This is a genomic window from Clostridium facile, from assembly GCF_014297275.1.
GTDB classification, from domain to species: Bacteria; Bacillota; Clostridia; order Oscillospirales; family Ruminococcaceae; genus Massilioclostridium; species Massilioclostridium facile.
In genome coordinates this window covers 346,029-1,268,774 of the sequence record NZ_JACOQK010000001.1, presented here as the reverse complement: position 1 = coordinate 1,268,774, position 922,746 = coordinate 346,029, and the positions used below count along the sequence as shown (strand labels likewise).

The 922,746-nt window shown below is 40.4% G+C and carries 796 protein-coding genes, 12 tRNA genes, 2 other RNA genes, 3 pseudogenes, 2 CRISPR repeat arrays, 4 riboswitches and 1 other annotated feature (2 of these 820 running past the window's edge); of the genes and pseudogenes, 400 read left to right on the top strand and 413 right to left on the bottom strand.

Features of this window, described 5'->3' with window-relative positions:
- The 3 genes in view from H8Z77_RS05350 to aroF are tightly spaced (at most 30 nt apart) and all read right to left on the bottom strand, a layout consistent with a single transcriptional unit that may run on beyond the window.
- A protein-coding gene (locus tag H8Z77_RS05350; RefSeq protein WP_186996392.1) for a GNAT family N-acetyltransferase crosses the window boundary here: on the bottom strand, window positions 1–316 show its 5' portion. Its footprint begins 95 nt before the window's first position; the window shows 316 of its 411 coding nt (coding positions 1–316); its start codon is at window positions 314–316; the stop codon falls past the left edge of the window.
- Between the two features lie 30 nt (window positions 317–346).
- Window positions 347–1,198: a prephenate dehydrogenase gene (locus H8Z77_RS05345; RefSeq protein ID WP_069989143.1), complete on the bottom strand. Its 852-nt coding sequence runs from the start codon at window positions 1,196–1,198 to the stop codon at window positions 347–349.
- 10 nt (window positions 1,199–1,208) lie between these two features.
- A complete protein-coding gene (aroF, locus tag H8Z77_RS05340) occupies window positions 1,209–2,228 on the bottom strand; it encodes a 3-deoxy-7-phosphoheptulonate synthase (RefSeq protein WP_186997110.1) in 1,020 nt (339 codons plus the stop codon).
- 1,003 nt (window positions 2,229–3,231) lie between these two features.
- Window positions 3,232–3,474: a binding site (T-box leader), on the top strand.
- A 125-nt stretch (window positions 3,475–3,599) separates the two neighbouring features.
- Between aroF and ilvB the strand changes: the two genes are divergently transcribed.
- From ilvB to H8Z77_RS05320, 4 genes are all read left to right on the top strand, one after another.
- The gene (gene ilvB, locus H8Z77_RS05335) at window positions 3,600–5,288 is read left to right on the top strand and encodes a biosynthetic-type acetolactate synthase large subunit (protein ID WP_069989141.1); all 1,689 of its coding nucleotides are present in this window, start codon (window positions 3,600–3,602) and stop codon (window positions 5,286–5,288) included.
- A gap of 12 nt (window positions 5,289–5,300) precedes the next feature.
- A complete protein-coding gene (gene ilvN / locus H8Z77_RS05330; protein ID WP_069989140.1) occupies window positions 5,301–5,780 on the top strand; it encodes an acetolactate synthase small subunit in 480 nt (159 codons plus the stop codon).
- Between the two features lie 440 nt (window positions 5,781–6,220).
- The gene (locus tag H8Z77_RS05325) at window positions 6,221–7,120 is read left to right on the top strand and encodes a diacylglycerol/lipid kinase family protein (RefSeq protein WP_069989139.1); all 900 of its coding nucleotides are present in this window, start codon (window positions 6,221–6,223) and stop codon (window positions 7,118–7,120) included.
- A gap of 177 nt (window positions 7,121–7,297) precedes the next feature.
- Complete coding sequence (locus tag H8Z77_RS05320; protein WP_069989138.1) at window positions 7,298–7,843, top strand: NADH peroxidase; 546 nt, start codon at window positions 7,298–7,300, stop codon at window positions 7,841–7,843.
- A gap of 444 nt (window positions 7,844–8,287) precedes the next feature.
- Here the strand turns inward: H8Z77_RS05320 and H8Z77_RS05315 are convergent, their stop codons facing one another.
- Window positions 8,288–8,899 (bottom strand): DUF6518 family protein, encoded by a 612-nt coding sequence (locus H8Z77_RS05315; RefSeq protein WP_186996391.1) that lies wholly within the window; start codon window positions 8,897–8,899, stop codon window positions 8,288–8,290.
- A gap of 300 nt (window positions 8,900–9,199) precedes the next feature.
- Here H8Z77_RS05315 and H8Z77_RS05310 point away from each other — a divergent pair, with 300 nt between their 5' ends.
- The 6 genes from H8Z77_RS05310 to H8Z77_RS05285 all read left to right on the top strand — a co-directional run bounded on the left by H8Z77_RS05310 (window position 9,200) and on the right by H8Z77_RS05285 (window position 14,925).
- Window positions 9,200–10,729, top strand: a complete 1,530-nt coding sequence (locus H8Z77_RS05310; protein ID WP_286165459.1) for a sodium:solute symporter family protein — start codon at window positions 9,200–9,202, stop codon at window positions 10,727–10,729.
- 121 nt (window positions 10,730–10,850) lie between these two features.
- Window positions 10,851–11,801 carry an ROK family protein gene (locus H8Z77_RS05305; RefSeq protein ID WP_186996390.1) on the top strand — a complete coding sequence of 317 codons (951 nt, stop codon included), beginning with the start codon at window positions 10,851–10,853 and terminating at the stop codon, window positions 11,799–11,801.
- 86 nt (window positions 11,802–11,887) lie between these two features.
- On the top strand, window positions 11,888–12,406 hold the full coding sequence (locus H8Z77_RS05300) for a peptidylprolyl isomerase (protein WP_069989133.1): 519 nt from the start codon (window positions 11,888–11,890) through the stop codon (window positions 12,404–12,406).
- A 144-nt stretch (window positions 12,407–12,550) separates the two neighbouring features.
- Window positions 12,551–13,111 carry a biotin transporter BioY gene (locus tag H8Z77_RS05295; protein WP_069989132.1) on the top strand — a complete coding sequence of 187 codons (561 nt, stop codon included), beginning with the start codon at window positions 12,551–12,553 and terminating at the stop codon, window positions 13,109–13,111.
- Window positions 13,112–13,618: 507 nt separating this feature from the next.
- Window positions 13,619–13,933 carry an L-rhamnose mutarotase gene (gene rhaM, locus H8Z77_RS05290; RefSeq protein WP_069989131.1) on the top strand — a complete coding sequence of 105 codons (315 nt, stop codon included), beginning with the start codon at window positions 13,619–13,621 and terminating at the stop codon, window positions 13,931–13,933.
- A gap of 44 nt (window positions 13,934–13,977) precedes the next feature.
- Entirely contained in the window at window positions 13,978–14,925 is a 948-nt protein-coding gene (locus H8Z77_RS05285) for an aldo/keto reductase (RefSeq protein WP_069989130.1), read from the top strand.
- Window positions 14,926–15,547: 622 nt separating this feature from the next.
- Here the strand turns inward: H8Z77_RS05285 and H8Z77_RS05280 are convergent.
- Window positions 15,548–15,883 (bottom strand): winged helix-turn-helix transcriptional regulator, encoded by a 336-nt coding sequence (locus H8Z77_RS05280; RefSeq protein ID WP_186996389.1) that lies wholly within the window; start codon window positions 15,881–15,883, stop codon window positions 15,548–15,550.
- A gap of 167 nt (window positions 15,884–16,050) precedes the next feature.
- Between H8Z77_RS05280 and H8Z77_RS05275 the strand changes: the two genes are divergently transcribed.
- Window positions 16,051–16,842: a hypothetical protein gene (locus H8Z77_RS05275; RefSeq protein ID WP_069989128.1), complete on the top strand. Its 792-nt coding sequence runs from the start codon at window positions 16,051–16,053 to the stop codon at window positions 16,840–16,842.
- 117 nt (window positions 16,843–16,959) lie between these two features.
- Here the strand turns inward: H8Z77_RS05275 and H8Z77_RS05270 are convergent, their stop codons facing one another.
- Genes H8Z77_RS05270 through H8Z77_RS05260 form a run of 3 tightly spaced genes read right to left on the bottom strand, consistent with a single transcriptional unit; the run spans window position 16,960 to window position 19,409 of the window.
- Complete coding sequence (locus tag H8Z77_RS05270) at window positions 16,960–17,661, bottom strand: hypothetical protein (RefSeq protein ID WP_186996388.1); 702 nt, start codon at window positions 17,659–17,661, stop codon at window positions 16,960–16,962.
- On the bottom strand, window positions 17,658–17,801 hold the full coding sequence (locus H8Z77_RS05265; protein WP_159427380.1) for a hypothetical protein: 144 nt from the start codon (window positions 17,799–17,801) through the stop codon (window positions 17,658–17,660). Before H8Z77_RS05265 ends, H8Z77_RS05270 begins: the two co-directional genes overlap by 4 nt.
- A 12-nt stretch (window positions 17,802–17,813) precedes the next feature.
- Complete coding sequence (locus H8Z77_RS05260; RefSeq protein WP_186996387.1) at window positions 17,814–19,409, bottom strand: sodium:neurotransmitter symporter family protein; 1,596 nt, start codon at window positions 19,407–19,409, stop codon at window positions 17,814–17,816.
- Between the two features lie 275 nt (window positions 19,410–19,684).
- Here H8Z77_RS05260 and H8Z77_RS05255 point away from each other — a divergent pair, with 275 nt between their 5' ends.
- The 4 genes from H8Z77_RS05255 (at window position 19,685) to nrdR (ending at window position 23,650) form a co-directional block, all read left to right on the top strand.
- Entirely contained in the window at window positions 19,685–21,304 is a 1,620-nt protein-coding gene (locus H8Z77_RS05255; RefSeq protein ID WP_186996386.1) for a peptide ABC transporter substrate-binding protein, read from the top strand.
- Window positions 21,305–21,322: 18 nt separating this feature from the next.
- Window positions 21,323–22,111, top strand: a complete 789-nt coding sequence (locus H8Z77_RS05250) for a sugar phosphate isomerase/epimerase family protein (RefSeq protein ID WP_186996385.1) — start codon at window positions 21,323–21,325, stop codon at window positions 22,109–22,111.
- A gap of 327 nt (window positions 22,112–22,438) precedes the next feature.
- Window positions 22,439–22,723, top strand: coding sequence for a DUF6514 family protein (locus H8Z77_RS05245; RefSeq protein ID WP_186996384.1), 285 nt, complete (start codon window positions 22,439–22,441; stop codon window positions 22,721–22,723).
- 480 nt (window positions 22,724–23,203) lie between these two features.
- Window positions 23,204–23,650 (top strand): transcriptional regulator NrdR, encoded by a 447-nt coding sequence (gene nrdR, locus H8Z77_RS05240; protein WP_069989122.1) that lies wholly within the window; start codon window positions 23,204–23,206, stop codon window positions 23,648–23,650.
- Here the strand turns inward: nrdR and H8Z77_RS05235 are convergent, their stop codons facing one another.
- Together H8Z77_RS05235 and H8Z77_RS05230 are read right to left on the bottom strand one after the other, a co-directional pair.
- Window positions 23,651–24,031 carry a DUF4363 family protein gene (locus tag H8Z77_RS05235; protein ID WP_069989121.1) on the bottom strand — a complete coding sequence of 127 codons (381 nt, stop codon included), beginning with the start codon at window positions 24,029–24,031 and terminating at the stop codon, window positions 23,651–23,653.
- Window positions 24,028–24,705, bottom strand: coding sequence for a DUF421 domain-containing protein (locus tag H8Z77_RS05230; RefSeq protein ID WP_069989120.1), 678 nt, complete (start codon window positions 24,703–24,705; stop codon window positions 24,028–24,030). The genes H8Z77_RS05235 and H8Z77_RS05230 overlap by 4 nt, the downstream gene beginning before the upstream one ends.
- 125 nt (window positions 24,706–24,830) lie before the next feature.
- Between H8Z77_RS05230 and H8Z77_RS11585 the strand changes: the two genes are divergently transcribed.
- On the top strand, window positions 24,831–24,956 hold the full coding sequence (locus H8Z77_RS11585) for a hypothetical protein (RefSeq protein ID WP_268873775.1): 126 nt from the start codon (window positions 24,831–24,833) through the stop codon (window positions 24,954–24,956).
- A gap of 201 nt (window positions 24,957–25,157) precedes the next feature.
- On the opposite strand, the gene H8Z77_RS05225 is transcribed toward H8Z77_RS11585, so the two are convergent.
- On the bottom strand, window positions 25,158–29,240 hold the full coding sequence (locus H8Z77_RS05225; RefSeq protein ID WP_186996383.1) for a glycosyl hydrolase: 4,083 nt from the start codon (window positions 29,238–29,240) through the stop codon (window positions 25,158–25,160).
- A 332-nt stretch (window positions 29,241–29,572) separates the two neighbouring features.
- Between H8Z77_RS05225 and H8Z77_RS05220 the strand changes: the two genes are divergently transcribed.
- Complete coding sequence (locus H8Z77_RS05220) at window positions 29,573–30,220, top strand: pentapeptide repeat-containing protein (RefSeq protein WP_186996382.1); 648 nt, start codon at window positions 29,573–29,575, stop codon at window positions 30,218–30,220.
- 343 nt (window positions 30,221–30,563) lie between these two features.
- Here the strand turns inward: H8Z77_RS05220 and queA are convergent, their stop codons facing one another.
- Window positions 30,564–31,589, bottom strand: coding sequence for a tRNA preQ1(34) S-adenosylmethionine ribosyltransferase-isomerase QueA (gene queA / locus H8Z77_RS05215; RefSeq protein ID WP_186996381.1), 1,026 nt, complete (start codon window positions 31,587–31,589; stop codon window positions 30,564–30,566).
- Window positions 31,590–31,664: 75 nt separating this feature from the next.
- Window positions 31,665–31,846, top strand: a riboswitch (Lysine riboswitch).
- A gap of 97 nt (window positions 31,847–31,943) precedes the next feature.
- On the opposite strand from queA, the gene asd reads away from it, so the two are divergent.
- The 3 genes from asd to dapB are packed head-to-tail and all read left to right on the top strand — an operon-like array spanning window position 31,944 to window position 34,732.
- Window positions 31,944–33,023, top strand: coding sequence for an aspartate-semialdehyde dehydrogenase (gene asd / locus H8Z77_RS05210; protein WP_186996380.1), 1,080 nt, complete (start codon window positions 31,944–31,946; stop codon window positions 33,021–33,023).
- 48 nt (window positions 33,024–33,071) lie between these two features.
- Window positions 33,072–33,962, top strand: a complete 891-nt coding sequence (gene dapA / locus H8Z77_RS05205; protein ID WP_186996379.1) for a 4-hydroxy-tetrahydrodipicolinate synthase — start codon at window positions 33,072–33,074, stop codon at window positions 33,960–33,962.
- Between the two features lie 17 nt (window positions 33,963–33,979).
- Window positions 33,980–34,732 (top strand): 4-hydroxy-tetrahydrodipicolinate reductase, encoded by a 753-nt coding sequence (gene dapB / locus H8Z77_RS05200; protein WP_186996378.1) that lies wholly within the window; start codon window positions 33,980–33,982, stop codon window positions 34,730–34,732.
- 492 nt (window positions 34,733–35,224) lie between these two features.
- Here dapB and H8Z77_RS05195 read toward each other — a convergent pair whose 3' ends face one another.
- On the bottom strand, window positions 35,225–35,800 hold the full coding sequence (locus H8Z77_RS05195; protein ID WP_069989113.1) for a hypothetical protein: 576 nt from the start codon (window positions 35,798–35,800) through the stop codon (window positions 35,225–35,227).
- 96 nt (window positions 35,801–35,896) lie between these two features.
- Window positions 35,897–37,027: a chorismate mutase gene (locus H8Z77_RS05190; RefSeq protein WP_186996377.1), complete on the bottom strand. Its 1,131-nt coding sequence runs from the start codon at window positions 37,025–37,027 to the stop codon at window positions 35,897–35,899.
- Window positions 37,028–37,185: 158 nt separating this feature from the next.
- Between H8Z77_RS05190 and H8Z77_RS05185 the strand changes: the two genes are divergently transcribed.
- Window positions 37,186–37,758: a hypothetical protein gene (locus H8Z77_RS05185; RefSeq protein WP_069989111.1), complete on the top strand. Its 573-nt coding sequence runs from the start codon at window positions 37,186–37,188 to the stop codon at window positions 37,756–37,758.
- 102 nt (window positions 37,759–37,860) lie between these two features.
- Here H8Z77_RS05185 and H8Z77_RS05180 read toward each other — a convergent pair whose 3' ends face one another.
- From H8Z77_RS05180 to H8Z77_RS05155, 6 genes are all read right to left on the bottom strand, one after another.
- Window positions 37,861–38,502 carry a redox-sensing transcriptional repressor Rex gene (locus H8Z77_RS05180; RefSeq protein WP_069989110.1) on the bottom strand — a complete coding sequence of 214 codons (642 nt, stop codon included), beginning with the start codon at window positions 38,500–38,502 and terminating at the stop codon, window positions 37,861–37,863.
- A gap of 20 nt (window positions 38,503–38,522) precedes the next feature.
- Window positions 38,523–39,680 (bottom strand): isocitrate/isopropylmalate family dehydrogenase, encoded by a 1,158-nt coding sequence (locus tag H8Z77_RS05175; protein ID WP_069989109.1) that lies wholly within the window; start codon window positions 39,678–39,680, stop codon window positions 38,523–38,525.
- Between the two features lie 646 nt (window positions 39,681–40,326).
- A complete protein-coding gene (locus H8Z77_RS05170) occupies window positions 40,327–41,241 on the bottom strand; it encodes a SufB/SufD family protein (RefSeq protein WP_069989108.1) in 915 nt (304 codons plus the stop codon).
- Window positions 41,238–41,966: an ABC transporter ATP-binding protein gene (locus tag H8Z77_RS05165; RefSeq protein ID WP_069989107.1), complete on the bottom strand. Its 729-nt coding sequence runs from the start codon at window positions 41,964–41,966 to the stop codon at window positions 41,238–41,240. Before H8Z77_RS05165 ends, H8Z77_RS05170 begins: the two co-directional genes overlap by 4 nt.
- Before the next feature lie 82 nt (window positions 41,967–42,048).
- Window positions 42,049–42,411: an ArsR/SmtB family transcription factor gene (locus H8Z77_RS05160; protein ID WP_069989106.1), complete on the bottom strand. Its 363-nt coding sequence runs from the start codon at window positions 42,409–42,411 to the stop codon at window positions 42,049–42,051.
- A 71-nt stretch (window positions 42,412–42,482) separates the two neighbouring features.
- Window positions 42,483–43,208: a JAB domain-containing protein gene (locus tag H8Z77_RS05155; RefSeq protein WP_186996376.1), complete on the bottom strand. Its 726-nt coding sequence runs from the start codon at window positions 43,206–43,208 to the stop codon at window positions 42,483–42,485.
- A 259-nt stretch (window positions 43,209–43,467) separates the two neighbouring features.
- On the opposite strand from H8Z77_RS05155, the gene H8Z77_RS05150 reads away from it, so the two are divergent.
- The 4 genes from H8Z77_RS05150 (at window position 43,468) to mltG (ending at window position 47,605) form a co-directional block, all read left to right on the top strand.
- Window positions 43,468–44,403: an RluA family pseudouridine synthase gene (locus H8Z77_RS05150; protein ID WP_186996375.1), complete on the top strand. Its 936-nt coding sequence runs from the start codon at window positions 43,468–43,470 to the stop codon at window positions 44,401–44,403.
- Between the two features lie 129 nt (window positions 44,404–44,532).
- Window positions 44,533–45,747 carry a cofactor-independent phosphoglycerate mutase gene (locus H8Z77_RS05145; protein ID WP_186996374.1) on the top strand — a complete coding sequence of 405 codons (1,215 nt, stop codon included), beginning with the start codon at window positions 44,533–44,535 and terminating at the stop codon, window positions 45,745–45,747.
- Between the two features lie 377 nt (window positions 45,748–46,124).
- Complete coding sequence (locus H8Z77_RS05140) at window positions 46,125–46,376, top strand: helix-turn-helix domain-containing protein (RefSeq protein ID WP_186996373.1); 252 nt, start codon at window positions 46,125–46,127, stop codon at window positions 46,374–46,376.
- 326 nt (window positions 46,377–46,702) lie between these two features.
- Complete coding sequence (mltG, locus tag H8Z77_RS05135; RefSeq protein WP_186996372.1) at window positions 46,703–47,605, top strand: endolytic transglycosylase MltG; 903 nt, start codon at window positions 46,703–46,705, stop codon at window positions 47,603–47,605.
- A gap of 405 nt (window positions 47,606–48,010) precedes the next feature.
- Here the strand turns inward: mltG and H8Z77_RS05130 are convergent, their stop codons facing one another.
- Window positions 48,011–48,703 carry a FadR/GntR family transcriptional regulator gene (locus H8Z77_RS05130; RefSeq protein WP_069989099.1) on the bottom strand — a complete coding sequence of 231 codons (693 nt, stop codon included), beginning with the start codon at window positions 48,701–48,703 and terminating at the stop codon, window positions 48,011–48,013.
- 198 nt (window positions 48,704–48,901) lie between these two features.
- On the opposite strand from H8Z77_RS05130, the gene H8Z77_RS05125 reads away from it, so the two are divergent.
- The 19 genes from H8Z77_RS05125 (at window position 48,902) to ftsZ (ending at window position 71,869) form a co-directional block, all read left to right on the top strand.
- Window positions 48,902–51,523 (top strand): valine--tRNA ligase, encoded by a 2,622-nt coding sequence (locus tag H8Z77_RS05125; protein WP_069989098.1) that lies wholly within the window; start codon window positions 48,902–48,904, stop codon window positions 51,521–51,523.
- A 108-nt stretch (window positions 51,524–51,631) separates the two neighbouring features.
- Entirely contained in the window at window positions 51,632–52,912 is a 1,281-nt protein-coding gene (locus H8Z77_RS05120) for a bifunctional folylpolyglutamate synthase/dihydrofolate synthase (protein WP_069989097.1), read from the top strand.
- 637 nt (window positions 52,913–53,549) lie between these two features.
- Window positions 53,550–53,873, top strand: a complete 324-nt coding sequence (locus tag H8Z77_RS05115) for an STAS domain-containing protein (RefSeq protein ID WP_069989096.1) — start codon at window positions 53,550–53,552, stop codon at window positions 53,871–53,873.
- Window positions 53,870–54,307: an anti-sigma F factor gene (spoIIAB, locus tag H8Z77_RS05110; RefSeq protein WP_069989095.1), complete on the top strand. Its 438-nt coding sequence runs from the start codon at window positions 53,870–53,872 to the stop codon at window positions 54,305–54,307. The genes H8Z77_RS05115 and spoIIAB overlap by 4 nt, the downstream gene beginning before the upstream one ends.
- Window positions 54,300–54,965, top strand: coding sequence for a sigma-70 family RNA polymerase sigma factor (locus H8Z77_RS05105; protein WP_069989094.1), 666 nt, complete (start codon window positions 54,300–54,302; stop codon window positions 54,963–54,965). Before spoIIAB ends, H8Z77_RS05105 begins: the two co-directional genes overlap by 8 nt.
- 480 nt (window positions 54,966–55,445) lie before the next feature.
- Window positions 55,446–56,210, top strand: a complete 765-nt coding sequence (locus H8Z77_RS05100) for a YwaF family protein (protein ID WP_069989093.1) — start codon at window positions 55,446–55,448, stop codon at window positions 56,208–56,210.
- Between the two features lie 607 nt (window positions 56,211–56,817).
- Window positions 56,818–57,075 (top strand): helix-turn-helix domain-containing protein, encoded by a 258-nt coding sequence (locus H8Z77_RS05095; RefSeq protein WP_069989092.1) that lies wholly within the window; start codon window positions 56,818–56,820, stop codon window positions 57,073–57,075.
- Between the two features lie 544 nt (window positions 57,076–57,619).
- A complete protein-coding gene (gene mraZ, locus H8Z77_RS05090) occupies window positions 57,620–58,039 on the top strand; it encodes a division/cell wall cluster transcriptional repressor MraZ (protein WP_069989091.1) in 420 nt (139 codons plus the stop codon).
- Between the two features lie 45 nt (window positions 58,040–58,084).
- On the top strand, window positions 58,085–59,008 hold the full coding sequence (gene rsmH, locus H8Z77_RS05085; RefSeq protein ID WP_186996371.1) for a 16S rRNA (cytosine(1402)-N(4))-methyltransferase RsmH: 924 nt from the start codon (window positions 58,085–58,087) through the stop codon (window positions 59,006–59,008).
- 92 nt (window positions 59,009–59,100) lie between these two features.
- Window positions 59,101–59,571 (top strand): hypothetical protein, encoded by a 471-nt coding sequence (locus tag H8Z77_RS05080; protein ID WP_069989089.1) that lies wholly within the window; start codon window positions 59,101–59,103, stop codon window positions 59,569–59,571.
- Between the two features lie 123 nt (window positions 59,572–59,694).
- Entirely contained in the window at window positions 59,695–62,001 is a 2,307-nt protein-coding gene (locus H8Z77_RS05075) for a penicillin-binding transpeptidase domain-containing protein (RefSeq protein ID WP_186996370.1), read from the top strand.
- Between the two features lie 70 nt (window positions 62,002–62,071).
- Complete coding sequence (locus H8Z77_RS05070; RefSeq protein ID WP_069989087.1) at window positions 62,072–63,508, top strand: UDP-N-acetylmuramoyl-L-alanyl-D-glutamate--2,6-diaminopimelate ligase; 1,437 nt, start codon at window positions 62,072–62,074, stop codon at window positions 63,506–63,508.
- Between the two features lie 122 nt (window positions 63,509–63,630).
- The gene (locus H8Z77_RS05065) at window positions 63,631–64,986 is read left to right on the top strand and encodes a UDP-N-acetylmuramoyl-tripeptide--D-alanyl-D-alanine ligase (RefSeq protein WP_186996369.1); all 1,356 of its coding nucleotides are present in this window, start codon (window positions 63,631–63,633) and stop codon (window positions 64,984–64,986) included.
- 22 nt (window positions 64,987–65,008) lie between these two features.
- On the top strand, window positions 65,009–66,019 hold the full coding sequence (gene mraY, locus H8Z77_RS05060) for a phospho-N-acetylmuramoyl-pentapeptide-transferase (protein ID WP_333724072.1): 1,011 nt from the start codon (window positions 65,009–65,011) through the stop codon (window positions 66,017–66,019).
- Window positions 66,020–66,111: 92 nt separating this feature from the next.
- Window positions 66,112–67,281 carry a putative lipid II flippase FtsW gene (gene ftsW / locus H8Z77_RS05055; protein WP_186996367.1) on the top strand — a complete coding sequence of 390 codons (1,170 nt, stop codon included), beginning with the start codon at window positions 66,112–66,114 and terminating at the stop codon, window positions 67,279–67,281.
- Window positions 67,282–67,295: 14 nt separating this feature from the next.
- Window positions 67,296–68,414, top strand: coding sequence for an undecaprenyldiphospho-muramoylpentapeptide beta-N-acetylglucosaminyltransferase (murG, locus tag H8Z77_RS05050; RefSeq protein WP_186996366.1), 1,119 nt, complete (start codon window positions 67,296–67,298; stop codon window positions 68,412–68,414).
- A 66-nt stretch (window positions 68,415–68,480) separates the two neighbouring features.
- Window positions 68,481–69,743, top strand: a complete 1,263-nt coding sequence (murA, locus tag H8Z77_RS05045) for a UDP-N-acetylglucosamine 1-carboxyvinyltransferase (protein WP_338061275.1) — start codon at window positions 68,481–68,483, stop codon at window positions 69,741–69,743.
- 14 nt (window positions 69,744–69,757) lie between these two features.
- Window positions 69,758–70,585, top strand: coding sequence for a cell division protein FtsQ/DivIB (locus H8Z77_RS05040; protein WP_186996365.1), 828 nt, complete (start codon window positions 69,758–69,760; stop codon window positions 70,583–70,585).
- 183 nt (window positions 70,586–70,768) lie between these two features.
- Complete coding sequence (gene ftsZ / locus H8Z77_RS05035) at window positions 70,769–71,869, top strand: cell division protein FtsZ (protein ID WP_069989541.1); 1,101 nt, start codon at window positions 70,769–70,771, stop codon at window positions 71,867–71,869.
- Between the two features lie 708 nt (window positions 71,870–72,577).
- Here ftsZ and nadA read toward each other — a convergent pair.
- Window positions 72,578–73,501 (bottom strand): quinolinate synthase NadA, encoded by a 924-nt coding sequence (gene nadA, locus H8Z77_RS05030; RefSeq protein WP_366471897.1) that lies wholly within the window; start codon window positions 73,499–73,501, stop codon window positions 72,578–72,580.
- A gap of 224 nt (window positions 73,502–73,725) precedes the next feature.
- On the opposite strand from nadA, the gene H8Z77_RS05025 reads away from it, so the two are divergent.
- The 22 genes from H8Z77_RS05025 (at window position 73,726) to H8Z77_RS04920 (ending at window position 93,752) form a co-directional block, all read left to right on the top strand.
- Complete coding sequence (locus tag H8Z77_RS05025; RefSeq protein ID WP_159427379.1) at window positions 73,726–73,863, top strand: hypothetical protein; 138 nt, start codon at window positions 73,726–73,728, stop codon at window positions 73,861–73,863.
- A gap of 195 nt (window positions 73,864–74,058) precedes the next feature.
- A complete protein-coding gene (gene lepB, locus H8Z77_RS05020) occupies window positions 74,059–74,664 on the top strand; it encodes a signal peptidase I (RefSeq protein WP_186996364.1) in 606 nt (201 codons plus the stop codon).
- Between the two features lie 25 nt (window positions 74,665–74,689).
- Window positions 74,690–75,565, top strand: coding sequence for a ribosome biogenesis GTPase YlqF (gene ylqF / locus H8Z77_RS05015; RefSeq protein ID WP_186996363.1), 876 nt, complete (start codon window positions 74,690–74,692; stop codon window positions 75,563–75,565).
- Window positions 75,562–76,524, top strand: a complete 963-nt coding sequence (gene rnhB, locus H8Z77_RS11685; RefSeq protein ID WP_069989075.1) for a ribonuclease HII — start codon at window positions 75,562–75,564, stop codon at window positions 76,522–76,524. Before ylqF ends, rnhB begins: the two co-directional genes overlap by 4 nt.
- Entirely contained in the window at window positions 76,524–77,417 is an 894-nt protein-coding gene (locus tag H8Z77_RS05005) for a dipeptidase (RefSeq protein ID WP_186996362.1), read from the top strand. The genes rnhB and H8Z77_RS05005 overlap by 1 nt, the downstream gene beginning before the upstream one ends.
- Before the next feature lie 225 nt (window positions 77,418–77,642).
- Window positions 77,643–79,133 carry a threonine synthase gene (thrC, locus tag H8Z77_RS05000; RefSeq protein WP_186996361.1) on the top strand — a complete coding sequence of 497 codons (1,491 nt, stop codon included), beginning with the start codon at window positions 77,643–77,645 and terminating at the stop codon, window positions 79,131–79,133.
- 102 nt (window positions 79,134–79,235) lie between these two features.
- On the top strand, window positions 79,236–79,913 hold the full coding sequence (locus tag H8Z77_RS04995; protein ID WP_186996360.1) for a metallophosphoesterase: 678 nt from the start codon (window positions 79,236–79,238) through the stop codon (window positions 79,911–79,913).
- 139 nt (window positions 79,914–80,052) lie between these two features.
- Window positions 80,053–81,471, top strand: a complete 1,419-nt coding sequence (gene tig, locus H8Z77_RS04990) for a trigger factor (RefSeq protein WP_186996359.1) — start codon at window positions 80,053–80,055, stop codon at window positions 81,469–81,471.
- Between the two features lie 185 nt (window positions 81,472–81,656).
- On the top strand, window positions 81,657–82,238 hold the full coding sequence (clpP, locus tag H8Z77_RS04985) for an ATP-dependent Clp endopeptidase proteolytic subunit ClpP (protein WP_069989070.1): 582 nt from the start codon (window positions 81,657–81,659) through the stop codon (window positions 82,236–82,238).
- Window positions 82,239–82,275: 37 nt separating this feature from the next.
- On the top strand, window positions 82,276–83,556 hold the full coding sequence (gene clpX / locus H8Z77_RS04980) for an ATP-dependent Clp protease ATP-binding subunit ClpX (protein ID WP_069989069.1): 1,281 nt from the start codon (window positions 82,276–82,278) through the stop codon (window positions 83,554–83,556).
- Between the two features lie 597 nt (window positions 83,557–84,153).
- Entirely contained in the window at window positions 84,154–86,574 is a 2,421-nt protein-coding gene (lon, locus tag H8Z77_RS04975; protein WP_186996358.1) for an endopeptidase La, read from the top strand.
- Window positions 86,564–87,163: a ribosome biogenesis GTP-binding protein YihA/YsxC gene (gene yihA, locus H8Z77_RS04970; RefSeq protein ID WP_069989067.1), complete on the top strand. Its 600-nt coding sequence runs from the start codon at window positions 86,564–86,566 to the stop codon at window positions 87,161–87,163. The genes lon and yihA overlap by 11 nt, the downstream gene beginning before the upstream one ends.
- A 27-nt stretch (window positions 87,164–87,190) precedes the next feature.
- Window positions 87,191–88,489, top strand: a complete 1,299-nt coding sequence (gene lysA / locus H8Z77_RS04965; RefSeq protein WP_186996357.1) for a diaminopimelate decarboxylase — start codon at window positions 87,191–87,193, stop codon at window positions 88,487–88,489.
- 359 nt (window positions 88,490–88,848) lie between these two features.
- The gene (locus H8Z77_RS04960; RefSeq protein WP_069989065.1) at window positions 88,849–89,139 is read left to right on the top strand and encodes a YerC/YecD family TrpR-related protein; all 291 of its coding nucleotides are present in this window, start codon (window positions 88,849–88,851) and stop codon (window positions 89,137–89,139) included.
- Window positions 89,136–89,885 carry a class I SAM-dependent DNA methyltransferase gene (locus H8Z77_RS04955; protein WP_069989064.1) on the top strand — a complete coding sequence of 250 codons (750 nt, stop codon included), beginning with the start codon at window positions 89,136–89,138 and terminating at the stop codon, window positions 89,883–89,885. The genes H8Z77_RS04960 and H8Z77_RS04955 overlap by 4 nt, the downstream gene beginning before the upstream one ends.
- Window positions 89,885–90,763, top strand: coding sequence for an Hsp33 family molecular chaperone HslO (gene hslO / locus H8Z77_RS04950; RefSeq protein ID WP_069989063.1), 879 nt, complete (start codon window positions 89,885–89,887; stop codon window positions 90,761–90,763). Before H8Z77_RS04955 ends, hslO begins: the two co-directional genes overlap by 1 nt.
- Window positions 90,764–90,854: 91 nt before the next feature.
- Window positions 90,855–90,930: transfer RNA gene (locus tag H8Z77_RS04945), tRNA-Val, on the top strand.
- A 3-nt stretch (window positions 90,931–90,933) separates the two neighbouring features.
- A tRNA-Asp gene (locus H8Z77_RS04940) sits at window positions 90,934–91,010 on the top strand.
- Window positions 91,011–91,052: 42 nt separating this feature from the next.
- Window positions 91,053–91,128, top strand: a tRNA-Phe gene (locus H8Z77_RS04935).
- A gap of 32 nt (window positions 91,129–91,160) precedes the next feature.
- A tRNA-Gly gene (locus H8Z77_RS04930) sits at window positions 91,161–91,236 on the top strand.
- Window positions 91,237–91,243: 7 nt separating this feature from the next.
- Window positions 91,244–91,317: transfer RNA gene (locus H8Z77_RS04925), tRNA-Cys, on the top strand.
- A gap of 1,454 nt (window positions 91,318–92,771) precedes the next feature.
- Window positions 92,772–93,752: a DUF1266 domain-containing protein gene (locus tag H8Z77_RS04920; protein ID WP_069989062.1), complete on the top strand. Its 981-nt coding sequence runs from the start codon at window positions 92,772–92,774 to the stop codon at window positions 93,750–93,752.
- 559 nt (window positions 93,753–94,311) lie between these two features.
- Here the strand turns inward: H8Z77_RS04920 and H8Z77_RS04915 are convergent.
- From H8Z77_RS04915 to H8Z77_RS04895, 5 genes are all read right to left on the bottom strand, one after another.
- Window positions 94,312–94,920 carry a hypothetical protein gene (locus tag H8Z77_RS04915; RefSeq protein ID WP_186996356.1) on the bottom strand — a complete coding sequence of 203 codons (609 nt, stop codon included), beginning with the start codon at window positions 94,918–94,920 and terminating at the stop codon, window positions 94,312–94,314.
- A 585-nt stretch (window positions 94,921–95,505) separates the two neighbouring features.
- Window positions 95,506–95,709, bottom strand: a complete 204-nt coding sequence (locus tag H8Z77_RS04910) for a helix-turn-helix domain-containing protein (RefSeq protein ID WP_186996355.1) — start codon at window positions 95,707–95,709, stop codon at window positions 95,506–95,508.
- Window positions 95,681–96,139, bottom strand: coding sequence for an RNA polymerase sigma factor (locus H8Z77_RS04905; RefSeq protein WP_186996354.1), 459 nt, complete (start codon window positions 96,137–96,139; stop codon window positions 95,681–95,683). Before H8Z77_RS04905 ends, H8Z77_RS04910 begins: the two co-directional genes overlap by 29 nt.
- 247 nt (window positions 96,140–96,386) lie before the next feature.
- On the bottom strand, window positions 96,387–97,634 hold the full coding sequence (locus H8Z77_RS04900; RefSeq protein ID WP_186996353.1) for an MFS transporter: 1,248 nt from the start codon (window positions 97,632–97,634) through the stop codon (window positions 96,387–96,389).
- Window positions 97,635–97,726: 92 nt separating this feature from the next.
- Window positions 97,727–98,368: a TetR/AcrR family transcriptional regulator gene (locus H8Z77_RS04895; protein ID WP_186996352.1), complete on the bottom strand. Its 642-nt coding sequence runs from the start codon at window positions 98,366–98,368 to the stop codon at window positions 97,727–97,729.
- A 319-nt stretch (window positions 98,369–98,687) separates the two neighbouring features.
- Here H8Z77_RS04895 and H8Z77_RS04890 point away from each other — a divergent pair, with 319 nt between their 5' ends.
- Together H8Z77_RS04890 and H8Z77_RS04885 are read left to right on the top strand one after the other, a co-directional pair.
- Complete coding sequence (locus H8Z77_RS04890; RefSeq protein ID WP_186996351.1) at window positions 98,688–98,945, top strand: hypothetical protein; 258 nt, start codon at window positions 98,688–98,690, stop codon at window positions 98,943–98,945.
- 4 nt (window positions 98,946–98,949) lie between these two features.
- Entirely contained in the window at window positions 98,950–100,602 is a 1,653-nt protein-coding gene (locus H8Z77_RS04885) for a recombinase family protein (RefSeq protein ID WP_186996350.1), read from the top strand.
- A gap of 160 nt (window positions 100,603–100,762) precedes the next feature.
- Here H8Z77_RS04885 and H8Z77_RS04880 read toward each other — a convergent pair whose 3' ends face one another.
- The 4 genes from H8Z77_RS04880 to H8Z77_RS04865 all read right to left on the bottom strand — a co-directional run bounded on the left by H8Z77_RS04880 (window position 100,763) and on the right by H8Z77_RS04865 (window position 104,301).
- Complete coding sequence (locus H8Z77_RS04880) at window positions 100,763–101,560, bottom strand: ABC transporter permease subunit (RefSeq protein ID WP_069989061.1); 798 nt, start codon at window positions 101,558–101,560, stop codon at window positions 100,763–100,765.
- Window positions 101,557–102,441 carry an ABC transporter ATP-binding protein gene (locus H8Z77_RS04875; protein ID WP_186996349.1) on the bottom strand — a complete coding sequence of 295 codons (885 nt, stop codon included), beginning with the start codon at window positions 102,439–102,441 and terminating at the stop codon, window positions 101,557–101,559. Before H8Z77_RS04875 ends, H8Z77_RS04880 begins: the two co-directional genes overlap by 4 nt.
- A 190-nt stretch (window positions 102,442–102,631) precedes the next feature.
- Complete coding sequence (locus H8Z77_RS04870; protein WP_186996348.1) at window positions 102,632–103,291, bottom strand: YczE/YyaS/YitT family protein; 660 nt, start codon at window positions 103,289–103,291, stop codon at window positions 102,632–102,634.
- A gap of 86 nt (window positions 103,292–103,377) precedes the next feature.
- Complete coding sequence (locus H8Z77_RS04865; RefSeq protein ID WP_186996347.1) at window positions 103,378–104,301, bottom strand: cation diffusion facilitator family transporter; 924 nt, start codon at window positions 104,299–104,301, stop codon at window positions 103,378–103,380.
- Between the two features lie 92 nt (window positions 104,302–104,393).
- Window positions 104,394–104,482: riboswitch (NiCo riboswitch) on the bottom strand.
- A 315-nt stretch (window positions 104,483–104,797) separates the two neighbouring features.
- Between H8Z77_RS04865 and H8Z77_RS04860 the strand changes: the two genes are divergently transcribed.
- The 4 genes from H8Z77_RS04860 to H8Z77_RS04845 all read left to right on the top strand — a co-directional run bounded on the left by H8Z77_RS04860 (window position 104,798) and on the right by H8Z77_RS04845 (window position 109,447).
- Complete coding sequence (locus H8Z77_RS04860; RefSeq protein WP_186996346.1) at window positions 104,798–105,007, top strand: hypothetical protein; 210 nt, start codon at window positions 104,798–104,800, stop codon at window positions 105,005–105,007.
- Window positions 105,008–105,027: 20 nt separating this feature from the next.
- Complete coding sequence (locus tag H8Z77_RS04855) at window positions 105,028–105,918, top strand: hypothetical protein (protein ID WP_186996345.1); 891 nt, start codon at window positions 105,028–105,030, stop codon at window positions 105,916–105,918.
- A 126-nt stretch (window positions 105,919–106,044) separates the two neighbouring features.
- A complete protein-coding gene (locus H8Z77_RS04850; protein WP_186996344.1) occupies window positions 106,045–108,744 on the top strand; it encodes an ATP-binding protein in 2,700 nt (899 codons plus the stop codon).
- Window positions 108,737–109,447 carry a response regulator gene (locus H8Z77_RS04845; protein WP_069989054.1) on the top strand — a complete coding sequence of 237 codons (711 nt, stop codon included), beginning with the start codon at window positions 108,737–108,739 and terminating at the stop codon, window positions 109,445–109,447. The genes H8Z77_RS04850 and H8Z77_RS04845 overlap by 8 nt, the downstream gene beginning before the upstream one ends.
- A 475-nt stretch (window positions 109,448–109,922) precedes the next feature.
- On the opposite strand, the gene H8Z77_RS04840 is transcribed toward H8Z77_RS04845, so the two are convergent.
- A complete protein-coding gene (locus tag H8Z77_RS04840) occupies window positions 109,923–110,681 on the bottom strand; it encodes a DeoR/GlpR family DNA-binding transcription regulator (RefSeq protein ID WP_069989053.1) in 759 nt (252 codons plus the stop codon).
- Between the two features lie 357 nt (window positions 110,682–111,038).
- Here H8Z77_RS04840 and H8Z77_RS04835 point away from each other — a divergent pair, with 357 nt between their 5' ends.
- From H8Z77_RS04835 to H8Z77_RS04770, 14 genes are all read left to right on the top strand, one after another.
- Window positions 111,039–112,511: a rhamnulokinase gene (locus H8Z77_RS04835; RefSeq protein ID WP_141720217.1), complete on the top strand. Its 1,473-nt coding sequence runs from the start codon at window positions 111,039–111,041 to the stop codon at window positions 112,509–112,511.
- Between the two features lie 29 nt (window positions 112,512–112,540).
- Window positions 112,541–113,746 (top strand): acetate kinase, encoded by a 1,206-nt coding sequence (locus H8Z77_RS04830; protein WP_186996343.1) that lies wholly within the window; start codon window positions 112,541–112,543, stop codon window positions 113,744–113,746.
- Window positions 113,747–113,780: 34 nt separating this feature from the next.
- Window positions 113,781–114,629 (top strand): class II aldolase/adducin family protein, encoded by an 849-nt coding sequence (locus H8Z77_RS04825; protein ID WP_069989050.1) that lies wholly within the window; start codon window positions 113,781–113,783, stop codon window positions 114,627–114,629.
- A 171-nt stretch (window positions 114,630–114,800) separates the two neighbouring features.
- Window positions 114,801–115,802 carry a cob(I)yrinic acid a,c-diamide adenosyltransferase gene (locus H8Z77_RS04820; protein WP_069989049.1) on the top strand — a complete coding sequence of 334 codons (1,002 nt, stop codon included), beginning with the start codon at window positions 114,801–114,803 and terminating at the stop codon, window positions 115,800–115,802.
- A gap of 47 nt (window positions 115,803–115,849) precedes the next feature.
- Complete coding sequence (locus tag H8Z77_RS04815; protein WP_186996342.1) at window positions 115,850–117,301, top strand: aldehyde dehydrogenase family protein; 1,452 nt, start codon at window positions 115,850–115,852, stop codon at window positions 117,299–117,301.
- Between the two features lie 54 nt (window positions 117,302–117,355).
- Window positions 117,356–118,582 (top strand): zinc-binding dehydrogenase, encoded by a 1,227-nt coding sequence (locus H8Z77_RS04810; protein WP_069989047.1) that lies wholly within the window; start codon window positions 117,356–117,358, stop codon window positions 118,580–118,582.
- A 57-nt stretch (window positions 118,583–118,639) separates the two neighbouring features.
- Window positions 118,640–118,984: a BMC domain-containing protein gene (locus tag H8Z77_RS04805; protein WP_069989046.1), complete on the top strand. Its 345-nt coding sequence runs from the start codon at window positions 118,640–118,642 to the stop codon at window positions 118,982–118,984.
- A 44-nt stretch (window positions 118,985–119,028) separates the two neighbouring features.
- Window positions 119,029–119,301, top strand: coding sequence for a BMC domain-containing protein (locus H8Z77_RS04800; RefSeq protein WP_186996341.1), 273 nt, complete (start codon window positions 119,029–119,031; stop codon window positions 119,299–119,301).
- Window positions 119,302–119,320: 19 nt separating this feature from the next.
- The gene (locus tag H8Z77_RS04795) at window positions 119,321–119,608 is read left to right on the top strand and encodes a BMC domain-containing protein (RefSeq protein WP_069989044.1); all 288 of its coding nucleotides are present in this window, start codon (window positions 119,321–119,323) and stop codon (window positions 119,606–119,608) included.
- A 125-nt stretch (window positions 119,609–119,733) separates the two neighbouring features.
- On the top strand, window positions 119,734–120,009 hold the full coding sequence (locus H8Z77_RS04790; protein WP_235843933.1) for a BMC domain-containing protein: 276 nt from the start codon (window positions 119,734–119,736) through the stop codon (window positions 120,007–120,009).
- Window positions 120,010–120,096: 87 nt separating this feature from the next.
- A complete protein-coding gene (gene pduL / locus H8Z77_RS04785) occupies window positions 120,097–120,750 on the top strand; it encodes a phosphate propanoyltransferase (protein ID WP_083256465.1) in 654 nt (217 codons plus the stop codon).
- 100 nt (window positions 120,751–120,850) lie between these two features.
- Entirely contained in the window at window positions 120,851–121,105 is a 255-nt protein-coding gene (locus tag H8Z77_RS04780; RefSeq protein ID WP_069989042.1) for a EutN/CcmL family microcompartment protein, read from the top strand.
- A gap of 18 nt (window positions 121,106–121,123) precedes the next feature.
- A complete protein-coding gene (locus H8Z77_RS04775; protein WP_186996340.1) occupies window positions 121,124–122,458 on the top strand; it encodes a 4Fe-4S dicluster domain-containing protein in 1,335 nt (444 codons plus the stop codon).
- A gap of 11 nt (window positions 122,459–122,469) precedes the next feature.
- Window positions 122,470–123,015 carry a BMC domain-containing protein gene (locus H8Z77_RS04770; RefSeq protein WP_069989040.1) on the top strand — a complete coding sequence of 182 codons (546 nt, stop codon included), beginning with the start codon at window positions 122,470–122,472 and terminating at the stop codon, window positions 123,013–123,015.
- 270 nt (window positions 123,016–123,285) lie between these two features.
- On the opposite strand, the gene H8Z77_RS04765 is transcribed toward H8Z77_RS04770, so the two are convergent.
- On the bottom strand, window positions 123,286–124,218 hold the full coding sequence (locus tag H8Z77_RS04765; RefSeq protein ID WP_186996339.1) for a Ppx/GppA phosphatase family protein: 933 nt from the start codon (window positions 124,216–124,218) through the stop codon (window positions 123,286–123,288).
- An 89-nt stretch (window positions 124,219–124,307) separates the two neighbouring features.
- Between H8Z77_RS04765 and H8Z77_RS04760 the strand changes: the two genes are divergently transcribed.
- Together H8Z77_RS04760 and H8Z77_RS04755 are read left to right on the top strand one after the other, a co-directional pair.
- On the top strand, window positions 124,308–125,051 hold the full coding sequence (locus H8Z77_RS04760) for an N-acetylmuramoyl-L-alanine amidase (RefSeq protein WP_069989037.1): 744 nt from the start codon (window positions 124,308–124,310) through the stop codon (window positions 125,049–125,051).
- A 449-nt stretch (window positions 125,052–125,500) separates the two neighbouring features.
- On the top strand, window positions 125,501–126,016 hold the full coding sequence (locus H8Z77_RS04755; protein ID WP_069989036.1) for a DUF2798 domain-containing protein: 516 nt from the start codon (window positions 125,501–125,503) through the stop codon (window positions 126,014–126,016).
- 148 nt (window positions 126,017–126,164) lie between these two features.
- Here H8Z77_RS04755 and H8Z77_RS04750 read toward each other — a convergent pair whose 3' ends face one another.
- Window positions 126,165–126,422, bottom strand: coding sequence for a hypothetical protein (locus tag H8Z77_RS04750; RefSeq protein WP_186996338.1), 258 nt, complete (start codon window positions 126,420–126,422; stop codon window positions 126,165–126,167).
- Between the two features lie 119 nt (window positions 126,423–126,541).
- On the opposite strand from H8Z77_RS04750, the gene H8Z77_RS04745 reads away from it, so the two are divergent.
- Window positions 126,542–127,450: a biotin--[acetyl-CoA-carboxylase] ligase gene (locus H8Z77_RS04745; RefSeq protein WP_069989034.1), complete on the top strand. Its 909-nt coding sequence runs from the start codon at window positions 126,542–126,544 to the stop codon at window positions 127,448–127,450.
- 47 nt (window positions 127,451–127,497) lie between these two features.
- Here H8Z77_RS04745 and H8Z77_RS04740 read toward each other — a convergent pair whose 3' ends face one another.
- Window positions 127,498–127,719, bottom strand: a complete 222-nt coding sequence (locus tag H8Z77_RS04740) for a helix-turn-helix domain-containing protein (RefSeq protein WP_069989033.1) — start codon at window positions 127,717–127,719, stop codon at window positions 127,498–127,500.
- A gap of 109 nt (window positions 127,720–127,828) precedes the next feature.
- Window positions 127,829–128,164, bottom strand: coding sequence for a hypothetical protein (locus H8Z77_RS04735; RefSeq protein ID WP_069989032.1), 336 nt, complete (start codon window positions 128,162–128,164; stop codon window positions 127,829–127,831).
- 76 nt (window positions 128,165–128,240) lie between these two features.
- On the opposite strand from H8Z77_RS04735, the gene H8Z77_RS04730 reads away from it, so the two are divergent.
- From H8Z77_RS04730 to H8Z77_RS04660, 15 genes are all read left to right on the top strand, one after another.
- Window positions 128,241–128,477: a helix-turn-helix domain-containing protein gene (locus tag H8Z77_RS04730; protein ID WP_186996337.1), complete on the top strand. Its 237-nt coding sequence runs from the start codon at window positions 128,241–128,243 to the stop codon at window positions 128,475–128,477.
- Window positions 128,478–128,897: 420 nt separating this feature from the next.
- The gene (pyrH, locus tag H8Z77_RS04725) at window positions 128,898–129,602 is read left to right on the top strand and encodes a UMP kinase (RefSeq protein WP_069989029.1); all 705 of its coding nucleotides are present in this window, start codon (window positions 128,898–128,900) and stop codon (window positions 129,600–129,602) included.
- A gap of 19 nt (window positions 129,603–129,621) precedes the next feature.
- The gene (gene frr / locus H8Z77_RS04720) at window positions 129,622–130,176 is read left to right on the top strand and encodes a ribosome recycling factor (RefSeq protein ID WP_186996336.1); all 555 of its coding nucleotides are present in this window, start codon (window positions 129,622–129,624) and stop codon (window positions 130,174–130,176) included.
- 68 nt (window positions 130,177–130,244) lie between these two features.
- A complete protein-coding gene (gene uppS / locus H8Z77_RS04715; protein WP_186996335.1) occupies window positions 130,245–130,952 on the top strand; it encodes an undecaprenyl pyrophosphate synthase in 708 nt (235 codons plus the stop codon).
- 30 nt (window positions 130,953–130,982) lie between these two features.
- Complete coding sequence (locus H8Z77_RS04710; protein WP_186996334.1) at window positions 130,983–131,804, top strand: phosphatidate cytidylyltransferase; 822 nt, start codon at window positions 130,983–130,985, stop codon at window positions 131,802–131,804.
- 15 nt (window positions 131,805–131,819) lie between these two features.
- The gene (locus H8Z77_RS04705; protein WP_186996333.1) at window positions 131,820–132,965 is read left to right on the top strand and encodes a 1-deoxy-D-xylulose-5-phosphate reductoisomerase; all 1,146 of its coding nucleotides are present in this window, start codon (window positions 131,820–131,822) and stop codon (window positions 132,963–132,965) included.
- Between the two features lie 24 nt (window positions 132,966–132,989).
- Window positions 132,990–134,009, top strand: a complete 1,020-nt coding sequence (locus tag H8Z77_RS04700) for a M50 family metallopeptidase (RefSeq protein ID WP_186996332.1) — start codon at window positions 132,990–132,992, stop codon at window positions 134,007–134,009.
- Between the two features lie 2 nt (window positions 134,010–134,011).
- Window positions 134,012–135,076 (top strand): flavodoxin-dependent (E)-4-hydroxy-3-methylbut-2-enyl-diphosphate synthase, encoded by a 1,065-nt coding sequence (gene ispG, locus H8Z77_RS04695; RefSeq protein ID WP_366472169.1) that lies wholly within the window; start codon window positions 134,012–134,014, stop codon window positions 135,074–135,076.
- Window positions 135,077–135,106: 30 nt separating this feature from the next.
- Entirely contained in the window at window positions 135,107–139,477 is a 4,371-nt protein-coding gene (locus H8Z77_RS04690) for a PolC-type DNA polymerase III (RefSeq protein ID WP_186996330.1), read from the top strand.
- 523 nt (window positions 139,478–140,000) lie between these two features.
- Window positions 140,001–141,884, top strand: a complete 1,884-nt coding sequence (gene htpG, locus H8Z77_RS04685) for a molecular chaperone HtpG (RefSeq protein WP_186996329.1) — start codon at window positions 140,001–140,003, stop codon at window positions 141,882–141,884.
- A gap of 437 nt (window positions 141,885–142,321) precedes the next feature.
- A complete protein-coding gene (locus H8Z77_RS04680) occupies window positions 142,322–142,657 on the top strand; it encodes a hypothetical protein (RefSeq protein ID WP_186996328.1) in 336 nt (111 codons plus the stop codon).
- A gap of 441 nt (window positions 142,658–143,098) precedes the next feature.
- Window positions 143,099–143,839, top strand: coding sequence for a hypothetical protein (locus tag H8Z77_RS04675; RefSeq protein ID WP_186996327.1), 741 nt, complete (start codon window positions 143,099–143,101; stop codon window positions 143,837–143,839).
- A 265-nt stretch (window positions 143,840–144,104) separates the two neighbouring features.
- On the top strand, window positions 144,105–144,995 hold the full coding sequence (locus H8Z77_RS04670) for a sulfide/dihydroorotate dehydrogenase-like FAD/NAD-binding protein (RefSeq protein ID WP_069989018.1): 891 nt from the start codon (window positions 144,105–144,107) through the stop codon (window positions 144,993–144,995).
- A complete protein-coding gene (gene gltA / locus H8Z77_RS04665; RefSeq protein ID WP_069989017.1) occupies window positions 144,995–146,386 on the top strand; it encodes an NADPH-dependent glutamate synthase in 1,392 nt (463 codons plus the stop codon). Before H8Z77_RS04670 ends, gltA begins: the two co-directional genes overlap by 1 nt.
- 911 nt (window positions 146,387–147,297) lie before the next feature.
- The gene (locus H8Z77_RS04660; protein WP_186996326.1) at window positions 147,298–149,232 is read left to right on the top strand and encodes an S-layer homology domain-containing protein; all 1,935 of its coding nucleotides are present in this window, start codon (window positions 147,298–147,300) and stop codon (window positions 149,230–149,232) included.
- Window positions 149,233–149,682: 450 nt separating this feature from the next.
- On the opposite strand, the gene H8Z77_RS04655 is transcribed toward H8Z77_RS04660, so the two are convergent.
- On the bottom strand, window positions 149,683–150,507 hold the full coding sequence (locus H8Z77_RS04655; protein WP_069989015.1) for a hypothetical protein: 825 nt from the start codon (window positions 150,505–150,507) through the stop codon (window positions 149,683–149,685).
- 231 nt (window positions 150,508–150,738) lie between these two features.
- Between H8Z77_RS04655 and H8Z77_RS04650 the strand changes: the two genes are divergently transcribed.
- The 6 genes from H8Z77_RS04650 to H8Z77_RS04625 all read left to right on the top strand — a co-directional run bounded on the left by H8Z77_RS04650 (window position 150,739) and on the right by H8Z77_RS04625 (window position 155,715).
- Window positions 150,739–151,485 (top strand): carboxymuconolactone decarboxylase family protein, encoded by a 747-nt coding sequence (locus H8Z77_RS04650; RefSeq protein ID WP_186996325.1) that lies wholly within the window; start codon window positions 150,739–150,741, stop codon window positions 151,483–151,485.
- Between the two features lie 344 nt (window positions 151,486–151,829).
- Complete coding sequence (locus H8Z77_RS04645; RefSeq protein ID WP_069989013.1) at window positions 151,830–152,303, top strand: flavodoxin; 474 nt, start codon at window positions 151,830–151,832, stop codon at window positions 152,301–152,303.
- A 16-nt stretch (window positions 152,304–152,319) separates the two neighbouring features.
- Window positions 152,320–153,465, top strand: coding sequence for an aldo/keto reductase (locus tag H8Z77_RS04640; protein WP_186996324.1), 1,146 nt, complete (start codon window positions 152,320–152,322; stop codon window positions 153,463–153,465).
- A gap of 90 nt (window positions 153,466–153,555) precedes the next feature.
- Window positions 153,556–154,110, top strand: coding sequence for an ECF transporter S component (locus tag H8Z77_RS04635; protein WP_186996323.1), 555 nt, complete (start codon window positions 153,556–153,558; stop codon window positions 154,108–154,110).
- Window positions 154,103–154,525, top strand: coding sequence for a DUF1893 domain-containing protein (locus tag H8Z77_RS04630; RefSeq protein ID WP_186996322.1), 423 nt, complete (start codon window positions 154,103–154,105; stop codon window positions 154,523–154,525). The genes H8Z77_RS04635 and H8Z77_RS04630 overlap by 8 nt, the downstream gene beginning before the upstream one ends.
- Before the next feature lie 59 nt (window positions 154,526–154,584).
- Window positions 154,585–155,715 (top strand): aldo/keto reductase, encoded by a 1,131-nt coding sequence (locus H8Z77_RS04625; RefSeq protein ID WP_186996321.1) that lies wholly within the window; start codon window positions 154,585–154,587, stop codon window positions 155,713–155,715.
- Window positions 155,716–156,141: 426 nt separating this feature from the next.
- Here H8Z77_RS04625 and H8Z77_RS04620 read toward each other — a convergent pair whose 3' ends face one another.
- Window positions 156,142–161,343: an alpha-L-rhamnosidase-related protein gene (locus tag H8Z77_RS04620; RefSeq protein WP_286165658.1), complete on the bottom strand. Its 5,202-nt coding sequence runs from the start codon at window positions 161,341–161,343 to the stop codon at window positions 156,142–156,144.
- Window positions 161,344–161,770: 427 nt separating this feature from the next.
- Between H8Z77_RS04620 and H8Z77_RS04615 the strand changes: the two genes are divergently transcribed.
- Together H8Z77_RS04615 and H8Z77_RS11570 are read left to right on the top strand one after the other, a co-directional pair.
- The gene (locus H8Z77_RS04615) at window positions 161,771–163,186 is read left to right on the top strand and encodes a discoidin domain-containing protein (protein WP_366471877.1); all 1,416 of its coding nucleotides are present in this window, start codon (window positions 161,771–161,773) and stop codon (window positions 163,184–163,186) included.
- A 318-nt stretch (window positions 163,187–163,504) separates the two neighbouring features.
- Complete coding sequence (locus tag H8Z77_RS11570; RefSeq protein ID WP_286165447.1) at window positions 163,505–163,675, top strand: hypothetical protein; 171 nt, start codon at window positions 163,505–163,507, stop codon at window positions 163,673–163,675.
- Between the two features lie 327 nt (window positions 163,676–164,002).
- Here the strand turns inward: H8Z77_RS11570 and H8Z77_RS11680 are convergent, their stop codons facing one another.
- The 5 genes from H8Z77_RS11680 to H8Z77_RS04585 all read right to left on the bottom strand — a co-directional run bounded on the left by H8Z77_RS11680 (window position 164,003) and on the right by H8Z77_RS04585 (window position 168,384).
- The gene (locus H8Z77_RS11680; RefSeq protein WP_186996319.1) at window positions 164,003–164,224 is read right to left on the bottom strand and encodes an IS3 family transposase; all 222 of its coding nucleotides are present in this window, start codon (window positions 164,222–164,224) and stop codon (window positions 164,003–164,005) included.
- Complete coding sequence (locus tag H8Z77_RS04600) at window positions 164,140–164,385, bottom strand: hypothetical protein (protein WP_186997145.1); 246 nt, start codon at window positions 164,383–164,385, stop codon at window positions 164,140–164,142. The genes H8Z77_RS11680 and H8Z77_RS04600 overlap by 85 nt, the downstream gene beginning before the upstream one ends.
- Before the next feature lie 556 nt (window positions 164,386–164,941).
- Complete coding sequence (locus H8Z77_RS04595; RefSeq protein ID WP_186996318.1) at window positions 164,942–166,360, bottom strand: MATE family efflux transporter; 1,419 nt, start codon at window positions 166,358–166,360, stop codon at window positions 164,942–164,944.
- Window positions 166,350–166,823 carry a MarR family winged helix-turn-helix transcriptional regulator gene (locus tag H8Z77_RS04590; protein ID WP_270739462.1) on the bottom strand — a complete coding sequence of 158 codons (474 nt, stop codon included), beginning with the start codon at window positions 166,821–166,823 and terminating at the stop codon, window positions 166,350–166,352. Before H8Z77_RS04590 ends, H8Z77_RS04595 begins: the two co-directional genes overlap by 11 nt.
- Window positions 166,824–167,019: 196 nt before the next feature.
- The gene (locus H8Z77_RS04585) at window positions 167,020–168,384 is read right to left on the bottom strand and encodes an MATE family efflux transporter (RefSeq protein ID WP_186996317.1); all 1,365 of its coding nucleotides are present in this window, start codon (window positions 168,382–168,384) and stop codon (window positions 167,020–167,022) included.
- Window positions 168,385–169,117: 733 nt separating this feature from the next.
- On the opposite strand from H8Z77_RS04585, the gene H8Z77_RS04580 reads away from it, so the two are divergent.
- Window positions 169,118–169,531: an RrF2 family transcriptional regulator gene (locus H8Z77_RS04580; RefSeq protein WP_069989004.1), complete on the top strand. Its 414-nt coding sequence runs from the start codon at window positions 169,118–169,120 to the stop codon at window positions 169,529–169,531.
- A gap of 242 nt (window positions 169,532–169,773) precedes the next feature.
- Here H8Z77_RS04580 and H8Z77_RS04575 read toward each other — a convergent pair whose 3' ends face one another.
- The 3 genes from H8Z77_RS04575 to H8Z77_RS04565 form a co-directional block, all read right to left on the bottom strand.
- Window positions 169,774–171,129 (bottom strand): hemolysin family protein, encoded by a 1,356-nt coding sequence (locus tag H8Z77_RS04575; RefSeq protein WP_186996316.1) that lies wholly within the window; start codon window positions 171,127–171,129, stop codon window positions 169,774–169,776.
- Between the two features lie 273 nt (window positions 171,130–171,402).
- Window positions 171,403–171,720, bottom strand: coding sequence for an AzlD domain-containing protein (locus tag H8Z77_RS04570; RefSeq protein WP_333724066.1), 318 nt, complete (start codon window positions 171,718–171,720; stop codon window positions 171,403–171,405).
- Between the two features lie 2 nt (window positions 171,721–171,722).
- Complete coding sequence (locus tag H8Z77_RS04565; RefSeq protein ID WP_069989002.1) at window positions 171,723–172,430, bottom strand: AzlC family ABC transporter permease; 708 nt, start codon at window positions 172,428–172,430, stop codon at window positions 171,723–171,725.
- A gap of 728 nt (window positions 172,431–173,158) precedes the next feature.
- Between H8Z77_RS04565 and H8Z77_RS04560 the strand changes: the two genes are divergently transcribed.
- The 12 genes from H8Z77_RS04560 (at window position 173,159) to recN (ending at window position 183,512) form a co-directional block, all read left to right on the top strand.
- Window positions 173,159–173,506 carry an Asp23/Gls24 family envelope stress response protein gene (locus tag H8Z77_RS04560; RefSeq protein WP_069989001.1) on the top strand — a complete coding sequence of 116 codons (348 nt, stop codon included), beginning with the start codon at window positions 173,159–173,161 and terminating at the stop codon, window positions 173,504–173,506.
- Between the two features lie 25 nt (window positions 173,507–173,531).
- A complete protein-coding gene (gene nusB, locus H8Z77_RS04555; RefSeq protein WP_069989000.1) occupies window positions 173,532–173,933 on the top strand; it encodes a transcription antitermination factor NusB in 402 nt (133 codons plus the stop codon).
- A complete protein-coding gene (locus H8Z77_RS04550) occupies window positions 173,934–174,872 on the top strand; it encodes a tRNA (adenosine(37)-N6)-threonylcarbamoyltransferase complex transferase subunit TsaD (RefSeq protein ID WP_186996314.1) in 939 nt (312 codons plus the stop codon).
- Window positions 174,869–176,068, top strand: coding sequence for an exodeoxyribonuclease VII large subunit (gene xseA, locus H8Z77_RS04545; protein ID WP_186996313.1), 1,200 nt, complete (start codon window positions 174,869–174,871; stop codon window positions 176,066–176,068). Before H8Z77_RS04550 ends, xseA begins: the two co-directional genes overlap by 4 nt.
- A gap of 3 nt (window positions 176,069–176,071) precedes the next feature.
- Window positions 176,072–176,284 carry an exodeoxyribonuclease VII small subunit gene (xseB, locus tag H8Z77_RS04540; protein ID WP_069988997.1) on the top strand — a complete coding sequence of 71 codons (213 nt, stop codon included), beginning with the start codon at window positions 176,072–176,074 and terminating at the stop codon, window positions 176,282–176,284.
- Window positions 176,281–177,168, top strand: coding sequence for a polyprenyl synthetase family protein (locus H8Z77_RS04535; protein ID WP_186996312.1), 888 nt, complete (start codon window positions 176,281–176,283; stop codon window positions 177,166–177,168). The genes xseB and H8Z77_RS04535 overlap by 4 nt, the downstream gene beginning before the upstream one ends.
- Window positions 177,169–177,183: 15 nt before the next feature.
- A complete protein-coding gene (locus H8Z77_RS04530; RefSeq protein ID WP_069988995.1) occupies window positions 177,184–177,726 on the top strand; it encodes a divergent PAP2 family protein in 543 nt (180 codons plus the stop codon).
- Between the two features lie 31 nt (window positions 177,727–177,757).
- Complete coding sequence (gene dxs, locus H8Z77_RS04525; protein ID WP_186996311.1) at window positions 177,758–179,611, top strand: 1-deoxy-D-xylulose-5-phosphate synthase; 1,854 nt, start codon at window positions 177,758–177,760, stop codon at window positions 179,609–179,611.
- A 2-nt stretch (window positions 179,612–179,613) separates the two neighbouring features.
- On the top strand, window positions 179,614–180,423 hold the full coding sequence (locus H8Z77_RS04520) for a TlyA family RNA methyltransferase (protein ID WP_186996310.1): 810 nt from the start codon (window positions 179,614–179,616) through the stop codon (window positions 180,421–180,423).
- A gap of 65 nt (window positions 180,424–180,488) precedes the next feature.
- Window positions 180,489–181,337, top strand: coding sequence for an NAD(+)/NADH kinase (locus H8Z77_RS04515; protein ID WP_069988992.1), 849 nt, complete (start codon window positions 180,489–180,491; stop codon window positions 181,335–181,337).
- A 31-nt stretch (window positions 181,338–181,368) separates the two neighbouring features.
- Window positions 181,369–181,824: an arginine repressor gene (locus tag H8Z77_RS04510; protein WP_069988991.1), complete on the top strand. Its 456-nt coding sequence runs from the start codon at window positions 181,369–181,371 to the stop codon at window positions 181,822–181,824.
- An 11-nt stretch (window positions 181,825–181,835) separates the two neighbouring features.
- Window positions 181,836–183,512 (top strand): DNA repair protein RecN, encoded by a 1,677-nt coding sequence (gene recN, locus H8Z77_RS04505; RefSeq protein ID WP_069988990.1) that lies wholly within the window; start codon window positions 181,836–181,838, stop codon window positions 183,510–183,512.
- Between the two features lie 1,644 nt (window positions 183,513–185,156).
- On the opposite strand, the gene H8Z77_RS04500 is transcribed toward recN, so the two are convergent.
- Complete coding sequence (locus tag H8Z77_RS04500) at window positions 185,157–186,107, bottom strand: AraC family transcriptional regulator (RefSeq protein ID WP_286165655.1); 951 nt, start codon at window positions 186,105–186,107, stop codon at window positions 185,157–185,159.
- A gap of 298 nt (window positions 186,108–186,405) precedes the next feature.
- Between H8Z77_RS04500 and H8Z77_RS04495 the strand changes: the two genes are divergently transcribed.
- Window positions 186,406–190,296 carry a glycosyl hydrolase gene (locus H8Z77_RS04495; RefSeq protein WP_286165441.1) on the top strand — a complete coding sequence of 1,297 codons (3,891 nt, stop codon included), beginning with the start codon at window positions 186,406–186,408 and terminating at the stop codon, window positions 190,294–190,296.
- Between the two features lie 224 nt (window positions 190,297–190,520).
- Here H8Z77_RS04495 and H8Z77_RS04490 read toward each other — a convergent pair whose 3' ends face one another.
- Window positions 190,521–191,492: an AraC family transcriptional regulator gene (locus H8Z77_RS04490; RefSeq protein WP_186996308.1), complete on the bottom strand. Its 972-nt coding sequence runs from the start codon at window positions 191,490–191,492 to the stop codon at window positions 190,521–190,523.
- 419 nt (window positions 191,493–191,911) lie between these two features.
- On the opposite strand from H8Z77_RS04490, the gene H8Z77_RS04485 reads away from it, so the two are divergent.
- Entirely contained in the window at window positions 191,912–195,922 is a 4,011-nt protein-coding gene (locus tag H8Z77_RS04485; protein WP_186996307.1) for an FIVAR domain-containing protein, read from the top strand.
- Between the two features lie 97 nt (window positions 195,923–196,019).
- The gene (locus H8Z77_RS04480) at window positions 196,020–196,232 is read left to right on the top strand and encodes a hypothetical protein (RefSeq protein ID WP_186996306.1); all 213 of its coding nucleotides are present in this window, start codon (window positions 196,020–196,022) and stop codon (window positions 196,230–196,232) included.
- Between the two features lie 29 nt (window positions 196,233–196,261).
- Here H8Z77_RS04480 and tnpA (H8Z77_RS04475) read toward each other — a convergent pair.
- The 3 genes and pseudogenes from tnpA (H8Z77_RS04475) to H8Z77_RS04465 form a co-directional block, all read right to left on the bottom strand.
- Window positions 196,262–196,485: pseudogene (tnpA, locus tag H8Z77_RS04475) on the bottom strand (IS200/IS605 family transposase); the annotation flags it as partial.
- Window positions 196,486–196,740: 255 nt separating this feature from the next.
- Window positions 196,741–197,139, bottom strand: a complete 399-nt coding sequence (locus tag H8Z77_RS04470; protein WP_186996305.1) for a DUF1048 domain-containing protein — start codon at window positions 197,137–197,139, stop codon at window positions 196,741–196,743.
- Window positions 197,132–197,464, bottom strand: coding sequence for a PadR family transcriptional regulator (locus H8Z77_RS04465; protein WP_069989497.1), 333 nt, complete (start codon window positions 197,462–197,464; stop codon window positions 197,132–197,134). The genes H8Z77_RS04470 and H8Z77_RS04465 overlap by 8 nt, the downstream gene beginning before the upstream one ends.
- Before the next feature lie 290 nt (window positions 197,465–197,754).
- On the opposite strand from H8Z77_RS04465, the gene H8Z77_RS04460 reads away from it, so the two are divergent.
- Together H8Z77_RS04460 and H8Z77_RS04455 are read left to right on the top strand one after the other, a co-directional pair.
- The gene (locus H8Z77_RS04460; RefSeq protein WP_069988497.1) at window positions 197,755–198,198 is read left to right on the top strand and encodes a MarR family winged helix-turn-helix transcriptional regulator; all 444 of its coding nucleotides are present in this window, start codon (window positions 197,755–197,757) and stop codon (window positions 198,196–198,198) included.
- Window positions 198,199–198,200: 2 nt separating this feature from the next.
- Window positions 198,201–199,580 (top strand): MATE family efflux transporter, encoded by a 1,380-nt coding sequence (locus tag H8Z77_RS04455; protein ID WP_069988498.1) that lies wholly within the window; start codon window positions 198,201–198,203, stop codon window positions 199,578–199,580.
- 920 nt (window positions 199,581–200,500) lie between these two features.
- Here H8Z77_RS04455 and H8Z77_RS04450 read toward each other — a convergent pair.
- On the bottom strand, window positions 200,501–202,141 hold the full coding sequence (locus H8Z77_RS04450; RefSeq protein WP_069988984.1) for a Na/Pi cotransporter family protein: 1,641 nt from the start codon (window positions 202,139–202,141) through the stop codon (window positions 200,501–200,503).
- 381 nt (window positions 202,142–202,522) lie between these two features.
- On the opposite strand from H8Z77_RS04450, the gene H8Z77_RS04445 reads away from it, so the two are divergent.
- The 11 genes from H8Z77_RS04445 to cas2 all read left to right on the top strand — a co-directional run bounded on the left by H8Z77_RS04445 (window position 202,523) and on the right by cas2 (window position 217,334).
- Complete coding sequence (locus tag H8Z77_RS04445) at window positions 202,523–202,675, top strand: hypothetical protein (RefSeq protein WP_186996304.1); 153 nt, start codon at window positions 202,523–202,525, stop codon at window positions 202,673–202,675.
- Window positions 202,676–202,693: 18 nt separating this feature from the next.
- Window positions 202,694–204,568 (top strand): leucine-rich repeat protein, encoded by a 1,875-nt coding sequence (locus H8Z77_RS04440; protein WP_186996303.1) that lies wholly within the window; start codon window positions 202,694–202,696, stop codon window positions 204,566–204,568.
- A 263-nt stretch (window positions 204,569–204,831) separates the two neighbouring features.
- Complete coding sequence (locus H8Z77_RS04435) at window positions 204,832–205,164, top strand: hypothetical protein (RefSeq protein WP_069988982.1); 333 nt, start codon at window positions 204,832–204,834, stop codon at window positions 205,162–205,164.
- Between the two features lie 9 nt (window positions 205,165–205,173).
- Window positions 205,174–208,086, top strand: coding sequence for a tetratricopeptide repeat protein (locus tag H8Z77_RS04430; RefSeq protein WP_186996302.1), 2,913 nt, complete (start codon window positions 205,174–205,176; stop codon window positions 208,084–208,086).
- A gap of 1,140 nt (window positions 208,087–209,226) precedes the next feature.
- Window positions 209,227–211,575 (top strand): CRISPR-associated helicase Cas3', encoded by a 2,349-nt coding sequence (gene cas3 / locus H8Z77_RS04425; RefSeq protein WP_186996301.1) that lies wholly within the window; start codon window positions 209,227–209,229, stop codon window positions 211,573–211,575.
- A 221-nt stretch (window positions 211,576–211,796) separates the two neighbouring features.
- Window positions 211,797–212,525, top strand: a complete 729-nt coding sequence (gene cas5c / locus H8Z77_RS04420; RefSeq protein WP_186996300.1) for a type I-C CRISPR-associated protein Cas5c — start codon at window positions 211,797–211,799, stop codon at window positions 212,523–212,525.
- Complete coding sequence (gene cas8c, locus H8Z77_RS04415) at window positions 212,522–214,480, top strand: type I-C CRISPR-associated protein Cas8c/Csd1 (protein ID WP_186996299.1); 1,959 nt, start codon at window positions 212,522–212,524, stop codon at window positions 214,478–214,480. The genes cas5c and cas8c overlap by 4 nt, the downstream gene beginning before the upstream one ends.
- 1 nt (window position 214,481) lies before the next feature.
- Window positions 214,482–215,345, top strand: a complete 864-nt coding sequence (gene cas7c / locus H8Z77_RS04410) for a type I-C CRISPR-associated protein Cas7/Csd2 (RefSeq protein WP_186996298.1) — start codon at window positions 214,482–214,484, stop codon at window positions 215,343–215,345.
- On the top strand, window positions 215,332–216,006 hold the full coding sequence (gene cas4, locus H8Z77_RS04405; protein WP_186996297.1) for a CRISPR-associated protein Cas4: 675 nt from the start codon (window positions 215,332–215,334) through the stop codon (window positions 216,004–216,006). Before cas7c ends, cas4 begins: the two co-directional genes overlap by 14 nt.
- Window positions 216,003–217,034: a type I-C CRISPR-associated endonuclease Cas1c gene (gene cas1c / locus H8Z77_RS04400; protein WP_186996296.1), complete on the top strand. Its 1,032-nt coding sequence runs from the start codon at window positions 216,003–216,005 to the stop codon at window positions 217,032–217,034. Before cas4 ends, cas1c begins: the two co-directional genes overlap by 4 nt.
- Before the next feature lie 9 nt (window positions 217,035–217,043).
- Window positions 217,044–217,334 (top strand): CRISPR-associated endonuclease Cas2, encoded by a 291-nt coding sequence (cas2, locus tag H8Z77_RS04395; RefSeq protein WP_186996295.1) that lies wholly within the window; start codon window positions 217,044–217,046, stop codon window positions 217,332–217,334.
- Window positions 217,335–217,503: 169 nt separating this feature from the next.
- Window positions 217,504–218,273: direct repeats of the CRISPR family, unit length 33 nt; unit sequence GTCGCTGCCCACACGGGCAGCGTGGATTGAAAT.
- 154 nt (window positions 218,274–218,427) lie between these two features.
- Here the strand turns inward: cas2 and H8Z77_RS04390 are convergent.
- Window positions 218,428–219,015 (bottom strand): site-2 protease family protein, encoded by a 588-nt coding sequence (locus tag H8Z77_RS04390; RefSeq protein WP_186996294.1) that lies wholly within the window; start codon window positions 219,013–219,015, stop codon window positions 218,428–218,430.
- Window positions 219,002–219,910 (bottom strand): M23 family metallopeptidase, encoded by a 909-nt coding sequence (locus tag H8Z77_RS04385; RefSeq protein WP_186996293.1) that lies wholly within the window; start codon window positions 219,908–219,910, stop codon window positions 219,002–219,004. Before H8Z77_RS04385 ends, H8Z77_RS04390 begins: the two co-directional genes overlap by 14 nt.
- A 78-nt stretch (window positions 219,911–219,988) precedes the next feature.
- On the opposite strand from H8Z77_RS04385, the gene H8Z77_RS04380 reads away from it, so the two are divergent.
- Window positions 219,989–220,183 (top strand): hypothetical protein, encoded by a 195-nt coding sequence (locus H8Z77_RS04380; protein ID WP_186997144.1) that lies wholly within the window; start codon window positions 219,989–219,991, stop codon window positions 220,181–220,183.
- A 10-nt stretch (window positions 220,184–220,193) separates the two neighbouring features.
- Window positions 220,194–220,277: a stage V sporulation protein SpoVM gene (gene spoVM, locus H8Z77_RS11675; RefSeq protein ID WP_366472167.1), complete on the top strand. Its 84-nt coding sequence runs from the start codon at window positions 220,194–220,196 to the stop codon at window positions 220,275–220,277.
- A gap of 80 nt (window positions 220,278–220,357) precedes the next feature.
- On the opposite strand, the gene H8Z77_RS04370 is transcribed toward spoVM, so the two are convergent.
- Window positions 220,358–220,894 carry a metallophosphoesterase gene (locus H8Z77_RS04370; RefSeq protein WP_186996292.1) on the bottom strand — a complete coding sequence of 179 codons (537 nt, stop codon included), beginning with the start codon at window positions 220,892–220,894 and terminating at the stop codon, window positions 220,358–220,360.
- A gap of 633 nt (window positions 220,895–221,527) precedes the next feature.
- Between H8Z77_RS04370 and H8Z77_RS04365 the strand changes: the two genes are divergently transcribed.
- The 5 genes from H8Z77_RS04365 (at window position 221,528) to H8Z77_RS04345 (ending at window position 232,379) form a co-directional block, all read left to right on the top strand.
- Window positions 221,528–223,879: an ATP-dependent helicase gene (locus H8Z77_RS04365; RefSeq protein WP_186996291.1), complete on the top strand. Its 2,352-nt coding sequence runs from the start codon at window positions 221,528–221,530 to the stop codon at window positions 223,877–223,879.
- 583 nt (window positions 223,880–224,462) lie between these two features.
- Entirely contained in the window at window positions 224,463–226,487 is a 2,025-nt protein-coding gene (locus tag H8Z77_RS04360) for an LTA synthase family protein (RefSeq protein WP_186996290.1), read from the top strand.
- Window positions 226,488–226,493: 6 nt separating this feature from the next.
- Window positions 226,494–226,817, top strand: coding sequence for a hypothetical protein (locus H8Z77_RS04355; RefSeq protein WP_186996289.1), 324 nt, complete (start codon window positions 226,494–226,496; stop codon window positions 226,815–226,817).
- 95 nt (window positions 226,818–226,912) lie between these two features.
- A complete protein-coding gene (locus H8Z77_RS04350; protein WP_186996288.1) occupies window positions 226,913–227,632 on the top strand; it encodes a DUF421 domain-containing protein in 720 nt (239 codons plus the stop codon).
- A 691-nt stretch (window positions 227,633–228,323) separates the two neighbouring features.
- A complete protein-coding gene (locus H8Z77_RS04345; RefSeq protein WP_186996287.1) occupies window positions 228,324–232,379 on the top strand; it encodes a glycosyl hydrolase in 4,056 nt (1,351 codons plus the stop codon).
- A gap of 181 nt (window positions 232,380–232,560) precedes the next feature.
- On the opposite strand, the gene H8Z77_RS04340 is transcribed toward H8Z77_RS04345, so the two are convergent.
- The gene (locus H8Z77_RS04340) at window positions 232,561–233,460 is read right to left on the bottom strand and encodes a polysaccharide deacetylase family protein (protein WP_186996286.1); all 900 of its coding nucleotides are present in this window, start codon (window positions 233,458–233,460) and stop codon (window positions 232,561–232,563) included.
- Window positions 233,461–233,620: 160 nt separating this feature from the next.
- Between H8Z77_RS04340 and H8Z77_RS04335 the strand changes: the two genes are divergently transcribed.
- The 4 genes from H8Z77_RS04335 (at window position 233,621) to H8Z77_RS04320 (ending at window position 245,748) form a co-directional block, all read left to right on the top strand.
- Window positions 233,621–233,857, top strand: a complete 237-nt coding sequence (locus tag H8Z77_RS04335) for a hypothetical protein (RefSeq protein WP_069988964.1) — start codon at window positions 233,621–233,623, stop codon at window positions 233,855–233,857.
- A 23-nt stretch (window positions 233,858–233,880) separates the two neighbouring features.
- Window positions 233,881–234,267, top strand: a complete 387-nt coding sequence (locus H8Z77_RS04330) for a metal-dependent transcriptional regulator (RefSeq protein WP_069988963.1) — start codon at window positions 233,881–233,883, stop codon at window positions 234,265–234,267.
- Window positions 234,268–234,729: 462 nt separating this feature from the next.
- The gene (locus H8Z77_RS04325) at window positions 234,730–235,329 is read left to right on the top strand and encodes a recombinase family protein (RefSeq protein ID WP_069988962.1); all 600 of its coding nucleotides are present in this window, start codon (window positions 234,730–234,732) and stop codon (window positions 235,327–235,329) included.
- Window positions 235,330–235,638: 309 nt separating this feature from the next.
- The gene (locus tag H8Z77_RS04320; RefSeq protein ID WP_186996285.1) at window positions 235,639–245,748 is read left to right on the top strand and encodes a Spy0128 family protein; all 10,110 of its coding nucleotides are present in this window, start codon (window positions 235,639–235,641) and stop codon (window positions 245,746–245,748) included.
- Window positions 245,749–246,097: 349 nt separating this feature from the next.
- On the opposite strand, the gene H8Z77_RS04315 is transcribed toward H8Z77_RS04320, so the two are convergent.
- Entirely contained in the window at window positions 246,098–246,949 is an 852-nt protein-coding gene (locus tag H8Z77_RS04315) for a metallophosphoesterase (RefSeq protein WP_186996284.1), read from the bottom strand.
- A gap of 350 nt (window positions 246,950–247,299) precedes the next feature.
- Here H8Z77_RS04315 and miaB point away from each other — a divergent pair, with 350 nt between their 5' ends.
- The 25 genes from miaB to H8Z77_RS04190 all read left to right on the top strand — a co-directional run bounded on the left by miaB (window position 247,300) and on the right by H8Z77_RS04190 (window position 276,867).
- Complete coding sequence (gene miaB, locus H8Z77_RS04310) at window positions 247,300–248,715, top strand: tRNA (N6-isopentenyl adenosine(37)-C2)-methylthiotransferase MiaB (RefSeq protein ID WP_286165433.1); 1,416 nt, start codon at window positions 247,300–247,302, stop codon at window positions 248,713–248,715.
- Between the two features lie 21 nt (window positions 248,716–248,736).
- Window positions 248,737–249,144 carry a YlbF/YmcA family competence regulator gene (locus tag H8Z77_RS04305; RefSeq protein WP_069988960.1) on the top strand — a complete coding sequence of 136 codons (408 nt, stop codon included), beginning with the start codon at window positions 248,737–248,739 and terminating at the stop codon, window positions 249,142–249,144.
- A 40-nt stretch (window positions 249,145–249,184) separates the two neighbouring features.
- Window positions 249,185–251,815 (top strand): DNA mismatch repair protein MutS, encoded by a 2,631-nt coding sequence (gene mutS / locus H8Z77_RS04300; protein ID WP_186996283.1) that lies wholly within the window; start codon window positions 249,185–249,187, stop codon window positions 251,813–251,815.
- 17 nt (window positions 251,816–251,832) lie between these two features.
- Window positions 251,833–253,737: a DNA mismatch repair endonuclease MutL gene (gene mutL / locus H8Z77_RS04295; RefSeq protein ID WP_186996282.1), complete on the top strand. Its 1,905-nt coding sequence runs from the start codon at window positions 251,833–251,835 to the stop codon at window positions 253,735–253,737.
- Window positions 253,649–254,674 carry a tRNA (adenosine(37)-N6)-dimethylallyltransferase MiaA gene (miaA, locus tag H8Z77_RS04290; protein ID WP_235843911.1) on the top strand — a complete coding sequence of 342 codons (1,026 nt, stop codon included), beginning with the start codon at window positions 253,649–253,651 and terminating at the stop codon, window positions 254,672–254,674. The genes mutL and miaA overlap by 89 nt, the downstream gene beginning before the upstream one ends.
- Before the next feature lie 43 nt (window positions 254,675–254,717).
- Entirely contained in the window at window positions 254,718–255,956 is a 1,239-nt protein-coding gene (locus H8Z77_RS04285) for a biotin/lipoyl attachment domain-containing protein (protein WP_069988957.1), read from the top strand.
- Window positions 255,934–256,668: a YggS family pyridoxal phosphate-dependent enzyme gene (locus tag H8Z77_RS04280; protein ID WP_069988956.1), complete on the top strand. Its 735-nt coding sequence runs from the start codon at window positions 255,934–255,936 to the stop codon at window positions 256,666–256,668. The genes H8Z77_RS04285 and H8Z77_RS04280 overlap by 23 nt, the downstream gene beginning before the upstream one ends.
- Complete coding sequence (locus H8Z77_RS04275) at window positions 256,665–257,108, top strand: cell division protein SepF (protein WP_069988955.1); 444 nt, start codon at window positions 256,665–256,667, stop codon at window positions 257,106–257,108. Before H8Z77_RS04280 ends, H8Z77_RS04275 begins: the two co-directional genes overlap by 4 nt.
- 1 nt (window position 257,109) lies before the next feature.
- Entirely contained in the window at window positions 257,110–257,868 is a 759-nt protein-coding gene (locus tag H8Z77_RS04270) for a YlmH family RNA-binding protein (RefSeq protein WP_186996281.1), read from the top strand.
- Window positions 257,869–257,881: 13 nt separating this feature from the next.
- Window positions 257,882–258,751, top strand: coding sequence for a DivIVA domain-containing protein (locus H8Z77_RS04265; RefSeq protein ID WP_069988953.1), 870 nt, complete (start codon window positions 257,882–257,884; stop codon window positions 258,749–258,751).
- A gap of 42 nt (window positions 258,752–258,793) precedes the next feature.
- Window positions 258,794–261,580 carry an isoleucine--tRNA ligase gene (ileS, locus tag H8Z77_RS04260; protein ID WP_069988952.1) on the top strand — a complete coding sequence of 929 codons (2,787 nt, stop codon included), beginning with the start codon at window positions 258,794–258,796 and terminating at the stop codon, window positions 261,578–261,580.
- A 66-nt stretch (window positions 261,581–261,646) separates the two neighbouring features.
- Window positions 261,647–262,153, top strand: a complete 507-nt coding sequence (gene lspA / locus H8Z77_RS04255; RefSeq protein WP_069988951.1) for a signal peptidase II — start codon at window positions 261,647–261,649, stop codon at window positions 262,151–262,153.
- The gene (locus tag H8Z77_RS04250; RefSeq protein WP_186996280.1) at window positions 262,154–263,068 is read left to right on the top strand and encodes an RluA family pseudouridine synthase; all 915 of its coding nucleotides are present in this window, start codon (window positions 262,154–262,156) and stop codon (window positions 263,066–263,068) included.
- A gap of 27 nt (window positions 263,069–263,095) precedes the next feature.
- A complete protein-coding gene (locus H8Z77_RS04245) occupies window positions 263,096–263,911 on the top strand; it encodes an HAD family hydrolase (RefSeq protein ID WP_186996279.1) in 816 nt (271 codons plus the stop codon).
- Between the two features lie 13 nt (window positions 263,912–263,924).
- Window positions 263,925–264,830 (top strand): DUF368 domain-containing protein, encoded by a 906-nt coding sequence (locus H8Z77_RS04240; protein ID WP_186996278.1) that lies wholly within the window; start codon window positions 263,925–263,927, stop codon window positions 264,828–264,830.
- A gap of 125 nt (window positions 264,831–264,955) precedes the next feature.
- Complete coding sequence (locus H8Z77_RS04235; RefSeq protein ID WP_069988947.1) at window positions 264,956–265,567, top strand: response regulator transcription factor; 612 nt, start codon at window positions 264,956–264,958, stop codon at window positions 265,565–265,567.
- On the top strand, window positions 265,564–266,541 hold the full coding sequence (locus H8Z77_RS04230; protein WP_069988946.1) for a sensor histidine kinase: 978 nt from the start codon (window positions 265,564–265,566) through the stop codon (window positions 266,539–266,541). The genes H8Z77_RS04235 and H8Z77_RS04230 overlap by 4 nt, the downstream gene beginning before the upstream one ends.
- Before the next feature lie 76 nt (window positions 266,542–266,617).
- Window positions 266,618–267,382 carry an ABC transporter ATP-binding protein gene (locus H8Z77_RS04225; protein ID WP_186996277.1) on the top strand — a complete coding sequence of 255 codons (765 nt, stop codon included), beginning with the start codon at window positions 266,618–266,620 and terminating at the stop codon, window positions 267,380–267,382.
- A complete protein-coding gene (locus H8Z77_RS04220; protein ID WP_186996276.1) occupies window positions 267,372–269,345 on the top strand; it encodes an ABC transporter permease in 1,974 nt (657 codons plus the stop codon). Before H8Z77_RS04225 ends, H8Z77_RS04220 begins: the two co-directional genes overlap by 11 nt.
- Window positions 269,346–269,891: 546 nt before the next feature.
- On the top strand, window positions 269,892–274,256 hold the full coding sequence (locus H8Z77_RS04215) for a discoidin domain-containing protein (protein WP_186996275.1): 4,365 nt from the start codon (window positions 269,892–269,894) through the stop codon (window positions 274,254–274,256).
- Window positions 274,257–274,613: 357 nt separating this feature from the next.
- Window positions 274,614–274,910, top strand: coding sequence for a hypothetical protein (locus tag H8Z77_RS04210; RefSeq protein ID WP_141720212.1), 297 nt, complete (start codon window positions 274,614–274,616; stop codon window positions 274,908–274,910).
- A gap of 405 nt (window positions 274,911–275,315) precedes the next feature.
- Entirely contained in the window at window positions 275,316–275,756 is a 441-nt protein-coding gene (locus H8Z77_RS04205; protein WP_069988940.1) for a hypothetical protein, read from the top strand.
- A 176-nt stretch (window positions 275,757–275,932) separates the two neighbouring features.
- On the top strand, window positions 275,933–276,142 hold the full coding sequence (locus H8Z77_RS04200) for a DUF7336 domain-containing protein (protein WP_186997143.1): 210 nt from the start codon (window positions 275,933–275,935) through the stop codon (window positions 276,140–276,142).
- Between the two features lie 12 nt (window positions 276,143–276,154).
- A complete protein-coding gene (locus tag H8Z77_RS04195) occupies window positions 276,155–276,376 on the top strand; it encodes a DUF7336 domain-containing protein (RefSeq protein WP_186996274.1) in 222 nt (73 codons plus the stop codon).
- Window positions 276,377–276,405: 29 nt separating this feature from the next.
- Window positions 276,406–276,867, top strand: a complete 462-nt coding sequence (locus tag H8Z77_RS04190) for a hypothetical protein (protein WP_186996273.1) — start codon at window positions 276,406–276,408, stop codon at window positions 276,865–276,867.
- A 417-nt stretch (window positions 276,868–277,284) separates the two neighbouring features.
- Here H8Z77_RS04190 and H8Z77_RS04185 read toward each other — a convergent pair whose 3' ends face one another.
- From H8Z77_RS04185 to H8Z77_RS04165, 5 genes are all read right to left on the bottom strand, one after another.
- The gene (locus H8Z77_RS04185; protein ID WP_186997142.1) at window positions 277,285–277,500 is read right to left on the bottom strand and encodes a hypothetical protein; all 216 of its coding nucleotides are present in this window, start codon (window positions 277,498–277,500) and stop codon (window positions 277,285–277,287) included.
- A gap of 69 nt (window positions 277,501–277,569) precedes the next feature.
- Window positions 277,570–278,769, bottom strand: coding sequence for a [FeFe] hydrogenase H-cluster maturation GTPase HydF (hydF, locus tag H8Z77_RS04180; protein ID WP_186996272.1), 1,200 nt, complete (start codon window positions 278,767–278,769; stop codon window positions 277,570–277,572).
- Between the two features lie 9 nt (window positions 278,770–278,778).
- Window positions 278,779–280,203: a [FeFe] hydrogenase H-cluster radical SAM maturase HydG gene (gene hydG, locus H8Z77_RS04175; RefSeq protein ID WP_186997102.1), complete on the bottom strand. Its 1,425-nt coding sequence runs from the start codon at window positions 280,201–280,203 to the stop codon at window positions 278,779–278,781.
- A gap of 24 nt (window positions 280,204–280,227) precedes the next feature.
- Window positions 280,228–281,268: a [FeFe] hydrogenase H-cluster radical SAM maturase HydE gene (hydE, locus tag H8Z77_RS04170; RefSeq protein ID WP_436231581.1), complete on the bottom strand. Its 1,041-nt coding sequence runs from the start codon at window positions 281,266–281,268 to the stop codon at window positions 280,228–280,230.
- Window positions 281,261–281,530, bottom strand: a complete 270-nt coding sequence (locus H8Z77_RS04165; protein WP_069988933.1) for a TM1266 family iron-only hydrogenase system putative regulator — start codon at window positions 281,528–281,530, stop codon at window positions 281,261–281,263. Before H8Z77_RS04165 ends, hydE begins: the two co-directional genes overlap by 8 nt.
- A 428-nt stretch (window positions 281,531–281,958) precedes the next feature.
- Here H8Z77_RS04165 and H8Z77_RS04160 point away from each other — a divergent pair, with 428 nt between their 5' ends.
- From H8Z77_RS04160 to H8Z77_RS04145, 4 genes are all read left to right on the top strand, one after another.
- A complete protein-coding gene (locus H8Z77_RS04160; RefSeq protein ID WP_186996270.1) occupies window positions 281,959–282,243 on the top strand; it encodes an autorepressor SdpR family transcription factor in 285 nt (94 codons plus the stop codon).
- Complete coding sequence (locus H8Z77_RS04155; protein WP_186996269.1) at window positions 282,227–282,874, top strand: SdpI family protein; 648 nt, start codon at window positions 282,227–282,229, stop codon at window positions 282,872–282,874. The genes H8Z77_RS04160 and H8Z77_RS04155 overlap by 17 nt, the downstream gene beginning before the upstream one ends.
- Window positions 282,875–283,064: 190 nt before the next feature.
- Window positions 283,065–283,676 carry a DedA family protein gene (locus H8Z77_RS04150; RefSeq protein ID WP_186996268.1) on the top strand — a complete coding sequence of 204 codons (612 nt, stop codon included), beginning with the start codon at window positions 283,065–283,067 and terminating at the stop codon, window positions 283,674–283,676.
- 15 nt (window positions 283,677–283,691) lie between these two features.
- A complete protein-coding gene (locus H8Z77_RS04145) occupies window positions 283,692–284,114 on the top strand; it encodes a nuclear transport factor 2 family protein (protein WP_186996267.1) in 423 nt (140 codons plus the stop codon).
- A gap of 318 nt (window positions 284,115–284,432) precedes the next feature.
- Here the strand turns inward: H8Z77_RS04145 and H8Z77_RS04140 are convergent, their stop codons facing one another.
- From H8Z77_RS04140 to H8Z77_RS04125, 5 genes are all read right to left on the bottom strand, one after another.
- On the bottom strand, window positions 284,433–285,263 hold the full coding sequence (locus tag H8Z77_RS04140; protein WP_186996266.1) for a sialate O-acetylesterase: 831 nt from the start codon (window positions 285,261–285,263) through the stop codon (window positions 284,433–284,435).
- A gap of 464 nt (window positions 285,264–285,727) precedes the next feature.
- Window positions 285,728–285,979 (bottom strand): hypothetical protein, encoded by a 252-nt coding sequence (locus tag H8Z77_RS04135; RefSeq protein ID WP_186996265.1) that lies wholly within the window; start codon window positions 285,977–285,979, stop codon window positions 285,728–285,730.
- A 174-nt stretch (window positions 285,980–286,153) separates the two neighbouring features.
- The gene (locus tag H8Z77_RS11565) at window positions 286,154–286,288 is read right to left on the bottom strand and encodes a hypothetical protein (RefSeq protein WP_286165428.1); all 135 of its coding nucleotides are present in this window, start codon (window positions 286,286–286,288) and stop codon (window positions 286,154–286,156) included.
- Between the two features lie 163 nt (window positions 286,289–286,451).
- Window positions 286,452–287,111 (bottom strand): TIGR03936 family radical SAM-associated protein, encoded by a 660-nt coding sequence (locus tag H8Z77_RS04130; RefSeq protein WP_186996264.1) that lies wholly within the window; start codon window positions 287,109–287,111, stop codon window positions 286,452–286,454.
- Entirely contained in the window at window positions 287,104–288,945 is a 1,842-nt protein-coding gene (locus H8Z77_RS04125) for a TIGR03960 family B12-binding radical SAM protein (RefSeq protein WP_186996263.1), read from the bottom strand. Before H8Z77_RS04125 ends, H8Z77_RS04130 begins: the two co-directional genes overlap by 8 nt.
- A 315-nt stretch (window positions 288,946–289,260) precedes the next feature.
- On the opposite strand from H8Z77_RS04125, the gene H8Z77_RS04120 reads away from it, so the two are divergent.
- From H8Z77_RS04120 to H8Z77_RS04090, 7 genes are all read left to right on the top strand, one after another.
- Window positions 289,261–290,007: a ClpP family protease gene (locus H8Z77_RS04120; protein ID WP_186996262.1), complete on the top strand. Its 747-nt coding sequence runs from the start codon at window positions 289,261–289,263 to the stop codon at window positions 290,005–290,007.
- Window positions 289,988–290,191, top strand: coding sequence for a YlzJ-like family protein (locus H8Z77_RS04115; protein WP_069988923.1), 204 nt, complete (start codon window positions 289,988–289,990; stop codon window positions 290,189–290,191). The genes H8Z77_RS04120 and H8Z77_RS04115 overlap by 20 nt, the downstream gene beginning before the upstream one ends.
- 40 nt (window positions 290,192–290,231) lie before the next feature.
- Window positions 290,232–291,104: an undecaprenyl-diphosphate phosphatase gene (locus H8Z77_RS04110; protein ID WP_286165427.1), complete on the top strand. Its 873-nt coding sequence runs from the start codon at window positions 290,232–290,234 to the stop codon at window positions 291,102–291,104.
- Window positions 291,105–291,227: 123 nt separating this feature from the next.
- The gene (locus tag H8Z77_RS04105) at window positions 291,228–293,717 is read left to right on the top strand and encodes a DNA translocase FtsK (RefSeq protein ID WP_186996260.1); all 2,490 of its coding nucleotides are present in this window, start codon (window positions 291,228–291,230) and stop codon (window positions 293,715–293,717) included.
- 26 nt (window positions 293,718–293,743) lie between these two features.
- The gene (locus H8Z77_RS04100; protein ID WP_186996259.1) at window positions 293,744–295,648 is read left to right on the top strand and encodes a YgiQ family radical SAM protein; all 1,905 of its coding nucleotides are present in this window, start codon (window positions 293,744–293,746) and stop codon (window positions 295,646–295,648) included.
- Window positions 295,597–296,502 (top strand): ComEC/Rec2 family competence protein, encoded by a 906-nt coding sequence (locus H8Z77_RS04095; protein WP_186996258.1) that lies wholly within the window; start codon window positions 295,597–295,599, stop codon window positions 296,500–296,502. The genes H8Z77_RS04100 and H8Z77_RS04095 overlap by 52 nt, the downstream gene beginning before the upstream one ends.
- Before the next feature lie 16 nt (window positions 296,503–296,518).
- A complete protein-coding gene (locus H8Z77_RS04090) occupies window positions 296,519–296,734 on the top strand; it encodes a DUF3006 domain-containing protein (protein WP_186996257.1) in 216 nt (71 codons plus the stop codon).
- Between the two features lie 362 nt (window positions 296,735–297,096).
- Here the strand turns inward: H8Z77_RS04090 and H8Z77_RS04085 are convergent, their stop codons facing one another.
- The gene (locus H8Z77_RS04085; RefSeq protein WP_186996256.1) at window positions 297,097–297,444 is read right to left on the bottom strand and encodes a TIGR04076 family protein; all 348 of its coding nucleotides are present in this window, start codon (window positions 297,442–297,444) and stop codon (window positions 297,097–297,099) included.
- 289 nt (window positions 297,445–297,733) lie between these two features.
- On the opposite strand from H8Z77_RS04085, the gene H8Z77_RS04080 reads away from it, so the two are divergent.
- The 3 genes from H8Z77_RS04080 (at window position 297,734) to H8Z77_RS04070 (ending at window position 300,390) form a co-directional block, all read left to right on the top strand.
- Window positions 297,734–298,405 (top strand): response regulator transcription factor, encoded by a 672-nt coding sequence (locus tag H8Z77_RS04080; protein WP_069988916.1) that lies wholly within the window; start codon window positions 297,734–297,736, stop codon window positions 298,403–298,405.
- Between the two features lie 89 nt (window positions 298,406–298,494).
- Window positions 298,495–299,862 (top strand): HAMP domain-containing sensor histidine kinase, encoded by a 1,368-nt coding sequence (locus H8Z77_RS04075; protein WP_186996255.1) that lies wholly within the window; start codon window positions 298,495–298,497, stop codon window positions 299,860–299,862.
- Between the two features lie 129 nt (window positions 299,863–299,991).
- Window positions 299,992–300,390, top strand: a complete 399-nt coding sequence (locus tag H8Z77_RS04070; protein ID WP_186996254.1) for a thioesterase family protein — start codon at window positions 299,992–299,994, stop codon at window positions 300,388–300,390.
- A 447-nt stretch (window positions 300,391–300,837) separates the two neighbouring features.
- Here the strand turns inward: H8Z77_RS04070 and H8Z77_RS04065 are convergent, their stop codons facing one another.
- From H8Z77_RS04065 to pyrB, 4 genes are all read right to left on the bottom strand, one after another.
- On the bottom strand, window positions 300,838–302,160 hold the full coding sequence (locus H8Z77_RS04065) for an MATE family efflux transporter (RefSeq protein WP_286165650.1): 1,323 nt from the start codon (window positions 302,158–302,160) through the stop codon (window positions 300,838–300,840).
- A gap of 538 nt (window positions 302,161–302,698) precedes the next feature.
- Window positions 302,699–303,013, bottom strand: a complete 315-nt coding sequence (trxA, locus tag H8Z77_RS04060; protein WP_069988911.1) for a thioredoxin — start codon at window positions 303,011–303,013, stop codon at window positions 302,699–302,701.
- Window positions 303,010–303,582 carry a flavodoxin family protein gene (locus H8Z77_RS04055; RefSeq protein ID WP_186996252.1) on the bottom strand — a complete coding sequence of 191 codons (573 nt, stop codon included), beginning with the start codon at window positions 303,580–303,582 and terminating at the stop codon, window positions 303,010–303,012. The genes trxA and H8Z77_RS04055 overlap by 4 nt, the downstream gene beginning before the upstream one ends.
- On the bottom strand, window positions 303,575–304,633 hold the full coding sequence (gene pyrB, locus H8Z77_RS04050; RefSeq protein WP_069988909.1) for an aspartate carbamoyltransferase: 1,059 nt from the start codon (window positions 304,631–304,633) through the stop codon (window positions 303,575–303,577). Before pyrB ends, H8Z77_RS04055 begins: the two co-directional genes overlap by 8 nt.
- A 196-nt stretch (window positions 304,634–304,829) precedes the next feature.
- Here pyrB and H8Z77_RS04045 point away from each other — a divergent pair, with 196 nt between their 5' ends.
- The 10 genes from H8Z77_RS04045 (at window position 304,830) to H8Z77_RS04000 (ending at window position 314,746) form a co-directional block, all read left to right on the top strand.
- The gene (locus H8Z77_RS04045) at window positions 304,830–305,084 is read left to right on the top strand and encodes a hypothetical protein (RefSeq protein WP_186996251.1); all 255 of its coding nucleotides are present in this window, start codon (window positions 304,830–304,832) and stop codon (window positions 305,082–305,084) included.
- Between the two features lie 979 nt (window positions 305,085–306,063).
- On the top strand, window positions 306,064–307,074 hold the full coding sequence (locus H8Z77_RS04040) for a PhoH family protein (protein WP_069988907.1): 1,011 nt from the start codon (window positions 306,064–306,066) through the stop codon (window positions 307,072–307,074).
- Entirely contained in the window at window positions 307,028–307,531 is a 504-nt protein-coding gene (ybeY, locus tag H8Z77_RS04035; RefSeq protein ID WP_069988906.1) for an rRNA maturation RNase YbeY, read from the top strand. Before H8Z77_RS04040 ends, ybeY begins: the two co-directional genes overlap by 47 nt.
- Complete coding sequence (locus H8Z77_RS04030) at window positions 307,521–308,054, top strand: diacylglycerol kinase family protein (RefSeq protein ID WP_186996250.1); 534 nt, start codon at window positions 307,521–307,523, stop codon at window positions 308,052–308,054. The genes ybeY and H8Z77_RS04030 overlap by 11 nt, the downstream gene beginning before the upstream one ends.
- Before the next feature lie 88 nt (window positions 308,055–308,142).
- Window positions 308,143–309,009, top strand: a complete 867-nt coding sequence (locus H8Z77_RS04025) for a restriction endonuclease (RefSeq protein ID WP_186996249.1) — start codon at window positions 308,143–308,145, stop codon at window positions 309,007–309,009.
- A gap of 218 nt (window positions 309,010–309,227) precedes the next feature.
- Window positions 309,228–310,115 carry a GTPase Era gene (era, locus tag H8Z77_RS04020; RefSeq protein ID WP_186996248.1) on the top strand — a complete coding sequence of 296 codons (888 nt, stop codon included), beginning with the start codon at window positions 309,228–309,230 and terminating at the stop codon, window positions 310,113–310,115.
- Between the two features lie 184 nt (window positions 310,116–310,299).
- Complete coding sequence (gene recO / locus H8Z77_RS04015; RefSeq protein WP_186996247.1) at window positions 310,300–311,070, top strand: DNA repair protein RecO; 771 nt, start codon at window positions 310,300–310,302, stop codon at window positions 311,068–311,070.
- Window positions 311,067–313,442 (top strand): endonuclease MutS2, encoded by a 2,376-nt coding sequence (locus H8Z77_RS04010; RefSeq protein ID WP_186996246.1) that lies wholly within the window; start codon window positions 311,067–311,069, stop codon window positions 313,440–313,442. The genes recO and H8Z77_RS04010 overlap by 4 nt, the downstream gene beginning before the upstream one ends.
- A gap of 12 nt (window positions 313,443–313,454) precedes the next feature.
- Entirely contained in the window at window positions 313,455–314,075 is a 621-nt protein-coding gene (locus H8Z77_RS04005) for a DUF6518 family protein (protein WP_069988900.1), read from the top strand.
- Between the two features lie 41 nt (window positions 314,076–314,116).
- A complete protein-coding gene (locus H8Z77_RS04000) occupies window positions 314,117–314,746 on the top strand; it encodes a TetR/AcrR family transcriptional regulator (RefSeq protein ID WP_069988899.1) in 630 nt (209 codons plus the stop codon).
- Between the two features lie 93 nt (window positions 314,747–314,839).
- On the opposite strand, the gene H8Z77_RS03995 is transcribed toward H8Z77_RS04000, so the two are convergent.
- From H8Z77_RS03995 to H8Z77_RS03980, 4 genes are all read right to left on the bottom strand, one after another.
- Window positions 314,840–315,850 carry a tyrosine recombinase XerC gene (locus tag H8Z77_RS03995; RefSeq protein ID WP_286165426.1) on the bottom strand — a complete coding sequence of 337 codons (1,011 nt, stop codon included), beginning with the start codon at window positions 315,848–315,850 and terminating at the stop codon, window positions 314,840–314,842.
- Between the two features lie 190 nt (window positions 315,851–316,040).
- Window positions 316,041–316,925 carry a metallophosphoesterase gene (locus H8Z77_RS03990; RefSeq protein WP_286165425.1) on the bottom strand — a complete coding sequence of 295 codons (885 nt, stop codon included), beginning with the start codon at window positions 316,923–316,925 and terminating at the stop codon, window positions 316,041–316,043.
- A 122-nt stretch (window positions 316,926–317,047) separates the two neighbouring features.
- Complete coding sequence (locus H8Z77_RS03985; protein ID WP_186996245.1) at window positions 317,048–318,244, bottom strand: sporulation protein YqfD; 1,197 nt, start codon at window positions 318,242–318,244, stop codon at window positions 317,048–317,050.
- A gap of 17 nt (window positions 318,245–318,261) precedes the next feature.
- Window positions 318,262–318,561, bottom strand: a complete 300-nt coding sequence (locus H8Z77_RS03980) for a YabP/YqfC family sporulation protein (protein ID WP_159427372.1) — start codon at window positions 318,559–318,561, stop codon at window positions 318,262–318,264.
- 204 nt (window positions 318,562–318,765) lie between these two features.
- Between H8Z77_RS03980 and H8Z77_RS03975 the strand changes: the two genes are divergently transcribed.
- The 6 genes from H8Z77_RS03975 to H8Z77_RS03950 all read left to right on the top strand — a co-directional run bounded on the left by H8Z77_RS03975 (window position 318,766) and on the right by H8Z77_RS03950 (window position 323,072).
- Window positions 318,766–319,218 carry a GNAT family N-acetyltransferase gene (locus tag H8Z77_RS03975; RefSeq protein ID WP_069988895.1) on the top strand — a complete coding sequence of 151 codons (453 nt, stop codon included), beginning with the start codon at window positions 318,766–318,768 and terminating at the stop codon, window positions 319,216–319,218.
- A gap of 57 nt (window positions 319,219–319,275) precedes the next feature.
- Window positions 319,276–319,620 (top strand): TIGR04076 family protein, encoded by a 345-nt coding sequence (locus H8Z77_RS03970; RefSeq protein WP_186996244.1) that lies wholly within the window; start codon window positions 319,276–319,278, stop codon window positions 319,618–319,620.
- A gap of 122 nt (window positions 319,621–319,742) precedes the next feature.
- Complete coding sequence (locus H8Z77_RS03965; RefSeq protein WP_186996243.1) at window positions 319,743–320,843, top strand: hypothetical protein; 1,101 nt, start codon at window positions 319,743–319,745, stop codon at window positions 320,841–320,843.
- A 29-nt stretch (window positions 320,844–320,872) separates the two neighbouring features.
- Complete coding sequence (locus tag H8Z77_RS03960; RefSeq protein WP_069988892.1) at window positions 320,873–321,088, top strand: hypothetical protein; 216 nt, start codon at window positions 320,873–320,875, stop codon at window positions 321,086–321,088.
- A gap of 13 nt (window positions 321,089–321,101) precedes the next feature.
- A complete protein-coding gene (locus tag H8Z77_RS03955; RefSeq protein ID WP_069988891.1) occupies window positions 321,102–322,019 on the top strand; it encodes a DnaD domain protein in 918 nt (305 codons plus the stop codon).
- Window positions 322,020–322,070: 51 nt separating this feature from the next.
- Window positions 322,071–323,072 carry an ATP-binding protein gene (locus H8Z77_RS03950; protein ID WP_186996242.1) on the top strand — a complete coding sequence of 334 codons (1,002 nt, stop codon included), beginning with the start codon at window positions 322,071–322,073 and terminating at the stop codon, window positions 323,070–323,072.
- Between the two features lie 551 nt (window positions 323,073–323,623).
- Here H8Z77_RS03950 and H8Z77_RS03945 read toward each other — a convergent pair.
- The 9 genes from H8Z77_RS03945 to H8Z77_RS03905 form a co-directional block, all read right to left on the bottom strand.
- Window positions 323,624–324,193: a hypothetical protein gene (locus H8Z77_RS03945; RefSeq protein WP_186996241.1), complete on the bottom strand. Its 570-nt coding sequence runs from the start codon at window positions 324,191–324,193 to the stop codon at window positions 323,624–323,626.
- A 46-nt stretch (window positions 324,194–324,239) separates the two neighbouring features.
- Window positions 324,240–324,488: a TIGR03905 family TSCPD domain-containing protein gene (locus tag H8Z77_RS03940; protein WP_069988888.1), complete on the bottom strand. Its 249-nt coding sequence runs from the start codon at window positions 324,486–324,488 to the stop codon at window positions 324,240–324,242.
- A gap of 13 nt (window positions 324,489–324,501) precedes the next feature.
- On the bottom strand, window positions 324,502–325,653 hold the full coding sequence (locus tag H8Z77_RS03935; RefSeq protein ID WP_069988887.1) for an NAD(P)-dependent malic enzyme: 1,152 nt from the start codon (window positions 325,651–325,653) through the stop codon (window positions 324,502–324,504).
- Window positions 325,654–325,664: 11 nt separating this feature from the next.
- Window positions 325,665–326,501: a PHP domain-containing protein gene (locus H8Z77_RS03930; RefSeq protein WP_069988886.1), complete on the bottom strand. Its 837-nt coding sequence runs from the start codon at window positions 326,499–326,501 to the stop codon at window positions 325,665–325,667.
- A 227-nt stretch (window positions 326,502–326,728) separates the two neighbouring features.
- A complete protein-coding gene (locus H8Z77_RS03925; protein ID WP_069988885.1) occupies window positions 326,729–327,358 on the bottom strand; it encodes a stage II sporulation protein M in 630 nt (209 codons plus the stop codon).
- 64 nt (window positions 327,359–327,422) lie between these two features.
- Entirely contained in the window at window positions 327,423–328,220 is a 798-nt protein-coding gene (gene proC, locus H8Z77_RS03920) for a pyrroline-5-carboxylate reductase (RefSeq protein WP_186996240.1), read from the bottom strand.
- Between the two features lie 26 nt (window positions 328,221–328,246).
- On the bottom strand, window positions 328,247–329,614 hold the full coding sequence (scfB, locus tag H8Z77_RS03915; protein WP_069988883.1) for a thioether cross-link-forming SCIFF peptide maturase: 1,368 nt from the start codon (window positions 329,612–329,614) through the stop codon (window positions 328,247–328,249).
- Window positions 329,615–329,715: 101 nt separating this feature from the next.
- Window positions 329,716–329,862 (bottom strand): six-cysteine ranthipeptide SCIFF, encoded by a 147-nt coding sequence (gene scfA / locus H8Z77_RS03910; protein ID WP_069988882.1) that lies wholly within the window; start codon window positions 329,860–329,862, stop codon window positions 329,716–329,718.
- Between the two features lie 93 nt (window positions 329,863–329,955).
- On the bottom strand, window positions 329,956–330,591 hold the full coding sequence (locus tag H8Z77_RS03905; protein WP_186996239.1) for a GNAT family N-acetyltransferase: 636 nt from the start codon (window positions 330,589–330,591) through the stop codon (window positions 329,956–329,958).
- A 90-nt stretch (window positions 330,592–330,681) separates the two neighbouring features.
- Here H8Z77_RS03905 and H8Z77_RS03900 point away from each other — a divergent pair, with 90 nt between their 5' ends.
- Entirely contained in the window at window positions 330,682–331,503 is an 822-nt protein-coding gene (locus tag H8Z77_RS03900; protein ID WP_069988880.1) for a MerR family transcriptional regulator, read from the top strand.
- A gap of 53 nt (window positions 331,504–331,556) precedes the next feature.
- Here H8Z77_RS03900 and H8Z77_RS03895 read toward each other — a convergent pair whose 3' ends face one another.
- The 8 genes from H8Z77_RS03895 to H8Z77_RS03860 all read right to left on the bottom strand — a co-directional run bounded on the left by H8Z77_RS03895 (window position 331,557) and on the right by H8Z77_RS03860 (window position 337,112).
- Window positions 331,557–331,955 carry a TIGR04086 family membrane protein gene (locus H8Z77_RS03895; protein ID WP_069988879.1) on the bottom strand — a complete coding sequence of 133 codons (399 nt, stop codon included), beginning with the start codon at window positions 331,953–331,955 and terminating at the stop codon, window positions 331,557–331,559.
- A gap of 147 nt (window positions 331,956–332,102) precedes the next feature.
- Entirely contained in the window at window positions 332,103–332,408 is a 306-nt protein-coding gene (gene yajC / locus H8Z77_RS03890) for a preprotein translocase subunit YajC (RefSeq protein ID WP_069988878.1), read from the bottom strand.
- A 118-nt stretch (window positions 332,409–332,526) separates the two neighbouring features.
- On the bottom strand, window positions 332,527–333,273 hold the full coding sequence (locus H8Z77_RS03885) for a YdcF family protein (RefSeq protein ID WP_159427371.1): 747 nt from the start codon (window positions 333,271–333,273) through the stop codon (window positions 332,527–332,529).
- Window positions 333,274–333,406: 133 nt separating this feature from the next.
- Window positions 333,407–334,009, bottom strand: a complete 603-nt coding sequence (locus H8Z77_RS03880; protein ID WP_186996238.1) for a nitroreductase family protein — start codon at window positions 334,007–334,009, stop codon at window positions 333,407–333,409.
- Between the two features lie 23 nt (window positions 334,010–334,032).
- Entirely contained in the window at window positions 334,033–335,310 is a 1,278-nt protein-coding gene (locus H8Z77_RS03875; protein ID WP_186996237.1) for a glycoside hydrolase family 10-like protein, read from the bottom strand.
- Between the two features lie 161 nt (window positions 335,311–335,471).
- Window positions 335,472–335,663, bottom strand: a complete 192-nt coding sequence (locus tag H8Z77_RS03870) for a helix-turn-helix transcriptional regulator (RefSeq protein WP_186996236.1) — start codon at window positions 335,661–335,663, stop codon at window positions 335,472–335,474.
- A 99-nt stretch (window positions 335,664–335,762) separates the two neighbouring features.
- The gene (locus tag H8Z77_RS03865) at window positions 335,763–336,725 is read right to left on the bottom strand and encodes a hypothetical protein (protein ID WP_186996235.1); all 963 of its coding nucleotides are present in this window, start codon (window positions 336,723–336,725) and stop codon (window positions 335,763–335,765) included.
- A 90-nt stretch (window positions 336,726–336,815) separates the two neighbouring features.
- Window positions 336,816–337,112: a YlmC/YmxH family sporulation protein gene (locus tag H8Z77_RS03860; protein ID WP_069988873.1), complete on the bottom strand. Its 297-nt coding sequence runs from the start codon at window positions 337,110–337,112 to the stop codon at window positions 336,816–336,818.
- 174 nt (window positions 337,113–337,286) lie between these two features.
- Here H8Z77_RS03860 and H8Z77_RS03855 point away from each other — a divergent pair, with 174 nt between their 5' ends.
- A complete protein-coding gene (locus tag H8Z77_RS03855; RefSeq protein ID WP_069988871.1) occupies window positions 337,287–337,502 on the top strand; it encodes a hypothetical protein in 216 nt (71 codons plus the stop codon).
- 91 nt (window positions 337,503–337,593) lie between these two features.
- On the opposite strand, the gene H8Z77_RS03850 is transcribed toward H8Z77_RS03855, so the two are convergent.
- Entirely contained in the window at window positions 337,594–338,196 is a 603-nt protein-coding gene (locus H8Z77_RS03850) for a zinc dependent phospholipase C family protein (protein ID WP_186996234.1), read from the bottom strand.
- 771 nt (window positions 338,197–338,967) lie between these two features.
- Between H8Z77_RS03850 and H8Z77_RS03845 the strand changes: the two genes are divergently transcribed.
- From H8Z77_RS03845 to H8Z77_RS03815, 7 genes are all read left to right on the top strand, one after another.
- Entirely contained in the window at window positions 338,968–339,252 is a 285-nt protein-coding gene (locus tag H8Z77_RS03845) for a DUF2325 domain-containing protein (protein ID WP_069988867.1), read from the top strand.
- A gap of 17 nt (window positions 339,253–339,269) precedes the next feature.
- A complete protein-coding gene (locus tag H8Z77_RS03840; RefSeq protein WP_186996233.1) occupies window positions 339,270–339,821 on the top strand; it encodes a DUF3793 family protein in 552 nt (183 codons plus the stop codon).
- 33 nt (window positions 339,822–339,854) lie between these two features.
- Complete coding sequence (locus H8Z77_RS03835; protein ID WP_069988864.1) at window positions 339,855–340,280, top strand: flavodoxin; 426 nt, start codon at window positions 339,855–339,857, stop codon at window positions 340,278–340,280.
- Between the two features lie 207 nt (window positions 340,281–340,487).
- Entirely contained in the window at window positions 340,488–342,227 is a 1,740-nt protein-coding gene (locus H8Z77_RS03830) for an ABC transporter ATP-binding protein/permease (protein ID WP_366472164.1), read from the top strand.
- Window positions 342,224–343,882 (top strand): thiol reductant ABC exporter subunit CydC, encoded by a 1,659-nt coding sequence (gene cydC, locus H8Z77_RS03825; RefSeq protein WP_186996231.1) that lies wholly within the window; start codon window positions 342,224–342,226, stop codon window positions 343,880–343,882. Before H8Z77_RS03830 ends, cydC begins: the two co-directional genes overlap by 4 nt.
- Complete coding sequence (locus tag H8Z77_RS03820; protein ID WP_186996230.1) at window positions 343,882–344,217, top strand: nitrous oxide-stimulated promoter family protein; 336 nt, start codon at window positions 343,882–343,884, stop codon at window positions 344,215–344,217. Before cydC ends, H8Z77_RS03820 begins: the two co-directional genes overlap by 1 nt.
- A 3-nt stretch (window positions 344,218–344,220) precedes the next feature.
- Entirely contained in the window at window positions 344,221–344,640 is a 420-nt protein-coding gene (locus tag H8Z77_RS03815) for a YbaN family protein (RefSeq protein ID WP_069988858.1), read from the top strand.
- Between the two features lie 556 nt (window positions 344,641–345,196).
- On the opposite strand, the gene H8Z77_RS03810 is transcribed toward H8Z77_RS03815, so the two are convergent.
- From H8Z77_RS03810 to H8Z77_RS03790, 5 genes are all read right to left on the bottom strand, one after another.
- Window positions 345,197–345,913 (bottom strand): ABC transporter permease, encoded by a 717-nt coding sequence (locus H8Z77_RS03810; RefSeq protein ID WP_186996229.1) that lies wholly within the window; start codon window positions 345,911–345,913, stop codon window positions 345,197–345,199.
- Window positions 345,910–346,725: an ABC transporter ATP-binding protein gene (locus H8Z77_RS03805; protein ID WP_186996228.1), complete on the bottom strand. Its 816-nt coding sequence runs from the start codon at window positions 346,723–346,725 to the stop codon at window positions 345,910–345,912. Before H8Z77_RS03805 ends, H8Z77_RS03810 begins: the two co-directional genes overlap by 4 nt.
- Window positions 346,722–347,525 carry a MerR family transcriptional regulator gene (locus H8Z77_RS03800; RefSeq protein WP_436231577.1) on the bottom strand — a complete coding sequence of 268 codons (804 nt, stop codon included), beginning with the start codon at window positions 347,523–347,525 and terminating at the stop codon, window positions 346,722–346,724. Before H8Z77_RS03800 ends, H8Z77_RS03805 begins: the two co-directional genes overlap by 4 nt.
- A gap of 331 nt (window positions 347,526–347,856) precedes the next feature.
- Entirely contained in the window at window positions 347,857–348,651 is a 795-nt protein-coding gene (locus H8Z77_RS03795) for a DUF4253 domain-containing protein (RefSeq protein WP_186996227.1), read from the bottom strand.
- Between the two features lie 321 nt (window positions 348,652–348,972).
- On the bottom strand, window positions 348,973–349,716 hold the full coding sequence (locus H8Z77_RS03790) for a TIR domain-containing protein (protein WP_069988849.1): 744 nt from the start codon (window positions 349,714–349,716) through the stop codon (window positions 348,973–348,975).
- A gap of 187 nt (window positions 349,717–349,903) precedes the next feature.
- On the opposite strand from H8Z77_RS03790, the gene H8Z77_RS03785 reads away from it, so the two are divergent.
- Entirely contained in the window at window positions 349,904–350,371 is a 468-nt protein-coding gene (locus tag H8Z77_RS03785) for a VOC family protein (protein ID WP_186996226.1), read from the top strand.
- 644 nt (window positions 350,372–351,015) lie between these two features.
- Here the strand turns inward: H8Z77_RS03785 and H8Z77_RS03780 are convergent.
- The 7 genes from H8Z77_RS03780 to H8Z77_RS03750 form a co-directional block, all read right to left on the bottom strand.
- Entirely contained in the window at window positions 351,016–351,729 is a 714-nt protein-coding gene (locus H8Z77_RS03780) for a transglycosylase domain-containing protein (protein ID WP_186996225.1), read from the bottom strand.
- A gap of 37 nt (window positions 351,730–351,766) precedes the next feature.
- On the bottom strand, window positions 351,767–351,976 hold the full coding sequence (locus tag H8Z77_RS03775; protein WP_069988843.1) for a hypothetical protein: 210 nt from the start codon (window positions 351,974–351,976) through the stop codon (window positions 351,767–351,769).
- Between the two features lie 32 nt (window positions 351,977–352,008).
- Window positions 352,009–352,491 (bottom strand): hypothetical protein, encoded by a 483-nt coding sequence (locus H8Z77_RS03770; RefSeq protein ID WP_186996224.1) that lies wholly within the window; start codon window positions 352,489–352,491, stop codon window positions 352,009–352,011.
- Window positions 352,488–354,527 (bottom strand): ABC transporter permease, encoded by a 2,040-nt coding sequence (locus H8Z77_RS03765; RefSeq protein ID WP_186996223.1) that lies wholly within the window; start codon window positions 354,525–354,527, stop codon window positions 352,488–352,490. The genes H8Z77_RS03770 and H8Z77_RS03765 overlap by 4 nt, the downstream gene beginning before the upstream one ends.
- Window positions 354,527–355,288, bottom strand: a complete 762-nt coding sequence (locus tag H8Z77_RS03760) for an ABC transporter ATP-binding protein (RefSeq protein WP_069988837.1) — start codon at window positions 355,286–355,288, stop codon at window positions 354,527–354,529. Before H8Z77_RS03760 ends, H8Z77_RS03765 begins: the two co-directional genes overlap by 1 nt.
- Window positions 355,289–355,526: 238 nt before the next feature.
- Entirely contained in the window at window positions 355,527–356,519 is a 993-nt protein-coding gene (locus H8Z77_RS03755; RefSeq protein ID WP_186996222.1) for a sensor histidine kinase, read from the bottom strand.
- A 6-nt stretch (window positions 356,520–356,525) separates the two neighbouring features.
- Window positions 356,526–357,209, bottom strand: a complete 684-nt coding sequence (locus H8Z77_RS03750) for a response regulator transcription factor (RefSeq protein ID WP_186997098.1) — start codon at window positions 357,207–357,209, stop codon at window positions 356,526–356,528.
- 473 nt (window positions 357,210–357,682) lie between these two features.
- On the opposite strand from H8Z77_RS03750, the gene H8Z77_RS03745 reads away from it, so the two are divergent.
- A complete protein-coding gene (locus H8Z77_RS03745) occupies window positions 357,683–358,165 on the top strand; it encodes a hypothetical protein (RefSeq protein ID WP_186996221.1) in 483 nt (160 codons plus the stop codon).
- A 91-nt stretch (window positions 358,166–358,256) separates the two neighbouring features.
- Here the strand turns inward: H8Z77_RS03745 and H8Z77_RS03740 are convergent, their stop codons facing one another.
- From H8Z77_RS03740 to H8Z77_RS03670, 15 genes are all read right to left on the bottom strand, one after another.
- Entirely contained in the window at window positions 358,257–359,114 is an 858-nt protein-coding gene (locus H8Z77_RS03740; protein ID WP_186996220.1) for an aldo/keto reductase, read from the bottom strand.
- 21 nt (window positions 359,115–359,135) lie between these two features.
- Window positions 359,136–359,549 (bottom strand): cupin domain-containing protein, encoded by a 414-nt coding sequence (locus H8Z77_RS03735; protein ID WP_186996219.1) that lies wholly within the window; start codon window positions 359,547–359,549, stop codon window positions 359,136–359,138.
- 428 nt (window positions 359,550–359,977) lie between these two features.
- Window positions 359,978–360,496, bottom strand: coding sequence for a pyridoxamine 5'-phosphate oxidase family protein (locus tag H8Z77_RS03730; protein ID WP_186996218.1), 519 nt, complete (start codon window positions 360,494–360,496; stop codon window positions 359,978–359,980).
- A 139-nt stretch (window positions 360,497–360,635) separates the two neighbouring features.
- Window positions 360,636–361,028, bottom strand: a complete 393-nt coding sequence (locus H8Z77_RS03725; RefSeq protein ID WP_069988824.1) for a NifB/NifX family molybdenum-iron cluster-binding protein — start codon at window positions 361,026–361,028, stop codon at window positions 360,636–360,638.
- A gap of 196 nt (window positions 361,029–361,224) precedes the next feature.
- Entirely contained in the window at window positions 361,225–361,566 is a 342-nt protein-coding gene (locus tag H8Z77_RS03720) for a DUF134 domain-containing protein (protein ID WP_186996217.1), read from the bottom strand.
- Window positions 361,567–361,961: 395 nt separating this feature from the next.
- Window positions 361,962–366,725, bottom strand: coding sequence for a family 78 glycoside hydrolase catalytic domain (locus tag H8Z77_RS03715; protein WP_186996216.1), 4,764 nt, complete (start codon window positions 366,723–366,725; stop codon window positions 361,962–361,964).
- Between the two features lie 439 nt (window positions 366,726–367,164).
- Window positions 367,165–367,707: a rubrerythrin gene (gene rbr, locus H8Z77_RS03710; protein ID WP_069988816.1), complete on the bottom strand. Its 543-nt coding sequence runs from the start codon at window positions 367,705–367,707 to the stop codon at window positions 367,165–367,167.
- Between the two features lie 464 nt (window positions 367,708–368,171).
- The gene (locus tag H8Z77_RS03705; RefSeq protein ID WP_186996215.1) at window positions 368,172–372,677 is read right to left on the bottom strand and encodes a glycosyl hydrolase; all 4,506 of its coding nucleotides are present in this window, start codon (window positions 372,675–372,677) and stop codon (window positions 368,172–368,174) included.
- Window positions 372,678–373,441: 764 nt separating this feature from the next.
- Complete coding sequence (locus tag H8Z77_RS03700) at window positions 373,442–375,955, bottom strand: ATP-dependent Clp protease ATP-binding subunit (RefSeq protein ID WP_069988813.1); 2,514 nt, start codon at window positions 375,953–375,955, stop codon at window positions 373,442–373,444.
- A gap of 51 nt (window positions 375,956–376,006) precedes the next feature.
- Complete coding sequence (locus H8Z77_RS03695) at window positions 376,007–377,035, bottom strand: protein arginine kinase (protein WP_069988812.1); 1,029 nt, start codon at window positions 377,033–377,035, stop codon at window positions 376,007–376,009.
- 13 nt (window positions 377,036–377,048) lie between these two features.
- On the bottom strand, window positions 377,049–377,549 hold the full coding sequence (locus tag H8Z77_RS03690) for a UvrB/UvrC motif-containing protein (RefSeq protein ID WP_186996214.1): 501 nt from the start codon (window positions 377,547–377,549) through the stop codon (window positions 377,049–377,051).
- A 17-nt stretch (window positions 377,550–377,566) separates the two neighbouring features.
- Window positions 377,567–378,022: a CtsR family transcriptional regulator gene (locus H8Z77_RS03685; protein ID WP_069988810.1), complete on the bottom strand. Its 456-nt coding sequence runs from the start codon at window positions 378,020–378,022 to the stop codon at window positions 377,567–377,569.
- A gap of 343 nt (window positions 378,023–378,365) precedes the next feature.
- Entirely contained in the window at window positions 378,366–378,839 is a 474-nt protein-coding gene (locus tag H8Z77_RS03680) for a hypothetical protein (RefSeq protein WP_186996213.1), read from the bottom strand.
- Window positions 378,840–378,898: 59 nt separating this feature from the next.
- On the bottom strand, window positions 378,899–379,360 hold the full coding sequence (locus H8Z77_RS03675; RefSeq protein ID WP_186996212.1) for a hypothetical protein: 462 nt from the start codon (window positions 379,358–379,360) through the stop codon (window positions 378,899–378,901).
- A 26-nt stretch (window positions 379,361–379,386) separates the two neighbouring features.
- Window positions 379,387–380,088 carry a hypothetical protein gene (locus tag H8Z77_RS03670; protein ID WP_186996211.1) on the bottom strand — a complete coding sequence of 234 codons (702 nt, stop codon included), beginning with the start codon at window positions 380,086–380,088 and terminating at the stop codon, window positions 379,387–379,389.
- A 344-nt stretch (window positions 380,089–380,432) separates the two neighbouring features.
- Here H8Z77_RS03670 and H8Z77_RS03665 point away from each other — a divergent pair, with 344 nt between their 5' ends.
- Complete coding sequence (locus H8Z77_RS03665) at window positions 380,433–380,579, top strand: hypothetical protein (protein ID WP_162840611.1); 147 nt, start codon at window positions 380,433–380,435, stop codon at window positions 380,577–380,579.
- Window positions 380,580–381,059: 480 nt separating this feature from the next.
- Here the strand turns inward: H8Z77_RS03665 and H8Z77_RS03660 are convergent, their stop codons facing one another.
- From H8Z77_RS03660 to H8Z77_RS03630, 7 genes are all read right to left on the bottom strand, one after another.
- The gene (locus H8Z77_RS03660) at window positions 381,060–381,281 is read right to left on the bottom strand and encodes a hypothetical protein (RefSeq protein WP_069988806.1); all 222 of its coding nucleotides are present in this window, start codon (window positions 381,279–381,281) and stop codon (window positions 381,060–381,062) included.
- 114 nt (window positions 381,282–381,395) lie between these two features.
- The gene (locus H8Z77_RS03655; RefSeq protein ID WP_083256444.1) at window positions 381,396–381,698 is read right to left on the bottom strand and encodes a BMC domain-containing protein; all 303 of its coding nucleotides are present in this window, start codon (window positions 381,696–381,698) and stop codon (window positions 381,396–381,398) included.
- Between the two features lie 215 nt (window positions 381,699–381,913).
- Window positions 381,914–383,230: a 2-hydroxyacyl-CoA dehydratase gene (locus H8Z77_RS03650; protein ID WP_186996210.1), complete on the bottom strand. Its 1,317-nt coding sequence runs from the start codon at window positions 383,228–383,230 to the stop codon at window positions 381,914–381,916.
- A 3-nt stretch (window positions 383,231–383,233) separates the two neighbouring features.
- A complete protein-coding gene (locus H8Z77_RS03645) occupies window positions 383,234–386,167 on the bottom strand; it encodes an acyl-CoA dehydratase activase-related protein (protein WP_333724057.1) in 2,934 nt (977 codons plus the stop codon).
- Between the two features lie 496 nt (window positions 386,168–386,663).
- Window positions 386,664–387,104, bottom strand: a complete 441-nt coding sequence (dut, locus tag H8Z77_RS03640; protein WP_069988803.1) for a dUTP diphosphatase — start codon at window positions 387,102–387,104, stop codon at window positions 386,664–386,666.
- Window positions 387,105–387,196: 92 nt separating this feature from the next.
- The gene (locus tag H8Z77_RS03635; protein WP_069988802.1) at window positions 387,197–389,476 is read right to left on the bottom strand and encodes an adenosylcobalamin-dependent ribonucleoside-diphosphate reductase; all 2,280 of its coding nucleotides are present in this window, start codon (window positions 389,474–389,476) and stop codon (window positions 387,197–387,199) included.
- A 134-nt stretch (window positions 389,477–389,610) separates the two neighbouring features.
- Window positions 389,611–389,955, bottom strand: coding sequence for a cupin domain-containing protein (locus tag H8Z77_RS03630; protein WP_069988801.1), 345 nt, complete (start codon window positions 389,953–389,955; stop codon window positions 389,611–389,613).
- Between the two features lie 329 nt (window positions 389,956–390,284).
- Here H8Z77_RS03630 and H8Z77_RS03625 point away from each other — a divergent pair, with 329 nt between their 5' ends.
- Window positions 390,285–391,094, top strand: coding sequence for a carbon-nitrogen hydrolase family protein (locus H8Z77_RS03625; protein WP_186996209.1), 810 nt, complete (start codon window positions 390,285–390,287; stop codon window positions 391,092–391,094).
- Window positions 391,095–391,101: 7 nt separating this feature from the next.
- Window positions 391,102–391,449, top strand: coding sequence for a DUF3784 domain-containing protein (locus H8Z77_RS03620; RefSeq protein WP_069988799.1), 348 nt, complete (start codon window positions 391,102–391,104; stop codon window positions 391,447–391,449).
- A gap of 165 nt (window positions 391,450–391,614) precedes the next feature.
- Window positions 391,615–391,985: a CRISPR direct-repeat array (repeat unit 34 nt; unit sequence ATTTCAATCCACGCTGCCCGTGGGGGCAGCGACC).
- Between the two features lie 227 nt (window positions 391,986–392,212).
- Here the strand turns inward: H8Z77_RS03620 and rsgA are convergent.
- The 20 genes from rsgA to H8Z77_RS03520 form a co-directional block, all read right to left on the bottom strand.
- Window positions 392,213–393,085, bottom strand: coding sequence for a ribosome small subunit-dependent GTPase A (gene rsgA / locus H8Z77_RS03615; protein WP_186996208.1), 873 nt, complete (start codon window positions 393,083–393,085; stop codon window positions 392,213–392,215).
- Complete coding sequence (gene pknB / locus H8Z77_RS03610) at window positions 393,070–394,878, bottom strand: Stk1 family PASTA domain-containing Ser/Thr kinase (RefSeq protein WP_186996207.1); 1,809 nt, start codon at window positions 394,876–394,878, stop codon at window positions 393,070–393,072. The genes rsgA and pknB overlap by 16 nt, the downstream gene beginning before the upstream one ends.
- A 61-nt stretch (window positions 394,879–394,939) precedes the next feature.
- Window positions 394,940–395,668 carry a Stp1/IreP family PP2C-type Ser/Thr phosphatase gene (locus H8Z77_RS03605; RefSeq protein WP_069988796.1) on the bottom strand — a complete coding sequence of 243 codons (729 nt, stop codon included), beginning with the start codon at window positions 395,666–395,668 and terminating at the stop codon, window positions 394,940–394,942.
- A gap of 13 nt (window positions 395,669–395,681) precedes the next feature.
- Entirely contained in the window at window positions 395,682–396,707 is a 1,026-nt protein-coding gene (gene rlmN, locus H8Z77_RS03600) for a dual-specificity RNA methyltransferase RlmN (protein ID WP_286165422.1), read from the bottom strand.
- Complete coding sequence (gene rsmB / locus H8Z77_RS03595) at window positions 396,704–398,038, bottom strand: 16S rRNA (cytosine(967)-C(5))-methyltransferase RsmB (RefSeq protein WP_186996206.1); 1,335 nt, start codon at window positions 398,036–398,038, stop codon at window positions 396,704–396,706. The genes rlmN and rsmB overlap by 4 nt, the downstream gene beginning before the upstream one ends.
- Before the next feature lie 18 nt (window positions 398,039–398,056).
- Window positions 398,057–398,755 carry a zinc metallopeptidase gene (locus H8Z77_RS03590; RefSeq protein WP_069988794.1) on the bottom strand — a complete coding sequence of 233 codons (699 nt, stop codon included), beginning with the start codon at window positions 398,753–398,755 and terminating at the stop codon, window positions 398,057–398,059.
- Window positions 398,756–399,089: 334 nt separating this feature from the next.
- Window positions 399,090–400,010 carry a methionyl-tRNA formyltransferase gene (gene fmt / locus H8Z77_RS03585; protein ID WP_186996205.1) on the bottom strand — a complete coding sequence of 307 codons (921 nt, stop codon included), beginning with the start codon at window positions 400,008–400,010 and terminating at the stop codon, window positions 399,090–399,092.
- 1 nt (window position 400,011) lies between these two features.
- On the bottom strand, window positions 400,012–400,464 hold the full coding sequence (gene def / locus H8Z77_RS03580) for a peptide deformylase (RefSeq protein ID WP_069988792.1): 453 nt from the start codon (window positions 400,462–400,464) through the stop codon (window positions 400,012–400,014).
- Window positions 400,465–400,488: 24 nt separating this feature from the next.
- Complete coding sequence (gene priA, locus H8Z77_RS03575) at window positions 400,489–402,927, bottom strand: replication restart helicase PriA (protein ID WP_186996204.1); 2,439 nt, start codon at window positions 402,925–402,927, stop codon at window positions 400,489–400,491.
- A gap of 15 nt (window positions 402,928–402,942) precedes the next feature.
- Window positions 402,943–404,136: a bifunctional phosphopantothenoylcysteine decarboxylase/phosphopantothenate--cysteine ligase CoaBC gene (gene coaBC / locus H8Z77_RS03570; protein ID WP_069988790.1), complete on the bottom strand. Its 1,194-nt coding sequence runs from the start codon at window positions 404,134–404,136 to the stop codon at window positions 402,943–402,945.
- Window positions 404,137–404,151: 15 nt separating this feature from the next.
- Window positions 404,152–404,370 carry a DNA-directed RNA polymerase subunit omega gene (rpoZ, locus tag H8Z77_RS03565; RefSeq protein WP_083256441.1) on the bottom strand — a complete coding sequence of 73 codons (219 nt, stop codon included), beginning with the start codon at window positions 404,368–404,370 and terminating at the stop codon, window positions 404,152–404,154.
- 1 nt (window position 404,371) lies between these two features.
- Entirely contained in the window at window positions 404,372–404,977 is a 606-nt protein-coding gene (gmk, locus tag H8Z77_RS03560; RefSeq protein ID WP_270739128.1) for a guanylate kinase, read from the bottom strand.
- Window positions 404,961–405,224: an extracellular matrix/biofilm regulator RemA gene (remA, locus tag H8Z77_RS03555; RefSeq protein WP_069988788.1), complete on the bottom strand. Its 264-nt coding sequence runs from the start codon at window positions 405,222–405,224 to the stop codon at window positions 404,961–404,963. The genes gmk and remA overlap by 17 nt, the downstream gene beginning before the upstream one ends.
- A gap of 12 nt (window positions 405,225–405,236) precedes the next feature.
- The gene (locus H8Z77_RS03550) at window positions 405,237–406,115 is read right to left on the bottom strand and encodes a YicC/YloC family endoribonuclease (protein ID WP_186996202.1); all 879 of its coding nucleotides are present in this window, start codon (window positions 406,113–406,115) and stop codon (window positions 405,237–405,239) included.
- Between the two features lie 287 nt (window positions 406,116–406,402).
- Window positions 406,403–408,073 carry a protein kinase domain-containing protein gene (locus H8Z77_RS03545; protein ID WP_186996201.1) on the bottom strand — a complete coding sequence of 557 codons (1,671 nt, stop codon included), beginning with the start codon at window positions 408,071–408,073 and terminating at the stop codon, window positions 406,403–406,405.
- A 19-nt stretch (window positions 408,074–408,092) separates the two neighbouring features.
- Window positions 408,093–408,557: a C-GCAxxG-C-C family protein gene (locus H8Z77_RS03540; RefSeq protein WP_186996200.1), complete on the bottom strand. Its 465-nt coding sequence runs from the start codon at window positions 408,555–408,557 to the stop codon at window positions 408,093–408,095.
- A 6-nt stretch (window positions 408,558–408,563) separates the two neighbouring features.
- On the bottom strand, window positions 408,564–409,457 hold the full coding sequence (locus tag H8Z77_RS03535) for a ribokinase (RefSeq protein ID WP_333724061.1): 894 nt from the start codon (window positions 409,455–409,457) through the stop codon (window positions 408,564–408,566).
- A 2-nt stretch (window positions 409,458–409,459) separates the two neighbouring features.
- A complete protein-coding gene (locus tag H8Z77_RS03530; protein ID WP_186996198.1) occupies window positions 409,460–410,404 on the bottom strand; it encodes a nucleoside hydrolase in 945 nt (314 codons plus the stop codon).
- A 320-nt stretch (window positions 410,405–410,724) separates the two neighbouring features.
- Window positions 410,725–411,108, bottom strand: coding sequence for a desulfoferrodoxin family protein (locus H8Z77_RS03525; protein WP_069988782.1), 384 nt, complete (start codon window positions 411,106–411,108; stop codon window positions 410,725–410,727).
- A gap of 740 nt (window positions 411,109–411,848) precedes the next feature.
- Window positions 411,849–412,058: a hypothetical protein gene (locus tag H8Z77_RS03520; RefSeq protein WP_069988780.1), complete on the bottom strand. Its 210-nt coding sequence runs from the start codon at window positions 412,056–412,058 to the stop codon at window positions 411,849–411,851.
- Window positions 412,059–412,221: 163 nt separating this feature from the next.
- On the opposite strand from H8Z77_RS03520, the gene H8Z77_RS03515 reads away from it, so the two are divergent.
- Window positions 412,222–412,485 (top strand): helix-turn-helix domain-containing protein, encoded by a 264-nt coding sequence (locus tag H8Z77_RS03515; protein ID WP_069988779.1) that lies wholly within the window; start codon window positions 412,222–412,224, stop codon window positions 412,483–412,485.
- 94 nt (window positions 412,486–412,579) lie between these two features.
- Here H8Z77_RS03515 and H8Z77_RS03510 read toward each other — a convergent pair whose 3' ends face one another.
- A complete protein-coding gene (locus H8Z77_RS03510) occupies window positions 412,580–415,885 on the bottom strand; it encodes a glycosyl hydrolase (RefSeq protein WP_186996197.1) in 3,306 nt (1,101 codons plus the stop codon).
- 183 nt (window positions 415,886–416,068) lie between these two features.
- Between H8Z77_RS03510 and H8Z77_RS03505 the strand changes: the two genes are divergently transcribed.
- Window positions 416,069–417,127, top strand: a complete 1,059-nt coding sequence (locus H8Z77_RS03505; protein ID WP_186996196.1) for an AraC family transcriptional regulator — start codon at window positions 416,069–416,071, stop codon at window positions 417,125–417,127.
- 67 nt (window positions 417,128–417,194) lie between these two features.
- Here H8Z77_RS03505 and H8Z77_RS03500 read toward each other — a convergent pair whose 3' ends face one another.
- From H8Z77_RS03500 to H8Z77_RS03410, 19 genes are all read right to left on the bottom strand, one after another.
- The gene (locus H8Z77_RS03500; protein WP_436231576.1) at window positions 417,195–418,823 is read right to left on the bottom strand and encodes a recombinase family protein; all 1,629 of its coding nucleotides are present in this window, start codon (window positions 418,821–418,823) and stop codon (window positions 417,195–417,197) included.
- A gap of 80 nt (window positions 418,824–418,903) precedes the next feature.
- Complete coding sequence (locus H8Z77_RS03495; RefSeq protein ID WP_186996194.1) at window positions 418,904–421,192, bottom strand: hypothetical protein; 2,289 nt, start codon at window positions 421,190–421,192, stop codon at window positions 418,904–418,906.
- Window positions 421,192–421,431: a hypothetical protein gene (locus H8Z77_RS03490; RefSeq protein WP_186996193.1), complete on the bottom strand. Its 240-nt coding sequence runs from the start codon at window positions 421,429–421,431 to the stop codon at window positions 421,192–421,194. Before H8Z77_RS03490 ends, H8Z77_RS03495 begins: the two co-directional genes overlap by 1 nt.
- A gap of 106 nt (window positions 421,432–421,537) precedes the next feature.
- Window positions 421,538–421,984 carry a MinD/ParA family ATP-binding protein gene (locus tag H8Z77_RS03485; protein WP_286165421.1) on the bottom strand — a complete coding sequence of 149 codons (447 nt, stop codon included), beginning with the start codon at window positions 421,982–421,984 and terminating at the stop codon, window positions 421,538–421,540.
- 426 nt (window positions 421,985–422,410) lie between these two features.
- Complete coding sequence (locus H8Z77_RS03480) at window positions 422,411–424,465, bottom strand: phage/plasmid primase, P4 family (RefSeq protein WP_186996192.1); 2,055 nt, start codon at window positions 424,463–424,465, stop codon at window positions 422,411–422,413.
- A gap of 4 nt (window positions 424,466–424,469) precedes the next feature.
- Window positions 424,470–424,757, bottom strand: a complete 288-nt coding sequence (locus tag H8Z77_RS03475; RefSeq protein ID WP_186996191.1) for a helix-turn-helix domain-containing protein — start codon at window positions 424,755–424,757, stop codon at window positions 424,470–424,472.
- A gap of 1,267 nt (window positions 424,758–426,024) precedes the next feature.
- The gene (locus H8Z77_RS03470) at window positions 426,025–427,269 is read right to left on the bottom strand and encodes a hypothetical protein (RefSeq protein ID WP_069988776.1); all 1,245 of its coding nucleotides are present in this window, start codon (window positions 427,267–427,269) and stop codon (window positions 426,025–426,027) included.
- 328 nt (window positions 427,270–427,597) lie between these two features.
- On the bottom strand, window positions 427,598–428,200 hold the full coding sequence (locus tag H8Z77_RS03465) for a DUF8453 domain-containing protein (protein ID WP_205408147.1): 603 nt from the start codon (window positions 428,198–428,200) through the stop codon (window positions 427,598–427,600).
- 122 nt (window positions 428,201–428,322) lie between these two features.
- Window positions 428,323–429,960 carry a recombinase family protein gene (locus tag H8Z77_RS03460; RefSeq protein WP_186996190.1) on the bottom strand — a complete coding sequence of 546 codons (1,638 nt, stop codon included), beginning with the start codon at window positions 429,958–429,960 and terminating at the stop codon, window positions 428,323–428,325.
- 4 nt (window positions 429,961–429,964) lie between these two features.
- Window positions 429,965–430,819 carry a recombinase family protein gene (locus tag H8Z77_RS03455; protein WP_069988773.1) on the bottom strand — a complete coding sequence of 285 codons (855 nt, stop codon included), beginning with the start codon at window positions 430,817–430,819 and terminating at the stop codon, window positions 429,965–429,967.
- Between the two features lie 14 nt (window positions 430,820–430,833).
- Window positions 430,834–432,372 carry a recombinase family protein gene (locus H8Z77_RS03450; RefSeq protein ID WP_069988772.1) on the bottom strand — a complete coding sequence of 513 codons (1,539 nt, stop codon included), beginning with the start codon at window positions 432,370–432,372 and terminating at the stop codon, window positions 430,834–430,836.
- A gap of 279 nt (window positions 432,373–432,651) precedes the next feature.
- On the bottom strand, window positions 432,652–433,002 hold the full coding sequence (locus tag H8Z77_RS03445; protein WP_069988771.1) for a type II toxin-antitoxin system PemK/MazF family toxin: 351 nt from the start codon (window positions 433,000–433,002) through the stop codon (window positions 432,652–432,654).
- A gap of 346 nt (window positions 433,003–433,348) precedes the next feature.
- Window positions 433,349–433,858 carry a sigma factor-like helix-turn-helix DNA-binding protein gene (locus H8Z77_RS03440; protein ID WP_069988770.1) on the bottom strand — a complete coding sequence of 170 codons (510 nt, stop codon included), beginning with the start codon at window positions 433,856–433,858 and terminating at the stop codon, window positions 433,349–433,351.
- Window positions 433,859–434,337: 479 nt separating this feature from the next.
- A complete protein-coding gene (locus tag H8Z77_RS03435) occupies window positions 434,338–435,090 on the bottom strand; it encodes a hypothetical protein (protein WP_069988769.1) in 753 nt (250 codons plus the stop codon).
- Entirely contained in the window at window positions 435,059–435,982 is a 924-nt protein-coding gene (locus H8Z77_RS03430) for a hypothetical protein (protein WP_069988768.1), read from the bottom strand. Before H8Z77_RS03430 ends, H8Z77_RS03435 begins: the two co-directional genes overlap by 32 nt.
- Window positions 435,983–436,004: 22 nt before the next feature.
- Window positions 436,005–436,475 carry a hypothetical protein gene (locus tag H8Z77_RS03425; RefSeq protein WP_069988767.1) on the bottom strand — a complete coding sequence of 157 codons (471 nt, stop codon included), beginning with the start codon at window positions 436,473–436,475 and terminating at the stop codon, window positions 436,005–436,007.
- A 5-nt stretch (window positions 436,476–436,480) separates the two neighbouring features.
- Window positions 436,481–437,206, bottom strand: coding sequence for a DUF4367 domain-containing protein (locus tag H8Z77_RS03420; protein ID WP_069988766.1), 726 nt, complete (start codon window positions 437,204–437,206; stop codon window positions 436,481–436,483).
- Window positions 437,196–437,726, bottom strand: coding sequence for an RNA polymerase sigma factor (locus H8Z77_RS03415; RefSeq protein WP_069988765.1), 531 nt, complete (start codon window positions 437,724–437,726; stop codon window positions 437,196–437,198). The genes H8Z77_RS03420 and H8Z77_RS03415 overlap by 11 nt, the downstream gene beginning before the upstream one ends.
- Before the next feature lie 116 nt (window positions 437,727–437,842).
- Window positions 437,843–438,106 (bottom strand): AbrB/MazE/SpoVT family DNA-binding domain-containing protein, encoded by a 264-nt coding sequence (locus H8Z77_RS03410; protein WP_069988764.1) that lies wholly within the window; start codon window positions 438,104–438,106, stop codon window positions 437,843–437,845.
- Between the two features lie 214 nt (window positions 438,107–438,320).
- Between H8Z77_RS03410 and H8Z77_RS03405 the strand changes: the two genes are divergently transcribed.
- Window positions 438,321–438,623 carry a helix-turn-helix domain-containing protein gene (locus H8Z77_RS03405; RefSeq protein WP_069988763.1) on the top strand — a complete coding sequence of 101 codons (303 nt, stop codon included), beginning with the start codon at window positions 438,321–438,323 and terminating at the stop codon, window positions 438,621–438,623.
- A gap of 150 nt (window positions 438,624–438,773) precedes the next feature.
- Complete coding sequence (locus H8Z77_RS03400; RefSeq protein WP_069988762.1) at window positions 438,774–439,097, top strand: helix-turn-helix domain-containing protein; 324 nt, start codon at window positions 438,774–438,776, stop codon at window positions 439,095–439,097.
- Window positions 439,098–439,399: 302 nt separating this feature from the next.
- On the opposite strand, the gene H8Z77_RS03395 is transcribed toward H8Z77_RS03400, so the two are convergent.
- A complete protein-coding gene (locus H8Z77_RS03395) occupies window positions 439,400–439,615 on the bottom strand; it encodes a hypothetical protein (protein ID WP_069988761.1) in 216 nt (71 codons plus the stop codon).
- Window positions 439,616–439,835: 220 nt separating this feature from the next.
- Here H8Z77_RS03395 and H8Z77_RS03390 point away from each other — a divergent pair, with 220 nt between their 5' ends.
- Complete coding sequence (locus tag H8Z77_RS03390) at window positions 439,836–443,372, top strand: C39 family peptidase (RefSeq protein ID WP_186996189.1); 3,537 nt, start codon at window positions 439,836–439,838, stop codon at window positions 443,370–443,372.
- A gap of 276 nt (window positions 443,373–443,648) precedes the next feature.
- Here the strand turns inward: H8Z77_RS03390 and H8Z77_RS03385 are convergent, their stop codons facing one another.
- The 5 genes from H8Z77_RS03385 to H8Z77_RS03365 all read right to left on the bottom strand — a co-directional run bounded on the left by H8Z77_RS03385 (window position 443,649) and on the right by H8Z77_RS03365 (window position 450,976).
- Complete coding sequence (locus H8Z77_RS03385; protein ID WP_069988758.1) at window positions 443,649–444,053, bottom strand: hypothetical protein; 405 nt, start codon at window positions 444,051–444,053, stop codon at window positions 443,649–443,651.
- Window positions 444,054–444,432: 379 nt separating this feature from the next.
- On the bottom strand, window positions 444,433–445,692 hold the full coding sequence (gene dinB, locus H8Z77_RS03380) for a DNA polymerase IV (RefSeq protein WP_476703393.1): 1,260 nt from the start codon (window positions 445,690–445,692) through the stop codon (window positions 444,433–444,435).
- A 64-nt stretch (window positions 445,693–445,756) separates the two neighbouring features.
- The gene (locus H8Z77_RS03375; protein ID WP_069988756.1) at window positions 445,757–446,332 is read right to left on the bottom strand and encodes an SOS response-associated peptidase; all 576 of its coding nucleotides are present in this window, start codon (window positions 446,330–446,332) and stop codon (window positions 445,757–445,759) included.
- Window position 446,333: 1 nt separating this feature from the next.
- Complete coding sequence (locus H8Z77_RS03370; RefSeq protein ID WP_069988755.1) at window positions 446,334–446,576, bottom strand: hypothetical protein; 243 nt, start codon at window positions 446,574–446,576, stop codon at window positions 446,334–446,336.
- A 497-nt stretch (window positions 446,577–447,073) separates the two neighbouring features.
- Window positions 447,074–450,976, bottom strand: coding sequence for a glycosyl hydrolase (locus tag H8Z77_RS03365; RefSeq protein ID WP_186996188.1), 3,903 nt, complete (start codon window positions 450,974–450,976; stop codon window positions 447,074–447,076).
- 424 nt (window positions 450,977–451,400) lie between these two features.
- Between H8Z77_RS03365 and H8Z77_RS03360 the strand changes: the two genes are divergently transcribed.
- The gene (locus tag H8Z77_RS03360; RefSeq protein ID WP_186996187.1) at window positions 451,401–452,267 is read left to right on the top strand and encodes an AraC family transcriptional regulator; all 867 of its coding nucleotides are present in this window, start codon (window positions 451,401–451,403) and stop codon (window positions 452,265–452,267) included.
- A 169-nt stretch (window positions 452,268–452,436) separates the two neighbouring features.
- Here H8Z77_RS03360 and H8Z77_RS03355 read toward each other — a convergent pair whose 3' ends face one another.
- Complete coding sequence (locus tag H8Z77_RS03355) at window positions 452,437–456,399, bottom strand: alpha-L-rhamnosidase-related protein (protein WP_186996186.1); 3,963 nt, start codon at window positions 456,397–456,399, stop codon at window positions 452,437–452,439.
- Between the two features lie 176 nt (window positions 456,400–456,575).
- Here H8Z77_RS03355 and H8Z77_RS03350 point away from each other — a divergent pair, with 176 nt between their 5' ends.
- Complete coding sequence (locus H8Z77_RS03350) at window positions 456,576–457,724, top strand: AraC family transcriptional regulator (RefSeq protein ID WP_186996185.1); 1,149 nt, start codon at window positions 456,576–456,578, stop codon at window positions 457,722–457,724.
- Here H8Z77_RS03350 and H8Z77_RS03345 read toward each other — a convergent pair.
- The 35 genes from H8Z77_RS03345 to ligA form a co-directional block, all read right to left on the bottom strand.
- Window positions 457,716–457,970, bottom strand: a complete 255-nt coding sequence (locus H8Z77_RS03345) for a helix-turn-helix domain-containing protein (RefSeq protein WP_069988750.1) — start codon at window positions 457,968–457,970, stop codon at window positions 457,716–457,718. The two genes, H8Z77_RS03350 and H8Z77_RS03345, sit on opposite strands and share 9 nt — an antisense overlap.
- Window positions 457,967–459,721 (bottom strand): VirD4-like conjugal transfer protein, CD1115 family, encoded by a 1,755-nt coding sequence (locus H8Z77_RS03340; protein ID WP_069988749.1) that lies wholly within the window; start codon window positions 459,719–459,721, stop codon window positions 457,967–457,969. Before H8Z77_RS03340 ends, H8Z77_RS03345 begins: the two co-directional genes overlap by 4 nt.
- The gene (locus H8Z77_RS03335) at window positions 459,700–461,127 is read right to left on the bottom strand and encodes a DUF3991 and toprim domain-containing protein (protein WP_159427370.1); all 1,428 of its coding nucleotides are present in this window, start codon (window positions 461,125–461,127) and stop codon (window positions 459,700–459,702) included. The genes H8Z77_RS03340 and H8Z77_RS03335 overlap by 22 nt, the downstream gene beginning before the upstream one ends.
- 17 nt (window positions 461,128–461,144) lie before the next feature.
- Window positions 461,145–462,434: a MobP3 family relaxase gene (mobP3, locus tag H8Z77_RS03330; protein ID WP_069988747.1), complete on the bottom strand. Its 1,290-nt coding sequence runs from the start codon at window positions 462,432–462,434 to the stop codon at window positions 461,145–461,147.
- Window positions 462,422–462,844 carry a hypothetical protein gene (locus H8Z77_RS03325; protein ID WP_069988746.1) on the bottom strand — a complete coding sequence of 141 codons (423 nt, stop codon included), beginning with the start codon at window positions 462,842–462,844 and terminating at the stop codon, window positions 462,422–462,424. The genes mobP3 and H8Z77_RS03325 overlap by 13 nt, the downstream gene beginning before the upstream one ends.
- Before the next feature lie 275 nt (window positions 462,845–463,119).
- Window positions 463,120–463,878 carry a Fic family protein gene (locus H8Z77_RS03320; RefSeq protein WP_069988745.1) on the bottom strand — a complete coding sequence of 253 codons (759 nt, stop codon included), beginning with the start codon at window positions 463,876–463,878 and terminating at the stop codon, window positions 463,120–463,122.
- A gap of 190 nt (window positions 463,879–464,068) precedes the next feature.
- Window positions 464,069–465,067, bottom strand: a complete 999-nt coding sequence (locus H8Z77_RS03315; protein WP_069988744.1) for a hypothetical protein — start codon at window positions 465,065–465,067, stop codon at window positions 464,069–464,071.
- Window positions 465,064–466,893: a VirB4 family type IV secretion system protein gene (locus H8Z77_RS03310; protein ID WP_069988743.1), complete on the bottom strand. Its 1,830-nt coding sequence runs from the start codon at window positions 466,891–466,893 to the stop codon at window positions 465,064–465,066. The genes H8Z77_RS03315 and H8Z77_RS03310 overlap by 4 nt, the downstream gene beginning before the upstream one ends.
- Window positions 466,894–466,946: 53 nt before the next feature.
- Window positions 466,947–467,519 carry a hypothetical protein gene (locus tag H8Z77_RS03305; RefSeq protein WP_083256437.1) on the bottom strand — a complete coding sequence of 191 codons (573 nt, stop codon included), beginning with the start codon at window positions 467,517–467,519 and terminating at the stop codon, window positions 466,947–466,949.
- Window positions 467,520–467,521: 2 nt separating this feature from the next.
- On the bottom strand, window positions 467,522–467,782 hold the full coding sequence (locus tag H8Z77_RS03300; RefSeq protein ID WP_069988741.1) for a hypothetical protein: 261 nt from the start codon (window positions 467,780–467,782) through the stop codon (window positions 467,522–467,524).
- Window positions 467,783–467,790: 8 nt separating this feature from the next.
- Window positions 467,791–468,723, bottom strand: a complete 933-nt coding sequence (locus H8Z77_RS03295) for a conjugal transfer protein TrbL family protein (protein WP_338061266.1) — start codon at window positions 468,721–468,723, stop codon at window positions 467,791–467,793.
- A gap of 23 nt (window positions 468,724–468,746) precedes the next feature.
- Window positions 468,747–469,937 carry a DUF4240 domain-containing protein gene (locus H8Z77_RS03290; RefSeq protein WP_186996184.1) on the bottom strand — a complete coding sequence of 397 codons (1,191 nt, stop codon included), beginning with the start codon at window positions 469,935–469,937 and terminating at the stop codon, window positions 468,747–468,749.
- Between the two features lie 139 nt (window positions 469,938–470,076).
- A complete protein-coding gene (locus H8Z77_RS03285; protein ID WP_186996183.1) occupies window positions 470,077–470,658 on the bottom strand; it encodes a DUF4240 domain-containing protein in 582 nt (193 codons plus the stop codon).
- Between the two features lie 13 nt (window positions 470,659–470,671).
- Window positions 470,672–471,001, bottom strand: coding sequence for a DUF3852 domain-containing protein (locus H8Z77_RS03280; RefSeq protein ID WP_186996182.1), 330 nt, complete (start codon window positions 470,999–471,001; stop codon window positions 470,672–470,674).
- A 14-nt stretch (window positions 471,002–471,015) separates the two neighbouring features.
- Window positions 471,016–474,927 (bottom strand): SpaA isopeptide-forming pilin-related protein, encoded by a 3,912-nt coding sequence (locus H8Z77_RS03275; RefSeq protein ID WP_286165415.1) that lies wholly within the window; start codon window positions 474,925–474,927, stop codon window positions 471,016–471,018.
- A 40-nt stretch (window positions 474,928–474,967) separates the two neighbouring features.
- The gene (locus H8Z77_RS03270; protein ID WP_141720211.1) at window positions 474,968–475,141 is read right to left on the bottom strand and encodes an AbrB/MazE/SpoVT family DNA-binding domain-containing protein; all 174 of its coding nucleotides are present in this window, start codon (window positions 475,139–475,141) and stop codon (window positions 474,968–474,970) included.
- The gene (locus tag H8Z77_RS03265; protein WP_186996181.1) at window positions 475,138–475,455 is read right to left on the bottom strand and encodes a hypothetical protein; all 318 of its coding nucleotides are present in this window, start codon (window positions 475,453–475,455) and stop codon (window positions 475,138–475,140) included. Before H8Z77_RS03265 ends, H8Z77_RS03270 begins: the two co-directional genes overlap by 4 nt.
- A complete protein-coding gene (locus H8Z77_RS03260) occupies window positions 475,434–476,315 on the bottom strand; it encodes a DNA adenine methylase (protein ID WP_083256436.1) in 882 nt (293 codons plus the stop codon). The genes H8Z77_RS03265 and H8Z77_RS03260 overlap by 22 nt, the downstream gene beginning before the upstream one ends.
- Window positions 476,316–476,338: 23 nt before the next feature.
- Window positions 476,339–476,500, bottom strand: coding sequence for a hypothetical protein (locus tag H8Z77_RS03255; RefSeq protein ID WP_159427369.1), 162 nt, complete (start codon window positions 476,498–476,500; stop codon window positions 476,339–476,341).
- Between the two features lie 24 nt (window positions 476,501–476,524).
- Window positions 476,525–477,040, bottom strand: coding sequence for a hypothetical protein (locus H8Z77_RS03250; RefSeq protein WP_069988735.1), 516 nt, complete (start codon window positions 477,038–477,040; stop codon window positions 476,525–476,527).
- A gap of 3 nt (window positions 477,041–477,043) precedes the next feature.
- Complete coding sequence (locus tag H8Z77_RS03245) at window positions 477,044–477,397, bottom strand: hypothetical protein (RefSeq protein ID WP_069988734.1); 354 nt, start codon at window positions 477,395–477,397, stop codon at window positions 477,044–477,046.
- A 68-nt stretch (window positions 477,398–477,465) separates the two neighbouring features.
- On the bottom strand, window positions 477,466–478,101 hold the full coding sequence (locus tag H8Z77_RS03240) for a hypothetical protein (protein WP_069988733.1): 636 nt from the start codon (window positions 478,099–478,101) through the stop codon (window positions 477,466–477,468).
- A 334-nt stretch (window positions 478,102–478,435) separates the two neighbouring features.
- Window positions 478,436–478,800: a transfer-messenger RNA gene (gene ssrA / locus H8Z77_RS03235) on the bottom strand.
- A 3-nt stretch (window positions 478,801–478,803) separates the two neighbouring features.
- Window positions 478,804–479,268: an SsrA-binding protein SmpB gene (gene smpB, locus H8Z77_RS03230; RefSeq protein WP_186996180.1), complete on the bottom strand. Its 465-nt coding sequence runs from the start codon at window positions 479,266–479,268 to the stop codon at window positions 478,804–478,806.
- Window positions 479,269–479,285: 17 nt separating this feature from the next.
- A complete protein-coding gene (recR, locus tag H8Z77_RS03225) occupies window positions 479,286–479,885 on the bottom strand; it encodes a recombination mediator RecR (RefSeq protein WP_069988726.1) in 600 nt (199 codons plus the stop codon).
- A gap of 1 nt (window position 479,886) precedes the next feature.
- Window positions 479,887–480,225, bottom strand: coding sequence for a YbaB/EbfC family nucleoid-associated protein (locus tag H8Z77_RS03220; RefSeq protein ID WP_069988725.1), 339 nt, complete (start codon window positions 480,223–480,225; stop codon window positions 479,887–479,889).
- 59 nt (window positions 480,226–480,284) lie between these two features.
- Window positions 480,285–481,883: a DNA polymerase III subunit gamma/tau gene (gene dnaX, locus H8Z77_RS03215; RefSeq protein WP_186996179.1), complete on the bottom strand. Its 1,599-nt coding sequence runs from the start codon at window positions 481,881–481,883 to the stop codon at window positions 480,285–480,287.
- Window positions 481,884–481,976: 93 nt separating this feature from the next.
- An RNA gene (gene ffs / locus H8Z77_RS03210) (signal recognition particle sRNA small type) lies at window positions 481,977–482,076 on the bottom strand.
- 177 nt (window positions 482,077–482,253) lie between these two features.
- Window positions 482,254–483,759, bottom strand: coding sequence for an RNA-directed DNA polymerase (locus tag H8Z77_RS03205; RefSeq protein WP_186996178.1), 1,506 nt, complete (start codon window positions 483,757–483,759; stop codon window positions 482,254–482,256).
- A gap of 344 nt (window positions 483,760–484,103) precedes the next feature.
- Window positions 484,104–484,649: a QueT transporter family protein gene (locus H8Z77_RS03200; RefSeq protein WP_069988722.1), complete on the bottom strand. Its 546-nt coding sequence runs from the start codon at window positions 484,647–484,649 to the stop codon at window positions 484,104–484,106.
- Between the two features lie 176 nt (window positions 484,650–484,825).
- Window positions 484,826–484,984, bottom strand: coding sequence for a hypothetical protein (locus tag H8Z77_RS03195; protein ID WP_159427368.1), 159 nt, complete (start codon window positions 484,982–484,984; stop codon window positions 484,826–484,828).
- A gap of 144 nt (window positions 484,985–485,128) precedes the next feature.
- Window positions 485,129–486,568, bottom strand: coding sequence for an Asp-tRNA(Asn)/Glu-tRNA(Gln) amidotransferase subunit GatB (gatB, locus tag H8Z77_RS03190; protein WP_069988721.1), 1,440 nt, complete (start codon window positions 486,566–486,568; stop codon window positions 485,129–485,131).
- An 11-nt stretch (window positions 486,569–486,579) separates the two neighbouring features.
- A complete protein-coding gene (gene gatA, locus H8Z77_RS03185) occupies window positions 486,580–488,043 on the bottom strand; it encodes an Asp-tRNA(Asn)/Glu-tRNA(Gln) amidotransferase subunit GatA (RefSeq protein WP_186996177.1) in 1,464 nt (487 codons plus the stop codon).
- 16 nt (window positions 488,044–488,059) lie between these two features.
- A complete protein-coding gene (gene gatC, locus H8Z77_RS03180) occupies window positions 488,060–488,329 on the bottom strand; it encodes an Asp-tRNA(Asn)/Glu-tRNA(Gln) amidotransferase subunit GatC (protein WP_186996176.1) in 270 nt (89 codons plus the stop codon).
- A gap of 82 nt (window positions 488,330–488,411) precedes the next feature.
- Window positions 488,412–490,394 carry an NAD-dependent DNA ligase LigA gene (gene ligA, locus H8Z77_RS03175; RefSeq protein WP_186996175.1) on the bottom strand — a complete coding sequence of 661 codons (1,983 nt, stop codon included), beginning with the start codon at window positions 490,392–490,394 and terminating at the stop codon, window positions 488,412–488,414.
- A 229-nt stretch (window positions 490,395–490,623) separates the two neighbouring features.
- Between ligA and yunB the strand changes: the two genes are divergently transcribed.
- Together yunB and H8Z77_RS03165 are read left to right on the top strand one after the other, a co-directional pair.
- Window positions 490,624–491,352, top strand: a complete 729-nt coding sequence (yunB, locus tag H8Z77_RS03170; protein WP_186996174.1) for a sporulation protein YunB — start codon at window positions 490,624–490,626, stop codon at window positions 491,350–491,352.
- Window positions 491,353–491,461: 109 nt separating this feature from the next.
- A riboswitch (glycine riboswitch) is annotated at window positions 491,462–491,565 on the top strand.
- A gap of 204 nt (window positions 491,566–491,769) precedes the next feature.
- The gene (locus tag H8Z77_RS03165) at window positions 491,770–493,185 is read left to right on the top strand and encodes an alanine/glycine:cation symporter family protein (protein ID WP_186996173.1); all 1,416 of its coding nucleotides are present in this window, start codon (window positions 491,770–491,772) and stop codon (window positions 493,183–493,185) included.
- Between the two features lie 228 nt (window positions 493,186–493,413).
- Here the strand turns inward: H8Z77_RS03165 and H8Z77_RS03160 are convergent, their stop codons facing one another.
- The 3 genes from H8Z77_RS03160 to H8Z77_RS03150 form a co-directional block, all read right to left on the bottom strand.
- Window positions 493,414–494,025, bottom strand: coding sequence for a VanZ family protein (locus H8Z77_RS03160; protein WP_186996172.1), 612 nt, complete (start codon window positions 494,023–494,025; stop codon window positions 493,414–493,416).
- 152 nt (window positions 494,026–494,177) lie between these two features.
- Complete coding sequence (locus H8Z77_RS03155) at window positions 494,178–494,519, bottom strand: P-II family nitrogen regulator (protein WP_069988714.1); 342 nt, start codon at window positions 494,517–494,519, stop codon at window positions 494,178–494,180.
- Between the two features lie 23 nt (window positions 494,520–494,542).
- Window positions 494,543–495,796, bottom strand: coding sequence for an ammonium transporter (locus H8Z77_RS03150; protein ID WP_333724056.1), 1,254 nt, complete (start codon window positions 495,794–495,796; stop codon window positions 494,543–494,545).
- 279 nt (window positions 495,797–496,075) lie between these two features.
- Between H8Z77_RS03150 and H8Z77_RS03145 the strand changes: the two genes are divergently transcribed.
- From H8Z77_RS03145 to H8Z77_RS03125, 5 genes are all read left to right on the top strand, one after another.
- Window positions 496,076–497,755: a propanediol/glycerol family dehydratase large subunit gene (locus tag H8Z77_RS03145; RefSeq protein WP_186996171.1), complete on the top strand. Its 1,680-nt coding sequence runs from the start codon at window positions 496,076–496,078 to the stop codon at window positions 497,753–497,755.
- A gap of 13 nt (window positions 497,756–497,768) precedes the next feature.
- The gene (locus tag H8Z77_RS03140; protein ID WP_186996170.1) at window positions 497,769–498,443 is read left to right on the top strand and encodes a propanediol/glycerol family dehydratase medium subunit; all 675 of its coding nucleotides are present in this window, start codon (window positions 497,769–497,771) and stop codon (window positions 498,441–498,443) included.
- 2 nt (window positions 498,444–498,445) lie between these two features.
- Window positions 498,446–498,841: a diol dehydratase small subunit gene (locus H8Z77_RS03135; protein ID WP_069988710.1), complete on the top strand. Its 396-nt coding sequence runs from the start codon at window positions 498,446–498,448 to the stop codon at window positions 498,839–498,841.
- Complete coding sequence (locus H8Z77_RS03130) at window positions 498,838–500,652, top strand: diol dehydratase reactivase subunit alpha (RefSeq protein ID WP_186996169.1); 1,815 nt, start codon at window positions 498,838–498,840, stop codon at window positions 500,650–500,652. Before H8Z77_RS03135 ends, H8Z77_RS03130 begins: the two co-directional genes overlap by 4 nt.
- Window positions 500,653–500,720: 68 nt before the next feature.
- On the top strand, window positions 500,721–501,056 hold the full coding sequence (locus H8Z77_RS03125) for a glycerol dehydratase reactivase beta/small subunit family protein (protein ID WP_069988708.1): 336 nt from the start codon (window positions 500,721–500,723) through the stop codon (window positions 501,054–501,056).
- Window positions 501,057–501,305: 249 nt separating this feature from the next.
- On the opposite strand, the gene H8Z77_RS03120 is transcribed toward H8Z77_RS03125, so the two are convergent.
- The gene (locus H8Z77_RS03120; RefSeq protein ID WP_186996168.1) at window positions 501,306–501,731 is read right to left on the bottom strand and encodes an EamA family transporter; all 426 of its coding nucleotides are present in this window, start codon (window positions 501,729–501,731) and stop codon (window positions 501,306–501,308) included.
- Window positions 501,732–502,072: 341 nt separating this feature from the next.
- Here H8Z77_RS03120 and H8Z77_RS03115 point away from each other — a divergent pair, with 341 nt between their 5' ends.
- The 6 genes from H8Z77_RS03115 (at window position 502,073) to H8Z77_RS03090 (ending at window position 514,625) form a co-directional block, all read left to right on the top strand.
- Window positions 502,073–502,573, top strand: a complete 501-nt coding sequence (locus H8Z77_RS03115) for a cob(I)yrinic acid a,c-diamide adenosyltransferase (protein WP_186996167.1) — start codon at window positions 502,073–502,075, stop codon at window positions 502,571–502,573.
- 401 nt (window positions 502,574–502,974) lie between these two features.
- Window positions 502,975–503,631 (top strand): Crp/Fnr family transcriptional regulator, encoded by a 657-nt coding sequence (locus tag H8Z77_RS03110; protein ID WP_069988705.1) that lies wholly within the window; start codon window positions 502,975–502,977, stop codon window positions 503,629–503,631.
- A 156-nt stretch (window positions 503,632–503,787) separates the two neighbouring features.
- Window positions 503,788–504,153 carry a hypothetical protein gene (locus tag H8Z77_RS03105; RefSeq protein ID WP_069988704.1) on the top strand — a complete coding sequence of 122 codons (366 nt, stop codon included), beginning with the start codon at window positions 503,788–503,790 and terminating at the stop codon, window positions 504,151–504,153.
- 56 nt (window positions 504,154–504,209) lie between these two features.
- Window positions 504,210–504,794: an NAD(P)H-dependent oxidoreductase gene (locus tag H8Z77_RS03100; protein WP_186996166.1), complete on the top strand. Its 585-nt coding sequence runs from the start codon at window positions 504,210–504,212 to the stop codon at window positions 504,792–504,794.
- 363 nt (window positions 504,795–505,157) lie between these two features.
- A complete protein-coding gene (locus tag H8Z77_RS03095; RefSeq protein WP_186996165.1) occupies window positions 505,158–509,621 on the top strand; it encodes a glycosyl hydrolase in 4,464 nt (1,487 codons plus the stop codon).
- 648 nt (window positions 509,622–510,269) lie between these two features.
- Window positions 510,270–514,625, top strand: coding sequence for a family 78 glycoside hydrolase catalytic domain (locus H8Z77_RS03090; RefSeq protein ID WP_186996164.1), 4,356 nt, complete (start codon window positions 510,270–510,272; stop codon window positions 514,623–514,625).
- A gap of 435 nt (window positions 514,626–515,060) precedes the next feature.
- Here the strand turns inward: H8Z77_RS03090 and H8Z77_RS03085 are convergent, their stop codons facing one another.
- From H8Z77_RS03085 to rpsO, 3 genes are all read right to left on the bottom strand, one after another.
- Window positions 515,061–517,607, bottom strand: coding sequence for an ABC transporter ATP-binding protein/permease (locus H8Z77_RS03085; RefSeq protein ID WP_186996163.1), 2,547 nt, complete (start codon window positions 517,605–517,607; stop codon window positions 515,061–515,063).
- A 490-nt stretch (window positions 517,608–518,097) separates the two neighbouring features.
- Complete coding sequence (locus H8Z77_RS03080) at window positions 518,098–520,212, bottom strand: polyribonucleotide nucleotidyltransferase (RefSeq protein WP_069988699.1); 2,115 nt, start codon at window positions 520,210–520,212, stop codon at window positions 518,098–518,100.
- Between the two features lie 238 nt (window positions 520,213–520,450).
- Window positions 520,451–520,717, bottom strand: coding sequence for a 30S ribosomal protein S15 (rpsO, locus tag H8Z77_RS03075; RefSeq protein ID WP_069988698.1), 267 nt, complete (start codon window positions 520,715–520,717; stop codon window positions 520,451–520,453).
- A 365-nt stretch (window positions 520,718–521,082) separates the two neighbouring features.
- Here rpsO and H8Z77_RS03070 point away from each other — a divergent pair, with 365 nt between their 5' ends.
- On the top strand, window positions 521,083–521,346 hold the full coding sequence (locus H8Z77_RS03070; protein ID WP_069988697.1) for a hypothetical protein: 264 nt from the start codon (window positions 521,083–521,085) through the stop codon (window positions 521,344–521,346).
- Between the two features lie 156 nt (window positions 521,347–521,502).
- Here H8Z77_RS03070 and H8Z77_RS03065 read toward each other — a convergent pair whose 3' ends face one another.
- From H8Z77_RS03065 to H8Z77_RS03055, 3 genes are all read right to left on the bottom strand, one after another.
- A complete protein-coding gene (locus tag H8Z77_RS03065) occupies window positions 521,503–522,969 on the bottom strand; it encodes a nicotinate phosphoribosyltransferase (protein ID WP_069988696.1) in 1,467 nt (488 codons plus the stop codon).
- Between the two features lie 118 nt (window positions 522,970–523,087).
- Window positions 523,088–524,737: an AMP-binding protein gene (locus H8Z77_RS03060; RefSeq protein WP_069988695.1), complete on the bottom strand. Its 1,650-nt coding sequence runs from the start codon at window positions 524,735–524,737 to the stop codon at window positions 523,088–523,090.
- Between the two features lie 181 nt (window positions 524,738–524,918).
- Window positions 524,919–525,563 carry an HAD family hydrolase gene (locus H8Z77_RS03055; RefSeq protein WP_186996162.1) on the bottom strand — a complete coding sequence of 215 codons (645 nt, stop codon included), beginning with the start codon at window positions 525,561–525,563 and terminating at the stop codon, window positions 524,919–524,921.
- A 620-nt stretch (window positions 525,564–526,183) separates the two neighbouring features.
- On the opposite strand from H8Z77_RS03055, the gene H8Z77_RS03050 reads away from it, so the two are divergent.
- Window positions 526,184–526,555: a hypothetical protein gene (locus tag H8Z77_RS03050; RefSeq protein ID WP_186996161.1), complete on the top strand. Its 372-nt coding sequence runs from the start codon at window positions 526,184–526,186 to the stop codon at window positions 526,553–526,555.
- 340 nt (window positions 526,556–526,895) lie between these two features.
- Here H8Z77_RS03050 and H8Z77_RS03045 read toward each other — a convergent pair whose 3' ends face one another.
- The 5 genes from H8Z77_RS03045 to H8Z77_RS03025 form a co-directional block, all read right to left on the bottom strand.
- Window positions 526,896–528,101, bottom strand: a complete 1,206-nt coding sequence (locus H8Z77_RS03045) for an aspartate kinase (protein ID WP_069988692.1) — start codon at window positions 528,099–528,101, stop codon at window positions 526,896–526,898.
- 70 nt (window positions 528,102–528,171) lie between these two features.
- Window positions 528,172–529,065: a homoserine kinase gene (gene thrB / locus H8Z77_RS03040; protein WP_069988691.1), complete on the bottom strand. Its 894-nt coding sequence runs from the start codon at window positions 529,063–529,065 to the stop codon at window positions 528,172–528,174.
- 142 nt (window positions 529,066–529,207) lie between these two features.
- A complete protein-coding gene (locus H8Z77_RS03035; protein ID WP_186996160.1) occupies window positions 529,208–530,449 on the bottom strand; it encodes a homoserine dehydrogenase in 1,242 nt (413 codons plus the stop codon).
- 12 nt (window positions 530,450–530,461) lie between these two features.
- On the bottom strand, window positions 530,462–530,896 hold the full coding sequence (locus tag H8Z77_RS03030; protein WP_069988689.1) for an ACT domain-containing protein: 435 nt from the start codon (window positions 530,894–530,896) through the stop codon (window positions 530,462–530,464).
- A gap of 235 nt (window positions 530,897–531,131) precedes the next feature.
- The gene (locus tag H8Z77_RS03025) at window positions 531,132–532,019 is read right to left on the bottom strand and encodes a LysR family transcriptional regulator (protein WP_186996159.1); all 888 of its coding nucleotides are present in this window, start codon (window positions 532,017–532,019) and stop codon (window positions 531,132–531,134) included.
- A 289-nt stretch (window positions 532,020–532,308) separates the two neighbouring features.
- Here H8Z77_RS03025 and H8Z77_RS03020 point away from each other — a divergent pair, with 289 nt between their 5' ends.
- The 4 genes from H8Z77_RS03020 (at window position 532,309) to H8Z77_RS03005 (ending at window position 538,952) form a co-directional block, all read left to right on the top strand.
- Window positions 532,309–532,866 carry a chromate transporter gene (locus H8Z77_RS03020; RefSeq protein WP_186996158.1) on the top strand — a complete coding sequence of 186 codons (558 nt, stop codon included), beginning with the start codon at window positions 532,309–532,311 and terminating at the stop codon, window positions 532,864–532,866.
- Window positions 532,863–533,447 (top strand): chromate transporter, encoded by a 585-nt coding sequence (locus H8Z77_RS03015; protein WP_186996157.1) that lies wholly within the window; start codon window positions 532,863–532,865, stop codon window positions 533,445–533,447. Before H8Z77_RS03020 ends, H8Z77_RS03015 begins: the two co-directional genes overlap by 4 nt.
- A gap of 172 nt (window positions 533,448–533,619) precedes the next feature.
- On the top strand, window positions 533,620–538,197 hold the full coding sequence (locus tag H8Z77_RS03010; RefSeq protein ID WP_186996156.1) for a beta-L-arabinofuranosidase domain-containing protein: 4,578 nt from the start codon (window positions 533,620–533,622) through the stop codon (window positions 538,195–538,197).
- 281 nt (window positions 538,198–538,478) lie between these two features.
- Window positions 538,479–538,952 (top strand): TspO/MBR family protein, encoded by a 474-nt coding sequence (locus tag H8Z77_RS03005; RefSeq protein ID WP_186996155.1) that lies wholly within the window; start codon window positions 538,479–538,481, stop codon window positions 538,950–538,952.
- Between the two features lie 90 nt (window positions 538,953–539,042).
- Here the strand turns inward: H8Z77_RS03005 and H8Z77_RS03000 are convergent, their stop codons facing one another.
- Entirely contained in the window at window positions 539,043–540,254 is a 1,212-nt protein-coding gene (locus H8Z77_RS03000) for a glycosyltransferase (RefSeq protein ID WP_186996154.1), read from the bottom strand.
- Between the two features lie 136 nt (window positions 540,255–540,390).
- The gene (locus tag H8Z77_RS02995) at window positions 540,391–541,395 is read right to left on the bottom strand and encodes an AraC family transcriptional regulator (protein ID WP_069988677.1); all 1,005 of its coding nucleotides are present in this window, start codon (window positions 541,393–541,395) and stop codon (window positions 540,391–540,393) included.
- Between the two features lie 136 nt (window positions 541,396–541,531).
- On the opposite strand from H8Z77_RS02995, the gene H8Z77_RS02990 reads away from it, so the two are divergent.
- Window positions 541,532–545,308 carry a family 78 glycoside hydrolase catalytic domain gene (locus H8Z77_RS02990; protein WP_186996153.1) on the top strand — a complete coding sequence of 1,259 codons (3,777 nt, stop codon included), beginning with the start codon at window positions 541,532–541,534 and terminating at the stop codon, window positions 545,306–545,308.
- A 381-nt stretch (window positions 545,309–545,689) separates the two neighbouring features.
- Here H8Z77_RS02990 and H8Z77_RS02985 read toward each other — a convergent pair whose 3' ends face one another.
- Genes H8Z77_RS02985 through H8Z77_RS02975 form a run of 3 tightly spaced genes read right to left on the bottom strand, consistent with a single transcriptional unit; the run spans window position 545,690 to window position 547,537 of the window.
- Entirely contained in the window at window positions 545,690–546,328 is a 639-nt protein-coding gene (locus H8Z77_RS02985) for an ABC-2 transporter permease (protein ID WP_186996152.1), read from the bottom strand.
- On the bottom strand, window positions 546,312–547,070 hold the full coding sequence (locus tag H8Z77_RS02980; protein ID WP_186996151.1) for an ABC transporter ATP-binding protein: 759 nt from the start codon (window positions 547,068–547,070) through the stop codon (window positions 546,312–546,314). Before H8Z77_RS02980 ends, H8Z77_RS02985 begins: the two co-directional genes overlap by 17 nt.
- Window positions 547,067–547,537 carry a helix-turn-helix domain-containing protein gene (locus tag H8Z77_RS02975; protein ID WP_186996150.1) on the bottom strand — a complete coding sequence of 157 codons (471 nt, stop codon included), beginning with the start codon at window positions 547,535–547,537 and terminating at the stop codon, window positions 547,067–547,069. Before H8Z77_RS02975 ends, H8Z77_RS02980 begins: the two co-directional genes overlap by 4 nt.
- Window positions 547,538–547,898: 361 nt before the next feature.
- On the opposite strand from H8Z77_RS02975, the gene H8Z77_RS02970 reads away from it, so the two are divergent.
- The 4 genes from H8Z77_RS02970 (at window position 547,899) to H8Z77_RS02955 (ending at window position 553,324) form a co-directional block, all read left to right on the top strand.
- Complete coding sequence (locus tag H8Z77_RS02970) at window positions 547,899–548,432, top strand: hypothetical protein (protein ID WP_186996149.1); 534 nt, start codon at window positions 547,899–547,901, stop codon at window positions 548,430–548,432.
- A gap of 321 nt (window positions 548,433–548,753) precedes the next feature.
- On the top strand, window positions 548,754–549,686 hold the full coding sequence (locus tag H8Z77_RS02965; protein ID WP_186996148.1) for an AAA family ATPase: 933 nt from the start codon (window positions 548,754–548,756) through the stop codon (window positions 549,684–549,686).
- Between the two features lie 11 nt (window positions 549,687–549,697).
- Window positions 549,698–550,843 (top strand): DUF58 domain-containing protein, encoded by a 1,146-nt coding sequence (locus tag H8Z77_RS02960; protein ID WP_186996147.1) that lies wholly within the window; start codon window positions 549,698–549,700, stop codon window positions 550,841–550,843.
- A gap of 18 nt (window positions 550,844–550,861) precedes the next feature.
- Window positions 550,862–553,324, top strand: coding sequence for a transglutaminase TgpA family protein (locus H8Z77_RS02955; protein WP_186996146.1), 2,463 nt, complete (start codon window positions 550,862–550,864; stop codon window positions 553,322–553,324).
- 362 nt (window positions 553,325–553,686) lie between these two features.
- On the opposite strand, the gene H8Z77_RS02950 is transcribed toward H8Z77_RS02955, so the two are convergent.
- A complete protein-coding gene (locus tag H8Z77_RS02950) occupies window positions 553,687–554,766 on the bottom strand; it encodes a polysaccharide pyruvyl transferase family protein (RefSeq protein WP_186996145.1) in 1,080 nt (359 codons plus the stop codon).
- Window positions 554,767–555,407: 641 nt separating this feature from the next.
- Between H8Z77_RS02950 and H8Z77_RS02945 the strand changes: the two genes are divergently transcribed.
- The 3 genes from H8Z77_RS02945 (at window position 555,408) to H8Z77_RS02935 (ending at window position 559,665) form a co-directional block, all read left to right on the top strand.
- Window positions 555,408–555,902: a MarR family winged helix-turn-helix transcriptional regulator gene (locus tag H8Z77_RS02945; protein WP_069988654.1), complete on the top strand. Its 495-nt coding sequence runs from the start codon at window positions 555,408–555,410 to the stop codon at window positions 555,900–555,902.
- A gap of 153 nt (window positions 555,903–556,055) precedes the next feature.
- Window positions 556,056–557,795: an ABC transporter ATP-binding protein gene (locus tag H8Z77_RS02940; RefSeq protein ID WP_069988652.1), complete on the top strand. Its 1,740-nt coding sequence runs from the start codon at window positions 556,056–556,058 to the stop codon at window positions 557,793–557,795.
- Complete coding sequence (locus H8Z77_RS02935; protein ID WP_436231575.1) at window positions 557,785–559,665, top strand: ABC transporter ATP-binding protein; 1,881 nt, start codon at window positions 557,785–557,787, stop codon at window positions 559,663–559,665. The genes H8Z77_RS02940 and H8Z77_RS02935 overlap by 11 nt, the downstream gene beginning before the upstream one ends.
- A gap of 503 nt (window positions 559,666–560,168) precedes the next feature.
- On the opposite strand, the gene H8Z77_RS02930 is transcribed toward H8Z77_RS02935, so the two are convergent.
- The 17 genes and pseudogenes from H8Z77_RS02930 to tnpA (H8Z77_RS02850) form a co-directional block, all read right to left on the bottom strand.
- Window positions 560,169–561,254 carry an LCP family protein gene (locus tag H8Z77_RS02930; RefSeq protein WP_069988648.1) on the bottom strand — a complete coding sequence of 362 codons (1,086 nt, stop codon included), beginning with the start codon at window positions 561,252–561,254 and terminating at the stop codon, window positions 560,169–560,171.
- Window positions 561,251–562,444 carry a polysaccharide pyruvyl transferase family protein gene (locus H8Z77_RS02925; protein ID WP_186996143.1) on the bottom strand — a complete coding sequence of 398 codons (1,194 nt, stop codon included), beginning with the start codon at window positions 562,442–562,444 and terminating at the stop codon, window positions 561,251–561,253. The genes H8Z77_RS02930 and H8Z77_RS02925 overlap by 4 nt, the downstream gene beginning before the upstream one ends.
- Window positions 562,428–563,861, bottom strand: coding sequence for a lipopolysaccharide biosynthesis protein (locus tag H8Z77_RS02920; protein ID WP_186996142.1), 1,434 nt, complete (start codon window positions 563,859–563,861; stop codon window positions 562,428–562,430). The genes H8Z77_RS02925 and H8Z77_RS02920 overlap by 17 nt, the downstream gene beginning before the upstream one ends.
- Entirely contained in the window at window positions 563,858–565,024 is a 1,167-nt protein-coding gene (locus tag H8Z77_RS02915) for an N-acylneuraminate cytidylyltransferase (protein ID WP_186996141.1), read from the bottom strand. The genes H8Z77_RS02920 and H8Z77_RS02915 overlap by 4 nt, the downstream gene beginning before the upstream one ends.
- On the bottom strand, window positions 565,021–565,803 hold the full coding sequence (locus H8Z77_RS02910) for a CBS domain-containing protein (RefSeq protein ID WP_186996140.1): 783 nt from the start codon (window positions 565,801–565,803) through the stop codon (window positions 565,021–565,023). Before H8Z77_RS02910 ends, H8Z77_RS02915 begins: the two co-directional genes overlap by 4 nt.
- Before the next feature lie 20 nt (window positions 565,804–565,823).
- Window positions 565,824–566,693, bottom strand: a complete 870-nt coding sequence (locus tag H8Z77_RS02905) for an N-acetylneuraminate synthase family protein (RefSeq protein WP_069988638.1) — start codon at window positions 566,691–566,693, stop codon at window positions 565,824–565,826.
- Window positions 566,694–566,697: 4 nt separating this feature from the next.
- Window positions 566,698–567,918, bottom strand: a complete 1,221-nt coding sequence (locus H8Z77_RS02900) for an O-antigen ligase family protein (protein ID WP_186996139.1) — start codon at window positions 567,916–567,918, stop codon at window positions 566,698–566,700.
- Window positions 567,919–567,940: 22 nt separating this feature from the next.
- Entirely contained in the window at window positions 567,941–569,095 is a 1,155-nt protein-coding gene (locus H8Z77_RS02895; RefSeq protein ID WP_186996138.1) for a polysialyltransferase family glycosyltransferase, read from the bottom strand.
- A 1-nt stretch (window position 569,096) separates the two neighbouring features.
- Window positions 569,097–570,596, bottom strand: coding sequence for a glycosyltransferase WbsX family protein (locus H8Z77_RS02890; protein ID WP_286165405.1), 1,500 nt, complete (start codon window positions 570,594–570,596; stop codon window positions 569,097–569,099).
- A 14-nt stretch (window positions 570,597–570,610) separates the two neighbouring features.
- A complete protein-coding gene (locus tag H8Z77_RS02885) occupies window positions 570,611–571,765 on the bottom strand; it encodes a glycosyltransferase WbsX family protein (RefSeq protein WP_186996137.1) in 1,155 nt (384 codons plus the stop codon).
- The gene (locus H8Z77_RS02880) at window positions 571,762–573,021 is read right to left on the bottom strand and encodes a glycosyltransferase (RefSeq protein ID WP_186996136.1); all 1,260 of its coding nucleotides are present in this window, start codon (window positions 573,019–573,021) and stop codon (window positions 571,762–571,764) included. The genes H8Z77_RS02885 and H8Z77_RS02880 overlap by 4 nt, the downstream gene beginning before the upstream one ends.
- 12 nt (window positions 573,022–573,033) lie before the next feature.
- Entirely contained in the window at window positions 573,034–574,236 is a 1,203-nt protein-coding gene (cps2T, locus tag H8Z77_RS02875; RefSeq protein WP_186996135.1) for a beta 1-4 rhamnosyltransferase Cps2T, read from the bottom strand.
- Window positions 574,237–574,920: 684 nt separating this feature from the next.
- On the bottom strand, window positions 574,921–575,586 hold the full coding sequence (locus tag H8Z77_RS02870) for a sugar transferase (RefSeq protein ID WP_083256508.1): 666 nt from the start codon (window positions 575,584–575,586) through the stop codon (window positions 574,921–574,923).
- Between the two features lie 44 nt (window positions 575,587–575,630).
- Window positions 575,631–576,371 (bottom strand): tyrosine-protein phosphatase, encoded by a 741-nt coding sequence (locus H8Z77_RS02865; protein ID WP_069988628.1) that lies wholly within the window; start codon window positions 576,369–576,371, stop codon window positions 575,631–575,633.
- Window positions 576,368–577,114, bottom strand: a complete 747-nt coding sequence (locus H8Z77_RS02860; protein WP_186996134.1) for a CpsD/CapB family tyrosine-protein kinase — start codon at window positions 577,112–577,114, stop codon at window positions 576,368–576,370. The genes H8Z77_RS02865 and H8Z77_RS02860 overlap by 4 nt, the downstream gene beginning before the upstream one ends.
- Window positions 577,104–577,874, bottom strand: coding sequence for a YveK family protein (locus tag H8Z77_RS02855; RefSeq protein ID WP_069988627.1), 771 nt, complete (start codon window positions 577,872–577,874; stop codon window positions 577,104–577,106). The genes H8Z77_RS02860 and H8Z77_RS02855 overlap by 11 nt, the downstream gene beginning before the upstream one ends.
- 1,041 nt (window positions 577,875–578,915) lie before the next feature.
- A pseudogene (gene tnpA, locus H8Z77_RS02850) lies at window positions 578,916–579,367 on the bottom strand (IS200/IS605 family transposase).
- A 550-nt stretch (window positions 579,368–579,917) separates the two neighbouring features.
- Here tnpA (H8Z77_RS02850) and H8Z77_RS02845 point away from each other — a divergent pair.
- Window positions 579,918–580,106: a hypothetical protein gene (locus tag H8Z77_RS02845; RefSeq protein WP_186996133.1), complete on the top strand. Its 189-nt coding sequence runs from the start codon at window positions 579,918–579,920 to the stop codon at window positions 580,104–580,106.
- Here the strand turns inward: H8Z77_RS02845 and H8Z77_RS02840 are convergent.
- Both H8Z77_RS02840 and H8Z77_RS02835 read right to left on the bottom strand, forming a co-directional pair.
- Window positions 580,099–580,635, bottom strand: coding sequence for an SF0329 family protein (locus tag H8Z77_RS02840; RefSeq protein ID WP_186996132.1), 537 nt, complete (start codon window positions 580,633–580,635; stop codon window positions 580,099–580,101). The genes H8Z77_RS02845 and H8Z77_RS02840 overlap by 8 nt on opposite strands.
- A gap of 18 nt (window positions 580,636–580,653) precedes the next feature.
- Window positions 580,654–581,634 carry an AraC family transcriptional regulator gene (locus H8Z77_RS02835; protein ID WP_286165646.1) on the bottom strand — a complete coding sequence of 327 codons (981 nt, stop codon included), beginning with the start codon at window positions 581,632–581,634 and terminating at the stop codon, window positions 580,654–580,656.
- Window positions 581,635–581,968: 334 nt separating this feature from the next.
- Between H8Z77_RS02835 and H8Z77_RS02830 the strand changes: the two genes are divergently transcribed.
- Window positions 581,969–585,943: a glycosyl hydrolase gene (locus H8Z77_RS02830; protein WP_186996130.1), complete on the top strand. Its 3,975-nt coding sequence runs from the start codon at window positions 581,969–581,971 to the stop codon at window positions 585,941–585,943.
- A gap of 340 nt (window positions 585,944–586,283) precedes the next feature.
- Here H8Z77_RS02830 and H8Z77_RS02825 read toward each other — a convergent pair whose 3' ends face one another.
- Both H8Z77_RS02825 and H8Z77_RS02820 read right to left on the bottom strand, forming a co-directional pair.
- Window positions 586,284–586,466, bottom strand: a complete 183-nt coding sequence (locus tag H8Z77_RS02825) for a hypothetical protein (RefSeq protein WP_186996129.1) — start codon at window positions 586,464–586,466, stop codon at window positions 586,284–586,286.
- A gap of 845 nt (window positions 586,467–587,311) precedes the next feature.
- The gene (locus tag H8Z77_RS02820; RefSeq protein ID WP_186996128.1) at window positions 587,312–587,626 is read right to left on the bottom strand and encodes a hypothetical protein; all 315 of its coding nucleotides are present in this window, start codon (window positions 587,624–587,626) and stop codon (window positions 587,312–587,314) included.
- A 52-nt stretch (window positions 587,627–587,678) separates the two neighbouring features.
- Between H8Z77_RS02820 and H8Z77_RS02815 the strand changes: the two genes are divergently transcribed.
- From H8Z77_RS02815 to cas6, 7 genes are all read left to right on the top strand, one after another.
- Window positions 587,679–588,266 carry a hypothetical protein gene (locus tag H8Z77_RS02815; RefSeq protein ID WP_186996127.1) on the top strand — a complete coding sequence of 196 codons (588 nt, stop codon included), beginning with the start codon at window positions 587,679–587,681 and terminating at the stop codon, window positions 588,264–588,266.
- A 23-nt stretch (window positions 588,267–588,289) separates the two neighbouring features.
- Window positions 588,290–590,605 carry a type III-A CRISPR-associated protein Cas10/Csm1 gene (gene cas10 / locus H8Z77_RS02810; protein WP_186996126.1) on the top strand — a complete coding sequence of 772 codons (2,316 nt, stop codon included), beginning with the start codon at window positions 588,290–588,292 and terminating at the stop codon, window positions 590,603–590,605.
- Between the two features lie 2 nt (window positions 590,606–590,607).
- Window positions 590,608–591,126 (top strand): type III-A CRISPR-associated protein Csm2, encoded by a 519-nt coding sequence (csm2, locus tag H8Z77_RS02805; RefSeq protein WP_186996125.1) that lies wholly within the window; start codon window positions 590,608–590,610, stop codon window positions 591,124–591,126.
- A gap of 13 nt (window positions 591,127–591,139) precedes the next feature.
- Complete coding sequence (gene csm3, locus H8Z77_RS02800) at window positions 591,140–591,955, top strand: type III-A CRISPR-associated RAMP protein Csm3 (protein ID WP_186996124.1); 816 nt, start codon at window positions 591,140–591,142, stop codon at window positions 591,953–591,955.
- 11 nt (window positions 591,956–591,966) lie between these two features.
- Complete coding sequence (gene csm4 / locus H8Z77_RS02795) at window positions 591,967–592,917, top strand: type III-A CRISPR-associated RAMP protein Csm4 (RefSeq protein ID WP_186996123.1); 951 nt, start codon at window positions 591,967–591,969, stop codon at window positions 592,915–592,917.
- On the top strand, window positions 592,914–594,122 hold the full coding sequence (gene csm5 / locus H8Z77_RS02790; RefSeq protein ID WP_186996122.1) for a type III-A CRISPR-associated RAMP protein Csm5: 1,209 nt from the start codon (window positions 592,914–592,916) through the stop codon (window positions 594,120–594,122). The genes csm4 and csm5 overlap by 4 nt, the downstream gene beginning before the upstream one ends.
- Before the next feature lie 80 nt (window positions 594,123–594,202).
- Window positions 594,203–594,871, top strand: a complete 669-nt coding sequence (cas6, locus tag H8Z77_RS02785; RefSeq protein ID WP_186996121.1) for a CRISPR system precrRNA processing endoribonuclease RAMP protein Cas6 — start codon at window positions 594,203–594,205, stop codon at window positions 594,869–594,871.
- Between the two features lie 1,424 nt (window positions 594,872–596,295).
- On the opposite strand, the gene H8Z77_RS02780 is transcribed toward cas6, so the two are convergent.
- Together H8Z77_RS02780 and H8Z77_RS02775 are read right to left on the bottom strand one after the other, a co-directional pair.
- Window positions 596,296–596,952, bottom strand: a complete 657-nt coding sequence (locus H8Z77_RS02780; protein ID WP_186996120.1) for a hypothetical protein — start codon at window positions 596,950–596,952, stop codon at window positions 596,296–596,298.
- A gap of 32 nt (window positions 596,953–596,984) precedes the next feature.
- Entirely contained in the window at window positions 596,985–597,620 is a 636-nt protein-coding gene (locus H8Z77_RS02775) for a hypothetical protein (RefSeq protein ID WP_186996119.1), read from the bottom strand.
- A gap of 344 nt (window positions 597,621–597,964) precedes the next feature.
- On the opposite strand from H8Z77_RS02775, the gene H8Z77_RS02770 reads away from it, so the two are divergent.
- On the top strand, window positions 597,965–599,557 hold the full coding sequence (locus H8Z77_RS02770; RefSeq protein WP_186996118.1) for a potassium/proton antiporter: 1,593 nt from the start codon (window positions 597,965–597,967) through the stop codon (window positions 599,555–599,557).
- A gap of 782 nt (window positions 599,558–600,339) precedes the next feature.
- Here H8Z77_RS02770 and H8Z77_RS02765 read toward each other — a convergent pair.
- Window positions 600,340–600,792: a hypothetical protein gene (locus H8Z77_RS02765; RefSeq protein WP_186996117.1), complete on the bottom strand. Its 453-nt coding sequence runs from the start codon at window positions 600,790–600,792 to the stop codon at window positions 600,340–600,342.
- 435 nt (window positions 600,793–601,227) lie between these two features.
- Between H8Z77_RS02765 and H8Z77_RS11560 the strand changes: the two genes are divergently transcribed.
- Window positions 601,228–601,359: a hypothetical protein gene (locus H8Z77_RS11560; protein WP_270739566.1), complete on the top strand. Its 132-nt coding sequence runs from the start codon at window positions 601,228–601,230 to the stop codon at window positions 601,357–601,359.
- Here H8Z77_RS11560 and cysK read toward each other — a convergent pair.
- The 4 genes from cysK to H8Z77_RS02745 form a co-directional block, all read right to left on the bottom strand.
- On the bottom strand, window positions 601,333–602,265 hold the full coding sequence (gene cysK / locus H8Z77_RS02760; protein ID WP_186996116.1) for a cysteine synthase A: 933 nt from the start codon (window positions 602,263–602,265) through the stop codon (window positions 601,333–601,335). The genes H8Z77_RS11560 and cysK overlap by 27 nt on opposite strands.
- Window positions 602,266–602,279: 14 nt before the next feature.
- Window positions 602,280–603,569, bottom strand: coding sequence for an O-acetylhomoserine aminocarboxypropyltransferase/cysteine synthase family protein (locus H8Z77_RS02755; protein ID WP_069988572.1), 1,290 nt, complete (start codon window positions 603,567–603,569; stop codon window positions 602,280–602,282).
- A gap of 1,423 nt (window positions 603,570–604,992) precedes the next feature.
- Window positions 604,993–605,694, bottom strand: a complete 702-nt coding sequence (locus tag H8Z77_RS02750; RefSeq protein WP_186996115.1) for an ImmA/IrrE family metallo-endopeptidase — start codon at window positions 605,692–605,694, stop codon at window positions 604,993–604,995.
- A gap of 1 nt (window position 605,695) precedes the next feature.
- A complete protein-coding gene (locus tag H8Z77_RS02745; protein WP_069988568.1) occupies window positions 605,696–606,025 on the bottom strand; it encodes a helix-turn-helix domain-containing protein in 330 nt (109 codons plus the stop codon).
- Window positions 606,026–606,242: 217 nt separating this feature from the next.
- Here H8Z77_RS02745 and H8Z77_RS02740 point away from each other — a divergent pair, with 217 nt between their 5' ends.
- From H8Z77_RS02740 to H8Z77_RS02720, 6 genes are all read left to right on the top strand, one after another.
- On the top strand, window positions 606,243–606,434 hold the full coding sequence (locus H8Z77_RS02740; RefSeq protein ID WP_186996114.1) for a helix-turn-helix domain-containing protein: 192 nt from the start codon (window positions 606,243–606,245) through the stop codon (window positions 606,432–606,434).
- Window positions 606,431–606,682: a hypothetical protein gene (locus H8Z77_RS02735; RefSeq protein ID WP_186996113.1), complete on the top strand. Its 252-nt coding sequence runs from the start codon at window positions 606,431–606,433 to the stop codon at window positions 606,680–606,682. The genes H8Z77_RS02740 and H8Z77_RS02735 overlap by 4 nt, the downstream gene beginning before the upstream one ends.
- Window positions 606,679–606,954, top strand: coding sequence for a hypothetical protein (locus H8Z77_RS02730; protein WP_186996112.1), 276 nt, complete (start codon window positions 606,679–606,681; stop codon window positions 606,952–606,954). Before H8Z77_RS02735 ends, H8Z77_RS02730 begins: the two co-directional genes overlap by 4 nt.
- Before the next feature lie 25 nt (window positions 606,955–606,979).
- Window positions 606,980–607,669: a DUF6291 domain-containing protein gene (locus H8Z77_RS02725; RefSeq protein WP_186996111.1), complete on the top strand. Its 690-nt coding sequence runs from the start codon at window positions 606,980–606,982 to the stop codon at window positions 607,667–607,669.
- Between the two features lie 51 nt (window positions 607,670–607,720).
- On the top strand, window positions 607,721–607,843 hold the full coding sequence (locus H8Z77_RS11555) for a hypothetical protein (protein WP_268873773.1): 123 nt from the start codon (window positions 607,721–607,723) through the stop codon (window positions 607,841–607,843).
- An 856-nt stretch (window positions 607,844–608,699) separates the two neighbouring features.
- Entirely contained in the window at window positions 608,700–609,137 is a 438-nt protein-coding gene (locus H8Z77_RS02720; RefSeq protein ID WP_186996110.1) for a hypothetical protein, read from the top strand.
- A gap of 4 nt (window positions 609,138–609,141) precedes the next feature.
- On the opposite strand, the gene H8Z77_RS02715 is transcribed toward H8Z77_RS02720, so the two are convergent.
- On the bottom strand, window positions 609,142–609,306 hold the full coding sequence (locus H8Z77_RS02715; protein ID WP_186996109.1) for a hypothetical protein: 165 nt from the start codon (window positions 609,304–609,306) through the stop codon (window positions 609,142–609,144).
- 100 nt (window positions 609,307–609,406) lie between these two features.
- On the opposite strand from H8Z77_RS02715, the gene H8Z77_RS02710 reads away from it, so the two are divergent.
- The 24 genes from H8Z77_RS02710 (at window position 609,407) to H8Z77_RS02595 (ending at window position 628,706) form a co-directional block, all read left to right on the top strand.
- The gene (locus H8Z77_RS02710; protein ID WP_186996108.1) at window positions 609,407–609,883 is read left to right on the top strand and encodes a helix-turn-helix domain-containing protein; all 477 of its coding nucleotides are present in this window, start codon (window positions 609,407–609,409) and stop codon (window positions 609,881–609,883) included.
- A gap of 583 nt (window positions 609,884–610,466) precedes the next feature.
- A complete protein-coding gene (locus H8Z77_RS02705) occupies window positions 610,467–611,021 on the top strand; it encodes a hypothetical protein (protein ID WP_186996107.1) in 555 nt (184 codons plus the stop codon).
- A gap of 13 nt (window positions 611,022–611,034) precedes the next feature.
- Window positions 611,035–611,589 carry a hypothetical protein gene (locus tag H8Z77_RS02700; protein ID WP_186996106.1) on the top strand — a complete coding sequence of 185 codons (555 nt, stop codon included), beginning with the start codon at window positions 611,035–611,037 and terminating at the stop codon, window positions 611,587–611,589.
- A 14-nt stretch (window positions 611,590–611,603) separates the two neighbouring features.
- Window positions 611,604–612,191, top strand: a complete 588-nt coding sequence (locus tag H8Z77_RS02695) for a hypothetical protein (protein ID WP_186996105.1) — start codon at window positions 611,604–611,606, stop codon at window positions 612,189–612,191.
- Window positions 612,192–612,204: 13 nt separating this feature from the next.
- Complete coding sequence (locus H8Z77_RS02690; protein WP_186996104.1) at window positions 612,205–612,693, top strand: hypothetical protein; 489 nt, start codon at window positions 612,205–612,207, stop codon at window positions 612,691–612,693.
- Window positions 612,694–612,847: 154 nt separating this feature from the next.
- On the top strand, window positions 612,848–613,462 hold the full coding sequence (locus H8Z77_RS02685) for a hypothetical protein (RefSeq protein ID WP_186996103.1): 615 nt from the start codon (window positions 612,848–612,850) through the stop codon (window positions 613,460–613,462).
- Window positions 613,463–613,471: 9 nt separating this feature from the next.
- Window positions 613,472–614,008, top strand: a complete 537-nt coding sequence (locus H8Z77_RS02680) for a hypothetical protein (protein WP_186996102.1) — start codon at window positions 613,472–613,474, stop codon at window positions 614,006–614,008.
- A gap of 12 nt (window positions 614,009–614,020) precedes the next feature.
- On the top strand, window positions 614,021–614,533 hold the full coding sequence (locus H8Z77_RS02675; RefSeq protein ID WP_186996101.1) for an RNA-binding protein: 513 nt from the start codon (window positions 614,021–614,023) through the stop codon (window positions 614,531–614,533).
- Between the two features lie 155 nt (window positions 614,534–614,688).
- Window positions 614,689–615,663, top strand: a complete 975-nt coding sequence (locus H8Z77_RS02670) for a hypothetical protein (RefSeq protein WP_186996100.1) — start codon at window positions 614,689–614,691, stop codon at window positions 615,661–615,663.
- Window positions 615,664–615,958: 295 nt separating this feature from the next.
- Window positions 615,959–616,672, top strand: a complete 714-nt coding sequence (locus H8Z77_RS02665; protein WP_186996099.1) for an MFS transporter — start codon at window positions 615,959–615,961, stop codon at window positions 616,670–616,672.
- Between the two features lie 187 nt (window positions 616,673–616,859).
- Window positions 616,860–617,033, top strand: coding sequence for a hypothetical protein (locus H8Z77_RS02660; protein WP_186996098.1), 174 nt, complete (start codon window positions 616,860–616,862; stop codon window positions 617,031–617,033).
- A 39-nt stretch (window positions 617,034–617,072) separates the two neighbouring features.
- The gene (locus H8Z77_RS02655; RefSeq protein ID WP_186996097.1) at window positions 617,073–617,669 is read left to right on the top strand and encodes a hypothetical protein; all 597 of its coding nucleotides are present in this window, start codon (window positions 617,073–617,075) and stop codon (window positions 617,667–617,669) included.
- Window positions 617,670–617,705: 36 nt separating this feature from the next.
- Complete coding sequence (locus H8Z77_RS02650) at window positions 617,706–618,086, top strand: hypothetical protein (RefSeq protein WP_069988546.1); 381 nt, start codon at window positions 617,706–617,708, stop codon at window positions 618,084–618,086.
- A 7-nt stretch (window positions 618,087–618,093) separates the two neighbouring features.
- Window positions 618,094–618,291: a hypothetical protein gene (locus H8Z77_RS02645; protein WP_069988545.1), complete on the top strand. Its 198-nt coding sequence runs from the start codon at window positions 618,094–618,096 to the stop codon at window positions 618,289–618,291.
- A 215-nt stretch (window positions 618,292–618,506) separates the two neighbouring features.
- A complete protein-coding gene (locus H8Z77_RS02640) occupies window positions 618,507–619,502 on the top strand; it encodes a hypothetical protein (RefSeq protein ID WP_186996096.1) in 996 nt (331 codons plus the stop codon).
- Window positions 619,503–619,651: 149 nt separating this feature from the next.
- A complete protein-coding gene (locus tag H8Z77_RS02635; protein ID WP_186996095.1) occupies window positions 619,652–620,227 on the top strand; it encodes a hypothetical protein in 576 nt (191 codons plus the stop codon).
- A 180-nt stretch (window positions 620,228–620,407) separates the two neighbouring features.
- Window positions 620,408–620,929, top strand: a complete 522-nt coding sequence (locus H8Z77_RS02630) for a hypothetical protein (RefSeq protein WP_186996094.1) — start codon at window positions 620,408–620,410, stop codon at window positions 620,927–620,929.
- 64 nt (window positions 620,930–620,993) lie between these two features.
- On the top strand, window positions 620,994–623,657 hold the full coding sequence (locus tag H8Z77_RS02625; protein ID WP_186996093.1) for a lysozyme family protein: 2,664 nt from the start codon (window positions 620,994–620,996) through the stop codon (window positions 623,655–623,657).
- 6 nt (window positions 623,658–623,663) lie between these two features.
- Window positions 623,664–624,413, top strand: a complete 750-nt coding sequence (locus H8Z77_RS02620; protein ID WP_069988540.1) for a phage distal tail protein — start codon at window positions 623,664–623,666, stop codon at window positions 624,411–624,413.
- 10 nt (window positions 624,414–624,423) lie between these two features.
- On the top strand, window positions 624,424–626,340 hold the full coding sequence (locus H8Z77_RS02615; protein ID WP_186996092.1) for a phage tail spike protein: 1,917 nt from the start codon (window positions 624,424–624,426) through the stop codon (window positions 626,338–626,340).
- A gap of 18 nt (window positions 626,341–626,358) precedes the next feature.
- Complete coding sequence (locus tag H8Z77_RS11550; RefSeq protein ID WP_186996091.1) at window positions 626,359–627,693, top strand: phage tail protein; 1,335 nt, start codon at window positions 626,359–626,361, stop codon at window positions 627,691–627,693.
- 14 nt (window positions 627,694–627,707) lie between these two features.
- Entirely contained in the window at window positions 627,708–628,130 is a 423-nt protein-coding gene (locus tag H8Z77_RS02605) for a hypothetical protein (protein ID WP_069988538.1), read from the top strand.
- Complete coding sequence (locus H8Z77_RS02600) at window positions 628,127–628,468, top strand: hypothetical protein (protein ID WP_083256428.1); 342 nt, start codon at window positions 628,127–628,129, stop codon at window positions 628,466–628,468. Before H8Z77_RS02605 ends, H8Z77_RS02600 begins: the two co-directional genes overlap by 4 nt.
- Window positions 628,458–628,706 carry a phage holin gene (locus H8Z77_RS02595; RefSeq protein ID WP_069988537.1) on the top strand — a complete coding sequence of 83 codons (249 nt, stop codon included), beginning with the start codon at window positions 628,458–628,460 and terminating at the stop codon, window positions 628,704–628,706. Before H8Z77_RS02600 ends, H8Z77_RS02595 begins: the two co-directional genes overlap by 11 nt.
- A 381-nt stretch (window positions 628,707–629,087) precedes the next feature.
- On the opposite strand, the gene H8Z77_RS02590 is transcribed toward H8Z77_RS02595, so the two are convergent.
- Window positions 629,088–631,490 carry a hypothetical protein gene (locus tag H8Z77_RS02590; RefSeq protein ID WP_186996090.1) on the bottom strand — a complete coding sequence of 801 codons (2,403 nt, stop codon included), beginning with the start codon at window positions 631,488–631,490 and terminating at the stop codon, window positions 629,088–629,090.
- A gap of 1,369 nt (window positions 631,491–632,859) precedes the next feature.
- Entirely contained in the window at window positions 632,860–633,150 is a 291-nt protein-coding gene (locus H8Z77_RS02585; RefSeq protein ID WP_186996089.1) for a hypothetical protein, read from the bottom strand.
- Window positions 633,151–633,373: 223 nt separating this feature from the next.
- Here H8Z77_RS02585 and H8Z77_RS02580 point away from each other — a divergent pair, with 223 nt between their 5' ends.
- From H8Z77_RS02580 to H8Z77_RS02565, 4 genes are all read left to right on the top strand, one after another.
- On the top strand, window positions 633,374–633,748 hold the full coding sequence (locus H8Z77_RS02580; RefSeq protein WP_186996088.1) for a DUF1284 domain-containing protein: 375 nt from the start codon (window positions 633,374–633,376) through the stop codon (window positions 633,746–633,748).
- A gap of 78 nt (window positions 633,749–633,826) precedes the next feature.
- Complete coding sequence (locus tag H8Z77_RS02575) at window positions 633,827–634,132, top strand: hypothetical protein (RefSeq protein WP_186996087.1); 306 nt, start codon at window positions 633,827–633,829, stop codon at window positions 634,130–634,132.
- A gap of 80 nt (window positions 634,133–634,212) precedes the next feature.
- The gene (locus H8Z77_RS02570) at window positions 634,213–634,701 is read left to right on the top strand and encodes a MarR family winged helix-turn-helix transcriptional regulator (RefSeq protein WP_186996086.1); all 489 of its coding nucleotides are present in this window, start codon (window positions 634,213–634,215) and stop codon (window positions 634,699–634,701) included.
- Window positions 634,702–635,223, top strand: coding sequence for a flavodoxin domain-containing protein (locus H8Z77_RS02565; RefSeq protein ID WP_186996085.1), 522 nt, complete (start codon window positions 634,702–634,704; stop codon window positions 635,221–635,223).
- A gap of 76 nt (window positions 635,224–635,299) precedes the next feature.
- Here the strand turns inward: H8Z77_RS02565 and H8Z77_RS02560 are convergent, their stop codons facing one another.
- Window positions 635,300–636,148 (bottom strand): Ada metal-binding domain-containing protein, encoded by an 849-nt coding sequence (locus H8Z77_RS02560; RefSeq protein ID WP_186996084.1) that lies wholly within the window; start codon window positions 636,146–636,148, stop codon window positions 635,300–635,302.
- Window positions 636,149–636,296: 148 nt separating this feature from the next.
- Window positions 636,297–636,452, bottom strand: a complete 156-nt coding sequence (locus H8Z77_RS02555) for a hypothetical protein (RefSeq protein WP_186996083.1) — start codon at window positions 636,450–636,452, stop codon at window positions 636,297–636,299.
- 168 nt (window positions 636,453–636,620) lie between these two features.
- Here H8Z77_RS02555 and H8Z77_RS02550 point away from each other — a divergent pair, with 168 nt between their 5' ends.
- The 3 genes from H8Z77_RS02550 to H8Z77_RS02540 all read left to right on the top strand — a co-directional run bounded on the left by H8Z77_RS02550 (window position 636,621) and on the right by H8Z77_RS02540 (window position 637,822).
- Window positions 636,621–636,974, top strand: a complete 354-nt coding sequence (locus tag H8Z77_RS02550) for a helix-turn-helix domain-containing protein (RefSeq protein ID WP_186996082.1) — start codon at window positions 636,621–636,623, stop codon at window positions 636,972–636,974.
- A gap of 136 nt (window positions 636,975–637,110) precedes the next feature.
- The gene (locus H8Z77_RS02545; RefSeq protein ID WP_186996081.1) at window positions 637,111–637,389 is read left to right on the top strand and encodes a helix-turn-helix domain-containing protein; all 279 of its coding nucleotides are present in this window, start codon (window positions 637,111–637,113) and stop codon (window positions 637,387–637,389) included.
- 88 nt (window positions 637,390–637,477) lie between these two features.
- A complete protein-coding gene (locus H8Z77_RS02540; protein ID WP_286165391.1) occupies window positions 637,478–637,822 on the top strand; it encodes a helix-turn-helix domain-containing protein in 345 nt (114 codons plus the stop codon).
- 502 nt (window positions 637,823–638,324) lie between these two features.
- Here H8Z77_RS02540 and H8Z77_RS02535 read toward each other — a convergent pair.
- From H8Z77_RS02535 to rpsB, 16 genes are all read right to left on the bottom strand, one after another.
- Window positions 638,325–639,224 carry an NAD(P)/FAD-dependent oxidoreductase gene (locus tag H8Z77_RS02535; RefSeq protein WP_069988526.1) on the bottom strand — a complete coding sequence of 300 codons (900 nt, stop codon included), beginning with the start codon at window positions 639,222–639,224 and terminating at the stop codon, window positions 638,325–638,327.
- A 443-nt stretch (window positions 639,225–639,667) separates the two neighbouring features.
- Window positions 639,668–640,051, bottom strand: coding sequence for an 8-oxo-dGTP diphosphatase MutT (gene mutT / locus H8Z77_RS02530; protein ID WP_069988525.1), 384 nt, complete (start codon window positions 640,049–640,051; stop codon window positions 639,668–639,670).
- Window positions 640,052–640,067: 16 nt separating this feature from the next.
- Entirely contained in the window at window positions 640,068–640,943 is an 876-nt protein-coding gene (locus H8Z77_RS02525) for a hypothetical protein (protein ID WP_186996079.1), read from the bottom strand.
- Between the two features lie 7 nt (window positions 640,944–640,950).
- Window positions 640,951–641,382 (bottom strand): hypothetical protein, encoded by a 432-nt coding sequence (locus tag H8Z77_RS02520; RefSeq protein ID WP_186996078.1) that lies wholly within the window; start codon window positions 641,380–641,382, stop codon window positions 640,951–640,953.
- A 36-nt stretch (window positions 641,383–641,418) separates the two neighbouring features.
- Complete coding sequence (locus tag H8Z77_RS02515) at window positions 641,419–642,066, bottom strand: hypothetical protein (protein ID WP_186996077.1); 648 nt, start codon at window positions 642,064–642,066, stop codon at window positions 641,419–641,421.
- Window positions 642,060–642,743, bottom strand: coding sequence for a HEAT repeat domain-containing protein (locus H8Z77_RS02510; RefSeq protein WP_186996076.1), 684 nt, complete (start codon window positions 642,741–642,743; stop codon window positions 642,060–642,062). The genes H8Z77_RS02515 and H8Z77_RS02510 overlap by 7 nt, the downstream gene beginning before the upstream one ends.
- Window positions 642,744–642,772: 29 nt before the next feature.
- Window positions 642,773–644,101, bottom strand: coding sequence for a lipase family alpha/beta hydrolase (locus H8Z77_RS02505; protein WP_366471778.1), 1,329 nt, complete (start codon window positions 644,099–644,101; stop codon window positions 642,773–642,775).
- 191 nt (window positions 644,102–644,292) lie between these two features.
- A complete protein-coding gene (locus tag H8Z77_RS02500) occupies window positions 644,293–646,410 on the bottom strand; it encodes a C39 family peptidase (protein WP_186996075.1) in 2,118 nt (705 codons plus the stop codon).
- 273 nt (window positions 646,411–646,683) lie between these two features.
- The gene (locus H8Z77_RS02495; RefSeq protein ID WP_186996074.1) at window positions 646,684–647,850 is read right to left on the bottom strand and encodes a leucine-rich repeat protein; all 1,167 of its coding nucleotides are present in this window, start codon (window positions 647,848–647,850) and stop codon (window positions 646,684–646,686) included.
- A 196-nt stretch (window positions 647,851–648,046) separates the two neighbouring features.
- A complete protein-coding gene (locus H8Z77_RS02490) occupies window positions 648,047–650,020 on the bottom strand; it encodes a leucine-rich repeat protein (RefSeq protein ID WP_186996073.1) in 1,974 nt (657 codons plus the stop codon).
- A gap of 495 nt (window positions 650,021–650,515) precedes the next feature.
- Window positions 650,516–654,337, bottom strand: coding sequence for a S8 family serine peptidase (locus H8Z77_RS02485; protein ID WP_186996072.1), 3,822 nt, complete (start codon window positions 654,335–654,337; stop codon window positions 650,516–650,518).
- Between the two features lie 336 nt (window positions 654,338–654,673).
- The gene (locus H8Z77_RS02480) at window positions 654,674–657,298 is read right to left on the bottom strand and encodes a translation factor GTPase family protein (protein ID WP_186996071.1); all 2,625 of its coding nucleotides are present in this window, start codon (window positions 657,296–657,298) and stop codon (window positions 654,674–654,676) included.
- A 570-nt stretch (window positions 657,299–657,868) separates the two neighbouring features.
- Window positions 657,869–659,476, bottom strand: a complete 1,608-nt coding sequence (locus H8Z77_RS02475; protein ID WP_186996070.1) for a LapB repeat-containing protein — start codon at window positions 659,474–659,476, stop codon at window positions 657,869–657,871.
- Window positions 659,477–659,994: 518 nt separating this feature from the next.
- On the bottom strand, window positions 659,995–666,369 hold the full coding sequence (locus H8Z77_RS02470; protein WP_186996069.1) for a family 78 glycoside hydrolase catalytic domain: 6,375 nt from the start codon (window positions 666,367–666,369) through the stop codon (window positions 659,995–659,997).
- Window positions 666,370–666,844: 475 nt separating this feature from the next.
- The gene (gene tsf, locus H8Z77_RS02465; protein ID WP_069988512.1) at window positions 666,845–667,756 is read right to left on the bottom strand and encodes a translation elongation factor Ts; all 912 of its coding nucleotides are present in this window, start codon (window positions 667,754–667,756) and stop codon (window positions 666,845–666,847) included.
- Window positions 667,757–667,807: 51 nt separating this feature from the next.
- Entirely contained in the window at window positions 667,808–668,569 is a 762-nt protein-coding gene (rpsB, locus tag H8Z77_RS02460; protein ID WP_069988511.1) for a 30S ribosomal protein S2, read from the bottom strand.
- A gap of 356 nt (window positions 668,570–668,925) precedes the next feature.
- Between rpsB and sigG the strand changes: the two genes are divergently transcribed.
- Complete coding sequence (gene sigG / locus H8Z77_RS02455; protein WP_069988510.1) at window positions 668,926–669,702, top strand: RNA polymerase sporulation sigma factor SigG; 777 nt, start codon at window positions 668,926–668,928, stop codon at window positions 669,700–669,702.
- A 4-nt stretch (window positions 669,703–669,706) separates the two neighbouring features.
- Here the strand turns inward: sigG and H8Z77_RS02450 are convergent, their stop codons facing one another.
- Window positions 669,707–670,048: an arsenate reductase family protein gene (locus H8Z77_RS02450; RefSeq protein WP_186996068.1), complete on the bottom strand. Its 342-nt coding sequence runs from the start codon at window positions 670,046–670,048 to the stop codon at window positions 669,707–669,709.
- Between the two features lie 279 nt (window positions 670,049–670,327).
- On the opposite strand from H8Z77_RS02450, the gene H8Z77_RS02445 reads away from it, so the two are divergent.
- Window positions 670,328–670,720 carry an Rcat domain-containing protein gene (locus H8Z77_RS02445; protein ID WP_186996067.1) on the top strand — a complete coding sequence of 131 codons (393 nt, stop codon included), beginning with the start codon at window positions 670,328–670,330 and terminating at the stop codon, window positions 670,718–670,720.
- Between the two features lie 223 nt (window positions 670,721–670,943).
- Window positions 670,944–671,585 (top strand): MBL fold metallo-hydrolase, encoded by a 642-nt coding sequence (locus H8Z77_RS02440; protein WP_186996066.1) that lies wholly within the window; start codon window positions 670,944–670,946, stop codon window positions 671,583–671,585.
- 578 nt (window positions 671,586–672,163) lie between these two features.
- Here H8Z77_RS02440 and H8Z77_RS02435 read toward each other — a convergent pair.
- The 3 genes from H8Z77_RS02435 to glyA are packed head-to-tail and all read right to left on the bottom strand — an operon-like array spanning window position 672,164 to window position 675,071.
- A complete protein-coding gene (locus H8Z77_RS02435) occupies window positions 672,164–672,523 on the bottom strand; it encodes a hypothetical protein (RefSeq protein WP_069988506.1) in 360 nt (119 codons plus the stop codon).
- A 3-nt stretch (window positions 672,524–672,526) separates the two neighbouring features.
- A complete protein-coding gene (locus tag H8Z77_RS02430) occupies window positions 672,527–673,789 on the bottom strand; it encodes a replication-associated recombination protein A (protein WP_069988505.1) in 1,263 nt (420 codons plus the stop codon).
- A gap of 25 nt (window positions 673,790–673,814) precedes the next feature.
- Window positions 673,815–675,071 carry a serine hydroxymethyltransferase gene (glyA, locus tag H8Z77_RS02425; RefSeq protein WP_069988504.1) on the bottom strand — a complete coding sequence of 419 codons (1,257 nt, stop codon included), beginning with the start codon at window positions 675,069–675,071 and terminating at the stop codon, window positions 673,815–673,817.
- Window positions 675,072–675,229: 158 nt separating this feature from the next.
- On the opposite strand from glyA, the gene H8Z77_RS02420 reads away from it, so the two are divergent.
- From H8Z77_RS02420 to H8Z77_RS02395, 6 genes are all read left to right on the top strand, one after another.
- Window positions 675,230–677,161: an aconitate hydratase gene (locus H8Z77_RS02420; protein WP_069988503.1), complete on the top strand. Its 1,932-nt coding sequence runs from the start codon at window positions 675,230–675,232 to the stop codon at window positions 677,159–677,161.
- A 373-nt stretch (window positions 677,162–677,534) separates the two neighbouring features.
- Window positions 677,535–677,879 carry a phenylpyruvate tautomerase MIF-related protein gene (locus H8Z77_RS02415; protein ID WP_069988502.1) on the top strand — a complete coding sequence of 115 codons (345 nt, stop codon included), beginning with the start codon at window positions 677,535–677,537 and terminating at the stop codon, window positions 677,877–677,879.
- A 362-nt stretch (window positions 677,880–678,241) separates the two neighbouring features.
- The gene (locus H8Z77_RS02410) at window positions 678,242–678,961 is read left to right on the top strand and encodes a glycosyltransferase family 2 protein (protein WP_069988501.1); all 720 of its coding nucleotides are present in this window, start codon (window positions 678,242–678,244) and stop codon (window positions 678,959–678,961) included.
- Window positions 678,962–678,964: 3 nt separating this feature from the next.
- Entirely contained in the window at window positions 678,965–679,372 is a 408-nt protein-coding gene (locus tag H8Z77_RS02405) for a DUF2304 domain-containing protein (protein WP_186996065.1), read from the top strand.
- A gap of 12 nt (window positions 679,373–679,384) precedes the next feature.
- A complete protein-coding gene (locus H8Z77_RS02400) occupies window positions 679,385–680,992 on the top strand; it encodes a DUF2142 domain-containing protein (RefSeq protein ID WP_186996064.1) in 1,608 nt (535 codons plus the stop codon).
- A gap of 21 nt (window positions 680,993–681,013) precedes the next feature.
- Window positions 681,014–681,367 (top strand): DMT family transporter, encoded by a 354-nt coding sequence (locus tag H8Z77_RS02395; RefSeq protein WP_069988499.1) that lies wholly within the window; start codon window positions 681,014–681,016, stop codon window positions 681,365–681,367.
- Between the two features lie 609 nt (window positions 681,368–681,976).
- Here the strand turns inward: H8Z77_RS02395 and H8Z77_RS02390 are convergent.
- The 4 genes from H8Z77_RS02390 to H8Z77_RS02375 all read right to left on the bottom strand — a co-directional run bounded on the left by H8Z77_RS02390 (window position 681,977) and on the right by H8Z77_RS02375 (window position 691,752).
- Window positions 681,977–683,068 carry an AraC family transcriptional regulator gene (locus H8Z77_RS02390; RefSeq protein ID WP_186996063.1) on the bottom strand — a complete coding sequence of 364 codons (1,092 nt, stop codon included), beginning with the start codon at window positions 683,066–683,068 and terminating at the stop codon, window positions 681,977–681,979.
- A gap of 202 nt (window positions 683,069–683,270) precedes the next feature.
- A complete protein-coding gene (locus H8Z77_RS02385; RefSeq protein ID WP_186996062.1) occupies window positions 683,271–686,840 on the bottom strand; it encodes a glycosyl hydrolase in 3,570 nt (1,189 codons plus the stop codon).
- Window positions 686,841–686,991: 151 nt separating this feature from the next.
- The gene (locus H8Z77_RS02380) at window positions 686,992–688,095 is read right to left on the bottom strand and encodes a helix-turn-helix transcriptional regulator (protein WP_069988490.1); all 1,104 of its coding nucleotides are present in this window, start codon (window positions 688,093–688,095) and stop codon (window positions 686,992–686,994) included.
- Window positions 688,096–688,512: 417 nt separating this feature from the next.
- A complete protein-coding gene (locus H8Z77_RS02375; protein ID WP_186996061.1) occupies window positions 688,513–691,752 on the bottom strand; it encodes a UvrD-helicase domain-containing protein in 3,240 nt (1,079 codons plus the stop codon).
- A 135-nt stretch (window positions 691,753–691,887) separates the two neighbouring features.
- On the opposite strand from H8Z77_RS02375, the gene H8Z77_RS02370 reads away from it, so the two are divergent.
- Window positions 691,888–692,472 (top strand): sugar O-acetyltransferase, encoded by a 585-nt coding sequence (locus H8Z77_RS02370; protein ID WP_186996060.1) that lies wholly within the window; start codon window positions 691,888–691,890, stop codon window positions 692,470–692,472.
- Window positions 692,473–692,884: 412 nt separating this feature from the next.
- Here H8Z77_RS02370 and secF read toward each other — a convergent pair whose 3' ends face one another.
- The 18 genes from secF to rpmE form a co-directional block, all read right to left on the bottom strand.
- On the bottom strand, window positions 692,885–693,988 hold the full coding sequence (secF, locus tag H8Z77_RS02365; RefSeq protein ID WP_186996059.1) for a protein translocase subunit SecF: 1,104 nt from the start codon (window positions 693,986–693,988) through the stop codon (window positions 692,885–692,887).
- Window positions 693,988–695,400 (bottom strand): preprotein translocase subunit SecD, encoded by a 1,413-nt coding sequence (locus H8Z77_RS02360; protein WP_186996058.1) that lies wholly within the window; start codon window positions 695,398–695,400, stop codon window positions 693,988–693,990. The genes secF and H8Z77_RS02360 overlap by 1 nt, the downstream gene beginning before the upstream one ends.
- A 41-nt stretch (window positions 695,401–695,441) precedes the next feature.
- A complete protein-coding gene (gene purB, locus H8Z77_RS02355; protein ID WP_069988484.1) occupies window positions 695,442–696,875 on the bottom strand; it encodes an adenylosuccinate lyase in 1,434 nt (477 codons plus the stop codon).
- 293 nt (window positions 696,876–697,168) lie between these two features.
- Window positions 697,169–698,035 (bottom strand): patatin-like phospholipase family protein, encoded by an 867-nt coding sequence (locus H8Z77_RS02350; protein ID WP_186996057.1) that lies wholly within the window; start codon window positions 698,033–698,035, stop codon window positions 697,169–697,171.
- A gap of 25 nt (window positions 698,036–698,060) precedes the next feature.
- The gene (locus H8Z77_RS02345; RefSeq protein ID WP_186996056.1) at window positions 698,061–700,910 is read right to left on the bottom strand and encodes an SbcC/MukB-like Walker B domain-containing protein; all 2,850 of its coding nucleotides are present in this window, start codon (window positions 700,908–700,910) and stop codon (window positions 698,061–698,063) included.
- On the bottom strand, window positions 700,907–702,037 hold the full coding sequence (locus H8Z77_RS02340; protein WP_186996055.1) for an exonuclease SbcCD subunit D: 1,131 nt from the start codon (window positions 702,035–702,037) through the stop codon (window positions 700,907–700,909). The genes H8Z77_RS02345 and H8Z77_RS02340 overlap by 4 nt, the downstream gene beginning before the upstream one ends.
- 533 nt (window positions 702,038–702,570) lie before the next feature.
- Window positions 702,571–703,770 (bottom strand): elongation factor Tu, encoded by a 1,200-nt coding sequence (gene tuf / locus H8Z77_RS02335; RefSeq protein ID WP_069988481.1) that lies wholly within the window; start codon window positions 703,768–703,770, stop codon window positions 702,571–702,573.
- Between the two features lie 103 nt (window positions 703,771–703,873).
- Window positions 703,874–705,958 carry an elongation factor G gene (gene fusA / locus H8Z77_RS02330; protein ID WP_186996054.1) on the bottom strand — a complete coding sequence of 695 codons (2,085 nt, stop codon included), beginning with the start codon at window positions 705,956–705,958 and terminating at the stop codon, window positions 703,874–703,876.
- A 158-nt stretch (window positions 705,959–706,116) separates the two neighbouring features.
- Entirely contained in the window at window positions 706,117–706,587 is a 471-nt protein-coding gene (rpsG, locus tag H8Z77_RS02325) for a 30S ribosomal protein S7 (protein ID WP_069988479.1), read from the bottom strand.
- 125 nt (window positions 706,588–706,712) lie between these two features.
- Window positions 706,713–707,132, bottom strand: a complete 420-nt coding sequence (gene rpsL, locus H8Z77_RS02320; protein ID WP_069988478.1) for a 30S ribosomal protein S12 — start codon at window positions 707,130–707,132, stop codon at window positions 706,713–706,715.
- A 109-nt stretch (window positions 707,133–707,241) separates the two neighbouring features.
- Window positions 707,242–710,781, bottom strand: coding sequence for a DNA-directed RNA polymerase subunit beta' (gene rpoC / locus H8Z77_RS02315; protein WP_186996053.1), 3,540 nt, complete (start codon window positions 710,779–710,781; stop codon window positions 707,242–707,244).
- Window positions 710,782–710,798: 17 nt separating this feature from the next.
- On the bottom strand, window positions 710,799–714,545 hold the full coding sequence (rpoB, locus tag H8Z77_RS02310; protein ID WP_186996052.1) for a DNA-directed RNA polymerase subunit beta: 3,747 nt from the start codon (window positions 714,543–714,545) through the stop codon (window positions 710,799–710,801).
- Between the two features lie 335 nt (window positions 714,546–714,880).
- Window positions 714,881–715,276: an RrF2 family transcriptional regulator gene (locus tag H8Z77_RS02305; RefSeq protein WP_186996051.1), complete on the bottom strand. Its 396-nt coding sequence runs from the start codon at window positions 715,274–715,276 to the stop codon at window positions 714,881–714,883.
- Window positions 715,277–715,295: 19 nt separating this feature from the next.
- Complete coding sequence (rpoD, locus tag H8Z77_RS02300) at window positions 715,296–716,420, bottom strand: RNA polymerase sigma factor RpoD (protein WP_083256426.1); 1,125 nt, start codon at window positions 716,418–716,420, stop codon at window positions 715,296–715,298.
- A 19-nt stretch (window positions 716,421–716,439) separates the two neighbouring features.
- Complete coding sequence (gene dnaG, locus H8Z77_RS02295) at window positions 716,440–718,203, bottom strand: DNA primase (RefSeq protein ID WP_186996050.1); 1,764 nt, start codon at window positions 718,201–718,203, stop codon at window positions 716,440–716,442.
- Between the two features lie 12 nt (window positions 718,204–718,215).
- Complete coding sequence (locus tag H8Z77_RS02290; protein WP_186996049.1) at window positions 718,216–719,220, bottom strand: deoxyguanosinetriphosphate triphosphohydrolase; 1,005 nt, start codon at window positions 719,218–719,220, stop codon at window positions 718,216–718,218.
- A gap of 350 nt (window positions 719,221–719,570) precedes the next feature.
- On the bottom strand, window positions 719,571–720,194 hold the full coding sequence (locus tag H8Z77_RS02285) for a YigZ family protein (RefSeq protein WP_333724069.1): 624 nt from the start codon (window positions 720,192–720,194) through the stop codon (window positions 719,571–719,573).
- A gap of 93 nt (window positions 720,195–720,287) precedes the next feature.
- Window positions 720,288–720,491 (bottom strand): 50S ribosomal protein L31, encoded by a 204-nt coding sequence (rpmE, locus tag H8Z77_RS02280; protein ID WP_069988471.1) that lies wholly within the window; start codon window positions 720,489–720,491, stop codon window positions 720,288–720,290.
- 431 nt (window positions 720,492–720,922) lie between these two features.
- Between rpmE and H8Z77_RS02275 the strand changes: the two genes are divergently transcribed.
- Entirely contained in the window at window positions 720,923–723,988 is a 3,066-nt protein-coding gene (locus tag H8Z77_RS02275) for a metallophosphoesterase (RefSeq protein WP_286165385.1), read from the top strand.
- Between the two features lie 595 nt (window positions 723,989–724,583).
- Here the strand turns inward: H8Z77_RS02275 and H8Z77_RS02270 are convergent.
- Window positions 724,584–725,795, bottom strand: coding sequence for a glycoside hydrolase family 25 protein (locus H8Z77_RS02270; RefSeq protein WP_069988469.1), 1,212 nt, complete (start codon window positions 725,793–725,795; stop codon window positions 724,584–724,586).
- Window positions 725,796–726,729: 934 nt separating this feature from the next.
- A complete protein-coding gene (locus H8Z77_RS02265) occupies window positions 726,730–730,623 on the bottom strand; it encodes a glycosyl hydrolase (protein ID WP_186996048.1) in 3,894 nt (1,297 codons plus the stop codon).
- A 197-nt stretch (window positions 730,624–730,820) separates the two neighbouring features.
- Here H8Z77_RS02265 and H8Z77_RS02260 point away from each other — a divergent pair, with 197 nt between their 5' ends.
- A complete protein-coding gene (locus H8Z77_RS02260) occupies window positions 730,821–731,846 on the top strand; it encodes a helix-turn-helix domain-containing protein (protein WP_186996047.1) in 1,026 nt (341 codons plus the stop codon).
- Between the two features lie 232 nt (window positions 731,847–732,078).
- Here H8Z77_RS02260 and H8Z77_RS02255 read toward each other — a convergent pair whose 3' ends face one another.
- The 5 genes from H8Z77_RS02255 to H8Z77_RS02235 all read right to left on the bottom strand — a co-directional run bounded on the left by H8Z77_RS02255 (window position 732,079) and on the right by H8Z77_RS02235 (window position 737,551).
- Window positions 732,079–733,233: a DHHW family protein gene (locus tag H8Z77_RS02255; protein WP_286165384.1), complete on the bottom strand. Its 1,155-nt coding sequence runs from the start codon at window positions 733,231–733,233 to the stop codon at window positions 732,079–732,081.
- Between the two features lie 14 nt (window positions 733,234–733,247).
- Window positions 733,248–734,648, bottom strand: a complete 1,401-nt coding sequence (locus H8Z77_RS02250; RefSeq protein ID WP_186996046.1) for an MBOAT family O-acyltransferase — start codon at window positions 734,646–734,648, stop codon at window positions 733,248–733,250.
- 21 nt (window positions 734,649–734,669) lie between these two features.
- Window positions 734,670–735,137, bottom strand: a complete 468-nt coding sequence (locus H8Z77_RS02245) for a DUF4358 domain-containing protein (RefSeq protein WP_186996045.1) — start codon at window positions 735,135–735,137, stop codon at window positions 734,670–734,672.
- On the bottom strand, window positions 735,134–735,922 hold the full coding sequence (locus H8Z77_RS02240) for a GDSL-type esterase/lipase family protein (RefSeq protein ID WP_186996044.1): 789 nt from the start codon (window positions 735,920–735,922) through the stop codon (window positions 735,134–735,136). The genes H8Z77_RS02245 and H8Z77_RS02240 overlap by 4 nt, the downstream gene beginning before the upstream one ends.
- 1,056 nt (window positions 735,923–736,978) lie before the next feature.
- Complete coding sequence (locus tag H8Z77_RS02235; RefSeq protein ID WP_069988463.1) at window positions 736,979–737,551, bottom strand: xanthine phosphoribosyltransferase; 573 nt, start codon at window positions 737,549–737,551, stop codon at window positions 736,979–736,981.
- Window positions 737,552–737,771: 220 nt separating this feature from the next.
- On the opposite strand from H8Z77_RS02235, the gene H8Z77_RS02230 reads away from it, so the two are divergent.
- Both H8Z77_RS02230 and H8Z77_RS02225 read left to right on the top strand, forming a co-directional pair.
- Complete coding sequence (locus tag H8Z77_RS02230; protein WP_186996043.1) at window positions 737,772–739,163, top strand: uracil-xanthine permease family protein; 1,392 nt, start codon at window positions 737,772–737,774, stop codon at window positions 739,161–739,163.
- A 479-nt stretch (window positions 739,164–739,642) separates the two neighbouring features.
- Window positions 739,643–740,134, top strand: a complete 492-nt coding sequence (locus H8Z77_RS02225) for a GNAT family N-acetyltransferase (protein ID WP_186996042.1) — start codon at window positions 739,643–739,645, stop codon at window positions 740,132–740,134.
- Window positions 740,135–740,506: 372 nt separating this feature from the next.
- Here H8Z77_RS02225 and H8Z77_RS02220 read toward each other — a convergent pair whose 3' ends face one another.
- From H8Z77_RS02220 to H8Z77_RS02205, 4 genes are all read right to left on the bottom strand, one after another.
- Window positions 740,507–742,252 carry an Rqc2 family fibronectin-binding protein gene (locus H8Z77_RS02220; protein WP_186996041.1) on the bottom strand — a complete coding sequence of 582 codons (1,746 nt, stop codon included), beginning with the start codon at window positions 742,250–742,252 and terminating at the stop codon, window positions 740,507–740,509.
- A 4-nt stretch (window positions 742,253–742,256) separates the two neighbouring features.
- The gene (locus tag H8Z77_RS02215; RefSeq protein ID WP_186996040.1) at window positions 742,257–743,018 is read right to left on the bottom strand and encodes a Nif3-like dinuclear metal center hexameric protein; all 762 of its coding nucleotides are present in this window, start codon (window positions 743,016–743,018) and stop codon (window positions 742,257–742,259) included.
- Window positions 743,019–743,029: 11 nt separating this feature from the next.
- The gene (locus tag H8Z77_RS02210; protein WP_186996039.1) at window positions 743,030–743,725 is read right to left on the bottom strand and encodes a tRNA (adenine(22)-N(1))-methyltransferase; all 696 of its coding nucleotides are present in this window, start codon (window positions 743,723–743,725) and stop codon (window positions 743,030–743,032) included.
- A 73-nt stretch (window positions 743,726–743,798) separates the two neighbouring features.
- Window positions 743,799–744,416: a GH25 family lysozyme gene (locus H8Z77_RS02205; protein ID WP_186996038.1), complete on the bottom strand. Its 618-nt coding sequence runs from the start codon at window positions 744,414–744,416 to the stop codon at window positions 743,799–743,801.
- A gap of 109 nt (window positions 744,417–744,525) precedes the next feature.
- Between H8Z77_RS02205 and H8Z77_RS02200 the strand changes: the two genes are divergently transcribed.
- Window positions 744,526–745,416: an RluA family pseudouridine synthase gene (locus H8Z77_RS02200; RefSeq protein ID WP_186996037.1), complete on the top strand. Its 891-nt coding sequence runs from the start codon at window positions 744,526–744,528 to the stop codon at window positions 745,414–745,416.
- A gap of 9 nt (window positions 745,417–745,425) precedes the next feature.
- Window positions 745,426–746,505, top strand: a complete 1,080-nt coding sequence (mutY, locus tag H8Z77_RS02195) for an A/G-specific adenine glycosylase (RefSeq protein ID WP_366471765.1) — start codon at window positions 745,426–745,428, stop codon at window positions 746,503–746,505.
- Between the two features lie 458 nt (window positions 746,506–746,963).
- Here mutY and H8Z77_RS02190 read toward each other — a convergent pair whose 3' ends face one another.
- On the bottom strand, window positions 746,964–747,278 hold the full coding sequence (locus H8Z77_RS02190; RefSeq protein WP_186996036.1) for a hypothetical protein: 315 nt from the start codon (window positions 747,276–747,278) through the stop codon (window positions 746,964–746,966).
- Between H8Z77_RS02190 and H8Z77_RS02185 the strand changes: the two genes are divergently transcribed.
- Window positions 747,256–747,672 carry a YjdF family protein gene (locus H8Z77_RS02185; RefSeq protein WP_186996035.1) on the top strand — a complete coding sequence of 139 codons (417 nt, stop codon included), beginning with the start codon at window positions 747,256–747,258 and terminating at the stop codon, window positions 747,670–747,672. The genes H8Z77_RS02190 and H8Z77_RS02185 overlap by 23 nt on opposite strands.
- 366 nt (window positions 747,673–748,038) lie before the next feature.
- Here the strand turns inward: H8Z77_RS02185 and thiC are convergent, their stop codons facing one another.
- The 3 genes from thiC to H8Z77_RS02170 form a co-directional block, all read right to left on the bottom strand.
- Window positions 748,039–749,325 (bottom strand): phosphomethylpyrimidine synthase ThiC, encoded by a 1,287-nt coding sequence (thiC, locus tag H8Z77_RS02180; protein WP_069989491.1) that lies wholly within the window; start codon window positions 749,323–749,325, stop codon window positions 748,039–748,041.
- 135 nt (window positions 749,326–749,460) lie between these two features.
- Window positions 749,461–749,569, bottom strand: a riboswitch (TPP riboswitch).
- A 96-nt stretch (window positions 749,570–749,665) separates the two neighbouring features.
- Window positions 749,666–749,941 carry a zinc-ribbon domain containing protein gene (locus H8Z77_RS02175; protein WP_069988453.1) on the bottom strand — a complete coding sequence of 92 codons (276 nt, stop codon included), beginning with the start codon at window positions 749,939–749,941 and terminating at the stop codon, window positions 749,666–749,668.
- A gap of 117 nt (window positions 749,942–750,058) precedes the next feature.
- Window positions 750,059–750,619 carry a sigma-70 family RNA polymerase sigma factor gene (locus H8Z77_RS02170; protein ID WP_069988452.1) on the bottom strand — a complete coding sequence of 187 codons (561 nt, stop codon included), beginning with the start codon at window positions 750,617–750,619 and terminating at the stop codon, window positions 750,059–750,061.
- A 381-nt stretch (window positions 750,620–751,000) separates the two neighbouring features.
- On the opposite strand from H8Z77_RS02170, the gene H8Z77_RS02165 reads away from it, so the two are divergent.
- The gene (locus tag H8Z77_RS02165) at window positions 751,001–752,752 is read left to right on the top strand and encodes a B12-binding domain-containing radical SAM protein (RefSeq protein ID WP_186996034.1); all 1,752 of its coding nucleotides are present in this window, start codon (window positions 751,001–751,003) and stop codon (window positions 752,750–752,752) included.
- Window positions 752,753–752,755: 3 nt separating this feature from the next.
- Window positions 752,756–753,145: a thioredoxin family protein gene (locus H8Z77_RS02160; RefSeq protein ID WP_186996033.1), complete on the top strand. Its 390-nt coding sequence runs from the start codon at window positions 752,756–752,758 to the stop codon at window positions 753,143–753,145.
- A 424-nt stretch (window positions 753,146–753,569) separates the two neighbouring features.
- On the opposite strand, the gene H8Z77_RS02155 is transcribed toward H8Z77_RS02160, so the two are convergent.
- The 3 genes from H8Z77_RS02155 to H8Z77_RS02145 form a co-directional block, all read right to left on the bottom strand.
- A complete protein-coding gene (locus H8Z77_RS02155) occupies window positions 753,570–754,595 on the bottom strand; it encodes a hypothetical protein (RefSeq protein ID WP_186996032.1) in 1,026 nt (341 codons plus the stop codon).
- Between the two features lie 337 nt (window positions 754,596–754,932).
- Window positions 754,933–755,469, bottom strand: a complete 537-nt coding sequence (rbr, locus tag H8Z77_RS02150) for a rubrerythrin (RefSeq protein WP_069988449.1) — start codon at window positions 755,467–755,469, stop codon at window positions 754,933–754,935.
- A 42-nt stretch (window positions 755,470–755,511) separates the two neighbouring features.
- Window positions 755,512–755,901 carry a Fur family transcriptional regulator gene (locus tag H8Z77_RS02145; protein ID WP_069988448.1) on the bottom strand — a complete coding sequence of 130 codons (390 nt, stop codon included), beginning with the start codon at window positions 755,899–755,901 and terminating at the stop codon, window positions 755,512–755,514.
- Between the two features lie 167 nt (window positions 755,902–756,068).
- Between H8Z77_RS02145 and H8Z77_RS02140 the strand changes: the two genes are divergently transcribed.
- On the top strand, window positions 756,069–756,401 hold the full coding sequence (locus H8Z77_RS02140) for a DUF6173 family protein (protein WP_069988447.1): 333 nt from the start codon (window positions 756,069–756,071) through the stop codon (window positions 756,399–756,401).
- Window positions 756,402–756,610: 209 nt separating this feature from the next.
- Here H8Z77_RS02140 and H8Z77_RS02135 read toward each other — a convergent pair whose 3' ends face one another.
- The 9 genes from H8Z77_RS02135 to H8Z77_RS02095 all read right to left on the bottom strand — a co-directional run bounded on the left by H8Z77_RS02135 (window position 756,611) and on the right by H8Z77_RS02095 (window position 763,771).
- On the bottom strand, window positions 756,611–757,402 hold the full coding sequence (locus H8Z77_RS02135; protein ID WP_186996031.1) for an RnfABCDGE type electron transport complex subunit B: 792 nt from the start codon (window positions 757,400–757,402) through the stop codon (window positions 756,611–756,613).
- Between the two features lie 12 nt (window positions 757,403–757,414).
- On the bottom strand, window positions 757,415–758,005 hold the full coding sequence (locus H8Z77_RS02130; RefSeq protein ID WP_069988445.1) for an electron transport complex protein RnfA: 591 nt from the start codon (window positions 758,003–758,005) through the stop codon (window positions 757,415–757,417).
- A complete protein-coding gene (rsxE, locus tag H8Z77_RS02125) occupies window positions 758,005–758,658 on the bottom strand; it encodes an electron transport complex subunit RsxE (protein WP_069988444.1) in 654 nt (217 codons plus the stop codon). Before rsxE ends, H8Z77_RS02130 begins: the two co-directional genes overlap by 1 nt.
- Window positions 758,658–759,215 carry an RnfABCDGE type electron transport complex subunit G gene (locus tag H8Z77_RS02120; RefSeq protein ID WP_186996030.1) on the bottom strand — a complete coding sequence of 186 codons (558 nt, stop codon included), beginning with the start codon at window positions 759,213–759,215 and terminating at the stop codon, window positions 758,658–758,660. The genes rsxE and H8Z77_RS02120 overlap by 1 nt, the downstream gene beginning before the upstream one ends.
- The gene (locus H8Z77_RS02115; RefSeq protein WP_186996029.1) at window positions 759,215–760,129 is read right to left on the bottom strand and encodes an RnfABCDGE type electron transport complex subunit D; all 915 of its coding nucleotides are present in this window, start codon (window positions 760,127–760,129) and stop codon (window positions 759,215–759,217) included. Before H8Z77_RS02115 ends, H8Z77_RS02120 begins: the two co-directional genes overlap by 1 nt.
- Before the next feature lie 27 nt (window positions 760,130–760,156).
- On the bottom strand, window positions 760,157–761,470 hold the full coding sequence (gene rsxC / locus H8Z77_RS02110) for an electron transport complex subunit RsxC (protein ID WP_083256420.1): 1,314 nt from the start codon (window positions 761,468–761,470) through the stop codon (window positions 760,157–760,159).
- A 374-nt stretch (window positions 761,471–761,844) separates the two neighbouring features.
- Window positions 761,845–762,366, bottom strand: coding sequence for a Gx transporter family protein (locus tag H8Z77_RS02105; protein ID WP_186996028.1), 522 nt, complete (start codon window positions 762,364–762,366; stop codon window positions 761,845–761,847).
- Window positions 762,363–762,731 (bottom strand): NusG domain II-containing protein, encoded by a 369-nt coding sequence (locus tag H8Z77_RS02100; protein WP_069988440.1) that lies wholly within the window; start codon window positions 762,729–762,731, stop codon window positions 762,363–762,365. Before H8Z77_RS02100 ends, H8Z77_RS02105 begins: the two co-directional genes overlap by 4 nt.
- Window positions 762,728–763,771 (bottom strand): FAD:protein FMN transferase, encoded by a 1,044-nt coding sequence (locus H8Z77_RS02095; protein WP_186996027.1) that lies wholly within the window; start codon window positions 763,769–763,771, stop codon window positions 762,728–762,730. Before H8Z77_RS02095 ends, H8Z77_RS02100 begins: the two co-directional genes overlap by 4 nt.
- Before the next feature lie 139 nt (window positions 763,772–763,910).
- Here H8Z77_RS02095 and H8Z77_RS02090 point away from each other — a divergent pair, with 139 nt between their 5' ends.
- The gene (locus tag H8Z77_RS02090; protein WP_186996026.1) at window positions 763,911–764,381 is read left to right on the top strand and encodes an FMN-binding protein; all 471 of its coding nucleotides are present in this window, start codon (window positions 763,911–763,913) and stop codon (window positions 764,379–764,381) included.
- Between the two features lie 477 nt (window positions 764,382–764,858).
- Window positions 764,859–770,798, top strand: coding sequence for a family 78 glycoside hydrolase catalytic domain (locus H8Z77_RS02085; RefSeq protein WP_186996025.1), 5,940 nt, complete (start codon window positions 764,859–764,861; stop codon window positions 770,796–770,798).
- Between the two features lie 592 nt (window positions 770,799–771,390).
- On the opposite strand, the gene H8Z77_RS02080 is transcribed toward H8Z77_RS02085, so the two are convergent.
- Complete coding sequence (locus tag H8Z77_RS02080) at window positions 771,391–772,125, bottom strand: YebC/PmpR family DNA-binding transcriptional regulator (RefSeq protein WP_069988436.1); 735 nt, start codon at window positions 772,123–772,125, stop codon at window positions 771,391–771,393.
- A gap of 103 nt (window positions 772,126–772,228) precedes the next feature.
- Window positions 772,229–773,578, bottom strand: coding sequence for an RsmB/NOP family class I SAM-dependent RNA methyltransferase (locus tag H8Z77_RS02075; protein WP_186996024.1), 1,350 nt, complete (start codon window positions 773,576–773,578; stop codon window positions 772,229–772,231).
- A gap of 73 nt (window positions 773,579–773,651) precedes the next feature.
- On the opposite strand from H8Z77_RS02075, the gene H8Z77_RS11545 reads away from it, so the two are divergent.
- Window positions 773,652–773,783, top strand: a complete 132-nt coding sequence (locus H8Z77_RS11545; protein ID WP_268873772.1) for a hypothetical protein — start codon at window positions 773,652–773,654, stop codon at window positions 773,781–773,783.
- Window positions 773,784–773,868: 85 nt separating this feature from the next.
- Here the strand turns inward: H8Z77_RS11545 and H8Z77_RS02070 are convergent, their stop codons facing one another.
- From H8Z77_RS02070 to hprK, 18 genes are all read right to left on the bottom strand, one after another.
- On the bottom strand, window positions 773,869–774,735 hold the full coding sequence (locus H8Z77_RS02070) for a YitT family protein (RefSeq protein WP_069988434.1): 867 nt from the start codon (window positions 774,733–774,735) through the stop codon (window positions 773,869–773,871).
- 103 nt (window positions 774,736–774,838) lie between these two features.
- Window positions 774,839–775,195, bottom strand: a complete 357-nt coding sequence (locus H8Z77_RS02065) for a Mini-ribonuclease 3 (RefSeq protein ID WP_286165378.1) — start codon at window positions 775,193–775,195, stop codon at window positions 774,839–774,841.
- A gap of 68 nt (window positions 775,196–775,263) precedes the next feature.
- Window positions 775,264–776,532 carry a GTPase ObgE gene (obgE, locus tag H8Z77_RS02060; protein ID WP_186996023.1) on the bottom strand — a complete coding sequence of 423 codons (1,269 nt, stop codon included), beginning with the start codon at window positions 776,530–776,532 and terminating at the stop codon, window positions 775,264–775,266.
- 336 nt (window positions 776,533–776,868) lie between these two features.
- Window positions 776,869–777,147: a 50S ribosomal protein L27 gene (gene rpmA / locus H8Z77_RS02055; protein WP_069988431.1), complete on the bottom strand. Its 279-nt coding sequence runs from the start codon at window positions 777,145–777,147 to the stop codon at window positions 776,869–776,871.
- Window positions 777,148–777,152: 5 nt separating this feature from the next.
- Window positions 777,153–777,473 carry a ribosomal-processing cysteine protease Prp gene (locus H8Z77_RS02050; protein ID WP_069988430.1) on the bottom strand — a complete coding sequence of 107 codons (321 nt, stop codon included), beginning with the start codon at window positions 777,471–777,473 and terminating at the stop codon, window positions 777,153–777,155.
- The gene (gene rplU, locus H8Z77_RS02045; protein ID WP_069988429.1) at window positions 777,473–777,784 is read right to left on the bottom strand and encodes a 50S ribosomal protein L21; all 312 of its coding nucleotides are present in this window, start codon (window positions 777,782–777,784) and stop codon (window positions 777,473–777,475) included. Before rplU ends, H8Z77_RS02050 begins: the two co-directional genes overlap by 1 nt.
- 117 nt (window positions 777,785–777,901) lie before the next feature.
- Window positions 777,902–778,762 (bottom strand): bifunctional methylenetetrahydrofolate dehydrogenase/methenyltetrahydrofolate cyclohydrolase FolD, encoded by an 861-nt coding sequence (gene folD, locus H8Z77_RS02040; RefSeq protein WP_186996022.1) that lies wholly within the window; start codon window positions 778,760–778,762, stop codon window positions 777,902–777,904.
- A complete protein-coding gene (gene lgt, locus H8Z77_RS02035; RefSeq protein WP_186996021.1) occupies window positions 778,746–779,852 on the bottom strand; it encodes a prolipoprotein diacylglyceryl transferase in 1,107 nt (368 codons plus the stop codon). The genes folD and lgt overlap by 17 nt, the downstream gene beginning before the upstream one ends.
- Before the next feature lie 43 nt (window positions 779,853–779,895).
- The gene (gene yfmH / locus H8Z77_RS02030; RefSeq protein ID WP_186996020.1) at window positions 779,896–781,185 is read right to left on the bottom strand and encodes an EF-P 5-aminopentanol modification-associated protein YfmH; all 1,290 of its coding nucleotides are present in this window, start codon (window positions 781,183–781,185) and stop codon (window positions 779,896–779,898) included.
- Complete coding sequence (gene yfmF / locus H8Z77_RS02025; protein WP_186996019.1) at window positions 781,178–782,461, bottom strand: EF-P 5-aminopentanol modification-associated protein YfmF; 1,284 nt, start codon at window positions 782,459–782,461, stop codon at window positions 781,178–781,180. Before yfmF ends, yfmH begins: the two co-directional genes overlap by 8 nt.
- A gap of 159 nt (window positions 782,462–782,620) precedes the next feature.
- Window positions 782,621–783,580: a 6-phosphofructokinase gene (gene pfkA / locus H8Z77_RS02020; RefSeq protein ID WP_069989485.1), complete on the bottom strand. Its 960-nt coding sequence runs from the start codon at window positions 783,578–783,580 to the stop codon at window positions 782,621–782,623.
- Window positions 783,581–783,800: 220 nt separating this feature from the next.
- Window positions 783,801–787,235 carry a DNA polymerase III subunit alpha gene (locus tag H8Z77_RS02015; RefSeq protein WP_186996018.1) on the bottom strand — a complete coding sequence of 1,145 codons (3,435 nt, stop codon included), beginning with the start codon at window positions 787,233–787,235 and terminating at the stop codon, window positions 783,801–783,803.
- A gap of 19 nt (window positions 787,236–787,254) precedes the next feature.
- The gene (locus tag H8Z77_RS02010; protein WP_186996017.1) at window positions 787,255–787,638 is read right to left on the bottom strand and encodes a VOC family protein; all 384 of its coding nucleotides are present in this window, start codon (window positions 787,636–787,638) and stop codon (window positions 787,255–787,257) included.
- Window positions 787,639–787,921: 283 nt separating this feature from the next.
- Window positions 787,922–788,830 carry a DNA-binding protein WhiA gene (gene whiA / locus H8Z77_RS02005; RefSeq protein ID WP_186996016.1) on the bottom strand — a complete coding sequence of 303 codons (909 nt, stop codon included), beginning with the start codon at window positions 788,828–788,830 and terminating at the stop codon, window positions 787,922–787,924.
- Window positions 788,831–788,842: 12 nt separating this feature from the next.
- Window positions 788,843–789,706, bottom strand: a complete 864-nt coding sequence (gene rapZ, locus H8Z77_RS02000) for an RNase adapter RapZ (protein WP_069988421.1) — start codon at window positions 789,704–789,706, stop codon at window positions 788,843–788,845.
- A gap of 5 nt (window positions 789,707–789,711) precedes the next feature.
- On the bottom strand, window positions 789,712–790,623 hold the full coding sequence (gene murB / locus H8Z77_RS01995) for a UDP-N-acetylmuramate dehydrogenase (protein ID WP_186996015.1): 912 nt from the start codon (window positions 790,621–790,623) through the stop codon (window positions 789,712–789,714).
- 91 nt (window positions 790,624–790,714) lie between these two features.
- Complete coding sequence (locus H8Z77_RS01990) at window positions 790,715–791,431, bottom strand: phosphatase (protein WP_069988419.1); 717 nt, start codon at window positions 791,429–791,431, stop codon at window positions 790,715–790,717.
- Window positions 791,432–791,543: 112 nt separating this feature from the next.
- Window positions 791,544–792,506 (bottom strand): HPr(Ser) kinase/phosphatase, encoded by a 963-nt coding sequence (hprK, locus tag H8Z77_RS01985; protein WP_069988418.1) that lies wholly within the window; start codon window positions 792,504–792,506, stop codon window positions 791,544–791,546.
- 360 nt (window positions 792,507–792,866) lie between these two features.
- On the opposite strand from hprK, the gene H8Z77_RS01980 reads away from it, so the two are divergent.
- Window positions 792,867–794,063 (top strand): glycosyltransferase, encoded by a 1,197-nt coding sequence (locus H8Z77_RS01980; protein ID WP_069988417.1) that lies wholly within the window; start codon window positions 792,867–792,869, stop codon window positions 794,061–794,063.
- Window positions 794,064–794,472: 409 nt separating this feature from the next.
- Here H8Z77_RS01980 and H8Z77_RS01975 read toward each other — a convergent pair whose 3' ends face one another.
- Window positions 794,473–794,757, bottom strand: coding sequence for a hypothetical protein (locus H8Z77_RS01975; RefSeq protein ID WP_069988416.1), 285 nt, complete (start codon window positions 794,755–794,757; stop codon window positions 794,473–794,475).
- 295 nt (window positions 794,758–795,052) lie between these two features.
- On the opposite strand from H8Z77_RS01975, the gene H8Z77_RS01970 reads away from it, so the two are divergent.
- A tRNA-Leu gene (locus tag H8Z77_RS01970) sits at window positions 795,053–795,139 on the top strand.
- A gap of 36 nt (window positions 795,140–795,175) precedes the next feature.
- Here the strand turns inward: H8Z77_RS01970 and H8Z77_RS01965 are convergent.
- Together H8Z77_RS01965 and H8Z77_RS01960 are read right to left on the bottom strand one after the other, a co-directional pair.
- Window positions 795,176–796,042, bottom strand: coding sequence for a tyrosine-type recombinase/integrase (locus H8Z77_RS01965; RefSeq protein WP_186996014.1), 867 nt, complete (start codon window positions 796,040–796,042; stop codon window positions 795,176–795,178).
- Window positions 796,043–796,458: 416 nt separating this feature from the next.
- Window positions 796,459–800,511 carry a glycosyl hydrolase gene (locus H8Z77_RS01960; RefSeq protein WP_186996013.1) on the bottom strand — a complete coding sequence of 1,351 codons (4,053 nt, stop codon included), beginning with the start codon at window positions 800,509–800,511 and terminating at the stop codon, window positions 796,459–796,461.
- 187 nt (window positions 800,512–800,698) lie between these two features.
- Between H8Z77_RS01960 and H8Z77_RS01955 the strand changes: the two genes are divergently transcribed.
- Entirely contained in the window at window positions 800,699–801,709 is a 1,011-nt protein-coding gene (locus H8Z77_RS01955; RefSeq protein ID WP_186996012.1) for a helix-turn-helix domain-containing protein, read from the top strand.
- A 1,345-nt stretch (window positions 801,710–803,054) separates the two neighbouring features.
- Here the strand turns inward: H8Z77_RS01955 and tnpA (H8Z77_RS01950) are convergent.
- From tnpA (H8Z77_RS01950) to H8Z77_RS01930, 5 genes and pseudogenes are all read right to left on the bottom strand, one after another.
- A pseudogene (tnpA, locus tag H8Z77_RS01950) lies at window positions 803,055–803,228 on the bottom strand (IS200/IS605 family transposase); the annotation flags it as partial.
- A 533-nt stretch (window positions 803,229–803,761) separates the two neighbouring features.
- On the bottom strand, window positions 803,762–804,814 hold the full coding sequence (locus H8Z77_RS01945) for a site-specific integrase (protein ID WP_186996011.1): 1,053 nt from the start codon (window positions 804,812–804,814) through the stop codon (window positions 803,762–803,764).
- A 114-nt stretch (window positions 804,815–804,928) separates the two neighbouring features.
- Window positions 804,929–805,321: a hypothetical protein gene (locus H8Z77_RS01940; RefSeq protein WP_069987195.1), complete on the bottom strand. Its 393-nt coding sequence runs from the start codon at window positions 805,319–805,321 to the stop codon at window positions 804,929–804,931.
- A 31-nt stretch (window positions 805,322–805,352) separates the two neighbouring features.
- Complete coding sequence (locus tag H8Z77_RS01935; protein ID WP_186996010.1) at window positions 805,353–805,502, bottom strand: hypothetical protein; 150 nt, start codon at window positions 805,500–805,502, stop codon at window positions 805,353–805,355.
- 7 nt (window positions 805,503–805,509) lie between these two features.
- On the bottom strand, window positions 805,510–806,304 hold the full coding sequence (locus tag H8Z77_RS01930) for a hypothetical protein (RefSeq protein WP_186996009.1): 795 nt from the start codon (window positions 806,302–806,304) through the stop codon (window positions 805,510–805,512).
- Between the two features lie 358 nt (window positions 806,305–806,662).
- Between H8Z77_RS01930 and H8Z77_RS01925 the strand changes: the two genes are divergently transcribed.
- Window positions 806,663–806,809, top strand: coding sequence for a hypothetical protein (locus H8Z77_RS01925; RefSeq protein WP_186996008.1), 147 nt, complete (start codon window positions 806,663–806,665; stop codon window positions 806,807–806,809).
- 9 nt (window positions 806,810–806,818) lie between these two features.
- Here the strand turns inward: H8Z77_RS01925 and H8Z77_RS01920 are convergent, their stop codons facing one another.
- Window positions 806,819–807,199 carry a helix-turn-helix domain-containing protein gene (locus H8Z77_RS01920; RefSeq protein ID WP_186996007.1) on the bottom strand — a complete coding sequence of 127 codons (381 nt, stop codon included), beginning with the start codon at window positions 807,197–807,199 and terminating at the stop codon, window positions 806,819–806,821.
- A gap of 131 nt (window positions 807,200–807,330) precedes the next feature.
- Between H8Z77_RS01920 and H8Z77_RS01915 the strand changes: the two genes are divergently transcribed.
- Window positions 807,331–807,477, top strand: coding sequence for a hypothetical protein (locus tag H8Z77_RS01915; protein ID WP_186996006.1), 147 nt, complete (start codon window positions 807,331–807,333; stop codon window positions 807,475–807,477).
- 183 nt (window positions 807,478–807,660) lie between these two features.
- Here H8Z77_RS01915 and H8Z77_RS01910 read toward each other — a convergent pair whose 3' ends face one another.
- Window positions 807,661–808,044: a DUF2513 domain-containing protein gene (locus H8Z77_RS01910; protein WP_186996005.1), complete on the bottom strand. Its 384-nt coding sequence runs from the start codon at window positions 808,042–808,044 to the stop codon at window positions 807,661–807,663.
- 250 nt (window positions 808,045–808,294) lie between these two features.
- Here H8Z77_RS01910 and H8Z77_RS01905 point away from each other — a divergent pair, with 250 nt between their 5' ends.
- The 54 genes from H8Z77_RS01905 to H8Z77_RS01635 all read left to right on the top strand — a co-directional run bounded on the left by H8Z77_RS01905 (window position 808,295) and on the right by H8Z77_RS01635 (window position 843,374).
- Window positions 808,295–808,468: a hypothetical protein gene (locus tag H8Z77_RS01905; protein WP_186996004.1), complete on the top strand. Its 174-nt coding sequence runs from the start codon at window positions 808,295–808,297 to the stop codon at window positions 808,466–808,468.
- Between the two features lie 77 nt (window positions 808,469–808,545).
- Entirely contained in the window at window positions 808,546–808,779 is a 234-nt protein-coding gene (locus H8Z77_RS01900) for a helix-turn-helix domain-containing protein (protein WP_069987188.1), read from the top strand.
- 9 nt (window positions 808,780–808,788) lie between these two features.
- Window positions 808,789–808,998: a helix-turn-helix domain-containing protein gene (locus H8Z77_RS01895; RefSeq protein WP_069987187.1), complete on the top strand. Its 210-nt coding sequence runs from the start codon at window positions 808,789–808,791 to the stop codon at window positions 808,996–808,998.
- 232 nt (window positions 808,999–809,230) lie between these two features.
- On the top strand, window positions 809,231–809,464 hold the full coding sequence (locus H8Z77_RS01890; protein WP_186996003.1) for a hypothetical protein: 234 nt from the start codon (window positions 809,231–809,233) through the stop codon (window positions 809,462–809,464).
- Between the two features lie 91 nt (window positions 809,465–809,555).
- Window positions 809,556–809,930, top strand: a complete 375-nt coding sequence (locus H8Z77_RS01885; protein WP_186996002.1) for a hypothetical protein — start codon at window positions 809,556–809,558, stop codon at window positions 809,928–809,930.
- A gap of 1 nt (window position 809,931) precedes the next feature.
- Window positions 809,932–810,645: a hypothetical protein gene (locus H8Z77_RS01880; protein WP_186996001.1), complete on the top strand. Its 714-nt coding sequence runs from the start codon at window positions 809,932–809,934 to the stop codon at window positions 810,643–810,645.
- Window positions 810,646–810,737: 92 nt separating this feature from the next.
- On the top strand, window positions 810,738–811,088 hold the full coding sequence (locus H8Z77_RS01875) for a hypothetical protein (RefSeq protein ID WP_186996000.1): 351 nt from the start codon (window positions 810,738–810,740) through the stop codon (window positions 811,086–811,088).
- Window positions 811,088–811,627, top strand: coding sequence for a Sak single strand annealing protein (locus H8Z77_RS01870; RefSeq protein WP_186995999.1), 540 nt, complete (start codon window positions 811,088–811,090; stop codon window positions 811,625–811,627). The genes H8Z77_RS01875 and H8Z77_RS01870 overlap by 1 nt, the downstream gene beginning before the upstream one ends.
- Complete coding sequence (locus tag H8Z77_RS01865) at window positions 811,624–812,262, top strand: putative HNHc nuclease (RefSeq protein WP_186995998.1); 639 nt, start codon at window positions 811,624–811,626, stop codon at window positions 812,260–812,262. The genes H8Z77_RS01870 and H8Z77_RS01865 overlap by 4 nt, the downstream gene beginning before the upstream one ends.
- A 1-nt stretch (window position 812,263) precedes the next feature.
- A complete protein-coding gene (locus H8Z77_RS01860) occupies window positions 812,264–812,530 on the top strand; it encodes a hypothetical protein (protein ID WP_186995997.1) in 267 nt (88 codons plus the stop codon).
- Window positions 812,520–812,951, top strand: a complete 432-nt coding sequence (locus H8Z77_RS01855; RefSeq protein ID WP_186995996.1) for a single-stranded DNA-binding protein — start codon at window positions 812,520–812,522, stop codon at window positions 812,949–812,951. Before H8Z77_RS01860 ends, H8Z77_RS01855 begins: the two co-directional genes overlap by 11 nt.
- 12 nt (window positions 812,952–812,963) lie before the next feature.
- The gene (locus H8Z77_RS01850; RefSeq protein WP_186995995.1) at window positions 812,964–813,770 is read left to right on the top strand and encodes a hypothetical protein; all 807 of its coding nucleotides are present in this window, start codon (window positions 812,964–812,966) and stop codon (window positions 813,768–813,770) included.
- On the top strand, window positions 813,700–814,602 hold the full coding sequence (locus tag H8Z77_RS01845; protein WP_186995994.1) for an ATP-binding protein: 903 nt from the start codon (window positions 813,700–813,702) through the stop codon (window positions 814,600–814,602). The genes H8Z77_RS01850 and H8Z77_RS01845 overlap by 71 nt, the downstream gene beginning before the upstream one ends.
- A complete protein-coding gene (locus H8Z77_RS01840; RefSeq protein ID WP_186995993.1) occupies window positions 814,586–814,948 on the top strand; it encodes a RusA family crossover junction endodeoxyribonuclease in 363 nt (120 codons plus the stop codon). The genes H8Z77_RS01845 and H8Z77_RS01840 overlap by 17 nt, the downstream gene beginning before the upstream one ends.
- On the top strand, window positions 814,945–815,109 hold the full coding sequence (locus tag H8Z77_RS01835) for a hypothetical protein (protein ID WP_186995992.1): 165 nt from the start codon (window positions 814,945–814,947) through the stop codon (window positions 815,107–815,109). Before H8Z77_RS01840 ends, H8Z77_RS01835 begins: the two co-directional genes overlap by 4 nt.
- A gap of 145 nt (window positions 815,110–815,254) precedes the next feature.
- Window positions 815,255–815,443 carry a hypothetical protein gene (locus H8Z77_RS01830; RefSeq protein ID WP_186995991.1) on the top strand — a complete coding sequence of 63 codons (189 nt, stop codon included), beginning with the start codon at window positions 815,255–815,257 and terminating at the stop codon, window positions 815,441–815,443.
- A gap of 166 nt (window positions 815,444–815,609) precedes the next feature.
- Window positions 815,610–816,017, top strand: a complete 408-nt coding sequence (locus H8Z77_RS01825; RefSeq protein ID WP_186995990.1) for a hypothetical protein — start codon at window positions 815,610–815,612, stop codon at window positions 816,015–816,017.
- A 138-nt stretch (window positions 816,018–816,155) separates the two neighbouring features.
- A tRNA-Ile gene (locus H8Z77_RS01820) sits at window positions 816,156–816,232 on the top strand.
- Between the two features lie 322 nt (window positions 816,233–816,554).
- A complete protein-coding gene (locus H8Z77_RS01815; RefSeq protein ID WP_186995989.1) occupies window positions 816,555–817,046 on the top strand; it encodes a terminase small subunit in 492 nt (163 codons plus the stop codon).
- Entirely contained in the window at window positions 817,030–818,292 is a 1,263-nt protein-coding gene (locus H8Z77_RS01810) for a PBSX family phage terminase large subunit (protein WP_186995988.1), read from the top strand. The genes H8Z77_RS01815 and H8Z77_RS01810 overlap by 17 nt, the downstream gene beginning before the upstream one ends.
- 14 nt (window positions 818,293–818,306) lie before the next feature.
- On the top strand, window positions 818,307–819,794 hold the full coding sequence (locus tag H8Z77_RS01805; RefSeq protein WP_286165374.1) for a phage portal protein: 1,488 nt from the start codon (window positions 818,307–818,309) through the stop codon (window positions 819,792–819,794).
- The gene (locus H8Z77_RS01800) at window positions 819,781–821,289 is read left to right on the top strand and encodes a minor capsid protein (protein WP_186995987.1); all 1,509 of its coding nucleotides are present in this window, start codon (window positions 819,781–819,783) and stop codon (window positions 821,287–821,289) included. Before H8Z77_RS01805 ends, H8Z77_RS01800 begins: the two co-directional genes overlap by 14 nt.
- A gap of 1 nt (window position 821,290) precedes the next feature.
- A complete protein-coding gene (locus H8Z77_RS01795; RefSeq protein WP_207725994.1) occupies window positions 821,291–821,530 on the top strand; it encodes a hypothetical protein in 240 nt (79 codons plus the stop codon).
- A gap of 85 nt (window positions 821,531–821,615) precedes the next feature.
- Complete coding sequence (locus H8Z77_RS01790) at window positions 821,616–822,380, top strand: DUF4352 domain-containing protein (protein ID WP_186995986.1); 765 nt, start codon at window positions 821,616–821,618, stop codon at window positions 822,378–822,380.
- A 135-nt stretch (window positions 822,381–822,515) separates the two neighbouring features.
- A complete protein-coding gene (locus H8Z77_RS01785; RefSeq protein ID WP_186995985.1) occupies window positions 822,516–822,689 on the top strand; it encodes a hypothetical protein in 174 nt (57 codons plus the stop codon).
- A gap of 130 nt (window positions 822,690–822,819) precedes the next feature.
- A complete protein-coding gene (locus H8Z77_RS01780) occupies window positions 822,820–823,044 on the top strand; it encodes a hypothetical protein (RefSeq protein ID WP_186995984.1) in 225 nt (74 codons plus the stop codon).
- Window positions 823,044–823,184 carry a hypothetical protein gene (locus H8Z77_RS01775; protein ID WP_186995983.1) on the top strand — a complete coding sequence of 47 codons (141 nt, stop codon included), beginning with the start codon at window positions 823,044–823,046 and terminating at the stop codon, window positions 823,182–823,184. The genes H8Z77_RS01780 and H8Z77_RS01775 overlap by 1 nt, the downstream gene beginning before the upstream one ends.
- 10 nt (window positions 823,185–823,194) lie before the next feature.
- Window positions 823,195–823,956 (top strand): phage antirepressor KilAC domain-containing protein, encoded by a 762-nt coding sequence (locus H8Z77_RS01770; protein ID WP_186995982.1) that lies wholly within the window; start codon window positions 823,195–823,197, stop codon window positions 823,954–823,956.
- Between the two features lie 141 nt (window positions 823,957–824,097).
- Window positions 824,098–824,688 (top strand): phage scaffolding protein, encoded by a 591-nt coding sequence (locus tag H8Z77_RS01765; protein ID WP_186995981.1) that lies wholly within the window; start codon window positions 824,098–824,100, stop codon window positions 824,686–824,688.
- 18 nt (window positions 824,689–824,706) lie between these two features.
- A complete protein-coding gene (locus H8Z77_RS11540; RefSeq protein WP_286165373.1) occupies window positions 824,707–825,915 on the top strand; it encodes a phage coat protein in 1,209 nt (402 codons plus the stop codon).
- A gap of 12 nt (window positions 825,916–825,927) precedes the next feature.
- The gene (locus tag H8Z77_RS01750) at window positions 825,928–826,332 is read left to right on the top strand and encodes a head-tail connector protein (RefSeq protein ID WP_186995980.1); all 405 of its coding nucleotides are present in this window, start codon (window positions 825,928–825,930) and stop codon (window positions 826,330–826,332) included.
- Window positions 826,308–826,673, top strand: coding sequence for a hypothetical protein (locus H8Z77_RS01745; RefSeq protein WP_207725993.1), 366 nt, complete (start codon window positions 826,308–826,310; stop codon window positions 826,671–826,673). Before H8Z77_RS01750 ends, H8Z77_RS01745 begins: the two co-directional genes overlap by 25 nt.
- A complete protein-coding gene (locus tag H8Z77_RS01740) occupies window positions 826,673–827,122 on the top strand; it encodes an HK97 gp10 family phage protein (protein WP_186995979.1) in 450 nt (149 codons plus the stop codon). Before H8Z77_RS01745 ends, H8Z77_RS01740 begins: the two co-directional genes overlap by 1 nt.
- A complete protein-coding gene (locus tag H8Z77_RS01735; protein ID WP_186995978.1) occupies window positions 827,112–827,534 on the top strand; it encodes a phage tail terminator family protein in 423 nt (140 codons plus the stop codon). The genes H8Z77_RS01740 and H8Z77_RS01735 overlap by 11 nt, the downstream gene beginning before the upstream one ends.
- 4 nt (window positions 827,535–827,538) lie before the next feature.
- Complete coding sequence (locus H8Z77_RS01730) at window positions 827,539–827,718, top strand: hypothetical protein (protein WP_186995977.1); 180 nt, start codon at window positions 827,539–827,541, stop codon at window positions 827,716–827,718.
- Window positions 827,719–829,023 carry a phage tail sheath family protein gene (locus H8Z77_RS01725; protein WP_186995976.1) on the top strand — a complete coding sequence of 435 codons (1,305 nt, stop codon included), beginning with the start codon at window positions 827,719–827,721 and terminating at the stop codon, window positions 829,021–829,023.
- Window positions 829,024–829,053: 30 nt separating this feature from the next.
- The gene (locus tag H8Z77_RS01720) at window positions 829,054–829,515 is read left to right on the top strand and encodes a phage tail tube protein (RefSeq protein ID WP_186997085.1); all 462 of its coding nucleotides are present in this window, start codon (window positions 829,054–829,056) and stop codon (window positions 829,513–829,515) included.
- A 47-nt stretch (window positions 829,516–829,562) separates the two neighbouring features.
- A complete protein-coding gene (locus tag H8Z77_RS01715; RefSeq protein ID WP_186995975.1) occupies window positions 829,563–829,991 on the top strand; it encodes a phage tail assembly chaperone in 429 nt (142 codons plus the stop codon).
- A 183-nt stretch (window positions 829,992–830,174) separates the two neighbouring features.
- On the top strand, window positions 830,175–832,289 hold the full coding sequence (locus H8Z77_RS01710; protein ID WP_186995974.1) for a tape measure protein: 2,115 nt from the start codon (window positions 830,175–830,177) through the stop codon (window positions 832,287–832,289).
- Window positions 832,290–832,970 (top strand): LysM peptidoglycan-binding domain-containing protein, encoded by a 681-nt coding sequence (locus H8Z77_RS01705; protein WP_186995973.1) that lies wholly within the window; start codon window positions 832,290–832,292, stop codon window positions 832,968–832,970.
- Between the two features lie 12 nt (window positions 832,971–832,982).
- On the top strand, window positions 832,983–833,942 hold the full coding sequence (locus H8Z77_RS01700) for an XkdQ/YqbQ family protein (protein WP_186995972.1): 960 nt from the start codon (window positions 832,983–832,985) through the stop codon (window positions 833,940–833,942).
- Window position 833,943: 1 nt separating this feature from the next.
- Window positions 833,944–834,198, top strand: coding sequence for a DUF2577 domain-containing protein (locus H8Z77_RS01695; protein WP_186997084.1), 255 nt, complete (start codon window positions 833,944–833,946; stop codon window positions 834,196–834,198).
- Entirely contained in the window at window positions 834,195–834,596 is a 402-nt protein-coding gene (locus H8Z77_RS01690; RefSeq protein ID WP_186995971.1) for a DUF2634 domain-containing protein, read from the top strand. The genes H8Z77_RS01695 and H8Z77_RS01690 overlap by 4 nt, the downstream gene beginning before the upstream one ends.
- Complete coding sequence (locus H8Z77_RS01685) at window positions 834,597–835,661, top strand: baseplate J/gp47 family protein (protein WP_186995970.1); 1,065 nt, start codon at window positions 834,597–834,599, stop codon at window positions 835,659–835,661.
- A complete protein-coding gene (locus H8Z77_RS01680) occupies window positions 835,651–836,199 on the top strand; it encodes a putative phage tail protein (RefSeq protein WP_186995969.1) in 549 nt (182 codons plus the stop codon). Before H8Z77_RS01685 ends, H8Z77_RS01680 begins: the two co-directional genes overlap by 11 nt.
- Window positions 836,196–836,984: a hypothetical protein gene (locus H8Z77_RS01675; protein WP_186995968.1), complete on the top strand. Its 789-nt coding sequence runs from the start codon at window positions 836,196–836,198 to the stop codon at window positions 836,982–836,984. Before H8Z77_RS01680 ends, H8Z77_RS01675 begins: the two co-directional genes overlap by 4 nt.
- Window positions 836,985–836,986: 2 nt before the next feature.
- On the top strand, window positions 836,987–839,128 hold the full coding sequence (locus H8Z77_RS01670; protein WP_186995967.1) for a BppU family phage baseplate upper protein: 2,142 nt from the start codon (window positions 836,987–836,989) through the stop codon (window positions 839,126–839,128).
- A gap of 11 nt (window positions 839,129–839,139) precedes the next feature.
- A complete protein-coding gene (locus H8Z77_RS01665; protein ID WP_186995966.1) occupies window positions 839,140–839,796 on the top strand; it encodes a hypothetical protein in 657 nt (218 codons plus the stop codon).
- Window positions 839,797–839,809: 13 nt separating this feature from the next.
- Window positions 839,810–840,037, top strand: a complete 228-nt coding sequence (locus H8Z77_RS01660; protein ID WP_186995965.1) for a hypothetical protein — start codon at window positions 839,810–839,812, stop codon at window positions 840,035–840,037.
- On the top strand, window positions 840,012–841,112 hold the full coding sequence (locus tag H8Z77_RS01655) for a right-handed parallel beta-helix repeat-containing protein (protein ID WP_186995964.1): 1,101 nt from the start codon (window positions 840,012–840,014) through the stop codon (window positions 841,110–841,112). Before H8Z77_RS01660 ends, H8Z77_RS01655 begins: the two co-directional genes overlap by 26 nt.
- Window positions 841,109–841,813, top strand: coding sequence for a hypothetical protein (locus H8Z77_RS11535; RefSeq protein WP_286165372.1), 705 nt, complete (start codon window positions 841,109–841,111; stop codon window positions 841,811–841,813). The genes H8Z77_RS01655 and H8Z77_RS11535 overlap by 4 nt, the downstream gene beginning before the upstream one ends.
- Window positions 841,814–842,152 (top strand): hypothetical protein, encoded by a 339-nt coding sequence (locus H8Z77_RS01645; protein ID WP_186995963.1) that lies wholly within the window; start codon window positions 841,814–841,816, stop codon window positions 842,150–842,152.
- On the top strand, window positions 842,142–842,417 hold the full coding sequence (locus tag H8Z77_RS01640) for a phage holin (protein WP_186995962.1): 276 nt from the start codon (window positions 842,142–842,144) through the stop codon (window positions 842,415–842,417). The genes H8Z77_RS01645 and H8Z77_RS01640 overlap by 11 nt, the downstream gene beginning before the upstream one ends.
- A gap of 12 nt (window positions 842,418–842,429) precedes the next feature.
- Window positions 842,430–843,374, top strand: a complete 945-nt coding sequence (locus H8Z77_RS01635) for a peptidoglycan recognition protein family protein (protein WP_186995961.1) — start codon at window positions 842,430–842,432, stop codon at window positions 843,372–843,374.
- 52 nt (window positions 843,375–843,426) lie between these two features.
- Here the strand turns inward: H8Z77_RS01635 and H8Z77_RS01630 are convergent, their stop codons facing one another.
- The 15 genes from H8Z77_RS01630 to H8Z77_RS01560 form a co-directional block, all read right to left on the bottom strand.
- Window positions 843,427–843,987 (bottom strand): hypothetical protein, encoded by a 561-nt coding sequence (locus H8Z77_RS01630; RefSeq protein WP_186995960.1) that lies wholly within the window; start codon window positions 843,985–843,987, stop codon window positions 843,427–843,429.
- Window positions 843,980–844,501 carry a Panacea domain-containing protein gene (locus H8Z77_RS01625; RefSeq protein WP_207725992.1) on the bottom strand — a complete coding sequence of 174 codons (522 nt, stop codon included), beginning with the start codon at window positions 844,499–844,501 and terminating at the stop codon, window positions 843,980–843,982. Before H8Z77_RS01625 ends, H8Z77_RS01630 begins: the two co-directional genes overlap by 8 nt.
- A gap of 1 nt (window position 844,502) precedes the next feature.
- A complete protein-coding gene (locus H8Z77_RS01620) occupies window positions 844,503–845,336 on the bottom strand; it encodes a TIGR04255 family protein (RefSeq protein WP_186995959.1) in 834 nt (277 codons plus the stop codon).
- A gap of 486 nt (window positions 845,337–845,822) precedes the next feature.
- Window positions 845,823–845,898, bottom strand: a tRNA-Gln gene (locus tag H8Z77_RS01615).
- Window positions 845,899–845,927: 29 nt separating this feature from the next.
- A tRNA-Gln gene (locus tag H8Z77_RS01610) sits at window positions 845,928–846,003 on the bottom strand.
- A gap of 44 nt (window positions 846,004–846,047) precedes the next feature.
- Window positions 846,048–846,124 (bottom strand) — tRNA-His (locus H8Z77_RS01605).
- 9 nt (window positions 846,125–846,133) lie between these two features.
- A tRNA-Arg gene (locus H8Z77_RS01600) sits at window positions 846,134–846,210 on the bottom strand.
- Between the two features lie 22 nt (window positions 846,211–846,232).
- Window positions 846,233–846,306, bottom strand: a tRNA-Gly gene (locus H8Z77_RS01595).
- A gap of 164 nt (window positions 846,307–846,470) precedes the next feature.
- Window positions 846,471–846,908: a 2-thiouracil desulfurase family protein gene (locus tag H8Z77_RS01590; RefSeq protein WP_186995958.1), complete on the bottom strand. Its 438-nt coding sequence runs from the start codon at window positions 846,906–846,908 to the stop codon at window positions 846,471–846,473.
- Window positions 846,905–848,674 carry an ABC transporter ATP-binding protein gene (locus H8Z77_RS01585; protein WP_270739763.1) on the bottom strand — a complete coding sequence of 590 codons (1,770 nt, stop codon included), beginning with the start codon at window positions 848,672–848,674 and terminating at the stop codon, window positions 846,905–846,907. The genes H8Z77_RS01590 and H8Z77_RS01585 overlap by 4 nt, the downstream gene beginning before the upstream one ends.
- A gap of 309 nt (window positions 848,675–848,983) precedes the next feature.
- Window positions 848,984–850,702: a phospho-sugar mutase gene (locus tag H8Z77_RS01580; RefSeq protein ID WP_186995957.1), complete on the bottom strand. Its 1,719-nt coding sequence runs from the start codon at window positions 850,700–850,702 to the stop codon at window positions 848,984–848,986.
- Window positions 850,703–850,750: 48 nt separating this feature from the next.
- Window positions 850,751–851,899 (bottom strand): putative glycoside hydrolase, encoded by a 1,149-nt coding sequence (locus H8Z77_RS01575; RefSeq protein ID WP_186995956.1) that lies wholly within the window; start codon window positions 851,897–851,899, stop codon window positions 850,751–850,753.
- A 37-nt stretch (window positions 851,900–851,936) separates the two neighbouring features.
- A complete protein-coding gene (locus H8Z77_RS01570) occupies window positions 851,937–852,560 on the bottom strand; it encodes an Rnf-Nqr domain containing protein (RefSeq protein ID WP_069989170.1) in 624 nt (207 codons plus the stop codon).
- 3 nt (window positions 852,561–852,563) lie between these two features.
- On the bottom strand, window positions 852,564–853,178 hold the full coding sequence (locus tag H8Z77_RS01565; RefSeq protein ID WP_186995955.1) for an Rnf-Nqr domain containing protein: 615 nt from the start codon (window positions 853,176–853,178) through the stop codon (window positions 852,564–852,566).
- Window positions 853,175–854,170: an RnfABCDGE type electron transport complex subunit D gene (locus H8Z77_RS01560; RefSeq protein ID WP_186995954.1), complete on the bottom strand. Its 996-nt coding sequence runs from the start codon at window positions 854,168–854,170 to the stop codon at window positions 853,175–853,177. Before H8Z77_RS01560 ends, H8Z77_RS01565 begins: the two co-directional genes overlap by 4 nt.
- A 54-nt stretch (window positions 854,171–854,224) precedes the next feature.
- Between H8Z77_RS01560 and H8Z77_RS01555 the strand changes: the two genes are divergently transcribed.
- Window positions 854,225–854,788 carry an adaptor protein MecA gene (locus H8Z77_RS01555; RefSeq protein WP_186995953.1) on the top strand — a complete coding sequence of 188 codons (564 nt, stop codon included), beginning with the start codon at window positions 854,225–854,227 and terminating at the stop codon, window positions 854,786–854,788.
- Here the strand turns inward: H8Z77_RS01555 and rpe are convergent.
- A complete protein-coding gene (gene rpe, locus H8Z77_RS01550; RefSeq protein ID WP_366471739.1) occupies window positions 854,785–855,420 on the bottom strand; it encodes a ribulose-phosphate 3-epimerase in 636 nt (211 codons plus the stop codon). The two genes, H8Z77_RS01555 and rpe, sit on opposite strands and share 4 nt — an antisense overlap.
- 453 nt (window positions 855,421–855,873) lie before the next feature.
- Between rpe and H8Z77_RS01545 the strand changes: the two genes are divergently transcribed.
- From H8Z77_RS01545 to H8Z77_RS01525, 5 genes are all read left to right on the top strand, one after another.
- Entirely contained in the window at window positions 855,874–856,800 is a 927-nt protein-coding gene (locus tag H8Z77_RS01545) for an AEC family transporter (RefSeq protein WP_186995951.1), read from the top strand.
- A gap of 711 nt (window positions 856,801–857,511) precedes the next feature.
- Window positions 857,512–858,201 (top strand): iron-sulfur cluster assembly scaffold protein, encoded by a 690-nt coding sequence (locus tag H8Z77_RS01540; RefSeq protein ID WP_069989176.1) that lies wholly within the window; start codon window positions 857,512–857,514, stop codon window positions 858,199–858,201.
- Window positions 858,202–858,219: 18 nt separating this feature from the next.
- Window positions 858,220–859,221, top strand: coding sequence for a GGGtGRT protein (locus tag H8Z77_RS01535; RefSeq protein ID WP_069989177.1), 1,002 nt, complete (start codon window positions 858,220–858,222; stop codon window positions 859,219–859,221).
- Window positions 859,222–859,411: 190 nt separating this feature from the next.
- A complete protein-coding gene (locus H8Z77_RS01530; RefSeq protein ID WP_069989178.1) occupies window positions 859,412–859,681 on the top strand; it encodes a hypothetical protein in 270 nt (89 codons plus the stop codon).
- Window positions 859,682–859,692: 11 nt separating this feature from the next.
- Window positions 859,693–859,968, top strand: coding sequence for a DUF1871 family protein (locus H8Z77_RS01525; RefSeq protein WP_186995950.1), 276 nt, complete (start codon window positions 859,693–859,695; stop codon window positions 859,966–859,968).
- A 477-nt stretch (window positions 859,969–860,445) separates the two neighbouring features.
- Here H8Z77_RS01525 and H8Z77_RS01520 read toward each other — a convergent pair whose 3' ends face one another.
- Window positions 860,446–864,603, bottom strand: coding sequence for a glycosyl hydrolase (locus H8Z77_RS01520; RefSeq protein WP_186995949.1), 4,158 nt, complete (start codon window positions 864,601–864,603; stop codon window positions 860,446–860,448).
- Window positions 864,604–864,943: 340 nt separating this feature from the next.
- Between H8Z77_RS01520 and H8Z77_RS01515 the strand changes: the two genes are divergently transcribed.
- Both H8Z77_RS01515 and H8Z77_RS01510 read left to right on the top strand, forming a co-directional pair.
- Entirely contained in the window at window positions 864,944–865,771 is an 828-nt protein-coding gene (locus H8Z77_RS01515) for a mechanosensitive ion channel family protein (RefSeq protein ID WP_069989181.1), read from the top strand.
- Window positions 865,772–865,785: 14 nt separating this feature from the next.
- Window positions 865,786–866,754 (top strand): sodium:calcium antiporter, encoded by a 969-nt coding sequence (locus tag H8Z77_RS01510; RefSeq protein WP_069989182.1) that lies wholly within the window; start codon window positions 865,786–865,788, stop codon window positions 866,752–866,754.
- Window positions 866,755–867,250: 496 nt separating this feature from the next.
- Here H8Z77_RS01510 and H8Z77_RS01505 read toward each other — a convergent pair whose 3' ends face one another.
- The 30 genes from H8Z77_RS01505 to H8Z77_RS01360 all read right to left on the bottom strand — a co-directional run bounded on the left by H8Z77_RS01505 (window position 867,251) and on the right by H8Z77_RS01360 (window position 910,010).
- Window positions 867,251–871,765, bottom strand: coding sequence for a family 78 glycoside hydrolase catalytic domain (locus tag H8Z77_RS01505; RefSeq protein WP_186995948.1), 4,515 nt, complete (start codon window positions 871,763–871,765; stop codon window positions 867,251–867,253).
- Window positions 871,766–872,142: 377 nt separating this feature from the next.
- Window positions 872,143–872,826, bottom strand: coding sequence for an LPXTG cell wall anchor domain-containing protein (locus H8Z77_RS01500; RefSeq protein ID WP_186995947.1), 684 nt, complete (start codon window positions 872,824–872,826; stop codon window positions 872,143–872,145).
- Between the two features lie 68 nt (window positions 872,827–872,894).
- The gene (srtB, locus tag H8Z77_RS01495; RefSeq protein ID WP_069989185.1) at window positions 872,895–873,653 is read right to left on the bottom strand and encodes a class B sortase; all 759 of its coding nucleotides are present in this window, start codon (window positions 873,651–873,653) and stop codon (window positions 872,895–872,897) included.
- Window positions 873,650–875,245, bottom strand: coding sequence for an LCP family glycopolymer transferase (locus tag H8Z77_RS01490; protein ID WP_186995946.1), 1,596 nt, complete (start codon window positions 875,243–875,245; stop codon window positions 873,650–873,652). The genes srtB and H8Z77_RS01490 overlap by 4 nt, the downstream gene beginning before the upstream one ends.
- 787 nt (window positions 875,246–876,032) lie before the next feature.
- A complete protein-coding gene (gene wecB / locus H8Z77_RS01485; RefSeq protein ID WP_186995945.1) occupies window positions 876,033–877,220 on the bottom strand; it encodes a non-hydrolyzing UDP-N-acetylglucosamine 2-epimerase in 1,188 nt (395 codons plus the stop codon).
- A gap of 20 nt (window positions 877,221–877,240) precedes the next feature.
- Window positions 877,241–878,437, bottom strand: a complete 1,197-nt coding sequence (locus H8Z77_RS01480) for a polysaccharide biosynthesis C-terminal domain-containing protein (RefSeq protein WP_286165637.1) — start codon at window positions 878,435–878,437, stop codon at window positions 877,241–877,243.
- A 7-nt stretch (window positions 878,438–878,444) separates the two neighbouring features.
- Complete coding sequence (locus H8Z77_RS01475) at window positions 878,445–879,476, bottom strand: polysaccharide biosynthesis protein (protein WP_141720236.1); 1,032 nt, start codon at window positions 879,474–879,476, stop codon at window positions 878,445–878,447.
- A gap of 376 nt (window positions 879,477–879,852) precedes the next feature.
- Window positions 879,853–880,644, bottom strand: a complete 792-nt coding sequence (locus tag H8Z77_RS01470) for an aldolase/citrate lyase family protein (RefSeq protein ID WP_069989189.1) — start codon at window positions 880,642–880,644, stop codon at window positions 879,853–879,855.
- A 34-nt stretch (window positions 880,645–880,678) separates the two neighbouring features.
- Window positions 880,679–881,620: an NAD-dependent epimerase/dehydratase family protein gene (locus tag H8Z77_RS01465; RefSeq protein ID WP_186995944.1), complete on the bottom strand. Its 942-nt coding sequence runs from the start codon at window positions 881,618–881,620 to the stop codon at window positions 880,679–880,681.
- On the bottom strand, window positions 881,613–883,142 hold the full coding sequence (locus H8Z77_RS01460; RefSeq protein WP_186995943.1) for an oligosaccharide flippase family protein: 1,530 nt from the start codon (window positions 883,140–883,142) through the stop codon (window positions 881,613–881,615). Before H8Z77_RS01460 ends, H8Z77_RS01465 begins: the two co-directional genes overlap by 8 nt.
- Entirely contained in the window at window positions 883,129–884,001 is an 873-nt protein-coding gene (locus H8Z77_RS01455) for a 6-hydroxymethylpterin diphosphokinase MptE-like protein (protein ID WP_186995942.1), read from the bottom strand. Before H8Z77_RS01455 ends, H8Z77_RS01460 begins: the two co-directional genes overlap by 14 nt.
- The gene (locus H8Z77_RS01450) at window positions 883,998–885,218 is read right to left on the bottom strand and encodes a Coenzyme F420 hydrogenase/dehydrogenase, beta subunit C-terminal domain (protein WP_186995941.1); all 1,221 of its coding nucleotides are present in this window, start codon (window positions 885,216–885,218) and stop codon (window positions 883,998–884,000) included. Before H8Z77_RS01450 ends, H8Z77_RS01455 begins: the two co-directional genes overlap by 4 nt.
- Window positions 885,219–885,268: 50 nt before the next feature.
- Window positions 885,269–886,390, bottom strand: coding sequence for a polysaccharide pyruvyl transferase family protein (locus H8Z77_RS01445; protein ID WP_186995940.1), 1,122 nt, complete (start codon window positions 886,388–886,390; stop codon window positions 885,269–885,271).
- Complete coding sequence (locus H8Z77_RS01440) at window positions 886,372–887,481, bottom strand: O-antigen ligase family protein (RefSeq protein WP_186995939.1); 1,110 nt, start codon at window positions 887,479–887,481, stop codon at window positions 886,372–886,374. Before H8Z77_RS01440 ends, H8Z77_RS01445 begins: the two co-directional genes overlap by 19 nt.
- Window positions 887,482–887,643: 162 nt before the next feature.
- A complete protein-coding gene (locus tag H8Z77_RS01435; protein WP_186995938.1) occupies window positions 887,644–888,300 on the bottom strand; it encodes an acylneuraminate cytidylyltransferase family protein in 657 nt (218 codons plus the stop codon).
- Between the two features lie 15 nt (window positions 888,301–888,315).
- Window positions 888,316–889,458 carry a glycosyltransferase family 4 protein gene (locus tag H8Z77_RS11670; protein ID WP_186995937.1) on the bottom strand — a complete coding sequence of 381 codons (1,143 nt, stop codon included), beginning with the start codon at window positions 889,456–889,458 and terminating at the stop codon, window positions 888,316–888,318.
- A 2-nt stretch (window positions 889,459–889,460) separates the two neighbouring features.
- Entirely contained in the window at window positions 889,461–890,660 is a 1,200-nt protein-coding gene (locus H8Z77_RS01425; RefSeq protein ID WP_186995936.1) for a glycosyltransferase, read from the bottom strand.
- A gap of 22 nt (window positions 890,661–890,682) precedes the next feature.
- Window positions 890,683–891,948, bottom strand: coding sequence for a glycosyltransferase family 4 protein (locus H8Z77_RS01420; protein ID WP_186995935.1), 1,266 nt, complete (start codon window positions 891,946–891,948; stop codon window positions 890,683–890,685).
- A gap of 20 nt (window positions 891,949–891,968) precedes the next feature.
- Entirely contained in the window at window positions 891,969–892,562 is a 594-nt protein-coding gene (locus H8Z77_RS01415; RefSeq protein ID WP_207725991.1) for a sugar transferase, read from the bottom strand.
- Window positions 892,549–893,655, bottom strand: a complete 1,107-nt coding sequence (locus tag H8Z77_RS01410) for an aspartate aminotransferase family protein (RefSeq protein WP_186995934.1) — start codon at window positions 893,653–893,655, stop codon at window positions 892,549–892,551. The genes H8Z77_RS01415 and H8Z77_RS01410 overlap by 14 nt, the downstream gene beginning before the upstream one ends.
- Before the next feature lie 44 nt (window positions 893,656–893,699).
- Window positions 893,700–894,389, bottom strand: a complete 690-nt coding sequence (locus H8Z77_RS01405; RefSeq protein WP_207725990.1) for a sugar transferase — start codon at window positions 894,387–894,389, stop codon at window positions 893,700–893,702.
- A 27-nt stretch (window positions 894,390–894,416) separates the two neighbouring features.
- Window positions 894,417–895,601 (bottom strand): ATP-grasp domain-containing protein, encoded by a 1,185-nt coding sequence (locus H8Z77_RS01400; protein ID WP_186995933.1) that lies wholly within the window; start codon window positions 895,599–895,601, stop codon window positions 894,417–894,419.
- 18 nt (window positions 895,602–895,619) lie between these two features.
- The gene (locus H8Z77_RS01395; RefSeq protein ID WP_186995932.1) at window positions 895,620–896,852 is read right to left on the bottom strand and encodes a DegT/DnrJ/EryC1/StrS family aminotransferase; all 1,233 of its coding nucleotides are present in this window, start codon (window positions 896,850–896,852) and stop codon (window positions 895,620–895,622) included.
- Between the two features lie 212 nt (window positions 896,853–897,064).
- Window positions 897,065–899,188 (bottom strand): polysaccharide biosynthesis protein, encoded by a 2,124-nt coding sequence (locus H8Z77_RS01390; protein WP_186997077.1) that lies wholly within the window; start codon window positions 899,186–899,188, stop codon window positions 897,065–897,067.
- 297 nt (window positions 899,189–899,485) lie between these two features.
- Window positions 899,486–900,175: a CpsB/CapC family capsule biosynthesis tyrosine phosphatase gene (locus tag H8Z77_RS01385; protein ID WP_083256487.1), complete on the bottom strand. Its 690-nt coding sequence runs from the start codon at window positions 900,173–900,175 to the stop codon at window positions 899,486–899,488.
- 50 nt (window positions 900,176–900,225) lie between these two features.
- Window positions 900,226–900,975 (bottom strand): CpsD/CapB family tyrosine-protein kinase, encoded by a 750-nt coding sequence (locus tag H8Z77_RS01380; protein ID WP_186995931.1) that lies wholly within the window; start codon window positions 900,973–900,975, stop codon window positions 900,226–900,228.
- A complete protein-coding gene (locus tag H8Z77_RS01375; protein ID WP_286165632.1) occupies window positions 900,975–901,700 on the bottom strand; it encodes a YveK family protein in 726 nt (241 codons plus the stop codon). The genes H8Z77_RS01380 and H8Z77_RS01375 overlap by 1 nt, the downstream gene beginning before the upstream one ends.
- 323 nt (window positions 901,701–902,023) lie before the next feature.
- Window positions 902,024–902,890 carry a tyrosine-type recombinase/integrase gene (locus tag H8Z77_RS01370; protein WP_069989260.1) on the bottom strand — a complete coding sequence of 289 codons (867 nt, stop codon included), beginning with the start codon at window positions 902,888–902,890 and terminating at the stop codon, window positions 902,024–902,026.
- A 325-nt stretch (window positions 902,891–903,215) separates the two neighbouring features.
- Window positions 903,216–909,035: a discoidin domain-containing protein gene (locus tag H8Z77_RS01365; RefSeq protein ID WP_186995929.1), complete on the bottom strand. Its 5,820-nt coding sequence runs from the start codon at window positions 909,033–909,035 to the stop codon at window positions 903,216–903,218.
- Between the two features lie 495 nt (window positions 909,036–909,530).
- Entirely contained in the window at window positions 909,531–910,010 is a 480-nt protein-coding gene (locus tag H8Z77_RS01360) for a gamma carbonic anhydrase family protein (RefSeq protein ID WP_186995928.1), read from the bottom strand.
- Between the two features lie 288 nt (window positions 910,011–910,298).
- Between H8Z77_RS01360 and H8Z77_RS01355 the strand changes: the two genes are divergently transcribed.
- The 3 genes from H8Z77_RS01355 to asnS are packed head-to-tail and all read left to right on the top strand — an operon-like array spanning window position 910,299 to window position 912,214.
- Window positions 910,299–910,565 (top strand): metal-sensing transcriptional repressor, encoded by a 267-nt coding sequence (locus H8Z77_RS01355; protein ID WP_069989263.1) that lies wholly within the window; start codon window positions 910,299–910,301, stop codon window positions 910,563–910,565.
- Between the two features lie 13 nt (window positions 910,566–910,578).
- Window positions 910,579–910,782, top strand: coding sequence for a heavy-metal-associated domain-containing protein (locus H8Z77_RS01350; protein WP_069989264.1), 204 nt, complete (start codon window positions 910,579–910,581; stop codon window positions 910,780–910,782).
- Between the two features lie 37 nt (window positions 910,783–910,819).
- Window positions 910,820–912,214, top strand: a complete 1,395-nt coding sequence (asnS, locus tag H8Z77_RS01345; RefSeq protein ID WP_186995927.1) for an asparagine--tRNA ligase — start codon at window positions 910,820–910,822, stop codon at window positions 912,212–912,214.
- Window positions 912,215–913,026: 812 nt separating this feature from the next.
- Here the strand turns inward: asnS and H8Z77_RS01340 are convergent.
- Window positions 913,027–913,833 (bottom strand): amino acid ABC transporter substrate-binding protein, encoded by an 807-nt coding sequence (locus H8Z77_RS01340; RefSeq protein ID WP_069989266.1) that lies wholly within the window; start codon window positions 913,831–913,833, stop codon window positions 913,027–913,029.
- A gap of 256 nt (window positions 913,834–914,089) precedes the next feature.
- On the opposite strand from H8Z77_RS01340, the gene H8Z77_RS01335 reads away from it, so the two are divergent.
- Window positions 914,090–915,064, top strand: a complete 975-nt coding sequence (locus tag H8Z77_RS01335) for an alpha/beta fold hydrolase (RefSeq protein WP_186995926.1) — start codon at window positions 914,090–914,092, stop codon at window positions 915,062–915,064.
- 42 nt (window positions 915,065–915,106) lie between these two features.
- Here H8Z77_RS01335 and H8Z77_RS01330 read toward each other — a convergent pair whose 3' ends face one another.
- Complete coding sequence (locus tag H8Z77_RS01330) at window positions 915,107–916,120, bottom strand: AraC family transcriptional regulator (RefSeq protein WP_186995925.1); 1,014 nt, start codon at window positions 916,118–916,120, stop codon at window positions 915,107–915,109.
- Between the two features lie 227 nt (window positions 916,121–916,347).
- On the opposite strand from H8Z77_RS01330, the gene H8Z77_RS01325 reads away from it, so the two are divergent.
- A complete protein-coding gene (locus tag H8Z77_RS01325) occupies window positions 916,348–920,244 on the top strand; it encodes a glycosyl hydrolase (protein WP_270739648.1) in 3,897 nt (1,298 codons plus the stop codon).
- A gap of 105 nt (window positions 920,245–920,349) precedes the next feature.
- Here the strand turns inward: H8Z77_RS01325 and H8Z77_RS01320 are convergent, their stop codons facing one another.
- Window positions 920,350–921,288, bottom strand: a complete 939-nt coding sequence (locus tag H8Z77_RS01320) for an AraC family transcriptional regulator (RefSeq protein WP_069989270.1) — start codon at window positions 921,286–921,288, stop codon at window positions 920,350–920,352.
- Window positions 921,289–921,487: 199 nt separating this feature from the next.
- Here H8Z77_RS01320 and H8Z77_RS01315 point away from each other — a divergent pair, with 199 nt between their 5' ends.
- Both H8Z77_RS01315 and H8Z77_RS01310 read left to right on the top strand, forming a co-directional pair.
- Window positions 921,488–921,892, top strand: coding sequence for a hypothetical protein (locus tag H8Z77_RS01315; protein WP_186995924.1), 405 nt, complete (start codon window positions 921,488–921,490; stop codon window positions 921,890–921,892).
- Window positions 921,893–921,901: 9 nt separating this feature from the next.
- Window positions 921,902–922,746, top strand: partial view of a glycosyl hydrolase gene (locus tag H8Z77_RS01310; RefSeq protein WP_286165630.1) — the start only. The gene runs 2,041 nt beyond the window's last position; 845 of the gene's 2,886 nt are visible here — the first part of the coding sequence; its start codon is at window positions 921,902–921,904; its stop codon lies beyond the right edge, outside the window.

Genomic DNA, 922,746 nt, shown 5'->3' with positions numbered 1-922,746 from the left:
GTAAATAAGGAAAAATTACAGTTGGGGAATAAAGCTCCAAGTGGTGTAGTAGGAAAGAACCTACCCCCTGATTTTGTGATGCTGGGTGAATAGATAATTTACTTACATATCCTGTATCATTTTCCAATCTACCACGGATGGAACCAATTATTGTTTGGATATGATTTACTGCTTCCAAGATGACAGTTCCCTTTTGGTATTGCTGTTCTACTTCTTGCAATGTTTCTGTCAATGGCTGTATATTAAAAAATCCGGCAGTGCTCTGCTTCTTCAGCAAAATCAAGTTTTTGTATTGCGAAAATTTTCGGTAAATCATCAAATTTTACTTTTGTAATTGTAAACTGTTTCATTTGATTTTTCCGTTGGCCTTTAAATCCTGTTTTTTTAGCTCGCTACCCTCATAAAGTAAACGTTGCAAGGTAGCAAGATCACCTGTTAATAAAGCGTCTCGGTATTGGGAGAGGTGGGCAATGATCGTATTGATTTCATAGAGCAATGGTTCCTTGTTCAACCAGAATAACTCCGTCCACATTTTATCGTTTAACATAGCGACACGGGTTAAATCCTGGAAACTTCCTCCAGTAAATCCACGCTCATATAAAGCGGTAGGGCTTTTCATATAAGCGTTAGAAACAACATGGGCTAGCTGAGAAGTAAAAGCAATAATTTTGTCATGCTGCTCTGGCGATGTCCGCACAATTTCCCCGAACCCCATCCGGACCGCCAAATCCGTTACCAGATTTACCGCATCTGGATTGGATTGTTTGGAAGCAGTTACAATAAAACTCGCCCCTTGGAACAGACTATCCGTAGAATAGGAGAAACCAGAAAATTCGCGGCCAGCCATTGGGTGGATACCAACAAAGTGGACACCATAGGGTAAAAGGGCTTTTTCGCAATTGCTGACAATTCGGTTTTTGATTCCACAAGTATCCGCAACTACACTGCCAGGTTTAAACTGAGAAGCATGTTCTGTTATAAAATCAATGGTTTGTTGAGGATAGAGGCAAACAAAAGTTAAATCCGCAATGGAAATATCTTCAAAGTTTGCCTGGCGGTCGATCGCGCCTGATTCCACTGCTTGATTAACCGTATTTTGGTCAATATCCATTCCTAACACAGTATCTGTCGTATGTTTTTTTATGGTACGGCAAAAGCTTCCTCCAATTAAACCCAATCCAACGATAAGAATGTTCATATCTTACTCCTTATGCTTTTAATAGGGTTTTTCCTTCAAACTCCAACTGACGTTTGATGCTTTCCATTACATTATCAAATTGGTCAGGAGTCAGGGATTGTGCACCGTCGGATAGTGCTTTGCTTGGGCAGTTATGTACTTCAATCATAACACCGTCAGCGCCAGCGGCAATTGCGGCTTTCGACAATGGTTTTACCAAAGAAGTCAAACCAGTTGCATGGCTTGGGTCAACGATGACAGGAAGATGGGAAACCTGTTTTAATAGAGGAACTGCGGATATATCCAGGGTATTTCTTGTCATTGTTTCGTAGGTGCGGATACCACGTTCGCACATAATTACATTGGTGTTGCCACCAGCCATAATGTATTCCGCGCTCATCAGCCATTCTTCAATGGTATTTGCCAAACCACGTTTTAACAGGATTGGTTTATTGCAGTGGCCCAATTCTTTTAATAGCTCAAAGTTCTGCATGTTGCGGGCGCCAACCTGGATAATATCTACATCGGCGAATAGGTCAATATCCCGTAAACTCATAATTTCAGTGACAATCTGTAGACCGGTAGCCTTTTTTGCTTTTAACAGCAATTCTAACCCTGTCGCACCTAATCCCTGGAAAGAGTATGGGGAAGTACGGGGTTTGAATGCGCCCCCACGCAGGAAATTTGCCCCTGCGGCTTTTACACGTTCCGCAACCTCAACGATTTGTTCTTCTGTTTCGACAGAACAAGGTCCGGACATTACAGTAAAGTAGCCTTGCCCAATTTTTTGGTTACCCACTGTTATGATGGTATCGTCTGGATGAAATTTTCTATTGGCAGCCTTGTATGGTTCGGATACACGGCGTACATTTTCTACAACCTGGCGTGCCATCAGGTTTTCGATATCCACTTTGGTGGTGTCACCAATTAAGGTGATAATCTGTTTGTGTTCCCCTTTGATGACATCAGTTTTTAGTCCCAATTGGGTCAAATCGTTGAGTAAATGGTTTACATGGTCTTTTGGTGCGCCTTCTTTTAAGATAACAATCATTGGTAACAATCCTTTCGTCATAACTGCGGTTTTCATTGTTTACTCCTCCTCATTCTTAAGGGGAGTTTTTACAACTTATTATCTCCCCAGGCATTTATTTGGCAGATAATAAGTTGTGCAACAAAAAAGGTTGATAGCTGTCAAAAGCTATCAACCTGATTTCCGCTCCATCTATTTTGGATAAATCAATTATCGGTTTTCTAACTTATGACAACACAAATTACCTGCGCTAAAAAAGTAAGCCCAGTTAAAATAATAATATGTAAAGACAAAATTATTATTTTGCATTGTCATAACGTTTGATCTCCTCTGAATCGAATTTATTCTTTCTGCTGTTAGTATAGCAGACGAAAAACAGATTGTCAACCACTAATTTGAAAATTTATTTAACTTATTTTTGAATAACATAAAGAATAATATTGAAAAAACACAATTTTTAAGGAGACATTTTTTAATCGATAACTTTGATCTAGATTTATATAAATTTTAAAAGGAATATTAATTTTTATTACGCATTACAGATTCTGTTGTTAGTAAATAGGTGATCGAACCACAAATAAATTAAAAAATAAGCTATCAACTTTTAGTGATGCTATTGGAATAGTTTTTCTATTTATTCTAGTCAGGATAAAACGATTTTCACATAAGATTTTTCATTTTACTTAACAAAGAAGAATAAATCGATTGTCGTAATAATTGGTTTGGTAAGTTGTTTTTGTTTCATTTCTAATTCTCCTTTTGCTTGTTTCATTCATATTATAGATAAATAAATAAAGTCAAAGTTCCTCCCTTCTACAATAAATAGCTTTGCTCCAGTATATTAAGCCAAAAATATTGTAGCAATAATTAAAGTAATTTTCAATAATAAAAAATATAATTATGGAAAAATTACAATTAATCTATCTTGGATTTGGAGATAATTTTAATAAAATAAGAATTTGTCATATAAAAAATAAAAATCTATTGACAAACCTTCGGTTTTTTACTATCATAATAGTAATAGAAAAATGCGATGATAGGGAAACAAGCATAAAATTTCTGGCACAGAGAACTGTTGGCTGGTGGAAAACAGGGCAGTGTTTATGTGATAAAATCCCCCTGGAGCAGTCTACTGAAACAGTAAATGGATTAGGTTGGAACGGTGTTCTCCCCGTTATAGGAGATCTGTATTAAAGGATACAGAATGAGTGGTCAATGGCGATGACAAAAAGAGTGGTACCGTGGAAGGTTTGCTTTCACCTCTTAACAGTAGGAGAGGTGGGAGCTTTTTTTATATCCAAATAACAACTTATTGTGGTTTGCCATTTTGTTCAAAAACCTGAGCAGACAAAGGTTTGCTTAAAAAATAAAATGACTTTTAGAGGTGATATTATGAAATTAACAGGGTCCCAAATTATTTTGGAATGTTTGTTAGAGCAGAATGTGGATACGATTTTTGGCTATCCTGGTGGGTCCGTCCTGAATATCTACGATGCTTTGTATGATTATCAGGATAAAATCCGGCACATTTTAACTGCTCACGAACAGGGGGCAACCCATGCGGCAGACGGTTATGCCCGTGCTACTGGAAAAACCGGTGTAGCTTTGGTAACTTCTGGCCCAGGTGCTACCAATACCGTGACAGGGATTGCGACCGCTTACATGGATTCTATTCCTTTGGTTGTTATTTCCGGCAATGTTCCAGTACCGCAATTAGGCTTGGATAGTTTCCAGGAAGTGGATATTACCGGTGTAACCATGCCAGTCACCAAACACAACTTTATCGTGAAAAAAGTAGAAGATCTTGCTCCTACGATTCGCCGTGCGTTTAAAATCGCGAATACAGGCCGAAAAGGCCCTGTATTGGTAGATATTCCTAAAGATGTGACAGCAGCAATCTATGAATATGAAAGAAAACAGCCGGAACCAATTGAACAGGTGTACAGCGACCCAAGTGAAAAAGCTCTGGCAAATGCTGTGGAACTGATCTCCAACGCAAAACGTCCGTTAATTTATACTGGCGGCGGTGTAGTGGCATCCGAAGAGGCAAACCTGGCAGTGAAAAAACTGGCAGAATTAATGGATGCGCCGGTATCTTCTTCCTTGATGGGGCAGGGAGGATTTGATAATTTTGACTCCCGATATATCGGTATGATGGGGATGCACGGCAGTGTTACTGCGGCAAAAGCAGTAACAGACTGTGATTTATTCTTGGCAATAGGAACCCGTTTTAGTGACCGCGTGATTTTGAAGATCAGCCGGTTTGCGCCAAATGCACAGATTTTACAGATTGATATTGACCCTGCTGAAATCAATAAAAATATTAAAGCGGACAATATTTTGATTGGGGACGTGCGCCAGGTTGTAGAATTGCTCAACCAGAGGTTAACTCCAACACCTCATCCAGAATGGATGGCGCAAATTCAGGCATGGAATGAGGAATTCCCAAATATCCAAAAAGGGAAAGACGAAGACGCAGTTACCCCTCAGGAAGTAATCGAGACACTTTGTGAACTGACCAATGGTGATGCAATTATCACAACAGAGGTTGGGCAAAACCAGATGTGGGCGGCACAGTATTATAAACTGAGACGTCCTCACCAGTTTGTTTCTTCCGGCGGGCTGGGGACGATGGGCTTTGGCTTAGGGGCTGCAATGGGTGCCCAAGTTGGCTGCCCTGATAAGCAGGTGGTTAATATTGCGGGTGATGGCAGCTTCCAGATGAACTGTAATGAATTGGTAACCATGGCGAAATACCAGATTCCAATGATTGAATTGGTGTTGAACAATGAAGTGTTGGGAATGGTACGCCAATGGCAAAGGCTGTTTTATAACAAGCGTTTCTCCCAAACCACCTTGGATCGTGGTGTAGACTATGTAAAATTAGCGGGGGCTTATGGAATAGAGGCATATAATATCACAAAAGCCAGTGAAATCCGCCCAACATTGGAAAAAGCTTTGGCTGCTCATGCTCCAGTTTTGATTAACTGTGTGATCGATCGAGATATCAACGTTCTGCCAATGGTACCAGCCGGCGCACCAATTGACGAACCAATTCTTGAAATTGAGATAGATAACTAAGGAGGGGCAATGATGGAACAAATGCATATTATTTCTGTATTGATGGATAACACTACAGGTGTATTATTAAGGATTGCGGGTTTGTTCAGTCGGCGTGCTTATAATATTTCCAGTATTGCAGCGGCAGAAACGGAAAATCCAGCAATTACTCGTATGACAATTGTAGCCCACGGGGATGACGCTACTCTAGAGCAGATTGTAAAACAGTTGATGAAACTGATTGATGTACGGGAAGTAAAAGTAGTGGATAGCAAAACCGCCGTCTGTAGAGAACATTTGTTGTTGAAAATGTACCACACAGATGAAAACCGTGTGGGAATTATTGGGACAGCAAATTTGTTTGATGCCAAGATTATTGATAGTTCTGAAGATACCATTACCTTTGAATTGACAGGGGAACATGCGAAATTGCTCTCTTTTATCAATATGATGAAACCATATGGAATTAAGCAATTGGTAAAAACAGGTATTTCTGCTTTGGAACGGGGCTAAAATTGGTTTTTCATTGTGGTGCCAGGGATGTCCTGGCGCCATTTTTTGTTATTGTTTTTAATAGAATCCCCCTTATGAAAAATTAAGTATATGATTTAAACAGATAAAATATTTACAGTGACAATAACTGATGCATCAAAAGTTTTGCAGCAAAAAAATACAAAAATTTTTTTAAAACAGTTTGAATCTATAACTTGCAATATTTATTCTTTTTCATGTTTATTATTTATTTTTAAACGAGAGATCATTTTTTAAAAGATTTATTTAATTTGTAGATGTTTCCTAGGGAAAGACTTCTATTAGGTGACAGTGGTATAAGGATGAAGCTATTGGTTAATCCTTACAAAGAGGAATTGAAAAAAATAGAAGATTAACAGTAGAAAAAAACAGCAGTTTATGGTAAAGTAAAAGAAGAGATATCTTATTGGAGGATTTTATTTATGGCAAAAAAGTTGCTATTTATTATAAACCCAAGGGCAGGAAAAGCACAAATTAAAAACCGTTTGGTTCAAATTTTGGATTTGTTTACAAAATATCACTACGAAGTAACTGTACATGTCACACAGGCTAGGATGGATGGTTATGAATGTGCCAAAAAAATGGCGGAACAATATGATATTGTTGTATGCAGCGGTGGGGATGGAACCATGAGTGAAGTGGTAAAAGGAGTTATGGAGTGTAAACACCAACCTTTATTAGGGTATATCCCTGCAGGGACAACTAATGACTTTGCCTCCAGTTTGCATCTATTTAAGGACATGAATAAATCTGCAAAAACAGTGGTAGATGGGGTACCATATTTGTGTGACATTGGCCATTTTAATCAGGATATTTTTACTTATGTTGCGGCATTTGGTGTATTTACGGATGTAACTTATCAAACACCACAGGGGGAAAAAAATACATTAGGGCATCTTGCATATATTTTAGAAGGAGCAAAAAGGCTGCATACGATCCGTTCTTATCATGTCATCGTTGAACACGATGGAGAAACGATTGAGGATGATTTGATTTTAGGTATGATAACAAACTCCAGTTCCATTGGTGGCTTTAAAGGAATTAGCGGAAAGAATATTCAAATGGATGATGGATTATTTGAGGTTACTTTAATAAAGCCTTTGCGAAATCCTTTGGAATTTCAGGCTGCTGTAAACGCATTGATTTCCAAAACCCCAAACCCGAATTTGATGTATCATTTTAAAACTTCTAAAATAACGTTCCAATGTCAAGAACCAATTGCTTGGACATTGGATGGAGAATTTGGAGGGGAACAAACAGAGGTAACAATACAAAACCAAAAACACGCAATTACAATTTTGCGTCCAGTTAGAAAACGCTAATTGTTAAATTTACACGAAATTATATTGAAAAAAGAAAGAAAAGTTTTCGGATATAACGATAATAAGAATTATTACTAAAAATACTTGCATTTCTTATTTTAGTGTGATATACTAAAGCCATACCAAATGGTTATACAAAATTTTAAATACATGATTACGTAATGGAGGAATAAAACTATGAAAAAATTTGTCTGTCAAGTATGTGGATATGTTTATGAAGGTGAAGCTGCTCCAGAATTTTGCCCACAATGTAATGCTCCTGCTTCTAAATTTACAGAACAAACTGGAGAAATGTCCTGGGCTGCTGAACACGTTGTAGGTGTAGCAAAAGGCGTTAGCGAAGATATTCTGGAAGATTTAAGAGCAAACTTCAATGGGGAATGCACAGAAGTTGGTATGTATTTAGCTATGGCTCGTGTTGCACATAGAGAAGGTTACCCAGAAATCGGTTTATACTGGGAAAAAGCTGCTTATGAAGAAGCAGAACATGCTGCTAAGTTTGCTGAACTGTTGGGCGAAGTTGTAACAGACTCCACTAAGAAAAACCTGGAAATGAGAGTAGAAGCGGAAAACGGCGCTACTGCTGGTAAATTTGATCTGGCAAAACGTGCTAAAGCTGCTAACTTGGATGCAATTCATGATACTGTTCATGAAATGGCTAGAGACGAAGCTCGTCACGGTAAAGCATTCCAAGGCTTATTGAACAGATATTTTGGTAAATAATTTTATCTTATAAATTTTAAAAGGATATGTTATCTTTAGGATAACATATCCTTTTTTTTGAGGTGTTTTTATAAATAAAAAATATCCTCGTAATTTATTTTGGATTGGCTTTATCATCAATATTTTTGGGAGATTTTTTTTCTGGAAATTGTTTTATTGATTATGAGATTTGGAACTGTGTTTGTATATTGGAATTACGTTGTTCATTTTGATGGTTGCCATATCATTGATTCAGCAGCTATCATTCGGCACATTAGTTTGACAAGTGATGACCCTAATTTTAAAAAAATACAAAAAGCAATCCTTTCTTCAGATTGGAAAGAAAATACAATCAATATTGTGGAAAATCGATTGGAGAAGAAAGAGTAAATAACATTTTAGGATTTTAACTTTATTATATTTTATAAATTAAAAATCTCCTCTAAAAAATAAGTTTTTAAAATATCATGCAAAAACATCACTATAGTAAATTAATTGATATCCTAAAAATCCTAAGCTTAACATGATCAGCAATGCCAGCAAATAGTGTTTAGAATACCACTCTTTTTTACAATTGATAAAATATAACGAAATTCCAATAAAAAACCACATAAAAATAACATCTAGCATATGTGAATATTGTTGAAAATGGGATATTAACATTAAACTTTCTGATAAAAAAGTAGCGGGTAACATTACTTTACACAAATATTTTATGGTTCCTTTTCCATATTGTGATATGTTTCCTCCTAAGCCAAATATAAATCCGAATATAACTGCACAACAAAGCCATATTGCTTGATGAAATCCAATGGTAAAGCCTATTTTCCAACTGATAGAATAATATCCATAATATGTTGTTACGCATATTAACAAGTAAATCATGCTTGATATGATAGATTTCCATTTTTGTTTGTAAGATTTGGCGATATAAAATGCTGGAACAACCCAAACTGAACCAGAGTTTGCCAGACTATTTAACGCCCCTGGAAGATATTTTTGTCCAAATACAGTAGCTAGACCTACTACTATTCCAATAAAAAAGCTGAATAATGGAAATGAACATTTTTTTAACATTAATACCTCCAAAAATATTTCAAATTTTCCGATCAATCTTAATGTAGGCATTTTATTATATCATAATACCCTTAAAAACACTAGAATCTATTTTGAATTAAATTGTTATCTCGCTATAAAACAGGAATAGGATTATCTTAAATAACTAAAATAAAAACATTAAATTTATAATAAATTACAAAATTTTTAATAATTTAAAAGAATGGATTGACATTTTTGTTTTTTTGTAGCATAATACAGTAAGACACTTTAGCACCTAAGCGTGTTAACGTGCTAAAGTAAACGTTTGAGGTGAGAGTATTGCAAAAGTATGTAGTGATATGGGCGACAATTGTTATTTATATTGTTGCGATGTCTGTAATTGGCATTATTAATTCCAAAGCAACCAAAGGGATTGCTTCTTTTACTGTAGGAGGGCGAGATGCTGGAGGGTGGATTTCAGCGCTAAGCTATGGTACAGCTTATTTTTCCGCTGTAATGTTTATTGGTTACGCTGGTACTTCCGGTTGGAAATACGGCTTATGGGCTGTTTTGATTGGTTTAGGAAATGCTATCTTTGGCTCCTGGCTTGCCTGGAAAGTATTGGCGTCTAGAACAAGGGAAGTTTCCCACCGGCTAAAGATTAAATCTATGCCGCAACTGTTTTCTTTGCGCTTCAAAAGCCAGCGGATGAAAGTATTTTCCGCCATCGTTATTTTTATCTTTTTAATTCCTTATTCTGCTTCTGTTTATAAAGGATTGAGTAGTGTATGTTCTGTACTGCTAGGAATTGATGTAACAGTATGTATGATTGTAATAGCGGTTGCAGCCTGTGTTGTTTTGGTAATAGGAGGCTATTTAGCAACCTTAAAAGCTGATTTTATGCAGGGTATTATCATGGCAGTTGGAATTGTTCTATTGATTATTTTTGTGATGATTTCTCCAGCTGTTACGGATAACGGTAGCATATCTGGCATGGTAGATTTTATGAAACAGAATAAAATGATGCCATTATCTACGGGAGATACAATTGCTTTGATTTCTACAATTTTGATGACCAGTTTTGGTACTTGGGGCTTGCCTCAGATGATCCATAAATATTACGGGATTAAAAATGAAAAAGAAGTAAAACGAGGTATTGTTGTTTCCACTATTTTTGCTTTGTTGGTATCTGTTGGCGGATACTTTATTGGTTCTTTGTCCCATTTGGTATTTGGCAACCAATTGCCAGAAGGTGGAGTAGATTATATTGTTCCTAGAATGTTAGACGCAGCGAATTTGCCAAATATCCTGTTGGGAATTGTTCTGGTATTATTAATTTCCTCTTCTGTATCTACGTTATCTTCTATTACATTGACAGCATGTTCTACTTTTTCTTTAGATTTGTTAAAACCTGCTTTTAAAATGAAAGAAAAATCTTCTGGTTGGGTTATTCGTATCCTATGTATTCTGTTTGTATTGGCTTCTTATGTTATCGCAAATACTAACACCCCAATTTTGGATATGATGTCCTATTCCTGGGGGATTGTCTCCGGTTCTTTCTTAGCACCTTATGTATTGTCCCTGTATTTAAAATGGCTGAATAAGGCAGGGGCATGGTCTGGTATGATAGGAGGATTCTCCATTGCTATGTTACCAGCAGTTAGTAAAATTATCCTGTTGATCATGGGTAGCCCTAATGGAACAGAAGGATTCATCGGAGGCTCAAATTTCTTAGCAGCTCAAGGTCCAACCTTTGCGGTAGTGGCTATGGTAATTTCCCTGCTACTTTGTGTAGTTGTAAGTAAACTGACAGCAAAAGAAAAAGTTGATAACCTGTTTTTCTATGAAGGTGTTATCGAAAACGAATAGTCTGTTGGTTTTTTCCATAAAACATGTTATAATCAAATTATTATATTTTATGATAAAAAAGCTATCAGTGAGAGAGTTCTATTTACTGATGGCTTTTTGTTGCCCAAAAAGGAGAACGTCTATGTATTTTATTGGAATTGATTTAGGTGGTACTAATATTGTAGCATCTGTAGTGGATGAACAATACCGAATGTTATCCAAAGTAAAATGTAAAACAAACCTTCCACGTTCTGCAGAAAAAATTTGTGATGATATGGCGAAATTATGCTATCAAGCAATGGAGGAAAGTGAAGTTCCTTTGCAGGAAGTGGATTCCATTGGAATTGGAACTCCTGGACATATTGATCCAGCACAAAAAATAATTGAATTTTCCTGTAATTTCGATTTTCATAAAGTACATTTGGCAAAGCTGATGGCAGAGAGGATTCCTCTTCCCGTTTATTTGGAAAACGATGCTAACGCAGCTGCGTTAGGGGAACTGCTTGTAGGAGCAGGAAAAGGTGCTTCTTCTATGGTAATGATTACGTTGGGGACCGGTGTAGGCGGAGGCGTTATATTTCATAACCAAATATATAGCGGATTTAATTACTGTGGAGGAGAACTAGGTCATACTGTTATAGAACAAAATGGCTGGGATTGTAATTGTGGAAGGAAAGGCTGCTTTGAAGCATATTCTTCTGCAACTGGTTTAATCCGTATGACCAAAGAGGCAATGGAAACCCATCCAAAAACGGTTCTACATGATATTGTGGAACAGACAGGAGAATTGAACGCAAAAACTGCTTTTGATGCTATGAGGATGGGAGATATCGTGGCAAGCAAGGTTGTGGATACTTATATCCATTATTTAGCTTGTGGATTAACCAATATGATAAATATATTTCAACCAGAAATCCTATGTTTAGGAGGTGGTGTCAGCAATGAAGGGGATACCTTATTGCAGCCTTTACAACAAATAATAGATGCGGAAGATTACGCTAGGGGAACCGCTAAAAGGACAAAGTTGGCAGTAGCTCAATTGGGGAATGATGCTGGGATTATTGGAGCTGCATTTGCGTTCCGTTACCAATAAAATTCTATTTTAGGGTTGAAGAATTGGAAAAAATATTTTATAATGATAAAATATCTTAAATAGATTGATTGAATGGAGGAAATGCAATGAGCAATCCAATTGTAACAATTGAAACAAATCATGGTGGTGTAATTAAAGTAGAATTGTATCCAGAAATCGCACCAAATACCGTAAATAACTTTATCTCGTTAGTACAAAAAGGATTTTATAATGGTACTATCTTTCACCGTGTTATCCCTGGGTTTATGATTCAAGGTGGGGATCCAAACGGCATTGGTACAGGAGGACCAGGATACCATATTAAAGGAGAGTTCTCTTATAACGGATTTGAGAATAATTTGAAACACACAAAAGGTGTTATTTCTATGGCAAGAGCTGCCCATCCAGATAGTGCTGGCTCTCAGTTTTTTATTATGGTAGAAGATGCTCCACATTTAGATGGTCAATATGCTGCTTTTGGGAAAGTAATAGAAGGTATGGAAGAAGCAGAACGTATTGTAGGAGTACAACGTAATTTTAGTGATAAACCTTTATATGATGAAGTAATGGAAAAAGTTACAGTAGAAACTTTTGGTGAAACTTATCCAGAACCAGAAACTCTCTAATCAGTTGATGAAGAGTTAACATAAAAAGCATCTGCTTTTCGAAAAGCAGATGCTTTTTTCATAACAAATTAAAATAAGATTGACAAAGAATAAGCTTTTTGTTATAATAATTGTAAACTTAAAAATAAATAGGAGTTTACAATTATGAAAATGAGTATAAAAACAATGTGTGTAATCGCTATTATGACAGCTGTTATTTGTGTAGTGTCCCCATTTTCTATTCCCATTCCTGGTGTAGTACCAATCTCATTGGGTACACTAGGGGTTTACATTGCCTCCAGTTTGTTAGGGGCTAAAAAAGGGTTTATTGCTGTATTGTTGTATCTGATAATAGGCGCAATAGGACTTCCAGTATTTGCTCAGTTTACAGGAGGAGTCTCCATTATAGCTGGACCAACGGGAGGATATATGGTGGGCTACCTCTTGATGGCTTTACTGACTGGATGGTTTACAGATCACTCAAATAATATTGTCTGGAAAATATCTCTTGGTATGGTATTAGGAACTTTAGCTTGTTATTTGTTGGGAACAATATGGTTGGCTTATACTATGAAATTAGATTTGATAGCAGCGTTATGGGCAGGCGTGATACCATTTATTCCAGGGGATATTGTAAAAATTGTTTTATCGGTTTCTTTGGCAAAAGTATTGCGTCCACAGCTGTCCCGATTTTTATCTTCAACCCAAAAAACTACCGCAGTATAATATTCTATAAAAATCCTGCTGATTAGCTCAGCAGGATTTTTATATTGTTTTTGTATGGTAAAACCGAGAATAGAAAATGAATTTATGCGTTATTTTTTATGAAAAATGGTTTTCTGTAATTCGTACAATGCTATGATCATATAGAATAAATAATTTGGATTGTAAATATTGTAGGAAAAATAAGATGTATTTTATTTATTTTTACAATTATTTTATTTTTTTATTTATTCAAAATTATTTAAATTTATTCCACTAAAATAATAAAATAAACCTTTATTTTTTGGGGTGATTGCAGTATAATAAATCTTTAGAAGGGAAGTTTTACCCTGTTTTTGTACTTTTTTACTTGAAGAAAATGAATCAATCAAAAAAATAAAATTACGTTCTATTTTTAGTCAAACTACGTCCTTCAAGATCGAAAAAAAGTACGGTATAATAGTGATAAACGGTTGTGATAAATAATTAACAACCGATATTAGATTTTTTTACACATAGGAGGAAGTTAACATGGTAAGAAAAGGTTTTAAAATGCAGTTGTTCCCAGGACAAGAAGCTGAGTATGAAAAACGTCATAACCAACTGTGGCCAGAAATGAAAGAAATGATCCACAATTACGGTGGCCATAACTATTCTATCTATCTGGATAAAGATACCAAAGTTCTCTATGGCTACATTGAAGTAGAAGATGAAGCCAGATGGGCAGAAAGCGCTAATGACCCTGTATGTAGAAAATGGTGGGATTTTATGGCTGATATTATGGAAACAAATCCGGACAACAGCCCTGTTTCAATTGATTTACACCCAGTATTCCATTTAGATTAATTTATCGCTTTACCCGCGTTTTACGCAGATAAGGAGGCTTTATTATGATAGGAAAAATTCAAATTCCAGATACTGACCTGGTTGTTTCTCCCATCGGTTTAGGTACTGTAAATGCAGGTACCGCTTGGGATGGGGAAGAAGGATTTGCGATTCTGGAAGAATATATTAAAATGGGAGGAAACCTCATTGATACCGCCCGCGTTTACTCCGATTGGATTCCAGGAGAAATCGGACGTTCCGAACGTGTTATTGGTGATTGGATTGCACATCGTGGCCATCATGATGATTTTGTACTGATTACCAAAGGAGGGCATCCACCTCATGAAGATACTTCCATTAGCCGTATGACAAAAGCTGATATGGAACATGACTTGGAATTGAGTCTAAAAGCTCTTCGTGTGGACTGTATTGATGTTTATATGTATCATCGTGATGATACCAATCAATCTGTAGCGGATTTGATCGAAGTAATGCAAGAATTTGTAAATCAGGGAAAAATTCGTTACTATGGTTGCTCCAACTGGTCTGTATCCCGTATGGAAGAAGCAATGGCCTATTGTAAACAGAAAGGTTACAGAGGCTTTGTAATGAACGAAATGTTCTATAATATTGCATCCGATACTATGAGCGAACCAGAAGATCCAACCTTAGCAATTATGGATCAAGAAATGATTCGTTTCCATAAGAATTATCCTGTACTTGCGGTTCCATACTTTAGTGTTTGTAGCGGATTCTTCCATAAACTAATTAATAAAGGTCCTGAAACAGTTCAGGATAGCCCATATTATACACCAGCAAATCTGGAGTTAGCCAAAAAAATCCAAGGAATTGCAGTGCGCCATAACGCATCAATTTCTCAAGTATTATTAGGATTCTATTTCCAACAAGGCTTCCCAGTTTGTCCATTAACCGGAGTTCATTCTACTGCTCAGTTGAAAGACGCTATGGGGACTTTAAATGTGGAGTTTACTCCAGAAGAGTTTGCAAAATAGTTATTTAATGATTAAAAAAAACAGGTATCTGAATATTTCAGATACCTGTTTTTTGTTGTCTTTAGGCTTAACAAAACCTTGGCGAAATAAGAAACTTTTACAGTGAAAATTTCATTCTGCTTGAGAATGAAATTGAAGATTTCGGAAAAAGCAATTTGAGAATTTTGCATACAGTTTTCTTTCCTCATAAGGGTACGGAAAGAAAACCCGATTTAGTTTACCAGTAGCGGAGAATGCGATGGTCGTCTTTCAATACCCCTACCAGGGGTCTGAACAAATCACTAGTTTACTAGTAGTTTTGATTTGGTTAAATAAAATTTTAGCGCTGTTAGTGGCAGAAAAGTTTATTCGCTTTAAAAATTATTTAGTAAACAGTTTATTTTCAAGAAATACAATATTAGAATACAAAAGCACCCGAATGAAAAAAATCTGTTTTTATCAAATTTGATTTTTATTAGAATTGATAAGCCTTATCAATAGTATCTCTGTTTTATAACTAACTCTAAAGAATTGAGGAAAAATACGATACGCTTTATGGATATAAGCAAAAAACAGGAAAAATTTATTTTTAAAACAAAAGATATAATCACATACTATGTTACACTTTATATCCATTTTATGATTAGTTTTTATGGGATTTGTATTCCTCTCCCCAATTTTGCATTGCTTCTAAAATTGGTTTTAAACTTTGACCGAGTTCAGTCAAGGAATATTCTACCTTAGGTGGCACTTCGGCATAAACTTTTCGATTTACTAACCCATTGGCTTCCATTGTCCGTAATTGAGCAGTCAGCACTTTTTGGGATACATTACCCAAAGATTTTTTTAATTCTCCAAATCGTTTTGTTCCTGGCATCAGGTCACGTAAAATCAATACTTTCCATTTATCTCCGATTAACATTAAAGTTGTTTCCACTGGACAATCTGGTAAATCTTTTCTTTCTGTTTGTTCTGTCATAAATTCCTCCAAAAAATAAATAGATCTATCATCTAAATAACTCTAATAGTTTCTTTTTGGTAACTATAGCACAATAAAGTGCGTACTTTACAAAATTAAACTACAGCTTTATTATAAAGTTATAGAGGCAAAAAGTCAAGCCTTAAATTGATATGGAGGTTATTGTTATGAACAAAACTAATTTTACACTGGTGAAACTTACAAAAGGCGAAGTAAATATCTATGATTTTGGAAATATCAAGTTACATGCCTATAAAACCAATGATTTTATTGATGATGAAGTGTTTATTATTGAAAAAGAAGGAAAAACGGTTATTATCGAATCTCCTTGCTTTTTTGATAACAATCAGGAACTTACAGATTATTTAAAAGGAATGGAAGTTGTAGGAATATTAATAGCGTATCATGGAGCGGGAGCTACTTTCTTACCTAATGTACCAAAATATGCAACACAAAATGCGATTGAGTACTCTGAGAATGGAGGTGGCAAAGCCTTAATAAATCAATTTAGTAATGCTTTTGGTGAAATTTTTGATAGCTCTATACATCGTATTACAAATATATTAACAGAAGGGAAAAACAGGATAGGAGAAATTGATTTTATAATACATCCAACAACAGAAGCCTTTGATATTGAAATTCCGGAAATTAATCTGGTATATACTCATATGCTTGGACATGATTGCCACTCCATTGTCGCTGGTGTAACCCATGCGGATGTTATAATTGCTCAGCTAAAAGAATATTTGGAAAAAGGTTATACAATGATTTTAACATCCCATTATACACCAGAAGACTTAAAAGATGTGCAGGCTAAAATTGATTATATAGAAAATCTTAAATCTATTGCGCAAATGGCGGACAGTGCAGAAGAGTTTAAAAAAGAAATGCAGAAACAATATCCGGAGTATAGTGGAGAAAATTATTTGGATATGACAGCAAATTTTTTCTTTGCATAATGTAAATTCTAGATTTAAGGTGTTTTATGGATTAGTAAGATAAAAATAATTTAAGGCATAGCTTAATGAGCTATGCCTTATTGGTTAAAAATATTAGTAGAACTCGATTCCTATTCGTTAGGCTACAAATAAATCTTTTACTTTATATGCGCGGAACAAAAATAAAATAGTTAATACAAATAATACAACACCTAAGACAGGTAGGGCTATAATTAAAATTTGACATAGAGTTTGTCCCAAAGCCGCATTTACTGTTATAAAATTTTGGAACATTGTAGCGTAATCTAAAATGAGATAGAATAAATATTTAATCCACATTGCAGATGTAATAAGTCCTGCTGCGCCAACCGTTAAAGAAAGGATATATCCTGTTTTAGAACGTTGTTTAATTCCCCTTGTGGCCAGAAAAATTGGTAAAAGGAAAACCAAAGCAAAAATTGGAGAAAGGATAAACGGAGAAAGCAACAACACTAAAATAGAACATAAAAGAAAATAACGATAAAATCCTGTGATTTTAGATGTTTGTCCAGAAAAATCACCATATGCTGCAGTTAAATAAGTAAGATATCGATTAATTGTATCACTTAATGTTTTTGCATTCATACTGGGACGAAAATAATTTTCTACCAAAGCATTTCCTTTATTTACAAGGGAATCATATACTTCTTGATACTGTTCATCAATCGTAATGGATTGATAATCTGCCTTGATTTGATCTAGTTTTTTACAAAATTTATCTCGTTTATTCTGTAACAGATCAAAATGTTTGATTTTTATATTTAGTTCCTCAATAATATTCAACAATTCGATTGGATTCATTTGGTATCCTCATGTTTTGATTGATTTGATTTTGTGGCTTTATTTTTGTCATCACGGATTACTTTTGGAATAGAAATTGCCATGGTAGCAAGGATAATGCCCCAAAATAGTATTAAAAAAATAATGGACGATACATGCATATTTATTACCTCCTATTGCTTAGATAATTCATGCTGGTATGTTTTCCGTAACATACGTAGCGTCATAATAAAGCCAAAAATAAATACGACAATAATCATACCACGGCCTAAATTAGTCCATAAAGCATAGATAGCTGGATCCCCACCTTCTGGTACAATACCTGTCCAAGAGAAGAAACCGTTTTTGGCGTTTTCAATTGTTGCATTTACAATTACCAGTAATAAAATTGCTGGTGTGATAATACGAATAAATACTGTAACAACCCAAGAAGGTACTTTTGCTTTTGCACCAGAGTTAATTCCTTCCAATGTTTTTTGTGGTTTTACAAACCAACCTACAATAATTAATTCGATAAATCCTAAGAACAATACCAAATAACTACCTACCCAGGAATCCAGGGTTTCGAAGTAGATTTGAGTTGCGCCATTGCTTAACATTGGTTCTAGAACAACTGGGATACCAATTACAATCAATGAAACAAAGGCAACCCAAGAGGCAACTTTACGAGAAGAATGCAATCCTTCCTCAATAAATGTAACCAGATAGTTAAACAGTGCCAAGGCAGAGGTAAATCCCGCAAAGAATAGCAAGAAGAACCAACAAGCACCTACAATATTACCCAATGGCATATTCATAAATGCATTTGGAAGAGAAATAAACGAGAAACCAATGCTTCCACCTTGCAATAAATCATCTCCCATAAATACATAGGCGAGAGGGACTACTGCGGTAGAAGCTAATACAACTTCCGCAAATTCATTTAAAGATACTGTAGCAATAGAAGATACGACAATATCATCGTCTTTTTTTAAGAAGGAAGCATAGTTTGAGATAAGCCCCATCCCTAAAGATAAAGTAAAGAAGATTTGCCCACAGGCAGCTAAAATAACGCTCCAGTTTACTTTAGAGAAATCTGGATGCCACAAAAAGTCTAACCCTGCAATTGCGGTTAAGTTAGGTGTTTCTGGGCGTGCTTGGGTAAACAAAGCAAAACACGCCAATACAATGCCGAAAATATATAATGTTGGCATCATTATTTTAGACCAGGCTTCAATCCCTTTTTTGATTCCTTTACTTGCAGCCACAGCTAACAATAACGCTGCGATTACCCAGAAGCCAATAGCTTGGACTGGATTGGAAATTGCCGATTGGTATGCAGCTGTTAAATCTGCTCCATGTCCTAATTGGTTAAACAAGGATTGTACCGCATAGTTGAGGGACCAACCTACAATGTGGTTATAATAAGAATTGATTAATACAGGAATAGCAAATGCCAATGCACCACAGATAGTACCAATTGCTAAAGCAGTTTTTGGCTTTACTTTTTCTCTTGCTTGTAAGTAGATCATTGGTCCGATAGTTCCATGGCCATGCTGTCCGCCAAAACGTCCTAAATGCCACTCTGTAATCATAATCGGCAAACCAACAACTACTAAAGCGATGAAATATGGTATCATAAATGCGCCGCCACCATATTCTGCTGCCATACGTGGGAATCGCCAGAAATTGCCTAATCCCACCGCGTTTCCAGCCATGGCTAAAATCAAGCCAAGCTTAGAGCCCCATTCACCGCGGTGATGGGTTCCTTTTTGTTTTAACTTTTCCATAATTGAATACCCCTATTTTGTTAGATATATGAATATATTCTATAATATTTTTTAATAAATTGCAATAGAAACATTACATAAATTCTGTTTAATAAGAATAAAATACAAAATTTTGGTATAATCGCACGAATTATATTTTACTTTTTTATGAAATAACACTTACAAAATAGCAAATTCTATTGAGTTAAACGCAATGTCTTGTTATAATAAAAGCGGAATAATTAACGACAAAAAATGATTTTAGTATTTAAGATAGATTTGATTGAGGTGTAAAAATGAAAAGAAGGATCATTTGCTTGTTGCTTTGTGTATGTATTAGTGTTATGTTAGCAGGATGTGGGGGTTCTGGTGACGCTACAGGAAAGTTGATGAGTTATAGCTTAACAGATGACCCACAAAGCCTTGACCCACAGGTAGCATCTGATTATAATTCCATGTTAGTCATCCAAAATATTTATGAAGGACTGCTGACGAAAGAGGAAGATGGCAAGTTGTCCGAGGGCGTTGCAACAAGCTATGATGTTTCTGATGACAAAATGACCTATACTTTCCATCTTCGTTCTGATGCAAAATGGATGCACCGTTATAAGAATGACCCAGAAGATGGAACAGAAAGTTATAATACTCCGGTAACAGCATATGATTTTCAATTTGCTTTCCGCAGATTATTAAATCCCAATACGAATTCTCCTTTTGCGGCAAACTTTTATTGTATTAAAAATGCAAAGGCAGTCCATGAAAATGGGCTTTCGGTTGATCAATTAGGGGTAGTAGCGGAAAACGATACCACCCTTACAGTTTATTTAGAAGCACCAAATGCGATGTTTTTAGAACTGATGACAACAACGCCAGCAATGCCTTGTAATGAAACATTTTTTAATGAAACAAAAGGAAGATATGGTCTGGACTTAGAGCACACCCTTTCCAATGGCCCTTTCTATATGAAAGAATGGTCTGTAGAGCATTATGTGCGTATTCGTCAAAATCCAGTATACCAATCTGCTTTGCCAACAGTAGCTTCTGGTGCTAATTTGACGATCCGTACTTCAGAAGAGGCGCTGGAGGCGTTAAATAGTGATACCATAGATATTGGTATTTTAACAGCGAAAGAGTATTCACAGCTTTCCTCTAAGGACTTTGTTTCCAAAGATTTTGAAAATACAGTATGGGGACTGGCGTTTAATACAGAAAGACCAGAATGGAGTAATCAGGATATTCGGATGGCATTTATGATGAGCATAGATCGCAGCCAATATGAGTCGTATTTACCAGAATCTACTGTAAATACCAATGCTGTTGTCCCTTCTTCTGTTAAGATATTGGATCAATCGTACCGAGATCTTCCAGAGTCAGCTATTCCAAATTATTACAATATAGAACAAGCAAGGCAACATTTACAAAACGGCTTAGCTCAATTGAATTTATCTGATATTAATCAAAAAGAATTGATTGTACCAGAGGAAGTTGAAACGTTAGTACAACAGATTTCCCAGCAATGGCAAAGTAATTTAGGAGTTTATTTTAAAATTACTGGTTTATCCGATAAGGAATACCAGCAAGCTTTAAAGACAAAAAATTATGATTGTGCTTTAATTTCTGTTACCAATACAGGAAGTTCTCCAGAAGATATGTTATCTCAATTTTTGGATGGAGAGCAGGTGCAAGATTCTTCTCCTGCATTTGTTCAGGCAATGAATCAGGCAGAATCTGCTGTGAGTGTAGATGATATGGTATCAGCCTGCCAACAGGCGGAACAGATTTTGTTATCTGGCTCTGTATTTTTACCATTGTATTTTCAAAAAGAATATTTTGTTACTCGTACTGGGGTGGATCATCTGGTGTTTGATTCTGCTGGACGTCTGATCCAATTTAAATATGCGACAAAACAAAAATAGAATATGAGGTGACCATGAATGAAATGCGGGGTATCTACAGCGTGCTATTATCCAGAGCCCACAGAAAATGCGTTATATGAATTGGTTTCCCATCAGGTTCCATACATTGAGATTTTTTTAAATACTTTTTCAGAACTAGAAGTTCCGTTCGTGAAAAGGTTACAGGAGATATTAAAACAGGGGATGACACAGGTAGTTTCTGTGCACCCCTTTACTTCTGGTATGGAACCACTTTTATTTTTTAGTAATTATAAAAGGCGTTTTGAGGATGGGGTTTGTCTATACCAGCACTATTTTGAATTTTGTAATAGGATAGGGGCAAAATATTTGATTTTTCATGGGGCGCATAAAGATGTTTTGTGTGAAGACAACCTATATTTTGAACGGTTTGATAAACTGAACGAGTATGCAAAATCAGCTGGAATAGAATTGTTACAGGAGAATGTTGCCCGCTGTAAAAGTCGTAATATTGATTTCATCCAAAGAATGAAACAACAACTAGGGGATTCTGTCCATTTTACTTTGGATACAAAGCAGTGTATTCGCAGTGAAGTATCACCAATAGAAATGTTAAAAGTAATGGGAGAGCAAGTACGCCATATTCACTTTAGCGACCGGAAAGGACAACAGGATTGTTTGTTACCAGGCAAAGGGGATGGAAAAATTTTGGGGCTGATTCCCATACTTAAAAAACAAAATTATCAAGGAGCTGTCTTTATTGAGGTATACCGTAAAAGTTATCAGGAGTATTCTGAGATTATACAAGGATATCAATTTTTAGAAAGCTATATGGCAAATTTGCTATAAAACGGCAATACCAATTGTGGACTTTAACGAAAAACGGGTTGCAAAAACGTTTTTGTTGTTTAAATAAAACAAATTGTCGTATTTTTACGAAGTGTTGATTTATTTTATAGAAATATTTTCCATATTGTATAATTTTTAAAATGAAAACAAATAAGTGGTAATCGAATTTAGCAATAATGTTGAATGTTTGTGAAAAATAAATAACATAACGCCTATAGCGTTTAAATATTTGTTGATTGTTGTCGAATAAAATTAGTGGATTATTGTGGAAAGCTGTTATATAATAGTGCCTGGAAAAATTAAAACGCTTTGGGAGGAAAAGCAATAATGAATCAGGACAAAATTATTAAAACTATTTTATGTGATGGACAACATAACTATGAAATGACACACCATGCTGTAAAGGACGTAGATATGGGAGAATTTACTGAATATGGTATTCGTATTACAGAAATTACGACAGGACAGTTAGTGTATGAATGCCAAAACCTATCTGAGTCTGAAGAAACAACATGGTGTTTTCTTTCTTTGCTGGCAGAAAATGATGTTGACATTTGTCACATTGATGATGTACTCTATGATTTTTTAGTAGAAACCACATCAATTTATTGAGAAAAAGATTGTATTTTTCCAATTTTTATGATACTATAAAAAATAGAATAGATTTTTATTCAAACCTATCGGTTAGTGAAAATAGGTACTATTTTATTTTACTTATGCGCATAAAAGCGCAACGTAATAAAAAATAGAATAAGATTTTTATTTAAACCTATCGGTTAGCGAACATGGATACTATTTTATTTGTTGACAACACATTTTTAACAGAACCAAATATTTAATTATTACAATGTATAATTAGTATGGTATTAAATTAGACTGATATAATATATGGTCTGATAGAATTTGTTGTAGTATAAACACTTCATTGTTTTACTAGTTTACTATAGTAAATATTATTTTGTTTCTATCAATTTAAAGTGTAGCAGAATAAAATAGCACTGTGTTATATGTATTATTTTAATGAAAAAAATTTTATTTTGTTATGGCAGATTAGCTTAAAGAGTTAGTTTCATAAAAAGGGGAGATGTTCCAGTGAAATGCCCGTTTTGTGGTTATAATGAAAGCAAAGTGATTGATTCCCGTCCAACAGAAGAAGGATCTAAAATTAGGCGTAGAAGAGAATGCATCCAATGTGGTGGACGTTTTACTACTTATGAAATAATTGAAACTACACCGTTAATGGTGGTAAAAAAAGACCATTCCCGCCAGCCTTTTGACCGTCAAAAACTATTAAACCGGTTATTAAGGGCATGTGGAAAGCGTCCAGTTTCGATTGAAATATTGGAAAAGGCAGTTGCTGATATTGAGGCTTCTCTGCTTAATTCATTTGTTCGGGAAGTATCATCCAATGATATTGCCGAGTTGGCAATGCAAAAACTAAAGGATATTGATCTAGTAGCATATATCCGATTTGTCTCGGTGTACCGTGAGTTTTCTACTTTAGATGAATTTATGGAAGAGTTAAAAAGCTTGAAATAGTTATAATATATTGAAAAGAATAGGAATTTCGGCATCTCTCATATCCAACATCAGTTGTTGGATGTAGCTTAACCTGGAAGAGAACTCCGCATAATCTGTGCGTTGGAGGTATTGTTCTAATTCAGAAATTGTTTTGCTAATTTCATCTATATTATTATGGCGGATATATAATGTTAAATAACGGTGTTGCCGTTCCCAAAAGCCTGAGAGCTGATAATTCAGTTCTTGGGCTTTTGTTATATTGTTTTGGTCCAATGCGGTTTGTATGTTGGTGGTGTATTCCTCTACCTGGTCTGTCACAAAATTTAAATGCCACAGACCAACTAAACTGATCGTTAAAATAACAGTAATAATCCCTAACGAGACAAATAACCGCTTCATGATATAGCCTCTTTTCGAATAATCTGATAGGTTTGTTGGGGTGTAGTTGTCATAATAAAAACATCCTTTTGGGATAAATGTTTTTTCTTTAAAATTTCGTTTATCCAATTTGGATCAATATGATATTTTTCTATATTTTCTTTTACTAAAATGCCATCACTGATAACGATAGTAGGAGGGATTTCTTCCTGTACTTCCAAATTCAACATATTGGCTGTAATAGTTTGGCTCGCTCCTTTTTTTACCACGCTAATTTTGCCATTGGTTTCTACCAGAGCATATAATACTTCTGATACGTTAAAAATATCTTTGGAACGTAGACCTTCCATCAAGTCATCAATAGAGAACCGCAGCTTTTTTAATTCTTGTTGCTTTAGAACTCCATTTTCAATGATGACTACCGGACTTCCAGAAATAAATTTACGCAGCTTTTTCCATCTTAAAGTAAAGACAGAGAGGATAATCTCAAAACAAACTAAAATTAAGATAGGGACAGCTCCTGCAAGCATGGGGATATTGGTATCTTCGATTGGTAGGATTGCCATATTGGAAATCATCATTGTTATAACCAATTCTCCAGGTTGTAATTCACCAATTTGGCGTTTTCCCATAAAACGCATACAAAATATAATTAGAATATATAACAGAATTGCGCGGATCATAACAATCAACATACCAAAACCTCCTTTACTCCTTTTAGTATACCACCTATCGAGCGAATAAATGCAATAGTATTATGTATAATTAGAATCAGATGAAACAAGATAACAACAAACTAGAGAATAGGAGGATAGGCAAAATGGAACATAAAAAAGCATTGACAATCTATCGAAAGATTAAATTAACTAACGATATTATCACAATTGTTATTAACTGTATTACATTGTTGCTGTTATGGAGGGAATGGTATCGAAATAAAACCTGAATTTAACCACAACAAAAGGCTGAAATAGTGGATATGGATACAATGAAAATAAACCTTTCAATTATTTCTGTCTGATATAAAAATGGAGAGGAAATAAACGATATTGTAAATTTTAGAGGAAATTGATATCAAAAAACCTCAACCAGAAAACTGGTTGAGGTTTTTTGATAATTGTTATATAGTTTCAATAAAGAAACAATGCTATTTTTTGCGTTTTCTCAAAGCGATTATCTCTGTACCAGCCAATGCTAACAATACAATGCCCGCAATTGGAGCAACATCTCCTGTAGCAGCAGCCTTTTCAATAATATTTGGGCTATTTTGTTTTTCCAAGCTTGCAACTGCCGCAATCAAATTTTCCACCTGGGTATCAACTACAGATTGGTTTTCTTTACTCAGGTTTTCATCTTGTAATACCGTTTTTGCCTCTTGGATTGCCGCATTAAGAACTGCAAGACTTTCAGGGGTATAACCGGAAGTATCCATGGTTTCCAATTGTGCTACCATGTTTTCCAGAATAGATTTATCTGCCTTATAACGCAGTTGTAACATAGCATTTAATAAGGTGTCTGTTGCGCTATTGACTTCGTCTTGTGTTGCATCTGGCTTTGCATAAATGTTTTGAGCTGTTTTCAGAGCTGGCACAAATACTTCCCATGTATTTGGTGTGAATTGATCCTGTTGATAGCTGTCACATTGTTGTAGCAAGTTTTCCAACTGGGATTTATCCACTGTTTCAGAAGGTTTTTCCTCCAATGCTTCAAAAGCAGACTTTAGTTCATTGTATGCTTTTTGAATTTCGGTGTCAAGGGCATTTTTGTCATCTAAAACAGTTTTGGCATTAGCTAATGCGGTTTTAAAGTTTTCTTTTGTTACGCCATCCAGATAATCATCTAAATTTGTATCTTTTACCTGGTCATACAATGCCTGCAATTCCGTTTTATCTCCTGCCTGAAAGCCTAATTTATGGATTTCTTTGATTAAATTGCTCCATGCTTCCACAACATCTTTTTGGGTTGCGGCAAGGTTATCATAGACATTTTGGGCGTTATCCAATGATTTTTGGAAAGATTGTTTTACAGCAGGAATTGCGTTTGCATATTCTTCTGTTTGCTGTAATCTTTTTGCCTCATCAATTACAGTTTTCAAAATCGTTTTGTCTGTTTGGGAGGAAGAAGATGTATTTTCATCAATAATAAATACAGATTTTACAGCATCAATATCCAGTTTAATCCGAGTAATACCGTTGTCCACAGTGTATTCAGGTGCGTATTTTGTTCCTGTATGTGGATCCCAAACCATTGGATTTTCAAACTCTTTGCGGATATTGACATAAGTGTTTACTGGATTATCGCTGGAATTCGCGAAATAGTAAATATCATTATTCTCTTTTACTTTGTGGATATAGGTCAAATCTCCGCCAGAAGTAGAAACAGGGTCAATTTCGACATCATAGTTTTCTACAACATTGTCCAATGCAGGTCCTAATGTTTTACGGAAATTAACACCGACAAACTGGCAACGTCCACCGTTTTCATTGCTGTTATCCGCTATTTTTTCTGGTTCTAATGCCAGGTTTTCACTATCATTGTTATATACTTCAAACTCCTGGATGGAAACACTATCGGAAACAATAGTATCCACATACAAACGGAGTTTTGTTGTGGTAACTGGCTCAAAATAATTGGTTTTGTGATCTCCAATAGAAGTTCCTTCTGCGCAGTTTACCCATTGGGAACCATCCCAGTACTGAATATGGTATTGAGTAACACGGTATGGAGCACTTTCGGTAATCACTGTTTTGTTTACTGTAGTAGGAGTGCCAAAATCAACTTCCAGCCATTGATCACCGCCAGAGAGGTCGCCGGCATTCCATCTGCTATCCAGGGAAGCAACACCATCAAACGCTTTTTCTGCTGCATAAGTAGGATTATTTTGGAAATAGGAAGATGCAGTGTAGGTTCTTGAGTGATTGCCATAGATAAAGTCTTCGTCTACACCAAACATGTATTTGATTGTGTCAACTACATCCTGGTTATGTCCTTTTTCAGACGACATATAAGGTAATTGAGTTGTTGCCACTACTTTGCCGCCGTTGTCGTAGAATTCCCGGATTTTTTTCAATGCTTCCCAACTGATGGTTTTACAACCGGGAATCACAATCACTTTGTAGTTTTCGTAGTTGACTTCATTATTCAGTTGAAAAGTATCGCCTTCTACGGTACATTTTTCCGCGATTACTTCTGGATGTAAATAGGTAAAATCACGGCGTAAGGTAGAAGAAAGATAATCTCCAACTTCCATGTAGTCCGCTTCTTCCGGGGTAACATTGCCGGTGTAAGGGTCGCCAATATCAAACTGGAAAGCGCCTTGCAGAGTATCGATTGGATAGAGAACCCCAATATCGGCTACATGACGTCCATTTTGCAGCAGTCCGCTGGTTCTGCCAATAAAATTGTTATAGTTGGCAAGTTCAGGACCGTACTGTTCGCTTCTCCAGGAAAGTTCTGGTGGATTTTGTACATTTTGGGTGTTGTTGTACCAGATTGCGTGAGGTACAACATAGTTAATTCCTTTTGCATATTGGTTCATGATGTCTTTATACATCACTGGGATGCCCATGCCTTCTCCCATGCCGCCGTAGGATTCGGTCATTACCAGGCCTTTATCCCAGTTGTTAGCGGAGGAGCTGACAATTTTATATGCTTTACGGGCACGGTCATAGCTGAATACTTCATCCACACCAGGTATATCCTGATATTTGAATACCTTCATCAGATCCCCGTCAGAAGTAACAGGGTTGACGTTTTCCTCTTGATCCATGTGGCCGGTCATTTTAATGCCATGTTCATGACACCAGTCAGTCATGGTTCCAATATAATTGGAAGCGAACAGTTCCGCACGGAATCCCATAAGTGCGTTTCTGGCATAGGAAGTATCTTCTCCGATATCATACCACAGAGCAGGGTAGAGGGTAATTGGATTATATCCATTTGCTTCCTCAAACATGGTATTGAATTCCCCAGTCCAGGTTCTGCCGGACGCACGGTAAAGTGGTGGTTCATCAAAGAAAGCAGAATCAATAACGGTTCCAAAATATTCAGAAAATTCCTGATAGTAGGCTTCATGAGTGATATCGACAAAGTGTTCTACAGCAGATTTGCTGAGATAGTCCACCAAATCATCCCCATCTTTTACAGTAGCAAAAGCCATCAGTTTCCAGTTCCCTTCTGGAACAGTATAGGTCACACGGTCTACCGATTCTTCCCCAGCGCTTGGGGGTGGGAGTTTTGTAGAGCCGTTGAATAGTTCTATTTCATAAATAGAGGCTAGTTTAGAATCATCATCTGTTCCGGTTAATCCAGCGCTGTGGATCATCAAACGGAACCTTTTCGCAGTGACTGGGGAATCAAATTGAATTTCTTTTTGTTCACCGATTGTGGTTCCGATGGAAATATCAATCCAGTTTTCACCGTCAAAATATTGGATTGCATAACTGTCAATTCTCCCTAAAGCCTCCCGGATTACGATACGGTCTACCGTGGTATCTTCCGCATAGCGGGCTTCCAGCCACTGGTCGGTGGTTTGACCTTTTCCGGCATTCCACCGAGTGGAATAGTCACCATCAAACGCTTTATCAGCAGTAAAAGTTTCCCCATTGATCGCAGGATGGTTAGAAGAACTATAAACACCTGGGGTATCCTCTGTAACATAGGAAACATGGTCGGAAATATCAATGATTTCCTTGGTATCCATATTCATTGCTACAGCGCCTAAATAGCTACGGTATTGTCCGGTTGGCAATGGTACAGAAGCTGTAGAGGGTCCGGTTACGTCTTTTTCGGTTTTGTCCAGGCGTTTTAGGGTGTCTTCTGGATATTGTTGTGCTAGCAATCCACCAGCACGTCCGCTTGGAAAACCGTTCTCATCATACAAACACATTTTCATACCAAGTTCTTCTGCTGTTTGCAGAGCATATTTGTATAACTCAAGATATTCGTCGCTCATATAGCCTTCCATCCAGTTTGGAAGGATTGCCACACCGGCATAACCGCTTTCCTCTTTGGATTTCACTAATGTTTCCCGAATTTCCTCTTTGCTCATGTTGGCAAGCTGGTCGTTCCAGAACCACAGAGGACGGGACTTGGTTTCAAAAGACGGATTTTGGAAAGATGACCATAACGCATCTGTGGAGGTTTTAGTCACTTCTGCCGCACTAACAGAACTCACCGCTACTGTTGCAGCCATTGTAACAGCAAGCAATGCGGATATTAATTTTTTCATGCTCTCTTTTTCTCCTTTACATCTAATTATTGATAGGTTATAAATACGATACGAATAAAGTATAGCAAGTTAAAATTATAAAATCTATCCTAAAATTATCCAAAAAATAAATTTGTTTTTCATCTATATTTCATGAGAAATACTTTTTGTAGTATCATCATTTGATTTATAAGAGAATAAATAGTTTGTAAGATGGTACACTTTAGTGTCTTGTAATAAATAATATGATATAATTAAGGAAAACAAATCAATTGTTGCTTGAATAGATTATAATATAAAAGCATTATATAGCATAACGCATTGACCAAGAAATCATAAAGGAGAATTGGATAATGAAATGGGCAAACCCTAAATTAAAACAAAAATTGGAGCATTGTTTTGATCCAATTCTACTGGAAAAACAAGCGGAACAGGAAGAAAAGACAATGTACCAACAGTTTGTGTTATTGGAATGGGCAGGAAAATCTCTGGAAAACGCGGATGTTACAGGATGTAAATTTTCAAATTGTCGGTTTCCCGGTGCCAATTGTGCCCATTCCAGCTTTGTTGATACAGTATTTATCAATTGCGATTTTTCCAATGTAGATTTTCAAGATTGTTATTTCCAGCGCTGTAGTTTTCTCCAATGCCGGATGGTAGGGGCGGATTTTTCTCAAAGCATGATAAAAATGGTATTGTTTCAGGAAAACAACATGGATTTTGTCAATTTTGATCATCTTCAGGCAACTGGAATGAGAATAGAAGAAACCAGTATGAAATCCAGCCATATTATCCAGAATAAATGGAAGCAAGTAGAGCTGAAACAGGTGGACTTTACTCAGGCGAATTTTTTGCATACCATGCTAAATGGAATGGATTTCCGGAAATGCCGCATAGACGGAATCTTAGTTTCTGGAAAAGAACTAAAAGGGGCAGTAGTAGACCGTTTCCAAGCATCCGAACTGGCGAGGTTATTAGGTATTATCATATTGGAAGAATAAAAAAGCAGCTGTTCTGATGGATCAGAACAGCTGCTTTTGGTTATGTTTTTTATGATGAAATCGTTGGTTCTACTATAGGTAACGATAACGTATATTTTCTTTGTATTCCTTTCTGGAGGAATTAAATGGAGAAAAATTCACATTATTATAGTTTCGTATTCCGGAAAAGTATTTTAAAGTCCACTATATATCCGGTAGAATAATATGATATCATTTTTGTCTTACACTGCTATGTGTAAATTTCATTAATTGAAAAAGTCACAATAAATAGATAGAATAAAAGCTAACAGGTAAGATTTTATTCATTTACTATAAAGTGGCTATTCTTTCATGAAAAAATAGCTTACACAATCATCATAGCATCACCAAAACTGAAAAACCGGTATTTTTCTTTTACGGCGGTTTGATATGCATTCATGATAGAGTCATATCCAGCAAACGCAGATACCAACATAATTAGGGTGCTTTCTGGCAAATGGAAATTGGTAATCAATCCGTCGATTACTTTAAACTGATACCCTGGATAAATGAAAATATCTGTGTATCCATCTTCCGCTACGATTTCACCATTATGTGCTGTGCCAACAGATTCTAATGTGCGGCAGCTGGTTGTTCCTACAGCGAAAACACGCTTACCATTTTGCTTGGTTTTCCGAATAAGTTCGGCAGTTTTTGGGGATATTTCATAATGTTCTGAGTGCATTTTGTGTTTGGTGACATCATCCACTTTGACAGGGCGGAAGGTTCCCAGCCCTACATGCAAGGTGACAGCAGCAATATTCACCCCTTTTTGACGAATTTTTTCCATCAATTCTTTGGTGAAATGCAGTCCGGCAGTAGGAGCGGCCGCCGAACCAACCTCATGGGAGTATACTGTCTGATACCGTTCCTGATCCTGCAATTTTTCGGTGATATAAGGAGGGAGGGGCATCTGCCCAATCTGATCTAAGATATGAAAAAAATTTCCTTCATAGTGGAATTTGACAATCCTGTTCCCATCCTCTAACACTTCCAGTACTTCCGCTTCCAATAGGTTATGGAAATTAAACCTGACGCCAGGTTTTGCTTTTTTGCCAGGTTTGCAGAGAATCTCCCAAACGTCCTGCTGCTTCTGTTCTAACAGCAAAAATTCTATTTTGGAACCTGTATCGACTTTTTCCCCATAAATGCGGGCGGGCAGTACGCGGGAGTCGTTTACAATTAGAGTATCCCCTTCGTTTAAATAATCAATGACATCATAAAAATGCTTGTGGGTGATTTCCCCGGTTTCACGGGAAAGCACTAGCATCCTAGAATGATCACGGGGTTCTATTGGGGTTTGGGCAATGAGTTCCTGAGGCAGATCAAAATAAAAATCACTGGTTTTCATAAACTTCCTCCAAAATATAATAAAATATTAATTGACATCTTTTACAAGAAATGATATGATAAAACTATAATTGAAAAACCGGATAGAGGTTGCGCGGTTCAAAAGTATGTTGTAACGAGATTTGGCCAGAATCGTTATTGAGTTTCAGCCGAAAGGGGAGAGCGCCGAAGCAGTTTAATTGGCCACTGAACTGCTGGTGGTACATTGAACAAATGTACTGCTGTCATCATGTATTATGGTGGAGAGCTATCGGCGTAATACGTCAATAATTTCTATTATATTGCATTTCTAGCCGGTTTTCAACCGGTTTTTTATATTTTACCAAGTAATAAATATTTTTGGAGGATTTGAAACATGAAAACATATAATGTAGGTATTATTGGTGCAACCGGTATGGTGGGCCAACGCTTTGCGACTTTATTAGAAAATCATCCTTGGTTCCATGTAGTGGCTTTAGCTGCTTCATCCAGAAGTGCTGGAAAAACCTATGAAGAAGCTGTCAGCGCAAAATGGGCTATGACAACTCCAATTCCAGCAGCTATGAAAGATATGATTATTATGGACGCAGAAAAAGACGTGGATAAAATCGCTGGTATGGTTGATTTTGTGTTCTGCGCTGTTGATATGAAAAAAGAAGAAATCCGCGCATTGGAAGAAAAATATGCAAAAGCGGAATGTCCAGTAGTATCCAACAACTCTGCCCACAGACACACCCCTGATGTTCCAATGGTGATTCCAGAGATCAATCCAGAACATCTGGATGTAATTGCTGCACAGAGGAACCGTCTGGGTACCAAACGTGGTTTTGTTGCTGTAAAATCCAACTGTTCTTTACAAAGTTATGTTCCACCACTGCATCCATTGATGAAATATGGTGTGACCAAAGCATTGGCTTGTACTTACCAGGCAATTTCCGGTGCAGGAAAGACATTCAAAACATGGCCTGAGATGGTGGATAATGTAATCCCATTTATTGGTGGGGAAGAAGAAAAATCCGAAGTAGAACCACTGAAAATCTGGGGTAAAGTAGAAGGGGACCGCATTGTGGATGCACGGACTCCAAATATCACAACGCAATGTCTCCGTGTGCCTGTACAGGATGGACACACCGCTGCTGTATTTGTAAGCTTTGAGAAAAAACCAACCATTGAGGAAATTAAACAGGATTGGGCTGAATTCAGTGGGGAACCACAAAAATTAAACCTGCCAAGTGCCCCAAAACAGTTTATCCATTATTTTGAGGAAGACAATCGCCCACAGGCAAAATTGGATCGCAATCTGGAAGGTGGCATGGCGGTTTCTGTTGGACGCCTGCGGGAAGACAAACAATATGATTATAAATTTGTTGGCTTATCCCACAACACCCTGCGTGGTGCAGCGGGGGGAGCTGTATTGTTAGCTGAATTATTAGCTGCCAAAGGCTATATGGATTAATTCGTCCATTACGATAAACGCATCCTGAATAGAATAGGAGTGGAAAATATGAAAAAAAGATTATTTACCGGAGCAGGTGTAGCGATTGTTACCCCTATGAATGCTGATGGTTCCTTAAACTATGACAAACTGGGACAGTTAATTGATGATCAGATTGCCCATGGTACTGATGCTATTATTATTTGTGGTACTACTGGTGAATCTCCAACATTAAACCACGAAGAACATGTTGGCGCAATTAAATTTGCTGTGGAACATACAAACAAACGTATTCCAGTAATTGCTGGCTCTGGTAGCAATGATACCGATTATGCGGTTGCTCTGTCCAAAGAAGCGGAACAATTGGGAGCAGATGGCTTGTTGGTTGTAACACCATATTATAATAAAACATCCCAAAGAGGATTAATTGTACATTACAATACCATTGCGGATAGTGTGAATATTCCATTGATTGTATACAATGTTCCATCTAGAACAGGAGTTACTGTTCAACCAGAAACGTTATATGAAATGTCCAAACATCCAAATATTGTTGCTGTAAAAGAAGCAAGCGGAAATATTGGTGCGGTTGCGAAAATCAAGGCACTATGCGGTGATAATCTGGATATTTATTCTGGCAACGATGATCAGATTGTACCAATCCTTTCTTTAGGTGGTGCAGGGGTTATCTCTGTATTATCCAATGTTATGCCACAGGAAACCCATGATATTTGCCAATTGTATTTTGATGGCAAGGTAAAAGAAAGTTGCGAACTGCAGTTGAACCTGTTGGATTTAATCAACGGCTTATTTATGGATGTAAATCCAATCCCAGTAAAAGAAGCGATGAATTTGATGGGAATGCAGGTTGGGGAATGCCGTCTGCCATTGTATAAAATGACGGATAGCCAGATTGAAAAATTAGCAGGGTTACTGAGAAAACACAATTTGATCAAATAAAAGGGCGGTTGTGAACGATGACAAATATTATCATAAGCGGAGCTTGTGGCCACATGGGTCGTGTGATTGCCGATGTTGTAGCGGGTAGGCAGGATTGTACCGTAGTGGCTGGTATTGATAAATTTATTGATAAATATGCGGATTTTGAAATTTATCCATCTGTTTCGGAATGTCCCGTAAAAGGGGATGTGATTATTGATTTTAGCAATCCTTCCTTATTGAATGACCTTTTAAGGTATGCAAAACAGAACCATACCCCAATTGTCATTGCGACAACTGGGTATACTCAAGAACAGATTGACCAAATTAAAGAGTCTGCAAAAGAAATTCCAGTATTCTTTACCTTTAATATGTCTTTGGGGATTAATTTACTGGTGGATTTGGCAAAGAAAGCGGTTGCTGTCTTGGGAGATCAGTTCGATATCGAAATTATCGAAAAACACCATAACCAAAAGGTAGACGCTCCAAGTGGTACTGCAATTATGTTGGCAAATGCGATTAACGAAGCATCTGGCAATCAATATGAGTATGTATATGACCGTCATGCAGTACGCCAAAAACGGGATAAAAAAGAAATTGGCATGCACGCTGTTCGTGGTGGCACCATTGTTGGGGAACACGAAGTGATGTTTGCTGGCAGGGATGAAATTATTACATTGTCTCATAGTGCCCGCTCCAAAGAAGTATTTGCGGTTGGCGCAGTAAATGCTGCAGTATTTCTGAAAGAACAGCCAGCAGGGCTGTACGATATGAGCCAATTAATTCAATAGTGATAAAAGGGATGCCATAAATTGAGGCATCCCTTTTTTGTATGGTGCTTTTCTTTCGGTGTGAAAAATACTAGCGGCGCAATCGATGTAAGCCTAGGAAGTATTATGTAAATCACAAATGGATTTCCATTTATTTGTTTAATGAATAGAAATACGGAATACCAATTATTATCCGTATAAGAGATAAACTGGTTAATGCTGTTGAAAGTGTAATTGTGCCAACAAAATCTTTTGATGAGGGATTTAAAAAAGAGTTTTAGTGGTAAGTATCAATATCTCAACTATAAAATAATACCAAATAGAGATGAAAGGAGTTATGATTCTGAAAATATATAGTTGATGACACAAAACAGGAAAATGGCTAAAGTAAAAAAATTATTTTTAGATAGCACATAATAGGCATATGTAAAGATAATATGGTGATAAACATTTTATAATTTTACAAAATTAGATGAATGCAAAAAAATAGGTTTTATGATTGTTCCGTAAAACCTATTGCATTAAAATATCAAAATTAATTTCAAATGAGTTTTTCTGTTTTTGAATGGTAATCAACTTGTTGTCATAAACAGAAGAAAACATAACATGGCTGGTATAGCTGGTTAACTGAGCTTTTTGGACATATTTAAAAATAGCCACTTCTGCCGCTAAAATATCTTTTTGATGACAGAGGGGTTTCACTGCGTCGTTCATGGTAGCATATAAATCCAAAGGAGAAAAATTCAACTCGGACACTTGGATTGTTCCCCGAATTTCAGAGATTTTTCCGGTGGGGTCTCCTGTTATCCGAAATTGTACTGCGCCTTCGGATAATTCATATTGAAGGATTTCCTGATTTGGGCTTTGCAGCTGTTCTGAAGCTACGGTATACGTATTGGGAGAACTATAAACAATCTGTCTCATATAATCGTAACTAACAGTTTGAATATTTCCTCTTCCAAACAACACCATTACTGCATTGATATTATAAACAACCGCAATGGTAATCGAAAGGATAATACCAATTATCAAAAACCATGCGATGAAATAACGAGGGGTATTTTTTGCGAACATTTTTTGATCTCCCAACAAAAACCCCCCTTTATCCTCTCGATTCGTTTTGGAAAGTAAACTAGATTACCATACATATTTTGCGGTTTATTTTGTGTTCTATGTAAAATAAAATTAATCCGCTTTATAATTTCCTAAAAATTTAAATCCAGTCAATTCCGAAGAAAGTTCGTTTAGTAGATGGATGGATTGTTCTTCCAATATATTTCCGGAAAAATCAAGATAGAATACCACATCGAAATTTTTATTACCAATTGGCTTAGATTCAATTTTGGTTAAATTAACGCCGTTAACCGCAAATTTTGTCAGCAGATTATACAAAGAACCAACTGCGTTAGAAATCGTCAAAGATGTGGCGATAGTATCGCATTCTGGGCGTGGATATAGCTTTTTGGAAATCACCATAAAACGGGTATAGTTTTCATCGTTGTTTTGAATATTCTGCTGTAGGATTTGCAAGCCATGGGTTTTGGCACTTTCCTGGGAACAAATTGCCGCAATTGGTAAATCGCTTTTCGCGACAAATTCAGCAGCAGCGGCAGTATTTGTGTAAGACTCCTGTGGTAAGTGGTGGAGCGCTAAAAACTGGCTGCATTGGCGCAACGCCTGGTTGTGGGAGTATACTTTTTGAATATCAGTGGCCTTAATTCCTGGACGTACAGCCAGGCAGTGGTCGATTTTTAGGGTAATGGTATGGTTGATATAAAAGTTATGATGTTTCATCAGCTCATATACTTCATCTACAGAGCCTGCATTGGAATTTTCCAGTGGTAAAATTCCAAAATCCACTTTTTTATTCTGTACTGCCTGGAAAACATCCTCAAATTGGTCAAACATAGTAATTGTGGCATTTGGGAATTTTTTTTGGCAAGCTAGATAAGAATAAGCCCCTACAACTCCCTGACATCCAACTGTGGGGTGTTCTGGCTGCTGATGGCCTGCCTGGATTTCTTCTAATAGCTTCAGGGTATCCAACGTGTAATCCAATACTTCTTTTTGCTGTAGGCATTTGCTGATATTCATCAGGGTAGAAAACAATACCTTAGCGCCTTCTGCGTTTTCGGGCGCAGCTTGGGAACTAATCCGCTGTATAATCTGATCTTCCCGGTCTTTATGGAAAATAGGGAGATTATTTTCTTTTTTATAGGCCGCTACCCCTTTTACAATTTCCATTCTTTGCTCAAATAATTGCAGTAAATTTTGGTCAATCTGGTCAATCTGGCAGCGTAATTCATCCAAATTCATGGTTCATTAGGTCCTTTCTAGAAATCTATTCTTAATATTTAATAAGAAATCAAAAATTTCATTTGATATTATTATAACGGAAAATAACTTCCTTTACAAGTATATGGAATAAAAACCAGCCATACTGTTCATACTTCTGCCAGGAGGTGGCATAATCAATGCGAAAAAAATTACATTATAGTTTGGAAAATCCCCTTGATATGGATTCCAGCATACGGTTAGAGAAGAAATTAAATGACATCAAAGGGGTAAGGGCGTTCGTAAACGGAGCAGCGGCAGAAGTAAATTTATCCATACCGAAACAATCTGATATGGAGGTGGGATTGGAACAGATTATTGATGATGAAGCAATGTTAAAATGCTTTCATGACCATGATTTATTCGATCCACAATATCAATTCTGGCAAATTTATGATGTTGCCACAATACCAGATTTGGATTTGGAATTTTTTGTGTCCCGTATGGGAGGGCTATTGAAAAGATCAAAACTTCCTTCTTATAAAGTGGTAGAATCCTTGGCAAAGCAGAACAAGATCAAGCTTTCCCATGTCAAGGGATTAGAGTGGGAAGAGCAGGCAATTAGTGGGAAAATACAGGGAAAGCGTGTTTCCTGTGGCACGGGGGAATATTTTCACCTTCCAAGGGCAACGTTTTCCCAACCAAAACTCTATTTTGCATGCGAAGATAATGTTTTGGGATATATCGAGTTTACAGCAGATAAACGGATATAATAAAATACCATGAATATTTCGCCTATAATAAGAATCTCCTGTTATAGTTTTACCCTATAACAGGAGATTTTTTACAATCCCATTTCTAAAAGGAACAGGAATTTATTGTTTTGTATGGTTCGTTACCTTATAACTTAAGGTCATTAAACTGTCACTAAGATGTACATTTTCCGCCACCACATTTGGGTAATCCATCATAATATCATAGTGGCTAAAATTCCAAAAGCCTTGGATTCCTAATTCAACCAGTTTTTCTACAATCGCATGGGCACTTGTCTTGGGCACACAGAGGATAGCGACAGTAGGGGAGTTTTGTTTGCAAAATTCACCCATTTCTTTTACATCTATTATGGTTTGATTCGCAATTTTAGTGCCAATCAGATTGGGGTCACGGTCAAATACCCCAATTAATTCAAATCCTTTCCCTTTAAAACTGGAATAGGAAATAATAGCACGACCCAAGTTACCAGCACCGATTAAGATTGTTTTTTGTTGGCTTTGTAAGCCAAGAATCTTGGAAATCTCTTCGTGGAGATGTGGCACATTATAGCCATACCCCTGTTGGCCGAATCCACCAAAACAGTTTAAATCCTGCCTAATTTGGGATGCGGTCAACCCCATTAAATTGGATAATTCACGGGAGGAAACCCTTTCAACACCGGTACGGAGCAGTTCACCAAGAAATCGATAGTACCTTGGCAGACGGCGGATCACCGACATAGATACTTCGTTGTTTTTTGGCATGGTCTTTACCTACCTTTTTATTAGAGTTTTGTTGTGGTTTCCATGACATAGTTTCCGAATTCTTCTGTGGTAGCCCCATCAGAATGACCGGTTACTTTGAGTTTCTTTTCTTCATACATGCAGATATCCAAAGCACGTTCCAAGCGGTCTGCTTCTGCCTGGTAACCAATGTGAGACAACAGCAGTACGGTTGCACGCAGCATAGAGCATGGATCTGCGTATTTGTCACGGCCTTCATTTACCATACGTGGTGCGGAACCGTGGATTGCTTCAAACATTGCATATTGTTTTCCCAAGTTTGCGCTGCCAGCAGTACCTACGCCACCTTGGAATTCAGCAGCTTCGTCAGTGATGATATCGCCATACAGGTTAGGCAAAATGAATACACGGAAATCTGTTCTTCTTTTTTTATCGATCAATTTTGCAGTCATGATATCTATATACCAGTCATCTGTTGTGATTTCTGGGTATTCTTTAGCAACTTCTTTACAATCTCGCAGGAAATTACCATCTGTTGTTTTGATAACATTTGCTTTTGTAACAATGGAAACACGGTTTTTACCGTTCTTTTTCGCGTAATCATATGCCAAACGGGCAATGCGGTCGGTACCCTGTTTAGTGGTAACGGTGAAGTCGATTCCCAAATCTTCGTCTACATTGACACCGCAGGAACCCAAAGTGTAAGCGCCTTCTGTATTTTCCCGGAAGAAAGTCCAGTCAATCCCTTCTTCTGGCACTTTTACTGGACGAACATTCGCAAACAGATCCAGTTCTTTTCTCATTGCAACGTTGGCGCTTTCGATGTTTGGCCATGGGTCGCCAGCACGAGGGGTAGTAGTAGGCCCTTTTAGGATAACATGGCAGGATTTCAGTTCAGCCAGTACATCGTCTGGGATAGCTTTGCCGCAAGCAACACGATTTTCGATGGTTAAACCATCAATTACTTTAAATTCAATTTTACCTGCCGCAACAGCATCTTTTAATAAGTATTCCAAAACTCTTTGCGCTTCATGGGTGATAACTGGGCCGATTCCGTCACCGCCGCATACACCAATAATAATTTTGTCTAATTTTTGGTAGTCTACAAAATCTTTTTGCGCTTTCATGCGTTCAATACGTTCCAGCTGAGATTTGACTACTTTTGCAAATTGTTCTACTGCAATATCCACTTTGCTCATGTTTTTGTCTCCCTTAATTTAATAATATCTTATACTTCTAGAATATAGCATATTGTTTAACAAATATTATAGCATATTGTTAAGATTATATCAATAGTTAGGATCGAATTCCGGTTGTTTTTATCAATTATAAACCCAAAATATAGAAGATAAAAATTTTTGATCCATGGAAATTATCTTGAAGTAGTTTAATCGGTTCGTTTTTCTGTTATAGTTCTTATTTTTTAATCAAAAATAGGATAAACATGTTCGCTGTATACGATTGGTATAATAAAATTATGTGAATTTTATTGATTCTCCCTGTTTTTTTCAGGATTGCAACTGGGTTGAATGTTGTGTCTGATTTATAGTATCACAAATTCTATCCCTGTAAGCAGAAGAATAGCCTTATCTATCGAACTGAGTATAATGTGTTCTACAATCCGTTTTTTGTGAATAAACTGCTATTTCAAAATCAACGGCTGTTTTGGGTCTGTATTGAAACAATATTTTGATGTTACAATTCATCATTTGTGGATTAGCAATACAATATTCCTATAATAAATTTCAGAACTACTTTATATCCACTTTTGGTAGAACTAGAGGTTTTCTATGAGAAACTCCTATAACAAAAAGCAGGCTACTACGGATAGTAACCTGCTTGTCATTATTTTAAAAATCCTTCAATGATGCGTTGGGTTGCCTGTTCTTCTGTTAAGCCCAAAGTGCAAAGCTTCAAAATTTGTTCCCCAGCGATTTTACCAATAGCCGCCTCGTGGATAAGTTCAGCGTCCACATGGTAGGCATCCAGCATGGGGGCAGCGCTTACTGTTCCTTGGTCCACTAAAATAGCATCACACTCAGAATGGCCCATACAACGGTTTTTTCCACTGATGCGGGAATAGAATTCCTGATGAGAGTGACCTTTTGCCACCGATCGAGAAATTAAGTCAACTCCAGAATCCTCCCCATTTAAATCCACTTTGAAGTCAGTTTTTGCTGTTTCGTTTCCATCGGTCATAATACGTTCCCGAACCAGTAATTTAGCTCCGGCAGCCAATGTCCCTGATGTGGTCCTGATGGTGGAATCTACCCCGCTTAATTGTACTGTGTCCATTTCTAAGCTGGCGTTTTCCCCTAAAGTGATTTCTGTGACAGGGTCAATCCTTCTGATGCCTTTTCCATTTCCAGTACCAATATGTTTTTCTTTGTAAAGCACATGGGCACCTTTGGATAAGAAAAAGCGGTGAATTCCGTTATGACGAGCGTCGTCTCCATCTGTATGAACACCACAACCTGCGATAATAGTGACATCCGCATCCTCGCCAATGTAAAAATCATTGTAAACCAGGTCGTCAATACCGCCTTGAGTCACACAAGCGGGAATTGAAACGGTTTCTCCTTTGGTGCCAGGCATTACACGTATCACCAGACCTGGTTTGTCCTGCTTGGTTTCTATTTTAATATTCTTGGTGGATTGTCTACCAGCACATTGTCCATTTTCACGGATGTTAAATGCTCCAACAAATTTTCCTTGAAAATCAGAAACAACTTTTAAAAATTCTTCTGTGATATGGTTCATACCTGTGCCTCCTCTTTGTGGAATGGGCAACGTGTTACTTTTTCATCCTGTAACAACGTTGGCAAAATCACTCGTTTTGGCCCTGCATCTCGTACTTTGCCATCTGCTACTACAATAATTTCATCTGCAATTTGCAAAATTCTTTCCTGATGGGAGATAATCATTAAGGTTCCAGAATGCTGTAAGCGCAGCTCTTGGAACGTTTCTACTAATCGGCTAAAACTCCAGAGGTCAATCCCTGCCTCCGGTTCATCAAAAATGGAAAGTTTTGCGTTTCTCGCTAGTACAGAAGCAATTTCAATCCTTTTAATTTCACCGCCAGATAAGCTGTCATTGAGTTCACGGTCAATATATTCATTCATACATAGTCCAACGTGACCTAAAAGATCGCATAGCTGGGCATCATCCAGTTTTTTTCCCGCAGCTAACTCCAACATGTCCCGTACGGTCAATCCTTTAAAACGCACTGGTTGCTGGAACGCGTAAGCAATCCCTAGGCGGGCGCGGTCCGTGATATCCATATGAGTGATATCTTGGCCATCGAATAGGATTGTCCCGGAAGAGGGCTGTTCAATTCCCGCAATCAATTTTGCTGTGGTTGTTTTTCCACCACCATTTGGTCCGGTAATAACAACTAGTTTATGATCCCGAACGGTAAAGTTCACGTCTTTGATAATTTCTTCCCCGTCTGGGAGTTCCCAAGCAATATGTTTTAACTGAAGCATAGTAATCCCTTTCTATTTGAGTACATAGCAACTTAACTTATTGTGTAGTGATTTTTAAAATGGGCTGGCCATAGAAATCAGGCTATTCCATTACATGTTCCATGCCTTGGTGGATGACACGGCATACATGGTCGTCTGCCAGAGAATAAAAAATCATTTTACCCTCCCGGCGGTATTTTACCAGCCGGTTGTTTTTTAAAATTCTCAGTTGATGGGAAACTGTAGTTTGGGAAAATCCCAACAGTTGGGCTAAATCCCCTACACAGAGCTCTGATTCCACCAATGCGCATAGTATTTTAATGCGGGTAGAATCACCGAATACTTTAAATAGCTCTGCCAGATCGCACAAAACCTGCTCGTTTGGCAAAGCTTTTTCCATCTGTTTTGCAGCCGCTGGGTGGAGGCGTAAATATTCGTTCGTTTCTGTTGTAGCTTTTGTTGGCATCAATAACCCGCCTTTCATATGATCAACTATTCATATGTTAAAATGAAATGTTTGATTTGTCAAGAGATAAATTATTTCGAACTTGCTAAATATGTCCAGTCCTGGTCCACAAATTCCTCTAAACAGCCATATTCCCGCATAGAAAGAGCATCTAAATTTTTTCCTACAATAATGTGGTCAATTAAATAGATATTTAATGCAGATAAAGCTTTTTTCAATTCAATTGTAGAAATTTGGTCAGATGCGGAAGGGTTGGCTAATCCAAATGGATGATTGTGGGCAAGTATTATGTTTTTAGCATTATAACGAAAAGAAAATTTTACAATTTCTTCTATGGGTAAGGAAACAGAATCGGAAAATCCTTCTGCAAGCTTTGTACAGCTTACCATATGATTGGTATTATCCAAACAGACAGCATATAAGACTTCCTGTTTTAAACCAATAAATTTAGGTTTAAAAAATTCCATTAATTTTTGTGGAGTATCATATTTTTGATGGGGCTCCGCCTTATCTTCCAAATAAGCCCTTGCTAAATCTGGTATGAGATGAAGCAGGATAGCCGCATGTTCCCCAATGCCATCCACTTCCATTAATTCCTCCAAAGAGGCATCTAACACAGCAGAAAAAGAACCAAACTGGTTCATTAGTTGATGTGCGATTTCATTGGTATCTTTTTGAGGGATCGCAAAAAATAGTAAAAATTCTAAAATGTTATGGCCTGTAAACGCATCTAAACCTAGGCTGAGATACCGAGCCTTAACCCGTTTACGATGATCTTTATGTAAATTGTTTGCCATACCGTTCAACTCCATTGATTGATAAAAACACGACTAGTGGTTTTGTTCTATTATACAATAGATTGGAATAAAATGCTAGAATATATCAATTCAAAACAAAATTTTATCTCTTTCGTCGTTTCTTTACTATCTATTTGTTCTCATTTCTGCTATAATAAAATAGAATTTTATCCGCTTGTAACTCCATAAATATTATTTTGAAATCTTACAATATAAAAAAACAATGCGGATATTATACGATCTATTATGGAGGAACATTATGAAAGAATATACCATTGGTTCCAATGACGCTGGGCAAAGGGTGGATAAATTTATTTTAAAAGTAGCAAAACAGCTACCAAAGTCTATGCTATATAAGATGATCCGGAAAAAGCGGATCAAACGAAATGGAAAACGTTGTGATGCTGCCGACCAGTTAGTGGAGGGAGATTTGCTGCAACTGTATATCAATGATGAATTTTTTGGAGAACAAAAGGAATCTGTTATTTTTAATCCGCTGCGGCGGGAATTTGATATTGTTTATGAAGACCAGAATATTTTGCTGGTCAACAAGCCTATTGGGCTTCGGGTACATGGAGACCAAGGGGAAACTGAAAATACTTTGGTACACCAAGTACAACAATATCTGATTGAAAAAGGGGATTATTGCCCTGAACAGGAACAAAGCTTTTCTCCCGCATTGTGCAACCGTTTGGACAGGAATACCCAGGGGATTGTCATTGCCGCCAAAAATGCGGCATCCTTGCGGATGTTAAACCAGAAAATCCAAGAACGCCAAATTCAAAAATATTATCTTTGTATGGTAACAGGAGTTCCAAAACCAGAACACCAACTACTGGTTGGCTATTGGAAGAAAAACCAAAAAAATAATCTGGTAACAATCTCCCCTCAACCTGTTCCGGATGGAAAAAAAGTGATAACAGAATATACAGTACAAAAACAAAATGGGGAATATAGCCTGCTGGAGATTCAGCTCCATACAGGGCGGTCTCATCAAATCCGGGCACATATGGCATCGATTGGGCATCCTTTGGTAGGGGATGTAAAATACGGCGGGGAAAAACAAAAGGGATACCAATGTCTTTGTGCCTATAAATTAAAATTTCAGTTTGATACCGACGCAGGAATATTAAACTACTTAAACCAGCAGGAATTTTCCTTGAAACAAGTCTGGTTTAAAGACCAATTATCATAATTTTTATAAATTATTGAACAAAAAGTCTTGCGATTTTTGCCAGATATGGTATCATATTTGGTGTAATATGATTTGGAATGGAACAAAACCTCAGTTTTTTACTGGGGTAAAGAAAGGAATCTTATAATAATGAAACATATTGTGATTTTATGTGATGGAATGGCAGATTATCCTGTGGAGCAGTTGAATGGGAAAACTCCAATGTCAGTTGCCAAAAAACCTCATATGGAACACTTAGCAAAAAATGGTTGTGTCGGTCTGGTTAAAACAGTAGCGGAAGGGTTAAAACCAGGTAGCGATGTAGCGAATTTATCCGTGCTGGGATATGACCCAAAATTGTACTATGCAGGGCGTTCTCCACTGGAGGCTGCCAGTATTGGGATTGATTTAAAGCAAACGGATGTTACTTTAAGGTGTAATTTAGTGACTTTATCTGATGAACCCAATTATGAGGAGAAAACAATTTTAGATTATTGTGGCGGGGATATTTCTACCGAGGAAGCTGAGGAACTTATTGAAGAACTGGAAGACCAATTGGGGTGTGAGGAGTTCCATTTTTATTCCGGCGTCAGCTATCGACATTGCCTTGTTTGGAACCATGGTACAACAGATTTGGGAACCGTTACCCCTCCCCACGATATTACAGGGAAGAAGATTAAAGAATACTTGCCATCCCATTCAAATGCAGCGAAGCTATTAGATTTGATGAAAAAAAGCTGTGAGATCCTGGAAAACCATCCTGTCAATAAAAAAAGGATCGCAAAAGGGTTAGCACCGGCCAATGCGATATGGCTTTGGGGTGAAGGCTATAAAAAACCATTGCCTTCTTTCCAAGAAAAATATGGCTTAAATGGTGTCATGATTTCGGCAGTAGATTTATTAAAAGGGATTGGGATTTTAACCAAAATGAAAGTAGTAGATGTTCCTGGCGCTACAGGTTACATTGATACAAATTTTGATGGAAAAGCAGAAGCCGCAATTGAAGAATTGCTGGATGGAAAAGAATTTGCTTATGTCCATGTAGAGGCTCCAGATGAATGTGGCCATCGTGCGGAAATAGACAATAAAATTAGAGCGATTGAATTGATTGATGAAAAAATTGTTGGCCCTATTATCCAAGCAATGCAAGAGCATAATTTGGATTATAAAGTAATGGTTTTGCCGGATCATGCTACCCCTATTTGTAAACGGACCCATACAAGTGACCCAGTACCATTTTTATTTTATTCCTCTGCGAGGGAATATGAATCTGACATTCCATGCTTTGATGAAGAAAACGCAAAAGAAACAGGCGTTTTTGTAGCAGAAGGTGACACTATTTTGGAAAAATTTATTGCGTATTAAATATTACATTTTAATGTTATATTTAATAAAACGCATAATCAAATATAACAAAAAGGCTCCGTTGAATGAATTATTCAATGGAGCCTTTTTTTGTTCTACAGAAAACAAATGTGGCTAAGAAAAAAGATAAAATAGGATTGTCATGATATAGAATAAATGCCGAAAATTCGACGTTTATCGACAATACAAAGACGAATTTATATACTTACTTTTTTTACAATTATGATAAATTTAGGGATCAAATAAAGAAGAAATTTTCTATTTGTAATAAGATTTAACGAAAAAAGTAAATTTGACTATCAGTTGATGTCATAATTACTTGCTATTCACATACAATGATTGCTAATGACAATTACTAGATGTCATGAGGTGATCGTATGTATAAAAACAGAAATAACGGTAGAAATAATGTTTGTGGTAAAAAGATAGCTAGATTAAGACAACAGAGGGTACCAAAAACTTCACAAAGGGCGTTGGCGGATTTATTACAGTTAGAAGGGATGGATCTGGATAAAAACACAATTCAAAGAATAGAAAGTGGAAAGAGATTTGTAACTGACATTGAACTAAAGGTTTTCGCAAAGATTTTTGGAATTACAGTGGATGAGCTATTGCGAGAAGATAGTTGAAATCAATCATTGAGTTTCCTGCAGTATAAGAAGGATAAACTTTAAAGAATGAAATTACAGCCTTACTTTTAAGACGAATTTCAATATATTATAACTGAATCAGTAAACTAGTGTATTGATATTATTTTATGTATGGTGCAGTAAAAGCAAAAAATCTAGTAATTGTTATTGCCTATTGCGTTAATACAATATATTGTATTTTAGCGTTATCTACGATACGTGGAATTTGTCTACAACACCAAAATTGGATTGATTTTTGGCAGATTTACATTTATAATATCTTGTGTAATCTCGAGATGAATCAAACACGAAAGAAAGGTGTTGAAATGAAAAGAATAATTGCAGGTATGGTAGTGATTAGTATGTTGCTATTGGTTGGATGTGGCGGTAACCAGGAGTCAGAATCTAGCTCTATTCCTCCTGTTTCCAGCAGCAGTTCGCAGGTGTCTAGCAGTATTCCTAGCAGTTCTTCTGAAGAATCCAATACCCCTCCTGTGGTGGTTGGGGATGGTAATGGGGAAAATGCAACTACTTCCGATTCTGTTGCATCTTCCCAACAAACCCCTCAGGTGGTTTCGGTTACCATTCCAGAGGGAAGTACTTTTATGGATATTGCTCGGGCATTAGAAAATAATGGGGTGTGTTCCCAGGCCGCTTTTTATCAAGCAGCACAAAATTATGCAGTACAATCTTTTAACGTTCCATCCTCGCCTGATCGCTGCTTTAAAATGGAAGGCTATTTATTTCCAGATACCTATCAATTTTATGTGGGAGAGGACCCAACCAGTGTATTGCGGAAAATGCTCAATAATTATGCCGCAAAATCCGGAATGCCTTCGGATCAGACGTTGATTTTGGCATCTATTATTGAAAAAGAAGCACGCAGCACCGAAAATATGCAGCTGGTTTCTTCTGTTTACCATAACCGTATCAATGCGGGAATGCGGTTAGATGCAGACCCAACTAGAGAGTATGTGAACGATTATATTACAGGGAATTCCCTTTTGGGGGATACCAGCAAATATGCTGCTTTGTACAATACCTATAAATGTAGTATACCAGCCGGACCCATTTGTAACCCAAGCAAAAGGGCAATTGAAGCAGCTCAGAATCCACCGGCTACGAATTATTACTATTTCTTTTTTGGAAACGATAACCAAAACCATTATTCTGCAACTTTGGAGGAACACAATCAGCAAATAGCGCAATATGGGGTTCAATATCAATAGCAAATAGGCGGCAAAAAACAGGCGGAAAATTCCGCCTGTTTTTTGCCGCTTTCCCCCAATAAAACCCTCGTTTCTACCAAGGTTAGATCAAAAAACCTTGATTGAAAATTACTTTAGAATATTGTCGGCCAAATCAGAAACAAGTTTGTTATAATCCAACCAAAGATTTCGGAAGTTTTAGAAATTAGATGTAGGTAACAAAACTGGGGAAACAATGTGGTGATATTGTTCTGTATTCTTTTTGGGGGATTAAGTGAACCATTCGATTACGATTGTGGTCTACAAAAATTGAAATCATAGTTTGTGATTATCCCTTTTAAAACTGTAATTTTCATTGAATAGGTGGATTTTTCCCCTTTGATTTTATCAGCTATTTTTGTTGATAGGGAATATATGATTTCGTTATTAATCCTCTGAAAATCCAAATCCTTTAATTGCACGGAGAATATGGAGTTCCATCGCTGTTTTTGCCCCATGGCCATTCCTTTGAGCAATAAATTCCATAATTAGACGGTGATCATTAACGGTATCCTGGATAATGCCCTTGCTGTCCGCCTGATTGGAGAGCAAAACACCAGAATCAATTGCCTGATAAATCATCGGCATCAGCCGCTCCACAAAGCTATTATGGGCAGCCACTGTAATTGCTTGGTGGAAAGCTTGTTCAATTTGGGTACGGTCTTTCCCTTGTAAAATGAGTTCTTCTTCCTGTTTCCCATATTCCAAAATTCGTTTGATTTCCTGCTCTGTCCCTCTTTTTGCGGCATAATAGGCAGTTTGTGGCTCTACCATTAATCGCATTTCATATAATGCTTGGACATCCAACTGGGTTTTGGATAGTTCATTAAAGTCAATGGGATGTTCATAATCCGGACGTTCTACCACAAATGTACCTTTTCCACGTTTAATTTCCAATACATTATGGGATGCCAGAATCCGTATTGCTTCCCGCAATGTTGCCCTGCTTACCTGCAATTGGGCGGAAAATTCATTTTCATTCGGCAGTTTATCTCCTGGAACAAATTTTTTTTCAATGGTAATATAGGACAAGATGGTATCAGCAACCTGTTGAGCTAAATTTTTTTCGGTATCTTTCATAATCGTTTCCTTTGCAGTTAATGTTGTCTGACAACTATTATAGCGAACTATGGATTTAGATACAAGGGAAATTTATCAAATAATGAGAGAGAATTCGGAAAACTGTTGCCAAAAACAGCAACTTTGTAGTATAATAAACAGTAATTATAATAAGACTATCAAGCTTATTTGAATATCGTGAAAGAAAGTGGGAAATTTATGCGTAAAGAATTGGACAAGGTATATAATCCAAAACAATTTGAAGATAGGATTTACGCTGATTGGACTGAAAAAGGTTATTTCACTCCTGAGGCGGATCCCAAAAAACAACCCTATACCATTGTAATTCCTCCTCCAAACATCACTGGTCAGTTGCATATGGGCCATGCGTTGGATGAGACATTGCAGGATATTTTAATCCGTTGGAAAAGAATGCAGGGTTATGCAGCTCTGTGGGTTCCTGGAACCGACCATGCTTCGATTGCGACTGAAGCAAAAATTGTAGAGGCAATGAAACAGGAAGGTTTGAGCAAAGCTGACCTTGGCCGTGATGGCTTTATGGAACGTGCTTGGGCTTGGAAAGAAAAATTTGGCGGCCGTATTATTGAACAGTTGAAAAAACTGGGCTCTTCTTGCGACTGGACCAGGGAACGCTTTACCCTGGATGAAGGCTGTAGTGAAGCAGTAAAAGAAGTTTTTGTAAACTTATATGAAAAAGGTTTGATTTACCGTGGGGAACGGATTATCAACTGGTGCCCTCATTGTTTGACTTCTATTTCCGATGCAGAAGTAGAATACAGTGAGCAGGAAGGCCATTTCTGGCATTTGCGTTATCCTTTGGCAGATGGCAGTGGCTGGTTGGAGCTGGCTACTACTCGTCCAGAAACTATGTTAGGGGATACTGCAGTAGCTGTTAATCCAAATGATGACCGTTATAAGCATCTGGTTGGCAAAACACTGATTCTGCCATTGGTAAACCGTGAAATTCCAGTGGTAGCAGACGATTATGTTGATATGGAATTTGGTACTGGTGTAGTAAAAATTACCCCTGCCCATGACCCAAATGACTTTGAAGTTGGTTTACGCCACGATCTTCCAATTATCAATGTAATGACGGATGATGCCCACATGACCGAAGATTGCGGCAAATACGCAGGTATGGAACGTTACGAGGCGAGAAAAGCCATTGTTGCTGATCTGGAAGAAGGTGGATTCCTAGTAAAAGTGGAACCGCACAACCACAATGTAGGGGAATGCTACCGTTGTGGCACCACAGTAGAACCAAGAGTTTCCAAACAATGGTTTGTGAAAATGGAACCTTTGGCAAAACCTGCAATCGATGCGGTACGTAACCATGAAACTGATTTTATTCCAGAACGCTTTGATAAAATTTACTACCACTGGATGGAAAACATCAAAGACTGGTGTATTTCCCGTCAATTGTGGTGGGGCCATCGAATTCCAGCTTATTATTGTGACAGCTGTGGGGAAATGGTGGTTTCCAAGGAAGAAGTTCACACCTGTCCAAAATGCGGCGGGCATATGACCCAGGATGACGATACTTTGGATACCTGGTTCAGTTCTGCCTTGTGGCCGTTCTCCACTTTGGGCTGGCCGCATCAAACCAAGGATTTGGAATATTTCTATCCAACTAGTACCTTGGTAACGGGTTATGATATCATTTTCTTCTGGGTAGCCAGAATGATTTTCTCCGCTGTAGAACACACTGGGAAAGCACCATTTAAAAATGTATTTATCCATGGTTTGGTTCGTGATAGCCAGGGTAGAAAGATGTCTAAATCGTTGGGCAACGGGATTGACCCACTAGAAGTAATCGATGAATACGGCGCTGATGCGTTACGCTTTATGCTGGCAAATGGCACAAATGCTGGGAACGATATGCGTTACAGCGATGAAAAGGTAAAAGCGGCTAGAAACTTCGCCAATAAGCTTTGGAATGCAACCAGGTTTATTATGATGAATATTTCTGGCAGTGATGAAGAGGTGTTGGGTTTACCAACTGAATTGTCTATTGAAGATAAATGGGTATTGACCCAGTTAAACGACTTGGTTCGGGATATGACCGACAACCTGGATAAATTTGAAATCTCCGTTGCATCCCAGAAAATCTATGATTTCATCTGGAACATCCTGTGTGACTGGTATATTGAGCTAACTAAGCCACGGTTACAGGCTGGTGGGGAAACCGCTTTAAATGCGCAAAAAGTATTGGTTTATGTGATGACTAGCACATTAAAACTGCTGCATCCATTTATGCCATTTATTACAGAGGAAATCTGGCAAGCCATCCCACATGAAGAGGAAAGTATTATGATTTCCAAATGGCCAGAATACCATGAGGAACTGGATTTTATAGAGGAAAGCAACGAATTCCAGAAGGTAATGGATGCTATTAAGGGTATCCGTAACGCCCGTGCTGAAATGAATGTTCCTCCAAGCAAAAAAGCGAGCTTGTACATTCAAACAGAATCCCCTGCTATTTTTGAGCAATGTGCTGTTTTCTTTGAAAAATTAGCAAGTGCCCAATCGGTTGAAGTAGGTGGGCAATTCCAGATAGATGGAGCAGTACAGGTGGCAACTGACGCTGCCCGTATCTTTATCCCAATGGAAGAATTGATTGATAAATCCAAGGAATTGGAACGTTTAAATAAAGACAAGCAGAAATGTGAAGCTGATATTAAATTCCTGAGTGGTAAATTAAATAATCCAAAATTTGTGGATAAAGCACCTCAGGCAGTAGTAGACGCGGAACGTGCCAAATTGGAAAAAGCAACCCAGCGTTTGGAAAAAATCAACGAAAGTATTGCCGCGCTTGGCTAATCCAAACAAGAATTACCTGCCGCCCCATTTCCTTGTGAGGCGGCAAGTTTTTCCTATTATTGAATTGATTGCAACAAAATGGATTTTGGATGTTGAGGTGAAAGTTAGATGGAACAGGCCTACCAGCGCGCGTTGAATTTTGTGCATAATATGCCGGCTTTTAGTAGTGTACCAGGGGTATTTCGGATTAAAAGGTTACTCCAGTATTTAGGGAATCCCCAGGAACAATTAAAATTTGTCCACATAGCAGGAACGAATGGAAAAGGATCTACAGCTGCTATGTGCGCAGCCGCATTCCAAGAAGCAGGCTATAAAACAGGGCTTTACATTTCCCCTTTTATTATTGATTTTCGGGAGCGATTCCAAATTGATGGAGAGATGATTTCCAAACATGAATTTGTGGAGCTTTATATTCAGGTAAGAGATGCTTATGAGCGGATAACTGCGGAAGGGCTAGAGTGTAATGAATATGATTTTATCACTGCCCTTGCGTTCCTGTATTTTAGGAGGAACCACTGTGATATCGTTTGTCTGGAAGTTGGTTTGGGCGGTGATGCGGATGCCACAAATATTATTCCGCCACCTGAGGCTGCGGTCATTACAAAGATTTCGTATGATCATATGAAGGTATTGGGAAATACAATCCAACAGATTGCAAAAGCAAAAGCAGGAATTATTAAGCATGGTTCTCCTTGTATCTGTTATCCAGATCAGACGGAAGATGTTTTGGAAGTGATTATGCAAACCTGTGCCACGGTGCAATCTCCATTAATTTTACCTAATATGTACCAAACGGAAATCTTACGCTGTGATGAAAATGGTACCATTTTTCTATATGGTGGTAGGGAATACCATCTTAAGCTGTTAGGAAAACATCAGATTGATAATGCAATTACTGCAATAGAAACATTGCGCAATTTAAAAACAATTCAATTAACTGAGCAGCAGATTGCCAATGGTATAGCGAAAACGACTTTTCCCGCCCGGATGGAAATATTACAACATGACCCAATTGTTGTGTTAGATGGTGCCCATAATCCAAATGGTTTTGTTGCGTTGGCAAAGTCCATCCGTATGTTCCAATGTTCCCCGAAAATTGGGGTGTGTGGTGTCTTAAAAGACAAAAGCTACCAACAGGAATTGGCGTTGTTGGATGGGGTGTTGGATCATTTAGTTGTTACGAATGTGGATTCTCCCAGAGGATTGGCAGCAGAAGAATTAAAAAATGTAGCGGAAGGAAACCACTTTCAAGTTAGTTTATCAGATTATCCTCAACAAGCATACCAGCAGGCGATCAAACTAGCTGGAAAACAAGGAGGGGTATTTATCTTTGGCTCTCTTTTTTTGGCAGCAGATTTAAGAAAATATTTGCAAAAAGAGAAACTGTAGTTTCCTAAAAATGACAATATTTTTATTATAACTGTCTTATCATATGGATAAGGCAGTTTTTTATTGGATAAAAAATCATTGTTTTATTGGTGAAGGTGTCCTATAACAATATTTTGCTTCAAATATTAAACGGAATACAATCTTTCTGTAATAGGAAATTACCATTGGAACGGCAATCACTTGTTTAAGGCTGTGAAGCAAGCAATGAATGTGAAAACTATTTAGTATGTGGTTGTATCAGGGAAATAGCCCTTCTTGGAACCCACTAGAATCAAGTTTAATTACTCGGTTTATTTTTCCGTAAGTTTTAAAAATCATGAACTATTGCTATTGGTATTTTTTGTTGGTTTATCAATAACAGGGTTACAATATGATGATAAGATTTGGTGAATTTTTAGGATTGGCAAGTATAATTTCTTGGAAATATTTGTTTGTTAGAATATTTATCCTATGTCTATTTAGGCACAAAGAGAAGAAAATTGATTTTGAATGATATCCAACTAGGAGAGATCTATTTTTTCAAACATTAGATGTGTAACCTATAACATTTTTGGATCGTTTTGTAAACAGAAAAGGGGGATACTGTTTGATTGGAAAGTGATGAAATGATGGTAAATAAGAATGGAGGATATATAACATGGAAGTAAAAATTGAATTGAGCGGACAAGTGATGACAGCTTATCTGTCCGGAGAAATCGACCATCACAGCATACGTCCTGTTCGAGAAGAAATTGACCGTTTTGCGGAAGGTGCTATCCCAAAACTGCTATTACTGGATTTTACCGATGTTACTTTTATGGATTCCAGTGGAATTGGCTTAGTGATGGGACGGTACAAGCTTTTAAAATCAATGGGTGGAGAAGTAAAGGTGACTAACCCGACTCCCCACATCAAAAAAGTAATGCATTTGGCTGGTCTGGATAGGCTTGCAGTGATTGAGGACAAGGAGGGAAAATCATGATAGAAAATGAAATGAAATTGACAATTCCAAGCCATTCTTCTAACGAAAGTTTTGCTAGGATCGCAGTAGCGGGATTTTTTGCCCAGTTGGACCCTACCATTGATGAAATTGCGGATATTAAAACAGCGGTTTCAGAAGCAGTTACCAATGCCATTGTACATGGATACGGAGACAAGATTGGCTTAATACATATTCGGGCTCAAATTCATACAGACAACAAGGTCGTTATCCGCATCCGTGATACAGGATGTGGAATTGCTGATATCGAACAGGCTATGGAACCAATGTATACCACTTGTAAAAATGGGGAACGTTCCGGTCTGGGATTCTCTGTGATGCAAACATTTATGGACAAAGTAAAAGTCAATTCTACTCAAGGGAAAGGGACAACCGTTGTATTGACTAAGAAATTAAAGTCCCGTAACCATGATTAAACCAGCGGAACGGCGGGAAGAATTTGTAAAGCAAAATCTTGGATTAGTTCATTCCTGCGCTCATCGGTTTTATGGAAAAGGTATTGAATATGATGACCTGTATGCTGCTGGCTGCATGGGGTTGGTAAAGGCAGTAAATGCTTTTGATGAAGAGCGAGGAGTTCGGTTTTCTACCTATGCTGTACCAGTCATTTTAGGAGAAATTCGAAGGCTGTTTCGAGATGGTGGAACGGTAAAAGTAAGTCGAAGCTTAAAAGAACTTTCTTTAAAAGTCACCAAAGAACGGGAAGCTTTTGCTCAACAATATGGGTATGAACCTACGGTTGAACAATTGGCGGAACGAATGGGAATGGATAAGGAAGAAGTAGTGGAAGCGATTGGAGCTGCTACGCCTGCATTATCCCTTACTGAAAGTGAGGAGGAAGGTGGAGGACAGCTAGATCTTCCAACAGAGCCAATGGAGGAAAAACTTGCGATTACCATTACCATCAAACAGATTTTACTGGAACTGGAAGAACGGGATCGAAAGCTGATTTTGCTGCGGTATTTCCGGGGGCGTACCCAATCGGAAACCGCTGAGGAATTGGGGATGACACAAGTACAAGTTTCCCGTAGAGAGAAAAAAATTCTTTCACATTTTAAAGAACAATTGGAATAGAATAAGGGGGAGAAACTACTCCTCCTTATTTTATTTGCATAATAAATAGAAATCGAAGAACTTCACGCAAGCCAACCAATTTATTTAAAATAAACATTATGTTATAGAATCGTACAGCGATAAAATAGACTTTGTAATGATAAGTTAAGAGGTGGTTATATTATAAAATTTTTCATTTCTATTGTGTGGCAGTATGAAAAAACGAATTATCCTCTGTGTGTTGCTGAACCGATATAACGTCATTGCCGGAAATTAGGCTGAGGTAGTTACGATAGGAATATATCTTCGTTCAATACTCTTTTACTTTTCAAAACTTTACATAAGGATATCAAAAGAATTAATAGGATGATGGAGATAAAAAAGAATTTTTGTAAAAATTTGTCTTATTCAAAAAACAAATAGAAAATGTTATTTATTTGTTCAAATATTTATGATATAATTCTTTGTTACTTAATGAAAAAGGTTGAGGAGGTGTTCAGATTGTTTTTCCATTATAAAGATCAAATTCCCTCTGACCAGGTGTTTCATGGGTTGGATATTTCACATATTATCGCATTGCTGGTAATTGCTCTGGTTGTTACATTATTGTTGCGGTATATGAAAAGAATGCCAAAAAAACAAGCGGATCATATCATTCAGATTGCTGCGATTGTACTGCCTTTAGTAGAGCTAATTCGAGTACTTTGGCTGATTATGGTTGGTCAGACAGATTGGGTCCGTTTATTGCCTCTCCAACTTTGTGGTACGCAGATTTTTTACATACCACTAGCTGTATTTACCAAAAATATGGCGATTAAAGAATTTACCTGTTCTACCGCTTTATTGGGTGGAATTGTGGCGTTGCTTTGCCCGTCTGGTATTGCTGGATATTATCCTTTGCTCCATTTCCAAACATTACAAAGCTTTACTTTACATGCGATTTTATTATTTGTACCATTAGCTATGATGTATGTGCAAGGATTTCGCCCAAATATTAAGAATATGCCAAAGGTAATGGGAATTTTAGTACTAACCGCTAGTGTAGCTGGTGTTGTTGATGCATGCTTTAACGTAAATTATATGTGTTTGCGTACTCCACCAGAGGGAACGCCATTAGTGGATATTTATAATGCTTGTGGCTACGGATTCTATTTATTTGTATTAGCCGCCGCTATGACATTAGCTGTATTTTTAACTTATTTACCGCATATGCGGAAAAACAAAAAAGAGAAGCAAAAAGTATCTGCCCAACAAATTTCTTCTTGATTTTTACAATATTATGGAAAAGCGCTCTGTTTTAAATAGGGCGCTTTTTTGTTATTAATTTAGAGTTTAATCGAATCCTTAATTTTATTAAAAGCAAATAGAAACCTTTTGAAAATGGATTTGTAAAAACAAAAAATAAGGATTTTGGATTAATTTTTGAGCTAATTTAAAATAAGCAAATATGATTTCCATGTCTTTTGAAACTGCGAAAGAAGTGTTAAATATAACTTTTAAACTATTATATTTATAGAAAAAATAACAAAATATACAACACAAAAACTCTGTTTAATTTATCATTCACAGAGTTTTTTTATATAAAAAAGATAGGAAACAGGAGGGTTTATTGGCTTCGTTCAGCAAATAAATAGAGAATTTTTCACACCAAAAATACCTAAAATTTGATATATTTCGACTTTTATAGGAATCATTCACATTTTTACTTTTCGATAATTATAATAAATTTAAACGGCAAATAAAGGAGAAATTTTCTATTTGTATCAATATTTAATCAACAAAGTAAATTTGACTATCAGTAAATGCCATAATTACTGGCCACTACCATAAAATAATTGCTGATGACAATTACTAGATGTCATGAGGTGATTATATGTATAAAAACAGAAATAACGGTAGAAACAATGTTTGTGGTAAAAAAATAGCCAGGTTAAGACAAGAAAGAGTTCCAAAAACTTCACAACGGGCATTAGCGGATTTGTTACAACTAGAAGGGATTGATTTGGATAAAAATGCAATTCAAAGAATAGAAAGTGGAAAAAGGTTTGTAACAGATATTGAGTTAAGGGTTTTCGCAAAGATTTTTGGAATTACAGCAGAAGAACTTTTACAGGAAGATAATTTTGATTAATATTATTTATTGTTAGTAAGAAAAATAATGGATTTTTGAAAACAAAATGGGATAGTAAATATTACGATTGTAACAACAAGTAAAGTAAGATCAGAATCTTCTGCTAAGAGTTGATCGTTATCCTATTTTTAGATAATAACATCTAGTAATTGTTATTATCCATTATTGTATATTAACTTTTTGATTTAAAATAATCTGGATTTATTGGATAAATAAAAACGTTATTTTCTTTTTTACTGTTGGAGTATAGAGAACTTTTGGTTACAACAAAAATAACTTATATAACTATATTTTGGCTGTTGATAAATTGTGGAAGATGAGAGAATTGTAACTATTTTAATAATCTTTTTATTTTTTGTCATAATGCAGTATAAAATAGTATAAAAGTTCAAATTCTGTATGATTTTTCCATAAATAATTTGGATGAAATTCCATAAAAAAACTTGCAATTTATACAGCAATCCGATATAATAAAACTTAAGTGGTGAAAAGTGGTTGAAAAAGGTGAGTTTCCCCTAAAAAATTGATAGAAGGTGGTTGGAATATGTTAATCGGCGAATACAGTCATACGATTGACGCAAAAGGTCGTATTAATTTTCCAGCAAAACTTCGGGAATCACTGGGTGGAAATTTTATTATTACCAGAGGGTTAGACCACTGTTTGTATGCTTATTCTTTGGAGGAATGGGAAAACCTGACTGAAAGCATTAAAAGCCTACCTCGTTCAAAACGCCGCAATATGGAGCGCTTTTTCTTTGCTGGTGCGATTGAAGCCCAACCGGACAAGCAAGGAAGGATTATTGTGTCCCAAAATTTAAGGGAATATGCTTCATTAGAGAAAAATGTAGTGGTGGTAGGAGCATCTGACCGTGTGGAAATTTGGGATCAGCAGGCATGGCAACAGTCCTTTGAAGAATGTACCCCGGAAGCAATCGAAGAAATTATGGATGAGCTGGGATTTTAATTCTAGCTTGGATGAAAGATAGAAAAATGGTAGAAAGGAATTAAAATGGAGTTCAAACATTATTCTGTTATGCTACAGGAATGTATGGATGGCCTAAATATTAAGCCAGATGGTATTTATGTAGATGGTACTGCTGGTGGAGCAGGACATTCCACTGAAATTGCAAAACGTCTGACAACTGGTCGGTTGTATTCTTTTGACCGTGACCCAGATGCTGTGCAGGTAGCAACGGAGCGGTTATCCGTTTATTCTTGCGCTCAGGTAATCCATTCTAATTTCAGCAATATGCAAGAAGAGTTGATTCAACGGGGAATTACCCAGGTAGATGGTGTATTGCTGGATTTAGGGGTTTCTTCCTTTCAGTTAGACCATGCGGAGCGAGGGTTTTCCTATTTGAACGATGGTGAACTGGATATGCGGATGAGCAAAACAGGATTGAGCGCAAAAGATTTGGTTAACACCTATCCATTAGAGGAAATTGCAAGGATTATCCGTGATTATGGAGAAGACAAGTATTACTACAGTATTGCGAAAAATATTGTAAAACACCGTGAAATAGCTCCGATTGAAACGACAAGTCAGTTGTCCGAGATTGTCAACAACTCTATGCCAATGAAGGCAAGAAGGGAAAAAAATCCAAGCAAACGGACATTCCAAGCAATTCGTATTGCCGTGAACCAAGAGTTGGAATGTTTATCTACTGGTTTGGCAAAGGCGTTTGATTTATTAAACCCAGGTGGAAGGCTAGTGATTATTACATTCCATTCGTTGGAAGACCGAATTGTAAAACAGTTTTACACCGAAATGTGTAAAGGGTGTACTTGTCCACCAGATTTTCCAATTTGTGTTTGTGGCAACCATCCAAAAGCAAAATTTATCAATAAAAAACCAATTTTACCTGCTAAAGAAGAACTGGAGCAAAACCGTAGAAGCCAAAGCGCAAAATTGCGGATTTTAGAAAAACTATAATATGGCAGACGAAACACCGCTTTCTTCCCCTGTTGTGATAAGGGACAAGCCTTATTATAGAAAAATCAAATAAAAACAAAGGGGAAATCGTTATGAGCCGGAAATCAAATCTTGCATACCAAAACTATGAAACAGCCCAAGAACAAAAAAAGCAGCAGCCTACGATTAAAAAGGTTTCCAAACGCCGTACGGCAAATTATATTCGTCCCTATAAGGCGATTGCTTTAATTATCGTTGCAGTGGTGATTACTTCTTCTATGGTGCTGAGCATGGTACAATTAAATGAGATCAATGACCAAATTAGCGCTGCTACAGCAGAGCTGGAAACCCAGAAAAGTGAAGCAGTACGCTTGAATATGGAATTAAACAAAACAATGAGCATCAACAATATTGAAGAGTACGCAGAAACAGAGCTGGGAATGATTAAAATGCAATCGAACCAAGTGGAATACATCAGTTCATCCGCTGGGAACAGCATTGAAATTCCGGAAGAGAAAGATACCACTATTTTTGAAAAAATCAAAGACGCGTTTACTAATTTTTTGGAATACCTTGCAGGCTAATCCAATATGATACAATAAGATCAGATTATTTTAAGAAGAATACCATCATAGGGTTGAGAAAGGTTCTTAACCCTTGTTTTTCTTTCCTCACCTGAAATCATTTGTGTGATAGGAGGCAGCAACATGGCAATATCACCGACCAAAAACATGAAATTTAAATTAAATATTATTATTTTTTCGGTTGTATTAGTGGCATTTGTTGCCTTAATTGTTCGGATTGTATACATAGCTTGTTTCGCGGAATACGATGGTGTAAAATATGGTGTTAAAGCTTACAATCAGCAATTAGGCGCAGATACAATCAATGCAAACAGGGGGACAATCTATGACAGAAATATGACCCCTTTAGCGCAGAGTGCTACTGTTTGGACAGTATCCGTTGCGCCAAACCAGATTACTACGGATGAACAACGCCAACTGGTAGCCCAAGGGTTATCTGATATTCTGGGTTTGGACTACAACGAAGTGCTGGAAAAAACCAAAAAGAATACCAAATATGAAATTATCAAGAAAAAAGTGGAGAAACCCGAAGCGGATAAAATTACTGCTTACATCGAAGAAAAGAACAAAGAAATTGACGCGGAAAATGAACAGATTCGGGAGAACAATAAAAATGCCTTAGAAAAACAGGAACTAAAGCAAAAAGTAAAAGGAATCCACATGGTGGAGGATAGCAAACGCTATTATCCACAGGCAAATTCTGCTTCCCATATTATTGGATTTACTGGATCGGATAATCAGGGACTTTACGGTGTAGAGTTAGCTTATGATGAAGAACTAAGTGGCACTCCAGGTAAAGTGGTAATTGCCCAGAACGCTTTGGGCGGGGATCTGCCTTTTGACTATGAATATTACTATCCAGCTCAGGATGGAAACAGCTTGGTGTTGACAGTGGACGAAACCTTACAACATTATCTTGATAAGGCGATTCAGCAGGCGATTGATACCCATCATCCTACGAATCGTGTTGCGGGTGTTATGATGGATGTGAACACAGGGGAGATTCTTGCGATGTCCACCAATGGGGGATATGATTTGAATGACCCTTATACAATCAGTGACACCAATCTGCAATCCCAACTGGAAGGATTACAAGGGGATGAGTTGACCGAAGCTACCAAAAAGGCAAGGGAAAAAATGTGGACCAACAAGGTGATTACTGAGACCTATGAACCAGGTTCTGTTTTTAAAGTAGTAACAGCCTCCGCAGCATTGGAGGAGAAAACCCAAACATTGGATAGTACCTTTAACTGTACAGGTTCCATTCAAGTGGTATCCGGTGCAAAACCAATTCACTGTTGGAAAACCAGCGGGCACGGCTCCCAGAATTTTACCCAGGCGGTAGTGAATTCCTGTAACCCTGCCTTTGTACAGATTGGCCAGTCTTTGGGGTCGGATTTATTCTTCCAGTATTTTAAATTATTTGGGATGACCGAGGCAACTGGAATTGACCTTCCAGGGGAAAATAAATATCCATTGTATTATACAGCGGACCAGTTGGGACCTGCTGAATTGGCTAGTGAAGCGTTTGGTCAATCCATGGGAATTACCCCAATGCAGATGATGACCGCATTTTCCGCTACAGTAAACGGCGGCTATATGGTTACTCCCCATGTGGTAAAACAGATTATTGACCAGGATGGGAATATTACCGAAACTAACACCGGTGAAACCAAGCGCCAGGCAATTTCAGAAGAAACTTCTGAAATGATGCGTGGGGTATTGGAACAGGTGGTTTCTGCAAATGGAGGGAGCAATGCTTCCGTTCCAGGTTACCGCATTGCCGGGAAATCTGGTACAGCGCAAAAGCTTTCCTATACCAATGCTACAGGGGACGTTGTATATGTATCTTCTTTCGTTGGTTGTGTCCCTGCGGATGATCCACAGTTTGCTTTGCTGATTTTAGTGGATGAGCCGCGTTCCGGATTATATTACGGTAGTGCGGTTGCATCCCCAGTATTTGCTCAGGTAATGTCAGATGCAATCCCTTACATGGGAATTTCGCCAGAATACACGGAAGAAGAATTGCAAAACCAGGGGGCAGCGGTTCCTTCCGTAGAAGGTTCTAACTTAGCGGATGCCCAGACACGGATTAATAGTGCGGGGCTGGTGGCGGAAACCATAGGCTCTGGTGGAACAGTCGTAAAACAAATTCCATCTGCTGGCTCCAAGATGCTAAAAGGCGGGAAAGTAATTTTATATACAGAAGAACAGGAAACCACAAAGGTAACGGTTCCGGATGTCATTGGCAAAACCCAGGCGGAAGTAAACCAGATCTTGGCGGGATACGGATTGAATATCGCGTTGACCAATAGCGGAATTCAAAACCAAAAGGCAAAAGCTACCACTCAATCCCCTCCAGCGGGGACAGAGGTGGAAAAAGGAAGCGTTGTTACTGTGGAATTTTTGACCAATGATGAAACAGGTTGATAAATGCATAGAAATGAATAGAATGCCAATCTTTAAGGTAAGTCAGTAATTCAATGGGGAGGAACAAAAAATGAAGCTCATCCAATTATTAGACGGGATTAATTATACAGGAACAATAACTGACTGTGAGATTTCTGATGTAAGTTGTGATTCCAGAAAATTGACGGATTCTAGTGTGTTTGTCTGTATCAAAGGGGTGCAATCAGATGGACATAATTTTGCCCAGTCCGCTTTGGAGAAAGGCGTCCCTTATATTGTATGTGAACGGGATTTGGGATTGAAAAACCAGATTTTAGTGGAAAATTCCCATTATGCTTATGCAAAAATGTGCGCCAACATGCAGGGAAATCCAGCAAAAGACCTAAAGTTTATTGGGGTAACAGGAACCAATGGTAAGACAACAGTCACTAATATTATGAAGGCTGTTTTAACCAATATGGGCTTTAAGGTCGGATTAATTGGAACTATCCGCAATGAAATTGGGGACACTGTGTTCCATACTGAAAAAACAACTCCAGATGCGGCTGATTATCAGGCACTACTTGCAAAAATGGTGGAAGCCCACTGTGATTATGTTGTATTAGAAGTTTCCTCCCATGCGTTGGACCAATGCCGTCTGGCAGATACCCATTTTGAGGTGGGGATCTTCACAAATTTAACCCAGGACCATCTGGATTATCACCACACCATGGAAAACTATTTCCTGGCGAAAAAGAAGCTGTTCGATTGTTCTGATTGTGCTGTGATTAATATGGATGACCCGTACGGAAAACGTCTGATGGAAACAATCCCATGTCGTTATATTACCTATTCGGTGGAGAATCCATCAGCGGACTTTTTCGCGAATGAGATTGAGATAAATAGTTTGGGTGTCCAATTCCAGATGAGAATAGGGGATATTGCTAGCAAGATTCATTTTGGTACCCCAGGAATGTTCTCGGTGAAAAATGCTTTAGCCGCTGCGGCCGCCTGTATCCAAATCGGAATTTCGGTGGAAAAAGTGGCGGATAGCATTACAAATGCTTCCCATGTAAAAGGTAGAAGCGAAGTGGTTCCGACAGGACGGGATTTTACCATCATTTGTGATTATGCCCATACACCAGATGGATTAAAAAATATTTTGGATTCGATTAATGGCTATAAAAAAGGTAGGGTAGTAGCCCTATTTGGATGTGGCGGGGACCGCGACAACAAAAAGCGTCCAATTATGGGGCAAGTTGCCGCGCAAAACGCCGATTTTTTAATCGTAACATCCGATAATCCACGTACAGAAAATCCAGAGGCCATTATTGACCAGGTTCTGGTAGGAGTAGAAAAAGAAAATACCCCTTATGTGCGGATCACCAACCGGAAAGAGGCTATTTTTTACGCGGTACAACATGCACAAAAAGATGATGTTATCCTATTGGCGGGAAAAGGTCATGAAGATTATCAGGTTTTGGGAACGGAAAAAGTCCATTTTGATGAACGGGAAATTGTTGCCGAAGCTCTGAAAACACTGTCTTGATTCCATTTTTAACAAATTCTTTGCGATGATTTCCTTGTAATCTTTCCAGAAAAGGATTAAACTAGTATCAAGCAAAACAATGGAATCCATCAAATTTTTGGTTGCAAAAGGGAGAGATGAGATTGAAACCAATAGCTTTACAGGAATTAGAACAGGCAACAAACGGAACTTTATACCATCCAAAACCTCTTTTGATCAATGGTATTGTGATTGATAACCGGTTGGTAACGCCAGGATGTTTATTTGTAGCAATCCAAGGGGAACGGTTTGACGGCCATGATTTTATCCCTTCCGCAATAGAACAGGGGGCTGTAGCTGTGGTATCCCAGAAAAAGCTGGAGATTTCTACCCCATATCTATTGGTAGAGGATACACGGAAAGCCTTGCTAGATTTAGGACGTTATTGTCGGCAACAGTTTCATGGAAAGTTGGTAGGGGTTACTGGAAGTGTAGGTAAAACCACCACCAAAGAGATGATTGCCACAGTGCTTTCTTCCCAATACCACACTTTGAAAACCGAGGGAAACCTGAACAACGAAATTGGATTGCCCAAAACCCTGTTTGGTTTAGATGACCGTTATCAAGCTGCTGTGATTGAGATGGGGATGTCCAACCTAGGGGAAATCCATCGCCTTTCTACCACTGCTTTGCCTGATATTGGTGTGATCACCAATATTGGCGTATCCCATATGGAGAACCTGGGCAGTCGTGCTAATATTTTAAAGGCAAAGCTAGAAATTCTGGATGGAATGGAAGAGGGGGCGCCCCTCATTGTAAATGGTGACAACGATATGCTCTGCAATTTACAAGTGGAAAACCATCCTATTATATTTTGTGGTATTTCTGGTGAACATCTGAATTGCCGTGCAACCAATATCAAAACAGATGGATTATCCACTACATTTGAGATTGTGTATCAGGATACAAACACAACAGTGTCGATTCCAACTATTGGAGAGCACAATGTGTTAAACGCCCTTTTTGGTTTTGTTATCGGGCGGTTGTGTGGAATTACATCACAACAGATTGTGGAAGCACTAAAAAAATATCAACCTGCTGGAATGCGTCAAAATACACGGCTTGTTAATGGTATGATTGTAATTGAAGATTGTTATAATGCAAGTCCAGATTCCATAAAAGCAGCTTTTTCCGCTTTGCAGCAGATACCCGCAGAAGGAAGGAAAATTGCTGTACTAGGGGATATGCTGGAGCTGGGGAAAATTTCTTCCCAGGCGCATTATGATACCGGCGTATTGGCAAAACAATGCCATTTGGATGCACTGTTCTGTTATGGGCCGGAATCGAAACAGATTGCGGCTGGAGCAAAGGGAATTCCGTTCCTTTGTCATTATGACGACAAACAGAAGATGGCTTCTGATTTAAAAGCCTTTCTTCGTCCAGGAGACGCTGTTATTTTTAAAGCAAGCCGTGGCATGAAATTAGAAGAAGTAATACAGGAATTATTTCAAAAAGATTAAGCAATAGAGAGGAATGTTTTGTATGACATGGATCGCTGGTATTACCACATTGCTGGTTGCATTTGCATTAACTGCGATTTCTGGAAAATTTTTAATCCCATTTTTAAGGAAGTTGAAGTTTGGTCAAACAATTAAAGAGATTGGTCCTACTTGGCATGAAAAAAAGAATGGTACTCCTACCATGGGTGGTATTATGTTCGCTTTTGGCAGTACTGTCGCTTTGATTGTGGGGATGTTTATCCTCACTGTTAACCATACTGAGGCAACGGGCACAGAGGCGGTTGACCACATCCGTGTTTGGTCGGGTTTGGCAATTGCGTTTGGCTTTGGATTGATTGGATTTATTGATGACTTTATCAAGGTGGTAAAAAAGCGTAACCTGGGTTTGACTGCAAAGCAAAAAACCGTATTCCAATTAATTCTTTGTATTGGATACGTCGCTACTTTAGCGATGAGCGGTGCGGTTTCCACAACGGTTATCTTTCCATTCATCGGACAGTTTGATTTTGGTTGGGTATTTTACCCACTGGTTGTAATCGGCATTTATTTTGTGGTAAACGCGGTCAATTTAACCGATGGAATTGATGGGTTAGCTTCCTCTGTTACCGTTGTTTATGCCATTGTCTTTATGATTTTAACGACTATGTTGAAATTTGACAGCATGTATATTTTCGCTGCCGCAATCGCTGGCGGATGTTTGGGATTCCTAGTATGGAATTTCTATCCCGCAAAAGTATTTATGGGGGATACTGGATCCATGTTCCTGGGTGGTGCTGTAGTGGCGTTGGCTTTTGGCATCGATCGCCCAATGCTGATTGTATTTGCTGGTATTATTTACATTATCGAAGCTTTATCTGTTGTCTTACAGGTAATCAGCTTTAAAACAACCGGGAAACGCATCTTTAAAATGAGTCCAATCCATCACCATTTTGAAATGTGTAATTGGAGTGAAATCAAGATTGTATCTGTATTTACACTGGTTACCGCATTATTTGGTGCTCTTGGTATATTTTCCGTATTTCTGGAATTATAATAGAAAAGGGAATAGGAAAACAGATCCTTTCTGTTTGGTATAGGATCTGTTTTTCGCATATACATGACATTAGAAACAAAAGGAGGGAGCCTATGGCGGAAATTATTCAGCTTCCCACTCGGGGAAGAAAAAATCTAAAAAAGAAATCCAAACAAACAATCAAAACCGGTAGGTTGGACTCTGTCTTTTTGATTTTAATTCTGGTGTTGGTTGCGTTTGGCCTTGTTATGCTGTTTTCTGCCAGCTATGCCAATGCTTATTACTACGAAGGTAACAGTTTCCGATATATAAGCCGACAGTCATTAGCTTGTGTGTTGGGATTGATCGCTATGTTTGTCATCTCCAAGTTTGATTACCATCGTTGGCGGAAGTTAGCGGTTCCACTGTTTGCGGTTGCCACCATTATGTTAATTGCTGTACTATTTACCAGTGGAGATGAAAATGGATTTAAACGGTGGGTTCAGGTTCCAATTTTAGGGCAGTTCCAGCCTTCTGAGGTCATGAAATTTGCCTTAATTGTATTGTTTTCCGCAATGATTTCCACCAATTATAAAAAAATGGGGACCTTTTTATATGGCGTCCTGCCATTTGGGATAATACTAGTCCTGGTTGTAGGGTTGCTGTATTTGGAGCCGCATCTTTCCTGTATTATTTTGATTGCGGGGATTGCAGCTGTAATGATGTTTGTTGGTGGAACAAAATTCCGCTGGTTTGCTATGATTGGCTCTGTGGCTATTGTCGGATTGATTGCCATGCTCCTACTCAAGGGAAATTATCAGAGCGACCGTTTTTATTACTGGCTCCATCCGTTTAGCGATCCATTAAATAAAACCATGCAGACCGACCAGTCATTGCTTTCGATTGGCTCCGGTGGATTGCTCGGGCTTGGGTTGGGGAACTCCAAACAGAAATACATGTACCTGCCAGAACCACAGAATGATTTTATTTTTGCGATTATCTGTGAAGAACTGGGGGTAATTGGTGCGGTTATTGTCATCTCGCTGTTTATCCTGTTTGTGTATAAAGGGTTTTCCATCGCATCCAAGTCGCCGGATAAATTTGGTATGATGCTATGTGTGGGAATCTCTGCGCAAATTGGGATACAGGCATTATTAAATATCGCCGTTGTCACCAACAGTATTCCAAACACTGGTATCAGCTTACCCTTCTTCAGCTATGGGGGGACTGCGTTGGCGATGCAGCTGGCGGAAATGGGCGTGATATTGAATGTCTCGCGACATGCTTTAATAGAAAAAACATAGGTAAGGTGAAAAGAATGAAAGTTTTGTTAGCAGCTGGTGGAACCGCAGGACATATTAACCCTGCAATCGCAATTGCGGATACCATTCAAAAACAGGATCCATCCGCAAAAATCTTGTTTGCGGGGACGCCAAATGGGATGGAATCCACTCTGGTTCCCAAAGCAGGGTACCATTTTGTCCCCATTAAGGTAAGGGGATTTCAACGAAAACTGACCTTAAAAAATATTGCCCGTAATATTGACGCGGTAAAATGCTTGATGACTTCTGATTTTGTGGCAAGCAAAATCATCAAAGAATTCCAGCCGGATCTGGTGATTGGAACCGGTGGGTATGTTAGTGGACCAATCGTAAGGAAAGCAGCCCAAAAAGGGATCAAAACGGCAATTCATGAACAAAACGCTTACCCTGGCGTTACCAATAAAATGCTTAGTAAACAGGTGGATTTGGTAATGCTGGCGGTGGAAGAAGCAAAAAAAATGTTCCCACAGCAGGCAAATATGGTGATTACCGGAAACCCGATCCGGGAAAGTATCTTATCCACAACAAAAGAAGAAGCTCGGAAAGAATTGGGGATGGATGATGAAATGTGCATCCTCTCGTTTGGAGGAAGTTTAGGCGCTGTCAAAGTCAATGAAATTGCGGCGGATATTATGCAGTGGCACAATAAAAAGAAAAAGGTGAACCATATCCATGCCTGTGGCAGATTGGGAAAGGATATTTTTCCACAGATGCTAAAAGAACGCCATGTGGATTTAAACGGAAACCCAAGAATAGATGTACGGGATTATATCCATAATATGGATACTTGCCTGGCAGCAGCAGATTTGGTGATCTGTCGTGCTGGAGCGATTACTTTAAGTGAATTAGAGGCTACTGGAAAGGCGTCCATTTTAATTCCTTCCCCAAATGTAGCGGAAAACCATCAATATCATAATGCGATGGTGCTACAAAATCATGGCGCCGCTGTTGTAGTGGAAGAAAAAAATTATGACGCCAAGGAAATGGTTGCCCTGGTGAATGGTTTTTATGAGGACCGGGACAAGTTGCGCCGATTTAGCAAAAATGCTTCTAAATTGGCAATTTTGGATACATCTGATCGAATTTACAACGCACTGCAAGAGATCATGCAATAACGGTAGCAATTTTTCCACAAAATACATAGGATATCCTGCAAAGAAATTTTTATCTGCTTTGTGGGGGTGTTTTGGTTGGAAGAATTGAAAGTATATGGAGGCAATCCTCTTATAGGGGAATTGTCGGTGCAGGGTGCCAAGAACAGCTCTTTGCCGTTGTTGGCAGCAGCAGTTTTGGTAAAAGGAAAAACGGTATTACATAATTGCCCCCGTTTACGGGATGTAGAGATTGCGTTCCAGATTATGCGCCACCTTGGCTGTATTGTCAAACGGGAAGATGATACTGTAGAAATTGACAGCACAACGATTTCTTGCTCTGAGATTCCAGAAGTGTTAATGGGAGAAATGCGTTCCTCTATTGTATTTTTAGGAGCGATTGTAGCCCGTACAGGGATGGCGACCGTAAATTTTCCAGGTGGATGTGAGTTAGGACCCAGGCCAATTGATCTGCATCTGGCTTGTCTGCGTCAGTTGGGGATTCTAATTGATGAGCACAATGGAATTTTGGATTGTTCGATTGATAAACTAAAGGGGAGTAAAATTACCCTTTCTTTTCCCAGCGTAGGCGCAACTGAAAACGCGATCCTTGCTGCTTGTACAGCGGAAGGGGAAACAATCATTACTAACGCTGCGGCAGAGCCAGAAATTGTAGATTTAGCTTGTTTCCTGAACCGTTGTGGAGCTAAAATTTATGGGGCTGGGGAAAAGACAATTGTGATTCAAGGAGTTTCCCGGCTACAGGCATCGGAATACCGGGTGATTCCCGACCGGATTGCTTTGGTCACCTGGCTTTGCGCTGGTGCTATTACAGGTGGAGAATTATTGTTAAAACAGATTGTTCCAGAACATATTGAAGGCGTACTTCCCTTTTTAGAGCAGACTGGCGTCAAATTGCTGGTAGATCATCACAATATTTATCTCCGTTCTACCGGAAAATTGAATGCCATGAGTGCTATCCGGACGATGCCATATCCGGGGTTCCCAACAGATGCCCAGCCCATGATGATGGCATTGGCTTCAAAAGCGGCTGGGACAACAGTTTTTGTAGAAAATATATTTGAAAATAGATATAAACATGCAGTGGAACTGACCAAAATGGGGGCGGATATCACATTGGAAGGCAAAGTTGCTGTAGTAGAAGGTGTCCCTACCTTATCTGGCGCCCGGGTAAGGGCGACCGATTTGAGAAGTGGAGCTGCATTGGTAGTTGCCGGTTTGGCCGCGGAAGGGATTACCTATATTTCAGATCCTTATCACATCGATAGGGGCTATGAGCCAATTGAGGAAACACTGTGCCAGTTGGGTGCGGTAATGAGCAGGATCAAATAAATCGGAGGTTTTGGATGAAAAAGGACGTTCCAATTAAGCGAAAAGTAAATCACCGTCCTGATCCCCGTGAACAGGCAAGAGCTGCAAGCGGGGTGAAGCGCAGAAAACGTCGTTTGCGCAAATACACCATTTACTATATACTGCTGTTGTTGATTGTGCTTACGGCGATGATTACCTTGTCTATGACGGTGTTTTTTAACATACGGGCATTTGATGTACAGCAAACTGGGGAGTACACAGCGGAACAGTTAATTGCATCCACTGGCGTACAAAAGGGAGATAATCTTTTACGCTTAGATACGAAAAAAATCCGGCAAGAACTTTTAAAACAATATATCAACTTAGATGATGTAGAGGTAAAAAGAAAATTACCGGATACCTTGCAAATTATTTGTATACCATCCGAGGTAAAATGTAGTATCCAAACTGACGGCGGTTATTTATATATTAGTAACGGAAATCGTATCCTCGAAATCAACCAGCCGGAACCAAAAGCCGGAACAGTTGTGATAAAAGGCTGTACGGTAGAGCAACCAGAAAAGGGAAAATATCTAAGTGAATTACATGTTTCTGATATAGACCGCTTACGAAAGTTGCAAGAAATACTTGGGATGATAGAATTTCCTGATATTACCTCTATTGATATTTCAAATCCATTACAAACAGATATTACCTATCAAAACCGTATTGTCATTCAAATCCAAAGCAGTGATGATATGGAGTATTTATTGCGGGCAGCAAAAAAAATTATTCAAGAAGATATTGGTGTTTCTGAAACAGGAAGGATTTTTTACGTACAAAGTACGCAGAGTATACATTTTCTGCCAGAAACGGTCGAATAACCCCTATTTTTCGGGATTTTTTCATGCAAAAACTTTTTGAAAAAATTATAAAATCTTCTACATAGTGTTGAAATTCTAATTGAAATCTGATAAAATAAACATTATGATTATTATGTTATTTATCATAGATTACAACGACCAATTTGGATGTTGATATAGGAGGACGTAACAGTGCCAAATACAATGATTGAGCATGGGGCAGAACAAGTTGTTAATATTACAGTAATTGGTGTTGGCGGTGGTGGAGGTAACGCCATTAACCGTATGGTAAGCGAAGGACTTTCTGGTATGGAGTTTATCGCAGTAAATACCGATCGCCAGGTGTTGAGTAAATCGTTGGCTTCCCAAAAGGTTGAAATTGGTTTAAAAGCAACCAAAGGAACTGGTGCAGGCGGTGACCCAGAAAAAGGGGAACAGGCTGCGGAAGAAAGCCGGGAAGAGATAGCAACCGTATTAAAAGGAACTCAGATGCTGTTTATTACAGCTGGAATGGGTGGTGGAACCGGAACAGGTGCAGCTCCCATTATTGCGCAGATTGCCCGTGAAATGGGAATTTTAACCGTTGGTGTTGTTACAAAACCATTTAAATTTGAAGGTGCCCGCAGAATGTTGCAGGCAGAAGCAGGGATTGCGGAATTGAGAAAAAGTGTAGATTCTTTAGTCGTTGTTCCAAATGAGCGGTTAAAAATGCTTTCTAATCAGAAAATTACTTTGGCAAATGCTTTTGAAGCAGCTGACAATGTGTTAAAACAAGGTGTTCAGAGTATTTCTGAATTAATCAATACTACTGGTTTTATCAACTTGGATTTTGCTGATGTCAGTACCATTATGCGTGATGCCGGGTATGCCCATATGGGTGTTGGATATGGCCAAGGTAAAGAAAAGGCAATTGAAGCAGCTGAAATGGCAATTTCCAGCCCATTGTTGGAAACCTCTATCGAGGGTGCAAAGGGCCTGATTATCAATGTAACAGCATCTCCAAATATTGAATTTGATGAAGTAGAAGCCGCTTCCGGTAGAATCAGTGAAGCTGTTCACCCAGATGCAAGTATTATTTTTGGTGTGGCGTTTGATGATTCTTTGGAAGATGAAATGCGGGTTACTGTAATTGCCACAGGGTTTGATACGGATTTTAAAGAGAAAATTTCAAAAACCACTATGGCAGATGTCAACAATAATACTCCAGCAGAAGAGAAAGCCCCAGAACCGAATCCTGCTGTAGGATTAGATCCAGATGACCATACTTTTGATGTAATTATGGATATCTTTAAAAATAAAAATTAAGGAAGAAACTATTAGGATTATATTAAAAATTCCCTCAGAAGAATCTGGGGGAATTTTTTCTTGTTCTCATAGAAATTTTTGATTTTACCATGAAAGGTATCACGTAAAAAGAATTTTCGATTCCAAGTTCAAGAGATTTGTTAGAAAAGCACTAGAAATCAAGAATAAAATTGAATTTTTAATGGGACTTATATCAGCATAACTGGTTAATTTTTGGAAAAGACAAGGGTACTGGCTAAGCATTATAAAGGAATATTGCCGACAAAAGTTTTAAGACATACTGAAATTTAGTTTCCTTGTGCTATTTGTCCTAAATACTATAAATGGGGAGTTATCTTTCTACTAACATTTTTTATTGAGAGATTGTTGTTTGCATCTTGCTAGTTTATCGAAATAAAAGTGTTTTTAGGGGACTCCTTTACAGACAGATCAATCAATGAAAAAGGAGCCATATGACGACGGCCCCTTTTTATCATCCAATCATTTCATTATCAGTATTCATGATATTTACATGATTAGCGTAGTCCTTTTTCTCTTTAAACTTTTTTGGCATAGAATGAATATCAATAATACCATCAATACAATCTTGGTTTTCAACACATTCGATATCCTACACTTTTTTGTCTACCAGAGGGCAAAATGGAAACTTTGGATACTTATTTGCTTTATTTACCATGTTTTTAGAAAGATATTAAGCGTATATTGTGATTAAGATAAAGCAATCATATTGTCGATTGCACGTTTCGCTGCAAGGCGGAGTGTTTCTTCTAATTGGATTTCTTCCCCACCTGTTCCATTAATAGCATGATATACATCCATCAAGTTGGTTAAACGCATGTTATCACAGATTAAGCGTTTGGATAATGGGACAAATTTGCGGTCGGGGAATTGGAGACTTAATACATCGGCAATGGTTTTCTCGGTACCAATAATGCAATCTTCTGTTGTATTAGCGGCAGCTTGTAAAATAGCGGCGGTGGAACCCACTACATCTGCATATGCTAAAATTTTAGCGGGTAGTTCCGGGTGCATTAAAACCTTTGCATTTGGATATTTTGCTTTTGCTGCTTCGCATTCTTCCACTGTAATAGCATGGTGCACTGGACAGCATCCATCCCATAAAATAATATTTTTGTCAGGACATTTTTCTTTTATGTAGGACCCTAGATTTTGGTCAGGAATAAACAGGATATTTTTTTCTTTTAGGTTACGAACAATATTCAATGCGCTGGAAGAAGTAACACAGACATCACAGACAGCTTTTAGCTCCGTTGTAGTGTTGATATAAGCCACTACTTTATAATCAGGATACTGTTGTTTGAATGCTACAACACGTTCTGGGCTGATTTGTTCCGCCATAGGACAGGTCGCTTCCGCAACAGGCAAAAGGACTGTTTTTTCTGGAGAAAGTATTTTAATGGTATCTGCCATAAACCGAACGCCACACATAATAACTGTTTGTTGTGGTAAATCTTGCGCTTTTACACTAAGAGCGAAAGAATCACCCGTAATATCCGCAATTTCTTGAATTTCTGTAGCTTGGTAACTATGGGCCAGGATCGCAATATTTTTTTCTTTTTTTAGTTGTAGGATTTTATCCTGTATTTCTCTCATCATAACCTTGTTCCGCACAATCTGTGCAATCCTCCTATATCATTATTTGCTGTTCCATTACCAGCACTACCATTTATTATATCCGGCTATAAAATGAAAGTCAACTGCATCGAAAAAAGGGTAGTATGATTTTTATTTTAATTTTTTAAGGATTTAACATTCCGTTCATTGAACATTTTATTACTTTGGTGTATAATATATCATACTAATTCATAATAATTTTATGATTTTGGGAGGGTATCATGAAAAAGTTTTTGCAATTTGTGATGGGCGTTGCTGTTGTACTGGCTTCTATTCGATTGGTACAAATGTTGATAGAATACGCATATGAACATTTGGGCAAACGCTATGTTACCTCAGAGGAATTGAACCAGAAATAGAAATGGACAAGAACGGGCCGTCAATTTTAGGCGGTTTGTTCTTTTTGTTTTAGTTTACATTTTATTGGAAATGTGATAATATAATAGAATAGTTTCCATGATTTTAGAGATGGATTTCTTTCTTTTTTGGAAGAAACACTAATAAAATCTATTTTGTATTTACACTATGAACTAACAGTAAAGATGGTGGGATAAATGGTAGAAGAATCAATTCAAACAGACCAAACCTTACAACAAGAAAAAATACAACAACCAGTAAAAATGAAGAGGAGAAGGTTCCCACCAATTCCAAAATGGAAAAAAGACTTGATGGATATGGTTGAGGTAATGGTAGCGGCATTACTGGTTTTAGTGCTGGTATTTACTTTTATTTTCCGTATTGTTGGAGTAAAAGGGGATTCTATGCGGGAAACTTTACATAATAATGACCGCCTCATTATTTCCCATTTAATGTATGAACCAAAACAGGGGGATATTGTAGTTGTAGAACTGCCAGAATTATTTGATACCCCAATTATTAAGCGTATTATTGCGACCGGTGGGCAAACAGTGAATATTGAAGAAGACGGGACGGTTACCGTGGATGGAAAAGCATTAGACGAAAGCTATACCAATGCCTTTACAGAACCCAAAGAACTTCAATTTCCAATTACCATACCAGAGGGAGATGTGTTTGTAATGGGGGATAATCGTACCAACTCTACCGATAGCCGAGATTTTGGCTATGTGAATGAAAAGAATATTTTAGGTAAAGTAGTGATACGGTTGTATCCAATTAATAAATTTGGCACAGTGAATTAAAGAAACAGAAAGGATATTAAAATTAATGAACGAGCAACAGCCTACCATTCAATGGTTTCCAGGGCACATGAAAAAAACCGAACGGTTGATTGAAAAAAATTTACCTTATGTGGATGTGGTAGTAGAACTGATTGATGCCCGTGTTCCATACAGCAGCAGAAACCCTTTGCTGGGAAAATTGATTGGAAATAAGCCACGTGTTGTATTATTAAATAAATGTGATATGGCTGACCCAAATGTTACCGCAAAATGGTTGCGCTGGTTCCAACAGCAGGGAATTCCAGCCATGGCGATCGACTGCCGTACTGGGAAAAATATTAAGAAATTCCAACCATTTGTCCGTGAGGTATTGAAAGAAACCATTGAACGTCGTGCCAATAAAGGGATGATTGGTAGAATTGTACGAGTTATGGTGGTAGGAGTTCCGAACGTGGGAAAATCCACCTTTATTAATAAACTAGCTGGATCAAAACGAGCAAAAGCGGAAGACCGTCCAGGAGTAACCCGTGGAAAACAGTGGGTTCACATTGAAAATGATGTGGATTTACTGGATATGCCTGGTGTGCTGTGGCCAAAATTTGAGGATCCTCAGGTAGGGATACACCTTGCGTTTACTGGAGCGATTAAAGATGATGTGATAGATTTAGAATATTTAGCAATGCAGTTATTGGAATATTTAGCACAACATTATCCAGAGCGCTTAAAAGAACGGTTTAAGTTGGAAGACACTTCTGATATGGAGGCATATGAACGGTTAGAAGCTGTGGGAAGAAAACGTGGTATGTTGATTTCCGGCGGGGAAGTGAACACAGAGCGTGCCGCAATAGTCACTTTGGATGAATATCGAAGCGGAAAACTGGGCTGTATCTCTTGGGAAGAGCCTTCGGAGGAAACAGCATGACTTTATATGATTATGACAGGGAACAGCAGATTTCCTGTCTATGTGGTGTAGATGAAGCGGGACGAGGACCTTTGGCTGGCCCTGTAGTGGCAGCAGCGGTTATTCTTCCATTGAATGAAGAAATTGAAGGAATCAACGATAGCAAAAAGCTTACTGAAAAAAAGCGGGAAGCCCTTTGTGAACAGATTAAGCAAAAGGCAATTGCTTATTCGATTGGTTCGGCCTCTGTAGAAGAAATTGATACTTATAATATTTTACAGGCCACTTTTTTAGCAATGAAACGGGCGGTAGAAGGATTAAATAGAAAACCAGATTTTGTATTGATTGATGGCAACAAAAATCCCGATGTGGGAATCCCCAGCAGGTTTGTTGTGAAAGGGGACGCTACCTCTGCCAATATCGCAGCAGCTTCTATTTTAGCAAAAGTGACCCGTGACCATTATATGATGGAACTGGATCAGCAGTATCCTGAATACCAACTTGCCAAGCACAAAGGATATGGCACAAAACTCCATCATCAGATGATTCTGGAATATGGAATGGCACCAATTCATAGAAGGAGTTTTTTGGTAAAATTGCGGGCAAAGGAGCCTTCTATTAGCTTATATCGTGGGGAATACGGGGAGAAGATCGCTTATGGTTATTTAAAGAAGAATGGCTATACTGTTTTGGCGAAAAACTATCACTCCCCTTATGGAGAAATTGATTTAATTGCACAAAAAGATGGCATCCTCAGTTTTATTGAAGTAAAATTACGTGATGTCAGTTGCCTTTATGAGGCGGAGGAATCTATTACTAAAACGAAACAAAAAAAGATTATCCAAACTGCAGAATATTTTTTGCAGCAACATTCAACCCAATTGCAGCCTAGATTTGATATCATTGGCATTACCCTTTTAGGAGAACAACAGGTAAACATTCGATTTTTGTCTAACGCCTTTGTATTGGAGGAATCATGATGAATTATTTTGACCTGCACTGTGATACCATTTATGAATGCTTAAAAACTAACCAACAACTAGACCATAACGATTTGTCAATTGATTTGTATCGGGGACAATCCTGTTCCAATTGGGTACAGACATTTGCTTTTTGGATTTCCGATGATTTGCGAGGGGAAGCCGCTTACCAGGATTTTTTAAGACAGTATGATTTTTTTCAATCCCAATTGGAGCAAAATACACAATTGAGATTGTACGATGGTAAAGCTTTTTCTAACTATTGCAACGCAATGTTATCTGTAGAAGGTGGAGCTGTTTTAGCAGGGAAAATAGAACGGATTCAAGAGCTTTCCAAACGTGGAATTCGCATGTTGACCTTGTGTTGGAACGGTGAAAATGAAATTGCTGGAGGGGCACTGTCTCAGGGCAGGTTTACCAAGTTTGGAAAACAAGTGGTAAAAGAACTAGAACAGCAAGGGATTATCGTGGATGTTTCCCATCTGAATGAACCTTCTTTCTGGGAATTGTGTGATTTTGCCGAAAAACCATTTATTGCAACCCATTCCAATGCGAAAGCGATTTGTAATCACCCAAGAAATTTAACTGATGATCAAATTATTGAAATCCGAAATCGAAAAGGTCTAATTGGTTTAAATTTTTATTTGGACTTTCTTGCAGAACGTACGCCGGTTATTATGCAGAACTTATTCCAACACATTGATTATTTCTTAAATTTGGGCTGTCAGGATGTATTGGCGATTGGATCAGACTTTGATGGCGCTACAGTGCCAGAATGGCTTTGTGGAATTGAAACAGTTGCAAACCTATATGAAAATATGGTAGAATACTATGGGCGAGACATAGCAAATAAAATTTATTTTGAAAATGCACAGAATTTTTTCTCTCACTAAGTTCTGTCATCTTATAAAAAGAAATCTATTTATGTTTTCCTAATAGGATAAAAATATGGATTGAATAATTGAAGACATATGCTCTATAAAGATAGTCGTCTCACAAAATATAGGAAAAACATAAATATACTCGTTTATCAAATCAGATTACTCCGTTGATATGAAAGCATGGATAGTATTATTGTAAAAATAGAAATTTTAATAATAAAGGAAGCGTGAAAAAAGATGTTGTATAACAGCACCCGAAACAATCAGGCAGAAGTTTCTGCTGCACAGGCTATTGTCCAAGGAATTTCCAAAGAGGGCGGTTTGTTCGTGCCGGAATCCTTTCCACAGGTTGCGATGGAAGACCTGGTTGCTATCAGTTCTAAAGGTTATGTGGAACGTGCAGAGTTTATCCTGGGTAAATTTTTAACGGATTTTACTCCAGAAGAGCTGCACCATTGTGTGAGCAATGCTTACCGCGCGGATAAATTTTCCAGTGACAGCACAGCGGAACTGGTACATATTTATAGCGGGCGTTATATGTTGGAGCTCTGGCATGGTCCAACCTGTGCGTTTAAAGATATGGCGCTGCAATTGCTCCCATATTTGTTAACCACTTCCGCAAAAAAAGTATTGTCTGATAAAGAGATTGCCATTTTAGTTGCAACCTCTGGCGATACTGGAAAAGCTGCTTTAGAAGGCTTTAAAGATGTAGAGGGGACAAAAATGCTGGTGTTCTATCCAGAAGATGGCGTCAGCAATATCCAGAAAAAACAAATGGTCACCCAGGAAGGGAACAACCTGGAAGTATGTGCGATTAAAGGGAACTTTGACGATGCGCAAACTGGTGTAAAGCAAATTTTCACTGATAAAGCGTTGGCGGAAAAATTAGCGGAACACAATATTGTATTTTCCAGTGCTAACTCGATCAACTGGGGCCGTTTGGTGCCACAGATTGTTTACTATTTCTCCGCTTATTGTGATTTGCTGAAAAACGAACAGATTCAGCCTGGAGAAGCAATCAATGTTGTAGTGCCAACCGGGAACTTTGGCAACATTTTATCCGCTTATTACGCAAAGAAAATGGGGCTTCCTGTTCAAAAATTTATCTGTGCTTCCAATGAAAACAATGTGTTAACTGATTTTATCGCGACTGGGATATATGACAGAAACCGTCCGTTCCACACCACGATTTCCCCATCCATGGATATTTTAATCTCCAGTAACCTGGAACGTCTGATATATGATATGTATGATCGGGATGACAAAGCAGTTTCCGCTTTGTTTGACCAGTTGGCAAAAGACGGGCGTTATGAAGTGTCCGATGCGGTAAAAGCAAAAATCCAGCAGGAATTCTATGGTGGATGCTGTGATGACGAACAGACAAAACAGACCATCCAGCATGTGTTTGAAAAGTATTCTTACTTGTGTGATACCCACACTGCTGTTGCGGTTAAAGTATATGAAGACTATCGGGAAAAAACTGGGGACACCACAAAAACGGTGATTGCTTCTACTGCTAGTCCATATAAATTCACTAACAGCGTATTGGCTGCCATTGGCGGGGATACCACGGTGGATGATTTTACACAGATAGAGGAATTAAGCAAATTGTCTAATACCGAAGCGCCAATCCAATTGGCAAGCTTAAAAGAAAAACCGGTTCGTTTTACCCAATCTATTGAGAAACTAGAGATGGAAGCAACCGTATTAAAGGCATTAGGATTATAGTAAAACAGAGGAAAAGGCGGGCAATTTTTCTGTCCGCCTCTGGTTTGTCCCGAAGTCTGGTAAGCTGGCTTTCTTGGCGACATACGGAAAAGGAGTTGGAACATGAGTTTATACACAATTGGAGATCTGCACCTTTCATTGGGAGTGGATAAACCCATGGATATTTTTCCAGGCTGGGAAGGATATGTGGAAAAACTAGAACAGAACTGGCGGCAAAAAATTCAGCCAGAAGATACCGTGGTCATTGCTGGGGACATTTCTTGGGGAATGAATATGGAACAGGCAAAACCGGATTTTGCTTTTCTCGACCAGCTTCCAGGGCGGAAAATCCTATTAAAGGGGAACCATGACTATTGGTTTTCCACTAAAAAAAAAGTAGAGGATTTTATCTCGTCCAATGGCTTTTCCACGCTGAACATTCTGTTTAACAATTCCTACGAATATGATAACTGGTCATTGTGTGGAACCCGTGGCTGGATCAATGAACCAGGGGAACCCGCCGACCAGAAGGTGTTGCTGCGAGAGGCGGGAAGACTGACCTTATCCTTACAAACGGCAACAAAACAGCCAATGGTATTTTTACACTACCCACCAATTTATGCGGGAAACCGCTGTGAGGAAATGCTTCATGTTTTGGAAGATTACCAGGTAAAGCGGGTATTTTATGGCCATTTGCATGGAAAATCCTGCGCCTATGCGGTAGAAGGGGTGCAGCATGGAATTGAGTACCGGTTAGTATCCGGAGATCATATTCTATTTAATCCTGTGAAAATTATGTAATTTCTATACAAAATTATCATTGGAATTGTAGAAAAAGAGAAAAAAAAGAAAAAAAGAAAAAAACGCTTAACAGTCCCTAAAATTTATGCTATAATCAATGGGATACCAATTTAATTGAAATTTTCAGGAGGAATTTGAAATGGCGTTAGTAAAATTTGATAACGTGGCTACCAATAAATATGATGTGGAAGTTTCCGTTGACGCAAAAACTTTTAACGATGCCTGCGACAAAGCATATAAAAAGAATGTGAAAAAAATCAATGTTCCAGGTTTCCGTGTAGGGAAAGCTCCTCGCAAAATTATTGAAAAAATGTATGGTGCTACCGTTTTCTATGATGATGCAATCGAAGCAGTATATCCAAAAGCATTATCCGAAGCAATTGAAGAAGCAAAATTGGATGTAATTGCAGTGGAAGCTTTGGAACCTGTAGAAGCAAACACTGAAAAAGGTTTGGTATTTAAAGCTACTTGTGTAACAAAACCTGTTGTTACTGTAAAAGATTATAAAGGCATTAAAGCTACAAAAACCGTAAAAACAATTGCGGCTGCAGAAGTAAACGCTGAAATTGATAAAATGCGTGAAAGAAATGGTCGTATGGTAACGGTGGAAGATCGTGCTACTAAAACAGGCGATACCGTTAACTTCGACTTTACTGGTGCTGTAGACGGCGAACCATTTGATGGTGGCGAAGCTGAAAACTACACTTTGAAAATTGGTTCCGGTCAATTTATTCCAGGTTTTGAAGAACAAATGGTAGGAAAAAAAGTTGGGGAAGAATTTGATGTAAAAGTAACCTTCCCAGAAGAATACCATGCAGAGGACCTGAAAGGGAAAGAAGCTGTATTTACCTGTAATATCCATGAAATCAAAGCAACAGAATTACCAGCTGCTGATGATGAATTTGCAAAAGATGTCAGCGAATTTGATACCTTAAAAGAATTAAAAGCTGATGTAAAAGCAAAACTGGTAAAAGCACAGGAACAAATGATGGAAGTTGAAGTGGAAAACCAGCTGTTGGATACTGTTGTAGAAAACATGGAAGGTGAAATTCCAGAGGTAATGTACGAAAAGAGAATCGACGAACTGGCTCGCGATTTTGAATACCGCCTTTCTTCCCAAGGCATGAACATGGATATGTACATGCAATATACAGGTATGGATCAAAAAGCAATTCGGGAACAGTTCAGACCTCAGGCTGAAAAACAAGTAAAAACTCGTTTGGCTTTAGAAAAAATTGTAGAGCTGGAAAATATTGAACCAAGTGAGGAAGATATCGAAGCGGAATACAATAAACTGGCTGAACGCTATAAAATGGAAGCTGATAAAGTAAAAGCTTTGGTTCCAGTAGAAGAGTTGAAAAAAGATTTGGCAGTGAATAAAGCAATTGATTTCTTAAAAGAAAACGCTGAAATTGAAGAAGTAAAAGTGAAAAAAACAACTGCTAAAAAATCCACAGCAAAAAAATCTACAAAAAAAGAGGATACTGAGGATACTACTGAAGAAACCAAAGAAGAATCAGCTGAAACAGCAACAGAAGAAGCTTCTGACGCTGAATAAACAATTTTATCCGATTTCAATGATCTGCCCTTGTTTTCTACGGGGGCAGATTTCCTTGATTACAGACCGTTTTGGAAAAGATATATTTTAATTTACAAATAGCTGCAAAATTTTTTTACATTTATATAGTAAAATAAATATTATCTGCAAAGAATAACTTTACAAAGAACGGAGAATGATAGATTATGGCTTTAGTACCAATGGTAGTAGAACAAACAAGTAGAGGGGAACGTTCTTATGATATTTTTTCCCGTCTGCTCAATGACAGAATTATTATGTTGTGTGACCAGGTAACGGATGCTTCCGCCAGCTTAGTAGTGGCGCAATTACTGTATTTGGAAGCACAGGACCCGGAAAAAGATATTCAGCTATACATTAATAGCCCAGGTGGTTCTGTAAGTGCTGGTTTAGCAATTTACGATACCATGAAATATATTAAATGTGATGTATCCACTATTTGTATTGGTATGGCGGCATCTATGGGTGCGTTTTTACTTTCTGCCGGCACAAAAGGCAAACGTCTTGCCTTACCAAATAGTGAAATAATGATTCATCAGCCATTAGGCGGGGCACAGGGGCAAGCAACCGATATCCAAATTCATGCGGAACACATTTTAAAAACTAGGGAGAACCTGAATAAAATGTTGGCGGAAGCAACTGGTCAGCCTTTAGAAAAAATCCAACTGGATACTGAAAGGGATAACTTCATGTCCGCACAACAGGCAATGGAATATGGATTAGTGGACAAAGTAATTGAAAAAAGATAAATCATGATAAAGAAATACTTTTAAGGAAAGGTGAACCATGGCAAATGAAACCAACGGTGGGATGATCCACTGTAGCTTTTGTGGGAAACCAGAATATCAGGTAGAACGGCTTTTGTATGGGCATAGCGCTTATATTTGTGATGAATGTGTAGATTTATGCTATCACATGTTGGTAGATGATGGCGTATTTATGGAGCCTTCAGGAGCTTCCCATGGCCGTTCCAGAAAAACAAAAGATAAAGAAGAACAGCAGACCTTTTTAAAGCCTGCTGAGATGAAAGCAATCCTTGACGAATATGTTATTGGACAAGATGAAGCGAAGATTGCATTATCTGTTGCGGTATATAACCATTATAAACGTATTTTTGCGGCAAAAGATTCCGATGTAGAAATCCAAAAAAGCAATGTGCTGCTGTTGGGACCAACTGGTGTAGGAAAAACCCTGTTAGCCCAAACTTTAGCAAAAACATTGGAGGTACCGTTTGCAATTGCTGATGCTACCACATTAACTGAAGCCGGTTATGTTGGCGAAGATGTGGAAAATGTATTGCTTCGTCTATTACAGGCTGCTAATTTTGATGTGGAAGCTGCGGAACGAGGCATTATTTATATTGATGAAATTGATAAGATTACCCGTAAGTCTGAAAATGTGTCTATCACTCGTGATGTTAGCGGGGAAGGAGTTCAGCAGGCATTGCTGAAAATTTTGGAAGGTACCGTTTCCAATGTCCCACCACAAGGGGGAAGAAAACATCCAAACCAGGAATTTATTCAGATTGACACCAAAAATATTCTATTTATTTGTGGCGGTGCGTTTGAAGGGCTGGAAAAAGTAATTGGTAAACGGATGGACGCTTCTTCCATGGGATTTGGCGCCAAATTAAAAGATAAAAAAGAACAAAATTTAGCAGCGATGATTCAACATATTGAACCCCATGATTTAGTGAAGTTTGGTATGATTCCAGAATTGGTAGGGCGTATCCCAGTGATCACTACATTACAGGATTTAGATGAAGCCAGCCTGGTTCAAATTTTGACGACACCAAAAAATGCTTTGGTAAAACAGTACCAATATTTGTTCCAATTGGATGGTGTTACCCTGGAATTTACCGATGAGGCCCTTACCGCTATCGCCAAAAAAGCAATTGAAAGGAAAACAGGGGCCCGTGGTTTGCGTGGCATTATGGAGGGCATCCTTTCAAAACTGATGTTTGAACTTCCTTCTAAAAATGCTTCTAAGGTTATTATTACAGAACAAGTGGTAGAAGGAAAAGACGAACCAACTGTTATTATGTCTGATAGTACCAAAGCTTCTTAAAATATGGAAATGCTAAGTAAACTGTGGTGAATTGTAGCGAAAATGAAATGATAAAAATAAAACCTCCTGTGGTAAATTTTTCCATAGGAGGTTTTGCTATATCCTTTTTCATGGGGAATAAGATTGAGCAATACAAATGATACAGAAAAAGCGAATAGGTTGTATAGGAGAAAATACTTGTTTACTGGTTGCCTGAATAAGATGGTGCCTATACTATCAGTTATCGGTAGTTTTATTGATCTAAGAAGATACAAGTGTGGAAACATAGCAATGCAGCAATTTGAAATCATAATTTTAGTTTTAAAAGAAATAAAAAGTAATTATGACCATTAGAGAAACACAAATAAAAAATTATTAGTTAAAATATACGCTCGCCCAAAAACACGAAACAAATTCCTCGTATCTAGAGGAATTATGGCTGATTTTAGAAAAAATAAGTTTGTATTTAGAAAGATACTGTGACTGCTTGAAAAAATACGTCATTTCTTGTATAATAGTAATACTTATCAGTCGAGTAAGTTTGTAAGTGATCAACTGATGGTAGTGAAATGAGTGAATTGAAAAAAATGGATTTTTTTATACATAAGGAGAACGAATATGGCTTATAAAGTAACAGCGAAATGCAATTTAACAATGCCGGTTATTGCAGCCCGTGGCACCGTTGTATTTCCAAAATCGTTCCAACATTTGGATATTAGTCGTCCAAAAACCATTGCTGCCATTCGCAAAGCAATGGATGGGAACCGTAAGATTTTTGTGGTTGCCCAACGGAATATTATGATAGAAGACCCATCCGAAAACGATTTATATACAGTTGGTACTGTAGTGGAATTAAAGCAATTTGTGAAACGTTCTGAAACAGAATATCGGATTATGGTAAGGGGGGACTATAAAGCCCAATTGATCAGCTTGACATCCACCACTCCTTACCTAGAAGCTGAAATTAAACGGATTCCAAATAAACGCCAGCACGCTACAGAAGTGGAGCTGGAAGCGGCAATCCGTGCGGTGAAACAAGCATTTCAGGCTTATTTGATAATTGGACAGAAAATTTCCCGGGATTTGATCCTCTCGGTGGAAACAGAACAGGACCCCAATAGCCTGTTGAGTTTGTTAACCACCCATATTCCAATGAAATACGAAGCGCGTCAGGCGATGCTGGAAGAACCGAATGTATTGGAACGGCTGCATTTGCTGGTAAACGCTTTGACGGAAGAAGCGGCAGTGCTCTCGCTGGAAAAGGAAATTTTTGAAAAAGTACAGGATAATATTGACCAGAACCAAAGGGAATATTTTTTGCGGGAACAGATGCGCGTGATCCATGAAGAGCTGGGCACTGGACCCGATGTAGATGAAGAAGAACAGGCCAATTATATTGAAAAAATTCAGGCGATCCAGCATATTTCGGAGGACGCAAAAGCAAAATTAATCTCTGAAGCCAAGCGTCTGGAAAAAATGCCGCCAGGTTCCCATGAAACCTATGTGATCACCAACTATTTGGATACCTGTTTGGATCTTCCCTGGGATAATTTTACCGTGGATTCCTTGGATGTGAAAGCGGCAAAAAAACAGCTGGATAAAGACCATTATGGGTTGGAAAAAGTAAAAGAAAGGATTTTGGAAAATTTGGCAGTCCGTCAGTTTGCACCTGACCTAAAAGGACAGATTATCTGCCTGGTCGGTCCTCCAGGGGTGGGAAAAACCTCGATTGCCTCCTCTGTAGCCAAAGCTATGAACCGGCGATTTGTTCGGATTGCCTTGGGAGGAATCAGCGATGAATCAGACATCCGTGGACATCGTAAAACCTATGTTGGCGCAATGCCAGGGCGGATTATCGCTGGAATCAAACAATCCAAATCCCGTAACCCATTAGTGCTGTTGGATGAAATTGATAAAATGGGTTCCAGCTTTAAGGGAGATCCATCTTCCGCTATGTTGGAAGTATTGGATGGGGAACAAAACGCCACTTTTGTGGACCATTATATTGAAGTGCCTTTTGATTTAAGCGAATGCTTGTTTATCACAACAGCAAATAGTTTAAGTACTATCCCAGTCCCATTGCTGGACCGTATGGAGGTGATTGAGCTTTCCAGTTATACCATGGAAGAAAAATTCCATATTTGCAAAGAGCATCTGATTCCAAAACAACGGAAAAAACATGGTATGGACGCCAAGACTATCCGTTTTACAGACGATGCGATTTATAGCATGATTGATCATTATACCAGGGAAGCTGGTGTCCGTAAATTGGAACGCCTAGTGGCGTCCCTGTGCCGGAAAACAGCCAAAATCATTGCGGAAGGAGAAGCGAAATCCGTCCGTTTTACAGCAAAAAATCTGGAAAAATATCTGGGACCAAAGAAATATTTAGGGGATAAAATACCAGATATCGATCCAATTGGCTTGGTAAACGGCCTTGCTTGGACAAGCGTAGGCGGGGAGCTGCTTCAAATTGAAGCGGGTATCATGGATGGAAAAGGTATTGTTCAGCTCACTGGCAGCTTGGGAGATGTGATGAAAGAATCCGCCAATACTGCTATCAGCTTTGTGCGTTCCATTGCTGCTAAGTATGGAATTCCAACCGATTTTTACCAGAAAAAAGATATCCATATCCATCTGCCAGAAGGCGCTGTACCAAAAGACGGCCCATCCGCTGGCGTTGCTTTGGCAACTGTATTGGTTTCCGCTTTGGCAGGGATTCCAATCCGCCGTGATGTGGCGATGACAGGGGAGATTACTTTGCGTGGAAGGGATCTTCCAATTGGTGGATTGAAAGAAAAAGCGATTGCGGCGTATAAATCCGGCGTGAAAACAGTGCTGATTCCTTATGATAACCAACCCGATTTGGAGGAAGTTGATCAGGCGGTAAAAGATGCGCTAACCTTTATCCCATGCAAAACTGCGGAGGAAGTGCTGGAATACGCTTTGGTACAGCCAAGAACAGATCAAAAGCCGCAGAAAAAACGCAGAAAAGGCAGCCTTTCAGAAAAAAATGGGAGTGTAACATATGAAATATAATCAGGCAAAATTTATCACTTCTTATGGTTTGCTTAGCCAGATTCCTCCTTCTGAGAAGATAGAAGTTGCCTTTGCGGGGCGTTCCAATGTGGGCAAATCTTCTTTGTTAAACCGCCTGTTTTCCAGAAAAAATTTGGCGAGGGTCAGCTCGGTTCCAGGAAAAACAGCGACCATCAATTTTTATCAGGTGGAGGATGTTTATTTTGTGGATTTACCTGGTTACGGCTATGCCAAAGTGGCCAAAACCGAAAAGCAACGTTGGAGCGAGCTGATTGAGGGGTATTTCCACAGTGATAGGGATTTGGCTTTGGTGGTACAGTTAATTGATATGCGCCACCCTCCTACCAAATTGGATTTACAAATGATTGATTTTTTAATTGAATCAGAACTGCCATTTTTGATTGTGTTGACCAAAATGGATAAATTATCAAAACGACAACAACAGGCACGTTTAGAGGAATTGCGGCAAGAACTGCCATATGCTGACCAGATTACCATACTGCCTTGTTCCGCGGAAACAGGGGAAGGGATTGAGGAGTTGCGGGAACTTCTGGACGATGTTTGTACCATAGAGGATGAGGATATATAACGTCCTAAAACAGGAAAGGGTGATAACATGTTTGTATCAAACAATTTAGCGGTTAATGAAAAAGGACATCTCACTTTTGGCGGGTTGGATACGGTAGACCTTGCTGTTCAATACGGCACCCCACTATATTTAATCGATGAGGATATGGTGCGTGACCACTGCCGCCAATATAAGCAATCAATCGAAGAATACTATGACGGAAAAGGTCTGGTCTGCTATGCGAGCAAAGCGCTTTCCTGTAAAGAAATATATCGGATTATGAAGAGCGAAGGCTGTGGTGTGGATACGGTTTCCATTGGTGAAATTTATACTTCTCTCAGTGCTGGGTTTCCAGCTAGAGATATGGTGTTCCATGGAAACAACAAAACAGAAGAGGCCCTTTCTTTCGCATTGGAACATGGGGTAGGCCGCATTGTGGTGGACAACCTGACGGAGTTAAAAAAATTGAACCGCCTGGCTGGGGAAGCTGGCAAAAAGCCAACCATCCTGCTCCGTGTAAAACCAGGTGTTGATGCCCATACCCATAGTTTTATCAGGACTGGACAGATTGATTCTAAATTTGGTTTTGCCATTGAAACCGGGGAAGCATTGGAAGCCGCTGTGGAAGCCGCAAAAATGGAACATATCAACCTGGTAGGGGCACATTGCCACATTGGTTCCCAAATTTTTGATATTGACCCATTTAAACTGGCTGCTGAAGTGATGTTGGGATACATGAAAGATGTCCATGAAAAAACCGGTGTGGTGCTGACAGAGCTGAATTTGGGCGGCGGTTTTGGAATCAAATACACAGAGGAAGACGCCCCTGTACCTTATGCGGACTATATGAAACAGATTTCCGATGTAGTAAAACAAAAAGCTGCTGAATACGGGCTTCCTGTGCCATTTATCCTGATTGAGCCAGGCCGTTCCATTGTAGGGCCTGCTGGCATCACTGTATATACTGTGGGCACCAGAAAGGAAATCCCAAATATCAGGAATTATGTTTCTGTAGATGGTGGGATGTGTGATAACCCACGTTATGCGCTGTACCAGTCCAAATACGATGCGGTTCTGGCAAACAAAGCGGATCAGCCAAAAGATGACGTGGTGACCATTGCTGGGGAATGTTGTGAAAGTGGTGACCTGTTAGGGGAAAACGTCCCATTGCAGCATGCGGAATCCGGTGATATTTTAGCTGTGCTGGCGACAGGCGCATACAATTATTCTATGTCTTCTAACTACAACCGTAACATGAAACCCGCTATTGTAGCGGTTTCCCAGGGAGAAAGCCGCGTTATTGTAAAACGGGAAACATTGGATGATTTAATCCGCAATGATATCTAATAAACACATTCGCCCTTTGAATTGTTTCAAAGGGCGTTTATCGTTCCGGTTATATATTTTGAACTGTTTGGGAGGAACCTAAAATGGATCAGTCGTTATCCAATATGAATCCGAAATCGTTTCGTTATTTTACTACACAATCAATATCTGTAATAAAAAGCATAGCCATTAAAACGAAATCATAAGTGGGTTACAATCTAGATAAGTTATTTAAAAGAAGAATGGCCAACTGGTTTTTCAAAAGGCCACGTCGTTTTAAGAATACAATGAAAATTTTATGAATCCTGCTATCAGCCCTTTACTTTTACAGTTTAATGTGCTAAAATATTTACAAGATTTTGTTTTGTAAGGTGGTAGCCATGAATAATAAATTAGAAGACCAATATATGGATTATTTATTCCAATGTATTTTAACCCTAAAATCCGTGGAGGAATGTTACCAGTTCTTTGAGGATTTATGCACAGTAGCAGAATTAAAAGCCATGTCCCAAAGGATGCACGTGGCAAAAATGCTGACAGAAGACAGGGTATATAATGATATTGTAAAAATGACAGGCGCCAGCACAGCAACCATCAGTAGGGTAAACCGTTGTTTGAGCTATGGAACAAACGGTTACCGCATGGCGATTGACAGGGCAAAAGAACAATGAGTGGATACCAAGGATTTGCCTATGTATACGATGAACTGACAGATGATATTTCCTACCAAAAACGCGCGGCGTATTTTGATGGCATTATCCAGTCGGTCACCCATCAACGGGGAATCCTGCTGGATTTGGCCTGTGGGACGGGCTCTTTGTCCGAGGAATTCGCTAAACTAGGGTATGACGTGATTGGCGCGGATTGTTCGGAGGATATGCTGGCGGTTGCCATGGAAAAACGGATGGAAAGCGGTTTGGATATCATCTATCTTTGCCAGTCCATGCAGGATTTGGACCTGTACGGGACGGTGGATGCGGCTGTGTGCGCATTGGATAGCTTAAACCACATCACAGAGCTGGATGAATTGCAAAAGGCAGTGGATAAAGTGTCGTTGTTTCTGCATCCAGATGGGGTATTCGTCTTTGATGTAAACACCGTTTATAAACACCAGCAGGTGTTGGGAAACCAAAATTTTGTGTATGATTATGATGATGTCTATTTGGTATGGAAAAACACTTTACTACCCCAAAATACCATCCAAATTGATCTGGATTTGTTCGAAAAAGAAGGGGACCGCTATTTCCGTACCAGTGAAAGCTTTCAGGAACGCGCCTACACCCAGCAGGAGCTGGAACAGGTGCTGAAAAAAGCAGGATTGAAAATAGAAGCAATCTATCATGAAGATAGTTTACAACCGCCTATGGAAACAAGTCAGCGGTTGATTTATGTTACAACAAAGGAGAATCAAAAATAATGTCTAATTTGGTAAGGGCAATTACAGCGGATGGTTCCGCTGTGGCAATTGCGTTGAACTCGACAGAGATTGTGGGAGAGATTGAAAAAATCCACAAGACTTCCGCAGTTGTTACCGCTGCGTTGGGCAGACTGGCAACAGGAGCTTCCCTTATGGGATATATGTTAAAAAACGAACAGGATAGTATTACATTGCGTATCAAAGCAGACGGCCCAGCAGGGAGCTTAATCGCTGTGGCAAATAGCCATGGCAATGTAAAAGCTTATGTGCAAAACCCTGTTGTGGAAATCCCGTTAAACAGCAAAGGAAAATTGGATGTTGCTGGTGCTGTAGGGACGGATGGTTTTTTAAGTGTAATTAAGGATATTGGCTTAAAAGAACCTTATTCTGGACAGGTACCCCTTGTATCCGGGGAGATAGCGGAGGATATTACTAGCTATTACGCTATTAGTGAGCAGATTCCAACGGTGTGCGCTTTAGGTGTTTTGGTAAATCCGGATTTAACTGTCAAATCCGCTGGGGGTTTTCTTATTCAGCTATTGCCTTTTGCGGATGAATCCTGTATTGATATAATTGAAAAAAATATCAAAGAATTGCCCCCTATTTCAGAATTATTTGATTCTGGCTTAACACCGAAGGATGTTTGTATGCGTGTACTGCAAGGATTAGAACCAAATGTATTGGACGAGACCAATGTTGCATATAAATGTGATTGTAGCAGGGAACGGGTTTCCAGAGCATTAATCAGCCTGGGAAAAGAAGAATTACAGGATATGATTGATGGACCGGATGAAACAGAAGTAACCTGTCATTTTTGCAACAAAGCCTACCATTTTAGTAAAGATGAACTGCGAGGATTATTATCTCAAAAAAAATAAAAATAAAATGAAAAAAAGTGTTGACAAATAAAAAGTGGTCTGGTATAATAATATTCGTCGCTTGAGGGAACACCCCGGACGGCGGATAAATGGGAGCATAGCTCAGCTGGGAGAGCATCTGCCTTACAAGCAGAGGGTCATAGGTTCGAGCCCTATTGTTCCCACCATACGGCCCGTTAGTTCAGTTGGTTAGAACGCTTGCCTGTCACGCAAGAGGTCGTCAGTTCGAGTCTGATACGGGTCGCCAACCAGTTGTCTGAAAGAGATTGATTACAAGGGCGACTGAAATGCCTCTGTAGCTCAGTCGGTAGAGCAGAGGACTGAAAATCCTCGTGTCGATGGTTCGATTCCGTCCGGAGGCACCAAAAGACCTTTTCTGAAAAGAGAAGGCAAACATGCGGGTTTAGCTCATCTGGTAGAGCGCCACCTTGCCAAGGTGGAGGTAGCGAGTTCGAGCCTCGTAACCCGCTCCAATAAAATGGCGCCATAGCCAAGTGGTAAGGCAGAGGTCTGCAACACCTTCATCCCCAGTTCAAATCTGGGTGGCGCCTCCATAGAAAACCCTGAATCTAATTTAGATTCAGGGTTTTCTTTTGTTGATTAGGGAAACCACCGGCTATGCCGGTGGAGGTGCCTCGTAAAAAAGCTTTAGCTTCAAGTATTGAGCGAAGCGAGCTACTAACAAGCAATCTAGCAAGTTTATCAAGCTCGGAAAGAAGCATAAGTGCCCGTTTACGGGCGGCGGGGCAGTGAAAGAATGTTCAGTGCGTCTTTAGATGCCCGCCAGTAAAATGCCCTTCTAGGGTTAGTGCATACCACCAGTTCAACTGGTGATTTTGATTTAGGAAAAATCACCGGTTCTAGAGGTATCCTATAAAAAATTTTTAGCTACAGACATCGGGCAAAGTGAGCCGTTAACAATAATCTTGTGATAATAAAAGGTTGCCGTTAACGCAGTGATTTTCTATTTACGGGACGTGGGGTAAGTGACGCAAAAGGAATAAAGTTCAGTCTATTTGGAGACATTTTCCAATAGACCCTTATAGGGTTAAATTAATCCACTAGCTTAGTGTATTTGTCCTATGATAAAGTAGACAAATAAAAACATTAAAGAGGGCTGGTTTACCAGCAGTGGAGCAAGCGATACAATGATCATACTCCTCTGAGGACTGAGCAAATCACTAGCGTACTAGTGGTTTTGATTGCTTGTTTTAGCACAATAAATCTACCAGGGGATGGATTGAAAAAAGGGTTCCTCTTCAAAGGAAAGTATTTGTGTAATAAAAAATATTATTTGCTACCACAAGGTTGTTTACCTATTTACCAGATAGCAGGGTATGTGATAATAAAATTTAATTATATAACCTCCCTTCTAGAAGCAGCATATGACTGGTAGTTTTGATCACTTTATTATGTGGATGATAGAAAAATAATATTTTGTCAGTGATTATTTATGATCCTTTTATGGTGCCGTAATTATTTTGATACTAGTTTTTAATTGAAAAACCATGCTATGATAGAAATATCAATATAAAATAATGAACACGAAACACAGTTTTAGCCCTGTTATATTTGTTTTATATTGATTGGCTTTCGATAAAAAAGGGTTTAGAGAGATACTATTTATGAAAAATAAAAAAATTTTGGTTATGATAATAGGCTGTATACTAATTTTATGGATCATTGCAATGGCTATATACATAACGTCAAAGTGTATGTGGTATCATGAATATATCAGCTCGGCTCCATTATGGGTTTATCTGATTCCTACTTTCTTTATTTATGGAATACCAGTTCTAATCGGGATTTTTACTATTTTCATTTTATTAAAGAGAAGATAAATATGAATAATATTTTATCAAAAGCAAAAAGAAGAAGAAGATTCTGTACATTTAATGCAAAATCAGGAGTTGACATTTGTCAAAACGCACAGATATTACGATTATAAGTGACTTTTTGTTCGACATATGTTATAATAAATTTATCACGTTTACAAGGAGATAATCATATGTTTTTCAAAAGACGCTCAAAATCAAAACAAGCAGAAAATTCAGTTGAGGTAACACAACAAGACCAACTACAGCCAAAAGTTCCAGAAGAAGAAACAGATACTGTAGCAGAACAGCAGTTAGAGCCTGCTGCTCCTGATGAAACAAAAGAAACGCCCCCTGTTGAACCAGCATCACAAACAGAACCAGCTTCTGAAGAACCAGAGCCAGAAATCGGATCAATTAGAACAGAAACAACAGAAAAATTGTTAGCAAAGATTGAAACTTATCAAAAAGAATTGTTTGAAGCAAAAGCTGCTCGGGATGAAAACCGAAAAATGGTGACAAATCGCCAATTTACTTTGTTATTAGGCGGAGTTTCTACTTGCCGTAAAGTACCGGGTATTCCAGGTCACCCCGGTTATGATAACTTATTTTTGACCAAAGACGAAAATCAACAGAAGATGATTCGAGACCATCTTAGAAAAATGTATGGTGTTGTAGATAAAGAATCTTTAGAAAAAACTTGGCGATTTTTATTTACTTCCGGTGCAGAATATGAGGACTTTTTGCATTTTTGGAGCGGTACGCCATCCTTTGAATTGAATAAATTGAACCCAAAAGCAAAAGAAATCTTTTTAAAAGCAAAGGCTTATGCGGAAAATTTCCGTCCAATTGTGGGGGAAAAAGGATTTTTTGCCTGGGATATTAACGAAACGATTACATTATATCGTACAGCGTGTTCGGCTGGTATTATTACCCCACAGGAATTTTGGGAAAGGACACAGCAGTTGGTACGTTTTGCTATTGCACGTTACCATTCCTGGGAAGAATACGCTGTCAGCTTATTGTGTGGTGCTACTTATTTTATGTTCCGCCAAGATAAAATGCAAGAAACCATGTTAGAGAACTTCTTAAATATTAATATTAATATGGTACAATTTTTGTTTGGCCCACAAGGTAAATGGACTACTGCCATGTGGCCAGAACGATTAAATTAATGCACAGATAAACCAAATTGATATCTTTACCACAAAAAAGAACGGTATTGATTTGTATATCTAATGATAAAAAACCAGAGATATTATCTCTGGTTTTTTTAAATAATATCTTTAGATATAGAAAATCTTCTGGCTTTTATCGGGAAAAAGTAGTACAACAATCATAACGGCGAATTTTTTGCGGACCGAAAAAAGGCAATATGAAAAAATAGGTAATTAAAATGGTATTATTTGGTCGAAATGCCATTGATATCATAGGTTATAATCCAATAATAGTCCCTGTGTAAGCCATCAGTTGAGTGGTGGTTTTGATTGACATCGAATAAGCATAGTGATTTAATCGATGGTCAATAAAAGTTTAGTAAATGAAAAATAAGTTTCAAAATTAGCGGGAACCTAAAAATAGCAACATACTTTAGAAAATTCAAAAAAACCCTATAAACAGTTGGTTTTACAGCGATAAGGAAGTATTCACAACAACTTATTACTAACGCTGACAAACAGGCTGTAAACAAAACAGAGAACAAGTCATTAAAAACCTTGTTCTCTGTTTTTGTCATTATTGTATTCCAGTTATCTTTTTAAAATTTTCGTATGCTGTATCATCTTTTAATATTTCTACCATTTCTGGTGTAACTATCTTTTCAAATGCTTTTAAAGAATCCGGTTCTGTAACTTTCGATAAGATAAAGTTCTTAAGCATGAGTGTTAATGGTTCCCCTATAGCAGACTTGTAATTAAAGCCAATTAATTGCATAGTTTTAAGAGTGTCTACACTAATCAATTCTTTAATTTGCTCATAAGATTCAACCTGAGATTTTACAGTTTCAACAGCTTCAGGACTAACACGTTCAGCAGATGCAATCTGCGATTTTTTTATAATTTCTAATATACGGGATACAGTGTTATGTAAATGTTGTATATCTTCATCACTGATAACTACTTTTTCTAATTCTGATTTATATGCTTGAGCGATTCTGACAGCCTCTTCTCGTTCATTAAGTAATTCACTGATTATTTCATCATAAGTATTACGAATTTTATCAATATTTTTTTCCTCTTTTATCGCTCGAATTTTAGTTGATACTGCAGTAGCTGTACCTTTGACTGCTAATTCAGCTAAAGTTGTTCCAAGAGAAAGTAATTCCGTCGTGTATATTTCATTCATAAGTATTTCCTCCTCGGTTTTATGATAAAAAATTATATCACTTTCAATCATCAGAAACAATCTAAAAAGATTACGCAGTAGAACCTCATTTTTGAGGGTACGAGTATAAAATATCGTCTAATGAATTTTCACACTCTGAAAGCCGTATAAATTAAGGGCTTTTTGCCCTCTACTGCGTAACATTTCTATCTCAAAACAGAACAAATCCGCAAGGCTATTATATACGAAATAAAATGTGAGTACAAAGAAAACTTCCGGTGTTGGGTTATCCGATATTGGATTTTCCGACATCGGAAAATCCAACGCAATTAAATAAAGATATATAAAGTAAAGATGAATCAATTACAGATTTAATCAATTATCTATTCCATTCTTTTCCGTCAATTCTTTTTATCGTCACTTAAACTGCCGGAACGGAAGTAAAAGGAAGTGGATATTATCTTTCATATTCCATAATTTACAGAGGGCGCAAGCGGTCTATCCGATTGCGCCCTCTTGTCTACTCCACAGCAAGGGCAGAGAAAACCGTCAAGGACGCGAAGCGTGCATTTTATCCTTGACGGCTTTCTCTGGCTTTGCTATTCACTATCTGTCAAAATGGAACTGCAAAATTGCTTTGATAAGCTGCGCTTCTAATCTATCTTGAATGTCTGTGTTAAAATGCCCTTGAAATACCGAGCGATATTTTATGTATCCTCTGTAATGGTACAGGACAGCGTTTATAGCTTCCTGCTCTCCGGCAACGGCTTTTTCAACCATTTCAAAAGGTATCAGCTTCTTGTTCCTCATACTCCAATCTCTCCATTTCTTTTCTTAGCTGTTTGAGTGCTGCGATTTTCCAGTAGTTTACTGTCGTGCGGCTTTTCCCATACATTTCTCCGATTTTCTTATCCGTATATCCAAAGAAAAAATACAGTACCAAAACTTCCTGCCGTAGCTTGGGTAAATCGGAAAGCACTTTTGACAATCGTTCATTTTCTATTACGATTCTCTCGCCGCACACAATCAATTCCGTCGAACTTGTTTGTTCCGCAAAATAGCTGTCTGTTGTAGATGGATTGTAATATTTTTCTTCCATGAGATAATCAAGGGATATTTCCCGTTTCTGCCTTTTGCCTATATCCCGATAGGCGGATATGGAAGCATTGCGGAGAACAACTTTACAAAAGGCTGCAAAAGTGTACTCGATATGTTCTTTGTATTGCTCTGAATCGTTCATTGTTTCACCACCTTTCTTCCCAATAGGGGTTATTGCAGAAAACGCCCATACAGTAATAAAACTGCATAGGCGTTCGGTAACATGAGTTATTTAAGCATATAAAATGATATGTGTGTTCATCATCATAGTCAGAATATCCCATGATGAAAGAAAGACTTTTTTTAATGATTGAATCAAAGATATAGAAAAGACGGGCGGCATATTGATACCTCCTTTATATCGCTATGACCTTAAAAAGTGAATGTTCTCATTCGTTACTGTCCTCTAATTGGCTGAATATTTTCTTTGAGTAAAGAGCAATCAAGAAAGCGGCAACGGCTGCTACAATCAATACAATCCATGTCCGGCTTTCAAAAATATCAAACAAAACACCATAAATCGCTTGCCCTATGGGTTGACCACACATGGCTATGGAAATCAATGCCGCCATGATTTTACCAACTAATTGTGGTGGTGTCTGCTCTTGTACCATTGTGTAAATCTGCACAACAAACAGCGTAGAAGCTCCCATTGCAGCAAAGCTCATCAGCGTAATCACCCAATAAGACAGGATTGCAGGAATATGAAACATCAACGAAATTCCCATCAATGCTACGGAAGCTGCACAAACCAGAAGCAAAATATAAGAGTTTTTTAGCTTCAATTTTTCTGCTATTGCTGCTGTTAAAATTCCACCGCACAAACCGCCTAATGCAAGTGCGCCTTGGGTAAAGCCATACATGGTATCTGACATTTTAAGTACCTGTGTAATCAAAATAGGTGTCCCGACAATCATAACCGAACTTAATATCAGATTGAAAATAGAAATCAGAAACACAACAGAAAAGAAAATCGGTTTTTCTGTCTTTACGAACTGGTAACTTTCCTTTAAGTCATTTCCTACAACTGTTAAAATACCGCTTTCCCTTATACGCTTTTCATGTGGGATATGGATAAAGATTTCCATAACTGCGGAAAAAGTAAAGCAGACGATACTTAAAACCAAAATGGGATAAATCCCCCACATTCCAAACATGATACCGCCAATGACAGGTCCCAGTAAACCGGAAAGAGTATTTACCTGATTGATAACTGCATTTCCTGCCATTAGTTTTTCTGATGACACCAATAACGGGATACTTGCCTGTACAGACGGCTGATAGGTACCGGAAATTCCGTATAGAAGCATTAACACGATAATAAACAACGGAACCGTTGGCAGCTTTCCTAAAGTAAGATAGAAAATCAGTATCAATACCGCTGTGCAAAAGTCCAACCCGACCATAATATTCCGCTTGTTCACTCTGTCGGCTAATACACCGCCTATCATCGACAATACTACCATCGGTGCAAAAGAACAGGCAGTTACCATTCCAAACAGGGCAGATGAACCTGTTTCCCGCAATAAGTAAAGCGGCAGGGCAAAACGTAAAATTGCATTTCCAAACAACGAAATAATTTGCCCGATAACAACCAATGTAAAATCACGTTTGAAAAGAGTCGATTTTTCTTTCATGTAAATCCTCCTCAATATTTTATAAACCAACCGTCGGTCTGTATATGGTTTAAAATAAACTGCCCTGCAAAGGACAGATTATTTTAACGACATTACTGCTGCCTGCAAAAGCCAATATATGCTTCAATCAAAGCTTCATCTAACAGAACGTCAATGCCAATACCTTTCATCAGATGATTGAACGTATTACATCTTTCCCGCATACCATGTGCGTCCGTTTGATTTACCAACGGATTGAGCCATGTATTTGCTAAAATCATAATCGCTTCTGCTACCTCTTTGGGGTGTTCAATTTGAATAGAACCGTCCTCCATGCCCTGCTTTAAAATCGGTTCAATAAATTTGGGTGCCACTATCTGATAAATCTGCCCGATTTGCAAAGCCAAAAATCTTGGATTGTCTAACAGACTTGGTGTAATCGTCAGCATAAGGCTTTGGTTGGAATGGAACACCGCCGTTCGGATAATCTTCCGAAGCTTTTCCAAACCATTTACTTCTTTATCATCTCTCACTTTTGCCAATACTGCCGTATTTTCTTCTCCAATACGGTCGAAAATGGCTTCCAGTATATCCTCCTTAGACGCAAAATGATGATAAATGGCGCCTTTAGAAAGCTTGGTTTCATTGATAATGTCCTGTAAAGAAGTCCTGTCATAACCTTTTTCAGCGAATAAGCGGGTAGCCACATCTAAAATCAATCTGACAGTTTCTTCTGGATATTTATTTCTTGGCACTCTATCCCCTCCTTACAGACCGTTGGTCTGTATAAAGAATAGCACAAATTCTTTTTACTGTCAATACAGCTCTCTATCCGCTGATTTGGCATTTCTAAAACTTCCCCGTATCAATGAGTAAAGAAAGAAAATCAAAATTTTTTTCGTAAATCTTCGGCAAAACTGCCCTGTGCGGTGTAGTAGGGAATGAAAGGAAAAACAGAGGGTTTGGGAAACTTCCCAACAAGCAAAATGCAGCGCATTTTACGGAAAGGGTACCCCTTTCCTATGCTTGCTAAGAAGTTTTTCACTTTATCAAATGCGAAAGGACGGGAAAGGAATGGAACGGAAACAAGAGCATAAAGACAACGAATTTTTGCCAAAACGCGGCAATCCCCAACACGAAACGGTTACTTATGAAATCGGCGGTACATTTTATGAAGTATCTACTTCCTGCGGCGGCTCGGAACTGCTTTATGACAAAATGAAACGCCTTATCAAAGAGGAATCCGGCAAAACGCCTGCTGACAAGAAAAGTGAAGTCCGCTATAATAAAGACAGCAACCTGTTTGTCGGGCGTTCATTACAGGAGGAATGAACACATGACAGCATATACCAATAAGCCCGAACAGATAACAGCATTATACGCCCGTCTTTCACAAGAGGACGCGCTTGACGGTGACAGCAACAGTATTGTCAATCAGAAAGCAGTTTTATCAAAATATGCCGCTGACAATGGCTTTACAAATCCGGTATTTTTTATTGATGACGGCGTTTCAGGAGTAACCTTTGACCGCCCGAATTTTAACCGTATGATAGCGGAGATTGAAGCCGGAAATGTAGCGACAGTCATTGTCAAGGATATGTCCCGCTTGGGGCGTGATTATCTGAAAGTCGGCTACTATACGGAAATCTTTTTTGTGGAAAGAGATGTACGCTATATTGCTATCAATGACGGCGTGGACAGCGCAAAGGGCGACAATGATTTTACCCCGTTCCGTAACCTGTTCAACGACTTCTACGCGAAAGATACCAGTAAAAAGGTAAGAGCAATCAAGAAAGCACAAGGCATGGCAGGAGAACATCTGACGAAACCGCCTTATGGCTACAAAGTTGACCCTGCCGACAAAAAGAAATGGATTGTGGACGAAGAAGCTGCCTCTGTTGTAAAACGGATTTTTGATTTGTGTATCGCCGGAAAAGGACCTATGCAGATAGCAAAAATCCTCAAAGCGGATAAGATACTGACAACAAAAGCCTATTATGCAAAACAGAAAGGCAAGTTGCTGCCGGATAATCCCTACAACTGGAACGAAAACAGTATTGTAGGTATCTTAGAACGAATGGACTATTGCGGGCATACTGTAAATTTCAAAAGCTACTCAAAATCCCACAAATTGAAAAAGCGGATTCCAACCACAAAAGAACAGCAGGCAATTTTCCGCAATACCCATGAAGCAATCGTTGAGGAAGCTGTCTTTGAACGGGTACAGGAATTACGGGCAAACAAACGCCGCCCCACAAAAGCGGAACGGCAAGGGTTGTTCTCCGGCTTAGTCTACTGCGCCGATTGCGGAAGCAAGCTGCATTTTGCCACTTGCAAGAGTTTTAGCGGCTCACAAGACCATTACCGCTGTGCAAAGTACAAGAGCAATACAGGAAGCTGTACCGCACATTTTATCCGGGAAGAAACACTGAAAGCAATCGTCCGGCAGAGGATATTTGATGTAACCGCAAGGTTTATTGAGAATATCATGGATTTTCGTGAAATGGTCTATCAGCAGCGGTTTGCAGAAGCGGAAAAGAAAATACAGCGGCAGAAAAAACAATTGGAACAGGCAAGAAAACGTATTACAGAACTTGACCGTATTTTCAAGCGGATTTATGAGGACGATATAAACGGAACAATCAGCCATGAACGCTTTTTGAAGCTGTCCGCAGAGTATGAAGCAGAACAAAGGGAGTTGACGGAAAAGGTAAATGCCGAGCAAAAAGAAGTCGATACCTACGAACAGAACAAAAGCAATTTTGATAGCTTTGCCCTCATTATCCGCAAGTATGTGGGAATAACCGAATTAACGCCTACGATTGTCAATGAGTTTATCAAAAAAATAGTAGTCCATGCGCCGGAGAAGATAGACGGCAAGCGTTTTCAGAAAGTGGATATTGTCTTTAACTTCGTGGGAGAAATCCATTTACCTACTGACTCGCAAACGGAACAGAAAGAAGCCAATAAACATGAAAAGACGGCATAACCCTTGAATGGGGCTATGCCGCCTAATCGGAAGATACTTCCTTGTAACCCGAAACCCTTCTAAAGAAGGGGCTTGCATGCAATATATGATTAATATATTCTCTTTAGAGAGCTACCACAACATTCTTTTTTCTGTTCCAACCATATAGTTTCACGGAAAACTATAGTGGCAAATCTCGTTTCCGAAACGACACAATACCGGCTGCATAAAAAAGAACACCGAAAATCAACAAAATACCTGCCTGCCATAATGCAATGGATTCTCCGGCAGTAAACCCATCTACATTAAATAGGGTCAATGGGGTAATATAACGCAATACTTCAAATTTTTCCCCGACCTGTGCTACCATCTGTATCAATACAAAAAGGATACATAATCCAGCAGAAACTCCTACTGCCTTACGGGTTTCATTCCATACACAGGAACAGAAAAAAGCGATTCCGCTTAAAAAAATATGCAGGCATAACAACCCAACATTAAGCAGAAAGAATTTTGGTAAATCCAATTCTTTTGGAAACAGGATTCCAGAACAAATACTACAAAATACAGTGACATATCCAACTAAGAAAAATACACCAATCAATAATACAGCGGCCTGTGTTCCAGCAATTTTCGTCCTTGTAGTTGGAGTAGACAATAAATATGCCATGGATCCATGGTCTATATAACGTACCATTACCATACTGGATAGAATCAAGGAAAAAATCATGGGGAAAACAACAAACAAAAATCCATACAAGTAGTTGGCAATAAATTCAATCAGGCTGGTTCCAGCATCTGACATGCCAAATGCAGCGAATAATTGGGACATGCTTTGCTCCATCATTTTTAAGCTTTCCCCCAATTTAGGGTCAAACATACTGATAATCATCCCGCCATATATGGATAGGACAATGGTAAAAATCAATACTAATTTCCAATGAGCTTTTATTTCCCGGCGTAATAACACAGTACTCATTTTGTCTTTCCTCCATAATAATACAAAAATACTTCTTCCAATGTTTGAATGCTTTGTTGAAGGTCACGCACCGGATAGCTTGCTATCTTTTTTAAAAAGGAATCTATATCACCTGTAACGGAAACAGTCACAGTATCCCTTTTGCGTATTGTCCCTGTTATTTCTTGTGAAAGCGCAATAGCAGACGGTTCATCTTTCAATTGGACTACAAAGGTTTTTCGACGAGTACTGCGCAATTTTTGGATATTTTCCACGGTTACCAGCCGTCCCGCGCGTAAAATTGCCGCACGGGTACAGGTTCGTTCTATTTCCTCAAACGAATGGGATGACATGAAAACCGTTCGTCCAGCAGATTTTTGTTCATTGACCAGTTCTAAAAACCGGTTTTGCATGAGAGGGTCTAAGCCACTGGTAGGCTCATCCAGCAGCAAAACTTCTGGCCGGTGCATAAAGGCGCATATAATTCCCAGCTTTTGTTTTGTCCCTTTGGACATCCTCCTGATACGAGCTGTATCATCAAATTCCAATTGTTTTGCTAGTTTCTCCGCTTCACCTACTCCATCCATCCCTCTCATCTGTGACATAAAACGGATCAATTCCCTGCCTGTCATATCCTCCGGAAAAGCGATCTCTCCTGGTAAATATCCAAGAGTTTTATGGATTTCAGCGGACTGGGAAAAACAGTCTTTCCCGTTTATCATTACCTGGCCTTGATCTGGATGAATAAACCCCATTAAATGCCGCAAAGTAGTTGTTTTTCCAGCGCCGTTTGGGCCTAAAAATCCAAATACTTCCCCTTTTTGGATAGAAAAGCTGAGGTCAAATATGCCTCTGCCCTGTCCATAATCTTTGGTAATTCCATTTACTTCAATTACAGCCATTTTACAATCCTCCTATCGAGAATGATGAAAATACTTTATCTTGTATTATAAATAGTTTTATCTTGTAACACAAGGGGAAGGAAGATTAATTTTGCATTATGAATTCGATTAGAACATGGAAATTATCTAAATAGAAAAAGAATATTTATTATATAAAAACAGCCCTCTTAAAAAGAGGGCGTTGCTTCTATTAGGAAACTGTTTTTATTTGTGGGCATAAATATTCTTTAATAAAACCAAGTTTTTTATGGTACAGTTTTACAATAAGCCCCACAATAAATGCGGAGATAACTGTACCTTCTCGGATTCCTTGGAACTGATGAAAAAATAGGAGGGAAAGAAGAGTAGCTGTCAACATCAAAGTAACATCAAAACACACTTTAACCGAACCAAATTCTTTGTAGGTAACAGTAGCGATTGCGGCAACGATCCCCTCCCCAGGGACCATCAGTACATTTGCGGATACTTCCAAATAAATGCCAAACGCAAGGATTGCACAGCCCAATAACAAAGAAAATAGTTTCGTGAGATATGTTGCTGGGGTAAATGCTTGTAATAAAAACATGCTTACATCAATAAATCCACTGAATATAATATTCACAACAATTTGTAAGAATTGGATTTTTTGGAATTTCTTTCGCAACAAAACCACTTGAAGCAAGATAAAAATCATATTCATTACAAAAGTAAATTCCCCTAAGGTAGGACGAAACTTCAAACTAAGGACACAGGGAATACTGGAAATAGGGGAAGTTCCTAGTGCCGCTTTCGTAATAAAACCAATACCAAAGGAATTAATCAGTACACCAAGAATAAATACAAGATAGCGTTTGCATAGTTGTTTGTTCAAAATGATAAGACTTCTTTCTTTTGTAAATTTGTTAAAATATTATCTATAATTCTTAGTATACCATAATTTCGAATTTTTCGCAAGATTTAGAACTTTTCATCTTCTGTCATGTTATTTGTTAATTGGGAAGAAGAGGCGGGATTTACATGAACCATACAATGTTTTACAGTAGGAAAACGATGCTCGATTTGGTCGTGCACCATTTGCGCAATTTGATGTGCTTGGTTTAAAGTTTGCTCTCCATCAGCGCGAATTTCAATATCTACATAAACACGGTCACCAAATAGACGAGTTTTTATTTGATCAATCCCCATTACACCGGGCTGTTCCATGATAGTTACACGCATTTCTTCTTCGGTTTTTTCATCACAGGATTGGTCAGTCATTTTGCTGATTGCGTCCATAAAGATGGAAAAAGCGGCTTTTACAATAAAACAGCAGATCACAATACTAGCCAGTGGGTCGAGAATAGGAAATCCTAAGCGGGCACCTAAAATACCAACAAAGCTACCTACCGAGGATAAGGCATCAGAACGATGGTGCCAGGCATCCGCCATCAATGCGCTGGAATTGATTTTTTTGGCAGCATGCCTTGTGTACCAATACATCCCTTCTTTTACAATAATTGAGACAATTGCAGCGATTAACGCCAGCATTCCAGGTATGGATAGTTCGTTGGGATTACCAGAAATAATTTTGGTTATGCCAGTATAACCAATGCCAATACCAGTAGCCGCTAAAAAAATAGCTAATAAGATGGCTGCAACACATTCCATTCGCTCATGCCCGTAGGGATGACCTTTATCCGAAGCTTTGCCAGATATTTTTACCCCAATCATGACAATAATCGTGCTAAATACATCAGAAGCAGAGTGGACGGCGTCAGATAGCATAGCGCCAGACTTTGCGAAAATACCCGCTAGAAATTTAAAAATAGATAATACAATATTGATTATCATGGTAATCCAAGATACACGCATGGCAATCTGTTGGTTTGTTTGTTGTTTCATAAAAAATCACTCCATTCAATGGGAAACAAATCTTTGCAGGGGGAGATAGCAAAAATTTTCCAAGAAATAAAAAAACATCTGCGGAACATAAAAAATGTCCCACAGATGCGAAATATTCTTCATCTGCTGTCGCAATTATGCAACCCGGCTACAAAAGATCTGCCTGCTCATTTTATGTGGTCAAATTGCTATTTTATCCCATAAACAATTAAAATTTTATTTATCATATCATATGCAGTTTGATTTGTCAAGGTGAAAGTTGTATAAATATTTTGAAATAGTCTGTATTAAAAATTTATTGGGTTTTACAAATAACAGAATAGGAATTTACTGCTAATAAGCCGGATCTTTTTATATTTAAATAGTTGGAGATACAGCAACATTTATATGATGTTAATACGGTATAGAACGAGTTTAATACTGTATTTATTTGATTTATGATACACTTGAATATAGAAATATGGATTATTGTATATTCCTAAAGAAAGAAGAGTTTATGATGTATCAAATATATTATGTACCAGACAAAAGATTAAACTTATGGTTCCGTTTTTGGAGGGCCTTTGGCAATAAAATAGAACAATTTCCAAATGCGGTTTGTTCAGCTATTTGTTTGGGGCTTCCCCTTGTTTTACTAGCTATTGTTTGTGCCGTTGCTTCTATTGCCGCGGTACCAATCGCTTTATTGTTTGGCTTTGCGTTTTGATTGGTATTAAGGAGGTATTTATGCACCATAAGAGAATTGCGGCACAAAAAACAATTTCATTTCCTGCTTGGGCAAAACACGCGGATGCCTCATCTATGTTATTACAAATACTATATTGCTTGAGTGTAGAATTGGAAATTGATCCAAAAGTTTACCAAATGAAAAAAGACCATGCTTTATGGATCTTTTTCCCATATTCTTATTTTTTGTGCGATAGTTTTTGGGATGAATACGGAGTTTGTGCGGCTTTCATTTCTCAACAATATCCAATTTCTTTTTATGGGATGATTGGGGAAATGGAATCTGCTGAATTACAAGCAATCTGTTCAGAGGATCAGAAACAAATTCTACTTCAAAAACGGAATATTTCTGGAAAAGACTTTGGACAGATGGGTGAGCTTTGCGTAAAAATACAAGTAGAGGATTTGGAAGAATTAGAGGATCTGTATCAGATTTTACAGTATCTTACCTACCGCAGCAATTATCTACCTATCCGGCGTTCTATTCATAATCAAGACAAATTTTCAGATTTTACTGAGGTAGATCCCAACACCTTTTATCGATATTTAATTTTTGAATGCCAGGAACAGAAAATTTCTTTTTTGCAATCCCTTTCTGTAGAACAACAAAAATATCTTTGGATGTTATTTTTAAATGACCAGGTGAGTGTCATGGAATTTGAGTATTTAGTAGAGAAACTCCAAGAAAAAGAAGAAATTTCTTTATTTCAGTGGGAACTTGCTCTCCGTCTTGCCTTAAGCGAAAAAGGGATTACAATCTCCTATGATAATGAAGATTTTCGTGTCACTGACGCGAATGGGTTGAGGCTTCGGTTTGATTATCGGACTGGTTCTGCAGCAGAAAAAGTTTTTTTAAAAATTTTATTTCCAGTGGTTCCAGAACGAAATTAAAAGGAAAGTCTTTATATTATCTTAATACAAACTTCCTGTTCTTAATAAAATTCTAATATAGCAACAAGGATTATCTGCTATAATAAAAAATAAGAAACAATAAAAATGGAGGAGATCTTATTCCTTATGATGGATCAAAGACCGGACCCAGAGTTGTTGCTGGGCCAAATAAAAAAGGAACAGGAACAAAGCGCCCATAAAAGAGGAAGGCTAAAAATATTTTTTGGTTATGCGGCTGGTGTGGGGAAAACCTATGCCATGTTGGAAGCTGCCCACCAAGCAAAGAAAAAAGGGGTTGATGTAGTTGCGGGCTATATTGAACCCCATGTACGTCCAGAAACTTTAGCATTGCTGGACGGATTGGAGGTTTTACCTCTTTTAAAAGCTCACCATAAAGGAATTGTGTTAAATGAGTTTGACCTGGATGGAGCGTTAAAACGTCATCCACAGCTTATTTTAGTGGATGAATTAGCGCATAGTAATGCGGATGAGTGCCGGCATATCAAGCGTTATCAGGATATTAATGAACTGCTTACAGCAGGTATAGATGTATATACCACCGTAAATGTGCAGCATCTGGAAAGCCTGAATGATATTGTTGCATCTATTACTGGCGTTACAGTACGGGAGCGTATCCCTGATTCTGTATTTGACAATGCGGACCAAGTAGAATTGGTGGATATTGAACCGGAGGACCTAATTTCCCGTTTAAATAATGGAAAAATTTATCGAGAGCAGCAAGCTCAAAAGGCGTTAGATAATTTCTTTACAGTGGAAAATCTAATTTCCTTGCGGGAAATTGCCCTCCGCCGTACTGCTGACCGGGTCAATAGGGTTTCTGAAAAAAAGAAGAAAAAATCAACTTCCTATACAGAAGAACATATTCTAATCTGTTTATCTGCTGCCCCTTCCAATGCGAAGGTAATCCGGACAGCGGCCCGTATGGCAAGCGCATTTAAAGGAATGTTTACCGCATTATTTGTTGAAACGCCGGATTTTGTGAATATGAACGATGCAGACCGGATGATGTTGCGGAATAACCTGAAATTGGCAGAACAGTTAGGGGCAAAAATCGCCACAGTATATGGAGAGGATATTCCCGCGCAGATTGCGGAATTCGCACGGTTATCCGGCGTTTCTAAAATTGTACTAGGACGCACCAACGCCAAAAAAAATCTCTTATTTCCAAAACCTTCTTTTGCTGACCGTTTAACTCAAATGGCGCCTAATCTGGATATTTATATTATTCCAGATAAACATACGCACCCTTACCGAAAAATGAATTTTCTACAGAAACATCAGTACACTTTTTCTGTCAAAGATACGGTAAAAGCATTGGGTGTATTGATCATAGTAACATTGATTTGTTTGGGATTTTTTGAATTGGGATTTAGTGAAGCCAATATTATTACTATTTATATTTTAGGTGTACTATTAACCTCGATTATTACCTCAAATATCGTATATAGTCTAGTTTCAGCGCTGTTTAGTGTACTTGTCTTTAATTTTTTGTTTACAGAACCCAGGTTTACCTTTTCCGCAAATGGGGCAGAATATCCAGTGACTTTTGTGGTAATGTTTATTGCGGCGTTTATTACAGGTACGTTGACTATGAAATTAAAAGACCAGGCAAGACAAGTTGCGAGAAGGGCATATCGTACCTCTATTTTATTGGAAACGAATCAGAAATTACAACAGGCGAATACGAAAAGTGAAATTATCTGTGAAACCGCAAACCAGTTGATTAAATTATTAGACCGCAATATTATCTTTTATGGCAGGGAAAACAATTCTCTCCGTCCACCAGCTGTTTTTTGTCGTTCTGAATATGAGGAGGATATTTTACAATATACCACTCATGAGGAGCAAGCGGTAGCGAAGTGGGTGTTTAAAAACAATAAACATGCAGGTGCAACAACTAATACTCTACCAGGAGCAAAATCCCTTTACATGGCGGTTCGGGGAAAAGAACAAGTGTATGGTGTGGTAGCAGTTGTATTGAACCATGACGAACTGGATTCTTTTGAAAACAGCCTACTGATTTCCATGCTTGGTGAGTGTGGCCTTGCCTTGGATCAGGAATATTTAAATGAAACCAAAAAGCAGGCTGCTATGAAGGCGCAGCAAGAACAACTGCGTGCCAATTTACTGCGTTCCATTTCCCACGATTTAAGGACGCCATTAACCAGTATTTCTGGTAATGCAGGCATGTTGATGTCTAGTGCGGATTCTTTGGACAAAGATAAAAGGATGCAATTATATACAGATATTTATGATGACTCTATGTGGTTGTTTAATTTGGTCGAAAACTTGCTCTCTGTTACTAGAATTGAGGATGGCAGTATGAATATCCGCTCTGAAGTAGAGTTGCTGGAAGAAGTAATTACAGAATCTCTTCGCCATATTAACCGGGAAAGTGTAAAACATCATATCCGCGTGGAAATGGAAGATGATTTGATTATGGCGCGAATGGATTCCCGTCTCATGATTCAAGTATTTATCAATATAATTGATAATGCGATTAAATATACGCCAGAAGGCTCCCACATTACGGTTTCAGTCAAGAAAAAAGAAAAATGGGTAGAAGTATCCATTGCCGATGACGGTAATGGAATTCCTGATAACGAAAAGGTGAATTTATTTGAAATGTTCTATACTACCCATAAAGGAGTGGCGGATAGCAGGCGAGGCCTTGGCCTTGGTTTAGCATTATGCAAATCCATTATCAATGCTCATGGAGGGGATATTTGTGTAAAAGATAATCACCCTCATGGTGCAATATTCCAATTTACACTACCGGCTGAGGAGGTAACCATTCATGAATAAACCATTTTTATTGGTTGTGGAAGATGATCATGCTGTCCGCAACTTAATTACAACGACCTTGGAAACTCAAGACTATAAATATCATACTGCGGTGAACGGAAACCAGGCATTAATGGAAGCGGTTTCTCAACACCCTGATATTATCCTGCTGGATTTGGGATTACCAGATATTGATGGGGTTGATGTGATTAAAAAAATCCGTACATGGTCCAATGTACCCATTATTGTGATTAGTGCTCGCAGCGAGGATCAGGACAAAATTGATGCTTTGGATGCTGGTGCGGATGATTATTTGACAAAGCCTTTTAGTGTACAAGAATTATTGGCGCGTCTTCGTGTAACATTACGTCGTATTAGTTATACCAATAGTATTGCGGAACAAGAAAAGTCTATTTTTGTAAATGGTGGCTTGAAAATAGACTTTGCTTCTGGCTGTGCTTATATTGATGGGAAAGAACTGCACCTTACCCCAATAGAATATAAACTGCTTTGTTTATTAGCGCGTAATATTGGTAAAGTGCTGACCCACAAATTTATTCTAAAAGAAGTTTGGGGCAGTACTTTGGAAAGTGATATTCCATCTTTGCGGGTATTTATGGCGACATTGCGCAAAAAAATTGAGCAGAATACCAGTAATCCAAAATATATTCAAACTCATGTTGGAGTAGGATACCGGATGTTACGTATTTCTTCAGAAGAATAAAGAGAAAAACCTCCTTCTTTGTGAACACAAGGAAAGAGGTTTTTTAATAACAAGCACAAAAATAATGGGTTATTATCGGTAATAGTCAGGATAGGCATACAATGTGGTAAAAGAAATTTTTTAGTAACTTTTCATGATTCAAAATATTTATACTTAGTTGTAGTGAATCTGATTAAATTGGGGTAATTTTACTTTAGTGGAAACAAAAACACGTTGAAAAATAATAAAAATCCTATTATGATAATAGGGGATAAAAGTAACACAAATTATTTATTAAAATTGTGGTACTATATCTAGTATATTAGATAAGGAATAACCCAATTTATTCTATAAATTAGGAATCAATACTGCAATTTACACAAAAGATCCGTTTTGAACTGTGGATAGTGCCATATTGTGTGAATAAGTTTTCAAAAATCGAGAAATCACTTGATATTTTTCTGATTTTCAGTTAAAATTTATATGTTAAATAGAACTAAATTAGGGTATTTTGTTCTGTTTGGTATTGTAAATCCTGATATTTTTTTGGAAGTTCAATATCGCAGATCAACTGCCAAAACTGATTTAAATGGCAAATTCTACAAAAATATTGGGTATCCAGTTTGCTGGAGTCAAACAATAAAATGGGCCGTTTGGTACTGTTAATAAAAGCTCTTTTGATATTAGCTTCATCTTCCGAAGGGACAGTTGCTCCAATGGTTAGGTCAATTCCTCTACTGGACATAAAAGCCAAGTCGGCATGGAAATGGGAGATGAATTCACAGGCAGCAGACCCAACAATGGATTTGGCATTTTGTCGAACCATCCCTCCAGCACAGTAAACCTTTACCCCTTTGTAATCTGCCAGGATATCCGCTACACGGATGCCATTGGTTACTACTGTAATATCCGAATAGTTTTTCAGGTAGCGGGCTAACCGGCAAACTGTACTACTGGAATCTAAAAAAATGGTTTGTCCATTTCGGATATACCGGAGCGCTTTTTGAGCAATCATGTCTTTTTGCTCCATGTTTTCACTTTCTCGTAAGGCAAGGGGAAATTCTGATGTAGTGCTCTCAATAATGGCAGCGCCACCGTGAGTTCGTTTAATTAGCCCATCTGCTTCCAGTTTTTTTAAATCCCTGCGGATCGTCGCACCACTGGAATAAAGCTGTTTGCAGAGGTCTTCCACAGAGGCAACATGCTGTTTGGATAAAATTTCTAAAATATCATTTTGTCTTTGTAATGGTAGCATAATTTTCTCCTGTTATTATTTTTGTAATATCCTTAAAATCAGTTGTGTTTTATTAAGGTTGATTATTTATGATTATTTATGATTAAATTCACCCCTATTAGTGTGCATTAATCTAAATTTACGCCAGATATAGACACAACAAGGATTTTCCTATATAATAATGGTAGCAAATTATCGGGAAAAAAGCAATCAATTTTAATCATAAATTAGAAAGGCGGTTGATTGATATGGACATTTCTGTGGTGAATTTAGCACAAATGTACTATCATCCGCCCATTTGTGCTAAATTTTATTTTTGATTCCTATACTGTATTTATACAGTATTAAGATAACATATTTAAAGGAGATGTGAGTATATTGGGTAAAAAACGTGTGCTGGCATTCGATTTCGGTGCTTCCAGTGGTCGTGCAATTATTGGTGAGTTTGATGGTAAGTCCTTCCAAATGGAAGAAATCCATAGATTTACCAATGACCCTGTTATGGTGAATGGAACTTTTTATTGGGATATCCTCCGTTTGTTCCATGAAATTAAAACAGGTATTACCAAAGCAATCCATGCAGGCGGTTTTGATGCAATTGGTATTGACACTTGGGGGGTTGACTTTGGCCTGTTAGATAAAAACGGCAACCTGTTGCAAAATCCTGTCCATTATCGTGACTCCCGTACAGATGGTATGCCAGAAAAACTGTTTTCTGTTGTTCCAAAAGAAGAAGTGTACAATGAAACAGGAATTCAAATTATGAAATTCAACACAATTTTCCAGCTGTTCACAATTGCGCAAAAAGAACCAGAACTGTTGGAAAGAGCAGAAACAATGCTGTTTATTCCTGACCTGTTTGCTTATTTCTTAACAGGTGTGAAAAAAGCGGAATATTCTATTGTTTCTACTTCCCAGATTATGAACCCTAATACAGGGGAATGGACTTATGACCTGTTGGAAAAATTGGGTGTTCCTACTTCTATCCTTCCAGAAATCATTGACGCTGGTAGCATTTATGGCATGTTGTCTGATGATATTTGTGAAGAATTGGGCGCTCCAAAAGTTCCAGTAATTGCAGTATGTACACATGACACAGCTTCCGCTGTTGTATCTGTTCCTTCTGAAGAAAAAGACTTCATCTATATCAGCTGTGGTACCTGGAGCCTGTTTGGTACTGAATTGGATAAACCAATTATCAGCAAAGCTTCTGAAGAATTGAACGTAACCAACGAAGGTGGTTATGACAGAACAGTCCGTTTCCTGAAAAACATCATGGGCACTTGGTTAATCCAGGAATCCCGTAGACAGTGGATCAGGGAAGGCTTTGAAGTTACTTTTGCTGATCTGGAAAAAGAAGCACTAGCTTGTGAACCATTCAAATGCTTTATTGATCCAGATTGCTTAGACTTTGAAAAACCAGGCAACCTGCCAAAACGTGTACAGGAATTCTGTGAAAGAACCGGCCAATATGTTCCTCAGAACCGTGGCGAAATCATGCGTTGTATCTACGAAAGTTTGGCAATGAAATACCGTTATGCTTTCAATGCAATCCGTGAAGTAACTGGCAAAACTTATAACACAATTCATATGCTGGGTGGCGGTACCAAAGATAGACTGCTTTGTCAGATGACAGCAGATTCCTGTAATGTAAAAGTAGTTGCTGGTCCAATCGAAGCAACAGCTACTGGTAACATTGCGGTTCAGCTGATTGCGTTAAATGAAATTAGCGGTTTGAAAGAAGCTCGTAAAATTGTAAAAGATTCTGTTGAACCAAAAGAATATGATGTAAAAGACGCAGCGAGTTATGATGCAGCTTATAGCCGCTTCTTAGAAATCGTTGGTAAATAATATAACATAGATTGGGGCATATAAAAGTTATGAAGATTCTGGTTATTAACTCAGGAAGTTCTTCATTGAAGTATCAATTTATTGATATGGAGACAAATGATGTTCTCGCCAAAGGGTTATGTGAACGCATCGGTATTGATGGCGTAATTACACATAAAAAAAGCGGCGCAGAAGATTATAAAAAAGAAGTGGATTTAAAATCCCACGACGAAGCAATTCAGCTGGTACTCAGCATGTTGCAGGATGATACATACGGCGTGATTAAAAGCATTGATGAAATTGATGCTGTTGGCCACCGTATCGCCCATGGCGGTGAAAAATTAAAAGAATCCGCCGTAATTAAAGATGAGGATTTGGAATATTTATATTCCATTCAAAATCTGGCGCCACTGCACGTTCCACCTGCAATCAAAGGGATTGAGGCTTGCCGTAAATTGATGGACGGTGTTCCACAGGTTGGTGTATTTGATACCTCTTTTTATTCTACAATGGAACCAGAGAGCTATGTATATCCTCTGCCTTATGAATTATATGAGGAACATCAAATTCGTCGCTATGGCTTCCATGGAACTTCCCATCGTTATGTTGCGTCCCGTGCAGCAGAAATGTTGGGTAAAGACATCAAAGATTTGAAAATTATCACTTGCCACTTGGGGAATGGTTCTTCCATTACCGCTGTCGACCACGGTAAAGCAGTGGATACCTCTATGGGATTCATGCCAAACGGTGGTATCCTGATGGGTACACGCTGTGGTGATATCGATCCTTCCATCCTTCCATACATGGTGAATGCATTGGGAATGAGTGGAGAAGAAGTAGAAACCATTATTAATAAAAAATCCGGTTTGTTAGGCGTATCCGGTGTTTCCAGTGACGCCCGTAATGTTAGGGAAGCCGCTGCACAGGGAAATGAAAGAGCACGCTTGGCGGAAAAAATTCTGGTACACGGCATTAAAAAACATATTGGTAGCTATGTAGCGGAAATGAATGGGCTGGATTGCATTGTCTTTACTGCTGGCTTAGGTGAAAACAGTGCGGATGTCCGGGAATGGGTATGTGAAAACATGGACTACCTGGGTATTCAAATGGACAACGAAAAGAATGCGTCCGCACCAAGAGGCCAAGAAGCAGATGTTACTGCAGAAGGCGGAAAGGTAAAAGTGTTGGTAATTCCAACCAACGAGGAATATATGATTGCGCTTGATACTGCTACTTTAGCAGCACAAGATAAATAAAAAAACTTTAACTGAAAAAGTGAGGTAATGAAAAATGGTATCAGGATACGAAATCAAAAAAGAGATTTGCGAAATCGGTAGAAGAATTTACATGAACGGTTTCGTTGCTGCTAACGATGGTAACATCACCGTTAAAATCAGCGATAATGAGTATTACTGCACACCAACAGGCGTATCTAAAGGTTTCATGACCCCAGATATGATCTGTAAAGTAGACGCAAAAGGGAACAAATTAGAAGGTAGAGCTGACTGCAGACCTTCTTCCGAAGTTAAAATGCACATGAGAGTGTTCGCTGAAAGACCAGACGTAACAGCTGTTGTTCATGCTCATCCTCCTGTAGCTACTGCTCACGCTGTATGCAATATCCCTCTGGATACTTTCATCATGCCAGAAGCAGTTATCTTCTTAGGTACAGTTCCAATCTGTGAATATGGTACCCCATCCACAAACGAAATTCCAGATTCTCTGATGCCTTATATTCAGACAAATGACTCCTTCCTGCTGAAAAACCATGGTGCTCTGACCATCGGTAACACATTGGAAAAAGCATATTTCCTGATGGAATCTACAGAATTCTTTGCAAAAGTTAGCATGTACTGCCGTCAATTAGGTGGCGCTCAACAGTTAGACTGTGACCAAATTAACAGATTGCTCGAACTGCGTAAAGAATTTGGCGTACCAGGTGCACACCCAGGTTGCCCACAGTGTGAAGTTCTGCCAGGTTCCGCTGTACCAGTGAACTCTGCTAACCCAGACGGCAGCCAGGTAAGACATCCAGCAGCTGTAATCCCATCTACACCTCCAACCAACACTGCTGCAAACGTTGATAACAGCCTGATTGCTGAAATCACTAAAAAAGTAATTGCTCAACTGAACAAATAATTTTTTGACAGAAAAGCGAGTTTGGTTGTAATGCAAAGGGAACTTTGCACCCCAGGAACCATAGGTTCCATATCAAGTATATTTTAGAAAAAACCGTTTGCGCCCTTGTCCTCTTGGACTTAGGTTTTGACTAAAATCATGCTAGTAAACAATCATTAAAGGAGGTGGGCGATGAGTATTTATACGCGTAATGGCGATACAGGGTTTGCCAGTACAAAAAATCGTATGAGAATCCCAAAAAACAGCCCTGTGTTTAAACTGTTGGGAGCATTGGACGAATTCTCATCTGCCCTTGGTTTATCAAAACAAAAACTGCCTCAAACCATCAGAGATGTTGTAGAACAAATCCAGCAGGATGTCATTGCGATTTCTGGCGAAATCGCTGGCGGTGAAAAATTCACCACCAAAGAGAAAGTGGATCATCTGGAGCAAGCGATTGATTCCATTATGACCCAACTGCCAGAGATCAAATCCTTTATCCTCCCGGGTGAAACCGAAGGAGGAGCGGCTTTGGACTTAGCCAGAACGGTTGTACGCCGGGCAGAGCGTGAAGCTGTTGCCGCCTCTCAAATGGGTGGTATGTCCCGCGATACAATTGCATGGCTAAACCGGATTTCCGATCTGGTATATGCATTGGCTCGAATGGCTGATTTTTCCGGCGGCACACCAATTTCCAAACCTGAAGAAGAGACAGCAACCTCAACCCCTGTTGCAACTCCTGCGGTTGCGGTGGCAGCAGATGAAAAAATCACTGTCGACGGCAACCAATTTTGTGATAAGGCGGAGCGTTTATGTGAAGCTGTTATGACAAAAGCGCGGGCAGAAGGTTTGGGTGTTGTAACCGCAGTATGTGACAAAGGTGCCAACCTGGTCGCGTTCAAACGGGATGACAATGCATTTCTCGTCAGCATTGATGTGGCGATAAACAAGGCATATACAAGTGCCTCCTTAAAAATGACTACTGAAGAAGTAGCCAAACTGACCGAGCCCGGGGCAGGCCTAGAGGGCTTGCAATACACCACAAATGGGAAATTAATCCTGTTTGGCGGCGGTGTCCCCTTGTATGATAGTAATGGGGAACTGGTTGGTGCATTGGGTGTCAGCGGAGGTACAGCTGACCAAGATAAAGGGCTCGCCGAATATGGTGCTCAGCTCTTTACAAAATCATTTTAATATATTCGATTAAAATGAAATTTTCATGAAGGGGGTTTGGAAAAAGAATGGAATTTTCCCAAAATCAAATTGATTCAATTGTACAAAGTGTTGTTGCTCAGATGCAAGGTACAACTCCTACATCTGCTCCAGCATACGATTCCACTCAATATAACGGAAGACAATACTTGGGCGTTTACGCTACCATGGAAGAAGGCATTGATGCCGCTGCTGATTCTTATAAAGTAATCCGCAACATGAGCGTAGAACAACGTGAAAAAATCATCACCGAGATCCGTAAACTGACCCGTGCGGAAGCAGAAATTATGGCAAAACTCGGTGTTGAAGAAACCAAAATGGGTCGTGTTGAACATAAAACACTGAAACATATTTTGGTTGCTGATAAAACACCTGGTACAGAGGATATTCAGACAGAAGCACAGTCCGGTGACGGCGGCTTGACTCTGGTAGAGATGGCTCCATTTGGAATCATCGGGGCTATTACACCAAGTACCAACCCAAGTGAAACAGTAATTTGCAACTCTATTGCAATGATTGCTGCTGGTAATGCGGTTGTATTCAACCCACATCCAGGTGCAATTAAAGTTTCCAACTATGCGGTAGACCTGGTAAACCGTGCATCTTTGGCAGCGGGCGGACCAGCTAGCCTGGTTTGTTCTATGGTAAAACCAACCATGCAAACTGCAGATGTAATGTACAAAGATCCAAGAGTTAGAATGTTGGTTTGTACAGGTGGTCCTGGCGTAGTAAAATCTGTTCTATCTTCTGGTAAAAAAGCAATCGGCGCAGGCGCAGGTAACCCACCTGTTATTGTTGACGATACTGCTGATATTAAAAAAGCTGCAAAAGACATTATTGATGGATGTACATTCGACAACAATCTGCCATGTATCGCTGAAAAAGAAGTATTTGCTTTTTCCAACATTGCAGATGAACTGATGTACAACATGCAGCAGAATGGTGCTTACTTTATTACAGCAGCTCAGGCTGATGAACTGGCAAAAATCGTTTTGGTAGAAAAGAAAAACGAAAAAACCGGTAAAATCACATACTCTGTTAGCAGAGACTGGGTTGGTAGAGATGCGAAGAAATTCGCAGCTGCTTTGGGGATTGAAGTGGACGACAGTGTTCGTTGCCTGATCTGTGAAGTAGAAGAAGACCACTTGTTTGTTCAGACTGAATTGATGATGCCAATCCTTGCTGTTGTCCGTGTCAAAGATATTGACGAAGCAATCGAGAAAGCTGTCCGTGCTGAACATGGAAACAGACATTCTGCTCATATGCATTCCAAAAACATTGAAAATCTGTCAAAATTTGCGAAAGCAATTGAGACAACGATCTTTGTTAAAAATGCTCCATCTTATGCTGGTATCGGTTTTGGCGCAGAAGGCCACACAACCTTTACCATTGCAGGACCAACTGGTGAAGGCTTGACTTCCGCAAGAAGCTTTACAAGAAAACGCCGTTGTGTAATGAAAGATATGTTCCATATCATCTAATTGGTTTTCCATTAGATGGTTTGGTAAATTGATAGAAAATAGAGGTGCATATAAATGGATTCTAATCAAATTAATGACATTGTACGCCAGGTTCTGGCTGAAATGAATGGTGCAAAACCTGCAACTCCAGCTGCTCCAGCTGCTTGCAACAATGCTCCAAAAATTCCTACTACTGCTAAAGTAGCTATGCTGACTGGCTTAAAAAACATTGAAGTAAAAGAATTCCCTATTCCAGAATTAGGCGATGATGATATCCTGGTTCAAGTTGAAGGTGCTGGCGTTTGTGGTACAGACGTTCACGAATGGAAAATGGACCCATTTGGTATCATCCCAGTTGTATTGGGCCACGAAGGTACTGGTACTGTAATCGCAAAAGGTAAAAACGTTACCTGCGATACTTCTGGTAAACCATTGAATATTGGCGACAAAATCGTTACTTCTGTAATGAGCTGTGGAGAATGCGGTATTTGCCGTATGCATCCAGAAAACACAAACCTGTGTGATGGCCAAGGTGTATTTGGTTTGGTACAGGATTCCGATCATAACCATCTGACTGGTTGGTTTGCAACCCACATGGTAATTAAAGGGGATAAAAACCCAACTTACTTTGTTGTAAATGACCTGAACCTGAAAGAAAGAATGTTACTTGAACTGGTTACAGTTTGTGTACATGCTCTGGAAAGAGGAAAATCCACAGGTCTGTTGAACTTTGCTAGCACCGTTGTATTACAAGGCTGTGGCCCTGTAGGTTTGACAATGCTGTCCGTTCTGACTGTTGCTGGTATCAACAACGTCATTGCAATTGACGGCAATGCTCAGCGTTTGGAAATGGCGAAAAAATTAGGCGCTAACATGACCATTAACTTCTCTGAAGTAAAAGACTTGGAAGAAAGAGTTAAAATGGTAAAAGAATCTTCCTTGACTGGTTTAGGCGCAGACTTTATTTACCAATGTACAGGTGCACCAAAAGCAGCAGCTGACGCTTATGAATACATCAGACGCGGCGGTGGATTCTGTGAAATGGGCTTCTTTGTAAACAATGGTACCTATGAAGTAAATCCACACTTTGCTATGTGTCAAAAAGAAATTAACATGGTTGGTTCTTGGGACTACAGCGCTCAGGATTATCCAATCGGTATTGCATTCCTGAAACAAGCTAGAAAATTAGGCGTTCCAATCGAAGAATTGATCACTCATTCTTATCCATTGGATCAAATGAATGAAGCTATGGAAACAAACGTAGCTCAAAAAGGAATTAAGATTTGCTATATTGCCGAATAAGCAAAAGTATGTTATAATAATAACAAACAATAGCAACTCTGTAAGGGAGAAAGATTTATGGCATTAGGAATGATTGAAGTTTACGGTTTTGCAACATCCATTGTGGTAGCTGATGCGGCAGCAAAAGCTGGCAATGTAAAGATCGTCGCTATCGAAAACAACAAACCAGCTCCAGCAGTGGTGGATACTGTAGCAGTCCCTTTGGTAATGTGTGTGCGTTTAGAAGGGGATGTAGCAGCTGTGGAAGCAGCTGTAGAGGCAGGCTCAGCGGCTGCAAAACAACGCGATCTTTATATTACTTCACATGTGATTTCCCGTGCAGAATCTGACACCAATAAATTAGCTTATAAAAATACGCTCGGAAGAGATAAATTATATAAGCACAATAAAGAAACAAAATAAAAGATTTGTATAATAAATTCAATTTCAGAAAGGATTTGAATATCATGGTAGAAGCTTTAGGTTTATTAGAAACAAGAGGTTTAGTTGCTGCAATCGAAGGCGCAGATGCAATGTGCAAAGCTGCAAATGTTACATTAGTTGGTTCCGAAAAAATCGGTTCCGGTCTGGTAAACATCATGGTTCGTGGCGACGTTGGAGCTGTAAAAGCTGCTGTTGAAGCTGGTGGTCAAGCTGCTTCCCGTCTGGGCGAAGTTATTGCTACACACGTAATCCCAAGACCACACAACGATGTAGAAAAATTGCTGCCAACAAAATAATTAATTGAGGTGACTGCGATTGGATAAGGCAATTGCGTTATTAGAAGTGCAAGCGTTGACTGCGGCAATCGCCGGACTTGATGCTATGTTAAAGGCTGCCGATGTCAGACTTATCCACGTTGAAAAACGTTTGGGCGGTCGTTTGGTAACCATCGTAATTGATGGTACAGTATCTGCGGTAACCGCAGCTGCTGAAGCCGGTGCACAAGAAGCTGACAAAGTTGGCTCTGTAAAACTTTGCGAAGTAATCCCAAGTCCTCATGAGGAATTAATTCCATTCCTTTATTCGGATGATTTGGATGATTAATCAGCAATAGGTTTGCTGTGCAAATAATCGGTAAAGCCGAAAAAGCGCAGCTTCTAAATGAAAAAATTACCCCTATATAGGGAAGATGAATTCGGTGGCAAAACACCAATTTTCATTAGGAGGATATAATAATGGAAGCTTTAGGTATGGTAGAAACAAGAGGTCTGGTAGCTGCAATCGAAGCAACAGATGCTATGGTAAAAGCTGCTAATGTTACATTAATTGGTTCTGAAAAAATCGGTTCCGGTTTGGTATGCGTAATGGTTCGCGGCGATGTTGGAGCTGTAAAAGCTGCTGTTGAAGCTGGTGGTCAAGCTGGCTCCCGTCTGGGTGAAGTAGTTGCTACACATGTAATCCCAAGACCTCATTCTGATACTACAAAATTGTTCCCTAACTTATAATAGTTAAGCAATCAATCTGTTTTGTTGCCTGCCTTGTTTGGCAGGTAGCAAAACAAAATTTAATTTCAGAATAGAGGATGGCGCCTTATGAATGTTAATCCAGAATTAATTGCGAGTGTTGTAGCTCAAATTTTGGCTGAAGGTAGCGCAAAAGGCGCAGGCGAACCAAAACCTGTTCCTGTTGGTATCTCTAACAGACACATTCATCTGTCCCGTAAAGACTTGGATACCCTTTTCGGTGAAGGCTATGAATTAACTCCATTAAAGGATCTTTCTCAGCCTGGTCAATATGCTTGTAAAGAGCTTGTCACAATTGTTGGGCCTTCTTTAAAACCAATTACCAATGTAAGGGTTTTAGGGCCAATTAGAAAAGAAACTCAAGTTGAAATTTCTCGCACAGATAGTTTCGTGTTAAAGGTAAAACCTCCAGTACGTGAATCCGGTTCTTTGGAAGGTTCTGCTCCGATTATGGTTGTTGGGCCAAAAGGAGTTATTAACCTGGACAAAGGCTGTATTATCGCAAACCGTCATATCCATATGAGTTTGGAAGATGGTGCTGCTTATGGCTTGAACGATGGCGATTATGTTGACGTTGAAGTACAGGGCGAAAGAAGAACCAAATTCTATGATGTACAGGTTCGTGTAAATAAAGCGTTCTGCTTGGAAATGCATGTAGATACTGATGACGCTAATGCAGCTGGCTTAAAAAATGGTGATATTGTAACTGTTGTAAAAAGATAGTTTTGTTCCTGCTTTTGGCTGGTAAGGCGTACATAAGCCATTCTTCCGTATTTCCTATCAGGTTCGCTTATGCAAATTTAAGATAGAATGGAGAGTTACCATGTTAATGGGACAAGTAGTAGGGAATATTGTATCCACCAGGAAACACGAAAGCCTGGTCGGTTCCAAAATTCTTGAAGTCAAACTATTACACGAGAATAAAGATATAGATGAATTTATGATCGCAATTGATTGCGGCGTAGGTGCAGGTATCGGTGACCGTGTATTGATTACAACAGGTAGCAGTGCCCGTTTAGCGCTGCGCGACAAAGAAACAGCTGTTGATGCTGTTGTTGTAGGAATTATTGATGAATAATGCGGAGGGAAACTTGTTTTGAAAATTGATGAACTGAAAAGTTTAATAGCATCCGCTGGGGTTGTTGGAGCCGGTGGAGCCGGATTCCCAACTGCATTTAAACTGCGTGATGGTATTGATAAATTTATCATCAACGCCGCTGAATGTGAACCATTAATTTATACTGACTATTATTTATTAAAAAACTCCTTGAATAAAGTGCTGAAAGGTGCAAAAGCTATCATGGATACCTGTGGTATTCCAGAAGGTTTTATGGCTGTTAAACAGCACACCGCTGCACGTCTTTCTTGGACAGATGGTCAAAAATTAACAGATGGTATTTCTGTTCATTGCCTGCCGGATGTATATCCAATGGGCGATGAAATCATCATGATTTATGAAGTAACTGGCAGGATTGTTCCTCCTGGTAAACTTCCTGGTGATGTAGGATGCGTTGTAAATAACGTAGAAACCCTGTATAATGTTGCAAATGCTATGGATAATCAGCCAGTAACAGAAAAATGGGTAACAATTAACGGTGATTTGACCAATAAAATGATGATTGGTGTTCCAATCGGTACCCCTGTCATTGAAATTTTTGATAAACTGGGTATTAAAGTTCCAGAAGGTGATATCGTTGTAGATGGTGGTCCAGCAATGGGGAAACCAATCGATTATAAAACTGCGGTTATCACTAAAACCACAAAATCTTTATTGATTTTGCCTGACAACATTCCTTGTACTGCAAGTATGTTAGGTGATATGCGTGTTACTATGACGCACGCTTCCTCTAACTGTTGTTCTTGTACTATGTGTACCGAACTATGTCCAAGGGCCTTAATTGGTTACCCTCTGGAGCCACATAAAATTGTTCGCTCTGTAACCAACCGCGTAACTAGCAATCCACAGGATTATTTGGTTGCTACTACTTGTAGTGGTTGTGGTGTTTGTGAACTATCTGCTTGCTGTCAGGGTATTAGCCCACGTAAAGTTTACACTGCTGTAAAAGGCGAATTGGGAAGAAATCGTATGAGATACGTTCATCCAGATGATAAACCTTTACAGGTAATGAGTGAACGTGACAACAGAATGTTGCCAAGTACAAGATTTATGCAGAGAATTGGTGTGGATAAATATGATACTGTTATCCCAGAATTCAAAGCAGAAGTAAAAATAGATCCAACTCACATCAGTCTCGCGCTGAGACAACATGTCGGCGCTCCTGCTGCACCAAATGTAAAACCTGGTGACAGTGTAAAAGTTGGCGATATTGTTGGTAAGGCTGCTGACGGAATTTCCGCAAACATCCACAGCTCTGTTAACGGCGTTGTAGAAAGCGTTGATAACGGTGTTGTAGTAATTAAAAGAGTGTGAGGTGAGAGACGATGTTACAAACAGTTGGAGTTATCGAATTAAAAAGTATTGCAAAAGGTATTCTGGCTTGTGATGAGATTTTGAAATCCGCTGAAATCCAGTTGATTTCAGCTCATACAGCATGTCCTGGTAAATACGAAATTATTATCACTGGTCAGCTCTCTAACGTACAAATCGCGATTGACCGTGCAACTGATAACTATGGCGAATATGTATTGGATTCTACTGTAATGGGTAGAATTGAGCCTACTGTTATCAAAGCGCTGTTTGGTGGCGTTGCAGATTGTGCGAAAGGTGCAATTGGTGTTATTGAAACATTCTCTGGTACCAGCGCAATCAAAGCAGCTGATAGCGCTGTAAAAGCGGCAGCTGTTGAAATTATGGAAATGAGCATCTCCCGTGGTATGGGCGGTAAAGGTTATGTTGTTGTAACAGGCGATATTGCTGATGTTACCGCTGCTGTTGAAACAGGTGCTGAATATGCGAAAAACCAAGGCTTGCTGGCAGGTACATCCTTGCTGGCTGCTCCTCACGAAGACCTGTGGCAGTACATCTAATGTAGATGATGAATACTTGATAAAAAAGACCAACCAAAATTTTTGGATGGTCTTTTTGTTTTATCGATTGTAAAAAATTTTTACAAGTATAAGATACTAGAAAAAACTGTGTATTTATTTCAATACACAGTTTTTTCTTAGTATATAACTATCTGCGAGTAGGGTTGTAGTTACTTTTATGTTTGTAAAATACTGGATAAACTTGTTGTTTTACTATTTCAGAATAAAGGAAAACAATAAAATACGAAATTAATGATTGGTATTTCAACGTTAAACCGATTTTGTATTGGATGAATCCATTCTGCCTTCTTTGAGAATTTTCTGGTAAAGGTAACCTTCCCTCACACCATAAGGGCTGACCTGGATTTCCTCACAGCCAAAATGCTTTATCATTGTTTGTAGAACAATCATTCCAGGAATGATTGTATGGATCCGGTCTGGAATTACTTTCAAAACTTTTCGTAGTACTTCAGGTTCCATTTGGCTAAGTTGTTTGAGTAATTTTTTTACATTTTTTGCTGGAATTGATTTGTTTTCATCTGGTTGTTGAAAAAATGAGTTGTTTAGTTTTAAAGTTGCACGGATAGTTCCGCCTACACCACATAAAGCTGGAAATTGACTATCCCGAAAATCTTTTTGTTTATCTAGTTGTTTTTTGACATAATCCCGGATTTTTTTCTGTTCCTTTTTGGTGGGAAAAAGTTTACCGACAAATTGAGTAAATAATCCCAAGGAACCCACCTCCATACTGGAGGCTTGCAGGATAGATGCATTTTGGTAAGAAACCAATTCTGTGCTGCCACCTCCAATATCTACCAGGATACCTTCTTTCATATCTAAAATATGGGTAGCACCTAAAAAGTCCAGAATAGCTTCTCGTTTACCAGAAATGACATCAATTAGAAAACCCGTTTCTTTTTGGATCATCTTTACTGCTTGGATGGTGTTGGAGATTTCTCGTAAAGAGGCAGTCGCGAATACAGATACTTGTTGAATAGAAAGGTGTTCTAGTAGGGATCGGTATTGATTTAATACACGGATAGCAGTGTGGATCCCTTCTTCAGACATACATCCATCCTGAATATAGCTAGCCAGCCCAGCCATAGTTTTTTTATGCAATAAAGGAATAATGGTTCCTTCCTGTAGTTGGTAAACAGAAAGCCGAATGGTATTGGAACCAATATCAATGATGCTGCAAATCATAAAAATTCTCCTTTTTAATGATGATTATGTAACATTATAGCTGGTTTTTTACATAGAATAGAGTAAACTAGTTTGATAGGAGGTTTTGTATGCCTAGAATCTATTTAAGTCCGTCCACCCAGGAATACAATACTTATGTGAGTGGCGGAACAGAAGAATATTACATGAATTTAATCGCAGATGCTATGGAGCCTTATCTTTATGCCAGTGGAATAGAATTTGTACGGAATACTCCGCAAATGACTGCCGCATCTTCCATCCGTCAGGCAAACCAAGATGGAAATTTTGATTTTTATTTATCGTTGCATTCCAATGCGGCACCGGAGAGCGATGCGGGAAAGTACCGTGGTACAGACGTTTATTATTACCCGGGAAGTATCAATGGAAAACGGGCTGCCGATATTTTTGCTGATAATTTAAAGGCGATTTATCCTTTGCCAGATAAGGTACAAACACGTACTACCACTTATTTAGGGGAAGTAACAAAAACTAGATTTCCAGCGGTATTAATCGAATTTGCTTACCATGATAATCCGGAAGACGCTGCGTGGATTACCAATAATATTGGAACAATTGCCCGAAATGTAGTTCTGTCTTTGACTGAATATTTTGGAATTCCATTTATTGAACCACAAGGTACTAAAAATGGGGTTGTTAATGTCACGAGCGGCGGTTTATATTTGAGAAATAAGCCGTCTGTAATTGCTGATATAAAAACTACAATACCAAATGGCTCCCGAGTAAAAATATATGGCAGTTGGCAGGATTGGTATGTGGTAGAATACAATGGTCAAGTTGGTTACGCCAGCAAACAGTATATTCAGTTGGTATAACAAGCTGGTAGTTTCAGTATAACCTATTTTAAGGCTTGTATTCTTTTAAACAAGCCACTTAACCGGATTTGAATAGCGTTCTACTTGATCTACAGTAGCGTGTAAGTTAGACAATGTGTGGCTAGAATCTTGTGATTAGTAAAATCGAATTTGTGTTTTCACTGGTAAATAATAAAAGTAATCGCAGGAAGTTTTGCTATTTTGGATTAGTTCATTCAGATTTTGATACCCCATGTTAAATCACCTCAAATTTATTATTTGAGGAAAAAGGATGACCATACGAAAGAAAATAATTTTATTTTAGTTGTATAAAACAATCAAACTATTTTTGTTTGTTATTCCTATGGTATAATAAAAAAGAAACTGTTATAATAATTAAGACATTAAATGTCGCCTAACCATTGTCGGACGGTTGGGCGGCATTTTTTTACTTTTTAAGGAGGGTTTTTATGCCAAAAACAAAATTTCAAGAGTTTATTTTTACTTTATTAACCTCTGGCTGTATGATTTTTCTTATGGGAGTATACAATGTAGCGCTTCATACAGGCGGATTGCAGTATGGTACTTTTGTTCATGCGGCGATATCATTTCCGTTGGAATGGCTGATCGGGTTTTTATGTGCCTTTTTTATCGCCAGTAGGACAGCAAAATACCTTGCTTTGCGGATAGCGTTGCCGCAGGATAGACCTATTTTCAAAATTTTGTGCATCCAAACATTTACTGTTTGTACTATGGTTCCACTGATGAGCCTGTTGGGAACAATTGAGTCCAGCGGGTTAACAGTCAATATTTTAGTGATATGGATTCAAGCCATGGTACTCAACTTTATTATTGCCTTTCCATTGCAGATCTTTGTGGTAGGTCCACTTTGCAGATGGATTTTCCGCTGTATTTTTAGTCGTACCAATCATAAGGAAGAAAAATCGATAGAACGGGAAATGATACAAAATGGATTTGCGGAATAATGCTTGTTATGGTCAAGACAAACTGCCAGTAGATTTTTTACTGGCAGTTTGTTATTTGGATTAAAATTTCTTTAATTTGGCGTAAAATAAGAAAAGAGCGGGGATTATCTGAAATTCCCCGCCCAAAAAGTCAAAATAAAAAGTTGTTTTATTGGTGGGATTGGTTTTCATACTGCTGGTCAATCCAATCCAGGCAAGCAACAAAACCATCCTGGTCCAGAGGAAACTCCTGTTCCGCCAATAACTCGCTTTTTTCGTAACAGAACGGTCCAATCCATACAGCGGCTTTTAGGGTGTTTTCCATAGGAAAGATTTTATATTGGAATTCCTGATGGATACTTCCACTATATATATTTTTAAACTGGAAATAATCTAAATTTGGCATATCAAAGTGTTTGTATTTCATAAGTTCCTCCCCAAACAATACATTATCTATTATTATAATCCAAAACAGCTCATTCGGCAAGTTGAAGATAGGGGACATTTATGATAAAATGGAACTAATTTTAAATGGAGGTGTATCTGGTGAAAGAAAAGATATTGGAGCTGTTAAAACAATCGAATGAATACCATTCGGGTGAGGAATTGAGTCAGAGGTTTGGGGTGACAAGGGCAGCGGTTTGGAAGTCGATTAAACAACTGGAAGCCCTGGGCTATGTAATTGAATCCAAAACCAGAAAGGGATACCGCTTGGTTGGTACACCAGATATCTTGTTTGAATCCGAATTGACTGATTTACTACACTCCAAATTTTTATCTTATTCTATCCATCATTTAACCAACACTTCTTCCACCAATGATTTCGCCAAACAGCTGGCGGAACAAAATCAGCCAGAAGGGCATGTAGTGATTTCCGAATATCAAACGAAAGGCCGAGGTAAGAAACACAGCCAATGGGAAGCCGCTCCGGGAAAAGGGATTTATCTTTCAGTTGTGCTGCGCCCGGAAATCGGCGTCATGCAGCTGCCGAAACTCACCATTTGTGTACAAACCGCGGTTTGCTTAGCGCTGGAACAGGTAACCCAGGAAAAAATCCAGTGCCAATGGCCGTACTCCCTTTACTGTCACGGAAAAAAACTATGTGGGATTTTACTGGAAAGTTTCGGCAGTATAGAGCAACTAGATTATACCATAGCGGGGATTGGTATCCAGGTCAACGCGGATGAGGATGAACTGCCGGATGGGATGACCTCTTTGTTGCTGGTGACCCAACGGGAACAGGACCGGAAACAGCTTGCAGCGGCGGTTTTGAACCATCTTGACATTATCTATCACCAGTTTTGCCAGGGACAATTTGGGTCTGTTTTTCAGCAGTATTGGCACCATTATAGTTTCCAATCCATGCCGGAAGGGGATTGGGAGTATGCAGGCATTGCGGAAGATTACACCTTACAGGCAGTGGAGCAGAACACTGGAAAAACCATCTGTTTATGAATGAATAAAATGAAAAAACAGGCTGTTCTATATAGCCTGTTTTTTCATTACTTACGAAATAGATCGTCATCAAAAAATTCTTTTAATGAAATTTGAAACGCAACACAGAGTTTATTTGTCGTTATGATATCAATATCTTTTGATTTGTTGATTAATCCTTCCAGGTCGGCTGGAGATAAATTGGATAAATAGGTAAGTTGATTAAGAGGAATACTTTTTTCTTTGCAAAGATTTAATATGCGTTGCTGAACAGCTTCGTTCAAATTCATTTTAATCACAGTTCCTTTTCTAATAAAATAAAAGGATATTATTTAGGCTGTTTTTCAAACAAGCCTGTTGTTTATAAGTCTTTTTCCAATTCTAAAAAACTGGTATCATCTACTTTTTCATCCCCTCCAATAGGAGCATTATACCGTCATAAACACCATGTTTATACATCTGTTTTTCATATAAATATTGGTTTTCACGTTTTATTTTATCGTATTTTTCAATGTATTCAAAAACCAGCCTATAATCCTGAAAAGTATCTCGGATTTCCATTCTTAGTTGTTTTATAATGTTCATGTGTTGTTTGTACTCTTGGTTTTTTACAATGGCCATATGCATAATTTCGGCTCTTTCTTCACATAATTCGCCAATAAAATCATGACTTTTTTCTAGCTGTAAATCTTGTTCTAATTGATCCAATAAATTTTCAAATAAAGCTTTCGTCATATAAATCCTCCTTAACGATTTATCGTTAATATTGGGATGCAATGCTGTTATACTATGTTTATAAGGAGGCGGTGTTATGAATTTATCAGAAGCTGTAAGATTGAGGATTTTGCAACTATGTGAACAAAATCATATTACAATCAATGGCCTTGCTATGCTGTCCGGAATCTCCCAATCAACAGTGAACAGTATTATAGATGGCACAAGCAAAAATCCCACATTATTAACGATTTTGCGCATATGCTTAGGGCTACAAATAGAACTCAAAGATTTTTTTGATGATAAAGTATTTTTTGACTTAGATGATGAATAACAATACATTAGTTTCTGGTTGTATGTTTTGTATAGGACCTATCTTTTGTATAGCAGAAAATATCTTCTTGTCATTTATCATTTTTATAGTAACGAATAATCAGTTACTAATTATTGAGGGAATCAGATAGAAAACAGGCTGTTTGTATGAAAAATAGCCTGTTTTTGTCTATCTGCCTTTTTGAGTTTTTTCATTTTACTTACTATTTTTATAGGAAAAATTTTTTCCATAAAAAAGGATTGGTAGTTCAATTACCAAAAGAAATAAAAAATTTGTTGTATTTGTTAATGCTTTGCATAAATTCACACTATTTTTGTGATAAGTTATTGAAATGCACTTTACATTTGCCTGTATTTCATGTAAAATATAGGTTAGATTAATCTGCTAAAACGCAATATTGAGAAGATGGAGGTTTAACACATGGAACCCAAATATAAGCGAGTATTGTTAAAATTAAGCGGTGAAGCTTTAGCTGGCGATAAAAAATTCGGCCTGAATTATGATGTAATTAATCCAATTTGCGAACAAATAAAAAAATTAAGTGATTTGGGCACACAGGTTGCCATCGTAGTAGGCGGGGGCAATTTCTGGAGGGGCCGTTCCAGCGGGGCAATGGACCGTACCCGCGCTGACCATATTGGTATGTTGGGAACCACCATGAACGCTCTTGGCGTGGCGGATGCTCTGGAAGAACAGGGCGCGATTGTACGGGTACAAACCGCGATTACCATGCAGGAAGTAGCGGAGCCATACATTCGCAACCGGGCGATGCGCCATATGGAAAAAGGGCGTATTGTCATTTTTGGCTGTGGTACTGGAAACCCATTCTTCTCTACGGATACAGCGGCAGCGTTGCGTGCAGCTGAGATTGAAGCGGACATCATTTTTAAAGCAACCATGGTAGACGGTGTTTACGACAAAGACCCAAATAAATATGACGACGCTGTAAAATATGATAATCTCACCTTTGATGAAGTAATCGCAAAAGGTTTAAATGTAATGGATAGCACTGCGGCTGCTATGTGCAAAGACAATAATATTCCAATTCTGGTATTTAACTTGGCTCAGCCAGAAAACATTGTTAAGGCTGGTTTGGGCGAGCCGATTGGAACCATTGTAAAATAGTTTACAGGAGGAAAGACAGATGAAAGAACTTTTGAAAAAAGCAGAGGAAAAAATGCAAAAAACCGCCGACCGTTTGGAGCATGAATATACCACCATCCGTGCTGGCCGTGCGAACCCTGCTGTATTGGATAAAATTATGGTAGACTACTATGGTGTGCCAACCCAAATCAACCAGATGGCGGCTGTTTCGGTAGCGGAAGCCCGTATTCTGGTAATCAGTCCTTGGGATGCTAGCAGCTTAAAAGCGATTGAAAAAGCAATCCAAACTTCTGATTTAGGGATCAACCCAACCAATGACGGTAAAGTAATCCGCATTGCTTTCCCTCAACTGACAGAGGAACGCCGTAAAGAGATTGTAAAGGATGTTCACAAACTCCGTGAGGAAGCAAAAGTGGCTGTCCGTAACATTCGTCGGGATTATATGGATAAGTTAAAGGCATTGAAAAAAGAAGGCGGCGTCAGTGAGGACGAAATCAAAGATGGCGAAAAGAAATTACAGGTTTCTGTTGATAAATTCTGTAAAGTTATCGATGAGATTGCGGCTGCAAAAGAAAAAGAAATTATGGAAATCTAGTAAGAAACGAAAAAAGGGGGAGCTTATCAACAATGAGCTCCCCATTGTCAGTTTAGGAGGTATTTGGAATGGAACAGTTAACAATTCCAAAGCATATTGGCATTATTATGGACGGAAATGGACGCTGGGCAAAAAAAAGAGGCTTGCCTCGTTCCGCTGGACACACTGCTGGCGCCAAGCTCATCAAATCTATTGCCCGCAGATGCAACGAATTGGGAGTAAAAAACCTGACAGTATTCGCTTTTTCTACCGAAAACTGGGCGCGCCCACAAGAAGAAGTTAGTTCCATTATTAATCTGCTGCGTTATTACCTAAAGGAAATTGATAAATATGTTAAGGAAAATATCCGCATTCGTTTTATAGGGGATTGGTCTGGATTTGATCAGGATATCCAAGATAAAATGGCAAAATCAGAGGAAGCCAGTAAAAATGCTACTGGGCTGGTGTTCAGTATTGCGTTGAACTATGGCGGTCGTGCGGAGATTACCCATGCCGCGAAACAGATTGCTCAGGAAGTTGAAGAAGGGAAGCTCGCTATCGAAGAGATTACCGAACAGACTCTTTCTGGCCACATGTATACTGCTGGCATGCCGGATGTAGATTTAATTATTCGTCCCAGTGGGGAATACCGGTTATCCAATTTTTTAATTTGGCAGTCAGCTTATGCGGAATATGTGTTTATGGATGATATTTTATGGCCAGACTTTAAAGTGAAAGATTTGGACCGTGCCATTGAGGAATATTCCAGAAGAAACCGCCGCTTTGGAGGCATTTAAAAGTAAACTAAAGGAGAGAATTGAACTATTATGAAACAGAGGATTTTAAGCGCTGTTGTTGGGCTATCGGTACTGGTTGTTATTTTGTGTTTTTACCAGACGGTTGTGTTAAATATCGGGATTGCCTTGATTGCTGTTATTGGAACCTATGAGATTTTAAAGACAACCGGTAATCTATCCCAGAAACTGTTTTCCGCTGTGTGTATGGTCTTTGCTGCCGCTGCCCCGTTTATGAAAATGGATGGATTTCCAGATGTGAGAACGATAGCGATTTTAATATTTTTATTGATTATATTTACCATTTTGCTCAAAACCCACAATCAGCTTCACGTTTCCGGTTTGGCAATCTGTGTATTAGGGACGTTTGGAATTTCTTTTACATTGTCCAATCTGGTTTATATCCGGGATGATTTTTCCCCTAACAGCCTGTACTACATTATGCTGATTTTTGTGTTGGCATGGATTTGTGATGGCGGCGCTTATTTTGTGGGGCGTGCTTTTGGAAAACACAAAATGGCTCCTCAAATTAGCCCCAACAAAACGGTGGAAGGTGCCATTGGTGGGATTGTCACCAATCTGGTTTTGGCGGTAGTGTTTACTTTAATTTATACCGCGGTATGCCATTTGGAATTCCCGGCAAAAAATTATATCCCATTGTTGATTTTGGCATTTATCTGCTCTTTTGTGGGAATTTTAGGGGACTTAACCGCTTCGATTGTGAAACGGCAGTATAAAATAAAAGATTTTGGGAATTTAATTCCAGGGCATGGCGGGGTAGTGGATCGGTTTGACAGCATCTTTTTTGTTGCCCCAGTCATCTATGTGTTTGCTGGATTTTTCCCGATTTTGTAAGGAAAGGACGTAAAAATGAAACGAATTAGTATCCTGGGTTCTACTGGTTCGATTGGAATCCAGGCTTTGGATGTGGTAAAAAAACAGGGATTCCAGGTGGTTGCGCTAGCGGCAAAATCCAATTATCACCAGTTGGCAAATCAAGTCAGGGAATACCATCCAAGCCTTGTGTGTATATATGAAGAAGAATACCTGGTTCCTTTGCAGAAAGAATTGGACGGCATGGAAGTGCAAATTGTCACCGGCATGGAAGGTCTGTGCCAGGCTGCTACAGTTCCAGAAGCGGAAATGGTGCTGAACTCGGTTGTGGGGATGATTGGATTGCGTCCAACTTTGGAAGCGATCTATGCCCACAAAGATATTGCTTTGGCAAATAAAGAGACCTTGGTAACCGGCGGTGAGTTGGTAATGAAAGCGGTCAAGGAATACAGGGTAAACCTGTATCCGGTGGACAGTGAACACTCTGCCATTTTTCAGTCATTGCAAGGAAACAAAATAGAACAGGTCAGCAAAATTCTGTTAACTGCTTCCGGTGGCCCGTTTTTTGGAAAGACAAAACAGGAACTGCTTCATGTGGGGTTACAGGATGCTTTGAACCATCCAAACTGGAGCATGGGCAAAAAAATCACGATTGATAGCGCTACCTTAATGAACAAAGGGTTGGAGCTGATCGAGGCGGTTTGGTTATTCCAGCAAAAGCCGGAAAATATAGAAATAGTGGTGCAGCGGGAAAGTGTTGTCCATTCCGCTGTGGAATATGTGGATGGTTCTGTGATTGCCCAACTGGGTACACCGGATATGAAAATCCCCATCCAATACGCCTTTACTTATCCGGAACGTGTGGATTGTGATGTCAAACGGCTATCTTTGTTTGATTATGGGACATTGTCGTTTTATCGTCCGGATTATGAAACATTCGATTGCCTAACAGCCTGTAAAGAGGCCATTAGTAGGGGTGGTTTGTATCCTACTCTGGTCAATGGCGCCAATGAAAAAGCGGTGGAATTGTTTTTACAGGAGAAAATCTCCTTCCTGCAAATTGGGGAAGTCGTAAAACAAGCTTTGGAACTTTCTCTGCCGTATCAAGAAGTAACCCTGGAACATATTTTACAGGCGGATCAAGCCGCGCGGGAATTTGTTACGCAATATTTTCATCTTTAATACCATAAGGGAGGTTCTTTGTTCATGTCTACTGTTGTCACCATTTTGATTACCATTCTCATTTTTTGCCTCATTATTTTGATACATGAACTGGGACATTTTCTAGTTGCGAAGGCAAGTGGGATTAAAGTCAATGAATTTTCCATGGGTATGGGTCCTGCAATATGGAAAAAGCAGGGGAAAGAAACCCTTTATGCCATCCGCATTTTTCCCATTGGCGGTTATGTGCAGATGGAAGGAGAGGACGAAAATTCCGAGGATAAACGTTCATTTAACAATGCCCATGTATTAAAAAGGATTGCCGTTGTTTTAGCGGGGGCAATGATGAATTTTATTTTGGGTCTTGTGCTGATGGGGATTATCACGGCTTGCCAGCCTCAGGTTCCATTGGCGGAAGTTGGGGAGGTTACCAGCGACCAAAGTGTTTTCCAGCAAGGGGATAAGCTGCTTTCAGTTAACGGCCATGGAGTGGTTTCCGCTGCGGATTTCCGGTTCCAAATCCAGAGGGTTGCCGCGGATGAACCGTTAAATGTCACCGTAAAACGGGACGGCAAAAAGATGGAATTAAAAGATGCTACTTTTAACACAGAATCAGATGGTCAGCAGGTTCGCTCTCTTGGATTTATGTTGCAGGTGGAAAACCTGAATGTGGGAAATTTCTTTTCCAGCACATTTGGCAACACAGCATTTTATGCCAAACTAGTGTGGACTTCTTTGGCAGATCTGGTGACAGGTCAGGTGAGCTTGAGTAGTGTTTCCGGCCCTGTTGGAGTTGGTCAGGCGGTAGGTCAGGCACAGAGCATGGGGATTTTATCCGTCCTTTCCTTGTTTGCATTAATTACGATTAACGTTGGCATTTTTAACTTGTTGCCATTCCCAGCATTGGATGGTGGAAGGTTTGTATTTTTATTGATTGAACTGATTTTCCGCAAACCGGTAAAACGGGAAATTGAAGGCTACATCAACGCAGCCGGTATGGCATTGCTGTTGTTACTCATGGTTGTGATAACCGGTAAAGACATTATACAGTTGTTTATTCATTGAAAATAGAAAGGAGCCCTGAAATGGTCAGACGGAAGGTAAAACAGGTGGCATTAAAAAATCTGGTATTTGGCGGGGAAAAAATTTATATCCAATCCATGCTGAATAAGCCAGCGGAAGATATTTCGGGCAGCGTGGAACAGGCGGTGGCGCTGGAACAGGCTGGCTGTGAGATTATCCGTGCCGCCATTCCGAACAAACAGGCGATCCGTTTAATCGACGCCATCAAGCAGAAAGTATCCGTCCCATTGGTGGCGGATATCCACTTTGATTATCGCCTGGCGCTAGAAGCGGTGCAGGCTGGGATTGATAAAATCCGGATTAATCCAGGCAATATTGGTTCGGATGACCGGGTGAAACAGGTGGCGGATGCCTGTAAAGCCGCCGGCATCCCCATCCGCATTGGGGTGAATTCCGGTTCGGTGGAAAAACACATCCTGGCAAAATACAGTCGTCCTACGCCGGAGGCTTTGGTGGAAAGCGCCATGTACCATGTATCATTGCTCCATAAATTTGATTTTGATGATATTGTCATCTCAATTAAATCTTCGGATGTAGAAACTATGATTCTGGCGTATGAGCTATTGGCGGAACAGTGTGATTATCCTCTTCATTTAGGGGTGACGGAAGCGGGGACGGAACGCATGGGGCTGATCAAATCCTCCATTGGGATTGGCAGCCTACTGGTAAAAGGAATAGGGGATACGATCCGGGTTTCCCTGACTAGCGATCCTGTCCATGAAGTTGCTGCTGCACGAGATATCCTCAAAGCCATTGGATTACAGAAAAATGAGATAACCCTCGTATCCTGTCCAACCTGTGGGCGTACCAAAATTAATCTGATTGAGCTGGCAAACCAGGTGGAACAGGCAGTACAGAATATTCACAAACCAATAAAGGTTGCGGTGATGGGATGTGCGGTTAACGGCCCAGGGGAAGCCAGGGACGCAGATTTGGGGATTGCAGGTGGAGACGGATGCGCTGTGATCTTTAAAAAAGGCGAGATCATTAAAAAGGTGCCGGAACAGGAAGTTTTGGCAGCTTTATTAGAGGAAATAGAAGCATATTAACAGGACAGAACGGAAGGAATATCATCGATTATGCAACATAGTTTGAAGCATCTTTTTGCTTCTTTTAGTCATTTGGAACCAGTACTCTCCCAATTGGATTGTGGGGAGATTTTACAGGTTATTTCTGCGGAACGGAGAACCGTACTAAAAATTCACCTGAAATGTACAAGCCTTGTGCCATATCAAACCCTCCATCAGTGCGAACAGGAATTGGCACAGGCATTGCAGCTGAAACGGGTGGAGATCCATCCTAAATATACGCCGGATATGTTTACCATTTCTTATTTTCCGGAAATTGTTTTAAAAATGAAGGAAACCTCCTCCATGATCAACGGATTTTTGGATGAATGTGATACCAATTACGAAGGAAATCACCTGACAGTATTCCTCAAACGGGGTGGATACGACATTCTTATGCAGTTACAAGCGGATAGAAGGTTGGCCGAACTGATTTTTGAACTCTTTTCTTTTTCTCTGACCATCAGTTTTGATGGAATAAAATCCATTTCCAAAGAGGAACAAAAGGAGCTTCGCAAGCAGATTCCAGAACCAGTTCCACCAATCCGGGAAGAAATTCCGTTACCACAAGATGCTCCACCATGGGAGGACCAACCTTCTTCCCCTGTGGCTCCTCCTGTTCCCCAAAAACAAGAAAAACCGCAGGAGGTAGTGTTGAACCTTCGTGATTTGCCGTTTTTACGGGAAGGCTCTAAATTAATTTTAGGAAAAAAGATCAATATTCCACCAACTTCACTGAATGAAATACACGAACCACGGGAAGGGATTGCTGTTTGGGGTGACCTGTTTGACTCTCAAAGCAGAGAGTACAACGAGGGGAAAAAACAAATCCTCAGCTATTCGATTACCGATTACACCAATTCCATTACCTTTAAGCTTTTCTGCGACACCGACAAACTCAGCAAGTACAGTGACCTGAAAAAAGGTGCCACTGTCTTTATCCAGGGGGATATTGACTACGATAAATACGATCGGGAACTGGTCTTAAAGCCAAAAAACATGATGCTGGTACAAAAAGCACCAAGAATGGACACCGCAGAAGAAAAACGGGTAGAATTACATATGCATACTAATATGTCTGCAATGGACGCTATTACGCCGGCTTCTGGGCTAATCAAAACAGCTCATCGTTGGGGACATAAAGCGGTTGCTATCACTGATCACGGTGTGGTGCAGTCCTTTCCAGAAGCGATGAGTACCGTGGATTCCATTCGCAAAGAGAATCCGGATTTTAAGGTAATCTACGGGGTGGAAGGTTATTTTGTGGACGATTGTATTGCCGCTGTATACGGAGGGCAAAATCAGCCTTTCGATGGAGAATTTGTGGTGTTTGATACTGAAACCACCGGTTTAAATGCTCAGGATGAACGATTGACGGAAATCGGGGCGGTTGTCGTGAAAAATGGGGAAATACTGGAGGAATATGACGAGTTTGTCAACCCAGGGAAACCAATTCCACCGAATATTACTGAACTTACTGGCATTACCGATGAAATGGTGGCAGATGCTCCGGGGGAACGGGAATCGTTGGAGAAATTTTTCGCGTTTGTCAACGGCCGTGTGCTGATTGCCCACAACGCAAAATTTGATATGGGATTTTTGGCCGCCGCTGCGGAACGCTGTGGCATGCCATGTGAGTTTACCTATATTGATACAGTCCCAATTGCCCGCACATTGTTTCCGAATATTAAAAATTATAAGCTGGATACCCTGGTAAACCATCTAAAATTAGGGGATTTCAACCATCACCGTGCCTGTGACGATGCCCGTGTGTTGGGGTTGATTTATATTGAGATGGTAAAACGGCTCCAATCTGATAAGCAGATAAATACAATTTCCCAGATCAACCATTCATTGGGCGGTGCACAGGATTTTAAAAAACAACGCCCCTACCATCAGATTATTTTGGTGAGAAACACCTTGGGGTTGAAAAACCTTTACCGTTTAATTTCATTTTCTCATTTGGATTATTTCTTTAAAAAGCCCCGTATTCTGAAAAGTATGTTGAGTAAATACCGGGAAGGGCTGTTGATTGGAAGTGCCTGTGAATCTGGTGAGCTCTATTGTGCTATTAAGGAAGGAAAAAACTGGAATGAATTGAAGCGGATAGCCTCTTTTTACGATTATCTGGAAATCCAGCCTTTGGGAAACAATGAATTTATGATTCGTTCCGGCATTGTCCCAAACCGGGAAAAATTGATGGAGCATAACCGCACCATTGTTAAATTAGGGGAAGCTCTAAACAAGCCAGTTGTGGCAACTTGTGATGTGCATTTTCAGAATCCAGGGGATTCTATTTACCGCGCCATTGTTATGGCGTCCATGAAATACAAGGATGCAGATCAGCAGCCTCCTTTATATCTTCATACCACCGATGAAATGCTCCAGGAATTCCAATACCTAGGAGAAGAAAAAGCTTATGAAGTTGTGGTGAAAAATCCGAACCTGATTGCGGATATGGTGGATAAGGATATCCGTCCATTTCCCAACGGAACCTATACGCCAGAAATTGAGGGAGCGGAGGAGGATTTGCAACGGATTACTTGGGAACGTGCTAAAAGTATTTATGGCGATCCTCTGCCGGAACTGGTCAGCAAGCGTTTGGATAGGGAATTGACTTCTATTATTGAAAACGGGTTTGCCGTACTGTATATGATTGCACAAAAGCTGGTTTATAAATCCAACCAATGTGGATACCTAGTTGGTTCCCGTGGTTCAGTTGGCTCCTCATTTGTAGCTACTATGGCAGGAATCTCTGAGGTAAACCCATTGGTTCCCCACTATGTTTGTCCTAATTGTAAATACAGTGAGTTTATCACCGATGGTTCGGTTGGTTCCGGTTACGACCTACCGGAAAAGAAATGCCCTAATTGTGGGGCGAATTTGAATCGGGAAGGCCACGATATCCCATTTGAAACCTTCCTTGGATTCCACGGGGATAAAGCGCCGGATATTGATTTGAATTTCAGCAACGAGTATCAGTCCAGTGCCCACCGCTATACCGAGGAATTATTCGGGAAAGACCACGTATTTAAAGCGGGTACGATTTCCACTGTGGCGGAAAAGACCGCTTACGGCTATGCGTTAAAATATCTAGAAGAACGGGAAATGACGGTAAATAAAGCAGAAGAACTCCGCCTCTCGATTGGCTGCCGTGGAATCAAGCGCACCACGGGACAGCACCCAGGGGGAATGGTAGTTGTCCCAGATGGCTATGATGTGTACGACTTTACCCCTGTACAGCATCCAGCTGATAAATCGGACAGCGATAATATCACTACCCATTTCGACTTCCACTCTTTGCATGATACTATTCTGAAATTGGATGAATTGGGACACATTGTCCCCACCATGTATAAGCATCTGGAGGATTTGACTGGGATTAAAATCAATGAGGTGACCACTAGTGATGAGCAGGTAATCAGTCTGTTTACTTCCCCAAAAGCCCTTGGAGTAACACCAGAACAGATTTTCTGCAAAACCGGAACACTCTCCTTACCAGAAATGGGTACCTCGTTTGTTGTACAGATGTTGATTGATGCACAGCCAAAATGTTTTTCCGATTTGTTACAGATTTCTGGCTTATCCCATGGTACTGACGTATGGCTGGGCAATGCTCAGGACTTGATCAAACAGGGGATTTGTACGATTTCTGAAGTAATTGGTACTCGTGATAGTATTATGACCTATCTGATCCACAAAGGACTGGAACCGGATATGGCGTTTAAAATCATGGAGATTACACGTAAAGGGAAAGCTCCCAAACTATTGACAGACGAACACAAAAAGGCAATGAGGGATTGTGGAGTACCAGAATGGTATATTGACAGCTGTTTGAAAATCAAATACATGTTCCCACGAGCTCATGCTGCAGCTTATGTTATCTCTGCAATTAAGTTGGGATGGTATAAAATATATAAACCGTTGGAGTATTATGCAGCCTATTTTACAGTGCGTAATGGTGATTTTGATGTGGAGACCACGATGCAAGGACAGGAAGCTGTTTCCAGAAAGTTGGAACAGCTTCGTGCAAAGGGGAACGACCGTTCTGTAAAAGAAAATGATACCTATGATACTCTGCTGATAATCAATGAGATGCTTTGCAGAGGATATGAATTCCTTCCCGTGGATTTGTATCGTTCCCATGCGATCAAATACCTACTTGAAGATGGGAAGATCCGTCTCCCATTCTGTGCGTTGAAAGGCTTAGGTGAAGCAGCTGCGAACAACCTTTACCAAGCTGGGCAGGAAGGAGAATACATCTCGGTAGATGAGGTGAGTAATCGTGCCGGAGTTTCCAAATCAGTGATTGAAATTCTGGAAACAGCGAATGTTTTTGGCAATATGCCAAAAACCAGTCAAATGACTCTATTTAATTTATAAGAAAAGAAAATTGGTTAAAATATCGGGATGATCAACTCATCCCGATATTTTTGATTATGTTTTTAGATTAGAAAAAATCTCCTGGTTTTACCGGAGGAAGAAAAAGAGTAGTGCAAGAACAATAATGGCTAGCTTTATACGAATCCAAAATGGGAAAGGCTGTATGAAAAAAGATATCCAAGTTAAAGTGACCGTGTTTATAGGTATCAGTCATGTGATGCAATAATATAATTCATTACCTATTATAAGGGACTATTACTGTTTGAACTCGGTGGACTTGACTGTTTTATAGGCAGGATAAAGACATAATTTTTTTGATTTTCTCAATTTGTTGCATACTTATATTTTACAAAGACATGATGAAAGATTTTAAAAATCAATAAATCGTGAATTTTGTTCTATAATTGTAAAAATAAAACAAAGGGCTTGATTTTAAATCAAAAAAGTATTATACTTTATTTTAGCACTCAAGGTATATGAGTGCTAAAACTTTGACTTAATTTTTAAGAGGTGTAAAATCAGCATGGAAAAGAAACAATTTAAAGCAGAATCCAAACGTTTGCTTGATTTAATGATTAACTCTATTTATACACATAAAGAGATTTTTTTAAGGGAATTAATTTCTAATGCCAGTGATGCAATTGATAAGCTTCATTTTAAATCCTTAACCGATGATTCTATTGGATTAACCCAAAGCGATTATAAAATCCATCTGGCTGCGGATAAAGATGCCCGTACTTTAACAATTATCGATAATGGAATTGGTATGACCAAAGATGACTTGGAAAATAACTTGGGGACCATTGCCCAGTCAGGTTCTTTTGCGTTTAAAAAAGAAAATGAAACCGGTGATGATGTAGATATTATTGGTCAGTTTGGGGTAGGGTTTTACTCCGCCTTTATGGTGAGCAAACATGTTGCTGTCATCAGTAAAGCATATGGTTCTGATCAGGCTTACCGCTGGAAATCCGATGGTGCGGACGGTTATACCATTGAGGAAACCCAACGAGATGGTTTTGGTACAACAATTATCCTGACCATTAAAGATGATACGGAAGAAAATCACTATGATGAATTCCTGGACGAATATCGTATCCGTGGTTTAGTAAAGAAATATTCCGACTATATTCGGTACCCAATCACCATGGATGTAGAGAAGGAAAGGAAAAAAGAGGGCTCCGAGGACGAATATGAATCCTACATTGAGGAGGAAACCCTTAACAGCATGCAGCCAATCTGGAAAAAGGCAAAAAATGAAGTAACAGATGAGGACTACAATAACTTTTATAAAGAAAAATTCTTTGATTTTACCGATCCTATGAAGGTAATCCACAGCAAAACTGAAGGTTCTGCCACCTACAATGCATTGCTGTTTATTCCATCTAGAATTCCATATGATTTTTACACCAAAGGGTATGAAAAGGGCTTGCAGCTGTATTCCAGCGGTGTTTTAATCATGGATAAATGCGGAGATTTACTACCAGATTATTTTGGATTTGTAAAAGGACTAGTGGATTCTGAGGATTTATCTCTGAATATCTCCAGGGAAATGCTTCAGCACGATCGCCAGTTAAAATTGATTGCTAAAAGCTTGGAAAAGAAAATTAAAAACGAACTTACCAAAATGCTGAAAAACGAGCGGGAAAAATATGAGAACTTCTTCAAGAATTTTGGTATTCAATTAAAATTTGGGGTATATTCCGATTATGGTGCCCATAAAGACGAATTGAAAGATTTGATCCTGTTCCATTCTTCCTTTGAAAATAAATACACTACATTGCAGGAATATGTTTCCCGCATGAAACCGGAACAGAAAGAAATCTATTATGTTTGCGGTGATAAGTTGGAACAGATGGAACATCTACCACAGACCGAAATGGTAAAAGATAAAGGGTTTGAAATCCTCTACCTGACAGATGATGTAGATGAGTTTGCGATGAAGACACTGGGAGAATACGAAGGCAAGCAGTTTAAATCAGTATCCAGTGGAGAGCTGGACCTGGAAACTGATGAGGAAAAAGAACAGGTAAAACAGCAGCAGGAAGAACATAAAGACCTGTTTGCTGCAATGAAGGAATCACTGGGGGATAAAGTAAGTGAAGTACGTTTGTCCCAACGGTTAAAAACCCATCCAGTATGCCTGACTACTAGTGGGGAGATTTCCTTGGAAATGGAAAAAGTATTGAATTCTGTTCCAAATAACCAGAAAGTTTCCGCCCAGAGAGTATTGGAAATCAACGCAAATCATCCAATTTTCCAAAAACTTTGTGCTTTACAGGATAATAAGGAAAAACTGGCTTCTTACGCAAAATTATTATATACCCAGGCCAGCTTGATGGAAGGACTTCCGGTCGATGATCCAGTGGAATTCTCCAACCTGATTTGTGATTTAATGGTAGAAGAATAATCCCGTATTTTATTTCTAGCTGTGCCTAGAACTTACAGTATCGTTAAAAGCAACAGAAAAGTGTGATTCATATAGATGACAGCCTGGTAATTCATACATTGCCAGGCTGTTTTTTTATGTTCTGTTTTTCAGGATTTTCACATGGAATAATAGATTTGAAATCCTCGATTTCATAGCAAAAAATTAAAAAACTCAATTATCTATGTATATTTTTTGTCTAAAGTGAAATATGAAAAGAACTGTTTACAATGATAATACAACAATTATAAAGCCTTATTTAATGACTGATACGAAGAAAGAACAAGACAGGTGAGAAATAACACTTGAACTATTGTGTTATTTCATATATTCTATATATAATTGTAAAAGTAGAAGAGAAGTGACAATTCATTTTACTTATTTTATCATTTACTGGTTTAGGAAGGAGGACCTCATACATGAAAACAAAGGTAAGAGTGATTCGTCTGATTGGAGCTATTGTATTTGTACTGGCGATTGTTTTTTTGTATTGGGGAGTAAAAGGAATTACCAACATACGCCCTGCTTCTGATTATGAGGACATGGGTATTCATACTTTTGTGCCTGATCGAGTTTTGCCTGTTTCAGTGGAAAATACTTCTACCGGACGAGATAAACGGCTTTATCCTACCAAGACAATATATGTAGTTTATTATCAAGCTTTGGATGGAAGTGGATATCAATGGAAAGTAGAAACTGGCAACAAGAAAAGTGATGCTAATCAGATTCTGTACGAAGGAAAAAGTGTGAAATAGCGAGTATTGTCCATTAAAGATACCAAAAAATATATCACTGTGGAAGATGAACTGACAATTGATACTTATGTAAAAGGGCAACTACACCAGTATATCTGGATGGTTGGATTGTCCATTGGCTATTTGATATTTTGTCTTGTAGTATGGATGGTTATAAAACGTCGTAAAAATAATAAAACAGAAGAATAGCAATCGTTTTGTCATGCAAATTCCTTGCTTATTTTGATATTGCAATAATGGAATCTATTTTTGATAAAAGAAACGATATATTGCCAAGTGTTATCAGAATAGGAACCGATTTGATACATAAAATGATGTGACTGACGATGAGAGGAATCTGTTTCTTTCCGTAAGTTTTTAAACGATCCATGATTTGTTTGATAATTGTTTGCATATTGATTCCTGTTGATTAAAAAATGATTTAAAAAGGAGGTTTATACAATGAAAAGAAAAAAACTTATTCCAATCATTAGTGTTGTTTTTTCATTTGTCTGTGCGATTCTGTTATTCCTAAATTGGAATGTAGAATCGTTATTTCAACAAGATGAAATGCCAGTTACCATGAGCAATATAAAACATGATACCAAAACAGATTTTACTGGATCTATAGCAGGTGAGGATATTCCACGATTGGTTAGCGCAGACGATTTTTCAACAATGCAAACGAAAGTGGATTATATGACAGCAGATCCAATTGGGATTGTTACTACTGGTGTTTCCAGCTTAAAGCCATGGGTAGACCATTACACTACAAAAAGCTATAAAGGTAGAACGTCAACTGGTAGTCGTCGGGCCGAGGTAACCCAATCGAAATTTGATATTTGGAACAATTATAATCCATATTATCTGTTAGAACTTCCAGACCATACCTACCTATTGGCACAGATACCACAGACAGCAGCAGATGCAATCAAAAAAGGTAAAAATATAACTCTTCCGATCGGTCAAAAAGTAGGAATAACAGATACTGCCAAGAGATATCTTACTCCTATCTGCAAAGAATATGGGGTCGATATAAATGGTGTGTACTATGCTTTTAATAATCAATGGCAAAAAGAACACCACTCTACCTTTTTGTTGATACGCTTTGGAATCTCTGCTGTTCTTTGGTTAGTGCTATCTGTGGGAATAACCCTTTTGGGGAATAAAATTTTTTTAAAAAAAGAACAAGCTAAAATATAATAAGAAAAGAAACAATATCGGATTTTGGTGTGATATTATTTTTAATAGGTAAAACAATTTCTCTTTGCATCATCAATGGGAACAATCTTCTGTGAAAATGTTGGTATTTGTTGAATATATACAAATATTTAGGTGGATGTTTAGTAACTATAAATTTGTATTTTGAATCACTTTTTGCTATAATAGAGATGTTCAGGTGTTTTTTACATAGTAGCACCTGTTTACAATTTTCCATGTAAAAAAACTAAGTATGGGAGTAATGAACGTGTATAAGATCGTAAAAAAAAGAATGCTTTCTAGCAATATCTTTTTAATGGATATTGAAGCGCCACGTGTTGCCAAATCTGCAAAACCAGGGCAGTTCGTGATTGTAAAAATGGATGACAAAGGAGAACGTATCCCTTTGACAATCTGCGATTATGACGCAGAAAAAGGTACTGTTACGATTGTGGTGCAGACCATTGGTTCCTCCACAAAATTAATGGAAGAATACGAGGAGGGGGATGCTTTTGAAGACTTTGTTGGTCCTTTGGGCAACCCTAGTGATTTGATTGATGAACCAATTGAAAAATTAAAAGAGATGAAAATTCTATTTGTTGCCGGTGGTGTTGGTACCGCTCCAGTTTACCCACAGGTAAAATGGCTGCATGAACAAGGTGTGGACGCGGATGTTATTATCGGCGCAAAAACTAAGGATATCGCTATTTTAACCGAAGAAATGGCTGCTGTTGCAGGCAATTTGTACTTAGCTACCGATGATGGTTCTTCCGGCTTTAAAGGGATGGTAACCGATCGTCTGAAAGCTTTGGTGGAAGAAGAAGGCAAACATTATGACCGTGTTGTTGCTATTGGGCCAATGATTATGATGAAATTTGTTTCTTTGCTGACCAAAGAATTGAATATTCCTACTATTGTCAGCCTGAATCCAATCATGGTGGATGGTACTGGTATGTGCGGCGCTTGTCGTGTTACTGTAGGAGACAAAGTAAAATTTGCTTGTGTAGATGGTCCTGAATTTGACGGGCATTTGGTAAACTTTGATGAAGCAATGCAACGCCAAGCAATGTATAAAACCGAAGAGGGCAGAGCTGAATTGCGCCGCAGAGAAGGGGATACTCACCACGGCGGATGTGGACATTGCGGAGGTGACGAATAATGGATAGATTTAAAAGAATTCCCGTAGCAGAACAACCTGCTGATGTACGTGCAAAAAACTTTGAAGAAGTTTGCTTGGGTTATACCGAGGAAGAAGCAATCCAAGAAGCATCTAGATGCTTGAATTGTAAAAAACCTTTATGTGTAACCAAATGTCCTGTAAGTATTCATATTCCAGAATTTATTCAACAAGTAAAAGAGGGTAATTTTGCAGAAGCTGCAAAAATTATTGCACAGGATTCTGCTTTACCAGCTGTTTGTGGTCGTGTTTGTCCACAAGAAACCCAATGTGAAAGTAAATGTGTATTGGGAATTAAAGGTGAACCGGTTTCCATTGGTAAGCTGGAGCGTTTTGTAGCTGACTGGGCTAGAGAACATGATGTTGATTTGAGTGCAAAAGAACCAGATAACGGCATTAAAGTAGCTGTAATCGGCTCTGGTCCTGCTGGGATTACTTGTGCTGGTGATTTGGCAAAACTAGGTTACGAAGTAACCATGTTTGAGGCCCTTCACGAACCAGGCGGAGTTTTGGTATACGGTATTCCAGAATTTAGGTTGCCAAAATCCACTGTTGTTGCCCATGAGGTAAACAACCTGCGGAAATTAGGCGTTAAAATTGAAACAAATGTTATTATCGGCAGAACAGTAACTATTGACCAACTGTTTGATGAAGAAAACTTCCAGGCTGTATTCATTGGCTCCGGCGCTGGTTTGCCAATGTTTATGGGAATTCCAGGGGAAAACGCCAACGGTGTATTCTCCGCGAACGAATTCCTCACAAGAAGTAACCTGATGAAAGCGTTCCGTGACGATTATGATACTCCAATCCGTGCAGGACAAAAAGTTGCTGTTGTCGGTGGCGGTAACGTAGCAATGGACGCAGCAAGAACAGCATTGCGTTTGGGTGCTGAAGTACATATTGTGTACAGAAGAAGTGAAGCAGAACTTCCAGCTCGTGTGGAAGAAGTTCACCATGCAAAAGAAGAAGGCATTATCTTTGACCTGTTGACCAATCCAGTAGAAATCCTGGAAGATGAAAAAGGATGGGTAAAAGGTATGAAATGTGTTCGCATGGAATTGGGTGAACCAGACGCTTCTGGTAGGAGACGTCCTGTTCCAGTAGAAGGTTCTGAATTTATCATGGATGTTGACACTGTTATCATGTCTCTTGGTACTTCTCCAAACCCATTGATCTCCTCTACCACAAAAGGTTTGGATATCAACAAATGGAAATGTATTGTTGCGGATGAAGAAAGTGGCCAAACTTCCCGCGAAGGTGTATTTGCAGGCGGTGACGCTGTAACTGGTGCAGCTACTGTTATCCTGGCAATGGGTGCAGGGAAAAAAGCAGCGGCAGCAATGGATGAATATTTAAAAAATAAAAATAAATAAGTTTATTGAGGACTAAGAAAAAACCTCCTGAAATTCCTTTTCAGGAGGTTTTTTCATGGTGTCTTTGGACATGAAAAAAAGAGTAGTGGAACAATTCTAACGACAGGCTTTATATGGGCTGAAAAAGGAAAGGCTGTACGAAAAAAATAGCGAATTGCCCCATTTATGGGTGGTATGTGCGATATTAGTATCATAGGGGATAAACTGGCAATAACATCTTTAGAGGCTGTGCAAACTGCCACTTGAACTGATAGTTTTGGCTCATAATTGTATTCGGAAACTCTTGGTTTTATCGGGAGAGGTATCTCGTCAAAAAGGTTTTCACTTCCGGCAAAGCAGGTTATTAGAAAAGAAACTGGAATCAAGAATAAAACGAAATGGAACTTCTTGAACAAGAAGGAGGGTAGATGTAGTTGAAGAAAATTTGCGGTGTGTTTTTCGATGCTTGTAGCTTGCCTTTTTAGGGCGATTCAAGCTTTCGACTCATTTGTAGGTTTAAACTAGAGAAACTAGGATAAATGGATAAGATGACGAGTAGATTGTGGCGTTTTAAATAATAAAATGGAACTAGTTGATATCCCCGTTTATAAATAAAATACTTATTCGATAGTATAATCACTTTAACTTTTTTCTGCTGGGCAAAACAGGAATAAGCATGACTTTTTAGGAATCAGATACAAAAAAATAGAAAATAATTTACATATTAACATATTTACTTTATTATAAATATTATCTATAATAAGAAAAGAAATATTGTTTTTTTAGGCGGAATAAGATATAAATACAACTGAATTGTTCGAATATTGTTCTGAATCAGTAAATGGATATTTTATTCCCAAATTCCACTTAGCAATGGTTGAAATGGGCAGTTTTTATCATTGCGTAATTTCATGAATAAAAGCGGGGTACTTATGAAACAGAAACTAGCATTAAAATTACTTTCTTTTTTCCTCTCGGGGATCATGGTGGCAGGGATAATGTCCACTACAGCATTCGCTTCAGAAAATACACAAACAACATCACAAATTATTTCTCAGTTAGAACAACAGAATGAGCCGGTAGAAATACAGCCTTTTTCCAATTATGAAGGAGGAGCACGGTTATCCAGCCAGGCAAAGGATATTTACAATGGGTTGTATGATCTGGTACAGGATATTGTTTCTGGCAAAACAAGGACAGCAAAAATAAGTTCTTTAAAAATTTCCCATTATAAATCCTCTACATTGAGTTCTGATTTTAACAAAGCATTAAACGCCTTATTAACGGACTTGCCAGAACAGCTATTTTGGTATGATAAAACCCAAGGCTGTGTTTATACCGATTATAAAAATGGAAATTTAGATGTTAAAATGAGTGTGGCCAAAGATTATCGGGATAGCAGCGCTTCTGCGGAATCAATCCGTATCAACGGCCAGACAAAATATTATTATTTTACAGTAGATTCTTATAAAATGAAACGTGCTACCAATGCTTTGATTACAGCCCAAAATGTTGTGGCACAAGCGGCAGGAAAGAGCTTAGTAGAAAAATTATCTTATTTTAATCAGTGGATTTGTGACCATGTAAATTATGCGGATGCTACTTCGTCTTCTTATGGCGACTTGTTCCAACTGGTTTATGTATTTGATGGCAACGCTTCAACCAATGTTACATGTGAGGGATATGCGAAAGCATTCCAGTATTTATGCGATATGGCGGGGATTCAGTGCTACACAGTAAACGGCTATGTAGGAAACACCGCTAGTTCTGCTTTTGCCCATATGTGGAATGTAGTGCCAATGAATGGTTCCAATTATATTGTAGATGTAACAAATAATGACAGTTTCCTCAACAGTGGTTTTGGATATGAAAGCTTTTTCCTGGCAGGTGGCCCTACCAGTAATGGCTGGACTACTATAACGGTGGATAGCCTAAACAAAGCCATGTACCAGTACCGTGATGATTCGATAAAACCTGTGATTTCCAACAGCAATTATAATAGCAATTCTGGCTATCAAACATCGGATAGCAGTACCAGGCAGACAGTTCGTGTATCAGGCGGCGTGGTCTATCGATATGGGGAAACTGGCAGCAGCACCAGTTTAACGGCGCCAATGGGAACCCGTGTTACTGTCAAAGCGGATATGGCTAAAAACGAACTGTTTACTAAATGGGAGTTATCCGGCATTGATGCACTTCCAAATGTTTCTCCAGCAAACTGGGAAACTTCCGAAACCATTAGTTTTGACTTGCCTATCGGGGTAACCAGTCTGAACTTAACAGCGGTTGTAAAAGAATTGCCCGGTGTTTTGCCTTATTATGATGTTTCTTATAGTGATTGGTTTTTTGATGCCGCAAAGTATGTATATGACCGTGGTATTATGACAGGATTTAATGAAACTACCTTTGGGCCAAATGAATGTATGGCAAGAGACCATCTGGTGACCATTCTGTATCGACTAGAAGGGGAACCACATGTGGCATATCAGCCTATATTTTCAGATGTACCAGATAATGCTTATTTTACGAATGCGGTATTGTGGGCAAAACAAGTTGGGATAACAACAGGCTACCAGGATACAGATGAATTTGGGGTAGGGGTATTGATTACCAGAGAACAGTTTGTAACCATGTTATACCGATACGCCCAGTATAAAGGATTGGACACCAGCCAAAAAACATCGATTGGCAATTATGAAGACGGAAATCAGGTAAGTACATTCTCCAAAGAAGCAATGGAATGGGCACTGGGCTGCGGTATCATCAAAGGGCAAAACAACCAGCCAGTCATTGACCCGCAAGGTCAAACAGGAAGAGCGGCCGGAGCAACGATGATTATGCGGTTTATGGAATACTACGATTTATAAAATAGGAAAAATTGTTGATAGCATTTTAAAAATGTCATCTTCAGAGAGAAGTATATTAAGAAAGTAACTGTAAAGAATAGCTGTTTATAAAGTTTTATTTATTCTGATTTGGAGATACTGATTACATGATGTTTTTATTTTTATCAGTGAGTCAGATTGATGTAGTTCCAATGCGAATAGAGGAAAGCATAAAAGAAATATCATACAGGTTTCTATAAAAAAAGCCAGTAGGGTTAGTCTAGAAAGAATATCCCTATTGGCTTTTTCATTTCAAGAATGGTGTGTTGTCATACAATAAAATTATTTTTGTGAAAGAACCGCAGTAATATAGTATTATTATGATGTGGTATCAGTATTGGTCAAACATAAAAACAAGATAGATTTTTTGTATTCTATCTTGTTTTATATGTTACTTTTCGTTGTATATAAAATATAGTTGACCTTTATTTTTTATTGGATTTCTACGATATAGGCATCAAATTGAGGTAGGGTAACGGTAGAACCTAATACAGATTCATAGCTGGTTTCCCCTTTTAACTGTCCGTACATAGTGATCACGTCATCTTCCAAAACCCGGGTAGAAGATTTGGCGTAGTTTTTTACATAAATAGTGTCTGTCCAATAAGTAGAGTAGGTTCCTTGTTTGGTAATGTTGACCCGCAACGTATCATATCCATACCCTGCCATTACTTGAACTACTTCTCCTGTAAATACAGCATATTTTCCGTTGTATTCGGAAGGATTGCGGGCAATTTGCTCAAAGCTGTATTTTTGACAGTTGCCTTTTAACCATTGGTTCTTTTCTTCCTCTGTCATATTATAGGATTCGCTGTTAATAATTTGACCGCAAACAGTACATTTTTGGATGCGGGTTCCGGCATCTGAATAGGTAGCTGGTGTTTGAATCTCCCAATCCGCTAAGGTATGGTCTAATTTTGGAATGATCTTTGGTATCCTTGCTCCACATACAGTGCATGTACTTTCTTTCGAGCCTTCCTGTGAACAAGAAGCAGGCTGGGTTTCTGTCCATTCACCTGGTGTATGCCCCAAAGCTTCTCCTGTCCGTTCGCCGCATAGTTTACAGGTTTTTGCTTCTGTACAAGTAGCATCTTTCCATTGGTGGTCACCCAATTTATCATCTGCGGTTTTTCCACATTTGCTACAGGTTTTTGGTGCTTGGCAGGTTGCTTCTTCCCATTCATGGTCACATCCACAGGATGTTAAGAATAAACAGGTACAAACAACCGCAAGAACGATTGTTAATCCTTTTTTCATATAAATTCCTCCATAATTTTACTTTTCATCCCTATTATAGCAAAAAAATAGTATTTCGTCTACAATTTTCGACAAAATAAAATATAATTTGCAAACATATGTTTTTGTGATAAGTATTTTGTTCGTAATAATTTCATTTGTAATACAGATTTTTTTACAAAAATGGAAAAAAACTCTTGACTTAGAGTGCACTCCAAGTGATATGATAAAATCCATAAGGAGGGAAAATAAATGGAATTAACAGAAACGAAACAACAAAAACAGTTTTTAAAGGAAAGCAGCTGTTTTTCAGAAACAGACCCGGAATTTTCTGAATTGTTCCAGAATTTTGCGTTTGATGCTGTAATTGACCAGGGAAATTTGGATAACCATACTCGAATGATGGCGATTATTTCCACTTTATTAGGGTGCCAAGGAATAGAAGAATTTACTGCAATGCTTCCAGTTGCAGAACAATCGGGAGTAACACCTGTTGAATTGAAAGAGATTGTTTACCAGGCAGTGGCCTATTTAGGTTGGGGTAGAGTGCGCCCATTTTTGTCTGCGTTAAACCAGTATTTTGAGAAACAAGGCATTTCGCTCCCATTGGAAGGGCAGTCAACTACTACACCTGAAACCCGTTTACAGGCCGGAATACAAACTCAGGTAGATATTTTCGGGGATGGTATGAAGGAATTCTACAAATCTGGCCCGGAAGAATCACGCCATATCAATTATTGGCTGGCGTCCAACTGTTTTGGAGATTATTACACACGTAAAGGATTGGATTACGCACAGAGGGAATTGATTACTTTTTGTTTCCTTTCTGCCCAAGGAGGATGCGAACCGCAATTGATCAGCCATGCAGCAGCCAACATGAAGGTGGGGAATGATAAGGAATTCTTGATCCAGATTGTTTCCCAATGCCTGCCCTATATTGGGTATCCACGGAGTTTGAATGCGTTGCGTTGTATCAACCAGGCGGCGGAACAAGTATAAGGATGTGATAGGTATCATGGATATCTTAAAATGCTATCTTGCCTATTTGTAAAACAGAACAAATACAACTGTTTTTGTAAACTGTTAGGATATCAGTAATTTTTTGATAAATAATTTCTCGCAAAACCGAACGTATTCATTTGTTTTTATCATATCTCAAAGTGAAGAAAGGAAAAGACTGGTTGATAAGTGGCGGTATTTTTGAGGTGGAAACATCGTTTTCAGGATCTGTTTTTTAAATTTTGCAAACGGTCTGTTTTGTGGATAGATTCCAGCCCGGTGTTACGCTGAAGTTTGTATATGCTAGATACAGCAAAATAATAAAGCAAAAAGGAAGTGTTTGAATGAAACCATTGGTATTGTATTATTCTTACAGTGGAAATACAAAACAAGTCGCGGAAAAAATCCACCAGGAAATTGGTGGAGATATTGCCAGAATTGAAACAGTGACTCCTTATACTGGGGATTATAATACAGTAGTTAACCAAGGAAAAAAAGAGGTTGACCAGAGGTATCATCCTCCTATCCAGCCAATCGGGGTTGATATCAGCCAGTATGATACGATTGTGTTGGGATCTCCTGTCTGGTGGTATACCTATGCCCCTGCGGTAGCAAGTTTTTTGGAGCAAAATTCCCTGGCAGGTAAAAAAGTGTATCCATTTATTACAGATGGCGGATGGATTGGACACACAATTAAAGATTTGCAACAAAGTTGTCCAGACGCCTTGGTACAACCGGAAATTGATATCTATTTTAGAGCTTCCAGCATGGCAACTTCCCAGGAGGAACTCAGCCGTTGGATTCATCAAATATCTTAAGGAAGGGAGGAATATTATGGAGTATCGGATATTAGGAAGGACAGGGATACAAGTCAGTGAGATTGGTCTAGGATGTGAGGGTTTTAATGGACGTAGCATGGAGTTTACTAGAGAATTGTTTGAGTATGCTATTTCCCAGGGAGTAAACTGCATGGATCTGTATAGTCCAAATCCAGAATTGCGGGACAATATTGGAACGGTATTGCAAGGCAGGCGGGAAAACTTTATTATGCAGGCACATCTTTGCACCGTTTGGCAGGATGGGCAGTACAAAGCCACCCGCAAACAAAATGAGGTAAAAGAATCGTTTGAGGATTTGTTAAAGCGCCTGAAAACGGATTATATTGATATTGGTATGATCCATTATGTGGATTCGGTGGAAACTTGGGATGAAATTGCCAACGGTGATGTGATACAGTATGCTCTGGAACAGAAAAAAGCGGGGAAAATCCGTTTTATCGGATTGAGCAGCCATAATCCAATTGCCGCGTTAAAAGCGGTAAAAAGCGGATTAATCGATGTATTGATGTTCAGCATCAACCCCTGTTACGATTTGTTGCCGGGGGATGAGGATTGTGAGAACCTCTGGTCGGAAGAAAGCTATTCCAAGGATTTGATCAATATGGATCCAAAGCGGGAACATTTATATGAAGTCTGCCAACGCTTAGGCGTTGGAATCACCGTCATGAAGGCGTTTGGCGGAGGTGACCTGTTGAGTAAGTATTCTCCAGCAGGTATGCCGCTTACCGTTAACCAGTGCATCCACTATGCGCTGACCCGTCCCGCTGTTGCTACTGTCATGTCCGGCATCCATTCCATGGAGGAATTGCGGGCAAATCTGGAGTATGAAACCGCATCTGAGGAAGAGCGGGATTATGCTACAGCATTTGCGTCTCTTCCAAAAATCAGCTGGAAAGGGCATTGTATGTATTGCGGACACTGCGCTCCATGCCCGAAAGGGATTGATATCGCGGCAGTGACAAAGTTCCTTAACCTAGCCAAAGCACAGGGGGAAATTCCGGAAACAGTACGGGAACATTATGCTGCATTGCCTCATTTAGCCAGTGAGTGTGTCCAATGCGGGCAATGTGAAAAACGCTGTCCGTTTGAAGTACCTGTGCGAAATAATATGAAACAGGCACAAGATATTTTTCAGAAATAGAAAATAAAATCTAATTTTAAGGATACCTAGTGTTTATAAGAAGATATGCACACTATGGTATAACACAATCAAAATAAAGGAGATTTGACTATGTCTACTATTACATTGAATAAAACCTCATTTAAGGCAAAAACCATTACTACTATTTTGGCAATCGCTACTGCGATTGTTTTACCACAATTGTTCCATGTCATGGGAATTATTTCCGGTACTGGAGCGATGTTGGGCTCTGTATTTTTACCAATGCACATCCCTGTATTTGTTGCAGGATTAATGGCGGGGCCAGTTGTTGGCATCATTGCCGGTGCGGTTAGCCCATTGGTCAGTTTTGCGATTTCCGGTATGCCAGCAGCAGCGTTATTGCCGTTTATGATGTTTGAACTGGCTGGATATGGTTTGGTAAGTGGTTTGTTGGTTCATGTCAAAATGCCTGTATTCGCAAAACTGGTTATCGCTCAAGTTGCCGGCCGTGTAGTAAGAGGAATCGCCATCGCCATCGCTGTATTTGGTTTTGGAAACCAAGCGGTTCAACTTGCTTCTATCTGGACCAGTGTTGCCCAAGGTCTGCCAGGCATCCTTTTACAATGGGCAATTATTCCACTGTTGTCATACCGTATGGAAGGGCTCAAAAAATACTATGAATAATCTACAAAAAGCAAAGGAAATTTTGCTGCAACAGCCTTATACCTGTGTGGTGTGCAAGGAGGATACCATGTATACCAGTCAATCCAGAGGGGTTGTCCCTTTAGTGGAATGGATTCAAAGCGGCACAGATTTAACAGGGTTTTCCGCAGCTGATAAAGTCATCGGAAAAGCATCCGCGCTGTTGTTTGTGATGTTAGGGATAACAGCGGTGTACACTCCAGTTGTCAGCGAAAAGGCGGCGGAAGTGTTCACCCAATATGGGATTGAACTGGAATATGGTCAAAAAGTCCCTATGATTATCAACCGTGCGGGAACAGGTCCCTGTCCAATGGAAAATGCTGTGGAAGGGATTTCTGATCCGGAAACTGCTTTGCAGAAAATACAGCAAACCTTAATAGAATTAAACATAAAATAGGATTCTTTTTGCAAGCGAAACAATTTGTAAATTGGCATGTAAAAAGGATAATGATCAATATGAGAAAGAAGGGATTCCGTTTGAAACGGCTTGGATTTGGTATGATGCGCCTTCCAAAAATCGGGGAAGACGATGCTAATATTGACATGGAAACTGTCTGTAAGATGGTGGATACATTTTTGGAAAAAGGGTTTACCTATTTTGATACAGCCTATATGTACCATGAATTTAAAAGTGAAATCGCTTTACGGGAAGCATTGGTGAAACGTCATCCACGGGAGAGTTTTACTGTGGCGACTAAAATGCCCACCATGTTTTTGAAAAAGCAGGAGGATTTGGACCGGATTTTTCAGGAACAGCTGGAAAAATGTGGAGTAGATTACTTTGATTACTATCTGCTTCATAACCTGAAGATTGACCACAATCAGATTGCGGAAAAATTCCATGCCTTTGAGTTTATCCAGCAAAAAAAGGAGGAGGGAAAAATCCGCAACATTGGTTTTTCCTACCATGATAACGCTGAGTTGCTGGATGAAATTTTAACCAAACATCCAGAAGTGGACTTTGTCCAACTGCAACTGAATTATTTGGATTGGGAGAATGAAAGCATCCAATCCAGAAAATGCTACGAGGTTGCCACTAAACACAAAAAACCAGTTGTAGTTATGGAACCGGTAAAAGGCGGCACACTAGCAAATGTACCGGAATCAGTGGAACAACTGTTCCACCAGGCGCACCCAGACTGGTCGTTTGCTTCGTGGGCAATCCGTTATGTTGCCAGCTTGGAAAATGTAATGGTAGTATTGAGTGGAATGTCCAATATGGAACAGTTGTTGGACAATACCGGTTATATGGAAGATTTTAAACCGCTGACAGCAGAGGAACAAAAGGTGATCTCCCAAGCGGTAGATCAAATTAACAAATCCATCGCAGTCCCTTGTACTGCTTGTGAATACTGCGTAGCAGGCTGCCCAAAAAAGATTGCTATCCCCAAATATTTTGCTTTGTATAACGCGGAACAGCTATCTTCCAACAAGGGATTTTCCATTCAGTCGGTTTATTACGAAAATTATGCCAAAACTTATGGGAAAGCCTCTGATTGTATTGAGTGTGGCCAGTGTGAGCGCGCCTGCCCACAGCATATTGACATCATTCAGCAGTTGAAAAATGTCGCCAAAGCGTTTGAATAATTCTGCTGGAAGGGTAGGTTATTTCTATCGCTAATCGGGAAAAGGCGGTTAGGGGATAATGTTTCCGATTTTATCCAATGTTTGGAACTTCTGTGTTTTATTTTCTCATGCAATATATCATCAAATAAAAATGATAGAGAAAGGTCCTAATAAAAAACTGCTATAGTATCTATTCTCTAAATAGTTTTACGCTAAAAACTACCATAAAACTATTTATATAAAAAAACAAGCCATTTTAAAATGGCTTGTTTTTTTATATAAGGGTATACCTATAAGTTGTATTATCTAGCTAGGAAATAAAATTTCCCTTTTGCGTATTATAGAATGATCCTGTATCAGAGTGTTTTGTTGCAATTGACATCCGCAACCTTATACTTGATAAAATGGAGGATGTCCTATTATAAATACGAGAGAAAAATGAAAAAATTATCTTTTTCTGCGAGTGAATAATAGCATACCACTTGCAAAAGCGATGGCTGCCAGCCCTGCGATTGGGGCGAAGTCGCCTGTTTTTGCTCCGTTCGTTTTGGATGTAGTGGATTCCTGTCCGGTCTGGGCAACATTTTCTGTTGGTGTTTCAGCAGAAGTTCCATCTACCGCTACCAGGTTATCCATTGCAGTTTGTACATTTGTTACTGCTGTGTCCACTTCGTCCTGGGTTGCGTTTTCATTTTCCATGATTGCATTTGCTTCATTTACTGCTACTTGCAGTACTGCGTAGCTTTCCGCTGTGTAAGCGTTCGCATCTTTTCCGTTTGCTTCCGCAATCACTTGTTGCAGGATGGATTTATCCGCTTTTAACCTCAGGTTGAGCATCGCGTTTAACAGGTTGTCAGCCACGGTATTGACTTCTGCCTGCATGGCGTCGCCATCTTCATATACTCCTACTGCTGCTTCCAATGCTGCGGTAAATTCCGCTTTTCCTGCTTCCACATACAGATCAAGTTTAGCGTTGATACCGTTGGCTGCTTCGATCAGGGAAGCAAGGGCGGTTTTATCTCCAGCTACAAATCCTAATTTATGGATTTCATTCAGCAAAGTCTGCCATGCTGCATCCACTTCTTCCTGTGTCGCTGCATTATTTCCTGCCACTGCCTTGGCGTTTTCCAACGCTGCGTCAAAAGATTTTTGTACGCTTTCAATGGCGTTGTCATATTCTCCGCTGGCTTTGGCATCTTCCGCATAGGTAATCACCGCATTTAAAATGGAAAGATCCAGCTGTTCCACTTCAATTTTCAGTTTTGCCATGGTTGGCAAGCCGTTGGCGAACCGGGCTACCACATAGGCGGAACCTTCCCGGTTTGCCGTCACAGTTGGCTGGTTGGTATCCAGGTTGGAAAGGCTCAAAACATCGGATACCATACCCTGTTCATCCTCAACAGTCCAAATTAGGGAGTTATCCTCCAGGCTGGAATTTTCCACTGTGGCGGTGACTTCCATCTGGCTGCCAACCGTCATCCTGTCGGAACTGCTGGTTAAGGTAATTTTACCGGTTTCCACAGGGGATGAATCTATCTGTTCGTTGTAAACCTCAATTTCCGCCAATTGCAGCCGGTAGTAGGAGGTTTCCTGTTTTGCTGGAGTCCCCAGTTTGGTTGGGAAAATCCGAATATAACGGGAGGTCTGGTCGTCAAACTGGTAGGTTTGGGCGCCATCGATGGAAGAAGCCTGTTGCCCGGTTACCTCCAATACGGTTTGGTAATCCCCGTTTTCATCCATTACCTGAATCTGGAATTCCTCCGGATAGTTTGGGGTTTCCCCATCCGCGGTAGTGGTGTCGGTACGTGGATAGATCACCAACTCATTAAATTTGGAAGCGGTGCCAAGATCGATTTCGACCCAAGGCTGGTTGGAAGTTAATTCCGCTTCAAAATATTTGTTGGAGGAGAACCCTCTGGCGCCTTTGGTGTTGGAATCCGTCTTGCCATCGGTCAGATAATTTGGTTTCCAGTCAGAACTGTTTAAGCTGTTGTTCGCTTTTACGGTTTTTCCAGCCGCCAGGTTTACTTTTTCCACCTCGTGCATGGATTTAAACTGGGCGGTCAGGTTGATGTTCTCATTAAGCTGTACATAGAGCGGACGGTTGGTTGTTTCTATTTTTCCAGTCCATCCAATAAACTGGAAATCCCCTTCAGTTGCCGCAACAGCTTCGATGGAAACAATACTTCCCGCCGGATAACTCTTGCTGAATGGGAACTGTTCCAGTTGCCCGTTGATCCGTACAGCGCCATCCCCAACAGCGTCCAGGCTGAGGGTGCATTCTTCCGCCGGATGGTTTTTGTTGTAAACTTCCAGCTCCATCAGCTGTACACGGTAAGGGTTGATGGCGGATTCATCCGCTGCGTAATCCCCCATGCGGGTTACATGGATTCGGATATAGCGGGCGGTCTGCACCTCAAAATCGATGCTAACCGGTGTTTTGTTCGGATTGGGGTCTACCACCACCTGTTTCACATCGGTGAAGGTTTCCCCATCGTTGCTGACCTGGATGATGAATTCCCGTGGGAAGTTAGGGGAGAGGTACTCCTCTGTATGGGAATTTGTCCTTGGGTAAAGCACAACGTTGTCAAACGTCTGGGTTTGTTTCAGGTCAACGGTGATGTCATATGGGGTAATGCTGCCGTCTTCCGCCACGTTTTTAATGACATTGGTGCTCATGCCGGTGTCCAGGTTGCCATCGGTCAGATGCTGGTTGGTCCAGGTGGAATTATTGATGGTATTGGTGGCCGTCACATTCCCGCCAAGGGCAAAATTGCTTGTTTTGTTGTACGCCGCGTTTAACAGGATGGTGGTATCGTTGGTCACTGTCAGGGTCAGGCTGCGTTCTGTGGAGAACAGGCTGCCGCCCCAGTTGATAAAGGTATCGTCCAGCGCTGTAATGGTGGCGTTTTCATTTTTCGGTACGGCAATCGTAGCCGGAAGGGTGTATTCCGTCCCCTCGTACTCAATCCTGGATTGGGAATCCACAGGGTCCTCAATGTGGACCAGATAATACTGTTTTTCCACTTCATCCTTAAAGTTGGCGGTTAAGCGGACCGGATGGTCTACCTGGATTGTAATGGTAGGATCCTGGGAAGCGTAGCTGCCGGACCATCCGGAAAATACCTTGCCTTCTTCCGGAACCGCTTCTACTGTGAGTTCAGAGCCAGCGGCAACCGTGTCGGTATAAGGAAGGTTGATTTGGGTTCCGTTTAACAGGATGGAACCGGATGCCCCATTGATTTCGATTGGATACTCCTGTGCTGTTCCAGGCTGGGCTGCTTCCGCATGGAAGTTCCAGCTGCCGGGCTGTACTACAAAATAGATGTATTCGCTGTCGTTTCCTGTGTAGGTAACGCCCTGTACAGCATCCGCCGCTGCCCCGTTGGCAAATACCACAGTATCCCCAACAGAAACCGTCATGTTTTCTTCCGCGAAGCGTGGAATGGCGATGGTAGCAGTGGTGTTGGCAGGGGAGGTGAAACCAAAATCAAATGTTTTGGCAGCAGCGTCCCGTTTTAAATCCACCTTGATTTCCCCTTTTACGGTGGAAACAGTCGAGCTGATCTGGTTTAACTCACCCATATCCGGTTTGATCTGGTATTCCGAATACCCTGGGGCAGTTGGGGCAATGCCGGCCATGTATCTGGACATGGTAACCAGTGGGCCGCCTGACCAACCGTGGTTGTTGGTGCCGGAGCTCTTGTTCCAATACTCCCACAGTGTGGTGTAATCATCTTCCACCATTGGAGTATAGCGGGTTTTCATCCTTGCCTGGGCGTCTTCCATCAAATCCATTTTACACAAAGCGTCCAGGATGTATTTTTCCATATATGGGCTGGAATTGTAGGTGTTTTTTAACAGCCTCTGGATGGTTGGATACTGGGTTTCATCCGCCAAGCCCGCCAATACAGCGATGGCGTTTCCACGGTCATCCGGTTGGGCGACAGCGTTGGAGCGGAAACCATCCTCTGTCCAAAGCGTCTGGTAGCCACGGTAAAGGGTCTGCATCCGGGCATCGTATAGGGCGATATCCTCATCGCGCCCGATTTCAGCCGCCATTTTTTTCGCTGCCCCAAGTGCCAGGTAATACCAGGCGTTTTCCAGGGTAATCATATCGGCGTTGTCGCCCCAGTCGGGCCATTCCGCTGTACCATAATGGTGAACCACTAAACCGTCGTCCCCAATTTCCCAAAGGTTCAGGTAGTTTTTGGCGGAATCATACATTTGTTCCAGAATTTCCTTGTTGCCGCTGTACATATAGTAATCCCAGTAGCCGTTGATCCCCGCTAGCTGCTGTACCGGGTATTCCAATAAGCGGGTACGGATTGGCACAATGGTTTGCAGCACATCGGTTTCCGGGTCCACATAGTTGGCCATGGTGTCCAGGCCTTTTTCGTACAGCAAAAAGGCGGAGGGGTCAAAGGCGTACGCAGCGATGTTCATATCGTTGGTGGCGTCCCCCCACCACTGGGCACGTTCCCGGTCAGGGCAGTCCATAAAATTATCCCTCATATTAATATACAGGGAACGCTGCGCTTTTTGCCACAGGGTATTATAGAAATCATCCTCACTGGAAAAACTGCCGGCAAATTCGGTATCATATCCAGTTTCCCGGTATTGCAGGCTGATAATCTCCACGCCGGCCGGGATGGTGTAGAACACATGCTGCCCATTGAACCAGCTCAGCGCCTCAAATTCCTGTTCCCCCTCTTTGGTGATGTAGGTGTTCATCACTGTGCCATAGCCCCGTTCGTTTACTTCGGTGCGCATTTCAATTTTCTTTCCGGCAGGGGCTTTCACCTTTAAGTATGGGGTGATCTGGGCATTGTAAGGCAGGTCCATCTGGATGACCTCATCCTCGGTGGTGACGTTTCCCCGGTAGGCATCCATGTTCAAATATTCTTTTAAGCCATAGTCCTTCCATTGTGGGATGGAGCGTTCGTATAGCTGGTTCCAAGGGGCGCAGGGGGCTTTGCCCAGTTCGGTGGCGTTTGCCCAGGAACTGTCGTCAAAGTCCGGGTCAGTCCAATCCCCAATTTCCAGACGGGCGTCATAATACACGTTGTATTCTGGTAGACGGTAGTTTGGCTGGTCCTCGTTAAAGGGGTTGTCGTCAATATAGGCGGCGTCCTTGCAGACCTTCCAGCTTTTATCCGAAACCACTTTCTGATCACCAAAATCCGCTTCAAACAAAAAGCCGCCTTTGCCGGAAGAATTATCCGAGAAGCTCTGGCTGAATTTTCCTTCCCCCAAAGCCACACGAGGGCCCCAGTACCACACCTGTACCGCAATGGTGTTTTCCCCTTCGTACAGATAGGGGGCAAGTTCCACTTCATCAAAATAAGTATCCTCCGGTGTAGGGCCGCGTTTCAACTGGCCCTCGAATACCACCGGTTCCCCGTTTACAGTCAGCCAGTAGCGGGTGTCCACTGCTATTCTGGCTGTAACGGATTCCGGCACCTGGTCCAGCGTAACCTCCTTGCGGAAATTCATCCAGGTATTTCCGGTATCGCTGTCATCCCAAATCCAGTTTGCCGTCCAGTCAGTAGTGGGTTTGTTCTCCGCATCCTCCACGCTGGCGGTTACAGTCAGCACTGGCGTACAGAGCAGGCAGCAGCTTAACACAAGGCTAAGCAATTTTTTCATTTTCCTCAAAGTCTTTTCCTCCTTTGTGCTACGAAATAGTAAATTGATTGTTATCCTCCTTTTCCAACAAAATTGTTGTTACTCCAGTTTCCCTGTTCCTTTCCTTTTCAGTATAATCGATTTCAAAAGAAAAAAATATCTCCAAATTCCACAAATATTTTAGTCGTTATTTGTGAAACTAGAAAACTCTCAATTTAATTACCAATAAAATTAATAGTAAGGCATCTTTTACTTTATTTTATGATCACACTTGTTGGTGCGGCCCAAAAATAGGGCATTTCCTATAATTTTTATTATTGAATATTGTTAAAATTTCTAAAAATTATATAGAAGTATTGTGTTCATAGTAATTATACGATATAATAAAAACGTAAAATATATTTTTACATGAAAAACCATTACTATCCAGGCAGCTCCACAAAATGATGTGGATTACACTGTTACTGGCTGGACAGGAGACCAAACCGCAGAAGGTTCCACCATTACTATAACTCCAACCAAAGATATGACATTAACAGCTCAAGTAGAATGGATTGGTCATGATAATCTGGCATTGAACAAACCGGTTAGCAGTAATGCTGGCTGGAATACCGGAGATTGGTCCAGTGAAAAACTGGTAGATGGAATTTTAGTAACCCAAGGCGGTAGTGCAGGGTTTACCACAACTCAAGGTCATACTCAGGATGTAGATTACTGGGTAGAAATCGACCTTGGAGAAGATACCACCTTTAACTGTGTACAGCTCTACCCAAGGTCAGATACTGTCGGTGTGAACGGTGGAGTAGCCTCCTTCCCAAGAAACTTCTCCTTTGAAGTAAAAGCGGATGGCGCAGAAGAATATACCACAGTATCTTCTTACGAAGATTACGAAGCAAGCCAGGGCAAACCATCTGTGTTTGAGTTTGAACCTGTAACAGCTCGGTATATTCGATTACACGTAACCAAACTGGGTGACGCAGCACAGGCTGACCCGAACTACTATTTCCTGCAATTGGCGGAAATGGGTGTATATGACACAACTGATATTCCAAATCCACCAGTAGAAACCAATAAAGATATCCTGAACAAAGTGATTACCTATGCTGAAGAACAGAAAGCATCTGATGACTTTAACAATGTTATCAAAGATGTACAGGAATCCTTTAATGCAGCATTGGATGCAGCAAAAGAAATTGCGGCAGATCCAGCAGCAACTCAGGATGCAATAAATGCAGCATGGAAAGCATTAATGACAGAAATTCATAAACTAGGATTTGTCAAAGGTGATATTACTTCCTTAGAAGCTCTGGTTGCATTGGCAGAAGGTTATGACATGAATGACTTTGTAGAAGCAGGTCAGGCAGAATTCTTAGAAGCGTTGAAAGCAGCGCAAGATTTATTAGCGGATAAAGACAATGCAATGCAGGCAGAAATCGAAACAGCAGAAACCAATCTGTTGAACGCGATGCTGAACCTGAGATACAAAGCGGATAAATCCATCCTGGAAAAAGTAATTGCGGAAGCCAACGGCAAAGATGCGAACGCATATACAGCGGAAAGCTATGCAGTACTGGAAGCAGCAGTAGCAGAAGCAAACGCAGTAATGGCGAACGAAGATGCAACCCAGGAAGAAGTAGACGCAGCAGTAGTAAGTGTACAAGAAGCAATGAAAGGTCTAGTAGCAGTAGAAAAACCATCTACCGAAACACCAGATGACAACAAAGCAAACGGTACACAAACAGGGCAAGAATCTACCACAACAAAAGCAAACGCAGCCAAAACAGGTGATGTTGCACCAATCGCAGGAGTAATGGCACTAGTATTGGCAGGCGCTGCAGTAGTAGCTCTGAAAAAGAAAAAATAATTGTATTTCCAAAACAGGAAAACAGAAAAGTGCATAACCTGCTATGTTAAGTAAAGAAAAATCCCTGTGTGGATAAACTGAACTGCACCCCATTTGTTAGACAGTATGATATAATGTCTAACGGATGGGGTGATTTTAATGCCAAAAGGAACACCAAACAAATGATACACACTAGAATTTAAAAAACTGGTAGTGGAAACCATGCAGAAAGAAAAGCTGAGCTATAGTGAAACTGCACGAAGATTTGAAATCAATGACCACAAACGGATCATGACATGGGAGCGCATCTACTCGACCGAAAGTTCGGAAGGCTTTGCCATGGAACGGCGTGGACGTAGCAGCAAAGGACGACCTCCAAAACAACTGCCAAAAAAGGTGGAAGAAGATTTGCTGGATGAAGTACAGCGGTTGAGAGCGGAGAATGACTACCTAAAAAATTTTCAAGCCTTGGTTTTGAAAGACGAGCGACACCAGCAGAAAAAACGCTAGTAGTTCAGAAGCTGAGGCAAAAACATTCTCTGAAGATACTTCTTTCAATCGCTCAATTGCCCCGAGCAAACTTCTACTATCATCTAAAACGGATGAAACACTCAGATAAATATGAATCATCTACTAAGGAAGGGATTATGGCGATCTACCACGAGAATAGAGGGCGATACGGTTATTGTCGCATCACGGCGGAGATGCTTAATCGTAGAATCAAGGTAAAGTGAAAAGGCTTGCCGCCTGTAATTCACAGACAGCAAACCCTTTCGACAGTTTGAATCATTTTTGATTTGAATTATTGTCTAATTTTTTGGGGTTACTTCAGCAAATTTACTGCCCCATATTGTGCAGACAGTACAAAAAGACCTCTAGTGCAGAAATATTGAGTTTTAGCAGGAATAGCGCAGCATGAGCGTACTGTTTCGATCTGGATGCGCTCGTGTTTGTGAAAATGATATATCGGTCAATCATATCGTTTGGTTCGGAGAAAGTGGCGGGTTTGTGCCAGTAGATGCATTCTGTTTTGAGGATGGAGAAGAAATTTTCTGCCATTGCATTGGCATATGGGTCCTTGTATCTTTCTCCGGTTTGGTCAGTCTACCTACAAAACCGTAGTAATCATTTCGAGATACCTTAAAGAAATTGCACATACTTGTTACTGGATACTCTTCTCGATGACCATATATTACTGCATATTTTACTGGTGGCCTCATTTCCTTCCTGCCAACTGCAGAAAATTCCACAGCAGTTTGTTTTTCATTTGATTTTATATGCCTGTTCCGCTAATCCCTACTTACTTTCGTCCATCCTTTGGGCTGTGGCATAATTCCTGCTGCCTGTTTTCTTTGCTTACGATGTTCTCGTTTTAGCAGTTCTTTCACCACATAGTTATCTTTGAACCCAAAATATTCTGACTTTTTCCTGCCTGAATCATTCCCTTGATTTCTGGTAATATTTCCTATACGTGCGTGTAATTTCTTTTTTGCATAATTAAGCCCTCTGATGTATCTATTTTCCTACATCAGGGGGCTTCTGTCTATTGTTTGTTTTTACTGAATCTGTTCAAAAAACAGTGGAGGATTTTTATCGGTCATAAAGGAAATGGTACAATGTAACAAGAAATACAAACAATACTTCGTATATAGGATAGATGGAACGGAAACCCATAGAATCATAGTCCATCTTTGAAAAAATATGCTATCCTTTCCCATAGGAGAAGAGCAAGTTATGGAAGATTTGTATTCTGAAAAAAAGAGAAGTAGAAACCGTTTATGAAGCAGGCTGTTCCAGTTTGATGTTTCGGTTCAGTTTTCTCATTTCTGGAATGATGAAAAAGGCAACAATGACAGCGGAAGCTGCGTCCGCGATTGGAGCGGAATACAAGATTCCATTTAACCCCATGAACAATGGAAGGATCAAAATCAAAGGGATAAGTAATAAAAGCTGTCGCAGCATAGATAGAATCGAAGCTTTGAGCGGCTGGCCAGTTGCCTGGAAATAGTTGGTGGATACAATCTGGAACCCAGCACAGAAAATACTGAACAGGTAAATCCGTAGGCAGCTCACCGCAAAACCGGTAAACTGGGCGTTTTCGTTGCCAAAAATACTGATGATTGTTTCAGGCATTGTCTGGCAAAAAATCCAACCAATCAAAATTAATGCTGTCGCAAAGATAACCGCCATCAAATAGGTCTTTTTAATCCTTCTGTATTGCTGTGCCCCACGGTTAAACCCCAGTATTGGCTGGGCGCCAATCCCAACACCTACACCAAATGCTGCCATAATCATGGATACTTTCATCACAATCCCCATTGCACTTAGGGCAACATCCCCACCAATTGGGCTTTGATTACCATAGTATACCAGTGAATTATTCATCACAACCTGCATAATACAGGCAACCGATTGGGTAATACCGGAGGAAACACCCAAGGTGATAAACCGCCAAATCCTTCTCCAGGATAGCTTTTGGTATTTCTTTTTCAGTCGCATATGGATGGGCTTTTTCACCTTTTTCACAAAGTAGATTGTCAACACAACGGCGGAGATAATCTGGGATGTAATTGTGGCAATAGCCGCCCCTTTTACCCCCCAGTGGAATACAAAAATATAAATTGGGTCAAGGATGGTATTTAGCACAGCCCCAATCAGCATCCCATACATAGACAGCCTTGGATGCCCGTCCGTCCTGGCGAGGTTGGACAGGACAATCCCAATCATGTTAAAGGGGGTACCAATTAAAATAATGGCTGTGTAGTCAATAGCATAGGGCATAATATTTGGTGTGGCGCCGAACAAGATTAAAATTGGTTTTAAAAAGATGAGCCCCAGTACCATCAAAACCACACCAACCAAGATGGTAAACAGAAAAGCGTTGTTTAACGTCCGTTCCGCTTCTTCCTCGTTCTTTTCCCCTAGGCGGATTGCGGCGTAGGCGCTGCTACCGGCTCCAATTAAGGTACCAAACGCCAGGATAATCGTCATGATTGGGAAAGCGACAGTGGTAGCGGCATTCCCCAAGTATCCGACCCCTTGGCCGATAAAAATCTGATCCACAATATTGTAGATGGAGTTAATCAGGCAGGAAATAATTGCGGGGACAGAAAAAGAAATCAATAAACTGGAGATTGGTTTATATCCCAAAGGGTTTTTGGGTGTCTGTTGGGATATGGTAGTGCTATTTTCCATGGGTGCGTTCTCCTTTCTGTTCTGCTATTTCGGTTACAATCGCACAGGAATGTTCTGCCATCACCCGCAGGGTTTCGGTAATCTCCTGTTCCTGTTCTGGTGTAAAGCCTTCCACCAGCTGGTGTTTCCAGTGGTCACGGGTTGCGTATATGCGTTCCAAAACTGGCTTTGCTTTATTGGTAAGGTACAGGTGGCGGACACGTTTGTCATTCTGGTCCGTTTCAATCCGCACATAATCCATTTCGGATAATTTTTGTACTGCTTTGGTAACCGTTCCTTTGTCAAACCCGCCCATTTTTGCCAAGTCATACATGGTCAGGCCTTCATTTTCCGAGATAAATCCCAAAAAGAAATACTGTCCACTGCTAATTTTGGTATCCGATAAAGCCATATCAAAATAGCGGTTGGTGTTCCGGTATATCATCGAGATGTATTTTAATAAAGTAATTGGTAGCTTCGACAAATTTCTTTTCCCCTTTCTATTTGTTGGATAGCCAACTATTTTTGCTGGGGACTATTATAACGTAAATTAGTTGGATTGTCAACCTTTTTAGAATGGGCTTATTGCAAAATTAGGCTTTAAGGGAGGGAAAATCAAAAAAACAGGCAGGTATCCGCCTGCCTGTTTGGTTATCCATATATTGTATCCCATCGCTATTCTATGATAAATCCATTTCCTGCTCTGTGAATTGAGCATTTTGTTCCATTGTACGTATGGAGGATTTGGCAATCAAAGCAGCAATTAGGAAAGTGACGATTTCGGCGATTGGTACCGTCCACCAAACGCCGTCCATCTGCCAGAGGCGGGGGAGTACCAACACTAGTGGCACAATCAGGATAAAACCACGGAGCATCGAGATCAAAAACGATTGCCGGGCATGTGCCATAGAGGCAAAAAAGGAGGTGCATGCGATATTAAGCCCCATAAATAAAAAGCCGATAAAATAAATGTGAATACCACGGGTTGCCAGCTGTATCAGTTCCTGGCTGCCCTCCCGGTTAAACGCTGCGATAATGCCGCTGGAGAAAAACAATCCGGAGAGATAAAACAGTACTCCAAATCCCAGGGCAACCGTTAGTGCCATCCATAGGGTGCGTTTGACATTTTTGGTTTTTCCAGCGCCGTAGTTATAGCTAACAATCGGTTGGATTCCCTGTCCAATACCATTGTAAATAGAGAGGCATACCAAGGCAATATTGGCGATAATACCATATGCCGCAACCCCCATATCCCCAGTTAAATCCAGGATAACATAATTAAACAGTAGAATAACAGACCCGGAAGAAAGTTCCCCTACAAAGGTAGCCAGCCCATTGCTGAGGATTTTCCCGAACCGCTGCAGCATCAGTTTGCAGCGGGTTAGACGGAACCCATTTTTCTTGCGCAGGAAATGGGTGGACAGAATGATCAGGCTGATGACAGGGGAGCCTCCTGTTGCCAAAGCCGCCCCAAACATCCCCATCTGGCAGGGGAACACAAAAACGTAATCCAAAATAATATTGCTAAAACTGCCACACAGCATGGCAATCATTGCTAAATTGGGGTTACCGTCATTGCGGATAAACGCCAGTAGACAGTTGTTTAAAATAAATACAATGGAAAACGAAAAAACAGTCCGGATATAGATAGAGGTCAGTTCCATCACATTTTCATGGGCGCCCAGCAAAGTTGCCAGCTGCTCAGGGAACCCTGCGCCAATCACAGTGAAAATCACACCAAGGCTAATTGCCAGTATAAACGCATGGGTAAAAACCTTGTTGGAAGTAAGGTGGTCTTTCTGCCCCAAAGCAATGGAAAATTGTGTGCCTCCTCCAATGCCAATCATTAAACCTGCCCCGTTGAGAACGCTGTAAATAGGGAGCGCCAGGTTTAAAGCCACAATCCCCTGGCTTCCAATCCCGTTGGCGACAAAAAAGGTATCCGCCAGGATATACAGCGAGAAACAAAACATGCTCAATACATTTAAAGAAACATATTTCGCAAAACTTTTGGTCGGGTTTTTTACTAATTCAGTGTTGTTCATCATGATCTCCTTATCTGTTTTATTTGCTAAAAAAGCAGAAAAAAAGAACGGCTCTTTCTGAAAAAAGCCATTATCATTCAATTGGATTAGAAAACCGCCAATCGTTGGTTTTCCATAAAAATAGGGCGGAAAAAACCGTCATAAGAAGAAGCGGGTTTTGGTTTGCTCACTAGAAGGGTTCCACAGTTGATTGTCAAAGGGTTCGTTCCCTCCTACTGGAATGCTTTGTAGCTGGAGTCCAATCCATGTGCTTCCAATAAATATCGCTATACTCGCTTGATTATATCAGTATTTCTTTTGATTGCGTTTCTTATGTTGTGCCGAACGCGTGCATCAGAAAAAGAAAATAGCATCCATTTTATAAACAGCCAGGTTTGCATTTCAGAGGATACCCTGGCGTAGGGCAAGAATAGTGGATTGTCCCAGCAAAATTCCTTCGTTACCATTTCAAATCTTTTCTAAGGACACTATTTCCACATCCTTTTTGGCAGGGAACCAAATAAAAGAATACCAATACGCTATAAACCTACAACAACCTGTAGGCAACGCCATTCAATGGAATTTTTGTACCCATCCAATCTGTGTTTAGATAGTATTTCAAGTATCTATTTTCTTTTACCAGTTCCAGTATACCGGTCTATGCTAAAAATGTCAATCCTTTCTGAAAAAACGGGAAAACAGGAGATTGAATTCCTACTGATATTATAGTATAATAGAAGCGAGGTGATTCAATATGACAATTTCTACAAAAGGCCGGTACGCTTTAAGGGTAATGATTGATATTGCCCAGCATCCGGCAGATGAATATATTTCTTTAAAATCCATTTCAGAACGCCAGGAAATTTCTATGAAATACCTAGAGGCGATTGTGTCAATGCTGGCCAAAAGCGGGTTTGTAGAAAGCCACCGGGGCAAAAACGGAGGCTACCGTTTGGCACACCCCGCACAGGATTATACTGTCCGGGAAATTTTAGAGTTAACCGAGAAAAATCTGGCGCCAGTTGCTTGTTTAAGTTGTGATGAGAATACCTGTCCCCGGGCAGGGGAGTGCATTACTTTGCCCATGTGGCAAAAACTAGGGCAAATGGTGGATGGATATTTAGAAAGCGTTACCTTAGCGGATTTGGTCAACCGGGAATACCATTGATCTTTTATTGTGTTACACCAATAGTGCGCAAAAACAAAATAAAATCGTTCCCGTCAAAACAACTCTCTAAGGGATTGTAATAAAAATCAAATATCATTCCAGGCAGGCTTGTTGTTACCAAAAACAGCAAGCCTGTTTCGTTTTAGTAAATAAAGAAAGGCTTCCCCAAATAGTATGGAGAAGCTCAAAATAAACAAGTGCTGCATCGAAAACTTGTCACTAATTTTTCTTTATTATTCTGTCTATTCCATTGGAGTAGATGCCTGCGTCTGCTCGGTTTGCACATCCTGTATTTTCCGGATGAATACCTGGGTTACGTGGCGGTTTTCCACCTTGGTAACATCAAAAATTAAACCGTAACATTCCAAGTGTAACTTTGTACCATCTCTTGGAATCTCCTTTAGCTGGCTGAATACCAAGCCGCCTACTGTATCCACTTCCAGCTCCTCTGGCAGTTGGATGTTCAGTTCATCCTCCAGCATATCTAGTGGCAGGGTACCAGAAACACACCAACAGTTTTTCTTAATCTGGTAGATTTCCTTTTCTTCACTTGGGTCAAATTCATCATAGATGTTGCCTACAATTTCCTCCAATAAATCTTCTAGGGTAACAATTCCGCTGGTTTCCCCATATTCGTTGATGACAACTGCAATATGGATTTTTTTCGCCTGCATGTTCCGGAATAGGATATCACTGTGGATGGTTTCCGGAATAAAATAGGCAGCGTGGAGCAGTTGGCGTAAGGTCTTTGGATGTTCCGCCCGCAGGTTTAGCAGGTATTCCTTGGCGTATAAAATACCGGTTACATGGTCAGGGGTGTGGTGGTAAACTGGAAAACGGGAAAAACCTGTGGTATGGATGGCGTGTAAAATCTCCTCAGTGGTTGCCTGGTCGGAGAGCGCCACCATGTCCATCCTTCTGGTCATTACTTCTTTTACTGGGGTGTCGTCAAATTCAAAGATATTCTTGATCATTTCCCGTTTGCCCTTTTGGATAGTGCCTTTTTCTTCTCCAAGGTCCATCATCATCAGGATTTCTTCCTCGGTTACAGCTTCATCTTCCTCTTTGGTTTTCATGCCCAGCAGGCGCAGTACGCCGTTGGTGGAAACAGATAAAAACCAGATAACAGGTTTCATTACCACCGCGATAAACGAAACTACGTTGGCAGCCAGTTTCGCAATTGCCATTGGCTTTTGCATGGCAATCCGTTTCGGTACCAGTTCGCCAAAAATCAGGGTAAAATACGAGAGGATAATCGTAATTAAAATAACAGTAATGGTATTTAAAGCGGAAGGGGAGATACTGTGGAAGCCAAGGGTATTGACCATCCAATCCACTAATGGGTCAGAGAAGTTATCCGCTGCGAACGCACTCCCTAAAAATCCGGCTAAGGTAATACCAATTTGGATGGTGGATAAAAATTTAGCGGGTGTTTCGGAGATTTTCAGGATTTTTTTGGCGGATTTATCCCCACTTTCCGCCTGCTTTCGCAGTTTGTTGGTGTTTAAAGATATCACCGCAATTTCGCTGGCAGCAAAAAAGGCGTTTAACGCAATCAATACTACCTGCAGTAAAAGCTGTAATAAAATGGTTGTCACAATGGTTCCTCCTTGTGTATATGTAATTTCATATTTTATAAAACAAAAACAAGCACAGGAACCCCTTGCCTATTACAAAGGGATTCCTATGCTTGTTATTTCCAAAAAGAATGGTTGCTATTCGCTCCAGGGTCTCCGTCAGCCATAATCTTTAGTAGCCTTTCTCATAAATATGGTATCAAAATTTTGTGGGTAAAACTTGGCTCTATTGTACGATACCCTACGGGAAAAGTCAATGACAAAACCATGTCCAGTGTGAATAATTTGTAAATCTTACAGCAATTTCAGCAGGGATTCTACCACCAATACCCCGCCACAGGCACACAGCGCAACAGTAAGCAGTCCTTTTTCAAAATAGGCGAGGATTACCGCCACCACTAGCCCCGCTACTGCGGACCAGACGTTTCCGGTAGAAAAAAAGATGTCCGGTATGGTCATCGCAGCAAGCACCGCATAGGGAACATAAAATAGAAATGATTTGATAAAACGGCTTTGGATTTTCTTTTTAAAAATCACCAGGGGCAGCATACGGATTAGATAAGTAACCCCAGCCATCACCGCTACATATAGCAGAAATTTTTCAATACTCATGTTCATTGGGGGTCCTCCTCGTTAATTGGGAAGAATTTTGCGCCAATTGCTGCTGTAAGGATGGTGCAGATGATGATTACAAAACCGGGGGAAACCTGGTTCAGCACTGGCAGCCACCGGAATGCGCAGCTTAGTCCAGCGGAGAGCAGCACAATCCAAAGTACAGGGCGGAAATGCTTTGCCGGTGGGATGATAATCGCCAGGAACATGCCGTAAATCGCAATGCCCAGTGCGGAACGGATAAATTCTGGAAGGAAAGTGCTGGCTGCCGCCCCGATTAGCGTGCCAATCGCCCACCCAAAGTAAGGGGTGAGAATCAACCCGTACAGATAGCGTTTCCCCACTTCCCCCCGTTGGCCGCTGGCAACCGCGAACACCTCGTCGGTGTTGCAGAATGAGATGACAAAACGGTCCAGCAGGTTCACATGCTTCTCCAGCTTCTGGGAGAGGGAAAGGGACATCAAGGCGTAACGCAGGTTGATGATGAGCTGAGTCAATGCCATCTCAAACATCCCTCCAGATGCTGCCATCAAGGAGAGCCCGGCAAACTGCCCAGCGGAAGTAACATTGGTCATCGAAATCATCACCGCACCCCATACTGGGATGCCCTGAGCCACAGCAGCCATGCCAAACGTAAAAGAAACCGATAAATACCCCAAAGCAATGGGAAGCCCATCCCAAAACCCCTTTGTAAAACTGTTTGTTACCATAACAAACCCAAACCTCCAAAATTTTTATTGTATCGTAGCAGGCGGTATCCGCCTATTTCAAAAACGAATCTATTGATGATTGCCTTGATCCCATATTGCAGGAAACAAGTTCCCTCCTAATAATGACTATTGGAAAACTGCCTACCAAAACCATGCACTGTAATGCTATGATATACGGCATCCATCTACCTTATGGGAAACAAAATCAATCCAATCAGAGGGGAATTACTACAAAAATACATGAAAACAACCGTAACCCCATACCTACAAAAAGCAGATGCGTTTCTTATTTACCCCCTCTAAAGGGGATACAGATACTGCAATCCTTCCACTTGCCAAAACCTTGAGGTGTCCTTTTCCCCTATATGAAAAAACGCAGATGCAGTATTGCTTGGTTATCCACAAAAAAATTTACTCCGATTTGGTTAAATCAAGGAACGAATTCCCATAATACAAGAAAAATGTTCCAGTTCTTTTTACAGGATAGCCGGAAAAAAGAGACACCTATCCAGTATGCTATCTTCTGGCATTTGGTTGAAAAATGCCGAAATTACCATAAACCAGCAATATTTTATTATAAATGCAAACCTGTTATTTGTCCAGTTTTTCTTTGCCGGAAATTCGGGGGAAAATATTTGTGTTTTTTTCAATTATGTGGTATATTAATTAAGATAGTAATGTTTTGCTTATCTGGTTAAATTTTCAACAGGAACCAAGGAGGAAACACCATGAAAATCAATCAAACCACATCTACGGGCCATTTAAAAATATCGGAAGAAGTAATTGGCGCAATTGTAAAACAAACGGTAATGGAAATAGAAGGCGTCGCTGGCCTTGCTTTGGTACCTGTCAGCAAAAAAGATTATTTGTTAAAAGCCAAAAAACCAAAGCAAATTATGATCGAAACCAATGCGGACAGCGTAAAAATCACCTTGGGTATTTTAATGGATAAAGGCTATGTGATCAAACGCACAGCAGAAAATGTACAACGGCAGGTAAAAGAAGCCGTCCAGAATATGGCTGGTGTCGCTGTATACCAGGTGAATATTTACATCGCAGGAATCCTTCAGGATTAGTTGCCCCGCAAGAAAGGATAGTACCATGAAAAGACATGAAATACGTGAAAACGCCTTTGTGCTCGTTTTTGAAAAGATTTTTAACGATGATGATTTAACACAAATTGTAGAAATTGCCAAAGAGTGTGACGACTTACAGGTAAACGAGGAGGTCATCCGCATTGTAACTGGCGTGCAGCAGCATGTGCAGGAACTGGATGCGGTGATTTCAGAACATTTGACCAAATGGAGTATTTCTCGCCTTTCCAAGGTGGTGTTGGCGATTTTGCGCCTGGCTGTTTATGAGATTCTGTTTGAGGACGCCATTGAGCCGCCAATTGCGATTAACGAAGCAGTAGAACTGGCAAAAACCTATGCTTCCCAGGAAGACGCTGCTTTTATCAACGGCGTGCTGGGTGGATTTGTACGGAAGCTGGAAGAAAAATAAATGAGAGTATTAGGGATTGATACCAGCAATTATACCTGTTCCACCGCGTTTTATGATACACAGTCCCGTCGGATGGAGATGGCAAAACACCTTTTGCCTACACCGGAAGGAAGTTTGGGGCTGCGGCAATCCCAGGCGGTGTTTGAACACACGAAACTGCTGGGGAAGATGATGCAGCAGTTATTTGAAACCGCTGACGGGCTCCCCGAAGCCATTGGGGTTTCAGTGCGCCCGAGGAATGTGGAAGGTTCCTACATGCCCTGCTTTTTAACGGGCAAAATGGCGGCGGATTCCATTGGGGCGGTATTGGGGATACCAGTACATGAGTTTTCCCACCAGCAGGGGCATATTGCCGCTGCTTTGTATTCCGCCAAACGTCTGGAATGGCTGCACCACTCCGAATTTATCGCCTTCCATGTTTCCGGTGGTACTACCGACTGTTTATTGGTGAAAACTGGAAACGGGACAATCGACCAAATTAAGATGGTGGGGACTTCCCTCGACTTAAAAGCCGGTCAGGCAATCGACCGGGTAGGGGTGAGTTTGGGGCTGCCATTTCCAGCGGGACCTTATTTGGAACAGCTTGCGTTGCAATGTACCGATAAAATCAAAACGCAGCCCATGGTCAAAGGGCTGGACTGCTGTTTGTCCGGCTTGGAAAACCAGTGCGGTAAATTAAAGGAACAAGGGGCGGAACCCTCCTATATTGCCCGTTATTGTTTGCAGTACATCCAACAGACGTTGGAACGGATGCTGTTGGCAACGATAGAGCAGTATGGCAAAAAACCGGTTTTATTTGCCGGTGGGGTGATGTCTAACCGGATCATCCGGGATTATTTCACCGGAAAATACCAGGCGTGTTTTGCGAAACCGGAGTTTTCCTCGGACAATGCGGGGGGGATTGCGGTATTAGCAGGAAAAATGGAGGAACTTGCGTGACCAGTTACAGTGTTTCGGATGTAAACCGGTTTATCAAACAAATACTATTGGCAGAGGATATCCTCCACCGGATTGCGATCCGTGGGGAGGTCTCCAATTTTGTCCACCATCTTCGGTCTGGACACTGCTATTTTACGTTAAAAGACCAGAATAGTGCCCTAAAATGTGTCATGTTCAAAAGCAACGTGGCTCATTTGCGTTTTATGCCAGAAAACGGCATGCAGGTGATTGCCCTGGGAGATATCCAAGTGTTTGAACGGGATGGCGTTTATCAGCTTTATTGTACCGATATCCAGCCGGATGGTGCCGGTGCCTTGGCAATGGCGTTTGAACAGCTCAAGCAAAAGCTGGCGAAAGAAGGGCTGTTCGACCCGGAGCGGAAAAAGCCGCTCCCAGCCCAGCCCAATACCATCGGTGTGGTAACCTCCAAAACCGGGGCGGCATTACAGGATATCCTGCAAATTTTATCTAGGCGCTACCCTATTGGTACCGTGAAAATTTTCCCTGCCCAGGTGCAGGGGGAACAAGCCGCTGGCTCTATTTGTTCTGCCATCCGTTTGGCGGAACAGGTTGGGGTGGACGTCCTGATTGTAGGGCGGGGCGGAGGTTCCCTAGAAGACCTTTGGGCATTTAATGAGGAAGCTGTGGCAAGGGCGATTGCTGCCTGTTCCATCCCGGTGATTTCTGCTGTGGGGCACGAAGTGGATTTTACCATAGCGGATTTTGTAGCGGATTTGAGGGCGCCAACCCCTTCCGCAGCGGCAGAACTGGTTGCTCCGGATTTACAGTATCTATTATCCGGTATCGACAAGCAGCGGGAGTTGTTGTATAATTATACAGTAGATTGTATACAGCAGCGGGAACACCAGCTTGTTGGGTTGGAGCACCAGTTACACCTCCATTCCCCGGCCGGCCATCTGGCAGCGGGGCAGGCAATACTCCACCAACTGGATCATCGGTTGGAAACCTGTTTCCAGTCGTCTTATTCCCAAGCCCAGCAAAGGTTTGGCTCAGCGGTTTCCCTGTTGGAAAACCTCAGCCCACTCAAAGTGCTGGGGCGTGGGTATTCCATCACCTTTAATGAGGAACACAAAGCGGTCAAAAATTCCCGCCGCCTGAAAATAGGGGATACACTGACAACAAAATTTTACGATGGTAGTATGGTGGAAAGCACCATTACCAAAAAAATGAGGTAACCAATGGAACAACAGCTTTCTTTTGAAAAAGCCATGGCAGAACTGGAAAAAATCGTGGCAAAACTGGAAAAAGGCAACCTGTCTTTGGAGCAGAGTTTGGAGCTTTACGAAAAAGGGACAAAGCTCTCCGCCATCTGCCATGAAAAACTTCAGTCAGCCCAATTAAAAATTGAGGAAATTACAAAACAAGAGGAAAATTCTGGGGGAGAACAATGAGTTTTACACAAACCTTACAAGAATATATCCAAATGGTGAACCAGCAGTTGGAAGAATACCTTCCAAAAAAAAGCAATTTGCAGCATGTGGTAGACGACGCTATGGCGTATAGTGTGGAAGCAGGAGGAAAGCGTCTCCGTCCAGTGCTTACCCTGGAGGTATGCCGTATGTTGGGTGGGGAGATCCAACATGCCTTGCCATTTGCCTGTGCGGTGGAGATGATTCATTCCAGTTCATTAATCCACGATGACCTTCCCTGTATGGATGATGATGAACTCCGCAGGGGAAAGCCATCCTGCCATATTGCATTTGGGGAAGCCAACGCCCTTTTAGCAGGGGATGCCCTCCTGCTGTATGCCTTTGAGGTGATGGCAAAAGCCCATCAAACCCACGGGACAGGCTATGAGGAAATCGCAAAAGGGATAGAAACCCTTTCCCATTGTGCTGGTACCGACGGCATGGTGGGTGGCCAGGTAATTGATTTGACCTATGAAAACCAACGGATTGAATATGAAATTTTGCATCAAATGCACCTGTTAAAGACAGGGGCGCTCATCCGTGCTGCCTGCCAGTTGGGGGCAATTGCCGCCAAAGCCTCTCCGGAACAAATCCAGCAGATTGGTGCTTACGCCGAAACTCTGGGGCTAGCATTTCAGATTTGCGATGATATCTTGGATGTGGTGGGAGATCAGCAGCTGCTGGGCAAACCAATCGGAAGTGATGAACAAATGCAAAAAACCAATTTTATCACCTTGTTCGGGTTGGAAGGTTCCCGCCAAAAAGCGGCTGAGTTGACTGAGTTGGCAAAACAGCAGTTACGCCAGTTTGATCATCCAGAATTTTTGCTGGAATTAACCGATATGTTGCTGGAACGGAAAAAGTAAAAGGAGAGGTTTTGTATGTACAGTATCACAGGGGTCCTTCATAATTATCCCTTGATTGCTGCTTTAGCGGCGTGGGTGGTGGCCCAGCTCGCTAAAACGTTGCTTGACCTGGTTACCAATAAAAAATTTAATCGGGAACTGCTTACAGCGTCCGGCGGTATGCCAAGTTCCCATTCCGCTACCGTGTGCGCCTTAACTTTGGCAATCGGACGATGTTCTGGATTAAATTCCGCCGCCTTTGCCATCGCGGTGATTATGGCGGCAATTGTGATGTATGACGCCATGGGTGTGCGGTATTCCTCTGGGGAGCAGGCAAAAGTATTAAATAAAATTATCCTATTGTTAAAACGGACAGACTGCCCGGACGATAATCAGAAACAACGGCTGGAAAACACCTTAAAATCTTTAGCAAAACCTTCGGAGCAATTGGACGCGGAGGAAGAGGACGACGAGGAGTTAAAACAAATTAAAGAAAAACTTGGGCATACACCGTTACAAGTATTAGCTGGTGCTTTATTGGGGATTGTGGTAGCATTGCTCATTCCAACCTCCATTTAATTATTGTTATAACAGCACCGGGGGAGGGTTTATGAATCAAAATTCTTTATTAAGTCGAATCAATTCCCCAAGAGATTTAGATCAATTAACAGATGCTGAGTTAAAACGCCTTTGTGCAGAAATTCGCACCTGTATTATCCAAACGGTTTCCAAAACTGGGGGGCATTTGGCGTCAAATTTAGGGGTTGTGGAACTAACTGTGGCATTACACCGTGCCTTTGAAAGCCCCAAGGATAAAATTGTGTGGGATGTAGGCCACCAGTGTTATACCCATAAATTGTTGACAGGGCGGAGGGAACAATTTTCCACCTTGCGCCAGGAAAATGGGATTTCCGGCTTTCCACGCCCTTATGAGAGCGAGCACGATTCCTTTATGGCTGGCCATAGTACCAACTCGATTTCCGCTGCCTGTGGGATTGCCCGGGCGGAACTGTTAAAGGGCTCCAACCGCTCTGTCATTGCAGTGATTGGGGATGGTGCCTTTACCGGAGGTATGGCATATGAAGCACTGAACAACGCAGCGGGACTACATAATCTAATTGTCATTTTAAATTATAATGAGATGTCTATCTCCAAAACGGTGGGGAGCTTTGCCCGTTACCTTGCCAACCTGCGTTCGGAACCCACCTATTTGAAAACCAAAAGTTCATTGGAAAACATCCTGGACCACACCCCAGTTGTGGGGAAAGGATTGAAAAAAGTCCTTTCCAGCTCCAAAAAAGGGATTAAAAATATGTTGTACCACAGCAACTTTTTTACCGATTTGGGGTTTGCCTATCTGGGCCCGGTGGACGGGCACAACCTAGAGGAGCTATCCCGTGCCATGAACTGGGCAAAAAACGCAGATAAACCAGCATTGATTCAAGTGTTCACTACCAAAGGGAAAGGATATTCCAAAGCGGAACAAAACCCCGGAGCTTATCACGGGGTATCTAATTTTGACATTGAGCAGGGTAACCCTGATTTTATAGAAGAAGACAGTTTTTCCACCGCTTTTGGGAAAGAGCTGGAGCGGATTGGACGGATGGACAAAAAAGTCTGTGCGGTAACCGCCGCCATGAAGTATGGCACCGGTCTGCAATATTTTTCCTCCACGTGCCGTGACCGTTTTTTTGACGTAGGCATTGCGGAAGAACACGCCGTTACCTTTTGTTCCGGCTTGGCGTGCAATGGGATGCGCCCTGTATTCGCGGTGTACTCCACCTTTTTGCAGCGTGGATACGATCAGATTATCCACGACGCTGCCATCAGCCGGAACCATGTTGTGCTTGCGGTAGACCGTGCTGGCATTGTGGGGAACGACGGGGAAACCCATCAGGGGATTTTCGACGCCGCTTACCTAAGTCATATCCCGGGGATTACGGTTTATTCCCCAGCGGACTATGAGGAAACCCGCATCTTTTTGAAAAAAGCACTATATGAAATTGACGGCGTTGTAGCGGTACGGTATCCAAGGGGGTCCGAGCCGAAATTGCCGGAGTTTCCGGAGAAAAACACCGACTACCAGTGGATTGGGGAAGGTGATTGCCTGATTGTCACCTATGGCAGGATTTCTGCTGATGCTATCCAGGCTGCCCAAAAACTAGGGGAAGTCTGTCCAACGGCAGTGTTAAAGTTAAACCGGATTTCCCCATTGCCGGAGGAAGCGGTGAAAAAAGCTAGCCAGTACCAAAGAATCTTTTTCTTTGAGGAAGGGATTCGCCTGGGTGGAATCGGGGAACATTTCCTTAACGCCCTAAATCAGTATGGTTTCCAGGGTTCCTATACCTTGACGGCGATTGACCACTTTATTCCTCAGGCATCCGTAGAGAGCAGTTTAAAACAGCTCCATCTGGACCGGGATGGTATGATAAAAACAATTGTAGAACAGATAAATGAGGTGTAGTTTTGGCAAAACAGAGGATTGATATTTTATTAGTTGAACGGGGGCTGGCACCCAGTCGGGAAAAAGCGAAAGCGTTTATCATGGCGGGGGAAGTACTGGTGAACAACGAAAAAGTGGACAAAGCTGGCCAAACCGTCCCAGAGAATTGCGAAATCACCTTAAAAACTGGATTAAAATATGTTAGCCGTGGCGGATTGAAACTGGAAAAAGCGATGCAAAAGCACCAGTTAGATTTAAACGGAAAAACCTGCATGGACATTGGGGCATCTACCGGTGGCTTTACCGATTGTATGCTGCAAAACGGGGCTGCCAAGGTATATGCTATTGATGTGGGATACGGCCAGTTGGCGTGGAAACTCCGTACCGATGAGCGGGTGGTGAACATGGAGCGCACCAACGCCCGATACCTGACCCATCAGGAAATCCCAGAGGAAATTGATTTTTCCTCGGTAGACGTTTCGTTCATCTCGTTGACTATCATCCTGCCGGTGTTACATCTCCTGCTCAAAGAGGGAGGGGAAGCCGTTGTGCTGGTGAAACCACAATTTGAAGCGGGAAGGGAAAATGTCGGAAAAAAAGGGGTAGTCCGAGACCCTAAAGTCCACGAGATGGTGATCGAAAAGATTTTCCGTTTTTGCTGTGAAAACGGCTTTTATGTCAAGGATATTGACTATTCCCCGGTAAAAGGGCCGGAAGGCAATATCGAATACCTGTTTTATCTCCAAAAATCCGACCAGGTTTCCACTATTACCGAGGAGGAGATTGCCCAGGTAGTAGCTTCCTCCCATGAGGAACTGGAACAAAAACATTAACTGCTGCTGGATTGCTAGCAGCCTTACTATAAAACCAACCTTGCCACAGGCAGGAGGAGTCCACTATGAAAATACTGTTTAACCTCAATTTGGAAAAAGAAAATACAAAGCAATGTACCGAACAGGCGGTTTCCATTTTGGAGCAAGCTGGTGCGGAATGTTTTTTGGAATACGGCATGGCATCGGTGTTCGATGATAGCTACCACTATGCGGATAAGGAAGCAACGATGGCGGACTTTGACCTAATTGTGGCAGTGGGCGGCGATGGAACCATCATGGATGTGGGGAAACAGGCAGCCCTGTATGATAAGCCGGTGCTGGGGATTAATTCCGGACGGCTTGGGTTTATGGCAGGGGTGGAAACGGATGACCTGACCCCATTGCAGCAGCTGGTAACAGGGGATTATACTGAACAGCCCAGAATGTTGTTGGAAATCGTACTCAAAGCAAAACATGGAGTGGTTCAACGGTATATTGCAGTGAACGACCTGCTCATTACCAAAGCGGCGTTGAGCAGCTTGATTGATGTGGATGTGTTGTGTGGAGAAAAGCTGGTGAATGAATACCGGGCGGACAGCATCCTGTTCGCAACCCCTACCGGTTCCACTGCCTATTCCCTCTCCAATGGCGGACCGATTGCCGATCCAACCTTATCGTATATTTCCATGTCCCCGATTTGCCCCCACTCTTTTGCCTCCCGCACCTATCTGTTCCACGAAAATACCGTGTTGACAGTAAAACTGGGGGATAAAAATCGCAATTCCGCTTATCTGGTGATTGATGGGCAGGTTGGTGCGGAGCTGGGACAGAATGATATCGTGGAAATTACAGCCAGCCAGCGGAAAATGCGGCTGATTTCCTTAAATAATAAAGAATTTTATGAGGTAGTAAGCAAAAAATTTGTTGTGAGCTAACGGCTTTATCAGAAAGAAGGGAAAAACGCAAATGAAATCCAAACGTCATGATAAAATTATCGAATTAGTATTGACAAAAAATATTTATACCCAGGAAGATTTGCTGCAAGAATTATCAGAATGTGGATTCCAGGTCACCCAGGCAACCATTTCCCGGGATATTAAAGAATTGCGCCTGACCAAAGAAATGGATGACCAGGGCAACTACCGCTATGTAACCGGCGCGAAAAAAGTGCTGGATTCTGTTTCCAGCAAATTTGGGACTATTTTTTCCGAGTCCGTATTAGGGGTGGATTATGCGGGGAATACCATTGTGGTAAAATGCCGCCATGGTATGGCAAACGCTGCCTGCGCCACGTTGGACGCCACCGAATGGGCAGGGGTTGTGGGTACTCTGGCTGGTGATGATACCATATTTATCTTAATGCGTACCCAGGATGATGCCGCTACTTTTACCAAGGAACTTTATAAATATCTTTCAAACTAGGATGGTGTCCCATGCTTACAGGTTTGTTTATTCAAAATTTAGCAGTAATTGAAAAAGTGTATATGGAATTCGGCAAGGGCTTCCATGTGTTTACTGGGGAAACCGGGGCAGGGAAGTCGATTGTCATTGACGCCATTAATGGGATTTTAGGCGGACGCTGCTCCAAAGAGCTGGTGCGCAGCGGAACGGAAAAGGCGGTTATGATTGGTTCGTTCCAGGATGTCCCTCAGCAGGTAGTGGATATCTTGCGGGATAACGGGGTGGATTTGGAAGATGAGCTGGTCATCCAAAGGGAAATCTCGGTGGACGGAAAATCCGTAGCCCGTATCTGCGGTCGTCCGGTTACCGTTGGGCTGCTAAAAGAAATCGGTTCCCATCTCATCAATATCCATGGGCAGCACGATAACCAGATTCTGCTTTCCCCCGAACGCCATATGGAAATACTGGATTGTTTTGGCGAAATCAACACCTTGCTAAGCGAGTACCAGCGGAAATTCCACCGCTTTACCAAGGTGGAAAAAGAACTGGAAGAGATCAACGAGAAACAGCAAACCAAAAACCAGAAGTTGGATTTGCTCCACTATCAAATTGACGAGATTGAGCAGGCAGATTTGGAGTTGGGGGAAGATGTGGAACTGGAGCATGAAGCAAGAGCGATCCGCAATTATGCCCGTATCACCGAGAGCCTGCATGAAGCGTACCAGGCATTGGATGGCGAGGACGAACTGCCAGGGGCTTCCTCCAAATTGGTGGATGCTGTCAACGCCTTGGAATATGCTTCGGAATATTATAACGGCGTGGATGAACTAAAAGAACGCCTCAAAGGGATTGCTTATGAGGTGGAGGACATCCGCCATGAGGTTGCCTCAAAACTGGAAGAGTTCGATATGACCCCCAACCGTTTGGATGCCATTGAAGCGCGCTTAGATGAAATTTTCAAGTTAAAACGGAAATACGGGGCAACCATCCAGGAGGTATTGGACTATCAGCAGAACTGCCAAAAACAATTGGAACAGATTGAAGGATACGATATCCGGCAGAATGAGTTGATGGTAGAGCAAAAGCAGCTTCGTTTGGCATGTGGGGAACTGGCAGAACAACTGACGGAACAACGGCGTAAAGCCGCAAAACAGTTGGTAAATACCGTTGCCCATGAGCTAAAATTTTTGGATATGGCAAATGTCACCCTCCAGGTGCATTGGGAAAAAACACCCTTCCAATCCAAAGGGCGGGACAAAATTGAATTTTTGATTTCCACCAATGTAGGGGAACCGCCAAAACCAATTGCCAAAATCGCTTCCGGTGGGGAACTTTCCCGTATCATGCTGGCAATTAAAAATGCTTTGGCGGATAAAGACCAAATCCCAACCCTGATTTTTGACGAGGTGGATACCGGTGTCAGCGGTTCCGCAGCGCAAAAAATCGGGTTAAAGTTAAAACAGGTTTCCAAGAACCGCCAGGTATTCTCGGTTACCCATTTGGCACAGATTGCTGCTTTAGCGGATATCCATTTCAGGATTCGGAAATCCGTAAAAGGGAACCGCACTTATACCGAAGTAATCCCATTGGATGAACACGGCAGGGTGCAGGAAGTTGCCCGTATTATGTCCACCGGGGAAATTACCGATTTGATGATGAAAAACGCCCAGGAGATGATCCAGCGTGGAAGGCAATCTGCTGAATCATAACAATTTCATTTCTAGAATCAATCATAAAATTTTTCCGATATGGTTGATAAAATGCTTCCTATCATGATTTGTCATATTAGGAAAAAACAATGATTGCCTTATCAAAGCAATTGGATTATTTCATTGCACACGCTATAACGGTACGCCTTGTACTTTGTCCTATATATTATTTTGCTTGTTGTGATCGACTTTTCGTTTGGGCGCTTTTTGTTTTAGCGCCAGTTAATACATTTTTATATGCTTGTTTCGCTTTGTTTGGATATAGCGTTCAACGGACAAACCATAATTCTATATTTACGATCATTAAATTATCTTTACTTGTTTTTGTTATTCTATTTTTTGCTTTATATTCTGTCTATTTCATCAGAGATGATAAAAATAAGCTGTTAGCTTGGATTTTTTATCTTACCATTCGCTTTGAACCCGTTCGTCACAGATTCAATGGATCTACCATAACTCCATCTTTATGATAATAGAACTATCAATGTTGGTTTGTATGATTGTATTTTTGATTGGCTGTTTTAGATTTGCGTTTGTTAGCGATTATAAACAGTTTCTTAGAGAATTATTAGAGAATATAAAATGTACATTTCTTTCTACCATATTCTTTTTTCGTTTAGTTGTTTGATCAAAAGCATCCAAAGGTATGAATAGATGAAGCAGAAGGATTGGAATCAGTAAAATCCTCTCATAAGAAACGAAGCCGAAGGTGATACAAAAAGCTATGGAATGAAAAAGCATATATGACGAAGCAAGCTGTTGAGCTTGCTTTTTTCTTTTTGAGTAGGAAATTATGATGTGAAAGAACACCATCAATATTCGCAAGTGTGAAAATCTATTTGTGCAAGATTTCCAATGCCGCATTGCAGGATGAGAATCTGTCATTAAAAGCGAACGGGATTTTAACAGTGTATGGAATGAACTGAAATAACATGGATATTTAAAACAATACCTCATCCCCAATGCTAAAAATGGGTTCTTTGTGTATTAATATGAGCTGTTGGATAAGTCGGATTTATCACATACACCGCTACTGAATTTAAAATTGAATGGTGAAATTTTCGAACCAGACCAAGTGCAAAATGTAGGCGGTATCAATAATATTGAACATAAGAATACGAATCAGAATCATATGGAGGTATCATGTCTTGTAATTGTGGAACAGGATGTTAAAAACCTGAAATTCGTTACAAAAGACAGTACATATGTTATTTAAAGGCAAAATGGGGTTACAATTAGAAAACTACTGACATGAAAGAAGGTCAAATAACTGCTTTGGATACGGTGATTGGCTTTATTGGCGATTTACTTGTAACCAAGCGAAAATCATTGCGGATTGGGCAGTGGGTAATTCGGACAACACAATTAAGGGGGATTTTTTTGAACCTAAAATTTGAATATCTACGGGAAACCTACGAGAATCTCTCCACTTGCAAGTCAAAAATCAAGAATTTAAAGCAATATATCTGGTCGTGCTTGTATATCCTTTATCAAATGAATGTGACTAAGAAATATATTAACAACTAATATATTGCATATTGTTAAAATTACTTCGATTTACTTGAAAAAATTATCTTTCTTTATATAATATGAATGGGAAAAATAAGCGAAAAGCAGAAAATTATTTTTCAGTTACAAAATTTATTATTCATGATAGGATGCCTGTATTTGATTTTTTGCTTTTAGCTGTTGTTCCCGGTATTCTCCTGGCGTTAAATGATATTTTTCCTGAAAGAGCTTATGAAACCAGGTACGATTAGAATATCCCAATTTTTGAATAATTGAGGAAATAGATAGTTTGTTTTCCCTTAATAGCATACAAGCTTGTTGTAATCGAATATCTGTTAAAAGAGCTTGAAAACTACTTCCACTATATTGTTTAATTAATTTCGAAAGATGCTGCGGATGATATCCATATTTTTTTCCAAGTTCATCTAATGTGACAGTAGCACTATTTTGTTCAATATATTCTAACATTTTGGAAAAAGTATCTTCTTGTTTGTTTTTCATGTGGGATTGATCGACTGTAGATTGATAAGAACGGATTAATTCAATCATAAAGCAATCAAACAGGTATGAAATTTTAGGGGATTTATAGATTTTTTTAGAAAACTGTTCTTGAATCATTTTACAGAAAAAATCTGTTTGTTCTGTTTCGGTGTTATTGGAAAATAAAATATAATTTTGTTCCTGGCGTCGTTTATCAATAGATTTTAAAAAGAAATTGGTAACAAAATCATTAGAAGAATATATTTTAAAATGGAAACTATCCATGATAGATTCTTTAACCAGCAAATTAAAGATAATATCTTGTTTTACATTATTTAACTTTATCTGATGCATCGCGTTCGTGTTCATTAGGCAGATGTCTCCTTGTTTTAAAGGAATGGAAACGGAATCAATAATATTTGTACAGGAGCCTTGATGAATATAAACGAATTCAAAAAAATCGTGTTTATGGGGAGGGTTTTCATACGTATTCGTATGTGGAGCAATAACGATACTTGCGTCTTTAAAAGGATAATAATCCTCTTTTTCTGTATAACCAATGGGTCGTTCTCTTTTATCTTTCAATTTTAAAAGGATCTTAGCCATGAATTTTTGGTGATCTTCATAAAATTTCTGAATATCCATATTTTCACCTTACCTTTGTATTGATACACTAAAATTAGTTAATATGATATAGTCAATATCACAATAAAACATCTATTAACTTTGTTTTCGATACTGGTTAACTTGGATTTCGACATCGAAATTTATCCTCACTTATGATAACATAAAACTCAGTTGAGTTCAAATTGTATAAAAATAAATTTATTTGAAGAAATAATTAGATTTAATATACAATTTGAATGACACGATTTTATTTATTATCAACAAGGAGGAAGTAAAATTGAAAGGAAAACGGCTTAGTAAAGCGTTGGCGGTAGCCCTTGGGCTTTCGATTATGGCTACATCCATGGCATCTACGGTGTCCGCTATCGACACAACAGAAGAAGGCGCAAAGACATTTGCGGAAAAAATGAACGATCGCTTTCAAAATCCAGAGAATGAGTACAAAGTAGAAACAAGATGGTGGTTAGCGGAAGGTTCTCATACAGACGAAACACTGCGGGAATCCATTAAAGAATTACACGATTATGGGATTGGTGCAGTGGAGTTTGTTACATTAGATGAATCCGCTTATTTGGATGATGCCACTTATGCATGGGGCTCTGAGGAGTGGATTCACGATTCCCATTTGATTGTAGAAGAATGTAATAAATATGGGATGGGAGTTAGCTTTACATCTGGTACCCACTGGGCATCAGCAAACTTGACAACCATTAATCCAGATGAGGAAAAAGCTTCCCAGGAATTGAGTTATACTACAATTGATGTTTCTTCCGGTCAAAAATATGATGGAAAATTAATTTTACCGGAATTACCGGGTACTGCTACCAAAGCGGATCTGGTAAAAGTAACAGTAGCAAAAAAAGCCAGTACAGATGGTAAAGTTACCAACCTGGACCAGAATTCCATGCAGGATATCACCAGCATGGTAGCACAACAGGCAGATGGAAGTTACAACATCCAGTACACTGCTCCACAGGATGGAGATTATACTGTTTTCGCATTTTGGCAGCATGGTACTTCGGAGACTTATAAACCAGCTTCTACTGGAGAAGCCTACACCATTAACTATTTCTCTAAAGAGGGTGCTAATGCTTTAATTGAATATTGGAATGAACATGTGTTGGATGAATCTTTGAAACAGCTCATTAAAGAAAATGGAGATGTATCCTTGTACATGGATTCTCTGGAGCTTAGTCCACACGGTGTAAATACAACAGGGAACCTGTGGTGTTCCAACTATCTAGAAGAATTTCAAAACCGTCGTGGTTATGATTTAACCCCATATTTGCCGTTGATTATTACTCCAGGTTTCGCAGTACACACCGAAAAAAATTATATTTATAATCTGGAAGGAAATTCTGATTTATGTACCAGTATTTTAAATGATGTATTCCAAACCAATACCGAATTATATATGGAAAATTGTTTGGATGTGCTTCGTGATTGGTGCCATGAATTTGGTATGACATTGCGTGCGGAACCGGCATATGGACAGATGTTTGATATTACCCAGCCAATTAAATCGGTTGATTATGTAGAAGCGGAATCGTGGGAATTTGGTTGTGAACCAGAAAAATTCCGTAGTCAGGCCGGAGCAGCGCACTTATACGATAAAACATATTCTTCCGAGACCGGTGCGCTATTGAGTCATAACTATACTCAAAGTAACAACGATTGGCGACAGGTATACTATACCCAGTTTGCTTCTGGTGTGCAGAGGACAATTTTACATGGATATTCTTCCGCATATGGTCCAGAACAAAATGTACAATGGCCTGGATATGAAGGGATGCAGACAGTATTTTCAGACAGATTTAATAAACGCCAGCCAAATTCCATTGACTATGCAGATTTAAACCAACATTTAGCACGGACGCAGAAAGTCCTCCGTCAGGGTGTTCCACAAATGGACATTGGTATTTTACGAACGGATTATTATTGGAACTGCTTACAGTGCTTCCAGGGTTTTGATTATTCCCAAAATGTACTCCGCCGTCATGAAGGTATCTACTGGCAAGATATGACCTTGCAGGATGCTGGATATACCTATGATTATTTCTCACCAGTATTATTGCAGGATCAGGATATTACCTGTGAAAACGGTCTTGTTCAGGCGGACGGAGTAGGGTATCAGGCTTTGATCGTATATCAGGAAGAACTGCCCTATGAAAGTGCCCAGGTATTATATGAATGGGCTAAAAACGGGTTGTCAGTAGTTATTATAGATGGCCCTACTCAGGAACAGATGAGAAACAGTATTGTGAAAACCAATGAGTCTGCTGCCATTACAACTGGTTTTAATGATGGTAAGGACAAAGAGTTAGCCAGTGTTATGGAACAATTGAAAACATTAGATACTGTAGCTGTTGTTGAAACACAGGCAGAAGCATACGATGCCTTAGTTGGATTGGGAGTTCATCCGCGTGCAGAATATACCGAATCTAACAACAACTTAATGTCTGTGATGCGGAAAGATGATGACGCAACCTATTTATATCTATACAACTACATGTATACGGAAAATGAAAACTATAAAGGACAAGTATCAGTAGATGGAATTTATCAGCCTTATGTATTGGACACTTGGTCAGGGGAAGTGACAGAAGTAGGGGATTTCGCTTATGAAAACGGTAGGACGATCCTAAATGTAGATTTAGCACCAGGAGATATTATGGTATTTGCGTTAGATCCAAATGATCAGGCAGCAAAAACAGTCGTATCTTCTACTAATGTGGATAAAGTAGTCATTGAAGACGGCAGTCCTATGATGTATGTTCCATCCACTGGGGAAGCATCCATTGCCTATAGCAATGGTACCAGCTATACCACGAGTGTGACTGTTCCGGAAGATATTACTCTGGATACCTGGAACCTGACAGTACAGGACTGGCAGCCTGGAGAGAAAGTAACCCGTACAGAAGATAGAGGTTTAGGATATACCACAACTGAAGTAACTTATGATACCAATAAAGTGGATATCAATGTGGGAGAAACAGAATTAATCCCATGGAAAGATATTCCTTCAGTAGGGGAAAAAGTATCCGGTGTAGGAACATATACCACAAGCTTTACATTACCAGAAAACTGGAATACAAAAAATAACGGCTTGATATTCCAAGTAGATTCCATGAATGGTGGTACTGCGGCGGTAACCGTAAACGGACAAAAAGTAGCGGTAAACATGGATAACTGTACTGCCGATATTTCCAAAGCCGTACAACCAGGTGAAAACACAATTGAAGTAAGGGTAACCAGCAGTCTGCGTAACAGAATGATTGATGTAGGATATTCCGGATGGATGATGGGTACTCCAGACATAGATAATTACGGTATGGAAGGTACAGCAACTTTACAAACTTATTCTAAAGTGACAGCAACAGACAAATCTATCTTAAATTCTGTAATTACCTACGCGGAAAACGCAAAAGCCAGTGGCGAATATGACAACGCCATTGAAAGCGTACAGAAATCCTTTGACGCTGCTTTGGAAAATGCGAAAACAGTAGCAAACAATGCTGGGGCTACCCAGGAAGAAGTAGACGCAGCATGGAAAACCTTGCTGAATGAAATCCACAAATTAGGATTTGTAGCAGGAGATAAAACAGAACTGGCTTCCCTGATAGAAGCAGCAAATGAAATCAATGCAGAACTTGACCGTTATGTGGAAGCAGGCAAAGCGGAATTCACCGCAGCATTAGAAATAGCAGTAGCGGTATATGAAGATGGCGATGCCATGCAAGCAGAAATCAACCAAGTAGCGGATAATTTATTAAATGCAATGCTGAATCTACGGTTCAAAGCAGATAAGTCTATCTTGAAAGATGTTCTTGCGGAAGCAGGCAAAGTAGATGCAAACGCATACACAGCAGAGAGTTACGCAGCATTGCAAGCAGCAGTAGCAAAAGCAAAGGATGTATACAACAATGAAAACGCAAACCAGGAAGAAGTAGATGCAGCAGTAACAAGTGTACAAACAGCAATAGATAACCTGGTAGCAGTAGATGGAACCCCTGCTGAAACTCCAACCGAAGATATTGCCCAGACAGGACAGGAATCCACCACACCAAAAGCAAACGCAGCGAAAACAGGCGATTTTGCACCAATCGCAGGGTTAGCGGTATTGGTAGCAGGCGTAACAGCTATTGCTACGACAAAGAGAAGAAAATAATTCTACTAATGAATTGGTTTTTTATTCTAAATTGAAGAGAAAAGTCCGTACTAGTTTTGTTTCTAGTACGGACTTTTATAATATCATAACATAAAGCAGAGGATAAAAAGGCATATAACTCTATTTACAAAAAATCAAAAATTGAGAAATTTTATAGCTATTTTTAGTTCACAACAACTATCCAAAGTTGCCATTTTTCATTTCCTTAAATTTAAGAAATAAGGTTAAAAAATACTGTGTTTACGGTATTGTAATGGGGTCATATGTTCCAGCTTTTTAAACACCTTGATAAAATAGGATTCATCATTAAATCCAACCTGATAGGCAATCCCGCTGACAGGCTGTGTGGTTGATTTTAACAACACTTTCGCCTGATGGATCCGAACATGGGTTAGGTATTCCTTAGGGGATAAGCCAATATACTTGGTAAACTGGCGGGAAATATATTCCCGGCTGACATAAAAGGATTTGCACAAGGCGTCAATACTAGTGATCTCGGCATAATTTTTATCTATATAGCTGGATATTTTCCGGATTAGCTCTGGTACATCAAATGATGCCGGGTTTTTGTGGACGGTATTGGTCAAAATTTCTGTCAGAAGCAGATCCGCTAGACAAGACGCCTTATATTCCCGGTAAGGGGAGATGCTCTTTAAGGTGCGGATAATTTCATGCTGGTAAAGCTCAAAGCTAGGACAGATTTCTTTGTGAAATACAAAGTTTCCGTTTTCTGCAAACTGCCTATATACGCTTTTGACCAAATTACCATCTAAATGGAATATCGTACTAGTCCATCCCTGCTTCTCTGCTCGGTAATAGTGATAAATCCGGTTATCAATCAGAAAACCATCTCCTGGATTTAACTGATAGGTTTTGTTTTGATAAGTCAACTTTCCAGAACCAGATATGGTATATCTGAGTTCAAAACAATTGAGTCCTTCACGCTTAGTATAGTATTCTTTATTGGCTTCCATCAACAAGAATGTTGCCGGATAAACCAAATCTTTTTTTGCGTTCTGGCTTACGTAGAACGGTCCGAATCGGTGAACAGTTCCGGACATATTGCATTCGGTGTTGCTATAAAAGGAAAGGTCCAATTTCTTTTTTTGTCGTTCGTTCTGCTGCTGGATCCGGTCGATATTGTTATGGGTTGTATTATATGTAATAGTAGTGTAAGGCAAATCAAAATAATCCATAATATCCCCTCCTGTAAAGGCTCCACCTGAATTGTGTTGATATAATAAATAGCACCTTTAAAAAATAATATTCCATTTATCAGGATAGCAACTGTGCCATGGACAAAAGGTGTAGTGGATGAAAATAAAAATTTTATCCTACAAATATTAAAGCAGCCTGATATTACCGCATCATTTTTGCAAGATGCGCTTTTAATATACACCCCATTTTAGCTACTAAAAGTAAACCCAGAACCATTCATCTACCCTTATGTTAAGGTAGATTTTATTTTATTATAACATTCCATCCCGAAAAAAGATAGGTCACAAATCTACCAAAAAGGGGTGTAGAATTCCTATCAAAGTAGATAAATCCGGATTATAATAAAGGTAATCCCTGCATGCAGAAAGGATAAGAACAATTTTTGGAGGAACAAATGATGAAAAAGAATTTAAAACGCAGTGGAGCTGCATTGCTTGCGGCTGTACTGGCAGCTACCAGTCTGGGTTACGCCGGTATTGTATCCGCAGCGGGCACAGAACTTGACTTTAAATTAACGCAGGAACAGAAATTTGCCAACCCGGAAATGGAATATCGCCCTTATGCCAGGTGGTGGCTGGCGGAAGGTTCCCACACCGACCAAACCCTGAAAGAATCCATACAGGAACTATACGAAGATGGGTTTGGTGGGATTGAATTTGTTACCCTGGATGAATCCGCCTATCTGGATGACGCCACCTATGCGTGGGGTTCCCCAGAATGGGTACACGATTCTAAGCTGATTATTGAGGAATGCCAAAAACTTGGAATGAGTGTTAGTATGACCGGTGGTACCAACTGGGCAACAGCAAACTTAATTAACATAACACCAAATCAAGAAGAAGCATCCCAAGAGCTGGGTTACGCAACAGTGGAAGTTGCCCCAGGAGAAACCTTCGATGGTGTTCTGCCTAAATGTGTTCTGCCAGACGGTGTGACTAAACAGGTATTTAAAGAAGTGGTTGGTATACAGGTGGTGGAAAAAGGCTCCGATTTAGGCAGCTTTACCAAAGGGGATTATACCCCAACTACCCTAGATATGGATTCTTCGGTGGTTTTGACCGATGCTGTGGTGGACAACGAGGATGGTAGCTATAGCCTAAACTACCAAAACAACAGTAGTCAACCGGTTTATATCTTCGCATTTTACCAGTATGGCACTGGGGAATCTTACAAACCTGCTTCAACTGGACAGAGTTATACCATCAATTACCTTTCTAAAGCAGGCGCAAATGCTTTTATCGATTACTGGGATTCCCATGTGCTAACTGATGATGTCAAACAGATCATCAACCAGATTGAGGAATGCGATATGTACATGGATTCCCTTGAACTACGGGCAAAAGGTAACGATACCACCGGACAGTTATGGTGTAGTGAGATGTTTAAGGAATTCCAGCAGAGAACTGGCTACGATATGACGAAATATCTACCATTCCTGATCATTCAGAATGCTGGGGGTCGTGTGGGAAGTGTCCTGAATACAGGAGGGAACTTTGGAAACGAAATTGTGTACTCTTTCCAGGCATCTAACTCACAAAGTCAGGTAGTCGCACAAAACCTACAAAATGATTTTTACCAGACCATGACGGAGCTCTATATGGAAAACTGCTTAGATGTTTTAAGGGAGTGGCTCCATGAAAACAACATGAAGTTACGGGCAGAAAATTCTTACGGAAAAACTTTTGAGATTTCCCAGCCAATCCAGTCCCTGGATTACGTGGAAACCGAATCCCTGGAATTCTTTACTGACCTTGACCTGTTCCGTGGAATGTCCGGTGGGGCGCACCTGTTTGATAAACGGTATTCCTCCGAAACAGGCGCAAACAGATGGGTCAACTATTACTGGGACAATGATTATTACCGCCAGATTTTCTATACACAATACGCTGGCGGCGTGCAAAAGATAGTAACCCATGGCTATTCTTCCGAATACGGTCCGGACGGCAGGGTGAGCTGGCCAGGTTATGAAGGCATGAAAGATATGTATTCCGAACGGTTCAACAAACGCCAGCCAGCGTCGATTGATTATGAGGAATTATACACACATTTAAGCCGTATCCAAAAGGTATTGGAATCCGGAGTGCCACAGATGGATATTGGTATGCTGCGGACGGATTATGCATACAACAATGGTAGTTATACCAAAGAACATGCCGTACGGATTGACAACTATGACAGCCATCTCCACAACAACCAGGGTTTTTATTGGAAGGATATGACCCTGCAAAACGAAGGCTATACTTATGATTATTTCTCTCCTTACTTGCTCACAGCTGATGGCGTAACAAGTAAAAATGGACTTGTCAACGCGGATGGTGTAGCTTATCAAGCATTAATTGTTATGCAAAACGAACTACCTTACGACGCAGCGGTGCAGTTGCTGGAATGGGCTAAAAACGGGCTTCCAGTGGTATTTGTAAACAATGTAGTAGAGGAAATCGGAAACGACTGGGAAAAAATAAATACCATTGCAGGCAGTACAACCGGAAGTAATGATAACAATGATGCAAAGTTGGCAGACGTGGTGACTGAAATCAAACAACAGCCAACCGTAAAAACAGTAGATTCTCCAGAACTGGCAGATGAAGCGTTAAAAGAGCTTGGTGTGTATCCACGTGCCCAGTATATGGATTCTAACACCAATTTGTTAAGCGTGATGAGAAAAGACAATGATGCTACCTATTTATATCTTTACAACTACATGTATGAGGATACAATCCCATATGCGACACAGGTTTCAGTAGAGGGAAGTTTCCAGCCATATGTACTGGATACTTGGAGCGGAGAAATTTCCGAAGTAGCGGATTTCGTAGTAAAAAATGGTAGGACCATTTTGAATGTGGAATTGGATCCAGGAGAAGTCATGGTATTTGTCCTAGCAGAAACCAATGAGCCAGTAAATTCTATTGTAGGGACAGAAAATGTTTATAAAGTGATGGATGTAAATGGGGAAACCATGCTGGCAGTATCCGAAAGTGGTAATGTGGTTGCAACTTACAGCGATGGGACCACGATAACAGAAGAAGTAACAGCTCCAGCGGATGTACCACTGGACAAATGGAATTTAGTTGTGGATTCCTATGAACCTGGAGATAAAAAGACAAGGACAGCTACAACAGAGGAAACCGGTATTACTACCACTGAAGTTACTTATGAAACTAACCACGTAATGATAGACGTTGGGACATTGGAAGAATTAGCATCTTGGAAAGATATCCCCGCAATTGGGGAGGAAATTTCCGGTATAGGGACTTATACCAGTACCTTTGTGCTTCCAGAGGATTGGGATGTTGACATCAATGGATTGGAATTTAAAGCGGAAAGCTATAGCGGAGGAACTGTAGCTATTACAGTAAATGGGGAAAAACTTTCTGTTAATATGGATAGTTCTACCATTGATATTTCCGACTATGTTCATCCAGGGAAAAACATCATTGAAGTGCGGGTAACCACTACACTGCGCAACCGAATGATTGTACAAGGATATAGTGGATGGAATATGTCCCCTGCTATACAGGTAAATCAGGTTATTCCTGATGACTATGGTATGGTTGGTGAAACAGAACTGATCACCTATACAAAAGTACCTGCAACAGTATCTCATACAGACAACTCTATTCTAAACGCAGTTATTACTTATGCAGAAACTGCCAAAGAAAGTGGCGAATATGACAACGCCATTAAAAGCGTACAGAAATCCTTTGACGCTGCTTTGGAAAATGCGAAAACAGTAGTAAACAATGCTGGGGCTACCCAGGAAGAAGTGAACGCAGCATGGAAAACCTTGCTGAATGAAATCCATAAATTAGGATTTGTAGCTGGGGATAAAACAGAACTGGCTTCCCTGATAGAAGCAGCAAATGAAATCAATGCAGAACTTGACCGTTATGTGGAAGCAGGAAAAGCGGAATTCACCGCAGCATTAGAAGCAGCCAAGGGTGTATACAATGACGGAGACGCCATGCAGGCAGAAATCAATGAAGTAGCAGACAATCTGTTAAATACAATGCTGAATTTACGGTTCAAAGCAGATAAATCTATCCTGGAAGAAGTCCTTGCGGAAGCAGGCAAAGTAGATGCAAACACATACACAGCAGAAAGCTACGCAGCATTACAAGCAGCAGTAGCAGAAGCAAAGGATGTATACAACAATGAAAACGCAACTCAGGAAGAAGTAGATGCAGCAGTAACAAATGTACAAGCTGCAATGGATCAATTAGTAACAGTAGATGGAAGTGTTCCAGAAGAAACAACACCGTCCACTGATGATACAGCTACTCAAACTGGACAAGAATCCACTACACCAAAAGCAAACGCAGCGAAGACAGGTGACTTTGCACCAATTGCTGGAATGGCAGCAATCACCTTAGCAGGAGCTGCATTGGTTCTCTCCCGTAAGAAAAAATAATTCATAACGTTTTCTTCTTCTCTTTTTTCTTAATATAAGCAAAAGGCTGGTTTTTTAACCAGCCTTTTGTAATATCAGTAATTAGGTAGAAAAATAAATGACTAATACATTGAATCAGAAAAATGCTAAATATGAAAGTGAAAGCAATAGATTTAAGAACCTATATCAAACTCCATATGTCAAAGAAATATTTGGACATTTGGATGCTTGGGATAAAGTTTCCTTTGAAGACAAGCAAAAAGTCGTAGATTTGATGATTTCCAAAATCTGTGCTAAAAGTGAAAAAATTGATATTGTGTGGAAAATTTAATGGTATTGAGTTTTGTCTCTTGTAAACTACGCTACACTATATTTCGGCGGAATACTAATCAGCATGTGGATATGATCTGGCATCATATTCCTTTCTATGATTTCTACACCTTTCCATTTACACAAATCTTTAATGATTTCTCGTATATCTTTTCTTAACTGATTATAGATTACTTTTCATCGATATTTCGGGGTAAATACGATATGGACTTGCAATTTCATTTCGTATGCGCTAAACTACTAGTATCGTTTATCTTGAATGATCTCCTTCATGTTTTTTTGCAGTTGGCAAACCCGCTTCTATTCTATATGAAGGAGTTATTTTTTCTACTCACCAGTTTCCGTCTTTTTAGATCTATGGGCATAGCCCATGGTTTTCGTTACACAATAATAAACTGGCTCCGCAATATCAGCAGAGTCAGTTTTATCTTTATCGATAGTTCAAATGGTAGTATGGGGATAAAATCAAAATTTGCAATCCAAATCAATAGCAGTTGGTTTTTCTTATTTTAATCTATCTTCCATGGCTCTGCCCAGAAACCTGTTTGCTGTTTGTTACCCAGTTTCTTCTGAATATCATGGTTGAGTTTGCTTCGCCAATCCTGTGTATAGGTTCTGGTGTTTTTCAAAAGTTCCTCTACAAATGCAGCAACATCTTCGCCTGTTACCTCTAAAATAGTCTTACCATTAGCAGCGCCTTCCTCAGATAAATCAATCAGCCCGTACTGGACCTCCATCATATCATATCCAGCGCCGGAAACAAACTGCCACATATGGTGTTGAATCTTTTGGAACACGTATTGATAATCAGCTGGTAGGGTAGCAACCCTTGCCATCTGCTTTTTGTATTCCTGTTTTTCTTTAATCATTTTTCCTATATTAAAATAGTTGTTCAAAAAATCACCCATTGCTGTTATTCTCCTTTAATTCGTTGATTTTTGAGGATAGAAACTCCCATTTTTCCCAAAATAAGCGGAGTTCTTCCCGCCCAGCATCGTTAAGTGAATAGAATTTCCGTGGCGGGCCGAGCGCAGATGGCTTTTTTTGGATGTCTACCAGCTTATTTTTTTCTAGCCTGACTAAAATTGTGTAAACTGTCCCTTCTACCACATCGGTAAATCCCATTGTGTTCAATTGGCGGGTAATCTCGTAGCCGTAGGTGTCCTGCCTGCTGATCAATTCTAGAACACAGCCTTCTAATATCCCTTTTAGCATTTCAGTTATATTTTCCAATTTTTGTTTTCCTTTTTTAATCAGGTAATCTGTACTACTTATTACTACTATATAATAACACATAGTAGTAGAAATGTCAATTGTAATTGGCAAGAAAGGTTTGGTGTCCATTCCTGAAATAAGAACACCTAAGCCACAAATACATTTATCTAAAATAGAAAAAACCATCTGTTATAAGAAGAATTCTGAGTAGATGGTTTTTCATTACGGTTGCTTGACAAAATTAGAAAAAAAGGTATAATAGTTTAAAAAAGAACTGTTTTAAATAAAACTATTTTAGGGGGAATTGGATGGAACGGAATACCGATATTTTAATTAGCATCCGAAAACTTATCAAATTATACGAAGCCATGCTTAAAACCGTCTGCCAGAACTATCATTTAACGCAGATTGAGACGGATATTATCAGTTTTTTGCAAAACAACCCTGGTAGGGATACCGCTGGTGATATTGTGGAACTGCGGATGCTTTCCAAAGGGAACGTATCCCAGGCAGTAGAAAATTTAATCCAAAAATCTTTGTTGGAACGCAGCCAGGACCAAGATGATCGGAGAAAAATCCATCTTTCCTTGCGTCCAGAAGCAAAACCAATTTTAGAGGAAATACAGCGGATTAGAGAAAAATTCCTAGAAGAAATCTTTGCGGGTTTTTCTGAACAAGAACGGGAACTATATGCGGAATGGAATGATCGGATCCGAAACAATGCCAAATCAGCGATGGAAAGGATGGATTAACTGTGGAAAAAGAGAAAGATTTTTTAGGCAAAGAGCCTGTGAATAAACTACTTTGGAAATTGGCGCTTCCTACTGTAACAGCACAAATCATTAATATGTTGTACAATATTGTAGACCGCATCTATATCGGACATATCCCAGAAGAAGGCACTTTGGCGCTAACAGGGGTAGGAGTTTGTATGCCGTTGATTATGATTGTAACAGCATTTGCCGCATTAGTCAGCAACGGCGGAGCTCCAAGAGCTTCCATTTATATGGGAAAAGGAGAAAAAGAGCTGGCGGAAAAAACTTTGGGGAACTGTTTTAGCCTCCAAATTATCATTTCATTGTTGTTAACAACAGTTTTGTTGATTTGGAACCGTGATTTTCTTATGGCATTTGGCGCCAGCAACAATACCATTGAATATGGTGTCAGCTACATGAACATTTATGCCATTGGGACGATTTTTGTACAGTTGACATTGGGGATGAATGCCTTTATTACTGCCCAGGGCTTTGCAAAAACAGGGATGTTATCTGTGTTAATTGGTGCAGTATGTAATATTGTGCTGGACCCAATTTTTATCTTTGGATTCGGTATGGGAGTACGTGGAGCTGCTTTAGCCACCATTCTTTCCCAGGCAGTTTCCTGTATTTGGGTGTTAAATTTCTTGTTTGGCAAAAGGACCTTTTTAAAAATCCGCAAACGTCACTTAATGCTAAAATCAAAAATCATTTTGCCAAGTTTGGCATTGGGGCTTGCTGTATTTATTATGCAGGCAAGCGAGAGCGTGATTTCTATCTGCTTTAACTCCTCATTATTGCGATACGGTGGAGATATTGCGGTTGGAGCCATGACGATTTTAACCAGTGTAATGCAGTTTGCCATGCTTCCGTTACAGGGGCTGGGGCAAGGGGCGCAGCCAATTATCAGCTATAATTATGGTGCGCGCAATGTGGACAGGGTAAAATCTGCTTTTCGGCTGTTGCTAAAAGCAAGCCTGTTCTACTCTTGTCTACTGTGGGCGCTAATTCTGTTATTCCCTCAAGTATTTGCAGCCTTGTTTACTTCGGATCCAGCTTTGTTGGAATTCACCAAAACAGCATTGCGGATTTATACAGCTTGCTTGCTGCTGTTTGGAATCCAAATGGCATGCCAAATGACATTCAACTCATTGGGCAACGCAAAAGCATCTATTTTAGTTGCGGTCATGCGTAAATTTATTTTGCTGATTCCACTTATCTACCTTTTACCACTTATTTTTTCTTCCAATAAAACAACAGCGGTTTATCTGGCTGAACCAGTTGCGGATTTTCTGGCCGTCAGCTTTACCGCTATCCTGTTTATCTTCCAGTTTAAAAAGGCATTGGCGGAAATGTCCAATTCCCCAAAGCAAAATTAAGCTAGCATAATGCTACCAAAAAGAAAAGCCATTTTCTCGTAAACGGAATACCTTTTCCGCATTGGATAGAAAAATTTCACTGGCTATCTGTTTGGTATTACTGTTTCGATTTTGTTGCGACTATCCAGTATAGTTTGTGGCTAAGCACAGCAGCAATGAAAATAAACCACATCGTATGGACGGGAAACTAATCCTAGATCTTTTCGGATTCGTCTCATTGAAGGAAGTATGGTGTATCCTATTATAGGAAAAAGCTTTCTTTCGGGAAAGCTTTTTTCAATATATCTTCGACAAAATCAGCACAAGCGATATAACCTGATTCTATTTCTCAGGTAGTACTTTTTGATGATCCAATTTATAAAAAATGGAAAAAATAAGGCGTTTTATTCTCTAGAATACTGAAATCCAGTACGATTGGTAAAGGGAAAGATAAAAATCAAAAAGGAGAAAAAGCATCTAGTTAGGAACAAAAATTACGAAACCGGCCAATTTTTTGATCACATCCTTATAGAAATATTGGAAGATGAAATGCTAAAAAATAGATGTGTCTACCAAAATCAATACCATCAGGGACATTGTACAGACTTGGAAAGATTACAATTGGTAAATGAGTAGGGGTAAAAAGAGGCTACTTATCTCCTCCGGTAAGTGATTATGTAACGTCAAAAACTCAAGGCCGTCACTTCAGTAGAGTACAAAACAATATCTTTGTATCACGTGATATACTATTCATGATTTCTCAGATATCGGTAAGTATCTGTACGCAATATTAACCATTGCTTATATGCTTTTTCCCCGCTAAAACCAGCTTGTCAGCAAAAATCCCCTTTTTCTAAAGCTTTCTTTTCCCACTATTATTGCCTTTGCTTAGGAAAACAACGAAAAAAACCCCTATCCAAAATGGATAAGGGTTTTTTATATTATGCACTTACTTTTCCAAGGCCCATTTCCTGACCAATGTTCAGGATGTGGTCGCCAATTCGTTCAAAATCCGTAAGCATTTCAGAATAAAGGATGCATGCTTCATCGGAGCATTTGCCTTCCTGCATCCGTTTTGTTTGGTTGGTGCGATAGGATTCTGTCATATCATCCATCTGCTGTTCCAAATCTGCAATCCGTTGCACTTCTTCTGGAGCGTTCTTTTTCAAGTTTTCCAGGCAATCCAGTGCTTCAATACTGACTTTTTTCATCTCAGCCATTTCAGAGAGTTCTTCTGGGGAAAAATGGATTTTTTTATCATGGATCATCTTGGTGTATTCGCAAATGTTCATTGCGTGGTCTCCAATGCGTTCCAGGTTTCCACATACCTTAAATAATGCGCTGATATACTGGGAATCCCTTGGATTACTTTCCTCTACCATGATTTTAGAGATGTATTTGGAGATCTCTTTGTTCAAATAGTCAATGTAATCTTCCCGTTCCTGTACTTTCTCCACCAGTTTTAAATCCCTTTGCTGAACAGCGTCAAAACCGTTATCTACATTATGTTTTACCATCTCCATCATACGGCGGAGTTCCTGTTTAATATTGGTAAGAGCAATAGCGGATAACCCAATTTGATGTTCCCCTCTGGCAACAACAGGACGGATAAATTCCAAATGCATTACGTCATCATGTTCTTCTTGTTTGTCTGGCAAGATTTTGGTTGCCAGTTTTGCCAAATAGGTACCAAATGGTAATAACAGAATGGTGGTAACAATATTAAAGATGGTGTGCATATTTGCGATTTGTGCAGCCACATTGTCCGGTGTAAGGCTTTCCACCCAAGAAGTAAGTGGGGTAGCAATACAGACAATCGTAAAAATAGTAGTACCAATTAAGTTAAACAGTAAGTGGATGATGGTTGTGCGTTTTGCGCTGCGGTTGGTACCAATGGAGGCGAGTACAGCTGTAATACAGGTACCAATATTTTGTCCAAACAATACAAACACCGCATTTGGCAAGCCGATTAAGCCGCTTACTGCCAAAGCCTGTAAAATACCAACCGAAGCAGAAGAGGATTGGATAATCGCGGTAAAAATCATACCAGCCAAAATACCCAAAACAGGGTTGGAGAATTTGGTCATTAAAGAAATAAACGCATCCGATTCCCGCAGTGGCATCATAGCGGAACTCATCATTTCCATACCAATAAATAGGGTACCTAGTCCTGCCACAATTAAACCATAATAATGTACCTTTTGTTTTTTAATAAATACAATCAAAGCAACGCCGACAAAAGCGAATAATGGTGCAATTGCTCCAATGTCCAACGCAATCAGCTGGCCAGTGATGGTAGTACCAATATTGGCACCCATAATAATCCAGACAGCCTGACTTAATGTCATCATACCCGAGTTTACAAATCCCACTACCATTACTGTAGTAGCGGAAGAAGATTGAATCACAGCAGTAATACCCGCCCCAACAAGAACGCCTAAAAATCTGTTTGATGTCAGCTTCTCCAGGATTTTTTTCATTTTGTTGCCGGCTGCTGCTTCCAAACCATTGCTCATCATTTGCATTCCGTATAGGAAGAGTGCCAATCCTCCAAGAAGACTAAAAATATCGGTAATCTTCATGTTTTCCTCCGTCATTTTACAAACTTTTTATTTTGTCTATATTATTTATACCGAAAATTTAAAGTAATCGCAATATATTATACAAAGATTTAACCTGATTTTACATAGATTTTACATTAGAGTAGAATTTGAGAGCGATAACGTAAATTTTTTATGTAAAATTATGGTGTAAATTTTACATAAATAGGTGGTTATTTTTACGGTTTCCTGTAGAAAGACAAGTCATTTTACATAGATTTAACTAAAATTGCGGGATAGCACCCGATTTTCTTCCCAATGAATTGGAATAATACAATTTTTGATTGACGAGAAATTTTTCCAATGGTATAATAATAGTATTCAATGATATGTCGAAATACCGCAAAAAAAGGAGGAATTTTTATGAAGAATAGGAAAATATTCAAGCGTGTCCTGGCAGCGCTTGTCAGTTCCGCTATTGTTTTTTCCGCTACAGGGGTAACCGCTGCGGCGCAAGGGCTGGTGGAGCTGCAACATGTCATCGCATCCGCCATTCAAACCCAAAGTGATTTCTAAATTTCTAACGGCGTCTTGGTGAAGTATACAGGAACTGATAAAGATGTAGTGGTTCCCGATGGCGTTACTAAAATTGGAGATTTTTGTTTTGCAGGAAATAATTCTATAGTAAATGTAACGATTCCTAATAGTGTTATTAGTATTGGAGATGGTTCTTTTTCTCTTTGCTCTTCATTAAAGCATATATCTATTCCACCTAGTGTGATAAATATAGGAAGAGAAACCTTTAGACAATGTGATCAATTGTCATCTATTGAATTGCCAGATAGTGTAAAACAAATTGGATCAGGTATTTTTAGTTATTGTTCCAATTTATCTGAAGTAAAACTTTCCAATAGTCTTACCCTTATTCCTTGGAATGCTTTTGCTTATAGTGGATTAACTTCAATTGAAATGCCAGACAGTATAGTTGTAATTGAAGAATATGCATTTGAAAGTTGTGATAACTTATTCTCTATAGTTATGTCTGATAATATAACTACAATTGGAATGCATGCTTTTAGCGGATGTTCTTTTGAATCAATATCACTGCCCAAAAAGTTAACTAACATACAATCTGGTTCTTTTTCTTATTGTAATAATTTAAAATCTATAGATATACCAAGTAATGTTAAATCGATAGGTAGTGGTGCCTTTGTTAATTGTTCTAATTTAGTATATGTAGATATTCCATCTACTATTGAAAAAATTGAATTGCAAGCGTTTACAAATACACCATGGGGAATTGAAAATCCATATATTATTTTGAATACAGTTTTATTTGGAACAGGTAATGCATCTGGCGATATTAATATTCCTAATGGAATTACTAAAATTTCTAGTTATGCTTTTGGAGAATGCAAAAATATAACTTCAATTTCAATTCCTGATACTGTTAAAATTTTGGGGGAATATGCCTTTTTTGGATGTTCCAGTTTGGAATATATTAATTTACCATGTAATTTAAAAAAGATTGGTGATTGTGCGTTTAAAAACTGTATATCTTTATCGTCCATTGAATTTCCACAAGGTTTAGAAACAATTGGAAATTCTGCATTTGAAAAATGTTATAGGTTAAAATCTGTGTCATTATCAGAAAGTATTCTTACTATTGAACCAAATGCTTTTCGTGAATGCTATGGATTAACGTTTTTTACTATACCTAATAGTATTCAATCTATTAATGGTGTATTTTATGGTTGTAATAATTTAAAGACTGTTAAATTTAATGGAAATACGATAATTGGAGAAAATGAATTTAAAGAATGTAGTAATTTATCAACTATTTATGGATTATCTGGTAGTCCAGCAGAAAAACTCGCAATAGAAAGAGGCATTGATTTTATTTCTATTGACCTGCCATATAATGATGTTTCTGTAAATGATTGGTGTTACGATGCTGTAAGGTTTACCTATGACCGTGGCATAATGACAGGGTTTAACGAGACCACTTTTGGACCAAATGAAAGTATGGCCCGTGACCATCTGGTAACCATCTTGTACCGTTTGGAAGGGGAACCAGCTATAAGTTATGAGCCTATATTTTCAGATGTACCAGATAATGCTTATTTTACGAATGCGGTATTGTGGGCAAAACAAGTTGGGATAACAACAGGCTACCAGGATACAAATGAATTTGGGGTAGGGGTATTGATTACCAGAGAACAGTTTGTAACCATGTTATACCGATACGCCCAGTATAAAGGATTGGACACCAGCCAAAAAACATCGATTGGCAATTATGAAGACGGAAATCAGGTAAGTACATTCTCCAAAGAAGCAATGGAATGGGCACTGGGCTGCGGTATCATCAAAGGGCAAAACAACCAGCCAGTCATTGACCCACAAGGGCAAACAGGAAGAGCGGCCGGAGCAACGATGATTATGAGATTTATGGAATACTATAGCCTATAATTTTTAAAAACAGTCTCTGACAATATAGCATAAAAATAGCATCCTTTTTTGGGATGCTATTTTTATTATATCCGGCAGTTTCCAAAAGTAGTATCCTTATTTAGAACAGGTCAAAATATCTATCAAAAAACCATAGAGCAAAATGCAATTAGAAATTTATAGCAACTATTCGGGATAGAAGTTGGAAAAATAAGACAAAGTTGTTGTATTATAACCATTCATGTTGTATAATATGGATAAAATCAGGACAAGGGGGAGCTAGAATGTATATTAACAAAATGGAAAATAAAGGTCCGACCTATTTAGCGGAAGGGGATATCTATGTTCATTTGGACAGTATGAAAATCGAGGAATTGGAAAAGATTATTCAGAACATTAAAAAGGAACTTTCCGCCGTTCCGGAGAAAGAGGCCAAAACAATTGTGGAAACAGTGGATACTGTTCATACGGAACTGATGAAGCCCAAGCCAAGATGGGAAATCCTCAAAAAATGTGTGGAAGGTTTAGGGTGCGCCGTTGCTATTACAGATAAAATTCCTACATTAGTAGAGAATATCAAAAATTTAATTGGAATTGTTTCTTCTTGCCTATCATAGGAGGTTTATATGGGACAGGACGGAATCCGGATTGAGGAGATGAAAAACCAGGGGCCAACCTACCTTTCGGAATACAATATCCATCTTCATCCCAACGGGGAAAAACAATACAGTATCCTCTGCTCAGCCATCCCGCTGAAAGAAGGGTTTGTTGGCAGGGAACAGGAGTTGGAAACACTGGAACAAAAATTCCAGGAAGGCAGGACGGTATTTCTTTGGGGGATAGGCGGCATCGGGAAAAGTGAGCTCGCCAAACAATATGCCACCCGGTGGAACGGTAGTGTAGTATGGGCAAATTACGCTTCCAGTTTGCGGGATGTTGTTCTAGGGATAACTTTGGGAGGTTTTTCTATTCCAGCGAAAGCGAAAGCGGAAGAATTAGAACAGTATTATTTGCAAAAAAAGGCCGTGATAAAACAATTGTGTGCCCAGCAAAGGGTTTTACTCATCGTGGATAATTTCAATGAAACAGAATCCGATGAGATGGAAGATCTGGAATCAATGGGATGGTATCTGTTGTTTACTACCCGGAATGATTGGAGTCAGTATGGGAAACAGCAGGTTAAGGTGATGCCATTGGAATCGGAACAGGCTAGGGAGGTGTTTTTTCATTCTTACGGAAGCACGGATTTTACAGAGGATGAACTTGCCCAACTGGATGAATTGATTCAGCTGGTGGATCGACACACCATGACGGTGGAGCTTCTGGCAAAACAGATACGGGAGGAAGAAATCCCCCTGGCGGAAATGCTGGAGGAACTAAGGGAAAAACTCAAAGATCATCAGGATACCGTGATCCCCTTGAATAAGGACGGAAAGCAATCCCAAAAAAGTATGTACCAACATTTACGCGCTATTTTTGATATTAGCAGGGAGAAACTGTCGGAGGATCAAATTTATCTGTTAAGGAATTTATTGTTGGTTCCTTACACTGGTGTGGACGGGAAGCAGTTCCTAAAATGGTGTGGGATGGAATCAACCAAACTACCCCAACTGAAACAGTTGGTAGCCCGTGGATGGGTACGGAACGAAAACACCCACTATTCCCTCCATCCTGTGATGGCAGATATTCTAGAGAATGACCTAACCCCCAACATCAAGGACTGCTGGTGTTATCTGGAAGCAATTTTCGATTATCTAGGTTCCTACTGCGATACCTGCCAGCAAAGACAGGAGATTTCCCAGTTTGGAGACGCTGTAGCGAAACGGATTGAAGGAGATGACGTGGCATATGCTAATTTTTTCCTCAAGTACGCTGAATTGCTTCGCCAAGGAGCCAACTTTCCAAAAGCGTTGGAATATGATCAGAAAGCGCTTAACATTTTTCTCCAAACAGTTGGAAAAGAGGATGTGTATACTGCATCTGTTTACAATAGTATGGGGCTAGTATACTGCGATTGTGGCAAATATATGGACGCTTTGGCGTATTACCAAAAATCCTTGCAAATTGTCCGGAACACCTTAGGAGAAGAGTGCTTGCAGGTTGCTACAGAGTATGAAAATATTGGTATGGTATACCAATACCTGTGCCAGTATGATGTTGCACTGGAATATTACAATAAAGCACTGAATATTCATCAGAAAAAAATAAAAGAAGAGCTGCGGCTGTATTCCATTTATGGAAATATTGGATTGCTTTATTTTGAAAAAGGGGATTATGCCGCAGCATTGGAATATTATCAGAAGGCGATTGCTTTGGACGAAAAATATTCCAAGGGGCATACAGCAGCATCGGTATACAATAATATGGGTTCGATTTATGTTATCTTTGGGGATAATGAAACCGCTTTAGAATATTATACGAAAGCGTTGCAAATCAACCAGAAGATACTGGGGGAAGAACATCCAGAAACCGCAGCCTGTTACCATAACATTGGAGGTGTCTATAGCAGGCAACAAAAATTAGGACTAGCATTAGAATATTATCAAAAAGGGCTAGCAATCAACCGCAGGGTTTTTGGGGAACAGCATCCCAATATTATTGTCAATTATCTGAATATTGGAATGGTACACCATCGAAAAGGAGAATATACTACAGCATTGGAGTATTACCAAAAGGCGTTGGAAATCGACCAAAATCTTACAGAAGGATTTCATAAATCCACCGCAACGATCTATAACAATATTGGTGGAGCCTATTATGGTATGGGAGATTATCCAAATGCGGTGAGGTATTTTCAAACAGCACTGGAAATAGAGCTGGAATTGTTGGGGGAAAACCATCCCAATATTGTCACCTACTATAACAATATTGCTCAAATGTACCAGGATTGGAAACGATATCCAAAGGCGTTGGAATATTATCAGAAAGCGCTAAAAGTAACCCAGAACCTGTATGGAGAACAGGATACTAACGTGTCCATGGTGTATAACGCAATCGCCTATTTATATAGTTGCCAGAAAAATTATGCCAAAGCGTTGGAGTGTTATCAAAAATGCCTGCAAATCGAACAAGGGCAGACAAAAGAAAATATTCAGGCAATCACAACCCTTTTCCATAATATTGGTCATCTTTACAGCCTCCAAAAGGAATATTCAAATGCGCTGGAAGCTTACCAAAACTCTTTACGTGCCAGCCAGAAGGCTTTTGGGGAAGAATCTATGGAGGTAGCAGAGGAATATATCTTAATTGGGGATTTATATGAAATCCAATGTTTGTATGATAAAGCGATTGGCTTTTACCCAAAAGCCTTACGGATTCATCAACATATCCTTGGAGAACTGCATCCGGAAATCGCTGTGGATTACAATGAAATTGGCCATGCCTACTTTATGCAAAGGAAGCTTTGTAAAGCATTGGATTATCTGGAACGCTCCTTTTTCATCCTCAGGGATACGCTGGGGGAATCCGATCCACAAACCCTTTCTTGTTTGCGTAACCTGCTCTTTTTAAAACAGCAGATAGAACAGCCATTTCAATAAATTTGGTATTAGCATTTCCAAATCAAAAGTTTTGGCGTTCCCTTGGCAATTGTACAGCAGCTATGTTATTCTATAGGAAAAAGGCTATTTAGTAAATGTATCAATTATATTCCTTTCTCGGTAAGCTAAAGATAAACGGTATGTAGAGAAAAGATCCTACGAATAGAAACCGAAACATATTATTATTTTAGGAATACGAAAAATAGTTCTCTCTATAGGAGAAACCAAGGAATACCTACTGCAATCCTCTTACATATTATAAGAACCCTCTACTTTTTTGGTAGAGGGTTCTATTGCGTATTTTTATTATATTAATAAATGGTAGAAGTTTTTGGATAAGTCCATTTCGCAGTTTAATGTGGTAGTTTTTAAAAATAAAACTTCAAATAAAATTTTGTAATAAAATAGGACAACCAGTAAAACGCAATGAATATGCACGCATATATCAAACCGGTGTTCCAAAAAGTATCTATAAATCCATATGTGTACGCACTTCCTATGGATAGAATAGAAAATGTAAAACCGTTGATCAGAAAGAACAGCAGGCTTAACGCTAAAAACCGCAAGCAGGGGATATTATATTTTTTTATTGCCCGGTATCCCAGTAGTAACCCAAAAACTGGTTGAAACAAAAAAACAGTTGGAAAATAGACCACGCAAAGCCAAAAATATCCCCACTCAATATCATTCACTACAAAATATCTTGCAATCATAGTAACCGCAACAAAGGCGTCATAAATCAAAAATTCTCGTATTGCTTTTCGCATAGCGATTTTCCCTCCAAATACAAAAAATATTAAACGATATAATTATAACAAATTGATTAAAAAACTAAAAAATAATTTAAAAACGGGTCAAAATATCAATTTTACAGTTTGTCAAATGGAATTTTCTAAAGGATTGTATACAAACAGTCAACATAAAAAGACTGAATTCATAGGTTGGTCCATATTTTTTATTTTGATTACTTTTTTGGTAGGGACATTGGATCTATTTCCCTTATGATCGGGAATAAAATAAAAAATTCCAAAAATAGACGATAATCCCCTTGTTTAGACAGAAAAATTCATAAAATTGTGTTATAATGGAAACAATATCTAACATTTACAATAAGTCAATTCGGTAAAGGAGAATTTTAAGATGTATCAGGCAAGGTTCCGGCTACAGGATGGAAAACAGCAGCCGTTACGGGAGCATATTTTAGGGGTTGCCAGTCTGTCAGAATCATTCGGGGCAAAATTAAACCTTTCTCAAACCATGCGCCTGGCGGGTTTGCTCCATGATATGGGCAAATACGACCAGCAGTTCCAGGATTTTATCGAAGGGGAACGGCAGCGGGCAGTGCAAAACCCAAAGCAGTACCTTTCCCAGAAACGGAAATCCGATTTTGACCATGGGGTATATGGGGCAAAATATTTTTTCCAAACCTTTTATCCGGGAAAAAGCCGGCGTGGCGCCATCGTGGAAATCATCGCCATGGCGTGCTGCTACCACCATGGCGGATTAAAAGATTGTGTGGATGTCTGTAATCAATCCCCTCTTTTGGAGCGGTTCGAAAAACTAGACCAACACAGGATAGAACAGGCATACCAACGGTTTTCCCAGGAAATCCAAGAAGATCTTACCAAACTGTTCCACCAAGCGTTAGAAGAACTGGTTCCTATTATCGAAGGGGTTACAAAAATGAAAGATGGGGTGTTCTGTTACCACCTGCTGATCAAAACCATCTACAGCATACTGATTGACGCCGACCGGATGGACAGCATGTGCTTTGAGGAAAACAGGGGGATCTCCCCTGTAATAGAACGGGAACAGCAATTCCCAGCATGGGAGGAATACCAAGGTAGGTTTGAGGTTTATCTGTCCCAACTCAGCCAGAAATCATCTGCGGAACCCAAAACAGAGCAGGTAAACCGGATTCGGCAAGCAATCTCGGATGAATGTTTTCTTGCGTCCAATAGAGGGACGGGTATCTACCGTCTTACTGTTCCAACAGGGGGAGGGAAAACCCTTTCCAGTATGCGGTTTGCCCTGAACCATAACCGGCTAAATCAAAAACAGCGGATTGTCTATGTCATTCCATATACTTCAATCATCGAGCAAAACGCTGAACAAATTCGGAAAGCTCTGGGCTACCAGTGCGATTTGCTGGAGCACCATTCCAACCTGTTGGAGGATAACCAGCAGGAGGATTATAAACTGCTTACCGAACGTTGGGAGAGCGATATCATTTTTACGACTATGGTGCAGTTTTTAAACACCTTCTACCATCGAGGTACTCAGGACATGCGCCGTCTCCACCATCTGATGAATGCCACCATTATTTTTGATGAAATCCAAACCCTTCCTGCCAAATGTATGGATTTGTTCACAAGCGCAGCCAATTTTCTGCGCCAGGTAGGGAATTCTACCCTAGTACTTTGTACTGCTACCCAGCCTTATACGAATCTTCTGGGGCATCCCATGATAAAAGAATCGGAAGATGCTGAAATTGTGAAGAATGTCAGCCGCAATTTTGAGCAGCTCAAGCGAGTACAGGTGGTCTATAAGCCAAAGAAATATGACTTGGAACAATTTCAGCAGTTCCTCTTGGAGAGAAAACGCGAGGTAAAAAGCCTATTGGCAGTGGTGAATAAGGTGGATACCGCAGCTGCTGTTTGGGAAATGCTGTGCCAATCTCCCGAACTGGAAGGGATAAATCTGTTTTATTTGAGTACCCGCTTGTGTCAGGCACATAGAGGCAAGGTGTTGAAGGAACTAAAGCAGGCGCTAAAAGATGGGGAGGACTTAATCTGCGTCAGCACTTCGCTCATTGAAGCTGGGGTGGATATCAGCTTTGAAGCAGCGGTCCGCAGCTTAACCCGTCTGGATTCGGTTGCCCAGACAGCGGGTAGGGTCAACCGTAATGGGGAACAGGAACTGGGTTATTGCTATGCGGTAAAATTGCAGGAAGGCTCTTACAATAACATGCCGGAATATCCAATTGGAATCGACCATGCGGATAGCGTGCTGCGGATGACCTCAGACGGTTTATCTCCATCCTCTATTAAGGAGTTTTTTCAGCTTTATTATCAGGATGAGCGGATTTCCAAACAGTTTTCCTACCCTTTGAATGGATCTGTATCCATTTATGAATTACTACAAAATAAAATCAGAAAAAGCCCATTATTTACTACAGTAAAATTCCAATCGGCAGCGCAACCCTTTGAGGTGATTGGAAACGATACCATCCCAGTGATTGTCCCTTATGGGGAGGGGTTACAACTCATAGAAAAACTGGAGCAGCTTAACGAGTTTTCACCTATGGAGGAAAAGAAAAGATTACTTTCCCAATTGCGGAAATATTCGGTCAATCTGTACCGATACCAGTTCCAGACGTTACAGAATGATATCACCCAAAATCAGGTGACAGGGGCATACCTGATGGGGTCCCTCCATTATGACGCTTGCCTGGGGGTAACCCTGAAAGATGATCTGGCGCTGTTTTAAGAGAAAAAAGAAAAGCTTTGCAACAGACAAGGATAGCGTCCTCACCTGTTACAAAGCAGTTCTTTCGTTAAAGATAGTATAAGATTTTCAATCCACGCAAATTGCGACGCTTTTAGTATACCATAAAAATGTACAAGAAGAAAGCTGTTTTTTTATGAAAAATTTCCCTTTACAAAATAAGTGAAAAATAGTATAAGAAAAGTTAGAAAGGAGGAACAGCAATGAAACCAAATCAGGTCACTTTTAAGGTTTCTGGTAGATTCGCCTTATTCACCGACCCCATGACCAAAATTGGTGGGGAAAAATCCACCTTGATGATTCCCACTGCTGAGGCGTTAAAAGGGATTGTGTCATCGGTGTACTGGAAGCCGTCTATTTTATGGATAATCGATGAAGCAACGGTTTTAAACCCCATCCGTACCGAGCGGAAGGGCATTCGCCCCATCAAATACTACGGCGGCAACGATTTGGCGTATTACACGTACTTATCAAATGTGTCCTACATTGTCAAGGCGCATTTTGAGTTCAACCTATATCGTCCCGATTTAAAACAGGACTGGAACGAGCATAAACACTACTGGGTTGCGAAACGCTGCATCGAAAAAGGAGGCAGGCGGGATGTCTTTTTAGGGGCGCGGGAATGCCAGGCATACGTGGAACCAGTTACAGGGGAGGAACAGAGCTGTTACAGCGATTTGGAGCAGATGGACTTTGGGCTGATGTTCCACTCGTTTGTTTACCCTGACCAGAACGGTACCAACCAATTGGAGGCGTTGTTCTGGTATCCTAAAATGGAGCGGGGCGTGATTCGCTACTGTAAACAGGAGGATTGTGTCCAACGGATTCCAGTGAGGGAGATGAAACCGAAACGGTTTGATTCTTCCAACTTTTCCGGTTTGCAGGAGCCTGGGCTTCTGGAGGGTTACCAGGAAGGGGGTGGCGCCCAATGAGTTACATGATGACGTTGTACCGTACCTATGAAAGGCTGGAAAAAGACCCCGCTAATTTCACCCAAAGAGGGCTGCTTAAGGTGGGATTCTCCACCCAACAGGCGCATGTGGATGTCAAGCTGGGCAAGGAGGGGCAGTTTATCTCTGCAACCCCTGTGGAAAAAGATCAAGCGGATACGGTGATACCGGTAACTGAATATTCCGCCAACCGGACATCCAAACCATGCCCCCATCCTTTATTCGATAAACTAAAGTACATAGCGGGGGATTATCCCCGGTTCTGCAAAGAGGATAACGCCGAAGCCTATCAGGCGTATATGGAACAATTACAAGCATGGTGTGAATCTTCGTACAGCAACCCAAAGGTCAAAGCGGTTTACCAGTATCTGAACCAGAAAACATTGATTCACGATTTGGTGGAACAGGGTATTTTTTCGGTGGATGAAAACGGAAGGTTGACAAAGAAATGGGAAAACCAGCCTAATTTAAAACTGCCGGTGGGCAACCAATCCGATGCCTTTGTACGGTTTTCGGTGATTGGGATTGATTCTGTCCCCGCGTTGTGGCAGGATGGAAAACTGCAAGACCAATATACAAACTACTACTTGAGCCAGGAGGGCAGCAAAAAACTCTGTTATGTCACAGGAAATCATGTAAGGGCCTGCACCATCCATCCGTCTAAAATCAGAAATTCCGGTGATAAGGCAAAATTGATTTCTGCCAATGATACCACCAATTTTACTTTCCGTGGACGGTTTGAAACAGCGGAACAAGCGTATACCATATCCTATGAGGCGTCCCAAAAAGCCCATAACGCCTTAAAATGGCTGATTCAGAACCAGAAGCAAGTTGCCAGAATTGGTGACCGTGTATTCGTTCTGTGGGGAGTGGATGGGGAAGAACTCCCCGACCCCATGGCGGATACATTCCAGTTCTGCTTTGAGGAGCAGAGTGTGGAAATTAATACTGAACAGGAGTTTGCCCAACAGTTTAAAATGGCGATTACAGGTTATCACGCTGAAATCAGGAAGGACAGCCAGCTGGTGCTGTTGGGGTTGGATGCTGCTACTACCGGAAGGATGGCGGTGGTTTTCAACCGAGAGTACAATGGACTGCAAGGAAACGAACTGATTGACAACATAGAGCGATGGCACAAAACCTGCGCCTGGAATATCCGTTATTACAACGAGATAAAAAAACAAGAATACCATTTTGGTGCGCCGTCCCCAGTGAATCTGGCAAAAGCGGCGTTTGGGGTGAGCAGGGGCAACTATCTGGAAGTGGGAAGTAATAAGCTGTTAGCAGATACTGTGCAGCGGATTCTGCCCTGTATCTGTGATGGGGCGAAAATTCCACGGGATATTGTAAAAGCTGCTGTCAACAAGGCGAAATTCCCACAAAACTATGGCTATGGGTCCTTATGGGAACAAGTTGCTTTTGCGGCATGCGCCTTATATAACCGTTATTTATATGATTACGATAAGGACAATCCGTTGATTTATAGAATGGAGGAATTTGTTATGGGAGAAAATGGTGTTTTTAATTGTGTAAAAGAAACTGATGATATTGAATACAATTGCGGAAGATTTGTGGCACTTGCTGATGCTATTGAAAATCAGGTGCTGTGGGGAAAAAATAAGCCGGATGACAACGAATCTTATAAAGAAGTTCGCCCTACCAATGCGAGAAGGCTTCTTACGCGGTTTTGCCAGAGCCCTTACGACACGTTAACAGTACTTTACAATAAGGTGAATGTTTACATTATGCAATCCAAGGGGATAAAACTCTGCGATTTATGCGATTTATTAGACGAAATGGTCAGTAGAATTGATACGAAAGAACTGAAAAAGAAACGAAATTTGGGGGCGGCATTTTTATCTGGTTTTTGCAGCCAAAGGATACAAATTATCAAAGAACGGCAAATAAAAAAATCACAGAAGATGGAGGAAGAATAAAATGGGTGTATTACAAAATAAAATTGATTTTGAGGCAATTATTACAGTAAATAACGCAAACTGCAACGGCGATCCCCTCAACGGAAATATGCCAAGAATCACTGATGAAGGGTTTGGGGAGATTTCGGATGTCTGCATCAAACGGAAAATCAGAAACCGCCTGATGGATATGGGGGAATCCATCTTTGTCCAGTCCGATGACAAAAATGTGGATGGTTATGACAGCCTGAAAGAGCGGGCGGATAAAAACCCCGCCTTTGGCACAGAACTGAAAAAAGGGAAAAAAGCCAATGCGCAAGTAGCCTATCAAGCCGCTTGCCAAGAGTGGATGGATGTACGCAGCTTTGGACAAGTATTCGCTTTTAAGGGGGAAGAACTTTCCCTCGGAATAAGGGGGCCGGTTTCCCTCCATCCAGCATTTAGCGTGGATCCAATCAATATCACCACTATCAAAATCACCAAAAGCGTCAACAGTGAGGATACCAAAGGAGGGAAAGCATCAGACACCATGGGGGATAAGCACCGGGTTGATTTTGGTGTATACCTCTTAAAAGGGAGCATCAACGTCCAGCTTGCAGAAAAAACCGGATTTACCCAGGAGGACGCGGAAAAAATCAAAGAAGCTATCCGCACCCTTTTTGTCAACGATAGTTCCTCCGCACGTCCGGAAGGCAGTATGGAGATTCATAAGCTCTACTGGTGGGAACACAACTGCAAAATTGGCCAGTATTCCACCAAAAAGGTTCACGATAGCCTTTGCGTTGCCAAAAAAGAAGGGGTTCTTACCCCAAAAAGCATAGAGGACTACCAGATTACCCTCACCCCGCTGGAAGGGTTAACAGTAGAAGAATATGACGGAATATAAAGAGGAAGATTTCTTGATGCTCTCTGGGATACAGCACTTTGTGTTTTGCAAGCGGCAGTGGGCGTTGATTGAAATCGAAGAGCAGTGGGCGGATAACCTGCGAACCATAGAGGGGAACATTCTGCACCAGAGAGCCCATGAGGGACCAACTTTGGAGAGCAGGGGACAACTGCTCATTTCCCGGGAGATGCGGGTGTTTTCCGCAAAATTAGGAATCAGCGGGATTTGCGATGTAGTGGAGTTCCACCGCTGCACCCAGCAGGAAGGGATCTCCCTGTTCCAAAAAGAAGGATTTTACCGGGTTGTTCCGGTGGAGTACAAAAAAGGGGAACCCAAAATCAGCGATGCGGACAGGCTCCAGCTTGTGGCGCAAGCAGTTTGCCTGGAAGAGATGCTGTGTACCGATATCCCATATGGATATCTGTATTATGGTGCCACACGGCACCGGGAAAAGGTGGAGATTACCCAGGAGTTTCGTCAAAAACTGGAGAATGTATGCGCCCAGATGCACGATTTGTTTCAACGGCGACATACGCCAATGGTCAAACGAACAAAAGCCTGCAACGCCTGTTCCTTAAAGGAAATTTGCCTGCCAAAATTGTTAAAACGCCCTTCTGTCCATGATTATATCAGGAGGCAAACCGGGGAGGAGGAGCCATGAGAAAATTATTAAACACCCTTTACGTAGTTTCCCCCGAGCGATATCTGGCGTTGGAAGGGGAAACCGTACTGGTACTGGAACAGGGGAAAACGGTTGCCAGAGTTCCTCTGCACAACTTGGAGGGGATAGTTACATTTGGGTACACCGGTGCCAGTCCCGCCTTGATGGGAGCATGTGTCAAACACAATATTTCCCTCTGTTTTATGAGCCAGCATGGCAGGTTCTTAGCTAGTGTTGCCGGGGAAATGAAAGGCAATGTGGTGCTGCGCAAACAGCAGTACCGGATTTCGGATGACGAAACCCAGTCAGTAAGGATCGCTAGGAATATGATTGTGGGAAAACTCCATAACAGCAGATGGATTTTAGAGCGTGCCACCAGGGATCATCCCTTACAGGTAGATGTAGAAGAATTGAAAAAGGTCAGTTCCAACCTTGCGGGTTCTATCAATCAGTTAATGGAAAGTAGCTCGTTGGACGAAATCAGGGGAATTGAGGGAAATGCTGCCAGTCAGTACTTTTCGATGATCGACCAGTTGATTTTGCGGAACAAGCAGGATTTTTTCTTTCGTGAACGGAACCGCCGTCCCCCCTTGGACAATATGAATGCCATGCTTTCCTTTTTGTATACCCTTCTTGCCAATGATTGTACCTCCGCTCTATCCTCAGTCGGATTGGACCCTTACGTAGGTTTCCTCCACTGCGAACGGCCAGGTCGGGCTTCCTTGGCAATGGATTTCATGGAAGAACTGCGAGCCCCGTTTGTTGACCGTTTTGTCATTGGATTGGTGAACCGGAACATGGTAAAGCCCACTGATTTTATCCAAAAGGAAAATGGGGCTGTGTTGATGACGGATTCTGGTCGGAATACTATCATAAAGGCATGGCAGCAAAAGAAAAAAGAGGTGATCAAGCATCCATTTTTGGAGGAAAAGATAGAATGGGGGCTAATCCCTTATGCCCAAAGCCTGCTGCTTGCCAGATATATCCGAGGTGAGCTGGATGAATACCCAGTATTTTTGTGGAAGTAGAGGAAAGCAATGTTGGTTTTAATCACCTATGATGTGAACACCGAAACAGAAGCGGGTAAAAAGCGCCTGCGTAAGGTGGCAAAAGAATGTGAAAATTATGGCCAGCGGGTGCAGAACTCTGTATTTGAATGTATCATGGACGCAGCCAAAAGCCGTGAAGTAAAAGAAAAGCTCCTCCGTCATATTGACGAGAAAAAGGACAGCATCCGCTTCTATTATTTAGGAGAACAGTACCAGAAAAAAGTGGAGCATTACGGGGTGAAAGATAGCCTGGAACTGGAAGGGGAGCTCTTAATTTAAGCTTGTGGGTTGGTGCGAACCATAAGCTCTCATAAAAACCCCATGTATTCGCACCAAAAAATGCGGAATATGGCAAAAATACATCCTAATTAAGCGATGTAATTTTGATGTTATCAGAACATTGCCGCAATATCTAGGTTGTAGTTTCTCATTATTGCCATATTTTGCGGTCGCTGCCCACACGGGCAGCGTGGATTGAAATAGAATTGAATAAAATAATATGGAGTGAAAAGCAGTCGCTGCCCACACGGGCAGCGTGGATTGAAATATTTGTACCGCTATACTGTTGCATGGCAAGAAGTCGCTGCCCACACGGGCAGCGTGGATTGAAATATTCCATGCTGGATGGCAAAAAACCAGCGGCAGGTCGCTGCCCACACGGGCAGCGTGGATTGAAATAATGGCATATCAAGCATGAGGCATGATGATTTTGGTCGCTGCCCACACGGGCAGCGTGGATTGAAATTGTATGGACTATGACGGGCAGGAAACCGTAGAGGTCGCTGCCCACACGGGCAGCGTGGATTGAAATCCAACTGAACCTTTTTGTTTTCCAATTCGTCCAACGTCGCTGCCCACACGGGCAGCGTGGATTGAAATCCTAACATTATCTTTAATACAATGAGGTTTAAAGTCGCTGCCCACACGGGCAGCGTGGATTGAAATGATATAATAGTAATATCGTCAAAAAGATAAAACCCGTCGCTGCCCACACGGGCAGCGTGGATTGAAATAGCAATGCGTGTTTGCAGTCTAAACATGTGTACCGTCGCTGCCCACACGGGCAGCGTGGATTGAAATATTTTGTGTCCCTAGTGGCATAACCGTTGGGACAAAGTCGCTGCCCACACGGGCAGCGTGGATTGAAATACACAAAGTCAAGTTAATAGGAGGTTTTTACTATGCGTCGCTGCCCACACGGGCAGCGTGGATTGAAATTGTTCCTCGATTTTCATCTTATGTAGGTCTGTTATTTTGTGGTTGCCGTATAAGGAATGCGGATTAAAAGGACAAGCCGATAAGCGAGCTGGAGTTTTATTATATCCTTCTTAAAATAAAAAACACGGTATCCATTTGTTGGAAACCGTGTTTTTTATGCCCGTTTTCTATGTTCTGCCAGCAAAGAAATCAACAGATAAATTCCAAATGCCAACAGGGTGAAATTCAAATAATACGCTAAATATCCTCCAAAAATAAGCAACAATAGGCAGAATCCCCAGGAGCATATCTGAACGGACCGATAGGCAAGGTGGAACGGGAAGATACATTGGAACAGCAATTCCAATAATTTCCCTCCATCCAGGGATTTTACTGGGAGCAGGTTAAAACAGCCAATCAGTAAATGAATACTGGCAAACAGATTTTGTTGCACTGCCAGATGGAGGAAGGATACCAGAAAATTCACCCCGCTGCCCGCCAGAAGAATCACTGCTTCCTGCCAAGTTTTTAGCTGTTCCATTCTCTGGCCTTGCATGCGGATTCCGCCTAATTCAAACGAGATCAAACGGGGAGTCTGGTGAAAACAGAAAAACGCCACCATATGGCCGCATTCATGGATGCAGGAAGCAATCAGTGCCCATACAGGTATCCCAGTCTGGTCAGTCAACAAAATCACAGTAAGCACAGCAAAAAACAAAAAGTTCAGCCGTATCTCAATTCCAAACAGCTTAAACCGCAGCATAAGTATTTTCAGAAAAACTATCCAATGGATTCACCCAAATCCCGTCTTTTTGCATGGCAAAATGCAGGTGAGCCCCTGTAGAATCACCAGTGGAGCCAACTAGTGCAATCTTTTTGCCTTGCTTTACTTTGTCACCTTCGGATACCAGCAGTTTTTTGCAGTGGGCGTACCAGGTGGTAAAACCATGGTCGTTCTGTATGGTAAGGTAGTTTCCATAACTGTCCGAATAGCTGGCAGTTTCCACCGTTCCCCCAATAGCTGCTTTGATTTTTGTCCCTTCGTCCGCTGCGATGTCAATCCCTTTGTGAAAATCCGCCTCCCCATTTAGGGGATATGCCCGGAATCCATAGCCGGAAGTGAGTTTGCCTTCTACAGGGGGAGTGAGTTGCTCAGGGTAAGTCACGGTTTGTAGGGTAGCGTCTGTCGGGGTGGAAACGGCGGTTTCCGAAACTGGTGTTTGTTCCCCTCCAGCTGCTTCCTGGGAAGATTCTGCTGGCTGTGAGCTTTCTTCTCCAGAAGAAGTTCCCTCCGAACTGGTGGAATCTTGGGAGGAAGCCTCTTTCTCCCGTTGGATGGGCTTCATCTTGTCCATAATTGAACCGAATGTCTGTTGTACCTGCCCCATGGTTTCACTCCAGTGGATGTCCGCCTGGAAAGCGGATTGATACTCGGCAACAATTGCCTGGTATCCATCCGCAAAAAACAGTTTGCAAAATAATATGATGATGGCCGCTAAAATACAAATCGCCAACTGCATGGACAATACTCCAAACCCAGATTTTTCCTTTTTGGATTCCTGGGGCGGTTCCCAAGGCAGTAGATTGTTCAAGTCATCCTCAGATTCCGGCGGGAGAGGGGATTCTTCCAGCAAAGTTTGGTTCCATGGTTGTTCCATCAAATATCACCTCCATACCCGATTATATGTACCCCACCGTTGGAATAGAAGCTGTCACACAAAAATTGGTTTTTGCGTATGATAATACAAACAGAGGGAAACGGCGGTGAATCCAAAATGAGGAGAAGGAAGCGGAGGGATTGTTCCTGCACAATTATCATTGGCCTGGGAATTCTTCTATTATTTTTGACGATTACCCCGTTACGGAGCCTGTTGGTATTGGCGGCGTTTGCCCTAATTATTTCCGGCGTTATCCTGTGTGTTAGAAAGTGAGGAATTTTTTATGAAAGTAGTTGTAGTAAAAAGCCCAAAACTCCTTGCCCCATTCTTGCGGTTTCTCTTTAAGATTAAAAAGGAAACTACATAAAAATGAGGCATAAAATCCTCTCATTCTTGGATTTGATACACAATTTGAGGTAATCCAAAGAATGAGGGGATTTTGTACTATTAAATGATCGAATCCTTTGAAAAAAACGAGAGGATTTCCTCTACGCTGACAGGGGACATCCCATTGGCATCCACACCGACATCATACCGGCGGATTCCCTGCTGTAGGTTGTGGTAATTATAATCTGCATAGTTGTGTTGGTGCCCATGCAGGTGGATGCTTTGGTCAAAGTAACCATTCCACTCCAACATAGGGTAGTGGAACAGCACAAACCTGGTGTTACAGTACACCAGTTCCGCATAGTCTTTCACCCAACTAAACAGGGACTGGTCAAAACTAGGCCTGTCCACAAACCCGTCGTGGTTGCCACGAATTAAATATTTTCTTCCTTTTAATTGGGATAGGGCTTCCATCGCCAATATAGAACCCTTCATGGTCACATCCCCCAAAATATATACCTCGTCCTCAGGGGAAACCCGTTGGTTCCAGTTAAGGATTAGTGCCTGGTTCATCTGCTGGGCGTCATGAAACGGACGGTTCACGTGGGTAATGATTTTATCGTGGTAAAAGTGCAAATCAGCAGTAAAATAAATCATTTCATCTCCTCCTTTTGTAGTGATACTGTCATTGTAGCATATTTTACTGGAATCGTCATTGGGGTTTAGCAGTATCTGATTTTCTTGCAGTTATTGTTTTTAAATAATTAAAAAACTCCACTTTTATTTTCTGTTTTTTGGTTGAACCAAATTGCGAATTTTGTTATAATAAATAAAATAGTAGAGACAAACAACATCAGCCGGATGGCTTGGCAAAACGGGATGAACGATGTGGCTCAGTGGACAAGTATAGACACTTTGGCATATATTAAATAGGAGTGATTGGGGATTTTTTGATAAGTAAAAAATAGACTAGGGTTTTCTTTGAAATACCAACCAAGCACTCTATATCTATAAGTAGTATTTTACTGATGCACATGAGGATGTAATATAATATCTAGTTTCAAATACAACCTGACAATTATAGAATAGGTAGGATTTTTTATATACATATCACACCAACAAATATTGATTTATCAGTAAGTTTATTTTACTGTGGCATACTTTCCCTATCACAAAAATACGTTATTTTCATCTTTTTACCACTTACCTGTACGAACAATGCGGTACTACAATCATCAAACAGATAATCCATTGGTAATAAGAAAAAAGGGCTGTTCCCTGGAGGAGTTTATGACATTAGAACAACAATTTATTCCATTAAAACGAGCTTATTTGGAACAAAAATATTCCCATATGAACGAGATGCAGCGCCAGGCAATTTTTACGGTAAAAAATCCTTTGTTAATCCTGGCAGGAGCAGGCAGCGGAAAAACCACTGTTATTGTCAACCGCATTGCTTATATGGTGGCATTCGGAGATGCTTATGCTTCAGAAAAAATTCCGTTTGATCTGAGCCAGCAGGATATTGATCTGTTGCAGAGGGCAGTGGATGGTGAATCAGTAGATGAAGAACAGGTGCGCCAGTTGATTGCGGTGGATTGTCCACGTCCATGGAATATCCTGGCGATTACCTTTACCAATAAGGCGGCAGGGGAGTTAAAAGAGCGTTTGGAAGCCATGCTAGGAGATGTCGCTCTGGACATCCATGCGGGAACCTTCCACTCCCAATGTATGCGAATCCTGCGCCGTGACATTGAGCGTCTGGGCTACCAGAAAAACTTTACCATTTATGATACGGACGATAGTATTCGGGTTATCAAAGATGGCCTGAGTCAGATGGGTCTGAATGATAAGATTTATCCGCCAAAAGCAATATTGGGGGAAATCAGCCGTGCCAAAGATCAGATGCTGACTCCAGAGCTATACGAAGCTCAAAATTATGGGGATTTCCGGAAAAAAGAGATCGCCAAACTTTACCGTTTCTATCAGAACAGCTTAAAATCCTCCAATGCTCTGGATTTTGACGATATTATCCGTTTAACGGTAGTGTTGTTGGAAGAAAATCCGGATATATTGGAATACTACCAGAACCGTTTCCGTTACATATTAGTGGACGAGTACCAGGATACCAACCATGCCCAATATCGCTTGGTCAGTCTGTTGAGCCAGGGACACCAGAATCTCTGCGTAGTAGGGGATGACGATCAGAGTATTTATAAATTCCGTGGAGCTACCATTGAAAATATTTTGAGCTTTGAGAACCAGTTCCAAAACGCAGTTGTTATCCGGCTGGAGCAGAACTACCGTTCCACCCAAAATATTTTAAGCGCTGCCAATGCGGTGATTTCCAATAACCTGGGAAGGAAAGGAAAAAATCTTTGGACAGACCAGGGGGACGGGGAAAAAATCAACGTTCTGCGGCTGCTCAACGAGAATGCGGAAGCGGAGTTTGTGGCGGATACCATTTCCAAAAACGTGATTGACGGTATGGCGTACCATGATCATGTGATTTTATACCGGATGAATGCCCAGTCCTCCGCATTGGAGCATTATTTTGTGCGTTCAGGTATCCCTTACCGGATTGTCGGAGGAATGAAATTCTACGACCGCAAAGAAATTAAGGATATCCTGGCGTATTTAAGTGTGATTAACCAAACCAGCGACAATCTTCGCCTAAAGCGAATTATCAACGAGCCAAAGCGGGGCATAGGAGCCAGCACGGTTGCTAAGGTGCAGGAGATTGCGGACGGTATGGGGATTTCCATGTTTGATGTCTTGAAAGAGGCGGATACCTATGCGGCTCTTTCCAAAAAATCCACTCCGTTAAAACAGTTTGCCGGAATGATTTTGGACTTGCAGGAACAGGCAATGGAACTGCCTCTCCAGGAATTGCTGAACCAGGTAATGGAACTGACCGGTTACAGAGATGAACTCAAACGTCAGGGCAAAGAGGGTGAAACTAGGCTGGAAAATATTGAGGAATTAAAATCCAACCTGATTAAATTCACCGACGAGCAGGAGGAGGAAGCAACCCTCTCCGGCTTCCTAGAAGAAGTGGCATTGTATACCGACCTTGACCAGTACAACAGTGAGGAGGACAAGGTTACTATGATGACAATGCACTCCGCCAAAGGGCTGGAGTTCCCTGTGGTGTTTATCGTGGGGATGGAAGAGGGGATTTTCCCAGGCATTCAGTCCATGTCCGATCCAGAGGAACTGGAGGAGGAACGCCGTCTGGCATATGTGGCGATTACTCGTGCCAAAAAGTGGCTGTACATCACTAACGCCTCTCAGAGGATGCTGTTCGGGAATACCCGTTACGCTAGACCATCCCGTTTTCTTGGAGAAATTCCAGAACAGTATAAATCAACAGAGGATAAAACAGTTACCCATACATCTGAGGCATTCCGCCGGTCCACCCGTCCCATTCATATTAACCTGGGCAATGTGGGTACCACTCAAAAGCCAAAACAAGCAGTGGTAAATTTCGTTGTAGGAGACCGGGTGAAACATGCCGTGTTTGGGGAAGGCGTTGTGGAATCCATGCAGCCGATGGGGAATGATACCCTGTTGGAAGTCAATTTTCAAACAAAAGGCAAAAAAAAGATTATGGCGAATTTCGCCAAGCTGACGAAATTATAAAGTCTATGATATCCCATTGTTGTAGCTGTTTATTTTCCTATACCAGGGGGTTATCTATTTCTATACATTAGGCTGTTTTGGTATCATTCCATAACAGCCTTATAATCGGTAAGAAATTGTGATGTCTTGTAATAAAATTATTTTAAATGGTTTTTATTTATGCTAACAAAGTGTCGGATATTATAGAAGCCACACAATAAAATACGGCTGTTATGGGTTTTGGTACAGGCTCATATTAGCCGTATTTTTTTCATATTGTTCTATTATGAGGAAGTAAGTGGTATTGCAAAACAATGAATATAGCATTTTACACAAAGTTTAACCCGAAGATTTTACATAGATTTTATTGATATTCGACGAAAATTTGACATAAATCCCAATTAATAGGAAAATTGCTTTCTTTTTTTCGTTTCGTATGGTATACTTTTTCCATCACACTTAAAATGGGTATAGTATCTGCTATTTCCCAACCAAAAAACCCAAAAATGGGCTGAATCTGTACCTGTTTTTGTCGAACGAAAAGGTATGATTTTCAGTGTACGATAAAATACAATCACATATAAAATGGAGGTAAAAAAACAATATGGAGTTTACAACCAATCGAAAACGGATTACTATCTCGGCAATTTTAACAGCGGTGTTGTTGGTTTTGATTGTGTGCAATATCCCCGCTTTTATCGACCAAGATAGCAAGCAATTTCAGATTGGATGGTTTTTGCTTACAGTGGTAGTTGCTGGTTTGTTTGGCGCTGTAACAGCCTTCCGCATCCGGTTTCAAGAGGAAAAATGGGAAAAAAGAGTAAGCATCCTGCTGCTTTGCTGTTCCCCAATCATAACGTTTGGAATCGTTGAATATGTCAACAACAATGTTAATATCTTTTTTGATTTTAACTTAGCGAATTTTGTCATGAATTTGCTGTGGTATTACCTGGTATATGGAGTCATTTATGCCCTGACTAACCGGATAAGGGTGACAATTTGGATTTCTAATACTCTGTTTTGGCTGTTTGCAATTGTTAATTATGCGGTCACCCTCTTCCGAGGGGAACCAATCCTACCATGGGATTTTATGTCGGTTGGAACTGCACTGAGTGTTGCTTCTAACTACACTTTTGTTATGACCTGGAATGTATTGCTTGCTACTTGCCTGATGTTGCTATGGAATATGGTGGCTTCCAAGCTGACCTATGTGAACCGTAGCTTGAAAGCTAATATCATTGGCAAAGTGGCAATTGTTTCCGCCAGTATTGTATTTGTCACCGTCTTTTACCAGGAATCTACTCTGCCAAAGCTGGGACTTAGTGTCTATACCTGGCGCCAGGCACAGTCCACCCATGACCATGGCATCGTGCTTTCCTTGGCGATGAACACCCAGTTTTTGATGGTGGATTCCCCAGAAGATTATTCAGTACAGCAGGTAGAGGCGATTTCCAATCAGATTGATACCAGGGATTTTTATCAAGTGTCCGAAACTTCTATGGAACAAAAGCCAAATATCATCGCAATTATGAATGAATCCCTAGCGGATTTCCGGCAGGTGGGGGATTTCCAGACCAACCAGGAGCTCATGCCTTTTCTGACAAATCTCACCGAGAATACCATCAAAGGAAATTTATATATGTCCATCCATGGCAGTGGGACCTGTAACTCCGAGTTTGAGTTTTTAACCGGGAACAGCATGGCGTTTTTGCCCAGTGGCTGTCGGCCATACCAGCAGTATATTACAGACGATACCTATTCTCTGGTAAGTACCTTAAACGACCAGGGATATACCAGCTTGGCGGTGCATCCTTATTATGCGGCGGGTTGGAACCGTGACAGGGTATATCCATTGCTGGGCTTCCAGGATTTTGTTAGCATGGAGGATTTTGAAAATCCAGAGTACATACGAGAATACATTAGCGACAAATCTTCTTATGATAAAGTAATCGACCTGTATGAACAGAAGGACCCAGACGAAAGGCTGTTCCTGTTTAACGTTACCATGCAGAACCATGGGGGATATCTGGATTACTCCAATGGATTCCAGAACACAGTGGAAATCCTCAATAAACCTGAGGGACAGGAGTTCCCAAAAGCGGAGCAGTACTTAACTCTGGTACAGGAATCCGACAAAGCGTTTGAATATCTGGTGAACTATTTTAGCCAGCAGGAGGAACCCACTATTATTTTAATGTTCGGTGACCATCAGCCTACTTTGGAAGATGAGTTTTACGATTTTCTAGTTGGCCCGTTTGATCAGCGTACCTTTGAAGAACAAATGCGGAGTTTTATCACTCCATTTTACATCTGGGCAAATTATGATATCCCAGAACAAACGGTGGAACATATGAGTGCCAACTATCTTTCCAATCTGTTGTTGGATGTTGCTGGGTTGGAAAAGACCGAATATAATCAGTTCCTGGATGGAATTCAGGAACAGTTGCCGGTGTTCACCGCCATTGGCTATGTGGATAATCAAAATAACTATTATCGGCTTGAGGATTATAAAAACGACCCTGTATATGCTTCCCTGATTGATTCTTATGATATGATGCAGTATAATTACCTGTTTGACCCAAAAAATCGATTAAATAGCGTCTTTACCATTTCCGACCAGGCAGGCTAGTCCATCATGGAAATAGCTAGCTTAAATTACGATTTTTTCTATCATCAGTTGGAAGCGGGAAAACGGATCAACGAAACCTGCTTTTACTTTGCGGATGATGAGCGGGAAGAAGAACATTTTTTGGGCTATATGCCCCAATGCGAAAAACCGTATTGGGTGGGATATTGTGATATTCCTAACGGAGCAGAATTTCCAACTGCCCAGGAGCTTGTAACTGCCAGAATATTTCAGGGGAAATCCCTTCAAGAAAGATGGCAAAATGTTCGTATAGTCAGTATTGAGGGCGTCAGTTTGAAAGACTGGCTGGAATCTTTGGAATACTTTTTCTGATATTTTCGTGTAAAAACAGGACATCCTTTAGAAGTTGTCCTGTTTTTTGCATATTTTCCCCAAATACTGCAACACTATGGATGAGGTGTTGTAACGTGAATGAAGTTTTGATAAATCTCCTTTCCATTGTGTTTCGGACGCTCCTTTCCTTTGTATTTTTATTTTTGCTCTCTCGCTTAATTGGGGTGCGGCAAATCTCCCAGCTCACCTTTTACGATTATATTGTAGGTATCACGATTGGATCTATTGCGGCTACGTTAACCATTGATGATACCATTCCAATTTATGCCTGTCTAGTTGCAATGGCATTGTACGCGATCCTGACAGTATCGATTTCGATTATTACGATGAAAAGCATCAAGCTGCGCCGTTTTTTTTCCGGTACCCCTACGATTCTGATTTATAAAGGCTCCATTATTGAAAAATCTATGAAAGACTGCCATTATGATATCAATGATTTACTGTGTGAATGTCGGAAAAATGGGTATTTTAATATCAGTGATATTGAGTATGGGATTATGGAAATCGACGGAAGTGTCAGCATTCTGCCAAAGACGGGGAAACGTCCTGTCCAGCCAGAAGATTTAGGGATGGCGCTGCCTCAGGAACATCTCTGTACTAACGTAATTGTTGATGGGAAGGTAATGGAGCGCAATTTGGAACAAACTGGCTATGATCTGGCCTGGCTAAACAAACAGCTAAAACAACAGAAACATCGTACGGAAGATGTGTTGTTGGGTTCCTTGGAAACCAATGGAACCCTTACCCTTTTACTGAAAAACCAGCAGTTAAAAAACAAAAATTATTTTATTTGAAAGAAATATACTATAATACCTATAACAAAAATCCCATCTAAAAAACAAATGGAAGAAAATGTTACCTAAACAGGTCAGAAAACGATAACTGCCCAAGCGAACGCAGCGAAAACAGGCGGTGTTGTTCCAATTGGGAGGTTATCGGCAATCGCCTTAGCAGGTGCAGCTCCCTCAAAAGAGATAATCTTTAAGATAACAAACAAATTTTTCTTTTCCATTGAGGAACAACTCGGAGAATCCGTCCTGGATTCCCGGGTTGTTTTTACTTGATAGAGTGTTAGATTTTATACCAGAAAGTACAAAAAATTACCACTTTTTAGTTCATGAATGCCCATTGTGATAAAAATAGATAAATATTATAATATTAATCGCAGATACAAAATATATTTTATATATTTTGTAAGCGATTTCTGTTATGTTTTAATAATATAACAGATTAATCATCTATCTTGTAAAGCGGAAAATAAAGTGATTGCCACATTTACAGTGGTGTAAAAGGATGTTTTACCATAGAAAACTGATGGAAACATTTAGTTTAGGGAGCATCTTATTTTACGGCTGTTTTTTGGGCGGCATGTTTGGTTTAATTAATTGCAAAAATTTAAAATAAATTTTTGATAGAAAACCATCATGTAGGCTATCCTGATTTTGTCCTCTTTACAAACTATCCATTTCTAAAGGAGGAAAAACGATGAAGTTAAAAAACAAAGCAAAAAAAGCCCTTGGCGTATTGCTGGCTGCTACCATGCTTTCTACAGTAGCGGCATCTGCTGTTAGTGCGATTGGCGGCAATGTTGCTGGCACAGCGGATTTTGCCAGCAAACTGGAATCCCAGTATACCGATCCAGATAGGGTGTACAGTACAGAGGTGCGCTGGTGGATCGGGGAAGCATCCAATACAGATGAAACGCTGCTGGAAGAAATCCAGGCATTGTATGACGCAGGGTTCCGTGGCGTAGAGCTATGTATGCAGTCGGATAGAAACGCACCGGATGACACCTACGCATATGGTTCCGAGATGTGGTCCCACAAGTGGAAACTGATGATGAACAAAATCCTGGATCTGGGCATGACATTGAGCTTAACATCTGGTACCAACTGGTCAACCTCAAACGTACCAGGGTTGGATCCAGATAGCCAGGAAGCAAGCCAAGTTGTGGCAATGGGGTCCCAGGTAGTCAAAGCAGGGGAAAGCATTACCGCATTGCCAAAACCATCTACCCAGAGGGAAAGCAACAAAGGGAAATTTGTTGCCGCATATGCAGGGAAACTTGCTAGTACGGATGGAGAAAGCTATGTTGTAGAACCAGGTTCTATGATTGACTTAAGTAATCAGGTGACAGCAGTAGAAGGCGCAACTGTTTATGACCAGGCAATCAACTGGACAGCTCCAGCAGATTCTGATTATGTGGTATTTGGATACTGGACCCATGGGAACTACAAAACAGCTTCCCCAGCGGCGGAAACTTGCTACGCGACCAACTACTTTGATACCAGAGGGGTTGACGCTTTACGTTCGTTCTGGGAAGAGCATTATCTGAATGACCCAGAATTGAACGAGAAGATCAAAGAGGGCGATGTACAGCTGTTTATGGACTCCATTGAGTTGAATCCTGACGGTGGTATTACCTGGTGGACAGAAGATATCCGGCAAGAATTTATCAACCGTAAAGGCTATGATATCATGCCATACCTGTTCTTAGTAGATGGCTTGCCACAGGTACAGGCTGTATATGATCCATATACTCAACCTGCGGAAGGTACCCATGACCTGTATAATGATAAAAATGACCGGGAAAAAATTATCAACGACTGGGTAGATGTATTGACACAATTGTATTGTGAAAATATGCTACAACCATTAAAAGAATGGTTAAATTCTGTAGGAATTGAAACACGTGCCCAGATTTCCTATGGTCGGTCATTTGAAATCACAGAACCAGCAATGTATGTAGATTATCCAGAAGCAGAGAGTTTGAACCAATACAACCAGGTTGATATTTTAAGATTACATAGTGCTGGCAACCATCTGTTGGATAAAGTTCTTTCCAGTGAAACAGGAACTGAATTAAATACCTATTATACTCCACAACAACTTCGCTTGGAAGATGCTTATACCATGTATGCTTCCGGTTTCCAACAGTTAATCTGGCATATTTGGAGCGCAGGCTATAGCTATGGTGAAAACGCTGCATGGCCAGGCTGGGGCTCTGGTTTTGACCGTTGGGGAACCCGTGAACCTTCCTATAAGGACTTTGACGAAATGAACGCACATCTGGGACGTATCCAGCAGATGTTACAAACCGGTAATTCCAGAACCGATGTTGGCTTTATCCACAACAACTGGAACCAAGGTGTAAGATTTGGTGGAGAATCTGGAGATGGCCTCACTGGTATGCAGTATATGTTGGCTCATCAGGGTGTTTACTATCGTTCTACTGAACTGCAAGATAACGGCTATACCTATGATTACTTTAGCCCTGATATGCTCAAAGCGGACGGCGTTTACTTTGATGAAGATACCAAGACAATAGAACCAGCAGGCTATAAAGCACTGGTACTCTATCAGGATTGGCTGGATATTGATGGCGCGAAATTGATCTATGAATGGGCACAAAAAGGCCTGCCAGTCTTTATTATGGAAGGGGCTGCGGAACGCACTACCTTTAACGATGGCAAGGACGAAGAATTGGCTTCCATTATGGAACAGATGAGAGCCCTGCCAAATGTAAAAGATGTAGAAATTTACGATGCTTCTGAAGACTTTGATTACTTTGACAAAGTAGCGGAAGGCTATGACGATGGTCTGTACGATGCAATGCAGGAAATGGGCATCCGTCCATACGCTGAATTTAATGGGGCAAACCATCAGTTATTGACCCAAACCCGTGAAGCAGAAGATGGTAGCCGTTATTTGTATGCTTATAATTACTGCTCCAACGATTACCATGAAAACAGCTTTATTGATGAAGTAAAAACAGAAGACCATGGAACCAACATCAAGACAGAAATCCGGATGGATGGCATGTATATCCCATATACCATCGATTCCTGGACAGGTGAAGTAACTGAAATTGGTAATTACTATTATGAAGATGGTCAGACTGTATTCCCAATCGATTTGGATTATGATGATATCGCTCTATATGCGTTTGAACCAGTAACCGAGGAATCATTCCACGCAACTTCAACCAACGCAGATATGGCATATGGAACAGAAAATGGTGTAGCAGTACGAGCAACTCAAAGTGGTACTTATACAACGAAATTGAGTAGTGGCAGAACAGTAACAGAAGAAATCAACGTACCAGAATCCTACCCAATTACTAACTGGGATGTAACAGTAGAATCTTGGACACCATCGGAAAATGTACTCCGCAGTGAAGAAACGATTGGTGATGTACATACTGTAAATACTAAAGTTGATACTGACAAGACAGATATCAATGTAAAACTGGATGAACTGACTACATGGAATAATATTCCTGAAGTAGGAGAAAGCGTATCCGGTATTGGGTATTATGATGCGAAATTTAATTGGGATAGCAGCTCCGCTGATGGTGCATATATCGACTTTGGCGATGAATTCTATTCCAGCATGAAAGTATGGATTAATGGACAGAAAGTTGGCGGAGATGTAAGTACGAACCCAACCAAAGTTCCACAATCTGTAATTGAAGGATATGAAGGAACAGAACAATACACAGGTGGTATCAGTTCTACAGACCCAGTAGCGGATATCAGTGAATACCTGGTAGACGGTGAAAATACGATCCATATTGAATATAGTTCTCCATTAGGAAATGTTCAACTTTCCCGTGGCGCAATTAAACCTGGTGGAAATAGCAGAAATAATTGGTTTGGTGAAATGAGACAGACAAAATACTTGCCATATGGGCCAAGCCAGGCAGTAATCGTTCCTTTCGTAGATTCTGAATACGAAGTAGCGGATAAAGATATTTTAAACACTGTTATTGACTATGCAGAACAACAAAAAGCATCTGATGAATTCAATAATATCATTGCGGATGTGCAGAAAACTTTCAATGCAGCATTGGATGCAGCCAAAGCAGTTGCAGCAGATCCAGCAGCAACTCAGGAAGAAGTAGACGCGGCATGGAAAACATTGATGACCGAAATCCATAAACTAGGCTTTGTGAAAGGGGATATCACTTCCTTAGAAACTCTAGTAGCATTGGCAGAAGGTTATGACATGAATGACTATGTAGAAGCAGGCCAAGCAGAATTTAAAGAAGCATTGGCAGCAGCACAGGCAATCCTTGCAGACAAAGACAACGCAATGCAGGCAGAAATCGAAACAGCAGAAACTAACCTGTTGAACGCAATGCTGAATCTGAGATATAAAGCAGATAAATCTATCTTAGAATCTGTATTGGCAGAAGCGAATGGTAAAGACGCATCTGCGTATACAGCAGAAAGCTACGCAGTATTGACAGCAGCAGTAGCAGAAGCAAATGACGTAATGGCAGATGAAAACGCAACTCAAGAGGAAGTAGATGCAGCAGTAACAAACGTACAAGCTGCAATGGATCAATTAGTAACAGTAGATGGAAGTGTTCCAGAAGAAACAACACCGTCCACTGATGATACAGCTACTCAAACTGGAGAGGAATCTACCACACCAAAAGCAAACGCGGCGAAAACAGGCGATTTTGCTCCAATTGCAGGATTAGCAGCAATTACATTAGCAGGAGCAGCTCTGTTGTTCACCCGTAAGAAAAAATAATAAATAATAAACTTCTTTTTCTCTTAATATAAGAAAAGTCTGGTTTTTTAACCAGATATAGAATGTTAAAGGAACCCCAATTTTTCACGAAATTGGGGTTCCTTTTTTGTACCATGCTCTTAGCAGCTATTTCTAATCCACGGGAATAGGCTGTTTACCATTTACGTCAGATAGTGTAAAACTATCCTTCAGCAATTCCGGCTTTTTTCATAAACTCCTCTGTGGAGATTCCGCTGGGACGATTATACCGATTAAGGAAATACAAACACTCGGGATCTTTGGTAATGATGTTTTCATGTTCATAGCAGGAGAGGGAAGCCAGGAACCCCATTTCCTTGATCAAATCAATCGACCCTTTACTGGAGGCTCCATAGGGATAAGTGAAGGTAGTTGGATAACTTCCGGTATACTGGCGGAGTAAATCCTGAGTTTTTTGGAGGTCATTCTCAAAATTTTTCCGGTACTCCTCATCCGATTCCCCCCATTTCCGTTTTGTCCCTTTTCTTCCATTTCCCTGGTGGTGCATATCATAGCTGTGGTTTTGGAATTCTACTAAACCAGATTGGGACATCTCCAAAATATCATTCCAGGTCAGGTAAGCGTAAGCAGGATTGGGTTCATCAATTTCACTGAATTTTTGGCTATAGCTCCCTACAATAGAAATTACCGCTTTCATTTGATGCTCTTGGAGCAGTGGGAACAGATAGGTATAGTTGTTGTAATAGCCATCATCCAGGGTAATCATAACCGGTTTTTTTGGCAATGGTACATCGTCATATACATAATGGATTAAATCAGCCATAACAATGGTAGTGTATCCATGTTCCTTCAGGTAAAGCAAATCGTTTTCAATGGTAGTAGGGGTAACGGTGTATTTCCCTGATTTACTGGTGTCCTTTAAGATGCTGTGGTACATTAGGATGGGAACAAAAACCCCTTCTTCCTCCGTTGTTGAGGATTGAACTTCCGCCTCTGTGGGAATTGTTTTTGTACGGCCCCAACCCAACAGTAGGGCTATAGCCAAAACCACAACAAGCAAACCGCATAAAATTTTTTTCCAGTTGCAGATGATTCGTTTCATGCCAGCCTCACCTCTTGTTCCAGTATATTGGGTTTTCATTAAATTTATACAAATTTGTTTGTTTATTCAAAAGATGTATGATATAATAAAATTGTTATATCAGCATTTTGTTAGCATAGACTTACTATGACACTATTTTATCGCAGAAAGGAAATCATTTATGGGAATTGTAGGAAGCACAGTAGGCCTTATTTTAGCGGTTATTTCGTTAATCTCATTTGTATGTTGTGTATTTTCCCTAATCTGGATTAGCAAACTGCTAAAAGACCATCGGGAAAGCCTGGTGGAAGACGTGCAAAATATCTTTTTTATTCCAATGCGGATATTAAAAATTTCTCTGCCAATTACTGCCATATTTGCGATTGCGGTAATCTGTTATATATTTTATATTCGTTAATATACCGTTGAAGGAGGGCGGCAATGAAAATACAGGAATCAGGTGAAAATTACCTGGAAACAATTTTGGTATTGGAACAACGGAATGGAATTGTAAGATCGGTCGATATTGCCACAGAATTGGGGTTCGCGAAACCCAGTGTAAGTCGAGCTATGGGAATTCTAAAAAAAGCGGGCTATATTGTGGTGGATGGTCATGGGCATATCCTGTTGACAGAGGAAGGCAGGGAAAAAGCTCGTCAGGTTTACGAGCGACATACTACCATTTCGACGTATTTGCAGTTTAGCCTTGGAGTGAGTAAAGAAGTCGCGGATCAGGACGCTTGCCGGATGGAACATGTGATCAGCCAGGAAAGTTTTGATAAAATCAAACTATTAGTAGAGAGTTGCCGCGCACAGGGCGTGCTGTAAAAAATAGGATAAAAAAGGGGACTCCCAGCCAGGTGAAATGGCTGGGAGTTTTTTGTACTATATTACCGGAATACTCTACTGATTCCATGATGGATAAAAGAAACCTTTTGCTTAGAAAAATACTTGATGATAGAAGATTACTGTTTTATCATGTTATATATTCCTTTTTGTGGGTTTTAATTGTTTCATATTGCCGATAACAGCTCATTCATTTACCGCGTTTATATACACGAATTCATGGTTTCCTTAATATCGGGCAGCTAAAAGATATGGTTCCTGCTTTTGAAAATATTGCTCGATTTATGGGAGAAAGACAACTGTAACTGTTAGAAAATGTTAATTTTAACGATTGAAATGAAAATATTGTCGTAATATGTGGAAAAAAGTAGCTGCCTACAAAAATTTTTTTGCTATTTTGGTTTACAATATTGTTATTACACGAAAAGGAGGCATTTATGAAAAATGCAACAACAAAAGATTTATGGTTACATCCGTGTTTCAACCAAAGAGCAAAACGAAGACAGGCAATTGATTGCCATGCGGGAATTTCCGGTAGAAAAAAAGAACATCTACCTGGATAAATTCAGTGGAAAGGATTTCAACCGCCCCCAATACCAAAAACTGATGCGTCGCATTAAAAAGAATGATGTGATTGTTGTCAAATCCATTGATAGGCTGGGCAGGGATTATGAGGAAATCCAGAACCAATGGCGAATTATTACAAAAGAAAAACACGCCAATATTGTGGTGTTGGATATGCCTTTATTGGACACCCGGCAAAAAAATGATGATGTAATGGGTACCTTTGTTGCGGATTTGGTGCTGCAGATCCTATGTTATGTGGCGCATACTGAGCGGAGCAATATCCGCCAACGACAGGCGGAAGGGATTGCGGCAGCGCGTTTGCGTGGCGTGCGTTTTGGCAGACCTAGAAAAGCGATTCCAGATGCGTTTTGGAAGCTGAAAAAAGACTGGGAGCAACGAAAAATATCTTCCCGTGAAGCTGCCAAAATTTTGGAAATATCTCAAGATACCTTCCTTCGATGGGTACATGGAAAATAGGAACTATTATTTTACATAGCCTATATTTGTCATAAAAAACTAGACAAAATCGTTCACTTAAAATCAGACGGATTGCCCGTGTTAATTACAATTTCCCCCCTTCTATAGTAAGATAATTTTATTATATATTATTTGCAGGAAAAAGTCTACTTTATCAGGCAGCATTGCCGTTAGGGTGGAAAAACTTTAAAAGCTGGGCATGGATGGTAATGGGCAGTCCGTCCAGTTGGTTTTTAACGGCTTGTATTGCCTGTGAGGACATGCGATAAATGCATCAAATTTATTTAAAATTTTTGAGGAGGAAAATTTATGATGCAGGACATAGAAAAAAGCCGTTTTCGCCTGAAACACCGCTTATTGGCGTCTTTTTTGACATTGATGATGCTATTTAGCTGTGTATTCACGAATATCCCTGTAATGGCAGCGGATGACCCCATTGGGACAAAAACCGTTGACCCTATTACAATGAGGGATTGGTCGAACGACTATATATCAAATGATACCACCCGAGTTGGACGTATTTGGACCGATAAATCGGTATCGGCTGAAGACGTCACATTAAACCCATCTGGAACGGAAGAAATTCCAGTGCGGCGCTCTGACAGCGATAACTTCCTGGTAGGGCTATCCGCAATCAGTTCCAACAAAAGTATTGTGGGACAATCCACAATTCCAGTAGATGTTATGCTGGTATTGGATGTTTCCAACAGTATGTCTTCAACTTCGATTGAACGAATGGTAAATGCTACGAATGACTCTATTAAAAATTTATTAGAGTTAAACGTTAACAACCGTGTTGGAGTTGCGTTGTATGCTTCTGGTAATGGCGTTTTGCTTGAACCAGACCACTATTCCACCACTGATAATACCAGTAATTTTTTGGAATACAGTAGCTGGCGTGATGAAATTGAAGTTACCAATGTAGTACGGGATAGTAATAACAATCGCGTTTCAAACTCCCAATCAGTAGGAGGAGGAACTTACATCCAAAGCGGTGTTTATGCTAGTCTGCAAGAATTTTTAAAACTGCCAGAAGATTCGCTGTCAGTAGAAGGTACAAAACGTATTCCAGTTATTGTACTGATGAGTGATGGTAACCCAACTTATGGAACAACAAATTATACTGCTGTAGGGAATAGTAACATGGGAAATGGTACTTCTAATTCCAGTACCAATGAAGTTGGCTTTGTTACTCAATTGACCAATGCATATACCCGTTCCCAGTTAGAACAGCGCTATAGCAGAGATGCTTTGTTCTACACCCTTGGCTTTAATGTTGGGTCAAGTAATATTGCGAAAGCTGTATTAGACCCGTCTCGCAATAATACCCAAGGAATGCAACAATATTGGCGAACATATCAAAGTACGCCTGTGGGACAAAGTATGAATTTAGGAAGAAGCAGAATCACTGTAGTTGATGGAATTGACAGCATAGAATATGTTGATCAATATTTCACTGCAAATAATGAAGACCAACTGCAAACAGCCTTTGAGTCAATTGTGGAGGAAATTATCATCCAATCCCGTTATTATCCTACGGATACCGATTCCAGTGGTTCTGAACTTTCCGGTTATATTACCTTTGAGGATGAAATTGGTGACTATATGCAGATTAAAAACCTAAACGGTCTATTTTATGGGGAACGTCTGTATACAGGGGCAATTTTCACCCGAAGCATTAAGGAATCCATCGACTATTGGGGCGATTTGGATTATCAGGATGACGCATATGTTTACCAATATGTGCAATCCGTCATGGAGCGTCTGTCAATCGACGAGGCTACAGCAGTAGCTTTGATTGAGAACGCTTATCAGTATGGGCAGATTTCCTATACCAACGATAATGAGTTCAGCAACTATGTGGCATGGTATGGTGCAGCGGATAAAAGCTATATCGCTCCATATAAACCAGGTCAGCCTGCACCGGATAGCGCGGTTTATCTAAACCATTCTTATGTCTATTCTGGCGAACCAGGTATATCAGGCGGTGGGGTATATGGAACTGACCTGATGTATGTTGGTCCCCGTGTACAAACCGAGATTGCTACCGGAAAGCAAACGATGATGTTGTCAATACCGGCAGCATTAATTCCCGTGTTGCGGTATACCGTTACTTTAGATACAGACGATTTGGAAACAGCAACTACTGCACAAACTGATGTAACAGTAGTGTTCCCAATGCGTTTCTTCTATGAAGTTGGCGTAAAAGATGGAATTACCAAAGACAATGTTAGTTCGGTAGTTTCAGAGGATTATCCATATCAAAACGGAAATGGGGAATATAGTTTTTATACCAATGCTTGGAACGACCTTACAGACCAGGACGATACTGCTGGGACCCATGTGAATTTTGATCCATCCCAGGAAAACGAATTTTATTATTATCCAAAGGATACCATGATTTATGAAAAAATAGGGGAAAACTACCGTCCAGTAACATCTGAACCGGTGCAAGGTGAAACCTATTACTATCAAACCCAGGTGTTCAGTACGGAAAATAATACGATCCAGCGTAACTGGAACGAAATTACTCCACAGGCATTAGCGAAAAAAGATTACAACGCCGAGAGTGGATGGCATATCCCAAAAGGGACATCCAAATATACGAATTCCTCCTACGTTACTCCAAAAGCAGATAACACAACTGGCACAGCGGTAAACTCCTTGGAACCTTCCCTGGTGGTAGGGCAGGACGGGCATATCAGTGTGCAGGTTGGTTTGGGTAACAACGGTAAAATTGTTGTATCCGCCAATGATGGCAGTTTGACCATCAGCAAAGCGGTTGCTGGCGATTATGCGGACCAGCAAAAAGACTTTACCTTTACGATAAACCTGAAAGATACAAATAACCTGCCGTTATCTGGTAGTTTTGCTTACATCGGCTCCAAAACTGGAACTATCTCGGATGGCGATACCATTACTCTGAAACACGGGGAATCCATTACCATTCAAAAGCTTCCGATTGGAACCAATTACACTGTAACCGAAACTACAGCAAATGGTTATATCGCGGACCAATTGGTAAAAACAGGGGTAGTAAGTGGTAAGGATGAAAATGGTGCGGTAGCTGCGTTTACCAACACCTATAGTTTTGACCAGCCAGGCAGCCTTTCTGGCAGCACCTATTTATCCGGTACAAAAACCCTTGGCCGTGACTGGCTGGATACCGACGAGTTTACATTTACCTTGGCAGCAGGGAACGATAGTACCCAGCAGGCCATTACAGATGGAAAAGTGGTTCTTCCAACTGCTACAACTATGGTAAATAAGGATAACCAGAATTACCGTTTTGGCGATATTACCTTTACTGCCCCCGGCGATTATTCCTTTAAAATTACCGAGGAAAAAGGCAATATTCCTGGTGTGGGTTATGACAGCCATACCGTAATAGTCAATGTAAGTGTAACCGATGGCAAAGATGGTACCTTGATTGTAGGGCAGCCAACCTATACAGGTAGCCGTAATTTTGTAAACACCTATACGCCGGATTCTGTTACCGTAACAGGGAATGCCGCAATTAGTGGTACAAAATCATTGACAGGCGCTACCTTAACCAAGAATCAGTTCACCTTTACTGTAACCCCGCAAGGCAATGCGCCAGCTCCAGCAAAATCTACTGCCACCAATGATGGGCAAGGCAACTTCAACTTTGGTGACATTACGTTTGCTACCGCTGGAACCTATTCCTATGAAATCAGGGAAGTAAATGCCGGTGCGGGTGGATTTACCTATGATGACACCGTTTACACCGTGACATTCCAGGTAGAGGATAACCCTGCAACCGGAAAACTGGAGGTAACATCCAAAACGATTTCCAGCAATCCTGCAGGAAAAACCGCAATCGCCTTCAACAATGGCTATGACGCTACGGATACCACTTATACCATTCGTGGTAAAAAATCCGTCACCGTAACCGATGGCAATTTCACTTTGCAAAATGGTCAGTTTAACTTTACCTTAACATCGGTTAATGGCGCACCAATGCCAGATGGCGTCGCTGGAAGCCAGACTGTTTCCAATGTTGGGGAAGACTTCACCTTTGGAACCATCAACTTCACAGCCCCAGGTACATACCAGTACCAGGTAAAGGAAAACAGTGAGAACCCAATCACAGGTATCTCCTATGACGGTTCCACCTATGATGTCAGCATTCAGGTAGACGACCAAAACGGTACACTGAATGTTACAAATGTTTCGATTACAAAGGATAGTGTCCCGGCGGAACTCCGGTTTACTAATACCTATACTCCAGAAGATATTACTTTGGGTGAAGATGGAAACGCCGCTTTGGGCGGAACCAAAACAGTAACCCCAACCCCAGGTAATACCTTTGAATTGAAAGACAACCAGTTCAACTTTACTTTGAGCCCCGTTAATGGTGCACCAATGCCAGATGGCGTGGTTGGTAGCCAAACGGTTTCCAATACAGGTAGCAGCTTTGCCTTCGGCAATATTACCTATACCCATACTGGGGAATACCGGTATACCATTACCGAGGTATCCGGCAATATCACTGGAATAGGGTATGATACAACTACTTACACCGCAATTGTTACCGTATCGGATAACAACGGCAAATTGACCGCTAGTGTTGCTTATGAAGGTGGCACATCCACCACAACAGCAGCGTTCAACAATACCTACCAGCCAACCACCGTTGTAATTGGGAACAATACCAACGCTGGCATCGCTGGCAACAAAACAGTAACTGGCGATTATACCTTAAAAGGGAATGACTTTACCTTTACCCTGACAGCGGTTACCCAAAACGCACCAATGCCAAACCCAACTAGCGTTACAAACAATACCCAGGGTGGCTTCGCGTTCGGTGAAATGACCTATACCGCTCCAGGGGTTTACCAATATGAGGTAAAAGAGGATAACGCAGTGGCTCCAATCAATGGTATGAGTTATGATAACACTGTTTATCTTGTAACCGTTACTGTAAAAGACAATGGCGGAACCCTGTCAGCAGATGTTTCTTATGCTATAAAAGATGGGGATGCGGTTGATGCGATGGTATTTAATAATACCTACCAGCCACAGTCTGTTACTTTGGGCGGGGACGCTGCTTTAGGCGGAACCAAAACCGTAACAGGTGATTACACCTTAAAAGCGGATGAATTCAGCTTTACCTTAACCCCAGTAGATGGCGCGCCAATGCCACAGGGGGTTACTGGCAGCCAAACCGTGAAAAACGATGCTTCCGGTAATTTCAAATTTGGGGATATCACATTCACCAAGGCAGGTACATACCAGTATACCATTACCGAAGTTTCCGGTAACATCCCTGGTATGAGCTATGATGGTGCTAACTATACCATTACTGTGACAGTAGGGGATCAAAATGGGCAATTGGTCATTGAAAGAACTGTGATTGCCAGCGATAAAACGCAGGGCCCAATCCATGTGGTTCAATTTACTAACACCTATGAACCAACCGCTGTTACCGTTTCTAATTTAGGCGGTACCAAACAGTTAACTGGACGTGCCCAAAAAGCAGGGGAGTTCACCTTTGAATTAACTAGCAAAGATAACGCTCCAATGCCAGAAAAAGCGACTGCCCAAAACAATGTGGATGGAAAATTCACCTTTGGCAGCATCCAGTTCACCCACCAAGGGGAATACCACTATACCATTACCGAAAAAGCTGGGACAGACTCCCATATCGGTTATGATACCTCTAGTTTTGACGTTACCATAAAGGTAACCGATGTAGATGGCAAATTGCAGGCAGAAGTAGTTTATCCAGATGGTGGGGTTGTATTTAACAACACTTATACACCTGATGAAGTTATCGTTGGACCGGATGGAACGGTTACCGCAATTGGCGGGACAAAAACAGTAACTGCGTTGGAAGCTGGCAACAGCTACACCATAAAGGGCAGGGAATTTGAATTCACCTTAACCCCAGTTACCAAAGACGCCCCAATGCCGAAAGAAACTACTGTTACCAACGATCAAGCAGGTAACTTTGCGTTTGGCAATATCACGTTTGATAAAGAAGGCGAGTATGAATATCAGATTGCCGAAACCAAAGGGGATAATACACTGTTTACCTATGACCAGACTGTTTATACGGTAACCGTTCAGGTAACCGATAACAACGGCCAACTGGAAGCAGTTGTTTCCTATGCTGGTGGAACATCCACAGATAAAGCTGTATTTGATAATAAATACGACCCTGAGGACGTTACTTTAGGTGAAGATGGAAACGCCACTTTAGGCGGGACAAAAACTGTTACCGCATCTGAAGGCAACAGCTATACCCTTAAAGAGGGAGAATTCAGCTTTATCCTGAAACCAGTGGATGGCGCTCCAATGCCAGAAGGCACCCAGGGCAGCCAGACCGTTGCCAATGATAAGGATGGCGACTTTACATTTGGTAAGATTACCTATACCCATGCTGGTGAGTATCAATACACCATCTCGGAAGAACCAGGTAGTATCTACCATATGACATACGATGCCACCGTTTACAACGTAACTGTAAAAGTAACCGACAACAACGGTAAACTGGAAGCTGCTGTCTCTTACGCAGGCGGTACTTCTACTGATAAAGCCGCTTTTGATAACAAATACGACCCTGAAGAGATTGTTGTTGGGCCGGATGGAACAGTTGCCGCGATTGGTGGAACCAAAACTGTTACTTCATCCGAAGGCAACAGCTATACCATGCAGGGCGGGGAATTTGAGTTCACCTTAACCCCGGTTACCAAAGATGCGCCAATGCCAGCATCCAATACTGCTGTAAATGGCGTGGATGGAAGCTTCGCGTTTGGCAATATCGCGTTTGATAAAGTAGGCGATTATGAATACCAGATTGCTGAAACCAAAGGCAGCCAAAAAGGGATTGCCTATGATGAAACAGTATACACCGTAACCATCAAAGTGACCGATACCGACCAGGATGGCAAGCTGGAAGCAGCTGTTTCCTATACCGGCGGGACATCCACAGACAAAGCCGCTTTTGACAATGGCTATGACCCTGAGGACGTTACCCTGGGCAAAGATGGAAACGCAGCTTTAGGCGGCTCTAAAGAACTGGCTGGACGTGATTTGAAAGCAGGGGAATTTGAGTTTACCCTGACGGCAAACGGCAAAGCCCCAATGCCAGAGGGCGTTACCGGAACCCAGACTGTGAAAAATGATGGTGCGGGCAACTTTACCTTTGGCAACATCACCTATACAAAACCAGGCAACTACGAGTATACCATCTCGGAAAAACCAGGCAGTGTAGGCGGCGTTACCTATGATGATGAAGTTTACACTGTCATTGTTAAAGTAACCGATAACGGCGGCCAACTGGTGGCGAATGTCCAGTATATTGATGGCGAAAACAACCAGGCTGTATTCCATAACACCTATGCCGCTGCGAAAACCAGCGTTACCCTGGGTGCGATGAAAAACCTGGAAGGCCGTGAATTAAAAGCGGGAGAGTTCTCCTTTGAACTGAAACAGAACGATATTGTGGTCGATACCAAAACCAATGCTGGAACCGGTGCGATCCAATTCGCTCCAATCGAATTTACAACCGCCGGAGTCTATACCTATACCATCGTGGAAACAACAAGCAGTTTAGGCGGAATTGCCTACGACCCTGCTGTTTATACCGTAACAGTAACTGTAACTGATGATCTGCAAGGCCATTTGAACGCAGTTGCTTCTTATCAGAAAGACGGTGTGGACGTAACCAGTATCCAGTTCAACAACAGCTATAAAGCTGCTCCAACGGATGTAGTGTTAAATGCGACCAAAGTTCTGGAAGGCCGTGGCCTGAACGCAGGGGAATTCACCTTCCTACTCAAGGACAACAGCGGCGATGTCATCAGCCAGGTAACCAACCAAGCCAATGGCAACGTTGCGTTCGATTCCATCCATTACGACCAGGCAGGCACTTACTACTACACCATCGAAGAATTGCCAGGCAGCTTGGGCGGTGTCCGTTATGATAAAACGGTTTATGATGTAACCGTTACGGTTACAGATACCAAAGATGGCAAATTACAGCCTTCTGTAGCGTATACAAATCAGGGCGTTGCGGTTGTTGGCAACCCTGTGTTTACCAACCAGTATAAAGCCGACCCTGTTACCATTGGGGAAGCAACTAGCAACGCATTGCAGGGCAGCAAAGTCTTAACAGGCCGCGACCTGCAAAACGGAGAATTTACGTTTGAACTGGTAGCAGTTACCCAAAATGCTCCAATGCCAGCGTCCAACACCGCTGTAAACCGGCAGGATGGCAGCTTTGTATTTGGGGATATCACCTATCATGAAGCGGGCAGTTATGTTTATACCATCAAAGAGGTTGCTGGCGATAAAGGCGGTATCAGCTATGACGCTGCTTCCTTCACCGCAACTGTCACCGTAATCGATGATGGTTCCGGCCAATTGAAAGCGGAAGTTGCTTACAGCGAACAGCCTGTATTCCACAACACCTACACCGCTGCCGCAAGCGATGGCATCACCATCGACGCGACAAAAGTATTGAATGGCCGCGACATGGCTGCTGGTGAATTTGAATTTGTTTTAACAGGCCAGGACGGCAATACAATGACAGCGAACAATACCGCTGCTGCAAACGGCCAGCCGGGCAAAGTGACATTTGGCCCAATTACCTACGATAAGGCTGGTACCTACATCTATACCTTAACCGAAAAAGCAAACGGTTTAGGCGGCGTTACCTATGATAGCGCTTCCTACACTGTTACTGTTACGGTAACAGATGATAACCTTGGAAAACTCCATGCAGCAGTAGCGTACAGCAAGGATGGCCAGGAGGTTGCCACACCGCAGTTTACAAACACCTATTCTGCTGGTACAACCAATATGACCTTCCATGCCAATAAACTGTTAAACGGCCGTGACCTGAAAGACCAGGAGTTCAGCTTCTCCTTAGAAGGCGAGGATGGAACACTGATCCAGCAAGTGAAAAATAACCAGGCAGGCGCAGTAGAATTCAGCCCAATCACCTACGATAAAGCTGGTACCTACATCTATACTGTTACAGAAGATAACGGCAGTTTGGGCGGTGTTGCTTATGATACCGCAGTTTACACTGTAACCGTTACTGTAACCGACGACCTGCAAGGGCATTTAAGCGCAGCTGCTTCTTACCAGAAAGATGGCCAGAACGCAACTGGTATCCAGTTCACCAATACCTATACCGCAAAACCTGTAACCATTGGCGGAACTACCAGCACGCCGTTGGATGGCTCCAAAACGTTGGATGGCCGTAACCTGAACGCAGGCGAGTTTGAATTCGCCCTGGCTCCAGTTACCGATAACGCTCCAATGCCATCCGAAGCTGTTGTGAAAAATGTTGCTGGCGGCATGTTCTCGTTTGGTGAAATCACCTATACAGAAACCGGCACCTACACCTATACTGTTGTGGAAAACAACAACGATTTAGGTGGTGTAACCTACGATAATACCGTTTACACTGTAACCGTTACCGTAACGGATGATGGCAACGGCAACCTGATTGCAGCTGTTGCGTACAGTAAAGATAACCAGCTTGTTGAACATATGGTATTCCATAACCAGTATACCGCTGCTGGAACACAGGTGACTATCCATGCGAACAAAGCACTGGATGGCCGAGATATGAAAGCAGGGGAATTTACCTTTCTATTAACAGACCAGAGCGGAAAAGTTGTTGGTAAAGCTGTTAATACAGCAACTGGTACTGTTTTATTTGACCCAATCAGCTATAACACAGCTGGAACCTATACCTATACTTTGACAGAACAGGATAACGGCTTGGGCGGTATTACTTACGATACTTCCGTTTACACCGTAACTGTCACGGTAACCGATGATGGCAATGGCCAGCTACACGCTGCGGTTTCTTACGCAAAAGATGGCAAGGCAGTTGATCAAGTACAATTCAACAACCTGTATACCATCGACAGCGTTACCGCATCCATCAGTGCGGATAAAGTGCTAAGCGGGCGCGACATGCAAACAGGGGAATTCTCCTTCCTGTTAAAGGATGAGGATGGCAATATTATCGGCAAAGCAACCAATGCGGCGGATGGTTCCATCCAGTTTAATGGGATTGAATATACCCAACCAGGTACCTATTTCTATACGCTTTCTGAACAATTCGGAAATGCGGAAGGAATGTCTTATGATGCTACGGTTTATACCGTAGTAGTAATTGTAACAGATGATGGAGAAGGGCACTTAGTTGCAACCATAAAATATTTAGGTGGTTCTAAACCAGTATTCTATAATACTTATACAGAACCTGTTGCTCCTCCAGAACCTGTTCCTCCAGTTGTAAACCCTGACGAGCCTCCAAAAACAGGCGACGATGGTTTATCAATCTGGCTTATGCTTCTAGCTCTTTCCACCTTAGGGCTTGCAGCATTTATGAAAAAATCACGTAAAAAACGTGGTTCCCATAACGGTTAACCCATTTTTTCCGTTATGTTAAGGAAACCGGCCTAGTTAGGCCGGTTTTTTTATATCCTCTAAAACATGAAAAATTCCCCGGTTCTACCAAGGAGATAAGTAGAAAATAGCATTTATAAAGGGACCGAGGAAAATAAATATTGGTAATGTTATTGACCGCTTATTGATAGTTGGTATGTGTTACGGCAACACTACAGTTCAAAAGAAAACCGAAATTGTCCGTTTGTGGATGGTTTCTATTATATTTTCTCTTTTCTCCAGTAAAAACACTAACTTAATCATCATATAACATTTTGCTCCAAAAAACAGACGATAAAAGCAACAAAAAGAGGAATCCTGGTTTTTCTTTTTAGAGGAAGAGTTGAAATACTGCGATTTCCGGCACAACGCCAAACCTTGCGGAAATATGGGTAGTGCCAATTCCAGTATTTACATACAGATTGAAGTTGGAAGTGTTCCCGATGGAATACATCCCTCCGCTGTATTTAGAAGATAGAGAAGTGTTGGATAAAGCAAATTCCTTTAGGGCAGGAAAAAACGGAATGTTGATTTGACCACCATGGCTATGCCCGCTAACAGCAAAATCATAGTTGGAACTCAGGTAATTTTCAGCGGTATTCGGTTCATGGGTCAATAGGATATGATAATCAAAATGACGGCTTTCCTTTGTACTTGGTAAGGAAGGATTTCCGAGCAAAGAATCGTCCAGCCCTGTAAACAAAATTGTTTTTCCGTTATTTAGAGTCACAGAATAGTCTTGATTTTTCAATAACTGAAATCCAGAGGATTCCATAAGATACTGATACTCATTTTCCGCCCCTCCACCGTAATCTCGATTTCCCCAAATGGCAATTTTAGCATAATTTGCTTGGATTCTTTGTAACTCCGCAACAATGTTTTCGTTATCGTTGTATTGTGCATAATTGTCATATAAGTCCCCTGTGAACAGAACAATATCAGGGGTTTGCTCGTTTATCTTGTCCACTACTTTTTTCAGGTTTTGATTGGTAAAATCCTGTTTGATATGTAAATCGGATATCTGCACCATTTTGTAGCCAGTGGTACCCTCCTGTTGCTGGTTGATATTATATGGATGGACTTTAAGCCGGTAGGGTTCTATCTGGAATGCGTAAAAGATACATCCGGCTATAGCAACGATGAAAATAAGGAATAATAGGGCAATGTTACGCAATACTTTCAATAAGATAACATCTCCTTTGTCTTGGTTTTGATAACACTATAAAGGGGAAATATGACGTTTATATGATAAAATAGAAAATAGTATGTAATTTTCAATAGGAATCTATGGGGTCCTGCGCAAAAATTTTTGACCGATGTAAACTAAAAAAGTTACGAAACAAATATTTTTTGATGTATTGCAGTTTCGGACTTACAAATCGTATTGGAGTGTTACGATATAGCGCCATCCTATATAAAAAAGGTAACTTTGTAGTGTTTTCCAATATTTTGGTACAATCAGGGGGATTTTGCTTGATTCAAAGGGAAAAAAATGTTATAATATACCCTGTATTATTTTCGAGAGGTGTCGGTTTGGAACAGAAACAAGCTGTTTTTATAACAGAACAAGAAAAACAACAGCAGCAGGAATATGCGCTGAAATGTAAAGAAATCCTATCCCAGCGGTATTTGCAGCAGCCTTTGTGCCATGTGCACACCTATGGCTGCCAGGCAAATGTGGCAGATGGGGAACGGATCAAAGGGATGCTGGTGGAAATGGGCTACGGCTTGACGGATACCCCGGAACATGCCAGCCTAATATTATACAACACCTGCGCTATCCGCGAAAATGCGGAGAACCATGTGTTTGGAAACGTAGGGCAGCTTTCCCATTTAAAAAAGGAACATCCTGATTTAATCATTGGGCTGTGTGGCTGTATGGTACAGCAGGAACATATCACCGAAAAAATCAAGCATAGCTACCCTTATGTGGATATGGTGTTCGGTACCCATGTGCTTCACCGCCTGCCGGAATTTGTTTACCGTGCGCTGCAAAAGCAAAAGCGTATTTTTGAGATTCCGGAGAGTGAAGGCGTTATTGCGGAAGACCTTCCGGTGGTGCGGGACAGCCAGTTTAAGGCTTCGGTGCAGATTATGTATGGCTGTAATAATTTTTGCACCTACTGTATCGTTCCCTATGTAAAAGGAAGGGAACGCAGCAGAAAACCGGCGGACGTCCTCCAAGAGGTGGAAGGGCTGGTACAGCAGGGATATAAAGAGATTATGCTTCTGGGACAGAATGTCAACTCCTATGGCAAAAATCTGGAAGACGGTATCCGCTTTTCCCAGTTGCTTCGCCAGATCAATGATATACCAGGAGATTTTCAAATCCGGTTTATGACCTCCCACCCAAAAGACGCTACCAGGGAATTGATTGACACCATAGCAGAATGCGATAAAATCTGTAAACATCTGCATTTACCGGTGCAATGTGGGAACAATAGGGTATTAAAAGCGATGAATCGCAGCTATACCCGGGAACATTATCTGTCTTTGATTGACTACGCAAAACACAAAATCCCAAACCTTTCGTTGACCAGCGATATTATTGTAGGGTTCCCAGGGGAAACCTATGAGGAGTTCCAGGATACCCTTTCCTTGATTCGGGAAGTGCGGTATGATTCCCTGTTTACCTTTATTTATTCCCCACGAAATGGAACCAAAGCGGCAGTAATGCCTGACCCGATTCCAGCAAAGGAGAAATCCCGCTGGTTCCAAGAACTGTTACAGGCGCAGGCGGAAATCGCCGTGGAAAACCTAAAACGGTACGAGGGGCAAACCATGCGTGTGCTGGTGGATGGCTTTGGCAAACAGGAAGGAACCCTTTCTGGTAGGAACCAACATAATATGGTAGTCAACTTTACCGGCAGCCCAGAGCTGATTGGCGAATTTGTAAACGTTCGGATTACCGAGGCCAGAAAATTGGCGTTGGTTGGCGATATAATTTAGAATTTATAAGGAGAATACAAGATGGAACCATTAAAATTAGCAAGAGAATTAGGGAAAGCAATTCAGGAGTGTCCAGAATACCAGGCACTGCACAACGCCAAAGTGGCAAACGACAACGATGCAGAATTAAATGATTTGATTGGCCAGTTCAACCTGAAACGGATGGAAGTGGAAAATCTGATGAACAATAAAGACGCTGACCAGGCGGAAACTCAACAGAAAAACGAACAGCTCCGCGACCTGTACGAAAAAATCATGGCAAACCAAAACATGCAGACCTTTAATCGTGCCAGTGACGCCATGAATAAACTGATGAACTACATCAACAATATTCTGGTTGCTTCTGTAAACGGCGACGACCCAGAAACCTGTGACATCGAGCCTCAGGGATGTTCTGGAAGCTGCTCTAGCTGTGGTGGCTGCCACTAATTTGTAACATCGAGATTTTGACACCCAAGGGAGGAACATGATGGATAAACTTTCACCAATGATGCGGCAGTATCAGCAAATCAAACAACAGCATAAGGATCATCTGCTGTTTTTCCGCCTGGGGGATTTTTATGAGATGTTCTTTGAGGATGCTCTGATTGCGTCAAAGGAATTGGAGTTAACCTTAACAGGAAGAGATTGTGGTTTAAAGGAACGTGCGCCAATGTGCGGCGTTCCTTTTCATAGTGTGGATACTTATATCAAACGGCTGGTGGAAAAAGGTTACAAAGTGGCCATCTGTGAGCAGATGGAAAACCCTGCCCTTGCCAAAGGGATTGTCACCCGTGAAGTGATCCGTGTCATTACCCCGGGTACTATCTCAGAAAGTAACATGTTGGAGGATGGCAAAAACAACTATATTTGCAGCATCCTGGTACAAGGCAAAAACTTCGGTATCAGTTTTGCGGATGTGTCCACCGGGACGGTGTTTACTTCCGAATTCCGCTCTTCCAATTTAATGGTGGATATCGTCAATGAGCTGCAACGGTTTTCCCCTTCCGAGATTCTCTTTAACCAGGAGTTTGTCAACCTTACGGATGTAGCAAAATACCTGAAAAACCATATGAAATGCACCGGGGAACTGATGGAGGATGAAAAATACCAATCGGCTGTGGTGCGGCAGCAGGTGGAAGAACAGTTTGGAAAATCCCTGGATGACCTGGGCTTGAGCCAGTTCCCGTTGGCAACCGGATGCCTTGGGGTCTTAATTGGCTACCTGATAGAAACCCAGAAAGACGGGGTAAAACGTTTGATTGACCTCCAGCTTTATAGTGAGCACCAGTATATGGGGGTTGATCTTGCTGCCCGTAAAAACCTGGAGTTGACCGAAACCCTCCGCAGCGGGGAAAAACGTGGCAGCCTGCTCTGGGTGTTGGACCACACCAAAACCTCTATGGGAAAACGCTTGATGCGGAAATTTGTGGAGCAGCCGCTGATTAACCCAGTGCAGATTCTAAAACGCCAGGATGCGGTGGAGGAGCTTTGTAAAGACTTAATCAAGCGGGACCGGCTGATGGAGCTGCTCTCCAATATTTACGACCTGGAACGGCTGATGACCAAGGTGATTTACGGCTCGGTGTCCCCAAGGGAACTGAAAGCCCTCTCGTTCACTGCCCAAAGCCTGCCCGAAGTAAAACAGGAACTTTCCACCTACCAGTCCTCCCTGTTGTGCGATTTGAACCAACGGATTTCCAACATGGAGGAGATCCACAATTTAATCGAGAACGCCATTATTGATGAACCTCCAATCACTATGAAGGAAGGCGGCGTAATCAAACCAGGGTTCCATCAAGAGCTGGACGAGTTGCGGGAAATCCGGGACAACGGCAAGGATTACATCCTGCAAATGGAGGAAAAAGAGCGGGAACGCACCGGCATCAAAAAGCTGAAAATCAACTACAACCGGGTGTTCGGCTATTATATTGAGGTGACAAAATCCAATCTGGCGGACGTGCCGGAAGATTATATCCGCAAACAGACCCTTGCCAACTGTGAGCGGTTTATCACCCAGGAGCTAAAAGAGTACGAACAGAAAGTCCTGGTGGCAAATGAGCGGATTATCGTCATTGAGCAGGAAATCTTTGAGGAACTGCGAAAATTTGTTGCGGAACAACTAGTTACAGTACAGCAAACCGCTGAAGCAGTTGCCACGGTGGATGTACTTTGTTCCCTGGCGGAAGTAGCGGATCAATACCATTATACCCGTCCGGAAATTGTCACCACAGGGCAGATTGTTATCCAGGATGGCAGGCATCCGGTGGTAGAAACCGTGTTGGATGTTCCGTTTGTACCCAATGACACCTTACTGGATACCAGCGACAACAAGCTGGCTGTGATTACCGGCCCGAACATGGCGGGAAAATCCACCTATATGCGGCAGGTGGCGCTGATTGTGCTCATGGCGCAGATGGGAAGTTTTGTCCCTGCCAGTTACGCGAAAATTTCCATTGTGGATAAGATCTTTACTCGTGTTGGGGCGTCGGATGACCTTTCCGCCGGACAGTCCACCTTTATGGTGGAGATGAGCGAGGTTGCCCATATCCTTAAACATGCCACTAAAAACAGTCTGGTCATCCTGGACGAAATCGGACGGGGGACTTCCACCTTTGACGGGATGAGCATCGCTAAATCGGTGGTAGAATACATCATGAAATCAAAACAGCTTGGTTGCAAGACCTTGTTCGCCACCCATTACCATGAACTCACCAGTATGGAACACGAAATCCATGGGATTGTCAACTACAATATTGCGGTGAAAAAACACGGGGATGACATTACCTTTTTGCGCAAGATTGTACGGGGTGGAGCGGATGACAGCTATGGCATCGCAGTGGCAAAACTGGCGGGGATTCCTGCGCCGGTGGTAAAACGGGCCAATGAGATTTTAAAGGAACTGGAATCCGGTTCGTTGGCAACGGTACAGACCAATTCTCTGGCGGATCAAATCGAACAGGCACCATTGCAAATTGCCTTGGGCGCCCCTCCAGTAGAAACAGTAGAACAGCCAGAACACCCTGCTTTGGAGTTGCTTCGCCAGATTGACCCGGACGAGCTGACACCAAAAAAAGCCATGGATTATTTATATGAACTCAAACAACTGCTAAAATCATAGGGAACGGAGGTGCCCTTGTGCCAAAAATCAACCTGTTAGACAAAAATGTATCCGAACTGATTGCCGCCGGCGAGGTAATTGAGCGTCCTGCTTCGATTGTAAAGGAATTACTGGAAAACGCCGTGGACTCAGGGGCAACCAATGTTACCATTGAAATCCGGCGAGGCGGTAAATCCCTCATCCGTGTGACGGATAATGGCTGCGGCATCGCCGCCGAGGATGTACCGAAGGCATTTTTGCGCCACGCTACTAGCAAAATTTCTGATCAGGATGATTTAGATCGCATCGGAACCCTGGGGTTCCGTGGGGAGGCACTAGCCTCTATTTGTGCTGTGGCTAAGGTGGAACTGTTGACCAAACCGGCGGAACAGGAATATGGAACCCGCTATCTGATCCAGGGTGGGGAAGAAGTTTCGTTGGAACCCTACGGCTGTTCAGCAGGAACTACCATTCTGGTGCGAGATGTGTTCTACAATGTGCCTGCTCGTTTGAAGTTCCTGAAAAAAGATGTAACCGAGGCAAATTCCATCCAGTCCATTGTGGATAAAATCGCCTTGAGCCATCCGGAGGTTTCGTTCCAGATGCTAAGGGAGGGGAAACAGGTGCTACATACCCCTGGAAATGGGGATTTATTCGCAGTGATTTACGCTGTGTTTGGTAGGGAATTTGCTACCTCTTTGATGAAGGTGGACAGTAATCATAAGGTGAAGGTAACCGGATTTACTAGCATCCCTACCCAGACCCGCTCCAATCGGAGTATGCAGCATTTTTTCATCAACGGGCGCTACGTTAAATCCAAAACTTGTATTGCCGCTCTAGAAGAGGCCTATAAAGGCAGTATCATGGTGGGGAAATTCCCTGCCTGCGTGTTGGAGCTTTCCCTCCCATTAGATAGTGTGGATGTCAATGTGCATCCAGCGAAAATCGAGGTACGTTTTTCGGACGAACAGGCGGTATTTGAAGCGGTGTATTTTGCGGTAAAACAGGCAATCGCTAAGGATAACCAGTTGACGCAGCAACCGGAGCAGCCACAGGTAAAGCCACATATTGAGCGGGTGGTATTCCATCCACGGCAGCAAGAACAGACCACACTTCCGAAAAAGGCAACATTCCAGCAAAGTAAGCCCGATTACCATTCTGAACCAGAACCGTCCATTAACCAAGAGAACTACCAGTTTTTAAGCCGGAGTTCCTTCCAAAAAAAACAGCCAGAACAACAACCAGTTTCCCGCTTAGAGGACAGGATTATTTTGGAAGAACCTTTACCAGAGGAGCCAAAACCGGAATCTGTTCCAACACCAGAGCCACTTCTCCAACAGCAGGAAACCGTGGTGATGGAATCCCAACAACCGCCGGAAATCCGCCTGATTGGGGAACTGTTCCAGACTTATATTCTGGCGGAAATTGATGGCATGTTTGTGGCGGTGGATAAACACGCCGCCCATGAACGCATTTTATACGAGGAGCTAAAGGCTCAGAACGACCATCCCATGGAACGGCAGCTGTTGCTTTCTCCCATCCGTTTGACCCTGTCCAGAGAAGAATACGGCTGTGTGTTGGACCACCTGGAACAAATTCAGCACATGGGATTTTTGGCAGAAAATTTTGGGGATAGATCTATTTTAATCCGGGAAATTCCTTTGGTGTTGGATCAGCACAACTGTCAAGAGGTGTTTGAAGATTTAATCAACAACATCTGCCAGAATAAAAAGGATATTACACCAAAGGTGCTGGATGATTTGTATCATTCTATGGCATGCAAAGCAGCCATCAAAGCCAATGATCACAACACCCCGGAAGAACTCTATCAGTTGTTGCAACGGGTGTGGACGGATGAATCGATTCGGTATTGCCCTCATGGCAGGCCAGTCATCCTTACGTTTACAAAAGAAAGGTTTGAAAAACAGTTTGGAAGAACATAATAAAATTCCGTTAATCGTTGTAGTAGGGCCTACTGCGTCCGGAAAAACCGATTTAAGCATCCAAATCGCCAAGCGATTCCAAGGGGAAATCGTTTCGGCGGATTCCATGCAGATTTACAAAGGAATGGATATCGCCACCGCAAAGCCCACCAAAGAGGAACAGCAGGGGATTCCCCATCATCTGATGGATTTCCTTGACCCTCGCCAGCCATTCAGCGTGTCCGATTATGTACAGTTGGCAAACCAGGCGATTGATGGTATCCTTGCCCGTGGGAACCAGCCCGTCTTGGTGGGGGGAACCGGACTGTATGTGGATTCTCTGGTGGAAAATATCACCTTTACCGAAACGGAAACCGACCAGCAGTATCGAAAACAACTGCAACAGCTGGCGGAAGAACAGGGCGGGGAATATCTGCTGCGCCAATTGGAACAGATTGACCCAGAATATGCGAAAACCCTCCATCCCAACAACTGCAACCGGATTATCCGTGGACTGGAGATTTACCATACCACTGGTGTTCCTATGACCCAACACCTGCAAAACAGCAGACTACACCCTTCCCGTTTTCATCCGTGTTACATTGGGCTGAACTACCAGGACCGCCAGCATTTGTATGACAGGATTAACCTGCGGGTAGATTTGATGATGGAACAAGGACTGCTGCAGGAAGCAAAGGCTGTTTACGATACGCCGGGGCTGAAAACTGCTTACCAGGCCATTGGCTACAAAGAGCTGAGCCGTTATTTTTCCGGTGAGGAAAGCCTGGAACAGGCGCTGGAAACCATCAAGCAGCAAACCCGCCGCTATGCCAAACGCCAACTGACATGGTTCCGCAGAAATCCCAATATTCATTGGATTTTCCCCGATTCTGTGGAAACTATCCAAACAATTTATGAACAAAGCTTTGAAATCATAGAAAAATCCTTGTATTTGTGATAAAATTAAAACAATCAATTAAACGGAGGGGGATAACAAAAAAATGAGAACCAATGTAATCCGCATTATTACGGTTTTGTTATCCTTCTGTATTTTGATCAACCTGGGGTATCAGGTGTATTTGCGGTTGTCCGATCCCTACCAGACCGAGATTGTATATGATTATACCTTAAATGACAGCGTCCAAACCGAAGGGCTTGTTTTTAAGGACGAAACGATTATCCAGCGCCCAGAAGGAGAAGGGGTTGTAAAATACCTGTACCAAAATGGGGATAAAATCGCAAAAGGCGCCAATGTTGCCATGCTCTATCAGAATGAAGCAGACGTAGCAGCAACTGCGCAGATCGAACAACTGACAGCCCAGATTGAACAATTGGAAGAAGCGCAAAGCGAAGGGGTAAAACAGGAAGCTAACATTTCAGTGGTGAACCAACAATTGACCAACACCTATGTGGAGTTTATCCAGCAGCTGGAACAGGGCGGGGGTTCGGATTATGCTTCTTATCGGAATGATCTAACTTTTATGTTGAACAAACGGCAGATTGTAACGCAAAAAGTCACTGATTTTAACGGTCAGATTCAAACCCTCAATCAACAAAAATCTGAGTTGGAGTCCTCAATCACCTCCCAACCCCAAGCAGTTAACGCCTCCCAGGCTGGCTATTTTGAGGACAAGTTGGATGGCTATGAGGAACAGTTGACCCACGCTTATTCTGATACCGTTACAGCTAACGAGTTAAAACAACTTTTGGAGCAATATAAGGAGCCAGATCCATCTGCGGAACAGCAAACCAACATTATTGGCAAAGTGATGACAAAACCAGACTTGCGCTATGTTGCTCTAGTGCCCACCGCTAAATTGGATCAGGTAAAACAAGGGCAGGCCTGTACACTGCGGTTTGAAGATGTAGACGCCGCTATTGAAGCGGAAATCTACCGCATTGATAAAAATCCACAACAACACGAAAGCCTGGTGGTGTTCAGCATTACCCAGATTACCGGAAATCTGATTTCCATCCGTCAAAACAAGGCAGAAGTTATTTTTAATAGCCATACCGGTTTAAAAATCCCAAAGACCGCTTTGCATACGTCCGAGGATGGTACACCAGGGGTTTATATTAAGCATGGCGCCAACCTCAACTTTAAAAAAGTGGAGATTCTTTATGAAAATGAAGAATACATTTTGTGCGCGCATCATTCCACAGAGCAGGAGTATTTGCAATTATACGATACCATTATTGTACAAGGGAAGGATCTTTATGATGGAAAACCAATTCGATAGTCAACGGGTGGAGCAGATTCGTGCCAATGTGACGCGGATAAAAGCCAATATTGCACAGGCGGCACAAAAGGCTGAGCGCTCTCCACAGGATATCCAGCTGATGGCAGTGACTAAAACCGTCCCGCCTGAGTATGTTAACGTTGCTATTCAGGAAGGGGTTACCCTGTTAGGGGAAAACCGTGCTCAAGAGTTGATGGAAAAATACGATGCTTACCAGTTGAAAGCGGATCATATCCACTTTATCGGTCATTTACAGCGCAACAAAGTAAAATATATTATTGATAAGGTTTCCATGATACACTCGGTGGATTCTTTGGAACTTGCCAAGGAGATTGACAAGCAGGCAAAAAAACACCAGTTGATCATGCCCGTATTGGTAGAGGTGAATATCGGCAGGCAGGAAACCAAAAGCGGTGTTGATCCTAATTTACTAGAACCTTTGCTGGATGGACTTTCCAGTTTAGGGAATATTTCGGTACAAGGGCTGATGGCAATCCCGCCAGCGCAAGAAAGTGAGAAATATTTTGCAAAAATGCAGCGGTTATATATTGACATCAAAGCACAAAACAGAGATAATATATTTATGAACTTTTTATCCATGGGAATGAGTGCTGATTATATGTTGGCAATCCAATACGGCGCAAATATTGTGCGGGTTGGTTCTGCAATGTTTGGCGCTAGAAGTTATCAAATAGGAGGATTTCAAAAATGAGTTTTATGGACAAACTAAAAGGTATGGTAGGCGTAGAGGACGAGGATTACGAAGAGTACGAAGAATATGATGACAACCGTGAAGTGTTTTCTGCCAAAGAAGAAAACGACCACAGATCAGATAGAGACAATAGTAAAAATAAAGTAATGAACATCAACGCAACTGCGCAATTAAAAGTAGTTCTGGTAAAGCCAGAACGCTTTGAGGATGCAAGTTCTATTGCGGACCACCTCAATGCGAAGCGCACCGTTGTGTTAAACCTGGAATCCGCTAGCAAGGAGATTGCCCGGCGTTTGATCGACTTTTTAAGCGGCGTTGCCTATGCCAACAACGGTCAGATTAAACGGGTAGCAAACAGTACCTTTATTATCACTCCGTATAATGTGGATGTAATGGGCGACCTGCTGGACGAACTGGAAAATAACGGCGTATTTTTCTAATATGACAGAAGCGAACCAGGAAAAAGCACTACTGGAAGCGAAGGTGGAGGATATTTTCACCATTGCCCGGGAGAAAAATTACCCAAAGTACACCTCTTTTCTCAACGAAAGCCAGGTGTATTTTGCGCAGGCATATATTCAAAAACGCCATTATGCGAATTATCTGTTTTACGGTGGTTGTAAAAATAACCGTCGGTTGATGTTGGGGGCGTTTCCGGATTATATGCAGCCTGACCGTGAGGATTTTCCAATTGTTTCCCTGAAAATCCAACACCCTTCCCATTATGAACTGAGCCATCGGGACTTTTTAGGCTCCATTATGGGATTGAATATAAAAAGGGAAGCGGTAGGAGATATGATTCTTCAGCCAGGGGAATGTTCCCTCTTTGTCCGGGATAGCATCGCCCCTGTTATTTTACAGGAACTGTGCAAAGTAGGCAGGGTTGGCGTATCGGTTAGCCAGGAGGATTTATCTCAGATGGAACTGGTGGAATCTTTTCAGGAACGGGCGGGTACAGTGTCTTCCATGCGGTTGGATGCTGTAGTCGCTTTGGCGGCTAGGGTATCCCGTGAAAAAGCGGTATCTTTGATTCAATCCGGCATGGTTATGGTCAACTATCTGGTAGCGCAATCCAACCATGTTGCATTAAAGCCTGCGGATATCCTTACCATCCGTGGTGTGGGCAAGTTTTGTATTACAGATGAAATCAGCCAGACAAAAAAAGGAAGGTTTCATATTACCATAAACCAATATACGTAGAGGGGGATTTGTTTTGAACGCCAATGAATTAAGACGGCAAACGTTTGATAAAGGCGCGTTTGGATTTAAACCGGACGAGGTAGAAGCTTGTTTGTCCAAAGCGGCAGATGCTTGGGAAACAATGGAAAATGAAAATAAAGAACTCAAAGAGGAAATTAAAAAGCTACATGCCCAGATTGAACGTTATCAGGAAGACGAAGAGAGTGTAAAAGAAATTATTGTCAGCGCGCAAAAACTGAGCAGCACCGTAGTACATGATGCCAAAATAAAAGCGGCTGCTATGGTGGAAGAAGCGGAACAGAAAAGCGATAAAATGATTACCGACGCCACCGCAAAAAGTAATAAAATGATTGCGGAAGCGGAGGAGCAAAGCCAGAAAATGATGGCAGAAGCCACCGTAAAAAGTTCCAATATGTTAAAAGATGCACAGGAAAAAGCAGGTTCCCTGGTTTCCGATGCGAAAACCCGCACCGAAACTGAAGTGCTGCGCTTGAAAAAAATGCAAAAAGAGGTTTCCGCTTTCAAATCTAACTTATTGGGAATTTACAAAGCCCATCTGGATTTGATTACAAAACTGCCGGAAGTAAAAGATACAAAACCAGAACCATCCAAACCAGTTGTGGAGGATATGCCTGAAGCGCCAAAGCCACAGGATATTCCAGCGGAAAAACTGGAAAAACCTCCAGTAGCAAAACAGCCGGCAGAAGTGAAACCTGTACCGGACCCAAAACCGGTAGAATCCGAAAAAGTGGTGCAGGAACAAGGTTCTCCATTCCGGATTACCATTACTGAAACAAAAAATTCGCCAAATGCTACAAATAATGCCAACCGCCCTGATTTTAAATCCAGGTTTAGCGATTTGAAGTTTGGCGAACAAAAATAAATTGTGATAAGACAGAAACAATATTAAGGAGAGAACAAACTGATGGCACAAGATTATAATAAGACTTTAAATCTTCCAAAAACGGATTTTCCCATGCGTGGAAACCTGCCAAAAAGGGAACAGCCTTTGTTCCAGAAATTTGACCAGGAAAGATTGTACTACAAGATGATTGAAAAAAATGAAGGCAAACCGTTGTACGTGTTGCATGACGGCCCTCCATATGCCAATGGTGCGATCCATCTGGGTACTGCGTTAAATAAAATTTTAAAGGATTTTATTGTAAAGCATAAAAATATGAGTGGTTATCAGGCTCCTTATATTCCAGGCTGGGATACTCACGGTCTCCCGATTGAATTAAAAGCGTTAAAAGCGGCTGGCGCGGATAAAAACACCATCACTCCAGTAGAACTGAGAAAAATGTGTGGGGAGTTTGCCCTGGAACATGTGGAAAATCAAAAAGCACAGTTTAAAAGCTTGGGTGTATTGGGAGATTATGAAAACCCATACCTGACCCTCAAACCGGAATTTGAAGCCAAACAAATCGAAGTATTTGGCGAAATGGCAAAGAAAAACTTTATCTATAAAGGCTTAAAACCAGTTTATTGGTGCCCAGAATGTAATACCGCTTTGGCGGAAGCAGAAATTGAATATGCAGAGGATCCATGTTATTCTATCTATGTAAAATTCAATGTGACCGAGGATAAAGGCTTCTTTGAAAAACAGGGGATTGATAAATCCAAAGTTTATTTTGTGATTTGGACTACTACTACCTGGACATTACCGGGCAACGTTGCTATCTGTTTAGGTCCAAATTATGATTATACTCTGGTGAAAAACGGGGATGAATACTATGTAATGGCTCGGGAACTGGCTCCATCCGCAATGGAAGCTGCTGGCATTACCGATTATGAAATGGTTGGTAACTTTGCTGGCTCTGAATTTGAATATATGAAAGTTGCCCACCCATTCCTCGATCGTGAATCTTTGGTAATTGTAGGGGATCACGTTACTCTGGAAAGTGGTACTGGATGCGTACACACCGCTCCTGGCCATGGTGTGGAAGACTTTGAAGTCTGCCGGAACTATAAAGAAATTCCAATTGTGGTTCCAGTGAATTCTGACGGTATCTTAACCGAAGAAGCTGGGGAATTTGCCGGCTTAAAAACCGATGATGCCAATAAGGCAATCGCGAAAAAACTGGATTCCACCGGAAACCTGTTTGCTATTAAAAAGATTATCCACCAATATCCTCACTGTTGGCGTTGTAAGAGCCCAATCCTGTTCCGCGCGACAGAACAGTGGTTCTGCTCCGTAGATGATTTTAAAGAGGATGCTGTAAAGGCAATCAAAGAGGTAAACTGGATTCCTGGCTGGGGTGAAGGACGTATTGAGAACATGGTACGTGACCGCAGCGACTGGTGTATTTCTCGTCAGCGGGTATGGGGCGTTCCAATCCCAATCGTTTACTGTGAAGATTGTGGCAAAGCGATTATCAATGATCAATCTATCCAAGCGATTGCGGATATGTTCCGTAAAGAGGGCTCCAACTCCTGGTATGAGAAAGATCCATCTGAGTTCTTGCCAGCGGATTTTGAATGTCCTGATTGCCATGGTAAAAAATTCCGCAAAGAAACTGATATCATGGATGTTTGGTTTGATAGTGGTTGTACCCATGCTTCTGTTGTGGATGAAAAGAATGGCTTGCGCTGGCCAGCGGATTTGTACCTGGAAGGGGCTGACCAATATCGTGGTTGGTTCCAATCCTCCTTACTGACAGCGGTTGCGACAAAAGGTACCGCACCATATAAAAACGTATGTACTCATGGTTGGGTAGTGGATGGTGAAGGGCGTAAAATGTCCAAATCCATGCAAAACGGTGTTGCACCAGAAAAGATTATCGAACAATACGGTACGGATATCCTTCGTCTATGGGTCGCTTCTTCCGACTATCATGCGGATATTAGAATTTCTCCAGAAATCCTGAAACAGCTCTCCGAAGGTTACCGTAAAATCCGTAACACCGCAAGATATATTTTAGGGAACTTAAATGGGTTCAATCCGGATACCGACCAGGTTTCCCTGGATGACCTGCACGAATTAGATAAATGGGCATTGTTAAAATTGGATGCTCTCATGAAAAAAGTGGATGAAGCATACAATAGCTTTGATTTCCATATTGTATACCATGCAATCCATAACTTCTGCGTTGTTGATATGTCCAACTTCTACCTGGATATTATCAAAGATCGTTTGTACTGTGAAAAAGCAGATGGCGTTGACCGCCGCGCCGCACAAACCACCATGTATCTGATTTTGGACGCATTGACTAGAATGGTTGCGCCAATCCTGGCATTTACTTCAGAAGAAATCTGGCAGAGCCTGCCACATACTTCCTCTGAGAATACCGAATCCGTTCTGTTCAATCAAATGCCAGAACCAATCGGCATCACAGTATCCGATTCTTTCATGGAAAAATGGAATAAAATCTACGAAATCCGTGAATGTGCGAAAAAAGCATTGGAAGAAAAACGTGCCGCGAAAGTCATCGGTTCTTCCTTGGATGCAAATGTCATCATTCATTGCAACCAGGAAACAGCCCAATTCCTGGAAGGCTTTAAGGACGACCTACAAACAATCTTTATTGTTTCCGGCGTGGAAATCTCCCAGGATGGAACAGGCGAGTTCAATTTTGAGGAACAAGGTCTTTCCATTGATGTTGTGAAAGCAACTGGAGAGAAATGTGAACGCTGCTGGATGTACAGCGATACCGTTGGTTCTCATCCAGAACATCCTACTTTGTGCTCTCGTTGTGCAAGCGTAGTAGAATAAGAGAATAAAAATAGGGCTGTTGCCATCGTTTGACGGCGGCAGCCTGTTTTTCGGTTGGAGGGCGTAATGAAAAAAATCATTTTTGGGGTAGTAACCGTGCTTTTGGTTGTGTTAGACCAACTGTTTAAATTCCTGGTAGCCCAATGGTTGCCTATGGAAAATGATACTACTACCATTATTCCAGGGGTACTAAACTTTACCCATATTGAAAACGATGGTGCGGCGTTCAGTGCGTTCGCTGGACAACGCTGGTTTATTATTATCCTTACAGTGGCGATTATGGCAATCTGCCTTTATTTTGTGTTTACCAATAAAATCAAAAGCTGGTTCCTTCACATTACTGGTGCCATGGTAGTTGCTGGCGGTTTGGGAAATTTGATTGACCGCTTGTTTCGTGGCGGACTGGTATTCGATTATATTGATGTGAACTTTGCCCCGTTTGAAAATTTTGCGGTATTTAATTTTGCTGACTGTCTAGTGGTAGTTGGAGTAATCCTGGTAATCATCGGCGTGTTTGTGGAGGACTATCAAGAAAATAAAAAGAATAAACTTTCCCAGCAGGAGGGCGAATAAATGGCGGAACAGCTGGAGCTTGTTGTTGCCCAGGAGGAAAAAGGAAAGCGGCTGGATGTATTTTTAGGGGAACAGTTTTCAGAGAAAACCCGTTCTTTTTTGCAAAAAATCATTTCCCAGCAGGCGGTGACTTGTCAAGGTAAGCCTTTAACGAAAAACTACCGCCTAAAAGGGGAGGAACAACTTTTTATTGTCATGCCCGACCCAGTGGAACTGGATGTTCAGCCAGAAAATATTCCTCTGGATATTGTGTACGAGGACAGTGACCTGCTGGTGGTGAACAAACCAAAAGGGATGGTTGTCCATCCAGCTGCGGGGAACTACACTGGTACGCTAGTCAACGCTTTGCTTCACCACTGTAAGGGAAGCCTTTCAGGGATTAACGGAGTAATCCGCCCCGGAATTGTCCACCGGATTGACAAGGATACCAGTGGGCTTTTGATTGTGGCAAAAAACGACCAATCCCATGTAAAGCTGGCGGAGCAGATTAAAAACCACTCGTTTGAGCGGACGTATGAGGCTGTTATTTATGGTAGATTGCCCCAGCAGGAAGGGGTTGTGGACAAACCGATTGGCAGGAGCGAAAAAGACCGGAAAAAAATGTGTGTTACCCAGAAAAATTCCAAGCCGGCTGTTACTCATTATACGGTGCTGGAGGAATATTCTCAGTTCTCCCATATCCGGCTGCGGCTGGAAACAGGAAGAACCCACCAGATTCGCGTCCATATGGCCTCCCTCGGACATCCCGTTGCGGGAGATCCCGTTTATGGCCCGAAAAAATGTATTACAGAGTTACAAGGGCAATGCCTGCACGCCAAAACAATCGCTTTTGAGCATCCAACCACGGGGAAATGGCTCTCGTTTGACAGTGAACTGCCGGATTATTTTCGGAAGTTTTTGGCAAAACTAAGGTAAATGGAAAACAACGAAAAGGAGTAGCCCATGAAGTTAGACCAATATTTTTTAGCAACGGATATGGATGGCACTTTGTTAACCAGCCAGAAAACCATCTCCCAGCGTGATCGTGAGGCAATCAAACATTGGAAAGAGCTTGGCGGGGAATTTACCATTGCCACCGGACGGTCTATGCTGTCTGCGAAACGGTATGTGGAAACCCTGGATATCACCATGCCGGTCATCCTGTTTAACGGTGGGATGGTATATGACTACCAGCAGCAAAAAGTCCTATGGAACGCCTGCTTATCCCAACGTTATATGGATGTAGTCAAACAGGTAAAGCAGAAGTATCCCCAGGTGGGAATTGAGGTGCTGGGGGCGGAAACTACATATATCTTCCATCCCAATGATATTGTGATTGACCACGTCAATCGGGAAAAGTTGGAGTATCAGATGGTAGAGGAACAAGAGCTTCCCAAAGAGGCAATCAAAGTCCTATTTGGCGTGCCGGAAGATTTGATGGAAGAGTTTGCCTCCCATATGTACCAGTTAGAAGAAACTGAATTGGTATTTGTAAAAACCCACACTGTGTATTTTGAGATGTTGCCCGAAGGGATTAATAAAGGGGTAGGGTTGGAACACCTTTCCCATACATCCCAGGCAGAAGGAAAACTCTCGATTGCGGTAGGGGACTTTTTCAACGATATGGAAATGCTGCAAAAAGCCCATTTGGGTGTAGCGGTGGGCAATGCGTTGCCAGAAGTAAAACAGATTGCCGACTTAGTGGTTTGCACCAATGAGGAAGGGGCAATCGCAGATACAATGGAATACGTCATCAACAATCAAGACAACGAAAAATGAGGAATGTGTAACAATGTTAAAATGGATTAAAAATATGTTATCAGGCTTAGTCATTGGTGTTGCCAATATCATCCCAGGGGTAAGCGGCGGTACTATGATGGTTATTTTAAATATGTTTGATAAAATTATTGGCGCGGTCAGTGATTTTAGAAAAGATATAAAAGGGAATATTATTTTCCTGTTCCAAATTTTGTTGGGTGCCGCTGTTGGTATCATCCTGTTTAGTAAATTAATCACCTATATGTTGGAAAACCATCTGGTTGTAACCAACTTCTTCTTTATCGGCTTGATTTTGGGAAGTGTGCCATTGGTATTCCGCAATGCGTTCCCAAAAGAACAACTGAAAGATGGAAAAAAATCCGTTAAAATCAGTTCTGTTATCTGGTTTGTGCTTGCTTTAGCGCTGTTGGTTGTGATTTCCTTTACCAAAACTTCCGAAACCACGACCAATATCCAAACAGTAACTGTTACTTTCCCAATGCTGTTGCAGCTGTTCTTTGGTGGCATTATTGCGGCGATTGCGATGATTATTCCAGGGGTAAGCGGTTCGTTTGTTATGGTGCTGTTGGGTATCTATCCATTGGTGTCCGGTACTGCTGCTGCATTGTTCCCAATAAACGTTTCCCTTTGGATGAGTACCTTAATTCCAATTGGTGCTGCCGCCGGCCTTGGTATTATCATTGGCTTGATTGTTGGTGCAAAACTCATTAACCTGGTCTTGAAACGGTTTACCCAGCAGACCTATTTTGGCATTTTAGGGCTGCTGTTTGGCTCCCTGTTCTGCATCTATCCAGGATTCCTCTGGAACGTGGAAGGCGTCGTGGCAATTTTGGTTGGTTTGTTTGGATTTGCCCTGGCGTTCTTCTCCAGCAGTGAAAAATTAAAACAATACTTTGAAAAGAAAAACCAAAACGCGTAATACATGAATCAATAAAAACGGCTCCTGCTTTCAGGGGCTGTTTTTGTCTGGATGGCTTTGTGGTAGATTGGAATTACAACCTGTTCGATGCCAGATAGATGGAACAGGATAAATGGGGGATAAAAATGGAAAAAATCTTAGTAATAGAAGATGACCAAAGTATTAAAGATGAACTGGTTACCCTGTTACATGCCAATGGGTATTGTACAGTGGAACAACCTCCTTGTGATTTGGCGTTGCTGGATGTCAATCTGCCTGGGGAGAGCGGTTTTGAAATTTGCCGGAAACTGCGCCTGCAATCGGATGTCCCAGTGATTTTTTTGACAGCCCGGGTTTCCTCAGAAGACGAACTGCTGGGCTTTGGGGTCGGAGCGGATGATTATATCCGAAAACCCTATAATTCTTCCGTGCTTCTGGCGAGGATTTCCCGCCTGTTAAAGCGGAAAACCAATACCGTTGTATCGGTAAAAGGGCTGACCCTAAACTTGGCGGAACTGACGGTGGGGTTTCAAGGGCAAACGGAGGAGCTTACCAAAAATGAAACCCGCATTTTAGCATGTTTGATGAACAAGGAGCTTTGTACCCGGGAGGAAATCATTGAAGACCTTTGGAACAACAGCTTATATATTGACGATAACACTTTAAGTGTGAATATTAACCGCTTGCGGGAAAAACTAAAACGCATGGGAGCCAACGAACATATCCGTACCGTAAGGGGAGTGGGGTATAGATTATGAAATTTCGTGAATTTTTCCGTTCCAAAGCAATTACCCTCTGCTTTTTAGGAATTGGTGGAATCATAATAACGGTATTTTTACTTTATAGTAAAGTATCATTAGGATTAATTGGGATTGCCATTGGATTTTTGGCACTGCTGGTAATCTGTTGGCTGGTGTGCAATTATCTCGTAGAGCGTTCCAAACTCAACCATCTATTTCAGCTGCAACAGCAACTGACTGAACCTTATTTGTTGGGGGAATTGCTGCCGTTGCCAAATAACCTGGTAGAACGGCAATATTATGAGGTAATGAAAATCATTTCCCGTTCCGCCATTGGCATTGTGGAACAATCGGTACGGGAAAAAGAAGAGTATTGCGATTATGTGGAAAGTTGGATTCACGAAATTAAAACTCCATTGACTGCCTGCTCCCTCATTTTAGCCAATGATGCAGACCCTAGAAAATTAAAACGGGAATTAAAACGGGCGGACAACCTGACCGAGAGCATTTTGTACTACGCACGGATGCGTTCGGTGGAACGGGATAACCAAATCCAGCGGTTCCAGGTTGCCCCTGTCATCAATGAGGCGGTAAAAAGCCAGATGGAACTGCTGATTGCCGCCAATGTCAGCATTGATGTTTCGGGTGATTTTATGGTGTATTCGGATCAAAAACCCCTTTGTTTTATTTTAAAGCAGCTATTGATTAACAGCGCCAAATACAGCCCGGGCTGCCACATTGTAATTACAGCAGAAAATGGGACGATTACTGTGGAGGACAATGGGATTGGGATTCCAAAACACGAATTAGGCAGGGTAACAGAGCGGGGTTTTACTGGAACCAATGGCAGAAGACTGGGTGGAAGTACAGGGATGGGGTTGTACTTGGTCAAAGAACTGTGCAACCAATTGGAAATTTCCCTGGAAATCCAGTCCGAACCATCCAAATATACCCGTATTTCCTTTACTTTTCCCAACCTTACAAAAATGTAAGAAAACCATAGGGATAGTGTTAGAAAAAAATCCCCTGTTTCGTGGTATAGTAAAAGACGAAATGGAGGATACGGTCATGAATGAAATTTTAAAAGTAAAAAACGTTGTGAAATATTATGGGAGTGGAAGCGTAGTAACCAAAGCGTTGGATGGAATTTCCTTTACCGTAAACAAAGGAGAATTCACTGCCATTATGGGGGCTTCCGGTTCGGGAAAAAGCACTTTGCTCAATGTGATTTCTACTATTGATAGGGTCAGCGCTGGGGAAATTTATGTGGAGGATAACAATATCGCAGAAATGAAAGAAAACCAGCTTTCCGCATTCCGCCGGGATAAGCTGGGTTTTATCTTCCAGGAATACAACCTGCTGGACACTTTAACGGTAGGGGAGAACATTACACTTCCTCTGAATTTAAAAGGGGTTAGCCTATCCAAAACTAAACAGGCACTGGAGGTCATCTCCAAGGAATTAGGGGTATATGACCAGTTGGATAAGTTCCCCTATGAACTATCCGGCGGACAACGCCAGCGGGTGGCCTGTGCCAGAGCGATTATTACCTCCCCGGCGATTGTACTAGCGGATGAACCAACCGGTGCGCTGGATTCAAAAAATTCCCGTATTTTAATGCAAACATTTGAGTTGATGAACAAATCCCTGAATTCTACCATCTTGGTAGTAACCCACGATGCAGTGGTTGGTTCCTATGCAGACCGTGTTTTGTTCTTAAAAGATGGGAACATTTGGAGTGAGGTCAATCGTGGTGACCGTGACCGGAAAACCATGTACCGTGAAATTCTATCGGTAATGGCAGCTCTTGGGGGTGATGCGGATGTTCGGTAAATTGGCTTTTCGGAACGTAAAACGCCAGGTTGGAAACTATCTTATCTATTTTATAACGGTTTCCATTACTGTGGCATTAATGTTCGCAGTAAACAATGTTATTTTTAACAAGCAGCTTATGGCTTTTGCGGAGTCCATGCAGGAGCTAAAAAGTGGATTAATCAGCATTACCATATTTGTCTCGATTATTGTGGCGTTTGTATTGGGTTACGCTACTTCCTTTATGTTAAAACTGAGAAAGCGAGAGTTTGGAACCTATCTTACCCTGGGGATGACCCGGAAAAACATCCTTTCAATTTTTATCTTGGAAACCATGATTTTATGTGTAGCTGCCATTTTGGCGGGAATCCTGTTGGGAGTTTTTATCTACCAGGGATTGATGGCGTTGATTACCAACCTGATGGAGATGGAATTTTCATTCGCCTCCTACTCCGCCAGCGGGCTTTTGCTGACAATTGCTTTAGTGGTAACGGTATTTTTGTTGTCCTCTATTACTTCTTCTTTGTATCTCAACCGGGTAAGCGTGTACCATTTGTTGCATGGAGACCGGATGGTAGAAAAAAAGGTAAAACACCCTATGTTTTGGATGGCTATCGCTGTATTATCCGGCATTGCCATTGTGGGTTGCTGTGTAGTATTTTATCAAACTGTCCTCAATATGTTCCAAAATACCGATTCGGATCAAGCTGGATTTCTCATTTTTTCTTGTTTCGTTACACTAGGTGTTGCTTTAATTATCTTCCATATTGGGGTTTCCAAAAGCATTGTCAATCTATTATTAAAAAATGAAAAATTCCGCAATCGCAGAACCAATACTTTTATCCTAAGGCAACTTTCCGGAAAATTAAGCACCAACGCGGTGATGGCGGGGTTTCTGTCGTTTTTGATTGCGTTTGCCATTATTGGTTCCAATGTATCATTTATGCAGAAAACTAGTGAGAAGCTGACGCTGGATAAAAATTATCCGTTTGATATTACAGCCAACCTGGATCCAAAAGACCCAAGCCCAATTAGTATGGAGCAGGCGGAACAGACCATCCAGAATTATTCGGAGATTGAACGCAAAATTCCATATCGGTATTACGCTTCCCAAGACAATACTCTATATCGCCAAACCAAATGGTCTGGGGAAGGATATGAAGGGTTAAATGATACCTTTATTACCGAAAGCGATTTTAATCAGCTTTGTGAGGCATTGGGAATTCCCACTGTTACCTTAAATGGGACCTATAAAATTATAGCGGATATCCCACAAGTGCAGGCTTACGATTTTTCCTCCACCCAGTTGGATTTAAACGGTAAAACCTATTGTTATGGTGGAATTTTAACCGATGTTCCAATGTTTTCCTACTATTATTTCACAGCGATTGTGCCGGATGAAGCAGTACAGGGGTTAGACGTGGAATTGGATTGTATGGCGTATGATTTGAAGCAAGACCGCTATGATGCCGAAGCATTGCGCCAGGAGCTCAGCTATCAAACCACCAGCAGGAATGGGCAATATTTGATTGAACGCTGTGATTATGATTTAAAAGAGTATGGCAGAATCCAACGCAATAGTAATACCGCTATTTTTATAGTAGGTGCTTTGTATATTTCCATTGTATTTGTATTTTTGGCAATGGCGATTTTAGCGCTAAAAACACTCTCCAGTTTGTCGGATGACCGACAAAAATATCGGATTTTATTCCGGCTGGGAACAGGGGAACAGGAACAGAACAGGACGTTGTTCTACCAGATTTTCTGCTTTTTCCTGTTGCCGTTTGTAGTCCCAGTTTTGTTGAGCGTTCCAACTGCGCAAATCTGCACCAAAATTATGGAGATGTCGGGATATGCGGGGAATGTAAGCGAAGTTGTAACAACGACAACGGCAATTGCGTTCGTAGTGGTAGCCATTTATGTTCTGTATTTTATCGCTACCTATCTTATTGCCAAACGGAATATTGTCCATCATCAACAATAGTTTACAATCTGGAGTAATCATATGCCATTCCGTAAAGGGAGTTCCATATCTTTGTAAAATTAGAATTCTATTTCGGAAAACCAATACTTATCTGTAAGTATTGGAGCATATGATTTCTTCTAACAGAAAAATATACTTTTCACAAAAGATTGCTCTGTAATTTTTAAGAAGAAACTTAAAAACTCTAACATGGGTACAATAATCTACTCAAAAGTTGTTTTTCAAATCAAAACATTCATTAGATTAGCATCCTTACTGGCAACACATACATTGTGTAATTATAAATCTATAATATTCTTGTGTTTATCTTTTCTCTGCTATAAAAAACCCAACTTTTCTATAGAAAGGTTGGGTTTTTTTATAAGATTCAAATTTTACATTAAAATCAAAATAATGAAAAATATTAGGAAAACATTCAATGATTATCCATAAAACAGAAATTATATACCATAAAAATATTTTATTTAGTGAAATAATTCTATTGTTTTTTCTCAATAACGAAGGTATAATGAAATTATATCTTTTTTATAGGAGGAGAAAAAGACGATGAGGAAAAATTATATTTTAAGAGGAATCAGCACTATATTAGCAATGCTTTTTTTGTGTTTATACAGTATTCCTGTTGTGGCAAAAACACAAGAAAAAACTACTGGAAATCAACTGGAATTGATTGATCTTTCTAACCTGAACACAGAATCTGGTTATTTGTATGAACGTGCAAATGCAAATTACGATCGTTTAGAAAGCGACCAATATAATGTACAAAAAGCAATTGCTGGCGATCCAAGCTGGCCAGGAGATATGCAAGGACGTATTATTTTAGGTTTAGTTAGCCAGGCAAAGACATTGCACCAACGTGAACCAGTCACGTTAGAAGCAATGATGGATGAAATGGAAAAGAATTTAATCGATGGAGCATTTATGAACTCGAAATTAAATCCAGATATGGCAAATGAACAGTTGTTTTCTGGACATAGTTGGTTTTTGCGTGCGATGTGTGAGTTGTATCAATGGAATGGAGATCAACGAGCATTAAATGTTATCAATAATTTGGTACAGAAATTATTAATTGAAGGAAAACCTGCTATTGAAAGATATCCAATTGAGCATTTAAGCGGTGGCGGAGGTGTATCTGGAGAGATTATTGGCCAACAAAACGGTTGGGAATTATCTACAGATACAGGTTGCATCTTTATGATGTTAGATGGAGCTACCCATGCATATGAAGTGACACACAACCAAGAACTAAAACAGGTAATAGATGTGTTAATTCAAAAATTTATGAAAGCGGATGTAGTCGATTTAAAATTCCAAACCCATGCAACTTTATCGGCAACGAGAGGGTTGCTACGGTTTTATCAGGAAACAAATGATAAAAAATATTTAGATTATGCACTACAACGTATGAATGAATATATTACTTATGGTATGACAGAAGCATATATGAATTATAACTGGTATCAACGCCCAGAATGGACAGAGCCATGTGCAATTATAGATTCTTATCTTGTTGCTATGGAATTATTCCGCTTTACAGAGGATATTGCTTGGTTAGAGTTAGGACAAAAAATTTTATATAATGGTATTGGTGCGGCACAACGATCCAATGGAGGTTTTGGAACAGATAGCTGCGTAGGTGTTTCTAACCAAACTTTAAATTTACACGGATTTGAGGCAACACAATGTTGCACAATGCGCGGTGGAGAAGGAACGACAAAGGCAATTCGGTATCAGTATATGATAGGGCAGGATAATGCTTTGTATGCCTTACAATATGGAAATAACACGCTAAAATTTAATGGTATTACCCTACAACAAATGAGCAATTATCCAGAAGACGGAAATGTTGAGTTTTCTGTATTAGATTGTAATCAAAATACTAATTTAAATCTTTGCTTATTTGTACCATCGTTTGTTTCATCTTATCAAGTTTGTGTAGATGGTAAAACGGTAGATGCTCCAGTAGAAAATGGATTTATCCACCTCAATTTATCTGTAAAAAAAGGTACAAAAATATCATTCCAGTTTGATTTGCCTGTTGTTTTTCACAATACAAAAGAACAAAATGGACATATTTCCGGTTTGATCTATTCAAAAGGTTTTGTAGAATTGGGATGGTTCCAAAACCAACAAAATATTGCGGAACAAAATCTACCTTTTTCTGAAAGAACATTAACACCAATCTATGAACGTTTCCACTTAAATTCAACTGAAATCAGTTCTACCCCAGTACAGATAATTTCTGACCGGTTTAATATAGCTTCATCGGGAATTGGAATTTCTTCCAGTGGAAATTATACTGGCATAAATGATGGAAATCGAACAAATGGGTGGTTCTCAGAACCTCAAGAAACCTCTAACAATTCACAATGGGTAGGTATTGGTTTTGATAACATCTGCCCAATTGATATAGTTTCTATTTATCCATCCAGCAGCCAGGGATTACCACAAAGTTTTACAATAGAAGTCTCGAATAACAATAAAGATTGGGAAGTCATTCAAAATGTTTCAGGGCACAATCCTTCTTTACCATATATTTTGGAATTAGAACAGCCAAAACAACTTCAGTTTATTCGTATAACAAGCAGTGAACTTAGCCAAATGGATGATGGAAAATTCTATATGGCAGTAGGGGAGGTAGAGTTATACAGTTCCTCTTCAAAAGTTCTTTCTATTACATCAGATATGGCATCTATTTCAGATCAAATTTCTATAAATGGTAAAACTCCTGTTTCTTTGCCTTATCAACAATTAATTTTTCCAGGAGAAGAAATTCAATTGCAAATCATTCCAAATTTAAACAATGAATATACATTTTATCAATGGAATGGAGATATTCAATCGGATAAAGAAACCATCCATATCACACCACAGGAACATACAAATTTAATCGTTGAACACGCCTACAGTGGCATTGAAAATTTAGCATTAGGTGCAACAGTAACTTCTAATAACCAAATGTTAATTGACCCAGATTGGATGCCTCAAAACCTTACAGATGGAATTTATCAATATCCGAACCAAAAAGGTGCAAATGGTTTTACAAGCAATGGCTTATCCTCTCAAAATGTTGCGGAACAACCAATAGAAATTCAGTTGGATTTAGGGTCTAACCAACAATTTAATCAGATAAAGCTTTATCCAAGAACGGATTGTTTAGCTGAAGATGGTACAATTGCATCATTCCCCAAAGATTTTACAATTTCAATTAAAGGTGAGCAAGAGGAAGAATTTAAAACAATCTATACTGCAGTTGACATACAACCAGAAAAAGGTTCCCCATTTACTGTATTGTGGGACGAAATATATACAGCTCGATATATAAAAATTACAACAACAAAACTAGGAAAAGCTGTATTTGATAATCCCACTGTGTATTACCTACAATTATCTGAAATTGTACTTAATAATACGTTAAACCAAAAAGAAAACTATACACTTGCAGTAGATGGCGCTAAAGGTGTTCCAGTAAAAGTAAACAATAAACAGGTTACCTTACCGTATACAGAAGAATTTAAACAAGGTACTAAAGTAACTGTAGAACCAATTCAAGATGATTTTTATTCTTTTTCAAATTGGGAAGGAGACATTTATCAGGAAAATCCAACACAACAAATTATTATGAATACAGATCATTCTTTGCGCTTAAATGTAACACAAGGTACATTATTACCGCATTCTGAAATGACAGCTAGTGCTACTAGTGAAACAAATCCTCCAGATTTCATTAACGGTCCAGCATCTTTTGCAATTGATGATAACCCTACTACAATTTGGCATACCAACTATAAAACAAGTGGTCCAGTTTTGCCACAAAGTTTAACCTTACAGTTCCAACAGCCAGAAAATATTTTCCAAGTTGTTTATATACCACGTACTGATAAGGATAGTAAAAATGGTATTATTCAAAAATATCAGTTAGAAGGATTGTTACAGGATGGAAGTTGGGAAGTATTATCAAAAGGAAATTGGCCAGGCAATAATGATACCCAATCGATTACAATAAAACCAACAAAAGTAACAGCGATTCGTTTAACAGCGTTAGAAGCAGTAGGTGGATATGCAAGTTGTGCGGAATTAAATGTTTATGTGGATAATCGTATGGTTCCATCTGGGGACAAAACAGTTTTGAATGCTGTTATTGCTTATGCAGAAAATGCCAAAGTAAGCGGGGAATATGATAATGCCATTGAAAGCGTACAAAAATCCTTTGATACAGCACTGGAAAATGCCAAAACAGTAGCAGCAAATGAAAATGCAAGTCAAGAAGTAATTGATCAAGCATGGAAAACATTGCTGAATGAAATTCATAAATTAGGGTTTATAGCTGGGGATAAAGAAAGTTTAGCTAGTTTAATTGAAGTAGCGAAAAAAATTGACCTGAGTAAATATGTAGAAGCAGGTCAAGCAGAATTCACCGTAGCATTGGAAGCAGCCAAAGGTGTATACAATGACGGAGACGCCATGCAGGCGGAAATCAATGAAGTAGCGGATAATCTGTTAAACGCAATGTTAAACCTGAGATATAAAGCGGATAAGTCCATCTTGGAAGAAGCGGTTGCACAGGCAAATAAGATTAGTGCATCTGAATATACAGCAGAAAGTTATACAGTACTGACAGCAGCAGTAAATGAAGCAAAAATGGTACTGGAAAATGAAAACGCAAGTCAGGAAGAAGTAGACGCAGCAGTACAATCTGTGCAGGCTGCAATGGATCAGTTAGTAACAGTAGATGGAACTGTTCCAGAAGAAATGACTTCATCCACGAATGATATAGCTACTCAAACTGGACAGGAATCTACCACACCAAAAGCAAATGCAGCCAAAACAGGCGATTTTGTACCAATTGTTGGAATCGCAACATTGGCAGTTGCAGGAGTTGTACTGGTTCTCTCCCGTAAGAAAAAATAATTGCTATACCGATTGATTACCAAATGATATGGTATATTGTTAAAGCATAGATATTGGTTTAAATGTACATGGATATACTTCAACTACATGGGTAGTTGAAGTACCTGTACGAGATCCAGCATATGGTGCGGGTTATTGGCGGCATTATCATGTTATAGAGGGTGGAAGACGAATAGAAGGATATAGACTCTATGTTTCATAAAATCAATATAAATTATAATGACATAATTCAGAACGAACAAATTCTTATTGAATTCCTTTCTAAATTTTCAGATAATTTTTCGATTACTGTATTAATTCAAAAGCCATATTCTCAAAACCCTCCAATTTATAAATACTGTAATCAGATTACTCCTTATGCTACTCAATTTATTTTTGAAAAAAAAAGACTGGCCAGTCGATTTTTTAGGACAACTGAGACATCAAATAATGATAATTTGCCGTTGTTGTAAAGAAAGCCGCAAAGAACTTTTAAAAATACCAAATCTTTTTATCACATCAGACGATGATGTACCAGAAGATATTTGTTTTTATCGCAATGATAAATTATGGTTTGCAACAGTAACACATGAAAAACTATCTTTTATGCAAAATCCAACGAAACAAGATCTTGCGTTTCTGAAAGAACATAAAATTGCATTTAACAATATTTGATGAAGTAAATATATCATTATTCTTTCAGTAGAGAATCATCTAAAAGCATAAGTTTTCGGATAGATTCTCCCTTCTAGGGGTATATCGCATTATCCAATCGAAAGTAGAGAGTATGTATTATAAAAGATATTGGAGATGAGATCTAAATATAAGAAAAACTACAGCTAAAAATTTATATGAACAACTATTTATGACAGAAGTAAAGTCCAATCCTTTGAAAAACGTAGAACATTTACAAGGTAATTATTATTATTCAAGATTCAAGATAGAAAGCAACTAAAGGATGGATTAAAATGTAACAAATCTTATAACACACCAGATGACTCAAAAGTGATAATTCATTTTGTATATAATACCAGAACCGGTAAATTTGCTGATTTTAAATTAAAGTAAAGGAATTATATCATGAAAGTAAAATGTGTTACAAAAAAACATATAACCGATACTGTGCCTTGTTTTATAAAGCCATACTCTGTTCCAAAGAATATTGATTATTTTGTTACTTTCAGTTTTGGTACTGGTGTAGATGGAGGAGTAGAATATCCTTTATTTGTTGGTGCGGAATATACAGTATATGGAATAATGGTTCATGATCATATTATGTACTATTTAATATCGTATGAGGAAGCTTGTCCACCGGATTGGATACCAAGTAGTCTTTTTCAAGTATCTGACTGTTCTATTCCATATTTTTGGGTTTTCCAAAATGGATTTAAAGAGAATGACGAGATTTTATTTATCATAAGCCATTATGAAATTGCAACTGATTTTTGCCATATGTTAGGTGTATTACAGGGATATTCATCGGATGATAAAAAATTTAGAAAGGCAATGAGTGAATATTAAAATTAGTAACAAAGTACTATGCCAATTGGTATAGTACTTTGTTATTCTGGTGAATTAGCGCAAGACTTTACAAATAGAATCTTAAGTGAAAAATATTGGTAAAGGTGCAGGCTCAGAATATAGTAAAATAAAAAAATGGGCGTATAGAACTTTAGGTTTAAAATAGGAGGGGTTTCATGTTTGTATATCAATTAACGCATCAACGAAAAGTAGAGTACGATAATAAAGAACAAAAATGGATTTATTGTGGTAAAACAATAGGATACTATTCTACTAGAGAAAATGCAGAGAAAACGATAGAGAAATATAAAATAATTGAGGGTTTTATAGATTATCCGGATGATTTTGTGATTGTAGAATACGAAATGGATTTTGATTTTATATAGGAGGAAGACACTATGAAGTCAATTTTTGAATTAACACATTTTTATGAAGATGAAGATGGTTATGATATCGTAACAGATATTGCGGTATATTCTACCAGAGAAAAAGCGGAACAGGCTTTAGAAAAATTTAAAAAATACCCTAAATTTATCGATCATCCAGATGATTTTAATATTGATGAATATCGCTTGGATGAGGATAATTGGACAGAAGGATTCTTTACTTATGAATGGTAAGAATGTATATTTCTTTTTCGGAGCAAGCGATGATAACAGTTACATTTATTCATAAGGACGATATTTTATCTGGCGAAGCACAGTATATCAAAAATGAGAATTCATTTTTTTATGAGCCATGGAATGATGTAAACTTTTCCATTCTAATTAGAAATGGATATAATAGTTTGGATGTGAATTTACAAACGAAAAAAGCGCTCCAATTAACAGGACTAAATCCTCAAATGAATTGGATTAGAAAAAATCTCATCGTTCCAAAGGCTCAACCAGGGAATTTATTCATACTACCTGACCAAAATTATCAAACAGGTACTGGAATTCAGTATGCTACAAATTGGCAGACATATTTTAACCCGGATACAGGTTGGGTTTGTATCGGAAATCCAAATGATTTTTGTGAAGATAGTGCAGTCCTATTTGCAAACAATACGATTGCTATGATCGAAAATAACAATATAAATTCCATCTGGATAAAGCCTACCTTTGTTTAAAAAAGTAGATATACTGAATATTTGACAAAAAAGTACGATGCCAATTGGTATCGTACTTTTTTCATATATCCCACAGCGTATTGATTATTTTACTTGATATGCTGCAAACTACCGACAGTGTGATATTTATTTGTCTCATTGGAACGAAAAATTTAACTGGGATAGATTGCGCTTGAACGCGCTTATCGAAAATGGTTATTTGTGTAATCATTGAAAAAGAACAATGGTTTCAAATCTATTGACTTACCCTGATCAAAACAGAAATCTCAATAACAACAGCAAACATTATCCTAAAAGAAACTGTTACAAATTTGTCATCCATTTCGTTATCTCTCTACAACAATTGTGAGGATAACGAAATCTTCATTTCCATGTTATGTTCAGAGTCCTTATTACAAATATGACAAGTTCTCTCACTTAAAATTTCCTCTCTGCCATCACAAATGGCTTTTTCCCACTTCTAAATAATACATAGTCGTCACTTGTTTCATGTTTATACAAGTCGATTGAACCGTCTACATGAATGAAACAAGAAATCATTTTTTCTGTTCTTCCACAGCAACCCATCATATCTGTTTCATTATTTATTCCCTGCACAGACATTCCCTTTATCTCATTAAACTTCACTAACATATCCATTTTCCTCAATTTTAATGTTTCTATTATCGTACTGAGGAAATAATGTACAGCTATTAAGCAATCTTATTCTGGGATGGTAATATCATCTAAAATGCCTGTTAAATAAGCGATGGTAACCCCGTAGTTAGTCATAGGGATATCCTGTTTTTTGGCACGGTCAATCCGAGAAAGCACATATTTCCGGTTAAACATGCAGGCACCACACTGGATAATCAAATCATAAGGCGTTAAGTCCTGAGGGAAATCTGTCCCGCTGACCATCTGGATATCCAACCTTTGTCCAAACCGTTTACGCAGTAGATTTGGTATCTTTACCCGTCCAATATCTTCGGATAAGGGGGCATGGGTACAGCATTCCGCAATCAACACTTTAGAAGATTCGCTCAATCCGCCAATTGCTTTCGCTCCTTCTAAATAATATTGGATATCCCCTTTATGTGCGGCAAATAAAACGGAAAAAGAGGTGAGTAGAGATTTTTGGGGTTTACGTTCGTACACATACCGGAACACCTGGGAATCCGTAATTATCAGCTTCGGAGGAGATTGCAGGCTTGCCAAAGCAGCGTCCAGTTGGTCGGTGGTAACACTCATCACCAAGGCTTTTTTGTCTAACAATTCCCGGATTGTCTGTACCTGGGGTAGAATCAACCTGCCTTTTGGAGCTTGGATATCCTGCGGCATAACCAATAAAACTAAGTCACCTTGCTGTACCAAAGAACCAGTAATATCCTTTGCACCATAATCTTCTGGCAGAAGCCTTGCCAACGCAGGTTTTAACTGTTCGATCCCTTGACCTGTTTTCGCGCTGACCAAAAGAGGGGAAAGTCCGGTTTCATTTTGAATGGCTTCCACAATCCCAGCCCCATCCTGGACATCTACTTTATTTACTACAAACAGGACGGGGGTATTTTTCTTTTTAAAGTATGTATACCAGTTTAATTCACCGGATAATTCTGTATCCGAACAGACAATCACCGCTAGTTCTGTTTTTTCAGCGGCTAACTTGGTTTTTTCTACCCGAATTTCGCCCAGTTCTCCCACATCGTCAAACCCTGCGGTATCAATGATGACGCAAGCACCTAATGGGTTGATTTCCATTGCTTTGTAAACAGGGTCAGTAGTTGTTCCAGCGTAATCGGATACAATCGAAACCTCCTGACAGACAAACTGGTTAATTAAAGAAGATTTTCCACTATTCCGCTTTCCAAAAAATCCGATGTGGATCCGGTTAGCGTTGGGGGTTTGGTTTAAATTTTCTGCCATAAATCCTCCTTAGAAACGGAAATCCCTTTTTCCGCCCGCAATATCATGGATGTGCTCATAAGCGATTTTTTGTACTTTTGGATTTGGTATTTTTTTCAGTTCCTGCTCAATCAGGGCTTCCCCAATTTTTCTAGTGTCCTCGCTTGCGTAGTCCTCCAAATATTCTTTTAATGTCATCAAAGCGTTTGGATGGCAGCAGTTTAAAATCTGCCCGTTCTTACACAAACTCATAAACCGGTCGCCGGTTCTGCCTTCCCGGTAACATGCAGTACAGAAACTTGGAATATACCCCAAACGCATCAGCCAATTTACTACTTCGTCCAAAGTTCGGTTATCGCTGACATCAAACTGGGCGGAATTTTCTTCTTCTGGTTCTGGTTCACAGTAGCCGCCCACGCTGGTACGGGAAGCACCGCTGATTTGGGAAACACCCAAAGGCAGAACTTTTTCACGGACAGACTGGCTTTCTCTGGTGGAAATAATCATTCCGGTATATGGAACCGCAATACGGATTAAAGCGCAAATTTTTGCGAAAATATCATCACTAATACTGTTGTCAAACGCAGAAGGGTCAATATCATCCGCATGTTTGATCCTTGGTACGCTGATGGTGTGTGGGCCAACCCCGTGGACAGCTTCCAGATGTTCCGCGTGCATGAGCAAGCCGGCAAATTCGTACCGGTAAAGTTCTAGTCCGAACAATACCCCTAAGCCAACATCGTCAATCCCACCTTCCATCGCGCGGTCCATGGCCTCGGTGTGGTATGCGTAATTGTGTTTTGGACCTGTTGGATGAAGCTGTTCATAGCTTTCTTTATGGTAGGTTTCCTGGAATAAAATATAGGTTCCAATTCCAGCTTCTTTCAGTTTACGGTAGTTTTCCACTGTAGTTGCCGCAATGTTTACATTAACACGGCGAATCGCACCATTTTTATGCTTGATGGAATAAATGGTTTTGATACATTCCAAAATATATTCAATTGGGTTGTTCACTGGGTCTTCTCCAGCCTCAATTGCCAAACGTTTATGTCCCATATCCTGTAAAGCGGTTACTTCCTTTACAATTTCCTCTTGGGTCAGCTTTTTACGGGCAATGTGCTTGTTTTTAGCATGGTAAGGGCAGTACACACAACCATTGACACAGTAGTTAGATAAGTACAATGGGGCAAACATAACAATGCGGTTGCCATAAAAATCCAGCTTGATTTGGTGCGCTAGCTTGTACATCCGGTCAATTCGTTCTGGGTCCTCACACGCAAGCAATACAGATGCTTCTCTATGGGAAAGTCCCTTGCGAAGTTCTGCCTTGTCTAGAATCTGGTCCACTAATTTCAAGTTGTTTTTGTTTTCATCCGCATATTGTAAAGATGCCAGAATCTCCTCGTGGTTGATAAATTCTTCTGCTTTTAATGATTTTGGGTCGTAGTTGTACATCATAAACATCCTCTCATTTTTGTTCTATTCTTTTGGATAGTCCCCACGGGAGGTTACAACCTGGTAACCAATCCGCTCCATCCGTTGTTTCAGGTCAGCGAGGCTTTCCGCTGCCTCTGCCCCTGTACTGATTTTATTATTATATAATAGATATTTTTTTCGCACTGCGATAGGGGAAAGGTTTGGCATGACCACATTTGCCCCCGCCAGTATCCCCAATTCACGTCCGTTAGGGTCGATTGTCCCCAACGCGGTCGTGGCGGGAAGAAGTACTTTTGGCAACAAGAGTCGAATGATACTCAATAAATTCACCATCATTTCCAGCGTACCAGCGGGTTCATCCGCAAACGGGGTATCACAATGGGGGATAAATGGTCCGATCCCTACCATTTCCGGCTGGAACTGAACCAAAAATTCTAAATCCTCTATCAAGTTATCCAATGTTTGGAATGGGGAACCCACCATAAAGCCGCAGCCGGTTTGGAACCCAATCTGTTTTAAGTCGGATAAACATTGCATCCGGTGCTTTAAGGTTAGTTCTGAGGGATGCAGCTTGGCATAGTGCCCACTGTTGGCAGTTTCATGCCTCAATAAATAACGGTTTGCCCCAGCATCAAACAGTTTTTGGTAACTTTCACGGCTTCGTTCCCCTACAGAAAGGGTAATAGCACAATCTGGATAACGTTTCCGAATCTGTGCAACATAAAGGCACAGTTTTTCATCAGTAAAATAACCATCCTCTCCACCTTGCAATACAAAGGTTCGGAATCCCAATCGATAGCCAGTTTTACAACAGGATAAAACCTGTTTCAATGTCAAACGGTATCGTTCCGCTTTTTGGTTGCTTTTTCGGATACCGCAATAGTAACAGTCGTTTTTACAGATATTAGTAAATTCAATCAACCCACGGATATATACATCCGTTCCATAATACCGTTTCCTCACATGACGGGCAGCCTGTTTTAATACTTCCCAAGCTGGATGAGTGGGGAAAGATAGTAATTCTTTTAACCCCTCTTTTTCTGGGAATTCCCCTTTTAATAATTGGGCTACTATTTTATGAATTCGCTCCATGGCCACCTCCAATATTGGAATAAATTGTTTTTGCGCTAATCCCTTCAATCCGTCCAATTTTGCCAGACAATGCATTGATGGTATCCTGCGGAGCATCCACGGCAAGGCTGATAATATTAATATTCCTCTGGCGGTAAGGAAGTCCCATCCGACCAATGATCATATCGCCGTACTCATGAAGCAATGTATTGAGTTTCTCTACCGATTCTTGATTTTCCACAATAATGCCAATTAGCGCAATCCTTGTTTCCATAAAAAACCTCCAAAAAATAGCCATGCCTGAAAAAAGACATAGCTATCCTGTATTACTGATAATATAGAATAGTCCGTCTTTCGCCTTAACCAGCGTTTTAGCGTCAGGAAAACTATCAATATGTTATCTGAACATGGAAAGAACCACTTACCATACAGACAAAATTTATTATACTTCCAAAAGAGAAAATCTTCAAGTAGTATAATAGCCAAAAATCATACCGATATTTTGGCGGAAAGAAACGATAAAAAGGAAAACTTGACAGTTCACAAAACGTTTTACTAGCAACAAATCTGTAATAAAAAAGGGGTTATTTTTAAATGGCTCCCATATAATATAACAATTTTGGTATTGGATTGACTTTTTGATTTGATTATGATAGTATCTATTTAGAAAATTTTCTAAATAGATAGCAAGGACGTGATTGATTGGGATTTGCGGAAACCTTTAAATCTTTATCCGACCCTGTGCGGAGGCAGATATTAGTTTTACTAAAGAATGGAAAATTAACAGCAGGTGAGATTGCTAGCCAGTTTGATATGACCCATGCGACCATATCGTACCATCTTTCCCAATTAAAAAAAGCGGATTTGGTATTAGAGTCAAAATACAAAAACTTTATTTATTATGAGATGAATGTATCAGTGTTAGAAGAAATTATTTTATGGATTTCCCAGTTTAACGGAGGCGATTCAAATGAAAAAAGCGAATAAAACAATGGTAATTACTACAATCCTTTGTTTGCTACCCATTCTTCTTGGTGTACTTTTGTATCCTAAATTACCAGACCAAGTACCAGCCCAATGGGGAAGTGATGGACAGGTGAATTGGTACCAACCAAAAGCCATGGCGGTATTTGGTATGCCTGCTTTTCTTGCGATAATCAACTTAGTCGTCCATATTGGAGTGAACAATGACCCCAAACGAGCCAATGCAAGCAAAATGTTAAAAAACATTGGTTTTTGGATTTGTCCTATTATTTCGCTGATTTTTGTTCCCATTAGCCTATTTGCTTCGATGGGGATGGAAGTCCATGTTGCTTTCTGGACACCACTTTTTGTTGGTGTTTTGCTCATTATAATAGGGAATTATCTTCCCAAATGCAAACAGTCCTATACTGTCGGCATCAGGCTTCCTTGGACATTGGACAATGAAACCAACTGGAACAAAACCCATCATTTTGCAGGATACCTTTGGATCATTGGCGGTATTATCACTATAATCAGTTCATTTTTCTCTTTTTGGCCAGCAATTTTTCTTGTAATCATCCTTATTGTACTGATTCCCATTGTATACTCTTTTGTGTTATATAAGCGGGGAAATCAGATTGGAAAAATCAAATAGTGGCTAACAATAAAAAAGAAACAACACAGGTAAGTCTGGTAAGGAGCCCACCTGTGTTGTTTTTTTACATATGGCATTAGTCAAGCTCGTAAAGTTATTGTACGATAAAATGACAAACTGGTTTTCTTTTATAAAAATTCATATTTCCCTTTTTCCAATCATACAATGCCTGTGAAAGGGGAGGGACAATATGGATGGAAACGTAATTTTTGATTTGTTATCCCATTATGGCATGTTCGCTATTTTTTTGTTGATTATGATAGAATACGCTTGTTTTCCAATTTCCAGTGAAATTGTCCTTCCATTATCCGGAATGGTAGCTGCACAGCTGGGGCATAAGGTCACATTTGTTATTTTGATTTCTGTGATTGCGGGAATTTTAGGCTCCAGCTTTTGTTATTTTTTAGGAAGGATTGGCGGGAACGCTATGATGGAATGTATGTTGTGTCGGTTTCCAAAAGCAGCACGGCAATTCCAAAAAACTTGTGATTGGCAGCAAAAATACGGTAAACTTTCCGTTATGATTGCCCGGGTCATTCCGATTTTCCGCACCTATATTTCTTTTGCCGCAGGGATTACCAAACAGAATTATCTAGTTTTCGTGGTATATTCTGGTATTGGTATTTTATCTTGGAATACGATTCTGATTTCCTGCGGATATTTGTTAGGGGAAAACTTTGACGTGCTTGGGCCATACTTTAGCGCTTATTCCAAATGGGTCTTGATTTTATTAGCAGCCGTCATTACAATAGTAATTATAGTAAAAAAAATGCGAAACAAGAAAAAATGTAGTAAAATATAAAGGAAGTGTAATCCAATGGAACAACGGGAAAAAACTATCCGTCTTTGGTTTGATATGTGGCTACAAGGGAAAGACCTTGGAATAGATCGTATTTTTACCCCTAATTGTATTTATATCGAGAGCTGGGGACCAAAATACGAAAGTTTGAGTTTGATAAAACACTGGTTTGAGGAATGGAACACCCGTGGAAAAGTGTTGGTTTGGGAAATAAAGCAATTTTTCCATCAGAAAGACCAAACAGTGGTGGAGTGGTTTTTCCAGGACCAGATGAACGACGGAAGGCAGGAAAAATTTGATGGCGTTTCTATCATACATTGGTCGGAGGATGGGAAAATCAGCTCTTTAAAAGAGTTTGGTTGCCGGATTCCCCATTATAATCCATACCAAAATGGAGATCAACCGGAATTCTTCCATTGTGATATGTGGACGAATGAATGAAAAACAGCCCTGTTTATGAGTGAAGCAGGGCTGTTTTTTGTATTGATGTTTGAGTTAGTTTACAAGGAACTACACACGGACTATGGAAACGGATTGCTGACAACAAGGAGGCGCTATGACCTTTGCCGAGCCATAGCATCTCCTTGTGTCTGGGGGTTCCAAAAGGGCTTTCCCTTTGACATACACAACTTTACTTGTAAAGTGTAGTGTGTTATACGATCTGTCGGAGCTGCTACAAAAAAAGAGATTCCACAATAGCCCTAAAAAATTCCGATTTTCCACTTCGTCAAATTCCTTAATAAACTAGAATTAATGTTCCTATTTTAAAAACTTCATTACTTCGTCTATAGAACTTTTTCCTAATGTAAATTGTTCTAGCGCTCTATATCTTTTTTCAGCAATAGTGTGTTCTTTTTCACAATAAATTTTTACCATTTCTGCTTCATTATCTAATGGCCTATCCACATTCGATTTGGCTTGATACGCCTCAAAATATCTTATTCCAAATCTTCTTTGGGACTCCGCATTGATATGGATTCCATCTGGATTTGGGTTTAATTTTTCTCCCGTCACAAAATAACAATTGCTATTGTTTTCTGCATATTTATGTAATTCTTGGTTAATCAAGTCATACTCTACACTACTTTTCCCAAACCCTGACTTGCCCAAATAATCTCCCAAACCGCCAACAATAAACGGAATTTCTGAAACATCCAGTTCTTTTCTGAACGAATTAACCAGCGCATGAAGTTTCTGATAATAATTTTTATATTTTTCACTATAGCTGTCACTTTCTCCTTGATGCCATAAAATTGCAATCAATTCGCTGGTTTCCATAGCAAACTTTGCCTCACTGATTGCATGACGAAATAGAGACCCTTCCCTATTCCATTCATCAATAGAGCTGCCTCCTTCCGCACAAGGAATAAGTCCAATTTGTTCATTCTTATTGACGCTACACCATGCTTGTGCAAACGATGCTGCTGGGCCAACACCAGCAACTGATCGGTCGAAGTGGATTGGCTCAGTCATCATCTGCCATCTGCCGTTCCTAAGCATAAAAATATTTTCGTTGTAAATTGGCGTGACCTCATGCAAATATCCACGTCCTGCCATATTTGATTGCCCTATAAGTAAAACTGATTTCATTTTTAATCTCCTATCATTTTTAGTTGTTAAACTCTTTCTGTATTCTGCCTCCTCGCCCTGTGGACAAGAAGTATTCCTCGCTTTCAGCTCGGTCAATTTCGATTCGTCGCTGACTTCATTGTAGCATAGTGATGTTATAAAATCTATGTGTTTGTTGAAAATTAAGAACAGAAAAATCCTTATATTACAAGTGATTACAAGCGTGGAATCGAGTAGATAGTAGAATGTGTATCGTATGTTAGCGAAATTCCGTCCATATTTTCCCTTGTCACACTTGTTTGAAAAAATTATATTGACAAATGAAAGCCTGTCAGACTGTTATCTGTATAGTCTCTTGTAAACGATATTTTTAGACTGCCAAAATGCACTAAATGCCGTAAGTGAGAACCGAAACCGCAAAAATAATAAGAAAGGCTACTATTTACTTTTACCATCGACTTTTCGTAAATTTGTATGTGGTTGATTCAACTCCATGCCATCCGATAAAGTTTTTTCTGTTCTAATGTTAAATCAGGAGTGCTGAATTTTGACTTTTTGATATCTTGAATGAAGCATACAATCATATAGACAATAGGGATTTCCAATGTAATCACTATAAGAATGGTGTGTTGGAACCCTGCTATCATCAAAATAACATTTGCTAGAAAGATGATAGCAAGAATAATTGTAATTCCTTTTTTCAAGGGGCTTGTATCCTTAAAAAAATTTCGTTTCATTTTATCCCGCCTTATTGTAACTTGAATTTACAAAAAAACAATAACTGGCACGAGTACAGCCATAAAAACCATAAGAGCAATCCTTACAATCACGATCCTCCTCTTTTGTTTTTTTAAATGATATTGTTTCATATACCGTACCATCATTGTAATCATTGCAATCGGAATAAATTCCTATCCAACAAAGATAGCAATCTTGCTTTTTACTCCAAAAGTCAACAGAAAAAAATTCAAGAAAAAGCCAATTACAAAAATCAATAATCCGCCTTTTAGTAGTGGCAGAAGAAATCTACGGTTTGGATCTTCCATGTTATCCACCTTCTTATAAGTTTTATCCTCTATTGTTATAATACCAAAACGTTTTTCTATTTGCTACTGTTAAAAAATATAAAAAACGAATTAAATTTTATACATGATCCCGAAAATAGCAGAAAAAATGTTCCAACCAAAAAAATAGTTGGAACATTTTTATCTATTCAAAACGTTTTCCATCAGAACGGAGAATATCAGTACGCAGTACATCACAATGGGTCATTATGTTTGGATAAGTTTTGCAAAATTCATCCAGATATAGACTTGGATTAATATTATTAGCACCGGCTGGCAGCTTTACTTTCCACAGCAGGCAATCTCCATCCAGTTGATACTGGCTTTCCAAAAGTTCCGGCTTAATATCAATTCTTTTCATGCCTTTTTTGGTTTTCTTTTCCACCTCAATCCAAGGCTCCGAAAGGAAATCTGTCCAAGCGGTTTCTAGCTCCTGTAAATCATCCCCATACAGCCGGATTTGGTAACAGGCTGCCGCAATTGTATCCACTTTGTCCCGTTTTTCCACTACACGAAATACTTCCAGTCCCTCTGGGAGTGCCTCGTTCATTCTCTGTTTGACTTCCTCAAAGGGAACTTCTTCAATTAAACGGAAGTCCATTACCTCATAGTTACTCTCATATCCTAAGGAAAGGGGGAGGGCAAACGTCAAATAGATATGGGTATTGAACCCCTGGGTATACCACACCGGCAATCCGGCACGTTTTAACGCACGCTGCATGCAACGATTAATATCCAAATGAGAAATATACTTTAACCGTCCAGTTTTTTTGTAGAAAACACGGATATCTTTAAAATCATTCAAAGCAAGGCCCTCCAATCAGTTTATTGGCAGAACAGCCAGAACACTGCAACCGGCAGTTTGGCGTCACTTTTTCCTGTTTTGCCTTTTCGTTTTCCCGTTTCAGGAAAGATTCGCTGATCCCATAATCCAGATGAGACCAGGGCAGCACTTCGGAGAAGTCACGGCGGCGGTTGGCGTAAAATTCCATGGTCAAACTGGATTCTTCCATCGCTTCCTGCCAACGGTCGAAGAAAAAGTTTTCTTCCCAGGAATCAAAATAACAGCCTTTTTTCCAGGCGCGGTAAAGGACTTCTCCCAAACGACGGTCACCCCGTGCCAGTACCGCTTCCAATTGGCTGGTATGGACTTCATGCCAACTTAAACGAATTTTTTTGGTTGTTGTGCTCGCTACCATGTGTTTTTGTTTTTCTGCTACCATTTCTGGAGTGTCCTGTGGTTCCCATTGGAATGGAGTAAACGGCTTTGGTACAAAAGTAGAGGCGCTGATGGAAACACTGACCCCACCTTTTCCTTTTTTACGGTTTGGTAGGCTGTAATATAGGTCAACTACCTTTTGCCCCAGTTGGACAATTCCTGCTACATCGTCCATGGTTTCGGTTGGCAGCCCCAACATAAAATAGAGTTTGACGGAGGTATATCCACCCTCAAACGCAATTCGGCAGGTAGACATCACTTCTTCTTCAGTGACATTTTTATTGATGACATCCCGCAAACGTTGAGTTCCCGCTTCTGGCGCAAACGTCAAGCCGCTTTTGCGGACTTTCGCGATCTTCTCCAGTAATTCGTCGGAGAAATTATCAATCCGCAAAGAGGGAAGGGAAAGGTTGATTTTGTTTTTTTCGGTATAATCCATAAATGTGTCCAGCAATTGTGGCAGCTGGGAATAATCGCTAGTAGAAAGGGAGGACAAAGAAACCTCCTCAAAGCCTGTGTTTTCACACAGGGCTTTCCCTTGGGCACAGAGGACATCTGGAGATTTTTCCCGCAAAGGACGGTACAGGAACCCCGCCTGGCAAAAACGGCATCCACGGATACAGCCACGCATCAGTTCAATCATACCACGGTCATGTACTGTTTGGATAAACGGCACAATAAAAGTATCCGGATAGGTGACGTTGTCCATATCCTTGATAATCCGTTTGGTCACTTTTTCCGGTGCTCCATGGGTTGGCGTAATGCTGGCAATGGTACCATCCTGGTTGTAATCCACTTCGTACAGGGATGGCACATAGATTCCGCCTATCTGGGCAGCTTTTTGCAAAAACGCTTCTTTGCTCCAGCCTTGCTGTTTTGCCTCGTCATATAGGTTTACCAGTTCCTGAATCACTTCTTCCCCTTCTCCCAGCATAAAGAGGTCAACAAAATCCGCCAGGGGTTCCGGATTACAGGCACAGGGGCCGCCTGCCACGACCAGGTTGTGCAGCCCTTTCCGTTCCGAAGCCTTTACTGGAACTCCACCTAAATCCAACATATTTAAGATATTAGTGTAGGAAAGTTCATATTGCAGGGTAAAGCCGATAATATCAAAATCGGATAATGGGTCAAAGCTTTCCAAAGCGTACAACGGGATGTTATGCTGTTTCATTTGCTTTTCAAAGTCCAGCCAGGGCGCAAAAACCCGCTCGCACCAGCAGTTTGGCATATCATTCAACACCTGGTACAGGATTTTCATTCCCAGGTGGGACATGCCCACCTCATAGGTATCAGGAAAACAAAAGGCGAACCGTACTGTTACTTGGTCTTTTTTTTTGTAAATACAGCCTAATTCCCCACCTACATAGCGGGCTGGCTTTTGTACCAATGGTAGCAGCTGTTCAATGGCTTGTGGTACCATAATTTTAATATCCTCCTCATTTATTTGTGATAGAAAAGGCAAAACATAGCCTGTTTTTTAAAAGGACATATATTTTTAAATTATACCATAATTCCTGTTGTTTCTCAAGAACAAACAAAATAGAAAAGAAATTTTTCCTAAAATGCTGTTTGCTTCAAAATAAAGAGCTAGTTTCTACAAAAAATTTTTGTTTTATAGGTTATTATTCATATTGGAACCATGAAAAAATAGAAATTATCCAATTGCGATTAGAATAGTTTCCTTCCTTTCTGCCACACTAATAAGGAGTTTATAATGGTAAAAGGAGGAGCATTTATGAGCGAAGAAAATTTCGAACCTGTTATTAAACCAGATGAGGAAACCAATAATGATAGCACTGTAGAGGAACGCAAACAGGATTTAAACGAAATTATCGAAACAGGGTCGATTACAACTCAGGGAAAATATCCCATCCATTGTTTGACGATTATCGGACAGATAGAAGGACATTATATCCTTCCACCTCAAAATAAAACTACCAAGTATGAGCATGTGATTCCGGCATTAGTGGCGATTGAGCAATCTCCAGATATTAAAGGGCTTGTTATTATCCTGAATACCGTAGGGGGGGATGTGGAAGCTGGTTTGGCAATTGCGGAATTAATCTCCGGAATTAAAAAACCCACTGTTTCTTTAGTGCTGGGAGGAGGGCATTCCATTGGTGTACCATTGGCGGTTTCTGCGAAACGGTCTTTCATTGTACCATCCGCCAGTATGACAATCCATCCAGTCAGGATGAGTGGTCTAGTGCTTGGTGTACCACAAACCCTTTCCTATTTTGAGAAAATGCAGGATAGAATTATTGGTTTTGTCACGGAAAACTCCAATATTACAGAGGAAAAATTCCGCCAGTTGATGATGAATACCGGGGAATTAGTAATGGATGTTGGTACCGTATTAGATGGAAAAATGGCGGTGGAATCCGGTCTGATTGATGAATTGGGTGGAATTTCGGATGCGATTGAGTGTTTGTATCAAATGATTGAAGAGGAGGAAAAAGCGGATGATACAAACGATAATTGACTTAAATGAAGTATTTGATATGAACTATGCGAAAAAAATTCCTGAACAACAGTATAAAAGGGTTGATAATTGCATACTATTTGGTGTAAAATGTAATGAGGGTTTTCGTGTAAACCAGATTTTCAGCACCAATCCAGCTGATTATTTAAATCCCAGCTATCAATCGGGAAATATCATTCATTAACCTGCGGTTTTCGCAGGCTACATAAATGGAGGAGAATATTTTGTCAATTATCGAATCATTTATTCAAGCCATCGTACAGGGACTGACAGAATTCCTGCCAGTTTCCAGTTCAGGACATCTTTCGTTGGTACAGCACTTTTTTGGGGTAAATGGGGAAAGCGCCGTATTTTTTACCATCCTGCTCCACTTGGGTACCTTGGTAGCCGTATTTATCGCGTTCCGAGAATTAATCTGGAAATTAATTAAAGAGTTCTTTTCCATGATTAAGGATATTTTTACCGGAAAATTCTCCTTTAAAAAGATGAATCCAGAGCGAAATATGATTATTATGTTAATCATTGCGTTGTTGCCGCTGATTCCAGTGTACTTCTTCAAGGATTTCTTTACCGGAGTCGCTTCCGATGCGGACATCATTGTAGAAGGGATTTGCTTCTTATACACCGCAACGATCCTGTTTTTATCCGACCGTTGTGGTCATGGTAAAAAAACAATTGGTCAGATTAATACCCGCAATGCTTTAACCATTGGTATTTTCCAGTGTGTTGCGTTGCTGCCAGGGGTATCCCGTTCCGGTTCTACGATTTCCGCTGGTTTATTCTGCGGTTTATCCCGTAAAACAGCTGTGGAATTCAGCTTTGTACTTGGAATTCCAGCCATCATTGGCGGATGTCTATCCGAATTTGGAGACTTAAATGCAGAAGGGGTTGCAAGTATTGGTATCGCCCCCATGATAATTGGGTTTGTGGTATCCGCTGTTGTAGGTTTCCTAGCAATTAAACTGGTGCAATGGCTGATTAATTCGGACAAATTCAAAATTTTCGCAATTTACACTGCGATTCTCGGTGTAATTGTACTTGTGTTAGGCATTATTGAACATGTTTCTGGCCAGACAATTATGCAGATGATTGCGTAAAAATCGTTTTCAATAGTTTATGTTTATGGCAACACACTGGAAGGGAACCGTTCCTTTTCTTTGTGTTGCCTCATTGTCGTTTTATTGACATGGTTTTAAATTAAAAAAGACGGAGGAAGAGGGATGGCAACAAAAAAGCGGACATCCACCAAAAAGACAAAATCTGCAACAAAAAAAACAACTACACCCCGCAGCAGTTCCACTAAGGGAAAAACGCCTGTGAAAAAGACGACTACCAGAAAACCAGCTGCCAAACGGGAAGAACAGCAACAATACCAAAACCATCGGAGGCATCTAGTTTGCATTTTGACGTTTGGGATTGGTTTATTGGTTACTGCATTCGCCTTTATTACAGGGCAGAATATCTGGACAGGTGTCCACAACTTCCTGTTTGGTTTGTTTGGAATACCAGCCTTTTTTATTGGGCCGATTATCATGGTGATGGCGGTCCTTTCCGCAAGGGAAAGAACTGTTTTTTCCATCCAACAAAAACTGTGGCAGATTATTGTATTGTTTATCCTGATTTGTGGGGAAGTACAAGTGTTAAGCAGCCAGCAGCCTGTAGGCGCTAACTTGGGGGATAAACTGCTGTTCTGCTATGATACTGGAACCCAGATCAAAGGCAGTGGGCTGGTAGGCGGATTGATTGGAATGCCGTTGACTGCTGCTTTTGGCAAAACGGCATCAGCGGTTTTGCTGGCTATTCTCATTTTTATTGTATTGCTTATTTTAACCGGCGCAACGTTAATTGGATTTTTCCGTGGTATGACAAAGCCAGTGAAAAAACTGGAAGAAGGATATGTCCAACGTCGGGAACTGCGGGAAGAAGGGCAGGGAAGCCGGTTTGATATTGATGTAGACCTGGGACCGGAATCTATGCCAGAACATCCAGTAGCTTCCCCAAAACGGTTTTGTGTCCCCGATATTGGGGAAGAAGAACCAAAACAATCTAGAAAAGAGAAAAAACGAAAGAAACAGGAAGCTATCCCTGAGTTAACAACAGAGGAGATTTCTGCTGTTCCAGAAGAAGCCGCCCAGTTGGATGACCTGGTGAAAAAAGCGGCTGTCCCACCAGAAGAGCAACCGGAGATAAAACCCGACCCAACCATTGGGGACGAGCTTTCCACTCGTTTGCAGGAGGATCACCAAAACCAATATAAATTTCCTCCGATCAGCCTGCTAAAAGCACATACGAAAAACAATAACCGGGATGTTAGTGGGGAACTGCGTGCCAACGCTGACCGTCTGGTGGATACCTTAAAAAGCTTTGGGGTGGAAACCAGGATTATTGATATCTGCCGTGGACCAAGTGTAACCCGCTATGAATTGCAGCCTTCTGCCGGGGTGAAAATCAGCAAGATTACCAATCTGGCGGATGATATTGCCCTCAATTTGGCGTCTGGCGGAGTGAGGATTGAAGCACCAATTCCCAACAAAGCTGCTGTAGGAATTGAAGTCCCCAATAAGAAAAACGATATCGTCATGCTGCGGGAAATTGTGGAGGATTCTTCCTTCCGCCAGGCAAAAAGCCCGTTGTCCTTTGCTTTGGGTAAGGACATTGCTGGAAACCCAATGGTGGCGGATATCGGAAAAATGCCCCATGTGCTGATTGCAGGCTCTACCGGTTCTGGTAAGTCGGTTTGCATCAACTCATTGATTATCAGCTTAATCTATAAGAGTTCGCCGGATGATGTCCGTTTGTTGATGATCGACCCAAAAGTAGTAGAATTAGGAATTTATAACGGCATCCCCCATCTGTTGGTTCCAGTGGTAACCGATCCCCGGAAAGCTGCTGGCGCATTGGGATGGGCCGTTACCGAAATGCTCAACCGATACAAATTGTTCGCGGACAACAGTGTCCGGGATATTAACGGCTATAATCGGATGGCACACAATTCAGAAGACGTTGCGCCGTTGCCCCAAATTGTGATTATCATTGACGAGTTGGCCGATTTGATGATGGCAGCCTCCAACGAGGTAGAGGATTCGATCTGCCGGCTGGCGCAGATGGCACGTGCGGCTGGGATGCACCTGGTCATTGCGACCCAGCGCCCCTCTGTGGATGTTATCACTGGCGTAATCAAGGCAAATATTCCAAGCCGTATTGCGTTTGCGGTTTCTTCCCAGGTGGATTCCAGAACCATTTTGGATGGCAGTGGGGCGGAAAAATTATTGGGAAAAGGGGATATGTTATTTTCCCCTGTTGGTTCCCAAAAACCCACTCGTGTACAAGGCTGTTTTGTCAGCGATGATGAGGTAGAACAGGTAGTGGAATTCATCAAATCACAGGAAACCGCCGATTATAGCGATGACATTATCGAAGAAATTGAAAAACAGGCAGTGGCAGAACCGCAAAAACAAAATGGTGGTGGAGGTTTTGATGACCACGACGTCATGTTACCAGAAGCCATTGAGTGTGTTGTGGAAGCGGGACAAGCCTCTACTTCTTTCCTGCAAAGGAGGCTGAAGCTGGGGTATGCCCGTGCGGCACGAATTATGGATGAGATGGAACAACGTGGAATTGTCGGACCTCAAGAGGGGAGCAAGCCACGTCAGGTACTGCTCAATAAACAGCAATGGATTGAAATGAACCTCAATCAGAACAACGATTAGTTTAATTTTTTGGAATGGAGTTTTTTATGTCAGGATTTTTACCTATTTCCAAACAGGATATGAAAGACCGTGGAATAGAACAGTTGGATTTTATCTGTATTACAGGGGATGCTTATGTTGACCATCCCAGCTTTGGGATGGCCATTATCTCCCGTGTCATTGAATCCGAAGGGTTTACCGTTGGGGTAATTGCCCAGCCTAACTACCATAGCCTACAGGATTTTCAAAAACTAGGGAAACCAAAATACGCTTTTCTGGTCAATTCTGGAAATGTGGATTCAATGGTGACCCACTACACCGTTGCAAAACGGCGTAGGCATGACGATGCCTATTCCCCAGGGGGAAAGGGAGGCTACCGCCCAGACCGGGCAGTCAATGTATACTGCCAAAAACTGCGGGAAGCTTTTGGGGAAGAACAGCCCATTATCATTGGCGGGCTGGAAGCCTCCCTTCGCCGTTTTGCCCACTACGATTATTGGGATGACGCAGTCCGCCCCACAATTTTACTGGAAAGCAAAGCGGATTTATTGGTTTATGGTATGGGGGAATTGCAGACAAAAGAGATTGTCCACCGCCTTGCCAACGGAGAGTCCATCAAGGAGTTAACCGATATCCGAGGTACATGCTATTTAACAGAACCAGTCAACACCCCGTGGGGGGCAAAAGAATGTCCCAGCTTTGACCAGGTAGTCGCCAGTAAGGAAAGCTATGCGAAAGCTTGTAAAATCCAGTTCTTAGAACAGGATCAGATTACAGGTAAGACAGTAATCCAACGCCATGGAAACTGGATGTTGGTGCAAAACCCTCCCATGCGTTCCTTAAACCAAAAAGAACTGGATCGAGTGTATGCCTTGCCATATATGCGGACTTACCACCCAGTATACGAACCAATGGGTGGTGTTCCCGCAATCCAGGAAGTCGAATTTTCTATTGCCCACAATAGAGGATGTTTTGGGGATTGTAACTTCTGCGCTATTACACTACACCAGGGCAGACATGTTACCTGCCGCAGTGAAAAATCCGTCCTTGCGGAGGCAAAAAAATTGACCCAATTGCCAAACTTTAAAGGGTATATCCACGATGTGGGAGGGCCAACAGCTGATTTTCGCAAACCTTCCTGTCAGAAGCAGAATGAACATGGAATGTGCCGGGGCAAAAAATGCCTCGCTCCAACTCCATGCAAAAACCTGGAAGTAGACCACAAAGAATATTTACATATGTTGCGGGAACTTCGGCAATTGGACGGGGTCAAAAAAGTATTTATCCGCTCGGGAATTCGTTACGACTACCTGATCGAAGACCCTGACCCTACTTTTATGAGGGAACTGGTGGAGCACCATGTCAGCGGTCAGTTAAAAGTAGCACCGGAACATTGTTCCAATCGGGTTTTGGACTGTATGGGAAAACCCCATGTGGAAATCTACAAAAAATTCATGGATCGGTTTTACCAAACTACAAAAGAGGTGGGGAAAGAACAATACCTTGTGCCTTACCTGATGTCCTCCCATCCGGGCTGCACCTTAAAAGAGGCTATTGAGCTGGCGGAATTCCTGAAAAAAGAGCATATCCGTCCAGAACAAGTACAGGATTTTTACCCAACCCCTGGAACCATTTCCACCTGTATGTTTTATACAGGGTACCATCCATTGACCATGGAAAAAGTATATGTGCCAAAATCATCCGAAGAAAAAGCAATGCAGCGGGCACTGCTCCAGTATTTTATGCCAAAAAACAAACCTTTGGTACTTAAAGCGTTGCGCCAAGCCAAACGTTTGGATTTAATCGGAACAGGCCCTAACTGTCTTGTCCGTCCGGATGGACCTTCCTCCAATCCACCAAAACAAGCGACCAAACAAACGAAAGGAAAACGGGGAACAAAATGGCAAAAAGGAAAAACTACTACCAAAAGAAAAACCGGAAAACGAAACTAGGCCGTGTAGAAGGAATCATTGCCACAGTTCTGGTTGTGGCGGCTGCAATCGCCTATTTTATTTATGACCATCTCCCTGCCCAGCCTTTGCCTGGGGATGGCGTCAGTGTCCATTTTATTGACGTTGGCCAAGGGGACAGCACCCTGATTCAATACGATGGGCATAATATTTTAATCGATGCCGGAGAAAATGACCAGGGGAATGTGGTAGTGGATTACCTAAAATCCCAAGGAGTGGATAAGCTGGACTTGATGATTGGAAGCCATCCTCATTCCGACCATATTGGTGGAATGGATACTGTTTTAAAAGCATTTGACACCGAAACCATTCTGATGCCGGAATTGAGCAAAGAAAACACCCCCACCACGAAAACATATCTGGAGGTGCTTTCCGCGGCAGAGCAACAAGGAAAAACCATTACAGTTGCAGCACCAGGTCAAACGTTTACCTATGGGCAGGCAAAAATTTCGATTCTAGGGCCAGTTCAGGAGTATAATGACCTAAACAGCAACTCTGTTGTGGCAAAATTCAGCTATGGAGATACCTCTTTCCTGTTTGGTGGAGATATGGAAGCACAAGCAGAACAAGATCTCTTGGAATCTGGTGCCAACGTTAAATCAACGGTGCTTAAATTGAGCCATCATGGAAGCAATACTTCCAACAGTCAAGATTTTTTAGATGCGGTACAGGCTAACGATTACGTTATCTGTGTTGGTTCCGGAAACAGTTATGGGCATCCCCATCAAGAAATATTGGACCGAATAGCTGGAAAATCTGTTTATCGTACTGACCTAAATGGAACCATTGTGTTCCATTCGGATGGAGCAAATTTGACGGTTACAACCGAAAGATAAAGACAGGTGATGGATAATGTGGAGTGTAGACCGGATAGAAAATGGTATTGCTGTACTAGAAAATGACCATAGAATACGGAAGAAAGTCCCCCTGGATCAGCTCCCGGTTGATGTTACAGAAGGGGATGTTCTGGTGGTACAGGACGACAATTATGTGGTGGACCAACAGGAAACCAACCGCCGCCGGGAACAGGCTTTTCAATTACAGCAGCGCCTTTTCCGAAAACAATAATAAAACAACCTTCTGTCATGAAAAACAGAAGGTTGTTTTATTATACAAGCCTTTATTGTTCAAAGCAGATTTGGTTTATTGTTGAGTTCCTCCCTCATACCACACCCAAACGAAATATTTAAGCAGATAATACGAACAGGCTATTCATTTTTTGGAGAATTAAAAGCCACAATATCACTTTTTTGTAGGAAAAGGTGATTGCGTATTCTGTGATAAAATTACGCAATCAAAAACCCAATTTTCTATGGATATAAATCTATGAATATAAATAAGTAGGATAAACGATTCAAATACATACAGACTACCCTTATTTTGCCTGCGTTTCGTTATATAGTCCGCCAACAAAACGGCGGACAATCAAATTAATCAAAAAATTTTCCCTTATAAAAATTAGGATTTCCAAGTTTTTTTGCTGTTAAGCGGAACATGACGCATCCATCTGGACATACAATCTCCTTGCTGTATTTGCTATTGCCTCCAATATTCTCTAAATTGCCGCCACTTCTCATAGCCTCCATAATAGGAAACAGAACCATCATTACTTTGGAACAGATACCCTGTCCATCCTGATTGACGGGGCACCCATAGGTGCAGGTGTATTGATCCCCAATTTCTTCCCCATTTCGGCAATACCGCTCTGTATGGTCGCCACGCAGAAAGCCTGTCACCTCAATTTGAAATTCATATTCCTCATCATACCATTTCTTCATACTTTAACCTCCCAATCATCTTTTATCGTTTTTACAATATAACTTAATTATACTATATAGCCACAAGGAATGCTATTGTTTTTTGATTTCTGGAAACAGTCTTATCCAACATCCATCAAGGTGATTCTATTAGTATTCTTTCGGTGTTTTCTTTGAAAAAAATAGTTTGAATCTAACCTATTTCCATGGTATGATAAATAGAGGAAAAGTTTGAGCAGATTTGTAAAAAATTTTATTCCATCACAATTCTATGACAATTGCGTGGTAAAATCATACATGAGGTGAAATTATGCTGAAAATATTAGTAGCAGAAGACGAAGCAAAACTGCGGTATATTATATGCGGTTATTTAAAAAATGAAGGATATCAAGTAGAAGAAGCTGCGGATGGAGAGGAAGCTTTGGAAAAATTCTATAGTGACCACTTTTCTATGGTTTTACTGGATGTAATGATGCCAAAAATGGATGGATATGAGGTGTGCCAAGAAATCAGAAAAGTTTCGGATGTCCCAATTATGATTTTAACAGCCAGAAATACAGAGTTTGATGAATTGATGGGTTTTAAATATGGAGCGGATGAATATATTTCTAAACCATTTAGCCCTAAAATACTGGTAACCCGGGTAAAAAGCCTGTTAAAACGTGCTGGTCTGCTACAGGAAAGCGAGTTTATCCTGGGGGATTTAAAAATTGTATACCGGGAGCACTGCGTTTACCAAGGGGAGCAGAAAATTGCATTGACCCCAAGGGAATACGACCTACTTTGTTATCTGGTAGCGAATAAAAACCTTGTCCTCAGCCGTGACCAGATCTTGCAATCGGTTTGGGGAATGGATTACGAAGGGGATTCCCGTACTGTAGATACCCATATTAAATGTTTGCGGGTAAAAATCCCAGTTACTCAACAGTGGATTAAAACGGTAAGAAAATGTGGATATAAATTTGAGGTTAATGAAGAATGAAAATCGGTATTAAAAAGAAACTATTTTTAATCATTTTCTTGATTTTTTCCCTCAATATTATAACCGTCCTTTTATTTGGCGGAACCTTTTTGGAACAGTTCTATATCCACAATAAAAAGCAGGAACTGATTCAATCCAGTATTTCTATTCAACAAGCCTATAGCCAAGATGGTATTACGGGATTACAGGAACCTTTACAAGAATGTGCCGCCCAAAATACTACTGTTTTGGTGTATGACCAAATCCAACGGAATTTTATTTTTTTGGGTAACCAGAATACCAATGTAGACCCAAGGATTGAATCTGAATTATGGCTCCGTCAAGCGGAACAAGACCAAATTTTTAATAAGCTGCAAGGACGAAAATATGTGTTTATGGAAGCGGATGGCCAGCTGACGGATTCCATTTATTTTTATACCAAACTAAATGAGCATACTTATCTGTTTATGGAAACTCCAAAAGCCTACATTGAAACAACAGCTAATACGGCGTTGCAGTTTTTTGCATATGTTTCTATAGGGGCTTTGGTGTTGGGAATTTTGGCAACCTATTTTATGGCGTCTAAAATTGTCCGTCCCATTAAACAGATTGACTCTACAGCACAAAAAATTTCTAATATGGATTTCAGCGAAAAATGCGATGTGCATACTGGGGACGAAATTGAAGCCCTTGCGAATAGTGTTAATAAAATGTCGGATGCGTTAAAACAGAATATCGATATTTTAAAACGGGATTTGGAGCGGGAAGAACAAACCAATAAAATGCGCCGTGAATTTGTAGCCAATGTATCCCACGATTTTAAAACCCCGTTGAGTTTGATTTCCGCTTACAGCGAAGCCCTAAGGGATAACACGGAACCAGAAAAATCAGGGGAGATTTGTGATATTCTTGTGGAGCAAAGCAATACCATGAGCCAACTGGTCAATCAACTACTTACCTTAACCCAGTTGGAAAGCGGGATGATGACATATGAAATGTCCTTTTTCAGTATCAATGAGCTGGTTTCTACCGTAATACACAACTGTAAAATTTTACTGGAGAAAAAAGGTATTACAGTGCAGTCCAACCTTGAGGAAGAAATGATGGTTCAGGGGGACTTTAACCGGATTGTCCAGGTGTTTACCAATATCTTTGAAAACGCGATCAAATATGTGGATGAAAAGAAAAAAATTTCCGTTTGGCTTACCAGGCAAAACGGAATGGTGCGGGTAAACCTGTTTAACTCCCATCCTCCTATTCCACAACAGGATTTAAACGAGGTGTTCGACTTATTTTACCGTGCGGATAAATCCCGTACAGCAAGTGCTAAAAGCTATGGGATTGGTCTCGCAATTGTAAAAACCATTATACAAGCCCATGAAGGAAATTGTGGTGCTTACCATAAGGATGGCGGAGTTGTTTTTTGGTTTGAGCTCAAAGAATTTGTATTTGAAGATGACGAGGAAGAATTTGAATAAAATAATTCCTTTTCTTGCTCATATCTGTTATAATATTATCTAGCTATAGAGAAACAAATCGTTTTTTGCCAAGCGCAATTTATGATGTTTCTATCAATAGATTTAAAACAGGAAAGGATTTTTATTACTATGGAAAATATTACACCAGGCTTACACGCAGAACAAACGATTACAGTTACTAAAGAATTGTTGGCATCCAATGTGGGCAGTGGGGACTGTGATGTATATGCAACCCCAATGTTGGTGAATTTCATTGAGAATACTGCCGCCAATCTGGTAAAAAACCATTTAAGCGATCCGGCGCTCACTTCAGTTGGAACATTGATAAATATCCAACATCTGGCGGCTACCCCAGAAGGAATGCAGGTTACAGCAAAGGTAGAAATCACCGAAGTGGACCGTAAACGTATTGTATTTACTGTTGAAGTACAGGATGCGGTGGACTTGATTTGTAAGGGCACCCATGAACGTTTTGTAGTGGAGAAAGAGAAATTTTCTTCTAAAGCAAAAAATAAAGCTAAAAAATAATCACTTGCTACTATATGGCTGATGAATTTATCAAATATAGATTCATCAGCTTTTTTGATAGAATGATTGTTTCGATAGGGGTTATAAATCAGTATCACAGTATAAGCTTAAGAGAAAAAAGGAGAATTTGATGGGGGTTTTAGGGGTTGTATTAATCATTATTGCCTGTATTTTTGTTATTTATCGGATGGCAACAGATAAAAACACAACTACAACACAATTTATACTGTGTACTGGCATATTTATATTTGCATTTATGATTCTATTCTTTATTCCAGAAAACCTGAAAAATTTATTTGGAATCCTTTTTAGTATCTATATGACAATAGCGCTTATCATAATGTGTGTTATCGAATGGAAAAAATGGAAAACTAAAAAGGAGAACCGAAAAAAATATCCCCATCGCCATAAAAAGAAAAGACGTTGATTTATTCAACGTCTTTTTTATCAGTTGCTTTTTAATTGCCATCTGGAACCACGGTACCGGATAACAAAACAAATAGCGCGGAATAACCAGTCAATTGTCATGGCAACCCAAACTCCAAATACTCCTAAATGAAGGAATTGCGCTAACACAAAGCTAAATGCGATTCTCCATACCCACATGGAAACAATCGAGGTGACCATACAAAAGCGCACATCATTGGAAGCACGTAGTGTATTTGGTAGAGTGAACGAAAATGGCCAAATCGTGACGCAACAAATGGAATGGTATAGAATCAACTGTTTTGTAATCATCCCTGTTTCTGGAGTTAGATTATAAATCCATAAAATTAGTGGCAATCCCAGATCAATGATGATATTAATTAAAATCATCGACAGATAGGTAATTCGCAATAATTTACGGGTGTAAAATCGAACCTGTTCATAATCTCCGGCGCCGACACAGCGGGAAACGACTGTAATCGTGGCTAAGCCAATCGCCATTCCAGGTAAAATCTGAAAATTCGCAATCGTGTTAGAAACAGCGTTTGCAGCAATGGAAGCGGTACCAAAACCAGCTACTAGGCTAAGTACTAAAATTTTTCCCAATTGGAACATACTATTTTCTAGACCATTTGGGATGCCAATCCGCAAAATTTTTTTGATGAAATGGAAATTTAGTTTAAACTGAAATGGTTTTGTGAGATGGACTAATAAATTCTGTTTCCGCAATAATACAATAATTAAAATCGCCGCAACAATACGGGAAAACAGGGTAGGGATTGCCGCACCGGCAACTCCCATTTGGAATCTGTATATTAAAATCGCGTTTCCAATCACATTAATGATATTCATAATAAGTGTAATGATCATCGAAATATTGGAGTTTCCCATAGTGCGAAATAGAGCGGCTCCTCCATTATACAGGGCGATAAATGGAATGGACAAAGAAACTATTACTAAATATGTATTGGCATACCCCATAACATCGCTATCAATTTTTCCAAAGACACCATGCAAAATCCAGTTTTTACACAGATACATTAGAACCATAATTATAATTGAAAAAAATGTAATAAACAAAACCAATTGGTCGGCAGCTTTGCAAGCCTCTTTTTGCCGCTTTTGTCCTAAATATTGTCCGGCAACGACGGCACCTCCTGTTGCCATAGCGGCAAACACATTAATTAACAGGATGTTTACGGTATCTACCAAAGAAACACCGGATACTGCCGCCTCTCCAACGCTTGCAATCATAACACTATCCGCCATTCCAACAGTAACTGTTAAAAATTGCTCTATAATCAATGGGATGATTAGTTTTACTAACATTTGATTGTCAAACATCAACGAATTTTTGGATAATTTTTTTGAAAATGATTTCAAATAACATCCTTCTCTCATCTTTATAGGATCGAAGCTATGACAAGAAATTTACTTGTCATAACTGTTATTGTTTCTATAAACTGTTTTAAAGATTTCTTGTTTTTCTGGAAAAATCGGAATATTAAAAAAGTATTTCTGAATTTAATTTTATTAAATAGTTTTCAAACTAGACAAGTTGTTTTACTTTACATATATTAAAACGAGTTGATTGCCTTTAGCACTTTAAAAAACGTATTTCATAGAACATAAAATATTTGGCTTTGCTAAAAAAGGGAGTATTCATTGCTACTTCGCATTAGGAACTGACAATTAAAAGCTCAAAAACCCGCACTTGTAAAGTGACCCAACATCGTGTAAGCCTTCTAAAACTGGCTTTCCTTTAGCAGCTGTTGCAAAGCCAGTTTACTCATCTTCGTTAGAGCTGATTTTCCAAGGAAAAAGGAACACAACGAAAAAAGGAAACGTTGTACAACGTCTCCTTTTTTTACATAAAATTATTTTAGAATCCAAATTCCTTTAACACAATGGTTTTTGGTTTGATACCAACAATTTTATTTATCATTTTACCATCTTTCAGCAACATCAGGGTAGGAATAGTGCGGATTCCAAATTCAGTTGCCAATTCTTTGCTTTCATCAATGTTCATTTTTGCGACAATTGCTTTTCCATCCAATTCATCCGCAATTTCTTCTAATACAGGTGCGAACATTTTGCATGGAGAACACCAGTCAGCATAAAAATCCAAAATAATTGGCAAATTGGTGTTAAATACAACTTCATTGAAATTTTCTTCATTAATATGGATTGTACTCATTTTACATCTCTCGCTTTCTGTTCCATATCAGATATTTTAATATTGCCAGGATCATCGGTATTGCTGGCGAATAATGTTTCCGCTATACCGATATCCAAACAGTCAAAAAACATGCCGGCTGCTAGTTGCAGCATGGGAAAAAATTTGGTGGTATCCGCTCCACAGGTAGAGATTAAAACACCACGGCGCAACTTTTGGTTCACACCTTTTCCATCCTTGAATTTAACCGCATATTTTTGTTGAGCACGGTCAATCAATGCTTTTAAAGGGGCGGGGAAACCGCTAAAATAAACGGGGGATGCAAGAACTACTGTATCCGCCTGTTGTATTTTTTCCAACAGTTGGTCGTATTGGTCTTTTTGGTTCCAGATACACACACCAGTTGTATCACATTTTTCACAACCCAAGCATGGTAGATATTTTTTCTCGTAAGCATAAATATATTCTATTTCCATCTGGTTGTGCAGCTTATTCTGCAGTTGTTCTAAATATAAGCTGGTTAATATGTGAGTATACCCTTTTTTGTTTGGGGACCCAAACAGTACTAATACTTGTTCCGGTCTACTCATGGGCATCACAATAAGAACAACACATAACGCCATCTTTATCGCGGTAAAAATAACGTTTTAAATAAGTTTCACTTTGAGTAATACACCGTGAGTTAGAACAAATTTTTTCAGGATAAATTTCTCCTTTGATACTTGTTTGCGTATTTTGTTCCAAAATATGCAGAATTAAGGACATACGGGCATACACGCCATGGTTTGCCTGCTTAAAATAAACAGCCCTTGGATCATCATCCACAGCGATTTCAATCTCATCCACTCTTGGCAATGGATGGAGAATGCAAAGGTCCTCTGGAGCCAAACGCATTTTCTGGGTATCCAACCGGTATACATCTTTTTGTTTCAAATATTCTTCTTTGGATTCAAACCGTTCCCGTTGAATCCGGGTCATATACAATACATCCAGTTTTGGAAGTGCTTCTTCTAATGTAGAAATTTCTTCGTATTCACAGTTGGAATTGAGGATGATTTTTTTCATGTAATCAGGAATCGTCAATTCTTTGGTGGAAATTAAAATAAATTTATTGCCAGGGTAATGGATCATCGCTTTGATGAGAGAATGGACTGTACGCCCGAATTTTAAATCCCCGCATAATCCAATTGTCAGATGGTCCAAATGCCCTTTTTCGTGCATTAAGGTTACCAAATCGGTTAACGTTTGGGTTGGGTGGAGATGCCCTCCATCGCCTGCATTGATAATTGGGCACTCTGCCACTAATGAAGCCGCTTTTGCGGCGCCTTCGGAAGGATGACGGATCGCGATTACATCAGCGTAGTTGCTGATTACTTTTACCGTATCCTTTAAATTTTCACCTTTGGAAACAGAAGAGGTTTGGGGGTTGTCAAACCCAATAATCTGCCCGCCCAGTTTTAACATCGCGGTCTGGAAAGACATCTGTGTTCTAGTAGAAGGCTCATAGAATAATGTTCCCAAAATTTTTCCAGATAATTTTCCATAATACGCTTCTGGATGAGCTTCGATTTCCACTGCCTTGTGGACAATTTGATCCAGTTCCTGGATCGAAAAATCATCAAGGTCAATTAAATGTTTCATCGTTTCACTCCCAAAATTATAATGACAATCATTTTATTTCTTACTTATTCTATCACAGTTTGACGAATTTTAAAAGAGCCATGCTTATTTTTTTGAAAAAGAAAAATTTTTGCAAAAAACAGTTGACAAACAAAATGAATCACGTTATAATATAAATAAAGAACAAATGTTCTTTTTGGATGAAAGGAGTTTTATTATGAAACGTTTTATGTATTTAGTTTCGTTCCTTGGTGTTTTAGTAGTATTAGGAGCGCTTGGTTCCTTTGACACAGAAAAAATTAGTATAACTGTCTTTTTTGGAAAATCATTGGTAGGAATTATGCTGATTATTAGTGGTGTAATTGCATCTTCTTTTTGTGTAAAAGCAAGAGAGAAAAAGCGTCATCCTTATTTCATACGTTTTTTATCCAATAAACATATGAAAAAGCATTTTAACCATCCTGCCGCATAAAAGAACATATGTTTTATTCCATGAATTGATTTTTGCAATCCACATTTTTTAGGTTGTGGTTCGGTGTAATAGGATTCTGAAATAAAAGTAAAGAATTAAACAACTCCCATGTTACATCCTTTACTTTTTAATTCCCCGATGCTCAAGTAATAAAAGGATCTCAGTATACTTTTTTCTGTTTCCTGTAACAATGAAACAGTATTGCCTCCCAACGATACCGTTTCAACGGTTGTGCCTGATTCTATCCTCTAAAATTTCGGCGGACAGAAAACCACAACAATAGTATAAAAGCACTTATGTGCAAAATAAACCCTAATCTATCATCTATAAAAATAGATTAGGGTTTATTTTTATTATAATAGGGAAAACTTTTTATAATCAATAAAATTATATAATATTTATTAAAATATTTTAAAAATTAATAAAAATACTATTTCGTTTTACTATAATATGGTGTATAATAAACTTAATAAAAGAAGAAAGGGATGACATCCAATGGAAAAAAGAAGCAACTTTTGTGGTGTTATTCAAAAAACAACCATTGATCTCTTACAATTCTAACACAAAACAGTATTAAAATAATAATAATATAAACGATTCTGATAGATGGCAAGCCGGCAAATATAGCTTCTTCTTATTATTTGTTAAACAGGCACCAGTTTTCTGTGTTGCCAAAAGATAAACCAGTTATTTTTCATAAAATTTATTTTCCATTGCATAATGCCGGTGTGATAGGAAAAAAATAGTTATGTTTTTGTCAATAATGCAGAAAATAGTAAAATTCATAAAAAATGGTTTCTTTTTCATCGTTTTGTGTTATAATAGAATTATGTTAAAAGTACATAAAATACTTTAAACGTTTTATTGTATTTATACAACACATCCTTCTGTGAAATTGAGCAATATATCAAATTATATCATTTGTATTTTGTTAATTATCCACAAATATGAAAGAAGCAAAGTGAGGTTTTCATTTTAGATGCTGGAACAAGTTATCAATATCGATCGAATGGAACATACTTTGGCATTGTTCGGTAGCTTTGATGAGAATATTAAATTGCTGCAATCTGAGTTTCATGTTACAATCATGAGCAGAGGTAGTGATATTAAGGTATCCGGTGAGGTAGAAAATGTTCTTTTAGCGCAAAAAGCGATTGAACAAATGCTGGTTGCCTTAAATCGTGGGGAAACATTAAACGAACAAAACGTGCGTTATATTATTTCCATGGTGAAAGAAGGCAAGGCGGAAAGCCTGACCCAGCTGGTGACAGATTGTATTTGTATTACCTCAAAAGGAAAGCCAGTTAAAGTAAAAACGCTGGGCCAGAAAAATTACACTGAAGCAATAAAGAACAACACAATTACACTGAGTGTTGGTCCTGCGGGTACAGGAAAAACCTATTTGGCTGTGGCAATGGCGGTGCGCGCCTTCCGCGCCAACGAGATAAACCGGATTATTTTAACCCGGCCCGCTGTAGAGGCAGGGGAAAAGCTGGGGTTTCTTCCTGGAGATTTACAAAATAAAGTTGACCCTTATTTGCGCCCACTATATGATGCTCTCTTTGATATGATGGGCGCGGAACATTTCCAACGGTATTTAGAACGCGGCAATATTGAAGTAGCCCCTTTAGCTTATATGCGCGGTAGAACATTGGACGACAGCTTTATTATTTTGGATGAAGCGCAAAATACTACATCAGAACAAATGAAAATGTTTTTAACCCGCTTAGGGTTTAACTCAAAAATTGTCATCACAGGGGATGTTACCCAAATTGACCTTCCAGATCGGCATAAGTCTGGTTTGATTGAGGCAACAAAAGTTTTAAAAGGGATCGAGGATATTGCAATTGTCCGGTTTACTGATAAAGATGTTGTGCGTCATAAATTAGTACAGGATATTGTAAGAGCCTATGACCAATACTATAAGGAGGATAAAAAAGGCCATGCAGAAAGTAAAAGTTCTCATAAGCAACAAACAAAACGCGGTTAAAATTCCAAGTGGGATCAGATTATTGATTCGCCGCTGTTGTCATGCTGTACTCAATTATGAGAATTTCCTGGAAGATGCAGAAGTAAGTGTTTCTTTTGTAGATAACAGTGAAATTCAAACATTAAATGCGGAGTATCGGGATAAGAACGCGCCAACTGATGTCCTATCATTCCCTTTAGGTGAAAACGGCGTGTACGATAAAAATCCAGATGGTGCCTGCATGCTGGGTGATATTGTGATTTCTATGGAAAAAGCGGTAGAACAGGCTCGCTTATATGGACATTCTTTACAGCGTGAAGTAGCTTTTTTAACGGTGCATTCTATGTTCCATCTGCTAGGGTACGACCATGAAGAAGGCGGCTTGCCTGCTGTGCAAATGCGTGAAAAAGAAGAAAAGGTACTTACAAATCTAGGTGTCGCACGTGGAGCAAGCTACGTATTAACGGATGAAATTTAATAACAAAGAATTCAAGGGGCTGGTAAAAAGTTTTTCGTATGCCTTCCGTGGAATTTGGTTTTGCATCAAAAACGAACGGAATATGCGGATTCATATTACCGCCTCTGTATTCGTTTTAGCCTTTTCCTTCATCTATGGTCTAACCCCAAACCAATATGCCATTTTGGCATTGACGCTGGGCAGCGTGATGATGTGTGAGCTTGTGAATACAGCAATTGAGGCAGTGGTAAATTTAACATCGGATTCCTATGATAACCTGGCACGGATTGCGAAGGATGTAGCCGCTGGGGCAGTATTGTTATGTGCTATTGCGGCTGTTGGCGTGGGAATTGCCTTGTTTGGAAATTGGGACAAGCTATTTGCTACCATCCAACAAATTATTTCAACACCTTGGTATATTATTGGATTTGCCTTATGGTTAGTACTTGGGATTGTATTTATCTTTCATGGGTTTCGGCCCAAAGAGCATACTGATACCGTCAAGATTTACCGTCCTAAAAAGTCCAATACAAAAATGAAATAGAATGACTATTCAGAAAAATAGCAATTCCAGCGATGAAACTGCTATTTTTCTGTTGTTTTATAGGAGGTTCACCATTTAAGGAGACAGCATGAAATATTTTACTGATGTACCTGCACAACACGAAATGATGTGTGAATTATTTCAGGCGATGAAAGAGTTAGGCGGTTCTGGCAGCCTTCACGAAATTGACGAAAAGACGATCGAATTGCTAAATATCTCACCGGAAATTCTGGAAGTAAAGCACAGTAGCAGCAATAAAACTGAGATTGAATATCGTCTGGCTTGGACCAGGTCTTATCTGAAAAAAGTAGGGATTTTGGAAAATTCCCTCCGTGGGGTGTGGTCATTAACCGCAAAAGGCCAGGAATTGGAAGAAATAGACCCAGTGGAGATTGTACTACAGGTACATAAAATGTTGCGATTAAAAAAGCAGCCTGACCCAGAATATCCTGAACAGGAAGAAATAGAAAATGAAGGGTTAGCTGTACCAGATGAAATCCAGGATTGGCGTGACCAGTTAAAAAATCTTTTGTTCCAATTAAAACCCGATGCCTTTGAACGTTTAACCCAAAGAATCTTACGGGAATCCGGCTTTGTCCAGGTAAAAGTAACTGGAAAAACTGGAGACGGAGGCGTGGATGGTACTGGTATAATTAAACTAAACGGAATGATTAGTTTCCATATGATTTTCCAATGCAAACGGTATACAGGAACCGTCCCTTCCAAAGAAATCCGGGATTTCCGTGGAGCCATGCAGGGTCGTGCAGATAAAGGGCTGTTTATCACAACCGGACGTTTTTCTTCCTCCGCCATTCAGGAAGCCAACCGTCCAGGCACCACTCCAATCGACCTGATGGATGGCGACGATTTAGTAGAAAAACTAAAAGAATTACAACTTGGCGTCCTACCTGTTACCGATTATATTATAGACGAATCCTGGTTTTTATCAATATAGATTGACAATACCTCTGATACGGGGTAAACTAAAAAAAGAAGATTGAGGAATGTTATGCTAACCGTTGATAGCCTAGTATTTATTTTTATAGCAGTATGTTTTATCATCGGTATTGGATGTGCAATCGTCCAGTATTTTGTAAAACGGAAAATACAAAAACAATTGTGTGAAATAGAGTTACAACATGAAACAGAGATAGAATCATAAAAGGAGTGGTTATGATCGATACACGTTCCGCATTTATTGCGATTGTAGGAAAACCAAATGTAGGGAAGTCTTCCCTGTTAAATGCTTTAACAGGCCATAAAATCGCGATTGTTACTAATCGCCCCCAAACCACACGTACCCGCATTACTGGTGTGCTGACAAAAGGACAGACACAGTTTGTATTTATTGATACCCCCGGCTTATTAAAAGCAAAAAATAAACTAGGGGAAAAGATGGTAAAGACCGTAAAAGACAGTGTTGCTGATGTGGATGCTGCTGTTTTGGTGGTGGAGCCAACTGGAGAGGTCAACAAGGCGGAACTGGATTTAATCGAAGGGTTCCGTTCCCGCAAACTGCCTGCTATTTTGGCGGTGAATAAAATTGACCTGGTAGAGCCAAAAGAAAAATTAATTGAACGGATTGCGAAATTTACACATCTTTACGATTTTTCCGCTGTCGTGCCGATTTCTGCCCTGCAAGAGGATGGGGTTGATATTCTGCTCCAGGAAATGGAACAATTTTCTATGGAAAGCGTCCATTTCTTTCCAGATGATGCTGTGACCGACCAGCCAGAACGTGTTTTAGCTGGGGAAATGCTGCGGGAAAAAATCCTGTTGAATATGCGGGATGAAATTCCCCATGGTACAGCGGTTTCGATTGAACGATTTCAGGAACGGGGCGATATTTTACATATTGATGCAACCATTTTCTGTGAGCGAGATAGCCACAAAGGAATGATTATTGGAAAAGGCGGAAATATGCTGAAAAAAATCGCCAGCGAAGCCAGGAGGGAATTGGAAGATTTCTTCCAGATCCAGGTAAATCTGCAATGCTGGGTCAAAGTAAAAGAAAACTGGCGCAACCGGGAAGGTGTTATGCGCAGTTTAGGGTTTGAATAAACTTGAACGAATTACCAGTTATATTTTTTCTTTGATTGGCGAACACTGTAATTAGAAAGTGTTCAATAGAAGGGGTGTTTGCCAATGGAAAGCCAGCAAGCGTGGAATATTTTTTGCCACACAGGTAAAGTTCAAGATTATTTAACCTATTGTTCTTTGAAGCAATCGGAGGGAAACCCCTGTTATGATCATCAAAACCCAAGGTGTCATTCTCAGCCAGCGGAGCTATCGGGACAACGAGAAATATCTGACTATCCTCACCAAGGATTGCGGTCTTATTGAAGCACGCATCCGTGTTTTTGGTCAGATCAAACGGACGATATTCCAATCCATCTGCCCGCCAGGCTACTATAAAATGGATTTGTTTGTCAACAAACAAATGTACTATACAGTAGATACAATTGAAAAAATAGAAGATTTTTTTACACTGCGTTATGATGTGGAAAAACTGGCTTTAGCAGGGTATTTTTGTGAACTCACGCAGGCTTTGGTGCCAGCCAAAGAACATGTGTGGGTTTATTTGCGTTTGTTGTTGAATACACTGTATTTATTGGAACAGGAAAAACGCAGCCCGCTGTTTTTAAAGGCAGTGTTTGAGTTGCGTAGCCTTTCGATCAGCGGGTTTATGCCAAATTTGGTATGCTGCCGGGAGTGCTGTGAATACGAGCAAAAACAGATGTATTTCCTTCCCCTGGAAGGGGAGCTGATTTGCTCTGATTGTATGCAGGAACATCCCGTTCAGAGGAACGACCTCCCTATTCTATTAAACAAGCCGGTGCTTTCTGCCATGCGGTATATTATTTATAAGGATTTTGATAAGCTGTTTGATTTCTCTTTATCTCCTGTTTATTTAAAACAGCTTTCCCAAGTGACCGAGTATTATATGCTCACTCGTTTGGAAAAGGAATTTAACTCTTTGGTGATGTACAAACAGCTCAAAACGGAGGAACCATGAGGAAACTACATAAATACTATAAAATACTGGAATTGGATAAAATTTTGGACCAGTTGGCGGAGATGACCTGCTGTGAGGAAGCGGCGGAAATGGCACGCAACATCTTGCCGTTCAACCGTTTGGACAAGGTAAAGGCGGAACTTGCCAAAACAGATGGAGCCTATGTCCTCTCTTCCCGTTTTGGGACGCCTAATTTTATCCGGTTCAAAAATCCAGAGGCTGACCTGATGCGTTTGGAATCAGGCGCTTCCTTAAATAACCGGGAATTGCTCAACATTGCGGCAATTTACCGCCAATGCAGGATTCTGGGGGAATGGAAGGACCATTGCGAGCAGGTTCAAACTGCCCTTGACTCCTATTTTTCCAATTTGGCGGAAAACAACTATTTAGAATCGAAGATAACGGATATTATCTTATCAGAGGAAGAAATCGCTGACCACGCCAGCCCGGAACTGGCAAATATCCGCCGGAAAATCCGGCAAAACGGTTTAAAAGCAAGGGAATCCTTAGAGAAGATCATCCGTGGGAATGCCCAAAAGTATCTGCAGGAAAGCATCATTACCATGCGTGATGGAAGATATGTGGTTCCAGTAAAGGCGGAAAATCGTTCCGAAATTCCAGGGCTGGTGCATGATACTTCCTCTAGTGGCGCCACCCTGTTTGTGGAGCCTATGTCCGTTGTAGAAGCAAACAACGAAATACGGGTTTTGCTCAACAAAGAAAAAGAGGAAATTGAACGGATTTTGGCGGAACTCTCTGCTGAATGTGCCCAATACACCGAAAGTATCCAGAACAACTACCGTTTAATCCTGTTGCTGAACCTGTATTTCTGTAAAGGGAATTTGGCGGTAAAGATGAAAGCTGTCCTTCCGGAAGTCACAGATGATGGCTATACCTGTTTGAAAAAAGCACGCCATCCATTGATCGACCCACAGCAGGTGGTTCCAATTGATTTAGAGCTGGGAAAAAAATTCCACAGTTTAATCATTACAGGCCCCAACACAGGCGGTAAGACAGTAACCTTGAAAACCCTTGGTTTACTGACATTAATGACCATGTGTGGTTTTATGATTCCAGTAGCAGATGAAAGCCGCATCTCTATTTTCCGCCGTGTACTAGTGGATATCGGGGATGAGCAGAGCATTGAACAAAGTCTTTCTACCTTCTCCGCTCACATGACAAATATCATCAATATTTTACGATTGGCAGACCAGAATTCTCTAGTATTGGTGGATGAGCTTGGTTCCGGTACTGACCCAGTAGAAGGCGCTGCTTTGGCGGTATCGATTATTGAATCCATCGCCAAAAAAGGCGCAAGGCTTGTGGCAACCACCCACTACGCGGAATTAAAAGCCTACGCCTTGAAAACACCAGGGGTAGAAAACGCCTGCTGTGAATTTGACGTGACAACTTTACGGCCTACCTACCGCTTGTTAATTGGCGTACCTGGACGTTCCAACGCTTTCGCGATCTCCCGCCGTCTTGGTTTGGAAGAGGATGTAATCCAACGAGCGGAAAGCTATATCTCCACAGATGACCGCCGCTTTGAGGATGTTGTGGACCAATTAGAACAGACTAGGCAGGAATTTGAGCAGGAACGGGAAAAATACCGTGCTACCAATGCTGAGGTAAACCGGTTAAAAGCGGAATTGGAACAGAAAAATAAGACCATCGACAACCGGGCAGAAAAAGAGCTGGAACGAGCGCAGGCACAGGCACGGGATTTGGTTGAACGGATTCGTGGCCAGTATAACCTGCTATTAAACGAAATTGATGAACTGAAAAAACAGAAGGAAAAAACCGATCTGAAAGAGCTGGCGGAAAAAGCACGGAGCCAGATGGGTTCCAGAATTAACAAACTGTACAACGAAGCGAACCCTGTCCGGGAACGGAAACAGGAAGAATACCAGCTGCCCCGTCCGCTGAAAGTTGGAGATGAAGTATTAATTTATGATTTGAATAAAAATGGTACTGTCATCAGCTTAGTGGATAAAAAAGGGATGGTTGGCGTGCAGATGGGTTTAATGAAAACCCGTGTGCCAGAGTCAAATCTGCGCCTGTTGGAGTCCAACACCACCAAACAAAAGCAGTCCACTGTCCGCAAGGTCCGCAACAATGCCCAGCGGAAGGTTTCCACTGAACTGGATTTGCGTGGATGTAATATAGAAGAAGGAATTCTATTGGTGGATCGGTTTATTGATAACTGCGTACTATCCAATATTAACCAAATTTCCATCATCCATGGAAAGGGGACTGGACTGCTGCGAAAAGGAATCCAATCCCACTTAAAACGCCATCCTAGCGTAAAAAGTTTTCGCCTAGGGACCTTCGGTGAAGGGGAGTCCGGTGTCACTATTGTGGAATTAAAATAGGAGCAGGGAAGTATGTCAAATTACAAACCAAAAAATGGGTTACAACTGTTCATATCCTTAATTGGAAGTGTCATTTTGGGATTGGCCATTGGGTTTCTTGCGAAATACAGCGATACAATTTCAGGAGACGGCAGTTTGTTCAGCGGAATGATGCAAACGGTCAGCCAATTGACGACAGCGGTTGGAATATGGATATTTATTGGTTGCCTATTGGCAGCATGGAGTAGATCCGCCCCCATCGCCGCTGTTAAAGTGGGACTATTTTTTGGCGGGATGTTCGCCAGCTATTATGGATACCAATATTATGTTTATCATTTCTTCCCCTTTAAACAGTTTATTTTTTGGCTCATCATGGCGGTAATTGCTATTTTTGGTTCTATTTTTGTCTGGAAAGGCAGATACCATTATGGATGGGTTGCCGCATTGGGAGTGGCCCTTCCAGTAGCGCTTTTCATTTTAATTGGAAAAAGCTTTTTTTATACCTTCCATTGGCTAGAATGCCTGAATTTAATCTTTGGCATCCTATTGTTGGTGTTAATACCAAAATCCAAAGACTGGCGCCAATATCTTCAAATTTTATTTTTAACAGTAGTATTTTGCGCAGTAGGTTGGCTAATTCCACTACCTATTTAAGCAGTTCTATTAGAAAAGGAAAAGAATTGGGGGAAACATATATGGCAAAACGATCCTACTCTCAACAGGATAGAGAACAGATTAAAGAACAATTACTCCAAACTGGTTTGGAACTATTTGCGAAACAGGGATATAAAAATACTAGATTAAGCCAGATTTTTGAAACAGTTGGTATCTCTAAAACCTTTTTTTATACTTTTTTTGTTTCAAAAGAAGAACTAGTACTACATATCCTCAATTATCAGCAGGAAATTTTATTCCAGGCAGCTAAAGAAATCATGGAACAAGCAGAAACTACCTGGAAAGAAAAACTTCTTCATTTTTTCTCTATGTGCATCCATCACAAAGAATATGGGATTTTTATTATGACACAGGAAGAAGAAGTCATGGTATTCCGCAACCTTGCCCCAGAAAATTATCAGTTATTCCAACAAGGACAGATGGCTTTTTATGAAAATTTACTCCATATATGGGAAATTCCAACAGAAAAAATTAATCCTAAAGTATTATGCAATCTGGTATTATCCGTTGTGATAACTTATAATTCCGCAGCGGATTCTATGCCGTTCTTTTATTCCGATTTAGAGGTATTGGAAGAAACAGCCCGTTTACAATCCAATTATATTGTCACTCATTTAGAACGGATTAAAAATCAAAACAAACTAAAATAAAATTTATGCTTGAGTAGGGAAGAGTGGAAAAGGAGAAAGCATAGGCAATATTTTTGTTGCCTATGCTTTTTTATATAAATTCTATAATACTTCCTATTTTTCGTTTCCTTTCGCCTTAAAATGTGCCAATGGGTTATTCTCCACTGCCTGCTGTACTTTTTCATTTGAAACATGAGTATAAATTTCAGTGGTTCCCACATTAACATGGCCTAATAGTTCTTTTAGTACCAAAACATCCACATCCCCTTGTTGGTACATTAACGTTGCAGCGGTATGCCGTAACTTGTGGGTAGAAAATCCCATACCACCAAGACCAGATTCCTTTAAAAATTTACTAACAATGAGTTGTACCTGACGGGCTCCAATCCGTTTTCCAGAACGGGAGGACAAAAACAAAGCCTGTTTATCTATAATAACCTTTAAGTTTGCCCGTTCCTGCTGTATATATTGTTCCAAAGCCTGTTTACAGGCATCGTTTAAATAAACTAGGCGTTCTTTGTTTCCTTTTCCCAGCAACTTTAATTCCGCTGCCTTTAAATCCAAATCCTGTATGTTAATTCCAACTAATTCGGATAAACGCATCCCACAGTTTAAAAATAGAGTTAAAATACAAAAATCACGCCAGCGGGTAGCAGACTTGGTTGCTTGGTAAGCTTGGTTTAACAGTGCAACACTTTGATCCATATTCAAATGAACAGGAAGCGTTTTTCTTACAGTTGGCAACTCTAGATTTTTAACGGGATTTTCTTGCAAAATTTGGGTATTTACTGTTAAATATTTAAAAAATCCCCGCAAAGAGCTTACTTTTCTTGCCCTAGTTTTACTGTTGTTGTCTCGGTCTTTCATGGAGTAATTCAAAAATTCATAAACATCAGATAACTGAATGGTACGGAAAAAATCCGCGTTTAAATCATAGATTGGGATTTTTGCAAACTCTGTATCTTTGGGAATCAGGTTCCGGTGCATCTTCATAAAACGGAAAAATGTTCGCAAATCAACTGCGTATCCATCTACCGTGCGAACGGAACGGCCTTTAATGGTAAGCATATAATTTAAATAATCTTTTGCCAATGGTGGCATATCGTGATAATCGCTATAATTCATGGTAAACATCCTTACTTAACTTATGTAAATAATAAATATAAAATATAACTGTATTTATTATATCACAAAATGCATTACTTGTATCACAATATGGGATATTTGAAACAGCAACTATTTCTGTTTTCAGCTACCCTATATTTCGCTAAATTTTTATTTAGCGAAGTTGATATAAAGATTTTTCTACCCTCCCTTACGATTTTATTTTCTTTTTTAGTGTTATTAAAATCACTTCAGGACGGTTATTAATCCGTAACGGAAAAAGGCTATTACCCAATCCCCGATGGATAACGAGGTCTGTTTGTGCTATGTGATAGAGCCCTGCATCATATTTTGGGAAAAATCCCTGCATTGGTGCAATCATTCCTCCTATCCCTGGAATACGGATTTGCCCGCCATGGGTATGCCCGCTTAAAACTAAATCCAATTTATTTTCCACATAAGCTTGAAAAAGTTCTGGCCTATGGGATAATCCAATGGTAAAAATATCTTTTCCTCTTTTTATTTTGTTTAATTTTTTATTTGTTTGTTCGCATAATTCCTGAAGGCTATTTGGAGATGGACAAATAAACCCTGGATCATCTAATCCAAGCAAGGCAATTGACGCCTCGTTTTTTACCAGAGGAACGGATTGATCCCGAAGAATAACTACTCCAATACCTTTAAGCATTTTTTCAAATTGTTGATATTCTGGTATACGGGATTCATGGTTTCCAGTAACATAATAAACAGGTGCAATTTCCAATGCCTGTTTTGTGAAGGATAATGCGATATCAAAATTAGTTCGTCGTGCGTCAACCAAATCTCCTGTAATAGTGATAATATCTGGTTTTTGCTCTTTCAATAACCGCAATAATTTTTTGTTATTTTTGCCAAACTGCGTATTATGGAAATCGGATAAATGTGCTATTTTAAAACCGGAAAAAGAACTTGGTAACCGATGGCTATAGATTACGATAGGATGTAATTGTAAACCTTTGTTTTGCCAATTTGCCCAAACTATAAATGATGCAACTGCTGTTACTCCACAAGCAGCAGCAAACATCTGTTTTTTGTTGTGTTTAGAATTTGGTTTCATTTGTTTCCCCTTTTACTGGTATTTTAAATTAGCATACCAAAAAATAATAGAAAAAATAATAGAAATTTTTAAATATACTGCAAAAAACGCTTTACCCTATTTTGAGTAAAACGTTTTTCTTGTTATTCGGTTTCATTAGGAACTGTATTTTCTTCTATAGGTGATGAATTGGAGAGTAAAATTTCTTTTTGTACCCCAATTTCCTGCTCTACAGTATATTCCATTTGCAATATTTGCTGCTCCCCTTCCTGTTGGAAATTTTCTTGACGGTTGAGAATTTTTGCTCCTTTTAAATTTTCCGCTTCCCATTGTTCCGCTTGTTCTACTAACATTCTTCTAGCACCCTGCTCATCCAATTGTAAAGTTTCTGTTTCATATACCTGATAAGTAATTTCTTCAATACCAAACGGCATTGTCAGACCAAAAATACATAGTGGATGGTATTGTGTGGATTTTTCTTTCATATTGTCATTCGTTTTTTCAAAAAAGAGCGGAATCCTTCCACCAAAAATAGAAAAATATTTTTTGTTCTTATCGATACCTGTATAAATGGTGCGTTCTGAATTCAGATTTTGAGAAAAAGACGCTGTACGAATTACCTCCGCTGTTACTGAGCCATAAGCATGATAATAATGGGTTTGTTCTAACTGGTCATCTATTACCCCGCTAATCAATAAGTCTCCTTCTTTCACAACATCTCCAGATTTTACAACAGCCTGCCCTCCTAAAGGGTTGATATCTCGGATAATTCCTGTATATCCTGCCACAACATTACACGGAGAGGAAGGTGTAACGGTTTCTGGCTTTGGTTCGATTTCACTAATTTCAATCATAATATGGGTACCGATTTCATTGATGGAAATCCAGGCAAATCCGCCAAACTGTTGCTGCAGTTGACTTTCCACTTCATCGAAATTAATGCCAAATTTAAAAGCACCTTTTTTAATCCCCATTTGTTCTGCTACCTGTAATATCTGAGCATCTGATAGCCGATAGTTTCCGTTAATATCAATCTGCCACACAAAACAGGACATTACCATTAAAAAAGCAAAAAATCCAATCGTCCCTATTAACAGCCCAAACCGAAATCGATACCGATGGAGTAAAAATGGCAGACCATGGCGAGTTGATATTTTTATTTGACAGTGGCGCTTTCTTGCTATACGCGAAAATTTTTTGTAGTCACGGCAATAACAAGAGCATTCTATTTTTCCATCTTTTTTTTGTACCCTCCAGATGGAAATATCCTGATTTAATCCATCACTAATCGCTTTTCCAGACTCTGCCCCTATCAAGTAAAACGAAACCCATCCTTTCATCCATCGCAATCCATTTATCAATGTTTTACACCGCCATTCACATATTCTACCCGTTCTACCATGCCCTGAATGATAATGTTATGCTCTGTCATATAAAGCATACATAGTTTTTGCCCCATAATGCAAAGCAGATTTTTTCCATCTGTTAAATGTATCATGGTATCATCATAATCTAAAATGGATTTTACACCTTCTACAGTTGCTTGATGCCCACAGATTAATTCTATTTTCATTCTACCCAACAGCAATTCTGGAGCAAAATCCAACGACCGGTTTAATTTTTCAAGTAATTGTTTCAGATTTGGCTTGTTTTTCATACCGGTACTCCCCCTGAAAGATACTTCTTGTTTCATATCTATGAAAAAAATATCTGTGGTATACTGATAAAATAAAATCAATAAGGCTTTATGAAAAAAATACTGCTGGCAATTAAGCCAATTAATCATTGTTTTTCTTTTTTATTATGATATAATAGTTCCATTAATGATTTCAAATTTCATCAACAAAAAAGAAGGAGTATTATGGAAATCAGAGCTTATCACCCTACCGATTGTGAGCAAATTGCACAACTATTTTATGAAACAGTGCATACCATAAATGCGAAAGACTATACTCAAGAACAACTGGATGCTTGGGCTACGGGAACAGTAGATATGGTTTTATGGAATCAGTCATTTCTGATACATGATACTTTAGTAGCAGTTCAGGATGATAAAATCATTGGGTTTGGGGACATGGATCAAACTGGTTATTTCGATCGGCTATATGTACATAAGGATTATCAACGCCAAGGAATTGCAACATTATTATGTAACCAATTGGAGAGAAGATATCAAGGCAGATACATTTCTACCCATGCTTCTATTACAGCAAAACCTTTTTTTGAACATAGAGGTTATCTGGTTATCGCGAAGCAGCAGGTAGAGCGGCTAGGCATTCTGCTCGTGAACTATCGAATGGAAAAACAAAAATAAACGATTGCTGTTTGCAAAAAGTAGTGTTATACTGATACGAAATGGAGGATAATCAAGATGAAAAAAGTAAGAATTACCGTATTAAAAACCACATTGGACCAGGAATTAGTGGAAGAATATGGTGTCATTGGATTAAGAGCTTGCCCTATGTTAAAAGCTGGGCAGGTGTTTTATGCTGACTACGCAAAACCAGAACATTTTTGTGATGAAGCATGGAAAGCCATCTATCAATATGTATTTGCATTAGCACATGGGGATGGAAAAAGTCTGTTTTATTACGGTGATTGGATCAGAAAACCAGGTGTTGCAATTTGTAGCTGTAATGATGGCTTACGCCCAGTTATCTTTAAACTAGAAGCAACCGAAGAAGAATCTGAAATCAACTATACGCCAATACAATAACCCAAATGCTGCCTTGATGATTCTGGGCAGTATTTTTTTCATAAAGCCTTGCTGTATCGTTTGTTAATACATATTTTTTCCATCCTTTCGTCATATATATCAGGTTAGAGGGGTGGTAAAATATGAAACTGAATCATAAAAAATTGGTGCAGCTTTTCATCGCAATTATTGGCTTGATATTTTTGGTTTTATTATTAATATTCGCTGAACAAGTTGGAGATAGTGTTCGTACCGGAGTAGAAATCTGCTTATATACTTTGATTCCCTCCTTGTTTGTATTTATGGCCTTGGCAAGTTTCTTTGTCAATTCTGGATTATTAAATCATGTACTCTCCCCTTTTGGTTGGATTTGTGGGAAATTGTTCCATATTCCTAACCATTATGGTCCATTGTTGTTTATGAGCATGATAGGAGGATATCCTGTTGGAGCAAAATTGATTGCAGAACAAATTCAACAGGGAAAACTTTCTCCACAAATCGGGCAGAGGATGCTTTGTTATTGTGTTAATTCGGGCCCGGCTTTTGTCATTGGCAGTGTTGCCCTTCCCCTTTATCAAAATAGAAAACTGGGGTTTTTCCTGTTTTTTTCTAATATTGCGGCATTTTTTGTGGTGGGAATTTTAACGGGAATCCATCAAAAAGCGGTTCAAACACCAATCCAGCCAAAACGTCAGCAAATCGCTTCTACTTTTGTCCATTCAGTTTTGTCTTCTATCAAATCCATGGGATCTATCTGTGGATTTGTATTGATTTTTTCCGCTGTCATCGGGTTGCTTTATGATACAGGGGTGATGCAAAGTTTGGTATCCTTATTTGGTTTTTTTATGGATCCCAATTTGGCAAAGGGTTTATTGGTTGGTTGTTTGGAAGTAACCAATGGGACAATTGCCTGTGGAGATATTCCAGGAATTACTAGTATTCTAGCTGTGGCAGGGTTAACGGCATTTGGAGGATTTTCAGTACATTTTCAAATTAAGTCCATCCTTTTGCCCACTGGTATCTCAATGAAACCCTTTTACTGTTACCGCCTGATATATGTATTGGTCAGTGTCATAGGAGTTTGGGCACTGTTGCAATTGACCCAAACCAGTGTTTCTACTTTTGCAGCTGCAACTGGGGTACAGGGAATCTGGTTTAGTTTTTCACCGGTTTCCTCCATCTTTTTAATCCTTTTATCTTTGTTGTTATTGTTAAGTGATCGAAAATCTGATATAATAAAATAGATTAAGCATGTATATAGGGGGTAAAATGATTGTTTGAGAAATTTTTTCGTGGTAATATTCCACCAGCGTGTGAATACTGCGAATATGGTAAACCCACAGCGGACCATCAGATGATTTTATGTGGGCGCAATGGGGTTGTTTCTCCTTTTTTTAAATGTAGGAAATTCAAATATGACCCTTTAAAGCGGGTTCCAAAGGTTTTGCCTCCTTTGGATGGATATTCTGAAAAAGATTTTTCATTATAGGACAGGAGTAGCCATGAATTATCAATTAAATTTAAATCAATGGAGCGGAATGTTTGCCGTCCCAAACTGTGCTATGGAATATATACGGGAAGCCAGTGGAAATACAATCAAGGTATTACTAGCCATTTTACATAGCCCTTCCCAAAAACCAACCCCAGAAGAAATCGCTTCCACATTGAGTTTATCTTTGGAGGAAGTGAAAGATGGTATCCGTTATTGGATTGAAAAAGAAGTACTAACAGCAGTTACACCAGAACAGCAACCAATCGTAAAAATTAGTAAACCTTCTGCCACTAGTATTTCCTCGAAAGAACTGGCGGAACAGCGGATGAATAACGAAAAAGTCCGTTCCTTATTTGAAACAACCGAGCAAATTTATGGTAGACCTTTGAACACTACAGAACGGAAAACATTGTTATATATCTACCAATCCACCTTACTGCCAGTGGACGTAATCTTGATGATCATTGAATATTGTATCCGGATTGATCGGCAATCGATTCAGTATATTATGCGGGTTTGCCAAGACTGGGCAGATCAGGAAATTAATACCCACGAAAAAGTAGAAGAACAAATTCGTATACAATTAGAAAAAGACAAAGGGCAAAAATTGATTTGCAGCTGTTTTGGTATCCGACGTAAACTATCCAAAAAAGAAGAGCGGTATGTGGAAAAATGGTTGAACCAGTATCAGTTTAACATTAATATGATCCGTCTAGCATATGAACGTTGTGTAGATTCTATCAGCGAGCTTTCTTTTCCATATATTAATGAAATTTTGACCAGATGGCATAAAAATAAGATTACAACACCGGAAGAAGCAACTACCTACGATAGTAAAGTAAAGTCCCAGAAACAAGAGGATTCCAGTTCCCCATCTTATGATTTAGACGAACTTGCAAAACGTGGGATGTTTATTCCAGAATTATAATTTGCTTAGGATTATATTTGGTATAGTAATGGATAGGAAGGAAAAATAATTATGCTGAGCAAAAAAGAAATTTACGCGCAAGCATTGCGGATATTAGAACAGCGCCGGGAACAAACTCGTTTGACAGCGGAAAACCATTTATTAGAGGCTTGTACCCGTGCACCAGAAATCAGCCAATTAAAAAAGAAATTAGGTCAAACTAGTATTCAATTGGCAAAGGCGATTTTATCCCATCAAGGGAATACTCAAGCGATTTTAGAACAGATTGAACAGGAAAATATATTGACTCAACAGCGAATTAAACAAGTATTAGTAGAACATCATCTTCCAGAAGATTATCTAGAGGAAAAGCCAAATTGTACAAAATGTCAGGATACTGGCTATTGCGGCAGAAAGCAGTGCCAATGCTTGCGGGATATTATTATCCGGATTTCCGCGGAAGAACTGCAAAAAAATACACAGTTAAAACTAAAAGGGTTTGAGAATTTTCAACTATACTATTATTCCAAAATTCCAGAGGATACTGGGGTTTCTCCCTATGACCACATGGGTCGGATCTTACAATATTGTAAAAGATATGCGGAACAATTTGAGCCTCATACCAATGGGATTTTTATGTCTGGAAAAACCGGGTTGGGAAAAACACATCTTTCTCTGGCAATTGCCCAGAGGGTGTTGCAACGGGGGTATACCGTTATTTATAGCTCTGTTTCTGAAATTGTACGAAAAATTTCTACCCAATACTTTGGGCGAGAACAAGGTAATCAATCAGAGGATATTTTTGAAATTCTAAACCAGGTTGACCTATTGATTCTGGATGACTTAGGGGCTGAGTTTGAATCCAGTTTTAGTACTTCCGCTATTTATGATTTAATCAATGCCAGGATTTCTGCTGGACGCCCTACGATTATCAGTACCAATTTAACACCAACAGAACTGCAAAAACGCTATTCGGAGCGTATTGTATCCCGTCTATTCACGCAGCTTACCCCACTTAATTTTATTGGACAGGATGTGCGCACAAAACTGGCAGCAGATAACAAAAAGTTTTAAATAATAAATTATAACATTTTGAGTCATGACCTCCGGCAAAGCCGGAGGCTTGATTAAGCCCTAGAAGGGCATTTTACTGGCGGGCATCTAAAGACGCACTGAACATTCTTTCTCTTGCATCTATCTGCTGCTCCGCCGCCCGTAAACGGGCACTTATGCTTCTTTCCGAGCTTGTATAAACTTGCTAGATTGCTTGTTAGTAGCTCGCTTCGCTCGATACTTGAAGCGAAAGCTTTTTTACGGGGCATCTCCACCGGCTATGCCGTTGATTTCCCTAATCAAAAAGAAAAAATAGGAGGCATAAAAATTTTTATGCCTCCTATTTTTTATAATGTCTTTGGATATGAAAAAATCCCCCAGTTTTACCGGGGGATGAAAAAGAATAGTAGTTAAGTTAAAACAGTACTATTTTTGATCTATTTATAGATTGTCAGTGCGTATGATACAATACAATTATAATTTAGTATCCTGGGGGCTAAACCGGTAATAGCCCCTTGAGGCTATGCAAGTCACCAATTCAACTGGTGGTCTTGGAAATAAATTTAAAATAGTTAGTCTACTTGAAATTGTAACTCATCCACTTTTTTACTGACCAAATCTAAAAAGTGGAGATAGAGTGCTTTCCCTAGTTCCTGGTAATCAGGTTCTCCTGTATGGCCACATAGTTCAGCAAAGGTTGCACCAATACATTCCACTGCATTAGCGGAGCTACGTATACATAAATTATAATAAGAAAATGCTGCATTTTGTTGTACTACTTGATAGATATGAGGAGCCTGCTGCTCAATAACAGTTAAAAATTGGTTTCTTGCTGTTTCAGCTAAAACTTGATTTGGGCAAAATTTATAGAAGCCAAACCGGACTGTATAAATCAATAACAAACGGCGCTGTAAAACTACAGTGTCATTTTCTTTGGTATCGTACCCAAAAACAAATTCGCCATCATTCCGGATGGATTCTTCTGCCATAATTTTACCTAAAGAACGGGCTTTATCCAAGTTTCCGTTCTCTTTTTGCAGGTACATCTGGGCAATTAAAGATTCTGTTTCCTTTAACTCTTGCTCAAAGGAAACCTCCTCCTGCTCAGATCTATCAAAAATTTTGATTGTTTCATCAGACATATAGAACCCTTCTTTTTCTTTGTATTATTGTAGTATTAGCGCCAAATTAAATTTGGTTTATTTGCTTTAACGCTAATGCTAACTGGTCGGGACAAGATGTATTTTTAAAACCACAGTGTATTCCTTCTAAACGTTGGATTACATCCTCTACAGGTTGTCCAACCGCCAAAGCAGCAATCCCTTTTAGATTGCCATTACAGCCACCATAAAATTTAATCTCTTGAATAATGCCGTCTTCGACAGAAATATCAATCTGCTGGGAGCATACTCCTTTTGGACGATATGTATAGTTCAAAATAAACCTCCTGCTATTTTACACAACTTGCAACAGCTTCCGCTACTCGTAACGCTACCTGTTTATTTAATGCATCTGGAAGGATATACTCTGGATTTAATTCCTCATCTGTTACCATACTGGCAATTGCGTAAGCTGCTTTTAGCTGCATTTCATCCGTGATATCGGTAGCACGTGCCTGTAAAGCCCCTTTAAAAATTCCTGGAAATGCCAATACATTGTTAATCTGGTTCGGAAAATCGCTCCTGCCTGTGCCCACAATATAAGCGCCACCCTGTTTTGCTTCATCCGGCATAATTTCTGGAACAGGATTTGCCATAGCAAATATAATTGGTTTTTCTGCCATACTGCCTACCATTTCAGGAGTTACCAAGCCAGGACGGGATACACCAACAAAAACATCGGCTCCTACCATAGCATCTTTTAATGTTCCCTTTTTGTTGTTTTTATTTGTTATTTTTGCCATTTCTGCCTGAGCGTCATTCATAAAATCAGCACCCTCATATAAAATGCCGCCAATATCACACATGATTGCATCGCCAATGCCTAACTTTAAGAGGAATTTAGTAATAGCAATTCCTGCAGCGCCAGCTCCATTTACTACAACCGTAATATCTTCCAGCTTTTTGCCAGCTAATTTAACCGCATTGATCATAGCGGCAGCCACAACAATTGCGGTACCATGCTGATCATCATGGAAAACAGGGATGTTCAGTCGTTCTTTTAGTTTTCGATCAATCTCAAAGCAACGTGGAGCCGCAATATCTTCCAGGTTAATCCCGCCAAAACTCAAACCAATTAGTTCAATGGTGCGGACAATTTCATCCACATCTTTGGAGTTTACACATAACGGAATCGCATCTACATCCGCAAATTCCTTGAACAGAGCACATTTTCCCTCCATAACAGGCATGGCAGCCAATGGACCAATATCCCCTAGCCCAAGCACAGCGGTTCCATCTGTAATAACGGCTACCAGATTACCACGACGGGTATATTTATAGGATAAATCCGGGTCTTTCTCGATTAATTTACAAGGTTCCGCAACACCTGGAGTGTATGCCAAGGAAAGATCCTCCTTGGTTTCAATTTTGGCACGGGAAATCACTTCGATTTTCCCCTGCCATTTTTCGTGCATTTCAACAGCCTTTTGTTTTACGTCCATAATTTATAGCCTCATTTCACATCTTTGTCCAATTGGAATAATAAATCAATATATTTTTGAGGGGTATAACATTTCCCCACATTTGTCAAACTTGAATTGTACATACCGTGGAAATCCGAGCCACCTGTTGGAATTAGGTTATGTTCCAACGCTAGATTTAACAGATGTTCGGAATCCCCTTTTTGATTGCGGGGATGCCAGACTTCAATGCCATCTAATCGTTTTTGTTCTAATAGCTCGTCCAATAAATCAAAGCTATCATATACTCGCGGATGAGCTAAAACAGCAATTCCTCCAGCAGAATGGACGGTTTCCAACACTTCGTAAACATCTGGGTATTCAATTGGGACATTACAGCTGTGTTCTCCTGAACCAAAAAGTTTATCATATTCTTCCCCATAAATCGAGAGCGCATAGCCAGCGTCCATTAAAGCATGCATAATATGTTGTCGATAAATACATTTACTGCTAAAAGAATACCGTGTAATCCGTTCCGCGGCAATTGGATATTTGTGCATCACCCGTTTTGCCATTTCGATCCCAGCTTTTTTCCGCTGTTCTGTAGTACGGTTACAAATAGCAACCAAACGGTCCGGTTTTTTCGGAAGGTAGCACAAGATGTGCACCTTTCTTTTTCTTTTTACATCGTAGGCGGATAATTCCACCCCTTGGATTACTTCTATTCCATATCGCTCCCCTAACACACGGGAACGGGAGAAAGAAGACATACTATCATGGTCTGTAATGGCTATAAAATGTAGCCCCACCAATTTGGCATTGCTGATTACTTCTTCAATCCCGACAGAACCATCGGATAAACTTGTGTGACAATGTAAGTCCCCACGCATGATTCATTTACCTCACTTGAAACTATGCTCCATCTCATTGTTGGTTGTATTGGTTGAAATGGGCGAACTATCCTCATTACTATTATGTACTTTTTGACGGCAATGATAAAGTGTAAAATTGTTAATTATGTATCAAATCATCAAAAATTTCACTAAAAAAGCCCTATTTTATCCACAAAAAGCAAAATTTACCCTTTTCGGTAGCATGTATCGTCTATTATCCATGCCTATACTCCGCCAAAAAAACCAGCAAAAAGAAAAGTACAAATACAATCAATCAATGCCGATACCAGTAAGATGCCAAATAAAACGCCAAATTTTGTACAATATAATTTGAGCATCCCCTTTGTTTCAAGATTTTTATCCGGTAACAAAACCGAAAAAAAGAGGTTTGAAAATTTAATGCTCTCCCTTGTCCCCAATATCAAAGCAAACGTAGAAATTGCCGCTGGCGGAAGGAGAAGCAACAGGCAAAACAAAACACCTTTTATACCATCTTGCAAATAAAAACTCCCCATAGAAAGTCCAAGACCTAGCCCTCGGAATATGGGAACAAATCCGGCAAAGGGCTGCCCTATGGCGCAAAAACCCAATAAAAACAACGTTAACAACAAGGATGCTGTAGAGCCTAGAGAATTAAGGAAGGTGTATACCAAGGATTGTTCCGCCCTCTGGTCCATGAAGCCCTGAGTCAAAAACGAGAGTTTATTCAACATTTCCTCAGAACTCGTCCCTGCCAACACAGCACCGTATATCATCCCAATGATAAATAGGAGCAATATAAGCTGAAAAAAAGTTTTCTGGTTCCAACGGATGGTTAATTTTCCATTGGAAATGAATTTGCCTGTCCGTTTCATGAGATACACTTCCTTTAAGATTGGTTTACCCCATATCTATGCGGAAATGTTCCCATTTATTCGTTTATTTGGAAAGCTCGTACGCCCGTTTCGTGCAGGCATCACAAGCCCTGATGATAGTATCAGTAAAATTATCTTGATAGAAAACATCCAACCCGGCCAAGGTGGTGCCGCCTGGAGAGCTTACCATCTTGATTAATTCATCAATTGAATGGCCGGAATCGGTCATCATAGAAGCGGAACCCTTTAAAGAAGCAGTGAACAGATGTAGCGCAACTTCTTCCGAGATCCCCTCTTTTTTGGCATATTCCAAAAAGCCTTTGGCAAATAAATAAATATAAGCTGGAGAACTACCATTAATGGCGATAATTTCGCACATTTTGTCTTTGGAAATCACTTCTACAGCACCGCTCAAGGCGAATAACTGGCGTACAAACTCAAATTCCTGGTTGCCGGTATGGTTACCCTTGCTCATGGCAGTTGCCCCCTGCCCCAACAGTAATGGAGTGTTTGGCATAACCAAAACCACTTTTGCTTCATATCCCAGCGCCTGGCACAGGTAAGATTCTGTGATCCCTGCCGCGATGGAAACAATAACGGCGTCTTGATTGATGATTGGTTTCAGGTTTTCCATTACCTCAGCAATATTTTGTGGTTTTACTGCCAACACAATATAATCAGCTTTGGCAACTTGTTCTAATTGCTGACAGACCTGTACCCCTTTTCGGGACAAAGTCTCATAATTTGCCTGTTTAATATCATATGCCAATAGAGAAATCTCTTCCATTTTACTGGAAATAATACCAGAAATAATGGCGGAAGCCATATTCCCCGAACCAATAAATCCAACTGTCTGACTCATACAAAATTCCTCCCTGGAGTCCATTTTTAATCTTGTTCTGTGTCGGCCATTGCAGCTTTGATCATAATAGCGCATTCCAAACGTTTTTTCTCCAATTCACAGGATAAATGATGTGGCTGGAACACACTGCCTGCATATTGCAGGTTATTTGCATTGCAACCGCCGCTACAATAAAATTTTGCCCAGCAGTTTTTGCATTCCTGTTTATCATAAATAGTGGTTTTTGAGAAATATTCTTTTTTATCCAAATCCAGGGTACCTTCGTCTAGGTTCCCCATTTTCCAGTCTTCCATCCCTACAAATTGATGGCATGGATAAATATCCCCTTCTGGTGTTACTGCTACATACTCGTTACCGCAGCCACAGCCACGCAGGCGTTTAATTGCACATGGGCCTTGGTTCAGGTCAATCATAAAATGGAAAAAGTTAATACCACTACCAGCTTTTTTCCGCTTGATAATCTCTTTTGCCAATGTTTCGTATTCCTCAAAAATACGTGGTAAATCCTCCTCAGTCAAGGCATAAGGCTGGTCATCCGAAGTAACAACTGGTTCCACAGAAAGCTGATCAAATCCAGCATCATTGATGTGGAGAACATCTTTAGCAAAATCCAGATTGTATTTGGTGAAGGTACCTCTCACATAATAGTCCTTATCTCCACGATGGTCTACCAGGTATTTATATTTTCCAATAATGGTATCATAGGAGCCAGTCCCATCCACGCGGGGACGCATCCTATCGTTGACCTCCGGACGACCATCCAAAGAGAGGACACAATTGGACATCTCCTGGTTGATGTAATCTGCTTTTTTCTCATCCAACAACATACCATTGGTGGTAATGGTAAACCGGAAATTTTTATTGTATTCTTTTTCTTTGGAACGGGCATAAGCCACCACTTCTTTGACTACATCAAAATTCATCAAAGGTTCCCCGCCAAAAAAGTCCAGTTCAATATTATGGCGTGTGCCGGAGTGTTCCAACAAGAAATCAATTGCTTTTTTACCGGTTTCAGCAGTCATTAATTTTCTGCCGTGACCAAAATCTCCTGTGGATGCGAAACAGTATTTACAGCGCAGGTTGCAATCGTGGGCAACATGTAAACACATTGCCTTGATTGGGGATGAAGTGAGAATATCCGAAAACTGCTCATAATCGTCTTCACTGAACAGGATCCCCTCTTGATAAAGTCCATACAGTTCATTATAGGTTTCTGCCACATGTTCTTTTGGATACTGGCTAAATTTTTCATACAGTGATTCCGGGCATACTTCCACCATAGGTGTGGAAAGCTCGTCCAGCATATCATAAGAGAGGTCATCCACAACATGCACCCCTCCGCTGTGTACATCCAGTACAATGTTATAGCCATTTAATTTGTATTTATGTATCATCCGGTTCTTTCACTTTCCTTTTTTATATTGGTATTTATAAAACTGGTTTATTCCCATAAAATATCCCGTCCGCAAAGCGCGGACGGGATATGAGGTTGCGCTTATTTGCTCAGACGCTCGCATTTTTGGTTTGCCACTGTGCAAGATGTTTTGCATGCAGACTGGCAAGATGCTTGACATTCGCCACAACCGCCTTTTGCAGCAGTTTGTTTTAAGTTTGCGTTGTTCAAAGTTTTAATGTGTTTCATATTATACACCCCTTTGCCACAAATAGTTTTGTATTATTATAACATAATCTGGAACGGTTTTCAAGCATAGGCCATAAAAATTTATCCTAATATTCATTTTATAGAATTTTGACCATCATATAAGAAAAATGTCATGTCATGATGATACTCTTTGATTTGGAAGGAACCATTTTTACTTTTTCTCCTTGTCATTCCCATGTGCTCATAAAACGGGTAATTGCAGCTGGTATCCGTAAACAAATAAAACTTTCTCAATTGTTCCTGTTTAAAATAATCCATCAGGCGTTGAAATAGTTGTTTACCCACTCCTTTTCCCCGACTTTCAGGATGGATTGCGAAAAAAGCGACTTCCGCATCATAATTCAAATTGGAATCCCTCAAAAATTCCTGGTCAATTTTTTCTACTGTTTGGAAAATCCCACTTACACTCCTTGCCTCTCTTGACAAGATAATAGAAATTGTTGAACGAATTTTTTGAAAATAAAAACGCCTTGATAATGGAAATCCTTTTAACTTTTTTCCCATAATAATGCCAATTGGTTTTCCGTTTTCAACCGCCACCTGGGTAAAAGTCTGATTCGCTAGACAATTCCCAAGATATGCTTTTGCGAGCTTTGCTGCTGTTTTTGGGGTACAGAATTTGTCATACCCCCAAGTAATCCGGATGATATTTTCTAGTGCTTTTCGGTCTTTGCTTTGATATTCCCGAAAGATAATTTGCTGTTGCATAGTCTGCTCCTTATCAATTTATTTTTTATCATTTTGTGATATAATAATCATAAATCATCCAGTAACTGTACAGTCAAGGAGAATATAAAAATGTTAGAAAACAGAAAAAAACAGTTCACAATTGGACAATTTGCAGCGTTGCATCAAATTAATAAAAAAACATTGATGTGGTATGATGAAATTGGGTTATTCCGTCCAGCAATCAAAAAAGAAAATGGATACCGATATTATACCTATCAACAAAGCTTTACTCTAAAAACAATTTTAATGTTACGCGAATTAAATGTTTCTATTCCAGAAATCCAGGAGTTGATGCTAGACCATTCCAGCGAGAAGTTAAGTTTTCTTTTTGGGGAAAAAATCAAAGAATTGGATCAGAGAATTTCCCATTTAAAAGAAATCCAAAAAACTTTGGAATATCACCAAAAAACCATTGTGGGTTTATCCAAAGCTGACCTCTCTAAAATTAGCATAACAGAAAAAGAAGAAGAATATTTAGCAATGGTCAACATCAATCATCAAACTTCTTTGGAACAGGAGGTCACAACAATGGTTGAAGAAATGAAAAAACATCCATTATGTTGGCTGCACAATGCTACATATGGTTCCATGATACCAGTAGAGCGGTTATATCAAGGAAAATGGGAGGAATATTCCGCGTTATTTGTGGTTGTTCCAAATGTAACTGAACAATCCGAAATTCGAATAAAACCAAAAGGTCTTTATCTAACGGCATACTGCAAAGGAAATTGGGATAAAATTCCTCAAAGGTATCGAGAAATTCTAGCCTATGCCCAAAAACACAATTTAATTTTAAATGGCTATGCTTATGAAACAGGGGTAAACGAGATTGCAATCCATACGATGGAGGAGTATATCACAAAAATAGAAATTCCCGTTCAATTAAAGTAATCAAACGGGAATATTTTATGATATTACAAGCAATTTCCGGATAGGTTTCTATATTAAGAACGGGATTTTCTTAAATTTACCCCAAAGATTCCGCCAATCATCGCTGCCACTACAACAGCGATATATTTTGTTAGGTTCTCGGCAAATGAGGAACCATCTGTCACAAAAAAAGAAGCAAAAAATAGAACAACAAAAAAGATTAAGCCTAAACCAACCCCTACCAACAATCCTTTTTTTCCTACAATTTTTGCCGCAATCAGCCCTCCCATAAAACTACCAATTGCCGCGGACATTGTTACCACAATCGAAATAGCAGTTGCTGGTACATTAAATTTGACAATAGCAAAGGCAAACAGGGCAGATAACCCAATCATCACCAAGGTACCAATCAATACACCAAAAATAATTGCCCGAAGCCAAACCACCATTGATTTATTTTGATGATCTGCCATGTTCATCCCTCCATCCTTTTGTTATTTGTAATATATTCCGTTTTGATGGACAATATTCCAATTTATATAAATTCCCGATACAAACAGAAACCCCGGGGGAATACTGATTCCACCGGGGTGTAGAATTTCCTGGTTATCTTCCTGCAATTATTTTGCGCTGTCAAGAGATTCGTTGCTTTGGATTGCCCAACGTTTAATTCTTACTTTAGAACGGTCGCTGCCTGTTTCAATGACAATATAATCGTCCTTTAATACAACTACACGTCCAATAATACCGCCGATTGTAACAACTTCATCGCCAACTTGCAAGCTGTTTCTCATTTCAGCAGCTTGTTTATCTTTTTTCTTTTGTGGGCGGATGATAAGAAAATACATTACGACAAACATCAATACCAATAAGATAATTGGCATAAACATTGAAGCTCCACCAGTTGCAGCAGTTTCCAATAACATTCCAAATTCCTCCATTATTTATTCTAAGTAACAACGTACATTATACATGGTTGTCCTGCTGATTGCAAGGGATTTCATAAAAAAATTGTAATGATTTACAATTTATACATAGAAAGGATTATATTCCAGTAATCCAAGCTTTTAACACTGCCGCGATCTCACGGAACCAAAACATAAATTCCAAGTCAAACCGGCAGGTTCCACTAACAGAATATGCTGTAACGCCTAATTGATCGGCGAACATTTGGGCACGATAACGGTGAAACGCATTGGTAATAATTACAATTTGTTCCCCTAAATGGTTTTGCTGGATTACCTGCAAGGAGTATTGTAGGTTCTGTTTTGTATTAGATGAGTTTCCTTCTTGATATATCCGGCTAGGGTCTATCCCTTGTTGAACCAAATATTTTTCCATAATTTCCGCCTCGGTGTAATCCTCATTTTTTCCTTGTCCACCACTGACAATACAGCTACTTTTTGGATTTTCTTTTAAGAACGCAACAGCTGCATCCAATCTAGCTTTCAACATCCGGCTAGGCTGGTCCTGTATAATTAAAGTCCCCAATACTACAACTGTCCCTTGAAAGTCCTTCCCTTTCCAGGTGTGGACGCCAAACGCCATAAAGCAGGAAACAATTCCGCCACACAGCACACCAATTGCCACCAATCCACAAACCAGTCGATATGTTAATCGAAGCCACCTGATCTGGGATAAATCCACACTGTATGGCAGGATAACAAGCCCAATCAACAAGATACCAAAACAAAAGAATAAAATAGGAAGGCTCTTACTGCTAAGCGTAAAAAGCTTGATAATCCCCAGCAGGGCAAAAAGGAGCCCTATGATTCCGACAATCCAACTCAATAAGAACAACACCTTGTTCATGCCCCAACAACAATAGTGGCAATTACCCCACTGCACACTCCAATTGCCATCACAACACACAAAATAATCGCTATTAACCGTTTTACATTGTCTTTCATTGTTTTAATCCTTTCTATTCCGGTTTATTTTTCCATATTACCAAGTCGTCAAAATTCTTTTTTGGCCTTTGAGGTGGAGATTCTTCTGGATACCCCAACGAAACAGCAGCTAGCAATTCGCCTTCTATATTGAGCCAATCACATAGTTCTTGATAGGCAAAATAAATATCACAAATCCATAGGCTGCCAATCTTTTTTGCGGTTGCCGCCAATAGGATATTCTGAATGGCAGCACTAACCGATTGATGGTTACATATCTCGAATACTCGTTCTTCCTGGGAGAGTTCCGCAAAGATATTGTCCCCCAAAGTGTTAAATACAAAAATCGTAACCGGTGCCTGCTCCATAATCCGCAGTGTGTATTTTGCTCCACTGAGATGCTGCCTACTGTTTGGAAGCAGCGGAGCACCATGTTCTTCCCGGTCAATCCCTTTCTGGAAGGCCTGAAGCATTCCTTGTTTGGCATCTCCTTGTACCACTACAAAAGACCAAGGCTGCCTGTTTTTAGAAGAAGGAGCATTCATTCCGCACTCTATGATTTCCCGAATATCTTTTTCCGGGATGGGATGACTGGAAAATTTCCGGATACTCCTTCTTTTTAGAATTTCTTGTAACATTTTACCTTTCTCCTGTTTTTGGTTTATCCAAGTATTGATTTCAGATTTTCTAGCTCTTTGGCAATGGTAGGTTGAATGCTACCATCCTCCGCAAATATGGATTTGTAGTCATATAAACCAAAGCCTTTGCAGTTTGATAACTGGCGAATACATTCTACCTGTCGCTTTAAAATATCATTGGAACTTTGCGCAACAGCCTGCCATTCCTGTTTTCCATTCCCTGCATGGGCATCGTTATCCAAACCTATTTTGTAGCAGGCGAGACCAATATATAGTTTTGTTTGGGTACCTTCTACCGACTGGTTCCACTGGGCGGCGGTTTGGTCAAATGGCTGGGAAGAATTCTGGAAACCAAAATAGATTTGAGGGACAATATAGTCGATTATACCATCGGTTTTTACCCATTGTTCCACATCTGCGAACAATTTATCATGGTTAGCGGAAAGGCTGGACTGAGGGCTGACTCCAACCTGAATTTCCGCTTTTGCCTGATGTGCAGCCTGATAAATTCCCTGCATCATTTGGGTAACACTGGAACGCCGCCAGTCTTCAATACCAACATTGCTTCCTAATTTTTGAAAGTAGCTAGTATCATTCTGGGGTAATTGGTCAACTCCACTAGGATAAAAATAATCGTCCATATGGATACCATCAATATCATAATTTTCTACCAGTTCCTTTATCCCATTTGAGATGAGTTGTTGTACTTCTGGGTTTCCTGGAATCAAAATCCATCTTCCTGTACTATCTTGCATCATATAATCAGAACGTTTGGAAGAATCATACCATGATTTTATGGGATAAGAATGAGCAATTTGTGAAAATTCTTGGTCAGTCATCGTTCTCATTGGATTAATCCAGGCATGTACAGCAATATTTTTTTGGTGTGCCTGCTCAATAAAAATCTGTAATGGGTCGTAGCCGGGGTCCTTTGCTAGGGTTCCGGAACAGGAGGATGACCAAGGATAGTATTGGGAAGGATACATGGCATCTCCAAAAGAACGTACATGCAAAAATAGGGTGTTACAATTTAACGATTGTAGGTTTTCCAGTACATTTTGTGCTGCCTGGGTAAACGCCTGCTGATCTTTGCCCTTGAATAGGATATTCCAATCCAAATAGGAAAACCAAACACTACGCATTTCCTCATTGGCATCGTTTAAATCAGAAAAATCCACCTGCTGGTTCATGGCGGGAATTTCCCCATAGTCTTGTTGGCTAGTGGAAAGGGATGTCCGGCTCAAATAAAAAAGGCCTAAAGCGGCCACCAATAAAAGCGCAATCCAAACAAAGCGTTTCATACAAATCACCCAGTTTTTAAAAGATAACCAATCATATGAAACAAACAGAAAAATTATGCTTTGGACTCTAACAGGAACAGTTTACTACAAAAAACAAAACTGACTCTGCATCTATACAGAATCAGTTTTGTTTCTAACAGAATCCTATTTTTTATACCTGATTAATACAAATCATTTACATTGCAGGATAACGCAGTAGCTAATTTATGCAGCGCCATCAACTGTGCTGTTTGATTGGTATCTGGACTTCCTTGCTCGAACTCCTGTATTTCTTGGAGACTTACACCGGATAATTGTGCCAGTTGGGACTGCGTTAGCCCACGACGTTCCCGAATTATTTTTAAATTGTTCATCTATTACTCTCCTTTTTACTACTTTTTCTATTATGATACCCTAAAATGAGAATACTAATAGAAAAAGAGGAGGGGCACATTAAAAAATGTACTTTTCAATTAAATATCTGAATTAATCTCTGCTTGATAGTTTTCTGTGATGAGAGTTAAGGAGCCATCTTTTTTTAGACGGATGGTAATATCCTTGGTTTTACTGCTATCAATCTGGATTTCAATCCCATCTTCAATCTGTTTTGTCTGCAATCCATATGGCGCTAACTCAGATTGCATTTCCGGTTGCTCATCAATTACACTTTCCATATGTTTAGAAAGTTGATATGTATCTTGGAATTTCATTTTGTATTTCATCTCATCCAATACTTGGTCTAAGCTTTCTTCTGATGGAGCAACTTTCAGTTCTCTTGATAGAGGTCTGGAAAGTTCTTTTTGGATAGTACCCTGTTCGTTTGTTGATTGGGCAATTGCCGCAAACTGTTGCGAAATATTTTGTTTGGAAAGCTCCATAGTAGGTGTTTGAATATTAGACAATTTATCTTCCATCATAAGTTCCTCATTTTCCTGATTTTCTTCTGATTTTTTACCATGTTTTACAGTGCGAATAAGTTGAACAATTTGGTAAACTACAAACAATGCACATGGAACTACTACAATACAGATAACAGCCAATGTTGTTTGTAAAAACTCAAATACTGCCCCCAAATAAGGAATATCGGTTTTTACTGCAGCGATAATGAAATCATAAGAAATATGGTCCTGGTTGGAAACCAAGGTAACTACTTTTTCGTTATTTTGAGTTAAAACAGTATCAATTTTCGCTGTTTGCAAACCATCTTCTGTCCGATAAATAATTCGATCCCCTTTTTGATATTCCTCTTTTACTTCGCTAATAGCAAGGGAATGTTGATCCTCCAAAGCATACAGATAATTTCCAAACACATGGAAATCCTCCCCTGCTTGTTTTGTTTGGAAGGTTTGAAACACAAACAATCCATAAAAAACTAATATGATAATATAAATAATAAAAATTGTAATTTTTGTTTTACGAAACCGTTTTTTTGCCACACATGTTCTCCCCTTTGTTGATTTTTTCATTCCAATCAATTATCCTTATTATCCTATTTTTTTCATAAAAAGTCAACCGCATTCTTCCATTTATCCAAATAAATTACGGAAAAATTGTCCCCGGTTTCGTTTTGGATGGCAACAATTGCATTGTTCTAGACAAACTAGTATCGCGTCTTCCCCTATTACATTGATATCTTTCCAGCAAATCACAATATCTTCTTCCTGCCCTAACAGGCCAAAAAATTTTTTTCTTCCTCCAATTACAATTGCCTGGATTTGTGCAGTACAGCTATCCAGTTCAAAATCATCTACTGTACCAATTTTAACACCATCTTTTAAATTAATTACGTCTTTACAGCGTAAATCTTCCCCACGTATTAGCATAGAACCCACCCTCTTTTGCAATAGTTTTAAATTTTATTTAAAAACAAGGATAAAAATAGGACAAATTTATACTTTTTTACCATTGACAAGCTTTTTCTCCTGTGTATAATAAAAAGTAAGGATAAGGAAAATGAATCCAAATCCGATTCCAAGATTAGAAAAGGAGTATGCGTTATGGTAACAGAAAAAATGTTTAACTCAATTGAAGAAATCCAACGTTTACAAGAACTTGCTTGCAGCACAGATGAGGACGTCACATTACATTCACTCGATGAGCAAATTGCTGTAGACGCAAAATCCTTTATTGGATTGTTCTCTTTGGACTTTAACCAGCCAGTAAAAGTGGTTTGTGATTCTGAGGAGTTCCACAAAAAACTGGCAAAAATTTAAAGATTTTCATTTGAAAAAGATTGATGCAAACAAAAATAATAGGATCGGAACTTTATCATTCCGATCCTTTTTCTTTTCCTGTGTTTTTATATTATGCCAAAACCTGGTCTCTATGGACACGGGTGCTTACTTGGGATTTACAGATAATAATCGCCAATATCCGCACAGTTACCTCAATACATGCCTGTAAAGCGCAAACCATATCAAATCCTGGCAGGGTTTCCAAACGGATATAGTTCTCATACTGTTCATCCAACCGCTCCAACAGGTCGAATAAATTGGTGGTAATCTGGGCATCCGCTAAAAAATTGACCTGCTCGCATGTACGGCGCCGCTGTTTGATATACCGGTTGAGCAAACTTTCGTATTTAAAATGTTCCCGCAAGCTGCCTGTAAATTTCTCTGAATGGGCATAGCAGAAAAAGTCACACAGGTAATGGCAAATCACCCCTAAACGGTCCGCTAACAGAAAACGGTTCATTTTTTCTTTTTCGCAATTGGCCAAATCGGAAATTTCCTGGCGGATATTTTCGTACATATCTTTTTTATAATGGGGGATCCGTTTACACTTTGGGGAAAAATCAGGCCTCATATTGCCATAGGCAAAAGTCATAACTGGTAAATGCACCCCAAATTCCCGTTGAATATATCTGCGGACAATCCGGCTCACATGTAAATGTGAATAGACGTTCAATACACACAGCTCCTTTACACACATAGTTTGCTATAAGGTTTCTGTTTTTATTTAAAATTAATAATTGTTTCTAATTTCTATATCACGGCTATTATAATACAATGTATGCAATTCGTCTATAGATATGAGAAAACTTTTATATTTTTTTTGCAAACTATGTATAATTTGCTGCAGATTTAACTGATTTTATTTATATATATATGCAAATAAAATAAAAATAATATGATAAAATTTTCCTAAAATGGAAAAAGGGCTTTAATATGCTAGAGTTACATTATTTGTAAAAATAAAAAATTGATTTTGTTTCATGTGAAACAAAATTTACATTTTTTTACTTAATTATAATTTATTTTGGGGACAAAGCAATAATATATTAAAAGAATATTCTCTACTCTAAATTTAACTTCTATTACTATCATATGGTATATTCGTTAGATATGCAACAAAAATTTTTAATTGATAATATAGAAATCCTCTAGTTTAATATTGTAGTAATGTAATAAAAAATTTTTATATTTTTGTTAAATATGATAATTTATAGAAAAGCTATTGACAAAATATAAAATGGTGTGTATAGTAATAGTCAAAGTTAGTTATAACTAACTTATGATTTTTTACTTGACAAGTTAGCATATGCTAATTTATAATAGTAAAACAGGTTAAACAATTGATTTGCAGTAACGCATAGCAATGCCAAAAAATAATTGCACCATTCTGGTGCTTTTTATAAGATGAAAAGTTAGCACATGCTAACAAAATAAGGAGGATATTATGAGCATCGTCATTATTGGAGGCAACGAGTGCATGACCTGCCAATATCAATCCATATGTAAAAAATATGGCTGTAAAGCAAAAGTTTTTGCAAAAGAAAAAGGGGCGTTGAGAAAAAAACTAGGATGTCCAGATTTAATGATTTTATTTACCAATACAGTATCCCATAAAATGGTACTTAGTGCATCCCAAGAGGCGAAAAAGAATCATGTACCCATTGTCCGTGTGCATACCAGCAGTGCCTCTGCGCTGCACAATGTTCTGGCGGAACACTGCCCACAATAACGGATAGGAGGATTGCCATGTTTGAAAAATATTTGGTAGAACTATGTTCCCCTACTCTGGCTTCCTTAAAAACAGCCAGTCTGTTTAACTTTTCATTTTCTTCTGATTTGGAGTTAGAACAACAACTAAATTGCTGGAACTACAAACTCAATCAAAAAGGAATTTTTATTGTAGTGTTACGAAAAAAAGAGCACCATGCGTTGATTTATGTGTTCCGCAAATCTAAATTAAAACAGGATTTGAACAAGCCGGGTGTTCGCTGCTTTTTAAAAAGCTGTGGATATATGGAAACTGACCTTGATAGCGCTATCCAACAGTTACAGGGTCGTTTTTGTGAGATGGATGAATTTCCCCATGAAATTGGCTTGTTTCTGGGGTATCCATTGTGGGATGTGGTTGGATTTATTGAAAATGAAGGAAAAAACTGCAAGTGTGTTGGTTGCTGGAAGGTTTACTGCAATGAATGTGAAGCAAAACAGATATTCGCCAAATTCAAAAAATGCAGGGATGTGTATTGGCGGCTATACAACAATGGACGAAGTATTTTGCAGCTGACTGTGGCTGCTTGATATACTATTTTTTAAGAAATGAGGTTAATATTTATGAGTAAAGTTGCAGTTGTATACTGGAGCGGTACAGGAAATACTGAAGCGATGGCAAACCAAGTTTTAGCTGGTGCTATCGAAGCAGGTGCGGAGGCTACCTTGTTTACCGCATCCGAATTTGACGCAGATATGATGGATCAATACGACGCTATAGCATTTGGGTGCCCTTCCATGGGAGCAGAAGAACTGGAGGACAGTGAGTTCCAGCCGATGTTCACCACCTGCGAACCAAAATTGAACGGTAAAAAAATCGCTTTGTTTGGTTCCTATGGCTGGGGTGACGGCGAATGGATGCGTACTTGGGAACAAACCTGTAAAGGAGACGGCGCGAACCTGGTTTGTGAAAGCGTTATTTGCAATGAATCCCCTGACAGTGATGGAGAAGCAGCATGCCAGGCGCTGGGTAAAGCCTTAGCGAATTAATTTGTTGTAACATGTATAAACACATTGTACAGGTACCGTATTTCACCATTTAGAAAAAGTTGAAATCATATCAGTTGGTTATCAGGATGTAGTGTTTTTCTGCGTCCTGATACTGCTGTTTCTATAAACCCTTGGCTTTATCCCCTATTTGGTGTGTACTATTTTTTCGGAATATTAGTTTAGTATAGAGGAGTATTTCAAATTATGATGATTAACAAACGGTTGATTGGCACTGTCAGCGAAAGCAAAAAATACATCGCTGCCAACGTGGTGTTGCAATGGTGCAGCCTGCTTGCCAACATCAGTATGATTTTTGCGATTAGCCAACTATTGCAAAAATTGTTGACACAAACCCTGGGTGCCACCACTATAATCGCCACAACAGCCATTATACTTGTGTCAATCCTAATCCGGTTTGTCTGTACTACTGGGGCAGCTAAAATGAGCTATTTTTCTTCCAAATCAGTAAAAAAGATCCTGCGGCAAAAAATTTACCAAAAACTGCTAAAATTGGGAGGGTCTTATACGGATAAGATTTCTACTTCTGAGGTAGTGCAGATGTCAGTAGAAGGGGTAGACCAATTGGAAACCTATTTTGGAGCTTACCTACCCCAGTTCTTTTACAGCATGCTTGCGCCTGTTACCCTGTTTGCTGTATTGAGCGTGATCAGCTTGAAAGCTGCAATCGTCCTGCTGATCTGTGTACCACTTATCCCAGTTGCCATTGCGGCGGTGCAAACCTTCGCCAAGAAGCTTTTGTCGAAATATTGGGGGCAGTATACCGCTTTAGGGGATACTTTCCTGGAAAACCTGCAGGGGCTGACTACTCTGAAAATTTACCAATCTGATGACTTCAAAAACCAGGAAATGAACCGGGAGGCGGAAAAATTCCGTAAAATCACCATGAAAGTGCTGACTATGCAGCTCAATTCTATTACCATTATGGATCTGGTGGCTTATGGCGGTGCTGCTTTAGGGGTGATTATCTCGGTAAACGAATTCCAGGCGGATGCCATTTCCTTTATGGGATGTTTCGCGATTATCCTGTTGTCCGCTGATTTCTTCCTACCCATGCGCCAGCTGGGTTCGTTCTTCCACATTGCGATGAACGGGATGGCTGCCAGTGATAAAATCTTCCGTTTGCTGGATTTACCTGACCCAGAGCCGAAAACAGCTACAGTGTCTTCTGATCACTATGCTATTCAATGTAAGGATTTGCGTTTTTCCTACAATGAAGGCCGGGAAATCCTTCACGGCGTCCATATGGAATTTCCAATGGGGGGATTTATTTCCTTGGTTGGGGAAAGCGGCTGCGGGAAATCTACCATTGCTTCCCTGCTCATGGGACGAAACCAGGGCTACACAGGAAGTATCACCATTGGGGGGATCGAATTATCCCAAATTGCGGAGTCCAGCCTGATACGGACGATTACTTATATCAGCCATAACAGTTATTTGTTAAAAGGGACGGTAAGGGATAACCTGCTGATGGGGAATCCAAACGCTACCGATCAACAACTTTGGGCAGTATTAGAACAAACCAATCTGGCGGATTTCCTCCGGCAGGAAAACGGATTGGATACCCTATTGCAGGAAAAAGCCAGCAACCTTTCCGGCGGGCAGTGTCAACGCCTGGCTTTGGCACGCGCCTTACTGCATGATACCCCGATTTACATTTTTGACGAGGCAACCTCAAATATTGATGTGGAGAGCGAAAACGATATTATAGAGCAAATCCACCAACTGGCAAAAACAAAAACCGTCCTTTTAATTTCCCACCGCCTTGCCAATGTGGTTGCTTCTGATTGTATTTATGTATTGGAAAAAGGCAACCTGGTAGAGAGCGGAACCCATCAGCAGTTATTGGAAAAACAAAATGTATATGCCCATCTATGGGAATGCCAGCAAAGCCTGGAACATTATCAAAAAGGCGGTGAAATCCGATGAAAAAAAGAAGCAACTTTCAAATTATGGGCCGTTTGGTAGGCCTGGTAAAACCTTTAATCGGATTTATGATACTGGCAATTATCATGGGGGTAATCGGATTTCTGGCAGCTATCTCCATTACGGTATTTGGCGGATACGCCATGTTGGACGTGCTGCAAATGTCAACCCCAATTACCTTAAAAACAGCTGTGGTATGCGTTATTGTTTTTGCGTTGGTTCGTGGTTTCCTTCGGTATGCAGAGCAAGCGTGTAACCATTTTATTGCCTTTAAACTATTGGCGTTAATTCGTGATAAAGTGTTTCAAGCATTGCGCAGGCTCTGCCCCGCCAAACTGGAGGGAAAGGACAAAGGGAATTTGATTTCGGTTATCACCTCAGATATTGAACTGTTGGAGGTCTTTTACGCCCACACCATCTCCCCTATCGCCATCGCCATTTGTATGGCAGTGATTATGACCATATGGATTAGCTGCTACCATTGGTTGCTGGGACTAATCGCTCTGGTAGCATATCTTGTGATTGGGGCGGTAATTCCAATTGTTATTTCCAAAAAAACCGGGGATAGCGGAATGGTGTTCCGTTCCAAATCCGGTGAATTGAGCAGCTATGTGTTGGACAGCCTGCGGGGGTTAAAGGAAAGCATCCAATACGGCACTGGGGAACAACGCCTGGAACAACTGAACCAACGCACTGACCAGCTTTCCAAAGAGGAAGCAAAGATGAAACGGCGTACCGGTCAGAATATGGCCGTTACCAACACGGCTATTTTGGTGTTTGATCTGGTCATGTTACTGGTAGCCGCCCTGTTATACCACAACCAAATGGTAGCGTTTGACGGGGTATTGATTCCAGTGGTTGCGATGATGTCCTCTTTCGGTCCGGTGGTCGCCCTGGCAAACCTGGGCAGTACCTTACAAAATACTTTCGCGGCCGGCAACCGTGTACTGGATATTCTGGATGAATCCCCTGTCGTGGAAGAAATTACTGGAAAACAAGAAATCAACTTCCAGGGTGCAGAGGTAAAACAGGTTACGTTCTCTTATGGGAATGAAACGATTTTGTCCAACCTGAACTTGCAAATTCCGCAACACCAGGTAACCGGCATTGTAGGGAAAAGTGGCAGTGGAAAATCCACCCTGTTAAAATTGATGATGCGGTTTTGGAAGGTACAGCAAGGGGAAATCGCTATATCCGGCAAGCAGATAGACCAAATCAACACCACCAACCTGCGGGAAATGGAAAGCTTTGTAACCCAGGAAACCCACCTGTTCCATGACAGCATTGAAAACAATATCCGCATCGCCAAACTAGACGCTACCCAGGAAGAGATTGTCGCCGCATGTAAAAAAGCTTCCATCCATGAATTTATCATGAGCTTGCCAAATGGATACCAAACCAATGTGGGGGAATTGGGGGATACCCTATCCGGTGGTGAAAAACAGCGGATTGGTTTAGCACGCGCGTTCCTGCACGACGCTCCGCTGATTTTGCTGGACGAACCCACCAGTAATCTGGATAGCTTAAACGAAGCGGTTATCCTGAAATCATTGCATGAGGAACGGCAGGATAAAACCGTTGTTTTGGTATCTCATCGAGAATCCACCATGGGGATTGCAAACAAGGTGTATTCTGTGGAACACGGGAGGATGAGCTGATGGCAAAAGATTTACAATCCAAACGGGAACAGGAAAAACGGATGGTTTCTGAAATGATCTTGCTGTATTGCAGGAAGAACCATCACACCCAGCGGCTTTGTTCTAATTGCCAAAATCTGTTAGATTATACCGTGGAACGAAGTAATAAATGCCCTTTTATGGAAACAAAAACCTTTTGTTCTGCCTGTAAAGTACATTGTTATCAACCAAAAATGCGGGAGAAAATCCGCCAGGTAATGCGGTTTTCCGGACCAAGGATGTTATTCCATCACCCTGTTATGGCAATCCGGCATTTCATCGAAACCAGAAAAGAAAAGCGTAAAAATGGAGTGTGATGTATGAAAAAAATAATTTATATCACTGTAGGATGTATCGGTTTGGGTTTGGGCTTTATTGGGGCAATATTGCCGTTGTTACCAGCATTCCCTTTCCTACTATTGGCGGCGGTTTGCTTTGGAAAAAGTTCTAAAAAATTAAACGATTGGTTTGTGGGCACAAAACTGTACAAAAACAATCTAGAAAGCTTTCGTAAAGGGCAAGGAATGACCTGGAAAACCAAAATGAAAATTATGGTGATTGTTACCCTAACCATGAGTGTAGGTTTTATCATGATGAGCAACGTACCAATTGGTCGAATTGTCTTGGTTGGCGTATGGGTATTCCACATTTTTATTTTTGTCTTTGGAATCAAAACAAAAAAACAGGAACAGCCAAACCATCAGATGTTCCACCCATATCATGATATTTGTGAGGATTAAAACTGTGCCATCCTGGAAATAGGACGATTGGTTTCGCTACATTAATTTTAAAACCGCCTTGAATCATCAAGGCGGTTTCTTGTTGTCTGCCTAAGTGAACCCCCTAGTTTAGGGTAGAAAAAAGTTCGGAATGGTTTGCCATTAGAACGCCCGGTTTATGAGAAAAAGTATATAGAACATCAACCAATGGCAAATCGCTCGCATGTCGGTATTTGAAGGAACCTAAGAGGTAATGAAATGATATTGTTTCGCACTCCTTGCGAGGTGCTAAGCCGGTAAAAGAACCTTCTAGTACTTACCACAATCCACCACTAAATTGGTGGATTTGCCGAAACTCCTTTATTCCGCCGGGAATAAAAAAATGCAGGCAACCTGTTCCCGCATCGTTTGGCTTTTAAGGGTACTAGGCTCCCCTTGTTTTCGCTTTTTCAAAGACAAGGGGAATTTTCGCGCTTTCTTTATGAAGGTGTATACTGTGGTATCGAGAAAATCGATTGTTCCCCTATCCAAGTGTATAAAATAATAATACATCTGTACACCTTCCATACAGTTCCAATTATTTTGATTTCTGCTGTTTCAAAAGGATTCCGCATACAATGACCGCAACCAAAAACAGCAGGATCAAGTACCACAAGTTTTCTAACCGGAATCCATTATCCTGCATTAAGAGGTTTCCCCAAGTAGCGGGAAAGAGTTTTCCAATTACCTGAAAAGCTTTTGGCAGCAGTTCCATCGGAAACATAATACCCGAAAGCAGAATGGATGGCAAAAACACAAGCTGTGAAACCATCGTCAGCTTTGCTTGGCTTTTTACAACTAAGCCCAAAACACTTCCAATACTCAGTGATACAGCCATATAGAGGGCAAGCGCAAGGAAAAACAGCGGAGGGTTTACTGGCAAAGACGCCTGAAACAAGATGGGAGCCAACAAAAATAGGATGATACACAACATCATTAAATGAAGAAACGCAGAGACAAACATTGTGGCTAAGCCTAAACATATGGGCACTCCATTTGCTTTGTACATCTTTTTTATGTCACTGCCATAGGTTTCGGCTAAAGAGGGAGGCAATCCGATCAAAGCACCCATAGACACCCCCATTACAATCATTGCTGATATCAGTGTATGTTTCATTTCCGGCATGATAGAGGTAAAAACACCACCCATGAGCAGAAAAAACAGGAGCGGAACAAGATAACAGGTGACCAATAACGATTTACTTCTGATATCCAGTTTCCATTGTAATGCCACGCTATACAAAAAATTTCTCATTTCTCCGACCTCCTTGCCATTTCTAAAAAGTGCTGTTCCAAGGTACCCCTATCCACCTTAATATCCAATACCTCAATCCCTTTTTGTTTTAACTCGCCAAGCAGGGAGAGCAGGCTGTCTTCGATATTGTCAGTTTCAAATGTATCACTTCCCTGCTGAGTTTTAATATGGATCCAGTATTTTTTTCCGATTTTGTCAGTTAGTTCTGAAGGTGTTCCGCAAAACACAATCTTTCCATCATTTAAAATCGCGATCCGGTCGCACAGTGTTTCCACTTCCGCCATATCATGGCTTGCCAAAACAATTGTTTTTCCCTGCGATTTTAGTTTTCGGATTTGAGTATGCAGCGATAATCTACCCTCAACATCAAGTCCTGCTGTTGGCTCGTCAAGAAAAATAATATCTGGACGACTGATCAGGACAAGGGCCAGGTGCAACCGCCTTTTCTGGCCTGTGGATAGCTGTATATATTGCTTTTTCTCGATTTCCTGAATTCCCAGTGACTGAAGTATAGCGATATCAACCTTAGTTTTATTCCATCTGGCAAATAGTTTGACGGCTTCCATGGGTTTGATATGGGCTGGCAGGGAAGATGACTGTAATTGAATACCCATTTTTCCATTTACGGTAACCGTTCCACTGTCATACTTCCTCAATCCCTCCATACATTCAAGGGCTGTAGTTTTTCCCGCCCCATTCACACCGAGCAGGGAAAACACCTCTCCTTGCGCAATTTGAAAATCAAGCCCTTTGAGGACCATATGTTCACCATAGCTTTTTGTTAATCCATGAACTTGAATGGCATCGATCATGTTTCTACCCCCTCAAATGGATTAACACCAAGCCTGGAAAAATAGATTTCCAAAGCTGGTTCCAAATAGGCATTTAGTTTTTTCTGCTTTTCTTCCCACTCATTTGTGGTATTATTTAACTTTCCAAATTCTATCAGTTTTGGCAGCATACTCATATCACCTTCTGTAAACTCCATAATTAAATCCCAATACACTTTGGTAAGGGTCTGGCATTTTTCATTTTCAGGTGGGATATTGTCTTTTTGGAGCTGTATGATTTCATCACTGATACGGTTAAACCTCTCTATAAAAGCAAAGCCACTTTCCTGGTCAAAGCGTGTGCGGATATAGTCCAGCATATCATCATCAAAATATTTAATCAAAAAGTAAAACTCGTTATTCATTTGCAAGTTAACGATAATATCCGCATATTTTTTGAAATTCACTGTTTGCATTTGTAGCACTTCTGTCCGTAATTGCTCTATTGCTGCCAAAGAAGCGGATAGTTGCTCTATTTTTTGGCGGATATCATCTGCCTGCTTACTAAGTATGTTTGCAACATCAGAGGGAGTATCCAAAGAGATTAGCTGTTGTTTGATATCTGCAAGGGAAAAACCTAATGATTTTAAGGATAAAATCTGATGTAGTGTAATTAAATCCTTATCGGTATAAAGCCTACGCCCGCCTTCGCTCTCTGCGGATGGAGAAAGTAGCCCCTGTTTATCGTAATATTGTAGGGTACGGACCGTAACCCCCATTTTCTTTGCCACTTCACCAACTGTCATATATCCTTCTGGTATTGATTTCGATTGTTTCATCATTATTCCACCTCCTATATTGATTATAAATCATTACGTTGCGTCACAAGCAATACCTTTTTAAAAAATTATTATATATTAACAATCTTTCTTCACTTTTGCAGGTAGCTTAGGTAAGCGATTTAAGAGTTTACTAAAAAATGATAGTTTGTTTCACTAAACATGCTCGAAGCCATCGTTTTTTTTGTGATGGTTTATAACAAAAGCGGCAGAGAAAAATCCTCTACCGCTTCCTAATATAAAAATTCTGACATAGCTACCATTTGATTGTAATTACGATTTTTGTTTGATAAGGAATGTTTGCTGGCCGATTTCCAAGAATTCTAACCAAACATCAATTCCACCAGAAATACCAGGTAGTAGATTTGGATAAACTATCCGCTAAAGAGCCGATATTCCCCTCTTCTACAGGACATTGGTCGATAATGTCCGGACAGAAGGCGTATTGCTCTAAAGCAAGCTGTAAAGCTTTTTCTCGTGGAACTGGGGTTGAAAGAGAAAATTCCAATACATCATGGGTAATTACTGCTGGAACTGCCCCATATTCATGATACCAGTATTTAGCAATTGCAATCATCTTCAATGGAGATGGGCAATCATTCCAACCTCCAAAAGGAATCCAGGCAAACACTTCCCAAGGATTTTTTACTGGAATTTTTGCCAAGGTAACTGGAACTGTCATTTTGGTGTTAAAATCCCAGTATCCATAAAATACGCTAATAGCATCTCCACCAATCATTGGGCCTTTAATTTTAGCATCCCAATCCAATCCATGCTGTTCGGTTTCTTCTTTTCTTATTTTCAATAGATGATCCAGTAGCTGTTTTCCATCGGGTAATGGAGAACTCAAAATTCGTTTCCGGTAAGCTGCTACCCTTCCTGGATGAAATCGAGCTGAGATCCGTTTATTTTCTGGATCTGAATTCATAAAAAGATTTTCCCATAAAAGATCATCTTCTGAGGTAACTAACATTGGGGTAAATCCCTGCTGTTTTCCTTCTACAGACGCTTTATAAAACGTTTCCATTAATGGGTCATCATCTAACATTGGCTGAAAAAGCTGGCAAGGACAATTGAAATAATCGGACATTTCTGTACTTAGTAAATCTTTTTTTGGGTTTGTATTCATTGATGTTCCTCCTTGATCCAGGCTGCTAACGCTCTGGTAGGAATCCGCTTATAGGGGGAATCCAAATAAAATTGCTATAAAATTAAAAAGCCTATCCTTCCGGTATGCCCAACAATCCATAAGGATAGGTTTTAAAAAAGCAGGAAACAAACTTTTATAGGCTCCTTTTTTCCTTAAAAATCAATTTCCCACATGACCTATTTCTATATTATACCATAAGTTATCACTTTTTACAATATATGATAAATAAATTATTTGTTTTCGGGCAGTATGTTCACATAAAATACGAAAAATGGCTAATGCAAGTTTTTTAGAATGATACTATTCAAACAGTTTATTTAAATCAATTGAAAAACCAATTTTTTTTAATTGTTTTAGTACATCCAATTGCCAGTTTCCCGTATTAGTATTCACAATGTCTTGTAAATCAGGCGGAAGTTCCAATAAGCCACTGGATAATAACAAAGTTTTATCTTTTCCAAGCTTTCCAGTTAAATACCCCGCCCCAAATAGAACAGATTGCCCTGCACGAGAGTGAAATTCTTTTTCCTCATTTGGTTTTCCAGTATCATCTTCGGAAAACAAGACAATGCTTGCGATAATATCCTGGTTTGCCTGTACCTGTTCCATCATGGTATACCCTTGGGTTAACATAATTGGTTGTATATTTTGTTTCTCCAACAATTTGATTACTACATCTTTAAACTGGCTATTACGACCATGAAGCAAAAATACTTTATTGCTGAATTGTTTTGGTTCTACATGGGCAGGTTTTTCCGCTATTGTCCCCCCTAATTTTTGAAGGTAATTTTCAAATTCAATTTTTGTTTGTTCCAATCCTTCTATACAATCCGCAGAAGCACTGGAAAAATCCCAAGATTTTGGGGTGAAATTTCGTTTATGGAACTGGGTGTACTCTGAGCTAAATTCACCATATTGTTTTGAAAGGAAATTTAATACTTTACTGTGCCAGGCATTAAAAGCCGGATGTTGGAATGTGACATTTTTTTCAATTAATTCATCAATTTCCTGATATAAATGTTCCAATTTATCTTTATTATTCATAATTACCACTCCTCAATCCACTGTTTCCAAATTCTATTATAATCAAAAAACGTAAATTTGTCGAATCCATTTTATCATCTTACAGAGTTCACAGAAAAAATGGTAATTTTTTGTAAATTCAGAGCATGGACAAAACTTTCTTACATGATTATAATAAATAATTAGAATCTATTAGAGGAGGACCAGTATGAAATTTAGAAATCCGCTTTTGGTAGTATCCAACCTGGAACAATCAAAATCCTTTTATTCAAAAGTATTGGGGTTGCACGTTACTGTTAATTTCGGCCAAAATGTTACATTGACAGGAGGCATATGCCTGCAAACGAAAAAGAGTTGGCTGGAAATAATCGAGCATCCAGAAGAGGAATTATATTTTGGAGGAAAAAATACAGAACTCTATTTTGAGGAAGATAATTTTGACCAATTTATTGAAATGTTAGAGGATTTGCCAGAAATCCAATACGTCCATCCAGTAAAAGAGCATCCATGGGGACAACGGGTTGTCCGCTTTTATGACCCAGATATGAATATAATTGAAGTTGGTGAAAACATGAAAATAGTTTGCCAACGGTTTTTAAATCAGGGATTGACCATAGAACAGGTGGCAAAACGAATGGATGTCCCTGAACAATATATAAAATCCTATTGCTATTAAGAAAATCCTTTTTTTAATAAAAAGTGAATGTGAAACAAAAAAATCGTATCCTATTGAGGATACGATTTTTTTGTATTTAGTAGTGTCCATTTTATTAAGAATACGAAATGACACTATCATAATGTGATAATGCAAACTGTTTTTGCCAATTGTGTTTTCCATAAATTGTTCTATCAAACGGTTTTATGTATTCAAGAAACGAACCCTCAAAAAGATATATTGTTGTAATAAAAAGGCAGTCAAAACAAATGTTTTCCTTACCAAAAATTACAATATTTAAATTTTTTATGGTTTTTATTTGCTGTATAGGCCGTAAAGTGTTTTGTGTTTACAATAAATTTCTTAAAAATATTTTTTATATATGTAAAGTAAATTACTTTACTTGCTATAAAGAAAATATGATATTTTCTTAATTTTTAAAGATATTTGTCTTGAAAATATCTTTATATCTTGTAAAGTAAGTAACTTTACAAGATATAAACCGCTTATTATTTTCTAAATATGGAATAAAAACATCTCTTATTCTAAAAGTTATCTATTTCAAATAGTTTTATTCCTCGAACCTCTTGCACACACTATGTTTTATCAAAATATTGTGTAAAACACAGGTCTCCCCTATTGCGAAAGAGGAGACCTGTGTTAAATTAATGAGGGCTTTCTTCTAAAATATTGGTTATTTCTGTTTTGGTAATAACTCCACAAGCTTCCATTCGCTTTAGAACCTGACGTAATCGCTGCTCTGCTAGTTCTGGATTATCACTTGGAGAATATGCGGAAGGCGCATTGGGGATACCTGCCAGCATAGCTGATTCATAGGGGGTTAGTTCTTTTGGTGATTTTCCAAAATACTTTTGGGCAGCGTCATAAATTCCGTAACAGCCGTTTCCAAAATAAATGGTATTAACATATAGCGATAGTATTTCTTTTTTTGTATAGTTCCTTTCCAAATCAAACGCTACAAAAATCTCAGCAAATTTTCGCTCTAACTTTTTTTCCTGGGTAAAATACAGATTTTTTGCTAGTTGCTGGGTGATGGTACTTCCCCCTTCCGCAAAAGACAGGGTTTTTATATCATTCCAAGCTGCTCTGCAAATCGCAATTGGATCCACACCATGGTGTTGTTGGAACCGATGGTCTTCCACCGCAACAACCGCATGGATATAAAATTCTGGAAGTTCCTCATAGGGAGTGTAATGCTGTTTGGATTCAATCCCCTCTACAAGCTGAGATAAAGGATTATCTTTGATTACCCCTTGATACAAAAAATATCCTTTTGTGCCATAAATAAGCCCTATCGCCAACACAATACAAAGAAAGATTGACCCAATTCCAAGAATCCATTTTATTAATTTTTTCATCAGGGACAAAGTACTCCTCCCACTTTAAAGTGTTTGATTACTCCCGTTGCAGATGTCGTAGAATAAAATCCGCTAACATCCAAATGGATACTACTAGGAATAATAAAACCGCAATTGGAATGGCTATTACAGCAATGACTGCTAGGGAAAACCATACAGTAACAGTTTGTAGACATTTTTTTGATTTTATACCAAAACGATGAAAATATTGATTATTCTTTCTAATAATATGGTTTGCTGTTTGCATACCAGCAGCCTCCTTCCAATTTTACACAATCCTTAGGTTTGGTACTCCACATTTAGCTCTACTGAACCACTAAAATCCTCGTAATCTACCATGATGTAGTTCCCTCCACCAGTAAAACTGAAAGTGGTATGGAAACTACCATCCGCTTCTGGCGTTAGTATTGTGACCTCTGTCCCCATCCGTACCCTGATTTGTGCAGTGCCAGCCATTGGTTGAATATTACCTGCCACTGATACTGTGCAGGTTTGAATGGAAGTCCCGCCAAAAACTACATCTTTGCCGGTTTGATGGTCACATAGGGCAGTATATTTTCCAGTATAATCGTCCCGTCTGTTCCGCTCCCCGATTAAATCTCGGTCACTGGTGAGTTGGTGCCTGCCAATATCTGAGATAAAATTATTAAAATTGTTTAATACCGTATCCTTAATCCGTTCACGGTCCTCTGTGTGGAATACACATCCACACAGGCTGACCGAAATCAGGAGACTAAGGATAATTAATACCAGCCGTTTCATGCCGCTTCCTTCTTCCTGTTACTTACAATGCTGTAATAAGATTTTGAAGTTACCAAATATACAATAATGTAGAACAAAGCAAACAATAAATAACTTCCGATGGTAATGCCAATCAATAAACCAGTATTTGTTAAGCTAAACAAAACCAGCATTTTCTTAATTAGTGGGAACGCAAACGCCGTATGCACTCCAGCTGCGATTAAAGGCAAGAAAAATACAGTCAATACCTGAGAATTAATACTTTTTTTGATTTCTTTTTTGGTCATACCGACCTTTTGTAAGATTTCAAACCTGCCTTGGTCTTCGTAACCTTCTGTCACCTGTTTGTAGTACATGATTAAAACAGCACCAAGGATAAATACAATCCCCAAAAGGACGCCTAAGAAAAACATTCCACCATACAAGGCGTAAAATCCTGACCGTTCCGCGGCAATGCCTTCCGAAATTACTTTTGGAAACTGATTATCTTCCTGCTGCATCTGGGCAATTTTCCGATCAATTTGGTTTTGAATTTCTATCTGGGTATGGTCATCACAATCCAGATTAAAACCGTAGTAGTCTTTGCAAGCAGAAGCTATTTCATCTCCATAAATGGAATATTGTGCATTATAAATGCCAATCATCGTATCTTTTGGTACAAACAGGTAAATAGAAGATGTTATCATCATCGCATCGTCCCCATTTCCTACAAATTCTGGCACTGTTTGCTTGATTGTTACGGTGCCAAAGTTTTCAAGGGAAATGGTATCATAGGGATAATCCGATTTTGTTGCAAACAAGAGTGCTTCGTTTTCCCCTAATGTTTCATTGGTTCCCATAAGCTTGTTATAGTCATCAATTGGGACCACATAAATTTGGCGTACATTTTCAATAGAGGACATTAATTGCATGGTATCTATTTTGCTTTGGCCAAAAATCACCTGATCCTCCTGGAAAAAACCACCTACAGATAAATACTGATAATGTAACTGATCTTGTTCCTCTTGGTTGTTTTGTTGTAATACTTGGTCAATTGTACTGTGAACATCATCAATGTAATGCTCCTCCATTGTGGTAGTTTCCACCAAAATATCCCGAGGATAACGGGAGTGCAGGCTGTCTTCCGCTCCAATGTACAGGCAGGCTGTGGATGAAATAATCACTAATACCATGGTAGACAGGATACAGATAGAAGCCAAACCTGCCCCGTTCCGTTTCATACGGTATACCATGGAGGAAACCGAAACGAAATGGTTTGTTTTATAATAATAGCGTTTATTTTTCTGTAATAACTTGCACAGCGCAACAGAACCTGCAATGAATAGGAGATAGGTTGCTATAATTACCATAATAACCGCTACAAAAAACCACATCAACGCAGAAATTGGATCTTGGATAGACAAAGCCAGATAGTAGGCAGCTGCTAAAAGAATAACTCCTAAAAAAGCAACTATCCAGTTTGCTTTTGGCGGTTTTTCTCCTACATTATCACTACGCAATAATTGGATTGGATTAGAGAGATGGATTTGCCGCAGAGAATTTAATAAAATCAAAAAGAAAATTCCAGCAAATACAATGAGTGTTACCCAAATTGATTGAAAACTGACGGTAAATGAAAAACTAATGTCCCCATCTAACATTTGGGTCATAATCAATTCCCCAACCTTGGAAAACAGGATACCACAAATCAGTCCACCAATTATGGAAATCACCGCGATAATAATGGATTCCCATATTAAAATACGAGCCAAATTCCTTTTCCCCATCCCCAGGATGTTATACAGCCCGAATTCTTTTTTTCTTCGGCGGATTAAAAAAGAGTTGGTGTAAAACAGAAAAATTAACGAGAACAGACCAATAACGCCGCAACCCATTGAAAGGATGGATTGCATGACATCTACACCCCGCATGTTGTACAATACCTGGCTGGATGTTAAAAATAGGATAATGTAAAACATCATAACCATTCCAATACAGGTTAAAATGTAAGGAAGATAGGTCTTTTTATTTTTTGCAATGCCGGTAAAGGCAAGTTTGGGGTAAAATCCTAATTTCATTATTGATCACCGCCTGTTGCCAAAAGTGTTAAGGTATCCGAAATTTTTTGGTATAGCTGTTGGTCGGTACTATTTCCACGGTAAATTTGATGGAAAACTTCTCCGTCCTTGATAAATAATACCCTTTGGGCATGGCTCGCCGCTTTGACCGAGTGGGTTACCATCAGAATGGTTTGACCATCCCGGTTAATATTGGAGAACAGCTCCAACAATTCATCAGTGGATTTGGAATCCAAAGCGCCGGTTGGTTCATCGGCAAGAATGAGCCTTGGATTGGTAATCAACGCCCTAGCAACCGCTGCACGCTGTTTTTGACCACCAGAAACTTCGTATGGATATTTGGATAATAACGGTGTAATCCCTAGCTTTTCCGCAATAGGAGTGAGTTTCTGCTTCATTTCCTGAAAATTTTTCCCCGCAAGTACTAATGGTAAAAAGATATTATCTTGAAGGGAAAAAGTATCTAGAAGATTAAAATCCTGGAATACAAACCCCAGGTTATCCCGGCGAAAGTTAGCAATTTCGGAATCTTTAATTTTGGATAAATCCTTTCCATCCAATAGAACACTTCCTCCAGTTGGCTTATCTAGGGCTGCTAAAATATTTAAAAGGGTGGTTTTACCAGAACCGGACTCTCCCATGATAGCAACATATTCCCCTTTTTCAACACTGAAATTTACACTCCGGAGAGCTTGAACTTGATTTCCTCCAAAACGTGTTGTATAGATTTTTTTCAGATTATTTACTTCTAATATTGGCATAATCATGAACCTCCATCTCGTATATGAACTTTACAACCCTATTATAACCGAACAGGGAAATGTACTGCCATCGAATCAGCTTACATTTCCCTGTTCTCACCTTACAAATTTGTAAGATTATGATTTCTTATTTGACACAAACATTGGAGTTAAAACAATAACATTACACAAGAAAAGCTATTTCTTATTTATCGTAATAAAGCATATTTACAGGCCTTTTATGTGATTCATATCTGTGTCATTCTACTTCTAAATTGGCACTATTCAGATGAATCCGTACTACCGTTCCACTATCTAAATCAGAAGAAAGCTCAATCCGATGCCCTAAATTTTCACAGATACGCCGGCAGAGGTATAGCCCAATACCGCTAGCTTTTTTGTCACTCCTGCCATTGTAGCCGGTATACCCTTTTTCAAATACCCGGGGCAGGTCTTCCGGGGCGATGCCAATACCAGTATCTCGGATACATAATATTTTGGGCTGTTCCAGTTCGATTGTAATAGTCCCTCCAGATTTGGTGTATTTTAAAGCGTTGGATAATAACTGTTCTATTACAAACAACAGCCATTTTTCATCCGTCAACACGTTACAGTCCAAAGCATTGTACCGCAGGGTAATCTTTTTCCGGATAAACTGGGTGGCAAATTTTCTAACAGCCTGTTTTACCATCTGATCCAAATCATATTCTCGTATGACATAATCAGTGGAACTGGAATCTAGGCGGAGATAGCACAATACCATCTCCACATATTGTTCAATCCGAATCAAATCATCCGATAATTCCCTACTCAGGTCGGTATCCTGGCTTTGCAGGTTCAGCCTCATGGAAGCAATCGGCGTTTTGATTTGGTGTGCCCATATGGTATAGTATTCCACCAGATCTGTATATTTGTTGTTCATCTGATCCGACAGTTCCTGCCTTTGCTGGTAAAGGGTATAGATGATTTCTTGATAATCCTGTTCCAATAATTGTTTGGTTGAAGGAAGATGTTCTTTGGTAACATTAATCTGTTCACATACCTTTTTTAGCTGATGATGTTTCCGATAAAACCGTTGGAAATCCAGTATCATCGCAATCATCCCCACAAAGGCGCAAACTGCCACACCATAGCCCACGGCGGATACAGGCAGGCGGTAAAGGAAAAACACAACTGCGAAAATGACGCCAAAGCTGATGAATACTACAATTGACTTTTTGTGGTAGTTAAAATATTGGAGTAGCAATTTCATGTTTTATCATCCTTCTGTTGGTTCAATCAAATATCCCATCCCAACCTTAGTGGCAATAAACTGTGTCAGCCCTGCTGCATCTAACTTTTTCCGCAGCCGATTTACATTGACACTCAGGGTGTTTTCATCCACAAAGCTGTCGCTTTCCCAAAGGCGCTCCATTAATTTTTCCCGGCTAACAACCTTACCTTTCTGTTCCATCAAGGTTTGTAGGATTTTAAACTCGTTTTTGGTCAGGTCAATGCGGGTCCCCTGATATATGAGGGTAGCGTCCGCTGTGTTTAACATGGCTCCTCGATGCTCCAAAACAGGAACCTGCCCGCTATAATCGTAGGTCCGGCGCAGAACTGCCTGAATTTTTGCCATCAGCACCGATTGGTCAAACGGCTTGGGGATAAAATCATCTCCGCCCATATTGATTGCCATAATTAAGTTCATATTATCCGAAGCAGAGGAAAGGAACACAATGGGGATTTTGGATGCTTTGCGAATCTCGCTACACCAATGGTATCCATTAAAAAATGGAAGGGAAATATCCATCAGTACCAAATGAGGATCATAGGCAGAAAATTCTGCCAAGACATTCCGAAAATCCTCCACACATTTTGCTTCCAATCCCCAAGAAGAAATTTGTTGCTGGACAGCAGAGGCAATCCCCCTATCATCCTCTACAATTAAAATCCGGTACATGGTTACACCCCTTTTGTAAAATTTCATTCTCCTATCCCACCGTTATGACAGGTCAGTAGTACCTGTTAATAAATCAAAGGATAGAGATGTTTATCATTCCATCACATAAAATAGAACATTTTTCATAAGCCACGTAAATTGGATTTTTCTAACATATACTGGATAAAACCAGAACAACCATTTTCTAGTAACATTCAGCATTGTGCTGTTTAAACAACATCCACTTGTCAGCCGATAGATTGCTGTTTCTATTATAACAATATAACTGCTTGGTTATCAGTGTAGTGTTACCAAAAGGTTTTGACTTATGATATAACTGAACTTATTATACCTTAGGAACTGAAAAATAGCAATAAAACCATTTATGAAGAAATCCTTTCAAAATTAGCAAAATAAATTTAATAGAGATAAATCAGCTTTTTGGAACCAGTTTAGAATGATTGCCATAAGATAAAGAAAAAGGAGGTTTTTTTATGGAATATAGTACCTATCAGAGTATTACTGGAATTATTCAAAATATCAGCACGGAAAATTCCTGCTGTACTTGGATGGTTTCCGTACGGAATGGCTCAGATACTGTAAACTTTATTGTAACGGGTGACACTAAAATTATAGATAACACAAGATTGCGGAGGGGGATGCGTATCGCTGCTTTTTATGATGCCAACCTGCCGGCGCCCGCTATTTTTCCGCCCCAATATCAAGCCGAGTTGATTGTGCCGTTGCGGAACAACCAACAGGTGACCTTAAAATATTTTGACGCTAATCTGGTAGCTGAGGATAATTCCTTAAAGCTGAACTTAAGCCCTTTGACCAATGTGGTGACTGAAAATGGCCAGCGGTACCGCTGTGCGCCAGGTAATGCGGAAATGTTGGTTTATTATACTTCTACCACTTTTAGTATACCGCCGCAAACCACCCCACAAAAAATTATTGTCATGTGCCCAACCGAATAAGGAATATCCCCCTCTGGTAAAAAATACTAGAGGGGGATATTCTTGCTAGCCAACTTTTTATTGCAGCCAATATAGTTTTTATATGTTATCTTTATTTCCCGCTAAACACTGGGAAAAAGCTGAATTCACCATAATCGCTGATTTGTTCTATGGCAGCTAATTGCTCCATATCCTGGTCTGAAATGGTAAAATCCAACTGAGCATTTTCCAGCATATGAGCTGGATTTGCTGTTTTTGGTAACGGCAAGGTACCCAACTGTAAATCGTAACGAATACAGAGCTGTGCTACAGTTACCTGATATTTTTTCGCGATTTCCGCAATTTTTGGATGGTTGAGGATTTCCCCATGAGCAACAGGAGAATATGCCTCCACAAGGATTTTTCTGCTCTGACAGTAAGAAATGAGGTTTTTTGGTGTATTGCTGATATGCACCAGTAACTGGTTTACCATAGGGGAAACCGTACAGGAGGAAAGGATATTTTCTAGATCCTGTTCTTTAAAATTAGAAACACCGATTGCCCGAAGTTTCCCTGCTTTGTAAGCATCCTCTAACGCACGCCATGCTTGACGGTTGCCTTCCGCATAATCTCCACCGCGGAAATCCGCCCATGGCTGTGGACTGTGGATTAACATCATATCAATGTAGTCCAGCCCCATCAATTTCAATGAACCATCAATCGCCTTTACCGCAGCGTCGTAGGATTTGATTTCCGCTGCCAGTTTGGTGGTAACAAACAATTGTTCACGGGCAACACCGCAAGTACGGATTCCCTCCCCAACACCACGTTCATTTTCATATGCCTGGGCAGTGTCAATGTGGCGATATCCTATCTTTACTGCTTCATAAACCGCTTGAGGTGCTTTGCTATCTTCGATAAACCATGTACCCAATCCCAATTTTGGTATTTCTACTCCGTTAGAAAGGGAATATTTTTCTTGTAAAACCATTTGTAATGAACTCCTTTTTGACTATTTCAGTTTGCTGTATTCTTCTGAAGAAACTGGTTCCAGCCATTCGTTGGAACTACCTTCTGCTGGTACTTCTATTGCTAAATGCTGGAACCAGCTATCCGGTGCCGCTCCATGCCAGTGTTTTATTTCTGGAGGGATATTGACCACATCACCAGGTTTCAACTCCTGAGCAGGTTTTCCCCATTCTTGATAGTACCCTCTACCCCCAGTTACCAGTAAAATTTGCCCGCCTTTATGGTGGATATGCCAATTGTTCCGACATCCTGGTTCAAAAGTAACATTCCCAATACCAACCCCCTGAGTAGTAAGCATGTTTAAATAGCTCTGTCCAATAAAATATTGGGCAAAAGCATCGTTTTTTTCGCCAACCGGAAAGACCGCCCCTTCCCCTAATTCTTTTTTAATATCCATTTCAAAAACCTCCTATTTCATTGATTGTTTTTATTGTATCACTTAGAGCAAACTCCAAGTCAAGCAATTTTTTTGAAAAAATTGCAATTGAATCTGTTTTTGTTGCAACAATAGAAAATAAATGAAATGATAAGGCGGTTTTCAAAAATTGGATATGGAAAATTCATGGTTCCTTTGTAAAAGTGAATCGCTTCGTTATCCTTAAATAAACCCTTATCCTGGAGACGAAGCTTTTCATACTACCCTGATGTCACAAGGTCCTACTTTTGCTTTCGTGGGATAATCTTGTGAATTAATGAAGGAAAAATACCACCATAAGCCTGATTCCGACGTTATGGGATGTAAGTCAGCCAGCTAAAACAGGAATTCTGCATCTAAATAGATAAAACTAAACATCTTCAAAAGATATATTATATCCTTGGCTAGCATTACGGTTTCACCGACATACATGATTCATCATCATGTTTTGTTTGAACCAATTCAATAGCTTCTTTTCCAGAGATATGTTCTATAGAAATTTCCACCATACAGAGCTGTTGGTATTCCCGTTCTATCTCTTGTTTTCTTCCCTTTTCATCATTTGGACAATACCGTTTTGCCAACAATTCTATAGCATTCCTTTTTTCGGATTCTTCCTCTATTATTCGGGCTATACCAAAAACAATAACGCTTCGGAAATAGGTAGTATATTCTTCTGGGACAACTTTATCTTGACCAATAACACAAAAAGATACTTTTGGATTTTTTGTAATAGCATCCAGTTTATGGCCCGTTTTAGCACAGTGAAAATACAATTTGGAATCCTGATATACATAACTGAGTGGTACAGCATATGGATAGCTATCGTCTCCAGATACAGCCAATACCCCTGAACTGCCGCAGCACAAAATGGAAATACTTTCTTCCAAAGATAATTCTTGATTTTTTCGGCGCATAGTACGAAACATAACAAATCCCTTTCTTCACTAAAATAAATAATTTCGACCAAAAAATTTTTGCCATTTCTTCTCTTAGTTGAGTGAATGGCTTTCTTAACAAAAAACCGGTATGATTAAATCACACCGGTAAAATAAAATTCAACTAAAATCAAGAATGGCAATGACCACCACAGCTATGATGTTCCCCACAATGATGGTCTCCTTCATGATGGGAGCTACAGCTTGCTTCAGGATTGAACATCAATTTGCCTGCAAGATAATCGTTTACTGCCTGGTCAGCATTTCCCTGCACACCTCCGAATAGTTGGATACCTGCCTGTGCTAATGCGTTTTTAGCTCCCGCACCAATTCCACCGCAAATTAACACATTTACATTGTACATTTGAAGGAATCCAGCCAAAGCACCATGCCCACTGCCATTGGTATCTACTACTTCTGCACGGATTACTTCCCCATTTTCTGTTTCATAGATTTTAAATTGGGCTGAATGTCCAAAATGTTGGAATACATTTCCGTTTTCGTAAGTAACTGCAATTTTCATTGTAATCTTTCCTTTCATATAAAAAATAATATTTGATTTAATAATAGTAAACTTGATAGTTTTTTAAACGGGTATTATTTATACACAATAAAAAATCATGTTTCATTTTGTTATTGGAATTTCAATTGTTTATAATACCTTTCATCACCTGATTTCTACTCCAAATCATTTGGATTACTATATATCTCCTAATTGGTCACTGCTTTTTACAACAATGGCAACAACGGCAATTCTGGTTACTTCCATCACAAAGAAGATATTCGCCTCCTTCAATCCGAAGTTCTCGTCCTTGTATCAGGCAAATTGCTAGTTTTTTACGTGCTTCTGCATAAATCGCTTGAACTGTTGCCCTCGCTACATCCATTTGTTCAGCGGATTGCTGCTGGCTTAATCCTTCCAAATCAATGAGACGTATTGTTTCAAACTCATCCAATGTCATAATAACAGGAGGCTGCTTTTTTAAGGAACCATCTAATACTCCAAAACGCCGACATCCTGGTAAAGCACAAATCCTTCTTCGTTTACAAGGTCTAGGCACGAATTTTTCCTCCCATCTATTTATAACATATGCCAGAAATATATTTTTATTATAACGCTATTTCTGGCATATGTCAACTATTATATGTCAATTGATTGGAGCAAAATTACTATATTTTTGCGTTATTTCTTTTCAGATATCCTATAAATTATTTATTTTTTATATCAATATATGTGGAACCCTATGCGTACTAAACTATTTGCTATAAAAGACAATCCTCTATTTTAGTGGTTGGAATACTTCTCATTGCATCAAAGAAGAAGCCCTTCGTTTGAATTTAATTCCTACCTACATAGCGAGAGATTTGATAATGTATATTGTCTATTTTTCATGTGTTAATGAAAAAAACGGTATAGCATATGCTATACCGTTTTTGACTGTATTATAAATTCAAATTATTTTCTTTTGCGAGAAATCAGCAATGCTGTTCCTGCTAATGTGATTACTGCCAATCCTGCGATTGGAGCAACATCCCCTGTTTTTGCTGCGTTTGCTTTGGCTGTAGTGGATTCCTGTCCGGTCTGAACAACATCTTCTATTGGAGTTTCAGCAGAGGTTCCATCTACTGCTACCAGGTTATCCATTGCAGTTTGTACATTTGTTACTGCTACATCTACTTCATCTTGAGTTGCGTTTTCATCCGCCATCACTTCGTTCGCTTTTGCTACTGCTGCTTGTAGTGCTCCATAGCTTTTCGCTGTGTAGGCGTTAGCATCTTTGCCGTTTGCTTCGGCAATCACTTGTTGCAGAATGGTTTTATCTGCTTTCAACCTCAAGTTGAGCATCGCATTTAACAGGTTGTCAGCCACGATATTGATTTCTGCCTGCATAGCGTCACCATCTTCATATACTGCTACTGCTGCTTCCAATGCTGCGGTAAATTCTGGTTTTCCTGCTTCCGCATATAAGTCAAGTTTAGCATTGATGCCATTAGCTACTTTAATCAAGGAAGTCAGAGAGGTTTTATCCCCAGCTACAAAGCCAAGTTTGTGGATTTCATTTAGCAATGTCCGCCATACCACATCCACTTCTGCTTGGGTTGCTCCAGCGTTGGCTGCTACTGTTTTTGCATTTTCCAAAGCAGCATCAAAGGATTTCTGTACGCTTTCAATCGCGTTGTCATATTCTCCACTGGCTTTGGCATTTTCCGCATAGGTAATCACTGCATTCAAAATGGATTTATCAACATTTTGTGGTTTTTCTATTAAGCCATCCACTGCCTGTTGCAGTGCTTCAACAGCATCATCTATCATCTGTTGGGTAGCAGATGTATTTTGTAGTACTTTATCTGCTTGTCCCAACGCCGCCTTCAATTGGTTTGCTGTTTCCTCAGTATAGATAGACAAGTCGATTAGCGAAGCTTCGTCAAACGCTTTTTGTAGCACACGTTTATCCACTGTGAGGAACTGTGGGTTTTCCACGCCGCAATCCACTGTGAGTTTAGCAAGCTGTGGCTCCCAAGCGTTTCCGGTCATTGGTTTAAACTGGATTTTAAAGAAACGCATCCCTTCTGGTATCTGATCAAATTGATAGGTAATACGTACCCAGGAAGTATTTCCTTCCCTGGTAGCATCCTGAATTTCCAATGGAACATAAGTACTATTATCGGAAGAAACAGAGAACGCAAAGTCATTCTTCCAATCTGAGTTTTTGCCAGTAAATGTTACTAGATTAATAGATTTGATGTCATCGGATAAATAGTAAACAATTTCTTTTTCAGAAAGAGATGTACGGCAAATACGGGTACCATCCCCAAAGAAATATTTATCTGTGTTGGCAGTATCAAAACGCAAGCCAGTAGAATCGGTAAACATACTGTTATAATCACCAAATTCATCAACAACATAAGTATGTTTGTCTTCTTCCCCTGGTTTTCCAATTGGTTCAGGGGCAGCATATTTAGAGGTAAAGGAGTATCTGCCAGAACCTACGCTGTAAACAGCAAAGCCATTATCCATCCGCAGGAAGCTTACTCCTTCTGCCTTATCAGCCGCAATGCCACTTTCAAAAACAGTGTTTTGGTCCGCTGTGGGTACATAAACAGTTGCTGTTGTATTGGCTGGAATTTCTACATTCAAAGAAAATGTTCCATCCTCTGCTCTGCTCCAAGCAGATGATAGCTTGCCACGTACAGTATGTAAACTAGCTTGTGCGTTTGTTAAATCGCCTACCGCATATGGTTTGATAACACTGGTGGAGAAGCCGGCGCCTTCATAGTTAATACCGGCAATTGTTTCATAAAACCAATCGTCGATGGTAGCGAACATGTGATGATCACGGGAACGTGTTCCCTCTGTCCAGCCTTCCCACATTGAGGTTGCCCCTTTGGATAGCCAGTAACCAAAGCCTGGGTATTCTTCTGTGTTTACCATATTATAGGCAATATCTCCATACCCTGCCTCGGTCAACTCCGCAAAGACATATTTAATACCAAAGATTCCACTTTCCATTTTGGAACTTCTACTGCTAAACTCGTAAACAACACGTGGGATCACTTCTTCTGGTACCATACCCAGCGCCAGTGGCAACGCCTGTGCGGTTTGATAGAAAGTTCCCCCTTTGTTCAAACAGTAGAAGCCTTGTTCTTCATCGTAAAATTTGTTGTGGAACGCCTCTTTGATGGTTTCGGCTTCCTGTGTATAGTAATCGATATCATCGGTATAGCCAAGGACTTCCGCTGATTTGGCGATGATATCAGCCATATAGTATACATATGCAGTAGCGGTTATAGGGGTAATGCGGTTGCCAGAAACATTGGCATGGTCTCCCCACATACTATCTGCAATATTATCTTTCATCAGGCTTCTTTGATAACCAAATACGGTTTTCATCGCTTGATAATTATCCGCCAAAGTACGTTTGTTCCCTGAAATTTGATAATTCTGCCAAGGAACAAGACAGATAGCGGCACTCCATTCCGGAGCATTGTCTTTTGTTTCGTTCCACATTGGGGCAGTTTGTTCCATATATCCGTTTTCTTTGGATTGGTCACGGATATCATTCGCCCATTTTTCATAATAGCGGACCATGTCAAAGTTATACATACCCATTTCTTGTGTTAAATGGCCATCACCTAGATATCCCAGGTTTTCATAAACAGGTGTATCCGAAGGATAACTGTGCAGGTTGTTTAACAAGGTGGCTTTCCCAATTTCGTGGATTTTGTTAAACATCTCGTTGGAACTGGAAAATTCGCCGGTTTCTTCTAAATCTGCATTAATTACCTTTCCGGTAATGCTATCAAGGGTTGGAACACCAGGATAACCGGATACTTGGATGTACTGGTACCCTTTATAGGTAAAGCGTGGCTGCCAGGTTTCCTCTTCCCCGCCTTTTAAGATGTAATAATCGGACGATGCCTGTTTGACAAACCCGTCAACATCCCAATCATTAACCAGATCTTTCCGGTTCAAAGTTCCTTCTTCGGTGAGCGTTTCCCCATATTGGATGGTAACCATATCACCAGCGTTTCCCTGTACATTTAGTTCTGCCCAACCGGTGACAACACGCCCCATATCAAATACATAAACGCCTTCTTTTGGATTGGTTATACTAACAGGATGCACCTCGTCAACCACTTTGTTCGCATCAGCAGCTTGTGGTTCCACTGTTCCAGTAGGAGCTTCCATTAAAACAGCCTGTTCCCATTGGGAATCATCAAATCCAGGCTTATCCCAATCTGGGATTTCCAGGCGGGCATCATATACTTCTCCATAATATGGCTCATCAAAAATGGTAGCACTATCATGTGTTTTCCAGGATTCATCCGATACAACCTGCATGGTTTCGCCGCTTTCAAATTCAATACACAGTTTCATCCGCAATTTGGGCTGATCTGCCCAAGGCGCTTTGGACCAACCGTTGGTCTGCCAGTTCATTCCATTGCCGATTGTCCCATAATATCCCCTACCTAGGGTGACGCCAATCGTATTTTCAGATGCAAGCAATTGATCAGTTACATCATAGGTGGTATAAAAATAGCGCTGGTTATACCGAGTAACCAATGGGTCAATCATATTATCTCCAACGCGTTCCCCATTAAGTGTTAGTTCATAGTAACCAAGCCCAGTGATATAAGCCCTGGCTGACTTCACTTTTTTATCCTGAACAGAAAATTCTTTACGCAACATTGGGGCTGCATCAAACACTTTGCTATTGTCATCTTCAATTTGAGGTAGATTGACTTGTTTCTTCCAAGGGTCAACCCCATAAGTTAAAACTTGATCCGGTATTTCCCAGCTGGAATCGTCATAGGTAGGAAGCATCCAACCTTCCTCTGGGGTTAAACTGGATTTCCAGCTTTCGTCTGTTACAAATATGTCGTTTGTTCCATCGTTATAACGGATAATAACTTTTGCGATAAAACCTGCATATCCTTTCGAGGCATTGGTGATTTCAGCTGAAATTTGATTTTGTCCTGCAGTAAAAAGATTAGTAATATCTACAGCGTCGCCTTTACGCCAAGCATTGGCTCCTTCTATAGCAGCAGCCTGTGTCCCGTTGACATAAACGGTTCCATAATCGTCGCCGCTGAACGCCAACAATACCTTTTGGACTGATTTTTCCGTATTTGGAGCAATCGTTTTGCGGAAATACCTAGTTTCCCCAGGAACATATTTATAATCTGTCCCGTTTAAAACCCATATCCAATTGGATTCTTCAAGATTGAGCGATTCAGGAGACGAAATAGAGGAGGCTTTTCCAATCCAATCAGCGTCCTTCCATTGTTCTTCTGTCAGACCGGTTTCCCAACTGGCTTGTTCACTCCAATCGGATACCGCATTATCTTTATCCCATACACGAACATTCCAGGTATATTTTTGCATAGGAGAAAGTTCTTCGCCCTCATACTCAATACCAGTAGTTTCATTTGATTCTACCTTACCACTGTCCCAAACAATATCCCCGCTTTCATCGGCTACTTTTATTTGGTATGCAGACTGCACCTGAGCCCTAGCCTGGGAATCCACTTCCCAACTTAAAGTAGGAGCATCCATATCAATTCCCATTGGATTGGTTTGATACTCTGTTTTTAAATGAACGGCACTGATCGCCGCAGCATGATCCCCATCGATCGCAAACACTGGTATAGCACCTTGAATTGCGATACCAGCCGCTAGCGTCAGGGAAATCAGCACTTTTGTAACTCTTCTTTTCAAAAAAATTCCTCCTTTACTTTTTTAGACGGCGTATGAAAAATTAGTTAACCTCACTCCTTTCCAATTAAAGCTTTTTATGATTACAAAATGGAATCATTCTATTTTAATAACTTGTATTAAAACCTACAATTTTTGAAAACAAGTTATTTTAAATAATATATTGTATTATTTAAGTAAATTTATATATATTATAACATATTGATTGTAATAATACATCCTATATAATTGACAAAAAATATATCCTAAATTTGTAATAGCCTTTTGTTTTATACGGAATAATACCCATTAAATTATATTCATTATATCTGAACCATTTGAATTCTTTATTACTCAATCTATAAAAAACGGATGAACAACAATTTACTGTTCATCCGTTCTTTAAAATTATACCATTATACTAATTTGATTATTATGGATGCTGTGGTTCATCCCTCGTATTTTAATAATTTTTGGATACTAATTGGAAGTATGCTTTTGGATGGGCACAAACTGGACAAACCTCTGGAGCTTGTTTGCCAATATGGATATGACCACAATTGGAGCATTGCCATACCATATCTCCATCGCGGGAGAATACAATACCTTCTTCGATATTAGAAAGGAGTTTACGGTAACGTTCTTCGTGTTCTTTCTCAATTTTTGCTACTTCGCGGAATAAATACGCAATTTTAGAAAAACCTTCTTGTTCCGCTTCTTCCGCAAATTTTGCGTACATATCGGTCCACTCATAGTTTTCCCCTGCCGCTGCATCTGCCAGATTGGTTTCAGTGTCTGGAATAGCTCCATCGTGTAGCAATTTAAACCAGATTTTAGCATGTTCTTTTTCGTTGTTAGCGGTTTCTTCAAATAATGTGGCAATTTGTACATAACCGTCTTTTTTTGCTTTGGATGCGTAATAAGTATATTTGTTTCTTGCTTGAGATTCTCCAGCAAATGCTGTCCATAAGTTTGCTTCTGTTTTACTACCTTTTAATTCTGGCATAAGAATAGCCTCCTTTTATCTAATTTTAGCTAAATTATACCATAATTAGAAATATTTTTCAACCCTATTTGATAAACAAATAAGAAATATTCCTATTTTTGATCATTCTAATAATTTATAAACAAGAAATTTTAATAGAATTGTTGTATTGCTATCAACAGTCATTTTCCAATTTTATCAAAGGTATCTCAATGTGGTATAATTTTACTTGTTACCCACTATAATATCTTCGAATTATTTCAATTTTTTATACTCTTATTTTGCATGTAGTTGCTAATCAACTTTAGAGATCATGAATACGAAAAAACATTATCAACAATATTTAAAATTGTCTTTGGTTCAGTCTTTTGATTTACTCCTAGTAAAATCCGTTTTTTATTCAATATGACAAAAATCAGCACCATCCATTGAATAGATGATGCTGATTTGCTTATAGGACTATATTTTAGTGTAACATAAAGTCTTTAAAAATTATTGTTCTTACGGCATATAAACAATGTTATTCCTGCAACCGCCAGCACTGCGATTCCAGCAATTGGAGCAAAATCCCCTGTTTTCGCTGCGCTGGTTTTGGTTGTTGTATTTTCCTGTCCGGTTTGGATAGTATTGTTATTGGTAGTTAGTGTTTCGTTTTCTGTTCCTTTTACTACCATTAAGCCATCCATTGCACTCTGTACATTAGTTACTGCTGCATCTACTTCTTCCTGACTTGCGTTTTCATTTTCCAGTACCGTTTTTGCTTCATTTATTGCTGTTGTCAGTACTGCGTAACTCTCTGTTGTATATGCAGATGCATCAATCTTGTTTGCTTCTTCTATTACTTCTTCTAGAATACTTTTATCCGCTTTGAATCGCAAGTTCAACATTGCATTTAACAAATCATCCGCTACTCCATTGATTTCCTCCTGCATTGCGTCGCCATTCTTGTATACTGTTTGTGCTGTTTCTAGTACTGCTATGAATTCTGCTTTGCCGGATTCCATATAACGGTCTAATTCTCTGTTGATTTCTTCCGCCGCTGCGATTAAGCTTGCTAATTCTGTTTTATCCCCTGCAATAAATCCCAGTTTATGGATTTCATTCAACAAGGTCTGCCATGCCTCATCCACTTCTGCTTGGGTTGCCGCACTATTTTCTGCTATTGTTTTTGCATCTGCCAACGCTTTATCAAAGGATTTTTGTACCGATTCAATTGCGTTGTCATATTCCCCGTTTGCTTTTGCCTGTTCCGCATAGGTAATCACAGAATTTAAAATATTTTTGTTTACCTCTGTAGGAGAAGTAACCTTAATTGTTTGTTCAACATACGGAATGATCCTTGCTTGAGTTGGTCCATAACTACGGTATTTAACGGAATAACCTTCCATATTTTGTGTTTTTTCCTTTTCTTTTATTGCACCACGGTCAAGCTGAACATTTGTCAGATTCGAGCTATATTCCATTTCAATTGTATTTTCTCCCTTAACCAGATAATCAGAGATATCAATAACAGGATTATTCATATTAACATCAGCTGTTTTTTTGCCGTTGATTGTTAGCTGCATTGACTGTACTAGATTTCCAAAATCAAGGTATGCGCCATTGGCGTTTCCATCCCAATGAAATGTTGCTGAATAATACCCTTTTCCGGAAATGCTCTTTCCAATTTCGGGTATTTGGTCCCATGTAGTAAGTTTATCCAAAGTAACATTTGTATTTGTTTTTACAGTAGCTATTGTATGCTCTGTAGTTGTCAGTCCTAGCACTTCTTCTGTACGGAAAATTTCTTCCCCAGGAGTCCAACTTTCTACAGTTAAGTTCCAATTTGTAATATCATATGGCTGTGGTACATCAAACGTATATTGAACCTCAGTTCCATTACTTAATTTGGTAGTAGAATCGCCGCTTTCCGTCGCACGTACAACGATTTTATCATTCATCGTATATGTTTTGTCTGCATCAGTAGATACTACATGTAGTTTTTCCTGTTCCACTGGCTCAAATGCGTAAAGGGCAACATCTCCATAATCCAGGCTAATTGGGAATACCGTTTTTCCATCTTCATAGCGATAGTTGGAAACTTCCGTAACTTCACCTGACCAAGCATCAATATAATATGGAATAAAAGTTCCATCCATTTTGATTTCGGTCTGAGCGTTTAAGCCATGTCCCATCCCTGTAGTATGGTTTTCTCCACAATATTTATCATTGCAATAGTTGTACGCATAAAGGTACATATTATCGCCATCCTGACGAACCTGGGTTAATAGTTGATAGTTCTCCTCGGCAAATTCTGAGTAAGGGTCTACACCTAATTCTTGAAGTGCTTCATAAACATCGTCCGCTGATGCTACACTTTTAACAGTAGGTAATGTTTTAAGTTCTTCTATAATTGCTTTTAACTGCTCATCGTTTCCGTCATTGTATGGAGTTTGAACTGCTGCATTATCCTGGATGACAACTTTTAAGCCTTGTTTTGCATAATCCAGGATTGCTTGTGCTCCATCTAAAGTAAGCCAGTTTTCATATAAAACAAGCGCTTTATATCCAGCTAGCTCTAAAGTCTGTGTTTCAGTATCAAAATACACATCTTCTGAATTAAAGAATTCTGGGCTAAAGTAATCATAAGTATATCCATGGTCTTGTAATTCAGTAGACTGGAAATAACCAGGCATTACTTCATGCCGGAGCAGCCAGTTCTGATGCTTTTGTTTACCAGAAACAGAAGGAGCTAAAATCAATTCACCATATTTCATATGGACCATGCCAATATCGGTACGGGATTTTCCTTCACGTAACAACTGCTGTACCCTTCCCAGATGGTCATTAAATTCTTTATATTCACTATATCCTGGTTCCCGTAATCCAAAAACAGGAAGAGAGGATATACTTTGGAATCCTGGCCAGTTTATCCCAACAGATTTTGGCGCCCACTGGGAAGTCCAAACATGCCAGTTCATTCGGCTAACACCAGCCGCAAATTGTACATAAGCTTCCTGCATTAAAGTCTGATAGTCATATGCATAGCTATAGTCTGCATGCGCTCCTGTTTCACTGGATAAAATTTTATTTTCCAGATGAGCCCCACCACTCCAGAGACGATACATATCCAGTTGATTTGCCTGGTTATAGCGTTCCGTTTCTGGATAATCTACCGCCATAGATGGTTCAGAAATCTCAAGATATTTTCCATAAGAAATCTGAACTCGTAATTTAATGCCAAATTTATGTAACCAGTCACGCAAGGGAATTAAAAGATTTTCCATATACAGCTCTGTCTGTACATCATGGAAATCGTTCAGGATGCGTTGTCCAAGGTTAGCGTCATCTAAATTATAAGTACCAAAAACTTCTGGATGCCAGTCAATCCCTTTTGGTTGAGGAAGGCCCACACCCAAAATCAAATATGGTGTAATATCATAGCCTTTACGGGCTTTAAATTCCTCCGCAAAATCATCCGACCAGTTTGCAAAGCCTTTTCCAGTTGTGTATTCCAAAGAATCCATAAATAATTGGACGTCACCTTGTTTGATTTTTTCATTTAAAGCCGGATCGTTTAATACATGTTCCATCCAGTATTCTTTAGTAGCGTTTACACCTTCCTGATCAAAATAGTTAATACAATAGGAGGGTTTCGTGGCTGGTTTTGATTCCTGTGCAGTCCCTTGTTGCCAGTAGTACATTAAAATATAATCGCCATTATCAGGAGCAGTCCAATCAAGGGTACCGGTACGGTTATCCTCATTCAGAACAACCTGGTCAGTAACATCAATGATGTTGTTAGAATCAAGTTCAATTGCCGAGTTTACCTCACCTTCGACCTGTTTTAAACCAGCTTGGAACATTCCATCAACTACTTCTCCGCCATCAAAGCCGGTGTCAGAAGGATCTTCAAAGTCCTCCTCAAAAATAACAGTTCCTGCTGCGTCTTTGACAATAATATTATCATAACGTCCCAATTCTTCTGTACCGTTAGCATATTTAATATTGTGGCGGAACATTAATTTACCCAATGTAAAATCGCCAGTTTTGTCTGTAGGTATATTGTATGTAACTGCGGAAGTATCACTTCCATTAAAATAGGTGTCAATGGTTTTTCCGTCTTTTACTTCAATTTTCATATGGATTTTTTTACCAAATATTTCTGAAGCATTATATCCAATCGCTTTTGTAACATCCAGATTTTTTGTGTCAACCCACTGTCCGTTTTTACAAACATGGGGGCGTAACAACACTTTACCATTTCCTCCATCCAAGGTATTAATCTGCCACATTAAAAAGTTGTTTTTATCTTTTGCACCAAAGCATAAACCAGTGTTTTGTTTATCCAAAATAACATCGGTTTCAATGGTAAAAGTATGTGGGTCAGAACTGTTTTCCCGTGTTTGAATCACACGATAATCCTGAGTAATTGGATTGTTTCCTGTTTTTTTGTAAGCATAGGCACCGATAAAGGTGGCTTTTTCCCGAAGGTCTCCATTGGTAGGTATTGCCCCCGTACGGGAAGTTCCCGCTGTAAGCTGCTCATTTAGCTGAAATACACACTGATTTGCCGCTTGGCTGTCCGGATCCAATCCTGGAACATTGGTAGTATTCCAGTTTGTTCCAGAAGTCAGGCCCAATGTCATTCCTAAGTCAAGTGCTTTGTTCATCACTAAATGAAAATCATGGTTCCATTGGTCAGAACCATATCCATAGTCTCCAGCATTAATATTTCCATTATCAAGTTGACACAGCTCTATGCCACGAAATCCAGCATCATAAATTGCTTGTACCTCTTCTTCCAAAGTTTCATCTGTGTGTGCACCTTCTGCCATCCACCAGCGTACTTCTGTACGGTTTTCAATATCTGGAGCAGTATAATGATTGACTAATTGGTTATAAAAATCTGAACTAGCCCCTTCCGCTGTTGCTGTAGAAAAGTTTCCTATTAGGATACTGGTTGACATAGCCAGCACCAAACCTAAAGATAAAAGCCTTCTTCGCTTCATTTTTCAATTTTCCTCCTCATAAAAACATTGATGTGTAAATCAATTAAATCTCTTGAATTAGATCAAAAAAATACCCATATTTATTTCAATGTGCATTATGATATTACAAACCTCCTTTCACAACTTAAGCTGCACATTTAAATAACAATATTACATGATATGGTAGTACATGTAGTAAAAATTAGCGCCCATTCCAAGCTTTATTTGGCTTGTATTTCTAATTTATACTACGCATTATTAGAAAAACTATGGTATCACATGGATACTATTTAAAAATAAATCCCATTTTTTACTTATTAAATTGTAACATATTACCTAATGCGAAACAATATAAATATTCGACAAATAATAATAGCTATATTTGGCAATATAACTATTTTATATCAACATTTTTTGGTTTTATTTTTCTTTTTAATGTTTTTAGCTATTACGTTTTGATTAAGTTATTTTTTAGTTTATTCTATATTCAATCCACCAATGCATAAAAATTTACATAGAAAGTAGTATGGGTTATCCGGTTTATAGAGGTTAGATACATTAATTTCATTCCTTATTTTAGCAAAGTTTTTTATTGTCAATACAATTTTTAAGAAGATATTACCTGTTTAATCGTATTTTTTCGCAAAAATTAAGTTTAAAGACATAAAAAACAACACCTCCTAAAAATGGAGATGTTGTTTTTTTGGAGTGTATCATTTTATTATAACATTTCTAGATGGGAAAACCGGTTGGGGCTAGTTTCCCCATCTAATGTGGAATTGGTATTACGATTGAGGGTCAACTGTATTTTCTGATGTAGGATTTTCTTCTGTTTTTGGATTCACAAGAAAATCAAACGCATCATTTTTATAAATCAATTGGATGGTATCCCCTGCTTTCATTTTGCCTTCCAGCATTTGTTCTGAAAGCAAATCTTCAATTTCAGAGGTAATGGCACGACGCAATGGACGAGCACCATAAACAGGGTCAAACCCTTTTTTCGCAATGGCTTTCACTGCATCTTCTGTATAAGTCATAGAAATTTCTAGGCTGTTAACTCGTTTTACAAGGCTATCTAGCATTTTTCCTGCAATCTTTTCGATATTTTGATCGTTAAGTTTATGGAACACGATGATATCGTCCACACGATTGAGGAATTCTGGACGGAAATGACGTTTTAATTCAGACAATACTTCATTTTTAATCTTTTTATCATCTTGTAATAACGCATTTGCATCATTGGAAGCAGCCGCAAATCCAAGGTTTTTGTGTTCCGTGATAAACCTTGCACCAATATTGGAGGTCATGATGATAACAGCGTTACGGAAATCAACACGACGTCCCTGGGAATCGGTTAAAATACCATCTTCTAGAATCTGAAGCAACAGATTGAATACATCTGGATGAGCTTTTTCGATTTCGTCAAACAGTACTACGGAATATGGATGACGGCGAATACTGTCGGTTAGCTGGCCACCCTCATCAAATCCAACATATCCTGGAGGAGAACCAACCATTCTGGATACCGAGTGTTTCTCCATGTATTCGGACATATCAAGACGAATCATCGCATTTTCATCCCCGAAAAGGGATTCTGCCAGGGCTTTACACAATTCGGTTTTACCAACACCAGTTGGCCCCAGGAAGATAAATGAACCGATTGGACGTTTTGGATCTTTTAATCCAACACGGCCACGGCGGATGGCTTTGGCAACAGCGGTAACTGCTTCATCTTGGCCGATAACACGTTTATGAAGGATGTCCTCCATGTGTAAAAGACGTTCACTTTCTGTCTGGTTTAACTGCTTGACAGGGATACCAGTCCAGCTAGCAACGATTTCTGCAATTTCTTCCTGACCTACCTCGCCAGTAACACGAGCATTCTTTTCCTGCCACTGAGATTTTTCTGTTTCCAGCTTGTTTTTCAGCTCTTTTTCTTGGTCACGGAGTTTCGCTGCAGTTTCAAAATCCTGGGTGTTTACCGCTGCGGACATCTCTTCTTTTATCCGTTTAATTTCATTTTCCAGGTCTTTTACATTGTTTGGAGCTGTAAAGGCTTTTAACCTTACTCTTGATGCTGCTTCATCAATTAAATCAATTGCCTTGTCAGGCAAGAAACGGTCGGTGATATAACGAGATGACATCTGCACAGCAGCTTTAATAGCTTCATCTGTGATTTTTACTTTATGGTGGGCTTCATATTTATCCCGCAGCCCCATCAAAATTTTAACGGCATCTTCTTGGGAAGGCTCTGATACAGTAACTGGTTGGAAACGACGTTCCAAAGCAGCATCTTTTTCGATGTATTTGTGGTATTCATCAATGGTAGTGGCACCAATTACTTGTAGTTCCCCTCTCGCCAATTGTGGCTTCAGGATATTTGCAGCATCTACAGCGCCTTCTGCCGCACCAGCCCCTACAATGGTATGCAATTCATCAATGAACAAAATGGTGTTTTTGGATTTTGCCACTTCGTCCAGAGCGCCTTTAATACGTTCCTCAAAATCACCACGGTATTTCGCGCCTGCCAACATAGCAGTTAAATCCAGGGAAACAACACGTTTATCTTTCAAGATTTCTGGTACTTCCCCTAAAACAATTTTTTGAGCGAGACCTTCTGCAATTGCTGTTTTACCAACGCCAGGTTCCCCAATTAAACAAGGATTATTTTTGGTACGTCTGGATAAAATCTGGATAACACGTTCAATTTCTTCCTGACGTCCAATTACTGGGTCAATTTCTCCATCCTTAGCCATTTTTGTTAAATCATGGCCATATTTATCCAACACGCCAGAAGATTTTCCATTACTAGAAGAAGCACCACCCTGTTGGTAGGGGTTTCCACCCTCTGCATTGATTGGCCCATTGGAAATTTCCTCAACACACTGGTTATATAGTTCGGAAGGATTAGCACCCATTTCCTGCATAAACAGGACACCATAACTATCCTGCTCATTCAACAGAGCAATCAAGATATGTTCTGTCCCCACATAACTATGGCCCAACTGTCTAGCTTCTCGGATAGAACGTTCCAAAATCCGTTTTACTCTTGGGGTAAAGTCATTTGGCGTCATCTGACTAGAAATTCCTTTTCCAATAGCTTCGGTTAATTTTTGTTGAACAGAATCCTCTGTAATCCCCTTTTCATGAAGAAGGGTGGCGGCAACGCTATCTCCGCAAGCCAAACCGTACAGCAGGTGTTCTGTACCTACACAGGTATGGCCTAATTTTCCTGAAATAGAGATGGCATCATTTAATGCCTTATTTGCTTTTTCGGTAAATCCATTAAATACATACATAATAATGACCTCCTTTATTTTTTGGTGATCTATTTATATTAACGGTATCATCTATTTGGTAAGAATCTGTTGTACCATTTGGGCACGGGCAGCGTCTCTTTGATGGGCATCTAAATCCTTTTTATAGTACAAGCACAAAGATGATGGCATATAGTAAGCAGTAATCTCATTGATTTGTTCTAGAGAAATATCCGTTAAAATTCCCATGGAAACACCTAAACGGACGGAGGATAATAACTGACTGCATTCTTCACCAGAAATTAATTTGGCATATTTTAAAATTGCGTAACTTCTCCAGATAGCATCCAAAAATCCATCGTTATCCTTTAACTGGTTACGGGCATTCTGTTCTTTTTCTATAATCTGTTTAGCAATATTTTCCAAATTTTGAATTGCATTCTGTTCCGAAATTCCCAGTGTAACCTGATTGGAAATGGTATACATGTCCCCTTGAACGTTAGTCCCTTCGCCAAAGCTTCCACGGATGGTCATACCAAGCTTTCCAAGATTATTAGATAATTGTTGGATGGCATTAAACTGTTTTAGTGCTGGAAGATGAATCATGACAGATGCACGCATCCCTGTCCCCAAATTAGTTGGGCAAGCGGTTAAAAATCCTAACTTTGGATCAAAAGCGTAATCCAGTTCATGGTCAAAATAATCATCAATTTTATTGGCAAGGTCTAGCGTATGTTCTAGGTCAAAACCAGTAGAAAGTACTTGAATCCGGATATGGTCTTCTTCATTGACCATAATGCTAATACTGTCATCCTCTGAGATTGCTACAAAACCTGTTTTCGTATTTCGACTTAAATCCAGGCTAATTAGATGTTTTTCCAGCAAAGAATAAATTTCCTTTTCACTCATATCCGAAAGTTTTAGATATCGGAATTTATTCTCTCCCATTTGAAGCTGTTCCAAGGCTTGTTGTACCAGTTTGGACAATTGGTTTTGTTGGTCGATTGTCATTCTATCCTCAAAAGGAAATTGTTTCAAATTTCTGGCTAATCTGATCCGGGTACTTGGAATCAGATTGGATTGTGTGCCATTTTTGAAATACCATTGTTTTAACGCTGTCATATAGATTCACTCCTTACTGTTCCAATTCCTGTTCCAGCTGTTTAATCTGGTCTCTTAATTCAGCGGCTTTTTCAAACTCTTCCTGTTCTACTGCCTTTTGCATCTGGGCTTTTAACTGGTCAAGTTCCACTTTTTTCTTGTATTCCATACCCGCAGCATTAGAAACTTTTCCAACATGCTTTGTTTTTCCATGGATATTTTCCAGTGTAGGAAGCAATTCTTTTTCAAATGTATGGTAACATTCATCGCATCCCATCCGTCCCAACCTTACGATATCATCCCAAGTGGAATGGCATTTGCTACAAGTTTTGCGGGTACCAATGGTTGGAGTTCCAAAGGCATTGGTTAGGAAACCGGAAAAAATATCATTCATATTAAATCCTGAAAAACCTCCCATTCCAATTCCTAGTTCTTTTGCACAATCTTCACATAGGTGTAAAGTCGTTGTTTTTCCGTTTACAGTTTCTTGATAATAAGTTGTAGCTTCTTTTTTCTGGCATTTTTGGCAAAGCATAAATAAGACCTCCTTTATCAGTCCATTGCATTCAATAACATTGTTTTAAATAACCTGGCCCGTACTCTTGGTCGATATTCCACTGGAACCAAGTTTTTGTAAGTATTCTCGCTGATGGCGGACATTATTATTTTAGCCTCTTTTTGGGTTAATAACTTGTCGCAACACAGGTTTTGTAAAATAATTCTTGCAGAATGTTCATCCAATGTGTTCCCCACCGAGTTAATCAGGTGCATCATCACATCGCGTTGGGAAGGTTTTACTCTCATAATTTTGATATAACCTCCGCCGCCTCGCTTACTTTCTATAATATACCCCTGCTCGGGAGTAAACCGGGAGGTGATAACATAGTTAATCTGGCTTGGAACACAGCCTAGTTCCTCGGCAAGTTCGTTCCGTTTAATCCTAGTGGCCCCGCCTTCCTGATCTAATAGCTGCTGGATTGTTTCAGCAATCATATCTGTGATATTCATTTGATTCACCTCGTTTGACTTTTCCTGATCTTTGACTTTATTATACCTTTAAAGTCAGTTAAAGTCAAAGTCAACTAAAGTCAAAAATCAATTTATTTTTCTCTAAAAATCAAAAATATCTCTTGTATTCTACGATTTTCAAATGAAATCTATTTTTTTCTTTTATTTTAAGCTTTTTATTAATTGAATGAAATTTAAACTTGCAGCAAAATCTACAAACTACCGAAAATTCGGCATTGCCCTTTTAAAATAAATATTAGATTACCATAAAAAAGAAAAGTCAAACCATTCTTTGACCAAACGAAAGGTCAAAAAACAGTTTGACTTTTTCTTGCTCCGTAAATTAATCGACCAACAAACGGGTTAACAGTTCTTTATTGCTATTAATTTCCGTCCGAAAAAATAATTGGGTCATAAAATGGGCACATAGGATCAAACCAAGCGGTCCAATTATTAGCTCTATACTCTTCACCGCACAGCCTATGAGAAAGAACAAACACGCAAAAGCTGTAAAAAACACCAGAAAAATCGTTACATAAGATTTGAGCCGCATCGTAATATGTATCATAGTTTTTCCTTCTTTCGGCTCAATAATTCCATAAATATCCGGTAAGAAACTGTTCCGAACCACCGGAACCGGAGTAATATGAAAACCGTTCCGATACAGTTCCCCATAATAAGGAGTCCCATAATTTAATTTGGGAAAACCAGATTTATTGGGGTTACTGGATGTAGTATTACTCTGGATAATTTTCAAAATTGTTTCCGGGCTTTTATGGGAAACAATATCAAATTTACTCTTTGGTAAAAATTTCATATCATCCACCTTCTTTTCCTCAAATAGCATTAGATATCAAAATTATTCCAATAACCTAGTCAGTATTTTTTTATTTGTATTCGGAAAATGATCTGCGCTATTATATGAAAGGCTAACACCATAGCAGGCAATTTGATACTTAATAAAATATCGCACTTCATAACAGTAATGAGAAGAAGGAAAAACAAGAGAGAACCAGCTGTAATCAATGCTAAAAAAATCTTAGCAAAACGGTCTAACTTCATGGTAATGTGTAAAATCGTTTTGTCTTCTTTTCGATCCAATACCCCTATAATATTCGGTGGGAAATAGACTTGAAAAAAGGATTCTGAAACCGGTGAAACACAAAAACCATTCCAATATGATTTTCCATAATACAAAAAATTATCATAAGGATTGGAACTGTATATTCGGAAAGGATCTCTAGTAACAGGGACTGTATTCCGATTGATAATTTGAATAATGGTTTCCCCAGTTTTATGGGAGATAATATCAAACTTGTTGGTATATAAAAAGCCCATAACTTTTCTCTCCATAATCACACCACTTATTCCATTTTCTGTCCATCAATCATTACTGATGTGGCAATTGGCTTGGTATCTTCGCTTCCATCCCACATATAGGTGAGATCAAACTCACTGGTTGCCTGGTTCCCAGCATCATCGTTACAATTCACATGGCCAATTACCTGATAAGAGGTTCCACTAGTAGTAATAGTCCAATCTTTTCGGTCTGATGAAAATACAGCTGTCTCTGGATAAAACAAGTATTCTTTTACTACTTCCTGGCTTTGCTCCATCAAAGTCTCTTTTTGTGCAATGGTAACGATTCTGTCTTCCACCTGTTCCCACACGGTACCATCTTGATAGAAAACAATTTCGTTATTACCGCTATCTACTTCACATACCGTTTCATCTGGATAAAGGTATGCCTTAAATTCATTTTCCTCATAAATAATTGTAAATGATTTATTCCCATTTTCCAAAGTTTCTGTTGTAGTAAACTCCATATTTTCGGTTACCATACCCACTGCGGCACAGGCATCATAAATATTCTGGATTGCCTGTGTAGAAACACCATACTGTTCTGCCAATTCTTCCTGAATGGATTTATGAGAAGATTCTGGTTCAGAAGACATCTGGGAAGCAGATTCCTGGAGACTTCCCTCTTGCTTTCCACAGCCCGTAATCATTAACCCCATACATAAAGCAGCCACTACGATAGCCACTGCTTTTTTGCTTTTATTCATTTTAACTTCCCCTTTGTATCGGTTTCTATTTTCTATTTTACAGTTTCATTGTAACTTCTTATTGGTTTCCATTATATCATAAACTCAATTTTTTGTCATTACAGATTCTTCGTTTCCGTTATTGTATAGTTAATAATACATATGGAATACATTTATATATTTCCTCTGCATATATCGCAGAATAAAAAAATATTTTTATTGTTATTTTAAATTATCTCTCTTATACTAATTTATTCTAATAAAATCATTCTTTTTCTTTTATTATCTTGTATTTTATTTTGTGTAACACCTAAAACAGGGTTTACATAGTATAAGGTGTAATTCAAATTAAGGAGGCATTTTTTATGGCTTGTTGTAACAATAATTTTGGTGGAAATGGTTTCTTTGGCGGTAACTGTTGTTGGTGGATTATCATTTTAATCCTGATCTTCTGCTGCTGCGGTGGTAATGGTAGTGGATATGGCAACAACAATGATTGCTGCTGTGACTAATTAAAATTCCATAATTTTAAAATGTATCCCTGTTACCTAATACCACTCCTAAAAAGGAATGGTATGGGATAAAACCAAAATAAATACCCCCGGCAAAGCCGGGGGTATTTCATATGCAGGGTATATCAGCACATGTCATATCATGTTAATGCAGTCTCTGATAGCTGAGAAATGTATTCACAAGTTCTAAAAATTCCTTATTATTAATCCTCTTATAGATATTCGGAATATGCTCTTGTGTTTCTCTCACTGTAAATATAAGGATGTCGGTTTACAAACAAATTTCCAATTAAGCAGTATAGATTCTATTTAATGGCTATGCTGTTTTTTCTGCTTATTTGTTTTATCTGGCACCTTTTAAATCAATGTAGCTACTGTAAACGGTTTGTTTAAAAAATGAATTATATTTATTTCCGTTTTCACTTAAAGATAGTAGCATAAAAAAATCCGTTGTAATAACCTTACAACGAATTTTAATTCTTATTCAAATTCAAGCTCTTGCTGAGAAGAAATCAGGCGGTCCAATTTTTCTACCTGAGTATGGACAATACTGCCACAATCTTTACAGACGGTGTACACCAAATTACTCAGGTTCCAAGAATTCGCTACTTTGCTAGAACCAGAAATCGCCTGTACCCCATAGCCTTTGATAAAATCAGTTCCCCCACAATAGGGGCATTGTTCAATTTTAATTTCTTTCATAACATCATTTCCTTTTAAAAAGAACACCATATGGTGGAAATAAAAATGTATGATTTGCAATCACGATTGAATCAGTTGTTATTTTCCGATATTATTATAAATCAACTGAATAGATTATAAACCCTCTCGGATTCTTCTCACTGCTTCTTCCACAGCGGCTACATCTCCTAAGATGCCAAGGCAGGTTAAATGCTGCGGGCAATTTCCTGCAATTTCAAACACAGTGACCCCAGCGGCTTTTTGTGCCAAATCACTGGCATAGATTAGGTCACACACATCCCCATGACAAAGTGCTAAAGCGTTGCTAAAATCTAGCTTTTCTTTGATATCCTTTAACCTGCACCTTGCAGCTACAATATCCTTTGTGCCTTGGGATATATTTTTAATGACCCTTATTTTCATTCCAAAGTCCGCCATGAGAAGTATTCCCCTTTTTGTAAGATAATAATATTATACTGCTATTTTTTCTTTTTTTCAAGTAAAGGATGTCTGTTTTTATTGAAAAGAACTATAACGACCCTTTTGTACTGGCATATATTGTTTCTTTTCAATAAAATTAAAGCAGTGGATACCAGCAAAAAGATAAGAATGACCCACCATGGGAAAAACACGGTGAATCATCCCTACCACGATCAAACAGGTTGTGCTTGTTTGGTTTTTGCGGAAATCTGTTGTTTTTGCTCCTTTTCTTTTAATGCGTCTTTCGCAGTGGAGAGCATGAGTTTTAAACGGTTTTCCTGATTTACCTTGGTTGCACCAGGATCATAATCAATTGCTACAATATTGGCGTTCGGGTTGTGGTTACGGATTTTACGGATCATCCCTTTCCCAGCAATATGGTTTGGCAAACAGCCAAAAGGCTGAGTACAAACCACGTTTTCAGTACCGCTGTGGATAAGTTCTACCATTTCAGCAGTTAACAGCCAGCCTTCCCCCATTTTATTTCCATAACCAATGTATGGTTTTACCATCTTTTTAATGGTTTCAAAATCTGCAGGAGCCTGGAATTTATCGCAAGCGGCAATGCTGTCAATAAAAATTTTTTGCACTTCCAATAGGTATTTTTTGAATTTTGTCACTACAAAATATTTTAATTTGCTGCCGCCATATAGGTCAATATCCACAATACGGTTATCCACTTTAAAGATGATAAAATCCATCAGACCTGGAACAACAACCTCTGCCCCTTCATCAAACAGAAATTTTTCCAAGTTATTGTTTGCTAATGGAGAGTATTTTACATAAATTTCCCCTACAATACCAACTTTTACTTTGTTGGTTTTTTCAATTACCACATTGGAAAAATCCTTTACCATAGCATCAAAGTTAGCTTTCATTGGCTTTTTGCCAAAACCGTTGCTGTGGCGGTATTGGTCTGTTAATCGTTTTACCCACTGCTGTACTTTTTCATCTGTTTGCCCTTGGATGACTTCATAAGGACGGAGTTGGTTGGATAACAGCATGAGCATATCCCCATACATCAAGGCGGAAACCAATTTTTGAATCAGGCTAATGGTCAAGGAAAAACCCGGATTTTTCTCCATACCAAAACTGACAGAAACCACCGGAACCTGTGGGAACCCCGCTTTTTTCAAGGCTTTCCGCAACAGATGGATATAGTTGGAAGCACGGCATCCTCCCCCTGTTTGCGTGATAAACAGCGCAGTGCGGTTAGGGTCATATTTTCCGCTTTTCAACGCATCGATAAACTGCCCCACTACTAGCAAACAAGGGTAACAAGTATCATTATGTACATACTGTAAGCCTTCCTGCACCACATTTGGACCAGAGTTGGTCAACAGTTCACAGTTATAGCCTTCGTTTTGTAAAATATTCTGAATCAAGCTGAAATGGACTGGAAGCATATTAGGGATTAACAGCTTGTATTCGGATTTCATCTCTTTGGTAAACAGGAGCCTCCCGTTTTTATCATATACTAATTTTGCCATAGATTAACCTCCGTGTTTCCTTTCTTCAATTGCAGCGAACAAGCTTCTGATACGGATTTTGGTCGCACCCAGGTTGTTAATCTCATCAATCTTAATCTGGGTATACAGTTTGCCTTGGCTCTCCAACAAGGAGCGGACTTCGTCGGTAGTAATGGCATCTACTCCACAACCAAAGGATACCAGTTGAATCAAATTCATATTGTCGTGTTTCGCCACTTCTTCGGTTGCCGCATACAGGCGAGCATGGTAGGTCCACTGGTTCCAGACGCCAGTTTTTGGATGGTCTTCCTGGGAAATAATCGAATCCTCCGTCAACACAACCGCACCGTAGCCGGTAATGAGGCGATTGATGCCATGGTTGATTTCTGGGTCAATATGGTATGGCCTACCTGCTAAGATTATGACAGGATAGTTGTTCTGTTCCGCGTAAGCCAGTGCTTCTTTCGCATAAGCAGCCATATCCTGACGGAATTTTTCATAAGCGGTATAAGCTGCATCACAAGCACGTTTGATTTCGTCTTTGCTGACTTTAAAGTACTGGTTGAAGATCTGATAAGCGTGTTTCGTAAAGTCCTTGCGGCGGTCAACCCCTACATAATCCATAATAAAGGTAACATCCTGCATCCTTGCTACATTTGCCTGGATAACTTCTGGATAATAAGCAACAACCGGACAGTTATAATGATTATCACTGATTCCTTCGTCAAAGTTATAAGTCATACAAGGGTAGAAAATCGTGGTAATCCCCATATCCAACAGAGCTTCAATGTGACCATGAACCAGTTTGGCCGGATAGCATACAGTATCCGAAGGGATGGTATGCTGACCTTTAACATAGAGTTCCCGATTGGAACGAGGGGAAAGGACAACCTCAAACCCCAGTTCGTTGAAAAAGGCATTCCAGAATGGCAGATTCTCGTACATATTCAACGCCATTGGGATACCAATTTTCCCACGGCTTCCCGGCTTGGTTGGAAGGGATGTTAAGTAATTGTATTTATATTCAAATGCGTCATATTCAATTTGGAATTTGCTGTTTCCAGTAAAGCGGTCGCACTTATTTCCAGAAATAAAAGTTTCCCCATCGGAGAATTTATTGATGGTCAAGCGGCAGTGGTTTTCACAACCCTTACAGGTGGTAGCTGTTACGTTGTGGGTAAAGTTTTGCAGCCCTTGTAAATCCAGAGTAGTAGACGCCCCGGAAGTATTGTGCATGGCGTACAACGCACAACCGTAAGCTCCCATCAAACCGGAAATTGGGGTGCGGATTACATTAACCCCTAGTTCTTTTTCAAACGCACGGAGTACAGCGTCATTTAAAAAGGTTCCCCCCTGCACCACGATATTTTGTCCCAGGTCTTTTGGGGAATTGGCACGGATTACTTTATAAACCGCATTTTTCACGATACTGATGGACAAACCGGCGGAAATATCCGCTACTGTTGCCCCTTCTTTTTGTGCCTGTTTCACAGAGGAGTTCATAAATACGGTACAACGGGAACCCAAATCAACTGGCGTTTCGGCAAACAACCCTTGTTTCGCAAATTCTTCTACTGTGTAACCCAAAGCTGTAGCGAAGGTTTCCAGGAAGGAACCACAGCCGGAAGAACACGCTTCGTTTAACATAATGCTATCCACCGCATTGTTTTTCAGTTTAAAGCATTTCATATCCTGCCCACCGATGTCGATGATAAAATCAACATTTGGCATAAAATATTTTGCTGCGTTAAAATGCGCCACTGTCTCCACCAGACCAAAATCCAGTTTAAAGGCGTGCTGGATCAGTTCTTCCCCGTAACCAGTAACTGCACTACCTTTGATGGTAACCCCATCCCCCATGGTTTGGTAAATCTCCATAATAGCGTCCCGAACAATTGGCACGGCGTTCCCACTGTTGGAACAATATTTCTGGTATAAAATACCCCCATCTGGAGTGATTAACACAATCTTTGTAGTGGTGGAACCAGCGTCTACACCCAGGTAAGCATCTCCCTGGTAGGTTGCCAAATCCACATAATTGATTTTAATCTGGTTCTGGCGTTCCAGAAATGACTCATATTCCGCTTGATCCCGAAATAAAGGCTCCAATGTGGTCTGTACATTCTTTTTCCGTTCTTTTTTTAAAGAAGTAATAATATCAGATAACTGGCAAGTATCCAAGTTTTCGGAATATACTGCTGCTCCCAATGCAATAAAGTACTGGCCGTTTTCCGGGAAAATAGCATGTTCTTCATCCAGTCCTAAAGTATCCACAAAACGGGCGCGCAACCCTTGAAAGAAGGTCAATGGACCACCTAAAAAAACAATCTTTCCTTCGATTTCTCTGCCTTGTGCCAGACCACCAATCGTTTGGCTAACAACTGCCTGGAAAATACTTGCCGCCAGGTCATTCTTTTTGGCACCTTGGTTGATCAAAGGCTGGATATCCGATTTGGCGAATACACCACAGCGGGAAGCAATGGTGTACAGCTTTTCATAATCTAGGGAGAGGCGGTCAAATTCATCCAAATCAACCCCTAGCAAGATTGCCATCTGGTCGATAAACGCCCCTGTTCCTCCTGCACAGCTTCCGTTCATACGAACTTCTGGCATACCGGACAGAAAGAGAATTTTCGCGTCTTCCCCACCCAATTCGATAATCGCGTCAGTATCAGGATAATAGCGTTTTACCGCCAACTGGGTAGAGTATACCTCCTGCACAAATGGAATATTGTTTTCCTGAGATAACCCTAAACCAGAAGAACCTGTAACAGAAATCCTCACTGGGTCGCCTTTTACAATAGTATCATTGATATGTGTTAATAATTCTGTTGCTTTTTCCCGCACTCTAGCGCGGTGACGTTCATAGGATTTATAAACCATTTTATCCTGTTCATTCAATACCACACATTTAATAGTAGTGGAGCCAACGTCAAGACCAACTCTGTAAATTCCCAATGTTCATTCCTCCGAAAAAAATAACCCTAATCAATTTTATGTAACGCATCAAGCGCGTCTTTTTCCAAACAATATAATAACGAAAAATGTCAAATCCTATTATATTCTCTCGAATTGTAAAATTCACCTTAGTAATGTAAATTTGATTGCTTTAATATGAATATAATATGAACAAAACTCTTGTTAGATAACATTATACATTATTATAACATAGTGTTTTTCTAAAAATCAAGGCTTAATTATGGTAAATGCCTAAATTTATGGAAATTGTTTGTATAACAATGCCAAAATACTAGGAAACAGAACTAGTTATTAATAATATCCAAATTAATATATTAAAAATACAAACCTATAGTTTATAAATTGGGCATAAAAATACTCTGCCCTATTTCACCACGAATGTATACAATATTTCGCTAAAGTTTAATTTAGCGAATCAATTATCTTGCATGAATAAAAAGCGGCGAGAAAAATGATCTTGCCGCTCTTTTAAAAATTATTTTGTGCCTGTACTGCCAAACCCACCTTGGCCACGTTCTGTTTCATCCAAAGAGGAAACTTCCTCAAATTCCGGCTGCTCTACCGGCATGATAACCAGCTGGGCAATGCGGTCGTTTGGTTCCACGGTAAAAGCTTTTGTGGAATGGTTCTGTAACCCCACAATCAATTCCCCACGATAATCACTATCAATCACACCAACGCAGTTTGCCGGGGTAATATTGTGTTTAATTCCCAGCCCGCTTCTCGCAAATACAAAAGCGGCCAGTTTATTTGTAGGCAGAGCAATTGCCAAACCAGTTGGGATTTTTACAGTCTCCCCTGGCTGGATGGTAATTGTTTCGGTAATGCAGGCATGCAGGTCGCACCCAGCACTTCCAGAAGTAGCTGGTTTTGGAACAATGGCGTTTGGATTTAATTTTTGAATGCTAATTTTCATTTTGGAAACTCCTTGCGGTCAAAATTTTGCCATGCAGAATATGGATACAAAATCTACTATCACACAGCAAACCATGGTTTTATTTCTTGATATTAATAACATTTACTCCATCCGCAACTTTTGCAGATATTGCATCCACCTTCAAAGGCCAATGGTTCTCCACACTGTGGGCAGAGGATGGATTCTTTATTGATATTTTCTACCTTTTTTGGCTTTTCCTTTTTGGTTGGTATTGGTTTTGGCTTTGGTTCCTGATTCCCCAGTTCTGCCTGTACTTCATTGTACATATCCAATAGGGCGTTCCCCACTGCCATCGGGCAGCAAGACCCTTTGGAAGTATCGTTACGGGTTGCCTTCCGTACTGTATAAGATGGACAGGAACCTGTGCTATTCAATTGGTCGATAATGGTGTAAATATCAATTCCACCACGGGCACTGATGGAAATCATACGGGAAAGCCCAATCATAAAATTATTACATCCCCCAGTACTTCCTTTGCTCAAATAAGTCTCCAGCAATGCACCAGTGTTAGTATCAAACAATGCAATACAGTGGAGGCTGCCACATCCTGTCATCAATTTACGCTTTTTGCCGATAACATCATCGCTTACCTGGACTATGTCCCCTCTGCCCAAACCTTCTCCAGCAGTTGGAACCTTCTTTTCATCTGGTGTGGAATCGGTTGTTAAGATTCCAACCCTTTGGCAGCCATCACGGAAGATCGTAATGCCTTTTAGCTTATTTTCATAAGCATACATATAAAGGTTTTCGGTTTCTTCTACAGTGAACTGGTTTGGTACATTAACAGTGGAACTGATAGAAGCATCAATATGGGTTTGCCAAATCGCTTGCATCTGAATCCGCTGTTTGTAATCCAGCGTCATAGCAGTAATAAAGTATTCCGGCAAGTCGCTGTCATCCATGATATTATGCTCTTTCATAAAATGTTCTACAATTGGAGTGTATACCTTATAGTAAACATCCTTACCATGGAGGGATTCTGTTTTACGCTCGTAATAGTTGGCGAATATTGGTTCAATTCCCCCGGAAATCCCCAGCATGGTGGAGAGGGTTCCCGTTGGGGCAATGGTCAACAATTGAGAATTGCGCAACCCATATTTTTTTACCAAATCCCTAGTTGCTTGAGAAGTATTTTTCAGGAAATATGGGGTTGTAGTGATTTCCTGGATATTGCATTTTGGGAATGGTCCATGTTCTTTCGCCAAACGGGCAGATTCCGCAATCGCAGTATCCGCCATAGCAAAACCAATTTTGTCGCACAGCGCAATGGCATCTTTGGAACCATAAGTAATTCCCAATTTAATGAGCATATCTGCTAATCCCATAATACCCAGCCCAATCTGGCGCCAATTACGAACGCTTTCTTGCTGTTCTTTTAATGGATGTAGTGGAAGCCCTTCTTCCAACACGTCATTTAATCCCCGTACCGCAATGCAGACCGCCTGTTTAAATCCATCAAAATCAAAAGCGGCGGATTCGGTAAATGGATCGTTGACAAAGTTAGTAAGGTTTAAGCTTCCTAACAAGCAGCTCCCCCCTGCTGGGAGAGGTTCTTCCGCACATGGGTTTACCCCGGCGTATTCAAATTCTTTTGTATTGCTTAACAGATTCCAGGAACGGATAGTATCCCAGAACAAAGCTCCAGGTTCCGCAAAATCCCAGTTGGTTTCCGCAATTTTGTGGAAGAGTTCCTTTGCGTTGACTTCTTTTGTAATCTGTTCCCCGGTTTCCAAACGGGTATAGTTCAAAGTGTATGGCTGATTCTTTTTCACAGCCTGCATAAAATCATCAGTAATACGGATAGAGATATTTGCTTTGGTCACCTTGTTCAAATCAGTTTTGATCCCAATGAATTCTTCTACATCCGGATGGGAACAGGAAATCGAAATCATCAATGCGCCACGCCGCCCATTTTGACCAATCAGTTCTGTTACTAAGGAATATAAATCCATAAAGGACACCGACCCACTAGTATGTTTGGCAGCGTTGTTAATCCTTGCACCCCGTGGGGAAAGCTTAGAAATATCCGTTCCACATCCACCACCATAACTATAGGTGCGCGCCAATTTGGTAGCACATTCAAAAATACTTTCAATATTATCTTCTGGAGGGGAAATCACATAACAGTTGCTTAAACTTACTTTTTTGCCTAAATGTTGCAATCCTCTATTGGATAGAATACGACCGCCATATAGAAATTTTTGCTCTTTTACCAACTGCTTTAGTTCCTCTGACCCTCCAGTAATACGATCCAACCAATGGTCAAAAGTTTCGTTCTCATAGCAGTATTTATTTTTCCATATATCCAGCCCAAGCTGATTATGTTCCCCTAGCCATTCTTTTGCTTCCATTTTATTATAAAACCCCTTTAACTATAATCATATACAACATATTGTTGTGAATACTATCATATCACACTAGAAATAGAAAATCAACTTTTATTTCTTACAAAAAACAACGGAATTTTCTGAAAGTTTCTACGGGTTTATTGTTCCCCTTTGATAATTATCGCCAAAAATACTAAGTCTTCTTTGGAAGGATTTGAAATCCCATGGCTATGCCCACTAGGAGTAAAGGTCAAATCCCCTGCTGTTACTGGATATTCTATACCGTCATCGTTGTAAATCCCGTTTCCCGATAAAATATAGTAAGTTTCACTCTCGTTAAAATGGGGGTGGTATTTTAATTTCCCTCCGGTTGGCATTACCACTTTTGCCACCATGCGGCATTTACCATCCATCTGCTCGGTATTTAATAGATGTTCCACCATCATTGTTCCTTGTTCGATTTCACGCAGTTCTGTTTTCCGTTCTTCTGGCTTTGTTATCATAGCAATTTCCTCCTTCAAGCAAAATCAGACCATACTGGAAATGGACATCCGATGATCTGATTGGTAAAACATATACTATTATTATGGCACGAATTGCAGAAGAAAGCAATGGACAAAATAGATTTTTACCATTATAATAAAAAACAGGAGCTATTTTGTTTGTGAAGATTTACAGCGTGCAAAATAGCATTTGGTTCAGAAATATCAGCCAGATCATTTGTACATGGAAACTATATAATAATGGTATTTTTCAGTGCCTAGTAATAAAAAATATAATTCGATTTTTAAAACTTGAGTATTGCAACATAAAAAACAGAAAGGAGATTTTTATGGGCTGTAAAATTGCGTGCTGCCAAATGGAAGTAACCAGGGACAAGGAAAACAATTTGGAGCGTGCCGCTAAGATGGTGGAAACAGCAGCTCAGCAAGGAGCGGAATTGATTGTGCTACCAGAAATGTTCCAATGCCCCTATGAAAACCAGGCATTTCCGGAATATGCGGAACCGGAAAACGGTAAAAGCGTCCGTTTTTTAGCGGAATTATCTCGAAAGTACCAGTGTATCCTAGTTGGAGGTTCCATTCCAGAGCAGGAAAAAGGACACTACTACAACACCTGCTTTGTGTTTGAACATGGTAACTATTTAGGAAAGCATCAGAAATACCATCTATTCGATGTCAATATTCCTGGAAAAATTTCGTTTCAAGAATCCAGTATCCTTTCTTCTGGAGAACATTTTTCGGTTTTTTCAACCAGTATCGGAAAAATTGGCGTGGGTATCTGTTTTGACCTGCGGTTTCCGGAACAATGGATACAAATGGCGCTGGATGGGGCAAAACTTCTCATTTGTCCAGCAGCATTTAATCCGGTAACCGGTCCAAAACACTGGGATCTGTTGTTACGTGCCAGGGCGATTGACAGCCAATGCTTTGTGGCAGCCTGTTCCCCTGCTTATCATCCTACTGCCAGTTATCACGCTTATGGACACTCCTGTGTTGTTTCCCCTTGGGGGGAAATCCTCCATCAGTTAGAGGAACAGCAGGAAATCCTATTTGTGGAAATTGATTTGGAGCAGGTAGCGGAAGTAAGGCAACAAATTCCTATTTTATCTGCTGACCGATTTGCAACGAAAAGGAAGTGAAATAGAAATGGAAGAATTTTTATCCACCCATATTGGCACAATAATCTGCGTCCTTATGGCTATTACAATGTTATTGATTTCCTTGCCTTTTTTCATTGGGCGGGAAAAAGCTGCCGGTTTGGTTGCCGGTTTTAATACCTTAAGTGAGGAAGAACAAAAACAATATGATAAAAAGAAAATTAGCAAAGGACATGCGATCATTTTTGTGGTTTCATCTATTATCTTTGTAGTCGGAACAGGATTAAGCCTGTTAAACCAGTGGTTGGCTCTTATTTGCTTTCTGGTATGGTTGCTTTATTTCCTACACAATGTATCATCCAACCCGAAAAAAGCATTCTCTAAATATTTAAAATAATCAAGTTATAATAAAAAACTCCTAATGGAACAAATCATTAGGAGTTTTTTCATATTTACGTAAAGAAAACCTCTCTCATCTCATACCTCTGCGTATGGTTATTTCTATATTGGCCATAAGAACAACAATACTGTGCGGAATTTCATTGGGAAGAGCATTTTTGTAATTTCAATCCACACTGCCCGTGGGAGCAGCGACTTAATAGGCAAAAATTCGGGATTACCTAAAGAATAATTTCAATCCACGCTGCCTGTGGGGGCAGCGTCTATCTATCGACTGATCGTGATATGTAAGTTCAAACTCATTTCAATCCACGCTGCCCGTGGGGGCAGCGACCAGTTTTCTGGTACTGCTTGTTTATAAATTTCTTATTTCAATCCACGCTGCCCGTGGGGGCAGCGACCATGTTTCACCGCCTTATAGTACATAATTTTTATATTTCAATCCACGCTGCCCGTGGGGGCAGCGACCTTGTACTGGTACAAATGGTCGAGCCGTTTCGATTTCAATCCACGCTGCCCGTGGGGGCAGCGACCGCAAAATATAGTAAGTTATAAAATTTCCGCCCTAGATATTGGAGGGTTAGTGTAAAAAATCAAAATATCACCGCTACATCAGGATGAATTTTTGCCATATTCCGTATTTTTTAGTGCGAATACATAGAGAATTTATGAGAGCTTATGGTTCGCACCAACGATTAATCTTTTTTAATACCTGTTTTAGAAACATCAAAAAATAAGTTGAAACGCATAAATTCCAAATATTATTTTTTCAGTTCCCACTCTTTGATTGTTTTTGCCTCCTCATACATCTGGCAATAACTCTCGTGGCGGGTAATGCCAATTTCCCCACGCTGGAGCGCTGCCAGCACTGCACAGCCTTTTTCTACTGTATGAGAACATCCCGTAAATTTACACTGGTTTAAAAAAGGCGTAAATTCTCGGAAACAATACTGTAATTCTTCTTTTGTAATCACTTCGTATTGCATAGTATCCACCGTGGAAAATCCAGGTGTATCCGCTACATATCCACCGTTGATTTCAAACAGTTCAACATGGCGGGTGGTATGCCTTCCCCTCCCCAGCTTTGTGCTGGTTTCTCCTGTTTTTAGTTGCAGTTGGGGCATGAGACGGTTCAACAAAGTGGACTTTCCCACACCAGTATTACCGCAAAATCCGCTGATTTTTCCTGGCAAACAGGCTAGAATTTGCCCTAAATCCTCATCACTATTTACTACAATGACTTGAAAGCCAGCATGCTGGTAAATAGACCGTATTTTGTCTGGGGATTCCAAATCTGATTTTGTAATAACAATAACAGGTTCAATCTGTTTGTGTTCCGCAATGGCAATTAATTTATCGGTAATAAAAAAATTGGGTACAGGCTGGGTACAGGACATCACGAAAAAAAGCTGATCCAAATTCGCCAAAGGTGGGCGGACAAAATCATTTTTTCGGGGAAGGATTTCCCTTACCATATTATCCTGGGGGGCAAATAATACCTGATCCCCTACATAAGGGGACATCCCTTTTTTACGAAATACCCCTGCTGCTTTACACTCGTATTCTATTGCAGAATCAGCGGATTTTATAGTGTAAAATCCGCTGATTGCTTTTACAATTAATCCCTGTTCCATGTACCATACCTGTTTCTGCTGCTGGTGTTATCATTAGAAGAACTATTATTTGGAGTGCTACTTTCATCCTCAATTTCAGAAGAGGATGGGGCAGAAGATTCTGGCTGACTGGAAGATGGAGTCTGGGAAGATTCTGGCGCAGAAGAAGTAACTACTCCTGTACCATCACTAACGGTCAAAGTAATTGTTGCACCAACCGCAACAGTATTTCCTCCTCTTGGGTCTTGAGAAATAACCGTACCTGCTGGTTTGTCACTTTTCACTGTGTGAATATTAACCTTTAATCCCTGGCTTTCCAAGGCACTGCGGGCACTACCTTGGTCTTTCCCTACAACATCCTGAACATAGACAGTATTGCTCTGCCCATAGCTGTAATATACCGTTATCGCCTGTTTTGGATCTAGTTTTGTACCCGCTTTTGGGTCTGTGCTAATCACACAATTAGCTGGCACACTACTATCTTCTTTTTTTACCTTATTGATGGAACCAGTAAATCCTTCTTCTTTTAATCTGGCCACTGCGGCATCAATATCCAAACCGGATACATCCGGTACTTTTACCTGTTGGGAACCTTTGCTGACATAAAGAGTTATCTTGCCGTTTTCTTTAATTTTAATATCTGGGTCAGGTTCCTGATCAAAAATCAAGTCTTCCGTATATTCGGAATTGTATTCGCTGACAATTTTAAAATCAATCTTTTTATATTCTTCCATGTTCTGTACATCATGGTAATTCATACCGGTAAAGTCCTGTACCACAACATCTTCTGGAGCAGGCTGTTTTAATACCAACATTAAGGTAATCAAAATTGCCGCAATGACAACAAATGTAATGGATACCCCCAATAGGATTGGCAGGAATTTGGATTTTTTGGTTTCTTCTTCCTCTTCCTGTTCCTCATCCTTCTGGGCCACATTAAAATATTTTGTAGTCCCTTCATCAAAATATTTATATTCAAATACAATGCTTGGATTCCGTTTGAATTCATCGATATCACGGAGCATCTCCGCTGCGCTTTGGTACCGTTTATTTGGGTTTTTTTGCATAGCGCGGACAATGATTTCCTCCAATCCTTCTGGAATGTCAGGATTGATGGAACGCGGAGCCGGCGCAATCGCTTGCATCTGTTTTACAGCAACTTCTTCTGGGGTTTCCCCGTCAAATGGCAGTTTTCCCGTCAGCATCTCATAGAGCATAACACCCACAGAATACAAATCTGATTTTTCATCGGTTACCTCGCCGCTTGCCTGCTCTGGGCTAATGTAATGAACAGAACCGATTGCCTGTTCGGTATTACGTTTTTCATCCCTTGCAAAGCGTGCAATACCAAAGTCCATGACTTTGATGGTGCCATCCTCCAGCAGCATGATATTTTGCGGTTTGATGTCCCGATGGACAATCCCTTTATCATGGGCATGTTGTAAAGCGCGGAGAATCTGAACGGTAAACAGTACCGCATCTTTCCAACTCAATACCCCTACTTTCTCCATGAATTCCTTTAAGGTAATGCCGTCAATCAACTCCATGACAATATACTGAATACGGTCGCCAAAATTCACATCAAAGATGCGGACAATGTTAGGGTGGGATAACGCTGCAACCGCTTTGGATTCATTGCGGAACCGGCGCAGGAACTCCTCATTGCCCTGATACTCTTCTTTTAAAATTTTAATTGCCACATATTTCTGGTCTACAATATCAAAAGCCTTATAGACATTTGCCATACCGCCCATGCCAATTAGCTCTTTAAACTCATACCGTCCGTCTAAACGCTTGCCGATGAATTTATCCATTCAAACTTTCCTCCTGTTTCACTTAAATTGTCCATCAAGATTTTATGAAAAATGGAATACATCAGCATTCCAATACAACTGCGGTAATATTATCATGGCCGCCATGTTTTTTTGCCGCCTGCAACAGACGTTTTACCGATTGGCGGGCATTATTTTGTTCTAAAATCAATAAAATTTCCGCTTCGCTGCAGCAATTGGTTAATCCGTCCGTGCAAAGGAGGATTTTATCGCCATATTTGCATGGAAATTCATTATAATCAATTTCCACAGTAGCTTCTACCCCAATTGCGCGGGTAATCTGGTTTTTCTGAGGGTGGGATTTTGCTTGTTCCTCCGTAATCTGACCATGTTCCAATAAATATTGAATAAAAGAATGGTCTTTTGTAAGCTGGGTCAGTTTTCCTTTCCGAAGCAAGTATGCCCGGCTGTCCCCAACATGACCGATATACAAAATGTCGTTCATCACCACTGCCAGAACAGCGGTTGTCCCCATTCCTGCCAAAGCAGGCTGCTGTTGGGCTTTTTCATAAACCACACTATTAGCAGCGTTCAATGCAGCCAATATCAAGTGGTAAACAGAACGAGGGTCCATGTATTCTCTTAGGTTTTGCATTACCTGAGTACTAATAATATCCCTTGCTAATTGGCTTGCCACATTGCCGCCATTTTCGCCGCCCATGCCATCACAAACCAATGCAAAACCAACAGACGGGGTCAAATCTCCTGACATAAAGGTATCTTGATTGGTCTCACGGACTAAGCCTACATCCGTTTTACCAAATATTTGCACAAAAAATCCTCCTTTAGGATCGATTATCCCGCCGTAGTTGGCCACAAGCAGCATTAATATCCTGTCCCAATGTTCTGCGGACAGTGACATTAATGCCACTTTGTTCTAACAACCTGGAAAAACGGATTACATTTTGTTTTTTACTTGCTTGATAATCTCTCTCTTTGATTTCGTTTACTGGAATCAGGTTTACATGGCAGAGTAAGGGTTTTAACCTTGCCGCCAGCTCATTGGCATCCTGTTCCCTGTCGTTTACCCCTTTAATTAAAGCGTATTCAAAAGAAATCCTACGGTTTGTTTGCTGAATATAGTAACAACAGGCTTCCAACAACTCCTCAATGGGGTACTTCAAGTTTACTGGCATCGTTTTAGAACGCATGGTATTGTTGGGGGCATGAAGGGAAATGGACAGGGTGATCTGCAATTTTCTATCAGCCAGTTCGTAAATTCTGGGGACAAGCCCACAAGTGGATAAAGTGATATGCCGCTGGCCTAAATTCCTGCCAGAAGGATGGGAAATCAGTTCCAAAAACGCCATAACGTTTTCAAAATTATCCAACGGTTCCCCAATACCCATCAGGACAATATTAGAAATCTTTTGCCCGGTATCCTGCTCAGTGCGGTAAACCTGCTCCAGCATTTCCGAGGGAGTAAGGCAACGAACAAATCCAGCTTTGGTGGAAGCGCAAAAACTGCACCCCATCCGACAGCCTACCTGGGTGGAGATACAAATACTGTTTCCATACTGGTATTTCATGAAAACAGACTCCACACACTCCCCGTCCTGGAGTTCATATAAATATTTTACCGTATCATCAATACGAGATACAAGCTTTTTTTTGATTTTTAAGCAATTCAAATAAAATTCAGCGGATAATTCTTCCCGCAATTGTGCAGAAAGGTTGGTCATTTGTCCAAAGTCGGATACATTCCGCTTATGTAGCCATTCAAAAATCTGTTTCGTCCGGAAATTTGGCTGACCTTTTTGTTCCATTACCTGAGCCAACTGCTGATAGGTAAGCGATTTGATATCAATCAAACTGTAATTCCCCTTTTCTTCATAGCACAAAGATAAAAACCATCGCTGTCAAGCTGGTTTGGTAAAAATGTCAAATCATAGCCTGCATGAGGATAAAATTGGGTGAGTACCTCAGGCAGCTGGAGTGGAGAAAATTCAGGATGTTGGAGCAAAAATGCCTTGGTGACCTCCTGATTTTCCCGTTTGGATAGGGTACACGTGGAATAGATTAACACGCCCCCTGCTTTTACATATTGGCTGGCTATTTCTAAAATATTCATCTGTATTTTTGGCAAGCCCTCCACTGATTGTTCTGATTTATATTTGATTTCCGGTTTCCGGCGGATTACTCCAAAACCAGAGCATGGTACATCACATAACACCAATCCAAATTTACCTATTTTTTCATGATAAATAGAGGCATCAGATACCTGGGCATGTACCGAAGAAAGCCCCAAGCGTTTCGCTCCAGATTTAATCAATTTTACCCGATGTTCATGGAGATCACAAGCTGTTATTGGAACGGTATCTTTTAATTCCTCGGCAATGGTAAAGGTTTTTCCTCCTGGAGCAGCACAAACATCCAAAACAGAATCTGGATGATAAGCTGCTACAACCTGTCCACATAGTTGGGAAGCCACATCTTGGACATGGAACATTCCCTGCTCAAACAAAGCTGTATCTGCCAATGAACCACCATCCAACACTTCAACACAGTTTTCCATTAGATGGGGTTTTAAGGTAAATCCTTGTTCTTCTAATTGGATGGAAAGTTCCTCTTTTGTAGTTTTTAATGGATTTACTCGCAAAGTTAACGGCGGTCTGCCCATTTGCTGTTGTAGTAGCTGTTCCGCTACTTCCCTACCGTATTCATTAAACAAACTTTCTACTAGCCAGACTGGACAGGAATACCGTAGGGAAAAATACTGTACCGGTTTTCTTTCTGAGTCAGGATAGTTAATTTTTTTCCCATCCCGCAAAAAGTTCCGCAATACCGCATTGACAAAACCAGATGCCGCTTTTTTGTGGATTGCCTTTGTTAGGTTAACGCTTTCGTTCACTGCGGCAAAATCATCTACCTGAAGGGAGATCATCTGATATAACCCCAAACGCAGGATATTGCGGATTTCAATCGTCATTTTTTCGATAGGATGTTTGGAATAGCAGGTAATAATATAATCCAGGGTAATTTTGCTTTCCAACACCCCGTAAAACAGTTTGGAGGCAAAATCCCGGTCACGGGAATCCAGATCTGAGTGCTTTAGCAGGGATTCCATCATTAAATTGGAATACGCCTGCTGTTTTTCCATACGGTTTAAGGATTCCAATGCGATTTGTCGTGCTGTTTTCACTGAAGTTTCTCCTTGTTCTTAGTCGTCTCTACGGTTTCCAGCAATTGCTAATAAACGGAACAGCTGTAAGATTGCGGTAATTAAGCTTGCTACATAAGTCATAGCAGCAGCGGAAAGCATTTTTTTTGCCCCAACCATCTCATCTGGTTCCAAATAATAGTTGCTTTCCAAGGTGCGTAAAGCACGGCTGCTAGCGTTGAATTCCACTGGCAAGGTAACCAGTTGGAACAGGACAACTGCCGCGAACAGCACAATACCGATAGTGAGCAGAATATCCATCTGGAAAATCAACCCGATAAAAAATAATGGCCAGGAAAGCTGGGAACCAATTTGAGTAATAGGGATGATTGCACCCCTGAGTTTCATTGGCACATAACCCTGGCTGTGCTGGATGGCGTGGCCAACCTCGTGGGCAGCAACCCCCAACGCAGCCACCGAAGTGCTGTTATACACCGAACTGGACAACCGCACTACATTAGTGCGGGGGTCGTAGTGGTCGGTAAGTTGACCGGAAACCATCTCAATTGCCACATGATTTAAACCGTTCTGGTCCAGAATCATCCTGGCAATCATGGCGCCGGTATATCCACGGCGGTTGTACACCTTGCTGTACTTTGCGAAATTGCTTTTTACTTTAATTTGTGCGAAAACCGTAATGATAATTGCTGGCAGCATATAAAGAATATAGCTGAAATAAGGATAAAAATAATAGCCCATTTTATACAAACTCCTGTTTTATAATATCGTTTGTAGATTGCCGAAAATTCCACCAACCGATCATTTTCTTAATGGCATAATGAAAACACAACTGGTTTACAAAGTAGATATCATTTCTAAGGTATCATTGAATGCCAAGAGAGAAAAAATAACGTTTGATTGAAAATAAACTATATTTTAAGCAAGTATACTTAATTAGATTGATTCGACAATCTCAATTTTCCTATTTTCTGTAACAGATAAAATAGAATCATGATTAGTATACCTGGAAAAGATGAAAAATTAACAGATGTTTTGTATCCAAATCATTGCAAAAAAATGACGGGCATACTGATTAGCCAAGGCATTCCCCTTTTGCCAGCTTTTTTCCGTTTAAAAAGGAACGGCCATCCATCCGTTTAGAGCCTTCCGGCTGGACTTCCAACAACTCCACCGCATCTTCCCCACAGGCGATGATGCAGCGTTTGGCATCTAACAATTCTCCTGGCTTACCGTTTTTTCCTTTTACAATAGCGGAATGGTATATTTTTAATTTTTTGCCATTTAACATGGTGTAGGCAGCGGGCCAATCGGACAACCCTCTGATTTTATTATGCACCAGCTGGGCTGGTTGGGCAAAATCCAACAGGCTCATTTCCCTGCTCAGCATAGGAGCGTAACAGCTTTGGCTGTCATCTTGCGGGATGCGTGGTGCTGTTCCCGCCTTTATCTGTTCTAGGGTTGTTAGTAACAAATCCGCACCGATCTCTGTCAGGCGGTCAAACAATTCAGCAGAAGTTTCATTTTCTCCAATTGGGATTTCGGATTTTAAAATCATATCCCCGGTGTCCAAACCTTCCGCCATATACATGGTGGTCACCCCTGCCACTGGGTCACCGTTGAGGACACTCCACTGGATAGGAGCTGCCCCACGGTATTTCGGCAAGAGAGAACCATGCACATTGATGCAACCATAAGGTGGGATCTCCAATACTGCTTTTGGCAAAATTCTGCCATAAGCCACCACTACAATCACATCTGGATGAAGTTCCCGAATGAAATTGATCTGTTCATCGTCTTTCAAGGTAAGTGGCTGGTATACTGGCAGATTGTGCTGTAATGCCAGTTGTTTGACTGGTGGGGGCTGTAATTTATATCCCCTTCCCTTTGGTTTATCCGGCTGGGTAAAAACCGCCTGAATCGTATGGCCGGCATCAATCAATTTTTGCAGGCTCGCCACCGCAAAATCCGGCGTCCCCATAAAAATAACATTCATTCTATTCACGCACCATTTCTGTTGCTAAATCTTTAAATACAACCCCGTTCAAGTGGTCAATTTCATGGCAAAGCGCCCTTGCCATCAATTCTTTCCCTTTTACCAGGATGGCATTGCCGTTGCGGTCATAGGCTTTTACCTTTACTTTATTAGGGCGGGTGACAATCCCAAACTCATTTGGATAGGAAAGGCAGCCTTCGGAACCAGTCTGGGTACCGGAAGTTTCCAAAATTTCTGGGTTGATCAGTTCAACTAGCCCTTCCCCAACATCAATCACTACAACCCGTTTTAAAACGCCTACCTGAGGGGCAGCCAAACCAACCCCATCCGCTTGATACATGGTTTCCGCCATGTCGTCCAGGAGCTGATGAAGGCGTTGGTCAAATACGGTCACTTCACGGCATTTTTTCCGCAAAATCGAATCGTCATCTATCACAATATTTCGTAAAGCCATAGGTATGATCTTCCTTTCTTACTATTAATTAATTTCGCCGTTTATATCACAATAAAGATGCAGGTTGGAACATTCCTTACGGGAGGCGGTGTAAACCAGCACTTTCCGCATCAATTGGCGGAACGCCGTGTTGTTCCTGCATTTTAAGATAATGCGTTGGCGGTATTTATTATTCATTTTATAAATATAAGGTTTGCTGCGCCCCAATACTTTCATGGGGATGTTCTGCCGCAAGCCTTTTGTTGCCTGTTTTAATACGGTGAGGAACAACCTTGCCCCAATATCCACCTGTTGTTCCTGCCTGCCAGTGATCCCCACCAGGCAGATATCGCAAAACGGCGGGTAAAAAAACGCCTCACGCTCCACAATTTCATCCTGGTAAAAGGATTGGTAATCCTGGGAAGCTGCCTGCCGGATAACGGGGTGGTCGGGGTTATAAGTCTGGATATATGCCCTGCCCTTTTTACCGCCCCTTCCGCTTCTGCCCACCACCTGGGTCAGCATGGAAAAAGCGTGCTCATGGCATTTAAAATCATCCCCAAACAACATGCTGTCAGCGGAGAGCACCCCCACCAACGTGACATTGGGGAAATCCAGCCCTTTGGCTACAATCTGGGTTCCAATTAAAATATCATATTCCCCTTTGGAAAAACTCTGGATTTTGGATTCCAAAGCCGCCCTGGTAAAGGTGGTGTCCGCATCCATGCGAAGCACCCGGGCATCTGGGAAATACTGTTGTACCTCTTCTTCAATTTTCTGGGTACCCTGTCCGGTGAGCATCAGATGGCTTCCCCCACATTCTGGACAGGTTTTGGGAAGCTCCTGGGAATATCCACAATAATGACACATCAGGTAGCCGTTGGCACGGTGGTAGGTCATACCCACACTACAATGGGGACATTCCGCCACCCAACCACAATCCACACAGCTCAACACAGAACGGTATCCCCGCCGGTTTAAGAGCAAAATCGACTGTTCCCCCTGCTGCAGATTCCTGGCGATTTCCTCCGCCAGATATTCGCTGACACCGGTAATCAAAGAAGATGGCTCCTGACGCATATCAATCAAGGTCACCTCAGGGAGCTGGGCATCCGCATAACGTTGATTGAGCTCATACAAGGAATACACTCCTTGCTTTGCTGCATAGTAGCTTTCCACCGAAGGGGTAGCAGATGCCAACAGGAGCAAGGCTTTTTGCTGGATGCACCGATATTTTGCCACATCCCGAGTGTGGTAACGGGGGGACATATCCGAGGATTTATAGGTAGATTCCCCTTCTTCGTCCATGATAATTAACCCCAACTGTTCCAACGGAGCAAAAACCGCGCTCCTGGTACCAATGACGATTTTAACTTCTCCATTTTTAATCCGTTTATATTCATCCATCTGTTCCCCCATGGAAAGGCTACTGTGCATCACAGCGATTTCCGAGCCAAACGCCAACTGGAATTTTTGGAGCATTTGAGGAGTAAGGGAGATTTCTGGCACCATCAAAATGGTTTGCTTGCCCATCTGTATCATCTTTTCAATGAGTTTGAGGAATACCTGGGTTTTTCCACTTCCAGTAATCCCGTGGAGCAGCGCTACGCTAGGACGGTTGGTATAGTATTGATGCAGCAGGCCATCTAATACTTCCTGCTGCTGTGGAGTCAATACCAACTCCGGCTTTCGCGTTGGCGTTGCCGCTTCATATGGGGTGCGATATACTTCCTGTTCATATAGGGTGACAATCCCTTGCTTTGCCAGGTTTTTTACCACAATATCTGTGACACCACAAAAATAACATACCTCTTTTATCGAAACCGCTCCCAACTCCAGCAAAAAGGAAACCACCTTTTTCTGTTTCTGGGAGAGTTTACAGCTGGAGGGGTCAAACTCTGGGTCGGTCATTTTGACCATATTTACTGTTTTATCCCCTAGTTTCCGTTTGGAAGAAACCGAAGGGGTTAACACCTGTTGCTGAATCAAAAAATCAATATCAGCACGGCGACCAGATTCCAACTGATGCTGAACAATCCTATCCACTTCTTGCTGATTTGCCGCTTTTCGCAAAAACGAGAGCAGCTCCAGCTGGTGAGGAGAATAATTTTCCAGCCCCTCCAGCCGGTCGATAAACTGATAGCTTTTTTTTAAAAAATAAGAGAAACCCGCTGGCAAAATCGTGCGGATCGCCTCATAATAAGTACAAAAAGTAGAATGCACCAGATAAAAAACAATGTCAACCATTTTACTTGACAAAATTGGCTGATCATCTAAAAATCCGGCAATTGTTTTTAATTTTATTTCTGGCTGGTCATTTTTTATGTCAAGGATAACTCCTTGTCGATACTGGTTGGCATTACCAAATGGCACGCTAACCCTACAGCCTATTTTTGCCTGAGCTTGTTGATGGTCTGGCACAGCATAATCAAACAGGCGGTCAAACCGGATAGAGGTTTTTTCCACTGCTATTTTCGCAATCAATGCCAGCCCTCCTTTTTATCCCCGATGTGCTAAAATTTGATCTAACAATACCTGAGCCAAAGCCTGTTTGGACATTTTCTTCAACGGGGTAATCTGGCCTTTGGTAATCAGGGTTACAATATTGGTATCCACCCCAAAACCTGCCCCTGGATCGGATATACTGTTAGCAACTATCATATCCAAGTTTTTCTTTTCTAATTTTTGGGCAGAATTTTCGATTAAATCCTGGGTTTCCATGGAAAAACCACAAAGGAATTGCCCATGGCGTTTCCTTGCGCCCAATTCGGCAAGAATATCCTTGGTTCTAGTCAGTTCCAGCTGGGAATCCATCTCCCCTTTTTTCAATTTATGGTCAGCAGCTAACTTTGGTTTGTAGTCCGCCACCGCTGCTGTTTTGATAATAATATCGTACTCATTGGAAATATTGGTGACAGCGCGGAACATATCCTGGGCGGTGACCACTGGAACTACTGTAACGCCTGCTGGCCGTGGCAGATTCACTGGGCCAGAAACCAAAGTGACATTTGCCCCCCGCATACAGGCGGCTTTTGCGATGGCATAGCCCATTTTTCCGGTGGAATGATTGGTAATATACCGCACTGGGTCGATTGGCTCCTGGGTAGGGCCAGCGGTTACCAAAACCCGAAGCCCTTTCATGTCCTGAGTATAACAGACTTGTTGACAGATCCGTTCATAAATCTGCTCTGTTTCTGGCAGGCGACCTTTTCCACTGTCTCCACAGGCGAGCATACCGGAATCTGGTTCCTCCACAAAAAAGCCATAGGAACGAAGCTTTTGCAGATTATCCTGGGTTATCGGGTTTTCATACATGCGGGTGTTCATAGATGGATACACCAATTTTGGGCAGGTAGCCGCCAAAACGGTGGTAGTCAGCATATCGTCCGCAATGCCATGCGCCATTTTGGCGATGGTGTTAGCGGTTGCGGGAGCGATTACCATAAGATCTGCTTTTTTTGCTAGCTCGACGTGTTCTACTTCCCAGTTATCCACCCGCTCAAAAGTAGAAACACAGCATTTATTTTTGGTTAATGTTTCAAATGTAAGGGGTTGTATTAATTCCGTTGCATTCTGGGTCATAATCACGTGGGTTTCGCAACCATTTTTGGTCAGCCGGCTTGCCAAATCCGCCATTTTATAGGCGGCAATCCCTCCACAAACCCCTAATACAACAACTTTTCCTTCCAGCATAAAATGCCTCCAACACTATTGTAATTTTGTAACCTCATCGGATTCCACCATTTTGCACTGGCCTTTCGCGAATTCCTCCACTGCCAGGGAAACTGGTTTGCCTCCTACAATATCGCCTTTTTCGTTGGCCTGGTCTACAATTTCACGGGCACGTTTTGCAACGGCAACCACCAAAGAATAGTAGCTCTCACCATGTTTTAAAATCTCTGTAATTGCAGGTCTATTCATACTCATATTAGCTCAACACTCCTTTAATCAACTCAACATTTTGTTCGGTTTTACATTTTTCCGCCACGATAATCGCCTTAACTTGGGCGATAGCATCCTCTAAATTGTCATTGACAACGATATAATCATATTCATAAGCTTTGGAAATCTCAGTTAGCGCTTCGTTTAAACGCTGCTGCACCACTTCCTCAGTTTCTGTTCCTCTGCCACGAAGGCGCTGTTCCAACACCTCTAAACTTGGAGGCATAATAAAGATACTGACAACGTCATTTTCTTTCATTACTTTTAAGGCGCCGTTTACGTCGATTTCCAAAATCACATCATGACCCTGTTCTAGATGTTCGTATACCTCTTTTTTAGGGGTTCCATAATAGTTACCACAATATACATTGTGCTCCAAAATCATTCCGGTAGAAAGGCGGGATTCGAACTCCTCCTTTGAGAGGAAATAATAGTGTTTGCCATCCTGTTCCCCTTCTCTTGGCTGACGAGTTGTAGCAGACACTGAAATAAACACATTAGGATCCTCTGCGATAACTTGGTTAATTGTGCCTTTCCCGCTGCCGGATGGACCGGATAGCACCAATAACAAGCCTTTATTCATTTGCTTCATCCTCCCCATCTGTATCGTCGTTTAAACGGTTGGCAACAGTTTCTGGCTGTAAGGCGGACAGAATAACATGGTCGCTTTCCATTACCACAACCGCCCTGGTACGGCGGCCATAAGTAGCGTCAATCAAACTGCCTTTTTCCTTCGCGTCCCCGATAATGCGTTTGATAGGGGCGGAATCTGGGCTAACGATTGCCACCAATTTGTTGGCAGAAACCATATTCCCAAACCCAATATTAATCAATTTCATTGCTATTTCCCCCTATTCAATATTCTGGATCTGTTCCCGTATTTTTTCAATGACGGATTTTTGGTCGATGACAATTTTAGAAATTTCCAAATCGGTTGCTTTGGAACCGATGGTATTGGTTTCCCGATTAATTTCCTGTACCAAGAAGTCGCATTTCCTGCCCACAGGCTGGTCACTTTGCAGCAGTTGACGGAACTGTTCCAGATGGCTATGCAAACGGACCGTTTCCTCATCTACTGCCACTTTATCCGCAAAGATAGCTGCCTCAGTGAGGATGCGAGCTTGGTCAATCTCCTGGTTTTCCAACACTTCCTGTAATTTGGCGAACAGACGCTCCTGGTAAGCAGCCACAGTTTTTGGGGATTGTTCTTCTACAACAGCAACCATCTGTTCAATCTCATCCAGTTTTGCAAGAAGGTCGGTTTTTAAGCGTTCTCCCTCTACAGTGCGCATTTCCAGGAACTGGTCCAATGCTTCCTGTACCACGGGCTGGACGGATGCCCAGATTACTTCCTCATCCTCAATCACCTTATGTACGTTGAATACATCCGGGAATCTAGCCACAGTGGAAAGGGAAAGGTCATCCTGCAACTGCAATTTCTCTTTAACGTTCCGCAGTGCTTGGACATATCCTTTGGCTACAGTGGAATTGATTTCAATTTCCGCATCCGTGCCTTCCAAAGTATAAATGCTAACAGATACTTCTACCTTACCACGGGAAACCATCCCCTGGATATAGGATTTTAGTTTTTCTTCTAAATAGCCATAGGTGCGTGGTACCCTGGCGTTAAACTCAAAATAACGGTGATTCACCGATTTAATCTCCACCAGGACTTCACGACCATTGATGATTTGATGGGCACGACCAAACCCTGTCATGCTTTTAATCATAAAAACATCCTCTCATAATGGTTTATTACAAATCATTGGATATATGATTTTTTCTATATTGCATAATTATATATTAAAATTATTATACCAAAGATATAGGGTCAAAGCAAGGTTTTGTTCATATATTATTTACAATTAAAAATATATTTACTCTTAGAGCTACGAGAAAACCATGTTGTACCAGGAATATGAGTAAATGAAATTCCAGAACTTATAATGCGAATGGCTATACAAAAACCGCCAGTCCTTTTTGAAACTGACGGTTCTATATCGATAAGTAGGTTTTATTATTCCGCAATGGAGACAACCAGCCTACTGGTTGTAACATCGATTTTCTGTCCAGGGTCAATGCTAGTTGCCACTACTGTGCCAGAAGCAGCTCCTTCTGATGAAACGGTTCTAGTATCATATAAAATGCCCAAATTATCCAGCTGGTTCTTATAAGCGGACCAGCTTTGTCCAGTATATTGTGGGATTTCCCGGTATTTTGAGCCGTTGCTGACGGTTACCTTTACCGTTTGTCCCTCTTTGATTGGCTCATCTGGTTCAATGCTTTGTTTGATAATAACACCTTCTGGATATTGCTCATTATATTCATACTCCGCTTCTACCGTTAACATCGAATATTTGGAATCTGTTTTTACTACATTCAAGTATTGCCCTACTAAGTTGAGCATTAAATATCCATCCTGGTTGGATACTGTTGCACTAGAAGAGGCTTTTGAGGAACTCTCTTTGGAAGAAGTTTGGGAAGAACTTTCTTCAGAGGAACTCTCCTCCACTTCTGAACTGAGGATACTGGAAGTATTTTTATCTTTATCATTGGAATTATTTCCAAACAGATAGTACAATACTAACGCGGAAACCAAAATTAATACAGCTGCGGTAATCCCCACCGCAATCATAATATATTTTTTGGTGTTGTTGGTTTCCTGGTCTAGTTCCTGTTCCTGGATTAAAGATTCCACCTTTTCCGCGATCGCAGCCTGTTGCCTTGGAGGGGCGGATAAATCAGCGTACAGGTCGGTCATGGTCTGGGTACGAATACGGAAGGAAAGGGTCATAGCGGAGGTAATTGCCACTGAAACGTTGTTTGGAACCGATGGATTTAACACTGCTAATTGCACCAAATTGTCTACACAGGTACGGCTTTTGGAATCCGTTGGCATAGTTCCTGTTAAGGTTTTATACAATACCGCTGCCATACCATATACATCCACCCAAGAACCATAGGACTGCTCCTCATTTTCGTATTGCTCCGGAGCGGCGTAACCATCATATATTACAACTGGAAGTTCCGCATTAGTCATACGCATAGATGGGATACAGAATCCTCCAATTTTCACCTGGCCTTTTACTGTAACATAGATGGTTTCCGGACTTAGTCCCCCATGGACTAATCCCATGGCATGAAGCTGACCTAAATGCTTAATAACAGGCAAGAACATTTTAGAAGTTTCTTCCCAGGAAAGTTCTCCATAATGGTCCAGCAGATAATCCTTTAGTTTAACCCCTTCTACATGCTCCATAATCACATAGCAAGTGTTATTTTGGGCGAAAATCTCATAGGCTTGCACCAATGTAGACATTGTCCTAATTTTAGATAAAGCCTGGTTTTGTGTTAAAAATTCTTTTGCCGCCCTTTTAAACAGCTCGAATTTTTCCGACTCAATCTCCAGTTTCTGAGTTTCCGGATTACGGGTAACAATGGAATCTGGCAGGAACTCTTTCACTTCTACCACAGTGTTGATTTGAATATCATATGCAATATATACAGCACTCTCATGGGTTGAATACAGCAGGTTCCCAACTATGTAACGGTTATCTAAGAGGGTTTCTGGCTTTAAGTATGCTGGGTTAACCGGTACACTGCCGTTGACATAACCGCAGTTAGGGCAAATAACCGCATTCCCTTTTGGGTGCATACATCGGTGACAAATAGGTGATTGGTTGTCCATTGAAGTTGACCTCCTGAAATTAAGCTTTTTCTTCTTTTAAGTGTGGAAGCAAATGTTCCTGTACCATCTTTGCGGCAGTTTCTACAAACAAAGCGCAAGGACGTTTTTGATAATATTTTTCATCTCGTTCGGATGGGTTCTCTTTCACAAGGCATTTGGCGTTGGTAAGCAGTTCTCGACAACAAGTAGTACCCATTTTTTGTGTGAACTCCTGATCCAACTGTTTGATCCAATCATAAAGTTCTTTTTTGGATTGGATGTCTGTACGGTCATAGCCATCATGTGCTAGCCCTGCCAACAGAAACATTCCGGTAACAGCGCCACATTTTTCCCGCAGGCCGCCCATACCGGCACCAAAACCAGAAGATAATAATAATGCTTGCTGTTCTGGAATGCCAAACAGGTCACTAAATGCCGCAAAAACAGACTGGCTACAATTGTAACCTATATAAAATAAATCCAATGCTTTTTGTACACGGTCCATAGTTATTTATTCTCCAAACTGTTCTTGAATTTCTGCGTAATACGGAATCGAATCCGCTGCGCCAAAGCGAGATACCGTAATAGAGGAAGCTTTTGATGCCAATTCCAGCGCCTGTTTTGGCGTGGAGCCAGTGAGCAGGGCGTTAGAGAAATAGCCGGTAAAGGTATCCCCCGCCGCGGTGGTATCCACCACATTAGATGGGTAGATTGGATGAGATTCCATATCATCCCCGTCATAGTACATTGCTCCCTCTTTCCCCAAGGTGAGCAACACCGCTGTATGGTAGCGGTTATATAAGGTAGTTAAAATCTCTTTTGGTTCGGTTTTGCCAGAACACTGTCCGCCTTCCACCTCATTGACAATCAACAGGTCGATATATTCCAGAGGATACTCTAGCAACTTTTGCTCAAATGGGGCGGGATTGAAGATAATTTTCATTCCTTTATCATGCGCCTGGAGGATGATTTCTTTTAAAGAGGAAATCTCGTTTTGCAGAACGACCACATCCCCTGCTGTAAAGTGAGAAAGGACTTCGGTGACATCTTCTGGTGTTATCATCCGATTGGCTCCCCCATATAGGATAATACTGTTTTCCCCTTTCCTGTCCACCTGAATAATGGTATGACCGGAAGCGCCTTCAATGGTTTGGACATAACTGCAATCCACCCCATGCCGTTCCAGTACATCTAAAAGAAGTTTGCCATCCTGTCCAACTTTTCCAGCATGGTAAACCTTTGCGCCGGCTTTTGCGAATGCGATGGACTGATTCAGCCCTTTTCCGCCGCAGAAAATATCTCTTCGGTTGGAGCTGATGGTTTCTCCTGGCAGCACCAAATGATCCAAAGAATACACATAATCAATATTTAAAGAACCAAAATTCAACAGTTTCAATTGTATCACCTTCACTTCAGTTTCGCAACCTGATTACACACTAAATCGACAAATTTTTTTCGGTCCACCGCAAACGCCACATTAGCGTTAGGGGTGCGGCCGGTTTTATGATAATAGTCTACAACAGTACATCCTGCCGTATATTCCCCTTTTGTTTCCACCGCTACATTTACCGGTACCATTGTAAACAGTTCCGGCTGGAGTAAATAGGCTGCCACGCAGGGGTCATGCATGTGCATTCCTTCCACATGGTCTGGCGGAGCCAGAACTGGTTGCAGTGAATGGACGCCATGGAACGCCACCATTTTCGCCAGCAGCTTCCCGGTACGGTTGCCCAGCTGGCTCAGCCGCTGGATATCCTCCTGATAAAATTGTGCCTGGCGAGTGACATCCAATCCAAACATCTCAATGGGCACTCCGCTTTCAAATACAAGTTTTGCAGCTTCCGGATCCACTGCTATATTAAATTCCGCACAGGGAGTTAAATTTCCACCATAGTAGGCTCCTCCCATTAATACAATACGCTGGATATTCTGTTTTAATTCAGGATAAGCAGCTAAAAAAATCGCAATATTGGTTAATGGCCCTGTGGCTGCTATGATAATTCCAGGAGTTTCTGCCACCAATTCTCCCATTAACTGTATGGCAGATTTATTGGTATGAGGTGCTGGACTTTGTTCCAGCACAACCTCCCCCAAGCCGGTATCTCCATGAATATCCCCCGCAATCAACAGTTCACGGTAAAGAGGTTTTTGTGCCCCTTGATATACTGGAATTTGCTCTTTTCCCATCAAATACAATAGGTTGCGGGCATTGGCATAGGTTTTGGAGGGTAGCTGGTTCCCTGCACAGGTAGTAATCGCCTTTAGGTCAATCTGTTCTGCTGCTGCCAGTACCGCTATGGCGACAGCATCGTCAATTCCTGGATCACAATCTAGCAAAACAGGAAGTTTCATATGATTCCATCCTCCTTTTCTCATACTTTCTATTGAAAACAGGAAAAATGCCTACTATTCATATTAGATAGCCATTTATTCCTAACAAAAAACAATTTCCATTCCAAATAGATTTTTGAATAATCTTTCAATTCCTTTATAATTTTTTCTACCCATAATATCGCATGTTTATTATTTATTGATAAACGAACAAAGTTCCATCTTATTTTACTATGATAGAACAAAAGTTGCAATAAAAATACGTTGATATTCATATTTCGTTCAATTTCTCATCTGGATAGGAAACAAAAAAGCCCTGACCTAAATCAGGGCAATGATATTTATTCTGCATCCGCTTTCCACAAACCGTGAAGGTTACAATAAGCGTAAGCAGTAACCAGCTTATCCCCTGGCACAACCGCAAAATTGGCAGTGGTACTTTCGCCTGGTGCTAAATGCCGGATTTGGAAGCCGTGTTTGGTTTCCACCGCTACCCATGTAATATAGTGTTCTTCTGCCATTGGATGTGGTGTGGAACCAACTGATACTGTAACAATATTCCCATTTACTGTTACAACAGGAACGTGTTTTTCCACAGCAGCGTCCACAGAACCAGGAACCAGCTCAGTCATTTTTTGCCCACAACAAACAACTGGAACCCCTTTATCCTCTACCAAAGTAACAATATTACCACAGTGTTCACAAATAAAAAATCTTTGTTTCATAATGCTCATCCTTTCATGGATCAAATAACATCAAAAGTTGTTCTTAGTAAATATGGTATCCACCATATTTACTATCATACACAAGATCTATTTTGATAAAATAGATGATATCTTTATTGTACATCATATAAAAAAATTGTCAAGTATATCCAGAAAAATAGCGTTTACCGCCAAAACAATAGATTGTCAAATAATAAATCCATAGTTTGTGGATACCTTAATAAGGTATCGGAAGAGATCACAGCAATCGTTACAGCCGCAACTCCTAATTGGATAATAAACTATTTGGCTGGATGAATAGCATCACGAATTTTATCCTTCCAAAACAGTTCGCAAACAGCCAATATAAAATCACTGCATATTCCAGCAATAGCTATAAGCTGCCCAATACAATTCCTTGAAGGCGAAACGCCAAAGCATCTATATGGAAATATAAGGCTGTAATTAGGTAAATAGTAAATACCAAAAATTTTATGATATTTACCAAGCTGTCAAATAAAAACAAGGCTTCATTTTTTTGCACTGACCTCTTGGCTTTCCAATACACGCGATTATGGAACCCTGCCAAAACCTCGAATAGGAGAACTACAAAAAGGAAATACTGGCAGATAAAATCGGCTAATCAGTGGGGAAACCCTGTGTCGAACAAACAGCGAAAGAGCATTATTATCCCCGCAATCAACATATCAATTATAAGCATATGAGATTGACTGTATGAAACCAAAAAGTTCTAACTCTCCTTACTCTTCATGTTCTCCTGTGGCAAATAGTTCATCAATCGTAAGATGAGGAAAAAATTTTGCCTGAATGATTTTGCACTCCATCAGCTTCAAACGGTCTGGATGGTTGAGTTTAGCGGACATAGTAGCTGGATTCACCCCAATTGCATCTGCCAACATATGGCTTGTGACCCTCTTCCTGGCCATCTCTGCCCGAAGGTTTGGAAACATAGTGTTTTCTCCTTTCCAAATTATTACTTTTCTTCCATTATAATCTGGTTTCTCTAGGATGTCAATAAAAACACAAAAGATATTTTTAAAAACAATATATTAAATTATAAAAAACAAAACAATTGGGAAAATAAAACAATCAATCAAAATAGGAGGAGAAAAAATGGAGCAAAAAGAACAGCAAAAATTAAAAAAGATTATTGTAACCCGTTATGGGAGTATCCAAGATTTTTCAGAAAAAAACGATATTCCTCCTTCTGTGTTGGAAAAAATATACAAAAAAGGAGCTGGAAATTTAGGAATTACTACAGCTAGAAAGCTCTGTAATAGTTTAGGAATTGACTTGGATGCTCTGGCGGAGGGAAAGGTAAAACAACGGAAACCCCGAAACAACAGAACGAATTTCCTTTCTCAAAATAATCCATAACATACAGCAAAACCGGTACAAAAAATGTACCGGTTTTACTGTGCCATTTATGGCAGGAAAAGAAACTAAGGATAATAGATGAAGGTAATCGTAATTAATGATTGCGCTTTCTGCGGATGCCAACTACAGCTGCCGCGGATGCGCCCAACAATGCCAATGCCCCTGCGATTGGAAGAACATCGCCTGTTTGTACATGACCGCCATTTCCACTGCCGCCATTGCTGCTTCCACCATCACCACTGGATGGGTCGGATGGTTTGGAAGATGGATTTTCTGGTTCAGAAGGTTCAGACGGAGTTGGATCCGGGGTTTCACTGGACAATGTAACGGTTGCATATGGCTGAATGGTCACTTTGCCCATCAAACCGCTATTAACGGATTTTCCAATTGCATTCGCTAACAGGGAAGCTACTCTGATTTCCAAAGTATTTTCACCTGGTTTTACATAGTCTTTCAAATCTACTACATAATCAATCTGGTCACAAGTATCAATTTCTTGACCATTGATGATAATAGAATAGGTGTCGCTCAAATCTTCCAGTTTCAAATATGCGCCAAGTTTTTCATTGGTGGAATCCAGGGTAAAGGTGGTGTGATAGGTTCCAATACCCGAAACATTCCCGCCTACAGCCTCAATTTCAGACCAAGGAACCAAATCTGTTTTGCCTACCTCAATAATTTCTTTGTTGGTTGCCAGGGCATTGCCTTCCCCTGCTGTCCAACTCTCTACTGTGAGGTTCCAATCGGTCAGTTCCTGTGCCGCTGGGACATCTGCTACAGTTCCATTATAAATGGTTCCATCTTCCAGAAGGGCATGGTAGTTGCCATTTGCGGTAACTTTTCCTTCTAGGGCTCCATTGTTATAGCTAGTATCGATATTATTTTCATAAATCACATTGGATTTTGGTGCCGCAACGCCCATATCTTCTTCAGAAGCCATCGCTATAATGGTAGTGTCGCTATCTGGAAGGTCAATACTAACCTGGGCACCGGTTTCTGTTTTGGTGTAGTTGGTAATTGGTGTTACTTCCCCTGTCCAAGAATTCAACAGGTACGGAACGCCAGACCCCGTCAGATTTACGGTAAAGCTTTCATCTTTACCAGTGCCAGTGGTAACAGAACTTTGGCTTAGTTGGGCACTGGAGTTGAAGAAGTAATAGTAGTTGGAATTTCCTTCCTGGCGGCGGATGGTTTGTACATCATCAATAGGAGTAGTAAATTCCGCTGCTGGGGATACATTAAATTTTTCCAGAGCTGCTGGAACATCTGCATAGCTAGCTACCTGTAAAACCGTATCACAAGCCAGCAGTTCATTTAACGCCTGGGCAAATTCAGCATCCGTTTCTCCTTCATATAGGCCATGGGTTGGCAAATTTCCAATAAAGACAATTGGCAATCCTGCCTGTGCATAGGTTGTCATATTTTTGATAATATCAATTGGCATAGAATCCAATGGATCGCTCTTTTTATCTGTAGTGTTATCAACTAACATCGCACGATAACCAGGACCTTCTGGATTTAACACACCGTCTTTTACGATAGCGGAATCCAGCTCAAACAAACCTGGAGTATAGAACTGATAAGAATAACCCGCATCAGCCAATAGGCCATCGTCATAATAGAACTCTGTTACGCCTTTTTGCCAAATAGCCGCATTGTATTCCTGGCGGTAAATGGCAATATCCGTTTTTTGCACGCCCTGTTGCAATACATATTGGGTGCGGTTAATATAACCGGTAATATCGTTGACATTTTCCCAAGATGGCATACGGGAACTCCATGGTCCAGAGGTTCCAGTTCCAAATGCGTGGTAACCTGGCCACTGCACTTCTGGGGAGAAGGCATAGGAATAGCCGTGGAGCATATTCTGGTTTACCCCTGCCGCCATATTTCGATTCATGGTTGCCAATAGGTCATCATATGGGTAGGCGTAGCAACTACCATAAGTAAAGGATGCGCCTATTTCGTTGGAAAGCAGCTGTTTTCCACCCATATCACGTCCTGCCGCCATTAAGCGGTAACGGTCGGATTCATTGGTAAAGGTCAATGGTTCCCCTTCTGGAATATCAATATACGCGCTGGCTTTACCGGAATCAACAATCGCGCCGTAAGCCTGCATACGGTAACCCATACCATAAGTTTCGTTAGCCCAATTGGAGAAAGTCTGAATACGATTTTCAATGATCATATCACTCTGGGTGTCCAGATAATCCTGGCGGACTCTTCCAACAAAATTATCCTCATCTTCATCAAATACGAAAATAGCCTGTTCACCACTATCGTTTTCCGCTTTATCCAACCCCATTACAAATGGGAGGGATTCCTGTACACTATATCCACAATTGTTTTGGAATTCTTCTTCCATGTTGGTGGACCATGCGGTCAGCCCTTTTAACTCCAAAGAATCCTCAAAGAAATAACCACCAACTTCACGGAGCAGTTGTTTAATTTCGTCTGTGAATAACGTATTGTCCAAATAATTGGTAATTGTTTCCGCACCCGCTACAGAAAGATGGTCTACTACCCAGCAGGATTTTCCTGTATCTTTGGTAGTATCCGTATAATCCATAAACTGGTAGCTTCCGTCTACTGATTGCCCTGTACCACGGCTGTAAACAGAGATTAAAACATAGGTATCTTCTGTATCATTGGTATAAGTAACGTTAAAGTTTTCTTTATTCACCGCATCGGTATTGGTGATTTCCTGATAAGTATCTTTATCCAAAGTGTACTGTTCTCGATCTACCAGATTGGAATTGAACATCCCCTGTACGACTTTTGCAGTACCTTCTTTTACTAATTTAGCAACATAAACACCTTTCAGTTTATTTTGAATCACTGGGCTGTCAGTTGTAACACTAACTGGGTCAATTATACCGGAGAAGCTTTCACCTGGCGCTATTTTCTGAATCCCATAGGTTAACTCTTGAGCAGCTTCGTCATCATTTGGAGTGATTTCGTTAGAAGAAACCGGCCAATGTGGCCCAAGAGTAATATCCACCTGGAGACCGTAGTCTTTTGCTGCCTGTAATACAGTCAACAAAACCTTTTGCCAGTTTTTTGAACCATAGAGAAAACTTCCATCCTCATTTCCAGCTTCTAGTGTATCCTGCTCTGTTTCTGTTAAGCTGCGCACGTCAGCAAGTTCAATACCACCATAGCCCGCATCCGCCATTTCTTTGATTTCACGTCGAATTTCCTGTAAGCCTTCTTCACTGGAAGCAGCCCATGCCCCTGGCATCCAATATCTTGTTTTCAATTTGGATTGATTTCCCTCTGGGGAGGAAAATTCTGCTGCGAAGCCCTGTGTTTCAGCGGAAGCTGGAACCACTGTTGCGGTAACGGATGCTACCATAACAGCCGCAAGCAGAGCCGACATCCCTTTTTTCCATAGTTTCATTTCAAAAAACTCCTCTCTTTTTATTGAATTTACCTATCGTGGTAAATTCAGTATATCATTTTTACAAGAAAAAGTTTAGTTGTTTTTTTGCAGTTTTGTGGTTGTTTTTATGCCTGTTTACCAGATTAAGGTTGAAAACTTATATTTTTTTAGTATAATATAGAATGGAAAGGAAGATCTAAAATGGCAATTAATATGCATACTTATATTCAGTTAGCACATAAACAGATGGACCAATACCATCAGTATCATGAACATTTTTCACAACAAACTACCAATGAATACGATACTATAAAACAGCAAAATTTATCACGGGGTTACCATACAATTGAGGATAGTCAATGGTTTGTTCATGGACTTGAAGCAATTGTAACACTACATGATTACCGGTATACCAATACCAATCATGGCTACCCACATAATCATGATTTTTTTGAAATGAGCTATGTTTATCAAGGGAATTTTTATAATCAGATCAACCAGGAACAGGAAATTATACAGCCCAGCAATACTCTGGCATTGCTTAGTCCAAACGCCATCCATAGTTGTTGCATTAAAAAGGAAACCGATATTGTGTTTAATATTTTGATGAAGCGTAGCCTGGTAGAGGAAATCTTTTTGCGGATGTTATCGGAAAACACCATTCTATTCCGTTTTTTTATGGATTCCATTTATAATGTACATCAAAACCAATCCTATTTGATGTTCCAATGCAATGACCATTTGACCAATCTGGTACAAGAAATTATTCAAGAACATTTTGACCAGAAAGAATTTAAAGAAACCATTATTGTAGCAAAATTAATCCAGCTATTCGCGGAACTCTCTCGTATTTATTCACAACAAATCGAACAATTTCAGACCCTCTCTCGGCATGATAAAAACACAAAAGAGATGATGGATTACATCCAAAAAAACTATGCAACTATTTCATTGGAATCCCTCTCTGAAGCATTCCATTATTCTACAGAATATACTTCTCGTACGATAAAAAAACAAACTGGCCAAACATTTAGCAATATTATCCGGCAGATACGATTGGAAAAATCCTGCTATTACCTTGCGAATTCTGACCTTCCAGTGGAACAGATAGTAGAAATTATTGGGTATCATGATATCCGTCATTTTTATAAAATCTTTAAAAAGGAATATCAGATTTCGCCAATTCAATACCGGGAACAAGCCAGAAAAAATGGATTTTTTTTGCCCAAACAACCTGCGTTTGAAGCGATAGCTGAATAAAATCATCCAAATAATTTCCAACAAGTTCGTCATACATCTATAAAGATGCGATATATCTTATAATATATCATAGAAAACAATAAATCCGAACCCATCGCCAACCGGCACAAGGTTCGGATTTATTCGTTGTGGTGGAGCCAAAGGGGAAGCAGTCGAACTCGGCGGCTTCCCCTTTAACAAAAGGGCAAATCACCAAGTCCCCTAGCTCATCCCAGCTTATCTCGGTCCTGTCCTCCGAATAGAAGAACGTCGCCACGAGCTTGTCGTCGTACAGATAAATCTTATCGACGAAATACTCCATCACCGCATCGCGCGTCTCGGGGTTGTCGAAGTCCGCGCGCATGAACTTGTCGAAATAGGCTTGGATGCTATGCTCGTCCTCGAACAGCGCGGCACGCACGTGCTCGGCCTTTATCGCCTCATCCAGAGCATTCTTCTGCTCCTCCAACTGCACCAACCTGTCGGTCACGGCATCGCTCAGGACGCCCTTCTCGATGACCTTCAGCAGGTTCGCCGTGGACTTCTCCACCTCCCGGCGCTTGGCCTCCAAGCCGTCGAGGTAATGCGTGTTCCTGTAGTTATCCCGATAATACGCGGCGGCGTCCACCGCCAGCGACGCGAGGTTCTCGGTATCGTCCAGCAGCCCCCGCAGCAGTATCGTCACCAGCTCCTCGACCTGCTCCTTGCGTATCTTCTTGTCGCACTGCTTCGCCCTCTGGGCTTTGCAATAGTAGTAATAATATTTCCGACCCGTCTTGCTCGTTCCGTGCACGCCCTGCATGCTCGCGCCGCACTCGCCGCAGAACAGCTTGCCCGTCAGCCAGTAGCGCGGAGCCTCGGCATCGTCCTTGCCGTGAGCCCTCTGCGACCCCTTTCGCTTGTTCAGCGCGAACCGCGCCTGCACCTCGTTGAACGTGTTCACGTCGACCAGTGCCGGCATCCCGTCCGGGACCGCGATGTCGCCATGGTGATACTCGCCTATGTAGGCTCGATTTTGGAGCATCTTGTTCATGGTCTTGACGCCGAACTTGGCGCCCCGGGTCGTCCGCAGCCCCTGCGCGTTGAACTCGTCGCATATCTCCTGCATGGCCTTGCCCGCCGCGTACTCGGCGAACATCCGCTGCACGAACGGAGCCGTGTCCTCGTCCACGACGTACTTCTTGGTCTGCCTGTCCACGCCGTACCCGAACACCTTGTGCCCGTTGAACAGGGCGTGCTGGGCGTTGTAGTCCATCCCTCGCTGTATGTTCTGGGAGAGCTGGCGGCTGTAATACTCCGCCATGGCGTCCATCAGCCCCTCGATGAGGATGCCCTCGGGTCCCTCCGTCGGGATGTTCTCCGCCAGCAGGTGTATCTCGCACCCCGCGTCGCGGATTTCCTTCTTCGCCATCGCCAGCACGTACTTATCGCGCCCCAGCCTGTCGGTCTTCCACATGATGAGCGTACTCGGACGGATTTTCGCGACCTCCGACAGCATCAGCTGGAATCCCGGTCGGTCTTCCTTGGTGCCGGATATGGCCGCGTCCTCGTACTCCTTCACGATGGTCAGCCCGTGAGCGTCCGCCCACGCATGGGCGAGCTCCTTCTGCTGGTCGATACTCGCCTCGTTCTGCGAATGCGAGGAGAAGCGATAGTACGCGATGGCGAGGTTGTTGTCGTTCCGCTTGAATTTCTTGCTTCTTGCCAAACAGTTCACCTCCTAATGAATTATTCAATTATACATTTAATCATTTCAAGATAAAGCCCGCCGATGAAACGACGGGCTTATCGTTTTTCTTATTTCAAGAACTCGTATTCGAACAACATCGGCACGATTTCCTTGTTGTAGTAGTCCTTGACAAGCGTCTTCAACGTCTGCAACGCTGAGTGTACTTCAAGGTTATTCCAGACCGTCTTGCCCTCATCGTCCTTATAGGACGTGTCAATCTCAGCGAAAATCTGATAGACGCCGTATGTAAGATTTGAATCGTATTCAGCCGTCTTCTTCGCCTCATCCAGAAGAACATTCCACTGGGCAATGATGCGCTTCTCGTCTTCGCCACACACGAGCTGCTTCAAATCCTCGGACGCAAGCGTTTCGCCGTTCGTCGTATCCATGCACAGCTCATTGCGATAGAAACGCCCATCGCTGCCCGTGAACGTGCGCATGTGATTCTGCATCTCTACACAGGTGAACAGAAGGCACTTTCGCAACCACTGGTCGAGCTTGCCGGAGGATACATCGGCGTTGAACCGGTCGGCTCCGTCACCCGATTTCATAATGCGAGCACGCTCCGTCCATTCACGGTTGTAGTTGATATAACGAGAGGCGCAGAACATAGGCAGCTTTTCGAGATAGTTATCTTTGCGGACATAGAATCCATTACCGTTATATCGACCGGCAACCAATAAACTCGATTTAGCATCAGGATTATCAAATCCTACGCTATCCGCAACCATATATCCCAGCATTTCATCACTATAAAATGGTTTGATACGTTTTTTTACATCATCTTTCGCTTCCAAACCATTTAACCCAATCAAAATCCCATCAAATGACTCATCGGCAAATTGCCCTTTTTCATAATACTTGGTACTGAACAAGTCATGCACCTTATTAACCGGGACTGAAACAGGCTTGGATAAATTGCCATCTGGTTCAATATCAAATCCCTCAAGATTGATTGATTCGTCAGAACATACATCTCCGCCCCACAAAGCCACCATTATGCAAGCATCAATATTTGTATGAAAATGTCTCCTGTTAAAAGCAAATCCTGCCAAAAACTCATTATCAACCAAATGTTGTGATTTCCAGTATTTAACAGGTGAGTATACAACATAGCTATCCGTTGATTGTCGTATGTAATATTCAAAAGCTGACCATATAAATACATTTCCAAGGTCATTCAGAACAGCACCTTTTACTTGCTTTTTCATTTCTGACACAACAAAACTGCGTTTCCATGCTGATGATTTTTTACCAGCACCTGTTCGTTGATGTTCTAACGAAGTTGTCTCCGCATACGGCGGATTCTCAAACAGGATAATCGTGCAATTCGGGTCATCAATGTACTGCTTGATAATCGGGTTCTCGACGAACTCCTTGCTCAACGCGTCCGCGCCCTTGACCAGTCCGGCTTGAAACGTATCCGCAGCCTCAACAGGCGGAATAATATGACGCACCTTGGAACCGAGAATCTCCTGCATGACCTTGTACTCGTAGTATTCAACCGTCGACAGGATGCAGTGAGACAATTCCTCGTCCGTCAATCCCTTTTCAAGGTTACCCGTACCAGCGCAACGGTCAATAATCACGTAATCGTTTCCCGTCGGAACACGGTCAATCGCCATGCGCAACAGCTCATGCGACTTCTCCGCATACGCCTCCGGCGTATAGAACGCACCGAGGTTCTTCTTTTGGAGCGTATCATTCAGCTTATCCATCAGATACTGGAACTTGACGTTCGTCGCACCCGTATATGGATAGATATATTCAGCGAATACGGACGGGTTGCGAATCTCACCAATCGTCTTGTGCTTCCCGGTATCATCCCCGATGAAATCCTCTTTACGAGCAGTCGGCACGGCTTTATAAAACGCTGTCGCCCAGCCCACAATACAGTTCTCGTCGATGTGAATCTGCGTGAACTCGTTCTGCTTCAAACGGGCAATCAGCTTCGTCACCGCGAGCTGGTCAGCACCATAAGCGTATTTCTCCAAATAAGGCTGTCCGATGAATCCGACGTTCGCCTTCGACGCGCCGCCCTCGTAAACCTTCTCAATATCCGTCAAATAGTCAACGGAACGATAGAAATACGCCTGCTCTGCGTTCAAATCAACGATAATCACGTTCGCCGGAACGGGCTTTCCCTTGATGCGCAACGCCGACATGTATTTCACGCACTGGAAAAGCACGGCGTTCAAATCATTCACGCGTAGCTTGAACTCCAACAGGTTGCCGTTCAGCACGCCATCGTTATCGTCAGCGAGAATATCGTCCAACGAGAGATTCGGGTTAATCAACGGAAGAAAAGTCTTGAAGAAATCAAGCTGTCCCTCTCGCTCAGTGTTGTAATTCGCCATTACTCATCCACCTCCTCAGAATGCTCCGCAATCCATCCGTGGATAATCGCGGCAATCGTCGTGTCTTGCTCCATCGCCATCAGCTTGAGCTTCTTCTTATCGCTCACGGTCAGCGACAGCGAGAGAGTGGTGCGCTTCTCCTCAGGCTCAGCAGCCACACTAGCGACAGAAACCGTCTTTTCTATCTTCTTCTGCTCAGCCTCACGGTCGGCAGCATACTTCTCGAACATATTCGCCATAGGTTAGACCTCCTTTAATTATTTAATCATTTACACAATTATATAATATCTGCTCAAAAAAGTCGAGAGGCAAAATGCCCCTCGACCTGCGTATTTATTCATTTATCTATTCCATCGGGAACCCCGCAGCCTCCCGCACCGTGTTCACCAGCTCCATGGTCGCCCTCGCAGCCTTCCCGCGCTTGTCGTACTCGACCACGGACTGCTCGGCGGCACCAGCCTGAACGAACGCCTCGGACTGGGGCAACGTGACCACGGTCTGCGTGCCGGCCAGCCCATTAAACCACTCCATGAAATCGCGGGACGCCTTGAATCGGTTCCAGCCGTTCATCACGTAGACGATTTTCGCCCTGCTGTGCTTGAACACGGCCTTCCGCATCCGCATCAGCGGCTCGATGTCCCTCGACGTCGTGCGCGTCGGAATCACCACCACGTCCGCCTCCTTCAGCCAGTCAGCCAGCGCCTCCTGCAAGGCTCCCGGCGTATCCACCACGGCGACCTCGGCTCCGTCGACTTCCTGCGTCTGATGCAGCGTGCCTCCCTGCGCGTCCAAATCGTAGAAACTCACGGGGATGCCGGAACGCTCGAAGGAGAACGCAATCTCATCGGCACACAGGGACTTTCTCCCACGCCGCCTTTCTGGTTGCAAACCAATATCGTCTTCATATCGCTCACCTCATCTTACATATTTAATCATTTAATCAATTATATAAATATTCATTTTCGTTTTCAACCCGGTCAACATCGGTCATTTTTACGCCCGTAACTGGGATTTTCACGCCCACTTTCGGGCTGTCATGCGAACCCTCAATCGTCCATTTTTCAGGCTTCTGCTCATAAATGAGCGAAAGTCGATTTTGCCGATTTTCGGGCTCGCTCAGCTGACCAATTTACGCCCGACATTGACCGTTTTGAGTACCAATTTCAGCCCAATATTGACCACGACAGCGGGGTGACGAAACGCCACCTCGTCTGTCGATTACTCACCGAACGACCTGTCATCATCCGAACGTCCGAATCCATCCACGATACGCTGGAGCCTCGCGGGCATCTCGTGGGGCTTGTAGCCAATCTCGCCGCGCTTGAGCTCGTTCTTGAGCGCCTTCTCGGCATCCCACATCGCCTTGCGCCGCTCGTACAACTTGCGCTCGGCTTCCTCGCGCTGCACCTGCATCATCTGCTGGAACATCATGGCGTACATATCCGCCATCATGCGGGCCATGGGACTCTTGGACTGGCGGTTCACCATGCGGAATATCGCCATGCTGACGGCGAAGTCCCTGCGCATCTCCTTCATTGCCTCAAGCTCCGCCTTGGTCTGATGGAACTGCTCGCGTGCCCGTGTCACCTCGGCATGCAGCTCAAGCCATGTGTCATCGGGGCGAGCCTGCACCTCCGCGAACCGGCGGTACGTGTTATCCATGTAGTCCTTCTGACCCTTTTCCTCGCAGTGGCGCATATAGGCACGTCGCAGGTCGCCAGCCATGGCGTACACGTCGTCCTTATCGGGTTCGTACACATGGAAAGCCTCTTGCGGTGTATCGGGCTGCTGTACCGCGATAATGACAGGCGTGGCTGCAAATTCCGATTTCTCGCGCGTCTGTTCCGATTCGACGGGTGTCACTTCCGATTGCACCGGTCGGACTTCCGATTCGACGGACAAGATTTCCGATTGCTGCGCCTGCTTCTCAGCGAAATATCCCTCGATGCCGTCCTTGGTGAACTCGTCGCAGAGGTTCGACGCTCGACGCTTACGGGTGCGCTCATGCCCCTCGAAACGCTTGTTGAACGGCACGACCAGCAGACGCCGGTACATCGACTCGGAGCGGTCGCGCAGCCTCGGGTAGGCGTTCACGCACTGCGTCATGAACCCACGGAAACGCAAAGCTCGCGGGTCTTTGAACTTACAGTTAATCTGGAACGGGTCGCCCGTGATAATCGACTTGAGGGCGGACGCATCATCCAGATACGTGCTCGTGTCGTTCTCATCGGTGATGATTGCAGAGACACGCATGAGCGGTTCCAGCATGAACGGCTCGCCGAACGCCTTCAACGTGATAGACGTCCAAGCCCCCTTACCGCACAGATTGCGCATCAGGGTGCAGTACGTTCCCTTTCCGTTGTTGCCGGTTTCGGAGTACAGCCATGCGGATTTATTCCAAGATACGCCCGGACGGATTGCGGCACCCAGCATCTCCCAAAGGAGCTGCGTGACCCCTGAGTCGTCCGACAGGTCATCCACCCAGCTCACAACGTCCCAATCCGTTCCGTCATCGTTGTGAATAACAGGGTTCGGAGCGTTCATGACGAAATCGACCCCCGACTTAGTGACGAACACATACGACGGGTCGAAGGGCATCAGAACCTTCTTCTTGTAGTCGAAGATTCCGTTCTTCACCGCAATGAGGTCGGGATTATCGCAGCTTTTCACACGCTCACAATCGACGCGAAGAACGCTCACGACCTCAGCCACATCACGGCTCGTAATCGTGGAATGGTACTCACGAATCAACTGCTCAAGCGTACCCTGAGACGTATCGTAGATGCCTTCCATGTCGCCCTCGGTCTGATAGATTCCGATGTCGAAATTCCCGTCATCGAAATCATCCATCCAGCACACGCACTTCGCGCGGTGCAGATGCTTGATGACCTGAGCGACCTGCCACGGCACCAACGCGCGAAACTTACGTACACGCTCATCAGGCGCCTTCGCGTCAGGATACGCATCACGCAACTTCGCGTTGGCGGGAGCGTTAGGGTCACGGTCACCGAGATTGTAATACTCGATGGCGTTATTCGTCGCCTGCAACAGCTCAGCCTCAACCTGAGCAGGGGAGGGCGGCATATCAGGGTCGATTCCGCCCAAATACTCGCTTGTGACGGCTCGCAACATGCCGTTATATGTCAAATCGTAAGAATCATCTTGAATATCAAACGATACTGTGTTATCATAATCACAGTTGATGTCACAAGCAGTGCTTGTACCCGACGTCCCATTTGTCGCGAGTGGGGCGTCTTTCTTTTTGCCATTCATACACCTACACCTCCTCAGCCGTCACGTCATGGGTCAACAGGTACTGCTCAAACGATTCACGGTGAATCAGACGACGACGCGGTCCGATGGCACGTGTGATGAACTTGCAACCGGGTTCATTCATCATCTCCTGCACACGGGAAAGCCCCACATCGAACAAATCAGCAGCCTCGTTCACCGTCAGGAACGGCTTCACCCGTAGCATGTTCAGATACGCCGTGTATTCCTCCATCGTCAGCTCATTGCCTCCGATAATCCGTTTCTTGAATCCCGTATTCGGGTTTGTCTTCATAACAAAGTCCTCCTTTTCAATCCATTCGAATATCCAAACGCAAAAAAGCGGCGAACCAGTCACAGCATTTAGCTGAAAACTGATTCGCCGCTCGTCACTTCTGTGCGATTCACCGTCATAGACGGCTTAGATGCTGTCCCCATCCCGTACAGGCTTATCAGACCTGAACAGTTTCGAAGGGCGATGCCCTTCATCGGGTTCCTCGCGAGCTTTCGCTCGGTCATCGGCATTCGTGTCGCGAATGAATATTTGTTTGTTCTTACCTATTATAGCCCGAATGTACGTAATTTTCAACACTTATTTTTGCATCGCCGCAGGTCAGAACCCCGTTTTGCCCCCATTTCCCCTCATATATGAGCGGAAATACACCCAAAATATTTTTCAAAACGGGTACGCGAGGGGAGAATCACCGTCAATTTTTGGGTCGCCAAAACGGTCAAAATCAAAAGTGCAACATATTTTTTCCCTGTTTTAAGGGGCTTCCAGAGCGATGCCACAAAAATGTTGCACTTTTGTTGCACATTTTTTTGGAAAGTGCAACGCCTTTTTCCCTAGATTCAGGGGGAGTACGGCGAATGTTGCACATGTGGCACATAAATCCGAATTATCTATATATACACGTAAAAGGGATATATTTTATTTTTCCTCTCGCCTGCGTAATATGAAAAAAAGTGCAACATCTGCCACATCAAGCTATAACCCCCTTGTTTCAGGCAAATTTTATGTTGCACATACGATTTTTTATCTGCCACAAAAGTGCAACACGTGCAACAAAAGTGCAACATCCGACCCTCGAAACCCATTGTGGGGAGGGGGCTGCTTACATTCCTAAGGTTCCGAGGTTCGAAACAAAGTGCAACATCTGCCACACACCCCTCAGCACATCCACCCTTTTCCACGTATCCCGGTCTATAACCCCCACCCGCATCGAGCGATAGCGAGATGCACACTTGCCCGTGACATCACGTTCAGATATGCGAACGACTCGTTCAAAATCCTGAACATATATGTTCAACCCGTCTGAACATATCCTCCGTTTTCCACTCAGACACCCTCAGAGCCGTTTTAAGGCACGAAAAAGCCCGAAGGGTACACGAGTACCACTTCGGGATTAAAACGTCTTAAAACGCAAATTAGAGCGTCTCACGACGTCACGTCACCGAGAACGCCTAAGCGTTCCCAAATCTATATACAAGCGCGAACTCATTCCTGAAGAATAAGAGTTCGACGCTTCCTCTTTTGTCTAAGAACTACAAAAAAGATATTTTTATTTTGAAAGAATAACAAGACATTGAAATAATATATCTAATCTACGTATTTCTTCAAAATATATTTTTTCTTGTTCAGAAAAATTATTTACTCCTAATGTGTTTGCAATATGATTTCTTTTTTTATCTTGTTCTTCCTGAGATAAAAGATGATCAAGATAAATACGATAATCATGTAAAATGTAAAGTGGTGAAATTATCTCATTAATATTAATCTCATTTGATATATCATTACTTAGTTGTCTTAAAATCTCTTCAATTAAACGAATTGATTTCCATTTATCGTAATCTTTATCATAAGAACTAGCATATAAACGTTTATATAAAGATTTTAAACCCGATACACTGAATCCTTCTATAAGAATTTTATCGAAGGCATTAATTACTTCGGATATACTCTTTTCGTCAAATACTACTGGTCTTTTTACGTTTGCCCTCTGAAGTTCACATTCATTTTGCAAATGAGACAATTCTATCCCATATTTTTTCTTAATATTCGTAATAAAACTCTTTTTGTTTAAAATAATTTGCTGCTCTTTTATTGGTTTGCTAGGAATACAATTCATTTGAGCCTGATAAAATTCTGAATCAATAAGTAAGTGATCTGACTTCACATTGAAACTTTTTAAGATCCCTTGGCTCATATCATCCATTGAGTCAATATCTCCTAACCAAAATATTAATTTTTCATTTGTATTAAAGCCAAAAGGAACCGCCCATTCATATTGGTAAAATCCCTCTTTATCATTTTTTCTAATGTATCCATATGATTCAGAAAACATATCAACATCATAATCTAGATCTGCTATAAAATAAAGTAATGCTTTTTTATCAAAATATACTGGTGTGAGAAAACCCTCTTCAGAATGTTCAAAATCATATCTTAACCCAGGTATACTTTCATAATCTTTATAATCGTATATAAAATTTTTATTTGATGCATAGTTATATATTTTATTATAATCTCTTGATGTACTGTAAATTTCTCTATTCCCTGTTCTTTTCAATTCACTATATAATTCACATAAAATTTCTTGTGCAAAACGACTATAATATATTTCACCACACGTTTTACACTTTAACATCGGCATTTCCTCTATGTCCATAATTTTATCAAGCACATTTACACAAACGTGTTCCATATCCACTTCAACAATTCCATCACATTTGGAACATTTGCTCATAAAGTATAAATTCATTACTTTTTCAAATTCTATTTCCGTTTGGTAATAAAACATCTTCATATTTATCTTTTCCTTCCAACAATATTATTGTAAACACCTATAAAACAGTTTACTTTTTTACTATTAGGCAACTTATATTCCAGCAGAAAGATTGAATATACGATATAGAAATTTAATTAAAGCTGAAATAAGATTTATTCTTTAAAGACAGATATGATAGTAATTGCAAAAGATTTGAACTAGATTTCGCAAGTAAAGACTAATTCTTACGATAGTTTACCAATCTCAAAAATCTCCTTCCCGCACATTAGAAATAATAAGAAACTCTTGCCTCTACATCTATTGGAAAATTTCATTTTTAAATTCCAATTTTTATCCTTTGTTTAATCTATTTATATAAATTAGTATTACTTAAAAAATGATTAAGCTTTTTCAACTCCTGCTTAATTTCTTTTAATTCATTTAACTTTTTTAATATATCTTCCTGTTCAGTACTCACTGAATAAAGTACAGCATAATTTTCTAAATCAATATAAAAATCAGTTTTATATGATTCTCCATTAGATTCATATAAAATAATTCCCTTCGCTGGGAGTTTTTTAGGATTTTCTCGATATTTATTTGTGCCGAAAAAAAGGTCATAATGTTGCCCAACTCCAATAACACATGATTTTTTACTCTGTTTTTTCAAGAGATCAGAAAAATCTGTTTCATTAAGATTATCTATAAAAGTTGAATCAAGTAAAATTTTTACATTATGGGCTGTATATTTACCATGATTTACAAAGCGTAGGCCATAAAAAGCACGTTTTTCATATAAAAACTCTACTTCAATGTTTGTTCTATTTTCTTTTATATATTGCTTACGCATTTCGTTTAATTGAGCTTTGGAAGCATTTGCAGATCTAATATTGGCCCAACAAATAAAAATTGTTGCTACCACATAAACTGCAGTTATAAAAAAAGTCATAGAACCACTATTCTTATTCAACCAAGAAATGACATCTATTTTGATCACCTCATTATAACAATTATTTTGATTTAATGCTATTAATTACTAATATATTTTACCAAAATTCATCTATTACTGTAAAGTATATTTTTTCACTTTTTTCAAACTTCTTGTATCACTTCATATCCCCCTACAAATACAATTCTGATTCTTTGTTTCGATTCTACTACTACTTTTTCTAATATCTGACGGACAATTTGGTCATTAAATTCGATAGGTTGGTATTGTAATCGGCTTAATGTATTACTTATTTCCTCCAATCGAGAATTTGTTCTCTCCTGTTTTTCTTCGTGCTCCTGGCATTCTTCTAACTGCTTTTCTAATTTTCGTTTTTGTGCGATCAATTTCTCCAATTTCATTTCATTGGTTTCTCTGTCTTGTATGTCATCTGTTATTTGGCAGAGAATTGAATTAAATTCAGATTCTATTTTTTCGATTTCAATTTGTAGATTAAGCCTATTTCTTTCACCACAGTTACTTGTCCCTATTCCCATTCCAATATTTATTTTTAATACTTCTAAAACATCTGCATTTTGTTTTGCCATTTTTACAATAGCATTCATAATAGCATTTTGCAAACTGCTTTCTTCCATACTGGGCGAATTCTTGCAATATTTCTTTCCAAAATCTAGTCGGTTGATACAACGCCAAACAATTTTCTGTTTTCCTCGTATATTCCATGTACATCTTCGATATGGTGTCCCACTTTCTCCGCAGATGAGTAATTCTGTCAACGCATATTTGCTTGAGTATTTTCCATTTTCCGTTTTTGTTCCTACCCGTTTTACTTTCTGTTTTCCAGATCTTCTCGCAAGTTCTTCCTGGACACGTCCGAAGGTTGCTCTATCTATAATGGCAGGATGGTTATCTTCTACATAATATTGGGGACGCTCCCCACAATTTATTTTTGTTTTTTTACTAAGGCAGTCTACTACATAAGTTTTATTGAGCAACGCATCCCCTTTATATCTTTCATTTTTAAGAATTGATTTTATCGTTGAGGTTTGCCATATCTCTTTGCCAGCCGGCGTTGGAATGTTTTTCTCTGTTAAATATTTTGCTATTTTATTCAAACTATCTCCCATCAGAAAGCGATGATAAATTTCTTTAACAATTTCTGCTTGATCCGGATCAATTTCTGGCTGACCATCCTCTCCTTTTCGATATCCAAGAAAATTTTTATAGTGGAATGAAACATTTCCCTTTCTTGCGCTTTGTTCTTTACCCCACCGGACGTTTGCACTGATATTCTCTGATTCACTTTGAGCAATGCTTCCATATATGGTGATATAAAACTCAGATCCATTTTGTATACTATGAAGCCCTTGTTCTTCAAAGAATACATCTACGTTTAGTTCTTTGAGCAACCTAACATAATGGAGGCAGTCTACAGTGTTTCTGGCAAAACGGGAGATTGACTTTGTTAGAATCAAATCAATTTTATTCCGCTTGCACATCCGTATCATTTGCAAAAATTTATCACGTTTCTTGACGCTTGTGCCAGTGATGCCTTTATCGGCGAATATCCCTACCAGTTCCCATTCCGGTTCATTGTTAATTTTTTCTGTATAATACTTTCTCTGCACCTCATAACTATTTAATTGTTCTTCTTCCTTGGTTGAAACTCTACAGTAAGCAGCCACACGTAGTTTTTTAGTTCCTGTATTGATTGGATCGGAAAGGTTCGTTTTGGCTGGAATATACCGTACTGTTTTTTTCATTTTCCGTTTATTTTCCATATGATCACATCTTTGAGTTAATTACTTGACCATTTTTTAAGATCAAGTTCACCTTATTGCTTTTATCAAATTGAATAGCTCTAACCGTTTTATGGAACAGTTCTGATGAAAAAACTGAAAGCGGATTTGATTGTTCAAAATCCGCTTTCAGTTGATTAGTAATGTATTCATTAGAACTCAAATTATTATATTTAATAGCAGCGCATTCCAATGCTTTTTGCTGTAATATCTTTTTGTTAAAATCATACCCTTCGATCATTTGAAAAATTTCATTTTCTAATTGACATACTTTTTTAGATTCTATCAATTGAATTTTTGGTTGTTGTATTAAATCTGGATTATAAATTATTGTATTAAGTATTTCTAAAATACTTTTTATAAAATCTATGTCACTAATTTGAACTTCTTTTTTACATTGCCTGTTTTGACAAATCCATTTTTCTTTACATTTCATACGGCAATTATGCATCCTTTTCATGAATCCACCACAATAAGAACAGCATACAGGAACTTGAATCTGATAAATATCTGATTGACGATTTATTTGTTTCTGTGTATTTCTTTTTAGTTTTAATTCTTGTACTTGCTCATATAACAGTGTATCTACAATTAAAGGATATCCTTGTTGTCCAGTATAACGTTTATCTTCGATAATACGTTTTACTTTGGCTTTATTCCAATTAGTAGTACCAGGCATATATTCAATATTTTTATAATTTAATTCATTTGAAATTGCTAGAAGCGATTCCCCATTTAAATAAGAGTGAAAAATCAACTTGATTACTTTTTCTTCTTTCGGATGTGTGATGATAGATCCATTTTGATAGCAATATCCAAATGGAATGTTTCTAATTTTCATAGCTTTTACTTCCCTCACTCATCAATTTTCTCAGTTAACGTAAGCCCTCCGATTAAGGTGAATTTCAACTCATTTTGATTGAGTACCACTATTTTATCTACTATTTGTGAAAATAAATTCTCATCAAAATGATATAATTGATAATGTTCTAACAACTCGTTCAATTCTTTTAATTCATTCAGTTGCTTTTCGTCCTTGTTATTCGATATATTTTTACGTCGTTCTATTCGAAGCTGATTGATTTGATTATTGATTTTTGAGGATTGTTCTGTAAATTCTATTGTATTTAGAATTCCCTTATTATATAGCTTTGAAATAACATGATTCTGTGAACTCAAATCAGCAATTTTTTGATCTATCAAATGCGTTGCTTTTTGATTTTCATTTGTTTTATATTGTATACATTCCATTTGATGAACTAAACTGATTAAAATATATTTCCTATGCATTGCTAATTTAAAAACCAACTTACTAAATGTATGATAAATATCATTTTCACGAATCCATTTACTTTTGCAATCTGTTCTTCCTGCTGCTTTATAGGAACATAGCCAATAAGCAATTTTTCGTACAATCTGCCTGCGATAAGTATGACCACAATCTACACATCGAATTATTCCGCTTAAAGGATATTGCTTTCTCTTTCCCGCTTTATTATCTTGCATTCTAAATTTTTGTAGTTGCTTAACACTTTCATAAATTGGTTTAGTTATAATGGATGGATTGCTATTTTCAACATAGTATTGAGGCATTTCTCCTTTATTTTTAATTTTTCGAAATGGTAATGTAGTTGTAGTGTACATTTTTTGAAGTAATGCATTACCTATATATCTTTCGTTATTTAAAATATAAGTAATGGTAGAACTATACCATTTCTTATTTCCATACCTTTTACAGATGTTATTATTATTCAAACTATTTGCAATCGCTTGTTTACCAAACCCTTGCAAATACATATTGAAGATCTGTTGAACAATTTGTTTTTCTACGTTATTGACGATTAACTTGTTTTCCTTCATATCAAAGCCATACGCTGGTCGGCAACAATTGAAATCACCTGATTCCATACGTTTTTTATAACTCCAACGCATGTTTTCTGATATACTCTGGGATTCCTGTTGCGCAATCATTCCGGGAAATGTTACGATCATTTCTGAGTTTAGCTTATTACTATCAATTCCCTCTTTTTCAAAGTAGATCGCAATCCCATACTCTTTTAACATACGCAATACAATCAATAGATCCTGTGTATTTCGTGCGAAACGTGATACCGATTTTGTAATGATTCGATCAATATTTCCTTTCTTACAGTCAGTTAATAAGCGGTTTAATTCATCACGTTTGTTCATACAGGTTCCACTCAATCCCTCATCCGCATAAATATCCACTAGTACATATTCAGGATGATCCTTGATGTAATTGGTATAATATTGTATTTGCGCTGCCAATGAATGTATTTGATCTTCAGAGTTGCTGGAAACACGGCAATATGCAGCTAATTTACATGGTTGTACTGTCTCTTTGTCAGTGAGTAGTTCTGTTACGGTTTTCATCATTTTCTCCTTTCTGTTGTGTTGGTTGCCACCTGTTTTGTGGCAACCAACACACTACCACAAGAGTTCAGATACATCCAGCAAAAATAAAAAAGTTATCAGTTTAGACATAAAAAAGTTTTTCACCGTAATGACTCATGATCATTTTTATGATGTCATGATATTCTGTGGAAGTAAGTAAATTCATCTCAGATAATTTATTCAATAAACTTATGCTGTAATAGATAGAAGAATAATTCATTGCCCTTTGTTTATCCATAACTATCTCCTCTCATATATTCACTCAGATGGAAGTAAACCTATGCTAATCAACAACGCTTCCTCAACTTTTTTCATTGTATGTTCGTCCAATGTACTCATCAAATTAATCAAACGCATTTTATCCACTGTCCGTATTTGTTCCAACATGACAAATGACTTTCTATTTAAATGTCCTTTTGGTATGTAGACATGTGTTGCCAAATGACTGCCTCGTCGGCTGGTAATTGCCGCTATTATGGTCGTTGGACTATAATGGTTCCCTTTATCATTTTGTATGATCAGTACGGGACGACATCCGCCTTGTTCTGATCCACGGGTTGGCTCTAAATCTGCAAAATAGATTTCTCCACGTTTTACTTCTTTTATCATTTATGTCCTCCTAATAAGTAAACACAAAAATGGCAGCTTATTATTCACAAACTGCCATTTTTTATTGTTTCATTTTATCTTTTTTCGTTTATTTGTCCTCGACACCCTAACGACTCAGGAATATATACAGCGGGTCTAGCATACCTCTCACGGGAATTGCACCCCTGCGCTCATCACCCAGCAGCCCTCAGGCTGGTGTATCATTATCTCTTTTGCCTGTCATCGCTTTTTTGGACGCTACCCCAAACAGCTTGTTGCTTCCACAACGACAAAAGTTACGTACTGTATATATTGATATTCAGTTGTCAAAGTGCTGTGAGAAATTGTTTCCTCACCCAATGCACTTTTAACCACGGGGTGACCACCCATCAAAAAATATTTTTTTCAATTTTTTTGTAGCCGTATAAATACTTTTCCACACTGCATTCTGATGAACACCTTCCTGTTTGGCAATTTGGCGGGTAGAAAGGCCATAAATAATGTGTAGAAGGAAACGCCTTTTTTGAATATCCGTTAAGGAGCTATCTTTTAATAATTCAGACGCTGATTGGAATGCCAATTCTTTTTCCAGCTGTTCTATGTAAGTATCTTCTAATGTATCCTTGGAGCAAAGATTTGTTTCTTCCAATCGATGAATCGAAACATTTTTCTTTGTAACTCTATGGTCTGTTTTGGATTGTTCATAATAAATTTGGTCTGATATAGCTTTCAATTTCTGAAAATCTTGTTCAGTTTTGCCTGGGTTCTCTTTTAGGTAATCTTCCAATGTAACCTCAATCGTTTCACTGTTAAAACGATATACGATCCCTTCACTGAATTTGTTTACTGCATAGTCGCTTTTACGATAATTATTCATAATAAAACCTCCATCAATAAAATTTCTTTAGAAAATTTCATTGACGGAGGGTCACGACATCCGTAGCTATATTTTCGTAAAAAAGCATAGAAACCAATACCAAGTTTACCGAGAGCACACTTGATATTGGTTTCTATACTATGATTCTTTGAAGAGCTCTTAAGACCTAATGTGAAATGCATTAGATCATAAACGAAGAAAATCTACAAATTTTGCAAAAAAAATACCCGATTGACTTATGGATCAACCAGGTATGCAATATGAGATTTTATTTTTCGTATTCTTTCCTTTTTCATCCTCAGAGCCCTTCATATTTGTCATAAACCAATTATTGCAATATGAATATTTTATCTATCATAACACGAACAACAACGATTGTAAATATGTGCCGATTTGTGAATATTAAGAAAGAATTTTGGATACTACTATTTGCATTAAAAAAGCGTATTGTGTAAACAATACGCTTCTGAAAAAATATATTACTTTATGTTGGATAAAAAATAATAACCACTGATTTCTCTTTGTAGTTCTTTGTGTATATTATGTAATTTTTGAATCTTGGATAGCAAAACTCTTTGTTCTATGTTCTTCGAATTGCTCATCCCATTAAGTATTTTTCTTCTATCATTCATTAAGCATTGAATTTTAGTATTCTTTGCTATTTTTTCGGAATCAACATTTGTTCCGAATATTACTTGGATATCCTGCAATACCGCTCTTTTATTTATCGGTTCTTTGTCATCTTGAATTAAATTTATGATTTCTATTTGTTTCGCCTTTGCGATTTTACATAGCTGTCTTGTTTTTAACTCATAGTCCCTAAACACCCCAATTAATGTAGATGATACACTGAGCAAATATTTTTGAAAATCATCATCATTTTTATATTCTTCATATAGGTTTAACCATCCATCAAACTGTTGTAAATCATGTGTTTTCTTTTTTTCTTTACTGCTCCAATCATTTGTAATAAAGACTATTTTAGTTTTGGGATATTCTTTTTTAAATTGTATTACCTGTAAGCAGAATTGGAATTCCAACTCGTTTCTGCATTGGCTTAAAAATATACATTTTCCTTGCTCAATGCAGCTTTGAATTGCATAATTCATAGCATCTAAATAGATTTCTGGATCATATTTTGTGGTATAATTGAGATTGTATCCACTGAAATATGGAAGCGCAAAAAGAACAGTTTTCTTTTTATTTCTTTGAGAAAGACATTTGATTTTCATTGTCTGTATTCCTTTTTTTCCTACTTCTTTTACGATTCTTAGCCATCGCCGTTATGTCTGATTGAGTCACATTTTGGGCAATATCATTCGCGGCCTGGGCAATTAATTTTAAGATATGTACTTGATTACTATCATAGATGACCGCTAACCTTTTTATTTCTTTCATCGTGATATCCATTCTGGATAATTGCTGTATGATCTGATAATTTTCATTCTGTATTTCGTTATATTCTTGGCTCTTAAGAACATTTTCCCGAATCATTTTGCCATAATGGTAACTATAACATAGCTTTAATGATTTCTGAAAATCTTCATCAAAACCAGAATTAAATAGTAGATCGTAATGCAGCCCATTGCCAATATCAGATTTACTGCGATCATCAAAAATATTAATAAAAGAACAATGGTATTCTTTCGCCAGCTTTACAATAGTAGATACGACGAGATTTGACAGAGCAAAATTCCCAATAATACACGATACCTTTTGAACTACAGAATCCAAAAACTTTGTGTAATTATAATAGTTTTGATTCTCAGTGAAATAATAGCTGCCATCCATTTTCTCCTGTATAGACACGAAATCTGTTTGGTTCACAAAATTCCGCCAGGAAACCATTTCTATATTTTTCTTTTTTAAACAGACAAAATATACCTTAATGGGATAATCCTTTTTTAGTTCCAGCAACTCTTTTGCACAGCTTATTTCAAAGGCGTTATGGCACATACACAAAAATGTATCATACCCTTTTTGAATGACTTTCCGCAATTCATATTGGATTTCATTCATTTGATAATAACACTTTGTTTGAGCGTTATAAGTCTGGGAATAGGAGGCTATCAGAGCTGTTTTTTCTTTTTCTAATTTTAAAGACTCAATTTCATGGTATTCCATTTGTTCGCTCCAGAGCCTTTCCTTAAATATGGATGGTTTTGCTGTATACAGTTACAGATTCTACGATAGATCCAGAACTGCTGTACACAAGTACAGTTGTCTTTGCCCGGTAGTATCCTGATACTGATGTGGAATATATCGTGGATAAAACTTTGGCTCCATTTCCAGGATTGTACGTCCGGCTGTTGGATCTCATGACACTCCAATTTGAATTGTTGGTGGATTTTTCTATGTAAACATTCTGTACGATTTTGTTTGAGCTGAACGAAACATAATTTCCGCTTCCTGTAAACGTGTTATTATTGTAGCTGATATCGCACCACACCTGATTCAGATAATCCAAGTATGGGGTTACTTCTTCTGTGTTCCCATTGCATACAAATGTTTGGCTGGTTTGTTGTGGTTCTGCCGCATAAACCGTTGTTGCTGTAGTTGACACTAGCATAACAGAAGCGAGACATGCGGATAAAATTTTTGTTTTTAATTGTTTCATTTTCCTCACCTTTCTGGCTGAACACTCTTTGCCATTTGAATTAATATATCTTTATCAGTTCCGCTTAAAGTCCATATATATGTATTATCAGTAAACACAATACTATATGTGGTCTTATTATCGAAACTTTTCGTCAATAATTGGGCTTCCATCTGATCAAGCCAAATTGTTTCTGAATCAGTATTCTCCATATCCAATACTCCCCCAGATTCCTGCGGTTGTTGCGTGAAATAGATCTGATTTCCTGATTCATTTGCTGTATATTCAATAGTTACCATATTATTGGATGATATTTGCAAATTCGTTTGTGTGTAGTCCTCTGGAATCTCCGGTGGATAAATTTCAATATCCCCTATAACTTGGCTATAGCCATGGACAACGCCATACTCATTGTCTATTCCTGCCAAGATATCAATCGCAGCCCGTCGAAATGCTCCGACAGAACAAACTGCAATCAATAGAACCATTAATAATATGGATAGCACAACTGCAATTCTGCCAACCCATCTGATTTTTGGATGAGGTTGGCTTTTTTTAAATTCTTTGTTTAATTTACGCCGAAATCGATTCAACTGTTCCTTATTTAATTGAAATTTTTCTTTTTCAGAAAGAGCGTCATTTTTATTTTTTAGTTCATCCCCAAGACTATTTGTGAAATCTTCTATACTGTACATTAATAACATTTCATCATTGAGTTCTTGGATTTTATTTATCCGTTCATTAATTGTCATTTAAGTTTTCTCCCTTTATCAGTTTGAGAGCCTTTTTCCTGGCTCGGCTTAGATATACATGGATACTATTTGAAGGTATTCCCATAAGCTTTGCAATATCAGTTAGCTTCATATCAAGAAAATAGAAATAAAGCAACAGATCCCTATCACGTTCATTCAGTTGAGATAAAACACTTAATATTTCTATTCTGGAAAACTCCTGTTCCGAGCTGGAATCGGTATAATTCTGTATTATTTTTGTCTCCAGTTTCTGAAGCCGGTGCTGCTTGCGTTGGTATTCAATTGCTACAGTCTTAAGAGTATAAGTTAAATAAACAATCTGTGCCTTTTCTTCTAAACTCCTCAATGTATCAACGTACTTGATCAGCTTCAGGAAAGTCATTTGAATCAAATCATCCGCATTATCATCGCCACAGAAAGAAATGGCCGTATACTTCATAATTGGATAAAACTTACGATACAGGCTTTCAAAAAACTCACGATCATCCTCATTGTTTAACAGATTGAAAAATAAAATCATTTCTTTTTCCTTTTTTCATTTTAGGTGTTCTGTTTTTGCAGTCCCAAACCGTTTTTAAATATAGAGGTTTCTTTTTGATGCAAACGTTCTTGTTTACTTAAATGATAAATTGTTATTTATGGCATATGGAATTTTTGAATGGTCTGGATACAATTTCTGCAAAGCAAAGACCCGTTAATTTCATGTAGGTCATCTTCGGCCTTACAGATTTTGCATTGTTTTGGAATTGGCGCAAGGATAATTTCATCATTTTCCATCCAGATATCAATATCTGTTTCCCCATCGGCAATACAAAATGATTTTCGTAATTCTTTTGGAAGAACAATCCTTCCCACTTTATCGAGATTGCGAACGATTCCTGTTGATTTTCGAATACTCATATTTCCTCCTACTTCACAAAAAGATGAATTAATCATTTTATTTTTATAATAATGACGAATAAAACACCATATTAAATTAAAAAAATAATTATAATTATTATTAAGGTGATTTATTTGATAATTTTATAGAATTAAAGATGAATAATTCACCTTTAATGGATAAAAAAATTTATTACTAAAAATATCAATCTATAATACTATATATGGTGATAAAATGAATGCTGAATTTTTTAGACAACGATTAATTGAATTACTAGAAAAAAATCAAATACCACAATCAAGAATGAGCTTAGAGCTAGGACGTAGCCCCAGCTATATTCGTGGTCTTACTTCTGGTCGCTCACTTCCTAAAATGGATGCGTTTTTTGATATTTGTGAGTATCTGAATATAACTCCAGCAGAATTTTTTGCACCATTAAATGACAGTTCTGTAGTAGAACAAACAACCAGTGATTTTTTGAAATTATCTTCAGATAGTAAATTAGCATTGAGAGATATCATTAAAAGGCTTAAATAAAAATTAATACTTTTACATTATAATCCATTTATTTCTAATTGTAGCATAAAATTTCATAAACTGCAACCATATTTTTTAGTTATAGTTTGTTCTTTTTCCTAGAATTATATTCTATTATTAAAAGTAATTATAAAAGAGGAGGGTTCAGTTATGAAATTAGACTATCATGTTATTGGTCAACGAATTAGATTAAAAAGACGTGAACTGAATCTAACTCAAATGAAATTAAGTGAACTTATTGATGTAAGCGAAACTTATATGTCAGAAATTGAGCGTGGAAAATCGAAAGTAAGTTTACAAGTAATATCCAATATAGCTAGAGTGCTTCATACAAGCTTGGACTATTTAGTCTTTGGAATTCCAGAAGAAGAATTAAAAATGGATATGGATAGCTTATATCAAGATATTTTAAATTTATCCCCTGAAGAAAATAGAAGTTTAAAAGCATTTTTAACAGCATTAAAACAAAAATAGCTAACCACTTAATTAATATAATACATGATAATTCTTTTAGAAAGATAGAATCTACAAAATAAATCATCCACGTAAACTTGATTTTTGCGTGGATTTTATTTTTGACATTATAAAAAAATATAATTTAATCACAACTTACTAACTACTGAAAGAGCCGCCTGTAATTTAAGCGACTCTTGCTCATTGTATACTTATTTTTGCAACAACCTGTCTTAGGGTGTTACCGATAATACCTTTATTTTCAATAGAGCGATGTTTATTTTGATTGTCAACCAGTTTGAATCTTTTCAAACTGGTGTTTTTTATGTTTTTCCTTTTAGAAAAGCTTCAGGATGGATCACATGGTCGTTGACTGGGTCGAGGGCAAAAAGGGCGGGGTCGGTCAACATAATTCCCCATTGAATCGAGAAATGGCCGAATCTTCTTCGGAGAGTATCGACAGACTCCTCCAGCCATTCCTGCTTCTGCCGTTTCGCTGCATCCGCAAACAGAGATAACTGCTGTGTAGCCTGTATCACAAAATTAAAAGATTATACACCTAAACTTTTTATTGGGGGTTTCTGGTTTGTACATCTAGAAAAAACTATAAATTTGAAAAATTATTTAGATGCCATAGAAAGTCACATAGCTAACAAATTAAAATTGTAATAGATAGATTAAAGAATATTTGTCTTTGAACCGGTTTATAAAACGATTTTTTAATTATATCTAAATATCAAAAACAAGGAGGTATATATAATGGAAAATAAATATATAAATATTTACAATTTTAAAATTGAACCAAGACAGGAAGTAACATCAGGTGCCCAATTTTCCTATATCATAGACGGTACATGGCATAACTTCAGTGGTAAAGTAGAAAACCAATTATTAGATGGACTCAGAATTACCACCAATGCCAGTGATTATTATTTGATGTACCGTACGAAAAATGCGGGTGAAAGCGGATATTATCCAAGTGTAAGCAGTAGAGGTTCTGACTTTGCCGGTTCCAGTACGGGTAAAAAAATGCACTTACTGCAAATCAAAGCACATAATAACGCTGGAGCAGAAACGTCGGATGTAGTAGTTATGTACCGTGTCCACGCTGATTTCAAATGGCAGCCATGGGTATGCAGCGTAAACAATTTGTCTATTATGCAAAGTATCCAGAACCAATACGGGCTAGATGGCAAATTAGATACAAGCGGAGATGATTTCGCTGGTATTGATGGATATATGGTCAGTGGTGTTGAGATTCGTATTTTCAAGATAGGATCTACAGGTGGTTCTGGTGGTGGTGAAATCACATCAGGTGCCCAATTTTCCTATATCATAGACGGTGCATGGCATAACTTCAGTGGTAAAATAGAAAACCAATTATTAGATGGACTCAGGATTACCACCAATGCCAGTGATTATTATTTAATGTACCGTACGAAAAACGCGGGTGAAAGCGGATATTATCCAAGTGTAAGCAGTAGGGGTTCTGATTTTGCCGGTTCCAGTACGGGTAAAAAAATGCACTTACTGCAAATCAAAGCACATAATAACGCTGGAGCAGAAACGTCGGATGTAGTAGTTATGTACCGTGTCCACGCTGATTTCAAATGGCAGCCATGGGTATGCAGCGTAAACAATTTGTCTATTATGCAAAGTATCCAGAACCAATATGGGTTAGATGGTAAATTAGATACAAGCGGAGATGATTTCGCTGGTATTGATGGATATATGGTCAGTGGTGTTGAGATTCGTATTTTCAAGATAGGATCTACAGGTGGTTCTGGTGGTGGTGAAATCACATCAGGTGCCCAATTTTCCTATATCATAGACGGTGCATGGCATGACTTCAGTGGTAAAGTAGAAAACCAATTATTAGATGGACTCAGAATTACCACCAATGCCAGTGATTATTATTTGATGTACCGTACGAAAAATGCGGGTGAAAGCGGATATTATCCAAGTGTAAGCAGTAGAGGTTCTGACTTTGCCGGTTCCAGTACGGGTAAAAAAATGCACTTACTGCAAATCAAAGCACATAATAACGCTGGAGCAGAAACGTCGGATGTAGTAGTTATGTACCGTGTCCATGCTGATTTCAAATGGCAGCCATGGGTATGCAGCGTAAACAATTTGTCTATTATGCAAAGTATCCAGAACCAATATGGGTTAGATGGTAAATTAGATACAAGCAGTGATGATTTCGCTGGTATTGACGGATATATGGTCAGTGGTGTTGAAATTCGTATTTTCAAGATAGGATCTACAGGTGGTTCTGGTGGTGGTGAAATCACATCAGGTGCCCAATTTTCCTATATCATAGACGGTGCATGGCATAACTTCAGTGGTAAAATAGAAAACCAATTATTAGATGGACTCAGGATTACCACCAATGCCAGTGATTATTATTTAATGTACCGTACGAAAAACGCGGGTGAAAGCGGATATTATCCAAGTGTAAGCAGTAGGGGTTCTGATTTTGCCGGTTCCAGTACGGGTAAAAAAATGCACTTACTGCAAATCAAAGCACATAATAACGCTGGAGCAGAAACGTCGGATGTAGTAGTTATGTACCGTGTCCATGCTGATTTCAAATGGCAGCCATGGGTATGCAGCGTAAACAATTTGTCTATTATGCAAAGTATTCAAAACCAATATGGGTTAGATGGTAAATTAGACACAAGCAGTGATGATTTCGCTGGTATTGACGGATATATGGTCAGTGGTGTTGAAATTCGTATTTTTAGGCAAGGCAGTACCGGAGGCGGTTCAACTGAAACACCAACAGGAAAGTATAAAATTATTGATGCTCCGTTTATTGCACAAAATCCAAAATGGCCTACCGGATGTGAAAGCGTTAGTACTGTAATGGCTTTGAATTACATTGGGAATAATATAAGTGTCGATACATTTATTGATAATTATCTGGATATGCAGCCTTATCCATTTGATCCAAATGAAACTTTTGGCGGTAATCCAAGAGATGGTGGAAGTTATGGATGTTATGCACCAGTTATTCAAAAAGCATTAAATAAAATTTTGCCGAATACAGGCTACTCCTCAAAAGTATTGAGTAATGTATCATTACAGGAATTGTGCTCCAAATATATTGACAATAATATTCCTGTAATTATGTGGGCAACTATGTCAATGAGAAAACCTTATGTCAGCAAAATATGGAACTACAATAATAGAGTAATAAACTGGATTGCTCCAGAACATTGTTTGTTGTTAGTCGGCTATGATGATAACAACTATATCTTTAACGATCCATTAGAACATAAGCAAACATACTACAGTAAGTCTTCTGTAGAAGCTGCTTATGATGGATTAGGAAAACAAGCTATTATACTCGAAAAAAATGAACCTGTCACTCCTCCATATATTTATGAGAGACCTTCTATTCCAAATGTTAAACCAGAAAATATCTCTATTTTATCATTAATACCACAATTTATAGAATTAGAAAATTTGTATAAACAATATCATGATGATAAGATTAAAAATGAACCTGGATTACAAACAACTCCAACTCATATTGTATTAGGAATGGTAAATTTTATTAGGTCACAACAATATGATGAATATGAATGGTATTTCACAACAATGCGCCCAATTGATACTGATTTTGTTAATAGAGTGAAACAACATGTACCAACAGGTTCAGATAAAACACTATTTGAACAGATGGAACCGTATATTCAAAAAGGAACAAGATTACTTGTATCAGATGGAGATAGAGGGTTAATTGATCTAGCGCATATGGCAGCTACTATAGATGCATATATCAATGAAGGTCTGCCACCACACTTTTGGGCCGGTTGGGGTGGAGACCTAGCGACTGGAATGGCAGACACAACAAAAAGTATTAATCCAAATGTTTCATTTAATGAAATGCAAAAAATGGCAGATCGAATAATCGGAAATGAAGATTCAAGTTGTAATTATAGTGATTTCTGTTCAGATTTTGATGCTTATAAAATCAGTACTAAAATTAAAGAGTCTTATGGTACAAGCAACTGGAATTTTCATATATTTTCTGATATAATTCAATCATACTATACAAATTATTATCCATTATTCTCCAATCGCTTCAAATGGATTACAGAAGAATTGAATTGCTCTACTGATTTGAATAGTTTAAAAGATGCAATTTATTCTGCAATGAATGGTTTAGACGAAAGAGCTCCACTTTTTGGGTTGCTAGTTTTAAAGGCAAACAATCCTTCAGATAAAGTAAATAAAGCTTGCTGTAATTCTTTTTCAAATTATATTTATTCTATTCTTAATGAATAATATATTTTGACAAAAATATGCTAAATAAAAAAGATGGTTTCTATTTGAACTGCTCCAAAATGTGCAGACAGAACAAAAAAGGCTACTATGGTAGTCAATATTAAATTCTAAGCAACAAACTGACTTCGTTTTTCAAGCGGAGTCAGTTTTGTTTTTGTATAAGAAAACCTCCTATGGTAATTTCTTTAAGTTTACCATAGGAGGCCTTTTTTTACTATTGTCTGTTTTTACTGGACTTGTTCAATAGAAACCGCCTTTTAATTTAATTATGAATCTTTAAAAATAAAATTTTATGTAAAATTTTGTGATGAAATATGACAACAAATAAAATACTATAAAAATACAAGCATATAAAACATTTGCTTTAATATATGGAAAAACGTTCATATATTCATATAACAATATACTGCTTAGGGATGGGATACACAATGTAAACCAAGTTATTAAAAAAAACAATAGACTTAATATTAAAAATTTTAAACAAGAAATATTGTATTTTTTTATTGCGCGATATCCCAATAATAATCCAAAAACAAATTGACCTAAATAAATGGTAGGATAATAAATTATAAATCCCCAAAAATACATCCATCCGCTATTACTTGGCAGTATATATACTATCATCATTATCAAAGCAACAAAGGCATCATAAATTAAAAAATCGCGTATTGCTTTTAACATAATATATACCTCCTAATGATTTAAACTCTCAATCCCTTATAGTATTTCTTTCTTACTCTACTTTTTGTATTACATCATCATTTGATATCCATCCTTTAGGAATATCAAAACTAAAAGAAATGTATCCGTTTTTATTATTTTGGGTAATATTATCCATTGAAAGTGGACATAAATTTTTTAATTGCATTTTTCATTTTAATTCTCCTTTTTTATTTTTATTATAACATAAAGCAATAGAGAAAAATATAGGTAATATGTCAAATAAAAGGATAAACAGTGCAATTTTATTTGACAGTAAAGGGATAAAAGTATCATTTCAACATTTTATCATAAGGCTGGAAACTGAAAATAGGGTTTCCAGCCTTGTTTTTTGCATATTTTATATTTTCCCTTTTAAAAAAGCCTCTGGATGGATTACATGGTCGTTGACTGGATCAAGGTTCGAAAGTTCCGTGTCAGTTAGCATAATCCCACGCTGTATGGAAAAATATCCAAATCTTCTTCTCAGGTTGTCGATGGATTCCTCCAAGCATTCCTGTTTCTGCCGTTTTGCTGTGTCCGCAAACAGAGATAACTGCTGTGTGGTCTGTACCATCAAATTGCAGGCTCTTACCCCCAGACTGCGCACCGGATTTTCTGGTCTGTGCATTTGATACAGGGCATATGCCTGTTGAAAGAGTTCCTTCGCCGTACAACTTGGATACAATAACCGTCCCTGCCGTTCATAGGATTTCAACTGATTATCCCGTATTGTAATTTGCACGGTACGGCACAGAAAATCAGCAGCCCTCAGCCGTTCCGCCACGCTCTCCGAGAGTACATACAACGTAATTTTGATATCATCATCGGTAATTAAATCTCTGGGGGCGGTGGTGCTGTTCCCGATGGTTTTGATAATCCGGTTGGAGTCAAAAGTACTGACCTCAGAAGTATCCATCCCATTGGCAAACAGCCAGAGCATGATTCCATTTTTTCCAAGCAATCGGTAAAGAAAATCTTTGTTTGTCCGTGCCAAATCCCCGATGGTGTGGATACAGTGATTGGACAACTTCCGTTCCGTAGCCTTCCCTACATAGAGCAGGTCTCTAGCTGGCAGCGGCCATACTTTTTGCTGAAAATGCTGTTGATCAATCACGGTGGTTGCGTCAGGCTTTCTCATATCTGAACCTAACTTCGCAAATACTTTGTTGTAGGAAACTCCCACGCTTGCTGTTATGCCTAATTCAAACTGAATCCGTTTCCGCAGCTCGTCTGCAATCTGTTTACCCGAACCAAACAGTTGGGTGGAACCGGAAACATCCAACCAACATTCATCCAAACCAAACGGTTCCACCTGGTCAGTATAATCCGAATAGATATCCCTGGCGATCTCAGAATAACGCATGTACAAATCATAGTGGGGCGGCGTAAACACAATCTCTTTGCATTTTTTCTTTGCCATCCAAAGAGGGTCACCCGTCTGGATACCATAAGCTTTTGCCTGGTAATTCTTTGCCAATACAATTCCGTGCCGTTGCTCTGGATCGCCAGCCACAGCCACTGGTTTTCCTCTCAGCTCTGGATTGTATAAGCACTCGACACTGGCGTAAAAATTATTCAAATCGCTGTGCAGAATTACTTTTTGCTGCAACTGATTCACCTCTTTAAAGAACATCTGTTCTTATTATAAAGGTTTTTTCTTAAATTTTCACTGGAAATATCTTCTAGGCAACAGTATACACCAGAGAGGGAAACTCTCCACGCAAAATTTCTGATGTACTGTTGGAATCCTCAATCCATTGCTCAATCTGATTTGGCAATAGAACAACGGGCATCCGATGATGAATCTCCCGTATGGATTCATTCCCCTCTGTTGTCAGGATGACGTACCTCTGTTCTCCTTTGTATTCGTTGTAGATTCCAGCCATATATAAAACATTGCTTTGAGGCAATAAAAAACGGTATTTCTGATGTGCTTCATCTTGACTCCATTCATAGAATCCGGTAGATGGGATCACGCAACGACGGAAAATAAGGCTCTCACGGAACATCTTTTTCTCAAACGCTGTTTCTGAACGAGCGTTTATGATAACTCCTTTATTTTTGAAATGGGGAAATCCCCAAATTGCAGCATCTGGATGAATACTACCGTTTTCCTGTTTCAGAATAGGTGCGATATTGGTAGGAAAGATTTCTCCAGTTTTCATCTCCACGCTGGGATGCTTCGCGCTTACTTCCTGAATGATTTTTAAGATTTCCTTGTTTTGTTCATCGGTAAATAAACTGTAACGTCCACACATATTACCCTTCCTTCCCTTCTACGAACCATCGGGGTTCCTCATAAAACAAATAGGTTTGATGTCCATTGATTCTAATAGTATAGCGAATTCCCTGACCACCAGCTTTCAGACTGGCAGCTCTCCTTCGATCCAATACACGGTCAATAGGAAAAATAGTCCCATCCTCCCACCTAATTGACAAAGGTGTCAGGTTTCCCTCAGTATCAAATTTTGCGGTAACCTCTACAAATACCTTCCTAGCCAAATAAAAACCTCTTTTCCTGTTTTTATTATCCTTTGCATTTATTAAGATTGCTATACGAAATAAAAAATATATAAAATACAATTATCTTTTCTGTAATCATATATCTTTACTATGATGAGTTCCCTTTCTCCTGTCATGATGACAGGTACCACCTTTCCGATGGAAAGTGATTTTTTCTTGTTTATTTTAAGGTGAATAATAGGCTATTTTCCCTTTAAAGTATCCATGGAACAAAGAATTGTTTCTTCGAATTGATGAATCAAAATATTTTTTATAACTCTATGGTCTATTTTGGACTACTCAATAAATTTGGATATTGCTTTTTTATCATTTTTTTGCATGATATAGATTGAGTCTTTCTAAAAAATTAATTATTTCTATTTTTAATAACCCTAAATTGTTATTGTATATTGATCAAAAAATATCTCCAGCCTTTCTTTTAGAAAAGCTGGAGATATTTTATATGAGAGAAAAGAGAAATAGAAATTTACTATTGATTATTTTTTCTTACGAGTGAGTAATAATGATGCACCAGCCAATGTGATGGCTGTCAAGCCTGCGATTGGAGCGAAATCCCCTGTTTTGGCTGCATTTGCTTTTGGTGTGGTGGATTCCTGTCCAGTTTGAGTAGCTGTATCATCAGTAGATGACGTTGTTTCTTCTGAAACAGTTCCATCTACTGCTACTAACTGATCCATTGCAGCTTGCACATTTGTTACTGCTGCATCTACTTCTTCCTGGCTTGCGTTTTCATTGTTATATACATCCTTTGCTTCCGCTACTGCTGCTTCTAATGCTGCGTAGCTCTCCGTTGTGTATGCATTCGCATCCACTTTGCCTGCTTCCGCAAGAACATCTTCTAAAACAGACTTATCCGCTTTGAATCGTAAATTCAGCATTGCGTTTAATAAATCATCCGCTACTTGGTTGATTTCTGCCTGCATGGCGTCGCCATCTTCATATACTGCTACTGCTGCTTCCAATGCTTCGGTAAATTTTGCTTTTCCCGCTTCTACATAACGGTCAAGTTCTGCATTGATTTCATTTGCTGCTTCAATCAAAGATGCCAGTTCTGTTTTATCCCCAGCTACAAATCCTAATTTGTGAATTTCATTCAACAGTGTTTTCCATGCTGCATCCACTTCTTCTTGAGTTGCTGCTACATTGTCGGCTACTGTTTTCGCATTTTCTAAAGCAACATCAAAGGATTTCTGTACACTTTCAATGGCATTGTCATATTCTCCGCTTGCTTTCGCATTTTCCGCATAAGTAATGACAGAATCCAAAATAGATTTATTACTTTGTATTTCAGCTATTGGAACTTTTGTATAAGTGATCAAACTAGTATTTCCTACCATTCCATAATTATCTGAAGTTACTGGAATCAGCCATCCACTATATCCATTTTCCGTAAGTCGATTTCGCAGGCTACTGGTCACTCTTACTTCAATACTATTTTCTCCAGGAACTACAAACTCACTAATATCCGCTGTAGCGTTATCCATATTAATTGGAACTTGAGTACCATTGATAAACAGTGCTACTGTGCCGCCTGATACAGAATCGGCCTGAAACACAAGACCATCTTGTTCTAATTCCCAATCTTCTGGCAAAGCAAAAGTATTGCGATAGGTTCCTACGCCGGATACATAAGGACCTACGGATTCTATGTCTTTCCACGGAATCAGTTCAGTTTTCCCTACATGGATTAGCTCTTTTTTGGTTGTATAAGCAGCTTCAGTGGTAGTGTACCCTAGTCCTCTATCCTCTGTACGGGTTATTTTTTCTCCTGGTTTCCAGTCTTCTATCGTTAAGTCCCAATTATCAAGGTTGATATCCTCTGGAGCTTGTACCTCAACCTGATAGGTTGTTCCATCACTATAGGAGAGTGTTGTAGTACCACTTTGTGTTACATACATACTGGAATCTGTAACCTGATATACATTGTCGGTGGTGGCCACAACAGTTGGTTGGGTTTCGTCCGCGCCATTTGGATCTAACGCAAATACCATAATATCTCCAGGTCCCAAATCCACATTGAGGATCGTTCTACCATTTTCGTAAGCATATACGCCAGTTTCTGTTACTTCACCTGTCCAGGTATCCAAGATATATGGTTTATAAATACCATCAACAGAAACTTGCCCCTTATAGTTTTCAGTATCAGTGTACATATAATTGTATAAATAGAGGTAGGTCGCATCGTCATCTTTCCGTAAAACAGAAAGCAAATTTTGTTGATCATTCTCTATATATTCCGCACGTGGGTGGACGCCCAAACCAATTAAAGCGTCATATGCTTCCGCCTGTGTTTGTACGCTTGCTACATTGTCCAGTTCCCGCATTTGATCCATTACTTGTTTTAGCTCTTCGTCTTTTCCATCATAGAATCCTGTAGTAATTGCTGCACTTTCATTGTATTTTGTAACATTTTGTTGAACATCTTCCTCTGTTGGGCCATCAACAAGTACAACAGGTAGTCCGGACTCAGCCCATTGCAACAAAATTTGCGCACTTTCATATGGCATTTCCTCTTCAAATACAATTAAAGCCTGATAAGCTGCACTATCCGCCTGAACTACACCATCGCTACAAGTGATATCTTCATCCTGCAATAAAACAGGGGAGAAATAATCATAAGTATAGCCAGCATCTTGCAAAGTAGTGTCTTTCCAGTAGATTCCTTCATGCCGGCGTAAATGGTTGTTATCATAACTATCAGTAAAATACCAATAAGAATTATCCATCCTATATTCGTTCCGCAATACTCCTAAATCCATTTGGACAGACCCTTGCCGTAATGCTTTTTGTGTCCTTGCAACATGAGCGTTGAACTCTGGATAGTCAATAGAATTGGGTTGGCGTTTGTTAAAACGTTCTGACATAAAAACTGACATTCCTTCATACCCAGGCCAATTTACATTTTGTTCCGGACCATATTCAGAGGAGTAACCATGGACTACAGTCCTTTGTACACCTGCTGCAAATTGTGTATAGAATATTTGTCTAAAATAGTCGTTATTGTATAAATAGTTTCCTGAACAGATTGCTCCCGTTTCAGAAGAATACAATTTATCGTATAAATGTGCTCCCCCTGCCTGCCCACGGAAGCGGTCAAGTTCAGAGAAAAACTCCAAGGATTCCGTTTCCACATAATCAACCGATTTAATAGGCTGGGATAGTTCAAATAATTGGCCATAAGAAGTTTCCGCACGCAAGGTCATACCAAAAGTATGAAGCCACTCCCGAATAGGTTCAAGGCAGTTTTCCATATACAGTTCTGTATTTGTTTGATAGGTATCCCTACGGATTTTTTCTGTAAGCCCATTATCTCTGTCTTTATTTTCGACCTCATATTTATATTTTAAACCCATACTACGGTCTGCAACAATTAAAGGCAGATATTTGGTTAAATCATAACCACGACGGTTTTTAAATTCTTCTAAATAATCTTCACTCCATAGCTGCCCTGCTGTATCTGGTCCTTTGGTACCAAGTTCCAAAGAATCCATATAAAGGGAAACGTCACCATTCTTTTGGATTTGTTCCCTTAAATCTTCTGTAAGGACATTTTCTTCCCAATAATCAATCAACGCATTGGCGCCGTCTTTGGTTAAATAGTTAATGGTATAGGATTTTCCAATGGAAGGTTTGTAGTTTTCCGCTGTACCATACTGCCAGAATACAAAAACAGTGTAATTTCCATCAGCTGGGGCAGTATAATCCATACTCCAGATTCCGTTTTCATCTTGTGTTGCAGAATCTGTAATATCTGTTAGAGAATCTTCACTCAATAGTGGTATCCCATCATCTGCTGTCCCTTGTGACTTCGCAACAATTACTTTTTCCAAACGCATTTTTGTCGCGCCTTCTGGAAGTCTTACTTTTGGCAATTCACCAGAATAATGTTCTCCTCCTGCCAGATCAATGGTTTTATATCCCAGTTCCTGGGATGCCGTCTGATCATCTGGTGTAATATTAACTAAATTAGCGGTTGCCCAGTTTGTTCCACTGGTAAAACTCACACCCATTCCTAACTTTGTACATTCTTCTACAATTAAATGGGAATCATGAATCCACTCCTCCGATCCCCACGCATAGGTGGCGTCATCCAAATAAGCGGATTCATCCAGAGTCACAAATTCCAACGCACCAAATCCAGAATCATATAACTCATGGATAGATTCAATCAATGTTTGGTCTGTGTGGGAGCCCTCTGCTAACCACCATCTCGCCTCTGGTTTGTAATCCATCTCTACGTTTTGGAAACGGCTGCTGATTGTTTGCGCAAAATCCTGTTGCTGTGTTGATTGTGCATTAACAGATAAGACAGTGCCAGCTGCCAAAGATGCACAAAGAACAGACGCGAGCATTTTGCTCAACACTTTTTGTTTTTTCATGGTAATTCCTCTCTTTCTTTGATCTATTGATCAATATTTTACTAAATTGTATCATTTTTTTGGCGGATATAGTATGGCTCTAACTGGCTTAAACAGTCGTTTTTTATGATAAATGATGTACAATTTAAAAAATAATATTGATGATATCCATATCAAAAGAGGAAGGGCATTTTTCCATCTATTTTATATTGACAAAAAAGATTTATTTATGTTATCTTGAATAAAAGGGAGGTAATTTATCATGAGGAAATCGGATTATCATAATTTTAACAATATAGTCGAAGAGATTCATAAAACTTCAATAAAAGGCAAAAAATTTTGGAAAAGTTTTCTCAGTGATAAAGATACAATAAAATATTTAAGTTTTATCCAGAAACAAACAGATCTATCAAAATCGTATCCTCCGATTGAGTTCAAAGAAAATATGTTTTTTGATAACCAGGAAGAAATTATTATTTGTATTGATAAACAAATAAATGAACTGCACGTTAAACAGAAAATAAAATTTGAACATTACCATTCTTTTTTTGAGTTGGCTTATGTATTCTCTGGGAGTTTTGATACTACAGTTGGAGGTAAAAAGTACCTTTTGCCTGCTGGTTCTATTCTAATATTTAACACGAAAGCAAGCCATTATATTGAAGCTAAAGAAGAGGGAAGTATTTTAATCAATATATTGGTTCGTAAATCTACTTTTGCGAATTCTATGTTACATATGATACAGAAAAACGATTTATTTTTTAGTTTTTTCCTCCATTCTCTTTATGATATCAAAAATGAACCTGTTACTTTTCAATTTTCAGCAGAAAAAGGCAGCATGGTAGAAGAGATTGTTTACCATATTGTACGGGAGTATTACGATAAATCAGCTTATAGCCAATCCATGATGAGTTATTTGTTTTGCTGTTTGTTAACCGAACTTACCCGACAATACCAGGAAAAAGCCTCTCAACCAATCTTAAAAGACCAAAAAGATAGCTTAGATATATCGCGGATTATTGCATACATCAGTGAGAACTGCAATTCTATTACACTGGTGCAAGTAGCAGAACATTTCCATTACAGCACTACTTATATTTCTAAATCAATCCACCGTGCTTCAGGAAAAACATTTACGGAACTGCTAAATTCATTTAAAATGGAAAAAGCAACTTACTATTTAAAGAATTCCGATTTTTCTATTGAAAAAATCTCACTTTTATTGGGATATTCAGAACGCTCCACCTTTGATAAAACATTCAAAAAATATCATGGAAAAACACCGATTCAATATAGAAAATCCAGTAAATAATTCAACCTAAAAGGTAGACACCTATATTTTGTAACCTTGTGCTTTATATAAATAGCAAAGGGGATTACTTAATTTTACAAAAGTGTATGTGTATAAATAAACCAGGGGATCCAATTAGATCCCCTGATTTTTCATTATATAGAAAAGAGAAAAAGAAATTTATAAGTTATTATTTTTTCTTGTGGATAAATAACAGGACCGCTCCTGCTAAGGTGATTGTTGCTAATCCTACGATTGGGGCAAAATCGCCTGTTTTCGCCGCATTTGCTTTTGGTGTAGTAGATTCCTGTCCTGTCTGGCTTCCAGCTGTATCATTGTTTTCGGTTGGAGTTTCAACAGGGGTTCCTTCTACTGCTATCAAGTTATTCATTGCAACCTGTATTTTTGTTACTGCTGCATCTACTTCTTCCTGGGTTGCGTTTTCATTGTTGTATACATCGTTTGCTTCTGCTACTGCTGCTTGTAATGCTGCATAGCTCTCTGCTGTGTATGCGTTTGCGTCCACTTTGCCTGCTTCTGCAAGAACATCTTCCAAAATCGATTTATCCGCTTTATATCTCAGGTTTAGCATAGCGTTCAACAGATTTTCTGCCGCTTCATTGATTTCCACCTGCATGGCGTCTCCGTCATTGTATACACCCTTGGCTGCTTCTAATGCTGTGGTGAATTCCGCTTGACCTGCTTCTACATATTTGTTCAGGTCTATTTCTTTTGCTGCTTCGATTAAACTAGCTAAGCTGTCTTTATCACCAGCTACAAATCCTAATTTGTGGATTTCATTCAGCAGTGTTTTCCATGCTTGGTCAATTTCTTCTTGACTTGCATTTTCATTTTTCGCTACTGTTTTCGCATTTTCCAGTGCTGTATCAAAAGATTTTTGTACACTTTCAATGGCGTTGTCATATTCCCCACTTGCTTTTGCATTTTCCGCATAGGCAATGACAGAATCCAGAATATCCTTATTGGTTTCAGTCGCTGTAAAGGTATAACTTCCTGCTTCGGAAATTTCATAAACAGCATAATCCTTTTGATATGCCTGTTTAATTCCCTTATACTGGGCATTGCTGGATGTTACAACTCCTTGACCTGATTCCACTGGAACCCAAATTTCAGCGTTGTTTCCCGGGGAAACCACTGTCATGTCCAAAGTAGTATCTGTCTTATTGATAGTTACATCAATATTACCGATTTCAGACGGTACACGGGTATTGATTTCTTCAAAATTACCTAACTGTGGTACTACGTGCCAGGTGGAATATCCTGCCCCAGTTGGTTCCACACCTGCTGCGTAACGGGACATGGCAATCATACTACCGCCAGACCAACCATGGTTTTTGGTTCCACTAGTTCTATCCCATAATTCCCACAAAGTACTATCAGTAGAAGTATTTACCATTTCCATCATGCGTTTTTCAATGCGGCTCATGGCATCTGTATCATACCCCATCATATACAATGCTTGAATTACATATTTCTCCATATAGATACTAGCATTTTCATAAGCTGGTGTAGATTCTGTACCCATAAATACATCCCGCATTTGAGAATATCTTTCTTCTGGGATTAATCCAAAAATAACGCCTAAAGCATTCACACGATCATCTACTACATGACTGCCATTTTCCAATTCAGATGGCTGATACCAATCAGTTTCATTCCATTCTGTTGCATATGCCTGTAAATCTTCATTCCAGAATTTTTCAAAGTTCTGCTCAATACTTGCCAAACGTTCGTCCAACCAGTCTTTTTGTTCCTGTGTTGCCGGAACACCTTCTACATCTGCCAATGCTCTTACCGATTTTGCGGAAATATACCACCACGCATTGGTTTCCACCAAAGTATCCATATTATTGCCCCAGTCGAGCCAATTACTCATAAAATCATTATACATAGTAGTATCCGGTGTACGAACAGAAATTAGTCCGGAATATTCCCCATCTTCCATAATATCATAGTTAGTTAAATAATTGTACAATGGCTGATAGGTATCCTGCACCAGTTCTGTATCCCCTGTAAATAGGTAGTAATTTTCCGCTGCCAATGCAGTTCCTAAAGATTGCGCACAAATCTCCTGTTCCAACACACCTGGACGTACATTGCTCATAAAATAATAGGTTCTGCCATTCCGTTCTCCGACTTCCTGCCAATCGCAAATATTGCGGATCGCTTTTTCACTGATAGCGTTTGCTTCTGGTCCTAAAGAATAGAAAGCTTCTTCTATTTCATTAATGGCGTCCCCGATATATTGACCTCTTTCCCGGTCAGGGCAGTCCATATACTGGTCACGGATGGTGACATATAAAGAACGGGTTGCCTTTTTCCAAAGCTCATCATAAAAGTTATTATCTGTATTTGCCTCTTCTTCTGTCCAAGTATGCCCTCCTGTAAAGGCTGCTACAGATGGATCGTTTTCATTCACGGAACTATCAAAATATCCAACAAAATCAGTATTTTCTCCAGCAGGCACATTATATCCTGTTTCACGGAATCCAACTTCTTTTACTTTAACGCCATCTGGAACATCAAAATACAAGAAGTCCCCGTTGATCCAGTTCTTTCCCTCAAATTCCTGGGCGCCCTTTTTGGTGATGTAAGCAATATGCTCATCTGATAAATCGTAAGTATCGGTATACATTTTAATCGTTTTTCCTGCTTCTGTTCCATCATCTAAAATGATATATGGAACCATCTGGCAGTTATAAGGCAATTGTGCCTGGTATTTTTGTCCATTATCAGAAAGTGTTCCCAGCATTGTCAATTCCGAAGTTTGCATACCATTAGAAAAGTTACTACCTTGAAATATAGAGCAATCTTCTGCTGTTTCAAAATTATTGGCATAACTACTTCCATCTATTCCTTTGATTGTGATGTTTTTAATGGTAGCAGCACCAATCCCTGTTCCTGATAACTCTCCTGCATAACCAAACGATAATTGGTTTGATGCTAAATTATCAGTTAAAGTATATATAAGTACATCGTTTAAATATAAATTGGTTTCCTGTTCATTGATAACATCCAAACGGATATTAATATTATCTTTATAATTTTCTCTTGTAAGAATATTTGAAATATCAATATTAGCAATAGATTTTTGTGAATCTGATAAATACAGAGTCGCCTTATCGCCACCATCCAGATAATTGATACAATCAATATAAGCTTTATAATAATGATTGGCATCTGTAGCACCAAAAAGGAAACTTATATTCGCAAGTTTAAAACTAAGAATATTGACAACAGACAATGTAAGGTCAGTTTCAATAGAATATGTATTTGAAGTAATCCCTAAATCAGAAATGGGAGTGGTAACAATTTGCGGGGAATAACCGTCCACAGGAGTAAACTCCAGTGGTTTCCTGCCATAATCCTTCCATTGTGGAATTGGCCGTTCTACCAGATCATTCCAAGGCCCATCCCCGGCATAACCTGGATCTTGCTCATCCTCTCCGATATTTTGCGCCAAACTCCAGCCATTTACTTCAGATGGGACATAGTCTGGATTAATCCAATCAATCTCCTGTCTTCCGTCATACAAGACATTGTATTCTGCTAACAACCCACTAGTAGAATGGGAATCCTTCAGATTCGCCGGGCTCCTCATACTCCACCATAAGCCATCTCCAGTTTCGATTATCTGATTGGTATTGCTGTCGATCAGATCGGAAGATACCAATAATCCACCGCTACCACTTGGATTGTTATGCCCTACTGTATTCCCCCAATACCATACCTGGATTGCGATAGTATTCTTCCCAGGCTGTAGATAATCTACAATATCTACAGTATCATAATAGGTGTCTTCTGGATTTGGTCCGCGTTTTACGCCACCCTCCCAAACTACTTCTTCTCCATTGACATACAACCAATATTTCACATCTACTGCGATTTTCAATTTCGCCATTTCTGGAACAGATTCCAATGTAAAATCACGGCGGAAATTCATCCAAACATCCTGTTCAGATGCCAGACCATTCTCATCCAGTTCATCGCCATCCCAAATCCAGTTGGATGTGCCCCAATTTTCTGTTAGAGGCTGTTCATCTGCCTGCGCTGGAAAAGCAAACAAAACACTGGTTGCCAATGCCGCTGCCAACAAGCTAGAAAGCATACGGTGTAATTTAAAACTTTTCATTTTTATGTTCCTCCTTAATTTTTAATTATATTTTAACAAAATATAATTTAACTTAATATATAAAAAAGTGCAAATATCCTTTAAATATTCCTATAAAGTGCAAAATAAAGATTCCTTTCTTAATTGACAATTTAAATATAGAAATATTATAATATGCTGTAAGGAGGAGAAAAAGAATGGATAGAAATATAAAACAACAATTAGAAAAAATCATAATGAATGAAACTACAACTCACAATCAGATGAACAAACTTGCATATCGTATTTTTCATGCAAAAAAATTTGGTTTCTCGATACCAACCGATAAATTTCATTTACCATCCGGTATTTATTTCCAAAACGAACAAAAAATTGTAGTAACAATAGATTATCAACATGATGGTTCTGGGTATACAGCCCCTCATAGCCACGATTTTTTTGAGATGTTTTATGTATACCAGGGTAGCTGTTTTTCTACAATTAACGATGAAGACTGTGAGTTCAAACAGGGTTCTCTATGTATTTACAATTTGCAAGCAAAGCACAGTATCACTATTCCAACCCAAAACGATATTATCTTTAATATTTTAATCCATCCATCCCTCATGCAAAAAACCTTTTTTACCATGCTTTCTGATAATAATAACCTTACAAGATTTTTTATTGAATCCATTCAAAATGGCGATATGGAATCTTCATATTTAATTTTTGATTGTAGCCAAAATAAATCTATTCAATTTTATTTGCAGAATATGATTGTGGAATATTTTACGGGAAAGGACAGCCAGCAGACGCAAAAATATCTTCAAATTTTACTGCTTGGTCTACTGACAATGTTATCCGTAGAATACCAACGTTCTTTTCAAGAAGATCAACAAACTGATATGATTAAAACAAAAATATTAGAATATATTAATACATACTACCAATACGCCACTCTTTCCAGTATGGCAGAGTATTTCCATTATTCTAAACGGAATATGATTTATTATATTTATAAACACACAGGGAAAAAATTCTCCGAACTACAAAAGGAAACGCGTATCAATGCCATCAAAAACTTTTTAACTACTACAACTTTACCAATAAAAGAAATTGCTGACAAAGTTGGCTATAGTTTTAACTTTGCAACAACGGTATTTAAGCAGGAAACTGGTATGACTATGTCCCAATATAGGAAAAAAATAAAAAATGAAATTTCTCTAACCTTGATTTTCTTTTCTGTAATAATATATCTTTACTATGATGAGTTCCCTTTCTCCTGTCATGATGACAGGTACCACCTTCCATCATTTAGGCGTAGCTATTGCGTGGAATGGAAGGTGGTTTTTTCTTATCTATTTTAAGGTGAATAACAGGCTGCTCTTTCCTCCTTTGGATCGATACCGTTGTTCTGTTTCCAGGTATCCGGCCGCGCGAAGGTCATGTAAAGCACGCCGCACGGTGGATTGGGACAGCTTTAAATCATACGCAATGGTTGGGATGGACGGCCAGCACTGGCTTTCCTTATTGGCTCGGTTGGCGAGATATAAATAAACTGACACTGCCCTGTGAGGCAAGTCTGCACAGTAGATGAGATGTAACTGTTTCATGGAAAATCCTTCCTTTCCTTTAATACTGTTTTCCGGTTGAATAATTCCTGAATGGGATTCTGCTCCCATTGCGGTTCCACAGGCTTCCCACACTTTTTAGAAATGGCATTCATCAATTGGTCTTTGGAAGCATATGTGATCGTTCGATTTCCTTGTTCGGGCAGAGCGTATTCTTCCTCAAATATGATCCCCCATTTGAAATACAGTTTTAACTGTACCTTCATGGGATAAAACCCTGTTTTCATCACAATGAACTGTCCTTTTGGCATGCTCTTTAACTCGTCTGGAGTCATCAATGGACGTTCCATCATCTGAAGGGATTGGCTGGGATCGTTTTTCCCTCTGCTGACAGAACCACTTAACACGGTTCGGCTTCCCAACGATTTGGATAGAATTTGTGCTGATTCCGAGTTTGGGGCAAACCCACCAAAGATGGTCAACTGTGTGTTGTCGATGATGATTTCCGCCCCTTCTTTTCCATAGTTCCGTTCCAATTGGGCAAAGGATTGAATGATGGGTACAATGGAGAGCTTACGGGAACGGGAAGCGGAGAACATCATTTCGGCTGATTCTATCCTTGGAAGGGTTCCAAACTCATCGCAGAAGAACAGCACACGGTTCTTCAATTTACCACCTTGTTCATCCGCTACCGTTAAAATCTCACGGTAAAATTGCTGGATCAAAAGGGAAATCATGAAATAGGTGTTGGGATTTTCTTCTGGCATAATAAGGAATACAGCACACTTTTCCTGGCAAAACTGTTCCGCATCTACCTCTGGGTCAAAACAGAGAATCTGCTCCAATTCTGAATCCAAAAAAGCGTTCAATCGGGATAGGGCTGTACTGATTACAGACGACATGGCCTGTTCCGCCGTATTCAACGCCGCCCCAGCGAACCATCTTGCCTTATGGGTGTCCGGCAGCATCTCAATCAATTGCTGGAACTGGTTTTTGCCTTTCTGTTTTGAAGGAGCCAGCAACTCCTGAATGATTTTAAACACCGACACAATATGCCGTTCCTTTGGTTCACAGAACTCCGCAACCAACAGAATGGTAGCTGTCAGCAACCCTTCTGCCGCATCGTAGAAATAGGCGTTCTGTCCAAAAGAACTGGCGTCCATACCGGAGAGGATGATTGTTTTGGCGATGATCTTTGCGTATTTTTCTGCCTTTGCCTTGTAGACCAGCTTGTCAGAATCCAGATAAGCATCCATGTATTTGTTGACCAGATAAAGAAGATTGTTGGAATGTGACCTAGTTGGATTTCTCAAATCAATGACGGATAGTTTGTAACCATAATACTTTTGAGCAATTGTTCCGTAATTTCTGGCGATGTCCCCCTTGGTATCGGTGGTCAAAAAGGACATCCCACAGGCGCAGGCATACTCAATGTTTGGATACATCCAAAATGCGGTTTTACCGACACCAGCAGCTCCAATCATCAGGGCGTGAACATCATCCGTGTCAATCATCGCCATGGTCTTTTTCTTTGCTTTGGTACACCCAACCAGTACCCCCTGGTCGATGGGAAGGGATTTTCCTTTCCGCCACAGGTCTGGGGTAAATGGAAGATGGACATAGGTGGATTTGATTTCCCGTTTGTTTGCCCAGCGTGCTGTCCCATACTGGCCATCCCCAACCGTTTTGGATTTAATTCCATTGAGATTGTACCTATGGGATAAGGCGGAAATGGCCATAAAAAAGACAAACATGATAGCTCCCGCAAGAATTAGTATCGCAATTGGTGGCATGGTTCCTGTTCTCCTTTCATGGATTGGTTTTGTATAGAAATTCCCAGGCATAGGGCATCCAGTCCCAGCTTTAGCACCTGATCTACCTGTTGTTTGATTTCTGATTGGGATAGAACAGATTCCTGTTTGAATTCTTTTGTAATGGTTTCCATCTCACTTTTCATCCGGTTTACGCGAAAAGAATAGCTTCCATTATCTTTATGGGGCTGGTACAGGGAGGCCATCCGTTCCAGATACCAGTGATCCAGTTCCTCAATCCCAAACTGACGGTGGCGGACAATGGAAAAGGCGAGGGTAAACCTCGCCATGTCCAACGTCCGTTCCCAGACTGCTTTTTCATAATTGGGATTGAGTCTTTCCAGCTGTTCTACCATCTGTTCCATGCTGTCACAGCCGTATTGAAGCAACAACTTGGGATGATGAAGGTATTGGTTCAGCATTACCTGATAGTCAAAGTGCAGCGATTTGCAGAGGGATTCTATCATCGTTTGGTTCGGATGATCCACTGCTGGAAGGGATGAAATTCCATGACACGCCTTCAGCTGCTCATTCCAATCTTTGTATTCTTCCGGTTGTAGGAAATGGACAGAACAATCAGATTCATTTTGAATTTGCTCTTTAATCCGGTAACAGCCCTCAATCCCTGCTTTGTCATGATCCAGGCAAAGATAGGCCTCATGAATATTAGGATTTTGCTTGATGATTTTGAGGGCTGCCTGTGCCGCCACGGAACAGAGGGCAACATAGGAATGTTCTTGCCATCCCTGTTGATATATAGTCAGGAAAGACAACAGATCAATGGGGGCTTCAAACACATACAACCGGTTGCTGGTACCAATGTGAGAAAAGCTATATGCGGCAAGGCTGCCGGATACATTCCCTTTGTAGTTGACAGCGGAATGGGTTCCACGCTTATGGGCATGACGGGGCTGTCCATGTTCGTCATACCCCACGAAAACAGCGTTGTGGTTGGTATCCTCATAAATCATGTTCTGTCTCACAAAATAGGAGAGAATGTCTTTCTCAATCCACCGCTGTTTGATGAGATAGGCGTATACTCTGCACATGGAAGGATTCTTTTCTGGCAGTTCAAAGGGTTTCCGTTCTTTTCCCATTGTTAATTGACAGGATGGTGTTTCGGATGCCGATTGTCCAAGAATATATTGCATGGCTTCGGGATAGCTTTTGTGATAGAATCGCCTGACAAAGCTGACGGTATCTCCACCAATCCTCTCATATTGATGGAACCACAGATTGTTCCGGATCGAGATTTTCCCACTGCCATCGTCCCACTGGTATTCGCTTCCCACCTGTTTGGGGTTGATCCCAGAACTGCGGAGCAGCTCTACAATATCGGTGTTTTTGGCACGTTCTTTTTGTTCCTCTGTAAAATGTAGATATGCCATTGTTTTTTCCTTTCTATTCATTTTAAACCCAACTGATGTTTTTTCTCCTGGATCTGTTTTCTGAGTTTTCGGTCTGTCTTGAGCATGGGATCATCTATCCCTATTTTTTCAGAGAAGATACGGGCAAGCTCCTGGAATAACCGTAACACGGAACAGATCACCGCTTTTTGACCATCTCCTTCTGATACCAAAACAGTCGGCACATTTAACTTGAGAGCCTCCTGAATCACAGCGTTCCGGATCGGTTTGAATTCTGGATTTTGAGATAAGGGAACCCGTTTTACAGAAGAGTTGGAGTAGATTCCATGGATGTTTTCTTTCTTCAAATACCACAATTCATAAAGTCTGCTGATTCGTTGGTCTTTGGCAAGTTCGTCCACAATGGAATCCACCAGCCCTTTCACATCCGCTTTCAAATACCCATATACCTTCTTGCCCTTGGTTCTGCTAAGCCGATCCGCAAGTTGTAACAACAATTGTTCGATTTTCTGATTGGTATCACTTCCTGTGCAGATTTGTTCCACGATCCTCTGTGCCATCTGTTTTTCCTCTTGCCGAAGCTGGTTCCGGTATTCAGTCTGTTCCTCATACACCGATTCCAGGTCCCCAGCAAAAATATCTTTTGCCAGGGATGATCGGATGTTCTCCATCCCTTGCCTGGTAAGATATCCCTCATTCTTTACCGTGGAATAGGCGATCAAATGAATGTGGGGATGGTGGCTTTCATTGTGGAACGCCGCGAACCATTTCAAATGTTCCATTGGAATTTTTAAATTGGAAGCCAATGTTTCTGTCTGTGTCCGAAGCAGATCCCTCCACCGGATGCCATTGTCAAATCCCAGCCGTTCTGCATCTTTCCGCCGTAGGGAAACAATCATTGTCCACACATTCCCTTGGTGGGAGTTCAGTTCATCCGACACCTTCTTTAATTGGACAGGGATGTTGTCATCGGTAAATAAGCCATGAGAACCAAACCGTTCTGCTCTGGGGCGGGTGGCAATGTAGTCCACATAGGTTTTGGTGTTTTCTATGGAATCCATATTGTTTTCCAGTGCCTGTGTGATCACCTCAGAAGCCGATCCTCTGTCCATTTTTTTCAGATAGTCCTGGTATTCAAAGGAATCCTTTGTATCTGGAAAATCACAAAGGATCTGTCGAATCAGTTCCTTTTGTTTTTTTGTGGCTGGAAGGAATTTTTGGGTATCGTCAATTTTATCTACCTGCTCCCTTGTGGCAATGTATCGGGCGTATCCACCAAGTTTTCTGTTGGGTTTCAGGTATTTGAATTTGGTGATCAGTCTTGCCACGGATCGCCTTTCTGCCAGTCTATCGCATCCTCAAATTGGAAGGAGCCATTTAACCGTTTCACCTCGTTGATACATTCCTTTCTCAGCCTTTGTAAATCCTCTGGGTTGATCTGACTGCTGGCGGCCACCACATTCATGGCTATGGCAAGTTCTACTGCTAACTTGAATATCATCCGGTTGATTTTATTGTCGCTCTCCGCCACAATCCCCTTGAGGGTGGAGACGAGGATGTTGGGCAGATAGCTACTATTCTGATTGGAGGATAAATATCCTGTATAGAACAGGATCGCCTTTTCGATATATTCGCTTCGGCTGGAGCAATTGTCTTTCTTGTAATACTCCTCGACCAAATCCAGGGAGGACTCCTTCACCCAGAGGGCAAACTTCCGTTTTGGTTCCTTTTCTTCCAAAAAACATCCCTCCTTTTTCTAATTCCGGATATGACCCATAAAGGAACGGCGTATTTCCGGCAGCTTTCCCAGGTTTGACCCATGGGCTGACCCTAAGGCTAAAACACCGACCCATACCCTTTGGATCGAACCGATCCCGCAACGGTCGGCTCTGCCGTCCGATGTATCAGGAGCCGGAGCGACCACCGACCCCGGCTCTTTGTCCTGCTTGATTTTCGACCTTCCATTTTTGGATAAAAAGAAAGACCGTAGAACATTTCTACGGTCTCATTCTGTTACATATTCTGTGTTGGGGAACTGCCCTGTTCCGGTAAAATGGAAAGGTATTCGTCTAGTCGACCTTCTTCCAGCTCTGCAACCATGTCCGCAAAGGGGGTTAGATTTCCATTCACCGCATATTGTTCCAGAGCCTCAAAGTATTCCAGACGGTTTTCTTTTGCAATAGAGATGGGGAGAAATTCGCCTACCATAAGCTGATAGTTCATCAGCATACGGGACGTCCTGCCATTTCCATCCACAAAAGGATGAATCCTCACGAACTCCGCATGGGTCCATGCGGCTAGCTCAATTGGGTTTAACTCTCCCTTGTAAGGCAAATCAGCAAAAAAGGTTTTGACTTGACGGTACATTTCACTGGGCACAGGAGGTTTGAACCCCGCACCGGAAATGCGCACTTCCACATTGCGGTAAATGCCTCCGGTTAAGATATTCTCCATCAACAGAGCATGGATCTCTTTTGTAATTGCCTCATCCAGAGATTTTCCCTCCGCAACGCACCGTCTGACATACGCGAACGCTTTGGCATGGTTGGTAACCTCATAAATTTCTCGAAGGGTCTTTCCTCCCACAGAAAGGCCATCCTCCAAAATTGCTTTTGTCTGGATTAAAGTCAGGGTATTCCCTTCTATGGCAGTGGAGTTGTGGGTGTATTCCACCTCAAAGTTCTGTTCAAAACTTGCGAGAGCTTCTTTTGGGATGGACTCCCATATCCTGTCCAATTGCTCTTTTTTCTGCAACAGCAGCTCATAATTCACGCCTGACTCACCTCACTATATATCTGTCATAATTGTTAATTATAGCATGCTACAAATGAAATGGCAATATTTGAATGATTTTATTTGGAAGTTCAATGACCTTTTTCATTACAACAGATTCCAGTACCAGATATTTCTGTCTATTCCTATCTGCTATTAATTCCATAACTCTATCCTTCCCCTCTTTCAATCATTGATAACGGATACCAGGCATGTAAAACCAGTGGGTAAAACTCCGTTTTGATAACTGTGTCTTGACCACACCCTTTTCGGTGTTCATGGATTCGATTACCGTATCGTTTCCCAGATAGATTCCCACATGCCCTGGCTCCCAGACAATGATTCCAGGTACCTCAGGGATGGTATCGATCGTCCCTTTTTCAGTGGCTGCTTCAAAGGTATTGTTGGCACTCAAATCCTGAATTCCATTTGTACCATAGTTAATTTCTCCGGTATTGGGGTCAAACCATCCATATGCCTTGATCAGCCCAATGCAATCGGCTGTCCGTTTCCCCATCCAGTTCTGACGGATAAAAGATTCAAATGGAACTACCTCATCTGGAAACTGCTGTAGTTTCTGTCGTAGGATTGTTTCGCTTAATACCGTCCCATAGGTTCCATAGACATACCCCCAACCAGTCTGACAGGCTTGTTCTGCCCATGTGGCTAAATCCAGGTTGTTTTTGGTAGTAGGGTCTTTGAATCCGGATGTGTCGATGGCAACTGTTCGGATTCCTGACATGACCTTGGTAAAATCCTCAAACGAAAAAGATGTGCCAAACACCTGGTTGACCAAATCAATCAACTGCTGGTCTGTCTGATCCAAATTGAAACAGGAAACCAGCTTATCCACAAAACCCCCTGATGTGGATTGGTTCCCCAAAGCAAGGTAGAGGATCTGCGCCTCCATGGTGCGGGAAGCAAACCCCTTTTCTCTCATTTTTGTTTCAATCTCCTGGAACATATCTTCCACCTCTTTCATCTGAGCAATCTGTTCTGGTGTTAAGTTTGCTTCCACCTGCTGCGCCACCTGTTCCTTGTCCACCTCAAATTCGCTGTCAGCAATCCCCAACACAACAACGATGGGGATGAGAAGGATCACCACAACCCCCAGGATGATACCGCCCACAGCCTTTCTCAAGTTTTTGTCCATCAATACGGTAATCGCCGCTTTGATTGCCGCACTCATCGTCCCCCTGCCTTTCCAAACAGGGATTGCTTGTATTCACTGGCTATCACCTGCAACAAATAGCGTTCATTTCCGCACCGATAAAGGCAGGTACCACGTTCCGGGTATTTGATCAAATCAAACTCGGACGGTTCCAGCTGCAGGGTATCCAACACCGACTGTACCTCCACATGCCCCAGGTTGAACAAGAACTGATGGGCGGGGATGGAGAACAGGGGTTTTGTGAATTCAGATACCTCAGGGATTAGAAAGTCATTGATATTCTGGCTGGTGATAATAATGGAAGAATCCTTTTTGCGGACACGTTTCATGGCGTTCCGAATATATTCGATGGCTGTCCGGTTGGTCAAGAACAAATAGAGCTCATCAATGGAAGCCACGGTGTTTCCTTTGGCCAACAGCTGGTTGGACATGTAGGACAGGATGTTAAACAGCATGGCGTCCTTCAACCGCTTGTTGGTATCCAACAGCCCTTTCACCCCAAAACAGAGGAACTGTCCATCCCGTATGTTGCTGTGCCCGTTGAAATATTTGGACTCAGAACCCACGCACATGGAATGGAGTCCCAGGCAAACCTGCTGCAGCTCCTGTTCGGTGTACAGGTGTTTTTCTTCTTTCTGGAATACCTGGTATTCCTGCTCACACAATTCATAGAAGTCCTGTAAGGTGGGGTAATTCCTTGACTGCAACTTGGAAAAATCGGTATTGTCGGTGATCTTGAATTGGGTATACAGTTTGGAGAGCAGGAGTTCGATGGTATCAATCTGCGCGTCTGTGAAATCCTTGTAAGACCGAAAAAAGTCTTTTAAATAGGCGATGTGCTGGGACAGGATGGTATCTTTCTGGAAGGCTTCCGGTTGGTCATCTTCTTTTTCTTCCCCAGTATTCCAGAGTTTTGGTTCCAAAGGGTTGATCATGAACTCGCCTGACAGAAAATCAATGTAACTTCCTCCAAGGTTCTCGGTCAGCTCCCTGTATTCCTCCTCTGGATCTAAGCATAGGATTGCCTTGCCGGATTCCCGCAAGTTGGTGATCAGTGATTTCATCAAAAAGGATTTTCCCTGTCCACTGTTTCCCAAGATCAACGCGTTGCTGTTGGTTTTGTCATCCGTCCGTTTGTCAAAGTCCACCAGAATATTGGTGCCATACTTATCCCTTCCAATCAACAGGCCATTGGGGTCGTTTTTTCCAGAATAGTTAAAGGGATAAAAGTTGGCAATGCTGGACGCTGGCAGAACCCGTTCAAACTGCGCTCCAAACTGGTTGACGCCCACTGGCAGAACAGAGAGAAATCCTTCTTTTTGCCGCAGGGTCAATCGGTCAATCGACAGTTTGGAACGGGTCAGTTCCATCTCAATATCCGATTGCAGTTCCTTTAATCCATCCAGATTTTTGGCTCTCAGTTCCAGAAACACGGAACAATGAAGGAGAGGTTCCCGGTTTTTCCGCATGTTCGCCAGCAATTCAATGACATCCTGCAAATTTCCCTCTGCCTGTATGGTTTCGGTCACATCGTTGGCGTTGGACATCATCTTGTTCCTTCTGGCGGCGTTCTGGATGATCTTCCTCTGTTCCAGATTGGTGACCATTCTGGTATAGATATGCAGGGTTACTCCTTGTTTGTCCGCCAGTTGGGACAGAATCGCCTGTTCCTCGGTGGAAGGGGGGTATTCCCGTATCACCCAAACACAGCAGACAAAGTCCCCCACATAGTAATGGTCGTTTTGAAATTTGATGGTACTGGGTAAGACCATGTCAAAGAAATCCTTGGTTCGGATTTCTTCCAGTTCTTCTTCAGTCAATTCCTTTTTTCGTTTCAATAACATAGCATCATCCTTTGATTCAAAAACGGCAATGCTCATTGGAATTGCCGTGTCATTTATTGTTCCATCTCAAAGTGTTGAACGCCATCCACATCTGGCATTTGCTCTCCAGTAATTGCGGTGCCAAAATAGATGGCAAACATCTGCTTGATCCCCTCTTTGTCCATCCGTTTCACGTCAAACCCCTGTTCTTCCATCACCTTCTGGGCACGGTTGCTCTCCTGGAACACTTGATCCTCTTTCCTGTTCTGCAGTTTTAACGCAAAGAAGAACTGCCTGGCATTGGCCATTTCAACCTGAATCTGATCCAGATATTCCATGTCTTTTTGCAGTGCCTGAACCACAAATGGGTTCTTTTCCTGTTCCAACCTCCCTTTGATAGATTCCTGGTTCTGATCAAACCGTTCGTTGGAATCCATACAGACCATCTCCAGTTCTGGTATGGCCGAAAGTGTCATCAACAGATGGTGTATTTTTGTTTCCACACTGGTACGGGACAGCACCGAGATGTTCACAGGGGAAACAGAGAAGAAGATCACCTCATATTTTCCAACGGCAATCCCATAGTCGGTAAAGCTGCTGATCCCAATCAAATTCTGTACTGAACGTCCTTTTTTCTTTTGTTTCATGGTTACCTCCATTCAAACGTCTGTTCTGTGAGGATAAAATACCGCACTGCGTACCGGATAAAGTCCAGGATGGTCACCTCGCTCAGGCGGATGGTGAGAAAAGCGTAACAGATACTCAGTGCCAGCGGCAAAACAAACCCCAGCTGTACCAGGGAGAGGACGGAGAGAAGAAGTGCGATACAGAGGATGGCGAAATCTCGTAAACTCCACAGCCAGAGGTTTGCGGCTGCCTTTAGGTTTTGCGGGTAGATATATTTTTTCATACTTCCTCCTATTTGATTGCGTGTACGATATTCCGGGTTAAATTCACCGCCGTTGTGGTGGCGTGAACTACGCTCATCATATTCACCCTCGCGCTGGAGTCCAAACCGAACTGCTGAGCGATTCTTGGGATTTCATTGGCCGCCAGCATAACCCCCAGCCCCAGCAGCATATTGTTCTGGAAGGTGAACAACCCCAAGAGAAGCAGGGTTGTCTGCATAAAGGCGGTGAAACACAGGGCCATAATCTGTTTGCACCATTGGGTGAATCCATCGGAATACCCACGGGGCAGGGAAAACAGATAGAGGCTACCCACTCCGATCTGGATCAACAGGATACCGCCCCGTTTGATATTCGCAAAAAATATTTTTATGATACAATAGGCAAAAGCGATCATGGATAGAAGATTGAATATGCTGGAATACACCTGGTTGGACACGGAAAAGAACCCGTCCAGGATACTCATACTGGTTCCAGCTATATCAGCGGATTGGTTTCCCGCAAATATGGCGGACAGGTCATGGGAGAAGGTGTTTTGCAGACTGATACAGAACTTGTACAGCTCCACTGGTACAGTACCCATCAGGCTGGCGGCAAAAAATCCTTTTAACAGATTCAATACAGACGTCTTGATATCCGCTCTCCCGGACTGGTACTGGATAGCAAGGTCGAATACGGCCACCACCGAACCCACCAGAAACAACGCCCAGCCTAACAAAGTAAAGAGCTGGATTGCCGCTTCAATCCAGCTCAATTCAAATATATCCGCTCCCATATTTCCCATCATTAAGAAAAAGTCAGCGATTGCGTTGTAGATCGCCTCATAAATCCATTGAAGCATAGTATCCCAGATCACGCTGGATATCTCTTCTCCTATCCCTCCAAACATCCCCATCACGGTATCCGCGATTCCTCCAACCAAATCTCTGAGCCATCCAAACAATTAGCTTCACCTCCAGTATTATTTTAAATTTGAATTGAACCTGCTTCAATATCCAGTTCCTGTCCTGGCGTATCTGAAAACAATTTTGGCAGAATGGATTCCAGTTCAGAAGGATTGTTTTTCCTTGTAACGCACATTTTATATATTGGTGATTCTATATAGCTCAATGGTTTTCTTAAAAGGGAAATATGATCCAGTACCTCTGGTGGGTAAAGTTCCTTCTCCTGTTTAAAGCTGTAGTACAATTGCCGCATGGTTGACAGGATATCCATATCTTTGATTACAGCGTCAATTACTGTACGGTTCATTGTATCGATCATCTCGTCCATATTCTGGTCCAGATGCTGGTCAAGTATCTCCATTTTTTCCTTGTGTGTGCTACAGGAAATGGCTTCTGGGTCAACCAGAATGGTGATGGGCTTCAGAGGTTTATCACATTGGTAAAACCCAATCACACGTTCCATTTCAGGATGAATATCAAACCCTTTCTCTAATAAATAACATTCTGATAATTTCTGCAGAGGGTGGTCCAGTTCCAGCATTTGTTCCAGATATTCTTGCGGGTATAGGTGATTGTTCTTCACGAAATTATCATATACGATCTGTATACTGCATATCTGTTCCATCTGTTCGAGCAGTTGTGTCCGATTCCGGTTCATCCCCAGCCAACTGTATTGGTATTGATCATATTCTTCTTCTAGTTTTTTACACAAACTCCGAATCAGATGATACTTCTGGTTCAGTTTGGGGACAAATTCCGTCAAATTGGAATCGCTCCAATCAGGTGAAGCGGCTGGGTTCAAGTGAATATTACCCATCATTTCCAGGTTCGCTTTTTCTTCGAATGCTTCGCTGGTAGCAGACCCGTAATACTGAAATTTTGCTTTTCCTTCTGGAATGCTGTAATTGACCAGGGAATCAGGATTGTGTAAAGCGTCAAAATACATTTCCTTTCCCTGAGCGACCAGCCAATTACAAAAGTAACGGAAGGATGCCTGGTCATGAGATAAATTGACCGCTTCACACGCTGCCAGCAAATCATTCCGGTCAGCCAACTTCACATAGGTGTCTTTGATTTCAATCCATTGTAGAATCCTCATTGAGGGTAATTCCATGAGCTTTTTCTTGGTAGCTGATATCACTGCGTCCTCGTCATTGCTGTCCACTGTTGCGTTGATTTCATCAATGAATTTCCAAAAGATATCCCTTTCCATACCATTCTCCCTTCTTTATATACTAGATATCTCTTCCCCTATCCCTTCAAAAATTCCCATCACGGTATCCGCGATTCCTCCAACCAAATCTCTGAGCCATCCAAACAAATGGCTTCACCTCCATTTCTTATTGAATCAATCACTGCTGTAGTTCCATTCCTGAAGATTCCAGCTCTTCCGAATTGTATTTCCGATAGAGTTTTGGGACAATCTCAGGAAGCTGAGAATACTCCCAGTCAGACGGGATATCTGGTTTTAGATGGATCTCTGCCCGGATGGACCGTTCCACCTGTTCTTCCAAAGGATACTCCTTTTTCTCACGAAAAAGGTCTCTCCCAGTTTTGATTTCATACGCTTCATTGGCGATCCATCCATAATGCTCAAAGTTGGCGCTTCCCTTTGGGATATCATAGTTTGCCAAGGAATCAGGATTGTGTATGGCGTTGAGATAGATTTCTTTTCCCTGGGAAATCAGCCAGTAACGGAAATCAATAAATCCATCGGTACTGCTATGGGACAATGTCGCCGCGCAAGCCGCCCACAATTGATTCCGGTTTGCCAGATATCGATACGTTTCTTTGATCTGATCCCACTGGGCTATCTCGCTTGGGGGCAGTTCCATGAGTTTTTCTTTTGTGGCTAATAACACTGCTTCCTGGTCATTGCGGTCTACCTTTGCGTTTACCTCATCGATTAAATTCCAAAATGCATCCTTATTCACGGTATCTCCCCTCCTATACAATCGTCCAGATATATAGCGGGGCGGTGAGGGTAAAAATCAGGCAGGCAAACAAAATCGCTGGAGCCGTGAACTCAAACTGTCCATGACGTCGATAATCAAAGTACGCCGTACCCAATTTCACAAACAGTAACACTGCCAGCACCATATCGACCACGGGGAATACCACGTTGTCCACCACTGTGGTGATCTCATCCTTGGCCGACGTCCAGGTCTGTTCAATGGCGTTGGCCACATTCCCCTCCGCCGCAAATGCGGGGAGGGTGAACAGAAAAACACAGAAGCATGCCGTGATCAATACCAGTAACCATTTTGACTGTTTCAATCATAGTTCCTCCTTTATCGATTCTTGTTTTTTACCTTGATGATAATCAGGGCAATGACGCCGCCCAATACCACAGCGCAAAGGCCAATCCAGAATCCATTGAGGGGAATGTCCCCTGTAGGTGGTGTTTCAATGACTGGCGAGGGTTCTTTCTCATTGGTCATGACCGCTTTGACAATCTGGCCATCCTCTGTAATTTCAAACGCATAGGGCGTAGTATCCATCTGGTATCCGTCTGGGGCGTCGAATTCCTCATAGGTGTAGGTTCCATATTGGAGTTGGAATCGGGCAATCCCATTCTCATCGGTATATCCTTCCTCTACTATCTCACCAGCTTCATTGCGGATGCGAAACCCTGCGTTGGAAAGCGGCTTTCCATCCACTAGATCGGTTTTGGTAATCTCCAATTCCCCATAGATATGCCGATTTTCTACCTCAATCACAACCAGATGTTGATCCTCTGACACTGTGACTGGATAGGAAGTTTCATTGAGCACAAAGGATGGGGCTGGCTGTAGTTCACGGACAATCCATTCCCCATACGGAACATCGGAAAACCTGAAGAGCCCAAACACATCGCTGGTTGCTGTGGCAATTGCGGTTTCCTCTGTAAACTCTGTTTCCTCTGGTTGGAATAAGCCGAACAAGGCTCCTTCAATGAAATTGCCATCTTCATCCACCTTCTTGCCCTCTACTGTCCCACGGATGATTTCATTTTCAATGGGTTCTCCATTGTTGACTGAAATCTCTATTACTTCCATGCTCTGATCGGATACCACAGTATTCACAGGATACTTGGTGGAATCCAAAATATATGATGGAGCCGTCTCGTATTCCTGCACATAGTAGGAATGGTTTACTGGCAAATCAGACTGGAAGGCTGCCGTCCCATTTTCATCGCAGGAAACCAGTTCGATCAAACCATCTTTGGGTATTACGCTTCCATCTTCTGCCTGGATTTCTTCTGTGGCATAGATTCCAAATACAACGGATTGGAGTTCTCCTTGAATGCCAAACAGTTCGTCCTGTTCCATAGCTTTGTTCAATCGAAGGGATACTTTCTGCCGCTGGTTGTAGATGGATTCCTCCAATTCCGTCACTTCCACTTCCTGTCCCGCATAGGTGAGCTCCACTGTATGAGGTTCTGGTTTTACCATCCCTGCTGGAACATTTGTTTCTTCCATCTGATAGCTGCCCAGGTACAGTTCCTTGCTGGACGCGATTCCGTTTTCATCGGTGGTGATGGTGTCCACCACCTCGCCTTTTGGATAGCGTACCGTCCCATCCAATGTCACGATATCTTCTGCCGCTGTAATCCGGAACTCTACTCCTGACAAATGATGTTCCTGGTACACAGGCTGGTATCTTCCATCCTCTGTCTTTATCACAGAAGAAAAGAGTTCGCCAGTCTTTTGGATGGTGATCGTTCCTTTCTGTGGGGTATTGTATTTTTCCACAGTAATGGTGGTTTCTGTCCCATCTACGGTAAAGGGAACAGGTGTTTCCGACAATACATACCCATAGGGGGCTTGCTGTTCCACCAATTCGTAGTTTCCCACTACCAGAGGTTCCGGCAGCATCAGCTTCCCGTTGGAAGTGGTGTAAAAGGTATCGATCTCTTCTGGTGTTGGATAGTTGACATGCTGGGTGATGAACTCTCCGGTGGACAGGTCACGGACTTTGAACCCAATCCCAGACGCCGCGATGATTCTTCCTGTTTCACTGTCCTTCTTGACAATTTCAATATCCGATTTGAAAACTGCGTTGTTGATGAGGTAGCGGTATACTTTCCCATCTTCCTGAATGAATACATCAAATTCCGGCATCAACTCTGTCCCTTGCGCACCTTTGGTCTGTTTCACCGTGTAAATGCCATAGGGGAGGGCTTTGCTCTCCGCAAATCCATTCTCATCTGTGGTCAACAGATCCCGTTCGGTTTCCTTTGACTGCTCATAGCTTCCTGATTGTTTGAGGAACAGCTGGAACTCCGCCCCCTGTTCTGGCGTTTCAATTTGAGTGTCCCCATCATCGTGATGTTTGATGATTTGGATGTTTCCCTTGATTACTTTTTCAATGGCTTGCATAGACAATGGATTGTATTCCACTTGGAAATTCCCAGGCTCCGCACCGATAAAATAGGTTTCATCATTTAAGAGATACCCTTCTGGGGGTTGAATTTCACGGATCGTCCAGTTGTCCCCACAGGAATACCAATCGGTGGTGAAACTGCCGGAGGAATCAGTGATATACGTATCAACCAATTCCCCTCCACGGTACAATCCATAGATTGCCCCCGCAAGGGTAGCGTTCCCCTGGGTAATTCCTTTTTCTAATGCCCTCATTGGTTCCAGTGTATCTTGATCCACTTTTTTCAGGGTAACGGAAAACTTCTTTAACACATTTTCAAATTGGTATTCGGTTGTCTGATTCCATTCCACCACAGCATTCTGGGGTTCTGGTATGACATATTTTTGATCAGTATCCACTTCTTCCAATGTGTAGGACTGCCCGATGAAAAGATCCGAAAAAGTGGCAACTCCATTTTCATCGGTTACTGCGTATGCGTTGACCTTATCTCCAGATTGGGAAGTGCCATACAGATGGAATTTGATCCCTTCCACAAACGAATCTTCCGAACTTTTTATGACCTTTAATCCTCCACGTTTCAAACTATTGTTGAAGGTAACGGTGCTGGTTCTTCCCCCAATGACGGTGACCTGTTGTGGTTTCTGTGGCTCATAGTTCTCTGAGGGTAGTTCGGATACCGTATATTCTCCTGGCTGGAGGTTTGGGATCAGGATTTTTCCTTCGCTGTCCGTGTAATAGGTTCCGTTTGTCCCATTTCCTTCTATTGTGAAACCGATATTTTCGATCTTGTCGTCTTCCGAGGTTTTGATAATTTCCACGCTTCCATAATTGGTTTTCACATTCAGGTAACCTACAATTGGATCGCTGATGGTTTCCCCGTAGGTGGCAATGTCCTGCCCTCCTCCTGCGTTTGGATCTATGACATGGTCTGTCCAGACCAGCACCCCTTTTCGGTTGGAGTTTTGTTTGTTCGCCGTAACCTGGACTGGATCTGCAAGAGGAGTTGGGGAAGTGATGGTCAATTGATCCCCGTTTTTCGAAAAAGACAATCCAGTTCCGCTGAATTCAAAATTGGAAAGGATGTTGTTCCCATCCTGAATGGTGGCCGCATACTGGGTTCCATCCCATGTGAGTTCCACGGTCTGCGCCTGTTCCGGTGTTCTGGAAAAACCGCCTGGTAGGGTAGTATGCTGTTTGACCTTGTTTGCGGTATCGTTATAATGGCTCATAATCAGGGAATAGAGGGGATGGTTTGGCTGGATAGCTTCTAATACATTGGACGCCCCTTTTGCCGCAGCGTCAATCTTATTGAAATCCACATCCCGTTCCCCAACGCATACTTCCCAGATCAACAACTGGGTTGCCAGATACTGTGCCGCTTCATCCGCCCTTTGGGGATCAGTGGACACCCAGTTCAAGCTGTTGTTCCCACACCAGCCGTTGATCATAATCCGTCCAATATATGTTTTTATCTGGTCTGGGGTCAACACGTCATTATATTGGGAAGGATAGTTGTTCCAGAAATCTTCTCCTTCTCCTGAAAGTCGGTCGCCTCCTTTTAAAGCGATTCCTGGCTCAATACAGTAACAGCTTTTCCCCTCATACCCGTCCACCGAGATGACAGTAGCATGATCTGTTTCTTTAAAACTCCATCCATTCAGCAGATTGATGTTGGAATGACCCCACCCCTCCTTGTTGGGGTCATTGGCTCTTGGCAGGTTGATGATGGAGACAATTTTTTCTTCCGCTGCTGATGCTGTCATACCCAATGTGATAGAGCAGAATGTCATCACCATTGCCAACAACAGGGCGACACTTTTTTTCATACAGGTTTTCATAAGAACCTCCTAACATATATCTTTCGATCTGCTTTCTCAATCATTTACTCCTATTTTTGTGGCAGTCACAGAGCCGTTCTTTGCGAAGGATGATTGTGTTATGATCCCTCAATTCAAACGACAGGATATCGTTCTCTGACAGCCCCATTTGAATTTGGAATCGGAATGGGATTGTAATCCTTCCTTTTTTCCCTAATATCCGGTAGATCCTCATTCTTGGCTCCTTTCACATCTGCGGCAGGGGCAGGTTTCGCATTCATTTCCGCAGCTCTCCGCATAGGGGCAGAATTCATTTTCATTCAGCACATGGAGGATGATCCGGTCATCACTCACATAGGACTCAAAGAGGTTGTCCGGGGTTAAATTTTCGTACTCATCAAATCTTGCCCCGATCTCTTTTAAATCCCCTTTGGAGACCGAAAACAACACATCCCCCTGCTGGATCGCTTCCAGCAAAGATTGGAGCAACCTCTGCAGCTGCTCCAGCTTATCTTGATCTCTTGGCCTTATCTCTGGAATGGGTTCCATACAATCTTCCTTTCTTTCATAATTTCCTCATACCCCTGCTTTCCATTGTCAAACAGGGAGATTTGGTTGGACTGTTTTAATTTCTCTGTGGTGTCATAATTGCTGATCAGGTATTCGACGTACATTTTTCCCGCCTCATACCGCTGTGCCATATTGCTCAGCCGTTCCATTTCCTCTATCATAAACTGGCTGGTCGCGTAAAGCTGGTAAACCACTGGGCATGCGTTGTAGGAGATCAGGATTTTCCCCTGCAAGGCACGGGCTGCGTTGGCCAATCTTTCATGGTCTTTCTGCCCAAAGTTTGCGTTGTCGTAATAGGTTTCGGTTTCTACATATGGGGGGTCCGCGTAAAACAGGGTATTGGGGCTGTCATACCGATGGATCAGTTCCTCGAAATCCAGGTTTTCCACTACAACTCCATTGAGCCTTTGGCCTGCCAGCTTCATTTCTGGAAATCGTGACCATAGACTGCATGACCTTCCTCCATAGCTTTTCAATCTGGCTGCGTAGCTGAACTTGATCTGCTGGTAGTAGTATGAGGCTCGCTCTATATCACTTAGACCAACTGGGTTTTTTAACAGCAACCGAATCCGTTCAAATTCTTCCCTTGCGTTCAGTGCTGGGGTCAATGCGTCAATCAATTCTTCCGGCTGATCCCGGATACAGCGGTACAGGTTGACCAGGTTATGGTTAAAATCATTGATCACCTCCAACTGTGATCGGTTTTTATGAAAAAACACCCATGCTCCTCCCGCGAACAATTCCGCATAGGTGTTCTTCTCATATCCGGCTGGAAACCTGTCCACAATGATTTCCCTCAACAGCTTTTTTCCTCCCACCCAACAAATTGGGCTGTTCAATCATGGTAACTCCTTTCATAGCTTTATTCCCTCCGATGATTCTGTTTTCCCAGTAAATATCTGATTTGATCCAATTGGAGCAGCACTTCTTTGCGGAACTCATAGCAAAAAACAAGAAATACTGCCAAACCAATTGCCATCAACCCTTCCAGCAATAGACCTAATAACGCGAAATACAATGTCATATCGTTTTCAATCCTTTCTTGTTGTCACATCTGCAATGAAACAGGTTCCATATCTTCTGATTGGTTTGTATATTGGGAATACTTTTGCAGGTCGATTTGCAGCAACCCGCCACACACAATTCCGCAGCCTACATGGTTGTTCAGATATTGTTCTCCTATCTTTTGATAAGTTTCATAAGTTGGATTTGCTGTTGCTTGATCTGACAGCAATCTACCCAAGGTTTTCACGTCCGGTACATCCGGCGTGTATTGGAAATATTCCATACATTTTGTCAAATCCAACGCCGAACGGACGTCATGGCATTTGGTGTATTCCATCATGGCATTCAGTTTCTCTTTTTCCTCTGGACTGAATCTGGACAGTTCTTTGCTCAGCTGTTTCAGGCTGGGAAGGTCATCCGGCGATAGTTTCTGAAACCGTTCGGTAATCTCATCTGGGTTCGCTATCTTCAGGACGCAGTTGGGAGGAATCCCTTCCAACCATTGTGGCTCGATTGGCATTGCAATCTCCACCGTCCGTTTTTCCATATCTCGTTTCATTCTCTATTCCTCCAATACTTTTTTGCCATGCCTACCAATGCACAAAGCTGAACAAACCAGACGGAACAGTTCCTCTGGAAGGAGGTTCCGATTGGCTAAATCTGAGATGGAGACCAGTTCTGTCCCGCAATACAGGTCTTTGGCCACCGCAAACAGGGTATATTCCGTTGGCTTTAAACTTCCCAGAGACATATTCTCAAAATCAATGCTATCTCTTGTCACTCTGGCAGAGGCAATCTGCCAAATGGAGGGCTCCGCTGTCAAAAGGTACACTGTTGCCAATAGATTCCTGTTTTTCTGGTTCATCCTGTCTATTACCTGTTCAAATATTTTTCTATGCTGGTTCTCGGTATACATATTTTCTGTTCCTCACTTTCCGGGCAGAAAAAAAGCAGGTAAGATTTTCTCTTACCTGCTTCTTTCTTTTACATGGATAAATAGCTTCCTTCTTCTAAATCTTCCTCCTGTTCCTCCGAATCGGTTTCCTCATAATCTTCATATTCTTCCTCTCCTACATCAAAATCAGATGTTTCCTCATTCTGATCAAATTCCTCATTTTCTGATTCACCTCCCATTTCAGATTCTTCTGTTTCTTCCTCATCAAATCCTTCTGTTTCCACACCCCCTGATTCTTCGTCAAAACCGGTTGTTTCTTCCTCAGTTGGTACTTCCTTGTCTTCTTCGATTTCCTTTCTTTCTAGGGCTTCACTGTCCCTCTCTATTTGTTCCTGTTCCCTTGCTGTCCGCATTTGTTCCAGTTCCTCACTGACTCGTTCCAGCTCATCCTCAATCAACCCGATCACGAATTCTTTTTGGGTTATCTTCCTCCCGCAGTTCTGCTCATGCCAGGTCAGATATTCCTTCACTTTCTGGAACAGATCTTCGCTCACCTGGAACGCCAATGTCCTTGTGTTTCCCACTGTCTGCTCATTCCTTTCATAATGTTCTAAAATCAACATCTCAACAAATTTGCTCATTGTCATTCCCTTGGTTTTCATTTCTTCGCTGATCTTATTGTGCAGTTCCAAGGGTATTTTGCAGGTGAGCCCTTTGGTTTCCATCCACTCTCCCTCCTTCATGATGTTCTACTTTTATTTGTTTCTTTGATTGTTTCTTAGTTTCTAATCTTCAATACCTCCTTTAATTCAATATGTACTTTTCTTACTTATTTCACAAAAAATTAACTTTTATAAATGAAAAAAGCAGATAAAAATTGCTTTTTATCTGCTTATTATCTTTTCTATTTTTTTATTCACATGAGTTCAGATCCTCAAATTATGAATTTTTTATGAAATATATCTATGGTTCGTGATCTGCGAAATCTCTCCGCTAAAACGAAAAAAAGCCCGAAATCTCGGGCTTTTTTTGGGTGATATCTTTTTTGTACACCTAACATGGTGGAGATGACGGGAGTCGAACCCGTGTCCAAAAAACGATTCATATAGTTTTCTACGAGTGTAGTCTGTTAAAGAATGTCTCCTGGAAACTATTAACAGACAAACTGTTGCCAGGATAAGCCTTCATTAGACCTTATTCCAGTCAAGGCACCCTGGATAAAGTTCACCACAAATAAAATAAGCGTGTTAGGCGACGGGTGGTCAGGTCATCCTAAGACGGGCAAGCTTAATTAAGCTGCGCAAAGTTCGTTATAGCTATTATTATTTTTAGCGTTTAAAATTTAGGTATGCCTTTTATAGAGCTGGCATCTCCTCTACTCGCTTACCATACTTCACATTCCCTGTCGAAACCGTTGCATCCCCATATTAATAACGGGAGCGTTCTTTCATGGCGCGATCCATTTCACGTTTCGCATCACGTCTGGCAATGTCAGCACGTTTATCATATAATTTTTTCCCTCTACATAAGCCTACTTCCACTTTTACCCTGGAATTTTTAAAATATAACGACAAAGGGATCAAAGAATATCCTTGCTGTTTGACTTGATCAAACAGTTTCATAATCTCTTTTTTGTGCATTAATAATTTACGTACACGCAAAGGGTCGCGGTTAAAGATATTCCCTTTTTCATAAGGGCTAATGTGCATATTGTGGACAAAAATTTCGCCGTCCTCAATATAGCAAAAGCTATCTTTGAGATTCACGCCACCCTGACGTAAAGACTTTACCTCGGTTCCCACCAATTCAATTCCCGCTTCCAGGCTTTCCTCCACAAAATAATCGTGGCGAGCTTTTCTGTTCTGCGCAATTATTTTTCCGCCTTGTGGCATAAATCTCACCTCACTTGTTATATTTCGTTGCGGTTTTCCAATGCTTTGGACAAAGTCATATCATCCGCATACTCCAATTCCCCACCAACGGGAATTCCATATGCCAGCCGTGTTACTGTTACATCCAAAGGTTTTAACAATTTGGAAAGGTACATGGCAGTCGCTTCCCCCTCAATGGTCGGATTGGTTGCCATAATCACTTCATGAACCTCTGTATCCTGGATTCTTTGCAACAGCTGCTTAATACAAAGCTGTTCTGGTCCAATCCCATCCATGGGAGAGATTAAACCATGCAATACATGGTATACTCCATGGAAACCCCGAGCGCGTTCAAACGCAATCACATCCTTTGGTGTTTCCACAACACAAATTGTGGTATGATCCCGTGTTACATCCGAACAGATATCACATACAGGTTTCTCCGTGAAGTTTTGGCAGATTTCGCATTTTTTAATCTTCTCATGTGCTTCTAAAATAGAATTTGCAAATTCTGTTGCATCCTCTTTGCTCATCGTCAACACATAAAACGCCAAACGCCACGCGGTTTTCATTCCAATTCCAGGCAGGGAAGCAAACTGTTCCGCCAATTTTTTTAATGGGATAGCTTCGTGCGCCATATTACATCAAACCTGGGATGGAAATTCCACCAGTAATTTTCTGCATATCTTCTTCTGATTTTGCTTCTACTTGAGCCATTGCTTCATTAATTGCACTGATAATTAAATCTTGCAACATTTCCACATCATCTGGATCTACTACTTCAGGTTTAATGTGCAAAGCAGTTACTTCTTTTTTTCCGCTCACAACGGCTTCTACAACGCCGCCGCCTACACTGGAAGTAAATTCCATTGCTTCTAATTCAGCTTGAGCTTGCTCCATTTTCGCCTGCATTTCCTGTGCGCGTTTTACCATATCATTTACGCCGCCACCGTATCCTTTTGGCAATCTTGATTTCATGTTTTGTTCCTCCAATATTATGTATTTTAATCAAACACTATTCTTGTTTTTCCTTAATTTTATTCTTCTATCACTGGAATTCCAGAAGACCGAGCACGGTCTAAAACATCATCCAATGGATTTTCTTCGGTTTCCTGTGTCTTTGTCCCTTTAATTAAAATCCGATATTTCCGGCCAGTGTAACGGAAGATGATTTCATCCATCAATTCTTTTTTACTCTGGACAGTTTCTTTAAACACAGCGTTTGGGGATTGAATCAATAACCGATCCCCGGAAGTCATGGCATAGGACCCTCTTAAGATGCCAAACAGCATTCCAGAACTCTCCCCTATTTCCTGAACAATTTCATTCCAACATTCCAATGGTTCTGGCCGTTGTTTTAGCTTTGGTTCTGTTTTGGTTGAAGTTGCTGACTGTTCTACTGGTTTAGTTTGTGTTGGCTGTTCCAATTGGTTCTTCTCTTCTTTTACAGAAGAATCCATTTTTTCAGACTCTACCGGAGCAGCAGCTATACCATATTTCAATTTACTTTCCAACTGATCTAAACGGCGGTTAATACTATCTAACTGATAATCATATTTTGGAGAAGAAAGTTTGACAAAACAAATTTCCAACTCCAGCCGTTTATTGCTGACCCTACCCAGTCGGTCCATTGTATCCTGCAACACTGTCAGGCAATGGATAATTTGGGAAAGCTTCAAGGGTTCCGCTTCTTGTTGGAACTGGTGTAACTCTTCATCAGATACAGAAAGCATTTGTTGATCCGCTGACCCTACTTTTACCATCATTAAATTGCGGTAAAAATGAATCAATTCTTCACAAAGACGTTCTAAATCCTTGGATTTGGAGTAGAGCTCATCCAGTAAAGTCATTGCCCTTGCTGTATCCTGCTCCATAATTGCCTGATGGAATTCAAACAAATATTCCCTTCCTGCTACACCAGCAGCAGACGCAACTACATCAGCAGTAATTTCAGAAGAATACGCAACACATTGATCCAATAAACTCAATGCATCTCTCATCCCCCCATCTGCAAGGCGGGCAATCATCCCCGCTGCGTCCGGTGTCAAAGAAAAATCTTCCTGAGTACTGATTTTCAGCAAGCGTTGCACGATATCATCGGTTTTAATCCTTCTAAAATCAAACCGCTGGCAACGCGATAATATTGTAACCGGTATTTTATGTACCTCAGTAGTTGCTAAAATAAAAATAACATGAGCCGGAGGTTCTTCCATAATCTTTAACAAGGCATTAAACGCCCCTATACTCAGCATGTGGGCTTCATCGATGATATATACCCGGTATTTACAAGACACTGGCGTAAAATTTGCCTCATCCCGCAATTCACGGATATTGTCCACCCCATTATTGCTGGCAGCGTCAATTTCGACTACATCTAAAATGGAACCATCCTCAATCCCTTTACAGATTTCACATTTTAAACAGGGCTGCCCATCCACTGGATGCAAACAGTTCACAGCCTTTGCTAAAATTTTAGAACAAGTAGTTTTACCTGTTCCCCGAGAACCAGTAAAAAGATAAGCATGCGCCACATGGTTATGTTTGATTTCATTGGTAAGGGTTGTGGTAATATGGGGCTGGGAGATAACATCATCAAAATTTTGAGGACGCCATTTCCGATAGAGAGCCAGATACATACCATTTCACCCTTTCTTAGAAAAACAACCCACCCACAATGTGGATGGGTTTGTACTTCCGACCATGTTTTCCAGTTAACAGTCTCACAAGCAGGTATTCAGGTGAATCTGCGGCGCACGGCAGAAGCTGCTTAATGCTGCTCGGTTCCCCGCCTGACATGGTTCGCAGAACGCCATCGCACAGAGCCCAAACACCTGCGTGTCAGGCTGTTAATTGAAATTGCTATATTATTATACTATAACTGGAACGAAAATACAATAGCCAATTGCAAATTTTTTGTAAAGCTAGATTATATTAAATGCCATGCAATAATGAAACCTTATATAAAAAACACCGAAATATGTGAAACAAAATAATATTTTATCTTCTCTAGTGATAACGATATTCAGGTTTAATAAATGAAACTCCATTTTGTTTCATATCCAGCCAGTCCCCTGTCAGTTCTTCTGAAAGGATTTCATACACAAACAGCCAGTTTTTGTTGAAATCCTCCTCATTTTGGCTCAGTTGCAGAGCATATTTTTTCAGTTCTTCCACGGTATCGTTTGCTCCTTGCCTTTGGAAATACAAAAAACTCAACAGGCAAAACAAGCAATCACCGCTATGGACTACCTGAGCAATATGGAAATTTGGAAGCTCAAAACCGTATTTCATCGCATAATAAATGGCATAACAGACTGCCTCATAGTTATGTTGTTGTAAACCGGACTGATATATTTTCTGGGATAGAAACGCAATCTGTTCTGAAGTTACACCAAGTTGTGAAAAAACTGTAGTCTCCAATTGAGGGATTAAATAAGGATAAAGCAGTACCAAATGGAATATGGTTTTGATGCTGTATTCTTTTGCTCCTGGAGTTAATTCTTGCCCTTTTAATACCTGGATGGCATAATTCAGGATAGCAGAATTCATCTGGTTTGCTTGCATTAATTCGATAGCAGAATCCAAATATGCCCTAGCAGATCGGAAATCAATCTGATGATGGGAATTTAGAGGGACAGAATTGATTTTACGTACCCACTGTTCTACTGATGCAACGGGGAGCTCACATATTTCAGTCTTTTTGTGGTTTAAGGATAAATCAAAGCTTTGCAGCTCTTCCCCTAAATCCACCAGAAATTTCTGCCCATCTTCATAGGAGGGGACATAGCAGGTGTAATCGTCAATATTGCGGATGTACCGCCAGCCTTTCTGATAAAGATGACAGTCAATTGCGGTTAAAATAATCTCAGATAAAACATTGGAACTGTGCGGCCCAATCAATAAGCCACGGGATTCCCCATTGTTCGTATGCTGGGCATAGTGGCTCAATTGATGGCACCACTGGGCTTCTGGTTTATTTTCCTTGGCGGCTTCCTTCCCCACCAAAGCCCAAGAAATTGCCTGTGCGCAAATGCTAGGAAAACAACTGGAAATATCCGCTTTTACTAAATACTTGCACCCTATCATCAAATCTGGTTCTGGCATCCCATCCAGTTTCCAATTTTTATAGTTCATAAAGAAGATAGGGGTTTTTCCCTCCATTTTGCGGATGTGGATTCTGCTGACCATATAATCCTGTTCTGCAGTCTGTTTTGTAAAATGTTCTTTCAACCTATCCCAATAATCTGCAATGCAACGACATAACCGTTCGTATGCCATAGGGTTTGGAATACCTAACATACGGGGAATGTTGATATTCCTCATGCTTTCATACGAAATATATGGTTCCTTTTGGTCAAAAAATGGATTTGAGCGAACCTGACAATAGGCAAAAAAAGGTTCTGAGGTTAAAACTGGCGGGAGTTTTTCGGTAAACATTCCATAGGCTACTAGTCCTTTATACAGTTCTTCCGCCGTAAGCTCATCCATAAATTCAGCATAGGTTTTTGGCATAGTTACACCTTCTTATCGTTGATCATCCTTTTTATTGTTTCAATGACAGAATATTTTATGCCTTTATTTTCCCCTCCCTACTATATGTAACTACTAAAATATGATTCTATCATGGTCTGTGGATTTCCTATCCACTAGTTGCGGTATCATTTCATCTTTCATTTATTTTATAGATTAAGCCCTGTTTGAAAACATCTGTTCTACAACCACTATAAAAAGAAATGAGGTTAACCTGGTAATAGCCCATTGTTATGTAGTACAGCCTTCCTTTAAAATGCTTGCTCCATTTCTATAGAAGCAAAAACGAAAAATGGCATAGTCTTTTGACTATGCCATAAAATGATTTATTGAATTGAGTCAATACGGAAAATGCGTTTATACAGGTCATTCCGTTCCATCAGCAACATCAATGGAATGCCAATTGCATAACACACAATCGCTTGACCAATGAATACGCTGAAAAAGTTCATCCAAAATGCCGCCATGCTGGCCGCACCATCGGTGAAGAAAATAGTAATCTCTATCCCAACAATGATTGCGTTTACAATAACAGCCGGGAAAGGCCCTAACAGATATCTTACTGCACGGTTTTTGGATTTTCCAATCCATCGGGTTAAAACAGCAGCGATTAACGAAGCCATCGTTCCAAACAGAACATCCCAAATCATTGTTTTTCCTAAAGATAAACCAATAATATTAGCGAGCAGGCAGCCGACTGTCAACCCTGGTATTGCAGATGAAGTGTACATTGGCAATACAGTCAATGCCTCACTTAGCCTGAGCTGAACGGCCCCATATGCAAATTGGGCAATTACAAAAGTTAACACTGCATACATGGCCGCAATCAAAGAAGCGGATACTAATTGATAGATTTTTTTACTATTTTTCATTTTTTCAAAGTCCTTTCGTAGTTTTGTTTTAAGTCAGGAGTTTGCGACTGACTGGGATGGCCTTCCACCCCAATTTTTGTATCTTAACGCACAAAAGTGCGGAACAAAAAGGTAGGGCATCCAATCCAGTTGGATGCAGGTCCGCTGTTTAAGCGGAAAATTTGCCATATCCATGGCTAGAGCAAAAAGAATATGTAAAAGAACAAAAGGGTGAAATCAAACAGGATTCCAACACCAAACAGCGCCGCCATCATTTTGTTTTCTGTCACCAGGCTCAGGACTACCCCAATCCCCATGACAACCAATAAAATAACAGACAAGATAAAAACAGCCATATTGTTTGACCTCCTATTTTGGCGGAATCTCTAGTAAAACCGGTTTCCCCTTTGATTTTCCGTGAAATCCCCTGTAAATCCTTTGGAATGGAAAGTACCCTTTTGTCCATTTGATAACCAAATCACCGAAAATGGATGGTAATATCACGCTTGCAATGCCTTCATAATCATCTCTTTCATCATAGCAGGGTTGCCTTTTCCTTTGGTGGCTTTCATACATTGCCCCATCAGGAAGCCCAACGCATTGGTTTTACCATTGTGGTAATCGTCAACGGATTTCTGGTTATCCGCCAGAACTTTTGCAACAACCGCTTCCAGTTCAGAACTATCGGAAATCTGTGCCAATCCTTTTTCTTTGATGATATCATCCACTGATTTTTCAGTAGCCATCAGTTCCTCAAATACGGTTTTTCCTGCGGAGTTGGAAATCTTGTTATCCTGGATTGCCACAATCAATTCCGCTAAACGTGTTGCATCAAGTTTGGTTTCAAAAATGGATTTTCCAGTTTCATTTACCACTTTTGCAACATCGCCCAGTACCCAGTTAGAAGCGTTTTTCGGCAGTACCTTGCTGTTGGCAGCCAGTACGTCCTCGAACAGTTTGGTACGTTCTAGGTTATCCGCAATCAGCTCTGCATCTGTCTGGGACAAGCTATAATCCTTCATGTAACGGGCAATTTTATAGTTTGGCATTTCCGGAATCTGTTTTTTCAAGTCCTCAATATAGGATTCTTCCAAAACAATGGTTTTCAAGTCTGGTTCCGGGAAGTAACGGTAATCGTGGGCATCCTCTTTGGAACGTAGTGGGACAGTCTGCCCTTTAGCGTCATCCCAACGGCGGGTTTCCTGTTCAATTACTCCGCCAGCTTCCAATACTTCCACCTGACGTTTGAACTCATATTCAATGGCACGTACCGCACCACTAAAGGTATTGACGTTTTTCATTTCACAACGGGTTCCAAATTCCTGGCTGCCCTTTTTGCGGACAGAAACGTTTACGTCGCAACGCATGGAACCTTCCTGTAATTTCGCGTCGGAAATTCCTAAATATAATAAGTAAGATTTGATGGTTTCCAGATAAGCCCTTGCTTCTTCGCTGGAACGCATATCCGGTTCGGAAACAATTTCAATTAATGGCACACCGCAACGGTTGAAGTCCACCAGGGAACCCGCAAAGCTATCATCGTGCAACAGCTTTCCAGCGTCTTCCTCGATGTGGATACGGGTAACGCCAATCCGTTTCATTTCTCCATCTACGATGATATCCAAGTAGCCGTTTTCACACAATGGTACATCAAACTGGGAAATCTGGTAAGCCTTTGGCAGGTCAGGGTAAAAATAGTTTTTACGGTCCTGTTTGGAAATTGGGTGGATGGTACAGTTCAAAGCATGCCCCATCTTGATAGCGTATTCCACTACTTTTTCATTTAAGGTTGGCAGTGTCCCCGGCATACCAGTACAGATTGGGCAGCAAATCGAGTTTACTTCCAAACCAAATTCGTTTTTACAAGAACAATATATTTTTGTGTTGGTACAGAGTTCCGCATGGACTTCCAAACCAACGACCATTTCGTAATCAGACATGGGTGCCCCTCCTAGTTCAATTCTGGAATTTGACCAAATCCGCCCACAATATTTTCATAGCATTTTGCTGTGTTGAGCAGGGTTTGTTCAGAGAAATGTTTACCAATCATCTGCATACCGATTGGCATACCGTTGACGTCTTTTCCACAAGGGATATTGATAGCTGGTAGGCCGGCAATATTCACGGTAACCGTACAAATATCGTTTGCGTACATTTTTAGTGGATCATCAATGTTCTGCCCAATATGGAACGCAGTACATGGAACGGTTGGGGTAACAATCAGGTCATATTGCTGGAAACTGGTTTCAAATTCCTGGGCAATCTGACGTTGCAAGAATTTTGCCCGTTTGTAGTAAGCATCGTAATAGCCGGAACTCAACACAAAGGTACCCAACATAATACGGCGTTTTACTTCATCGCCAAACCCTTCGCTTCTGGTATTCTCATACATTTCAATCAGGTTATTATAATGTTCAGAGCGGTATCCATATTTTACGCCGTCAAACCGAGCCAAGTTGGAAGAAGCCTCCGCAGAAGAAATAATATAATAAGCAGAAAGGGCGTAATCTGTGCCTGGCAAGGAGATTTCCGATACGGTAGCGCCCTGTTTTTCCAATTCTTTTACAGCATTCATTACAGATGCCTTTACTTCCTCGTCGATTCCTGCCCCAAAATATTCTTTTGGAACCGCAATCTTCAAGCCTTTCATATCCGGATTTAACTGTTTGCGGAAATCTGGGTATTCTTTATATTCACTGGTAGCGTCGTGCTTGTCCCATCCACAAATAGCAGAATACAACAACGCAACATCGTCCACTGTTCTGCCCAAAGGACCAATCTGGTCCAAAGAGGAAGCAAACGCAACTAGCCCATAACGGGAAACACTGCCATATGTAGGCTTTAACCCTACCACACCACAGAAAGAAGACGGCTGCCGGATGGAACCGCCGGTATCGGAACCCAAAGCAATTGGGCATTCCCCTGCTGCTACCGCAGCCGCACTACCGCCAGAAGAACCGCCTGGAACTTTGGTTAAATCATGAGGGTTACAGGTCTTTTTAAAATAGGAAGTTTCGGTGGAGGAACCCATTGCGAACTCGTCCATATTTAACTTCCCAGTCATAACAAAATCCTGCTGGTTCAGTTTGTCAATCACAGTAGCATTGTAAGGTGGTACAAAGTTGTACAACATTTTGGAAGAGCAGCTAGTCAATACATCTTTGGTACAGATATTGTCTTTTATGCCAACTGGAATTCCAGCCAAAGGGGAAAGCTGTTCCCCAGCAGCAATTTTAGCGTCTACTGCTTTTGCCTTTTCCACTGCCTGCTCTTTGCAAAGGGTGACATAAGCGTTTACTTTATCCTCAACTTTGTCAATCCTGTCAAATACAGAATTGGTAATTTCTTCGGCAGAACATTTTTTCTCTGCCAGCATTGCGCCTAACTCTGTGGCGGATAATTGATATAATTCCATGGGTGAAGCTCCTCCTTTATTCCATTACTTTTGGCACAACAACACAGCCAGCCTGTACTTGAGGCGCGTTTTTTAACAATTCATCCCGGCGGAAACTAGGTTCTACCTCATCTTTGCGCATGGTCATTGGGTGGTCTGGATCAATCAGTGTGCCGTCCCCTTGAATGTCTGGAAGATGTTCTACCATCTGAATGATATTTGCCATTTCGTTCGCGAATTTTTCTTCCTCACTTGGGTCAATTTTCAGCCTGGAAAGTTTCGCGATATGCTGGATATCAAATTCCATTTTTCCTACCTCCTGTAACAACTTTTAGTATCTAAATATCTATGTAGTTGGGCAAACAAAATTTGCCCATGAAGCAACTAGTTTATTTTGCCAACAGCTCTTTGAGCTGTTCTTCCTTTAAAATAGAAATCCCTAAATTTTGCGCTTTGGTCAGCTTGCTGCCGGCTTCTTCCCCCGCTACCACGTAAGAAGTTTTTTTGGATACACTGCCGGTTACTTTCCCTCCTGCTGCCTCAATGAGTGCTTTTGCCTGGTCACGGGTCATGGTGGGCAATGTCCCAGTCAACACAAAGGTAAGGCCTTGTAAAGCAGTTCCTTTTTCTACCTGTTCAGATTTCATATTTACCCCAGCTTGTGCCAGTTTTTCAATCAACTCTTTGGTTTTTGGTTGCTGGAAAAACTTTACGATATTGTCCGCCATCACGTCACCGACGCCATAGATTGCAGAAATATCCTCTGGTTTCGCTTCCATCAACTGATTGATGTCAGCAAATTTTTCGCAGAGCAATTTTGCCACGCTCTGGCCTACATTGCGGATACCCAGCCCAAACAACAGCCGCCACAAGGGGTTCTGTTTGGAACCTTGGATCGCATTGATTAAATTTTCCGCTGATTTATCCGCAAACCGTTCCAGGTTTAATAAATCTTCCTTTTGTAAGGAATACAAATCAGCGGTGGACTGTATTAGCCCTTGTTCCACCAAAGCGGTGACATTGGCAATCCCCAGACCTTCTATATTCATGGCACCTCTGGACGCGAAGTGGATAATATTCCGCAAACGGGTTGCCGGACATTCTGGATTTTCACATCGCACCGCAACTTCATCCTCATTGTGGATAACTGGGCTACCGCAAACTGGACAGTTTTCTGGAAGGCGGAAGGGCTCGCTCTGTTCCCCATGGGAAACCACTGCCACCACTTCCGGGATAATGTCCCCCGCTTTTCGGACCAGGATGGTATCTCCAATCCGGATATCTTTTTCGTCAATAAAATCCTGATTGTGCAGCACCGCACGGCTCACCGATGTGCCTGCCAGTAAAATTGGGTCAAATACCGCTACTGGGGTCAGTACACCTGTTCTACCTACATTTACTTCGATTTCCTTTAATACAGTGGGCTTTTCCTCTGGAGGGTATTTAAATGCCATCGCCCATTTGGGGTATTTTGCACCTGCCCCCAACAATTCGCGCTGGTTAAAATCATCTATCTTGACCACTGCGCCATCAATATCAAACGAAAACTGCTCCCTGGCGTCTCCAATCCTACGGATTTCCTCCAACGCCTGTTCTATATTAGAAACCAATTTATACTGGGGAACGGTTTTAAAACCAAGACTTGTTAAATAATCCAGGGATTCTTTATGGGAGCTCAATTCTTTCCCTTCTATTTGCTGGATGTTAAATACAAAGATATCCAACCCACGTTCCGCAGCAATTTTGGAATCCTTCTGTCGAAGGCTGCCTGCCGCCGCATTTCGGGGATTTTTAAACGGCTGTTCTTCTTCCAGCTCCTGTTGCTCCACTAATTTTAAAAATTTTTCACGGGGCATATACACTTCCCCACGTACCTCCAAATAAGGTAATGTTTCACGGAGCCGCAAAGGAATCGAATGGATTGTCCTTAAATTAGCGGTGACATCCTCCCCTATGAACCCGTCCCCACGGGTAGATCCACGGAAAAATTCACCGTCACGATATTCCAGCGAAACGGATAGCCCATCAATTTTGGGTTCCACTACATACTGGAACTCAGAGAGCTTTTCCCGGACACGCTGGTCAAACTGCAACATTTCCTGTTCAGAAAAAGCATCCTGTAAACTGCCCATCTGAACAGTATGAGTCACTTTTTCAAAACTACTCAACGCCTGTCCTCCGACCCTTACAGTGGGGGAATTGGGCGAACGGAGTTCTGGAAACGCTTCTTCCAAGTTTTCCAGTTCCCGCAATAATTTATCGTATTCAAAGTCGGAAATTTCCGGCCTATCTAATACATAGTATTGATAAGAAGCTTCATTTAATTGGGATGTTAGTTGTTCTACACGTTCCCGTGCTTGTTCGATTTGCAAAAATATCCCTCCGTTTTACTCTAATCTTATATATTTTACCATAGATTGCATTTTTTTAAAAGGATTATTTTCAAAAAATATAAATTGTGTTTTTCTCTAAATTTGTAGAAAAAATCACATTGCTTCCATTTGCCGCATAGATTATACCACATAGTGTTGCGCTCAGAATAGATTACGGAAGGCAAATGGAAAATTCCTTACAGTTGTATTGATAAATGGGAGGTGTCGTATGCCGGTTTCCAAAAACTTTAAACGCTCAAAATCCAAACGAAAAAAATATGGGGTCCGGTTTATTGTAGTTGGAATAATTCTGCTGACCTCGTTTTTTTTGCTGGATTCTCAGCTACGCCCTATTGTCAATCAAATGGCAGGCTATCAGGCAAAAGAATATGCAACAACAGTAGTGAATCAAGCTGTTAGCAAGCAGTTGGAAGAAGATCCAGAATCCTTTGAAAATCTATCTAAAATGGAAAGACTAGAGGATGGTACCATCAGTTCCATTCAGGCGAATATTCCTAACTTAACACAAATTCAAACCAATGTTATTCATACAATTACTCAAATCCTCTCTGAAATTGGAACCACTCAAGTAAATATCCCTTTAGGAAACTTAACCGGTATGCTAATTTTTTCTGGTAAAGGTCCTAATATATCAATTCAGCTTCTTCCACAAGGGACGGTACATACCCAATTAACTAGCCAGTTTGAAGACGCCGGTATTAACCAGACAATCCATCGGATTGTATTGACAGTAAAAATTGAAATGCTTGCTCTTTTTCCCTGCTATTCCTCCGAAGTCAATGCTTCTATTGACTACATTTTATCAGAAAATATCATTGTGGGAAAAGTCCCCCAATATTATACCCAAATTATTGGCGAATCAGAACAATCTCTCGAAACTGCAACAAACCATAGCAATTCCCAAAGGCTTAGTTCTATGGCTCCAGAAACGCAATAAAAAGTTCAAATAAAAGGTTGTTTTGATAATATTTGAATTTTTTCTTGCATTTATGTCGAAATTATGTTAATATAATGAAGTTAGTTTGACTTTAAGTAATAGTTCAAACAAAAAGTTCTCTGGAGAGTCTCGGTTTACTGAGCGCTGAAGGTGTACGGCATTCTAAAAGAAAAAGGATGTTAATCTCTCAAGCAAAAGGACAGAGCGCATAAAGCTTATGTTCTTACTCTTTAAGAGGGCCGAAATCAAATTTGATTTTGGCTTTTTTTATTGCATCAGATGTATGGGGAATGTATCAAAAATAATACAAAAATATAAGTTGAAAAAATATCAATTTATATTTTTCATAAGAAAACACGATACAGCCTTGCATCTACCCAAATAGAATTTTAGTTAGAGAGGATTGTGTGTTTTCTTATGTTGGACAAAATAGGTGAATGGCTAACCATTATTGATGGTTGGGTATGGGGAATCCCTTTAATTGTATTGATTTTAAGTGCGGGTATCTTTTTAAGTATCCGGCTTGGTTTTTTACAAATCCGCCATCTTCCAAAAGCACTAAAATTTATGGTGAAAAATGAGGAAGGCGGCGATGGTGAAGTATCCAGTTTTGGAGCATTATGTACCGCTTTATCCGCAACCATTGGTACTGGTAATATTGTCGGGGTTGCAACAGCATTGGTTGCTGGTGGTCCTGGGGCTCTGCTTTGGATGTGGCTGGCTGCATTCTTTGGCATGGCTACCAAATATGCGGAAGGTGTTTTGGCCATTAAATACCGTACGATTGATAAAGATGGACATGTTTTGGGCGGCCCTTTTTATTATATCGAAAACGGCATGGGCAAAAGGTGGAAATGGCTCGCGAAAATCTTTGCCTTTTTTGGAATGTGTGTAGGTTTGATGGGAATTGGTACCTTTACACAAGTAAATGGTATTTCTTCTGCAGTCAATAACTTTTTTGACCCCAATAACCAGCATACAATTACTATTTTTGGAATGGAATATTCTTGGTCCGTTTTAATTGCCGCTGTAATTTTAACCGTTTGTGTTGGTTTGGTTGTTATTGGAGGTTTAAAACGTATTGCTACGGTATCCCAAGTTGTTGTCCCAGCAATGGCCATTTTGTATGTAGTATTCTGTGTATTAGTATTAATCTTTAATGTAACCAAAATTCCAAATGCAATTGTTACAATTGTAGAAAGTGCATTTGGCTTACGTGCTGCTGCTGGCGGTATTTTAGGTGCCATGATGGTAGCCATGCAGCAAGGGATTGCCCGTGGTATCTTCTCCAATGAAGCTGGATTAGGTTCTGCGCCTATCGCTGCTGCTGCCGCAAAAACAAAAGAACCTGTTCGCCAAGGTTTGGTTTCCATGACAGGTACATTCATTGATACAATCATTATCTGTACTATGACAGGTCTTTGTATTGTTTTAACTGGTTCCTGGGATATGGGATTAGAAGGTGTTGCGGTTACTACTAATGCGTTCCAGGCAAGTTTGCCATTTCCTCCTGTTGTATCCTCTTTTGTATTAATGCTCTGCCTGGTATTCTTTGCATTTACCACTATTTTAGGATGGAATTATTATGGGGAACGTTGCTTAGAGTATTTGTCTGGTGGAAGCAAAAAAGCTGTCATGACCTACCGCTGGCTGTACATTACCGCTATTTTTATTGGCCCATTTATGACAGTATCCGCTGTATGGACAATTGCTGATATCTTTAATGGATTGATGGCATTACCAAACTTAATTGCAATTTTTGCACTAAACGGTGTAGTAGTAGCGGAAACGAAAAGATATTTTAATAGTAGAAAAAGCAAATTGCAAAAATAAAGCTTCATATTAAATGAACAGGGAACTCAAATGAGTTCCCTGTTATTATTTATAGAAAACGAGATAATCATCATAAGCAAAAAACTTAGATGATAAAGAAAAATTCCTATCCTTTCCTAGTAGTGATGAATGATTGATCCCAAAATGATATACGTAACTTAAATCTTTGGAACGATATATGAAATATAAGGAGATTATTGATGTACAGAATCATTTCTCTGATTTAAACTATTGTGAGGATTGCTTTCTGGATTTTACTTGTACTGCTTTCTTTATTGTATTAACCAGGCAAAATAGTAAAAATCCCATTATTCCACCAAGAGTATTGTAGGTAAGATCGGATAATTGGAATGCTCCTAATCTAGTAATCAATTGTATTGTTTCAATCAAAAGGGATGTACCAAAGCTAATACTGAAAGCAAGCTTAAGCTGTTTCCACCAGGAATATTCCCGTAATTTTGGAAAGCTAACATATAACAAACTTAAATATGGGATGAAAAAAATAATATTTTCTATGGATTCATAATTTACTTTACCATTACTGCCAATTCCTAGCCACCAGCCAGCCATCCATTTCTGTAACGGATTATCCCAGATAAATGTCCTGCTCAACAAAGTGTAATCAAACAAAAAATAAAGATAGATACAGAAAAGTAATCTCGCACGGAAAACAGAGTGATTTTTGAATTTGGAACACCATTCCTTGATTACCTGCTTCCAACCGAATCTTTGCAGATAATTCATAACAACCGTTGCCAAAACAGCAAATAGGCTGGCAGGTATAATATAATGGGAAAACGCATCTAAAATATCATATAAAATTGTTACGACCGCTTGCATAAATCCCCCATTTAATGATATGGTATTATTCTTTCTCACTATTCCTATTTTACAACTTGTTTTTTAATGTTCCTTTTCTAATCCTTTTGCAATAGGTAAACTCTGGGCTTATTGAGATAAACCCAGAGTTTGAAATGGTATGTTTGTTTTGATTAAATTGCATCTATCCCGTGTTCCCCGGTTCGAATACGAATGACATCATCCAAATCATAGATAAAAATTTTACCATCTCCAACATTACCAGTATATGCCACTTTTTGGATTACATCCACTGTTTTTTTCACCCATTCCTCTGTGGAGACAACAATTTCAAATTTTACCTTTGGTAACATATTGATTTCTACTTTATTTCCACGTACTACATTGGTGTATCCTTTTTGATGTCCACATCCCATGACTTGATAAACAGTTATTCCATGTACATCTATTTCGTTTAACGCTTCCTGTAAATCAATATATTTCTCTTGGCGTACAATCGCCTCAATTTTTTTCATTGAAATAAGCACCTCTTTTCCGATTAATCCATACCGTTAAATGTTGGGTAAGCATTTTCCCCGTGTTGTGAAATATCCAACCCGATCTTTTCGTCCTGTTCAGATACACGCAATTTGCCAAACAGCCGTGTGATTCCATAACAGATTAATGTACCAACTACTGCAATTGCAATTGTGATGATAATACTTTCCACTTGTGCTACAAACAGGTGGTAATCTCCAAAGAACAACCCATCCCATTGCGCTGTGGAAGTAACCCCGCCTGGAAGCTCTTTCATCGCAAACAATCCTGTTGCGATACCGCCCCAGATACCGCCGATTCCATGGCAACCAAACGCATCCAAAGCATCATCAATTTTTAATTTTTTCTTTAATAAAATTACACTGAAATAGCAGATTGGGCTAACTAGCAAACCAATAATAACACTAGCCCATACAGGTACAAATCCAGCACCTGGGGTAATTGCCACCAAACCAACAACCAAACCTGTACAGCTACCTACAATAGTTGGTTTTCCTGTCATAATCGTATCAATAATCATCCAGGAAATCAATGCGCTGGCAGAAGAAACAGCGGTGGTTGTAAATGCATGAACTGCCAGGCCATCTGCCGCAAGGGAACTGCCTGCATTGAATCCGAACCAGCCAAACCAGAGCAATGCCGCCCCAAGTACCACAAATGGAACATTGTGTGGCGCGTAACTTGCCCGATGGTATTCCCGGCGGTTTTTCAACAGCAATGCCAATGTTAATCCCGTTACACCGGAGCTGATATGTACTACGTTTCCTCCAGCAAAATCAACACTGCCGATTTGTGCTAAGAATCCGCCACCCCATACCATATGTGCCAACGGATAATACACTACCAAAGACCATAAAGCGGTAAAAATGAGCAAAGATTTAAATTTCATACGTCCTACAACGCTTCCGGTAAACAATGCCGGTGTAATGATGGCGAACATCATCTGAAATACAGCGAAACATGCATCCGGAATCGAAAGCCCTCTGGTGCTTTCTGTCATGCTAACATTATTAAATCCTAAAAATTCCAATCCGCCGATGACAGAACCATGATCTGTCCCAAAAGACAATGAAAAACCAAACAAAATCCACATCACAATAGCAACACCACAAATAAACATACAAGCCATCATTGTATTAAGTACATTTTTACGGCGTGCCAACCCTCCATAAAAGAAGGCAAGCGCTGGCGTCATTAAAAAAACAAACGCCGCACTTATTAAAATAAAACCTATGCTTCCTGCGTTCATAACCATTCTTCCTTTCAAGGTAAAATAAAAAAAGGCGCTTGACAACTCATTTGTCAAACGCCTTTGTTTGTGCTTCCATTGTATCACCCCATTTATTTTTTGTCAAGTAATTTTTTAAATTCATAATATTTACATAATTATCAACTACAATGATGGTATAAAATTGTGAGATTGGAAGGTTTGACGTAAAATAAAATGAAAAAAATAAGAATTATTTTCATTTTACTGTTGTATTTTTTGTGTTTGTGATTTAAAATAGAATTGTACTATTCTATCATACAGAATATGGAGGGAAGTCAATTGAAAAGATCTAAAAGAATTGAAGCCTTAGATAAAAGGGCTGTAAATTTAGATGGCTATATTAATGAGTGGCCAGAAATGGGCTTTGTTGCTATGAGCAGCCCATATGACCCAAAACCATCCATTAAAGTACAGGATGGCATAATTGTTGAAATGGACGGAAAAACAAGGGATGAGTTCGATTTTATCGACCAGTTTATTGCAGATTACGCAATTAATATCGACCGTACGGAACATTCCATGAGTGTTCCATCTTTAGATATTGCCCGGATGATCGTAGATATCAATGTTTCCAGAAAAGAAATTTTGGAATTGGTTTCCGGTATTACACCAGCAAAAATGACAGAAGTAATGAATCATCTGAATGTAGTGGAACTGATGATGGGGATGCAGAAAATGCGTGCCAGAAAAATCCCTGGAAACCAAGCTCACATTACCAACCTGAAAGACGATCCAGTTCAGATCGCTGCGGACGCGGCGGAAGGCGCACTGCGTGGATTCTCAGAAGAAGAAACCACAATGGGGGTTGCCCGCTACGCTCCATTAAGCGCTATGGCACTGTTGATTGGTTCCCAATGCGGTAGAAAAGGAGTATTGACCCAGTGTTCAGCGGAAGAAGCAACCGAACTGGAACTGGGTATCCGTGGACTGACAACTTATGCAGAAACCTTGTCCGTTTATGGAACAGAACGTGTTTTTGTAGATGGCGATGATACCCCATACTCCAAAGCGTTTTTGAATTCTGCTTATGCTTCCAGAGGGCTGAAAGTTCGTTTTACTTCTGGTTCTGGCTCCGAAGTTTTAATGGGATACAGTGAAAAGAAATCCATGTTATATCTGGAATGCCGTTGCCTGTATGTAACCAAAGGCGGCGGTTCTCAAGGAATTCAAAATGGTTCTGTAAGCTGTATTGGTGTTACAGGCTCTGTGCCAAGCGGTATCCGAGAAGTTATTGCGGAAAACCTAGTAGCTGCTATGCTTGGTTTGGAATGTGCTTCTTCCAACGACCAGAGCTTCTCCAACTCCGATATGAGAAGAACTGCTAGAACTATGCTGCAATTTTTACCAGGAACCGACTTTATCTTCTCTGGCTATGCGGCAGAACCAAACTATGACAATATGTTCGCTGGTTCTAACTTTGACGCAGAAGATTTTGACGATTACAATGTATTACAACGGGATATGCAGGTAGATGGCGGCCTCCGTCCAGTAAAAGAAGAAGAGGTAATCCGGGTAAGGAACACTGCGGCTAAAGCAGTACAGGCTGTCTTTAAACAGTTAGGAATTGCAGAAGTAACCGATGAGCAGGTAGAAGCGGTTACTTATGCCCACGGCAGTAAGGATACCTTGGACCGTGACGTTGCAGCAGACCTGGTTGCGGCGGATGATGTATTAAAACGTGGCATTACTGGTATTGATGTAGTAAGAGCATTAGCTGACAGCGGTTTCTCCGAACTGGCTGACAGTGTTTTAAATATGCTCAAAGCCCGTGTAACTGGTGACTATATGCAAACAGCGGCAATTTTGGATACCAACTTTAACGCTGTTTCCGGTGTAAATACTCCAAACGACTATATGGGGCCTGGTACTGGCTACCGTGTAGAGGGAGAACGTTGGGAAGAAATCAAGCGGATTCCGCACATTATCGACCCAAATCAGATATAAGGAGGTTACCGGTATGCAAGTCAATGAAAATTTAATCAAGCAGATTACAGCTGCTGTTTTACAACAGATACAAACAGAGTTAAACCAACCCACTTCTGTGGATTCCGGTTCCAGTTCCTTACAGGGCAGAGAACGTATCAATCCACAAAAAACTTCCTATAAAGGCTATCCTATCGCCCAAAAAGGGACAAACCCAAAAGAAGTTGTTATTGGCGTAGGCGCTGCGTTCCAAAGGGAGATCAAAAAAACAATCTGTGGTTTGGACCTGAACGAAGTCATCCGCAACCTAAAAGCAGGGATTGAAGAAGAAGGCATGGTTCCAAGGGTAGTGAAAGTGCTGAAAACTTCCGACGTTTCGTTTATTGGATTGGAAGCCGCAAAACTCAGCGGTTCCGGCATTGGCATCGGGCTGCAATCCAAAGGGACAGCAATCATTCACCAAAAGGATTTATATCCCCTCTCCAACCTGGAACTGTTCCCACAGGCTCCATTGATGACATTGGAAACCTACCGTAAAATTGGGCAAAATGCTGCCAAATATGTGAAAGGCGAGCAGGTTACCCCAATTAAGAGCATCAACGACCCAATGGTTCGCCCAAAATACCAGGTAAAAGCGGCTTTGATGCACATTGCTGAAACAGAACAGGTAGACCTGGATATGCCAGCGATTGAATGGGAGGAAGCATAATCATGAAATATCCATTTGCACAATATGAAGCAGATAAAATCACATCCAAAACAGGAAAAAAATTATCCGACATTACCCTGGAAGAAGTAAAAAGAGGGAATGTCAGTGCGGAAGACATTAAAATTTCCAAAGAAACTTTGTCCGCGCAGGGTCAGGTGGCAATGGAAGCAGGAAATCCTTCCATGCAGAAAAACTTTGAACGTGCCGCTGAGTTGGTAGACGTACCAGACGAAGTAATCTTAAAAATGTATGATAAACTCCGTCCAAACCGTTCCACAAAAATGGAACTGGTTTTAATGGCAAAAGAATTGTTGGAAACCTATCATGCTCCTCATTGCGCCAAACTGGTTTTGGAGGCAGCTGAGATCTATGAAAAGAGAGGCATCTTATTAAAATGATTTTAGCAGGTGTTGATATTGGGAACTCGACAACTGAAGTATGCGTGGCTTCTGTTGACCAGAATGGTCAATTAGAATTTCTTTCCAGTGCGGCAAAAGTAACAACGGGTACCAAAGGGACGGTTGCCAATGTACACGGTATCAAAGCAGCCCTTGCAGAAGCGATGTCCAAAGTGGGCATGGGAATCCATCAATTGGATTTAATTCGGCTCAATGAGGCTGCCCCCGTTATTGGGGACACTGCAATGGAAACCATCACGGAAACCATTATCACTGAGTCCTCGATGATTGGCCATAATCCATCTACCCCCGCAGGTGCTGGACAGGCTGTAGGACAGTTATTATTCATTGAGCACATCCACCAGGCACAGCCAGGTATCCCCTATATTGTAGCGGCTTCTTCTGAGCATCCTTATGAAGAAGTGGCGGCACTGTTAAATCAGTATGAGAGTTCCCTTCAAGTAGAAGGTTTAATCTTACAGGCAGATGAAGCTGTTCTGGTCGAAAACAGGATTCACAAAAAAATCCCAATCATTGATGAAGTGCGGAAAATTACCGCTGTTCCAGAAGGAAAACTCGCTGCTATTGAAGTGGCACTTTCCGGCCAGAGCATCCGCATGCTGAGCAATCCTTATGGAATTGCTACCTTGTTGCAGCTAAATGCGGAGGAAACCCGCCTGGTTACCCCAATTGCAAAAAGCTTAATTGGCAAGAGAAGTGCTGTAGTAATTAAAACCCCAAACGGAAATGTACAAGAAAATGTACTTCCAGCGGGTGAAATTTATATCCAAGGTGATAAAAACCAGACCATCAATGTAGACGAAGGTGCGGAAAAAATCTTGGAAGCATTGCAGAATGCAGGACAGGTTTGGGATATCAGCGGCCAGCCAAATACCAATGTTGGCAATATGTTCTCCAAAATCAAAACCAGTATGAGCGAGGTAAGCGGTGAAAACAACCAGCAAATTCGGGTAACTGATATTTTGGCAGTGGATACCCTTGCCCCTGTAGCAATTTCTGGCGCGTTAGCTGGGGAAACCTGTATGGAAAAAGCAGTTGGAATTGCTGCTATGGTAAAAACCCAACAGCTTCCTATGCAGCAAATTGCGGAACAATTACGGGAAGAACTCCACACAGAAGTAAAGGTGGCTGGTGTTGAGGCGATTATGGCAAGTTTAGGTGCTATGACAACACCAGGAACAGAACTACCCCTTGCTATCCTAGATATGGGTGGTGGTTCTACCGATGCCGCTGTGTTAAACCAAGATGGTTCTGTCAACATAACTCATCAAGCAGGTGCTGGCGAATTGGTTACCATGTTAATTCAGACTGAACTGGGATTAAATGCCCGCTCTACAGCTGAACTCATTAAGCGTTATCCATTGGCAAAAGTGGAAAGCCTATTCCATTTGAGGTTAGAAAATGGTGAAATGCAATTTTTTGATGAATCAATTGACCCTCGTCTATTCGGACATGTTATTCTATTAACGGAAGACCGTTTTATCCGAATTGATGAAGAGATCCCAATGGAAAAAATTGTACAAGTCCGTAAAGAAGCAAAACGGAAAGTATTTGTCACCAATGCAATCCGTGCCCTTGGGAAGGTGGCAGTTGACCATCAAATTAAAAATATTGGCAATGTAGTTCTGGTTGGTGGTTCTGCGGAGGATTTTGAAATTCCGGAAATGTTGATGGAAGAACTAGCAAACTACCGGATTGTTTGTGGACGAGGCAATATCCGTGGTAGCGAAGGCCCAAGGAACGCTGTAGCTACCGGACTAGTTATGTCCTATGTAGGAGAACAAAAATAATATCGCTATCCCCTTTTTAGCTGGACGAAAAGAGCTCCAACGCAAAATACGATGCTGAGGTTGATACTATGGTAGTGAAAAAACCATCTATTCTGGTATATGTAAACCATCCAGATGAAACAATATTAAAAGAAGTATGTGCTGGCATTGAGGAAGAAGGCGTATTATTTACGGTGGAACAACAGCAACAAGAGGATTTACAGGAGCTCTCGTTTGAGGCTGCTAAAAATTCTATGTTAGGTTCTGGAATTGGAATTGTAGATGACCATATTGCGCTACAAATTTCCAACATCGCAAAATCCAAAAATCCATTTGTCTTTTATCATGCCTCCAAACTCCAGTGCAGGTTAATCGGGGCGAATAGTGCCCGAGTTGTCAAGAAAAAACCGTTAAAAAACTTATAATATAAACCTGATGGTTCCAGTTCAACAGTAGTATGGAATCCATCAGGTTTTTGTGTTGTTCAGTTTCCAAATATTAAATGATTGTACAGCATCATGTAACCAATCCCGTTTATCATACAAAAAGGGCATGTGAAATTAACCTTCATTTTTCATTACAAAATAGTAATTCTTCCCCTATTTCAATGGTTTTGATTTCATATTTTTCGTTGAATTAAAACTTCAAAAAGCACATCTCATTTGCATGAAAATTTATTTGCTGATTAAAATCAAACCAACTGCGCAGATTGCCATACCTATCATCTGCCGTAGGGAAATTACTTCTTTATACAATAAAACTCCTACTATAAGTAATACACATGCCAGCCCGATATTGGTTACTAAGGAACCGACGCTTACTTTCCAACCTGCACGGTAAAGATTGATATATCCAAACTCAAGTGCCACAATGGCAATGCCAAATACAATAGAGGTCCAGTTAATTTTACTAAACTCTGACATCAAGTTTTTATTGGGAGACGTTATGAAAAACAGCACCATCGCTAAAAGAGCGGCTACCAAATAGGTTACAACAAGGGACGCGAATGAATTCACATTTTGCGGTGTTGATTTCGCTGCAATATTATAAAAAGTATTTGCTCCAATTACTACTAAAACTGGCCAGAGATAATTCCACATTCGTTTTTCCTCCTTATATTTTTAAAGTTAGTGAAATAGCTGATATTACTAATAATACAGCGCAGATTATTGGATCCAATAAAAATTTAGTATCCATAATTCGGACTTTTTTATTTCATAATACAGAGCCTAGTAGTATAAAATACAAATGATATTTTATCGTTTTATTTTTTGTTTTGATAACAAAAAATGCCGCAAGCAAAAAACCTTTGCTTGCGGTAGGTGTTCACCCGACTTTTTATCCCTAGGCACTATCGTAAAATAAAACAGTTACCATTTTATGAATCTTTTCACCATATGTTAAGTATAACATATTGTTTATGTAATGGAAAGGGGTTTTTATGAATATTTATACGAAAAATGGCGATCAAGGAAATTCTACTTTGATAAACGGGAAACAAATTCCTAAATATGATGAACGGTTCCATCTGCTGGGTTCTATTGATGAACTAACCAGTCAGATTGGAATGGTAAAGATCAAAAGTGACCATCGGCTGCAAGCAAATTTGACCCATATCCAAAAATTATTAATGACAATCATGGCATCGGTTGCTGACACTACTAACCCGGATTATCTGTTGGACGAAACTGAAGTTACTTGGCTGGAACAACAAATTGACCAGATAGAACAATCTTTTCCTAGGAAAAAAGAATTTATCCTACCAGGAGAAACCGAGTTATCTACCCGCTTAGATGTAGCCCGAACTGTATGCCGCAGGGCAGAACGTTGGATGGCAGCGGTTAACAGCAAATATCATGTAGACCAAACTTCGATGAAATTTATCAACCGCCTCTCTGACTACCTTTATATAGAAGGCAGATATGCCGATTATCTTGATTAATACAAGAAAATGCCGGGGCATTTTGGTTTATCTCTTATATTTTAATCGTATATAACATCTTTTCCATTATAATATTTTCAATGGAAACACTACAACTAGCATCGTTTTAAGTAGTTCTAACCTAAATACAATGTGTGTCTTTTTAACGGGCTACATTAGGGCTTTCTCACAGTTTTTATTTTTCATCCGTTATAATACTGCTACCATTATGTCAAGAATTATATGGAGTAATTTTGTACTAGCATTTTACTGATAACCTGTCCTGATGGAATTTCTACCCGTTCCGCTAACTGCATAGCTTGTTCATGCCTTATGATTCTATTGTCTTGCTTTTACAATAGAATCATATTATAATAGAACAAAAAATCTATGTTGTTCAAACAACAAAATGGAGAAAAAATATGGTAACTCAATTCATGGCAAACCATCCTTTGTTTTGTAATATACCCCAACAGGCGATACCATCTATTTTAGAGCAGCTGAATTGCCGAACAGAAAATTTTAAAAAGGGTGCTATTCTTTGTCATATAGGGGACTATGTACAGTCTATGGGAGTAGTTCTTTCCGGCAGTATTAATATCGAAAATAATGATATCTGGGGAAACAAAAATATTCTTGCTAACATCACACCAGGGCAGGTATTTGCGGAAACCTATGCCTGTATCCCAAACGAGGCATTAATGGTAACCGTAACAGCAGCGGAGGATTCCCAAGTATTGTGGATAGCAATTGGAAAAGCGCTGCTCCCCTCTCCAACAAATCCGTATTTTCCAGTGTTAATTAAAAATCTGCTGTCTATTATGGCATCCAAAAACCTGCACCTAACCCGTAAAATTAATCACACTTCTTCTAAAACAATCCGTGGAAGAATACTTTCCTATCTTTCTTTTCAAGCAACCAAACAAGGAAAACAATCCTTTAAAATTCCTTTTAACCGCCAGCAGCTGGCAGATTATCTAGAAGTTGACCGCAGTGCCTTATCCAACGAATTAAGCAAAATGCAAAAAGAAGGGTTGTTGACCTACCATTTAAATCAGTTCCATTTAAACAAGATTTAATTCCTGTTTATCGAATAGGAATAATGAAAATAATTTTTACGAAAAAGAAATAAATTTTACAACTTATGCTGATTTATGCGTTTTTAACTTTACAATCGAGCAAAATTTGTTATAATCTAGTAGTTAGTTTAAATTAACTTGTTAAATGGAGGCTTTATGAATCTACTTTTGATGAGCAAATTATTATCCATCATTTCTGTTTTATTATTACTAGTTTGTATGCTGGCTCCGGTTAAAAAAACCGCTTTTGCACAGAAGCATCCCATTGTGAAGTCTATTTTAAAACACCATAGTATATATGGAATCCTGCTATTGATTATAACTTTATTCCATGGTATTTTAGCGGGAAACCAGCCTGGAATGATTAGTGGTAAAATAGCATGGATGATTCTTCTACTTCTGATTATTTTTTCCATTCCTAAAAATAAAATGAACTCTCCTATTTGGAAAAAAATTCATGTTATTATCTCTATTCTCTTATGTCTTATTGTTATCTTCCATATCGTAATTGCGTTTATTTGACGTTGCATGTAAAATCAGATAAAATAGAAACGTATTTATTTTATCAGGAGGATTTTATGAATATTCTAATCATTGACGCTTGCATACGAGAAGAAACCTCTCGCACCAAAAAACTATTGGATCAAGCAATTACTACGATTCAGCAAGTACATCCAGAAGCGAATATCGAAACAGTTTCGTTGGCACAAACCAATTTAAACTGGTTTGACTATCAATCTTTAAAAGAAAGGGATGCCTTGTTGGCGCAAAAAAAGTTGGAGCATCCTCGTTTCCAGCTGGCTCACCAATTCGCACAAGCTGACGGGATTGTAATCGCGGCACCTTATTGGGATGCCAGTTTTCCCGCTATTTTAAAAGTGTATATTGAACATATTTCGGTAGAAGGTATTACCTTTGGCTGTAACAGCGATGGTTTATATGGTATGTGTAATGCGAATTATATGCTCTACCTCACCACCAGAGGGAGTACCGCAGCGGAATTTGAGCAGGCAACCCCATATTTAAAAGCTCTTTGCTTCCAGTTTGGAATCCCTTCCTTTTTGGATATTTCCGCAGACGGATTGGATGAGTTCAACGTGGATTCCAACGCTGTGTTGCAAGAGGCTCTTACCAATACAAAGCTGTTATGTGAAAAACTATAGGATAAATCGATTCCCCAGTGCAAACTGGGGATTTTTTATGGGCTTTTTCCCTATCTTTTCAAAAAAGTTTCCAATATGGTTATATGTCATAAAAAACCAGAAACAAATCATCTACCACCGTTGTTCCATTTTTTCCATCGTGCTATGATAAAAACAACCTGTTAAAAATAAATAATGATTCTATTATTTTAACAGTAATTCTAGCAAATTAAGCCAACAAAACAGGATGGGGGTGAATAGTTAGGTAATTGAAAACTACCAAAATAGGCTTATCATTGCTGGATGGTCCTGTACTGCTGCAAACAGAGCGGACTTGAAAAGGAACTTTTTCAATGCACAAGTGAGGAAAAAATGAGGTGAATCATGAACAAGAAAAAATTATGGAAAAAGCTACTGGCTGGCTTAACAGCCGGTATTGTCGCTGTTTCCGCATTATCCATTAACGTCAATGTATTGGCGGCGGAATCAGATGAAACAAGTAATACCGATAATCTGTTGATTAATTCGTTTCTAAATCCAGATGATACTTCTGGTCTAATGGCCCGTTACTGGTTCCCAGACGCAGGTGCTGGATACGACAGTGACGGTGATGGTCGTGGAGATTATATTTACATGGTTGAAGATATGATCAACGAATTTATTGAAGCTGGTTTTGGCGGTGTAGAACTGACCATGCTGGCTGATAATGCGGATTACTACGATGTTGGTGGAAGCGAATTGGCTTCAAAAATCGGCTGGGGCACCGAGGCATGGTCCAACATTATTGCTGCCGCAGTGGATACGGCAAACCAATACAAAGAAAAAACTGGACAGGAATTTATTGTTGATGTTACCATCACTGCACACTGGCCAATGATTATTAATACCATTGATCCAAATGATGATAATCAGCAACAAGAACTTTCCTATACTTATCAAAAATTAACAGCTGCTGACCTGGGATTGACAAGGGCAGCCAGGAATGATGTTTACCTTGACCTTCCTGCTATGAAAACCAAGGATGAATCCAATACCGATACCAACCGCTCTACTTTTATCTTTACCGATAAGCTGGTTTCTACGGTAGCGGCAAAAGTTGCTTCTGTTGACCAGAAAGGCAATCCAGTATTGGACTATGATTCAATTGTAAATTTAACAGATTATGCTAAAAAAACTGAAGCATATTCTGCTGGTATTCCAAATCCTGATTGGACTTTTATGAAACTGGTTGATGATGGTGACGGATACTACGAATGGGAATACTACACCGCAGAACAAGCACAAGCGCAATTGGGCGTTAAATTGTTAACAGAACCCGTTGCTTTGGATCCAAACGATCCAGGAAGATATTTGGATGACGCTACCATTACTGTTAAAAAATCCACTTTTAGTAGTACCGTTACCATTGTATACGCAGATGGAACCACAACCTCTTTTGAAACCGGCGGCCCTGCTGGCAACCAAGGGATTGGCGAAACATGGTTCCCCGCAAACACTGCTGTTACAGTAACTGAAAAAGATGGAAAAACTTATTATTCTACTGAGGGTGTTGACCCTAACCTGATTTTAGTTGTAAACGCTGATTATTTTGGAGAAAAACGTATTGCTGAAACAGGAATTATGGCGGATACCCAATATGAATACTATGTTAATGGTAACAAAATGAAAGAAGCATTGGGCGAGGAAGTGCTTGCCGGTTTGGATTCTGACGACAATATCGAAGCTGGCGACTATGTGCTGGTAAATACTTACCGTCGTGGTACAGGCCAGGTTGCTTCCGGCGGTGAAAATATCACAATGGAAGGGAAAACCTATGCTATTGATTACTTCAATTCCGATGGCGCAAACGAAGTGTTGCGTTATTGGAATGAAAACATCCTTCCACATGTATACACAAGAGAAGATGGCTCTACCACTACCGTACAGGCAGCATTGGAGAAAAACGGCGGCACCATTTTTGAAGATTCCATTGAATTAAGCCATACTGGACAATTGTGGTCCAAAAACCTGTTAGACAATTTTGCTTCCTATAATGGCTACAGTATTGCTCCATACGCAAGTTTAATTGCTGGTTTAAGTTGCAACGATACCACAGCTGCTAATAGAATCAATGAGGATTACAGCCAAACATTGTCTTACCAATACACCCACGAACATAATGCTGTAATTAGCGATTGGGCAAAAGGATTTGGCTATAGCTACCGTGCACAGGGACATGGTTTAAGCGCAGTGGATGCTGGTGATTCCGCTTTGGCTGCTGATATTCCGGAATCCGATAATGGCTCTGATGGCAACGGAACCCGTACCATTGCCGGAGCTGTAAACTTAAATCCAGACCAACACTATATGTCTATGGAAGCTTTGACCTTTGGTACAGGCTTTAGTGAAACTCCTGCATGGTACTATTGCCTGAATACATTAAACCGTTATTATTCCGAAGGGGTAAACAGGGTTATTTTACATGGTACTCCATTTAAAAAATCATACACAGATTATGATAAACAGTGGCCAGGCTGGACCTTTATGAGCTTTATGGCTTGGAACAGCCGTCAGACTTGGTGGGATGATGTGGATATCTTCACAGATTATATTGCTCGTGTGCAAGGTATTCTGCAAGACGGAACCGCAAAAATACCAGTCGCAATCCTGAAAGATGCTGCAAATTCCAATTTATCTGCTTCTGAACTGATGTCCAATGAACAAGATATGGTGGGGAAAGGTTATACCTACAATATCCTGACCAAAGGTATGATTGAAAGCGAATATGCTGCTACAACTACCAATGAGGATGGAAAAACTGTATTATCCTCTGAAGCGGAATATCAAGTTCTGATTCTGGATAATATCTCTAAGATGTCTGTAGAAGCAATGCAAAAAATCGTAGATTTCGCAAAAGCTGGTTTGACCATCGTGGATAACAACGGAAATATCAACGCTGTTTACGGCACTTCTTACAACGGCGAGGATGAAACCATCCAAAGCCTATATGCGGAACTGCAACAACAGCCATCCTATGTAAAGGTTTCTTCTGATGATGAAGCGCTTGCGTACATTGAGGAAAACATTGACTCGGGTGTTTCCTACGATGCGAAATGGCTGGAATCTACCCGTTTCGACGATGTTGACGGAAGCAAATACTATCTAATGTACAACGAATCCGATGAATCCGCATCTAGCGAACACGGTGGTGGCCCTGGCGAAGAAGCCGGTGATATTTCCACCATGGTTACTTTAAAAGGGAATGGTGCTCCTTACAAACTGGATACAGCCACCGGAGAAGTAACTGCTATCACAAACTACACATCCAACAATGGAACCGTAAGCTTCCAGTTGGATATTGAAGAAGGCGACCTGTTCTATATTGTAGTTTCTGATAATGAAGCAATTGCCGCACAGGCAATTATTCCAGAAGAAACGGCAGAACAAACTACAATCGAATTGGGTGGAGAAAATACTTGGAACCTGGATCTGCAAAGCTGGGGACCATTGACCGAAGGCAACACAGATGAGGACGGCAATTTAATCGACCCAACTTTATCTGAAAAAATTGATCTGAACGGTTTAACCACAACTCTGGTAAACTGGAAAGATTTAAGCCTAACCGAAGAACAACTAAACACTTTGGGGGTTAGCAAGGCTTCTGATATTTCTGGTATTGGAACCTATAGTATTACTGTAAACGTTCCAAACTACGGTGATCAAGCAAAAATTTGGGCAGTGCTCAACTACGATTATAACAATCTTTATAATGCGGTAACCCAGATTACTGTCACAAACTCCAATGGTACTACTGATGTAGAAGGAATTAACCCTCTGCACCATTACCTGGATTTAGGCACTATTTTAACCCCAGGAGAAAACACCATCACCATTAAAGTATGTGGCGATTTGGAAAACCGCAAAAATGCGTCTAATTCTGCTGCAACAATGATGGCAGCCGATGCACCAGCACCTCCAGGAGGAGGCCCAGGTGGCCCAGGTGGTTCTTCCACATCTGAAAATGGATTGACCAACGCTAGCCTGAACCTCTACACAGTAGGTGAAGTGAATAAAATCGATAAACACATTCTGGAACAAGTAATTGCAAACGCGGAAGAATGCGTTGCCAATGGTGAGGTAGATAACGCTATTACCAGCGTGCAAAAATCTTTCAATGAAGCTCTGGAAAACGCAAAGGCTGTTTATCAGGATGAATCCGCATCCCAGACAGCTGTTGACCAGGCTTGGCTAACCCTATTAAAAGAAATCCAAAAATTAGGATTCATCGCAGGGGATACCACCAATTTGAACCTGTTAATCGAATACGCGGAATCCCTAGTTCCAGAACAATATGTGGACTTCTCCGCAGTGGAAACAGCATTGAATTCCGCAAAAGAAGTAGTGCCTGGCGAAGCAATGAAAGACGAAGTGCAACAAGCTACGGATACTTTATTAAACGCTTTGTTGGATTTGAGATTGAAAGCGGATAAATCCGTATTGGAACAGGTTATTGCAGAAGCAAATAGCAAAGACGCAACCTCATACACAGCAGAAAGCTACGCAGTATTGACATCAGCAGTAGAAAAAGCAACTAATGTATTAGCTGACGAAAACGCTACACAACAAGATGTTGACACAGCAGTTGAATCCGTACAAACCGCAATAGATGGTTTAGTTGCATTGTCTGGAACCCCTGTTGAAGCTCCAACAGAAAATAATGCTGTTGACCAAACAACTCAAACTGGACAGGAAACTACAACCACAAAAGCAAATGCTGCTAAAACTGGCGATGTTGCTCCAATTGCAATGATTGCCACTTTCGTAGCTGCTGCTGGCACTTTAATGTTCGTAAACAAAAAAAGAAAATAATATTTGCTTTTAAACTATGGACTGAATCGTTTACAAAATTAGTATTCGTGCCATATAAAACAGACCTCGAAATAACGGGGTCTGTTTTTTTACCTAATAATAAACCTCTTTCCTCTTAACCAGAAGATAATTTAATGGATTTCTATGATAATATTTTAATACTATCTAACAAACTTACACCAATAGTTATTAAGCATATAAAATCCTCTCATGAAAAAAATAAGAAAACTAAGAATGAAAACTTTTTATTTGTTAATTTACTTTCCTATTTCTAAAAAGAAGTGTCCCATAATTATTTTGGATAATGTGAATTTATTTTTCCATTTTTAATAAAATATTACCATTTTATTGTTGATTTACCTATTTTTTTCTTTTAAAATTCATTACTTTTACCTCTTGATTTTCTTTTTTTATCGTGCAATAATTATATCTGCTCCAATATATCCCATAAGATATATTAAGCTAAGGTGTACTTTTTAGTTCTAGTCATTATTTTTATTTTTTGCTCAAAATTTACTAGAAAATTTTGAGTTTTTTTCTGCCTGAAAAAGTACACATTTTCGGGTGGAAGGGGGCTTGCTACTAACACAATGTTCGCTTGCCCAAATGGGTGAAACAAACCACAAAAGAGAAGGAGGAATTTTTTAAATGAAAAAATTCAAACGAGTAATTGGATTGATTCTGGCAGTATGTATGCTGCTCTCTGTTTTTTCAATCCAAACTGGTGCTTTGCAAGGCGCAAAACTTACATTAAGTAATTTAAAAACCGAAGAATTAACCAACCCTCTTGGGGTGGATACTACAAACCCAAACTTTAGCTGGGTAATCCAATCCAGCGAAAGAGGTACGCTGCAAACCGCTTACCAAATTAAAGTATATCAGGAAAGCCCAGATGGCACAGTTGTATGGGATACTGGAAAGGTGACATCCCCAAATAGTATCAATGTAAAATATGAAGGTGATGCTCTGGCTTCTTCCACAAAATATTATTGGCAAGTAAAAGTATGGGATAATCACGGCAATGAAAGTGCATTCAGCGAACCTGCCTATTTTTCCACCGGTAAATTTGATCCTGAAACCGAATTAAAAGCGGATTGGATTACTTACAACGCAGATGCAGGAGAAGTGGATTATAATCCTATTAAAATCAAGTTTGACCAACCAATTACTGCCCAATACTTCCGTTTTGCGGTACAAAAAATGGGACTTCCTTCCACAGTAGGACAATATAGAACTAGAATTGCTGAAATCGAAGCTTACAATTCACAAACAGACCCAAATTATGAGAACAACCTGCTGTACAAAAAAAGTACTTCTACTCAAAACCAGGACAATGTATCCAAAATATGGAACAATTCCTATATCAATGATGGCGTTAGAGATTCTGTAAAAGTGCCAGCCGGATACCAATCCCGCTATGCCCTTGACCCAGACCTGCAAAATGAAAAATACATTGATGAAAATGGAGACTACATCAACAACTCCAACGGTAAAGTAAAAAGCTTTAATGACTGGGTTAACTTTAAACTGGGCTCTGATGTTACCATTGATGAAGTATGGATTTACCCTGCTTTAGGAAATGAAGCAATATCCGACCCATCAAAGGTTGCTGACTTCCCTTCCAGCTATACTGTATCTTTCACGAACAATGACTCACTCTATGCCGCAAAACCTTCCTTGACAGACAGTGGGGAAGATATTAATACCCAATGGGTTATCGGTGAACAGGTTGTAGACGCTGAAGCGCCTGCCAACGAGTTGCCAACAGGGAATTCCCTTCCTTTAATCGCTAAATCTTTTAATACTGACAGTGGTAAACAGATCAAATCCGCTACCCTCTATTCCAGCGGACTCGGCATCTATGAAATGCGGATTAATGGCAACAAGGTGACTGACAACGTTTTGGAACCTGGTTTGACCGAATATGAAAAATCTATTTTCTACAATACATATGATGTAACAGAACTGTTAAACAACGAAGGCGAAAACGTAATTGGTGCAATGCTTGGGAACGGCATCTATGATAACCCAAGGTATGCGTTGCGTTACAGTAAAGCTGACCGCACCAACGGCAAACTGAAACTGTACGCCCAATTGGAAATTACCTATGAAGACGGTTCTACTCAGACCATCCTTTCTGATGACAGCTGGAAATGGACCAACGGCCCAACCGTGCTTTCCCATTGGTATGGTGGTGAGGATTATGACGCACGTCTGGAACAGCCAGGATGGGATTCACCAGGGTTTGACTATTCCAATTGGCAGAACTGTGTGATTGAAAATACCATGCTCAGCTCCAGTGATGGCTCCGAAGTTCCTATGGGGGCATTTAAATCCAGAATGTACCCAGGTTCCAAAATCGTGGATACTCACGAAACAGTGAACTTCTATCACCCTGAAGAAAATGTATATGTATTCGATTTAGGTGTAAACTTCGCAGGATGGTTTGAACTGAATGCGACTCTGCCCGAAGGTACTAAATTGAAAATGCTTCCTGCGGAACAGTTCAATTCTTCTACCCAAAGGGTTAGCCAGGCTTCTTATGGGGAAACTCCATTATACGATACCTACATTTTTAAAGGGGACGAAAATGGGGAAACATGGCATCCAAACTTCATGTACCATGGATTTAGATGGCTGGAAGTTACCGTAATTGGGGATACTGATGTGGAACTTACCCCTGATATGATTCGCGGTTTGGAGATTATGGTTTCTAACGAACAAGTTGGTGAATTTGAAACTTCAGACCAAGATGTAAACGCAGTACATGATCTGATTTTACGTTCAGCTGAAAACAACATGTATGATACTTATACCGACTGCCCTCAAAGGGAAAAATTAGGCTGGATGGAACAAAGCCATCTGACCTATGAGCTTCTTTCTTACAATTATAATATTGCTGCTTACATGGAAAAAATCGCACAAGACCAAAGGGAAGGCCAATATGAAGACGGTTTAATGCCAAGTACCCTGCCTGGCTACTCTCCTCAAGGTGGTAACTATAATGACGATTTATCCTGGGGTGGAGCCGCTATTTTGGTTCCATGGTACACCTACGAAACCTATGGCGACAAACAGATTTTGGAAAAATCCTGGGATGCGATGCAGAAACTGATGCAGCATTATAACAACAGACGGGACAGCTATAAACAAGGACTTGATGAGGCGATTGCCGCTGATCCTAGCCTGAGTTACACTGACTTTGATTATGTACTTTACGATTACGGTCTGGGTGACTGGGGCGAATATCAGGGCGATCCATATGGAGTAAAAGTACAAACCCAAATTTCTCAATCAACTGTATTAATCACTACTCCAGTTTACGCCCAATTAGCAAAAACAATGTCCGAAATCGCTACCACTTTAGGTGATACAGAAAAAGCTGCAGAATACGCAACTTTATACGAAAACATTAAAGCAGAGTTTAACAAACTGTTCTTCAACTACGAAACAGGTATGTATAAAGGACCTGTAAAAGAAAATAACAAACAGCAGGAAGCATTCGCACCACTACAGGACTTTGACCTCCAATCTGTTTACTCATTGGCATTATTCAATGATTTGGTGCCAGAAGGCTATGAAGAAATGGTATTACAAAACCTGGTAAACAACATTGTAGAAAATGACTACCACCTGAACACAGGGGAAGTTACCCTGAAATATATGATTAGTGTATTAAGGGAAAATGGCTACAATGACCTGGTTTATAAAATGGCAATGAACGATACCATGCCTAGCTATACCTACTTTATTGGCAGAAACACATCCCTTCCAGAACACTGGAACGGAAGCGGCTCCCAAAGCCATATTATGATGGGTCATATTGACCAATGGTTCTATGAGGGAATTGGTGGTATTAACAACGATGGAATCGCATTTGAAAACTTCACCCTCTCCCCTTATATTCCAGAAGGTATGACATCCGCCAATACTGCTACTACAACAAAATACGGCGAGATCCGTTCTAATTGGAATTACACAGACGGCAATTTCAATTGGGAAGTTGTTGTTCCTACTAACACAACCGCTACTATCGTTATCCCTGTAAAAGACGCTACTGCTGTTACCGAAAGCGGAAATGACATCCTTGGCAAAGATGGTAACGGATTGACTTTTGCAGGTATTGATGAAAACGGATATTGTACCTATACAGTAGGCAGCGGCAGTTATCACTTCACAGCAACCGACAAAGCGCAGCCTTCCAAGACCATCCTCAACACTGTGATTGCATACGCAGAAGAACAACAAGCTGACCCAGCATTTGATAATGTAATTGCAGATGTTCAAAAATCCTTTACTGCAGCACTGGAAAATGCCAAAGCAGTTGCAGCCAATACAGGGGCAACTCAGGAAGAAGTAAATGCAGCATGGCAGACTCTGTTGAACGAAATCCATAAACTGGGCTTTGTCAAAGGTGATATTACTTCCTTACAAAAATTAGTTAACACAGCGAGCAGTTATGACTTAACTAAGTATGTGGAAGCTGGGCAAGCAGAATTTAAAGAAGCATTAGCAGCAGCACAAGAATTGCTGGCAGACAAAGACAATGCTTTAGCAAACGAGATTGAAACAGCAGAAACAAACCTGTTAAACGCAATGCTAAACCTGCGATTCAAAGCAGATAAATCCATATTGGAACAGGTTATTGCAGAAGCAAATAGCAAAGACGCAACCTCATACACAGCAGAAAGCTACGCAGTATTGACATCAGCATTAGAAAAAGCAACTAATGTATTAGCTGACGAAAACGCTACACAACAAGATGTTGACACAGCAGTTGAATCCGTACAAACCGCAATGGATGGTTTAGTTGCATTGTCTGTAACCCCTGTTGAAGCTCCAACAGAAAATAATGCTGTTGACCAAACAACTCAAACTGGACAGGAAACTACAACCACAAAAGCAAATGCTGCTAAAACTGGCGATGTTGCTCCAATTGCAATGGTTGTTACATTGGCAACAGCAGCTAGCGCTCTTGTACTGTTGAATAAAAAAAGAAAGTAATTGATTTTATACTTAACTATTTTATATGGTTAAAACCAATGATTTAATGCAAAAAAGGTCCCAAATTTGGGGCCTTTTTTGATGTTAAAAAACTGTAGTTCATTAACTGGGATTGTATGCTCTCTGTCTTAATCTGATGGAAATAATTTTTTTATCTGGAATCATTCTTAATAAATATCCTGTTAATGAAATATATACATTCATTGTTTTAGGATTTACTGCCCGCTACTGATGGATCGCCTTACGATTTCTGTTTGTAATTTTTTAGATATCATCAAAATCATTGAGCAAACCAGCGGTATACCTATCCATTTAATATTAAAACCGTTTACCCGCTGTTTCGGCATTTCGCTTAATGTTTATTCATCCCCTTTTATAAATACGGCAGACAGGATAAATTCCCAGCTACCTTACAGGATAGCTGGGAATTATGGTTTATCTTTTTAGGATTGCGTCAATTGGTTTCATTTTAGATATTTTTCGGATTGGTAGTAAGCTTGCGATAATCGTAATAACGAATACAATTACAAAAATTAATCCAATTTGGCGTATTCCAAACATCAGCGGAGTTAGACCAATGCCAATTGTATTGATTATCATTGGATTTAATACCGCGCACACAACTCCTGTTCCAATGGAGGCCAATATGCCCGAAATGAGTGCCAGGAAAAATCCTTCCCACATAAAGATTTTAAATACATCCATTCCCCTCGCACCAAGGGCACGCAAAATACCAATCTCTTTCTTCCGGTAAGCAATACTGGAGAAGATAAAGTTTGTAATCAAAATTAAGGCAAATACTGCAAATACAAGGCTAATATAAAACGCAACTTTTTTTGCAAGATTAAAAAACTCGTTCATGTTAACTAAATCAGAACTATAAACTGTAGTTGCCTGGTATTCTCCTCCTGGAGCGAATTCGGTAAATAATTGCTGTAATTCTTTTTGGTCAGAGCAATGGAACAGTAATTCGTTCCGTTCGATTGGGTATGTTTTAAATTGTTCTACATTCTGTTCTGAAACATAGGTATATATGCGCCCATTTTGCTTATCCAATGGCACAACACCTATAATTTCCAGTTCCTTCTCCTCCGTCAGATTTTTATCGTTCATTCCTTTTACACAAAAACGAACTTTTTCTCCAATTAACTGGCGGTACTGAGAAACAAAGTGCTCAAAATAGCTTTTTTCCATTGCCTCTAAATCCGCATCTTCTGGCTGTTTTGAAAGATATTCCTCCAAAGCTGCCTCATAACTATTATCAGAATAAAGCATAGCAATATCTTCTGGAGATAGTAAAATTTGATGATCATTCAATTTATCAATCGTCTGATAATTGGTACCATCAAAATAAGTGAGTGGCTTGTTTGAATAGTTAATATTCGCATACAACCCCGTACCATCTTCAAGGGAAAGATCATAAATATAATTCATATTTACCATTGGAGTATCTGGAATATTAAGATATTGGAAGAAATCTTCTGCCACATAAATACGGTTATAGGTGGCTTTAACCTCAGAAGATAAGTCGCTATATAATAAATAGGTTGTTTTGTCTATCGTTTTTTTGATTGCTTCATATTTACTTAAATCATATTGAATTACGCCGACAATCTTTACTTTTTTTATGCCATTAAAGTTGATATATAACCCTTTTTCCACTAATTCTTGGTCGTTTGCAGGGTAATAAACATCTGTTAAGTCCAACTCATTTTCTGTATAAGGCTGTATTCCATATTTTTGGATGATACTAGACACATAATTGGAAATTACAATTTCATCTTCATTTTGCGGTAGATGACCAATCACATTTTCCTTAATCCAAGTTTGGTTTTCTGGTAAAGGAACCACTTGCATTTGTGTATAGGCACCAACCGTATAATAGTTATCTTCCATAGAATTGGTTGGCTGGTTAATTCCCAGAGAGGTATATTGTAGTTCTGTCTGGTCTAAAGAAATGCGATAGCTGGAAATAAATTCTGGGATTTGATCTTTCACAGCATCAATGTCCTTTTGCTGCCAAGGCAGATTGATAGAATACCAACTAGTAGAAGATGGATCGATATGTTGAATAGAAACCAAGTTTTTCTCATTCTCTACCATTAATTTAGCATGTGCTTTTGCCATTTGGAAGGATGCCATGGTATCAGACATTCCCAAAAAGAACAGGGCGCAGGCAGTTAAAAATATAGTAGCGCACAAGCGGATTTTCTTATGTTTTAAACTGCCAACCCCTAACCGAAAACTCTCCTTTGTTGGCAGTTTAGAACGGATTAGCTGAAATTTTTCTGATATTTGCGGAACCTCAGTGATTTCCTTGGTATCTCGAATGACCGCTCCATCCCTAATCTCAATAATACGGTCCGCATATTCCTGAGCTGACTCTTCATCATGGGATACAATAATAACTAATTTTTCTTTGCTGATCTGCTTTAATAAATCCAATACCTGCCGGCTGGTTTTACTATCTAAGTTACCAGTTGGCTCATCCGCTAAAATAATTTTAGGGTCTTTAATCAACGCCCTTGCAATTGCCACCCGTTGCTTTTGTCCGCCAGAAAGCTCATTGATTTTGCGGTCTTTTAATTCTGATAACTCTAATTTTGAAAGTAAACTTTGTATTTTTTGGTGGTCTACTTCTTTCTTTTGTAACTGTAGAGCCAGTATGATATTTTCATATACCGTATAATCTTCTAATACATGAAACTCTTGGAAAATGAATCCAACATAGGTATTCCGATAAGAATCAAAATCTTCTTTGGTAAAATTAGAGCTGCTTTTCCCTAAAATAGTAATTTCTCCGGAATCGTATCGATCCAACCCACCGATAATATTTAATAACGTGGATTTTCCACTCCCGCTTTTTCCAAGCAAAAACGTCATGCCTGTATTTTCAAACACCAATGAGATATCATTGACAGCGAGCGTATTTCCACCCTTTTTTGAACGGTATTCCTTTTTAATATGTTTTAATTCTAGCATACCATCTCTCCTTCCCTATTGTATGGTGTGGTTTTAGTATACTTGAAAATACTTACAAAGCTACTACTGAAAAAATGACGAATTCTTTACGAAGCTATGATATTAAACGAAAGAAATGATTTCAAATATGGCAAAAAAATGAAAAACATCCTCTTGCAAACAGTAAAAGGATGTTTTTTGTCGTTTTATTTAGATACGATGTATGTTATCCATCATTCACTCATATCCACCAATCATAATATATAATTTTTTCAGTTTTTTGATATAAAAAATCATAGGATAACTGTGTTCTATCATTTGTACCAGAAAAATTTTCATAAAAAAGAAACAGCTGTTTTACAAGAACGGCAACACCTGCCTTCCTAAAACAACTGTTTCTTATATCATTTAAAAAATACTGAAAAAGTGCTTTTTAAATCTTCACCAGTGAAAAAATCCGTTATAATGAATTTTTCTTTACCAATGAATCACTTTTACTGCCAATCCAATATTAGCCTTTTTGTTTTGCCTGCAATTCAGCAATAGCGTCTTTTCTGGAAAGGTTAATTCTACCCTGGTCGTCAATCTCGGTAACTTTTACCACAATTTCGTCCCCTTCGTTTACTACGTCGGTTACTTTTTCTACCCGGTTAAAGTCCAATTTAGAGATATGAACCAATCCTTCTTTTCCTGGAGCGATTTCTACAAACGCACCAAAGTTCATAATACGGGTTACTTTTCCTTTATAAATAGCGCCTACTTCTGGGTCTTTTGCAATGGTTTCCACAACTTCCAGTGCACGTCTGGTATTGTCCATATCAGTACCCAAAATAAATACATGGCCTTCTTCATCAATATCAATTTTAACATCGCATTCTGCGCAGATTTTTTGGATTACTTTTCCGCCTGTACCAATAACATCACGGATTTTATCCACATCAATTGTAGTCTGCAACATTTTTGGCGCATATTTCGATACCGTTTCTCTTGGCGCTGGAATCGCTTTGAGCATAATTTCATCCAAAATGTACAAACGTGCTTTTCTGGTCTTTTCAAATGCTTCCGCAATGATTTCAGGAGTTAATCCATCTACTTTGATATCCACCTGGATAGCAGTAATCCCTTTGTGAGTACCACCTACTTTAAAGTCCATATCACCGAAGAAGTCTTCCAAGCCTTGAATATCTACCATAGTCATAAAGCTACCATCTTCCCTGGTAATCAAGCCACAGGAAATACCAGCAACTGGCGCTTTAATTGGAACACCAGCAGCCATCAGTGCTAGGGTAGAACCACAAATAGAAGCTTGGGAAGTAGAACCATTGGAGGATAATACTTCAGAAACCACACGGATTGCGTATGGGAATTCCTCTACGGATGGGATAACTGGCAGCAAGGCACGTTCCGCTAAAGCACCGTGACCAATTTCACGTCTACCTGGGCCTCTGCTTGGTTTGGTCTCCCCAACGGAATAAGATGGGAAATTGTACTGATGCATATAACGTTTGGAAGTTACTTCATCAATCCCGTCTAAACGTTGTTCATCACTCATTGGTCCCAATGTAGCGATAGAAAGCACTTGGGTCTGTCCACGTGTAAACATACCGGAACCATGTACCCTTGGCAATAAATCAACTTCAGCAGCCAAAGGACGGATTTCATCCATGCCACGGCCATCCACACGTTTTTGTTCCTCTAATAACCAGGTACGTACCACGTGTTTCTGCAATTTATATAAACACTCGTCAATTACTGGAATATCATCTGGATACAGTTCGTCAAATTTTTCGTGTACACGTTCTACAATTGGCTGTAAACGTTCGTCACGAACTAATTTATTATCTGTATCCAAAGCATATTTTACATCCTCAATCGCCATATCTTTGATTGCTTCAAACAGCTCATGAGGAACTTCTTTGGATTCAAATTCAATTTTTGGTTTACCTACTTCCTGGCGGATACCATCAATGAAATCAACCATTTTTTTGATTTCCTCATGACCAGTACAAATGGCATTCAGCATGGTTTTTTCATCAATTTCATTAGCGCCAGCTTCAATCATAACAATTTTTTCCTTAGAACCGGCAACTGTTAGGTTCAGATCTGTTTTCGCACGTTGTTCCACATTTGGATTCAGTACAATTTCACCATCAATAAGACCAACACTAATACTTGCTACAGGCCCATTCCATGGGATATCCGAAATGGATAACGCAGTGGAAACAGCAATCATCGCGGTAATTTCTGGGGAATTATCAATGTCAGAAGCCAATACAGTAGCCACTACGCAAACATCGTTTCGCATATCTTTTGGGAACAAAGGACGGATTGGACGGTCAATAACACGAGAAGTCAAAATGGCATTCTCACTTGGGCGAGATTCTCTTTTTAAGAAGGAACCTGGAATTTTACCAACAGAGTATAGTTTTTCTTCATAATCTACGGACAGTGGGAAAAAGTCCACCCCTTCTCTTGGAGCTGCAGACATAGTAACATTTGCCATAACAACGGTTTCACCATATTTTACCCAACAGGAACCGTTTGCTAATTCACTAGTTTTCCCTGTTTCGATAACCAATTCACGGCCTGCGAATGTAGTTGTAAACGTTCTGTGATTATTTAACATAATTACCTCCTAATATTGTGCAGGCCAGGTTTAGCATTAAATCCTATCCATCTGGATGGACACGATTTAGTGCTAAAAAGCCTGTCCCATCGCACAAAATAATACTAAAATTTTTGTAAAACAGCCAAAATCTTTCTGCTAATTTTAGCCAGTTTTTACTATGTTTAAAACGCAAAGCATCCAATAAAAAACGCACAATAAGGCAAGCAGGAAAATTCTGCTTGCCTTAAAAGCGATATTATTTACGGATACCTAATTTTGTGATTGTTGCACGGTAACGTTCAATATCTTTTTTCGCCAGATAGTTGAGCAGGTTACGACGGCGACCAACCATTTTCAGCAGACCTCTACGAGAGTGATGATCTTGTTTGTGGATTTTTAAGTGTTCTACCAAATCGTTGATTCTTCTAGTTAAGATAGCGATTTGTACTTCTGGGGAACCAGTATCACCTTCGTGGGTTGCATTGTCAAGAATTACTTGAGTTTTTTCTTCCTTACGTAACATAACGCAATTCACCTCTTTAAAAAATTTTGCTTATGCCATAGAAAAAGGTAGCGATGTTTCCCTTAATTACAGGGCATACGCCTGAATCCATGTGCACAGCGTTATTATCATACCATAATTTAATTGGTTTGTAAAGGACTTTTTCAAGATAGATTTTACCGATTTTAACAAAAACAAAAAACACTTTTCTATTAGTACCCTTTTAACAAAACGCAATACATTACATTGTAAAATTACCCTATTTTATGTATAGAGATTTATTTGATATAATTTTCGTAATATAAAATCGGTAAAATTCACAGTTGATTCGTTCCTTTTCCTGTGCTATAATAAAGGCGCATAAAAGGAAAGGATGGAAAGCCACCATGGATCATGAGGAATTACTACAGCAACTTACCTCTGTATTGCAAGCACAGACAGAATCCATTCATCAAAAAATTGAGCTGGAAACCGGAAAAATCTGGTTGCATATTGAAAATAAAATAGAGCCAACCATGAATTTAATACTAGAAAACCAATCTGATATTATAAATCACAGGCAAAAGGTAGACCAGCTGGAACAAAAAATTGAAGATTTACAGCTTCAGGTATTAGCATTACAAAATGTGGTTCAGACAAATGCAAAATGAGTAACAGCCCTAAAATCTTAGGGCTGTCTTTTTTGTTATGAAAATTCCTCTTTCGGTGATAGAATGTCTCCAGTAGTTTTTGTGAACCAATAAACCAGGTTTGTAATATTTTGAAATAAAAAACCTCATTTTCAATTTGTTCTAGCCAAATATCTACTACTCTAATCCTCTTGCCCCTAAATCAGATAGCATAGAATTTTTCAAATCCCACAATTTAAAAGAAAGGTCTACATAATATTTATGTGGAAATTCAAACCGTTTTACTTCATCCCAAAGCAATTCTACTTGTTCCATGCAATAGTTGCGGATTTCTTCTAAACTTGGCATCTGGTACACCAGTTTTCCCCGTTGGAAAATCGGCTGTAACAGTTCTTTTTTCTCAATATTGGTAAGGAATTTCTTTTTCCAGCTTGCGTTAGGGTCAAAGATAGTCATTCCATGTTCCACATTAATCTCTTCATCCCATAAAGCCACCAAATCCGCTACGTTTCTTCCAGTTTCTTTGCTGTAAAAACGGTAAAGCTTTTTCAAATGGGGTAAATTCACTTTTTCAATCGTTTCACTGAGCTTAATCCGTGGTTGCAATTTACCATTGTGTTCCACCGCACATAATTTGTATACCCCTCCAAATACTGGGGCACTTTTTGCCGTAATCAAATTTTCCCCTACGGCATAAATATCAACAGCAGCCCCCTGCTCCTGTAAATCACGGATAATATTTTCATCCAATGAGTTAGAAGCAATAATTTTCACATCCTGATAGCCCGCTTGATCCAATAACGCACGGGATTTTTTGGATAGATAAGCGATATCCCCACTGTCAATGCGGATGCCCTTTGGTATAATTCCTTTTGGTTTGAGGATTTCATCAAACACCCGGATAGCATTTGGAACACCGGATTTTAATACATTGTAAGTATCCACCAGGAAAATACAGTTGTCTGGATAAATATTGGCATAACATTTGAATGCTTCGTATTCCGAATCAAAAGTTTGAATCCAACTGTGTGCCATTGTCCCAGCCACTGGGATATCGTATTCGTTGGCGGAAATCACGCAGGAGGTGGAGCTACACCCGCCAATATAGGCGGCACGGCTTCCATAAATAGCCGCATCATATCCTTGCGCTCGACGCGCACCAAATTCCATTACCTCTTTGCCACGTGCCGCCCGGACAATTCGGTTTGCTTTGGTGGCAATCAGAGATTGATGGTTTACTGTGGTCAACAGCATTGTTTCAATAAATTGGGCCTGGATAATGGGTCCCTTTACGATAATAACCGGCTCATTTGGAAATACCGGAGTCCCTTCTGGCACAGACCAGACATCACAATCAAACGTAAAGTTTTCTAAATAATCTAAAAATTCCTCCGAGAACATCTTGCTTTTTCGCAAATATTCCAGATCATCTTCCGAAAATTTTAAATTATCCAAAAAGGTAATCAATTGCTCTAACCCTGCAAAAATTGCAAAGCCAGCATTATCCGGAACTTTCCGAAAAAACATATCAAAAACAGCCTCTTTATCCTGGAATCCACATTCCAGGTAGCCATTTGCCATGGTAATCTCGTAAAAATCGGTTAACATGGTTAAATTACGGGAAGTTGTCAAATTAATACTCATCACTTTCGCGCCAAATCTGGCGCTAAACCTCCTTTTTCCGTTGTTTTAGCCTTATTATAATACCCCCTGCAACCAAAAAGATGTTGCCCGGGGGTATTCCATAAAAACAAAATACAAATTAATCTTTCTCTTCCCCACGGAGAACCACACGGCGGATTTTTCCGCTAATGGTTTTTGGCAGCTCATCCACAAACTCAATCACACGTGGGTATTTATATGGCGCAGTAGCATGTTTTACATAGTCCTGCAACTCTTTTGCCAATGCATCAGATGGCTTATAGCCGCTAGTCAAGACAATCGTAGCCTTGATTACCTGACCACGTACTTCATCAGGAACCCCAGTAATGCCACACTCCAAAACCGCAGGATGTTCCATCAACACACTTTCAATCTCAAAAGGCCCAATCCGGTAACCGCTGGATTTAATAATATCATCGGTACGGCCAACATACCAATAATAACCATCCTCGTCACGGTAGGCGGTATCACCAGTATGATATACACCACCTCGCCATGCCTGTTTATTCAGTTCTTCATCTTTGTAGTAACCGGCAAATAGCCCATATTGTGGACCATCTTCCCGTGGACGCACTACAATTTCACCAACTTCCATTGGCGCAACAGAATTACAATTTTCATCCACTAAATCCACGTGATACATTGGAGAAGGGATTCCCATGGAGCCTGGCTTATTGTTAAAGTTGAACAGGTTTGCCAAAATAACGGTAGTTTCTGTCTGTCCAAACGCTTCCATCAATTTGATTCCAGTAACTTCCAAGAATTTTTTATATACTTCCAGGTTCAATGCTTCTCCCGCAATGGTGGCATATTCCAAGGAAGACAGGTCATAGTTTCCCATTCCTTCCTTGATAAAGAAACGGAAAATAGTAGGAGGAGCGCAGAAAGTAGTTACTTTATATTTTTCAATCACAGCTAACAAATCAGTAGGAACAAATTTATCAAAATCATATACCATAATACCGGCTTCCATCAGCCATTGGCCGTAGATTTTTCCCCAAGCCGCTTTTGCCCAGCCTGTTTCAGAAACGGTTAAATGTAACCCTTCTGGATTTACATGCTGCCAATATTTTGCTGTAATAATATGTGCCAATGGATAGGAATAATTATGCACTACCATTTTTGGATACCCTGTGGTTCCAGAAGTAAAGTACAGCAACATCGGATCGTTTTTGCTTACTTCAATCCGTTCCAAAGCATCTGAAGCGGATTCAATTTCTTTGGTTAAATTGATAAAACCTTGTTTATCCTGACGTACAATAAACTGTTTTTGCAGGGTTGGACATTCCGCTTTTGCTTGATTAATAAAATCAGATACTTCCCCATCCGGTGTAGTAACAACCGCTTTAATATCAGCGGACTGTACTCGATAAACGATGTCCTTTGTTGTCAACAGATGGGTAGCAGGAATAGCAACAGCGCCAATTTTATGCAGCCCCAGCAATGTATACCAATACTCATAGTGGCGTTTTAAAATCAGTAATACAGTATCCCCTTTTTTGATACCATGGGATAAAAAAACATTGGCTGCTTTATCACTAAGGGTTTTCAGTTCACCAAAAGTGAACATTTTCTCTTCCCCTTCCACATTACACCACATCATGGCTCTGCGGTCAGGCTCCTGGCTGGCAATTCGGTCTACAACATCATAGGCAAAATTAAAATTGTCAGGACAATGGATTTGAAAATCCACAAGAACTCCGTTTTCGTCGAGTTTTTCTGTACAATACTCTTGATGAAGATTTAACATAAATCTGCCCCTTTATTTTTATATAGAAATTTTTTGCTGGGATACGCAAACCAACGGTTACCCGGCATCCGTTCTACAAAGTTACGATTATAAAAAGCAAAATGGATTCCGTCTTTTCCATTTAATATCGAAAAGATGTCAAAAATCATGGTAGTTCTATCCAGCTATATGGATTATTATATCACACAAACTGTAAAATATCAATTGGATTTTCCGCTAGGAAATCCGCTCCGGCATCCATCAGTTCCTGCCTGCCTCGAAATCCCCATTCCGCCCCAATACATTGTAACCCTCCATTATGGGCTGTCATAACATCCACATCAGAATCTCCTATATAAATACATTCTTGTGGAGTTTTTTTCAAGGATTCCATCAGGAACCGGAGAGAAGCAGGATCAGGTTTTACTGGAAACTCCGCTCGTTTCCCTAATAATTTCGCAAATTGGATTTTCGGAAAACACCGTTCCATCAAGGTTTTTACAAACTGGTCATCTTTATTGGAAAGCACAGCACATTCAATCCCCAACTGAGTCAATTGCGTTAATGTTTCTGGCATTCCATGATAAGGTTTTGTCTTGTCCATACTATGTTGGCTATATCGCTCCAGCATTTCAGAGTAAAGCTGTTGGAACTGCCCTGTTTCGGGAGAAAGACCTGTCACCCGTTCCATTAGTTTTACCATACCATTTCCCACAAAATAATAATATTGCTCTGTAGGGAATGTTTTCATTCCATGTTGTTCCAGTACATAATTAGTGCTATCCGCCAAGTCCTCAATCGTATTGATTAGGGTACCATCTAAATCGAAAATACAAAGGGAAACCATACAATTACCTGCTTTCTTTATTTGTTACATTCCAATTATAACCTGTATCCTGTTTCAACGCAACTATTGTTTCATCTGCAAAACATCTTGTCTTTTTTTGTTATTTTTGGTAGAATTATAGCAAAAGCTTTCATGAATATCAGGAGGAAACGATGTTACGTCATAGATGCCCTTGGTGCGGAGAACGGATTCCGTCTACATTTTGGAGGTATACAATTACTTCCCCGTTTACAAAACTATTTGACCCTAACGTTTTGGATACTTGCCCCCACTGTAAAAAGAAATATAAAAACTATTGTAACTCTATCGCTATAGTATTCCTTTTCACTTTATTTTTATATGGGGAAATCTTTTATTCTATTATCAAAGCAGTAAAAGTATCCTCAGCTATTTATTGGATATTTTTTATTTTATTTCTCGTGACCGTTCTCATAGAAACCATCTTGTTAAACCGTATTCCCTATACCCGAAATTATAGGGAGAAAAAAGACAGTAAAAAATCAATTATTGTTACATCAATAATTGTTATTTTCATGCTTATCTTTTGCATTATCCCATTGATAACAAATAATATGACTGCGTTTACATGGATCGCTCTTTTTATATGGTTGTCTTTGTTTTTGTTTGCCACAATCAAACACTTGGTGGAACAAAAGGAAAAGCCAAAAGTCGACCCATTGCCAATGCAAAAACGCACTGTCAACGCAACAATCAGCTGGGAAAGCCATAAAAATAAAGGGTTGCTTTATCCAAAATTTCAGGTTATGAATGGTGAAATTTTTCCTGTTTGTTTTATTGATGAAAATGGTGTCCCTACCAGTTTAATGCTTTGCGTTGTAATGGAGCATTTCCATTGGACGGATTCTCATCATTGTGTCTGTACCATCCAGCTCGTTTTAGATGATGCTCCAGAGGACAAATTGCTCCAAAAAGGAAATCGTTTTTACCTCTACCATAACTATGGGTTTGCGGCAACAGGAACGATATCATAATAGCCACACAAATGGGGATTTCGTTCATTTTTTGATAAGTAATTTGGCTATAGAAATCATTTTTATTGGGCTATGATTTTTCTTTCTAGAATATAAAATATACTTTTTATCAGCTATAAGCTTATCCCCAAAATTGATTATGTAACTATAATAAAAAAACTTTTATTTTTAACGATATCACACGAGGTGAATTTTGTGTGATATCGTTAAATTATTTTTTCATGTATTTTATCACTACTTTTTGTTGTGACCGATTGGATTGATATCATCTTATAATCTTTTGTATCATTTTCTAAAACAAAAAGGCCGCTGCAAAAAGCAGCGGCTCATAAATAATTAATTAAAATTCAAACGCATCATGCACAGCATTTAATGCTTTGTTGCTATCAGCGCGGTCAATCAAAACAGAGATTTTAATTTCACTAGTAGAAATCATATGGATATTTACGTTTGCTTCATACAGAGCTTCAAACATTTTTGCTGCAACCCCTGGATTGGACTGCATGCCAGCGCCAACAATTGAAACTTTGGAGAAGCTTCCAGCAGCATCAATATGATCCGCACCTAATTCTTCCAGGTTTTCTTCTAATGCTTCTTTCGCCAGATCAAGTTGTCCTGCTGGTACAGTAAAGCTGATATCCTTTGTGTTGTGGCGGCCGATGGATTGTAAAATAATATCTACATTAATTTTTTTCTTCGCCATCAAGGTAAATACTTTAAACGCTACACCTGGATCGTCTGGCAAACCAACTACAGCAATCCTTGCTACATCATCATCTTTTGCTACGCCTCTAACCAATAATTTTTCCACTTTAACTGCCTCCTTCACTTTTGTGCCAGGTTTTCTTTCCAAGCTGGACACAACTTCCATTTTTACACCATATTTCTTCGCCATTTCCACAGAACGGTTATGCAGCACTTGCGCTCCTAAAGAAGCTAACTCCAGCATCTCGTCAAAGGAAATTTCGTCTAATTTTTTCGCATTTTTTACAATACGTGGGTCCGCTGTATAAACACCATCAACATCGGTATAAATCTGGCACAAGTCTGCATGTAAAACAGCCGCCAAAGCAACAGCACTGGTATCGGAACCACCACGACCAAGAGTAGTAATATCATCAAATCTATTCAGTCCCTGGAACCCTGCAACGACTACAATCCTATGTTTATCTAGTTCTCTATGCAAACGGTGTGTGTCAATTTTTTTAATGCGGGCATTCCCATAGTTTGTTTGGGTCAAGAATCCTGCTTGTCTCCCAGTCAAAGAAACAACTGGGTAACCCAGCTTTTCAATTGCCATCGCCAACAAAGAGATTGAAATTTGTTCTCCAGTAGAGAGCAACACATCCATTTCCCTTTTTGAAGGGTTGCTGTTAATTTCAGCTGCTTTTTCAATCAAGTCGTCGGTGGTGTCCCCTTGGGCAGAAACAACAACCACTACATCATTGCCTGCGTCGTATGTTTCGGTAACAATTCTTGCTACATTGAAAATACGTTCTGCGTCTCTCACAGAAGTACCGCCAAATTTTTGAACAATTAAGCCCATTTTACTATCCTCCATTTGTTTGAAAACAAAACGGCAACTACCGTTTTTTTCTAAATTGAATATTCTCCCATCAATCGCTGAACACCTGTGTTCCACAGTTGTCGATGGAGAGCTGCATGATACGATAACCATACAATTTATATTGATCCAGGGTTTCCCGGATATTCATCGCAAAGAAATGATTATCCTCTGCGGTGATTGCCATAATAGTAGGACCCGCTCCACTGATATAGGAAGCATAAGATCCAAATTTGTAAGTTGCGTCCAAAATTTCCTTACCACATTTAATCATTGGAATTCGGTAAGGTTGTTGCAAACAGTCATCCGCTGCTACCCGTAAATTTTCATATTTTCCTTGCAATAAGGAAGCAGAAAAAAGCGCCGCACGGGAAAGATTAAATACTGCGTCCTTAAAATCTATTTTTTGGGGCAAGGCAGCTCTAGCTGTCTCGGTTTTCAATTCGAAATCCGGAATAATCGCATAAAAGAATAAGTCACGATGAACTTCCTGTTTCACCCATCTTACTTCTTTGCCATCATAAACAGAAGTCACAATTCCACCCAATAAAGCAGGGGTTGTGTTATCTGGATGGCCCTCAATTTCAGCTGCTAAATCCACCAATTCATCTACTGAAAATGGTTTGCCCAACATATGGTTGGCCCCAACTAGACCAGCGATAATACAAGCAGAACTGCTTCCCAATCCACGGGTCATGGGAATATCGTTTTTTTGTCGGATACGCAATCCTTTTAATGGTTTCCCGCAGAGGTCATATACCTTTTTAGCGGAAACAAAAACCAAGTTATCTTCTCCAGATGGAACCTCTGTCTGATCCAAAGAAGTAATCAATGTAGTATCGCTTTCTTCCATATAAACATAGTTATAGAGGTTCACTGCCAAACCCAAGGAATCAAATCCAGCACCTAGGTTCGCACTGGTAGCGGGAATTTTTATTTTAATCATGCTATTACCTCAACCACGTCAACTATACGTGGAAATTTTCTTATTTTGATAAAAGATAAAGTCTAAATATATAGGTCCGAAACCTTTCAAAACAACTGGATTTCAAAAATCCCTCTATATTTTTAGAATTACGACATTATTTTTATTGTAAAATGCGCAGTTTGGAAACAGGCTGGATACCATTCTGTTCTAAATCTTGTTCCAAAGTATGGCTTTCTCTTGCCACCATAGGTTGTGTTACAAACGCAATTTCATCTTCTGCGCTGCCATCATAATCCAAAAATTCTACTTCTGGCAAACGTTGTTCCACATATGCTTTCGCCGCAGATACATCGGCTGTTTTTACACGCATATAATAGGCGACAACATCGTCTAGATAATCTGCTACCATAGATTCTCCATTGTCAATCCAAGTTTGAGAAATACTTGTACCATGGGATTTTACCGCATCTACAACATCTGCAACCACTGCGCTTGCGGTTGGGGATTTGCCAGCGCCACGACCAACAAAGGTTACTTTATCCACCATGTTTCCCTTTACTGTAACAGCATTAAATACACCGTCCACGCTGGAAAGCATATTATCCTGTGGAACCAACATTGGACCAACCATGATAGTAACTTTTCCATTTTCTACAGGAGCCGCACGGCCAATGAGTTTAATCTCACCGTCCCAACTACGGGCATATCGTACATCTGCCAATGTCAGCTTACTAATTCCTTCTTTATGTACATCCTTTGGATAGATATGGTTGCCATAAGCCAAAGCTGCCAAAATACAAATTTTACGGCAGGCGTCATCCCCTTCAATATCCGCTGTTGGGTCTTTCTCCGCGTAACCTTTTTGCTGCGCTAATGCCAGCGCCTCTTCAAAAGGCATATTATCATCCAACATTTTAGAAAGGATAAAGTTTGTGGTTCCATTTAAAATACCAGTGATTTCTTCTATTTTATTTGCCGCCAAGCACTGGTGCAATGGACGGATGATTGGAATACCGCCACCAACACTGGCCTCAAAGAAATAGTTTACATTGTTTTGTTTGGCAATTTGGAGCAGTTCCGCACCTTTTTGTGCAACCAATTCTTTATTAGAGGTTACAACACTTTTGCCTTTTTCCAAACAAGCTTTTGTAAACTCATATGCTGGAGATACCCCACCCATCATTTCACATACGACCGAGATTTCCTCATCATTTACAATGTCCTGGAAGTCTTTTGTAAAAAGATTGCTATAGCTTAGTCCGGGAAAATCCCTTAAATCCAAAATTCGTTTTACTTCAATGGTCTCTCCAGAACGTTTTTTTAACTGTTCTCCGTTAACCAATGTAATTTCCACTACACCAGACCCAACTACGCCGTGTCCCATTACTGCTATCTTTGCCATTGTAAATGCCCCCTAAATCTTTTTTACATCGATTACTCCTTGCAGGCTGGAGATTGCGCAGAGCAAATCGTTAATTTTTACATTGTCGTCATTTAGTATAACAGAAACAGTTACATTTGCCACTGTTTCATTTGGAATATTTTGGTTCACTGTTAATAAATTTGCATGGTTTTCGTACAACTTGGTTAATACAGAGGATAATACCCCAGGTTGGTCATTTAATGTTAATCCCAAGGTGAATATCTGTTTGCCAGTATTATCCTGATACATAAATACATGGTCTTTATACTTATAAAATACGCTGCGGGAAATTCCCGCCAGTTTACATGCCTCGCTGGAGGTTTTTGCCTGGCCACCCTTTAATAAATATTTTGCCTCCATCACTTTATGGAATACCTCAGGAAGCACTTTGGGGTCCACCAGATAAAACTGTGTATCTGCATCCATATCCGTTCACCACCAGTAAACAATTGTCTCTCACAAGAAAACAGTATAACGCTTTTTCCACAAATATGCAACCCTATTTTTGTTGCATCCAACAGTTTCATCTATATGCAATAATTTATTTCATAAACTATTGTTTTTTTGTAAAAATAAACGATTAACTTTATCATAAAAAACGAAATACGTTGTTTTTTGTTGTATATCGTTATATAAAACAAATGGATAAATCAATAAAATACTATCGATTTAGCATCTCTGAAAAATAATTTTGTACAACATTCATGGTGGATTTCAGACAGGGAGTACGATATTTATGAGGATGGTACACCATAAAATAATGGCGTTCTAGTTGCGTTTCTGCCAAATACAGTTTTTTTAAACTATGAATTTGAAGTTTTGAATCGACAAGTTTTTCGGGCAAAATGGCAATCCCTAAACCAGATTCCGCACAGGCAATTAAACTTTGAAAACTTGTACTTTCCATAACTGGTACAATTTCAATCCCTTGCTCCTGAAACACATTGTCCACACATTTCCTTGCCCCACTAGTTTTTTCCCGCAGCAATAGTTTCTCTTGTTTTAGCTGTTCCAAGGAAATACAATCATGAACAGGATAGTCGGGATGGCAGACAGCAATCATTTGTTCTTTGGCCAATGGAATAGTAAGCATACCTGTATTGGTCCGGATTTGATCCACAACAGCAAAATCAATTTCATTCTGGCACAGGCTCTCTTCTAATTGAGAGGAGTTTCCTACCATAACTTGAAGTTCCAACTGTGGGATTTCTTTTTTTATTTGTTGCAATAAAGAAGGAAGGCAAGCCTCAGCTAATGTAACGTTTATCCCAAACCGGTATCTTTCCCCCTGTTTTGAGTCCCGTATTACCTGAACGGATTCCTCCACCTGAGAAAGCACCGTATCCGTATATTGTAACAGTTTCCGTCCTGGTTCCGTCAAATAAATTTTACGGTTCATCCGTTCAAAAAGTTGAACTTGATAAAACTGTTCCAACTCTTTAATCGCTAGGCTCACTGCCGGTTGTGCTATATTAAGCTGTTCTGCTCCGCGGGTAATACTTCCTGTTTTGCATACTGCCTGAAAAATACGAAAATGCCGTAATGTCATTACAATCACCAATTCATAATAAAATTATTATCATTACTATAATAACATAATAATTGATTTATGAAAATACTGGCACTATACTAAAAATAGTAGATAATTTTAGATTTAGCATATCAGTAAAGCGATCACAAAACAACATATGGTGTTACCGTATTTTTGAAAGATAAAAGCTTTATTGGGAGAATTTTTTGTAAAATTAAATTATCCTTTTCGGAAAAGAGATTCGGAGAGGTAACAATCGTAAATTTAATTTTCACCACAGATGCTAAATAACTAATGGAGGGAACATATGGCACGGGACACAAAAAAATTACTTCATCTTTTTACAACATTTTTAAAAATTGGGGCATTCACCTTTGGGGGTGGATATGCTATGATTCCCTTAATCCAAAAAGAAGTAGTTGAAAAACAAAAATGGCTTACAGATGCGGATATCCTGGATATTGTAGCAATCGCAGAATCCACCCCAGGGCCAATTGCCATCAATTCCGCTACTTTTGTGGGATATCAAACATCCGGAGTAATAGGGGCATTTCTTGCCACTGTTGGGGTTATCCTGCCTTCTTTTTTGGTAATTCTCCTCGTTTCATTTCTATTGCGGCAATTTGGAACAATAAAACCACTTCAATATGCCTTCCAAGGAATTCGAGCTGGCGTTCTCGCCTTAATTGCCAACGCATTATTTTCAATGTACCGCCAAGCGCCAAAGCATTTATTTTCTTATCTGATTATGTTAACTGCTTTTATTCTGGTAGCATTTGCACAGGTCAATGTAATCTTTGTTATTCTGGGATGTGGTATAGCAGGGATTCTGTTTTGCTTGTTCTCCAAAAGGAGGATAAAATGATATATTGGGAATTGTTTTTTACATTTTTTAAAATCGGTGCATTTACGTTTGGAGGCGGATATGCTATGCTTCCTTTCATTCAGGCAGAGGTACAGCAAAAAGGCTGGATGGCATTGCAGGATTTGGTTAATTTTATTGCAGTAAGTGAAAGCACTCCTGGACCATTCGCTGTAAATATTGCTACCTATGTGGGTACGGAAACAGGCGGTTTTTGGGGAGCATGTTTTGCCACAATTGGGGTTGTCCTACCCTCTTTTGTAATCATTTTAATCATCGCCAGATGCTTAAAAAAATTCCAAAACAGCAGCTTGGTAAAAGGCTGTTTGTCTGGATTAAAACCAGCTGTAGTTGGATTAATTGCCGCATCCCTCCTATCAATTGGGCAGACTGTATTTTTTCCGGATGGATTTTACTGGACCGTATTCCTCTCCCCTGCTTTTCTCTGCTCCTTGGTAATTTTTATGCTAATGCTTTTTCTCCAATGGAAAAAATTTCATCCTATTTGGATTATCCTTCTATCCGCTGGTTTAGGGCTTGTTACTGGTTACCTTGGTTTGCTGGAACCAACAATTGCAACCTAATCACCCTTTTCGCTAAAAATATCTGTTAATTATCCTAAAATACATTCAATACTATTGATTATTTTAATGGTTATTGTATAATTGTTATGGAAGGCTGAATTTGGAAATAAGGAGGTATTTGTGACGGAAACTACAGCCTTTTAACTCAGTTGAAAAGGAGGAAAACCAAGAGATGAAGAGGTTCAAATCTGTTTCCAAACGGATTGCTGCAACGTTGGTGACGATGGCAATGACAGCGACTATGCTTCCTGTCATCCCTATCTCCGCACAGGAGAATGATTCTGTACTTGACACCACCGCTCAATACTATTTGGTAAACAAAGCAACAGGGCAAACTTTGGAACGCACATTGGACACCAGTTACGCCCCACCAAGGGAAGATATCTATATACTTGTGACCAATGAAAAATCCGATTCCAACAACAACCAAAAATGGATGATTGCTCCCAATGGAGGCAAAGGCTATCGCATTAGTTGTATAGAGGGCAACAATGTAGGTATCCACAAAACTGGGGAGGCTTTTGAGGATATTCCAGGAGCCAATAATGTAGTTGGTGTGGAAAATAATTCTGCCCCAATGCAGACCTGGGAAATGGAACGTACAGAAGATGGCTATTACACTTTCTGTAACACCTACAATCAGGATGCTTCTACTTATGATAAACCACAGTATCTTTCTTCCACTTCAAAAGAATATTTAGGGACAGAAGGAAGCTACTATATTGCGGCAACCGCTGAAAACAACTCGGACAACACCCTTTGGAAACTGGAAAAAGTGGAGGGAACAGGATACCCCGACTTAGAACCGCTGGAACCATTTGAACCAGTTGAAAATAAGGTAGATGATGTGCAAACTATGCTGGACGAAGGTTCTGTCAAACTAGAAGGGGTAACCGACAAAGCGGCACTGTTAACACAGAACGAAGAACTTAAAAAACTGGACTGGAAACGCCTAGTTGACCCATTCCGCTATAAACAGGACACCAACCCTGAAACATGGCAAAACTGGCGTGGTGAGTTCTGGGGCAAATATGTACGTGGCGCTTGCTTCACCTACGCCTATACCCAGGACGAAGAATTATACAAAATGATTGAGGATACTGTTCGTGACCTGCTCACTACTCAGGAACCAAGTGGAAGGATTAGCTCCAACGCCACTGATAACGAGTTGGGTACCCGTGATATCTGGAATCGTAAATATGTAATGCTGGGACTGGAATCCTTCCTAGAAATCAGCAAAGAGGAAGAGCTAAGCAACCAGGTAATGGAAGCCCTATGCCGCCATGCGGACCAGATGCTGACCATCCTTGGACCAAAGTCAGAGGGGAAAACACCAGTTGTAGAAACAGGAGACTGGAATGGACTATCCTCTGCATCCATTCTGGAACCAATGGTAAATCTGTACCGTATGACCGGATACCAAAGATATCTGGACTTCTGTACTGAGATTGTAGACGTTGGTTTTACAAGGGTGGGTATTAATCTGATTGATCTGGCAATCGAAGGTGAAAAACTTCCAAGCGAATATATGACCAACCAAACCAAAGCGTATGAGCTCACTTCTTGCTTTGAAGGGCTGGTGGAATATTACCGTGTTACCGGCATTGAAAAATACCGCACCGCCTGCTTAAACTATTACCGTTTGGTAAGTGAAAATGAACTTACCGTGGCTGGTTCTGGTGGAGGCTCCGGCTCTGGCAGCGATTATTCCTATCCAAATCCAGGTGGAGAAGAACAATGGAACCATATGGCAGTGAACCAGACAGACTCCAGTATCCAGCACATGCAGGAAACCTGTATTACCGTTACCTGGATGAAATACTGCTTCCAAGTATTACGGTTGGCTGGAGATGCTAAAATTGCGGATGATATCGAACTTTCCGCTTATAATGCTCTAATCGGTTCTATGAAGCTGTATGGTGCGGAAACAGCTGATTATCCATTCTTATTTGATTATTTCAGCCGTCTAAACGGCACTCGTTTAAACGCGGGCGGTGGCGCAATTTTTTCAGTAGCGGATGGACAACCAATTGGAAGCTGCTGTTCTGCAAATGGTGATTCTGGAACTGGTTTACTACCATATATGCAGCTTCTTACCACCGAATCAGGAGTGGTATTTAATCTTTACAATCCAGGTTCCCTTCAGGCAGTAACACCATCCGGAAAAGCCGTAGAGTTTGCGGTTGACACTGTTTATCCAAAAGAAGGAAATATTAAAATCACAGTTACCCCAGAACAAGCAGAACAATTTGCTGTTTCTCTGCGTATTCCAACATGGAGTAACGAAACTACTTTAACTGTAAATGGTGAAACAATAACGGCAACACCTGGAGAGTACGCTATAATCAACCGTGAATGGACTGCTGGAGATACCATTGAACTTACCCTTGATATGCGTACCCGTATTATCAATGATTTAAAGGGTGTTGGTAAAGTTGCGTTACAACGTGGCCCTATTACATTGGCAAGAGATGTTCGGTTTGGGGAAAATATTGACATGCCAGTCTCTATTGCCACAGATAAAGACGGTTTTGCAATAGTTACTCCAGTTGACACTGAAGTACCATGTAATATGGCATTCTCCGTTGCTACAACAGATGGTGGTTCCTTTACTGTCATGGATTACGCCTCTGCTGGACAAACCTGGGATAACAATTCCCGTTATGCGACATGGCTGCAAACAGCGATGGATACTGGCATTACAGAAGGCGTAGAATATGGTTTGGAAAGCAAAAACAGTGGTTTGATGATGTCTGTTACCCTGAGCAACAATAACGTGGAACGGGGTACAGAATTAACCGACCCTATTCCAGATAACCAGATTTGGAAATTCCAAAAATCTGGCGAATATTACCAGATTGTTAACCCAGCTACCGGAAAAGTATTAGCATATGATACATCAGCTTCTTCTAGCAATGGTGCCAATGTTCTTGTACAGGACAATACCGGTGCTGACAATCAATTATGGAATGTATTTAGTACCCAACAAGGTTACATTACCATTGCCAGCAAAGTGAATCATTGTTTGGTCTCTGAAGCTGGTGATAGCAATAATATTCATTTATGGGAAGATGTTGCAAATCCAATGCAATCCTGGAAATTGATTTCCACAGAAACACCAACAGTGGACAAATCCGCCTTGGAAAACCTGTACAACAGCCTGAAAGATACGGATTTAAGCCAGTATAAAGATGGCAGCGCAAAAGATACTTTTAAAGCGGAACTGGAAAAAGCAGCTACATTGTTGGGAAGTGATACCGCTACCCAAGATGAAATCAACAACGCTGTAACCAGATTGCAGACAGCATTTGACGCATTGGAGAAAAAACCAGTGGATAAGCATATCCTGCAATATGTTATTGAACAGGCAATTGCGAAGAAGGACACAGATGAATACAAAAATGTAATTCCAGCAGTAAAAGAAAGCTATGATAAGGCACTGGAAGAAGCACAGGCAGTGTATAATGATCCAAACGCAAGTCAGGAAGAAGTAAACCAGGCATATGCGGAAATGATCAAACAAATCCAAAACCTGAACAAACAAGCAGGGGATAAAACAGAACTGCAAGCGTTATACGATCAGGTAAAAGATACGGATCTGGATCAATACCTAGATGGGGAAACAAAAGAGAACTTTAAGACAGCGCTGGAAGCAGCAAAAGATGTCTTGGATGACGAAAACGCATTGGTAAAAGATGTGGAAACAGCGTATAACAACCTGAAAGCATCCTATGAAGCACTGGAGAAAAAACCAATAGGAGAAGTGGATAAAACCATCCTAGAAAAGGTAATTGCAGAAGCAAACCGTCTGAAAGGGACAGATGAATACAAAAATGCGATTCCATCAGTGCAACAGAGCTTTGACAAAGCATTGGAAGAAGCACAGAATGTATATGATAACCCATCTGCAACCCAGGAAGAAGTAAACACTGCATGGCAAACCTTGCTGAAAGAAATCCATAAGCTAGGATTCCAAAAAGGTGACAAGACAGCTTTACAGGAACTGTATAACCAGGTAAAAGACACCGACTTGAGCCAGTACCGTGATGGAGCAGCGAAAGAGAACTTCAAAACAGCATTGGCAAATGCGGAAACGGTATTGGCAGATGAAGAAGCAATGCAGAAGGAAATTGACAAAGCATACAATGACCTGAAAGCAGCCTATGAAGCATTGGAAAAACTGGCAGACAAGAGCCAGTTAAAAGAACTGCTAGACGAATGTGCAGGATACCAAAAAGAAGAATACACCCCAGCAACATGGGAAGTATTTGCAGGGATTCAAGAAAAAGCACAGGAAGTCTATGAGAATGCCAATGCGAGCCAGGAAGAAATAAACGCAGCGATCGATGAACTGTTAAGCGGAATGTTGCAACTGCGATTCAAAGCGGACAAATCAATTTTGGAAACTGTAATAAAGGTAGCAGGAGAAATTGATGGAAGCAGCTACACAGCAGAAAGCTATGGAATACTGCAAGCAGCAGTAGCAAAAGCGAACGAAGTGATGGCGGATGAAAACGCAAGCCAAGAGGAAGTAGATGCAGCAACAACAAGAGTACAAGAAGCAATGAAAGGGTTGGTAACAGTAGAAACACCAGCCGAAAATAATCATGCAGACGGTACACAAACAGGGCAAGAATCTACCACACCAAAAGCAAACACAGCAAAAACAGGAGATTTTGCTCCAATTGCGGGCTTAGCAGCGATCACTTTAGCTGGTGCAGCATTATTGCTTACTCGTAAGAAAAAATAACATCTTACACAATTGAATAAGGCAAAAAGGCATCGTTTAAAACGATGCCTTTTTATGTAGTAATGCAATCGAGCAAATTTGTTCCATAATGCTTTATCTTGGGTTAAAAACAACACGATTAATAGAACAGATATCATGATATTTTGTGGATGTTATAATTCCTTTTTTATTGACCTCTGATGTAATGCAACATACAAAGAAGAATGTTTTTTATGATTTTTCATATATTAAAATTAGAAGCCAAAACAATTTACTAAAACACCAATAAAGGGGGGTTATAAATGAAAAAAACAACAAAAATTTATTTATTCTCGATTGTTTTCACCTTATTAGTAGGTGGAATTTCTGGTTTACTGATACGGGATGGAATCAATGCTTATGATGCTAACATCATCAAACCTCCACTGACACCTCCTAATCTAGTATTTCCAATTGTTTGGTCCATTCTTTATCTTCTTATGGGAATTGGCATTGCCTGTATTTTAACGATAGATGGGCCACAGCGTTTAAAAACCAGAACATTATTGGTTTATATTGCGCAATTATTTTTTAATTTCTGCTGGAGTTTGATTTTTTTCAACGCACAAGCTTTTTTATTTGCATTTATCTGGCTGATAGCACTATGGATTCTGATTCTTATAATGATTTTGCTTTTTGCCAAACAGAGTAAATGGGCTGCATGGCTACAACTCCCCTACCTCATCTGGGTCAGCTTTGCTGGCTATTTAAATTTAGGGGTATGGATACTCAATTAAAGATCTTTTTTCATATCATTAAAAACCTTTTCACCAAACATGCTTTTTGTTGTTGTGAAAAGGTTTTTCTTATGGCCTTTTACTTCTTTTTCATTTTTCATGATTCATTGTTTCTAAGATCAATTTTACCGCAGATTGCAGCCCATGTTCTTCCCTTATTTTTTCGGATAGTTCTTGGGCTGTTTGCAGCCGTTCCTCATAATGGTTTTCCATATCATGGATACTACAAATTACCTCTTGCTCCCTGATATGCTTTCCGTCCAAAGGTTTACATGCTACCCCAAGATCAAAAAGGATGTTGGCAAACCCAATCTGGTCGAGGACATGTGGCACAGGGATGGATGGAACGCCATAGATTAACGTAGCTGCCGCCGTTCCAAAACCACAATGATGTACAACCATTTTACACTTTTGGAATAAATAACTATGAGGAATAGAACCCACTGCAATCATTGTGTCTGGCAGCTTATATTCTTTTAATGTTTTTTGAAATCCTTGAATCATTGCCCTCTCACCACATTTTTCAAAAGCTTTGACAAAAGCGTCTAATTTTGCAGTTTCTGCTTTATCTTCAAACGACATTGCGCCAAGGGCTAAAAGAATTGGCTTTTCTCCAGATTTCAGGAATTCTCGCAGTTTTTCATCTGGTTCATATCCTTTCGCTTCTTGATACCAAAAGCCAGTGAGGATATGTTGCGGTTCCCAGTAAGGATTGCGCTGTTTTACATAAGTACTAATGGGGATTAAATCCAGTTGTTTAGACATTATTTTACCAATGTCCTTGGCAGGTTTTAAACCATATTGTTTTCTGATTTTATTATAGGGTTTTGCAATTTGCTTTGCGATAAAACCGCCAAATACTCTATCCATGAATGTTTTCGGCTTTCGTGCCTGTGGTATCATCTCTGTTTGGAGAGTAACATTTACGATTGGAATATTTAAAACCTCCGCTTCGGTAGCTCCCATCTGGGAATGGGAAACAATGATAAGGTCTTTTCCAACAGATGCTTGATAGACTTCTCTTGAAGATTGTTCCACAATTTTGAATACAAACCGCATGGTTTTTAACATACTGAGGGCAGGGTTCTTATTTTTTCCTCGGATAATTGCTGCTTCTTTTTCGATATCTATATCTGGACCAATCGGTATAAATTTGACACCGGAAGATTCTATCAAGTTTTTCCAGCATGGGTGGGAGCCTAGTACAACTTCACATTCATGTTGAATTAGTTCTTGCGCAAGGTATATATAAGGTTGGACATCTCCTCTTGTACCCATCGTAAACATCGCTATTTTTTTCATAAAGCTTCCTCCTACAGGAATGGTTGTTCTACTAAATTAAGTTGGTGATATCAAATATCCCAGCTAATCTCTTTAAACGCAACAGATGAAACTATTGTTCCAATTGTAACCCATCCCACAATTTTTCCCTGGAATATTATTGCAATGGAATATTATTTTTTTGCTGTTGTTCTTTTCGAAAATGCGCTGGTGTGACACCATACCGTTCTTTAAATAATTTATAAAATGGCGCTGGATTCAAATATCCTACTTTTACCGCAATTTCCTCTACAGACAAGCTGCTATTTGATAAAAGCTCCTGTGCTTCATTCAATTTGTTTGTAATAATAATTTCATTAAAGGTCTTTCCTGTCGCCTTTTTAATCAAGCGGGAAAGGTATTTTTCAGAATAATGGAACTGCTCCGCAACTTCTGGCAATGTGGCTGTGTGATAATGTTGATTCAGATAGGATAAAATAGAAAATATTTTTTTCTGATGTTCCTGAGAAGATTGCTGTAACTCCATTTTCGTAAAATAGCTCCGGGCTATTTTTCGAAAAGCGATTGCCAAATAAAATTTGATCATGGTTTCATGTCCAATTTGGTCGTTAAAAAATTCCTCTACAACCCCCTTTATTGGAATAGCAATATCGTTTTCCGGATCATAAGGGCAGTACATAAAATCATTTAATTGATTGATTTGATAAAGGTAATCCATAAAAAAGTCGGAAAAGAGTTTATTGTCAGATAAAAGTTGCAAAAAAGACTGGTCGAACGCCTCTTTGGTAATTTGGATGTTAAATACCACATCATCAATGCTATTTACACAAAGATGGTGCCCAATATTAGGGTTGAGCAAAAGGGCATCCCCTTTGTTTAACACCAGTTTGGAGTTAGCAAAATAGTTTGTTGCTGTCCCCTGATATACATAAACCAACTCAAAACAATGATGCCGATGAAAATATATGTAATCCTTTTGATGGGGATAATATGGATGGGGAAATACCTTAATTTCTTTTTCTTTCCATTGGTTATTTGGGGCAACTTCATGCTTTTTAATATAATCTACTGCTTTTTTCTGCCTCTCATCAAAGTGTTCCATTGCCTCTTTGGAAGAAAACAGCTTTTGAAAGCTAGCTACCATTTGTTCGATTGTTTTCATTGTATCTACTCCTAAGGTTACCAAAAGAGAGAATTTTGGCGTGTTGATGTGATTGTTTCTGAACCTGTTACTATTATATAATTATGTCATTCAATCGTCAATCAAAATTATTGTATATCACAAAGGAGAGGATGTCATGAATAAGAAAAACCGATATATCTCTGGGCTATTAGCTGTAGCTTTGGGTCTTTCTGTTACAGCAGGCAGCTTTACCTCAGTCGCCGCAACAGAACAGCCAGTAACCCAGTTGGTAGAAGCGCAGGTGGGACATCAGACCAATCCAATTGGAATTGAACAAAACCCAATATTTAGTTGGAAAATGCAATCAAAACAGATAGGTGCTTCCCAGCAGGCTTATCAGATTGTAGTACATAAGGGCAATGAAAACGGCGAAATTGTTTGGGATACTGGAAAACAGCAGGATACCAAATCCACCGCAATCCAGTATAATTTTGATGGCAATGCAAAACAGTTGGAGCCACAGACCAGATATTATTGGACCGCTACTGTATGGGATCAGGACGGCAAAACCAGCCAGACCGAACCAGCATATTTTGAAACTGGTTGTAATTGGGACGGTGCTTCCTGGATTACCATCCAAAACTATGAGGACGGAATGGATTCCTTGCTGTTCCGTACAGAACAAAAACTAAGTGGAAAAGAAGTTGCTTCCGCTCGGTTATATATCACAGGATTAGGCGATTATGAAGCCTATATTAATGGCAAGGAAGTACAGGGTGAACTTAATTCTATTTTAGCTCCCGGATGGACGGACTACAGCAGCTATACTCATTACCAGACTTACGATGTTACAGATTACTTTGCAAACGATGACCAAACCGTTACCCTGGGTGCTATTGTGGGAACTGGTTGGTACGACAGCGCATTAGTTGATGCAAAAGCCAACGGATATGCTGCTGCCATTGGTGATGAGGAACTGATGGAACGTTGCTTATATGCCAAAATGGTAATTACCTATGCGGATAACACGACCCAAGAAATTGTTACCGATAATGAAAACTGGAAAGCTAGCAGTATCACGCCATATGAAGAGGATGGTATTTATGAAGGGGAAACCTTCAACGCTTCCGTTGCGGCAGATTTGGAAGGCTGGAACCAATCCGGTTACGATGTTTCTAACTGGTCCTCTATAGAAACATTACAATATAAAGGGAATGTTACCGCAAGTGATGATGGTATCATTTACGATTATCAGGAGCTTCCAATGGAATCCGCTTATTCCTATAACACTTCTGATATTATCACAGCGGATGCAGGCAGCAATTATGCCCAAGGGGAGATTGATTTCACTAAGGCAAACTCCTATCAACCTGGTGACGAAATCCATTTGAAGGCTGGAGATACCCTAATCGCTGATTTTGGGCAGAACGCTTCTGCAACTGTTGCACTTCAGGTTTCTGCTCCTGCTGGAACCAAAATTTCCATGCAGCCTGGGGAATGTTTAAGTGACGGCAAAGACGGCAGCTTTACCAAAGGTACATTAATTCCTGGCGCATGTGCTGGTAGAGGATTCCGTTATATCGCTTCTGGTGAAGGCGTAGAATCTTATCGGGCACAATTCCACTTTACTGGATACCAGTACCTCGAAATCAAGGCAGATCAGGATATTACGTTATATAACCTTTCCTCTATGGCAGTTTCTTCTATCGATAAAGAAACCGGTTTCATTGAAACTTCTGATGAATTGCTGAACCAGTTCATTTCCAATTCCAAATGGAGCCAGGTCAGCAACTTTAACTCCGTCCCAACTGACTGTCCAACCCGTGAATACTATGGTTGGTCTGGAGATGCCCAACTATTTGCGGAATCCGCTATGTACCATTTTGATTCTGCTAATTTCCTAGGAAATTATATTGATATTATGAACGATTTCTATAATACCTATGGAGTTTATGGCAATATCATGCCAATGCACACCAATAGCTTCTTCAACAAATTGATTGGAGCGGGCTGGGCGGATGCCAGTATTATCATCCCTTGGGTTTATTACCAACAGACAGGGGATCTCTCCTTTGCAAAAACCTATTGGAAGCAAATGACCGAATACACTGACAAAATCGCTGCCAATGGCCATTCTTACTCCCTAGGTGACTGGTGCGGCATTGGGGAAAGTTCTGGAACCCCATTTACTGCAAATGCCTATAATATTTTAATCAACGATTTGATGTCAAAAATGGCAAAAGCACTAGGCTACCAAGATCAAGCAGATAAATATGCACAAAATGCAGAAAGCAAACGTCAGGAAACCATCGAAAAATATGTTACTCCAGAAGGGGACGTGCTTTGCGCCTCTGCGGATGGTGGCGGGGAAGGCTATGTAGATAATGCACAAACAGCACTTGCCTGGGCAATCAAATTAAAACTCTATCACACAGAAGAACAAAAACAAGCAATTCTTTCCAACTTGGCCGCTAGTGTGGAAAATGAGAATCAGTCCGTTTCCACTATTAGAGGAGAAAACACACTTTCTACTGGATTCTTAGGAGTAAACGTTTTACTCCCCGCTCTAAGTGAAACAAGCAATAGCGGTACAGCGTATAACTTGATGACCAATGATGATATGTATACCTTCCTGTATTCTGCCGCACATGGAGCAACTACCATTTGGGAACGTTGGGATATCTGGACAGAAGAAAATGGCTATGATACCTCAAATGTTTCTCAAAACCACTATTCCTATGGTGCAGCTTCTGAATGGCTGTATGAATATGCAGCTGGAATCCAAAAAGATGAGGAAAATCCAGGATTTAAACACTTCATCTTACAGCCAGAAGTGGATGATAGTTTAAGCTATTTGAATGGGTCTTATGATTCCTATTATGGTAAAATTGTTTCCAACTGGAAAGCAGACCAAGGAGAATTGACTTCTTATGAAACAGTAGTTCCTGCTAATACAACTGCAACTTTATATCTTCCAGTCAGTGAACAGGCTGTCACAGAGTTTACAGCAGTAAATGGCGTTCATTTTATAGGCATGGAAGAACACAATGGTAAACTGGCAGCAAAATTTGAATTGCAGGCAGGCGGTTATCATTTTGCAGTAAAAGATGGAAAACTTATGGTATCCATTGCAGATGGTTATGTAGTGAAAACCAATAAATCCATTTTAGATAAAGTAATTGCGTATGCAGAAACACAACAAAGTTCTCCAGAATTTGATAATGTGATTGCAGATGTTCAGAAATCTTTCACACAGGCTTTCGAAAACGCAAAAACAGTTTCCAATAATGTAGCTGCATCTCAAGAAGAAGTAGATACAGCATGGCAGACCTTATTAAATGAAATCCATAAACTAGGCTTTGTGAAAGGGGATATTTCTTCCTTAGAATCCCTGGTAGCATTGGCAGAAACCTACGACATGGATGACTATGTAGAAGCGGGCCAGGCAGAGTTCCAGGAAGCATTGAAAGCAGCACAAGATTTGTTAGCAAATAAAGATAATGCAATGGCGGAAGAAATAGAAACAGCAGAAAACAATCTGTTAAATGCAATGCTGAACCTGAGATACAAAGCAGATAAATCTATCCTGGAAGAAGTCCTTGCGGAAGCAAACAAAGTAGATGCAAACGCATATACAGCAGAAAGCTATGCAGCATTACAAGCAGCAGTAGCAGAAGCAAGCGATGTATACAACAACGAAAACGCAACCCAGGAAGAAGTAGATGCAGCAGTAACAAGTGTACAAACAGCAATGGATAAGTTGGTAGCAGTAGATGGAACACCTGCAGAAACTCCAACCGAAGGCAATGATACAGCTGGAACACAGACAGGACAGGAATCTACTACACCAAAAGCAAACGCAGCGAAAACAGGCGACTTTGCACCAATTGCTGGAATGGCAGCATTGGCAATAGCAAGCGGAGTGTTATTGTTCACTCGTAAGAAAAAATAGTCCAATCAGAATGTTTACTTACTTCACCTTCCTTTTATAATAAAAGATTCCTAACTTTGTCAATTGATAAAGTTAGGAATCTTTTTTAGCGGCTAGATTTATAACTTCAAAATGAAATCAAGAGAGTTTTATAAACTAATATTGATAAAGAGAACACACCTATTTTTAAGTTTCTATTTTGTTACCCTATTGATTAATTTTAGAAAATAATCGCCTCTTATCTCAGTACTCAAAGCTGTTATAAGAGGCGATTTTTTGAATAAACTTATTGGTAACCAAATTCTATGCTTTTCATCACAAAAGCCATTTGTTTGATGGATTCTATAAAATAAATTTTATTGGAGAATCCATCATAACATTTATCTTTCAGTTTGTATCATTTTATAAATCCACTTTTTCAAATCGTTTGGCTGAGATTCGGTATGCAAAAAACAGAGATACCACATAACACAGGATACCAATCATTAAAATAGGGGTTTGTAATAGCAAATCCTGCAAGGCATAACTGTCCAACCAAGAGAAAATAGGAATATGAGCAGAAGTTTCTACCGCTATCATAAGCAGAACCATAGGTAACGCAGCGATTACAAAAGATTTTCCCGCTTTGTATCCACTTTTATAATACGAAGTAAAAAAGATAAAATCAAATATGGCATAGATAATCAATCCGAAACCATACCAAGCGATTGTAGCATCCATCCCCACCACATTGTTTGGCATACCAACAGCATTCCTGAGGAAAACAAATGGAATGGAAATCAATAGTTGAAAAAGCTGGATTGAGAGAATCAACATACATTTTCCCATCACAACCTCCCGTTTGGTTACAGGGAGGATAACGGTATACCAAATATCATTGGTTTCCCGCGCATATAAAAAAGTAATATAAGGTGCTAAGCAGCCAAACATAAAAATAACGGTATAAGGATAAGATGGCACAATCACAAGACATCCCAGCAAAGCGAATATGAGAGAGGTTGGATGGGCTGCTAAAACCAATTCTTTATAAAGAAGTTTCATCCAAGTTTCTCCTTTCTGTCCTCAACATAATTTCCTCCAAAGTCAAAGGATTCCTATCTCCAGGTTCTTTTAAATGATGAAATGATTGGAGAAACGTCTGTTTATCTGTGCTTTTTAATACATGCCCATTTTGGATATAGGTAATATCGTCAGCACAACGATCCAAGTCTGAAGTGATATGGGTGGAAAAAAGAATAGACCGTTTTCCATCCTTGACGATACGAGTAAAAATGTGTAGAATCTCATCCCGTGAAATGGGGTCCAATCCTGAGGTGGGTTCATCGAAAAGATAAAGCTGAGCGTTGTGAGAAAGCGCCAAAGCTAACAAATATTTTACTTTCATACCATTGGATAGTGCCTTAAACTGTTTGCGTTCATCTAAAGCAAATTGATTCCGGTAATTTTCATATTTTTGTTGATCCCATTCTGAATAAAACTTTCTAGTCACATAGGTAATAGAGGAAAGTTTTTTTAATGGATAAAAGTCAATTCCTCCAAATACAACACCAATTTTTTGTTTCCATTGCTGTTCCTTTTGAAAAAAGTTCTGTCCCATCATGGTTACGGTTCCAGATTCCGGTTGTACTATGTTTAAAATAGATTTTAAAATTGTACTTTTTCCAGCTCCATTTTTTCCAATCAACCCCATAATATGGCCAGGTTTTAAGGTAAAGGAAACATCTTCTAGAGTGAAACCTGGATAATGTTTGGAAAGATGTTCCACTCGAAGCAATTCGTTCATGGAATTTCCTCCTTTTCATCAGTGTCGAGGATATCTTTTAAAAAAGCGATATTCTGTAGGATGGTGTCTCCTGAAATTAAGGCGATACCAGCACTTGCTGGATTTTCATCCCCTAACACCACCAAAAGGTCTCCTGGATTGATATGGAAAACCTCTCTCGCCTTTTTTGGCAAAACAATTTGCCCCCGTTCACCAACCTTAACCGTACCAAAAAGATGTTTTCCCTTGGGTGGAATCGGCATCTGTTCCTCTTTTGGATTAAAATGAATGAAATCATCTAGCGATACATCATAAAGCGATGCTAGTGCATCACAATTGAGGAGATCTGGCATAGTTTCCCCCGCTTCCCATTTTGCTACTGTCTGTCGGGATACTCCTATTTTTTCCGCCACTTCTTCCTGGGAATATTTATGGTATTGCCGCAAAGCGGTTAAATTTTGAGAAATACAATTTGATTGTTTTTTCATATTTTTCAAACCTCCTGCCATTATTATAACGTATTGTATCAGAAATTCTACCAACTGTCCTTAACAAAAAATGTTTGTTTTTATTGCGGTACTTTCTATCATGATAAGCAAAATAGAATTTACCAAACTATCTATACTTCATTCTGATAACATACCGCACTACTTGTTTCATTCAAATAAACTTTTTTCTGTCATTTAAGAATGGATAATATTAGAAAAAAAGTTGCCCATTATTTTATTTACATTCTATTCGATTTGGATTCACAACTTATTTGAATCCAATTTAAAAAGGGTTCGTATTGATTTGTTATGCTATCGAAAAAGTCAATGTTTAAAGCACTGAAAAATGGAGGAAGAAAAGATGGAAGATTCTAAAAAAATATATTGGGGTGTGGGGATTACCTTGCTTGTATTTCCAATTATGGGGATTGCAGCAAATGCTATTTTAGGGGTTTTTGGTTTACAGCTCCGAATGTGGCTAATGGTTTGCATTGTAGTTTGCTTAGGGATTGATATTATTGTAGCTTTAGGGGCAATCTGGTGGAAAGTAAACTGTAACCACCGCTCAATTGCTACCATACTACTTCCTTTTATGCTGATTATTGGCGGGGCTGTGCTATATTTTGGGGCGATGATAAGCGCTTTTGCCTATGAACCAGAGCATGTTGTAGAAATCAAAGGAACTAAAATGATAGCAAGGGTGGATTCTTTTTTAGATAAATCCGCTTATTATTATCCATACAAAAATTGGCTGGTTTATGGGAAAGAGCAATTAGGATATGCCTATTTTGGTAGTGGAGGCACAGATCCTTATGAGTATGAGGATAATCCAACACCAATTAGGTGCCATATTGAAGATGAATACGGTAATATTTTGTTAGCATATGGATATTAATATGGAACGTATTTTATCTTTTTAATGATTACAAAATGATATCATTTCCATGAAAAGAAATTCAATTTGTCATTTTTCCAGTTTTGTTGATTACATTTTATAAAATTTTTATAGAAAATATCTTTTTTCTATTGACAATAATAGTGGATTGTATTGTATAATAAAGGTAATGAATTCATGATATATCCGTTGAACAAGACTGGGTTTATAAAAAAGAGATGCGATTGTTGAAAGGATAAGGCAGTATTATTTTTTTATTTTGATTTTCGACAATATTCTACTTATTTTTTCGTTTCTATCAAATGAAAAGGAGGAACAACCATGCGGGATAAAGCGTTTGCTATCATAGAGGAAATAAAAAAAGCGGTATTGGGCAAGGATGATGTTATCCAAAAAATACTCATGGTGATTTTGGCAAAAGGCCATATTTTATTAGAGGACAATCCAGGGGTAGGAAAAACAACAATGGCACTGGCTTTTTCCAAAGCGATGGAATTGGATTATAAGAGAATCCAGTTTACACCAGAAATTATGCCTGCTGATGTAGTTGGGTTTTCGGTTTATCAAAAAGATACTGGAACAATGGAATATCAGCCTGGAGCAATTTTATGCAATCTATTTTTAGCGGATGAAATCAACCGTACTAGCTCCAAAACGCAAAGTGCTTTGCTGGAGGCAATGGAAGAAGGGAGTGTGACTGTAGATGGAATTACCCGGGAAATTCCTCAGCCATTTACTGTTATCGCTACCGAAAACCCTATGGGTTCCGCTGGCACCCAATTGTTGCCTGAATCCCAATTAGACCGCTTTATGGTACGCCTTTCCATAGGGTATCCAAAGTTGGAAGACGAAGTGGAGATTTTAAAGCGGTTAAAAGGAAAATCTGGCTTGGAAGAAGTCCATTGTGTTGTAACCGCTTCTGATTTATTGGAGATGCAGCAACAGGTAGAAGAAGTTCATATAGATGATTCCATCTATGAGTATATCGCGCGTTTGGTAGTCGCAACCCGAGACCACCCCCACATCCGTATGGGGGTAAGCCCACGTGGTTCCATTGCCTTGGTTCGGCTTTCCCGTGCAGCGGCATGGATCAATAACCGTGATTATGTAGTTCCCAAAGATATAGAACAGATTTTATATGATGTTTTAGAACATAGGCTAGTGTTAAATGCCCAAGCTAAAGTAGAGGGTACTACCAAACACAGCTTACTCCAGGAAATTTTAAAATCTACCCCAGCTCCAAAATTGGTATAAGGGGTGGTTTTATGTGGAAAAACCGTTTCACCTACGGCCTAATTTTATTGGCCATGATTTTGTTTATTATCTTTTTAAAGGAATATCTTTCGTTTTTTGTACTGATATTTTTCCTCATTCTTCCTGTAATCTCCTTGCTATTGCTTTTGATAGAAAAAAACCAGGTAGAACTGGCGTTCCAGTTGTTTCATTCGATTGTAAAGCGGGAGGAACAGGCAACACTGCAGCTCTCAGTGAAAAACCGATGGGCGTTTTTACCAATTCCAGTTCGTATTACCCTTCAAGTAGAAAACCAACTATTTCAGGAAACCAGCCAGGAAACCTTGCTGCTGCCTGCTGGAAGAAAAACACAGGTTTTACAACAACCAATATCATCTACTCACTGTGGAAGAATTTCTGTCCATATCCGCGAAGTAAGGATTTATGACCCTTTACGGCTATTCTATTTCCGAAAAAAACAACTTCCAGAACGCCGGTTTTTCCTTGTGATGCCAGCCATAGTTCCTCTTTCCTTGGAAGTAGGCCCCCAACTGGAAGAGAATATGGAAAGCGACCGTTTTTCTACGAAAAAGCCAGGAGATGATCCAGCTCAGGTATTTGAAATCCGCCCTTACCATCCAGGGGACCGAGTCCATCGGATACACTGGAAACTTTCCTCCAAAATGGATGAATTGATGGTAAAGGAATACAGTTTGCCAATTGCTGCTCGTATTTTGTTTTTAGTAGCAGGAACCCCGCTAAAAATGCTAGATGATATGATGGATATCGTGACCTCTATGCTTAATTTTTGCCAACAGAATGAATTGGAATATTCTTTTGCTTGGTATGAAGAAAATAAAGGGCCTGTTTTTGTGCCAATTTCGGACGAAGAAAACCTCACTGTGACATTATCCTGCTTGTTTTCCGTCAAGGAGCAAAAAGGAAAATCTTTACTAGAACAAATGGGCAACGGAGGGAATGGAATCTCCCATTTACTTTATCTTTGTGGGCAGCCTGATCTCAAACTGATGGAACAGTTTTCAGAGATTGCCCCGAATATCCGCCGCACTGTGCTGCAAGTAGACAATGAAACCGTAAAGGAATTGCCAACGGAATGGGAACGGATTCTCGTAAACCCATCCCAATTAGAAACAAGTTTATTGCAGCTTTTACTATAGCCAAGGGGGAAATCAGGGATGAAACACAAATTGACCAAAACAAAGCCAGGGTTATTATTAGGGAAGATAGAAACATCACAAAAGGAGCCTTCCCCTGTTTCCCGTTATCTATTTTATCTATTATTAAGCCTATTAGGGGTAGGTGGAATGTTTGGCTGTTTCTTAACCGCATTTTCCATCCCGTTGGACTGGGCACTATTCTCCGTTTTTACCTTGATTTTTGTAATGGTATTTCCATGGATTATGATTCAGAAACGGTTTAAATTATGGATTGTAACAGGAATCACTATTTTAGGGATGCTATCTGTATTGCTATTCCATTCCTATGTACAAAATGGTATCCTGTGTATTTATAACCGAATTGTTTCCACCTACATGGAAAATTCCAAATACCAGTTTTTTGTTTTTTCCCTTTCGATATCGGAACAAGAACAGCAACTATTTTGTACCGTTACTTTGATTTTCCTAGCATTTTTTATGGTGCTTTTATTGGATTTTTTCCTTACCCAATTTCAGCACACTATCGTTGCTGTTCTACTTACAATTCCATTTATTGGTGCGGCATTAATCTTTAATATCATGCCTAACTTAGTTGCGGTAGGTATGCTGCTTTGCTTTTGGGCTTTCCTTTTGTTTGGAAGAATATTGTTTCAAAATACAAAAGGAAAACGGAAAAAAAGCCGGATTGGGGGAAGAAATTATATCCATCCAGCAGCAATTTCAATTGTGGCGGTATTTTCTGCTTGTATGGTTGCGATTTTCACCTGCTTTCCCAGTGAAAGTTATCAACGAGCTCCTATTTGGGATAACTTGCAAACTCAATTAAAAGAAGTTTCTACCACATTTTCCAACCTGTTCTCCAAAAGTGGCCAAGTAGGAAATGCCACCAATTACGTAAATTTGCGAACAAGTGGAAATATTGAGTATACAGGAGACACTGTATTACAGGTAAAATCCGATAGTATTAAAACAAGAACCTATTTAAAAGGATTTGTGGGCAGTGTTTATGATGGGGATGGCTGGCGATTGTTAGAAGGAGAGGAATTATCCCGTTATCCAGAAGGGCTTCCACAAGCGCAGTTATTTTCAGAACAGTTGATACAAAACTTGCCTATGGGAGACGAAATCGGCCGTATTAATCAACAGATGGAAATAAAAAATATTGCAGTCAATTCCAAATGTGTTTATTTGCCATATGGGATTAGCAACCACAATGATGGTTTGGAACGGATGGAACCGGTGCAAGATGGATTTTACCGCGCCAAAGGGTTAGGAATAAAAGAATACCAGGTTACTTATTACCCTGACCTAAAAGATGACGCAGAAAATCTTACCCTATATGACCGTATTGCCTATCAACTCAATATACAAAGCAGTTCTGTAATGCAGCAGTATCATTTCAATCATAAAGATTGGAGTGTGGAACAAAAGGATAATTGGAGATGGTCGGACGAAATCAATGATACTGGAATTTTTAGTAGTCAAGCGGTAGACACAATCCAAACAGTACAGGAATATACCAATTTTGTATCCGATACCTATACCCAACTTCCAGAACATCTTCGAAACGAATTGCTCCAATATCTGGAACAAAATGGACTGGAAAGTTCATCTAGGGAACTGGATTCCCGTTTCATTTCGGATGTACTGCGGCTAGTCCACAGTTCCAACCGGTATACTCTTACTCCAGGAGATACCCCAGAAGGGGAAGACTTTATTACATATTTTTTATTCCAAAACCATCAGGGATATTGCCGACATTTTGCTTCCGCTGTTACTGCACTGTTCCGGGCGGCTGGAATACCAGCAAGATATGTGGAAGGATATACTGTATCCCCTACGAATGCCCAAAATAAAGACGGTTGGTATAATATTCCGGACTCCAGTGCCCACGCTTGGGTAGAGATTTATTCCAGTGGCATAGGATGGATTCCGATAGAGGCAACGCCGGGGACAGATAATCGCAACAACAATAATACTTCTTTACAATATTATTCTGATACTGTGCCCGAAGAGCAGGATACATCTTCTTCTACCTATTCCGAAACTCCAAGCCCTTCCCCAGGGATTCAAATGGAAGTAGAACAGGAAAAGGGAATCCATTGGAAAGGCTTTATACCATATGCAATCGTAATCGTTATTTTCCTATTAAGTACAATAGGATTGATTACGAACCGAAAAGTAAAAGTATCTCATCGAAAAAAACAACTTCTCCAACCAGATAGGAATAAAGCAGTATTAGGTGCGTATCAATATATCGAAAAAATGATCCAATTCCACACACCAAAAGCTGATATTTCTAAACGAATGCCAACAAACCTGTATCAACTAGTATTAAAAGCAAGGTTTAGCCAACATACCATAACTCAACAAGAATTAGATTCCATTTTAGACTATACCCATCGTTTAGAAAGAAAACTCTACGAACAGCTCCCCTTTTATAAGCAGTTTATGGCGAAATATTGGAAAGGGCTATTTTGACGCAATTGGTCCATAAAAGATATATTAAGAACTATCATCTTTCAACTGATTTCCAAACAGCAATATGATAGTTCACATCAAAAAAGTTCTAAAAGGATACTGCCAAGAGTTCCACTATTGATACCCCTTGTTCCATAACATAGAAATGGACAATCGTCATACAGAAAACTCTCTGCCATAAAACATGCAGGGGGTGTCAAAATTCTTTTATTGACCAATACTATTAGTGGTTTTTTCCAATTTAAGCTATATAACAAAAACCTCCTAGAGTATTTTTATTCTAGGAGGTTTTTATTTTTTATTTGTAAATGATAAAGAAAATTATCACGGAAGGATAAATTTCAAACTAGTATTATTATATTCTACAAAATTTGATCTAATGCCGCAAATTGTTTTGAGGCCTGCTGTATGAGTTCATCTGGCTGGAAAGGTGGCATTTGCTCTAATTGGTCTGCCATCTGCTGTGGGTCTATTGTTTTTAAGTCATGTAACTCTAATACGAACTGGCTTGGTACATCTGCCAAAGTGTTTCTGGTTTTAAAATCATAGATAATAGGCAGCACTTTTTTCCCTGCAAGCCATCCTAAAATAATACTATGGAACCTAGTCCCCACTATAATTTCCGACTCATAAAACAGCGAGCAACATTCTTCTAAGTTAGTATCATAAAAATAAGTGGACAGGTTTTCCTGATATTCGGATGGAATTTTTCCTATCATCCGTTGGATTGCGGTTTCATCTCCTTGCATTTTACAGAAGGAAACAAATTGAACCAAATAGCCTTTTTTCAAGTAACAAATTGCAAGATTTTGAAGGAAAGTTTCATAGTCCTTTTGATATTGGCAAATGCTGTACTTCCCTCCCCTATCCTTGAGGTCAATAGCGGAAATCAAAACTTGTTTTTTTGTAGGTGGACGATGCTTTGGTTGGTAGTTAAAAACAACATCTGGTGCCCAAGTGATATTATTGTGATTTGGAAACAAATTTTTTGAATACTGGTCCCGAAAGCAAATCCCTGTATATTGGCGGAATAGTTGTTCATACTGCTGGTAGTATTCTGGATTCTCATAAGGGCCAAAATTCGCACCAATTACAAATATTTTTTTACTATCCCGAACTAAGCGAGAATCTGCCTGATAAAAATTGCTCCAATCATCAAAATGTTGTACAAATACAGACCCACCAATATGAACAACCGCATCGGAACCGCGAACTATATCATCTCGGTTCCAAGTCTTTTTGAAAATACCGTCTCGAAAGGTAACCGTCTTGTTTGGTGGTGCAATAACAGATAAATTGGTTATATCCTGGTACCTGTGTTGATAGGATTCATCCGCAAACACAAAAAATTTTACTTTGGGATACCGTTTGCACAACAGTTTTACCATCAGGTCATCTCCTAGATTTCCTGCCATATACGCATGGATATATACTTTTTTCAATTATGCCATTTCTCCTTTTTTCTTGTTGAGATATTTAGTATTCCAAAATAAGGAATATTCATACTTTTTCCCTCAAAGGGAAATTGTCTAACATAGACTGTTTTTTTGGGGATTTTAAAGCTTATTTTTCCTATTTTTCAGTTGAACGAAAAGGTATACATTTATTGCAAATTACAGCAATTGATATCTTGGATTACAACAATAAAACCACTTGACAATAAGATACCTGGTTTTCCGTATTTTTTCATCACATAGTACTGTGGTATGGAATTGTTGACACTACCACTAATTTGTATTGTGGTATTCCATTACACCCAATCACTTCAACCGGTCAATCCTGATTGTGATTTTGTTCGCTATATTGGTCATACATAAGGGTTCTGTCTTATTCCAATTATATCTTGTTTATTATAACAGAACTGTTTTTTATGCTCAAGTTTTTTCGAATATGTTTCCATAACTAGAAATTTGTTTGGACATTTTAGAAAAATTAACTGGCTCAAATCAAAAGAAAAAACTGAAAATTAACCAAAAAATAAAACATAGGATTGACAATAAAAAATTTTTCCCTTATAATGGAGAACAGGATGATATGTTAGGTATCTAACAGATAGGTTCCTAACAAAATGGAGGAAAAATAAATGGTAAAATCGAATATTGATGATAAAAACCATGCTGGTAGACTGATTCACATGCTCTCCCATCAATTAAAACGTCAAAGTTTTATAAACGAAGTGGATTGCGGCCTTACAACAGCTCAAAAACATGTTTTGGAATACATCTTAATGGAATCTTTAACTAGGGATGTTTACCAAAAAGATATTGAGGAAAATTTTAAAATACGTCGTTCCAGTGCCTCTGGAATGTTACAGCTTTTAGAGAAAAACGGTTTTATCCAACGGGAAAGCGTCAAACAGGATGCCCGACTGAAAAAGATTATCCCTACCAAAAAGGCAGAAGCGATACGCAGCGTTATCCAAGAAAATATCAACGAGATGGAAACCCAATTACGGGAAGGGATATCTGACACAGATTTTACCATTGGGATGGATGTATTGCGTCAAATGCTTTATAATCTTTCGAAAAATGAAAATAAAATGGAATCTTCTAATATTGGTACCAAACAAGGGTATTAAAGATGAATCCGCCAAAAATGCTTTAACACCACCTTTGATAAACTAGCACTGAAACGATTTTTTTAATAGAAATTTTTAGACAATACTCTTTAAAGCATATTTGAAGTTACAGAAATTCTATAAAAATATAGCGTATAGGAGGTATAGGAATAAATGAAACGAACAATCTTTCAATCCATACGGGAATACAAAAAACAATCTATTTTAGCGCCTGTTTTTGTAGTTCTAGAAGTACTAATGGAAGTATTAATTCCATTGCAGATGGCAAAAATTATTGATGTAGGGATGGCCGGAGACGGCAATCTGCCATACATTATTAAAATGGGGATTATCCTTGTTGTAATGGCAATGTTAGCATTAATATTTGGCGCAGTTGCCGGAAGGTTAGCAGCACAAGCTGGGGCTGGTTTCGCAAAAAATCTGCGACACGATATCTTTTACAAAATACAAGATTTTTCTTTCCATAACATCGACCATTTCTCCACATCCGGGTTGGTTACCAGGATGACAACCGATATTACCAACGTACAAATGGCATACATGATGACCATACGCTTGATGGCAAGGGCGCCTATTATGATTATCCTCTCTTTGATTATGACGCTGACCATCAACGCTCAAATTGCGTTAATTCTGTTGATTACTATTCCAATTTTAGGCGGAATTTTGATTTTCATCGCTAAAAAGGCACATCCCCACTTTATTAAAGTGTTTGATGAATATGATGTGTTGAATAACTCGGTACAGGAAAATGTAAACGCTTCCAGAGTAGTAAAAGCATATGTGCGGGAAGACTATGAAATTGAAAAATTCCACGGTATTTCCAAAGTTGTATTTAATCTGTTTACCAAAGCAGAAAAAATTGTCGCATGGAACTCCCCTGTTATGCAGTTTACCATGTATGCGGTTGTACTGCTAATGGTATTGATTGGAGGAAAAAGTATCATCTTCCAAACCATGGAGACTGGTGAACTAACTAGCGTGATTGTATATGCACTGCAAATCCTTATGTCGTTGATGATGGTCTCCTTTGTATTTGTTATGATTATGATTGCAGAGGCTTCTGCTGACCGTATTAAAGAAGTACTCAACGAAGTTCCAGAAATGCAGAACCAGCCTAACGCACAAAAAACCGTGAAAAATGGGGATATTGACTTTGACCATGTGGACTTCAGCTATGCTGGAGAAGGCGGAAACCTTTCCTTAAAGGATGTGAACCTGCATATTAAATCCGGTCAGACCATCGGGATTATCGGTGGAACCGGAAGCGCAAAATCCACTCTGGTACAGCTGGTCCCAAGATTGTATGATGTGACAAAAGGCTCGGTAAAAGTTGGCGGTGTTGATGTACGGGAATACGATTTGGAAGCCCTGCGTGACCAAGTTTCCATGGTATTACAGAAAAATGTACTGTTTACCGGAACGATTTACGACAACATCCGCTGGGGTGATGAAAACGCCAGCAATGAAGAGGTTCAGCGTGTTTGTAAACTGGCACAGGCAGATGGGTTTGTACAGGAATTCCCGCGAGGGTACCAAACCAAAATTGTGCAAGGCGGTAACAATGTTTCCGGTGGACAAAAACAGCGGCTTTGTATTGCCAGAGCATTGCTAAAAAAGCCAAAAATCTTAATTTTAGACGATTCTACCAGTGCGGTTGATACTAAGACAGATGCTTTAATCCGGAAAGCATTTCGAGAAGAAATTCCAAACACCACAAAAATTATCATTGCCCAGCGAATTTCTTCCATAGAGGATGCGGACCAGATCATCGTCATGGATGATGGAAAAATCAATGGCATTGGCACCTCGGAAGAACTGCTAAAAACCAATGAAATTTACCGTGAAGTATATCTGTCCCAAGTAAAAGGAGGTGAGGATGATGAAAAATAAAGCAAAAAGCTACCAAAACAACCTAAAAACCGCAAAACGGCTTTTAAAATATGTAACTGGAAAACACAAGGTTGCTTTGGTTGCAGTATTTATTTGTATTATTATCAGCTCGATTGCCTCAATCTCGGTTTCTCTCTCTTTAAAATTCCTGTTGGATGATTTTATTGTACCTTTGATTGGCAATACCGACCCAAACTTTAGGGAACTATATATGGCCTTGGCTGTACTGGGAACCATCTTTTTATTAGGCGTAATTGGAACCTTTGTTTATACCCGCTTAATGGTTAATATTGGGCAGGGTGTATTAAAACGGGTCAGGGACGATATGTTTGAACACATGCAAACCCTCCCTATCCGGTATTTTGACCAGCACACCAACGGTTCGATCATGAGCCTTTACACCAACGATACCGATACCCTCCGCCAGATGATTGCCCAAGCGCTGCCACAGGTGTTAATGTCCCTTATTACGATTGTTGTTACCTTTATTTCAATGTTGGTACTCAGTCCACTGTTGACTATCCTTGCCGTTGTTATGATTGGTATCCTGATATTAGTCACCAAAAAAATCGGTGGTAAAAGCGGAAAATACTTCATTAAACAACAGATGGATATTGCGGATGTAACCGGATTTGTGGAAGAACGGATGAATGGCCAAAGGGTTATTAAAGTATTTAACCATGAACGGATTTCAGAAGAAGAATTTGACCAGCTCAACGAAAAACTCTATGTCAGCGCATCCAATGCAAACAGTTTCGCCAACATGATGGGGCCTATTATCGGCAACATCGGAAACCTGCAGTTTGTTCTGACCGCTGTATTAGGCGGCGCCCTCTCGGTTGCGGGAATTGGGGGCATCACCCTTGGGGTAATGGCTTCCTACCTACAATTCACCAAAAGCTTTACCCAACCGTTTATGCAGGTAGCGCAACAGTTTAACTCCATCATCATGGCGTTGGCTGGTGCGGAACGTATTTTCCAAATGATCGATGAACAACCAGAAGTCGATGACGGCTATGTTACCCTGGTAAACGCTAAAAAAGCAGCGGATGGAACCCTGACAGAATGTACGGAACGCACTGGTGTATGGGCATGGAAACACCCTCACCACGATGGTACGGTTACCTATACCGAGCTAAAAGGCGATGTGCGGTTCTATGATATGACATTTGGTTACACCGACGATAAAATTGTCCTCCACGACCTGACACTCTACGCAAAACCCGGCCAAAAGCTGGCGTTTGTTGGTTCAACCGGCGCAGGGAAAACAACCATCACCAACCTGATCAACCGCTTTTACGATGTACAGGATGGGAAAATCCGTTACGATGATATCAACATTAATAAAATCAAAAAAGCTGATTTACGTCGCTCTTTAGGAATTGTATTACAGGATACCCACTTGTTTACTGGTACCATTATGGATAATATCCGCTATGGCAAACTGGATGCCACCGATGAGGAAGTATATGAAGCCGCAAAACTTGCCCATGCGGACCAGTTCATCAACATGTTGCCAAACGGTTACCAGACTATGCTGAGCGGGGATGGCGAGGAACTCTCTCAGGGGCAGCGGCAGTTGCTTGCCATTGCCAGGGCAGCGGTTGCGAACCCACCGGTTTTAATCCTGGATGAAGCTACTTCCAGTATCGATACCCGTACCGAAAGCATTGTACAGAAAGGGATGGATAACCTGATGAAGGGGCGTACTGTATTCGTCATCGCCCACAGGCTTTCCACCATCCGGAACAGCGACGCGATTATTGTACTGGAACACGGCAGGATTATCGAACGTGGTACCCACGACGAACTGTTGTCGCTAAAGGGAACCTATTACCAGTTATATACCGGAAAACTGGAATTATCCTAACCATAAAAACAGCAATATGGCTGATAGTACAGCACCATCTATTTTGTTAGATGGTGCTGTTTTTGTTGATTAGGGAAACCACCGGCTATGCCGGTGGAGGTGCCTCGTAAAAAAGCTTTCGCTTCAAGTATCGAGCGAAGCGAGCTACTAACAAGCAATCTAGCAAGTTTATCAAGCTCGGAAAGAAGCATAAGTGCCCGTTTACGGGCGGCGGAGCAGTGAAAGAATGTTCAGTGCGTCTTTAGATGCCCGCCAGTAAAATGCCCTTCTAGGGCTAGTGCATACCACCAGTTCAACTGGTGGTTTTGATTGATGTCTTTCGACGAAGAAAAATCCCCCAGTTTTACCGAGGAAAGAAAAAGAGCAGTATTAACGACGAGCTTTATGTAAGCTGAAAAAGGCTTTTTTATCTACCCCTGGTGGGTTGTTAAGCTTAAAGACAGACAAGGAAACCTCCCCTGGCTATTACCGCAACAGAGGAGGTTTTGTGTATCTGTAATCTTTTATTCCCCGTACAGGAATTTTTTTAGAATTTTGGCGTTTTCATTAAAGTTTACCGCATACATACTCCTGCCACCCATCCCTTTCATACTGCCATAGGTGCCGGATACTGGGACGGTCATCTCCTCTGTCTGGGATTTTACATATTTGGGTGCTAACATCAGAAGGCTGGTAATTTCGGATTCCTTTAAATTGGTCTGTACCAGGGGGAGAACCCGGTTTAACAGGTTGTTCAATTCCAGTAGATCTAAGTGTTTTACCTGATTCATGGCCGCCTGGATCACGGTGCGTTGCCGTTCCACCCGTCTCCAATCGCTGTCAATATACCGGCAGCGGGCGTATAGCATGGCGGTTGCCCCATTCAGATGGTTTTCCCCCGGTGTTACCCTCTGTACCTGGTTGGCAATCCCCATCTCCCGGATGTGGTCTTCCGCATAGGTTCCTTGAGGATAGTTGATATAATCGGATTCCGCCTGGCTCAGGCTGATGGTAACCCCTCCCACGGCGTCAATCCCCTCCATAAAGGTACTGATATTCACCCGGATGTAACGGGTGACATCGATTTTATAGCATTCCCGGATTTCCCGCATCATCAGGTCTGCTCCACCATACCGGAAGGTGTGGGTAAGCCAATCATATTGCCCTTTGTACTGCCCTGCCAGGATGGGGACGGCGGTTGCCCGCTCAAAACTCACCAGTTTTAATTTGCCATCCTTTTTGTTCACCGAAAGCAGCATGCAGGTATCTCCACGGGCGTTATTGCTGAAGGTTTCGCTGCGTTCATCTGTTCCGATGAGCAAGATGTTGAACACATCCTCCGAGCCGAAAATCTCCCCTTCCGCCTTTACTGTATCCTGCTGCTCCAAACCGGAGGTGAGCTGCTCCATCTCGGAAGCGCCGTCCTGGAACTCACTGGCAGTGGGGTCGATGGGTTCGGTTTGGGATACCGTCCCGTCGCTGTACTGCATCAGGGACAATTTGGAATGGTAATACCCATATACCACTCCAAACACCCCTACCACCGAAGCGAGGATGATCAGTAATACCCCGATAAAGCCAGATTTCCATTTCGTTTCCTGTTTGCTCATGATTTCCTCCTTGAAGATGAATCTATTTCAATTTGTGCCAGGTTCTTTTTTGTGATCTGCCAAAGCCGTTCCTGTTGGGAAAGTAGCCTATCCCATGTTTCCATTGGGTTCCGCTCATACACCTGTTCAAACTTGGCCACAATCCGCTGGGCAAGGTGATCCACATCCGCAGTCAGTTCCACATACCAGTCAGTTGCCTGGATATCCTCCAAAAACCACTTCATTTTATCGTGGGTGCCCAGGGATATCAGGGCACAGTTTAAGCCAAAAGGAATCATTTGGGAGTGTCCCCGCATCCCCAGCACAACATCCATCCTCTGGTAAAACGAAATCAGCTTATGGGGCAGCCAGAAAGCGGCGTTGACCACCTGGCATCTGACCCCCTCCCGTTGGAGATATTCCACAAATTTGCCATCCACCTCACAATGGAGGAGATAATACAGCCGGTACCCCTTTTGCTCCAGGGCTTTTGCCGCCTTTGCCACCTGTTCCAGAATTGTCCGCTTGTTCGCGCCGAACCGCAGCTCCTCCCGGTCAAACGCCATATTGAGGGCGATGTTTCCGGTTTGTTGTTTCCTGGGCAATTGGTACAGCTTGCGGATCAATGTCGTGGTACAAGGCTGGTATTGGATTTTGGAACCGAAGGGTTCCCCCACCAGGTTTTGGATTGCTTGGATGCTGCCATAGTTCCGCAATCCTACAAATTCGGCTTTTTGTAACAGCAGTTTTAGGTTCTCCACAAACGCAATGTTGTTCTTTTGCCCCCTAAAATTGTTAAATCCAACCGAATACACCACAATGGGCACTTGGATTTGCTGTAGCAACTGAGGGGAAATCGCCCACTGCCATCCACTTTTGCTGTTGGGGTTGGTGTCCGGCAAAAACAACCCGCCTCCGCCGATAATCAGTTTTTCGGTGGAATTGATCCGTTCCACCACCTCCTGGGTGACTGGTTGGCTGACGGTTTGGATATTCCACCCTTTTGGGGAATCCAGCTCGAAGGTTTTCCGCACGCACTGAGACAGGACAGTATCCCCTACATTGCCGGCGACATCATAGGTCACATGGGTATACCTGGGGGAAATTCCAATTTTCCGCTCTTTGAGGCGGTATAGCCGGTTGCGGATGGGATGGTAGATTTCCCGCCCTCTGTAATAGGCAAACCGTTTGATTTTAGGAATGAGTTCCATGGTTTCCCTCCCTGGATTTGATTTTTTTGAAAAACTGGAACAAATGGTTCCGGAACACAAATAAAAAGAGAATAAAACCGATACCAATGAGCAGGTAACGGAGCAACGGCCTAGTATAACTGAACATGAGCATACCGGAAACAACCGTTGTCACCCCCAGGGAGAGGAACAGGAAGGAATCCTGATACAGCCTGACCTTGAGGATGCGGCGGGTGATGAAAAAATGGATGAACAGCAGGGCGGTATAGCTGGCAAATGTGGTGTAGGCTGCCGCGATATATCCGAATAGCGGAATAAAAATGGCGTTTAGCCCAATGTTGAGCAGCGCGGCGAAAATCGTCCCCCTGGAAACGTATTTGGTTTTTTTCAGGTGCATCTCAATATTCACATAATGGGTGTAGATGTACTGGCAGATAATCCCCAGTACAATCGGAGGCACACACCATATCCCTTCCGCATACTGTTCCCCGCCTAAAATCCGGATTGCCTCAGGGGCAAACCCGATACATGCCAACCCGATAAAACACCCCAGCAGAATAACCGGCTTGACGTTTTTACGGATGGCGTCAAAATTCCTGGCAAAATAATTGTCGTGGAACCAGGGCAGCCAGCCTTCCGCCACAGCGTTTGTCACAATCGAGAGCAACAGCCCGTAATTGGCGGATAAGCTGTACAGCCCCGTCACCTCCGGCCCACAGATTTTCGAGATAAACAGCCGGTCAGACTGGGAAAGGATATTCATGGAGATGGTATGTACCACCAGCGGACCGGAAAGCGCCAAACCATACTTCCAATATTCCCGACGAAAACGGATCTGACCTTTCCACAGGGAGCGTATCCAAAATACCGCAGAAAGCGCCACTGTGGGCAGGATAATCCCGATCACCCGGGCAATATATTTGTTGTTGTCCACAGAGAGTACCAATACCAAAGAGATGGCTACCGTTGTCAAGGCGGTGTACCAGGCAATGGCGATGTTCTGCTTATACTGGTACTGGTAGCGGTACCCATTTTGCACAAAGGCAATTGCCGGGGAAAAAAACAGGTAGACTACCAACAGCACCACCAGCAATGGGTCCAGCTCTAAAAAACGGGAGACCGGTTTTAAAAACACCAGCAGTACCAGGGAAATTCCTCCGGTTACTACTGCGGAAAGCAGCTGCATGGAACTGATGTATTCCTCCAGCTTACCGGGAAAATCCAATTTGGCACGCCCGATGCTGTACGTCAGGTTTAAGGTGCAGAAGGTAAGGAGCAGGGCGTACCAGGAACTAAAGGTGGCGGTAATGCCATAATCGGTCTGGGATAGGATGCGGGTAAAAATCGGGGTGGTGAGAAGCGACACCGCCTTGACCATCACCGAAGAAACCACATACCACAGCCCCGCTTGAAAAGCGATATTTTTATCCTGGCTCATGGCTCCTCCAACAACTGTTCCACAATCTCCCGGATAACGCCCTGCCCGCCTTTGGCGGAGGCGATGTAATCCGCCGCCTGCTGTACGCAGGGCATGGCGTCAGAAGGGCAGCAGCCATAGCCAACAGTCTGTATCGCTTCCAGGTCATTGATATCGTCCCCCACATACACCACTTGTTCCAGAGAAATTCCATATTTCTCACAGCGCTTCTGGATGGCGGCCAGCTTATCCTTACAGCCGGATTCCAAAAAATCCAGCCGCAATTTATCCGCCCGCCGTTGGTTCAGCTCTACTTCCTCGCTGGTGATGATACCGGTGATAATCCCTTTTTCCCGTAGCATCCCAAACCCCATGCCGTCCCGGGTGTTGAATTTTTTCAGCTCGTCCCCCCGCTCGGAGTAGTACATTCCCCCGTCGGTCAGGCAGCCGTCGCAGTCGGTGAGGAACATACGGATATTGGAAGGACGCCTGATAAGAACAGGGTTGTTTTTCCGCATCAATGCTTCCACAATCGCCCAATCCCTTGGTTCGTCCACCTCGAAAAAACTGTCCTCATCCATTTCCACCGCCTTGATTTTTCCGGAAACACGGTTTTGGGTGCGAAGCAAATCCTCCCGGGAACAGATGTAAAACGCCCCGTTTTCCACCAGATACCCCTCAAATTCTTGCCTGCGGGGTCGCTGGAATACATCGTAGTTGGTAGGCAGGGCAAACCCGTTGTTTACCTTCCACTGGAACCGCTTTTGCCGTACCACCGAAACAATGCTGTCCGTGCCATCTGTTTGCAATGCCTGGAACCCGTTGGTCAAATCCTGGCTGGACAGCAAGGGGGATGTTGCCTGGACAAGGGCGATGTTTTCAAACTCGTGCTGTTGGGCAAATTCCAGCATCACCGATTCGGTGGAGGCGGTATCGGTGGCAGTTTCCTCGCTCCTGCCCACCACCTCCAGTTTGGAGAACAGTTGTGGTTCTTTGGCTTGGAACTGTTCCACCACCTGTTTGATCTCCTGGCTTTCGGTGGAAATATAAACACGGTCAATCTGGGGGCACTGGCAGGCGGCTTTCGCGGTCCAGTAAACCAATGGTTTCCCACAGATTGGCTTGATGTTTTTCATGGGAATGGATTTGCTTCCACCCCGTACTGGAATTAACGCGATATTCATATAGAACCCTCTTTTTGTATGGTTTCCCTGCCATAATCATCCTGGTAGCGGATGATGTCATCCTCCCCGAAATAGTCCCCAATCTGCACTTCGGTGAGGATCAGGGATTCGGTTTTATCCAGATTGGCAAGCCGGTGTTTGCAGGTTTTGGGAATGAACAACGTGGTGCCACAGCGCACGTTCCGATAGGATTCCCCTATCTGCACCATCCCTTTCCCATGGACTACAATCCAGTATTCTTCCCTATGATTGTGAGATTGGAGGCTGAGCTGTTCCCCCGGGTTCACCGAGATAATTTTGGACTGGTAAAAATCGTTGAGTACGGTAGTTTTGTAGAATCCCCAAGGACGGTGATACACCTCATAATCCACAACGCCTTCATCCAGCTGGAAAAAGTCATAGTTCAGATCCGCTCGGATATCCTGTAACAGCAGAGCGTGCATCTGTTTTTTGGTGATGATGTTTACCAGATGGCCGTAGGCGTCCACAATCGGGATAAAATCAATCGACTGGTTTTTGAACAGCTCTCCGGCAACTGAAATGGGCTGGGTATTTTTTAGGCTTTTGCAGGCGGTTTGATAAACCCCTTGAATTGACTGCCCCACCAACGCCCCTTTGATGAGCGCGCGGCGGATATCTCCATCCGTGAGGGTTCCCAACACTCTGAGATGGTAATCCGTTACGATTAAAAAGCCTTTGGTGTTGTGGTCAATCCGCTGTAACGCCTCCAGCAGCGTATCGGTGGGTTCCACCAGATAATCTGTTAGCCTGCTGTTCATTCCAAATCCCCCTTTGCCCCTTATCTGGGGCGGTATTTTAGTTTTTCCCGCTGCACCTGTTCAATGGGGAGGACTTCCTCCTCTTTGTAGGTTAGGGCCTGCTGGGTGTGGTGCAGTTCCCCCACCAGTTTGCGCAGATCCTCCGGTTCCAAAGAAGCGGCATGGTCGGTGCCTTTCCAGCTCCTGTCCAGGGTATAATGGCGTTCTATCAAATCCGCCCCCAAAGTATAGGCGGCGATATCCACCCCAATCCCCAGATGGTGGCCGGAAAATCCAATGGCTTTGACACGGTTGCCATACTCTTTGCGCATGCGGGTAATCTCCAAAAGGCAGACATCTTTGTATGGCACAGGATAGCCGGAAGTACAGTTGAACAGCACCAAATCCTTGGCACGGCGGTTCTTTTCAAATAGCCGTACAATCTCTTTTTCCTCCTGGCGGGTGGTCATCCCAAACGAAAGCTGGATTTCCCCCTGATAATGGTCGCACAGCCACTGGAGCATCTCGTAGTTGTTGTTGCAGGCGGAGGGGATTTTGATGAACTCGGGTTGGAGGGAAGCGATTTCCTGGGCGGAAGTTAGATCCCACACAGAGGTGGAGTAGATCACGCCGTATTCCTCACACCATTTTTTTAACTGGGCGTGCTGCTCCAGGGTGAACTCCAGGTATTCACGGTGTTCCCCGTAGGTTGCCCCGTAGGAATTGACTGGGTTGGGGTGAGGGGCGTTGTACTGTTCGGGGGTGAGTAGCTCCCGGTTATTCCGCTTTTGGAATTTTACCGCATCTACCTTGCAGTAAACCGCCGCAATCTGGATGAGCTGTTTCGCAACCTCCATTTCCCCCATGTGGTTGCATCCGGCTTCGGCTATGACAATTGGTTTTTGATACATATAACTACCTCCGTATTTGATTGAAGTTGGTGGCTGCCTGGTTTGGAATAGGAACAACACAGTACACCGGGGCAGCGCAGGCAAACAAAAGATAATAAATGGTGTACTGGAAGGTGTGGTAAAGCCAGCCCTCGGTGGTGTATAGCACCAACATGGCGAAAAAGCAGAGGGAGGCTACCAGTAAAATCCTGTTGCTGGTAGTGTGGTAGGCGGTAAACCGTTTGCCAATGAGGAACCACACCGCCACAAAGCAGCTAACCCCCAGCAGCCCTGCCTGCATGGTGATTTCCAGAAAATAGCTGTGGGCGGAAACCAGAGTTCCACTGGTGATGTCAAACGGAATTACTGTCAGCCTACCTCCCGCAATTGTCCCCTGCCCCAACCAAAGGTGTTGACGGATGATCCGAAATGCTTCGTCCCAAATCCCCGTCCTACCGGAAAAAGTCAGGTCTTTTTTGAGTATCTTTTCCACTAGGTAGGGAAACCATTCTTGCACCCGGAACACCACAATGCTCACAAATACAACAATGTACAACAGCACCAGCCAGAAAAATAGCCTTTTATGGAATCGGGGATATTTGAGAACCGCCACCGTTACAATACTCAGGTACGCCACCGCACCGCCCACTACGCCGGTAGCCGTCCAGGAAACCACAACGCTTCCATAAGCAAGGGTGATTATGGCAAAGTTCCACAGGGTCAGCCTTCCGTGGCGGGCGAATGAGTTCACCGCTACCACCAGCATGTAGGGTACCATGTAATAGGGCAGTTCGTTATCCGACACCAGTAGGTTATAATTGTTCCCACTGGTGGGAGATACCCCAAAATAATCCGGCTTTACCAACTGGAAAAACAGATTGAGCAGAATCAGCAGCCCCATAACGTACTGGATGGTATTGAGCACCATCATAGGGTCAATCTGAAAAAACAAATCCATAAGCAACAAAAATGCCGCCAGCTGGATACTGTAATAGATGGCGTAAGCCAACGGTTTTCCGGTGTGGTAGGTGCTGTACACCATAATGGCGACGAACAGCAGCAAAAACCAAGTGATACTGGAGGGCATCCGCTGCTGCCAGATGTAAAGCAGCAGAATAAACGCCAGTTCAACGGCACAAAACCATTTGGGAACCAATCCGGTATACAAGTTGACCTGAATGAGGGGGAGGAACAATGCCCCAAAGAGGAACGCATATGGATTGAGCCTGCGTTTGAGCAAATTCATCTTGTCCCCTCCTTTTGTAGCATTAGGTGAAAAGCTGTTCTAGTTCCCCGATGGTTTCCGGAAGTTTTACCATCCCTTCAAAGCATGCGGCAAAATGGTCCAGCTCCACCTTGAAATCATGGGATATCTCCTGGGGTTCCACCAATTTTGCCAGCGAGATGGTGGGGATACCATAAAAAACCGAGGATGTAATCAACGTTGTTGTGGTAAACCCTACCACACACCTTGGAAGCTGTTCCAGCTGGCTGAATAGCTGCTCCTGAGCTGTTTGATAATCGGTATCCATCACACAATCCAACGATTGGTATCTGGTTATAGTATGTTCCCTGGGATGGGGTTTAAACACCACCGGAATGTTTTTTTGGCGGCAAAAATCACAAATATGCTGGTATAGCTTCAGGTCGGCATCCTGTTGGAGCTGCCCTGTAGTATGGTAAAGCTGGTTGCTGATCACCACAGCTTTTTCGTACTGCCGCTTTAATTTTGAGGAAACTGGGGTGTTTTGCAACTGGAAGGCTTTCCGGTAAAAATGGGATACCTGCCAGTTGGGAAGAAATTTTACCCGCACCCCAGGCAGCAGCAACGGACGTTCTTCCAGCCGGTGGCTCCGCTTGAGCAGATGGTTCCGCAGCGGGTTGAAAACCCCGTATTGAAGCAGCCCACACAAAAACGGTTTCCAGCTATGGGTGTTGTGGAAAATCTCCTTTGCCCAGCCCCAGGGGGAACGCATATACGCCCCAAGGCCCTCGTCAATCACCACCCCAATAGCAGACCTGCCCCAAGCATCTTCCAGCTTGGACATCAGCCAGTATTGAGGGGCCACCGGAGATAAAAAGAAAACGTTATCCTGGCGGGGCCGATTCCAAAAAAAACGGTAGTAGCAAAGTTTTGCCCGCAGTTTCTGGGGAAACGTTTTTGCCACAGAACGGGTAGTAACCCAAAGGATGTTCAGTTGGACCCCTTTTATCGCGGGGATTGTTATGTTTTCCAACGCTTTTCCGTAACCCTGTGGAACTAAAATCAAACCATTGACCCTTTTGTGCTCCTGTTGCTGTTGAAGGACAAAGGAAAGCACCCCATAATAGTGCCAGGGGGTTGTGATGAACGCCATCAGGTTGATCCCTTTACTCCGGTACTGCTGCAATAATTCTTCAAAAGAAACCACTTCCTGTCCCATATTAACCCTCTTCTGGCGGGAATACCCGGCTCAACTGCTCCAAGTAGGCATATCCATGTTTTTCATCTGGTTCCAGGTACGCCCCTTCCGCCCACTCGTTCCAAGCATTTAAAAAGATTACTGGCTGCTGACCGCTGCGCAGCACCTTTTCTTTTAGTTGGGACAGATAGCAGTAAAATTTTTCCGGCGTTGCCCCCAGATGAACCAATCCGGTTTTGGTGCGGGCGGTATTATCCCAATCCACAAATGCCCCTTCAATCAACTTTGGGGAGGGTTTGGAACGGATTATCCGTTCCCACATCCGGTCATAATCCAACCTGGCCTGTTTCTTTTCCGCTGGCTGGCGTTTGTGTTTGACCGCCTCAAACAAGCGTTCCACCATCCATTGGCAGTGGATGGGCTTTAAACCGCGGTAGGCAGCTTGTAGGCGACGAAGTTTTTTCATTTTTTCCTCAGTGTACGCCATAGCAAAAAAAGGATGGAATTTAATCTGATAGGAAAAACGCCCCATCTGGTAGGAAGGGGAAAAATACCAGTTGGGATTTTGGATCATAAAACAAATTCCAGGGAACCCCTGTTTTTGCATCTCGGTTTCCCAATACTCCAGCATCTGGTCCACCTGTGGAATCTGTTCCGGTTTGTAGATGAGGAATACCGGCTTACCGTCTAAAGTGATATACCGCTTGTCTCGGAAAAATGGGAGCAAATACTCCAAATGGGATTTCCATTCCTTTTTGCCGCCGTAATCCTGGGCGACAATTAGTTCCTGATTGCCGCCGTCCCAGTTCTTCGTCCAATTCTCGTTTGCCCAGCTAAAGCAGAATGGAATGGTAACCTCAGGGTTTGCCAACATTTGTTCCGCTGGTTTTTCCAGCAGCTTTTTGCCGTTCTGGAACCAGTAGTGGTAGTAACAGAACCCAAACACCCCATGCCGCTGCGCCAAATCCGACTGCCAGATTTTCACTTTGTCATCCATGAGGTTGTAGTAATTCTGGTTGAGGGGAATTTTCGGCTGGTAATGGTTTGGAAACAACGGCTTTGCCTTTTTGGTGTTGGTCCACTCGGTGAACCCTTTCCCCCAAAACCTGTCATTCTCCGGAATGGTGTGAAACTGGGGCAGATAATAGGCAATCACTTTTATCCCTTTTCCATCGTTAATCTCCGCCATGGATATCCCTCCTTTCAAACTTCCCTTGTTGTGGTGATTGCGGAGCAACCCCCATTGTTTTTGATGGGGGCTACCGGAAAGCTCTCGTTTGACATCACTTACCGGATCATCCGCAGCCTCAATTTTCAAAATTTGATTTTGTCGGCCCGCTTTGCCTGAAACCAATGTTTTTTGGCTGGATATTTCCAACGGCGTAGCAATGACTCCAAACCTCTTTGCGGGAAAATGATACCTCGTTGTCGGTTGCCTTGGGCAGCCCTCCGCTTGATTACGAACTGGTCTGGCAACCGTTTGGAAAACCAGTTTTTCCTTTTTTCCATTCCGTACTACCAACCAATTCTTGCTCTTTATCTATCCGGTTCCAACGCCTGCTTTAACCGATCCAAAAAGGCGGTGCCATACCGCAAATCCGGCTCCATATAGGCACCTTCCCCCCACTCGTTCCAGGAATTTAAAAAAATCAGCCTGTGTTCCGGCTGTTTGTGTGCTACCTGCCGCAGCGCCTGCTGAACCGCAACCGAAAAATTTTCCGGCGTCCTGTTGTAATAGATAATCGCCCGCCTCCCCGACCTTGGGGTGCGGTCCCACCCCGCCATCAGCTGTGGGTACACATTCTCTTTGGAGTCCTGGGAGGTATAAAAATTTCGGACAATTTTGCCATAATCGTATTTATCCAACACCATCCCAGGGGAAACCCTCCGCACCGCGCCGTGGAATGTTTTTTTCAGCTTTCCGCCGGTTTTAATTTCAGCGTATTTCCGGTTAACCGACTGGATAGCGTCAAACCCCATGGCAAAGTATTCCGCAAAACAATCCTCCACCGCTTGTTCCAAATTTGCCAGTTTGCCCGCATCCAACGGGGGGACGGATTCCGCCAGCGCCACAAAATGGAACCCTTTTAGCCCGTTTTGCTCCGCCAGATGGTTCCATAAGGCGAGGAACCTGCCACAATCCGGCATCCCTTTTGGATCGAAAACCACAAACAGGGGTTTGCCGTCCACCCGGATATACCGATGGTCCTGAAAAGCGGGAAGCATGGTTTGGAAATGCAGGATGTCATCCTGTTCCCCAGGGTATTCCTGCTTGAAAATAGTGGTATCCTGTTGCAGGGCTTTCCCCTTCTGCCAGGTTTTGGTGGACCAATCATGGTTTGCCCAGCCAAGGCAAAAGGGGTAATCCGGTTTTCCGGTTTCCAACACCCGCTGGAACGGCATCTCCAATACCCGTTTGCCGCCTCCAAACCAATAGTGCCAATAGCAGAACCCTTCTATTCCGGCATTGCGTGCCAGTTCCGCCTGGGCGATCTGTATCTGTTGCAGGCGCAAGTCATAAAACCCCAAATCCGCCGGCAGGTTGGGCTGATGGTGCCCTCGGAACAAGGGTTTTGCCTTTGTTACATTGGTCCATTCGGTGAAACCCTTCCCCCAATGTTGGTCATTTTCCGGGATGGGGTGGTATTGGGGAAGGTAAAACGCGATTACCCTGGCTTTTTTTCCGCTCATCTCCTGTAACCTTCTTTCTGTTTTGGGGGATGTTTTGATTGAATTGCTTCCTGATAAATCGCCATTAGTTTGGGATAGTGGGCAGTTCCGGTGTAGTATTTCTGATAGATTTGACGGGAACAATCTGAAAACATCTGCTCTTCCTCCGGTGTAAGCAGTTCCATTTTACGGATCGCCCCAGCCAGGCTCTCTTTGCTGCCATGGTGGAACAAAAATCCGTTTTCCCCTTCCCGAATCAACTCGGGAATACCGCCGATATCCGAACCGATGATAGGCCGCCCCAACATCAGGGATTCGATGGCGGAATACGGCCCATTCTCGTACCATTTGGAGGGGAGGACAACCGCTTTGGCGTTCCCCACTAGGTGAAACAGTTCCTGTCCAGAACGGAACCCCAAAAGTTGTATCCGGTGGGTTCCTTTTTTCCTCAGTACCTGTTCCAAATGCCCCTGTAATGGTCCAGTTCCTACAATCAATAGCTGAATCCCCGCCTGAATAGCGGAATGGATCAAGGTTAAAATTCCCTTTTCTTTGGAAAGCCGTCCAAAATACAGGTAATAGTCCCCCTTTTGATTAGGAGCTATTTTGGGTTGTTTCAAGTCCAAAAAATTGGGCAGATGCACCACTCGATCCGGATTGACTCCAAACTGGAGAAATTTGCGCCGGTAAAACTGGCTTGGGGTAATAATTTTATCAATAATATCGTATTTTCTGGTTGCCTGGTTAAAATAGGCTTCCATGGTTCCCAGCAGGCTTTTCGCGGTGGAATCCTTGATACATTTGTACCTGGTGCAGTTAAAATACCGCTTGCCTTTGCATCGCTCGCAGATTTTCCCGTGGGTCATCATCTGGTAATTGGGGCAGAGCATCTGCAAGTCATGGGCAGTATATACCACAGGGATACGGTATTTTTTCAGCACGTCCAAAATCGAGAGGGAAAGCTGGTGTTGGAAAATATGCAGGTGGGCAATATCCGGTTTTTCCTTCCGGATCAGCTGTTCCAGTTTTTGTTTTGCCTCCTGGGAATAGATCAGCTTGATCCCTAACTTCATCTGGCTGGCGATATTCTGCCGGGCATTGTAGTCGATGTTTTCCACAAAGTATCTTTCATAGGGAGAGGCGAAATTTTTGGGGTCTTTCATGGAAAAATCCACCACAGTATGGTGGTGCTGTTCCAATAGGCGTTTTAGGGCAAAATAATAGGTTTCACTTCCGCCTTTGATATAAAAAAACTTGTTTACCATTAAAATTTTCACAGCTACCACCTATCAACGCAAAAATAAATTTTCGTATTGGTCCACGATAAAATCCCAGGTATACCCCTGATGGATCCGTTGTTTCGCCTTTTTTCCCAATTGGTGGATTTGTTCCGGTGTAAAATGATCTACCTGGTCAATCAGATGGGAAAGGCTGCCTTGTTGTTTCGTCCAATAAACCGCCCCATCCTCCGCCACCTCACGGTTGAACCCCACATCCAGCAAAAGGTTTAAATCGGTCGTTGCCAGCGCTTCCAACAAGCTGGGGTTGGTCCCTCCTACTTCGTGGCCATGAAAATAACCGTAGGCGTTTTCCCGGATTTTTTTCAACAATTCATAATCATAGACAGTGCCAACAAAATGGATTCTACTATCCTTTTGAAAATTGGTTTTCTCCTGCAACTGCTGTAAAAAATGTCTACTCACATTGGTGATGAGAGCAAAATCTTTTTTGGTATTTGACCTCATAAACTCCTGAAGCATGGTAAGGTAGTTGTTTTCCGGTACAAAACGCCCCACTACTAGATAATATTCGTTTGGACGCAATCCCCTTTTTGACATCCAGTCCAAATATTTTGGGTCGTCATCCCGCAACCTGGATGGATGGGTATCCGCTCCATAGGCAATATAGGTGGTTTTGGGATGGTACTGTTTATATTCTTCCAAAATATACTGCTCTATATTCTTGCTGTCGCAGATGAGTAAATCCGCATACTTTACCATAAACCTCTCGGAAAATTTCCAGTAACGGCGTACCGGAACACTCCATTTTTCCCGCTTCCATTCATGTCCGTCTGGATTGACGTAAAGAGTTCCACCAAGCTGTTGAATCCGACGTTTATAAGGGGCGATAAATGGGCCAATCCGGCAGGCGAGGACGTAAAAAATGGGATTTTGAATCCAGGGGCGGTTTTTACAATACTGGATGCAGTATTCCAGCCCTGCCAAATCATAATAAACCGCTTTTGCCGGCCCCATAGGAGGAACCTTGATGTTAATGCAATTGACCCCATTATATTCAAACCTGCCTTTTTGGTCGGACATCCGCACTACGTGGTAGCGGATCTGGCTAGATTTCTGATGTTGAGTCAGTTTTTCCACAAAGGTTTCAAACCCTCCATAGTTGGCTGGAATCCCTTTGGAACCCACAATAAAAACCTGTTTTTGGCTGCGCTCCTGTTGTTCTGCCGTTTTTGCTCTACCCTCTGTTGCCATAACATCACCTTTCTTTTTCCCTGTTAAAATGGGTATGTAAAACTGCTAGTAAGTCAATGCCATGGTAGAACCGTTTGCCTAATCCGTAAAACAGGATTATGGAAGAAACACTCCAGTATTACACAGTACAACAGGAACCATTCCATAAAATCCAACTAGTCATGACCATCAGCTAAGCTGGTAGCTTGGGTAAGCCCTAAAAGGGCATAGTACCGACAAACATCGAAAGACGTACTGAAATATCTGTCTTTTGCATCACTTGCCCTGCCGCCTGTAAACGGGCAGTTTTCTTCCAACCATAGTTTTTTCGTTACGATAAGATTGCTGGTAGCAGTTCGCTTTGCTCGATGCTTAAAGCGAAAGCTTTTGGGCGAGAGCCTTCACCGGCATAGTCGGTGGTTTCCATAACAAAAAAATTCCAGGTAAACCAAATTTTGGTTTGCCTGGACAATGGTATATGGAAAACAACCGTAGCGAACCAATAGCATATGATGGGGGACATTTCTGATCCCCGTCCCTCTTGATTGGGCTGTGAAATCTTCCGCCTCTCACAACGGTTTATCACAAACTCCACCCTGGTAAAACAGCCCTATCAAAATGAGTTAAGGCTGTTTCCAAAGCAACAGAAGGGCAACTGTTTTACTACCAGTATGCGCTAATTGTACAATTTTATACCGGACAGCTTTATTTTCCCTGTCCGGTAAACACAACCCCTACGGTTTGGAAGATGATCCGCAAATCTACTTTTAAGTTGGAATCCTGTATGTATTGAATATCCAGTTCCATCCACTCCTCAAAACCGATGGAATCCCGCTGTTTTTTTGCTTGCCAGTAACAGGTCAAACCCGGGGTAACCGTCAGCCGCTGGGCATGGTAATCGTTGTACTGGGCAACCTCCCTTGGCAGCGCTGGACGTGGGCCAACCAAGCTCATATCCCCTTTGAATACGTTCCAGAGCTGTGGCAGTTCATCTAAACTGGTTTTACGGAGAAATTTACCCACCCTTGTAATGCGTGGGTCGTGTTCCATTTTAAATACTGGGCCATCTTTTTCGTTTTGGCTTTGCAGCTGCTCCAATAGCTGTTCCGCATTTACCACCATGGTACGGAATTTATAAAAGCGGAAGTGTTTTCCGTTCCGTCCAACCCTTGTTTGGTAAAAGAATGGGCTGCCTGCTGGGTCATCCAGATAAACGACCAGGGCAATTATCAAGAAAACTGGCAGAAGCACCAGTAAAACAGAGCCGCTTGCCATCACATCCAAACAGCGTTTTGCCATAAAATAGCTTTTTTTCTTTGGAACTTGGGTTACAACGGATTTTTGTTGTAATCTTGTGATTGTAGCATCCATCATGTTACATTCTCCTTTTTATGTAGCCTTGGATGAGCCTGAGGCTACATCCAGATTCCGAATCTTTTCTTTGGGGTGTACGGTGGGTCAATCCTGAAAAATTTCCCCTGGAAAACCCTGTCCGCGTTTTGTTCCAAACGGTTCTGATATTTTTTCAGTTCCGCCATGCCTTCCGCCAAATTAGGAGGGCGGCGGTCCAGGGAATGGACGTCTGAACTGATGATGTGGACCATCCCCCATTGGATTAATTTCCGTAAAAATTTGTTGGTTTTTCCTTTTTTGAGCAAAGAACCTGCATTAACCTGGATCAATACGCCTTGGTGAATCCATTTTTCCAGCAATTCTGGGTTGTCCATCAAAAAGTGGTAGCGTTCCACATGCGCTAGGATGGGGATAAACCCTTCCCCGAGAATATCAAACAGGACATCCTCAATCAGGCTGATATCCGGCCGCATGGAAAATTCCATCAGCAGGTAGTTTGTACCCTCAATGCAAAATTGTTTTAAATCCAGCTGGGTCAATCCAGTGGAAAAAAAGAGTTCCGCCGCTAGCTTTCCCTGAAACCGCAGCCCCTGACGCTCCGCTTCCTGCATCAGCCTTTGGTGGGATTGTTCCCTCGCTTTTAAGAAATCATCTGGCAGCTGGCGTTCAAAATAAAAATGTGGGGTAAAGGCAATCTGGTTTACACCGGTGGCAATTTCCGCTTTTAACAATTGGATGGATTGCTCGATGTTTTTTGCGCCATCGTCAATCCCGGGCAGGATGTGGGTGTGTAAATCGGTCATACTCTGCCTCCTTCCTGCTGGTTCCCGTAGCCGTAGCCATAACCGTAACTATAACCATAGGAATTGGATTTTTTGGAATCATAGGCGTTTAACACCGAGCCGATGATTGGGATACCCGCATTGCGCAGGTTGGAAACAGAACGTTTCACGGTTGCTACTGGAGTTACTTTGTGCCGCACCACCAGAATCGCGCCATCCGCGAATTTCCCCAGGGCAGCAGCGTCGGTGACCAAGGAAACCGGCGGAGCATCAAAGATAATGTAATCAAACAGGGGTTCCAGCAGGTGGATCAGTTCCTCCATCTGGGGGCTTGCCAGCAATTCGGAGGGATTTGGCGGATATTTTCCCGCTGGAAGTACGGTAAACCCTAATTCTTTTGACTGGAAAGCGGCTTCCGAAAGATCGGATTTTCCACTTAAAACACCGGATAGCCCCTTGGCAAACGCTTTGGTTTGGGCGCCCTGTTCGGTTTGCAGGTAGCTTTTTAAAACCGATTGGCGTAAATCGCAATCCACAAAGATGACCTTTTTTCCTGCTTCCGCCAAAGTGGCAGCCAGGTTCATCGAAACATTGGTTTTCCCTTCCCCTGCGATGGAGGAAGTGATAATCAATTTTTTGCAGTGGTTAGTGGAGGACAAAAATTCTAGATTGGTCCGCAAAGTTTTAAAGGCTTCGGTGTAGGCAAACGAGGTGTTCACCCCCAAAGTTCCCAATTTTACTCTTTTAATTTTTCTATTTGCCATGTCGCCTTCCTCCTTCCAATGGGATCACACCAATTACAATCGAATCTGTAATTTCCGCTAGCTGCTCTTCAGTATTCACCGTATTATCCATGGATTCACGGATAAATATGATAATAGCCGCAACCGCTAAACCAGAAAAAACAGATAATAGCAAATTCCATTTTAAATTGGGGGTTACTGGCTTAGAGCTGGTGCGCGCCTGGCTGATAATTTTACAGGAACCCGCCACCCGATCCTCAATTAGCTGAGGGGCAATCTGTGATATTTTTTCTACAATTTTGCGTGCGTATTCCCCATTTGGATGCACCATGGAAACCTGCATCAGTTGAGTATTGTTCACCGGGGAAACATCAATCTGGGCAGCAAGCGCTTCGTAGGGCATGTCCAAACTCAGTTGGGAAATCACAGGGTTTAACACAGTATCGCTTTTGATAATTACCGCATAGGTATCCACCAGATGGGTAGCAGCGTTATAATCGCTGGTAGTTAAAGTGCCGGTTGCCTGCTGGCTGTTATTGACAATCATAGTTGTGCTGGCCTGATATTTTGGTGTGATGAAAAAAGCGGTAATCAAATATCCCGCAAGACCTCCAACCAGTGCTAAGCTGATCATAAGGAGGGCATAACGTTTTAAAATTTGGAAAAATTTATTTAATAATACACCTATTTCCATTTGTTTTTGTCCTTGGCCTTTTTCGTTTGATAATAATAGGCCTTGCATAGCAGCATACTGCTGAATGGAATTGTTTCGCAATTGCATCTGCGTTTTTTAACCCCTTTCTCATAACAGTGGTTGGATATATAAAAGGAATAGCCTTGTTCCAATATTGATTCCAGCTAGGTGTTGATTTGTTATTTTTACAATATTAATTTATTTATATATAATTATACTTTGTAATAATATAAATAAAAGTCATTTATTTACGTTTTTGATATCTATATCTTACATGATAAAATCCCTATCTGTCAATAGGGTTTTAAGGAAATTTGTTTTCCTAATTTGGTAAATAATGCTAAACAAATTTTAAAATTAGAAATTTTTTCTATTTGATAAAATAAATAGAAAAATCTTATAATCCCCTACTACAACAAAATGAAACTAACCATAGTATTACATCATTGGAGATGATTATGCAGATAGTGAGATAAAGGGAAATCATCTGCAAAATATCTGATCAAACCCTTGGTAAAATCAACTTCAAAATGAAATTTTTTCCATTTTTGTTGTTTGTATCTCCATCCACGCTAATGCAAAAAAGAGAGGGAGACTAGTGTGTTCCCTCTGTCAACTAGGGCCAATTGGATATATGTCATAAAATACCACTTCACAGCCAACAGGTGCCAGCGTATAATAGAGTTGCAGAATGAAAAACACCTGATACCAACAAAATATTCTGTTTCCCCCAAAACAGGAATCTATCCCCTCTTTTATGGTTCCATTCTGCAATGCCTATCATGAGACCCACGATTTTAGAACTTTTTTTGGTTCATTTTTACTGAGACTCCTTTATTTTTTGCGTTGTGATACAAACTCACATAAACAAAATTACATCTATAAAAAACGACTTGATCCGTGCTATGATGTTTTGTTTCCCTTCAAAAACCATGTTCTCATAAGCAGTTTTTCTATCCAGTTACCTATTGGGCGTGATAGGCAATTTTGAAAGGCAAAAGTAACGTAACTATTGCCAGTCATGACCACTCCTAAGAGTGTGGCACGAACAAGGCCTAGAAGGCCTTAAAACAAGCCAGCGTCTAAATGGCGCTGGCTTTCACTTTGTTCAAGCTACAAGTGGTATGATTACCTGCTACCCTGAAAAGGGTCACTATACTCTTTCCGACTCAAACTATCTTCGATTTGATCTTGTTTCTCCTGTTCTCGGATATACTTTTGCACAGTCGATGTATTGATGTCAACCGTACTCACATAATATCCAGTTGCCCAGAAATTTCTATTTCCAAATTTGTATTTCAAGTTTGCATGTCTATTATCGAAAATCATCAAACTGCTTTTTCCTTGAGATATCCCATAATTTGCGATACATTCATTTTCGGTGGGATACTTACCAAGATGTGTATATAATCTGGCATTATATTCCCTTCTATGATTTCTACACCTTTCCATTTACACAAATCTTGAATGATTTCTCGTATATCTTTTCTTAACTGATGATAGATTACTTTTCTTCGATATTTCGGAGTAAACACGATGCTAAAGCACCGGCACAGCTGGTGCTTTTCTGTAGACAACAAAACCGGATTTGGCTACCAACCAAATCCGGTTTTTTCGAGTGGGTATGAAAGAAAACAGGAGGAGCCCCACTCTTTGAGCGGTACGAACCTGTCCCAAAACAGTTCCCTGCATTTTTTTAATGTGGTTATAAAAGGCGATAGGAAGAGCTTCACTCTTTAAACGGTACGAGCCTGTCCCAAAACAGCTCCCTGCATTTTTTTAATGTGGTTATAAAAGGCGATAGGAGGAGCCCCACTCTTTGAGCGGTACGAGTCTGTCCCAAAGCAGCTTCCTGCATTTATACCCTTACGGGTGTGTATTGTAACCAGGGATTTGCTTATATATTGTTATTTCCTTGATTTGTTACCGTACCCTGGCGGGTGTGTATTGTAACGTAATGCATGATTGGATTAACAATTATCATTTAGAGTTGCCGTACCCTGGCGGGTGTTTTTTTAATGTGGTTATGAAAGGCGATAGGAGCAGCCTCACTCTTTGGACAGTGCGAACCTATCTCGAAACGGCTCCCTACATTTGTACCATCACAGATGTTTATGGTAACGCTATTCTGTGCCGATTCAGGCGGATATTGAAAAAGCCCTTTATCAATCCAGCAATTCCAGCTGGTGCGAAACTATCGGGTTTTTATGGGCGCTTCTGGTTCGCACAGAAAACCGGACCATCTATACCCAGTATACGCCAAATGAGGGCGGATTGAAAACCGTATCCGATTACATTCCCCCATGGTTTATCATCTAGGCAAAGGATACTCATTCAAATACAGGTGTTCCGCTTTCAACCGTAGACAATAAAAATATTGCAGCCAATGGGGCTGTTTTTGTATTTGCTGTGAGAGTTTTAGAAGGCTGCGTTTTCCTACCCTCCTATCCAAAATAGCAAACATCCTAACAATTGGATTGCTATGGTAAAGGGATTCTTGAATAGACAACGAACGATATATCTTTAAGGCTTCGCAAAATTCCTCGTCCGTAAATTCTTCCCGTTCCTCCACAGGCAAACGGATAAATTTGTGAAACTCTATCCATGCGTCCCGTGGAGTGTAATCATGGCATTGTTTCTGTTTTTCCCGATAGTGCTGGAACGCTGTGGTTTGCCAGGAAAACCGTTTCCGCGCCCTGCCATCCACTCTAATTTCAATCAATTCAAATCCATCCGTTTTGCGGAAAGAATTGCAGAAATACTGTACCCTCCCTTTTAAGGAATCCGCCAGCATCTCCTGTTCCAGATAGTTCCGCATGCCGCTCCAGGAACCCAATATTCTTTTCATTTGATTCTCCCTCCTTTATCAACCAGTCAAGGTGTTTTTCCGGTAGCTGGTTGGGGTTTCGTGAAATGTTTCTTTAAATAATCGGTAAAAATGCACCCTATTCTGATATCCTACTTTTTCGATAATCTGAGAAATGGGCAGGTCGGTGTGTTTTAAATAGTAGGCGGCTTTATTCAGCCGGCATTCCAACAGCAGTTGGGAAAAACTCTTGCCGGATTTCCGCAGCAGCTTGGAGAGATAGCCTGGAGAATACTGAAAATACTCCGCCAACTGGTTCAGGGTAACATCGGCAAAATGTTCGTTGATATAGGTAACTATCTGATACATCACACGGTTGTTGTCGCTTTCGTACACGGCAAGCTTGTTTTCCTGTTGATAGCTCCTTGACAATCGGGCAAATAAAGCAATCAGGCTGGAAAGCACCATACTGCTGGCGTTTAGTTCCCTGCTGAAAAATTCCCGTATCATTAGTTCAATGGATTCTTTTACCTCTAGGTTGTCGCTGTTCTGAAAATAGAGGTAACGTTCGATTTTGGTGTTGTGGTAAAGGTAATCCGAAAAGAAATAGGAAAACATTTGGTTATCTTCCAGGATGTTCGTCAGATATTCCTGGAATAATTGTTTGGAAATCATGATATTAAACACCAAATCATCTGTACTTCTACGGAATACAGAATGCAATACATTCGGGTTGAGCAAAAGAATATCTCCCTGGTGCAAGGTGAACTGGTTGTTGGGCATGCAGTTTTCAAAACTACCCCGATAGACATACACCATCTCAAAATAATCGTGGTTATGGAACAGCTTTGGGCAGTGGGTTTCCGGTGGGATACAGTGCATGATAATATCAATTCCCTTTTTATTAAAAAGAGGTTTTGTTTCGATCTTATCATCCATTTTTCCCATGGTTATTTGATGCCCAAGTTGTTTTTTTTGCTTACTTCCCTGATTTTTCAGCTTTTCAAAATCCATAAGTACCTGTTCCACACATTGGTCCATTGTCAACACGATGTTCCCCTCCTAAAACAACCTGATTGGTATACAAATACAACTTATCTGATAGATTGTTGTGTTTATTAAATTGTACTATAATTTAATTGAAAAGTAAAGCTGAATTGTATTAAATAGAGTAACTATTCTTTTTAATAGCGGATAAAATTGGATTAAAATCCATATAATCCCTTATTTTAACAAAATCAACCAACTCAATCCGTATACTTTTCAGGAAACACTCGCCATAGGATGGCAAATTACATTGGAAAGGAGGAACAAGCTATTATAAATAAAAATAGAAACCATCCATCATAAAGTAAAATAGAAACGAGGAAAAAACATGAAAAAACGCATTTTATCTTCGATACTCGCCCTGGGCATGTTGGCCAGTATCGCAACCGGCACAGTGGCCAATGCTACTAACGCAAATTCGCCGGAAGCAAAAAGTTTCCAGCAAACGTTAACCGAAAAATATGTGGACCCTGACCGGACCTATAGCACCGATATCCGCTGGTGGATTGGCGAGGCTGCCAACACCGACGAAGTACTGTTGGATGAAATCCAGGCAATTTATGACGCGGGGTTCCGCAATGTGGAACTTTGTATGCAAGGAGACATGGGCGCAGATGATGATACCTATGCTTATGGCTCAGAAATGTGGTCCCACAAATGGAAACTGATGATGAACAAGCTGCTGGATTTGGGTATGGGTGTTTCCCTGACTTCTGGCACCAACTGGTCTACTTCCAACGTTCCAGGGCTTGACCCGGACAGCCAGGCAGCAATGCAGAATGTTTGCCTGGGCAGCACAACAGTAGAAGCTTCCGGTAAATTAACCGCACTGCCTGTTCCAGAAACACGCAGGGATGTGGCAACCTTTATAGGTGCGTACGCCTACCGCGAAACCGCTGATAAAATAGTGGATTATGATTCTATGATTGATTTGAGCGGTATGGTAACACAAGGGGCAAATGTTTGGGAACAAAACTTAGATTGGACCGCCCCAGATGATGGCAACTACCGCATTTTTGCTATCTGGAGCCAGGGTACTGCACAATCTGCCAGCCCATCTATGGAAACCTCTTACACCACCAACTATTTTGATGAACGTGGTGTACAGGCGCTAAAAGAATTCTGGCAAGAACATTACCTTAACGACCCAGAACTGAACGAGAAAATCAAAAACGGTACGGTAAACCTGTTTATGGATTCTTTGGAAATCAACGCAAGCACTGGATTTACCTGGTGGTCAGAGGATATGGCAGATGAATTTATAGCAAGAAAAGGCTATGATATCCGCCCATATCTCTTCCTGCTGGATGGAGTACAGGCAAATGTACGTAACCCATATGAAGAATTTATTGGTACTTATGACCTTGCAGACAATACTGATCTACGCGAAAAAATTTCCAATGACTTTTTGGAAGTAATGACTGACCTGTACCGGGAACGGATGCTGACCCCATTAAAAGAATGGCTCAACTCCTATGGTATTGAAACCCGCGCCCAGATTTCCTATGGTAGAACATTTGAAATCTCTGAGCCAATTATGGATGTGGATTATCCGGAAACAGAAAACCTGAACGATTACAATCAGGTGGATATGTTCCGCTTATGGACAGGTGGTTCCAAACTGGAGAATAAAATTTTATCCTCCGAAACCAGTGCTACCAAACTGGCGTATAACTATTCCGCCCAGATGCATCTACACGACGCTTATTCTGCTTTTTCGGCAGGTATCCAAAGAATCGTATGGCATGTTTGGGCTTCCGACTATGGCTACGGCAACTACGCATGGCCAGGGTTCGCACCAGGTGTATTTGGTTTAGACTGGTTCCATTACTTTGGCAGACGTAATCCAGGTTACCAGGATTATGATGAACTCAACGCCCATTTGGGACGTGTACAACAACTGATGCAAACCGGTAAATCCCGTACCGACATTGGCTTTATCCACAATAGTTGGACACAAGGCGTAAGGTTTGGCGGAGGCACCGGCAACGATATGACTGGTATGAACTGGCAGCTTGCTCACCAGGGTGTCTACTACCGCTCCACCGAATTGCAGGACAACGGCTATACTTATGACTACTTTAGCCCAGAATTCCTGTACGACGATGACGTTTACTTTAATGAAGAAACCCAGACCATCGAAAGCGCTGGCTATAAAGCAATTGTCCTCTATCAGGATTGGCTGGATGTAAAAGGCGCGGAACGGATTTTGGATTGGGCGAAAAAAGGCCTGAAAGTCGTTATTGTGGACGGTGCTGCAGAAAAAACCCCATTTAACGATGGCAGCGATGAACAATTGGCAGCAATCATGGCAGAACTGAAAACACTGCCAACCGTACGGACCGCTGAAATCTATGACGCTCCAGAAGGATTTGACTATGCCAACGCCAAAGTAGACGGTGGTTATGATGATGGCGTTTACGAAGCATTGCAAGAACTAGGCGTAACCCCATATGCTGGCTTTGCGGAACCAAACCATCAGTTATTGACCCAGACCCGTCAAGACGAGGACGGCAACCAATACTTATATGCTTACAACTACTGTTCCAATGACTACCATCAGAACAGCCATGTAGAAAGCGTACAGAACGAAGACCATGGCACTAACATTAAAACTGAAATCAGAATGGATGGCATGTTCATTCCATATTCTATCGACCCATGGACAGGTGATGTAACCGAGCTGGGCGAATACCGCTACGAAAACGGCCAGACTGTCATTTCAATTGACCTGGATTATGACAATATCGCATTATTCGCCTTTGAAGCAGTGGATCAGGAAAAAACCCATATTGTTTCCACTAACGCGGATTCCGCCTATATTCAGGATGGAACCATGAATATCCGCGCTACCCAAAGTGGGACCTACAACACCACTTTGAGCAATGGCGCAACCTATCAATCTAATGTGGAAGTTCCAGAAGCATACGACATCACCGACTGGGATTTGACCGTAGAATCCTGGACAGCTAGTGACGAAATTTTGGAAACCTCCGAAACGATTGGTGATTTGACCACTGTAAACCGCAAGACAGCAACTAAGAAAACCGATATCAACGTAAAACTGGATAAAATGACAACCTGGACAAATATTCCAGAAGTTGGCCAAGGGGTTTCCGGTTTAGGCCACTACGAAGCAACCTTTAACTGGGATGCTAGCAAAGCGGATGGCGCTTACCTGGACTTCGGAGACAATCTGGAAGAAAGCATGGAAGTATGGATTAACGGACAGAAAGTTGGCGGAACCGAAAGCTCCAAAAAACCAGGCTACACCGGTGGTGTTAGCTGGACAAAACCAGTAGCAGATATTTCCGATTACTTGGTAGACGGTGAAAACAGCATTGTCATTGAATACAGCTCTACTTTGGCGAACGTTCAATTTGAACGTGGCGCAGTAAAAGTGGAACACAATGCCGCTAGTTGGTGGGGCTACAATATCGACTATGTGGATTATGGTCCAGAACAGGCAGTGATTGTTCCATATAGCGAAGTTTCTTTGGAAGAAAGCCAGGCAAATAAAGGCATTTTGAACTCTGTGATTGCATACGCAGAAGCTGCCAAAGAAAGTGGCGAATATGACAATGCCATTGAAAGCGTACAGAAATCCTTTGATGCTGCTTTGGAAAATGCAAAAACAGTAGCAGGCAATGCGGCAGCAACCCAGGAAGAAGTAGACGCAGCATGGAAAACCTTGCTGAATGAAATCCATAAATTAGGATTTGTAGCAGGAGATAAAACAGAACTGGCTTCCCTGATAGAAGCAGCAAATGAAATCAATGCAGAACTTGACCGTTATGTGGAAGCAGGCAAAGCGGAATTCACCGCAGCATTAGAAATAGCAGTAGCGGTATATGAAGATGGCGATGCCATGCAAGCAGAAATCAACCAAGTAGCGGATAATTTATTAAATGCAATGCTGAATCTACGGTTCAAAGCAGATAAGTCTATCTTGAAAGATGTTCTTGCGGAAGCAGGCAAAGTAGATGCAAACGCATACACAGCAGAGAGTTACGCAGCATTGCAAGCAGCAGTAGCAAAAGCAAAGGATGTATACAACAATGAAAACGCAAACCAGGAAGAAGTAGATGCAGCAGTAACAAGTGTACAAACAGCAATAGATAACCTGGTAGCAGTAGATGGAACCCCTGCTGAAACTCCAACCGAAGATATTGCCCAGACAGGACAGGAATCCACCACACCAAAAGCAAACGCAGCGAAAACAGGCGACTTTGCACCAATTGCTGGAATGGCAGCAATAGCAATTGCAGGAGTTGCACTGGTTCTCTCCCGTAAGAAAAAATAACTCATAACGTTTTCTTCTTCTCTTTTCTCTCAATAAAATATACAAAACGGCTTTGGGCTTGAGCTCAAGGTCGTTTTTATTTTTTCATCCGGAAAAACAGTTCATGCCATCGCACTGTTCAACATAAACTGAGTATCTTCCCTCCCCTGGTTCCGTTTTTTGACTAAAGAATCACTGTAAATCCACTAATCTTAAATTTCATGTGGGAAATGGACGAAATACTTGCCATATTTTAGTTTATTTTCCAGATTTTTTAAATATTTTGCAGAAAATCACTTGCGTGCAGGCTATTTTTCGTTTATAATAAAATCACAAAAATTATTATTTTTATAGATTGAAATTATTTTATTCTTCCAAATGATTTGGCGTGAATGACAAGCGAGCAAAAATTCTCAGCGGATTCGCACTGGCTAGAAATACCGGGTTTGCACCCCGCTGGGATGTAAATCTGTTTTAAAAAGAAGGTGATATCACCAGGGTTCGCATTTTTCTGCCCTGGAACCCCCGAAAATATTGGGCGCATTTCCCCCGCCGTTACAATACACACCCGCCAGGGTACGGCAACTGGTAGTCATTTTTAAATCCTCCTAAAAAAATTTAAGTTACAATACACACCCGCCAGGGTACGGCAACAATCTTCCCACAGTTTAGCTGATTGTTCGATACCATCGTTACAATACACACCCGTGAGGGTACAGGTGCAGGGAACTGTTTTGGGATGGGATTGCACTGCCTAAAGATGGGGTTCCTGCTAGCGCCTTTTATAACCACTCTGAAAAGATACACCCGCCAGGGTACGGCAACTTCTATAGACTCTATATGTCTCCTGAAAGTGTCAAAAGTTACAATACACACCCACCAGGGTGCAGACGCAGGGAGCTGTTTTGGGATGGGATTGCACTGCCTAAAGATGGGGCTCCTGCTAGCGCCTTTTATAACCACTCGAAAAAGACACACCCGCCAGGGTACGGCAACATTTCTGACACCATGTACACATATGAGTGTACACGTTACAATACACACCCGTCGGGGTATAAATGTAGGAAGCTGTTTTGAGATAGGATTGCACTACCTAACGATGGGGCTCCTGCTAGCGCCTTTTATGACCACTCGAAAAAGACACACCCGTAAGGGTACGGCAACTTGGATATCTTTGCTGCCTTGAGCTTATGCTTATGTTACACCAGGGTATAGGCGTAGGGAGCTGTTTTGGGACAGGCTCACACCGCCTAAAGATGTGGCTCCTCCTAGTGCCTTTCATAACCACTCTGAAAAAAGGCTCCTGCTAGCGTCTTGTATCACCACTCTGAAAAATCTGAAAAAATCAAAAAAGTATGAGGTGAGAGCTATGAGAAAAAAGAACAACGATCATTCAAAACACTGTCCAATTTCATCCTGTACAAAAGGGGCGATAATCATCCTTATGGCTCTTGTTTTGGTAATTTCGCCGATTGTCGCAATTGTAATATCATCTACTGCAAACAGCAAGGTGAAAGAACTGGAACACCAGATATCCCAAATTACCACCCAGCAACAGGCGGGCATGGACTCCCCTACGGAACAGACCGTTGCTTTTTTGGAATCCGAACTGCAACGCCACAGGGAATTTATCCAGGACCAGGAAGCCCATTTGATCTGGCTGGTTTCCGCAGTTGGCGCGCTGGCGATTTTTCTTCTTTCCATTACTGGGCTTTCCAATCGCCGCGATATTAAAAATACGATTGAGGAAAATTATTTGGATCAAATTGATGAACAATTGTATGTGATGATAGACGGAGAAGAAAATAAACAGTATCTAAAAAATGCGGTAGAACAAGAAAAGATGGCAAGACAAAAGAAAATTTTATTTTTCTATTGGAATGAAATACCGGATAATGAGAATAGTAGAAAAGTTCTCAATTATGTAGAAAACGAACTAAAACTATTGAAATTTCACGTAGACAGCAAAATAATTTTTCCAAGCTACCGCATGCAAGATTTCCAGTTAATTATCCAAGATTATGATGTGATTGTTTATGAAATAGACAAAGAAGAGGATTTTGCAATACAAGAAGGGGAGGAAATTCCAGCTAAATATTTTGTAGATAAAAATAACAATCACAACAACAAACAAGTACCTCCAAAAGAAGAATGGATTTATCCTAAGAATTTTAAAACCTATAAGTATTTTTGTGAGGCATGCGAAAAATCAGAAAAATATGGCATTTTATATTACCCAAAGAATAATTTAAAAGGGTTTTATACATTACCCAGATTTTATACTGCTATGGCGAATATGAGATTGACCTTAAAACAATTACTTTTTTCTATTTTGTATCATTAACAGATTGGTTCGGAGGTGGAAAAATGGAAGCAACAAAAATGGCGGTGTGCCAGATATTCCGGATTCTGAAGGAGGTATATGGGGAATCGGAACAGGAATTTACCCAACTGTGGGACAAATGGAAGGAGGCTTACAAACGATCGGCGGAAAGCACCCAATGGGATAACGAAGTGGACCGGCTTGTTTTGGGAAAGAAGAAAGAGAAAGTCGGGACCCTCCAGCCATTGTCCTGCATTTTTGATGTCTTAAAAGGGGATGCGATGGCGAACGGTAAAATCTATTCCGCCATGACGGAAAACAGCTTCCAATATCCCACCAATCAGGAGGGGCAACCGCACAACTACACCGATAGAAAAACAGAATTTTTAGAAAAGGTAAAGGGGATACCCTGCACCAACGATGGTGTGCTGGCGCTTTATGAACTCTGCCGGAGGCAGTTCTACTATTATCCTTCCGGCTATCCCTACCTTTCGGTGTTTGAGCGCATCCACCTCAGCTGTTGTTTCGCCTGCTGTATGGAACAACCCCTTGTTCCGGAACAGCCTTTTTTGCTGGTTTCCTGTGGGTTTTCCGGTATCCAGGATTTTATCTATACGGTTTCAGGAAAAGATTCCTTGAAAATACTCCGGAGCCGATCGTTTTACGTTGATGTTCTGGTGGAACATTTGATGGATGAATTGCTGGAACAGTTTTCCCTTTTTAGAGCCAATCTGCTCTACAACGGTGGGGGAAATGGATATTTGTTGCTCCCCAACTCTCCTGACGCAGAGGAAAAGATTTCGAATCTGTTCAGCGATGTGAACAACTGGCTGCTGGAACAGCTGGGAGGTTCCCTCTATGCCAATTATAGCTGCGTCCCCTGCTCTGCCGAACAACTGGTGGACAAGGAAAAATGGCAGAATGTTTTTAAGGAGTTATCGGAACAATCCATTCAGAAAAAATATCAGCGTTACACTGGCGAGCAGTTGGAAAAACTCAACCAACAACAGAATAAAGACAATCGGCGGGAATGCAGGATTTGCCACACTAGCAGTACATTAAACCAGGACGGAGTTTGTGAGAACTGCCAGGAGTTCCAGGAAATTTCCAGCGAGTTAATGAGTTCGGATAACTTGATTGTAATCACCAATCGCCAAGAAGATCCGTGTCAATCAACAGATCATGAAAAAAATAAGTTCCTGCGCCTGCCGGCAGCCGATGGGAACACGAAGTTTTTATATATGCTTTCCGACAGACACAGCCTTTTCACCCGGCAGGGAAAAAACGTTCGGGTTTACCATCCCAATCCGAAAAAGCCAGTTGATGTAGGACAAATCCCCATTTATCTGGGAAACTATTTTTATCAGGAGAAAGAAAAAGATCCAATGCCCACCTTTGAGAAGCTAGCGGGATTATCTCAGGGGATTTCCCGGATTGGAGTATTGCGCGCCGACGTGGACTCGTTGGGCAAGACTTTTGAGAAAATTGGAGATGACGTCGCACAGGATGGCAGCTGCCGCCTGCGATGGACCAACGAACTTTCCCGGCAACTGACCCTCTTTTTCAAACATCATGTCAACTGTATTTTACGTGGTGAATTTGGCGAGCTTACCAAAGAAAATGGGGAGCCGTATCTGCCATTTTCGCTATCCAAAACACCGGAAAACGGCAACCGAAAACTTGTGGTGGTTTATTCCGGTGGGGACGATATGTTTCTGGCGGGCGCATGGGACCAGATCATCGAAGCCGCAGTGGATTTATACCAATGTTTAAAAAGATATACCGATGGCACCCTCACTTTTTCCGCCGGGATTGGGATTTTCCCGTTTAAATACCCGCTACAGGCTATGGCGTCCGAAACTGGTATGCTGGAAAGTGCCGCCAAAAAACTGGAACACAAAAACGGGGTTGCCCTATTTGGAATGGATACCAGGCAGGCTGGCAATCCAGAGGACGAAACTGCGACAAAATTCCAGCTTTACTGCCAAGCAACCTACCACTGGGAGGAATTTATAAATATCGTTGTTATGGAAAAATTGCGGGCAATCCAGAATTATTTTTCCAAAATGGAACCATCGGAACAAGGGAGCGGGAATAGCTTTTTATTCAACCTATATGAACATATCAGCCGTTTGGAGCAAAATCTAGACGAGCCAATTCGGATTGCAAGGGCAGCCTATCTGCTGGCAAGGATGTCCCCTCAAAAATCCGGAAAAAATGATGCCGCCAAACAAAAGGCTTACCAGGAATTTTCCGCCAATATGCTGAACTGGATCAAAAATTCAGCCGATCGGAAACAGCTATTAACCGCCATGCGGCTTTTTATCTACCTGAACCGTGAAAAAACCAAGGAGGAATAAATATGGAAAAAACATATAGTGCTAAGCCGAATAAGAAAAATTCACGTAACATCAATGACATCAAAACATATGAAGTTGATTTTTCGAAGCATCAAGATAACCAATTTTATATCAATCATGCAGAAGAAAGGATTATTAAAACCAGTGAACATATCAACGATAATAAAAAGATACACTCAAAAAAACCAGCTAGTGCTTCCTTGGATTTTAAAGAGCTTACTACAACTCAAATGCGCAATATCTATAACAGGTTTATTCCTATCTATCATCAGGTTTTATCCACCCCAAGTAAGGATGACCAGCTTCCAGAAGGAATAAAAGAAAAATTAGGCATGTTCCGATATCAACTGGTGTACCAATGTGGCCGGATTGATGATGTAAATATATTTTGCAAAGTATGCGGTGTTTTAAACGGATTAGATCATATCAACAACAGCAAAAAGAATTTTATGCATTACATGCACTATATGGAAGCGCTGGTGGCTTACCATTATTACTACACCAACAAAAAGGACAAATAAGGAGGGGCTTGCCATGTATGGAAAATTAAAAATCACCGGAACCATCCAGGTAGTTACTGGTTTACATATTGGGGGTTCGAATGAATTCGCCGCTATTGGGGCGGTGAACTCCCCTGTCATCCGTGATCCGCTCACCCATCTCCCCATCATTCCAGGAAGTAGTATCAAGGGGAAATTAAGGTCTCTTCTGGCACGGAACTACGTGGATAAACTTTCTGATTTAGAAAAAAACCATGACAACGATCCATCTGAAGTAATCCGTCTGTTTGGAACATCCGCCAGCAACAATAATGTCAAGGAACAATCAGACAACGCACAAAGCAGCACCGATAAAACCAGCCAGGAATTGACCGTTTCCCGCCTGCAATTTTTTGATTGCTTTTTGAGCAATTGGAAAGATTTAATTAACCTGCCTGGTACGGATGATGTGACCGAAGTGAAAACTGAAAACACCATCACAAGGCTCACTGGAGCTGCAAACCCCCGCTCGATTGAACGGGTAATACCGCAAGCGGAATTTGCGTTTCAATGTGTTTACGATATTTACGGGGACACCGAAGAGGAAATCCGAACAGATTTTGAGGTCCTGGCGAAGGGGCTGGGTTTATTGCAGCTGGATTACCTGGGCGGAAACGGAACCCGTGGCTATGGGAGAATCCGTTTTATCGGGTTAAACGTGGAGAATCCAATTTCATCACAGAATTTTTCGGATGGCAATTTTGTATTGGAATTAAGTAATATTTTAAAAAACGCGGTTGGAGAAAAGAACGGGCAAGATGAGGGGGATAACGATAAAAACAAATCGGAAGCTTCTTCTGTCAAGGATTAGGATGTGAGCCTATGGATCAAAGAAAATTGATATATGCCGCCTACCGGCTAAAGTTCTTAACACCGGTACATATTGGGCCGGACAATGGGCAAAACCCTTTGCATTCTTCTGGGACATCCCTCCATTCGGATACCTTCTTTTCCGCCCTCTGTGTGGAGGCTTCCCACCAGTCTGACCAGGCGGTGGAAAGTCTAATCGAAAATGCGGAACAGAACCATATCCTCCTTTCTGACCTGTTCCCCTACCGGAACGATGAATTGTTCCTGCCAAAGCCGATGATTTTGGATTTGCTGCAAAAAATGGAGAACGACCGTGACAACCGTAAGCGGCTGAAACGCCTCCCCTATATTCCCCTTTCCCTTTGGGAACGCTACCTGCAATTCGACCAGATGGAGGATTTTCTGGATGAATGCGAGGGAATCGTGTCAAACATCGCTTTCCCCGACCAGCGGCAGCGGGTTCAGGTTTCCTGTCAATCGGAAGAGACTTCGGAACCTTATTTTGTCCAGGCAACCCGTTTTCACCAAGGCTGCGGCTTATATTGCGTGATGGGGTTTGCGGATGGAGAGATAAAGAAACAGGTAGAAGCCTATCTGGAACTGTTGGGCTGGACGGGGATCGGCGGAAAACGCAGCTCCGGCTGGGGGAAATTTCAGTTTACCCCTATGCCGTTGCCAGAGAAGCTGGAAAAAATGGTGCGGACGGAAAACGCCAAACAATGGGTTACCTTGAATACCAGCCTTCCCTCCAATTACAAAGTGGCGGAAACAGGATACTACACCGTGTGCCGCCGGGGTGGATTTGTACACCAGCAGGACTATAAAAAACAGACGGTGTACGCTTTTAGCCCAGGTTCCAGTTTTTCTGACAAGTTTGAAGGGGTTGTGAAAAATGTCGCGCCATCCGATAAACAGCCCGCTTACCGGATGTTAAAACCATTGTTTTTGGGGGTGGAGGTATGACAGAAAAAGCAAAAGAGCCATATATCAAACGAAAAGAATTGGTTTTAACCACCAAAGCCCCTTTGTTTATTGGAGATGGGGAGAAATTGACCAAAAAGGAATTTGTATTGATTCCGAAAACGAAACAGGTCTACATGATGGACCCTGTTTCGTTTTTCCGGTGGTTGGACAGGAATAATTTGGTGAAGGCTTACGAGGAATTTGCCCAGGACGTTAAACAAAAACGGCTGTATGAGGATTTTTTCCAAAAGCATCTATATCAAGGAGAAACTAACCAGCAAAAGAAGATCCAGCAAGAGCTGGATCAGCTGGATAGATATTCGGTGTCGGCGGGTAACTGCTTTGTTGGTAAAGGTTCCAAACAAGATCCCCTACGGGAAATCCACACCTGTATCAAGGACGCTTACGGCAACCCGTATGTTCCGGGGAGCAGTATCAAAGGGGCGCTGCGGACAGCTATCCTGGCAAAAATGCTATCTGGAAAAGGGGAAGCTATCTTTCTTGATAAAGAAAAAGAAGCAAAAGGGCAACAAAAAGAAAAAATGAAGCATTGGAGCCAAAAATCGTATCAGGAAATTTCTTCTATTTCCCAGAACATAGAAAACAATTCTCTTAACACCTTGAATCTGAAAAATGAAAGGGGAAAAAAGATTGATTCCAGCAATGCGCTCACTTCTATTTTAAGGGGGATTTCGATTTCGGACAGCATTCCAATTCCAAAGGAAAATCTAATTATCTGTCCGAAAATCGATATTTCCACAGTGGGGACTCCACAGCCTGTTTTATTGGTGCGGGAGTGTATCAAACCGGGAACCAAAATCCATTTTCAGATTACTTTGAATGATGATTATTTAAAAGATGCTGAAATCAATTTTGATTATTTGGAAGAGGCAATCCGAGCGTTCTATGAACTGCAAAACAACTGGTTTGTCCGGCAATTTAGCGGCTGGGAAAATTACGGAAAGGAAAACGATTGCCGCCTGTATTTGGGCGGCGGGGCTGGGTTCCATTCCAAAACCCTGTTACAGGCGATTTATCAAGGGAACGCCGTAAAATACACTTCTACTATTTTACAAAAGATATTCCGGAAACATCAACATTGTAGGGATTGTAAAAATCCAGGGCTATCCCCTCGCATGTTGAAAACCACAAAATATGATAACACCAATTTTTTAATGGGAGAATGCGAGGTGGAGTTCCGTTGATTGTCCAGATGAAATTGAGCCTTCGGGATGAGGGGGGAAAACGCCTTTTACCGGAATACGCTTAGGGAATTTACAGCGATTTGCTCGCCTGCATCCCAGAGGAATACGTGGATTTCTTGCACGAGCCATCTGAAAGCCGCCCATTGTGCCACTATCTGCTTCCCAACAAAGAGGACACTGGCAAAGGGGAATTTTTCCTGACCCTGTTTGACGGGGAACTGGTTTCCGCTTTTGCTCCAGCTGTCCTTGCCACGGAAGAATTTTCCCTACACAAATACCCTTGCCATTTGATGGTGGAACAGGCGAGCCGGAAAACCATCCGGTTTGACCAGATTGCCCAGGCATGTTTTGGACAGGATAAAACGCCGGACTCGTATGTGGTGCGGTTCCTTTCCCCTACGGTGTTCCGCACCCAGGATCAGTATGCCCTCTACCCCACAGTGGAACTGATTTTGAAAAGCGCTATGAACCGGTTCCATCTGTTGGACTGCGGGCTGGATGTAGTGGACGGGGACGCGCTGGAACAACTGGTGCAGCGGGCAAGGATAACCGATTACAGCCTACGCAGCCGGAGGTACTCGATCAAGGATACCACCGTGTATGGTTTTTCCGGCTGGGTTCGGTTAACGGTGCGGGGGCCGTTGCCGTTGCGGCAATTGTTCCGGCTGTTGCTATCCGCCTTGCCTTATACCGGAGTGGGCGGCAAAACTGCCCTGGGAATGGGCGGCTGCTCGGTGGAGGAGTTTTGACGGAAACCAGTTGCAATCCCCAGTAAACCGGATTATAATGGAAAGAGATAGCAGAAAATTGCCATCCAAGTCAGTGGGATGTGAATCATTCCATACTTGTGCGAACCGGAAGTGATCAGGGGAATCCGTTGGGTTCGCACTAGGCGGAATTGCTGGACTTGTAGGGTTTTTTCTGTAAAACCCATCTGTGGAATAAACATAAAAAAACAGGTTCGCACAATGGCGTGCGCAATCACTTGAAAATACTGGATGCGTTTGACCCGCCGTTACAATACACACCTGTCAGGGTACGGCAGCGCATTGTAATCCCTCCACAATTGTTACAAATTCGTTACAATACACACCCGTAAGGGTACGGAAACTTAATTATGTGTGCTATTTGAGCAATTTCAACTAGAGTTACAATACACACCCGCTAGGGTACGGCAACTCGTTTGCTTCGTCTTGAGTATTACAAGGCGTAAGTTACAATACACACCCGCCAGGGTACAGGTGCAGGGTGGTGTTTTGGGATGGGATTGTACTGCCTAAAGAGTGAGGCTCCTGCTAGCATTTTTTATAGCCACTCGAAAAAGACACACCGTCAGGGTACGGTAACTGTGGAGCTACTAAAGATACCCTGCTCTATTGTGTTACAATACACACCCGCCAGGGTACGGCAACTCCGTATATTGCTCTAGCGCATTTAACAGCAATGTTACAATACACACCCGCAAGGGTGCAGACGCAGGGAGTTGTTTTGGGATAGGATTGTACTGCCTAAAGAGTGAGGCTCCTGCTAGCATTTTTTATAGCCACTCGAAAAAGACACACCGTCAGGGTACGGAAACACACTTTTAGACCGCTTAATCCAAAAATCATACCGTTACAATACACACCCGTGAGGGTGCCAGGCGTAGGAAGTTGTTTTGGGATGGGATTGCACTGCCTAAAGAGTGGGGCTCCTGCTAGCGCCTTTTATAGCCACTCTGAAAAGATACACCCGCCAGGGTACGGCAACCCTGATGACGTGACGCAATAACGACACTGTCATTGTTACAATACACACCCGCTAGGGTATATGCAGGGAGCTTGTTTTGGGATGGGATTGCACTGCCTAATAAGTGGGGCTCCTGCTATCGCCTTTTATAAGCACATTAAAAAAACACCCGTAAGGGTACACAGGTGTAGGGAGCTGTTTTGGGATGGGATTGCACTGCCTAACGATGGGCTGCTCCTATTGCCTTTTATGACCACTCTGAAAAAGCTCCTGCTATTGTCTTTTATAGCCACTTGAAAAAAGCTTTTGCTAGCGCCTTTGATAGCCACTCTTTTGATTGGATTCGGTTTTCACCCAAAAAAAGCGGTAGCCGGCGGAACAATTACCGCCGGCTACCGTTATGGTATCGGAATCAAAATTCATCTAAAATCGTATTAATGTAAACTTACCATTCCCTTTCATGCTCACTATTCCGGATTTTTTTCTGTTGAATGGCATAGGTCAGAATAGCAGCCCCTTCCGCAATCAGGAAAATAGCAAATAACAGCATGGTCACAATATGCAGCAAAGCAACAGAAGGTTCTACATCCAGCTGCCTTCCTTCCCCAAATAGGTAAAGGAAAAAGATCCATCCACTGGTAGCAACTAGTGCAATACACCCAATGAGGGCAACCGGAAGCTTCCGCAACAAATGGAACCCACCCAACAGAAAAAAGAGAATATGGATTCCAACAATCACAATACATTGGTAGCAAACCATGGTATGGAATTTTCCCCAAAACCCGCTTACTATATACCCTGATAGGAAGCAGAGGAGTGCTGCCCCAATAAATGGCGCTGCTTTCAGATAGATAAAATGATATCCATAGGCAAGCAGTAAAAGCCCTGCCAGGGCAATCGAAGCGGTAACCAGCACTGTCATGTAAGTCAACAACAGTGTATTTGAATTTATGGTTTCCCCTACTGTATGGTGGAGGAATAGTTTTGCCATATTGATAAGCTGGACCACTATGGCGAAAATAAAAACAATCCCTCCATAGCGGGCAAAAATACAGTTTTTTTCTTTTTTATCATCGATTAAATTGTGTAATCCCCGAAACATTTTTTCTCCTTTTTCCTTCCAACGGCATGGAATTATAGTTCCCCTTCTTCCTCGCTGTCCAAGATTTTTCTTTCCTTAATGGCATATACCAGAATCGCAATTCCTTCCCCAATCAGGAAAATGGCAATTCCCCACATGCTCATCATCTGGAATACGGATGGAAAGATATGGTCTAGCTGGTTTCCAGTAGGGAGGGCAACGGTGTAGGAATAGATAACCCAACCACTCATTGCCAGCAAAAGGACGCATACCGGAGCGGCAACCACCAATTTTTTTAACAGATGGATTGCCCCCAGCAGATAAATCACCCCTTGCAGGAAAATGACTGCTGTGTACTGGAAATAATTCCAAGGTTCGGTCTGGCTTTCGCTCCATAGTAGGATGGACGCAGCCCCAAGACAAAATACCAGCGCGGCCCCTGCCAATAAACCAGGTTTGGTAAATTCCAGCCGTTTGCCCCGAATTAAAAGCAGGATACCCCCTATTAAAATGGAAATCAACACAAAGCAAAGGAACAGGTTCAAGTAGCTGTAAGTTTCATCCAGGCTCTGGCCTTCTTCCCAATAAGTGAACAGCAGCCTACCCATGTTGATGAGCTGTACCAGGATACTGTACAAAATAACGGTAATGCCACAGGTAATTAAGGTTCTATCTTGTTGTTTTCTCATAAAAGATAACCCCCTTTTCTTCTATTATTATCTTTATCATACTACTTTCCAATGCTATTTTCTATTGGCAGATTCACTTATCTTTTCGTCAATTTATTGGCAAAATCACAAATAATATTTACTTTTTCGTAATATATTTCAGATAGAAACAACAATGTGGCTGTTCGAAAAGACGAACCGATTGGAATGGGGGCTATTGGCAAAATGAGAATTTACGTTTTCCACAAAAAATAGACCAAACTTGTGATATAATAGAATAAAAATGAGTTTGGCCGTAAAAAAACATCCAATCCTACCGGAGTTTTTTCAGCGCGGCATTGTTTTGAAAAAAGGAGGTGCATGCCGTGACTGGGGTTTTGCTCCTGATTGGCGTTGTCATTATTATCTGTATCCTATCCAACCGTTTTACCGAAAAACTACCCATCCCCTCCCTTCTGGTATTCCTTGCCCTGGGAATCTGTTTTGGAGAAAATGGGGTTTTCCGCATCCAGTTTAACGATTATCAAATATCCGAAACCATCTGCTCTATTTGCCTTATTTTTATCATGTATTATGGTGGTTTTGGCACCAACATCAAAGCGGCAAAATCCGTCCTGGCAAAGTCAGTGCTGATGTCCACTGTGGGTGTTGTCCTGACGGCAGGGTTTGTAGGGGCGTTTGTCCATTTCTGTTTTGGGATTGGCTGGCTGGAAAGCCTGCTGGTTTCTTCGGTTATTGCTTCTACTGACGCAGCGTCAGTGTTTCATATTCTCCGCTCCCAAAGGTTGAATTTAAAGGATAATACCGCGTCCCTGCTGGAGATTGAGTCCGGTTCCAACGACCCCATCTCCTATATGCTCACCGTGGTGCTGGTCACCATGCTTTCCGGCAAGGAGATTTCGATTCCATTGATGTTGGCGCAGCAGGTTGTGTTGGGGATTGGCTGTGGCATCCTCCTTGGCAAGCTTTCGGTATGGGCGTTAAACAAATTCCATTTTAATATCGCCCAGGGCAGGACAATTTTTGTGTTTGCTGTGGCGGTGCTGGGGTATGCTCTGCCAGCGTTTATTGGCGGAAATGGCTATTTAAGCGTCTACCTCTGTGGTATCATCCTGGGAAACGCCAAAATTCCAGATAAACGGGAACAAGTCCACTTTTTTGATGTGCTGACAGGTGTCTGCCAGATGATGATCTTTTTCCTGCTAGGCTTGCTAGTGACGCCGACGGAACTGCCTGCGGTCATCCTTCCAGCGTTGTTGATTATGCTATTTATGACGCTGGTGGGAAGACCTCTAGCAACCACTATGATCCTGCTGCCATTCCGTTCCTCATTCCGGCAAATTGGGGTTGTCTCCTGGGCAGGGCTGCGTGGAGTCGCTTCCATTGTGTTCGCCATCTACGCTGTGTTAAACGGCGTTCCCCTAAAATACAACCTGTTCAACCTGGTATTTTGCGTGGTGCTGTTCTCCATTTCCCTTCAGGGAAGCCTGCTACCATGGGTGTCCAAAAAATTAAAGATGATTGACAACAAAGCGGATGTCCGTCGCACCTTTAATGATTACCAGGAGGAAAGCGATATTAATTTTGTCAAAATACATATCGGCACAGGACACCCATGGGTTGGGAAAAACTTAAAAGAAATTCCATTGCCAGCCGAATTTTTAGTAACCATCATCCTTCGGAAACAGGACCAAGTAGTAGTCCCCAACGGGGACACTGTCATTCAGGAAGGAGATCTCCTAGTAATCGCAGGGGAAGGGTTTGAGGATAGAGAAAACCTCACCATGCAGGAAGTAACTGTGGAGAAAGGGCATAAGTGGAACAACCTACCATTGAGCCAGGTGCCAATTCCAAAAGGGACGTTAATCGTCATGGTGCAGCGCCCTGGAGAGACGATTATTCCCAGCGGAGATACTGTGATTCGAACCGGCGATGTACTGGTGGTTGCCCGGTTTTAAACTGTCCCCTTTCACTCGTCCGGTTTGTGTTGGAAGATATCACCCCTCGTCAAAACCAGTGGCTCGCGCAACCCTGAAAAGGGGATATTACTGGCTTTACTCCGATCAAAGGTGCTAGCTGCCAGCCATAAACAGGTCAAAAATAGTACTATTTTCGGTACAGCCTTTCCTTTCTCGGCTCGCATAAAGCTTCCCCTCTTAGGATTGTCGCGCTACTCTTTTTTCTTCCCCCGATAAAACCGGGGGATTTTTTCACATCGAAAGACATCATGAACCGTTTGACGTTCCACAACAACGTGAAGCGGTTTTTTTCTGTATGGGTTCCCGCAATTGGAATCCCTGGATTTGCTGGAAGGGGAAAAAGCTTTGATTTTAACCATCGAACAAGGTGGATAATGGTACGGGAGGTGGGACTGTATCAAAAAATTTTACCTATTCACAGGCTGTGGGGTAAGGGAGCGAAACAATAGTTTTAAGAGGCTTGCTGGTAACAAATCCTCTCAGGGTTTTCCCATGAAGCATAGTCATGACCTCCGGCAAAGCTGGAGGCTTGATTAAGCCCTAGAACGGGATTTTACTGGCGGGTATCTAAAGACGCACTGAACATTCTTTCTCTTACATCTGCTACTCCGCCGCCCGTAAACGGATACTTATGCTTCTTTCCGAGCTTGTATGAACTTGCTAGATTGCTTAGTAGCTCGCTTCGCTCGATACTTGAAGCGAAAGCTTTTTTACGGGGCACCTCATCAAAAAAACGGCTGCCAAAATAGCAGCCGTTATGGTTATAGTACCGTCAAATCCGCTTCCAGGGCTTCCGCATATCCTTCCGCTTGTTCTTTGGTAAACTGTTTGTCCAGCTGTACCAGAACAATACCGGTTTTAATTTGGTAGCCATATCCACTCAAAAACCGGTACCCAACCTGTTCTTCCGCCCTCTCCCTCATCTTTTCTGGGGAAGAAAAAATTTCCACCGTTCCGTTATCAGGGTTTGGGGTATACCGGGGCTCCAGCCTGGAGTCAGAAAAATCCCCCTTTTGCCGGTAGGCAGGGGTAACATCCGTCTCTTCCTGGTATACAATTTCATTTGTAACAGGAAGCCCCGCCTCTTTCAGTGCTAAAATGACATCCCCAACGCTTTGGTAAGGAGATTCTGGCACAGCTTTTCCACATCCACAGCTTCCCCCCACAAACAAAGCGCACAGTACAACGCAAGCTAGTTTTGCTCCAAACTTCATTCCAAAACCCCCTTTTATTTTCTAATTTTAGTATAATATACCAATCCCAGGAAATCAATGCCAATTGTCGAAGTTTGTCAGACTGCCCAAATTTTGACCTTTTTATCTGTATCATTCTTCCTAATGAAAAAAATCCCTTAAAAAAGGACAGGACTGGGATTGGAGCTATCTGATGATAATATTCCATTGCCAGACCTGTTTTCATCCAAAAATCACAGATTCTGGCAACAGAGCGGAATCCAATCCAATGAGGGAAAACTATTTTTTTCTTTTCTTCCAATAGAATGGTAAGGAACAAAAAAACCGCCTTTGGTACAATAGGGTCTCGAATCCTATTGAAAAAAGACGGCTTTTTTATTTTATTGGGAGAAGCTGTTTCCCATCTGCCTGTTTCTGGAGGAGGCAAATAAAATCCCATTAAGCAAAGGGGGAAACATGTTGTGGCTTGAAACATTGGATGGTAACAAGGAAATCCATGGGTGGTTTGAAATCAGAACCCCCGTTGGGGAGAGGGTTTATGAGGAACACACCGGCTATGGTTTAACCTTCAAAGAGCGGGGTGGATAGATATCGGTCCCCAGTATCCGGCAGGAGTACCACAATGGTTTTCCCCTGGTTTTCCGGACGTTTCGCCAGCTGGATCGCGGCAAAAACAGCCGCGCCGGAGGAGATCCCCACCAGCACCCCTTCGGTGCGTCCAATGAGCCTGCCTGTGGCGAAAGCATCCTCGTTGGAAACAGGGAGGATTTCATCATAAATTCCGGTGTCCAGTATATCGGGGACAAATCCGGCGCCAATCCCCTGGATTTTATGGGGACCTGCCACCCCTTTGGAGAGGACGGGGGAACTAGCGGGTTCCACCGCTACTACTTTGATGTTGGGGTTTTTGCTTTTCAGGTACTGCCCTACCCCAGTTATGGTGCCGCCGGTGCCAACCCCCGCAACAAAAAGGTCCAGATTGCCTTCGGTATCCTCGTAAATTTCCGGCCCTGTGTGTTCCAAATGGGCTTTGGGGTTGGCGTGGTTGGCAAACTGTCCAGGAAGAAAACTGTTTGGTATTTCCTTCGCCAGTTCTTCCGCTTTAGCAATTGCGCCCTTCATCCCTTTGGTACCGTCTGTCAATACCAGTTCCGCACCGTACGCCTTCATCAGCTGCCGGCGCTCCACCGACATCGTCTCCGGCATGGTGATGATCAACCGGTAGCCTTTGGCGGCTGCCACTGAGGCAAGACCAATGCCAGTGTTGCCGGAAGTTGGCTCGATAATCACCGAATCCGGGGTGAGTTTTCCCGCTTTTTCCGCTTCCTCGATCATCGCCTTGGCAATGCGGTCTTTCACCGAGCCTGCCGGATTAAAATATTCCAGCTTCGCCACAATTTTGGCTTTTAGCCCCAATGAGTGTTCCAGATGTGTCAGTTCCAGCAATGGGGTTTTTCCAATCAGCTGGTCTGCGGATGTATAAATATTAGCCATGATGAACGCCTCCCCTATTCCGCTTTTACAGCGGCAAAGCCCTGTTCCAAATCAGCGATGATATCATCGATATGCTCTGTGCCAATGGATAAACGGATGGTGTTTGGGTGAATGCCCTGTTCCTCCAGTTCTTCCGGGGTGAGTTGGGAATGGGTAGTGGTAGCTGGATGGATTACCAGGCTTTTTACATCCGCCACATTTGCCAACAGGGAAAAGATTTCCAGGTGGTCAATGAATTGGTGAGCCTCTTGCTGACCGCCCTTTATTTCAAACGTAAAGATGGAACCGCCACCGTTGGGGAAATATTTTTGGTACAAAGCGTGGTTTGGATGGCCGGGCAAAGAAGGATGGTTCACCTGTTCCACCTGAGGATGGTTTGCCAGGAATTCCACTACTTTTTTGGTGTTTTCCGCATGGCGGTCCAGCCGGAGGGAAAGGGTCTCCACCCCTTGCAGCAGAAGAAAAGCGTTAAATGGGGAGATGGTTGCGCCGGTGTCCCGTAGCAAGATCGCCCGGATATAGGTGACAAAAGCGGCTGGACCAACGGCGTCCGCGAAGGAAACCCCGTGATAACTTGGGTTTGGGTCAGCAATCGCTGGGTAGTTGCCGCTGGATTTCCAGTCGAACTTGCCCGAATCCACGATAATACCGCCTAGGGTGGTGCCATGGCCGCCGATAAACTTGGTAGCGGAGTGTACCACAATATCCGCGCCGTGTTCGATTGGACGGATAAAGTATGGGGTTCCAAATGTGTTGTCAATCACCAAAGGAAGATTGTGGGCATGGGCGATTTCAGCGATGGCGTCGATGTCAGGAATGTCGCTGTTGGGATTGCCCAGGGTTTCCAGATAGATTGCCCGGGTGTTGGGCTGGATTGCCCCGGTGATTTCCTCCAAATTGTGGGCATCCACAAAGGTAGTGCTGATTCCGTAATGGGGTAGCGTATGCTCCAACAGGTTGTAGGTTCCACCGTAAATCGTCTTTTGAGCGACAATATGGCCGCCATCCTGTGCCAGCGCCTGGAGGGTGTAGGTGATTGCCGCCGCGCCGGAAGCCAACGCCAAAGCTGCCACACCGCCTTCCAGAGCAGCCAGCCTTTTTTCCAGCACATCCTGGGTGGAATTGGTCAAACGGCCGTAAATGTTGCCAGCGTCCGCCAGCCCAAAGCGGGCAGCGGCATGGGCGGAATCATGGAAAACATAGGAGGTCGTCTGGTAAATGGGAACCGCTCTGGAATCGGTAGCGGGGTCGGGATGTTCTTGGCCAACGTGTAATTGCAGTGTTTCAAATTTATATTTGCTCATGATATAGTCCTCACTTTGTCAATATTTTAGTAATTTGAGCATAAAAAAACCGGGGCTTTTCCTTTTCGCTCCCGGGCAATGGCAAGTATCCGTTTTGGTGTTGTGTACAACCACAATTATGGGTATGTCAAAGCACCAAGCCATATTCATATGCCCGGGAGAATAACATTCGACAACAACACATGGTATTTACAGCAACAATTGTATTTCTCATTGCGTTCGCCTCCTTTACTGCGTCTTGCTCAAATTGGATGCTATTATATTACACCTTATTTCCTATCATGTCAATAGGTATTTAAAAATTTGCAAAAAAATTTTTTCCTAACAGCGGGCAAATCCCCAAAAATAGTTGTTTTTCTGGTTGGGATTGGGCTGGCAGAACCTACCTGTAAAACAAGCTATCCTATTTTACAAAGGGAGAAAACCTTAGTTGGAGGTGTTGTTGGCCGATGGGGTTCCAGTAGAGTGTATCCGTTTTATGTTTTATGCAGTTTTTGCAAATACGGCAATATTGGTTGATTGGTTCCGCACAATTTCCTCCCATTGTAAAGGAATCCTGTGCTGATGTATCTCTGTTTTTTATGATATCCGATCAGAAAGGAATGGAATAGGAGTGTTTGTTGCCCACTGTTCCACCATCATAAGAGAAGAAGATTCCGCAATCGGAGGAACACATGGAAATTGGAACGGTTGTTATGGTATTTTTCGGTGGTAACATCATTCTATCTGAGAAGGTAAACCTGGCAAATTTGTTCCAGGATTATGCGGACTACCGAACGTTTGGTTTGTTTTTTCATTGTTTTATTTTGGTAATTATTACGGTGCATTTGCAATTTGTCCCTATATTTTGTATTTCATCCCAAATTTTCCATTGTTTTCATGAAATTTTCATGGTAACAATTTGAAAAAATGCAGTTCGTCCCAAAATAATCCGTATCATCCCTAAAACGCCAATATTTTTGTTATTTTTTCTAAATTCAGGGAGAAAAAATTCAGCGTTTCAAATAAAATTTTAATTTATATTTTGGTTAACATGCTGCTTTTACAAGAAAACGAATCGTTTTATCCCTAAATTGGATGTATTTCGTCCCACAGGAAGTGCAGTTCGTCCCAGGAAAATATTTCTCCTTCCACAAGAATCCCGCTAATAAAAAACTGTTTTTGAAAGTTTGACATCTAGTAAATGTCAAACTAGCTGATTTTGAATATGGATGTTCGAATTTGTTTTCCAGACCCTCTTATAAGATTCATATCCTGGAAGCTGTCCTCCATCCTATCAATAAAAAATAAGAGCTACCTATGTTGTAGTGTTACCTACACCAAAGGTGGCTCTTTTCTATCAATATAACCGCACATACAAACTTAGGGATTGCTTCCATCCCCCTTTTGTGATGATACTGGAGAATGATTCTTTCGGGTATGGCTATTTTGTAGGGGCGCAGAGGCGGAGGAGATGGTCAAAGTCCTGTTCTTCCAAATCAACCAGGGAAGGGAGACAAATTCCCTGCTGCGCTTGCTGACGTTGGGAAAGGATCTGGATTTGTTCCAACGGGACGCCTCCCAGGTATTGCAGGATTTCAAACCGCAGGCTTTGGAGCCGTAGTTCCATCACCGCTTGGGAAACAGAAAATTCTTCGGCAAGCTGGATACGTAACTGGAATATTTTATGCCAATGGGTCAAATTTTTACTTTGCTCCTTGATTTTTGGCAGCAACATCCGGTAAGGGATCAATAATTCAGCTGCCCCTTCATTCGCCTGCCACTCGATAAACCCATCCTGCTGGGGCTGGATTTCGTCAAAACAGTTAAACGATTTGCCCAATTTTCCACGGTGGAGGTACAAATGAATCATCTCATGGCCACAGAAAAAATTCTGTTCCGGCTCGGATAAATTGGAGTTTAAAAGGATGACATCAATCTCGGTTGTACCATCCTCCTTTTTTCCACCAACCTGTGCCATTCCACGCAGCCCAGGAGTGGTAAACGCCAACTTCCCAACCCCTACCCTACTTGGATGGCTTTCACAAAATTCTACCAGGTGCAACGGGTAATCCTGCTGGGTAAACGACAATTTGTGACGGAGCCGTTCAATATCCTGGTAAAGCCTCTGTTTGGTATACGCCATTTTAATCCTCCTGCTGTTTTGCCCGCAACGCTTTGATCGTCTCTATCGCCAGGCGGATATCCTCCGGATCAATTTTATTTTGCTGGGCGTCCTTGGCGAAGCTCAGATAAATGCTGCTGAGCTCCTGCTGACTGTTTTTTTCCTCCCCATACATCAAGTAATCCACCGATACCCCAAAATAATCGGCGATTTTTTTCATTTTTTCAAATTTCGGCTTGCTTTTGCCGTTTTTCCAATCACTCAATGAGGACTGGGCAACGCCGGTTGCTTTGGATACCTGGTAGGGGGTTACTCCATTTTCTTCCAAAAGTTTTGCAAAAATTTTGTACATAATTAGTCACCTTTTACAAAAAACACACAATACGCAGGTTTTTTCAAGAAAACCTCTTGCAATACTTAAGAAATCGTAGTAAACTAATAGCATACTACGAAAACTTAAGTAGTATTTCCCTCATATTTCGGTTTTGATTTGTTTTCATTTCTATTATTATACCGCAAAACCGAAGTAAAAGCAACTACTATTTTACTACGAAACAGGAGGTTTTTTTATGTTTCACCTTTACACATGCGACCAGGTAGCCGACCGCTACCAAGTAAAAACAGTAACCATTTGGAATTGGATTCGGACCAAAAAGCTGCCCGCCATCAAGCTGGGCAAGGAATACCGCATCCGGGAGCAGGATTTATGGGAATTTGAGCAGAAACATCTGACCGTTCCAAAGAAGGTGGCGGCGGAATGAAGTTCGCACAATGTTTTTGTGTATTAGCAGGGCTGCTGATTGTTCACGGCAGCCTGGGGCTTTCTGACCAAGGACAGGTGAGCCTGGCTGGATGCCTACTCCGGTGCGGCGTGGGGCTGAGTTTGATGGTAGGTGGAATCTGGCTGCCAAAACTCTTTCCCCGCAAACGGAAAGCCAAAAAGCTTCCATTTTGCCCGGATTCCCTTTCTGCCCAACAGGAAGAGAAAAAATGGAGGGATGGAACATGACAGAACAAGAGATTTTGCGTGTTTTAAACATTGGGCAGCTCACCACCAGGGAGATTGCCACCTGTATGGGCTACACCGATTTGGAGCTGGTTTACCCTATCATTTCCCGGCTGATTTTAGATGGGAAAATTACCATTTGCGGGTATGCCACCGACCCTATCAGCCTGCGTACTGTTGCCCTTTATAAAAGAACATACGTTCCTATTATATCCCATTCCGACGATTTTGTCCAGAATAAATGGAAAAATAAAGGAAAATATGGCACAAAATAAACCAATTTTCTAGGATGGTGACCACATGCAGAAGTTCTTTGTTTTGTTTTTTGATTACCGCCCGCAATTGGAACTGTTGAGTAATGCCCAGCGTGGGGAACTTCTGCTTGCCCTATTTGACTACGCCCAATACGGCAAAAAGCCCCATTTAGACCAGGTTACCAACATGGCGTTTTCTTTTATTGCGGCACAAATTGACCGGGATAAACAAAAATATGAGGAAAAATGCCAGAAGGGAAGAAAAAACGCACAAAAAAGATGGAGCGCGGAATGCCAACCCATCCCGTCGCATCCTAATACAAAGGAAAAAGAAAACACAAAGGATAAGACAAACACAAAAGAAAAGGAAAAGAAAACGGATTTTGATCCCCCCTCCCCTTTTGAGGAACAGGTTTTTTCATTATACCATCATATTTGTATCTCCTTCCCTCCCTGCATGGCTATCACCGAAGGCCGGCGGAAGGCAATCCAAAACCTGCACAAAAAGGGGTTTGGGTTAGAAGAGTTCAAGCAGGTGTTTGAGGCAGCCCAGCAAAGCAGTTTCCTAAAAGGGGAAAATTCACGAAAATGGACTGCTGGATTCGATTGGATGATAGACGAAACCAATATTGCCAAAGTGTTGGAGGGTAACTATAACGATGCCTACAGCCAGGACAAGCCTTCGTATGATTTAGAGGAACTCGCCCAATTTGGAATGCACATACCAGAACTTTAAGGAATCCAAAGGTTTGTCCCACACATAAACTAAAACCAGGAGGTGGTGTTGGTGCATCAAATCATTTTTGCAGAAGCATGGGCGCTACAGGTTTTAATCCTCTGCGCAGCGGTGGGAGGTTCCTGCCTGACGGCTTTAATCCTGATTTTTTACGACCATTGGAAAGGGGATTGATTTCCAAAAACAGAAAAATATAACGGTATAAATGTTGTTTGTCCCTGTATTTTGAATTTCGTCCCAAATTTTCCATTGTTTTCATAATATTTTCATGGCAACGATTTGAAAAAATGCAGTTCATCCCAGAATAATCCGTATTATCCCTAAAACGCCAATATTTTTGTTATTTTTTCTAAATTCAGGGAGTAAAAATTCAGCACTTCAAATAAAATTTTAATTTTTATTTTAGTTAATATGCTGTATTAAAAGGAAAATTGACGTTTTTACCCCCTAATTGGATGTATTTCGTCCCACAGGAAGTGCAGTTCGTCCCACAAGGATTTGACAGGACAAAAGAGGAGTAAGGGCACAAATAATTGTAGTTTGACATTTACTAAATGTTATTTCAATAGTTGAAACAAGCAACTGGTATATTTTTACATATTATAAGAGTGCAACAACAGCCAATTGACAAAATCAAATTTACGAATATCGGAAAATATAACGGTATAAATGTTGTTTATCCCTATATTTTGTATTTCGTCCCAAATTTTCCATTGTTTTCATAATATTTTCATGGCAACGATTTGAAAAAATGCAGTTCGTCCCAGAATAATCCGTATCATCCCTAAAATACCAATATTTTTGTTATTTTTTCTAAATTCAGGGAGTAAAAATTCAGCATTTCAAATAAAATTTTAATTATCATTTTAGTCAATATGCTGTATTCCCAAGAAAAACAATGGTTTTACCCCTAAATCGGATGCATTTCGTCCCACAAAAGTGCAGTTCGTCCCAGATGGGCGTATCCCATCCCAAACTAGTAGAATAAGGGTAGGATATTCCGGTGGAAAAAGAAAGGAAGCGTTACATTATGACAATACAAGAGAAAAAACAGGTACTGGCACAGTACCAGACTACAAAACGGGAAATTATCCGGCTAACCAAGGAACGGGATGATTGGAATGACCTTGCTTATCGAATTTCCGCCAACTATTCTGACACGGTGGTTTCCGGTGGGTGCAAGGTGGACAAAATCCAAACTTCCATTGAACAGATGGACCGGATTACCCAACTGATTTGCGACCGGATTGAACAGCTTGTTTTATTAAAACAGCAGATTGAAGAGGCAATCCAAGGGATTGATGACCAGGTGCTGCGGCTTTTACTGGAATACCGTTACATCAACGGTTTCACCTGGGAACGGGTGGCGGAGGAAATCAACTACGATTACCGCCATACCATACGGCTCCATCGGAAAGCGCTAGAAGCCATAGAATGTCACTTCGTCCCTGTGATACAATTACAATAGAAATTTAGGAAACCACAGGATGGCAACATCCTAATACCGGCGGCGCAGCAGTTTTCTCCCCCTTTTTACTATGCTGTGCCGCTTTTGTTCCATTAGAACCCCGGGAAGAAGGGCTTTTATTTGTAAAATGTTGTAATCTGACATCAGGTAAGTTTTGGTATATTTTCACAATCCATTTCCTAAATAATTGATGAATTGTGATAACATGAACTTTAGCTCGTGTTAATGCCCTCCGGTTCTGGGTTACAATCCCAAAGGGAGGTAAAAACATGTCCATAAAAAAAGATTTTTCCAACTTATTGTACCAAGCAAGAAAGGAAAAGAAACTGACACAGGAACAAGCCGCTGAATTATGTAAAATCAGCGCACGCCATTACCAGGATATTGAAATTGGACGGGTAAACCCGAAACTGACCACCGCTGTACGTTTAGCATCGGTTTTGGAAATTAGTTTAAATGAACTAAAACCCGGCAACACAAACCAACCGGACTGCTACTTATACTTAGTAACAGTGGAAAACCGAAAATCTTCTGAAAAATCCGGCTGCCAGTATGGGATACAGATTTGGACAAACCGTTCGGGCTGTATTTCCTACCTGGAGACAATCCCTGATATTTCGGAAGATCTCCGGTTTACCCTGATGTTGGCTGAAACATGCACCGAATGCCAGATAGAACCAGATCAGTTCCCCTATGTTTGGGAGGATAGTTTGATCGCGTTCTATTCCCCTTTTGCAAAAGTATGATGGAAAAAGCGCTTATCGAAATCCGATAGGCGCTTTTTTCCTGGCTAGCGTTGGAAGAAAACAAAAAGGCTGTGAGGACAAAGAACCATTTTTACCTAATTTTAGAAAATAGAACAGCTAAAATACAGGTTATCCCTAATTCTTGCATTTTGTCCCAGAATTTCTTTTATTTTCATAAAATTTTCATGATAGCCTTTTCCAAAAATGCAGTTCATCCCAAAAGATATCATCTTATCCCAAAATCAGGATTATTTTTGTTATTTTATCCAGATTTAGGGAGAAAAATTTCGGCGATTCCTCTAAAATATTTATATCTATTTTGGGTAATATGCTGTGTAAGCCAGTAAAATAGCTCTTTTCTCCCCCATTGGCATATCATTCATCCCAAATAAAATGCCGTTCGTCCCACCAAAGGGTAAGAAAAAATATCCAATTTTTACCTCTATAATTTTGATATTTCGACAAAAATTTTATTTTTCTTCTAAATATTGGCAAACTCTCTTGCATTCCCCCGAAAAATCCGCTATGATAAATAGGAAAATGATGCTTTTTAAGGAGAATACAAATAAAAAAATTAATTGCATTGCTGTTGGTTGCTTGCACTTTACTGTGTTTTTCTGGCTGCCAAAACGACCCGGGGCAGGACTACACCCAGGAAATCTGGAATCACCAACACCTGGGGTCAGTTGCGTATCAGGTTCCGGAATCCTGGGGAGAACCGGAATATGACTCACCAATTGAAGTCTTTCAATCTCACATCTATCATGCGGATACCTTTTGGGTACAGCTTACCCTTTATGAGACAGGAAAATTGACTTCTGCTTATGAAAACGCCCAAGATTATGCAAATTTCTATCAGGACGGAGATGAAGATGAGGATGTAGACAGAAGCCCGTCTGAATCACTGGATTCTGTAATCATGGGAGACCAGAATGCGGAACATTTCTGTTATAAAACTCGCTACGATGACACGAAAGATTTCACTTATACCGAAGTATATGCGGTAGATGTGGCAGTTCCAGGCGACTGGTTCGGCAAAACTGACCTGTTTGTGCTGGAATTCCATTCCTCCGATGGGGATGGACTAAAGGAAAACGCCAGGAAAACCGCAGACCAGATAGTGGAAAGTGTTGTATGATAGGAGGCTTGAGATGAAAAAGATTGTTGCGTGTATGATGGGTTTCGTGCTGGCGGCTGGATGTTTGAGCGGCTGCGGGGGAAAAGATGATACGATCGACTACACCAAAGGGGCTTGGATTGACCATTCCACTGGTCCGGTGGATTACGAAGTACCCCAGGAATGGGGGGAAGCATTCGACTACGAACTTTTGGATATGGATACCACTACCTATTCCGTGGATGATTTTTCCCTGAACATTTTTTATACAGATTTATCCACCGATGAGTTCCACATCTACTCCAATTTGGACGAGTCCCTCACCCCTTATGTGGAGGAGGAAAAGACCGATGACTACAGCTATAGTGAATATACGGAGCTCTCCCATGTTACCATTGCCGGGGAAGAGGCAAGGCATTTTTCCTATCTGAACCAGGACCCTGAAGATGATTCCATCAGCTATAATGAAGTATTCGCTTTTGAAACAGAGGACGGCTACATGAAAATTACCGCCAGCACCGACCAGGAAAAGCTGGGGAAAAACTCCATGAAAACCCTGAAAAAGCTACTTGGAACCATTTCTGTATAATTTTGAGAAAAAAGATGAAAAAGAATTTTTTATACATAGTTGCAGCTCTACTGATATGCGGAGGGTTGTTATGTGGCTGTGGGAAAGCTACCCAGGTGGAAAGCTCTTCCCTGCCCGCTTCCAGCCAGGTTTCCTCCCAAGAGGAGGAAACGGTTCAGACCTACCAACTATACAATAAGCTGGAATACGAATTCCCTTCCAGCTGGGAACAAAGTATTCCTTCGTATGAATTGAACAACCTGATTGCTACAGACGGATTTTATCGCATGACGGGCAATAGTTCGGACGGGTTCAAAAATGCTGCCTCTATTTCGATTTCCTTTTATCAAGAGGATGAACCGGACTATTTTCAGTTCCATTTGGATTTTTCGGTAGAACAATTTGAGTATGAACGCTACCCTGATACAACAATTGGAGGGAAACCCGCTGCCCATTTGGTGAGAAAAAAGACCGATGGGCAAATAGATCATGAGTACGCCTTAGATTTTGGGAATGGAGTATACTGTAGTATTTTTGTATCGTTACAACCAGCCTACGATCCAACGGGGGAAGTAGCGAAGGAAATCGAAATGATTTTGGATAAAATAAAGGTAATTGGATAAACGGAGGTTGAAAATGAAAAAGTGGATCATTAGCATCATTGCTGTTTTGGCGAGTTTGGGCATTTTATGCGGATGCGGCACAAATGTTCCAAAAGGATGGGACACCTATCAACTTGGCGATAAAATCGAATACAGTTTCGCGCCAGATTGGGAAATCATCGAATATGGCAACGGGGAAAGCGATACAGCAGCCGGATTTGAATGGATGGACGGCGAGGAGTGTATCGGCATAGGAAGCATCCTTTTTTCCAAATGGAAGGAAGAGGATGCCCAGGACTATGTGGATTTTTTGAAGGAAGATGACTGGGAAGCTGGTAAATCCACAAAAATCGCTGGAAAAACCGCCATGGCTTTTGAAAAAAAACATGAGGACGGCTCCATAACAAAACAGTACCTAGTGAATTTTGGCGACGGCTGGTACTGCAATGTACAGACGTTTAGCGAAACCAAAGAAGTTGAGGAGAAAATCGACCTATTTGTAAAAAGTATCCATAAGATTTAAAGGGAACGGAAAAAGGCGGCAATATTTGCTGCCTTTTTGTTGGAAAATTTTCATAGATATGGTATAATGGATATAATTTATTGTTTTTACCAAATAGAAGGTAGGCGGCAAGGACTCAACCCTGTTTTATTTGGTGGAACTACTGGAGGGACCGATGGGCTGCCAATGGATAGCCGATACTGTTCCAACGATAAAAGGAATACGGGACAGAAAGAAAAAACGGAAAAGGATTTTAACGGTTATTTCAATTTTTCGAAAAGGGGTTTTTGACATGAAAAAATCTTTGGCAGTATTGCTGGCGGGAATCCTCTGCGCCGGTGTGGTAACTGGATGTTCCAATGTGAGCATGAAAGGCTGGGAAACCTACGACATCGAAGGACAAATGACGTTCCAATACGACCCTTCCTGGAAGGCGTATCCTGACACCGAATATGGGCAGATGACCTTCATTATTGATGAGTTTAGCGGTGGGGCAATGACATTCCACCTATATGAAAAACGGGACAATGAAACCGTGGCGGAAACCATCCAATGGTTTTTAGACGAGAACAAAGAGAATGACCAGGCGAAAAAAAGTTGGCCAAAGAAAATTGGTGGAAAAACAGCGGTTGTATTAGAATCCACTATCGAAAATAACCACACCTACCTTGTGGCTTTGAATGAGGATTACTGGTTAAATGTCACCACAATGGTGGAGGATGGCACTGGAAAACGCCAGCTGGAACAGGAAATGGATCAAGTACTGGATTCCATCCGATTTACGAAATAGAGGTACGAGATGAAAAAAATTTTGATGGCAATGGTAGCGGGCATCCTTTCCGCCTGCATGGTAACTGGGTGTTCCACCGTGGATACCAAAGGCTGGCAGGAACAAACAGTTGGCGATACCGTCCGTTTTTCCACCCCTAGTGATTGGGAAACCGAGGAATTCCAGTTTGCCGAACTGGATTCGGTTCGGTGTTATCTGGAACAAGGGGACAGCTATTGCGAGGTAACCATCGAATCCTACCAGCCTGCTTCCCCTTCCGATGTGGAAAGCTACTACCAAACTACGATTGACAGCGAAAAGGAGAGCTTACATACGGTTGGAACCCTCCAGAAGGGATGGCCCAAACAAATCGGCGGAAAAACGGCGTTCCACACCCAGATGAACTCCTATATCAGCGGTTCATCCGTAGAAAGTGAACTCAATACTTATCGCCTGACGTCGGGCAACACCGGCTTATCCATCTGGACCACCGTCCCCCAGGGGGAAAACAAAAAAGAGCTGGAACAGACGGTGGAACAAATTTTACAAACCATAACATTTTCTTAATTGAGGGATACGATGAAAAAAATTCTAACAGCAATTGCGGGCATCCTCTGCGTTGGGATGATGGCGGGATGTTCCCCCAACACCAGCGGATGGGAAAGCTACCAGATTAACAATGTGATCGAATACAAGGCCCCGCCGGAATGGGAATGCCAGGATAGCTGGTATGAGAACACCCATGTACTGCAAAACGGGGAGAGCAGCATGTCGATCTTTTACACCGAGGCGGAGGACGGCCAACAGGCTTTGGAAGCCTATGTGGACCAAATCAAAAACGCCGAGCCGGAAGAAAACATTCAAGTTGGGGAATGGAAGGAAGAAAAATCCCAAAAAATCAGCGGGAAAGACGCCCTCCACTACACCCAAAACTGGGTTTACAACGGTACTGACTGCAAGTTTGACCTGTACGGCTTTGCTTATGATGGCGGGTATGTGGTGATCAACTCCCAAACCCCGTATGACGACAGCAAAAATGAGGTACAGGAACAGATTGACGATATCATCTCCACGGTGGAACTGGCACAGTAGCGCCCTTCCCCCTCCAAAAAAACAATTGGAATTTTATGCAACTTCCCAATAGGTTGGGGGTCCAAAATGGTGTATAATGATAAGAAGAAGATTTCTTGAAAAAAGATGATAGCATTCATTTTTATATTACAAACTAGCATACATAGAGGTTCACCATGAAAAAATTGATCAGCATGATTTTACTGCTTTGTTTTTGCCTGTGCCTGGCAGGATGTTCCCAGGAACAAACGGTGGAGGCGAAAAACTGGGTTTCTATGGGGTCGCTTTTGTTCGTCCCCCCTACCGATTGGGCAAGCGGGAACAACTCCCGTGACCACCAAACCTATTCTGTTTCCACCGAGGGTTCCGACCAGCCGGCGGTTTCGGTGGCGATTGACAGCTATAAATTCATGTACCAAAATAAAGAGGATTTGGGGGAACAGATGACCCGAGGGATTTTACCCCAGTTCCAGAACAAAAACTACCAGCCAGGGGAAAACACCCAGGTCGGCGGGAAAGACGCCCTTACCTATACGGGAAATGGTATGGCGGAACAATCCCTCCAGGCGATTCTGTTTGAAACCACTGACAGCGTGGTTTCCGTTACAGTGGATTACCGGGATGATTCCCAACGGGAAGCCTACCAGGAGGATGTGGACGGTTTTCTGGAATCCATCCAGGTTCCGGAACAGCCGGAAACCCAGCATATGGTTTCCGCCCGTATCAAAAATGTGAGCTACTCCTTCCCTTCCCAATGGGAACAGATGCCTCCCACTGTCGCCGATGGCGTGACGGAACACATTTATTATGTGGGAAGTTACCCCAGCAAGATTACCATTCAATCCATTCCAGATGGCAACCCGCTGCTGGATACCCTCCCCACCCAAGAACAGATTGAGGCAGCTACCGAGGACAATCCTCCGGACTCCCCTTACCAGTTCTGGAAGGTGGATACCCTGGCAGGGTACAAATCCCTTCACTTTGGCAGAGTCATTTCGGACGACCTGATAGAAGAACAATACCTGTTGGATACCCCAAACGGAACCTTGCGGCTGGTAATTCAAAGTTACGTGGACTGTACCAAGGAAACCAAAGAACAAATCCAAAGCTTTTTCAATACTTTCCAGGTTGACCCTAAGGAAGCGATATAAACCATAAAATTGGGGAACTTCTCCGGTGGATAAAGAGAGAAGAATTCCCCCTCAACACGGATTTTCGGATAATCCGAGAAAAACCGTTTTGTTTTCCCAAGCGATAATTCCCCCATTGGATTCCACTGTGAGGGATGTGCAAAAGAGTCAGCATTGCGGGCAGGGATACCGGTAAGGTTGGGTACAGATTCCATCACCTTATCAAGCGGTATCCCTGCCCGTTGGCAAATCGGAAACAACGGATTGTTTCCATAACCTGGATCATACCCATTGACCCAAAAGGGAGGGAGAAACAATGAACCTATACCCAATCATCGCAATTGGCGTTGGCGCTTGTTTGCTGCTCATCTGCTGGCTGATCGCCAAATGGATGGATAAGGTGCAGAAAAAGGACAAGCCTAGGGATTTTTTTCAACGCCACTTCCGTTTGAGTATCTTCATGATATTGGTCTCCATTATAATGGCAGGCGCTGCGATTTCCTATATCATCTACTATATATCACAGGTACTTGGGCTGCTTGTGTACAATATTTCTAAATTGGACGCTGTTATTATTGTGGCGCTGATTACTGGAGCCCTCTCCTTGATTACCGCAATTGTCGCCAAAATCATCGGGTACCAAAAATCCAGGCAGGATTATCTGGCGAAAAAAAGGGAGCAGCCCTATGAGGAACTGATTGAAATCATGGATAAAATCCAGCAAAATATGGAAGCCGGATACAGCGCTATGGAAGGGCTAACCGAAGAAGAACTCTCCACAATTTCCAAGCAGGTTACCCTTTGGGGTTCGCCAAAAACCGTTTCCACATGGGTGGAGCTGCGGGAAGAACTCCGGGAAGATACCGAGGTGGACCATAGATTCCTGATGGAAGAGCTGGTAAACAGGATGCGGAAGGATTTAGGCTTGGCAAAAATCAAAAGAAGGAATTTCCTTTCTTCCTTGTTGCGCGATATTCGGCATAGCAAACCAGCCACTGATGAAACATCCATAAAAATGATAAAAAAATAGCGGATATCCTACGATACCCGTTATTTTTTTACCACTTTTTTAAAAAGCTACCCAAGAGGTGGTTTTTTCTACCTAATTTTTGCCAGCGATGCGATTTGCTTCGCTTGATATAAATCGCCCGCCCCGATGGCGTTAAACTACGGGAACTTTTTCAAACTCCCCTATCCAGCGCAGGTAGGGGAGTTCATTGTTCCAGCCTCTTCAGGCAGGATGGCCCCAACAACCATACATCTGTTTTGTAACCGTATTGCCTTCCAGTTGCCCAGAAAGTTTGGAACAATTCCCCGCTGTTACGGAAAACCGGTATCCGTTCCAGCAAAAAACACAGCCCGGTGGAATCGCTATGGGTTCCATCCGGTGATATGGATTGAATTTTAAGAAAAGAAAGGATTTGACTATTATGGCAGTAACAACACCAACCAAAGGAACAGAAATGGCTTTTATTGATTGTAAGATGATTGTTGTAACAACAGAAGAGGATTCCCCTCGCAGCGTTGCTATCACATCCGGCGCAAAACTGGGCGTAGAAGCTCTGCTGGACACAGTGGAAGCAGTAAAACTGAACATCAAAGGCGTATTAAAAGCACAGAAAAAAGAATCCAAAATCATCACCGGCCACACCCTGACTTTGACCGACAACATGACTATCTTGGAACTGATGGAAATCGTACAGGGCGGCACACTGACAAGAGATCCAGAGTCCCACGAAATCACCGGCTATGAACCACCAGTGGTTGGGGAAGCATACAAACCAGTGAAATTCAAACTGGAAGCTTACTCCGCACAGATGGACGAAGGCGGCAACGAAATTGGCTACGAAAAAGTAACCTACCCAGGCTGTACTGGCCAACCAGTTGGCTTGAACTCTGAGGACAATGTATTCCGTGTAACCGAATACACCATTACTTCCGCACCAAGCAAAGGCGAAGCCCCATACAAATGGGAATACGTAAAAGCCTTGCCAGAAGTACAGGAACCAACCGAAGTAGGCGCATAATCATAACGATACCATAAGAACAGGAGGAAAAACAATATGGCAGTAACCACTATGGATGAACTAAAACACTACGCAGAAGGCACCGAAGTAGAGCTATCCGGCTTTGCAGAAGGCCAGCCTTTTGTGGTAAAACTCAAACGCCCTTCCCTGATGCTTCTGGCACAGAACGGAGATATTCCAAATACGTTGATGGCAGCCGCTTCCGAGCTGTTTAACGACGGCATCAAAGGGCTGAACCCAAACAACTTCAGCCGTATGGCGGATATTTTCACCGCTATGGCAAAGGCCTCAATGGTTTCCCCTACCTACCAGGAAGTGGAGGAAGCCGGCCTGAGCTTAACCGACATCCAACTGCTCCAAATCTATAATTTTTCCCAAACGGGGGTGGCTCCGCTGCAACGATTTCATCAAAAGTAAGCAACTTTTGAACGTAATCGCCATCGCGAACCATAGCCACACCAGCCCCAGCCAGGTAATGGGGATTGACGACCCATACACTGCCTATTGTTTTGATGAAACCTGTTTGTACATCAGCCAGCGGATGGAACGGGGCGACCGCCCCAGATACCTGGTACAATGCAATGGGTTCCGTGAATTCTACGACCGGATCCAGGGGCGGTAAATAAACGCAACGGGCAGCATGGGTTCTTTCCCTGTGCTGCCCTTTTTTGCGTTCCATCCATTGTTTATCCGTCCTATTCACCAAATTCTGGTTTCCATTGTTATGCAGCGTTACAAAATTTTTCTATTAATCCAAAAATCACCTTGTCGATTATGGCAGAATTATGAAGAATATGGTATACTGTTTCCTAGAAGATGGAAATGGAGGAGAAAAGGATGCGGAAGATTTTGATTGGGCTGTTGGCAGTAGGTATTTGTATTGCCGGCTTTGCATATTGCACCAGCCGTGGGCGGGATTCCAGAGAACATTGGATTCTGGAACGGATTGGTAGGCAGATAATTTACGAAATCCCGATGGAATGGGAATGGTCTAGTGAAGAAAACCGGCATTATTACCAGACTGAGGTGGACGGGGAATCCATTTACCTCACCATGCTGCTATATAACCAAGGGGAATATTGGGATAAAGCCCAGTATATCGCCTTAACCGAAACCGTCAAGGGGGATAAGATTACCCGCTTGCCAGAGATGGAAATCGCGGGGCAAAACGCCTACCACTATTGTGAAACCATCGAGGAAAGGATCTATGAATCCTATGTATTTGATACCGCCCAGGGAGTGTTTCGGATTTTGATTGCGTTTCCATCCCATTGGGAGGAAAACCCCATCCAAAATGAACTATTCCGGATAGCAGAATCTTTTTCGGATTACCGGAACCATTCCAAAAAAGCTGAGGGCGATTCCTCCAACTCCTCTGACGGGACACAGGGAAAAACCAGCGGTTCCCTCGCCATGGAGGAGGAAGTTTGGAACCAGTACCAGCTGGCGAACATCACCTATGAAACCCCAACTTCCTGGGTGATGGAACAACAATTGGATACCTGCCATACGTTTCAGATTGGCGAAACCAAATTGGAACTCATTTACGAAGTCCAGATAGAGGGATTTGACAAAGCCTCGGAATATATTGACTACCTGGAACAACAGAACCATCCGAATGACACCTTCCAGGACGATGTGAAAATTTACGGAAAGCCCGCTTACCATGTAACCCACAACGAGGATGCCACCAACCTAACCATCGAGGAATATTTTTTTGATACCCCTCAGGGAATATTCCGGATTCGGGTAACGGAAACCAGCCAGACCGGGGACCAAATTCCAAAAGAAGAATTTAACGAGTTTTTGGATTTTATTGTGATTAAAACCTGATAAATATCCCTCAACCTGGAAAGGGAGCCTTTTCCCTTCCAGCGCCTTTCAAAAAACTTCCTCTTTTGACCAATCCTCAAAAATGGATTGTAAAAGCTCTGCCGTTGTGTTATAATGTTGTCGTTTTTGATATTAGGAGGATTGATTGGATGAAGAAGGTTATTTCAATTGCGCTGGCGCTCTGCCTGTGCCTAGTGTGCTTTGTGGGCTGCGGAGAAAAGCCTCCGGAAGGATACGAAGGCTGGAAAGTAAAAAAGCTCCTTAATACGGTTAGCTATTGCGTGCCTGAGTCCTGGAAGCAAGAAAAAAAAGAGAATGACTACCATAGTTATAAAATCGATGATACAACTGAAATGCGTATTTACATTGAATCTGAATCTTTAAATGGTTTTACAAAAGCTGAAGAGGTCATTAACAATTATGAAAAAGAAAAAGGAGCCTATGAAAGCGGAGATTATTATACGCCTAGCACGTTTGTACGGCAGGCAGACTGCTCTTTCGATGGACAAAAAGCTTATCATTACCAGATAGATCCATATCTAGGAGTTACTAAAGAAGGCGGCTCCACCAACAACAATATATACGATTGTTACCTTGGTGATTGCTCCAAAGGAATGTTAAATTTAGATATCATTTATGATAGAGATTTTGGAAATCCATTATCAGATCATGATGTTAATAAACTCATAAATTCGATTCGATTCAAAGACATTGATAAAAAATAAACCAAAAAAATACCTAGTTCCTCCGCTGGGTATTTTTTTGAGGGGTGCGGATGTCGGGAAAGAGGTTGTTTTGTCGAACTGGCAGAAATCTCCTGTTTTGTGTTGTAAATTTGGAAATAATATGCTACAATAATAGTAATTCGTTGCCAAATTGGCAATACATTTAGGAGGATTGATTGGATGAAGAAGGTTATTTCGATCGCGCTGGCGCTCTGCCTGTGCCTAGTGTGCTTTGTGGGCTGCGGAGATTCTGAATATAAAGGATGGGGAAAAGAAAGTTTAGTTAGTATAACCTACCGTATACCTCCAACCTGGGAACTAACAAACGATAATGTTGAAAACACTAAAGTATACACCATAGATATGCCTGAAGATAAACCAGAAGTAATTATTGCTAATTTAACCAAACTGGGAGATGATTATGATGCTGAATCTGTTATGAAAACTATAGAAAAAGAAAATCAAGAACAACTATCTAAGGGTGCGATAGACGTCCGTTATCATATCGAAGAAAGTTTTACAATATGTGATGAAACCGTATATCATTTTTATGAAAATGATGGTATAAGAAGAGAAACATATCTATTTGATGGAAAAGAAGGTATTTTTCGTATTTTGGTCAAATATGATCCAAGATACGAATTTCCTACTTACACAGAAGAGTTCCAGCTATTTTTAGATTCTATCGTAATAAAAAAATAAAAATCTAAACTAAGCTAACTGTTAATTCAGTTAGCTTTTTTATTTACAAAGAGGTGGTGAATTAATGGCAAACGATATTGATTTTAAAGCATTAGAAAAAGAAATTAAAAATGCCACTAATGAAACAAAAAACTTTACTAAAGAGCTAAAAAATGTTATTAATGAATTAAGCTCTGTTGGCTCTTCTGGCGGTGGATTTAGCATCAATGGTTTGGCATCTACTATCAGCGATTTAGAAACTATTTCAGATAGTATTGAAGAATCATATGAATCTGTTAATAAACTATCTGGTGGATTTTCTGGATTAGGTGGAGCAATTTTTTCTGGAATTGGGACAATAATTGGTGGATTTAGCAGCCTTACTGGAGCTATTAGTTTAGTAACCAGCGCTGTTTCCTATTTAGGAAATGCCTATTCTGAAATGAAACAAGAAATGATTCAAAAGGATATTGAAGATCATTTTGGAAATGTAACTTTATCAATGGAACAATTGACAGAAGCAGCTGAAACACTGACAAATGCAGATTGGAATATTCGAATAAATACAGTGTTAAATGCCCAAGAAGAAACAAATAATTTAAAGCAGGATATAGATCAAACAATTGCTGATATTGAACAATATAATTGGAAGGTAAAAGTCGGAATTACATTAACTGAAGAAGATAAACAGAATTATCAAAAAAGTATTTCAGATTATGTTACCTCTACTACCGAGTATCTGAACAAACAGTGGTATACTACTAATTTAGCGATTAATTTATTGTTTAAACCGGGAAGTGAATCTTCTACTTTTGCCAATTCAGCTTCAGCATCCGTATTTGGTGGATTATATACTCAAATTTCACAGTTAAGCGCAGATTTAAACAAAACTGTTGCAGACGCTATTGAAACCGATACACTAAATACTCCAGATGTACAAAATGCGATTCAAACCAAAATACAACAGATGCAAGAAATTATCAACCAAGTATCCGATGCACAATACCAAGTAAAAGTTGATCAAATTGAGGCAAAAATTGAAAGTGGTAGTTTAACACAAGAGAGTTTTTCCGGATTGCAAGAAGAACTGAACACTTCATTAGCCGAAAAAACGTCTGAAATTGATAATCTTACAGCTTCCGCATTAGTTGCATTTCAATTGCAATTACAAAATAAGCAGATTTCTCCTGATGAATACGACAGGATAAAAAAATCTTTTGAATTAGAAGCAAGCCGTAATATTACTACAATAACATTAGATACTGTTAATTTGGAGATAAAAGGTTTTAAAACGATTTGGAATAGTGAATTAAGTAACCTTTCCAGTAATTTAGAAAAACATGTAGCACAACAAATTAAAATTTTTGATTTTCAAGGTGGAACTACTGATATAAATGAATCTACTATTGCATCTATTCTTAATGTTGGCGATTTAGGAAGCCTTGAAGAACCTTTAACTAATTTTGTAGATAGTGTACAAGAGAAAAAACTTACTTTAGAAAAACAAGTACAAGAATATCAGGAACTGGGGCAAAGTATCCCAAGCAGTATCCTTGACACATTAGGAGAAATTTATAAATATGAAGCTTTGCTGGGAGACCCCAATGGAGGATTTAGTTATCTTGCCCAACAAATTGTATCCAATCAAGAGGCATTTCAACAATTCAAAGATTTTATTAAAAATTTTCCAGAAAAATTCCCTGATGAATTTATTGACCAACTTGAGTTATTTAGCGGAGAAACATTTACCGGAAAAAATTGGGTCAAAAAATTAGTTGCCTCAGATGAATCTATAGAAGAAGTGAAAGCGAAACTTCAAGAACAAGGAATTGAACTTTCTGATGCAGTAATCGAAAGTTTAGCAACTGTAACTCCTTCTGTACAACAAAAAGCAATTGAATTGGCAAACGCCTATACATTGTCAGACAATGAAGAAGAAAAACAAAATCTTTTACTTCAATTAGCACAATTAGGTGTTACAATGGATGATGCCCTTGCGCAAGGGATTTATCAGAATATGGGGTTTGTTCGTTTGGCTGGTTCAGATACTATTACAGCATTTAATACCGCAACGGGAGAAGAAATTGGAACTGTTACCCCTCAATTTGTCCAAAATTTAAGCAATATGGGTCTTACAGGTCTTTTTGGAATGCAACAAGTAATTGATGGAAATCCACTTAATGCCCCTAGCCTAAAAGATATTAATGCTAAAGCCTGGGCGGACCATAACTACGCACTGATTCAAACAGAAATGAATGGAAAAACTGTCCATATTAAAATAGCAGGGGATAAAGTATTGTATGGATCAGTAAATGGACCTGATGGAAAACCACTTTTCTACACCTATGGAAAACCTAAGGGTTTTGCTACAGGCGGGTTTGTGGATAAAGAACAGCTCAGCTGGATTGCGGAGGGTGACAAGCCAGAAGTTGTGATTCCGTTAGACCCTGGCAAGCGCACACGGGCAATGCAGCTTTTCGCTCAGACTAGCGAGTTGCTCGGCGTTTCCGTACAGGCGCGCAACGGCTTCCCGCTGGGCGATTCCCTCTCCCCTTCCACCAGTGTGGTGGATTATTCCCGCCTGGCCGCCCTCATTACCGATAGCCTCAAATCCTCCGCTATCCAATGCAACCCTGTGTTCCAGGTTTCCCAGGGGGATGTTTACCTGGATTCCGAAAAAGCTGGCCGGGCGCTTACTCCGGTGATTTCCCGCATTCAAGCAAAAACCGCTAAATTTGAAACGAGGTGACCCTTTTTGGAAATTTTTACTGCAAGCCCTTTCCAGTTCAACGACCTCTCCCAGGACCAACAGGTCGGCGAGGACTGCTGGATGGACCATTTGAATACCTTTACTGAATTCCAGGCGGATTTGATTTCGTTCACCGTCTCCCCAGGCAAAATCGAAACCAACACCCTGGAACATCCCGAACTCAACACGTTCCACCACTTTAAAAGCCGTGTTTGCTGTAAATCAGCAGAGGCGGCTTTTTACGTGTTCGGCGAAAACCGGGATATGCTCTCCCAGAACATCTCCAACCTGGTTTCTGCCGCGCTCAAAACCACCATTAGCCTGGGGAATTCCGATTTGATCTGGCGCGCCGTGCTTACCAAGTATTCCACCGAGGAAACTGGCATCGACTGCTACTCCCAGGTGGAACTTTCTTTTGATGTCATGGAAAGTCTCCCTCTTACTACGGTAAAATTAAAGGGAAATGATACCATCCTCAACGCTGGCAACTGCACTTCCGAGTGCATCATCTCCTTTACCCCTACCAAAGAGATGGACCAGTTTTCCATCCGGAACCTGTTCACCATCAATAAACCGGAAGTCGGCAAGACGATTGTCATCGACAGCATCAAAAAAACCGTCACCGCCGATGGGGTGAATATCTGGCCAAAGGCTTCCCTTTCCAGCTTCCCCACCCTCTCCCCCGGGCTGAACAAAATCGAGATGGTGCCAGAACCGCTGGAGGTAACGTTTTCCTATTACCCTATGCTGATTTAAGGAGGTTCCCATGATTATTTTATACGATACCAATAACCAGCCCATGTATCCTTTGGAGGTGGACCCGGACTCCTACGTCATCACTCACAAGGCCAGCGGCTTGGATTTGCTCAGCTTTGACCTACCCGTTAACCACGAACACCTCCCCCACTTGGGGGAGGAAATCCGGGTAGAGGCGGAAGGGAATTTGTATGTGATCAAATCCTTGGACGATTCCGGCGACGGCGTCTCGGTGGACTGCGAGCTGGATTTGGACGCCTGGAAGACGGAGATACGCAAAACCTTCACCACTGAATCCGGTGAGGGGGATACCAAAACCGATACTCCTATCACCCTTGCCCAAGTGCTGGAACAAATCACTCCCACCGGTTGGAGCTGTAGTACAAGTGGGCTGAACTCCAGCCAGACCGCTTCCTTTAAGCTGGAAAATGTCACTAATTACGACATCCTTTCCAAGGCGATGAAGGAATACGATGACGTAGGCTACCGCTTCGACACAAAGGTAACCGCAGGTGGAAAGGATAAAACCCTCTCTGTATTCAGTACCAACAATAAAGAGCCTTCCGCTGTGTACGTCACCGACGAGCTCAACCTGGAAAGCTTGAAATTTTCCGGGGATTCCACCGATTTGGTCACCCGGCTGTACGCTTATGGCAAAGATGGCCTGACCATGGCGGGGGCTTCTGGCGGCTCGGATGGCCAGACCTATGGCTTAGAATATGTAGAGGATACTTCTTATACCAAACAGATTATCTGCGGCGTGATGAAGGATACCTCCATTGAGGACGCCAACGAGCTAAAAGCAGCCGCTGAGAAAAAGCTCAAAGAGCTGGCTTACCCCAAACGCTCCTACCAGTGCAGCGTGGTTGACCTGGCAAAACTCAATCCAGAATATAGCTTTTTGACCTTCCAGATGTACCAGGTGGTTACCTTAATCGACCGCACCAGAAACACCACGGTAAACCATCAGGTGGTGGAATACAAGGAATATCCCCTCAAGCCCGAAAAAAACGTGGTGACCCTTTCCACCACTGCCCCAAGGATTGAAACCAGTATTGGCAATATCCAGAATTCCATCCAGGAACAGCAAGATTATACCAATAATGAGCTGCAAAACGCCATCCAGCACGCCACCGATTTAATTACCGGCGTGGACGGCGGGGTGATTAAAATCCGGTTCCAAAAAGGCAAACCAGCGGAACTTCTAATTTTAAAAGATGACACTGATAGTTGGGAAACCACCCCTATGTGGCGCTGGAATGCGAATGGTCTAGGTTATTCTCAAGAAGGTTTAAATGGTAACTATGAGTTGGCTATGACGATGGATGGACAGATTAACGCAAACTATATTACAAGTGGTGTTCTAAAAAGCAGTGTGGAAATACCAAATCCAAATTATAAAAACGATCCAGATAAGGAACCGGAATATATCCCAAATTTAATGTTTGATTTAAATCAAGGACAATTGATGGCTCCTGGATTAACAGTTTACTCTCCAAATGATAGCACGATTGGCTTTAGTGGCGATGGAGAAAAATACATTACATTTAATTCTAACAGCGGTAATGCTGTCTTTATTTATTTTAATTCTAGGAATAATTCATCTAGAATTGGAAATTATGGCGAAGGTAATGAAGGAAGTATTTATATTGAATCTGGAATGGCCGGGCAAACGATGCAGCCTGGAAAAATTATATTCCGTGGAATTAACTCCACACCAACAAGCAATGCCGATGCGAATGTAGAGATTTACGGCTCATTAAATGTAAATGGTGTTAATATCACCCGGGCTGTTCAGGCGTTAGTGGAGATTCAAGCGCAGCAGAGGAACCTGACCTCGGAGCAACAGGCAAAGCTCAGTGCAATTACAGAAGAATTGGAACAGGCGGAACGGAAACGTTCCCAGCAGGAATACCCTGAATCTTAGGAAAGAAGGAGAATTATTTTGCAACATATTCAAGAAATTATTTTAGATATTGGGCTTACCGGAAAAAACCAACGGGTAAAAGCCAAACAGTGGGATAACCAAACCCGTATTGTCAAAGCAATGGTTTTAAACAACGGGGTGGCAGCAGAATTTGATTCCGGTATAAAAGCCCGCTACTCCTACTGTAAACCGGACAATACCCAAGTACTAGGGGATGCGGAACGCAATGGCAACCTGGTCACCATCCTGCTTGACCCCCAATGCTTGACGGTATCCGGCATTTGCTATTGCGACATCACCTTTTACCAGGGGGAAGCGGAAATTTCCACCGCAACCTTTGAGGTAGAGGTTTACCCTGGCGTATACAGCCCGGACCGCTTGGAAAGCAGCGATGAATACCTTTCCCTCTCCAAAGTGTTAGAGGAGGCACAAACCGCTGTGGAAGAAATGGAACATTTGAATGATGAGGTAACTTCCGGAGAGGAAGAACGTGTAAAAGCCGAAACTCAACGGAAAACCAATGAATCCAATCGAAGCAGTGCGGAAAGCGTTCGTATCCAAAACGAAAACAACCGGATTGCGGCAGAAACAAACCGCGTCAATGCGGAAAACAGCCGTGTTACCGAATTTAACACCATAAAAAGCAAATCCGATACCGCAATCCAAAATGCCCAAAGTGCCGCCAAACGTGCTAATGATGCAGCGGCAAGCGTAGAAGGTACCGATATAGGCAAAGTAATGGAAGAATTCAAAAAATATGTACCAAATACACGCACCATCAACAGTAAGCCGTTATCTTCGGATATTTCCCTTACCTATACCGACGTCAATGCTGTGCCTACTACCCGCACGGTAAATGGTAAGCCTTTAAGCCAAAATTTAACCGCCGCGGATATTGGCGCCTGCCAGCCTGGTTCCATTCTTGTTTGGTCTACATCTACCGCACCAACCGGCTGGCTGCTTTGTAATGGTTCATCCGTATCCCGCACCACCTATAGTGCCCTATACAATAAAATTACCACCAAATATGGCAGCGGAAATGGCTCCACTACTTTTACACTGCCTAATTTAAAAGGGCGTGTTCCGGTTGGTGTTGGCAGTTCCCCCTTTACCTCACTAGGAAACAATGGGGGTTCCACCAGCGTTACCCTGACTGTTAGCCAGATTCCACAACACAATCATGGCCAGGTTGTCACGGCAGGGGAAAACGGAACCAGTACTAGAATTGACTATGCTGGAGATGGCGCAGGTAACATTTATACACAAGGCGCCAAAAGTGAGAATACTGGTGGAGGATCATCCCACACCAACTTACAGCCATACTTAACCGTAAACTACATCATTAAATATTAAGGAGGAAAACAATTATGGCATTAGCAAAATTATTAACTGGAGAATATGGACGGATGGATGGGCAGTATCACCGCATCCAACAAGTAATTTATGATTACGATACCAACCAGCTTCATTTTACTATTTTCCACTATGCGGACCAATCATTCCGCGACCAGGAAAAAGCGGAAGTGGAAGAGAAAAAAGAAAAAATCCAGCGTTATTATGAATTGGAAGCAAAAAAACAGGAGTATGACGAGAAAAAAACCGGTATGCCTTTTGAGGAATGGGAAGAACTGGCTGGATTAAATATTCAGGAATTATCCAAACTGGATTTTGAACCCCGCCATATTGGCAGCACAAATTACACCATTGAAATTACCGGCGACCCAAGGGAAGAAATTTACAATGCAATTGAACAGACCATTGGCCAATTTGAAGGGGCAGTAGAAATTTGATTGATTTTATCCTGCACTATTGGGTGGAATTTATTTTAGGGGTTATCTCCGCCGGGGTAACCGCCATGTTCGCGATGTGCTACCGGAAACTGGTGCAAAAGGGTCGGGAACAGGAATCCATGCGGGAGGGCATCCTTGCCATCCTGCATGACCGTTTATACCTGATTTGCCAATACCATTTAGGCCAGGGGGAGATTTCCCCCAACGCCTTAAAAAACATTGAATACATTTACAAAAGCTATCATAAATTAGGCGGAAACGGCACTGGAACGGAACTGTACCAACGGGTAAAAAAATTGCCGTTGACGCTGGAAGGAGTGGATTACGATGAAAATTAACTGGAAAGTACGGTTGCAAAACAAAACTTTCCTGATTGCGTTTATCGGCGCAATTTTGACGTTTGTTTATACCATTCTGGGGATGTTCGGGATTGTCCCTTCCATTACCCAAAATATGTTGACCGATGCGATTATGGCTCTTATCAATATTCTGGTGGCTTTGGGCGTTGTCACCGACCCTACAACCCAAGGTATTGGGGATAGTTCCCAGGCAATGTCCTATACCATTCCAAAATAGGGATCATAAACAAGTGTGATATTTGTTTTTACAAACCTGTAACTTCTTATGCCAATAAAAACAGGACGTGATCGGTTTTATCTTTTTCTGTTAACCAAAACTTACAAATTGTTTTTTCCGATTGCAAAAATTTCTTAGGAAAAAAGTCCTCTAGGCAAAATATTGATTCCTTATCATTCACGTAATACCAAGATACAATCTATCTCCCATCTTTTTTAATACTTGACCAATTTCAAAAAGCAGATTAAAAAAGCCATAAAACTCCCCCGGTTGAGCAGAAGTGTTCCGGGAAACTGTTGTTGTTTCCCGGTTCACACCCGCTTAACTGGGGGAGTTTTTCTTTGGTAAAAATAATCCGTAAAATACGAGTTTCGATGCTACCTAATCGTTGGCGCTTTTCTTTTTGGTAATAGCAACCGCTGCCATCACAACCATTCCACTGGCCAAAAGCAATACCATCCAAAGAAGAGCATTGTGGTTCTCGCCAGTTTGGGAATTGGATACATCAGAACCCGATGTGGAATCCTGTGCTATTGCCATACTACAAACATCACAAGTTCCATCCCTATCTTGATCCAAATGTGCGGTTTTCGCAATCTTACCATCGCCTAGTTTCCATGCTTCCAGATCAACAATCTCTGTCAAACAGGAGGCGTCTTCAAAATATTTGCCACAAGAACAGGTGTAGTAATCTTTTACGCCATCCGCAGTACATGTTGCTGGCGTGCCAGGAACCAAAGTACCCAGATGTGTGTGTGCCAATGCTGTTTGATAGGTATCCCCACAAGCATCGCAAACATATTCCGCCAAACCGCCGCCTGCTTCAGTAGGAGGAACCAGGATATGCTCGGTATAGCTGTGTTCATGGCCATCGGTTACCACAACCGACATTGGGATATCTTTTGCTATATAGTGGAAATAACTATCGCCATGGTCCACTGGGTCCAAATTCAAAGAACTTTGCTTTGTCCCCAAAAACTGCATAAACCGGGACGAGGTTTCATCAATGATAAGGTTCGAAGATTGTATGGTGGTGCCTTTTGCGCCATCCACTTTGGTTAAGGAATCCGCTAAGTGAATATATCCATAGGACTGGTCATCCGGGCTGGACGTAAAGCGATAGTCATCGGTCAAAATAGGCGCCCGATGTTCCCCTTCTCCAACACAGGAAGCATCCACTGTACCACCATTTAAATATAAATCGCCAGAATATACATAAATACCGGAAATAATACCACGGGCAGTGATGTTGGCACCTTTTTCCACAGTCACCTTAGGGGAAAGCGAACTGGAAAAGCCTATTGCTCCCTCCATATCCACTGTAGCATTTTCCAACAACACACTGTCTGCCCAATTTACTGAGAATCCAGCTGCATCTCTCGCCTTCTTAACCGCGCCAAAATAATCGTTTCCACCACGGAAAACATGGTTGCCTCCGGTAATGGAAATATCTTCTCCACAAAACGCATATACCCCAGTACCAATTGGATTTGTTGCTGTGGCGGTAAGGCTGCCTCCGGAAACGTGCATATAATCGCCTGGTTCCGAGTACATATCCGAACTACTACCAACATAAACGCCATAATCCGCAGCGGTTGCGGTTACAGTACCGCCGGACATATCAAACTTTTTCATCGCATTTAACGCAGTACCAGTATCTCCTGGTGCAAATACAGTTAAATCTCCACCGGTGATTGAAAGATTATCTGCTTGTAATTTTCCCACAACATTGGTTTTTCCACCAGAAAAAGTCGCTGTTTTGCGAATTTCAACCAATTCACTTTCCACAGAAAGGACACCCTCGACCTGATGGAGATTTGAAACAGATAAAGTATCATTGATCAGAATATTTGCGGTACCATGGTTTTCAAAATTTTTGATACGGTTAAAACATGGGTTTAGTTGATTCCCTCTAATATCTAATGTGCCATAGTTATATAGCTGTGACAACAATAAATAAAATCTACTATTTTCTATATCATTCAAGTTGCCTTCTAAAACACCATGTAAATAGATAGGGATATAGCAAGTTGCTGTAATCTGTATGCCATCCTCCGCATGTTCCGTAGGAGCCAGTGTTAGGCGCATCCCATCAGAGATTTCTATCCCCATATACTGCCCTACTATTTTTTCGTACAACTTATCAAACTGTTCCATCACCCAGTTATATTCTTCCTCTGTGAAATCCTCCGGTGCGGAACCATTGCAAAGATAATCCAAAAGGATATTCTCATATTCTGCCAACCCATCGTCTAACCCCAAAAAAGAATCTTCTGCACCGCTAAGGGTCAAATGATCTCCAGAAAAAACCATTTTCCCGCGGAAAACAGGGACAAACATCAAAGCATAATCCACATCAACAATCGAACAATCCCCATTTACCACAATGTGTAATGGGATATTACTCAATAAGCCAAAAGAAATTGTATTACTGTCTTGAAATTGTTTTGTAACCGCTTGGTTGGATAAGCCAAGCATTTTAAGAATTTCATCCGGTGTAAAGGAAATATCGCTGGTAATTTTCGCATTGTCCAAGGTTAAAGTATACACGCCATCCACTTGGGTCATTGTAGCGGACCCTCCTTGTGCAAAGCGGATGGTATCGCCAACACTTATTTTTTCACCGCCTACCCACACAGAGGGGGTAAGACTCTGCTCATATTCTTCAATTGCGGGAATAGTATCCACTTCTACATCCGGCATCGTGTACGCAGACACGCTAAATACCGGCAATGACCACAGGAAAAGAGTCACCATAAGCAAAAAAGACATAACCTTTTTCATTGGAATAAACATCTCCTTACGATTTATATTTTGTAACAAAAATATGAAATATCCTAATATTTGTGACGATATTGTTACAATATTATTATAATATTCTTTCTTAAAAAGTCAATCATTTTCGTTAAGATTGGGAATCAACACAGTTTAATGGTAACCATCCATCTCCATCTTGGTTTCATTTTTCTGTTTTCTAGAAAAGGATCTGCTCTTATATTGAAAAAACAGATTTTATTTGACTTAGGATTCCTTCCTTTTATAATAATGGGTGTGGCTTTTCCGAAAAGGTTCTATCACTGCTGCGAATCCCCACTTTTCTAAACTGTATTTTTATGATTCAGATAACAGAAACCCACTATAAAAATCCCCCAGCTCGATGGAAGTATGGGAACATCACGCTGAGTTAGGCGTTTATTTCCTTTCTTCCCTATTTTTTGGTGTAATAGGAAGCCAGCAAAATGAAGTTCCATATTCTACTGCATATACTCAAACTCTACTCCAATGTTAAAGAAATATACCCCCGCATTTCATCGGTACCCACTTTACTGAACATCCGATCAGCAGGGATAGTCGGGAAGTTTATAGTCATGACCTCCGGCTAAGCTGAAGGCTTGATTAAGCCCTAGAAGAGCATTTTACTGGCGGGCATCTAAAGCACTGAACATTCTTTCTCTTGCATCTACTGCTCCGCCGCCCGTAAACGGGCACTTATGCTTCTTTCCGAGCTTGTATGAACTTGCTAGATTGCTTGTTAGTAGCTCGCTTCGCTTGATACTTGAAGCGAAAGCTTTTTTATGGGGCATCTCCACTGGCTATGCCGGTGATTTCCCTAATCAACAAAAAAATAGCCAGCCCTTTTAAACCGATCAAGGGCTGGCTATTTTGTAAATTAATGATTCCTCTTACATGTTTTCTTGCGAAAAAACATGTATTGAAAAACATATAGATCATATCGAACACATTTATATATTACTATATTTTGTGAAAGAATGCAAGGGGGTTCCATCAAAATAATGGAAAAAGATTCCCATTATTTTTTGTATATAATACACAAATTTGCAAAAATGAACTTTGACCGCTCCATGTTAGCCAATAAAATATAAGTGAAAATGCAAACCAATTTGTTTTACCATGGGCAGATATCCTTTTATAGACAAAGAGAAAAACAGCCTCCCCTTTCCCCTTAGGAAGCTGTTCTTCTCCAAAAATAAAAAACTTAAGATAACATCTTCTTGGTTCCAATAACATCGGTTATTATTAGAACCATCTTTAGTATAGCATAGTTTTCTCCAAAAAACAATATCTGTAATTTAGCCTTTTTATTACATTTTTATCTATTTTTCGACGAAATTCTTTTTTGTTTTCGTTTTTTTTACTTTATTTTCGCGCCAAAAAGGAGCGAATCCAAAAAAATCATCGAAACTTTGTGCATTTTAACAGGAACGAGCCACCAAGCTACCCGGTATACTATCGCTACTGCCATAAACCATCCAGTGATTGGCATAGAGAACCAGATGGAATCTGCCTCCCAGTATCGCTGGCAACAGATAAATAAGTGCCCAATCACCACCATCTCATGGAAAATCAATACAAAAAACGATATCCCCGATTGGATTAGGAATGGGAAATAATCTATGTCGTTGTGCAAAAATGCCACTAACATTTGGATTCCAGAAAAAACAAAGCACTGGAAACGGATACCATAAAAAATTTGTCAAGGATTGAAAAACTATTTTCCATCCGGTACAATAAACATAGAAAAGACGCCCACCATTTTTTTGGCTCGGTATCAAACCATCCAAAATCCATATAAACTTTGCGTCTTAAAATGGGAATCCATCCGCTGAAAAAGTAAATCTGGTTCCCAGCGTAACAGGAGGTATCACATGGAATACAAGATCCGGCCCCATCACGGGCTGTGCATCGCATTTTTTGAAGGAAAGGGCTACAGCCCAGAATTTGTCCGCCATATGGAACAGACCATCGCCAACCTGAAGCAGGCTACCATCCAACTGGTGCAGGGGGCGGACGAGATTTGTTCCCACTGCCCCAATAACCAGAACGGCGCCTGCACCCAGACGGACAAGGTAGCGACGTTTGACCGGAGGGTTCTGGAACTCTGCCAACTACAGCCGAGCCAGCGGATCACCTGGCAGGAATTTTTTTGCCTAGTAAACCAAAACATTCTACAGCAAGGAAAAAGAAAACAGGTGTGCGCTGATTGTGAATGGGATTCCATCTGTTCCAGCAAAGGCGATTGATATTGCCCCCCTTTGCCACTGCCGAAGCGGGAAAAACCCGAGTATAATAAGGGCAGTAACACCAAAGGAGGAATCTCAATGGGCAGCAAGCTGACTGAACAACAACAGCAGTTTATGAAAGAGCACATCAACCAGTACAAGCAGCGGGAATTCGCCCAGATGTTCGGGGTATCCATTGGGCTAGTCAATTTAACCTTAAAGCGCCTGACCCGCCCCAATATCATCCCGCTGCCAAAAAAGGAAAATCCCCAGCCAAAATGGCCCACCACAAAGGATATCTGCACGGCCAAAAAATGCGTCTGGCGGACGGACTGCGGCAAACAAATCGCCATCTGCCTACGCCATGGCATGTATTGCCCCTACCGGCGTCTGGCTCCAAAATAATCCCTCTTGACAAAAAAACAGATTGGTTATTATACTAATGTTAGCAGATAATCCGTTTTGAAAAGAGAGAAGGAATTTTTATGGAACGTTCAGATCTCATCCAACAGTTTAGTGATACAAGGGAAAAACAAGTAAAAGCGCTGTTTGGTTCTTTGGTGATTCTAAACAACCAGCTGCAAACGTTATTTAGCCAGTTTGACTCGGAAGTAACGTTAAAGCAGTTTGTGCTGATGACCATGATTAAAGAAGAGAAAGAAGGGCTTACCTATACCCAGGCTGGAAAACTAATGGGATATTCTCGCCAGAACGCCAAAAAGTTGGTTACCACCTTGGAGGAAAAAGGGCTGGGGCAGGTGGTTTCATCTGAGAAAGACTCCAGAGCGGCAAGAATATTGCCCACCAAACTGTTTTGGGAGTATTTTGATGATATCCAGATATTGCATCAAAAAATGCTAAAAAGCCTGTTCCTGTCTTATACCGACGAGGAATTGAAGCAGTTCTTCCAGCTTTTCATGAGGTTGTACCACGGTATGGAACTATTTGAAAAGGAAATTAGAGGAGGAAATTAAATGAAGGCGATTATCATTTACCGTTCCAAATACGGGGCGGCAGAACAGTATGCCCAGATGCTTGCCCAGCAGTTGGGATGTGAAGCGATGGACGTTCGCCACGTTACGGGGCTGGGGCAGTATGATACCATCCTATTTTGTGGCGGGGTTTATGCCAACGGTATTGGAGGGATTTCCTTTTTGAAGAAAAACCTTTCACAGCTTGCGGGAAAGCGGGTTGCCATCTTCGCGGTGGGGGCTTCCCCCTACGAGGAAAAAGCAATGGATGCCCTAAAACAACGCAACCTGAAAGGCGGTCTGGAGGATATTCCCCTATTTTATGGGCGGGGCGCCTGGGATGAAGGACGTATGTCCTGGAAAGACCGTACCATGTGCCGGATGCTGAAAAAAATGGTTGCCAAAAAAGACCCCTCTACCTACGAGCCGTGGGAAGCCGCCTTGGTGTCCGCCGGAGAAAAATGCTCCTGGGTTAGCCCAGATTATCTCTTTCCCCTGCTGGAGTATTGCAAACAACCAAAGTAACACAATGCAAAAGCCATCCTTTTTGGATGGCTTTTTTGTTGTTTGTTGTAATCTTGCAGGAATAAAGTTTTTCCATTTATGGGTTGCAGTGTTTACAGGGGGAATACCCTTTGGCAATGGCTTCTTCCCTGCTGGATGCGGTTGCCTTGTTGGAATCTTTCATTTTTTTGATATCGCCACAACTGGAGCGATGGAACTTTTTTGTATTGGTATTTAAAATATAGGTCTCGGTAGAAGCGGGTGCGGATGGCGCTGTTGGCGTATTTTTAGGTTGCTGCGCTGCCGGTTGTTGTCGCTGTGCCTGCTGCTCTTGTTGTTTCCTTTGTTCTTCCTGTTGTCTGGCGGCTTCCGCTGCGGCAGCTTCTTCCGCCGCTTTTTGGTCTTTTAAGCTTTGTAATGCGGTTTCCGCTTGGGTTAAGGTCTCCGAATTGGTTACAAACTGTTTTGCTTCTTCAGGAAGCTCATTCCATTTTTCCCGTGCCACCGCAATGGTCGGTTCGGAATCCAGCGTCACTTCCCCAATGGTTCCAATTGCCTGGGAAACTGATTGTGCTTGCTGGCGCAATTTGTCTTTTTCAGGGTCTGTTACAGTGATAGAAACCTTATTGCTGACAATTTTACCTTTTTCCGTTGTAATAGACACGGAAACCGTGGTCGTCCCTTCTCCTACAGCAGAAATTTCATCCTGGTTGATGGTAACGATGTCCGTATCGTCGGACTGATACTCCAAATGTTTTAGTATAATCCCCGTTGGGGTTGTTTCCACGTCAAACTCAGTGGTGTCCCCAACTTCCAGTGTTTCGGACGTTACGGTGAAAGTAAGGTTGGTTAGCTCCCTTTTTGGTAGCTCACAACCCACAAACACAAAACAAACCGATAATAAAACCGCAATGGCTGAAAAAATTCTTGTCTGTAATTGTTTCATCAATACAATCTCCTTTTATGACAATTAAAATATGTCCTATGATGTAATCTAGTTTAATCCCAAATTACAGAAAAATTTGTCGAATTCCCTCAATTTACAAATGATAATGGAAAAAAAGGGATTGTATGTATGTTTTACGTAACAACGGCTATTTCGGCTGTTGGCTGTTTTTGGTTTTTTCTTTGTTTTGTTCTTTTAATAGCATCATCATGCCCTGTAAGCGGAGCTTATCCTCAATAGAAATGGTTTTTAACAGCTTACATATTTCCCATGCTTCCTGAAATTCTTCTTTTACATTGGTCATAATATTTCCTCCTATATACTGTCGCAAAATTCGTACCAAAGTGACTGCAAATAATTACTATGGAACTATTATAGATTATTTTGTAACGAATGTCAAGAAAATCTTTATAGATTTATTGACTATGACATATAAATATGCTAATATCTATAATTAAGGATGGTGTTACTATTGAATGAACGTATAAAAGAATTAAGAAAAGCCTTACATCTAAGCCAAAGCCAATTTGGTAAAAAATTATGCGTAACTGGACCAGCTATTTCACGGATTGAAAAGGGTGATAGGGCAGTTACAGACCAGATGGCAAAAGCCATTTGCAACGAGTTTAACGTAAATCCTGATTGGCTATACAACGGCACAGGAGAGATGTTACGGGAGTTCCCAAGCCCATTGATGGAACAATTGACTGAAAAATTTAAACTGGACGAACTGGAACAAGAATTGATTCAGGACTATCTCAGCCTGGATATTGAAGAACGGCAAATGATTGCCCGCTTTTTAAGGGGTAAAACACAACATAAATAGGCAGTATGTACCCTTGTAGTTTGTCGAATTTTGTGATATCATGGTAATCAAAAGGAGAGGTTACCATGAATGAATGTGTAAAACAGTTGCGTAAAGAATTAAAATTAAACCAAAGTGATTTTGGAAAAGGTTAGGTGTGACTCCCGCAGCTATTTCTAAAATAGAAAAAGGAGAACGAAAATTAACGGTACAAATGGCAAAGGCCATCTGTAATGAATTTCGAGTAAACCAAGAATGGTTGATTCATGGAGCCGGTGAGATGTTTCAAGAATTCCCCACCACTCTGTTAGACCAATTATCAGCGGAATTTGACCTTGACGATATGGAAAAACAACTGGTAAAAGATTTTATCACTCTGGATAAAGAACAACGCCAAACAATCACCCAATTCCTGCAAAATGCGATAAACCAGTAAAAGCAGAAAGCAAACCAGCTTCCTGCTTTATTTTTTGTTGTTCTTTGTCGTTTTTTGTGATATTATGGTTATAAAAGGAGGCGCTATCATGAATCAACGGGTAAAAGAATTACGGAAACATTTACAAATGAATCAAGCAGAATTTGGAGAGAGGTTGGGAGTAACACCAACTGCTATTTCCAAAATAGAAATAGGAGAACGAAAATTAACGGTACAAATGGCAAAATCCATTTGCAACGAGTTTAACGTAAATCCTGATTGGCTATACAACGGCACAGGAGAAATGTTACGGGAGTTCCCAAGCCCATTGATGGAACAGTTAGCCCAAGAATTCAAGCTAGACGAACTAGAACAGGAATTCATTCAGGATTTCCTCACCTTGGATGCCACAGAACGCCAGATTATTGCCCGCTTTTTCAGAAATCCAAGATAAAATCTACTTTTTTGTTGTTTTATTTATCACTAATTTAACATATAAAACTGCGTCTGGGGAGTCACTCTGTGGCTCCCTATTTTTTATGCTTTTCAAAAAATTTCAAACATTACACCTGTTTCAAACAAAATAACGTTAATTTTGTATAACTAGTATAAAAATTATATAAATATTTTGTGCATATTTTTGATATTATTTCTTGTATTATTTGAAAAAATGTTGTATAATGGAATTATACCAAAAGAAAGCAGTTGGCTAAGAGGAATCTTCTTTCTCTGTGCTAGCTCATATAACAGGCTGGGATTTGTTGAACACACAAATGCTGCAAGTTTTCTTACAGCATTAACATATTTCTACTTGTTATGAACTTCTTTGTATATTTCTTCTATTCCTGCTGTTATAAATGGTAGAAATTTTATTTTTTGTAAGGGATTTTTTAAACCATATCATTTCATACAACAAAACAGCCCTACCGAAAAAAGGTAGAGCTGTTTTTTCTTTTTTATTCCATGGCAGCATTAATTGCCGCAATCGCGCCATCCGCAACAGCGGTTGCCACCTGACGCACCTGTTTTACACAGATGTCCCCTGCGGCATACACGCCGGGCAGGGCTGTTTGCATCTTTTCATTCACCGGGATAAAGCCATCCTGCAATTTTAACTCGGAATACATCTCAGTGTTTGGGGTGGAACCAGCATAAACAAAAATACCACAGCCAGGATCTTGAATGACCCGTTTTTCCCCTGTTTTTTCCGAAGTAATCTCCAGGGTATCCACACAGTCCTTTCCGGAAACTCTGGTTAAGCGGGAGTTCAGACAGACTTCCATATTTGGGCTTGCTTTTACTTTGTTCAGGAACTCTGGAATCGCCCCCAGTTTCTCCTCAAAGTGGATGATGGTTACCTTTTTCGCCAGTTTGGAAAGGTAAATCGCCTCTTTGATTGCTCCGTCGGCGCCGCCAACCACATATACGTTTTTTCCAGCATAAGCTGCGCCGTCCTTTGCGGCATTCATGCCAATTCCCTTGCCTTTGAATTCCGCTTCCCCAGGAATCCCTAAGGTTCTGGCAGTAGTCCCGTTGGCAAGGATTACTGTGCGGGATTGGTAATAATCTTTATTGGTGACAATCTCTTTGATATCGCTTTCCAGGGTAACCGAAAGCACTTCCTCATCGACAATTTTCACGCCAGCGCCCAAAGCCTGGGATTTTAACCGTTCTGCGAAGGTTTCCCCGGTTTCCGGCTCCACCAAAGCGGAATAATGGGTTACAGTGGATACTTTTCCGATTAACCCGCCTACCTGCTCTTTCTCGATGAGCAAAGTGGATTTCCCCCTACTCACAGCATAAATAGCAGCGCTAATTCCCGCTGGGCCAGCTCCAATAATCACAATATCGTACATGTTACAACCTCCTTTTAAATCTATCGTTATTGGATTACGTCATATGTTTCCTCATAGATAAACTGAATTTTGTTATGTTTGGTACACAAAATATGTGGTAGAATCCAACGAAATACAAATTGGTTTCGTTGAGCCTCATATGGATACTATTTTATAGCCGTACAGTTCAAAGCTTTCATAGACTATATCAACACTTACAAGGCGGAACATTTTATCTTCCTTGGCAATCTCAAATCGGAATGATTGCTTTCTTCCGCAAATATTACTACCCCACGAAACAAAATAGAATCCTGTATTTCAAAAATCAGTATTATTTCCTATGATTAATAGCTTACAACACAAAGCAAGAAAAGTCAACTGTTTCCAGGCAAAAATAAAAATAGTTATTATTTTAAATAATAACTATTTTATCCTTTTTTCTATTTTTCCTGGATTGGAGGGTTTTATCCATTTTTTAGCTTCTGGATAAAATCAATATCCGCCGGAAGCCAGTTGACCGTATCCAATTCCCCTTTTGCCAGCCAGCGGGCAGATTCGTGTTCCAACAGTTCCAGATTCCCCGAAACCACCTGGCAAAAATAACAGTACATCGTCAGGTGACAATCCGGATAATCGTATTCGATCACATCCGCCAGTTCCCCTACCTGTACAACGGTGTTCAACTCCTCTTTGATTTCACGTTTCAGGGCTTGTTCCGGTGTTTCCCCTGGCTCTATCTTCCCGCCAGGAAATTCCCACCAGCCTTTCCATTTTCCATATCCCCTTTGCGTGGCAAAAATGCGCCCCTCTTTTTGGATCACTGCCGCCGCCACTTGTATTGTTTTCATCCATTCCACTTCCTTTCTAATTCTTGTTCTCTTGACCCGCTTCAGGAAAATACCGATGCAGTGCTGAACAAATGGTATGGTCTAACGAAATCAATGTATGGAGTCCATATTCCCAATAATTTGTGTGGAAAAAAGGTGATATTCCTTTTTGGTAGGAAGCATCCTGTCCAATACACTGGATCGGATATTGTTTCAATTCCCGATTACTATAGATACATAATTCCATACAAGTTTCCGTACATTTCCCACGAAAGATTACATCATTTTCCCCTATTACAGCATACTCCAATTGATTCACAATATCTGCATTTGGGATTTCATCCCCATACCATTGGTATAACCCTACTAAAATAGATTCATCATGCCATGGAGTATCCATACTAGAAAGAAAAGGAATTTTTCTGATTTTAATGACCCTCAACAAAACATACTTATGAAGGAACTCTGGATAAAGGATTGTTGGATTTGTAATTTGGTACGCCAGCAAATCCCCCACCGCCCAAGGAGAATGCCATACAGATGGTGGCCTCATTTTTTTGGCTGCCGGCATAGGGGAATTTAAGGTGTCTTTTAGTTTTTGTAAGACCGTTATCCTCTTTTTTAATAATTTTTCATCCTGCTGCCATCGCTCTAAATCTGTTCCAGCATCAATAATCGCAATCGCCTGCTGTTTTACTTCGGGCAATAATCGCCCCTTTTTCCATTGGCTCAGCGCCAATGCCAGCCAGAAAACCGTTTCATCCTCTGTACCCTGAATTTCCGGGTAATCGGTTTCCAGTAAATATTGGGTTGCTTCCTCACTGGTTTTTCCTATCATTAATAGTGCATGATATTCATCCCGAATATCACATGCCACATCATCCGATAAAATCGCTGGTCCCCATACTCCCATCTACTGTTTACCCCCCATGTTTCATAATCCATTTGAAAAAATTTCCAAATCCTTCTTCAAATTCCAATAAGCATTCACCATTTACGGATATCGCAACAATAGGCATTATATATCCATCATAAAAATATCTTGGTGCTGTGATAAACTCAACTTGATCGCCTATTTTTATTTTTGTATCAATGCCGTTATCCTGTGCTATTCGCAAATTTTCTCCAACAATTTTAAAACAGTCGTCATCAAAAGTTGGTGTTAATTCCGAAAAGCCCAAATATAACCTGGTATTATCTTCACTGTAAGCAATGTGGGTCACTGTTCCAACCGCATTTACATAATTATCCCTCTGTGAATAGTACTTGACTTCTCTCACCCAATAGCTGCACCCTGAACAAAATAAAACAGTACACAGTATAAAAATGAGAATAACAGGCTTTTTCCTCATCTCCTCAACCCCTCTATTCCAGCAATATTGAACGATTTATTTTGCTTCCAGTCCATTCTTAGAAAACGATATTGTGGTATCCTCATTCAGATACAGCTCGTAGTCCTCTGTCAGGTTGTTGACGCTCATATAAAAAGAATATCTCATGGTACCATCGGGTATTTCTGTTGAATAGAATAAAAACTCGGAATTCTGGTTATCGGACAACTCAAATGTATCATTATTATCCTTTGGCTTCCAATTGCCAAACAGATAGTAGTCATTGGTATAGTTGACATGATAAAGGTCTATTATCCCTCTACCCGATTTTGTGTTAATATAAAACGACTCAAGTTTACGGACTGGTGTAATCCCAGGAAGTTGATATCCGCGGGAATTTTTTGGTAAAAACTCCATACCAGTGGTACTGCCCTTGATAGAAAGAATCAGACAGGATTCATCGCCCTCTAACACATCTGTAATGTGGTCCATATTCATATAGTAATACGCGGACCTGGCAGTGGGGAAGGTAAGAAAAAGGTTCTCCGGTGGGAACATCGTAGATACCGACCACAACACAAGAACCAGGATAGCGCTCAGTATGGTCATCCACTTTTTATGTACCCATTTTGATTTCCGAACCAACACCAATAATGCTACAAAAATGGCTCCAAATACAAGGAACCGGATACTCGTGCCTACCATATTTTTTCTCCTTTTGATACAAACTCTTTTTTGAAATTGTTTATCGCGCTGGAAACGGCAACACTTTCTTCCTGTTTAGAGCACTCCAACACCGCCTGTTTGATTTTGCGGCAATTGGAAGGAGTAACCATATCGCCCAACAGATGGAACCCAGCACAACGAACACGGTAATCCGGATGGCGCAAATTCCGCAACAGCAAATCCAAATAGCGTTCCTCCCGCTTTAACAGATAGAGCGACCGGTAACAGCGAATTGTTACCCCTGGAGCTTCCTCCGTTTGCAGATGTTCCAGCAGTAAATGGAAACATTCTTCTTGTAGTTTCTCCCCCAGCGATAACGCAATATCTGCCAGCGATAGCACAACATAGCTTCGCACCAAAGGGGTATCCTGCAATTTCATTGTCAGCATCTGATAGGACGCTGGGCTTTTGGAACTTCCCAAAGAATCACAGGCATTCACCCGCACCAATTCTTCCGGATCATTTACCAGGGGGTACAAAAGCTGGAGCAGGCTTTCCTCCTCCACATTCGCCAGCACCTGTGCCGTCCGCAAACGGACTTCCCCGTTTTTACACCGGATAAAAGCGGGGCAATACCGTTTCATCTGGGCAAGGTTGGGCTGTTCTTCCCAACGGTCCATCAGATCTAATTTTTGGTAAAAAGACAGCTTTCCCATTTCTTTTTCCTCCTTGGGGAATCCATCCGTTAAAACCCATTTTGTTTCAAATCTGCCACCAGCTGCACATAAAATTCCCGCACATCAAAACCTGGGATGTTCTCCCGGTTCAGGTCAATCATATCCCCATGGGAAATTCCACGGCTGCCCGGCGTAGTTAAAAAGGTGTGTTTGTGGTTGTGGAACTGGAAAGAGGTCTCTGCCACCAATCCATCATTGCCGCCATCAAAATGTTTTACTAGCGGGTAGGAAAAATTCAATGGGAACTTCCCACTGATGGCGTGGTTTAATTTGGAGCCCACTGTCTGGTAATAAACCTGGGGGGAATCGGGCATCTGTTCATTTAAGTTTTTGCAGGCGTTGGAAGAAAGGTCGTTCACCGCTGCCAGAAAATCCGGGGAGGTATCCCCCAACCTTTTTAAGGTACTGTTATATTTGGAGGCAATTCCGTTTTGGAACTTGACCGAAACCTTATTGAGCAGGTAATCCACAAACAAGCATCCCTGATGCGGAGTGTTGATTGTGGTGAGGGAAGCCACATAGGGTGCCGCTCCCATCTGGCTGATGGCGTACCGGCAATCCAAGCCGCCTTTGGAATGGGCGATGATGTTCACCTTTTCGCATTTGGTTTCCTCCACAATTTGCTGAATCCTTTTGGTCAGCTCACAGGCGCTTTCCCGTACCGAAGAAGCGGAATGGTGGTTCCCATAAAACAAAACCGCCCCGTTTTTCTTCAGCTCCTCCGGAATCCTTCCCCAATAATTCAGATATTTAAAATCCCGGAAAAATACCCCGTGTACCAATAAAATAGGGTATTTTGTGTGGCAGATTTGTTCCTGCTGCCGTTGCTGGTTTAACCGCATTTTTTGGGTTTCAAACGAAACCTCCGAACAGACAACATAGATAATGCTGCATAACGCCCACAGATTGGCGATGGGAATCCATCCACAGACAATCCCAATCACCCTCCTTCGGATGCCCAACTGCAAAGAGGTGCAGTAAACACGGATAATCCCGTTCCAAAACAGGATGCTCTCGGTTAAAATGGCAACCAACGCGCTCACCACCCAAACCAGCCAGTGGCTTGGAAACAGCTGGAACGCCATTACAATGTGGTACACACCGGATACCACAGAGGTCGCCAAAAATAAGATTAACAGTTCCGCCCCATCTGCCGCAATCCGGAGCCGAAAGGTGGGAACTTTAAAATTGTGGATAGAAGGGAATACATTGACAAAAAGAAAAAACAACAGCAAAACCGGTAGAAGGTACCAAAGTTTCCATTCTACCAGAAAGAAAACACAATTTACTATCATGGAAATAAGAATGATGTACAAAATCCTTACCAGATTTTTCACAGAATTCCTCCTTACAAAATGTTTTTTTGGTAAAATCATAAACTACCGTTTCCATCCAGGAAAACAGTTGCACCCACTGGTTAAATATTGTCGTACCCGATTCTGTAGAAATCAATTTGTATTTCTTAAGGATACCAATGGATCACCAAAAAAGTACAAGCAGGAAGTGAAATTCACCCCCTGCTTTTCATTTATGATTGGGAACTTTCGGTTTGAGTATGCCCCTCTGATGGATCCGTTGAGGATGAACTGGACCCTTCTGGGGTTGAACTGGATTCCTCCGGTTGGGAAGTTTCCGGTTCAGAAGAAGTATTTCCTTCCGGTGGAACCTCCGAAGGAGTGGATTCTACTGGTTCGGACTCCTGAGGAGGGGTAGATTCCGCTGGTTGAGAAGATGCCTGGGAAGAATCCTGGCTTGGTGGATTCCCTTCAGAAGGCATCGATGGAGTTGTTTCCGGCGCAGAAGATTCCGGAGCCATTGGTTCCTCAAAATCAGGAGCCGGTTCCGATTCCATCCTTGTGCCGTCTTTTACAATCACAATCGCCTGGCTGTACATACCACGGTAAGCGGATTCCACTGTTTCTTTTCCATAATAGGTTTGCGGCTGCCTACGCAATGGGTCGTTAAAAATATACCCGCCATCGTCATATCCCACCATCAATAGGCAGTGTTCTGGCGTTTTCCAATAAATTGTCCTTCCATTGTAGGTCCATGTCCTTGACAATTTTTCTGGCTGCATTTCCATAGTCCCCCATACAATCACCGGAATATCATTGTCAATGTATTGGGTACACAATTCCTGTAATGGTACATCGTTAAACATTTTTGCGGTATAGCCTGTACCAGCTAAAATTTGATCCAGGGCTTTTTTAATCACACGGGCATAACATCCATAACCGCTGGTGGACCGAGGGTCTCCCCCAAAGGATTCGTCTGGGTCAAAAGGAAAACCTGTTTTGTATAAATAGTTGTCAATAAAGGTATCCACGCTCATATTGATGCCAGCATAGTTCAACGCCATTACTGCGCTGACGCTTTCGCATCCGGTTGGATAGGCACCTAACTGAGAAATAAATGGAGCTTGTATTACTTTGGAGTTGCTGGAAGGAAGTTTTGATTTTGTTTCCTCAAAAATCCGGATTTCAACCCCGTCAATATCATTTCCTTCTAATCCCGCATTATCGGATCCGGTATCAATACTGTCTGGCAAATTAAATTTTAGTTTTACCCGTTCCATCCAGGCAGGGTCAGCGTTGCTCACCCATGGGAACCAGCCAACACCTACGGTATGTACTCGGTACATGACTACAACAGCCCCTGTTTGCAGGTTGGTGCCATTATCGGTACTACGGGCTTCAATATCCAACAATCGGATTGGTTTTCCCGGATACCCTGCGTAGTCGTTTTCAATACTGGTTACCCTTGGATAAAATGAAGTTTTCCCACTGTTCAGAGTACGGTAATACAAATAATAAGGTTTGCTTGGGTCTGTTTGCAGTTTTAAACCGTCAATCGGGTACGCTGACGCTGATGTATGAAAATCATGCCAAGTATTATTGGAGAGATAGCTCATAGAAGCGGTTGTTTCCACCATGATAGTACTTGGCGCCAGATAACGCATGATAATGGTTGCTGCTACCGCACGGCCAGCTTCCCCTTGTGGGTTAATGATGGATTGATTGTTTTCCCCTTTGATAATCTCGTTGGCGAGGGTCCATTCAATCGCATCCCTGGAAAAACCACTTACATAGCCGCCATCCGGAAAATGATTGACCGATAACTTATAGGAGGTATCAACCCCTTTATAGTTAGCGTAGCGATATAGGATGGTCGCAATCTGTTCCCTAGTGATATTGACCTCGGTACCAAAGTATCCATTGCCATAGCCTGTTATAATACCTTCCCTGTTTGCCCAAGTTACCGCGTCAGCATAAAAAGTCCCATCTGGAACATCCGCGAAAACAGGGGTATATTCTATTGCAGGAGACCCCTCCATACGGTATAAAACCGTAGCAAACTGGGCACGGTTCATCTCCACTGCTGGATTAAATAAAGTAGGGCTTATCCCTGTCATAATATTGTGGTCGTACATGTATTTTACTGCGTCGTAACACCAATCCGCCTCTGAAACATCCGTATATGGAATGCCAGCCGCCCTGGATTGTACATCTTGTTGTTGTGCCTGAAGCTCAGTTTGGCTAACTGGCTGCTGTAAATCCGCTGCAGAAACTGTAATTGCAGTAGAAAACAGCAGAACTGAGCTGATAAAGCCAGCCATCAACCGTTTTAATGCGATAAACTTTCTCATAAATTCCTCCAAATTCTTTGATATTTCGACAATAGAAAGATAAAAAATTACCCTATTATGAATCAAATCAATATTTTTATTATAGCATAGATTATACCACAGTCAATTCGCATATATTACATAATTTACCACTAAAAACAAAAATTTCGAGCAAATTTTATAATAAATACTACAAAGCAGATTATTCATATATAATACATAAAATAACTATCAGCTGCAACTTTATTGAGTTGCAGCTGATAAATTTTTAATTACAAAAATTTTTACAGAGCATTACATTTGATACCGTTCCATAAAGCGCATAAAGATAGTTGCTCCAGCGGCACGGCCGGCTTCCCCTTGAGGATCAATGATACCTTGGTTGTTCTGGCCTTGGATAATGCCAACTGCAAGCGCCCATTCCATGGCGTCCTTCGCGAAACTACTTACTGAGCTTCCATCCACATATTCGTCAAGGGATGCTCTTTGCGAGGTGTCCAGCCCGACATAGTTAGCATATCGGTATAGCAATGTTACGATCTGTTCCCTTGTGATATTCACCTGGGTTCCAAAATTGCCATCATCATATCCGGTAATAATGCCATTTTCCGTTGCCCATGTGATGGCATCAGAATAGAACCATCCATCCGGTACATCTGGGAAATTCGGAGTATACTCTACTTCTGGTTCCCCTGCCAGGCGGTACAATACAGTAGCGAACTGGGCACGGTTCATTGGTACTGCCGGATCAAATGTCGTTGGGGTTGTGCCTGTCATAAGCTCTTGTTTGTATACAAATACAACAGCGTCATAGAACCAGTCGCCATAAGCCACATCGGTAAATGGCTCATTGATATCAATAAACTGGTACTTATTTTCATTCGCAAATGTTTCTGGATAAGTTCCGCTTAAACCATAAACTGTAGTCAACTTGGTACATCCATCAAATGCGGATTGGCTAATCTTAGAAACATTTGGTAATATAACAACTGATTGTAAATTTTCACAACACGCAAACGTCCAATTATGTATGGTAGTAACACCTTTAGGGATTGTAATATTTGACAAACCATAACACATTCCAAACGCAAATTTTCCTAACTCAGTAATGCTATCTGGCAATACTATATTTGTCAAATTCGTACAATAATAAAATGCAGCATTTCCTATACGGGTAACTGTTTCTGGAATTACAACACTGGTTAGCTCTTTACAATGGGAAAAAGCATAATCTCCAATACTGTTCACCGTATCTGGAATAATAACTTCCCCTCCAGAACCAGTGTATTTTACCAATACTCCGTTCTCAATTTGGAAATCGCCCTGCTGCTCTGCATAAGCAACTGGAAATTGTGTTTGTGATGGTTCCGCCGCTGTTACAGAGATTGCTGTAACAGAGCAAGCCATTACCATACTGACAAATACAGCTAACGACCGTTTTACAATGTTAAAATTTTTCATACCAATACCTCCTTTTTTTATTTTGGTAAATTAAAATAAACGAACCTCTGCAAATTTTGTTATCAAATAAATGCTATTTTATTCTCGAAACGTTATCTTACCCTAATATAGGAGAAAAAATCATACAAACCATCTCTAAGCTATTTATAGTAAAAACAATGATTCAAAATGATATTGTCTTGTATAGTATCCAATATCATTGGAACGAAAAGTTGAGGAGAAACCTCATAAAGATGGTTGCCCCAACCGCTCGGCCCGATTCCCCTTGAGGATCAATAATACCTTGGTTGTTCTGGCCTTGGATAATACCAACCGCAAGCGCCCATTCCATGGCGTCCTTCGCGAAACCACTTACGGAATTTCCATCTACATATTCATCAAGAGATACTCTTTGTGAGGTATCCAGCCCGACACAGTTGGCAAAGCGGTATAGCAATGTTACGATCTGTTCCCTTGTGATATTCACCTGGGTGCCAAAATTGCCATCGTCATATCCAGTAATAATGCCATTTTCCGTTGCCCATGTGATGGCATCAGAATAGAACCATCCATCCGGTACATCTGGGAAATTCGGGGTATACTCTACTTCTGGTTCCCCTGCCAGGCGGTACAATACAGTGGCGAACTGGGCACGGTTCATTGGTACTGCTGGGTCAAATGTAGTTGGGGTTGTGCCTGTCATCAAACCATATTGGTACATAAATGATACAGCATCATAGAACCAATCACCATAAGATACATCCGTAAACGGTGCGTTTAAATCAATAAACTGATAACCATTTTCTTTTGCGTAAGTTGCCGCACGAGTTCCGCCATAGCCATAAATCGTTTGGAAATTCTCACATTTCATAAATACTGCTTCCTCAATAGAAGTAACATTTTTTGGAATGCAAATACTAGTCAAAGAATGGCAATACTCAAACGCTAATAATCCTATACTGGTTAGGCTATCTGGTAAATGAACCGTTTGCAAGTTGTCACATCCATTAAATGTAAATTCGGAAATTCTGGTTACCCCTTCTGGAATAGTAATTTCAGTTAAGCCATCACAATTTTCAAATGCTCCTATTCCAATCTCACGAACCGATTCCGGTATCATTATTTCCGATAATGACCAGCACGATTTAAAAGCATATTCGCCAATAGCAGTAACACTATCTGGAATTTCAATGGAAAGCAAATCAATACAAGGATAAAAAGCATGATCTCCTATTTTGGTAATACCATCCGGTATTATTACAGTACCTTTTGCGTATCCGGTTCCGAATAGGGTAGTACCTACCACAAAAGTTGGGTTATTTTTTCCCCAAATGGTATCGTAAAAAACAGTTTCCCCTACGGTTGCTAAACGATTTGGAATCTGTACTTTTTCCAGTTTTGTACATTCCAAAAACGCAGAGCCTTCTATTGTTGTAACACTATCTGGAATAGATACTTCTGTTAAACCACAATTGGAAAACGCCCTTTGCTTAATTATGGTAACACTGTTAGGAATCGTCACATTTTTTAGACTTTCACAATACATAAAAGTAGCTCTTTCTATTGCGGTGACGCCTTCTGGAATAACAATACTTTCTAAATTCCCGCAATGATAAAACGCTTCCTCTCCGATACTGGTAACAGTATCTGGAATGATAATAGAAGTTAATTCAGGAGACCTAAAGAAAGCATTGTCCCCTATTTTTGTAACACCATCTGGAATTACCACCTCTCCTTTTGCATATCCGGTTCCAAACAGAGTAGTACCTACCACAAAAGTTGGATTGTTTTTCCCCCAGATGGTGTTATAAAAAGCAAGTTCCCCTACTGCTGTTAGGTTGGAAGAAAGGGAAACCTCCTCCAAATGATAACACTCCATAAAAGCATACTCTTCAATGGTTGTAACACTATCCGGCATATGAACAGAAACCAATGTTTGATTTCTAGCAAAAGCCAATTTACTAATTTTGGTTACCCCATCTGGAATGACCACATGTTCGGCGTTCCCCGTATATTCTAGAAGCACACCGTTTTCATCAATCTGGAAACCATCCTGCTGCTCCGTATATGCCACCGAAGCAGTAGCTTGTGGCAAGCCCTCCGCCGAAACAGAAACCCCGGCCATCGAACATGCCATTACCATACTAAGCAACACAGCCAATGTCCGTCTTATAATCTTAAAATTCTTCATATAATTCGCCTCCTTTTTCGATATACGAAATGTATACTTTTTCGTTCGTGCAAATAAATACTCAAAACTCTGGAAATCTATTAGCAAATTAAGCCTAAATTAATTATTTTTTGTAGAATGAAAAGGTATAATTTTATTATATCATACAACTATTTGTAAAACAATAAAAAAATCTAACAAAAATTACTAATCCAATATAGTAAAAATCATTGTTAAAACTTACATATTTGATAACTCTACCATACAAAACAAAAAGCATCCGTTCAAATTATCCAATGAAACTCTCACACTTATCCTTAAGCATATACAGAGGATTTTACAAAATCAATATGAAATAACTGTATTTCACTTTATCATTCATTTTTACCGTTCTAAATTCATCCTATGTTATTTCTTTCAGAATAAATGAGTTTATCCAGGTTTTATTTCAATAGAAGGCAAAAAACTGGCCCCATTTTTTCAATGGAGCCATCATCTTACATATTACTTAAAATTTTATAGTTGGTAAAATTCCATAAACCGCATAAAGATAGTCGCGCCTACAACACGGCCAGATTCCCCTTGTGGGTCAATCATACCCTGGTTATTCTGTCCTTTAATAATGCCTACGGCTAACGCCCATTCCATGGCGTCCTTCGCAAACCCGCTTACAGAACTTCCATCCACATATTCATCCAGAGATACCCTTTGTGAGGTATCATATCCCATATCGTTTGCATAACGGAACAGCATCGTTACAATCTGTTCCCGGGTAATATTGACTGCTGGCCCAAAGTTGCCATCCTCATAACCAGTAATAATGCCGTTTTGAGTTGCCCATGTAACAGGGTCAGAATAGAACCAACCATCCAATACATCTGGAAATTTCGCAACATAGTCTGTTTCTGGTTCCCCTGCTATACGGTACAATACAGTAGCAAACTGTGCTCGGTTCATTGGTACTGCTGGGTCAAATGTAGTTGGGGTAGTACCCGTCATCAAACCGTTTTCATACATATACTGGGCGGCGTCATAAATCCAGTTATCCGCCAGGTTTGCCGGAGTATCTAAGTAAGGTGGGTCTACCTGGGTTGGGTTGGCTGTAGGGCCAGCACACTGGATATCCGCACACCGGAATATTAATTGTTCCCCGTTATAAGACAACACATAGAATTTATCCTGATAGCTTACCCCAATGTTACGGACGGTTTTGCCCTGGTGATATAACAGGTTTGTGTCCCCGCTCCAGTTGCCATTGGAAGCGTCAAAACGCCAAGTGTCCATCATGGAATCCTGCCCCAAACCGGATACAGGTCCTGTTACAATTAAGCCGGTATCGGTTGCGCCGATGGCGTAATCCAGGGTTTGCATAGGGTCAAACTGGCTGTTATTGTCGCTGAGGAAATCATCCTCATATTCGGTCCATGTGGTTCCATCGTAAACCATGGTGTTGTGGTAGGTTTCCATCTCATCCCCTAACAGCACGCCCCACAGTCCGAAATAGCCTCCTGTCACCACTAACTGGTCGCCGGAAACATAGGCTTTGGCTCCGGCACGGGCCGCTGGCATATCCGGCAGCATCTCCACAATCTCTCCGGTGTATGGGTTGATGACAGCAACACTGGCAAGCGGGTTGCAATCAAATGTTCCGTCGCCGTTATCCATAACCACTTCCCCGCCAACCGCAATCAGGCGGTTTTGGTAAACCACCAATGCTTCGGAACCGGATAACTGGGTTGGCGTCGTTGTCCAGGTATTGGTATCCAGGTGGTAAGTACCCAACATGTTAGAGCCTTCACTTGAAATATAGCTCAAATAGATTTCATCCGTTCCCGCTGCCATGGAGGAAAACTCACTCCATCCTAAATACAGGATTTCTTCTGGAAGCGCCACTTTTTCCCACTGGTTGGTTGGGATATCATACATTTCTAAATAGAAATCATTGGTATCTGCCATATAACCGAAAGATACAATCTTATCGCCAGCCGCTGCCATAGCGAATGGCAAACCATCAGCGGAAGTCAATCCATATCCCATAGAGGAACCATAGTCAAGATTTGGCGCGTTTAAGGAAGTAAACCCTTTCGTTGGCACGCTGATATTGAAGAAATCACGGCCATAATCCCCATCTTTAGAGGTTACGATGATTTCCTGTTTGCCAGAAACATCTTCTGGCAAGGTAAAAGTAATCGAATTATCGTTCCATTCCTGTACAGTCGCTTCTTTTCCTCCAACGGTCAAATTGCCCTGTTCCCCAAAGAAATACCCGGTCAGGGTTGCGGTGCTCCCATCTACCTGGATATCATTTAGTACAGGCACTAATTTTTGGCCGTCAAAGCAGGCCGATGCGTCGATAAATCCCTGGGATACGGACTTATCTTCTAAATCAATCGCTTCTTCCCGGTTCACTCCCCCTTTGATACGGGCGGAAACCTCGTTGATATCATATAGCCTTGCGCCGGATTCATCCGCCTTGGAAGCTAATAAAGCGGCAATCCCTGTTACCATTGGGCAAGCCATAGAAGTACCATCCGCATAATAATAAGGGATTGCGGATTTTCCAAATCCAACATCATCCAACCGGAATACAGCGTCCCCTGTTTTGTTCTCTAATGTTCCGTTTTTCGGTACGAAACGCAAAGAAACTGTGTCACCTTCTGCTTGCAGGAAAGAGGTTTCCGCCAGCTCCGAGGAGGATTGGTTCCAGTTATAGTCAGTAAACCGCAATCGGGCAGATAAAGGACCTTCCTCAGAATAAGTTGTGCTGGGAAGCTCCTCCCAGTTGCCATCTTCATTATAATATTGAACCACTAACGTTTTTCCATACATGGCATTGTCAATTCCACCCTGTAACGCGAAGTAGACAGGCTGGTTCAAGTCGATATTGGCCAAGTCAGATTTTTGGAAGTTCATCTGGATCGCGAAGTTTTCCCCTTCCTCAATCCCAGTCAAAGGAAGCTGCAACCCTTTGGAACTGGTATAGCCTGGAGTCAGCTCCTGCTGTGTTGCGGTTTCCACTACATTGCCTTCCCCATCAATGAGTTGCAAAGTAACCGATGTATCCCCATCCTCAAAATCCTTATAAAAATAGGATTCGCTTTCCTCCATCAGTTGTGGGAGGTACTGCGGTGGCATCTCGTGCTGATCATAAGGGAACATACTGGTATCCGAACTAGTTGGGGCAAGGATTTGTGTCCCTGGAGCGAATACATCCACCGTAGTTTCCCCATAGCAGGAGAAATAAGCGGCATACCCCTGGCTTTCCAGTGCGCCGACGGTAACCAGATAAGGGTTATAATTTGGATTAGAGCCCACGTTCAAGTCGTTGTTGGTGGAGGAGTTCCCCGCGGCAAAGCAGGATAACACCCCTAATTTTCCCACTGCGTCAATAGCGGTTGTAATGGAATGAAGTTGTATTCCATTATATTCCGCAACACCCCAAGAATTATTGATCGCCACAACATTGACGCCTGCCTGTTTTGCAGCCTGGATGTAGGCATATCCTTCCACTGCCCCGCTAATCGTATCTTGTTCTCCTCCTATAAATTTAACCGCCATGATTTCCACATCTGAGTTAATACCAGCTGTGCCTTTGTTGTTGTCCCATTGGGAAGCGATAATGCCGGCGCAGTGGGTACCGTGACCAACTAAAGTATCCATTGGATCGTCAGTCTGCTCCATTACGCCACTGGCGGAAGCGTTGTAACCGTATTTTCCACCGCCCATCGCGGTTAATGTAGGGTAATTTAATCCATCGTCCCACATGACGCCCTGCAAGTCTGGGTGGTTGTAGTCAACGCCGGAATCCAATACCGCCACAACAGGGGTATCGGTTGTGGTATTGTCCATCTGGTTCCATGCCTGATTCAGGTTGGCGTCTACAGTTGCCCTTCCAGATTCCTCACCATTGTCCATCTTGTTATCCAATGCCCACTGGTAGTCGTAATAAGGGTCAGTAGGGCTATTATATGGCTCCACGTAGTAGTTTGGTTCCGCATACGCTACCATCGGGTTGTTTTCCAATTCTGCAATCAAATCCTGGGTATCCTGCTGGCTTTTTACCAACACCAGGCTCTGTTCCGCTTGATTGGATGCGGAACGGGCTTTTCCTTGCGGTTCGGATGGGATTTCCATCAGGGTTTCCACTTCAAAGCCAGCGCTCCTACTCCGATTTGCCCGGTAAAGCGCGTCTGCTCCTCCATTGATGCATACAATCGCTTCCCCTTCTACATAATTAGGGTTTGTATCCACTTCTGCCTGTCCGGCAGCCCATGCCCCTGTCGTGAGTACACTGGCAGCCAACGACGCAGCCAGTACTGCACTGATTAACTTTTTCATAATGCACTCTCCTTTTCTATGAAATGAATTCTTTGGCTGTCACAAACGTTCCTCCTTTCTTCCACTGTTGTGATTGAGCAGCCATATTGACCTGGAACCTGCCTGGGAAGCAATTGACACAATGCTGCCAGGCGTTCCCTTTCCAGTTATGTAAAGCCCAAAAGGATGTTGTCTACACAACTAGTGTCCTTCTATAATAAGCGCCCAACGGTAAGCTATCTGGGAAAAGCTGAATTTTATCTGATTTTGTCAATAAAACAACAAGGTATCCCCGCTTCCTTTCATAAGATAAAAGTCTAGTTGGTGCGTATTATCGATGCCCTATCATAATCCCCGCTATTTTTGGGATTGCTCCGCCTTGGAAAAGGCTGCCCCTACATTAAGGGACTTCCCGCTCCAGTTGTTTTTCTCAATCATTTCAGAAATCTGCTGGTTTGCCAGTTCAATCTCCTTTAAAAAAGAACTGGCAGGGATCCGCAGCGCCCCATGCCCTAAAATAATCAGCTGTTCCGCATAATCGGAGGTAGCAACCTTGACCTGGTAATCCTTTGCCAACTGGTAGGTTGTCTTTTCGATGTAAGCGTCAGCAGTTTCTGCCTCTTTGGTGTATACCACGCTGATGTTATGGTAACGGATGACTTCTCCTGGATTCCCTTTTACCTTGTAAGCATCAAATACCAGTATTATGTTGGTGTTCCGGAACCCCTGGTAATTGCTGAGGATTTCCATCAGCCGGATGCGGGCGGATTCCAGATTGTCCTGAGCGATTTTTTTCAGTTCCTCACTGGCGAAAATAATGTTGTACCCATCCACCAAAAGATATTCTGGCCCTTTGTACACCTGGGTGGATTTTTGAAATTCCAGCTCCTCCCGGGCAACATCCCTAGGAAGGATATTCCTCTGCTTAATAGGGCCATAGGTCTTTTCAAAAATTGCCTGTAGTTCCTGATCCATCTCCCTGGATGGCAGGGGGCTGGAAGGGGATTTAATTGTTTCTTTTGGTTCCTCTGGGTCCGGCTGCTTCCAGCCGCTTTCCACGTGCATGTATTCCCGCACCTGGTCCCATTTCACCGTAAATCCCGCCCCGTGGGAACAAAACACCGAATCAGCCGGATGTTCGATGTCTCGCTCGCTATCATAGCCAATTTGTTGGATGATTTCCTCCTGGTTGTGGCAGGGTTCATAGCCCAAAAAGCTACAAAACAGCCTGCCGTGCCCTTTGGTATACGAGGTGACCTCAATACTGTAATCCCGCATGGTAGCGACAGGGGCCTTTCCGGTCAAAATAGTGGTATCTCCCTGGGTTTGAGGCAGTTCAAACACTCCGGACATCCGCTGTAAATCTGACATCGCCCGCCCTACATATTCCGAAGGGAGTTCCAGCTGGAACTGGTACCACGGTTCCAATAAAATACTGGTGGTGGATTTTAACCCCTGGCGTAAGGCACGGTAAGCCGCTTGCCGGAAATCCCCCCCTTCGGTGTGCTTCAAGTGGGCACGCCCCGTTAATAAGGTAATTTTCATATCGGTAATAGGGGAACCGGTCAGTACCCCAATATGTTCTGTTTCCTGTAGCTGGCTTACAATTAGGTTCTGCCAGTTCCGGTCCAGTACATCCTCACTACAACAAGTGGTAAACTGCACCCCACTTCCCGGTTTGCCAGGTTCCAGCAGAAGATGGACTTCCGCATAATGGCGGAGGGGTTCAAAATGGCCCACCCCTTCCACCGGCTGGGTGATGGTTTCCCGGTAGACAATATTGCCCACTCCAAACGAAACCTCCAGCTGGAACCGGTCTAAAATCAACTGCTTTAAAATTTCCAGCTGTACTTCCCCCATCAGTTGGACATGGATTTCCCGCAAACGCCCGTTCCAGATAAGGTGAAGCTGTGGGTCTTCTTCCTCCAACTGTTTCAGCTTTAACAATGTGGTATGGGGGTCGCATCCCTCCGGAAGAATTACTTGATAAGTGAGCACCGGCTCCAGCACAGCGTGGCAGGAGGATGGCTCAAACCCCAGCCCTTCCCCTGGGAAGGTGTGTTTTAGCCCTGTTACGGCGCAGACCGTCCCCGCTGTAGCTTGTTCCACTGCTTGGTAACGGGTACCAGAATAAATCCGAATCTGGTCCACTTTTTCCTCCCATACACCACCATCCATACCAGTGCCATGAAGTATGGTTTTCACCTTCAGCCCGCCCCCGGTAATCTTTAGGTAGGTAAGCCGGTTTCCCTGAGGATCACGGGCAATCTTATAAACTTTTGCCCCAAACTCATCCGGGTAAGCAACCGGTTTGGTATATTGCAGCAAGCCATGGACAAACGATTCAATTCCATCCAGTTTTAAAGCAGACCCAAAATAGCAGGGGAACAGCTTCCTTTGTTGAACCAGGGAAGCAATCTCCTCCTGGGTAATGGTATTGTTCTCCAAATAGGAATCCATCACAGCCTCATCGCAGACAGCAACCGATTCTAGAAACTCCTCTTGGGACACGTCCCGGAAATCAATACAATTGGGGTCCAGCCGCTGTTTCAGCTCATCCATTACAGCGGAAGGGTCTACCCCATCCAAATCGGTTTTATTGATAAACAAAAAAGTGGGAACTTGGTACCGTTTTAATAAATTCCACAGGGTCTGGGTATGCCCTTGGACACCATCCGACCCACTAATGACCAAAACAGCGTAATCCAACACCTGCAACGTCCGTTCCATTTCACTGGAAAAATCCACATGCCCCGGGGTATCCAGCAGGGTCAGTTCCACCTGCGGGAAAGGTAGGACAGCCTGCTTAGAAAAAATCGTAATCCCCCGTTCCCGTTCCAGGGTATGGGTATCCAAAAAAGCGTCCTGGTGGTCTACCCTGCCCAGTTTTTTTAAGCACCCGCCCTGGTATAGCAAGGCTTCCAGCAAGGTGGTTTTTCCTGCGTCCACGTGCGCCAAAACCCCAATCACTAACTTATCCATATATACTCTCACCAATCAAAAAATCTATTGTCATAATCATTATTTTTCCGTTTGAACTAACTTTATATTAACATATAGTTCCAATAAAATCAATCTTATCCCCCTATTTACTGTAATATATCACAAAATAGTCAGCGCCATATTCCCATCAGAATCCCCCCTGAATTGTTTGTTTATCCCGAAGCTCGTCTATCTTTTCGTGGAATACCTCCCCCGATAAAATAGGAGGATTCTATCGTCATGACCACTAGCTAAGCTGGTAGCTTAAATAAGCCCCGGGAATAGGGCAAGCCTCTAAAGACGCACTAAATCCCTTTTCCTTTTGCATCACATTTATCCTGCTGGCTGTTTACAGGCAATTTTCTTCCAACGATACTGTTTGTTACGATAAAGCTCGCCCAATGTTGAAAGCGGAAACTTTTTGGAAAAATCCTCCACCGTCATAGCCGGTGATTTCCATAACAACAAAAACCCGGTGACTGCCACAATGGCATCACCGGGTTTTGATGAATTTTGATAGGATACAACTGTTTGCATTAGAGCAAAGCAGTTGGATGGATCATACCAAAATTATGGTTTTAATCTTAAGTTTAACATAGCTGTTAAGAGGTTATCTGCAACTACATCCAATTCTTCCTGAGAAAGGTCTTCGATGTTTGCCAATGTTTCTTCCGCTTTTGCTAACGCGTCGATAAATTCAGGTTTTCCTGCATCTTGGTATTGATCTAAATCATAGCTTTTTGCTACTTCTACCAACAAGTTTAAGTTGTAGGTATCTACCACATGAATGGTAATGTCAAAGCTTTCGCTCCGGTTGCCAGAACCATCTACAGCGTAGAAGCGCAGTACATAGGTACCAGATTTGCTTGGGTTGAATGCTGGAAGGCCATTGGCACCGTTGTTCATAACATCTTCGTCGCAGACAATAGTCACATTGCCGGAAAGATCGGAAGCACAACTTGGGTCAGTGAACAGTTCCACTGCTTTTTCTGGAGTGATCTCTTCCTTTGTAACAGTCATGGTCTGTTCAAAATCAATTTTATCTTGATCCAATGTTGGAGCGGTGGTATCCTGTACTTTTACTGTAATGTCAAAACGTGCGCTTTGGTTGCCAGCGGTATCCACTGCCCAGAACCGCAGGGTGTAGGTACCAACGGTAGATGGGTCAAATGCAGGATGTCCGCCTGCGCCATTTTCCATAATCCATTTATCGCAGACAAATTTTATGTTTGTATCATTATCGGTTGCATAGCTTGGGTCAGTAAATAGTTCTGCTGCTTTTTCTGGAGTAATTTCGTCTTGGGTCAGTTCCAGAGTTTGGGTATACTGGATATTTTTATAGTTGATGGTTGGTTTTGTAGTATCCTGTACTGTTACATAAATATCAAAACGTCCACTTTCATGGCCAGCAGTATCAACAGCATAAAATCTCAGTTTATAGGTGCCAGCAGTCGTTGGATCGAAGGCAGCAAAGCCATCCGCACCGTTATCCATTACCCATTTATCGCAGACAATTTTCATATTTTTATCATTGTCCGTAACATAGCTTGGATCCGTAAAGAGTTCCACTGTTTTTTCTGGGGTAATTTCTTCCTGAGTTAGTTCTAATGTTTGAGAATAAGCGATTTTATCATAATTTACAGTTGGGGTAGTAGTATCGCCTACACTGACATAAATGTCAAAACTATTACTGCGGTTTCCAGCAGCGTCTACAGCATAAAATCTTAATTTATATTTACCTGCAACGGTTGCGTCAAAAGCAGCCAGTCCATCGGCACCGTTTTCCATCACCCATTTATCGCACATAATCGTTGCGCTGCCAGAATCATCAGTAACATAGCTTGGGTCGGTAAACAGTTCCACTGCTTTTTCTGGGGTGATATTTTCTGTTACCATCTCCATTGTTTGAGAATATTGGATTTTATCATAATTGACAGATGGTTTTGTTGTATCCGCATCCGCTTTTGTGCCCAATTGAACCATAGCCGCCTGTACAGCCTGTTCGGTAGAAGTAGTTTGTTGTGCTGCTTCCAAAGCCCTGGTGTAGGAAGCCTGGTTGTAGTGAGAAACCGCTGTTGCGATATCCTCTTCTTTATTTTGTGCTACTGCGAAACAGGTAGGTGCTACCATTGCGGTTGACAACACAACGGACAATGCGCCAACAAATAATTTTTTCATTTTTTACTCTCCTTTATGCGCGTTATTGGAAGAAAGCCCATAAAACGCAATCATATTTACATATTCAACCGAAAATTATACTTTTTCATTCAGTAAAAAATTTGCAAAAAAAGACCCAAACAGGGTCTTAATAGGCAGAAAATTACATATTAAAACAAAATATGAAAAAGTATGAATTTTTTTAATATGTATAAGTATATATTAGTATTCTTTTGAAAAAAAGTCAATATTAGGATGGAAAATTTACAAGTTTTTTATTTTTTGATAAAATCTGTTAAAAGGTTATTTTTTTAATAATTGCCAATTGATAAAAGTGAAACAGATTTTCTGCTAAACTCTACCCAGAAAATCCGCACAAAACAAAAAAGGTTTCTACCCCTTTGAATTCAAAAAATTAAATGACCTGTCAAATACTTTCTGTTTCTGCCTTTCCAATCTATTGCCAGAAATAAGTCGTGTTCTTTATAAAAAAACAGGAAACCCAAAAAGGGTTCCCTGTTTATAAGACACCAAAACGATTATTTTCTTTTCTTAGCTGCAATTACACTACCTGTTGCCATTGCCAAAATCAAAAGTCCTGCAATTGGAGCAAAATCTCCTGTTTTTGCTGCGTTTGCTTTTGGTATGGTAGATTCTTGCCCTGTTTGTGTACCGTCTGCATGATTATTTTCGGCTGGTGTTTCTACTGTTACCAACCCTTTCATTGCTTCTTGTACTTTTGTTGCCGCTGCATCTACTTCCTCTTGGCTTGCGTTTTCATCTGCCATCACTTCGTTTGCTTCTGCTACTGCTGCTTGCAGTATTCCATAGCTTTCTGCTGTGTAGCTGCTTCCATCAATTTCTCCTGCTACCTTTATTACAGTTTCCAAAATTGATTTGTCCGCTTTGAATCGCAGTTGCAACATTCCGCTTAACAGTTCATCGATCGCTGCGTTTATTTCTTCCTGGCTCGCATTGGCATTCTCATAGACTTCCTGTGCTTTTTCTTGAATCCCTGCAAATACTTCCCATGTTGCTGGGGTGTATTCTTCTTTTTGGTATCCTGCACATTCGTCTAGCAGTTCTTTTAACTGGCTCTTGTCTGCCAGTTTTTCCAATGCTTCATAGGCTGCTTTCAGGTCATTGTATGCTTTGTCAATTTCCTTCTGCATTGCTTCTTCATCTGCCAATACCGTTTCCGCATTTGCCAATGCTGTTTTGAAGTTCTCTTTCGCTGCTCCATCACGGTACTGGCTCAAGTCGGTGTCTTTTACCTGGTTATACAGTTCCTGTAAAGCTGTCTTGTCACCTTTTTGGAATCCTAGCTTATGGATTTCTTTCAGCAAGGTTTGCCATGCAGTGTTTACTTCTTCCTGGGTTGCAGATGGGTTATCATATACATTCTGTGCTTCTTCCAATGCTTTGTCAAAGCTCTGTTGCACTGATGGAATCGCATTTTTGTATTCATCTGTCCCTTTCAGACGGTTTGCTTCTGCAATTACCTTTTCTAGGATGGTTTTATCCACTTCTCCTATTGGTTTTTTCTCCAGTGCTTCATAGGATGCTTTCAGGTTGTTATACGCTGTTTCCACATCTTTTACCAATGCGTTTTCGTCATCCAAGACATCTTTTGCTGCTTCCAGCGCTGTCTTAAAGTTCTCTTTTGTTTCCCCATCTAGGTATTGATCCAGATCCGTATCTTTTACCTGATCGTATAACGCTTGCAGTTCTGTTTTATCCCCTGCTTGTTTGTTCAGGTTTTGGATTTGTTTGATCATTTCCGCATATGCCTGGTTTACTTCTTCCTGACTTGCGTTTGGATCATTATACACTGCCTGTGCTTCTTCCAGTGCCTTATCATAGCTTTCTTTTACTGCTGGAATTACATTTTTGTATTCATCTGTGTCCTTCTTCGCAATTGCCTGTTCAATAACATATTGCAGGATATGCTTATCCACTGGTTTTTTCTCCAATGCGTCAAATGCTGCCTGCAAGCTGGTTACAGCGTTGTTGATTTCATCTTGGGTAGCGGTATCACTTCCCAACAATGTAGCTGCTTTTTCCAGTTCCGCTTTAAAAGTATCTTTTGCGCTGCCATCTTTATACTGGCTTAAATCCGTATCTTTCAGGCTATTGTACAGGTTTTCCAAGGCCGTTTTATCCACAGATGTTGCGGTTGTATGATAAACACCCATTTCTGCCAATTGCAGGTAGTTTGTTTCTCCGGCAGGTGGGTCGCCTAACCGTGTTACACGCAAACGAATGTAACGGGCATTGGTCAGGTCAAACTCAAATACAGCGGGTTTTCCTTGTGGAGCCTGATAATCAGTATATTCTGCAACCGTAGTGTATTCGGATGCGCCATCCGCTTTGATCTGGATACTGAAATCTCTTGGGAAGGATGGCGTTCCACCAGAATTGGATTTTACATCGCTACGTGGGTACAGATGGATACGGTTCATCTCAACATCAGCACCTAAATCCAATTCAATCCAATAGTCTACCATATCAGTAGAGGTCTGGCCAGAAGTAAATCCACTATGTTCTCCATTCGATGTTAATATACCATCTACCAAATATTCTGGAGCCCATGTTGATACAGTCCAAGAACAGTTGCTATCCACTTTGCTATTAAGCGCCAAATTTTCGTTTCCAATCCAAGTGTTGCTTACAGTCAACGCCATATCGGCTGTTGGGGTAACGGTAATCTTAGATTCGTTAGACGAAACATCGCCGGACCATCCCACAAACTGATAATCCACATCATTGATTGGTTTTGCTTCCAGCGTAATGGTCTCGCCAACAGTAGCTTTTATGGCAAGAGGCAGGCTTTGCTGGATGCCGCCATTGACAGAAATCTGGTTTGGTACCGTTTCGTCTGCATTTCCAATGGTAACATAGCAATATTCTGTTACTTCTGTTTGGAAGGAATAGGAACCTGCAACCGCTTCAAAGACTGCTTTGCCATCTTCCATACCTTTATACGCTAAACCGTCTGTTTCAACGGTTACATCTTCTGGAGTTTTTCCGTTTACAGTGAATGGTTTGCCATCCTCTACGGGCAGGTAAATGGTCGCAGTGGTGTTTGCTGGAACAACTGCTTCATAAGACCAAGTATTGCCTTCATATTTCCAATTGCTGATAATTTTACCATAAGCGGAGTTGTATTCGCCGTTGACAAAATCCAGTGACTGGTCAGGGGTTGGCTGTAAAATGATATGCTGGAATCCAGGCTGGTCAAAATCATACAGAATACCAGCCATGTAACCGTACATCCATTCTGCCACCGCACCATAAGCGTAATGGTTAAAGGAGTTCATACTAACATCGCCAAAACCGGTCTCTTTGGTATAAGAATTCCATCTTTCCCACATGGTGGTTGCGCCCTGGTCAACAGAGTACAGCCAAGATGGATTGCCATGCTGTAACAACAGTTGGTAAGCAACATCATCCGCGCCGATTTTGCTCAGAGTCTGCATGATAATAGCAGTGCCCAGGAAACCGGTTTGCAGTTTGTTTCCATTTCTGCTAATGTTATCCATCAATTGCTGTTTCACTGTTTCAAACGAATCCTCATTTGGCAACAGGTCAAGGTATAAGGCATACAGACATGCTGTTTGTTCCCCACGTTTTAAGGAACCATCCTCGTTGACATATTGCTGCTGGAAGTACTCTTTTTCGATTTCATAAATCTGCTGGTATTTTGCCACGTCTTCCGGTTTACCCATCACTTCGGCCATTTCTGCCATCATCTGGGCATCCCAAGCGTAGAAAGCAATTCCTAACAAGGATTTCATATCATCGTCATTGCTTTCATAAGCCAGCCAGTCGCCATAAGCGTGGCCCGCGCCTTTTTTATTGGTGGACGCTAGGTATACATCTATGTATTTCTGCATAGAAGCATAGTTTTCCTCAATAAAGGTTTTGTCCCCATACATTTTGTACATGTTATAAGGTACAATAATACCGGCATCAGACCAACCTAATTGGCCAGACCCTCCGCCAGGGGCAGTATCTGGGTAGGCTCCATTACTTGCCTGATCGTCCCTCATATCCCGCATCCATTTTTGCAGGAATGCTTTGGATTCTGCGTTATAAGCAGCTGCTGTGGAGAATACTTGGGTATCAGCAGTCCAACCCTGGCGTTCATCACGCTGTGGGCAGTCAGTTGGAACAGACAGGTAGTTGCTGTACTGGCCCCATACGGTATTGCTGATTAACTGGTTTACATCCTCATCTGAAGTAGAAAGTTTTCCTGTATCTGTTTTTACAGAGGTTAAAACCTCACCTTTTAAGTTGTGGATGGTAATCTCACTGGTTGCAGTAACTTCCACATAACGGAATCCATAGAAAGTATGGGTGGAGAAATAGGTTTCAACACCATTCCCATTCATAATATAATGGGCGGTAGCTGGTGCTGTACGCAGGTTAGCGGTGTAAATACTGCCTTCTGGTCCATCATTTCCACGGGATTTTAAGCCATCGTTATCGTTGAGCATTTCCCCGTGGCGGATGGTTACTGTAGTATCTTTTGGTCCTTCTACCTGGATTACTGGACGTCCAGCAAAGTTCTGCCCTAAATCAAATACCGCGGTTTCACCTGCTTTTAAGGTAAAGGATTCCCCATCCTGATAATTGCCTGTTACGTTGATGCGGCCATACTGGTTTTCATTTTCGTCTACTACACCATGATAAACTGTGATTTCTTTTGGATGCAGTTCCAAATCGGTACGTACCCGTACAGAATCTCCCGCTTGTGCGGAAATTTCCCCTCGAAACGCGGTACAAATATCCGCATAGTTCCAGTTGGAATCATCAAAGCCGTTTTCACGGTAGGATAAATCTGCGTTGGCATCGTAAGTTTCGCCTTCGTAAATATCCGCGCTGATCACTGGACCAGCATAAGCGGTTCTCCAGGTTTGGTCTGTACCCATCACTTCGGTATGGCCATCGCTGTAGGTCAACAGCATTTTCGCACGGAATCCATTATTCCTTCCACTATTCGCGATACGGCCATTCCACCAACCAGAAGTTACATTCGCTGTAATGGTGTTGTCCCCACCAGACTGAACCATAGAGGTAACATCATAAGTATTGTACAACACACGGTCTCCTACAGCGGTATAGCCTGGTTTTAACTCATCATATACCACAGAACCATCGTCCATTACCTGACCAACCCGTTCCCCGTTAAGATGGACGTCATAAACGCCCAAACCAGTGGTATACAGCTTCGCAGAAACCAAATCGTCTTTTACATTAAACTGTTTCCGGAATGTTTGCGCGCCATTATTTTGTGCCTCAATTGGCAACAAAATATCTACTTTCGTTACAACAAAGACGCCGTCTTTGATTTCCCCTTTCCCAAATGGGTTTTCCCCATTTTCAAAGGTATAGTTGTATAATACAGTACCTTGTTCGTTATCTGTATAATCTGTTAACTTAAAGTTATCTACTGTACCATATTCGGCAACGCCGTCGGTTACACTGGAGCGAACCCCCAAATAACCTGCCTTTACAGGAATACCTGTGGTGCTCTGGTCGCTGGTGGAACCAATCATAAAAGTACTTACTAAAGTATCATTGATGTAGGTTTCAATCCTAGTACCGTTGACATCCAGATGCATATGGGCTGGTGTTGTTTTAAAATTCTCTACGCCGCCAACCGCATCTGTAACATCTACATTTTGGGAATTATAAGTAGCATACGCTCCATTTTTCCAGGTATGTGGTTTTAAAATGACCTTACCTTCCTGGTCTTTCGTATTCAACTGCCACATGTAAAAATTAGACTGGTCAACCGCATTGAAAATTGCGCTAACCGCATAAGTTTCACAGGTCATGTCCACATCCACGGTATAGTGGGTTTTATCATCCAATGGAGGTTGTTCCTCGCCTTTTTCCAGGCAGTCAGCATTTAACCCGGTATTCAGGCGGCCATCCTGGATAGAACCAGCGGTAAACGGATTTTCGCCATTGTCAAAATGATAGTTTTTTACTACAACACCGTTCTCATCTTCCGAATAATCAGTCAAAACGATATTGTCCAGCCAGCCTATTTCCTTGCTGGAAGTACGAAATCCTATTTTTCCGATTGTTCCATTGAAACCGATGCCCCCCAGTTGGGATAGTTCTGTAACATCCACTTTCGTGCCATTTAAATAAGTGGTGATACCAATGTCTTCATTCACTTCCAGTTTCACATGCTGGACATCGGTGATTTCACCTTTCACCCCACTGGAAATATCTACAGATTTAAAACCATTGTAGTTTCCGCCAATTTTCGTGTGAGGGTTCAACATCATTTTCCCGCTGGAAATATTGAATTGCCACATGAGATAGTTGCTGGTATCCTTTGCTTCTAACAAGAACCCAACAGCGGTATTGTCCACTTGTACATCAAACTCGATGGTATAGTTTGTCTTACCTACTATTTCCGGTGGTTCTGTGGAAGTGCCCATCTGAATCCATCTAGAACCATCCCAGGCATCTTCTCCCATTAACCCTACTTCAAAGGTAGCAACATCGGATGCAATGGACTTGCCATCTTTATTCCAAACTGTTACCTGCCAATAATAGGTTGTGGAGTTTTCCAAAGGTTCCCCTGCGTATTGGATGCCTACCGATTGGCTGGTTTCCTGTTTTTCAGAATCCCATACGCTCTCTTTCAAATCCTTATCTTTTGCCACAAGAATTTGGTACGCTGTTTGTTTCTGGCCTGTTATAGTAGAATCCATTTTCCAACTGAATACTGGATTTGGAGTATCAATCCCCATTGGATCTACCAGGTCGTTTGTTTTCATCTCAATGATTGTGGTATCCTGTTCCGCCGCAAAAATATTTGTTGGCATAACAATACTAAGCGCCATTGCAACTGCCAAAATCAGCGCCAGGATACGATTTTTCTTTTTCAACCTCACTGCCTCCTTTTCGTTTGGTTTTTGTTCGATTGCCCATATATTTTTTCACATTCCCCCTTTCTTCTTGGCATTTTTATACATATTCCATTATACCACAAGGCCAAATGATTACAATATCAGCCCTTTATTTTTGGAAAATATTACAAATAAAATCCCGTTTACTTGTAATAAATGAATAAAAGCAAGCGGAAATCAAAATTTTTGAACAGAAAAAATAGAAAACCGGTTTCTTACAGATGTTCCAAAGACAAAGGCCTAGCGATATTACTTCAGCTTATCCCCTGTACTATCCCATCCGCTATCAATAGAATCATATAACAAATGGGTTTATTTCGGTTACTTTGGGGTTACACAAGTTTTTCATCCCAATTCCAATTGTTAAGATTCCAATAAAACCAAAAAGTTCCTCAACAACAAAAAACAGGCCTATCCGTTTGGATAAGCCTGTTATGCAATGATATAAAATCAATTATTTAATCATACCAGCAACTTCGTCAGCAAAGTTGTCGTTACGTTTTTCGATGCCTTCGCCTTTTTCAAAGCGGACAAAGTCAACAATTTTAATGCTGCCGCCCAGTTCTTTTGCAGTTTTTTCTGTGTACTGAGCAACGGACATATCACTATCTTTTACGAATGGCTGTTCTACCAAGCAAACTTCTTTGTAGAATTTGTTGATTCTACCAGCAACCATTTTTTCCGCAATATTCGCTGGTTTGCCTTCGTTCATTGCTTGAACAGTCAGGATTTCTTTTTCTTTTTCCAGGTTTTCTGCTGGAACGTTTTCTTTGTTCAGGTATTGTGGAGCAGCTGCTGCAATCTGCATTGCAACGTCTTTTCCGTAAGCAGCAAAGCCTTCTTTGTCAGCAACATCGGTATCAAATTTAACCATAACACCAATTTTGCCTTCGCCGTGAACATAGGAAACCAAATCGCCTTCCAGACGAGCAAAACGACGGATTTTGATGTTTTCGCCGATGGTTAAGATTTTTTCTCTTAAAGCTTCTTCTACTGTTTCATCAGAACCAGCCAATTTTGTTGTATTTAAAGCTTCTACATCTGCTGGATTGCTTTCCAAAACGGTTTTTGCAACAGCGTCAACAAAAGCAACAAATTCTTTGTTTTTCGCAACAAAGTCGGTTTCTGCGTTTACTTCTACAACAGCGCCAACTTTTTTATCTGGGTCAATTACAGAAACAACTAAGCCTTCTGCAGCGATTCTGCCAGCTTTTTTTGCAGCAGCAGCCAAACCTTTTTCACGCAGCAGTTCAATTGCTTTTTCGGTATCGCCGTTTGCTTCTGTCAATGCTTTTTTACAATCCATCATGCCTACACCGGTTCTTTGACGCAGTGCCTGCACATCTTTTGCAGTAAAGGATGCCATTTTCATTTCCTCCTAATTGATAAAATACAGTACTTGTTATTTTATAGAAAATTATTCTGCTTCGGTAGCTTCTGCTTCTGCAGTTTCTGCTTCCGCTGCTTCTACAGCTTCTGCGTCAACAGCTTCTGCAGCACCCTGTTTTGCTTCTAATACAGCATTTGCCATAACGCTGGAGATCAGTTTTACAGCACGGATTGCGTCATCGTTACCTGGAATTACGTAATCAATTTCATCTGGGTCACAGTTGGTGTCAACAATCGCAACAACTGGGATGCCCAATTTTTTTGCTTCTGCTACAGCGATTTTTTCTTTGCGTGGGTCTACTACAAACAGAGCGCCAGGCAATTTTTTCATATTTTTAATACCGCCCAGGAATTTTTCCAGTTTTTCAATTTCCAGGTTCAGTTTTGTTACTTCTTTTTTAGGCAACAGGTCAAATGTGCCATCTTCTTCCATTTTGCGCAGTTGAGCCAAACGGTCAATTCTGGTGCGGATGGTTTTAAAGTTGGTCATCATACCACCCAGCCATCTTGCGTTTACAAAGTGCATGCCGCAACGTTCTGCTTCTTCTTTTACGGATTCAGCAGCCTGTTTTTTGGTACCAACAAACAGGATTTCTTCGCCGTTTGCAGCAACTTCGTTGATGAAGTTATAAGCTTCTTCCAATTTTTTTACTGTTTTCTGCAAGTCAATGATATAGATACCATTTCTTTCAGTAAAGATGTAACGAGCCATTTTAGGGTTCCATCTTCTTGTTTGGTGGCCAAAGTGCACACCTGCTTCAAGTAGTTGTTTCATAGATACTACTGCCATTTTTCATTACCTCCATTTTTGGTTATTCATTCCGCCATTGCTTGTTAACAAAATACTTTGCGACTGTAGTTACAGCACCGTGCCAGTATCCAAGCAATGTGTGTATTACGCATTTTTGCGCAATTTCTTATATATTCTACCACAATCAAAATAAAATTGCAAGTATTTCTTTTTTGTTTTTGCTTCCTTATTGTATAAGTTCACTTTACCCTCATATTATCCATATTTTGTAAACAAGAACAAACTTGTCCGCCAATCCCCGATTATGTTCGGTAAGTTTTACCATCCATAAAATTGAATTTATTTTTTCCCTTTGTCAATACTGAAAACATCAAATGTGAGATGGGTGAGAAACGATGTATGTAAATAAAGTAGAAATTTGTGGAATTAATACTTCCTCTTTAAAGGTACTAAAAGAAAAAGAGAAAATGGAACTACTACAACAGATGAAACGGGGAGAAAACCCAAAGCTTGCCCGGGAAAAGTTGATTAATGGCAACCTAAAACTGGTATTGAGTGTGATACAGCGGTTCACCAACCGAGGGGAAAACCTGGACGACCTATTCCAGGTAGGGTGCATTGGGCTAATGAAAGCCATCGACCATTTTAATACAGATTTAGATGTAAAATTTTCTACCTATGCAGTACCCATGATTATTGGGGAAATCCGCCGGTATCTCCGGGATTACAACGCCATCCGGGTCAGCCGTTCCCTGAAAGATACCGCCTACAAAGCTATGCAGGCAAAGGAAGCACTAACCGCCCGGAATTCCACCGAGCCAACCATCGAGGAAATTGCCAAGGAAATGGGGGCAAAACGGGAGGATGTGGTGTTGGCATTAGAGGCGATTGTGGACCCGGTTTCCCTCTACGAGCCAGTTTATTCTGACGGTGGAGATACCATCTATGTGATGGACCAGATTGGGGACCAGTCGGACGACTCCAACTGGCTGGATGAAATCTCGATTAAAGAATCCATCCAAAAACTAAATGACCGGGAAAAGAAAATCCTCTCCCTCCGTTTTTTCAACGGAAAGACTCAGGTGGAAGTGGCGGACGAAATCGGAATTTCCCAGGCACAGGTTTCACGGCTGGAAAAAAGCGCGCTGGATAAAATCAAAAACAACCTGTAGTCAGCTATTCCCAGGTTTTCCAGATATCGGGGCAGTATCCTACGGTTGCCTGTTTGCCGTTGCAGACAATTGGTGTGCGGAACATTCCTGGATTCTCCAGCAGCCGTTCTTCCTTATCGCTCTCATATGCCTGATACGCCATAAAACAACGCTCATATTCTTTGGAATTTGGGTCAATCAAAGCGTCCAAACTGCCTATAGCCTGTCTCACCCTGCGGTATTCCCCTTTGCTCATACCGATTTTCGGCAGGTCAATCAGCTGATATCGGATGTTCCTTTCCTTAAAATACCGCTCCGCTTTTTTCGTATCAAAACATTTCTTCTTTCCAAATATTTGAATATTCATGATTTCCTCCTGGTCTGAGTTTCTTTTTCATGCACTGAAGTGTGCCAAATGGAATTAGAACCATCCTTTTTCCTGTTTGATTTAGCCATCATGAGCGCACAGAAAAATGCTGTTTGTTTTCATATATTCTTCCAAATATTATGTTTATTGTATCATTTTCCGTGAGATTGCTCAACCTCCTTCACAATTTTTTCTTTTTTCCAGGCTATTCTTGTTAATATGTTCATGCTAAAATAAATTTGTTCAATAGATTATAGATCGTAAATTGAGGGATGAACTATGGATTGGTTGAAACGTTTTTTATCAGGAAGATATGGAACCGATCAATTGAATATCGCCTTAATCGGGGTGTCTATTACGGCTTCCTTCCTGGTTTCTTTTTTCCGGAATCCTATTTTAACGCTGGTGATGAACCTTCCTATTTTAGTGGCGCTATGGCGGATGCTTTCCCGCAACATAACAAAACGTCAGCGTGAAAACGAGCGTTTTTTACAATGGGGGGCAGATTTGTGGGCAAAACACCAAATTAGAAAGCAACACAAAAAGGATCGCCAACTTTATTTCTATATGGAATGTCCAAATTGCAAACAAAAATTGCGTTTACCCAGGGGCAAAGGAAAAATCCACTGCACCTGTCCAAAATGCAAAGCAGAATTTGACCGCAAGACCTGAGAAACAAGATATCTCTCCTATATAAAAAAGCTATTTGCAATTTTGGGCAAATAGCTTTTTGCTTTTTCTGGAATATTATAACACCCAGCAGTGGAGAAAAAGGGATTCCCCTACCATAACAAAACAAGCGAAAACAAACGCTTTTTGATGGTAACACCGATTCTAAGCGAGGATATCCCATTCCTTTTACAGTAATTTTGACCAATAAGAAAGAAGGATCTTTATGAAAGTATATGAGATAAAATCGGGCAATACCAACTGTTACCTAATCCAAATGTTCCGGTCGGGGAAATGGGTGCTCATCGACGCCGGAACAGCGGACGATAAAAAATTCCTGGAAAAAATACAGCAGGTAACCCCTCTAGAACAGATCAGCCTGCTGGTTTTAACCCACGGGCATTATGACCATGTGGGATATGCCGCGGAACTGCAACAAAATTATGGGGTGAAAATTCTGATGCACGCTGATGACCAGAAGTTGGTGGAAAATGGGAAAATGGATTTTCCACCAGCTAACAACAAAATAGGCAAACTAATCCGATGGTATCACCTGCGGAAACGGAGCAAAAAAATATATCCCCCATTCCATCCAGATATCGTCATCAACCAACAAACCAAGTTAGAGGAGTTCCCTGAATTGGAATTTCTTCCGTTACCTGGACACACCATGGGCTCCATTGGGGTGGTTTATGGGGAAATTCTGTTTGCAGGGGATTTGATGATGAACTTGTTTTCCCCATCCCCGTCCTGGTTCGCGGAAGATTTTGAATTGTTGGCCCAATCCATGGATACAGTCAAAAACCGGAAACTCTCCATGATCTACCCTGGCCACGGGAAACGCTTCCCTCTCAGGGCACTTCTTTAACGCTTTGATGGTAGAGCAAAACTTTTATATTATGCTTCTCCTGATAAAACGGGAAGTTTCCATGAAAATCAAAACCACGAGTAAACGGGTAGCTTGCTCGATTTCGTCTTTTGGAAAGAGCGCTAAAACCTACCGCTGGTAAACCAGTTGCTGGCTGTACTTTGTTTACTACCTCTTATTTTGGATTCTCCTGTAAAATTTTAAAACCCTTAGTTGAAATACGAACAAACCTTGTTTCTAATTGGGGTAGCAATCTTCTCAACCCAGTTTTTTATCCCCTCTGGCTCTACCAAAGGGATTATACTGAAATCAATCTTGCTGATGCTGGCTTAACCTTTTGAGGATCAAACCATATCATCATATCACACGCACCGTCACCCATAAACGGGTCAAAAATAGTACTTTTTTAACTTTTTCGTATTGCTTTGCCTTTTTTGGCTTGCATAAAGCTTGCTGTTATTATTATTGCTCCATCTTTTTCCCCGGTAAAATCAGGGGATTTTTTCCACATTAAAAAACCGGCGCATCTGGAACTGCGTCGGTTTTTCTGTTTTTTTCACTTTATATACCCAACGGTTTTATTTCACCAATAGGGTAAGGGTATCGTAAATAAAAATAAGGGAGATAATTCCAATAAACGCACCATTTACAATCAGGTAAGCGAGTTTTAGCTTTTTCTGTTTAATCGAAATACACCGCAATCCCAACAGGATGCAGGAAATCATCAAACCAATAATAATCGCCACTAAAATAACATCAATCCGTTCCACCTGTTTTAAGGTAGCGATAGGACGAGAGAGGGCAAATCCGAACAAGTAGGCCAGTGGCATAATCAACAAAACCCCGGTGGATTTGGCGTAATCATACCGTTTTTCCCGCAGGAAAACACCGGATATCACAGCGATTAAAATAATGATAATAATGGCTTCTGTTACCATGGGTTAGTCCCCTTTCTTGATATGTTCCCAGTATTGTTTCGCAGCCTGTTCGGTTTTGTTGGGACCATACTCATAGTATACAGTACCAACCAAATCGTCTGGCATATACTGCTGTGGAAGATAGTGGTGGGGATAATCATGAGGATAATGGTAGTTCTGCCCTTTTATCTCATTTCCCTCCCCATCGTAGTGCATATTCTGCAAACACCTAGGGAAGGTCCCCCCTTTTCCTGCCCGAACATCTGCCATGGCACGGTTGATGCCCATATAAGAACTATTGGATTTAGGAGCAGTTGCTAGCAACACCACCGCTTCCGCTAAAGGGATTCTGGCCTCCGGCAGCCCCAACTGGACCGCAGCGTCCACACACGCCTTTACAATGGCAATCGCCTGGGGATATGCCATCCCAATATCTTCTGAGGCTACTACCAGAAGCCGCCTACAGGGAGAAAGCAGGTCGCCCGCTTCCAGCAGCCTTGCCAAATAATGGAGCGCCGCATTTTCATCGCTGCCCCGGATGGACTTTTGCAGGGCGGAAAGCAAATCATAATGCTCATCCCCTGCCCTGTCGTACCGCATGGCACTTTTCTGGGTCAGCTCCTTGGCAAGTTCCAGGCTAACGGTTTTTTTGCCGTCTTTCAAGTCAGCAGTGAGCACACAGATTTCCACCGTATTTAAGGCTTTCCGGACATCCCCGCCACAACCACGGGAAATATGTTCCGCCACACCAGGCTCCAGTTCCAGCTCCACCTGCTGTTCCTCCGCAAGGAGATGGAACCCCCGCATCACAGCGGGCTCCATCTCCTCAGGGGAAATTGGCTTAAACTCAAACACAGTGGAACGGCTTAAAATCGCGTTGTAAATATAAAAATAGGGGTTCTCCGTTGTGGAGGCAATCAGGGTAATCCGGCCGTTCTCGATATATTCCAACAGGCTTTGCTGCTGCTTTTTGTTCAGGTATTGGATCTCGTCCAGATACAGGATAATCCCGTTCTGCCCCATGATGGTATCCAATTCCTCCACCACCTGCTTGATGTCTGCCAAAGAGGCGGTGGTCCCGTTGAGTTTATGCAGGCGTTTGCCAGCGTTTTCTGCAATCATACGGGCTACTGTGGTTTTCCCCACCCCAGAAGGCCCATAAAAAATCATGTTGGGAATCTGGTTGGAAGTAATAATCTTCCGCAGCGGGCGGCCTTCCCCTAGTAAATGGGTCTGCCCTACTACCTGGTCAATGGAAGTGGGGCGGATTTTATCAGCCAACGGCATAATGATATTCTCCTATTATAATTGATTATTCATATAATGGGTATTTATTACAGATTTCTGTTACCATGTTGCGGACTTTTTCTTGGTTTGCCTCAAAGTCGCTTGCAACCAGGTAGATACATTCCGCAATCACATCCATATCCGCTTCGTTTAAGCCCCTGGTGGTAACCGCTGGGGTACCAATGCGGATACCGCTGGTTACAAATGGGCTTTGTGGGTCGTCTGGAATGGCATTTTTGTTTACAGTAATATAAACTGCATCCAGGTTGTGTTCCAGTTCTTTCCCGGTAATATTGAATTTTCTTAAATCAACCAGCATCAAGTGGTTGTCTGTTCCGTTGGAAACCAGGTCAAAACCACGTTTTACCAGACCTTCTGCCAACGCTGCCGCGTTTTTCTTTACTTGTTCCTGATAAGCACGGAATTCTGGTTTTAAGGCTTCTCCAAAGCAAACGGCTTTTGCTGCGATGGTGTGCATCAATGGGCCGCCCTGTGTACCTGGGAAGATGGCTTTATCAATTTTCTTTGCCAGTTCCTCATCGTTGGTTAAAATTAAGCCGCCACGTGGTCCACGGAGGGTTTTATGGGTAGTGGTAGTAACCACATCCGCGTATGGCACTGGGGACTGATGCAGCCCTGCCGCAACCAAACCGGCAATATGAGCCATATCCACCATAAAGTATGCCCCAATTTCTTTGGCAATTTCACCGATTTTCGCAAAATCAATTTCCCGTGGGTAAGCGCTGGCACCGGCAACAATCAATTTTGGTTTGTGTTCCAAAGCCATTTCCCGCACTTTATCATAGTCAATTCTACCTGTGTTGACATCCAAACCATAGGAAACAAAGTTGAAGTATTTTCCGGAAAGGTTTACTGGAGAACCATGGGTTAAATGTCCACCATGAGCTAGGCTCATTCCCATTACGGTATCCCCTGGCTGCAACAGTGCAAAGTATACAGCGGTATTTGCCTGGGCGCCGGAATGTGCCTGTACATTGGCAAACTTCGCGCCAAACAGGGTTTTTGCACGGTCTCTCGCGATATTTTCCACAATGTCCACCGCTTCACATCCACCGTAGTAGCGTTTTGCTGGGTAGCCTTCCGCGTATTTATTGGTTAACACAGAACCCATTGCCGCCATTACTGCTGGCGATACAATATTTTCGCTGGCAATCAGCTCCAGGTTCCTGCGCTGGCGTTTTAATTCCTGTTCCATTGCCTGCCCAACCTCTGGGTCAGCCTCCGTTACAAACCCAATGGTATCCATCATATTTTCGTACATTGGTAACACTTCCTTCTTTACATGTAATAATAATTTAAGAACAGGTTTATTATACAACAAAATACACTGGTTGACAAGCCAATCTATCCCGATGTTTATTTGACATTTGCCCTACATTGTTATAAAATATAATTAAATTATAAGTAGGAGGAATTCTCATGGGATACACAATAGCCGAGAAAATTATTAAAGCACATCTTGTTAACGGCGAAATGGTAAAAGGTACCCAGATTGGTCTAAAAATTGACCAGACCTTAACCCAGGACGCAACCGGCACAATGGCTTACCTGCAACTGGAAGCTTTGGGCGTTGACCAAGTAAAAACAGAGCGCAGTGTCGCTTATATTGACCATAACACATTACAGTCCGGTTTTATGAATGCGGACGACCACAAATATATTGGAACCGTTGCGAAAAAGCATGGTATTTATTTCTCCCGTCCTGGCAACGGCATCTGCCACCAGGTACATCTGGAACGCTTCGGCAAACCAGGCAAAACTTTAATTGGTTCTGACAGCCATACCCCAACCTGCGGCGGTATTGGTATGTTCGCCTGCGGCGCCGGCGGTTTTGACGTAGCAGTTGCCATGGCAGGGGGCGCTTACCATATCAATATGCCAAAAATGGTACGTATCAACCTGGTTGGCCAGTTAAAACCTTGGGTTTCCGCCAAAGATATCATCTTAAAAGTGCTGCAAATGCTCACTGTAAAAGGCGGCGTTGGCAAGGTAATCGAATATGGCGGAGAAGGTGTAAAACACCTGTCTGTTCCAGAACGTGCTACCATCACTAACATGGGTGCTGAATTGGGCGCGACTACTTCTATCTTCCCATCCGACGAAACCACAAAAGCTTTCTTAAAAGCACAAGGCCGTGAAGAGGACTGGGTAGAATTAAAAGCGGATGACGACGCAGAATACGACGAAGTATACGAAATCAAACTGGACGAACTGGTACCAATGGTTGCTTGTCCACATAGCCCTGACAACGTAAAAACCGTTGCGGAAGAAGGCCAAATTAAAATTGACCAGGTATGTATTGGTTCCTGTACCAACTCTTCTTTAACAGATATGATGAAAGTCGCAGCCATCTTAAAAGGCAAAAAAGTACATCCAGATGTTAGCCTGGCAATCGCTCCAGGTTCCAAACAGGTTCTGACTATGATGGCGCAAATGGGTATTTTAACCGATTTAATCGACGCTGGCGCCCGTATCTTGGAAAGTGCTTGCGGTCCATGTATTGGTATGGGGCAATCCCCAAAATCCGCCGGTGTATCCCTGCGGACATTCAACCGTAACTTCCTGGGCAGAAGCGGGACAGCGGACGCTCAAGTTTATCTGTTAAGCCCAGAAACAGCGGCTTATTCCGCACTGAAAGGCTACCTGGCTGACCCAACCGAATTGGGCGACATGCCAAACTTCCAGGTTCCAGAACACTTCATTATCAACGACAATATGATTGAACTGCCAGCCGCTCCAGAAGAAGCTGACAACGTGGAAGTAGTAAAAGGGCCAAACATCAAACCATTCCCAGTGGCTTCCCCATTGGAACAGACCATCAAAGCTCCAGCAGTATTAAAGGTAGAGGACAACATTACCACCGACCACATTATGCCTGCTGGTTCCAAAATCCTGCCATACCGTTCCAACATCCCATACCTGTCCCAGTTCTGCTTTGAAGTATGCGACCCTGCATTCCCAGAACGGGCAAAACATGCTGGAAGCGGTATCATCGTAGGCGGCTCCAACTATGGTCAAGGTTCCTCCCGTGAACACGCTGCCCTAGTTCCATTGTACTTGGGCATTAAAGCAGTTGTTACCAAGAGCTTTGCCCGTATCCATGAGGCAAACCTGATTAATACCGGTATCCTGCCACTGACATTCGCAGACCCAGCCGATTACGACAAAATCGAACAAGGGGATATCCTGGAATTGCCAAACATCAAAGACGCTATCGCAAACGGCACACCAATCACTTTGGTGGACAAAACAAAAGGCATTTCCATCCCTGTCAACTGCAACCTGGACGGCAGAAACAGAGAAATCATCCTGGATGGCGGTTTGTTAAACTATTTAAGATCAAAAATGTAATTGTTACATATTATACAAAACAGCTTGGAATGAACGTTTCAAGCTGTTTTGCGTTAGTGAAAAATATCTACCGCGGAGAACTACAAGACGAATCAATTGAGTGATGATCAAAAGCTCTTAATTGGAAAATCAATAAGGCGTTGTAGCAACTGACGGGCAGTACAGCATTTGCCAGTATCCTCTTCAGGACATTACGTTTCCCTGCTTCGCCAGTAATATGGCTTTGTGTTCTCCTATTTGAAAATATAGGGTAGATAGTTACAACAAGAATAATGGGGTTTTCCTAGATGTTCCAAAACGTCCTTACGATTTTGATTAGTATATATCCCCATTAAAAAGACAAAATAATGACACAGAATTGAGGAGGTTCTTTATGCCATATATCCACACAAAAGTAAGCAATGAAATTTCACCCGAACAGGAAAAAAGTTTAAAAACACAGCTAGGCGAAGCGATTTCCCTGCTGCCTGGAAAGTCGGAACAGTGGCTGATGCTGGATTTTGAACAGCAGTGCCATATGTATTTCCAAGGCAATCAAAATAACCCTTGCGCTATGGTGGAAGTGAAGGTGTTTGGCGGCTTCACTGGGGAGCAGTATGAAGCACTAACCGAAAAAATTAGCCAGATTTTCCATCAGGTGCTTGGTATCCAGCCATCCCGCATTTATGTTACCTACTCTGAATTTGAGCATTGGGGCTGGAACGGGTCTAATTTTTAAACTAGTTTTTTCCCATTGGTTTTCCAATGGGACTTTTTGTTTATAAATCACAAAAAACGGCAATGATATAAAATAGTGTTCATCAAAAATCAGAACCAACTTTACTATGGAGTATTTCAGCATCTTATCCTAAAAATCGAATGGTTTCTATAATAGTGGATTGTTTGATTTCATTTATATACCCTACCATTACAACACAAAAATAACATCATTTATTTCTCCTATTTTCGACAAAAACGAAAAAATTATCCGGCTTTTTGGTAAATTTTCTTGTGTATTGGTAGAATTTATGGTATAATTTTTTAGTTGTAATCAATTTGTTACTATTATCGTTCCAAAGACATCAATAAAAGGAGGATATTATGAAGAAGCTTCGTATTTTGGTGATTATTCCTGCTTATAACGAACAGGAAAGCATCCAAAACACAGTGGAAAACCTAAAACAAGCCTGTAGTACCATGGAACATCAAGTGGATTATGTGGTAATCAACGATGGCTCCAAAGATAATACACTTAATATATTAAAACAAAACCATTTTTCATTTATTGACTTGCCTGTGAACCTGGGGATTGGCGGCGGAATGCAAACAGGATATTTGTACGCCTACCAAAACAATTATGACATTGCCATCCAACTAGATGGAGATGGCCAGCATGACCCACATTATATCCAAAAATTAATTCAACCTTTGGTGAATGGACAAGCTGACATGGCAATTGGTTCCCGCTATATTGAAAAAACAGGATTCCAGTCCACTGGGATGCGTCAATTGGGGATTAAAATCATCAGCACCAGCTTAAAAATCCTCTGCCGCTCCAAAGTATTGGATGTAACCAGCGGATTCCGTGCCTGCAATAAAAAATTAATCCACTTTTTTGTGGACCATTATGCCCAGGATTATCCGGAACCAGAAGCGATTATCTCTGTCATCCGCAATGGGTATAAAATTGAAGAAGTGCCTGTGGTAATGAACGAACGCCAAGGAGGAACCTCCTCTATTTCCGGCTTTAAGTCTATTTACTATATGTGCAAAGTAGAACTGGCGTTGCTCATCCAGGCAATCCGTAAAAAGGGGGAATAAAAAATGTCACTTGCATTACAAATCGTGTTATTGGTTTTGGTTGTCATTTTTCTGCTTGCCATTATTCACCTATTACGGAAAGGAAAACTCTCTTTAAAATACTCTTTAATCTGGATTTTCTCCAGCATTATCCTGTTAATTATGATTATCTTCCCGCAACTTTCCATTCAGGTATCCAAATGGATTGGTGTGGAAGTCCCTTCTAACTTTATCTTTATGCTGGAAGGTATTTTTGTTCTAGTTATTTTAATTTCACTCACCTTGATTGTGTCCAACCAGACAAGCCGTTTAACCCGCTTAACCCAAGCTGTCGCCATTTTGGAGCGCCGCATCCGGGACTTAGAAGAAAAAAACGCTGGTTCTGAGCAAAAAAAAGAACAGGATGATCCTAATCATTTAGAATCACACTAAAGGAGATTTGAGATGTTAAAAGAAAAACAAAACCTTGGGTCTACCATCCTCCGTTTTATCCAAAAAAATCTGATGTGGTTAGGCGCAATCTTTTTTGTATTTGTAATTGCTTTTTATGTTCGGCAAACAATTACCTCAACAACCCCTCTACGGCATAACATTGAAATTGCTTTTTTCATTTACCTTATCCTTAGCTTTATCGCAATTTGTGTTTGTATTCAAAAAACCAAAAAACTGCATATTCTCTTTTTGGTTTTTGCGATTATTCTAAGCATTGGTTACTTGATTGTCATTCCTTTAGGAATGGTTCCAGATGAGTTTGCCCATTATCTCCGTAGTTTTGAGATCGCACAAGGGGACTTTCTCACGCCAGTGTTAGGGGAAGGAACGGCTGGAAATTATTTTCCAAATCATATTCTAGGATATAACCAAACCAATGTTACCTATCAAGAAGCTTTTTCCCATTGGGGGGAACAGTTGGATTACGGCAATATGGTAACCTATACTGCATATTCTGGTGCTGCCCTTTACTCCCCTCTATGTTATATTGCAAGTAGCCTTGGAATCTTTATCTCCCACCTGTTTACCGATAATGCCATGGTTGTTTTTTATGCTGCCCGTATCTTTAACTGTATTATGGGGATTGCCTTAATTTATTTTGCGATTAAAATCATCCCATATGCGAAATTTGCAGTATTTACTATTGGGTTAATGCCGATGTTTTTACATCAATCCATTTCTGCTTCCGCTGACGTGATGACAAATGCCATGGCTATTTTCTGTGTTGCTTTTGTGTTATGGTTAGCACAAAAAGAAAAAGTTAAAAAATGGCATCTTGCTGTTTTTGCAGTTTCCCTCATCCTACTTACCATGTGTAAAGTTATCTATATCTTGTTTATTTTATTGGCGCTAATAATCCCAAACAACCGGTTCCAATCCAAAAAAGGCACTGTGCTGTATAAAGTTTTATTGATGTTTGGTGCCATTTTCATCAATTTGATCTGGTTAGGAATCACCACACGTTATTTTGGAACAACAAACGAAGGTGTGGATATTGCTGGACAAATCTCATTTGTATTAACCCATCCATTCAACTATATTGGAACTCTGCTCAGGACAATTCTTGATGATTTTCCAAGTTATCTTTCCAATTTAACAGGTTCTTCTATGGGATGGCTAATCGTTCCAACCAGTTTCTGGGGATATGGCGTTTACCAGTTTATTTTGATCATTGCGCTATTTGTAGTGTGCAATAATAAAAAGATAGCCACATTCCATAAATTTATCTTCGCAGCGATTTTCTTTGGCACAGGATTATTAACCTTATCCGCATTATACGCCCAATGGAATCCAGTTGCAAGCTTAACAATCGCTGGTGTACAAGGCCGTTATTTTATTCCTATTGTGTTGTGCCTTGCTTGCTTTGCACCGCAAGTACGTATGTGGATCAAACAAAAATTACCTGCGACAGGATCTTCTTCTGTTGAGGAATCCCCTTTAACAGAACAGAATTCTGAAGTAATACCATACGAACAAACAAAGCCATGGGGGTTGTATTTATTAATTATGTTCTGTAATTGTATGACCTTAATTGACTTAATCAACCATTATGCTGGATAACAAAAAAATGGGGGAATTAAAATGCAATATATTATCGCTGCGCTTTATATTTTACTATCTTGTTCTGGACTGGTCCTATTCAAACTAGGGAGCCAAACAGGAATTAGCCTGGGGGTATCATCCGGGATTTTCAGCTTTAAAATCAGCTTAATTTCGATTTTTGGAATGTTATGTTATATCTCCAGCTTTCTGATCTACCTGGTTTTGGTATCCAAATTTGATTTGAGCAAGATTTATCCAATTACTACTGGTATTATCTTTATTGGCGTTATGGTGGCCTCTGTGCTATTCCTGCATGAATCTGTCAGCTGGGTTCAGATTTTAGCAAGTGGGCTCATCCTCATTGGTGTCGTATTGCTCAGTTTAAAACGCTAACGGATACAAGATAAAAGGAAACCCTTTTTCTACCTATTTAGTGAGGATTTTCTCGTTAAAGGTGTTTTAACACTAATAATTATTTTAAAATGAATAAAAAACAGGCTAGAAAAAAATCTAGCCTGTTTTTTCTTATTTACTTAGAGTACCATGAACTTTAGTTTTGAGTGGAAAGCACTACAACTAAGAATACATTTTTGTTATAGATGTAACCACCAGTAAACAAAAATTTCCGTATATCTTACCATTTTTTAAACCTCCGAGTAAGGTCGCTCAGCATTAACCTGTGTACACAAAATAAAACTCATTCCATAAATCAAAAGTTTTATCAAGAGGAATTAAATAGTACCCGCTTTCAACATAAAAAACTATTTTTTATTATGCTACATGGCTAATATGAATAGAAAAATAATATAATAGCATTACATAAACTGTAAAGCTTATATTTGAAATCAGATATTATTTTTTATACCATTTTCGCATGGCATCTCTAATTTTATTGGTAACCGGGAAAAGTTTATCAATCACTATCAAATATTCCATATGACACTTCACAATTAAAAAACAATGTGTATATCACTTTTTATAAATAAACTTTTCTATTAAAAGCTATGATTCATCTTTGAAAGGCTCATTGTCTGATGGGGATGATTCAATGATATTCCCATGAGTTTGCCGATATTGAGCTGGAGTCATACCAAATAGCTCTTTAAAATTCCGGTAAAAATGGCTAGAATCATGGTAGCCAATGGATTCCATAATGGACTTAATGGACTGGTTACCTTGACCTAACATTTTAGCAGCATATAAAAAACGTTGTTCCTTTACAATATCCTGAAATTTCTGCCCCATGGTTTTTTGAATCAAAGAACTAAGGTAATTTTTATTGTAATGGAGATGTTGGGCTAGCATATCCAGGCTAATATCCTGTAAATGTTCCGAAACAAATGCTAAAATTTTGGATACAGGCACCTCACTTTCTTCCAAATCACTTTGGAACAGCCGAATATCCTGACGGTGCCGCCGCAATAACAACCCCAAAAAAACAATCATGGAACTGTCCAAAATTGGGGCAGAATACGCCTCATCGCAAAAATACTCCTCATACAATTGCTGTACCGTTCCCTGCAATAAAGAATCCTTTCCACAACGGAACATCAAATAGGAGTCCGCCCTCCCTTCCAGCAATGCAAACCGGAAAAAAGAAGAAAGATGGTCAAATTCGGATAACAGGCTGGTAAAAGTATAATAAAAAGTGGGTTTACGTATCAAGATATTCACAATAACACTGGTTTCATTCTCGGTGTAAAGGGCGTGCATCAAATAGGGTGGTAAAATACAACAATCCCCCTGTTGTAGATAGTGTTCTTCCCCATTGATCGAATGAATACAATCCCCCCGCCATACGTAGGTTAACTCAAAAAATTCATGCCCATGCCAGTTCATGGGGGAATAGCAAAGATGGCGCATAATAACAACATGCTGATGCCCATAAAAATACTGGTTTTCCGGTGTGATAAAATGCTCCTCCAAAGAATGGTTCACAAAAGGGGCTGCGGGGTTCAAAAACTCATAGCCGTACTGTTGATACAACTCCCTCAGTTCATCTGCCGCCTCCCTAGTTGGATTTTTTTCATACAGCCATCGCTTTTTCAGCAATAATTCCTTTTGGCACATCGTGCCCAGTGAACAGTATTCCATCCGATTCCCTTCTTCCTTATTTCACAATTCTTTTATCATTATCTTACCATATTCTCCGTACAAATTCAAAACAAAAACCTTAAAAACCCCAGGATAGAAGTGATTTTCTACCCCGGGGTTATTATAGGATGAAAGAGTTTTTGTTTCCCCTCTAAACCAGTTAGAGGGGAAACAGAGAGGAAATAGAACGATTTTGTAAAAACTAGGAATTATGGTTCCGTTTTCTGCGAATGATATAAGCGGTTACGCCTGCTGCGCCGAGTGCCGCCAGAATGCCTATTGTGGAAGCATCACCAGTTTGCACATTCCCTTCGCTGCTGGTTCCGTTTCCACCATTGGTTCCACCATTTTCGGTTGCGGTGTAAATCACTGCTTCATCATATGGTACTAAGGATACTGCGGTTAAACCGTAATCCTGCACATAGCCTTGTTCGTAACGTTCCTGGAATACTGGGTTTTCTACCTGAATCCTGTTATTCAATGGGGTTGCCAATTTAATGGAAATGGTGTTTTCCCCTTCTTTCAGATATTGGCCAATATCCACAATATTTTTACTCTGGTTGATTCCGCCCAAGTCATGGCCGTTTACAATGATTTCGGTTACTTCGTCGTTACCATGTTCAAAATTCAGGTAAGCCCCCTGCCCTTCTTCCAGAGAATCAATCTGGAAGCTGGTGCTATAATGTCCAATGCCAGATACATAGGACATGGATTCTACGCCCAGTGTAGCCAATTGTTCCGCTGTTGCCGGCAGGTTTTTCCAGCTTGTCAAGCCAGTATTGGCAAAGTTCACCGTTGTTTTATCCGATTGGGTTGCCGGTGCGTTTGGATCTGCACTTGGGCCCCAGCTTTCCACTGCAATATCCCAGTTTTTCAATGTCATTTCTTCCATCGGGTTTAATTCGCAGGAGATATTGCTTCCGTTGGAGAGTTCCGCTGTCACTGCGCCTTTCGCTTCGCTGCGGGCTACAATGTCATTTCCTTCTACTACTGCGTTATCCGCTGTGGTATTGGTGACATGTACTTTTGGAGCCGCGCCAAATTCCGCTTCATTTTTGGAAATCGCTATAATAGCAGATTCGTTGTATTCCAAATCCAACTGGGTTGTAGTCTGGTTTCCGGATTGGTTGTACCATGCAATTGGAGAAATTTCTCCTGTCCAAGCGTCCAATTTGTATGGGGCGCCTTCCCCTGTCATGGTAACTGGCACTGAAATGGATTTTTGGTCCCTAGAACCATTGTAGAAATAATAGTAATAGGTTCCGTCTGTTTCATCATAACGGCAGTAGCTGCGCAAATCCTGGGTAGATGGATAGGATACTCTGGAGGAGATTCCAAACTGTTCTAACTGGGTCAATACACCTGGTACATCCTGAATCACCGCAACGTTATCAAAGCTCGTGATTTCCGCCATAATTGCTTGGACTTCTGCGTCGCTGTCAATCTTATCGCCATCAACTACCGCACCGCTATTGATACTGTCAGCAGAAACGCCGGATACCCTTGCAGGGGTTCCACCTACAAAGATGATTGGCAAGCCCTGTTTCGCAAAGTTGAGCATCTGTTGCGCTGCTTCTGCACCAATGGTATCTGTGTTGTATACTACCATTGCTTTATATTCTGGACCGTTTGCTACCAATGTCTTGTTTTCTACAACCGCATTTTCATGGAGGATTCCCGCTTCCCCTACAATATCATAGGTATAGCCTTGATCCAAAGCATCCACTAAAACGGATTGGTCGTAAATTTCACAGGTGCTGCCATCATCTCCTGAATCAATGGTTTTTGGAGCATACAGCAATACATCCATTTTTGGCAAACCATTTTGCAGGATAGCCTGGGAAGCTGCCATGTACTGGGTCATCACATTGACATCCTCAAAATAAGGCTGGCGGTTCGTCCATGGATCTGCCGCGTTGGCGCCAAATGGATGCCATCCTGGCCATTGGGTATCCAGACGGTCGGTGCCATCCGAAGTAAAGGTATGGGCTTCTGCATAAGCCGCACCGTGCATCATCATTAAATTGACGCCTAATACCCAGTTATCGTTTAATTTTTCCACTGCTTTATCCCAGGAAATCGCATAGCTTGCCCCATATGGATAGTTATCTTTGATAGAAGTCCCCCTGGAAGTTGCCAAAACTTCATCGGTCACATATTTTTTGCCCGCGATATGGGTAGCACCGGATAAAATACGGAATTTATCGTAGTTGGTTTTCCATGCCAAGGATTCCCCTTCCGTAATGTCCAAATCCAGTGAAACCGCACCAGTGTCTACCGAAATTCCTTTGGTAATATATGCCTGGGTTCGGTACAGAGCATCCAGATCATTATGGCACCAATCCAACATGCTACCTACAAACAAATTCTGGTACATGTTGCTTAATACAGTAAAGTAATCCTCAATATAGCGGCTGCTGTTGGTACCATAAAATTTGGTTGGGTCATAGCCAGAAACTTTATCTGTGCTGCATGTTTTTGCGCTGGTGATGTATGGTAGATATCGGGTTAGGTCATAGCCAGCGTCCTGTTTAAAATACTCCTGGTATTTGGTAGACCAGAATGGGCTTGCGCTCAAAATCTCAATCGAATCCTCAAAAATAGAGCAATCCGCTTCCCGGATTAGCTGGGCAAGCTCCTCGTCACAAAGGATGTATTTGTCCCACAGCTCTTTGGTGACATTGGCGCCAGTATCACTGAAATGGTCCACTACATATGGTACATTTTCCTGGCAAGCGTTAATTGGGTAAATAACTGCCCCGCCAGAAACAACCTTAGAATCTGTGCCCAAGGCATAGCCACTGCCTCTGGTGTAGAAGCCAAACAATAACCAGTCTCCTGCCTGTACTTGGCCGCCCTGATTGATTTGGGAAAGATCAATCCCCAATTTAGAAGTGTCAATGGAATAATAGTTCTGGGTGTCCGCCATACGGTCACGGTCGCCAAATACATATTCGATATTCTCATTGGTAACCGGCTGATTTTTTTGTTCCTCGGTGCTTCTTCCCCCTTCCAGATCCATGGTAACACCGTCATAAATCTGCTGCATATAAGCATCGTTCATATCCGGCACACCTGCTGGGGTTGTTTTCTCCAATTGCACAACAGCGTCCGAAACGTCCTTCATGCTATCCTCTTTTAGCACAAAGTTCCCATCTGCATCTACACTTTCCACCTGTGCAACGGTTGCCGCCAAAAAGTCATCCGTAAACACAAATGGACATCTCATGGAATCCAGCACACGGGTTTCTGGCATTGGCAGGTCTGTTATACCAGACTGGATGATTTTTGTGTAAGAGTGTGCCAATTCCTTACTTGCCCCATCATCATTTGGGTCAATCATATTGGAGGAGACTGGCCACATTGGGGTACTGGTTAAATCCACACGGAACTCGGTTGGAAAACTCTTTGCTGTTTTAAAGATTGTTTTTAACAGGTTCCTCCAAGCTTCGGTGCCAAACCCATATTCGGATGGGTCAAATACCGAGTAACGGGGAACCATCGCGATTTCCACGCCACGGTAACCCGCTTCATACATGGAAGTGATTTCGTCCGCTACAATTTCCGGGTCAGCGGCAGCGTCCGGTAGCCAATACCGAACCATTGGTTTCGAGTTTTCTTCCGGGTTTTTAAACTCGTGGATAATGCTGCCTTTTTGCACTGCTGTGCTTTCCAAGGCAGTTACTGTGGTTGCCCCAACCGACGCGAGCAATGCCGCGCTGGTGAGAACCGCAACCATTTTACGTCCTGTTGTCTTACTTTTTCTTTTCATAGATTTTTGCCCTCTCTTTTTTTACTTGACCACAATGTGGTCTATTTGACAAAAATCATTTTACTAAAAACAAAAAATAAGTGCAATAAGTAGATGAATTGATATGAAATTGGGGTAATCAATCCAACCATTGTCCCCTATAGGATTGTTTTCACTCCCGTAGTCCCCAAAATTCAGTTCCCACTGGCAAATTAATGCTGCCCGTCTCAGGATGGTGGACTTTCCGATATTCCGCCGGCGTCATGCCAAATAGTTCCTTAAAATTCTCATAAAAATGGCTAAAATTGTGGTAACCGATTAAATCCTTGATTTCTTTTAAAGGTAAATCCCCCTGCACAATCATTTTAGCGGCGAATAAAAACCGCTGTTCCTTTACAATATCCTGGAACTTCTGCCCCATGGTTTTTTGGATGAAAGTGCTTAAATAATTCTTGTTGTAATGAAGGTGTTCCGCCAGCATGTCCAAGCTGATATCCTGTAAATGTTCCGAAATAAAAGAGAGAATCTCGGAAACAGGTACTTCTTTTTCCATACGAGCATTTTCAAAAAATAAGATATCCTGATGGTGGCGGCGGAGCAACAGTCCAAAAAAGATCATGATATAATGGTCCAAAATGGGGGCGGCATAAGCCTCATCCTGAAAATATTCTTCATACATCTGCTGTACCATGTGCTGTAAAACAGCATCTTCCCCACAGCGGAACATCAGATAGGAATCATTTTTTTCCTCCAGCAGGGCGAACCGGAAAAACGAGGAAAGTTCATCAAACTCGGAGAGCAGGTTGGTGAAAGTATAGTAAAAGGTAGGTTTCCGGATGAGAATATTGATAATGACGCTTTGTTCATTTTCGGTATATACTGCATGGATTAAGTGGGGAGGCAGGATACAAAAATCTCCCTGTTGCAGTTTAATTTTTTCCTGGTTGATGTAGTGGTCACAGTCCCCACGCCAGACATAAATCAGCTCAAAAAATTCATGGCCATGGAAATTCAATGGATTATAACATGGGTGGCGGGAAATTACCACATGGCGGTGCCCATAAAAATACCGGCTCTCTGGGGTAAAAAAGTGGTCGTCCATGGTATGCCCCTCAAATGGAACACGGATATCCAAAAAATCGTATCCATAATTCTTGGAGAGTGCTTCCAGCTCCTGTTTTCTTTGTTCGGTTGGTTCCTTTTCATACAGCCAGCGTTTTTTTAATAGTTCCTCTTTTTTGCACATTGACTGAAATGGCCGGTAAAATGGTACCATCGTTGTCTCCCTCCATTTGTTTCTTCCTTTTTATCATAGTATAATCCAACCAGGTTGTCAAACCATAACTTTCTCAACCATAAGCTGTGCTACAGAATAACCTTGTTGTGTTTCGGTTTTTAAGTAAATTCACAATACAAATGCAACAGCCTATTTCTATGGCAATCTGATAAAATCCATCATACTGGAAATCTTCTTTTTTGTTTGATAAGAAAAGTGTAGATTTACTGCTATTTGATAGAATAGGCAAGCTTTTCTCCTACATATTTATGAACACGCAAAAACATCCCCACCTCAATCCAGGCGGGGATGTTTTTGTATTGATATAGAAAGGAATCTACCGGGGAATATCAAACTGTGTTGCCACAAAGTAGTTGTTCTTTGTGGATATCAAAGGATAAAAGGAAGAATTTGTAGTTAAATAAAATCCAACAGATTTAATTGTTTTCCAGCTTGCACCGCTTTTTTCTGGTGTGCCTGCCCTGTTTCCAGTACACCTTCTGGAAATCCTTCGGTGAATTGGGAATATTCTTTTGGCGCCGTCATCACCAGTTTATCTTTTGCCCGGGTCATCCCCACGTAAAACAACCGGCGTTCTTCCTCCAAATCTGCTGGATGGGCTTCGGATTCCAATGGCAAACAGCCTTGCTGTAATCCGGCTAAAAAGACAATGGGGAACTCCAACCCTTTGGAACCGTGCAGAGTCATCAAAGTTACTGCCCCTGCATCATACTGGCTGCAATTTCTCGCCAAATCCCCTTCTTCCCCCAGTAAAAGCGCCTGTAACAAAGCAGGCATATCAGGGTAAAAAACTGCCATCTGTTCCAGTTTTTTCAAAGGTTTTGAGTCCTGCCAGTGGAGGAATACACACCAATCCTGCAACAGTTTCCATGGCTTTTGTTTCTTTATGAGTGGCTGGTACGCCTTGACCGCTTGAAGCCACTGCTGTAGATGTCCAATTTTAGCGAAATCTTCCTCTAGCTCAAGTAGATTCTGTTTTTCCAGTTGGGAAACCACATACTGGATGATATCTTCTGGACAATTCCAGATTAATTTTAAACTAGTGGACAGGGCGGCGTGGTCGGATTCATCCCATAAAAAGCGGAAAAACTGAATAGTACCCCGCACGGACTCTTCCATCAGGAAATCATCCCGCCCTTTGACAAGGTAGGGAATCCCTTCTTTTTGAAAGCATTTTTCCAAAATCCGCGCCTGATGATGGGTACGGTACAACACAGCGATATCAGAAAACTCCCAAGTACGGGTATGGTCGGTGGGGTGCCCCAACATTTCGGTATCCAGCATATCAATCCCACCTACTAGGCGGTTGATTTCCTTGGCAATATAAATCCCCTCCGAAAGCTCGGTTTCCGCATAGAGGAGGGAAACTGGTTCACCGGATTCCTTATTTGCTTCCAATATCCGTTCATCAAAGGAAGGGTTTGGGGCAATAGCGGCTTGGGCAGCCCGAATAATCTCCGGTGTGGAACGGTAATTTTGGGTTAACCGGATGAATTCGGTGTCTGGGTTGGTTTCCTTCAACTGTTCAAAACAGTGGGCGTCCGAGCCACGGAACCCATAAATCGACTGGTCAGGGTCCCCTATCGCCATAAATCCCTTACTGTGCTGGCTCCACAGCCCAATCAGTTCCCGTTGTACCTGGTTGATATCCTGGTATTCGTCTACCATCAAATAATGGAACCGTTTTTTCTTTGCTGGGGTAAGCTTCCCAGAGAGTTCTATCATACGCAGCAGTAAGTCATCAAAGTCCAGCCTACCCTGTTGCTGCAATTGGGCTTGGTATTGCTGGAAAACCGGTTCTAACTGTTCCAAATCCTCCACTGCAATGCCGTTTTTGTATTTGGAAAGCTCCTGCAAAAACTTGCGGGGGGAATATTTGATTTCCTGCTGGCGAAGCAAATCTCCCGCCATCTGCATGGCTTCAGATTCATCCAGCAGGTGGACTGGGTTTCCTTCCAATTCCTCCAGCAGTTCCATACAAATGGAATGGAAGGTTCCAATGGTCATGGAACGCACGGTGCGCTTACTGCCAAACTGCTGTTCCAAACGTTGGCGCATCTCCTCCGCTGCCTTGTTGGTAAAGGTAACCGCCGTGATTTCACCAGGTTTGACATTACAGCGTTCTACCAAATAGGCGATACGGGAAATCAAAGTTTTGGTCTTTCCCGTCCCTGGTCCCGCGATGACCGCTACCGAATGTGCCTTGGTAGTAACAGCTTTGAGCTGCTGCTGATTTAATCCACTTAAAATATCTTGGGATACTTCCTGATTTTTTTCGGTTTGACTCGCTTCCTCTGTGGGAGTTGGAACAGAAAAAGTCGGCTTCTCCTCTTTCTTTACAGTAAAATTCTGCCCACAGGTGGAAAGCAGGTTAATTTGCCCTTGGAATCCGTCGATTTCCTCCTTGGTTAGCAGCTGAATGGTTCCATATTCCCCATCGTAGCCAGGAACCCGTGTGACCTTGCCTTGACGCAGTCGCTTGATTCCTTCCTGGACACAAACCCCTGCGACTTGCCCAATCTGTTCCAGTGGAGCCTCCCGCAAGATATAAAATTCCGGCCCAATTTCCCTCAGCATGGTTTCATACTGTTTTTTTACTTTCACACTGATGCTGGAAACCCCAATCGAAGCCGCAATCACTTCTGGCAATGGAACCAGGCTTTCAAAATAGGCTGCGCCCGGTAACTGGAACCCTTCCTCCCGGTCTGCCAACTGCTCCACACGATGCTGCACGCCAATGGTAATTTTTTTGCCACAAATCGGGCATTTTCCGCCGAATTTGACGGTTTCGGATGGTTTTAAACAAAGGTTGCAGTTGCGGTGGCCATCGTAATGGTATTTTCCCTCTTCTGGGAAGAATTCAATCGTACCAGCAAATCCTCCTTGCTTCCCTTCCTGGATGGCATGGTACAGCCCTTGATAGGAGAGTTCTGTTTCCAACAAATTTGCTTCCCGCCCCAATTTTTGTGGGGAATGGGCGTCCGAATTGGACACCAGGGTAAACCGGTCCAGAGCGGAAACCATCCAGTTCATTGGCGGGTCGGAGGACAGTCCAGTTTCCAGCGCATGGATATATGGGGTTAAGTCCTCAAAACATTCCTCAATGGTATCAAATCCAGAAAAAGCCCCGAACAACGAAAAATGCGGTGTCCAAATATGGGCTGGGATAAAAATCGCATCCGGACAGCTCTCTAAGGTAATTTCTAATAAATCATGGCTATCCAACCCTAAAATTGGGCGTCCGTCTGAGTGGATGTTCCCAATTGCCTCCAGCTTTTTGGAAAGCTCCTCAGCCGCCTCCAGGCTAGGCAGTAAAATCACATTGTGTACCTTGCGGACTTTTCCATTCTTTTTATAAATCGAACTGATTTCCCCCGAAAGCACAAACCGGGTGTTTTGTTGCTCTCCAGCAATCCGGTCCTCAATCTGATATTCTGGCTTTAACTGGTAAAGCCCCTGCTCTGCTGGAATTAATTTCTCCTTTAGTTCTTCCCGCCAAGCTGGATGGGTAAAATCCCCCGTTCCAATCAATTGGATTCCTTTCCGCTTTGCCCAAAAATCCAGGTGTTCCGGAACACAATCCTTGCTGGTTGCCCGGGAATATTTTGAGTGAATATGTAAATCAGCAATATACATGGCAAATCCCTTTCCTATGATGGTTTAGTTCCATTATATTCCTATTTTCGATAAAATTCAATCCTGAATTTGACGATAGGTCAAATTCGTGGTATGATACACCCAAATATCGTTATGAAGAACAAGGAGGTTTTTATGACAGAGAAAGAAAAGGCGCAGCAAGGTTTGCTATATGACGCCAATTATGACGCAGCGCTGCTGAAGGAACGGGCAAAATGCCAGGAATTGTGTTATGAACACAACCAACTCCCACCATCCAAAGTGGAGCAACGGAAAGAACTGATCCGGAAAATTTTAGCGAAAACCGAAGGGGATTTCTGGATTGAACAGCCATTTCGATGCGATTATGGTTATAACGTTTCAATTGGAAAAAACTTTTATGCCAACTACAATTGTATTATTTTAGATGGTGCAAAGGTGACCTTTGGGGATAACGTATTTATCGCCCCCAACTGTGGCTTTTATACAGCGGGGCATCCCTTAGATATTGAACAGCGCAACCAGGGCTTGGAATACGCCTATCCGATTACGGTGGGGAACAATGTATGGATTGGCGGCAACGTCACTGTATTACCAGGTGTCACCATTGGAGACGGGGCTGTTATTGGTGCAGGCAGTGTCGTGACAAAGGATATCCCAGCCAACGTCATTGCTGTGGGGAACCCTTGCCGTGTCATCCGCGAAATCACGCCAGAGGACCGGGAAAAGTACAAAAAATAGTATTTGAATCCCTCCATTAAATGATTGGTTTATCGCTTCTTCCAGCATTATAATAAAAAATAATCTAGAACTCAACAACTAGATTGCAAAATTTTAGAGCAATGATATCAATCATTACAGTAAACAATCAATTAACACCAACATTTATTCTTAGAAAATCATATCAACTATATAATTTTCAAAACCAATTTATAAAAGAATTATTCTGATTCATCCAAGAATATTTTTGTAAAAGTTACAATAACTTCTTACATAAATAGATGGATCCAATTTAATAGGACTTTTATTTGTTTTTGATGATTTTTGATATAACTATGAATATTTTTATAAAATATGTTAAAATCCCCCTGTATCATCTATACAGGGGGATTTTAGTAATAGTTTATTTGCTTCGTAACAGGACTACAAACAATTATTCATTTGCTTCTTTTTGTTCCTGTTCTTTTTCTTTTAAGCGTTCTGCTTTTTTCTTGTCAGCGATTTTCTTCGCTTCTGCCTGTCTTTTGGCTTTTTCTTTTGCTCTTTGCTCACGTTCTTTTTCTTTTTGCGCTTCTAATTTTCTTTGTTCTTTTTCAGGATCAACCTCTTTTTTTGGACGGTCTTTCCAAAGAACCCACAATGGACCAGAAATACATACAGAGGAGTATGCACCAGCAATCATTGCGATAACCAGAGGCAATACGAAGCTAATCAAGGTATCAATACCAAATGCCAAGGATACAATCAGGATTACCAGCAATGCCAAAACTGTGGTTAATGTTGTATTGATAGAACGAGACAGTGTCTGGTTGATACTTTTGTTTACCAGTTCCCTGGTTGGTACATGCTCGCCCATAATCTGTCTGTTTTCACGAATACGGTCATAGATAACAACGGTGTTGTTGATGGAGTAACCCAAAATCGTTAATACAACCGCCATAAAGTTATCGTTGATTGGTAAGCGGAAGAATACAAAGGTCGCAAAGATAAACATTACGTCATGCGCCAATGCAATAATTGCCATACAACCGGCGGAAATACCACCAATTTTACGGAAACGGAATGCAGTGTAGATAACCAACACAATAAATGCAAATATAATTGCTACCAGGCATTTAAAGAAGAACTCTGTCCCTGTTTGAGGATTAACGCTGCTTACCGTAACTTCGGTTGCGGCGTCCTCAAATTGGAAATTATCTGGATAAGTTTCTTCCAATTTTTCGGACAAAGCATTGGTTGTTTCAATCGAAAGGTCTTTGCTTTCGGATAATGTAACAACCATATTTGGGTTACCAGTAGAATCTGTAGATGTTTGGATGGAAACATTGATTCCCAATTGTTCCTCAATCGTGCTTTCTACTGCTTTGGTATCTATCTCACCAGAGCAAGGATAGGTGAGGATGGTACCGCCTTTAAATTTAATATCCACATTTACCCCAAGGATAAATGCACAAATAATTGTAATTGCGATGATTGCAATGGAAATGGAAAAGAAAATCTTACGTTTTCCGACAAAATCTATATTTGGAGTTTTCATTATTTAGCACCTCCATATAATTTAGGATTGCGGAAGCACTTAAATTTAGACAATGATTTTATCATCAATTTGGAAGCTCCAACGCCCATAATAAAGTTACCGATAATGCTTACCAGCAAAGTAAATCCGAAGGAGTAGATAGTTCCTTCAGTAGAAGATCCAAACATAAAGAAGATTGGATGTAAGATCTTAGAGAAGATACTATCCGGTGTACCAAACGCACCCATCAAGATAATCGCGATTAATACAGTGGTCAAGTTACCATCTACTACGGCGGTCAAGCCACGTTTGTAACCAGTGTCGATCGCAGCGTCAATGGATTTTCCATTATGTAGTTCTTCCCGGATACGGGTAGCGATCAGAACGTTTGCGTCTACGCCCATACCAACACCCAGGATGATACCGGCGATACCAGGTAACGTTAGGGTAAAGCTTGGGAACGGCGCAAAGAAACCAGAAATTGCCGCCAAGGACAAGGTTACCTGCCCAATCAGCGCGATAGACGCTACTGCACCTGGCAGACGATACATTATAATCATAAACAATGCAATTACTGCAAACGCAATAATACCTGCAATCGCCATCATATCTCTAGCCTGTAAGCCTAAGGTTGGAGAAATGGAGTTATAACTCTGTGTTTCCAGTTTAAATGGCAGCGCACCGCCGTTGATTTTATCTGCCAATTCAGAAGCGGATTCCGCCGTAAAGTTACCGGTAATTACTGCTTTACCATCTGTAATTTGTGCGTTTACTGTTGGAGCGGAAATCATAGTATCATCCATCCAGATGGAAATGGTACCATTGGAAGCGTATAACTTGCCAGTGGCATCAGAAAATTTCTCCGCACCTTCATCGGTCAACTCCAAGCTAACCTGATACTGCTGTTGGGAACTGGAACCAGAAGTAGAGCCATAAACAGCTTTTGCTTCTTTTACATCTGAACCAGTTAAAATAATATTTTCCGCTGTTGTACCGGATGGAGCGCCTTCGCTATCGGTCTCCTTCCCTTCACGGAAGGTCAATTCAGCGGTTTCACCCAATGTTTCAATTGCTGCCTGGGCATCAAAATCCTCTTCGTCAGCAGGCCATGGGAAACGGACAATGATTCTGTGTTTATTTTGGTCGGTATAAACTTCACTGTCAGTGATATTTTGTGCCAGCAAACGCTGTTTGATCACTGCTTCAGCAGCATTCATTTGTTCTTCGGTTACATCTGTTACATCTTCTGGTGGAGCAAATGTAACGTCTACCCCTCCTCGGATATCAATGCCCCAACGGATATCCTGTAAGCCTTTGATGTAAGTAGTGGTATTGTCGCCCCATCTCGTTTTTACACCAAATGCTGTTACCACCGCAAAGATGATAATCAGCACTAAAACGATGAAAAACGTTGGTTTTCCCTTACGTTTCATGGATTGTTTCCTCCAATAAATTAAAATTAGTTAGTAAATTGTTATACAGTTAATTCTGCATTTTCACCCAAAACATCCTTATTGGCATCCAAAACAGGCTGTACACATTCTTGCAGGAACTCGGTAACCTGTTCTACACTGCGTCCAACAAAGTTAATTGGTTTTAAGATGGCATGGATTTCGTCATAGGAGAGGTTGAAGGAAGGGTCCGCACAAACCCGTTCAATCAAATCATTTTCCCCGCCCTGCTCTTTCACTACTTTACCAGCAGCAATGGAGTGTTGGCGAAGTTTTTCATGCAGCTCCTGACGGTCTCCACCTTTTTTCACCGCTTCCATCATAATGTTTTCGGTTGCCATAAATGGCAATTCTTTCATCACACGTTGATGGATTACTTTTGGGTAAACAACCAAACCGTCTGTTATGTTTAACAGAATGTTTAGGATCGCGTCTATCCCCAAAAATGCTTCTGCAACAGCAATACGTTTATTGGCGCTGTCATCCAAAGTTCTTTCAAACCACTGGGTACCAGCGGTAAACGCCGGGTTCAACGCATCAATCATGACATATCTTGCCAAAGAAGTAATTCTTTCGCTGCGCATTGGGTTGCGCTTATATGGCATGGCAGAGGAACCAATCTGGTTAGTTTCAAAAGGTTCTTCCATTTCTTTGAAATTTTGTAGGATTCTTAAATCGTTACTAAATTTCATAGCGGATTGTGCAATCGCGCTTAAAGTGGAAACAATGTTGTAATCCACTTTTCTAGAATAAGTTTGGCCGGATACTGGAACCACGCCGGAAAAGCCCATTTCTTCTGCAATAGACTGTTCCAAAGCCTTGATTTTATCCGTATCGCCGTCAAACAATTCTACAAAGCTTGCCTGGGTGCCTGTGGTACCTTTAGAGCCCAGCAATTTCAGGTTTTTAATCCGAAATTCCAGTTCTTCCAGGTCCATGAGCAGTTCGTTCATCCAAAGGGTAGCCCGTTTCCCAACAGTAGTCAGCTGGGCTGGCTGAAGGTGGGTATAAGCCAAGCAAGGCATGTCCTTATACTGGTTCGCGAACTTTGCCAATTTTGCGATGACATTGACCAGTTTGCGTTTTACCACATACAGGGCTTCCCTCATAATGATGACATCGGTATTATCGCCGACATAGCAGGAAGTCGCGCCAAGATGGATAATCCCTTTTGCATTTGGGCATTGCTCACCATAGGCGTACACATGGGACATAACATCATGGCGAACCAGTTTTTCACGCTGTTCTGCTACTTCGTAGTTAATCGTATCCACATGGGCTTCCAGCTCTTTTACCTGTTCTTCCGATACAGGCAAGCCCAAATTGTGCTCCGCTCTAGCAAGGGCAACCCATAATTTACGCCAAGTTTTAAACTTCATATCCGGCGAAAAAATATGCTGCATCTCTTTGCTGGCATACCGAGTACAAAATGGACTTTCATATACGTCTCGACCCATTGATTTGCCTCCTTATAAAAAATGCTTTATTTCAGTAGAACCCCGCAGCCTGTCAATGGAGGCGTGCGGTTTTCGTGATGTGAAACTACACATAAAATTTCATTCCACACTAACTATGATATTTTACCATATTTTTTAGATTTATACAAGTATTTGACGGATAAAATCCATAAATTTGTACATTCAATCCAGAGTTTTTCTAAAAAAATTGTATCTTAAAAATGAAAACATTGTATATTTATCCAAAAAACAACTTAAAATGTAGTTGATATTGACAAAATTCTCCGTATCCATCAATTTTTTGCGGAAAGGGTTTCTTCTTGCAAAAATTCCCGAATTTGGTCTATCTTTGCCACTGTATCTTGATAACCCGCTTCATATAGCCGTTTTAAAGTAGGGATATCCTTCTCAAACCGCCCAACATTTACTTCAGCAGCTGGTCGAAGCAAAATCGCTTTCCCTTCCTGCTCCAACTGCTCACAATAGGCTACTGTTTCGTTGTAGGCAATATGCCGGTTCAGCACAATTGGTTCCAATGCGGGGAATTTTTTGCGGATAAGCTTTGCGGAAAGCCGGGTGGATTTCCCGGCTGTTTTCTGGTAGCCAACCTCCCTGGTTAAAACAATCAGGTTTTTCGGATTTCCATCTGCAATGGATTTCCGGATGGGGATTGGGTCCGCCATCCCGCCATCGTAATAGCCGTTGCCGTTTAACTGGATGACAGGGAAAAATAATGGCAGAGCGCAGGTGGCCCGCAGTATGGTAAACTGGCGGTCTGCCGAATACTGATCAAAATACTCCACTTTCCCTGTTTTTACATTGGTCACCCCAGCCAGTAATTTGCCCTGGTAGGCTTTTAATGCTTGGTAATCGTATGGGATAAGCTGATTTGGAATTTCGTCATAAATAAAATTCATCCCAAAAATACTTTTTTCCTTAAAATAATTGCGGATACTAAAATACCGTTTATCGTTGCGGTATTTTTCAATGATTTCCCAGTTTCTGCCCCGCTGTTTGGACACATAGGAATAGGCGTTACTGATCCCTGCGGATACCCCTATTACATAGGGAAACATAATCTTATAATCCAACAGCGCGTCTAGCACGCCATCGGTATACAGGCCGCGCATCGCACCGCCCTCCACTACTAAACCAGCCATTTTCATTCACTTCTTTCCATTTCATTTATTGGTTTGCCTGCTTCAAAAAAACCTTGCTGCCAGAACCGGCCGTATTTTTTTCCACCACAAACTGATTAGCAATCTGTTCCCGCAATTCTGGCACATGGGAGATAATTCCCACCATCCGGTTTCCCTGGTTTAACTGGGTAAAACAATGGATTGCCTGGCGTAAAGCGTCAGAATCCAAACTGCCAAACCCCTCGTCAACAAACATGGTGTTGAGCTGAATTCCACCGTTTTGCTGCATAATAATGTCCGCCAACCCTAACGAGAGGGCCAACGATGCCAGAAAGGTTTCCCCGCCGGACAATGTACTGATATGCCGGGTTTGCCCGGTGTAAAAATCCATTACCTGAATATCAAAACCATCTGTCTGGCCTTTCATCCGTTCCATGCGGTATCTTCCATTGGTCATCTGGTCAAAACGCAGGTTTGCGCGGGAGATAATCCTATCAAAATAAAATGCCAGTACATATTTTTCAAATCCCATCCGTTTGGTGGTACCTTTGGTCAAATCGGACAACTTTTTTAAAATTCCGTATTTCTCGGTTAACTGTTGGATTTTCTCCAAATGTGCCCGATATTCTTCCTCGCAGGATACATTCTGATGGAACTGTTGCAGCAACTGTTCCCGCTCCTTGGTCAACCTCTGTTTTTCCTCTTGAAGCTGCTGCTGTTTCTGTTCCAATACGGACAGCTGTAATAGCTCCTGTCCATTCAATTGCAGCGCAAGCTCCTGCAACACAGCCTGTACGTTGCTGCACTCGGTTTCATAAGAACGGATATCTGCTTCCAATTGAGGAATTTGTTCCAATTGTACCACCAATGTCTGATATTCCTGTTCTTTCAAATGGGACTGCTGCAAGAATTGAGTAAAGTGCCCTTCCAATTGGCCTTTTTGTTGTTTTTTCTGTTCCAATTCCTGTTCCAGTTGGATGATTTGCCCCTCCAACTGGCTAAACTGGGTTTGAAGCTGGGTTTCCTGCTGTTCACAGGACTCCCGCTGAGAACGGTACTGAGACAATTTTAATTCTAATTGGGAAACCGATTGTTGGATTCCTTCCAGCGTGGGCAACGTCCCATCCTCCTGCCGGATTTTCTCCCGTAATGGAATCAAATATTCTGTAGTTTGTTCCAGTTGGGAGTTTAGCCTCCGCAACTTTTCTTGATAGGGTTCTTCCGAATCCCATCCTTCCAAAGACGTTTGAAGGATTTCTTTTAATTGGGCTATCCTCTGTTCCAGTTGTTCCTGAAAATCAGGTGTGTCAATCTTCCAATCGGATAATTGCTGTTGTTTTGCCTCCAACTGCTGCTCCAGCTGTAACAATTGGGTTTGGACTTCATCCCGCTGGTGTTGTAGGGATAAAACCTCCTGGTAAGAAACAATTTGCTCCTCTCCTCCCGGCGCTGGGCAAGGATGTTCCCGAGAACCACATACTGGACAGGGCTGCCCTGGTTGAAGCTGTTCCCCAAGCAAAAAGGCCTGTGCTTCAAAATATCGTTTACAACCTTGTTGGTATTCGGTTTCCTTTTGTTCCAGCTCCCCTCTTTTTTGCTCCGTTGTTTGCATCAAACGGAAAAGTTCCTGCAACTGGGTGGACTCCACAACCATCCGCTGCCGCTCCACCGCCTGTTCCGTCCAGGAAATACTTTGCTCCAATTCCATCTGTTTTTGCTGGAATGTTTCCAACTGCTCCACCAACGGGAAAAGCTGCCGCAAGGAATCCAATTGCTGTTGTGCCCGCTCCATCCCTTCCGCCTGGGCATACAGTTGTTCCTGTTGATGGTATAATTCCTGCTTGGATTGGCGCACTTGCTGCAATTGCTGTTGCAATTCGTTTTTCCTGTTTTGTCCCTCCAGGAACATTTTTTCAACATCCCGCAGCTGCTGTTCCATCCCCCGAATTTGTTCCACCTGTTTGAGCTGCTGCAAAAACTGCTTTTGTGCAGCTATTTCCGCCTGTTGCGCTTCCAGCTGGTTTTGTTTCCCCTGAAATTTCTGAAGGCGCTCCTGCTGTTGGTGCAATTCCCGTTGATGAGTTAGTTGGTTCGCAGCTTGCTGGAATTCGGTTTCCTTTTGCTGAATGTTTCGTTCTAACTGTTGTAGTTCCTGTTCCATCCGCTGGTTCTGCTGCTGTAACAGCTTCAAGCAGGCTGTGTCATCCGGGAATTCTGAATGGAGTTCCTGTTCCAAAGCGGAATCCACAATATGGATTTTAGAACGCAGGTTTTGATTCTGCTGGATTAATAGCCGGTTTTCCTGTTCCACCGATTTGGTAGAAGAATAAAATGCGTCGGTTACCTTTTGGAAATACTCTGTACCAAATATGGTACGGAAGGTAGCCAGCTTGTCAGTGTTTTTTTCGGTAAGCAGCTTTTGGAACTGCCCCTGTGGCAACATGACAATTTTATAAAAATGGTCGCTGCTCAACCCGATGATTTCCTGCTCTATTTTTTGCTTAATTTCTTTTAAATCGGTTATTTTTTTGCCATCTGGCAACGTCAGTTCTGCTTTGTGTTTCCTGGTAACAAAGCCCTTTCCCCTCTGTTTTGGGGAAAGTTGTTCTGGTTCCCGATAAATTTGATAGGTTTCTCCATGGGATTCAAACCGGAACTCCACATAGCATAGCCGGTCTTTTGGGGCAAAATCACTTTTTAGGGTACGGGGTTCTTTGCGTTTTCCATTCACTTCCCCGTACAGTGCAAAAGAAATGGCGTCAAAAATACTGGTTTTTCCAGCTCCAGTATCCCCAGTGACTAGAAAAAGCGCATTTTGCTGTAATTTGGTAAAATCCAATATTTGTTCGGTAGGAAACGGCCCAAAAGCGGAAAACCTTAACTGTAACAATCTCATGGCTTCCCTCCTTGGTCTAATTGTAGAAGTATCTGATCTACCAATTGTTCCTCCTGTTGGGTCATTTCATTCCCTACTGTTTCCAGATAAAATTTTTTTAAAATATCCTTTGGAGATTGGGATAAAGCCGGTTCTTCCCCTTCCAATAAAGGCTGCTGGTATTCCAAAGAACTATAGTGCATCCCCAAAATATTGGGAAATCGGACACGCAACTGTTCCATTGCGTTTAAAACATACTTCTGATCCAACAATTCTACAAACACATAATCGTCCGATTGCTGCAACATCAATTCCTGGAATTTTCCCTGTATCTTGCGCACATCCCGCAAGGTTTGAAATGAGTGCAAGGATTGTTGGATGGTCTTATTTTGAATTTCCAGCAAAACAATCCCTTTTTTTTGTTTTTCCTCGCTTAAGGAATATTTCAAAGGGGAACCGCTGTAAAAACCATTTGCCCCAGCGGACTGGGGAGCGTGCAGATGCCCTAATGCCACATAATCAAACTTGGGAAATACCCCTAAATCAATTAAATCGCTCCCCCCTACCGAATATTCCGACTCGGAGTATAAGCAGCTATCTTTGGCACTGCCATTCAAATAAAAGCCGTGTGCCATCAATAAGTTAAGCGTATTAGGGGAAGGCGATATCAAAGAAGCAATTTTTTCCGCAGCTTGCTGGTAGCCGATGATCTTTTCTTCCGGATACAGTTCCCGCACTTGGGCTGGATGGAAATAAGGCAGCATCCAAATAACGACTGCTTCATCCCCACAGACAAGGGGAATTTTTTTGATTTCCCGTTGTAGGTTCCCCTGCATATACAAGCCAGAAGATTCTAAAAACCGGTTGGAGAACGAAAGGCGCTCGGGTGAATCGTGGTTTCCAGCAATGATAAACGTTTTAATGTTTCGCCGCAACACTACTTCAGTCAAAAATTCATCCACCAGCTGAACCGCCTGAGCAGAAGGGATGGCGCGGTCATATAAATCCCCCGAAATCAACAGAGCGTCAGCCCTATATTCTACGAGAAAATCCACCAGCTGGGATAAAAAATAGCGCTGGTCCTCCAATAGGCTGTATCCATTCAAGGAACGCCCAATATGCCAGTCCGAAGTATGTACCAGTTTCATCCAATCCCCCTATTCGAAAAACAATTAACTTAATTATAGCATAAAAAAATTGGTTTGAAAACATTCGATATAGCGAAAATAGCACTACTGAAATCATCCAGATTTCCTTTTTCCCTGCGGAATGATAAAATGAAATTCATCTAAATACCCTCTCTTCAAGAAACATTGGACGCCACTAAGTAGCTTTACGGATAAAAACAAACTAGCATTATAGAAAAATTTATTTACTTTGGTTTTGCATCACAAAATTCATTTTCCTTCCGAACAGTAGAAAATATTTCCCCTCATCTTTTTCCTATACAAAAGGCAACAGTCATAATTACTCTTGAAAAAAAGAGTATGAACACCCTTAACCCAAAAGTTTTTTAAATCTCCTCTCTCGCTTTTTCGAATTGGGAAACTACCTGTATTTAGAGAAACCATTTTCATTTCGTGACTTCCTTTTTTGTACAAGCACAGAATACCCAGTTTTTTGCTGTATAAAAAAACAGCCTGGCAAAAGCCAAGCTGTTTGATATATTGAAACAGTAAAATTATTCGTTGATAGCGGAAACTACGCCGGAACCTACTGTACGGCCACCTTCACGGATAGCGAAACGCAGACCTTCTTCAATAGCGATTGGAGTGATCAGTTCAACGTCCATTGTTACGTTATCGCCAGGCATACACATTTCTGTGCCTTCTGGTAAAGAGATAACACCAGTTACGTCAGTTGTTCTGAAGTAGAACTGTGGTCTGTAGTTGTTGAAGAATGGAGTATGACGGCCACCTTCTTCTTTTTTCAGAATGTATACTTGGCCTTTAAATTTGGTGTGTGGGTGGATGGTACCTGGTTTACACAGAACTTGACCTCTTTCGATGTCAGAACGTTGGATACCACGCAGCAATGCACCGATGTTGTCACCAGCTTCAGCATAGTCCAGAATTTTACGGAACATTTCGATACCTGTAACAACAGTTTTGCCTCTTTCTTCAGTCAAACCAATGATTTCAACTTCGTCACCAGTGTTCAATTGACCTCTTTCAACTCTACCAGTAGCAACTGTACCACGGCCTGTGATGGTGAATACGTCTTCTACAGGCATCAAGAATGGCAGGTCAGATTTACGTTCTGGAGTTGGAATATAATCATCAACAGCATCCATCAGTTCAATGATTGGAGCATAAGCTGGATCGCTCAGATCATCTGGAGCTTCCAAAGCTTTCAGAGCGGAACCTTTGATGATTGGAGTATCGTCGCCTGGGAATTCATATTCATTCAACAGGTCACGGATTTCCATTTCAACCAAATCTAAGAATTCTGGATCGTCAACTTGGTCAGCTTTGTTCATGAATACAACGATGTAAGGAACGCCTACCTGACGGGACAGCAGGATGTGTTCACGAGTCTGAGGCATTGGGCCGTCAGCAGCGGATACAACCAGGATAGCACCGTCCATCTGAGCAGCACCAGTGATCATGTTTTTAACGTAGTCAGCATGTCCTGGGCAGTCAACGTGAGCGTAGTGGCGTTTGTCGGTTTCATATTCAACGTGAGCAGTGTTGATTGTGATACCACGTTCTCTTTCTTCTGGGGCTTTGTCGATCATATCGTAAGCTTCGTATTGAGCTTGACCTTTCAGAGCCAGAGTTTTTGTAATAGCAGCAGTTAATGTTGTTTTACCATGGTCAACGTGACCGATTGTACCAATATTAACGTGTGGCTTATTTCTTTCAAATTTAGCTTTTGCCATTGTATTTTCCTCCTCATTTTTAAGAAAAAACTTGCATAGTTTTATTCTATCATAAATCTAGAATTTTTCAAGTAATTTCACAAAATTTTTATAGAAATGCGAATTAGTCAGCATTTTTAGCCCTAGAGCTCATAATCTTCTCGGAAATGGATTTTGGAACTTCAACATAGTGGCTAGGTTCCATGGAGTATTGGCCACGGCCCTGAGTTTTAGAACGCAGGTCGTTAGAATAACCAAACATTTCAGAAAGAGGAACAAATGCGTTAATTTCTTGCGCACCGTTTCTGCTTTCCATACCCTGGATTTGACCACGACGGGAGTTCAAGTCACCAATAACATCACCCATGTAATCTTCTGGAACAATAACAACTACTTTCATAATTGGTTCCAAAATAACTGGGTCTGCTTTTCTCATTGCTTCTTTGAAAGCCTGAGAAGCAGCAATCTTAAATGCCATTTCAGAGGAGTCAACTTCATGGTAAGAACCATCGTACAAGGTAACTTTTACGTCTACTACCTGGAAGCCAGCCAATACGCCTGCTTCCATAGCACCTTGGATACCTGCGTCAACTGCTGGGATGTATTCTTTTGGAATTGCACCACCAACAATGTTGTTAATGAATTCGTAACCTTTACCGGATTCATTTGGTTCGATGATCATCTTAACATGACCGTATTGACCTTTACCACCGGATTGACGAGCATATTTATGGTCAATGTCGTATTTACGGCGGATGGTTTCTTTGTAAGATACCTGAGGAGCACCAACATTTGCTTCTACTTTAAATTCGCGGAGCAAACGGTCAACAATAATTTCCAAGTGGAGCTCACCCATACCAGCAATAATTGTCTGGCCGGTTTCTTCGTTTGTATAAGTTCTGAAAGTTGGGTCTTCTTCTGCCAGTTTTGCCAAAGCGATACCCATTTTTTCGGAACCTGCTTTTGTTTTTGGCTCAATTGCCAAGCTGATAACTGGTTCTGGGAATTCCATGGATTCCAGAATAACTGGAGCCTTAGGATCACACAGAGTATCACCAGTACCGGTATTTTTCAAACCTACAGCAGCAGCGATATCCCCTGCGTAAACAGTTTCGATATCTTTTCTGTGGTTTGCGTGCATTTGCAGGATACGGCCAATTCTTTCGGATTTTCCTTTTACAGAGTTGTATACAGTAGAACCTGCATCAACAGTACCGGAATAAACGCGGAAGAAACACAGTTTACCTACATATGGGTCGGTTGCGATTTTAAATGCCAAAGCTGCAAATGGTTCTTCATCAGAAGAATGTTTTACAACTTCTTCGCCTGTATCAGGGTCAGTACCTTTAATAGCTGGTACATCTACTGGGGATGGCATATAATCAACAATTGCGTCCAACAGTTTCTGAACCCCTTTGTTACGGTAAGAAGTACCACAGGTTACAGGAACCATCTGGTTTGCAATAGTACCTTTACGAATAGCAGCTTTGATTTCATCAACTGTTAATTCTTCGCCATCCAGGTATTTCATCATTAAGTCTTCATCCACTTCAGCAACCGCTTCTAACAGTTTTGCGCGGTATTCATCCGCTTTTTCCTGCATATCAGCTGGAATGCCTTCTTCGTCGATTACATTACCCAGATCGTCTTCATAAATGTAAGCTTTCATTTCAACCAGGTCAATCAAACCTTTGAAAGTATCTTCCACCCCGATTGGCAGCTGGATTGGAACAGCGTTACATTTCAGACGGTTGAGCATCATGTCAACTACGTTGTAGAAATCAGCACCCATGATGTCCATTTTGTTCACGTAAGCCATACGTGGAACGCCGTAGTTGTCAGCCTGGCGCCATACAGTTTCAGACTGAGGTTCTACACCACCTTTGGCACAGAAAACAGTAACGGAACCATCCAGTACACGCAAAGAACGCTCTACTTCTACAGTAAAGTCAACGTGTCCAGGAGTGTCGATAATATTGATACGATGCTTATTCCAGTATGCAGTAGTAGCAGCAGAAGTAATAGTAATACCTCTTTCCTGTTCCTGCTCCATCCAGTCCATTGTAGCAGCACCATCATGAGTTTCACCGATTTTACGGTTAATACCTGTATAGTACAGGATACGCTCAGTGGTAGTGGTTTTACCTGCGTCAATGTGAGCCATGATACCAATATTTCTAGTCATTTCTAGAGATACGTCTCTTGGCATAATTTCCTCCTAAAAATAATGTTCTACCAAAATTATGGTAGGCCTTGTTATCTTTTCTATCTGTTGTGTAAAATCAATTTTACACCAAACAATAATATGGAAAATCGGTTCGGCTTGTCCTTCTCAAAAAGGCAAACCAAACCAAACTCCAAATCAGATTACCATCTGTAGTGAGCAAAAGCTTTGTTAGCTTCCGCCATTTTGTGAGTATCATCACGTTTTTTGCATGCTCCACCTGTGTTGTTCAGAGCATCCATGATTTCACCTGCAAGGCGTTCTTTCATGGTTTTTTCATTTCTCTGACGAGCATACAAGGTGATCCATCTCAAACCTAAGGTCTGACGTCTCTCTGGACGTACTTCCATTGGTACCTGGTAAGTAGCACCACCTACACGGCGGGCTTTTACTTCCAATACAGGCATGATATTTTCCATTGCTTCCTGAAAAGCTTCCAAAGGATCTTTTTCAGTTTTTTCTTTTACAATATCGAATGCACCGTAAACAATTTTCTGTGCAACACCTTTTTTACCATCCAGCATAACGCTGTTGATCAAACGTGTTACCAGTTTAGAGCTATAAAGTGGATCTGGCAAAACATCACGTTTTGCAATTTTACCTCTTCTTGGCACTTCGCTTCCCTCCTTCATAAAATGAATTCATTGGTACTCGAAAGCAAGAAACTTCCGTAGGGTGCCAAAATAGGGTCATCTATCTATAAGAAGCCTAATTTGGCATAATAATCCGGTCGTTTACACTACTTTCCAGCTTTTGGACGTTTTGCACCGTATTTAGAACGGGCTTGTTTTCTGTCAGCAACTCCCTGAGCGTCGAGTGTTCCTCTGATAATGTGGTAACGTGTACCTGGTAAGTCCTTAACACGTCCGCCACGGATCAAAACAACGCTATGTTCCTGAAGGTTGTGTCCTTCCCCTGGAATGTAGGATGTTACTTCGATTCCGTTGGATAAACGGACCCTGGCAACTTTACGAAGAGCTGAGTTAGGTTTTTTAGGGGTCATTGTTCTTACCGCGGTACAAACACCACGTTTTTGTGGAGAACTCTGATCGGTAGAAACCTTCTTCATGGAGTTAAATCTTTTGCCCAATGCTGGAGCGTTAGATTTTGTCTCTTTGTCATGTCTGCCTTTACGAACAAGCTGGTTAAAGGTTGGCATATGGCACCTCCTTACATGGTTAATGATCTATCTGCAAACACAGCATTTGGCGGTTTGAAAAATTCCAAGCCGCCAAACGTGTATTTCACACAGTTATTTATTATATATCCTACAGTGTGGTTTTGTCAAGAGAATTTTTATCATTTTCGATTACTTCTACATTTTGATAGCAGGATAAGCCTGTACCAGCTGGAACCAGCTTACCAATGATAACATTTTCTTTCAAACCGATTAATGGGTCAACCTTGCCTTTGATGGCAGCGTCGGTTAATACTCTGGTTGTTTCCTGGAAGGAAGCAGCGGAGAGGAAGCTTTCGGTTGCCAAAGATGCTTTGGTAATACCCAGCAGCACCGGAATAAAGGTTGGCATCTTCAATTCTACGCCAGATTCTTCCATCTGCTGTTTCATCTTACGGCGGGTAGCGATCATCTCACTGCGTTCGATTACGGTATCTGGCAACAGGTTGCTGTCACCTGGATCATCCACACGAACTTTACGCATCATCTGGCGAACAATAACCTCGATATGTTTATCGTTGATATCAACACCCTGCATACGGTAAGTTTTTTGTACTTCGGAAATCAGGTAGTTCTGTACAGCCTGCTCGCCTTTTACTGCCAATACATCGTGTGGATTGATTGGACCTTCTGTTAAAGGAGCACCTGCTGTGATTTCTTCACCATCTTCTACCTTGATACGGAAGCCGAATGGAATTGCGTAATCTCTTTCTTCCCCGTTGGAATTAGTCACAAAGATATGACGGGTGCGTTTGATTTCTTCCATGCGAACTTTACCACTGATTTCAGCGATAATAGCGGAGTTTTTCGGACGTCTGCCTTCAAATAGCTCTTCAACACGTGGAAGACCCTGTGTAATATCTTCAGCGGATGCGATACCACCAGTATGGAAGGTACGCATGGTCAACTGGGTACCAGGTTCACCGATGGATTGTGCGGCAATAATACCAACCGCTTCACCAATTGCCACGGTGCTGCCTTTTGCCAGGTTTGCGCCATAACATTTCGCACAAATGCCCAGTTCGGATTCACAGGTCAAAATAGAACGGATGTGGATATGAGTAATTCCAGCTGCAACCAAACGTTTTGCGTCTTCTTCGGTCATCATCTTATCCTTGGACTGGAGAAGTTCACCAGTTTTTGGATCTACACAATCTTCTACCAGATAACGGCCAGTTAAACGTTCGTACAGTGGTTCGATGATTTCATTGCCTTCCCGAATTTCGTATACTTCAATACCGTTGGAAGTACCACAGTCATTCTGACGGATGATTACTTCCTGGGATACGTCAACCAAACGTCTAGTCAAGTAACCAGAGTCAGCAGTTCTCAATGCGGTATCCGCCAAACCTTTACGGGCACCACGGGAAGAAATAAAGTATTCCAAGATGTTCAAACCTTCACGGTAGTTCGCTTTGATTGGAATTTCGATGGTGGTACCGGATGTGTTGGCAATCAAGCCACGCATACCAGCCAGCTGTCTAATCTGGTTGATACTACCACGCGCACCGGAGTCCGCCATCATATAGATTGGATTGTAATCATCCAGGTTAGCGGTCAGTGCATCGGATACCTTTTTGGTGGTAACATCCCATGTTTCAATTACACGGTTGTAACGTTCTTCATTGGACAGCATACCACGACGGTACTGTTTGGTGATTTTTTCAATCTGAGCATCCGCTTCTTCCAGATACTGTTGTTTTTGTGGTGGGATAACCGCATCACAAACCGCAACCGTAATGGCACTCTTGGTGGAATATTTATAGCCCTGGGCTTTGATTTTATCCAGTACTTCAGAGGTAGTGGCAACCCCATGTTTCGCAATACAACGGCTTACAATATCCCCTAACTGTTTTTTGCCGACTTTAAAGGTAATTTCCAGGTCAAACTGCTGTTCCGGATTGGTTCTGTCCACAAAGCCTAAATCCTGTGGAATTGGCTGATTAAAGATAATCTGACCAACCGTTGCGTCAATCAGGCGGGAAACCACTTTGTCACCAACAGTTCTAGTTACTTTTACCTTGATTGGAGCATGTAAGGTAACATCCCCTTCATTGTATGCCATAACCGCTTCATTGTAATCACGGAATACTTTGCCGGTTCCTTTGTCGCCTTCTTTGCGTAAGGTCAGATAATAGGAGCCCAAAACCATATCCTGGGTAGGCACTGCAACAGGACGTCCATCAGAAGGTTTTAAGAGGTTGTTTGCTGCCAGCATCAAGAAACGTGCTTCTGCCTGGGCTTCCGCGGACAATGGTACGTGGACAGCCATCTGGTCTCCATCGAAGTCCGCGTTGTACGCTGTACAAACCAATGGATGCAGCTTTAATGCTTTTCCTTCTACCAATACGGGTTCAAATGCCTGGATACCCAATCTATGCAAGGTAGGCGCACGGTTTAACAGAACTGGATGCCCTTTGATTACCGTTTCCAAAGCATCCCAAACCTCTGTTTTTGCCCGTTCTACCATTTTTCTAGCGCTTTTAATATTGTTGGAAACACCGGTTTCCACCAAGCGTTTCATAACGAATGGCTTAAACAGTTCCAAAGCCATCTCTTTTGGCAAACCGCACTGATACATTTTCAGTTCAGGTCCTACTACGATAACAGAACGTCCGGAATAGTCAACACGTTTTCCCAACAGGTTCTGTCTGAAACGTCCCTGTTTCCCTTTTAACATATCGGAAAGGGATTTTAAAGGACGGTTATTTGGTCCGGTTACCGGTCTGCCACGACGACCGTTGTCAATCAAGGCGTCTACTGCTTCCTGCAACATCCGTTTTTCATTGCGGACAATGATGTCAGGCGCATTCAATTCCAACAAACGTTTTAAACGGTTGTTACGGTTAATTACACGGCGATACAGGTCGTTCAAGTCAGAAGTAGCGAAACGTCCACCATCCAACTGAACCATTGGACGGATATCTGGTGGAATTACTGGGATAACATCCATAATCATCCATTCTGGACGGTTGCCAGAATGTTTGAACGCATCCACTACTTCCAAGCGGCGAATCGCTTTGACACGTTTTTGTCCGGTAGAGTTTTCGATTTCATCTTTTAACTGTTTGGAGAGTACATCAAAATCTACTTCCTGCAACAGTTCTTTGATTGCTTCCGCACCCATACCAGCGCGGAAATCATCTTCGTATTTTTCCCGCATATCATCGTATTCTTTTTCGGTCAGCATCTGGCCTTTTTCCAATACGGTGTTGCCTGGATCGATAACAATATATTTCGCGAAATACAGGATTTCTTCCAAACGGCGTGGAGAGATATCCAACAGCAAGCCCATACGGGATGGGATGCCTTTAAAATACCAAATGTGGGAAACTGGGGCAGCCAGTTCGATATGCCCCATCCGTTCCCGGCGCACTTTAGCGCGGGTGACTTCAACGCCACATTTTTCACATACTTTCCCTTTATAGCGGAGGCGTTTGTACTTACCACAGTGACATTCCCAGTCCTTTGTAGGCCCGAAAATCCGTTCACAGAACAAACCGTCCCGTTCTGGTTTTAAGGTACGGTAGTTAATTGTTTCCGGTTTTTTTACCTCGCCATAAGACCATTCCCTGATCTGATCAGGAGAAGCCAGACCAATTTTAATTGATTCAAACACATTAAATTCCATTCCGACATCTCTCCTTTTTATTCATCAAAATCATCTAAACCAAAATCCAAATCAGCACCAAGATCTTCTGGTTCTGAAACGTCAAAACCTTCAAAATCCTGTTCTACTTCTACCTCTTTAAATGCTTCTTCATCTTTGAATGTTTCGTCTTCTTCCACAACAGGCTGCAAGCCAATATCATCATCTTCGTCAAAGGATTGCCGCAGGTCGATTTCGTTGTTGTCTTTATCCAGCACACGCACATCCAAAGCGAGGGACTGCAATTCTTTAATCAATACTTTAAATGCCTCTGGAGCGCCTGGTTTTGGCACATTCTGGCCTTTTACAATTGCTTCGTAAGTCTTAACACGTCCAACGGTATCGTCGGATTTTACAGTTAAGATTTCCTGCAAGGTGTAAGCTGCGCCATACGCTTCCAATGCCCAAACTTCCATTTCCCCGAATCTCTGGCCACCGAACTGGGCTTTACCACCCAATGGCTGCTGGGTAACCAAACTATATGGACCGGTAGAACGGGCGTGGATTTTATCGTCAACCAGGTGATGGAGTTTCAGGTAGTACATATAACCTACGGTAACAGGGTTGTCAAATGGTTCCCCAGTACGTCCATCATACAAGATGGTTTTTCCATCTTCACGCAAGCCAGCTTCTTTTAAGCATTCACGGATATCGCTTTCGTGGGCACCGTCAAATACAGGGGTCATAATCTTCCATCCCAACGCTTTCGCAGCGTAGCCAAGATGTACTTCCAATACCTGCCCGATGTTCATACGGGAAGGTACGCCCAATGGGTTCAATACAATATCCAGAGGACGGCCATCTGGCAGAAATGGCATATCTTCCTGTGGAAGGATACGGGAAACGACACCCTTATTACCATGGCGGCCCGCCATTTTGTCCCCAACGCTTAATTTTCTCTTTTGTACAATGTAGCAGCGCACTACCATGTTTACCCCTGGGGAGAGCTCATCGGAGTTCTCTCTGGTAAACACTTTTACATCTACTACAATACCGTATTCACCATGTGGTACACGGAGGGAAGTATCCCTTACTTCACGGGCTTTTTCCCCGAAGATTGCACGGAGCAAACGTTCTTCGGCTGTCAGTTCGGTTTCCCCTTTTGGAGTAACCTTACCAACCAGAATATCCCCTGCACGCACTTCCGCACCAACACGGATGATACCACGTTCGTCCAAATCTTTCAGGGCATCTTCCCCGACGTTTGGAATTTCACGGGTAATTTCTTCTGGACCTAATTTGGTATCTCTTGCTTCCACTTCATATTCTTCAATATGCAGGGAAGTATATATATCTTCACGCACAATTCTTTCATTGATTAAAACCGCGTCTTCATAGTTATAACCTTCCCAGGTCATAAATCCGATCAAAGCGTTTTTACCCAAGCTGATTTCGCCGTGGTCCATTGCAGGACCGTCCGCGATTACCTGGCCTTTGGTAACGGTTTCACCTTTGGAAACAATTGGCTTCTGGTTTACACATGTACTCTGGTTGGAGCGCATAAACTTAATCAGTTTATAGTTGTGTTCGATGTGGTCAGCATCCTCAATGACAATTTCATCCGCTGAAACATGTTTTACTACACCGTTTTGTTTTGCCAGTACAGCAACACCGGAATCCACTGCTGCTTTGTATTCCATACCAGTACCAACCACAGGTGCTTCTGTTCTTAACAGTGGCACAGCCTGACGCTGCATGTTCGCACCCATCAAAGCACGGTTTGCGTCGTCGTTTTCTAGGAATGGAATCATGGCAGTCGCAACAGATACAACCATTTTTGGGGAAACGTCCATGAAGTCAACCTGTTCCCGTTCTACTTCGATGATCTGGTCACGGTAACGGCCAGTAACACGAGGGGTAGCAAACTTGTTGTCCTCTGTCAGTTCTGCGTTCGCCTGAGCGACAATGTAGTTATCTTCCATATCAGCGGTCATGTAAACCACTTCATCCAACACAACGCCTGTTTCTTTGTCTACACGGCGGTATGGGGCTTCAATAAAGCCGTATTTATTCAATCTCGCAAAAGAAGCAAGATAGGAGATCAAACCGATGTTTGGACCTTCTGGGGTTTCAATTGGGCACATTCTTCCGTAGTGGGAATAGTGAACGTCACGCACCTCAAACCCTGCCCTATCACGGGACAAACCGCCTGGACCCAACGCAGATAGACGACGTTTATGGGTCAATTCTGCCAGAGGGTTGTTCTGGTCCATGAACTGGGACAATGGAGAAGAACCAAAGAACTCTTTAATCGCAGCCACAACAGGACGGATATTGATCAAAGCCTGTGGGGTCATGGTATCCATATCCTGCGCCTGCAAGGTCATTCTTTCCCGGATAACACGTTCCATACGGCTGAAGCCGATACGGAATTGGTTTTGCAGCAATTCGCCTACGCTACGGATACGGCGGTTACCCAGATGGTCGATATCGTCAATGGTACCAACACCATAAGCCAGGTTATTCACATAGTTAATAGAAGCGAAAATATCATCTTTAATGATGTGTTTTGGAACCAGCATATCCACACGTTCCCGGATCGCCTCCTCAATTTCTTCCTGGGAGGAGCAGGTTTCCAAAATATCTTTTAATACACGGAAGCGGACTTTTTCCCCGATGTCGAACGCTTCTGGGTCGATGTCCACAAAATCGGTGATATCCACCATGCCGTTGGAAATCACTTTAACGATTTCGCCTTCCACATCAATATAAGCGGTATCCACACCAGCTTTTTCGATTGCCAGCGCACGTTCATAAGTCAAAGTTTCGCCTTTTTCCCCTAAGAGTTCGCCAGTTAACTCGTTTACCACTGGTTCTGCCAATACATGGCCGGTCAAACGATTTGCAATCGCCAGTTTTTTGTTGTATTTATAACGCCCTACTTTAGAAAGGTCATAGCGGCGGTCATCAAAGAAGAGATTTCTTAAATGGGTAACAGCGCTATCCAGTGTTGGTGGTTCACCTGGACGGAGTTTGCGGTAGACTTCCAGCAACGCTTCTTCCCCATTTTTGGTATTATCCTTGTCCGTGATGGTCTGCACCATGCGTCTATCTTCGCCAAAAATTTCGTAAATTTCCTGATCAGTGCCGTATTGGTCAGTAAATACTTCCGCATCGCTTAAATTGGAATCATCTTTAATGCGCAGCAAAGCACGGATAAATACCGTAATTGGAATTTTACGGTTTTTGTCAATCCGAACATAGAAAACATCATTGGAATCGGTTTCATATTCCAGCCATGCGCCACGGTTTGGAATGACGGTGGTAGAGAATTTTTTCTTACCGGTTTTGTCATATTCACTGCCATAGTAAACCCCTGGGGAACGAACCAACTGGGAAACAATAACACGTTCCGCACCGTTAATGACAAAAGTACCGCTATCCGTCATAAGAGGGAAATCACCCATGAAAATTTCCTGCTCTTTAACCTCGCCGGTCTCCTTGTTAATCAGCCTTGTTTTTACCCGCAGCGGAGCCGCATAGGTGGTGTCGCGCTCTTTACATTCCAGCACATCGTATTTGAGCTTATCGTCAAAGCGATAATCCACAAATTCCAATACCAGGTTTCCGGTATGGTCGGAAATATAGGCCGAGTCGCGAAAAACTTCTTTCAAACCCTCTGTCCGAAACCATTCATATGAATTTTTCTGCACCTCAATCAAGTTTGGCATTTCCAGCACTTCATTGATCCGTGCAAAGCTCATTCTGGTTTTTTTTCCTAATTTAACAGGTTTGACATTCACCATAGGCTTAATTCCTCCATTCTATTTTCAACGCAAGCACCCTTTATAAAAACTTAAATGTATTGCACAATTCCCAAAAAAGTTGCAAAAAGTTTTCACAAAGTTTACTATTGCATTTTGTCCGATTGTATGATACAATAATAACAGTAGAGCATACAAGTCCATTATGATACAGTATAATATTGTACCACATGGGTATACTAAAGTCAAGAATAAATAACAAAAAAGCTTGAGGAATTTTTTTCTCAAGCTTTTTTTCATATAGTTTGCCTATTTTACGCCATATTCCCCTAGGTAGGATTGGATAGGATTCCGATTTTTATACCAATATTATGTAATTAAATGGTTTTAAAGGTTACTTTGGATAATTCCTCCCGCACCTGGTCGGTAATTTTGGAGTACACCCGTTGTACCTTGCACCCCATTCCAGAACACCAATCCCCACAGCTGTGTTCCTCGTTTAGGCAGCGGCTAAAACAATACCGGCCTTCCATTGTTTCAATTACTTCCAGCAAGGTGATTTCATCGGCGGGCTTGGCGATTTTGTAGCCGCCCTGTGTCCCTTTATAGGATTTTACAATCCCCGCCGCCACCAGTTTCCGCAGAATTTTCAGGGCAAACCGCAGGGTCACCCCAGTATTTTCCGCAATGGTCTTGGCGTCGTACTTCATACCGTCCCGGCATAAAAAACTGACAATACGGACAGCATAATCCGATTCCAGATTAATATACATTGATTTTCCCTCGAATCCATTAATCCAAAAAGTCTTTTAATTTTTTGGAACGGCTTGGATGCCGCAGTTTCCGCAGAGCTTTTGCCTCAATCTGGCGGATACGTTCCCTAGTAACATTAAATTCTTTTCCCACTTCTTCCAGGGTACGGGAACGGCCATCTTCCAAACCGAAACGCAGGCGGAGTACTTTTTCCTCACGGTCGGTTAAGGTGCTCAGCACTTCTCCTAGCTGTTCCCTTAACAAGGTGTGGGAAGCTGCTTCTGCTGGTGCTGGTGCATCGTCATCCGGAATAAAGTCGCTCAAATGGCTGTCTTCTTCTTCACCGATTGGGGTTTCCAACGAAACTGGTTCCTGGGATACCCGCATGATTTCCCGCACTTTATCCACCGGCATTTCCAGTACTTCCGCAATTTCTTCCGCACTGGCATCGTGGCCATTTTTATGCAGCAACTGGCTGCTTATTTTTTTTACTTTGTTAATGGTTTCCACCATGTGTACCGGAATACGAATAGTTCTTGCCTGGTCCGCGATGGCACGGGTGATTGCCTGGCGAATCCACCAGGTCGCATAGGTGGAGAACTTAAACCCTTTGGTATAGTCAAATTTTTCTACCGCTTTGATTAAGCCCAGGTTGCCTTCCTGAATCAAATCCAAAAACTGCATACCGCGGCCTACATAGCGTTTCGCGATGCTGACTACCAAACGAAGGTTTGCTTCGGAAAGGCGTTTTCTAGCATATGGGTCGCCGTCCGACATCCGCTGCGCCAGCTCGATTTCCTCCTCTGCTGTTAAAAGAGGAACTTTGCCGATTTCCTTTAAATAAACCTTTACCGGGTCGTCAATATTGATCCCTTCCGCCGCAATCGTGGCTTCCAAGTCCTGGTTGAGGTTAACATCCAAAGCAAAATCAATATCCAAATCTTCGTCAATATCTTCAATCACTTCTATGTTATACTGTTCAAAGGACTCATACAGTTTTTCCACCTGGTCTACATCAAAATCCAGTTCTTCCAGAGCAACTGCAATCTCCTGGGAGGTTAATTTTCCTTTTTGCTTCCCTTTTTCCAGCAGTTCAGCAGTAACAGCCTTTGGGTCCACTGGATGGTTTGCAGGTTCATTCGTAACATTCTTTTTAGCAGGCATAAAGGTTCCCCTTTCACATTCATTTTTTTCCTTTGTTTTTGAAAAGCTCCTGACGATATTGCTCATAATCGTCTAGAGAGAAACGGCTGCGCTCGGCGTCCTGCAATTTATGGGCGTGTTGCAGGATAACGGCAATGTAATCGTCTAAGCTTTCTTTGGTATGGTTTAAATCTCTGTTTTCGGATAAAATCCGCGCCAAACGCCCCATTTCATCTGGAGAGAGCTGTTCGTTAAAATAGGTTAATTCCAACGGGCTATCCTGTTGTATTTTTTGTATGATTAAAGCAAATAATTTTTGGTTCCAGCTAGTGATAAACTGCTCCGGCTGAATCCGTTCCAAAATATAGCTGACAAAATCAGGATGGTTTAATAGAAAATAGAGGATTCCTTCCTCCGCTTTTGCCTCTTTTGGATATTTTACACGTTCCGGATTGATTTTATCCACATAAACTGCTTTTCCAGACTGGATTTCCTTCCATTCTTTGCTTTTTTTCCGTCGATACTGCTGTTTTCGCAGGTGTTCGACCTGTTCCAACACGGCTGCTTTGGAAAGATTGCATTCCACAGCCAAGCTCCCAGCGTAAACATCCCGCTCCAGCTTATCATAAAGTTCCGAAATCATCAGGCAATACTCATGGATGTATTTGACCTGTTCTTCCGGTTCATCCAGGTTGTACCTGGATTTTAGCCGCTTTAGTTTACTTTTGATTACATTTTCGGATTGCTCCAATAATACTTTAAAACGGTCTGCACCGTAGGTTTTAATGTATTCATCCGGGTCTTTTGCTCCGGTGATTTCCAGCACCCTTGCCTCCACGCCAGCTTCCTCAAATAGATTGGATGCCCTGGTGGTGGCAATCTGCCCCGCTTCGTCCGAATCGTAAGCGATAATCACCTCATTGGCATATCGGGAAATCAGCCGCGCCTGTTCCGCAGTGAGTGCCGTCCCTAACGTTGCCACCACATTGTGGAACCCAGCCTGGTACATGGCAATCACATCCATATATCCCTCCGCTAAAATCAGGTTTTTTTCTGGTGAATTTTTGGCGAAGTTTAAGGAAAACAGGTTCCGGCTCTTTTTAAATACTGGCGTATCTGAGGAATTCAGATATTTTGGCTGGCTATCATCTAAGACCCTACCGCCAAACCCAATCACATTCCCCCGCAAATCAATGATGGGGAAAATAACACGGTTCCGAAATTTATCATAATACCGTCCGTTTTTGGATTTTACCGCCAAATCCGCCAGTGCTGCTTCCTCGTAAGAATAGCCTTTGGATTTGATGTGATCTAACAGAGCATGCCATTGGTTGGGGGCGTACCCCAAACCATAGGTTATGATGGTCTTTTTGGTCAGCCGCCTTTGGGCAAAATAAGCCAGCCCTTCCCTTCCTTCGGGAGATTTCAAACTCTGGTGGAAAAACCGGGCAGCTTCCCGGTTTAACGCCAAAATCCTGGAACGCTGTTTCGCTAGCTTATCATCCTGGCCATCCTCCGGGACAGTCAACCCAACCCGGGCAGCCAGAAATTTGACCGCCTCCACATAATCCAGGTTTTCAATCTTCATAATAAAGGTGATGACGTCTCCACCTGTGCCGCATCCAAAACAATAGAACGACTGGGTATCCTCATATACCACCAAAGAAGGGGTTTTTTCCAAATGGAACGGGCAAAGGCATTTTTTATTTCGCCCTTCCCGCTTTAGCTCCACATAGGAGGAAACAATGGAGGTAATATCGCATGCCATCCGCAGCTGTTGAATAAAGCTTTCACTAATCGCCATAGGCATCCCTCCTTATTGTTTTAGTCCTTTCCAGGAATGGGGTACAAACAAATCCAAATACCGTTCCACAATATAATGGTCGGACATCCCGGAAATATAATCGCACACAGCACGGTGTAAATCTTCTTTTTGGGCAATTTGCCGGTAAAACTCCGGCAGCTCTTTCTCATGGGTAAGGTAATAGTGGTACATCTGCTCCACAACCTGTACCGCTTTCGCTTCTTCTGCCTGTTTTGCAGGCACCGCTAAATACACATGTTCAAACATAAATTTCCGCAGCTTATTATGCGCCTGTAACACTTCTGGTGCCATGGCGATATCCTCTTTGGTGTACTCCAAAATTGAGGTGGCAATCGTCGTAATCCGCTTGCTTTTCGTATCCCCTAACACCTCAATGCAGTCTTGAGGTAAATCCTCTTTGGTCAAAACGCCAGCCCGGATGGCATCCTCAATATCATGGTTGATATACGCCACTTTATCCGCGATTTTTACCAGGCGGCCTTCCAGGGTTTGGGCGTGCCCAAAGGAATGGTTGCGGATTCCATCCAGGGTTTCCGCCGTCAGGTTCAGCCCTTTGCCTTCCTTTTCTAGCACGGTGACTACCCGCACGCTGTTTTCCGCATGATGGAATTTATGGGGGCAGATCTCATTTAACACCCGTTCCCCCGCATGGCCGAATGGGGTGTGCCCCAGGTCATGCCCCAGGGCGATGGCTTCGGTCAAATCTTCGTTGATTCGCAGCCCCCTGGCGATTGTACGGGCAATCTGCGCCACTTCTAAGGTATGTACCAAACGAGTTAGGTAATGATCAGAATCCGGAGATAAAAAAACCTGGGTTTTGTACCGCAGCCGTTTAAAGGCTTTACAGTGCAAAATGCGGTCCCGGTCCCGTTGAAATTCCGTGCGGATATCACAGGGCTTTTGATAGGTCGCTCTGCCCTTGGTGTTCTTTGCCAAGGTGGCATATTTGCTTAATGTCTGTTCTTCCTGTTGTTCAATCCGTTCCCGAATCGTCATTTTTATCTCCCCTTTCCGCATCTATTTTCCTGTTCTAATAATAATATACCGAAAAAGGACAAAAAAACCTTTTTTATTTTTTCAATTTTTTATTTTTCTTGGTTTAGGTTGAAAATAAATCCTTTTATTTGGGATTATTTACCTTCATCAACCCAATTACCTCCAAATTGTTTTCTACGATAACGCCTATCATATCAATAGCCCTATTTTATAGAAAACAGCTATACAACATAACTGCACCCCTTGTATGGAAACCAATATTTTCATTCCATCAACAATAAAAAGAGTTCACTATACCTATATTCACATCAGTATTAGTGACATACAACAATATGCGCTGTTTTATTGTCCTATTCTTCGATATAAGGATAATCGGTAAATACCTGTTCTACCGTATCGAGGATAATTTGCCCATTACACGCCTCAATCAAATCCTTTTTTAGCTGTTCCGCCGTATCCAAACGAACCAGAAGCTGTAGGGTAACCCGGTCAGCAAAATCGGATTGTTCCAATTTGATATTGTAGTTGGGCAACAGGTAATTAATTTTACCATATAGGCTATAGTCAAAATTTAAAGTAAGGCGCTCGCAGTCACACATCAAAATTTTTTGTGCCGCATGTACCGCAATGCTACATCCATGGGAATAAGCCCGTACCAGTCCTCCTGCTCCTAGCAGGATTCCGCCAAAATAACGGGTCACCACAGCACACACATCGGTCAACCCCTCTTTTTTGAGGACTTCCAGCATGGGGACTCCTCCTGTCCCTTGAGGTTCCCCATCATCGGAATACCGTTCAATCCGCTCTTCCCTTACAATATAAGCGGAAACATTGTGGGTGGCGTCATAATGCTTGGATTTGATTTCAGCGATAAACGCCTCTGCTTCCGCTTTTGTTTTCACCGGTTTAATAAAACCAATAAAGCGAGATTTCCGCTCGATAAACTCATCAGTAGCATAATCCGCAATTGTCACATAATCCAATTGAGATTCCCCCTTTTGTGGGATATCAAAAAAATCGTCTGTAAAAAGAAGGAAAGCGGTGTACTGATACACCGCTTACTGTTCTTATTTGTTGAGATTAAATCTTCTGTTAAATCTATCAACACGTCCGCCGGCATCAACCAATTTTTGTCTGCCAGTAAAGAACGGATGGCATTTAGAACAAATTTCAACTTTGATGTCTTTTTTGGTAGAACCGACTTCAATTACATTACCGCAAGCACATGTGATTGTGGTTTTTTCGTAATTTGGATGAATTCCTGGTTTCATGATCGCATTCACCTCCAAGAGTATAATTTCTATTCGAATATTCCTGTTATCAAATACTCATTGCCTATCTATGATAGCACAACACAAATAAAAAAGCAAGCGTTTTTTTAAAATTTCACAAAAATAATAATAGAAATGACACTTTTAATTGGATACCTACAATTTTCCCTTCTTTAGATTATAGTACTATCTTTTTCATTTTTCTATCAATAACGGCTAACTTCACTCATAAAATGATAAATTCTGGAAAATTTGATATAGGTTTAACCTAATTTTGCTTCTCTTTTTACACAATTGAGATAGAATGGTAATTGTTCAAAATATATTGTTCCCATTCGTGATATACTGAAAAAAACAGGAAATTCAAAGATGGATAAAGGAAAATTTATATTTTAGGACATAAAATTATCGTAAACAAAGGAGAACGTACTATGCATTTTTCAAAAAAATGGCTAAAAGGCAGTATTGCAGCGTTACTTTCCGCTACATTGCTGTTAGGCCAAGCGCTTCCTGTTAGCGCAGCTATAATGTCAAAACAACAAGAGGAACAATTAAAAATTGCTGTTTTGTCCGACACCCACTATTTGTCCCCTGATATGATCAAGGATACCACCGATTATACCAATCACCTGAACAGCGACCGTAAAATGTTTACAGAAAGTGCTGCCATTTTAGATAAAATGTTGGAAACCGTAAAGGAAGACCAACCTGATGTACTGATGATCTCTGGCGACTTGACCAAAGACGGTGAAAAAGAAGGCCATGAGCAACTGGCAGAAAAATTGGAACATTTAAAAGAAGAAGTTCCAAACTTAAAAGTATATGTTGTACCTGGCAACCATGACCTCCGAAACTCTAATGCTATGAACTTTAATACGGAAGATGGCACCGCTATTCCAGCAGGACGCACAGAACCAGAGGATTTTAAACAAATCTACAGCGATGTAACATTTGAAGATGAAAGTATTATTGATACTTACACTCCTCCTGAAGGAAAAGAAGCTGGTGGTTTATCTTATGTAGCTCGTCCAGAAGATGGCTATACTGTAATTGCGATTGATTCTGCACGTTATAGTGCCGACAATACCGATTCTGGCTTAGATGAACACGAAACTTCCGGTGCCATTAGTGCCGATTTGGAAAATTGGATTTTAGAACAAATTAAAGAAGCAAAAGACCGTGGCGATACTGTTATCGGCTTAGAACACCATGGTATGGTTCCACACTTCGAACTGGAACCTACTATTTTGCCAATGTACCTGGTCAACGATTATGAACGTTTAAGTGAAGAATTCGCTGACGCCGGTATGCAGTATATTTTTACTGGTCATATGCACGCCAACGATATTGCAACTATGACAACAGAAGCTGGAAATACTCTGTATGATATTGAAACCGGATCAGTTGTCACTTACCCGTCTCCAATGCGTTTTGTAACCATTAACAGAAATCTGGACAACGGGGTTGTAACTGAAAACATGTCGGTTTCTACTACAACAAACCTAGGCCCAATCACCTTTACGAACCCATTAACAGGAGAAGAACAGACGATTGAAGATATTACCGCGTATGGTCAGCAACACGGCTTCTCTGTTGATATGGTATCCACCACTGTAAATGGTTTCCTCCACGGTTATTATGACCAAATCACGGAAGCTGGTGGAGTCAAACCAGCGTTGGAAGCTTTGATCAACAATTTATTGGGCGATACCCTCCCCGGTGATGGTAATTTAACCATTGAACAACTTATTGATGTTGCACTTCCTCTACTTCTCCCAACAACTCCAGAGGCAGGAACCAACGTTTATTATGAGGGCAATACCATTAAAATTTGGATTGCCAGTGATGAAGCCCCAGATGCTGCTCCAGGAGAAGATCCAGATGGATATTGGGCATCGATCCCTGTACAGGGTTTAAAAGAAGCTTTAACTCCTGTATTTGGTACATTGGACAGTATGGTGGCGAACCCTACTATTTTAGATAATGCCATTGATGCTTTAGCGAGCGATTTATTAGCAGTCCCTGTATACCAGACTGAGTCAGAAACAAAAACCATTTTAGACCTTGCGAACTATGCATACCAGAGCCATTTAGCTGGAAACGATAACAAAGACAACATGCCTGCATGGGTAGCTTCCGCTGAGCAAGCTATTAGCAGTGGTGAAGTAGTTGACCAAATTGTGAATCTGCTTATCCAACATGTTTCCAACCTGCTTACCCAGGTATTGGATCAGGTATCCTTAAAAGACCTGACAGGTATCGCTGGCTGGAACTTGACTACAAAAGAATGGATTCCAGTGGAAGGGAGGACTGTTTTAATCCAACCTTTAAATGACAATACCAAAACCATGATTAACCTGATGGCAATGTTTGTAGGATGGACAGCTGAAGGTAGCACCAGAATGATTCCGGATGGCTACACTGTTCAGGACTTGATTACAAAAATCAACAATGTTGGTGGCTTAATTGGGATCAGTGTCAACTTTGAAGAAATCCTATCAGAATTGATTAACGGTACGCCAGCTGATCCAGAAACAGGTACAGAAGCAACAGAAGGTTTATTAACTGAAGAAATGCGGCAGCAACTGGGCGATTTTGCAAATAGCATTGTAAATTCCCTAGCGATTGATAGCAACTATCCAAAAGATAATAACACTACCATTACAAACCAATACACGGTTGAAAAAATTAACAAAACAATTTTAAACCAAGTAATTACCTACGCAGAAAATGCCAAAGTAAGCGGAGAATATGATAATGCAATCGAATCCGTACAAAAATCCTTTGACGCTGCTTTGGAAAATGCGAAAACAGTAGCAGGCAATGCTGGGGCTACCCAGGAAGAAGTGGACACAGCATGGAAAACCTTGCTGAATGAAATCCACAAATTAGGATTTGTAGCTGGGGATAAAACAGCGTTAGCTTCTTTGATTGAAGCGGCCAATGAAATCAATGCAGAACTTGACCGTTATGTGGAAGCAGGCAAAGCAGAATTCACCGCAGCATTAGAAGCAGCAGTAGCGGTATATGAAGATGGAGATGCTATGCAAGCAGAAATCAACCAAGTAGCGGATGATTTATTAAATGCGATGCTGAACCTGAGATACAAAGCAGATAAGTCCATCCTGGAAGATGTTCTTGCGGAAGCAGGCAAAGTAGATGCAAATGCATACACAGCGGAAAGCTACGCAGTGTTGACAGCAGCAGTAAATGATGCAAAAGCAGTACTGGAAAATGAAAATGCAACCCAGGAAGAAGTAGATGCAGCAGTAACAAGTGTACAAACCGCAATGGATAACCTGGTAGCAGTGAATGGAACCGTAAATGAAACAACAACTACCGACAACAACGCTACTCAAGCCGGACAAGAAAGCACTACAGCCAAAGCAAACACTGCAAAAACAGGAGATATGAATCCAGTTGCAGGAATTGCAGCTATCACAGTTGCAGGTCTTGTCCTAGTACTCACCCTCAAAAAGAAAGCTTCTAATATCTAAGTATATTCCATTTAAAACAATAAAGAAAAACCAAAGCCACTTTATTTTGGGGCTTTGGTTTTTTCTTTGCCGTTTAAGAGGAACGAATCAAAAGTAAAATCCTATCATGAATCAATAACAGCAATCCTTTTTGTGCTATTCCATCATATTAAACCATATGAGAAGGTAAAATAGCATAATTTATCATTTCGCCTTCCTTCAAACCGTATATCTTAAAGAAGAAGAAAAGTATCTATATTGTTGGAGAATACTCCTATAAAAAGCTTCTGTTACCATTAAAATCTTGCAAAAGGAGAAACTGAAACGATATAGCATTGTTTCAAAAAGCGCCTCAGTCTTATAATTTCAATAGATTGAGGCAATCAGATAAGCTGGTTGAGATAACTATCATTAACTAAATGCACTAACAGACAACCATTTTTATATTTGTTCTTAATTCAACTAAAAACCATTCTTTTTAGAACCATAAAAGGTTTTTTATTTAAAACTAGAGATTTGTTGTACCTGAAAGAAATAAAATTTCCCTGTTATAGAAAGATAACTACAACAGGGAGCAACTCTAATTTGAGAAGGAAAACTAAAAAATGAACTATTCTTATCCTATTTTCCAGGCATTGCGGTCAACGTTTCCGTTAATCCCTTTTACCTTGCCCTTATCGGTACATTGCCAGATGGTAAAATCGTGGTTCCAAGTGACACTCTCACTCCAACGGGCTAACCATTTTTGATAGGAAGTTAAACGGCTCAATTGAAGGTTATTCTCATACCAGGACTGGCTGGCATAAATCATAGTTTGTTTTCCAGCGGAAGCCACTGTTTGGCAAAAGGCAGCTACCGCATCCGTACGGGCGGAAGTGCTGGTACGGTTTCCACGGGGTTCGGTATCGCCGGCGCCTGGATTCCAGGCAACATATTCAGTATCAATAATAACAGGGCCGGTAACTGGCAAACCACTAATAGCGTTTAATGCAAATTCTGCTTCTGCCCTACCTTCATCGGCGTTGATTGCCTGGGAAAAGAAATAAACACCGCATTCAATTCCGGCAGCAGCTGCCGCACGTACATTTTCCTCAAACCGGGTGTCGATTACAATCTTTCCGGATACACTACCACGGTATCCCACACGGATTAATGCAAACTCAATCCCATCGGATTTTACCGCTTGCCAGTCGATTTTTCCTTGATGGACTGAAACGTCAATCCCCATTTTAGAGGAAAGTTCTCCATTGCCATTAAACCAATACCCTATATTATTGATGTTCTTCCAACCTGTCATCTTTTGTCCGTTCTGATAACAGTAGGTTTTTCCATCCGTTTCCCACCATCCCGTATAATTTGGATCAGTTGGGAAGGTTGGGCCTGGCTGGGGAGGAGCTGTATCTCCCCCTTGTTCTGGCTGGGATGGAGCAGAAGATGCTGGCGGTGTAGTTGGGGTATCTGGAATCGTAATGGAACCCCCTGGACCAGCATCTGGATGCTCATTTTTTTGCGGGTCCTCTTTTTTGTTCTCCTCAGTTGGTTTAAACTGGGGGTCTTTTGTTACCTTTCCTGTAATTTTTTGTACAGGAGCCGGAGCGGGAGGCGCACTGGAAACTGGCTCGGAACTCTCTGGCTCAGAAGATGAAACCTCTTCCGATGAAGATTCGATTTCCGAGGAGGAAGATTCTACACTTAGGGAAGAAACAGGAGGTCGTGACGAAACAACCGTTTTTTCAGGAACTGCCTGCTGCTTTGCCAATACAGAAAGGACCGTTAAGCTGATTGCGATACAAAAACTAATGCCAGATAAAATAATGCGTTTTAACATCCTCATTCTCCTTTGATATTTCGATCAATTTTGTCATAATAGAAATTGGTTCCGTTATACTTGTCCATACAAATAAAGTGGGCCTACCTGTTAGGAAAAGCCCTATTTTATTTACTAAAAAATAGAATCCAATTCAAAAAACGATCTAGGTTCTATTTGAAGCCAAACATGATTTACAATAGATGGAATAAAATCATTTCTGTTCCATAAAATAAACTGTTATTTTTAGCGGTACATTCAGCACATATCGGTCGTTTAAAAGCCATCAAATACGATGTAAAACAAAATACTAGTGTCATAAGTAAATAAGTCTACAAATAGAAATTTTTGTTTGTCACACTGTCAGTATATCTCCATTTCGCCAGCCATAAGACTGGAGACTATTTTTCATAGGAAACGTCTTGAAAGTCCCATTCCATAAGCTCCCAATCCAATATTATTTTTTATGAAACAGCAACGTTTGCCAAACGAAATATTTCCTACTCTGCAACCCGCCAAACTTATATTTCAATTCAAATATAAGTTTCGTATTTTTCTATCATAGCAAGGAAAAGAATCGTTTGTCAAACCCATATTTTTCCTAACAAAATAGTTTAAATCATTTACCAAAAGCAGGTTATCTCATATACAAAAACAGGAAAATAAATTGGAGAAATACGATAAAATAAAACGAATAATACGACAAAAATCAGCAGATTAAATAAGCTAATTTCCGAATTACGGATATCTTTAAAAACTGGGGAAAATCATGAATAAACGATTAAATTTTCTATGCCATTTCATCCACTTAGAAATAACAAATAAGAAAATACCGTTTTTCGGTAAGTGATTTGCATAATATCCGGATCCCCCATACATCACAAAAGGCCGGTTTTATCAAACCGACCCTTTGTGTATTCTATTGAGAGAAAAGAGAAGAAGAAAACGTTATGAGTTATTTTTTCTTACGGGAGAGAACCAGTGCAGCTCCTGCAATTGCTATTGCTGCCATTCCAGCAATTGGTGCAAAGTCGCCTGTTTTCGCTGCGTTTGCTTTTGGTGTAGTGGATTCCTGTCCTGTCTGGCTTCTAGCTGTATTATTGTTTTCCGTTGGAGTTTCAGCAGGGGTTCCATCTACTGCTACCAGGTTATCTATTGCTGTTTGTACACTTGTTACTGCTGCATCTACTTCTTCCTGGGTTGCGTTTTCGTTGTTGTATACATCGCTTGCTTCTGCTACTGCTGCTTGTAATGCTGCGTAGCTTTCTGCTGTGTATGCGTTTGCATCTACTTTGCCTGCTTCTGTAAGAACATCTTCCAGGATAGACTTATCTGCTTTGTATCTCAGGTTCAGCATTGCGCTCAACAGGTTATCTGCTGCTTCATTTACTTCTGCCTGCATGGCGTCGCCATCTTCATATACCGCTACTGCTGATTCTAATGCTGCGGTGAATTCCGCTTTGCCTGCTTCCACATAACGGTCAAGTTCCGCATTGATTTCATTTGCTGCTTCTATCAGGGAAGCCAGTTCTGTTTTATCCCCAGCTACAAATCCTAATTTATGGATTTCATTCAGCAAGGTTTTCCATGCTGCATCTACTTCTTCCTGGGTAGCCCCAGCATTGTTTGCTACTGTTTTTGCATTTTCCAAAGCAGCGTCAAAGGATTTCTGTACGCTTTCAATGGCATTGTCATATTCGCCACTTTCTTTGGCAGCTTCTGCGTATTGAATCACAGAGTTCAAAATACCCTTATCTGCCTGTACATCCGCCTGATATACGTTTAGTTGGATTGGTCCTTCTATTCCAGTATCTACAGGTTTTGCAGAACTACAGTAATTATTATAGAAATTATAGAATGGTGATGGTGTTTCCCCTGCTGCTTTGATTTCTTGATAAGCGGCCGCAAATCCTGCACGGCGGTTTGCACCCAATGGTTGAATTTCTATATTTATGGTGTTTTCTCCAGTTTTTAATGCTGATGTAATATCAATGGTAAATGGTTCAAATGTTACTTGTCCAATTTCTGTTCCATTTACGGTTACAGTTGCAGCGGAATAAACATTGCCTAAATCCAATACCACTTTTTCGTTGTTTATGTCCTCCATCTGGAAGGTTGTTGTATAGGTTCCTGGATCACTTACATATTTCAACGTCCCATCGTTAAAGCTATCATCTTTCCAGTTTCCAAATACATTTTCACCATCATAGGTAACGGTTTGCTGTTCTCCTCTTTGTGTTGAGCCAATGTTATCAGCAGTTACACTTAGGGTAAACCCTTCCAATGGGATTGTTTCATCCACTGGCTGGGTATTGATGCTATCTGGAATTCCTTCAGATAACTCAGATTCTTGGAAACCAACCTGTTCTGGTTCACATACTAACCCAATTGCTGCTTCAGACTCCAGGGTCACAGTGATAGTGTTGCCATCCTTTTCCGCTTGGTAAATTTCCCCGCTGTTCTGATCCAGCCAGTAGCAGTTTTCCAAAGATGGATCAATATCCAGAGTGACAGTCATTTGCTCTTTAGAAGTATTGCGGATATACGCCAGTTCTCCTCCTGTTTCCAGGCTTCTTCTTGCCAAACGTACGTTGGTATTATATTCACAAGAAATTGGAGCTGTTACATTTTGATCTAATGCTATCGTATATTCTTCCATAGTAGAAACACAGGTAACATTATCATAATTCGTTGTAATTGCCGTTGCGGCATCTACTACTTGTTGGTCTAATGCTGCATAATTTCCATCCGCGTAGCTTGGCTGCTTGTTTGGTAAATCCCCATAGAATATAATTGGAGCACCCTGTTTTGCTAATTCATTTAATGCGTTGATAGTTTCTACTGGCATGGTCTGATCCTGAATCAATAGTACATCGTAGGTCATGCCAGATGTAGCGGCCACAATCTTGCCGTCCTGGTAAGAGAATTCATTTTGGATTGCGTCATCGTTGACAGCGTCATAAGTATAACCGTTGTAATTCATTGTTTTGACTGCGTCTGTTTCTTGAATGCTTCCGAACAGTGGCATGTAAATTGCCACATCCGAACTTGGAGTACCCTGACGCATCATATAGTTGGCACGTGCCGCGTAGGTGTTCAAATTATTGAAATATGGCCAGATTGGATTAACAGAACCCACCTCAATACCAATTGTTGGCCATCCACGCCAGCCATTCTCCCCATAAGCTTCAACTGCTTTTGCTTCTTCAGAGCCAAAGTAAGTGGAACTTAGTCCATGGTAGAAGAAATTGTTTACACCGCTGGTTGCCATTAAATCATACCCATTTTTAATAAATTGAGGGGTACACTGGTACGGAGTGGAACCCAAGGTATACACTTCGGAAGTAACCAGATTTTTGCCATACAAATGGGCGCCTGAAGAAACACGGCGCAAAGAGTATTCGCTTAAGCCTTCTGTTTCCGGGATATCCACATAGTAAGAGGATTTAATCGTATCAATTGGAGGATTATACGCTTGCTGGCGGTATACCATCCCATAATCCTCTAAGGTATTGCTAAAGGATTCCATTCCTTCCATAAACAACTGGTTAATTAATTGGTTATAGTCATATTCAATACGGGTTTTTTCATCATCTGTCAGGTCATAAGTTAAGAATGTATCGGTTGTTTTGTCATATTTAGCAATATTACCATTGGTTTTACCGATAGTAAAACAATCATTGCTTAATTGGTACATAGCTGGAATATATTTAGAAATATCATATCCAATTAAATTATCTGGATTTTTCGCTTCTGTGTACAGATTATTATTATACAGCATATCATCGTAGAACTCATAGCTGTCATTGAACCCGGCACGGATAGAATCACCATATTTTTCAATAATTGGCTGCAATCCTTCTGGATTTCCCAACCAATCGTTGACATAATCATTTACTGCATTGGCATCCATATGGTCTACTACATAGCTCTTATCATAGATACCACGGATTGGAATGGAACAGGATGGCACGGTATATAGGGCAATTACTTCCCAGTTCCCTGCCAGATCTGGTGTTACTGTCACAGTATCGCCTGGATGGTATTCTTTATCCGTTAAATCAACAACAATTGTGTGTTCCGCATCTAAAACCAACTGATTATCATAGGATTTTGAAACTTCTTGTTTTTCCAAATCAATAAATTGGTTTCCTTTTTTCAGTTCGGTTCCAGTACCGTCAATTTTGGAGAAAACTAATGCTTGTAGTGTTTTCTCCCCAGACCATTCCGCCATTGGATTACCATTAGCGGTAGCATCATACAGCGGGCTGACCTCTACCTCTGGAATTGTAACAGTTAACGCCTGATTAACGCCATCATCCGCAACCGTCACGGTATTTCTGCCCAGCGCCATATTTCCTTGGCTTTGCTCTGGGGTAACCGTCTTATAACTAGCAAGATACCCTGAACCCATATTCAAATCGACAATAATACCTTTTTCCGCTGCTGCAGCGATTACTGTTTCCAATTTTTTATAGTAGGAAGGTGTATCGTAATCAAACAGGTTTTCATCTGGATAGATGGTATCTGTAGCAGAGGTAGCGCCCATTGGACCTGCTGGGTCATCTGTAAGGTACCCGCTGTTAAATGGTACAATCTCAATCATACCAAATCCATTTTCAGCCAGGTAATCAATTTGTTCCAACAACTCTTCCGTACTGGTTCCCATAGACCACCACCAACGCACGCCAGGACGGTATTCCATACCCGGTTTTGCGAATTCCGCTGCGGAAATTGCGCTATCCATATTGCCCGCTAATGCAGTTTGTGTCATACCAATGCCCATACTTGCAACCATTGTAACACTTAATACAGCGGCAAGCATTTTGGTTTTTAATGTGTGTTTCATTTTTTCCTCCATTTCTGCCTTGGGTTTCAGTTTTATTACAGCGCTGTTTGGTTTTATTGTAATGGATTTACCAATTGATGTCTATGTATAATTTTGTGTTTCACTATGTACAAAAACAATTTTTAAACAAAATAATATTGATTTATTTTGTTGATATTATATAATATATTATGGTGTTTTTTAAAATAAAAGAGGTTGTGATAAAAATAAATACATTTTTGAAAGAACGCTTGCCCCTCCGCCCAATTGAAAAAGAATTTAAAAAAGCTTATTATTTAAGGCAGCATCCCAAACAGCTTACCCCAGATTCCATTGCGTTTTTAAAAAAGCTCTCTGATAAATATCCTTTGTGTTCAAAACTATCTTCTCAATTGTTTTTAAAAGACAAATCCGTTTTGGTTCATTCCCATGCAAGGTATATGCCGGATAATTACCATTCCCATGATTTTTTTGAAATGATTTATGTACTATCTGGAACCTGCCAGCAAATTTACCGCGGAACCTCTTATTCGCTTCATACGGGGGACATTGCAATTATGGCGCCTTATACCTCTCATAATATCCGCGTCACAAATGATGAAACCATTGTGATTAACATTTTATTTCGCAAGGAAGTATTAGACCAGCTATTGGCGGATCTCGTTCAGGAACAAAATATAATCTCTGAATTCCTGCGATGTGCCCTTTACAATGAACGGGTGGAACACCAAATTATCATCCAGACCGGCCAAGATGAATCGCTCATAGGCATATTAGAAACCATGTATCAGGAAAACCAGAATCAAAAGCCTTTAAAAAACAGTTTGATGATCTCCTACTTAAATATGTTTTTTATTCAGTTGATTCGTTCCCATCTAAACGATATTAAAGCGGTAGATACTCATGCTAATGTGGATTCGGATATTATCCCGATTCTAGCAGAAATACAAGAAAACTTTAAAACCATCACTTTAAAGGACCTCTCTTTCAAATACCATTATACAGAAGCCTATTTGAGCAAAAAAATAAAGACATTTACAAAACACAGTTTTTCGGAGCACATTAATGAGTTACGCCTGCAATACGCGTGCAAATTATTGCAGGAGACAGACTGGCCTGTGGATAAAGTTGCCAAGGAATCCGGCTTTTTTGACTTAAGCCATTTTTCCAGGCATTTTAAAACTAGTTATGGAGTTGCGCCTGGAAAATACCGAAAACAAGCCAAAGAAAATGTCCAGTCATGACCTCCGGCAAAGCCGGAGGCTTGATTAAGCCCTAGAAGGGCATTTATGCTTCTTTCCGAGCTTGATAAACTTGCTAGATTGCTTGTTAGTAGCTCGCTTCGCTCGATACTTGAAGCTAAGCTTTTTTACGAGGCACCTCCACTGGCATAGCCGGTGGTTTTCCTAATCAATAAAAACGGCCGGAATTCTTTTCCAAATAGAATTCCAGCCGTTTTGCTGTAAAATACATTGTTTATTGTGGATTTAATACCATTTTTAACGAAGTATCCTGGAAAAAGGTGTTCGCGTTATACAGGAATAAGACCTCATTAATTTCATACAAACTGATAATATCGTCCATGGTATCATAATAATAACGTGGATCTACCATGACAATCTCCTCATAATAGGGAAGTAAAAATGGTACAAAGCTATTTGCGTAGGAGTCCTTTAACACCAACAGCTTGCGTCCATTCCTTACCGTGGTTTGGATATCTACTACAGAATGGTTCCCACCTAAAAATACAGCGTAAGCATCTTTTGTTTTCAGTTTTTCCGCATCATAAATGCTGGCTGTTTTTTCCTCTTCCTCCACATAGTTTACCACATAAGTCGGTTGAGTACTTGGCTGGTAAACTTCAATTTTATCCCGTTTATCAGGCAAAAATCCGCTGGTAGAACTCAACGTACCCTGAAAATCATTGCTGACAACGGATTGGGTGTAGGTCATGGAAGATGTATCAATCCCCATGGTTGGAGCCGCTGCTTGAAATGCCACATAGGCTCCATCCGTTGTCCAGTGATGGTCGGTATGGTAATAAAGGTCCTCTGTGGAAGTGAGGAACGCATCCCGGATGTCAATTGTCTGGATTGAACTGGTAGAAAGCGCCCCTTTCAACTGGTCTAGATAGGGATTCTGGTCAATGACAGGGGCGTTGTTTGGCAATTTATCCTGATAAATATTCTCCGCCGTCGGGGCAATCAAAGCATACTGCTTCAATTCCGGATACCTTCTGGAAAAACGCTGCAGTTCCTCGATTGTCTGGTCCAAGTTTTCCTCATCCGGCTTGGTAAACTGCTGGATTAAATAATCATCTTTCCCTAAATAAACCCCATTGGATTCCCTTTTTCCCAACCACACATCAATTTGGGATTTTAGCCGAACCCAAAAATTACGGAATACAAACTGGTCGTTTACATAAGTTTCGTATTCGGTGCTAAACCTGCCATCCTCCAGCTTGTCTAGAGATAAAGCCGGCCTGGTTGCCAGCATACGGTTTTCTTGTTCCGAAAAACTCTGGTCTTTCTGAATCAGGTTCGCTCCAAACAAAAAGAACAAACCAATGAAAAAAACCGGCACCATAATACGTACAAAACGAAGGATTGGATTGGATTTATACTTTTTCATCGACTGTCCCCTTCTTAAAATCGAAAATACAAAAATGGGTTATACGTATCGTAAACCAAATAGGCTACACATGCCAGGCATAACACCACATTTATCACAACCGCCAACCATGGCCTTTTTTGCATCCAGTGCTTGAACACACGGTAAATGCCTGGACCACATACCAGGGCAGCGATTACCATTAAGATAAAATTGCTTTGGAGCAAGTATAGCCCTGTGCTGTCCCATAGTGCGTGATGGAAAAAATCAAACATATTTTGCAGGTAGCTCCATGCGTCCGCCATAGAGGTATTGCTGAAAAAGACCCATCCTATCATGACAAGGAGAATCGTACACAGCCAGTTCAACCATGTTGGCATCCGCTGAATTAGTTCCACAAACACATATTTTTCTAAAATTAACAGGACGCCATAATACAGCCCCCACACAACAAAGTTCCAGCTCGCTCCGTGCCACAATCCGGTCAATCCCCAAACAATCAAAAGGTTGCAAATATGCCTTGGGACGCTTACCCGGTTCCCGCCAAGGGGGATGTACACATAATCCCGGAACCAAGAGCTCAAGGAAATATGCCAACGGCGCCAGAACTCAGTAATACTCTTAGACACATAAGGGTAGTGGAAATTTTTCATAAACTGGAATCCAAACATTTCCCCCAGACCAATCGCCATATCGGAATAACCGCTAAAATCAAAATAAATCTGGAAGGTATACGCAATAATACCAAGCCAGGTTGTTAAAATAGAAGCGGAGCCTGGCTCCAATCCCTGTACATAAGTATAAACCTGCCCTAAATTGTTAGCAAGTAATACTTTTTTGGCAAGCCCTTTAATAAAAAATTCTGCCCCAAGTCCCAGTTTGGTCAGAGTAACATGGCGATTCTCCAATTGGACTGAAATATCGGTATATTTGACAATTGGCCCAGCAATCAGCTGTGGGAACATGGTCACATACAAACTAAAATGAATAAAATTGCGCTGTACCTCTACTTTTTTCCAGTATACATCAAAGATATAAGATAAAGTTTGGAAGGTATAAAAGGAGATACCAATTGGCAAGGCGAGTTCTTTGTAAGGAAGGTTTACCACAAACAAATCGTTAATTGTGCCAATCAGGAAACCAGCGTATTTAAAAAAGCCCAGTAAAAACAGATTTACAACTACCGTAAAGATCAAGCTGGCCTTTGCCTTTTTTGGCCGGTGGGCAGCATTGCGCTGGGCAATATCCAACCCCATTACATAGTTAAATAGGATGGATAGCAGCATTAAAATCACATAAACAGGTTCGCCCCAAGCGTAAAAAAACAGGCTGAACAACAGTAGCACAAGGTTTTTCCATCGCTTAGGGACGATAAAATATACAATTAATACAATGGGAAGGAAACAAAACAAGAAGAAAATACTGCTAAAGACCATTGTAAAACCCTTTCTAATCCTTTAGTTTTGAATGGAGGATAAAAATTCTTTTTCCCAATCCTGCACGGACCCTGATACGCCAAAAAAAGCATAATCCCCTTTAAACTCAAAAACCGCATCTGATAACAGCGCTGTTTGCTCCACTCCGTAGCCTTCAAAACTCTTTTTTTGGGTTTCCAAACGGTTCTCAACCGCTGTTTCCAGGGTTTCCTTTTGACTGGAGTCTTTCATTTTTACAATTAACAGCTCATCCACATCCATAGGGGAAATCGAACGGTATAAGATACAGCCGTCATAGTCTTCCTCATTCAAACCATAATAACGGCGCAAATCATTGGCAGTGCCTTTGGTCAATTCAAATACTTTTTCATTATGCAGCATCACCTGCTCTATTTCTGCTACCGGCTTATCCGCATAGTTATCCGTCCAGCAAATTCCCACCAAAAAAGCCGCTAAACAGATAACGCAAAGAAACTTTGCTAATTTCATATCCATCCAGCCTCTCTTGCCATATGCTGTAGCCACAATGGGTAATAATTCGCGTTTACATGAATACCATCGGATTCATAAAATTCTGGATGGGCTTCTATCAAAGAGTTGTTATCAACAAACACCAACCCCAATCGGGAACACATCTCCTGCAGTGCTTGGTTGAACTCAGGGTATTTCCCATACAACGGCTGTTTATCAATCGCGGTTTGGTTGATCGGAAGGATAGAGTTGATATAGATTTTGGTATTTGGCAGCCGCTGCTGAATACTTTTAATCTGTTCCTCATACGCTGTTACAAATTTTTGAGCGTCTCCCCTACAATAAGTCAGGTCGTTCATACCAAACGCCAAAAACAGGTTTTCCGGACTTAGACCAACGGCAGTATCAAATAATTCTTGGGCAGTTTCAACACTCACACCCCGCTTATATACGACATTATTTGCTGGAAGGTAATTATAAAGCTCTAAAGCCTCGGTAATGGAATCCCCCGCAACCACCGAATTTTTAAAATATTTTTTTAGATCCTCTTTGCTCACTGTCAGCTGGTCGGAAACCCCAGAGCTGACAGGAGGTTCGGACGATTGTTCAGATGATAAAGAAGAATCCACCTCATTTTGAGCGGAGGAAAGGTCACCTGATGTAATGCCGCTTAAATCGACAGAACTCGTATTTTCTTCCTGTTTTTGTGATTGCCGATATAAAATAAAAATTGCCACAAGACAGACAACAATGATACAAATAAAGATCAAATTTTTTTTAGACGAAGCTTTTTTCTGTTTCACAATACTGAATCCTTTCATCTACAGTAATTCTATTTTCCCTATTCCACTATAACATAAAAAAGCCCAAAACTAGGCAAATAGAAAATTTTATTCTTCTGTATTTTCAAGATATGAATAGTAATACTTTTTCGTTCACAGAAAAAGCAACAAAAAAAGACCCACATAGGGTCTTGATTGCAAATCAATTATCAATTAAAATAAAGCATGAAAAAGTATATTTTAGCGGTTCTGTTTATCTTAAAACACAACAGGAGCTACAATAAACATTTCCTTTTTTAACGAAATTTCATTTTTTATTGGAGTAAACTGAAATGAAAAATACGTTATATTTTGTGCAGCCACATATCAAATAATAGCAAAATAAATCTTTATTATTTTAACACATATAAGCCTAAATACCAATAAAAATAATATGACTAATTTGTGAATCTCATAAAATATTATAAATTGTGACAAAATAAACCGAATATATTTTGATGAATTTATCTTTTTTTCAGCGTTTTCACTTAATTTAAGGCCCTGTATTTGTCGAAAAATAATATGAAACTATTATAAATTGATTTTTACCATCTGTCAATTCTATCATCACCCTATTTTTCAAAAAAACAATACTATTGAAACCACTTTTTATACTTTATAGCATTCACCGGTTTGATTAAAACAATTGTTAAACTGAACGATATCAAAATTTGCTCATTACCCTAACTTTGATGTTATCACCTTCTGTCGGATTTTTGGTTGACATGTCAATTTTTAATTTAATTATAGTAGCTTCTCCAAGAAAAACAATATGATAGAGGAGATTGAAATGATTTGTAAAAAGTTTGTAATCTTCTTTGGAAATAATGTTATCCTTTGTAACCCTCACGTTACGATTCGTTCAGGATTTTCCCTTTCTTTGGAGGTTCATCCTGGGCTTCCTCCCTAGATATCCCATGAAACTACAGTTCAGTTTCCCTATGCTTTTACCATTTTATTTGCCCCAATTTACCAAAAATCAGGAAAGCCTTTTGCCAACTTTTACGTTCTGGCAAAAGGCTTTTTTCATCTCAACAATTAACGGAAAGAAATCTGGTTATTGTCAATATGGTCAATAATCGCCAAGGATTCCAAATGTACCCCCATCTCCCGGATGATTTTTCCACCATCCTGGAATCCTTTTTCAATGACAATCCCACATCCAGCAAGGGTTGCTCCAGATTGTTCAATAATCTTAATCAACCCCTTTAAAGCTTCCCCTCGGGCGAGGAAATCATCAATGACCAAAACGTGGTCCTGTTCTGTTAAAAACTTAGCTTCTACCTGTACGTCAAACTCAATCCCTTTGGTAAACGACATGACTTTTGTGGTCAACAAAGCACCATCCAAGTTTTTGGATTTGCTTTTTTTCGCGAACACCACTGGTACATTCCCAAAATATTGGGCAGCGATTGCTGCGATTCCAATTCCAGATGCCTCGATGGTTAAAATTTTATTGATGGAAGTGTCTGGAAACAAACGGCGGAATTCCTTTCCAATTTCTTGCATCAATACAATATCCATTTGATGGTTTAAAAAACTATCTACTTTTAGAATATTACCCTCTTTTAATTTTCCATCTTTTAGAATTCGCTGTTTTAACAGTTCCATAATACCACATATCGCCTGTCTGGCCAGACGATTTACTCCTTTCTAAAATCATAGCAATCAAAAACTGGCTATTTATCATAATTATTCTGTATTGTAACACTTTTTTCATCAAAACACAACATAAAACACATATTTTCTCAATAATTTGAGCAAATCCCCTTGTCGTTTTTTTATTTTGCCAGTATAATGAAATTATTAAAATGATATTAAGGAGTTATGTATGAAAAAAAGTAATGATGCATCGACCCAAAACATCTATTGTTTAGACGGACGTGTGCCTTTGTTAAAGGCGATTCCGTTTGGATTACAGCATGTTTTAGCAATGTTTGTTGCGAACATCGCTCCCATTATGATTGTAGCAGGGGTTGGCAACCTTACTGCCGACCAAAAAGCAATGCTGATCCAAAATGTAATGTTTATTGCCGGGCTTGGCACTTTAGTCCAGCTTTACCCGCTTTGGAAAGTAGGCGCTAAGTTGCCGATTGTGATGGGGATCAGTTTTACATTTGTAACAATCCTCAGTTATGTAACGGTTACTTACGGCTATGCTGCGGCAGTGGGCTGCACTATTGTTGGCGGTATCATTGAAGGGACATTGGGGCTGTTCGCGAAATATTGGAGGAGAATCATTACTCCAGTGGTATCTGCCTGTGTTGTCACCACGATTGGATTTTCTTTGCTGAGTGTAGGCGCAACTTCGTTTGGTGGAGGTTCTGGCGCCGCCGATTTTGGTTCCGCTCAAAACCTGATTTTAGGTACTGTTACACTGATAAGCTGTATCTTATTTAATATTTTCGCCAAATCCTTTTTCAAACAACTATCGGTTTTATTCGGCTTAGTTGTAGGTTATGTATTGGCGATTTTTATGGACAAGGTGGATTTTTCCGCTTTGGCTGACACACAAATTATTTCTGTCCCACGCATCCTTCCATTTATGCCAGAGTTTAACATCAGCGCCATTATTGCGGTAACCGTTATCTTTTTGGTATCCGCGACTGAAACTATTGGGGATATCTCCGCCCTGTCCATCTCCGCATTAAAACGTGACGCTACCGATAAGGAATTCAGCGGCGGTTTGGCATGTGATGGCTTTTTGAGCTCGGTATCCGGCTTATTTGGTGGTATGCCAATTACTTCTTTCAGTCAAAACGTGGGGCTGGTTGCCATGACAAAGGTGGTAAACCGTTTTACCATTATGATGGGTGCCCTAATTATGATTTTATGTGGTCTGTTCCCTGTGGTGGGAGGCCTGTTTGCCACATTGCCAGAAGCGGTATTGGGTGGCTGTACCATTATGATGTTTGGCTCGATTGTGGTCAGCGGTATCCAGATGATTATCCGCGCCGGATTGACCGAAAAAAACACCATGATTGTAGTATTGTCTTTAAGCATCGGAATTGGATTTACTCAGGTTAATGGGTTGTTTAGTATCTTCCCAGAAATGGTGCAGGAACTGCTGCAGAGCAACTGTGTTGCCATCGCCTTTGTGGTAGCATTGATTTTGAACCTTGTTCTGCCAGAACATATGGGGAATAAACAGAAAAAAGAGGAAATAGCCGCAGAATCAGAACAGGAAACTGAATCCGAAGAAAAAGTAGAGACAACAAAATAATCCGTTCAAGCTCCTCCCTGAAAAGGGAGGGCTTTTTTATGGTTTCTATGAAAAAATAAGCTTCCTATTTGTATGAAAAAATAGGAAAATGCTGCAGAAATGGAATTCTATTGCCCTGTTACAGAATCGTATCGTAAAATTTTAGAGACTATACTGCGAGTTTATAAAAAGCCACTAATAATACCCAGTAAACAGACTGTCATAATCAGTGCAAGAAATTTTTCACAAAGGATACATGGTAATCCCAATTTGCTATTTTGGGAAGATGGCGATGATCAATTTACGAAATGAATTGATGTTATGATACAATACCTATATGGAACTGCACCAATGAAATGGGAATCACAATGGGGAACTTCCCTCTTTTGTATTGCAAGGAAGCTCTCTGAAATAGAGTGTTATTTCATTGGAAAACATGACAACCTTGGCAAACAGGTGTATAATGGAATAGATTTATAAATTCGTAGGGAGGCTAAAATATGAATATTGCAATCAAATCATATCAAATAGAGGATGTCCAACAGGCGATTTCCATTTGGAACGAAGTGGTAGAGGATGGGGTTGCTTTCCCTCAAACAGAACTGCTGACACCCGAAACAGGGCATGAATTTTTTTCCCAGCAATCCTATACTGGCATAGCCTATGAAGAAGGCAGTAACCAGATTGTTGGGCTGTATATCCTTCATCCAAACAATGTAGGGCGTTGTGGACATATCTGTAACGCAAGCTATGCGGTAAAATCTTCGATTCGTGGGCAACATATTGGGGAAAAATTAGTGAATCACTGCAAAGCAGAAGCCAAAAACCTGGGATTCCAGATTTTACAGTTCAACGCAGTAGTAAAAACCAATCTGCCAGCACTCCATTTATATCAAAAATTGGGGTTTACTCAGCTTGGTACCATTCCAAAAGGGTTCCGCATGAAGGACGGAAGCTATGAGGATATCATCCCCCATTACTGTATGCTATAAATGAAATCCAACAACAAAACCTCCATAGTAGAAAAAACTACTATGGAGGTTTTATGATATCCAAATCTTTTCGATTCAAAAATAATTTGTTGTTAACCAAAACCAATATTGAACGGACAGTATGACAAATCCTGAAACGACGCCATACTGGTAATCCCTTAAATTTTCATCATGACATTCCGCCCGCAAACGGATATCTTCCATTTAATCCTGTGGGAAATCTGTCAATTTATACAGGATTAGGTCCGCCTACCCGTTGCTTCATCCCCTGATTAGAACTATGCTTATACTAATACACCTTAATTTCTCCGATTGAACTGAAGATGGATTCCTTATAGAAAGAACAATCAAAACAATCTGGCGTTTTACCCATTATTGTTTCAATTCCTGTTCCAATTCGGCGGAAGGGTTAACATAAGCGGTCTGCTGATTTGTAAAAATCACCATCCCCGGCTTTGCGCCGTTTGGCTTTTTCACATATTTCACCAGGGTATAGTCCACTGGCACCAGCCTGCTTTCCCTTGCTTTGGAATGGTATGCCGCCAAGATACATGCTTGTTCGATGGTGCTATCCGGAATTTCTTTACCGTCACTGAGGATAATCACGTGAGAACCTGGGATATTTTTGGTGTGGCACCATAAATCATAGTTTTTTGCCTCTTTTAAAGTCAGGCGGTCGTTCTGTTTGTTATTACGTCCACACAAAATGGTAAATCCATCGGTGGACTGGTATTTTAATGGAGGCAGTGGCTTGGCATGCTTCGCGTTGCGGCGGGTATTTTTTAAATAGCCCTGCTCCATGAGTTCTTCGCGAATTTCAGCGATTTCCTGATCGGTCGAAGTACGGCTGACGGTATCAAACACACTGTCAATATAAGCTAGTTCCTGTTCCGACTGCTCCAGCAAACCAGTCAGCATTTTTTCTGCTGTAATCGCCTTTTTATAATCCGAATAATACCGCTGGGCATTTTGGGCAGGGGTAAGCATGGGGTCTAATAAAATCGTAACTGGTTTATTGTCGTCATAATAATTTTCCAGGGTAACCCTGGTTTCCCCTTTTTGAATCCGGTACAGGTTAGCGTTGATTAAATCCCCAAATAAGCGGTACTCATCCCGGTTCATGCTGTGTTCCAGTTCATTTCTTTGAATTTCCAGCTTACGTGAAATCCGTTCCGATGTATTCAGCAGCATCTTCAGTAGGTCGTGGGAACGTTGTTTCATCCGGGCAACCCTGTCCCGTTCTACATAAAAATAATCCAACAGGCTGCTGGCGGAATCAAACAGTTTTGCCTCTAAAAATCCGCCATACTGGGCAATGGGCAGGAAAGAAAAATCCTTCGGCTTTCCCTGGTCCAACAACACAGTAAATTTTGTGCGGTTATGGGTTAAAATATCCCGAATGTTGTCAAAGCACTGGCGCAGGCGCGCTGTTTGTTGCCCGGTTAAATCATCCCGCCGCAGTTCTGTGCCTCCTGTGGTGTAAAACGCCATTTCCCGGGATAAAATTGGGGAAATCCCCTGGATTGTACGCAGCAGCATTTTAGAAAGTTCCCCATTGGGCTGTTCATTCAATGCCTGGATCAGTTCATCATTGGTGCTGACCAATAAATTCTTTTTATCCTGTAATGGGGGTATAGTATAGGTCAAATTGGGCAGAATCATCCGCACGCCGGACATACTGGCGTCTACCCGCTTAATCGCATCTAAAATTTTACCTTCCTGGTTGATGACAATGATGTTGGAATGGCGTCCCATAATTTCCACCGCTATGGTCATTACCACCGTGTCACCCAGCTCGTTCGTGGTTTCAAAGTCCAGGTAAAGCACACGGTCCATTTCCAATTGCCGTACCGCAACCAGTTTTCCGCTGCCCAGATGTTTTCGCAGCAACATGCAGAACATAGGGGGAACCTTCGGGTTCTCTGGAGGATGGTTGGTAAAATGGATTCTGGCGTTGTCCGCATTGGCGGAAAGCAACAGCCTTCCAGAACCTCCTTTCCAGCGCAGCACAATGATAATCTCCTCCCGGGAAGGCTGGTGGATCCGGTCAATACGGGAGCCAAGGTATTGTTCTAATTCTGTTTTGATAGTCGATAAAAAAGCGCCGTCTAAAGCCATTGGTTTAATCTCCTAAATAAAGCACTGGATTTTGAAAATCCGCTAAGATAAATTCGGTTTGCGGGAACTCCTGTTCCAAACGCTGTTTCAAAGCGGGGCAAACTAGGTTTTCGGTGTCAAAATGTCCGGCGTCCACAAAGGTAAATCCACTGGAATGGGCATCCAGCAAAATGTGGTGTTTTGCTTCCCCTGTCACCAGGGCATCCGCACCGGCCTCCATTGCAGGATACAGGGCAAAATCTCCACCACCGCCTAATACCGCCACTTTTTGGACGGGACGGTTCCCCACGGTATAACGTAATCCGTTGGCATCTAATGCCTGTTTCACATATTGGGCAAACGAATCTGGCTCCATAGGATGGGATAGCTCGCCAATCCTACCCATTTCTTCCCCGCCTTCCAGGAGGGAAACCTGCTGCAAACCCAGTTTTTCCGCCAGCACATCATTCACGCCGCCTTTCGCCTTGTCCAAATTGGTGTGGGCAGATATTACGCTGATGCCATGCTGCGCCAACAGGTAAACAGGGCTGTCTGCCATCAATTTTTTCAATGGATGGAAAATAATTGGATGGTGGGTAATAATCAGTTCCGCTTTTAACTCGATTGCCTGCTGAATTACCTCTTTGGTAGCGTCCAACGCAATTAAGGCGCAGGTAACGTTGCGCTCCCCATCCCCCACCAGGAATCCGGCATTATCAAAGTCCTCCTGGGTATCAAAAGGGGCAAAAGAGTTGATATACATTTCCATTTGTTTTACAGTAGCCATATAATCCTCTCCTATTCTGTCACAGGATGGTTGAGATAATCTGTTAACGACTCCACCAGCTGTTGAATCTGTTCCTGTTTTTCATTTTTTTGCTTCGCATGCTCCAGCCCATGCAGCATACGGGTATATTTTTTCAGCTGGCGCTGGAGATATTCCTGTCCATCCTTAGTGGAGGGCGGTATTTTTCCCGCCACAGCCTGAAAGTCAGATAATTCTAAGGTTTGCCCAGTGTATTCCACCGCCATGACGCAGTAAGTGTGGGTAGGTTCTAAAACCGGAATTTCTTTTTGGATGGTAAAGCCGTTGTAGGCAAGCCATTTCCGCAGCTTGTCCACAAAGGTCATGGGCTGGAGGACCAACCGTTTTCCCGGCTGGAATACCCATTTTGCCGGTTGGATTAAATCCGCAATCAGTTCTCCCCCCATGCCGCACATAATAATTGTATCCACTGTTTGGGGGATTTGCTCCAACCCATCGGATAAAACTGTGGTGACCGACTGCTCCAATCCATAACGCTGTATCAACGCCTTTGCTTGAGAAAGGGGCTTTTCGTTTACATCCGAAGCATATACATGTTTCGCTTTCCCCTCCATCACCAAATGGGCCGCCAACATGCCGTGGTCGCATCCAATATCCGCCACAATTGCCCCTGGGCGTACCAGGCTGGCGGCAGCGGCCAACCGTTGATCCAACACAAATTTTCGCATTTTGTCCCTCCGTAAACAGCTTCATTTTGTTTCTTTGTTATTATAGCATAATCTTTGCGTTCTGTCATCCAGCCTATTCTTGATTGCCCAGTTCACAAACATCAATTGAAAAATCCGTGTAATCCCGGTAACATAAATTTAGCCCTACATTCTTTGGAACTCCAGCCACCCTTCCAGTACAGCTGTACTGCCAAATGGTATAGGGCTGGACAATATCCGGCGGTTCTATTTGATAATCTGCCACCCATCTGGCACAGCAATGTTCCGAACACATTTTCAGCCCCTGATTCCACCGATGGGAAAAATCAAAAATAGAAGGGAAATATCCCTCCAGTTTTACCTTCATGGCAAACGCAAAACAAACACCGTTAATTTGTTCCTGGTCCATCCCCAAATGCCATAAACGGCTGCAATCATACGCAACAGGGTAACAGACAGGAATGGACTGGATGGATTTCAAACAAAATTCAGCCTCCCTAAATGCTTCATCCGCGTTTGCCGCCTGACCACAATGGTAGATGCCAATGGGGATGCCATTGGAAACCGCCCCCATTCCGTTTTGATACAGCTGGTTATCCTTTCTACAACCAATTCCGGAGCATAGCATAGCAAACTGGATTCCCTGATATTTTACCAACTCCCAATCAATTTTTCCCTGGTATTGGCTTACATCAATTCCTTTCCGCTCCATAATCCCCCTCCTTTGTAAAAATCCCCTATTAGTAAGATATGCCAATAGGGCTAGATTTGCCTGTTTTGCTGTGTTATAATAGGGACAAACAATGAATTAGGAGAATTTGATGGAACGTATTTTCACAACAGTGATTTCCCAACAGCAGGATGGTCAAACGGTAGCATCTATTTTAAAACAGCTTGGCTTTTCCAACGGCATGGTACGCCGACTAAAACGCATCCCCAACGGTATCCAGCTAAACGGGAAACATGCCAAAACCCCTGATATTGCCCAAACCGGCGATCAGCTCCGATTAGTTTTGGAAACCGCTGATGCTGTTTCGGAACATATTGTGCCGGTAAAAGGTGAACTGGATATTGTTTACGAGGATTTGGATTTACTGATTTTAAATAAACCGGCGGGAATACCTGTCCATCCATCCCAGGGGCACTTTGAGGATAGCCTGGCAAACCGGGTGATGGCATACTACCAAAACCAGGGGCTTAACTTTGTGTTCCGGGCGGTAAACCGTTTGGATCGAGGGACGTCCGGTTTAATGGCAGTGGCAAAACATTCATTTACCCAAGACGCCCTTTGCTCCCAAATGGGGGAAAAACTGATGCAGCGCAGCTACCTTGCAATTGTGTGCGGTACACCCCAGCCTGCATCTGGAACCATCCGCCTGCCCATTGCCCGGGAAGAAGGCAGCACCATTAAACGGATTGTCAGCCCAAACGGGGTGGAAGCAATTACCCATTACCAGACAATCCGCTCCAACAATGGATGCAGCCTATTGCGGATTCAGTTGGAAACCGGGCGTACCCATCAAATCAGGGTTCATTTTTCCCATTTAGGCCATCCATTGGCAGGGGATTTTTTGTATGGTACCCAACTTCCAGAACTTCCACAAGGGCATGCCCTTCATTCAGAACAGCTAAAATTATACCACCCTATTTTGCGGAAATGGATGGTATTTACTGCCCCATTGCCAAAACCACTACAACAGTTGATTGATTAGGAGGATATTGTGACACAACAAGAACAAACCATTTTACAACAGCTCCCTTCCCTTTTATTGAGCTGGTACGACCAACAGGCAAGAATCCTACCTTGGCGGGAACAGCCTACGCCATACCGTGTGTGGATTTCCGAAATTATGCTGCAACAAACCCGTGTGGAGGCAGTAAAGCCTTATTTTGAACGGTTTGTAACTACCCTGCCCACCATTGCCGACCTAGCCAATGTGGATGACCAGCTTTTATTGAAATTGTGGGAAGGTCTGGGATATTATAACCGCGCCCGCAATTTAAAGCGGGCAGCTAAGTTTGTAGTAAAAGAATATGGTGGGGAACTGCCAGCGGATTACCAGGCATTATTAATGCTTCCTGGCATTGGAGCATATACAGCGGGGGCCATTGCATCCATTGCGTTTCATATTCGTCGCCCTGCTGTAGATGGAAACGTTTTGCGGGTGATTTCCCGTATCCTGGCGAAAAAAGATGATATTACGTTGCCAAAAGTAAAAGAAAATGTAGAAGAAATGATAACAAAAATTTTGCCAGAACAACGGGTGGGGGATTTTAACCAGTCCTTAATGGAGTTGGGCGCTACAGTCTGCCTTCCCAACGGGGAACCTCTTTGTCAAACCTGTCCTGTCCAAGCTATTTGCCAGGGATATCAACAGGGTATCGCTCCAGAGCTTCCCATAAAAACAAAAAAAGCGGATCGAAAAATCCAGGATAAAACCATCCTACTATTGCTGTGTAATGGCAAAGTAGCAATCCGCCAAAGGGAAAACAAAGGGCTTCTAGCTGGACTATGGGAATTTCCAAGCATTGATGAAAAAAGAAACAAAACCCAGCTGGAAAGGGAACTGATCCAACAGGGCTATCTGGTTTCGTCGATCCATCCAGTTGGGAAAAGCAAGCATATTTTCAGCCATATTGAATGGAGGATGAACGGCTATCTGGTCCGCCTGAATTACCCTGTGCCGGAATTCACCTGGGTAACCGAGGAGGAACTCCAAGAGCAGTACCCTTTGCCAACTGCCTTCAAGTTTTACCAACAAGCACTGGAAGAAGATATACAAACCAGTCTGTTCCAATAGGATAATGCAATATTCCAAAAGTAATCATTGAAAAATAATAGCTTGATATTCGCAGGAAAGATAGAAATGGAACCAGAAAACTTTTGTTCTGTTGATAAAAACATAAATTCGTTCAAGAAAATGTCATTCGGTTATTTGGTATGACAGGATGGTGGTTGTTATGATTTCTGTACTAATCGGTATTTTGGTGATGTTTATCTTCAAAATAGTCGAAATCTGCAAAGACAATATCCCGCCCAACAGATACGCAATACATACGCTTTGATGCAGAATTTTTGTTTTCAGACGGATAAAACAAAAGAGGAAATTATCGCGGCATTAATCTGCCATTCCATATATGATATTTTCGGCTATAATTATGACCCACAAACAGATATCATCTACTTTTTTGATCAACTCATACTAGGATACGATACCCGCTATCAAATTATTTTTTTGAATGTGACCAGTTTACCTGTTTAAAAATATCCCAGCAAAATCATTTTTACTTCAAAAATAATTTTCTCTACCATCAAAATGAATTTTGGATCAAAAAACTGGATACTAAGCCAATCCCCTATTTTCCGTCTTAAAGTTAGAAAAGCTTTTGACACTACCTTGAAAAACCCTATTGTTTTTGATACAATCAAGGTAGCAAAGATAAAAACACAGCCTGGTTGGTAGTCCAGGCGCAGCGATGATGCTGCCAGTAGCCCTCCTCCTTGGTCGTCCCTTCTTTGTGCTATTTTATTGTTTAAGGAGGGCTTGCCAATGGGCACAATATCCAAATTCACTGTTCTGTTTGAACCCCCTTTTTGGGTGGGTATTTTTGAGCGGCAGCAGGGGAACCATTACGAGGCTTGTAAAATTATTTTTGGAGCCGAACCAAAAGAGGGAGAAATCTATGAGTTTTTCCTTCATCACTGGGATTCCCTGCGGTTTAGCCCAGCAATTCAAACCGAGGCGGTAAAACAGCAAAGCCATAACCCGAAACGCCTGCAACGGCAGATTCAAAAACAGTTACGCCAAACCGGAGTTGGTACAAAGGCGCAGCAGGCGTTCAAACAGATGCAGGAACAGGGCAAGCAGGAACGGTGTATCCGCAACCGTCAACGGAAACAGGAGCAAAAAGAACTTGTTTTCCAACAAAAACAACAAAAGCGGAAAGAAAAACACAAAGGGCATTAACCCACAAAAAATACTGGCAGTCATTACGACTGCCAGTATTTTTGATACTGCCGTTTTTATAACCTTATCATAAATGAAGCGAAAATCATCATGGTAAACTTTTTGTATAGCACCAAAATGTTAGTAATGCTGACTTTCCATGTTTATAAGCAATGACTGTCTAGTAGGTTATGCTTCGTAATATTGGATTGAAAGCCACACTGATATATTTTTCACTGTACTTTAAGATTATTGCGATGTTTTTATAGGATTGTTTTTGATTGTTTCAAAACTTTCCCTCTGACAGAACCAAAATGGATTCAATTTTACTCTAATGTAAACAGCCAGCCCTATTGAAATGAGGCTGGCTGTTTTTTGTTATGTTTATTAATCCATGATGTCTACATCTTCGCCACGCAGGATTTTATTGATATTGCGTACTGCACACATTTTTCCGCACATGGTACAGGTGTCTTCCCGTTCCGGAGTGGATTCCGCACGGTATCTTCTTGCTTTTTCTCCGTCCATGGCCAGCTCAAACTGTTTTTCCCAGTCCAGGTTGCGGCGTGCTTCGCTCATCTGGTAATCCCAGTCTTTCGCACCCTTTACCCCTTTGGCAACATCAGCGGCATGGGCGGCAATTTTAGAGGCGATAATCCCCTCTTTTACATCGTCTACAGTTGGCAGGCGAAGATGTTCTGCCGGTGTCACATAGCAGAGGAAAGAAGCTCCATAAGTTGCGGCAATTGCACCACCAATGGCTGCGGTAATATGGTCATACCCTGGAGCGACATCGGTTACCAAAGGCCCTAACACATAAAAAGGCGCCCCTTTACAGATGGTCTGCTGAATTTCCATATTCGCACGAATCTGGTTCAAAGGCATATGTCCTGGCCCTTCAATCATTACCTGGACGTTCTTTTCCCACGCCCGCATGGTCAGTTCGCCCAAGGTAACCAATTCCTCAATTTGAGAAATATCTCCCGCATCTTCGATGCTTCCTGGACGGCAGGCATCCCCCAGGCTTAAAGTAACATCGTATTGCTGGCAAATATCCAAAATTTCATCAAAATGCTCATAAAATGGGTTTTCGTTCCCTGTCAGCTCCATCCACGCAAAAATAATGGAACCCCCACGGGAGACGATATTGGTATGGCGTTTTGCCTGTTTAAAACGCTTTGCGGTTTCTTTGTTGATGCCACAGTGGATGGTCATAAAATCCACACCATCTTCGGCGTGCATTTTTACAATATCAATCCACTGCTGGGAGGTAATCGCTTTTAACGCTTTATTATAATATACCACAGCGTCATAAATTGGCACAGTACCCAAAACAGCTGGACATTCGGCGGTTAATTTTCTGCGGAACACCTGGGTATCGCCAAATGAACTTAAATCCATAATAGCTTCCGCACCCAAATCAACAGCGGTCATTACTTTTTTCATCTCAACATCTAAATCCAGGCAGTCCTTAGAGGTTCCTAAATTAACATTGATTTTTGTTTTTAGTTTGCTGCCAATCCCATGAGGTTTTAAACAGGTATGGTTTTTGTTTGCAGGGATTACTACCTGGCCTTTCGCAACCAGTTCCATTAACTCTGTTTCCGGAATCTGTTCCTCTTTGGCAACAGCCGCCATTTCTTTGGTGATAATTCCTTTTTTTGCTGCATCCATCTGTGTTGTATACACGGCAAAACATCCTTTCTTTCATTGCATGGTTTGGATTTTTAAACTCTGCCGAGCAAATGGCGGAGTATCACCGGGCATAAAAAAACAATACCCAGCTTTGCCACCGCAAAGAAGGTATTGCTGAAATACAACCTATATCCCTACGCTGGCATTATCCAAATCAGGTTCTTAGGGTCGAAGTTTGATTACTTCCTCTCAGCCTGCCATACAAGCTCCCCCTGTTATTCAGTTCTGTCCATTAGCCTACCACAGTACCAAAAAATTGTCAAGTAAAATAGAAAAACCCGGGATAAAAATCCCGGGTAAAAGGTATCAAAAAAAGAAATTATTCTTCTCTCATTTTAGCGAAGCATTCGCTGCAATAAACTGGACGGTCTTCACGTGGTTGGAAAGGAACTTTTGCTTCTCCACCACAGGAAGCACAGGTTGCAGTATACATTTCTCTGCTTGCCTTGGATGCGTTTTTACGGGCATCACGGCAGCTTTTACATCTTTGTGGTTCATTAACAAACCCTTTTTCAGCGTAGAATTCTTGTTCACCAGCGGTAAAAACAAATTCTGCTCCACATTCTTTACAAGTTAATGTTTTGTCTTCGTACATTTGAAAAACCTCTCTTAAATAACAATAATATTTGCCCCAGACGGATTCGCACCATCACCTTTGAAAAAACAACGCTCTGCTTTAAGCTACCGGGCCATGGATGATATAGGACATGCGCTAATTTACTAAAAACTTTAGCTTCTTCCGGATTCGAACCAGGGCATTGTCAACCGACTTTTTTGGTACATGCAGCCGTTTTGACATCGCATCGTAGCTGTAGCCTTGCAGATACAAAAACAAGGTTTCCTTCTCAAACGAAGACAAAAGTATTTTGATTTGCCGGTTCATTTCCTGTTGTTTTTCTTTGGCAAGAAACAACAACTCAGGGTCTGCCGGCTCAGAAGAATCCACTACAATAGATTCTTCCAAAGGAAGGGATTGGTTCAGCAAACTATGTTTTTTTGCAGCCGCACTTTGAGCTGCTTTTAAAATCCTGTTGCGGATACAAGTACTGGCATATGTCTGGAACGAAGTATCTCGATCCAACTGATAGGTGCGAATTGCGTCTAGCAACCCAATCAACCCTTCTTGGATCAGGTCTTCCTGCTCCATTCCGTCCACATGGAACTTGGATGCAAGTTTTACAACAAGCCCCATATAGGTTTCCACCAATCGCCCTGCTTCTGATTCAGTCAGATCATTGGCTTGAAAAGCATCTGGATTGTATGGATGTTCCATAGAATTTTGCCTTACCTTCCTATGATTTACCCTTATCATACCTTATTCCGTGATAATTGTCAAGTTTTTTCTTTCCAGATAAGCTGCACAATTTTGACATGTTTTACGATAAAATTTACATATATATGATTATTTTATTATTAATTCTAAAATAAAACATAAAAATAAGGGTGATTTTCTAAAAAACTGTCTCATATAAGACAGTTTTATGATTATATAAAATCAATTTGTTGTTTTGTTTTGATTGATAGGGCAACGGATTTTTTAAAATGTTTTCATGAAATAAATCAAAAAATATGGTATACTAATAAAATATGTATTTTACCATCAGAGCTTAACTTTGCTTTCTGATGTAATTTTAACCAATCGAAGGAAATGAATATGAAGTTTATCCTAGTATCTTTAAACGCCAAGTTCATCCATTCCAATTTGGCAATCCGAAGTATACAAAAATATACACAGCTACATACTGGCATTATGCCAGAAATACGGGAATACACCATCAACCAGCCGGAAGAGCTGATATTACGGGAATTATTTGAGGAACATCCGGATATTGTGGGCTTTTCCTGTTACATTTGGAATATTGATATGATTTTGCGCCTTGTGGTGCAGTTAAAACAAGTTGCTCCTGATATAACTATTGTATTGGGAGGACCGGAAGTGAGCTACAACTCCAAAGAACTACTAGAATCCTATCCAGTGGATATGGTCATCCGTGGTGAAGGGGAAAAAACCTTTGCGGAATTGGTACAGGCTCTTCAGAATAAGGTCAGTCTTGACAGTGTAAAAGGGCTAACATGGAAAATTGGTTCCCAATTGGTCGAGAACCCTCCTCAACCCCCTTTGCGTTTGGATGATATCCCATTTGTTTATGACGATGAACGGATGGCACAGTTCCAAAACCGGATTATCTATTATGAATCTTCCCGCGGCTGTCCATATCAGTGCGCTTACTGCCTCTCCTCTATCGAAAAGGGGGTAAGGCTGCTTTCGGAGCAACGGGTGGAACAAGATTTACAGTTCTTTTTGGACCATCGGGTGAAACAGGTTAAATTTGTAGACCGTTCGTTTAACTGCAACAAGCATCACGCCCTGCATATTTGGAAATATGTAGCGGAACATGATAATGGCATTACCAATTTCCATTGTGAAATCAATGGGGATACACTGGATGAAGAATCTATTTCCTTTTTACAAACCGCAAGAAAAGGGCTCTTCCAGTTTGAAATTGGCATCCAGACCACCAACGAAAAAACCTTGAAGGAAATCCACCGAAAAAATAACTTTGACCGAATTGCCCAGGTAGTAGCTGCCTTGCAGAAAAACAAAAACATCCACCTTCATCTGGATTTAATTGCCGGGCTTCCCCATGAGGACTATCACAGTTTTGGAAAATCCTTTAACGATGTATACGCTTTGCATCCGGATCAATTTCAATTGGGATTTTTAAAACTGCTAAAGGGGTCGGATTTAGAGCGGCGCCAAAAAGAATTGGGGATTACCTGTCGGAAAACTGCTCCATATGAAGTCCTCTTTACCAGATGGCTGCCATTTGAACGGACCTTGCAACTAAAAATGATAGAGGAAATGGTGGAGCAATATTACAATTCTAACCGTTTTAAAGCCTGTATCCGCTATTTGGAGACCCTATTCCCTACCCCGTTCTCCCTATATGAGAACTTAGCAGGATTCTACCAGAAAAAAGGCTACCACAAGGTTAGCCATACCAAAGAACAGGCATATACTATTTTATATGAATTCCTAATGGAACTCCCCAAAGGAAATTTGGAATATTTCCAGTGGCTGGCGAAATTCGACCTGTACTCCCACGAAAAGGCGAAAAAAATCCCGTCTTGGATTCCAAACGACCTAACCACAGAACAAAAACAGCCAATTTACCAGTTCTATAACCAGCCGGAAAATATCAAAACCTATCTTCCAGACTACCAAAACCTGAACGGGCTACAGATATATCGAATGGCACATTTAGAAAAATTTCCTTTTCATCCCCTTACAGGCCAACAGCAAGAATGTTACCTCCTGTTTAACTACCGCCAAACAGACCTGCTAGGGAATGCCCTTGTCATAGAATTACCAGTAGAACAGATTGAAACAGAAATGGAGAATTAATCAATGGGATTTATCGGAGATAAATTGGAACAATGGAAAGAAAAAAGACGGATTCGGGAAGAAGAACGGGAACTTTACCCATTTGGAAAGCCAAAAGAACAAAGTCGTTTTATTGTGTTAGGCGGATTTGGCAGGCGGCATAAACAAAACCTGGCCAATGTCCAACAGGCAGTACAAGAACTGGGGTTTGATGACAAAGTACTCTACCTTAGCGATAATCGGGATATTGTACGCTATGGTGTATTATATACCCCAGCTTTGGTCGTAGACGGAACCGTGGTTTCCAAAGCGGAATTTCTTTCGGTAGAAGAAGCAAAAGATTATATTACCGAAGCGTTGCAAAATGAAAACTCTCCTTCTGATAGCCTGGAAGGGACGGAAGAAGAGCTATAGCCGTTTGCCGTTGTCCGGATTCAGGAATCAGAACGTTACTTTGGCAATATTCATCAAATCAGGGTTGATTTCGGTGGTTTAAACGTAAAATTTCTAGTTGCGTTTGCTGTCTTTACTCCGTAAATCCTTTTACGTAGAAATTTGCTGCAGAGCCTAAATTTCCCGTAAGTAATCAAAAACTGTACAAAACTATCAAATAGAAAAAACCGGTATCTTTTGAGCATTACTCTCAAAGGTACCGGTTCTATTTTTTACAAGTTTGGTTTCTATGTTACTGAAGGGTCGAAAAGCAAAATGGAAACAGTTTCTAGATCTAGGTTCCGCTGTCAAAGGTAAAACCAATTTCCCTACTGTAGTACAAATTTTATTATCTCAATATAATCGAACATTCCCTTTCTATCTATCAAATCCTGCTGGTAAACATTTAACCTGCTGTATTTTCCGTAAGATACCCCAGTGAATCTAGAATATACTGTATTTCGTCTGGATGGGCGGAGGAACAGGCGTAAATCACCGTATTATTTTGATACAACACAAGGCTGTAAACTCCGTTTTGTGTGATGGCAAACTGTTTTCCTCCGCCAGGCAGTTCTGTTTCATGTTCAGCACGCTGGTCAAACTCCAATTCCGGTGCAATATCGTATGAGATACGGTTATACACCCCATCGGTTGTTTCTCCATCCGAATATTCGTAAAACTCAAAGGTTGTTTCCCCTTTTACGCCAGCCACCACATTGGTGAGTTTGTGTTCATCATAAAACCAGTAGGTTGTGGCTATGTTTGCGGTTTCAAACCCTTTGTCAGACAAAGCCGTATGTACATCTGAAAAGTGAAGGTTTCCGGTGATGGATGGCGGCTGTATACTGGTGGTTTGATGATTTATAAGCTGTGTAGCAGCCAAATGGCTTACGATGAAAAACAAGAGAAAGATACTACCTACCACTGTGCACGCAATAATCCGTTTCCCTCTATGTTTGGATTTCTCCCTTTCATACTTTATCGCAAGTTTTTCCGCCATCCGTTCCTCCATAGGATGGTTTTGCCTGTAAACTTTCCCCACTACCACAAGAGCAATATTGATGAAGGCAAGGATAATATTGCCGGCAAAGATATACTGTTCCTTGTTGGCAAAAGGGATGATGATGCCAAACTCAGCAAGTATCAATGCGGCAAGCCCCGGTAAAGTGCTAATCCCATACCAGCGTAACAGTTTCCTTATTTGTTCAGGATCTTCCGCCTTTTCCGCCAGATAGTGAAATATCCTCCTCTGGTTTTTTTGTAACCTGGTACGGGAAGTTCCCACCAAAGGTTTGTTGGCAAAATGGCGTAATGCCTCGCCAAAGGTCACGCCAGCCTGATTTAATGCTTCCTTAAAAATCCAAAATGAGCAGAATAAATTTATCGGAACCAAGAGAATGGAAACGATGATATTAAATTCCAAGGTATCCATATAGAAAACTCCCATCCTTTATCAGTGATAATCCCATTACAGGAATTGATAAGCCTATTATATCTCTTTGGCAGCATAAAATCTACCATTCATGCTGGAAATAAAAATTTAAAATATCAGTATGGCATAGAATCAGAAACGATAAAGGGCGTAAACCAACTTTTACAAAAGCATTGAACAAAGCTTCTATCAGTAATCCTACCAAATATACCAGATAAAAAATTTCGGTCAAAAACAAAGGCGGCATGGCAAAACACCACACCGTCTCTAATAAAGCCAATATTCTATAGAATAAATTTCCTTTCCAATCCACTTTCCGAAAACAGAATTTTTGGGGTTAATAGTTTATTACATGTAATTCAAAATAGGCTTGTGGATGGGCACATACAGGGCAAACTTCCGGCGCCTTATCCGAAAAGTGGATATGGCCGCAGTTCCGGCAAATCCATGCGTATTCCCCATCTTTTTCAAACACTTTGCCATTCTGCAGATTTTCCAGTAAAGTAGTGTACCGTTGTTCGTGGCTTTTTTCAATCTCCGCCACCCCACGGAACATATTGGCGATTTGAGGGAAGTTTTCTTCTTCCGCTACTTTGGCAAATTCAGCGTACATCTCTGTCCACTCATAATTTTCCCCAGCAGCAGCATCCCGCAAACATTCATCCAACTGTGGAATCCCCTGGTTTAGCAGTTTAAACCACAGTTTCGCATGGGCGCACTCATTATGGGCTGTTTCCTCAAAAATGGCCGCAATTTGTTCATACCCCTGTTTCCTCGCCTGGCTGGCATAGTAGGTGTACTTATTGCGAGCCTGTGATTCACCGGCAAAAGCAGTTAATAAATTCTGTTCTGTTTTTGTTCCTTTTAGATTCATACGAACACCTCATCATATGCCGGTTACAGGTTACTCCTGTAATCAGCTATTTTTTACCGAGGCACAGTGTTCACAAACACATTTAATGCTTACATCACAACTGACAATCTGGTGGAATCCTTCTCCTTTAATTGCTGAAGTTAAATCCAGTTGCTTAGGATCAATCTGGAAATCGAACATTTCGTTACATTTCACACATATTGCGTGATAATGAGGGGTAATATTGCCGTCAAAACGGTCTGGTGCCCCTGCTACTTCAATCTTTTGGATCATCCCAAGTTCAGCCAGTTGGTTTAAATTGCGGTAAACTGTACCTAAGCTAAGATTAGGATGCTCTTTTTTTAAAGAAGAATACACATGATTTGCAGTAGGATGCACTAAATTTTTCTTTACATAGTCCAGGATAATCTCCCGCTGTTTTGAGTATTTCATCGTAGTTCTCCTTGTCTCGATAATAATTACAATAATAATTACTAATATAATACAATATTAAAATATCCTTGTCAAGATTTTTACACTTGTAAATTTTTCCTGCTGGACAAACCCTTTTTTGTCCAGTATAATAATAGGGATTAGAAATTTAGTTTAAGGAGAATGTTATGGAACTGAATTATTTAAATGCTTCCGGAAAATCAGCTGTTACCGGAAACCCACCGTTGAAAGAAATCCTAAATGCAATCCAAGCATTTGAGCAAAACTTGGAGGAACATCAGGAAATCGCCTTAAAATTAGGTGGATTTGGGCAATCCCTGACCATGTTTGCGGAAGAAATCCAATGTATCAACGATAATATGATTCTCTTTAAAGGGGTATCCCCCCACGGCGAAGCCTGTACCTTAATCCAGCACATTAGCCAGGTAAACTTTATCCTTGCGGCTGTGCCAAAATCCAGGGATGCCGAAACCGCCCGCAGAATCAAATTTATGATCTAGCTACCAGTTTATTGCATTGTATGGTATTTCGTTTCAAATGGGGTTTTATATAGAAGAATTTGATTTTTTAGATTACTGCCCATTTATGAATCAATACAATAACATCAAACGACTGATGAAATAATACGGTAACGCCAATATGAGAAAAAGCGTATGTATTTTCTAATACATACGCTTTTGTTTTGATAGAAAGTTGATGAAAAACTTATTTAAGGCAAGCGGTGGATACAGTTGACAGGGCATTGCTCAATACATTCCCCACAGGAAGTACATTTTTCATAATCAATCCTGGCAATAAAGTTCTCCACATGGATGGCATCATATTGACAGGTACGTTGACATTTTCCACATCCAATACATCCGTTACTGCACACATTCATAACGGCCTTACCACGTTGCGGGTTATTACAAGCTACAACAACAGGCTTATTCACCGGTTTTAAATGGATTAAATTTTTGGGACAGGTGTCCACACATCTACCGCAGGAAATACAGGTCTCCTCATCCACCCAGGCAACCCCGTCCTGTAAGGAAATCGCTTCTACTGGGCAGATTTTGCTGCAATCCCCATAGCCCAGGCAACCATAAGCACAAGCTTTGTCACCGGAATACAGCTTAGATGCTGCCTGGCAGGTCAGTTCCCCCTGGTAATCATATTTGGAATGGGTTGCATGGAGGTTTCCGTTACAATGGACATAAGCGGCTTTTTTCTCAATAGCCCCTGCTTCTACCCCCATAATTTCCGCAACCTGTTTGGCTACACTGGGTCCCCCTGGAACACACTGGTTTGGCGCAGCCCCGTTGGCAACCGCTTTTGCATAGTCATCACAGCCACTATAACCACAAGCACCACAGTTGATACCTGGTAGACAATCCCGGATTTTTTCTACCTTTTCGTCCTCTTTTACCCCTAAGAATACCGAGGCGATGGAAAGCAGCAACCCCGCTAGTAACGCAAGCCCGATGAAAATAAGAATTGGCAGGAAATATAATTCAAACATCTTTTCTCCCTCCTAACCAAAAATATTTTCGATGATGCCGCCAAATCCCATAAAAGATACCGCTAAAATAGAGGCGGCGATCAGGGTAGATGGCATGCCACGGAACGATTTTGGAATATTGCAGTTCTCCAGCTTTTCCCGGATTCCACTAAACAGCACCAAAGCCAGCAAAAAGCCGATGCCCGCGCCAAACGAGTTAACCAGGGATTCCAACAGAGTATATTGGCTATCAATATTCAAAACAGTCACACCAAGTACAGCGCAGTTTGTGGTAATCAAAGGCAGGTAAACCCCCAAAGCGTGGTACAATGGTGGCAAAAACCGTTTCACCACAATTTCAACCAGCTGCACAAACATGGCGATAATCAAAATAAACGCGATTTTATTCAGGTACTCCAGCCCAAATGGTTTGAGCAGGTACATATAAACCGGATAGGTGATCAGAGTAGACATTACCATAACAAAGGTTACGGCAAGGCTCATCCCTACGGCGGAATTCAACTTTTTAGATACCCCTAAAAACGGGCAGATCCCCAAGAATTTCGCCAATACAAAGTTGTTGACAAAGATGGCGCTGAAAAAAATCATTAACATGTTTTCCATTATTCAGCACCTCCGCATCCATTGCACCCTTCACAGGATGGACAGGCTTTTTTCTTTTTGGCAACCTTGCCTTTGGTAAGTTTATTCACCACAGCAATGACAATCCCCATGACAAAAAATCCTCCTGCTGGGTTGATAAAAATCGTCATTGGAGGGATGGATTCTGGCAAAACCTGTAGATTAAACCAGGTACCAACCCCAAAAATTTCACGGATGGACCCAATCACTACTAAAGCCAGGGTAAATCCAAGTCCAGTTCCCAGAGCGTCAATCGCGGATTTCCCAACGGAATTTTTGCTGGCGAATGTTTCCGCCCGCATCAAAATAATACAGTTTACCACAATCAACGCCACATATAACCCCAACGCTTTATTTAAATCTGGAAAATACCGTTCTAACAAAAAGCCAATGATGGTTACAAATCCGGCAATAATGACAATATACGCTGGAAGCCGTACTTCCCCAGGAATGACTTTTTTCAGCAGCGAAATTACAATATTGGAACCAAGGAGTACAAACGTAGTTGCCAACCCCATACCAATTCCATTGGAAGCCGCTGTGGTAACAGCCAAAGAAGGGCACATGCCAATCATTAAAACCAAAACCGGATTTTCTTTGATTAAACCGTTGATAAAAATCTTCATGTTGGACATTATTGTCCCCCTCCTTCCTGTTCTTTCCCCTCTTTTACCAGGGATAATGCTTCTATTGCGGTATTTACACCAGTGGTAACCGCTTTCGAGGAAATGGTAGAACCTGTGATAGCATCTACATTTTCTCCGATTGTAGCGGTGCCCTGCAAGCCCGCGAACTGTTTGGTAAATTCGTCCCCTTCGGTTACTTTTGTCCCGATGCCGGGGGTTTCCTGGGCGCTGACAATCGCCACGCCTTTCACGCTGTCATCGGATTGGAACCCCACTACCAGTTCCATTTCTCCACCGTATCCAGTGGAGGTGACGCCAATCACATATTCGCCATTTTCGGTTTTCGCAGCTCCAGTTACTTCTTCTGGATAGTTGTCATTTAAAATTGTGGTGAGCTGGTCAGTACCCATCAGCTCGGTTGCCTTTGCGGTAGCGGCTTCGGATAAGCCCACAGTTTCCGGCAGTTTGGTGAGGTTGTACACCACTGATACCACGCCGGAAATTACAATCGCAATGGCAACTAATACCACAGTGGGACGGATAATATGTTTTGCTGTGTTTGCCATTATGATTTCCTCCCCACTGGTTTTAGTTTTGTGCCACGGTCAATAAATGGCACAACCATATTCATAATTAAAATTGCGAAGGAAACCCCTTCTGGATAGTTGCCGAACTGCCGAATCAACACTGTCATTACGCCACAGCCCAAAGCAAAAATAATCTTCCCTTTTGTGGTAATTGGCGAGGTAGCATAGTCGGTTGCCATAAAGAACGCCCCCAACATTAAGCCCCCTGCGAAAATCTGCTTTACTGGGTCTTCCCCTAACAAGAAGGAGAATGCAAATACGATTCCGATGTACACCAAAGGGGTAACTGGATTGATCACACGGCGGATGATCAAATAAACGCCACCGATAATTAGTGCCAAAGCACAGGTTTCTCCAATACATCCCCCTACATTTCCAAAAAACAGTTCTGAAACAGAATATTTACTCAAATCAACCAGAGGGGTTGCCCCTGCAATCGCATCTGGATTGCTGCTAAATACCGGAGCCTCCCAAGACGTCATCTGGGTGGTAAACCCAACCAGAAGCACAACCCTAGCGGCAATGGCTGGATTGGCAAAGTTCTGCCCAATTCCGCCAAACATCTGTTTTACCAATACAATTGCAATAAACGCACCGATTACTGTCATCCAAAGGGGAAAATTGACTGGTAAGTTCATTGCCAGCAAAAGTCCCGTTACCACAGCGCTTAAATCTCCAATGGTATTGCTGCGTTTCATTAATTTCCGGCACGCCCATTCAAAAAACACACAAGAGACAACCGAAACTGCAGTTACTGCTAAAGACCGTATCCCCAGCAGCACCGTCCCTGCTATCAAAGCTGGAACCAGTGCAATAATCACATCCAGCATAATGGAACGTGTCGTATTTTTCGCCCTAATATGCGGTGATGGCGACACAAATAAATTTTCCAACAAAGTTCACTCCATTCCAAATTTCTCTTATTTTTTCGTGGCTTTTTTCACCAGTTCTTTTGCCAACTGGTTTTTCTGCGCCAGATTCCTTTTTGCTGGACAGATATAGGAACAACAACCACAATTGATGCAAAGGTTCACCGAAAGCTTTTGCAATGCCTCCGCATTTCCCGCGTCATAAGCGATTTCCAAGCTCCGAGGCATTAGCCGCACAGGACAGACCTGGGAACACTTCCCACAACGAATGCAGGCAGTCGTTTCCGGCAGTTCCGCCATGGATTTGGAAAACGCCAAAATCGCGTTGTTGTTTTTGATAATCGGGGTGGATAAATCCTCAATTGCTACCCCCATCATTGGTCCACCACAGATAATTTTTTTTGGCTCCTTGGTAAAACCACCGCAAAAATCAATCACATCCTGGATGGAAGTCCCAATGGGGACACGCACATTTTGTGGGTTGGCGATACAATCCCCATCCACTGTCAAACGCTTCGCGGTCAATGGCATACCTGTTTCTAGATAGCGGCCCAGTTTGGAAATCGAGGTGACATTCATCACAATAACACCAACATCAGCTGGAAGCTGCCCCTCTTTTACAACCCTGCCTGTGGTGACATAAATCAGCACTTTTTCCGCCCCTTGCGGGTATTGTGAGGTCAAAGACATCACCTGTATCTCTGGAATGCTATCGGTCAATTGTCCCATCAATTGCAACGCCTGTTTTTTGTTGTCTTCAATGCCAATAATCACTTTTTTGATCCCAAGATAGGTCTGAATCTGCTGGATTCCCTTTACGATAGCAGAGGCGTTTTCAATTAATTCCCGGTTATCCGAGGTGATATACGGCTCACATTCCGCCCCATTAATAATAAGGGTATCCACTTTCCCTTCCTCAAATGAAAGTTTTGTATGAGTGGGGAATCCTGCCCCACCAAGTCCGACCATACCATTTTCATACACCGCCTGGATAAAATCCTCCTTAGTACGAATCACAGGGGGTTTTACGGTTTCGCTCACCGTTTGCAGGCCATCTGATTCAATCACCACAGAAGGGACGGAATTTCCTCCAAATGTAGTATAGTCTTTTAACGCAATTACCTTGCCCGAAACACTGGAATAGATCGGGGCAGAGAGTTGATCCCGGTTTTCACCGATTTTCTGTCCTAACTTGACCTCATCCCCCACTTTTACCAACGGAATACAGGGGGCACCCAAATGCTGTGTCATTACAATGGTAACTTGTTTTGGCGCAGGCATACGAACCGTTTCCATATCCGCCGTATTTTTATGGTGCTTTAACTTAACGCCCGGCAACCTTCTTATTGCTTTTTGGATAGACAAACCTTTCACTCCATTTCTATAAATAATAAAGCAAAATCCTCTGCAGCTTCTACAGAGGATTACCCCAAACAATCAAAAATTAATGTTTCGTTCGAGTTTAGGCAGCTGCATTCCCCAAACTTTTTATTTCATAAAAAACAAAATACAAGGATGGATAACATATCATGTTATTGATTACAAACCTGTCCTACCACATCCATCCTCAACACTTACATTTCCTTTTTGCAAGGAAACCATGCAGCTGATGTTTTTATTAGGATATGACTGGAAGTTTTGTTAAAAATTTAAGTTTATTTTATCATAAACCGTTCATGAAGTCAATCAAAATTAGTTAAAACTTTTGTAGATTGTTATCTAAATTTGATTTTTTCCTTTTATTTTTTTGTATTTGATGATAACACCTGACGGTGCAGGATGGGCAATACTACCTGTAGGAGTTTCCCTGTTATTATCCCCATAATTACGCCAGAAATTACTAAAACCGGCGTATATGCCCAAACAACCTGGTTTAACAAGATGCTTGCACCCAACAGCTGCCCGATATTATGGAAAATCCCTCCAAAACAGCTCGTAAAAAAGGCGGAACAATGGAATACTTTTGCCAAAAGCAGCATGATAAGAAGAGAACATATCCCACCGCATGCCCCTAAAAACGCCGCTGTAACCCCTCTTGTTAGCAAAGCAAAACCAAATTTTAATAGCAACAGAATCCCACTGTACCCTGTCCCAAGGTAAAATAGACAGTACATAACTACAATATTGGATAAGCCCAACTTAATCCCTGGTACGGCAACTACCAAAGGTGGAATCAGATTCTCTAAAAAAGACAAAACCACTGCCAGGGCAAACAAAAGTGCCAACTGGCAAAGCTGTTTGACTTTAAGATGTTGTTTCATGTTTTATCCTCCCCAGATAATTGAATGTAAAACCGGTTTGGCATACAAACTGCCCGATCTCCGGATTTGGAGAGCCAACCGGTATGTTCACAGATTTTATCTGGACAATCCACCTGGTAAAACCGGATTTGATGGTCTTTGATTTCCACATGTACTCGTCCTTGTTCATCTAGTGTTAAAATTTTATCCTCTGTATCCGACAAAGAAATTTTTTCCACTAACTGGTCGTTTTGGTAGATTTCTGCATACAACGCAGGTTTTTGATACAGCTTTTGCCAGGCAAAAATGCCAGCACAAACTCCTACAATAAGTAAAATTATAACAATTTCAACGATACGTATTTTCTGGTTCTTGTTTTGGTTCATTTTGTCCCTTCTATCTGATATTGGGATGCTGCCTCTTCTGACAATTGGAATTGGTTTTTCAAGGAATCGCTGATCAAAACCTTCCCTTGCGTGTCAATGGCAATTACTTGATAATCCTGCAAATGCTGTTCTACATAATCCTTGCCCATGATAAACAGCCAGGTGGAAAGAAAATCTGCCTCTATCCCTGTATCTGCTACTACTGTAATCCCCATCAGTCCGGTTTGGGAGGGCGAGCCTGTCCGAGGGTCCAGGATATGATGGTAACGGATACCATCCTGTTCAAAATACCGCTCATAATCCCCCGATGTCCCTACAAAACAATCAGATACTTGTAAATTACCAATCAAGTCATTAGCTGTCCCTCTGGGATCACGGATTCCCAACTGGTATGGTTTACCATCCAACTGAGTCCCTTTCACATAAATACTACTATTAGCAGAAAATATAGCTGATTTGACGTTTTGTATATTATAAATTTCTGCTGCCTGGTCAGAAACAGCTCCTTTTACGATGCCGCCCAGTTCTATTTTCGTTCCTGGTTTTGCTAACCGGACAGCACATCCTTCCCGGTCCAATTGTACATTTTCCCATCCAACGGTTTCCATCGCCTGGTCAATCTGCTGTTGAGTTGGAACTTTTGGGTTTTCCCCAGTAATCCCCCACAAATCAATCAGCGTACCCATGGTAATGTCAAAAACACCATCACTTTGTTGGCAGTACTGGAGTGCCCTCTGCAACAGGTCAAAAGTTTCCCGACAAACCGGCACCCATTCTCCATTGGATTGGTTAATCTTGGATATTTCCGATTCCAGTTGGTAGCTGGAAAGCCTCTCATCTGTTTGGCGCATCAAGTTGGATACCTGCTGGAATGCCTCCTTGCAGTTGGTTCCATGTCCCGTTTGTGTTACCAGGCTATCCAAAGCAAAATCAGTCTGCTCCACCTTTTTCGTAGTAGCTGACTGTTGTATCCCCATCCACAGGAGCGCAATACAACAGATTACTACCAAAACAGAAAAAAATATTTTTTTTAAGTTCATTTTTTATTCCTATGCCTAAATTTTTATTTCTATAATATAGATTATTTCTAAAATAGTTACATTTAATCATAAACAATTGGAATAATAAAGTCAAGCAAACCAATGCTTTTATCATTCTAATAAAGATAGGAGAATATTCATGAAACGAAGTTTAACAATATTATTCACTGGCATCGTTGCGTTGGGGTGTTTGACAGGATGTTCTGGAAAAGATACTGTAGACACCAATACTGTTTACCATGCGGAATACGCCAACCCTGTCCACGGATATATTCCATTTGTGGATTTAACTGTAGATGCCAATAAAAAAATTACCAGCATCACCTACAACTGGAAAAAAGAAGATGACAGCTCTGCTCTAAAATCGGATGATGAGGAATACGCCAAAACCTGGCGGAGCGTCAATCCCGATATGGATCAGAATGTAGCCCGGGAAAACCTGATGAACCAATTACAGGAAAAACAGGACATTTCCAAAGTAGACACAGTGGCCGGCGCAACCATGGCATCCACTGAGTTTAAAGAGCTCGTCAGCAAATTAATGAAAGAGCGAGTGCAAAAAGGGAACAAAAAAGAATTAATCATTGACAATTCCACCAGCAGCACCTGATCCACTCTAACCAGGGAAACCAAATTGGTTTCCCTTTTTTGATTGATGTTACGATATTATGAAACTTCTTATAAAGCGCTATAGGGGAAATTTTTTCATTCGACAAGAAAGGGATCAAAACAAAAAATAATCCATTTTATAGGAGATATTATCCAAACTATTTTTGTAGTTTTCGGTTTTTCTAAAAAAATTTAATGTAACATATTACATAATAAAAAACATCAATTGACATTTCTCAAAAAAATGATATAGTATAGTTATACGAAAACACTCCAATATGGGAACACGTTTTAATAATTAATGTAAATTAATTTTTATTGTAACCTTAAATCAGGTTATCCATTGATATTTTCTTTTCTAAATAACGACAAAGGGGGGCAGTTGCTACAGGGGAGGAAAAGAGATACCAATTGTTAACAAATAATGAATGAAGTTGCTTTTTATACTTAGTTATAAAAAGAGCAAAAGGAGAAATGTATGGGTAAAACAAAACGCTTTTTAAGCATTGTTCTTACTCTGGCAATGGTATTGGGCATAATGGTGCAACCGGGATTATTCCCAGCAGCTGCAGAATCTACCAACAGCCATGAGTCTCCCTATATCCAGTCGGACAACTGGATTTGGAGTAGTGATACAATCACCAAAAACAGTGTTTCTTATTTCAGACGCAGTGTGGACTTAAAAGAAATGCCAACCAGTATTGACATTAAAACTTCCGCACATAACTATTTAAAATTCTATTTTAATGGGAACCTGCTCTCTGGGCTTTGTTCCCCAGCAACTTCTACCATCCCAGACAACAAAAACTATTTGCATTATACCCTTACTGGTGATGAGTTGAACCAGCTGTTAGACCAGGCAAATCCAACCCAGGTTGCTTTTGCTTCTATGGTACAATACCTGGGCGATGGTGGTATGAACTACATCAATGGTGTGCCTGGCTTCTGGGCAGATATCACTGTCACCTATGGGGATAATTCCACCGAAACCATTGTAACCGATTCCAGCTGGGACGCATTGGCAGAAACTCCTTTTAAAGGAAACACACCAAGCCAACAAAGCCGTAGGATGACAGCACAGTTGGATTACGACGCGCAGAAAATGCCTGACCCTCTGGCATTTGCCCGCTATGATTATGATACTACTTCCTATACCGCAGGAAGCTGGGTGGATGCTATCCCTGCAAAAACCGAAGCTTCCACATGGAAAATGCGGGAACAGCAGATTCCAGAAGGTACTGTGCATGAAATGATTACCCCAACCCCAGTTGGCGTACAGGAACCAGGGGTTCAGGTATTCGATGTAGGCAAAATTGTATCTGGTTTCCCACGGATTAAAACCTCCGCACCAGCAGGTACCCGTATTTGTATGCGTTATTCCGAAGACCTTACCGCGGACGGCCGTGTAAAACACAATGTTGCCAATGAAGGTAGCGAAAATTACTGTGACTATTACACCTTCTCTGGTAACGGTGTAGAAGAATTTTGTCCGGACTTTACTTACAAAGCATTCCGTTATGTAGAAGTCGTTGGACTGCCAGAAATGATTGACCCATCCGAATTCCAGGTAGAATGGGCTTCTTCCGGTATTGAAAACACCTCTACTTTCAGTTCTTCTGATGATATGGCAAACAAAATTTATCAGATGTGCATCAACACCCAGTACAACAACACCCAGAACATGCCTGTTGACTGCCCTCACCGGGAACAGTCACAATACCTGGGGGATGCTCAAATGCAGTACGATTTATTCTCCTACGCATTTGCTTCTGATTACAGCGATTTCCTTTATAAAACATTGCTGGACTTCTCCGGCGCACAGCATGAAAATGGACAATTCCCATTTATTACACCTACCACGGTAGAAAACTTCTCAAATCAGATTCCAGAATATGATATGCGTTACCCAGACCTATTGTATCAATACTATTATTATACTGGAAAAACTGACGCTTTAGAGGAATTTTATGAGGTAGCGGAAAAAGCCGCAGCCCATTGGGAAGAATACATTGACGGCACCGGTTTGATGACAAAACCTCCACTTTGGTCCATTAGTGACTGGCCATCTTCGATTGTCGATGACTCTGGTAAATATCAAACTACTATGAATTTACATATGTATGATGTGTTTGATAAAATGTCATTGATCTCTGAAGTACTTGGTAAAGACGCAGAAGCAGCTAGCTATCGCCAAAAAGCCGAAGATATCAGCGCAGCAATTACCGCTAACCTGATTGACCCAGAAACCGGTATTTATATGGACAGCTATGGCAGCGAAAAACGGAACCCAGGGGTAACCGCATTTGCGATTTTCCTCGGACAAGCTCCGGAATCCCTGCGCACCCAGCAGCTGGACTATATCGCAAAAACAGAATTGGAATCCACTTCTGTATTACCTTCTAAAGTTATCCTGACAAAACCAGTCCTCCATGTTCTGCTTCAAGGTAACGACTCCCACAAAGAAGCAGCTTACGAGATCATGACCCGTACTACAGGGTTAGAATGGGGCCGTATGGTTGCAGATGGATATCAGACTTGTTGGGAAGGCTTTGAAACAATCAACTCCCACAGCCATGCTTGGACTGCTTACCCAGCAAAAATGTTCCTGGCTTATCTGGCTGGTATCACTTATAACGACGTCAACTACACTGGCGTTCAGGTAAAACCTTACTTACCGGCAGACCTGAGCTATGTGGAAGGCAGTCTGGAAACACCAGCAGGGGAAACAATTGCTGTACGGTTGGATAAAAATCAAGACAACAGCAAATCCCTGAATGTAAACACACAAGTAGCCGCACGCATTGGTGTTCCACGCTTTGATATGGAAAACACCACTGTTTCTTTGGACGGAACCGTTCTGTTTGAAGATGGCGCTGCTACCAACACAGTAGAAGGCATTACCTATGTGGGTAACGACGCGCAATATATTTATTTTGACGTAGTTGCTGGCAACTACACCTTTGATTCCGCTGTAAAACCAGCAGGTACAGAAGAAAGCTATACCTTAACAGTTAACAGCAACGAAGGCGGAAAATTGCTTGTAAACGGAAAAGAAATTACCACTCCATATACCCAAACGATCGCAAACGGGGAAGAAGTATCCATCGAAGCTATCGCAAATGATGGCATGGTATTTGATGGCTTTAGCGGCACTTACGCTTCCTTTGAAAACGCAATGACCTTTACTATGGGGGCAAATGCCACTATTGATGCTTCCTTCTCTGAAAAAACAGATAAAACATATCGTATTGTAACAATTGATGCTCCAAAAGATTCTGGATTGTATGTACAAACTGGTGATAAAACAATTGAACTTCCAGCAAAAATCCCAGTGGTAGAAGGCGAACCTGTCACTTTAACCGCAGGGGAACAAGAAGATTCTCGTTGCCGGTTTATCGCATGGTCAGGTGACCTGTTCAGTTCCAAACGGGAAATCACTCTGGATGGCAAGGAAAATGTAAACCTTACTGTAATTCCAGAATATATTGGGGAAGAAAATTTAGCTTACAATAAACCTGTAACCGCTAACAATTCTTATTCGGAAGGCCAATCTTGGGATCCAACCAACCTGACCGATGGCTATACCACAGTTGGGCCAAATGGACAGCTTGGATTCACCTCACAGGCATATACAAACCAGGATATCACCGAAACTCCTCACGAATTAGTGATCGATTTGGGCAGGGACCGTAATTTTGACACCCTTGTCCTCTATCCTAGAACAGACCAAAAAGGTGATAACGGAGAAACCCTTTGTTTCCCAGAAAGTTATCAAGTTTCTGTTTGTGAAGATGGCTCTACAGAGTATAAAGAATGCAAACAGGTAACCGATGGTGACAATCCAATGGGACAACCTGTTACATTGGATTTGGGTACACAGCATGGACGTTATATTAAAATAACTACTACAAAATTGGGTTCACCTGTAACAGAAGGTGGAAATTTAAAATACCGTGTACAATTGACAGAACTGGAACTGTACAACAACGACCAAAGCACCAGCGAATTTGTGTTAAACATTGAAGCAGAAGGTGGAGATGGTTCTGTAAAAGTAAATGGTACTGTAGAAAAATTACCATTAAACCGCACCTATCCAAAAGGCAGCAATGTTGTAATTGAACCTGTTGCAGGTACTGACTACCGCGCGGAAGGCTTTAGTGGAGATTTAACAACAGGCCCAGAACCTGTTTATGTTGCAATGAACCGTGATTACAGTTTAATTGCCAACTTTAAATCCACTATTGCCGCCAAATCCGATAACCTGGCATTGGGTAAAACCGTAACTGCTGCCAACTCGGATGGCGCAGGCGCACAATGGGGTCCTGACAAATTAACAGATGGTTTACAAACTTCCACAGGTTCTTCCGCAGTAGACGGCGTGAAAGGTTATACTTCCAAAAACTATGCCTCCGCCGATGTTTCCAACGAAGATTTGTGGATTGAAATCGACCTTGGAAAAGATACCGATTTCCACCAGATTATGCTTTACCCACGTACTGACGTAGCTGGCGCAAATGGTGGTACAGAATCTCCAAACTTCCCAGTGGATTACCGCATTGAATACAAGATGGACGGTGATAATATTTACCGTACCATTGGGGATTTCAAAGATGTAGAAAATCCACAGGGTCAACCAGCAGTACTAGATTTTGGCATCCAAAACGGACGCTATATTCGTATTATTCCAACCAAACTTGGTTCTCCTGCAATCGACGATGTAGGTGGAGCACGTCCTTATCGGTTCCAGTTATGCGAAGTAGAAGTTTACGCAGTTCCAGCGGCACCTGATAATATGGCAACATCCGCTGAAATTACCGTAAAAGACTTTGCTGCCAACGCAGGCGCATGGAGCATTTCCAACTTAACAGATGGAAAACTGCGTTCTGAAGGCCGTGGTTCGGAAGGCGGTATTAAAGGCTTTACCTCAGCGGCACGTCCAAACGGACAAAACGATATCTCCGCCGACCCATTCTGGATGAACTTTACTTTTGATAGCCCACAGGATATCAACCAATTTGTAATGTACCCTCGTTCTGACGTTGACGCAAACGAAAAGAACTCTGGTGATTCCGCAAACTTCCCAGTAGACTTTGATTTACAGGCGAAAAATGAACAAACAGGTGAGTTTGAAACCATCTTTACCATTAAAGATTGTCCAAACCCAGGTATGGCACCATATGAAATTAACTTTGATACCGTTCATACAACCACCTTACGGCTGGTTGTTTACAAACTTGGTATGCCATCCTTTGATGAAATTTCCAAAGCTCACTATGTACAGTTGGCTGAAACCCGTGTTTCCTATGTTACAACAGAATCCATCAATATTGGTGATATTAAAGTTGATATGGTAGATGCTCCTGACATCATCACCACCAATACGGATTCCGTTCAGCTGAACGCAAATGTTACCCCATCTGATTTGGCGAACAACAATATCCGTTGGAGCATTGAGGATGAAAATGGATTTGTATCAGATATTGCGGATTTGATCGGCACAGATACAAATACACCTATCCTGGTACCTCGTTCCGCTGGTTCCGCTTATGTAGTAGCACGTTTCACCAACGGCTTACCAGTAATGGACCGTATCCCAATTACCATCGTAGAACCAATCAATGCAAATAAAGATATTTTAAACAAAGTAATTGCATATGCAGAGCAACAAAAAGCATCTGATGAATTCAATAATGTCATTGCGGATGTACAAAAATCCTTCAATGCAGCATTGGATGCAGCAAAATTAGTCGCAAAAGATGAAATGGCAACCCAAGAAACTGTAGATGCAGCATGGAAAGCACTGATGACAGAAATCCATAAACTGGGCTTTGTCAAAGGTGATATTACTTCCTTAGAAGCTCTGGTTGCATTGGCAGAAGGTTATGACATGAATGACTTTGTAGAAGCAGGTCAGGCAGAATTCTTAGAAGCGTTGAAAGCAGCGCAAGATTTATTAGCGGATAAAGACAATGCAATGCAAGCAGAAATCGAAACAGCAGAAACCAATCTGTTGAACGCGATGCTGAACCTGAGATACAAAGCGGATAAATCCATCCTGGAAAAAGTAATTGCGGAAGCCAACGGCAAAGATGCGAACGCATATACAGCGGAAAGCTATGCAGTACTGCAAGCAGCAGTAGCAGAAGCGAACGCAGTGATGGCGAATGAAAACGCAACCCAGGAAGAAGTAGACGCAGCAGTAACAAGTGTACAAGAAGCGATGAAAGGTCTAGTAGCAGTAGAAAAACCATCTACCGAAACACCAGATGACAACAAAGCGGATAGTACACAAACAGGGCAAGAATCTACCACAACAAAAGCAAACGCAGCCAAAACAGGTGATGTTGCACCAATCGCAGGAGTAATGGCACTGGTATTGGCAGGCGCTGCAGTAGTAACCCTGAAAAAGAAAAAATAGTACTTTTTTATATAAAAAAGCTTATTTTTTCATTGTGCAAGTGAAATAAAAAATCCTGATGTGGATGGTTCATTCCATCCGCATCAGGATTTTTCTTGCTTTTTGGAGACTAATCTCAACTTACCAACGAATCAATCACTCTAAAAGGTATCAAAGGCACAAAAAATTTCCTCCATTTACATCTATTATCCTAATATTTCAAAAATTTTGTTCCGTTCTATTTTGGTTCGTAATACCTTTTCAAAACATTTATTTCGCTCAAAATTGGAAACAAAAACTGTTTGTAGAACTTTCCCGGTAAAACCAGAAGTTTCCGTAACAGCCAAAATCCAATCGTAAACAAATCTTTTAGAGGGCTGAAGATAGGTTTCCTGTAACTAGTTTCCGTACTTTATATGCCACCTGTAATTTTAACTTTCCCTAACAACTTGCTAATCCCCTCTTTAGCAAAGCCTTGTTTCTTATTGGGTTTGAAATCTTCTATCATAATTTTCAAACAAAGCTATTTTATCTACTCCCTAGGGTTGTCCTCTTTAAGCGGCAAAAGCCCCTGCTTTTTGCAACACGAAAAAGCAGGGGTTTCATTTATTTTTTACAGTTCATCTACATTCTCTAAGTTATGCCAAACTTCCTGTACATCATCATTGTCTTCTAAGCATTCCAGCAAACGGCTCATTTTTAATTTGCTATCCTCATCGGTTAAAGTGGTATAAGTTTCTGGAACTTGTTCTACCTGTGCGGTAGTGAAAGTATATCCTTTTTCAGATAACGCATCCCGTACAGCGGAAAAATCGGATGGTGCTGTCACAATCTGAGCGCAGCCATCACTAAACTCAAAATCATCCGCACCAGCTTCTAAACAATCTTCCATTACTTTGTCCTCGTCCAGGTCTTCCCCTTCAATGACGATGACCCCTTTAGGATTAAACATAAAAGATACGCAACCTGTTGTCCCCAAATTACCGCCAAATTTATCAAAATAATGGCGCACATCGGATGCGGTACGGTTTCTGTTATCGGTCAAAGCTTCTACAATTACCGCAACACCATTTGGACCATATCCTTCGTAAATGATATTTTCGTAATTGTTTTTATCTTCCCCACCAGCCGCTTTTTTAATAATGCGGTCGATATTATCATTTGGTACGTTGTTCGCTTTCGCTTTGGCAATCAAATCACGTAATTTGCTGTTGTTATCTGGGTCTGGTCCGCCTTCCCGAACAGCAACTGTCATTTCACGGCCAATCTTCGTAAATATTTTTGCCTTTTGGCCATCGGTTTTTTCTTTTTTCCTTTTGATTGTACTCCACTTAGAATGTCCTGACATATCGATAGATTCCTTTCATTTAGTCTTATTACAAGCCAATTTGGCTACACATGGCTTCCTATCCACAAAAACTGTGGAACAATATCTAATTTATTATAGCATACTAAGAGAATTCACGCAATCCCTTTGGATAATGGTTTTTCATCCGTCCATTGGAGGCTTTTCCTAGCCCTAATGGATAATCGTCCACCCAGATACCACAGTATCCTTTCTGTCCGGGATCACAACTGATCTCCATCCCTTTTAAGTATTGGAATACCCGCTCGTCTTTTGAGGACAGATTGAGGCATTTTTCTGCTTTCAAATGATATGGGCATTTCATCAAATGATGTTCTGGAACAAACCTATTTTTTACCACACGTCCTGCCAGAACACCCGCACGTAATACCTTTACCCCATGCAAAACAGGCATTTGGGTAGGCAGGATAGAAACCATATCCCGATTTAATACAACGGTATCCGGCAAGGTATCCTGGAATGTTTCCTCCCAAAACTGGGCGAACAGTGGGATATCCTGTGATTTCGCGCCGGGTTGGAGGGAAAAGCTGGATTCCCCTTCCTTTCGCAGCCTTGCTACAAAGTGCCCTTCCCCGCCCTGATGGGGGAATACACGATGCATTTTACTCAAATCATACGGAACATCCAACCAATTCTGACGGGAAGGCTGTCCAATACAGGCTGGAACTTGTTCCAAGCTGAAATCAGGGTTACGATCTAAAAATTCGCACACCACCATTTCATTTTCCTCTAATGAAAAGGTGCAGGTGGAATACACCAAAACGCCCCCTGGCTTGACTGCCCGCTTTGCGCTCTCCAAAATCTCCAGCTGGCGGTTGGCACAGCTCAATGAATGTTCCGGCGTCCATTCTGCAATCGCGTTGGCGTCCTTTCGGAACATTCCTTCCCCAGAGCAAGGGGCATCCACCAGCACACGGTCACACAGACCATCTAATTGTTGGCATAGCTGTTCTGGATGGGCGTTGGTGACTACTGCGTTTTGGATTCCCATCCGCTCAATATTGGAAAGAAGGATTTTAGCACGGTTGGCTACATATTCATTGGTAATCAAAACGCCTTTTCCCTGCATTCGGGCTGCAATCTGAGTGGATTTTCCCCCTGGCGCCGCACAAAGATCTAAGACTGTTTCCCCAGGTTGGGGATCCAAAGCTAAAACCGCCGTCATTGCGGATGGCTCCTGTACATAAAACGCTCCGGCATGATGATGGGGAAGATGTCCAATGCCTTCCCCTTGTTCCAGATAAAATCCTTCCGGACAATGGGGGATTGGAGATAATTTCAGGTTAGAATATTTTAAAAACTGTGACACATCCCCTAGCAAGGTATTTACACGGACACCACGGGTTGGCGGTTGTTGATAGCTCTCCAAAAATTGAGGATAGTCATCCCTCAATAGTATTTTCATTTTATTTAAAAAAATGGAATTGAAATCCATAAAAAACTCCTATCCTATTTTGTATAAAACAAATTTTCTATCACATAATAACACTGTAAGTGAGGTGATAAATATGAGTAAAAATCAAACTCCAAATACACAGGACAAAAACAATTATGCTCCTGAAAACCGTAAACAACAATGTCCAACGAACAAAAAACAAAATCAACCACAGAATAAAAAACCTTCTGAAGATTTCAGATAATATTTAATGAAAAAAGAAAAACCCGAAACAAACCGACGAAAAATCCGCCGGTTTGTTTTTTTATCATAAAAGTGTTAAAAAGCACCTATTTTAATTTATCTTCCGCTGATTGGAATCCATATCCAGATACTTCCGACGCATCTGTAACAATCATAAACGCATTTTCATCCGCATCTTTTACAATGTGTTTTAAGCGGTAAAATTCATTCCGTGTAACAGCACACAATAATACTGTTCGGCCATCTCCTGAATAGGCACCTTTCCCTTCCAACACGGTACAGCCTCGGTCCAACTTATCCATAATGGCTTTTGAAACAGCATTCCCATGGTTGGTAATAATTAAAATCATCTTTCCCATATCTGTACCATAAATCACATAGTCAATCAGTTTCGAGTGAATAAATGCCACAATAATACCATACAGGATGGTTTCCATTTCACGGAATACAATGGCAGACGCAGCGATAACTACTGCATCGGTAAGCAATACAACATTACCGAGCTGAACATGGGGAACTTTTTTTTGAATCAAACGGTTTAAAATATCTGTACCGCCAGTAGAGCCCCCATAAGAATATTGTAGCCCCATCCCTACGCCAATTAATACAGCGCCAAACAACGCTGTCAACATTTTATCAAATTCCGGATAGGTAAACTGGGAAAGTACCATATCATACAAAGTAAAGGTCGCCAAAGAGAAAAATGTTTTGAAAATAAACTGGTGCCCCAATTTCCAAAATCCAATGACAATCAACGGGATATTGATAATTAAGGAAGCAGTACCAACTGGAAAGCCTGTCAACTGGTAGAGAATCGCAGCGATACCAGTAACGCCTCCTAACGCGATTTTAGATGGCACAATAAAGATGGAAACACCTAGTGCATAAATCGCAGACCCGATGGCAATCATCAAATAATCCTTAACCAATGCTTTTACTTTGCTTTGCTGCATAGAAAAAACGCCCCTTTATCTTCACCACAAAAGTGGATAAAATACTGCTGCCATTTAGGACGCTGGAAAACGGTAACAACATGTTTCTCCGGCGTATATTGGATTACGAAAAATCCATATTATTTATCATAAGCAAAAATAATTCATTTATACGCTCTATGTCGCCTTTTAGGTATAAATACCCAAATAAGGTTTCTAAGCCTGTTGCGGCACGGTATTCTTTGGGGTGGGAGCTTTTTGGCACATGGTTGCCAGTAGCATTCCTTCCCCGTTTAAAGATATCCATTTCTTCTTCGGTCCAATACTCTTTTAAAAACTCAACCGCTTTGCATTGGGAAGAAGCGCATACAATTTTAACTGCCTTTTGATGCAGCTTGTTCACAGGCATACTGCCTGAAGATGTAATATATTCACGAACCAGCAATTCAAATACAGCGTCCCCCAAAAAAGCCAAGGTCAATGGGCTGTACTGTTTTGGCTGGATGTCTGGTTTTATAAATGGTAACGTAAAACCACTGCCCTTCTCTATTAGTATACGAAATCAAATTGCCATCCAAACAGGTCAACAGTATCCCCTTCTTGGATGCCCATTTCTTCTAACCGCGCGATAATCCCTGTGTTACGCAACACACGCTGGAAGTATTGCAATGACTCATAATCATCAATATTGACTGTGCGCAAAATACGTTCCAAGAACGGTGCGTCAATATAATAAATGCCATCTTCCAATCGGATTTCAAAGGATTGCTGTTCTTCCTCGCTGATTTCCAGCGGAACATAATCGGGTTCATATTCCCGGATTGGTGGGAGATCCCGCAACGCATTGGCAATGGTAGATACCAATTCTTTTGTCCCCAAGGTAGTAGCGGCGGAAATAGATAAAAATTGGTAACCTTGTTGTTCAATATAGGCACGCAATGTATCTATCTGTTCCTGAGTTGCCATATCGGATTTATTGCCCACTACAATCTGAGGACGCTGGGCTAAATCTTCGCTAAAATTCTTTAGTTCCTGGTTGATTAAATTAAAATCTTCAATAGGGTCCCTGCCTTCACTGCCGGAAACATCCACTACATGGACGATTAAACGGCAACGTTCTACATGGCGCAAAAAGTCATGGCCTAATCCAACGCCATCGCTGGCGCCTTCAATCAACCCAGGAATATCCGCCATGACAAAGGAATTCCCTTCATCTATTTTAACAACCCCTAATACCGGGGTTAAGGTGGTAAAATGATAGTTGGCGATTTTTGGCTTAGCTGCACTGACCACCGAAATCAAGGTGGATTTTCCCACATTCGGGAAACCAACCAACCCAACGTCTGCCAGCAGTTTTAATTCCAACTGCACCTCAAACGCTTCCCCAGCAAACCCTGGTTTGGAAAAACGGGGAATCTGCCTAGTAGGAGTAGCAAAACGAGCGTTGCCTTTTCCTCCACGGCCTCCATGGGCGATAATCACCGGTTCATCCCCGGAAATATCCGCCATGATTTTTCCGGTTTGCAGTTCACGGATAATTGTTCCCCGTGGGACTTTAATCACTAAATCCTGTCCATTTTTTCCGGTACAGTTACGGCCGCTTCCGTTTTCGCCCCGCTCTGCCGCGTATTTTGTTTTATAGCGAAAATCAATCAAGGTGGAAAGATGGTCGTCAGCTTGGAAGATAATGTCCCCGCCTTTTCCGCCATCGCCGCCATCCGGACCGCCAGCAGCCACGTATTTTTCCCGGTGGAACGCAACGGCGCCATCACCGCCGTCACCAGCTTTTATTTTAATTTTTACAACATCAATAAACATAATTTTAGTCCTCACAATCTACTGACATCATCACAATGGATGATTGATTTGGACAAAATTATTTTAGCTTTTTTACTTTATACCATTTCCAGTATTTTGTAAAGGGGAGCTAAAACAATTTTATGGGATCTTTAACAAGTTAGAAAAATCACAATACTATTTTTAGATTACATGCAATCCAATTGGTATTGGGATTGATGCCTTAAATAGAGCTGGTAACAAACAGCCCTATATTCTGTTTCCCCTTATTATTCCAAAACCATCGCAATAAAAACGGTTTTGTAAAAAAATAAATCCTGAGAGGATTCCCAGGATTTATTCATTCATCAAATAAAATTAGTCTGCGTATACGCTAACTTTTTTACGGTCACGGCCTACACGTTCAAATTTTACTTTACCGTTTGTTAAAGCAAACAGAGTATCATCAGAACCACGACCTACATTCTCGCCCGGATGAATGTGGGTTCCTCTTTGACGAACGAGGATGTTACCAGCCAATACAAACTGGCCATCAGCACGTTTTACGCCCAAACGTTTGGATTCGGAATCACGTCCGTTTCTGGTAGAACCAACACCTTTTTTATGAGCAAAGAACTGCATACTAATTCTTAACATAGCACTTACACCTCCGATTTGGTAATTAAAATAGTTCCTGGGTAATCTTCTGACAACAAACGGATGTGCAACGCAAGGGCTTGCAAAAAACTTTGCGCCTCTGGTTCCACTTTTTTGCCGTCAAAGACCAGTTGAATGTTGTTTTCTGTTACCTGGACAGTCGGTGTCTGATGGAGGATTTCTGTAATACCGTTTATGGTTAACTGTACTGCTGAACTCACTGCAGCACACACAATATCACGTCCTGCCTCGTCAAACATTGCATGTCCGGAAACCGAAAAACCAACGAAATTGCCGTTTCTCTCGGCCAGCCGAAACTGTATCATTAAGCGTTAATTGCTTCGATTTTCAGTTTGGTATATGGCTGTCTGTGACCCATTTTACGTTTGGAGTCTTTTTTAGGTTTGTAAGTGAAAACAGTAATTTTTTTGCCTTTGCCGTTTTTCACAACAGTAGCAGATACGGAAGCACCATCAACATAAGGAGCTCCAACAACCATACCGTCTTCTTTTCCTACAGCGATTACTTTGTCGATAGTAACATTGGATTCTGCTTCTGCATCCAATTTTTCTACAAAGATTTCGTCGCCAACAGAAACCTGGTATTGTTTTCCGCCTGTTTCAATAATTGCGTACATCAGTTTTTTCCTACTTTCTTTAAGAACTCGCTACAGGAAGGCGGCGCACAGGCGCACTTATAGCCCAACGTATGCGGCTTTTTTATTGTAACATATGATAAAACGGTTTGTCAACCTTTATTTTTGGTTTCTTTTGTGCTGTAATTTGGCTGCGGTCACTGTGTTGCGCATCAGGGTGGCAATCGTCATTGGCCCTACTCCACCTGGTACTGGTGTCAGATAACCCGCAGCTTCCTGTACCTCGTCATATTTGACGTCGCCGCATAATTTACCATTTTCCAAGCGGTTCATCCCAACGTCAATGACAACAGCGCCTGGTTTTACCATATCAGCAGTTACAAAGTTAGCTTTGCCCACAGCGGCAATTAAAACATCTGCTTTACTGGTAATTTCCTTTAAATTCTGCGTTTTGGAGTGGCAGATAGTAACTGTGCCGTTTTGGTGCAGCATCAACATCGCCATTGGCTTTCCTACAATATTGCTGCGTCCAATGACAACGCACTGTTTACCGGTTAAATCCACACCGGTGGAGGCAATCAGGTCCATAATCCCCGCTGGAGTACAAGGCAGAAAGTCAAAATCGCCAATCATGATTTTCCCCACATTATAAGGATGGAACGCGTCCACGTCTTTGATTGGGTCAATCGCATTTAAAATCGTTTCCTCATTGATTTGTTTTGGCAATGGAAGCTGTACCAGAATCCCGTTTACTGTAGTACTTTGGTTCAGTTTTTTCACCAGTTCCAGCAGTTCTTCCTCGGTTGTGGAGGCTGGCAACAGGTATTCTTCCGAATGAATACCAAGTTCCTCACAGGTACGTTTTTTAGAACCAACATATACCTTGGAGGCTGGGTCATCCCCCACCAGAACAACCGCTAGACCAACTGGAATCCCCTGTTGTTTTAAGGTAGCAACTTCCTGTTTTACCGCTTCTTTTACCTGAGCGGAAATCTTTTTCCCATCAATTAACTGACTCATCGTCTTGTTCCTCCTGTGATTCATTGATTGTATTGGATTGATTTTCTTGTTTTGTAGAGACTTCATCCGAATCTGTTGAAACCGTTTCCAGTTGCTCAGCCAACTGGACGTTTTCCTGCATGACGGGAGTGTCCTCTGATACAGCCTGCTGTTCTATTTTCTCTGCTGGTGCTGCTTTACCTTCGGATTCCTGTTTTTTTGCCAGCCATTGCTTCCATTCGTCCGAATCTGCATATAGTAGAGAATGGTCTACCCCTGCATATTTTCTGCGGATGAGGATAATCGCAATAACAGCCAAAACGACTAGCACTCCAGCGAGCAATTGGGAAACACGGATTGGTCCCAGCATCAGACTATCAGTACGCAAACCTTCCACGATGCAGCGTTCAAATCCATACCAAGCCAGGTACATCAAAAAGACTTCCCCATCAAATTTACGGCGTTTGCTGTAGATATGGAGTAGTACAAATCCAGCCAAACACCAGATGGATTCATACAAAAAGGTAGGGTGAACCGGTTGCGTTGGGTCAACACTCATGCCAATGCTGTTGAGATAATCCATTTTGCTGTACAATTCACTTTGAATTTTTGGGCTAAACATCCCCCAAGGGAGGTTGGTATTGCAGCCATAAGCCTCAATGTTGAAGAAGTTCCCCCAGCGTCCAATTCCTTGTCCGATTAAAAACCCTAAACCAGCTAAGTCAAACATAGGTGCCAGTTTGACTTTCCGGAATTTGCATACAAGTCCGCCAACGAGCAGGGCACCGATAATCCCTCCATAAATCGCCAATCCGCCGCTTCGGGTGGAAAAGATGGAAAGCAGGTCGTCTTTATACATATCCCAGCTAAAGATAACATAGTACAGCCGGGCCCCAACAATGCCGCCGATTAAACCGCCGATGATTACCTCAAACATCCTGTCATTATCTACGCCAAACCGGTTGCTGTTACGATAGGCGTATAAAATCGCTAAAATCAATCCAAGCCCAATTAAAATGCCATACCAATAAACTTGGAAATCACCAATTTGAAACGCCACGTTGTTTAAATTTAATTCTATCCCTAATTTCGGAAAACTAATACTATTCATGGTCCTCTCCTATGTATTGCGGGAGTCCCCGCAATGGTTTACTTTATTTTTCTTTGCCCACTGGAAAAACAATGGAAATCACAGATTTTTCATTGTCATATTGTTTTAAAAAGTCCACTACATCCTGGTACTGGATGTTCGCCACGGTTTCAATCCGATCATACACATCCACACCGGAAAAATAGGAATCCAACAGGTTGCCGGCAACCGCTTCCACATTGTTGAACTGGCGCATACAACGGCCATACAACATTTTTTTCGCCAGTTCAAATTCTTCTTTTGGGATACCGTCTTTTTGCAGCTGGGATACTTTTTGCTGAATAAAAGCATAAACCTGGTCTGGATCACGGGATTCCCCTTCAAACAGGTTGCAGAAATATCCATTTCCGTCCATTACCTCACTGCCAATGGCTCCGCCACTGATTAAGCCGGTATCATAAAATTGACGATACAGTTCACTGCCTTCTCCTACCAACAGTTCGTTGATCAAATCGGAGACAACTTCCGCTTTTAGCTGTTCTTTCCCACTGGCTGGCTGCATTTTATAGCCAATACAGAACAATGGCAGGGCAATTTCCAACGAGATTTCCTTGCGGTTTTGGACAATTTCCGCTGGTTCCTGATAGCTTCCCCGTTCAATCGTGATTTTTTCATTTTCTTTCAAGTTAGCATTAATAATCTGTAACGCCTCATCCGGGTCAAAGTTACCTGAAATCGCCAGCACCATGTTGTTCAAGTTGTAAAAAGTGTTATAGCAACGGTACAACAAATCCTTGTCAATGTGGGAAATACTCTCCACAGTACCGGCAATATCCACTTTTACTGGGTGGTTCTGGTACATGCAGCCCAGCGCGTTAAACAACACCCTCCAACCGGCGTCATCGTCATACATGCGGATTTCCTGGCCAATAATCCCCTGCTCTTTCTCCACTGTTTCTTTGGTGAAATAAGGGGACTGTACAAAGTTTAACAGGATTTCCAGTGATTCCTTGAAATTGTCAGTACAGGAAAATAGATAAGCTGTTTTGTCAAAAGAAGTATAGGCGTTAGCGTTGGCACCAGTTTTGGCATACAAACTAAAGGCGTCCACTCCATCCTCACTCTCAAATAATTTATGCTCTAAATAATGGGCGATACCATCAGGAACTGTAACAAAATCATCATCCAAGTTGGTTTTAAACGAACGGTCGGTGGAACCATATTTGGTGCCAAACAAGGCATAGGCACTGCTATAGCCTTTCATAGGATAAAGAAGGATGGTCAATCCAGTTGGATGTTCCACTTTGATATATTGCTCTTTGATCCGTTGATTGGTAATCATCTGTTTATTCATGGTCATCCTCCTTACTGGTTAGTACGTATACGGTATCCAGCTGTACCTGGTTTGCTGCTGCAATAATGTCTTCCCGGGTACAATGGTCCAGCATAGCAATCTCATCTTGTGGAGTATATTCAGTACCACAGCAAATCTGCATCAGATACCAAACTTCCAGGTTTGCCAGGCTGTCTCCCACCGTTTTCGCCCCATTCATCAGGCTCAAACGGGTGTGGTCAATTTCTTCCTGGGTAAAGTCCCCTTGTTTCATCAATTCCAGCTGGTGAAGGATTTCCTGTTTTGCTTTTTCAATATTCTGGTTTTCAATGCCGCAATCCACCGTCATAATCCCCTTGATTTTATCCATACGGGCTGCACAGTAGTAGCACAGGCTCATTTTTTCACGGACATTCAGGAACAGTTTGGAAAACGGTGTTCCACCATAAATAGCACACATCAGCCGCATGGCATTGGTCTGCTGGTCGGTTGCTTCCGTACCAGTACGGAAGCCCAACACCATTTTGGACTGTGCCACCTGAAAACGCTCAGTCACCTCTTGGAGCTTGTCCACCTGTTTTACAACGGAATTTTTCATAGAATAAGTATTCTCCCGCTGTACATTGGCAAACGCTTGCTGGAATACCTGTTTCGCAACCTGTTCATTTCCACAGCCTGCATAAATAATCTGAATATCCGCAGTGGAAATCACCTGGCGGTAAGCATTGGTCACCTGCTCTGCTGTCAAGGTTTCCGCCTGTTCTACTGAACCATATTTATTATTTCCATAAGGTTCTGTGTTGCACATCAACTCGGTTAAACGCCCGATGGCATAAATCCGTTTTTCATTGATTTCGCTGTTAATCAAATCAATCAGGTTTTGTTTTTCAATTGCCAAATCCTGCTGGCGGAACAGCCCTTGTTCCAGATTTGGTTTTAGCAAACTTTCACATAAAATGGTAGCAGCCTGTTGGGTAAGAGCTTCCCCTTCTAACCCGTAGGTATCATCCAAACAGGAAATCGAGAGGTTTAACACCTGGTTATCCCCTATTTTACGTACATCAGCTTCCAAATAAGCCCCGTATAACGACATTAACTTGCGGTTAAGCTGCGTCATATCCGGGCAACTCTGGTTCCCTTTTCGCAACAAAAACGGGATAATCGCCCGCTCAGTAGCGGTAGTTGAATCTAATGGTAAAAACAGATTGACAGAAATGCGGTTTGTTTTAAAACGTTTATCAAGAATCGAATTAAAATAAACCCCATTCGCAATCTGTTCCCTTTTTAATGGATACATGGATAGAATCCTCCTTTACAAAAACCGGAAAAGCCTACTGCCCCAGTTTATCATTTCATTATATCATTAGATATTTTAGCACATTTATACAGAACTGTCATTACCATACTGTTAAAAAACGGCCGGATTTCCATCCAGCCGTTTCTATTTGATGCTTTTTTAGAAAGAAATTTCGTGCGCCAGGTTGTAAAGTTCCATTGGAAATTCTTTTTTCATATTCAGGGCTTCCTGAATATCAAAATCCACAATCTGATCTTTTTGCAGGCCGACAACACGGTTGCCAATCCCTTGGGATAACAGTTCTACCGCATGGTAACCCAAACGGCTAGCTGCAACCCTATCCCGTACAGTTGGGCTTCCGCCACGCTGTACATGGCCTAAAATAGTTGCTCTGGATTCGATCCCAGTAGCGGATTCAATCTCTTTGGCCAGCTCGGTTACATTTCCAATCCCTTCTGCCACCATAACGATAAAATGATGTTTACCAGAAGAACTTGCCCGACGAATTTTTTCAAACAAATCGTTTAAATCCAGCTCTAATTCTGGAACAATAATATAGCTGGCACCACAGGCAATCCCGGTATTCAAGGCAATATAGCCGGCATGTCTTCCCATTACTTCCACCACGCTGCAACGGTCATGGGACATGGTAGTATCCCTCAATTTATCCACCATTTCCATAGCGGTATTCATAGCAGTATCATAGCCAATGGTATAATCAGTACACTGAATATCATTATCAATGGTACCAGGAATCCCTACACATGGTACCCCTCTTGCGGATAGATCAGCCGCTCCACGGAAAGAGCCATCCCCACCGATAACAACAATCCCATTGATGTTGTTGTCAAAACAAGTTTTTTTCGCTTTGCGCAAGCCTTCATCAAAGCGGAATTCCGGACAACGGGCAGTATACAATTTGGTACCGCCATACTGGATAATATCAGAAACACTTCTTACATTTAAAGGGATAATTTCACCATTAATTAATCCGTTATAACCACGTTGGATTCCCACTACTTCCATTCCTCTGGAAATTGCGGAACGCACAACCGCACGGATTGCAGCATTCATCCCTGGGGCATCCCCACCACTGGTTAAAACGCCAATTTTTTTCATTTCCATAACCGTATCCTCCTCGCATTCTATCTAGCAATGGTTGCATCAATAATGCTCTATTCTTATTGTATAGCGATCAAATTCAGTTGTCAATAAAAATACCCAAATTTGTTATGTTTTTAACAATGTTTTTGCATTTCCACAATTTTCATTTTTGTTCCGGGGTATTTTTTTATATTCTATCAAAAGAAATCCATAACACTCTTTGATAAATAGGCTGCTATTTTACTACCACATTTCCGTTGCCAAGCAGGTAAACCAAACGGTTTTGTTCCGCCTGATCCAACCGTATTCCTTTTTTAGAAGATAGCTTTAAATATTTGTTCTCATCCTGTAAATAAAAGGATACCTGGCACAACCCAGGATGGGAGGCAATTTCCTGTTTAATAGCAGGAATCCGCTTGTCGGTACGGGAGTCCAATTTTAAATAAACAGTTTTTGGCTTTTCCTTTTGCAAACAGACTAGGTCATTACACAGCACCTTTTTGTCCCCATCTTTTTCTGAGATAGAACCATTTACCAATACAGGCGCACCCTCTGAGATAGATTGTGCAGATTGGGCATAAATATTCGGGAAAAAAATTACCTCTATCTGCCCAGTACGATCCTCTACAACACCAAAAGCCATAGCCGCCCCTGCTTTTGTCTGGATTTTTTTCAAGCTGGTAATCGTACCCGCAATCTGTACCACCGATTTTTCTTTGTAATAGGAAGATTCCTCATCTTTTAGGATTTCCAAAACTTGATCCAGCTTCCATTTTTGTAAAATATCCTCATATGGGTCTAAAGGATGGGAAGAAAGGTACAGCCCCGTGGTCATTTTTTCCATCTCCATCAATTCCTCGTTGGAATACTCCGCTACATTCGGATAGGTGTGCTGCTCTTCCTCCGCCGCAACTGTTTGGAACAGGTTAATCTGTCCAGTGACATTGGTACGTTTAGAAAACTGGATGTTTTCTAAAATCGCTTCATAGGATTCCACCATTTGGCGCCGGTTTTGGGGAAAACAATCGAACGCACCGCACTGGATTAAACTCAATATCACCGATTTGGTCATATCGTATTCCAGCATCCGGCTGATAAACTGGTATAAATCCTGAAATGGTCCATTTTTCTCCCGTTCCGCTACGATTTTCTGGATGACCCCTTTGCCCAGTTTTTTTACTGCCAGCAGTCCAAAACGGATTTTCCCATCCTCTACGATAAACTTGACACGACTGTGGTTGATATCCGGCGGAAGCATTTGGATATGCTGTTTTTTACATTCCCCAATATAGAAAATAATTTTATCTGTATTGTACAGAACGCTGTTCAGCAAAGCCGCCATATATTCCATAGGGTAATGGCATTTTAGATAAGCGGTTTGATAGGATAGCAAAGAGTATGCCGCTGCATGGGATTTATTAAAGGCATAGGAGGCGAAGCTGGACATATCGTTGAAAATTGCTTCCGCAACCGGTTCTGGGATTCCGTTCGCCACAGCGCCAATACATTCCACGCTGCCGTCCTCATTGATTTTTCCATGGATAAAATTTTGGCGTTCCTGTTCCATCACGCTAGCTTTCTTTTTGGAAATCGCACGGCGTACCAGGTCAGCGCGCCCAAACGAATACCCTGCCAACTCCCGGAAAATCTGCATGACCTGTTCCTGGTAAACAATAACCCCATAGGTGACATCCAGGATATGCCGCAATGATTCATGGCGGTAGGTGATGGATTCGGGATGCAACCTGTTTTCAATAAACCGGTCAATAAACTGAGATGGCCCAGGGCGGTACAAAGACAAGACCGCGATTAAATCCTCCAAACAAGAGGGCTTCATACGGCTCAGCACTCGTTTCATCCCATCGCTTTCAAATTGGAATACCCCGTCCGATTCCCCTTGCGATAGCATAGCGAATGTCTTTTTATCCTCTAACGGTATGGTATCAATAGAAAATTCAGGGGTATGGAACTGAATCGCTTTTTCTGCGTCATGGATGACAGTCAGGTTCCTCAAGCCTAAAAAGTCCATTTTTAAAAGCCCCAAATCGGCTATGGTATTCATTGTATACTGGGTAACAATTGCCTCATCATTTTTTGCTAGAGGCACATATTCGTCCACCGGGCGGTCGCTGATTACCACCCCAGCAGCATGGGTAGAGGTATTTCTGGGCATACCCTCCAGTTTTTTTGCCGTATCAATCAGTTCGTGAACCTGGGCGTCCTGCTGGTATGCTTGAGCCAGCTCTACCGAAGCATCTAGGGAGTCCTGAATCGTAATCCCCAAACGATTTGGAATCATCTTGGCGATTTTATCCACCGTATCATATGGCATTCCCATGACACGTCCAACATCACGGATAGCACCTCTGGTTGCCAGAGTACCAAAGGTAATAATCTGTGCCACATGGTCCGCTCCATATTTGTGAATCACATAGTCAATTACTTCCTGGCGGCGTTCATAGCAAAAATCAATATCAAAATCCGGCATACTGATTCTCTCTGGATTTAGAAAACGCTCAAATAGCAGGTTATACTGGATCGGGTCAATTCCAGTTATCCCAATACAATATGCAATTAAGCTTCCCGCTCCCGAACCACGTCCCGGGCCAACTGGAATTTTCTGCGATTTAGCATAACGAACAAAGTCAGATACAATCAAATAATAATCAATGAAACCCATTTTGGAGATGACATCAATCTCATATTGATATCGCTGCATAATTTTTTCAGGCGGATTTTCCCCATAATAACGGTGTAAACCTTCCTCGCAGAGGGAAAGGAAATATTCCTTATTGTCCTCTCCGTTCGGTGTTTCAAAATGAGGCAGCTTTGTTTTACCAAATTCAAATTCCAAGTTGCATTCTTCCGCAATTTTTTCTGTGTTTTCGATTGCTCCTGGAAAGTTTTGAAATAGCTGCTTCATCTCCTGTTCTGATTTGAGATAGAATTCTTCGGTAGGGAATTCAATCGCCAGTTCTTCCTGTAATGTTTTTCCTGTTTGGATACACAGTAAAACTTTTTGGGTTTTAGCGTCCTCTTTTTTGATATAATGGGCGTCGTTCGTTGCGACTAAACCAATCCCTGTTTCCTGGGATAGTTTTACCATTCTGGGGAGGATCGCCTGTTGGTCAGAAATTCCATGGTTTTGGATTTCCAAATAAAAGTTCCCTTTCCCCATGGTTTCCTGATAATCCAACGCAATCTGTTTGGCACGGTCATAATCATTTGCCAGCAAAGCCCTTGGAATTTCTCCAGCAAGGCAGGCGGACAAGGCGATAAGCCCCTCGCTATGTTCCCGCAGCAAACCATGGTCAATCCTAGGGCGATTATAAAACCCCTCCACATAACCGGCGGATACCAGCTTTACCAGGTTTTGATATCCCACCATATTCTTGCACAAAAGCACCAGATGGCTTGGACCGGTATCAATTTTATGCACTTTATCAAAGCGGGTTCTTGGTGCCACATACACTTCGCAGCCAATAATTGGTTTGATTCCTTCCGCTTTACAGGCGCGATAAAAATCAATTGCTCCAAACATATTGCCATGGTCGGTAATCGCAATGGCATCCTGCCCCATTTCTTTCACATGGGAAGCAATCTCCTGAATTCGGCACGCACCGTCTAACAGGCTGTATTCCGTATGGACATGAAGATGAACAAATCCCATTGGTTCCTCCTATCAAAATTTATATTGTCAATTCAATCAGGTTTTCTTCTGGCCCCAAGATGCAGCTTTCGTAGTATCCATCTCCAGTGGTCCTTGGACCGCTAACCACTGGATATCCTGCCTGGGAAAGTTGCTGGGTCAGCTCGTCCACTTTTTGTTTGCTGCCAACGCAAAAAGCAATATGGGCATAACCAGTTCTGAATGGTTGCTTTTGTGTATCGCACAAATCAGGCCGGTGCATGATTTCCAACCGTACCCCATCTGAAAACGAGAGGAAATACGACCGGAATCCTGTTTTAGGATTGTAGTAACCTTCGTTTGGAACAGCGCCAAAAAACGAAACAAAAAAATTCTTCATTTCTTCCAGCTGATTCACATAAACTGCTATATGTTCTATTTTCATTGAAAACACTCCTAAACAACAATGTATCGGATCAAATCGCAAACGGTGAAATTGGCTGGAAGGACAATCATATTCCCATAAGGACAGCCCTTTTTATCGACTGTTGTAGCCATAGGCGATAAAATACCAGTACAACACTCGCTGATAGGAAGCTGGTGTTATCTATCCAATTATTTTTATCTGTTTAAGATGATTTAATCCCTTTTATTCCACCTTATGCTGTTCCAGCATATATTTTAGTGGAACATAACACAAAAGACAGGCGTCCCCCAAGATGCCTGTCCTACGAGCGCAATTTATCCGCGATTTCACCAATTCTTTTTAACCGATGATTAATACCGGATTTACTGATTTGGTTTCCCATTGCCTGCACTAGCTCATTTAAAGAAAGCTCTGGGTTTTCCAGCCGGATCTGTGCTACTTCCTTCAAATTGTCGGGAAGGTATTCTATCCCTTTTTTCTGGATAATCAGTTTGATATCCTCCACCTGTTTTGCGGAAGCCGCTACGGTTTTTCCGATATTAGCGGTTTCACAGTTGGTTACCCGGTTTACCTTGTTCCGCATATCTTTCATCACTTTGATGTTCATTAGTTCCAAGGTGGAATTGGTAGCACCCATTAAGGTGAGCAGGTCTTCAATATTCTCACTTTCTTTTAAATATAAAATAAAGTTATTTTTCCGTTGGGTCAATTTAATTGGAATATTAACAGAGGAGAGGATACTTGCAAGGTTTGCCGCCAAATCATGGTTTTGAACCACAAATTCCAGATGGTATTCTTTGTGAGGGTCGTTCATGCTACCACAGGAAACATATGCCCCCCGCACAAAAGAAGCCAGGGCATTCTCATCCTTCAACTGCTCCGGCGTTACCATTTTCGGCATGCCGTTCTGAAAAAAATGCTCCTTAATCCGATCCAAATCCTGGGGATTATCTACTGTAAGGGTATACAAATGGGTTCCATTCCGCTTTAGGCTGGGCGCGGTAATTACCGTCAGGATGGTTTCAAACTCGTCAATCAAAAAATCAATAAAGCGGTCCGCAATTTTTCGGTTTTCGGTTTGCATCACGCAGTTTCCACGCTCAAACGCACGGCTAAATAACAACATGGCTGTCAATTCTACTAGCATGCACTCCCGGTCCGCCGGCATTACTTCGCAAAGCTCATCTTTGACAGCTACTGAAAATGACATGTTCCCATCACCCTAATTTTTCGTAATATCCCTGTGATTGACACTCACACGGTTCCCTTTTTCACTCAAATACTTATAAAACAGTTCCGCAAATGTGACGGAACGGTGTTTGCCCCCTGTACAGCCAAACCCAATCGTCAACTGGCTTTTTCCTTCATTGAGATACAACGGAAGCAGAAAATCAATTAAATCCCTGATTTTTTCAAACAGTTCAGCAGAGTTAGGGGAATTCATCACATAATCCCTTACTTCCTGATCCAGACCTGTTTTATGTTTTAATTCCTCAATATAAAACGGGTTGGGCAAACAGCGCACATCAAACACCAAATCCGCATAAGTTGGATCGCCATACTTAAATCCAAAGGACATACAGTTAATCATCATACCAGTGGCGTAATTATCCAAAAACAGGGTGCAAATCCTCTCTTTTAACTGGGCGTTAGAGAGCAAAGAGGTATCAATAATATAATCTGCCCGCTCCCGTACCGGGGAAAGGATTTCCCGTTCCAGTTTTACCGCTGCTTCTAATGAGGTACATTTTTCTCCCATCAAAGGATGTTTCCTTCTGGTTTCTTTATAACGGCGGATTAAAACAGAATCGGAAGCATCCAAATACAACAGTTTATATTGGAAATTTTGGTCCTGTAACAAATTCAACTCATTAAAAAGGCCGCTAAACAGCTCTTTTCCCCCACGGATATCGGTTACAACAGCCATTCTGCCCAAATCGCCTTTGGACTGGATGCCAATTTCTACAAATTTGGAGATTAATTTGGGCGGAACGTTATCCACACAAAAAAATCCAATATCCTCCAAAGCATCAATCGCCCTGGATTTTCCTGAGCCAGATAAGCCTGTTACAATAATCAGTTCCATATACCTTATTCCCCAATCCATTTTACTTCGCAATCCAGATGGAACCCAGTCCGTTCAAACACCACCTGCTGTACATATTCAATCAGGTCTTTGACATCTTGACAGCTGGCGTTTCCAGTATTAATTAAAAAACCACTGTGTTTTTCACTAACCTGAGCGCCCCCAATTGTTTTTCCTTTTAGACCGCACTCCTCAATCAAAGCGGAAGCGTAAGCTCCTTCCGGACGTTTAAAAGTGCTGCCAGCACTGGGATATTCCAGTGGCTGCTTGGTCTTTCTCCGTTCCAGCAGTTCCATCATCCTAGCCTTAATTGCCTGCGGATCGCCTTTGTGCAATTGCAAATAAACATCGGTAATACAGTAGCCCGAATCCGTATAAGCACTGTGACGGTACGAAAAATCCAGCTGCCCCTGGTCGTAAATGCCAAAAGCCCCCTGAGTTGTCACATGCTCACAACGATAGATAACATCCTTCATTTCCCCATCATAAGCGCCAGCGTTCATATAAGCTGCTCCGCCAATGCTTCCGGGAATGCCAAAGGCAAATTCCAGCCCGGTTAAACTGTGTTCGAAAGCGAATTTACAAACCGAGGCCAGGCTTGCGCCAGCTTGGCAAAGGATTTTATCTTCCCCGATTAACTCAATCTTCTGGAACTGATCCCCCATACAGATGACAACGCCATCATATCCATGGTCAGATACCAGTAGATTTGAGCCTTTGCCTAAAACAAAATAATCCACATTATTTTGTACACATTCAAAAATAGTACGGCGGAATTTTTCACGGCTATCTGGAATTACCATCATAGCAGCATTGCCACCAATTTTAAATGTTGTATACTCCTTTAATGGAACTTCCCTTTGATACTGAATCTGATACTGGGAAAATAGTTCTTCTAAAACTGTATATTTATCCACAATCCACTCTCCGCATTCTATTGAAAAAATGATGTTTCACCGCTTACTGCCACCTGTGCAGAAGGTATTATAACCAAAAAGGCTTTGATTACTATTTTATGTTTCTTCTCTTTTTAATATGTTCCATCAACCGGTCATAATCCGCATTTAGCACCAGGTTTTCTGGAAAATCAATCTCTTCCAACATTGCCAAACTATTAGGGTAATGTCCAATACAAGGGGCAAAATGGCAATCCGAGTTCACCGCAACTTTTACCTCATATTTTTTACAAAGCCGCGCGATTTCGGTACAATTTTTTTCACAGCCTTTTCTTACCACAAAAGAGGCTTCGTTGATCTCCACCACTTTATCATACTCTTTATAATATTTTACTACTTTTTCGTAATCATATTGGAACCCCAGCTGACCACTATGTCCAATCATATCCACCAAAGGGTTTTTCGCCGCCGCAATATACGCTTTTGTATGCTGTTCTTCCGTACCAGGCCAGCAAGCAGACGCATGGAATGACGCAATCGTCCAATCAAGGTTTTTTAAATAGGTTTCTGGTACATCCAAACTGCCGGTAAAACCCATAATATTGGCTTCTACCCCTGTCAGCACTCGTACCCCTTCTACCACTTCTGGTATCGCCTGCATATTCAATAAGTGTACCAATTCAGGTGCATCTGGGACACCAGGGCCATGGTCAGTTAACGCAATTGCTTGATGCCCTGCCAATTTGGAATAATGGATATTTTCTAACAACGTACTGTATGCATGGTCTGATGCAATGGTATGTGTATGCAAATCTGCAATAATTTTCATAACTGCCTCCTAACAAATACAAACCATTTCTAATTCACTTTTCTCTGTCAATTCCATAATAAGGCTACCAAATCCCCGCTGCTACGCAGTGGGGACCTGTTGTGCCACTCTGTTAGTATAAATCCCAGTTTTCTATTTTTTCCCGTTCCTCGTCATCCGTCAGTCCTAATTTTTCCATCAATTCAGTAGCAGCGTTGTACCCCATTTTTTTCTGACGGTTGTTCATTGCGGCTACTTCCAAAATAACGGCCAAGTTACGGCCTGGTTTTACTGGAATCGTGTACTGTGGAACTTTTACATCCATAATCTCTGCATATTCCACATCCATTCCCGTGCGGTCATAAAATTTATTGGAATCCCAAGGTTCCAGTTTAATGACAAGGTCAATTTTTTCTGTAATTTTAATAGCACCCATTCCAAACAACCGGCGGGCGTTTACAATGCCGATACCACGTAACTCCATAAAATGGCGGATATTTGCTGGAGAGGACCCTACCAGGGTACGGCTGGATACTTTGCGGATTTCTACTGCGTCATCCGCAATCAAACGGTGTCCACGTTTAATCAGTTCCATAGCGGTCTCGCTTTTACCAACGCCACTTTCCCCTAGAATAAGCATACCTTCGCCGTACACCTCAACTAACACTCCGTGGCGGGTAATCCTTGGCCCCAGTTCCACGCTCAAAAAAGAAATTAACGCGGACATAAAGGCTGATGTTTTTTCGTGAGTCCTTAAAAGAGGGATACCGGTGTCCTGTGCCGCCTTAATCATCTCAGGGAAAATTTCTAGATTACTGGTTACAATTAGCACAGGTATCTTTTTGGAAAACATCAAACTTAAACGCTCCTGGCGCAGTGCTGGATCCAAATCTTCCAAATAAGCGTATTCCATATTTCCGATAATCTGGATTCTAGTAGGCTCAAAATTTTTATAAAAGCCGGATAAATGAAGTCCCGGACGGTTTACCTCAGTGGATGAAATTTCGATTTCTTCTGCTTTGCCATGCAAACAAATTGGTTCCAGATTAAATTCTTTAATCAATTTTGATAATTTAACTGTAAAAGTTGTAGACATGCCATTCCCTCCTATCTTTTTCCGTGATGAATCTATTTGTAAATTTATTATACTATAAAACCATCCTGTTTTCAACAGAAACAATGGATGGTAACGGTTACAATTTGTAAAATAATTACGAAGGTAACTTAAAATCTACGTAAAATAAAAGTTTTTTTCGGATAGTCTTCCTTTAAAAACATAAATTGAACTGTTATTTTTAAGGTTTTTGTAAGATTTATGAAATTTACAAATAGAATATTTATGATATAATAAACTAGAACAAAAAATTATGAATGAATTTTAGGATTTATGGAATGCAATAGTTGATTTCGTTTTGGCTAAACGAAAAATAAGATTCCGCAAAAAGAGGAGATAACTATGAGAATAGCCTTGTTTACAGAAACCTATGTACCGTATATCAATGGGGTTGTAACCCATGTAAAAATATTACGGGAAGGCCTGATAAAATTAGGGCATGAAGTTTTGGTGGTATGTGCAAACCCAGATACCAACCGTTATTTTATTAAGGATGGGGTATTAAACTGCCCTGGTGTAAGTTTTAAAAAGTTTTATGATTATGGTTTGGCTTCCCCAATCAGCCCGCTACGATATAAGTATATTAAGGAATTTAATCCTGATATTATCCATATCCACAATGAGTTTGGCGTAGGATATTCCGGAGCAAGTTGTGCGAAATTTTTAAATGTACCATTGGTTTATACATTGCATACCATGTATGATGATTATTTGTATTATATCGCACCAAAACCATTGATTCCGCTGGCCAAAAAAACAACCCATGTTTATGAAAAATCCCTAGTTGCCCGAGCTACAGCCATTACGGGGCCTTCCAAAAAAGTATCCGAATATTTTAAGAGTATTGGTATTACTGACCGTACAGTACATGTGATTCCAAACCCTGTTGAAATTGATGCTTTTACCCCCGATGCAGCTACAGAAGAACAGAAAAAACAGATTCGTGAACGCCATGGTGTAAAAGATGATGAAATTATGGTTTGTTTTTGTGGACGATTGGGGAAAGAAAAAAGTGTTGATGTACTGTTAAATTACTGGGCAGAAACCGTAAAGCCGGATGAAAAGTTTAAGCTGCTTATTATTGGGGAAGGCCCAGTAAAAGAAGAACTGGAACAACAGGCAAAAGAACTGGGAATCGATAATATGGTTTCCTTTACCGGTGCGATTCAACACAATGACCTTCCTCCTTATTATGCTGCCTGTGACCTATACATCACAACTTCCCTATCCGATACCAACTCAATTTCCATGCTGGAAGGGATGGCTGCTGAGCTGCCTGTGCTCCATATTGCAGATGAGTTAAACAAAGGTCAGGTAGTAAACGGCGTCAACGGATATATCTTCCATAACGCAATGGAAATGCATCAGCTATTATTGAAATACCGGGATATGCCAACAGAAGAACGGCAAGCGTTAAAACATGCCGCCAGGGAATCAGTAGCAAAATCCGGTGCTGAAACATTGGCAAAAAATCTGTTGGAAGTATATCGGATTGCGTTGGAAACCAAAAAACTGGAAGATGCCCAAAAGGTACAATAATCTTTATGAAGTAGTGGCATACCTATTGGAAAATAAATCCTATTATCTTAGCTATTAATAGTCCACAATCATATCTTACCCCATATATGATTCCATAAAATCTATCTTTCCATTAAAAATCTATGATATAAAAATAACCTCCTATTTTATCGGAGGTTATTTTTATATCAATTTTAATTATCATATTACCAGGTTTGCGAATGGAAAATTAAATTTGTCTTGCATTTTCTTTAAAGCTACTGCATTCTTTAGAAAATCGATCATATATTGTTAGAAATAATACAGTACTATCCTTAAAAATCACTTTCCAATTATTAACGAATAGGCTTAAATAATGAAAAGGGCTTTTATAGAATAAAATCTATCAGAAGCCCTTTTTGTTGTTTTCTAATTTATTGATTATACTATATTATTTTGCTGATTCTCCCAAACGTTCCAATATTTCTTCATAAGATTCCCTTTGGTCACATGCGCCACAACACATTCCATAACATCTGGATACCGTTTCCCCAGGTGCTACCAAACATAAGTTTGGTTTGTTATTTTTACGCTCTTCTGGCTTTTCAACTTTATCTGAAATAATGGTACCTTTTAAAAATTCTTTACATTCTTGTTCTGTCCCTTCCATTACAACGACAGAGGTATTTCCGATTACTTGATAATGGTTTGTTTGATTGGTATACTCTTTTTTCATAAGAACTACTCCTTTCATTGTGCTAATCTATGTTAACATTTATTAATATGGTAAATTTATAATTTCTTTATTCTTATCATACCATAACTATAGGGATTTCGTCAATTAAAAATCTCTATTCTAAAATAAAAATGATCCTTAAATTTTCATATTTCCTCATAAAAATAATTTTTTTCATTTTTTTTGATTTTTCTATTGACAAAATGAGATCTGTCCTGTATAATAATAACTCGTAATCCACCTGAACATTGAAGCTAAACAAAGTTATTTTTCAATGTAGGTTACAATTCAATATGCCGGAATGATGGAATTGGCAGACGTGCTGGACTCAAAATCCAGTCTTGGCAACAAGGTGCGGGTTCAAGTCCCGCTTCCGGCACCAGTTGGCAGCGAAACTGTAATAGTTTCGCTGTTTTTTTTATATCTTTATTTCTGGAATAATATCCGATATTGCATTAGCTGATTTTATTTTTTGTGCATCCTTAAAATGTACATATACCTTCTCTGTTGTTACTGTATTACTATGTCCTAACCACTTGCTGATATCTTCGATACTCATTCCCCTTTCCCTCATTAACGTAGCGCAACTATGCCGCAAATCCTGTAACCTAATTTTTTTCAGATTATATTTTTCTAGTAATATCTGAAAATGTTGGGATATATAATTAGGTTTCATGAGTCGCCCTAATTTGTCTACAAAAACAAAATCTAAATAATCTTTACAGTAACTATCCCCACAAAGTGCCATCATGGATTGTTGATATGATTTTAGCTGCAATAAAATTTTTGTAATAGAATCTACCAACGGATAGGCTCGTATACTAGATTTTGTTTTTGCCTTATTTTCTACTACTAACTGATAATGTCCATCTACTGGTATCTGTACTATAGTGGTTCCCATTTTTAATTGTTGTCTCTTAAAATTTATTAAACTCCATCTGATTCCAACCAGTTCCGATCTTCTTAGACCAAAAAATGATATAAAGATAATTGCGATTTCAATGGAGTCGCCATGTATACACTTGAACAACTCCCTAAAATCTTCTTCGTCATAATATTGACCTTCATATCTTTCCACTTTTGGTTTTTCAACTTTATCAGCAGGATTATTCGGGATTAAATCTAATAGATACGCATTTTGTAGTGCCTTTCTGATGTTAGCATGATAATGTACAATTGTATTTTTACTAACGGTTTTTAATTTATCGTTATAAAATTGCTTGATATGAAAGGGTGTCAAGTTACATAATGAAACATTTAAACCCTGAAAATACGGCGCAATCACAATAAGCTGATTTCATAACCCCCTCCTCCTTTTTGGCAAAACAGCATAGCAAACAGATATGATATTTTGCTATACTATTTAAAAAATAAAATGAAGCTGCACAGACCATGCAAGGCATGTCATAAATCCATCTTACTGTCCACCTTAACCAATAAAACAGATTTCTCCCCTTCTCCAGACGAGCTACCGCTGGCAAGATAGATGGTTCATCCCTCTATCGAAAGTATCGCTCGTACAAAAAGTAGTCATGGCGTTTCTGAGGAAATCTGCCTGTAACAGCTTTTATGTTAGCCAGCAAAAGCTAAGTTTGTCAAAGTACAATTTAGTCAATCTAATTACTGATATTACAAAAGGCCGGTTAAAAAACCAGCCTTTTGCTTATATTGAGAGAAAAGAGAAATAGGAAACTTTACGAATTATTTTTTCTTACGGGAGAGAACCAATGCAGCTCCTGCTAAGGTGATTGCTGCCAATCCTGCAATTGGTGTAAAATCGCCTGTTTTCGCTGCGTTTGCTTTTGGTGTAGTAGATTCCTGTCCTGTCTGTGTTCCAGCTGTATTATTGTTTTCCGTTGGAGTTTCAGCAGGGGTTCCATCTACTGCTACCAGGTTATCCATTGCTGTTTGTACACTTGTTACTGCTGCATCTACTTCTTCCTGAGTTGCGTTTTCATTGTTGTATACATCCTTTGCTTCTGCTACTGCTGCTTGTAATGCTGCGTAGCTTTCTGCTGTGTATGCGTTTGCATCTACTTTGCCTGCTTCTGCAAGAACATCTTCCAGGATAGATTTATCTGCTTTGAACCGTAAATTCAGCATTGCGCTCAACAGGTTATCTGCTGCTTCATTTACTTCTGCTTGCATAGCGTCGCCATCTTCATATACTGCTACTGCTGCTTCTAATGCTGCGGTGAATTCCGCTTTGCCTGCTTCCACATAACGGTCAAGTTCTGCATTGATTTCATTTGCTGCTTCCATCAAGGATGCCAGTTCTGTTTTATCCCCAGCTACAAATCCTAATTTGTGGATTTCATTCAGCAAGGTTTTCCATGCTGCGTCTACTTCTTCCTGGGTTGCTGCCGCATTGCCTGCTACTGTTTTCGCATTTTCCAAAGCAGCGTCAAAGGATTTCTGTACGCTTTCAATGGCGTTGTCATATTCGTCGCTTGCTTTCGCATTTTCCGCATAAGAAATAACAGCATCTAAAATATCTTTATTAGATTCTGAACGAATAATAACTTGTTTATATGGAGTAAGTGTTACATCCAGTAAACCAAAAGATTGATTTTTTGAATTACTATATTGTGAATTTGGATTTTCATAAATAATACGGTTAATCATCGTAGAAACCAATTTTACAGAAATAGTATTTTGTCCAGCAGTTAAATAGGCTCCAATATCCACAGAATCCTTTGATTGATCTATTGCAGGTAATTTTTGTCCATTTACAATTACCTCTGTGACCATATCATTATTATGATGGAAATTCAATAGGTATCCCTGAGTGGTATCCCAATTTTCTGGAAGCTCAAATGTTGTGCAATAGGTTCCGATTCCAATTATATTTTCCATACTATCTACGCCTAATGTAGAAAGCTGTTCAGAAGTTACTGGAAGGTCTTTCCACAATGTAAGTGGTATATCCTGAAAATCAATTGTTGTCTTTTTGGAGATTGTTAAATCAGTTTTATTTGCCTCTTGGTCTGGACCCCAACTTTCAAGGGAAAGATCCCAGTAGTCCAGTTCAATATTATCTCCAATTTCAGTAATATCCGTAGATACAACAACACCGTCAGTAAATGCAGTCTGATAGCTTCCCGATACGTCTGTGCGTAATACAATATTTCCATCCTGATAGAAAGTGTCTCCATTGGATTCAACTACATGGAAATCACTAACTTCGCCAAATTCTTCTGGATTTTGAGAAATGGCGACAAAGGTTGCCTGTCCAGCTTGTAGGTTAATAGTAGTATGAATGCTATCATCTTGTTGAACATAATTTATTATTGGAGTAATTTCCCCTGTCCACGCATCTAATTGGAAAGGTATTCCGGTTCCTTGCAAAGAAGCCTCTAATGATACTTCTTCTTCACTATTGTTATACAAATAATAGTAATTGGTGCCATCATTGTCTTGGCGTAAAATGGTACGTACCATCGGTTCTGAATAAGAGGCATATGGCAAAATACCATTTTGCTTCATCCAAGAAACAACTTCTTGCTGCGTATCTACTTGTCCAACATTTTGGTAAGTAAGTAATTCTTGCATTGTTTCGCGGATCTGTTCATCAGTCCCCGTTACATTTGAACCTGTTGTTGCAGCATCAGTACCAAACACACTGGAAGGGATCTGTCCACATAAAACAATAGGTAAACCTGCTTTTGCAAAATCCAGTAAAGCATTTGCACTTTCTAAAGAAATAGAAGGCAAATTGTTTACAACCAGAGCCTTATAGGCAGGTCCTGATTCATTTAACACTCCATTTGTTACTTTTGCACTATCATATGTCAACAAACCTGGAGTTAAAAGATCATAGCTATAACCATTATCTAGTAACGCCAAATAATTAGATTGATCTTTATCATTTTTTTCTGCTCCATTTGGTGTTTGAGCATTGTAAGCATCTGTATCAAAAATGGCAATATCCATTTTAGCAGTTCCATTTTGAAGGACAGCTTGAGAACGCGCAATATAATCGGACAATACATGTACATCTTCCCAATAAGGCTGACGGCTTCCCCATGCTCCTGCAACAAGAGGGAAAGTATGCCATCCTGGCCAAAAGTCCTTATCACCATAAATAGGGTCATTCATGTTTTCCGTATTCGCATGAGGGTATCCATGGATAATTAAACGGTTAACTCCTGATGCATAGTTATTATTAATAGTATTTACAGCGTCTTTCCAATTAAGAGCATATGCTTTCCCACTATCTGCCAGTGCTTCATCAGATACATAGGTTTTTCCACTCATATGTACACCGCCTGATACTGCACGGAAATGGTCATAAGAAGTTGAAAAAGCAAGGGATTCCCCTTCTGCAACATCACATTCAGCTGAAGCAAGTCCAACATCTACATAAAATCCACTTGTAGAATACCCTTGAGCCCGATACCCCATGTCCAGGGTATTTCTAGCCCAATTTTGAAGTTCAGCAATGTGTTCATCCAAATAAAGTTCGTTTAAAGTTTTATCTACATCAATACCAAAACGATCCTGATTTCCTTCACTGGAAATAAATTTTGTATCCTGTGTAGTGGAACTCATTACAAATGGCAAATATGGAGTAATATCATAACCAAGATATTTTTGCACAGAATCGATCATGTTTTGGTTCCAGAATTTTGTACTACAAACATTCTCTAAAGAGTCTTCAAAGAAATCTCCTGATTCTGCTTTCATCAGGGAAATTAAATGGTCGTTTAAAATATTTTCTTCCCAAAAATCTGTCAATGCATTTGATGCAGCAGAACTAAATTCATCTGTAATAACCCCTACATTTGGCATAGAAGCTCCTAATGGGAAGAAATTAGCAAATTTCAGCAGTGTTTCTCCTGTACCTCTTCTATAGAAACCAAAAAGTATCCAATCCCCTTCTTGCAATTCATCTCCAACAGAAGAATAGTTGGACAATTCTTGAATTTGAGAAAGGTCAACATTATAGTATTTCTGTTCATCCTGAAGTTTAGCACGTGGTCCCCATTCCTCAGTATTAATTGTCAACCCTGCATCTTTATATAACTGAGAAACATATGTATTATTTTCGTCTGGAATGCCTGCCGGCGTTGTATTCCCAGTTTCCTTTGTATACTCGCTAACATCTGTCATTGAACCATAATCAAGTGTTATATTACCATCTTCGTCAATACCTTTTACTTGTGCAATTGTTGCTGCAACGTAATGATTGTTAAAGATAAAAGATGAACCTGTATCAACGGCTAGTTTTTGTTCCGGCATTGGAAGATCCAATACATCAGAAGCATTTTGAATTTTAGTATAAGCGTATTGAATATCCTGTGAAGCTTCTTCATCATTTGGATCTATTGTGTTAAGTGCTATTGGCCAAGCACTATTGATCGTCACATCTACTTTAAAATCTCCTGGCAAATTCGCAGCAATTTCATAAATATGGATTAAAGTTTGTTGCCATTTTTCAGATCCCCAACCATTTTCTCCAATATCATCGCTATCATTTTTGGCATAAGGAACATGCGCTATTTCGATACCACCAAAACCAGCTTCATAAATTTCAGTTATTTCTTTTTCAAGTTGTTCTCTTGTAGCTGAGCCATCAGGTAGCCAAAATCGAAACATTCCTTTTGCGTGAACATTAGGGTTTTTAAATTGGTTTACAATACTCTTTGTCGCTGTTTCCTGTGCAGATACAGTAAATTGATTTACACAACATGATGCGATCATTGCTGTTGACAAGACTAGCGCAATTAATTTGCCCATTTTTTTGTTTTTCATTAATTTTCATCCTCCTTTGGATTTTTCTAGCAAACACCATATTTATATCCTAGCATATAACTTAATTGATTAACATTGCAGTAGGTATGTTTTTAGAATGCATTACGTTATATTTTACTAATTTTAAATTTTATATTGACAATTTTTAAATAAAAACTATAATGAACAAAGAAGGAGGGAATATATAATGGAATTTAATATAGAGAAATATTTTGATATGGTAAGGGGAAAAATCTCTCCCCAAAAATTTAAACAGATTTTTTTTGAAAATAAAAGCCCTAAAAATATTCAAACTTTAAAAAAAGATCATCTATTCCATATTAATAAAGATTTTAATGTATCTTTTCATTATGAGCCTTTAGTTTATCCAAATGTAGAAGAAATTAAAAAGCTAAAACCCGAAAATGCTACTTTACACAATCATGATTTTTTTGAAATGGCTTATGTTTACTCCGGCAATTTTTATAATGTTTTTAAAGAAGATACGATTTTGCAAACAAAAGAGCAACTTATTTTATTAAATCCATATGTATATCACTCTTTAGTTCCACAAAACATCTATGATGTTGCAATTAATATTACTCTTTCACAAACAGTTGTTGAAAATACTTTTTTACAACTGCTAAATAGTAAAAGCATTTTGTTCCGTTTTTTTCTGGACTCTATTTATGGAACTCATAAAAGCAACTATCTGATATTTTCAATTACTCCTGATATTTCTGATATTATTAAGCAAATTGTATCTGAATTTTTTGAGCAAAAACAATTTTTTGAACAAGTTATCATCGCTAAACTAACCGATTTATTTGCCCAACTTGCTCGTAATTATAAAGAAACCGCAATACCAGGAACCATCATATCCAGCCAGCCCACGCAAATTTCTGACATATTAAATTATATCCGGGTTTACTACGCAACAGCAACACTGGAATCCACAGCAAAACAATTTAATTATTCTCCAAAATACCTTTCTTCTATGATTAAACAACAAACAAATAAAACCTTTTCAGATATTATTTACCAGTATAAGTTGCAAAACGCCTGTAATTATTTAATAAACTCTAACCTTCCGATTGAAAAAATTAATAATATTGTTGGTTACAGCAGTACAAACAGCCTTTTTCGAATATTGAAAAGGGAGTTTAATCTTTCTCCATCTGAATACCGTAAGCAATACCGGAATAAAAATTTATTGTAAATCCATTTCTTACCTATTATTCTCACCCATATGATCTATACCTATGGCACATAAACAAGAAACTATCCTTCTAATCTTTCTTTTCTAACCTCAAAAAATTATGTTTAATAATCTAATCGTTTAATACACTTAAAATTATCATTTTCCTCATTTTAATTCTGTAAGAATAGATTTTTTACTGGCATTTTCGATGGTTTATCAGTACTAAGTCACAACCATCCGTTCAATGCATCTGTCAAGAAAAAGTAGACACCAAAAACACCATAGTATTAGAAGCCCCGTTCGGTCTTGTACTGAACTGGGTTTTATAGCTCAAGGCGGCTGCAGGCCGCCTGTTATTGAAGTAATATACATACTATCTAAGAATAAGTGAACATCGTCCGTGATTGCTAACATGATGTCAAGGTAGAGTTCTTCTTTCATCCATCCGTTTCGTGCTTCTATGATTGGATTATTTGTTGGAGTTTCCTCTCGCGACATTGACCGAAGTATGTTATAGTATTCATGGGCTCGGCAAAAAGAGGAGTAGATAGAACCCTGGTCGGTATGGAAAACTACTTGGGGAGTCTGTTCCTCTTTCCTGCAAACAACTTCAGCTGCTCTAAGCAATGGTAATATGGTTTGTTACTGTCGCAAACAGACGTTGCCTGATGTGGCTAATATCCCATTATTAAATGTATCCAACAGAAGTATCCATTCCCATGATACACCCTTATGTTTGAATATAATCATATCTGACACAACAATCTCCAATGGCCTTGTAGCATTCCAGTTTCCTTTGACCTTATTTGGAAACTTTACGCTCTCTTCTCCCGACTTTTTATATCTATACTTTCTTGCCTTGGAATGAATTCCAGCAGCTTTACAGCACTTATGTGCTAGATTATGAGAAAATATCCACCCGGTTTCAGAGAATACATCGTGAGCAAGGCGATGCTATCCATATGAAGGGTATTTTTTATGTTCTGTTTCCAGCAGATGTGTCAACAAAATCCTGTCCTGCTCATAGCTTTCCTTTGCATCTTTTCCATTTATAGTAACCAGATCGATTTATATCCATGACCTTGCAAAGAAAACTTACGGGATATCTGGAACTAAGCGTATCGATGACTTCGAACTCTTTTCTTTGCCAGTAACGAGCTCCTTGGTTGCACCAACTCCCTTCACTAAGTATCCTTTTTTAATCTCTCATTTTCAACCTCCAGCTTTGCAACCATTAACCTTAGTCGCTCTATTTCAGATAGATTCTTACTAACATGAAGTGCAGCAAACGGATTTCCAGGATATCCTTTATGAACAAAAGAGCTTTCTCTTTCTGCAATGTACTTTTTCACCCATTTGCAGAGCATGCTTCTGCTTCGATGATCTCTACTCCTTTGTTCTCACATAATTTTCTCAGTATTTTTCCAATATCCACTTTTGTTTTCCCGTAGATAATTTCTCTCCGATATTTCGGTGCAACAACGATATGATACTTGCAATTCCATTTCGTATGCTCTAAACTATTTGTATTGTTCATTTTGAACGATCTCCTTCATATTTTTTTGCGGTTGGCAAACCCACTTCTATTCTACATGAAGGAGTTATTTTTTTCTACTCACCGGCTTCGGCCTTTTTAGAACCATGGGCATAGTCTACGGTTTTCGTTACACAAAAAAGCAGATAAAAATTGCTTTTTATCTGCTTACTATTTTCTTTTTATTTTGTTGTGAGGGTTCGAACCCTTCTAGTCCATATTTTTTACAAAAAAATATCTACGGAGCGTGTCATCTAAAAATTCTCTTGAAAAATGGAAAAAATCCCGAAATCTCAGGATTTTTTCTGGCGATATCTATTTTGTTCGTCAAACATATTTTACATGCCCAAAATAAATAATTAATATTAACACATCTTACAATAACTTAAAAAAGAAAAAGAGTCCAAACGCAAAATGCGTTCGGACTCCGCTGGCTGGGGTGGAAGGATTTGAACCCTCATAAAACATCTATAAAACTCCGAAAATAAAGGATTTATTTTTATTTGTGTTGCATTTCGTGTTGCATAACATCAAAATTACTTTTTGGAATCATTAGAAATCAGGTTATCAAAATATCGGTTGGCTTGTTCCTTCGCTTTGTTAGTTTCATCCTCAAAGGTGTATTGATACACCTTTTTCATGACATTATCACTGGACCATCCACCCATTTCCATGATATATTTATCCGGCACATTGCGAGCATGCATAATAGCAGCAAAACAATGGCGTAAAGAGTGCATTGTATACGGTGGCATATCATGAGATATAAGCAATCTCTTAAACTTACGCAAAACTTGCGAGGGTGTCGTATCAAATACCCAATCATTGGACTGTTTGCTGGCGCATAGCTCTTCCATTCTTTTTGCCAAATATTCTGGCATTAATACCGAACGCCATCCTGCATCTGATTTATTGGTTTCTTTGTATACCAGCTTATTATGTTCATCTGGTATCCTGGCCCCATGTACACTTAACAACTCCCCTTTTATATCTGCCGGAGTAATCGCCGCTATTTCGCTTTGACGTAAACTGCAAGTAATGGCTAGCAACGCCTGACATTCAATATCAGGTGCTTCTTTTAATAATTGCATAATCTTTTCAGCATCGTTTTTAGTAGGCACCAGGATACTGTGGTTTTCTTTTGGCTTAATTGCAATATCACTAATATGATATTTAAAAAATCCCATTACTGCTGTAATAAAACCCAATTGATTTCTTAAGCTTTTCGCAGAATATCTTTTGGCGTTCTCATTCATTTGCTGCTGAATGAGGAAGCCGTCAGCCAATCTATCAATTTTGATATTTAATAAATTAGGAATAGAGTTTCGTTGTATAATCCTATAGCATCTAATGGTAGATGGTGATAAGATGTTCTGTCGATTTTCTATATATTGGTCACTTGCTTCTTGAAAAGTAAGTTTTTCTCTGGTTGTATTTTTTCTTTTATAAATATATTCAGCTGCCAAAAATTCAGCTTCTTTTTTAGTAGGTGCTGTAAATGATTGATACATTCTTTTTCCGGACGCATCTTTTCCAGCGTATACTTGCACCCTCCAACTCCCGCTAGGCAGCTTTTTAGCGTTAGCCATTTTTTATCCTTTCTATTGCTTACCATACCAAAATATGATATAATAAGCAAAGTACAAACTTCTTTGTTATTTATTGTTTTTCCGTCCAGTGTTGCAGCGCTGGGCGGTTTTTTATTACTCTCCCATAGCCTGAAAATGTCGTCTATACCGTTGCGGTATCTTGATATCTACAAAATAGCCCATCTGGGAAAGGAAATCAGCGATTGCGGTAAATCCATCCTTATAGAAAGCCATAATCCTTTTTTGTCTGTCCTTGATATTGCGGTAATCAGATGGACAAATAAAAGTCCAGTCACATCCCTCTTTATCAAAGATAATACGGAAATACTTATCAATATTTCGACTATCCAATCCAGCTTTTTCTAGCAGAATATGGTGTTCCATTGCTTCGTCAATGTGGGAAACCACTGCTTCTTCCCCGTCAAATGAAATTACCGCCATCAATGGCTCATCTTGCTTTATCGCTTCTTCTACTGATAATACATCATTATATTTTATGATATTCATATTTATCCTCTTTCTATTTATTTGCTTTAATCTATACCATTTTGTCGGCGTTGGCAAAATGGTACAGCAGGCGGGGCGGCACTCCCGCATCTCCTAACAATGGGCGACGGCTGCCCGTTCCGTCCTCTGCTTTTTGTGTATAGTTATCATAAAATCCGCTTGATAAACTGTAATCAAGCAATTCTTTGTTATTTTTTTATTTCCCAAGAATGCCCACAAGATTGGCATATAGCAAACTTTCCATTTTTAACCTTTGTTTTTTCTTTGCCATCCGCTTTTGGCGTTAAAGCCCACAATCCACCCGTCATTAGAATCATACCGCCACGTCCAGCACTACGTATAATACTATTGCGTTTTTTGGCCGTTTTACTGCTTACCTGTTGTAATGAAATCTCTATATTTTTCGCTCCGCATACAGGACAAACAATAGACGGTCCGAATTGATTATTGACTATTGCATTTTGTTGAATCACGTTTACTTGTAATGGAGCTGTTGATTTTACCGGTACATTTGACGCCGATTTTGGCGTATTAAAATAAGATGGTGTACCACATTTAGTACAGAAATTTCCCCTAAATTTATTACCACACTTTACACAAAAAGTTTCTGGAAGCTGATCTATTTTATTTTGTGTTTTAGAATTTTTTTCTTCATCATAACATTTCAATTCAACACAAATTTTGCACCCATAATTTAAGCCATTCTCCCCGCCAGTAATTTTAAGAATCTCCCCTTCGATATCACAATTTTCATGAGATTCTACAAAATTTACAATATATGTAGTTAAGCCGCTTTTTAAATAACCAATATGTTTATTATGACAATATACTCTAATTTTATGGTTTTCTTGGGAATCAATTTCCGATTCAAACTCTAGTAAATCTCCATCATGTAAAATTGGCAATATTGTTTGAATATCTATAGATTCCTCATTTAACGACATAGTTTCTTCTACAGTAGTTTCAAATTTTTCAATTTTCATGTTCATTCCTTCTCCAATTATCAAAATTACTTTTATTTTTCTATCATATCCGTTTAATATAAGATGTTAAGCTTTCTTTTGCTTAGTCGACTTTCCATCCTTAATAATTTTACAATAATTGTACTACCAACTGGAAATAATGTCCATTCACAATTTATACAAAAAACGACAATAAAACTATATATTTCTATTTACCTAAAAAAGGATACATTTACCATATAGAAATAATTAGTAAAATTTTGTCGATATAGCGAATGGAAATAGCTGTAAATATTTGATATTATAAAATTAGGGATTCCAAAAAATTATAAATCTGACAAATATTACTGATGCACCAGCAAGCTAAAGGAGACAAACCATGAAACAGGACAGAAAAACCAAGGAGCAACTTCGCCTAAAATCTCAAGGAGAAATATTCATAAGGTTAATCAATGAACTATTGAAAAAAGCAACTGAAAATCAGCTAAAACAGCTATATCGTTTCATAAAATCATATTTGGACTAGGGTTTTACCCTAGTCTTTTTTATTTTCTGTTAATTCTATAGCCATTTTTTCTAGTACCTGCCATTCAGATTCGTTTAACCTAGATAGCATGGATACAAAGCGTTTTTGAAATGATTTTGAATCTGCGCTCAAAACTTTTCCAGCCCATTCCATAAGTTCCTCATCCCTGGTTAGCTTGATAAATGGTTCCCCTTCTCCAGTGCGCAGCCATTCTTCGGATACATTATATTTTATACATATATCACTGATAACCCTATCAGTTATACGAATCCTCCCCACTTCTATGCTACCTAAATTAGCACGACTAATATTTATGTTTGAGGAAAATTCTTCTTGCGTCATATTTAAGTATTTTTTTCTAAGCAATCTAATACGCTCAAATGTTTCCATAATATCACCACCTTGTAAATTAGTATATCATATACAAAAATGTGTGTCAAGCACAAAAATATTAAAAAATAGCTTGACAATCACAAATTATTAGTATATAATGTGATTAAAGCACAAAGGAGGTGAACAAAATGACTGCACAGGAACAAAAAATTTTAAAAACGTTTGAACAAGCGTTCCAACATATGACGCCATTAGAAAAAGAAAAATTGCTGCTCTTCGGCGAAGGCATGGCATTTATGGCAGAAAAGCAGTTTAAGCAAGACAAACCAGCGTAGGAGGTGTTCACTTGATATTTATTGTAGTTATTCTATCTGTACTACTTTTAATCGCAGTAGCAAAATGGATTAAATGGCGTGTTAGCACATTGTCTATGATCTATTACATAGAAAAAAGCGGGTACAAACAGCCATCTGATCAAGAAATAACTGATTGTACCCGATATGTAACAAATCACTTATTTAATTAAATCCAAGTTGTTGTTTGATAATGGCGGTGATTACTCCTGTAGCGATTTGTGTTAAAGCACTTACTGAATTGGATCCTACTTTTTTACCAACTTCTTTGACGTGATTCCATACGGTATCAGAACGAATATCTGCTAAAAATTGATGACCATTATAAGTAATATCATTCAATGAAATTACGTGTAATTCATCATTGTAAAATTTAATAATAGCCTGGATAAAATTTGCTTCTTCCAATTTATAGCAAGAATATATGATATCTTCGTAAGTGTATTGTGGCAACGAATTACATAGTGGTTCAATATCCAGCGATTCGCTAAAAGGAACTTTTTCCATTTCAAGTAACACGTCTCTCATACAGTCAGGATTTAATTTCATTTTAACACCCCCTTTCTACCAACATTTTACTACAAACAGATAGGGAGTGCAATAAACCAGCGTAGGAGGTGCGAGGTGAAAAAAACAATCCGCAAATCTATCTGATTTTAGAAATGTTATGCCTTATTTACGCCCAAGACCTTATCGGGCTTGGAAAATGGATATTTATCGCATTTAGCATAATACTATGCGTTTTAGTAATAGTTGAAGTATTTAAAAAATATTTCGGCAATCAACGTTGAGGTGAGAAGTGAAAAAATTAGACTTTAAATTTTGTTTACTTATGCAGTCGCTTGGCATGATTTACGGTAGCATTTCCGCCGCAAATTCATCATGGATTGGAGCGCTGATTGGTTCAGCCGAAGTAATCATTTGGGGAGTTTTAGCAATTTATGATTTGCTACATAAAAATGATGAAGAGTAACACTATCCGTTCTGATTTTTCATAACCAATTTAGGATATGTAACAAATCATTTGTTCAAATGAAAGGAGGCGATCCTGTGCCAAAACTAAAAAAATCCCCGGTAGAACAGCGGGATAACCTGATAATTGCTAAAATCAATTATTACGCTGAGCTACAGGGGGTTGCTATAGACAGGCTTGCAAACGCAGCCAGAATATCAGTTAAAACAATGTATACCAGGCGAAAGAATCCAGGACAATTCAGCGTTGAAGAATTGGATAGGATATGTAACTATCTACATATTCCAATCACAGAATTATTTCAGCGATAGGAGAAAAAAATGAAAATTGATGGAAACAAATTGATGGATGCAATGAGGTCCAAAGGAATGACCGTTGCAGACTTGGAAAGAGATAGCGGAGTATCACGCAAAACAATACAACTTGCTATGGACAACATAACCCAGCATACCAGCAAAGATACAATCAAAAAAATAGCCCGGGCACTCAATATAAGCCCAATTAGATTGGAGGGTGGAAAACAATGCTAATATGCAGCCAAAATGAAGAGAAACTTATAAATATGGACACATTGCAAACCGTTGAAATTACCTACGATCGAAGAAACGACCGTTACAGCATATCATGTGAATATCCCGATTACGCCGTAATTGTAGGAGAATATAAAACATTATCCATAGCTAAAAAGGTGTTGAACGGCATACGAAGAACCTATAGTATCGGAAATCGTGTGTTTTTCATGCCGCAGGATCAGGAGGAAGCATGAAACAGATCATTATAAAAACCGGACAAGTCGCCTTAATCGTCTTTGGTGTACTGTTGGTTCAAGGCGCATTAGGTGCATCGGATAACATTGCGATATCATTTGGCGAATGCCTAATCCGCTGCCTAATTGGTATGACAATGATAGCAGGCGCTATTTGGATACCGCGGATCACACAAGCGATCCGGTTACATAAACAAACAAAAGAAGAGGCAGACAACCATGCAGCATAATAAAAAAGCTCCCGCAACGGCAATATCCGTATGCGAGAGCAATCAACAAAATACAACACTATCATTATAAATAATTAAAGGAGGATTGTCAATGGAAGCACAACAATATACCAGCATTTTGAAAATGGCTGGCAATGCTATCATGGAAGCGGCGGACATCGAATCCGCTAAAATTATTGATAATATCTTGGATGTCAACACTGACCCCAAGAAGAAAAGAAAGCTGGTGATAACAGTAGATTTTATCCCGACGCAAGACAGGTCACAAGTGACAATGCAAGTACAGACAAAGAGGACCATTGTGCCTAACGAACCTATCCAAACAACACTTTCCATCGGTGCAAATCAGAAAACAGGCGAGGTTATGGCGGTAGAAATGACACCAAACATCCCTGGACAGGTCGCGCTTGATGGACAAGTACAGGAAAGCCCAAAAATCATGAAAATCGCAATTGGAGGAAAATAATATGTTGAAAGAATTTACAGAAAAAATCATTGCCTTAGCTAAACCAAACGAAGTGGAGAAATTTGGATGTACTTATACGGATAAAAGGTTGGACCTTATGGAAGAACCACATATGTCCCCGATAAGTTTTTCCAGCCTTATAGGGTTAGTACAAGCATTGAAAACCGATCAAATATTTGAACGTACACCCTTTATGGTGCGTGTCACCTCTCCAACATGTGTAGATGTATTTTCCGCCGCCAATGGATCTGATAAAAGCAGGGCAAGTATTTATAATGTTAACGCTATAATTCCATCTATGCCGTTCGGACAATTCATGGATTATGAATCTATGATGATAAATCTAAAATCAAAATTTGTCCAAACAAACGAAGTATTGGAAAGGATTCAATTACTTGGCACAATTACAGAGGAAAACAGTTCAAGCGTTTCTGATGATGGTTTTACCCAAAATGTGGTTGTAAAACAGGGGATCGCTTTGAAAGGGAATAAAGCCATCGACCCTATTACAAGGCTGAAACCATACAGGACATTTTTAGAAGTAGATCAACCTGAAAGCGATTTCCTTTTAAGGTTGCAGGAAGGCAGACGAGTTGCACTTTTTGAAGCAGACGGCGGAGCCTGGAAACTACAAGCGAAACAAAACATCAAAGAATACCTGGAAAGAGAACTCGCCAACGAGATTGAACAGGGGTTATTGTTTGTAGTCGAATAAATAAAAAAGCCCCCAGGGTGGCGGCAACCACCCAAGAGGGGCAAACAAATAAATTTCATTTAAATTATACTTGACGAAAGGAAGTGTGTCAAGTGCTACAAGGTAATTCCATAGTTGATGGTTATTTTAACGGGCATGACCCGTTCGTAGCATTTCGGTGCAAATGCTGCGATGAATATACAGACATAGATGAAATTTATCAGGGACTATGTGACGATTGTGTGAAACGTATTGTACATGATGCAGCATATATCCCAGATATACGAAAAAAATATCTTAAAGAAAATCCAACATCTTTTCGAGACTGGCTTGTTGCAAATACAACAGCTGAGGATTTTTTGGATATTTATTTTAATGGCGAGCGGGCAGAAGATATAGAGGTGGATTTTTGTCTCGAATCGGAACTTTTTACCCCGTTTGTATTAGAGGAGGACCCTGAATAATGGAAAATTATTTTGTTGAATTAAATAAAATTGACGTTAACGAAAAAACGGAACAAAAAAACGGATTAACTTACCTCTCATGGGCTTTCGCCTGGGGAGAACTTAAGAAAAAACATCCAGACGCAACCTATCAAATATATGAAAACGCCGATGGATGGAATTATCATACAGATGGCAAAACCTGTTGGGTAAAGACAGGGGTAACTGTTAATGACATAGAACACATTGAATATCTACCCGTAATGAATTACCGCAATCAGTCAATTCCGGCAGATGAAGTAACATCATTTGACGTCAACAAAGCAATACAGCGTAGCTTGACAAAAGCAGTAGCAAGGCACGGGTTGGGATTGTACATATACGCCGGAGAAGATTTGCCGGAAAGCGAACCTATTATTTGCAGTAAGTGTGGTAAACCAGTTAAGGCTTGTTCCACGAAAAAAAATGGACATATGAGCCCAGAACAAGTCGCTAAAAACACTGGTGGGTTGTGTATGGATTGCTATTTGGCAGCTACTAGAATCAATCAGGAAAAATGATTGGCTATATACATAAATATGACGGGGAATACCTGTATATAGTCGCTAAATACCCGTTTTCCGGCGAACTAGCACGCAAGGAAATAACCCAATGTGAAATAAGGCTGGACGATGGGCGGCATATAAGCGTAGACCAGCGCAAAAAGATATATGCTACTATGCGGGATATTAGCCTATATACAGGGCATACACCAGACGAAGTAAAAGCCTTGATGAAATATGATTTTATCGCGAAATCAGGGCATGACTATTTTAGCCTATCCGACACGGATATGACAACAGCGAATCAATTTTTAAATTTTTTGATTGATTTTTGCATTGAATTTGATATTCCTTGCGCGGATAGCCTGCTGGAAAGATCACCGGATATAGCACGGTATTTGTATAAATGCTTGGTTGAGAAAAAATGCTGTATCACAGGCAAAAAGGCAGAACTACACCACGTCGATGCTGTAGGACGTGGAAGGAACCGGAAAGATATTATACACAAAGGCATGAGGGTGCTACCCCTTTGCAGGGAAATGCACACCTTAGCCCACAACATGGGGCGGGATTCCTTTTGTGAAAAATATCATATTTTTGGGATTAAATTAGATACCTATTTATGTGGTATCTGGAAAGTGAGGGCAGAATGAAATGAAATTAACAGAGGAAACGAGAAACGCAAGCTATAGAAAACTGAATCCAGCATCAAGGCGGGCGATTATATTACAAACGTTAGGAAATGGCGAAATGACAAGCAGGGAAATAGCCACAAAACTGGGATACACAGATATGAACGCTGTGCGTCCTAGAATTACTGAATTAATGCAAATGGGAAAAATTATAGTTTGTGGTTCCACTTTTGATCCGGTAACAGGTAGGGCAGTAGCCGTATATAGGAGGATAAAAAATGTTAAATAATGTTGTATTGATGGGGCGGTTAACCGCTGACCCAGAGTTGAAACAAACACAAAATGGTGTGTCTGTATTATCTTTTAGCCTTGCAGTAGATAGGGACTATACACAGCAAGGGCAAGAAAAACAAGTTGATTTTATTAATATTGTTGCATGGAGACTCACAGCAGAATTTATTAGTAAATATTTTGCTAAAGGGCAGATGATGGCTTTAAAAGGGGCTATTCAGACTCGAAGTTATGAGGATAAGCAAGGAAATAAGCGCACTGCTTTTGAAGTTGTTGCGGACAAGGTATATTTTTGCAGCAGCAAGACTGAGGGGAGCAACAACGGCAAAAGCCTTAAATCTGATAATGTTTCAGTTGGATTCGATGATTTTGACGGCTTCGAGGAAATAGGCAGTAATGATGAAAAACTACCGTTCTAGGTGGTGAAATCAATGGATGGGTTCGTTAAAATTTACAGAAAATTTACAGAATGGGAATGGTATCAAGACACAAACACAAAGGTAGTTTTTCTGCATTTGCTTTTAAAAGCAAGCTTTAAAGACAGCAAATTTCAAGGGGAAATTATAAAAAAAGGTGAAGTTGTTACTTCTATTTCTCGTTTGTCAAACGAGTTAAATATGTCACAACAAGCTGTCAGAACCGCCTTAAAACATTTGGAAAAAACCGAAGAAATTCACAAGCAATCAACAAGCAAATTAACAATCATAACAATACGAAAATACAGCGTTTATCAAGGATTAAACGAAACAGATCAACAAGCAACTAACAAGCAACTAACAAGCGACCAACAAGCAACTAACAAGCAACTAACAACATTAGAAGAATGTAAAGAAATTAAGAAGGTAAGAAATAAAGAAATATATAACCCCCCTATAATCCCCCCTACGGCAAACCAAATTATAGAGCTATATAACCAGATTTGCATATCTTACCCACGCTGTACGAAATTATCAGATTCCCGCAAAAGGGCTGTTAACGCTAGGCTTAACAGTGGTGTTACCTTGGATGATTTCAAGAAGGCGTTTGAGAAAGCTCAAAGCAGTGATTTCCTGCGTGGTAAGAACTCTAGGAACTGGATTGCCAATTTTGACTGGATGGTCAAAGATGCCAATTTAGCAAAAATACTAGATGGCAATTATGACAACAAAACAGATAGGAGTGACAACAATGAGCCTAACAGAAGCAGCGCAGGCAATAGCAGCGAAACATGGAATTTGTCTGGAACGCTTGAATTGTAGCCTAGAAAGGCAAGTTGAAATTCTTAACAACAGATCAGGAGACTTACAAGGGTATGACTGCCCTATCTGCAAAAATAAAGGCTGGATATATCGGGCTGTTGACGGCGAAATAGTAAGCGGAATGTGTAAGTGTATGCATACTAGGCAAGCGATAGCGGCAGCCCGCAAAAGCGGAGCCAGCGAACTAATAGCCAATTGCAAGTTTGAGAACTTCATAACTTCTGAGCCGTATCAAAGCCAAATGCTTAATATGGCGAAAAGATATTTGCAAGACCCGTCTCCAAAATGGCTATATTATGGCGGGCAGTCCGGATGTGGGAAAACCCATATTTGCACCGCTGTATTTTGGGAATTAATCAAGCGTGGGCTGTCAGCCAGATACATAACATGGCGGCGGGAGATAGCCGAGGTTAAGCGTTATGCCAACAACCCGCTGGAATACGCAACGAGGATGGACAAATACAAAAGCGTCGACGTGCTGTATATAGACGACCTGTTTAAAACCATTAACACCGCAGACAGGACAGGCATTCAAGCCGGTGACATTAATGTCGCATTTGAATTGCTTGATTATAGATATAGCCATAGCGCAAAAATAACGCTGATTTCCAGCGAGTTAACGCTTAGGCAGGTCTTAACCCTAGATCAAGCTATTGGGGGCAGAATACGCCAAAAATGCGGGCAATACGTTTGTAATATTGCTCCTGCCCCAAATAAAAACTACCGTTTGTCAGAAAAAGCCGTAGAAAATACCGGGACGTTTGGTGGGACACCTCCGTCTTATGATTTGGAAGAATTGTCAAGGAGGGGTATGCATGTACCGGAGATATAACTACATAATCCCAGAAATCCCACCCAGCAACAACAAATTCATTGGGCGGAATACCCGGTGGCAATACCAGGCGGAGAAGAAACGTTGGGCGGATTTGATTGCCTGGTTATGCCGGCCGAAGCCACCTACCCCTATCCCGAAAGCACAAGTCACACTTGATTATTATTTTGGGAACAGAATACGGCATGACCCGGATAATTATTCTGGGAAAATGGTCCTGGATGGATTAGTTAAAGCGGGCATCATCCAAGACGATTCGTTCAGTTGCATCAGATTGCGGCTAAATGGAAAATATGACAAATCAAGTCCAAGATTGGAAATAACAGTGGAGGAATTAGAAAAATGAATAAAGAAACAATCTTTGAAATGTACCAAGAGGGCAGACCAGTAAAAGAAATAGCCGAGCAGGTTAGGCGGTTAGAAAATATCACCTCAAAAAAGGCAGAAGCAAAAGTTGTTGGCGTTATCTGTGCCCACAAATTAGCGGGAAAGCGGGGTGAACTATAATGGATTACATATTAGCCCCAAATTGGGTGTTCATTGTTAACGGGTTATGTTTACTGGTTAGTGGAGGGTGTATTGGTGCATTAATTACCATCATAATTGAGGGAATGAAAAATGGCAAATAACTATATTATAGAGTGCATTTGCGATGAATGTATCTGGAATCATGACAAAAGATGCAAATGCACAGAATCAAAAAAATACGGTAAACCCGCTGACCAAAAACGCTGTAAATATTATACTCTTGGCATTGGATATGCTTGTTTTGATTGTAAATACGCAATTGGTGAACCAACAAAATGCACTTGCAACAAATCGCCAAGATTTGGAACGATAATTTCTATTGCCGAGCCTTGTAAACAATTTAAGTTATATGTAGCTCCAAAAAAGAGTATCAACAGACCAAAAAATATATGCAAAGCAAAACATTGTGTGTGGTTAAACAAATGCGGAAGCAAGATAGGAACTTGCTTCTGGGGCAAATGTGTAATGGGGGCAAGCAAATGACCATAACTGAAAAAAAACAATACTTACTACAATTAAAAAGCTTAGAAAACCAAATAAAAGAAGCAGACGAAAAACGGATCGAAGCTATATCCGCATTAAATAGCACCGCTATTAATTATTCAGGGCTGCCAACCGGGAACGGAAAACACAATAGGATTGAAATGGGTATTGAGAAAGTACAGGAGGCACAAGAAAAAGTAAATCAACTAATAGACCAAAAAACAATTATAAAAAACGATATTTTACTTAGGATAAAACAATGCCCGACAAAGGAATGTAGAGTCTTGCTAAGGTGCAAATACATAAAGTTTATGACATGGGCAGCGATCGCCAAAAAGTTAGGAATAAGCAAAGAACATACCAGAAAATACCTCCATTTAAAAGCACTAAAAGAATTTAAATAAAAAAACACAAAATATTGTATTTATTATTGACTTAACCACCTATATATAGTATAATTGCTATTATAGGGAACATGGATGAAACACCAAAATCCTCCTTAGTTAGTTTTAACCCGCCAGCCCCAATGCGGCGGGTAATATGGGCTTTTAGCTCAATTGGTTAGAGTATCCGGCTCATAACCGGAAGGCTCCGGGTTCAATCCCTGGAAAGCCCACCATTGTCCTCACTGACTTTCTCCTTTATTCTGCCGCCCGTTTGGGTGGCATATGCAGCGGAAACCGCATGAAGTCAGCGCTGTAACAGGTATCTTTTTCTCATTTTTTATTTTCCTTTTTTGTTCAGCCCGTTGATTATAGCGGGCTAATATGGGACAATTGGATACAGTGATAAACGCCCCCAAAAATTTATTCCTGTAGCGGGTTCGATTCCCACTTGTCCTACCAGCCTAAGAGGCATCCAACAAATACCCATACTACATACCAAAAAGCAGAGGATTACTCATCCCCTGCTTTTTATTTTGCAAAGAGAGGTGAGCTTACGTGACAGAAAAACAAAAACGATTTTGTGAAGAATATTTGATTGATTGTAATGCCACAAGGGCTTACAAAGCAGCATATCCGAACATCAAGAAAGATGAAACAGCTAGAACTAATGCAAGTAGATTGCTAACAAATGCTAACATCAAGAAATATATAGAAGATACACTGGAAAAAATTAGGTCTGATAAGATCGCAAACATTACAGAAATTATGGAATACCTTACTGCTGTAATGCGCAGGGAAAAGAAAGAATATATCGTTGTTACCTTAACAGAAGAAACCTCCAACTATATCCCAGATGAACGAGGCATACCGAGGAAACAGACAATAAAAAAAGAAACCCCGCAGATTGTAAAAATCCCCGCTAAACTATCAGACGCAAATAAAGCCGCTGAACTGTTAGGGAAACGTTTTGGGATATTCAAGGACAACGTCAACATTGATGGCACCATTCCTGTTGTCATAACAGGGGAAGATGAACTTGAGGAATAAAACAGTGATCAGCCTCCCGAAAGTAGTCGGGAAAGGCTATCGGGATTTTTGGAAGTTTAAAGGCCGTTATAGAGTTTGTAAAGGCAGCCGCGCATCGAAAAAAAGTAAAACAACAGCTCTATGGTTTATCACCAACATGATGAAATACCCAGGAGCAAACCTATTAGTAGTCCGTAAGGTATACAGGACACTAAAAGATTCCTGTTTCACAGAACTACAATGGGCAATCAGCCGCTTGCAAGTGAAATCCTATTGGGAAGTCAAAGAATCCCCTTTGGAAATGACCTATAAGCCAACCGGTCAAAAAATCTATTTTAGAGGGTTAGATGATCCGCTGAAAGTAACATCCATTACAGTAAAGACTGGTTATCTATGCTGGGCGTGGATAGAGGAAGCTTATGAAATTACCAATGAATCTGATTTCAATATGCTGGATGAATCCATCCGTGGGGCTATCCCAGAGGAAACAGGGCTGTTTAAGCAGATCACCATCACCTTCAACCCGTGGAATGAAAAACACTGGTTGAAAAAGCGGTTTTTTGACAACCCAGATGATGAAACTCTTGCCATGACCACAAATTATACATGCAACGAGTGGCTGGATGAATCAGACCTGAAAGTTTTTGAAACCATGAAGAAAAATAACCCCAAACGCTATAAAGTAGCAGGCTTAGGTGATTGGGGCATTATTGATGGTTTGGTTTATGAAAACTGGGAAGAAAAAGTATTTGACATAGAAGAACTGCAACAACTCACCCATATCCGTTCCGCTTTTGGGTTAGACTTTGGTTACACAAACGATCCCACTGCCCTATTCTGTGGATTTATTGACCAGACAAATAAAACAATCTGGGTATTTGACGAACTCTATCAAAAAGGCATGTCAAATGAAAAAATTGCCGAACGGATTATAAAGTTGGGCTATGCCAAAGAAAGGATACGGGCCGATTCCGCAGAACCCAAGTCGATTGACAGGCTTTATTCTTTAGGATTAAGCCACATTAGAGAAGCCCAAAAAGGAAAAGACAGCATATCTCATGGAATTGATTTTATACAAGATTATCACATTATCATCCATCCCAAATGCGTTAATTTCATTACAGAAATCAGTAATTACACTTGGGACACAGACAGTAGAACAGGAAAACGGTTAAATAAACCAGTAGATGATTTTAACCATTTAATGGACGCTATGCGATACGCTTTAGAGGATTTCTCTATGGGTGAAACATTTAGTTTTCAATAAGGGGGATAAAAGATTTGTTCCATTTTATATCAGATCCAGCAGCAAGGATGTACCACTCTACCCTTGTAGCTGATCGCATTATGACAGACGAACAATTTATCATCAATGAAATTTTAGAATTTAAAACTTCACAAAGTCGCAGAGAGATGTTGGACGGCGAGAAATATTATGCTGGTACACACGATATTCTAAACAGAAAGCGGGAAGTCATTGGGGAAAACGGCGACTTAGAACCTGTCGACAACCTGCCAAATAACAGAATTGTAGATAACCAGTATAAAAAGATGGTGGATCAAAAGAACAATTACTTACTTGGCAAACCATTTACCTTCCAAACAAAAGACAAGCACTATACTACAATCCTAAAAAATATTTTCAACCGCCGGTTCATGCGGACTTTAAAAAATATTGGGGAAGATTCCTTAAACCATGGTATTGGATGGATGTTTGTTTCTTACGATGATTCTGGTGGATTAGTATTGAAGCGGTTAAAAGGGTTTGAAGTAATACCAGAGTGGAAAGACGCTGACCACACAGTATTGGATGCTGCTATTAGGATACATACTGTAATTGTATATGACGGCATCACACCAAAGGAAGTGGAAAAAGTAGAAGTATTTGACCAGACGGGGATTTATTACTTTACATTACAATCCGGCAAATTGACACCGGAACAGCCTTATTTTAAACCATATATCACAGTATCAGAAAACGGTAAAGAACTTCCTTATTACTGGTCTAAAATCCCTCTTATTCCATTTAAGAGCAATGATAAAGAAGTTCCACTCATTAAACGGGTAAAATCCTTACAAGATGGCATCAATTCCATTGAATCCAATTTCCAAAACAACATGGAGGAAGATACCCGAAATACTATTTTAATCCTAGTAAACTATGACGGACAGAACCTTGGAGAGTTCCGCCGAAATCTTGCACAGTATGGTGCTGTTAAAGTACGAAGTGATGGTTCTCACGGTGGCGATGTTAGGAAGCTACAGGTGGAAGTCAATTCCGAAAACTACAAATCCATACTGGAAATATTCAAAAAATCTTTGATCGAAAACGCTATGGGATACGATGCGAAAGATGACCGTTTATCCGGTAACCCAAACCAGTTAAATATCCTAAGTATGTACAGTGATATCGATTTAGACGCAGACGCTATGGAAACCGAATATCAGGCAGCGTTTGAAGAACTACTGTGGTTTATTGATTGCCATTTATATAATACTGGGATTGGTGATTTTGAATCCATCCCTGTTGAAGTGGTATTCAACCGCAATATTATGATTAATGAAAGTGAATTGATTGATAACTGTAATAAATCCTCTTCTTTATTGTCTGAATCTACTGTATTATCCAAACATCCATGGGTACAAGATCCACAAAAGGAAATGGATACAATCAAGGAGGAACAAAAACAAACGCAGGAGGATAATGACCCTTATCAGGATGCTTTTTTGAAAGATAAGGCTGGTGATAGACCGGATGAAGAACCGTGATTATTGGAAAGAACGGGCGTTAGAATTGGAACAATCCAACCATCAATCAGCGCAGCAGCTCTACGAACGGTTGGACAAAGCATACCGCCAGGCAGATCAGGAAATTGAAAAACAAATCAGATCATGGTATCAAAAGTTTGCGGGAAACAACAAAATTTCCATACAGGAAGCAAAACAATGGATGTCCAAAAAGGATTTAGAAGAATTTAAGTGGAATGTTCAGCAGTATATTGCGTATGGGGAAGAAAACGCCATCAACCATCAATGGTTAAAACAGTTGAAAAACGCTTCTGCCCATTTCCATATCTCTAGACTGGAAGGGTTAAAGATAACATTGCAGCAGTTGCTAGAACAACTGTTCGGAAATTACTTGGATGATTTCGATAGCACAATTAAAAACATCTATCTGGAAAGCTATTACCATTCCATTTTTGACATCCAGCAAGGTTTTCAGATTGGCTGGACAATTGGTGAGATCAGCCAGAAAAAGTTAAACCAGATCCTGCAAAGCCCTTGGGCTACAGATGGAAAAAATTTTAGTGAAAGAATATGGGATGACAGAGTAAAACTGGTCAATATCCTAGGGGAAGAACTTACCAGGATGGTTCTACTGGGAGATGACCCAAATAAGGCGATTGAGAATATAACAAAAAAGATGGGTACATCCAGAAAAAACGCGGAACGGCTGGTTTTAACAGAATCAGCCTATTTTGCTGTTAACGCCCAACATGATTCCTTTTTGGATTTAGATGTAAAAGAATACGAAATAGTAGAAGCGCTTGATGGAAAGACTTGTAAAGAATGTGGGGATATGGATGGAAAACATTATCATATGTCAGAATACGAACCAGGAATAACAGCACCTATTTTCCATCCCCGTTGCCGTGGCTGTATTGCCCCCTATTTTGATGATGAATTTGAATTGGGGGCAGAACGTGCGGCAAGGGGGGAGGATGGAAAAACTTACTATATCCCAGCAAATATGACGTACAAACAGTGGAAAAAAGAATATGTAAAGAAAGAAGATTTGACGGATGAAGTCAACACTGATAAAATAAAGTTGACTGAAAAAGAAGAGCGGGCTTTCAATGGCTATTTAAGCAGTGAAAGTTATAAAATCAATAGTGAATTGCGTAGTGGAAAACAGTTAAGCGAAGAACAAAAGCAATTTATCAAAGAATTAGATTCCGCCTTAAACAAAATGCCTATCTATAAAGGGACTGTATACCGTTCTTTATCGGATTTGGAAATTGAAGATATAGCTGCTTTCTTATCGGAACATACCTCTGGAAAAGAAATTGAATTTCCCGCATATACGTCTACAGCAACACAGATTTATGATAAGAGTTTTCCAATCCAATATGTTATCCAATCAAAAACAGGCAGGGATATCCAACAATTTAATCCAGAGGAACATGAAATACTATTTTTACATCATACAAAATTTAAAGTGAACAAAGTAGAAGCTCATACAATATTTATGGAGGAAGTTTAATATGGACCAAAGATTTTCAGTTCCATATAGTCACCCCCGTTGGTGGTGGAATGGAAGCTACATTCCAAATTGTTTTCAATGCGCCCATTTCCGAGGGGCAATTAAAGGTAAAATATGTTGCATAGCATATCCAGATGGAATCCCAAAGGAATTATTAAAGGAAGGCTTCATCCATAATCAGCCTTATCCTGGAGACCAAGGTATTCTGTTTAAAGCGATTGAAAATAGTAGTGATTCGTAATATATTGTAATTTAGGAAATTACTTCTTGAAACATTATGGAAGATTATGTATAATAATAGAAAAAGGTTGAAAGAAGGAATACTTATGAAGTGCCCTAAGTGCGGTATGGAAATCTCTGAAAGCGCAAAATTTTGTGAACATTGTGGGAGCGTAATAGGACAGGCAAAAATAGATAGCGGTGCTCCTGATGCTGTTAGCCAAAAGGTAACGCCTGTTTCACCAAACCAAAACAATATCACAACGGTTCCAAAAAAGAAAAAAGGAATGACATGGTGGCAGCTGTCTATTTTAGTTGTTTCTATTGTTTTAGTAGGTTTACTGGTATGCGTCTTTTTGTTCGCTGGTTTTATGTCCTGCGTTGCTTCCAGAAGTGAGCAAAATTCCCAGAGTACAATTGCTTCATCAGATGCGGCAAACCAAGGAGATGAAGGACAAACTTCAGAAACAAGCAGTTATATTCCAGTTGGCACCGCTGCGACAAACAACAATTTATCTATTGCGGTAACTGGAGTAACAGAGCAAAAAGCGGTTGATGCAAGTTTCGGCCAATATTCCGCTGAGGAAGGCTCTAAATACATTGTTGTAAATGTTACTGTTAAAAATGTCGGGGATTCTATGGAAAGTTTCCAAGCATCTGATTTCCAGATAAAAACAAAAGATGACGTACAATATTCCCCTTCCCTGTTGCCTGTAGCAGATGAATTTATGTCATATGAATCTTTAAATCCAGGATTGGAACAAAGCTATTCTATTGCGTTTGAAACACCGGATACAGTAGTTTTATCCGATTGCTACATGCAGGTACAACAATTCTTGTCCTTGCAGCAAAGCAGATTTGCTTTAAGTTAATCATTTTAAATCCACAATATATTCAAAAAGCACACTTTCGGGTGTGCTTTTCTTTTGGAAAAATTTCTGAAAATCTCTTGACTTGTTGCTAGTAACATAGTATAATGTAGCTAGCAACAGAAAAGAGGTGAAAATTTGGCTGATAAAAGTAGGGCTGAGTACTTTAAAAAACGTCGTGAAACTATTGGACAATTTAATGTTTCTGTTCCAAAAGAAAAATTAAATGCACTCGATAAAAAACTACAGCAACAAAATAAAAATAAAACCCAATGGTTAAACGAAAAGATTGATGAAGAACTTAGCAAATAAAAAAGACATCCGCTCTCCCCGACCAAGAGTTAAGCAGATGTCTACAATAAGAAGTTACCTTCTGTAAATCCATTATACTACAGAAGCGTACTTCTTGCAACCATTTTTAAATTGCAGGAGGTTTTTTAATATGAGAAAAAGTTTATTGAATCTGGAACCGTTAATAGACAGGGATGAGCAACTAGCATCTTTCGCTATGCTTTTGGCAGACGCAATGGAATCGGAAGGGGCAGATATAGACGTTTATATCCCAGCAACTAGATTACTGGCAGATCTTTTCCAGAAAAATAATGAAAATTTAAAAGAATTATATCGTACTATAAGCCTGGAAGAACGGCAGGGGGTTGTTGCGTAATGAAACAGCCGACAATCTTATGTGGGAACGATAAAAACAAAAAGTTTGTAGCAATATATTTAATATTTCAACTGTTAAAACAAGCTGATGAAAAACAGCTTAAACAATTATACGTATTTACAAAATCATTTCTTGCTTGAGAGGTGCAATATGAACGAATTACAAATCTTTAAAAACGAACAATTCGGAGAAATTAGAACGATTGAGGAAAACGGAAAAGTATTGTTTTGCGGGAAAGATGTTTGTGCAGCACTAGGTTATAAAGATTCTACAAGCGCAATGAAACAACATTGTCGTGGGGTGGTGAAACACCACCTCATCGATTCACTAGGAAGAAAACAACAAACTAACTTCATCCCCGAAGGCGATATATACCGCTTAGCCGCAAAATCAGAATTGCCAGGTGCAGAAAAATTTGAAAGTTGGATTTTCGATGAAGTTCTCCCTGCTATTCATAAGCACGGCGCATACATGACCCCAGAAACCCTGGAAGCCGCCTTGCTAAACCCAGATACCATTATCAAGATTGCCACAGCCTTAAAGGACGAACAGGAGAAAAACAAGGTATTGCAAGCGGAAAACAGTGCCTTGACTGTTGACAACGCTATTATGCAGCCTAAAGCGGATTATTTTGACGAACTCGTGGACAGGAACTTACTAACAAACCTGCGGGAAACCGCCAAACAGTTAAATATCAAAGAACGAGAGTTCATCCGGTTCCTGCTCGACCACAAATATTTATATCGGGATAAGCGGGGCAAACTCATGCCATATGCACAGCATATTGAAAAAGGGCTGTTCCAGTTAAAGGAACAGTACAATGAAAAAACAAATTGGAGCGGGACACAAACCCTAATTACCCCAAAAGGAAGGGAAACCTTCCGGCTGCTGTACTTAAAAGCGGTATCCTAAATAATTAAATAATCAAAGCACTTTGCACAAGCAGGGTGCTTTTTTTATACCATACCGCCACTTTGGTATTTCGGGCGTAAACTGTAAAGACAATAGGACTGGACTGAACCAGGTAAAAAATGTATTGAAAGGATGTTACACATGAAAAAAGACGAATTTGTAAAATTAGGGCTGGATGAGGAAACCGCACAGAAATGCGCAGACGCTTCCGCGGAGGAACTAAAAGGGTTTATCCCTAAATCACGCTTTGATGAGGTAAACACGGAAAAACAACGCCTGGAAACCACATTAAAAGAACGGGATACCCAGCTGGAAATCCTGAAAAGTTCCAATGACGACGTTGCAGCCTTAAAACAGCAAATCGAAACACTTCAACAGGAAAACCGGTTGAAAGAACAGGAACACGCCAAAGAAATTCGGCAGATGCAGCGGGTGGAGGTAGACAATGAACTCTTATCTGCCGCCAAAGCAAAAAACAAAAAGGCGCTTAGCGGCCTTCTAGATGAAATTGATGATGCTGTTGAGCTGGAAGAATACCGGAAACAACGGCAGCAACAGATTGATGCGTTGAAAAAATCAGAGGAAACCAACTTCCTGTTCCAAGAAGAAAATAAAAAGATTTCCTTAAAAGGTGCGTCTTTAGGGGAATCCGGCGTAGATCCAACCGGGCAGCCTGTTGATGTCAGCAAGATGACTTACGACCAACTTTGTGAATATTATTCACAGCAGTAATTAGAAAGGATGAATTGAATGGCAAAATTTGATTCTAAAAGTTTTAACCCCCAGGCGTTTGGTGCCTATGTAGAAAATGTGCCAAACGTCAAAAAAACAGAACTGGCACGTTCCAAAGCAATCGGGACCAATACCCAGGCGGAAACAGCCTTAAGTACCCAAACTGGCTCTTTATACGCCCGTATCCCCTACTTTGGAAATATTGATTCCAGTACCAGCCAGAACAACGACGGCGCAACGGATATCACCAGTTCTAACCTAACTACATATGAACAAGGCTTTATTGTTGCCAGCCGTATGGATTCCTGGACAGAACGCAGTTTTAGCCAAAATATCACCGCTGGTGTAAATTTCATGGATGAAGTGGGCAAACAGATTGCCAACTATAAATGGGAAGTGCGCCAGGATATCCTGTTAGCGATTCTAAAAGGTATTTTCTCCATGAAAACCACTGGCTCTGGTGTTGCGGAAAAAGCGGCAAAAGAATTTATCGAAAAACATGTTTATGATATCACCAATGATATCATAGGGGACGAACCAGGGCATGTTGGCGTTACTTCTTTGAATAAGGCAATCCAGAAAGCCGCAGGGGATAACAAAAATATCTTTAAACTGGTGGTTACCCATAGTGAAGTTGCAACCAATCTGGAAAACCTAAAACTGTTGAAATATCTTACTTACAATGATGCTAACGGCGTTGAACAGGATTTGACCGTCGGCACATGGAACGGCCGTATCGTTTTGATTGATGATAACATGCCAACCGCAGAGATTGCGGAACGGTATGTTGCTTGCAAGTCCACCACAGAAGGCGCATTGAAATGTACCACCGCTGGAAGCGGCGCAGGAGAAGTAAAACTTTCAGACGTACAAACGACTTTACCTTCTGCCAAAGAAAATGATTATGTCCTATTGTTATCCGCTGGGACAGCATACACCAGTTATGTATTAGGGGAAGGTTCCATTGTATTAAAGGACATTGGAGATTCTGTCCCATACGAAATGAGCCGTGACCCAAAAGTGAATGGCGGGCAGGATACCTTATATGCACGTGACCGCTATATTTGTGGCGCGAAAGGGATCAGCTTTGAAAAGCCATCCTCTTTGACCGCATCGGCTTCCAATGAAGATTTATCTACCGGCACAAACTGGAATATCATCAACGATGGCACCAATGCGATTGCGCACAAAGCAATCCCAATTTGTAAAATTGTTTCCTTAGGATAATGGAGGGATTCTATGGGCTGTACAAACGACATAAAAAAACAGTGTGCCGAACTTTTAAACCATTTAGGGGTAGATGTAACTTGTCAAGACCTACTATTGGATTTTATCCTTCAAAATGTTACTGCCCATATTTTAAATATCACCAATCAAACTTCTATTCCAGAACAGCTTATCCCAACCGCTATTTATCAGGTGGTTGGAGAATATTTAAAACTGAAAAAGGATTCTGGAAATGTAGATAGTTTCCAAATTAATTTTGATGCTGCGGTTAGTTCCATTTCAGAAGGGGATACTAGCGTTTCATTCGCTACTGGAAACGGAAACTTAACTCCAGAACAACGGCTAGACAATCTAATACAATATCTGTTGGGAAGCAAGGAGGATGATTTATATTGTTACCGGAAACTAAAGTGGTAAAAGCCATAGAAAGCCTGTATTGTGGCACCTGTTCTGTTTATCAGAAGGAAAAACAAAAAAGGCCGGACCATTCCACCAGTTTTGTAGAAAAACTGGTATTGGAAAACCAGCCTTGCAGGCTTTCTTTTTCCTCATCCCCTGCTAATGGATTAGATGGAAACGTCCGTTCTGTTAGCCAGTCTATTAAGCTTTTCCTTTCTCCTAATACAACTATCGCTCCAGGATCTAAAATTGTTGTTACACAACATGGAAAAACTATAGCATACAAAAGCAGTGGCATTCCCTCTGTATACCGTTCCCACCAGGAAATCAATCTGGAACTGTTCCAGGGATGGGCATAATGGGAAAAGGTAATTCTGATTTTACCCAATTGAAAGAATGGATTGATAGGATAGAAAATTTTGACAAAAACCGTAAGCAGGCTTTTATTGAAGAATGCTTGAAAGAATTGGCTGCACGTTTAATACGTTATTGTATTAAACGGACACCTGTTGTTTCAGGTGCGCTAAGACGTGAATGGACAGTAGCCAACAGTAACTTTACTATAAAAAGGCATGGAGATACCTATCAAGTAGTTGTAACCAATCCTCTTTTTTATGCTTCTTATGTGGAATATGGGCATTTACAGGAACCAGGACGGTATGTTCCAGCTATTGGGAAACGGTTAAAAGCATCTTGGGTAAAAGGAAAGTTTATGCTGACAATCTCTGAATCTGAACTGCAACGGATTGCCCCAAAACTGCTGCAATCTAAATTAGACAAAGAATTGGAGGGGTTATTTGGTCAATAAAATCATCAGCGGGATTAGCAATGCCTTATACAATGAATTTGGTGAAGGATATGAAATCTATACCCAACAAATAGAGCAGGGTTTACAACAACCCTGCTTTTTGATTGCCTCTCTCTCCCCTTCCTATTCCTTGTTCCGTGACAAGCGTTACCGCTTTCAGGATACTATTGCTGTACAGTACTTTCCTTTACAGGTAGGAGATTACATAGAACTCAACCAGATATTATACAGGTTGTTTTCCTGTTTAGAGTATATCACAGCAGATGGCGATTTGATCCGCGGGGCGAATATGCAAGGGGAACAAACGGATGATATCCTGACATTCAAAATAGATTTTGACCTGTTCCTATATGATTTTACAAAGGAAACAGGTATGGAAGAGTTAGAACAAAAAACAAATATAATGGAGTGATTTTTTGAATAGCAAAAAACAGCTAGAAGAAGCTGCCTACTATGATAAACAACAATTGCTTTCCTCTAAACGATACCGTGGAAACAGGGATGCACTATCCGCCCTGTTAGAGGACGGTAAGTTTTACACACTGCAAGAAGTGGACAGCGTTTTAACAAAATTTTTAAAAGAAAGGGTGATATAAATGGCGTTAGGTGGCGGTAATTATACCGTACAAAACAAAATCCTGCCAGGGGCGTATATCAATTTTGTATCGGCAGCCAATGTGTCTGTTACGTTATCTGACCGTGGCATAGTTGCTATGCCATTTGAATTGGATTGGGGTGTTGATAACCAAGTGTTTGAAGTCACCGCAGAAGAATTTGAACGGAACAGCTTACAGCTATTTGGGTATCCACATGGACATGAAAAATTGAAAAATATCCGTGAAATTTTTCTGCACGCAAAAACATTATACGCCTATAAACTCAATTCCAGTGGTGTGAAAGCCTCCAATAATTATGCGGAAGCCGTTTGTGGCGGGGTTCGTGGCAACAGTTTACAGGTATCCATTCAGAAAAATGTGGACAACGGGGAAAAATTCGATGTCAAATTATTATTGGACGGCGCTGTGCTAGATACCCAAACAGTAGAACAGGCAAGTGAATTGAAGCCAAACCAGTTTGTAACGTGGAAAGAAACTTCTTTACAAGTAACTGCAGCCACCCCATTAACAGGAGGCACTAACGGTTCCGCGGTTACTTCTAAAGAATATCAAACCTTCTTAAATAAAATCGAATCCTACAGTTATAACATTTTAGCCGTTGCCACTGCAACTGTGGAAATCAATAATTTGGTTGCATCCTTCTGCAAAAGGATGCGGGATGAACGGGGAGCAAAATTTCAAGCAGTCCTATACAATACTGCCGCTGATTATGAAGGTGTTATTAATGTAAAAAACACGGTTTCAGAAAGTGGTTCTACTGCTGCCTTGGTTTATTGGGTTGCGGGGATGCAGGCAGGTTGTGCGGTAAACAAATCAGTAATGAACAAACCTTATGATGGGGAGTATACCGTTATTGCGGATTATACGCAAACTCAATTGGAGGATTCTATTCAAGCTGGGGAATTTGTATTCCACAAAGTTGGAAACGAAATTCGGGTATTGCAGGATATTAATTCCCTGGTAACCACTACGGAAGAAAAAAACAGTTTATTTCAGGATAATCAAACCATCCGTGTTATTGATCAGATTGCCAACGATATTGCGTCCCTGTTCAATACCAAATACTTAGGCAATATCCCTAATAACGAAAGCGGCCGTATTAGCTTATGGTCGGATATCGTAAAGCACCATGAACAGCTGCAGGAATTAGGTGCAATCGAAAACTTTAGCGATTCGGATGTAACTGTATCTCAGGGAGATACCAAAAAATCTGTAATAGTATCCGATAAAGTCACAGTTATCAATGCTATGGCACAACTCTATATGAACGTTGTAGTGGAATAGAAGGAGGTGTATTGATTGGCAAATGTAAAGATGAATGGTAAAGACGCAATTTCAGCATCCCTAGCGGAGTGCTTTGTTACCATTGGCGAAAACAGGTATAACTTCATGCAAGCGATTAACTTAGAAGCCAATTTTGAAAAGAGTAAATCAGAAGTACCCATCCTAGGCAAAACCGGAAAAGGAAATAAATCTACTGGATGGAAAGGTACTGGCTCAATGACGGCACACTACAACTCCAGTGTATTCCGACAGATGATGTTGCAGTACAAGGACACTGGAGAAGATGTCTATTTTGAAATTCAGATCACCAATGAGGACCCGACTTCCGCCGTTGGTCGCCAAACCATTGTTTTGATGGATTGTAACATTGACGGTGGTATTTTAGCCAAATTTGACGCTGATGGTGAATATCTGGATGAAGATATGGATTTCACTTTTGAAGATTTCAAAATGCCAGAGACCTTCGCTTTATTGGAAGGCATGTTATCATAATCTATCCCCGCCAACGATGGCGGGGTTTCTATTAGGAGGTTTTGACTATGAACAGTTTATCCTTATTTTTAAAAAAGAATAAAAAGCAAAAAAAAGACACTACTTATGCCGCAACAAAATCATTGACAGATGAAAATGGTAAACCTTTGCTGTGGACTATCCGTCCAATTACAAGTAAAATCCATGACCAAATCCGTGAAGATTGTATGATTGAAACCCCTGTACGTGGAAAAAATACAGTCCGTACAAAATTTGATTCCACCAAATATATTGCGAAAGTTATCTCTGCCTGTGTGGTAGAACCAAACTTGTATAGTAAAGAATTGCAGGATTCCTATGGGGTGATGACGCCGGAAGATTTGGTACGGGAAATGGTGGACGATCCAGGAGAATATATGGCATTTTCCGCTTTTGTTAATCAGTTGTGCGGATTGGATGAAAGCATGAATGACAAGGTGGAAGAAGCAAAAAACTAATTGAAGGGGGCGATCCAGAAGCGAATTACGCTTACTATTGCCTCCACAAACTCCGAATTTTACCTTCTGTGTTTATCAATTTAGATCCAAACGAAAAAGCATTTATCATTGCTGCGATAGATAAACGGATTGAACACGAAAAGAAAGAAGCGAAAAAAGTAAAAGCCAGAAGGAGGTGACAATTTGGCAGGAATACAATCAACTCTTAGTGTAATTGACAGGATGACCGCCCCTATACGTGGGATTTGCAGTGTTTGCAATACTCTGATTGGAGTTTTACAAAAAGTCGATTTAACTTCTGGGAACGCTTTTGACCCTAATGAAATCAAAGCAATGAAAAGCGCCATGTCACAAGCGGAATCCCAGGTTGTAATGATCAAAGAAGAAATTGAAAATGCCGAGAACAAACAGGAACAATTCAATGATACAGTGAAAAAAGGCACTTCTGGCATGGACGGGCTGGTTAACAAGGCGAAGCTATTAGCAGGTGCTTACGCTGCCATCCGTGCTGGTGGCAAAGTGATGAATTTATCTGACCAGATGTCACAGACAACCGCTAGGCTAAATTTAATGAATGACGGTTCCCAATCTACCAATGAACTAAAAGATCAAATTTTCGCTTCTGCTCAACGCTCCAGAGGGGATTATCTACAAACAGCGGATGTTGTTTCCAAGTTAGGGATGAGAGCAGGAGACGCTTTTTCTAGCAATACTGAAACAATTCAATTTGCGGAAAACCTGAATAAACAGTTTGCAATTGCTGGAGCTTCCCAAGAAGAAATGTATTCTGCTACTTTACAATTAACCCAAGCATTGGGTTCCGGTGTGCTACGTGGCGAAGAATTAAACGCAGTCTTTGAAGCGGCACCTAACGTAATCCAAACCATAGCGGATTATATGCAGGTTCCAATTGGTTCTATCCGTGAAATGGCATCCGAAGGGGAATTATCTTCTGACATTGTAAAGAATGCTATGTTGGCGGCAACTGATAGCATTAACCAACAGTTTGAATCCATGCCAATGACATTCAGCCAAATTGTAACCATGATGAAAAATAAAGCAATTAAAGCCTTTGAACCAATATTGACAAAGATCAGCCAGTTGATTAACAGCGAAGGTTTTGCTGAATTTACAGATAATATCTCTATGGGGATGCAATTAGCCGCCAATACTGCCCTTAGCTTATTTGATATGATTATGAATATCTCTAACTGGGTAAGTGATAATTGGAGTTTAATAGGGCCTATTATTTATGGAATCGTAGCCGCTATGGTTGCATGGAAAGTAGCTACAATGATGTATACCATAGTAACAGGCGCAGCTTCACTTGCAAGCGGCGTCCATGCTGCCGCATTGGCGTTACAATCCGGCGCGACCTTTGGTGCAACTACCGCTACTTATGGATTAAATGCCGCACTTTTAGCAAACCCCATCACCTGGGTTGTTATTTTAATCATCGCATTAATAGCAGCTTTAGTTCTATTATGGGATAACTGTGAAGGTTTCCGTAACTACATGGTAAATATGTATGCTGACCAAACAAAAGCTTTAGCTCAATTTTATAATGATGGTTGGGTTCCATTCGCCAATGGTGTAATTGATATTCAAAATGGCTTAATGGATGCCATCAAAGAATTTTGTAAAGGCGCTATCAATGCTTTTGCGGATATGTGTGTCGGCATTTTGGAAAACGTTGATTGGCTTACCAATGGAATCAAACAAATGATGGAGATCTACAACAAAATCGCTACTGCCCTTGGTGGAAAAGCCATTGACATAGAAGCAGCTTTTTCTGTAGATACCGTCAACGCTGTACGCAATAAATACCTTGCACAAGTAGACGCATTATTAGAAATGAATAAATATGACAAGTTGCCTAAGTTGAATTTAGATAAAGTAAATGCCTTGGTTGACAGTACGGCGGAATCTGTTAAGAATTTTACGTTTTCTGGTTGGATAGATGGCGTGATCAATGATGTAAAAGATAAGTTGGCACCAGATGAAAATGGAGGTAACGATAATCCTTATACCTATACTGGGGATAAGCATTTAGGAAATATTGATGATAGCACCAAAGGGATTAATGATAAGCTGGATATTACCGAAGAAGATTTACAGTACCTAATGGATTTGGCGGAGCGAGATGTTATCAACCGATTTACAACAGCGGAAATTAAAGTGGATATGACCAATAACAATACCATCAGTTCTGATATGGACATTGACGGAGTAATCCATAATTTTTCTATGAAGCTTAACGAAGCAATGGAGAAAACAGCGGAAGGGGTGCATGTATAAATGTATGATTTTTATTTGGATAAAACTCTATTACCTGTTTCGCCTTCTAAATTGGAACTAAAAATAACTAACCAAAATAAAACCATGAATTTAATTAATGAACATGAAGTAAATGTTCTAAAATCCCCAGGTTTAACCGAAATTTCTTTTGATTTTCTTTTACCGCAGGTACAATATCCATTTGCGAGATATTCAGACGGGTTTCATCCGGCGGATTATTATCTGGATATCCTGGAAAAGCTGAAAACCAGTCAAACCTCTTTCCAATTTATTGTTTCCCGTTCTACCCCAAACAGAAAAGGGCTTTATGGTACGAATTTAACCGTGTCTATAGAGGACTACACTATTTCAGAGGATGCAGAACAAGGATTCGATATCACAGTAAGTATTAAACTAAAACAATATCGCCCTTACTCCACGAAAACCTGTAATGTTTCTTTGCCTTCTTCAATCGGGGGAAAACCAACAGCAAATGTTAATTCACAAAGAAATAATTCCAATTCCCCTTCTTCTGGCGGCGCACAGAGCTACACTGTTGTAAAAGGCGATTGTCTATGGAATATTGCCAAACGGTTCTATGGAAATGGCTCTTTATACCCCAAAATCTATAACGCCAACCGTGACAAAATTCAGAATCCTAACCTGATTTATCCAGGCCAGGTATTGGTGATTCCGGCTTAGGAGGTGTATAGGATGAAATTAGAACTATATACCCAGCATGGTGAAACCGTCTACATGCCTTGTATCAAAGAAAAGATTACCTGGCAGACAGAACGGAAAGGGGTGCCTGGGACGCTGACTTTTACTGTTATACCAGATAGCACTCTAATGTTAGAAGAAGGCGATCCTGTAATGTTAAAAGTGGATGATGCCAATCTTTTTTACGGATTTGTTTTCAAAAAGAAAAGTAAGGAAGATAAAGCCATTGAGGTAACCGCCTACGACCAACTAAGGTATTTAAAAAACAAGGATACCTATGTGTATTCCAATAAAACCGCTGGAGAAGTGATCCAAATGATTGCGGATGATTTCAATATGCAGACAGGAGTATTAGAGAATACAGGCTATCGGATTGCTTCCAGAATTGAAGAAAATACTACTTTGTTTGACATCATCCAAAACGCTTTGGATGTTACCATGCAAAACACTGGCCAAATTTATGTGCTGTATGACGATTTTGGGAAAATAGCATTGAAAAACATTGCGTCCATGCAATTGAATTTATTGATTGATAATGAAACAGCGAAATCCTATGACTATACTTCTAGCATTGATGACAATACTTATAACAGGATTAAGCTCACATTTGACAATGAAAAAACAGGAAAGCGGGATGTATACATTGCCCAAGACAGCAATCATATGAACGCTTGGGGGGTACTGCAATACTTTGAAACCTTACAAGAAGGGGAAAACGGCGCAGCCAAAGCGGATGCGCTACTTTCCCTATATAATTCTAAAACTCGAAATCTTTCTATTTCCAATGCGTTAGGAGACAATAAGGTTAGGGCTGGTTGTATGTTGCCCGTAATCCTGGATTTAGGGGATGTACAAGTAAAGAACATGATGCTGGTAGAAAAATGCAAACACACGTTCAATGACAATGAACATTACATGGATTTAACTTTGAGAGGGGGCGAATTTGTTGCTTGATATGATAAATCTATTGGAACTCATCAAAAAAGCCGCCAATGAAGCGGTCGAGAACACAAAACCTGTTGTGGTTGCGTTTGGAAAAGTGGTTTCCAGTTCTCCATTGAAAATTTTGGTGGAGCAGAAATTAAATTTGGACCAGGAACAGTTAATTGTAACGGATCATCTAAAAAACTTAGCTACAGGCGATTGTGTCGTTTTACTTAGGCAGCAAGGCGGCCAGAAATACATTGTATGGGATAAGGTGATCCTATGATTCCAGCAGTAAATCAACTCTTATCCAACAGTTTAGAATTAGTTGTACAACCTGGGCAGACCTATCAAATGGACCATAAAACAAAAACGATCAACGGTATAGTTGACGGTTTGGAAGCAGTTAAACAGACGGTTTATATGATCCTGAATACAGAACGTTACCAGTATATTATTTACAGTTGGAACTATGGGGTAGAACTGGCGGATTTATTTGGTCAGCCTACCAGTTATGTGTGCCCTGAATTAGAACGCAGAATAACAGAAGCTTTGATCCAGGATGACCGGATAGAATCCGTGGATTCTTTTGAATTTGTGGTTTCAAAAGGAAAAGTTACTGTTTCGTTTGTTGTACACACTAATCTTGGAGATATACCAATGGAAAAGGCGGTGATGATATAAGTGTATGAATCTATAACTTATGAAGATATTTTGGAAAGGATGTTAAACCGTATTCCAGATACATACGACAAGCGGGAGGGCTCCATCATTTACAACGCCCTTGCCCCTGCTGCTGTAGAACTGCAAAATATGTATATCCAATTGGATGTTACTTTGAACGAAGCGTTTGCGGATACCGCTTCCCGTGAATACCTTGTAAAGCGGGCGGCAGAACGGGGACTCGAACCATATCCTGCTACCTATTCAATTGTGCAGGGAGAATTTACCCCAAGTTCTGTAGAGATTCCGATTGGAGCAAGGTTTAGCTGTTCTACTTTGAACTATATGGTTAATGAAAAAATCAATGCTGGGACTTACAAGCTACAATGTGAATCTACTGGGGAACAAGGGAATATACCCTTTGGCGATTTAATTCCCATCAACTATATTGATGGGTTAGAAACCGCTAAAATCACAGAAGTATTAATTCCTGGCGAAGATGAGGAATCTGTAGAAGATTTACGAAAGCGGTATTTTAATAGTTTTGACCAACAAGCATTTGGTGGAAACATTGCGGATTATCAGCAAAAAACCAATGCTTTAGACGGTGTAGGCGCTTGTAAGGTTTATCCTGTATGGAATGGCGGGGGAACTGTTAAGCTGATTATCCTAGATGCTGAATACAATACTCCATCCAGCGAATTGGTAAAGACGGTTCAAAATGCCATTGATCCATCAGAGCAAGGTACCGGTTTAGGGCTTGCCCCTATTGGGCACATTGTCACTGTAGAAGGTGCCACGAGTGAAAAAATCAACATTCAAACCGTCTTTACCTTTAATAAGGGATATCAATTGGAATCTGCCTTGCCATCTTTGCAGGCTGCAATTGACCAATATTTAAAGGAATTACGGGAAACGTGGCAGAATGAAAATGGATTAATTGTCCGAATTAGCCAAATAGAATCCAGATTATTGGATTGCAATGAAATTGTTGATATCCAGGATACCAAAATCAATGGTGCTGCAAAAAATTTAACTTTATCTGATACGCAGGTTCCGGTTAGGGGGACAATCAATGGAAAGTAACCGTTTTTTAATTGACTATCTCCCCCTTTACCTAGCTGAATATCAAGAAATGAAGCTAATTATGGAAACAGAACAACCAGAGATTGGTCAACTATGGAATGAACACAGCCAGTCTTTAGACAATATGTTTTTACAAACAGCAGATGAACCTTCCGTTTCAAGATATGAATCCATGCTTGACATTTCACTAAATCCTACGCTTTCTTTAAATGAAAGACGATTCCAGTTACAGCTAAAATTCAACGAGCAGCTACCTTATACTTTGAGGGCTTTAAATCAAAAATTAGAAACGGTCTGTGGCCCTAGCGAATTTGATATTGAATTGGTATCATCAGAATACAAATTGACAGTAAAAGTAGGCTTAACATCAAAGCAAAACTTGCAATCTGTTAAAGAAATGGTGGAACGGATGGTCCCGTGCAATCTAATTTGGACGGTTACATTAAAATACAACCAGCATGAAACACTGACACAATATACACATGAACATCTAGAACAATATACCCACGACCAATTAAGAAACGAGGTGTTAACATGAGCATAGAGCCAAAAGCAACATCTGATACTACTAATTTTGGTTTAACAAAACCTGATCCATCCGATCATTACGACATAGAAGTATTTAACCAAAATTTTGATATCATTGATCAAGCGTTACAAACCTTGAAAAGCGGTGTAAACGATAAGGCAAACAAAGATGCTGTACAAATAATCCAAACATCTATTACAGAAATCCAAAACAACTATGTCCCAAAAACAAGGACAATTAACAATAATCCGCTTAGTGGCAATATCATCCTAACAGCTAACGATATAAAAGCAGTACCTACTACAAGAAAAATCAATAATAAAGCACTATCTTCTGATATTTCTTTGACTTACAGCGATGTAAACGCGGTGCCCACTACTCGAACTATTAACGGTAAAACTTTATCGTCCAATATCGTTTTAACAGCGGAAAATGTTAACGCGTTACCACAAGCGGACGCAGAACCTGATACAACCACCACCCAAAAAACAATAGGTGGCTGGAATGTAAACTACATAAAAATTGGGTACAAACAGCTGTATGTACGTATCTCTAAGACCTTTACAGGAGGCTTGGCAAGACAGGACCATGTTAAGCAGTCAATTACATTGCCATTTAGCACAGTTAGGGAATATAAGCTGCACGCTACATTAATGGTTGGTTGGGCTTTAGACTCCAGACCCGCCTTGGGGTATATTGATGGAACAGAATTTTGGATCACAACAGCAGAAGCAATTACAAATGATATCACCTTTGAAGCATTTGGCGTGATCTCGGTGGAAGAGGATGTATAGCCATGAAGAACATACAATCTATCACAGTTGATGTTGTTCCAAGGCTTATCTCACAACCCACGGTCAATGTTATCAAGGGGGACAGTGAAACCCGGTACATAGATGTTACCGTCCTAAATAACGGCGAGCCACTACAGCTAGAGGATGATGTCACAATCTCATACGTATATGCCAAGCCTGATTGTACACAAGTAATCAATCCGGCTACTATATCCGGCAATATTGTATCTATAGAGTTAAGTGACCAATGCTTGACAGTTGCCGGGTTATGTTCCTGCGAAATCCAGTTTTACAAGGGCAGTCAACAACTTACCAGTGCAATGTTTAAGGTATCCGTACATCCTGGTGTATACGATGCGGACGCACTGGAAAGCAGCGACGAATACTTGTCATTGTCCAAGGTGGTAAATGACGCAGAGGAAGCAGCCGAGAATGCTAACCAAGCCGCAGACAATGCAAACGCAGCGGCAGAAAAAGCCAACCAGGCAGCAGATAATGTTAAGGATGGTACTACGTATATCCCTAATGTTTCCGCTGATGGCATTATCAGCTGGATCAATGGGCAAGGATTGCCCAACCCTGACCCCGTAAATATCAAAGGCCCACAAGGCGAACCTGGGCAGCCAGGGGCAGATGGACAAGCCGCTACCATCCAGGTTGGAGTGGTTACCACCTTGGAGCCAGGGCAATCTGCTACTGTAACCAATACTGGGACAGATACAGCTGCAATCCTTGACTTTGCCATCCCTCGTGGGGAGGATGGCGCTGGTGGCGGTGATACCATCATTGTGACCGCAACCGGGACAACTATCCAGTTAACCGATAGTAGCGACAGGCCTCTACAAGGGCTAACGATTTATGGGAAATCCCAACAAGTTCAAACAACTGGCGCTCAATTATTGGCTGCCCCAGAAGAACAAGTTGAAGGCACTACCTCATATCATTACGTTAACGGTATATTGTCAACAACCGGTGCAGGCGATGATGTGGCTACTACGTTTTCTGGTAAGTTTGTCTTACCGGCTGGTACCTATACATTTTCCGGTGAGGCAGAAAAGAAACAGTATACAACCATTAGCCTTGTAGATTCCTCTGGAGCCAGTATCACTACTGGAGGCGATCTGAGTTTTGCAACTAACACAAAATCAGAAAAGGAAATTGTCCTGACAGAGAAAAAAACAATATCCCTCAGGGTATGGACCAATACAGCGGCAACAGAATCCAACAATACCATCAAGCTGATGTTAAACTCTGGTTCTTCCGCACAACCTTGGGAAGAATATTTCAACGAAATCTCCTCCCCTAGCCCGGAATATCCGCAGAAAATCCATCACGTTGGAGATAGTGGCAGTATTACTATAACTGTTGACGATGACAGCACAAGTACCCAACCGCTTGTAGTGGATACTACAGGGGGATTACCTGGTATTCCGGTAGCCTCCGGCGGAAACGTGACAATAGAGGGTCAGCAATATATATCAGAGACTATTCAACTATATTCTGATGGTACCGGCAAACGGGTTAGCCCTGTGAAAACCATTGTGCTGGATGGTTCGGAAACCTATTCGGTCAACGCTTCATCTACCAATACAACCAGATTTTACATTAGTGTTGCCGATATCAAAAGTTCCCTTGCACCAGCGTTATGTAGCCACGCCAAATATAAAGAAATTTGGGGTGGAGATGAGGTTGGATTCTATTTAAGTTCCAACTATATTGTGTTCCGCATGCCAAAAGCAGTGGTTGGTGAAACAAAAGACAGTGTCCAAAAGTGGATTGCGTCCCAACACAGCGCAGGTACTCCGCTAACAGTAATCTATCAAACTGCTATATCCACCGAATCAGAACTGGAAAAGGGCGAGGCGCCGAATGTCCAATCTGTACATACCTATTATCCGAACACTGCTATCAATAACAGTGATAGCGCTTATATAGATGTCCGGTATGTTGCGGACACAAAATTATATATTGATAACCATTCCGATGGTGCAGGATATCAAATAGGCGATGGGCTGAAAATATCAGATGGAAAGTTAGTGGTAGACACCGCCACAGAAGTAGAGCAGGACAACACCAAGCCGGTGACATCGGCTGCGGTATATATGCAATTAGGAAACGTAGAAGCATTATTGGCAGATATTTAGGAGGGATATATATGAGCGTACAAACACAGATTGAACGTCTACAAGGCGAAAAGGAAGCATTGCGTACAAAGCTAGTAGCGTTAGGGCTAGCCCAATCCAACGACGACCTGGAAGCATGCGTAACAGCGGTAGAAGGGATTGCGGATAATGGAGCAGTGTCCGGTAATATCAGTGCAGTGGCGGAACAATACTCTGTGCCAGCAGGCTACCACAACGGCACTGGGAAAGTACAAATTGCCAGCACTGAACAAGCCAAAATCATTGCCGGAAATATCAAGAGCGGTGTTACCATTTTAGGTGTAGCCGGCTCATACGCTGGCGAAGGCGTAGACTTGCAGGAAAAGACGGTAACCCCAACAAAAGCCCAACAAGATATTACCCCAGATGAAGGTTACGACGGATTGTCCAAAGTAAGTGTTGGTGCAATCCCTGATAATTACGCTGACGTTACAGGAGTAACAGCAACCGAGGCGGACGTACTAGCGACCAAAACATTTGTAACGGAGTCTGGTACAAAAACAGCAGGTACGATGGTAAACAATGGAGCTGTATCCGCTACAATTGACGGACTAACCACAGGTAGTTATACCATTCCGGCGGGATATCATGACGGCAAGGGCACAGTGTCCCTTACTGACGATATTGCGAACGCCCTAGCAGCTATCTAGGAGGAGGGATAAGGTGAAATATGAGCGGGAAGAAAAATTTCTTATGACACTATCTCAAAACAAGCCATTAGGGACAATCGACAAATTTTTTTATCGTACAATCGAGACAAAAATAAGATTTTTGGAAGTTTTTGAAAAATACGGTATCGCCACACCTGATGGAGTAAGACTTGATGAGTTGCCAACAATATTGGACAAACATTTGGAGGGGTTAAATGCGGAACGAAAAAATACAGATTGATAGGCTTAATAACGCCAAAGCTGCTATAGCTGAGGCGATTACAGCAAAAGGCGTACAGGTGCCAGAATCAACCAAACTGGATGGCTATCCTACTCTAATTAGTCAAATATCGACCAGTGGCTCTGGTGGCGGCAAGTCCATCCGTACCTGCCGAGTTGTCGTTGGCACGGCAGTAGCCGGATGGACAGAAAATGACTGTGATTATTTATGTAATGGAATATCAGATGAAGTGAAAATTCAGGCTGCTATTGATGCCCTACCGGAAGATGGCGGAGAAATTGTGCTGCTTGATGGACGATATGTTGTTACTGGAATTGATTTAAAAAATAACACACAACTTATTGGTAATGGATTGTCAACACAAATATATTCGGACACGAGCATTGGCCCTCAAGGAGTGTTGGTGTACGCTGGGTCAAATTGTGCATTGCGAAATATATCGCTATTGTTGGAAACCACAGACCTGAGTGGGACGGCTACTGCTATAAAAATTACGGGGAGCAATACCGAGGTGCGTAATGTACATTGTTCGGGGTTTATAGGAAATACAATTGAAATCGCTTCTTTTACAGCCGGAGCCATTAATAATATCAGTATTATTAATAATGTACTTGTAGGAGGAGCAAACAACTTGTCTGCTATTAAGATAAATAGTTGTACCAATTCGATAATTTCCGGCAATTATATTATTGATCACGAAGAAGATGGTATATCAATTATCAACAATATGTGCAAATACCTCAATGTGTCAAATAATGTGATTTCCAACGTGAAGGGATACGGGGTGCTTGTACAATCTGGATCGTGGTATAACATTGAAAATAACATCATTGAAACCAAGCAATCGGAATCAAGTGGTATTGCTTTTGGAGGAAGTTTTGGAAATATTTCTGGAAATACTATAGGCGGCGACCATGCCATGGCAAATTCCATCAAAATGTTGCCATCCAGTGTTAAATCATTCGTCACTGGGAATTTAGTGTTTGTCACAGGAATAGTGACCGGAGGAAAAGAAATTGTCGTAGAAAATAATGTCGTCATAAAAAACCAAGCTTCTGGGGGTGGAACAGATTGAAATATGAAGAAAAATTTTGCGTGCAAGGATTAACAATATTGTTATATCGGTATGTTGTTGCTTGGCAAGAGGACGAACAACATAAACAGTATTATTGTGTAGACAAACAGGAAGCAAACCAATACAGTGATAGATATGACGATGCGACAGTGCAACCAATAGAGGTTGATCCATCGGATGAATGGATAGATGGTATTACTATCCCAGAAACAACACATCCAATGGATGATGCGATTAAAATCTATGAAGCTGGAGAATCCACTTGGCTTAATGATAAATATATACCAAGCGCAGAGCAATCCGCACAGGTGCTAGCTAGTATACTACTGGACACAATAAAACCAGAAAACGATACTCAAAAATTAGAGTTATCAGGGTTGTACCCAGTATGGGCGGAAGGAAATCACCTATCCAGCGATATATGCAACGCTAAAGGTCAGACGTGGGAGTGTTATCAATCCCACGATACAGCATCCAACCCTGATATCACACCAGATAACCCAGCATGGTATACCTTCTGGCGGCCGCTTCATGGGACAAGTCCCGAAACAGCCCGCCCGTTTGTGCCGGTGCAGGGCTCCCATGATATGTATCATATTGATGAGTATGCAATTTGGGAGGACGGCAATGTGTACAGATGTAGACAGGACACAAATTTTAGTCCCGGCGAATACCCCCAAGCGTGGGAGGTGGTAGAATAAGTGGACTTTATCGCTGAATATTGGGCGGAATTTTTGTTTGGAGGGCTTGCGACAGTGATAACCGCAATGCTTTCGGCAGGATACCGCAAGCTAGCCCGTAAGGTGGAGGAACACGAGCAGGTCAAAGATGGCATACTGGCAATACTCCACGATAGGTTATACCAGCTATGCCAATATTATTTAGGGCAAGGGACAATTACCCCAAACGCCCTGAAAAACGTGGAATACCTATACCGCAGCTACCACAGCCTAGGAGGAAATGGTACGGGTACAGAATTATACACTAGGGTAACTAAATTACCACTAGATTTAGAAGGAGCGGATGACAATGAACATTAACTGGAAAGTAAGGCTAAAAAACCCTGTATGGTGGGCTCAAATCATAATTGCCATTGTAAGCCCTATCCTAGTAGGGCTAGGATTACAGTGGTCAGATATGACCACGTGGAAATCACTAGGGCAAGCGTTATATGATGCTATCTGCAACCCTGTAATCGTGGTATCCGTCATTGCGTCCGTATGGACTGCCATCACAGACCCAACCACTAAGGGTACATCCGACAGTACACAGGCACTTACATATACACAACCAAAACAAGATTAGGAGGTTTTTATTATGTTGCCAATCAGAAAACAGATTACAACCAAAGCAAATATTAAATGCCCTTATACCATGGCACCTACCCGCATTGTAGTACATAACACTGCCAATGATGCTTCCGCCGCCAACGAAGCGAATTATATGTGCAATAATGACTTGGAAAAGTCCACCCACTATTTTGTGGATGAAAAAGAAATTGTACAGTGTGTGGAAGAAAATCGCAATTCCTGGAACGCTGGTGATGGAAACGGGAAAGGGAACCGGGAAGGCATCTCCATTGAAATCTGCTATTCCAAATCCGGTGGGGATAAATTTATCCAAGCGGAAAAGAATGCGGTGGAATTAATTGTGGATATCCTGAACCGTTATGGCTGGGGGATTGACAAAGTAACCAAGCACCAGGACTATTCCGGCAAATACTGCCCGCATAGAACCCTTGACATGGGTTGGAACAGGTTCCTGAACATGGTACGTGAAAAAATGGGACAGGCTGCAACGCCAAACCAACCAGCTGTTCCTCAGCCATCCCCAGCGAATATTACAGCAACCTACCAGGTGCGAACAGCAAAACATGGATGGCTGCCGGCAGTCGTAAACCTGAATGATTTTGCGGGGGTACAGGGCCACGCAATCACAGACATCGCACTTGGAGTAAACGCCGGGTCAGTAAGATACCGTGTCCATGTGCAAGGCGGGAACTGGCTGCCATATGTCACAGGGTATAACCTCAATGACGCGAATAACGGTTACGCCGGCAATGGAAAACCAATTGACGCAGTGGAAGTATATTTCTATACACCGGATTCCATTCGACCATGCAAAAAAGCGAAATACAGGGTATCCCCTGTAAACGGCAACTACTATTCCTGGCAGTATGACAACGAAACAGGGAACGGACAGGACGGCTATGCCGGACTGATCGGAAAACAAGTGGATAGGTTCCAGTTGATAATTCAATAAATACAAACAAAAGTCCGACAGTTTAAAATAAACTGTCGGACTTTTTAAATTCTTACTCTAATAATTCTTCTAATAATTCTTCTAATTCTTTCTTTTCTGCTTTTAGTTTTTCGTTTTCTGCGGATAATAATTTAACAGAATCTTCCCTATCTCGACAACATGTGCTAGGAGGTTTTATCTTTCTTAAACCTCCATAATGATCATTAGGATACATATTATGTAATGGATCAAGCCAAACGATATAAAAGATATTTTCATAAAAAACACCATGAATAGCACCTTTTGACTTTGAAATTCTGATTTGATAGAAATCATTTAATGAAACTCCATCTGGTAATTTTGAAGGAGGCGTAGCGTTTCGATGATCATGTATCCTATAACTTTTTATTTTCCCTGAAAGCAATTCACTTTTTTCTCGCGTTGAAACCTCTTTTAACATTTCAAATAATTCCGAAGACCAATTGATACATGTCCCATCTAAATTAAAGTATTCTGTTCTCTCCAAACTTTCAAATGAAAAAGAGATTTTTTTATTTTTTGTATTAATAGACGGTGGCACTATTTTATTATCGTTAGATGGTATTTTTGATGCTTTAGGTATTTTCTTACTCATTGTCCATCAAACTTCTGTAGTATAATTTCATAATTTCTTCATCAATAATATTGTTGCTACTTTGCCAAGGTTTTAATCCTATCCGGGCTTTAAGCCAAGGTTCTTCGGTATGATTTAATTGTTCTAATTCATCACCATCTAAATCTCCATAAGCTTCGTATACTTTTTTAGCAAAGGAACAAAATTCTTCTGGCAATAATTTTCTTTCATCTGTGTATTGTGGAATATACCCGAAACCAAATATTTTGTATTTCTGGTATAAATCTGGCTGCACTGCCCCATGTACCCACGCTTCAAAAGGTTCTTTAATTAAATTTTCATCGTAAATAGCAAGATACCACGCTTTTGCGTAGTAACATAATTTTTGCAATTTTTTATGAGTCATAGAAGATATACAAAGAAAAGCATGTGCTAGATCAAATATATCTCCACTACTGTCATAAATCATATTGCTTTTTGTTAAATTCAATCCATTAAACGAGGTTTTAAATTCTACAGGAAAAATTTTATTCATTTTAAATTACCCCTATTATATCTTCATTTAAAAAGTCATTACTATCTGTTAACAATTTTATAAATTCATTGGACAATAAATTTGTATATATATTAAATAGCATTTCGTTCATCTCTAGTAATTTATTAGTGTCAGAAATTGTTTTTTCAATAATGTCAGTATTATCTAGATATATATCAGAATCAATTGATACTTTATAGACATCAATTTCTGTCGATTCATCTTCTTTTATAGTTCCATTTTCGATATTGCATAACAAGTTAATTTTATAATCACTGACTGAAAAAACTTCTTTTTTTTCACTAGCTAATGTTTTAATATCACCAAAAAAATCACAAGTATTAAAATAGTTATTTGAAAAGTATTTATTGATATTTTCTTTTCCTTTGATAAAACAAAAATTAGTTTTCCTTATTCCAAACCTCTTTAAATTAAAAAGATCAACTTTTGTTTTATATATATTTAAAACATTTAAAAATATTTTTGAATATTCTTCAAAAGGCATATATTTATTGACCACTATACCTAAAAAGTCTTTACACATGTCAACACTATAAATTTCATTTTCATGTTTAAATGAAGATATTTTTCTTTGCTCTAATGTGTTAATAGGAAGACTTTCTTTGATCAAGTCATTTTCGTCAATTCGTAATCCGACATGATTCTCAATTCTTTCTTCATAGTCTTTGAATTGGTTATCTATCAAATAATTTCTAGTATCATGTAGAATTGATTCCATATCCTGCGAGAAAGGTCCTACAAAATCGACTCTCATTATAGTTCTATTCAAAAAATTATGTTTAAAACTTTTTCGCTCAACAGTTTCAATTTTCATATAATTTTCCTTTCTTTACAGTAAAATATAAAAATTTTACTTTATGTTTATATTATATCATATTCTATTATAATTAAACCAGATACAGTATTCATGAAATTATATTTTGTTTTTTGTTTAATATTGTATTCAAGTTACTAATTATAATATATTTAAATATTTCAAAATCTATCTCTATCATAAACCTAAATCGTTTTAAAAAATAGGGATATATTGTAACATGTTCAAATTTTGTTTGAACATGTTTAAATCTTGCTATAATTTCATTACAAGTATTATAATCAAAAGCACAAAAAGCCAGCAAGATTTTATCTCTTACTGACCTTATTTTTATATTAAATTCGTGTTGCATTTCGTGTTGCATAATCTTGAAAATCATTAGATTTTTAGTCAAAAATCAAGAATTTTGTGTGAAATCTTAGAATTAGAAAATATAAGAAAACCCCGTAACTACTGGATTCATCAGTAATTACGAGGTTTTTGCTTTGGCTGGGGTGGAAGGATTTGAACCCTCGGAATGCCAGAGCCAGAATCTGGTGCCTTACCACTTGGCGACACCCCAATATAAGAAGCCTTACAAATGTAAGGCTTTGGCTGGACTGGCTGGATTCGAACCAGCGGGATGACGGAGTCAAAGTCCGTTGCCTTACCACTTGGCGACAGTCCAATAAAGATTTGTAACTGGAAGAACTTCTTCCAGTTACAATTTAGTGGGGTGGAATATGGGATTCGAACCCATGGTCTCCAGTGCCACAAACTGGCGCTTTAACCAACTAAGCTAAATCCACCATAACTAATGGTGCGCCAATCAGGATTCGAACCTGAGGCCTACTGCTTAGAAGGCAGTTGCTCTATCCAACTGAGCTATTGGCGCGTATGTAACAAATGTTACATAATGGAGCGGGTGATGGGAATCGAACCCACACAACCAGCTTGGAAGGCTGGGATTCTACCATTGAACTACACCCGCAAGTTGTAATCCTCATCAGCGACGAATATTATTATACCAGACTGTTTTTGATTTGTCAACAGTTTTTTTGATTTTTTTCGCAAAAAAATTCAGACAACATTATTTTGTATTTTTATATAAAAATATTTCAATATATTAAATTTATTTATATAATTTAAATAAATTTATTCCATATTTCTTAAAGCATTGCAGTTGTCTTCATTATAAATCGCAAAACCATTTTGAAATAATAATTCCGCAGTAACTCCATTCCCCATAATTTTGGTACCAGTAAAACTCCCATCATAAATTTCTCCATATCCACAGGAAGGACTACGGCTCTTTAAAACCGCTGCTGAACAATCCAATAATTTTGCTATACGTAACGTTTCTTCAGCACCTTTTTGAAAGGCATTTGTAACATCTTCTCCAATTTGGTTAATTACTCGTTCCGAAACAATTTCGGAGGGAATTCTAGGTGTAGACATCCCTCCTAGCTGTTCTGGACAGACAGGAATCAACTGGTGGTGTTCTGCTAAAGAACACACCAGTTCATTTTTACACCCTGTTCCACAATATCGACAATTTATTCCTAATAAACACGCACTTACAAGCAACTTCATCCTATATCCTCCGGCAAAGAATCTTCATACAAATGGGCATAAATACCGCCTTTTTGCAATAACTCATGATGGTTGCCCTGCTCTTCAATTCCATTTTCAGTTAACACCAAAATTGTAGTCGCATTTTTAATCGTAGAAAGACGATGGGCAATGGTAAATGTTGTTCTCCCGACCGATAAATCTTCTAAAGAGCGCTGTACTAACCGTTCACTCTCGGTGTCCAAAGCAGATGTTGCCTCATCTAAAATTAAAATAGGTGGATTCTTTAAAAATGCCCTAGCAATACTAATCCTCTGTTTTTGACCTCCAGACAGTTTTACCCCTCGTTCTCCTACATAGGTATCATATTTATGTTCCAGTTTCATGATAAATTCATGCGCTCCAGCCTTTTTAGCGGCTTCTATTACTTCTTCCTTAGATGCTCCTAATTTTCCATAGGCAATATTATCATAAACTGATCCAGAAAACAAATAAACATCTTGTTGTACTACCCCTATTTGAGAACGTAAACTATGTAATGTAAAGCGTTTAATATCCTCTCCATCAATTAAAATTTTTCCACAAGTGACATCATAAAAACGTGGTATTAAACTACATAAAGTCGTTTTTCCACTACCAGATGGCCCAACCAGCGCAATATTTTCTCCGGCAGGAACTTTTAAATTGATATTGGATAATACTTCTTTTCCTCCATCGGCATACTGGAATCCAACATGATCAAAGGTAACTTCCCCTTTCACCTGCTGCAAAGGAATGGCCTCTGGTGAATCCCCTAAGTCCACAGGAACATCCATCACTTCAGTAAAACGTTCAATACCTGTCATACCTCGCTGAAACTGTTCTGTAAACTCGACAATTCTGCGGATCGAGGTTAACAATGTTGTAATATACAATAAATAAGCCATAAAATCTCCTGGCGTAATTTTTCTATACAACATAAATAATGCCCCAGCTACTACCACAGCAATGTACATAATGCCATCAAAAATACGGGTACAACTTTGGAATCCAGCCATAAAATGATACATCTCTTTTTTTATATCCAAAAATTTATGATTCCCTTTTTGAAATTGCTCCTGCTCCATTTCCTCGTTAGCAAAAGATTTAATTACACGGATTCCCAACAAGCTATCCTCTACTTTGGCGTTAATTTCCCCCAATTGGTCCCTGGACTTTTTAAATGCTCTTCTCATACTTTGATTGAATTTTAAAGAACAAAACAGCATAATTGGAATAAACGCAAATACAATTAAAGTCAACCATACATTTACCTGAGCTAAAATAATAAATGCAACGGTAATTTTTAAAGCAGCAATAAAAAATTCTTCCGGACAGTGATGGGCAAATTCTGTTACATCAAACAGGTCGCTAGTAAAACGTGCCATAATCTGTCCTATTTTTGTATTATCAAAATAAGTGAAAGATAGTTTTTGTAAATGGGAAAACAAATCTTTTCTCATATCAGTTTCAATCTTTGCTCCCATTACATGTCCAATATTCGCCATATAATAATTGGCGAACGTATCAATAATCCGCAAAATCAAATAAAAAATACCAACAGATAAAATCACCTTTACCGACAATGCCTGTAAATCGTTCATCCCTAAATTGGTTAAATAACGCACGATTAAAGGCAGCACCAGCTCACATATCGTAGTTAAGGAGGCGCAAAATAAATCCATCATTAAAATCCAACGGTATTTTTTAAAATAAGGGGCAAACCTTTTGATAAGTTGAAAATTTTTTGTTTTTGTAGATTTTTCCACTCAGTTTCCTTCTTTCTTTTCTATTTTTATAAGGAGGTATCAAGATTGTTTATCAATAATAAGACTGAGCTAAATACTCCAGTCTTATTATACAATTGTTTTTGTTAGAACGCAAATAAATGAATTTCATCTTTTGCAAGATGGAACTATTATCATTTTGTAGATTTCTAAAAGGAATACATCTAACTCAAAATAAAACTGACTCCGCTTAAAAAACGAAGCCAGTATTTTTCATTATCATAACAACATATTGCTTTTCTGAAAAGCTTAATTTTTACTATTGATCAATAGAATCAAATAAAATCATCCTTAGAACCCTAAAATTTTGGTAAAATCATCTTGCAGTTCTTTTTGGATTTGTTCTGCTTCCTCCACAGTTGGAGCAGTAGCAGTATAGTAAGCTTTAATTTTTGGTTCTGTACCAGATGGACGTAAAATAACAGTTGCTCCACCTTCCAAAATGTATTCTAAAACATCGGATTTGGGAAGATGAATTTCTGTTACTTCACCAGTTGCAATATCAGTGGATTTAGAAGCGTTGTAATCTGCATAACAGATTACCTTTCTGCCACCAATAGAAGTAGGGCGATTTTTACGAATATCCGACATAATCTGAGCCATTCGTTCCATACCGGAAGCCCCTTCGCAAACAAAACTAATGGTAGCGTGGCGATATACCCCATACTTTTCATATAAATGGTTCAAAGCACCTAAAACGCTGATACCCTGTTGACGATAAAACGCAGCCATTTCACAAATCATCATAGAAGCAATAACAGCGTCCTTATCACGCACATAGCTACCTGCTAGATAACCATAGCTTTCTTCAAAACCAAAGATAAACCGGTCATCTTCCCCTTTTGCTTCCAACAAGCCAATCTGTTCCCCAATATATTTGAATCCAGTTAGCACATTTTTTAGTTCAACCCCATATTCTTTACAAATTGGGCAAACCAAATTAGTAGAAACAATAGTTTTTACTGCAATTGGATTTTTTGGCATGATTCCAAGGGCAGTTCTCTCTTTACAAATGTATTCCAACAATAGTGCGCCTACTTCGTTACCAGTTAACAGTACGTAATTCCCTTCTTTATCTGGTACCGCAATTCCCATACGGTCACAGTCTGGGTCTGTTGCCAGTAGAATATCTGGTTTTACTGTTTGGCAATCCCGGATTCCCAGTTCCAAAGCTTCACGGATTTCCGGGTTTGGGAATGGACAGGTTGGAAAGTTTCCATCTGGATTTTCCTGTTCCGCAACAACGTGAACATTTTGAACACCCATTTGTGCCAATAGCTTCCGTACCGGCATATTGCCTGCACCATTCAATGGAGTATAGACAACGCTCATATTGGCTTTTTCCAAAGCTTCTGGATGAATCGATCTGGCTTTTACAGCATCTAGATATTTTTGTTCTACCGCTTCACTGATATACTCAATTTTACTTTCTGCGACAGCCTGGTCAAAATCCATTAATTTTACATCGTGGAACGCATCTATTTTTGCGGAGTATTCTAACACTTTATCAGCAGATTCAGAAGTCATTTGACAGCCATCCGGACCATACGCTTTATAGCCATTGTATTTTGCAGGATTGTGACTGGCTGTAATCATAATACCAGCCTGACAGTTTAACTCACGTACCGCAAAAGATAAGCATGGAACTGGCATCAGTTGACGATATATATAAGCTTTTACACCATTCGCTGCTAAAACACTAGCAGCTTCTTTTGCAAAAACATCGGATTTAATCCGGCTATCATAACTAATTGCAACCGCTGGATTCTCATAATCATGTTTTAAATATTCCGCCATTGCCTGGGTAGTTTTACGGACAACATAGATGTTCATCCGGTTGGTGCCTGCGCCTATAACACCACGAAGCCCAGCAGTACCAAATTTTAGCTCACAGTAAAACCGATCTTTAATTGCTTCCTGATCGCCTTCAATTTCTGCTAACTCGTGAACCAAATCCTGATCTTCTAAATTCATAGATTTCCATTGGTTGTAAAGATCCATTTCTTTCATATGACATAACCCCTTTTTAATATATTCAATCATTGTGCCCAATAACAATTATGGCTGTAAGTCAAGATGGCTTTTTACATTAATACTACTTAATGCGGATAAAAGCTGATCCCTATTCTGGTCTGCTTGAAGAACCGGCAACACTTCTGAATTTCCGGAATTTGCCTGAATTGTCGTAACAACAGTTTGTACAATTTGTGTTTGGTCAGTAATCACAGAGCCATTTTGTTCTAATCCGGATGGATAAGCAGACAAATCAATTACAGGGGCATTGATTGCAGCACCATAAGTAGATGGATCGCCACCATAAGCCATTTCCCCAGCACCTGTTGCTGCATCCCAGCTATAAGAGAGAATTACTTTTACACCAGTTGCGTTTACCTCACGAATAAACTGCTTTAAAATATCCTGTTTGGATACACCATTATCAAATAAATCATATCTTGTATCTTTTGCGGTTGGGAATTGTACATTCGTCAGCATAACATATTCATATCCCATTGTATGCAATTCCGCAGCCAAATCCTTAATATATGCTCTTGCACTATCTTTATAAGGATTCAGCCAACGGATTTTTTCATTTCCTTGTAACCAGGTTGTTTTTGGCTGTCCCTGGTAAGTAATCGCATTATCACGGCTTCCATTTGCAGCAGTAGAATCTTGGAATGCAGATAGCTGCGCAATTGGAGTAAGTCCAGCATTTTTTACAGTAGTATAAATCTCCTGTGCATTCACTGGGTTTTGGGTTACTGCGCCCCATTGGGTTGCAGCAACTACCTGGGTTTGATACAGTACCTGTCCTTTTTCTGTCTTAAATGGAATAATAACACTATCATATCCTTGCGTTTTGGATTGTGTTAAAAAGCTTTGTAAACCAGCTGAATCTCTTAACAGATTTTCTGGTAACTCCACGGATACCCGAGTTGTAGCTTGTGATTCTGACTCAGGTTCAGAAGAACTTGTCTCCTCAGAAGATATTTCGGAAGAAGCATCCACAGAAGATATATCCATACTGGAACTATTTGTTTGCGTACTATTTTTTTGATTGCCCAAAAATTGGCTAAAGATAAAAAATGCAATCGCTACAATCAGTAAAAAAGCAATTATCCAACGGAAAATTTTCCAAAACCCACCACCAGAAGGCCCTTTTCCACGGTAAATTTTATCATATCGTTTTACTTTAACTGGCTTTGACATGCGCAAACCTCCATATTGTTATTACTATATTTTGTTTTTATACAGGAAGCTGATGCCCGATCAGCCCATAGAAAGCCATAGAAAGGATACCAATATACATCATAGTAATTGGGAAACCCCGAAATGGTTTTGGAATATGATTACTATATAAATAAGAATAGGATACCGCCAGCAAGAATACTGCTAACATAAAGCCTAACCCTGTTCCTAGCCCAAAGCCAATTGCGGACCAAAAGCTAATCGTTTTTAAAGAATTGATTAATAACAACGCCCCTAATACAGTACAGTTAAAAGCAGATAAATGGATCATTGGCTTTATTTCTTTCGAGAAACGATTTGGTAAAGCGCTCACCAATAAAACAGCTGCAATATATACAGCCCCAATAATAGCAACATATACTAATGGGGTAATATAGTACCGATACTCTAAGTTCTGCAACAATGGATTTACAAAATACGTAATAATAGAAGCTATTACTGTAATAGTTGTTAAAATAATACCAAACAGTAACAGGTTTATCTTTTTACGTAACATTAACAACACAGTACTGGTCCCTAAAGTACGGCTAAAAATCGTGTTTTCTAAAAAAATTGCCACTAACATCATGGAAAAGAAGGTACCAGTATAATTTAAAGTAGAACCAATTAATTGTGATGACATCTACTAACCCCTCCTTTTCTTTTTTGGATGGTATTCCTGTTTTATCCGGTTGACAATCGCAGATAAAAACGCAATCATCATAAATCCGGCAAATGGTAATAATACTGCTGGGGCAATTTCCATCCCAATTTGGTATCCCCATAAAGTGCCACGTCCTAACAATTCCCGAATTGCTCCGACTAGACAGGCAACAATTGTAAACCCTACCATTTGAAGCAAAAGGTCAAGAACCATCTTTCCTTTGGAAGGAGCTTTCCGAAAACGTGTTTCACTCTTTTGTACAATTAACGAGTTGGTTACCAATAAAGGAAGGTAAATACCCAGTTTATAAACCAAACCGGTTTCTATTTGATCAATTAGCATTGCCACTGGTATAAACACAACAGAAGCAAGCAATACATTAAAAATAACACGGATGGTATATGGAATTGCTTTGGGAACAAAAGAGGAGATTAAAATTGTAATAAACGTAATCACAGCAAATGCAAAACTCAACGCTACCGCATTTTTTAAGGTATAGGACATAATTACCACAGGTGCTAATAAAAGCCCCCGCTCCAATACCATGTTGTCAAAAATTAAAGATTTCCAGTTTAATTCTCTCTGATTCTGTGTCATGCCTTTTCCTCCTCTCCAATCGGATGGCTTTTTTTCGGAGTACGACGGCGTTTCCAAAGAGAGATGGTATGATCCGCCAAACTATCACAAAAACTAGATAAGGCATTCGCGATCAATAACGCATAAAGGAAACCATATTCGTTTACACCATAGTATTTGAAAATTGTAGTCAATAATCCTAAAACAATACCAAAATATACTTTCCCCAACTTACTAGTTGGCGTTGTGGTTGGATCATTCGCTAAAAATACACTACCAAACAGCAATACACCAGCAACCAATTCATAACCCAAAGTAGCTTTCAGACTAGATGAAATCCTTGGTGCTATTACAACCATCAAAGACGTTGTAATCAACAAAGAGGCTGTAATATGAATCGAAATGGTTCTACGCACCAGCAAATAAATTCCACACGCAAACAATACAAGTGCCAATGTAGCGCCCATTGGACCTGCAAATTTTCCGAGGATAACATCCATTTTATCCACACTTGGAACACCACCTAAACCTAACTGGTACTCCATAGAATGGACTAATTTTCCTCCAACCCGATTGCTTAAATCCACAGCCTGCATTGGCTCTGGGTATTGGAATACAAGCTCAGGCCAACATAAACCTACAAATGTTAACCCTACAGCAGCAGGATTAAAAATATTGTGCTCCCTACCACCAAATGGATACTTTCCTACTAATAAAGCAATTGCTACTGTTACAACCACCATCCAATAAGGTACAGCTGCTGACAACAGCAAAGTACAGATCATAGCTGTGATAACCGAAGTATTATCTATTTTATAACGGACACGACGCCCCGGTTTATATTTAAAAATTTTTCGTGCGGCAAAATCTACCACAATTGCCGTAACCAACGCAAGAGCCAGCATAATCAATACACGGACTCCATAATAATATATTGGTAGCACAAAAAGTGCCAACAGGGCTAACATGACATCATAACGTTGCCCTTTTTTTGTTCCCACTAAAGTTCTCATAACTCCTCCCAACTAGTTGGCTTCATTACGTCTGAAAAAAAGAGGTGAACCATTTTGAAGATAGAACTACTGGATCAGCAAACAATTAAAGTGATTTTAACTTCAGATGATATGCAGGAATTTGATATCACTTATGAAGAAATGGATTATAATGATCCAGTAACACGCAGAGCAATCGTTGCCATGTTATATAGGATAAAAGAACAAACTTGTGTAGATCTAACCAAAGGAAAACTTTTCATCGAAGCTTTTCCTGTTGAGCCAGACGGTTGTATTTTATATATCAACATGTGCAAACAGGTCTCCAATAAAACAAGCCAATGTAATATTCCATTGGTATTTTCGTTTTCTTCTATCGAAGAAGTATTTCGTGTATGCGAAACACTGTTCCAGTATTACAGCCACCTTATTTTTAAAAGTTCTCTTTATCGAATGGGCAATATTTATTTCCTATCTGTCTATTCTTTTTGCAAGCTGGAAGAAAAACTTACCGCTATTATTAGCGAGTATGGGATTTTACAGGGAAAAGGCAGCTTGTATACCGCTTCCCTACAAGAATACAGCCAATGCATTATTCCAACTACCGCGATCGAAACCCTTGCCTATCCAAAAAACTAGTAACGTAAAGAAGCAATCGCTGCAGAGGCATCCTCTGCACCAAATAGATAAGAACCAGCTACCAATACATTAGCACCTGCTTCTGTTACAATCTTAGCTGTTTCATGGTTAATACCACCATCTACTTCAATATCCAAATCAGGGCAAATGCTGCGCAGTTCATACACCTTACCCATCATATCTTGCATAAAGCTTTGCCCGCCAAAGCCAGGCTCTACTGTCATTACCAAAACCATATCTACTAAAGCCAAATATGGTTTAATTTCCATAACGGGAGTATTTGGTTTAATACTAATTCCCGCTTTACACCCACAGGCTTTAATCTGTTGAATACACTCCAACGGGTTGCAATCACTTTCCACATGAAAAGTAATGATATCCGCTCCTGCTTTTGCAAAACGTTGGATGTAATCTTGGGGACGGACAATCATCAAATGCACGTCCATTGGTAAATCGCATTTTTTATTTAAACACTCTAATACAGGCAGCCCTAACGAGATATTTGGGACAAACTGTCCATCCATAATATCCACGTGCAGCATATCCGCACCAGCGTCTGCCATACGATTTGCATCTTTTGCCAATTCAGCGAAATCAGCCGACAAAATAGAAGGGCAAATTTTCTGCAACAAATAACACTCCTTTATGATCATACTCCATTGTTCTGTTTTCTATTATACTGATTAAATATTGATAAAATCTGAACACAGAACAGAATTTTTTGATTTTCTCATAGAAAAACGGGTTATTTTCCTACTATTAGAGTAAATAACGCCAGTTTTCTTACTATAAAATGATACCTATGACTATATTAGCTGATTCTTTTCTATCCGTCAACCTAAATTGTAAAATTTTAAAAAATTATTGAATTGGTTTCGTCACTATGAATAGTAGCATTATCCAATGGACAAATTTTTTAACAATAAACTAGAAATCTAACCTATTTTTATCTTTTTATTTGATTTTTCTTTCTATTAAGGGTATAATAACAAACCGTGTGAACGGTTTATGAACTAGTATAAATAATATATCATATATAGAACCTGCCCTGTAAACCAGTTTTGCAAAGCAGGATGGAGGTTATTATGGATTCTGCCCTTACAATATTAAGCCAAGTAGTTATGATGTTTGTATTAATCGCAGTTGGATTTGTATGTTATCGCATTGGAATGTTTACTAATCGTGCGAACAAACAAATTTCTAATTTTGTCCTTACCATTGTTACTGCCGCCCTAATTTTAGATACTTATCAAACGGATTCCAATCCAAAATTAATTGCTAATCTTGGAATCTGTTTTGTACTTTCCGTGCTTGTCCTGTTTCTTGGAGTCATCGTTTCTCTGGTTCTAAAATGGAAAGGAAAAAACCATGATACTATTGCTACAGAACGTTTTGGCACTATTTATCCAAATTCCGCCTATATGGGAATACCATTGCTATTGGCAACGGTAGGCGAAACAGGGGTTTTTTATGCCAGCGCGTTTTTTATCGCGTTTAACTTGATGACCTGGACCCAAGGGGTAAGCCTTTTAACTGGGAAAATGGATAAAAAACTGATCCTAACCGCAATTACTTCTCCTGCTATTATCAGCATTGTAATCGGGCTTCCTATGTTTTTATTTCAAATTAAATTTCCTGCCCCAGTGGCTTCTGCTGTCAGCTCCCTGGCCGGATTGATGACACCACTCTCCATGGTGGTATCCGGTGTATTTATTGCCCAGACCAATTTGATTAAAGCGTTTACCTCAATACGTGTTTATATTGTTTCCTTTTTAAAATTGATTTTAATCCCCGCAATTGTATTGATGATCCTGACGATACTTCCTTTGGATTATGAAGTAAAACTTACCATGCTCATTCTGTCCGCTGCTCCATGCGCTACGGGAACAATGCTTTTTGCGTCCCGGTTTGGCGGCGATATTGAGACGGCCAGCTCAGTATTTACCGTATCCACAATTTTATGTATCATAACAATCCCTGCGTTAATTATGGTATCCCAACTGTTGTGGTAATAAAAGCCGCTATGCAATTACTCTATATCAAAACAACTGGGAAGATAATATGAAATACAAACCACATGGTAATCCCACCTTTAATAAATATAATATTCTCAGCAATATAACATTATTTTAATCATTATCGCTAACTATTTACACCATAATTCACATTACTATAAAATCGGGCCCGCTTTCTATCTTGCAAAAAAGCGGGCCTTTTATTTGAAGCAGATTCGCATTTGGGGAAAGCTCCCCTGCAGGCCTGTAATAGGCTGTTTCGTCCATCCAAGCCACTCTCCCCGCTCTGTCTGCGGATTTTTCTGCTCACCTTATCTTATGCAGCCATCAAAAGAATGGAACCATGCCCAATCTCCCTTTTTAGGATTGTCCGAACTGATTTTATGTGATTTTTTGAATTGGAATGGAGGTTTTTCCGGTTCCCAAGCAAAAATATCCTGTTTATTTTTCTTTCTTTGAAATAGATTATGCCATCATTCCATCTCTTTGTTAACATTTTAACCCATCATACAAAAAAATACTTTTTTGTTCGTTTTTTCTCGTTAGAATACAACGATTCTTTGGGATTCGCTAAAAAACTAGCTGTTTCCACTTGATAAAAGAAAAGAAACATATTATAATAAAAATAATTGAGTAATTTTGTGATTACTTAAGTCTGCATTGCTTCGGCAATTTTATTTTTGGAAACTAACCGAAAGGAGTCTCTTTATGAATTATTCACATGAAGTCGAGAACATGTGCGTTCTCAAAAAAGGTCCCAACCATGGTCCTGCTCCAATCCCTGAAGAAGGAAAATGGGTAAAAGCTTATCAAATTTCTGATATTTCTGGTTTGTCCCATGGTGTGGGCTGGTGTGCTCCACAACAAGGTGCATGTAAGTTAACTTTAAATGTTAAAAATGGTATTATCGAAGAAGCTTTAGTAGAAACATTGGGCTGCTCCGGTATGACCCACTCCGCTGCTATGGCTGGCGAAATTCTGCCAGGTAAAACCTTGTTGGAAGCTTTAAATACCGACCTGGTTTGTGATGCTATCAACGTTGCTATGCGTGAAATTTTCAAACAGTTGGCATATGGTAGAAGCCAGACTGCTTTCTCTGAAGATGGCCTGCCAGTTGGCGCTGCTCTGGAAGACTTAGGAAAAGGCCTGTGTTCTCAGGTTGGTACTACTTTCAGCACAAAAGCAAAAGGTGTTCGTTACCTGTCCTTAGCAGAAGGATACATCTTAAACGTTGCTATCAACCAAGGCGAACCTACCGGTTACAAATTCGTAAGATTGGGCAAAATGATGGAAGATATCCGTCACGGCGTGGCTCCAGCAGAAGCTTACGAAAAAAATATCGCTACATATGGTCGTTATGAAGATGCTGAACAATATATCGACCCTCGTGAAGAATAATTAAGGAGGTTTCGTACTATGGCTAATTTTGAAGGTAAAGAAAGAAGAATGCCTAAAATCGAGAAATGCCTGGCTCAATACGGCTGGTCTACTCTCGAAGACGCACAAGCTTTTTGTCAAGAGCATGGCGTTGACTGTGAACAATTGGTAAAAGGCATCCAACCAATCGCATTTGAAAATGCTGTATGGGCTTACACTCTGGGTACAGCAATCGCAATTAAAAAAGGTTCCAAAACCGCTGCTGATGCTGCTGAAGCAATCGGTGAAGGTTTGGAAGCATTCTGTGTTCCTGGCTCCGTTGCAGAACAGAGAAATGTTGGTTTAGGTCACGGTAACTTAGGCGCAATGCTGCTGCGTGACGAAACAGAATGTTTCTGCTTCTTAGCTGGTCATGAATCCTTCGCAGCTGCGGAAGGTGCAATCGGTATTGCTAGAACCGCAAACAAAGCACGTAAAAAACCTTTGCGCGTTATCCTGAACGGTCTGGGTAAAGATGCTGCTTACATCATCTCCAGAATCAATGGTTTCACCTATGTGGAAACTGATTTTGATTTTGCTACAAGCACTGTAAAAGAAGTTCGCCAGGTTGCTTTCTCCGATGGTGAAAGAGCTCAGGTAAAATGCTATGGTGCTAACGACGTTCTCGAAGGCGTTGCTATCATGAAAAAAGAAGGCGTTGACGTTTCCATTACAGGTAACTCCACCAACCCAACCCGTTTCCAACACTTAGTTGCTGGTACCTATAAAAAATGGGCAATCGAAAACGGCAAAAAATACTTCTCCGTTGCTTCCGGTGGTGGTACAGGACGTACCCTGCACCCAGATAACATGGCTGCTGGTCCTGCTTCCTATGGTCTGACTGACTCTATGGGCCGTATGCACGGTGATGCTCAGTTTGCTGGTTCCTCCTCCGTTCCTGCTCACGTTGAAATGATGGGCTTGATCGGTATGGGTAACAACCCAATGGTTGGTGCTACTGTTGCATGTGCAGTTGCTGCATATGAAGCTTGCAATAAATAATCACAAATTCTATAGAAAAAGAGCTGCTAAAAAGCAGCTCTTTTTTGTTGCTAAAAATAAAAATTTTACCTTATTCCAAAATAGCATTTACTGTTCCGTACATATAAAAATATTTCTTTACAAATATCCCTTTTATGTGTAAACTTAGGTTATAGTAATGTAGGCATAACATGAAATAGGTGGTAATGAAATGGGTAAAAAAATAAAATATATAAAATTAGATGCCGATGATATAATGGAAATCGTATTACATTATTATCAAGAAAAATTTGATCATAGTGAACATGCACGAGGAATTCTACTAGGGACTCCTGAAAAAGACTTAAGATTCATTGGAGTATTTGGGGATTTAAATAATAAAAATATTGAAAATATTGATTTAGAAGAGGTTGATCAAAATATGGATTATAATGGAGATCATGCTTGGTTAAAGCGTAATCCAGATTTTTATATTAAGTAACCCATATAGATATGAGGGAAATATTAGATTTTAATACTGTAAAAAAACATATTGATGAATGGGACCCTATCGATTTATTGGCTTTTTGCCCAAATGATGAGTATGATGGCGAAAGTCGGATGATAGTAGATTCTTTTCACAAAGAAAATGATTTGGGAAAATTAATCTACAATATTTTTAGGGAATCATTTGGAGAATCTACGTTCCGTAAAAGCTTAGAAGAATGTAATCAAGTCGCTCAAAAAATAATGAAATCTATCAAGGATTTAAAATATAAAATCAGGTAAAAATCTGCCTTTCATGTCAGCATTTTTAAGCATGTGCGATTATTTTAAATTTGATATTGATAACTCTAATTCAGAAAAAGTAAACGAGATTATTGTTTACTTGAAAAATTAACACCTATACAATTTGATAATCTTTTATCTATTGTTAAAGATATGGTAGAGTAATTTCTATGAATGAACGAGAAACCCTCTATTATATATTTTGCGAACTTGAAAAATAGTAAAACATACAAAAATGATATCTATTTATTTGGACAGATGTCATTTTTTAATTCTTTTCAAACTATCTCTGTTATATGAAGCTGGTATAGGGCGTATGAGTACAATTAAATCTATTGTTTTCACTTTTCCTATTTAACATTTTCCTGACTAGACTTTATTAATCATTTATTTTTCTACCTAATTACTGATATTTCAAAAGGCTGGTTAAAAACCAGCCTTTTGCTTATATTAAGAGAAAAAGAAATTTACTATTTATTATTTTTTCTTACAGGTGAGTAATAATGCTGCACCAGCCAATGTGATTGCTGCCAAGCCTGCGATTGGGACAAAATCGCCTGTTTTCGCTGTATTCGCTTTTGTGGTTGTGCTTTCCTGCCCTGTTTGGATAGTATTATTATCAGTAGATGGAGTTTCTGTTGTATTCTCTACTGATATTAAATCTTCCATCGCTGCACGTACATTTGCTACTTCTGCATCTACCTCTTCCTGGGTTGCGTTTTCATTTTCCAGTACTGCTTTTGCATCCTTTACTGCTGCTGTTAGTATTGCGTAGCTTTCTGATGTGTATGCACTTGCATCAATCTTATTTGCTTGTGCAAGAACATCTTCTAAAACAGATTTATCTGCTTTGAACCGTAAGTTTAGCATTGCATTTAATAAATTATCCGATACCTCATTGATTTCTGCCTGCATGGCATCTCCATCTTCGGATACTGCTTTCGCTGCTGCTAAGGCTTCTGTAAATTCTGCTTTGCCTGCTTCTACATATTTGTCCAGCTCAATCTCGTCCGCTGCTGCAATCAGTTGATCCAGTTCTGTTTTATCACCAGCGACAAATCCTAATTTGTGGATTTCATTCAATAAAGTTTTCCATGCTGCATCTACATCTTCCTGAGTTGCGCTGTAGTTTGCGGCTACTGCTTGAGCGTTTTCCAAAGCAGCGTCAAAGGATTTTTGTACGCTTTCAATGGCATTATCATATTCTCCACTGGCTTTCGCATTTTCCGCATATTTGATGACAGAATTTAAAATACCTTTATCAGCGGTTTCCTCTGGCATATCCGCGGATAGGACAACTTCTGTATACGGCTTGAGAACTACAGAGGTTAAGCCATAATCCGTATCACGGCTCTCTGTAACCCATGGAGAATCCACATAACCTGTTTCCAAACTAATCCTGTTCTTTACAGTGGTATCTAATTTGATTTGAATGGTGTTCTCTCCTGGCTTCAGATAATTTCCAATATCTACAACTTCATTGATAGAGTCGATCTTATCAATGGTTGTGTCATTCACAGTTACTTTTGTTACCATATCTTCATCATGAGCAAAGGTAACAACAGCACCTTTAGAGGAATCCCAATCTTCTGGCAAAGTAAAGGTTTTGGTATAATAGCCAATACCGGATACATCCCGCATACTGGTGACTTCATTGAGAGAAGTACTCAGCGCTTTTAAATCATCTTCGGAAACATCCAAAGAAGTCCAAGGAATCAATGCGATATTTGCGTAATTTAAGGTAGTGATTTTATGTGCGGTTGGATCAATCAGTTCCCCGTTTTCATCTAGATTTTCTGGACTGTCATCTGGCCCATAACTGTCCAGTTGGAGATTCCAGCCTTCTCCGCTCAAATCAATCTCTGCCATTGTTTCATCAATCGTAATTTCTTTTGTAGTTCCATCCGAGAATTTGACCGTATCGGTTCCAACCGTATTAGAACGGTATACAATATCGTTTCCATCATACACAACGGTTCCATTTGCTTCCTCTACATGAACATCCTGTGAAGATCCAAATTCTTCCTGGTCCGGTGCAATTGCAATAATGGTAGATTCTTGTGGTTCCAGGGTAACATCACAGGTAATGGTATCTTCTGTCTGGGTATAGTGAGCGATTGGAGTAATTTCACCAGTCCAAGAATCCATTATGTAAGGAGTTCCCTGCCCTTCTAATGTCATTGTTGTGGTTTGTGTCTCCTCTGTACTATTAAAGATATAATAGTAATCGGAATTCGTGGAATCGGTGCGGTGGGAAGTTTCAATACCCGAAGCCTGGTAAGAAGCTGCTGAGGAAACCTGAAGCTGATCCAGTATTGTTAACAGCTCCTCTTCTGAGGAAACACTTGCTACTTTTTCATGCTGTTTTAATTGGTCCACCAATTGTACCAATGTTTCATCATTATTGTCCGCTGTTTCGGTTCCATATACCTGGGATGGGCTGCAATTATACAGGATAATTGGCAAACCGGCGTCTGCGTACTGGTTCAGTTTTTCCAAAGTATCCACGGATAATACGTTTGCTTCATTTAAAATAACCGCTTTATAGGACGGGCCATCCTCATATAATACGCCGTTGGTCACATTTGCGTTTTCGCTCTTTAATAAGGCTTCACTTAAAATGTTATAGGAATAACCGTTGTCCAACAATCCCTGCATGCAGTTACCGGATAAAATACTAAAGGAAGAACTGGTGTCATTTAATAGAGCAACATCTACTTTTGCTGTACCATTTTGCAATAATGCCTGGTTGCGGGACATAAAATCAGCTATGGTATTGACATCCTCCCAATAGATTTGACGTTGGTTCCATGCGGTAAACTCACCAACACCGGCGCCACCGCCGCCCCAGCCCCAGCCTGGCCAAGCAGTATGATTATTATCAAATGTTTTTGCGTATGGTGTACCATGTAAGATCACACGGTTAACACCATGAGAAAAGTTAGAGTTCAAAATACCAGCAATTGTTTCCCAGGTGCTTGCAATCTTAATAGTAGTGATTGCTTCCATCGAAAGATATTGTTTATCGTACATATTCACCGCTGCGGAAAGGTTTCTCAAGCCATCGCCGGAAGTAGCGTTATCCCCTTCTGGGATATCCAAAGCCGCTGCTGCGCCGGCAATATCCAACCCGGTTAAGGTGTAGCCCTGGGCGCGGTAATTATAATGAAATGTTTTTGCCCATTCACTAATCACGGAAGCATGGTCGCTCTCATATAATTCCCCTAATTTTAGGTTGTAATCCTCTACAATCCGGCTTGTAACATCATTGTTAAACTGGATTGGTGGTGTAGTATTTCCGCCACCACCAGGGCCTCCTGGGAATCCTCCACCGGATGATTTTGCGGAGTTAACTGCAACTACTGTAGCAAACTCATCTGCATACGCATACCCTTCATCCAATTCATTGAGCATATTATGGGTCCAGAATGGCCCTGTGTGGCTTGCTTCAATAGAATCCTCAAAAATACTGCTTCCATTTTCTTTTAATAAGGAAACTAGTTCTGGATCGCTTAAGAAATGCTCATTCCAGTAATCAATTACTTCTTGAATCCCTTCTGTGCTAAAATAATCAGTCGCATAGGTACGGCCATACATGGTATTGATGCCGCCTCCAGAGAGAACCTGTCCTGTACCTCTCTCAAATACGCCAAATAAAACCCAATCGCCCGCTTTTATTTCCGCATCATTATCCAATGTACCCAACTTGCCTTTTATTCCATTTAAATCAGCTTGATACAGTTCCTGCCAATCCGCCATACGTTTACGGTTTCCCTGGGAATCAAATTTTTCCCCATCTGGGATTTCTTCTGTTGGTACATCTCCAAATGCTTCATATATATTATCTAAAATAGCCTGTTTTTGTGTTTTATCACCACCGGCCATTTCTTCCGCTTTTGCCTCGTCCGGAATACCGGCCGCATATCCAGCCCCTTCTTTCACTGAAACAGAATCTTTCAAGCTGGTAATGGAATCAAAATCAAACGTTAAATTTCCATCCGCATCAACACTTTCTACTTGAATAGCGGAAGCGTCGGTAAAACGGTCTACCGTTAAGAAGTAACCATTTCTACTGTCCGTTGTTTTTTGTTCCGGCATAGCCAGATCTTTTGTCCCATTGTTTAAATCATCCTGTGTGATTTTGGTATATTGGTAGGATAATTCTGTGGAAGCGGTGGTTTCATTTGGGTCGATTGTATTGATAACCGGCGGCCAATGGGAGGTAATTGTAATATCCACCTTAAAACCGCCTTCAATCGCATTGGCGGCCCGCAACGTCTTTTTCAGTACATTTACCCAGTTTTCTGTACCCCAGCCATATTCTTTCGCCTGTTGATTGGTATAAGTAGTTTCGTCTGCAATCATCGCAATTTCAACGCCGCCAAAACCGCCCTTTGCCATAGCTTCAATTTGCTCCGAAATTAGGTCATCCGCATCCGCTCCTGCTCCAGCATCAGGAAACCAAAAACGAGCCATCGGTTTGGAGTCCACATCAATATTTTTAAATGCATGAATAATGGTGTTCTCTCCAATTTCTTCTTGTGCCTGTGCTGTGAACAATCCACTTGTCATAGTAGCGCCCATTGCGATTGCCAAGACAGATGCCAACAGCCTTGATGTCTTTTTTTGTTTCATTTTTTTTACACTCTCCTTTTGCCCAATAATTTTATGAAATTTAACTATAAATAATTATATAAATAAATTATTTATATCAATTTAGATTTATTATAAAAAAATTTTCTAATCCCTACAAGGTACTTATTTTACCTTTTTATGGCTTAATTTTACCTGTTGTTTCAAATACAAAAAAATATTGTAACTAATAGCCAAATAATAATTCTTTTTTTCTCTGAAAGATACAAAGCTTTTTTGAAAATAAGTTGACGTCAGCCAAAAACACCGATATAATGGTTTTAAATCATAAAATACTCATTATTGCTATAATAGATAATCGATAACATAGGAGGGAATTTCCATGCAATGGAACTGGGAACAAATTGGAGCCGCAGCACTCGATTTTATTATTAAATATGGAGGAAAATTGCTGCTGTGCTTAATTATTTTTATCATTGGAAGAATAATCTTAAAGTTCCTTTTAAAAATCACCAATGTAGCGATCAAAAAAACAACAGTCAGTGAACAGGCCATTAAATTTGTTCAAGCAATTATTAAGGTAGCATTTTATATTTTTATCGCATTGGCGGTATTATCTATTTTTGGCGTACCAACCACACAGTTTGTCGCGTTATTCAGTGCAGTTGGATTAGCACTTAGCTTAGCAATTAAGGAAACTCTAGCAAACTTTGCGCAGGGCGTCATTATGATGTTTAGTAAGCCCTTCCAAATAGGGGATTATATTGAAGCCAACGGAGTAGAAGGCACTGTGAAAAAAATAGAATTGGTTTACACCCGCCTGATTACCCCGGATAATAAAAACATTATGATTCCAAATGGGGAACTCACCTCCGCTAAGATTATCAACTATTCCGCAGAGCCTGTCCGCCGCTTAGATTTAACTTTTTCTATTGGGTATGATGATAATATTGACGAGGCAAAGCAACTGATTAAAACAATTGTTAGCAACCATCCCCTTGCTTTGAAAGATCCGGAACCATTCTTTGGCGTCTTAGAGCAGGGTCCAAGCTCTATTGATATTACCTCCCGTGTCTGGGTGAAAACCGAAAATTATTGGAATCTACACTTTGATTTACAGGAACAAATTAAAAAATGCTTTGATGAACACAATATCAATATTCCATACCAACAGATGGATATCCATATTCTGGACAAAAAAGCAAATTAACGGAGGGTGTTGGATTGATCTATCTATTCTATTTTATTTTAGCTGCAGCCGTCATTTTATTTGCTACAAGGCTTTCTTATTACATTGATTTATTGGATAAAACCACTGGTTTATCTGGGGCGTTTTTAGGCGGGGTTATGTTGGCGGCTGTCACCAGTATCCCAGAACTGATTACTAGCATTACTGCGGTGGCAATTGTAAAACAGCCAGATATGGTAATTGGAAATATTTTAGGCAGTAACCTATTTAACATTACGGTGTTAGGAGCATTGATGCTGTTTGGTATGAAAAAATTCAAAAACTCTTCTTTAGCATTTGCCCACAAAAATACATGTTATGCCTTGTTAGTTGTTACGGTATTGGTATCTTTAGTGTTATATGCCCAGTTAGAATTTCAAATTTTTACAGTAAGTTGGGTATCCATTGCGATTATGGTAGTCTATCTATTTGCGGTACGGAAAATGTCCTCTTCAGAAGGGGAAGAGGAAAATGACCCATTGGTCATTGATATGAGCACCAAACAAATCGTCATTCGATTTATAATCAACAGTATATTGCTGGTAGTTGCTAGCGTTCTGATTACAATTATTTCTGACCAAATCGCTGTTGATTTAGGCTTAGGTAAAACATTTGCAGGAGCCCTGTTACTTGCGGTTGCTACATCCCTACCAGAATTAGCTTCCTCCATCGGTTTAGTGTTCCGTGGAAATTTCAATGCAACTGTTGGCAATATTGTAGGAAGCAATCTATTTAATTTTACTATTTTATTTGTTTCAGATCTGTTTTTGGTACATGGTACTATCTACGACCAAAGTGGAGTTTCTTTGTTGGTTTATGGATCAATTTCTACGATAGTTCTCACATTGCTGCTATTAGCAAAATCAAAACAGGACAAGTTAAAGCCTAAATTGCAAACCGTAATTTATAGTGTTGGAGCTGTTCTATGTACAGCGGGATACTTAGTTTATCTTGCCTTCCATTAGAATCACCTGTTAAACAGATGGTTTGTACAAAGCGAAAAGTATTCATGCGTGGACTTATTTTTCCTTTGTTTAATCCTTGTAGTATTTTGCTACATTCATCATATCTAAAGAAGAATTAACTTGTATCTGATTGGATATTTTTGGTATAACCTTTGATATACACCCACATAGCGGATAGTCCCTTATTTTTCAAAGCGTAAAACTGTCGAAAGACATTGTGCATTATCCTTTGTCTATGTTAGGCCTGTATGCTGTTTATTAAAGTCCACATCATAATTATAAGTGTTTCTATAAGCTTTGGAAAAAGCTTTATTAGTAGAGAAAAACTGGATTTTTACTCCATTGTCTTTCCTACTAACCAATTACAATAGAATTTTTTTAAATTGATTTATAGTACTATATGAAAACACGAAGTACAAAAGCCACCAGTTCTAAAATAGAACTGGTGGCTTTTTTTATTCATTCCAATAGCTTATTTCGCTATTACAACTAAATTTTATTTTTTCCGTTTCTTTGCTCCAATGGCTGTTGCACCCGCTGCTGCCAATACTATTAACCCTGCAATTGGAGCAACATCGCCTGTTTTTGCTGCATTTGCTTTTGTTGTAGATTCCTGTCCAGTTTGAGTAGCTGTATCATTAGTGGATGGTGTTGTTTCTTCTGGAATACTTCCATCTACTGCTACTAACTGATCCATTGCAGTTTGTACATTTGTTACTGCTGTATCTACTTCTTTCTGAGTCACATTTTCATCTGCCATTACGTCATTTGCATCTTTTACTGCCGCTTGCAGTGCTGCATAGCTTTCCTCTGTGTATGCACTTGCATCTTTACTATTCGCTTCTGCAATTACTTTTTCCAGAATGGATTTATCCGCTTTGTATCTCAGGTTCAGCATCGCATTCAACAGGTTGTTTTCTGCTGTTTCGATTTCTGTCTGCATTGCGTTATCTTTATTCGCAAGTAATTCCTGTGCTGCTTTCAATGCTTCTTTAAATTCTGCTTGACCTGCTTCTACATAGTCATTCATGTCATAACCTTCTGACAATGCTACTAGAGTTTCTAAGGAAGTGATATCCCCTTTCACAAAGCCTAGTTTATGAATTTCGGTCATCAATGTTTTCCATGCCGCGTCTACTGCATCCTGAGTTGCTGCTGGATCTGCTGCTACTTCTTTCGCTGCATCCAATGCTGCATTAAAGGTTTCCTGTACATCTTTGATGACATTGTTAAAGTCATCAGATGCTTTCTGTTCTTCTGCGTAGGTAATCACTTTGTTCAAGATATCTTTATCTGATTCTTCTACTACGCTACCTTGTTCACTCGCTACAAAGTGGTAACTTCCACTGCCTACTGTGTATACATAGTCACCGTTTTCTTCCTGGCCTACATAGGTTATTCCATTTCCATCTTTCTGGAAAATATCATTGCCAGATTCGGTAATAGTTTTCGCGTCTTTCATTGGGATTTTAATCGTTGCGGTACTGTTTGCTGGAACAGTTACATCCCATACTAGATCGCCGTCTACTATATCCCAATTGGATTCTGCTAAACCTTTTAAAGTGTCTATCGAGGTATCTACATATTCCAGTTCGCTTTCGATACCTGGACGGTAGATAATTTCCTCATAACCTGCTCCAGTTGCTGTAATTCCGCCTAAGCCTTCATATACCCAGGCTCCTAAACCGCCGCCCATCATCGCATGGTTTTGGGAATCCCAACGGTTCTCCCCTGGAGGATTGTTGGAATTAAAGGTTTCACCTGCTTTATCCCAGTATTCCCACAAGGTTGTGGCGCCATTGTCTAACATATATCCAAAGGAACATTTCTCTGGAGTGGTTGTCAAATCCAACAACACTTTGTGTTGGTTTGCTTCGGATAATGTATCATAAATGGATTTTGTCCCTAATACGCCTGTCATTAATGTAGTATTTGCGTTAGAAACATTGTTTAAAATGCTTTGGACAATCGTATCTTTGTCCTGCTCCGCAACAATCCCCAAATCTACTGCCATAGCATTCGCTGTCTGAGTATCACTACTATAATAAGTTCCCTGGTTAAATTTAGCTTGGATTGCCTGGTTCATATTTTCCAAATAAGCATCCAGTTCTGTATGGTCTTCTCCAATGATTTCAGCCATTTCGGACAGTAATACACCGGAATAGTATACATAGGAAGCGGAAAGCCAATTACGGTCCACTTTACCATTTTGGTTATCATAGCCCAGCCAGTCGCCAAAAGTATTGTTTGTAATAATATAATCGTGGTCAGTGTCCAAATTTTGATAGAATTGGAATACTTCCATCATACTTGGATAAGCCATTTCGATATAATAGGAATCTCCGGTTTGCATATAGGTCTGGTATGGGAATACAAAATAAGCGGATGTCCAGGTTGGATCAATATATCCGTATTCATCAGTACCTTGAGGCATAGATGCTGGTTTTGGTACACGAACTAAAGGCTGGCCATCTGGATAAATATTATCATACATGGTTTTCATATATGCTTCCGCGGAGTTGTAATCCGCCAGCATCATAGAAGCTGCTTCCTTAATCACAGAAGCGTCCCCTGTCCAGCCATCTTTTTCACGTTGCGGGCAGTCGGTATAGTTTCCTACCAGATTGGATAACTGGGATTGATGGTACATGTCATATATTTTATTTAATCTATCATTGGAAGAAGTAAAGCTACCTGTTTCCTCAATATCATCACTGACAAAACAAGCTGTAATATTTTCTGCTGTCAGTTCCCCTGGAAAATTCTCCACTTCAACATAACGGAACCCAGTGGAGAAGAATTTTGGTTCAAATGTATCGTTTCCACCAGTCAAGGTATAGTTATTATAAGGGAAATGGTAGGTAGTATTTGCGTAAATGCTTCCATCATCGTTTTGTAATTCCGCATAGCGCAGGGTGACTACGTCGTCTTTTTGCCCTTTTACATTCAACCGCGCATATCCGGACATATTTTTGCCGAAGTCAACAACATAGCATTCTGTCGCTTCTCCTGGTTCTGGGAAATTCCATTTTGTTGTATCCACACTGTCAAATTCATCTGACCAAATCACTTCACCGTTTTGGCTTACACGGATGTAATTTACGGAGAATTCTTCTTGAACACCAGCACGAAGCCCTAACCGCCCCGAGGTCTGCCCATCCGCAAAGGTATTGGTACAAATCAATTCATCTTCCAAATAAGTTTTTACTTCATTGCCTTTTACCTCAATTTTCATCTTTAATGGGGTATCATATTGGACTTTAGCGTTTGGATAGGAATCACGCTGTGACCAATCTCCTGGTTGATGTGTTTTTACCACATTTCCCTCCGCAACATTGAACTGCCACAATCCTCCATTTGGATTTCCAGAACCAAACAGAAGCCCAAAAGCAGTATTTTTCACCGTTACTTCTGTTTCAATAGTATAATCTCCAGAGAAGCTTTGATTGGTATAATAAGTCTCTTCTCCACTTGTTCTAGGTAAATATAGCTGACCATCCGCCGCATAAGGTTTCGATTTATCGTATTTCGTAACTTTTTGAATACTAACTGGTTCTACTTCTTTGATTACTTTTGTTGCGGAAACTGCAGGTTCTACAATTGGGTCAGCTGGAACATTCCATTTATTTGAGTCAATCTTATCAAAATGATCTTCAAACAAAATGTTTCCAGATTCATCGGTTACCTTTAAATAATCCATAGTAAAGGCTTCATCCACTGTGGAACGGAATCCAATTTTGCCAGCGGTTTGCCCATCTTCAAAAGTGCGGGTATCAATCAAAGTATCCCCTAAGTAGGATTCCACGGTATTTCCGGTTATTTTAACTTTCATGATCAAATCTTGATTATACTGGATTTGGTCATTGACGTAGGACTGGTTGGTAGACCAGTTACCCGGATTATGTACTTTAAACAGATTCCCTTCAATTACATTAAATTGCCACAAAGCGCCATTTGGATTACCGGAACCAAAAACCAAGCCAAAGGCGTTTTGTTGAACAGAAACTTTTGTTTCAATAGTATAATTGCCGGAGAAAGACTGATTGGTGTAGTAAGTGCCTGCATTTGCTGGAACTACCAACTTGCCATCTTCGCAGTACATGGAAGTGGACCCACAAATTCTGGCGTTGGACCAAGTATTATCCTCTACATAATCGTTGGTATCCCATCCAACCATCAGATTAGGATTTTGGTCTTCCCCTGTTTCAAAAGTAGCTCTGGTTACCGGAGAACTGGTGCTTCCTCTCCAATCTGTTCCAGTATTAATCTCCTGAACACTGCCATCTTTATAATAGATTTTAATTGTTCCTAAAGTTTTTCCACCCATTGGAGTAACATTACCCAGCATAATCCCTGCTGTGTTTTCCCCATCTAATAGATAAGGTTTAATATCATAAGTATTATAATATACCCGAACATCAGGAACTGGTTTTTTTGGTCCAAGAACCCATTCCCCTACTTTTTGTCCATTCATTCTGGTTTCAATCATAGAGGTAGATGTCATATAAGCTCTAGCACGGTCGACTTGATCCAATGGCTGATCAAGCTGGAAAGTCTTACGAACTACTCCATAACCAGACCCAATCCAATTTCCATTTAGTTGTTCTGGTGCTGTTTCAAATGTTTCTGGTTCACTAAATCCAGATTCATGTCCATGCTGGTCACGAATATTAACCTGCCAGGTATAAACCGTTTCTGGTTTTAAATTTTTTGGAGTAATACCGGATTGGTCATCCGATTCTACCCATCCACTCTCCCAAACTGGATTACCTTGTGTATCTTTTACAATAACAGAATAATGTGTTTGTAATACTCCACGTTCTTGCGCATTAATATTCCATGCGAAACGCACATTATCTGCGTCAATTCCAATATCACTATTAGAACTTGTTTGGAAAGCGGAGACTTCCAAACCATCGCCCTCTAAGGCAAACGCTGGAAGTACTGTACCAACAACAGATACTGCCATCGTTGCAGAAAGCACAACGCTTAAAAGCCGTTTCATCTTCATATTCTTTTTCCTCCTAGATTTTAAAACTGTGTTTTCATTGGAATAACCATAGCTTCCAAATAAAATACAAGCTTATTATACTCTGATATAGATTTCATCACAATAGAATAAATTCACAAAACTTATCTAGTTTTATTATGCATATTTAACATTAGATAGATTTCCGTAAATTTTCTAAAAATGAGATTAATATCAATAGAACACTGCTTCCATAGAGACTTTGTTTTTATCTCCAGTAGAACTGACCAAAACAAAAAGAGGACAGAATAGATTATCTATCCTATCCTCTATCTATAGAAGGTATGTCGTAAGCAGATATGTTCCTGTTTTCGTTTAACCCTCGTTGTATGCATCCTTTATTGGATGTTTTATGAGCGTTAACCGTTTATGTTTTTATATTTTTTATAAAATACTACTCCACTAGTCGCTAACCCTGCAGCTACTACCAGCAATAGCATCCCCATTTGATTGTCTCCTGTTTGAGGAGATGTTCCAGTGCTTCCAGGTCCATCTGTCCCTTTGTTTACATATACTAATGCTACCGGAGACGCGGAGTGAAACGCTGCTGTTACTTTGTTTTCACTCTGGGTTGTATTTAACAGTTCCCAGCCATCTTCTGCACATTTGTGCAGTACAAATACATCGATATTGGATGTTGTGGTATTACAAATAAAATCCACATTTACTGGATTGCTTTTTGTTGGTGCTGGAGATACGTCCAAATCCATGTTATAAATTTTCGTTAAAAAATGATACTCATTGATATCGGCTGTACCTTCATAAGCTCCCTCTACTGAGAATAAATCCAATTTATCTATTCCCAATGCTTCACTTAAGCTTTCTTTCAATTGGGTATTTAATTGGTCTACTTCCTTTTGTAGTTCTGCTGTTTCAAAGGTGTCATTTAACGTTACTGTTCCGCCTTGCACATCAGCGCTTACAATACCGCCAGTACCATTGGAAATACTGTTATACTCTACAGCTCCTACAGATGTTGCACCTATCATCGTTACCATCGCTACTGTTAAAAGCCCTGCTAACATTTTTTTAAGTTTTTTCATCTCTACCATCCTCCTTTCTCAAAAATTTTATAATTATATATGCCTACAATTCCATACTTCTACCTATGTTATTGTTCCACCATTACTGCTTGTACCAGATACCGATAATTATCTCCATGGCGGTCACAAGTGGATAATGTGATAATATGGCTTTCCTTTGTCAAATTAATATTTCTATCAATATTACTACTCATGTCTCGAGTATCCAAAATTCCTTCTAGATACCTAGAGAATACTTCTGGGTCATTAAAATTAAAGCTTTGCATTAAGTGTCGGTTATCATACAAATAAGCCGCAAAAATCTGGTATTCTAAGATATCATCTTCGGTATAAATATAGACAGTTTTATTCTGATCAAAAAACCCTTTATCTTCATATTTGTGAAGTGCTGCAAACATGGAACCATCTTTCATGTTATGCCCATAAATCAGGGTGTTTGGATCTTGAAAATCCTTTGTATTATAGTTCTCTGTAAAAATAGAACCTGCTACATTTTCTTTCCCGTCAGAGGTACGGTACATATAGTAGGAATTATCGGTCGGATGTTGCACAATAGGGTAATCAATCACTGTACCCGGAATATTAATCCACGCATAAGCATCCGGCATTGTTTCCTGTAATTTTTTAATATCCACTGGAGGCGCTTGTTTCACTTCCTGCTCTTCTGGTTCTGAAGTTTGGGAAACTGTTGCCTTTTGTCTTTCATCCTCATAGAATTGCTGTGCGGTTTTCTTTTGCAAGCTCATCCCCACAAACACTGCTGTCAAAACTACCGCCAATAATACACATAGAATGGATAGGAGTAGCCATATCTTTTTTGTTTTCACTCTGTCCCATCCCCTACTTTCACTTCATCATAATAGTTGTCGATGATCATCTGATAAAGTTCATCTTCATTGACATGATACTCCGCATAATATTCTCCACTGGTGGTTTCCCCTGGAAGTTTTACCATATCATCCGCTGTAAATCCAGAATTCAATACCAAGGAAGCTAAATATATTGCCTGGTCTATCCCGATATTAGTAACCATCTGCTGTGACAATTCTTGATACATCTGTAATGGTAGACTTGGGTTTTCTTTCATTTTTTGTTCTGCTGCCTTTAGGAAGTTTACCGCATACTGTTTTTGCCGGCTCATCCTGTCGTCATTGCTTTCCAAACCAGTATCCCGTTGTTGTAGGAATTTACTTGCTTGTTCTCCCTGTAACGTTACTGTTTTCCCATCTTGTAAAGATGGAACCAATTTAGAAAATCCTTCTGGAACGGTAACCGTAACTCCTCCTACCGCATCATTGAGTTTCTCAATTGCTTCCAGGTTCACGGCACAATAACCATGAATCGGCATTTGGTAAAATAATCCGGATACCGCCTCTTTCATCATCTCACAACTGGTATGCGCCCCATCCCCAAAGGAATAGGCTAATCCTAAATGGTTAACTGATTCTCCAGTAAAGTTCCCAGAATAATCATAGTTTTTGATTGGAACCATCGTATCCCTAGAAATTGAAATGATATTCATATCATTGGTTGTCGGGTTTAAAGAAATCAAGAAGATCGCATCCGCTTGTCCACCTTGTCCAGATACTCCTTCTACTGTTTCAATATTTTCTGTTTTTTTATCGATCCCCATACACAGGATATTAATAGTATCTTGATTATAACGGTATACTTTTCCGTTATAATAAATATCCCCTTCCTGTAGCTCCGCAGGTTGTTCTTCCTGTGTTTCTGGAACTTGGCCCTGCACTGCTGCCGCAAAAGAATTCGCACCATTTACTTTTAAAATATGGTAAGTTCCAAACGCTGTCATGGATAATAAAATCCCCAAACAAATTAAGATAATGACAACACGCAGTAAAATACGAAGGGCTGATTTTTTTGTAAAGGAAAATTGGAATAATAATAAAATACAAGATCCTAAAACCGCTCCAATCAAGTTACATAAGATATCAACAAAATCAAAAACGCCTTTTTGGAAGATCCATTGTGCCAATTCTACAACCAAGCTGAATCCAACAGCTATGAGCCAATCCCAATAGATTGTTTTTTTGTTTTTCCGTTGGAGGAACAGAAAAAATCCAATTGGAATAAACAGTATAACATTACATATCGCTTTTAAAATCCATTCCATATGAAAAGTTGTTGGTACCACCTGAAATCCTGAGCTGCCTACAGGAGAATGGAATAATATTTTTACCCCTATCACCCAAATAGCAAATACAGCCAGCATTCCCCAAAGGCTGTATTTTTTACATATTTCCCGAATATCGAATGTTTTTCTCAGACTGGCGAACAAATATACTCCAACTAAACAGAGGAAAACTCCTATTAATATATAAATAAATACCATTGGTACATTTAACAGTCCATTTGAGATCCATTCGACCCCTTGGATTAATTTACTGATTGTTCCCATTTTTCAGCTCCTATTCTCTTTGCTTATGGATTGCAAAATATATTTTTATGCAGATTTCTATACTAAGTTAAAATACTTATAATGAAATTGCTTTATCTCTTTCTAAACTTAATCAATAATTTGCTACCTAACAGCTATAAAGCTGTATAAAATACTCTGATTTGAAAATACTATTAATATTTCATGGATCATATACCATTTAAAAAAGCAGCGTTATACTATTCTGAATGATCATAACAAAAATATATTATGATACATGTTAATCAAGAATAAAATCTATTTTTTATCTTTGAAAACTAGATTCTCAGTATAAAATTTGACTGTTCATATAAATTGATAGTGCCTGTTTTCAGAAAGGGGTTCCATATGAAAATCATTTTACTAATAACTGGCGTTTCGATTAGTTTTATCGTGCTATTTTGTTTATGGTGCTGTATCCGTGTAGGTTCCTTATACGATAGGGAAAGACAGAATCTAAACGAATTGAACTATCTCCAAAAACAGAAGAAAGAAGATCCCTAATCAAAAAACGAAAGCCATGGTTCCATATAGCGATCTGATAATAGACAATTAAAAATATAATAAAATATTTAAATCGTAATAAAGAAAGATTTCGTTTGCATTTTTTCAATAGAGTGTATGCTATTCTAAAAGATCATAGCCAAACGGGGACTCAGTAGGCTATATATAACTAGAATTAAAAATTTTCCGTTAAATTACACAGATTCCTCTTATAGAACTGAGGACAAAACCAAGTATATTGTTCAATTTAACATAAACATCTATTTTAAAATTTTCTCCATACCATTTTATCCACTACGCGAGTATAAGATTGGATGATTTTCACAACCTTTGTGGATACCAATTCATCAGTGTAGTCTGGTACAGGAACACCGTTGTCCCCATTCTTTACCATATCCACCGCTGTTTCAACGGCTTGTATCAGTCCCTTTTCATCAATTCCAGCAAGGATAAAACATGCCTTGTCAAGTGCTTCGGGACGTTCAGTAGATGTTCTGATACATACAGCTGGATATGGCTTGCCAATCGAAGTAAAAAAACTGGATTCTTCTGGTAGGGTGCCAGAATCCGAAACAACAGCATAGGCATTCATCTGAAGATTATTATAGTCATGGAACCCCAAGGGTTCATGTTGTATCACACGAGGATCCAATAGAAAACCAGACTGTTCCAAACGTTTTTTGGAGCGAGGATGGCAAGAATACAGAATTGGCATATTATACTTTTCTGCTAGTCGATTGATCGCGGTAAAAAGGCTGATAAAATTCTTTTCTGTATCAATATTCTCTTCCCTGTGTGCTGAAAGCAGGATATATTGCTTTTGATTCAATCCAAGTCTCGTTAGGATATCGGATTTCTCAATTTCCTCCAAATTCTGGTGTAATACCTCTGCCATAGGAGAACCTGTCACATAAGTGCGTTCCTTAGGCAGCCCACATTCAGCCAAATAACGCCGAGCATGCTCAGAATAGGCTAGGTTAACATCAGAAATGATATCTACTATCCGCCTATTTGTTTCTTCTGGCAGGCACTCATCTTTACATCTATTTCCTGCCTCCATATGAAAAATCGGAATATGAAGTCGTTTTGCTGCAATTGCGGAAAGACAGGAATTGGTATCCCCTAAAATAAGTAACGCATCTGGTTTTATTTGATTCATTAATTTATAAGAGCAATTTATAATATTGCCAACAGTTGATCCTAAATCATCCCCAACAGCATCCATATAAACTTCTGGATCATTCAATTTAAGGTCTCGAAAAAATACACCATTCAGATTGTAGTCATAATTCTGTCCGGTATGGGCAAGGATACAATCAAAATAGTTCCGGCATTTGTTGATAACTGCCGCCAGGCGGATAATTTCCGGACGGGTTCCAACGATAATGAGAAGTTTTAACTTCCCGTTGTCTTTAAAATGGATATCAGAATAATCTATCCTTATTTCACTCATGTTTTTTACGCTCCGTTCTCTTATACTGGTTCAAAGAAGGTATCCGGACGCTGTGGGTTGAAAATCTCATTGCACGTCATCACCGTTACAAGGTTTTCTGTATTACTCAAGTTGATGATATTATGGGTCCATCCCGGAATCATATGGACAGCTTCAATCTTATCACCGCTCACTTCAAACTCAATTGTTTCACCTGTATGGATATTGCGTTCCTGGATCAAGCCATGTCCAGCCACAACGATAAACAGCTCCCATTTGGAATTATGCCAATGCTGCCCCTTGGTGATCCCTGGTTTACTAATATTGATAGATACTTGACCACAATCAGCTGTGTGGATAAGTTCTGTAAAGCTACCTCTATCGTCCACATTCATCTTCAAGGCGTATTTAAACTTCTTCACAGGAAGATAGGTCAGATACAGACTGTACAGTTTCTTCGCAAAGGAACCCTCTGGCATCTTCGGAATCATTAACGTAACTGGCTGCTGTTTAAATTCCTGCAAAAGATCCACGATTTCACCGAGCGTCACTTTATGGGTTACCGGTACACAGCAGTAGCGTCCCTCAGGATTTACTACTGTTTCCACACCATCAAATTCACAGTGAATTTCTTTCTCTTCCAGCAGGTCAAACATTCCCTCTATCAAATCATCAATATACAGCAATTCCAATTCGGTGCTTCGATCATTGACCGTAAATGGCTCATCGTTGGCTACTGCCCAACAGAAAGTAGATACCGCCGAATTGTATTTTGGACGGCTATGCCCCATGAGGTTTGGAAAGCGGTAAACCGCTACTTTAGCCCCTGTTTCTTTGGAGTAATCAAAAAACAGTTCCTCCCCAGCTTTCTTGGAACGGCCATACTCAGAATTGCCAAAGCGCCCGGCCAAAGTTGCCTGAATGGAGGAAGAAAGCATGATAGTAGCTTTGTTCTGGTATTTTTTTAGAGTATCCAAAAGAAGATTTGCAAAGCCAAAATTTCCTTTCATAAAATCCTCTGGATTTTCTGGGCGGTTGACTCCTGCTAGATTAAATACAAAATCAGCAGATTGACAGTAGACATCCAAATCTTCTGGTGTACAATCAATATCGTACTCGTAAATCTCATCAATTTGGATTCCTGGACGAGTATGGTTTTTCTTTTCTTTAATATTCTTCAGATTGGCCATCAGGGCGGTACCTACCATACCTTTGGCACCGGTTACTAAGATATTCATTCCCATTCTATCGTCCATCCTTTGCCAATTCTTCCTGTATGTAGGCCAGTGAAGCAATCTTAGCTTTTGTCTCTTCTACAGTTAACAACTGTGTATTATTACTGTTAAACTCGCTGAGTTTGGTTCTTTCAGTATTTCCTTCTGTAAAATACTTGTCGTAATTCAAGCCCCTTTTATCACATGGCACTCGATAAAAGTTACCCATGTCAATGGCATGGACGCATTCCTCATTGGTAAGTAGTGTTTCATACATCTTCTCACCATGGCGGATACCAATAACCTTTATGTCTTTCTCACAACCATCAAAAAGTTCCATAACAGCTTTTGCTTGTGTTTCAAGCGTGCAAGCAGGTGCTTTTTGTACAAGGATATCCCCTGAATGACCATGTTCAAAAGCGAACAACACCAAATCAACTGCCTCATCAAGGGACATAATAAACCTTGTCATGGATGGTTCTGTAATTGTGATTGGTTTACCAGCTCGAATCTGATCAATCCACAACGGAATCACCGAACCGCGAGAGCACATCACGTTACCGTAACGGGTACAGCAAATCTTCGTATTTTTACTAGTGCGGCTTTTAGCGACGATAACCTTTTCCATCATAGCTTTTGAGGTTCCCATAGCGTTAACAGGATATGCCGCCTTATCTGTTGATAGGCAAACCACTGTTTCTACATCAGCTTCAATTGCCGCTGTAAGGACATTATCAGTTCCTATTACATTGGTCTTTACTGCCTCAATCGGAAAAAATTCGCAAGATGGCACCTGTTTTAAGGCTGCGGCATGAAAGATATAGTTCACTCCAACCATAGCGGTATTAATTGAATTTATATCACGGACATCTCCTATATAAAATTTTAGCTTATCCGCATACTCAGGAAATCGTGCCTGATATTCATGCCGCATATCATCCTGTTTTTTCTCATCACGGGAAAAAATACGGATTTCTCCGATATCGGATGTAATAAAACGATTTAAAACCGCATTCCCAAAAGAGCCTGTCCCTCCTGTAATTAAAAGAGTAGCGTTTTTCATACGATCAGGAATATTTATTGGTAAAACTGATGGATTAAATATTTCACTCATGATTATATCCTCTCCCATTTGAATAATTATCAATTTAGCAGAACCATAGAATGATTTTGAATCACAATTTAAAGTATCCAATTAAAATCCTTTTCTGCCTTTTTTGTAATATGTTTGAAACAGCAGCAAATATAATAATCTTTATTTGCTATAAAGCTATGTAATACCGGCAGGAAAGCCATTACCTGCCAACTATTATGGTTAGTAAAATAGCTCTCTTTCTTAAACTAAGTACTACCAAAAATAAAGTTTATAATTGTTTGATATACTAGCTTTGTTAAAGATAATATATCCTTTTCAAAAGTAAAAATGTTCTTAAATCAATCTATCTCAGTTTAAGTCCATTTTCTTTTAATCGTTCTTCTAACGCTTTCATCCTCGCAAGATCTTCTGTTGCCATATGATGATAAAATTGATGTTTATTACGAAGATAAGAAAGCTCAAATTCTAAAGCTAAACTTATCATTCTTGTAGCTTTAGCCTCCGAATCAGGACGTGGTAAAACAACCTTCCGAGTCTCAAATAAATCAATAGAATCGCCAAGTTTCATCAAAAACGGCACTGTATCAATTGATATACCGCCACCAATAGAAGATACTAAACCTTCTTTTTTTGCCATCTCACAAAGCTGTAAAACTTGTTGAAAAACTGCCTCACCATCAATTTTATCTCTACTAACTCCCATGGAAGCACTTAAATCAGAACGCCCCACTACCACCGTATTCAAAAAACCTTTTGCAACGTTTAAGATATCAGAAAAATTTTGCGCACAGGTAACAGTTTCCGCATTTATAATCCATTCAATATTTTCGATATGATCTGCATATGCTTTATTCGCAGCATCCTTAAATTTCTTCATAGCAAAAGGTGTTTCAATCATAGGTGCCATTATACCGGATGCATCTAAAAGTTTACATTGCTCAATATCTCGCATAGCTTCGCATCCACCAATTTTAATATTGAGCTTGGTGTTTCCACAAAATACAACTTGATTTAGCATAATAAGCTCATCAAGTCTACTGCCTTCAGCCTCAAATTCAGCTTTAATCGCTATCATCCCATACTCTTCTCGAAGTTCTTTTATAATTTGAAGCATCCTTTTATTTTCTGCGTTCATCTGACTCTCACTTTCTTATCTATTACTTACTACATCAAGTATTATTTGTTTTATTGTCTAAAGCCCACTCAACCATTTCCTTTATTCCAGATTCCAGTTGTACTGTAGGCTCCCAGCCAAGTTTCTCTTGAATTTTGGTATAATCACAATAAATTCCAAATTGATCACCAGGTGTACTGCCACTATACTCAATTTCAACAGAATAAGGTAAATGTTTACATATCTCAGCGATTAATTCTTCACAAGTTGTTTTTCGATTTGTACATACATTGTACACATTATAAAATGACTCTTCTTGTCCTTGGGCAGCTAGCAAACAGGCTTTTACATTATCGCTAACATGAGTAAAATCACGAAAACGCTCTTTATCTCCCATGACATGAATCCGTTTTGTATTTACTGCTTGTGCCAGGAAAATACTAACCATTCCCTGTCGCAAATTCTGCATATTTTGTCCAATTCCATATGTATTATTAAATCGAAGCGAGGTACAACGAATACCAAATGTTGAATAGATTCGCATATAATGTTCACTAGCAAGTTTGCCAACTGCATAAAAAGTTTTTGGCTTGATTTCGCTTTCTTCTGTCACAGGGCATGGATTTTCATCTCCATATACTGACATTGAACTTGCATAAATAAATCGATTACATCCAGTCCGTTTGGCATAGTCTAATAAAATAAGGGTGCTTGCAATGTTTGAGTTCATATCATAAATTGGATCATCAAAACTTGTCATACCGCCACTTTGACCCGCAATATGAAAAATTGCATCAAATTTTTGCTCTCCTAACTTTGCAATTATATCAGGATCATAATCATTTCCTTCAATAAATTTTACCCCAGAGGGAATATTTTCAATAAAACCTGTTGACAGATTATCAATTGTTGTTACTTGATGACCATCTATAACGAGTTTTTTTGCAAGATGTGAACCAATAAAACCGGCTGCTCCAGTAACCAAAAAATTAGCCATTTTTTTTCGCTCCTTTTTTTAATTTATAAATAAATCCTTTAACAAGTGCCTTCTCTGAAGAATTCAAAACAAACAACCATAATATTACACAATGAATAACTCCCCAAATAGCGCCTTTAACAATAAATAGCCGTAGAGATGTAGTTGGATAAATTGAGGAGATAACAAATCCAATCCCACAAGAAATTAATAATGGGATATACATTTTAAAATGACATTCCTTAAAATATCGCATAACATCCAAGCCAAGCTTTTTGTAATAAATATAATTCATTAGGATAATATGTGATAAAATAAGGGCTAAAGATATCCCTACTGCCGCTCCAATAGCTCCAAAGCTTTTCCCCAAAGTAAGTGTGGTAATAATACTTATAACACTCCCCAAAGAGTACACTAGCGCCCTATATTTTACATTATTTGTTGCGTAAATCATTTCAGTTCCAATTGCTTGGGAAAAATGCACCAAAGAAGGGACTAAAATTAAAATCATTACATAATAAGACCGGATATATTTTTCCCCAACCCAGCATATTACAAATTCTTTTCCCATAGAAACAAGTGCAACTACAAACAGAGAAACAATAATCAGTTGTATTCGTCCCACTTTTATCATTAAATCTGTAATCTTTTTTTTATCTTCTTTTGCAATTACCATACGTGTTACCTGCGGGAGATATAAATTATTAAATGCAGAACCAAATAAACAAATATAATTTTCAACCGAAACCGCAACAGCAAATATAGAAATTTCAACTGTATTAGAGATAATACCTAGTAAAGATGGGATAAAAGTAAAAAAGAATCGATCTGCTATTGATGCAATCATAACCCAAATTGAAAAACCAAAAATTGATTTTAACATGGCTTTATCACGATATGTAATTTGAATTTTAATTTTTTCTTTTCTCTTAATATAGAGAAACTTTATTAAATTTACTAAAAATGTAATTGATGTGTTAAAAAAGACCACTGTAAACAGTGACCCTCCCAGCAATAGTGCAATTACTACTGCGGATACAGTAATAATTTTAGCCAATAAATCAAACAGTTTTTGAGCATATAATCGTTCGTATGCTGTAAAGATTCCATTTACAGGCAATAACGGAAACGATAATAAGGATACGGTTCCAGCGATGATAAAAATGCCTTTAAAATTTTCAAGTTCGGCAGGTGTCAAACTAACATAAATTTTCCCTAAAAGAGAATATACAGTAATAAGAGCAATCAAAATAATAAAATCTAAAGTTAAAAATAGTTTTGTTGTAACACCTAATAATTGCTCAACTTTATGCTCAGCTCCTTCAGCACGATACCGAGCAATAAATCGCGTAATAGAGGCACCTAATCCAAAATCCAATACAAAATAAGTCATAACTGAATTGACAAGAGAAAATAATGCATAATTGGATTGGCCTAGTTGCCCTATTAACCATGGCGTATAGAGAAAACCTGAAATAATATTGAAAAAAATTGTGATATAAGAAACAATTGCTCCTGCTTTCACCTGATTAATCTTGTGCATTATCCTGCCCCTTGTCTTTTTCTGTTACAATAATGGAATCAAAATCCACCCTTTCAAAAGCTTCAAGTTTACCTCCTCTTGTAGCGTTATAGATATGAATGCCATGAGCTTTACAATATTTTTCTGCTGTAAGATACGCCCGTGTCATTTCTACAACTTTTGGTAAATTAATTGAATCAATCGGAACTTCCGCCTCTGCAAAATAATTTTTCTCTCCTGTATTCTGCTTGATTATATTTCCATCATCATCAATCTCAATGGAATAGTTGTGATCAACACCTAAGAGATATATCTCGGAAAATCCCATATATACAGCAAGTTGTATGCATGTATATGTAATTGTTAATCCCTCAAATACTTCCTTAGAGGCATCCTTACTAAATCCATAGAGATTCTTTTTTGGAGGTTTATAACGCATCGGTATCATTGCAACATTTTTGCTACTACAAAATACTTCTGGATATTTATGATACTGTTTTGCCGATATAAAGCTATAGAATGATTCTGCTATGGTTCCAGGTAGATCTTTCTTCATATTATCAATTACTTCGCCATCCTGTGCCGCATAAAATGTTGGCCTCCAGCTTGTATTAGCATAAATGGTAAATATACGATTTGTCGCAAAACAATACTCATCTTTAAGCCGCTCTAAATCAGAAACTTGTAAGCTTGGACCATTTCCTATAATAAAGCAACGTTCTCCTTGGTACTTCCCTGCAATTTTCGCAAATATGTCTTTAGATTGCCCTTTTATCTGTTTGGGCAGTTGGTTCCATTCTTTCATATGCTGAAATTGATAAAAAACACTACGAGGAATCCTCATTTTTCTAGCTATTTTTTTAACTCTTGAACCGCTCATTTGTATACCTCTTTTTGGTATTTTTTCTTTGTAAAGTGATGGACAAAATTATATATCCCAATTTTTTTGGTAATCGCTTTTATAATTATTTTAGTTTGCCTTTTTATTTTTCCTACTGTGTTATAACCAACATATTTAGATACAACATATCGATAACCAAATTGATGGTAATCATCCCAAAACTCATCATGGTGAATATTATGTTTCGCTGGCTTTTTATGGTTATCATAAAAGGCATCTTCCAGGTTACTTTCTCTATAATCAAGCTGAGATTTAACCGTATCAAATATTTTTATAGCTCGGTCACTATTCAATATCATAAGAGATATTCCTTTATTATCATCAAATTCAGGCATGCATCGTTCAATTCCCCAATAATCCGCAATAGTAAAATCTGCAATTCTTGGGAATCCAGTAAATTTACAAGAATGACAGCATGGCCGAATTGTAAGATGCGCATAAAATAAATCTTTATGATTTTGAGAAAGTTTTGATTTATATTCACTTTTACCTGAATCAAAAAATACATGTTCATTATGCCCATGCCATCCTGCAATTTTAGAACGGTTTTTATAAGCTACTATTTTACTATGGCGCTCCTCTTCAAGTAATTGAATGTGTTCTTTCCAAATCAATGGGCTAGGAATACCATGGCATATAATCTCACATAAAACTAAATTATTATTTTTAGATAAATCCCCTAAAAAAGTCTGTAGTCCAGCAATCTGACAAGGTGTACCGGTAAATAATACTTTCTTATCCTCGGTTAAATCCGCTTTTACTTGTGTATAACAAGACCCCATCCAACTTTGTGCATACTTTGATCCACGGAATCGACTATATTGTTTGTCTGTTATTGCCCGTTCATGTTGAACAGTAAAGTCTGAAGAATAAGCAGCGCCATAAACAGCACCTTTATTTTGGATAACATAATCTGCTAACACAGAAAAAACACCGCCCGATGTGCTTAGGGCACGAATATCATCCATTTTATTTTTAACTGCATATACTACAGGCTCAAAATTATTTTCAGGTAATTTTAAATTGTGTATCTGGCAAACCTTTTGGCAAGCCCCACAATTAACGCATTTTTCCTGGTCTATTTCTGGATACCAAAATCCCTCTTGATCTGAAACCAAGTGTATTGCCTTTTTCCCACAAACTTCTGCACATGCTCCACAACCTACACATTCTTCTTTTGTACTGTAAAGCTTCATATATCCTCCTCCCATAAATAGTAACAATAATGTTTGATTTTACCATATTCTCATAGTCCTATTGCATCTACTAAAAATTCCAGTGATTCATTTCGCTTTTCACATAGCCTTTGTGATACTTTGGTATAATTGTGTGGAAACACAGGTTGGGTATATTGACCATCTCTATCGACAGTTACGATTGCATTATCTAAACCAATTAAGTGTAAATAGTCAACAATTCTAGTATGCCGGGCCGTTTGGTTGTCCAAACAGCCATTAATCGGGACACACAAAGGTTTATGGAAATTTGTAGCAAATGCAGTACCATGAAAAGAATTAGTAATAATATAACTTGCATTTAAAAACAGATTTAAAAATTCTGCAGGACCAGCTGTTACTCTACTATCAATCCATGGCAACAAACGATAATACTCTCTTTGACCTAGATTTATTATGTGTAAGTTAGTTTTTTGAGAAAGTTTTTTTGCAATAGAAGCGATCGCTTTACATACTTTTTTATCTCCTGGCATATAGTACGTCAAAATATAAGGTTCTTTCTCATTTGCGCATCCAGACATGAGCCTCCATTGATTCTGGTCCAACAGTAGTGTAGGATCCAAAACTGTTTCTGCTTGGAGTCCAGCAATAGTACGTATAATATCTACTCCACTTGTCTCTCGAACTCCAATTGCATCATATCTCATCAAAAAATTTTTATATTCGTTCCACAAATGCTTTTCAAGAGATTTTTTCCCAAAACTAGAAGCATAAGAGATTTTACGTTTACCATCAGGAACAAAAGCTAGCAAATAATTATAGTCCCCCTGATTAACATTTGGATTCCATATCTGGTCACTTCCTGAAATATAAACATCGTAATCTGGAGGATTTGACATCAATTTTTCTTTAGAATTCCAGCTTTTATCTGACAATGGAAGATATTTTTCTCTAAACTGATCAAAAGACTTTTTTCGTTTTTCTCCCGCAATAAGACGGACCATTACATTTTTCCATATTGAATTTTTTATTTTCTGAAATCCTGTTAATCCCTGTTTTACCCGATAAATATCATTATAATCCAAATTTTCAGTAGTAATTCCGTAACTATTCACTATGTAATTTAGGGCAACGGCTTGAAGAGTCGCTCCAAAATTATCCCCTTGCAGTGTGATTATACAAGCTGTTGACATACTTCCTCCTCAAATATCTTCCGTTCTACCATACCAATTGTTAACATGATATAAAAAGTTTGGTGTGTAAAATAAACCCCACTATACAATCCTACAACAAAAATGTATACCACTAGGGTTGCATATATTGACGCAAACCTAGAATTTGCTTTTTTCAATCTCAATAGTCTACGTACCATTGATATAATTAAACCAAAATAAAGAATAAGTCCAACTACTCCAAATGTATATAAAAATTCGAGTATTTCATTATGAATGCCGCCTCGTGCTCCACTTCCTACTCCAGTAATCAAATCCAAAAAATTGCGCTGCGTTATTTCATTGATAGCTGTTGCATATTTCTCGCTTCTTGAAGAGCCATACATTAATGACTCAAGTGAAAATCGTTCAGCTAAAAAACCGTTAGTTAATTTATTAAATATAATTAGCAAAATAATGATACCTACCATAATTAAGAGGAAACGAATCGCTTTTTTTAAAAAAATATTATTTGATATCCTCTCATCTTTTCTTTCAAAAATATACGCAGACAAAAGCATAATTGGTAGTACAACAATTGCTCCCCGTTTCATAGATGCAATAGTCATAATAAAAATGGCTATGAGCAATACAGAACGCAGTTTTCTTTTTTCTATTGTCATTAAAAAAATAAAAGGAACAAATACAATCACTCTATATATCAGGTTTAAAACTGTTGTTTCATCGTGGGTTTCATTGCTTATAACTGCAACGGAAACAAATTGATAGACATAATAAACAAACATTACAAAAGCAAAAAAAACAACCTGTTTATATTTATTTGAATTGTTTCCGGGATAGTAATAACCAAACACAATAGCAAGTATCCACCATACCGATAGACCTATATGAGTAAAGCAAGTCCACATTGAACCATTAAAAAAATTACCAAGGAAAAAATTATCTAATGTCACCCAAATAGTCATCAAAATAACCATTTTGATAGGGATAATCATTCGAATAGTACGAATACTAAAAAAATAAACGCCCAGCACAACTAAAATAGCAACTAAATATACATAAACCATTAATCGGTTTCCCTGTGCTTGGTAAGCATTTGTACTTGTTGCCATGTCATTGATTGAATACTGGAAAATTAGGAAAAACACCAAATATAGGAACGGGTATAACCCGATCTTGAAGCTTTTACTACCCATAAATTATACAACCCATCCCATAAATTTAGATTTTAACTTTATAGTCCTGCCAGATAGCATAACCAAATATCTATCAGCTTACCATGCACCTTTTTTAAAGACAAATTCCGCAAATTCAAAGTCAATCGGATTATCAATATCCGTTGCTTCAACCTCGTCAATACCATAAATAAAAGGCTTTTTACCAACCACATTTTTACATTCCATCATAGTATCCCTTGCAATAATATTAAATGCAAAGTTTAACGCATAATAATCTGGAAGGTCCTGGCTTCTTGGTTGATTTTTTAAGTCATAATTAATGGGTTTATTTTCGTAGAACATAAATTCCTTTATCAAATGGGCCGAATTTAAGGAATCATATCCATCTTTTAAAGAGTGGTACGCCATAATCGCCTTTTCTAATGTCTCATCCTTAATCAGTGGATTTGTAACATTAATATATGCTATTACATCACAATTACAATTTTCCGCCATATTGCGATATACATCACTCATGGATACTGTGTTACTGGCATAATAAGCATCTCTTTTCACAGCTTCACATCCATATTGCTGGGCAATTGTAAGCATTTGGTCATCATTGCTATTTACGATGATCCCATCCAATCCTTTGATTCGTTGTAGTTGTGTTAATTTTAGTTCAAGTAAAGAACTTCCTGCAAAAGGACGCAGATTTTTGTTTTGTACTCTCACAGAACCAGATCTTACAGCTACCAATGCTTTAATTACCATAATACTTCCTCCTATTTATAGCCATGGGCATTGTGGTTTATTTTTTTTATCGTAGAATGTGTAATCTAATATATCAATCAAGTACTGTCCAACTGTATTTCCATGTATTTTTTTCCGATATTCCTTTGCCTTTATTTTCCATGTTAAAACTATTTCAGGATGTTCTACCACGTTCTGCATAGCTTGATAGAATGCATTGTCATCTTTGGCTTGAACAACTATTCCTGATCCTGATGCGGAAATCAATTCATCGCTTACAGCCTCATCCGTTGTAATGACTCCTAAACCTGCATGGATCGCTTCATTAATTTGGGCGTTCCAACCATCGTACTGTGTTGCCAAAAGATACACATCATAGTCCTGCATTTTTTTCCCTACTTCATCAGCAGGCCAAGTTCCTCCAAAAGAAACATTCTTCGTCCGATTACACCAATTAATAATTTCCTTTGCATCAGCACCATAGCCACCAACAAGTTCAAGAGACCATTTTTCTCCTTTTAATCGCTCCACACTCTCCATTACAGTAGCAAGGCGTTTCTTAACAAATCGCCCTACATAGAGAAATCGTATGCCTTCTATATGTTGATTTGATGTTTGTGTACAAAGTTCAGCTAAAACGGGGCAATACATAAAGTTATACAATTTATCCTTTGGCCATCCAAAAGATTCAAATTCATGTTTTCCTTCTAATCCAAGAGGTAATACAAAACGGACATCAGACTTATATCGCCTATAAGCGAGCTTATATTTAAAGGGTAATAAATGATTTTTAATCATTTGTTTTATGCTGCTATCATATTTTAAAATTGTAGGCCGCTCTGACATAAAACCAAGTTTAAGTCCACGATGTAAAATATACTTTCTAATTTTTCTTTCAATATTACTAAAAAATCCATTTACAATATGGATTGCATTTGGGTGTAATTGGAAGATTTGTTCAATACATTTTGTTTGATTTTCTTGTTCATCAAGCATCACTATGTTAACTCCTGGAAAACTTGTTTCATCCCAACCAATCAATTTTCTATGAGCACCAAGTTGATGATCTATCACATAAATAACATTGCATCCCCACTGTTCTACAACATAATTAAATGCACCCAAACTAACCTTTGGAGGTTGATCAAACCAAAATATTAATTCATCTGTATGCTTCACGCTTATTCCTCCATCAGACTATGATATAAATTTATATATTCCTGATATACAATCTCAGAATTAAACATTTTAGCACGGTTTAAACATTGTTCTTTTGTAGGAGTATTTTCCAATAGCAGATCCACTGTCATCCGCAAATCAGAAATATTTCCTTTTTCTATTATTCTTCCACAAGTTGAATTCACTAGTTCTGGAGACGCAGTCGCATTTGAAACGATAACTGGTGTACCACAAGATAAAGCTTCTGCTGTAATCATTCCAAATGTTTCTTCATAGGATGGATTCAAAACAATATCAGCTGCCGAATATAATTCCACAAGCTGTTGTAAATTTTCCGTCCGTCCCATACCCAATAGTTGTTTCGGACATGATTTCAAGTCTTTTTCGCTTAATCCTACCATAATAAGCACTTCATCTGGATTTAGAGAATCAGTAAATTGATAAAGCAAATTTTTCCCTTTTCTTTCTGACCATCCATCTGAAACAGCTAAAAAAACTTTTTTTCCTTCTAACCCCATTCTCTTTTTTATATCCGTTTTGATTGGACGAAATACAGTTTGATCAATGCCGTTATAGATGCGTTGGATTCTATGATGCTTAAGAAAAGACATGCCAAGCTGTTCTTTCAGCCAATCAGAAACTGCCACAAGTGTGAGATTGGGAATACTATTAAATAGTTCCCTCTTTTGATTGTAGTTTCTTTTAGAATTATCAATCCCATAACTAGCAGGATACTCCCGTTTCTTAGGGCATTGACAGCATTCGGTTTTCCACTTATCACAGCCAATATAATCATAATAAACACAATGTCCAGTATATGGCCAGCAGTCATGCACCGTCCATACTACAGGCAAATCCATTTGTTTTAAAAATTGAAACAATAGTTTTATATTTACATAATAACCATGTATATTATGTAAATGTATAATGTCCGGCTGATAGTGTTTTATTGTCTCAATTATTTTCTTTGTTGTAGCTTTTGGTCCAAAACCATGACGGTCAAATAGACGTGTATTAACTCCGTGTAAAATATTCTCAATTTTAGAGTTAAAACACATAGAAGGAAATTCTGACTGGACGGGATATCGACCATAAATTACCATACTATCATGGCCCTGTTGTCGAAGGCGTACACAAATATCATGAATTATTCTTCCTGTACTGCTTCGCTCAAAAACCGTGTTGATAAATAATACTTTCATATCAATACTCCAAGTCAAATTATTATCCCTTTTCGACGGATGTTTCCTTTAAATCATAATACTCATCATATGCCTGTTGAATAACATTGCAAATTTTATCTGTACAAGGTTTTCTAGAAAGATTATTCTCGATAAATTTTCGGGCATTTTTACCCATTTGTAAAGCACGTTCCTTATTTTGTGCCAATTCCATAATAGATGCTGCCAGTAGCTCATCATCCTCAGCCTTCGAAAATAATCCGCAATCATGTTGAACTATAATTTTTTCTAATAATGAATTAGAATCAAAACTCGCTAAAATTGGCTTTCCACATGCCATAATGCTCCATGTTTTACTTGGCATAGCATTTTTTCCTAAGCCGCTTTTTCCACAAACCAAACAGGCATCACCGATACTGTAAACCTCAGAAACTTTTTCATATGGTTGCAGAGGATAGAGATGTACATGCTCTAATTTTTCTGTTAGCAAAAATTTTCTCACCATCTCTTCATTTGCACCGTTTCCAAATATAACAAAGCCAATTCTTTTATCTGAGTTCAACCTTTTTGCTGCTTTTAGAATTACTTCAATTCCTTGTGCTAAACCCAAATTTCCCGCATAAACAACTGTAAATTCATAATCAGGAATACCAAGCTCCAAATATAAGCTATTATTATAGCGCGCTATTGGATGAACTGCTTTTTCATCTACCCAATTATATACTATATGTATTTTTTCTTTGGGAACATTTTTTTCAAGTAGGTTATCTCTCATTGCTTCCGAAATAACAATAATATGGTCTGCTGTCTCATAAGTACGCTTAGCAATCCATTCACCAATATTCCAAATTAACCCGCCCTGTTTTGCAATTCCTGCTGATAACATAGAATCTGGGAAAATATCTTGTAAGTTAAATACAAAAGGAACTTTTTTTACTCGCTTAATCAGAGCAACCACTATCCCCTGAAATGGAGGAGTACTGCCGGCAAAAATTAGATCCACATTTTTAAGCCTCAATCCATGCCATAACTGTTTACATGCGCAGAGGATATAACGGATTGCGCGTAAATAGATATTCTTTTTTTCACCAAACATTCTATATCGATGTATTTTTAATCTACCATCTATTCTTGTTTCATATTTAGGTGTTGCTTTTATCGTTTCTTTTGTTATTCCTCTAGTAGGGCGTGGTGTAAAGAGATAAACATCGTGTCCCTTTTCTGCCAAGTCCTCCGCAGTATTTGCATCCAATGCAATACCTCCTGCAATTTCTGGCTCAAAATACTGCTTAAATTCAAGAATATTCATCGAATTGCTTCTCCTAAAATCTAATTTCTATAGACATTGCTTGGATGTAGCACTGTCCATATTGTTCTTAAAAATATTTTCAAGTCCAATTTGAACGAAATATGGTTTGCATACCATACATCATTCATTCGTTCCTCATGATTACCTAGTTTATTTCTATGATAAGCTTGATTATATCCCGTGATACCTGGAAGCACTTTCATTTTTCCAAGCTCTTCTGTTGTAAAAGAATTCAATTGCTCCTTCATAATAGGACGCGGCCCAATAAAGCTCATTTCATTGCGAAAAATATTTAGTACTTGTGGAAGTTCATCTAAACTCGTTTTCCTTAAAAATTTTCCTATTTTTGTTTGTCTTATATCATTTTCAGCATTGTATGTACTACCATCATGATTTAATATATTAGGGGCATTTTCCACCATTGTGCGTATTTTATACATCCTATATATTTTGCAATCCTTTCCTATTCTATCTGACATATAAAATACTTTACCCCCATCCTCCTTTTTTATTAAAGGGGAAACCACAAGCAACAGTATTCCTAATGGAACTAAACATAGGCTTGCCAAGACAATATCTATAGTTCGTTTAATGTAATTTTCATAAATATACATTGAACCACTCCTCTATTTTATCGGCTATATAATTCATTTCTTTGGCGTTATATCGCTGATCACATGGAATAGTAATTGCTCTCCGCGATAATTCACGGCAATATCCACTAACTTCTTCGCCAAGACGCCAATGTACATTGCAATATATACCATTTTGAATTAAATACATCAACAATTTGTCTCTGTTATCGCTAAGAATTACCATGCCTAAAGGAACGTAGTTTTTATTGCGTTCCACCAAAAGATTTAGACATGGGATTGTTGATAATCGAGAATATAAAATATCATAATTTTTTGCTCTCTGTTTTGCAATTTGTATAAAATCGCATTGTTCCAAATATCTCTTGCTTATTTCTGTAATTGGTCTAATAGTATAATCTTCAAATAGATCTTTCATTGCTTTAGAATAATAATCAAGGAAGATTCGTTTATTTTCCTTATTTTTATAGCCATTTGTTACATATTGCCTTTTCCATTGTTGGGCTATTAAATAATAGTAAGCATATTTGCTAACTCCTGATGCATGTGGTATGATGGGAAGCTCATGCTCTTTACTTGTCAATAAAATACCACCATCTGGAATTGGAAACCATTTTCGTAAACTTCCAATAACATAATCACCAAAACCAATTCCATCTTTGTCATTAGAAAGCAACGATAACGTTATATCTTCAATAATTGTAATGCCTTGTATTTTTAGGTTATTGAGTTGTTTTAATATATCTTTCGGCAGTTTTTTTCCGAAATAATGAACTATATAAATACATTGAATGCCATCCTTCGTTAATTTTTCTATTTCGGAGATATCATATCTCAGTCCTTTTTGAATATGGTATCTAACATAAGACAAACCAGATCTTTTTAGAGAATCAGTTACGGTATGACATACATAATCTGGAATAGCAATATTACTTATTCCTTTTTTTACCCTTAGATATATCCCTAAATCTTCAATTGCATTTCTACCAGTTTCATAGAGGTTTATATTCCATCTAAAATTGGATTCATCCATAAATGGTAAGGAAAAAAACGGCTTGACAGAATTTTCGTATTTCTCTACGCTATCAAATTCTATAATACTTCCTATTTCCATATATACCTCCCAGATGTATATAAATAACGGGATTTGGTGAAAAGTTAATCTCTTTGAGGAGGAGTTGTAGCGTCATTTGTATACAAATTCTCGCGTTTTAATACTGTAATAACCGTCTTTATCACAATCTTTACGTCCATAGCGAATGTTACATTATGCGCATACCATGCATCATAAAGTCTTTTCTCACGCACACCAAGCCCATTCCGGAAATATGCCTGTGTATACCCACTTATACCAGGACGCACCAACGTCCTATGTTTTTCATCGTCCAAATAAGTATCCTTTGATTCTACATCTCCCGCTCTTGGACCAATTAAACTCATTTCACCTTTTAATACATTAAAAAATTGTGGTATTTCATCTATGCTTGTCTCACGAATAAGACGTCCTACACGAGTAACACGGCTGTCATCTTTAGAATTATATGTACTTCCATCATTATTTCTAATATCTGGAGCATTTACTTTCATTGAACGTAGTTTTAACATATTAAATTCAGAAAAATCTTTTCCAATTCTTTTTGATTTATAAAAAGCTGGTCCATGGTCTTCAATTTTTATGGCAATTATAAATGGGGTTAAAAAAATAATAACCAGAGGTAGTATCAATAACACAATCAGTATATCAAGTACTCGCTTTACACAAGTCTGATAAATACCTTTGTAATTTTGTTTGTAATAGGTTTTGAGCAATAATTTTTCTGCTTGTGATGTAGTTTCTTGGCCTTTCATTTAATTTCCTCCTTAGCCTAATCCAATCTAATCTCCTAAAACAGTTTTCTCCACTTGATCACAAACCAAAACTACTTTATGAATAAGGTTGTCCACATTGCTGCCAGTTGCCAAAACATATCCACAACCATCTAAATTTGTATGATATTCATTAACGCTATCACCTACATGCATATGATGAATAACCTGTACGCCATCAAAAGTATTAATATTACTTGGAACCCGTTTGATAACACCCTTATGAAACGCTAAAAGCCTTGTTACTACTGCATTACTTGCTTTTACATTCATTTCTACTTTATCACCAACAGCATTTTGAATCATAGCTGCCATATAATCAATTCCTGTTCCAATGGGAACAATATGAGATCCAATCAGATTTCCACCCATACGTGCTCCAATATCAACAATGTGAATTTTATCTTCAGTGGTAATCAACAAATCCATATTCACAGAACCGGAATTAATTCCAAGGGCTTGAATCGCATTTTTTACGCATAACTTAACGCGTTTTTCCATCTCTGGTGTTAAATCAGTCGGTATCGCATGGCCAAGTTCCGCATAATATGGAGGATCTGTCATCCATTTTTGCATCACTGCCAAAACATGTATATTTCCATCAATTACTAAACTTTCTGCCCCATACTCTTTTCCATCAATAAAAGATTCAATTTCTGCTCTATGTGAGATCGATGAATTCATTGCAAGTTCACAGGCTTTTACAAAATCTTTCATACATTCAACCTTAGAGGCTCCTCTACTTCCAGAGCCGTCGCATGGCTTAACCATTACAGGATATGAAATATGAGTGGAAAGTTCCGTTAAGTTAGTATTACAATCCACTAAAAATGCTTGTTCTGTATCATCCACATGGTTTTCAAATAAACACTTTCTAGTCTCATATTTGTTTTTTATTTTTTTTGCAATATCATACTTTAATCCAGGGAGCCCCATTTGTTGTGCTATATAACTCGCAGTAAGGACACCATAATCAGTTGCTGCTGTTAAAACACCATCTATCTGTTCTTTTCTAGCATATTCTAAACAAGTTTCTTCATCGACAATGTTTATAACAGCATATTTATCTGCATATTGAAAACCTATTGCGTTTTCGTCAGCGTCTACAGCAAGTGTAAAATATCCTAATTCTCTTGCTTTTTTTATAACATAAGCTTGTAAGAAACCAGCCCCTATGATTAAAATCTTTTTCATTACAACAGCCCTCAATGTTTATATATATTCTTTTATAATTTCAGTAAACTTGTCAATTACATACTCTACATCTTCTTGTTCCATAAGTGTATGGTTTGGAAGTGTAATTAAATTCTCGTACCGTTTATAGCTGTTTGGAAAATCTTTGATATCAAAACCTAAATTCCGGTATGCTGTGTGCATGGGAAGTGGTTTATAATGAACGTTACAAGCAATACCTTTTTCTGCCATTTTTACAATAATCTCTCGACGCTGTGCATCATTAATCCCAAAAATTCGAACCGGATACAAGTGGCCGCTGCTTGTATATTGGTCAGTATAATGATTCATAACCTGAATTCCCAATGGTTTAAACGCCAAATCATACGCCTCATTAATTGCTCGTCTCTTTGCCAATAATTTCGGATAACGCTGAAACTGAACTAATCCAACAGCAGCTGTGATATCAGTCATATTGCATTTATAACCTAACTCTACAATGTCATACTCCCAAGCACCAAGTTGAGTTTTAGCCAGAGCATCCTTGCTTTGTCCGTGTAGAGATAACAGTTGAATCCTGTGATAAATTTCCTCATTAGAAATACCAGGAATCGTATTCCAAGTTAATGCTCCACCTTCTGCTGTGGTAAAATTTTTTACTGCATGAAATGAAAAGGAACTAAAATCAGCTATCGCTCCAACCATCTTTCCATGCCAAGATGACCCAAACGCATGGGCTGTATCAGCACAGATAGCTATACGACCGAGAGATTCTTGAATGTCATTCGACGGATGAAAAAGATTTTTTTTCTTTTCTACAATTTCAAAAAGTCTGTCGTAGTCACATGGAATACCACCAAGATCAATTGGAATAATTGCTTTCGTATTCTCTGTAATAGCATTCTCAACTGCATCATAATCAATTGAGAAAGATTCTGGCTGACAATCTACCAAAATAATTTTTGCACCTACATGGGCTATGACAGAAGCAGATGCTGTATATGTATAAGCACAAGTGATAACTTCATCACCAGGACCAATATCAAGAAGGCGTAAAGCTGTCTCACCACAAGCAGTTTGACTATTAAGACAGGCACATTTTTCTACACCAATCCATTTAGCAATTTTTTTCTCAAGTTGTTTTGTACGGGGACCAGTTGTAATCCAACCAGAACAAATTGCTTTTGCAACTTCTTCCGCCTCCATATGTCCTACATCAGGCGGACTAAAGCTTATATTTCGTTTTAATGTGCTGTTTTCTTTATTGTTCATAGTACTTATATCTCCTTAATATAGTACCTATTGTCTTTTGTCATCTAGATAAAGCACTATTTCTCTCTATGCTTCTTATAAACAATAGACACTGAATTATCATAAAAACCATAAAGGAACTTTTCATTTCATTTACTTCATGTCATTCCAACGTCCATTAAAATTTTTACATTCTTTCTTAAAACAATTAAATTTGCCCCAATTTTTTATATCTATACTTTTATTGCCAAAGATTTTTTCTGATCCAATTTTTTAATTTCTATTTTCAATGTTTGTGTGTTGCAATCATTTTTCGCTTGTTTTCCTACTGGATGGAAAGTCGGCACAATTTCTTCTACCATTGGAACAATATCATCAGAGTTTTGATAACTTGCTTTTGCCAGTCTTTCCAGCTTTCTCAGGAAATCCACCGTATCAAAAGGGATAGGTTTTCCAATATGTATCAGCTCATTATCCGTTTTCTTGATACCTTCTTCCGCCATAAGTTTTTCCTCATAAAGCTTCTCTCCTGGTCGCAATCCTGTATATTCAATTTTAATGTCCACATCAGGTTGGTAACCGGACAATTTAATCAAATTCCTAGCTAAAGTATCAATTTTTACTGGCGCTCCCATATCAAGCACAAAAATTTCTCCACCCCATGCATAAACTCCTGCCTGTAATACAAGGCTGACAGCTTCTGGAATGGTCATAAAATATCTAATAATATCAGGGTGTGTTACTGTTACCGGACCACCTGCTTCAATCTGTTTTTTAAACAATGGAATAACAGAGCCGTTACTGCCCAATACATTTCCAAATCGGACTGCAACAAACTGTGTCCCTGATCTAACTTTATTTTTTACACTCTCAATCTGTACACTAGAGTCTACTTTTTCTATACTGTCTATCGTTACATGGTCCATTGGATCGCTAACAATTTGACCATTTCTATTTTTATCTATATGGTCATGAAGAAAAGGAAGTAAATCTATCCTTCCTTCTTTACTAATGGCGTCCATACTCTGGATTACCATTTCACAAATCCGCTTACTAGCCCCCATAATATTCGTTGGATTTACCGCTTTGTCAGTACTAATTAAAACAAACCGTTTCGTTCCATACTTTAAGGCTGCGTATGCTGTCTTATAGGTACCTACTACATTGTTTTTAATCGCCTCATTAGGGCTTGTCTCCATCAAGGGAACATGCTTATGGGCAGCAGCATGGTACACAATATCCGGCTTATAATGTTCAAAAACCCAATTAATCCTTCTGCTATCCCTAACAGATCCAATTAATACCACTAAATTTAGTTCGGGATAGTTTCTTCTTAACTCCTGTTCTATCTCATAAGCATTGTTTTCATAAATATCAAAAATAATAAGCTGTTCCGGTTCATGGGCAGCAATCTGCCTACATAGTTCACTTCCAATAGAACCTCCGCCACCGGTTACAAGGATCGTTTTATCTTTTAAATATTGGAATATTTCTTCCATATTCACTTGAATTGTTTCCCGTCCCAGCAAATCCTCCACTACCACTGGTTTCATCTTATTTAAAGATACTTCACCATTTGCCAGTTGGTAGATTCCTGGCAAAGTCATTAATTCACAATTTGTTTCTTTACAGATATTTAAAATATCTCTTTTCTCTTCGGCAGAAGCTGTTGGGATGGCAAACAAAATCTGGTCAATATGATACTTCTCAATCGATTCCAGAATACTTTCTCTTCCTCCTACAATGGGAATCCCTTCTATTATTCTACCCCATTTATTGGAGTTATCATCTATCACACACAATGGCCTTGCGGATGCATCGTTTGAAACTTTTAATTCTTTCAGAATAACCTGACCTGCGGCACCAGCCCCTATAATCATGGCATTGTGAACAGCCCGTAAATTTTTTGCCCTACGTGCCCTTTCCAAAGTAATATAACGATAGATAAACCTTACCGCTGTAACAAAACAAAATTGGATTACTGCACCAAAAACATAATAGGAGATTGGCATTCTGCATAGAAAAACAGTAATGCCAATTATCTGAAACAAAGTAGTAATACCAGATGCGAGTAAAATACGGTTTAATTCACTAAAGCTGGCAAAGCGCCATAAACTGTTATATAGATGAAGACAAAAAAATATAATTACTGTAAATATAGTGTAGAATGGTGCAAATTTTAAAAATGAAGATAGATATATATCTGGAATAAGAGAATAACTTAGATCAAATCGCAACCAAAGCCCTAAAAAATAGGATAAATTAATAACAATTACATCATAGAAAAAAAGATAGAGTGCTATTACTTTCCAATGTTCCAATCTCTTTTTTCTTAGAACTTTCGTATTTTTATTCATTACCTTTAAATCGTTATTCTGTCTTTCATTTGTCACGTTTTTCATTGTCGTTCCTCTTTTCACAATAAAATTTAGAGGATAATTTTCCTTTTACTATATTTTACAAATATCTATCAATTCTTTTTACGTTCACCTTCCAAAACTTTTATATAGGCAAAGGAGGGTTTTATTGACTACTTTTTCTTTTCGTGATAACTATACTTTTTCGTTCTGGGTATTTTTGGGGTTAAATCTCTATTTTTTTGCCTATTTTTAAGTTTTTTGGTCAAAGTAAATACGAACGAAAAAGTATCCCTTTTACATCCACATACCAAACCGTTTATGCGGCATATATGGTGATGCTTTTTGCAAATTTTCTCCTTGGAAAATCTTTTCTGCATGTTCAATCAGTTGGTTTTGATACTTTTCTATCGATTCCAGACCTGTCCAAATATTGGGTGGCCTTAAATCTACTGAATGTGTATCGGATGCTACTACATGTACAAGCCCCCATTCCAATAGTTTTACTATTTTTTTTCTTGTCTTTTTTGTTCTTTTTAAACTATTGGCATTCACTTGTACGATAACACCTTGGCTTACCCATTCTGATAATAACGCTGGATTTTCCATTAAAAATGGATATCTTTCTATATGGGCTATGATTGGGACAATCCCGCTACTTAATAGATCAAACATTACCTTTTCAATCAATGCAACATAATGATACATTGGAGAAAATTCTATTAACAGATAATTTGTTTTTTCAATACAAAATTTTGATAGATCATATTTGCTAAGCCGAATTGAAAAATAAACCTCTGCGCCTAGTTTTGCCTCAAATTGAATTTCTCGCTTTTTTGATGACAACATTAGTTTTTGATACGCTAGTTCTCTTTGTTCAAAAAAGTGTTCTGGTGTTTGTTCCTCAAAATGAAAATGTGGTGTAAATACAATTTTATTAACCCCATGTCTTACTTGCATCTCCAACAGTTGTAGTGCCTGTTCCAATTCCTGCGCCCCATCATCGATTCCAGGTAAAATATGAGTATGTAAATCTACTATAGCCCCTCACCTTCTTTTTTGTATGCATATCTATAATATCCATAATATTTTTTGCCATAAATATTGGATTTTTTGATATCAAACGCATTTAGTATAGAGCCTATTACCTTTATACCGGCATTATTCAAATTTTCCATTGCTTTTTTAATCATTACAACTGGTGTAGATTTATATCTTACAACTAATAGCGCACCATCTGCATATTTACCAATTACCGCCGCATCAGTAACCAAAGAAATTGGCGGGGCATCAAATATGATGTAATCATATATCTCATCTAATTCTTGAATTAACTGTCCCATTTTTTTGCTTGCCAACAATTCCGATGGATTTGGAGGATGCTTGCCTGATGGCAGAACAGTAATACCTAAATTTTTCATTTCTATCGAAGATTCTGCCAAATTAAATTTTCCACACAATATCCCTGATAATCCTTTGGTAAATTGTTTGTTCCATTTGTTTTTATCTTCAGATGATAGATAATCCTCTAAAATAGATCGTCTCAAGTCACAATCAAGCAGTATTACTTTTTTGCCTGCATCCGCAAGTGTAACTGCTAAATTGATAGATACATTAGTTTTTCCTTCTTCCGCTAATGGAGAAGTAACAACTATTTTTTTACAATCTGTTTCCGATGATAGGAACTCCAAATTGGTACGCAGCGTCTTAAATGCTTCTACATATGCAAATGAGGTTTCTTCTCCACTAAGGGAATTCAACCTAATGTGTTTTCTAACCTTTCCCATTAGTTTTTACTCCCTTCAAATGGTATCACTCCGATTACCAAACTATTGGTTAAAGCAGCCAGTTGTTCTTCCGATTTTATAGTACGGTCTAAAATTTCCCTCAAAAAGATAATAATTACTGCTACAGCAATTCCAGCTAATATGCCTATCATAGTATATTTTTTTACATTTGGAGATACTTGAACCGCGTCACTTGCTTGGCTTACAATGTTACAGGAGCCTGCTTCTACTTTCTCAATGATAATTTCAGGTGCGATTTCTGTTATTTTTTCTGTTACCGACCGAGCAAATTCCTTATCCGTATCGGTTACAGAAATCCTCATCACCTGTGTTGCATTTACCGAACTCACCGATATCTGCGACGCTAAATCGCTACTACTAACATTTATTCCTAAGGCCTGGATAACTGGATTTAATACTGCTTCGCTTTTGATAATAACGGCATAAGTTTCTACCAAATTTGTAGAAGCAGTATAGTCACTTGGAGAGAATGTACCTGTTACGTTTTGATTGTTATTTACAATCATAGTTGCGCTAGATTGATATTTAGGAGCAACTAAATAGTTACTCACTAAATATCCTCCTATCCCCCCTACTAGTAAAAAGCATGCTAGTAAAATAAAATACCGTTTTACTATCCCCCATAACTTTCCTAACAATTCACCTATTTCTATTTCATCGTCATGCAATAAATTTTTCTGTTCAGTTGTTCTTATGTTTTCCATTGCCATAAACTTTACCTTTCTGCCCTATTTCACTTCTTCTATCTGCTCTTTTCACGATTTTCACTTTGTCTTAAAACTTAAATTTTCCACTCAATTAAAACAACATAATATTAATTATGTTGTTTAAAAATGGAAATAAAACAGGAAAGGTTCCAACACCTACATATATTTACCAAATAATTTTTATTAATTATACAAAAAAAATTCATAAACATTCAAAACAATACAAAATATTACAATCTTGTATATATCTGTATTGACTTATTGCTCTTTGCGTTATAAAATAGAAAATAAAATCAGTAAAAATAACAACATAATTAATACTATATGGTTATTATGAGTTGTAGTTTGTCAATGTTTTTTCGAGAAGCTTCTATCCCTTCGGAAGTATAAATTCTAGTTATATCCAAACTACTATGGCCAAGGATATCTGCTAAATTAACCAAATCTTTGGTATAACAATAAAAAGTTCTTGCGAATAGATGTCGTAAATTATGCGGAAATATTTTTTCTGGTGAAATACCAGCCAGTTCCGCAATTTTTTTCATCTCTCGCCATATATTCGAACGGTCTTTTGGTTTACCACTTTTTGTTTTGAAAATAATACCGGATTGGATCTGTTTTTTCTTTGCATAACAGTTTAATTTTTTTTGCAACAGATTTGGAATTAATACCAAACGGTATTTCCCTTTATTCCATACTTTTGCAACACCTAATTTTACTGCTTCTACTGTAAAAAAGTTTAATTCACTAATTCGGATACCAGTGGAACATATTGTTTCCATAATCAATGCAAGCTGTTCTTTCCCTTGAGACTGTGCTGTTTTAACTAGATTTTCGTATTCTACTTTGGTTAGTTCTTTTTCTTTTCGAATAAAAAAGTTATTCTGTATCCTGATTTGTTTTGTTTTTAAATGCTCCAAATTCAGAAAATTTAAAAACTGGTTTAAAGCTACTAACATAGAATTTACACTGGTGATAGCATAATGTTCCATGAGCCATTCTTTGTAAAGAAGGATGCGTTGTTTATTAATTTGTTTGTTATCTCCTAGATAAGAATAAAACGTGCGGATATCGGTAATATATTTACGAATAGTAGCACTAGCATTTTCCCGGTCATATAATACCTGTTTAAATTGATAAATATGTTCTGTTTTTAAAGAAAAGTAAGTTTCGTTGCTGATTTCCATTTTTAATATCCTCCCTAACAATAATTTGAATAAATTCATACAATATTATAAGTTATTTTGTCGAAAAACATATATTTATCGTAAAACTTTTTAAAGAACAATCAAGTAAATAGATTCTGTTCTATTTATTTTTTGTATTTACGAGAGGAACATTAATAAATTTTTAAGTATTTTATCGTTTATACTATCTAAAATTTTTATTTTTGATTAAATTTAATGAAAAATTAAAAGAAATAAAAATAAGACCCCCAACCTTATAAAAAGGTCGGGGGTCTTATTTTTAACACTATAATTGGTGGTTATAAACCATCACAGAAAAGAAATACTATTTTTTCTTTTTCAGAGCTACTACTGCAGCGCCTGCCAATACTAGTGCCATTACTCCTGCGATTGGTGCAACATCACCTGTTTTGGCTGCGTTTGCTTTTGTTGTGGTAGATTCTTGCCCTGTTTGTGTACCGTTTGCTTTGTTGTCATCTGGTGTTTCGGTAGATGGTTTTTCTACTGCTACTAGACCTTTCATTGCTTCTTGTACACTTACTACTGCTGCGTCTACTTCTTCCTGGGTTGCATCTTCGTTCGCCATTACTGCGTTTGCTTCTGCTACTGCTGCTTCCAGTACTGCATAGCTTTCCGCTGTATATGCGTTCGCATCTTTGCCGTTGGCTTCCGCAATTACTTTTTCCAGGATGGATTTATCCGCTTTGTATCTCAGGTTCAGCATCGCGTTCAACAGATTGGTTTCTGCTGTTTCGATTTCTGCCTGCATTGCATTGTCTTTATCCGCTAATAAATCTTGCGCTGCTTTCAACGCTTCTAAGAATTCTGCCTGACCTGCTTCTACAAAGTCATTCATGTCATAACCTTCTGCCAATGCAACCAGAGCTTCTAAGGAAGTAATATCACCTTTGACAAATCCTAGTTTATGGATTTCGTTCATCAGGTTCTGCCATGCTGTGTCTACTTCAGACTGTATCGCATACGCATTTTCAGAAACTTCTTTCGCCGCTGCTAATGCCGCCTTAAAGGATTCCTGTACATCTTTGATGACATTGTTAAATTCATCGGATGCCTGTTGTTCTTCCGCATATGCGATTACTCGATTCAAAATAGACTTATCAACAGGTTTTGTCACTTCAAATTTTACTTTATCCATTGCTGGAGAACCGTTGGTAAACCGTGCTACCAAGTATGCTGTACCTTCCATTTTCGCTTGAAGCACAGGAGTTTCTGTATTAGCCTGGCTTAATTCTGCAACCATAGAAGGCATACCGTTTTCATCTTCCACTGACCAAATAATATCATTATTTTGCATGGTAGAAGGTGTTACAATCGCTGATACAGGCATAGAGCTTCCAATGCCCAAAGAACTTCCTTGCAATGGATTGATTTTAATACTACCTACAGAATTTGGTTCCTGTTTGGAGGATTCTCCATTAATCGTAACTTCTGCAAGTTGTACACGATTTACAACAGATGTTTTCTCATCATAAGTAGGAAGACCTAATTTGGTAACTTCGATAGTTATATACTGCGCTGTAACATCCTTACCAAAATCTACGGAATAACATCCGCGTTCTGTATGCGGAGCATCTGGAATTTTAGCTCCTGTTACTTCTTTTATTACGGTATATTCAGAAGAATTACTGTCTTTTACCAAAATCTTAAAGTCTTCTGGGAAGTTGGCAGTGATATTGGAATCCTCTTTTTCTGCATCACTATCCGTCCTTGGATAAAGAGAAACATTATTGATTACACGGTCTTTTCCAAGATCGAAGGTGATACGGTGAGGTGTTGCACTAATATCTTTGGTGTTATATCCCTCTGAGGAATATCCCTTTGGACCTACATTTCCATTATTTCTACCCTGGCTTTGCAAAATACCATCATTCAGGAAACTGAGTTTCCATGCAGCACTCTCGTAAGAATTGGTTGCTGTAATGGTTGCTTCTTTGGCAAAGTTAGTAATATCGTCTGCTTGAGCAAATACTTCTATTTCGGTTAATTGTACACGACGTGCAACACGTCCATCTGGGAATTTTTCATCATTGGTAGGTTCCCCTAATGTATTAACTAAAATACGTACATACTGTGCAGTTTGAGGTTCAAACTCAAATATAGCTGGTTGATTTTGTGGATTTGGATAATTGGAATATGAAGAAACAGTAGACCAATCTTTATTGTTATTCGATACCTGAATATCAAATCCAACTGGGAAGTTTGGTGATTCTGTACCACCATTTGCAGTTTGGACATCGTTACGAGGATATAATACTAATTTGCTAAATTGTTGTGGCTGCCCTAAATTGATTGTAACATCAATTGGATTCGCGGAAATATCCGCATCCTGGAATTCAGAAGAAGTGTATCCTTCTACAGATCCTGTTGCATCAGTAATTCCATCTGTAATATTACTTACCGTCCATTGTCCACCCATTTCCAATGAATTATTACTTGTTACAGGTTTCCCGAAAGCAATATTTTCCAATGGTTTTTCAGCGGAAATATATTCCTCAAAACCAGCATTTAAGGTAATATCCTGGTTCATTGTAATATAGGTTACTTTGGAATTATCCTGATAGCTTCCGCTCCATCCAGTAAAGATAGCAGTTTCTACTGGGCATGCTTCTACCGCTACTGTAGTACCTGATGGATAAGAAGCAGTAAATGGTAAGGTTTCTTGCTTGCCGTTTACAAGAACAGAACCTTCTCCTGTACCAGTCAGTGACAGAATCTGCTCATTGGAAGAATCCGTGCTATAAGCCATAATTTCAGCTAACTGAATCCGGTATGGGTCAGCAACACCTTCTGGGCTTGCATAAGGCCCTAATTTTAACACATGTAGACGAATGTATTGTGCATCTTGGGATTCAAATTCATACATTTGAGGTTTTCCCATAGGGTTGGTATCATCCTGTACATGTAATACATCTGTAAAGTTTGTTCCATCTGTACTGGTTTGGATGATAAAATCCGTTGGGAAGTTTGGAGTTTTTCCATCCGCTGTAACAGCATCGGTACGTGGATAAATAGATATGCTGTTAAAATTCTTTTGCTCTTTTAAATTTAAGGTAATATCTATTGGATGATCGGAAATATCATTGCCATTTTGAACATTGGCAATTACATTTGTAGTATAACCAGTAGAAATATTACCATCGGTTAAATTATTTTTACTCCAGGTTGGAGGAGCTTCCATGCTATCCGTTGCAGTTACCTCAGAGCCTTTTGCCAAGTTTATATTTGCTGCATAACCGCTGTTAATTTCTAAAGAGATATCCTTGTCAACTTTTACAGCTAGTTCTGAGTTAGCGGAATAAATATCGCCTTGCCAGTTCATAAAATGGGTGATACCAAATTTTTGATCCTTTGCTTTTAGCTGTACCACATCACCTGTTTTTACTACCAAAGTAGTTGGTAAAGTATAATCCTGGCCATTATATTCTACTATTACATCATTATTTTCTGGATTGGATAATTTTATTAAGCTGTATTCCTTTTGTTCTTTTTGTTTAAAGTTTGCGGTAATGTTCAAATCAGTATTTGCTGTAATCTCTATCTGGGTATTTTCAGAGCCAATAGAACCACTCCAATAGTCAAAACTATGTTCACTATCCGGTGTTGCGGTAAGGGTTAGTTTACTGCCTGTTGCTACTGTTGTTGTATATGGCAATTCCACTACAGTATTATCAACAGAAACAGTCCCACCTTCTGTACCTTGAATTGTTACAATGTAGCTTTCTTTGCTATCTGTTTTAGGGGTTGACTGGATTTGATAGCTGCCTGGATTTACAGTAAAGTAAACATATTTTCCATCTTGTCCGGTATATACAACATTTTGGTTTCCGTTTACTGCCGCTCCATTTTCAAATACAACGGAACCGTTGGCAGTAATAGTAGAATTGACTCCTTCAAAACGAGGGATTGCAACCAACGCAGTGGTTTCTGCTGGTGAAGTTACATTCATGGAGAATGTATTTGCCGCCAGATCCTGTTGCATGGCAACATCAATCGCACCTTTTACAGAAGGAACAGAAACTTGAACCTGGTTTAATTCTCCCATATCCGGAGTGATCTCATAAATATCATAACCAGCAATGACTGGTTTTACTCCTGCCATATACTTGGACATGGTAATCATTGGACCGCCAGACCATGCATGGTTTCTGGTTCCGCCGCCTTTGTCCCACATTTCCCACAGGGTAGTATAACCATTATCAGTTGCCATTGGGGTATAACGGGTTACCATTCTGTTTTGGGCTTGTTCCATATATCCCATCTCACACATTGCGTCCAATACATACTTTTCCATATATGGGCTTGCGTTAAAGATGGTTTCCAAAACATTTTCTACTGTTGGGTACTGGCTTTCGTTCACCAAGCCAGCCAATACTGCCATTGCGTTGGCACGATCATCTGGTTTCGCTTGATTTGTAGATTTGTATCCTTTTTCGGTCCAGAAGCTATTGTAGTTCATTTCAATGCTATCTAGACGTTCCTGCATAGCGGGGATATCTTCTGTACATCCCAAAACTTCCGCCATTTTTACTACATCGGACATTGCTTTGTAGTACCAAGCGTTTTCTAATACTGGAACATCCGCATTGGAACCCCAGTCAGGCCAATCCCAACTACCTGCACGATGGACAACTAAGCCATTGCTTCCCATATCCCACTTATACAAATAGGTTTTGGAAGCTTGATACATTTTTTCCAGGGTTTCGGTTCTGCCTGTATACAGATAATATTCCCAAAAACCACAAACACCTGCTAACTGCTGCATGGGAAGTTCAAAATAATCCCCGGCAATTGGAACTACTGTTTGCAATACATCGTTGCGGTACTCATTTTCATTGTCAGTTTCCATCCAGCCCAACATTTGGTCTAGACCTTTTTCATACAATAGATAGGAATTTTCATCCATGGAGTACACAATCTGCATCATCTCGTTGGTAGTGTCACCCCACCATTGGGCACGTTCACGGTCCGGGCAATCCATAAAGCTATCCCTCATGGTAATATATAAGGTACGCAAACACATCTGCCACAGATTGTTGTAAAATTCATTATCACTGGTAAACGAACCTGTAAATTCGGTATTATACCCGCTTTCACGGTATTGCAGGCTGATAATTTTTACGCCAGCTGGAATTTCATATGTAATATATTGCCCATTAAACCAGCCCAGCGCTTCAAATTCCTGTACACCATTTCCATTAGTGATATAGGTACTGCGTACTGCCCCAATATTGGTGTTTTCGGTTGTCATTTTAATTTCCAGACCTGGCTGGTCTGTTTCAATTTTTAGATATGGGGTCAATTGAGCGTTATAAGGAACGTTCATTGTAATGGATTCTGTCTGGGTTGTGGTATAATCCCGATACTGATCCATGTTTAAATACTCTTTTAACCCATAATCTTTTGTCAATGGGATAGGACGTTCGTACAGTTCATTCCAAGGTGCACAAGGTGCTTGCCCCATTTCGGTTGCGTTCTCCCAGCCACTGTCATCATATCCGGGCTCTTCCCAACCAGTATCTTCTGTTTTTCTCGCATCGTAATAGATATTATATGCTGGAATACGGTAGTTTGGCTGACCAACTCCCGCGATTTTGGTATCGTCCAGATATGCCTCATCCCGTTTTACTTTCCAACTGTCATCTGAGATTACCAATTGGTCTCCAATTTGCGCTTCAAACAAAAAGCCCGCTTTTTTACTGCTGTAGTTGGAATAGCTGGCATACTGGTCTTTTGGTCCCCAATACCAAGCTTTTACTGCAATAGTGTTTGTGCCAGTTTTTAAATATGGGGCAATATCCACCACATCATAATAGCCATCTTCCGGTGTAGGACCACGTTTTAATCCACCTTCAAATACGACCAATTCACCATTGATATACAGCCAATATCGGGAATCTACTGCCAATCTGGCTTCCGCTTTTTCTGGAACTTCGGTTAATTCTACTGTTTTGCGGAAATCCATCCAGGTATTTCGGGCAGTTGAATCGTCATCCCAGATCCACTGGGCATCCCACGTGCTGACATGTTCTTGTTCTTCCGCAGCAAAAGCAAAATTTCCAACCATACTGCTGCATAAGATTGCCCCGGAAATCAAAATTCCCAAGGCTCGTTTCCACATTTTCATGCCTTTTCCTCCTTGTGTTATAAATATATAAATTGTATCTTATAAAATATTCTACTTTCCTCCTTCCTATGTTATAAATTAAGACACCAATTTAACAATTTCATGTTATTTTATTATATCTTTTTTATATATACTTTTCTATCACCATTTTACACAAACTTTCCTTATTATTTTTTACATTTTGCTATCGTAAAAATAATAACAAAATTATTTATTGTATCAATTATAGGCATCAATAATTATAGTTTCTTGTTTATCCTATATAAATAGATGTCCTTATCTCTCCTTTGCCATGATTATAAGGATATTCTATTATAATAAACTATAGATTACTTGTTCTCAGTAATAGAAAGCAAAATTTTTTATAGACTAATTTCATAAAAAACCGTACAACTAAAAAAGGCAGGTACTTCTATACCCACCTTTTTATTACCACATGGACTAAAAAGTTTTTCATATAAATGGTAAATTATTTTTATACTTCTTTTCTTTCTATTATTCGTTTGGGATGCAGCCAACATATTCTTCCGCATTGGCTGTATTATGCTGAATTTCTTCTGGTGTAAGGCTGCGTTTCACCTTTGCAGGGTTGCCAAAGATCAAAGAATTATCAGGTACGATTGTATTTTGTGTCACTAAGGCACCAGCTCCAACAATACAATTCTTTCCAATTTTGGCCCCATTTAACACAATAGCTCCCATTCCAATTAGAGAGTTATCTCCTATGGTACAGCTATGCAAAATCGCTCCATGACCTACCGTTACCTGGTTTCCAATAGTTAATGGCATCCCAGCATCGCTATGCAGGATACAGCCATCCTGAATGTTGGAACGGTCCCCTATTTTTATTTGTGATAAGTCGCCCCGAATCACAGCATGATACCATATAGAAGAATATTCCCCAATGGAAACATCCCCTACTACGGCAACCCCCGGTACAAGATAAGCTGTTTTTGCTATTATTGGTTGTTTCATAAAATATCAGCCTCCTGTAATTAGTATACCATAATCCAAACCGATTTTCTATTTTTATCTATAATAAAACGGTAAAAGCATCTAAATCCAATTATAAAGTGATTTTCTAAATTGCAATTTGGTTTATTTTCCCCACTTTTTAAATATAACGAAAAAGATGTGAAAATATAATGTAAAAATATAAACAAAATACCAAATTTATGGGGATGCACAATTGACAAACAAGATAGTAAAATGATACAATAATCATACAAGTCTAATAATATAGTTTAGAAAGAAGGTACCTGGTTGACAGAGGAAAAGAAAAAGGCTTTGTTAGCCCTAAAAACCTGTCGCGGACAAATAGAGGGTATTATAAAAATGATTGAGGAAGAACGGTATTGCATCGATATTTCCAATCAAATTTTAGCCGCCCAATCCATGCTTAAACGTGCGAATAAACTCATCCTTGCAGGGCATATGCATAGTTGTATGAGAACCGCTATGGAAAACAACGAAGATATTGACCAAAAAACGAAAGAACTAGAGGATATTATTAGCAAGTTAATTAACTGAGGAGGTTTTTAATATGACAAAAGTGTATATTAATGGTATGGCGTGCCAACATTGTGTAAACCGTGTAAAAGGCGCATTAGAGGAGTTAGGCTTATCCAATGTGCGTGTAAGCTTGGAAAACCGGGTTGCTAGCTTTGACGGCACAGCAACAAACGCGCAGTTAATTGAAGCGATCGAAGATGTTGGATTTGAAGTAACAAAAATTGAGACAGAATAAACTGTTTAGACAACAAGATAAAAAGGAGCAAATAAAAATGAAACGAACAGAAATTTCTGATCTGTATCAAAAATATACAGAAATGGATGGCGCACAGGTTACCATTGGTGGCTGGGTTCGTACCATCCGTGATTCCAAAGCATTAGGATTCATTGAATTAAACGACGGCAGTTGTTTTAAAGGAGTTCAAATTGTATTTGAAGATGGTAAAGTATCGAACTTTAAAGAAGTAGCAAAATACAATGTAGGCAGCGCAATTATTGTAACTGGTAAGGTTTTAGTTACACCAAATGCACGCCAGCCATTTGAAATCCATGCAGAGGAAATCCAATTGGAAGGGGCATCCTCTCCAGATTATCCACTACAAAAGAAACGCCATTCTTTGGAGTTTTTACGTTCGATTGCTCACCTGCGTCCACGTACTAACACATTTAGCGCAGTATTCCGGGTACGTTCTGCTGCTGCGTACGCAATCCACAAATTCTTTAACGAACGTGGTTTTATCTACGCACATACCCCATTGATTACCGCAAGTGATGCGGAAGGCGCTGGAGAAATGTTCCGGGTTACCACTTTGGACCCCAAAAATCCTCCTTTAACCGAGGAAGGGGAAGTTGATTTTTCTCAAGACTTTTTTGGAAAACCAACTAGTTTGACAGTATCTGGCCAATTGGAAGCGGAATGCATGACCATGGCGTTTGGAAAAACCTATACCTTTGGTCCTACTTTCCGTGCAGAAAATTCCAATACAGCACGTCATGCGGCTGAGTTCTGGATGATTGAACCTGAAATTGCTTTTGCCGATTTACAAGATGATATGGAATTAGCAAAAGATATGATCCAGTTTGTACTGCAATATGTTTTGGATACCTGTCCAGCGGACATGGAATTTTTTAATGCCCATTATGATAAAACTCTGTTACAACGTTTAAACGATTTAATCCACTCCGACTTTGGACATGTTACCTACACAGAAGCAATTGAAATTTTAGAACAGCATAAGGACAAATTTGAATACCCTGTTTATTGGGGTGTTGATCTGCAAACAGAACACGAACGCTTCTTAACAGAAGAAATCTTTAAAAAGCCTATCTTTGTTACCGATTATCCAAAGGAAATCAAAGCATTTTATATGCGATTAAACGACGACCAGAAAACCGTTGCCGCTATGGATTTATTGGTTCCAGGTGTAGGGGAGATTATCGGTGGAAGCCAGCGTGAAGAACGTTTGGATATTCTGGAACAACGGATTGAAGAACTGGGCATGAAAACAGAGGATTATTCCTGGTATCTGGATTTACGCCGTTTTGGTGGCACCAAACACTGTGGCTTTGGTTTGGGATTTGAACGCCTGATTATGTATATGACTGGTATTTCCAACATCCGTGATGTATTGCCATTCCCAAGAACAACTGGTTCTGCTGAATATTAATACAAAATTGTAGTTCTATTTGTGATTACCCAGCAAATCGATTTGTTGGGTAATTTTTTAGTACATCTATACTATAAGATTAAAAAATGAACCCCCTTGTTTCTCTTGTGGTCGGGATTCGAACTATTATTGCATCTATTATGCAAATCTTACTTACTATTTTATCTCTTTCATTCCATGTTTCAGTATCTCATTTATCATTAACTCTCTTAGTGAGATTCCCATTATCTCTACTTGATTAGATATTATAACAAAATTTTTGTACATCACTTCTGTATCTGCTAGTTTTATAGAAGTGATACAAACGCTGGGCTTTATTTTATCCAACGTATTTTAGAGATGTGTGTACTTATATATACAAAACAATTGAGATCCTACTATATATCCGAAATGTTCCTATCATTCAAACAATTTTAAGGGTATATTGTTTTTATCAATTTCCAACTCAGTATAAAACCCATTTTTGAGCTGGTTCCCATGATTTTATTTTTAGTACTTGCCAATATTGTGTTAACGATGTTTATAGCTAGCGGACAAATTTTACAAGAGGTGCTGACGGTATTGTTGTTAGGATTCGGTTTACAATGTATCATTGCGATTCTATCAGCAGCATATGTATTGTTCTGGTTCTAATTATCAATGGGAATAATATCAATCTTATCCACCATATTGATTCCACTGCTCTTTCTCTTATTCGTTGATTATTTTGTACTTACATCCCAAAAATTAACATAACTAAAACATGCTAAAAAAGAAAGGCTGATATTAATAGTTTAATATCAGCCTTTCTTCTTTATTATTGTTATAAGAGATTATTCATCAAAACTAATGATATCTTCCCCAAACCATTTTTCGGAGATTTCAGCGCCTTTTCCACTGTCAATTACTTTTTGGATTGCTTCTTCCACTTTATCTTTTAATTCATCATTGCCTTTTTTCACTGCAATAACATATTCTTCTTCTGATAATTCATCTTCCAAAATGCGGAATTTTCCTTCATTAGTTTCCAAACTAGTATAATATTTCGCAACTACTTTGTCTACCACCATCGCTTCAGTACGTCCCATTTCAATATCCTGGAAACAATCCACATTACTGGATAGTTCAGAAACAGAACCTACCTTAGAAGCAATCTCATCTTTATCCAAAGCATCTTTTGCACTGGAGTCTTTTTGCAGGCAAATATTTTTGCCTTCCAAATCATCTTTTTTGTTAATAGAACTATCGGCAGGCACTACAATTACCTGTGCATTATCCAAATATGCTTTGGTTAAAGTCATCCCTTCCTCACGCTCTGGGGTTTTGGTAAAGCCATTCCAAATCATATCAATACTTCCAGTATCCAATTCCATTTCTTTGGAAGCCCAGTCGATTGGCTGATATTTAAAAGTAACGCCCATTTCTTCCGCAACAGCGTCCCCCAAGTCAATATCAAAACCAATAATATTACCGGAATCATCTTTAAACCCCATTGGTGGAAATTCTGGGTCTAAACCAATCACATAGGTATCTTTGTTCGCTGCATCGCCAGTAGTGTCTGCGTTTCCACCTCCACATCCAGCAAATACAGTTAAAGATAATGCTGCCGCTAATATAACAGATAAAATTCTTTTTTTCATAATATACACTCCTTTTAATCAAATTCATAAGTTAAGTTATGAATTTATTATATACTTTACTACATTAAATTGCTAACACGATAAACTGTTAAAAAATAAGAATATTCCGCATTATCTCTGTATTTCTCCTTATATCTTTTTATTTTACAATATTTTAACAGTATTTTTTACTTGTCATATTTTTGTTCATAGACTTTAAGTGTCTATTTTGATATAATATATTGTATGGAAATAATCAAATTAAAGGATGTTGATGATGAATTCTCAAAAATTGACCTTTACTTTTCCCAGTTCTAACGGAAAAGATACCATATATGGCGTGATTTGGACCCCTCTTACTCCTCCAAAAGCAATCTTACAAGTCACCCATGGTATGTGTGAATATATAGAACGTTATGAAGAATTTGCCCAATTTTTAAATGGATATGGGGTAATAGTCTGTGGACACGACCATTTAGGGCATGGACAAACTGTAACAGAATGGAACCAGAATGACTTAGGTTATTTTGGAGAAAAAGATGGATATCAATATCTTGTAAAAGACGTACGCCAATGTTATTTGGAAATGAAAAAGCGATATCCTGACCTCCCCTATTTCTTATTAGGGCATAGTATGGGCTCTTTTATTACCAGAAAATACATTACTAAATATGGGAAAGAATTGGATGGTTATATTTGTTGCGGCACTTCCGGACCAAGAAGAGGACATTTTAAAATCACCTTAGCGGACTGGATTTGCAAATTAAAAGGCACAAGGCATCGCAGTAAACTGTTACAATCCCTTGTGTTTTTTCAGTATAACCGCCGTTGCCGCCCCAGAAACCAAACTCCATATGCCTGGGTATGCAGTGACAGACAGGTAACAGAAGAATATGAAAATGACCCAAAATGCACCTTTATTTTTACCGCTAGCGGGTTCCGCGATTTATTTCATTTGTTAACAGAAGTCTCCCAAAGGGCGTGGGCATCTAAAGTCCCCAAAAAGCTGCCTTTCCTTCTGATTGCGGGAAAATCTGACCCCGTCGGGAATTATGGAAAAGGTGTCTGGAAGGTCCGGAATGAATTGTATTTTGCCAACCTCAAAGATTTAGAATGTATCCTTTATCCCAACATGAGACATGAAATCCTAAACGAAGTGGGTAAATTAAAAGTATATAACGACATTTTAGATTGGATCTTAAACCACGTCAAAAAGAAAAAAACAACTGACAACACCAACTACAATCAATAGTTAAAAGGCTTGATGGAAAAATTACCATCAAGCCTTTTCCTTTTATTGTTTCGATTGGTTCCGATAGGCGTTAGGAGAAATTCCAAATTCTTTTTTGAATACTTTGCGAAAATAACTTACATCGCTATAACCAACAATCTCTGTGATTTCCGGAATTGTCAAATTGGAATGAGTCAAATAATTGACTGCGTTTTGCATTTTAAACTGGTGCAAGATTTCATTGAATTTATATCCAGTATACTTATTGATATATCGAGAAAGATGACTGACAGAAAAACCAAATTTTTTTGAGATTTCCTCCAAAGAGACAGAGCCACAATGATGCTGTATATAATTTAAAATCTCATTGATATCACTTGGATATTGCCCTTTTTTGGCTGCGTTTTTTTCTTCTTTCTGCCGTGCGAACATCGACCAAAGTTCCATCAGTTTAGAATATAAAATTTGTTGGTAATATGGCTTTTTATTGTAAAATTCCCGTATCATTTCCTGTAACAGAAAATTAATCCTTGGAGTATTGTCAAATACTAAATAAGGCTGGATTGGACTCATCCCCAAACTTCCAGATAAAAATAGGTTCATTAAATTACTGTCCTGGTAACTTAAATCACTGAGGATTTCCGCTGTAAAATTTTTTCGAATCAGGATATTGAATAAAATAGTATCTGGTGTATCTACCCGTGGGGAATGATACGCATAAGGATTCATCAATAAAATTTTCTTTATGTCCTGATGGATAGTCTGGTCATTAAGCTGGTTGGTTACAGAACCACGGTAGATATAATTAATTTCATAGAAATCATGGTTATGTAAAGGGACATCTGAAGTTTCAATCGCATATTTTGTATGGTTGGTGTGGAAAAAAACAGCAACATTTTCATTTTTTGCAAAGGCGTCAAAATTCATCTCACTATGTTCACTGGAGTATTCTATATTTTTATTAGGAGGTAGTTTTTTGCCTTTCCTATTGGATAAAAATTGATAATAAGTATTTAATGCAAGCTGGATTGCCCCTTCCAAACTAAAAAAAGACTCCAATAGTTCTTCTTTTTCCATAAAATCACCTCAAAAACTTTGTTCCACTTTTTATTCTATTGTGATTATACTATAAAATACATATGATTGATAGGTGTTTTTATTTAATTTCACTCAATTCAACAAAGAATTTCCTCAACTCAAGCAAAAAATTACCTCCCCTACTCTACTATTTCTAGCGTATAATAAAAATCAAGATAAGGTGCGCATCAAATCTAATAAAACTAATACAAAGGAGAGGAAATGAATTGAAACAGAAAAAATTGAGTAAATTGTTGGCTGTTGTATTGGGGATTTCCCTGGTAGCCAGCTGTATGGCATCCTCTGTATCCGCAATTGGGTCCGCAGATACTGCACAGGATAGCTTTATCCAAAAAATGAATGATAAGTTCCAAGACCCTGAGTTGGATTACCATCCAGAAGCAAGGTGGTGGCTAGCGGAAGGTTCTCATACAGACGAAACCCTGAAAGAATCCATCCATGAATTATATAACAATGGCTTTGGTGCAGTAGAATTTGTTACCTTAGATGAATCCGCTTACTTGGATGATGCCACTTATGCGTGGGGCTCTGAAGAATGGATTCATGACACCCATGTTATTATGGAAGAATGCAATAAGCTAGGAATGGGTGTCAGCTTTACTTCCGGAACAAACTGGGCAACTGCAAACTTAACCAACATTACCCCAGATGATGAATCTGCTTCCCAGGAATTAAGCTACAAAACAGTGGAACTTTCTGCTGGGGAAACATTTAATAGTGTTTTACCTACTCCAGAATTGCCAGAAGACGTTACAAAACTAAAATTCGTCAAGGTAATTGCTGCGAAGAGAGCAGAACCTGGTTCCAACCAATTGGTTGAGGATTCCCTCACAGATATTTCTGACCAAGTTATTGCCAATGGAGACGGAACCTGGAATATCAATTACACAGCCCCAGATGATGGAGACTATATCCTATTTGGATTCTGGCAACATGGTACAGGCGAATCCCGTAAACCAGCTGTAACAGGAAAATCCTATACCATTAACTATTTTGATAAAGCGGGCACAAACGCATTAATCCAATATTGGGATGAAAATGTACTAACTGATGAGATGAAATCTCTTATTAAAGAAAATGGCGATGTTTCCATGTATATGGATTCCTTGGAATTAGGAACCAGAGGAAAAGATTCCACCAAAAACCTTTGGTGTACTGATTTTCTAGAACAATTTGAACAACGCTGTGGCTATGATGCCAGCAAATATCTCCCTATTTTGATTATGTCCAGCGGAGGAGGATTTGGCTCTGTCCCTGCTTATCCATATACTTTGGCGGAAAATGAAGAAAAATGTGATGGTATACGCAACGATTTGTTCCAAGTAAATACAGAACTGTATATGGATAATTGCTTAGATGTATTGACAGAATGGCTTCACGGATTGGGGATGACACTCCGTGCGGAAAACTCCTATGGTCAATTATTAGAAATTTCCCAGCCGATTAAATCTCTGGATTATGTAGAAACAGAATCTTTGGAATTTGGTGTAGAAATGGATAGTTATCGTTCCCAGGCAGGCGGTGCCCATCTTTACAACAAACTGTTCTCTAGCGAAACGGGCGCAATCTTAGGTGGAAACTACAAAAACAACAACCATTATTTCCGACAGATGTTCTATACTCAATTTGCAGCCGGAATCCAGAGAACAGTTGTACATGGCTATTCCTCCGAATATGGACCAGAACAAAATGTACAATGGCCAGGTTATGAAGGTATGGGGAAACAATTTGCAGAACGTTTTAATAAACGCCAACCAAACGCCATTGATTACCCAGAAGTAATGGGGGAACATATTACAAGATTGCAAAAAGTCCTGCGTGAAGGGGTTCCACAGATGGACTTGGGTATTTTAAGGACGGATTATAACCTGAATAACGGTATTTGGAACAGTGATATTGCTGACTCCGCATTCCATCGCCAAGATGGCTATTACTGGAGAGACCAGACATTACAGAATGCTGGCTATACTTATGATTATTTCTCCCCTTATCTACTACAGGATAGTGATATCTCCTATGCGGATGGGTTAGTTCAGCCAGATGGTCCAGCATATCAGGCTTTACTGATTTACCAAGAAGAAATGCCTTACGAAAGCGCACAAACTTTATTACAATGGGCAAAAAATGGCTTGCCAATAGTAATTGTAGAAGGGGAAACTACTGAAATCATCGCAGGCAAAAACTCTGTAACGAAAATAAACCATGGCGGTGCTATTACTACAGGATGCAATGATGGAAAAGATGCGGAATTAGCCCAAGTAATGGATGAAATCAAATCTTTAGATAATGTTGCAGCTGTACAAACACAGGAAGAAGCCTATGATGCTTTAATCGGTTTGGGTGTTCATCCACGTGCGGAATACACCGAATCTAACCAGACATTGCTCTCAGTTATGCGGAAGGACGACGATGCAAGCTATTTGTATTTATACAACTACATGTATGAAAATCCTGATAACTACTATACTGGACAAGTAGCGGTAGATGGCATTTACCAGCCATATGTGCTGGATACTTGGAGCGGAAACATTGAGGAAATCAACAATTGCTCTTATCAAGATGGAAAAACCATCCTGGATGTCAACTTAGCTCCTGGTGAAGTAATGGTATTCGCTTTAGATCCCAACAACCAAGTTGAAAATTCAGTAATTTCTTCAAAAAATGTACAGAAATCAATCATGGAAAATGGTTCTAATATCTTATATATTCCAGAGAGCGGAACAGCTTCAGTTCAATACGCAGATGGGAAAACATATTCAACCAACGTGGAAGTTCCAGAAGATATCCCACTAAGCACCTGGGATGTTACCATACAATCTTGGGAACCTGGTGATAAAATTACCCGCAGTGAAACCAGAAATGGAATTACAACCACCGAAGCAACCTATACCACAAATAAAGTGGATATCCATGTAGGGGAAACCGAATTAATTCCATGGAAAGACATGCAACAGGTTGGCCCAGAAGTATCCGGTGTTGGTACTTATACTACTACCTTTAACCTTCCGGAAAACTGGAATGTAAAAACAAATGGATTAGAATTTTGCGCGGATTCCTTCTGTGGAGGAACAGCAGCAATCTTTGTGAATGGAACTCAAGTTCCAGTGGATATGGACAGTTGCATTGCTGATATTTCAGACTATGTACAACTTGGAGAAAATACTATCCAGGTAAGAGTAACCAGCAGTTTACGTAACAGAATGATTGAGCAGCAGTACTCCGGCTGGATGGGTGAAATGCAACCAGATAACTATGGTATGACAGGAGATGTAGTTTTACAAACTTATACCAAAGTGGCAACAGTAAATAAAGGTATCTTAAATTCTGTCATTGCCTATGCGGAAAGCGCAAAAGCAAGTAGCGAATATGACAACGCTATTGAAAGCGTACAAAAATCCTTCGATGAGGCACTGACAAATGCGAAAGTTGTTGCCGAGAATATGTATGCTTCTCAACAAGAAATAGATTCCGCATGGATAGACTTATTGAATGAAATTCATAAACTAGGTTTTACCGCAGGGGATAAAACAGAATTGGACCAACTAATTGCAGCAGCGGAAAAGATTGACCTGGATAAATATGTAGAAACAGGTAAAACGGAATTTATCACAGCATTGAAAGAAGCACAAAAAGTCTATCAAGATGGCGATGCTATGCAGGCAGAAATTAATGAAGTGGCAGATAATCTGCTGAATACAATGCTCAATCTGAGATACAAAGCGGATAAATCCATCCTGGAAGAAGTATTGGCAGCAGCCAATAATCTGGACGCAACTACATACACAGCAGAATCCTACAGTGCATTAATAGCAGCAGTAGCAGAAGCCAACACAGTAATGGATAACGAAAACGCAACTCAGGATGAAGTAGATGTAGCGGTAGCGAATATACAAAAAGCAATGGATGACCTAGTAACAGTAGAGGACACAACAACAGAAATACCATCTATAGAAGCTGTAGATGGAAATACGATCCAGACAGGACAGGAAACCATAACTGCCAAAACGAACGCAGCAAAAACAGGGGACTTTGCACCAATCGCAGGATTGGCAGCAATCACTTTAGCAGGAGCAGCGCTATTGTTTACCCGCAGAAAAAAATAACTTATTATAACCTTTTTCTCTTTCTCTCAATATAAAATAAGTACCCCGGTTTTTCTAATAGAAAAGCCAGGGTACTTATTTTATCTACATCAATAACCAAACGCTTTATTGATGTTGCTTTCGGTAATCCTTTGGAGTAAATCCATATTTATTTCTGAATTTACGAATAAACCAAGTAGAATTTGTATAACCAATCGAGTACATAATAGCTTGGATGGAGTCATCCGTTTCAATTAAATTTTGGGCAGCTTGTGTAAGCCTGATATTTAATAGAATATCAGAAAAGCTCTGTCCACAATATTGTTTAATCATCCGAGATAGATAAGCCGGCGCATAGTTAAAATGTTCCGCTAAACTGGATAGGTTAATCTGGTTGGAATGCTCTGTGATATACTGTATTATTTCATGAATGTCCCTCCCAGTCCTATTTTCAGGATCCCCTAACGTTGCAAATCTTTGATATTGATAGGTCAATTCGGTAAGCAAAGTTGAAAATAAACCCAATAATAATTCATTTTTGTTTGTTCTGGAAGAATGTTCGCAGGTAATCATAAGTTGAAGGATTGTTTCATAAATACACTCCTGGCTGTCCCGATGGAACAGAAGATAATTCTGGGATTTCATCTGATATTGAAATGTTTCCTGGAAAAAAGACGATATAAATGAAGAAGAATGAGTAATAGTGAGAAAACAGTCTTGGAATACTTCTGGAAGAACCAAAAGGTTAAACGCAACATCCTTTGTATTATCTCCTTGAAAAATCTGATGTTTCGCATTCAAATTCATTAAACATAAGTCTCCTTCGACCAAATCAAGTGATTCCCCATCCACAATAGTAGTTAAATTTCCTTTATAAAGATACAAAAATTCAAAAAAAGGATGTTGGTGGATTTTGGTATGTACCCAGGAAGGATGAAAAATTGTCAATATAGGAGAAAAATCTTTGGTCCCAAAATTGGATATTTTATTTTTAAATTGATTAATGCAGGTTTCCTGCTGTTCTTCTGATACTGCATAGCCAAGATGGAATGGTAATAAATTCAAAAGATCATCCCCATAGTTGTTTTTTATTTTATTATAACAAAAATAATGATAAATAGAAACAGGTAAAAATATGTTGATGAATAGGCATGATTTGTTACAGAAAAAATAAATTCTGATTGATATAATAAAAGCGTCGACAAAAGCACCTCAGAGGATCTTATCAATAAAATGCGTTTTAAATTTTAAAAGGAGAAAAGATATGAAACAAAAATTAATGCACAAGATCGTTGCGTTTATTTTAGCACAATGTATGTTTGCCACTGTTTGTGTGGCAACTGGTTCTGCTGTGGAAAACCAACAAGAAAATTTTTCTGAAACGATTGAAAACATCTTGAAAAATCCTAAAATGGAACAAAAAGTAGGCGCCCGCTGGTGGTTAGCGGAAGGAAGCCACACCGACGAAACACTGATAGAATCCATTGATGAATTGTACGGCTATGGATTTGGTTCTGTTGAAGTTGTAACCTTGGACGAATCCGCTTATTTAGATGACGCTACATATGCCTGGGGATCAAAAGAATGGGTAGAAGACACCCAGCTGATTTTAGATGAATGTACCAAACGGGATATGGGTGTTTCATTTACAAGCGGAACGAACTGGTAGACGGCAAACCTGTTTACCATCACACCAGATGAAGAAACTGCTGCACAGGAATTGGGCTATCAAACAGTAGAATTAAAGGCTGGGGAACATTTTAATGGGATTCTGCCGAAAGTGAGCTTAACTCCATATGCCACAAAAATGAAACTGATAAAGGTCATTTCTGCCAAAAAAGTCAATGTTGACACCAATGGAATTACCTATTTGTCGGAAGAATCTTTAACCGATGTAACAAGCCAGGCAACACAAAATCAAGATGGAGAATGGACAATTGACTATACAACGCCTGAAGATGGTGAATATACCCTATTTGTATTCTGGCAGTATGGTACATCGCAAACAGCAGCACCTGCTGTTTCCACTGCGTTTACCATTAATTATTATTCCAAACAGGGTAGCAACGCCTTAATTAATTATTGGGATGAACATGTTTTAACCCCTGAATTTAAGGAATCCATCCAAAAAAATGGACATGTGCAAATGTATATGGATTCTTTAGAGCTGGAGCCCCATGGGGAAGATACCACAGGAAACCTCTGGTGCGAAGATTATTTAGAACAGTTCCATACCAGACGTGGATATGACCTGAGCCTTTACCTTCCTCTTCTCATTATGGAAGGCTATGCACGTATGGACAACACCAATTACATTTATGAATTGGACGGCAACAACGATACCCCTCAAAAAATACGGAATGATCAATACCAGACCAATACCGAGCTTTATTCCCAAAACTGCTTAGAAGTATTAGCAGATTGGCTACACTCTTTTGACATGACACTTCGTGCGGAGAACTCCTATGGTACATTGTTGGAAATTTCTCAGCCAATAGCTTACTTAGACCATGTAGAAACCGA

Coding starts and splice junctions, on each gene's coding strand:
- H8Z77_RS01705 (WP_186995973.1), top strand. CDS start 832,290: ATGTATGATTTTTATTTGGATAAAACTCTATTACCTGTTTCGCCTTCT.
- H8Z77_RS02200 (WP_186996037.1), top strand. CDS start 744,526: ATGGAACGTATTTTCACAACAGTGATTTCCCAACAGCAGGATGGTCAA.
- H8Z77_RS01455 (WP_186995942.1), bottom strand. CDS start 884,001: ATGAGCGGTTCAAGAGTTAAAAAAATAGCTAGAAAAATGAGGATTCCT.
- H8Z77_RS04135 (WP_186996265.1), bottom strand. CDS start 285,979: ATGAAACGAAATTTTTTTAAGGATACAAGCCCCTTGAAAAAAGGAATT.
- H8Z77_RS03315 (WP_069988744.1), bottom strand. CDS start 465,067: ATGAGTGCGGCAATCAAAGCGGCGATTACCGTATTGATGGACAAAAAC.
- H8Z77_RS03015 (WP_186996157.1), top strand. CDS start 532,863: ATGATATATTGGGAATTGTTTTTTACATTTTTTAAAATCGGTGCATTT.
- H8Z77_RS03375 (WP_069988756.1), bottom strand. CDS start 446,332: ATGTGTGGACGTTACAGTTTATTTACCGATGAACAAAACAAGGAAATC.
- H8Z77_RS04070 (WP_186996254.1), top strand. CDS start 299,992: ATGGAAAATATTACACCAGGCTTACACGCAGAACAAACGATTACAGTT.
- H8Z77_RS03255 (WP_159427369.1), bottom strand. CDS start 476,500: ATGACATTGTATTTCGCGTTATTAGGTCTATTGCTGGAAGGGTTGATG.
- htpG (WP_186996329.1), top strand. CDS start 140,001: ATGGAAAAGAAACAATTTAAAGCAGAATCCAAACGTTTGCTTGATTTA.
- era (WP_186996248.1), top strand. CDS start 309,228: ATGATCGATACACGTTCCGCATTTATTGCGATTGTAGGAAAACCAAAT.
- H8Z77_RS01515 (WP_069989181.1), top strand. CDS start 864,944: ATGCAATGGAACTGGGAACAAATTGGAGCCGCAGCACTCGATTTTATT.
- H8Z77_RS01845 (WP_186995994.1), top strand. CDS start 813,700: ATGAGCCTAACAGAAGCAGCGCAGGCAATAGCAGCGAAACATGGAATT.
- H8Z77_RS03420 (WP_069988766.1), bottom strand. CDS start 437,206: ATGACAATTAATGAACGGATAAATAAAATCCAAGAACTCAATGATGAA.
- H8Z77_RS02105 (WP_186996028.1), bottom strand. CDS start 762,366: ATGAAACAACATCTTAAAGTCAAACAGCTTTGCCAGTTGGCACTTTTG.
- H8Z77_RS04245 (WP_186996279.1), top strand. CDS start 263,096: ATGAAGTTAGACCAATATTTTTTAGCAACGGATATGGATGGCACTTTG.
- H8Z77_RS02120 (WP_186996030.1), bottom strand. CDS start 759,215: ATGGCAAACACAGCAAAACATATTATCCGTCCCACTGTGGTATTAGTT.
- H8Z77_RS03020 (WP_186996158.1), top strand. CDS start 532,309: ATGGCACGGGACACAAAAAAATTACTTCATCTTTTTACAACATTTTTA.
- scfB (WP_069988883.1), bottom strand. CDS start 329,614: ATGATACATAAATACAAATTAAATGGCTATAACATTGTACTGGATGTA.
- H8Z77_RS03780 (WP_186996225.1), bottom strand. CDS start 351,729: ATGAAAAAATTAATAAAATGGATTCTTGGAATTGGGTCAATCTTTCTT.
- H8Z77_RS04750 (WP_186996338.1), bottom strand. CDS start 126,422: ATGAAATACAAACACTTTGATATGCCAAATTTAGATTATTTCCAGTTT.
- H8Z77_RS03205 (WP_186996178.1), bottom strand. CDS start 483,759: ATGCCAAAAACCTATGCTGAATTTATGGATGAGCTTACGGCGGAAGAA.
- rbr (WP_069988449.1), bottom strand. CDS start 755,469: ATGAATCTAAAAGGAACAAAAACAGAACAGAATTTATTAACTGCTTTT.
- H8Z77_RS05040 (WP_186996365.1), top strand. CDS start 69,758: ATGAAAAAGGACGTTCCAATTAAGCGAAAAGTAAATCACCGTCCTGAT.
- H8Z77_RS02075 (WP_186996024.1), bottom strand. CDS start 773,578: ATGGATTTCAATTCCATTTTTTTAAATAAAATGAAAATACTATTGAGG.
- asnS (WP_186995927.1), top strand. CDS start 910,820: ATGAAACGAACAGAAATTTCTGATCTGTATCAAAAATATACAGAAATG.
- H8Z77_RS02695 (WP_186996105.1), top strand. CDS start 611,604: ATGAAAAAGAATTTTTTATACATAGTTGCAGCTCTACTGATATGCGGA.
- H8Z77_RS03445 (WP_069988771.1), bottom strand. CDS start 433,002: ATGATAAAAGAAGTAAAACGTGGAGAAATCTATTTTGCAGATTTAGAG.
- H8Z77_RS01880 (WP_186996001.1), top strand. CDS start 809,932: ATGTTGAAAGAATTTACAGAAAAAATCATTGCCTTAGCTAAACCAAAC.
- H8Z77_RS02015 (WP_186996018.1), bottom strand. CDS start 787,235: ATGGGATTTGTTCATCTTCATGTCCATACGGAATACAGCCTGTTAGAC.
- H8Z77_RS04485 (WP_186996307.1), top strand. CDS start 191,912: ATGAAAAAGAATTTAAAACGCAGTGGAGCTGCATTGCTTGCGGCTGTA.
- H8Z77_RS05180 (WP_069989110.1), bottom strand. CDS start 38,502: ATGCCAAAAAACAACGAAGTATCTATGTCGGTGATCCGCCGTCTGCCA.
- H8Z77_RS05315 (WP_186996391.1), bottom strand. CDS start 8,899: ATGTTAAAAAAATGTTCATTTCCATTATTCAGCTTTTTTATTGGAATA.
- H8Z77_RS01415 (WP_207725991.1), bottom strand. CDS start 892,562: ATGTATATTTATGAAAATTACATTAAACGAACTATAGATATTGTCTTG.
- mutT (WP_069988525.1), bottom strand. CDS start 640,051: ATGAAAACAATACAAGTGGCGGCGGCAGTGATCCAAAAAGAGGGGCGC.
- H8Z77_RS01545 (WP_186995951.1), top strand. CDS start 855,874: ATGGATTCTGCCCTTACAATATTAAGCCAAGTAGTTATGATGTTTGTA.
- H8Z77_RS03880 (WP_186996238.1), bottom strand. CDS start 334,009: ATGTTACAAGAAATTCTAAAAAGAAGGAGTATCCGGAAATTTTCCAGT.
- H8Z77_RS03980 (WP_159427372.1), bottom strand. CDS start 318,561: ATGAAAAACAAGCCAAATCTGAAACAATTACTTGAAAAATTAAACCGG.
- H8Z77_RS03855 (WP_069988871.1), top strand. CDS start 337,287: ATGGTAACAGAAAAAATGTTTAACTCAATTGAAGAAATCCAACGTTTA.
- H8Z77_RS02495 (WP_186996074.1), bottom strand. CDS start 647,850: ATGAAAAATTTTAACATTGTAAAACGGTCGTTAGCTGTATTTGTCAGT.
- H8Z77_RS04760 (WP_069989037.1), top strand. CDS start 124,308: ATGCCTAGAATCTATTTAAGTCCGTCCACCCAGGAATACAATACTTAT.
- H8Z77_RS04190 (WP_186996273.1), top strand. CDS start 276,406: ATGATAACAGTTACATTTATTCATAAGGACGATATTTTATCTGGCGAA.
- H8Z77_RS02725 (WP_186996111.1), top strand. CDS start 606,980: ATGCAGAAGTTCTTTGTTTTGTTTTTTGATTACCGCCCGCAATTGGAA.
- H8Z77_RS04355 (WP_186996289.1), top strand. CDS start 226,494: ATGGAAATAGCTAGCTTAAATTACGATTTTTTCTATCATCAGTTGGAA.
- H8Z77_RS01840 (WP_186995993.1), top strand. CDS start 814,586: ATGTACCGGAGATATAACTACATAATCCCAGAAATCCCACCCAGCAAC.
- trxA (WP_069988911.1), bottom strand. CDS start 303,013: ATGAGTACAATCCATATTAATGAAGAAAATTTCAATGAAGTTGTATTT.
- H8Z77_RS04155 (WP_186996269.1), top strand. CDS start 282,227: ATGAAAAAAGCGAATAAAACAATGGTAATTACTACAATCCTTTGTTTG.
- H8Z77_RS02170 (WP_069988452.1), bottom strand. CDS start 750,619: ATGGAACATCCATACAATCCAGATGCTTTTCAAGCCAATGATCTGACT.
- H8Z77_RS04360 (WP_186996290.1), top strand. CDS start 224,463: ATGGAGTTTACAACCAATCGAAAACGGATTACTATCTCGGCAATTTTA.
- H8Z77_RS03540 (WP_186996200.1), bottom strand. CDS start 408,557: ATGGACCGTGTACAAAAAGCATTGGATTTATTTTATATAGGTTACAAT.
- H8Z77_RS02945 (WP_069988654.1), top strand. CDS start 555,408: ATGGTAAAATCGAATATTGATGATAAAAACCATGCTGGTAGACTGATT.
- miaA (WP_235843911.1), top strand. CDS start 253,649: ATGAATCGATTCGGTATTGCCCTCATGGCAGGCCAGTCATCCTTACGT.
- H8Z77_RS04030 (WP_186996250.1), top strand. CDS start 307,521: ATGAAATTTAATAACAAAGAATTCAAGGGGCTGGTAAAAAGTTTTTCG.
- H8Z77_RS03355 (WP_186996186.1), bottom strand. CDS start 456,399: ATGAAAAGTTTTAAATTACACCGTATGCTTTCTAGCTTGTTGGCAGCG.
- proC (WP_186996240.1), bottom strand. CDS start 328,220: ATGAGTCAGACAGTTGGATTTATTGGTTCGGGGAATATGGCTTCCGCC.
- H8Z77_RS01400 (WP_186995933.1), bottom strand. CDS start 895,601: ATGAAAAAGATTTTAATCATAGGGGCTGGTTTCTTACAAGCTTATGTT.
- H8Z77_RS03340 (WP_069988749.1), bottom strand. CDS start 459,721: ATGCCACCAATTGCGATACTAATTCTTGCGGGAGCTATCATGTTTGTC.
- H8Z77_RS03305 (WP_083256437.1), bottom strand. CDS start 467,519: ATGAAACAAAAGAAAAAAGGACGTTCAGTACAGAATTTGATTGGGATC.
- H8Z77_RS02675 (WP_186996101.1), top strand. CDS start 614,021: ATGAAAAAAATTCTAACAGCAATTGCGGGCATCCTCTGCGTTGGGATG.
- H8Z77_RS02915 (WP_186996141.1), bottom strand. CDS start 565,024: ATGAATATCGCGTTAATTCCAGTACGGGGTGGAAGCAAATCCATTCCC.
- H8Z77_RS05255 (WP_186996386.1), top strand. CDS start 19,685: ATGAAAAGAAGGATCATTTGCTTGTTGCTTTGTGTATGTATTAGTGTT.
- H8Z77_RS03410 (WP_069988764.1), bottom strand. CDS start 438,106: ATGAGTATTCGAAAATCAACAGGAATCGTTCGCAATCTCGATAAAGTG.
- H8Z77_RS03300 (WP_069988741.1), bottom strand. CDS start 467,782: ATGAAAAAATATATCTACCCGCAAAACCTAAAGGCAGCCGCAAACCTC.
- H8Z77_RS02735 (WP_186996113.1), top strand. CDS start 606,431: ATGAAGTTCGCACAATGTTTTTGTGTATTAGCAGGGCTGCTGATTGTT.
- H8Z77_RS02980 (WP_186996151.1), bottom strand. CDS start 547,070: ATGAACGAATTGCTTCGAGTGGAACATCTTTCCAAACATTATCCAGGT.
- H8Z77_RS01560 (WP_186995954.1), bottom strand. CDS start 854,170: ATGAGAACTTTAGTGGGAACAAAAAAAGGGCAACGTTATGATGTCATG.
- H8Z77_RS03200 (WP_069988722.1), bottom strand. CDS start 484,649: ATGAAAAATAGTAAAAAAATCTATCAATTAGTATCCGCTTCTTTGATT.
- H8Z77_RS04335 (WP_069988964.1), top strand. CDS start 233,621: ATGGGAATTGTAGGAAGCACAGTAGGCCTTATTTTAGCGGTTATTTCG.
- H8Z77_RS05130 (WP_069989099.1), bottom strand. CDS start 48,703: ATGAAAGATACCGAAAAAAATTTAGCTCAACAGGTTGCTGATACCATC.
- H8Z77_RS01390 (WP_186997077.1), bottom strand. CDS start 899,188: ATGAATAAAAATACGAAAGTTCTAAGAAAAAAGAGATTGGAACATTGG.
- H8Z77_RS02165 (WP_186996034.1), top strand. CDS start 751,001: ATGAAGTTTATCCTAGTATCTTTAAACGCCAAGTTCATCCATTCCAAT.
- rpsB (WP_069988511.1), bottom strand. CDS start 668,569: ATGGCAGTAGTATCTATGAAACAACTACTTGAAGCAGGTGTGCACTTT.
- H8Z77_RS04480 (WP_186996306.1), top strand. CDS start 196,020: ATGACTAATACATTGAATCAGAAAAATGCTAAATATGAAAGTGAAAGC.
- H8Z77_RS03690 (WP_186996214.1), bottom strand. CDS start 377,549: ATGCTTTGCCAAAAATGCCAGAAAAAAGAAGCTACAACTTATTATCAA.
- H8Z77_RS01505 (WP_186995948.1), bottom strand. CDS start 871,765: ATGAAGATGAAACGGCTTTTAAGCGTTGTGCTTTCTGCAACGATGGCA.
- H8Z77_RS02080 (WP_069988436.1), bottom strand. CDS start 772,125: ATGTCAGGACATTCTAAGTGGAGTACAATCAAAAGGAAAAAAGAAAAA.
- H8Z77_RS02925 (WP_186996143.1), bottom strand. CDS start 562,444: ATGGAACTCATTCCTAAAATCAAACGGTTTGCCTATTACAGAGGGCGG.
- H8Z77_RS02405 (WP_186996065.1), top strand. CDS start 678,965: ATGTCACTTGCATTACAAATCGTGTTATTGGTTTTGGTTGTCATTTTT.
- H8Z77_RS04000 (WP_069988899.1), top strand. CDS start 314,117: ATGGCAAAACGATCCTACTCTCAACAGGATAGAGAACAGATTAAAGAA.
- H8Z77_RS04460 (WP_069988497.1), top strand. CDS start 197,755: ATGGAACGGAATACCGATATTTTAATTAGCATCCGAAAACTTATCAAA.
- H8Z77_RS01410 (WP_186995934.1), bottom strand. CDS start 893,655: ATGGAAATAGGAAGTATTATAGAATTTGATAGCGTAGAGAAATACGAA.
- H8Z77_RS01670 (WP_186995967.1), top strand. CDS start 836,987: ATGAAGAACATACAATCTATCACAGTTGATGTTGTTCCAAGGCTTATC.
- H8Z77_RS01575 (WP_186995956.1), bottom strand. CDS start 851,899: ATGTCAAAGCCAGTTAAAGTAAAACGATATGATAAAATTTACCGTGGA.
- H8Z77_RS02935 (WP_436231575.1), top strand. CDS start 557,785: ATGAAAAATAAAGCAAAAAGCTACCAAAACAACCTAAAAACCGCAAAA.
- H8Z77_RS04120 (WP_186996262.1), top strand. CDS start 289,261: ATGAGCGAAGAAAATTTCGAACCTGTTATTAAACCAGATGAGGAAACC.
- folD (WP_186996022.1), bottom strand. CDS start 778,762: ATGAGTCAGTTAATTGATGGGAAAAAGATTTCCGCTCAGGTAAAAGAA.
- H8Z77_RS03385 (WP_069988758.1), bottom strand. CDS start 444,053: ATGTTAAAAGCAATACGCGATTTTTTAATTTATGATGCCTTTGTTGCT.
- H8Z77_RS03810 (WP_186996229.1), bottom strand. CDS start 345,913: ATGAGAAATTTTTTGTATAGCGTGGCATTACAATGGAAACTGGATATC.
- H8Z77_RS04165 (WP_069988933.1), bottom strand. CDS start 281,530: ATGGAAACAAGGATTGCGCTAATTGGCATTATTGTGGAAAATCAAGAA.
- H8Z77_RS02690 (WP_186996104.1), top strand. CDS start 612,205: ATGAAAAAGTGGATCATTAGCATCATTGCTGTTTTGGCGAGTTTGGGC.
- H8Z77_RS03945 (WP_186996241.1), bottom strand. CDS start 324,193: ATGTCTGATGAAACAATCAAAATTTTTGATAGATCTGAGCAGGAGGAG.
- csm2 (WP_186996125.1), top strand. CDS start 590,608: ATGGAAAAAACATATAGTGCTAAGCCGAATAAGAAAAATTCACGTAAC.
- rpsL (WP_069988478.1), bottom strand. CDS start 707,132: ATGCCAACCTTTAACCAGCTTGTTCGTAAAGGCAGACATGACAAAGAG.
- H8Z77_RS02765 (WP_186996117.1), bottom strand. CDS start 600,792: ATGAAGTTTGGAGCAAAACTAGCTTGCGTTGTACTGTGCGCTTTGTTT.
- H8Z77_RS02415 (WP_069988502.1), top strand. CDS start 677,535: ATGCCATATATCCACACAAAAGTAAGCAATGAAATTTCACCCGAACAG.
- H8Z77_RS03665 (WP_162840611.1), top strand. CDS start 380,433: ATGGCTTGTTGTAACAATAATTTTGGTGGAAATGGTTTCTTTGGCGGT.
- H8Z77_RS02395 (WP_069988499.1), top strand. CDS start 681,014: ATGCAATATATTATCGCTGCGCTTTATATTTTACTATCTTGTTCTGGA.
- H8Z77_RS05285 (WP_069989130.1), top strand. CDS start 13,978: ATGATAGGAAAAATTCAAATTCCAGATACTGACCTGGTTGTTTCTCCC.
- obgE (WP_186996023.1), bottom strand. CDS start 776,532: ATGTTTATTGATGTTGTAAAAATTAAAATAAAAGCTGGTGACGGCGGT.
- H8Z77_RS04250 (WP_186996280.1), top strand. CDS start 262,154: ATGGCGGAACAGCTGGAGCTTGTTGTTGCCCAGGAGGAAAAAGGAAAG.
- H8Z77_RS04235 (WP_069988947.1), top strand. CDS start 264,956: ATGGAAAAAATCTTAGTAATAGAAGATGACCAAAGTATTAAAGATGAA.
- H8Z77_RS03290 (WP_186996184.1), bottom strand. CDS start 469,937: ATGGAAAGGGATATCTTTTGGAAATTCATTGATGAAATCAACGCAACA.
- rhaM (WP_069989131.1), top strand. CDS start 13,619: ATGGTAAGAAAAGGTTTTAAAATGCAGTTGTTCCCAGGACAAGAAGCT.
- gatC (WP_186996176.1), bottom strand. CDS start 488,329: ATGGAATTTGATATCCAGCATATCGCGAAACTTTCCAGGCTGAAAATT.
- H8Z77_RS01580 (WP_186995957.1), bottom strand. CDS start 850,702: ATGAAAGAAATGGATCTTTACAACCAATGGAAATCTATGAATTTAGAA.
- H8Z77_RS04820 (WP_069989049.1), top strand. CDS start 114,801: ATGAGTATTTATACGCGTAATGGCGATACAGGGTTTGCCAGTACAAAA.
- H8Z77_RS03275 (WP_286165415.1), bottom strand. CDS start 474,927: ATGAAAACCTGTATGAAAAAAAGTGTCGCCCTGTTGTTGGCAATGGTG.
- H8Z77_RS03655 (WP_083256444.1), bottom strand. CDS start 381,698: ATGGCGGACTTTGGAATGAAAATAAGGGTCATTAAAAATATATCCCAA.
- H8Z77_RS02155 (WP_186996032.1), bottom strand. CDS start 754,595: ATGGATACCTTGGAATTTAATATCATCGTTTCCATTCTCTTGGTTCCG.
- H8Z77_RS04005 (WP_069988900.1), top strand. CDS start 313,455: ATGTCAAATTACAAACCAAAAAATGGGTTACAACTGTTCATATCCTTA.
- H8Z77_RS02615 (WP_186996092.1), top strand. CDS start 624,424: ATGATTATTTTATACGATACCAATAACCAGCCCATGTATCCTTTGGAG.
- H8Z77_RS04105 (WP_186996260.1), top strand. CDS start 291,228: ATGGCAACAAAAAAGCGGACATCCACCAAAAAGACAAAATCTGCAACA.
- gmk (WP_270739128.1), bottom strand. CDS start 404,977: ATGAAGCAAATGAATAAAGGCTTGTTATTGGTGCTATCCGGTCCATCC.
- H8Z77_RS03245 (WP_069988734.1), bottom strand. CDS start 477,397: ATGTATACCGAGAACCAGCATAGAAAAATATTTGAACAGGTAATAGAC.
- H8Z77_RS03240 (WP_069988733.1), bottom strand. CDS start 478,101: ATGGAAACCAAAGGGCTCACCTGCAAAATACCCTTGGAACTGCACAAT.
- H8Z77_RS03985 (WP_186996245.1), bottom strand. CDS start 318,244: ATGAAAGGATGGGTTTCGTTTTACTTGATAGGGGCAGAGTCTGGAAAA.
- lon (WP_186996358.1), top strand. CDS start 84,154: ATGGCTTATAAAGTAACAGCGAAATGCAATTTAACAATGCCGGTTATT.
- H8Z77_RS03350 (WP_186996185.1), top strand. CDS start 456,576: ATGGATAGAAATATAAAACAACAATTAGAAAAAATCATAATGAATGAA.
- mutS (WP_186996283.1), top strand. CDS start 249,185: ATGGATAAACTTTCACCAATGATGCGGCAGTATCAGCAAATCAAACAA.
- H8Z77_RS04595 (WP_186996318.1), bottom strand. CDS start 166,360: ATGGAAAATAGCACTACCATATCCCAACAGACACCCAAAAACCCTTTG.
- H8Z77_RS04880 (WP_069989061.1), bottom strand. CDS start 101,560: ATGAGTACTGTGTTATTACGCCGGGAAATAAAAGCTCATTGGAAATTA.
- hydF (WP_186996272.1), bottom strand. CDS start 278,769: ATGGCAGAAAATTTAAACCAAACCCCCAACGCTAACCGGATCCACATC.
- H8Z77_RS03755 (WP_186996222.1), bottom strand. CDS start 356,519: ATGAAATTGCTACTCCAATATTTTAACTACCACAAAAAGTCAATTGTA.
- cas3 (WP_186996301.1), top strand. CDS start 209,227: ATGTATCAGGCAAGGTTCCGGCTACAGGATGGAAAACAGCAGCCGTTA.
- H8Z77_RS04200 (WP_186997143.1), top strand. CDS start 275,933: ATGTTTGTATATCAATTAACGCATCAACGAAAAGTAGAGTACGATAAT.
- H8Z77_RS04220 (WP_186996276.1), top strand. CDS start 267,372: ATGTTCGGTAAATTGGCTTTTCGGAACGTAAAACGCCAGGTTGGAAAC.
- H8Z77_RS04770 (WP_069989040.1), top strand. CDS start 122,470: ATGTTACAAACAGTTGGAGTTATCGAATTAAAAAGTATTGCAAAAGGT.
- H8Z77_RS01980 (WP_069988417.1), top strand. CDS start 792,867: ATGAGAATAGCCTTGTTTACAGAAACCTATGTACCGTATATCAATGGG.
- H8Z77_RS03730 (WP_186996218.1), bottom strand. CDS start 360,496: ATGTTTCGTACTATGCGCCGAAAAAATCAAGAATTATCTTTGGAAGAA.
- H8Z77_RS05115 (WP_069989096.1), top strand. CDS start 53,550: ATGGAAGTAAAAATTGAATTGAGCGGACAAGTGATGACAGCTTATCTG.
- rplU (WP_069988429.1), bottom strand. CDS start 777,784: ATGTACGCAATTATTGAAACAGGCGGAAAACAATACCAGGTTTCTGTT.
- H8Z77_RS04535 (WP_186996312.1), top strand. CDS start 176,281: ATGAGTTTTACACAAACCTTACAAGAATATATCCAAATGGTGAACCAG.
- H8Z77_RS01775 (WP_186995983.1), top strand. CDS start 823,044: ATGAAACAGCCGACAATCTTATGTGGGAACGATAAAAACAAAAAGTTT.
- H8Z77_RS01700 (WP_186995972.1), top strand. CDS start 832,983: ATGAAATTAGAACTATATACCCAGCATGGTGAAACCGTCTACATGCCT.
- H8Z77_RS01955 (WP_186996012.1), top strand. CDS start 800,699: ATGGAATTTAATATAGAGAAATATTTTGATATGGTAAGGGGAAAAATC.
- H8Z77_RS03000 (WP_186996154.1), bottom strand. CDS start 540,254: ATGAAAAAAATAGCGATGTTTACGATGGGTACAAGAGGAGATGTCCAA.
- H8Z77_RS01675 (WP_186995968.1), top strand. CDS start 836,196: ATGAGCATAGAGCCAAAAGCAACATCTGATACTACTAATTTTGGTTTA.
- H8Z77_RS03085 (WP_186996163.1), bottom strand. CDS start 517,607: ATGCTAGAATTAAAACATATTAAAAAGGAATACCGTTCAAAAAAGGGT.
- H8Z77_RS02255 (WP_286165384.1), bottom strand. CDS start 733,233: ATGAAAAAGTATAAATCCAATCCAATCCTTCGTTTTGTACGTATTATG.
- H8Z77_RS02210 (WP_186996039.1), bottom strand. CDS start 743,725: ATGCGAAAATTTGTGTTGGATCAACGGTTGGCCGCTGCCGCCAGCCTG.
- H8Z77_RS02700 (WP_186996106.1), top strand. CDS start 611,035: ATGAAAAAGATTGTTGCGTGTATGATGGGTTTCGTGCTGGCGGCTGGA.
- glyA (WP_069988504.1), bottom strand. CDS start 675,071: ATGTACGAAAATATGATGGATACCATTGGGTTTGTAACGGAGGCTGAC.
- H8Z77_RS02535 (WP_069988526.1), bottom strand. CDS start 639,224: ATGTACGATATTGTGATTATTGGAGCTGGCCCAGCGGGAATTAGCGCT.
- H8Z77_RS02555 (WP_186996083.1), bottom strand. CDS start 636,452: ATGACCAATGTAAAAGAAGAATTTCAGGAAGCATGGGAAATATGTAAG.
- yfmH (WP_186996020.1), bottom strand. CDS start 781,185: ATGAATAAACAGATGATTACCAATCAACGGATCAAAGAGCAATATATC.
- H8Z77_RS11540 (WP_286165373.1), top strand. CDS start 824,707: ATGGCAAAATTTGATTCTAAAAGTTTTAACCCCCAGGCGTTTGGTGCC.
- H8Z77_RS02350 (WP_186996057.1), bottom strand. CDS start 698,035: ATGGCTGGTTTAGTAGTGGAGGGCGGTGCGATGCGCGGCCTGTATACC.
- remA (WP_069988788.1), bottom strand. CDS start 405,224: ATGAAATTGATTAATATTGGGTTTGGGAATATGGTTTCTGCCAACAAA.
- dnaG (WP_186996050.1), bottom strand. CDS start 718,203: ATGGCGATTAGTGAAAGCTTTATTCAACAGCTGCGGATGGCATGCGAT.
- H8Z77_RS01375 (WP_286165632.1), bottom strand. CDS start 901,700: ATGGAAAACATAAGAACAACTGAACAGAAAAATTTATTGCATGACGAT.
- H8Z77_RS04275 (WP_069988955.1), top strand. CDS start 256,665: ATGAGTTTTATGGACAAACTAAAAGGTATGGTAGGCGTAGAGGACGAG.
- rpmE (WP_069988471.1), bottom strand. CDS start 720,491: ATGAAACCAGGAATTCATCCAAATTACGAAAAAACCACAATCACATGT.
- H8Z77_RS02525 (WP_186996079.1), bottom strand. CDS start 640,943: ATGGGAGTATGGGGACCAGCGATTTTATCGGATGATGTGGCATGTGAT.
- H8Z77_RS02145 (WP_069988448.1), bottom strand. CDS start 755,901: ATGAAATACTCAAAACAGCGGGAGATTATCCTGGACTATGTAAAGAAA.
- H8Z77_RS03975 (WP_069988895.1), top strand. CDS start 318,766: ATGGAAATCAGAGCTTATCACCCTACCGATTGTGAGCAAATTGCACAA.
- H8Z77_RS04730 (WP_186996337.1), top strand. CDS start 128,241: ATGAATTTATCAGAAGCTGTAAGATTGAGGATTTTGCAACTATGTGAA.
- H8Z77_RS03820 (WP_186996230.1), top strand. CDS start 343,882: ATGGCAAAAGATTTACAATCCAAACGGGAACAGGAAAAACGGATGGTT.
- H8Z77_RS02970 (WP_186996149.1), top strand. CDS start 547,899: ATGGAAGATTCTAAAAAAATATATTGGGGTGTGGGGATTACCTTGCTT.
- H8Z77_RS04650 (WP_186996325.1), top strand. CDS start 150,739: ATGGAATTAACAGAAACGAAACAACAAAAACAGTTTTTAAAGGAAAGC.
- H8Z77_RS03770 (WP_186996224.1), bottom strand. CDS start 352,491: ATGAAACGGCTGGTATTAATTATCCTTAGTCTCCTGATTTCGGTCAGC.
- H8Z77_RS03670 (WP_186996211.1), bottom strand. CDS start 380,088: ATGAATAAAAGCAAAAAAGCAGTGGCTATCGTAGTGGCTGCTTTATGT.
- H8Z77_RS04855 (WP_186996345.1), top strand. CDS start 105,028: ATGCACCATAAGAGAATTGCGGCACAAAAAACAATTTCATTTCCTGCT.
- ftsW (WP_186996367.1), top strand. CDS start 66,112: ATGGCGGAAATTATTCAGCTTCCCACTCGGGGAAGAAAAAATCTAAAA.
- H8Z77_RS04305 (WP_069988960.1), top strand. CDS start 248,737: ATGGAACCATTAAAATTAGCAAGAGAATTAGGGAAAGCAATTCAGGAG.
- H8Z77_RS04055 (WP_186996252.1), bottom strand. CDS start 303,582: ATGAGTAGACCGGAACAAGTATTAGTACTGTTTGGGTCCCCAAACAAA.
- H8Z77_RS01570 (WP_069989170.1), bottom strand. CDS start 852,560: ATGTCATCACAATTAATTGGTTCTACTTTAAATTATACTGGTACCTTC.
- H8Z77_RS02515 (WP_186996077.1), bottom strand. CDS start 642,066: ATGGTAGGCACGAGTATCCGGTTCCTTGTATTTGGAGCCATTTTTGTA.
- H8Z77_RS02160 (WP_186996033.1), top strand. CDS start 752,756: ATGGGATTTATCGGAGATAAATTGGAACAATGGAAAGAAAAAAGACGG.
- spoVM (WP_366472167.1), top strand. CDS start 220,194: ATGAAAGTAGTTGTAGTAAAAAGCCCAAAACTCCTTGCCCCATTCTTG.
- H8Z77_RS04900 (WP_186996353.1), bottom strand. CDS start 97,634: ATGAAAGAAAAATCGACTCTTTTCAAACGTGATTTTACATTGGTTGTT.
- H8Z77_RS02340 (WP_186996055.1), bottom strand. CDS start 702,037: ATGAAACTGGTACATACTTCGGACTGGCATATTGGGCGTTCCTTGAAT.
- H8Z77_RS02710 (WP_186996108.1), top strand. CDS start 609,407: ATGTCCATAAAAAAAGATTTTTCCAACTTATTGTACCAAGCAAGAAAG.
- H8Z77_RS04890 (WP_186996351.1), top strand. CDS start 98,688: ATGGAACGGAAACAAGAGCATAAAGACAACGAATTTTTGCCAAAACGC.
- H8Z77_RS04470 (WP_186996305.1), bottom strand. CDS start 197,139: ATGGGTGATTTTTTGAACAACTATTTTAATATAGGAAAAATGATTAAA.
- lspA (WP_069988951.1), top strand. CDS start 261,647: ATGAAAAAAATCATTTTTGGGGTAGTAACCGTGCTTTTGGTTGTGTTA.
- H8Z77_RS03590 (WP_069988794.1), bottom strand. CDS start 398,755: ATGGGCTATTATTTTTATCCTTATTTCAGCTATATTCTTTATATGCTG.
- H8Z77_RS01435 (WP_186995938.1), bottom strand. CDS start 888,300: ATGGTAATTAAAGCATTGGTAGCTGTAAGATCTGGTTCTGTGAGAGTA.
- H8Z77_RS03130 (WP_186996169.1), top strand. CDS start 498,838: ATGATTTTAGCAGGTGTTGATATTGGGAACTCGACAACTGAAGTATGC.
- H8Z77_RS01520 (WP_186995949.1), bottom strand. CDS start 864,603: ATGAAACAAAAAAAGACATCAAGGCTGTTGGCATCTGTCTTGGCAATC.
- H8Z77_RS03990 (WP_286165425.1), bottom strand. CDS start 316,925: ATGAAACCAAATTCTAAACACAACAAAAAACAGATGTTTGCTGCTGCT.
- H8Z77_RS02175 (WP_069988453.1), bottom strand. CDS start 749,941: ATGTACGAAGACAAAACATTAACTTGTAAAGAATGTGGAGCAGAATTT.
- lepB (WP_186996364.1), top strand. CDS start 74,059: ATGGTAGAAGAATCAATTCAAACAGACCAAACCTTACAACAAGAAAAA.
- H8Z77_RS04515 (WP_069988992.1), top strand. CDS start 180,489: ATGAAAATACTGTTTAACCTCAATTTGGAAAAAGAAAATACAAAGCAA.
- H8Z77_RS01315 (WP_186995924.1), top strand. CDS start 921,488: ATGAAACAAAAATTAATGCACAAGATCGTTGCGTTTATTTTAGCACAA.
- H8Z77_RS03115 (WP_186996167.1), top strand. CDS start 502,073: ATGAATATTTATACGAAAAATGGCGATCAAGGAAATTCTACTTTGATA.
- H8Z77_RS04550 (WP_186996314.1), top strand. CDS start 173,934: ATGAGAGTATTAGGGATTGATACCAGCAATTATACCTGTTCCACCGCG.
- H8Z77_RS04215 (WP_186996275.1), top strand. CDS start 269,892: ATGAGGAAAAATTATATTTTAAGAGGAATCAGCACTATATTAGCAATG.
- H8Z77_RS02960 (WP_186996147.1), top strand. CDS start 549,698: ATGTGGAAAAACCGTTTCACCTACGGCCTAATTTTATTGGCCATGATT.
- H8Z77_RS05275 (WP_069989128.1), top strand. CDS start 16,051: ATGAACAAAACTAATTTTACACTGGTGAAACTTACAAAAGGCGAAGTA.
- H8Z77_RS02820 (WP_186996128.1), bottom strand. CDS start 587,626: ATGGAAAGAAGAAAAATCGCCAGCGCGCCAACTGCGGAAACCAGCCAG.
- H8Z77_RS02070 (WP_069988434.1), bottom strand. CDS start 774,735: ATGCAGCAAAGCAAAGTAAAAGCATTGGTTAAGGATTATTTGATGATT.
- H8Z77_RS03505 (WP_186996196.1), top strand. CDS start 416,069: ATGGCAATTAATATGCATACTTATATTCAGTTAGCACATAAACAGATG.
- H8Z77_RS01810 (WP_186995988.1), top strand. CDS start 817,030: ATGAACTTGAGGAATAAAACAGTGATCAGCCTCCCGAAAGTAGTCGGG.
- lgt (WP_186996021.1), bottom strand. CDS start 779,852: ATGAATAGTATTAGTTTTCCGAAATTAGGGATAGAATTAAATTTAAAC.
- H8Z77_RS05165 (WP_069989107.1), bottom strand. CDS start 41,966: ATGCTTCAGTTAAAACATATTGCTTGGGAACTCCCAGACGGGGAAGAA.
- clpP (WP_069989070.1), top strand. CDS start 81,657: ATGGCTTTAGTACCAATGGTAGTAGAACAAACAAGTAGAGGGGAACGT.
- H8Z77_RS04850 (WP_186996344.1), top strand. CDS start 106,045: ATGATGGATCAAAGACCGGACCCAGAGTTGTTGCTGGGCCAAATAAAA.
- recR (WP_069988726.1), bottom strand. CDS start 479,885: ATGGCGCACGAAGCTATCCCATTAAAAAAATTGGCGGAACAGTTTGCT.
- H8Z77_RS01830 (WP_186995991.1), top strand. CDS start 815,255: ATGAATGTATCTGGAATCATGACAAAAGATGCAAATGCACAGAATCAA.
- H8Z77_RS02445 (WP_186996067.1), top strand. CDS start 670,328: ATGGATTGGTTGAAACGTTTTTTATCAGGAAGATATGGAACCGATCAA.
- yfmF (WP_186996019.1), bottom strand. CDS start 782,461: ATGTATCCATTAAAAAGGGAACAGATTGCGAATGGGGTTTATTTTAAT.
- H8Z77_RS03995 (WP_286165426.1), bottom strand. CDS start 315,850: ATGAATTATAGCGATTATCACGATATGCCACCATTGGCAAAAGATTAT.
- H8Z77_RS02895 (WP_186996138.1), bottom strand. CDS start 569,095: ATGGGACAGGAAGTGGTTTCTTTTGAAGAATTATTGCAGCAGTACCGG.
- H8Z77_RS02010 (WP_186996017.1), bottom strand. CDS start 787,638: ATGAAAATAGAACATATAGCAGTTTATGTGAATCAGCTGGAAGAAATG.
- cas10 (WP_186996126.1), top strand. CDS start 588,290: ATGGAAGCAACAAAAATGGCGGTGTGCCAGATATTCCGGATTCTGAAG.
- H8Z77_RS02375 (WP_186996061.1), bottom strand. CDS start 691,752: ATGTATATTGCTGATTTACATATTCACTCAAAATATTCCCGGGCAACC.
- H8Z77_RS02570 (WP_186996086.1), top strand. CDS start 634,213: ATGGAACGTTCAGATCTCATCCAACAGTTTAGTGATACAAGGGAAAAA.
- H8Z77_RS03795 (WP_186996227.1), bottom strand. CDS start 348,651: ATGAATACAAACCCAAAAAAAGATTTACTAAGTACAGAAATGTCCGAT.
- pfkA (WP_069989485.1), bottom strand. CDS start 783,580: ATGAAAAAAATTGGCGTTTTAACCAGTGGTGGGGATGCCCCAGGGATG.
- H8Z77_RS03510 (WP_186996197.1), bottom strand. CDS start 415,885: ATGAAACTATGGAAAAAAGGGATGTCGGCTCTGCTTGCGGCTGTTATG.
- H8Z77_RS02635 (WP_186996095.1), top strand. CDS start 619,652: ATGAAGAAGGTTATTTCAATTGCGCTGGCGCTCTGCCTGTGCCTAGTG.
- H8Z77_RS02575 (WP_186996087.1), top strand. CDS start 633,827: ATGGGCAGCAAGCTGACTGAACAACAACAGCAGTTTATGAAAGAGCAC.
- H8Z77_RS05230 (WP_069989120.1), bottom strand. CDS start 24,705: ATGTTGATTGTTATGATCCGCGCAATTCTGTTATATATTCTAATTATA.
- H8Z77_RS04640 (WP_186996324.1), top strand. CDS start 152,320: ATGGAGTATCGGATATTAGGAAGGACAGGGATACAAGTCAGTGAGATT.
- H8Z77_RS03120 (WP_186996168.1), bottom strand. CDS start 501,731: ATGTGGAATTATCTCTGGCCAGTTTTAGTAGTAATTGGAGCAAATACT.
- dnaX (WP_186996179.1), bottom strand. CDS start 481,883: ATGTATCTGGCTCTCTATCGGAAATGGCGTCCTCAAAATTTTGATGAT.
- H8Z77_RS03360 (WP_186996187.1), top strand. CDS start 451,401: ATGTTTTTTGATAACCAGGAAGAAATTATTATTTGTATTGATAAACAA.
- H8Z77_RS02780 (WP_186996120.1), bottom strand. CDS start 596,952: ATGTTTCGGGGATTACACAATTTAATCGATGATAAAAAAGAAAAAAAC.
- sigG (WP_069988510.1), top strand. CDS start 668,926: ATGTATGTAAATAAAGTAGAAATTTGTGGAATTAATACTTCCTCTTTA.
- H8Z77_RS04385 (WP_186996293.1), bottom strand. CDS start 219,910: ATGGAACAACCATGGAACCAAACTTTGCTGGAAGAATCCCCTCTCCCG.
- H8Z77_RS05220 (WP_186996382.1), top strand. CDS start 29,573: ATGAAATGGGCAAACCCTAAATTAAAACAAAAATTGGAGCATTGTTTT.
- H8Z77_RS11560 (WP_270739566.1), top strand. CDS start 601,228: ATGTTGTGGCTTGAAACATTGGATGGTAACAAGGAAATCCATGGGTGG.
- H8Z77_RS02235 (WP_069988463.1), bottom strand. CDS start 737,551: ATGGAACTGTTAAAACAGCGAATTCTAAAAGATGGAAAATTAAAAGAG.
- H8Z77_RS01895 (WP_069987187.1), top strand. CDS start 808,789: ATGAAAATTGATGGAAACAAATTGATGGATGCAATGAGGTCCAAAGGA.
- hydG (WP_186997102.1), bottom strand. CDS start 280,203: ATGTACAACTACGACCCAAAATCATTAAAAGCAGAAGAATTTATCAAC.
- H8Z77_RS04185 (WP_186997142.1), bottom strand. CDS start 277,500: ATGTTAGTGAAGTTTAATGAGATAAAGGGAATGTCTGTGCAGGGAATA.
- H8Z77_RS02655 (WP_186996097.1), top strand. CDS start 617,073: ATGGCAGTAACAACACCAACCAAAGGAACAGAAATGGCTTTTATTGAT.
- recN (WP_069988990.1), top strand. CDS start 181,836: ATGCTTACAGGTTTGTTTATTCAAAATTTAGCAGTAATTGAAAAAGTG.
- rapZ (WP_069988421.1), bottom strand. CDS start 789,706: ATGGAACTGATTATTGTAACAGGCTTATCTGGCTCAGGAAAATCCAGG.
- H8Z77_RS01450 (WP_186995941.1), bottom strand. CDS start 885,218: ATGAAGCTTTACAGTACAAAAGAAGAATGTGTAGGTTGTGGAGCATGT.
- H8Z77_RS02585 (WP_186996089.1), bottom strand. CDS start 633,150: ATGTTAGTGGCATTTTTGCACAACGACATAGATTATTTCCCATTCCTA.
- H8Z77_RS01535 (WP_069989177.1), top strand. CDS start 858,220: ATGGCTAATTTTGAAGGTAAAGAAAGAAGAATGCCTAAAATCGAGAAA.
- H8Z77_RS02900 (WP_186996139.1), bottom strand. CDS start 567,918: ATGAATTTGCTCAAACGCAGGCTCAATCCATATGCGTTCCTCTTTGGG.
- rpoC (WP_186996053.1), bottom strand. CDS start 710,781: ATGGAATTTAATGTGTTTGAATCAATTAAAATTGGTCTGGCTTCTCCT.
- H8Z77_RS05235 (WP_069989121.1), bottom strand. CDS start 24,031: ATGAAGCGGTTATTTGTCTCGTTAGGGATTATTACTGTTATTTTAACG.
- H8Z77_RS04025 (WP_186996249.1), top strand. CDS start 308,143: ATGAAATATTTTACTGATGTACCTGCACAACACGAAATGATGTGTGAA.
- H8Z77_RS01740 (WP_186995979.1), top strand. CDS start 826,673: ATGGGAAAAGGTAATTCTGATTTTACCCAATTGAAAGAATGGATTGAT.
- H8Z77_RS02490 (WP_186996073.1), bottom strand. CDS start 650,020: ATGAAGAATTTTAAGATTATAAGACGGACATTGGCTGTGTTGCTTAGT.
- H8Z77_RS04885 (WP_186996350.1), top strand. CDS start 98,950: ATGACAGCATATACCAATAAGCCCGAACAGATAACAGCATTATACGCC.
- H8Z77_RS04390 (WP_186996294.1), bottom strand. CDS start 219,015: ATGCTGCGGTTTAAGCTGTTTGGAATTGAGATACGGCTGAACTTTTTG.
- H8Z77_RS03265 (WP_186996181.1), bottom strand. CDS start 475,455: ATGGAACCCATTCCAGAGATAAGGCCAAGAGATCAAGATAAGCTGGAG.
- cas4 (WP_186996297.1), top strand. CDS start 215,332: ATGACGGAATATAAAGAGGAAGATTTCTTGATGCTCTCTGGGATACAG.
- H8Z77_RS04370 (WP_186996292.1), bottom strand. CDS start 220,894: ATGATTTATTTTACTGCTGATTTGCACTTTTACCACGATAAAATCATT.
- H8Z77_RS04780 (WP_069989042.1), top strand. CDS start 120,851: ATGTTAATGGGACAAGTAGTAGGGAATATTGTATCCACCAGGAAACAC.
- H8Z77_RS01890 (WP_186996003.1), top strand. CDS start 809,231: ATGAAACAGATCATTATAAAAACCGGACAAGTCGCCTTAATCGTCTTT.
- H8Z77_RS02345 (WP_186996056.1), bottom strand. CDS start 700,910: ATGAGATTGTTACAGTTAAGGTTTTCCGCTTTTGGGCCGTTTCCTACC.
- H8Z77_RS03390 (WP_186996189.1), top strand. CDS start 439,836: ATGGAAAATAAATATATAAATATTTACAATTTTAAAATTGAACCAAGA.
- clpX (WP_069989069.1), top strand. CDS start 82,276: ATGGCAAATGAAACCAACGGTGGGATGATCCACTGTAGCTTTTGTGGG.
- H8Z77_RS03440 (WP_069988770.1), bottom strand. CDS start 433,858: ATGAATAATTATCGTAAAAGCGACTATGCAGTAAACAAATTCAGTGAA.
- recO (WP_186996247.1), top strand. CDS start 310,300: ATGATCATCAAAACCCAAGGTGTCATTCTCAGCCAGCGGAGCTATCGG.
- H8Z77_RS04430 (WP_186996302.1), top strand. CDS start 205,174: ATGGGACAGGACGGAATCCGGATTGAGGAGATGAAAAACCAGGGGCCA.
- hprK (WP_069988418.1), bottom strand. CDS start 792,506: ATGTCTACAACTTTTACAGTTAAATTATCAAAATTGATTAAAGAATTT.
- H8Z77_RS04865 (WP_186996347.1), bottom strand. CDS start 104,301: ATGAAACAACAAACAAACCAACAGATTGCCATGCGTGTATCTTGGATT.
- H8Z77_RS04320 (WP_186996285.1), top strand. CDS start 235,639: ATGATGCAGGACATAGAAAAAAGCCGTTTTCGCCTGAAACACCGCTTA.
- H8Z77_RS04765 (WP_186996339.1), bottom strand. CDS start 124,218: ATGATTTGCAGCATCATTGATATTGGTTCCAATACCATTCGGCTTTCT.
- H8Z77_RS04860 (WP_186996346.1), top strand. CDS start 104,798: ATGATGTATCAAATATATTATGTACCAGACAAAAGATTAAACTTATGG.
- H8Z77_RS03895 (WP_069988879.1), bottom strand. CDS start 331,955: ATGGCAGATCATCAAAATAAATCAATGGTGGTTTGGCTTCGGGCAATT.
- thrC (WP_186996361.1), top strand. CDS start 77,643: ATGTTGTATAACAGCACCCGAAACAATCAGGCAGAAGTTTCTGCTGCA.
- H8Z77_RS03775 (WP_069988843.1), bottom strand. CDS start 351,976: ATGCAAACAGCAAACCATATTATTAGAAAGAATAATCAATATTTTCAT.
- H8Z77_RS02380 (WP_069988490.1), bottom strand. CDS start 688,095: ATGGTACCATTTTACCGGCCATTTCAGTCAATGTGCAAAAAAGAGGAA.
- H8Z77_RS01470 (WP_069989189.1), bottom strand. CDS start 880,644: ATGAACGCAGAAAATAAAAGGATGCTTCAAATTATAAAAGAACTTCGA.
- H8Z77_RS02360 (WP_186996058.1), bottom strand. CDS start 695,400: ATGAAACGTAAGGGAAAACCAACGTTTTTCATCGTTTTAGTGCTGATT.
- H8Z77_RS01790 (WP_186995986.1), top strand. CDS start 821,616: ATGAAGTGCCCTAAGTGCGGTATGGAAATCTCTGAAAGCGCAAAATTT.
- H8Z77_RS01380 (WP_186995931.1), bottom strand. CDS start 900,975: ATGGGAAAGGTTAGAAAACACATTAGGTTGAATTCCCTTAGTGGAGAA.
- H8Z77_RS04955 (WP_069989064.1), top strand. CDS start 89,136: ATGAGTGGATACCAAGGATTTGCCTATGTATACGATGAACTGACAGAT.
- H8Z77_RS11680 (WP_186996319.1), bottom strand. CDS start 164,224: ATGGCAGAAAATTTCTTCTCCATCCTCAAAACAGAATGCATCTACTGG.
- H8Z77_RS02665 (WP_186996099.1), top strand. CDS start 615,959: ATGAACCTATACCCAATCATCGCAATTGGCGTTGGCGCTTGTTTGCTG.
- H8Z77_RS04825 (WP_069989050.1), top strand. CDS start 113,781: ATGGTATCAGGATACGAAATCAAAAAAGAGATTTGCGAAATCGGTAGA.
- yajC (WP_069988878.1), bottom strand. CDS start 332,408: ATGTTATTGGAAACTGCTGCAACTGGTGGAGCTTCAATGTTTATGCCA.
- H8Z77_RS03055 (WP_186996162.1), bottom strand. CDS start 525,563: ATGGTTTCCCTTTGTATTTTCGATTTAGATGGTACCCTAATCAATACG.
- pyrH (WP_069989029.1), top strand. CDS start 128,898: ATGGAACCCAAATATAAGCGAGTATTGTTAAAATTAAGCGGTGAAGCT.
- H8Z77_RS03080 (WP_069988699.1), bottom strand. CDS start 520,212: ATGTTAAATAATCACAGAACGTTTACAACTACATTCGCAGGCCGTGAA.
- H8Z77_RS02865 (WP_069988628.1), bottom strand. CDS start 576,371: ATGACCGATTTACACACCCACATCCTGCCCGGGATTGACGATGGCGCA.
- H8Z77_RS02975 (WP_186996150.1), bottom strand. CDS start 547,537: ATGAAAAAACAATCAAATTGTATTTCTCAAAATTTAACCGCTTTGCGG.
- H8Z77_RS03435 (WP_069988769.1), bottom strand. CDS start 435,090: ATGAAAATCAAATGTCTTTCTCAAAGAAATAAAAAGAAAACTGTTCTT.
- H8Z77_RS03060 (WP_069988695.1), bottom strand. CDS start 524,737: ATGTTAAATCTTCATCAAGAGTATTGTACAGAAAAACTCGACGAAAAC.
- H8Z77_RS01625 (WP_207725992.1), bottom strand. CDS start 844,501: ATGAATAAAATTTTTCCTGTAGAATTTAAAACCTCGTTTAATGGATTG.
- H8Z77_RS02450 (WP_186996068.1), bottom strand. CDS start 670,048: ATGAATATTCAAATATTTGGAAAGAAGAAATGTTTTGATACGAAAAAA.
- H8Z77_RS01800 (WP_186995987.1), top strand. CDS start 819,781: ATGAAGAACCGTGATTATTGGAAAGAACGGGCGTTAGAATTGGAACAA.
- aroF (WP_186997110.1), bottom strand. CDS start 2,228: ATGATTGTTATCTTAAAAGAAGGCGCACCAAAAGACCATGTAAACCAT.
- H8Z77_RS05175 (WP_069989109.1), bottom strand. CDS start 39,680: ATGAGCAAAGTGGATATTGCAGTAGAACAATTTGCAAAAGTAGTCAAA.
- H8Z77_RS05080 (WP_069989089.1), top strand. CDS start 59,101: ATGAGCCGGAAATCAAATCTTGCATACCAAAACTATGAAACAGCCCAA.
- H8Z77_RS04435 (WP_069988982.1), top strand. CDS start 204,832: ATGTATATTAACAAAATGGAAAATAAAGGTCCGACCTATTTAGCGGAA.
- H8Z77_RS04205 (WP_069988940.1), top strand. CDS start 275,316: ATGAAAGTAAAATGTGTTACAAAAAAACATATAACCGATACTGTGCCT.
- H8Z77_RS04630 (WP_186996322.1), top strand. CDS start 154,103: ATGAATAATCTACAAAAAGCAAAGGAAATTTTGCTGCAACAGCCTTAT.
- dapA (WP_186996379.1), top strand. CDS start 33,072: ATGAAAAAAAGATTATTTACCGGAGCAGGTGTAGCGATTGTTACCCCT.
- H8Z77_RS03105 (WP_069988704.1), top strand. CDS start 503,788: ATGAATCTACTTTTGATGAGCAAATTATTATCCATCATTTCTGTTTTA.
- H8Z77_RS04115 (WP_069988923.1), top strand. CDS start 289,988: ATGATACAAACGATAATTGACTTAAATGAAGTATTTGATATGAACTAT.
- H8Z77_RS03805 (WP_186996228.1), bottom strand. CDS start 346,725: ATGATCGATGCCATTCAAGTTCATGGATTAACAAAAAGCTATGGTGAA.
- H8Z77_RS03680 (WP_186996213.1), bottom strand. CDS start 378,839: ATGAAATTTTTACCAAAGAGTAAATTTGATATTGTTTCCCATAAAAGC.
- H8Z77_RS02245 (WP_186996045.1), bottom strand. CDS start 735,137: ATGAAATTAGCAAAGTTTCTTTGCGTTATCTGTTTAGCGGCTTTTTTG.
- H8Z77_RS04240 (WP_186996278.1), top strand. CDS start 263,925: ATGTTAAAATGGATTAAAAATATGTTATCAGGCTTAGTCATTGGTGTT.
- H8Z77_RS04065 (WP_286165650.1), bottom strand. CDS start 302,160: ATGTTTGACAATCAAATGTTAGTAAAACTAATCATCCCATTGATTATA.
- H8Z77_RS02100 (WP_069988440.1), bottom strand. CDS start 762,731: ATGAACCAAAACAAGAACCAGAAAATACGTATCGTTGAAATTGTTATA.
- H8Z77_RS04380 (WP_186997144.1), top strand. CDS start 219,989: ATGATAATACAAACAGAGGGAAACGGCGGTGAATCCAAAATGAGGAGA.
- H8Z77_RS03965 (WP_186996243.1), top strand. CDS start 319,743: ATGAAACTGAATCATAAAAAATTGGTGCAGCTTTTCATCGCAATTATT.
- H8Z77_RS04910 (WP_186996355.1), bottom strand. CDS start 95,709: ATGAGGAACAAGAAGCTGATACCTTTTGAAATGGTTGAAAAAGCCGTT.
- H8Z77_RS03705 (WP_186996215.1), bottom strand. CDS start 372,677: ATGAAGCGAAGAAGGCTTTTATCTTTAGGTTTGGTGCTGGCTATGTCA.
- H8Z77_RS04600 (WP_186997145.1), bottom strand. CDS start 164,385: ATGAGGCCACCAGTAAAATATGCAGTAATATATGGTCATCGAGAAGAG.
- cps2T (WP_186996135.1), bottom strand. CDS start 574,236: ATGGCAACAGAGGGTAGAGCAAAAACGGCAGAACAACAGGAGCGCAGC.
- frr (WP_186996336.1), top strand. CDS start 129,622: ATGAAAGAACTTTTGAAAAAAGCAGAGGAAAAAATGCAAAAAACCGCC.
- H8Z77_RS01565 (WP_186995955.1), bottom strand. CDS start 853,178: ATGACACAGAATCAGAGAGAATTAAACTGGAAATCTTTAATTTTTGAC.
- fmt (WP_186996205.1), bottom strand. CDS start 400,010: ATGAATGTTATTTTTATGGGGACGCCGGATTTTGCGGTGGCGAGCCTG.
- mraY (WP_333724072.1), top strand. CDS start 65,009: ATGACATGGATCGCTGGTATTACCACATTGCTGGTTGCATTTGCATTA.
- H8Z77_RS03135 (WP_069988710.1), top strand. CDS start 498,446: ATGAAATATCCATTTGCACAATATGAAGCAGATAAAATCACATCCAAA.
- H8Z77_RS02905 (WP_069988638.1), bottom strand. CDS start 566,693: ATGTATCAAAAACCAATTGTCATAGCCGAAGCCGGATGCAACCACATG.
- H8Z77_RS02520 (WP_186996078.1), bottom strand. CDS start 641,382: ATGAGGAAAAAGCCTGTTATTCTCATTTTTATACTGTGTACTGTTTTA.
- H8Z77_RS03095 (WP_186996165.1), top strand. CDS start 505,158: ATGAACAAGAAAAAATTATGGAAAAAGCTACTGGCTGGCTTAACAGCC.
- H8Z77_RS02995 (WP_069988677.1), bottom strand. CDS start 541,395: ATGAAAACAATCGAACAAATGGTAGCTAGCTTTCAAAAGCTGTTTTCT.
- H8Z77_RS03875 (WP_186996237.1), bottom strand. CDS start 335,310: ATGAAACGCTTTGTTTGGATTGCGCTTTTATTGGTGGCCGCTTTAGGC.
- H8Z77_RS01960 (WP_186996013.1), bottom strand. CDS start 800,511: ATGAAAAACAAAAAAATGGGCAAATTAATTGCGCTAGTCTTGTCAACA.
- H8Z77_RS03150 (WP_333724056.1), bottom strand. CDS start 495,796: ATGGTTATGAACGCAGGAAGCATAGGTTTTATTTTAATAAGTGCGGCG.
- H8Z77_RS11585 (WP_268873775.1), top strand. CDS start 24,831: ATGGAACATAAAAAAGCATTGACAATCTATCGAAAGATTAAATTAACT.
- murG (WP_186996366.1), top strand. CDS start 67,296: ATGAAAGTTTTGTTAGCAGCTGGTGGAACCGCAGGACATATTAACCCT.
- H8Z77_RS03835 (WP_069988864.1), top strand. CDS start 339,855: ATGAGTAAAGTTGCAGTTGTATACTGGAGCGGTACAGGAAATACTGAA.
- lysA (WP_186996357.1), top strand. CDS start 87,191: ATGTTTGTATCAAACAATTTAGCGGTTAATGAAAAAGGACATCTCACT.
- H8Z77_RS03270 (WP_141720211.1), bottom strand. CDS start 475,141: ATGAGGATCTACCGGATATTAGGGAAAAAAGGAAGGATTACAATCCCA.
- nusB (WP_069989000.1), top strand. CDS start 173,532: ATGAAAAGACATGAAATACGTGAAAACGCCTTTGTGCTCGTTTTTGAA.
- H8Z77_RS03450 (WP_069988772.1), bottom strand. CDS start 432,372: ATGAAAACCGTAACAGAACTACTCACTGACAAAGAGACAGTACAACCA.
- H8Z77_RS03155 (WP_069988714.1), bottom strand. CDS start 494,519: ATGAAAAAAATTGAGGCGATTGTACGCCAAGAGAAATATATTGATTTA.
- H8Z77_RS05070 (WP_069989087.1), top strand. CDS start 62,072: ATGAAGCTCATCCAATTATTAGACGGGATTAATTATACAGGAACAATA.
- H8Z77_RS03125 (WP_069988708.1), top strand. CDS start 500,721: ATGGTAGTGAAAAAACCATCTATTCTGGTATATGTAAACCATCCAGAT.
- H8Z77_RS03955 (WP_069988891.1), top strand. CDS start 321,102: ATGAATTATCAATTAAATTTAAATCAATGGAGCGGAATGTTTGCCGTC.
- H8Z77_RS02230 (WP_186996043.1), top strand. CDS start 737,772: ATGAAAAAAAGTAATGATGCATCGACCCAAAACATCTATTGTTTAGAC.
- cas7c (WP_186996298.1), top strand. CDS start 214,482: ATGGGTGTATTACAAAATAAAATTGATTTTGAGGCAATTATTACAGTA.
- gltA (WP_069989017.1), top strand. CDS start 144,995: ATGGATAGATTTAAAAGAATTCCCGTAGCAGAACAACCTGCTGATGTA.
- H8Z77_RS02730 (WP_186996112.1), top strand. CDS start 606,679: ATGACAGAACAAGAGATTTTGCGTGTTTTAAACATTGGGCAGCTCACC.
- yihA (WP_069989067.1), top strand. CDS start 86,564: ATGAAATATAATCAGGCAAAATTTATCACTTCTTATGGTTTGCTTAGC.
- pyrB (WP_069988909.1), bottom strand. CDS start 304,633: ATGAAACATTTAATTGACCTTGATGATTTTTCGATCCAGGAACTGGAT.
- H8Z77_RS02185 (WP_186996035.1), top strand. CDS start 747,256: ATGGGCACAATATCCAAATTCACTGTTCTGTTTGAACCCCCTTTTTGG.
- H8Z77_RS01350 (WP_069989264.1), top strand. CDS start 910,579: ATGACAAAAGTGTATATTAATGGTATGGCGTGCCAACATTGTGTAAAC.
- H8Z77_RS03525 (WP_069988782.1), bottom strand. CDS start 411,108: ATGAAACAAAGATTTTTTATTTGTGAACACTGTGGTAATATTGTTACT.
- H8Z77_RS01715 (WP_186995975.1), top strand. CDS start 829,563: ATGAACAGTTTATCCTTATTTTTAAAAAAGAATAAAAAGCAAAAAAAA.
- gatA (WP_186996177.1), bottom strand. CDS start 488,043: ATGGAATTATATCAATTATCCGCCACAGAGTTAGGCGCAATGCTGGCA.
- H8Z77_RS04805 (WP_069989046.1), top strand. CDS start 118,640: ATGGCATTAGGAATGATTGAAGTTTACGGTTTTGCAACATCCATTGTG.
- H8Z77_RS02050 (WP_069988430.1), bottom strand. CDS start 777,473: ATGATACAGTTTCGGCTGGCCGAGAGAAACGGCAATTTCGTTGGTTTT.
- rbr (WP_069988816.1), bottom strand. CDS start 367,707: ATGCCAGAATTAAAAGGTAGTAAAACAGAAGCAAACTTATGGACAGCA.
- H8Z77_RS04445 (WP_186996304.1), top strand. CDS start 202,523: ATGAAGAATAGGAAAATATTCAAGCGTGTCCTGGCAGCGCTTGTCAGT.
- H8Z77_RS04230 (WP_069988946.1), top strand. CDS start 265,564: ATGAAATTTCGTGAATTTTTCCGTTCCAAAGCAATTACCCTCTGCTTT.
- ilvB (WP_069989141.1), top strand. CDS start 3,600: ATGAAATTAACAGGGTCCCAAATTATTTTGGAATGTTTGTTAGAGCAG.
- xseB (WP_069988997.1), top strand. CDS start 176,072: ATGGAACAACAGCTTTCTTTTGAAAAAGCCATGGCAGAACTGGAAAAA.
- H8Z77_RS02565 (WP_186996085.1), top strand. CDS start 634,702: ATGAAGGCGATTATCATTTACCGTTCCAAATACGGGGCGGCAGAACAG.
- mltG (WP_186996372.1), top strand. CDS start 46,703: ATGAAAAGAATAATTGCAGGTATGGTAGTGATTAGTATGTTGCTATTG.
- H8Z77_RS04340 (WP_186996286.1), bottom strand. CDS start 233,460: ATGAAACGAATCATCTGCAACTGGAAAAAAATTTTATGCGGTTTGCTT.
- H8Z77_RS02410 (WP_069988501.1), top strand. CDS start 678,242: ATGAAGAAGCTTCGTATTTTGGTGATTATTCCTGCTTATAACGAACAG.
- H8Z77_RS05250 (WP_186996385.1), top strand. CDS start 21,323: ATGAAATGCGGGGTATCTACAGCGTGCTATTATCCAGAGCCCACAGAA.
- H8Z77_RS04565 (WP_069989002.1), bottom strand. CDS start 172,430: ATGGTAACAAACAGTTTTACAAAGGGGTTTTGGGATGGGCTTCCCATT.
- H8Z77_RS03345 (WP_069988750.1), bottom strand. CDS start 457,970: ATGAAACAGTTACATCTCATCTACTGTGCAGACTTGCCTCACAGGGCA.
- H8Z77_RS02250 (WP_186996046.1), bottom strand. CDS start 734,648: ATGGTCTTTAGCAGTATTTTCTTCTTGTTTTGTTTCCTTCCCATTGTA.
- H8Z77_RS03455 (WP_069988773.1), bottom strand. CDS start 430,819: ATGAAAATTAGAAACATTCCATTTGGATATTGCTATCAAAATGGATCT.
- wecB (WP_186995945.1), bottom strand. CDS start 877,220: ATGAGTGAAATAAGGATAGATTATTCTGATATCCATTTTAAAGACAAC.
- H8Z77_RS04740 (WP_069989033.1), bottom strand. CDS start 127,719: ATGAATTTGAACGAAGCTGTTCAGCAACGCATATTAAATCTTTGCAAA.
- H8Z77_RS11570 (WP_286165447.1), top strand. CDS start 163,505: ATGGAACGGCGTGGACGTAGCAGCAAAGGACGACCTCCAAAACAACTG.
- smpB (WP_186996180.1), bottom strand. CDS start 479,268: ATGCCACAAGGCGGAAAAATAATTGCGCAGAACAGAAAAGCTCGCCAC.
- H8Z77_RS02745 (WP_069988568.1), bottom strand. CDS start 606,025: ATGTACAAAATTTTTGCAAAACTTTTGGAAGAAAATGGAGTAACCCCC.
- H8Z77_RS04090 (WP_186996257.1), top strand. CDS start 296,519: ATGTGGAGTGTAGACCGGATAGAAAATGGTATTGCTGTACTAGAAAAT.
- H8Z77_RS01465 (WP_186995944.1), bottom strand. CDS start 881,620: ATGGCTAATTTTTTGGTTACTGGAGCAGCCGGTTTTATTGGTTCACAT.
- H8Z77_RS04815 (WP_186996342.1), top strand. CDS start 115,850: ATGGAATTTTCCCAAAATCAAATTGATTCAATTGTACAAAGTGTTGTT.
- H8Z77_RS02885 (WP_186996137.1), bottom strand. CDS start 571,765: ATGAGCGGAAAAAAAGCCAGGGTAATCGCGTTTTACCTTCCCCAATAC.
- H8Z77_RS03930 (WP_069988886.1), bottom strand. CDS start 326,501: ATGCGTGGGGACTTACATTGTCACACAAGTTTATCCGATGGTTCTGTC.
- H8Z77_RS01480 (WP_286165637.1), bottom strand. CDS start 878,437: ATGAATATCTTAGTAACCGGTGCCAAAGGTATGGTAGGTACCGCCCTG.
- H8Z77_RS03425 (WP_069988767.1), bottom strand. CDS start 436,475: ATGAAACAATTAAAAACAAAAATTTTATCCGCATGTCTCGCTTCTGTT.
- H8Z77_RS01665 (WP_186995966.1), top strand. CDS start 839,140: ATGAGCGTACAAACACAGATTGAACGTCTACAAGGCGAAAAGGAAGCA.
- H8Z77_RS04510 (WP_069988991.1), top strand. CDS start 181,369: ATGAAATCCAAACGTCATGATAAAATTATCGAATTAGTATTGACAAAA.
- H8Z77_RS02590 (WP_186996090.1), bottom strand. CDS start 631,490: ATGAAAAAGGTTATGTCTTTTTTGCTTATGGTGACTCTTTTCCTGTGG.
- H8Z77_RS03765 (WP_186996223.1), bottom strand. CDS start 354,527: ATGAAATTAGGATTTTACCCCAAACTTGCCTTTACCGGCATTGCAAAA.
- H8Z77_RS01860 (WP_186995997.1), top strand. CDS start 812,264: ATGAAATTAACAGAGGAAACGAGAAACGCAAGCTATAGAAAACTGAAT.
- H8Z77_RS02835 (WP_286165646.1), bottom strand. CDS start 581,634: ATGGACCAATGTGTGGAACAGGTACTTATGGATTTTGAAAAGCTGAAA.
- H8Z77_RS03110 (WP_069988705.1), top strand. CDS start 502,975: ATGGTAACTCAATTCATGGCAAACCATCCTTTGTTTTGTAATATACCC.
- H8Z77_RS01695 (WP_186997084.1), top strand. CDS start 833,944: ATGATAAATCTATTGGAACTCATCAAAAAAGCCGCCAATGAAGCGGTC.
- tuf (WP_069988481.1), bottom strand. CDS start 703,770: ATGGCAAAAGCTAAATTTGAAAGAAATAAGCCACACGTTAATATTGGT.
- H8Z77_RS01420 (WP_186995935.1), bottom strand. CDS start 891,948: ATGAATATTCTTGAATTTAAGCAGTATTTTGAGCCAGAAATTGCAGGA.
- H8Z77_RS02290 (WP_186996049.1), bottom strand. CDS start 719,220: ATGACGATTCGGGAACGGATTGAACAACAGGAAGAACAGACATTAAGC.
- H8Z77_RS05305 (WP_186996390.1), top strand. CDS start 10,851: ATGTATTTTATTGGAATTGATTTAGGTGGTACTAATATTGTAGCATCT.
- H8Z77_RS02090 (WP_186996026.1), top strand. CDS start 763,911: ATGAAACGAAGTTTAACAATATTATTCACTGGCATCGTTGCGTTGGGG.
- H8Z77_RS02965 (WP_186996148.1), top strand. CDS start 548,754: ATGCGGGATAAAGCGTTTGCTATCATAGAGGAAATAAAAAAAGCGGTA.
- rpoD (WP_083256426.1), bottom strand. CDS start 716,420: ATGCCTGCTAAAAAGAATGTTACGAATGAACCTGCAAACCATCCAGTG.
- H8Z77_RS04490 (WP_186996308.1), bottom strand. CDS start 191,492: ATGGATTATTTTGATTTGCCTTACACTACTATTACATATAATACAACC.
- H8Z77_RS01940 (WP_069987195.1), bottom strand. CDS start 805,321: ATGAATATCATAAAATATAATGATGTATTATCAGTAGAAGAAGCGATA.
- H8Z77_RS03400 (WP_069988762.1), top strand. CDS start 438,774: ATGAAATTAGACTATCATGTTATTGGTCAACGAATTAGATTAAAAAGA.
- ylqF (WP_186996363.1), top strand. CDS start 74,690: ATGAACGAGCAACAGCCTACCATTCAATGGTTTCCAGGGCACATGAAA.
- H8Z77_RS01635 (WP_186995961.1), top strand. CDS start 842,430: ATGTTGCCAATCAGAAAACAGATTACAACCAAAGCAAATATTAAATGC.
- H8Z77_RS02275 (WP_286165385.1), top strand. CDS start 720,923: ATGCATTTTTCAAAAAAATGGCTAAAAGGCAGTATTGCAGCGTTACTT.
- H8Z77_RS04905 (WP_186996354.1), bottom strand. CDS start 96,139: ATGAACGATTCAGAGCAATACAAAGAACATATCGAGTACACTTTTGCA.
- tig (WP_186996359.1), top strand. CDS start 80,053: ATGGCGTTAGTAAAATTTGATAACGTGGCTACCAATAAATATGATGTG.
- H8Z77_RS02670 (WP_186996100.1), top strand. CDS start 614,689: ATGAAAAAATTGATCAGCATGATTTTACTGCTTTGTTTTTGCCTGTGC.
- H8Z77_RS02650 (WP_069988546.1), top strand. CDS start 617,706: ATGGCAGTAACCACTATGGATGAACTAAAACACTACGCAGAAGGCACC.
- H8Z77_RS05320 (WP_069989138.1), top strand. CDS start 7,298: ATGAAAAAATTTGTCTGTCAAGTATGTGGATATGTTTATGAAGGTGAA.
- H8Z77_RS04345 (WP_186996287.1), top strand. CDS start 228,324: ATGAAGTTAAAAAACAAAGCAAAAAAAGCCCTTGGCGTATTGCTGGCT.
- H8Z77_RS03365 (WP_186996188.1), bottom strand. CDS start 450,976: ATGAAAAAACAAAAAGTGTTGAGCAAAATGCTCGCGTCTGTTCTTTGT.
- H8Z77_RS02390 (WP_186996063.1), bottom strand. CDS start 683,068: ATGGAATACTGTTCACTGGGCACGATGTGCCAAAAGGAATTATTGCTG.
- H8Z77_RS03220 (WP_069988725.1), bottom strand. CDS start 480,225: ATGAAATCAAGATTGCCAAAAGGATACGGTGGCGGCGTAAATGATATG.
- ileS (WP_069988952.1), top strand. CDS start 258,794: ATGGCACAAGATTATAATAAGACTTTAAATCTTCCAAAAACGGATTTT.
- H8Z77_RS05075 (WP_186996370.1), top strand. CDS start 59,695: ATGGCAATATCACCGACCAAAAACATGAAATTTAAATTAAATATTATT.
- H8Z77_RS04810 (WP_069989047.1), top strand. CDS start 117,356: ATGGATTCTAATCAAATTAATGACATTGTACGCCAGGTTCTGGCTGAA.
- H8Z77_RS03480 (WP_186996192.1), bottom strand. CDS start 424,465: ATGAATGGCAAAAAGAAAGACGCCCCACTCGCGACAAATGGGACGTCG.
- H8Z77_RS05300 (WP_069989133.1), top strand. CDS start 11,888: ATGAGCAATCCAATTGTAACAATTGAAACAAATCATGGTGGTGTAATT.
- H8Z77_RS01945 (WP_186996011.1), bottom strand. CDS start 804,814: ATGGCTAACGCTAAAAAGCTGCCTAGCGGGAGTTGGAGGGTGCAAGTA.
- H8Z77_RS01440 (WP_186995939.1), bottom strand. CDS start 887,481: ATGGCAACAAGTACAAATGCTTACCAAGCACAGGGAAACCGATTAATG.
- H8Z77_RS01445 (WP_186995940.1), bottom strand. CDS start 886,390: ATGTCAACAGCTTGTATAATCACACTGCAAGGGGATAATTTTGGAGCG.
- H8Z77_RS04710 (WP_186996334.1), top strand. CDS start 130,983: ATGAAACAGAGGATTTTAAGCGCTGTTGTTGGGCTATCGGTACTGGTT.
- dut (WP_069988803.1), bottom strand. CDS start 387,104: ATGAAAATTAGCATTCAAAAATTAAATCCAAACGCCATTGTTCCAAAA.
- H8Z77_RS03905 (WP_186996239.1), bottom strand. CDS start 330,591: ATGCAACAGCAAATTATCTTTCGGGAATATCAAAGCAAAGACCGAAAA.
- H8Z77_RS05190 (WP_186996377.1), bottom strand. CDS start 37,027: ATGAATTTGGATGAATTACGCTGCCAGATTGACCAGATTGACCAAAAT.
- H8Z77_RS02085 (WP_186996025.1), top strand. CDS start 764,859: ATGGGTAAAACAAAACGCTTTTTAAGCATTGTTCTTACTCTGGCAATG.
- H8Z77_RS02685 (WP_186996103.1), top strand. CDS start 612,848: ATGGGCTGCCAATGGATAGCCGATACTGTTCCAACGATAAAAGGAATA.
- H8Z77_RS04145 (WP_186996267.1), top strand. CDS start 283,692: ATGGAACAACGGGAAAAAACTATCCGTCTTTGGTTTGATATGTGGCTA.
- H8Z77_RS01630 (WP_186995960.1), bottom strand. CDS start 843,987: ATGAGTAAGAAAATACCTAAAGCATCAAAAATACCATCTAACGATAAT.
- H8Z77_RS03065 (WP_069988696.1), bottom strand. CDS start 522,969: ATGAGTATTAATTTGACAACTTCCCGTAATTTAACCATGTTAACCGAT.
- H8Z77_RS03160 (WP_186996172.1), bottom strand. CDS start 494,025: ATGCAAGCGGTCGTAACAATTTTATATGATATTTTAGATGCGTTTTCC.
- H8Z77_RS01690 (WP_186995971.1), top strand. CDS start 834,195: ATGATTCCAGCAGTAAATCAACTCTTATCCAACAGTTTAGAATTAGTT.
- H8Z77_RS03520 (WP_069988780.1), bottom strand. CDS start 412,058: ATGTTTCCAAACCTTCGGGCAGAGATGGCCAGGAAGAGGGTCACAAGC.
- H8Z77_RS04045 (WP_186996251.1), top strand. CDS start 304,830: ATGAAACGTTTTATGTATTTAGTTTCGTTCCTTGGTGTTTTAGTAGTA.
- H8Z77_RS01930 (WP_186996009.1), bottom strand. CDS start 806,304: ATGAAAATTGAAAAATTTGAAACTACTGTAGAAGAAACTATGTCGTTA.
- H8Z77_RS01405 (WP_207725990.1), bottom strand. CDS start 894,389: ATGAAAGGCCAAGAAACTACATCACAAGCAGAAAAATTATTGCTCAAA.
- H8Z77_RS04365 (WP_186996291.1), top strand. CDS start 221,528: ATGACATTAGAACAACAATTTATTCCATTAAAACGAGCTTATTTGGAA.
- coaBC (WP_069988790.1), bottom strand. CDS start 404,136: ATGCTGGAAGGAAAAGTTGTTGTATTAGGGGTTTGTGGAGGGATTGCC.
- H8Z77_RS03630 (WP_069988801.1), bottom strand. CDS start 389,955: ATGATAACAAAGCCAGAAGAACGGAAAACAGAACTGCGTGAAATCGAA.
- gatB (WP_069988721.1), bottom strand. CDS start 486,568: ATGTCTGATTACGAAATGGTCGTTGGTTTGGAAGTCCATGCGGAACTC.
- H8Z77_RS01865 (WP_186995998.1), top strand. CDS start 811,624: ATGATTGGCTATATACATAAATATGACGGGGAATACCTGTATATAGTC.
- H8Z77_RS03935 (WP_069988887.1), bottom strand. CDS start 325,653: ATGGACGTAAAACAAAAGGCTGTTGAAATGCACGAAAAATGGCAGGGG.
- H8Z77_RS01750 (WP_186995980.1), top strand. CDS start 825,928: ATGGGCTGTACAAACGACATAAAAAAACAGTGTGCCGAACTTTTAAAC.
- ftsZ (WP_069989541.1), top strand. CDS start 70,769: ATGATTGAGCATGGGGCAGAACAAGTTGTTAATATTACAGTAATTGGT.
- H8Z77_RS05150 (WP_186996375.1), top strand. CDS start 43,468: ATGAAAGAATATACCATTGGTTCCAATGACGCTGGGCAAAGGGTGGAT.
- H8Z77_RS05140 (WP_186996373.1), top strand. CDS start 46,125: ATGTATAAAAACAGAAATAACGGTAGAAATAATGTTTGTGGTAAAAAG.
- H8Z77_RS03695 (WP_069988812.1), bottom strand. CDS start 377,035: ATGACAGCGTTAAAACAATGGTATTTCAAAAATGGCACACAATCCAAT.
- H8Z77_RS02910 (WP_186996140.1), bottom strand. CDS start 565,803: ATGAACAGCAGGCTAACAGATTATCTGGTGGAACCCACCGATACGCTG.
- H8Z77_RS01460 (WP_186995943.1), bottom strand. CDS start 883,142: ATGCACAAGATTAATCAGGTGAAAGCAGGAGCAATTGTTTCTTATATC.
- H8Z77_RS02720 (WP_186996110.1), top strand. CDS start 608,700: ATGACAATACAAGAGAAAAAACAGGTACTGGCACAGTACCAGACTACA.
- H8Z77_RS02855 (WP_069988627.1), bottom strand. CDS start 577,874: ATGCAATTGCGAAACAATTCCATTCAGCAGTATGCTGCTATGCAAGGC.
- H8Z77_RS04660 (WP_186996326.1), top strand. CDS start 147,298: ATGAAACAGAAACTAGCATTAAAATTACTTTCTTTTTTCCTCTCGGGG.
- H8Z77_RS01530 (WP_069989178.1), top strand. CDS start 859,412: ATGGGTAAAAAAATAAAATATATAAAATTAGATGCCGATGATATAATG.
- H8Z77_RS03785 (WP_186996226.1), top strand. CDS start 349,904: ATGAAATTTAGAAATCCGCTTTTGGTAGTATCCAACCTGGAACAATCA.
- rpmA (WP_069988431.1), bottom strand. CDS start 777,147: ATGTTAAGAATTAGTATGCAGTTCTTTGCTCATAAAAAAGGTGTTGGT.
- cysK (WP_186996116.1), bottom strand. CDS start 602,265: ATGGCTAATATTTATACATCCGCAGACCAGCTGATTGGAAAAACCCCA.
- H8Z77_RS05120 (WP_069989097.1), top strand. CDS start 51,632: ATGGAACAGGCCTACCAGCGCGCGTTGAATTTTGTGCATAATATGCCG.
- H8Z77_RS03545 (WP_186996201.1), bottom strand. CDS start 408,073: ATGGACAACCAATCACCTATTTGTCACCGATGTATGCACCCAAAAGGG.
- H8Z77_RS03740 (WP_186996220.1), bottom strand. CDS start 359,114: ATGGTTTTACAAGAAAAATATTCCCTTTCTAACGGAGTAGAAATACCA.
- spoIIAB (WP_069989095.1), top strand. CDS start 53,870: ATGATAGAAAATGAAATGAAATTGACAATTCCAAGCCATTCTTCTAAC.
- H8Z77_RS02140 (WP_069988447.1), top strand. CDS start 756,069: ATGGAACTGAATTATTTAAATGCTTCCGGAAAATCAGCTGTTACCGGA.
- H8Z77_RS01770 (WP_186995982.1), top strand. CDS start 823,195: ATGAACGAATTACAAATCTTTAAAAACGAACAATTCGGAGAAATTAGA.
- H8Z77_RS03030 (WP_069988689.1), bottom strand. CDS start 530,896: ATGGATGCAGATACACAGTTTTATCTGGTGGACCCCAAAGTGCTTCCT.
- H8Z77_RS02605 (WP_069988538.1), top strand. CDS start 627,708: ATGGCATTAGCAAAATTATTAACTGGAGAATATGGACGGATGGATGGG.
- H8Z77_RS01360 (WP_186995928.1), bottom strand. CDS start 910,010: ATGAAACAACCAATAATAGCAAAAACAGCTTATCTTGTACCGGGGGTT.
- H8Z77_RS01725 (WP_186995976.1), top strand. CDS start 827,719: ATGGCGTTAGGTGGCGGTAATTATACCGTACAAAACAAAATCCTGCCA.
- H8Z77_RS04680 (WP_186996328.1), top strand. CDS start 142,322: ATGAAAACAAAGGTAAGAGTGATTCGTCTGATTGGAGCTATTGTATTT.
- H8Z77_RS02680 (WP_186996102.1), top strand. CDS start 613,472: ATGAAAAAAATTTTGATGGCAATGGTAGCGGGCATCCTTTCCGCCTGC.
- purB (WP_069988484.1), bottom strand. CDS start 696,875: ATGGGTCGAGACGTATATGAAAGTCCATTTTGTACTCGGTATGCCAGC.
- H8Z77_RS02420 (WP_069988503.1), top strand. CDS start 675,230: ATGGGATACACAATAGCCGAGAAAATTATTAAAGCACATCTTGTTAAC.
- thiC (WP_069989491.1), bottom strand. CDS start 749,325: ATGGATGCAGCAAAAAAAGGAATTATCACCAAAGAAATGGCGGCTGTT.
- H8Z77_RS01475 (WP_141720236.1), bottom strand. CDS start 879,476: ATGAAAAACGCTACTCTTTTAATTACAGGAGGGACAGGCTCTTTTGGG.
- H8Z77_RS01525 (WP_186995950.1), top strand. CDS start 859,693: ATGAGGGAAATATTAGATTTTAATACTGTAAAAAAACATATTGATGAA.
- H8Z77_RS01540 (WP_069989176.1), top strand. CDS start 857,512: ATGAATTATTCACATGAAGTCGAGAACATGTGCGTTCTCAAAAAAGGT.
- H8Z77_RS05325 (WP_069989139.1), top strand. CDS start 6,221: ATGGCAAAAAAGTTGCTATTTATTATAAACCCAAGGGCAGGAAAAGCA.
- H8Z77_RS01870 (WP_186995999.1), top strand. CDS start 811,088: ATGGAAAATTATTTTGTTGAATTAAATAAAATTGACGTTAACGAAAAA.
- rsxE (WP_069988444.1), bottom strand. CDS start 758,658: ATGTCCAACATGAAGATTTTTATCAACGGTTTAATCAAAGAAAATCCG.
- H8Z77_RS01370 (WP_069989260.1), bottom strand. CDS start 902,890: ATGGAAATCAGCAACGAAACTTACTTTTCTTTAAAAACAGAACATATT.
- H8Z77_RS01720 (WP_186997085.1), top strand. CDS start 829,054: ATGAATGGTAAAGACGCAATTTCAGCATCCCTAGCGGAGTGCTTTGTT.
- H8Z77_RS02775 (WP_186996119.1), bottom strand. CDS start 597,620: ATGAGAAAACAACAAGATAGAACCTTAATTACCTGTGGCATTACCGTT.
- H8Z77_RS02740 (WP_186996114.1), top strand. CDS start 606,243: ATGTTTCACCTTTACACATGCGACCAGGTAGCCGACCGCTACCAAGTA.
- H8Z77_RS05225 (WP_186996383.1), bottom strand. CDS start 29,240: ATGAAAAAATTAATATCCGCATTGCTTGCTGTTACAATGGCTGCAACA.
- H8Z77_RS02385 (WP_186996062.1), bottom strand. CDS start 686,840: ATGAAAAGAAAAAGTAAGACAACAGGACGTAAAATGGTTGCGGTTCTC.
- H8Z77_RS04675 (WP_186996327.1), top strand. CDS start 143,099: ATGAAAAGAAAAAAACTTATTCCAATCATTAGTGTTGTTTTTTCATTT.
- H8Z77_RS04080 (WP_069988916.1), top strand. CDS start 297,734: ATGCTGAAAATATTAGTAGCAGAAGACGAAGCAAAACTGCGGTATATT.
- cas8c (WP_186996299.1), top strand. CDS start 212,522: ATGAGTTACATGATGACGTTGTACCGTACCTATGAAAGGCTGGAAAAA.
- H8Z77_RS03830 (WP_366472164.1), top strand. CDS start 340,488: ATGATTAACAAACGGTTGATTGGCACTGTCAGCGAAAGCAAAAAATAC.
- H8Z77_RS04285 (WP_069988957.1), top strand. CDS start 254,718: ATGAGAACCAATGTAATCCGCATTATTACGGTTTTGTTATCCTTCTGT.
- cydC (WP_186996231.1), top strand. CDS start 342,224: ATGAAAAAAAGAAGCAACTTTCAAATTATGGGCCGTTTGGTAGGCCTG.
- H8Z77_RS02400 (WP_186996064.1), top strand. CDS start 679,385: ATGTTAAAAGAAAAACAAAACCTTGGGTCTACCATCCTCCGTTTTATC.
- H8Z77_RS02500 (WP_186996075.1), bottom strand. CDS start 646,410: ATGAGAAAGTTTATCGCATTAAAACGGTTGATGGCTGGCTTTATCAGC.
- mraZ (WP_069989091.1), top strand. CDS start 57,620: ATGTTAATCGGCGAATACAGTCATACGATTGACGCAAAAGGTCGTATT.
- H8Z77_RS01925 (WP_186996008.1), top strand. CDS start 806,663: ATGAAACAGGACAGAAAAACCAAGGAGCAACTTCGCCTAAAATCTCAA.
- H8Z77_RS02595 (WP_069988537.1), top strand. CDS start 628,458: ATGAAAATTAACTGGAAAGTACGGTTGCAAAACAAAACTTTCCTGATT.
- H8Z77_RS02860 (WP_186996134.1), bottom strand. CDS start 577,114: ATGGCAAATAGAAAAATTAAAAGAGTAAAATTGGGAACTTTGGGGGTG.
- thrB (WP_069988691.1), bottom strand. CDS start 529,065: ATGATTAAAATAAAAATTCCCGCTACCAGTGCGAACCTAGGTGCTGGA.
- H8Z77_RS04325 (WP_069988962.1), top strand. CDS start 234,730: ATGCAACAACAAAAGATTTATGGTTACATCCGTGTTTCAACCAAAGAG.
- H8Z77_RS04580 (WP_069989004.1), top strand. CDS start 169,118: ATGACAATTTCTACAAAAGGCCGGTACGCTTTAAGGGTAATGATTGAT.
- fusA (WP_186996054.1), bottom strand. CDS start 705,958: ATGCCAAGAGACGTATCTCTAGAAATGACTAGAAATATTGGTATCATG.
- H8Z77_RS04960 (WP_069989065.1), top strand. CDS start 88,849: ATGAATAATAAATTAGAAGACCAATATATGGATTATTTATTCCAATGT.
- H8Z77_RS04585 (WP_186996317.1), bottom strand. CDS start 168,384: ATGAACAACACTGAATTAGTAAAAAACCCGACCAAAAGTTTTGCGAAA.
- H8Z77_RS03045 (WP_069988692.1), bottom strand. CDS start 528,101: ATGGGCTTAATTGTTCAAAAATTTGGCGGTACTTCTGTGAGAGACGCA.
- H8Z77_RS04915 (WP_186996356.1), bottom strand. CDS start 94,920: ATGAATGAAATATACACGACGGAATTACTTTCTCTTGGAACAACTTTA.
- H8Z77_RS03025 (WP_186996159.1), bottom strand. CDS start 532,019: ATGACATTACGGCATTTTCGTATTTTTCAGGCAGTATGCAAAACAGGA.
- H8Z77_RS03490 (WP_186996193.1), bottom strand. CDS start 421,431: ATGGCGAATATGTTCGAGAAGTATGCTGCCGACCGTGAGGCTGAGCAG.
- hslO (WP_069989063.1), top strand. CDS start 89,885: ATGTCTAATTTGGTAAGGGCAATTACAGCGGATGGTTCCGCTGTGGCA.
- H8Z77_RS03165 (WP_186996173.1), top strand. CDS start 491,770: ATGTTGGACAAAATAGGTGAATGGCTAACCATTATTGATGGTTGGGTA.
- H8Z77_RS01920 (WP_186996007.1), bottom strand. CDS start 807,199: ATGGAAACATTTGAGCGTATTAGATTGCTTAGAAAAAAATACTTAAAT.
- H8Z77_RS04705 (WP_186996333.1), top strand. CDS start 131,820: ATGAAACGAATTAGTATCCTGGGTTCTACTGGTTCGATTGGAATCCAG.
- H8Z77_RS03870 (WP_186996236.1), bottom strand. CDS start 335,663: ATGAACAATTTAAAAATAATTCGGGAACGTCGTGGGCTAACGCAGTCC.
- H8Z77_RS02370 (WP_186996060.1), top strand. CDS start 691,888: ATGACAGAGAAAGAAAAGGCGCAGCAAGGTTTGCTATATGACGCCAAT.
- H8Z77_RS01500 (WP_186995947.1), bottom strand. CDS start 872,826: ATGAAAAAACTTAAAAAAATGTTAGCAGGGCTTTTAACAGTAGCGATG.
- H8Z77_RS02225 (WP_186996042.1), top strand. CDS start 739,643: ATGAATATTGCAATCAAATCATATCAAATAGAGGATGTCCAACAGGCG.
- H8Z77_RS02265 (WP_186996048.1), bottom strand. CDS start 730,623: ATGAAACACACATTAAAAACCAAAATGCTTGCCGCTGTATTAAGTGTT.
- H8Z77_RS01765 (WP_186995981.1), top strand. CDS start 824,098: ATGAAAAAAGACGAATTTGTAAAATTAGGGCTGGATGAGGAAACCGCA.
- H8Z77_RS04500 (WP_286165655.1), bottom strand. CDS start 186,107: ATGGCTAAGATCCTTTTAAAATTGAAAGATAAAAGAGAACGACCCATT.
- H8Z77_RS01835 (WP_186995992.1), top strand. CDS start 814,945: ATGAATAAAGAAACAATCTTTGAAATGTACCAAGAGGGCAGACCAGTA.
- H8Z77_RS11545 (WP_268873772.1), top strand. CDS start 773,652: ATGAGTAAAAATCAAACTCCAAATACACAGGACAAAAACAATTATGCT.
- H8Z77_RS04040 (WP_069988907.1), top strand. CDS start 306,064: ATGCTGGAACAAGTTATCAATATCGATCGAATGGAACATACTTTGGCA.
- H8Z77_RS02095 (WP_186996027.1), bottom strand. CDS start 763,771: ATGAACTTAAAAAAAATATTTTTTTCTGTTTTGGTAGTAATCTGTTGT.
- pduL (WP_083256465.1), top strand. CDS start 120,097: ATGAATGTTAATCCAGAATTAATTGCGAGTGTTGTAGCTCAAATTTTG.
- H8Z77_RS03005 (WP_186996155.1), top strand. CDS start 538,479: ATGAAAAAAACAACAAAAATTTATTTATTCTCGATTGTTTTCACCTTA.
- H8Z77_RS03790 (WP_069988849.1), bottom strand. CDS start 349,716: ATGAATAATAAAGATAAATTGGAACATTTATATCAGGAAATTGATGAA.
- H8Z77_RS03685 (WP_069988810.1), bottom strand. CDS start 378,022: ATGAATATCACAGATATGATTGCTGAAACAATCCAGCAGCTATTAGAT.
- H8Z77_RS03900 (WP_069988880.1), top strand. CDS start 330,682: ATGTTAGAAAACAGAAAAAAACAGTTCACAATTGGACAATTTGCAGCG.
- cas2 (WP_186996295.1), top strand. CDS start 217,044: ATGTTGGTTTTAATCACCTATGATGTGAACACCGAAACAGAAGCGGGT.
- H8Z77_RS01850 (WP_186995995.1), top strand. CDS start 812,964: ATGGATGGGTTCGTTAAAATTTACAGAAAATTTACAGAATGGGAATGG.
- H8Z77_RS04330 (WP_069988963.1), top strand. CDS start 233,881: ATGAAAATACAGGAATCAGGTGAAAATTACCTGGAAACAATTTTGGTA.
- rsmH (WP_186996371.1), top strand. CDS start 58,085: ATGGAGTTCAAACATTATTCTGTTATGCTACAGGAATGTATGGATGGC.
- H8Z77_RS02220 (WP_186996041.1), bottom strand. CDS start 742,252: ATGGCTTTAGACGGCGCTTTTTTATCGACTATCAAAACAGAATTAGAA.
- H8Z77_RS05185 (WP_069989111.1), top strand. CDS start 37,186: ATGCGAAAAAAATTACATTATAGTTTGGAAAATCCCCTTGATATGGAT.
- H8Z77_RS03750 (WP_186997098.1), bottom strand. CDS start 357,209: ATGTACCGGATTTTAATTGTAGAGGATGATAGGGGGATTGCCTCTGCT.
- H8Z77_RS05280 (WP_186996389.1), bottom strand. CDS start 15,883: ATGACAGAACAAACAGAAAGAAAAGATTTACCAGATTGTCCAGTGGAA.
- H8Z77_RS03415 (WP_069988765.1), bottom strand. CDS start 437,726: ATGATTTTATTTTTCAATCTGTTAAACAATGAGGATGATCGTGAGTTT.
- H8Z77_RS03800 (WP_436231577.1), bottom strand. CDS start 347,525: ATGATGAAACAATCGAAATCAATACCAGAAGGATATATGACAGTTGGT.
- H8Z77_RS04645 (WP_069989013.1), top strand. CDS start 151,830: ATGAAACCATTGGTATTGTATTATTCTTACAGTGGAAATACAAAACAA.
- H8Z77_RS03550 (WP_186996202.1), bottom strand. CDS start 406,115: ATGATTAAAAGCATGACAGGGTTTGGTCGTGCCCATCAAATCATCAAT.
- H8Z77_RS02510 (WP_186996076.1), bottom strand. CDS start 642,743: ATGGGAAAGCTGTCTTTTTACCAAAAATTAGATCTGATGGACCGTTGG.
- H8Z77_RS04875 (WP_186996349.1), bottom strand. CDS start 102,441: ATGGCTGTAATTGAAGTAAATGGAATTACCAAAGATTATGGACAGGGC.
- H8Z77_RS03760 (WP_069988837.1), bottom strand. CDS start 355,288: ATGCCAATATTAGAAGTAAATAATCTGAAAAAAATCTATACAACACGT.
- H8Z77_RS04920 (WP_069989062.1), top strand. CDS start 92,772: ATGTTTTTCAAAAGACGCTCAAAATCAAAACAAGCAGAAAATTCAGTT.
- H8Z77_RS03145 (WP_186996171.1), top strand. CDS start 496,076: ATGGAGGGAAGTCAATTGAAAAGATCTAAAAGAATTGAAGCCTTAGAT.
- H8Z77_RS04225 (WP_186996277.1), top strand. CDS start 266,618: ATGAATGAAATTTTAAAAGTAAAAAACGTTGTGAAATATTATGGGAGT.
- H8Z77_RS01490 (WP_186995946.1), bottom strand. CDS start 875,245: ATGGGAACAATCAGTAAATTAATCCAAGGGGTCGAATGGATCTCAAAT.
- dxs (WP_186996311.1), top strand. CDS start 177,758: ATGAATCAAAATTCTTTATTAAGTCGAATCAATTCCCCAAGAGATTTA.
- rpsO (WP_069988698.1), bottom strand. CDS start 520,717: ATGTTACGTAAGGAAGAAAAAACTCAAGTAATTCTTGACAATGCAACC.
- H8Z77_RS03430 (WP_069988768.1), bottom strand. CDS start 435,982: ATGGAATACCATGAAATTGAGTCTTTAAAATTAGAAAAAGAAAAAACA.
- rsgA (WP_186996208.1), bottom strand. CDS start 393,085: ATGGAACAGGGATTAATTGTAAAAGCAATCAGCGGATTTTACACTATA.
- def (WP_069988792.1), bottom strand. CDS start 400,464: ATGGCTTTACGAAATATTGTGATAGATGACGATTCGATTTTGCGGAAA.
- H8Z77_RS02430 (WP_069988505.1), bottom strand. CDS start 673,789: ATGCCGTTGGCTGATAAAATCCGCCCCACTTCCATTGACCAGGTAGTA.
- H8Z77_RS02985 (WP_186996152.1), bottom strand. CDS start 546,328: ATGAAACTTCTTTATAAAGAATTGGTTTTAGCAGCCCATCCAACCTCT.
- H8Z77_RS04690 (WP_186996330.1), top strand. CDS start 135,107: ATGCAACATAGTTTGAAGCATCTTTTTGCTTCTTTTAGTCATTTGGAA.
- H8Z77_RS03010 (WP_186996156.1), top strand. CDS start 533,620: ATGAAGAGGTTCAAATCTGTTTCCAAACGGATTGCTGCAACGTTGGTG.
- H8Z77_RS01825 (WP_186995990.1), top strand. CDS start 815,610: ATGACCATAACTGAAAAAAAACAATACTTACTACAATTAAAAAGCTTA.
- H8Z77_RS03925 (WP_069988885.1), bottom strand. CDS start 327,358: ATGAAACGGACAGGCAAATTCATTTCCAATGGAAAATTAACCATCCGT.
- H8Z77_RS04095 (WP_186996258.1), top strand. CDS start 295,597: ATGGCAAAAAGGAAAAACTACTACCAAAAGAAAAACCGGAAAACGAAA.
- H8Z77_RS01885 (WP_186996002.1), top strand. CDS start 809,556: ATGGAAGCACAACAATATACCAGCATTTTGAAAATGGCTGGCAATGCT.
- H8Z77_RS03635 (WP_069988802.1), bottom strand. CDS start 389,476: ATGGAAGCAAAAGAATGGCTAGGGGAACATAATCAGCTTGGGCTGGAT.
- cas1c (WP_186996296.1), top strand. CDS start 216,003: ATGAGAAAATTATTAAACACCCTTTACGTAGTTTCCCCCGAGCGATAT.
- H8Z77_RS01680 (WP_186995969.1), top strand. CDS start 835,651: ATGGAAAGTAACCGTTTTTTAATTGACTATCTCCCCCTTTACCTAGCT.
- H8Z77_RS02540 (WP_286165391.1), top strand. CDS start 637,478: ATGAATCAACGGGTAAAAGAATTACGGAAACATTTACAAATGAATCAA.
- H8Z77_RS04620 (WP_286165658.1), bottom strand. CDS start 161,343: ATGAAAAAATTGCTTAGCCTTGTGTTAAGCTGCTGCCTGCTCTGTACG.
- H8Z77_RS03650 (WP_186996210.1), bottom strand. CDS start 383,230: ATGGCAAAATTAGTATATGATAAAAACGGGAGGCTCCTGTTTACCAAA.
- H8Z77_RS03035 (WP_186996160.1), bottom strand. CDS start 530,449: ATGGCAAAGATAGCAGTAATGGGACACGGCGTAGTTGGGTCTGGTGTA.
- H8Z77_RS02440 (WP_186996066.1), top strand. CDS start 670,944: ATGAAAGTATATGAGATAAAATCGGGCAATACCAACTGTTACCTAATC.
- H8Z77_RS05005 (WP_186996362.1), top strand. CDS start 76,524: ATGAATTATTTTGACCTGCACTGTGATACCATTTATGAATGCTTAAAA.
- H8Z77_RS04280 (WP_069988956.1), top strand. CDS start 255,934: ATGATGGAAAACCAATTCGATAGTCAACGGGTGGAGCAGATTCGTGCC.
- H8Z77_RS03475 (WP_186996191.1), bottom strand. CDS start 424,757: ATGAAGACAAACCCGAATACGGGATTCAAGAAACGGATTATCGGAGGC.
- H8Z77_RS05105 (WP_069989094.1), top strand. CDS start 54,300: ATGATTAAACCAGCGGAACGGCGGGAAGAATTTGTAAAGCAAAATCTT.
- H8Z77_RS03700 (WP_069988813.1), bottom strand. CDS start 375,955: ATGTATGTATTTAATGGATTTACCGAAAAAGCAAATAAGGCATTAAAT.
- H8Z77_RS01855 (WP_186995996.1), top strand. CDS start 812,520: ATGTTAAATAATGTTGTATTGATGGGGCGGTTAACCGCTGACCCAGAG.
- H8Z77_RS05345 (WP_069989143.1), bottom strand. CDS start 1,198: ATGAACATTCTTATCGTTGGATTGGGTTTAATTGGAGGAAGCTTTTGC.
- H8Z77_RS05265 (WP_159427380.1), bottom strand. CDS start 17,801: ATGCATGTATCGTCCATTATTTTTTTAATACTATTTTGGGGCATTATC.
- H8Z77_RS03405 (WP_069988763.1), top strand. CDS start 438,321: ATGAATGCTGAATTTTTTAGACAACGATTAATTGAATTACTAGAAAAA.
- H8Z77_RS04625 (WP_186996321.1), top strand. CDS start 154,585: ATGAGAAAGAAGGGATTCCGTTTGAAACGGCTTGGATTTGGTATGATG.
- H8Z77_RS04270 (WP_186996281.1), top strand. CDS start 257,110: ATGACAGAAGCGAACCAGGAAAAAGCACTACTGGAAGCGAAGGTGGAG.
- H8Z77_RS04450 (WP_069988984.1), bottom strand. CDS start 202,141: ATGAAGATTACCGATATTTTTAGTCTTCTTGGAGGATTGGCACTCTTC.
- H8Z77_RS04995 (WP_186996360.1), top strand. CDS start 79,236: ATGAGTTTATACACAATTGGAGATCTGCACCTTTCATTGGGAGTGGAT.
- H8Z77_RS04635 (WP_186996323.1), top strand. CDS start 153,556: ATGTCTACTATTACATTGAATAAAACCTCATTTAAGGCAAAAACCATT.
- H8Z77_RS02560 (WP_186996084.1), bottom strand. CDS start 636,148: ATGAAACAATTACAGACAAGAATTTTTTCAGCCATTGCGGTTTTATTA.
- H8Z77_RS01330 (WP_186995925.1), bottom strand. CDS start 916,120: ATGGAAAAAGAAGAACTATTGGAGTCTTTTTTTAGTTTGGAAGGGGCA.
- H8Z77_RS02955 (WP_186996146.1), top strand. CDS start 550,862: ATGAAACACAAATTGACCAAAACAAAGCCAGGGTTATTATTAGGGAAG.
- H8Z77_RS04010 (WP_186996246.1), top strand. CDS start 311,067: ATGAGGAAACTACATAAATACTATAAAATACTGGAATTGGATAAAATT.
- H8Z77_RS02580 (WP_186996088.1), top strand. CDS start 633,374: ATGGAATACAAGATCCGGCCCCATCACGGGCTGTGCATCGCATTTTTT.
- H8Z77_RS03530 (WP_186996198.1), bottom strand. CDS start 410,404: ATGAAACTTCCTGTTTTGCTAGATTGTGATCCAGGAATTGACGATGCT.
- H8Z77_RS03735 (WP_186996219.1), bottom strand. CDS start 359,549: ATGGATATTAAAAAAGAATTAGGGGAAGGGGCGGTCTTTCCGGTTGGC.
- H8Z77_RS03515 (WP_069988779.1), top strand. CDS start 412,222: ATGGAGCAAAAAGAACAGCAAAAATTAAAAAAGATTATTGTAACCCGT.
- csm3 (WP_186996124.1), top strand. CDS start 591,140: ATGTATGGAAAATTAAAAATCACCGGAACCATCCAGGTAGTTACTGGT.
- H8Z77_RS01990 (WP_069988419.1), bottom strand. CDS start 791,431: ATGAAAATTATTGCAGATTTGCATACACATACCATTGCATCAGACCAT.
- H8Z77_RS02215 (WP_186996040.1), bottom strand. CDS start 743,018: ATGGCTACTGTAAAACAAATGGAAATGTATATCAACTCTTTTGCCCCT.
- H8Z77_RS05160 (WP_069989106.1), bottom strand. CDS start 42,411: ATGCCAACAAAAGCTACAACAGAAACGAACGAATATTTACGCCTCCAC.
- H8Z77_RS04125 (WP_186996263.1), bottom strand. CDS start 288,945: ATGGTACCACAAGCCATTGAACAGCTGCTACCATTGGTACAAAAGCCA.
- uppS (WP_186996335.1), top strand. CDS start 130,245: ATGGAACAGTTAACAATTCCAAAGCATATTGGCATTATTATGGACGGA.
- H8Z77_RS04560 (WP_069989001.1), top strand. CDS start 173,159: ATGAAAATCAATCAAACCACATCTACGGGCCATTTAAAAATATCGGAA.
- H8Z77_RS04150 (WP_186996268.1), top strand. CDS start 283,065: ATGGATGGAAACGTAATTTTTGATTTGTTATCCCATTATGGCATGTTC.
- H8Z77_RS01335 (WP_186995926.1), top strand. CDS start 914,090: ATGAATTCTCAAAAATTGACCTTTACTTTTCCCAGTTCTAACGGAAAA.
- H8Z77_RS02135 (WP_186996031.1), bottom strand. CDS start 757,402: ATGTTTGAATTATATTTCCTGCCAATTCTTATTTTCATCGGGCTTGCG.
- H8Z77_RS03845 (WP_069988867.1), top strand. CDS start 338,968: ATGAGCATCGTCATTATTGGAGGCAACGAGTGCATGACCTGCCAATAT.
- H8Z77_RS03470 (WP_069988776.1), bottom strand. CDS start 427,269: ATGAAGATGTTTTATTACCAAACGGAAATAGAATTTGAAAAAGTAATG.
- H8Z77_RS03625 (WP_186996209.1), top strand. CDS start 390,285: ATGGGCTGTAAAATTGCGTGCTGCCAAATGGAAGTAACCAGGGACAAG.
- H8Z77_RS02625 (WP_186996093.1), top strand. CDS start 620,994: ATGGCAAACGATATTGATTTTAAAGCATTAGAAAAAGAAATTAAAAAT.
- H8Z77_RS03675 (WP_186996212.1), bottom strand. CDS start 379,360: ATGGGCTTTTTATATACCAACAAGTTTGATATTATCTCCCATAAAACT.
- csm5 (WP_186996122.1), top strand. CDS start 592,914: ATGACAGAAAAAGCAAAAGAGCCATATATCAAACGAAAAGAATTGGTT.
- H8Z77_RS04140 (WP_186996266.1), bottom strand. CDS start 285,263: ATGAAATCAGTTTTACTTATAGGGCAATCAAATATGGCAGGACGTGGA.
- H8Z77_RS05295 (WP_069989132.1), top strand. CDS start 12,551: ATGAAAATGAGTATAAAAACAATGTGTGTAATCGCTATTATGACAGCT.
- H8Z77_RS02305 (WP_186996051.1), bottom strand. CDS start 715,276: ATGTATATTAATCTGGAATCGGATTATGCTGTCCGTATTGTCAGTTTT.
- H8Z77_RS03460 (WP_186996190.1), bottom strand. CDS start 429,960: ATGGAAAATAAACGGAAAATGAAAAAAACAGTACGGTATATTCCAGCC.
- H8Z77_RS01975 (WP_069988416.1), bottom strand. CDS start 794,757: ATGAAAAAAGAGTATACCAATCAAACAAACCATTATCAAGTAATCGGA.
- H8Z77_RS03840 (WP_186996233.1), top strand. CDS start 339,270: ATGTTTGAAAAATATTTGGTAGAACTATGTTCCCCTACTCTGGCTTCC.
- scfA (WP_069988882.1), bottom strand. CDS start 329,862: ATGAAACACATTAAAACTTTGAACAACGCAAACTTAAAACAAACTGCT.
- whiA (WP_186996016.1), bottom strand. CDS start 788,830: ATGTCATTTTCAGTAGCTGTCAAAGATGAGCTTTGCGAAGTAATGCCG.
- H8Z77_RS02840 (WP_186996132.1), bottom strand. CDS start 580,635: ATGAAAAGAATATTGGGTTCCTGGAGCGGCATGCGGAACTATCTGGAA.
- H8Z77_RS02205 (WP_186996038.1), bottom strand. CDS start 744,416: ATGGAGCGGAAAGGAATTGATGTAAGCCAATACCAGGGAAAAATTGAT.
- H8Z77_RS03725 (WP_069988824.1), bottom strand. CDS start 361,028: ATGAAAATTGCAGTTACTTACGAAAACGGAAATGTATTCCAACATTTT.
- H8Z77_RS02940 (WP_069988652.1), top strand. CDS start 556,056: ATGAAACGAACAATCTTTCAATCCATACGGGAATACAAAAAACAATCT.
- H8Z77_RS03070 (WP_069988697.1), top strand. CDS start 521,083: ATGGATCATGAGGAATTACTACAGCAACTTACCTCTGTATTGCAAGCA.
- H8Z77_RS01365 (WP_186995929.1), bottom strand. CDS start 909,035: ATGAAAATGTGGAAACGAGCCTTGGGAATTTTGATTTCCGGGGCAATC.
- asd (WP_186996380.1), top strand. CDS start 31,944: ATGAAAACATATAATGTAGGTATTATTGGTGCAACCGGTATGGTGGGC.
- ilvN (WP_069989140.1), top strand. CDS start 5,301: ATGGAACAAATGCATATTATTTCTGTATTGATGGATAACACTACAGGT.
- H8Z77_RS05095 (WP_069989092.1), top strand. CDS start 56,818: ATGTATAAAAACAGAAATAACGGTAGAAACAATGTTTGTGGTAAAAAA.
- H8Z77_RS04700 (WP_186996332.1), top strand. CDS start 132,990: ATGTCTACTGTTGTCACCATTTTGATTACCATTCTCATTTTTTGCCTC.
- csm4 (WP_186996123.1), top strand. CDS start 591,967: ATGGATCAAAGAAAATTGATATATGCCGCCTACCGGCTAAAGTTCTTA.
- H8Z77_RS02755 (WP_069988572.1), bottom strand. CDS start 603,569: ATGAGCAAATATAAATTTGAAACACTGCAATTACACGTTGGCCAAGAA.
- H8Z77_RS04210 (WP_141720212.1), top strand. CDS start 274,614: ATGCTACTCAATTTATTTTTGAAAAAAAAAGACTGGCCAGTCGATTTT.
- H8Z77_RS02830 (WP_186996130.1), top strand. CDS start 581,969: ATGAAAAAACGCATTTTATCTTCGATACTCGCCCTGGGCATGTTGGCC.
- H8Z77_RS02750 (WP_186996115.1), bottom strand. CDS start 605,694: ATGGCGTATACCAAACAGAGGCTTTACCAGGATATTGAACGGCTCCGT.
- H8Z77_RS01395 (WP_186995932.1), bottom strand. CDS start 896,852: ATGAACAATAAAGAAAACAGCACATTAAAACGAAATATAAGCTTTAGT.
- H8Z77_RS05155 (WP_186996376.1), bottom strand. CDS start 43,208: ATGGCAAACAATTTACATAAAGATCATCGTAAACGGGTTAAGGCTCGG.
- H8Z77_RS02485 (WP_186996072.1), bottom strand. CDS start 654,337: ATGAAAAAGTTAATCAGTGCAGTACTGGCTGCGTCGTTGGCTGCCAGT.
- H8Z77_RS02630 (WP_186996094.1), top strand. CDS start 620,408: ATGAAGAAGGTTATTTCGATCGCGCTGGCGCTCTGCCTGTGCCTAGTG.
- H8Z77_RS04800 (WP_186996341.1), top strand. CDS start 119,029: ATGGTAGAAGCTTTAGGTTTATTAGAAACAAGAGGTTTAGTTGCTGCA.
- H8Z77_RS05125 (WP_069989098.1), top strand. CDS start 48,902: ATGCGTAAAGAATTGGACAAGGTATATAATCCAAAACAATTTGAAGAT.
- H8Z77_RS02435 (WP_069988506.1), bottom strand. CDS start 672,523: ATGGTAACAGAAGCCATTATTATCATTATTTTAATCGCTGTGATATCC.
- H8Z77_RS05245 (WP_186996384.1), top strand. CDS start 22,439: ATGAATCAGGACAAAATTATTAAAACTATTTTATGTGATGGACAACAT.
- H8Z77_RS03310 (WP_069988743.1), bottom strand. CDS start 466,893: ATGTTATTGAAACGAAAAAAGGAATTGACTGAAGAAGAACTGGAAGAA.
- H8Z77_RS02825 (WP_186996129.1), bottom strand. CDS start 586,466: ATGCGCCCAATATTTTCGGGGGTTCCAGGGCAGAAAAATGCGAACCCT.
- H8Z77_RS04530 (WP_069988995.1), top strand. CDS start 177,184: ATGTACAGTATCACAGGGGTCCTTCATAATTATCCCTTGATTGCTGCT.
- H8Z77_RS05025 (WP_159427379.1), top strand. CDS start 73,726: ATGAAAAAGTTTTTGCAATTTGTGATGGGCGTTGCTGTTGTACTGGCT.
- H8Z77_RS01425 (WP_186995936.1), bottom strand. CDS start 890,660: ATGAAAGTATTATTTATCAACACGGTTTTTGAGCGAAGCAGTACAGGA.
- H8Z77_RS02270 (WP_069988469.1), bottom strand. CDS start 725,795: ATGTTAAAACGCATTATTTTATCTGGCATTAGTTTTTGTATCGCAATC.
- H8Z77_RS01780 (WP_186995984.1), top strand. CDS start 822,820: ATGAGAAAAAGTTTATTGAATCTGGAACCGTTAATAGACAGGGATGAG.
- dapB (WP_186996378.1), top strand. CDS start 33,980: ATGACAAATATTATCATAAGCGGAGCTTGTGGCCACATGGGTCGTGTG.
- H8Z77_RS03250 (WP_069988735.1), bottom strand. CDS start 477,040: ATGAAACGAGATATGGAAAAACGGACGGTGGAGATTGCAATGCCAATC.
- H8Z77_RS05260 (WP_186996387.1), bottom strand. CDS start 19,409: ATGGAAAAGTTAAAACAAAAAGGAACCCATCACCGCGGTGAATGGGGC.
- H8Z77_RS01655 (WP_186995964.1), top strand. CDS start 840,012: ATGCGGAACGAAAAAATACAGATTGATAGGCTTAATAACGCCAAAGCT.
- H8Z77_RS01640 (WP_186995962.1), top strand. CDS start 842,142: ATGAACATTAACTGGAAAGTAAGGCTAAAAAACCCTGTATGGTGGGCT.
- H8Z77_RS05170 (WP_069989108.1), bottom strand. CDS start 41,241: ATGAACCATATCACAGAAGAATTTTTAAAAGTTGTTTCTGATTTTCAA.
- pknB (WP_186996207.1), bottom strand. CDS start 394,878: ATGGATAAATTCATCGGCAAGCGTTTAGACGGACGGTATGAGTTTAAA.
- secF (WP_186996059.1), bottom strand. CDS start 693,988: ATGAAAACTCCAAATATAGATTTTGTCGGAAAACGTAAGATTTTCTTT.
- H8Z77_RS04755 (WP_069989036.1), top strand. CDS start 125,501: ATGCCAAAAACAAAATTTCAAGAGTTTATTTTTACTTTATTAACCTCT.
- H8Z77_RS01910 (WP_186996005.1), bottom strand. CDS start 808,044: ATGAAATTAAATCCTGACTGTATGAGAGACGTGTTACTTGAAATGGAA.
- queA (WP_186996381.1), bottom strand. CDS start 31,589: ATGAAAACCAGTGATTTTTATTTTGATCTGCCTCAGGAACTCATTGCC.
- H8Z77_RS03660 (WP_069988806.1), bottom strand. CDS start 381,281: ATGAAAGAAATTAAAATTGAACAATGCCCCTATTGTGGGGGAACTGAT.
- H8Z77_RS02990 (WP_186996153.1), top strand. CDS start 541,532: ATGAATAAGAAAAACCGATATATCTCTGGGCTATTAGCTGTAGCTTTG.
- H8Z77_RS01915 (WP_186996006.1), top strand. CDS start 807,331: ATGACTGCACAGGAACAAAAAATTTTAAAAACGTTTGAACAAGCGTTC.
- H8Z77_RS04840 (WP_069989053.1), bottom strand. CDS start 110,681: ATGCTACCATTACAAAGACAAAATGATATTTTAGAAATTTTATCCAAA.
- H8Z77_RS05145 (WP_186996374.1), top strand. CDS start 44,533: ATGAAACATATTGTGATTTTATGTGATGGAATGGCAGATTATCCTGTG.
- H8Z77_RS03090 (WP_186996164.1), top strand. CDS start 510,270: ATGAAAAAATTCAAACGAGTAATTGGATTGATTCTGGCAGTATGTATG.
- H8Z77_RS04085 (WP_186996256.1), bottom strand. CDS start 297,444: ATGAAGAAATGGTATGATGAGGAATATGAATTTCAAATTGAGGTGACA.
- H8Z77_RS02480 (WP_186996071.1), bottom strand. CDS start 657,298: ATGGATAAGTTAGTGATTGGGGTTTTGGCGCACGTGGACGCAGGAAAA.
- rpoZ (WP_083256441.1), bottom strand. CDS start 404,370: ATGAGTATGAATAGACCTGCAATTACAGAGATTTTAAAACATGGTGAG.
- H8Z77_RS04195 (WP_186996274.1), top strand. CDS start 276,155: ATGAAGTCAATTTTTGAATTAACACATTTTTATGAAGATGAAGATGGT.
- H8Z77_RS02475 (WP_186996070.1), bottom strand. CDS start 659,476: ATGAAAAAATTATTTGTTGGCGCATTGTCCGTTGTGTTGTCAACCGCA.
- tsf (WP_069988512.1), bottom strand. CDS start 667,756: ATGGCATCCTTTACTGCAAAAGATGTGCAGGCACTGCGTCAAAGAACC.
- H8Z77_RS02930 (WP_069988648.1), bottom strand. CDS start 561,254: ATGAGCAAACAGGAAACGAAATGGAAATCTGGCTTTATCGGGGTATTA.
- H8Z77_RS02870 (WP_083256508.1), bottom strand. CDS start 575,586: ATGGATGCTACAATCACAAGATTACAACAAAAATCCGTTGTAACCCAA.
- H8Z77_RS04830 (WP_186996343.1), top strand. CDS start 112,541: ATGAAGATTCTGGTTATTAACTCAGGAAGTTCTTCATTGAAGTATCAA.
- ybeY (WP_069988906.1), top strand. CDS start 307,028: ATGCAGAAAGTAAAAGTTCTCATAAGCAACAAACAAAACGCGGTTAAA.
- H8Z77_RS04655 (WP_069989015.1), bottom strand. CDS start 150,507: ATGAAAAAAGGATTAACAATCGTTCTTGCGGTTGTTTGTACCTGTTTA.
- H8Z77_RS03815 (WP_069988858.1), top strand. CDS start 344,221: ATGAAAAAAATAATTTATATCACTGTAGGATGTATCGGTTTGGGTTTG.
- H8Z77_RS03140 (WP_186996170.1), top strand. CDS start 497,769: ATGCAAGTCAATGAAAATTTAATCAAGCAGATTACAGCTGCTGTTTTA.
- H8Z77_RS03100 (WP_186996166.1), top strand. CDS start 504,210: ATGAATATTCTAATCATTGACGCTTGCATACGAGAAGAAACCTCTCGC.
- H8Z77_RS04845 (WP_069989054.1), top strand. CDS start 108,737: ATGAATAAACCATTTTTATTGGTTGTGGAAGATGATCATGCTGTCCGC.
- H8Z77_RS04100 (WP_186996259.1), top strand. CDS start 293,744: ATGTCAGGATTTTTACCTATTTCCAAACAGGATATGAAAGACCGTGGA.
- H8Z77_RS04735 (WP_069989032.1), bottom strand. CDS start 128,164: ATGACGAAAGCTTTATTTGAAAATTTATTGGATCAATTAGAACAAGAT.
- cas5c (WP_186996300.1), top strand. CDS start 211,797: ATGAAACCAAATCAGGTCACTTTTAAGGTTTCTGGTAGATTCGCCTTA.
- H8Z77_RS01795 (WP_207725994.1), top strand. CDS start 821,291: ATGGACCAAAGATTTTCAGTTCCATATAGTCACCCCCGTTGGTGGTGG.
- H8Z77_RS03950 (WP_186996242.1), top strand. CDS start 322,071: ATGCTGAGCAAAAAAGAAATTTACGCGCAAGCATTGCGGATATTAGAA.
- H8Z77_RS01340 (WP_069989266.1), bottom strand. CDS start 913,833: ATGAAAAAAAGAATTTTATCTGTTATATTAGCGGCAGCATTATCTTTA.
- H8Z77_RS02920 (WP_186996142.1), bottom strand. CDS start 563,861: ATGAGCCAGGATAAAAATATCGCTTTTCAAGCGGGGCTGTGGTATGTG.
- H8Z77_RS03970 (WP_186996244.1), top strand. CDS start 319,276: ATGAAAAAAGTAAGAATTACCGTATTAAAAACCACATTGGACCAGGAA.
- H8Z77_RS01590 (WP_186995958.1), bottom strand. CDS start 846,908: ATGAAGTTGCTTGTAAGTGCGTGTTTATTAGGAATAAATTGTCGATAT.
- H8Z77_RS03745 (WP_186996221.1), top strand. CDS start 357,683: ATGGAATATAGTACCTATCAGAGTATTACTGGAATTATTCAAAATATC.
- yunB (WP_186996174.1), top strand. CDS start 490,624: ATGCCGGTTTCCAAAAACTTTAAACGCTCAAAATCCAAACGAAAAAAA.
- rnhB (WP_069989075.1), top strand. CDS start 75,562: ATGACTTTATATGATTATGACAGGGAACAGCAGATTTCCTGTCTATGT.
- H8Z77_RS03195 (WP_159427368.1), bottom strand. CDS start 484,984: ATGGCTGTTTTTATCTTGTCTGTTATTTTATTGGTTGTCATGGGGATT.
- H8Z77_RS01620 (WP_186995959.1), bottom strand. CDS start 845,336: ATGAAAATTGAAACTGTTGAGCGAAAAAGTTTTAAACATAATTTTTTG.
- H8Z77_RS02130 (WP_069988445.1), bottom strand. CDS start 758,005: ATGGAAAACATGTTAATGATTTTTTTCAGCGCCATCTTTGTCAACAAC.
- H8Z77_RS03860 (WP_069988873.1), bottom strand. CDS start 337,112: ATGCTAATACGTGGGGAAGATTTACGCTGTAAAGACGTAATTAATTTA.
- H8Z77_RS02640 (WP_186996096.1), top strand. CDS start 618,507: ATGCGGAAGATTTTGATTGGGCTGTTGGCAGTAGGTATTTGTATTGCC.
- H8Z77_RS04570 (WP_333724066.1), bottom strand. CDS start 171,720: ATGAGTATTGAAAAATTTCTGCTATATGTAGCGGTGATGGCTGGGGTT.
- H8Z77_RS11565 (WP_286165428.1), bottom strand. CDS start 286,288: ATGGAAGATCCAAACCGTAGATTTCTTCTGCCACTACTAAAAGGCGGA.
- H8Z77_RS03335 (WP_159427370.1), bottom strand. CDS start 461,127: ATGGCATATCTACATTTTACAGAGGAACAAAAAGAACGTGCCAAAAAC.
- rpoB (WP_186996052.1), bottom strand. CDS start 714,545: ATGGTGAATGTCAAACCTGTTAAATTAGGAAAAAAAACCAGAATGAGC.
- H8Z77_RS03620 (WP_069988799.1), top strand. CDS start 391,102: ATGGAAGAATTTTTATCCACCCATATTGGCACAATAATCTGCGTCCTT.
- H8Z77_RS03495 (WP_186996194.1), bottom strand. CDS start 421,192: ATGGCGAATTACAACACTGAGCGAGAGGGACAGCTTGATTTCTTCAAG.
- H8Z77_RS05270 (WP_186996388.1), bottom strand. CDS start 17,661: ATGAATCCAATCGAATTGTTGAATATTATTGAGGAACTAAATATAAAA.